The following is a 696725-nucleotide window of genomic DNA, read 5'->3' on the forward strand; positions in this document are numbered from 1 at the left end:
TCATTCTGCCAAATTTTTCCATATAAAAGAGGAAAGGGGAGGATCATTGATCTTCCCCTTTCCTTTTATGATGTAAGTGGTTTAGCTGTTTAATCCGCCGTCGATAGTAAGGGCAGAACCATTGATATAGCCGCTTTCCGGACCAGCCAGGAAACTCACCAGGTCGGCCACATCTGTTGCCTGGCCATAATGTCCCAGGGCGATATGCTGCCGCTGGAAGTCGGAATGGGGGCCGTCGGCCGGATTCATGTCCGTATCTACCGGTCCTGGCTGTACCAGGTTGGTAGTAATACCTCTTGCACCAAGATCGCGGGCCAGGCCTTTGTTAAAGGCGGTAAGAGCCGATTTACTCATGCTGTACAGGGTGCCATAAGGGCCTACAACCCGATCCGCCATGCAACTGCCGATAGTAATGATCCTTCCTCCTTTCTCCATGTGTTTGGTGGCGGCCTGGGTGGCTACGAAAACAGCGCGGGTATTAACAGCCATGGTTTGTTCGTAATCTTCCAGGGTATAATCCGAAAACGGTTTCATAACAGCGACACCGGCATTGTTAACGAGTATGTCTATGCGGCCGTGCGTAGTGATAGTATGATCCACTGCGGCGACAACTGCATTTACATCGGCACTGTCGGCCGCTATAGCGGAGGCTTTCTCTCCTTTGGCACTTAATTCTTCCACCAGCGTATTGGCTGCGGTGGCTCCTTTTACATAGGTAAACACAACGGTGGCACCCTCTCCCGCCAGGCGCTTTACAATGGCGGCGCCCATACCCCTGCTTCCTCCTGTTACCAGGGCTATTTTGTTTTCCAGACGTTTCATAATGAATGATTTTATGCTGGCAAAACTAGTGGCGGCAAGGGAGCTAAAGAAGAGGAGTAGAAATTGTTAACTACTAACTTCCATGTTAGAATTGTGCTGGAAGTACCTTTCCCGGAGTATATTAAAATGATGTACCTGGTGGCCGATAATGGTAAACCCAAGTGCGAGTACAGACATTTCTGTTTTCCAGCTCATACCCGTTCTTAGCAGCGCAGCCGCAGAGAAGTTATGAAACTGCGTGATAGTGGCGCTGCGTACGGCCTTCAGTTCGGCCAGTATTTCGGCAACACTGCGGTGATCTATCTCCGCGTTGGCGGCATAGTCGTCCTGTTCCATAGTAGGTGGAAACTGGCCATCTTTCCGGGCAAACAGCAACGCACGGTAAGAGAAAATCCGTTCGGTATCCGTAATATGTTCCAGTACATTTTTTAATGTCCATTTCCCCTCAGCATAGGCATAGTTACCCAATGGTTCCAGCGCTCGTGCATCCAGTTCGTTCAGGGCGTTTAATGACCATTCCAAAGCAGCGTGAATAGCCAGATCCGGCACCAGGCTGATATATCGGGTATAATATCCGGGATCGGGCTGGATAGCATTTTTCTTCATCGGTGGGTATTTTTAGGGAGATGAATATACGAACATTTTTTCCGGGGCTACAGGCGGTTACCTGCGTCAACTTATCTTATTAATAATTTTAATATATTTGTAGGGAATATCCTGACTACCTACAATCCTTATGCTATGAAATATCTGCTGCAATGCCTGTTGCTGCCGGCACTCCTGGGTTTTACCCTTATGGGGGCCGCGCAGGACGCTCCGGCGCATAATCCCGCCCAATGGGATGCCCGCTGGATTGCGGACCAGAATGCTGTTCCGGCCGCCTATGGCGTATATCTTTTCCGTAAAGAATTTCAGTTGCTCAATTATTCGGGACCATTTATCATTCATCTCTCAGCCGACAACCATTACCGTTTATATGTAAACGGGCAATTTGCCGGAACGGGACCGGCCCGCTCAGACCCGGCCAACTGGTATTACGAAACCATCGATATTGGTCCGCAACTGAAATATGGCGCCAATGTGATCGCTGTAGAAGTAACCAACGCGGGCCCCTATAAACCCCGTGGACAATTCAGTCAGGGTACAGCCTTGCTGATACAAGGCCATAGTTCCCGCGAAGCCGCTATTATCAACACCGGATCTACCTCCTGGCGTGTACTGGAAGATGAGTCGGTACATCCGCTGCCGGTGAAAAGTACCTCCTTTTACGGTGCCGCTCCCGGCGATAGCGTGATGGCACAATACCATCCCTGGGGATGGGAACAGCCGGCGTATAAAGACAGTGCCTGGGCAACGGCTGTGGTGGTATCGCAGCCGTTATTGCAGGGTCGCAGCGCCAATGGCTGGCGTTTACTGACACCTTCTCCCCTGGGTGGATTGCAACAGGAGCGGCAGTCTTTCCATAGCCTCGTAACAACGCAGGGCATCACCCCGGAAGCGACCTGGCTGAAAGGAACAGCGCCGCTAACCATTCCGGCTAAACGAAAAGTACATCTTGTGCTGGATGCCGGACAACAAACCACCGGGTTCCCGGAAATGTTGATCAGCGGAGGACTCGACGCAGGAATTAAAATAAGTTATCAGCCGGCCTATACCAGCAGTACGATAGTGCAGGATGTGATCCGTCCCGATGGTGGCTTGCGCCGCAAATTCCGCTCCGGTGGCTATCGCAGCTTCCGGTATGTACAACTGGATATTGAAACAGGAAAAGCGCCATTGGTATTGCACGATTACTATAACGTATATACGCAGTACGGGTTGCAGGATAAATCTTCCTTTACCGCCACCCCGGCTACCGACTCGCTGTGGGCTGCCGGTAAGAGAGCTGCCCTCACGGGCGCACAGGACAACTTATACAATGATCCTTTCCAGGAGCAGCTGCAATATATACAGGACGCGCGTATCCAGGGGCTTGCCCTTACTTATTTTTCCGGAGATGATCACCTGCTGAGAAATGCATTGGTGCAAACAGATCAGTCGCGCATCCCGGAAGGACTGATGCGCTCCCGTTATCCGTCGGACGACCGGATGGTATCGGTGACAGATGCACTGAGCTGGATCGGGGCGGTACAGGATTACTTGTTGTATAAAGCCGATAAATCACTGGCGAAGCAGTTTTACCCCGGTATCCGGAGTATCCTCGACTGGGTAGACCGCTACCAGGACCCGGCAACGGGCCTGCCGGGCAGTATGCCTTACAGTGATAGTACTGCTTTGTCACCCATCACCGGGGAATATCTCTACGCATTGCGACAGGCAGCGTTGATAGCCGGTTATTGTGATAAATCCGCAGATTCGCTGATATACGCCCGTACAGCCGATAAATTAAGAGAAGTATGGTATCAGCAGTGCTATGACGCCGCAAAGGGATTATATGCGGAAACACCTGCCCGGAAATCGTTTTCCCGCTATACAAATGCGATGGCTGTATTGGCACAGGCAGTTCCGCCCAGGCAGGTGAAAAATGTAATGCAGAGATTAGTCAGTGAAAAAGCGCCGCCGTACGAATCGCTGCGGGCAAAGTATTATATTTTCAAAGCCATGCAGGAAACCGGGGTCACTGAAACGTTCCCGGCGGAATTAAAGGTGCTTACCTCTTTGCTGGAACAAAACCAGACGGCTGCCTACCAATCTTCCGCCGCTGTGGCTAATCTGTTCCTGTTGGGTATCACAGCCGGCATCCAATCCACTTCCTATGGTTTCAAAACAGTATTGATTGCACCCGATCCCGGTGCCGCACCAACAGTGAATGCGGTGATGGTACATCCCGATGGTGAGTTGATAGTGGTCCGGCTTGTCTTTAAAAATAATCGTGTAAGTGGTACTGTGAGGCTTCCGTTTGGGGTTACCGGAAAATTCCGCTGGCGGGGCAGGGAAATCACCCTGCATGGTGGTCCGCAGGAGGTGAGTTTATAAGTAAAACGGAAGTATCAAAAGTCCGTACTCCACGGAGAAGGGATTTTTGATACTTCCTCTTTTTTATTATGCACGTTTTCTTTTCGAGTAAAAATAATTTATCCCTAATGCGGCTATACAAATGAACAATCCAAAGAACTCCCGTGTTTCTTCAATCCAGGGCTTGGTTGCTTTCATGGTTTCCGCAAGGTTCTCTGCGTTATGTTTGGTGAACCAGTCTTCCACCCCGTTCTGATCAAAGAATTTATAGGTAGCATACACCAGGTAAACCAGTATACCGGCAAGATACGACTTCGGATAAAAACGGTTACCGGCAGCCATACCGCAAAGTAATGCGGAATACAGGTAAATGGGCATCCATACATAAGGATCAGGATCATTGTACTGCAATCCCGCAAACAGGATGAACATCAGGCAAAACACAACATTCAATACTTTCATGACGCTAAAAAATTAAGGCTTAAACATACACAAAAGAATTTCAAAAGTATATTCCTTGTATTATTTTATCCGGTGAGTGTGGAATAGTGGAATGACAACCTGTAATTTTGTCACTTTTAAAGAAAATGTTAAAAGAGCACTTGTCTGTGCTAAAATAATGTCATATATTCGAATTATTACGTCATTCCACGTGAGAACCAAAATCTGAGATTAGAGCAATGTTTGTTACAAGCGTTAAAATGATTCTCACTTATTTTTTTTTGTAACAGTTTTTATTTTATTAACCAGCAAATCCATCGTTAAACACAAATTTTTAAACATCAACCTTATGATCTAAAATCGTTTGATCAATAGTGTTTGTTTTATAGTCTTATTCATTATTCAGTAGTTTTTACTCAACTGTTGAACAGGCACTCTTATTCCTTTTTCTCACCCGTGTAGCGCATCATGCACGAGTGCTGGAGAACTAATGCTTTGTATTTTATGAAAATTGACCTGCCGCAAAAAATCAGCGTAGCGGGAACGGATTCTGTATGCAAGGTAGTGACTGTTCAATAAGAAGATTAGAATAGATAGGAATCCTTATTTTCTAACAATTTTTCTTAAACGTTTCCCTTAAATCACGTTATGAAAAAGCAATTTTACCAGGCACTCGCTGCGCTATGCAGCATCTTGCTGCTATTGGCCAGCAGTAATGTCTCCGCTCAAACAAAAGTTACGGGTAAAGTAACTGACAAAGCATCAGGCAATGCGCTGCCGGGCGTTACCGTGTTTGTAAAAGGTACCAACAGGGGTACCGCCACAGATCCCGCCGGCACATTTAATGTATTGTCTAAACCAGGGGAAACACTGGTGTTCTCGTTTGTAGGCTACGACCCACTGGAAGTAGTGGTGGGCAATGGTCCTATGACGGTATTACTCAGTGAAAAAGTAGGCTCGCTGGAAGAAGTAGTCGTAACCGGCTATGCCAGCCAGAAAAAGAAAGATCTCACCGGTGCGGTATCCATTGTAAAGGTGGATAACCTCGTAAAACAACCTACTTCCCAGATTGCCAACCAGCTGCAGGGACAGGTTTCCGGTGTTACCATTCTCGGTTCCGGCCAGCCAGGTCAGGAACCCCAGGTAAAGATCCGTGGGGTGAATACCTTCGGTAACAACACGCCGCTCTATGTAGTGGATGGAGTACCGATTTCTAACCTCACAGACGTAAACCCCAACGATGTGCAGACCATGCAGGTGTTGAAAGACGCCGGCGCCGCCTCTATCTATGGTGCACGTGCCGCCAATGGCGTAATCGTTATCACCACTAAAAGAGGTACCAACAAAGTAAAGGTGTCCTATGATGGTTATTATGGTACACAACGTCCTAAAGGCGGAAATGTATGGAATATCCTCAGTCCGCAGGAACAGGCCAACCTGAAATGGATGGCCATCGCCAATACTACGCCTAACCCTACTTATAATGACGAACAATATGGCTCCGGTGCTACTCCCCGCCTGCCGGATTATATCGCCCCGCAGGGCGCCATGGAAGGTGATCCGGGCACAGACCCATCTACCTACTATGTAAATCCTAATTACAAGGTAGCCAGTGATGTGGACGGTTTTCACCGCATCGTAAAAGCTAATAAATCAGGTACCGACTGGTTCCATGAAATATTCAAACCTGCACCTATCACCAGTCACAACGTATCCGTTGCAGGTGGTGGCGATATCGGCAGCTACTTTTTCTCTTTCTACTATTTCAACCAGGAAGGTACTTTGAAAAATACCTACAATAAACGTTATGCCGTTCGTGCCAACAGCACCTACAACGTAACGGATCATATCCGTGTGGGAGAAAACATGGAGTATTCCCTGATCAATAACCCGCAGATCGCTTCCCTCACAGAAGGTAGCGGTATTGGTATGGCATTCCGCGAAATGCCGATCATCCCGGTATATGATATCAAAGGAAATTATGCCGGTAGCTTTGGTAAAGGTTTAGGTAATGCCCGTAACCCGGTTGCTATCCAGGATCGCTTTGGTACTACTAAAACACTGGCCAACCGCTTATTGGGTAACGTATTTGCAGAAGCAGACATCCTCCGGCATTTCACGCTCCGTACCAGCTTCGGTGGTGAAATCTACTCTTTCAATAATCACTCCTTTACGTTACCTGAATACGAAAACGCCGAAAATAACAAGGTGAACTCGTATACAGAAAACGCCGGAAGCGGCTACGACTGGACCTGGACAAATACCCTGACCTATCATCAGAATTTCAACCAGGTGCACGATGTAAAAGTATTGATCGGTACAGAAGCCTTCGATAACCAGGGCCGTACCGTTGGTGGTTCTACTCCTGATTACTTCTCTTTTAATCCTGACTTCACCAATCTTAGTACTGGTGGCGGTACCCCTACCAACTACAGTGGAAGGTTTACCGATGGATTATTTTCACTGTTTGCGAGGGTAGATTATTCCTTTAAAGATCGCTACCTGCTGGGTGCTCTGATCCGCCGTGATGGATCTTCCCGCTTCGGTTCCTCCAACAGATATGGTAACTTCCCTGCGGTAAGCGCCGCCTGGCGTATTTCCCAGGAAAGTTTCATGAAGAACGTCAGCTGGATTTCCGATTTGAAAATCCGTGGTGGCTGGGGTATCATGGGTAACCAGATTAACGTGGATCCCCAGAACTCCTTCACCGTTTATGGATTTGATAAAGGAAACTCTTTCTATGATCTGAAAGGTACCGGCAACAGCATTTTACAAGGCTTCTACCGCACCCGTATCGGTAACGCCGATGCGAAATGGGAAAGTAACGTAAACAGTAACATCGGTATCGATGCAACCCTGTTTAAAGGCGTACTGGAAATCACCGCAGACTACTACCGCAAAACAGTAAAGGATCTGCTGTATAACCCTGAATTACCAGGTGTTTACGGTATTGCCGCTGCTCCTTATGTGAACGTGGCACAAATGAAGAACAAAGGGTTCGACTTCTCCGCTACCGGAAACATTAATATCACCAAAGATCTGAAACTGGACCTGAACGGTAACTTCACGACTTATAACAACGAGATCGTTAAAATATCAGACGCTGCTCCTTACTTCGATCAGGAACAACGCAGGTTCAATGGTACGTTTATCATCCGTAACGCTATCGGGCAATCTATCAGTGAATTCTTCGGGTACAAAGTAGATGGCTTCTGGAACAGCCAGGCAGAAATAGATGCTGCCAACAAATCTACCCGGGATAAATTCAAAGACAATTCACTGGTGTATCAGACAGATACCAAACCAGGCCGTTTTAAATATGCAGACGTAAACGGTGATGGCAGAATTACAGAAGCAGACCGTACTTATCTCGGTAATCCGAATCCTAAATTCAGCTACGGTTTGAACATTGGTCTTACTTACAAAGCATGGGATTTCAGCATGTTCCTGTATGGTGTACAGGGAAACAAAATCTGGAACCAGGTGAAATGGTGGACAGACTTCTATCCTTCCTTTGAAGGTGCGAAGAGCAAAACAGCCTTGTATGATTCCTGGTTGCCTACCCGCCAGAATGCAACAGCTCCTATCCAGGAAACTTCTCCGTCTTTCAGTACTTCCAACGTGCCTAACTCTTATTTCGTTGAAAATGGTTCTTACCTGCGTGCAAAAAATATCATGCTCGGTTATACTATCCCCAGCCAGGTGTTAAAAAGAGCCGGTATCAGCAAGATCAGGGTATATGGACAGGCAGCAAACCTGTTTACCATTACCAAATACTCAGGTATTGATCCTGAAATTACCGGTGGTACCAGCAATTTCGGTGTGGATGAAGGAGCATATCCTAATCAGCGCCAGTATCTGCTCGGTTTGAATGTAACCTTCTGATAATTTTTTCCTGAAAAGCAAAATTGAGAAAAATGAAAACATTACGATATTTAAGTGTCATTCTTGCGTTGGCAGCAGGAATCAGTGCTTGCAGCAAAAGCTTCCTGGAACGTGGACCGCTCGGCTCTCTCAGTGAAGAAATCGTAGCCAATAAGGCAGGTGTCAATTATTTACTGATAGGCGCATATGCCTCCCTCGACGGACAACAGACCGCGCAGGCCGCACTCGGCGGTGGTGGCCCATGGGAAGCCTCTCCCACCAACTGGATTTATGGCAGCGTTGCCGGTGGCGATGCACATAAGGGCAGTTTCAGTGGTGACCAACCCGCTATCGATCCTATCGCAAAGTTCACCGTGGATCCTTCCAATGGATTCTTTAATACCAAATGGAGAGCAGTATACGAAGGGGTGATCCGTTGTAATACCGTGCTGTCGAAAATGGCACAGGCAACTGATATGAGCGCAGCGGAAAAAAAGGAAGTGGAAGCAGAAGCCCGTTTCCTCCGTGGTCACTACTATTTTGAACTGAAAAAGATGTTCAATAAAGTACCTTATATCACAGATACCACCCTGAATCCACGTATTAAAAACGATAAGGACATCTGGCCGTTTATTGAAGATGATTTCAAATTTGCAGCAGCGAATCTTCCGCCTACACAGCCGGATGTGGCACGTGCCAATAAATGGGCCGCGCAGATTTATCTCGCCAAGACTTACCTCTACCAGCACAAATTCACAGAAGCGATGCCGCTGTTCGACGACGCCATTGCCTCAGGTGTAACCACCAATGGTTTGAAGTATGACCTGGTGCCTAATTATTCTGATAACTTTAACGCCGCTACCAAGAATAATGCAGAATCTGTGTTTGCCATCCAGATGACAGCAAACGATGGTACCAATACCATTGCCAATGCCAACCAGGGTGAAATGCTGAACTTCCCGTATAACAGCCCGTTTGGTTGCTGCGGATTTTACCAGCCTACACAGGATCTTGTGAATTCTTACCGCACAGATGCTACTACCGGTTTACCTAACCTGGATACCTACAACTCAGATCCGGTAAAGAACGACCAGGGTATCGTGTCTACTACGCCGTTTACACCAGAAACAGGTACACTGGATCCACGTCTCGACTGGACCGTTGGCCGCCGTGGTATTCCTTACCACGACTGGGGCAATCACCCGGGTGCAAACTGGATCAGGGACCAGAAATATGCCGGCCCTTATGCGCCAAAGAAAACAGTTTACTGGCAGGCTAACCAGGACAAGTACAAAGATGCGCACTCCTGGGCGCCGGGATCTGCTATCAATGTATTGCTGATCCGTTTTGCAGATGTACTCCTGATGGCAGCAGAATGCCATGCACAGAACGGCGACGTTCCCGGTGCATTGAAACTGGTAAACCGTGTTCGCCACAGAATGATCGATAATCCTCAGTTCTGGCTGCATAAATACAAAGTAGATACGCTGCCTTTACAGGGCTTTGATCCTACTAAAATGGCGGCCAACTATAAAATCAGTGAATACGCTTCTTTCAGTGGTAAAGATGAGGCGCTGAAGGCTATTTATTTCGAACGTAAGCTGGAACTGGCTACAGAAGGTCACCGCTTCTTCGACCTGGTACGCTGGGGCATTGCAGACGTATCACTGAATGCGTTTATCAAATATGAATCCGCTATTACCGATGACCTGAAAGGAGGTAGCTTTACCAAAGGTAAAAATGAATACTTCCCGATTCCTCAACGTCAGATAGATATCACGATGGTAGGAGGGACCAGGGTCCTTGATCAGAATCCGAATTATTAGCATCCCTGATCTGTCGCTTTTATAACTTAACGAATGCAGCGGAATCTTTTTCGCTGCATTCGTTTTTTTATGCAACAATTCAGTACTTTACAATGCCCGTTAAAATCATTCACTGATGCGCATTCAACCAATTCCGAACCGGTATTATCTTGCCGCACTTTTTTTACTCACTGCCTGCTTTGTTGTTACCATCAGTTGTCATACACCCACTAAAGAAGAACAGGGAGCGGCACTGGCCGAGAAATATTGCTCCAGCTGTCATTTGCCGGTATCTCCTGCACTTCTGGATAAGGAAACCTGGGTAAAGCACGTATTGCCTGCTATGGCCCCCAAATTGGGCATCAGGGTATGGGGGGAGCATGAGTATTACCCACCGATGCCGGGCGAGAAACCTGGCCTTATTTCTATCCAGGACTGGGAATTACTGGTAGCCTACTATCAGCATGCAGCGCCGGATAAACTGGCACCTGCAAAAGTGCCGCAGCCATTGCAGCGCGACTGGTCTTTTTTTACTGCAAAATATCCGCAGGTGACAGATAGTTCACCTGTGGGGACAACACTGGTGGCTTTTAATCCGGACAACGGAAGCCTGGTGACCAGTGATGCACTGTCCAGTACACTAACGCAATGGGACAGCAGTTTCCGCAAAATAAACACCCGGAAATTGCCATCTCCCGCTGTTGATATCATTTTTTCGAAAGACAGCGCCGGGCAGCAACAGGGAATTGTTACAGAGATAGGTAATATGCGTGCATTGGATGTGTCTGCTGGTATTATTACCAGCATTGCGCTGGATCAACCCGACAGCCGGCAGAAAGACCTCATGGCTTTTCTGAAACGTCCGGTACAAACTGTTCCTGCAGATTTTAACAATGATGGATTGACCGATCTGCTGGTGTGTGCCTTCGGACATAACCAGGGCGGATTGTACTGGTTAAAACAATTGCCCGGTCATACGTATCAGCAGATTCCTATCCGCGAAGTACCAGGGGCGATTCATGCAGTTACCGGCGATTTTAACCATGACGGCTATACGGACTTTATGGTATTGTTTGCCGCAGGTGATGAAGGCATCTGGTTATATGAGAATGATAAAAAGGGCGGCTTTACTTCTGTGAACCTGCTGAGATTCCCGCCCCTGTACGGTTCTACGAGTTTTCAGGTGGCCGATTTTAATGGCGATGGTCAACCCGATATACTTTATACCAGCGGAGATAATGCAGATTTTTCTATGATCCTTAAACCTTACCACGGTTTGTACGTCTATGTAAACAAGGGAAACAATAAATACACACTGGATTGGCACTATCCGGTGAATGGCTGTACAAAAGCAATAGCCGCAGATTTCAACGGTGATGGCCGGATAGATATCGCATCTATCGCCTTCTTCGCTGATTTCCGTGGCCGGCCGGGCGAGCAGTTTATCTTCTTCGAAGGAGGAAATAAACCGCTTTCTTTTGTTCCACATTCACCACCTCTGGAGAAAGAAGGGCGGTGGATTTGTATGGATGCAAAAGATTATGATCACGATGGAGACCTGGATATCGTACTAGGAAACTATGCGCAGGGATTTATGATACTCGATGACTATAAGCCTGACTGGAAAGAATATCAGCCGTTTATAATATTACAGAACAATTCTGTACGTTAAATGCAACGTAAAAAACGTTTGTTTATTTGGAATGAAAGCAGAAATATGTATCTTACGGCCGTATTTATTGCTACGTGCACAATTACTTTATTTCGGGTCTTAATTTTGAAGAGTACATTACTCATATATTACAGATCTCTAAAGTACCATCGTTCTTGATCAGCGTTTTCCCAACATATACCTTATTGCACTATGTCCGTCGTCAGGGGCATGGTGATGTAAAGATATCCTGATGTATAATCAGGTTTTAGAATGGCGGAAGGAGAGGCAGTAATGCCTCTCTTTTATTTTGGGTATACCGCTCGTTCAACAGCTGATGTGAGCGCTTTCATCGCTATTTTTTGCCATCTATCATAAAAAAGTGTCAGAATTAAGAGAATCCCATTATTACGGGTTAATTTTATTGGGAAATCAGCATTATTAGTTTAAACAGGATATGTCAGTGGCTGAATATGTATACGATCAGGATAAAGTGAGCAAGCTGCTTAGTACGATCATCAGGAACAACGGTAACGAAAAAGCAAATACCTGGCTGCAACAGCGATTGCAATTACAGCAGCAAACCGGTGCCATCCCGCAGTTCAATCAGACTTTCACAGCTATTCCACGCTTCACAGGTAAGGAGATTATAAAAGTTTCCGCAGAGGAAAATGAATTGCTTCAACAACTACTTCCTTCATTTTTCGTACATGGGTGGACGTTAGACCGGCTCGTAAGGGTCTGGTGGTTATTGCAATTACCCGTTACAGATAAATCCGCATACCTCGGGGTATTGGAGAACCTGTTTAATGCTGCCGAAATGAATGAGCTGGCGGCTTTGTACAGTGCGCTTCCATTGCTGCCATGGCCGGAAGAATGGACAGGCCGTACTTCAGAAGGCATCAGGTCCAATATCGGGATTGTACAGGAAGCCATCATGCTCCATAACCCATATCCGGCAAAATACCTCAGTGAACCTGCCTGGAACCAGCTGGTGATGAAGGCCATTTTCACGGATAAACCGCTGCATCTCATCACCGGACTGGATGAAAGAGCCAATGCAGCCCTGGTAGCTATCCTGGTGGATTTTGCCCATGAACGCTGGGCCGCCGGAAGAACCCTGGATCCCATGCAATGGCGCATCCTTGTGAATTTTGTAAACGACGATAACTTTGCAGATATCACCCGCATCTGGCACTCTTTAAACAGTGTGGAAAAAGAAGCGGCAGCACTGGTATGCGCACAATGCAATTATGCGCCTGCCAAAGCTTTGCTGGCCACTTCACCGGAACTGCAGGCAGAAACAGAGAATGGCCGGCTGACCTGGGAAGTACTGGCACAGAAAATAATTAAATAATTTTCATTAATAAATTGATCAGATATGTGCGGAATCCACGATTTAACGGAAAAAGACCTCCAACCACTCACCTATAGCCCCGCTTATCTTAATAAAATTAAGGGCATGCGCTTCTTCGATCCGCATGTGCATATGACCGCCCGTACCACGGACGATTACCAGGCGATGGCCGATGCCGGCGTTGTAGCCATTATCGAACCCGCATTCTGGTTAGGACAGCCAAGAACCGGCGTAGATACCTTCCGGGATTACTTCAGCAGCCTGTTGGGCTGGGAACGCTTCCGTGCCTCCCAGTTCGGTATTAAGCACTACTGCACCATTGGCCTCAATTCAAAAGAAGCCAATAACGAAAAGCTCGCAGAAGCTGTGATGGAAATACTGCCACAGTTCATCTATAAAGAAGGCGTAGTAGGCGTCGGCGAAATCGGTTTCGATGACCAGACCCCGCTGGAAGAAAAATATTACCGCGCACAACTGGAACTGGCAAAGGAAGCCGGTTTACCTGTACAGATACACACTCCCCACCGCGATAAGAAAAAAGGTACCCAACGTAGCATGGATATCGCACTCGAGCATGGGTTGGAACCTCACATGATCATTGTAGACCATAATAACGAAGAAACAGTGAAAGAAGTGCTGGATCGTGGCTTCTGGGCTGCATTTACCATCTATCCGTTTACCAAAATGGGCAATGAACGCATGGTAGCCGTGGTAAAACAGTACGGAAGTGAGCGTATTATGGTGAATTCCGCTGCAGACTGGGGTATCAGCGATCCCCTGGCTGTTCCTAAGACCGCCGCTTTAATGCACGAAAGTGGTATTGACTTGAATGACATTCATTTGGTAACTTACACCAATGCTGTAAAAGCCTTTGCTCAGAGCGGCCAGATTAATGAAGCGGATTTTGATGTAGCAGCAAATATTGATCAAAGTGAGAAATTTAACGGAAGCTCTATTTTACGCGGAGGCCAACAGCCCCGAATTGATAAAAACACGACCATCATCCGGTAATGGCCTGACAGATTCGTCTCTGCTGGCAATGAACCATGAAAACCTAATTACACGGTGAGTTATATTGTTAGCAAATTGATCGGATATCTGCGCCTGATGCGACCAGCCAATATCGTTACTGCCATTGCAGATATATTGGCAGGCGTTGCTGTTTCAGGGTATTTTATAAATGTTTCGCTTAGTACTGTCACACTGGATTTTTCCCTTCCGGTGGTATGTCTCTGCCTCGCTACTATCGGCTTATATGGCGGCGGCGTTGTATTCAATGATGTATTTGATGCCACACTGGATAGCACCGAGCGCCCCGAAAGGCCCATTCCCAGTGGCGTTATTTCAAAAACACAGGCTATTATACTGGGCAGTTACCTGCTGCTGGTAGGCATTCTCGCCGCATTTTCAGTAGGACGCCTCACCGGCTATGCCGGCTGGCTGGCCATCGGTGTAGCCGCCAGTGCATTGATCTACGATAAATGGGGAAAACACCAGGAGTTCCTGGGGCCTTTTAACATGGGACTTTGCCGGGGCCTTAATCTGCTTCTCGGCATCAGTATTGTGCCGGAAGTATTACAAACACACTGGTGGATGGGTTTCATCCCTATCCTCTACATTGCTGCAGTAACCAACATCAGCAGAGGTGAAGTACATGGAGGTAGTGTGAAAAGTCTGCGCCTTACTGCCCTTTGCTACGCGGCCGTATACATTACCATGGGCGTAATGGCTTACCTGCATCACCGGATCTGGCTGGCATTGCCATTTATCGCGTTGTTTATCATCATGATCAATGTGCCCCTGTTCCGGGCCATGAAAAATCCTTCCGGACCCAATATCGGGAAAGCCGTGAAAGGAGGCATCATTGCGCTGATTGCCATGAATGCCGCATGGGTGGCTGCTTTTGCCACACTGCCCTTTGCGATTGCCGTTATCTTACTTTTACCTATCTCGATGGTACTTGGGAAACTCTTCCCGGTAACATAGTATACTTTTATCATTGGCTTCCTGGCTGAATCTGCGAGGGAAGCCAATGATGTCTTTCAGACAATACCTCTTTTCATTGCTTCCTTTACTAGTCCTGCGGTATTTTTTACCGCCAGTTTTTGCGTGAGATTCAACCGGTGTGTTTCCACGGTGCGTAAACTGATGAACAGTTGCTCCGCAATTTCCTGGTTGGAATGCTCTTCTGCAATCAGTTTCAGGATTTCTTTTTCTCTGCGGGTGAGTGGAATTTCAAATACGGTGCGCTTTTGCCCGGTGATTACTTCGTTCAGCAGCTGTTGCTGGATCACATCATCGAGAAACTGTTCCCCGGCATGTACCCGCTCTATAGCACGGATCAGCTTTTCCGGATCGGTGTTTTTGAGCAGGTAGCCGGTAGCGCCGTTACGCAGCATCTGTTTGATGTAATGAGATTCCATAAAGCTGCTCAGCGCAATGATCCGGATACCCGGGTGCGCTTTGCTGACCTGTTTGCAGAGTGAGATGCCGTCGATTTCCGGCATCTGTATATCCAGCAGTAATACATCCGGTTGCACCAGCGGCAGCGCTGCCATCAGTTCGGCCGCCACATTATTTTCATACACCACGGAGATGTGCGGATAAGGCGCCAGCATGGCTTTGAGTCCGCTGATCACAAGCAGGTGATCGTCCGTTATAGCCAGTTTGATATGCATATGAGGTAAAATTAAAAGACGGCTTCCATTTCCGTTAGCTGCATAATGGCAATATTGAATTCAATGTATGCCGTGGTGCCGCATCCGGGAGTGGCCGTCAGTGTTAAATGTCCGTTTAATGATTTGATCCGGGCGCGCAGGTTTTTTAATCCCATCCCGGCGGTATTATGGGCGCTGTTTTCAAACCCCACCCCATTATCTTCTACGGTAATGGTAAGTAGTTGCTCATGCCCGGTGAGTTGTACCAGGGCTGTTGTGGCATGTGCATGTTTGATAATGTTGTTGATCAGTTCCTGTACGATCCTGTATACGGTCAGTTCAAAATTACCCCTGAACCGTTGGATATCACCGGAAGTATAAAAGCTGATATTTAGTTTCCGGGAATGACTCACATTCCGGCAGAATAATTCCAGTGCGCCTGCTAAGCCCATCCGGGAAAGGATGTCGGGCATCAGGTTATGCGCGGTTTTGCGTACTTCGCCGATGGCGTCGTCCAGCATACCCAGGGCATGATGAAAGCCTTTATCCTGCTGCAGAAATGTAAGTTCATATTTCAGCGCGCAGAAATGCATTTTCACAGCCGATAATAATCCACCTACGCCATCGTGCAGGTCTTTCGACAAACGGGTTCGCTCTTTTTCTTCTCCCTGCATCATGGCTTCCAGCACCTGCAATGTTTTTTCTATTTCCATGGTTTGCAGCTGCTGTTCCTGCAAATGATGGCGATGTATGAGTTTCTGCCATACCAGGAAGGACGCGATGAGCAGCATTACCACACCCGTGAGGAAGAAACCGATCCATTTATTTTTCCGTTGCAGCAGCAGGTCTTTCTGGATCAGCTCCAGTTTTTTTTCGGCCAGATCCCTGTCTTTTTTCTCCGACTGGTATTGCATTTCCAGTTGTTGTACGTTGCTGCGGGTGGCATCGCCTACCAGGGAATCGTTTAGCTGTTCATAAGCTTTACGCAGCTGGAAGGCCTGCCGGTACTGGTGTTGGGCCGCCTGGTTGTCTGATGCGGCCAGGTAGGCGCGTCGGAGGAAATCTCCCGAAAAATACAGGCGGGCGAGGGCAATAGTTTTACGCAGGTAGATATCGGCCGCTGCATATTTTCCGTCCTGGTAAAGTGCTTTTGCATAGCCCATGTAAAGCTGCATCCGGTTCTCCGGCCCGGGGTCATCCACGGAAATCAGGAGTGCTTTTTCATAGGTGCGCAATGATTGTTCGGACTGGGACAGATCGGCATAGGCGCGGCCGGTGGCGGTGAGCGCATTCAGTACCAGCAGGCTGTCGCCCTTTTCCCTGCCCAGTTCCAGGGCGCGTTTAAAATACCTGCTGGCGGCAGATGGGTTCCCCTGCTGGCTTTTGCATTCTCCCAGGTTCAGCAGTGCGGTGGCCATCAGGGAAGTATGTTGCAGCTGGCGGCCATATTCATAAGCCTGTGCCGCATAGGTGGTTCCTTTTTTTACATCTCCCAGGGAGATAAAAACAGCAGAAAGGTAATGAAGGATCATACCGGCGCCGATGCTGTCTTTCACGGCTTCGGCCAGCTTCAGTGCTTCAAGGTAGGCGCTGGCGGCCGCAGGGAAATTGGCCATCTGCTGGTATTCCATCCCGCAGTAACTAAGTGCCCTCGACTGGTTGAGCGTATCTTTCAGGGAGGTATAAATGAGCACGGCCTGCTGCAGCATGAACAAGGACTGGCGGTACTCGCCCCGCATATCCTGGATATACATATAATAGCAGGCAAAATCGGCCACGCCTTTATGATAGTTCAGCTGCCGGCTGATACGTAAAGCGCGCATGAAAACAGCTGCCGACTTATCCAGTTGATACGGAAACAACTGACAGCCATAGCTGATCAAAGCCTTTACCTGGTTACTGTCTGGCGGCTGCCGGTTAATCGTCTGTAAGACACTATCGGCTGCCAAAGAACGTTCTGCCTTTAAAGCGCCGGTACCGGAAATCGAAATACAACAAACAAAAAGTAATATTCTCAACATTTCTGATACACTTTTACAACCCTGCGGTTGTCTTGTTAATAATCCCGTGTTTATTGGTCTGCACAACAATGAATAGCCCGGCCGGCAATAGCCTATATAGCTATAACCCGCCATCGCAGCGCGTGACAAATGCTCAGCATGCAACAAAAGATGTGGAAAACCACCGATGTTACAGGGGTAACAGCAGGGGAAGGCGCCCCGCTTTTTTGGTCAAACAATTTATTTTCTGGCTGAAAAAGGAACGCTCCTTTTTTCAGTGATATAAAGTTCTGCATTTCTGTTTTAATACGCAACCCGGTATGGGATGAACGGAAAGGAAAAGGAGTTCCCGGTAGAGGAAGATGCGTTGAAATATTGATTGGTAAAGCATTTGTAGACGAACGGTATCTGTCAGTAGAACTACGCAAAATGTAAAATAGCGGTTTATACCGTAGTATAAATCCCGGAAAACAGGTTCCTTTGCATACCGATAAATTGATTCTACAGTCTAACCCCAAAAAAACAGGCTCCGTTCACGGAGCCTTTTTAATGTGAAAAATCACGTTTTTCTATGTACTTTTAAAGGCTATAGTTTTTTTAAGTTTAGATGATGCGGATTTAGCCATGGAATATATTCAACAAAATTTCAATGTCAACTTTTCTTACGGTGTTTTCTTCAGCAGTAATTTATTCGATCCTGCCAACACCTGTTTAGCTACCTTCCTGGAATCAAAAGCAGAGGATGCATACGTTAAGAAATTATTAGTTATTCTGGATGGTGGTGTGGCGGCACATCACCCGCAACTGACCCAACAGATCAGCCGTTATTTTGAGCAGGTGCGCGGTTTTCAGCTGGCGCCTGAAATTATTACCATTCCCGGAGGCGAGGGTGTGAAAAACGATCTGCCCCTGCTTTTTAGCCTGGTGGATGCCATTGATAAATATGGTATCGACCGCCATTCCTATGTGATTGGTGTAGGCGGAGGATCTCTCCTGGACCTGGTAGGATTTGCAGCCGCTATTTCCCACCGGGGGGTAAAACACATCCGGATTCCTACTACCGTGCTTTCACAGAATGATTCCGGTGTAGGGGTAAAAAACGGCGTAAACTATAAGGGGAAGAAAAATTTCCTGGGTTCCTTTGCGCCGCCGGCCGCCGTGTTCAACGACCCGGTATTTCTGACCACCCTTGATTCGCGCGACTGGCGCTCCGGGATGGTGGAAGCAGTGAAAGTAGCCCTCATTAAAGACGCTGCTTTCTTTAACCGGATCGAAGCTGATTCGGTGGCACTCACCGCAGGTGATATGGCCGCTATGCACTACCTGATTTACCGTTGTGCAGAATTACATGTGCAACACATCGGAGGCGCCGGAGATCCGTTTGAAAGCGGCTCTTCCCGTCCGCTCGATTTTGGTCACTGGAGCGCGCATAAACTGGAACAACTCACCAACTTCGAACTACGTCATGGAGAGGCGGTGTCTATCGGCATCGCAGTAGACAGCGTATATTCCTACCTGTTAGGATGGCTATCTGAATCCGATATGCAGCGGATCCTCACCGTATTGAAAAATATGCAGTTGCCGGTATGGCATCCATTGCTGGAAAAGCAGAACGGACAACCTTCTCCCGTGGTAGCAGGACTGGAAGAATTCCGCGAACATCTCGGCGGAAGATTAACTATTTCGCTGTTACGCGAAGTAGGTAAAGGAGAAGAAGTACACGAAATGGACCTGGATCTTTTATACAAAGCGGTAGAGATCTGCAAAAATAATCAGTAATGAAAACAGCTGTAGGACATCTTACGTACTGTACAAATATTCATTCCGGCGAAAACTGGAACGATCATTTTGCACAGCTCAAAAAGTTTATACCTGCCATTAAGCAACAGGTATCACCGGATCAGCCTTTTGGCATCGGGCTCCGGCTCGCGAATACTGCCAGCCTGGAACTGAGTAAGGAAGAAAACCTGAAAGCATTTCAGCAATGGCTGAAAGCAGAAGATTGCTATGTATTTACCATGAATGGTTTCCCTTATGGTGGATTCCATAACGTAGTGGTAAAAGACCAGGTACATGCACCCGACTGGACCAGCGCCGACCGTGTAGCATATTCTATCCGTTTATTCAGGATACTGGCGGCCTTACTGCCGGAAGGTATGGAAGGCGGTATTTCCACCAATCCGCTCGGATACAAACATTGGTGCAACCGTTGTGAAGCAGATAAAAACGCCTATACGGAAACCGCTACGCTGAATATGTTGCAGGTACTGGAACAACTGGTACGCACCCATCGCAGCGGCGGTCCGTTGATGCACCTCGATATAGAACCGGAACCGGATGGAATGATGGAAAATACCAGTGAATATATCAGCTGGTATTTCGATAACTTATTACCCGCAGGTATTCCGTTTATAAAAGATAAATTTAACATTGCCGACGACCAGGAAGCTGCTGATATCATCAAATCGCATATTCAGTTGTGCTACGATGTTTGTCACTTTGCACTGGTATACGAAGCGCCGCAGCGTGTTATTGAACGTATGCAGCATCACGGGCTGAAGATCGGCAAACTGCAGATCAGCGCCGCGTTGAAAGCCGATATGCCGGCAGATCTTTCCACACGCCGCGAGGTAACAGACGCCTTCCGTAAGTTCAATGAACCGGTATACCTGCACCAGGTGATCGCCAAAAAGAACGACGGTACTTTTATCCATTATCCGGATTTGCCGGAAGCATTGGCAGATGAGGAAAATGCAGCTGTCAACGAATGGCGCTCACATTTCCATGTGCCCGTTTTTTTGGATAAATTTGGGGTATTACAATCTACACAGGAAGATATTAAACAAGTGCTTGCCTTACAGCGGCAAGCGCCTTTTACAGCACATATGGAAGCGGAAACATACACCTGGGACGTATTACCACCTGCCCTGAAGCAGGAAATGTCCTTATCCGTTTCCCGTGAACTGAATTGGATAAAGGAACAGTTGTAAGCTTTTGAGGAGTTGGTCTTTAGCGGATGGGGATATACACCATAAACACAAATAGCGAAAGACCAGCTACCAAAAGCCGTCTTGGAATTGTCCACCCGGTATTATAGCTTTATGCCGGAAATAGTAACGGCGATAGAATCTATGAGAAAGACAGTAGTAATTGATGTAGTAGGGCTCTCCTCTTCTTTGCTGGAGCACCTGCCTTTTATAAAGGCTTACACCGCACAGCGGCACCTGGCTACGGTAACGCCTATGTTACCGGCGTTGACCACTTCGGTACAGAGTACCTATCTTACCGGCGAATGGCCCAGTGAGCATGGTGTTGTAGGCAATGGCTGGTACGACAGAACAGATGCGGAAATCAAATTCTGGAAGCAATCCAACCGTTTGGTGGATGCCCCCAAAATATGGGACCGTGCCCGGAAACTGGATCCTTCTTTTACCTGCTCGCAGATGTGTTGGTGGTATAATATGTACGCCAACGTAGATTACTCCCTGACTCCCCGTCCGAACTATCTTTCCGACGGCCGTAAAGTGCCGGACTGCTATACTTCTCCGTCTTCCCTCCGGGACTACCTGACGGAGCAACTGGGTAAGTTTCCGCTCTTTAATTATTGGGGGCCTACTGCCAGCATCAAATCATCTCAATGGATAGCCGACGCGTCTATCCTTACCGATAAATTATACGACCCTACCCTTACGTTTATTTACCTGCCTCACCTGGATTACTGCCTGCAGAAATTCGGACAGGACCCGGTAAAGAATGCCAAAGAGCTGAGCGAAATTGATGGTGTGGTGAAACAACTGGTGACTTACTACCAGCAAAAGAACTGTGATCCGATCATATTGTCTGAGTATGGGATCACGAATGTGAATAACCCGATTCATCTCAACCGCCTGTTAAGAGAAGCAGGGTTACTGACCCTCCGTGTGGAAAACGGGCTGGAACTGCTGGATGCGGGGGCTTCCAAAGCCTTTGCCGTTGCAGATCACCAGATAGCGCACATCTATATCAACGATCCTTCCTGTTACAAAAAAGTACGCGCCCTCCTGGAAAGTGTGCCCGGTGTAGATCAGGTACTCGACCGGGAAGGTAAGCGGGAAAATAACCTGCATCACGGCCGTAGCGGTGATCTGATAGCCGTAGCGGATGCTGATAGCTGGTTTACCTACTACTACTGGCTCGACGACGCCAAAGCGCCTGATTTTGCCCGGATTGTGGACATCTTCCGTAAACCGGGATATGATCCGGTAGAGATGTTTATGAATCCTGCCGATCCTTTCATCAAACTGAAAGCCGCTGGCAAACTCCTGAAAAAGAAACTTGGTTTCCGGTACCTGATGAATGTGATCCCCCTGGATGCAACACTAATCAAAGGTTCTCACGGCCGGCTGGAAGAAAACCCGGCATTTCACCCGGTAGTGATCAGTCCGGAGCCTATCACCAAAACCCAGTTGCAGGCAACTGACGTATATGGGGTGATATGGAACCAGTTAACAGGAAAATAAATCTCCTTATGTATAAATTTTGTGGCGCACTGATCATCACACTGCTGGTGGCGGTGCGGTTGCCTGCGCAGGATAACGCCGGTTTCGGGCAGCTGTTGCCGGCAACGGGGGCGTACCCTGGCGCTTTAACTTCCGTGGAACAGCTGCCGGTAACTACGCAGGTTGGCAGCCAGCAACAGCTGCCTACGGCCGCCGCATCGCTAAAAACAATTCCCACCCCGGCATCTTCCGGTATCAGGATGCTTCCGCCAACGCCGGGCAGCGACACATTCAATCTTCAAACCTTCAACCAGCAACGGATGCACACCACCCAAACCGCCATGATCGTGCTGGGAGGCTGGGCAGTAGCTAATATAGCGACAGGCCTGGTGGCGATGGGGCAAACCAGTGGTGAAGCAAAATACTTCCACCAGATGAATGCCATCTGGAATGTGGTAAACCTGGGGATCGCTACTGCCGGTTATTTCGGTAGCCGCAAACTCAATGGCACCTCCTGGAATATGTCCGGCAGCATCAAAGAGCAAAACAAAATTGAAAAGATATATCTCGTGAACGGCGCGCTCGACGTAGCTTATATCCTCGGCGGTTTATATGCCCGCGAATATGGTAAAAACCAATCGGGTAAGGAACAGGACCGCTGGAAAGGATACGGTTCTTCCATTATCCTGCAGGGTGGTTTCCTGCTGCTATACGACGCTGTGAATCTTACGATACATCACCGTCATGGAAAAGGATTGTATCAGCGGTTTGAAAATGTACAGGTATCTTTTTCACCAGGGCGTGTAGTGGCCGGGGTTACTTTTTAGAATTTTTGGTGCTTCGGGGTCTATTCTGATTGCGCTTCATGGATAGTGTTGTTGCTTCATAGTTGCTTATCCGCGTCGCAGCCCGCGCCATCTCTCCTCATACACGTCACCTTTATTGTTCGCCCGCAGTGTTCTTCACGGTTGCTTATTTGCGTCGCACCCGGCGCTATCTCTCCTCATTCGCATCCCCTATCGTCGCTCCGTGCATCCTTCCTCATCCGCATCGCTTCATAGCAGTCCCTGGTGCATTTGTAAATCGCTTCCCCACCTCTCATCAAAAAAACTAAACATCCCAGATTTATTTTTCTACATTCATGCAACCGATTGTTTTTTGCCATCACTCATATAAAACGCGTAATAATAAAAACCGTTATGAAAAGAAGAGATTTTCTTAAAACCGGTAGCATGGCCGGTTTAGGAGCAGGGTTAACGATCCTTAATTTCCCTGTATTCGGGAAAAATGCCCCGAGCAACAAGTTGGTGCTGGGTGTGATGGGGGTTAATTCCCGGGGCAACTGGCTGGCCCAGTGCGCCGCTAAACTGCCAGGAGCAGAAATAGGCTACGTATGTGATGTGGAAGACGGCGCCATCGCCAAAGGCCTTAAAGCCATTGCAGGCGCCCAGGATCGCAAGCCGGAAGTAATAAAAGATATCCGCAAACTGCTGGAACGGAAAGATTTTGATGCGTTGCTGGTTGCTGCACCTGACCATTGGCATGCGCCTGCAGCCATTATGGCGACTGCCGCCGGTAAGCATGTATATGTGGAAAAGCCTTGCGCACATAATCCACGGGAGGGAGAAATCCTGGTAGCAGCTGCCAAAAAATACAACCGCCTTGTTCAGATGGGTAATCAGCGCCGTTCCTGGCCCAACCTGCAACAAGCCGTAAAAGAAGTAAAAGAGCAGCAGGTATTGGGCAAAGTGTATTATGGCCGGGGATGGTATGTGAATAACCGGGCGCCGATTGGTACCGGCAAAAAAATTCCGGTACCTTCCACGCTGGATTGGGATCTCTGGCAGGGCCCAGCTCCGCGCCGCGATTACCTGGATAATATTGTGCACTACAACTGGCATTGGCGCTGGAACTGGGGTACCTCTGAAACCTGTAACAATGCCACCCATGAACTGGATTGCTTACGCTGGTTCATGGATGTGGAATTCCCTACCAAAGTAACTTCGGCGGGTGGCCGTTATGCCTATCCGAAAGATGACTGGGAAACTCCTGATACACAAACACTCAACTTTGAATTTGAAGGCAATAAAGCCATTGCCTGGGAAGGTCGCAGCTGTAGTCCGTTTGAACTGGAAAACAGTGGTCGTGGTTTTGCCCTGTTTGGCGAAAACGGCAGTCTGTATAACTCCGGCGGCGACAGCTACAAGCTGATCGATACGAAAGGCAAGGTGATTAAGGAAGTGAAACAGGCATCCAATCCTAATCAGAGTGTAACCAACACCGTTAGTCCTGCCGGCGAATTTTATGACGCAGTACATATCAACAACTTCCTGGAAAGCATCCGTGGCAAGGCTACCCTCAATTCAGAAATCAACATCGGTTACCGCAGTACACTCCTGTGCCTGTTGGGTAATATTGCCCAGCGCACCGGCCGTATTTTACATACCGATCCATCCAATGGCCACATCCTGAACGACAAGGAAGCCATGAAGATGTGGGAGCGGGAATATGAAAAAGGCTGGGCGCCCAAAGCTTAAAATAATGTCCGGATTCCGGGTAAAAAGCACAAGAAAAATGTTTGCAATTTTACCCGGAATTCTTATCTTTACATCGCTATAAACCCTTTCTCCTATTGGGTTTATAGGCTAACAATAAATATAATAAGTTGTTATCCCCCATAACTTTTTGTTATCACCATTATTAATAATGATCCCCTACTTTTGGCCTTCCTGTAATTTTTTATAACCAACCACACCAACCACGAAGTTGCGCGTTCCCCGGAGGGATGAATTGAATGGAATTTTTACAACAATCTGAATACCTGTCAGTATTGCTGATAGGCTTAGTAGTAGGCTATTTGTCCGGTTTATTAGGAAAAGGAGGCAGTGCTATCAGCACCCCCGCCCTGCAGATCTTTGCTGGCGTAAATCCGTTTTTTGCACTGGCATCACCTTTACCGGCGTCTATTACCAGCACTTTATCTGCCACGGCAGTATACAGCAAGGAAAAACTGTTTAATAAACGGGTGATCCTGCTGGGAGCAGCCTTTGGTGTGCCTGCTACCATCCTGGGATCCTGGCTCAGCAGCTATCTGCCCGGAAAATCACTGATGATCATGACGGCATTGTTCATCATGGCTACCGGTGTAAACCTGATGATTTCTTTCCTGAAGGCCAAACCGGCAGGGGAAGTGAAAGTAAACGGGGAAGACGTGCCTGCAGGCAAACTGATGGCAGCCGCTTTGTTTATTGGCTTTTTATCCGGGTTACTGGCCAACGCGGGAGGAATATTGTTCAGCTCCTTTTTTATCAAGAAATTAAAAATGCCCATTAAACAGGCACTGGCCTGTGCGGTAGTGTTATCGGCTATCTTATCGATACCCGGTGCGTTAACACATTGGTGGCTGGGACATATAGACTGGAATATTGCACTTCTGCTCTCACTCACGGCGTTTCCGGCTTCTTACCTCGGGGCTAAAACGGCGGTAAAAATGAAAACACCCACCCTGGAAAAATTATTTGCACTGACCCTTATCGTATTCGGTGTATACGATATCTTCTTTACGATCTGGAAATAATCAGGCGTGTGCTTTCATCTTATGGATGGCTTCCTGCTCAAATGGGGGCAGGGAGCTGACAATGATTTCATAGGCATTCTGCAGAAAGTTGTCCAACTCCGTTGAAGGCAGCATATCTTCCTGTTTCAACTGTACCCAGTGATACCGCGCCAGGTGAGGTGCCGGCACAATTCCCGGCCTCGAAATCAATTGATGAAACTGATGCTGACTGCATTTAAATGACACCCGGTGAGGCGGCTCCAGGGAAATCATGCAGAATAATTTTTCGCCTACATAAAAGCGTAATTCATTGTCCCACTTTTTTTCAGTGATGACAGCCGGAAGTGACCGGCACAGATCAAGGGTGTGATCAAACATAGCAGCAGGTTTTAAAGAATATTATATAGGGTCGTTTTTTCAGGACGACTCGTGTCAATAATTTACATGCACAGACTAACATATTAAAATATGAAGTATGTGTGGTTAACGTAAATCTAAGCTGTAAATAGTGAATGAAACTGCTCTATAAAAATAGGAAATAAAATGCAATCATGAATGTTAAAAAGATTTTTAAGAAAGTGCTGCACCGGTGAATACCACCGCCAGTAAGTATTTGAAGGCACTATGCTTTTTTTTCTTAATCGAAATTTAATCCACCGGGTGCAGTGCTTAAAAAGAGATACCAGCCTCACTTAAGGTATCTGATGCAAAAGAAAGGCCGACCCGAAGCCGGGTCAGCCAGTGAATAAATTGCCCAATATGCGGTAGATACTTACAAGTCGTTTTGTATTGTACTTTTCCGGCTGTTGCATTCCGCAGCAGGAAAGTTACCACCATTGGTTAATGTTGTGTCGCCGCCCAGCGCGCCATCTTCTGTTCCAGCACTGATAATGGTACGCAACCATCTTTCAGCAACTCATCATGGAAAGAAGGCAAGCTGAACTTGCTTCCTAACGACTGGGTATACTGGTTCCGCAAGCCACGGATCCTGAGTTCGCCAATTTTATAAGATAGCGCCTGACCGGGGATCGCCATGTAGCGCTCAATTTCGGCCGTAGCTTCCTGGGTGGATACGGGTTCATTGTCCATCATGTATTTGATGGCCTGTTCGCGGGTCCAGCCTTTTGTATGCAGGCCTACATCCACTACCAGACGGATGGCCCGGTGTATTTCATCCGTTAAGCGGCCGAAGTACATATACGGATTGGTATACAGTCCCAGTTCCTTACCCAGGCTCTCGCAATAGAGGGCGTATCCTTCGCCATAGGCGCCGATCCAGGAGAAACGACGGAATTTGGGAAGGGAGTCATTTTCCTGTTGCAGGGAAATCTGGAAATGGTGACCGGGAATGGCTTCATGTAAAAACAGGCACTCCATACCGGTGTAAGAAAAGCTGGTGGCATCCAGGATGGGTACATAAAATACCCCGGGTCTGGTGCCATCGGCGCTACCCTGCATGTATTCTGCAGAAGCGGAGGCCGCACGATAGGCTTCCGTCTGGCGGATCTCAAATTTTGTTTTTGGAAGATGCCCGTACATTTTTTTAACGCCGGGCATGATCTTGTCCTCGATAGCTTTGAAAGAATCGAGGATCGCTGCCGGCGTTTTAAAGATGCGCAGTTTTTTATCGCTGCGAACGGAGGCGAAGAAAGCCGGCAGATCGCCTTTGAAGCCGGTACTGTTTTTTACCGCTTCCATTTCTCCCCGGATGCGGGCTACCTCTTTTTCTCCCAGGGCATAAATTTCTTCCGGGGAGAGATTGGTGGTGGTCCAGCTTTTTATGAGAAACGCATAATAGGCCTTGCCATCGGGAATATCGCCAATGCCGCTGGTGTTGCGGGCTTTGGGCAGGTATTCCTGTTGCATGAAGTCACGCAGCTTTGCAAAGGAAGGCAATATGTATGTTTCGATAGCGCTTGTATAATCCTTGATCAGCGTGGCTTTGGTGGCCGCATCCAGTGAATCGGGAATCATTTTCAGTGGCCCGTAGAATATATTGTTGGCGGTATCCTTCTTTGCAAGATCGGTTACCTGCGGAATTACCTTTACCACCAGGCTTTTGGGCAGCACATAGCCGGTGGCCATGCCCCGGCGCATATTGGCGATGGCGGTGTCGGTCCATATGGCAAAACGTTCCATACGGCGCATGAAGTTATGATAGTCGCTGACGGTTTTAAAAGGTTGTGCAGAAGAGCCGGAGCCCAGCTGGGTAAGGGTGAGCGGCAGGCAGGTAAATTGCTGCACCGGCATCAGGTGGTCATGAAAAGTAAGTCCTTCCCGGTTAATGCTGAATTCCCTTTCCAGCATATCGTAGGTGATGCGGTCGTTGCCCGAGAGTACAGCAGTATCAATGCCTTTGATGGCCTGCTGGTAGCTGGCATAGAAGGAGTCTGCTTTTACGCGGTATGCTTCACTGATGTCTATGGGCAGCTGGTCGTTGTACTGGTTTTCCCCGTTCTGCGTGGCCTGTAGCGGGTTCAGGGCCATGCTCTCGTCGTAGTAACGGGCTGCCAGGTGATGCAGGGAATCGGCCGTGGCCTGGGGGCTGCTATGATGGCTTTGCTGTTGACAAGCGCCTGCCAGCAGGGTGCCCAGCAGGAGCAGGTAGCCTTTTTGTTGTAACATTTTCATATTGAAGGGTTGTGAACGAACCCTAATTTACCGTTTTCTCCAAGAAAAAAAGCATTCCGAAGAATCGGAATGCTTATTTAGAACAGTGAACAATGAAAAAAAAGATAAAAAATATTATTTAAGTGTCTTTATTCGGATGCTTTTGAACGAAACTTCGTTGCCATGATCTTGTAAAAGAATGTGTCCTTCTGGCCAGAGACCAAAATTTTTCCAGTCTTTATACTTGCTGATCGCCACTAAATCCTTGAAAGCCTGGGATCCACGCTCATATTCCAGCACTTTGAAACCATTTAACCAGTGTTCTACGTGATTATTTGGATACACAATAATACGACCTTTGTTCCATTCTCCAATAGGGTTGATGGCACGTTTTTCCTGTTTTCTTGTCATGAGGTCGTAAAGACTTGCCAGAGTGCGGTTTCCGTCGCGTCCTAATTTGGCATCCGGATGCTTTTCGTCGTCCAGTACCTGGTACTCCAGTCCGATGGCCGACTTACCCCCTGTTTCATAGGTTTCGCTGACAAAGTATTTTACCCCGCTATTCGCTCCTGGCGTGAGTTTGAAGGTGAACTCCAGTTCAAAAGCGGAGTATTGTTTTTCGGTAACAATGTCGCCGCCGCTGCCTTCTTCATCCCCGTTGGAATGACCGATAGTCAGCAAACCGTCCTTCATGGTCCAGCCAGTAGTAGGGAATGTCTTTTTGTATACGCCCCTCCAGCCTTTGCTGGTTTTTCCGTCCCATAACAGGGTGAAGCCGTTTTTCTTTTCCTGGCCGGAAATGGTGTTATCCACATTATTCACCACGTAGATATTATCGTAGGCAGAATATTGGGAGGCTGCCGGATTCTCTATGATCCGGACGTTTTTCCAGTAGATGTTTTTATTATCGTCGGCAGCATTTTTACCGATGCCATGTACCTGTAATGCGATGAAACCCTTTGGCAGTGCGGTATCTACCAGGTGAGCGGTAGGAACACCATTTACCCAGGTACGCATTTCATTACCCCGGCACTCGATGCGGTATTTGTTCCAGCCGTCTTTTTTAAAGGCATTTTGTCCGGCAGGATTCAGTTCCATCGGATATTGCCAGCCCCTGCGGCCTTCTTCATAAATCCCTCCGCTCCATTTACGGTCCGACGGGTCAATTTCCATCTGGTAGCCGAATACACGGCCATTCTGGTAATCCGCCCTGCTCTGGCTGCGGAACTGGATACCAGAGTTAAACTCTTTACCCAGCTTGAATTCCAGCTCCAGGATAAAGTCGCCATACTCCTTGTCCGTTGCCAGGAAAGAGTTCGGCGTATTCAATACGGTGGTGCCCACTATCTCACCATTCTGGACATTATATTTTGCTTCACCCCCCAGTTGCTTCCAGCCTTTCAGATCTTTACCGTTGAAAAGTTGCTGCCATTGGGCTTTCTGGGCGAAAAGGCTACCATACATGCACAGCAGGGAGCCACATAAAAGGATCGTCTTTTTCATAACTTAAACGGAATAAGGTGTCCAAAATAAACAATGAAAATGATTTTTACAACCGATTGCAAAAGATTGACACTATTTTTTATTTTTTAAAGAGATGATAATCTGATCAATAGCGGGTTTGCCCGAAATTGGAATAAAAATATTTCTGCAAACGATTGCAGGAATGTAAAAATATCTTATTTTGTTCCCCAAGTAAGCAACTTGTAGCAACAGCCAAAATCAGAGGAAATACTCTTTATCTACAATCACTATAAACTACGTTATGAAAAAGGTTTTTTCACGTCTTATCTGTATGATAGCATGTCTGCTATTCTACCAACTCACCCAGGCACAAAATACTCCCATTACCGTGGAAGGTAATATACGGGACGCCCAGAAGCTACCATTGGTGGGCGTAACTATTTCTGTCAAAGGAAAAAATACAGGCACCCAGTCGGATGCCAACGGACATTTTAAACTGCAGGTGAAAGATGCCGCCAACGCAGTACTTGTTTTTACCTATGTTGGATTTACCAGTCATGAAGAACCTGTGAAAGGTCGTGCAATCGTTTCCGTAATTTTGGAAGAAGACCGGAAAAAGCTGGAAGAAATTGTGGTAGTCGGTTATGGCGCCCAGAAGAAAAAAGATGTAACCGGCGCTATTTCGTCCGTAGGCACCAAAGCCATCCAGGATGTACCGGTAACTAACCCGCAGCAGGCTTTACAGGGCCGCGCTCCCGGTGTGGAAGTTATCAACAACAGCAGCAAACCCGGCGATGAACCACAGGTTCGTATCCGTGGCAGCCGCTCCCTCTCCGCCGGCAACGACCCCCTCTATGTGGTAGATGGGATCCCTTACGGAGGTAACCTCAGCGATATCGGCACTGGAGTAATACAATCGATGGATATTTTGAAAGATGCCTCAGCCACAGCGATTTATGGATCCAGGGGCGCCAACGGCGTTGTACTGATTACTACCCAGCGCGGCAAGGTCGGAAAACCTGTGGTTTCCTATAGCGGCTCCTACGGATATGTAAAGCAGCTGGGCCAGACAGACATGATGAATGCGGCCAAATACATTGAAATGCGCCGCGAAGCCAACCGCACCGGTGGCAAATACGACGATGCCAACCAGGACGCATCCGACAAGAAAATATTCAACGCGGTTGAATATGCCAATATCAAGAAAGGAACAGACGTAAACTGGCAGGATCTCATGCTCTCCCCCGGATACCAGACCAATCATGGTATTACCGTAGCCGGTGGTTCCGAAAAAACAAAGTATACCGTGGGCTTTGGCTACTTCAAAGACCAGGGCGTCCTGAAATTACAGAGCTACGAACGTTATAACGTTAACATCGGCCTGGATCAGCAGATCGGGGAAAGAGTGCGCGTAGGGGCGTCCCTGTTAGGCGCCTATAGCCTCCGGAATGGCGAAACCTATAACGGTATCGACAATGCGCTGAAAATGCTGCCCATCGCCGCTCCATATGATGATAAAGGCAACCTGATTACCTTCCCTACGGGAGATAGCCAACAGCCCAACCCATTACTCGACTACGTAAACAATAACAGGGTAGAGTTAATGAAACGTTTCCGCATTTTCGCCAGCTTATTTGCTGAAGTGGAAATTACAGATGGTCTGAAATATCGCCTCAACGTAGGACCAGATATTCAGAACTACAACTATGGCCTCTTCCAGGGTAAAAACAATACCAACCTCCTGATCGGTGGCGGTGATGCAACGGCTTCTAAAGGTAACGCCCAAACGCTGGCCTACACCGTGGAAAACGTAGTGACTTACAATAAAACATTTAAGAAACACACCATCGGCGCTACCGGCTTGTACAGCGTACAACGCCAGAATGTAGACCTTTCTACTACCAACGTAAGAGGTATCCCGGTGGAAACACAACAATACTATAACCTCGGCCAGGCGCTGAATGTAACCGGTGTAACCAGCAGCCTCAGCTCCTGGACAATCCTTTCTTACATGGGCCGCCTCAACTATGGCTTCGACGACCGCTACCTCCTCACCCTCACCCTGCGTGCAGATGGTTCCTCCCGTTTTGCACCCGGTAAGAAATGGGGCTATTTCCCGTCTGTTGCCGCTGCATGGAACATCACCAGCGAATCCTGGGCGAAAAACAACCGCATCCTGGATAACCTGAAACTCCGCGCCAGCTACGGACGTATCGGTAATACAGGTATCAACCCATATGCTACGCAAGGCCTGCTCACCAGGATCCCTTACTCCTTCTCCAATAAAGGCGCCCTGGGTTTTGTACCAGGCGATCTGCGTAATCCAAACCTGACCTGGGAAACTACTACCTCCTCCGATATCGGTGTTGATTTCGGTTTGTTCAATGGCCGTATCACCGGTGTGATCGAATGGTATAACCAGAAAACCACCGACCTGCTCATGCCTCACCTGCTCCCATACAGCAACGGCTTTAACCAGGTACTGGAAAACCTCGGTAGCTCCCGCAACAGGGGCTGGGAAGTTGGTTTGAGCGGTACCGTAATCGACAATCCCAAAGGATTCAGCTGGAAAATGGATGTTAACTTCTTCCGTAACCGCTCCGAAATCCTGTCTATCGGTAATGGCAGAACAGCAGACGTTGGTAACGGCTGGTTTGTAGGTCAGCCTACCTATGTATACTATGACTACAAAAAAACAGGCATCTGGCAGGTAGAAGACGCGAAAATTGCCGCTAAATACAACGCCAAGCCGGGAGAGATCCGCCTCGAAGATATCAACGGTGACAGCACCATTGATGCGAAAGACCGCCAGATCTTAGGTTCGCCGCAACCTAAATGGTCGGCCGGTACCACCCAGCGCTTCTCTTACAAAGGATGGGAACTGTCCATCGTAGCCTTCGCCCGCATGGGTAGCACGATCAAAAGTGATTTCTATCAGAACTATAACACCCTCTTCGGCCGTTATAACAACCTGAATATTGATTACAACACACCTTCCAATCCTACCAACGATTTTCCACGTCCGAACGTGAACCAGGAAAGACCGAACAACTACCAGTCGCTCAGCTATTTCGACGGCTCCTTCTTTAAAATCAGGAATATTTCCCTGGCGTATGCCTTCCCGGATGCATGGGTGAAAAACATGCACATGGCCGACTTCCGCGTAAACGTAGGGGTGAAACAACCATTGATCCTCGCGCCTTACCGCCAGACCTGGAAAGGTGTAGACCCTGAAGATGTAAACGTGATCGGTATTGATGCACCCGCCACCTGGATGCTGCAGTTCGGTATAAATGCGAAGTTTTAATTATGGAAAGACCTGAAAAATCTTTAAAAGAAAACGTTATGAAATATACTATTCCCATCATACTGCTGCTGGCTGTTGCAGCAACATCCTGTAATAAAATGCTGGATGAGAAAGTTGTAACCAACGTAACAGATGAGTTCTATAATACCAAGGCGGGCTTTCAAACCGCTGTTACCGGTTCTTACGTATCCATGCGTGTTTTTTATAGTACGGAACGCGGCATGACTTTAACCGAAACAGGAACAGACATTTATACCAACGGTTCTGACGGCGACTTCAAATTTACCAGTCAGTATACCTCCCAGCTGGATTCCCGCTATGCACATACCCGGGAAATATGGAACAGTTTTTATCAAACCATCAATACCTGTAACGTAGTGGTAGACCGTGCCACCAAAATTACAGACCTCGATGAGCCCACCAGGATCAAAGGGGTGGCAGAAGCGAAGTTCTGCCGGGCACATTACCATTTTATCCTGATGGAAATGTTTGGCGCCATACCTTTACGCCTGAACGAAAACACCGCAATCGTCACTGAAGCACACCGGGATTCCGTATCCGCTATTTATGATGCGGTGATTGCGGATCTGCAGGCGGCTGAAAAAGACCTGCCTAATACACAGTCTGAGTGGGGCCGTGCTACCAAACCAGCTGCAGAACACCTGCTGGCAAGGGTATTCCTAACCCGTGCCTCTTCTCCGCAGGCCAAGCCTACGGATTATGCAGATGCTGCCAAATATGCGGATATGGTGATCAAAAATTACAGTTTCCAGTTGCTCGACGATCCTGGAAAAATATGGGCACAAGGCAACGAGAACAACGCAGAAACTATTTTCGCCGCCCAGTATACCACTGATCCTTTGTATGGTTATGCAGATAATAACGCCTGCCGTTTCTTCCTGATGCAGTATGATGTACTCAAAGGCATGAAACGCGATTTGCCCAACGGTACGCCCTGGAAACGCTTCCGCCCTACAAAATTCCTGATCGATACCCTGTATAAAGACCGCATCCATGACGTGCGTTACGATAAATTCTATACTACCACCTGGTTTACCAATGCGCCGATCGACAACCTGAAAAGTGGAGATACGGCTGTATATCTGCCTGGTTACGACGTAACAGATGCGCAGATTGCAGCTAAACCGTACCTGCTGGTGCCGCCAAGACTGTATACCGAAAAGCTGTATCCGTCGCTGAACAAGTTTGCGGATGCACTGCGTCCGGATAACCAGGCTTCCGGTGTAAGACCTTTCATCGCTTTCCGCCTGGCAGAAACTTATCTTATCAAGGCAGAGGCATTGATGATGACCGGCGACAAGCAAGGCGCAGCAGATGCCATCAATGTGGTACGTATGAGAGCAGCCCGTACTGGCGCTACTCCTGCGGAAACACTGGCTAACCGCGAAGCCATGAAAGCCACAGCAGCGGATATGACCATCGACTATGTGCTGGATGAAAGAGGCCGCGAACTGGTAGGTGAACAATTACGCTGGTTTGACCTGAGCCGTACCAAAAAACTGGTAGAAAGGGTACAGTTGCATAATGAGCAGGCAAGGGCTAATATCAAGGCTACACATATGCTGCGCCCTATTCCACAAGATCAGATAGACCGTTCTTCAAATCCATTCCCGCAGAACCCGGGTTACTAACAGGATATGTTAAAAAAGCAACGGAGACCATACTATATGGTCTCCGTTGCTTTTTTTAGCAGTCATGATTGCTTATATTTAGCAACATAAAAATTTCAATCCTATGGCACAGAAGAAGATATTGTTACTGACAGGAGATTATGCAGAAGATTATGAAACCATGGTTCCTTTTCAGATGCTGCAAATGATCGGACATGAAGTACATGCGGTTTGTCCGGATAAGGCAGCAGGTGAAAAGATCAAGACCGCCATCCATGATTTTGAAGGCGACCAGACTTACAGCGAAAAGCCCGGTCATGGTTTTGTGCTCAATGCAACATTCAATGATATCGCCGGTGCAGACTATGATGCACTGGTAATAGCCGGCGGCCGGGCTCCGGAATATCTGCGGCTGAATAAAAACGTACTGGAACTGGTAAAGCACTTCTTCCTGGAAGATAAACCGGTGGCAGCTGTTTGTCATGGTATCCAGATCCTCACGGCTGCGGATGTGGTACGTGGAAAGAAACTAACCGCTTACCCGGCAGTAGCGCCGGAGGTAACGGCTTCAGGCGGCACCTATATGGCGGTAGCAGTACATGAGGCGGTAGTAGATGGCAAACTGGTAACAGCACCCGCATGGCCGGCCCATCCGCAATGGATCGCCGCCTTCCTGCAGGTACTGGGAACCAGCATTACCCTGTAGTTGTTGTATATGTATAAATGATTGATTATGAGTTAAGGAAAGAAAGTTTAAATTATCTTTCCCCGGATTTTCAAATTAAACTGCCATTGCTTACCTTTGCAGCCAAATTCAGGAGGCTATCCCTGCGTTGGCAAATTGATAATTCGTAATTCGTAATTGATTTTTATATATGTCCGGACAGCTTAAAGAAGTTCGTAACCGAATCAAGTCTATTCAATCTGGTCAGCAGATCACGAAAGCCATGAAAATGGTGAGTGCTGCTAAATTAAGGCGTGCCCAGGATGCTATCATGCTGATGCGTCCATATGCCGTAAAGCTCCAGGAAATGTTACAGAATATTGTTTCCAACAGCGAAGGCAATATCGATACACCACTGGCGGCACAGCGTGAGGTTGAAAAAGTACTGGTTGTGGTGATCACTTCAGACAGAGGTTTGTGCGGCGCCTTCAACTCCAACCTGATCAAAACTGCTAAACGCGTTATCCGCGAGAAGTATAATGAGCAGTTTGAGCAGGGCAAGGTAGACATCTTACCAATTGGTAAAAAAGGATATGATCACTTTGTACAGAACGGTTATAAAGTAAATGACAAGTTCTGGCAGCTGTTTGCCAACCTCAATTTCGATCACGTGAAAGAGGCGGCCGCAGTAGCTATGCAAGGATTTATCGATGGAACCTATGATGCAGTTGAAATCGTTTACAGCGAATTTAAAAACGCAGCCACCCAGGTATTTGTAGCAGAACAATTCCTGCCGATTGCCAAGGTAGAAAATTCCGACAAAGGTGGTCTGAAAGCAGACTTCATCTTCGAACCGGAAAAAGATACCCTGATCGCAGAACTGATGCCTAAAATCCTGAACACACAGTTCTTCAAAGCAGTACTGGATTCTCATGCTTCTGAGCATGGCGCCCGTATGACCGCAATGGATAAGGCAACAGAAAACGCCAGCGAAATACTCCGTTCCCTGAAGATCTCTTACAACCGTGCCCGTCAGGCAGCCATCACCACCGAGCTGACAGAAATCGTGAGCGGTGCAGCAGCATTGGCTGGCTAAGCTTTGTAAGGCATTATTAAGACTAAGTCAACAACTGAATTAATATTTTCAGATTAGGGTCAAAGACTGTATTTTCGGTCTTTGACCTTTTTTGTAAATCCACATCTCCTGTTAACGTATGGAAATATCACAGATCATCCCGCACGTGGAAGCATTAATATTTGCCGCCGACAGGCCGTTGCCTTTGCTGGAAATAGTGGATCTGCTTAATAACGCATTGGCCTTCCTGGAAGACCGTACCAACCTGGACCAGGTGGAAGCCGCCATGGAAGCTATCAGGGAGAAATACAGCTCTGAGTTTTATGCTTTTGAAGTCCGCAGCAGCGGCGGGGGCTATCAGTTCCTCACCAAAAAAGAATATTACCAGACCGTTGCCCAGCTCAATGGCGATAAATTCCTGAAAAGATTATCTACCGCCGCCCTGGAAACACTGGCTATCATTGCCTACCGGCAGCCTATTTCCAAAGGGGAAATTGAATACATCCGTGGGGTGAGTACCGATTACTCTATTCAGAAATTACTGGAAAAAGAACTGATCGTGATCACCGGCCGTAGCGAAGATCAACCCGGTAAGCCATTGCTGTATGCCGTTTCCCGCTCCTTTATGGACTATTTCGGGCTGGCCTCTATGGCCGATCTGCCAAAGCTGAAGGAATTGTTTGATGAAGAAATCATACAACCTACCCTCATCAACGACGATACTGCTACCCTGGGTCGCGGCGAACATAGCACCCATACCGCTGAAACCGCCCACTCTCTGATGGTATCGGAAGATGGCGAACTGCTGGACCCCGACCATAAACTGGATGATCTCACCACTGCCCAGCCATCCGAAGAGGAGCCACCAGCTTCCGAAGATGAAGAAGTAGAACCGGATGACGAAATCGTTCGCTTTGATGATATCATCGAAGAAGTAAACGAAGAATTCAATAACCGGGAAGACGACGAAGACGAAGTAGGAGAAGATACCGCTTACGGAACTACTCCCACAGCAGCGCAGGAAGACGAAAAAGACGAAGATCCGGATGATATTATCGAGGACAGCATCTCCGGAAAAGAAAACAACGAAGTCGCTATAGAAGAAGCCGCAGATGAAGAAGACGAGGAAGAAGATGATGATGAGGAGGAGGACGACGAGGATGAAGATGACGAAGATGCTGACGGCATCGTAGAAGACGACATCATGGGTGAAAAGCTGTTATCAGTGGGAGGCAATGATGACCAAGAAGAAGAGGAAGAAGAAACAGAAGAAGAAGAGGAAAATGAAGATGAAGACAAGAAAGATGACAAAGAAGCCGAAGACGATGATGACGACGAAGGATTCTGGAAATAGTATACTTTATATAAAGAGCGGCTGTACCTGACTGGTGCAGCCGCTCTTGTTTTATAACTACTTATAAAGCCGCCACCACGGTAGCAAAAAGGCTGCTCAGGCGTTTATCCGCCTTACCCGCTACGGCAATAATTTCTTCAATAGATACCGGATGCAGATTATCGGGATCGCATTCATCGGTTACCACAGACACCGCTGCGCAAGGGAGTTGCAGCTGATTAGCCACAATTACTTCCGGTACAGTGCTCATTCCTACCAGGTCGGCACCTATCATGCGCAGAAAACGGTATTCCGCCCGGGTTTCCAGGTTAGGCCCCATTACAGATACATAAATACCTTTTTTCAGCGGATGGCCCATAGCGGTGGCTGTTTGCTGTAATTTTTCTCCCAGCACCGTATCATACGGGCAGCTCATATCCGGGAAACGGGGACCATAAGCCGGTGAATTGAGCCCGCGTAACGGGTTTTCCGGCTGCATATTGATATGATCATCCAGTAAAATCAGGTCGCCCTTTTTAAAATCGGGGTTCATACCGCCGGCGGCATTGCTCAGCAGCAGCTGTTGAATGCCCAGCGCTTTCATGACGCGCACCGGGAAAGTGATCTGCTGCATCGTATAGCCTTCATAGTAATGAAAGCGGCCCTGCATAGCTACTACCGGTGTATCGTTGATATGTCCGAGGATCAGGTGTCCTTTATGTGATTCTACGGTAGATTCCGGGAAATGAGGAATCTGCTGGTAAGGAATGGAATGGGCTATTTTAATATGATTGACCAGTTCTCCGAGACCGGTACCCAGTACTACACCCACGCGTGGGGTTTCAAAGGAAAAAGATTGCAGATAAGTGGTAGCCGCAGCTATTTGTTGCAGTAACAGGTCCATATGCGCTTAAAATTTGCTGCAAATTAATTCCCTTTGCGCGCAATCACATAAAACAGGGGTGGAAAATATCTTTTGAACCACAGCAGGATCTTTTCTTCCCTTGCGATGAGCACTACTTTTTTTCGTTTACGCATGGCAGTGAGGATGCGGCGGGCGCAGAATGCTACTGACAGTCCTTTTTCCTGGTGCGGGTCCATTTTACCATAAGGAGAGCCGTCGGCAGTGATGGCCGAGTAAGTGATGGGCGTATGGATACGGCCCGGGCAAATGAGGGTGGTATATAAGCGGGGAATGGGTTGCTCCGTTTGCAGTGTTTCAAAATATCCCTGCAACGCGTGTTTGGAAGCATTGTAACCGGAGCGCCAGGGGTAACCCATTAATCCGGCCATGCTGCTGATCACGATGATCTGTCCGCCGCCCTGTTGTTTGAAATGAGGTAGCAGGGCCTGGGTAAGCATAACAGCGCCAAAGAAATTCACTTCCATCAGCTGGCGTACAGCTGCAACGGAGGTGTCTATCAGTTTGGACCGCTGGGTAACGCCGGCGTTATTTACCAGTATATCTATTTTTCCGAAGAAGCTGATGGCGTGTTGCGCACCTTGCTGCACCTGGTTTTCGTCGGTAACGTCCATCAGGAGTATTTCACAGTGCGGTGTATACAGCCGGCATTCGTTGCGCACGGCTTCCAGGGCGGCCTGGTTCCTGGCAGCGAGTATGAGCCTGGCTTTTTCTTTTGCCAGCAAAAGCGCCAGCTCATGGCCTATACCCGAGCTGGCGCCTGTAATAAGGATCACTTTATCCGTAAAGTGCATTCGATGCGGTTATTTACGATTTTAAAGGTACCAGCTTGATGTTTTTCCATCTTACCTTGATACCACCACCGGAGTGGATCTGCAGGGCTATCTGGCCATTGGCAGCACCGATTTTATCGTCTTTCAGGGTAATCATTTCATGACCATTCAGCCAGGTGGTAACATTGTCGCCCTGTACCCGTACTTTCATGGTGTTCCATTCTCCCATCTTCAGGTATTTTTCTTTTTCTTTATCCGGTTGGATCAGCCATCCACGGCCGTAAGACTCATAGATACCGCCGGTGTGCATATTGGGCGGCGCTACTTCTGCCTGCCAGCCACTGATTTTGGTACCATCCAGGGAAGAGTGGAAGAATACGCCACTGTTACCATCGGCTTCCTGTTTGAATTGTACGGTAAGTTCAAAATCTTTGTACTGACCATCGGTAGCCAGGTAGCCGTATTCTTTATCCGGACCGCTTTCACAGATCAGCTCTCCTTTATCTACATACCACTTTTCGGTACCATGTATTTTCCAGCCGTCGAGGTTTTTGCCGTTGAATAAAGACTGTGCTTTCTGCGCATATGCGCCGGTTCCCATTAACAGGGCGGTGCCCAGCAAGCAATTGAATAAGGTTTTTTTCATAACACTGCTAATATTTAGTGATTTTTCAAATGAATGAATGACAATTCTGATGGATAAAAAAAGTCCCCCGTTATCAACGGAGGACCCTAATATAATGTGTAATTCGTAAATTTTTACATCAGAAAACTATCTTGCAATGTTCACTGCTCTTTTTTCACGGATTACGGTTACTTTAATCTGGCCAGGATACTGCATTTCTGTCTGTATCTTATTGGCAATTTCGAAAGATAAACGGTCTGCATCTCCATCAGATACTTTATCACTTTCTACAATAATACGTAATTCTCTACCGGCCTGGATAGCGTAGGCTTTTTCCACACCATCATGTGCCAGGGCCAGGTTTTCCAGGTCCTTGATACGTTGCAGGTAGCTTTGCATGATTTCACGGCGGGCGCCAGGACGGGCGCCGCTGATGGCATCACAGGCCTGTACGATCGGGGAAATCACATATTGCATTTCCATTTCATCGTGGTGGGCGCCGATCGCATTTACTACTGCGGCGTGTTCACCATATTTCTCCGCGAGCTTGGCGCCGAGTAAGGCGTGGCTCAGTTCAGTTTCTTCATCAGGTACTTTACCGATATCGTGCAGTAAGCCGGCACGTTTGGCAAGTTTAGGGTTCAGTCCCAGTTCAGCCGCCATTACCGCGCAAAGGTTAGCGGTTTCTTTAGAGTGCATGAGCAGGTTCTGACCGTAGGAAGAGCGGAAACGCATTTTACCTACGAGACGGACAAGTTCTTTATGCAGGCCATGGATACCCAGTTCTATCACGGTTCTCTCACCGATGTCCATTACCTGTTCTTCCAGTTGTTTCTTTGTCTTTTCTACCACTTCTTCAATACGGGCAGGGTGGATACGTCCGTCCTGTACCAGTCGTTGCAGCGATAAACGCGCAATTTCACGACGCAACGGATCGAAGGAAGACAGTACAATTGCTTCCGGGGTATCGTCTACAATCAGATCCACACCGGTAGCGGCTTCAATAGCACGGATGTTACGGCCTTCACGTCCAATGATCTGACCTTTGATTTCATCGCTTTCCAGGGTAAACACCGTGATGGTATTTTCAATGGTTTGCTCTGCAGCAGTACGCTGGATGGATTGTATAATGATTTTCTTGGCTTCCTTGTTCGCTTTTAATTTAGCGTCTTCAATGATTTCCTGGATATGAGAGAGGGCCTGTGAGCGGGCTTCTTCTTTCAGACTTTCTACCAGTTGGTGTTTCGCTTCTTCTGCGGTTAAGCCGGCTACTTTTTCAAGGCGGCGGATATGCTCTTCCTGGTGTTTTTCCAGTTCAGTACGTTTGATGGTGACGAGTTCCATCTGACGGTTCAGGCCATCTTTAATGGCTTCGTTTTCGTTTAACTGTTTCTGGAGTTGCTCGTTCTTCTGATTTACACCCTGCTCTTTCTGTTTGATCCGGTTTTCTGATTCTCCCAGTTTCTGGTTACGTTGCAATACCTCTTTCTCATATTCGCTCTTCAGCTGCAGGTATTTTTCTTTGGCTTCCAGGAGCCTGTCTTTTTTCAGGGTTTCTGCACTGATTTGTGCATCTGCAATGATCTTCTTAGCCTGTAGTTCAGCTTCGTCTATTTTATGCTGCGTATTTTTGGCAAAAATCACCTTTCCCAGCACAATTCCTATGATTAATGCTAATACGGCAGCTATTGTTAGTGTAACATCCATATGAATTATTTATACTTGATTTATGTAGTATTCTCATACCCAGATCGCTGCTAAAACACGACAGGGGCGAGAACTGACCCGCGAAAATACAAAAAAATAGCAGTTAAAGCGTCTTTGATACGTGATAATTAGCCAATTAGCTAATTCATTGTTAAGCAACGGGTAACGTGGTTAACCCAGTGCCTGGTTGATAATTTCTTCCAGCTTTTCCAGCTTTTCCTGCAAGAAAGGCGCAGTGCTCGCCTGTGCTTTGCCGCCGCTGGTTACAGGGTGTGTGGCGTACATGATAAGGGCCATAGCAATATAGTCCTGCAGGTCTTTTCCTGCATAGGAGGTCTTAAAATCGACGATCTTCTCATTCACTTCCTTCATAATACGGCGTACCTCCGCTTCTTCTTCCGGTTTGATCTTGATCCGGTAAGAGCGGTCGGCTACGATGATATTAACGGGAATGAGTTGTTCCATGATGTATGATTTTAGATCAGCTGTTCAGTAATGCGATGCAGCGGTCAATTTCTTTGATGTAATCATTGATTTTGCCACGGATCTCCTTTCTGAACGCGTCGTCTTCTGCTGCTATGGTGGTACCTCCCTGGGCGGTGGATGCAATTTTCATGAGTTGCAGCCTTTCCTCCAGTCCCTGTACCGCCTGCTGCTGCTGTTGCAGCGCCTGTTGCTGTATGGTTACTTCTTCTTTCAGCAATACATTCTCCGCCTGTACCTGCTGGAGCTTTTTTACCAGCAGGTGCAGTTTCTCTTCTACGCGTTGAATGTATTGCTCCAGAACCATTTAATATACTATTTTCTTATCTCCGCCTGTAACTGCGTTTCAAACGTTTTGATAAGTTTGTCCATTACACTGTCAATTTCCTTGTCTGTCAATGTTTTCTGAGGATCCAGGAAGGTGAAGCTTACGGCGTAAGACTTCTTATTCGCTCCCAATTTTTCGCTCTCGAACACATCAAACAGGTTTACCTGTTGTAACAGGCTGGATTTTACGCTGCGGGTAGCCGCTTCCACGGCAGCAAACTTCACTGACTTGTCCAGTACGAGTGCCAGATCCCTGCGAACTGCCTGGAATTTCGGAATTTCCTTGTAAAAGTTATCACTTTTTTGCAAGAGTCCCAGTATTTTATCCCAGTTGAAGGTAGCGAACCATACGGCCTGTTTGATATCGAACTGCTTCAGCTTGGCTGCAGGCACGCCTCCCAGCGTTACTACCACCTGGTTCTTCACCTTGATATCCCAGGCAGGCTGTAAGCCCGCTTCTGTGTTTTCTGCCCAGACAAACTGTTTGTAACCCAGTTGTTTAAGGATATTGATCACAAAACCTTTCAGGAAGTAAAAGTCGACCGGGCTGGATTTATGCAGCCAGGTTTCCGCTGTTTGCTTACCGGTCAGGTATAATACCAGGTGATTATTTTCGCCATAGCCTTTTTCCAGTACCTGGTAAGTTTTACCGAATTCAAAGAACAGGAGGTCTTCGTTTTTGCGGTTCAGGTTGTGGGCTACGCTTTCAAGGCCGGTTTCCAGCATGGATGGGCGCATGATATCCAGTTCTACGGTGAGGCTGTTCATCATTTTTACCGCCGTTTCCAGCACTTCCGGTGTGTAGTACTTGCTGTTGGTGATGGAATTGGTAAATATTTCATTGAAGCCATTGGCAGCCAGGTAGTCGGCCACTTTTTCCTTTACGCTTTCTGCATCCGGTTGGGCAGACAGCGCCGGGGAGATGGTTATTTTGGAAGGTATTTCAATGTTATCGAGCCCGTCGATGCGCATTACTTCTTCCACCAGGTCGGCCGGCAGGCTGATATCCGGTTTGCTGAACGGCACGGATACGCGGAATCCTTCGGCAGTTTCAGCCAAAAGCTCGAAGCCCAGGCTGCGCAGGATGTTTTTGATTTTATCATCCGGGTAGTTACCGCCGCTGAGCTTACGGATGTAGTTATAAGTGGTTTCTACCTGTGTTTTTACTTTTACGGAAGGGTATACATCGATGATATCAGATGCTGCTTTACCGCCGCTCAGTTCACAGATGAGACTGGCAGCGCGTTGCAGGGCGAATACCACGTTGGAGATATCCACACCTTTTTCAAAGCGGGTGGCAGCATCAGTGCGTAAACCATGGCGGAAAGAAGTGGTACGGATACCACCGGCGCTGAAAAAGGCGCTTTCCAGGAAAATGTTGTGGGTATTGTCGGATACGCCGGAATGGGCGCCACCGAATACACCTGCTATACACATGCCTTCGCCTGCGCCGTTGCAGATCATGAGATCAGCGGCATCAAGTTTACGTTCTTTATCATCCAGGGTCACGAAAGGCGTACCGGCAGGGAGGTTTTTCACTACCACTGCATTGTCTTTCACCGCTGCTGCGTCGAAAGCGTGCAGGGGCTGCCCGGTTTCATGCAGGATGAAGTTGGTGATATCCACGATATTGTTGATAGGGCGTACGCCGATGGCGGTGAGCCTGGCTTTCAGCCACTCTGGGGACGGCGCTACCTGGACGCCGGTAATGGAAATACCGCTGTACCGGGGGCAGGCATCTGTATTTTCGATGGTAACGCTGATGGATAAAGGAGCGTCTGCTTTGGGCAGGGCCTTGATTTCCGGCAGTTGTACCTGGTATTTATGGGTTTGTTCTATGTTGTTGAGAAATGCGCAAACGTCTTTCGCCACGCCGATATGGCTCATGGCATCCATGCGGTTAGGGGTAAGTCCTATTTCGAAGATGTAGTCCTGTGCGGGTTTAAATACTTCGCTGGCAGGGGTACCGGGTTGCAGGGAGGCGTCGAGTACCATGATGCCGTCGTGACTGTTGCCCAGCCCGATTTCATCTTCTGCGCAGATCATGCCCTGGCTTTCTTCGCCACGGATCTTTGCTTTCTTCATGGTCAGCGGTTCGCCGTCCAGCGGGTAGATGGTGGTACCGATGGGAGCTACCACTACTTTTTGTCCTACGGCTACGTTTGGAGCGCCGCAAACGATGTGCAGGGGCTCACCGTTGCCGGTGTTCACGGTGGTGAGTCTCAGTTTATCCGCATTGGGGTGCTTTTCAGCCGTCAGTACTTCTCCGATCACTAATCCAGCCAGACTTCCCTTTACTGCTTCAAATTTCTCCAGGCTTTCTACCTCCAGGCCTATTCTGGTTAAAATGGTAGATAGTTCCTCCGGTGTAGGCTTCACCGGTAAATAATCACATAGCCAGTTGTATGAAATCGTCATTTATCTGCTCGGTTTATATAAGTGGCGTAAAGTTAACAACAATAGCGGAAAAAGCGGACGTCAGAAAGCAAAAAGCGGCGAGGGTGCAGGGAGCAGGGGAAATAGCAGAATGGTAAAGGGCCAGCGGATTGGGTTCCGGCTGTTTCTGGCCGGGGTTTTTAACTCCAATCCGGCCATGGCAAAGCATCTGCGTTGCATGTGGAAAATCTTTTTACACAATGTGTGTGAATAATCGGACCTTTGCATGGGAATTTCTGGTGTTTTAGTGGATAACCATATACCTGTCAGTGGATAACTGACATTTTGTATGTGTATAACCTGTGTATGGAGCTTAATAAATATAATAACTAAAGAGAGGGTATTAATCGGAAAAATGCCTTTACCTTAGTTTGTACGGCTTGAAAAAGTTTACAATTTCTTAAAGTAGCTATACCCCTGATGAATGCGGGAAAAATGCATAAATCGATTGTAAAAACAACTGGAAAGGCCCATTGACAGTAACCTTTTATTAACTTTTTTTAATACACTAACCATAAATGGATCTCAATCTTAAGAAGGACCGCAATGTGCGCAGAAAACCGTCCATTGATGTGTCATCCTTGGTGTATGGCAAGATACCACCACAGGCTAAAGAATTGGAAGAAGCTGTTTTGGGAGCCGTAATGCTGGAAAAAGGTGCATTCGACACCGTTATTGAGATATTGAAAGGGGAGTGTTTTTATGTAGAAGCTCACCAGATTATTTTTAGTGCGATGACCCGCCTGGCAGGCAAATCTATGCCGGTGGATATCCTTACCGTAACAGAAGAGCTGAAATCCATGGGCTCACTGGAACAGATCGGCGGACCATTTACCGTTATGAAGCTCACCAACATGGTGGTGTCTTCCGCAAATATCGAAGCACATGCCCGTATTATCCTTCAAAAATTTATTCAGCGTGAACTGATCCGTATTTCGGGTGAAATTCTCACCGAGTCTTATGAAGACACGGCCGATGTATTCGACCTGCTGGACAGCGCCGAGTCTAAATTGTTTGAAGTAACCAATAATCACCTCCGTAAAAACTACGATTCCATCGACCGCGTACTGGTAAACACCATGAAGCGTATCGAGGACCTGCGTAACAAGGGAGATGATATCACCGGGGTGCCTTCGGGCTTCCCTTCACTGGATAAGGTAACCTATGGCTGGCAGTCTACGGATCTGATCATCATAGCGGCCCGTCCTTCTGTGGGTAAAACCGCCTTCGCGCTGAACCTGGCGCGTAATGCGGCCCTTCACCCCCGCTTCCCGAAAGGTGCAGCGGTATTCTCTTTGGAAATGTCCTCCGGCCAGATTGTACAACGTATCCTCTCGGCCGAGTCGGAAATAAAGCTGGAAAAGATCTCCCGTGGTAAACTGGAGGAATATGAAATGAAGAAGCTGATGACCCACGGTATCGAACGCCTGGCAAAAGCACCCATCTTCATCGATGATACCCCGGCCCTCAACATCTTTGAATTACGCGCCAAATGCCGTCGACTGGTTCACAATCACGGTGTAGGCGTTATCATCATCGACTACCTCCAGCTCATGAGCGGCAGCAGCGATGGTAAAGGGTCCAACCGTGAACAGGAGATCAGTAAGATTTCCCGCGACCTGAAAGGACTGGCAAAGGAGTTACAGGTACCGGTGATCGCCCTCTCACAGTTGAGCCGTGATGTGGAAAAACGTAAGGACGGTAACAAGATGCCGCAGCTGAGTGACCTCCGTGAATCGGGCGCCATCGAGCAGGATGCGGACATGGTAATGTTCCTGTATCGTCCTGAGTATTATGAAATCAACACCAATGAAATGGGCGAATCCAATAAAGGTGAAACCCACGTTCGTATAGCCAAGCACCGTAATGGTCAGCTGGATACCATCCGATTAAGAGCCGTACTGGAATTCCAGCGTTTTGAAGATGATGGCAGTATCGATAACCCTGGTGGCGGCAACAGTTATTCCGCAGGGATCACCCGGCCACAGCAAGGCGGCGGCGGCAATGACGAAGCGAAACTGTACATACAGAAGGGATCCAAGATGAACGACATGAACTTCGACGAAGGATTTGAAGATGCTCCATTTTAGCACATAAAAGATATTAGCTAAAGCCGGCATCGCAAAGATCGCCGGCTTTTTTTATGGGTTTTTGTAAGATGAAAACCCCGCAAACACCAAATAATAGCGCAATCAATGAAACAACTGTATTTAAAATACAAAGGTCATTACAAAGACAATTTCAGCTTAGCCTATCCTGTAGTTATTTCCCAGCTGGGACATACCTTAGTAGCATTATCGGATAGTATTATTATCGGCCATACCGGGAAAGTACCCCTCGCCGCCGTGTCACTGGGGAACGGGTTGTTCTCCGTATTCATGGTGGCCGGTATCGGGATGTCGTATGGGCTAACCCCGCTTATTGCACAGGAAAACGGACGCGGTAACAAGGGGGCTATCGGGCACCTGCTCAGTCACAGCCTGATCATTAATATGGTGGTAGGTATATTGTTATCTGCCGTTATTTATGTGGGCAGCAGTCATTTGTCGTTCCTGCACCAGGAGGGCGATGTAGGAGATCAGGCCCGCCCCTTCCTGCGTTACCTTGGTTTTTCCTTTATCCCCTTGATGTTGTTCCTCTCCTTCAAGCAGTTTGCAGAAGGACTCGGCTTCACCCGTCAGGCCATGAACATCAGTATTGTTGGTAATCTCCTGAATATTGCGATCGGTATCACGCTGGTATATGGTTTATTCGGTATGCCCAAAATGGGGGTGATCGGGGTGGGTATTGCCACCTTTACCGACCGGTTGATCATGGGGATCACCATGGCATTTTATGTGCTCCGGGCTCCCCGCTTCAAGCCTTACCTGCAGTCGTTCGGCTTCAGGAACCTGAAAGCAGCGGCCATTAAAAAAATACTGGGTATCGGTACGCCGGTGGCCATGCAATACCTGTTTGAAGTGAGCGCTTTCAGTGGCGCCGCCGTAATGGTAGGCTGGATGGGCGCCGCAGAACTGGCCGCACACCAGATTGCACTCAGCCTGGCGGCTATGACCTATATGATGGCCAGTGGTATTTCCGCCGCAGCCGGCATCAAAAGCGGTAATAACTTTGGTAAAAAGAACTTCGGGGAATTGCGTTTGTCGGCCATCGCCAGCTACCACATGGTGCTGTTGCTGATGGGGGGCGCGGCCTTGTTGTTCACCCTGGGCAATCACCTGCTGCCCTCCTTCTATATCCAGGATCCACAGGTGATCCTGATCGCTTCCCGCCTGCTGATCATTGCTGCCTTCTTCCAGTTGTTTGACGGAATGCAGGTAGTAGGATTAGGCATCCTGCGCGGATTGGGCGATGTGCGCGTACCTACCGTGATCACCCTGCTGGCATATTGGGTACTGGGTATTCCTTTGGGCTATTTCCTGGGTATTACCCTCGGCTATGGCGTAGAAGGCGTATGGTGGGCGCTGTTGCTCGGTTTGCTGACCGCTTCCGTACTGCTGTTTGTGCGTTTTCATATCAAAACAAAAAAGTTATCCGCACAGCAATACATTAACGAAGATGAGGACACCGCTTCTTATCTTCGCAAATCAATATCATCAAAAGAATAGTATGGATTTGCCAGTTTTTTTTGCGCCGGATCTGCTCACCGACGCTCCTGCATATACGATGAATGAGGATACATCCAAATACTGTATCCAGGTACTTCGTCATGAAAAGGGCGATAAAGTACTGCTGGCAGATGGGCGTGGGCATAAGTTCACCACAGAGATTACAGACGATAACCGCAAGAAATGTGTGGTGAAAATATTATCCGTGGAAACAATGCCCGCGCCGGAGCGCTCGCTCCGCATTGCCATTGCCTTTACCAAAAATGCTTCCCGTATAGAATGGTTCCTGGAAAAGGCCACTGAAATCGGGATTCAGACTATCATTCCACTGGTGAGCCAGCGTACGGAAAAGGAGAAGATCAAGGCAGAAAGATTGCAGAATATCCTGGTATCGGCCATGCTGCAATCGCAGCAGTTTTATTTACCGGAATTGCAGGAGCCACAGGCATTTGATAAGCTGGTGAAAAATAACAGAGATGCACAACGGCTTATTGCGCACTGCTTACCGGAGCAGAAAAGTCCGTTGCAGGAAACCATGCAACCTGGAAAGGATACCCTGATACTGATTGGGCCGGAAGGCGATTTTACACCTGATGAAATAAAACTGGCGCTGGAACAGGGTTTTATACCCGTTTCACTGGGTAATACCCGTCTGCGTACAGAAACAGCCGGAATGGTGGCTGTTACCCTGATGAATACCATCTGATCATTATCTCCCGATATAAAAAAAAACAGGTAAACGCACAATGCGTTTACCTGTTTTTTTATGTCCCCTGGCCGGCCGGGAGGTAGAGCCCCGCCCTATATAAGCCATATCTAAAATATAGTTCAGCGCCATATACCCCATACCTATAAGATAGCTGTTATCTATATCTTGGATACTGGAATAGGTTGTCTTGTCCTGGGATAGATTTACTGGTTGGTTAAATGCTCTTGTGTGAACCATTGGTTACCCTGATAGGGGTTTATAATCAGGCTTTTCTCGTCTTTTTCATGGTGATGGCAGTATTCGATTTTTTGTGATCAGGTAATTATTGGCGGTAACGCATAAAAAAAGGCCGGAACATCTTCCGGCCTTTTCCTTTTATATTTTTTACAGGAGTTATTGACGTAATCCTGCGCAGATCTGCTTTACGATAGTGGGGCCTTCGTAGATGAAACCGGTATATACCTGTACCAGTGAAGCACCGGCATCCAGTTTCTCCTGGGCATCTTCTGCCGTGAAAATACCGCCCACTGCAATAATGGGAATACTGCCCTGGCTGTGGGTATGGATATAGCGGATCACTTCTGTGGCTTTCCTTTTTACGGGCAAGCCGCTGAGGCCACCGGCGCCGATATCGGTGATGGTGGCGGCAGGGGTTTTTAGTCCCGCGCGGCTGATGGTGGTATTGGTAGCTACAATACCGGCCAGCTTCGTTTCCCGTACAATTTCGATGATATCATCGAGTTGTTCGGTAGTGAGGTCTGGCGCTATTTTGAGTAAGATGGGTTTTGGTTTTACTTTCTGCGAGTTCAGTACCTGCAGGTGGTGCAGCAGTTGCTTTAACGGCTCTTTTTCCTGGAGGGCGCGCAGGTTGGGGGTATTGGGAGAACTTACGTTCACTACGAAATAGTCTACCACGTCGTACAGGGCGTGAAAGCATTTTTCGTAGTCGCTCACAGCATCTTCGTTCGGGGTCAGTTTATTTTTCCCGATGTTACCACCTACGATGATATTGGATTTTTTGCGTTGTAATCTTTTGGCAGCGGCGGCAGCACCTTCATTGTTAAAACCCATCCGGTTGATGAGGGCTTTGTCTTCCGGCAGACGAAAGAGGCGTGGCAGCTCATTACCGGCTTGTGCCAGGGGAGTAACCGTCCCGATTTCCACAAATCCGAAACCCAGGCAGGCCAGTTCATCAATGTATTTGGCGTCTTTATCGAAACCGGCGGCCAATCCTACCGGATTGGAGAATTTCAGTCCGAATATTTCGCGTTCCAGTCCTTTTGTTTTTACGCCGCAGAAGGCGTTCAGAACATTCTTGCCCAGTGGCAGGGAATAAATTGTCTTCATTCCACGCATAACGCTGTGGTGAATACTTTCCGGCGGATAGCGGAAAAGGAAGTTTTTGATCAGGTTGTACATTGCGGGGCAAAGATAAGCATTACCCGATTGGGAGCAAAGCTGGTGGCCTTTTTAAAAATCAAAAAAGTTAAAATCGCTGTTATCGGCATAATCCGCCGTATTCGGGGCAAGACAAAGGCTGCCGGAATAAAAAACCTTATTATATTTGCGGCTCATCATGCTGGAGCTCCAAACATTTGAAGCATTATTTAAGGAAAACCATGCGCATTGCCTGGCCTTTGCTACCCACTACACGGGCGATTCCCATGTAGCGGAGGAGATCGTACAACAGGTGTTCCTGCGGTTGTGGGAAAAACGGGAAACGATTACCATCACAGGGCCGGTGAAAGCATACCTGTTTTCTGCCATCCGTAATACCGCCATTAGCCAATGGCGCAAGGATGTTGTGCGCTCAGAAAAGGAGACCGGTTACAGCAAGGTAAAGGATACGACGATCAGCGCAGGGGAAGAAGTAAAGGAACTGGAGCAGCTGTACCGTCAGGCACTTGAAAGGTTGCCGGAGCGCTGCCGCGAAGTATTTGTGCTCAGCCGCCAGCAGCATATGAAGTACGCGGAAATCGCGGAAGCGATGAATATTTCCGTTAAAACGGTGGAAAACCAGATGGGCAAGGCCCTGAAGATCCTCCACCAGGAATTGAAAGAATACCTGCCACTGCTGACAGGCTTCTTATTTTAAAAATATTTACGGTCGCATAGGGGCTTCATTATTTCCCATGCGTCTTATTACTATATTGCCGCCCACGAGGGCGATGACTGTAAAAACTTACAACAACTGATGACACCATCTTTTCCCAACGAGGCAATGCCCGATGAGGCACTGTATACCTTGCTCTGCAAGTATCTGCTGGATGAAGCAGATACGGAAGAGCGTGCGTGGGTGGAAACATGGAAAGAAGCAGATCCCGGTAATATGGCCCTGCTGGTTTCACTGGGGAAAGTACTGGATACTGCTGCCGCCAATGAAAAAACGGTAGCCGCAGATACTCCGTATGCCTGGTCGCAGTTGCAGGAAAAAATGGACGACAAACCGGCATTGATTGCTATCCGGTCCAAACCACGCTTTACCTGGCTGAAAATTGCCGCCGTACTGCTGATCGCTTTGGGCGCCGGATGGTGGTTCCTGTTGGGCAACAAGCCCCAGGAAGTTTATGCAGGTCCGGTACATACCACCTTAACCGATGGTAGTAACGTGCAGTTGTCTGATGGTGCGAAACTTGAAGTGGCCAGGGGCTTTAATGAAAAGAACCGGAAAGTGACGCTGACAGGTACCGCTTCTTTTGATGTAAAAGGCAGTGCTGCCAATCCATTTGTGATCACCCTGGGGCACAACGAAGTAAAAGTACTCGGTACCCGCTTTATGATCGACTACCAACCCGGCGCCGCTACACTCAAAGTGCATGTGAGCAATGGTAAAGTAATGGTGATAGATCATGATAAGCAGGATAGCGTGCTGCTCACAGACGGAATGCTGCTGCAGAAAGATAATGACAGACCCGCCTTCCGCATTGCGTCTCACGTAACGGATATGGGAAAAAGATCTTTGTCTTTCCAGGATACCCCGCTGGAAGAAGTATTACATACCATCACAGAAGTATACGATATCAAAGTGGAAGTAATGGATACGGATCTGCTGAAATTGCCTGTCCGTGCCGACTTTACCGGTGAATCAACAGAAGATGTGATGAAGTCGCTCGCGCTCATGTTGAATGCACACTACGAGAAAGTAAACGACCGTCAATACAAATTAAAATAGCTTTTAAGCGTTGCACGCTTAAAGGGATGCTCACACTTTCAATTTAAGAATACTATGTCGTTAGCCTTAAAACTGCTGACGGGAATATTTATATTATGTTTCCCCCTGCAGGCTTTCGGGTGGGACTGGCAAACAAAGGTAACGGTAGTAGTGAAGGACCAGCCTTTAGAGGTGGTATGTGGAATACTGGAAAAAGAATATGGCATTCATTTTTCCTATAGCCGGGAACTGGTCAATCTGTCCCGCAAGGTTACGTTAACAGCCCATCAGCAACGCCTGAAAAAATTACTGGACGAACTGTTTTCCCCCGACGATATCCGGTTTACCCGCGTGGGTGAACAGATCGTGCTGTTGCCTGCCGAACGCAGCACCCGTACCATCAGCGGGTATATCAAAGATGCCAGCAGCGGCGAAAATCTTATTGGTGCTACCGTATATGCGCCTGCACTCAAACAGGGTACTACCACCAATCAATATGGTTTCTTTAGTTTAACCACAGTGAAAGATACCAACAGCCTGGTAGTGTCTTACGTCGGCTATCAGCCACATTTGCAGCGGGTGCCCGACAAAGGGGATCATCTGCTGAATGTTACGCTTCAGCCACTTGGCAGCCTGAAAGAGGTGGTGATCAGTGCGAAAGAAAACAGTAAGCTCCAGGAACAGACGCAGATGAGCAAGGTAAAGCTGAATGCATCGGAAGTGCAGTCTATGCCCCGCTTACTCGGGGAAGTGGATGTGATGCGTACGTTGCAATCGCTGCCTGGTGTAAGCGGAGGCTCCGATGGCGCCGGTGGCTTGTATGTACGGGGTGGCGGGCCGGATCAGAACCTGGTGCTGATAGATGGTACGCCGGTATTTAATTTCTCTCACTTTTTTGGTGTGTACTCCTTACTGAATGCCAATGTGGTAAAAACTACGGACCTGTATAAAGGCGCTTTCCCGGCGCGTTTCGGCGGAAGAATATCTTCCGTGGTAGATATTGCCATGAAGGAAGGCGATATGAAGGAATACCATGGCGATGCCTCTATCGGGCTTATCGCCGCCAAGTTTAATATAGAAGGGCCTATTGTCAAAGATAAAACATCGTTCATGCTATCTGCCCGCCGCTCTTACCCGGATCTGTTGTTGAATGCAGCGTTGCAGTCGGATAATTCACTGGGCGTGGGCGGCGATTTTCAGGCTTATTTTTATGATGTCAATGCAAAAGTAAACCACATTTTTTCGCCGAAGGACCGCGTGTTCCTGAGTTTTTACAGAGGGGAAGATAACCTGTCGATTAAACAGACGGTAGATGACAGTACCTATGTGCATAATCCCGGGCAGTATCTTGGTGAAAGCAGCAAGTTTCAGCTGGGCTGGGGCAACACTATTGCGGCTATACGATGGAATCATATTTATGGTCCGCGTTTGTTTTCCAATATCTCCCTGAATTTTTCACAATATGAATTTTTCACAGAGTATGAGCATAAGTATGTGCTGCCAACTTCCGGGGAGAAATCGGATATGTATGGCACATATAATTCTGTGATGACGAACAGCGGAGGCAGGATAGATTTTGATTTCCGGCCCAATCCACGGCATTCTGTGCGTTTTGGGGCAATTACCACCATGCATAATTTTAAACCCGGTAATGCCTCTTTTGAAGATAAAGACAGCCCGGTAACGCCGCTGGATACGTTGGATGCGTCGTTGCGGGTAAGAGGACTGGAGTTGTCGTTGTATGCAGAGGATGACTGGCAGATAAAGCCGGATCTTTTTGCGAGCATTGGTGTGCATGCTTCCGGCTTCCTGGTGGAGGGCCGTTTTTATTATTCGCTGCAACCCAGGCTGGGACTACGTTATGTATTGCCCCGCAATTGGGCGGTGAAGGCGGCTTACACGCATATGAACCAGTATATCCACTTGTTGTCGAGCAATGGAAATACGTTGCCTACGGATATCTGGGTGCCTTCTACGCAGCGGGTAGCGCCTTTGTTTTCCAAACAGATTGCATTGGGCGTGGGTAAGACTTCTTCCAACCTGAAATATGAATTTACATTGGAGGGCTATTACAAGTCGATGTCCAATATGATTGAAAATAAAGAAACGAATGGTATTATCAGTCCGCTGGGCTCCCGCTGGGATGAGAATGTAACTGTTGGGAAAGGTTGGAGTTATGGTGCAGAAGTGATGTTGCAAAAGAAAAAGGGAAGCACTACCGGGTGGATCGGGTATACGTTGTCGTGGTCTGAGCGCCGTTTCCCCGGCATCAACAATGGTGAAATCTATCCTTACAAGTATGATCACCGGCATGATATAGAATTTGTACTGGTACAACAGTTAGGGCGGCATTGGGAATTTTCCGCTTCCTGGCATTTTAACAGCGGAACGCCGATTACTTTGCCGGTGGCGAGTTATGCGGGTGGCGGGAATGCTTCTCCCTGGGATCCTTCGCCTGGTACGCCTGGTGTAGATCGTTTTGATAACTGGAACAACTACCGGGGACAGGCGGTACACCGGATGGATGTGGGTATTACCTGGAATAAGCAGAAGAAGCGTTGGTCCAGGAGCTGGAACCTGAGTGTGTTTAATGTGTATAACAGGAAGAATCCGTTTTTATATTTAATCAGTGAAGATGCGGAAGCGCAGAAAAGGTACCTGTCGAAATTGACGATTCTGCCAATTCTGCCAAGTATCACTTATTCTATTAAATTTTAGCGAGATGAGGAAGAGCTATTTTATCGTAGGTGCGTTCGGGTTATCCATGCTTTTGAATGCATGTGAGAAAAAGGTAGAAATCCAGTTGCCTTATGAAGGCGATAAGATTGTAGTGAACAGCCTGATTCAGCCGGATAGTGTGGTGTACATCCGGGTAACGCGCAGTGTGCCCTCGAAGGTATTTGATGATGCGGGGTATAAGGATATTCCGGATGCAGCAGTGAGTCTTACTGCCAATGGTGTATCACTTCCTTTGCAGTTACAGACGATTAAAGGACTCTCTTACTATGTTTCCGGTGAGAAGGCAGTGCTGGGGCAACAATACCGGGTAGCCGTTACCGCACCGGGATTAAAGCCGGTAACGGGTACGGATACACTGGTAGCTGCTCCGCTGGCGAATGCTGCTACTGCGCAACGTAATAGTAACCGGGTGCAGTTTACGTTGAAAGACCGCGCAGCTTCCGCCGATTATTACCGGATCAGGATCTACAGAACGGATGCTGGCAGCGGACAGGTAACCTTCCTGCTTTTCAGGCTGGATCCTGCTTTTAATAACAACCTGGTAGACTTCTTTTCCAAGGGTAACTACAACAGCCTGATCATGAGCGATGAGCGCTTTAATGGTAAACCTGTCAACTTCGTACTGCAAACTGCTGATCCCCTTACGGGGGATGGTGACATTACCGTAGAAGTAAGTGCCCTCACCCGCAGTAGCTACTTATATTTCAATACACTGGCGGCCCAGAAGGAATCCGGGAATGCGCTCGTGGGTAACCCTGCCCGTGTATTTACCAATATTACAGATGGCTACGGTATTGTAGGCGGCATTAATACGAAGAGAATGACGTTTAAAATAGAATAATAGGCTGCTTAAAGGAAAAAATCATCTTTTTCCTGTCCGCCAACGGCATTATTGATATCTACCGACATTTTAATGGAATGCCCGATAATGGCGCTGTCCAGCGCCTTGTGTATAGCTGGTGTGGCTTTACGGAGTTCCGGATAGTTTTCTTCTGCCAGTTTCCGGGCGGCTGCAATCAGCCCGTCCTGTAAGTTTACAATTCTAGTTTGTTCCTGCATAGTGTCTTTAAATATTGGCGATAGTGGGTCCAGTAGCTCATCCCAATCCATGAAAAATAAATTTAACTGCACTTACAAACACGCAAACGGACATTTAGTTGAACAACGAACTAATTTATTTTTAGAATTTCCCGATTTGTCATAAAATTTCCCGATTTGATTATTTGGTTACAATTTTATGACGTAAGTTTGTTTCAGCAAATAATTACTCCGCTAAAAGTTATTGCATAGACGCTTCATGACCCATGATGTAGTCTGTGTTTTCATCACCTTATTAATCATTCTCGTTAAAGATATTGGCAGGCGCCTTAAGCAACGCACCTGTCAGAAGGGATCATTGTGTCCTTTCAAAATTAACCTTCGGGAACATGGCGGAGTAAAGATTGTTCCTGCGGGCCGTGGTTGCCCTATCCCGGGTAGGGCAACCATTTTTTTACGTATCAGTTTACCACACAAGAAGCCCATTCGCTACTCTTAAAAAATACACTTATTTATGCAACTCAAGTTACGGTGGAGCACCGTATTGCTCCTGCTATGCTTTCATATAAGCGTAAGCGTTAGTGCGCAATCAACAGCCGCTAAAAGGATTGTATCACTGAATGGTACCGTTACAGAAATCCTGTGCGACCTTGGTTTTCAGCAGCAGATTGTAGGCGTGGATGTAACCAGTACCTGGCCTGCTGCTATGGATAAAGTGCCTAAAGTAGGACACAACCGCAACATCACTGCTGAGCCTGTGCTGGCGCTGCAACCCGATATGATTATTTCCACCACCAACTTTCTCAGCCCGGCAGTATTGTCACAGTTTGAAAACGTAGGGATCAAACACCTGATCGTGGAACAGGAATATTCGGTGGCCGGTACCAAAAAACTGATCACCCAGATTGCTGCTGCTTTAAAGGTGGCGGACAAGGGCGCACAGCTGTGCAAACAACTGGATCAGCAACAGGCGGCCCTGAAAATAGTACCACAAAATAAAAAGGTATTATTCATTTATGCCCGTGGTGCAGGTACCATGATGGTAGCCGGGGAAGCTACTCCGATGGATAAAATGATTGCCCTGGCCGGTGCAAAAAATGCCGCCAACGGGTTCAATGATTTCAAGCCACTTACCGCAGAAGCCCTCGTAGCCGCCAATCCGGATGTGATCCTGTTGTTTGATACCGGACTGCAAAGCCTGGGTGGGGTAGACGGCCTGCTGAAAGTGCCGGGCGTAGCACAAACCAGCGCCGGAAAAAATAAGAAAGTGATTGTAATGGACGGGCAGTTGCTGACCGGATTCAGTCCGCGTGTAATAACGGCGGTAAAGGAACTTTCACAAAAGATCAGCGGATAAATACAACACTTTGAAGAAAATAATGAAGCACGCCGGTGCTGTCGGACTGCTGGCACTACTCTTAATCATGGTAGTGCTGGTGGCTACCGGTACCGGCGCTATGCATATTCCGCCGCTGCAGGTATTGGCCATCCTGTTGCAGAAAGCCGGTATTACGTTGCCGGTAAGCTACGACAGCAGCACAGCCGCTGTGTTACTGGTGATCCGGCTGCCAAGAGTAGTGCTGGCCGTACTGATCGGTGCTGGCCTGTCGATGGCCGGCGCCGCCTTACAGGGATTATTCCGCAACCCGATGGCAGATCCGGGGCTGATCGGTATCAGCTCCGGCGCTTCTGTAGGCGCGGTACTAATCATTGTATTCCAGGCATCGTTGCCGCTCTGGCTGAACACGGGATGGGTACATTATTACGCGATGAATATAGCGGCCTTTTGCGGCGCGTTTATCGCTGCCTGGCTCATCATCCGGATTGCACATACCAGCAACGGTGCTATCGTGTCTATGATGCTGCTGGGCGGGATTGCGCTCAATGCCCTGTGTATGTCTTTTACGTGGCTGATGGCGTATGTGTCGACCAATGAACAGATGCGCAGTATTATTTTCTGGACCATGGGAAGTTTGGGTGGCGCTACGTGGCAAACGGTATTGGCGGTAACGCCTTTTATTGTATTGCCCTTGTTGTTGTTGCCGCGCCTGGCGGGTGCACTCGATGTGTTTGCACTGGGGGAAAATGAAGCGAAGCACACCGGTGTAAATGTATCGGCACTTAAAATGAAATTATTGCTGCTCTCTACTATGGTGGTGGCGGCAAGTGTGGCCGTAGCCGGTGTGATTGGTTTTGTGGGATTGGTGATCCCGCATATCGTCCGGCAGTTTACAGGGCCGTCTTACCGGCTGTTGTTTCCATGTGCGGCTTTGTCCGGCGCAATTTTATTAACGGTGGCAGATCTTTTCAGCAGAACGATTGCAGCGCCGGCGGAATTGCCGGTAGGTATTATTACCGCTATGCTGGGGGCGCCCTTTTTTATATGGCTCATCTTAAAAGAAAAAAGATCCTTACTGCTATGATGCTGGATGTACAAGAACTGTCGCTGTCGCTGGGCGGTCACCGGATTCTTCACCAGGTGAGTTTCCAGGCGAAAGCCGGGGAATGCTGCGTGATCATGGGTGCCAACGGCGCAGGAAAATCTACGTTGCTGAAAGTACTGGCCGGGGAATACCCGCATTATACCGGTAGCGTATTGCTAGGCGGGAATCCTTTGCGGGAGCTGACTACCGCAGAACAGGCCCGGCAACGGGCGGTATTATCGCAGCGTATTCAGCTGCATTTACCTTTTACGGTAAGTGAACTGGTGAAAATGGGGCGGTATGTATATGGAGAAAAGGAGACGGTGGATAAGGCGATAGTGGACTATGCCATGCATACCCTCCAGGTGTATGAACTGCGTGACCGTGCCTGGACTACCCTTTCCGGTGGTCAGCAACAGCGTGTGCATATGGCCCGTGTATTGGCGCAACTACTGGAAGCGCCGCAGCTGGACGGTGGCGTTGATGGCAAAATATTACTACTCGATGAACCGGTAACGGGAATGGACATACGTCATCAGCAGCTGGCGTTGCAACTGGCTGCGGAACTGGCGGAGCATGGTGTACTGGTAGTAGCGGTGCTCCATGATTTTCACCTGGCCGCTGCCTGGGCAGATCGCATTTTTATGCTGCATAAAGGCAGTATTTACGCGGCAGGAACAACGGAGGTGGTACTCACTGCTGCCAATATCCGCCACTGCTTTGATATAGATGTACAGGTATTGGAACATCCTGCCTGTGATCATCCCATCATTATGACACTCAATCACACTCATCTCTCAAAAAAAATAACAGAAAATGGAAGCAATTATTTCTCCGCTTAAAACACAATGGCTGGCCTACCAGCAGGAACATCCAAAAGTGCGCATACGTGATGCCGCCAAAGCACTGAAAGTGAGCGAAGCCCAGCTGGTGGCTTCCTGTACGGGGCCGCAGGTGAAACATCTGCAAAATGATTACCGTTCCCTGTTGCTGAAAATGCCTGCACTTGGAAGGGTGATGGTGTTAACACGCAACGAAAGCTGTGTGATAGAACGGAAGGGCATTTTTGAAAATGTAAGTACAGATAATAAACATGTAGGTATTGTATTAGGAAAAGATATTGATCTGCGGATGTTTATCAATAAATGGACATATGGCTTTGCACTGGATGAGGATGCCGCTACCGGTTTTAAGAAGTCGCTGCAGGTGTTTGACAGCGCCGGGGATGCGATCATTAAGATCTATGCACAGCCGGAAACAGATGTGGAGGCATGGGATGCGCTGGTAGCGGAGTTTATAGCTACCGAACAACCGGATGAGATAACGGTAACGCCTGCGCCGGCACCGCCTCCCACAGCAACGCACATCGATAAAGAGAAATTTCTGGCCGACTGGGCAGCCCTGAAAGATACCCACGATTTTTTCCCCATGCTGATGAAGCACCGCGCAGGGCGATTACAGGCCGTAGAGGCAGCGGAAGGCACCTATACGCGCAAGGTAGATAACAATAGTGTGAAAGTAATCCTGGAAGATGCGGCTGCTACCGGTTTAGAGATCATGGTGTTTGTAGGGAATCATGGTAATATCGAAATACATACCGGTGCGGTACAAAAGATACTGGAAATTCCGGGTTGGATCAATGTGATGGATCCTGATTTTAACCTGCATCTCAAAACAACAGATATCGCACATTGCTGGGTGGTAGACAAGCCAGCAGAGGGCGGAGTAACTTCCCTGGAGGTATTTGATGCTGCCGGAGAAATGATTGTACAATTTTTCGGAAAGCGTAAACCAGGCATTCCTGAACTTCCTGAATGGCGTAAACTATTGACAAAGTTGTCGTTACAAAAAGGATAATATTTTTTCCCGATCCGATCTGCTTATTTCGTTTCCGACATTTATTTTTGCATTGCTTATTCATACTCCGCCCGTAAACAAACCCGAAATAAGTATTTAATTTTTTAATCAATTACTGATAGCTGCTCCGCAAAGACGGGCGGAGCCCCCTTATTCCAGAATTTAACAATAACGACTATACGAAAATGAAAATCGGTATATCAACTATTAAATCGCTGATGTTATGTGCAGCGGGTAGTGCTTTGTTGCATGCCTGTAAGAAAACGGAAGATGCTCCGCCGTTGCCGGAAAACCGGATACTGCAATTTGCTGTGACCAATGCGGCAGATGGTCCTGTGCAAGGTGTGATCAATCATAAGGATGCCACAATCGTCCTGTATATCCCTTACTATACCGCACTGTTGTCGCTGCAGCCGGAAATCAAAATTCCTGCCGGCGCTACCGTTACACCTGCCAGTAATACATTTATCCAGAACTGGGCGGTTAAGCAAGCCATGGATAGCGCGATGACATATACTGTGAAAGCAAAAGACGGTAGTACTGCTAACTATAAGTTACGGATAGATGGCCAACAACCGGAAATTACTGTAAATGAAATTACCACCGATCCTGCGAAACCGTTTACCCTCACGCATAAGCATAAGTCGGAAAGCGAAATCATCGGGGTAGCAGGTGATAACCTGATCCCGAATTTCAAAACTAATTTTATTACACTCGTGAATGAGCAGGGGAAAGGATTTACGCTGGAAACAAAATCGTATAATCCTATTGGCTATAAAAACTTTACCGGTTCTATTCCTCCGGATTCCAACGCCTTGCCATCCGGTAAGTATGCTGTCAGGGTAACCTGTTTCAGCAAAACGGTGAAGCTGAAAAACCCTGTCTTCATCAAACAGATACCCTAAGATCCATAGTGCCTGCATCGGCCTGTCCGTATCAGCATTTTATCATAAATAAATTCCTTGAAAACATGACTAGTTTATTGAAAAAAGTAGCAGCTGTTGCATTGGTTGCCCTCATAGCCACTGCCTGCCGGAAAGAAAACGCAGATCAATCCCTGCAGCAACTTTCCAATAGCAATCTGTCCAAACAAGAAATCGGCGGCGGTGTAACCCTGGCCCGCGCTGTAGGCGCCGGCGATACTGCACAGGTGCGTAACCTTAAAAGCGATAGTATTATTCCTCCGTCTACTCCGGCGCCATTTTATTACAGCCTCAGTACGGAGTCCATTGTTGGCGCTACGAGTTCTTCACGTGCGTTACAGTTCAATGGCTATTTTAACGCGGATATCAATGGTATAAACGGATTCACACTGAAGTATGTAGATGCTGCAACTGCCACCTATGCCAGTATCACTGCTCTCAATGCCGTGTCTGTTTCCAGTGCCGTAACAGCTAACAAAGTAGGTTACAACAATGGTACTACCATCGGTTGGTACAACTACTTCTTCAACGATAATCATAAAGTATTACCAGTAGCAGGCAGAACGATCATTGCCTACAAAACAGTGGGTACTACCGTTACAGAAATCTACAAGATAAAGATGCTCAGTATCTATAAAGATATGCCTGCCAGTCCTACCGGTACAGAGCCTATTCCTTATCTGTCATTCGATTACGAACGGTTACAATAAAAAAAGTACCGGCCCTTCTCACTTCATCGCACCCTCGGAAAGTGTAATGTAATGCAGGCCGGTACAGGTATTATGGATAAAATTATTATAAAATGAATACTTTGAACAAATATTTTTTTGCGGGTTGTCTGTTGCTGCTAAGTGCCTGTACAAAAGAGAATGCAAAACTCCCCTATAGCGAAATCACTTCCTTTAATATTCCTTATGGCAATGGTCAGTCATTGAGCGCTGCCATCGACGGACAGGATATCATCGTATACTGGCCCTTTGAACAGCAAATGCCCACCGAAATAACGCCCCAGATCACCGTATCTGACCAGGCGGCCGTAAAGCCTGCCAGTGGCGCGAAAGTGGCCTTAAGCAGCGCTACCTCCTACACGGTTACCGCACAGGATGGATCAACTGTTATCTATAAAATCCGCATTGTTTCCGTACAACCCACCCCTGTTGTAACGGCCCTGCAAAATGACTGGTACAGCTTTATTGGCCCCGGTTATAAAGATAAACTGGATGCCCTGTACGTGATCAGGGACAGCAGCCGTACCCACTTATCTGTTATTTCAGGCGCCGGGAAAAAAGTACCCCTCATTATTGATTCCATTACCCGCGAAAGGATTTATTATACGATGCCGGCAGTACTTGATACCGGTAAATACAGGATGTTCCTGGAAACAGGCAGCTTCAGTTTCACCGGTAAAACGGATCTGTACTACCGCGAGCATGAACCGGAGCTGGAAGATTATGGTAACCTCACGCTGAAACGTGGCCAGACCTTTACCCTGAAAGGAAAATATTTAAACAAGGTAACAGCTGCCCTGATCATGCCGGATTTTGTGAACCAGTTCGATCTGGAGGTGATCAGCAATACCGCTACATCCGTGACGCTGCGCTTACCCGCCAGTGTGCCCGCAGGTACGTACGCAGGAGGTATCGCGATAGAAGATCTGTACTACCGTTATTCGAATTACTACAGTATAGAATCGCCGATCATTGTCACTGAATAAAATTAATGCACTCCGGGAATGTTTTATCGTCCACTCATTTTTATCTGTATAGGTTGTTGTGCCTGCCTGCTGGCAAAAGCACAGACCGACAGCAGCAAAGCACCGCATAATCTGCGCAGTGTGGAAGTAACTGCCACTAAAGCAGCCGCAGAAAGCCTGGTGAGTAAAGCCGCCATGCCGGTGACTATCATCGACCGCAAAGCCATCGATATGATGGGCAGCCGCCGCCTCGATGAAGTATTGCGGGAGCAAACGGGACTTGCTGTTGTAAACGATATTAAAGGTGGATCCAGGGCCGTAGGATTACAGATGCAGGGATTCAGTTCTGCCTATACCATGATCCTGATCGATGGGCAACCCATGATAGGACGTAATGCCGGCGACTTTGACCTGTCGCGCATCACTGTTTCCGATATAGAAAGAATTGAAATCGTTAAAGGCGCTTCCTCCAGTTTATTTGGAAGTGAAGCGCTGGCCGGCGTTATTAATATTGTTACCCGTCAAAGTATTCAGAAGGCGCAGGCACTGGCTGCCTTCCGCTATGGCTCCATGAATAATGCAGATGCTACACTGGAAGGCGAAACACCTATCAACAAAGGGAAGGGCGCCGCTTACCTGTCTGCCAACTATTATCATACGGATGGCTTCAGCGTAAATCCTTATCTCACCCGGGGCGCTACCGCGCCGCCCTACAACAGTTTTTCCCTGCAGGGACGCGCGCGTTACGCCCTCAGTCCTGCTTCAACGCTCAGCTTTTCCGGTCGTTATGCTCACCGCCGTTCCGTTTCTGTAAACAGCTTTGGTAAAGACGATCTGCATACCAGCCGTGATGTACTCGATGAAGGCGATATGAATGCTTCCCTGTTGCTGAACACCCATTTCAAGGGCGGCACGAGAATGAAAACGCAGTATTACCTGACCCGTTACAGTTCCGATCAGCAAACCACACTCACAGAAGCAGGTGTACTGAACGCACAGAATGTATTTACCCAATACCTGCACCGTGCGGAAGTGCAGGTGGCGAAAGAACTGTTACATGCCTGGTCGCTGACTGCGGGCGCCGGGGGCACCCTGGAAACGATGAACAATGTGAATTACCGTGACGTTGGCAATATGACCGGCGCATTTGGTTATACACAGCTCGACTGGAAACCACGGGACAACTTTAGTGCATTGGCAGGTGTGAGATATGATCATCATAATAATTTTGGCGGGCGCCTGAATCCAAGTATTGGTTTAAGGTATACACCTGTAGCACGTATTACGCTGAAAGCCTCCCTGGGTACAGGTTTTAAAACACCTGATTTTAAAGAGCGGTACCAGATATTTACCAATCCGCAGCAGGGATATACCGTACTGGGAGCCACGGTGCTGGCATCCGCGCTGAAGGATATGCAGAAAGCAGGTCAGATCAGCGAGATCAGGCCGGTGGCAGATCTGATTGCCCAACAATTAAAGGCAGAAACATCCGTGTCTTATAACGTAGGCGTTACCGTTAGTTTACCTGCGGCTATCCGGCTGGATGTGAATGGCTTTTACCACGATGTACACAACCTGATCAATACTATACAGGTAGCTACCAAAACCAATTACCAGCAGGTATTTTCCTATATGAACCTGGACCGGGCGTATATGACGGGCCTGGAAGCCAGCATCGGCTGGAAGCCGCTGGAAGGGCTGGATGTAAGCGCCGGTTACCAGTTGCTCTATGCAAAGGACCGGAGCGTAACAGCTGCTATCAAAGCAGGTACCTGGCCTTATAATACCATCCGGAATAACAATACCGGAGAGTCGCGCCCCTCTGTGGTATCCGATTATTTCGGCCTGGAGAACCGTTCCCGGCATATGATGAACCTGCGGGTATTCTATGAATATGCGCCCTGGGGCATTACGGCATCCTGCAGGATGAATTACCGTGGCAAATACGGATTTGATGATGCCAATGGTAACCGGTTTATTGATCGCTACGATACGTTTGTGGAAGGCTACTATCTATTGTTTGCTTCCCTGGAAAAGAAACTTTTTAACCGGCATCTATCGGTACAGATTACCGCTGATAACGTGCTGGGCTATACGGATATGCTGATGCCTGCCCAGCCGGGACGGATCATCATGGCAGGCATTTCCTGGCGTTTTTTTAAGTAATTAAAACATCATCACCATGAAATTAAGAGTAGTAGCCATTGTGGCCCTGATCGCAGGAATGGCGGCGTGTAAAAAAGACGATAATAACACTCCGAAGAAGAATTATGAAGATGGAAAAAGCACCGTGATCTATGATATGGCGGGCGATACCCGGGCTTCCGTAGGCGATGGGATAGATGGCAAAGAGAAAAAGCCGTTTGCCACTTTTCTTTTCAGTTTTAAAACGGGGAGACAATCATGGGATACTTCACTGGCTAACCGCCAGAGTAATAGCTGGGACCTGGCATTTACAGACCTGTATAATTCGCTGGTGATTGTAAATAATGGTACCAAAAACAGGAGTCCCGGTAAAGGTGGCAGTGGAGTGGGCGCCATCGTATTATACGACAAGCCCTACGCAGATGTTTCCACAGCGCCGGACGACGAATATTTTAAATCAAACGACCTGGTGAGCATTGGTTGGGATGGCTATCCGTTACCATCCGATAAGGGCTGGTATTTTTACAGTCTTACTACGCATCTCGCCCGGGCTATGCCTAACCGCACCTTCGTAGTGCGTACTGCTGATGGTAAGTTTGCCAAGCTGGAATTAATCAGCATGTACAAGGGTAACCCGCCTGCTGTTACAGATCTGCTCTGGCCGGCGCCTTATTTTACCATCCGTTATTTTTTACAGGAAGATGGCAGCCGGAACCTGGCTACTCCTGCCAATTAAACTCATGCTCAAAACTGAATTCATATGAAATTTACTTTTCCGATAGCCGTTGCCGTAGTATGCCTGTTGGCAGCCTGCTCTAAAAGCAATGATGATAAAACACCTCCGGAGGTGAATCCTCCTGCCGGAGAAGTAGTGAAAACCGGTGTGTACACTATCAATAACATGGTGGCAGATACTTCCGCCACTTCTGCTATTAATGCTGCTACTATTTATTATAGCCTGGAGTATAATAAGATCATCCCGGCGTCGCAGGCGCAAACGGCGAACTGGGACATTGCTTTCACGGGCATCTATAACAGCAGCATTGCACCCAATAACGGGAAAGCGCCTAACAGTCCCGGTTTCGGTGGTCCTGGTCAGGGAGCCGTGTACCTGGTGCTGGATAAAGATGCGGAAGCCGCTTTTGATCCCGTGAAGCTGCAGCCGGTGAAGATCCCTATTGCTGCGAACCTGTTTGACGTATCTTTTAACGCGGTGAAAACGGTGACCATTCCGGAAACGGATTTTGTAAGTAATGATTATATAGGACTGGATCATTTCATGGGGACGGGTAACGGCTATGCTTACTACGATTTTTATGGCGCCCTGTTTCCCGGCAACACCAAAAAAACGCATATTGTATACACGCTACCCCGTACCGTGCTGGTGAAAACAGCCAAAGGCAAATACGCCAAACTGCAAATCACCAGTGTTTATAAAGACAGTCCGGCCGACCCTAACCGGGACAATAAGACAGGCTATATGTCTTTCCGTTATGCCATCCAGATGGACGGTTCAAAGCAACTTGATATCAGTAAATAAGATAATATAACAATTAGGATACTTACGGCTTAAAGAAACGTGCTTTCTTTAAGCCTTATATTAATACTTCGCTATATTTTTGTTACCCCGTTTTTTCTTTTAAAAACCTGCTCTATTTTTAGGCCATATACTTTTATATGCCTGAACAATTCCCCGTTGATCTTATTCATCGGCTACGTACTGGTGATTTTAAATTATTTGAGCTGATTTTCAACACTTACTGGGAGGAACTGTACACCTATGCGGCAAAAGTAACCGGGAGTGAAGAGGATGCACAGGATATTATTCAAGATTTGTTTGCCAGCATCTGGGAGCGCAGGGCCCGGCTGGAATTGCATACCCATATCCGTTATTACCTGTTTAGCGCTGTAAGGAAACAGATCCTGTGTAAATTCCGTGATGACGGATTAAAAGAGAAGCACCTGGAGAAATTCATTACCCATAGTGAACTCCGTTCGGAACTGACCCTCAATTCCCTGATTCATAAAGACCTGCTGAACCAATTGCAGCAAGACCTGCAGCATTTACCTGAAAAAGAGCGCCAGGTATTTGAATGGTATCATTTTGATGAACTGAGCATCCGCGAAATAGCGATGATGCATGGTACGGCCGAGCAAACGGTGCGTAACCAACTGGGCAATGCCTATAAAAAAGCCCGTCCTATGCTGAACCGGCTGCTGATGTTCCTCTGATTTTTCCCCCTCCAGTGTTACCTTAATGTTAAGCCGGGTATCCGGATAGTTAAAATGGAAGAGGTGTGCAACTTAGTCATAAACACCACACCTTGATCCGGTCAAAAATAAAAGCACTCATCAATAAGTACCTGGATAGCAAAGCTACCCCGGAAGAAGAGCAATTGCTCCATAACTGGCTGGATGTATTGGCCGAAGATGCCCGTCCTGGTGCAGAAAGGGATGCCCAAAGCAGGGAGCAGCTGCGCCTGGAAATCCTGGCCGCTATTAAACAGCGGACCGGACAAACCACAAAGGTGTTCCCTATCTGGAAAAAATGGTCGGCTGCCGCTGCTGTTTTAGTAATGCTGGGAGCTGGCAGCTGGTGGATGCTGAATAGCTGGTCTTCCCGGAAAATCGCCTGGCTGGAAATGCGCACCGCCATCGGGGAGAAAAAAATGCTGTTGCTGCCGGATAGTAGCCGGATCTGGCTGGGAGCCAATGCTGTGTTGAAATATCCGGATCATTTTACATCCACACGGCAGGTAGAACTGGTATCGGGAGAAGCATTTTTTGATATTGCTCCCGCCACCAACCAACCTTTCAGCGTAAGCACCGATAGTTTGGAGGTGCAGGTACTGGGTACTTCCTTCCATATCAGGGCATATCCGCATCAGTTAATGGAAATAGGGGTAAGCACGGGGAAAATAAGTGTGAGTAAAAATAAAGAAGTGTTAGGATTATTAACGGCTAATCAATTATTGCAGATTAACAGAAACGGCTATACTTTTTCACAATCTACCGTGTCGTTCGCAGATAGCAATGGCTGGAAACAGGACAAAATCGTATTTGATAACATGCCTGTAGCCGATGCCCTGTTGTTGCTGGAGAATTACTATCCGGTGAAGTTCCACGTTAAGAAGCCACTGTACAGGCAAATCACCGGGTCGCTCTCCATGCATTTAACGATTACGCAGATCATCAATGTCCTGGACGATCTAACGGATCATCAGCTGAAAATTAAACCTGCGGGTGCAGGAAATTACACCATAGACCAATAAATATTTATTCCCTGAACTGAAATTAAAAAACATCTGGTTATGAATGTACGTAGTACTCATCTGCGTACAAGGATTTCTGTGAAACAGATATTCCTTGTAGCGCTCATGCTATCCCTATGTGGTAGCGTTAAAGCCCAGCAAAAAGCAAGGATCGTGCAGGAACTGCATGTTACCGCAGGTCCGCTGGCAGACGCCCTGAAAATGCTGCAAAAACAAAGCAGCGCCGATATTGTTTTTGATGCGGCATTAATCAAAAACCTGACAGTAAAAGCACAGGACTTCCGTTCACAGTCGGTGGAAGAAGTACTGCGTACTTTACTGAAAGGAAGCGGGTTCCAGTTTTCCGCTACAGAAGGGGTTTACATCATTAAAAAGGAAAAAGTAAAAACCACTGTCAACGGTACCGTTACCGATGAAGAAACCGGCGCCGCCTTACCTGGCGTAAGTGTGGTGGTAAAAGGAAATACACAGGGCAGCATCACCAATGCACAGGGTGGATTCTCCCTGCAGGCCGATGTTTCAGGAGATACCCTCGTGCTTTCTTCTCTCGGATATAAAGCTGTTCGCCTGGTACTGAATGGCCAGCAACAACTGCGTATAAAACTAAAATCAGATGCGAGCCTGTTGAACAGCGTGGTGGTGGTAGGTTACGGCCAAACTACCAAAGGCGATCTCACTGGCGCGGTATCCCATGTAGGTGCAGAAAACTTTAACTCTGGTGTATTCAACTCTCCCGAACAGCTGTTACAGGGTAAAGTACCCGGTCTGAATATTACCCGCAGCGGTGATCCCAATGCCACACCAGCGGTGATACTCAGGGGACCATCCACTTTCCGCGACGGGGAAGCACAGCAACCTTTCTATGTTATCGACGGAGTACCCGGCGCCAACATTCAGCTGGTATCGCCTTCAGACATCGTATCGATGGATGTACTCAAAGATGCGGCTTCCACGGCTATCTACGGTGCCCGTGCTGCCAACGGGGTGATCATGATCACTACCAAACGCGCCAAAGCCGGACAAAGCTGGGTAAGCTATAACGCTTACGCCGCTACGGAGCATATCTCCAACGCCATTCAAATGATGTCCGGTGATGAGCTCACGGCCTATCTGAAAGATAATGGAAAAGCCATCACACCTGCTTACGATGATAAAGCGAATAACGACTGGCAAAAGCTGGTGACCCGCAACGGTTTATCGCATAGCCATAACATTTCCTTCGGTGGTGGTAACGAAAAAACAGTATTCGATGGTAGTGTGAATTACCTGCAGAATAATGGTATCATGCAGAAATCATCTCTCGAAAGACTCAACGTAAGAGCCAACCTTGAGCAACGTGCCTTCAACGACCTGTTAAAGCTGAACCTGTCTATCAGCAACAGTTTAAGCACACAGAACCAGATCCCGGAACTGGTATTTATGAATATGCTGAATTACATGCCTACCGTGAATATCTTTAACCCGGATGGCACCTATAAAGAAGATTTCTCCCGTACACGTAATTACCTGAATCCGTTATCTCTCATCAATAATAACAGCGACCGCACCAAAAACAAAATCATGTTGGGAAATGCCCGCGCTGAATTGAAACTGCTGCCAGGACTGCGTTATACGCTGAACCTTTCCATGCAGGATGAGCAGATCAACCGCGATATTTACAACAACCGCGCTTCCGGTCTGGCACAGGGCGTAAAAGGACGTGCTACCCGCAGCGCCTATACGAATACCCGGAAAGTACTGGAAAATTACTTCAACTACGACGTATTGTTCGGCAGACATGACCTGCGTTTACTGGCAGGTTATTCCTGGCAGGAAGACCGTCGTGGCGACGGATTCCAGACCTCCAACCAGGGATTTGTGTCTGATGCTACCCAGGGTGACAACCTCGGACTTGGCAGCCCGGATGGTACCTTCCAGCCAAATTTTGGTAGTACCCGTATCCAGACCCTGCGCTTCATCTCCTTCTATGCAAGGGCGAATTACCAGTTCAACGATAAGTATCTCTTTATGGCCTCTGTAAGAAGAGACGGTTCTTCTGCCTTTGGTGCCAACAACCGCTGGGGTATCTTCCCCGCTGCTTCCGCTGCGTGGAAAATCAGTAAGGAAAACTTCCTCTCCGGTGTTTCCTGGATAGAAGACCTGAAACTGCGTGCAGGCTACGGCGTTACCGGTAACTCACTGGGCTTCGATCCGCTCATCGCTACACTGCGCTACGACATCACCGGTAAATTCTACAACGACGGCAGATTGATCAACGCTATCGGACCTGTGCAGAATGACAACCCGAACCTGAAATGGGAACGTACCGGCATGGCTAACATCGGTGTGGATTTCACCACCATGAAAGGACGTTTGAGCATGGCATTGGATTACTACGACAAACGCACCACCGATCTGATTTACTCTTATAACGTACCGGCTACACAATACTTTGTGGGTACCATGCTGGCAAACGTAGGTTCTATGAGCAATAAAGGTATTGAGTTCCAGGTGAACGCAGTGCCTGTAAAAACCGCTCATTTTACCTGGAATACCTCTGCCAACATCGCACATAATAAAAATAGGGTGCTGTCACTTTCCAACGATATTTTCTCCCTGAATTTTATTGAAACAGCAGAACTGGGCGGAAGAGGACAAACCAATAATAAATCACAACGTGTAGAAGCCGGTTATGCACTGGGTTCCTTCTACCTGTGGCAGTATGCCGACAAGAATGCGACCGGCATTTCCCAGTTCAAAAATGCGAAGGGCGAACTGGTAACCGGCCCTGTGGCGGCAGACCGTATATACAGTGGAGATGCTCAACCGGCCTTTACCTACGGCTGGAGCAACAGCTTCACCTGGCATAATTTCGACGCCAACATTTTTGTACGTGGCGTATCCGGTAATAAAATCCTGAATGCCACCCTGGCTAACCTGAATGCACCGAATGAAGCAGAGGGGATCAATCTTCCTAAGTCTTCCAAAACGGAGTCCATGAAAGATTTGAATGCACCTTATATTTCCAGCCGTTACCTCGAAAATGGTTCTTACTTACGATTGGATAATGCCACCATCGGTTACACAGTACCAATGGAAAATAAGTATATCAAAAAATTACGTGTATACGTATCCGGTAATAACCTGTTCGTGATTACGAAGTATAAGGGGATAGATCCGGAAATCAATATGGGCGGACTTACACCAGGTATAGATAACAACAATTTCTATCCTAAAACCCGTTCTTTCCTTTTTGGTTTAAATGCAACATTCTAAAAACTGACGTTAAAAAATCGCGACATGAAAAATATTTATCTCACTGGAATAGCGATCGGTTTTACTTTACTTTCCGCATGTACCAAGCTGGATGTAAAGGTGGAATCTGAGTACGTAAAGGAAAATTTTCCTACTACCGCAGATGGGTTTAACGCTGCATCCGGTCCTATCTATACACAACTGAGCGGAGGCTATGCAGTAGATTACTGGCGTATGCAGGAGCTTTCTACAGACGAAGCCATTATCCCTGCCCGTGGTGGTAACTACGTGGATGGTGGTCAGTATGCGCAGTTACACCGGCACAACTGGACACCGGATCATCCTACCGTAAAAAGTGTATGGCGTTGGGCATTTGGAGGCGTTAGTACCTGTAACCGTATCCTGTTACTTTTTGAAAAAGCGCCTGAAAGCAGTTCTAAAAAACTGGCAGTAGCAGAAGGGCGGGCCATGCGTGCGTTGTATTATTTCTACCTGATGGACCTGTATGGTAAAGTTCCTATTGTCACTACTTTTGGTGATCCAACACCACCGGAGCAATCCAGCCGTGAGCAGGTATTCAACTTTATAGAAAAGGAACTGAAAGAAGTAATACCATCACTCAGAACAGAAGTGGCGCAGGTAACTTACTCCAAGCCTACCAAATGGTTTGCATTTACCTTGCTGACAAAAATGTATCTCAACTCCGTGGTATATACCGGTAAGCCCAGATTTGCAGAAACCGTAGCCATGGCCGATAGCGTGCTGGTATCAAAGAAATATAGCCTGGATGATAGTTTTACCAGCATCTTTATGCCGGACAATGGTCCTCAGATTAAAGAAACCATTTTTGCCATTCCGTATGACGGTAACGTGATCAAAGGCAACCAGTTTTCCCGCTTTGGCTTACACACCAGCCTTGTGGTGAAATTCTCCCTGCCTTTCCGCCCAAGTATTGCGATGAGCACCATCGGTTCTTTCTATGATAAGTTCAATTTAGCAGGAGATGTGCGTAATACTACCTGGCTGGAAGGACCACAGGTGAATCCTGATGGCTCGCCTATTATGATCTCTACCACGAATAAAGGGCTGAACGACAGGTATACTGGTAGTGAGCCGGAGAAGAAGATCAACTGGCAACTCTCCTTCTCAAAGGAAATGGTATTACGTGATGTGCCCAGTATGGACATTGGTAATGATGAGCTGGCGAAGGCTGCCGGTGTACGTTCTATCAAATATTATCCTGATAAGAATACAGAGCCGTCTGAGCGTAATTCCAATAATGATGTGCCCGTTTTCAGGCTGGCAGATGTGATGCTGATGAAGGCAGAAGCCATTCTCCGGGGAGCAGCGGCTACAGCGGTAAACGGCGAGTTGCAAACACCGGATGTACTGGTGAATAAAATCCGTACCCGTGCACATGCACCACAGATCAGCAATACCACTGAGAATGATTTGCTGGAGGAACGTGCGCGTGAACTCGCCTGGGAAACCTGGCGCAGAAATGACCTGATCCGCTTTAAACAATTCGAAAATAGCTGGGGCTTTAAATCGGATGCAAACGTACTGCACCAGATCTATCCCATTCCTTTCGAAGAGATTACCCTCAATCCTAAGCTGCAGCAGAATCCAGGATATTAGTAAATAATAGTATCTGAATAAAAAGCGGTGATTTTCTTATCCATGGATAAGAAAATCACCGCTTTTTCCTTATTGCGTAAGTCGTTTTCCTGATCCGAGCATTCCCCCCGGATTTACTCCTTTACTTTTGTGTCATGTAATTAATACCCCGGCGTTATTAGCTATACATAGTAAATGCATCCGTTGTTTGCACCACCATATTTGAGTAGTAAAGAGTGATGAATTAAGTCCTGACAGCGGCCCTGATACGGCCGCTGGAGGCACAAACCATAGATAGCCCATGTGTAATTACCAGACATTATATCACGGCGCTGCAGGATACGTCATCCGCTGCCCGCATTGCAAAGGTCTTCAGCTCGCATTCGGTACTACCGTTGTTAACCTGGATATCACCGAATTTGAATGTTTTAAAAAAATGGTCACTCGGTTATCGGATGACCACTATCATTCAGCGGAGAATGAAAAAATGATTTGTTTGCCTTTACCGGCAGATCATGTGATGATGCTGGTAACACCTGCGGAAATAGTAGATCTGGCAGAAATGACGGCCGAAGTGCAGGCTTTGCTCGATACCTACCAGATCCTGGAAACTTCTTCCGGCGTGGGTAGCGCCGACTAGTGATGGAAACCGCCGCTTTCCTGCTGTGTCAGCGGCTTTCTCACCGGGTTCTCTTCAAAGTATTTTACGCAACGGGTGTAATCCTGGATCAGCATGTCTGCCATATCCCGGCTGAAGCCGTGACGGATCAGCACACGTTGTACTACAATATCATTCGCAGCGCCGGTAAGCGGATAAGAAGCTATCTGCCAGCCACGGGAGCGGATCTTGTCGGAAATATCATATAACGTAAAGCCGTGATCACCAGGCTTTAAAGTCCAGCAAGCCCCTGGCAGCCCTCCCTGACCATTGTAAAGAATATCAAAATGCCCCAGTTTTCCTATCGCCTCTGCTATATAATGCGCATGATCCAGGCAGGACTGTTGTAACTTCGTATAGCCTTCCCTGCCATGACGCAATAAGTTGTAATACTGTGCTACAATTTGTCCGCCAGGCCTGGAGAAATTCAACGCAAACGTAGGCATATCACCCCCCAGGTAATCTACCCGGAAAATCAGTTCTTCCGGCAGGTCCTCTTTCTCCCGCCAGATTACCCAACCCACACCTAACGGACTTAAACCATATTTATGTCCGGAAGCATTGATGGATTTTACACGGGGAATGCGGAAATCCCATACGAGATCAGGGGTAACAAAAGGTGAAATGAATGCACCACTGGCGCCATCCACATGAATAGGAATATCCCAGCCTTTTTCTTTCTGTAGTTTATCCAAAGCTTTCGCAATTTCTGCTACCGGCTCGTACATCAGGGTGAAGGTAACGCCAAAGGTAGGTACTACGCCAATCGTGTTTTCATCGGCCAGTTCCAGTACTTTTTCCGGCGTAAGATTATAACGGCCATGTTCCATGCCTACTTCCCGTAATTCCACGTCAAAGTAACGGGCAAATTTATGCCAGCATACCTGTACCGCCCCGCAAATCAGGTTGGGTTTGTCGGTGGATTTTCCTTCTTTCTGCCTTTTTTTCCGCCATTGCCATTTCAGGGCAAGACCGCCCAGCATGGCTGCCTCACTGGAACCGGTGGTGCTGCAACCCATGGTGCTGGCACTGTCTGGCGCATTAAACAGATCGGCGAGAATATGTACACACCTGTTTTCAATTTCAGCAGTTTGTGGATATTCATCTTTGTCGATCATGTTTTTATCCAGGCACTCATCCATTAATTTATGTACATATTCATCCAGCCATGTCTGGCAAAAAGTGGCGAGGTTCATCCTCGAATTGCCATCCAGCATTAATTCATCATGTACCAGGTGATATACAGTACGCATATCCTGCGCCTCCTCAGGTATCTTGTATTTCGGAATACTTTCCCTGCTGTCTGCGGATGCGTATAACCCTAAGCGGGAATTCTCATTCTCCTTTTTCTTGATAAATAATGGCATAACAATGTGGGCTTAATTGTTAGGAAATTCGTTTTGTTGTCTAACAACCGGATGAACCACTTGTTCAGCCCTTATCAAAATTCATATCTGGTGAACAAATAGGGAATGACCTGTGTTACCTATTACGACTGAAATTATGACCATTTTCTTCTTCTTATAATCCAGATATAAATGAATTGGTTACATCATACCTTCCAGGAATATCCTGAATTGGCCATTTTTCTCACACTGGCTGCAGGTTTTTTTATTGGCAGTATCCGTGTCGGTAAATTTTCGTTAGGATCCGTAACTGGTGTGCTGTTGATGGGCGTGATCGTTGGGCAGATGGATATACAGGTGTCTGCAAATGTGAAGTCAGTTTTTTTCCTGATGTTTCTTTTTGCAGTAGGCTACAGCGTAGGGCCGCAGTTTTTTCGTGGCCTGAAAAAGGATGGTTTGCCACAGGTGTTATTCGCCGCACTCATGTGCGTGGTATGCCTCATAGCCCCCTGGCTGTTATCAGTAGCGGTAGGCTATAACGTGGGGCAGGCGGCTGGTTTGATTGCCGGCTCACAAACCATATCGGCCGTGATGGGAGTAGCGGCAGATACAATTAACCAGGTTAATCTCAGTGCAGAGCAAAAGCAGGTAATGATCAATGCCATGCCGGTTTGTTATGCAGTGACCTATATCTTTGGTACCGCAGGTTCTGCATGGCTGTTGTCCAGCATCGCCCCGATGATGATGGGCGGTATTGATAAAGTAAGAGCTGCCTGCAAAGAACTGGAGAAAACCATGGGAGCCGGTGATCCTACGCAGGATCCGGGCATGCGTTCCGCTTTTATTCCGGTTACTTTCCGTGCCTATGCAATTGATGCCTCTTCCATTGCAGCCGGCAAATCGGTACAGCAACTGGAGCTGGAATTAGGGCAACGCGATCATCGTTTATTTGTAGAGCGTATCCGTCAGCAGGATAAGAAAATAGTTGATCCCACACCGGAGTATATTATTAATCCGGGAGATGAGATTGTGCTGAGTGGCCGCCGGGAGTTCATACTGGGCGAAGAACACAGTATTGGTACGGAGATCGTAGATGTGGAACTGCTGAATTTTCCGGTGGAGAATGTGCAGGTATTTGTGATGAACAAAGGCGTGGTGGGTAAAACGGTGAAAGAATTACGCGCCATGGATTATATGCATGGTATACCGGTACAGAGTATAAGACGTGCGGGTATTGCCATGCCGGTGTACCCCGAAGCGGTGCTGGAAAGCGGCGATCATGTGGAGCTGGTGGGGTATAAAAAAGATATGGACAAAGCGGCGAAAGCCATTGGGTATGCCGATATTCCAACAGAAAAAACAGACATGATATACGTAGGGCTGGGCATCGTGCTGGGTGGTTTGGTGGGGGCTATGAGCATCCGCATAGGTGGGGTGCCGCTGAGCTTAAGTACCAGTGGTGGTGCGCTCATTGCCGGATTGATCTTCGGTTGGTTACGCGGACAGCATCCTGCTTTTGGCAAAATTCCGGAACCGGCTTTGTGGGTGATGAACAATGTAGGATTAAACACCTTCATCGCGGTGGTGGGTATCACTGCAGGTCCGAGTTTCGTGGCAGGCTTTAAGGAAGTAGGCTGGGGACTTTTCCTGGTGGGCATTGCCGCTACCTCTATTCCGCTGCTGGTGGGCGTGTTGATGGCCAAATACATTTTTAAATTTCATCCGGCGCTGGTGCTGGGTTGTACCGCCGGTGCAAGAACTACCACTGCGGCATTATCTGCTATACAGGAAGAAGTACAAAGTAACCTGCCCGCATTGGGATATACGATTACCTACGCGGTGGGCAATACCTTGCTCATCATCTGGGGAGTGGTCATCGTACTGCTGATGACCTGATTGGTTGTGATTAACTATTCATCATAAATGAGATATATCGTGATAGCAAGATCTACCCGTTGCTCCCGTGTGTACTTAAGTGTAGCCTTTACCGTAGTATTACTGTATATAATGACGACTCGTGTATCAGCACAAACAGATACCGCAGAAAATGGCAGGGGGCTGACCCGTAATATGATTGAAGGAGGAAAAACGCAGGGTTTTCTCTTTACCGATGTAAAGGGCATCCGCCTGCAATTCAGCGGATATGTACAGGCCGATTTTATTCACGATTTCAAGGAAATTGGCAATATACACGCCATGCAGCCGTCTACCATCCCGGTGCCTTCACTGAGTGATGGTAATACAGCCTTCACCGTCCGGCAGTCCCGTTTTGCTTTTACCGCCTTTGGCGCTCCCGATGCAAAAGGACGCGCCCTGAAAGCGGTCCTGGAATTTGATCTCTGGGGAAGTTTATCCGGCGCACCAAGATTGCGTCACGCGTACATTCAACATGGAAAATGGACCTTCGGCCAGTACTGGAGCAACTTTATGGATGATGACAACTGGCCGAACATCATGGATTACTGGGGGCCCAATTCCTACGTATGGACCCGACAGGTGCAGTTACGGTTTACACAACAGTTATCGCCCTCCATGAAGTTTTCCGTATCAGCAGAACAGCCAGGCGGCGATGTGTCTATTCCTGCCAGCTGGAGCAACCGCACGGTATATCCGGATGTTACTGCCGCCTTTCAGAAAAATTTCGGGAAGAACAATATCAGCCATATCCGCCTGGCGGGATTATTACATCCCATCGATTACAGGAATGCGGATAGTACGAAGAAGACAAGTATTGGGGCGGCCTTTAATCTCTCCGGTAACATTACCCTTTCCAAAAATGATGATATCAAGTTCCAGTTTGCCTATGGCACCGGTTACGGAAAGTACAGTGAAGACATCAGCGGGGAAGGGCTGGATGGATACGCTGGTGTGAATGATAAGAGCATTACCAATATCAATATGCTGGCTACCTGGCTGTACTACGATCACTTCTGGACAAAGAGCCTGGGCTCTACTATCGGTTACGGCTATCTGAAATTAAATACCGCAGATCTTAATATGCCTGCAGGCACATTGAAAGCCACACATTACGCATCTTTCAATACAACGTATTACTTTACATCCTTCTTTAAAATTGCAGGTGAAGTATTGTATGGAAAGCGGGAAAATACCGATGATAAATCCGGAGATGATATCCGGGCGCAGTTCAGTGCTTTCTTCAAATTCTGATCATCTGCATAAAATTAAAAAGCTATGAAAATTGTAATAACGCTGCTTGTGCTGCTAACGATGGGTATCACGGAAGTGAACGCCCAGAAAAAAGCAAAGCCCATTGATTTTAACGCAGTCATCAACGAAGCCTACAGCCTGTTCAAAAATGAAAAAGGCGGAAAGAATGCAGATTATATCCCGTTCCTCGACAAAGTGAACTCAGATATGTACGGCATTGTGATCGTTACAAAAGAAGGACAGGTGTACCAGGTTGGAGAAAATAAGTTTGAATTCGGTATAGAATCTATCGAAAAAGTATTTACGCTTTGTATGGCTATGGAAATATACGGCGACAGTGTAATCCTGGATAAGATAGGCGCCAATCAAACCGGGCTGCCTTTCAATTCTGTGCCGGCGATAGAGCTGGATGGCAAAAGGCCGTCCAATCCCCTGGTGAATGCCGGCGCTATGGCCACTACGAGCCTGCTCACCAGTCACTTTGGCCACGCCGAAGCATGGGACAAGGTAAATGCCTATTTCGCAAAATTTGCGGGGCGTAACCTGACGGTGCTGGATGAACTGTATAAATCGGAGGCCGCTACCAATGCACATAACCAGGCGATTGCCATGTTGTTGAAATCTTACGGCTATATGTACGATGATCCGTTATATGCCTGCGATTTCTACACCAAACAATGTTCTTATGGGGTCAATACCCGCGACCTCGGTATTATGGCGGGTACACTGGCGAACGGCGGCGTAAACCCGGTAACGAAGGAACGCCTGATCAAAGAAAAGTATGTGCCTAAGGTACTGGCTATTATGGGTACTACCGGCCTGTACGAAACCACGGGCGAGTGGATGTTTAAGGTAGGATTGCCCAGCAAAAGCGGTGTAGGCGGCGGCATTATATCCGTAGTGCCCGGCAGATATGCCATTGCGGTGTTCTCTCCCCCGCTGGATAAAGCCGGCAACAGCGTACGCGCCCAGATGGCGATCCAGTATATTTCTGATAAACTGGATGCTAATATTTATTCAGATAAATAGTCCATTTGTATGCCAGCCTGAATTGGTGAACGGTACCGGTGCGCCGGACACTGTTCACCAATTAGTTTTCATGGTTAATTCGTAAATTCATAAAACAAGTTATCACCTTAACATGTTTTAGAGCTATGGACGTAAAGGATTATTATAAGATACTGGGAGTAGAGAAAACGGCAACAGCTGAGCAGATTAAGAAAGCCTACCGTAAACTCGCGGTGAAGTATCATCCGGATAAGAATCCCGATAATAAAGCCGCTGAAGATAAATTTAAAGAGATCAATGAAGCCTACGAGGTACTGAGCGACGCAGACAAGCGTAAGAAATATGACCAGTTCGGGGAAAACTACAAATACTACGAACAGCATGGCGGCCGGCCGGAAGATTATGACTGGGGCCAGTATGGCGGTGGTGGTGCAGGCGGACAGCGGCATACCTATTCCTATGGCGGTGGCAATATGGATGATATGTTTGGCGGCGCCGGTGGGGATGGTAATTTCTCAGATTTCTTTGAACAGCTTTTTGGCAGCCGCTTTTCCGGTGGCAGTCGCCGGCAGCAAGGGCCCGGCAAAGGGCGCGATGTGCAGGCCACCATGGAAGTATCCCTGGAAGATGCCTATACCGGCGCCACCAGGCAGGTGGAAGTGGGCGGCAGCAGGCTTAATATCAAGCTGAAACCAGGCTTGTATGAAGGGCAGGTAATCCGGTTGAAGGGAAAAGGCAATCCCGGCCGCAGCGGCGGCGAAAGCGGCGATCTCCTCATTACCATACACCTGGCGCCACATCCGCAGTATGAATTGAAAGGACAGGATATCCACACAGAACTGGCTTTGCCTTTGTATACAGCGGTGTTGGGCGGCAAAATAACGGTGAACACACCGGGCGCCTCCCTGAACATGAATATTCCGGCCGGTACCGACAGCGGCAAGGTATTCCGTTTAAAAGGAAAAGGAATGCCGGCCTATAACAACACTGGATCGGCAGGCGATTTGTACATCAAGGCAATGGTACATATACCAACAAATCTTTCCGACAAGGAAAAAGAATTGTTTCAGCAACTTTCACAATTAAATGAGAATGGGCATGCTTAAACTTTTTGATTATCTGGAAGAGGTGATTTCCACGGAGCGAATTTCACAGCTGAATAACCCAAGGCTGTTGTATACCGCCAGCGAGATTATGCAGGAACTGGGTTATGGTCAGTCCGGTATGGAGCAGGAACCGCTGGACAGGGCCATGCATGCCTGCGCTGCCCTGAACATCCCGGTGGATTTCAACTTTAAGAAAGTATACTGCTTCAGGGATGGTGAACTCACCACTGACTGGCAATTGTCTGAACTGGCTACCTACCTGTTCATGATCAACTGCAATCCGCTGAATCCCTTCGTGGCAAAGGCGCAACTGATATTTATGATGAAAGACCGGGTATGAGAGATATCAACCGGACAGGCATCCTGATAGTGGTCATTATGGGCACTACGATGGCCGGCATAGACTCAAGCATCGTCAATATATCCCTTCCCGTTATGAGCAAGCAGTTTAACTGTACGCTCGACGAAATAGAATGGGTAATTACGGTATATATGCTCAGTTTTTCCGTGCTGATGCCGCTCACCAACTGGCTCAAAAACAGGATCGGCTTTTTCAATCTTTATATCGGTGCCATTTCCCTTTTTACCTTAGGCTCCCTGATGTGTGCATTGTCTACCAGCCTGGATTCCCTGCTGGTGGCCCGTGTGATACAGGCATTGGGCGGCGGTGCCATGGCGCCTACGTCTATGGCCATTATCTCCTATGTGTTTCCTGCCAGGGTACGTGGTACCGTGCTCGGATGGTGGGGACTGGGCAACCTGGTGGGGCCGGCAATGGGACCAACTTTAGGTGGTATTCTCACGGAAAAATTCGGCTGGCCTTCTATTTTCTATATCAACCTGCCCATTGGGATTATCACGGTTATACTGGCTTACCGTTACCTGGATGTGCTGCGTAAACAGCCTAAATTGAAGCTGCCATTCGATCTTACCGGTTTTGTGGCCCTGACCATATTCCTGGTTTGCCTGCAATACGGCATTGCCAGGGCAGAAGTAATAGGCATCACTTCCCCTGAAATACTGGTGACCCTGAGTGTGGCGCTGATAGCGTTTGCGGGTTTTATCTGGATAGATAAACATAAACAGGAACCTATTATGAACCTGGATCTGTTCACCAATTATTCCTTTGTGAGTTGTATCCTCGTCACTATTTCCAGGGCAGCCGCCCTGTTTGGCGGCCTCTTTCTCATGCCATTCCTGTTGCAGGAGCAGATGGGTTTTTCAGAAGGCATGTCCGGCTTGCTCATATTACCCAATTCAGTATTTATGGCGGTGCTGATGCCTTTTGCCGGCAAATGGTCCGATAAACATGGCTCCCGGGAGATCTCCATGATGGGAATTACTCTGCTGGCCGTATCGATGTATCTTTTTGCGCTGCTGGATAAAGGCAGCACTATCCCGGAGGTGATCATTGCCATGACCGTAAGGGGGCTGGGAATGGGATTGCTGCTGGCGCCGCTGAATGCCGCTACACTCAGTTCTGTGCGCCCCAGTGAGGTGACGATGGCTTCTTCTATCAGCACCCTGATGCAACAGGTAGGAGGCGCTATCGGTATTGCCGTGCTGGCTATTGTAACGCAGGCCGCCTACAATAAACATGTATTGTCCGGCAAAGAAGGACATTATGCACATCACCTTGCCCTGAAACAGGGTTTTCATATCTCGCTGTTTATCCTGCTGGTGACGCTTATTCCTGCCTGGTTCCTGCCTCGCAGGAACGTGGTGCTGAAAGATACCGAAGCCCATATCGACACCTGATTATTTTAGTGCATGATTATTGGTAAGGATAGGGTAACTTTTCCGGCACTTATGGCAACAAATGGCAAGAAGCATATCCTGATGATCGATGATGATGAAGATGATTTTTTCCTCGTTAATTCACTGCTACAGGATATTTCACCCGATCAATATGTATTACAATGGGTATCCTCCTATAAAGAAGGATTACTGGCAATAGAAACACGTGCACACGATCTTTACCTGGTGGATTATCGCCTCGGTGCTTACACCGGTATAGATGTGTTGCATCATTTCCGCAACCTGGGATATAAAGCCCCCGTTATCCTGTTTACCGGGAAAGGCGATTATGTGATAGACCGGGAAGCCATGCAGGCAGGAGCATCTGATTATCTTGTTAAAAGTGAAATCAATGCAGCGTTGCTGGAAAGGGCCATCCGTTATACCCTCGATAAATTCAGCCATCTCCAGGCGATAGAAAAAAGTGAAAAACGTTATTTCAGCATCTTTGAGAAATCCAATGACCTGATCCTGCTGGCGGATTGCGAGCATAAGATCGTGGCTGCTAACCCGGCTGCTCTCAGTGTACTGAAGTATGACGAAGAGGAGCTGTATAACAGCCACCTGCAGGGATTATTTGCGGAAGAAGCTGTGATCAAGGATTTCCTGGATCAGCTCTGTACAGAAGAAGGGGTGGTGCAGAAGGAATATGTATTCTGCAGCAAATCAGGGCAGCAGCTGGATGTAATGATCAACGCTTCCCTGCTCGATGAGAAGAAGCAATTATACCTCTGCATTATCCAGGATATTACTGCCCGCAAGCGTAAGGAAAGGGAAAAGCAGCAACAGGAGAAATTCGCTATTACTGGCCGTATTGCCCGCCTGATTGCACATGAGGTCCGCAATCCGCTGACAAATATCCTGCTGGCCGTTTCCCAGATCAAAGCGGAGCCGGTGGCCGAAACAGAAGATGCGCAGCTCTATCTCGATATTATGGAGCGTAACTGTCACCGGATTAATCACCTGGTTACCGAATTGCTGCAATCCACCCGTATGTCGGAGCTGAATATGCTGCCGATGGGGTTGAATGCACTGGTGGAAAAAGCGCTGAGCCTTGCCGCCGATCGCTCCCAGCTGAACAATATTGCGGTTATTAAAGAATTGTGCGCGCCGGATTGTAATATCCTGGCGGATGAGGATAAGATTATCATTGCCTTCCTCAATATCATTATCAATGGTATTGAAGCAATGAAGCCGGGAGAGGGCCGTTTAACCATTAAATCCTGGCAGGAAGCCGGTAAAGTGTTTATTCGTATATCCGATAACGGTAGTGGAATTTCTCCACAGAACCTGGCTAAATTGTTTGAGCCTTTCTTTACCAATAAAACAAAGGGAACGGGTCTTGGGTTAACTGCCACACAGAACATCATATTGCAGCATAAAGGTACTATTGCCGTGGAAAGCACACTGGGAGAAGGTACCAGTTTCCTGATTACTTTCCCGATTGCAGGAGCAGAGGAGCCCGACAAGGAATAAAACAGCTGGTGAGTAAATGCGGATAATGCATTTACTCACCGTTCCGGTTATACGTTTTCTTCTGCTTTGATACCTGTTTGGGTAAATACAATTTTCCGTTGTTTGTAAAGGCTGCCAATGGTCATTTTGAACGTTTTCTTGCTCATACCAAAGAACTCCTGTATTTCTTCCGGGGAGGATTTATCGTGATAAGGCAGGTAGCCATCATTTTCCTGCAGGAGACGCAGGATTTTTTCAGACTCATCTTCTACCCTGTTAAAGCCCGGTTTACCGAGGATTACATCAATTTTATCACCTTTGATCTGACGGATAAATCCGGTCAGTTTGTCTCCGATTTCTATAGAGCGGAATAGTTCGTTGTGGTGTAAAATACCGGTGTGCAGGTTGTTGATGATCACTACATAGCCAATATCGGTACGGCGGTACACTACCAGGTTTACCTGGTCCTTTTCCTGTACGGTGAGATTTTCGTTGCTCAGGTACCTGTCCAGCTTTTCGGTGGCAGCCAGGCGCCCCGTCATTTCATCGATATATATTTTCACCAGGTATTCCTGTCCGGGCGCCATGCGGGTGAGCTGTTGGGAAGAAGCCACAAACAGATCTTTCATCAGGCCCCAATCCAGGAATGCGCCCTGGTTGGTAACGCTTACGGTTTTCAGCAGCACAATATCCCCTGCAATGCCGAACGGCCGCTGGGTAGTGGCAATCAGGCGGTTTTCAGAATCATGGTAAAGAAATACTTCCAGTTCATCGCCTACACGGGTACCATCGGGCACAAATCGGGTGGGTAACAGGATTTCCTGATCTACGCCTTCGAGGTACACACCAAAATCAGCTTCTTTTTTTACCCTTAACAGGTTGTATTCACCCACCTTTATCATAAAAAACGATTAATTGTCAGGGTGCAAGTTACTTATAGATTGCCGGATTGCGAGAATCATATTCTGCTTACTTTTGTAAATAGCGGATATCAGGCGCTTTGTAATTCCCCGGTATCCGCTCTAAAAAACCAACCAAACCATCTTATGACGATTTTATCATTTACCCTGATCCTCCTCTGCGGGGCCTTTTTGGCTGGCCTGCTGGGGTCGCTGACCGGCTTAGGCGGCGGCGTTGTGATCATTCCTTTGCTCACCCTTGTATTTCATGCCGATATCCGGTATGCTATCGGCACTGCATTGGTGGCGTCTATTGCCACTTCTTCCGGATCAGCTTCAGCGTATGTAAAGGAGGGCATCACCAATATCCGGCTGGGTATGTTCCTGGAAATAGCTACTACCACAGGGGCTGTTGTGGGGGCGCTCATTGCGGTGTACATGCCTACCAATGTGGTGGCCATTATTTTCGGACTGGTGCTTATTTTCTCTTCTTTGATGTCTTTCCGGAAGAAAATGGAATTTCCGGCCGACAAAGGAGATAGTAAACTGGCGGAACAGTTGCGGCTCAACGGGAGTTATCCGACTACCGAATCGGGCGTGGTGAGTTATAAAGTGCACCATGTACCAGGTGGTTATTTCATGATGACCTTTGCCGGTGTGATGTCGGGCTTGCTGGGTATTGGGTCCGGTGCGCTGAAGGTGCTGGCCATGGATAATATCATGCGCATTCCTTTTAAGGTGTCTACCACCACCAGCAATTTCATGATCGGAGTTACGGCAGCTGCCAGTGCTGTGGTATACCTGCAACGCGGGTATATTTCTCCCGGCCTGTGTATGCCGGTGGTACTGGGTGTGCTGGCGGGTGCATTTGCCGGTTCCCGGTTACTGACCCGTGCCAACGTGAAAGGATTACGTATAGTCTTTAGCGTTGTTATCGGGTTTCTCGCGTTGCAAATGATCTATAATGGTTTCACCGGAAAACTATAAACAATGAAACAGGTATTTTCTAAGTATTTCCGGGACAAGGATATTCAACAGCTGATTGGTAAGCAACTACGTATAGGCGTTATTGTTTCCAGTGTTATGGTTTTTATTGGTGGTGTGATCTACCTGATCCGTCACGGGCATGAACAGCCTTCCTATGGCGACTTTACCGGTGTACGGGAAGGGCTCGCCGATCTGCCGGGAATCTGGCAGGGGGTGTTGGAAAACAAGGGCATGAATATTATTCAATTGGGTATTGTGTTGCTGATTGCCACACCTATTATTCGTATTGCCTTTTCAGTGATTGCTTTCTTGTTGGAGAAAGATTATTTGTATGTAGGTATTACGCTCCTGGTATTAGGCATCATTGTATTTAGTATGATGGGAGGCCTGGCGGGGTAGGTGATTATCTGGTATAATTTTCAGGGATATTAAAAAAATCGGGGAGATAGAAGTGGATATAACCGCTTTTGTCTCCCCGAAATATTAAACAACAGTATCGCCATTGATTTAATGCTATTCCGTTTACAGAGCACAAGTTAAAGACGAACCGCAATGACTGCATCAATCAGATCCGGCGCTGCAGCGGGAACATTGATCACCAGTTCATCCCCATTGCTGGTGGCTTTCAGCTGTTTGCCATTCGCCAGCAGGCGTACATTTTTCACTTTACCGGTTATGCCGGGAACATGTAGTTGTCCGTCTGTTGGCCAGTTGAATACGTGCAGGTACAGGGTGGTGTCTGTGCCAGTTGTTTTCCTGGTGCACCGGCCCCAGGAGAGGGGTGGCAGCGGACTGCCCTGTGTAGCGTAGATGGATTCACCGTTTACTTTCATCCACTGGCCGATGCCTTTCAGGGCGGTAAGACTTCCATCCGGGAATTGTCCCAGGGCGTCAGGTCCTACATTCAGCAGGTAGTTACCGTTCTTGGAGGCGATATCTGCCAGGTTTCGTATAAGCGTTTCCGTACTTTTCCATTTATGGTCATAATCTTTGTAGCCCCAGGTGCCGTTCATGGTCATGCAGGTTTCCCAATCGGCGCCATCCAGTTCTGCTGCGCCGGGAATTTTCTGTTCCGGTGTTTTATAATCGCCTGCAAAATTGGGTCTTTTTAAGCGGTCGTTGGTAATAATGTTGGGTTGCAATTGCAATGCGTCCTGCAGCTTCTGGGCATATTCGTCTGTCATGTTGGTAGGCGTGTCCCACCAGAGCACGGCCACTTCGCCGTAATTGGTGAGTAGTTCTTTTACCTGCGGCACGGCTACTTTATCTATGTATTCAGACATGGAGGCACTGGTTTGCAACGGATCCCAGTGGCCGGTATGTGCCTGTGTATAGGCGTCGATTTGTGTGGAATCCGGATTGGGCCAGCCTTCTGTGGCTATTTTACGTGCAGCGGCGCCGCCGGGATTATTCCAGTCCTGCGCCTGTGAATAATAAAAGCCGAGTTTGATACCATATTTCTTACAGGCAGCGGACAGTGGGGCGAGTACATCTTTACCGTAAGGAGTGGCGTCTACGATGTTCCATTTGCTGGCGGCGGATTTAAACATGGCGAATCCGTCGTGGTGCTTGGCGGTGATGACAATATATTTCATACCGGCATCCCGGGCGGTTTTTACCCAGGCATCTGCATTGTATTTAACCGGGTTGAATTGTTTGGCAAATTGCTGATATTCAAGAACGGGGATTTTGCCCCGGTTCATGATCCATTCGCCGCCCCGGCCCACCTGGTGACCTTTGTAATTGCCGGCCAGCTGGGCATAGTCGCCCCAGTGGATAAACATGCCAAAACGGGCGTCCCGCCACCATTGCATACGCTGGTCGCGTGTAGGGGTTTGCTGGGCGTGAAGAAGGGCTGCGGGTAATAGCAGCAGGAAGAGGAATAGCTTTTTCATAACCTTATTGTGGATAAAGCATATAATGCAATCGTTTGCATAATGCGGGTAAAAAATAAGCGCTGTTGCGCTGATCTTTCTCAATTCACAATAAATATCTGCAAAAACAATGAATCAGAATGGGCTGATTTTATCGTAGTCTGGTGTTTTTTTATTGGGCTGCCATGTTTCGGCAGCCCAATAAAAAATATAGTTATGCCATTTCCATTTCGCGCAGTTCCAGCACCTGTGTGGTCCATGTACGCAGCTCATCGCAGAGTGCAGGATTATTCAGGAGTGATTGCCCGTAGGAAGGGATCATTTTTTTCAGTTTGATCTGCCATGCTTCTGTTTCCACTTCGTCTTTAAAGCAGCGTTTCAGCAGGTTCAGCATAATGGATACAGCGGTAGATGCACCCGGAGAAGCTCCCAGCAGTGCGGCGATGGAGCCATCGGCAGCGCTTACTACTTCTGTACCGAATTCCAGGATACCGCCATGTTCAGGATCTTTCTTGATTACCTGTACACGCTGACCGGCAATTTCCAGTTCCCAGTCTTCCATTTTGGCTTCCGGGAAATATTCACGCAAGGCTTCGAGGCGGTCTTCCGGTTTCTGTCTTACCTGTGCAATCAGGTATTTGGTCAGCGGGATGTTATCCAGTCCGGCAGATACCATTGGCCGGATGTTATTGGCTTTGATGGAGAGCGGCAGGTCCATAAAGGAGCCGTTCTTCAGGAATTTAGTGGAGAATCCGGCATAAGGTCCGAACAGCAGGGCTTTCTGGCCATCTATCATGCGGGTATCCAGGTGGGGAACCGACATAGGAGGCGCACCCACAGAGGCTTTACCATATACCTTTGCACGGTGTTGTGCAATGATTTCCGGGTTATTGCAACGCAGCCACTGACCGCTTACCGGGAAGCCACCAAAACCTTTTCCTTCCGGAATGTCTGATTTTTCCAGTAATGGCAGGGATCCGCCACCAGCGCCAATGAATACGAATTTTGTTTTGATGGTTTGTTTTTCGCGCGTTTCGCGGTTCTTTACCTTGATCAGCCAGCTGCCATCTTCGTCCTTTTTAAAGTCACGCACATCATGGTTGAAATGCATGCTTACTCCGTCCATTTTCTCCAGATGGTTAAAAAGTGCACGGCTTAATGCGCCAAAGTTCACGTCTGTACCCATTTCCATGTGGGTAGCAGCTACTTTCTGGGCGGCATCGCGACCTTGCATCACCAGGGGCATCCAGGCTTTCAACTTTTCCTGATCCTCAGAATACTCCATGGTTTTGAACAGATGACACTGTTGAAGGGCTTTGTAGCGCTTTTTGAGATAATCCACGTTCTCTTCTCCCCAAACAAAACTCATGTGGGGAACAGATTGTATAAACTCGTGCGGATTAGAAATGATGTTATTTTCTACCAGGTAGGACCAGAACTGACGGGACACTTCAAATTGCTCTGCAATGTTCACCGCTTTTTTAATGTCTACTGATCCGTCCTGCTTCTGTGGTGTGTAGTTCAACTCACAAAAAGCGGAGTGTCCTGTGCCCGCATTATTCCATGCATCGGAACTTTCTGCTGCTGCCACATCCAGTCTTTCGAAAATTGCTATGGTTAACCCGGGTTCCAGCTCTTTCAGGAGCATTCCAAGTGTGGCGCTCATGATTCCGGCGCCGATTAAAACCACATCCGGACCTGTTCCAGCTGTACTCTTGCTTCTAAACATAACCCCATTTTTATTCGAGGTGCAAAGTTACAATCAAAACACTTATGCAGGGAGAATAAATTGGTCATTTTACACACTTTAACAATACTATTACAATTCTTTCTGAATGGATTGAAAGTTTTGAATTTATCAGAGCGGATATATAATTTTATCTTTTGGTTAAGCATTTGGGAATGAAATAATTGACTATCCGGAAAGTTTATTTTTATTTTTATGATGAACAGACGTACTTTTTTTAAGGGAGTTTCCGCTGCGGTAGTCATCTCCGCCTGCGGTAAATTAGTGAACGCTGTTGCTCCCCGGCATTTCGATAGTAAAACCATTTATCGCTTTGCGGTAGGGTCCGACTGGCACTATGGAGAGCCTAAAACACCGTACGATCAATACTTTCAGGACCTGCAATCTGCTTTTAACCAATATCAGCAACAGTATCCCTGCGAATTTTTTGTGCTCAACGGAGATGTGATCCACAATGATCCTGCCCTGTTGCTACCCGCTGCTGCCAAATTGAAACAATTACATCCCAAATTGCTGGTTACACGCGGAAATCATGATATGGTGACCCCGGCTGCCTGGGAAAACGCCTGGGGCATGCCCTTGAATCATGATGTGGTAATCGGCAACCAGGTTATCCTGCTCGGCGACACTGCCGATGAAAAAGGCAAATACCTGTGCCCCGATATCAGCTGGTTTACCCGTAAACTGGACCAATACAAGAACGCCTCCAATATATTTATCTTCTTACATATTACTCCCGTAAAATGGACCGATAATGGGCTGGATTGTACCGAGTTCCATGCACTTATTAAAAAGTATCCGAATATCCGGGCGGTATTCAACGGACATGACCACGACCAGGACGGCGTGAAAATGCTGGAGAATACTAACATCCCCTTCCTGTTCGACGGACATATCGGCGGCAGCTGGGGTGTAGGCTATCATGGTTTCCGCGTAGTGGAACTAAAGGAAGACGGCAGCCTTCTTTCCTTTATTATGAATCCGCTGAAAAGACAGAACGAAAGGGTTTTTCCGAAAGTTTAGCTATTTTGCCGGTACATTCGGGATGCTAAATGATTATCTATGCTGGAGGAACTTGAAAAAGACTACGGATTCACCTATCCAACGCTTTACAAACAATTATATAAAGATGGTATGCTGAACTGGGGTGAGTTTGGAGAAGATTGGCTGGATAAGGTGTATCCCGCCATCAAAACTGCTCCACCATTACTCCTGTATGCCAGCGACCTGGAAATAATGGACCTGCCCACCGTGGACGAAGAAATGGACGAAGGATTGCTGTTTGCAGATCCCGTACACCAGTTCGTGCCCTTTGCCATGAGCGGCGCCGGCGACTGGTTTGCCTTCTATTACAACCTGCAAAATGGAGATGATGTACCGGTAGTGCAGGTATTTCATGACTCCAATGAGGCTTGTATACTGGCCAAAAATCTGCAGGACTTTATCTTCCTGCAAATGCTGGAAGCCGTGACAGACCTCGATCCGAAGTATTCCCCACTGATCATGCACGGAAATATGAAGGAGAATTGCCGTAATTTTTTACGCACACATGCACCCTATCTGACACCACATCAGGCGCAGATCGTAGAAGCTGTATATGATTTCGGGAGACTGACGAATGTGGCGCTGCATGAAATTGTGGAGAAGGAAATGAGTTTTGAATGGCTGGATAGCAGCTTTCCTTATCAGACGAGAGGGTAATATAGCTGACTAAAAATGGATCTCATTTTTAGTCAGCCTTTTATATTAATCCTTATAAAAATCAATCAACGAACCAAAATACTGTTCATTCCATCCCGCAATAATATCCTCATAGGCTTCATCGGGAATATTCACATGCTTCAGTTCCACATCTGTACCTTTGGGCGACGGATGCAGTTTGATAGTGACTACAGATGGCGTTTCTTCTTCCTCTTCTTCATCATCCATGAAATACCATTGCTGCACAATTTTTTTGTCCTGCTCAAATTCCAGGTTCCTGCCTACAATGCTTCCTTCCCATAATGCGAATTCTGAGCCCGGTTCGGTAGACATTTCTGCCACTTCACCTGTCCACAGCTGAATGGTAGCGGGATTGGTAAGCGCAGCATACACTTCTTCCGGAGGTGCAGCCAGTATAAAATGTTTTTTGTAATCTTTCATGGTTTCAAAGCTACTGAATTGATGAATTATTATTTACTTTTCTATAAAATTTGAGCATATGCAATTAACCAAACTGATCCCGAATATATTTTATTCTGATATGAAAGTGGGTTTACAGCTATTTGTGGATACACTGGGTTTTGCCGAAGCTTACAGGGATGACAGCGGGGAACAACCCTTCTGTATCATCAAACGGGATACCCTCGTTATTCACCTCATAGAAAGCCATGAATGGGCCATCAAAGACCGCCCGGAAATACGCCTGGAAACAGATGATATCAACGCCGCCTTTGAACTGGTGAAAGGAAGTCACCCGGAATTATTGCACCCCAACCTGCCGGAAATAAAGCTGCAACCCTGGGGGACGCTGGAATTCGCCCTGAGAGACGCAGAAGATGTATGTGTGATCATCCAGCAACCTGCGTGATTGTTCGTTTCCGGTCAACGGCTGTTCATTTATGAACATAATGCTGGTTTTGTTTCCGCTGTAATCCTTTGTGGTAAAGGCCATGCAACTATGGCTGTTTTCTTGTGTCCTTACACCATTCAGCTGTCTAAATCCCGTTGCCATGATCAAAAATTACCTGAAAATAGCCTTCAGGAACCTCTTGAAGAATAAAGGAACTTCTTTTATTAACATCTTTGGTCTGTCTGCCGGTATGGCGGTGACCATGTTGATCGGTCTCTGGATCTGGAATGAATTGTCGTACGACAAATATTACCAGCATTACGACCGCATTGCAGAAGTATGGCAACGGCACACTTTCGGAACGGAAGCAGGCGCTTTTAACTCTATGCCTATTCCCCTGGCGGCCACACTGAAAAGTGCTTACCCGGAAGATTTTAAACATGTTATCCTCGCATCTGACGGTACTCATACTTTGTCTGCCGGCGACCAGAAATTTACCCGCACCGGTACTTTTGCAGAACCGGAAAGTACCGATATGTTTTCCCTGAAAATGCTGAAAGGCACCCGTGGCGGCCTGAAAGAACCAGCTTCCATCCTGTTGTCTGCCAGTCTTGCTACCGCTTTATTCGGTGATAAAGATCCCATGGACCAACTGGTAAAACTGGATAATAGCCGCGAGCTGACGCTTAAAGTTACCGGTATCTACGAAGATTTTCCTGATAATACTTCCTTTGCAGGAACCGATTATATAGCGCCATGGCAGCTGTTTGTAAATCACTGGGACTGGATCCGTAATATGAAAGATAAGTGGGACTTCAATTGTACCCACATATTTGTGCAGATCGCCGATAATGCCGAGATGGATAAAGTGTCCCGCAAAATCAGTAAAGTCATTGCGCAATACACCAAAGCAGATCCCGGCATTACTAAAGAACTGTTCCTGCACCCGATGAGCAGATGGCACCTGTATTCTTCATTTGAAAATGGGGTGAGCAGCGGCGGTCAGATACGTTATGTGCAACTCTTCGGTCTTATCGGCCTGTTTGTACTTATATTGGCCTGTATCAACTTTATGAACCTCAGCACCGCCCGGTCTGAGAAGCGGGCAAAAGAAGTAGGTATCCGTAAAGCCATTGGTTCGATGCGTCGTCAGCTGATCTGGCAGTTCCTCAGCGAATCGATATTGATTGCACTTTTCTCGTTTGTATTGTCTGTTCTTTTTGTGCTTTTCATCCTGCCCTGGTTTAACCAGGTAGCGGATAAACATCTGCATGTGTTGTGGGCCAATCCCGTGTTCTGGCTGATAGGGCTGGGCTTCAGCCTGTTGACCGGTTTGCTGGCCGGCAGCTATCCCGCGTTATATCTTTCTTCCTTCCAACCGCTCAGGGTGTTAAAAGGAACGTTTCATGCGGGCCGTTTTGCGGCAGTACCCCGCAAAGCTTTGATCATCGTACAGTTTACCGTGTCCGTTTTTCTGATCATTGGTACGGTGGTGATTTACCGGCAGATACAATTTGCCAAAGACCGCCCCGTTGGCTATACACGTAACGGTTTACTATCTATACAAATGACTACTCCGGAAATTTACCGTAACTACAACGCTATCCGTGAAACACTGACGGGAAGCGGTATGGTGACGGCAGTGGCAGAGTCGCAGGGCCCCATCACGGATATATGGACCAGTGAAGGAGGATACGACTGGAAAGGCCGGCTTCCGGATCAGCAGGATGGTTTTAATGTGATCGGTGGAAGAATGGACTATGGTAAAACTATCGGCTGGCATTTTAAAGAAGGACGTGACTTCTCTCCGCAGTTTGCCTCGGATTCCATGGGACTGGTACTGAATGAAGCCGCCGCAAAGTATATGGGTTTCGAACATCCGGTAGGAGAAATTATCCGTAAGAACAACGAAGAATATCATGTACTCGGTGTGGTACAGAATATGATTATGCTGTCGCCCTATGAAGAAGTAAGACCTGCTATTTACTATCTTTTAAAGGAAGGTGGCAACTTTGTCAACATCCGTATCAATCCTGATGTGAGCACCGCCAAAGCCATGGCTACTATCCAGTCGGTGATGCAGCAGTATAACCCGGCAGCTCCCTTTGAATACAAATTTGCGGACCAGGAGTACGCGAAGAAATTTGGGGTAGAAGAACGCATCGGTCAGTTATCAACCTTCTTTGCTATCCTGGCTATTTTGATCAGCTGCCTCGGTTTATTCGGATTGGCCTCTTATCTGGCAGAGCAACGTACCAAAGAAATTGGTATCCGTAAAGTAATGGGTGCTTCTGTTTTCCAGCTATGGAAAATGTTGTCGAAAGATTTTGTAGTGCTGGTTTCTATCTCCTGCTGCATTGCGATCCCGGTGGCCTGGTATTGCCTGAACAAATGGTTGCTCCAATATACTTACCACACTACTATCGTATGGCAGATTTTTGCGTGTACCATGCTGGGCGCTTTGCTGATAGCATTGATCACAGTGAGCTATCAGGCAGCAAAAGCAGCCCTGGCTAATCCTGTAAAGAGCCTGCGCGCCGAGTAAGATTTCTTTTTCAGAGCTGCGGTAAAATGGGTATTTTTATAGATACCCATTGAATAATGAAAATTACCCTGCTGGTCATTACATTACTCGGACTGTATATATTCGGTCAGGCAGAGCCACCGGCCGCCTGCATCCGTATTAATCAGCTGGGATATCTTCCCGCTGGTGTTAAAGCGGCAGTATGGGGCGGCAAAAATACAACGCCTCCGCAGCGCTTTCAACTGATTGCGGCAGCTACCGGTAAAGTAGTTTTTACCGGTAGCACCGGTAAGCTGTTTGGTGCATACGGCCCGTTCAGTCAAACCTGCCGGCTGGATTTTTCCGCTTTCACCTCTCCCGGAAATTACTACCTGAAAACAGACAGTATTGTTTCTCCTGCTTTTCGTATAGACGATGACGTTTATGCCGGTACCCCTGATTTTCTGCTCCGTTATATGCGGCAGCAAAGAAGCGGTTTTAACCCGGTACTGAAAGATTCCTGCCACACCCACGATGGATACACCATGTACGGCCCTATGCCCGACAGCACACATATCGACGTAGTGGGCGGATGGCATGATGCGACCGATTATCTCCAGTATGTCACCACTTCCGCCAATGCTACCTTTCATCTGCTGGCGGCTTACCGCGATTTTCAGGGAGTTTTTGGAGATGAATATGCAGCTAATGGCCTTTCCGGCAGCAATCATATCAAAGATGTGCTGGATGAAGCAAAATGGGGCCTTGACTGGCTGCTGAAAATGCATCCTGCTGCGACGATCATGTTTAACCAGATTGCAGATGACCGGGATCATCATGGACTGCGCTTACCCGGTGAAGATAATTTCTATGGAAAAGGTTTTGAACGGCCGGTATACTTTTGCACAGGACTCCCGCAGGGACTAGGGAAATACAAAAATAAGACTACCGGTGTCGCCTCTACGGCAGGGAAATTTTCCAGCGCCTTTGCACTTGGATATACGTTGCTGCAGCATAGCGATAGCAATTATGCACAACTGCTGAAAACAAGGGCATTGTCGGCCTGGCAAATGGGAATACAGCAACCCGGTGTTTGTCAGACTGCCTCTGTATTATCGCCTTACATTTATGCAGAAGACAACTGGACAGATGATATGGAGCTGGCGGCCGCTGCTTTATTACAGGTTACGGAGAATGAAGAGTATCGCCGGGCTGCCGGCAAGTATGCTGCCTCTGAAAAAGTAACACCCTGGCTGGGCGCAGATACGGCTCATCACTACCAGTGGTATCCCTTCATTAACCTGGGCCATTATGAACTGGCGCGCCAAAGCAAGGGCGCTGAAAGAGCCGAGCTGACAGGATATTACGAAACCGGTATTGAGCGCGTGTGGAATAAGGCCCGTCAGAATGCTTTTTACAGAGGCATTCCGTTTATCTGGTGCAGTAATAATCTCACTACTTCCTTTGCTATTCAGTGCTACTGGTACCGGCAACTCAGCGGAAAAAATACCTTTGCCGCATTGGAGCAGGCAAACATTGACTGGCTCTTTGGCTGCAATCCGTGGGGTACCAGTATGGTGTATGGTTTGCCTGCATCCGGTGATGCGCCTACGGATCCGCACGCGGCCTTTTCTGCCGTTGGGCATTATCGGGTGGATGGCGGACTGGTGGATGGTCCCGTGTATACCAATATCTATAAAAATCTGATCGGTATCCGTTTGTCGAAACCCGATGTGTATGCAGATTTTCAGAGTGACCTGGCCGTTTACCACGATGATGTGGGCGATTACAGCACCAATGAACCTACTATGGATGGCACAGCTTCCCTCGTATACCTGCTGGCGGCTAAAGCCCAGGAAGGCGCCGGAAAACGGCAATATGATCATGGCGGTATTGTCCGGGGAGATAGTAGTAAAAAGCAACTCACGCTTGTTTTTACGGGAGATGAATTTGCGGACGGGGGACCTTTGATCCGTAAAACATTGCAACAATTGCAGGTAAAAGCAGCGTTCTTTTTTACCGGGAAATTTTATCAGCAGCCCGCTAACCGGGTGCTCCTTCGCCAATTGAAAGCAGACGGGCATTACCTTGGCGCACATGGTGATCAGCATCTGTTGTATTGCGACTGGCAAAACAGGGATAGTTTGCTGGTGAGCAAACAACAGTTTCTTGATGACCTGCGGGCGAATTATGAAAAGATGGCTGCGGCTGGTATCAGTGCAACAGCGGCGCCGTTCTTTTTACCTGCCTACGAATGGTATAATGATAGCATCGCTGCATGGACTGCCGGCGTGGGTTTACAACTCGTCAATTTTACGCCCGGTACCCGCTCCAATGCCGATTACACCTATCCATCTATGGGAAAACAATATCGTAGCTCCAATACGATTTATGAATCGATACTGGCGTATGAAGAGAATCGTCCGGCAGGACTTAATGGTTTCCTGCTCCTGATGCACATCGGTACCGATCCCCGTCGTACCGACAAGTTTTATCAACAACTACCGGCATTGATCGGGGCATTGAAAAAGCGGGGTTATCATTTCACTTCATTAAACACTTTACTCCGGTAACCTTATTTGGCTACCTATCTTTTTTTAGCGAAATTAAAGCAATGAAAATCATATAACGGAGAACCAAAAATCATTTAAACGACCAAGATCATGAGCTGGCAATAATCACCATCTGGCAATAATCAACCCTGTCTTAAACCCGCTAAACTTGCTATATGAACATTTTTCTATTCTTGAAAATGGCTAAGGGCCGTTCCTTTTTGTTATTCCTGTGCATAAATTTCCTGGCGGTTGCGGCCTATGCACAGGTGAAAATATCCGGTCAGGTAACCGACAACCAGCAATCGCCTATTCCAGGTATTACGGTCGTCGTCAAGAACACGAAGCTGGGCGCCAAAACCGATCCGGACGGGCGTTACACGATCACCGGTACTTTGTCGCCCGGCAACTATACGCTGGCTTATTCAGGAATTGGTTTTGCGGTCAGTGAAAGGGTGCTGGTCATCAGCACCGGCTCCAACGCCTATACGCAGAATATCCAGCTGAACGCGGAGGTTTCCAAACTGGATGAGATTGTAGTGACCGGTACTTCCGAAGGTACTACCCGGCGACAACTCGGTAACTACATCAGTACAGTAAAAGCGGATGAACTCAGCAAAAGCGGCTCGGGCAATGTGCTGGCGGCATTGCAGGGAAAAACAGCCGGCGCACAGATTTCCCAGAACTCGGGTGATCCTGCGGGTGGCATCTCCGTAAAACTCAGGGGGATCAGTACTATCTCCGGTTCTACAGAACCATTGTATATTGTAGATGGCGTTATCATCGATAACTCCACTACGCGTGTTACCAACGCAGATCCCAGCTATGGCACCGGATCTACGGGCGATAACTTTGTGGGTAGCGTTGGACAAAGCCGTATTTCTGATATTAACCCGGCAGATATTGAACGCATAGAAGTACTGAATGGTGCAGCTGCTGCGGCGATCTATGGCTCCCGCGCCAATGCCGGCGTGGTACAGATCTTTACCAAAAGAGGCAGCACCGGCGCACCGGTGGTGAGTTTCTCCACTAATTTTTCGGTGAACCAGCTCCGTAAAAAACTGGATGTGAATCAGGCGCCGCTTAAGTTTGGTGGCTCCCCTGACGACTCTACCCAGAATATCCTTACCCCTGCGATTGTAAGTACCACGCCAGTCAAGCGATACGATTACCAGGATTATATTTTCCGCACGGGTGTTGGAACAGATAACAATATATCCGTAGCCGGTGGAAAAGACAAAACAAAATATTATGCTTCCGGCAGCTATTTTTATAACCAGGGGATCATCAATCATACGGATTACAGCCGGTTTAGTTTCCGCCTCAACCTCGACCAGGAGCTGACCAGCTGGGCCAGTTTTAATGCCAGCCTGAACTACGTATACAGTAAATCAGATGAAAAACCGGATGGTAACACTTTCTATTCCCCCATGAATGCGGTGACGATTATTGGTAACTACTACGATATCCAGCAACGCAATGCCTTAGGTCAACTCATGAAAGTAGGGGAACGTGGACGTGTAAACCCCGTTTCCGTAATGGAAGATTTCAAACAACAACAACATGTTGGAAGGGTGATTGCCGGCGCCGGTATTAAATTGCGGCCCATCAAAAACCTCACGGTTGACTATCGCCTTGGTATCGATAATTACAACCAGGAAGGCACTACTTTTATGCCCGCTTTTGCTTACTTCGTAAGTCCGGGTTTCTACGGCGGCGGCCCCACACTGGACCCTACACAGAATGGCTATGCCAGTGCGGGTAACAACAATTCCTTCATGATCAACCACGATCTGAATGCTACTTATAACTGGGATATCAATGATAAACTCAGTTCCGTTACACAGGTAGGCTATTCAGTACAATACCAGCGAATGCACTATACCCTGGAACAGGGACGCGGTCTGCCTCCGTTTGTACAAACCGCAGACAAAGCCACTACCATCATTCCTGGCGCAGATCAGCGTACAGAGTTATCTATCTCCGGAGAATATATCCAGCAGAATTTCAAATACCGCAACCAACTGTTTATTACTGGTGCATTGCGCATGGATGGATCTTCCGTGTTTGGTGTTGATGAACGCAATCAGTTGTATGCAAAGTTGAGCGGTAGTTATGTGATCTCCGGTACTGATTTCTGGGAAAAATCATCCGTATCCAAATGGTGGAACCTGTTGAAGATCCGCGCTGCATACGGTGAATCCGGTAACCTCACTGGTATCCCGGCGTATGGTAGATACAACACTTATACAGCCACTGCTTTTATTGGTGCTTCTGCTTTTCAATCGCCTGGCACTTACACCAATCCGAATGTAAAGCCGGAAAAACAGAAAGAACTGGAAATAGGTACCGATCTGTCGTTTCTTGATAATCGTATAGGGGTTTCCGTTAACTACTACCGTAAGCGTGTGGAGGATCTGCTGATCAGTCGCGCAATAGCACCTACCAAAGGCTATTCTTTCTACCAGGATAATATCGGTACCCTGCAGAACACCGGTGTGGAAGTGGTATTGAACGTTGTGCCCGTGAAAACGACCAACTTCAACTGGAGCCTCACCGCAATCTATAACCGTAACCGCAACAAAGCAGTAGACATCGGACAGGCTCTGATCCTGTATAATACGGTAGGTGGCGCACCGGTGGGTATTGCCAATGGAGAGCCGATCGGGTTTTTCTATGGAACATTCTTCGCCAGGGATAATAACGGCAACATGCTGAAAACGCCTGCCGGTATCCCGGTTACAGAAGCTGGTACCCAAACCGGGCCACTAACGTATACGGTTGCACGTGATCCTGCTACCGGGTTACCTCCGGCCAACGCTACTGCATTGAATACAAAGATCGGAGATCCCAATCCGGATTACACAGGAACACTCACCAACGATTTTCAGTACAAAAAGCTTGGTCTGCATATACAGCTGGATGCAGTACAGGGTGTAGATATCTTCAATGCTGATTTCAGAACCCGGCAGGGAGTTGACAACGGAAAAGTAGCAGAGATGGAAGACCGGGGCCAGCTACCACGTGGCTTTATAGCCGGCAACTATAACATCCAGGAATGGCGTATTGATGACGGCTCATTTGTAAAATTGCGCGAAGTAGCATTCAGTTATACTTTCGGTAAACTGAAGGGATTTAGTGATCTCACTGTTGGTATAGGTGGCCGAAATCTTATTTCGTGGGATAACTATAAAGGATATGATCCGGAGTTAAATGCAGCAGGACAAAGCACTGTTCTTCGCGGAATTGATTTTGGTTCCGTGCCTATTCCGCGTAGTTATAACATCTCTGTCCGTGCAAAATTTTAACCACTAAACAAAGCTATTATGAAACGATATATGCAATATAGTATCCTCGCTATCGCCTTTCTTTGCACGTTTGCCGCATGTAAGAAGGATTACCAGGATCCATCGGGTCCTTCGTCTGAACAGGCTTACAGTTCACCTACCACACTGGCCAACGTAGCCGTTGGGTTGCAGGCCTGGTATAGCCGTGACCGTGTTGGATTGTTATATACCACCGTCACTTCCGGGAGCTTACTCACGGGGGAAACATTTGTAACTAACCCGGGTAATACCGATGAGGCACAGATTGGCGCCGGCGGCAATAAAATTCTCAATACCAATGCAGTAGTAACTGGGATGTGGAATGTATCGAATAAGATCCGCTATGAAGCCGACAGCGTGTTGCGCCGCACCGGCACTATTGTTCCGGATAAAGGCTTTGCCAGTGGTCTCATCGCCTATGCCACTATCTTTAAAGCCCTCGCGATCGGCATCCAGGCGAACTTCTGGGAGCAGATACCGGAAAATACCAGTACCCCGGCGTTGGCTAACGGCGGCGTAACATTTATTCCCGGCAAACAAGGATATGCACTGGCGGTGACAGCACTCGATAATGCTATTAATACAGTAACGGCTACACCGGTCAGCACCAGTTTCCTGAGTAATATACCTGCCAGTATAGATATCCTCAATACACTGTACGCCTTAAAAGCCAGGTATGCCTTGTACGCGGGCGATTACACGGCAGCCATGGCGGCAGCTGATAAGGTAAATCTCAGTGTACAATCTAATTTGTCTTTTAACGCCCAGATCACCAATCCGATCTTTTTCCTGGTGACCGCTACCAATAACATCTATAACGTGGTCGACTCTACGATGGGATTGCCCGTTCCTATTCAGCCGGATCTGGCAGATCAGCGGATTCCGTTCTACATCGCCCGTCCGGTTAAACCAAGGTTTAACATCAGCGGCTTCTTCAAAAGCAATTTAACGGCAGTTCCGATCTATTTGCCGGGAGAAATACTGCTGATAAAGGCAGAGTGCTATGCCCGTCAGCATGATGTAACCAATGGGTTAATTTACCTGAATAAAGTAGTTACCAAAACACCTTCCGGAGATGCCTATGGCCTCGGTGCCTCTCTGTCACCCGTATCAGCAGGAAGTGAACCCGAATTACTGGGACTCATCTATAAGCACCGCCGCATTGAGCTGTTTATGGGCGCCCAGGAACTGGAGGATAGCCGCCGTTTCGGAAGACCGGTAGCTGAACGGAAAAGGAATTATTTCCCGTATCCGTTTGTAGAGCGGAATGATAATCCGAATACGCCGCAGGATCCGGCGTTTTAGAGGAAATTTACACAAGAGAAGTAGCTATATAATGGCTACTTCTCTTGTATAATTATAGGCTTGATGCTATGCAGAAATTGTTGTTACTTTGAATCCCCTGCATATGAATATATACACAACGCTAGGAATAGGTGCCTACCATCTCAATTATTGCGAAGATTATCTCTTCTTCGATCACATCGATAACAACAGGATTATTTGTGCCGTAATGGACGGATGTACCATGGGAAAGGATAGCTATTTTATCGCTACACTGGTAGGAAAGCTATTGAGAAAAATCTGTAAAGCCTTCAGCTATAAAGCATTTTATTCAAAAGAGTTGCTTTCCATATCATTGGATGAATATTTGAAATTGATACTAAAAGAGTTGTTTTCAGAGTTGAAAATGCTGAAGAATCAGCTTCAGCTGGAAAAAGAAGAGTTGTTGACAACCCTGACCATTCTATTGGCTGATATCAGCGCAGATAAGGGCCTGTTATTGGTGATAGGCGATGGGGTAGTCAGCATCAACGGCGCAATCGTTTCTTTTGACCAGGACAATAAGCCGGATTATCTCGGGTATCATCTGTCTGCAGATTTTGATGCCTGGTATGAAGATCAGGGACAGAAAATATTTATCTCTCATCTCGAAGATATCAGCATTGCCACGGATGGTATCGAAACATTTACCCGGGTAGCGGCGCCGGAAAATTCCGATGCTGTAGATCCCATCAGTTTTCTTTTAAATGATATGACAGGCGCCGGAAATGAGGAGATGTTGAACATGAAATTGAAGCTGCTGGAGCATAAGTATGGACTGAACCATACAGATGATCTGGCGATTGTAAGAATAATGAAATAGAAACTATGCCGTTAAAACTGATACTATTCACCATTTGCTTACTGGCGGCCATTTCTGCAAATGCCCAGCGTGCTAAAGTATACTCATTTGTAACGCAACCTCCATCCTTCCCCGGAGGGGAAGTTGCATTGGCAGCTTATCTTACAAAAAATATAAAATATAAAGTTTCGGAAAGTGAAATAGTAGGCACTGCCACTGTGCAGTTTATTATTGATACACTCGGTTGTGTGTATAATATCAAACCAAGAGATACCACGAAAACAGATTGGTTACATCAGGAGTTAATAAGAGTAGTGAGCATGATGCCTGCCTGGAATCCCGGGATGCACAACGGGAGAAAAGTAGCGGTACAGTACTATTTGCCTCTTTACATTTGTCTTCCTATGGAATAATAAAATACTACGAATACAGGTCTTTTTAAAATCCAACAATATGTTTATCCCTATCCGCCTGGCAATTGTTCTGGTGATATTGCAAACTGCGATTGCCTGTAACACTGCTGCTGTTCATTCCACTGTTTTTACCGGTGAAACTGGTTTGATCAGGCAGAAAGACGGCCTGAAACTATTGCTGGCAAATGGTCTTACAGATACGACAGGAGGCCGCATGGATTTGACGAATGAGCAGGATACCATTGGCCGGTACTTTAAGATGGACGATTCTCCTGATTACATCTGCTGTATCATGGATCGCTTCCGGAAAGATGCTTTCGAAGCAAACTGGTTATTGGAAATTTCACCGGCAGGGCGTATTGTAAAGAAAGCCCGCTTCCTGCATTTTAATTACCCATGTTGCTGGAAGAACGCCTATGAAGGATTCAAAAGATTTGGTAATTATTACGGCTTCATTCAATGTAATACCGGATCAGGATATTGTGCGAGTTACGTGTATCTTTTTAAGGAAATTACATCGCAGGAAGAACAGGCCAGGATCTTATTGGCGTATAATTTTGAAGGCTTTGAAAGTACCGAGCACCTGACTTCATCTATCGATATAAAAAACGATACTGTTACCGTTTCCTATCAATTACGGAATGAAATCCCTGAGGCGCTTACAGATGAAATAGTGGAAGAAAAAACAAGATTTGAAGTGCAATACCGGCTGGCCGGAAAAAAATGGTACGCCATAGACAGCTCCCAGATGAACTGGAATCCCATTGCCGACTTATAGACGTGTTAAGCAGACACAGCATCTCTTTATGGTGTAGTTTTTGGTTGCTCAGTTATTTGTTAACGGACAGCACATTATCACTTAAAAACTACTCTTATGAACAAGAACAGGCTTTCCTCCACGCTACAAAACGGACTCAACAAACAGATGACCCAGGAAGCACTGGCTGCACAGATTTACTTGTCTTTTGGCGCATGGGCATCTGGTGAAGGATATGGTGGAATTGCTAATTTCCTTTTCAGGCATGCCAATGAGGAGCGTAATCACATGACTAAATTCCTGGAGTATATCCTGGAAAGAGGTGGTAAAGCAGACATAGAAGCAATCCCAAAACCACCGGCAGATCCTACCAGTGTGCAGAATTGCTTTGAGCAGGTTTTTCAACAGGAAATAAACAATACAACCGGCATCTATAAACTGGTAAAGATGAGTTTTGATGAGGAAGACTGGGCTACCTGGAACTTCCTGCAGTGGTTCGTCAGAGAACAGACAGAAGAAGAAACACTGGCGCTGAATTTATTGGATAAAATTAAAGTGGCTGGTGGAGAAAAGGCGACGGGAGAAGCGTTGTATGCACTGGATCGCGACCTGGAAAAAGAGCCGGATGAAGCTACGTTGGCCGAAACCAAAACAGCGGAGAATCCGTGAGCTAAGTCGCACTTTGTTTAGAAATTTCCCCATTTGTGGATCATATAAGCAGGGGCCGATATTTTTTCAGCCCCTGCTTTATTTATTACTGCACTTTGCAGGAAGACATTTTATCATTCGCATTTGGACTCAGCACTGTGAAATCTGGTGTATCACTGGTACGGGTCCAGGAAGTGCCGGCGAAATTATCATCGGCATACATGATCAACGTACGTCCGGCAGGGACTTTCACGGAAGAGGCCCAATCGTTGGGAACGCCGAGTGCGGCCAGTTGTGCTATAGTGTAAGTACCCACCGGTAATACCTGACTGGCAGTACCAGCGTAGTTGATACTCTGATAAAAGGTGACGCCGCTGCTGCTGATCGTATGCGGTGTTGGATGTGTCCAGGCCAATGGAGTTTGTCCTTTAATCATTTTAGCACCGTCCTGGGTGAGGCGCAGATAGAAATCAGCTGAAACATGAACGCCATCTGCATCCAATGTCAGAAAATACTGATTGGTAGGCGCCATGGAAGCATCTTCTGCGGCTTTGGCAATAGCAGTGGCTTCATCGTATTCATCAAACATGCCTACATATACACTGGGTATTCCCTGGTTCCTGATATTGGCAAACTGTTGCCAGAGGAAATCTCCGTGTAATCTTGGGATCTGGTTGGGAGCGCCTCCTTTCCAGTTCGACCAGGAAAAGCCAGGGAAGGCTTCGGCCTGATAGTCGATACCATTGTTGTTACAGTAGGCAAAATCGGCAGCGATCGTAGATACGTAATTGTTAGCCCCAGCTATATCTCCGAAGGTACCGGTAGCCCAGGGCATGATCATGTTACTGGCATTGAAGGCAGGAAGATTAGCGGTTTGGGTACGCCAGTTCCGTGGACCACCCACAATAACATAGCAACCCTGCGCTTTAAACCAATTGATTACATCCGTCCAGGAGGTTACATCACCCGGGCGATTGCTGACACCAACTCCCCAGATACATACCACCGGTTTGTTGTTCTGAATGGCATAAGCGGAAGAAGAAGTGAGGTGCAGCGTGTTAACGATCACATTTGTCCAGTCGGTTTTTATTTCAGTCTGGAAATTTGTCCATCCTGAAATATCATACATCACATAAAACTTACGGCCATAGGTTTGTGCGGCCGCCATTACCTTATTGGCAATACCATCTTTCTGCGGACTGCTTTTTCCAAACCGCTGCATGGCAGCACAATCAATTCCATACTGCTGCATCCAGGAAAAATGGGTATTTACCGTTTGATCTGTCCAGGAAGAAAATAGTTTAGCGGATTGACCATTGCCCAGATTTGCATAGCCGGTTTGGAAAGTAGTGGTATACTCCCGTGTATCGGGCCACAGTTCAAATGTTTGGTTACCCGGAGAAGGTGGCAGGCCACCGGGTGTGCTACCCCAGTGTATCCAGTTGTTGGAAGGAGAACCATCATTCTTACAGGAAAACCATCCCTGGTAGCCTACTACGAGTTTTCCTACCACGTCACCTGGCGGTGAGACGGCCAACGCAGTAACACCTTCTTTAAGGCCGGTATTTAAACCGGTATCAGATTTTTTCAATAGCTCCTTATTGGAGCAACTGGCCATACCAGCCAATATCAGACAATGGTACCCTGCCTTTTTTACGCCGCCGGACAAACGGAAGGAAAGGGTTTTAAAGAAATTCATGTGTTGCATGAGGGCGATTTTGATGATGGTTATAAGTGGAATTTTTTCACGTGAAGTTTTGATAGAACAGGCCTGTTTTTCGGGAGCGAAAATTAAGTGTAGATAAGCGGGAGGCCTAAAAATATAAAGGAAAAATTTTCTTGTGAGAAGGTATTTGCGCGATGGGAAACGAAATAATGAAGAAATATAAATTTCTGATATATAAACGTTTTTCAGCCGGAAAAAGGCATTATCAGGTTTGTTAATAACACTGTTAGTTTGTTTATTAATCTGCAGGCATCGCCGGTGATCCGCAATACAGCTTTACAATAGGGAAGTAATGTGAAATCCGCACCACTATCTTCTGTAGTGTGAAGTCGTACCTGATTGTATAAAAGTGGTCAATATTGTTTCATCGTTTCCCGTATACCCGCCAGATGATGATCATCATGCTCCGCTACGAAATACGCCAGGTCTATGATCCGCATCGGCGTTTTCAGTCTCGGATGTAAGGAAGATGACAATAACTGCGAAGGGGTCACTTGAGATAACCGGTCTACAAACACTTTCCGTTGTTCGCTGAACTTTTGCAATAATACATCGATGTTGTTATCATTATGATTGGCGCGATGAGTAGCCTGATTTGTTAAATCAGCTATTCTTAATTCCGCTGATCCATTAATGAGATCTTCCAGTCTGCCCAGCCACAATGGTTCCATATCAGAAAGGTGGCCTGCTTCTTCCTGTATACTCCATTTTTCCGTTGGTTTCGAAGTTAACAGGGATGTAGGTACGTTGTGCAGCATGGATTTTATTCTTACCGGTGTGCCGTTTAAACGTTCAATGATGGCGGGTAGTATACCATTGTCTTCAATGATGGGAAATGTTCTGTTAAACCATTCCGTTCTTTTCATCATCAGTTTTTTATTCAATATTAATGAAAAACAAAAGGAGCCAATGGCTCCCTTTTTTGTATAAAGCTGAGTTGACCGGTATTATCAGTTAATATTCTCAATGATACCTGCAATGCCTTGTCCGCCGCCAACACAGGCGGTAACAATGCCATACTTTTTATTTAATCTCTTCAGATCGCCCAATAACTGAACGGTCAGTTTAGCGCCGGTGCATCCTAATGGATGTCCCAATGCAATAGCACCGCCATTGATATTCACAATATCGGGGTTAATACCCAGTTCACGGATCACGGCAATAGATTGTGATGCAAAGGCTTCATTCAGTTCTACGAGATCGATATCCTGCAATGATTTGCCAGCGCGCTGCAATACTTTGGGGATAGCCGCTACCGGGCCTATTCCCATAATGCGGGGATGTACACCGGCAGATACACAACCTACAAGTCGGCCGATAGGTTTCAGTCCGAGTTCATTGACCATGCGCTCGCTCATTACTACCACAAATGCGGCGCCATCGGAGGTTTGAGACGAGTTGCCTGCTGTAACAGAGCCACCGGCAGCAAAAACTGGTTTCAGTTTTCCAAGTGCTTCCAATGAAGTATCTGCACGAGGTCCCTCATCTGTATCCACCACATAAGAGCGTTTTTGCTTTTTTCCTCTTTCATCTACATACACTTCTTCCACAGAAACGGGCAGAATACCAGGTTTAAAATAACCATTCTGAATAGCATTCAATGCTTTCTGATGTGATTTATAAGAGAACTCATCCTGGTCCTGGCGGCTTACTTTGAATTCATTAGCCACTGCTTCAGCGGTGAGTCCCATACCGATATAATAATCAGGGTTGGTGCTGGCTACAGTATAGTTGGGTACTGTTTTCCAACCGGCCACCGGCACCAGGCTCATACTTTCTGTGCCTCCGGCGATGATACAATCCGCCATACCAGTCTGAATTTTGGCAGTGGCAATGGCGATTGTTTCCAATCCGGATGCGCAATAACGGTTTACCGTCATGCCTGGTACATCAATGCCCAGGGCTCTTACAGAAATCATGCGGCCGATCTGTAAACCTTGTTCTGCTTCCGGTACCGCATTTCCTACAATCAGGTCATCTACCCGCTTAGGATCCAGTTGGGGCAAGGATTTCAGTAATCCGGTGATGACGTCTACGGCCAGGTCATCTGGTCTGTAAAAGCGAAATCCCCCTCTTTTGGATTTTCCCACTGCGGTGCGGTATCCGGCTACGATATAAGCTTCTTGCATGAAAAAAAATTTTATAATGAGCTAACGGTTAGATTATCAACATAATGGATATTTATCCACATTTGGTCCTTCTTCTCAAATTTAATTAAATAAAGTACACGAATATTCAGAAGAACCGTTAAATTTGCGCTCACGTTTTTTAACAAAGAATGCGAAATGACTCCCTAGCTCAGTTGGTTAGAGCTACTGACTCTTAATCAGTAGGTCCTGGGTTCGAGCCCCAGGGGGGTCACTTTAAACTTAATTCACCCAATCTTAGTTTTACTAGGGTTGGGTGTTTTCTTTTACTGGTGGCCCGTTTCAGCAGAAAGAGAAAGAAAGGGAGAAAAAGAAAGATTAACTTTTCGTATACCCCAACGTGTACCCCAAGAAAGTTGGGGTATAGACCCGACTCAAAATTTGTTAACCTTATAACCCGGTACTCATTACTCATGGACATTCAATTCTATTTAAAAAGGCCGGATGCCAAAGCGCATACCAGCATCTTTGCCCGCATTACCTATGAGGCAGGCACCTGTAAATTTTATACGACAGAAAGCATCAACCCGGTATATTGGAACCCGGACACACATCAGGCAGCCCAAACAAGGAAATTTCCAGAATACCCGGAATTTAACGCCCGGCTGGAAAATATCAGGCAGATTATCAAAACAACATATAGAAAATATCTGAACGATAATGAGAGCCAAATACCTACCCCTGGTATCTTGAAAGATCTTTTGGATATAATTTTCGGAAAAAAGGCGGATGCTACAATTAGAGAATTTTTTGAATATTATAAGGATTTTAATAAAAGATCAAAGCAAGGAGAGCGATTAAGCCCTAAAACCAAGAAAGCTACAAAAGTCAGTACCAATAAAGGTTTTATAACTACCTTAAACCACCTGGAAGCTTTTCAAAAAACATACAAGCGTAGGATAAACTTTGATTCGATTGATATACAATTCCATAGTGACTACATTAACTATCTCACCAATACGGCTAAGCTAGGACTTAATGCTATAGGAGATCATATAAAGCGCATTAAAACGGTACTGGGCGAGGCCAAAATACGCGGTGTAAAGGTAAACCCTGCTTATGAAAGCCCTTACTTTTTTAAACCTCAGGAACAATCAGATAGTATCTATCTGAATAGTAGCGAATTGCAGAAAATGGAAGCCCTGGATCTAAGCGAAAACCCTAAACTTGATCGGGTACGCGATCTGTTCTTAATTGGCTGTTATACAGGTTTGCGTTACTCAGATTACTCAATATTAAATGCGGCCAATATACAGGACGGCTTTTTTGAAGTAGAACAATCAAAGACGGAAAAAACAATTACAATACCTATACACCTTGTAGTAAAAAGGATATTTGATAAGTATAACAGCCAGTTACCTCAATTTATCAGTAATCAGAAATCAAATGAATATCTAAAGGAAATAGGAGAGAAACTGCCGGAATTAAAGGTACCGGTTACCATTACTTATACCAAAGGGGGAGAAAAAATAACAGAGACGCACGCTAAATGGGTGCTGCTAACAACTCATACGGCGCGTAGAAGCTTTGCAACTAATGAATACCTTGCCGGTACGCCGAGTATTACTATTATGGCGGTTACAGGGCATACAACAGAAAGTTCTTTCTTGAAGTATATTAAATTAACTCCGAACGAACACGCTAAAATATTAAAGGGGTTGTGGGAGAAAAGGAATATGCTAAAAGCTGTGTGAGTACGCAAATTCACCACGTAGCGCTCTTTTAACTTAAGTGAACTACTTATATAGCTATTAACTAAGTTAAGATGGAGCAGATTTTAGTTGACAAATTCTTAAAAGAGGGCCTTATTATCACTAGTGAGCAATTTGGGTCAAATCCCTATCACTGCTTTAGTAATGAGTTCGGAGAGTACTTTATTATACACTGTAATGATAACTGCTTTTATATCTCCGAAACCTACAACAATGAAATCTGTAAAGTGTTGGAGTTTTACATAAAAAGTCGGGTCGGATTCAGTGTATATAGCTATGAGATTGAATTAAATAACAAATTATCTCTGGAGCCGACTCTTACCGATGATCGATTGTCACTTTTGTATGGGGAATTACAATATTTAAAAGAAAATATCCTCATAGAAGAGAACCTAAAGTATTACTATGATCTAACGGAGTTAGCAAAAATACATATACATGGTTTCGTGGCTAAGTATATTGAAGATTGGTTAATACATTGGGAGGAAAAGAAGCACATTGAATTTGAAAACATTACATCAATTGACACGCAAAGATTCCATAAAGAAGTGGATACGCTATGTTTTATTGAAAGAAGCAAAATCGTAAGTTATAGGATTGATTCCATCATTAGTAAGAAACCGACTCAGCCCGTAAAGCAAGAAGATAATAGTCAGATTGCAAAACTTACCTGGAAAGGTACGCCAGCCCATTTAGCATTGATCATTGATTTGTTGATAGAAAAAGGGTATCTGCACAAGCCAACGCCTTTCGCCGAAAGAACGGCTGAAATACTATTGAATATTTTTGACTTCTCCGAACATAGGCCAACAAAAGAAAGCCTGGGAAAGCTTCTCCATAAAGATAGATTTCCGATAAATGACAAAACCGTTATAGATCGCTTTGAGAGAATCCCACACAGAAGTGAGTTAAAGAGATAAAGTACCGACAATAACAGAGAGTTTGCCGACAGTAAAAAGAGGCAAGAGAACCCAACTTTGTGTCAAATAAAAACTGATACAATGGATAATGTGTTATTGACGGTACTACCAATAGAACAACTCAGAACGTTTATTTCCGAAGCTGTAGGATGTGAATTTTCCAAACGTTTTGCCGATGTACAACCAGAAAACCAGTCACCAGAACTATTAACAAGAAAAGAAGCTGCCAAATTATTAAGTATTTCCCTCCCGACCCTACTCGATTTCACTAAATCGGGTAAGATTACCGGTTATCGTCTCGGTACAAGGGTAAGATACAAGCGCTCTGAGTTGGAACAATCTTTAACGCAAATACAATCAGTTAAAAGTAAAGGAGGGAATCATGGAACAAGATAACCTTGCTTTGAATACCGGCTGTTTGTCAAATATTGATTTCTCTGAACAGGATCAGCTATTTGTTAGTAATAAGCTAACACCTGTCGGAATACTTGACCATAGTAAAGAATTACTAAAATCGGGAGAAGCCCTTCCCCATGCCCAAGTATTGAATAACTTACTACAGAAGATTGAGCCGGTAGATTTTCAGCTACAAGCATTCCCCGGAGTTGCCAATCTGCGTATTGATTTGATGACGATAGAACAGCAGCTGGTCAATAAAGACGGTACTTTCAAAGATGATCCAGCAATTAGGGAAAAAATAAAACTGATACAAACCCAAATTGATAAAAGCAGACCCAAGCAACCCCAATACCTGATTATCTGCATTGAGGAAATATTGCGGCTTGCGAAAGCGAACAATTGGGGTATTTGCCGGAATCATGATTTTATCTACCTGTATAACGGGGCCTACTGGAGCGCGTTGGATATGGAAGAACTAAAAAGCTTTTTAGGCACTGGGGCTGAAGTTATGGGCCTTGATAAATACAAAGGCCGGTTTTACATTTTCCGTGACCATCTTTATAAACAGTTTCTGGCACTGGCCAACCTTCCTAAACCGGCCCCACCGGCAAATACTGTATTGGTGAACCTGCTCAATGGAACATTTGAGATTGTACCAGATGGCACCAGGCTAAGGCACTTTAAACGGGAAGATTTTATTACCTACCAGTTACCATTTGCTTACGATAGCACAGCTGACGCGCCGTTATTCATCAGATACCTAAACACTGTGCTACCGGATATACAGCGCCAAAATGTATTAGCTGAGTTTATGGGCTACGTGTTTATCCACCCCGATACCCTAAAACTAGAAAAAGCGTTGTTGCTATATGGTACTGGGGCTAATGGTAAATCAGTATTCTTTGAAGTCATTAACGCGCTTTTAGGCAGCGAAAACGTGTGTAGTTATTCATTGCAAAGCCTTACTGATAATACCGGCTACTATAGGGCCAAACTTGCAAATAAGCTGGTCAATTACGCCAGTGAGATAAACGGTAACCTGGAGGCATCTATCTTTAAGCAGCTGGCCAGCGGAGAACCGGTAGAGGCCCGTCAGCCATACGGACAGGCTTTTAACCTGGTACATTACGCAAAGCTGATATTTAACTGCAACGAGTTACCGCGCGATGTAGAGCATACCAACGCCTATTTCCGGCGCTTTCTTATCATTCCCTTTGATGTTACCATACCAGAAGCGGAACAGGATAAAGAGTTGTCAAAAAAGATCATTGCTAACGAACTATCGGGCGTTTTTAACTGGATACTGGAAGGATTACACCGGCTGCTGGTACAAAAAAGATTTTCTGATTGTGACGCAGCCCGCCAACAGGTAGAACAATATAAAAAGCAATCTGACAGCGTCCTTATATTTCTGGAGGATGAGGAATACCAAATATCCATCATTGGTAGCAAACCGCTGAAAGACCTCTTTAGTGAATACCGGATGTATTGTTCCGACAGCGGTTACCGGCCCTGTTCTACGAAGACATTCAGTGAAAGGCTGAAACAATATGGTTTTACATTAGAACGCAAAGCACGGGGAATGATCATCTACATTGAAAAATAACTATTGTTTGAAGCTACATATCCTACACATCCTACATGAGGTAATTTTTTCGGGAAGTGATTCTACGTAGGATGTGTAGGGCATTTAGGCCCAAAGAAAAAGTTTTATGAGTGAGTATAGATACATATTAGAGAAAGGGAATAAGAAACAGGTTTGCCCTCAGTGTGGAAAGAAACGATTTGTCCGCTTCATTGATACCTGCACCGGGGAATATTTACCAGGAGATTACGGGCGTTGCGACAGGGAGGTAAACTGCGGCTATTTTCATAAACCGGATACTGCAGCAATACACTCACCATCGGATATAAAACGGATATACACGGCTACAAAGCCGGCTTTTAGACGCCTTCCGGTAAAACAGGCCGCTTATATCCCGTTTAATATTCTAAAGCAAAGCAGGAAAGGGTATGAAGACAATACCTTTGTACAGTATCTTCTGCGTCTTTTCGGATCGGCGATAACAGAAAACCTTATTAAATCCTATCAGATAGGCAGCTCTAACAGCCGATGGCCGGGAGCCTGCATCTTTTGGTTTATTGATGTTTCAGCTAATGTCAGGGCTGGACAGGTTAAATTATTTGATGATAACGGGCATACGGCTAGATATTCAACTAGCGAAGGCGAGAAACGATCCTGTACCACCTGGTTACATAGCATCTTGAAATATAACCATGAATTGAGGGGGGAACTATTCCCGGAATGGCTGACTACTTACCTGAACCAGGGCGGCAACTACGCCGATTGCCTTTACGGTGAACATCTGTTGCAGAAAGATAGCATTAAGCCGGTGGCTATTGTGGAGGCTCCAGCAACGGCAATAGTAGCCAGCGTTTATTTACCGGCTTTTACGTGGCTGGCAGCCGGTAGCCTGTCATATTTAACAGCGGACAGATGTAAGGTTTTATCAGGGAGACAAGTGTATCTTTTCCCCGATCTTTCAAAGAATAGCACAGCCTATAGCCTATGGAGCAGGAAGGCAAAAGAACTGGCTGGTATCACCACGTTTACTGTATCCAATCTTTTAGAAAAGAATGCAACAGCAATAGATAGATTGAACGGGCTGGATTTACGGGATTATTTAACCCGGTTTGATCACAAGCTATTCGGCATAAATCAGAAAGAGACAAACACGCTCCCCCCGTCAGATAACGGGCCTGTCTATATGCTTTCTGTGAATGGTGAGCAGCTGGCCATTGTTCGGTTCATTTCTCAGTCATTGTTAGGCCCCCGGTTTAATGATTACATCATCGGAACGTTTATGCTAAGTAATGCTAAGGTTTGCGATCTGCTATTTGATGAATCAGGGAGTACAATACCGATGAATGATGATTTTTTAGAGACCATACGCGGGCGTATAGGAAAAGACTTTATACCGGCTAAATTGGATGGCAATAACTGCCTGGTGCATGTTAATAAATGTTAAGGTTGGGGAAGAGTTTTCTGACATATAAAAAGAGAGACGGACTTTCGGATTCTAAACATAACGTTTGTCACTGGGAGATCCTGTGAGGCCAAACATACCGGGGACCTTTGGGTCCTCCCGGCCTTAACACAATGTGGCTACCCGGAGCCGCGAAAACTCAACAGTTACATACATGTTTTAAGTACGCACCGGGTACGCACTTTTGGTACGCACTATACAAAAGACGTGTCATTATATGACACTAAATAGGATGATTATTTAGCGCTATGTCAAGTAAGAATCAATACCAGCATGATAATAAATAAATCTTATGTCCCATTCTGAACCGGAATAGTGACATAAAATGCGGAAAATGAAGATTAAATACACACATTCCCTAATAATTTCGGTTTGTATAATAAAAAGATATGGCAAGACCAGGCAATTACCCCACCACATACGAGGAAAGAAAACCTATATCCATTACCGATTTACGTAAAGGAAGCTACCTATTGCCGGACACCTGGCGAAGTGGTACTATCTCATGGAGCCGCAACGGTATAGTTAATAGCTCCGTCAGCATAGTGGTAGATATGACGGTTGCTTCTCCATATCTGGAATTAAACTATAAATGGCAGGAGCAAACCCGGAAATACAGAGTTCCATTAATACAAGTCCTTAGTAATCTGGGAACGGGTAATATATGGTACTTCCTTTGCCAACTGACTAATAAGCGGTGCCGGAAACTATATCTCATTGACGGCTACTTCCAGCATAGGGAAGCAATAAAGGGGTATTATGAAAAGCAAATACAGTCGAAGCACTACCGGTATTTGGAAAAGGTTTACGGGCCAGTATTCAAGGTGGATGAATTATATAGACAACTGAGTTCCCTGCATTTCAGGAAGTTCTATAATGGCAAACCAACAAAGCGGTATTTGAAGATTATAGAACAGATAAAAGCGGCAAAGTCTTTGAATGAACGCGATCTTGTTAGTATGCTCGTTAAGGGAAAATAACATTTGAAACGAGGCGCAATAATTAACAGGTATATTATTAAAACATCAGTATGGGGAATAATAAAAAGACTGGGTTGTTATTATAGTTGTCTTCTCCCCAACCTTAAACTTAAAACTTATGTTTTCATCACTTACATCCGGATTGGCCGATTCTCCGTTAGCGAAATATGTGGCAGTAAGTCGAAGAACCATAGCTGAACCAGGATTAACAGAAACCACATCCAACGGCTTTCGAGAATCATCTCCAGTATACCTTACAGTAAACACAGCAGTGTTATTTGAACAAGTTTCTGTACAAAGCAGAAGAAATGTTTTTAGAATTGTTGAATTATTATAAAGATAAATTGTGAAATCACAGTGTAAATCATCATAAGCAGACATTGGGTAGCTGAATCCCATTTTACTAATTTCTACATATAGTGGCTTGCGTCTATTATAAATTTCCTTCAAATTCGGCAGAGCAAAACCGGCAATAACTCCGATTAGGGTACCGATAATGCCAAAATACGCTTGATTCATCAGGGTTATTTTACTTAACAATCAAAAAAAACGCAGGGCTTTACTTTTAATGCCTCCGCTAAATTCTCCAAAGTAATAGCGGTAGGACTTATTTGTCCAATCTCAATTCTATGTATCTGGCTATAATCAGTATCCGCAAGGGCGGCAAGTTCACGAAGGCTAAGATCCCTCTCGTCCCTTAATTTACGCAGCTTTTCACCTAAACTCTTTTTTCTTACTTCTGTATCCATTCATGAAAATTCCGGTATTGCAGAAATTTTTTGTCGGCATATTTGCCGACATTGATAATTATTTATTATCTTGGATTAATATTGCAGCATTAAAATATTAGAAGCTGCTTCTTGATTCTCTTCCGGTGGACCTCGGAAATTCAAATGGAATGGGGATGATAGGAGAAAGGCTCACGTTTAAAAGCGTGGGCTCTTCTTTGTCGTTTCCAGCCCTCCGAGGGGCCACCGGCGGCATCGCAAGAGTTCCGCGCTTTTTTTATTACCCAAAAGCCCAGATACTCCACTTTAAATATATCTCAAACATTTATGCCTTTTTTCGGGGGGTGTTACTCTCATGTCTATATGAAAGCGATCCCCTATCGGCTAATGGTTTTAAAAAGATCAATCAAAATAAAACACTATAAAACCTTTATTATGGCAGAAGAAAACAATAAAACTAAAAATCCCAGCGATGAAAAAGCTACTTCATCAAAATTAATAAAGCTATCAGATGCCCAACTTGAATATAGGGAAATGCTGAAGAAAGAGGCAAAGGCCCGACACGGCTCCGGTATAAGAATAATAAATAATCAAGATAATATGCTTTGGGTAGCCCATAACCATCTAACGAATTTACCCATACGTCTTAGAGATGCTATAATTAATGATTGTGGTCTATCCTTGCCAACATATTACAGATATATGCGTCCTTCAACTAAGCTAGAAAAGGGCGTCGAAACACGAGTTCCGCATACGCTCACGATAGCCGAAAAGTATATGATCAAAAAGAATTTTGACGTCCTTTTTAAAGAAATGGTCAAGTTTCATAGTGACTTTATGAAATTAACGTAGAGGCATGTACCTAATCAAGGGTTCCAAGGACAAAAATAGAATCCCCCCGGCTATTTCTGGCTGGGGTTTTCTTTATCCGACTGTTGCAAATACCCAAAAATGTAGGATGTGTAGGATATGTAGCTTGAAACAATAAGTTTTTTAAATTGTATTCTAATCACTAAAACAATTCTGGCGTACCCCTAGGTGTACCCCAATATTCATAACTAAATAATAATTAACATATTATGATACAAAAAACTAGCCCCAGGGGGGTCACTTGAAAGGACATTTCGGTAGAATTACTGGAATGTCCTTTTTTTATTTCTTCAAAAGCCTCGTCCAGACTACATATCAGCCGAACAGCTTCGTTGATTCTAGGAGTTCGATAATTCAAACCGTCAAAAGTCAATTTTTCGGGATAGATCGAACTCACGATCAAACGCTTTTCTGCTATAGTTCCATTTTCATAAAGGCAATCGAGCTTGGAAACGTTATCCACGGGCTTGTTAATCAAGTCATCAATCTTATTGGAGGGGGTTGCATAGTTCGATACTTGTGCCTCTAAGGAATTAATTTCAGGTTGATATTCTGCTTTTATTTCGCGGTACTCGGAAGGTGTAATTTCTTCATTCAACATCAGCCGTCTTGCTTTTGCCAGTTGTTTGTTCAATTCTTCCGGTCGCTCTAACAATAACCTGCGGCCATTCATGTGGTCTTTATTCTGGCTGTTATACTCGCTAATCATGGCTAATTTATAAATCTCTATCATACCCGGATGCGGCACCAGCTTTCTCAACTCAACTGTGAATAGTTTGTTGACCGCATCTGTTCTAAACCGGCTGCCACAAGATGAAGAACAATGGTAGTAATGATAATACCTGTATTTTCCCTTAGATGCGCTGCCAGTTAACACCCTTCCGCAAGGAGGACAGACAAGGAAACCACAAAGCGGCAGATTTTCATCTACTTCAATTTGCAATCGTTGTTTTTTCTTTCTGCCGTCTAATACATCCTGTACTTCATAAAAGAGCGCTTCCGATATCATCGGCTCGTGCTGCCCTTTCACAAAATGAGCTTCTTCCTCTTTGTACTTAGGAATAAAAATCTTTCCACAATAGACCGGGTTACGCACCAGTACCCAAAAGCCGTTCTTACAAATACGCAGCCCTTTTGCTTTCGCTTGTTTCCAAACCTGTTCCGTAGTAAATATGCCTTTAGCGATTGTTTCAAATACCCATTGGATAATTTCAGTGTGCGGATGTTTAGGGGTAATATATTTCTTTCCGACCTCTGTCACCTTGTTGGCATAACCGAAGGGCGCTGATCCCATCCAGCGTCCTTCCTTCTTTGCGCGGCGCATAACTGAAAAGGTATTCAAAGCCCTCCGATCATTCTCTACCTCTGGCGCTGCGAGATAAAACGCCAGCATCATTTTGTTTTCCGGAACAGATAAATCTAAAGGCTGCTCAATGGCCTGCGGTTCAACTCCGACTTTCCTTAACTGGCTAATCATCTGGTAGGCATCGCCGGCGTTCCGGCTAAATCTATCCCACTTTGTAAACAGGACTAAATCCGTTTTCCCACTATGTTTACGCAAATCAGCCAGTAGCTTCTGCCATTCAGGACGATTAAATGTTTTGGCAGAATGGTCCTCGTAGATAATCCTGCGTACCTGCATAGCATTCAATTCGCAGTACTTGCGAAGCATCTCTTCCTGACTACGTTGGCTATACCCCTTCTCCGCCTGTTCGTCTGTACTCACCCGAATGTATAAGTCTGCTGTTTTCATCCCGTAAACATTGAGCTACAGCGATTTCCGCCATAGTGTAAACAAATTCTAAAATCAATACGGCCTGTTCCCTGCTTACCTGTAAACCATGCCTTTGCAGTATCTCTACTGCCGTGTCCGGCTTCATTCTTTCCATAACCCACCTTCATTTTCACGTTACCAATCAGCACAATTCCCTTACGGGCATGGCTAGGAATACTAATTTAATAAAAGTTTTGATAAAAAACAAATTTTGGTAAAACTTTTTTCTTAAATTCGTGTAACAATGTAAAATGAGGTAAGTATTGGCAAAGACATATAAAGTCACTTATAAACCGTACTTCAACGAACGGATTAAGCCGGTCCGGTTTCATGGCAAGGATGTTCATCCCTTGTACATGCAGGTTACCTTTGACCGGAAATCTATATTCTTTAAAAGCTACTACTTTGATCTATTCTCCCGTCCCAAATACGCTGAACTGGAAACAAGTATAGAACAGATTAAGGAACAGGAAAGCCGCCTGATTGAGTATATTGTTGATAAAAATACTGATGCCTTCTCTCTTGAAGAGTTTGCCAAAGAATACAAGTATTTGGCTACAGATCTATTGGAGCCAATGGATGAGCGTTTTAAAGACTACCTTGTAGACTTCTTTATGGACGAAGGTATTCCAAGATATGCCGGGATAGTACGAGCCATATATGATAGCTTAACAGCAATGCAGATCGTTGATACTTTCAAAACAAGTTTCAAACCCGAACTGTATGATAAAATGATCGAACATGCTATCTACTACGCTCCTCCATATATTCCCTTAGTGGACTTTATCCGACAACAGCGTCCCAATGGTTTAATCAGCTTTCCTGTTTTTGAATGGAAGCAGCCAGGAACTGCAGCAACGCTGGAGAAATTCCTAGCCACTTCCTTTCCTGAATATAAAATCAGCGAGGTAAAAAAGAGTATCGAACGATATATAGAACGTATATAGTCCTTCCCACGGAGAGTCCCTCCGCAAGTATCCTATTTTCAATATGTCAAAGAACTCTCGCTACTCCCCTTTATGGGAATAGTATTATTAACAAAATCTTGCTTTGGAAATCACCAATTGGCGCGACGGTACTTATCCTGGCTCTCTGCAATGCCCGTAATCACATCGGCGAATATTTCCGCTATCTTTTCCTTTTCAGCATTGCTCAGGCCTGTAATTAGCCGCTGTTTGCGGTAAAAAGTAGGTGTACTCCACCCGCATTCCTCCTCTACCTTCTCACGAAAGTTGCAGGACAATGCAAGCAGTTTGGAATAAATTTCACCTAGTATATTATCCGGTTGTGGTCCTATCATCCGTTTCATAAAGAGAAAGTTGGTGTTTAGACAATAGTTGACCACTGCGCAAAAAAATAGCGCAGAACTCAACTTGTGGTACCTGTACGCCTTCGGAAGCCCAAGTAACCAACAAGCGAGCCTGCGCCAATATGGTGCAGGCACCGCCCTACTCGATTCCCTGGCTTCCGAAGGCGTAAGAGAATGAGAACGATGGCAATGCGGATATTCATTTAAGAAGCCCCGCAAAGCTAATAATTTTATCAGTTATGCCTAAAATGGTGTTTCAGGCCTGCCTTATAACACCACAAAGATAGGGAACATTTCAAATGAAATGCTACTAATGATAATCAATTTGATAATTAAAATTAAACAAATTGATTACCATTAATAATCATTTCATTATGCTTTAGAACATTTTTTGCTACTTTAAATGTATGGCGAAAGATAAACGGTATAATGCGATCAAAGAATTGATAGAACGCGGTGGCATTACGGATTTCAACAAAATCTTTGATATTATGCCACCGTCAACGATGGCCAGGCACCTGGGCATTAATTATAATAATTTTACGAAAAGGCAGGCGGATTGTAGCAGGTTTACGGTGAAGGAGATAATGAAGATGGCTGAATTGATTGGGGTGGAGGACACTCTTATAGCGTCCCTATTAATCAAAGCTACTAAAGCTCAATACAATAAAAAAGCCCGATCAATTAAAGGCTAAATAATAATCACGCTGTTAGTTTTACTTAGAATAGCAAAATAATCATGGAAACAATAGTAAGTGTAGGTTTCAGTTTCCCCTCAGATGAAGACGATTATATCCACTTTAATAGTAAAAGTTCGTTGTCCGATGGTGATATTATCATCTTCAACCCCTATCTCAGTAATTGTGGCTATGAATTGGATTATCGAAACAACTTTAAAGGAAAACCTTTTTATAACTCCCATTCGTCCTTCCTTATACTGGATCATCTAGCCCATTGGCAAAATGAGATAATAACGGGCCTAAATTCAGGAAAAACGATCTTCATAATATTAACTGAGAAAAATGAATTCTATATTCATACAGGCAAAAACAATACAGTAGATTTATGTCATAATTATCAATTTCTGCCATCAAGCAATTTTAGCCTCATTTCCGCGACGGGAAAAGCCATCTACCCGTACTCTGAAATAGTTACTAACCTATTTAAACACTGCAAAGACCTATTCAAATACGAAATTTACATTAAATCCCAAGAACATATAAAGGCTCCTCTATTCGCTACAAAAAGTAAAGACAAAATCCTAGGTCATACAATAAAAATTGGGAAAGGGAACCTTGTTTTAATTCCATCGATTTTTTTTCCTGATGATTTCTATGACAACGATGAGGACTGGACCAAAGAAGCCTTAATTTGGGGAAAGAGATTTAAGCAGATATTAGCTGAAATAAGTAAATCTCTAAAATCCGAAAAAAAGAAAACACCTACTCCTGATTGGACATTCAATGAAACATATTATCTAACAAACGTTACATCAACAAAAAATGCGATACTTAAAAACGAAGAAAAGATATTTAAAATACAAAAAGACATCGCTATTTTAGAAAAGAGTCTGACGGAACAAGAAGTAATAAAAGATTTACTTTTTGAATCAGGTGAGGCTTTGGAATATGCTGTAAGAAAGTCGTTAAAGATATTGGGATACTCTGCAGAGGGGTATGATGATGGAAAGCTAGAGCTGGATCAAATAATTCTTTCTCCAGAAGGTGATCGTTTTATTGGAGAATGCGAAGGAAAAGATTTAAGTCACGTTGATATTTCGAAATTCAGACAACTACAAGATTCTTTGCATGAAGACTTTGCCCGAGAGGAGGTTGATGAAAAAGCATTTGGAATCTTATTTGGTAACCCACAAAGGCTTATTGATCCTGCCAAAAGAACTTTGGATTTTACTGACAAATGCAGACGTGGCGCAGAGAGAGAAAAAATCGCGTTAATAAAAACAGCAGACTTATTTAATATTACGCGGTATGTTCAGGAGTCTGGCGATGAGAATTTTAAAGTTGAATGCAGAAAGGCTATTAAAGAACAACTTGGTCGTGTAGTGCAATTCCCTCCGTTACCAATGTGACCTCTATTGAACTTTTCTATCCCCAAATGTAATGCACTGTAATGAAAAAAACTGTCTTTAATCTCGAAACAATTTTCTCAGAAATATGTACCAGTTCTACTCCTTACGAATGGGATGAGAACCATGTTTCCTTTCTACTGATGAAAGAGTTAAGAAAACTATTTAGTAGACGTGTAATATCCTTTAACAGTTGGTCCAAAATTGTGGATTGGCATTCCTTTAAAAACAAAGGAAAACAGGAAACAAACTATGGCGACATTGCATTGATTGTATCTGTTCAATTTACAAGTGGGGAAATACTCAAGGGAATTGCCTGTATAGAGGCAAAGAGAAGCTATCAGTCTGGGAACTTTGAGTCAACAAGTATTGCACAATTAGATCGTATTTTTACGAAATTGCCATACTCACACTTATTACTTTACAATCAGAACAAGCAATCTCTACAGCAAAAATTCCCTGATGAATCAACATGGTCAAGCCATTTCTGGATTTCACCAATTAACACGGCCAGACAGCTATTAACTCAGATATCTCCTGGCGATAACTGGAAAATATTGAGAACGTCCTTCCCATTCTCCATGTTTCTGACTGCAAGAATTTTTTGGGGAATTGATTTAGACTTTAGGGAAGAAATACTAAATGATATTCTGAGTGGGGAAAACAAAATCATCGATCCATCTTTTCTAGGTATAGTAAACGTTTACTATGACCATCAGAAACCTATAAACTCTATTTTAACTGATAAATGGGAAGAAATCTAAACCTTCATTATTATATAAAATAATAAGCTTGGTACATCCACAGTCCAACCCAGTGGAGTCCCTTTAAAAATAGCCCAATCCAATCAAATGAAGAAAGCCCGACAACCACAATGAAAAGTATGAAAATGAAAGATAGCCACATCAAAGAATAATATTTCTTCTTCTCTTTAATAAATCTTACATCTTCTTTATGTTCTTTATCCTTGTTAAGGATTCGCTCAATATCTTCTTTTGTTAATAAATCTTCGTTTCTAACTTTCATGTTTCTATATGCCTCAATAAAGCGTTTCTCCTGCTCTTTAATTTCCCACCAAGAGACAAGAAAATAGATAAACGAAAAACCTAAAAACGTAAATGATAGTACTCCAGCTTCAAAACTAAAAACATTCTTTGGCTCGCGACTTGTCAATACTTTTGAAACAATAATTGTAGAAAATAATGAAATTAAAACTAACGCCGACTTCTGAAAACTACTTGCAAATGAGTCCACAATTTTACTTGCTTTCTCATTAAATGAAATAATTTGGTCCGACATCTTATTCCTTAGCTCTATGTATTGTTTTACATTTTGCTTTTCATAGGCTTTATATCCAGAAATAATAGGAATAAATGTTTCACTTACTAATGAGTAGCTGTCAGAAGGATCAATATTTAGTGAGATTAGATTTCTAGCTAACCCAATTTTATCAAAAATTCCTCCATCTGAAACAACCCATTGATATATTTTATAATATTGATCTAAGCTGCGAGTATTTACTTTATCTAATTCAATCTCTGTACTAAATGACCTATACCCATTGAGTCTTAAAGTAATCTTCTTTTCGTCAATAACTGAAAAATCAAATAATGTCGCCAAGCAAAGCAAGATAGATACTTTGGCAAATTTATCTCTTAGCGCAGTTGGACAAGATCGACTTGGATTATCTATCAACAAAAAATCACTAGGTAAGCTGACACATTGATTAAGTCCCGTAAAATGGCTCACGCTTTTCAGTTTGTCCCAAACCTTGTTTCGTACTACAGCTTCTACTTTTACTTCTTCCTTTGGAATTGACTTAATAAACTTAATTGTGTTTGATTCCAATGTATAATTTAACTCAGGAGAAACCAAGTGTATTACATCCCCCTTTTTGAACAATTCGTTAAACAGCGCTAAAAAATCATTTAAGGAAAGTAACTCTAGATATTTGCTAAAAGTATTAAGATCATAAATATTAATTATGCCTAAATCATGTGGCTTTTTTGTTACTCGAAATGTAAATTTTATATTTTCATCTTCTTTAGATGTGTCTGGAGGTAATGCTTTCCAAGCAGCCCAAAATTCAGATGCTTTTAAATTATCAGAATTACAGGACACAACGTCGTCTTCCCCATTCTCAATAATTATTTTAACACTATCATTATTGGAAGTAGTGACAATTAAATTTATTAAACTATCAGGATCAACAGTTTTCGGTACAAAACCCTCTACTTCAAGGCTAAAAGAGTCGATAGTTTCCTTAATGGCTACACTCTTCTTTTCTTGAAAAAATAGGGATAATATATCAGCTGTAGTGAACAATTTATTGTGTTATTTTTTTAAAATGATCGTATCCATTATCTGTCTTAATTTTAATGTATTTTTCTCCCATTTCTGTAAACGCTACAACTTCATTATCCCAATTGATATTATCTCTTATTTCAAGGCTTAATTCGGCAGTTAACCGAACTTTAGTAACTATTCTCTTTTTTAACTCCTCAGGCCTCAACTTAAAACGGGAATCAAAATCTTCTTTTTCAGGTAGCTCAAGAACGATTTGACTAAATTTCTCCATATTAAGCGCAGGGTTCTCAGGTTGATAGTTTACCCAAATTGCTCTAACATAGTCTTCTAAAACAAACTCCTTATTTGCTCTAAAATATTGTATTGTCGCATTTCGCAGACATAGTGCATCTGACGGAGATGTCTTTTTTATTTTATTAAATACCTTCTTTTCGAGGGCGTCAAAAGAAACTTGAGTATTGTATGTATCACTATGCTCTTCTGCCAATTCTAAAAAATCGCTCCACCAATAAGTAGAAATTTGGGTCTTAGAATCTCCTACCATTGCATAATCTGGCTCATCATCTGTATTTAAATAACCACAGAATGATTTGAACACCTTCTTTTTTATCGGTAACCCTTTAGCTTTCTTATTATCTTCTTCATTTAAAAAGTCGAGGTGTTCAGCTTTTGCTATTATATAAATTTTTGTATCGTTATGTTCAACTAGGGCCTGTAATAATATACCTTTTTGAATTTCGCGCTCTAAACGCTCAATCTTATCTTGTGTTTTTTTCTCTATCTTAAGTAATCGTTTGGCTGCCGCCATTGTTGCCCCATCTATGTCACCCCCCAAGGCATCTGAAATTTCCTTTTTAACTGCAGTATCTTCAGCGGGAAACATATACTTCTTGCTTCTTTTGTCCATTACAATGTCATGAACTAACTCATCTAAATACGAATTAAAATCATCTTTTTCATTCGAAATAGGAACAATTTCTACTTTTGAAGTATCAAAATTGAAACGAAAGCATCGCTTAAAATGAATAATCATGCTTGAAAGGTTAAATTTAAGGAAAATACTAATAATTTTAGCATGTAAATAAAACTATAGTACAATTAGTTGATTGTCAATGGGGACATTCTACAAAAAATACACTTCACATATTATACACGTTATTTGCCAGGGATATACTAGCCCTGAATATAAATAAAAAAAACACATATGCCAACAAACGACTCATTACCAGTACATTAAAGTATGTCTTTCATTAACGATGCTGTGCCTTTCTTTTTTCTTTCTTTTTCCTTCTTTGATATCCTTCCGCGGTTAATTCATAAGGCAATAAATTAAAAGAAACCTCCGGTCTCAAAAGCTCATTTAAAACACTAGCGATTTGTATTATAATAGGAACTAAAGGCGAACATACCATCAAGGCATGAACCCTGTTATCTAATAACAACTTTTGTGTAGCTATAACTGGCTTCCTCCTTATGTCGCGTTCTATGTCCTGTTTATAAATTTCCAGTTCTTTTACATTGGTTTCCAACTTCTGTTTCAGATTGAGTATATGCTCAATCCTTGATAAAGAAAATCCTACTTCGCTACCTTTAATCTTCACTTTCTTACTGTCTATAAAGGCAATACCACGGCTTTTTAGGACAGTATAACCCAATTCTTTCATCCTCTCTGTAAACTGATCAAAGCTATTAACGTCAATCAAAGTTTGGCGTATATCCTTCTGTAATTGGATTCTTCGTGAATCATTCCGAGGTAATAACCGCTCATTCGGAGCTAAAAAGGCCCTTGGACTTAGCACTTCCCGTAACTGGTATTGCTTCTCCAACCTCCGGCAAAGAGCCGCCATCCGCTTATAACTATTACTATCACTAGCTGCCTTTCCATCAAGACCAACACGATTAGCCACTATATGTATATGCTGTTCGCTCGTATCTTTATGCAAAACACAGATATATTGGTTATCTGCTACTCTAAACTCCTTTGCACATTCATACCCAATTTCCTCTAATTGATTGCGGCTAAGCGATTCACCAGGGGCCAGCCGAAGCGAAAAATGGAATACGGGTTTCTCTACTCTCTTACTCAATTTAGCCACATCTCTGAATTGCTGAGCCAACTCTTGGGGGGTACCAAAACACTGATTGTAGGATAGAATTTCTGCCCGGCCATGGTGTTGCAATCCGTCTTTCTGTGAAAGATCCGCTTTCTGTTTATTGGAAAGTTCCTTTTTATCATTGAGGCAATATTGAATACAACCCAGGAAGGAACTTCCCGTTCCTATGTAACCGATCATTGGAAATATGCTTTAATCTGTTCCGCCAAGTTCTTCAAATCACCTGACCGTGTTTTCAATTCCGATAGTTCTTTTAGGGACAATTGCTCCATCCCATTCCTTATTCTGGCAATTTGATTGAGGTTAGCTGCAAGGTGATTTAGCATACCAGTTAGCTCTAATACCTCTTTGGGAAACACCTTTTCCCGCCTGTCAATTTTTCCGGCAACACCTATTTTTCGCAGATATTCTGATATGGTAAGGTTGGAAGCCTTGGCCTTAGCTTCGATAATAGACCGTTCCCACTGATTACATTTGATAGCCAGGAATTGATCTTTTTTGATTTCTTTACGGGGGCGGCCGCTCCTATTTTTTGTTTGTTTATTCTCCTGCGTCATAGTCAACTTCACTTTAGATTTTTGAATGCGATAGCATGAAAAAAGCTACTCACTGAATGCGGTAGCATGAGGTGAGCAAGTAGTTTTGGTTTTACCAAAACATAGCTGGCTACCTAAGCGATTTAAAGCCGTTTGCTTCTTCGCTGGGTTTCCTTCGGGTTTTGATGGTGGCTAATTAGCCAGTCGTTTAAATCCTTATGGCCTTGGAAAAAATCACTGTGATCTACATATCGGCTACTATCCCATTTCAGGGCCCATTGGGTATGATTGATCCCGGCGGTATCCCGATCTAAAAACAATTGAACAGTCTGGTGTTGCTCCATAAGAGGGCGGCTCCTTTCGAAAAAAGAAAGGGAGTTAAGAACAAGACAATTTGACGGTAATATTGCGCGATCACTGGCCGCGAAAAAGGAAAGGAAGCTGAAGAAGCCTTCAAATACGGATACATGCTCCGTGTGGCTATTAATAAAGGTCACATCTTTTGAAGAGCTGCTACCTTTAAAATGTTCATTTCTCAGCTCATAGCCACCGGCATTATTGCGGAATCCAATTACGGTATACTTCTTACCATATAAAAGAAAATCTACTTCCTCACAAAAATGGCGGGCAACCTCCAAGGGTATATGCCGTTTCTGAATATAGGCCAATAAGGCGGAGCTATTTAGCTGGCGGGTGGTCAGCAGTACAATTTTGTCCTCTTTCTTTTCATCGGCAGAAACAGTAGGCTGGTGAAAAGAAAAATCCGGGGTTGCCCGTAAGGCCAAACGGTGTAAAAGATCGGAAACGGAGCAACTAAAATATAGCACCCCAAAATCGATGAGATTCCCTCCTTTGCCAATGCCATGGTCATACCAGCTATTCAGCCGGCGATTAATCTTAAAAGAAGGTGTTCGCTCCGTCCTCAGTGGGGATAAATACCAATAATCCTGATTACTGATCCCTTGGGGATGATGGCCGAGGGAGGCCAGATAATCAACCAGGTCTAACTGCCTGGCTTCTTTACATGATAACTTTAACATACTGCACAATTTTCAGGTTCACAAATGATCATATACAGAAAAGGCCCGCAGGCAGGGCGGTTTATTAAACCACCATGCTTGCGAGCCTCTTTAAATCTTCCATAAAAAAGTTCGAAAAATGTACCTTAGGGGTCACTTGAAAGGGGCAAGCATAGCTTGTCCCTTTTTTATGCCCGCTATTTTCCTTTGGAAACGTCCTGCTGACCTGTAACAAACATCTTCTTTGCAGAAAAGGACTTCATACACTGATAGATGTTCCGCTGTACTCAGAATCATCCATGATAATGTCAGAATCATCCATTTTTCACGAACGATTGCCACGCCATCTTTGCGGTCGATAATAATTTATTAAATACAGAGATAAAGATGTCCGTTAATAATCTATTCGAGCCGCTCATGCTACTGCATGGCCCGGCAATGAGAAATCGTTTTATGATGGCGCCACTGACCAGCCAGCAAAGTGAACATGACGGTACTGCTTCCGAATTTGACCATTTATGGATCGAACAATTGGCGGAAAGCGGTTACGCATTCATCCAGACCGGCGCTGCTACTGTGGAAGCCGGCGGCATCGCTTTTGAACGCCAGATGGGAATTCACAGTGATGATCATTTGCCTGGTCTGACCAGGATGGCTGCTGCCATCCGAAGGCAAGGCGGACTGTCTGCTGTACAGCTACATCATGCCGGGCACCGCGCGAAGCCTTTACTGGGGGGCATACCTGCTCCCGCTTCGGGCAATACGGTACCAGGCATTAAGGCAATTACAACGGAGGAGGTGGAGCGGATCCGCGACAGCTTTATTGCAGCTGCTAAAAGAGCGCAACGGGCAGGGTTCGATGGCGTTTCGGTACATGGTGCCTTCGGATGGATTCTTTCAGAGTTCATGTCTCCGCATTTAAACGACCGTAAGGATAAGTATGGTGGCAGCCTTGAAAATCGCGCACGATTCACTGTTGAGGTTATCGAAGGTATTCGTAGGGTTTGTGGTCCTGATTTCCAGATCGGCTGGCGGCTGTCTGTTGAGCGCCACGGGCTGCGCCTGGAGGAGATGCGTGACATCACGGCTGATTTCTTTGATCGCGAATTGATCGATTATCTTGACCTGGCGTTATGGGATGCTGCTCAGGTTGTCCGCGAGGGGACGTACCAGGGAAAGACTTTGCTCAGCATCTTCACCGGGCTTCCCCGCAAAGGGGTACGCTTAGGCGCAGCCGGAAAAATAATGAGTGCCCGGCGTGCCGCAGAATTGCTGGAGGAAGGCTGCGATTTTGTACTGATTGCACGGGCGGGTATTCTTCAGCGCGACTTCCCACTTCAGGTAAAGGCAAACCCACTGTTCGATAGCGCTCAGCTGCCCGTTACGGCCGAATACCTGCGCCAGGGGGGCCTAAGCGAGCGCTTTATCAATACCATGCGTGGATGGCAAACCTTCGTGAAACCAGGCTCCTTGTAAGATTATTCGGCTATTCATATGACGAAATAATCCAACCACTTTAATGAACGAAGCGGGCCTGCTTATGCAGGCCCGCTTCGCGTGTTGTTGTATTTCTCCGGATTGCTGAAAAAATCCTCCATGAGATTGCAAGAATCCTCCATTCTTCCCCAGCTGTTACCAGCGCACCTTTGCAGTACAAAACAAGTTATTGATATGAGCAAAACAGCCATCATTATTCTTTCTGATCCCAAAGCAGGTTCAGAAGAAGCATTAGGACGCGTATTCAACGCTTTAGCATCGGCCTATGAATTCAAACATGCGGGAGAGGAGGTGAAGATTATTTTCCAGGGTACAGGCATCAGGTGGCCTGAACAACTGGAGAAACCCGAACATCCGGTAAATGGACTTTATCTGGAAGTAAAGGATCATGTTCATGGTCTTTCTCAAGGCTGCGTTGCAGTCTTTGGTACGGAAGTATCCGGTTATGATCTGTTAAATGATAATGCCGTGCCGGGAACGCCGGGGCTGCCAAGTTTACTTAACCTCAGAAATGATGGTTATGCTATTTTGATTTTTTGATCTGGCTTCCTTAACTATCCTCTGGTTTTACCGGAGGATAGTGTTTATGCTGAAATCATAAAATGTAAATATGTCCGGCCTTTTGATACCAGTTGCCATTCATTAGCAACTGCTATTATTTGAGTATCTTGGTATACACCTAAATAAGAAGCGATCGTTATTTAATGGGCTGCTCGCTTCCAGCCGATAACATGGAAATTGAAAGAAGCTGTGGAAGATAAATATAGAAATTATATGCTCCAATGCCTGAGCCTCGCCAGGATCGCTCTGGAGGCCGGTAATCCTCCGGTAGGAGCACTGATCGTGCATGAAGGAAAAGTAATTGGCAAAGGAATTGAATCCGGACGATCAACAGGAGATATCACCAACCATGCAGAAATACTGGCGGTCCGGGATGCTATTGCGAACGGTTACAGGGATGTGTTGCCCCAGGCATGTATGTACACTACGCATGAACCCTGTATCACGTGCGCTTATCTGATCAGGCACCACAGGATACCTGATATCGTTTATGGCATTGCAGTTCCAACTCTTGGTGGGGCAACTTCACAGTTCCCGGTCCTTTCCACAACGGAGGTGCCTCAATGGGGCAATCCACCCAGGGTGACAGGGGATGTTTGCCCGGAGGAGTGCCATGTTTTAAATGAAGCATTCCAGCGATTGCTTAAAAAATCTTAGTTATGTTAGCGCAATCAGTATACACGCTGGTGAATCAACAGAACGGAAACCTTTCTTTCAAGGTATTCGAGTTCGATAACAACAGTTATTTTGATCACATACAACGGAATAATTATTTCACCCTGATTATCATTACCTCGGGTGAAGGAATAGCTACCGTTGATCTGGCAGAATACCCATTTAAAGAAAATACCCTGTTTGCTTTTTATCCTTATCAGCCGTATATGCTACAATCGAAAGGCCCGCTGATGGGCGTTGCCATCCAGTTCCATCACGACTTTTTCTGTATATACAGACATCATAAGGAAATTGCGAGCAACGGTATCCTGTTCAATAATATCTATCAGCAACCTTTTATCCACCTGGACGAAAATGCAAGGAAGACGCTGTTGAACTTTGTAAGCGAAATTACCGGTGAGCTTAAAACGGAAGGTTTGAGAAGGGATGAGGTGATTGTTTCTTACCTGAAGATCTTTCTGGTATTGGCCACCAGGATGAAGCTGGAACAGCAGACCGTTTTACTGGCCAGTGACCCGGGAGGAAAACAATTGATGATCATCCAGCACTTACGTAATGCTATCGAGGAAAATTTCAGGACGAAACATTCTGCAAGTGATTATGCCGGTATGCTCCATCTTACACCAAATTCACTGGCCCGTATAGCCAGGATGCACTTCAATAAAACTTTGTCTGACCTGATCGCAGACAGAATCATTATCGAAGCAAAAAGAGAGCTTTACCTGACAGAGAAAACTATCAAGGAAATTGCCTACGAACTCGGCTACGAAGATGAATATTATTTTAGCAGATTTTTTAAAAGCAAAACTGATGTATCACCACAGGCTTATCGTGATACCGTCGGTTTTAACAGAGGCGCTGTCTGTTGATTCCACATATGCTCGGGTTGGGCTGTTAACACGTCTGATAAGGCTCATTCGCCATGCATTCCTGGTGCCGGATAAAAAAGTTCAACCCTGACGATTTTCCTCATCCCACACCTAAATAATAATTCCTTAACAGTGGTTATGTAGCTTCACAGCCGTAAAAGAGTCATTCCATGAAGTACATTATTCTGTTAGGGGCTTTCCAGGCATTGGTAGTATTCAGTATTTTCATTATTAATAATAAAAGAACATCAGCTGATAAAACATTAAGTTGGTTTTTGATATGGGTTTTTATTCACCTGGGCAGCGCTTTCCTGCTACATGTTATTTTCCCGGATGCACAAATCCACAAACAGTTCTACACTTTTATCAGCCTTATTTATACGCCGCTGTTCTGGAGCTACACGGTGCAGCTCTCCGGACGCTATCAACAGATAAAAAATAAAGTATATCTGCTTTTTCTGCCGGCATTGATGGCGGCGATTGTATATTTTGCCATCGCTGGTTATGTGATTACACATGGCGGCGACACGCCTCCGGTCATTATTTCCTATAATAAGATAACCGGCTACGCATTGATCGTTTCCAGCCTGGTATATGGAACGCTGTTCCTGGTCGAATCCCGCCATATACCAACCTTCTGGCAATCCGAGCGGCAGCTGGTGCAGTTCACGGGTGTCGCATCGCTGATCACAGGCTTTTTTATGCTGTGGCTCACCGTTAATAAAATGTTGCCTGATGCTTCCCAGGTAATGCTGGATAGCCATCTATGGGGAAGAATTGTTACCTATATCTCTCTGTTGAGTATTTGTCTGGCTATCGGACGGGTGAAAGTCTTATCGCTGATTTACACAGATACGCAGGTGCCCCTGCTGGAATCCGCCAGGGATGTGCTGGAAACAGTGATCGATACGCCAACGGCATTTATTGAAAACGAAGTCTCAGAAATGGCAACACCTGATCCTGCTGGTTCAAACAGGAAGTCGCTGTTGTCTGCCGATCAGCAATCCGGTATTGCCCGGGACATCAAACGCTGGATGGAAGAGAAAGGGGTATATAAAGAGCCGGGACTGACACTGGATAACCTGGCCGCTATGATGGAAATATCCCGCCATCATCTTTCAGAAACGCTGAATCAATACCTGGGAAAGTCTTTTTACCAGTTTGTCAATGAATACAGAATCAGGGAAGTGGTAAGATTGATTGATGAAAACAGGGCTAATAAAATTACACCCAATCTCCTGTCTCTTGCTTTTGACGCCGGCTTTCATTCCAAGTCATCTTTCAACCAATACTTCAAAAAAGTAACAGGTAATACGCCGTCTGCTTACCTGAAAAGTACGCATCCTGCTGGTTCCCGGTACACAAAAATCTCAGTCAACAACGATAATTCAACCGCTTTTTATCAGCCTTAACAATATGGTAATGTGTGGTAATGTGTTGATTGTCAGATGTTAGTGGCCTGTTCTGTCTTCTCTGATCTATACGGTCGTCCGGGTTTATCCAGAAGGACGACTTCCTGGAGCGGCCCATTCAACTTTGCGGAAAAATGATTTCGCTCATGATTCGCCGACTTTTATTATTGTTCTTACTCTTTCCCTTTTTCTGCTCGGCACAGCAGATCAGGGGAAGTATTTTATCTAAAGAAGGACCACTGCCGGCTGCCACTATCGTTATTGATGGAACTGGCACGCAGACGGATCTTTCCGGAGTTTTTGATATTGCCGTCAGGAAAACCGGGAAAATAACGCTTAGAATTAATTACGTAGGCTTTGCCACTAAAACAGTGGAAGTTGATGTCAAACCAGGAATAAATCAGCTGGGTGCGATACTGATGGAGCCTGCCAATGATGTTTTGGGAGAAGTGGTAGTAAAAGGTGCCTCTGCCGGATCACAGGTACGCGCCATCAGCATAAAAAAGAATGCTTCCGGAATTATGGAAGTACTGGCCGCCGATGCTATCGGCAAGCTTCCTGATCGTAACGCCGCTGAAGCAGTACAACGTATCCAGGGGGTATCTATCGAAAGAGACCAGGGCGAAGGCCGCTATGTATCGGTACGTGGCACACCTATCCAGTGGAGTGCTACCCTGCTCAATGGCAACCGTCTGCCAACTGCAAGCCTGGATTATACAGACCGTCGTATTCAGATGGATATTTTCCCTTCGGAGCTGATAGAATATGTACAGCTGTCAAAAGCAATTACACCAGACATAGAGGGAGATGCCATCGGTGGCTCTATCAATTTTATCACCAAAGCCGCCCCGCTGGCCCGCACGCTGAGGATAAATGCAGCAGGTGGTTACGGTGACCAGGCGCATAAAGGCTCCTATAACGCCTCTGTGGTGTATGGCGACCGGCTGCTGAAAGATAAGCTTGGTTTTGTACTCTCTGCAGTAGTGTGGGACCGGACTTCTGCCCAGGACCGCTATAATATGAACTATGATTTTACCAACACCAATCCCAAACAATCTTATTCTATTACTGATCTCCAGTTGAGGGATTACATCGCACACCGCAGAACAACAGGCTTAAACGCCGGTCTGGAATATAAATTCAATGACAGGCATAAGATCCAGTTCAAAGGTATTTATAGCGAATTTATGGATGGACAGATGGTAAGGGAGACGTATTTTTATTTCAATGCTAAAAATGCCACCATCACTTCCAGGGCTTCCAACTACCATACTAACCTGTATTCCGGTGCATTGAGCGGACAGTCCTTACTATCGGGTAAACTGAGCCTCGACTGGGAAGCAAGTATAGATAAATCGAAGTTCCAGTTTAAAGATCCGGGAGGCTATCCGGTGGCTACTTTCCAACAGGTCGCCACCTACGAGGGACTCGCGGCAGATGGCAAAAAATATCTTGCTATGGATGCACCCGATGGGAAAGGAGATGTTATTGATGCTGTGTTGCCACATTTATCGGCAGCTACCCCCATCAGCAGCACCGCTATGAAACTCTCTCAGGTAGTAATGTTACGTAGTACCAACTGGGAAGAAAACAAACGTTTCAGTTTTAATTTCAAATACTCGCCCAATAATAAATTCCATCTGAAAACAGGTGGTAAGTTCATTCATAAGGATAAAGTAGTGCAAACACCTTATAGTGTTTACCTGGGCGGTATTCTGGGTGCTGCGCCTACCATGGCCAGTTTTGGTAGTGAGCCATTCCCTTATAATGGTGGTTTCCTTACTGAGATCGGTTCTCCTTACAACAACGTCATCATCGATCAGATGCCGCTCAGCCAGGTGAAAACATTGGTAACACCGGAAAGTATCGCTAACAACAAACTGCTTCCTTTCCAGATAGATTCTGCTACCAATGCATCCGGAGCTACCAAATATTTTACCGGTGTGGAAAACGTATATGCGCTATATGTGATGGGAGAATACAAAGTATCAGAACAACTCACACTGACAGGTGGTATCCGCAATGAATACAATAAAGTCATCTTCAATGGCAGTAAAGTTACCACTGGTGCAGGTGGTAAACAGGTAACCGCACTTACGCAGGACAACAGCTATAATGCTTTTCTGCCCATGCTGCACATGAAGTATACGATTACCGATAAAGATATTCTTCGCCTGGCTTATACGCGCAGTTTTGCCCGTGCCGACTTCAATAACCTGAATCCCGGTACTACACAGGACGATATCAACAAAGTGATCACCAGGGGGAATGCCAGTCTTAAACCGACTTTCGCCAGTAACTTCGACCTGATGGCCGAACATTATTTCGGTGGAATTGGTATGGTCAATTTTGGTGCGTTCTATAAAAAGCTGACCGATCTTATCTATACGAATCAATCATCCGCATCAGTCAACGGGGTACAATACCTGGTGAGTGAACCGGATAACCTGCAACATGCATGGCTGGCCGGTTTTGAAGCCGGTTTCGTAAAAAGATTTACCGGTCTCCCGGGTATCTGGAAAGGTTTCGGTATCGATGCCAATTATACTTTTACCGATTCCCGCGTGAAAATCCCCCGCTTTGTGGGCGACCAGAAAATGGAAGATGCCAGCGTAATTCCCAAACAAGCCAAACATATCTTCAACGCATCGTTGATGTATGAATATGGTAAATTCATGGCGAGAGTTGCCGGTAATTATAAAGGCAAATATCTCGATGTCATCCGACAGGCTGCTGGCCCTGACCACTATCGCTGGTATGCACAGAACTTCACGGTCGACTTTTCCGCTTCTTATGCCATTACTCCAAAGATCAGGACGTTCCTGGAGCTGAATAATCTCACCAATGCGCCGGTACGCTACTACCATGGCACCTTTGACCGTGTGGAACAGGCCGAATGGTATTCCATCAGGGGACAAATCGGTGTGAGCGCTAAAATCTTCTAACTACAAAAAAACAATCATGCAGAAAATTATTACCAGCGCTTTTGGAGCGATGCTGATGGCATGTGCAACGATCATTTGCAGTGCGCAATCTTCAAAAATAAACAACCTGAAAATAAACCAGGTACAGGTACTCGGTACACACAACAGCTACGCGAAGCCGGTGGATACCGCCGTACTGGCTTATATTGATCCCATCATTGAAAAAATGTCGAAAGGCTATTTTATGGGTATGTCGAAAGAACAAGCCGCCGCTTTTCATGAATTTCATCCCAATGGGATGAAGATGAGCGAAGGACTTAAATATGATCATCCGCCCTTTGATGTACAACTGGATGCAGGTATACGCAGTCTGGAGATTGATGTGCATTACGATCCAACGGGTAATCGCTTTAATGATCCTGCGGCTTACCGGGAATTGAAAAAGAAAGGATACGATCATCTTGCTCCCTTTGAAACAACAGATCTGGATAAACCGGGTTTTAAAGTATTGCATATGGCCGATCTCGATTTTCGTACGCACTATACAACTTTCAAATCTGCGCTGACGGCGCTCCGGTCATGGTCTGACGCACATCCGGATCACTTCCCGATCTTCATCATGATAGAAGCTAAAGATAAAGGCCTGCCGCTTTTCCCGGATCCGGCAAAAGTATTGCCCTTTGATGGAAAAGCTTTCGACGAGCTGGATGAAGAAGTGGTAGCTGTACTCGGAAAAAATAAACTGATTACACCGGATGAAGTAAGAGGGAAATTCCCGACGCTGCGGGAGGCTGTTCTGGCGAAGAACTGGCCTACTGTTAAAGCTGCACGGGGTAAGTTTGTATTCCTGTTACTACCTTCCACAGCGGGTATGAACCTGGTATCAGATTATGCTAAAGACAAACCTAACCTGGAAGGCCGTGTAATGTTTATGCAATCACTTCCACAGGATACGTATGCTGCTTTTTTCCTGCTGGATAATGCCCTTGTGCGTCAGAAGGAAATACAGCAGTATGTGAAGCAGGGCTTCCTGGTAAGAACCCGCGCGGATATTGAAACGTATGAAGCAAAAGTAAATGATCATACACGGGCCAATGCGGCTTTTGAAAGCGGGGCCCAGATCATTTCCACCGATTTTTTCCGCAAAGGAAACGGATATGATACGCCTTATTTTGTAACACTGCCGGGAGGAGGAGAAGCAAGGCCTGATCCGGTTAATAAATAATGTTGATAAATCAGGATACCGAAACATATGTAATCTGCATAGCAAAATACAGGTCGCTGATATCAGCGACCTGTATTTATTTAAGCCTTATTCCTCTTTTCCCTCCCGGATCTCCAGGCCACTCAGATAAGCATATACGGCCGGTGGTACCTTATCCGTTTCCTTAAATACAATTTTGTGAAAATCCGGAGGTTGCCGGAGATCAATGCCATATAATTCCAGTATCCGGTCACAGAAAAAATTACTTGCGCTGCGTTCTCCTCTTTCATAAGTGCCAAAACATTCCCGCGTGATTCCGATAATTGCACCGAGTTCTTCTTGTGTCAGTTTTAGCGAGTGGCGTATTATTCTGATAAATCTCCTGTTATATTGAAGCATTGGAAATCAATTTGATAAGTGATAAAAATGTGCTACTGTAACAATTATTAGCTATATTTGTATTGTAATGTGTAAGCGCTTGTTGTTAAGGGTTTTAAATTGACATTAACGGCAAATTTTTGATAAATAGATTGTCATATTGAGCAATAGATACCCGTTACCGGTCTTACCGGTAAAAAAACAGGACAAACAATTACACATACCTGTTTAGCTGCTAACAAGTATTACAATAGCCGGGTAGAAGAGGAGGAAGAGAATGGAAGAAGAAACCTGAGCGTAAGTGGCGCGCCACCAAATTTTTAAAAATCATGTAAGATTTTTTTGTTTACTGAAACAAAAAACCAAAGGGGCTGTCTTTCTTTGCACGACGGGCAGCTCCCTTTTGGCTATCTGCACTTTTTACAGACGATCCAAAATTAAGGTTTTTTTCCTGCGCAGGCAAATAAAAAATGATGTAAATGATTGATTTAAAATGATATAAGGATATGTAAAATGATAATTTAATTATCACTTTGATATAGATTGAATCATTTTGATCACGCTGTCTTAGAATCATTTCTTCGATTCTTATAATTATTTTATTCTTCTCATTAATATAATATCACTTTCTCTTTAATTAGATTAAAGTTTTTGTTAATTTGGCGGTATAATCGGCCCCCTAAGCCATCAACCATATCGCCTTATGGATCGCAGACAATTCCTAACCTTATCGCCAGACCGCCATCAAACGCGGACGACGAACACTATTGCCCGTACCGCCACTGGTATTACTCCCTACACCGGTACATGGGACACCCTGCAACGCATTCATCTGCTGAAACGTACACTGTTCGGCGTAACACCCGCCAATATCAATACTTTCAACAGTCTCAGCATGCAACAGGCCGTGGATACCCTGCTCACCACGCAGCCCGATCCCACGCCTCCCGTGAATAACTATGGTATCGATGATACCGGCGTTACGCCCGGCGCTACCTGGGTGAAAGCTCCACTTGGTGATGAAATGCTGGAAAGAAAAAGAATCGCCTCCTACAAGGCCTGGTGGACCGGCCAGATGATTAACCAACAGTCAAGCATACACGAAAAAATGGTGCTCTTCTGGCATAATCATTTTGTCACAGAAACCAGTATGGTAAACGATAGCCGGTTTATCTACCAGTATAATGTAACATTGCGTAAACATGCGCTCGGCAATTTCAGGGACCTCACAAAGGCCATCACGCTGGATCCCGGCATGCTCGTGTATCTCAACGGATACCTCAATTCTAAAGGCGCCGCCGATGAAAACTATGCCCGCGAATTGCATGAACTCTTTACCGTAGGTAAAGGGCCTGATTCCCATTATACGGAAGATGATGTTCGCGCTACTGCCCGCGTACTCACCGGTTTTCGCGTCGACAGAACCAATATCGTCAGCCTGTTTGACACCACACAGCACGATCTTACCAACAAACAATTCTCTGATTTTTATTCGAATAAAGTCATCTCCGGAAAAACAGGCACAGAAGGCGCTACAGAACTCGACGACCTCCTGAAAATCATCTTCCTGCAACCCGAAGTGGCCAAGTTTATCTGCCGCAAACTATACCGCTTTTTTGTATACTATGATATAGATGCCGCCACAGAGCAAAATGTAATTACGCCCCTGGCAGATATTTTCCGCAGCAGTGGCTATGATATAAAAACTACGCTCAACGCACTCTTTACCAGCGAACATTTTTTTGATCCGCTGAACATGGCTTGCCTGATTAAAAGTCCGGCCGATTTCTGTGTTGGCGTATGCCGCGAATACGGTGTTCCGTTTGCCTCCGACTATACCAACCAGTACAAAGGCTGGGCAGTGGTACACGACAGAGCAGCTTCCATGCTGCAGAACTTCGGCGATCCTCCACTGGTGGCCGGTTGGGATGCTTACTATCAGGCGCCCTCCTTTCACGAACTGTGGATCAATACCGATACACTGCCCAAACGCAACCGCTTCACCGACGGCCTGGTCAGCGCCGGCGGATTCAACGGATTAAAGATAGATACACTCGCCTTTGCCAATCAGCTACCACATCCCGAAGATCCTGTGGCACTGATCGCCGACTCCCTCGATATATTATATCGTGTAGGCGTTTCCGATAAAGTGAAAGATTTTCTGAAAAATACCATCCTCCTCAGCGGACAAGCAGCCGATAGCAACTACTACTGGACGCAAGCCTGGCAAGCCTGGAAAGCATCACCCGGTGACGCTACCCTGAAAGATAACGTGGAAAGCCGCCTCCAGGCACTGTATAAATACATTATGGACCTGTCTGAATATCAATTATCCTGATAGCAGAAAAACCTTTTTATGAAAAGAAGAGACTTCCTGAAATATACAGCGCCAGCTGCTATCCTCCCTACCATGATCAATGGCTTTTCTATTAAAGCCTTTGCCTCATCACCTATGCTGGATGCACTCACCGCTGCAGCCGACAATGACCATGTACTCGTCATGATCCAGATGACCGGTGGTAACGATGGCCTCAACATGGTCATCCCGCTGGATGTTTATGGTAAATACCAGGCCGCCCGTTCCAACATCGCCATCCAGGAGGGAAAAGTACTCCGCCTCGATAACTACCTGAAATCAGGTCTGCACCCGTCTATGACAGGGATACAGAAACTCTATAACGATGGTAAAGTGAGCATCGTGCAAAGTGTGGGATATCCTTCGCCCAACTTCTCCCACTTCCGCGCCACTGATATCTGGCTCACCGGCTCCAATTCCAACGAAGTACTTACCACTGGTTGGGCAGGCCGATACCTCGGTACCCAATACCCATCCTTCCCGGATGGTTTCCCAAATGCAGATGCGCCCGATCCGCTCGCCGTACAGATAGGATCTATTGTATCACCCGCATTCCAGGGACCCAACGCCAGCATGGGTATTGCCATCACCAGCGCCACCGATTTTTATAACCTGATTGATGGGATAACAGATCCCGTTCCGAATACCAAATGGGGGAAAGAACTGGAATATATCCGCCTCATCGCCAAACAAACCAACAGCTATGAACAGGCCATCACAGCTGCCGCTAAAAAGGTGACTTCTCAGGGCCCTTATCCCGCCAATAACAGCCTCGCAGAGCAGTTGAAGATCGTTGCCCGCCTCGTGGCCGGCGGCCTCAAAACAAAGCTCTATATGGTGAGCACTGGCGGTTTCGATACACATGCCAATCAGACGGAAGGCGGCGACACCAGCAAAGGCGGCCACGCCAACCTGCTCGGCGGCGTATCCGATGCCATCAAAGCTTTTATGGACGACCTGAAAGGCCTGCATGCTTCCCGCCGGGTAGTGGGCATGACTTTCTCCGAATTCGGCCGCCGTATCAAATCCAATTACAGCATGGGTACGGATCACGGTGCTGCCGCGCCTATCATCATTTTCGGCGACTATGTAAACCAGGGCGTGCTGGGTAATTCTCCTGCATTACCGGATAGCTCGTCTGTGATCGATAATATCCCGATGCAATACGATTTCAGGTCTATCTATGCCTCTATCCTGGAGCAATGGTTCTGCGTGGACCAGACCGTACTGAAATCCATCCTCCGGGACGATTACCAGCGCCTGCCCCTCGTTAGCGGCGTAGCCTGCGGCACGATCACCAATTTGCCTGACCTGAACACGGATGACAAAAAGCTCATCACCAATTCACCGAATCCATTTACCAACTATACGACTATTAAATATGTGACCGGCAGCGGCAACACGCTCATACAAATCTTTGATACTACCGGCCGCCTCATTGGGGTGCCTGTTAACAAAGTACATTCGCCGGGTACCTATTCCTTTACTTTCGATGCGCATAACCTGCCAAATGGTATCTACTATGCCCGCTTCCAGAACGGACCCATACAACAGGTAAGGCCTATGCTTAAAGTAAACTAAACTTATAATTTGATTAAATTCGTGCAACGCCGTTGCAAATAGCTGAATTTTGCTACCTTTGCCTCCGTGTATAAACGCTATCTCCATAAAATATTAGCGATAATTCTCCTGGGTGTATTTGCCATAAATACCATCCCACGGGAGTTTATACACGAATTTGCCGGTCACCACGATACGGACGATGTGATCCATCACCACGATGGACTCACCTTCTCCGAGCATCACCAGCACTGCGATTTCCTGCAGATAGGCATTGAGCCTTACGACCTGGTTGTTACTACTTACATAGCACCGGTGCAACCCGTGATCTGGGTATTTCTCCCGCTTACGTTACCGGAAACCTCTCACGTCGCATACTTTAATCTCACTCCCAGAGCGCCACCCGCCATACTGGCCTGATTCCTTTATTTGTACTGCCACGTGACCAACCAATTCACGCTGGCTATCATTGATTATTGATTATTTATTTTTTAGATATGCATTATTTGCGTGTATTTATACTCGGTCTCTGGAGTGTAATGTTATTGGCGTTACCTGCTGCCTATGCCGGTACCAACCCGGAAGAAGGGGTGTATTCAAACTCATTATCAGGTAAAGTGGTGGACAAATTAACGCATACGCCTTTGCCCGGCGCCACCGTATACCTGCCGGATCTCAGGGTCGGTGCAGCGGCTGATGCACAGGGTAACTACGTCATTAAAAATCTCCCGAAAGGAAAATATGTGGTAGATGTACACTACATCGGTTATGCCGCTTTTAGCGCACCTGTAGCCATTTCCGGCGCTACTACCCAGGATTTTGAACTCGGTGAAACACTGATTGAAAAAAATGAAATCGTGATCACCGGCGCTAACCTCGCCACTTCCGTAAAGAAAACACCCACGCCTATCAGCGTGATCCGCCGCGATTACCTCGATGATAATATTTCTACCAATATCATAGATGCCATTGCGAAAGTTCCAGGTGTAACACAACTCTCCACCGGCCCCGCTATCTCCAAACCATTTATCCGTGGTCTCGGCTACAACCGTGTTGTGGTAGTAGGCGACGGTATCCGCCAGGAAGGCCAGCAATGGGGCGATGAACATGGTATCGAAATAGACGATTACAATGTAAGCAGGATCGAAGTCCTCAAAGGACCCGCATCCCTCATTTATGGCTCGGATGCATTGGCTGGTGTAGTCAATATCGTACCACCGGCGCCGTTACCACTCGGCCAGATCAAAGGCAACGTGGAAGCCAATTACCAGACCAACAACGGTCTGATGGCCTATCACGCCGATATCGCCGGAAATAACAACGGCTTCAGCTGGGGCGCTTATGTAACCCAGAAACAGGCCCACGACTACAAAAACAAGTACGACGACTACGTATTTAATTCCCGCTTTAATAACACCAACTACGGCGCTACTATCGGGATCAATAAACAATGGGGCTACTCCCACCTGAGCTTCTCTTCCTTTAACCAGCACCTCGGACTGGTAGAAGGTGACCGCGACAGCACCGGTGGATTTGTGAAACAAATCAATAATAACGGCACCGCAGAAGAAGTACCTGTTACGGGTAGCGATAATAAGTCCTACAGCATGACTGTTCCCAAACAACAGATCAACCATCAGAAAATTGTATGGGACAATAGTCTGTACCTGCACAATGGTGGCCGTCTGGGACTTACACTCGGTTATCAGCTGAACCAGCGCCGGGAATTCGGTGATCCGGTAAATCCTAATACACCCGGATTATACTTGCACCTGCAAACATTCAACTACGCACTGAAATATTACCTGCCCGAAATGAACGGCTGGCAAACAACGGTAGGCGTGAATGGTATGCAACAGAAAAATGAAAACAAAGGAGAAGAATTCCTGATCCCTGCATATGATCTGTTTGATTTCGGCGCCTTCGCCGTAACCAGCAAAACGTTTAATAAGCTCACCCTGAGCGGTGGATTACGCTTCGATAACCGTTCCATGAACTCCAAATCATTGTTCCTGGATGCAAATGGTAAACCTGCCAATACCGGTGATAGTAAATTTGATGCCTTTAAACGCAATTTCAATAACGTATCCGGTAGCGTAGGCCTCAGCTATGAAGCCAGCGATCGCGTAGTACTGAAAGTGAATGCTGCCAGAGGGTTCCGCGCTCCGAATATCGCAGAACTGTCTGCCAACGGTGTACACGAAGGAACCATCAAGTATGAATATGGTAACCAGGATCTGAAACCCGAAGTAAGTACGCAGGTAGATGCAGGCATCGATTTCAATACCGAGCATGTGTCTTTATCGGCCAGCCTGTTTTACAATCATATCAATAACTTTATCTTCTCTCGCAAGCTGTTTAATGCAGCAGGCTCAGATTCTATTCCTGCCACAGATAACGACGAAGGATTCTCTGCTTTCAAATACCAGCAGACAGATGCCAACCTGTATGGTGGGGAAGTGATGCTGGATATACATCCGCATCCGATCGACTGGCTGCATTTTGAGAATACTTTCTCTTATGTACGGGCTACTACCAGTAACAGCAGCGACTCTACGAAATATCTTCCCAATATTCCGCCTGCCCGCTGGCTGTCTGAGTTGAAAGGAAGATTTAAAAAGGTAGGTAACAGTCCTTTGCGCAATGCCTATATCGGTGTGCAGATGGACCTGAATTTCGCACAGAATGACGTGTTTGCTGCTTACCAAACAGAAACTACTACTTCCGGTTATACTTTGTTTAATGCCGGTTTAGGTTCTGATTTTGTAAATAAGAAGAACAGAACATTGTTCTCCCTGCATTTCGCTGTCAATAACTTCACCGATGTTGCTTACCAGAATCACCTGAGCAGGTTGAAGTATGCGGCTATCAATGACGTGACGGGCAGATCAGGCGTTTATAACGTCGGCCGGAATTTCAGTGTCAAACTGGCTATTCCGATCGATTTCAAATAGTGTTAGTTAGTGTTACTTTAAAAGGCTCCTGCGTCTGCAGGGGCTTTTTTTATGGAATCAGCTACCACGGGGCCGTCCACTTTCGTGTAGGTAGCCCTGTTATCTTTTATTTTAAAAAGGATTTTATTGGTATTGAAACCAACTGCTGTATCCGTGCCCGTTATGATCAGCTGAGGTACCGGAATGGCGGTTGCATTGGAGTCGATAGCCCGCATATAGTTAATCAGCCGCTTACCTTCCCGGGTAATATGAATCGTCTGAATGCCGTTTGCTGCATTGGCGATGGAAGCGGTGATCCCTGCTGCTTCAAATACAGCACTGTCGCTGTCAGTTTTACCGCTTATCAGGCGGAAAGGTTCGGGTTTCGCGTTCGCAATGGAGGTCGCTGCCGTGGTTTTGTCGGCTGCAGATCTGGATGCCGGCTGTGTACAGCCAATGAATAAAACAGCAAGCAGTAATAAGGTTCTTTGCACGATGAGTAACTATTTGAAATGATAAAGCTATTGAATTTTACGGAACTGATCATGATCCCGTACTATTATATAAAGGTTACTTATATATTATTATTTGTATTAACATTAAAGTATTTACTAATTTATATAAATTTGTTGCAACATCGTTAAATCCAGTCCTGACGGGGCTTGATAAGTAAAAACGATTTTACAGTATAAATCCGACATGTTTTGCCATTGATGTAAATATTTACTTGAATTATAGAGAGATTTTGTAGTTTAGGGGTTCATTATGTATGTGAAGATCGGATGTCCTGCCAGGAGGAGTAAACAGTTTCCCTCAGTTTTTCAAAAAAATTGGTTTTTGTAATTAAGATTTTTCTGACCACCATTGGTTCAGATTTTGGTTGAAAAAGAAAGGGGCTGTTTTTACAGCCCCATATTTTTTTCAACTATTTTTTAGTGTTGATGTGTTGGTTTTTCCAGCTTCGCAGTGTCTTCATCATAATACACAAAGAAGTAAAGATAGATGGCTCTTGACAATCGCATCAGCCAGGGCTGGATAAGTACAAGTAATACACCGTTTACACCCAGCCAGACAAAAATGCTGTTATCTCTCCAGGTTAATCCGAAAAATAACCAGAACCAGATCAGGTTAAATACACTGAAAGCCACTGATAAAGCGTAACTCACATAGCCTGTCCCAAACCAGAAGCCGGTTTCCAGCTCATATTTCTGTCCACATACCGGGCAATTATCATACATGTTAAAGATCTTCGAGAATTTCAAATGAAACGGGTTCTGATCTTTGAACATATCTCCTTTCCGGCATCTTGGACATTTCATTGTCAGCATGCTGACAAAATAGTTCGGGCGCTTAGGCTGTTGTGTACTCATGTTACAAAAATAATCAATTACTTCTTAGTATCCCCTTGCTAAACCGCTTCCACCTTGCGCTCGCCGATCTGTTGTCTCCACATCGCATAGTAAAGACCCTTCTCTTCCACGAGATCTGCATGCTTACCCACTTCCACGATCTGTCCTTTTTCCAGTACATAGATCCGGTCTGCGTGCATAATCGTACTTAAACGATGCGCAATCATCACGGTAATATGTTGTTTGCTGGACGTCACTTCGCGGACGGTCTTCGTAATTTCTTCTTCTGTAATGGAGTCCAGTGCAGAAGTAGCTTCATCGAATACCAGCAAACGCGGCTTACGTAGCAATGCCCTGGCAATGGATAAACGTTGTTTTTCTCCGCCGGAAATTTTAATACCTCCTTCACCGATCACCGTCTCCAGGCCTTTATCTGCCCTTGCCAGCAGCGAATAACAGGAGGCTTTGTCCAGCGCTTCCATTACATCGGCATCACTGGCCCCCGGGTTTACAAACAACAGGTTCTCCCGGATTGTTCCCGCAAAAAGTTGGGTATCTTGTGTTACAAACCCTACCTGGTGCCGCAAATCTTCCATATCTACCGCATTGGCATCTACGCCGTTGTAGAAAATATGTCCTTCGTTGGGTTTGTATAATCCTACCAATAGCTTTACCAGCGTGGTTTTCCCGGAACCTGAAGGTCCTACAAAAGCAATCGTTTCTCCTACATTCACGGAGAAGTTTACCTTATCCAGCGCTTTGGTGGCGGCTGTGAGGTGCTTAAACCCAACCTGTTTGAATTGCAGTTCATCAATATGCGATACCCGTACCGGGTTAGCCGGCATTTCTTCTACCGGCGTATTCAGGATGCTCTGGAAATTCAACAGCGATACCTGCGCCTCCCGATAGTTCAGGATAATGTTACCCAATTCCTGCAAGGGCCCGAAAATGAAGAAGGAGTACAGCTGTAAAGTCATCAGTTGCCCGATACTCACCACATCGCGGTAAATGTAGAACAGCAGCAGGAACAGGATGGCAGAACGCATCAGGTTCACAAAAGTACCCTGTACAAAACTGATACTGCGGATGCTCCGCACTTTCTTCAGTTCCAGCATCAGGATCTTCATAGTGGTAGAGTTCAACCGCCTGATTTCCTGGTTGGAAAGGCCCAAACTCTTTACCAGCTCAATGTTACGGAGCGATTCGGTAGTAGATCCCGCCAGTGCGGTGGTTTCTTTTACAATTGTTTTCTGGATTACCTTAATCTTTCTGCTCAGTAAACTCATGAGAATCGTGAGCAGCACACAGCCGGTCAGATACACAAAAGGAAGACTCCAGTGCACGGTAGTCGCATAAATCATCACAAATACCACCCCGATCAACGATACAAAAAGCACGTTTACAAAGGCTGTAATGAATTTTTCGCAGTCTACCCGTACTTTCTGCAGTATGGCCAGTGTTTCGCCGCTGCGCTGATCTTCAAATTGCTGATAAGGTAGCCTGAGCGAGTGTTTAAGCCCATCAGTGTACACCTGCGCCCCGAATTTCTGAACAATCACGTTCACAAAATAGTCCTGGAAAGCCTTCGCAATCCTCGATACCATGGCCACGCCAATGGCAGCGCCAACCAGCAGCAGTACCCCTGTCAGGTACTCATTCTCCGGCCGAAATATAGTGCCACCCTTAAATGTTTTTGGATGAGATGCAAACCTGTCAATGATCCAGCCAAAGATCATCGGGTCCATCAGTGAGAAAAGCTGGTTAATACTGGCCAGAGCCATTGCTAATACGACCAACCATTTATATCTCTTCAAATAATGCAGTAATAGTTTCATATGTCCGTTTTCCTGAGGTGCAAAGTTACTGCATGTTGTCACATATTGTGGGGAAAAGTACTGGCTATTTTAGTCAAAAAACGTTAACTTAATAGTAAGTTCTTTGTAAAGGCACAGGTGATTAACTATTATCTAAATAAATCTCCACATATGAAGACGTATGATGACAAACATATCAAAAACATCGTACTGTTAGGTGCACCCAAAAGCGGCAAAACTACCCTCTCTGAAACCATGTTATTCGAAGCCGGCATCATCAGTAAAAGAGGTACCATTGAAGAGAAAAATACCGTGTCCGACTACCACGATATTGAGCATGAACGCGGTAATTCCGTATATGCGACCCTGATGCACACGGAATGGAAAGATTACAAAATCAACATTATTGATACACCCGGACTGGAAGATTTTATCGGGGAAGTGATTGCAGCAATCCGCGTGTCCGATACGGCGGTACTCCTGCTCAACGCCCAGTATGGCGTGGAAGTAGGCACTGAACTCGTATGGGATTATGTCGATAAATATCAGAAACCTACCATATTAGCCGTTAACCAGCTGGATGCAGAACTGGCCAACTTCAATAAAGCCGTGGAAGACGCCGCACGTGTATTCGGACAGCCCGTTACCGTAATGCAATATCCCGTGAACCAAGGCCCCGGATTCAATGCCATCATAGATCTCCTGAAAATGACCATGTACCGTTTCCCGGAAAATGGCGGCAAACCCGAAAAACTGCCCATTCCCGACAACGAAAAGGAAAGAGCCGATCAACTTCACAACGAACTGGTGGAAAAAGCAGCAGAAAATGACGATACCCTCATGGAGTTGTATTTTGAGAAAGGAAGTCTGGATGAAGATGAACTGCGGCAGGGTATCAAAATCGGCATGCTCAATCACCATGTCTTCCCCCTGTTCTGTTTATCCGCCAGAAAAAATATGGGCAGCGGCCGCCTCATGGGATTCATCGATAATGTAGCCCCCAGCGCAGTGGAAATGCCCGCCGAAACCACTACCGGCGGCAAATCAGTTCCCTGCAATCCTGCCGGCCCGGCGGGATTATTTGTTTTTAAAACATTACAGGAACCACATATCGGCAGACTCACCTATTTTAAAGTGATGTCGGGAGAAGTGAAAAGCGGTATGGAACTGATCAACGAACAAGGCAATACCACCGAACGTATCAGCCAGCTGTTTATAGCAGACGGCAAAAACCGCAATAACGTAGAGCGGCTGCAGGCCGGCGACATCGGCTGTACCCTCAAAATGAAAAATACCCTTACCAATCACACCCTGGCAGAAAAAAACTTCCCCGGACAAATTACTCCCATCGACTTCCCCACACCCAAAGTAAGGGTAGCCATCGAAGCCAAAAACAAAGGTGACGATGAAAAACTCAGCGAAGTACTCGCAGAAATTCACATGGAAGATCCCACCCTCCTGGTGGAATTTAACCGCGAACTCAAACAGGTGATCCTGCACGGACAAGGGGAACTACACTTACTCGTCACCAAATGGCGGCTGGAAAATGTGTATAAGATGCAGGTGGCTTTTCACGCCGCAAAAATTCCTTACCGAGAAACCATCCAGAAGCCCGCACAGGCTTCCTATCGCCATAAGAAGCAATCCGGCGGCGCCGGACAATTCGGAGAGGTATTCATGAAAATAGAACCCTGGTATGAGGGAATGCCGCCTTACAAGGAACATAGCGTGCGCGACTCAGAAGAAATAGCACTGAACTGGGGCGGCAAACTGGTATTCAATAACTGTATAGTCGGCGGCGCCATCGACAACCGTTTCCTGCCTTCCATTCTCAAAGGTGTCATGGAAAAAATGCAGGAAGGACCCCTAACCGGATCATATGTGCGCGATATCCGGGTAAGTGTATACGATGGCAAAATGCATCCGGTAGACAGTAACGACATCTCTTTCAAAATTGCCGGTATGATGGCTTTCCGTGAGGCGTTCCACCAGGCAGCCCCACAGTTGCTCGAGCCCGTATTCGATCTCGAAGCCATCGCACCGGATGTAATGATGGGAGATATTATGAGCGAACTGCAAAGTCATCGCAGCATCATAACCGGGATGGATACACTGAATGGCTACCAGGTGATCAAAGCACGTACCCCACAGGCGGAAATAGATAAACTCTTCGCGGCCCTGCGCAACGTCACCCAGGGTAAAGCTAAACTGAAATCACAGTTTGCGGAATACGCCCCTGTTCCTGCAGAGATGCAGAAGAAACTCAGTGAAAGCTATAAAGAAGACCTGGGGATTTGAAGATGCTTCACTACCAGCCGCTATCTGTCTGAAACTGGCTCTGCACCGCATTCCATGAGTATTTCCCATGAGCATGATTTCCGTTTGAAAGCACCGTTAAGCATCAGATGACTACCAGGGAATTTCACCACCGTCTTTGAAGAATTTCCCAGTGATAGCGCGGTCTGTTAACAGGGCCAGTGCTACAATAGGTTTTACTCCTTCTTCAACAGACTTAAAACCCTTAAACTGATTGAGGTCTGTGGCAGTATAACCTGGTGTAACGCTATTTACCACTATGTTTTCCTCCCGCAGTTCATTGGCCAGCATCACTGTAAATGCATTTAATGCTGTTTTGGTAGATCCGTATGCAGAAAACTCACTCCAGTTCGGACGTCTGTCGGCAGACATATTCATCGATAAAGATCCCACTTCACTGGAGATATTAATGATGGCCGCTGCAGCAGATTTTCTTAACAGCGCTAACATCACCTGTGTGGTTTGAACAGCACCAAAATAGTTCGTCTCAAATAAGCTGCGGATCGTTTCCATATTGCATGTAGAAAGCTGTTGCGGCTGCCCGCCTGAAATACCGGCATTATTGATCAGCAGATCAAGGGAATCAATCTGGCTGTCAAGTTCCGCTTTCGCTTTCCTGATTGAATCAATATCGGTAACATCGATTTGAATGGCTGCTACATTAGCAATGCCGGCAGCTTTCAGCTGATCTGCGGCCTGTTGCCCGTTAACAATATCCCTGCTGCCCAGGTAAACAAAATTTCCCAGCTGTGCCAGTTGCCTGGCGGTTTCCAGGCCTACACCCTTGTTCGCACCGGTGATCAGAACTGTTCTCATAAAATGTATCTAATAAAATTTAAAAATTTTCGGACGGAGAAATGGTGATCAGTGCATGCGTGCCAGCAACAGGCTTTTTAGTCTGATTACATTTACCGGCAGGTTGGAATTGCATGCCGTTACATTCCTGCATGTGCCATTTCCATCCGCTTTAAACCAAAGCAAAGTCATTGCAAATGTCCTGCTGTTTAGGCAGATACCTGTAGCCATATTTCCCTGCTTTGTAGCCAAATGTCCGGTTAATCCTATAGTCCGGCTGCACTCAATTCCCCCAGTTCTCGCGATCCAGGCTGCGGTACTGTATGGCTTCTGCCATATGCGCGGGTTCTACACTACGGCTCCCTTCCAGGTCTGCAATGGTTCTGCTGACTTTCAGTATCCGGTCGTACGCCCTGGCAGACAGCTTTAATTTCTGCATGGCCTGCCCCAGTTGTTCCCGGCAGCGATCACTGATCACACATACCGATGTCAGCAAACGGCTGTGCATCTGTGCATTGCAATAAATGTTTTCATAGGCAGCAAATCGTTCCGCCTGGATGGCGCGTGCAGCCATCACACGCTCACGGATACACGAACTTTTTTCCGCTGCCTGTGTGGAAGATAAATCTGCAAACTCCACCGGCGTAACTTGTACATGCAGATCGATGCGATCGAGCAACGGGCCGGATACTTTATTGAGATACTCCTGCACCTGTCCTGGGGGACACGAACATTGCCTCGATGGATGATTGAAAAAGCCGCACTTGCATGGATTCATGGCGGCGAGCAAAACGAAGCTGGCCGGGAAGTCTACGGAATTTTTTGTTCTGGAAATCGTTACTTTTCTTTCTTCTATCGGTTGTCGCATTACCTCCAATACTTTCCGTTTAAACTCCGGTAATTCATCCAGGAATAATACACCATGATGTGCGAGGGAAATTTCTCCGGGTTGCGGAATGCTGCCACCACCCACCAATGCAGCATCGCTGATGGTATGATGCGGAGAACGGAACGGCCGCTGAAGAATCAATGAAGTATGTTCCGGGAGCTTGCCGGCAACGGAATGAATCTTTGTAGTCTCAAGTGCCTCCTGCAGGGTGAGCGGTGGAAGTATAGTCGGCAAACGCTTCGCCAGCATGGTTTTTCCGGCTCCCGGCGGACCGATCAGGATCGCATTGTGCCCACCTGCCGCCGCAATTTCCAATGCACGTTTGATGTGTTGTTGTCCTTTTACTTCGCTGAAATCAAGTCCGGAATGATCGATGGCGGTATAGCATTCACTGGTGGCTGGCGTTACCGGTGTCAGGCTGCCCGGATCATTGAAAAATTGGATGGCTTCGGCAATATGGGAAATGCCATATATGCTCAAATCGCTCACCATAGCAGCTTCCAGCGCATTCTGTTTAGGAAGGATAAATCCTTTGAAACCATCCTGCCAGGCCTGCATGGCTATAGGCAAAGCGCCTTTAATTGGTTGAATGGTACCATCCAGTGATAGTTCTCCCATCATCAGGTAATGTTCCAGGTGAAGGGGAGATAGCTGACCGGAAGCTGCCATAATACCCGTAGCAATAGGAAGATCGTAGGCTGCACCCGCCTTGCGGATAGCTGCGGGCGCCATGTTCACCACGGTCCTGGTTCTGGGCATACGAAGTCCCATACACTGAATCGTAGATTCAATACGCCGCTCACTTTCTTTGACCGCATTGTCCGGCAGTCCTACGATAAATAATTTATTGCCTTTGGAAGATACATTTACCTCTATGGTAATCGTAATGGCATTCACGCCCTGGATGGCGCTGCCGAAGGTTTTAACAATCATATGGATATCCGGGTTAACGGATACGAATATAACAAATTAGCGGCTAGCCTGCAAAAGCTAACCGCTGATTTATTACTTTATTTGTGTGAGTAATTCCAGTACTTTCTCCCGTTTTAATATCAGGTAACCTATTTTTTCTTTGGCGATACCATCTTTGAGCAGGTAAGTGAAATGAAGATCATCATCTATCACGGTGGATTCAAAATATTTAAACTGAATTCTTGGTTCTGTCCGTAATTCTTCTGCCACTTCATACAGGTGTGTAGAGAGGATGAACAGGCAGTTGGTGCTTTGCAGGAACCCACGGATGACCGCCAGTGAACAGTTCCGGGCATCTTCCACATTGGTGCCTTTAAACATTTCATCGATCAGTACCAGCCAGTTTTTACCATTGCTGATTTGCAGAATAGTGTTTTTGATACGCTGCACTTCACTATAGAAATAACTCTCTCCCTTGAAAATATTGTCCTGTACCTGTATGTTACTGAAGATACCATGGAAGAAACTCATTTCCATTTTTTCAGCTGGTACCCCCATGCCTATATGTGCCAGGAATACTGCTACGCCAACGGCTTTGATAAAGGTAGTTTTACCCGCCATGTTGGCGCCGGTGAGAAACATAAAATGCGAAGTTTCATCCAGCTTCACATCATACGCTACCGGTTCGTTCAGGATGATATGGTACAGTTGTGTCGCTTTGATCACAGGCCTGTCGCTGCCTGCAAACACAGGGAAATGCAGGTTGTAATGCCGGATGGCTTTCGCCATAGCGTAATACGCATCCAGTTGCTGGTAGAGTGTCACCAGTTCCTGTATTACTTTCCGGTGTCTTTTCCGGATGTAATTATCATACCGGAGAATTTCAATGAAATTCAGTTTCCCTTCTTCATCCAGTCGCAGTATCTCGTAAAATTCCTTTTTGGTGAGTAGTTGTTGTGCTCTGTCCAGCAACACTTTCAGCACCATAGGTGTTTCGTCCGAATTGAAAGCATTGATAAATGAACGGAATCCTTTCAGCAGTATCACCAGCTGCGTGAAGGAGAATTTGATATAACCAAAATCCGGTGCGTACAATGTTTTATTCAGTGCGGCATGAAGATACAGGGGCAGTCCTTCGGTGCTGGAAATAGGCTCAATCTGCGCATCCATATAGTTCTCTACTACTACGATCGTACCATTGGAGATAATGGACGGCCAGTTGTTTTCCTGGTCCAGGATATACTGCAATGCACGCTGTCTGTTCTGGATCGTTGGAATATCTTGTAAGGGATTGCTGAAAAGTTGCCGTAGGTATTCGCGTCCACCGGCAGTGGTGGTGAAATCGAGCCGGTGAAACAGGGAGAATTCTTCATCCCGGTTAAAAATAGACAGGTCGTAATAGGATGTTTTGTCCAGTTGCATGCAGCATCTTTTTTGGTGAATCTACGGTGTAGATGCAAGGATAGAGAAATTCCATAAGATTTGAAAGGCTGCGCTGGCATTTTGGTAAATGCAGCAGGAGTGCTGCATTTACCAAAATAAGCAACTATCGGCTGAATGCCAGTCGATGGCCCAGTACATTTTCATTGAAAACACCATCGGCATACGCCAGGTGCCCACTTACAAAAGTATGTGTAACGGCCGCCGGGAAGGTATGTCCTTCAAACGGACTCCAGGCGCATTTATAATAGATATTCTCTTTCTTTACATTGGTCTGGCCATTCAGATCTACAATCACACAATCCGCATAATATCCTTCTCTCAGAAATCCTCTTTCCTTTACCTGGAAACAGATGGCAGGCGCATGGCTCATTTTTTCGACTACCTTTTCAATGGTGATATCACCCTGACGGGCATGTTCCAGCATCAGCAGCAGGCTGTGTTGTACCAATGGAACACCGGATGGCGCCTGTATATAGGGAAGTTGTTTTTCTTCCCAGGTATGCGGAGCGTGGTCGGTGGCAATGATGTCCAGGCGGTCGTCCAAGAGGCCTTGCCAGAGCGCGGCTTTATTGTCGGGCGACTTGATCGCCGGGTTGCATTTAATCAGGTTGCCATATTGTGCATAGTCATCTGCTGTGAAATGAAGATGATGTACGCATACTTCTGCAGTGATCCTTTTTTCTGCCAGCGGCAGCATGTTGCTGAACAGCTGTAATTCCCTGGCGGTGGAAATATGCAGGATATGCAGGCGGGCGTTGTGTTTCTGTGCAAACTGGATGGCTACCAGCGACGACTCGAAACAGGCTTCCACATTGCGTATCAGCGGATGATCCGCCGCAGTGAGCTGATCTCCTTTTTCCCGCTGAAATGCTTCCATATTGGCGCGGATGATCTTCTCATCTTCACAGTGGGTGGCGATCAGCAGTTCGCTGTTGGAAAATACCGTGTCGAGGGTCAGGTAATTATCTACCAGCATATTACCGGTAGAAGAGCCCATGAATATTTTTACGCCGCAAACACTTTCTTTCTTGGCGTTCGTTTTTAATATTTCTTCCACGTTATCATTGGCAGCTCCCATAAAAAAGGAGTAGTTCGCCAGGGAGTGGTGTTGTCCGATGGTATATTTATCTTCCAGCAGCTCCTGGGTCAGGGCAGCAGGTTTAGTGTTGGGCATTTCCATGAAGCTGGTGGTGCCGCCGGCTACTGCCGCACGTGCTTCGGTGTAAATAGTGGCCTTCTGGGTCAGTCCCGGTTCGCGGAAATGTACCTGGTCATCTATAACGCCCGGCAGTAAGTGCTTGCCTTCTCCGTTAATTTCTGTGTAGTTACCGCTGATGGTGATATGAGGCGCTATTTTTTCAATGCGGTGGCCTTTGATCCATACATCCTGTACCGTGGTGCGACCTTCGTTGACCACGGCTATATTCCTGATGAGGTAGTTTTGCATGGCGCAAAGGTAGAAAATTTACAGGAGGCAGGGAAGGGTAAACCATACAGATTCCCGGTAGATTTATCCTTCCAGGTGTATCGAAAATACGATCATTCTCGATTGCAGCTTCTCCACCACATTAGAGTACCGCAGGTTGGGATCTTTAACGTGTACATTGCCGAAACCATTACTGATCTTGAATTCCGGGGCAAAAATGAAGCTTTCAAAATAGAATTCAAAACCAGCGCCTACTTCATAACCATAGTCGCTTTTCTTGATCTTCACCAGGTCTTCCGCCCGGCGTAAGCGGGCGCTGGAGGCCAGGTCATAATCGTATTTCAAACCGGCAATGGTGTATACACGCATGTTGCCGATACGGTCCGACTTAAATTTTATCTGCAGCGGGAAGCTTAATAGAATGGATTCGATCTTTTTTTCCGTATCCTGGGGTTTGGGATAAGTATCCCGGTAGTACAGATTTTTGGAGGCAAAAATGAGCTGCGGATTAAAACGCAGGTCAAAATGCTCGGTCAGCCTCGCATTGGCCAGCAACCCCAGGTTGAACCCCATGGTCTTCAGCGGTTCGGCTACCATAATAGAATCGGTAGCCAGGAAAGCGGGTGAATGCTCCAGTTTGAAATACGACTGGTTTGCAGCCAGCGTAATACCAAAGTAATAGGGTTTTGCATCGTGTTCCAACATATTCATCTGGGTTTGCGCCCTGGCAGGAAGCACCCCGAATACAATGAATATCAGCGCGTAGCGCAGTAAATGGAACATATGCCGAATGTTAGCGTTTTGCATGTAACGGCCTGGAAACGGGTATTGGTTAAAATAGTTCGCATTGCTTCACCCTGTGGAAACGCTTTCACAGATTCCGGCAAATAGCTGTAGGCCGCCTGGCTTTTGGCTATCCATTTCCCGATCAGAGGTGTGATATAACGAAAATACGAATTATATAATTGTTTAATAGGAAAAACTGTGGGATTCGAAAATTCTAGGATCACTAATTTGCCCCCCGGCTTCAATACCCGGTACATTTCAGACAACCCTTTTTCCAGGTGCTCAAAATTGCGTACACCGAAAGCCACCGTTATCGCATCAAACGTCTGGTCCGGAAAACTTATTGTCTCGCTATCGCCGCTTTGCAGGGTAATTTTATCGCCCAAACCAAGTTTCTCGATCTTTTCCCGTCCATGAGCCAGCATTCCTTCAGAAATATCAATACCCACTATTTTATCCGGATGAAGGCGCTTTTCTGCCATAATCGCAAAATCACCGGTGCCTGTGGCCACGTCCAGCATGAGTTTCGGCTGTATTGATTTCAGGTATCCCAGCGCTTTCTTACGCCAGATAATGTCGATTCCAAGCGACATAAAGTGATTAAGAAAGTCATAGCGATAAGCAATATCATCAAACATGGTCGCTATCTGCTCCTTCTTGCTTAATTTTGACCCTTCAAAGGGAACGATCTTCTGAACATTTGCATTTTCTGACATAGTGCGCAAAGTTAAAGAAATGTAGTCATGTGGCAGTATGCAAATATGGAGATACGGGATTTTTAATGGAACAAAGCAATATCATTATGGTTATTAAATCAGCAGAATATCTTATCAGTAGCCCCGATTGGGAAAAATGCCCGGTGCCGAACCTGCCGGAATACGCATTTATTGGCCGGTCTAACGTAGGTAAGTCTTCTTTGATCAATATTCTGGCTAATAATGAAAAATTAGCCAAAACGTCCGGTACCCCCGGTAAAACACAGCTGATTAATCATTTTGTCATCAATAAAGCCTGGTACCTGGTAGATTTACCCGGCTACGGATTCGCAAAGAGAAGCATGTCTCAACGCCGCCAGTGGCAACAGATGATCGAAAATTACCTGCGTAAGCGCCCCAACCTGGTCAGTGTATTTGTGCTGATCGACAGCCGCCATTCACCACAACAGATAGATATTGATTTTATTACCGACCTGGGCACATGGAATATCCCTTTCAGCCTTGTATTCACCAAAGCCGATAAAAGCACGCAGGCGGAAGTAAGTAAGAATGTAAAAGCTTTCCTTAATAAAATGAGAGAAACCTGGCAATTCCTCCCTCCCAACTTTGTGACTTCTACCGTGAAGAAGTCCGGCAGGGATGCGATTCTGAATTATATCGATGAACTGAACGCACAGTTCCGGGCCATCGCCTGATCCATCGTTCAAATAGAAAAAGAACCCCGGCTAATAGCCGGGGTTCTTTTTTTATTTGACTTTTCTAAAGGTCTGTGTATACATTTCCGGATTGGGGTTGTAGAGTACAAGCAGGTTACCGGTGAAGCTGGCGATATTTACCGAGTTCCAGCCATCATGGATCGTCAGCTTCCACGTTTTGTCATCTATCGGCACAAATTCGTAAGTCGAGGTTACCATCAACGTATCGTTGAAATAATAACGGTATTCGTTGTTTTGAAAATTGGCGATCACCTTATCCTTTATCTCTACCCTGGCCCCTGCAAAGCCTCCAACGGACTCGATCAGTTGCCACTTACCTTCAATAGAGGTAATATGGGGTGTTTCTTTTTTATTACAACCGGTGCCAACAAATAATAACAGTGACAGTATAACAAATTGAAAATGAATTTTCATGACGGGAGTTTTATCATGTGAACGATTTTGGTATCCCTTTATCCAGGGTATTGATTGCCTGTATAGCGTAAAAGCAATACTAAAAGTTACACATTTTCCCATGAAAATACCAGCCGTATCGCCCACTGACAACAGATAGCAGTGCAAGTTATTTATGGCTGCACTCTTACATAAATGAGTGCATTCTCTTCGTCGTCATCCGTCCTGTTGATATACAAACTATCATTCACAATTTGTACGTAAGACATCTGCGAATTTGCCGTAATGATTTTCCATTTCTTCCCCGTTATCGTTTCCGTCAGTTCCATACGATAGGTAGTCGCATTCAGTTGCAGATCGTTCACCAGGATCCGGTAGTCCTGTTGCTGAAAGATCGCAATCTGTGTATCCCTGATTTCGCTGTTCACGCCAGGGGTAGTGCTTTTAGCAGCTACCAGCCGCCATTGCCCTTCCAGTAAGGGTTGCTGTGGTTGCACATCTCTTTTTTTACAGGAATACAGGGAGAGCAGTAAAAAAACTATAAACTTCAGGTTCGTGTTAATGATCAATTGAATATTTTATTGTTGCTGATTGTTTGATTGATTTGTTGTTGAAAAGCCTTGATATAGGAAGGATTTTCGCTCGGCAGATCCAGGTAGATGACAGTGGAATCGCCGGTATTTTCCTGGATATAGGTGAAGCCTACAAAAGGAGCGTCTGCGGCGCCTCTGTAGGAATAATTAAGCACGTTGGAATCTGCTTTTACCGCTTCACGTGGAAAGCTGCTCAGATACGGCTTCAGACTGTCGTGCAGGGCATCAGAAAGTTTTTTGGTAGTCACCCCGCTGCTGTTTTGGGTAACCAGGTAGCTGCTATCCGGCGTAATCTGAAGTTTGGAGGAAGAACCAGTTGCTTCATGGTACCCGTTATCGTAAGACACTACAAGACAAGGTGCAGGGTGTGCTCCTCCGGACTTTTCCGTACAGGCAATTGCACTGCAGATAGCCATTAAACATAGTGCTACAAAGGATTTTGGTACAGTCATGGTAAATGATATTTTAATGACTGTATAGCGGGGATTGACAAAAAAAGTTACAGGAAAATAGGAAGATAATATAGCTTGATAAGGGGAGAAACAGCCACCTGACGTGGTATCACGTCAAAAAAATTGAGAGAGGTACAAAAAAACGGGGCGCCTTAGTTCACGATCTTATTGGCGCAACTGCTGCTGGCAAAGGCTTCCGGTTTGGCTTTAAAAGCAAAGCCCATTCCCAGTATATAGCCCATTGCTTCCCGCAAAGCCAGGTTGCTCTTGAACTGAGGGTTAGTATTGATATCGGCATGCACTTCCATATCTACATCATATTCTGTAAACAGGTCGCACAATTCATACGCAATTTCAATACTCTTCGCTACTTCTACCAGCATACGTTCTTTGATAGAATAGCGGTCTTTGGTTTTTTCATTGTGGATAAACATAAATCCGCCATGACCTTCCCGCAGGAATACAATCACTGTAGCGAATTCCGTATCTACTCCTTTTACCTGTGAGTCAGTACCGATGCACACTTTCAGCCGAAACCCGTTTGCGGTTTCGCGAACGATGGCTTGCCGTACCTCTTCCTTCACCGGAAGGTGGATAACCTCTCCATTAAATCTTCTCCATTGCATAAATGTATATTAAAGGGTGAACATGCTTATGGGTTATGCTATAATGCCTGCCTGCTGAAGTAATGCCATGCGCTTATGGGTCAACAATATGGGATGCGTTCATTGGGGGTCAACAGCAATATATACGAATATACGAAAAAGCTGTTAGCAATAGCTAACAGCTTTACATTAAAAAAATAAGAAGTTTACAGGGTTTGCAAGCGGCTAAAACTGTCCCGTACTAAGCATTACAAGGGTACAGGCTTCCACGGGTTGAATATTATGTTCGCGGGCTATCTGCTCCAGTTCTTCGTTTTCCGCACCAGGATTAAAGATGATGCGCCGTGGCTGCAATTGCAGGATATAATCATAATATTCTTTCTGTGCCAGCGGATTCAGGTACATGGTAACCGTATCCACTTTTTCCAGGGAAGGATGATCTGTAATCACCGGTGTATCGCCGATGGTGGCGGCGCGCTTGCCAATGGCTACTACCGGGTGGCCTTTTGCCTTCAACCGGTTCACGGCCATATTGCTATATCTTTCCGGGTTGGGTGATGCACCCAGCACCACTGTCAGTTTTTTATCGTTGCTGGTTTCCATACAGCTAATTTACGAAAATCAAAACAAGTGATAAGCTGTCCGGGGCAGATGCGTCAGTATATCGGTAAAAGCATCCGGAAGCAATGGAAACCTGAAAGAAAATCCTTCCTGCAAAGCCCGGGAAGGCAGCACCCACCTGCTTTTCAGGAGTAGTTCTGTTTCCGTACCAATCAATGCTGCACCCAGCGTTAATAAGGCCGCCGGAGCCGGCAGACCGAAATGATGACCAGTTTTGAGCCGCAGCGTTTTCATAAACACTTTATTCGTAACCGGGTTGGGCGCCGTGCAATTAAACACCCCGCTTAAAGCAGGCGTTTCGGATAACCAGTCTATCATACGGCAAACATCAGTAATGTGGATCCAGGTAAACATTTGGCGGCCGTTGCCCTGGTGGCCGCCTAAGCCGGTTTTTACGAGGTTCAGGTAGGGGTGCATCACCCCGCCGGTTTGCCAGCCTAAAGTAACGCCTATACGAAGTATTATTTTACGTGTATGCGGCAGCGTAATATCATTGAAAGATTGTTCCCATGCCTTACACACCTGTACGGAAAAATCATCGCCCATCTCCCCGTTAATTTCATCCATGGGCCGGTCTTCCGCATGCCGGTAAATAGTAGCACTCCCTGCATTGATCCATAATTTCGGCGGATGCTGCAAAGTGAGTATCGCAGCTCCCAATGCTTGGGTGGCGTTTACCCGGCTATCCATGATCAGCTTTTTATTGGCGGCAGTATACCTGCAGTTGACACTTTTTCCTGTGAGATTGATGAGCAGGTCGGCCCCCTCCAATGCGGCACACCACGCGCCGGGATGTTTGCCATCCCATTGTACATAAGTGACGCGATCATGCGGAGCTTTCGGTTGCCGGGTAAGGATCACCAGGTCGTTATCTTCTCCAAAAAATGCTACGAGACTTTTACCTATAAAGCCGGTACCTGCTGCTATAACGATACGTTTGTTTTGCATGATTTATATGTTTCAGAAGTATCAGTAAGTATTGAAACTTAATGGTAAAAAAAAGCCGCTGATAAGGGCAGCTGTGATAAACAGTCTGCGGAAAGAAAAGATGCTGACAAGGAGCATCATCAAGGGTAAAGCAATCAGGAGGTCCACATAAACTACGGTGCCATACAGGTCGCTCCATACGCCGTTCATGCGAATATTGCATACGTTGGCTAATAGCAGCATGGCGGCTATTGACGCAGATACGCCGAGAAATCCCAGGTGAAGGATATGCAACCAGCTGTTGTACCGGATCTTTTTATACTGCCCCACCTGTAGAAAGGCGCTGAACAGCTGCCAGCCGGCCAGGGCATAAAAAGAATAAATAACAGGAAAGAATACCGGGAGATGAAGTGGGTAACTAAGGGTGCCTGCAATACAACTGAGGCCCAGAATGCCCTGTATAACGCCATCCGCGATGTAAAAGGATCTCATTTTTTATTTTTTTAAATTCGGAATTTTCAGAAAAGATTGAAAGTATGCTCCAAAAAAAATTATTTGATGAGTTTTATCAGGCTGCTATAGAACCAGTTTTCTTCTGATTTAATAAATGCACTGATGGTTTTATCCGTCTGTTGGGCAAACTTGGTAATGTTGGAGATAGAATCCTTAAAAGCTTTCATTTCCTTGTCTTTAGGATCGCCTTCGGCCTGCTGGAGTTGCAGCAACACTTTCATAATAGGATCAAGTTCGCGTTTCTTTCTTTCACGGGCTATATATGTGGCTACTTTCCAGATATCTTTTTCTGCTACGAAAAATTCTTTTCTTTCACCGGGAATGAGGATACGTTCTACCAGGCCCCAGTTAATCAGTTCGCGCACATTCATATTGGTATTTCCGCGCGAAATATTCAGTTCCTCCATGATATCATCGGCACTTAAGGGATCCGGCATTACCAGCAATAAGGCGTGAATCTGGGCCATCGTACGGTTAATACCCCATTGGGCGCCTAAGGAGCCCCATGTCTGGATAAACTGTGCTTTTGCTTCCACTAAGTTCATGTAGGTCGTTATTTTTTTATAGCGTTTGACAATTTACAAGGTCAAATGTATATCAAGTTTTTGAACTTTCAAAAGCTAATGAAACATTTTACGGGACAATGACGTGTACTAAACCTACCCGGATACATGGATTTCTTCTGTTTTTTCATAAAAAAAGGCGGAGTGTATACACTCCGCCTTTCGTATAGCTATTTTATTAAATTATACCAGCATGGTTACCGGATTTTCCAGGAACCCTTTCAGGGTAGCCAGGAACCGGGCGCCTACCGCTCCATCCACACTTCTGTGGTCGCAGCTCAGGGTCAGTTTCATGATATTAGCCGTTTTGATCTGGCCTTTTTCCACTACCGCAGTTTCCCTGATATTACCTACAGCCAGGATAGCTGAATCCGGCGGGTTGATGATAGCAGTGAATTCGTCGATACCCAGCATACCGAGGTTGGAGATACTGAAGGTATTACCGCTGAATTCCTGTGGTTGCAGTTTTTTGTTTTTGGCTTTGTCGTACAGGCCTTTTGCATCCGCAGCAATCTGGCTCAGTGTTTTCTGATCAGCAAAGCGGATTACCGGTACAATCAGACCATCTTCAATAGCTACCGCAGAACCGATGTGTACATGCTGGTTCTGACGGATAAAGTCGCCCATCCAGCTGCTGTTTACATCCGGGTGCAGACGCAGTGCCATCGCCGAAGCTTTGATCACCATGTCATTGAAGGAAATCTTAACAGGAGAAATTTCGTTGATGGATTTACGTGCTTCCATGGCTTTATCCATGTTCACATCTATTTTCAGGTAGAAGTGAGGAGCAGTAAATTTGCTTTCGCTGAGGCGTCTGGCAATAACCTGGCGCATTTTGGTCAGCGGAATATCGGTGAAGCCTTCCTGGCCGGCTGGTACAAAGGCCGGAGCAGCAGGTGCTGCTGCGCTGCTTTGTGCAGCTGGAGCCGCCGCTTTGGCAGCAGGAACATAGCTATCTACGTCTTTTTTGATGATACGGCCACCATCACCGGAACCAGGAACCTGGCTGATGTCGATGCCTTTTTCTTCTGCCAGTTTCTTCGCCAGCGGAGATGCTTTCACACGACCGTCGGTGCCGGAAGTAGCAGCAGGAGCCGCTGCAGGGGCAGCAGTGCCATTCTGTGCAGGAGCAGCAGTTTCAGCTGGTGCAGATGCTGCCGGCGCCGCAGGAGCAGCTCCTTCAGCAGCCAGTATCGCGTCTACACTGGTACCCGCCTTACCTACAATCGCAATGATGCCGTTTACTTTGGCAGCATCGCCTTCTTTCACACCTATATATAATAAAGTACCGTCGGCATAACCCATTACTTCCATGGTCGCTTTATCCGTTTCCACTTCAGCCAGTACATCGTCATTCTTCACAACGTCGCCTACTTTTTTATTCCAGGCTACTATTTTGCCTTCTGTCATGGTATCGCTCAGGAGCGGCATACGGATAACAGTCGCATTTTTCAGTGCTTCTTTTAATGCAGCATCATCAGCCGGTGCAGCAGCAGGAGCTGGTGCAGCCTGTGGTGCAGGTGCAGCGGCGGCAGCCTGTGCAGGAGCAGCAGCAGGAGCCTCATTATTACCTTCCAGCAGAGATTTGTAGTCTTCTCCCGGTTTACCTACAATGGCAATAATTCCGTTTACTTTAGCTGCTTTCCCTTTTTCAACACCTATATAAAGGAGGGTTCCTTCTGCGTAACCCATCACTTCCATAGTGGCCTTGTCTGTTTCCACTTCAGCTATAACATCGTCTGCCTTTACTGTATCGCCCACCTTTTTATGCCATTCCGCAATCACCCCTTCCGTCATCGTATCACTCAAAAGGGGCATTCTGATAACTTCTGCCATAGTGCTTTATTCAAAATTTTGTTCAAACCTACATGTTTTTGCGCAAAAACGCAAAGAAGGAAGTGTAAACTGTTTAAAAATGTCTATCTATCGTTAAAATTTGATCAGCGCAATTCCGCTAGAAATCCAGCTCCATATTCAGTCTGTCTTTCAGCTCTTTTACTATCGGGTATTTTTCTGCCATGTGCTGAAACTGTTCCCTGCTGGAAAGTGGCGCCGGACCTATATCCTGCGTCTGCTGGCTCTCATCCAGCTGCAGGGTCAGTACAATGGTCGGATTGTTAAATTTCTTCTTTAAAAACTCCGCAATCACCAGTTTTTCCTCTTCCATGAAACGGAACTGTACAATGTTCCGGCTCACAATTCCTACCTCTGTTGTACCGAGCAATTTCAGTTGCGCCAGCTGGAGATTGCTCACCACAGTCATTTTGTTGGCCTGCCGGTACAGATCTATAAATTCTTCCCAGTACACATGGATAGCACCCATGGTCAGTGGAATTGATTGCACAGGCGCAGCATTCTGCTGTTTAGCCGCCATGGCTTCTTTCATTGCCGCCAGGCCGGTCAGCTTACTTGCCGCCGAAGCATTGGTGGCCGTATTCCCGCCATTGGCGCCAGTTGCCGCTGGTGTTGTTACCTGTGCTGCCACTGGTGCAGTAACTGTCTGTGTTGGCGTTGGTGCTGCTGGAGTAGCTACCGCGGCAGGTGCGGTAACCGGTTGTGCAGGTGTGGCCGGTCCTGTAACTGCCGCAGGCGGTACTGGTGTACTCGCCGGCTGTGAAGGTATCGCCGTAGCCGCAGCTGTTGCCGGTTGAGAAGGTATCGCCGGCGCCACAGTGTTTGCAGGAGCCGCAGCAGGCGCGGTGCCCGCCATTCCACCGTTGGCCGGAGCCGGAGGCGCAGTCACTGGCGGTGTATCTACCGTTAAACGGGGACCAGCGCCTATACTTTCTGTAGTAGCCGGATTGGCGGTAACCGTTTTAGCCGTTACCGGTTGCGCACCCGGCGCCCGCAGTTTCTGCGGAACTGAGCCGTCAGCTACCAGTTTTTTTTTGGATACTTCCCCGGTGCTGTCATCGCTGACCAGCGTAACTGCCTGTTGCAGGAAGCACAATTTAATAAGGGCCATCTCCACATGTAAACGCTTGTTACGTGCCATGCGGTAGTTGATCTCTGTTTCATTGAGCAGGTGCAGGGCCGTAATCAGGTAAGCAGGACTTATCTGACCGGACAACTGCCTGTAACGTTCCTTCAGGTTACCGGATACTTCTACCAGGTGAAGGGCCTTATCTTCTTTACATAATAAAAGGTTACGCAGAAATTCTGCCCATCCGTTCAGGAAGTTGTCGCCCTCAAAACCTTTCTGTAAAATTTCATCAAATATGAGCAGGGCATTGGCAACGTCCTGTTGCAGGACAGAGGTCATCACCCTGAAAAAATAATCGTAATCAAGTATGTTCAGGTGTTCCAGGGTATTCTGGTAAGTAAGATGGCCGCTGGTAAAGCTCACAATCTTATCCAGTGTACTCAGGGAATCCCGCATACAGCCGTCTGTTTTCTGCGCTACCAGGTGCAGGGCATCTGTTTCAGCCTGGATATGCTCTTTGGTGCATATCTCCTGCAGGTGATCTACGGTATCCTGGATGGTAATACGCTTGAAATCGAAGATCTGGCAACGGCTCAGGATAGTAGGCAGGATCTTATGCTTTTCGGTAGTGGCCAGGATGAAGATCGCATAGGAAGGCGGCTCCTCCAGGGTTTTCAGAAAAGCATTGAATGCCGAGGAACTGAGCATGTGTACCTCATCTATGATATAGATCTTGTACTTGCCGGCCTGTGGTGCAAAACGCACCTGTTCCACCAGGGTACGGATATCATCTACCGAGTTGTTCGATGCCGCATCCAGTTCATGGATGTTGAAGGAACTACCCTCGTTGAACGATTTACAGGAATGACACTCGTTACAGGCTTCCCCATCCGGCTGCAGATTTTCGCAGTTAATGGTTTTAGCCAGGATACGCGCACAGGTGGTTTTTCCTACTCCACGTGGTCCGCAAAACAGGAAGGCATGCGCCAGCTGGTTATTGCGGATGGCATTTTTGAGAGTGGTGGTAATATGTGCCTGTCCTACTACAGTTGAAAAGTTCTGTGGACGGTATTTACGGGCTGAAACGATAAAATTCTCCATATGACTGCTACGCTTTCGCGAGCGCCGAAAATACGCACAAATTCAGTAAGAGAAAAATGCACAGCAGGAACGGCGCTTTCATCCGGTATTATTCTCCCGGTTCTAAAGTTAAAAGAAACTCCAAATATGCCTTTTTTAATAATATAACGCCATTATTAAAATGTTCCATCATTACCGAACTGATCTCGTGCAGCTCCTGGATGGCCACATAATCCGGGATCATATCCTGCATAAAGGTGCAGTCGTGCTCGCGGAACCGTTGCAATTTTTCGGTCATGCCCGGTGGCAGGTTGTTAAACAGAGCGGCCTGGTTAATATTTTCCATCATCATCCGGAAACCCCAGCATTCAGCCGACAATTCATCAAAAAGTGCCGGCATGGATTCCATTTCTTCTTCCCCGGAATTAAACAACAGGCTGATACAATGAATGATCCGGATCACCTGTTCATTCAGCTGATGCCCGGTTTGCTGGTACTGAAGAATCTGGGTGTATTTTTCTTTGAGCAGGGCCGCCACCGCAGGGCTGTGCTGCATGGCAACGGTATAGTGATAGCGGAATGCCTGCTGGTCATGCGTTTTCAGCCATTCCTGCTCATTGGCTACTTCCGCGGATAACATGCGGGCCAGCTGTTTGGCGCGTGCCGCACTATATTTATGGCCGTCAAATTCAAAATAATTCGTCTGGAACTGGCCGCAACTAATCGCCTGTAAAGTTTCTGCATCCTGACGGTCACGGTAAAAAGCCCGCATCCGCACGATATTATCCGGGTGATAAATCTCCCGTAAACTGCCCTCCATTTCTTCCGGAGATAACAAACGGGTAAACTCCCCATTCATATCCGCGAATGGCCGGTTGTCATAATAATCGTTGAATGCCTTGGGATATTCGTACAACCGGTGCCGTTGAGACAATTCATCAATATAGGCAGCCGGGGTGATTTCTGTGAAGGTTTCTGCGCCTGCATGTACGGTGAAATTATATACCAGGGAAGTCATGTACTCCTGGAGATGCTCCGGCTCATTAAACAGGGTCCAGGCACTATCTGTAAACTGCTTACATGAAATGCCTGCCTGTAAATAATGTGTTTCCCGCGCTTCCCTCGACAAATGAGCAGTCCATTGTTCCCGTAATTGTACCCTGCTTTTCAGGAAGGTGTGGAAATAATGATCGGTAATTACCGGGAGGCCGCTTTCATCCAGCGCAAGATGATTCTGCGAAGCATAGTAACGGATCATCGCCCGCTGTGCAGTGAAGATATTGGGAAACCGCAGTGTTCTTTCTGCAAGATCCGGTAATTTATGAAAACAATGATCCAGGCAATAGCCCCCCATTTCCACGCGGCGTAAACTGCTGATGGCAGTGTCGGTACTGGTGAGCCCTACCGCCACCGTATCTGCGTAATATTCCATTTCCCGGCTCAGTTCAAGGTATTGCCGGTTGATAATCGCATAGATCTTTCTCAGCACAAACTGCATGGCATTCAGTATCCGGGTAGTGATATGCGCAAAGAAACTTAGCAAGCTGCTGCCGCGGCTCCAGCGCACTTCAATCTCGTTCCACCGGTCATTTTCATATAGCATATTATACAGCATCTTGTTTAATGCGTATATATAACTGCCCAGTTTCATACTGCGTTGAGAGAAGTGTGCAAACTCATGCGTCAACAGCATTTTGAATTCGCTGATATTCACGCTATTGATCAGTCCCAACCCGATCTCCAGGTTTTTCCCCGCCGGCCAGAAAAGACTTAAAAAGCTGGAATGATAGAATACGGTTGCATTCATATCCGGCACTATAAATATCTTTTTGGGAAAACTGATTCGGGTGTCTTTTACCAATTGGGTGATGAAGTCGAATAAGAGAGGATGATGATCCGCAAAGATCTGCGTACGATAAGGATTAACAGCCGGGCGTTTATTGAAAAGGAATTTGATGAGAAAAAATATTACCATCACTCCCAGTAAAATAAGACTGAGACTGATAATGCTGGTGGTCCAGGCCGGATAAGCACGAAACAGTGCCACCCCTCCTGATACAAAAGCAATAGCCAGGGCAACGGCTGTAAATAAGAGTACCACGTATAAAATAAAGAACAACACAACACAGCTGACGGCTTTCATTATCTGTTGCCTAAATAGTAACGTGGGTTCAATGAATGCCAGATCCGCGTTCTCCGGACACTCAGGGTATAAGTTGGTCATAACAAAACATCAGGTTAGATACGATCGTAACAGCAAAAGGGATTTAAATGTATATAATATTCAGAAACTTATATACTCCCGGTTGGTTATCGTATATTGATATGATAGGTGTATATGTAATACAGCAGCGGCTTGACAGGGATTATCTTTTTGTATTTTTTTTTGTATTATATATTATAGCTGATATATTTAGGGGTATTTTGTATAAAAAGATACCTGATTTCTGCACAACCAGGTGTCTTTTTATTGTTATCCATACATTTATTTTATTATCATCCAACCATCGGATGTCTCTTATATGGAGCAGTCCTATCAAATAAATAGCGATAAGTAGTTAACTGCCGGGTAGGAATAGCTCCAAGCGCTTCCGCTACATTCTGCATCCTTGGATTGAAGTCGCCGATCCATTGCATTTCATAATCGACGTAATGCGACATACCACTCTGGATTAACTTAGCGCCTTCTACGATCATATACGCATCAATTCCTTTGCCCTGGAATTCAGGAATAATTCCGAAGATGATCCCCACCATTTTTTTGCAGGCGCCGGTTTGCTTCAGCCACAGGAATTTCAGTTTTTGCAGCAGACCAAATTTTCCGTTCATGTGTTTGATGTACTGATTCAGATCCGGTAAATTTAACCAGATAGCAATCGGCTCATCGTTGTGATAAACAAACCAGGCGATCTTTTCATCCAGCAGTGGTTTCATCTGTTTGAAAAGTGCCAGTGCCTGTGCTTTCCCCATTTCCTTACCGCCGGCATGCTGTGCCCAGGCTTTGTTGTATACGATGCTGAAAGCTTCTGCAAACCGTGGCAGATCATTTTTGCGGATATGTATTGCCTTAAAAGCCGGATCCGCTTCAATGGCCGCGTGACGGGCAAAGAATTTAGGTTGCAGCTGATCGCTCACCTTCATGCCATAGCAAATCTGGTTGAAGAAAAGCTGGAAACCATATTGTTCAAATAAGCGGATGTAATAGGGCGGATTAAAATTCATGCAATACAGCGGTTCGTGAAATCCCTGTGTAAGTAACCCCCACCAGTTGTTCCGTTCCCCAAAGTTAATAGGGCCATCCATTGCTCCCATGCCTTTTTCCTGCAGCCATTTTTTAGCAGTGTCCAGCAATAAATTGGCTGCTTCCTGCTGATCAATACAGTCAAAGAAACCAACGCCGCCAACGAGGCATTCGTCTCCTTTGGTTTTATATTTTTTGTTCACAAAAGCCGCTATCCTGCCGGATAATCTGCCCTTGTCATCTTTTAAAATCCATCTGATACACTCCCCATGACGGAATGCCTTATTTTTTTCCGGATCAAAAACCGCTTCTATATCCTTATCCAGCGGCCTTATCCAGCCGGGTACATCTTTGTTGAGTGTTACATGTACATCGATAAATTGCCTGGCTGTTTGTTCATCATTTACAATAATCAGTTGCATGGAGACCATTTGTACAAATGTAATAAAAACTGCATTGGCATTATTTTTTCTCTTCTCCGGGTATGAAAAGACACTACGTTTATCCCGCTATCCTGTTATTATTGATCGTGGTATTCAGCCTGGGCTACTGCCAGCAACAGCGGTATGTCCGTAAAGTACTCTCTGAAAACCAGCGCCTGTGGAACGAAAACCGCGATTTACGCAAAAGCCTGGACCAGTCCGGGGCAGTATCACAGCAAATTACCAATCACCAGGAATTACAGCAAAGAGTAGCCGGGCAGTTTATCGAGCGCCGTGCCTACTACCGCCGCAACTGGCAGCAATTTATTGCAGTGAGTGCCGGAGATTACCGTACCGGCCTGCTGGGAGGCATCAAAAACCTGAATATCATTGTGAAAAATCAAACGGAATATGCCCTGGATAACGTGGTAGTGAAAGTGTCGTACATGCGTAACAATGATGAAGTTTTTAAAACAGAACAATATACCATCAGCAATATTCCGGAGAAAGGCATCCGCAGTATTCCGGCCTCCAACAGCCGCAAAGGAAGCAAGGTGGCCGTTAAACTGATCAGCATTACCAGTCAGCCGATGAACTTCTGCTGGGCAGCAGATAAACCCGTTCCCACCGGTAACCCCGACCCATTTGAATGTGTGCCGTCTGCGAAACAGAATCCCTAACTTTGCAGGATGATTGAGTTAATACCCGTCAACATCGTGGAAGATGCAGTAAAAACACTTTACGAAGATGCTTTTCCCCTGGAAGAAAGAAGACCCTGGGACCAGCAACTGGCGCTCGTTGCCACCGGAAAACTACAACTATTACGCATTAACCGCGATCATGATTATGCCGGATTTATCTTTTACTGGTCGCTGCCGGCATTCAGTTTTATTGAACATTTTGCCATTCATCCGGATAAAAGAGGTGGAGGCGCCGGTACACAGGTGATGCAGGTAATGGAAGCACGGTTGAAACAGATTGTACTGGAAGTAGAACCGCCAATAACGGAGCAGGCTATACGTAGAATAAAATTTTATGAGCGGCTGGGGTACCAGACTTTCCCCGAACCTTATCAGCAACCAGCCTATTATCCGCAGTTTGCACCCCTGGATCTCCACCTGATGCAGAAAGGATTATCGCCGGCTGCGGCAGATTTTATCAGCATCCGGGATCAGTTATACAAATACGTATATAACAAATAAAAAAAGTACGAATGAAACAACAGACGTAAATGATGTTATCTCACAAAACATCGTCGTCGCTGTTCCCATTCGTACTTTCTTTTCTTATCACTGGCCGGTTATCCTACTCGTGAAGGACGATCCGGTTGTGGCTGTTGTTGTCTTTGTTGTTGTTCCTGTTGTCTTTGCTGCTGCTCCTGTTGTCTCTGCTGTTGCTGCTGCTGTTGTTGTTCTCTCTGTACGCGTTGCTGTTGTTCCTGTTGTTGTCTCTGTTGCTGTTGCTGTTGTTGTTGCTGCTCTCTCTGTACGCGTTGCTGTTGTTCCTGTTGTTGTCTCTGCTGCTGTTGTTGCTGTTGCTGCATACGCTGTTGTTGTTGCTGCTGTTGCTGTTGTTCTCTCTGTACGCGTTGCTGTTGTTCCTGTTGTTGTCTTTGCTGCTGTTGTTGCTGTGCCTGAACGCGTTGTGCCTGTTGCTGCTGCTGCTGTTGTTGTTGCTGTTGAATCCTCTGTTGTTGCTGCTGTAACTGTTGCTGTTGTTCTGCACTCCTGTCTGGTGTTACTCTCGATGGTCTGTTAAAATTACCGGGATTATTATTCACCGGATTTGCCGGATTCACCGGTTGTGTGGTACCCTGTCTTACTCTTCCGTTATTATTATTCGAAGGAATATTACCAGGATTATTATTTACCGGCTGATTGGGATTGATGTTACCAGGTCTTACCCTGCCGTTGTCATTCCCGCTGTTTCCCGGAAAATTGCCGTTGTTATTGGGCTGAGTCACCTCGCCGGGTCTTACTATCCTGCCACCGCCATTGTTAACCGGGTTGGTACCTGGTTGCGGATTGGTGTTGTTGTTACCAGGGGTAATACGACCGGGGCGGTTATTGTTGTTATTATCAACAGACTGCACGGGTCTGGTACGATCCGCATCACGGCCACGCTGGATAGCGGTAGCATCCGGACGGTAAATACGCAACTGGTTGTTCTCTACCCGTCCACCACCTGGTCTGTTGGTATTTTCTATCCTTACAGGTCTTACCACTTCACCGGAATAACGCTGTACATCTCTGGCACTAGGTCCGGCATACACCCGGTTACCGCCGTAATTGCTGGTGTTGTTGATAATGGTGGTATTGTTGATGATCGTTACGTTCCGGCTGTTATTTATATAGTAATTGTTGATGCGTGGATTACCGATATACTGTCTTGGTACAAACGCCCAGTAATTGGCAGGTGCGTTGTAAGAGTACTGTGGTCCCATTGGCGCCCAACCGTAGTAATCGCCACCGGTTCTCCAGCTTACCCATGCCGGACCCCAGTCGTAACCCGGTACCCACATCCAGCCCTGGAAATCGTCATACAACCAGCGACCGTAGTGGAAAGCTGCCCAACCCCATGAATAATCAGACATCCAGGTCCAGCCGTAATCGGTATATACCCAGTGTCCGTTTGTATAATATGGTCTGAAGTCCCTGCCTGCATTAGGTATCCATACCCGGTCGTATCCGGGATAACTTACCCAGCGGCCGTAAGGACTTAATTCGTCATAAAATGAAATAGAACCGCTCACCTGTACCTGCGGACCACCGCCATAGGAAGAGCCGTACTGATCATCATAACCTGCAGGAGCATACGTAGATGCACAACTGCTGACGAAGAAGGCTATAAATAAAAGTGATATTCCGGTATGTTTGATTAATCTGTTCATAACTCCTGTTTTTTAGTCCTGATAGGTTGTTAAGTAGACTCTGAAGAGATAATGAATGCTGTGTAAAATTGTCTTTCTGTCAACAAGCATTTTTAATGGTCTGGGAATAAAGTATAGATGGCGGAATCATGTTGAATTGTTAAAGGATTATGTTAAAAATTTTATAACGTTTATGCTATTGCTACTGCATTACATAGGCTATAAGACAAAAATGATTCCAAATTCGTAATCGCTGTAAGCGCTTGCATTACAGCGGATAACAGAACAGTATCGGGAATAATAAAACATTCCTGTAATATTGTAGCAGCAGATTTAAATTTAATGATGGACTTTTTCAGCATTCAGCACATTTTCTTTACCGCGTTAGGGTATCCCGTTAGCTATGTGGAATTTATCGGAACATTAACCGGGCTTTTGTGCGTGGTGCTGGCCGCCAGGGATCATATCCTGACCTGGCCGGTAGGGTTGGTGAATGTAAGTTGCTTTTTTGTGTTGTTCTGGCAATTGCAGTTATATGCAGATATGTTTCTGCAGGTTTATTTCTTTGCTACAGGCGTTTACGGCTGGCTTTTCTGGTACCGGAAAAAGCCGGAGCAGGAGCCGGTGTACGCATTGCGCCGTATACAACGTTGGTGGTTAGGCGTAGCCGCCATATTGCTGTCTGCCGCAACCGGCTTTGTTATCAGCCGCCTGCACATCTGGTGGCCCCGCGTATTTCAACATCCGGCGGCGTGGCCCTACACCGATTCCATCGTTGCCGTGCTGAGTGTAATCGCGAATATCCTGCTGGCAAAAAGAATCTGGGAAAACTGGTTATTGTGGGTTACGGTAGATGTAATCGCCACCTATATTTATTTCCAGAAAGATGTAAAATTTCTGGGAATACAGTACTTTATTTTACTCATTATCGCCGCCATGGGACTCATAAAATGGTGGAAAACCTATCGTCAGCAAACCCTTACTGTTAAATAAACCCTATGCGTACTACAAAGCAACAGATTCGTCGTATAGCCATTGCTTTTATGGCTGTATTTGTATTGATGTTTATCTTCCGGATCATTTATGGCTATACCTACAAAGGGCGCCGTTATGATGAACTGGGGAGCAGCAGCTTTTTATCCGGTATCAGAACACATCAGAAAAACTATGCTTCCGAAAAAGTGAAGGGATATAACCTCCCGGATGCCGGCTCCCCGCGCCTTTACGGTGGACAGAAGTATGAGAAAATAGCCGATGTGTCCAGTAAGTCCACTCATTTTTCAGAAGATGAAAAGTTATTGCAGGGGACTATAAAAAAGTTCGATGCCATTGTACAGTACCAGCAGGAATCAGGTAATAGAGGCAACCGTCAGTTACAGCTGCTGATCGGGGTGTCGCCGGAAAAGTTTGATTCATTTTACGTAGCGGTACAGGGCATTGGTACGATCCGGTCTATGGAAGTCACGAAGAAAGACAAAACCAACGAATACCGTAAACTCAATGCACAAAGAATTTCACTGGAAAAATCGCTGGCCTCTTTCAACGATCTGAAAGCAAAGGATGGCCGGATTGAAGATTTTATACAGCTGCATAACAAGATCTACGAAGTGGAAACTGAATTGCAGGGATTGGGCGTTGAACTTGGCAACTTTGATTCGGAGAATGAGTTTTGTACAGTACAGTTTTCTATGTACGAAGGAGCAGCGGAGAAAGCCATCAGCATGGTAACCCGGCTGAAAGTAGCGTTGGAATGGACGATCAAGTACTACGCTGTATTGGTTGCCAGCGCTTTCTTTGTACTGGCGGCGGCATGGATACTGGTGAAGTTATTGTTGCTGGTAAATGCTTTCATCGCAGCCAATAAAAAGGAGTAAGAAATATAATTATATATAAAAGCCGGACATCGCCATCGACTGATAGGCGCTATGTCCGGCTTTTTTTTGCTACTGCGGCGTCCGGCAGGTAGGAATTAGCCGTAGTTCAGCCCTATCTCCCCCCTATTAAAGGCCCTTGTAAGCTGCACCTATAAGAGAGGGCTTATAGGGAGGTCACGGATGTTTCAAACATCGGTATATATTATGAAATACTTTTCTGGATATGGGAGGCAGGAAAATAAAATGCCGGAGTCCCCACTCCGGCATTTTGTACTTACACGGTGTATTCACCCACTTTTGTTCCGTCGTCTCTCAGCATGGTGAGTACCAGTTTATGCTGATCCGCTTTTATCTGAATGATGGTTCGGTTGCCGTCTTTCGGGCCGCCGCCGATGATCAGCGGATATTCGTGCTCCCCTTTCACGGGAGCATATACGCCATACTTATGTGTATGCCCGCAAATTAAGATGTCGATTTTATGCTTGTTGAACAGGCCGCCGAACAGTTCGCGGCAGTGCATAACGCCATGCCAGTCGCCGGAGTGGTAATGCGGAATGTGCATCATGACAACTTTATGTTTTGCTTTTCTGAAAGCCGGGCTTTGCAGCTGTTTTTCCAGCCACCGGGCCTGTTCCTCGCGGTAGTGGTCGAAATCTGCAATGCCTGCATACACAGGATGTTCATCTGCTTTATCTTCTCCCGTATCCAGTACAATAGCGGATACCGGACCGATGTTAAACGTAAAATAGTTGTTGTAGCCGGGGTTATCGAAGTATTGATGCCATTCCCGGGCGTACTTGCCACGGGTTTCATGGTTGCCCCGTACATACATGAAGGGGGTTTGGGTAGAGAAGGTATCGCCGCAGGCGGTGAGCATATGGTCAATGATCTGTTGCTCGTCGGACTGGTAATCAAACACATCTCCGTTAAAGAATACAAAATCGTAGGGATTATCGCCGTTCATTTTCATCAGGTGCGGAATGGATTCCGGGCGATCGTGGATATCGTTGATGATGAGCCAGGACACGGTGTCCGACTTGGGATCGGGAGCGGTAAAAGTGTACACATCGCTTTCTATGGTGTTGCCATAGGTAAGCTTATACGGTTCAAACGAAACGATGTCTTTGGAGCACACTTTATAGCTATATTTTTTGCCGGGTTCGAGGGCATCCAGTTCTATGCGGTGGAGGCGGTTGTTGGCTTCCACGAGTCCGTGGGAAACGCGGTGCGCTTTCTTATCCAGTTGTCCGTTCAGGCCGTATTCTACCCAGCTGTAGCAGGGGCGGGCGGTGAGCCATCTTACAGAAAGGGTATTTGGGCCGGGATACTGGAGGTAGGGTTTGCAAAGGAACTGGTGTTCGGGGGCGGCGGGGGCTGACAGGATGCCAGTTCTGGCAGCGGCCGGTACGATGCCGGTGATGCCAAGTAATCCTGCTTTGGAAAGGTTGCCGAGGAAAGACCTGCGGGATTGTTCACTGTTTGAATTTATCATATGTATATATTATATATATCAGGATAGCGCTTAAAAATAGCAAAGGAATCAGGAAAAGGAAGCTATTTTTATATGAATGGCTGTGGGCTGGCAATGGTAATTTATAGATAATAAAAAACCGTAATTTGACAGACTACGCTTTACATTGCCGGGTTATAAAACTTTATTAATGATAAAATCGGCGAAAAATGCGGCGGGAAAAGGATTTTTTTCGTCGTTAGCGTTTTGATTTTCATCCATTAACTCTTACCTTTGCGGCAAATTTTGGAAACTGTATGCAATGCAATTTGATACGGTTTTTGGAACAGTAACATTTTAGTATTTTTATAAACCTCTTTAAAAATATGCCTAACACAGGTAAGATCAAACAAATTATCGGTCCCGTGGTGGACGTGCACTTTGATGACAAACTGCCCGAAATCTACAGCGCATTGGAAATTACCCGCGAAAATGGTCAGAAGGTAGTACTGGAAGTACAGCAGCACCTGGGTGAAGACAGTGTTCGTACAGTGGCGATGGACTCCACAGACGGTATGGTTCGTGGCATGGCTGTAGTTGATAAAGGCGCGCCTATTAAGATGCCAGTTGGCGACCAGGTTAAAGGACGTTTGTTCAATGTGGTAGGTGAGGCGATTGACGGTTTAGGTGATATTGATGCTTCAAACGGTTATCCTATTCACCGTGAGCCGCCTAAATTTGAGGATCTGGCTACTGAAACCGAAGTACTGTTTACCGGTATTAAGGTAATTGACCTGATCGAACCATATGCAAAAGGTGGTAAGATCGGTTTGTTTGGTGGTGCCGGTGTGGGTAAAACGGTATTGATCCAGGAGCTGATCAACAACATTGCAAAAGGTTACGAAGGTTTATCCGTATTCGCCGGTGTAGGTGAGCGTACCCGTGAAGGGAACGATCTGATGCGTGAAATGATCGAAGCGAACATCGTGAAATACGGTGATAAATTTAAAGAATCAATGGAACACGGTGACTGGGATGTTACCGCTGTAGATAAAGAATTACTGAAACAATCACAGGCTACGTTTGTGTTTGGTCAGATGAACGAACCACCGGGAGCACGTGCGCGTGTAGCCTTGTCTGGTTTGACCCTGGCAGAATATTTCCGTGATGGAGATGGTACTGCAGGTGGTGGTAAGGATATCCTGTTCTTCGTAGATAACATCTTCCGTTTCACCCAGGCAGGTTCTGAAGTATCCGCGCTGTTAGGCCGTATGCCTTCTGCGGTGGGTTACCAGCCAACACTGGCTACTGAAATGGGTCTGATGCAGGAACGTATCACTTCCACTAAAAATGGTTCCATCACTTCCGTACAGGCGGTTTACGTACCTGCGGATGACTTGACGGATCCGGCTCCGGCAACAACTTTCTCCCACCTGGATGCTACCACCGTACTGGATCGTAAGATCTCCGATCTTGGTATCTACCCGGCTGTGAGCCCGCTGGAATCAACTTCCCGTATCCTGTCTCCGGCTATCGTGGGTGAAGCTCACTATAACTGTGCACAGCGCGTGAAAATGATCCTGCAACGCTACAAGGAACTGCAGGATATCATTGCGATCCTCGGTCTGGATGAATTGAGCGACGAAGATAAGCTGACAGTATCCCGTGCACGTCGTGTACAACGTTTCCTGTCTCAGCCTTTCCACGTAGCAGAACAGTTCACCGGTCTGAAAGGTGTACTGGTACCTATCGAAGAAACTATCCGTGGCTTTAACATGATCATGGACGGTGAAGTAGATGAGTATCCTGAAGCCGCTTTCAACCTCGTAGGTAACATCGAAGCAGCTATTGAAAAAGGTAAGAAATTACTGGAAGCAGCGAATAACTAATTAAGTCGATGATCCCGGTTCTGCCGGGATCATTACCCTTCACCATTTACGATCATAACATGCTATTAGAAGTATTAACACCAGAAAGAAAATTATATGCCGGAGAAGTGTACGGAGTACAACTGCCGGGCATTGACGGTTCTTTTGAAATACTGGATAAACATGCGCCATTAATTGCAGCTCTCGGAAATGGTAAAATGAAAGTGCTGAAAGATAAAGCAACTGTTGAGTTCTTTACTATCAGCGGCGGATTCGTGGAAGTGTTGCGCAATAAGGCTACCGTACTCGTAGAAGGCGCTGTAGCAGTGGAAAAATAAGCATACCAGCAAATTATAATAACCAGGCCGGGTAAGATTACCCGGCCTTCGTTTTGTCCTAACTATTCCAATCTTAGATGACCCGGAGAATAACAGGAATGCTGACCGGGATTTCCTCTCTATTCATTATGTACAATACATTACCTGTACGGCTATACGAGATATCCGCAGTAACTACCTGTACATCAATAGACAGCCTTATCAAGGGCTGTGTATATTACCTAATGAATATGCCTTTGACGATAATTTGTTAGTGTTCAGGTAAAATCTGGTATCGGTCTATGGAAGGATCAAAAATTTTTCATAGGTTTTGCCTTCATAGGTGTATTCTTATCGGTTATTTTACTTACCTGAAAACGGGTTATGTAATTGGTATGATGTATCAATTACTTTAGCAAGATATTTAATTTGTTTTAAATAAACAGCATTCCCGCTGTTCATTTTTAGCTTAAAATGACAGGCTCGGCCGATCTCCTTCTCTTTCAGAATATTAGCGTTAATTTAAGGAGGGATCTATGGGATAATTTGCCATCATGGCAAAGGTACTGCCAAGGTTTTTGAGAGATTGCTGCCATATTTGCTGCTCCTGGTGTTCAAATATAAGCCCGGCTTCCGTTTGTGAAAGGATCCAGGATTTCTCCTTTACCTCGGCCTCCAGCTGCCCGTCTGTCCACCCGGAATAACCGATAAAGAACTTCACCCGGTCTGGCGCTAATAAGCCCTTATTAATGGCGTTTACCACTTCATCGAACCTGCCACCCCAGAAAATACCAGGCATGATCTCCTGGCCCCCGCTGATCAGCGACGGCTCCCGGTGCACAAAATGGATCGTATCCATCTGAACCGGGCCTCCATAATATACCGGGATATTTCCCAATAATACTTCCGGTACCAGGTCGCTCAACGTCTGGTCAAATAACTTATTGATTACAAAGCCAAAACTGCCTTTTTCCTCGTGTTCACAAAGAAGTACAACCGTGCGGGAGAAGTTTGGATCTTTCAGGAATGGATCAGCTATCAGCAAAATGCCGGGCGACAAAGTTACCATAGACATACAATTTTATAGCTGATCAAATTTAACTAAATGATTGAATAATAAAGGAGAAAAGAAAAAAGAAGGGAGAAAGTAAAGAAAATAAAAAAAGGAGGCTAGAAAACCTCCTTACCATTTTATCAACCAAAATCTAAATCGCTTATGGAACGAATCCACATCGATGTATGTAGAAAGTTTAATTACTTTGTTATGATCCTGAACTAATCAAATTTAGTACCAAGATTCTGAAGCAAAGGTAAGGAAAGAAGCACTAATAAATTCAGCAGTGCCCAGTTAAAATTACGTTAAAGTGATATTGTATTGCAGACCTAACGCGGAGAGCCGTTCTACAGTCTTTAATTTCGTATCATAGTTGCTATAGCAATGATCTTTTTTAACATATTTTAGTATTTCCCAGAGCTTATCTTTGAGATAATTAAAGCCTGACAAATTTTACATGATACCACTGAAAAAAATTTTCCCCGTCATCGTTGTACTGATCTCTTTATCCTTGCTGGGAATCATCTACATTCAGATAAGCTGGATCAAAAGTGCTTTGCTGATTAAACAGGAACAACTGTTTCAGCGGGCCATCAACATGACACAGGATGTGTACAATGATATGATGTCACGTCGCCAGGCGGCTATCATGTTTAAAATTGATGGTAAGGAACCCGCAACTTCCAAAGGATTCAATCTCGATATCAGCCGCGTACCCTACCAGGCGCCCGCAGCGAGCGATTTTTTCACAGTACAGGAAGTAAAACGTTGCATTCAGGCCAATATGAGGAAAAATCGCCTCGATTCCACCAATTTTGAATTCGCCATCCTCGGTATCGTACCCGGTTCAGACCTTGCTACCATTAAGATGCAGTCGGCCGGATTCGTGAAAATGTACCAGAAAAGCCAGGAAGACAGTCTCAAAAATATCAACGACTATAAAGTACAGGTAATTCCCCTCACTGAACAGAACGATTACAGTCCACGCGTAGAACGGCTGATGATTGTAATGCCCACCGACGACTCCATCGCCAAACAACTTGGCTTCATGATCTCCGGCGGGGTGCTGTTTACCATTATCATTATCACGGCGTTCGCCCTCACCATCCGTACCCTGCTGAACCAGAAGAAACTCTCGGAAATAAAATCGGACTTTATCAATAACATGACCCATGAACTGAAAACACCGCTGGCCACTATTTCACTGGCCATAGATGCGATCAGGAATGAGAAAGTGATGTCCAAACCGGAAAAAATCCAGTATTTCTCCGGGATCATCAAAGAAGAAAACAAACGGATGAACAAACAGGTGGAAAGCATCCTGCAATCTGCCCTCCTGGAGAAAGATGAAATAGCGCTCAAACTCCAGGTGATGGACGTGCATCATGTCATTGAAAGTACCACTAACAATCTGCAGTTACAGCTGGCCGCCAAAAACGGTGTGGTAGATCTGCAACTCGATGCCATTAACCCGGTGATCATGGCAGACGATGTGCATTTCTCCAACCTGATCTTCAACCTGATGGATAATGCTATCAAGTATTCCAACGATAACCTGGAGATAAAAATACAAACATACAATACCCGCAAAAGCCTGTTCATCGTGATTGCAGACAACGGTATTGGCATGAGCCGCGATACAATTTCACGTATCTTTGAAAAGTTCTATCGCGCCCATACTGGTAATGTGCATAATGTAAAAGGGTTTGGCCTTGGTCTTACCTATGTAAAGGCCATTGTAGATGCGCATAAAGGAAAGATTAAAGTGGAAAGCGCCATCGGCAAGGGAAGTAAATTTACCCTCGAATTTCCACAGGAACTAGCTAAAGGATAAGCATATGATACTGAGTGAAAAAGAAATACAGCATTTCAAAAATCCTATTGCCGTTCCTGGCTTAGGTATCACCATGCAGGAAAAGCTGAAAGAAGCCCGCGTTCTCGTAGTAGGCGCCGGCGGATTGGGCAGTCCTGTGATACAATACCTCAGCGCCAGCGGTGTAGGTGTGATCGGGATCGCCGACTATGGTGTGATCAACGATGAAGATATGCATCGTCAGCCGATCTACCAGATGCAGGATATCCGCAAACACAAAGCAAAAATGGCTGCCAGCAGATTGTGGGCAGTGAACCCATACACCAAGCATTACCCGATACTGATGCAGGTGAAGCCGGAAACCATCAACATGATGCTGGTGGGGTTCGACCTGGTAATTGATTGCTCGCAGCATTTACCTACCCACCTGGTGGTCAATGATGCCTGCCTGGTGCATAATAAGCCTTACATCACCGGAGAAGTACATAACTGGATGGCCTGGTTTGCAGGCTTCAATATGCCACTGGCAGATGGTACCAACTCTGCTACCTACCGTTGCGCCTTACCGCTCACGGAAGAGTACCGCAATTTCGATGCAGGGGCATTGGGCGCCACGCACGGAGCACTTGGTACCCAGATCGTTTGCGAAGTGATCAAATACCTCATCGGTGTGCCATTGGGTATTGCCGGTAAGTTTTATGGAATAGATTATCTGCATAACCAGACCCAGGTGCTCGATCTGCAACCGGATCATGCTTTGATAGAGAGTATCCGTACTGCCGGTGTGCTCACTGCGGAGGAATACGGACTGGAGATTGTGCCCGATGTGGAGGATTAATAACGGGTAAATGATTTTTTGGAAGATGCGGCAGAACAGGCCGTTCTATCGCATCTTCCAAAAACTATATTTCTGACAGCACTGTTTTAGCGCCTATCTTCAACTCATGTTTTATGCCCAGCTTCAGGGAGTAGTTGGCCGCCTGGTGGCCACTCGGAAACCCAAAGCAAACCGGGTATTCATAATCCTTCACCAGGTTGCTGATAATTTCATATTCTGTCTGACCAAAAGGCGTATCGGTTTCCTTGCCGTCTGTAAAGGCCCCTACTACCAGTCCCGCCAGCTTATCGAGCCAGCCCGCACGCTTCAGGTTATACATCATCCGGTCGATGTTGTACCGGTATTCACCGATGTCTTCCAGCAGCAGGATTTTTCCCTTGGTATTGATCTGGGAAGGAGTGCCGGAAAGATTGGCCAGCATGGATAAGTTGCCGCCTACGAGTATGCCGGAAGTTTTGCCTTCCTTGTTCAGCGGATGTGCCGGCGCCGTGTAGCGGTAGGTTTTCCCTTTCAGGGCTGCCGCCAGGCTTTCCGTATATTCGTTATCGAAAGTATCGGGTGTAATACCGCTGCACATCATGGAATGCAGGGTGGCAATACCGAAATGCCGCTGTACATGGGAGTGCAGGGTGGTAATATCACTGTAGCCACACAGCCACTTGGGTTGTTTGCGGAAACGGGTGAAATCCAGTTTATCGATGATACACACCATTCCATAGCCCCCACGGCCAAATACGATGGCTTTTATCTCGGGATCATCCAGCATGTCCTGCAATTCTTCCAGTCGCAGTTCATCCGGTGCGGAGAAATTATGAAAGCTGGTTCCTACGGTGATGCCGAGGTGTACACGGTAACCCCAGGAGGTGAGTACGCCACGCGCATACTCTGCAGCCTGCAGGTCCATTTTGCTGCTGGAGCAGGTAATTCCGATCAGATCACCTTTTTTCAAATATGGCGGAATTTTTACCATTGTTCCTTTTGTTTACCTTTGCAGATTAGTTAGCGTAAATTCATTCTTTATTCGCTGACTAAGGTGATAAATTGTTATGGTGATTCCAAAAACAATCACTGATTTAAAGTTTATTTAAGCATTCTTTAAGAGAATATGGCAAAATTTAATAGATATTTAATAACTGCGGCATTACCGTATGCCAACGGCCCGGTGCACATCGGACACCTTGCCGGCTGCTATCTGCCCGCAGATATTTATGTACGTTATTTACGTGCAAAAAAGGCAGATGTAAAATTTGTTTGCGGCACAGATGAACATGGTGTTCCCATCACCATCAAAGCAATGAAGGAAGGTGTGAGCCCGCAGGACGTGGTAGATAAGTACCACAAAATCATTGGCGACAGCTTCGCCGCTATGGGTATTTCCTTCGATATCTTTGCCCGTACCAGTGATCCGGTACATCATAAAACTTCCCAGGATTTTTTCCTGAAGATGTATAACGATGGCCTGTTTGAAGAAAAAGAAAGTGAGCAATATTTTGACCCGGAAAAAGAAATGTTCCTGGCCGACCGGTATATTGTTGGTACCTGCCCTAACTGCGGTAACGACAAAGCCTATGGCGACCAGTGCGAACGCTGTGGCAGAACCTTAAGCCCGGATGAACTGATCAATCCTCATTCTGCATTAAGCAATGCTCCCCTGGTGAAGAAGAAAACCAAGCATTGGTACATGCCTTTGCAGAACTACGAACCCTGGCTGAAAGAATATATCATCGACGGTCATAAAGAGTGGAAAAACAACGTATACGGTCAGTGTAAAAGCTGGCTGGATAGTGGTTTACAAAGCCGCGCCATGACCCGCGACAGCAACTGGGGTATCAAAGTACCGCTGCCGGATGCAGAAGGTAAAGTGCTGTACGTATGGTTCGATGCGCCGATCGGTTATATCTCTGCTACCAAGCAGCTCACCGAAAACTGGGCCGACTACTGGTGTAAAGACGATACCAAACTGGTACATTTTATTGGTAAGGACAACATCGTTTTCCACTGTATCATTTTCCCCGCGATGCTGAAAGCACACGGTGATTTTGTAGTTCCGGACAACGTACCTGCCAATGAGTTTCTGAATATAGAAGGTGAGAAGGTATCTACTTCCCGTAACTGGGCCGTGTGGGTAAATGATTATATCCAGGACTTCCCGGATCAGCAGGATGTGCTGCGTTATGTACTCTGCGCTACTGCCCCGGAAACCAAAGACAATGACTTCACCTGGAAAGACTTCCAGGACCGCAATAACAGTGAACTGGTAGCCGTTTTCGGCAACTTCGTGAATCGCGCTATGGTGCTGATGCATAAGTTGTGCGGCGGTAAGGTGCCCGCACTGCATCCTGAATTCATGAACGATGGCGATAAAGATATCCTGAAAGAATTCGGACTGGCAAAAGAGAAGATTGAAAACAGCATCGAAACTTACCGGTTCCGCGAAGCGTTATCAGAAGTGATTGAATTTGCCAGGAAGGGTAACCAGTATCTGCAGAAGAACGAACCCTGGATTTTAGCCAGTGTGCTGGAAAAACTGAAGGCAGGTGAACAACATCCGAAGTATCCGCAGTACGAAGAAAAGGACATCGCATTTTTACAGGCCCGCATCGATATCTGTCTGCATATTTCATTGCAGATGACAGCGAACCTGGCGATCTTCTCTCATCCGTTCCTGCCGTTTACCGCGAAGCGTATCTGTCATATGCTGAAAGTGGTGGACCGTATGCTGGAATGGGATAATGCCGGCAGCGATAAACTGCTGAGCGTGGGTTATACCCTGCGTCCGCCTGAACTGTTATTCAAACAGGTGGAAAACGAACAGGTAACTGCCCAGATCGAAAAACTGCACGCCGGTCTGAAACAGGCGATGGATGCTGCAGCAGCCAATGCACCGGCAGTGGAAGAAGCGCCCGTAGCTCCTCCTAAACCGGAAATTCAATACGATGATTTCGCGAAACTGGATCTGCGCGTAGGTACCATCCTGCAGGCGGAGAAAGTGGCGAAAGCAGATAAATTACTGAAACTGCTGGTAGATATTGGTACGGAGCAACGTACTGTTGTTTCCGGTATCGCCATGCATTTTAACCCGGAAGACATTGTAGGCAAACAGGTAACCCTGGTAGCCAACCTGGCTCCCCGTAAAATGCGCGGTATCGAAAGCCAGGGCATGATCCTGATGGCCGAAGATAATGGCAAACTGATCTTTGTAAATCCTGCTGAAGCAGTGAAGCCGGGTAGCGGCGTGAGCTGAGGTAAGGATAACAACTTTCTATAAGAATAAAGCCGATACAATTTTGTATCGGCTTTATTCTTATATGTAGATTCATATATGTTTATCTGGCTGCATCTGAAATATCCCCCAAATTGTTAAGCTCCAGCCAATTTATCCTGCCTTTACAAAAAAGTATTATAGAAATCGCTTTCCGCTGATGGTAGAACTCTAAAAAATGCTAAATTCAAGGATCGGTAAATTTAAGTTACAAATGCTGGCGGCTCCGCGTAAAGAATAAAAGCTGACAGCTAAAAGCCAAAGCTATGAGACACATCAACAAAGTAGCCGTATTAGGCTCGGGCGTAATGGGATCAAGAATAGCCTGTCATTTTGCAGGTATAGGCGTTCAGGTACTGCTGCTGGATATAGCGCCAAAGGAACTGAACGATGCGGAAAAGAAAAAGAACCTGACCCTTGACCATCCCGCTGTGAAGAACCGGATAGTGAATGATGCCCTGCAGGCCGCGATTAAATCAAATCCGTCGCCCGTTTTTACAAAGGATGTGATTAAACGCATCAAGACCGGCAACTTTACAGATGACATGAAACGGCTGGCAGATGTAGACTGGATAATAGAAGTGGTGGTAGAAAACCTGGATGTGAAGAAAACCGTGTTTACCCAGGTAGAGCAGTTCCGTAAACCAGGCACGCTCATCACTTCCAATACATCCGGTATTCCTATCCACCTGATGACAGAAGGCCGCAGCGAAGATTTCCAGAAACATTTCTGCGGTACCCACTTCTTTAACCCTCCCCGTTATCTCCGTTTACTCGAAATAATACCTACTCCACATACAGACCCTGCCATCGTTGATTTCCTGATGCATTACGGGGATCTGTTCCTGGGCAAAACCACGGTGCTGTGTAAAGACACGCCGGCGTTTATTGCCAACAGGGTTGGTGTATTTTCTATCATGGCCATTTTCCACATCATGCAGGAAATGGGACTGGGCATCGATGAGGTAGACGCCCTCACCGGGCCGGTGATCGGCCGTCCTAAATCGGCTACCTTCCGTACCGCCGATGTGGTAGGGATTGATACGCTGGTGAGAGTAGCCAAAGGCGTAATGGACAACTGTCCGCAGGATGAAGCCTTGCCTATTTTCAAGATTCCTCCTTTCCTCCAGAAAGTAGTGGAAAATAACTGGCTGGGAGATAAAACTGGTCAGGGCTTCTACAAGAAAACGAAAGGCGAAGGCGGTAGCAAGGAAATACTGACGCTGAACCTGCAAACTATGGAATATGGTCCCAAACAGCGGGCGAAGTTTGCCAGCATTGACGCCGCCAAACCGATAGAAGACCTGAAACAGCGCATCAAAGCGCTGGCAGGAGCTACCGATAAAGCAGGTGAGTTCTACAAACAATTCCATGCTTTCCTGTTCTCTTATATATCACACCGCATTCCTGAAATAGCAGATGATCTCTATAAAGTAGACGATGCCATGAAAGCCGGCTTCGGTTGGGAAATTGGTCCGTTCGAAACCTGGGACCTGCTGGGAGTGGAAGCCTCTGTGAAACTGGTAGAAGAGAAAGGTCTCACCGTAGCACAATGGGTAAAAGATATGCTGGCCAAAGGCATCAGCACTTTCTATAAAGTAGATAATGGTAAGAAATTCTATTACGATGTAACCAGTCAGGCATACAAAACATTACCGGGAGAAGGACAATTCATTATCCTGGAAAACTTCTCCAAAAATGTAGTGTGGAAAAACAGCGCCTGCAACCTGATTGATATTGGTGATGGCGTGGTTTGCTTCGACTGGAAAACAAAAATGAATACCATCGGCGGAGAAGTGCTGGAAGGATTGAATAAGGCGATAGACCGTGCAGAGAAGGATTTCCGGGGACTGGTAGTGGGCAATGAAGGTACTAATTTTTCAGCCGGCGCCAATGTGGGTATGATCTTCATGCTGGCGGCAGAGCAGGAGTTTGACGAGCTGGATATGGCGGTACGCCTGTTCCAGCGCAGCACGATGCGCCTGCGTTATTCATCCGTGCCGGTAGTGGTAGCGCCACATGCCCTGACATTGGGTGGTGGTTGCGAAATGTGTTTGCATGCCGACAAAGTGCAGGCAGCTGCTGAAACCTACATAGGACTGGTGGAATTGGGCGTAGGTCTGATCCCTGGCGGTGGCGGAACAAAAGAAATGACCCTTCGCGCCAGCCTGGAATACAAGGAAGGCCGCATTGAGGAAGAACCACTGAAAGATTTCTTCATGACCGTAGCTACCGCCAAAGTAGCAACTTCCGGTTTTGAAGGCTTTGATATGGGCGTGTTAAAGAAAGGTCATGATGAGATTACGATGAACCTGAGCCGGTTAATTGCAGACGCGAAACGCAGCGTTATTGCACTGGCAGATGAAGGATATACCCGCCCGGTAGAAAGAACGGATATCAAAGTAATGGGCCGTGGTGCACTGGGCGCATTGCTGGCCGGTGTGTATGCCATGAAGTTTGGTAATTATATTTCAGAACACGATCAGAAAGTAGCGAATAAACTGGCGTATGTAATGTGTGGAGGCGATCTGACAGAAGCCTCCTATGTGAGTGAACAATACCTGCTGGACCTCGAAAGGGAGGCCTTCCTGAGTTTATGCGGAGAGCGCAAAACGCTGGAACGCCTGCAGAGCGTCATCAAAACGGGAAAGCCCGTACGAAATTAAAAACTGTTATTTTAATGTATGGGAAATGTAGTGAAGATTAGCCATAAGATCATTCGCTGCATTTCCCTTTTTATTTTCATCATTTTAGATTAATTCCCGTGCCAATTCTATCCTTACAAAACATTTCCAAAAGATATGGGGCTGTACAGGCACTATCCGGTGTATCCTTTGAGGTGCCTGCCGGTAGTGTATTTGGTGTGCTGGGCCCTAACGGTAGCGGCAAAACGACGTTGCTCGGTATTGTTACCGACGTATTAAAAGCAGATACCGGCAGCTTTTCGCTGTTCGATAAAACGCCCACCGCGCGTGAACGGCGGCAGATAGGTACTTTGCTGGAAACGCCCAATTTCTATCATTATCTCAGCGGGTATAAAAACCTGGAAATCTCTGCGGCTATCAAACAGCGGGGGAAAGACGATATCGCACGGGTGCTGGAGATCTGCGGTCTTACGGCCAGGCAGCATTCTGCTTTTAAAACCTATTCGCTGGGGATGAAGCAACGGCTGGCCATTGCAGCGGTGCTGCTCGGAGATCCGGAGGTACTGATACTGGATGAACCTACCAATGGACTTGACCCTTCCGGTATTGCAGAAGTACGCGGCCTGGTGCGTAAACTGGCGGATAGCGGTAAAACCATTATCCTGGCCAGTCACCTGCTGGACGAAGTGGAAAAGGTATGTACCCATGTGGCCATTTTGCGCAGCGGCAAGTTATTGTTGTCTGGTGCAGTGAATGCGGTGATCAGCCGGAATGATTTCGTGGAGTTATCGGCTGCCGATAATGCGCAGTTACAGGCAGCAATGCTGCGGTACCCGGGCTGCACGGGGGCGGATATACAGGGCGGCCTTATCCGTGCATCGTTCGACGCGTCTCCCGATGCGGCTGCGATCAACAGCTACTGCGCGCAGCAGGGTATCTGGCTGAACCACCTGCAGCTCCGTCAGAAAAGTCTTGAAACCGCATTCCTGGAAATTACTAACATCCCCGCCAAATGAAACAGATCATCTATACCGAATGGCTTAAAGTAAAGAACTACCGCACCTTCTGGGTGATGCTGCTGCTTGCGCTGGTGATTATACCGGCAGGAAATTTTATGGTAGCCGATAAGCTCAGTGATCAGAACTTCCGGCAGGTAGGCAAGTTACTGGGGAATCCTTTTAGTTTCCCGGATGTATGGCTTACGCTGGCTTCACTGAACAGCTATATCTCCGCCCTGTTTGGCCTGTTGCTGATTATACTGGTCACCAATGAATATACGTACCGTACCAACCGCCAGAATGTAATTGACGGCTGGGAACGTAAAGAGTTTGTATATGCGAAATTATTCTGGCTGGTGGCCATCTCCCTGACTACCCTGATAGTGGCTACACTCAGCGCCACCTTGGTAGGAATGATTTATGGCGAGAAGCCTTTCAGCTTTGAAGGATACCACTACATGCTGTATTACTTCCTGCAATTCAATGTGATGCTCACTATTGCACTGCTCATCGGGGTGCTGGTAAAACGGGCGGGGCTGGGCATTGTACTCTTTGTGGCTTATAATATGATGCTGGATCAGCTGTTGTCGTTTATATTGAAAAGGTATGTGGGATTGCCGGGTGGCTTGCTGCCATTGCAAAGCGGCGATGAACTGTTGCCTTTTCCGCTGGTGGGAAAGATGGTTTCTGCCGGTGATCAATATGAGCCTTATGTATATGTGACTGCGATGATCGGGTATATCGCCGTAGGCATCTACCTGGTTTTCAGGAAAATATTAAAATCCGATCTGTAGAAATATCCATATATTTCACATTCTTTTAAAGCGAAATGTTTGGGAGAGAGCTTAAATTTGTTGTGCAAAGTTAAAAGGTGAATTATGGCAAAACAAGAGCGGGTTATTTTAGTGACAAATGATGACGGTATTACCGCACCGGGTATACGTGCCCTGATAGAAGCGGTGAAGCCATTGGGAAAAGTAGTGGTAGTAGCGCCGGATAGTCCTCAGTCGGGCAAAGGCCATGCTATTACAATTGGGGTTCCTTTGCGTTTGAACCAGGTAGACATCTTTGAAGGGATAGAGGCATGGCAGTGTTCCGGTACTCCGGTAGATTGTGTGAAGCTGGCCCGCGACAAAATCCTGCATGGTAAGCCGGATATCTGTGTGAGTGGCATTAACCACGGCGCCAATCATTCTATCAATGTAATTTATTCCGGTACCATGTCTGCCGCCATGGAAGCAGCGATAGAAGGTATTCCTTCTGTAGGGTTTTCTTTCCTGGAATACAGCTACGATGCGGATTTCTCGCTGCCCAAGAAGGTAGCGCATGAAGTGACGAAGAGAATGCTGGCATCCGATCTGCCTGCTGGTACGCTGTTTAACGTGAATATTCCTATCGTCAGCGAAAAGGATTACAAAGGACTGAAGATCAGCCGTCAGGCAGATGCCAAATGGGTAGAGGAGTTTGACGAACGCCGCGATCCGCATGGTAAAAAATACTACTGGCTCACGGGAGAATTTAAAAACCGCGATAACGGACAGGATACAGATGTGTGGGCTCTGGAAAATAATTATGCTTCGCTCGTTCCGGTGCAGTTCGACCTGACTAACTATTCGTTGAAGAAGAAGCTGGAAGAGGATTGGAAAGACCTGTAAGCATTCGTTATATCGCCATTATAATAGCAGTATGTTAAAAAAAGACAATCTTCCATTAGGGATTTTACTGGGGTTTTTAACACCCCTGATTGCGTTTTTCCTGTATTACTTTTTCGTCATCAGACCACATAATAATGTTGGACTGGGGCAGTTCCTGGGTATCCTGAAAGACAACAGACAGATGATTCCAAAACTGACCAGTATCTGCCTGTTACTGAACGGGCTGGTATTTTTCCTGTATACGAGAAAGCGACTGGATATTACCGCCAAAGGTATTTTCCTGATGACGATGCTGTACGCTATTGGCATATTGTTGCTCAAACTGATCAGATAATTTTTAATCTACACAATATTGAAATATTACATTATTGCAGGAGAAGCGTCAGGTGATTTGCATGGCAGCAATCTTGTAAAACAATTAAGGCAGCTGGACACGTCGGCGGATATACGTAGTTGGGGAGGTGATCTGATGGAAGCTGCCGGTGCACATGTAGTGAAGCATTACAAAGAACTGGCCTTTATGGGCTTTGTAGAAGTGGTGATGAACCTGCGTACTATTTTAAAAAATATTGATGTCTGTAAGAAAGACATTGCCGCCTGGAAACCGGATGTACTGGTGCTGGTAGATTATCCCGGGTTCAATATGCGCATTGCCGAATGGGGCAAGCAACAGGGATTTAAAATAGTGTATTACATTTCTCCGCAGGTATGGGCCTGGAAAGAGAACCGCGTGAAAAAGCTGAAACAGTATGTTGATAAAATGCTGTGTATCCTGCCTTTTGAACCGGAGTTCTATCATAAATGGAATTACGATACCGAATACGTAGGACATCCGCTGGTAGAAGTGATTAAAGCAGCGAAAGAACAGCCAGCCGACGCACCTTTATCAGATAAGCCGGTAATCGCCGTATTGCCAGGCAGCCGTAAGCAGGAAGTAAGCGTAAAGCTGCCCATCATGCTTACCATGGCCAAGCATTTCCCGCAGTACCAGTTTGTAGTGGCACAGGCGCCTAGCCTGGATGATCACTTCCTGGAAGAACTGACCGGTCAGCATGCCAACGTATCCATGGTAAAAGGCCAGACCTATAAATTATTGCGTCAGGCGAAAGCCGCGCTGGTAACGTCTGGTACGGCTACACTGGAAACAGCCCTCTTCGGGGTACCGGAAGTGGTATGTTATAAAGGGAATCCGATTTCCTATTTCTTCGCAAAGCACCTCATCAAAGTAAAATATATCTCCCTGGTAAATCTTGTGATGGACAAGCTGGTGGTAAAGGAATTGATTCAGCACGACCTCACAGAAGAAAACCTGTTGAAAGAACTGAATGCTTTACTGAATGACGAAGCCACCAGGAGCCGGGTAAAGAAAGATTACGCGGAACTGTGGCATAAACTGGGAGAGAAGGACGCTTCCCGTCGTGCAGCAGAAGTGATCTATGAATATGCGATCGCTTAGTGTTTTCTGATCAGCCTGATCACCATAATAATCACCGCTATTATAAAAAGTAACAGGGAAATCCTGTTCATCCCATGCATCATTGCCACGTAACGTGTCTTTGGTGCATTGGGGTCCTTTTTGCCTATATAGAGATACCTCAATATTTGTTGCCAGATACTTTTCATTTCTCAAAGATCGTAAATCAGTGCTATTTTTGGTCCTTCTGAAAATTTAGGACATGAAATATTTATTGTTGACAGTGAGCTGCCTGCTGGCACTATTTACCAACGTAATAGCGCAGGACCGTGTATTGTCGGATGGCTGGGAGTTTTCCCGCGTAGATGAGGGTATCTGGCGTCCGGCCACTGTTCCGGGCACCGTGCATACAGATCTGCTGGCTTTGCATTTGATTCCTGATCCTTTTGTGGGAACCAATGAAAAGGCCGTGCAATGGGTCGATAAAAAAGACTGGCAATACCGGAAGAAGTGGACGATGAAAAAGCAGGAACTGAATGTTGATGTAATAGAACTGGAGTTCAAAGGGTTGGATACTTATGCAGATGTGTACCTCAACAATCATTTAATCCTGCAATCCGTCAACATGTTTGTTTCCCATACGGTAAACGTAAAAGAATGGCTGGTAGCAGGTGACAACGAATTACGTATCCTGTTTAAAAGTCCCGTTAAAACAGATATGCCTAAATTTCTGCAGGATAGTATCATCTATCCGGCGGGTAATGATGCCAGTGATATTCCTTTGAGTATTTATGCCCGTAAAGCGCCCTATCACTATGGCTGGGATTGGGGCCCACGGCTGGTAACGTCGGGGATCTTTCGTCCGGTGTACCTGCATAGCTGGAATAAAGCTGTGATCCGTGATGTGTACTGGCAGCAGTTGCAGGTGGATAGCACAAAAGCTGATTTGCAGGCAGCGGTGACCATAGAAGCGGCTGCCGCCGGAGATTATACCTTGTTGCTACAGGAAAAACGCCCGCATGGCGTGGCGCCTGAACTGGCGAAACAACCCGTAAGTCTGCAGGCCGGAATCAATGTGATTAAAATACCGGTTTCAATTAAAAAGCCTTCGCTGTGGTGGCCTAACGGCATGGGAAATCCTTTCCGGTATGAATTGCAGGCAAGTTTACTGAGTAATAAAAAGGCGATAGCTGTTAATAACACACTGATTGGTTTACGCAGTATTGAAGTAGTGAATCAACCCGATAGCCTGGGCGAATCTTTTTACGTGAAAGTGAATGGCCGCCCGGTATTTATGAAAGGCGCCAATTATATTCCGCAGGATAATTTCTTACCGCGTGTGAGTAAAGAGAAACAGGCAAAGTTGTTTGATGATATGGTGACTTCTCATTTCAACATGGTGCGTGTGTGGGGCGGTGGTGTATATGAAGATGATAACTTCTACCAGCTGGCCGATGAGAAAGGTATCCTGGTGTGGCAGGATTTTATGTTTGCCTGTACGTTGTATCCTTCAGATCCGGCATTCCTGGAGAATGTAAAAGCGGAAGCAGCTGATAACATCAGCAGGTTGCGCAATCATCCTTCACTGGCGTTGTGGTGTGGAAATAATGAAGTAGCAGTAGCCATCAAAAACTGGGGCTGGCAAAGCGGGTATGCCTATACGGATACGCAGTGGCAAAGCCTGTTGCAGGGTTATGATAAATTGTTTAAAGAAGTGTTGCCGCAACAGGTGGCTACTTATCAGCCGGGAGCTTTTTATTTTCATTCTTCCCCCATCAGCAACTGGGGCAAGCCGGAAGATTTTACCAAAGGAGATAACCACTACTGGGGCGTATGGCATGGCATGGAGTGGTTTGAAGCATTCAATACGCATATCCCCCGTTTTATGAGTGAATATGGTTTCCAGTCCTTCCCATCTATGGAAACGATCCGCACATTTGCTACCAGGGCCGATTATGATATTTTTTCCAACGTGATGCAGGCGCATCAGAAAAGTCCGGCGAAAGGAAATACCGCCATTAAAACGTATATGCTGCATTACTATCGTGAGCCAAAAGATTTTCCCTCTTTTGTGTACCTGAGCCAGGTGTTACAGGCGGAAGGTATGAAAGTAGCGATAGAAGCGCATCGGAGGGGCATGCCGTATTGTATGGGAACGTTGTACTGGCAGCTGAATGATTGCTGGCCGGGTGCATCGTGGTCAGGCCGTGATTATGATGGCCGTTGGAAAGCGTTGCAGTATTATGTAAAAGATGCGTTTAGTCCGCGCCTGGTATCTAATGTGATGGAGCAGGGACAGTTATCTACCTATGTGGTAACGGATGAATATAAAGGAAAGGCCGACCTGGTGATGAAGGCGATGGATATCAGCGGGAAGCTGATCTGGGAGAAGGAAATAAAGGATATTTCCCTGGAAGGCAATACCAGCAAAAAACTACATAGTATCGATACCGCTGCCATTTTGCAGGGGAGTAGTGCATCAAGGGTAATATTCTATTCACAACTGCGAATAGACAATAAGGATATGGAGCGGAATATCTTTTACTTTGCTGCTGCGAAGGACATGAACCTGGAAGTGCCGCACCTGGACATCGTAACCAGCAAAGCACCGAAAGATAAAGGCGTGGTGTATATCCGGGTAAAAACGGATAAACTGGCCAGGAATGTTTACCTGTCACTGGACAATGCGAATGCCTCCGATCATTTTGAGGATAATTATTTCGACTTATTACCGGGAGAAACCAGGACCATCCGCTTGCAGACCGGTCAGTTGCCGGAGTTGATTCAACAGGCTTTGAAAGTAACCACATTAGTATCTTCTTATAAAAACTGACAATGAAAAAAAAGTACCTGATCTTATTGGGATTTGCACTGCTGGGCTTTAACGGCATCCAGGCACAGAGCGAAGAGCCGCCATATGTACCGGAAACAGATCCGGCGGTGGTAAAGAAACTCGACGAATGGCAGGATTGGAAATTCGGCATGATCATGCACTGGGGGCCTTATTCCCAATGGGGAGTGGTGGAATCCTGGAGCATCTGCCCGGAAGATGAAGGCTGGACACAACGCAAGCCTGCAGGAGTACCTTATTACGATTATCTGAAGAAATATGAGGCATTGGGGAAATCCTTTAATCCTGTACACTTTAACCCGGAGAAATGGGCCAAAGCAGCAAAGGATGCAGGGATGAAGTACCTGGTATTTACTACCAAGCACCATGATGGCTTCTGTATGTTTGATACCAAACAGACTGATTATAAAATTACGGCGGCAGACGGGGCTTTCAGTAAGAACCCGCGCGCCAATCTTGCGAAAGAAGTGTTCCAGGCTTTCCGCCAGGAAGGGATTCATGCCGGTGCCTACTTTTCAAAACCCGATTGGCATACTGAATACTATTGGTGGAATTATTTCCCGCCAAAGGATCGCAACCCGAATTACGATCTGAAGAAATACCCGGAAAGATGGAACCAGTTCAAGCAGTATACCTATAACCAGATTGAAGAGCTGATGACAGGTTACGGCAAGCTGGATATTCTGTGGCTCGATGGAGGCTGGGTGCGTCCATTGAAGCAGCAGACCAAGGAATCGCTTTCCTGGAGTCAGACGGCGCCGCAGGATCAGGACATTGACATGGGCAAAATTGCCACCATGGCCCGTAGTCACCAGCCCGGACTGATAGTGGTAGACCGTAGTGTACATGGACCGTATGAAAACTACCGTACGCCGGAACAGCAGATCCCTGACAAGCCGCTGAGCTATCCGTGGGAAACCTGTATGACCATGGGCAGTTCCTGGTCTTATGTGCCGGACGACAAGTACAAAACCGTGAATGTGCTGATTCATAACCTGGTGGACATTGTGGCCAAGGGTGGGAACTACCTGTTGAATGTGGCTCCTGGTCCGGATGGAGAGCTGCACAATGATGCCTATACCACCATGAAGCATATTGGCGAGTGGATCCATATTAATGGGGACGCTATTTACGGTACCCGTGCAGTGGCACCTTACAAGGATGGCAAAGTTTGCTTTACCCGCAAGCAGGATGGCAGTGTATATGCGATCTATTTACTGGATGAGCAGGAGCAGTTGCCGGCGGTGATTACCTTTAAGGGGTTAACACCTGCCAAAGGGGCCCGTTTAACCCTGTTGGGGGCGAATAATAAGCTGGTGTGGAAAACTACAGCCGCCGGTGTGGAAGTACAGATTCCTGCAGCGCTGCGTAGCAAAGGGTTTCAACATGCAGTAGCCATTAAAATACCCATTGTGGAAAAGCTGTGATTGTGATGTGAATTAATGTGAATTAGTGTTGATAAATAAAAAAAAGAGAGGGACGCTTACCCGCGTTCCTCTCTTTCTTGTTTTATAGTCGAACTGATCACAAATGGTAGCTATATGAACAGAAACCCAAAAGTCTTGCTTGTTGAAGATGATAAAGCATTCGGTGGTATCGTTAAGCAGCACCTGGAGCAGGCCGGCTACAATGTAGAGCATTGTTTTGACGGCGTGGATGCCTGGAACCTTTACTCGAGAACCAAATACGATATCTGCCTTATCGACATTGTTCTTCCGAAGATGAACGGATTTGAACTGGCAAAAGAAATCCGGAATGCTACCATGCTGACACCCATATTTTTCCTGTCTGCGGAAAAAACGAAAGATGAAGACCGTATCAGTGGTTTTCAGCTGGGAGGCGATGGTTACCTGGTAAAGCCGTTTAGTTTTGAAGAGCTGGTGAAGCGGATGAAGGTGATCCTGAAATGGACCCGGCCCAACCGCACGGAGTTGCTGGTGGGGCATACAGTGGGGCCTTACACCTTCCATTACCGGAAGCTGAAGATCTATGAAACGGGCACGAAGCAGGCCAAGGGGAAGATTTCTCCTATAGAGGCGAAGATGCTGCGTTATTTCCTCAGCCGGCCCAATATTATTGTGCAGAAAGATGAGGTGCTGCTGCGGGTCTGGGGGAAAGAGGATTTTTATGCAAGTCGTAGTATGGATGTGTTTATTGGCCGTATCCGCAGAATCCTGAAACTGTTGCCGACCATAGAGCTGGAAACGGTATACAATGTGGGGCTGCGGCTGAATGTGCCGGAAAACCTCACACCGATCAAGATTACAGTGCCTTTGTACTGATTTTACTGAATACCCCTGCTGAATAATCAACCTGTCCGCCCTTTCCCGGTATTATACCAGGAAAGGGTGGCTGTTTTGCGTCAAACACTGCTTTTTATACCTGCTTTTCTTTCAGATTATATTAAATCGTAACTTTATTGCAATGGAAACAGTGGTTGTACAAAAATATAATTTAGACGAAGAGCAGGAAAAGAAGGAAATCGTTCGGCATTACCGTGCTTTATTAAGGGCGTTGAAACCCCGTTTGAAAAAAGGCGACAGGGAGCTGGTACGTACTGCTTTTGAAATGGCAGCAGATGCACACAAGGAAATGCGGCGTAAATCCGGTGAGCCTTATATATTGCATCCGCTGGCTGTATCGCAGATCTGTGTGGAAGAAATAGGCCTGGGTGTGCGTTCCGCCATCTGTGCCTTATTGCACGATACCGTGGAAGATACCGAGGTGACGCTGGAAGATGTGTCCCGTGAATTCGGGAATGAGATCGCTCATATTGTGGACGGTCTCACAAAAATATCTACCGTAATAGACTCCAGTACCAGCACGGCACAGGCAGAAAACTTCAAGAAAATATTACTGACCCTGGCAGATGATCCCCGGGTAATCCTGATCAAGCTGGCAGACAGGTTGCACAATATGCGCACCCTGGATAGCATGAGCCGGGAAAAACAGTTGAAAATTGCTTCTGAAACCGTATTTATTTATGCGCCCCTGGCCCACCGTCTCGGCTTGTACAATATCAAGTCCGAAATGGAAGACCTGGCCATGAAATATACCGAGCAGCAAACCTACCGGGAAATTGCCAAACGGCTCAAGGAAACGAAACGTGAGCGGACCCGCTATATCAACGAATTTATCAAACCTATCAAGGAGGTTCTCCAGGAAGAAGGGTTTGAATTCGAGATCTATGGCCGCCCTAAATCGATCCATTCGATCCATAACAAGATCAAAACCAAAGGCGTAGCCTTTGAAGAAGTATACGATCTTTTCGCCATCCGTATTATCCTGGATTCTGCGATAGACAAGGAAAAAGCGGATTGCTGGAAGGTATATTCCATTATCACCGACTTTTACCATCCCAGCCCGGAAAGGACCCGCGACTGGCTCAGTAACCCCAAATCCAATGGATATGAGGCGTTACACGTTACCGTGATGGGGCCCAGCGGAAAATGGGTAGAGGTGCAGATCCGCTCCAAACGCATGAACGACTATGCGGAAAAAGGGGTAGCGGCGCACTGGCGGTATAAGGAAGGCAGTGGCGCTTCGGCGCAGCAGGAATCCAAATTTGATCAATGGTTTACCCAGATCCGGGAAATCCTTAGCAACCCGGATTCCAATACGCTCGACTTCCTGGCTGATTTTAAGAGCAACCTGTTTACGGAAGAAATCTATGTGTATACCCCCAAAGGGGATCTGAAGATATTACCGGTAAACTCCACGGCACTCGATTTCGCTTATTCCATCCATAGTGCGGTGGGAAATAAGTGTATCGGCGCCAAGGTGAATTATAAACTGGTGCCACTGAGCCATAAGCTGCGCAGCGGGGACCAGGTAGAGATTATTACTTCCAATAAGCAGAAGCCTTCGGAAGACTGGCTCAATTTTGTGCTGACAGCCAAAGCAAAATCCAAGATCAAGGATGCGCTGAAGGAAGAAAAGCGGAAAGTGGCCATGGACGGAAAGGCAGCGCTGGAACGGAAGTTATCTCACATGAATATTTCTTTCAGCCAGCATAATATCAATGAGCTGGTACAATTCTATAAACAGCCCTCCCCGCTGGACCTGTATTACCAGGTAGCGGTGAAAAATATAGACCTGAAAGAGCTGAAACAGTTTTCTGTACTGGGTGATAAGCTGGAACCGCCTAAACCGGTGAAAGTGCCGGAACACGTGTCGGAAGAGCATGTGAAGCATCAACTGCCTTCCAAAAAGGATGCGGAGCTGATTATTTTCGGAGAAAGTTCTGATAAGATTGCCTATAAGCTGGCAAACTGTTGCCGCCCGATCCCGGGAGACGACGTATTTGGCTTTATTACAGCCAGTGAAGGATTGAAGATACATCGAACCAACTGTCCAAACGCAGCGCAGTTACTGGCCAATTACGGGCACCGTGTGGTAAAGACCAAGTGGGTGAAAAACCGTGAAATTTCCTTCCTGACCGGTTTACGCATCATTGGAATGGATGATGTGGGTGTGATTCATAAGATCACCAATATTATTTCCGGTGAATTAAAGATTAATATCTCCGCCCTCAGCATTGAGTCGAAAGAGGGCTTATTTGAGGGGCTGATCAAAGTTTATGTACACGATAAGGAAGAACTGGACGAGCTGGTAGAAAGGCTTAAAAAGCTGGATGGAATTCAATCTATCCAGCGGCTGGAAGAATCCTGATACCGGTGATCTGTCATTGGTTTTTTCTATACTGATAAATGCGGCGGGGACGAGGTCATATTCATCTCCGCTGCATTTGTGAATGGCTGTTGGGTAAAAGCTAAAAGCCATCAAAATTTGTATTTGTTAATATTCGCCTTAATTTTGCGACTTCTTTTAAAGCAACAACCTCCGATATTTAATTAAATCATTATGGTAGACGTTTTGTTAGGCCTGCAATGGGGCGACGAAGGCAAGGGTAAGATTGTGGACTATTTCGCCGGCAGGTACGACGTGATTGCCCGTTTTCAGGGTGGACCGAACGCAGGTCACACGTTATATGTAAACGGACAGAAAGTAGTATTACGTACTATCCCCTCCGGTGTATTCCACGATAAAACCATCAACCTTATCGGTAATGGCGTAGTGCTGGATCCAGTGGCTTTCAAAAAAGAAAGCGAAGATATTTCAGCGCTGGGTGTGGATCTGACAAAAAATCTGTTTATTGCGGAAAAAACCCATATCATTGTTCCTACGCACAGAGCGCTGGATAAAGCCTCCGAAATAGCCAAAGGCAATGATAAGATCGGTTCTACGTTAAAGGGTATAGGTCCTGCCTACATGGACAAAACCGGCAGAAATGGTTTACGCGTAGGTGATGTGATCTCCAAAGATTTTAAAGCACTGTATGAGAAACTGAAGCAGAAACACCTGCAGTTGTTGTCTCAGTACGATATAAATGAATTTTCAGAAGATATTGCCAACTGGGAAGCTGAGTTCTTCGAAGCGATTCCTTTCCTGCAGAAAATGAATGTGGTAAGTGGCGAATATTTCCTGAACGAGAAACTGAAAGCCGGTAAGAAAGTATTGGCCGAAGGCGCCCAGGGAAGTATGCTGGATGTGGATTTCGGTACTTATCCTTTCGTTACTTCTTCCAACACGATTTCTGCTGGCGTATGTACCGGTTTGGGTATTGCTCCGCAGTGGATCAAGGAAGTAATCGGTGTTACCAAAGCTTATTGCACCCGTGTTGGTAGCGGACCTTTCCCTACTGAACTGCATGATGCTACCGGTGAGCTGCTGCGTAAAGCAGGTCACGAATTTGGTGCTGTAACCGGCCGTCCACGCCGTTGTGGCTGGATTGACCTGGTAGCACTGAACTATACCTGCATGCTGAGCGGCGTTACTCAACTGGTGATGACAAAAAGCGATGTACTGGATGAATTTGATGAGGTACTGGCCTGCACCGCTTACGAAATTGACGGAAAGCAAACAAAGCAATTGCCTTTCCAGTTAACCGGTCTGGACATTAAACCAGTGTGGGAAACATTTAAAGGATGGAGCGACAAAACTTCTACTTCTCAGCAGTTCAACGAGTTACCAGCAGAGATGAAAGCGTTTGTTGATGCAGTGGATAGTTATCTGGGCGTTCCTGTGAAATACGTTTCCAACGGACCTGGACGCGATCAGATCCTTGAAAAGTAGAAGCAAAAAAGTAAGGAAAAAAAACAGCAAAAAAAATTTGGCGAATAAAAAAAACTATTAAAACTTTACGGCAAAGAAATAAGGTAACCTATTATGAAATCAAAATCTGATAAAGAGAAAGAGACCAAAAAAACTACTTCTCCTAAGACTGCAAAAGAAGCTCCAAAAGCTGCGGCCAAGCCTAAGAAAGAGGTGGATGATGATGATGAGGAGGAAGATGATGAAGATGTGAAACCTTCCAAATCTGCCTCAAAGAAATCAGATAAGCCCGCTTCAAAATCCAAGCGTAAAGACGACGACGAGGATGATGAAGATGGTGAGGATGGAGATGACGATGTAGATGATGCGTGGGAAAAGGGAGAAGATGATGATTACGACCCTGATTTTGAAGAATTTGACATGCCTAAGTCAAAAGGTAAACGCGGCCGTCCCAGCACTGGCAGCAAGAAAGCCGATGACGATGACGACCTGGGCATCGATGATGAATTCAAAGATATGGATCTGTTCAACGATCGTTTTGATGATGATGATGATGATTTTTAAGCACTAAACACGATTGTTATCAGGATATTCCACACTTTTCCGGTTGATAATCAGAAAATATTTAAGCAACAAATGTTGGATTGGGGAAACCAGTTCAACATTTGTTGTTTTTTAGACAATAATAATTACGATTCTCCCTGGCACCAGTTTGAGGCTGTTCTCGCAGCAGACGCCTCGCATACCCTCGAAGTAAACGCCGGTAATGCCTTTTCCGCTTTACAGGAGTTCCATCACACACATGCCGATTGGCTCTTTGGTCACCTGGCTTATGATCTCAAAAACGAGACCGTACCGGGCCTGGAGTCCCAACATGCCGATGGCATCGGCTTTCCCGATCTGTGCTTCTTTGTACCACGTGTGCTGATGCAGCTGGAAAAGGAACAGGTACATATTGGTGGCGTGTCTTTCACCTTAGCCGAGGCTACTGCGATATACGAGGCTGTTTTACGTATGCCCGTATACGTGACTTCCGGCGGTGAGCAGCCCGCTGTTATCCCAACCGGGTACCGCTATGTAGTGAACTCTCCACTGCCACCCCTGCAAAGCCGTTTGGACCATCACCGCTATATAGCCGCAGTAAAAGCATTGCAGCAGCATATTTTGCAGGGCGATTGCTATGAAGTCAATTTCTGCCGGGATAACTTCCTGGAAAATGTGACGATTGATCCGCCAGCGTTGTTTGCACAGCTCAATGCGTTGTCGCCTTCTCCCTTTGCCGCCTATTACCGGTTGGGGCACCGTTACCTGGCCAGTTCCAGCCCGGAGCGCTTTATGCAGAAACAGGGCAATACCGTGATTTCCCAACCCATCAAAGGCACCAGCCGCAAAGATGCTGATCCGGCGAAAGACCGCCGGCTGCAGCAGGAACTGCTGGGTAGTGCCAAAGAAAGGGCGGAAAACGTGATGGTAGTAGACCTGGTGCGGAACGACCTCTCTCACACTGCCTTACAGGGTACAGTAGAAGTAACGGAACTGTTTGGGATCTATTCCTTTGCGCATGTGCATCACATGATTTCCACCATCTCCGCACAGTTATCTCCGCAAACACCTTTTACAGCAGTATTACGCACGGCTTTCCCGATGGGATCCATGACGGGGGCGCCGAAGATAAGGGTGATGCAGCTGATTGAACAGTATGAGCAAACCCGCCGGGGACTTTACTCCGGAGCCATAGGTTATATTACGCCGGCAGGTGATTTCGATTTTAATGTGGTGATCCGCAGCGTGTTGTACAATGCCAACAACAAATACCTTTCCTTCCAGACCGGTTCAGCGATCACTTTTTACAGTGATCCCGAAAAGGAATGGGAAGAATGTTTACTGAAAGCAGCTGCCATGGAAAAAACCATTACTGGCTGAACAACTGCTCCATTGCCTCGTTGATGGTAGGATAAGAAAACTGGAAACCGGTTTGCTGTATTTTAGCAGAGGAGGCCTTCACACTTTTTAATACTTCCACACTCATTTCTCCCAGTGCCAGTTTAAGGGCAAAAGAAGGCACATAGGTGGTCATAAAACTGCGTCCTTTTACAATACGCGCCATGCTGAGGATTAACTCCTTATTGGTAACCGGGTTGGGGCTTACGGCATTGTAGGTGCCTTCCAGTTTGTCGTTGACAATAGCGTTGAAGTATAAACGAACAATATCATGAATATGTATCCAGGGAACGAACTGCTCGCCGGAACCCAGTACGGTGGCGAATCCGAACCGCAATGGTTTGTAGAATTCCTTTAACGCGCCGCCTTCACGGCCCAGTACAATACCAGTACGGAAGATCACCAGCTTTTTGCCGAGTGTAGTTACTTTGGAGATGCTTTGTTCCCAGGCCAGGGTAGTAGTGGCGAGGTAGTCGGTAGCCGGCGGATCGGTTTCAGTAAAGACATGGTCGGTATAGTCGCCATAGTAGCCTGTTGCCGATGCACTGATCACTTTTTTCACCTTGTTGGGAAAGTCCCGGAGTGCGGTGAACAACAGTTCACTGCTTTTTGTACGGCTGTCGATGATTTCCTGTTTACGCGCTTCTGTCCAGCGTTTTTCGCCTACATTGGCGCCTGCCAGGTGTATAATATAATCTGCCTGTTGAATGGCTTCTTTATCTATGGTTTGGGCGTCCACATTCCAGTGGGCATAAGTTACTGCGTTGTTAGCGCCTTTATCGGGGCGTCTGCTGAGAATAATGACCTTATAGCCGCGCTCCAGCAGCAGCCGGGATAATGCCGTCCCTATGAGTCCTGTTCCACCGGTTATAATAACGGTTTCCATTCAGTAATAGCTGCTTTTTTAAAATAATTTAATAAAAATACACAATAAATCGGGCCTTTTGGAATTTATGTAAAAGCAGAACTTACCGGCGTTAAATTGACAACTTAATTTCTGAATTTTAATGTAAGTTTGAAAATGGCACCTATAATTGTGCCATCTGCATTATCATCATACAATATCTGAAATCTATATTACCGCATGCATACGCTATACCGCTTACCCTTATTATTGTTGCTGCTTTTCGCCAGCACAGCAGCAATGGCGCAGAAAATAACCTATTCCGAACCGGAGAAGGATGATTATAAAAGCACCGAGTTTGAAATTATTGGCAAAGTAGCAGGCAATATACTGGTATACAAGACAGATCGCGGTGATTATGTGGTATCGGTATATGACAATACCATGCAGCTGAAAGAAAGGGTAAAACTGGACTTTCTGCCACGTAAGGTGATCAGCATGGACTTTGTGGCTTATCCCGATAAAGTGCTGATGATCTACCAGTTTCAGCGTAAAGATGCGGTATTCAGCTTTTGCGCCACCATGTCGCCGGATGCGAAGTTTTCTGAGGCGCCTATCCTGATCGATTCTACCCGTATCGGTATTTATTCAAAGGAGAATAAGGTATATTCTGTAGAGGTATCGGAAGATAAGAACCGCATCATGGTGTATAAGATCAACCAGGACAACGAGAACAACAATGTGTTTTATACCTTCCTGTACGACAGCGCAATGGCCCTGGTAAACAACAGCCGTTTGTCTATGCCGATGCAGAAGAAGCAGTTCCTCAGCAATTTTAACCTCACCAATACAGGCGACTTTATCTTCAATAAACTGGAACGCACGTCTAACCGGGATTACGTGATCAGCGGCAGCCTGGTGGTAAAACGTTCGCTGGTAGACAGTTTTGAAACGTCGCAGATGGCGTTTAAAGCCCAGTTGCTGGATGAAGTAAAGATGAAGCTTGATAATAATAAGCAGACCGCGCTGGTAACCGCGTTTTACTATAAGCAGAAAAGAGGCAATGTAGAAGGCTTATATCTCTACAAGTACGATTATGGTAATTACAAGACGTTATATGAGAAGTCGCAGGTATTTCCGGACGATCTGAAAGCCAATGCACGTGGGGAATCAAGCACCAATGCGGCTTTCAATGATTACTTTATCCGCAAAATCATTAACACCGCCAACGGCGGGTTCCTGCTCACGGCAGAATCGTTTTCCACTTCTTCCCGCTACCAGCCCTGGAACCGCTGGAATTACATGTATGGCAGCCCGTATAGCGGTATGTACGCGCCTTACTACTATTCCCCTTACTCTTCCATGTATTACAACCCGTATTACTGGAACAATTCGCAGGGACTCCGTTATCACTACGATAACGTAGCGGTATTGTCTTTCGATGACGAAGGCAACATGCAATGGAACAACTTCGTACACAAGAGCCAGTTTGATGATAACGCCGATCTGTACCTGTCTTACCTGATGGTAAACGTAGGTAGCGAATTACGTTTTCTGTATAATGAACTGGACAGAAGAAACTATATGTTAACAGATGTAAGTCTGGCCCCGGGAGGTAAAGTAAACCGCATGCCTACGCTGCGCAACCTGGATAAGGGTTTCACCTGGATGCCTAGGTACGGCAAACAGATCAGTGGCCGTACGGTGGTGATACCATGTATCTACAGGAATTATATTTGCTTTGCTAAAATTGACTTTTAATCACACCTTTGTATTGTGATAAGATTTTTCCGATCAGGCAATCCTTTAACGGTATTGCTGCTACTGATATACACGCTGCTCGTTAAGTTTTACTATCTGCTCCATCCGTCTACCTTTATGGCAGATGGTTCAGAAGGGCTATTGTACCACCTGCTGGTCACCTGGATGCAGCGTTTTACCGGAAACAGCCCGCTGATATACTCGTCGCTGGCCGTTTTGCTGTTATTCCTGCAATCTTTGCTGTTTACACGCATTATTAATCATCACCGGTTGTTTCCCCGGCCTACTTATTTGCCGGCCATGTGTTACCTGCTGTTTACATCGATGCTGCAGAGCTGGAACGTGTTTTCGCCGGCATTGATTGTAAACCTGATTATGTTATGGGTATTCACCAGTATAACGGAGTTGTATACACGCACATCCGCCCGGGATGTGGTATTTAATATAGGTTTTGCTTTGGGGGTCAGTGGATTGTTCTACTTCCCTTCTGTGATCTTTTGTGTATTGCTGCTGGCGAGTATGCTCATTATGCGTGCTTTCCGCCTGGCGGAGTGGATCATTGCCCTGCTGGGACTGATCTGTCCCTTGTACCTGATGGGCACCTACCTGTTCCTGACGGGGCAGATGACCTTGCTGCGGAAGATTCCGAATATCGGCTTTTCGCTGCCAATGATCCATGATTATAAGGTGTGGGGAGCGATGGTAGCTACTTTACTGTTTTTTGTAATAGGATGGCTGTTGTTGCAGCGTCCGCTCAAGAAAATGCTCATACAGGGCCGCAAGATATGGGCGGCTTTAGTAATATATGTAGTGGTAGCCACGCTGGTACCTTTCTTCAATGTACACTTTACGGCCGCCTATTGGGTACTGGCCGTTTTGCCGGTATCTATGTTTGCCGGTAACGTATTCTGGTCGGTTACCAACGATACATTTGCCAATATTATCCACTTCATTACGCTGGCATATGTAATTGTTATGCAATATTTCAGCTGATTTCCTCATTTCAAGGGGCTGATTACCAGTAATTTGTTAAATCAGGACAAACGGCAATGGAAAATTGCGAACGGCGAAGTAATTTTGTCCTTTCCCAGTAGCTTTGTTACCAGTAAAAAATGGTGACAGAAGCGGGACTAAAAAAACGTTTTTAAAGCATTATTTACACATAAACACAAAACATTTTCAGATGAAATTTGGCGTTGTCACCTTTCCCGGTTCTAATTGTGATCATGATATGATTGATTCCCTGCGTAACGACCTGGGACAGGAAGTTATAGAACTGTGGCATAAGGATAAAGACCTGAGCGCATTCAGCACAGAAGACTGTATCGTATTACCGGGTGGTTTTTCTTTTGGTGATTACCTGCGCTGCGGTGCTATTGCGAAGTTTAGTCCAATGATGCAGAGTGTGATTGAATTTGCCAACAAAGGTGGCCGTGTAATTGGTGTTTGTAATGGTTTCCAGGTATTATGCGAAGCAGGACTGCTGCCAGGCGTATTATTACAGAACCAGCATCAGCAGTTCATCTGCAAAAACGTATACCTGAAAAGTGAAAATACCACTGCTTCCCTGACAAAAGATGTAGCCGGCAGACCGCTGATGATTCCTATTGCTCATGGAGAAGGCCGTTACTATGCAGACGATGCTACCCTGGATGAACTGTTTAAGAACAACCAGGTATTATTCCGCTACTGCGATGAATTTGGCAACATTATTGAAACTGCTAACCATAACGGCGCCATCCGTAACATAGCAGGCATCTGTAACAAAGCAAGAAATGTTTTTGGTATGATGCCTCACCCAGAAAGAGCTACCAGCCTCGCTTTGGGTAATACTGATGGTCAGCTGATTTTACAAAGTCTGATCAATAACAATTAATAGATTAAATCAACCAACCAATTAAAAAGAAAAGCATGAAAAAATTATTAACAGCACTGGCTTTATTCGCCTTGCCCATTCTGGCAAGTGCGCAGATAGAGAATCCGGTAAAATGGAGCTTTACCGCTAAGAAAGTGAATGCCACTACCTACGAAGTACACGCTACTGCTACTATTGATGCAGGCTGGCATGTATACGCACAGGAAGCTGGAGAAGGCCCGGTACCAACTGCCTTCAAATTCACCAAAAATCCACTCGCGGTAACTACCGGCAAAGTGGAAGAAGTAGGTAAACTGCATAAGTCATTCGACAAGAACTTCAACTCAGAACTGAAATACTACGAGAACACCGTAAATTTTGTGCAGAAAGTAACCGTAAAAGGTAAAGCTGCTACAAAAGTGAAAGGTAGCGTAGAATACATGGTGTGCGATGATCACCAGTGTTTGCCTCCTAAAGAAGTGGAATTTGCAGTAAGTGTTGGAGGAAAATAAATTGAATCCGGTAACTGATAACAATACTCGCAAAACGAGTTCCTCAAAAGGAACTCGTTTCTTGTTTTCTCAGATTTATATTATTTAAAGCCTATTGACTATATGAAGCATTTGCTTTCATTTTTAATACCCGTCTTTGCCCTGTTTGCATTGAAAGCAACCGCGCAGGACGCCGGCCCTAACCATGTGAAATGGGAGTTTTCAGCTGACAAAAAAAGTGAGCAGGAATATGTACTGCACCTGAAGGGTACGATAGCAAAAAACTGGTTGATCTTTTCCACTACCATGGGAAATGATGATCCTAATACAAGGGTAGCACTCGACAGTACCGTTAAAGCAACGATTACCGGTATCCAGGAAAATGGTAAACTGGAAAATCGTAAGGAGCCTTTATTCGATAACCTGGAGATTAAGTACTTTAAGAACGAAGTAGAATTACTGGCTGATGTAAAAGTAACCGGACCTGTTGAGAAACTGAAGGGTACCATTACTTACATGGTGCTGAAAGGTGAAGACGCGGTTCCTGAAGAAACTACTTTCAGTGTTACTATCGGAGACCCGGTGCCTGCCGAAACAGCGAAAACTGAAGCCGCAGCTCCTGCGCCAGGCGCTGATGTAAAGAATGATGTAGCAGATGATGACGCCTCTAACAAGTCGTTATGGTGGATCTTCATCGCCAGCTTTGGTGGTGGTTTCATTGCATTGATTACACCCTGCGTGTTCTCCATGATTCCTATTACCGTGAGCTTCTTTACCAAGCGTAGCCAGACCAGGGCACAAGGTATCAAGAATGCGTTTATGTATTCCTTGTCTATCATTGTGATCTATACCTTGCTGGGTTTCATCATTACTAAAGTATTTGGTGCGAGTGCATTGAATTCGCTGGCCAGCAATGGTATCGCCAATATGATCTTCTTTATCATCTTCCTGTTGTTCGGGTTCTCCTTCCTGGGAGCCTTTGAAATCAGCTTACCCAGCTCCTGGGCGAATGTATCTGATTCCAAAGCCGGCATGGGCAGCATGGTGGGGATCTTCTTTATGGCGCTTACACTGGCTATTGTGTCTTTCTCCTGCACTGGTCCTATTTTGGGTAACCTGCTGGTACTGGCGGCCAAAGGAGGTAACTCCGGACCGCTGGTAGGTATGTTTGGTTTCTCGCTGGCACTGGCTATACCATTCTCCTTATTTGCCTTGTTCCCAAGTTTGCTGAATAAGATCGGTAAATCCGGTGGCTGGCTCAACGCAGTGAAGGTAACCCTCGGTTTCCTGGAACTGGCGCTGGCGCTGAAATTCCTCTCCAATGTGGATATGGCTTATCACTGGAACCTGCTGGACAGAGAGATCTTCCTGGCACTCTGGATCGCCATCTTTGCTTTACTCACGCTGTACCTGATAGGTAAGCTGAAGTTGAGCCACGACAGTGATGTACCTTTCTTAACCGTAACAAGGCTCTGTTTTGCCATTGCTACATTCACTTTTGTGGTGTACATGGTGCCTGGTATGTGGGGCGCGCCGTTGAAAGGAATCAGCGGATTCCTGCCACACGAAGGTTCCCAGGACTTTAACCTGAATAAATCACTGATCAATATCCAGGCTTCACTGGAAAGTGGCGGCGGCGGTGGTAATGCTGGTAATGGTGCCGGCAATGCCAATACCATAAAGCCCAAGAAGCTGGTGGATATCCTGCATTCGGAAATCCCGGGTGTGGAGAACGTTTTCTTTGATTATGAAGAAGCACTGGCTGCAGCTAAAGAAGCAAAGAAACCACTCATGCTCGATTTCACAGGACATACCTGCGTTAACTGCCGTAAGTTTGAAAAATCAGTGTTATCTGCTCCGGAAGTAATGAAGATCCTGCGTAATGATTTTATCGTGGCGTCTCTTTATACCGATGAGAAAACACTGCTGGCAGACACCGCACAATATGTGTCTAAAACTACCGGTGAAAAAGTAAAGAATATCGGTAACCTGAACCAGGATATTGAGATCACTCATTTTAACCGTAATTCCCAGCCTTATTATATTCCGGTTGACCTGGAAGGCAAAGCACTGGTGAATAAAGGTTATGGCTATGATCCGAAGGAGAACGTAGATGCGTTCGTGAAATACCTGGAAGAAGCAAAAGCGGAGTTTGCTAAACGTCACGCGAAGTAAATAAACAGATATCATACGAAAGGGCTGATCAACATACAGTTGATCAGCCCTTTTTCGTTACTATATCTTGCTAATGAAGACTTTAGACAAGAGCAACTCCCTGGGGACCACTGTTATGGCCATACGACTATGCATACCTTATTTTCCCTTCGCTTCTTTATTACCCAAAAAAGTAAAAATGACAATTATTGCCGTTTGCGATAGAAAATTTGAAAATAATTGTAAATGGTACATTTATTTTTAGAAAATAATTAACTGTTTTGTAGATAACTTACATTCATTGAATACCCGTTAGACGTTATGTAAAAATTCCTGAAAACTGAAAAACTAAATCACAACTATTGCTGATAGCTTAATCGTATCTGTGGCCTTGTGTGTTAACAAAATAAGAACAAGAAAAAAGCTAATCAAATCTAACATCGAATCAATAAACACAAAGTATCAATGACCAGCTCACGCGTACTGGCATTGGTTGTAACCTGTTGCTTTAAATTCTAAACTAAGAACATGAAAATCTAGTCTAGCCGAAACTATATTAATAAACCAAAATCACTTGTAGCATGAACCCACGTTATGCAAAGGCATTGCTATTGCTATGTCTGTTTGCAACCAACACGAACTTTGCTTCTGCCAGCGCCCCCATGCCCGGCATTTGGCAACAAAATAATATTACTGTTAAGGGTAAAGTAAAAGATGCCAACGGCAATCCGTTACCCGGCGTAACTGTACGCGTTAAAGATACTCCGAAAGGCGCTGCCACAGATGCCAGCGGCAATTATGTTCTCACAGATGTAAAGAAAGATGCCGTACTGATATTCCAGTACATCGGCTTCGATAGCCAGGAAGTGAAGCTGGAGGGAAAAACCAGTCTTAATCTAACAATGGGCGAAAGCCAGAAAGTGCTGGATGAATATGTGGTAGTAGGTTATGGTACACAGAAGAAAGTCACAAAAACCGGCGCGGTTTCTTCCGTAAAAGGCGCCGAACTACAGCAATCTCCCAACGTAAACGTTTCAAATGCCCTGGTAGGGCGTGTCCCCGGGGTGATTGCCATCAACAACAGCGGTGAACCCGGAAATGATAACTCCCGAATTTTTGTTCGTGGCCGGAGTACATTGGGCAACAATAATCCACTGGTTGTTATCGATGGTTTCCCCCGCGTTGGCTTTGAACGTATCAATGGTAACGACATCGAAAGCGTTTCCGTATTGAAAGATGCCGCTGCGGCCATCTACGGTTCCCGCGCGGCCAACGGTGTTATTCTCATCAACACAAAAAGAGGTAAAATAGGTAAGCCCACTGTGACGTACGGCTTTAACCAGTCGTTTGTAACACCTACCCGTTTACCCAAAATGGCAGACGCGCAAACCTATGCCCAGGTAGTGAATGAGATCAATGCATACGGTGGACAACCGGCTAAATACACGCCGGAAGAAATCAAGAAATTCGGAGATGGCTCCGATCCATGGCTCTACCCCAATACCGACTGGTACGATGCCGCCATAAAGAAAATCTCCCTGCAAAACAGGCACGACTTATCACTCAGCGGTGGTAATGAAAAAATGCTCTATTATGTATCTATTGGTACCCTCTTCCAGGACGGGATCTATAAAAGCAGCGCCAATAAATACAAGCAACAAAGCGTGCGGGCTAACCTCGATGCAAATGTGAACGACAATATCAAACTGAAGTTTAACCTCGCAGGACGCCTTGAAAACCGTAACTATCCGCCACGTAGCGCAGGATCTATCTTCAGATCCCTGATGCGCGGCCGTCCTACAGAAAATGCGATCTGGCCCAATGGATTACCCGGTCCGGATATCGAATACGGAGATAACCCGGTGGTAACGGGTACTAACGCTATTGGATATACGAATGATAAAAACTATGTGATCAATACTGATGTAGCGGCTATTGTAAACATACCATGGGTAACTGGTTTGTCGGTAGATGGAAGCTTTGCCTATGACCAGAATTTTGATGTCTATAAATCATTTATCAAGCCCTGGACATTATACACACTGGCAGATGTGAATGATCCCAGCCATAAACTGAATCCGGGTTCCAGGGGCGTTAGCGCACCTGAGTTTACACAGAACTTTAACTCAGTACAACAGCTCACGTATAACGTGAAACTGAATTATGTACGTTCTTTTGGTAAACACAACCTCAGCACCTTTGTAGCCTTTGAACAGGCATCGATGAGAGCAGATACATTCGGCGCCTTCCGCAAGTATTATATCAGTGATAAACTGGACCTGCTTAATCTCGGTGGTGATAAAGAAAAAAATAACAACGGTACCGCCGCAGAATTTTATCGTCGTAATTACTTCGGGCGTATATCGTATAATTTTAAAGAAACGTACCTGTTCGACTTCAACCTGCGTTACGACGGCTCGCAGAATTTTCCTGCCGGACGTAGAATGGGCGCCTTCCCCGGAGCTTCTGCCGGTTGGGTATTGTCTAATGAGAACTTCTGGAAACAAAGCATCCGCGCTGTTAATTATTTCAAGATTCGTGCAGCATGGGGACAAATGGGTAATGACCAGATCGATCCCTTCCAGTACCTGAGTACCTATGGTTTCAGTGCACAGGGAGTGATGCTGGGCGGCGATCTGAACAAGGCGATTTATCAGTTACGTTCCCCGAATCCGCAAATTACCTGGGAAGTAGCGAATAACTATGATGTGGGTATTGAGGCCGGATTGCTGGGAGATAAGTTAACCTTCGAAGGTGACTACTTCCTGACCCGCCGTTCCAACATCCTTGTAAGTCGCAGTCTTTCTGTACCTGCTTATACCGGTATGACGCTTCCACAGGAAAACATCGGCCGCGTAGAAAATAAAGGATTCGAACTGGTACTGCGTCATAAAAATGATATCCGCAAGTTCCATTACGAAGTAACCGGTACCGTTACCCATGCGCAGAACAGGATCCTGTATTGGGATGAAACGCCTAATGTACCGGCCTGGCAGCAATCTACCGGCAAACAGATTGATGCACCTTTATACTACCAGGCAATTGGTATTTATAAAGATGCAGAACAGGTGAAGAATACACCGCACCTCAATGAAGCAAGACCAGGAGATATTATTTTCGCGGATGTTAACGGTGACGGAAAGATAGATGACCTGGATAAAATCCGCGTGAACCGTACAGAAAATCCAACCTGGATCTATGGTTTAACCCTCAATGCCAAATACAGCAACTTTGATATCACTATGCTGTGGCAGGGCGCCGGTGGCGCCAGTCAGTACCTGCGTACAGAATCCGGATTGATCGGCAACTTCCCGATGGCGTATGTAGAAGATCGCTGGACAGAAAAGAATACCAGTGCTTCCTGGCCCCGTGCATTTGACCGCGATAGAGAATATTGGGTAGGCCGTCAGAATACCTTTTGGTTCTGGAACACCAGTTATGTGCGTCTGAAAACACTGGATCTTGGTTACAATGTGCCGGAAACATTATGCAGACGTTATGGATTACAAAACCTGCGCGTGTATGTGAGCGGACAAAATCTGCTGACATTCGACAAAGTGAAAATCTTTGATCCGGAAGCGCCACAGGGCAGCGGTCAGTTCTATCCACAAACCAAGATTTACAATGTGGGCGTAAAAGTTACCTTCTAATTTAACAGCCATGAGAAAAAAAATCGTATTTAAATATATAGCCGGCGCTTTCCTGTTATGTGCAGCGTCCGCCTGCAATAAGGATTTCCTGGAAAGAAAACCACTGACTTCCTACGAAGAATCAGATGTATGGAAGGACAAAGGATTGATACAGGCATTTGTGAATGACCTGTATGTACAAACGCGTTCGGGGTTTGAAGAAACAATGTTGTCTTCCATGTCGGATGAAAGCCAGTTTATCCATGATAAAAACACTTCCAGGGTAGTAAACGGTAATATGACCCCGGAAGATCTGGGGGCATTGAATGATTTCTCCCGCTGGGACAATCACTATAAGGAAATCCGTAACTGTAACCTGTTCCTGGAAAAGATCAAGGATGTAGACATCGCCCAGGATCTGCGCGACCGTTTAACAGGAGAAGTGCATTTTATGCGTGCCTGGTATTATCATATGCTGGTGAGATATTATGGCGGGGTGCCGTTAATCACCAAAACGTTTGCCGTTAAAGGCGATGAGCAGGAAATCCTCAGCATAAAGCGGGCTACTTTCGAAGAATGTGTCAATTTCATCGCTAAAGAATGTGATGATGCTGCGCAACTGCTGCCTGTTACTTACTCAGATGCCGCCAGCAATGGCCGTGTTACCAAAGGTGCGGCGCTGGCGCTGAAGTCCAGGATCTTACTGTTTGCCGCCAGTGATTTATTTGATGGCGTGAGCAATGAGCTGATAGGATATAAGACCGCCGGTCAGCAGGCACGTATGACGCTCGCTAAAAATGCTGCGAAGGCGGTGATGGATATGAAACAGTATGAACTGCATCATCCTACAGACTCCGCGGCAGAAAACTATTCCCGCGTATTCCTCGACAAAGGTAACAAGGAGCTTATTTTCATCAAGCAGTACGACAAAGCATTGCAGGGTACGCAGCACGATAAGTACAACGGGCCTAACGGTTATCATAACTGGGGTGGAAATGTACCATTGGAAAACTTTGTGACCGGTTACCAGATGAAAGATGGTTCTGAATTTTCCTGGAGTAATGCGGCAGAAGCAAAGGCGCCTTATCTGAACCGTGATCCGCGTTTCTACGCCACCATTCTGTATGATGGTGCCAAATGGAAAGCCCGTCCTTCTGATGCGGCACAGGTGGATCCTATTGGCCTTATTCAGACCGGTAAATACGAAGTGCCCGGTAAAGACAGCATCGACGGATTGGATACGCGCAAGAGCACTATTGAAAACTGGAATGGTACTTTCTCCGGTTACTATCTGCGGAAGTTCATGGACATCAATCTGGATGCGCAGTTCTTCAATGGCGATCAGAGCTGGGTATTTATGCGTTATGCAGAAGTATTGCTCAACTATGCAGAAGCCAGTATCTGGTCGGGCGATGAAAGTGGCGGCAGGGATGTGTTGAATATGGTACGTACCCGTGCGGGGATGCCTGAAATAACGGTTTCCGGTGCTGCTTTAAAAGCTGCATTGAAGTATGAAAGGAGATATGAACTGGCTTATGAAGAGCATCGTTTCTTTGATGCCCGCCGTTGGAAAGATGCGCCCGTAGTATTCGGAAGCAATGCAATCGGGATTGAAGTACGTGGTTCTACTGTAGCGGGGCATCCTTTTAAATATAGCCCGATCAGTATCCAGGAGCGTTCTTTCCCGGTGAAACAATATTTTGCGCCGCTACCGGCAGCAGAAATACGGAAGAATCCAAATCTGTTGCAGCAACCGGGGTATTAAACTATTCTGTTGGTGTGCATAAAAAAAGCGTGATGCCTCAGGGCGTCACGCTTTTTTTATGAAGTAGTTTTTTTATCAGAAAGTATAATTCACCAGGGCATCAGCGGGGATCTTTTCCTGCTTTCCTGTCGTGAGATTTTTAACGCTTACCAGTCCTTCCTGCAGTTCAGACTCTCCCAGGATGATGACGAATGGAATGGCCCGTTTGTCGGCATATTTCATTTGCTTATCCATTTTGGCTGATTCATGAAATAACTCGGCAGGGATTCCCTGTGCGCGTAATTGCATCATATAGCCAAAAGCAGCGCGGGCGCTGGCTTCACCGAGGTTCAGGAATAATACGCGGGTAGACTGCTGGGCAGTTTGCGGGAATAATTTCAGTTCTTCGAGTACGTCGTAGATGCGGTCTACACCGAAGGAGATACCTACGCCGGAAATACCAGGCAGGCCAAAGAGGCCGGTGAGGTCATCGTATCGTCCGCCGCCGCCGATGCTGCCCATTTTCACGGAGGCAGGGGCTTTTACTTCGACGATCAGTCCCGTGTAATAATTGAGCCCACGTGCCAGCGTAAGATCGAGAATAGGAGTGGTGTTGAATGAGGTATACCCGGAATGCAGTACAAAATCCAGTTCTTCAATTCCTTTTTTGCCAGTTTCGGAGGCTGCAAACAGTTGGCGCAGCTGTTCCAATACGGATTTGTTATCGCCCTGGATTCCGAGAAAGTTTTCAATGATGGTAATATCAGCTTCGGACAAGCCCCGGTCCCGCAGCTCTCCCTTAACACCGTCCATTCCAATCTTATCCAGTTTGTCGATGGAAATAGTGATATCTGTGAGCAGTTCGGGTTTTCCTACCAATTCTGCCAATGCGGCCAGTATCTTCCGGTTATTGATGCGGAGTTCATAACCCTGCATCCCTAATTTGGTAAATACGGTATCGTAGATGAGTAACAGTTCTACTTCATTTAATAAAGAATTGCTGCCTACCACGTCTGCATCGCACTGGTAAAACTCGCGATAACGTCCTTTTGCAGGTCTGTCGCCTCTCCAAACCGGTTGCATCTGGTATCTTTTGAAGGGTAATGCCAGTTCATGCTGGTTCATTACTACGTATCTGGCAAAAGGAATGGTGAGGTCATAACGTAACGCTTTCTCACTGATAAGAGAAGCAAGTTCCCGGCTGTCTTTTGCCTGCTGGGCGCGTTCAAAGATTTCTCCGTTATCCAGGATCTTAAAGATCAGTTTATCCCCTTCTTCCCCGTATTTCCCGGTCAGTGTGGATAAATTCTCCATGGCGGGTGTTTCCAGTGGTTGGAAACCGAATACTTCAAAGGTTTCGCGGATGGTCTGGAAGATATAATTACGTTTTCTGACTACCACGGGGCCAAAATCGCGGGTACCTTTAGGAATGCCGGGCTTTATCATCTCAAAAAATTATTAAAAGTTTTACAGTGGCTGGTCTGCGATGTTTTCACAGGCCTCAAAAATCATTTTATAGACGGGTGTAAACAGGGCGTCATCAAACCAGGGGTCTGGTACTTCCTGTTGTTCCGGGAGCAGGTAATGCACTTTGGCTTTATCTGCTGCGTTGCGGGCCTGTCTGATTACGTCGGCGTAATTGTTCCGGTCCATGACGTAGATGCGGTCGAACGCATCAAAATCGGCGACCTGAAATTGCCGGCCGCGTAACCCAGAGATATCGACACCGTTTTTCCTGGCTTCTTTTACAGAGCGGTGGTCCGGTGCGTGGCCTACATGCCAGTTGCCGGTACCGGCGGAGTCAATTTCCCAGTTGAGTCCCCTTGTTGCTGCCAGGTGCCTCATAATCCCTTCTGCGAGGGGAGAGCGGCAAATATTGCCCAGGCAAACCATCAATATCTTCATGCGGATGAATATTTCAATATCAGGCCGCAAACCTACAAGATATTATGGAAATGTGCACCCATTTGCATCTTTTAATGCAAATGGGAGGGAAAAAGTGGGTATTTTTTACTTATAAAGGAGTATTTGCCGCAAATTATAAGATGCAGTAAATGACGAAATTTTAAATCAAAAAATAACAACATGTTGAAAAAATGCCTCAAATTGCGGCTGGACAAGCAAAAGAGTGCGGTTTTAGGTCAGTTTTTTAACAATCCTCTAAAATTCTCTTTACCCGATTAAAAAATTATTTTTTGTATAATTGTAATTCGCAACATGGAAACACACGAAGAACAAACCAGCAGACGACAGGAAAACAGGTATCGGCCAATGGGTGAGCTGATCAGGGGAGTATTCTTTATTCTTTTCGGCTTATTCGCAATTTTTGCGGAAAAGCTCGGATTCGGGGAATTCAGGATTTCACCACAGATGATGAGTATTGTTGGTGCGGTTTTAATAGCCTACGGCCTCTTTAGGGTTTACAATGGAATCAGGAAACTTTTTTTTAACAGGAACTAAAGAGGTGTGATATGTTTTTCAGTTTGAAAAAAATGAATGCTGTATATTTATCAGCAATTACTTTGATGATGGCCGCTTGCGGCGACAATCCAAATGCGAAAAAACTGGATACAGCCACAGAGGGCACCATCCACATCAGTGTGGATGAAACGTATAAGCCACTGATGGATTCGGAAATAAAGGTTTTTCAATCACTGTACCCGAAAACGCATATCATTCCTACCTACAAACCGGAGGCTGATTGCTTTAAAGATCTTTTAAATGATAGTGCCCGTTTGGTGATCGTTACCCGCGATTTCAACCAGCAGGAGCGTGAATACTTCAAGCAGATTAAAATTACGCCTAACAGCCTTTTACTTGCCTGGGATGCACTTGCTCTGGTGGTAAACAAGAGCAACCCGGATTCTGTACTGAATATGGAACAGGTACGCGGTATCATGGACGGCACGAACAAAGACAGGAAATGGCAACTGGTGTTTGACAATGCCAACTCAAGCACGGTGCGATATATCATGGACTCCATCAACAAGGGAAAGCCTCTGCCAACAAACACAATGGCTGCTAAAACCAACCCGGAAGTGGTGGATTACGTAACAAAAAACAAAGACGCGATTGGTGTGATAGGTGTTAGCTGGATCTCTGATCCTAATGATTCATTGTCTATGGCATTTACAAATCAGGTATCTGTGGTAAGACTAAGGGCAGACAATGGTTCAGAATTTGTTAAACCATACCAGGCATATATTGGTATTGGCACCTATCCGTTAAAACGTGGCTTCTTTTATTGCCTGAAAGAGCCATATCATGGTCTTGGCAGCGGATTTGCCACATTCCTCGGAAGTTATGAAGGGCAGCTTGTAATGAAGCAGTTCCGTTTATTCCCGGCGAGATTGAATGTAGTATTCAGAGAAGCCAACCTTAAGTAGTAAAAAAACACAACTAAAACTAAAAAACCAGATTGCATGAACAAACGGAAAAGTTTAATCGTAGCATTGCTTTGCGCCGCCTCCAGCGGTGTGATGGCCCAATCTGTGGAGGACGGACTGAAAGACCTGTATTATGGTAAGTATCTGTCTGCCAAGCAGAATTTAGAGAAAGTGATCGCAGCAAAGCCTACGGAAGACAAAGCGTATTATTACCTCGGTATAGCACAGCTCGGACTGGATGATGCTGCAGGCGCTGCTGCTACCTTCCAGAAAGGTTTACAGGCAGTACCTACCTCTGCTTTACTGCAGGTTGGTATGGGCCGTATTGATCTGATCAACGGCAACGCCGCCGCTGCCAAACAGAAATTTGAAGCCGCCAGCGCTGCCACTCAGGGCCGCGATGGTGATGTTGCCCGCGCTATCGCTGACGCAAGCAGCGAAATCAAAGGTGGCGACCGCGCTTACGCACTCACTGTGATGGAAAAACTCCTGAACAACGAAGGCCGTAAGAAAAAAGAACAATATACTCCTATTGCTGCCGATTATATCGAGTTGGGAGATGCCTACCGCTTCTTAGGTGGTGAAAATGGTGGTAAAGCCATTACTACCTATGAAAAGGCGCTGGAACTGGACGCCAACAATGCTGAAGCAGTAATGAAACAAGGTTTGGTGAACTACAACGCCAGACTGAAAGCAGAAGCAGTGGCCGACTATACCAAGGCTACCAACATGGATCCTAACTATGGTCCTGCTTACTACGAGCTGTTTAACTTCTATATTACGCCTAAAAAAGATCAGTTATCCTGGGATAACGCCGCTACTTACCTGGAAAAATACATGGCAGTAGCAGATCCGGCAGATAAAACCAAGACCCAGTACCTGTCCGCTTACATCTCTTTCTTTAAGAAAGACTATGACAACGCGATCAGCAAAGGTCAGGCTACCCTGCCAGGCGCCAACGAATTCTATCAGAATAAGCTGAGCCTCCTCATTGGTGATGCTTACCTGCAGAAAGGTGATTCCCTGAATGCACAGAAGGTAATGGATGAATATGCGGCTAAAGCGGGTGAGTCCAAACTGGATTCCAACGACTACAAGCTGTTGAGCACCATCTACATGCGTCTGAAATCCAGCGATTCTGCCACGCAAAACCAATACAGTACCAAAGCACTGGCTTACCTGGAAAAATATGCCGGTTCTATTACCGCTAAAGATCCGGAAACCTTTATCCAGATTGCTGATCAGTTGAAAGCAGCTAAAAATTACACTGCTGCTGCTGAATGGTATTCAAAAGCAAATGATGTAAGCCTCGCCAATAAAGAGCAACTGCAGGCAATTGACTACTTCAACGTAGGTATCAACTATTACTACGGTGCTGTAACGGTTAAACCTATCGATACTACCCTGTTGAACAGAGCGGACAGCGCGTTCCAGAAGGTAATCGAAGTGAAACCAGACCTTGGAACCGGTTACTACTGGAGAGGTCAGAGCAATTTTGCGAAAGACCAGCAGGCCCAGGCCGGTGTGGCTAAGCCATTCTATGACAAATACATAGAAATGTCAGAAGGTGATGTTGCCAAAAACAGAACTACATTGATCAACGCTTACACTTACGAGCTGTTATACTACTATTTCAAGGAAGATAAAGCAAATGTTAAGGTTTATGCAGATAAACTGACTGCTATCGATCCTAATAATATCTCTGTGAAGCAGATCACCGAAAATATGGCTGCCCGTGACAAACCAGCTAAACCAGCTGCCAAACCGGCTCAGAACAAGAAATAATCGCTGAAAAGCGTCTTCTTATCAAGAACCTCCTGTACCAACAGGAGGTTTTTTAGTTTCCGGTTGGTGAAAAAAGATAATATTTTACCTCCTAATAGATTTGATATTTGGCCAACTTACAGTATTTTTGCGCATTCGGACAACGTTTTTATCGGGAAGCTTATGTATACAGAAACGGTATTTTTGTCAGCAACGACTACTCCTTTTAGCTATTTCCCTATAGTACTGCAATTAATTGCTGCTCTAGGTTTCGTTGGGATCACGATGTTAGCTACTCACTTTTTAGGTCCTAAACGCAAAACCAGCGATAAGCTTATTAACTTTGAAAGTGGTATCGAGCAAAAGGGCAATGCCCGCCAGCCGGTAGCCATTAAGTACTTTCTGACCGCTATTCTTTTCGTGTTATTTGATGTGGAAGTAATCTTTTTCTACCCTTATGCTGTTAATTTCAGAGAATTGGGTTGGGAAGGATTTATGGCTGTGCTGATGTTTGTGGGCTTCTTTTTGTGTGGATTTATCTACATCACGAAGAAAGGTGCATTAAAGTGGGAAGATTAATATTAACTCTTTAAAACAGATCCAATGGCTCGTCCGGTTCAATATAATAATAAGGTGAAGATGGTGGAGATCCCTGAGGGATATTCCGGTGAAGGATTTTATGCCACCTCTTTTGATAAGGTAATAGGCCTGGCGCGTAAAAACTCCATCTGGCCTTTACCATTTGCTACCTCCTGCTGTGGTATTGAGTTCATGGCTACGATGGCGGCTACCTACGATATGGCCCGTTTCGGGGCAGAACGTATGGCTTTTACGCCCCGTCAGTGTGATTTGCTCATGGTAATGGGTACCATCTCCAAGAAAATGGGGCCTATTGTACGCCAGGTATATCTGCAGATGGCAGAACCACGCTGGGTAATGGCTGTAGGTGCCTGCGCTTCCAGCGGTGGTATTTTTGATACTTATTCTGTATTACAGGGTATTGACCAGGTAATTCCGGTAGATGTGTATGTGCCTGGATGTCCTCCAAGACCAGAAGGTATCATCGATGGCTTTATGAAAATACAGGCCCTGGTAGGCCAGGAAAGTCTCCGCCGCCGTAACTCCGACAGGTATCAAGAACTGATGGAGTCTTACGGTATCAAGTAAGGAGGGTGAATGGTTAATTGTAAATCGTAAATTTCAAATTGTTAATGTCTTTAACAAACGAACGCATACAGCAACGCCTGACGGAGAAGTTTGGAGATGTGCTAACCGGCTTTGAGGAGCCGTTTGGGCTGCTTACCCTCACCGCTCAGAAAGATTATAACCTGAAAGTAATGCAATTCCTGTTTGATGATGAGGAGTTGCGTTTTCGTTTTTTAACGGATATCACTGCGGTGCATTATCCTGAAAGAAAAAACGAAGAACTGGCAGTAGTATATCACCTGCATAACCTGCAGGACAATATCAGGCTCCGTCTGAAAGTTTTCGCACCAGTAGCCCAACCGGATGTTTTTACTGCTACCAAGCTGTATGAATCCGCCAACTGGATGGAACGCGAAACTTACGACTTCTTTGGGATCAACTTTGTAGGACATCCCAACCTGATACGCGTACTGAATGTGGATGAAATGACCTATTTCCCGATGAGAAAGGAATTCCCGCTGGAAGATTCTATGCGTATTGATAAAGATGACGAGATGTTTGGAAGGGGAGGAAACGTTTAATACAACCAGGTTATGTTAGATCAGAAACAACATATAAAACTGCCGGAAGGCTCTATAGAAAAAGATACGACCACGCTCAACCTGGGTCCTACTCACCCGGCCACACATGGCGTATTTCAGAACATTCTGGAAATCGATGGCGAACGTATTGTGAGCGCTGTTTCTACCGTAGGGTATATTCACCGTGCTTTTGAGAAGATCGCAGAGCGCCGTCCTTATTACCAGATTACACCACTGACAGATCGTCTGAACTACTGCTCCGCCCCTATCAATAATATGGGCTGGATACTGACCGTAGAGAAACTCCTGGGCCTGGAAATGCCTAAAAGAGTGGATTACCTGCGTGTTATTATCATGGAGCTGGCGCGTATTGCGGATCACCTGATCTGTAGCTCCGTAATGGGAGTAGATACCGGTGCATTAACCGGTTTCGTGTACGTGATGACCTACCGTGAACTTATCTACGAAATATACGAGGAAATCTGCGGCTCCCGTCTGACCACCAATATTGGTCGTATCGGTGGTTTTGAAAGAAATTTCACGCCTGCTGCTTTTGCGAAAATTGAGCGTTTCCTCAATGAGTATCCTGCTGTACTGAAAGAGTTTGAAACCCTGCTTACACGTAACCGTATCTTTATGGAACGTACCCAGGGCGTAGGTGCTATCTCTGCAGAAAGAGCGCTCAGCTACGGTTTCACTGGTCCTAACCTGCGCGCAGCTGGTGTGGATTACGATGTACGCGTAGCCAATCCTTATTCTTCTTACCAGGATTTCGACTTCTCCATTCCGGTAGGTACTACCGGCGATAGTTACGACCGTTTCCAGGTGCGTAACGCTGAAATGTGGGAAAGTCTCAGCATTATCCGTCAGGCGATGGATAAGCTGAAAAGCCTGCCTGCGGATGTTTATCACGCAGATGTACCTGCTTATTACCTGCCTGAAAAACAGGATGTTTATACAAAAATGGAAGCACTCATTTATCACTTTAAAATAGTGATGGGTGAAGCGGATATGCTGCCGGGTGAAGTGTACAACGCTGTAGAAGGCGCGAACGGAGAGCTTGGTTTTTACCTGATCAGCGATGGTGGCCGTAGTCCTTACAGACTGCATTTCCGTCGTCCCTGCTTCATTTACTACCAGGCATATGCAGAACTGGTACAGGGCGGCATGCTGAGTGATGCGATTGTGTGTATGAGTAGCCTGAACCTGATTGCTGGTGAGCTGGATGCTTAAGTCGCATCTATTGAATATTACGAAGATTAAAGCTGAATAAAATAATGGCTGTGGTTCAATTTTCTGAAGAGAAACTGAATAAAGTAAAAGAAATCATTGCACGCTACCCGGAAGGGAAGCAGAAGAGTGCTTTGATACCGGTGTTGCACCTGGCTCAGGAAGCATTTGGTGGATGGCTGAGTGCAGAAACAATGGACTACGTAGCGTCTTTGCTGCAACTGAAATCCATTGAAGTGTACGAAGTAGCTACTTTCTATAGCATGTTTAACCTGAAACCAGTGGGTACCTACTTATTCGAGGTATGCCAGACAGGCCCATGCATGGTGAGTGGTTCTGATCAGATCATTGATTACATAAAAAACAAACTGGGTATTGGCGTAGGTGAAACTACCGCTGATGGGCTGTTTACCCTTAAAACGGTAGAGTGCCTCGGTGCCTGTGGTTATGCTCCGATGATGCAATTGGGCAAGCATTACCGCGAACACCTGACACCAGCGAAAGTAGATGAAATCATCGCAGAATGCAGATCTAAAGCAAACGCAAACTGATGCATCCGAAAAACAATCTGATGATACGTTTAAGGGAAATGTATCAACGCCACAAACTACAGATCGTGGAAGGCATGTTGCTGATGGGGTTACTCACAGCTATATGGGGAGTTGATAACTGGTTTGTTTCCTTTATTTGTGGTGTTAGTGCCGGCATCCTGTTTTACAGACTGGCAGAACGCATTTCGCAACACGGCATACGTAAGGCATAAAAGATATACACAAAAATCTGATAATGGGACCGGGTATCCCGGTAACATTACACCATAAGGAAGACAATGGGACGCAAATTACTGTTAGATAAAGCACATATTGAAGGCATCCGGTATTATGATACCTACCGGAGCAACGGCGGTTATGCTGCAGCTGAAAAAGCGCTGAAAACCCTCGGACCGGAAGGCGTACTGGATGAAGTGAAGAAGAGCGGCCTGAGAGGTCGTGGCGGTGCGGGTTTCCCTACCGGTTTAAAATGGAGTTTCATTGCCAAACCGGAAGGCGTTCCGCGCTACCTGGTTTGTAATGCGGATGAATCCGAACCAGGTACGTTCAAAGACCGCTACCTGATGGAATTTATCCCCCACCTCCTCATAGAAGGATTACTCATCTCCAGTTTTACGCTCGGCGCTAACAGTTGCTACATCTACATCCGTGGTGAATACGCCTGGATTCCGGAAATCCTGGAACAGGCTATTGCAGAAGCAAAAAATAAAGGCTGGCTGGGAAAAAATATCCTGGGTACCGGCTTCGACCTCGAAATATATGTACAACGCGGTGCAGGCGCTTATATCTGTGGTGAAGAAACAGCCCTGATAGAATCGCTGGAAGGCAAACGCGGTAATCCACGTATCAAGCCACCATTCCCGGCGGTAAAAGGATTATGGCAGTCTCCTACCGTGGTAAACAACGTAGAAACACTCGCAGCTGTAGTACCTATCGTGAACATCGGCGGCGACGAATATATTAAATATGGTACCGGCAAATCTACCGGCACCAAACTGATCTCTGCCTGCGGTAACATCAACAAACCGGGTGTGTACGAGATCGAAATGAACATCTCCGTAGAAGAATTTATTTATTCCGACGAATATTGCGGAGGTATCAAAAATAACAAACGTCTTAAAGCCTGTATCCCCGGCGGTTCTTCCGTTCCGGTGTTACCGGCTAACCTGTTGCTGAAAACGGCAAAAGGGGAAACCCGTATGATGACCTATGAAAGCTTAGCTGATGGCGGCTTTGCAACAGGTTCTATGCTGGGTTCCGGTGGCTTTATCGTGATGGATGAAGACCAGTGTATTGTTCGTAATACCCTCACTTTCGCACGCTTCTACCACCACGAAAGCTGTGGTCAGTGCAGCCCTTGCCGTGAAGGTACTGGTTGGATGAAGAAAGTATTGCAGAACATCGAGAACGGTAAAGGTAAAATGAGCGACATCGATTTACTGTGGGATATTCAGCGTAAGATAGAAGGAAACACGATCTGCCCGCTCGGCGATGCCGCTGCATGGCCGGTTGCTGCTGCGATCCGTCACTTCCGCGATGAATTCGAATGGCACGTGGCTAATCCGCAGGAATCACAGACCCGTAACTTTGGTCTGGCTCACTACGCAGACCCATTACCAGCACCGGCTCCTGCCGCAGTGTAACGGGAACGCATATACTGAATTAACGAATCAATATATAAAATAAACGTTGCTCCCCGCGAGCACAAAAGATATTAAGATGGCGGAGGAAATAAAATTATTTAAGGTTAAAATCGATAACATCTCTGTAGAGGTGGAACCCGGTACAACCATACTGAATGCGGCCCGGAAGATAGGAGGAGAGGTAGTGCCGCCGGCCATGTGTTACTATTCCAAACTGCAGGGTAGCGGTGGTAAATGCCGTACCTGCCTGGTAAAAGTATCCAAAGGTTCCGATGCCGATCCGCGCCCGATGCCTAAACTGGTAGCCAGCTGCCGTACTACCGTGATGGATGGTATGGAAGTAGCCAACATCACTTCTCCGGAAGTGCTGGACGCACGTAAAGGCGTGGTGGAATTCCTGCTGCTCAATCACCCGCTGGATTGCCCGGTTTGTGATCAGGCCGGAGAATGCCACCTGCAGGATCTGAGCTATGAGCACGGCGCCGACAGTACCCGTTACGAATTCAAACGCAGAACTTTTGATAAAGTAGATCTCGGTGATCATATCAAGCTGCACATGACGCGCTGCATCCTTTGCTACCGCTGCGTGTACACAGCTGATCAGCTCACAGAGAAACGCGAACATGGTATGCTGGGCCGTGGTGATGCTTCTGAAATCAGCACTTACATTTCCCAGTCGCTCGACAACGACTTCATTGGTAACGTCATCGATGTTTGCCCGGTAGGCGCTTTAACCGATCAGACCTTCCGTTTCAAAAACCGTGTATGGTTCCTGAAACCGGTAGATGCGCACCGCGACTGTGAAAATCCCAAATGCTGCGGTAAAACCGTATTGTGGATGCGCGGTGATGAAGTATTCCGCGTAACTGCCCGCAAGGACAAATACGGTGAAGTGGAAAACTTTATCTGTGATACCTGCCGCTTTGAAAAGAAAGAAGCGAAAGACTGGATCATCGAAGGACCACGCAAAATTGAACGTAACAGCGTTATTTCCCAGGGTCATTACGTGAATACCGTAAAACCTAAAGATCCGCTGGTTGATGTATTAGACGGAAGACAGCCAAGACTGTTGTTTGATATTCACACGGAAAGCCAGGTAAACAGACCTGAAATAGATCTGTCGAAGATCGACGGCCCGGCTCACTCTGATGATTTTAAGAAGTAACATTCGTAATTACGTGTAAGTATGACCTTATTAAGCATAGATTGGTTTTTTATAATTGAAAAGGTACTCCTGATATCAGGTGTATTGGTACTTTCATTGGTAGTAGCCATGTATTCCACCTGGGGTGAAAGAAAGGTGGCCGCGTGGATCCAGGATCGTTTCGGTCCCAACCGCGCCGGTTTCATGGGCTTACTGCAACCGCTGGCAGATGGTGGTAAACTCTTCTTTAAAGAAGAGATCATTCCTTCTACTTCCAACCGTTTCCTTTTTATTCTCGGTCCTTCCATCGCGATGTTGGTAGCCTGTATGACCAGCGCCGTTATCCCATGGGGTGATACCCTGGTAATTGCCGGCCGTCCTGTGTCGCTCCAGATTGCAGATGTGAACATCGGGATCCTCTTCATTTTCGGTGTAGTGAGTATGGGTGTGTATGGAATTATGATCGGTGGCTGGGCTTCGAATAACAAATTCTCCCTGCTGGCTTCTGTGCGTGCAGCTTCCCAGATCATTTCCTACGAATTGCCAATGGGACTGGCCCTGATCGCATTACTGATGCTGACCGGTTCCCTGAGCCTGAAAGATATCGTGGAGCAGCAACGCCATGGTTTATGGAACGTAGTATATCAGCCATTAGGCTTTTTTATCTTCCTGATATGCGCTTTTGCAGAATGTAACCGTGCCCCGTTCGACTTACCGGAAGCGGAGAATGAGTTGAATGGTGGTTATCACCTGGAGTATTCTTCCATGAAACTGGGTTTCTTCCTGTTCGCGGAGTATATCAATATGTTTATCAGTTCTGCTCTGATCGCTACCATGTATTTCGGTGGTTATGCTTTCCCGTGGATGGATAGTCTCGGACTGGATCCGAACATCGTAACTATCCTCGGATTCCTGGCCTTGTTTATTAAAACGCTGTTCTTCATATTCTTCTTTATGTGGGTACGTTGGACAGTTCCGAGATTCCGTTATGATCAGCTGATGCGTCTGGGTTGGAAAATTATGATTCCATTGGCATTGTTCAATATGCTGATCACAGGAGCATTAATACTGGCTCGTCAACAATAATTATTATCTGATTACATACACACAGAACGTGTGCATTAATATAAAGCATTCATTATGCAAGCATTAACTAACAGGGCAAAAGCAGTAGACCGCCGGCCGATGACACTCGCTGAGAAGATGTACATCCCTGCTATTGCAAAAGGTATGGGTATCACTTTCAAGCACCTCTTTCAAAAGAAAGCCACCATTGCTTTTCCTGAAAAGAAGCGTGATTTCAGTCCGGTTTTCCGTGGATTACATGTACTGAACCGGGATGAAGAAGGACGTGAAAGATGTACTGCCTGCGGATTGTGCGCAGTTGCCTGTCCTGCTGAAGCCATTACCATGGAAGCGGCAGAAAGGAAAGAAGGAGAAGAAAACCTGTACAGGGAAGAAAAATACGCAGCGAAATACGAGATCAATATGCTCCGTTGCATTTTCTGTGGTTTTTGTGAAGAAGCTTGTCCTAAAGATGCGGTGTATATGTCTGAAACATTTGCTCCGGCAAACTATCAGCGTAAGGGCTTCATCTACGGAAAAGATGATCTGCTGATTCCTCATCCGAAAGAGGGTAAATAATATTATTCACAGCGCACATTTAGCTAAAAATATAATAGTCAAACATAGCAGAGATGGGAATGAGTATACAACAAATAATTTTCATGGTGTTGTCGGTCGTGGCGCTGGTATCAGCGTTGGGAGTGGTATTGAGTAAGAATCCTGTGACGAGCGTTCTGTGCCTGATCATCACCTTCTTTACCATAGCCGGGCATTATATCATGATGAACGCCCAGTTCCTGGCGGTAGTACATATCATTGTGTACGCAGGTGCTATCATGGTATTGTTCCTGTACGTGCTGATGCTGATGAACCTGAATGCGGAGCTGGAACCGCAGAAACGCAACTGGTTGAAGTATGCGGGAGCGATCAGCGGAGGTGCTTTACTGGTGGTATTGGTGGCTGCCCTCCGGGATGCCAGCATGCCTGCTTTGAGTGCAGAATCGACTGATATCGGGTTGATCAAAAACCTGGGTATGCTTTTATTCAAACAATATGTGGTGCCTTTTGAGGTGAGCAGCATCCTGTTCCTCAGTGCAATGGTGGGCGCCGTAGTAATTGGTAAAAAAGACTAGCAAATACGTATCGCGGGGTAAATCTCTGATCCGTAATTCGTAATTCCTAATTCGTAATTTATTTTATGCCTGTTCAATATTACATATTCCTGAGTATCGCCTTGTTTTGCATAGGTGTGATGGGTGTACTGATGCGCAGAAATGCGATCATTATTTTTATGTGCATAGAGCTGATGCTGAATGCGGTAAACCTGTTGATGGTATCATTTTCCAAAATGTGGGCTGATGCAGGAAGAGTAGATGCCGGATCGGCTCAACTCTTTGTATTCTTTATTATGGTGGTAGCGGCTGCGGAAGTAGCGGTAGGACTGGCTATAATTACTATGGTCTACAGAAACACACACTCAGTAGATATTAACATTCTTAACAGGCTGAAAAATTAATAATTCTGCTTTCTTAATTATTAACTTTTTCGACGTCGTAAATAGAATTGATAAATGATTAATCTAGTTTGGCTGGTACCATTTTTACCATTATTGGGTTTCCTGGTGAATGGATTGGGACGCAGATTTTTATCCAAGTCCCTGGTAGGATTTGTTGGAAGCGGCGCAGTACTGGCGTCCTTTGTGATTAGCTTATTAATATTCCTGGAAGTAAAAGCTCCGGGATTTTCCGCACAGACGGTACACCTGTTTGATTTTATATCTGTTGGTTCCCTGCAGATTCCTTTCGCCTTCCAGGTAGATCAGTTAAGTGCCTTATTCCTGCTGGTGATCACCGGCGTAGGTACCCTGATCCATATCTACTCTACTTCTTACATGCATGATGAAAGTGATGAGAGCTTCGCGAGATATTTCGCTTACCTCAACCTGTTCATCTTTTCCATGCTGATCCTGGTGCTGGGCGCTAACTACGTAATGATGTTTATCGGTTGGGAAGGTGTTGGACTCTGTTCTTATCTCCTCATCGGTTTCTGGTTTAAAAATACCAGCTATAACAACGCTGCCAAGAAAGCATTTGTGATGAACCGTATCGGTGACCTCGGTTTCCTGATTGCGATCTTCTTCATGATCATGCAGTTTGGCACGGTTACTTTCCCTGAAGTATTTGCGAAAGCAGCGCCACTGGGCATGAACAACGGCATCATCACTGCGATTGCGATGCTGATGTTTGTAGGTGCGATGGGTAAATCTGCACAGATTCCTTTATACACCTGGTTACCGGATGCGATGGCGGGTCCTACCCCGGTATCAGCCCTGATCCACGCGGCTACGATGGTAACTGCCGGTATTTACATGATTGCACGCAGTAACGTGATCTATACACTGGCGCCGCATATCCAAACCGTGATTGCGATCATTGGTCTGGCTACTGCGCTGTTTGCCGCCTCTATTGCTTTAAAACAGAATGATATTAAAAAGGTACTGGCTTATTCTACTGTGAGCCAGTTAGGTTATATGTTCCTCGCCCTGGGTGTAGGCGCTTACGGAGCGGCTGTGTTTCACGTAATGACGCACGCTTTCTTCAAAGCCCTGTTGTTCCTGGGTTCCGGTTCTGTAATCCACGCAATGGGTGGTGAGCAGGATATCCGGAAAATGGGTGGCCTGAAAAAATTCATGCCTACTACGGCGTGGACTTTCCTGGTAGGCTGTCTGGCGATTGCGGGTATTCCTGGTTTCTCTGGTTTCTTTTCTAAAGATGAGATCCTGGCAAATGCCTTTGCTAACAACCCTGTGTTGTATGTACTGGGGCTGGCAGGTGCACTCATGACGGCGTTCTACATGTTCCGCTTATACTACATCACTTTCTCCGGTAAGTTCCGTGGTACACACGAACAGGAACATCACCTGCATGAAAGTCCTTCTGCCATCACTATTCCATTGGTGATCCTGGCTGTATTGTCTGTATTTGGTGGTTATATCGGTTTACCGGAAGTATTTGGAACGAAGAACCTGCTGGCAGATTACCTGGCGCCGGTTTTTGCACCCTCTGCTCCTTTCGCGGTAGAACATCACCTGTCGCATGGTACTGAGTGGTTGCTGATGGGTGTGAGCAGTGTACTGGTTATCGTATTTATCCTGCTGGCACGTCAGAAATTTGCGAACTATGAAGATGCAGGTACTGAAAGCACCGGTTTTGGAAAAGTACTCGAAAACAAATGGTATATAGATGAACTGTATGATACTATTATCGTGAAACCATTGTACGAATTATCCCGTTTCTTCCGCGATACCGTGGAAAAGGCAGGTATCGACAAACTGGTGAACGGTGTAGGCCGTGGTGTACAACTGGGAGGACAACGTATCCGCCTGGTACAGAACGGACAGGTAGGTTTTTACATCTTTGCCATGGTCATCGGTATGATCGTATTATTTGTGATCGGATTCTTATTATAAACCAATAGCAGAAGTTACAAGCGCAGATAAATTATGTTGACAGTTTTATTAATATTGATTCCTTTCATAGCGGGCCTTATTGCATTTGGTCTGAAGGGGTCCGGGCCAAAGGTACTGGGCATGATTTCATCGCTGGCAACAGTGGTGATCGCAATAGGAACGTGGTGTACCTTTCGCACTACGCCTGACAGTCTGAACTTTGTTGCCAACTGGATTCCACAGCTGGGAAGTCAATTCCGTGTTGGATTAGATGGAATGGGGGTGATGCTTTGCTTATTAACAGCAATAGCTTCTCTGCTTGTTTTCATAACAATTTATAACCGCAACTACGAGAAAGCGAATGCTTTTTATGGTTTGATGTTGTTATCGCAGGCTGGCTTAACCGGTGTATTCACCGCTTTTGACGCCCTGCAGTTTTACATATTCTGGGAACTGGCCCTGATACCTGTTTACTTCCTCTGCTCTTTCTGGGGTGGTGAAAAACGTATCGCTGTTACCTTTAAATTCTTTGTGTACACATTCCTGGGTTCGCTGCTGATGCTGGTAGGTATCATTTATATCTACTTCCAGACGCCGGATCATTCCTTCAGTTTCGCTTCCTTTACAGGTGCAAACCTGAACCCGGAAGATCAGAAATGGTTGTTCTGGCTGTTCTTTGTAGCATTTGCTATCAAGATGCCGGTATTTCCGTTTCACACCTGGCAGCCTGACACTTATGAGCAGTCGCCTACGCCTGTTACCATGATCCTTTCCGGGGTGATGGTGAAAATGGGTTTATTCGGTGTGATCCGCTGGTTACTGCCGGTAATTCCACAGGGTGCGGCCATGTGGTCTGATGTAGCTATTGTATTGTGCATTATAGGTATTGTTTATGCTTCCTGCATCGCCATGGTGCAGAATGATCTGAAACGTTTGATAGCTTATTCTTCTATTGCCCACATCGGTTTGATGTGTGCAGCGATATTTGCCAACAACGAACAGAGTCTCCAGGGGGTATTGGTACAGATGTTTAACCACGGTATCAACATCATTGGTTTGTGGATCATCGTAGAAGTTATCCAGAACCGCCTGGGTGTAAAGAACCTGGATCAGATGGGTGGTATGGCACAGAAAGCGCCGCGTATGGCTATCTTCCTCGTTATTATCAGTCTGGCGAACATCGGTTTACCTCTGACCAATGGTTTCATTGGTGAGTTCCTGATGTTCAGCGGATTGTTCCAATATAATCACTGGTTTATGGCATTTGCCGGATTGGGTATTATCCTTTCTGCAGTATATACCCTGGGTATGATACAGAAGGTGATTTTCGGTCAGGGAAATGAATTAACCGAAACTACAACAGATCTGCAGCCGGGTGAAACACTGGCATTGAGCCTGGTAGTGATCATGGTACTGGTATTGGGCGTTTATCCCAAACCTATGCTGGATCTGGTGAGCGGCACATCTGAAGTGGTAAGTAAATTATTCTGATCTTCCTGAATATGGACAATCGGAATGGAAAATTTGTAACGGGGTTTTGTAACGCAAAAATATGAATGCACTAATTTCTACTGCTTTATCGGGCGTTGTACTGATGTTTGTTGGTTTATTTGTACGCAATAAGCAGCATATTAAATTTTATGCCATCGCGGCCATCCTCATAGCATTTATTGCTAACCTGGCGCAGTATCCTGCTGTGGAACACGGCGGATATATCATGTATGGCATGATTGAAGTGACCAAATTTGGGGTGTTGTTCAACGCAGTAGCATTGGGCGCCGCCTTGTTATATTTCCTGTTATCTGGCAGTGAGTTTGAAAAGGTAGGGGAACATGTGGCTGATTATTTCGCCCTGGTATTCTTTATCCTGTCGGGTATTATGCTGGCGGCTTCTTTCAGCAACCTGCTGATGTTGTTCCTGGCCATTGAAATCATGTCTATTCCCCAGTATATCCTGGCGGGAGCGGATAAGAAAAGCCTGAAGAGCAATGAAGCTTCCCTGAAGTATTTCCTGATGGGCTCTTTCTCTACCGGTATCCTGCTGATGGGTATTACCCTGATCTACGGTGCTGCCGGTACTTTCGAAATTTCCGGCCTGGGCCTGGGAGCAGAAAGCGTGCATCCATTGGCGTTGTGCGGTATCATCCTGATGGTATTCGCCCTGTCCTTTAAAGTATCTGCGGTACCATTTCATTTCTGGACACCCGATGTATACGATGGTTCCCCTACCGTGTTCACTTCGTTTATGTCGACCGTAGTAAAAGCAGGTGGATTCATCGCTTTCCTGCGGATGTTCCATACCAGCTTCGCCGGTGGCAATATCAGCGAACACTGGACACTGATCCTTTCTATTATTACAGCAGTAACGCTCATACTTGGTAACTTCAGCGCTGTATTCCAGCAGAGCGTAAAACGTATGCTGGCATACTCCAGTATTGCACAGGCGGGCTTTATGCTGTTTGCAGTAGTAGCCATGAACAACATGGGTGCGCAGGGTATTATCCTGTATTCAGCAGCTTATAGCATTGCTACGATCGGTGTGTTTGCCGTACTGATGAAGCTGAAAGATTACACCTTTGAAGGCTTCAACGGACTGGCAAAGAAAGAACCTTTGCTGGCTGCCGCAGTGGCCGTGTTCCTGTTTTCACTGGCAGGTATTCCGGTAACAGCCGGTTTCTTCGCAAAATACTTTGTACTGTCTGCAGCTATCCAGCACGGACATATCCTGTGGTTGGTAATTATAGCGGTGTTGTGTGCAGCGATCAGCGTATACTATTATTTCCGTGTGATCATCGCCATGTATTTCAAACAGGGCGAACCGGAAGTAGAACCTGTATCCGGTGGCTTTAAAGCTGCTTTGATCCTGGCCGTATTGCTGGTACTGGCTTTAGGATTATTCCCGAACCTGTTATTATGCTGGATGTAATTATCTCCAGTTCTTAAAATAAAGCAGAAGACCGAAGCGATTTCAATGATCCGCTTCGGTCTTCTCTTTTACGGGAATCGTTGTTAGCCGCCGTTCATCCCAAATTGAATGGTTAAAATAGCTATATTACGTTAACTTTATAGGTAACCCTTTATTATGCAATCAAGAGATATTTTTTCACTGGCATATCGTTCTGTAACCAGCAATAAATTGCGCACAGGCCTGACTGTGTCTATTATCGCGCTTGGTATTACGGTACTGGTAGGTATTCTTACAGCGATAGACAGCATGAAGAGCAGTATCTACAGCAGCTTTGCGAGTATGGGTGCTAACAGCTTTTCTATCCGCAACCGTGGTATGCAGGTGCATATCGGCGACGATAATGGTAATAAAGCTTCCAAAGGCAACAAGAATATTAAGAAGGTTAAGAAATCCAATAGTAATAAAATTATCCGCTACCAGGAGGCGGTTGCATTCCGCGACAGGTATCATTTTCCGGCGCAGGTGAGTGTATCTTTCCAGGCCACCGGTATTGCTACTGTGTATAAGGATGACAAGAAAACAAATCCCAATGTGCAGGTGATAGGAGGAGATGAAAACTACCTGGCGATTTCCAATTACGAAATTTCGCAGGGGAGGGACTTTAACCAGCTGGATGTGCAGTCGGGCCGTAATGTGGCCATTCTGGGCGTAGATGTGGCGGAGAAGCTATTTGGAAAGCAGTTAAAAAATGTGGTGAATAACACCATCCGTGTAGGCGACATCCGTTACCGCGTAGTAGGCGTGCTGGCTTCCAAAGGGAGCAGCAAAATGATGAGTGCCGATAACGTGGTCATTACCACCGTAAATAATACCAGGAGGGTATTTAACCGCCCAAATGCCAGTTACCAGATCGCTGTGGCCGTGAAAGATATCAAACAGATGGATGCTGCACAGGGAGAGGCCATCGGGCTATTCCGTATTATCCGGGGATTGAACATTAATGAAGAAGATAACTTTGAAATAAGTAAGAGTGATAGTATAGCAGAGATGCTTTTTGCCAGTCTTGGAAAAGTAAATCTCTTTGCTATTGCGATTGCCTTTATCACCCTTTTTGGTTCGGCGATCGGGCTGATGAACATCATGTTGGTGTCTGTAGCAGAACGTACCCGCGAAATAGGCGTTACCAAAGCATTGGGCGCTACCAGTCATGTGATCCGCACCCAGTTTTTATATGAATCCATCATTATCAGTGTAATGGGAGGGATCATTGGGGTAATCATGGGAATGCTGCTTGGAAATATTGTTTCCGTATTGCTGTCATCTGCCTTCCTGGTGCCCTGGCTCTGGATTATTATCGGGGTTACGATCTGTGCTGCCGTGGGATTGGTTTCCGGTATTTATCCGGCCTATAAGGCTTCTAAATTAGATCCCATCATTGCCTTGAGATACGAGTAATATTTTATTATCTTGTTGTTTTCCATGTTCATGTAAAACAATAAGCGATATGCCTTTATTAATCGTTATTGCGGCCATTCTTCTACTGGTGATCCTGGTCACCTGGTTACGTTTAAATACTTTTCTTTCCTTCCTGATAGTGTCCCTGCTGATGGGGCTGGCGTTGCATATGAATGTAACGGACATTACCCAGTCTATTCAAACGGGTATTGGCAAAACACTGGGTTCCCTGATTGTGGTGATTGTTTTTGGCAGTATGCTGGGAAAGCTGGTGGCCGAAAGTGGTGCCGGGCAGAAGATTGCCGGTGGTCTTATGAATCTTTTCGGACCTAAATATGTGCAATGGTCGTTGATGCTGACGGGCTTTATTGTTGGCATTCCATTGTTTTACAATATCGGATTTGTGCTGATGGTGCCTTTGATTTTTACCGTGGCGGCACGCACAAAACTGCCGGTGGTATACCTGGGTATCCCGATGTTGGCCTCTTTGTCGGTAACGCATGGTTACTTACCGCCGCATCCTTCTCCTACTGCACTGATACAGCAGTTTCACGCTAATATGGGACTTACTTTACTGTATGGCATTCTGGTGGCTATTCCGGCTATTATCCTCGCTGGACCGGTGTTTTCGCGTTTTCTGAAACATTATACCAATCCTCCCGGAAAGATGTTTGTGTCGGCGCCGATTCCGGACGAGCAGTTACCGGGTATGTTTGTAAGCTTGTTCGCTGCGTTGTTGCCAGTATTTTTACTGGCAGTGACGGCATTGGTGAAGATTGCAGTGAAAGAAGATACACCATTATATCATGTGGCAAACTGGCTGGGAGAGCCGTTAATAGTGATGTTGCTGGCAGTACTGAACGGGATGTATTTATTGGGATTGCGAAGGGGAATGCCGGCAAAGAAAGTAATGGGTGTAATGGATGATGCGGTACGCGATGTGGCAGTCATCATCCTGGTAATAGGCGGCTCGGGGGCACTCACGCAGCTACTGCACGATAGTAAGGTAAGCAGTTATATTGCTACTACTTTACAGGATATGCACCTGCATCCGTTGTTACTGGCCTGGGGCATTGCGGCGATTATCCGGGTATGTATAGGATCAGCTACCGTAGCGGGTTTAACTACCGCTGGTATTGTGGCGCCTATGATTGCTGCATCTGGTGTGGACGCCAACCTGATGGTGCTGGCAACCGGTGCGGGTAGCCTGATGTTTTCACATGTAAATGATGCCGGTTTCTGGATGTTCAAGGAATACTTTAACTTGTCTGTGAAAGACACGATTAAAACCTGGTCGGTGATGGAAACCATTGTATCGATAACCGGTTTGATCGGATGTTTGCTGCTAAGTTTGTTTATATAACGCAGAAGCATATACGTAAAGAAATTAAAATTATTTCCGCATGGAATGGTATGAGCTTACAAATGCCGGCCAGATAGATTCTCCGGCGATTGTTGTATATAAAGACCGGGTAAAGGAGAATATTTCTCTGTTGAAAACGATGATCGATGACGTGCAAAGGTTACGTCCGCATGTTAAGACGAGTAAGATTGCCGAAGTGGTGCAAATGATTCAGGAGGCGGGTATTCAGCAGTTTAAATTTGCTACTGTTGCGGAAGGGGAGATGCTGGGAATGGTAGGCGCCAAAGATGCGCTGATGGCTTATCAGCCGGTGGGACCAAAAGTAGTGAGACTGCTGGCACTGGTACAGAAATATCCACAGACCAGTTTTTCATGTGTAGTGGATCATCCGGAGGCGGCCTTTGCGATCAGCGAAATTTTTGCTGCGCAGGGAAGGCGTTTACCCGTGTATGTAGACCTGAATGTAGGCATGAACCGGACAGGTATAAAACCGGGTCCTGCGGCATTGGAGCTATACCGTTACCTGGATACGTTAGAAGGTGTTCAGCCGGTTGGGTTGCATGCTTACGACGGGCACCTGCATGATACGGAGATGGCTATACGTAAAGAGCGTTGTGATGCCGCTTATGCACCAGTAGAAGCTCTGGCTGCAGACATTGCCGCCATGGGGCTTCCGGCACCGGTCATTGTGGCTGGTGGTACACCAACCTTTCCGATACACGCAACAAGAAAAGATATTTCCTGTAGTCCGGGCACCTTTGTATTCTGGGATTTCGGCTATGCCGACAACCTGCCGGAACAGCCTTTTCAATGGGCGGCATTGGTGATCAGCCGTGTGATTTCTATCATTGATGCGCAACATATCTGCCTGGATCTGGGGCATAAATCAGTAGCGGCGGAGAATCCACAACCGCGCGTTCAATTTCTGAATGCGCCGGCAGCGGAACTGATATCACAAAGTGAAGAACACCTGGTGCTGAAAGTGAAGGATTCGTCGTTATATCCTGTGGGGACGGTGTTTTACGGAGTACCTAAACATATTTGCCCGACTATAGCTTTATATGAAAAAGTATATGTGGCTGCTGAGAATGCGGTATCTGCCAACTGGCGTGTTATAGCACGCGACCGGCAGATTATTGTGTAGGAGCGCTCAAAAGAGAAAAGCCATTGTAGCGATGCTGCAATGGCTTTTCTGTGTATACTCAGTAATATAAATGAGAGAGGACATTTGTTTCATCGAACGACTTCGGCTTGAGCCCAAGGTATTCGGTGTATTGTGTAAGGGTGAGCAATGGTTTCAATTTTGCCTGTAAACCGTTCTGCATACTGTTCATCTTCGTCGTATATGCTTTCAGGTTACTTTGCTGTAATGGCTGAATGGCAATTTTTTGTTTTAAATAACCCGTCACAATACCTAATAACTTCGGCTTCTGCGTATCTGTCAGTATCAATGATTTATCCAGTTTGCTGACAATAGAGCTGGCAGTACCATCTACATTCATGGTAGGCGCCTGGAACATACTATTGACGCGGGGATGCGCAATGATCATGGTATAGCAACAGGTAAGTGCTATCAATAATCCTGAAGTGAACAGTTTTTTCATGAGTAGCGTGGATTTGATGTGGGTGATTGCTCTCTTAAATATACTAAATACTGTTATTGCATCACCATTTTTACATAGCGTATTTGTGTGTTTCCTTCCTCATCAATGGTAATATATTCAGACAGCAGTGTTTTGTTATTGATCCATTGTACCAGGCCTGGTCCCCAGTCGTCGAGACTTGCTTCACCTACTGCTTTGATATCGTTGCCTTCTATGCTAAACAGTTGAAAACCATTAGGGTCGAAAGCGGCCACCAGGTCCATGGAGGCAGTGATCACATATTTTTTATCCGGAGAAACGGAGGGAGCAGACCAGGTCATCATTGAATCGCCATTAACGGTATTCACCAGTTCAAAAGCGCTGCCTTCATAATAGGTAACGAAAAAGCCTTTTCTTTTAATGGTGGGATAGTTACCGGCAAAGGTATATCCGATGTAGTCTTCGCCATCGCTGTTGTTATTGGCCATTACCCGTTGTTTCCCGTTGGAGAGCTGGATAGTCAGTTTGCTGCCATCTCTTTTTACGGATGTATCTTTTGCGAGTACACCTGTTTCATTGGAGTCGGCAACAGGGAGCGGGAATTTATCAAAGTCTGCTTTTTGAATAAAGTAAACTAAAAAGGTTTTATTGCCAAGCTGAACAGTGTCATCTGGTGTGTTATTAATGGCAGGTGGCGTGGAATCGTTGGCAGCCGTATGGGTTTTATCTGCTGTTTTATTTTTGCAGCTCAATACCATGATTGTGCATGCACACAGCAGGAACCATAACTTATTCATCATCTTTTTGTCGCATTTAAGTGTACAAATGTAAGTATTTAGAACTTTGGAAGTAGATCAGCAGGAGAGTCTTTCTCCATCTGCTTTAGTCAGCGTAAAATAGAACAGGTATCCGATGAGGACACCACTTAAAAAGCCGGCCAGGTGTGCCGCGTTGTCAACTCCCTGTGAAACAGCGGCAGCTATTACATTTAATGCGATGAATAAACCGATATAAGCAAGAAAAGCCTTTCGTATTTCCACCGGGAATAATTGGGTGGTGAGCAGTGCCAGGAATACACCGAAAATACCAAAGATAGCTCCTGAAGCCCCTACGCCTACTGCGCTTTTATGATACCAGATGCTTGCGTAATCGGATATTAATCCGGTGGTGATATAAGCAAAAGCGTACCGGAAGCTACGCAATACCGGTTCCAGGAACATACCACCAATCAGTAATCCCAGCATATTGGTGAAAAGGTGCCCGAGACCTGCATGGAGAAACATACTGGTCAACAGGCGCCAGTATTCCTGGTGTGTGATGGTAAGTGACCAATAGTTGGCGCCTGCATGTAGCAGATGATTACCATCTGCCCACCAGATATCCATACCTGTAGCTGCGGTATAACCGAATGCCAGCACGTTTATGCCTATCAGCACCAGTGTAACCGGAATAGCCTTTAGTCGGTCTGTGACTTTCATCTCCTAAAAGTTAATGAAAAAACACGAATTCCAGGCTATTCGTATTGATATTCAAGTTGAAATTGCGTGTCGTACCCGAGTTTAGTGAACCCTTCGCTGTGCAGATGAATGCTGGCGCCGGATGGGTAGAGTTGTCCGCTTTTAAAGGAATAGGCATATTGAAGGGTGGTAGACCGTTCAAAGTGCTGTACGCGTTGCTGACAAATTGCTTTCTCTTTTTCTGTCATCTTGATAAGAAAAGGATTGTTGGGACTCAGATGTAAGAAAGCTGTGGATAGATCGCCGCTGGGCGCCAGATAAATCACCGGGGCTATGGCATGGCTCAGCAGCAGTTGGTTAACCATGGGTAGTAATGGATTCAGAGAATCACCATATTCGTACCGGATGGTCCTCAGGGTGATCATTGAATCCTCTTTTTTCCCGGGGAAGCTGTCTTTGCAAATGTCTTTTCTGATGGGATAATCTCCGTCATAATTCCAGCTGATGGCCTGTGTGGAGTCAGAGAATTTCATCGCGGAGGGAAGGCCGTCCTTCCAACGTACGCTGGCGGTGCGTAGCAGGCGTTTTTTGTCATCAAAGTACTCGATGGTGGTGATGTTGCCTTCATCGTCCCAGGCGGTCACCCTGGCCTCTTCCTGCACGGAAGTGGCGTTGTATTGCTGATTGGCGTATACCATACCGGTAATACGGTGGGAGCTGTCGTAAGTGAAGGTGCTGATATTGGTATCGTTGGATTGTTTGTGATGCACCAGTTCGATGAGATTACCCTGAGGATCATACCGGAAGGTATACTGCGGGATCTTTTCACCGCTCAGCGCAATGGCGGAGAGGCGGGAAGCGGTGGGTTTATGCCTGGTGTTGCAGGCGGAAACAGCGATAACGATAATCAGACAGTAGATAACATTTTTCATACTCATGGCGGAATATGGTATGAAAATACTAATAAGATCTGAGTTTTTCGGTGGTGGATTTGCTAAGGCTCCGAAAGCAGGAAATGATGTGATCCTTTAGGGCGTTTTCAATATGGAGAATGAGAGAACAATGTATTTCAACATCTTCCGTGATAATGGATTCGTTATATTTTTCGAGGAAGCTGTTTTTATACTGCAGGCACCAGTGTTCAAAGATTTTCATTCTTGCTTTCCCTCTGCTATCTGCGCTATCACAAACGAAAAACAGCACCTTGTTCTGGTTTTCAGTGAAGAAATTGATAACGTGATGAGTAATAGTCAACCGGATCTTTAGATCAGTACCACACTTATGAGCGGGGGTAATAATTCTGTCGAATCCAAATGTCATTACATCACTTGAAAATTCCGGGAAATCCTGAAAATAAGATAAGCTATCTTCAAAGTATACATTATAAACAACCTGTTGGTCAGTTGTAAATTGATATAACCCGGTTTTTAGTTGGGAGAGTTTATATGGGCTGAACAAACTTAATACCTTTAGATTTTAATTCAGATAAATCACGACCATTCGTAATGTAATCATGAATCAATTTCTTATCCTCAATCATCTTTTTCAGGATGGTGATGACTTTCGGATTCGGTGTTGATATGTTTTTTTCTTGTTTCATTGCAGTTACATTACAAATATAACCAAATCTACCCACATCCCCGCTGCCATTCGTTAATGAAACACAAATACAATCATACTGATACAAAAAAAATCCCGGGCTGATTCAGCCCGGGACTTTCTTCTTTCCAACAAGTTGGAATATTACTCTGCTACTACTTCGAATTCCAGTTCGGTTTCGTTGCCTTTACCGAAATCGAGGCGAGCTTTGTATGTACCAAGTTCTTTTACATCATCCAGGATGTGGATGCGGCGACGGTCAATTTCATAACCTTTCTGTTCTTTAATTGCACGTGCAATCTGAACACCAGTTACGCTACCGAAGATCTTACCGGAAGTACCGGTTTTAGCGCCAATTTTAACAGGAGAAGCTTTCAACACTTCTACTACCTTCGCAATTTCAGCCAGCAGTTTCTCTTCTTTCACTTTCTGCACCTTCAGGCGTTCCTGCAGTTGCTTCATGTTAGAAGGGCTTGCTTCCACCGCAAATTTCTGAGGAATCAGAAAATTCCTGGCGTAACCATTTTTTACGCTAACCAGTTCATTCTTCTGACCCAGGTTATCTACGTCTTGTATTAAGATAATTTGCATAACTTCTTACTTTAAAAGGTCAGTAACATAAGGCAATAAAGCCATTTGACGAGCTTTCTTAATAGCCTGGGCTACTTTACGCTGAAATTTCAGGGAGTTACCCGTAATACGACGTGGCAACATTTTGCCCTGATCGTTCAAAAATTTCTTCAAAAACTCCGCGTCTTTGTAATCTACGTACTTGATGCCCAACTTCTTGAAACGGCAGTATTTCTTCTGACGTTTCTCGGTTTTTACGGCCGTTAAGTACTTGATTTCTTGTTTCGGTTTAACTGCCATAGTTTTAAGCTTCAGTGGTTTTAGATTCAGCATTTACGCCATGTCTTTTGCGACCGTTGTAAGTAACAGCGTGCTTATCCAGCGCAGTAATCATGTGACGTAATACATTTTCATCGCGATTCAGCTGGATTTTCAGCTTCTCATTGAGGTCGGATGGCGCATTGTACTCCAGAACAACATACATTCCTGTAGTTTTCTTCCGGATAGGATACGCCAGTGATCTTAATCCCCAGGGATTTTCGTGCGTGATTTCTCCGCCGTTATCTTTAATGATATCAGCGAATTTCTTTTGGGCGGCTTTGTAGTCGTCCTCAGAAAGCACAGGGGTAAAGATCACCATCAATTCGTAGTTCATAATTCCCTGTTTTAAATGGTTTAATAAAAAAAATTAGGACCGCAAAGATACAGAACTATTCCTGATTTCCACACTGTATGGGCGGATTTCCTGAAATATCTTGCGTTTTAAAGGAATTAATGTATAACCATCTGATTACCACATCTATAATTGTTGCCAACACTTCCTGGTAAGGCCTAAAAAAGCCGCCCCGGGTCAGGGGCGGCGTCTCGTTTGCATGGTTTTATCAAAAAAGATCAGTGGTTAACGAGAATCTTACTCACCTGCACCTGACTACCCGACTGTACCCTCAGGAAATATATACCCGACGGTAACTGATCAATATCTATTGTTCGGTAATTCCGGCCTTTCTGTAAAGTAGTTCTGCCCTGGTAGCGTATACGCCCCTGCACATCCATCAACTCCACATTCGCGTCCCCACTCCGTGGCCAGTCCAGCCAATACTGCAACTGACGGCCAAATATACACCATAAAAGCTTTAACCAAAGATCTTTATCCGTCACAAATACCATCTTAACCGGGCTGTACCTCACACTGCCATCTAGCCCCATTATTTTCAGCCGGTAGGCCGAAAATCCCAGCCACGGTTTTTCATCGTAAGAGAGGTAATCCGCCGGCAACACAGCACTGCCCCGGGCAGACAAGGTGTCTACCGGTTCGTAAGACTGGAAGTTCCTGGAACGCTCCACCACAAAGCTCCGGCTGTTAATCTCATAAGGCATATGCCAGCTTACCTGTACCTTGCTGCCATCCGGTCTTGCATCAAAGCTTTCCAGCGGCAGCGGATTCGCCAGAATGTGCAGGTTATACCGGCTTAATACCGGGTAGTGATCTGTGGTAGTGCTGCCATAACTGTTTACCAGCTTTTCCACCTGTGTCTGTATCCGCGCAGATGCCGGTAAATAGGCCACCCCGATCTCATCTGAACCAATCACATTATCGATCACAGATGGATAGCTGATCGTGGAACGCTGGCCTGATAGACTCAATGGCAGCGTTAACGGCCGGTAATGTACGCTGTCATTCATGAAGTCGATATAAGAAGTCGTGGTATCCGGCAACAGTTCCGTGGTAATGGTTTTGGACAGATCGTCATTAAAATCTCCCAACATAATAATATTACTGTACGGATACTGCTTGTCCAGCGTATCTTTCAGCTCTTTCAATCCATCTTTGCGCCGGTTCCAGGAAGCAATTTTTTCCGGCTTCGTACCGGTATTGGCTTTGGCGTGCAGCAACACAAACTGGATACGCGCGGAATCATTGCCCAGCTTCGCGGTTGCCTCCATTCCATAAGGGAAACGGCCGGATGACCAGTTATAATAAGCTGTGCTGCTACCTCCCTGTCTTAATATACCGTAAGACCGGATCTGCCTGATGACGGCTGTTTTATAGACAAATGCCAGTTTCTGTGCCGACACATAATCTACGTCGGTTACGCTATCTGCGTAGGAGCCAAAGTCTGAGAGCACATAGCTATAACCCGGTAGCTGGTTCACCACAGCCCGGAAACGGGCAGTATCCACTACTTCGGCCAATGCAAAAATGTCTGCATCCAGTTTTTTGAGTATGGTCGTTACATTCGCCTGCTGCAAACTGTCGTTCGCCGGGTTCTGCACCGGGCTGCCGAACCATTCTATATTCCAGTTCACCACTTTTAAGGACCGGAGAGAAGTGCCACTGAGTGCGATGCTACGGCCACTGAAGCCGCTGGCACTGAAGGTCAGGTTGCCGCTGTAAGACTGATCGGCTGCAGCCGGCACAAATTTTACATACACGTCCAATGGTCCGCTACTTAATGCAGTGGTTGAAAAAGTGATACTACTGCTATAGTTGCTGTTGTCTTGTGATACCTTGAAACCTGCGGGGGCACTGATTTTCAGATCTCCCGTAAAATCATTGGCCCAGAAATGCACACTTTGTGCGGTGGATGTTTGTCCTGCTTTAACATAGTCAAAATCCAATGCGGCAGGATCGCTGCTCAGGCTGGGGGCGGGTGCGGCTGTGGTATCCGTGAGCCTGAAATCATCAATGGTCCAGCGGGAAGCCTGTACATCAGGCCCCGAAGTATACACAAAGGCAATATATACGTTGGCCTGTTTCCATGCCGCCAGGTTGATATTGGAAGAGAGATTCCAGGCATCGCTGCCGGTTGCGGGAAAACGTCCATTCAGCGCTGTCCACGTGGCATTGCGGGGATCGCCGGTACCGCTGTAATTGGTAGAAACACGCAAACTGAGTGAAGGACCGGCAAAGGCAGTCCGGCTGCTGAATTGCAACACTGGAAATTGCAAACCTGTCAGGTCGAATACCGGCGAAATCAGCCAGTCTTCATTCTCCACCGGGCCACCGGAATAGCCGTTGATCTGCACGCCATTCGTGTTTTGCTGGCCGAAGTTGGTACAGCCCCAAAGTTGGGCGCCGCTCACGCTATATTGTGTAAAACCGCCGCTTAGCTGATTACTGCCTACCGGCGTGCAGTCGTTGAAGTTATAGTTCAATTCCTGGTTACCCGTAGCGAAATGCCATTGTGTACTATCGGCAATACCTGCAAATACATTATCTGACAGGTCCCTGACGGCGCCGCTGTCCAGCGTGATATAGTATTGACGGTGAGGTTGCAGGACCAGCTGTAGCGTCAGCGTATTATTACTGATACGGACTTGGTTTCCTGTCACGGAAAAGCTGTCTGTAACACCGGTACTGCTGTTGTGCAGCCTGATATACCCGTTGCCTGCCTGTATATTTTCTGAGAAAATAATTTCGGGAGATGTGACAGGCGATATGGCTGTTGATGCGTTGGCCGGTGTCAGGAGTTGCACTAAAGGTGGAGTGGTATCCCGGCCGCTGCCGGCTGCGGTGATATTGTCGATCGCAAACCCTGGCCGGGAGCCGCCTCCGCTGATCTGCCGGTTTACCCACCGTAATTGTACCACTGGCTGATTGTTACAGGCGGGAGGCAATATAATAGCAGTATTTACAGGATGTTGCGGAATCGTAACGCCTGTGCCGGTTTGCTGGATCGTATCATTCTGATAAGCTGTTTCAACGATACTGGTAAAACTACCGGTATTGCCTACACGATATTGTAGTACAACTTCATTGATTCTTGTATTGGAAGTTCCATCGTAAGGATTCCTGATGGTCATGGCATCATAGCTGAATTGTATATTCTGTTGACCGCTGGTGTTTACAGAAAGTACCAGTGCATTGTCTGCGCTGCCACTGTTCAGAAAGCCCGGTTTCCCATTGTAATTATACACGCCATTTGCAGTGGAAGAGGCACTGCCATTGGCTGTCAGTGGCTTGTCTGCAGAAGGCGCTGCTGTATTGAAGTTGCCGGAAGGCGCTCCGCTCAGCAGCCATCCCTGCCATCCTTCCGGATAGGTAACTGCTGTTGCAGGTAAAGCATCGAAGTGTTGTGAATAAGGCAAGGTTTGTGCCGCCGGATTCGTTTGTGCCCGTACGTTACTACAAACAAAAAGCCCAATAAATAATAAAGAGAATAGAGGTTTTTCCATAGTATGTTTTTAAAATTGGGGGTTTCAGATTTCGGTATAATAAATCTACTGAATAAACGGAGATACAGCGTCTTTTTAATATGACTATTTTGTTAATTTGAAAGTGTATTTCAAAAGGCCTTCTTCTTAGAATATCTGTTCTGCGGATAATTTTTAACGCTGACAATAAAAAAGGCGCGTATATTCACTTCCCACAGTGTTAATATTTTATATTTTCTTAATCTGTGCTTGTCATCTTGTCAGCTATAACCCTGCTGGCATACACTTTGAAAAAGTTTACTAAAAAAAATCAGATAACCAATGCAAAAAGGTGCCATACGTGTTCAAACGGAGAACATTTTCCCGATTATTAAAAAATTCCTGTATTCAGACCATGAAATTTTTATCCGCGAGCTGGTAAGTAATGCCGTGGATGCGACTCAGAAATTGAAAACGTTAGCCAGTGTAGGAGAGTTTAAAGGCGAGCTGGGCGACATTGCTATCGACGTTAGAGTAGACAAGGAAAAGAAAACCATCACGATTGCAGATCATGGTATAGGTATGACTGCAGAAGAGGTGGATAAATATATTAACCAGGTGGCGTTTTCAGGTGCGGAAGAATTCCTGAAAAAATATAAAGGCCAGGAAAACGGTACCAACATTATCGGACATTTTGGTCTTGGTTTTTATTCTTCCTTTATGGTCAGCAGCAAAGTGGAAATTTTTTCAAAATCATGGAAGGAAGAAGCACCGGCCGTTCGCTGGGAATGTGATGGCAGCCCTGAATATGAACTGGAAGAAGTAACCAAAGCAGACAGAGGTACTGAAATCGTAATGCACATCAACGAGGAAAGCGAAGAATTCCTGGAAGATGGCCGTATCCGCAGCATCCTGGAAAAATTCTGTAAGTTCCTCCCGGTTCCAGTAACTTTTGAAGGCACACAGATTAATAACACCAATCCTGCCTGGACAAAGAAGCCAAGTGAACTGACTACGGAAGATTATCAGAATTTTTATAAGGAATTATATCCTTACGCAGAAGCGCCGTTGTTCTGGATTCACCTGAATGTAGACTATCCTTTCAATCTCACCGGTATCCTGTATTTTCCAAAGATCAACAAGAGTTATGAGATGCAGAAAGATAAGATCAATCTGTACTCCAACCAGGTATACGTAACCGATGAGGTAAAAGATATCGTTCCGGAATTCCTGATGTTGCTGCATGGCGTGATCGATAGCCCGGATATCCCGCTGAACGTAAGTCGCAGCTACCTGCAGGGTGATCCGAATGTGAAGAAAATCAATGCGCATATCACTAAGAAAGTAGCGGATAAACTGGATGAAATATTCCGTAATGATCGTGCTTCTTTTGAAGATAAATGGGATTCTATCGGGCTGTTCGTGAAATACGGTATGATGACCGACGATAAGTTCCTGGAGAAAGCCAATAAATTCCTGTTACTGGAAGATGTGGAAGGTGGTAAATTCTACACCCAGGAAGAGTACCGCACAGAAGCTGCTGCCCTGCAAACCAATAAGGATGGCAAACTGGTGGTATTATATGCTACGAATCCGATACAGCAGGACAGCTACGTACAGGCTGCAAAGAACAAAGGATTCAAAGTGGTGAAGATGGAAACCATGGTGGATGCTGCGTTTATCAATAACATGGAAATGAAATGGGACAACGTTTCCTTCACCCGTGTGGATGCTGATATCGCAGATAACCTGATTGATGTGGAAGAGAATACTACTACCGTATTATCGCAGGAGCAGGAAGGCACATTGAAGGAACTGTTTGGCGCGCAGGTGACCCAGCCCAATATCAAAGTAGATATGAAAGGACTCAGTGCAGAAGCACAGCCGGTAATTGTAACGCGTCCGGAGTTAATGCGTCGTATGAAAGATATGGCAGCTATGGGCGGCGGTGGAATGAACTGGTACGCGAATATGCCTGATGAAATAAATATGACCATCAATGCCAATCATCCGGTGTATACACAAATTCTGAAAGAAGGAGATAACGCATTGCAACAGAAGCAGATAAAGAATCTGGCGGACTTAGCATTGTTGTCCCAGAATCTCTTGACTGGCGCGGATCTCACCGCATTTGTGAACAGAAGTGTTGAACTGATGGGAGAAAAGAAATAAGTGACACTGCACAATAAAAAAAAGTTGGTATTTCTCCTTTTTAGTTTTTATTTGCAGCCGTTCCCGATGACCTGAAATAAAAATCTTTAGAGGAAAAATATTGTAAAACCTGTCCCCCGGCTGAATGCCGGGGGACTTTTAGTTTGTAGTAGTTATATGAAAAAAAGAGCAATTAAAATTTTAAGCCATGTCTTCGTGTTGAGCGCGCTCGCACTTTTTTCCTGTTCAAAAACGGAAACCTCCTTACCGGTGGAAGTCAAGCCACCTGTAAAAGACACACCTGTAGTGGTGCCACCGCCGCCACCGAAAGATACCGTGAAGTCGCAGACACCGGGTATTACAGCTGTTAAGCTGGACAATCAGTCGGGCACCATCAAGAATTATCAGTTGTTTATTCCGGCGGATTATAACAACAAAAAGGACACTAAATGGCCGGTGGTGTTTTTTCTGCATGGAGTAGGGGAACGGGGTACAGACATCAACCAGGTAAAGAACGTAGGTATCATGAAAGTGGCCTCCGGCAAGCCTTTTTTGATTATCGCGCCGCAGTGTCCATCTGATGAATGGTGGAACCTGAAATCATTGGAGATACTGTATAAAGAAGTGATGGCCAAATACAACGTGGATGTAAACCGGGTATATCTTACCGGTCTGAGCATGGGTGGTTTTGGTGTATGGGACTGGAGCGCTGCCTATCCTGAAAAATTTGCCGCAACGATTCCCATCTGTGGTGGCGGTAATGCCAGCTATGCTACCAAGCTGAAAGACATGCCTATCTGGGATTTCCATTGTGCAGACGATCCAACTGTAAATGTGAGCAATTCCCGTGATATGGTAAAAGCGTTAAAAGCAGTAGGCAGCAAAATTCTGTATACAGAGTACCCAACAGGCGGACACGATGCCTGGACGCGGACTTATGCAAATGCGGAAGTATACACCTGGTTGTTACAGCAGCATAAATAAACTTATAAAAAGGCATATGTTTCCGTGGGAAGCATATGCCTTTTTAAAATCAGTTATTGCCGGATCGGATATCAATTACTTTGAGTTGCAGGGAAGTTTGTCCGTTCCATTCGTTTTCATCCAGGGTAAACACCATATCGAACGGTTTTTTGCCAGCCATTAACGGAAATTTTTCCGCCATGTAGAATCCGATTCCGGACATAGTGGGGCCATATCTTCCCTGTTTAACAGAGAATTTGATATGTTCATCTTTTACAATCTTTGAATAGCCGTTATCTACAAGATTTCTGGCCAGGAAAACCGGGCGCAGATTTTCAGGACCCAGTGGTTCAAATTGCCGGAGGATATTATAGAATGCGGGGTTGATATCAGAAAAATAAATTTCTGAATCGATTACTATTTCGGGTACCAGCTGATCCGGGTGGATTGTTCTGGCTACCACTTCCTCAAAGCGTTCCTGGAAGGCTTTGACATTCTCCGTTTTCAGGGTCATCCCTGCTGCGTAAAAATGACCTCCATAATTTTCCAGGAGATCCTTACACTGGTGAATGGCCTCGTATACGTTGAATCCCATTACAGAACGGGCAGATCCGGCTACCTTATCATTCGATTGGGTGAGAATAATAGTGGGACGGTAATAATATTTATCTATGAGCCGGGATGCCACAATACCCACCACACCTTTGTGCCAGTGTGCCTGGTAAAGTACGGTAGATTTTCTGCTGGCGATATCCACGTCATTTTGCAGGAGAAGAATAGCTTCCTGTGTGATGGTGCTGTCAATTTCTTTTCTGTCGAAGTTGTCGGCATGCAGTACTGCAGCGATGGCAGCGGCTTTTTCCACGTCGTTTTCGATAAAAAGGTTCACTGCTTTCCTGGCGTCATCCATTCTGCCGGCGGCATTGACTCTCGGAGCAATCACAAATACGAGGTTGGCGATGGTGAGTTTTTCCTTCAGGGCGCTGAGAGTGATCAGTGCTTTGATACCGGGAAGTGGTTCTTCATTTACTTTGATGAGACCGTGGAAGGCCAGTATCCTGTTTTCGCCGGTCATCGGAACAATATCTGCTGCAATGCTGGTGGCTACCAGGTCTAGGTATTTATTGGCCTCAGACTGTGGCAATCCTCTTTTTTGGGCGAAGGCACAGATCAGTTTATAGCCGATCCCGCATCCGCTGAGTTCTTTATAAGGATAGGGGCAGTCGTGTTGTTTAGGATTGAGTATGGCCACTGCCGGCGGTAATATGGCATCTGGTAAATGGTGATCACAGATGATAAAGTCGATGCCCCATTCTTTGGCGGTGGTAATGTGTTCGATTGATTTAATGCCGCAGTCCAGTGCAATGATCAGGCTGAAGTCGTTATCCCGTGCATATTCAATGCCTTGCATGGAAATACCGTATCCTTCCCGGTAGCGGTGTGGGATATAGAATTCAATATTGGTATAAAGTTTCTGTAGAAAAGCATACACGGTTGCCACAGCGGTGGTGCCATCTACGTCATAATCTCCGTAAATCAGTATTTTTTCATGCTGGAAGAATGCCAGTTCAATCCTGGATATGGCTTTATCCATATCCTTCATTTTCCAGGGATCGTGGAGATCTTCCAGCGTGGGGCGAAAAAATTGCCGGGCAGCCTCATAGTTGGTTACATTGCGTTGTACCAGTAACCGGCATAGCAAAGGGTGTATGCGTAATGATGACTGTAGTAACTGTTCCTGATTTGGTTGATATGCCTTTACTGTCCAGCGTTTTTGCATTATTATATTTTAAAGGCTTAAGCTTTTCGCTTCTTCCGCATATTACATTATTTTTTATTCTTACTAAAATGTTCTGTCAGTTGTAAATCTTACCAGGGATTCCAGGCCGTTTCTGACAGCGTTTTCAGGGAATTTATTTAAGATGGCAAGGGCTTCGTCGCGGTATTCGAACATTTTTTGCCGGGTATAATCAATGCCGCCGGATGCTTTTACCAGCCGGATGACTTCTTCCACGCGATCTTTTTCGGTATTGTGATTTTTTACGATATTAATAATCTTTCTTCTGGTTTCGGTATTGGCATGTTCCAGGGTATAGATGAGCGGGAGGGTCATTTTTTTCTCCCGGATATCGATACCGGTTGGTTTGCCGATCTTGGCGGAGCCATAATCGAACAGATCATCTTTTATCTGGAAGGCAATACCCACTTTTTCTCCGAAAAGACGCATCTGTTCTGTGGTGTGATCATCATTACTGCTGCTCCATGCGCCGGCAGCGCAGGCTGAGGCCAGCAGGGAAGCGGTTTTACGGCGTATAATTTCGAAGTAGATATCTTCCTTGATGTTCAGTTTACGGGTTTTTTCGATCTGCAGCAGTTCTCCTTCACTCATTTCCTTTACCGCTTCCGATAATATCTGCAAAGTTCGGAAGTCGTTGTTGTTGAGGGACAGCAGTAGTCCTTTCGACAGCAGATAATCGCCTACCAGTACGGCTATTTTGTTTTTCCAGAGTGCATTGATGGAAAATAATCCCCTGCGTTCATTGGCGTCATCCACCACATCGTCGTGCACCAGGGTGGCAGTGTGCAATAATTCCACCAGTGCAGCAGCCCGGTAGGTGCTTTCCTGAATATTGTCACTGAAAAGTTTTGCGGATAATAAAACAAACATGGGCCTGATCTGCTTCCCTTTACGCTTTACAATGTAATGCATGATCCGGTCCAGCAATGGCACATGACTTTTTACTGAATCTGCGAATTTACTTTCAAAATCCTGTAATTCTTTACCTATCAGGTGTTTAATATCGTCCATGTATTAAATAAAAAAGGATTGCTAAGCTAGCTTTTATAAATCACATTTTAACATTTTGGCCTTTTATTTGTATATGGAGTATAACATTCCTTTAACACGATTGAAGGAATCCTTTAACACGAGGTATGCATATCTTTAACTTAACTGGATTTAAGGTATATAAATACTTTCATTTAAGCTCTAATTTTGAAGGACTTATCAATGAAAATAATATTGCAAGAAAAATTTGTATATTCATTTATGATATTTACCTTTGCTAGGTAAAAAACGGGTTATTAGTAAATTTTTAACAGTTTTTAATAAAAAAAACAATTATGGCAAGCAAAAAGTACTTATTACTGGCAGGCGCTGTGGGTTTACTATCAGCATCTACTAGTTTTGCACAGGTTCAACCAACCGGCTACGATGCTCTGGATAGCTCCAAAGTGTCTAGCAAGCGTATGGTACAACAAAATAACTTCACGAACCACCAATCAAATTTCCCGGCGAAACCGAGAGATATGTGGGAACTGGGTTTTAGTGGTGGTTTACACCTGATCAGCGGAACCGTTCCTCCTCAACCAGGTTTTGGTGGTGGTATCTCCCTGAGAAAAGCACTGGGTCACACCTTCTCCCTGAGAGCTGAGTACATCGGTTCCATCGATAAAGGTCAGGATTACAGACTGCGTCCTAACAGTCCTGCAGGTGGTATCAATCCATGGGCAAAAACAGCTGCTTTAAACGGTGGTATGATTGTTCCTAACTACAAATCTCAGAACCATCAGCTGTCTTTGGACGTGATCGCTTCCCTGAGCAATATCCTGTTCTACAGAGCTGAACCTAAAGTTAACTGGTACTTACTGGCTGGTTACTCTATCGTAATGGCTGATGTTGACGTGGATGCATTGGATGCAAATGGCAATGGTTACAACTATTCCAGCATTAACTTTGGTGCAAAACGTAGCGATATCAGAAAACAACTGAACGATCTGAGAGATAAGAAGTATGAATCAAATGCTCCTTCTCAGGGTAACAGGGTTACTATCGGTCGTAACGATGACAACCAATTACTCCGTCACGCACTGGATCTCGGTACTGGTGTAGCGTTTAAAGTTTCTAAGCGTTTCAACATCGGTATTGAAGAAAAAATCACCATGCCTTTTGATGCTTACCTGGATGGTTATTCTAACCCAGGTGGTTCTACAAAAGATTTCTACTCTTACACCAGCCTTCGCCTGAACTTCAACCTGGGTAACCCAGCTAAACGCGTACAGCCATTATGGTGGATCAACCCACTGGAATATGCTTACAGCGAGCTGAGCAACCCACGTCACATGAAGATCCCAGCTCCGGTTCTGCCTGATGCTGACGGTGATGGTGTAACTGACCAATTCGATCGTGAACCTAACACCCCAGCAGGTGCACCAGTTGATTCTCACGGTGTAGCTAAAGATACTGATGGTGATGGCGTTCCTGATTACAAAGACAAACAACTGATCACTCCTACTTACTGCCAGCCAGTTGATGCTGATGGTGTTGGTAAATGCCCAGATCCAGAATGCTGCAAAAACGGTCCTGCCGTAACTTGCTCTAACCTGGTTCTGCCTAGCGTTTCTTTCAAAGGAAGCACTACCAAAGTTGGTAAAGATCAGGAAGCTATCCTGGCTTCTGTTGCAGCTACCCTGAAATCTAACCCATCTTGCAACGTCCTGGTAACAGGTCACGCAGGTGCTAAAGGTAAAAAAGGTGGTGTTGATCTGAGCAGCCGTCGTGTTGATGCAGTTATCGACTACCTGGCTGACAAACAAGGAATCGACCGTGGTCGTTTCATCAAACAAAACACTCCTGGTGAGTCCGGCACTGTTGATTTAGCTCCAGCTAACTAATCAGTATCACTCATTAAGATGATAACTAAAAAGTCCTCTCCCGTTCATTCGGGGGAGGATTTTTTTATGTAGCAAACACTCCCTTATGAATAATTGTTGGAGTGTCAATATTTACCCCTAATTTTGGAGGCTTTTTTAATAAACTTATTATTACGTGGGAATTAACATTAACAGGGTATCCCTGGCAGGCCTGGTAGTAGCACTCGGTATTATCTATGGCGACATCGGAACATCTCCACTCTATGTTTTCAAAGCCATCGTAGGAGGGAACCCCATCAGCGATCTGCTGGTGATCGGAGGTATTTCCTGTATCATCTGGACACTTACCCTCCAAACCACCGTTAAATATGTTATCCTGACCCTACGGGCAGATAATAAAGGAGAAGGAGGTATCTTTTCACTCTATGCCCTCGTCAGACGTCACGCCAGATGGACCGTTATATTCGGTATGATCGGCGGCGCCGCCCTCCTCGCAGATGGTATTATTACCCCTCCTATCACTGTTACCTCCGCGATCGAAGGTCTCCGGACACTGGAAGTCTTTAAAGACCTGGGCCAGATGACCATCGTAAAAATTGTACTCACCATTATCACAGGCCTCTTTGTTATGCAACAGTTCGGTACCGTTTCTATCGGCCGGATGTTCGGGCCTATCATGGTCCTGTGGTTCTCCATGCTCGGCATTCTCGGTATTTCACATATTGCGGATGATTTGAGCATTTTCAAAGCATTCAGCCCGCACTACGCCATTGAACTGTTAACAACTTATCCCAAAGGATTCCTGATACTCGGCGCCGTATTTCTCTGTACTACGGGAGCAGAAGCCCTATATTCTGACCTCGGTCACTGCGGTAAGGGTAACATCAGGGTATCCTGGGTATTCGTTAAAACCTGCCTTATTTTGAACTACCTGGGACAAGGCGCCTGGTTACTGACCCAGAAAGGTCAGATCCTGCCGAAAGACCAGAATCCGTTCTTTACCATTATGCCGGAATGGTTTATCATTTTCGGTGTATTGATAGCAACCCTGGCCTCTGTTATCGCCAGCCAGGCACTCATATCCGGATCTTTCACGTTGATCGCGGAAGCAATGCGCCTGAATCTCTGGCCTAAAATGCGGGTAAATTACCCTACAGAAATGAGAGGTCAGCTGTATATTCCCGGCATCAACACCATGCTGTTTGTAGGCTGCGTGTCTATTGTACTTATTTTCCAGGAATCGTCGAATATGGAAGCCGCCTATGGCCTGTCCATCACTATCTGTATGCTCATGACCTCCTGCCTCTTTGCCTTCTACCTATATACAAAACGGGTATGGGTCGGGTGGATCCTCTTATACCTGATTGTTTACTTTACGATAGAATTCTCCTTCCTCTTCGCCAATGTGGTGAAATTTATGCACGGTGGGTATGTAACAGTTATTGTTGCAGGTGCCCTCTTCCTGGTGATGATTGTATGGTTTAAATCACGTAAGATTAAGAACCGGTATGTGGAATTCGTACGACTGGAAGATTATCTTCCTATCATTCAGGAACTAAGCAACGATACTTCCATTCCGAAGTATGCTACGCACCTGGTATATATGAGCAGTGCAGATAATCCTAAGGAGATAGAACATAAAATTATCTACTCTATTCTTAATAAGAAGCCCAAACGCGCCGATATCTATTGGTTTGTGCACGTAGATGTAGTGGATGAGCCTTATCTGAGTGAATACTCCGTACAAACCATTATTCCCAATGAAGTGATCCGCGTGGAATTCCGGCTCGGTTTCAAAGTGGAGCAGCGTATTAACCTCATGTTCAGAATGGTGGTGGAAGATATGGTACGTAACAAGGAAGTAAATATTACCAGCCGTTATGAGTCATTGAGTAAGAACAATGTAGTGGGAGACTTCCAGTTTATAGTGATGGAGAAATTCCTGTCGCATGATAACGATCTGCCTTTGTATGAGAGAATGGTGATGAAGATGTATTTCTTCCTGAAAAAGATCAGTTTGTCGGAAGAAAGAGGCTTTGGTCTGGACTCCAGTTATGTGACCATCGAGAAATATCCGCTGGTGGTAGCACCGGTAACCAATCTGCAGCTCAAGCGGATTGTACATTAAATAAATACTTTCAGATAAGAGAGCCGGATCTTTATAGGATCCGGCTCTTTCGTTTTGTGTTCAACTGGTCATTGGTTTCCGTTCACCCTGTAAAAAGGAAAAATCCCACTTTTTTTATAGATATTGAGGTTTCCGGAAGACGGAGATGCCGTTATTCCGATATCTGAAAACGCTAAATTTTAGTATGGTGAACAAATTTTTTGGCGTGCTGGTAATGCTGGCACTGCAACAAAACGTATGGGCGCAAGTATCTCCTGCCGCAGCTTACAGGGACCTGCCCGATCCCAAACCCGTTAATAAAGCTTCCTGGGACGCTGTTAATGACACCCGGCTTCACGTAGCATTCGGTACTGCAGATACCCGTTATGAAAAAAGAAATGCACCTGATAAGAATGGATTAACGCCTACCTGGACTGCGAAAGCCTGGAAAGGGGAAAAAATCCATACCCAACTGGTGATCTGGTCCAACGCCCCACAGCCGGCATTGAGTATTCAGTCTTCTTCCTTAAAGGATAAGAAGGGAAATACTATCGCTGCTAATGCTGTGAGTACCGGTTTTGTGAGATATGTGCTGACCGATGGTCTCAATAAAGACGGTGGTGGCTGCGGATACCGTAACCCGAAAGATTTCGATTCTTCTCTGGTAGCTGATGGTATTGATATCATCAATCAGAGCAGCATGGCTGCCCGCTCTACACAGCCGGTATGGCTGAGCATCCAGGTACCGGCGGGTACACCTGCAGGTGCGTACAAAGGTGCTATCAACGTAAAATCCGGCGCTACAGTAGTAAATATGCCCTATGAAATTACAGTGCTGGATCATACATTGCCTGCCGCGAAAGACTGGCAGTTCCACCTGGATCTGTGGCAAAGCCCGGATGCCATTGCGCACATGTATGGTGTGAAAAAATGGAGTGATGCACACTTCAAAGCCATGAAGCCTTACATGAAAATGTTGGCGGATGCAGGGCAGAAAGTGATCACCGCCACCATTATTTATGATCCGTGGAACAGCCAGACAGAAGATGTTTACGGCACCATGGTAAAATGGACAAAAAAGAAAAATGGTAGCTGGAATTATGATTACAGCATCTTTGATAAATGGGTGCAATTCATGATGGATCAAGGAATCCGTAAAGAGATCAATTGCTACAGCATGATCCCCTGGAACCTGAAATTTTACTACTATGATGAAGCGGCGGCAAAAGATACCTTTATCGTGGCAAAGCCAGGCTCACCGGAATATTCCGCGCACTGGCAGCCTATGCTGAATGACTTTGTAAAGCATCTGAAAGCAAAGGGATGGTTTGGTATTACTGCCATCGCTATGGATGAACGCCCGATGGAAGATATGCTGCAGGCCATGAAAGTGATCCGTACTGCCGACAAGGATTTTAAATTATCACTGGCAGGTAGCTATCATGCACCACTGGCCAATGAAATACATGATTATTGTATTGCGCTGAGAGAATCGTTTCCTGCTGATGTAATGAAAGCCCGGTTGGCCAAAGGTTTACCGACTACTTTTTACACCTGCTGTACAGAAGGATTCCCTAATACATTTACTTTTTCTCCACCTGCAGAAGCTGCCTTTATGGGCTGGCATGCTGCGCTGAAAGGGTACAACGGTTACTTGCGCTGGGCATATAATTGCTGGGTAAGTGATCCGCTGCACGACTCCCGTTTCCGTACGTGGTCGGCAGGCGACACCTATTTCGTATATCCGGGGCCGAGATCTTCCATCCGTTATGAAAGACTGATAGAAGGTATCCAGGATTACGAGAAGATAAGAATACTGCGGGAATCATTCACAAAAAGTAATCAGACCGATAAGCTGAATAAGCTGGATAATCTGTTACAACCTTTTGAAGAAGCAACGCTGAAAACTACACCGGCAGCGGAAATACTGAAAGTGGCCAAAGTGGGATTAAATGAATTTTAACCTGTTGTAAAAAGCAAAAAAAAGTCCTCCGGAGAACCGGAGGACTTTTTTTTTAACACAACTAAAAAACAATCAAATGTGTTCATCAATCGGGCTTTTTCCCATCTAAAAAGGTATTGATTGTATTAATTTCTGTATGATTATTAGGTCCCTGATCACCACTCACCGTGTAATTGGAGTAGAAGTGTTCAGCAGATCCGGCACCATTGTCCAGGTTTACATTTCTACGCAGGTAAGCAGGTACGTTTTCCAGTTCCGCGTTATTGTCCATGTTTTTCACATTGAAACTGATGCTGCGTAATTTGGCTACTCTTTCTGCCTGTTTGCGTTTTTGTTCTTCCAGGTCTTCATAAGCCTGCTGCATAGGCACTTCCGGAGGAGCTGGTGGTACGTTTACCGCATCATCTTCCTCTTTATATACCATTTTCATTTCCGGAGCAGGCGTGCTGCCTGGTTCTACGTAAATGTGTGCAGGTCTGTTTAAGTAACTGCCGCCGGCATTACCGGTTTGTGGTTGTATAATATTTACACCCGGCTGCTGCGTGTGAGCAGGAGGCACCTGCTGAACAGGCTGCATCTGCTGTTGTTGCATTTGCTGCATCTGTTGTTGCTGGGCCTGTTGGGCTTGTTGCATCTGTTGTTGAATCTGCTGCGGGTCAGGCTGTTGTGGCTGTGCAGGTGGTACCTGCTGGATATTCAGCACATAGTTCTGACGTGCAGGAGCAATAGGCGCCTGTTGTTGCGGTTGTGGCGGTGTGTATGCCATTACCGGCTCAGGATGTGTAATTACCGGTTCCATCAGGCGTGGCGCCATCAGGTCTTGTGGTTCCTGGAACAACGTGCCCTGTGCCTGTTGTATGCTCATTTTTTTTTCATCACCATCTTTCCCTAACTGCATTACAATTTTGGGTTCTACACGCTCTGTGTTGGAGGGTGTGATTTTTTGCTGTGTGATGGGTTTTTGTTCAAAACCGGTGGCAATGATAGTAACGCCCAGTTGTCTGTCGAGTGTCTGGTCGTAGCCCACACCGAGGATCACATCGCAATCCTCGCCGGCCTGGCTTTGTACATATGCCTGGATGATATCCATTTCATCGAGGGTGTGTTCGAATTCACCTTCGGAAGAAGAGATATTGATAAGGATCCATTTAGCACCGCGAATATCGTTGTCGTTCAGCAATGGAGAAGTCAGTGCATCTTCAATGGCTCTCTGTGCACGGTTATCGCCTTCTGCCAGTGCAGCACCGAGGATAGCCACGCCACCGTTACGCATAACGGTGCAAACGTCGGCGAAATCCACGTTGATCTGACCGGTAGAGTTAATAACATCGGTAATACATTTGGCGGCGGTAGCCAGTACGTTATCTGCTTTTTCAAAGGCAGCTTTGAATTTCAGATCACCGAATTTCTGACGTAATTTATCGTTGGAGATGATCAGCAGGGTATCTACATACTCTTTCAGGCGGGAAACGCCTTCATCTGCCTGCAACATTCTCTTTTTTCCTTCATAAGAAAACGGGGTGGTAACAATACCTACGGTCAGAATACCCAGTTCCTTGCATATCTTGGCGATAATAGGGGCGCCACCGGTTCCGGTACCACCGCCCATACCGGCAGTTATGAAGGCCATTTTGGTATTTACCTCCAGTATTTTTTTGATTTCTTCAAAGGATTCTTCTGTCGCCTGTTTACCGATTTCAGGATTCGCACCGGCTCCGAGTCCCTGCGTGAGATGGGGACCCAGCTGTATTTTATTGGGAACGGGACTGTTAGCAATAGCTTGTGCATCGGTATTGCAAATAATGAAATTTACCCCGTCAATGCGCTGGCTATACATATGATTCACCGCATTACTCCCACCACCACCTATGCCGATGACCTTGATGATAGAAGATTTTTCCTTAGGAAGATCAAAATGTATCATGACTCTATACTTTTATGGGTTAGTACGAATAATTAATAATGAACTATTAAGAATTAAGTGCGTGTATGCTTGTATGTTATTACTATGGTTCATTTGTCCTGTCATTATTAATTATCGTTCTTAATTCTTATTATATTAAACGTTTGCTTTTTGCAACAATTGCGCCATTTAACTTTTAAAGTTTTGCATCTTCTTCTTCTGTAAACATGTCAATGATTTTTGTTTTCATTTTGTCTAAGAAGTTCTTCAATGAGGCGTTTCTTTCTTTTGCTTTCCGGTCTTGTATTTCCTGGCTACTTGGGGTTTCTTCTTCTATCCAGTCCTCGGGTGGAGCCACCGACTGAGCAGCCTGTTCTTTGGCCAGATAGCTGGTATTAATTTTTACATAATTTTCTTCCAGTGCTTTGCGATCGTTCTCAAAATCGTTGTAGCCTTTCAGGATCAGGCCCACGCAGGTAGCATACATAGGTTTGGTTAACTCGTCTATGTGGCCGCTGGCGAGGTGCTCGTTGGGGAATCCTATACGGGCGCTTGCACCGGTGGTGTATTCTGTCAGCTGTATGAGGTGCTTCAGTTGGGAACCGCCACCAGTAAGGATGATACCACCATTCAGCATCTTATTATCCATGCCGATCTGTTTGAGATGATATACTACGAAATCGAGTATTTCACTCATACGGGCCTGAATGATATGTGCCAGGTTCTTCACGGAGATCTCTTTGGGGCTCTGACCTCTTAATCCGGGGATCGTGATATAGGCATTGCTTTTGGCTTCATCCGCCAGGGCATAACCAAACTGTACTTTCATCTGTTCTGCCTGTGTTTTTAATACACCCAGGCCGTTCTTGATGTCGTTGGTAATGTTTTCACCTCCGTACGGAATAACGGCGGTGTGTTTCAATATACCCTCATAAAATACTGCCAGATCGGTGGTACCACCACCAATATCTACAATGGCAACACCTGCTTCGAAATCCATGTCGCACATTACTGCGGCAGCGGAAGCCAGTGGTTGAAGAACCAGGTCACGGATCTTCAGGCCGGATTTCTCCACGCTGCGGTTAATGTTGCGGATAGCGTTCTTGTCGCCGGTAATGATATGGAAGTTCGCACCCACCTTTACCCCGGACATACCAATGGGGTAAGTGATATTCTGCAGACTGTCCACTATATATTGCTGCGGGATCACATCAATGATCTGATCACTCGCGGGAATAACTGTTTTGTACTGATCGTTGATCAGCTGATCGATATCTTTCTGGGATATTTCCGCATCAGTGTCGTTGCGTACAATATCTCCACGGGTTTGCAAACTTTTTATATGATGACCAGCTATACCGACATATACTTCGTTAATCTCCAGGTTAGGGTTGGATGCATAACAATTTTCGAGTGCTTGCCTGATAGCCTTAATCGTTTGATCGATGTTCAGCACCATACCGTGCTGTACACCAAACGATGTAGCTTTTCCGAATCCCAGGATTTCCAGTTTCCCGTATTCATTCTTCCGTCCTGCAATGGCAGCAATCTTCGTAGTACCTATGTCGAGTCCTACAATGATGGGAGCTTCCTGATTCATGGCGTTTTTTGTTTTTTTGATGTGTTAACAGATTTATTCCCTGGCTTATACACTGCTTTAGGTTGTTGTTTGGCCGGCGCGGCTGCTTTTTCTTTTTTCACTTTTTCTTTCTGCGCTTTGGCCTTTTCTTTTACTGCGGGCGCCGGTTTTGCTGCCGGTTTTTCCCTTTCCGTATGTACCGGTTTTACTGCTGCCGGTACATGCGCGGTGGAATCTTCACTATCCGCAATAGGTGGTTCATCTGGCACAAACAGTTTTGCACTGTCGGTTTTGATGACTGGTTGCAAAGGTACAACACCATCTTTACGGGTGCACACCACTTCGTTTTCAAATGCGATGTTGATGCGCGTATAGTTATTCCAGCCTACTTTGTTCAATCCTTCTTTATAAAAAGCCAACAGTTTAGTGAACTTTTTATCTATATCCACTCCTTCTCCAAAGGCGATTACCTGGTCGCCCAGTTTAGGTATAAACTCAAATCTGCGGTCGGCCGTGATCATGAGTTGTTCTACCTGTGCCATCCAGAAAGGATCATTTCCGATGTAGGTGCCCAGATCCACGATCTGTACGGTTAACAGGCTATCCGCTTTCTGCAGCTTTTCTGCATCAGTGGGGAAACCCGTAAATACCGGCACCCTGGCTGCATAACGACTGGATACCGGTATATGCTCACCCGCTCCGTCGACATAAAAGCTGTTGCCGGAAAAAGTAAAGATCCTTGCTACGGGCTCGCGTTGCGTTACTTTAATATTCAGTTGCTGACTGTTATCAAAATAGATCTCTGCGTTTTTTACCCATGGATCCTGGTCTACAATTGCTTCCAGCTGTGCGATATTAATATCCCCGATACGCTTTCCGATCGGGTTCAGATTTTTATCTTTCGTGATCAAAGATTTGATATCCTTGGATTCAATAAAGAAATTATCATCTTTCCCTTCAAACTTCACCTGGATGCTCTTGCATTTACCAGCGTCTTTATCTTGTATAGCCGCTACCAGCAGTACTACAAAACCCGACAATACCATTCCCCAGAGAACGGCTATGCCCAGTCGTTTTAATATCGTGGTAGTTTTAGACAAGTGTGACGTTATTAATAATGTTATGTTGTTTTGTTTTTAAGAAGATGACCTACCGGTTCTTTTAACTGATCGATATCTCCTGCACCGGCCGTGATCAGCAGTGGTACATCCTGTTTCTCCAGGTATCCCACTACTTCCTCTTTCGGTAATATTTTTACGGGTACTGTTATTTTTGCAGCAATCATTTCACTGGTCACACCGGGTATAGGGAGTTCCCTTGCCGGGTAGATAGGGAGCAGTATTACTTCATCTGCCAGGGAAAGACTTTCAGCAAAACCATCTGCCAGGTCACGTGTCCGGGTAAATAAGTGCGGCTGGAAAATCACCGTACATTTTTTGCCTGGAAACAATGCTTTTGCACTGGTGATCAATGCACGCAATTCTTCCGGATGGTGTGCATAATCATCGATGTATACCTGGTTATCTGTTTTTACCACATATTCAAATCTGCGCCTGATTCCTTTGAAACTGGCGATGGCAGCCCGGATTTTACCTGCGTCTATTCCCAGGAGATGCGCTACCGTGATGGCGGCTACCGCATTTTCCACATTGTGCATACCGCCAATGTGCATGGAAATATTATCGATCATCCAGTCCTGCTGCATTACATCAAACTCATATCCGCCGTTGATCATGCGGATGTTGGCGGCGTAAGCGTTGGCAGCATCGTTCTGTAAACTGTACAACAATTTGTTGGTGGCATTCAGTTCATTGTTGCGATGCAGGCCGAACCTAGCAATCAGCGTGCCATTGGGCTTAATATTGTGCGTATATTGAATAAAAGCATCTTCCATTGCCTCCGGAGTGCCGTAAATATCGAGGTGATCTGCATCCATGGCAGTCAGTACCGCGATATCCGGACTTAATTTCAGGAAGGAACGGTCATATTCGTCTGCTTCAATGACGGCTACCTGTTTATCACTGCTCCAGAAATTTTTGTTATAGTTCACGCTGATACCACCCAGGAAGGCATTGCAGCCATAACCACTGTCGGTGAGCAGGTGCGCAATCATGGTAGACACGGTTGTTTTACCATGCGTACCGGCCACGGTGATTGCAAACAGCGAGCGGGTAATTTCCTGCAGCACGTCGCTGCGTTTTACTACTTCAAAGCTATTGTCGCGGTACCACTGCAGCTCGGTGTGTGCCGCCGGGATGGCCGGCGTATATACGACCAGGTTAGTGGTTTTGTCGAGTAAACTGATATCGTCTGTATAATGGATTTGCATACCTTCTGCTTCCAGCTGCTTTGTGAGCGCTGTGGAGGTACGGTCATAACCGCTTACCTGCACCCCTTTCTCATTGAAAAAGCGTGCAATGGCGCTCATGCCAATACCACCGATACCGATGAAATAAACCCTTTGTATGTTGTTCAAATCCATATATTCTTCTAAAAATCGCTGCTAAATAATTCCTAAAACCTGGTTGGCAATGGTCACATCTGCATGTGGATTGCCCAGTTGTCCGATATTGTTTTCCAGTTGCTGCATCAGTGCCTTGTTTTGTAAAAGACTGAACAGCACGTTGCTTAACTGGTTTTGTACTTCTTCATCTTTAATGATCAAACCCGCATGTTTGTTCACCAGGTTCATCGCATTTGATGTCTGATGATCTTCTGCTGCAAACGGGTAAGGCACAAATATCACCGGCTTTTTCACCACACATAATTCTGCGATGGCCAGCGCACCTGCTCTTGATAATACCACGTCGGCGGCTTTGTAGGCGAAGTCCATCACGTTGATGAAGTCGTATACCTTGATATGCGAAGCATACGGCGCAGCCGCTGCTTTGGCTGTTTCGTAAAACGGCTTTCCCGTTTGCCAGATCAGCTGAATATCTTTTGCCACTATCTCCTGCAACAAAGGCTGTAAACCTTCATTAATTGATTTAGCTCCCAAACTGCCGCCAACGGCGAAAATGGTTTGTTTGGCGGTGCTTAAACCGAAATGCTGCAGGGCATCTTCCCGGGTAACGGCCGACTGGGAAATACTATTTCTCACCGGGTTGCCCGTCATTATCAGTTTATCTGCCGGAAAGAATTTTTCCATACCATCGTATGCCACACAGATCTTTTTCGCTTTCTTTCCGAGTATTTTATTTGTTTTTCCTGCAAAGGAATTCTGTTCCTGGATCAGGGTGGGTGTTCCATTTTTCTGTGCCCTGTTGAGCATCGGAAAACTGGCATATCCACCTACACCTACTACCACATCTGGCTGAAAGCTTTGCAGGATGGCCTTCGCGCGGCGAAGACTTTTCCAGATTTTAAAAGGCAGCAGGATATTCTTGAAAATATTGCTGCGATTAAAACCGGCGATTTCCAGTCCTTCGATCGGATAACCTGCCTGTGGTACTTTCTCCATTTCCATTTTCCCGGTGGCACCTACAAAAAGGATGTTGATGTCCGGTTCGATTTTCTTCAACGCATTTGCGATCGCTATCGCCGGGAAGATATGTCCCCCGGTACCGCCTCCTGCTATGATCACTTTGCGTTGCATGTTATATTCTGATACAATTGATGTTATAGATACGTATTAAGCGACGGCAGCGTTTTCTGTTTGCGCCATTACTCTTTCCAACCGTTCTTTTTCTGCCTGTTTACCTTCCATTTCTTCTACATTTCTCGACACACTCAGGATGATACCGATGGCCATACTGGTGAATAAAACCGAAGATCCGCCCATACTCACTAACGGAAGCGGTAACCCTGTAACCGGGAACAGCTGCACGTTTACGGCCATATTGGTCAGTGCCTGTATCACCAATGTGACACTGAGTCCCACTGCCAGGAAGGCGCCGAATGCATACGGACATCTTTTATAGATCCTGATACTTCTCAGTAACAAAATCATATAGGCCGCCAATATCAGGAACGCGCCAAACAGGCCATATTCTTCTATGATGGTAGCATAGATGTAATCAGAATAGGCGTGTGGCAGAAAGTTCCGTTGGGTACTGTTGCCGGGTCCTTTACCTAAAATGCCTCCACCTGCAATCGCGATGTTGGCTTGTTGTACCTGGTACGGCATATCGGAATGATCTCCATGCAGGAAATTATCGATACGTTTTTCCCAGGTTTTCGTACGCATTTCCATGGGTGTCAGTTTGGCCACCATGAAAAGCAATACCACCAGTACAGTGCCTGCGGCTACCATGGAAGCCAGGAACCGGATGGGTACCCTGCCGATGAAGCAGAGCAGCATACAGCTGGCGCCCAGTAACAGGGCTGTACTCATATTGGCCGGCATGATCAGTGCGCAGATAATTCCTACCGGTATAATGATGGGCAGAAATCCTTTTTTGAAATCGTTGATCAGATTCTGCCTTCTTGATAATTGTCTGCTTACATACATGAAGATGGCGAGTTTCGCCACATCCGATGTCTGGAAGGTGAGGTTGATGATCGGAAGCCGGATCCATCTGCTGGCATCATTGATATGCGAACCAAAGGCCAGGGTGTACATCAGCAACGGTATGGATACCAGGAACCCGATCTGTGCCACACGGGAGTAAATCGTATAATTTACGCGGTGGGCAAAGTAAATGATCAGTAAGCCCATCACCAGTACCGTGAGCTGCTTCAGGAGATAATACTCCGTATGGCCGCCCCTTTCGCGGTAGGCGAGTGAGCCGGTGGCGCTGTATACAGCGAGCAGGCTAACCAGCGATAGAAAAAATACTACCGTCCAGATAACTTTATCGCCTTTGGTTCTATAGAGCAGTCCTCCTGACATTAACTTCTCACTTTTTGTTTTTATTATTCAGATAGATGTTACTATATATGTTGATCAATGCTGCGATTACAGCGCCTTTACCTCATCTTTAAACTTCCTGCCCCTGTCTTCGTAATTTTTGAAAAGGTCGAAGCTGGCGCAGGCGGGCGACAATAAAACGATGTCTCCTTTCGTGGCCTGTTTAAATGCTTCCTGCACGGCATCATGCATACTGGCAGTGTTGATCATCACCGGTGTATCTTTTGATAACGCGGTAATGATGGGGGTGTTGTCCACACCCATACAAATAATTGCTTTCACCTTCTCCTTCACCAGGTCGCGGATGGCATCGTAGTCGTTGCCTTTATCCACACCGCCCATGATGAGTACGATGGGTTTATCAAAGCTTTCCAGTGCAAACCATACGGAGTTTACATTGGTGGCTTTGCTGTCGTTGATAAAATCCACGCCGCGAACCGTTGTTACGTATTCCATGCGGTGTTCGAGGCTCTCGAATGAGGCGAGGCTTTCGCGGATTTTTTCATTTCTTATATCCATGGTCCTGCCTGCAATTGCTGCTGCCATTGAATTATACAGATTGTGTTTTCCCTTTAATGACAGGTCATACATGGACATGATAACCGGATCTCCGTTGACATCGATGTTCAACTGGTCGTTGGCAATAAAGCCGCCTTCTTTCAGTGGTTTCATGATGGTAAAAGGTATTGATGCTGAATAAATGGGTTGCTGCGCTAAATGTCGCATGATCTCAGGATCGTCCATGCAGTAGATGAAGTAGTCTTCCGCTGTCTGGTTCATGGCAATTCTGAATTTGGACGCTACATAATTTTCCATTTTGTAATCGTAGCGGTCCAGGTGATCAGGCGTAATGTTCAGCAGGATGGCCACATTGGGTTTGAAGTCCTTAATGTCATCCAGCTGGAAGCTGCTGATTTCAATCACATAATACTCCGCTGGTGCGGTTGCCACCTGCCTTGCGTAGCTCAGACCAATATTCCCTACCATGGCTACATCCAAACCTGCGTTTTTAAAGATGTGATAGGTGAGGGCGGTGGTGGTGCTTTTGCCGTTGCTGCCGGTGATGGCAATGATCTTTTTACCTGTCGAGAAACGGTAGGCCAGCTCTATCTCGGAGATCACGGGAACGCCTTTTTCGCGTACCTTTTTCATCAGTTCCGATTTTTCAGGGATACCGGGGCTTTTAACGATTTCGTCTGCCTCCAGTATGAGATCCCAGGAATGATGTCCTTCTTCAAAAGAGATCTGGTTTACCGCCAGTTCCTGTTTATAGTTGTCTTTTATTGTTCCTCCATCTGATACAAATACATCATACCCTTGCTGTTTTCCCAGCAATGCTGCGCCAATACCGCTTTCTCCTGCTCCTAATATGATGAGTTTATGTGCCATTTATTTTTTTGAATACTGAGTGAATTTATTTTTTATCTCATTTTCAGAGTGGCGATGGCGAATACTACACACATGATAGTAACGATCCAGAACCGCACTGATATTTTACTTTCGTGATAACCGATTTTCTGATAGTGGTGATGCAGGGGCGACATTTTCAGAATGCGTCTGCCTTCGCCGTATTTCTTCTTGGTGTACTTGAAGTAGGAAACCTGTAACATCACAGATAATAACTCTACCAGGAATACACCGCAGAAGATAGGTATCAGTAATTCTTTTCTTACAATGATGGCGAGGGAAGCAATGATGCCGCCCAGGGCCAGGCTGCCGGTGTCTCCCATGAATACCTGCGCCGGGTAAGCATTGTACCAGAGGAACCCGATACATCCGCCCACAAATGCCGCGATAAATATGGATAACTCTCCCAGGTTGGGGATATACATGATGTTCAGGTATTCCGCAAACTGGATGTTACCGGATACGTACGCAAAGATCCCCAGGCCGATGCCGATGATCCCTGAAACGCCTGTTGCCAGGCCATCCAGCCCATCTGTCAGGTTAGCGCCATTCGATACGGCGGTAATAATGAAGATGACAATCAGGATGTAGAGTACGAACGTATATTTTTCTGCTCCCGGAATCCAGGAAATCAGTTTGGAATAATTGAATTCGTGATTCTTTACAAACGGAATGGTGGTAATCGGTGTTTTTACATCAACAAAGCGGTGTCCGTCGCGGGTTACGCGCTCCGGGTGATTGGTAACTTGTCTTTCATAAGGTGCCAGTTTCTTTGCGCCCATTACTTCGCGTGATACAACAACATCATTGTTGAAGTATAAAGTACAACCAACAATCAAACCAAGTCCTACCTGCCCCATGATCTTGAAACGTCCGGCCAGTCCTTCTTTGTTCTTTTTGAATACTTTGATGTAATCATCCAGGAAGCCGATGAGTCCTAACCAGATGGTAGAAAGCAGGATTAACCAGATATATACATTCCCGATCTGTGCAAAAAGTAAAGTTGGAATCACGATGGCGGAGAGGATGATCAATCCACCCATAGTCGGGGTTCCCTTTTTGGAGTTTTCTCCCTGCAGGCCCAGTTCACGGATCGTTTCGCCAATTTGTTTTTTCTGTAAAAACTTAATAATCCTTTTACCGAACAGCAAAGAAATAATCAGCGATAGCAATAATGCCATCGTTACACGGAAAGTGATATACTGAAACATACCACCGCCGATGACGCTGATCTTAAATTCTGTTTTCAGGTAATTTAAAAAATAATATAACATATGTTTTAGTCGTAACCTGCCCACGCTGTTCGGGGTGGACAAGCTTTTAAGTCATTGGATTATTAAGTATTCTATCTTTCGTTTTAGTTTATTTCTCCAGGGTTTTCATCAGCTCCAGCAGCACTTCCTTATCATCGAAGTGGTGTTTTACGCCTTTGATTTCCTGGTATTTTTCATGTCCTTTACCGGCTACCAGGATAATGTCTTCCGGGTTAGCCAGTGAAAGCGCCGTTTTAATGGCTTCTTTCCTGTCGGTAATGGAAATGGTTTTCTTTTTCAGGTGAACAGGGATACCTGCTTCCATTTCCCGGATGATCTCCGCCGGGTCTTCCGAGCGGGGATTATCAGAGGTCAGGATTACACGGTCGCTGTTTTCTGCGGCTACATCTCCCATCACAGGGCGTTTGGTGGTATCTCTGTCGCCACCGCAGCCTACCACGGTGATCACCTGTTCATTGCCTTTACGCAGATTTTTAATGGTAGCCAGTACATTTTTCAATGCATCCGGCGTGTGTGCGTAATCCACAATGGCGATGATCTGTTCCTTATCTGAAATGATATAGTCAAATCTGCCCTCTGCACCGGTGGTGTCGCTCAAAGCCTGTAGCACTTTGGCTTTATCAATGCCCAGTAATACAGCGGCACCGTAAACGGCCAGCAGGTTGTAGGCATTGAATTCACCGATCAGGCGGAAGTGTACTTCTGTATCACCTACCAGCATCACTAATCCTGTGAGATTATTTTCCAGGATTTTGCCTTTGAAATCCGCCAGGGTGCGCAGACTGTACGTAGCTTTTTTTGCTTTTGTATTCTGCAGCATCACCATTCCTCTTTTATCATCGAGATTGGTGATGGCAAACGCACCTGTGGGCAGGTTGTCAAAGAATGATTTCTTTACCCGGATATATTCATCGAATGTTTTATGATAATCCAGGTGATCATGTGTGATGTTGCTGAAGATGCCTCCCGCGAATTTCAACCCGGCAATACGTTGCTGGTGGATGGCGTGGGAGCTTACCTCCATAAATACATACAGGCATCCGTCTGCCACCATCTGTGCAAGTAATGCATTCAGGTTGATGGGATCCGGTGTGGTATGTGTGGCCGGTATAACGGTGTCGCCTATCTGATTTTGTACCGTAGATAATAGTCCACAGTGATATCCCAGTTTGGTAAATAAGCGGAACAACAGCGTCGCGATGGTCGTTTTGCCATTGGTGCCGGTTACGCCAACCAGTTGTATTTTATGAGAGGGGTTATCATAGAAGTTACCTGCCATGATCCCGCTGCTGTTAGCGCTGTTGGCTACCTGTACATAGCATACATTTTCTGCCAGTTGTTCGGGTAGTGTTTCACAGATCACTGCAGCTGCGCCCAATGCAATTGCTTTTTCAATGTACACGTGTCCGTCTACGTGTACGCCTTTCACTGCAATGAAAGCATCTCCGGATCCTACGGACCTGGAGTCAGTCGTCAGGGCGTGAATGGCAATATCTGTGTTGCCATGCACCGCCTGGATGCTTACATTATACAATATGTCTCGCAGCGTCTTCATCTAGCTCAGTTCTATTACGATGGTTTGTTCGTTTCCAATTTTAGTTCCGCCGGGGAGTGATTGTATTTTCACTTTACCGGCACCTTTAACTACTACGCGTAGTCCGGCGTTTTCGAGCAGGTAGAGGGCATCTTTCAATCCCATTCCGGTTACATCAGGCACTGCGCCTTTTGTCTGGTTTACCTGCTGGAAGGCAATTTTACGGTCTGTCACTTTTGCGCTTACCCAGCTATTGTTGGCTGGAGTGCTGCTGACAGGCAGTTGTAATTTCCCCAGGATTTGTTTCCATTCACTGCCTTTGCCATTTTTCAGTGACAGCAGGGTATCCAGTTGCATGGTAGCCTGCATGGGTTTTTGTCTTTCTACCGCGATTGCGTACAGTTTATCTGCCACTTCTCTAAACACGGGACCCGCAACGTTTGCACCATAGAAGCGCAAAGCATGCGGTTTATTTTTTATCACTACTACACAGGTATACTGTGGGTCATTTGCAGGAAAGTAGCCCGCAAACGACGATTGATAGATTTTATCTGCGTATCCACGGTTGCCATTGGCCACAAGTGCGGTACCTGTTTTAGCTGCAATGGTGTAATAGGGGCTCCGCAGTTTTTTTGCAGTGCCGTCTATAGGTACTCCTTCCAGCATGGCTTGTACCTGTTTCAATGTGTTTTGAGAACAGATGCTGTCCAGCAATACAGTAGGTTCAAATTGTTTTTCTACCTGGCCATATTCCTGTATAGAATTGACGAGGTAGGGTTTCATCATTTTACCATTGTTGGCCACTGCATTATACAACATGCATGTTTGCAGTGGGCTGATCAGTACTTCGTATCCGAATGCCATCCATGGCAGGGAAGTAGCGCTCCAGGTTTTGGAGGCGGTGGTTTTAATCACCGGTCTTCCTTCACCGATCAGATCTATTCCTGTGAACTGATCCAGTCTTAACCTTTTCAGGTGGCCAACGAATTTATTCGGTTGGCGGTTATAGTACTGGTAGGCAATTTTCGCCATTCCCACATTGGAACTCAGTTCAAATGCGTGTTTGATGGTAACGTTTTGCGGGCCGGGATGCGGTTCGGAATCGAATACCGTTCTGCGACCTACCTGCCAGTGACCACCATCCATGTTCACCATGGAGTTCATGGTGGCATATTTATCTTCCAGCACAGCGATAACGGTAGCCAGTTTAAAAGTGGAACCGGGTTCCGCTACCTGCAGTGCATAATTCATATCTTCCCAGTAGCCGTTGCCATCGGGTTGTTTACCGAGATTGGCAATAGCTTTTATTTTGCCTGTTTTCACTTCCATGAGAATGCAGGTGCCGTGATCGGCTTCATTCTGCACCATCATGTTCATGAGGGCGGTTTCCACGATATCCTGCATATTCACATCGATGGTGGTAACAACATCGCGGCCATTTTCCGGTTCAATATCGTATCCATCTACGGGTACATAGGTACCTCCGGCGATGCGGCGCATCAGTCTTTTACCGGTAACGCCTTTCAGGTAATCGTTGTAGGTTCTTTCGAGACCTACGCTCTGTGAGTTTTCGCGGGCCAGCCCGATGGTTCTGTTGGCGAGCAGTTTAAAGGGATTGATGCGCTTACTTTTTGATTCAGCGATCATACCACCTTTGTTTTTGCCGAGGCGAAACATCGGGAAGGAGCGTAACTCCTGGTATTGGTTAAAGGGCACGTCTCTTTTCAGTAAAAAGTAACGGTCCTTTGTTTTGTATCCTTCCTGCAGCATGGTTTTGTAGGCTGCTTTGCTACGGTCGCCGAAAGTTTGGGAAAGCGCATAGGAAAGAGAGTCGAGGTTTTCCTTGAACACTTTTCCATTTTTATCCCGGAGTCCATCGGCGGCGAAATCTATCCGGATGTCAAAATAGGGAATAGAGGTAGACAGCATTCTGCCTTCCTCCGAGTAGATGGTACCTCTTTCAGCGTCGAGTGCAACATAACCGGTGTGCAGGCTGTCTGCCATGCTACGCCAGTAGTTGCCCTGTACATTCTGGATATAGAATACTTTCACCAGGATGGCCACGCTAAAGAGCGCCATGCCGATGAGGCACAGATACACTCTCCACAATATGTCCTTTTTTACATCCACGATGTTATTTTAGCTTTTGACTATCCGCTTTTAGCTGTTAACCTTCTGCGTTGTGCAAAAGGCTAACAGCTAGCAGCTAAGAGCTTATAAGAAGATACCTGACACTGGCTGCATTTGTAATTGAGATGCTTGCCATTGATTTGATTTACCAGCATCCCCGACCTGAGTTCTGGGTCAGGCGGGCAGCGTCAGGCATCAGTATTAAATTCATTTTTCTGTTTCCTTTTTCAGCACAATCTTCTGTGGAGGGGAGCTGAGTTGTTTAAGGCCCAGCGGCTCTACGGACTTGCTGACTTCACTCATTTTGCTTCGAAACATGAGCTCACTTTTCACATTGATGTACTCCCACTTCAGCTCTTTAATTTCTTTGCCCAGTTTGTTGATACGTCTGATCTTTTTCTCGGCGAGGTGGCTGTTGGCGATATAGACCAGTGCCAGCACTGCCAGGAAGCCGATAAAGGGCATGTTTTGCACCAACGCTCTGTAGTTGATGCGCAAACGCCATTCTTTACGTTCCGGTGGGGTATTAATTTCTTCCGCCGGACTTTCCTGGATGGTATCTATATCTTCTTCCTGCAACACGCTCTATGCCTTTTTAAAAATTGACAATATAAACCTGAACGCAAACCAAAACAGATGTGTATAGGATAGGGTAGGATGTGGTGCGCGGTTAAATCCACGTCACGCTTGTTTTTCGGCCACCCGCAGTTTTGCACTTCTGGATCTTCCATTAAGTTTCAATTCTGCATCGCTGGCGGTAACCGGTTTTTTTGTGATTAATCTGAACAATTTAGGGGGTGTTTCTTTTGCAAACGGATCTTCCGGTGCTTCTTCAAAACTTCCAGTCTTCATAAAATTTTTCACCATCCTGTCTTCCAGCGAGTGGAAAGTAATGACGGCGAGTCTTCCTCCCGGTTTCAGCACGTTGGTAGCTTGCTCCAGTAAATCTTTCAGTGCGCCCAGTTCATCGTTTACGGCGATACGCAAAGCCTGGAAAACCTGCGCCAGGTATTTTTGCGGGTTGCCTTTTACGATAGGCTGGATCACTGATTTAAATTCAGTGATGGTGCGCATGGGGTGTGTTTTGCGCTGCTTTACGATTGTCTGTGCGAGGGTTTTGGCGTTGGTTACTTCTCCGTATTCCTGGAAAATCAGTTGTAACCTGGCTTCGCCCCATGTTGCCAGCAATTGTGCGGCAGTAAATTCAGTTCTTGTATCCATCCGCATATCCAGATCGCCATCGAAGCGAATACTGAAGCCTCTTTCTGCTGTATCGAACTGGTGCGATGAAACGCCCAGATCCGCCAGTACACCGTCTACCTGTTCTGCTTTATGTAACTTCAGAAAGCGTTGCAGATGACGGAAATTTTGTTGTACAAAAGTGACACGTTCGTCTATGATCCTGTTCCGGTAAGCGTCTTCATCCTGATCAAATACTATCAGCCGTCCTTTTTCACCCAGTTTCTCCAATATGGCTCTTGAATGTCCTCCGCCTCCAAACGTGGCGTCTACATAAATCCCATCGGGATTGATCTGTAAAAGCTCCGTTGTTTCCTGCAGCAGAACGGGTAAATGATATTGTTGTTCGCCCATATGCTCCCCTCTTTAAATTGAAATGTTGTTATCTCCTCCTCCCATTACCTGTTGTGCCAGATCACTGAACGCTCCTGGTGAGAAATTTTCAAAGAACTCCTGGTATTTACCTTTATCCCAGATCTCGATTTTATTGGATGCTGCTGCCAGCACAATATCTTTTTCCAGATTGGCGTACGACAGCAGGTTTTTCGGTACCAGCAGTCTTCCTGCGCTGTCTAACTCCAGAATGGTCGCCCCGTTTAAGAAGTACCGCCTGAATTCCCTTACTTTTGGATCAAAGTCATTCAACTTGCTGATACGCTCGAAAATAGGCTGCCATTCATTCATGGGATACAGGGACAAGCATTTTTCAAACCCTCGGTTAATCACAAACTGTCCTCCGGCCCCGTCTGTTAACTGCTTTTTGAATCCGGCAGGTAACAGAAAGCGTCCTTTTGCGTCCAGCGTCGATTCATATTCACCGAGAAATCCTGTCATACCATGGGGCAAAGTCCTTGAAAATCCATTTTCTAACACAAAATAACACTTTTTCCCACTTTTTAACGAAAAAATACTTTATAAATTTTTTCCACAGATGCAAGCGCCTGCATCATAGGCCTTTCGCTATCATTTATGCACGGATATGGTGCATTAAATCATAATGCATGTGTAAAATGTGTGCATAACGCATGTTTGATTGTGAATATCGTGTTAGTAGCCCATGGGGTGCGTCCTTCCAAAAAATGATAGCGGGTGGGAAAATGATGCGTTTTAATATTTATGCGTAAGTAAATTTTATAATTTGAGGTCTTTTTTTGCGTTTTCAATGCCAGGAAATTCAATTTTCCACACCCTGGTGGGAAAAATGTCAGCAACTCCCGCGATAGTGGAAAACCCAGCATTCGGCGATTTAATTCCCCCTTTTGCAAAATTTTAACAGCAATGAAAATCTCTCTGCCTTACATTTACATTTAATTCTTAATTTTGCCACTCTTTTATGCGGAAATTTTTATTGTACATCAGTGTTCTTGCCGTAATCGTAACTACCTCCTGTAACAACCAGTTGCGGAGGATAGAGAAAAGCAACAACTTTGAAAAGAAGTTGGATTACGCCAACCAGCTGTTCCAAAAGAAAAAATACAATACGGCCATCACGCTCTATACAGACCTCGTACAGGTGTACAAGGGTACTGATAAGTTTGAGCCTATGTATTACAATTTCGCATATTGCTCTTACTATGTAAAGGATTATGTACAGGCAGCATTCCAGTTTAAGAATTACCTGGACCTCTTCCCGAACAGCCCCAGAGCCGTGGAGATAGATTATATGCAGGCTTACTGCTATTACAAACAGTCACCTAAGGTATCCCTGGATCAGACCAATACCATGAAGGCCATTGCTGCCATGCAAACCTTCATCAATAACTATCCAACCGCCGAAAAAGTGTCAGAAGCGAACCTCGTAATCGAGTTGTGCAGAAGAAAGCTGGAAAAGAAAGAGTTCTCCAGCGCCGAATTGTATTATAACCTGGGCTTCTTCAAAGCCGCCGGTATTGCCTTCAAAAACCTGATGCGCAATTACCCCGACTCTGATAAAAGCGATGGCTACAAAGTAATGGCCATCAGATCCTACTATAATTATGCTAAAAACAGTATTCCCGAGAGACAAAAAGAGCGCTACGCCACTGTTCTCGACGAATACCTGGACTTCGCGGATCACTACCCGAACAGCAAATTAAAGCCGGATGCCGAAAAATTTTATACCTTAGCACAAAACAACATAAAATCACTGGATAATGAGCAAATTAAAGCGAAGTCTAACCAGTAGCCTTAATCCCTGGGTAGAAACCAAAAATACTACCGATATTAAGAACAGAACTGGTAATTTATATGAGTCTATTGCCGTGATAGCCAAACGCGCCAATCAGATCAATATTTCCGTGAAAGAGGAGCTCCATTCCAAACTGGAAGAGTTTGCCAGTCATACTGACAATCTTGAAGAAGTGCATGAGAACAAGGAGCAGATCGAAATTTCCCGGTTTTATGAAAGACTGGCAAATCCTGCGATCCAGGCTACACAGGAGTTCCTGGACAGCAAAATTTATTTCCGCAAGAACGATGACGATTTGTTTAGCTAATCGCCCGCACTTTATTTTGTGTGGCGCGTGATTGCGAAAAATAAAAATATTAATTTCATGGCGGCAGAATGATTTCTGCCGCTTTTGTTTTTGTATATGTCCATGGACGCTATCAAAATGCTACAAGGAAAGAAAATCCTCCTGGGAGTGAGCGGCAGCATTGCCGCCTACAAGGCTGCTACCCTCATACGCCTGCTGGTAAAGGAAGGCGCCGAAGTGAAAGTCGTAATGACCAACGCTGCCACCGGTTTCATTACTCCCCTTACCCTGGCCACCCTCTCTAAAAACGAGGTTCCCCTGAACATCAGTGATCACGACAGCTGGAATAACCATGTGAGGCTGGGCCGCTGGGCCGATGTCATGCTCATTGCCCCCGCTTCTGCCAATACCATCGCCAAAATGGCGCTCGGGCTCTGTGATAACCTCCTGCTGGCGGTATATCTCTCCGCTACCTGCCCGGTGATGTTTGCCCCTGCCATGGATGAAGACATGTGGCATCATCCTGCCACCCGCAGCAATGTGGATAAACTCATCTCCTACGGTCATCAGCAAATTCCGATCGCTACCGGTGAACTGGCCAGTGGCCTCTTCGGAGAAGGACGGATGGCGGAACCGGAACAGATAGTTGCTTTCCTGAAAACGCATTTTCAGCAGAAAAACGGAAATAAACCACTAAACGGCACCACCGCCATTGTAACGGCTGGTCCAACTATCGAACATATAGACCCGGTTCGCTATATCAGCAACCATTCCAGCGGGAAAATGGGTATCGCCATCGCGGAAGCCCTGGCTGATGCCGGCGCCAACGTTCAACTGGTGCTGGGTCCCACTTCCCAGCAAACCTCCCATACTGGTATCACTACTATCAAGGTGCAAACCGCTCAGGAGATGTTTGAAGCCGTAACCACCAGGTTTCCGCATGCCGGAATTGTAGTAGCCGCCGCCGCAGTAGCAGATTACCGCCCCGCAAATGTGGCCGACCGGAAAATCAAGAAGGGAGAAGCGCAATTGCACATCGACCTGGAAAAAACACCCGACATCCTCCGTTCATTGGGCGATAGCAAAGGACCACAGCAATTGCTGGTAGGCTTCTCCCTGGAAACAAACAATGAAAAGGAATATGCACTGAAAAAGCTGCGTGAAAAACACCTGGACCTGATCGTCATGAATTCCCTGGCAGATGCCGGTGCCGGCTTTAACTATGATACCAACAAAGTAACCCTGTTTGATAAAAACGGCCAGGAACGTAGCTTCCCCCTCAAATCCAAACAGGAAGTGGCTCAGGATATTGTTTCCGCTATAATCGAATTGCAACATGCATAATCGTTTCCCGTTGATCCTGCTGCTGGCAGGTATTTTTTTATTTATCTGCGTTCATCCCGCCAGGGCCCAGGAAATCAGGGCCAATGTATCGGTAGTTGCCCAACAGGTACAGGGGGTCGACAAAAAAATATTTACCACCCTGCAGAATTCTATCCGGGAATTCCTGAATAACCGGCATTGGGCGAATGATGCCTTTACACCCGCAGAGCGGATAGAATGCAACTTCCTCCTGAATATCACAGGTACCTCCGGGCCTGATACCTATAAGGGAACACTTACCATTCAGGCCACCAGACCGGTGTTCAACAGCGGTTATGTGACCAGTCTCCTGAATATCCAGGACCCCAACATCGTGTTCCGGTATGTGGAATTCCAGCAACTGGAATTCAGCGATACCCGCATTGTGGGAAATGACCCGCTGGCGTCCAACCTGACGGCTGTTCTGGCCTATTATGTGAATATCATCCTGGGGCTCGACTATGACTCCTTTGCACCGCGCGGAGGAGATATGTATTATAAGAAAGCACTGAATATTGTGAATAATGCACCGGATGGAAAAGACATTTCCGGCTGGAAAGCTTTTGAAGGTAACCGCAACCGCTATTGGCTACAGGACAACCTGTTGAACGCGAAGTTTCTGCAGTTTCATGATGTGATGTACCAGTATCACCGGCTTGGACTGGATGTGATGTATGATGATGTGGCAAAAGGCCGTGCAGCAATCCTTAACTGCCTGAATATGCTGTATTCCATTCACCAGGACATCCCCAACTCCATGCTGATGCAAACTTTTTACAGTGCGAAAGGAGAAGAATTATTGAAAATATTCTCGAAGGCAACACCACAGGAAAAAAGTCGTGCTGCGGAATTGCTGTCCCAGATGGATATTCCCAATGCGCAGAAGTATCAACAAATGAAATAACAGCAGTCTGCTGCAAAAAGATATTATAACGAGTATGATGATGAAATACACCACCCTGGCTTTGCTGGTACTGTTTTTATTCGCCTGCGGTGATGGTGACAATGTGCCGCGTAAATACATTTCAAAAGATGAGATGACCGCTATCCTGGTAGATATGTCCCTGGCAGACGCCTATAGCAATGAACAGCAGGTGGATATCAATTTTACACCGATGACCGACTCCCTGCGGCAGCAGCGGGTGAAGATCTTCTATAAACAAATCCTGGACCTGCATAAAGTAAGTGTGAAGGAATTCATGGAGAGTTACAAATATTATGAAAGTCACCCGAACAGGCTGAAGGAAGTTTTTCAGCAGGTACAGGCAGATATCGCCAACAGAAAGCAACGCCTGGGCAATCCGATTGATGAAAACGCCCCGGTGAGATTCCGTCTGAAAAGCATTTTCCCGTATGCAGACAGTGTGCTGTTGCTGCCAAGAGTCGATACTATCCGGCCTTTTGTGAAGCGGCACCTCTAATCTATAAAACACCAAAACATGAACAAAGTAGTAGCAAATGCCGACGATGCCATACAAGATATCCGGGATGGAGCGGTTCTGATGCTGGGAGGATTTGGTTTGTGTGGAATTCCGGAAAACTGTATTACAGCCCTTGTAAAGAATGGGGTAAAGGACCTTACCTGTATTTCCAATAATGCAGGTGTAGATGATTTTGGCCTGGGTTTGTTATTGAAAACCAGGCAGATCAGGAAAATGATGTCTTCATATGTAGGCGAAAACGCAGAATTTGAAAGACAATTGCTGGCGGGAGAACTGGAGGTAGACCTGATCCCACAGGGTACCCTGGCCACCCGTATCCAGATGGCCGGTATGGGTATTCCTGCTTTTTTTACCCCGGCTGGTTACGGTACCGAGATTGCCGAAGGAAAAGAAGTAAGGGTATTTAATGGCAAGCCACACCTGATGGAACTGGCATTACACGCTGATTACGCGATTGTAAAAGCCTGGAAAGGGGATACACTGGGCAACCTGGTGTTCCGTAAAACCACGCGTAATTTCAGTACCTCCATGGCCAGAGCAGGGCAAATCACCATTGCGGAAGTGGAGGAGCTTGTACAACCGGGAGAACTGGATCCGGATCACATACACGTGCCGGGAATCTATGTCCACCGCATCTTCCAGGGCAGTGATTATGAAAAAAGAATTGAACGCAGAACCGTTAAGATCTAGTTCAACACATTCTCCACTCTTCAAATCTGATTTTTATGCCTCTCGATAAATATGGTATAGCCAAAAGAATTGCACAGGAACTACAGGATGGTATGTATGTGAACCTGGGCATCGGTATTCCTACACTGGTATCTAACTATATCCCCGCCGGTGTTTCCATTATGCTGCAATCTGAAAACGGAATATTAGGAATGGGACCTTATCCTGTTGCAGAAGATATTGACGCAGACCTGATCAATGCAGGTAAAGAAACAGTTACCCTGCTTCCGGGCGGCAGCTTTTTCGATTCTGCGGAAAGCTTCGGAATGATCCGCGCCGGTAAAGTGGATCTCACCGTACTCGGCGCCATGGAGGTGTCTGACAAAGGAGACATCGCCAACTGGAAAATTCCCGGAAAAATGGTGAAAGGCATGGGCGGTGCGATGGACCTCGTTGCCTCTGCCAGGAACATCATTGTTGCGATGATGCACACCAATCCCAAAGGAGAAAGCAAATTACTGCCGGCATGCACCTTGCCACTCACGGGTGTAAATTGTGTGAAGAAGATTGTTACTGAACTGGCCATGCTGGATGTAACCCCTGATGGGTTCAAACTCCTGGAGCGCGCCCCCGGCGTAACGGTGGACGAAATCCGTTCAAAAACTGCCGGTAAACTGATTGTAGAAGGAGAAATTCCTGAAATGCAGTTTTAACCGATAACCTCGTATATACTTTACCGTGCCCTGCGCTCCATCACCGGAAAGCAGGGCTTTTTTATTTAGAAAGTTGTCGTGTTTATACTATATGATTAATTTAAATAAATATATTTTTGCATATCTAAGTTGTTAATCTCTTTTATTCCTAACCTATAATAGTCACTATGAAAAGGATTTTTACATCCGCATTATTGTTGTGTTGCGCACTTTACTCCCAGGCCCAGGATCTGCCAGGCTTCAGGACCAGTAATTATGCAGGCGTTACCAGCGTATTTTCTAACCCGGCGAATATAGCCGACAGTCGTTTCCGCTGGGATGTAAACCTGGTAGGCGTAAACATCGGCGTTTCGAACAATCAGCTGAAGTATAAACTGAGTAATGCCGGTTCTTCTTTTGGTGAAGACACTATCAAGAGTCAGTTGTTTGGACAAAGTAAAGGCGCCACCAAAGCCCTGGTAAATCTCGGTGTACTCGCGCCTTCTGTGATGTTTAACGTAGGAAAGTTTTCTTTTGCAGTGAGCACCCGCGCCCGCATTGTAGCCAATGTAACGGACCTCGACGGCAAACTGGCGGATAAGATCATGAATGATCTTTCTTCTACGGCGAATCTCCCTTACAATATTGCCTCCAATAGCAACATGCGCATCAGCGTAAATGCCTGGACGGAATATGGTGTGTCTGTTGCACGGGAAGTGATTACCGCAGGTCCCCATTTCCTGAAAGCAGGTGTGAGCCTCAAATACCTGGCAGGTTCCATGAACGGGTCGGTCAACATCGATAAACTGCATGCCACTATGAACGTAGATGAAGGTCAGCAGGATGCTTATCTGACCAATGCAGCTGGTAAAATAGGCATGAACTTCTCCGGTATGAACCTCTCTGATTTTGAAGCGTCAGATGCTACTAAAACAACCGGTCACGGTATTGGCGCCGAGCTGGGAGTAGTGTATGAATATCGTCCTGCCAGTGAAAACAACAGCAGTAAAGGCAGTAACAAATACAAATTCCGTTTCGGCCTCTCTCTCATGGATATCGGTAAAATAAAGTATGAGCGTGATGTAACCCGTAGCGGAACCTTTACCATCGGTATACCGACAGGTCAGCAGTTTTCTATGAAAAACCTGCAGGATGTAAAACTGGACAACTACAAAACTGAGCTGGGTAAATACCCGCAATATTTTACGCCTGCTGCCGATAACAATAGTGCGAAGTATGCGGTTAGTCTGCCTACCACTTTACAACTGGACGGTGATTACCATATTCACAACAACTTTTACGTAAATGCAAATGTGCAGCTGGCTTTAACCGGTGGTGAAAAGAAACCTTACAATACACAATATTACAGTGGCTTCAGCATCACACCACGTTATGATGGCCGTATATTCGGATTCTTTCTGCCGGTGAGCTACAATGGCTTGTCGAAGCTGAATGCAGGAGCCAGTTTCCGTGTAGGTCCGTTATATGTAGGTTCCGGCAGTGTACTGAGCGCGCTGATGGGCTCTGCTCATCAGCTGGATGGCTTTGTGGGCATCCGTTTCGGGCATTTGCAGAAACGTAAATAATTTCCCGGCTTTATAAAGAGATTTAGATATTTTGTTTTTAGAATACATACTTACCTGAAACAAAATGTCTAAATCTCTAAACTTATAAATCCCTAAATAATTGGTACCTTTCAACTTGCTAAAATAGTTCGAGGTGCAAGTTGGATTTCTTTGTTATAACGGTAAATATATTCCTGCAGCCGACCCGATTTTTACGGCAGACAATCGATCTTTCAGATACGGGGATGGCTTTTTTGAAACCCTGAAAGTCTACCAGGGAAAAGTGCTGCTGGCCGACCTGCACTTTGAGCGGCTACTCGCCAGTTTGCACCTGCTTCATTTTGATATTCCTGCGCATTTCACCAGAGATTTTTTTGTAAAACAGATACTCGAACTTTGTAATAAAAACAACGTGGCACAGATGGCCCGTGTACGTGTAGCTGTGTTCCGCTCTGATGGCGGTTTGTACGATCCCATCAATAATTTACCCAATTACCTGATCCAATGCTGGGAACTGAGCAGAACCGTGCTGGAACTGAATCAGAACGGATTGGTAACGGATGTGTTTCCGGACGTGAAAAAGAGCTGTGATAAACTATCTTCCCTGAAATCCAACAACTGTTTACCTTATGTAATGGCTGCCATGTATGCCAAACAACACCGGCTCAATGAGGCCATCCTGCTCAATCCATACGGACGGGTGGCCGACAGTACCATTGCCAATGTATTCATCGTAAGAGATAAAATCCTGTATACACCCCCTCTCTCGGAAGGCGGTGTATGTGGCGTGATGCGCAAATACCTGCTCAGAACAGAACTGCCATTTAAGGTAGAAGAAAAACCACTGAGTATAGAAGACCTGGAAAATGCAGACGAAATATTTTTAACCAATGCGATCTACGGAATCCGCTGGGTAGGCCTCTTCCGCGACAGTAGCTATGGAAATGCCACTGCTGCGATCTTACACGAGGTATTGCATGAAGGAATGCTGTAAAAATTAATGGATGAAAATGGAACAGACAGTCAGTTTATGCTGGTTACGCCGTGATCTGCGGCTGGAAGACCAGGCAGCACTTTATTATGCGTTGCGCGCCGGAAACCCGGTAGTGCCTGTGTTTGTATTTGATACCAATATTCTCGATGACCTGGAAGACAAACAGGACCGGCGGCTTACATTTATTCATGCGGTACTGGAAGAAATGCAGGCACAATTGCAACAGAAAGGCGCTTCTCTGGATGTGTTTCATGGCACGCCGGAAGCAGCGTTTACACACTGGACGAGCAAATACAACGTAACCGCTGTATATACTAATCATGATTACGAACCTTATGCAAAACAACGCGATGCCCTGATAGCAAAGCAACTCAGTAAAAAAGATATTTCATTTCATAGTTATAAAGACCAGGTAATCCTGGAAAAGAATGAGGTGTTGAAAGATAACGGTGAACCATATACGATATTTACACCGTATAGCCGTAAGTGGTATGATACCCTCACCTTTTTTCATCTGAAACCCTATCCGGTTAAAAAGTATGAACAACATCTTTTTAAACAATCACCGGTGAAAATTCCCTCACTGAAAACGATGGGTTTTACTGCAGGTGAAAAACATTTTCCTGCAAAGGAATTACAGGAAGCACTGATCAAACATTACGATACTACCCGTGATTTTCCCGCTGTAGAAGGCACTTCCAGGCTCGGTTTACATCTTCGGTTTGGTACCATCAGTATTCGCGCATTAATGCAGCAGGCGATGCAGCTCAATGCTACCTTTGCGAAAGAATTAATCTGGCGGGAATTTTACCAGATGATCCTCTGGCATTTTCCACATGTGGTAGGACACGCTTTTAAGAAAGAATACGATAAAATTGAATGGCGGAATAATACAAAGGAATTTGATAAATGGTGTAAAGGCGAAACTGGTTATCCTATTGTGGATGCAGGTATGCGGGAGTTAAATACTACTGGCTTTATGCACAACCGCGTGCGAATGATTACCGCCAGTTTTCTCACTAAACATTTATTGATCGACTGGCGCTGGGGAGAGGCTTATTTTGCCGCCAAACTGCTCGATTATGACCTGGCCGCCAACAACGGGGGCTGGCAATGGGCGGCGGGGTCAGGGTGCGATGCGGCGCCTTATTTCCGTGTGTTTAATCCAACGCTTCAAACACAGAAGTTCGATAAGGACCTTCAATATATCCGCAAATGGGTGCCTGAATTTGAAGGATTCGATTACGCAAAGCCAGTAGTAGTGCATGAAGAAGCACGCAAACGTGCCCTGGAAGTATATGGTAAAGCGCTAAAAAAATAAAGGCGGTATCACTGCTGTGATACCGCCTTGTGGTTGGTTTTTTATTATTACGGCAAAACTGATTTCAGCTTCGCATCCAGCGCTTCATGTTCTTCACCACCGCCGCCATAACGGGCTATGATCACACCTTTCGGGTCTACCAATATCTGGGTGGGCAAAGAATGAATACCAAAATGATCACTTACATCTTCCGGGTTAGGTTCGTTCTTCATACGTTTGTTCATGTCGAGGCCACGCAGCACATGTTTCCACACACCAATACCATCTTTTTCCACTGCTTTTTTCCATGCATCATGATTGCGGTCGTCGTCTGATACGCTGATTACTTCAAAGCCTTTGTCTTTGTACTGTTTGTACAGTTCCAGCAGATGTGGATTACCCGCGCGGCAGGGTACACACCAGCTGGCCCAGAAATCCAGCAGTACATATTTTCCTTTAAAATCGGATAAGCTGAGTGGCTGCCCGTTGATATCCGGTTTGCTGAAATTAAATGCTACACTGCCGGGGGAGCCTGCTTCCAGGCTTTTTATTTCTTTCCCTATTTCCTGTCCGTCTTTACTTTTTTGTAAAGCAGCACTGAGACTGTTATAGTAATACTTTGCAGAATCCAGTGTCATGCTGCCTACTTCAAAGCGCATCAGGTAGAGGCTCAGGTAGGAGTTGTGATGTTCCCGGATGAATTTCCGGGATAACTGACTGTTAATATTGAAATACGGTGTCAGCTGTTCCCGGATGGCTGCTGATTTATCGTGATCTTTTTCATTGCGTAATGCTTCCAGCAATGGTTTGTATTGTACAGTGGCTGCTTCTTTTGCCTTCTCCAGTTGTACATTATCTTCATTACTCACAGATCCTTTTAATACAATGGTAGAAAGATCGCCATTTTTGATGTTGATGGTCATGGGAGCGGGCTCCAGGAACAAGTAGGCCTGTTCTTTTTTATTTCCTGTCATGTTGTTGCTCAGGGCAGCAGAGAACATTCCCGGAGTGGTTTGTGCCAATGTACCGGTAAAACGGAAGCTGCCGTTTTTTACGATGGCGCTGTCGGTGATACGCTTCGTACCATCGCTGTATTGCAGGTAGTATTTGGCGGGTGCATCTCCCGTAACAGTACCGGATATACTGAATTTTTGCTGTGCAGATACCAGTTGCGAAAAGGCTAACGGTAATGATAGTACGCAGATTATTTTCTTCATAATACTATTGTTCATTTTGTGTAAGATTAGGATTGAGTATAATTTCTTCCTGCGGGATGCGCAGTAATATTTTCGGATTGGTGGCCGTTATATTCATAGCACCACTACTGGCAGAGGTATAGTCTCTCACCATTGGTAAGCCATTTCTGAAATAGTCAAAGCCGTTATGTCCTTCAAAGGCCAGTTCCAGCCGGCGTTGCAGCATTATCTCATCGAAAAGCGCCTGCCCGGAAAGATCAACGGAAGTCAGTCCTGCCCGGTTACGGATGATGTTCAGATCAGCCAGCGCAGCATCTTTTTTACCCAGCTTGGCATTGGCTTCTGCGCGATTGAGATATACTTCTGCCAGGCGCACGAAGCGGAAAGGCGACTTACTGTAAATAGCGGTATACTGATACATATATTTTACCGTGGCGATGCTGTCGTTCGGAAAACCTGGCGTTATATTTATTTTATAATGAGAACTGCGCAGATCTGTTTTAGAAATGCGTGACAGCAGGTCTGGTGATGGGCGGTAATAGCCACCGGTATAGTTGATCTGTGGCGGATAAGCATATTGCTGGCTGATGGAGGAGCTACCAAAGTCAATATTGCCGGCAAATATATCTTCTTTGTTCGCCGCGTTGCTGCTATTATAGTAAGCACGGTAGTCATTATCTTTCAGCAATGTATACTTGTTACTGTTGATCACCTGGTCTGCATAGGTGATTACCTTCTGGTTAAACGTTGCATCCGGTTGCTGAAAGGTACCGCCCATATAGAGGTATACCCGCGATAACAATGCAGCAGCGGCCATTTTTCCGGAGAAGCTGTTGGACTTTTCCTGGTTGAATAACGGGATCGCTGTTTCGAGATCGGATATCACCTGTTCGTATACGGCTTTGGCGCTTGCCCGGGCCGGTTTATAATCGGTGCTGTTGGCGGCAGTGGTAATCAGCATCACACCGGGTGAACCGGCGGCATCCTGGTAATAAGGCTTTGCGTAAAAGCGTACCAGGTTAAAATATACAAAAGCTCTTACAAATAACGCCTCTGCTTTAGCCTGAAGTATAACGGGGTTCTGTTCTCCTTTGGCCACATTATCCAGTAGTTTATTGGCGTGCAGGATAATGAAGTAGCTGCCCCTCCACAGGGAATAAGTCCAGCTGTGATCTTTATCCGGTGAATTGATATAGTCAAACGCGTCGGCGTATTTGTTAGGACCGAGATCGTTGCTGCGGATATTATTACCATGTGTTTCTGAGAGGAACATGGTAATATCTCCATATCCAAAGGAACTGTTTTCCATAGCTACACCGGTGGTGAGCATCGGATACAGCCCCAGTGCTGCCTGGGCGAAGCCGTTAGGTGTACTGAATTGCGCATCTTCATTGATAACGTTGTGCGGACGTAATTCATCCAGTTGTTTATTGCAGGCGCTTAGTGTGATAAGGCTGATAAAGGCTATTGTGATGGAACGCTTCATGTTTGCAGTAGTTTAGAATGTGACATTAAGACCGGCTGTGATACGTCTTGGATTGGCATTTCCGATACCAACGCCGCCATAGGAGGTGGAGGTGCCAATAGAGGCGCCTTCAGGATCTGCCCCTACATAGTCTTTGTGCTTGATAACAAAAACATTGTCCATACTAACGAAAACGCCTGCACGCTGTGCGTGGATTTTTGTCAGTGTTTTTGGGGATAGATCATACCCTAACCGGATATTGCGCATGCGGATATGACTGGCATTGCCATATACCAGGGAAGAGCGGCTGTCGAATGCTCTCCAGGTATCCATTTTACTGCTGTATACATTCGGGTAATTGGCATTTTTATCACCGGGTTGCTGCCATATTTTTTGAGAAGACTGCCAGTTGACGTTGTTCCTGCCGAGGAAAGGTGCGGTAGGATCCTGGAAGTTATTGATGAGGCTCATTGCGGTATAGTTGCCTACCTGGAACCACATTTCAGCACTTACGGAAAATTGTTTATAAGTGAAGGTATTGGTAAACCCGCCAAAGAACTTCGGTGTAGCAGAACCAACGGACTGGTAGTTCCGGATATTGGCAAAATTGCCAATCCCTTCTACCACCTGCTTCTTGCCGGAGGCGTCAAAATTCTCAAACAACGGTGCGCCATTGTCGGGATTCACGCCTACGTAACGAACTGCTTTGATGGTATTCAGATCTTCTCCTTTGTAACGGTAATAAGCCCGGTTGTAATTGTCCAGCAGTGAATCGCCATAGAGTTTCTGAATGGTATTTTTATTAAAGCTTACATTCAGATTGGTGGTCCAGCTGAAATTGCGGGTCTCGATATTGCGGGTATTCAGCATCAGTTCCAGGCCTTTATTCAATACTTCTCCCACGTTCTGGTATTGCTGGAAGGAGCCTTGTGCGGAACCTACGAATACCTGTTGGAGCAGATTCTTACTCAGCTTGGAATATAGATCTGCAGAGAGTTCTACGCGCTTCCATAAACTAAGGTCAATTCCTGCGGTATTGTTGATGGTGGTTTCCCAGCTGATATCAGGATTTTCTAATTGTGTAATGGCGGAGCCGATATTGTTGATATTATCATAAGTATAGTTGGGATTGGCCGCATACAGTGTCTGGTTCAGATAGCCATCACCCACATCCCTGCCGGATGTACCGTGCACCACTCTCAGCTTTAAAACATCTATTGCTTTTACATCTGCCAGGAAAGCTTCTTTATTGATCAGCCATCCACCACTGATGGCGTAGAAGGTACCATATCTTTTGTTGCGGCCAAAGTTGGTGAAGGCATCTGTCCGAACGGAAGCAGCGGCATAATATTTAGCCAGGTAGTTATAGTTTAACTCGCTGAATGCAGAGAAGCTGGCGCGCTCTGTGTAAGAGCCGGAAGGACGATAAGGTGTGCCGTAAGCGACATTGATCACACTACCGAAATTTTTGGCAGCACCCATATTTCTTTCTCCCGCCAGTACGTTGTACATGTCTATACTGTTGGCGTCGTTGGTACGTTTGGCCCATTCTGTTCCCGCCAGGAAATTCAGGTTATGTTTTCCGAATTGTTTCGACGCACTCAGGGTGTTGGTAGAAATAAAATTCACAAAACGGGTGTCGGCAATGGTCAGCGTACCATTTGGTATCGCAGCCGAGGAGGAGGAGAACAGGTAAGGATAACCACCGTACTTTCCGGAGAAGCTGCGTGGATCGAGATAGGAATTTCTGTGCGTATTGATGTAATCTATGGTATTGGTAGTTTTAAGGCTTAACCAGGGGAGTACGCGATAGCTGATCCAGGCGGTGCCGGTGAAATGCTGGTTATCTGTTACCGAGGTATTATCGTATTTTTTTTCGCCCAGGAAGTTTTGCGTCCAGGTATTATAAGGCATGCCAAAATTATTGGATTGCTTTACGGGCATACTGTCGGCCATTGAGCCATCTGCATTGTAGGGCGTTACAAAGGGCTGTGTGGAATAGAGTGCTGGTAAGCCATTCCGGGAGATGGTTTTATCAATAATAGCACTGGTATTCAATCCGGCACTGACCTTTTTTGAAAAATTCTGTACCAGGTTGAAACGAAAATTGCGACGATCGAACGTATTTCCAACATTGATACCTTTTTCTTTGTACCAGTCTACGCCTGCATATATCATCGTTTTTTCGCTGCCGCTGTTGATACCGAGACTTATATCCGAGAAATTGCCGTCGTCGAACAAAGCTTTTTCCCAGTCGTAATTTTTGTTTTTATCATCGTCTGTATATATTCTTCTTTTCTGGATGAAATCTGCTGCAGTAGGGAACTGTTGCTGGAGCGACGGCGTTTCCTGCCATCTTTGCTGCATCACTTTATCCATCAGGGAGGTTACTTCGGTGGTGTTCATCATATGGATAGCGCGGTTCTGTTTAATAGCACCGTAGCGGGTATCCAGTGTTATATGCACACCACTGTTGCTGGCCGCTCTTTTGGTGGTCACTACAATGACACCCTGTGCGGCACGGGAACCATAGATGGCGGTGGAGGCAGCATCTTTCAGGATGGTAATGCTTTCCACATCAGCCGGACTTACCACATCCTGTAAATTCTGGGAGTTAGAGATCACACCATCTACTACGATCAACGGACCAAAATAAGCGCTGGTACCGGATGGCAGAGAAGACTCGCCGCGTAATAATACCTGTCCCTTTGCACCCGCATCAGCAGTGGGTTCCACGATATACATTCCTGTGGTTTTGGCTTTTAACATAGACAGGATATTGGCGGAGGAAACGGAGCTACGGAGTTGATCGCCGGAAATTTTCTGTACGGCGCCGGTTAGTTCTGCGGCCTGTTTGTTGGTGTATCCCATCACTACTACGCCACCAAGACTGGTAGCATCTTCTTCCATCGCAATATGTGGTTCTTTGCCGGATACTATCTGTGTTTGCTGACGGTAACCAATACTGCTGATCAGCAACGGATGGCCTTCTTCGGCTGCTACGATGAAAATACCGTTGGCATCTGTTACGCCGCCTTTGCCTGTAATAATATCGCGGATAGTAGTACCGGGCAATGGTTGTCCTTTGCGGTCGGTAACTCTTCCCCGGATAACTGGTATGGGTTGACTTACTCCCATTGGGTTATAAGGCTTAATCACACCAATCATATTGCCACTGATCCTGAATTGCAGCCCAGAGGCTGATTCCAGATCTGCCAGTACTTCCCGTATACTACGGGCGCGGGAGGAAAGGGTAATATGTTTCACCGGTAAAGTACCGGTAGCATAAAAGAATTTTACCTGGTAGGTGTTTTCTATTTTTTTGAAAGCGCCGGGGATGGTCATATCGGAAAGTGCAATTACTTTCTTTTGCTGCCCGTACGATTGTACAGCGGTCATCAGCATTAAGAACACCAAAAGTGGGAACTGCCATTTTACTGCAGTGCTTAACGGCGCACGCAAGCGCGCATAATTAAAAGTCATGCATCAGAATTTAAAATGTAATGGTTGATGTGGTCACTACAGGCGCCGGCAGCCTGCATATGATCCCGATTTCAGCGATTTTGGTGGAAACGCTTTTATTGTTAAAATTGAATCAGCACTTTGTCCGGTTGTATTTGAAAATTACATCCGGCTGTAAAACAAAAGATGTTCAAAACTTTCTCTAATTTATCGTTGTCGAAGGCTCCTGAGAACCGTTTGGCATGCATCATATTTCCTTTAAACTCAAACTGGATACCGTACCAGCTTTCCAGTTGCCGTATCACTTCGAAGGCAGTGGCATTATTGAATACCAGCTTGCCTGATTGCCAGGTGCGTAGGGCAACGGTATCAAACGGTAGCCTGCTCATACTCCGGGTGGTTTCATTCCAGAGAGCCTGCTCTCCGGGAGCTAGTGTAACACCTTCTTTTGTACTCATTTTTTCTGTCACCTTTACTTTTCCGCTGAGCAGCGAAACGGTAGCCTGTGGCTCAAAAGGAGAAGATTTTATGAGAAAGGAGGTACCCAGTACCGTTGTTTGAATTTTTTTGCTGGTCACCGTGAATGGATCATCCGGAAAACTTTTTACATCAAACAGGGCGGCGCCTTTTATCAGTTCCACGTGCCGGTGTTTGTTGCTATAATCGGAAGGAATCCTTACAGTTGTGTTGGCATTCAGGATCACAGAAGATCCATCCGGCAAGGTGAGCAGTTTACGTTGTCCCCATTCACTGGAATATACCAGGAAGGTATTGGGCTCACCGGCCGGGTTACCTGTTTTTTCTTTAGGCCATAGCAGGGAGATGCCGGCGGCCAGTACCAGTATGGCAGCGGCCGCGCGCCAGGTAATCTGCCGCCAGTTGATACGGCGTATGATGACAGGTTGCTGTCTTTTGATGGACTTTTGCAGCCTGGCTAATTGTGTCGCCTTATCTTTTTCAGCTTCACTGTTATTGATGTTATAATACAATGCCACTGCTGCTGCCACCGTATCCGTTATTTCCGGATGCTGATGCACATACGTTTCCCACTTTGCAATAGCCGCTTCATTGTTGCGTCGGATATATTGCAGAAAGGTATCGTCGAGTAACAAGTCTAATTCAGTCAGGTCCTTTGGCAGCATTCCCCATCCATTTTTAAAGTAGAGCGACAATCGGTTTCCTTTTACCAGGTATGGACCGGTAAAAATTCAGATTTTGATAATTTTTATTTTAAAGTGGCTTTATTGAAAATAATCTAACAGGGAGTTCTATAGGGGAAGTAACAGCAGTAGTGTTCTCAGATGCAGTTTGCCTGATTTAAGATCCTGTTCCAGTGATTGTTTGAGCGATTTCAGCGCTTCATACAAGTGATTATAGACCGTGCGGTGTGTGAGCCCGGTGAGGTCTGTTATTTCGTCGTAGCTCCGTCCTTCATAGAAGCGGAGGTTAATTAATTCCTTTTGTCTCGGACTGAGTAAAGATATGGCTTCCTGGATACGTCCGATGGCTTCCTTGCTTTGTTGTTGCTGTACCAGCAGTTGCTCCACAGAGGGGATGCTGTCGCCGTTTTCGGCGTCCATCCAGACCGACAGCAGGCCATTGTTCTTTTTTTCCTGCTGTAGATGTAGTAACAGTCTGCGTTTGAAAGAGGTGATGAGGTAACTGCGTACATTGCTTACCTCATCCAGGCCTTCTTTTTTCTCCCAGAGATAAAGAAACACCTGTTGGATACAGTCCTTCACCGTTTCGCTTCTCGCGCATATTTTAAGGCCCAGGAAAAGGAGCAGGTGATAATATTGCTCATACAAGGTATATAGCGCCTGTTCCTCTCCTTGCCGAAACCTGTTCCACAGGTCTGTATCCTTATTTTCGATCATACCGCAACAAAAGAACGAAAAAATCGGCTGCTTTAGGAGCGGATTTTTTCGGCCGCTTCCATGAGCGCAGCCACGGCGGCTTTCCCTTCATTGCCGAGATCAAGACTGAAATCGTTTACATACAGATCAATATGCTGGCGCATCACCGATTCATCCATTTCCTGTGCATGTGACTTCACATACTCAGATAGCTGTGGATAACTGGTGTAGCTGTTCTGCAAACTCTGATGAATGAGTGAATCCAGTTGGGCACGGCTGGCTTCCGGCACATCTTTACGTATAAAAATGCCGCCCAGCGGAATCGGGTTGCCAGTGGTTTGTTCCCAGTATTCGCCCATATCCATCAGTTTTACCAGGCCTTTCAGCTGATAGGTAAACCTGTTTTCATGAATGATCACACCCGCGTCTACATCACCATTCAGTACCGCATTTTCAATTTCTGAAAACAGCATTACTTTTTTGTTGGTGGCTTCGGGGAATGCGATGGAGAAAAGCAGGTTGGCAGTAGTATTTTCTCCGGGAATGGCGATGGTCAGATTTTTAATTTCTTCCCGGGGGATGTCTTTCTTCGCGATCAGTAAAGGGCCGCAACCTCTGCCCAGGGCGCTTCCGCTATTGAGCAGTTCGTATTGGTCTTTCACTTTCAGGTATACGGCAAAGCTGAGCTTTGTAACGGCCAGTTTGCCCTGCAATGCCCAGTTGTTGAGCGTTTCCACATCTTCCAGGTGTGTATCAAAGGTAAATTCCTTTGTGTCTATTTTGTTGTTTACCAGTGCATCAAAAATGAAGGTATCATTCGGGCAAGGTGAAAAACCTAAAGATAAATGCATATACTATCCTTATTTTATTGTCTGTTGTTAAATTCCTGCCAGTGTTTCCACGGTTTTTATCAGTGTTTCGTTGAGTGTTTTTACAGCCAATGGAATCTTCCATTTACTTTTATCCCTGATTTCCACATAGTTAGAAATGCTACGCAGCTGAATGAAAGGAATTTCTTCCAGCAGGCAGGCGTAATGGAAAGCGGCGCCCTCCATGCTTTCCACATCTGGGGCGTATTTGCTCACCAGTTTCTGTATGGTGGGTTCGCTGCCGCTAACCAGGTTCACCGTAATCCCGGTAGCGGTTGGCAGGGGCGGTACTTCCGGTAACCCGGCAAAGGTATTATCCAGGAAGGTGCCGGTAAATGGCGCCTGTGAGGGCTGCCAGAGACCTATATCAAATAAATCTTTAAACTGATCATTATCCTCAGCTCCCAGATCGGCCAGGGACTCACGTTTCACCAGTACTACCTGCCCCAGTTCCCAATCGTGCCGGAAGGCGCCACCAATACCGGCCTGTATGGCGATATCGGGTTTATTCACCACCAGGTGCCTGCCCAGGCTGAAAGCCGTGTGCATCATGCCGATACCGGCAATAAGTACATCTATCTGGCAATGGGCGGCTTTCAGGGCCGGAATATGCTGGTCGAGATACTGTAAGAATGGCTGTATTTCCAGTGTGGTAGCCGCAGTCACCAATATTTTCATAGGGTAAAAATACGGCAAAAATGATTGTTCCCCGTGTAAAACAATTGACAGGAATTAGGATAAATTGGCACTACTCACTTAATAGTGGTATTTTTGCAAAAATTTTTTGCAATAATGATTTATTTAACGCGAGTAGAAAACTTCAATGCAGCGCATAAGTTATCTAACCCGGGCTGGAGCAAAGAAAAGAACGAGGAAGTTTTTGGTAAATGCGCCAACGAAAACTGGCATGGTCATAATTACGAACTGCATGTCACTATAAAAGGTAATCCTGATCCGGAAACGGGTTTTGTATTTAATGCCAAGACTTTAGGTGTAATTATCCGGGATGCTGTCATAGAAAAAATTGATCACCGTAACCTGAATATGGATGTTGATTTCATGAAGGATAAATTCACTTCCGCTGAAAATCTGTCTATTGCTATCTGGGATCAGCTGGCTAAACACCTGCCGGCAGAAGTACAGTTGCATTGTATCAAGTTATATGAAACCCCACGCATATACGTAGAGTATTACGGAGGAAAATAGTGAAGAGAGAGACGTGTAGGTCTGCCTTTGAAATTGTTTAAATCATATAAGAATGGCGTATAATAAGATTGAAAGTTACGATGATAAGATCACGTCCGGTCTTGTAGAAAACTATAAAGAATGCCTTCATCTTCTCGGGGAAGATCCGGAAAGGGAAGGGTTGCAGAAAACCCCGGAGCGGGTAGCGAAAGCTATGCAGTTCCTTACGCAGGGTTATCAGCAGGACGCAAAAGAAATACTGGAAGGCGCAAAGTTTACAGAGGCATACAGCGAAATGGTGATCGTGAAAGATATAGAACTGTACTCCATGTGTGAGCATCATATGCTTCCCTTCTTCGGAAAGGCTCATGTTGCTTATATTCCAAACGGGTATATCACCGGTTTGAGCAAAATAGCCAGGGTAGTGGATGTATTTGCCCGCCGTTTACAGGTGCAGGAACGCTTAACGCATCAGATCCTGGACGCTATACAGGAAACCCTGCAACCACAGGGAGTAGCAGTAGTTATCGAAGCACAGCACCTGTGTATGATGATGCGCGGCGTACAGAAACAGAATTCGCTGACCACCACCTCCGCTTTCAGCGGACAGTTTGAACATGGTACCACCCGGGCCGAATTCATGAAACTGATTGCCAAATAAAAATACTTTCATTACAATTACGGATTTATAGGTAGATGCCGACGGTAGATTTTTACATGTACCCTCTACCTGTAAATCCGTAATTCTTTTTTATATTTGAAAAAATATTAATTTATATCCACATGAAGCATGCTTACGTATTTCCCGGACAAGGTTCCCAGTTTCCGGGTATGGGCAAAAATCTGTACGACACCAACGCAAAAGCAAAAGAACTTTTTGAGCAAGCCAATGAAATTTTAGGTTTCCGTATCTCTGATATCATGTTCAATGGTACAGAAGAAGACCTGAAGCAAACCAAGGTGACACAGCCGGCGGTATTCCTGCATGCAGTGATCGCTTTCCTGTGTACAGAACATTCACAACCGGAAATGGTGGCTGGCCACTCCCTCGGTGAATTTTCCGCCCTGGTAGCCAACGGTGTATTATCCTTCGAATCAGCCCTGAAACTGGTTGCTATCCGCGCAAATGCCATGCAGAAAGCCTGTGAGCTGCAACCATCTACCATGGCTGCCGTACTGGCCCTTGATGATGCAAAGGTGGAAGAAATATGCGCTGCTGTTACTGCCGAAACCGGCGAGGTAGTAGTACCTGCTAACTACAATTGCCCTGGCCAGCTCGTGATTTCCGGTACCCTCAAAGGTGTGGAAGTGGCCTGCGAAAGAATGAAAGCTGCAGGTGCCAAAAGAGCCCTGATCCTCCCGGTAGGTGGCGCGTTTCACTCTCCTTTAATGGCTCCTGCCAAAGAAGAATTACAGGCAGCTATCAACGACGCTGTTTTCAATACTCCTTCCTGCCCTGTATACCAGAACGTGGTAGCAGTAGCGGTAACAGATCCTGCACAGATCAAACAAAACCTGATCGATCAGTTAACCGGCGCGGTAAGATGGACACAGTCCGTACAGGCCATGGTTGCCGACGGTGGACATGAATTCACCGAAGTAGGCCCCGGTAAAGTTTTACAGGGACTCGTTCAGAAGATTAATAAAGAAACCGTGGTGAATGGTATCAACTAACTGATCCCATCAGCCTATAAACAACAAAGCAGCGGAGTAATTCGCTGCTTTATTGTTTATAGCTCTATTTCCATTTCATACTGCGACAGATAACGCATTAATCCTGCCTGCTGCAGGAACTGATCTATCTCCGGGAAATGCTCATCGATATTGATAATACTCAACGGGCCTTTTAATTGATCTGCCGCATACTGCAACAGTGCGCTTCCTATTCCTTTCCGGCGGAACTGCGGATGTATGGCCATGCTCCTGATCCTCCGGGTATCTTTATGCACACTGATATACCCGGCTGTCTGACCATCCACCACAGCCTCCCAGGTGACCGTATAAGGGCCTTCGCGCTGAATGCTGGTCATGGTGTTGGACCAGGTAGGTACCATGTCCATGAACGACGCCAACAGCGACCAATCCGGTGTTTTGTTTTCTTTCAGGGAGATGCCCACCGGGGTTTTATGTGTTTGCACCGTTCCTTTAAAGGAATGGATCGTCCGGGTTTTATGAAAACCTGTATTCGTATAGGCCTTGATGGCAGGTAGATTGGTGCTGATCACCTCCAGCACAATTTTTCGGATGCCTTTATCCTGGTAAACGGGAATGAACTGATCGTACATTTTTTGCACGAGGTGTTGCCCCCGGTACGCAGGAATAATACCTGTACCGCCGTTATACAGCACAGTCGGGTGCTCCTTGTTGTCTACCGCATGCAGGATGAAGCCGCCTAACTGCTGACCGGCAAAAGCGCCGATAGAATAATCCCGCAGGAGATTTTCTCCCTGCATTTTCTGTTCAAGTATAGAAGGGGTGAGGTGCAGTGGAACGATATAGTCGCTGAATGCTGCGTTAAAGGTGTTGCAGAGGTCGGGTGTAGTTACCTGCTGCAGGGTCCGGAAGTCCTGTATAAAAACCATAAGTGGAATGATATGTCTTCAATATTAATGAGGATTGATGACATACCATTCCGGAATTTTATGAGCGGAAAAATTATTGTAATTCTATGCTGACATTGATCCACTCCGGATCAAATTTGTCAGTATATTTCTTATAGAAATTAATCGCGGGCGTATTCCATTCAAGCACCTGGAACACAATACCACTGAACTTTTGCTCATTGGCTTCTATTACCAGTTGGTCAAAGAGTAACTTACCGATGCCTTTGCCGCGCCATCTTTCTGTAACGAGAATATCCTCCAGGTACATCCGGCAACCTTTCCAGGTAGAGTAGCGGGTGTAATACAAGGCAAATCCATGTATCACCTCCTGTCCGTTGATGATGGTGGAGGCTACAAATGCTTTCCATACCGGGTTTGCTCCGAATCCGGCTTCTTCAAAATGTTCCAGGGTAACGGTTACCTGCTCCGGTGCTTTTTCATATTCCGCCAGTTCACGGATCAGTTCCATCAACCGTGGACAATCTTCTTTTCGTGCAACCCTTAACGTTATATCTTCCATGTGTCTGTTGATTAATCAAGTGAATCGGCGATTTGTTTCAGCACACCGGGCCACCAGTCTATTTTGCCCCAATGCTTCCCGAAACGTACTATCACCGCCTGTTTGCGCGGACAAATGTAAATGAACTGTCCCTTTGCGCCCAATGCAAAATAATCAAAATTATGTGGATCTATCCTGTACCCCCACCACAGATATTTATAGTAGCCTGCGGCACTACCTGCCCATCTGCAGAGGGGCGGCGAAAGCCGGGATTTGTATTTTTCTGTATCCGCCGGTTGTTCCGGAGGAGATACCGACTCCTGTATCCAGGCTGCGGGCACCACCTGCCGGCCATTCACCCGGCCATTGTCCAGGCACAAAGCCCCAAACCGCAGGAAGTCCATGGCGGTGGCATTGAAACCGCTTTCCATTTTGGCAAAACCAGCATCCCGGCTATCCATGCTCCAGGATGCGTTTGCCGCAGCACCGGTATATTGCCATAGCTTCTCCCGGAAATAATCAGGCACCGGCTGCCCGGTAGCTTTTTCCAGTATCATTCCCAGCAACAAAAGATTGTAGTTATTGTAGTGGTAAGTACTGCCCGGTGTTTCGATCAGCTTTGCTTTCAGCGCCTGTTGCCGCAATGCGGTGCCATAGTAGATCCGGGCATCATCAGACCAGGGCGTTATGCCCTCCCTGTATTCAAGCCCGGAGCACATCTGCAGCAACTGTGCAATCGTGATATCCCTGAATCCCGCGCTGTCGAAGAAAGGAATATAGCTGGCCACGGTATCCTGTATACTCCCCACAGCGCCTTCTTCCAGCGCAACGCCCATCAATACTGATGTCATGGATTTAGCCACTGAAAAGGAAGTGTTGATAGCATCGGCAGTATAACCATTGAAATAGGATTCCAGCAGTATCCGGTCCCGTTGCATCACGATACAGGCCGTAGAACCAGTTTTTGCCAGCAAAGCAGACAGGGCTACTTCCTGCGACTGTCCCCGCCAGGAGGAGGTGAGCATCCGGTCTTTCCACCCGGAACGGGCATCTTCAAAGTGGCGTACAGCAGCTCCTTTAGAGATGACAGCATTGGGGAAATGACGGTAGTCGGTGATTTGCGGGACATTCCTGATCAGGCAGCGGCTCCAGTAGGCGAGTGAATTCATGATGGCAAGGTTAAGGGCAACGCAAATATCGTATGCTAAAATGAAAAACAATATTGTAATTTGTAGGATGTTTATCGTGGATCAGGATTAATCTCTTTCTTACATGAAAAATATGCTTGGGCATTATACTGCTTACAATTACTGGGCTAACCAGGAACTGTCAAAGGGGTTATTAAAATTAAAGGATGAACAACTTGACCAGGAACTGGGCGGGCATATTTCCACAGTACGTAACGCCGTGTATCACCTCTGGTACCAGGAAAGCCTCTGGTATCAGCGGTTGCAACTAGCGGAAAAAACAACGGATCCCACAGCCGGTTTCAGCGGCAGTTTCGCTGCAGCTTGTGCTGCCTGGCTCACACAGTCGCTGCAACTCCACGAATGGGTAGAGAAAGCGCAGCCTGTGAAGCTGAATCATACCATCGCCTACACGCTGAAAAAGAGCGAGCACTACAAAATAGGAGTGCAGGATGTGATTATAGAAGCGTGTAACAGTAGTACCTTTTACCGGGGACAACTGGTATATATGTTAGGGATACTCGGGATTACCCGGATACCTGTAACAGCTTACAGTCGTTTTAAGCCGAAAAAGTAGGCTGATTTTATTATTTTTACCGGATTATCTGCCTTTAAAATTCCTATATGAATGCTGCTTCTTTTTATGCAAAAGCCCCGAAACACCTGGTGGCAGTAGATTGTATCATCTTCGGTTTTGATGAAGGCCGTCTGAAATTATTGATTATGCAGCGCAAAGTGGCGCCAATGGCCGGCGAATGGTCGCTGGTAGGCGGCTTTGTACAGGAAGCGGAAAGCACCGACGAAGCGGCCGCCCGTGTACTCGAGCACACCACCGGGCTGGATGACATTTATATGAATCAGCTGCACTGCTATGGCAATGTGGGCCGTGATACAGGCGCCCGGGTAATTTCCGTGGCCTATTATGCGCTGATCCGCATCAAAAACCACGATAAGCCGCTGGCCCGCGAACATGGTGCACACTGGCTGGAACTCCACGAAATACCGGAACTGATCTTTGATCACGCTAAAATGATTGAAGATGCACTGGCTGCACTGCGTAACAATGCTCAGTTTCATCCTATCGGTTTTGAACTGCTGCCGGAGAAATTTACGCTCTCTCAACTGAGAAGCCTCTACGAAGAGATATATCAGAAAACACTGGATAAACGCAATTTCCGCAAGAAAATCCTCTCGCTCGATGTGATGGAAAAACTGGAAGAAAAAGATAAGACCTCTTCCAAGAAAGGAGCACATCTCTACCGGTTTGATCCCGAAAAGTACGAAGCCCTGAGACGCAAAGGCCTGGTATTCGAAATCTAGCGGAAAATGAACAAAATGGATGAAAGCAGACAGGGTAAATACAATTACTTTACGGCCTGTTGATTCCCATTTATGTCATGTTTGCGCGGCGCAGGCCTTTGGTTCCTGCTTCTCATTTCGCAGGCATTGTGCGCCCAGCACAATGAAATTGCAACGATTAAGAATGCGTTACCACAAATAACGGACAGTGCAACATACACCGACGCGCTGAACAGGCTGGCGTTGCTCTATCTGGCAAGACAGCTGGATAGCAGCGGTGATTACGCCCGGAAAGCCAACGATCTGGCTACCCGTATTCACTACGACAAAGGACAACGAAATGCCCTGCTCGGAATGGGTAGGTACTATGCGCTTCGCCCTCACCGTTATCTGTCCTATCTTTTTTATGATAACGCATTGACCGCTTCCCGCGCAGCCGGCGATTCTGCCGGAGCCGCCACCGCACTAATGAACATCGGCACCTACTTCCAGTATCAGCAAAATCATACCGCTGCACAAAGCTATCTCAACAAAGCCCTTAAGGCTGCCTGGGATGCAGGTCTCGACTCGCTCCGCGCCTGGGTGCTGGTGAGCTTTTATACCGTGAATGAATCAGATAGTGCGATGCTTCCCACCGCGCAGAAAGCCCTGCAACAGGCGGCGACAATCATTGAGCGGTATCACGATGTGTCTGGTAGTTTATACACGAAACTATTTCTTGCCCACGAAAAACTCCGGGAAGGGAACGTCAAAAAAGCAGAAGAGGAACTGAAAAGCGTGATCTCCGCCGCTGACAGCCTCGGGCTAAACTATCTTTCCATGTATGCCAGTATGCAATTAACCGGTTATCGCATCTGGCAAAAACAACCGGATTCCTTACTATATCAGCAGCAGGCCGTTCATTACGCTGTAGCTGGCGGATACGCCGGTCTGCTGTTGCCACTGATCAATGATTTGTATCACCAATATCAGCAAACAGGCGATTCCATGCAGGCGGCCTCTTATAGCCGGCTGGCATTAGGCGTGCTGCAACAGCAACAGGAGGATATGCAGGCCGGAGAAGCAGATTATTTGTCCTATGCCTTCGGCGACGAATGGCTCGATTCTCTCCGGAAGCAAAACTATACCCGGAAAGCACAACTGGCCTTTAACAGGTCTGCCAATAGTTTCTGGTATTATCAGCTTGGGATTATTACAGCTATCGTGGTTTTACTGATCATCCTGCTCATTTACTTTATCCGGGCATACCGGCTTTCGAAAAAGAATACCGCCAGCATGGCGCTCCTGCAGGAAGAAATCCGCATCGGAAACAGTGCATTGCAGGATAGCGACGATTTTAAGAATAAGTTGATCTCCATGATTGCTCATGATTTCAGAACACCGCTGTATAATATCGTGAACATCACCGGGTTCATTGATGATAAAGCCCTGACCGTTGCTGATGCCGCCAGCATGATCCTTGAAGTGGAACAGACGGCTGCCGCCACACTCAGCATCTTTGACGAAATTCTGCGATGGATCAGGACACAATTATCCGGCTTTATTTACCGTCCTAAAATATTGTTGCTGGAAGAGATGATAGATACAACTGTCAATAGCCTGCAACACCTGCTTACCGCAAAAGAAATCCAACTGAGGATAGATATTCCTGCCGGTACGAGCATCATTGCCGATTATGAAATGCTGCAATTTATTCACCGGAATTTTTTGCACAATGCGATCAAGTTTTCACCGGATTATGGAATAATAACAGTGAAGGCTACACGTAGTGATAGATGGATAACTGTTTCATTTACGGACGAGGGCGCGGGCATCGATGTAAGTGTATTACCTCACCTGTTTCAATGGAACAACGGTACCTATGAACAGGAGCGTGCCGGTAAAGGTGCAGGGCTGGCCCTGATTATCTGTAAAGATTTTATGGACAAAATGAGCGGCCGGATTAAGGCGGAAAACAATACAGAAGAAGGCAGTACTTTTTACTACCAGCTGCCGGAATCATTGAAAACAGTATGACAGGCTACCTACCTTGTTACCGTAGTAGAAAACGCATAGCTGCCATCTGGCTGGCTATCGGATTGTTGTGCTGCGGAAAACCGGCCCTGGCCCAACAGCTGCACACTGGAAAAACCGCCCTGGCCCGTGAACAGCATGGCGTTGCGCCAGAAATACCCCGGGAACCACAACTGCCTCAATTGTTACGCGAATTATCGGCCCCGCAGGATAGTATCGCTTATATTCAGACACTTGGTAAGATAGGCGCATTATACCTGTTGATCAATCTTGACAGCAGTTTCACCTACGCCGTGAGAGAACAGGAAATGTCGCAAAGATGGGAGTATAAAAATGGGTTGGCAGATGCTTATGATGTGATGAGTTACTGCTATGCGCTGAGAACAGATTTTAATATAGCTGCTATCTATGGCTACAAGGCATTACAGCTGCATAAAGCATTGTCTGATAGCGCGCGTATGGCCAAAACACTCAGCAATCTGTATCTCTATTACAGGAATATGGGACGGCCGGCAGATGCAGGGAACTACTTTTATGAAGCTTTCGGACTGGCCGGCAGACTTCCTGCCGGGGATGATTCGATTTATAGCATCCTGCTGGTAAACTATGCCATGCGTTTTTATAAAGACAGTACGCGGCAGGACTCTGTGCAATGGGCCTGGCGCCGGGCAGCACAGATCAGCGTAAAATATCCATATAGCAGGTTGCCGCTGTACATAACAGCTTATGCCGCAGACACCCTGGTAAAGCAGGGCCGAGGAAAAGAAGCTGAAGCTATCATTAATGAGCTGGCGGCTGCTGCACTGAAAAGTGGCTGGCCCTATGTAGCGATGGACATCTACAACCACCTGGAAGATTATGGCCGGATGGGCTACCAGGTGGATAGCACCCATTACCGGGAACTGTCTTATGAGTTGGCCAGAAAGGCCGGCTGTATTGAGTTAAATCTTGCTACACTGGCCGGTTTATTTGATGATTTCCGGAAGCGGAACGACATGGCTAAAATGAGCTATTACAGTAAGGAAATAATGCGGCTGGCAACACAACCCCGCTATCAGCCGGAACGGGATAAGATCAACTATATCGCTTTTTTTTTAAAAGAGCAAGCGCTGCAACTGCTTACCCGTAGCAACCAGCAGCAATTACTGGAACTGGAAAAAGTGCAAACCTGCAGAAAGCAGGCCCAGTTTGTGATAGCCGGCCTGTTTGTCATTGTTATCCTGCTGTTTATCCTGCTCTTTAGCCGCTACCGGCAATACATCCGGTGGAAGGAGCAGGAGCGCCGGCTTTCCGATAGCTACACCCGCATTTCGTTGAAGAATGTGTCGCTAAGGGCCAATGATGAGTTCAAAAATAAGTTGATCACCATTATCGCGAACGATTTCCGGGCTCCGCTGCACTATATTTCCACCGTTGCAACACAGCTCAGAAACCGGCAGACAGATACCGCAGAGATGGCGGTGTTAATAAAAAAGATTGCTGCCGTTTCGGGCAGTACCCTATGTGTTTTTGATAATATTTTAAAATGGATCCGCATGCAGTTGTCTGGTTTTGTTTACCGGGGGATGCCCTGTAAACTCCATGACATCACAGGGGGTGTATTAAAACATACGGCGGGCGCAATAGAAGAGAAGGGATTGGTTGTCATGAACCGGGTACCGGTGGGTTATTCCATAACGGCGGATCCGGAGATGCTCCGGGTGGCTTTACTGCAGCTGGTAAGGCTCTCCGCCCGTTATGCACAACAGGATAGTTTGCTGATCCTGTCTGCCTGGTATAGTGAGGGAAGGGCTAACATCCGTCTCATTGCAGATGCGGGGTATGAGGCAGATCGTATCGTAACACATCTGGAGAACTGGCATCATGATATGTATGCGCTCAGTTTTGCCATTACCGGTGATTTTTTTAGCAAGATGAAAGGCAGTGTAAAGGCGACGGTAAGTGATGGTAAATACCTGGTGTTTACGGGTATGCTGAATACAGGGAAGGAAGAGAAATGACAAGGGATAACAACTGCGGGTGAATACTGCGCAGCTGTTATCCCTTGAGATAAAGATATTTTTATTTACCGTATTGGTCGCCGTCGTATGCCCAACGGATGTAGTTAGCACCCCAGGTGAATCCGCCGCCAAAGGCTGCCATCATGATGTTGTCGCCTTTTTTCAGTTTTTTCTCGTAATCCCACAGGCACAAAGGAATAGTACCGGCAGTGGTATTACCATAGCGGTGAATATTCATCATCACTTTTTCTTCCGGTACTTCGATATACTGGGAGGTAGAGGCGATGATACGTTTGTTGGCCTGGTGAGGTACCAGCCATGCAATATCGTCGGCAGTGAGTTTATTACGTTGCATTACGTCCCTGGCTGCTTCTGCCATGTTGGAAACGGCATATTTAAATACCATCTTTCCTTCCTGGTATACATAATGTTCGCGGGCATTTACTGTTTCGAGGGTAGCTGGTTTTACGGAACCACCTGCTTTCATATGCAGGTATTCGCGGCCATGACCGTCGCTTTTCAGGATGCTGTCGATGATGCCGTATCCTTCGGTATTAGGTTCGAGCAGTACGCCACCAGCGCCATCACCAAAGATGATACAGGTAGTTCTGTCGGTATAGTCAATGATAGAGCTCATTTTATCCGCTCCGATGATCATTACTTTCTGATAACGGCCACTTTCGATGAACCGGGCGCCTGTATCCAGTGCGTATAAAAAGCCGGAGCAGGCGGCACTGATATCAAAGCCAAAGGCATTTTTAGCGCCGATTTTGTCGGTTACCACATTGGCAGTAGCCGGGAAAGTCATGTCCGGGGTTACAGTGGCCACAATTAACAGATCAATTTCTTCCGGAGAAATCCCTCTTTTTTTGCAGATTTCCAGGGCAACCGGTACACACAGATCAGAGGTTCCTTTCCCTTCTCCCTTCAAAATCCTTCTCTCTGAAATGCCCGTCCGGGTTAATATCCAGTCGTTCGTTGTATCTACTAATTTTTCTAATTCCTGGTTGGTTAGCACGTAATCCGGAACATACCCACCCACCGCTGTAATAGCGGCCGTTATTTTATTCATATAAACTAAATATGTGTTTAAAACGAGGCGTAAAAATACGATATAAACGTATATTTCCTAAAAAAGTCGAATATGACAAATATTAAGGGTTGACAATCGGTTAAAAGTTAGCATCTTTGCCCCGGTTTTCCCGAATACATTATTAATCAATTTCCAAAAGTTTAATTAAATTACTGAACCTTTACCTTGTATGATTGCTTATCTGAATGGAAAATTAGCATATAAGTCCCCTGCTCTTGTTCATATGGATGTGAATGGAATCGGTTATGAAGTACAGATTAGCCTCAACACATATTCCCGGATACAGAATATGGAAAGCTGTAAACTGTTAACCTTCCTCCAGATTAAAGAAGATGCACATACCTTATATGGTTTTTTTGAAGAGGCAGAAAGAAGCCTTTTTCTCCTGTTGATCAGCGTTTCAGGGGTCGGTGCCAGCACCGCGCGCATGATGTTGTCTTCTTTACAACCAGAAGATGTACAACGTGCCATTATGATGGAAAATGAGAAAATGCTGGAAAGTGTAAAGGGAATAGGTGCGAAAACAGCCAAAAGAATTATACTGGAGCTCAAGGACAAAATGATCAAGCACAAAGATACCGGTCTACATTTATCTTCAGCGGTAAACAATACAATTCATGAAGATGCGTTAAATGCTCTGATAACTCTGGGTATAGCCCGGAACATGGCAGATTCGGCGATACAAAAGGTTATGAAAAGTGAGCCACTATTGCAAAACTTGGAAGAGCTCATAAAGAAGGCCCTGAAAAGTTTATAATAAATAATAAAATCCTCTATAAAACCTATTTTTCTTGGCAAGAAAGACATACTATGGTGCATTTGCAGTCATAGCAATTGTATCCTTTATCATTGTTGATACTGCCGCTAGGGATCGTTCTGGGAATCTGAAATTATCGAGAAGGAGATGGATGCCGGATACCACCATTACAGGTCAAACCAAAATCGATACTACCGGGAAAAAAGATACCTTGAAATACCCCCTTCAGGACAGACGCGGCCCCAAAATAACGGATCAGGGGTCAGGGAATGCTATTGACCTGAAAGATCCTTCAAATATCAACAAATCAGTAGAGTACGATCCGGTTACCAAACAATACACCGTTACCGAAAAAATCGGTAACCAGTATTATCGTAACCCTACTTATATGAACTTCGACGAGTTCTATAAATTACAATCCAAACAAAGCGAACAAGACTACTGGCAGAAAAGGGCCAGCGCACTCGGTAACCTCAACCAGCGCGCCAACGGACCTACCCTGTACAATGGCAATAACCTCTTCGATCGCATCTTCGGTGGCAGTAAGGTAGATATCCGCCCACAAGGTAGCCTGGACCTCACTTTCGGCTACCAGGGACAAAATATCAAAAACCCCGTTCTGGTAGAACAAGCCAGGAAAAACGGCGGCTTCAACTTTGATATGGGTATTAACATGAACGTGGTAGGGAAGATCGGAGATAAACTGAAACTGATTACCAACTATAATACCCAGTCACAGTTCGACTTTGAGAACCAGGTGAAACTGGAATATACCGGCTACAGCGATGAAATTATCAAGAAAATAGAAGCCGGTAACGTAAGCTTCCCCCTGCGTAGCTCCCTCATCTCCGGGATCCAGTCGCTCTTCGGGGTGAAAACACAGTTGCAGTTCGGACGCTTAACCGTTACCAGCGTTCTCTCTAACCAGAAGTCACAGAAGCAGAACCTCATGCTCAAAGGCGGTACCCAGGTACAGGATTACAACCTGAGAGCCGATGAATATGAAGATAACCGCCACTTCCTGCTGGCGCAATACTTCCGTAATAACTTCAACACCGCCATGTCGAACCTGCCGGTGATCAAGTCGCTGGTAAATATCACCCGGCTGGAAGTGTGGGTCACCAATAAAACCGGCGCCACCACGCAAACCCGCGACATCGTGGGGTTAATGGATCTGGCCGAACAGGAACCCTACAATACGGCACACGTAAAACCGCTCACCAGCTCCAAACTACCGGACAGAGCAACGAACGATCTCTATACAAACCTGATCAGCGATCCTGCCAGCCGGAACACCGGAACTGTGGTAAGCCGCTTACTGAACCTGGGCCTGCAGCCGGTGTCAGAGTTTGAAAAAACATTTGCCCGTAAGCTCGATTCCACCGAGTATATCTATAACAAACAGCTGGGCTTCATCTCCCTGAACCAGCAACTGCAACCGGATGAAGTACTGGCCGTTGCCTATCAGTATACCTACAACGGAAGGGTATACCAGGTGGGTGAATTTTCCCAGGATGTTCCCCCGGATCAGAATAACAGCGCCAATCAGCCTGTATTGTTCCTGAAATTACTGAAAGCCACATCTGCCCGTCCTACCCTCCCGGTATGGGACCTGATGATGAAAAATATATACGCCACCGGCGCCTTCCAGGTAAATAAGGAAGATTTCCGCATGGATGTTTACTATAAAGATCCCGGCGCTGAAGGAAGACCACCCAGTGACAAAAGATATATCCCCGATGCAAAAGGTGACTACGCAGGTGCTCCGATTATTACCATCCTGAATCTCGACCGGCTTAACAACCAGCTGGATCCGCAACCGGATGGCGTGTTCGATTATGTGGAAGGATATACCATCAATTCCCTGAACGGTAAAATCATGTTTCCCGTGCTGGAACCTTTTGCCGATGGCTTGAAGAAAGCTTTTAATGGGGATGCCGCACTCGAAAAACAATACCTCTACAACGTATTATACGATTCCATTAAAGTAGTGGCCCAGCAGTTCCCGCAACTGAACCGCTATGTGATCCGGGGATCCTATAAATCTGCCAGCACCTCGGAAATTAATCTCGGCTCCGGTACCACCATCCCGCCAGGATCCGTTGTGGTAACAGCCGGCGGTCAGCAACTCCGGGAAAATGTGGATTATATCATCGACTATAACCTCGGCCGGTTGAAAATTATCAATGGTGGCGTACTCAACTCCGGTGTACCTATCAATGTGCAGTTTGAAAATAACTCCCTGTTCGGGCAACAGGTCCGTAACTATTTTGGTACCCGCCTGGATTACCTGGTCAATGATAAGTTAAGTCTCGGTGGTACGGTAGTCCGCATGAGCGAAAGACCTTACTACCAGAAAGTAAACTATGGGGAAGATCCTATCAAAAATACCATGGTAGGTTTCGATGCGAACTATGCCTCTGAATGGAAAGGACTGAACCGCTTCCTGGATAAATTGCCCAACTATAACAGTACTACTCCTTCCAATATCCTCTTCACCGGTGAGGTAGCCCGCTTATTCCCGGGGCACAGTAAACTGGTGAATGAGCCAGGCAGCAAAAGCGGTACAGCTTATATAGATGACTTTGAAGGAGTGAAAAGTGGATACGACCTGAAATTCCCGGCCACCAGCTGGGCCCTGGCCTCTACGCCGAAAGGCGCCACCGATGCCAGCGGAAGGGTGATGTTCCCGGAAGCAGATCTTAATAATATACTGGATTACGGAAAAAACAGGGCAAAACTGGCCTGGTACATTATCGAGCCTACCCTGCAATTGCCTAAATCACCAAATCTGCCAGCCGGTATTTCTGTGGATGATCAGTCAGATCCCCGTGTAAGGCTGGTGTATCAGAAAGAAGTATTTAAAAACAGATCTACCGACTTCGGTCAGAGCCAGTTAAGTACCCTCGATCTGGCTTACTACCCAACCGAAAAAGGGCCATACAACTTTACCAACACGCTCGGCGCCATGGATCGTGATGGTCACCTGGCAAGGCCCCAGGCCAAATGGGGGGGCATCATGAGAGCGATCGATAACAGTGACTTCGAAACTGCTAACATAGAATACATCGAATTCTGGATCCAGGATCCGTTTATCAAACAGCCTAACAGCACAGGCGGTTCCCTGTATTTCAACCTTGGTAACGTTTCGGAAGATATCCTCAAGGATTCCAAGAAATTCTTTGAGAATGGAATGCCGAATCCCACCCAGGACCCGAATAAAATCGACTCTTCCAAATGGGGCCGTGTTCCTAAATTCCAGCAACAGATCACCCAGGCCTTCGATAATGACCCCAATATCCGGGCTTACCAGGATGTGGGTTACGACGGTTTAAGATCTCAGGATGAAGCTGCCTTCTATAAAGGATACATGGATACATTGCGCCAGAATTTTGGTGGTAGTCCCGTATACAACCGTGCAGTACAGGATCCGGCAAATGATGATTATAAGCATTATCGCGATCCGGTATATAACGGACTTACCATTCTGCAACGCTATAAAAACATCAGCAACCCCGAAGGTAACTCCCCGGTGTCTGATCCGAAATCGCAGTTTTCTTCCGCTGCCACCAATATTCCCGAATCAGAAGACCTGAACCGGGATAATACCATGAATGAAACAGAAGAATACTTCCAGTACCGGGTTGATCTGAAACCCAATATGGCAGTAGGCTCCAACTTCATTGTGGATAAAATTGAGGCAGATGTTACTTTACCAAACAACCAGAAAACGACAGAAACCTGGTATCAGTTTAAAGTGCCTTTGAACCAGTTCAACGCAAAAGTGGGTAACATCCCGGATTTCAAATCCATCCGCTTCATGCGTATGTTCCTCACCAACTTCAATGACTCCATTGTAGTACGTTTCGCCAAACTGGAACTGGTACGTAACCAATGGCGCCGTTACATGTATGAACTGCGTCCCGGAGATCCGATTCCTTTGGATAACTCCACTACGTTCAATTCTTCTGCTGTAAATATTGAAGAAAACTCTTCCCGCACACCTATTCCATATGTGCTGCCTCCGGGAGTAGTAAGACAAAATACCATCAGCACCAATAATACCACCCTGCAGCTGAATGAACAATCACTTTCCGTGCAGCTGTGTAACCTGAAAGATGGTGAAATACGCGCCCTGTATAAAACCCTGAACATGGATCTGCGTCAGTACAAGAGAATGCAGATGTATATCCACGCAGAAGCAGTAGGCGCAGCCACTGCCCTGAAAGATGGACAGGTACAGGCAGTGATCCGTATTGGTAGCGATTTCGTGAGCAACTATTACGAATACCGTATTCCACTGAAAGTAACGGATTGGAACGGACCTAAAACAGCACTCGACATCTGGCCGGAACGTAATAATCTCGACCTGATGATGGCGCAACTCAGCTCCCTGAAACAGAAACGTAATATGTGCGATTCCTGTTCCCCGCTGCTGCCTTACCCGGCTAATCCGGTTGCCGATCAGTATGGAAACTTTATGACGGTCATCGGTAACCCGAGCCTGGGTGATGCGCGTACCATGATGATCGGTATCCTGAATCCTAAAGACGACGGACAGCCCCGCTGTGCTGAAGTATGGCTAGATGAACTCCGCCTCTCTGATTTTGATGAGAAAGGAGGATATGCCGCATTGGCCCGTGTAGATGTACAACTCTCAGATCTGGGATCGATCTCGGTTTCGGGTAACATGCACACCGCCGGCTTCGGTAACATCGACCAGCGTGTAAATGAACGTTTCAGGGATAACTTCCTGCAATATGATGCTGCGGCTAATCTCGACCTCGGTAAATTATTGCCGAAAAAAGCCGGTATCTCTATTCCTGTATACGCCGGCTACTCACAGTCTGCCAGCAACCCCGAATATGATCCTTATGACCTGGATATAAAACTGAAAGATAAAATAGCCCTCGCCCGAAACCGGCGGGAGAAAGATTCTATCCGGCGGGATGCGCAGGACTTCACCTCTATCAAGAGCCTGAATTTTACCAACGTCCGGAAACTGAACCTGGGCGCCGGTGGTAAACGACACCTTTGGGATATAGAAAACTTTGATCTCAGCTATTCCTTCTCCCAGATCACGCGGCATAACCCGCTGATTGAAAGTGACCTCCTCACCAAACACCGTGGAGGCCTGGGATACAATTATGCCGGTCAGCCACATTACCTTGAGCCATTCAAAAAACTGATCAAAAGTAAAACGCACTGGCTCGACCTGATCCGCGATTTCAATATCAACTATGTACCGTCTATCCTGAGTTTCAGGGCAGATATCTCCAGGCAGTTTGGGGCCACCCGCGTGCGCAACGTAGGCGGTGACGTGAAATACCAACTCCCGGAAACCTATAACAAGTACTTTACGTTTGATCGTTATTATACGGTGAAGTGGGATCTTTCCCGTAGTATCAACTTTGAGTTCAATGCGGTGAACAACGCCCGCATCGATGAACCCAACGGACGTATCGATAACGGCGCCAAAAAAGATACTGTAAGGAAGAACTTCTTTAAAGGTGGCCGTAATACCAACTACATGCACAACGCCAACTTCACGTATACTTTGCCTACGTCGAAGTTCCCGGCGCTCAGCTGGACGAATATCGCCTTCGGGTACAGCACGGAATACCGCTGGACCGGCGCTTCACAGCTAGCATTATACCTCGGAAACGCGATCGAAAACTCCCAGCAGAAAACGCTGACAGCGGAATTCAAATTCGTGGAACTCTATAATAAATCGAAGTTCCTGCGAGAGATCAATGCCCGAAAACCGCAAAGCAATAACAATCAGAATAGTAATAATAAAAACGCCAACGGCAGCCAGCAGCCGAATCAGAACCAGACAGCTTCCAACAGCGAAATATCGCCATGGGTCAAAGGCTTGCTGAAACCACTGATGATGCTGAAACGGATAGGGTTCAACTACAACGAAAACGCGGGTACCCGTTTGCCGGGTTACATCGACAGTACCAAGATTATTGGGATGAACTGGGCCACCATGGCGCCGGGACTGAACTTCGTATTCGGTTATCAGCCAGACAGAAAATGGCTCGACCGCTTTGCACAGAAAGGATTGATCACACCGGATACCCTGTTCAATATCCAGGCACAACAACAGTTTACACAAAGATGGGATTTACAGGCCCAGCTGGAACCCGTGAACGATCTGCGTATCGATCTGACCATGACCAAGTCGTTTACCAAAACGCATACGGAATTGTTCAAAAACCTGACGGATCCTTCCAACTTCCAGCACCTGAGCCCATACGATGCCGGTGGTTTTGAGATTACCTATATCGCTATCAAAACCATGTTCGGAAAGATCAATACGTCAGATGGTGTTTCACAGACCTTCCGCAATTTTGAATCTTACCGGAATACTATCTCGAAACGACTGGGCGCGGTCAACCCTTACAATAAAGACGCGGGCATCCCATCCACAGATCCCAAAGATCCTACATATGCGTACGGCTATACCCGTTATGCACAGGATGTGCTGATACCAGCCTTCCTGGCGGCATACACCGGTACCAGCCCGGATAAGGTGTCGCTGCTGAAACAGGGAAATGATAATGTGAAGAGCAACCCTTTCAGTAACTATATTCCGAAACCGAACTGGAGCCTGACTTACAACGGCCTTACCAAGCTGGAGCCATTCCGTTCGTTCCTGACCAATTTCACCATCAGGCACGCTTACACCGGAACGCTGAGCATGAACTCCTATAATACTTCCATGTATTTCGAAGATCCGCGCCTCACCGGCTTCCCGGCGTTCAGAGATACTGTATCCGGAAATTATTATCCTTATTTCCTGGTACCGAACCTCACGCTGACAGAATCATTCTCTCCATTACTCGGAGTAGACATGACCTTCGTGAACAGCCTTAACGCCAGGGTGGAATTCAGAAAGAGCCGCTCCCTCAGTTTGAGTCTGATCGATTATCAGCTCACCGAAGTGCGTTCCAGCGAGATTATCATCGGTGCCGGTTACCGCGTAAGAGGCGTACAGATGCCGTTCTCACTGAACAAAAATGGTGGCAAGAAACTCCAGAACGATATGAACTTCAGGCTGGACCTGAGCTTCCGGGACGATAAAACAGCCAATAACCGTTTAGATGCCGACCTGTCTATCCCAACCAGCGGGCAGAAGGTAATAGGCATTTCCCCTTCCATTGACTATGTGGTCAATAACAGGCTGAACTTACGTTTCTTCTACGACAGAAGACAAACCATACCAGTGATCTCTACCGCTTACCCGATTACCAGTACCAGCGGTGGTATTACCTTCCGGTTTGTATTGTCGCAGTAAGGAATAAATATATATAACGGATTTGTAGTTAGATGGAAAACGCCACTAAGTGTCACGTTTATCTAATTACAAATCCGTTTTTCTTAACCCGGGATTCGTAATTATTTGCTAGGTTTGCGGCGTGAAACTGTTCGGGGTCATATGCATCTTTCTCGGTTTGCTGTTACAAAATTTCAGCAGAAGCGTAATCGTTATGCAGTTTAAGGCCAACCAGTCTTATATCGCCAGTGTATTGTGTGAAAATAAGAACAAGCCCGAAATGCATTGTAATGGTCGTTGCCATCTTAAAAAAGAACTCGACCGCGACGCACAACAGGATAAAAATACCAGCAGCGGAAAGGATAAATATGAAGTGATGTTCATCGATGCCTTACAATCTTTTCAAACTGCTCCACCAGCTGATCAACTGATTTTCATTTCTTATTATAAGGCGCCCAGCCTGGATACCCTTATCCCATCCATCTTCCATCCGCCGCAGTGGTCAGTAGCTTAATGTGATTACTTATACTACCTGACTAACCCTGTTCGCCAATGGCGGACAGTCAATGATGTACATACATGAAACAATGTTGTTTACTCCTCATTGCCTGCATGGCTGTTGCCAACAGTTATGCACAGCAGATACGTGGGCGTGTGGCAGATGCACAAACGAAAGAAGCATTGCCGGGTGTTAATATAAGGCTGCTTCATGCTGCCACCGGATGCAATACCAACGCACAGGGGAAATATGAAATAGCCGCTACCACGGCAGACTCGATAGAAGTATCCTACATTGGATACGTATCAAAACAACTACCGGCAAATGCTGTAGAAAAGATGCCGGTGATTTACCTGCAGCAAAGTACTACCAGCCTGAATGAGATCATCGTATCTTCTTCCCGCGATAAACAGCAGCGCTCAGAAGCGCCCATCGCCATCAGCACCATTTCTGCGCAAACGCTGAATGAAACCAAAGCGACTACGCTCGATAAAGTGCTGAATAAAGTGAGCGGTGTATACATGGTAGACCTGGGCAATGAACAGCACACCATGGCTATCCGCCAGCCGATTGGTTATAAAAGCCTGTTCCTGTACCTGGAAGATGGTATTCCGATCAGAACCATCGGCGACTTTAACCACAATGCATTGATCGAAATAAATATGGCTGCGCTGAAATCAGTGGAAGTGATCCGTGGCCCGGCTTCTTCCTTATATGGCAGCGAAGCGGTAGGCGGTGCGGTGAACTTTATTACGGCTTCCCCCACTTTAGTCCCTACCGCCAAAGTACAACTGGAAGCCAGTAACTGGGGCTATAAAAGAACCGATTTCAGTATATCCAATACCGTGAAGAAAGTGGGTTTCGCCGTTAGCGGCTACTATGCTAACCAAACCAACGGTTACATGGATCACAGCGATTTTCATAAACTGGCACTCACAGCAAAAGTAGATTACCAGATCAATGAAAAAAATAAATGGACCAATGCAGCTACCCTGATCAATTATAAAACAGATCAAACCGGCGGCCTCGATAGCACACATTTCTTTGCAAAAGATTACCGCAATTTTCAGACGTTTACTTATCGCGAAGTAAAAGCGCTGCGGGTAAGAAGTACCCTGGAACACGAGTGGGATAACAGTAACCACACCACTTTTACCGCCTTCTTCCGTAATAATACTATCGGGCAGAATCCTTTTTATGCGATCCAGGATATCAGGGGTATATCAAAAGCAAATGGGCAGATTAACAGTGATGGCTTTAACAGCTATGGCATCATTGCACAGCATAAGAAACAGTTCAACTGGAAACAGGCAGCCTTAATAGCTGGTGTCAGCGCGGATTACAGCCCTGCTACCTATGTGGCCAACTACATTGATATTACGAAAGATGCAGGTGGATATTATGCCAGTTACAGGAATACAGATTCCCTGCTTACAGATTATCGCGTAGGTTTGCTGAACAGCGCCCTGTATACGCAGTTTGAATTTTCTCCTTTGCCGGAAATGAGGGTAGTAGCTGCTTTGCGCTACGACCGCATGGACTATAATTTTGAAAATCACCTTACGCCTTCTGCTTATACCGGCGCACCCAGCGAACGGAATAATTTCAATGCGCTCACGCCAAAGCTGGGACTGACTTACAACCTGGCCCGCAACCGTGGATTGTATGCGAACTACAGCGTAGGTTTTGCACCGCCTAATATTTCAGAATTATATACCGGTGTAAAAGTACCTGTGCTGAAATCTGCCACCTATCAGAATTACGAGGCCGGCGGCTGGTTTGCATTTGCGCATGAAAAAGGATACGCGGATCTGAGTATCTACCGCATGAATGGCAGTAACGAAATTATCAGCGTCCGTAATGCAGACGGTATCTATGAAAACCGCAATACGGGTGCCACTACACACAGTGGGGTAGAATGGAATATAAAATACACCCCGTTGAAGAGCGTGTTTATCCGCACCAGTGGTACTTATGCATCGCATATTTTCAAAGCTTATTCCGATGGCAGCAAAGTATATAACAACAACCAGATGAGTGGTGCACCCAAGTGGATCACCAATACAGAGATCACCTGGAAACCTTTGCTGCTGAATGGTTTCAGGATAGGAGCGGAGTGGCAGCATATCAGTAAGTACTACATGGATCCCGCCAATACCTCGCTGTACAATGGTTATGATCTGTTTAATGCAAGGGCAGGATATGCCTTTAAAGGATTTGAATGCTGGTTGAACTGTATGAATATAGGAGATAAATTGTATGCAACCACTGCGGAGAAATCTGCCTATGGCAAAACATACAGGGTGGGCCCGCGTCAGACATTTAACGTAGGCGTGGCGTATACATTTACCGGAAAAAAATAAAAAGATGAAACAAGCAGTTGTATGGATCGCGATGTTGCTATGGATGAGTGCCTGTCGCCCGGGTATGGTGTCACCGGATAAGCCGTTGGTGGTATCGCATATAGGTAAAGATGCTTCTTGTCCGTTTCTCACCAAAGATGCGAGTGGCCGCCCTGTTATCAGCTGGGTGGAAAAAGATAGCAGCGCGGATACCGGGTTGATGTACTATGCGGTATCTAACGATAACGGGCATACGTTTTCCGAACCTGTTGCTATACCTGCTTCCAGCGGTGTATATCCGCATGATGAGAATTTGCCAAAGTTACTGTTTAAACCAGATGGCTCTGTGATAGCGCTTTTCGGAGTAGAGGCCAATGACGCCCGGAATAAATATGCCGGTAAAGTACTGTATACCCAATCTTTCGATGGCGGTAAAACCTGGCAGAACGCGGTACCGCTGGTAACAGATACGGCCGGCTACGACCAGCGTTATTTTGATATGTCGTTGCTGCCGGGTGGAGAAGCAGCGGCCATCTGGCTGGACAATCGCAAGGATACCGATGCGGAAGGTTCTACGCTTTACTTTGCTGTAACATCGGGGCGTCAAGGTTTTCAGGCTGCTACGCCTGTGGCATCTACCATCTGCCAGTGTTGTCGCACTAAAATGTACATAGCGGATAATGGAGATATTCATCTCGCTTACCGCGACATAATCAATGATTCCATCCGTGATATGGTACACCAGGTATCTGTGGATGGAGGCCATACCTTTTCTAAACCGGTACGCATCAGCGCCGATAACTGGGTGGTAAGAGGCTGCCCGCATACAGGCCCTACTCTTACGGCCAACAGTACTGGTCTGCATTTCGCCTGGTTTACGATGGGTGGCGGACAAGGCGCTTTTTACTGCCGATCTGTAGATAACGGGAACACCTATACGCAGAAGGAATCATTGAGTAAGTCGCCCATGGCCAAGCATCCGCAGATGAGTACCATCAATGATCATATTTTGGTGTTGTGGGATGAGCCGGTAAAGTGGAAAGATGATTTTAACAGCAGGATTGGTTTTCAATATAAAGCGGCTGATGGAAAAACAATTCAGGCAGGCCTCCTGACGTCCGACAGCACCTACGCTAATTTTCCGGTAATCAGCGCGTTAAAGGAGAATAAAGCATTGATTGCTTATAAGAGAAGAACGGGTAATCAGAGTGAAATAGTGGTAAACGCATTACAACTGCCATAAAAAAATTGGGATGTAGCTATCTGTTCCGGAAGCAATAATGGAATCAGAGAACTACATCCCAATAATAACTTGTTTCAGCTGTAACCCAGAGAGAAGCCTTTTTGTCCGGCCCAATCTTTTCCTGTTGCCCAACGGCCATAATTACCTTTCCGGGAGTTACCGAAATAGAAGCGCCATCCTTCTTTCCACTTGGGATAGTACAGACGCAGCAAATACATAGTGATAAATGTAAGCATAGGGATATGGTTTCATGATTAGGATAGTCTTCTTAGTCTAGTCTGTTTAGTCTTAGTCTGTTCGCTCGGGCATAATTTTTTGCGGCTGACAGTATAGGCACAAAAAATATATAAATGTTTCCAAATATAAAGACTATCGGCTTCCCATGAAATCACATCTATGTGTTATTTTTTATCTATGTAATAAGCATTGGCCTGTTGCAATGGCGTCATTACCAGGTCATTGATACAAACATGCGGCGGCAGCGATGTGCAGTAATATACCACGTCTGCCACATCCTGCGCTGTTAAAGGAATAAATCCTTTGTACACATCTTTCGCTTTATCTTCATCTCCTTTAAATCTCACCAGCGAAAATTCTGTTTCTGCCGCACCCGGATGAATAGCCGTTACTTTGATCCGGTAAGGCAGCAGGTCGATCCGCATACCCTGGGAAATGGCATCTACTGCGGCTTTGGTAGCACAGTATACATTGCCTTTGGCATATACCAGCTTGGCTGCCGTGGAGCCGATATTGATGATATGTCCCATCGTCCGGGAACGCATCCAGGGTATAACGGTACGGGACACATACAGTAAGCCTTTTACATTGGTGTCTATCATGGCATCCCAGTCGTCCGTATTTCCTTCGTCTATAGTGCTTAAACCGGCGGCAAGACCAGCATTGTTCACCAGCACATCAATTTTCCGCCATTCTTCCGGAATAGTGCCTAAAACGGCTTTTACTTCGTCTTCTTTTCTTACATCAAAATTCAGTGCCAGTACATTAATGCCAAATTCCTGCGTTAAGCGGGTCTGCAGCGCATCCAGTCTCTCTTTCCGGCGTCCGGTGATGATCACATCGAATCCTTTGCCGGCATAGGTAGTCGCGCATGCCTCGCCAAAACCGGCTGTAGCACCGGTGATAAGAACAATTCCCATGAGACGTTATTTTTTATGCAATTTACAAAGGATCAGCGGACCAACGTCACCGTTCCTCTTTTAAGGATGTCTTTACCATTCAGATCTGTTCCTTCCAGGATCCAGATATAGGTATCCACCGGCGCGGGAGCGCCCTTGAAAGTACCATCCCATCCGCCCCGGAAGTCGGTAGACGAATATATTTCTGTTCCCCAGCGGTTAAAGATCCGGAAGAACTTATAGGTAACGATCCCCACGGGGATAAAGCGGAAATAATCGTTCAGCCCGTCGCCGTTAGGAGAAAATGCGTTGGGCACATATATTTCAGGACCTGTATAATATTTCACCTGCACAGAATCATATCCCACACATCCCTGTTGATTGGATACCCGCAGTGAATAGGAGATATCCTTATTGTAATTGAGGGTAGGCTGGGCAATGTTGGGATCACTCAGTCCATCCGTTGGAGACCAGGAGTAAAATTCTCCCCCGCTGCCCTGCATGACCATCTGCTGTCCTTTTGCCAGGATAGTATCATTACCTGCATAGGGATTTACTTCGTATACCCGGAGATTTTTAGTGACGGTTTTCTCACAGTGTTTATCCGTTTGCAAAGTAAGTGATACCGTATATACATCGCCTTTATGAAAGGTATACTGCAATGATCGTTGCGGCCCCGGCGTAATTACACTGTCCAGCGTGCCCATGTCCCAGGTATGACTGGTAATATTGCCATATTGGTAGGAAGAGGTATCATTAAAGGTAATGGGATCGCCCTTACAGAAACCGTTGGTTGTAAAGCCTGCCCTTAATCCCGGATAGTTGAATACTTCTCCCACGGTACTATCAGTACAGGCCAGTCCCGGGTTTACCACCATCTTCACCTTGTATACACCCGTATCCGGATATTGGTGATAGAACATGGTTCTGCTATTGGTAAGTGTATCGGTACCATCCCCGAAGTTCCAGTAATAGGTAGATGTAAATCCGGAAACGCTGGAATTGGTGATAGGAACGTGTAAGGCAGCATCCTCTGTACAGTTGTTCAGCACGGATGGAAAACCGGCCGTTATTTTTGTCTGACAATTGAAAACAGTCAGCAGGATATCTTTACTATGTGTGCCCAGGAGTTGCTTCGTCACCGGGTCATATTCATTTACACATACCGTGACCACATATTTCCCCGGTAGATTAGGCGTGCAGGTAAGCAATCCTTTGGCGGATATCGCAATCCCCGGGCTACCTCCCATCGGGTTGCTCCCCGAATAAGGAGCAATATAGCTGACCATTGAATTATAAGGTGGTGGGGTGGTTGAATTACTTTCGTTGGCACTGGAACCATCTGTCAACGCATTACAAAGATTATAGGTCAGGCTGTCGCCGTCTTCATCATAAGCGGCATAGTCCAGCGTAAAGGGCATGGAGTTGCAGATAATGATGGCCGTATCCTTGTCGAAATAAGCGCTGTTGTTATTGGGCCTGCTTTCCGTGCCCGGAATAGTAGTATAATAAGTGGAACCTTCGTGCTCGGAATCGTGGATGTTGGCGAGTTTTTCTCCCCGGCAACAGCGCTGCGACGCCACATAATAACCACCGGGAATAGGTGGTAACTCGATAGTAGCTGTATAAAATGCCACCTCCAGGTGTTGCGCCTGAGGCGCCAGGCAAGGATTTTTCAGTGTATCTATCAGTGGTCGTGTAGCCGTAATGTAGAGATATACAGAAGATAAAACACGGGAACCGTTGGAAGTAAATACGTTAGCGGTAACAGGGTTCTCAAATCGATCGATACAACCTTGACGGTCGCCACAGGTAAAATCTGCGTCGCGGTACAACTTGAGAGTGATGAGATAACGGTAGCGGGTATTATCTCCATTCATTCCTAATGTCTTATAAAAAATTTCGCCACCAATGATATGGTATCCAGCTGCAAAAACAGGGAACAAACAGCAGCTCAATACCAGTAAAACTGCGCTCTTCATGATGGGGATTACTGCTCTCTGAATTTAACACAAAAAGAGCAGATACGGTTCATTCCGGCCAACTTTATCTTACAAGTGTGACCGTCCCCTTACGTTGTACCGTTTCATTGTTAATATCTTTTCCCTGTACTACCCAAACATAGGTACCTACTGCGGCAATATTGCCGTTAACCGTACCATCCCATCCTTTCATATAAGTAGTGGTAGAATACATCAGTTTGCCCCAACGGTCAAATACCCGGAAGAATTCTATCTGCACAATACCCACCGGCAAAGGACGGAAAACATCATTTAAGCCATCTCCGTTGGGAGAGAAGGCGTTAGGTATATAAATGTCCGGACCTTTGATAAAGCGGACAAAAATGTCGTCTGTGCCGGTACATCCTTCCTGCGTATAGGCGGTAACGGTATATGTGATATCATGGTTATACGTAGTAACCGGATTGTAAATGTTGCGGCTGTTCAAACCGTCCGGGGGCGACCAGGTGTAACGCACCCCTCCGGTAGCATTCATCTGAAATGGTGTGTTCAGCATGATAATGGTATCGTTACCTGCAAAGGCATTTACCTTTGGCACCACTTTCACCAACGCAGTAGCTGTTACCGGTTTCGGGCATCCCAGTGTATCCGTTACGGTTACGGTAAATAAAGTGGTATCCACGGGGTGAGCCAGGGTAACAGGTGAGCTGGACTTATCCACATAATAGGCTGGCGTCCAGCGGTAATAGGCGCCGCCGGTAGCTCTTAGTGTAACAGGTACACCAAAACAAAGTGTGGTATCCGGTGCAGCGGTAGCTTTAGGAGGATCTACCACCTTAAGACTAACGGTATCGGCCGAACGACATTTTCCCAGGGATACCTCTATGGCATAGCTTTGCCGTGGCGGAGCCGGTGTAACATAAGCATCCGGCGTTTGCGATACCACCTGCCCCGTACTCAGTTCTATCCAGCGATAGGCATACAGGCCATCTGAATACGACGGCAAATGTACCTGGTCACTGGTACACACGGTGCTGTCGGCAATCGTTCTCACATGGATAGTATCCCTTACATCTACCTTTATATCCTTTGAATTGGTACAGCCCTGGGAATCCGTAAACACTACTTTATAGGTAGCAGATTTCGGCGGAAACACAATCGGATCAGGTGTATTGGGTCTGAGGATAAAGTAGTTGGCCGGCGTCCAGGCATAGGTACCGGTTAAGGTGCTGCCAGCCCGCATATGCAAACTATCTTTCGCACAGAGCAACGTATCATTGGTAGCAGTAAAAGGTGGATTGGCGTAAATAGTAATCGGATGGGTGACTGTTTGTTCACAGCCTTTAGCATTCCGTGCATACAGTTTTACGTCGTAAGTTCCGGGTGTGGTGTAGGTATGCGAAAGATTACCGGCAAGATTGGAAGTATCTCCATCCCCGAATTCCCACTTATGATATACAACTGCGCCGGCATCAGAACGGGTCGGCGTGATGGCATTGAATTTTGTCTCTTTATTAATACACGCGCCTGCACTGGTAAAATCGGGTTTGAATACCGGGTACGCATATACGATAGCCGTAGCGCTATCACCGCAATTACTGGTTTTATCTACATACAGCTTTACGGTGTAAGTGCCTTCCCTGGCATAAGTATACTGGAAAGGTTCCGCGCTGGTGGTTTCTTTGATATTGCCATCGCCAAAGTCCCAGTAGTAAGGCTTCCCGAGGGTACTGTTATTAGTGAAGGTGACGGTTAAACTGGAGCAATCCGCATATTTCTCCGGCATGGCGGCAGTTACCTGTTTCACACAGGAAGTGATGTTGATATGGAAGTCTTTCCGCAACGTACCAATACGTTTACCATTGCGGGATTCATGCACGCACACTGTTACTACGTACTTACCGGCAGCCGGCGCCGTACCCGAAATGATACCGGTTTTTGGATCTATCGTAACGGTGAGTCCTAATGGGCTGCCGCCGCTGAAAGGCGACTTATACTGCACATAATTATAGGGGGGGGCAAAGGCGGGAGGAGGTACCTGGCCGTCACTGGTTAATCCGCCTTTATAAGCGTCGCAAAATTCATACGTGAGTTCATCGTTATCCGGATCCGTAGCGGAGAAATCGTATGTGAATTTTTTATCTGAGCAAACGAGTGTGGCTTCTTCTTTATTAAATACCGGGCTGGAGTTATTGGGATACCCGATTGTACTACCGGGAATATCTGCAAAATAGGTAGCGCCGGTACCCAGGTCACCGGGACGGCCGCCTGGAATGGGTTCCGCTATGATGTTCTCCATATAGGGATCACGGCAGCAGCTCTGAAACGCAATCGTATACCCTTCAGCGTTAGCCGGAAGTTCAATGTTAGTCGTATAGGTACCCATCTGGTAGCAGATTACCGGTGGGTTCACAATACAGGGATCTATCTTAGCCTGATCTTTTACTTCAAAAGCGGTCTGGGTGATGAGATATTGTCCTGTTCGCCGGTAATCACTTTTATCAAAAGCAGAAAGGTAAACAGCGGTAGGCATTTTGGCAATCCGCTCACCATCGCCGCAGATACGGTATAACTTCAGGGTAATGGAATACTTGAGATTGGTTCCATTGGTGCCAAGATATTTATAGTATACCTGTCCACCTATAATATGACTGGCTTGCGCCATATGGGCACACACCATGCATAGCAGGATGACAAGAAATTTTTTCACAACAAGCGTATTTAAAGATTATAGTTGACAAAAGGCTATAAACTGTTCCAATATCACATTGCTTTTCGCGGGAATTTCCCACATGCCCATATGGCCTACGTTTTCAAAAATATGTATACTGCTGATGCGGGGTAAGGTTATCTGAGGAAGCACATTTTCAAGCGGCACGGCATTGTCATCTTTCCCGATCATAAATAATACCGGCACCTTTAACGCGGTTAGTACTGCGGTCCGGTCCGGTCTTGCTGCCATTGCTTCATAATACGCTACCAGCGCAGGAAGCTGACATTCTATGCCCATTTTTACATAGGCTTCCACGAGTTCATTCCGGTTTTCTTTTGTAGCGGGACTAAACATATTCGGCAATGTTTGCCGTAAAAATGTGTCGGCCCCGTATTGTTCCATCAGTTTGATGGACTTGCGTCTTCCTTCCTTTTTCTCTTCACTGTCAGCTTTCGCGGTAGAATGAAAGAGGCCCAGTCCTTTTATGAGTGACGGGTATTTTTCCGCCAGCGCCAGTGCTATATAACCCCCCATAGAGTGACCGATAACCACTGCTTCGCTGATATTTTCTGCTAACAGGATAGCATATACGTACTCCGCCATGGATTCAATGGTGAGCGGCGTATGAAGTGGCGATGATGCGGTTCCCGGTAAATCAGGAACAATGAGACGGTAATGCTCCTTCAATAGGGTAGTCTGTTTGTCCCAGATGGTGGCATTTTCTGAAAAACCGTGTATGAGCACTATCGTTGCACCTTTGCCTTCGTCGAGCCAGGTGATGTTTCCGTTATTGATTGATTTCCGCATGTTTTAAGCCGGGAATAAATCGTGAAAGTAAAGCATGTACCACCAACAAGATACAAAATATTAGTGCTGCTTTCGAAACGAGATCACCATTTTTTACATAGAACGTAATACCTGCCTCCGGTGTTACAGTTGTTTTTAAAACAGCCTGTTTCCAATAGGGTTGCGGGTCATGCACGTTTCCGGCGGGGTCAATTACTGCCGATATACCCGTATTGGCACAACGGGCGATCCATCTCCGCGTTTCAATGGCACGGATCCGGGCATACTGCAGATGCTGCCGGTGTCCTTCTGTATTTCCCCACCATCCGTCATTTGTGATAATGACTAATAAATTAGCACCAGGTTTAATATGGGTAGCCATATAATTACTGAATACCGATTCATAACAGATCACCGGGAATACATTGATGCTGTCTGCCGGGTTGGTAAACATTTCCACACCGGGCATCCTGCCATAACTGCCGGTGATGCCGCCAAAATCCAGCGCCACACTCTGCATAAATGATAAGTAGCCTACATAAGGTACCAGTTCTGCACCCGGTACCAGTTCATATTTATGGTAAATCTGGATATTTCTCGACGTATCTATCTGAACAGCACTGTTATACGCATCCCAGCGGCTGCCGTCATTCAGGGTGCGGGCGGTCATCGGTATTTCCTCTGTAGCGGTATAACGCTTAAAGGTAGCGGCGCCGCTGATCAGTTTTGCTTTGGGATATTTGCGCAGCATTTCCCTGATGGCGATCACCTCCGGCTGATAATTCAGTTCATGCTCCCAGGCTCCCTGCGGGAATAAAGCAGTTTCAGGCCAGATAATGTAGCGGGTATTGCTGTCTGTTTTTTCTTCCGTGAGATGTAAAAACTTTGCGAGTTGATCCATCGCCGCACCTGCGCTGAACTTCTCATCGTAGGGATCTATATTCGGCTGCACAATCACCACTTCGGTGCTGCGTGCAGGATCATCCGGGGGCGGGGAGATCAGGGAGGAAATTACCAGCGGAATACCAATAGCCAGCAATGGTTTCCAGCTTTCTCCCAGCAGGATCTGCTTAGCGGTAAAATCGTATAGGCGCGCGCGTTTCCATACATTGTAAATCACAATGTTCACCAATAGTACCCATAAGGTTCCTCCACTTGTGCCGGTATATTCGTACCACTGTATCCATCCCGGTCTTAACGCAAAGGCATGCCCGAGTACCAGCCAGGGCCAGCTGAACTCCCAGGTCTGATGTATGTATTCAAACGTTAACCAATAAACGATCAGCGAGAGATAAGCTACGCGTTCCGGCAATTTTCGCTTCGTGTTTTTGAACCCCAGCCACGGGATACTCATCAGCAATGCATTGAAACAGTTGGCAAAAACACCGCTCAGCGGAAGGGTGGTATTACCCACCCACCAGGTGGAGGCTACATTCCACACCAGGAAAGAAAGGAACAGCAATCCGAAATATTTCCAGCGGTGCTGCACTTTATCGCTGATATACAGCAAAGGAGTAAACGCTATAAAAATAAGCGGGGTAAGCGGCATGGTGGGCCACGCCAGCCAGCAGATCACTCCACTTAATATACTCAATAACAGGTAAGGCTTTTTCATGTAGCACTAATAGTTACAAATGACGATTCTGGACGAAGATAAGTGGGGAATAACGGAAAACAAAAACGCCCGGCACTTTCGTGCCAGGCGTTATATCTAAAGTGTTGCTTATCTGCTGTAGTTAGGTGCCTCTTTGGTGATCACCACATCATGCGGGTGATTTTCTTTTACGGTAGCCGCGGTGATTTTTACAAACTGTGCTGCCTGTAAGGTTTTCACATCTTTGGAACCGGTAAGCCCCATACCTGCCCGAAGTCCACCAACAAATTGCTGTACAATTTCAGACAGCATGCCTTTGTAAGGAACACGGCCTACGATACCTTCCGGTACCAGTTTTTTGATATCGTCTTCGTCCTGGAAGTAACGGTCTTTGCTGCCTTCCTGCATCGCTTCGATAGAACCCATACCACGATAGGATTTGAACTTACGTCCTTCGTAGATGATAGTTTCCCCGGGGCTTTCTTCCACACCTGCAAAGATAGATCCTGCCATGATGGTAGAAGCGCCTGCTGCCAGTGCTTTCACCATATCGCCGGTATAACGGATACCACCATCTGCAATTACCGGAATACCCAGTTTCTTTAACGCGTCTGCTGCTTCCATTACTGCGGAGAGTTGTGGGAAACCTGCACCGGTTACGATACGGGTAGTACAGATAGAACCAGGTCCTACACCGACTTTCACCGCATCTGCTCCAGCCTGTGCCAGTGCCAGTGCACCTTCTGCGGTAGCTACGTTACCGGCAATCACCTGCAGCTTAGGAAATGCTTTCTTTAATTTCTTCAGATTGTTTAATACCGCAATGGAATGACCATGGGAACTATCCAGGCAAACCACATCCACACCTACATTGATCAGTGCCTGTGCGCGGTCCAGCAGATCTGCCGTAATACCAAGTGCTGCACCTACCAGTAAACGACCAAATTCGTCTTTTACAGCGTTAGGATAGCTGGTCAGCTGCAGGATATCACGGTAAGTGATCAGTCCTGCCAGTTTACCCTGCTTGTTAACAACCGGTAATTTTTCAATCTTATATTGCTGGAGAATTTTTTCTGCCTTTTTCAGGTCAGTGCCTTCCGGAGCAGTGATCAGGTTTTCGCTGGTCATCACTTCTTTTACAAGGCGTTTTTTATTTTTTTCAAAGCGTAAGTCCCTGTTGGTCAGGATACCTACCAGCTTGTTGTTGTCGTCTACAATAGGAATACCACCGATACCGTTTTCTTTCATCAGCCTCAATGCTTCACCGATAGTGGCGTCTACTTTCAGTGTAACGGGATCTATGATCATTCCGCTTTCACTGCGTTTTACGCGTCTCACCATTTCAGCCTGGCGTTCGATGCTCATGTTTTTGTGGAGAATACCAATTCCACCTTCTCTCGCTAATGCAATAGCCAGCGTAGCTTCTGTAACAGTATCCATCGCTGCAGATACCATTGGTATATTCAGACGTATGTTTTTTGTTAATTGCGTAGAGAGATTTACTTCTTTAGGCAGAACTTCAGAGTAGGCCGGTACCAGGAGCACATCATCAAATGTAAGTCCGTCAGCTACAAATTTGGGTTTAGATTTTCCCGCAGGCATGATGCAACTATTAATCAGTTAAAAAATAATTGCACGCAAATGTACACCTATTTACCCAATAAATAAAATAATCACTCTCCGGCCCCCTGGTTTGGTTGTTAATTAATCATTAACAACTCCCCGGAGGGAATGCCCGCCCGGAGGGTGGGAGCGCAGATAACAGCTATAGCAGTACTGGAAGGCCCGGACCTATCCCCGTTTCCCCTTACCTCCCGGTTGATAAAGCGCTTCGGCAATCGCCCCTGGTTACTCCGCCTATACCAGCTCATACAGCTGCCCCGGCAGGCTCCTGAGCACACTTTGCATTTCCAGGTTGAATACCGCCGTAGCCACCTGGCTGCCTGTCAACTGGGTTTGCAGGTACAGCTCCTCCAGATGCCGCTGCGATTTTTCCCGGAAAAGCGACAGAATCAACTGTTCATCTCCACTCAGTTCAGGAAACAAGCCCGGTTGTACTACCGGAGGCGCTACCAGACCGGACTTTTCGTCCCAGCCCATCATATTCAGCAGGTCGGCTGCTCCCGCCAGCAACGCGGCTTTATTCTGTTTGATCAGGTAATTACAGCCGGCAGATTGCGGATCATGGAGCCTGCCCGGAATACAGAATACATCCCGGTGATACCCGCTGGCCAGATCCGCCGTGATCAGCGAACCACCGCGTAACCCGCTCTCTATCACAATAGTAGCATCGCAGATACCTGCCACAATCCGGTTCCGCTTTGGGAAATTCTGCCGGTCCGGTTGCGTGCCACTCGGAAAATCAGTCAGCAAACCTCCCTGCTCCAGCATCTCCACCGCAATTTGCTTATGCGCCGGCGGATAGATCCGGTCCAGCCCATGTGCCAGTACACCAATGGTTGGTATACCCGCTTTTAAAGCCGTTTTGTGCGCTATAATGTCAACGCCGTAGGCCAGCCCGCTCACCACCGTGATGCCGGCATCGCTGAGCTCCTGTACCAATGTTTCGCAAACTGCGCGCCCATAAGGTGTAGGGTGCCGTGTACCCACAATGCTAACCATCCTCGGCGTATTCAGCGATGCCGTACCCTTGTAATACAGCATTGCAGGACTATCATAACATTGAAGCAGCCGCTGCGGGTAGGCCGGATCGGTACAAAACAAAGGCTGAATCCTGTATTTCTCCAGGAACCGGATCTCCTGCTCCATTTGCTCAAAATCGCGGAAACTGTGCAGCGCAGCCGCCCGGATACTTCCCACCGTATCTATACGCTCCAGTTCGTGCTTGCGCGCGTGAAAAATATTACCGGCACTGCCGAAATGCTCCAGCAGTTTTTTTACAATCACATCGCCAATCAGGGGAATACGGGTTAACGCCAGTTGATATATTAACTCCTGGGACATAACAAACAATATTTCACCATAATTTACAATTTTCCTGCGGCACTTTTTGTGCATCACAAGATTTATTTTTGCACTTACCAACGGATATTTTTATGAAGATGAAATGGATATTGACAAGTGTAATGGTAGCAGGATTATTTGCCTGTAAAACTACGCGTCCGGCAGTGGAAAAAACAGCCGATACCCAGTTACTGCCGGGTGGTCCGGCCTGGGCAGCTCTCTGGCAGCAACGATCCGGAGAATATAAAGCACTCTGCCTCCAGGCATATCAACTGGCAGCGCTCCGCCTCGATCAGTACGTAGCCGCCAAAGGCAATAAAGCACTGGCCGTAGTAACGGATATCGACGAAACCGTGCTGGACAACAGCCCCTACTCCGTTCACCAGGCGCTCGCCGGCAAATCATACGATGATAAAAGCTGGATGGAATGGACCGCCAAAGCAGCCGCAGATACCGTTCCCGGCGCTCCTTCCTTTTTTAAATATGCCGCATCAAAAGGTGTCGCTGTATTTTATATCACTAACCGCGCAGAAAGCGAAAGAGCCGCTACCCTCAAAAACCTGCAACAATACCAGTTTCCCGATGCAGACGATCAGCATCTCCTGCTGAAATCCACTACCTCCGGGAAAGAACCACGCAGACAACAGGTAATGAAAGATTATGAAATAGTGATGCTGTTCGGGGATAACCTGGGCGACTTCGCCGCCACTTTCGATAAAAAACCTTTTGAGGAAAGAAATGCCGCCGCCCTGAAAGCCGCTCCCAACTTCGGCAGCAGGTATATCGTATTGCCTAATCCCATGTATGGCGACTGGGAAGGCGCATTGTATAATTCCAGTATAAGTTAACTACCCCACAGAAAGATTCCATTCTGAAAAGTACTTTACGTAATTACTGAGTTAACAGCTGTTTTCTGATAATTTAATATGTCCTTTGGGCAATATAATGTTATTGATTGTTCCAATTAATACTTAATATTGCCCATCTCCGTGTTATATAACCTATTGCCAAAATCGTCAACCAATTCTCTAAATTAGCTCATGGGGTTAAGGAGTATAGACAATGAAAAGGAAATTCTGATGGAAATCGCTGGCGGCTGTGAACAGGCGTTTGCGAAGCTTTTTCATGGTTATGTACACCAGGCTGGCCATATTATTCATCCTATCATAGGCTCCAGGGAACAAACAGAGGAAATCCTGCAGGACATCTTTGTAAAGTTGTGGAATGACCGGGAAAAACTGGTCCACATAAAACAATTTAACGCCTACTTTTTCATCCTGTTACGTAATTATACCCTGAATTACCTGTCAGTTCTGGTAGCAGAAAGAAAAAAACAACAGCAATACCGTTTATTCGCAGAAACGCAGGATGATAAGGAAACACCTGTCGCTTACAAACATGCTGATATATTGGATAAAGCCATTGAAGCACTCCCCATGCAGCAAAAAACGGTTTTCCTCCTACGTGCGCAAGGATATAAAAATCCGGAAATCGCCAGCCGGATGCATTTAAGCACTGATTCCGTAAAGAAATATAACCAGCTGGCGCTTAAATTTATTTACCGTTATATCAAGGTAAAAGAAACGATGTTGTTGTCTGTGGTGGTTTTGCGTTTATTTAAATAATTTTTTTCTTCCTCCATATCTCCTTTTTACCCCCTTTTACTGTCTTATATAGTAGACGAAGACTTTAAGCCGCTACTATGCAGGAAAACAAGTTAATATCCCTATATCATAAAGCTGTTAATGGTAATATCTCGGACGAGGAACGTGAGGAGTTATTTACCTTACTGTCAGATCCTGAAGCGAGGGAACTTTATGAGAGCTTGTTTAAATGGGGCGCTACCAAAACAAATACAGATGAACAACAGGACTTCTTTACCAGGTCACAGGCCAGCGCTTTACTGGAAAGAATCCGGCAGGAAAGCCATCAGCAACAAGACCCTCAGCCAGCTCCTGTTGTAAAACTGAAGGTATTACTGGCCTGGACCGCCGCAGCGGTTATTTTAGTGTTGCTATCCGCAGGCACTTACTTATTGTGGAACAAACCATTGCCTGCAGAAACGGAAAAAGTGTTTGCCCTACAGGCGCCCGCTTCATTACCCGCAGCAAAAACAAATAATGTAATGCTCACCTTGTCGGACGGCAGACAGGTAGCATTGGATAGCATATCTCCTGCACAAATAATTGAAGAGAAAGGTAGCAGGGCAGTGAACAGTGAAAAAGGGGCGCTCACCTATATGAGTGAACCGGTTAACGCAGCTCCGGAAGTTGCTTTTAATACCCTTTCCACTCCCCGGGGAAAGTACTATAAGTTGGTACTGCCGGATGGTACCAGGGTATATTTAAACGCAGCCTCTTCCCTGCGGTATCCTACCAGCTTTACCAAAGACCAACGTAAAGTGGAACTAACCGGTGAGGCCTATTTTGAAGTAATAAAAGATGCGGATAAGCCATTTCTCGTGATCACAGGTAAACAGTCTTTATCCGTATTAGGCACTTCCTTTAACGTGAAGGCATATACAGATGAGCCTTATACCAGAACAACGCTGGTAGAAGGGAGCATCAAAATAGATCCGAAAAATGGATCAGCAGCCAGGATACTGCAGCCTGGAGAACAAGCCACTGTGGAAGGCAGTAAAATAATAGTAAAGAGAACAGATGTAAAGGAAGATATTTCCTGGATGTCCGATATGTTTTATTTTTCAAACACCGACCTGCAGGATGTGGCACATCAACTTCAACGTTGGTATGATATTGAAGTGGATTACGCTTCTCTTCCGGACGCACATTTATACGGACAGTTACCACGCAGCACACCACTGCCATTACTATTGAAAGCGATCGGGAAAACAAGTAATATAAAACTTAACTTAAGCAAAAACCAGTTACTGTTAGAGCACTAAAATTCTGAGTATTATCAACCAACAATCCATTCTTTAAAAATTACATTTATGGAAACTAAATGTGGCCACCTCGCGGGCCATTGGAAGCGCTATGCCTGCATTTTATTACTTGCGGGCTTCTATTCCCTGGCAACAGCCGCTACCGTTTTTTCACAGCAGGTAAATCTGCATGTTACGGATGCACGGCTTGAACAGGTACTTGCTACCATCCGCGCGCAAACAAATTATGCCTTTATATTCGATGCCCGGTTTGCACGGAACGCAGTCCCCGTTACCGTTAATATTAAAGATGAGGCACTTCCAAAGGCATTGGAAGAAGTGTTTAAAGACCAGCCGTTCACCTTTGAAATTAACGATAAAATTGTGACCGTACTTGCTACCCGGCAACTGGCAACTGTATCATTATCCGGCAGAATAATAAGCCCCGATAATCAGCCTATTATTGGCGCTACCATTATGGTGCAGGGCTCAAGACAAGGAGCCAATGCAGATGAAAATGGCAAATTTACGCTCAACGGTGTGCCGGAGAATGCCAACATCATTATCTCCTCTATCGGCTTCAATACTTTACAACTGCACCTGAACGATGGTAAACTGACTACCACTGGCAAAGAATTTAAAAATCAGCTCGTCAGAAGTAATGCCGACAATCTGCTGATCACCTTACAGCCCTCTTCTTCCCAGTTACAGGAAGTAAATGTAACAGTGGGCTATGGTACGCAGAAAAGAAGGGAAACTACCTCCGCTATCTCCACGATCAAAGGATCACAGTTACAAAACAAACCAAGTGGCTCTATTGAAGGATTATTACAGGGCCTCGCACCAGGACTGGTGGTACAAAATAATTCCGGTATGCCCGGTGGCAGAAGCATGGTCCAGATAAGAGGGCTTGCTTCCTTTTCCAACTCCGCCAATTCAGGCGTGGTAAGTACACCGTTATTTATCATCGATGGAGTACCGCTGGAACAGGATGTTTTCAACCCTTCCGATCCCCGGCAGGCTATCACCAGCGTACTTGCTGGCTTTAGCCCTTTTGACCTCGAATCGGTAGATGTATTAAAAGACGCATCTGCCACCGCAATTTATGGTTCAAGAGGCGCTAATGGAGTGATCATCATTAATACCAAACGCGGAAAAATGGGTAAACCTATTGTGTCTTTAAACACACAATATGGACTCAGTTATTATCCTTCTCTTCGTAAAACATTAGGGGGAAGAGCAGAGCGCGATTTCAAAATTGCATTATACAATCAGTATAAATCATCCAAAGTAGGCGGTGGGTACACAGATATGCCCATTGAATTATCAGATAGTCTGAATACTTTCTATAATAACTCTACCGACTGGCAGAAATTATATTTCCGGGATGCTGATCTGAAGAATATCAACCTTGGCATCAGCGGTGCAACGGAAAATGCCAGCTACCGCCTTGGGGTTGATTATTACAAGGAAAAAGGTATTGTACTGGGCTCCGGTTTCTCCCGGTTTGCACTCACTTACAATGGTGTATTTAAACCTTCTTCCAAATTGACAATTACCGGTAGGGCAAATCTTAGCCAGACAGATGCGAGCCAGAAAAGAGGAGATACCTACAATGCTGCAGTAGTAGGTAACAATTTTTCCTCCTCTTTCCGTCCGGGGCCCAGCAGCGGTTTCTTCGATGCTTTTCTTGAATCCTATAATAAAGGTGTGAACATCGATCTTACCCGCAGAGCGCTGGCACAGCTGGAAGTAAGCTACGACGTGTTTAAATTTTTAAACATTACCTCCCGTGGATCAGGCAACTATGAATTTTACAGGACCCGGTCTTTTCAGCCTTCTGCTACCAGGAACGATAATAAAGCAGCAGCATCTTATTATTCACAGGAAAAAGTAAACCTGCTCAGTGAAACATTCCTGAGACTGTATCATACCATCAACAAACATTCGGTAGATCTGGTGGCGGGTAATACCATCAATACGAGTGAAAATAACAATATCTATGGCGCTGCCACAGGCGGCCCCAGTGATGCACAGCAGGTAATTCAGGGCTATCCTCAGGCTAACCTGAAACTGGAAACACACAATCTCCAATATGGCTTACTTTCCTATTACTCCAGGTTATCTTACAACTACGACAAGAAGTATATTATCCAGGGTGTAGTGCGTGCCGATGGATCTTCCAAGTTCGGAAAGGATAATCAATGGGGCTATTTCCCTTCTGCCTCTGCGGGATGGGTATTTACAGAAGAGAAATTTGTGCGTAAAAATATCGGTCGCTGGCTGAACTTCGGTAAAATCAGGGCCAGCATGGGTAAATCCGGTACACAGTACGAAGATTATTACCTGGCTGTAGGCGCTTATCTTACTAAAAGCGGTGACAATGCCACTTATAATGGCACCCCGTTGTTGTCGCCAAGTTATAAAGAGGGAAATGGTATTGCATTGCCTAACCTGACATGGCAGACTACAAAGGATAAAGGTGTTGGATTAGATCTCGAATTCTTCAATAGCAGGATCACTGCCACATTGGATTATTATGATAAGCATACCGATGGGTTCCTGTTCCCGGATGCAGTAAACGGTACCAGCGGATACGCAAAGAGATATATCAATAGCGGTGCGGTTCGTAACTATGGTTATGAAGCTGCCATCACTGCCTATATCACGAAGCCCGGCAGAAATTTCCAGTATTCACTTACTTTAATCGGTGCCCTCAATAGAAATGAACTAACCAAGCTGCCGGATTTCGGAAGAAGCGTATCCAGGTCTGATTATGCGGTGGGACAACCTTACCTGGAAATCGGACGTCCGCTCAACGGTTTTTACCTGATGAAATATTTAGGCGTATATCCGGATGATGCTTCGGTACCAGTGAATAAGTACACCGGTAAAAAGTTGTATCCGAATGTAAGCGGCTTCGCTTCCCAGGATCCTTACCGTGCAGGGGATATCCGGATTCTGGATGTGAATGGCGATGGAAGAATTGGCGTACTCGATAATTCCGACCGGGTATACAGTGGCGATCCTAATCCCAAATTCACCGGTAGCGTATCACATAGTTTCAGCTATAAGTTTAAAAACAACTCCACGCTGCAACTCGATATGTTCTTTAACTATTCTGTCGGCAATAAAGTTTTCAATAAGGTAAAGGCAGACCGTATCCGTGGTGTGAGCTGGACAGCCAGCGAAAACGTGAATTATCCTGGTGGTCAAAGAAACCTGCTCGACGTCTCCGACCTGGATTTCTGGACACCGGAACATACCAATGCCAAATACCCTGTACTGAATCCATGGAGGTATTATGGATTATCCAGCTATGATTTTATTGGTAACTATGAGATCAATACAGATATGTTCCTGGAAGATGGCAGCTTTATCCGTTTGAACAACGTAAACCTGAGCTACGACTTTTCCTCTGCTTTACTGAGTAAGGTACATATCAGGAGACTGCGGGTGTACGGCGGTATGAGCAATGTGTTCATCCTTACAAAGTATAGTGGCGTAGATCCCGAAAACGTGGATACATATGGGTATGACCTCGGTAATGGCTATCCCATTCCTTACAAATTTAACTGTGGCTTTAACTTCGAATTCTAAGCATATGAGAATAATAACTACCCGAAAAAACAGCATTGCAGGCGTGTTCCTGGTCGCCATCGCATTATTATTTTCCTGTAAAAAAATATTGGATCCAACTATCATTGAACTGCCTACCGCAGAAAATGCGATTACCACTTCATCCGATGTGGAGAAAGGTGTGGCAGCTGCTTATTCTTTCCTCCGCACAGTAGTGCCTGATAAAGTTTTCCTGATGGGAGATATGCGGGCGGATGTATTTTCCAGTTACTCGCAGAGTGTGAACGTACGGCAGGAAACAGGTATTGCTACTAATACAGCAGCAGCGCTGTTTAACAATGGGGGTGGTAACTGGAACCAGTTTTACACAGTGATCGCTCAATGTAACCTCCTGCTGGAAAAAATTCCGCAAATTAATCTGTATGATGACGCAGTAAGAAAAAGACATATTGGTGAAGCCAGTTTTCTGAGAGCGCTCACCTATTTTTACCTCGCCCGTTTTTGGGGAGATGTACCACTGACTTTAAAAGGGGTGAACATTGATAACCTCGCAAGAGCGCCTCAGGAAGAAGTATTTAAGCAGATTAAAGCAGACCTGGATGTAGCTATTAATAACCTGGAACTCGATTATGGTGATGGCGACAGGGCCGTAAGAGCTACCAAAGGCGCAGCCTGGGCCATTAAAGCGCATGTACTGGGATGGTTGCAGGATTTTTCCGGCTGTGAGAAATTATGTGATAGCGTCATCACAAAAGGGCCATACAGCCTGGTAACAGATACTACTAATCTACTCAGCATTTTTGTTGGTAAATCGCGGGAAGGTATTTTCGAATTGAACTTTGATGCCAACTTACGGGAGTTACAACAGAACAAAGTGTATAACAGAACGCTTGGCATGCCCTGGTATAAAGACCAATCAGATGGAGGTGGCGGCGACGACCGTTATTTACTCTGTCCTACCAGGGATCAGATTAACCGGATGTTTACACCTGGTGCAAGGGATGCCCGTTTATTTACCTGGTTTATCCGCGAAACCTATTTGCAGGGTGTACGGGAAGACCGCATTTTCCTTGGTAAATACAGAACACTGCAGTTGAAGGGAGATACCTCCACGCAGAATATTAATGAATCCAATATTATCATTACCCGCCTGCCGGATATTATGCTGTTAAGAGCAGAAGCGCTGGCCAGTACAGCTGTAGGCAGACCGGCCGAAGCAGCATTGCTGTTGAATAAAGTAAGAGCACGTGCCTATGCAACTCCATATACCGGCGGAGGAAATATCCAGGACACTATCCTGTTGGAGCGCAGGAAAGAATTACTTGGAGAAGGGCAATATTTCTTTGATCTCGTTAGAACAAGAAAGCTGGATAAAGATTCAAAAATAACAATGGCCGACTGGTACCAGAGAGGCGCCTGGTTACTACCCATAGATCAGGGAATTATCGCGAAAAGCAACTTCATGATCACACAAAATGAATACTGGAAATAAATCGTCCTGTTTATTTTATAAAAGATATTATATGAGCAAAATTATTTCATTAAAAAAGCTGCTCCTTGCAGCGGCAGGTATTATTGTGATGCTGGCGGCTTGCAGGAAGGATGATTATTACGTAGATGGTGGTTTATCTCATCAATCAAGAGAAGAACAGAATATGCCGGTATATGATTTTCTGGCAAGCAGATCAAATCATATGTTTGATTCACTGATCAAAATTATTGATCTGACAGGTACAAAATCACTGGTAAATCAGGCTGGTATTACCTTTTTTGCAGTGCCTAATCCTGGTGTGATGCGCTTGCAGATGAACTATAATCCGGACGACAGACAGGCGCTCAGACCATTGGCCAGTATTGGTAAAGATACGTTGGTGAAGCTGCTCAACAGGTTTATTATTACCGGCGCAAAAATTTCACTGGAAACGGCATTAAATGATAAAGTCAGATACTACAAAGACTTAAATGGGGATAGTTTGATGATCAGTGGAAAAGGTGGTGGCGTAAATGCTGGAAGTTCTGTCCAGACATCCGCATTCTACCTGGAATATGTGCATGTAAAAATTCCAGGAACCGATACTATCAGGTTTACCGGTAATATGCAGACACATAACCTCATCACTGCCAACGCAATTGTTCACGTACTTAATAACAGTTCCAGCTTTGCAGCCGGATTTAAATTAAAGTATTTCAGATAATCCTAATTTTCTTTATCATGAAAATATCGACTAAAATAAATGGCATACTATGGCTGGCCGTAATGGTGTTTGCCATTTCCTGCACAAAAGATAATGATAACGGTTTTTTAAGTCCGGCGCTCAAGTATACAAATCCCTCTATCAAAGTAGCAGTAGGTGCATCGCTCATCCAGTCTGGCGCCATGGTTACCGATGAGTCAACAAAACCGTTGGTATTCACCATTGAGGCCATTCGTACTGCCGATGGTAAACTGGCAGAAGGAGTTATGAATTATAAAGTGGATACTTATTTCTGGGATGCAGAATATACAGGCAAAGAAAAAACAGTGCAGGAGCTGGATACAAAGCGTAAAAAAGTGAACCGCCCGGCTATCGATATTAATCCCGAAAATGGCAACATTGTCATTTATCCGGAGGCATCTGATACACTTCAACTCCCTAAAGGCAAGTATACGATTGATGTAAGAGTGAAGAATAGCTCTGGTGAAATGCTCATCGCTACCGCACTTACCGTGGAGGTCAGCTATGCTTTGCCCTATTCTTATGCTTTCAGAGGCGTTGATGGAAAACTTACCGGTATTGATGTGAAGTTCGAAAGACAGGCGACCACCGAGAATAAGATCGTCGTGTATACGCTGAAGAAAGACGGTACACCGGTTGATCCTAAACTACTGATCGGGTACGACTATTCCACCACTCCTGGCGTCACTGATTTAAAAGACTGGCACAATCTCGGTTTGAATAATCCAACAAAATACACTGAATTCCCGGATCACCTGGAACTTGAAATAGCGGGCTTTCCATTGCCTTTTGTAGCAGGACAGGTATTGAGAGTAGATATGTACAACAACGGAGAAGTAAATGGAGATTATTTTAACTATTGGTTCGATATGGCCATCCTCAAAGAAGGTATCTGGAAAGTTACTATCCAATTAAAATACAACTAAGCGAATGTAAAAGCGGGTTGCTTCTATAAGGAAACAACCCGCTTTTTTAGTGTTTAATCTTTTTATAACTACAAACTGATAATCCGGAAAACCGTACGCCGGTTGGCCGCTCTTCCTTCCTCCGTATCGTTTGTGGCCACAGGACTACTTTCTCCGTAACCCTTTGCTGTAAGGCGATTCGCTGTAATACCTTTTTCTGTCAGGTAAGTCACCACCGCTTTCGCACGGTTCTGTGACAACAATAAATTGTCTTTGTCTGAACCCACATTATCCGTATAACCGGCAATCTCAATTTTTACGCCGGGGTTATCCTGCAACAGGTTTACCAGTTTACTGAGTTCTGTAACAGACTCGGGTTTCAGCTGATATTGTTTGCTGTCGAAAAAGATGTTATGGAGTACAATGCTGGCATTTGCAGCCAATGGTTGTAACGGGATATTCTTCTCAAAAGGAACGCCCGGATTATGATCTTTCAACGAAAAGTTATCAGAATAGAAAAGGTATCCTTTTCTGTTTACATGCAACGCATAATCTTTGCCTACCGGCAATGGCGCCAGGTAATCCCCGTTGTCGTTGGTTTTAACGGTGGCAATATTATAGCCGCCCTGCAGATCAATCACGTCAATATTAGTGGCTAAACGTGCCTGAGTGAGCGAGTCATACACATATCCTTTTACGTACAAGGTTTGCAGGGGTCTTGCTTCCGGGTACAGTTCAAAACGGTAAATATCGAGTGCGCCACGGGTATCCGACCGGTCGGACGCAAAGTAGGCGGTTTTGGCATCAGCTTCTACTACCAGCGATGCGTCTTCATCGATGGTGTTGATCGGGTAGCCAAGATTGGTCGCTGGTCCCCAGCTGCCATCGGCCTGCCGCCGCGAATAGAAGATATCCAGACCGCCATAGCCGGGATGCCCGTCGGAGGCGAAATACAGTGTTTGTCCATCGGCATGGATAAAGGGAGTGGTTTCCCTGCCACTGGTATTGATATTGGGCCCCATGGCCTCCGGAACGCTCCATTGTCCGTTTGGCAGCCGCCTGGTTACAAATATATCTGCACCATGATTTGGTGTTTCACGTGCAAAATAAAGTGTTTGTTTGTCGGCGCTGAGGCAGGGTTGTGATTCCCAGTCGCGGGTGTTGATGGGGGCTCCCATATTCTTTGGGGCGGTCCAGCCCGAAGCGGTTTTTTCCGAGTAGTAAAGATCGCAGCTGCCTTTACCTTCCGGAAATTCGCAGCCGGTGAATACCAGCATGGTACCATCTTGTGAAATGTTTTGTGCGCCTTCATTGAAAGAGGAGTTTACAGGTTCACCCATGTTTTGTGCCGTTGACCAGATATTGTTGTTCCGGTACGTAATATAAAAATCTTCATTGCGGCCGTTTACCCGTCTGGTGAAGATCAATGTTTTACTGTCAATAGTTAATGAGGGGAAGTATTCCGGATCTTTACTGTTTACCGGATCACCCAGGTTTTCCGGGTGGAATGGCACGGTCTGACGCTTGTTGTTTACTGCAAATTCATAATTCACTTTCAGCTTTTCCGCATTCGCACTTTTCGATTTGGAAGCCGCAATATATTGATTGATTAACTGTAATGCCCCTACGAAATTTCCGGTACCGGCCATCGCCCTGGAGTACGGCACCATCACAGGTCTTAATCCGCTGCTATCTAATTGCTTTAATTTTTCAAAAGCATTGTTCGCAGCGGCATAGTCTTTCAGTTCCACATAACATAAACCCATTTGTCCGTATGCATCAGTAAAATTGGGCGCTGCTTTCAGAGCATCCTGTAAAAATCCGATGGCGGCTTTGGTCTGGTAAGTTCTTACTGCATCGATGGCACGGTCAAAACTGGCTTTGGCTTTCTTTGGAGCGGTTTCATAGGTAACTGACTGGGCTTGCACATGCAGTCCTAAGCCCAACAGGCAACCAAGTATTAACAGGGAGGTCTTTTTCATAGTTTGTATTCGCAGTGTAATTAACGAAAATACTGCCAGAAATAGTGCGGCGGAGATATTTTATGTAACGGATCGTCTTCGGCGATTGTCTGTGGCAGGATTGGGGGAATTGAATTATGTTGTTAAATATTTTGGGGAGATGAAAGCGGATATATCCGCTTTCATCTCCCCAAATCTTTTTAAAATCCTGTAAAATCAAATCAGGAAAATCAATATCATCAGTCTGTTTCTTTGCTAAGGAACATTGATATACTTATGTATCTGCAAAGACATGGTCCATTCCGGATGGTCTTTGATATACTCCGTAATCAGCGGAGTCATTTCTGCACTGCGTTCCCATTCAGGTTGCAGGTACAGCTTACAGTGCTTGCCGGCTAACGCTGCATATTTCTCTGCCCAGGCAAAATCTGTTTTATTAAAAATAACCACTTTCAGTTCATGTGCTACCTTACAGATTTCCGGTAAGGGGGCTTTGAATTTTTTGGGCGATAAAGTAATCCAGTCCCATTTTCCGCTGAGCGGGGAGGAACCGGAAGTTTCGATATGCGTTTGAAAACCCTGTTTATGCAGGGTGCGCGTCAGGCTATCGAGGTTATGCAGCAGCGGTTCTCCTCCGGTGATGACGGCAATGCGGCCCGGATATGCAGCAGCTTCCGATACCATATCGGCTACTGCTACCTGCGGGTGCTTATCGGCATCCCAGCTATCTTTTACGTCGCACCATACACATCCCACATCACAGCCGCCCAGTCTGATGAAATAGGCAGCCCTGCCCTGATGATAGCCTTCACCCTGGATAGTGTAAAAGCGCTCCATCAATGGGAGGGTATCGGTGTTGATATTTTTTGTTAATACAGACATGACTTACTTCACAAAGGTCCGGTTTTTTTAGATCCGGTCACATTTAATTCATACTTCCTTTCAAACCGATAGTGGCATGATAGGTATTTTTTAATAATGCGGCAATGGTCATCGGACCTACGCCACCCGGTACCGGGCTGATATAGCTGCATTTAGGAGCCACTTCATCAAATTTTACATCCCCTTTCAGGCGGAAACCGCTTTTACGGGTAGCATCTTCTACCCGGTTAATACCTACGTCCACAATCACGGCGCCTTCTTTCACCATATCGGCAGTTACAAAATCAGGCCGGCCGATGGCTGCGATAATAATATCCGCCTGGCGGCAGATCTCTGCCAGGTTATGTGTATGGGAGTGGGTAAGTGTTACGGTGCAATTGCCGGGATTGGTATTGCGGCTCAGCAGGATGCTCATGGGAGTACCCACAATATGACTGCGGCCTATCACTACGGCATGCTTGCCTTTTGTCGGAATATTGTAGTGTTCCAGCAACAGCATAATGCCATAAGGTGTAGCCGGGATGAAGGCAGGCAGGCCACTCACCATTTTACCAACGTTCATAGGATGGAAGCCATCCACATCTTTGCTTGGATCAATGGTATTGATCACCAGCTCTTCATTAATATGTTTGGGTAAAGGTAATTGTACCAGGATACCATCTACATCCGGATTCTCATTCAGCAGAATGATCTGATCCAGCAGATGTTTTTCAGAGATCTGCGCATCAAACCGCAGCAGGGTAGAGTTATAACCGCATTCCGCACATGATTTTACCTTGGATGCGACGTAGGTTTCACTTGCCGGATTATTACCTACCAGGATGGCTGCCAGGTGAGGAACCTTTTTACCAGCGGCCTTCAATTCAGCCACCTGAGCGGCTAATTGGGCTTTTATAGCCTCAGAAACGAGTTTACCGTCTAAAATTTGCATGTGCAAAGGTAAGGAAAACTGGGATTTCCGTAACTAAATAGATAAAGTGAAATGGAAGCAGGGGCCGGTTTGTGGAGTAGCTACAGTTATTTTCATCTTCCGAAGGTCCAGCAAAACAAGCCCCTGTAAAGGAACTTGTTTTGCTCAGGCATTGCGCCTGTCAGGATCTTACGAGTGGTTCAGTGGAAATTATAAGGCAAAACTTAAATATAAATCTTCTTGTTGATATGCAACGGGAAGAATCAGATCACAGTAAGAGTATTAAATTTTAGGCGCTGCAGCCAGTATTTCTGGTGCTGCTGCGTCGGCATATTTTTCGAAATTACGGATAAACTGTCCTGCCAGGTCTTTTACCTGTGCATCGTACGCTGCTTTATCCGCCCATGTATTCTTCGGATCCAGTATCTCGGATGGTACACCGGCGCATTGGTCCGGGATTTCCACACCAAATACCGGGTGTGCACGAAAGGCGGCTTTATCCAGCGAGCCATTCAAGGCTGCGGTAATCATAGCACGCGTGTAAGACAGTTTGATACGGTTGCCGGTGCCATAGGCGCCGCCTGTCCAACCGGTATTGATCAGCCATACATTTACATCGTAGGTACGCATTCTTTCGCCCAGCATCTCCGCATACTGCGCCGGATGCAATGGCAGGAAAGGCGCGCCGAAACATGCACTGAAGGTAGATTTAGGCTCCGTGATGCCTGCTTCTGTACCCGCTACTTTTGCCGTGTACCCGGAAATAAACTGGTACATTGCCTGACCGGGCGTTAACCGCGACACAGGTGGCAATACACCATATGCATCACAGGTGAGGAAAAATATATTCTTTGGAATGCCTCCCACGGAAGGTTCCAGGGCATTGTCGATATAAGGCAGCGGATAAGATACCCGTGTATTTTCCGTAATGGAACCATCTGCATAATTCACCGTCTGCGTTCCCGGAAAAAAGGTGATATTCTCCAGCAGGGCGCCTTCGCGTACTGCATGAAATATCTGTGGTTCTTTTTCTTCAGAAAGATCAATGCATTTTGCATAACAACCGCCTTCAAAATTAAAGACGCCGGTGGTGGTCCAGCCATGCTCATCATCGCCGATCAGCTTACGGGAAGGATCAGCACTCAGCGTGGTTTTACCGGTACCGCTCAAACCAAAGAATACGGCAGTGTCACCCTCTTCGCCCATGTTGGCGGAGCAGTGCATGCTCAGTACGTTTTTGTTATGTGGTAATACATAATTCAGAATAGTGAAAATACCTTTCTTGATTTCACCAGTATATGCACTGCCGCCGATGATGATCATCTTCTTCGTAAAATTCACGACAGAGAAGTTCTCCTGACGGGTACCATCTGCAGCAGGATCTGCCAGGCAGCCGGGGGCCTGGATCACGGTCCATTCCGGATGCAGGTAATCCAGCTCTTCTTCCGAAGGACGCAGGAACATGTTGTAGGCAAACAGACTAGACCAGGGAAGTTCGGTGATTACTTTGATGTTGACCCGGTAATCCTGGTCAGCACAAGCATAGCAGTCACGTACCCACACGTCTTTCCCGCCGAAATAACGGGTAATTTTGCTGTATAGGCGATCAAAATGTTCTTCAGAAATAGGGAGGTTGAAGTCGTTCCAGTTAACAGTGTCGGCAGTGATGTTGTCTTTTACAATGAATTTGTCTTTAGGCGAGCGGCCGGTAAATGCACCGGTGTTCACCGCCAGTGCGCCGCTGTCGGCATATACTCCCTGTTTACGGGCGACCGTCTGCTCCGCCAGTTTTTCGGGTGAAAGTTGGTAATAGACGTTCGTTACGTTCTCTATGCCAAGTCCCCGTAAGTCAGCAATAGGATTCCTTACGCTACTCATTTGCATAAAAGCAAGATTGTTTTGGTGTAAAAGCAAAGCTAGGGATTTTTTGATATTATCAAATTTTACCGGTGTTGGACCATTGAAATTTAGAAATTAATCACCTGTTTTGGGGTAGTTGTTGCGATATATTCAAAATGTCTACTTTTCGCTACTAATTTATCTAACTGTTTTCCGGGGAATATAGCATTAAGTAAGCGCAAAGAAATATTAGTACGATTTTGTCATTTAATGTTGCAGATATTGACCGATTTGCTAATTCAACGCATTTTCACATTTCTACCTCCCGAATTTTACCTACGTTTGAAGCCTCATTTGAAATTAAGAAGATATGAAGAATCTGCCCTTGGATCCGCAGCTGTTTATAAAGAACCGCCAGCGTTTTGTGGCTAAAATGAAGCCGCAGTCTATCGCTATTATCAACTCCAATGATGAACTGCCCACCAATGGTGACGCCTTGTATAAGTTTAAACAGAACTCAGATCTGTATTGGCTCACAGGCATTGATCAGGAAGACACGATGGTGGTATTGTTTCCAGATAACCCGGATCCGAAATACCGCGAAGTATTAGTATTGGTGCGACCTAACGAGTTAAAAGAAAAGTGGGATGGTCACAGGTTGCGTAAAGATGAAGCATTTGCTGTTTCCGGTATGTCTACCGTAGTATGGCTGGATAGTCTCGATGCCCTGCTGCAGCAGTGGGTGAACGATGCAGCCAACATCTACCTGAATACCAACGAAAATAACCGTAAATCAAACCTGGTTCCCGTAAGAGACTACCGTTATGCACAGGAAATGAAAGAGCGTTACCCGCTCCACCACTACCTGCGCGCTGCTGTACTGTTTAAGGAACTCCGTGCAGTAAAAACACCGGAAGAAATAAAAGTGATGCAGGAAGCGATGGATATTACCGAAAAAGCTTTCCGCCGTATCCTGAAATTTATAAAACCTGGTGTATGGGAACACGAAATTCATGCAGAAATCCTGCACGAATTCCTGCGCAACCGTTCTGCCGGTGAAGCATATGGGTCTATCATCGCTTCCGGCGACCGCGCACGTACGCTCCACTACATTTCCAATAACCAGGAATGTAAAGACGGAGAAGTGATCCTCATGGATTTCGGCGCGGAATACGGTGGATATAACGCAGATCTTACCCGCTCCGTTCCGGTAAATGGTAAGTTTTCGCCACGTCAGCGCCAGGTGTATGATGCCTGTCTGCACCTGCATAACTACGCCAAATCTATCCTGCGTCCGGGTATAACCATCGCGAAGTATCATGAAATGGTAGGTCTGGAAGCAACTAAAGAATTTATCAAACTGGGATTGATCACTGAAGAACAGGTGAAAAACCAGGATCCGGAAACACCGGCATACCGCAAATACCTGTACCATGGCATTTCCCATCATCTTGGTGTGGATGTTCATGACCTCGGTCCTTCTTTCCATCAGCCTATTCCGGTAGGTGCGGTGATGACCATCGAACCAGGTATTTATATTGAAGAAGAACAACTGGGTATCCGCATCGAAAACAATATCTGGCTCACTGAGTCCGGTAATGTGGACCTGATGAAGAATATTCCTATCACGGCAGATGAAATCGAAGCCCTGATGGCAGCAAAGTAAGCATGTTTTTTTAAGATGGTCCTGGTGAACAAAGATTAAAATATAGATGATATAATATAATTATCAATATTCTATCTTCGCTCATCAGGATCATCTTAAAAATCATTATAATCGCTGTCAATGAAACAAATACCGAATATTCTTACCCTATGTAACCTCTTTTGCGGGGCATTGGCCATTATCTGCATCCTCCATGCACCTGAATACCGCGCCGAAATTAACGGTACCGACTATACGATTATCAGCCCTGAACCGGTATACTGGGCATCCGCACTGGTAGTGATTGCCGGCATTTTCGATTTTTTTGATGGCATGGTAGCCCGCCTCCTGAAGGTATCCGGCCCTATGGGTAAGGAACTGGATTCACTCGCCGATGTGGTAACTTTTGGTGTAGTACCCGGTATGATGCTCTACCGCCTGCTTCGCAGCGCTTATTTCCAGCAACCTGATGTATTCGATGTATCTATCATCAACCTGGCTCCGGCCTTACTGGTGCCATGTTTCGCCGCTTACCGCCTTGCGAAGTTTAATATAGATACCCGTCAGTCGGAAAATTTTATCGGCGTACCTACACCTGCTGTGGCACTGTTGGTGGCTTCTTTCCCGCTTATTCTGCTGTTCAATCCCTTTAACCTGGCCCATTGGTTCCAGAATATCTGGGTGCTTTATATCACCATTGCATTGCTCTGCTATCTGATGATCGCGGAAATTCCGATGATCAGCCTGAAGTTCAAAAGTAAGCGCCTGGCCGACAACTGGACCCGCTTCCTACTCATCTTCTTAACCATTGCCAGCATACCTTTCCTGAAGTTTGCCACCGTTCCTTTTATATTTATTTGTTACGTAATATTATCCATCGCCGTACCACCGAAAATAGAAGCGGTTTAACATTCTGGATTTTTTGATGTAGGTTTGCGGCAAAATTTCTAACACAATGACTTTTACTGCACATATCAATGTGATGCCACTGAAAGAATTATTAGATCCGCAAGGTAAAGCGGTGATGAGTGGTCTCAAAAATCTCGGCCTCGGCCAGGTACAGGATGTACGTATTGGTAAACACATTACGCTGCAAATTGAAGCTGCCAGCCAGGAAGAAGCAAGAACGATTGCTGAAAACGCTTGCCAGAAACTGTTGGCAAACCAGGTCATGGAATCTTTTGAAGTACAAATACAATAATTAATTGCGAATTACGGATAACGGAGTTGTGGGGAAGATGACCAATGAGGTCTCCGGACTGCATCTCCCCACAAATTCGTAGTTCGTAATTCGTAACTAATTATGAAATTATATCTCGTTCCATCTCCCATCGGCAACCTGGCCGATATTACCTACCGGGCTGTAAAAGTACTCGAAGAAGCAGACCTGATCCTGGCGGAAGATACCCGCACGTCCAGCGTACTGCTCCGGCATTATCAGATCAACAAGCCCGTTACCCCCTACCATCAGCATAATGAGCATAAAATAGTTCAACACCTCCTGCAGCAGCTGCAAGGCGGTAAAACTATGGCCATGCTCACCGATGCAGGTACGCCCGGCGTATCGGATCCGGGTTTCCTGCTTGTCAGGGAATGCACCCGCACCGGTGTACCCGTAGAATGCCTCCCTGGCGCCACCGCTTTTGTACCCGCACTGGTCAACAGCGGCATCCCCATGACTCGCTTCGCCTTTGAAGGATTCTTTCCTCATAAAAAAGGCAGACATACCCTCTTCACCAAACTCGCTACCGAAGAACGGACCATCGTTTTTTACGAATCTCCCATGCGCCTGCTCAGAACCCTGACTGATCTTATTCAGTACTTCGGACCAGACCGCCAATGCTGCGTAAGCCGCGAACTCACCAAAATGTTTGAAGAAAACAAACGCGGTACCCTCCAGGAAGTACATGACTACTTCGCGGAAAAAGGCGTGAAAGGCGAGATCGTAGTGGTTGTTCAGGGTGTTGAATAATTATTTTATCTTCCGGATCGGGTCCTGACATACCGTTGTCACACAACGGTGGTTATTTTGTAGCATAAATCATTCAGCCATGACCGTTACCGATATCGCTGCACTCCGGCTTCAGCATCAGCAGTTAATCAAAACTTCCATCAGGAAACCGGAAGACATCGTGTCGTTCTTCGGCGCCATGCAGGCCCAGGAATACGGCAATAGCAAATGGGGTATCGGTGTACGGCTTCCCGGCAGTAAAGACAGCGACATCGAAAAAGCACTGGCCAGCAAAGCCATTATCCGTACCACCGCCTTCAGAGGAACACTGCACCTCATCGCAGCCGCCGATGTACGCTGGGTCATCCAGATCATTGCACCCGCCGTAAAAACCCGTATGGGAAGCCTGCTGCGCAAACTGGAAATGAATGATGCCTTCCTGCAAAACACCAACCAGCTGATCACCAAAGCCCTGGCCGGTGGCAATTACCAGACCCGGAAAGACCTCACCACACTGCTGCAGAGCAAAGGCGTCAATACAGACGATCACCGCATGGACCATATCATTTACCACGCAGCTGTAGATGGCCTCATCTGCAATGGCCCCTGGCAAGGCAAACAACCCACCTTTGCCCTGCTCGATGAATGGCTGCCCGGAAAAGTCGCCTTCACCCGCGACCAGTCGCTCGTGATCCTGGCCCAACGTTTTTTTATCAGCCACGGCCCCGCCACAGTACCCGACTTTGCCCAATGGGCCGGTATTACCCTCACCGATGCCAAAGCCGGACTGGAAGGCACAAAAGCCACCCTGAAATCATTGGTGCTCAATGATGTGACTTACTGGATGGGCCCTCAAAAAAAACAGCCCACACCCGATACCGCCTTGCTACTCCCTGCATTCGATGAATACTTTATCGGCTACAAGGACCGCAGCACCCTGATCGACATGGCCTTCTCCAAAAAGGTAATTACTCCCAACGGCATTTTCAGCCCTATTCTTGTGCGCAACGGGCAAGTAATAGGCACCTGGAAACGGACCATTAAAAAGGACAGCGTTACCATTGCCGTGGATCTGTTTAAGCCACTCAAAAAGGCAGATCTTAAAGCCTTTGAACCGGCCGCATTACAATACGCGGAATTCATGGAACTGAGCTTCAATGGATTCTCCTGATTTACGCAAAAACAACTGCTCACTCATCAATTATCAACAGCAAATCGCCAAATGATCCTTATTTTAGCTGTTTAAACAAAAAGAAACGGAATGAAGTATCGGGTTACAACAGGTAGCTGTCTTGCCATCGCTTTGCTGGCGGGCAGTTGGTTACAGGGAAGCGCTCAGTCTGACCGCTGGCAGCAGAGAGTAAAGTACACCATGGATGTGAAGGTGGATGCACCTGCCAATCAGTTCAAGGGACAACAACATCTTGAATATTACAATAACTCTCCCGATACCTTAAAGAAAGTCTTTTACCACCTCTACTGGAACGCGTTTCAGCCCGGTAGCATGATGGATGTACGCAGCCGTGAACTGGGGAAAATTGTGATCGGAAAAGATAAGAAAGGCAACGAACGCCGCGACTGGGACGGCCGTGTACGCGACCGTATCTCTCAGCTGAAACCGGATGAAATAGGCTATCAGAAAATTATTTCCCTGAAAAGAGATGGGAAACCACAGGACTTCAAAGTAGTGGAAACCATCCTGGAAGTGCCTCTGGATAAGCCTATCCTACCACATTCAAAAGCCGTATTCGACATGGAATTTGCTTCACAGGTGCCGGTACAGATCCGTCGCAGTGGCCGCAATAACTCCGAAGGCGTTGACTTCTCCATGGCGCAATGGTATCCTAAAATGTGTGAATATGATTACGAAGGATGGCATGCCACCCCGTACATTGCACGTGAATTCTACGGCGTATGGGGCGACTATGACGTAAAAATCACCATCGATAAAAAGTATACCATCGGCGGTACCGGCTACCTGCAAAACCCTGACCAGATTGGTCATGGCTATGAGAAGCCCGGCACCAAAGTAATACCACCTGCCGGTAACACCCTTACCTGGCATTTCATTGCTCCCAATGTACACGATTTCATGTGGGCGGCTGATACCGAATATAAACACATCACCCAGAAAGTAGATGGTTTTACGGCGCACTTCTTTTATATCGAAAACGAGTATACCCGTGATACCTGGCCACAGCTGGCGAAGATGATCCCTGCTGCTTACGCATACATTAAAGCACACTATGGCGCTTATCCATATGAGCAGTACTCTTTCGTACAAGGCGGCGACGGTGGCATGGAATACCCGATGGCAACCCTCATCATGGGCAACGGTAAAATGGATGGCCTCTACAACGTAGCCATGCATGAATGGATGCACAGCTGGTACCAGGGAATGCTGGCCACCAATGAAAGTCTTTATCCATGGATGGATGAAGGCTTTACCACTTTCGCAGAAAACAATGTGATCTATAACACCATCGATTCCCTGAAAGGCCTGAATGCACAGGAAGATTCCTATGGCGGTTACTTTGCATTGGTAAGAAGTCCGTTCGAAGAACCAGCTACCACGCACTCCGATCATTACAATACCAACTATGGCTACAGCCTTACTGCTTACTCCAAAGGAGCCGTATTCCTGGAACAACTGGGGTATGTAATCGGTGCAAAGAACCGCGATGCAGGTTTGTTACGCTACTACAATGAATGGCGTTTCAAACACCCGAATGTGAATGATTTTGTAAGAGTGATGGAGAAAGAAAGTGGTATTGCACTCGACTGGTATAAACAATACTTTATCAATTCCGTAAAGCATATCGATTACGGTATCGACAGTGTGTTTGCAAAAGGTAATAAAACGGTGGTACGCTTACGCAGAGTGGGTTACATGCCAATGCCAATCGACTTCCTGGTAACAGATAAAAGCGGTAATAAAGTGATGCACTATATTCCGCTGTCGATCATGTACGGCGAAAAACCAAATGAGGATCCAAACGTAAAACGTATAGTCGAGAACGTTTGGTACTGGACCAACCCGGTATATGAAGTGGAACTGGATACGCCACTGAAAGATATTAAAGAACTGGAGATAGATCCGAGCCAGCGTATGGCCGATGTAGACAGAAGTAATAACAAGGCGGTATCTTAAGATCCGCTGCCGGATATGGAACGGGATGTTGTGCAAAACAGCATCCCGTTTTTTTATGAAGATGAATGAAGCACTTCCCTGGCCTGCTCTTCTCCTGCCGCCATCATCTCTTGCATCACCTGCGGTATAAATTCGAGGCCGCCCATATGCACGTCCAGTTCATGTTTGGGACGGATTACATGCAGGTTTACCATTCTCTTTCCCTGTAGGAAGGCTCCTGCCGGCACATCGAAATAGTCGTCAATGGTGGCAGCGGGAACACCAGCCTGTTTCATTTTTTCTTTTACAGCGTCCAGGTAGGTGAGCGTATGGTTGAGGAGGTGGGTGGACTGCAGTTCTGTGGCAGCTATCCCATTGTGGTGCTGATCCACTTCTTTTTCCAGTATATCCAGCAGGTTTTTAAATACAATATCATGCTGTCCTGCCACCTCCGGTGTTGTAAGGATAACATATACATCGGTGGCGCCTTTTTCTATCGCGAGTTGCACGGGGTGATAAGAAGCGCCACCACCATCACTGAATTGCTGCACCTGATCGGGCAGGGAGGCCACTTCCACCGGTGGCATAAATACCGGCATACTGCAGGAGGCCAGTACCGCTTCGCGGAAAGTATAATTATCGTGCAGGGAAATAACATCGTAGTCTTTCTTCACCATATCCGTACTGGCAGGGGAGAAGTAGGTAACCCGGCTGTTTTGCAGGCAACGGCCGGCTACAAACACTTCTTTGTTCAATTGTTGCAGGGCTCGAAAACGTTGATCCGTAAAGATATTCGTCACTTTATGAGAAAGGGCGGTGGCGTTGTAAAGGGAATTGCTTTGCGGGAAGCGTTGCAGCATGCTGCTGGTGCTGATGATGTCCGCTGTAGTGTTACTGGTGAAAAGTTTTTCCAGCAGGTTAATTTCCCCGAGTGCTGCCAGCGGGGCAATCAATGCACTGATACCGGTGCCGCAGAAGAAGTCGAAGTTAATGTCGGGATGTTGTGAATAGAGATATTTCAGGGCGCCAACAGCAAAAGCTGCCCGGGAGCCGCCACCGCTGATGACTAACGCAGTTGTAGCCATTTTGATTTTTTAGATAACATCAAGTTAACTAAAAAATTAAAATATTAACTGCTGGAGTTGGTTCTGCCAGGTATGACCCTGTAGCTCCTGGTCCTTTAATTTGCTAAGATGGTGTTCGTTATGGTGCGCAATGTAATATAACATCTCGCGGATGTTAATCTTTCCGAGAAGGGGATGCGGCAGCCGGTAGCGGTCAAGTTCATTTTCAGACCAGGCCTGGAGTTTATCTGTCAGTTTTTTCTTCTGGAGAAGAAAACCTTGTACCAGTGCTGTTCGCTGCGCCGGGTAAATCACACCTGGCTGATAGGCCCTGGTAGCTTTTGCGCCATTATTCAATACCCGCTGATAGTCGGTCACCAGTTGGTCGTAAGACCTGGATGGTATGGCGCTGGTACCAAAATAGCGCAGGGTGATTTTTGGAAATCCGAGGGCGCTGCTAACAGGCCTGATGGATTTGGTGAGATGATCCAGTTGTTGACCAGCCGACCATTTACCATAAGGAGATGCGGTAAAACGTATATCCGGCAACGTATTCACAAAGTCTACGAAGTTGTCGAAACTGGTGTCTAAGCGAGATCGGATCTCGTGCTGGTTCAGGTACATAGGAAATAAAATTTAGAGGGTTCAAAAACACATTACCTGGCATGCTAAACAATATACCCGGGCCACTGCATTCTCTTTGAAGTTACGCCAGATTTGCGAGCCGGCCAATAGCTTATTACATATAAAATAATTTTATGTATAATAAATCCGCCATCTGGCCCGGGAATATTGGTGTGCTGTTAAAGAAATCTTAAATTATTCCAGTACAGCGCATTCAAAACCTTGTTTCTGAACGAATTCTACAATAATATTCTCTTCTACCTGTAAGTCGGCAATACGTAATACCTTGTCACAATCGTCCAGGTCTACATGACAGGACCCAACGGGAAAGCTGGATGCAATGGCCTGGATCATCTGCCTACGCTCTTCCAGGCTACCTATATTGGTTTTGAATATGCCTATCATCGCATTATACTTTTTAAAGTGATTCTTTTTCTTCGTTCTTCGGCTGATCGGTATCCCGGTTGCCCTGCTCGCGTCTCCATCCACCAAAGCCGGTTCCGCATCTGTTACGGAAGTGTTCTCTCATCTTTTCCTGTTCTTCCGGTGTCATATTGGACAGCTTTTCTTTCATGCGGGCTTTCCATTCCCGGCCCCGGTTGAATTTATCGTGGTGGCTGTTCCAGCCAAAAAGCAGCTTACCCAGTAACAACAGTCCCAATGCCTGCCAGAAAGTAATCACCGGTCCGTGAAACAGTTCCGGGATGAGGCAGTTCCATAATGTCATGGTCACAAAACCCACTGCTACTACGAAGACAGCACCCAACAGGATAAATTTAAGTACGTGGGCGCCTTTTCTTCTGCCAAATTCGTTTCTCATATTTTTAATAAATTAAGTTAGTCGTTTAATAATTCGCTGTACAGTTCTGCCAGGCGTTCCCGCAGGAATAGCACCGCATAACGTTTGCGTGACAGGAGGGTATTCACACCCACACCTGTTTCTTCACTCATCTGTTTAAAGGATTTTCCTTCCAGTTCATGTTGCAGGAATACTTGCCGCTGATCATCCGGCAGCTCGCTGATAGCCTCCATGATGGCTTCCGACATAATCTTTTTTGCCATGGGGGTATCTGCTTCCTGGTTCTTGTCGGAAAGGAGTTCGGGGAGAAATAACACTTCTTCGCCTTCTATCTCGCGCGTGAAATCAGAAAAAGGAGTTTCTTTCTTCTTACGGAACCAATCGGTAATCTTATTCCGGGTTACGGCAAACAGCCAGCCGGTAATGGAATCTACCTGGCTGCCAAGGCGCAGGTATTCTGTAAACTGATAGAAAACATCCTGTAAAATATCCTCCGCATCGGACGCATTGTTTACCCGTTGCCGGATAAAGTGCAGCAATCGCTTGCGCTCCTGCTTCACAGTTGCCTGTATGCGTTCGTTTTGCTCTATGGCCATAATGCTATTTGTAAGGACCAGCTGTTTCATCTTAATAAGGATGACGAAGCAGCGAAGCGGATATTTTATAAAGACAAAAAAAAGTCGGAGATAGGTTATGTCAGGCAGTATCAGGGGTAGAATAGTACATCGGCGGAATAAAAAGGAACTTCGCCAAAAGGGTAACACAGATCAGGTTTGGCTTTGGGCAGCCAGGGCTGCAATACAGGGTGCTACGGACTTAGCATTCCGGCCTGCCGTTATATTTTGTATGACTGGCTGCCCAAAGCGGGGGAGCCGGCTAACTTTTTGCCAGCACCACAAATTTCTCCTGGAAGCTTTCTTCCGGAAAAATATCATACACCTTCACCAGGCGGGGCTTTAAGCCACTTTCAGAAATTTCCTGGGCCAGATCGCCCCCTTTCAGACAGATCAATCCCTTTTCAAACTGCTTGCCCGGAACAGTGGATTTTTTCATTACATGTTTGCTCCAGCGCCAGAGATCTCCCAGGGGGGCCACGGCACGGGATACCACTATATCAAACTTCCGGTTTTTAATATCTTCCACCCGGCTGTGCGCCGCAGTTACGTTTTTCAGTTGTAAGGCTTCGGCTACTCCTTCCACTACCTTGATCTTTTTACCGATAGAATCTACCAGGTGAAACTGTACTTCCGGGAAAAAGATCGCCAGGGGAATACCCGGAAACCCGCCGCCCGTACCCAGGTCGAGGATCTGGGTGCCAGGTTGGAAATCCGCTATGGCGGCTATGCTAAGTGAATGTAATACGTGCTTTTCATACAAGGCGTCTATATCTTTACGGGAGATCACATTGATCTTTTCGTTCCACTCCTGGTATAATCCCTGCAGCGCCTCAAACTGCGACAGCTGTTCTGGTGTAAAGTCGCTGAAATACTTTAAAATAATTTCCATGCGGCAAAAATAGCTATTCTTACCATTTATTGGTCTTTGCTTTGAACATCAAAGCAGGTGTAAGCAGAATGTAATAGAGCACCATGAAGATATCCATCAGCCAGCTGAACTTAAAGAGATCGCTTTCATCCAGTCTGCGCATGGCAGCATAAGTGATCACGGACTGTATCAGTACTTTACCGCCAAAAATACCCAGTACATACCAGAGCATCGGAGGCGGGAAAAACAACGCGAAAATAAAGGCAGGATAAAAAAGGAAATGCGTCAGTGAAAATAAGCCCAGCACAAACTTATGGCCAAAACGGTAATGCTTGCCTGTAGACATATGCCTGGTTTTCTGGCGAAACCAGCTTTTCCAGCTCTGCTTCGGTTCTGAATAGGTGAAGGCCTGTTTATCGATCACTACGCCCACATTCTTACGATTGGCGGCCGTGTTTACAAACAGGTCGTCGTCGCCGCTGGCAATATGCTGGTGGCTTGTAAAGCCTTTATGTTTAAAGAACAATTCCCTTTTGTAAGCCAGGTTGCGGCCCACACCCATGTAAGGCATACCGCTCATGGCAAAGGAAAGATGCTGTAATGCGCTGAAGAAAGTTTCATACCGGATGATCTTATTCAGAAAACCAGGTTTTTTATGGTACGCGCCATAGCCCAGTACAATTTCTTTCTGGTCCGTAAAGCCCTGGCTCATGAGCGACAACCAGTAAGTACTTCCAGGTTTGCAATCAGCATCCGTGAGCAGTACTTTTTCAAACTGGGCGCCTTTCAGGCCGATAGACAGCGGGTATTTCTTACCGGGAATGAACTTGGCAGCCTGCTTGATCTCAATATGACGGTAATGTGGATAACCCGGCTCGATAGAGCGCAGGTAGTATTTGGTGTCGTCTTCAGAGTTATCGTTTACCACAATCACCTCATACTCAGGCTTCATGTGCTGATGATAACGTTGTTGCAATACGCCCGGCAGATTTTTCTGCAGGTTCAATTCTTCATCCTTGGCACAGATGATGACTGAAAAAGGCCCGTCCGGTGTGTGGTCCAGGTCAAATTTACGTCTATAGAAAGCTACCCGGGAAAAGATAAAAAGAAAATATATGATCTGTATCCCTGCTACGGCAGCAAAAAAGTATAAGGCAATTTCACCTAGATGGTCCAGCATAATGCCCGCAAAAATATAATATTTTTATTATCTGTAAAAGAATTAATTATGAACAGGCAGCCGAACGCCTTCCGTTCCCCGCCGATCTTCACTTCATTTCAATATCTTTGCGGCCTGAAATATTAAAGCGTGAATTTTGAACTGATTACAACAGATAGTGGCAGCAATGCCAGGGCCGGAAAGATCACTACCGACCACGGAGAAATCGAAACCCCCATTTTTATGCCGGTGGGTACCGTGGGCAGCGTAAAGGCCGTTACGCAGGAACAACTGCGCGACGCCGTACAGGCGCAGATCATCCTGGGCAATACCTATCATTTATATTTAAGACCCGGACTGGAAGTATTATCCATGGCCGGTGGTTTACATAAATTCAACGGTTGGGACCGGCCTATTCTTACCGATAGCGGCGGGTACCAGGTGTTTTCCCTCGCAGCCAACCGCAAAATCAAGGAAGAAGGCGTGGTGTTCCAGTCGCATATCGACGGCTCCCGTCATCTTTTCACGCCCGAAAATGTAATGGACATCCAGCGCACCATCGGCGCCGATATTATCATGGCCTTTGATGAATGCCCGCCTTATCCATCTGAATACCGCTACGCCCGTAAGTCAATGGAGCTTACGCACCGCTGGCTCGACCGCTGCATCCAGCGACTTGGCGAAACGCAACCCGCCTACGGTCACGAACAAACCCTGTTCCCGATCGTACAGGGCAGCACCTATAAAGATCTCCGTAAAGCCTCTGCCGAATACATTGCCTCCCGCAACTGCGCCGGCAACGCCATCGGGGGCCTCAGTGTAGGAGAGCCGGAAAATGAAATGTATGAAATGTGCGGACACGTATGTGAAGTACTCCCGGCAGATAAACCCCGTTACCTCATGGGCGTAGGTACTCCCTGGAATATCCTGGAAAACATCGCCCTGGGTATCGATATGTTCGATTGCGTAATGCCTACCCGCAACGGCCGTAACGGTATGCTCTTTACCTGGAACGGTGTAATCAACATCCGTAACAAGAAATGGGCAACTGATTTTAGTCCGGTTGATGCCAATAGCCCCTGCTTCGCCACCAGTCAGTATTCAAGGGCTTATCTCCGCCACCTGTTTGTAGCCGGGGAAATTTTGGGCATGACATTAGCCAGTATTCACAACCTTGCTTTTTACCTCGAACTGGTGAAAGAAGCCCGTAAACAAATACTGGCCGGAACTTTCGCTACCTGGAAAACCAGCATGGTTAATCAGCTGAAAACACGCCTGTAAAAGTTCGGACTATAAAATAAACTAATATCTTTGGAGTCATGATGACTAAAATTGACTGGTACATTTTACGCAAGCTCATAGGTACTTTCATTTACTCCCTGATGATATTCCTATTGATTTCTGTGGTGATCGACACCACGGAAAAGGTGGACGACTTCATGAAGCACCACCTGTCCCTGCATGAAATCATAGTGGATTATTACTTTGGTTTTATTCCGCACATCCTGGCTTTATTATTTCCGCTGTTTATATTCCTGTCGGTGATTTTTTTTACCTCCAAGATGGCCTACCGCTCGGAGATCATCGCCATCCTCGCATCCGGCGTCAGTTTCCGCCGCTTTTTGCGTCCCTACTGGTATGGCGCCATCCTGTTCGGAGGTATTCTCTGGCTGGCCAACTACTGGGTGGTACCCAATGCGAACCGCATCCGTACCGGCTTTGAAAATAAATACCTGCATAGTCACGACGACGAAAAATCACAATACGACCGTACTACCCGTATCGATAGCTTTACCTACGTTACTTTCGGTACCTACGATCCCAACTATAAAAGTGGCAGCAGCTTCGTACTGAGCGTAGTGGATAAACAAAACATGACGTTCAAAATGAAGGCTGATCGTATCAGCTGGGACTCCACCGCCAAAAAGTGGAAGCTCGATTACGTGACCATGCGCACCATGAACGGTCTCAAAGAAGTCTGGAGCAGCAAACAGGATACCCTCCTGAAACTACCCCTGGTACCAAAAGACCTCGTGGAAGAAAAGAACCTGCAGGAAGCCATGACCACCCCCGACCTGAGAAGATACATTCAAAGAGAAAGTATCAGGGGCGCAGAAGGATTGAACACCTATTGGGTAGAATACTACCGGAGAACTTCCGCCGCATTTGCGGTAGTCATCCTCACCCTCATTGGCGGTATCATTGCCGCGAAAAAGGTAAGAGGAGGCAGTGGGTTGCACCTGGCAGTGGGGATCGTGATCAGTGCCAGCTACATTATATTCCTGCAATTTGCCACCGTGTTCTCTGTAAAAGCCGATCTGAATCCTTTGCTGGCAGTGTGGATCCCGAATATTTTATTCGGTTTACTGGCACTTTACCTGTATCGCAGGGCACCGAAATGAGTTGTGAATAAGATAACTTCGTATATAGTAACGCCTTTTTTTCTGCAAGGAAAGAAAGGCGTTACTGCTTTTGTTATCGATTGCTCCTTCACAAAAACGCCTGTTTCTCTTACGCACAAAGAAAAATCAGCAGATTTTTCTTTCAATATTTTCAATTCATTCTGAAAATTTTACATTTCTTTAACGTCTGTATAAATACGTATTATTTTAATAATGTAAGATGTTTGTTATTATATAGTTATAAGGCATCAATGCAACACTGTCGCATTGTATTTCCTTTGGAAAGTCGTTGTTAATTTGGCATTAAATACCACTAAAGGGTGGTAACTTCGTTAACAAATCATTACTTTTGACTATTGATCGATTTTGTTTTCATTCATAACAATAGCAGTAAAATGGGGTACATAAAAGAGAAATTCAAGGTTAAAGCAGATGAACTTAACATTGAAGTAAAAGACTTAATTAAGAATCACGGCAACAAAAAAATTGAGGACGTTACACTGGCACAGGTTTATCAGGGTATGCGCGGTATTACCGGCCTGGTAACCGAAACATCCCTGCTGGATGCCAATGAAGGTATCCGCTTCCGTGGATATTCCATTCCGGAATTAAGGGAACATTTACCAAAAGCACCCGGTGGTGCAGAACCATTACCGGAAGGTTTATTTTACCTGATGCTGATCGGAGAGTTACCTACAGAAGCAGATGTGCAGTATCTGTCCAGCATGTGGGGTCGTCGTTCTCATGTACCCAATCACGTATTTGATGCTATTGAAGCATTACCGATCACTGCTCACCCGATGACCATGTTCAACGTGGGTATCATGGCGCTGCAAACCGAATCATCTTTCGCACACGCTTACTCAGAAGGTATCAATAAAAAAGATTACTGGAGCTATACTTACGAGGACACCATGAACCTCATCGCCCGTCTGCCACGTATCGCAGCTTATGTTTACCGCCGCAAATATAAAGGTGGTCAGCATATCCAGCCTAACGGCATGCTCGACTGGGCAGGTAACTTCGCACACATGCTGGGTTACTCCGATGAAGGCTTCAAAGAACTGATGCGCCTCTATATGGTGATTCACGCTGACCACGAAGGTGGTAACGTGAGCGCACATACGACTCACCTGGTAGGTTCCGCCCTGAGCGATGCTTACCTGTCATTCGCCGCTGGTATGAACGGTCTGGCTGGTCCTTTACACGGCCTCGCTAACCAGGAAGTAATCAAGTGGATCCTCCAGATGCGCGAAGAACTGGGTGGTGGTGTTCCTACCAAAGAACAGATCGAAGCATACGTACGCAAAACCTTATCAGAAGGTAAAGTAGTACCGGGTTACGGTCACGCCGTTTTACGTAAAACAGATCCACGCTTCACCGCACAGATGGAGTTTGCAAAGAAACACCTGCCAAACGATGAACTGGTTAAGATTGTATGGATGGTATACGAAACCGTTCCGCCAATCCTGCAGGACCTCGGTAAGGTGAAAAACCCATGGCCTAACGTAGACGCACATTCCGGCGCATTGCTGGTTCATTACGGCCTGGTAGAATATGAATTCTACACCGTATTGTTTGGTGTGTCACGCGCATTAGGCGTACTGGCTTCCCTGTGCTGGGACAGAGCTTTGGGCCTTTCCCTGGAAAGACCAAAATCTGTTACTACCGAATGGATGAAGCAGTTCGTGGAAGGAAAAGTAGATGCTGTCGCCGAATAGTATATAATTGTTTTTTACTAAAACAGGCAAGTGGTGATTTTTTACCACTTGCCTGTTTTATTTTTGTCCTTCATAAAAACTGGAATAGCCATTTCTACTTTTACTGCCATATTATCCAACCCGATAGAATACCTGAAAGGCGTAGGCCCACAGAAAGGGGAACTGCTGCGCAAAGAGCTCAAAGTATATACCTTTGGCGATCTGCTGCAATATTTTCCTTTCCGCTATGTAGACCGTACCAAGATTGATAAAATCGCCTCTCTCAGCGGGTACGAAGACTTTGTACAGATTCGTGGGAAAATTGTGAATATGGTAGTAATGGGGGAGAACCGCTCCAAACGGCTGGTGGCTACCTTCAAAGACGAAACCGGTACCATCGACCTGGTATGGTTCCAGGGCTGGCAATGGATGCAGAAATCGCTGCGCGAAAATACCGGCTACCTGGTATTTGGCCGCATCTCCGTATTCAATGGTGTTACCCAGCTCGCTCATCCGGAACTGGATCTGCTTACAGAGGAAATTGCCACCGGCAAACAATTCCTCGAACCAGTGTATTACACCACTGAAAAACTAAAGGCACGCGGACTAACGGCAAAGGCTATAGGAAAACTTACAAAGAACTTACTGGAACAATTATCCCCCCTTGAAATCAGGGAAAATATTCCGCTGGATGTGTTGCAGCAGTATCGCCTCATGCCCAGGTCTATGGCTTATTTCAGGATCCATATGCCTGCCAGTGAAGATGATGCGCGACTGGCGCAACGGCGCCTGAAATTCGAAGAATTGTTTATCGCCCAGATCCGTATCTGCCGCCTGAAACTCAAAAGACATAAGCAATCGCATGGCTTTGTGTTCGGCGCCGTAGGCGAATCCTTTAATGAATTCTACAATCATCATCTCCCTTTTGCTTTAACAGGCGCACAAAAAAGGGTGTTGAAGGAAATAAGAACAGATACTGTTCATGGCCGGCAAATGAATCGCCTGCTACAAGGGGACGTAGGAAGTGGCAAAACCATGGTGGCGCTGCTCTCGATGCTGCTGGCAAAAGATAACGGTTTCCAGGCCTGCCTCATGGCGCCCACGGAAATCCTCTCCCAGCAACATTTTAAAGGCATTTCCGAATTACTGGAGAAAACGGAAGTAAAGGTGGCGCTGCTCACCGGCAGTATCAAAGGAAAAGCCCGCAAACAAATACTGGCCGGCGTGCTCGATGGCAGCATCGATATCCTCGTGGGTACACATGCCTTGCTGGAAAAGGAAGTGGAATTCAAAAACCTCGGTATGGCCATCGTAGATGAGCAACACCGTTTCGGCGTGGCACAACGGGCACGCCTATGGGAAAAAAATACCATACCACCTCATATCCTGGTGATGACGGCAACGCCTATACCGAGAACACTGGCTATGACCATCTACGGCGACCTCGATGTATCAGTCATAGATGAAATGCCGCCCGGCCGTAAACCAATTACCACCGTTCACCGCACGGAATACCAACGTCCGCAGGTAATGGATTTTATAAAGGAAGAAGTAAAGAAAGGCCGTCAGGCTTACATCGTATATCCACTGATTGAAGACTCCGAAAAACTGGACTACGAAAACCTGATGAAAGGATATGAAGAAGTAAAGGCCTTTTTCCCGGAACCCAGGTTTTATATCAGTATGGTTCATGGCCGGCAACCCGCAGAACAAAGGCAAACCAATATGCAGCGCTTCGTGTCTGGTGATACCCAGATCATGGTAGCCACCACTGTGATTGAAGTAGGCGTTAACGTTCCTAATGCCTCCGTGATGGTGATAGAAAGCACCGAGCGCTTCGGCCTTTCCCAGCTTCACCAGCTGAGAGGAAGGGTAGGTCGCGGTGCAGAACAATCCTTTTGCGTACTCATGACCGGCAATAAACTCAGCCAGGATTCCCGGGAACGCATCAACGTAATGGTGCAAACCAACGACGGCTTCCTTATTTCTGAAAAAGATATGGAACTGAGAGGCCCGGGTGATATTGAAGGTACCCGCCAGAGCGGGGTGCTGGACTTCAAACTGGCCGACATTATCGCTGATAAACCCATCCTTGATGCTGCCCGCGCCAGCGCTGAAAAGATCCTGGAAGAAGACACCGATTTGCTGTTGCCTGAAAATCAGGCACTAAAAGAATTTTTGGCCGCCCAGCGAAGTAAATCTATCTGGAGTAAAATTTCCTGATGATTTTTACGTTTATTAATTGATGAACGAATTAATAAAGTATAAAAGCTACTGAAGCTCAGATATACCTTGTTTCCCATTTAACCTGTTTACACTTAGTTCAGAAGTTTTTGTGCTTTTCCCGGCCGTAACAATTTGACAGGCTTCTGCGTTTATAGTATTATATTAGTTTTTACGAATAAAATAAATCTGATCCCGTTGAAATTTACCTTCCCGACTGGCCTTATTGGATGGATGATTTGCCTTTTGCTCCCCGGACTCCAGGTCCAGGCGCAGCAATCGCGCACCAACTTCACACCGTTGAATTTTATTGAGAACAAAGGTCAATGGGATAGGGACGTCATTTACAAAACAGAATTGGATGGCGCCGCTATCTTCCTCAAAAAAACAGGGTTTACTTTCCTGATGATGAGCCAGGAAGACCTGTGGAACCTCAATGAATATGTGCACGGCCATTCACACCGCAGTGATACCGCCGTGTTTATTCCTAAAACGGCTTTTAAGCCTGGTGCGCCAAAACCCGGAGATCCCGGTAATGGCCAGCCTCCTCCAAGACCCGGTAAAATTCCCGATGTACGCGGACATGCCTATAACGTTACGTTTGTCAACGCCAATCCAAATGTAGAGATAGTACCGGAAAAGGAACAGGAAGCCAAAAGCAATTACTTCATCGGGAATGACCGTACCAAATGGGCTTCCAACGTGAGCACTTTCCAGGGTATTAATTACAATTCCCTGTACAGCGGCATCGACGCTCATATCTACTCAGAAGGCTCACAGCTGAAATACGACCTGATCGTACATCCCGGCGCCAATCCGGATAATATCCAGATGGTATATGAAGGCGCCACCGGCATGGAATTAAAAAAAGGACAGTTATATGTTCATACCACCGTTGGAGATGTGATCGAACAATTACCCTTTGCTTACCAGTATATCAACAATCAGCGTATAACCGTAAAAGTAGCTTACCGGCTTAACGGGAATAAGCTCGGTTTTAAAATTTCGGGAGATTACAACGCTGCATACCCACTGGTCATAGATCCCATTTACGTGTTCTCGACCGTATCTGGATCCCGCTCCGACAACTGGGGATTCACCGCTACCTATGATGCTGCCGGTAATTTATACGGCGGTGGTATTGTGTTCGGTTCCGGCTATCCGGTAACAACGGGCGCTGTACAAAGCGTATATGGCGGCGGAACATTTGATATTGCCATTTCTAAATTCAATCCCAATGGTACCAGGCTCGTATATGCCACCTATATCGGCGGAAACGGCCAGGAACAACCCCATAGCTTATTTGTAGACCAGCAGGGCAACCTGGTTATATCCGGCAGAACCACTTCCAGCGATTATCCCAGCACTGCAGTGAAGGGAACCCGCGGCGGATGGGATATTGTTGTGACTAAATTAAATGCCCTTGGCAGTGGGATCATCGGCTCACTCATCATTGCCGGTACCGGCGACGATGGCGTAAATATGAGAACAGATCGTCAGGGCGGCGATTGGATACTGCTACGCAACTACGGCGACGACGCCCGCAGTGAAGTAGTGGTGGATGATGCCGGCTATATTTACGTGGCCAGCTGTACCCGCTCTACCGACTTCCCCGTAACCGCCGGCGTATTCCAGGCCGCCAACAAAGGCTCCCAGGATGGCGTGGTCATGAAAATAAATCCACTCTGCCAGGACATCGTATGGGCCAGTTACCTGGGCGGCTCTAAAGAAGATGCCGCATATGTGATTGCATTAAATGGTCTCAGTACCTTGTACGTAGCCGGTGGTACCGCCAGCGACGACTTCCCCGCAACTGCCGGTAGCCTCAATCCAAAGTATACCGGTGGCATATGCGATGGTTTCGTTGTACACATTACCAATGATGGTAAATCCATCCTGCAGGGAACCTATCTCGGCTCCGATAACGGTAAAGCCGACCAGGTATATGGTATTCAGCTGGATAAAAAAGGTTTTGTATATGTAATGGGCACCACCGAAGGTGCCTGGCCCATACAGCTCCTCAGCGCCGACGGCTACAATGAAAATGGCCTCCAGTTTATCTCCAAGTTACAACCAGACCTGACGAAGTTTGTGTATTCTACCACTTTTGGTAAAAACAGGAACAGTGTTACCTCTCCAAATATTTCTCCCACCGCTTTCCTGGTCGACCGTTGCGAAAACGTATACGTGTCCGGATGGGGCGGAGGTATCAATATCGGCCTGAAATACCCCAATTCCGGTACCTGGGGCATGACTACCTCCACAGATGCACTGCAACGCAGCACTGACGGATGGGATTTTTATTTTTATGTGCTCCAGCGGGATGCCGTACGCTTCAGTCCTACACAGGGTCCTTTGTACGGTAGCTACTTCGGTGGAAACGGATTGTATGAACACGTAGACGGCGGTACCAGCCGCTTCGACCGGAACGGAATTATTTACCAGGGCATCTGTGCCTGGTGTAATGTGAGCAGCAACGGCTCTAAACCCCGTTATCCCACTACGCCTGGTGCTTATTCCAGCACGCCACCTGCTTCCTGCAACTTTGGCGCGCTGAAAATTGCCTTCAACCTGGATGGGGTAAAAGCAGGTGTAAAAACCAAAGACCGCCGCACTAACTACTGCGCACCGGAAAGGATCTACTTTGAAGATACTACCCATCTGCCGGCACAACGGTATGAATGGTTTTTTGATGATAATACGCCCATCATTACTACCGGCCCCGGAGGAGACACTATTTCCCACTACTTCACGCAGGTAGGTACTTACCGGGTACGCATGGTGAAGTTTGATGATAAAAGTTGTAATGGTTCAGACACTGCCTATGTAACTGTGAAGCTGGGTAACAATGAAGCAAAACTTCAGTTTGAAGCAAAACGTGTAGGTGCCTGTGAAGACCTGCTGTATGAATTCACCAATGAATCAACACCTGCTGCGCAGTTCCGCGACAGCTCTTTTATTCTCGACTATGGAGATGGTACGCCGCCTTTCTATACAGGTATAGATACTTTCCCGCTAAGGCATGCGTACAAAGCAGCCGGCATTTATAACGCCACCCTTACATTGGTGGATACCAATTTCTGTAACGCCCCGCAAACCATCAGTTATACCCTGCGTGTGGCCAAAGACGTAGTGGCCAGTTTTACAGATCCGGGAACTATCTGTGTGGGCACAGAAATACAGATGGAAAATACCACACTGGGTGGTGAAACTTTCCTCTGGACTTTCAGTGATGATAACTCTACCTCTACTGATCCTTACCCGATCCATAAATTTAATGTGGCAGGTCCTGTAACAGTTAAACTGGTCGTGAATGACCCGAATACCTGCAACAAGAAAGATAGTTTTACAGTGGTGGTGAATGTAGCCCCCTTGCCGGTAGCTGCTTTTACTTTCTCACCAACTAAAGCGGTAGAAAATACCCCATTGCAGTTTGATAGCAGGGACTCAAAGAATGCCGTGCATTACCTGTGGAACTTTGGCGATGGGGATACCACTTCTCAGGTAAATCCAAGTCACCAATACCTGAGAACCGGCACCTATAACGTATGCCTGACTGTTACTAACAGTGACGGATGTACGGATACCAAGTGCCAGGAAGTAAGTGCCGTAGTAGTACCATTGTTTGATGTACCCAATGCCTTCGCACCAAACGGAAAAAACAACACGTTTTATGTGAAAGCTTTCGGAGCGACCAAATTCAATCTTAAAATATTTAACCGCTGGGGTCAGTTGATCTTTGAAAGTTCAGATCCCCAGATCGGATGGGATGGCCGGTTTAAAGGAGAAGTTCAACCTATGGACGTCTACGCATATATCGTAAATCTTGAATTTACGGATGGCACCAAAGGCAACAGATCAGGAAGTGTAACCTTGTTAAGATGATGAGCCATGAATCAGATTGTTAAGTTATCAACATGTCTGGCAGTTTTATTAATTGTTTCCATGAGTAGCGGGTTGGCCCAGGACCTCCACTTCTCACAGTTTTTTAATTCGCCATTGACAACTAACCCAGCCAATACCGGCTTTATTCCTGACGGGAACTACCGGCTTGGTATTAATTACCGCGATCAGTGGACCAGTGTTCCGGTGCCTTACCGGACTATGTCGGCATATGGCGACTTTCAACTCTTCCGCGACCAGCTGGAATATGGTTGGGTGGGCATTGGTGGCGTATTGCTACGTGATGTGGCCGGCGCCGGTAATCTTACATCTACCAAAGGATACGCTTCTATCGCGTATCACCAGTTGCTTGGGTTCAGCAGCTTATTATCCGCCGGATTTAACGTAGGTTCTGCCGGTAAACGTGTAGATATTACCAAGCTCACTTTCGCCGATCAGTGGAACGGGAAGTTCTTCGATTCACAGATCCCCACCGGGGAGCCAATCACATCCAGCAGCGTGAATTATTTTGACCTGCAGGCAGGTTTGAACTACGCATATTTCCCTAACGATAATATCTATGTAAACGCCGGCTTTTCGGTGCAGCACATCAATACGCCCCGCGAAACATTTTTCGATGGCAACAACACCGTACCCCGCAGGTATATCGGATTTTTAAATGCCAGCCTGAAAATGAGCGATAAGGTAATCCTCAATCCGGCGGCTTATTATGCTACACAGGCCGGTGCAAGGGAATTGATGCTGGGCGCGAATGCAGCCTATAATCTTTCCGGTGATGGTGTACAGCAGTTGTATGGCGGGTTGTATTACCGCGCCAATGATGCCGCTATTTTCCTGGTGGGATACCAGATAAACGCTATTAAACTCATGTTTAACTACGATATCACCACTTCCAGTTTATCGGCCGCCAATAACCGGCGGGGTGCTTATGAGCTGGGCGTTGTATTCACGGGGCTTTACAGCAACCGTAGTTTCAACAACGCCAGGAGATCTACGATCTGCCCATCTTTTTAACCCGCCGGATATTACCACCTAACCGGCTTTATGATTATTTTTGTTTCATGACAACGTTTAATAAAGTAACTGCCGCTCACATAGCGGCATTACGCGAAATAGCCGGCACACAATACGTATTGGCCGACGAAGAAAGCATGGCCCGTTATGCACAGGATGAAACTGAGGACCTGCATTATCTCCCGGAAGTAGTGGTAAAACCGGATACCACCGAACAGGTAAGTCGTATTATGCGCCTGTGTAGCCAGGAATTACTACCCGTAACTCCCCGTGGCGGCGGTACTGGCCTCAGCGGTGGTGCACTGGCCCAGTTTGGTGGCGTACTTATCTCCATGGAACGGTTTAACCGGATTACCCACATCGACGAAAGAAATCTCCAGGTAATAACAGAACCAGGCGTGATCACCGAGGAATTACAAAACGCTGTAAAAGAAAAAGGCCTGTTTTATCCACCGGATCCGAGCAGCCGTGGCACCTGTTTTATTGGCGGTAACATCGCAGAAAACTCAGGTGGCCCGAAAGCCGTGAAATATGGTGTGGTAAAGGATTATGTGCTGAACCTGGAAATGGTGTTGCCTGATGGAGAAATCATCTGGACCGGCGCCAATGTGCTGAAAAACGCCACTGGTTACAATCTCACCCAGTTGGTAGTAGGCAGCGAAGGTACTCTGGGCATTGTCACCAAAATAGTATTACGCCTGATCCCCCTGCCTAAAAATGACCTGCTGATGCTGGTGCCTTTCCGCTCCGCTGAAAGTGCCTGTGAGGCAGTCAGCGCTATTTTCAGGGCTGGCTATACTCCTTCCGCTATGGAATTTATGGAAAGGGATGCGATCGACTGGGTATCCCAGTACGTGCAAAGCAGCGCTGTTAAGATAGAAGACGACATACAGGCCCACCTGCTCATAGAAGTAGACGGTAATTACCCGGAAGTACTTATGCAGGAAATGGAAGGAATCGCTGGTGTCGTAGAGGGTTTTGATATCGGGGAGATCCTGTTTGCGGAAGATTCCCAACAGAAAGATGAACTATGGAAACTGCGCCGCCGGGTAGCAGAGGCGGTAAAAGCCAATTCCGTTTATAAAGAAGAAGATACCGTAGTGCCCCGTGCAGAATTGCCGTTATTATTGAAGGGCGTGAAAGAAATCGGTCAGAAATATGGCTTCCATTCGGTTTGTTATGGTCATGCCGGCGATGGGAATCTCCATGTAAACATTATTCGCGGCACCCTCACGGAAGAACAGTGGAATGGTACCCTCACGGAAGGTATACGTGAAATTTTTCAACTGGTGAAAAAACTGGGTGGCACCATCTCCGGTGAGCATGGTATTGGCCTTGTGCAGAAGAATTACATGGATATCATTTTTGATCAGACCTCCATGCAGCTCATGAAGCAAATAAAGCAGATCTTTGATCCGAAGAATATATTAAACCGGGGTAAAATTTTTGATTGTTAAACCTTTCTCCGGGTAAATAGTTAAACTTAATAAATCTGACCATGAAACGTTTATTGATATGTTTTCTCTTTCTGGCCACGGCACAACTGGTGCATGCCCAGTATTATAAAACAGACACGATGACCCATAAGGGCTTTGATCCTTCCCGCCTGGTGCTGGGAGGCTCTTTAGGGATGGTGTTTGGCGATTATACCAATGTGGATATCTCCCCGTTGGTGGGTTATCGCTTCTCCGACTATATCGCGGCGGGTGTCAATATAAACGCGCAGTACGGCCAGTTTAAATCACGTGACTATTATACCGGTAATACTATTCAGCGGGATAAATACACCATTTTCGGTGGTGGTATCTGGGGCCGGGTTTATCCGTTCTCAATGGTGTTTATACATATCCAGCCGGAGTATAATTTTGTGACACAGAATTCTACCTATTACCTGGACAATAACCAGAAACAAACCTTTAAAACCAACTATGGTGTGCCCAGCCTGCTGGTAGGCGCAGGTTATACCCAGAGCGTTGGCGGCAGGGTTGGTATAGGTATTTCTGTTCTTTATGATGTGATCCAGGATAACCGTTCTCCTTACAACAACAGCCTGATTTACCGGGTTGGAGCAGGACTTGGTTTCTAAATAATTTTTTCGGAAGATATCGACCGGATCATCTGCAAAGGTGATCCGGTTTTTTGTTCGTGTATTATCCGCATGTTAAATGTTTATAAATGCTAAACATTGTTTTACTAAGTACTTAACTTTGCGGCATATTAATACACAGGAATAATGGAAATAGCATTAGTTGTTTTTGACATTGCAGGTACTACACTGCACGATGAATCCAATGTAGCAAAGGTTTTGCAGCAAACCATCCAATGGGCGGGCGTATCTGTAACCCTGGAGCAGGTAAACGAAGTAATGGGATATGCCAAGCCATACGCCATCCGCTATCTTTTACAGCAACAGAAAGATAGCCGCTACTCCGATGAGACCTTTATCCAGGAGCTGCATGCCCGCTTTGTGACAGACATGAAAGCGCATTATGCCAACCATCCCGCTATACGGGAGAAAGAGGGCGTTTCTGCCGTTTTTGCTGCATTAAAGGCAAAAGGCATCAAAATAGCACTGGATACCGGCTTCGACAGGGCCATTACCAACGTGATCCTGGAAAGGGTAGGATGGAAGCAGCAGGGATTAATTGATGCCGTTGCTACCAGCGACCAGGTTGCCTTTGGCCGTCCGTATCCTTATATGATTTACAGGATCATGGAAGAGCTGGAAATCCGCAGTATCCAGTCTGTAGCGAAAGTAGGCGACACCATCTCCGACCTGGAAGAAGGTACCAACGCCGGATGCCGCTATGTAATTGGTGTAACCACCGGCGCATATACCCGCGAAGAACTGGAAAAAGGGCCGCATACCCACCTGGTAGCTTCCCTGGACGAATTACTATCTATCTTCTAATTTTTATATCATGCAACAGCAACAGGCAGATGTAGCAGTAATAGGTGCGGGCATAGTAGGATTGGCTATGGCTTATCAGCTCGCATCAAAAGGAAGGAAAGTTGTTTTATTTGAACGGAATAGTAAAGCCATCAGTGCTTCTATCCGTAATTTCGGACTGGTATGGCCAGTAGGGCAAACCGCCGGAAAAATGTATGACCGCGCCATGCGCAGCCGTAGAACCTGGAAAACACTGGCCGCAGCTACCGGGCTGCAGTGCCAGGAAACAGGTTCTCTGCATCTCGCCTACGCCCATGATGAACTGGCTGTGCTGGAAGAATTTGCACAGGGCGCACTTGGCAACGGTTACACCGCAGAACTGATCACACCCGCACAGATAGGAAAATATACACAGGCAGTGAAAACAAACGGACTGCTCGGCGCATTATGGAGTCCTACCGAAATGACGGTAAACCCACGCCAGGCCAGTGCTGCGATTGCCAAACACCTGGAAGAAAATATGCAGGTAACCATGCGTTTTGGTACCGCAGTAAATGGCATCAGCATGCCTTACATCGAAACAAAAGACGAACGCTGGAAAGTGGAAGAAGTGTTTGTATGCAGCGGCGCAGACTTTGAAACCCTGTACCCTGCTGAGTTTGCGGCTGCTCCACTGAAAAAGTGCAAACTGCAGATGATGCGCACTATTCCGCAACCAGGCAACTGGCAGCTGGGACCCGCGTTGTGCGCAGGTCTTACCCTCGCTCACTATGCCGCTTTCGATAGCTGCAAAACGCTGGAACCACTGAAACAGCGCTTCGCACAGGAAATGCCGGATTATGTGAAATGGGGTATTCACCTGCTGATCTCTCAGAATGGCGCCGGTGAATTGACGATCGGTGACTCACATGAATATGGTCCGGATTTCGAACCATTTGACAAAGCATTTATCAATGATCTCATTCTGCAGTATATGCACACATTTCTGCAGGCGCCGGAATACACTATTCAGGAACAATGGCATGGCATTTATCCTAAACTGACGAATGGCAAAACAGACCTGGTATTCTCTCCTGAAAAAAATGTAACGATCGTTAACGGTCTCGGCGGAGCCGGTATGACACTGTCTTTCGGGTTGGCAGAAGAAGTAGTGAACAACGTACAGGCCTTTGCGTAACCTCGATAAATATAAATTAGGTTATTGCTTAAATAATTTATAAATTAATGGAGGTTAAGCGTTATGAGAATTCCTGTTGATAAAAAACGATAGTACTATCTAAAGAATTTTCAACATCATTTATTTTTTTGATTGCCAGCATTAGCAATGTTTCTGCAGCGATGTTTATTAAACATCGCTGCACGTTCATAACGTGTTAAATGTAAAGCAGGTTTCTATATAGTTACCTGCTTTTTTTGTGCCGGATGCCGTCGCTTTAAGCCAATTATTATATAAATTACATTGTTCCACGTGCTTGCGTGGATAAGTGTTTTATAGCATAATAAAAAAGCAGTCGCATGAACAGTAGTATAAAGAATCTAAAAGAAAGAGACTGGACGGAAACAAGAGCGCATTCCAGCTGGCAGATATTCAAGATTATGGCGGAGTTTGTTGAAGGGTTTGAGAAGCTGGCTAAAATAGGACCCTGCATCTCTATATTTGGTTCTGCACGCACCAAGCCAGGCAATAAATATTACGACCTGGCCCTGGAAATATCTACCAAACTGGCTGAAGAAGGTTTTGGTATTATTACTGGTGGTGGCCCGGGCGTAATGGAAGCCGCCAACAAGGGGGCCCAGGCCGCACATGGTAAATCAGTGGGTGCTAATATTACCCTGCCACATGAGCAGCATCCCAATGTATATATCGATCCGGAAAATAACCTGAATTTCGACTACTTCTTTGTCCGCAAGGTCATGTTCACCAAATACTCCCAGGGTTTTGTGATGATGCCCGGTGGCTTTGGTACTATGGACGAATTCTTTGAAGTAGCCACCCTGATCCAGACCAAAAAAATGGAAGAAACACCGATGGTACTGGTAGGCCGTGAATACTGGAGTGGCCTCCTGGACTGGATCCGCAATGTGATGATGGAAAAAGAGAGCAATATCAATCCACAGGACCTCGACCTGCTGCAGTTATTTGACACAGCAGAAGAAGTGGTGGAGTATTTCCGCGTTTTCTATACCACCAATAAATTAAGACCGAATTTCTGATAATTCAGCCCCAGGGCCGGAAAAGCGGATATACGTGAACGTACCGCCGGAGAGAATAAAACCCGGTGAAATAACGTTTATGGATATATCCGCTTTTTCCGTTGAAAGCAGTAGGCTGACAGTTAGCCGCTTTTCCTTAGCTTTGCAGAAATTTTATATATGGAGCTTATACCGGCAGCAGTAGAGGCCTATTCAGAAAAATATACCACTCCGGAGAGTGAATTGATGTATCAGCTGAACCGGGAAACGCATCTGAAAGTGGAGCTGCCGCATATGCTGAGCGGACAGGTACAGGGACAGTTTCTGAGCATGATCAGTCATATGATCCGGCCACGGCGCATCCTGGAACTGGGCACCTACACCGGCTACTCCGCTATTTACCTGGCTGCAGGTCTCACGCCCGACGGCATCCTGCATACGGTAGATATCAACGAAGAACTGGAAACCCTTTGTCAGCGCTATTTCTCGGCAAGCGGGAATGCGGACAAAATAAAAATGCATATCGGTAAAGCCGCTGATGTTATCGCACAACTGGACGAAGTATTCGACCTGGTGTTCATTGACGCGGACAAATCCGGTTACGAACAATATTATGACCTGGTATGGGAGAAATTGCGTCCTGGCGGTTTTATCCTGGCAGATAATGTCCTGTATCACGGACAGGTGCTGGATCCGGAGAATGAACAGGGACGACAGGCAAAAGCCATGGTCCGGTTTTGTGAAAAAGTGCTGGCAGACGACCGCGCCGAACAGGTGTTAGTGACCATCCGTGATGGTGTATTGATGATCAGGAAGAAATAATCGCCCATTAAATCCGAACATACATGCAAGTAAGAAAATTCTTATTGACAGTCAGTTTTCTTATTGGCTTAGTTACCGTACTGCACGCACAGAACATTACGACCCAGCAGTACATTGCTACCTATAAAAACTTAGCCATCGAGGAAATGCGCCGCTCAGGCGTGCCTGCCGCCATCAAGCTGGCGCAGGGAATTGTAGAAACACAATCCGGCAACGGTACCCTGTGTTTGCAGTCAAATAACCACTTCGGTATTAAATGTAAAAATACCTGGACCGGTAAAACCATCAAATACGACGATGACGCTGCCCAGGAATGTTTCCGGGTATATGAAACCGCCCGCGATTCTTACCGCGACCACTCCGATTTCCTCCACGCCAATCCACGCTATTCCTTTCTTTTCCAGTTCGATGGAGATGACTATAAATCATGGGCATTTGGGCTCAAACAGGCAGGATATGCTACCAATAAAACATATCCCCAACAGCTCATCAAAGTAATTGAGGACTATAACCTCCAGCAATATACCCTCATTGCCATGGGGAAAGATCCTTCCGATGGCGGCGCTGCTACCGATAAAACACAGTATGCAGAAGTAACGGAGAAAGAAACAAGAACATCTCCCGGAAGAAAAAATCATAATACCACTACTACTACCAAACAAACGCCCGGCAGTTTCCCTAAAGGAATCTTTGAAATCAACGGCCGTAAAGCGGTATACGTAAAAGCAGGTACTTCCCTCATCCAGCTGGCCGACCAGCGCAATATGCGTTTGCGTAAACTGGTGCGTTTCAACGACCTGGAAAATGACAATCCTCCTAAAAAGGATATGATCGTTTTCCTGCAAAAGAAAAGCAAAAGAGGCAGCAAGGAATTCCACCCGGTTGTAAACGGGGAAACCATGCACGATGTAGCCCAGGCAGAAGGGGTGCAGTTAAGATGGTTACGCCGTCGTAATAAAATGAATGAAGGCGAGGAACCCGCTGCAGGTCAGCGTTTAACACTCGATGGTTTTGCTTCCTCCGCTCCCCGCCTGGCAAAAAATACCCGGGTGCTGAAAGAAGAAGACCAGGAACCACCGGAAGATTTCTCCCCGCGCAAAGCACTGGATGGCATCAAGGAAGAAGTAGCCAAAAATACCACTGGCGGCACTGCCGTACCGGAAATAAAGCCTGCTCCGCAAGGCGGCGTACCGGTAGCTATGATAGAAGACCTGAAAAAAGCAGGTACGGTGACTACCTCCGGTGGCACTGCAGGCACGCCAAAAGCGTCTATGCCGCAGCCACAATCACAACCAGCTACGCCTAAACCCGCGCCGGCACAACGGTCTAATACGCAATACCACGATGTACAGCCAAAGGAAACACTGTATGGCATTGCTAAAATGTATAACCAGTCTGTTACACAGTTACAGGAATGGAATAACCTCCAGGGCTTCGATATCAAAATCGGTCAGCGCCTGCTGGTAAGTAAATAAGCAGCGATCTTTTTTTGCTGATAATTGTTAAATAAGGAAATGTAGAAGTATTATGTCAGTGATCAAGGTGCATGACAAAGCGTTCCAGCCTTATATCGGTGAAGCAGAACTGCAGCAGCGGATTAAGGAAATGGCGGAACAGATTAACACAGATCTGAAGGGAGAGCGCCCTTTATTTATCGCCATTCTCAACGGCTCCTTTATGTTTGCCGCAGATATGTTTAAATACCTCACTATTGAGGCGGAGATCTCATTTATTAAACTGGCCTCTTATAAAGGCATGAAATCTACCGGCAATATCATTCAGGCCATCGGTCTGGACGAAGATCTCTTCGGCCGTACCGTGGTGATTCTGGAAGATATTGTAGATACAGGCAAAACTTTGAGCCAGTTCCTGCCTCAACTGGAGCATCAGCAACCTAAGAAATTAATCGTGGCTTCCCTGCTCACCAAGCCGGATGCCATGGTACACCCTATTAAAATAGACTACCTCGGCTTTTCCGTTCCCAATAAGTTCCTGTTAGGATACGGTCTGGATTACGACGGCCTGGGAAGAAACCTGCCAGCGATCTACCAGCTGGTGGAATCTGAGCAGTAATTATTTTTTCCGGGCGCTTGCCCGGAAAAAATCTTAACTTAATATATGCTCAAGTACCTTTTACTCTTACTTTTTTGGGGTGGAGGGCTGCAGGCGCAAACAATCTGGGTTTCGGGAGCGGTAGAAGACAGTTTATCCCACCGCCCCATTTCAGGAGTACTGGTGAAGGTGATAGATGACACCCCCCACGTGGTGACAAACGCTTTCGGTCTTTTTAAAATTGTAATCCCCAAGGCATCTGCCAGACTATTGCTTACACAGCATGGTTATCACCCCAAAGAGATAACCGCCAGCAAATACGAGCGTCTTTTAATAACGTTATCGCCCCTACGAAAAGATACGGACCCGGTGGCACTCGCCAAAGCCAGGTCGAAGATGCTGCATAGCAGTAATCCCAATTACGGCAACACCGGCATGGGCACCTCTTCTTTTTACAATGAAACTTATGGCGCTACTTATGAAAATAAGTTTGTACACACCGCCGCTCACCCGGTATCTACCTTCGCGATAGACGTGGACAGGGCCGCCTACAGCAACATCCGCCGCTTCCTGCGACTGAAAGAACATGTACCGGTAGATGCTGTCCGCATCGAGGAAATGATCAATTATTTCCATTACGATTATCCGTTACCGGTAGCTGGCAACACCATGGCGCTGTATCATCATTATACTACCTGCCCCTGGGAAACCAGTCACCGGTTATTACAGATCGCTATCCGCGCGCGCGCCCTGGAAACAGATAGTTTTCCGGCCAGCAACCTGGTGTTCCTGCTGGATGTTTCCGGATCTATGGGCAGTCCCAATAAATTACCATTGCTGCAGGCCGCCTTCCGTATCCTGGTAAATAACCTGCGTCCGGTAGATAAAGTGGCTATTGTAACCTATGCCGGCGAACCCGGCGTCATACTGCCCGCTACGCCCGGTGACCAGAAAGAAAAAATTCTCAATGCCATCGACAATCTCAGTGCAGGTGGCAGCACCGCCGGAGAAGCCGCTATTAAAATGGCTTACCGCATTGCGGCAGATCAATATATCCCCGACGGCAACAACCGTGTGATACTGGCTACCGATGGGGATTTCAATGTAGGCCTCAGCAGCGATGAAGAAATGGAACAGCTGATCATTCAGCAGAAAGAAAGTGGGGTATTACTGACCTGCCTGGGTTTCGGTATGAAAAATTATAAAGACTCCAAGCTGCAATCCCTTGCCAGTAAAGGAAATGGTAATTTTGCGTATATAGATGACCTGGAAGAAGCGAATAAAATATTTGCCCGTGAATTCGGGAGTACCCTGTTTACTATTGCCCGCGATGTGCAATCGGAAGTGTGGTTTAATCCTGCGTTGGTAAAGTCGTATAGGCTTATTGGTTATGAGAACAAAATACTCCCTGCAGATACCACCATGACCAGTGAGTTCAATGGCGGCATCATCGGCAGCGGGCATTGTTCGGTAGCGCTGTATGAAATTGTTCCTGTGCCGGAAGTGGCTACCTCTGATACAGTGCTGGCGCAGGTAAAAATATCGTATCGTCATCCGCAGGATACCACTGTGCAATGTTTGCGGGGGGGGATCCCTGCGGAACTGACCCTATTTAAAGATGCTTCGAATGATTGCCGCTTCGCTGCAGCAGTAGCGTTATTCGGCATGACTTTACGCAAATCCTCCTATTGCGGAAAAGGCGACCTCGATATGGTCAGCGACATCGCCCGCCAGGCGCTGGGCGCCGATAAGGGCAACTATCGCCGGGAGTTTCTGAAAATGATAAAGATGGTGCGTAAAGGAAAGTAATGGCGCATTTACTTGATCAGGCGGTAACACTTCCGGATCATCTTCTGCTGAAAATCAAAAGGTAACGTTTGATTGGTGATATCCTTGATACTGGAGGCTGTGATCTTTTCTGTGTCCATCACAAAGCGGCGATAGTTATTACTGAAATAAACGATCCCGTCTTTTTTAGTGGCCAGCAACACCTTATTCAACATATCGGCGTGATCTCTTTGTACATCCAGGAAATCCTTCATACGCTTGCTGTTGGAGAAGGTAGGAGGATCGATGATCACCAGGTCGTAGGTATTCAACTTCAGGGTATCGAGGTATTGCAACACATCGGCATGTACGAAAGTATGTTTCGGGCTGTCGAATCCGTTGAGCTTCATATTTTCTTCGGCCCAGGCCAGGTAGGTTTTGGAAAGGTCTACAGATGTCACTTCTGCGGCGCCACCAGCAGCGGCGTACACGGAAAAAGAGCCTGTATAGCAGAAGAGGTTCAGTACTTTTTTATCTTTCACTTCCTCCCGGACCATACTGCGGGTAATGCGGTGATCAAGAAATAATCCGGTATCGAGGTAATCGGAGAGATTTACTTTGAACTGCAGACCGGCTTCATAGGCGGTCATGATATGACTTTCCAGGCTTAGCTTTTCATACTGACTTTTCCTGTTTTCCTTGCGTTGCCGTTGCTTTACCCAGATTTTGTTGGGGGCTACATCCAGTACTTTGCTGATCATTTCCAGGCAGGTATCCAGCCATTCTTCGTGTGCATCCTCTTCCATACCGTGTTTACGGTGATATTCGGCGATGTACACATGGTCTTCATACATTTCAATGCTGAAGGGAAATTCGGGAATATCATCATCGTACACCCGGTAACAGGTGATGTTTTGTCGTCTGGCGAGTTTGGAAGTATGCCGGAAAACTTTCGTCAGCCGGTTTTCGAACATCTGCAGTTTTTGTTCCATGGTGCGGTATTAAAAGAGAGGGGAAGGCCTGCGTGCAGTAAGCCTTCCCCATCTTTTTATTCATTAAATCCTCAACTAAAAATGTCTCTTACCTTTTCGAAGAATCCTTTTTCGGATTTTTCGGGGTTGGGTTTAAAGTTATCGGATGATTGTAATTTATCGAGCATTTCTTTTTCTTCAGCAGATACGGTTTGCGGCGTCCATACATTCACATGAATCAGCTGATCGCCTTTTTCATAAGAATTAACGGAAGGGAAACCTTTGCCTTTCAGGCGGAAGATTTTACCGCTTTGTGTACCTGCCGGTATTTTAATTTTTGCTTTACCGTCGATAGTGGGTACTTCCAGGGAGGTACCGTATACCGCGTCAGGGAAGGAGATGTGCAGATCGTAAGCCACATTGAGTCCGTCGCGTTGCAATTCCGGATGTGGTTCTTCTTCAATCAGGATGAGCAGATCACCAGGAGCGCCGCCTCTTTCGCCGGCATTACCTTTTCCGCTCATGCTCAGCTGCATGCCTTCCTGTACGCCTGCCGGGATGTCGATACTCACCATTTCTTCACCATACATACGGCCTTCACCTTTACAGTGACCGCATTTGCTGGTAATGATCTGGCCTTCACCATGACAGGTAGGACAGGTAGTAACGGTTTGCATCTGTCCGAGGAAAGTCTGGGTGACTTTTCTTACCTGGCCGGAACCGCCGCAGGTATTACAGGACTGGAATGCGTTTTTATCTTTTGCGCCCAGGCCACCGCAGTGCTGGCAGGGTACATATTTCTTTACTTTGATTTTTTTGTTGGCGCCTTTGGCGATTTCCTCATAGGTGAGACGAATCTTTACCCGGAGGTTGGAACCACGGGTGCCGCGTCCACGGCGGTTTCCACCACCACGTGCACCGCCGCCTCCGAAGAAGCTGCCGAAAATGTCTTCGTTACCAAAAATGTCACCGAAGTTGGAGAAGATGTCATCCATGTTCATGCCACCACCGCCATATCCACCACCACCGCGGTTGCCATTCATACCGGCATGGCCAAAACGGTCGTATTGCGCCCTTTTATCAGGGTCGCTTAATACTTCATAAGCTTCAGCTGCTTCCTTGAATTTTTCTTCCGCCTCTTTGTTGTTCGGGTTGCGGTCAGGGTGAAACTGCATGGCCACCTTACGGTAGGCCTTTTTAATTTCATCCTGGGAGGAAGATTTGGCAACAACCAGTATTTCGTAATAATCTCTCTTGGTAGACATTATAAAAATCACTTAATGCCGGTGCAAAGCACCAGCTTTTGTTTCAGTAAAAAATATTGCTTTACGTCAGCTTCAGCATAGGTATTCATTGAAATTATGCCACATCGTCATTCTACTTACCTACAATTACCTTCGCATGACGGATTAATTTGTCATTCAGGTAATAGCCAGGTTGCAGCACATCTACTACTTTTCCTTCTAAATCCGGTGTAGGTGCAGGGATTTCAGTAATTGCCTCCTGCAGATCCGGATCAAATGAGGTATGAATACTCTCCATTGGCTTCAGTCCTCTCGCCTGGAGAGTGTTTCTTAACTTATTGAATACCAGCATTACTCCATCTTTCACGGCAGTAACATCTGTGGCACTCTCCAATTGCTTTACGGCTCTGTCTGTATCGTCCAGTACATCCAGCAAAGATATGATAACATCTTTACTAGCGGTTTGCATCAGTTCTATACGCTCTTTGGCAGTACGTTTACGGTAGTTGTCAAACTCCGCTTGTAACCGGAGATATTTATCGCGGATTTCACTTACTTCCTGTTCTTTCTTCTCCAGTTCAGTCGCTTCGGCTGCTCCGTCATTCGTATTTGAACTATTGCTTATATTTTCTTCTGGCATGCCTTTTTCGTTTTCGCTACCAGTGCTAGCCTGACCGTTTGTCTGCATGTCTTTTTCGTTTTCTGTCATAATAAGTAATAATTGTCTGCGGAGGTATGCAGTCAATTTCTTTGCCAACAGCGGTTTTGCCGACAAAAAGGCAGAATTGGCGCCCTTTAACCGCCAGCAGCCAACCTGTTAGTTAATACCAAGATGCTAACCGCTAAATAGCTACCTTTGCCCCTCGAAATACAATAAATGACTAAAGTTTTTCTAAAAAAGCAGATACAAAACAGGGTATTACAAGGGCATCCCTGGATTTTTGGCAATGAAGTGGCCGAAATAAAAGGAGATGTAAATGCCGGTGATATCGTAGATGTGTATACGCATAAGGGCTTTTTCCTGGGTCGTGGTTATATCAATCCGCAATCCCAGATCCTCGTACGACTTCTGACACGTGATAAGAATGAAGAAATAAATCCTGAATTCTTCTACCGCCGTATCCTGAAATGCTGGGAATACCGGCAAAAACTGGGCTATGTGGAAAACTGCCGCCTCGTATACGGAGAAGCAGATGATATGCCCGCACTGGTAATCGATAAATTCAATGATTACTTCGTATTACAGACATTGGCGCTGGGTATGGAAAAATGGAAAGATGCCATCGTGGATGCCATCAACCGTATTTTCTCTCCTAAAGGAATCTATGAAAGAAACGATGTGCCGGTAAGGGAACTGGAGGGTATGACACAACAGAAAGGCTTCCTGAGCGCACCTTTCGATACCAACCTGGTGATCAATGAAAACGGACTCCGGTTTCATGTGGATGTGGTAAATGGTCAGAAAACCGGCTATTTCCTCGATCAGCAGGACAACCGCCGTGAGATCAAACATATTGTAAAAGGCGCCGATGTAATGGAAGCTTTTTGCTATACCGGTACTTTTTCCTGCCATGCTGGTTTCTATGGCGCCAAAAGCGTACTGGGACTGGATATTTCGGAAACAGCCGTAGCTACTGCCCGGAAAAATGCGGAGTTGAATAACCTGCAGGATATCTGCCAGTTTCAGGCAGTGAACGCTTTTGATCAATTGAAACAGTGGACAAAGGAAGAGAAGAAGTTCGATGTGGTGATCCTCGATCCGCCGGCTTTCACCAAAAGCCGTGAGAATATCCAGAAAGCCGTTACCGGTTACAAGGAGATCAATCTGCGTGGGATGAAGCTGCTGAAACCGGGTGGATTCCTGGTAACTGCTTCCTGCACCAACCTGGTATCGCCGGACCTGTTCCTGCAAACCATTGATGCTGCTGCGAGGGACGCGAAAAAGAGACTGCGCCAGGTAACTTTTCAGACCCAGGCACAGGATCATCCGATTCTGAGAAATATTGAAAACACCACTTATCTGAAATTCCTGATTGTAGAAGTTTCCTGATAACAGATATCATAAAAAAGGAAAGTCACGATGTGAATCGTGACTTTCCTTTTTATTTTGATGCCAGATATATCTACTTGACTACATTGAATTTCCCCGACTCTACCAGGTTTCCCCGCTGATCTCTCAATTGAAAAATATACAGCCCGTTGTAATAGTTATCCAGACTTACAGTAGTCCGGGAACTGATACCTTTCAGCTGATCAATTTTCTTTCCCAGGAAATTATATACAATAAGATCGTACAAGCGGTCGTTATTATGTTGTTGAACTTCAAATGTTATGATAGTGGTAGCTGGATTGGGATATAGCTTCACGATTTTGCTACCCCCCTCCGGATTTGGTTGGGATTTATCGCTTTGAGCCTTACCTATGCTGGTAAAAAGGCTGAAAACCATTATGAGAATCAGGGTAGAGGTTTTCCACATAGTATTATAAAAATAAAGTTTTTATCAAATATTTCCTAATTTTTGTTTGATGAATTCAGCTCATTCGAGCGCCATTGTTTCTACATAAAATTAACAAACCACAGGCCATTTTGTTAGCAGTTTCTCCTTTTTTATGTAAATTTTAACGCTTGATAAATAATATTTCTAACAAGCTGATTTCTATCTACTTAGAATCTAGGACAGTTTACGCTTTCTAATGTTGAGTTCCGGCTGTTTAAAAATCCTTTAAAAACGAGAGAGATTTCGAAGCCTCCGAAGGTCTGACTTGCCGTTCTGAGCTTGGAGATATTCGTATCGTAACTCATTCCAATTTCATATTTATCCATATCAATTTTTATAGTGGGAATAATGGCATCGTTCCATCTGAGGAAGAGCCCGCCATAAATAGCCTTCGTTGATTCCAGTCCCTGGTCCATCAGTCCGTAACCGATTAATGCGCCGCCGATATACTCCGAATAAGTGCCCTGGTGCAACTGGTTATAGTGCGCGATCACTTTTACGCGTTCATCTACCGGAATGGTAATACCTGCATTAAACGTGATCTTCGGAAGCAATTCAATATTCTTATCGCCATAGAAGGATATTTTCGCCCGGTTGAAGTGATAGTAACCGGCACCGATAAAGTAATTCACATCTTCCCCGATTACACTGTTGTAACTCAGGCCCACACCTGCGTCCAGGTAACTATAGCCTTTCAGTGCCAGCTTTCCTTCTTCGCCAGTAGCACTCGCCGGATCAAAACGGCCGTTTGTATACTGGTTGTTAAAGGTCATGTTGGTAGGATCAAACTGCCGTTGTACAAGGCCTCCCATGAAACCTAAAGACAAAAAACTGCTCTTGTCTTCATTGAGCGATTTATGATAGTTGATCGCCGGGAAGATCTGTGTAGACTGCAATTTGGAAGTACCTGCGCGATCATAGGTAAGTTGCAGACCGGTAGTCACGTAGTCGTTGCTGCGGCCTACGGGAAATTTTATTTCCCCGCTGACCGTTCCTGTCTGGTAAGGAATGGTAACGCTGTTCCACTGGTTGCGATATACTGCCTGAACACGCACATCTCCGTTGAAAATGCCGATCAGTGCGGGATTACGCAGGATCGGTGTTTCATAGAACTGCGACAGATGTATATCCTGCGCATACAAGGGAGTGGCGCCTGTTATGCAAACTATCGCCAGTAATACGCGGTATATGGTTTTCATGTTAGCCAGGTTAAAATAATTATCTGAGTAATGTTACATTGCCTTTCAGCTGGAAAAATTCATTGGTATCACAGTAAGCTTCGAGGAAGTAAATGTATACGTCCGAAGGCTGCGGCTTTCCGTTGAATGAGCCATTCCATCCTGCGCTGATATCGTCTATGTTGATTTTTTCACGGTGATATACTTCCTGTCCCCAGCGGTTAAAAATCCGGAAGGATTTGATCATGCTCACACCTTTACCACGGGGATAGAAGACGTCGTTTTGCCCGTCGCCGTTGGGACTGAAAGTATTAGGAATAAATACCACGTCGGTATTACAGACGAGGTCTATATTTACGATGTCGCTTTTCGAGCAGCCGAACTGGTTAGTACCGGTGATGCTGTAGGTAATCGGTTTGCGTACAGCTGCTGTTACGTATACCGAATTAGGATTATCCAGGTAATCTTCCGGACTCCATTTCCATTTTATCACATCTGGACTTCCGCTCGCCATCAATTTTACAATATCGCCTACCATCACAGTCTGGTCTTTCCCGGCGTCTACCTGTGGTACCGGCTTTACGGCTACTTTAACAGAGAGTGGTGCGCTCATCGGACAAATGGGATCGTTCGTCCCTGTTACCTGGTAAGTGATATCTGCTATGGGCGTGGTAACGGGGTTGGCGATGGTGTTATTGGTTAAGCCGGTTACCGGAGTCCAGTTATAGGTAGTGGCGCCTGCTGCTCTCAGTTGCACGATGAGCCATAACAGGCGAATGTATCATTGCTTACGGAAAGATTTACCTTGGGTACTACTGCTACATCAACAGAATCCAATACCGTGCATCCGTGTACGTTAGATGCCTGTACGCGGTAGCGGGTGTTTACCAGTGGGGTAGCTACTGCATCGTTGCAGAATACACAACTGATAGTACTGCTGGTGAGCCATTGTACGGTGCCGTCTGACAAGGCATTCAGGTTTACGCTGTTGCCTTCGCAGATTTTCGGCTGACTGGCAGAAGCGGTAACTACCGGTGTAGGATGGATGATGATGATTTTGCTGACAGAGTCGCGGCAGTTGCGGGCATCTGTAATCACCAGTTTTATGGCTTGTCCGCCCGAAGTGGTGTACTTCATGCCGGGCGGCGTTTTTGCGGTGGAAGTTTGTCCGTTGCCCAGATCCCAGTACCAGTCGGCGATAGGGATGTTGGGAGAAGTAATGGTGGTATTTATAAAGCTCACAGGTTGTCCTGCGCAGGTAACCGGCCCCGTAGTGAAATCGGCTTGTGGCGCCATGATCGTGATATCCGCAGGTTTATACACAATATCGTCGCAGTAGGCGGGATCTTTATAGTGAATCGTCAGCTGGTTGTCGAAGGAGCCGGCGGTAGCCCATGTTTTTATATAGGTCTGATTGGTGGTGGTGAATACTTCTCCGTCACCGAACCGCCAGGAGTAGCTGGCCACCAGTCCCAGTGGTACATTCAGCACTTCATAGGTTGCCTTGCTGCTTCTGCAGATGGTATTAACACCGGCAGTAAAATCTGCCCGGAAATAATAAACGGTCTGAAAGCTGCTATGGCTGCAGTTATTGCCAATTTCACCGATGGTTAGACGAACCGTGTAGTTACCCGGAGTGGTATAATTATGCACGGCATCGCGGGTATTTACCAGGGGGGAATTGTCGCCAAAGTCCCACTGGTAGGTAGAATTCACACTTGTGCCAATAGAATTATTGGTAAAGATAAATTTACTTTTATCGGAGCAATCGCGTACCGCGCTGAATTTTGATACAGGCCCGGTAACGTTTACTGTGGCGGATGGCGCATTGGTGAAACATCCGTTGCTGCCTGCTTTCATTTTCACGGTAAGGGTGCCATTGGCATTGAAGGTATGCCGGATATCATTGTTGCTGCCGGTAGCGGTTTCTCCATCGCCGAAATCCCAGGTGTAGGTATCTGCGAAGCTGGCATTGGCCAGCAATCTTACCGGGTCGCCTACGCAGGTACTGTTGGGGGATACCGTGAAACTCACGTTGGACGGCGGGTTTCCGGCATGTACGAATTTATCAAAAGTAGTAGTCACCACACATTGATTTTGTGTAGTAACGGTAACGGCTACGTTGTAAGTTCCCGTTTGCGTGTAGACGTGGGTGGTGGACCCGCTATTCGTGCTGCTGGTGTTACCATCGCCAAAATTCCAGGCCCAGGAAATGACTGGATCACTGATGCCGTTGGTAGAAGTGGCGTTGAAGACAGCATTAAAAGGAACGCAACCGGCCTGAGGATCAGACATCACGATTTCCGGCAGGGAGATATCGATATAAGCGGCTTTCTTCAATGTACCCGTGCAGCCGTTGCTGTTAGTAACGGTAAGGGTTACATCATATTTACCCGCGCGGGTATATTGATGTGGCGTATATGCGTTGCTGGTAGTGATTACAGTACCATCTCCAAAATCCCACGTACGACTGGCCGCGCCTGGAGTGGCATCGGTGAAATTAGCGGTGAATACTTTGCAACTTTTAGTGACATCTGCCGAGAAATTCACAACAGGGGTAGTGCCAACAACCAAATCACGCCAGTAGGTACTGGTAGTAGTGCCGCCGGTTACTTTGTATACTGCTTCCAGTGTGATTTTTACGGGGCCGCCACTGGTAAAGGTAACCTGTGGATTGGCATCATGAGAGGTTCTGCCATCCCCGAAATCCCAGTTATAACTTAATGGAGTACCGGTACTTGTGTTTTTTAGTGTAAGCGTTACCGGTGTACACAGGTTTCCCGGTGAGGCGGTATAGGTGAAGTCCGCCTTCTGTGCCAGTAAGCTATTCGCCTGCAAAAGGGAGAGGAACAGGAAGATCCATAAACTCTTTGCGGGTAGGTATTTCATAGGTACACAGGGTTTTCCATTACTAAAAGACACCACAAATTAATAAAAATAACATATATAAATTTTTTGATTTTCGGAAATGATGATACCGGGAACGATGAAAACCAGCGTAATGGCTGCAAATCAATAAGATCCGGTATCAAAATTTCCATTTGAGTTCTTTTTCAGCGACTTAGTGTTATCGGATAAGTGTCACATTCCCTTTCAGGAGGTTGACAGCTCCTTTATCGCAAACCAGTTCTACATAATAAACAAATACATCCGGGTTGAGTATCACGCCTTTAAAACGGCCATCCCAGCCTTTTGAAGGATCGTTGGTACTGGACCCGGTGCGTTCAAATACCAGCTGTCCCCAACGGTTGAAGATCCTGAAAACACGGATGGTTTGCATGCCTTGTCCCCTGATGTAGAAAATATCGTTCTGCCCATCGCCGTTAGGTGAAAAAGTATTGGGAATGAATACATTGCCCTCATTGCACACCAGTTTGATGGTAATATCATCACTGCTCTCACAGCCAAACTGGTTGGTAACCTTTACGTGATAGGTAATATCATCTGTAGGGGTAGCCGTAGGGGTTAGACAGTCGTAACAACTGAGGCCTTTTACCGGCGTCCATTCTGTTTTGATGATGTCTGCACTGCCGGTTACCGGTAAAGGGATAACCGAACCAGTGGCAATGACCATATCCGGTCCGGCATTTACTACCGGTGCGGAACGTACGTATACCCTGGCCAGCGCAGTATCTGTAAAGCAGTTACTGTTGTCGTAACCAACTACCTGGTAAGTGATATTGCCATCCGGGGTGGATGTGGGGCGTTGTATGTCTGCCCGGTTCAAGCCCCTGGCAGGAATCCATTGGTAGCGCAATGCGCCGCCTGCGTTCATTTGTACACTTTCACCCGCACATATTTCTGCGTCCTGGGCATATACATGGAATGGTTGCGTGACAGATACCCTCACTTCCCCTTTATTCGTGCAACCGTATTCGTTAGTTGCCGTGACTTTATACACCGTATCGATATCAGGTTTTACCTGCGGCGATACGCTGGCCGGATCAGAAATATTATAGTTCGTCCAGTCTACCATTACATTAGTGGTAGTATTGGCCTGTAGCTGTAGTACAGTCCCCCGGCAGATTTTAGACTCCATCGGAGATGGGTTTAATATCGGGGAAGGATTGATTACCATGTTTGCCGTGGTCACGGAAGGGCAGGAACCATCGGCGTTGGTGATGGTTAATGTTACCGGCACAGTACCCGGGCTGTTCAATGCTATTTCCGGAGGTACCCGGTCAGTATAGGTTTTATCGGTTCCCACCTGCCATAACCATTTGGTGCCGGTGAGGTTCCTGGTGTCGCTGCCTGATAACTGAAACTTGCCCGATACACAAAGTGGGAGTATCGGTGCGATCACTGCCACAGGTTGTGGAGGAATAACTACAGGGAGTATTTTTTCATCAATACAGCCATAAGCGCTGGTCACGGTGAGCTTCACATTGGTAGTTCCCGGTTGCGGATAATTGAATGAGCCGTTGAATGTAGTGGCGTTATTATCAGGATTACCGGGTACCCCAAAATCCCAGGCATTGGTGAAGTCGAGCGCAAGGGAATCTTTAGTTAATGTTTTACTCTTGTTGGTAAAGGTAACCAGTCCGCCGCCACATACCTGGAAATCGTCGGTAGTGAAGTCTGCAGTGGTTTTGTCTACAATGATTTTGTCATTTCCATCTGCCTTTACCACACATCCCTGGTCATCCAATAAGGATACACGCGGATAATAGATACCGGATTTTACGTAGGTATGTGCGGGTGACACCGGTGTTTTGGAAGTCAGTACGGTACCATCGTCAAAGTCCCACATGTAGGTGTCTGTTTTGGTAGAAGTGGCGGTGACGCTAACGGTTAGTGGTACACAACCTTGTGTAGGCGTGGTTTTCATGGTGCCGTCGGGGCCTTTGATCGTAATAGGCAGGGTAGTAGTGCTGGAGCAGCCACCTTCTGCGTATACGGTCAATATTACATCGTATGTTTTTGCGCGGGCGTAGATGTGTACATCCGGATCATTCTTCGATGAAGTGCCGTTATCTCCAAAATCCCAGTGGGAGTTTACAAAATCTGTAGAAGTGTTGGTGAATAATACTTTTACCGGCGGACACAGATCCAGGTTAGCGGGAATGGTGAATGAGGCTTTAGGATCCGGTACGGTGATGAGATTTGTTTTCGTGATTTCATCGGTACATCCTGCTGCAGTTATTACTTTGAGCACTACATTATATTTGCCGGGAGCGCTGTACACTTTCACCGGTTGGTTGCCGGTACCGGTAGTTTTATCGCCAAAGTCCCAGGTGTAGCTGGTTACATTGCCTTCCGACTGGTCTACGAAAGTGAACGATTTATCGAGGCAGGCCACATTGGACGGCACTATAAAATCCGCTTTTACCCGGTCGAAACGGATTACCTGCGTGGCTTTCGCTACGCAACTAAATTTGTCTGTTACAGTAAGTACAACCGTATAGTCGTTTGCGTTAGTATAGGTATGTTTGATACCGACGGGTTGTGTCGTGTAATTTTCTTTTGCCGTTTGATCACCGAAATCCCATTCCCAGTTCAATATCTGGTTACCTGCGCTGGCGGTTGATTTGTCTGTAAAGCTGAAGATTTCATCTTTACATCTCTTCCCGGTAAAATCAAAATCAGGGTCCGTACCGTTTACGTCGATGCTGATAGGTGGTGCGTCGCGCGTACAGCTGTTTTTATCGGTGATAGACAGCTTGATAGTGAACGTACCTGTTTTATTGTAGGTATGGGAAATGCCTTTGGTGGGATCAAAGTTGTAGGCAGGAATATTTTGCACGGGGCTTCCATCTCCCCAGTCCCAGTTGTATTCATTGACATTGGCGTTGTTGATAGGACCTAATGAAATGTTGATGGCTTCTCCTTTACAGATCCTTGGTTTGTCGGAACTGATGACAGGTTTCTCGTCAATGATGTTAACAGATTGCGTGGTGGTAGAAGTGCAGATTCCATTATCGATGGTGAGTCTTACCTGTTTCAATCCGGTAGTCAGGTAAGTGAAGTCCGGATTTTGATCCGTGGAAGTGGCGCCATTTTCACCGAATTCCCAGAGCCAGGTTTTCACTGGTGTTGGAATTGGACCGAATGTAGAATTGTCGGTAAACTTGCGGTGATAAGGATTCACACAATCCGGAGCAGTTTCAAAACGTGCGATGGGTGGAATGATCTGTATATAATTCCGTTTAATCAATTGTTCCACGCAGCCGTTGTTGTTTACTTCGAGGATGATATCGTGGTTACCGATTTCATTAAAAGTGTGATTAGGATTTTCATCGGTACTGGTGCTGTTGTCCTGCACAAAAATCCAGGTCCAGGAAGTACCGCGTGGAACGGAGAGATTGGTAAATTGCACCGGATCTTTAGCACAGGATTTCAGTGGTGTAGCCACGAAATCTACTACAGGTTTGGTGCCCGCCATGATAATGGTAGTACCGGTAGCCGTACATCCACCTGCGGTAGTCACCGTAATAGAAACGGTGTAAGTACCCTGTGCCGTGAAAACATGATGAGGTCTGGCATCGGTAGAAGTGGCGCCATCTCCGAAATTCCATGCGTAACTCACAATAGGATCGGTGATGTCCAGTTCCACGTAGAAGTCTACCGGTAAAGGAATACAGCCTTCCTGTATACTGCGGTAGATACTCAGGTTAGGTTTGGCAATGCTGATGTAACGTGGTTTATTGACTGTTTTACTACATCCTGAAGCATTGGTAGCTACGAGACTGATATCATAAATACCTTCCCGTGTATAAGTATGCGAGGGGTTTTCCAGCATAGACGTTGTGCCGTCTCCGAAATTCCATAGCCAGCTGGTGGCGCCGGTTGATTGTGCATTGAACTGTGTGGTAAAAGGTGTGTTACAGGCACTGATTGGCGTAGCTACGGGGTCAATCTGCGGAGATGGATTTACATGAATGGTTTGTTGTATTTCTTCCATACAGGTGCCTAAAGTGGCCTGCATCTTCACAATATAGTCGCCCGGTGCAGAGAATTGTTTCACTGCATCTGTGCTTGTTTGTGTGGTACCATCCGGAAAAGCCCATGTAACCTGGTCTGGTGTAGGTTGAGTGGTATTGGTAAAAGTAACCGGTTGATCAACGCACAGCGAAGAATAAGTGAATGCCGGTTTTACTTTTTCGATAATGATATACTCTGTTTTAACCAGTGGGGTGGAGCAGCCGCCGGGAGTAGTAGCTGTGAGTTTTACGGTATAGCGTCCTTCCTTCGTGTAGGTGTGTTGGTTAGTTTGCCCGGTGCTGCCGTCTCCGTAATCCCAGGTGTAAGTAACCGGATCAGGAGAGTTGTTGACGGTGTTATTAAAAAAATTAACAGTAAACGGAGTAACGCAGCTTTGTGTTTTATCTGCAGAAAAAACAGGTGTGGGTGCTTTTTCTACCTTAATAGGTACCGGGCCTTTGAAGTTAGTACAGCCGTAGGAGTTAGTAACGGCGCTGATAACATTGTTGGTACCTGCATTTGTATATACATGTGTCACATTGGGACCGGTAGCGCCGCTACCATCGCCAAAGTCCCAGGTAATATCCCTGATGGTGCCATCGCCGGGGGTAGACTGATCCTGGAAAGTGCTGCTGAACGGTGCGCATCCGGTAAGGCCTCCCATGGTGAAATTAACAGTGGGCTTGTTGTACACCTGAATGTCAATTTGCCTGACGATTACATTGCCTGGTCCGTATGTAGCGGTGAGTTTTACGTGATAAATGCCGGGATCCTGGAAAGTTTTGGAGGGGGCCAGGTCATTGGTAATATTGGCGCCCAGTCCGAAGTCCCATTCCATTTTCTGGTATCCTGCATCCAGCGTAGCGGTGAAGTTTACCAGGAAAGGTGGGCATCCTGCCCGTTTATCGGCATTAATGGTAACTGATTGTGCATGCGCAGACATGGCCAGGGCCATCACCGGCAGCAAACCATAGAAAATATGTCTTATGACAATCCGTAAATAATACTGTAGGCTTTTCATGGCATAGGTTGGCGTTAAGGCCGGTCATAGGTGTATTCAAAGCATAAAAATAGTGATAATGTTTGGAAATGCGATGCATTTATCTATATGGCTGAATGGCCGTAACTTAGCAAAAAAAGAATGTCAGATATGGATAGTCAGTACTGGAACAACAGGTATGTGAATGGGGATACAGGCTGGGATATGGGCGCTGTTTCTCCTCCGTTAAAGGAATATATTGATCAACTGGTGGATAGGGATATTCGTATACTCATTCCCGGTGGCGGCAACAGCTATGAGGCGGCATATCTGGCAGGACTGGCTTTTAGCGATATCACCGTATTGGATATCGCGCCTGTGTTAGTAGAACAACTACAGGAGAAATTTGCACGCACCCGTGTAAAAGTATTAGAGGAAGATTTTTTTAATCATACCGGCACTTACGACCTGGTATTGGAGCAAACTTTTTTCTGCGCCATAGATCCCTCACGGAGAGCAGATTATGTAAAACATATGCATTCGCTGATTGCACCGGACGGGCATCTGGCAGGTGTGTTGTTTAATCGTCATTTCACACAGGAAGGGCCACCATTCGGCGGTACAGAGCAAGAGTACCGCGATTTATTCTCCCGGTGGTTTGATATAAAAACGTTACAGACCTGTTATAATTCTCACCCTGCCAGACAGGGATATGAATTGTTTGTTAATTTTATGCCGAAAATAAGGAAGATATGGGACGTTTTTTATTAGCTGTATTACTGTTGTGCTCCGGCATAGCGGCCATGGCGCAACAGAAGGTAGATGCTGGCGAATTTGATAAGGATATCAAACAGAAGGATGCACAGGTTTTTGATGTGCGTACCACCGGTGAATTTAATACCGGACATCTTCCGAATGCCCTACAGGCTGATTATACTAAGAAAGAAGAATTTAAGGACCGTGTTCAATATCTCGACAAACACAGAACCGTTTATATTTACTGCCTGAGTGGTGGCCGTAGTACTGCCGCTGCCAAATGGATGAGAGAAAATGGTTTCAATGACGTAGTAGAACTGGAAGGTGGTATCAACGCCTGGAAACAGGCCGGCAAACCACTGGATGGTGAAGCTTCAAAGCAACCGGAATTGAGCGTAGCTGATTATAACAAAGCCGTAAAGGTGAAGGGATATGTGCTCACTGATGTAGGCGCAACCTGGTGTCCACCGTGTAAGCAGATGGAACCTGTGCTCGTGCAATTCTTTCAAAAGCATTCGCAGGTGAAGAAGGTTATGGTAGATGGTGGAAAAGATGAGCAAGTGATGAAATCAGTCAATGCTACGAAGTTGCCTACGTTTATTGTTTATAAAGATGGTAAAGAGATTGCGAGGAAGGAAGGTGTGATGGAATTGAAAGAGTTGGAGAAACTGGTTGGATTGTAACTTGTAATTGTTAACCTCATGATCATAAATTATATCACAGGCGATGCTCTTAAGCCTGTTGGCGAAGGAAATAAAATCATTGTACATGTATGCAATGATATCGGCGCCTGGGGAAAAGGTTTTGTGTTGCCGCTTGCGAAAAAATGGCCCAGAACAAAAGCCGTTTATCTTGATGCATTTAAATCCGCTACCCCTCCTCAATTAGGAGATATTCAATTGATTAATGTTGAACAAAATATGTGGGTCGTCAATATGATTGGCCAGCATAAAATAACTACCCGTCAGACGAAAGGAGGTATTCCTCCTGTAAGGTATGAAGCGATTCTCGCAGCTTTGCGGCAGGTGGCTGTTATTGCAACAGAACTATCGGCGGCTGTACATATGCCCCGGATTGGCTGCGGATTGGCAGGTGGTACCTGGGATAAGATTGAACCGCTTATCCAGGATGCGTTTTCACCGGTGGAAGTGGGAGTGTATGTGTATGATCTGGCGGAGTAATATTATTTGCCAGGACTGGGGAAGCGGAGGGTTTTTTTATGAAGTCATTATGATAAAGTAGGAGGATATTCAGAGAAATCAAAAAACTCCGCAAAGAAATTAACCTGCAAAAGAAAAGGGCCTCCTGAAAAAAATTGGGAGATAAGTGCCTATCCATCCGGCCCTTATCTCCCAAAAGTAAAAATCAGTTTAATCAATTAAAACCCATAGATCCCGCCATACTTCCCATGCGCATATCCGAGGAAATCTCTGAATGCCAGCGGCTTTCCGGTTACCTTTTCACATAACTCATTCGAAGTGTAAAATCTTCCAAAAGGATGAATATTGGTGCGCAACCATTCCAGCAGTGGTTGATAGTTACCACTGGCGATGCTGGCATCCAGGCCGGGTACCTGTTTTTGTGCAGCGGTAAAGAATTGCGCTGCATAGAAGCTGCCGAGGGAATAAGTCGGGAAATAGCCAAAGCTACCGTGCGACCAGTGAATATCCTGCAATACGCCTTGTACATCATCCGGCACGGTTACGTGCAGGTATTGACGGTAGTATTCATTCCAGGTTTCTTTCAGGTCTTTAACGGCGATGCTGCCATCGATGAGTCCTTTTTCAATTTCATAACGGATCATGATATGAAAATGATAGGTCAGTTCATCCGCTTCGGTGCGGATCAGCGAAGGTTGTACTTTGTTGATTGCTTTATAAAACGCATCCAGGGATACCTGTCCGAGATTTTCGGGAAAAAGTTGCTGGAGGCGTGGATAGTGATGTTGCCAGAAGATCAGGCTGCGGCCTACGTTATTTTCCCAGAGGCGGGATTGTGATTCGTGTATACCCAGACTGGTGGCTTCTCCACAGGGCAGGCCATATTGCTCGGTGGGAAGTCCCTGTTCATAGAGCGCGTGACCGCCTTCATGGATGCAGCTCCAGGTCATGTTGCCGAAATCATTTTCATCGATGCGGGTGGTAACTCTTACGTCCTGCGGGTTGAAGCTGGTAGTGAAGGGGTGCTCTGAAATGTCCTGGCGACCTGCTTTCAGGTCGTATCCCATATTTTTCAGGATACCTATACCGAATTTCCATTGGGCATCGCGGTTGTAGTGGAGATGCAGAAAATCTTTATCTACGGGTGGTTGTTGTTCAATCTGGGCGAGGAGCGGCGACAGGGCAGTTTTCACTTCATTGAAAATAGTATCCAGCATGCCGGTGTTGGCTCCTTTTTCGTATTCGTTCAGCAGGGCGTTGTAGGGATGGCCTTCATAGCCGAGGATATCTGTTTCCTGCCTTTTCAGTTCAATCATCCGGCCAAGGGCAGGGGCAAAGATGCTGTAATCATTGGCTTTACGGGCTTTGATCCAGGCATGATAACTTTCGTTGGTAACTTTCGACATTTCCGCCACAAAGGCTGCGGGATATTTCTTATTCTTTTCAAAATCTTCTGTGGAGAGGAGGATGTTTTTCTGTTCTACCGGATCCAGGGTGGTATTGCCTTTGATGGCCTGGAGAATGTTATCCAGTTCAGGAGCGGTAAACAGTTCATGGGCGATGGTGCTGAGGGTGGTGATCTGCTGGCCACGGAAACCGGCGCCTTTTTCAGGAAGGTAGGTTTCCTGGTCCCAGCCCAGTACGGCCAGGGCATTTCTTACGTCTGCAATTTTTTGCATTTTTATTTTGTAATCCGCATATTGTTCTGCTGTAGATTTGCTTCCGGGCATAAAATATAATTTTTTGCAAATTTAGTAGATGCCGGTAAGAACCATTAATTTTTGCAGATATGAAAATAAAAGAGATCATTCAGGCAATTGAGCAGTTTGCGCCTTTGCAATACCAGGAGAGCTACGACAATGCAGGGCTCATTTTCGGTCGGGCCGATGTGGAGGTCACGAATGCTCTACTGACACTGGATGCAACGGAGGCGGTCGTTGATGAGGCCATTGAGAAGGGTTGTAACCTGGTGATTGCCCATCATCCGATTGTTTTTGGAGGATTGAAAAAGATCAATGGCAACAATTATGTGGAGCGGGTGGCGATTAAGGCCATCAAGCATGACATAGCGGTGTATGCGGCGCATACCAACCTGGATAACGTACGGAACGGGGTTTGTGCGCAGATGGCGGGCAAGCTGGGACTGGAACAGACCCGGGTATTACAGCCAAAGAAGGGGTTGCTGAAAAAGTTATTCACATTTGTGCCTTCGGCAGATGTGGAAACGGTAAGGGCTGCTTTGTTTGAAGCGGGCGCGGGCCATATCGGCAATTATAGCGAATGTAGTTTTAATGCCACCGGCGAGGGCAGCTTTAAGGGGGCGGAAGGCACTGATCCTTATGTAGGTACGCCGGGAAAAAGACATTTTGAGGCCGAAATAAAGTTAGAAGTAATTTTTCCGGTATATTTGGAAGGTAAAATTTTACAGGCGTTACTGAGCAGCCATCCATATGAAGAGGTGGCTTATGATGTGGTAAGCCTGGATAATGCTTATCAGCAGGTAGGTTCAGGTCTGGTAGGGATCTTACCGGAAGCGATGGAAGAGCTGGAGTTTCTGCAGTTTGTAAAGGAGCAGTTCCGGACCGGTTGTGTGAAATATACTCCTTTAAGGGGGCGTTCTGTAAAAAAAGTGGCGTTATGTGGAGGGGCAGGCAGTTTCCTGTTAAAACAGGCGATTTCGGCTGGTGCAGATGCCTACATATCATCAGATTTCAAATATCACGAATTTTTTGACGCTGATAATCAATTAATTATAGCAGATGTCGGACATTTTGAGAGTGAGCAGTTCACAGTGGAATTATTTTATCATATATTGACTGAAAAATTCCGTAATTTTGCGCCTCTTAAATCTACGATTAAAACAAACCCGGTAAATTATTTATAATACATGGCAACCGTAAAAGAATACTCCGTTGAAGAAAAATTAGCGTCTGTACTCAGATTGCAAAAGATTGATTCCAAGCTGGATGGGATCCAGGTGCTGAAAGGGGAGTTGCCGATGGAGGTAAAAGACCTGGAAGACGAGATCGAAGGCTTGAATACACGTCAGTCTCACATTGAGAATGAAATGAAAGGTATACAGGACTTTGTTGCCAGCAAGAAAAACGCTATCAAAGAAGCGGAAGCGCTGATCAAGAAGTACGAGAAGCAGCAGGATAATGTGAAGAACAACCGTGAGTTTGAAGCCATCACCAAAGAAATGGAGATGCAGGCGCTGGAAATCAAACTGGCAGAGAAGCATATCAAGGATGCTAACGAAGAGATCAAAGAGAAGAGCCGCGTCCTGGAAATGGCTAAGAAAGCTGTTGCAGATAAGGAAGCGAACCTGAAGCATAAGAAAGGTGAACTGGAAAAGATCATCGGTGAAACAGATAAAGAAGAGAAAGCTTTCTACAAGGAAAGTGAAGAAGCTAAATCAAAGGTAGATCCACGTTTACTGCAGGCTTACGAGAAAATCCGTAAGAACTACCGTAACGGTCTGGCTGTGGTAACAGTAGAGCGTGATTCCTGCGGTGGTTGCTTCAATGCGATCCCTCCTCAGCGTCAGGCAGAAATCCGTCAGCACAAAAAGATCATCGTATGTGAGCACTGTGGCCGTATCCTGGTAGACAACGACCTGGAAGCGACAGTTACCATCTAATATCGCACTGATCACTTATATTATTAAAAGGACATCCTGAGGATGTCCTTTTTTTATGTGCCTATGTGCATAAAAAAATATACTAATTTATTTAGTTTTGTTTTACTAATTATATTAGCTTTGTGATCATTGCGGTTGCGCAAGTACCTTGCGTAGTAGTTCTTTTATTTTGTGGCAGGGAATTCGCTGAAACAGGTCAACATTTAAAAAATGTGAAATGTTATTTGGGATTTGGAAGATGATATGAGAGATTTGGCCTTTAATTCTGGAATTTTTCCCCGTATGCGTATTATTTTTTCGTTGTTGTTATTGTTGAGTGTTGGATTTAACGTGAGCGCCAGGCAGAAGGAATTTGACTTTAATACCCGCTGTGAGCAGGCATATGATGCCATCATGCAGTTGAGGTTAAGTACTGGCAGGGCTTTGCTGGAGGCAGAGAAAAAAGAGCACCCGGATAACCTGGCGCCTTATTTCCTGGAGAATTACGCGGACTTTTTCCCGCTCTTCTTTAATGAAGATCCGGCTGAGTACTCCAAAAAAAGGAGTCTGAGGTCTTTCCGGCTCAATAAAATGGCCGAAGGTTCCCCTGACTCTCCCTACTATCTGTACACACAGGCAGCGATCAAATTTCAATGGGCACTCATCAAAATCAAGTTCGATGAAAAATGGGACGCAACCTGGGAAATCCGGAAAGCTTACATGATGCTGAAAGAAAACCAGCAACGGTTTCCCAACTTCGTTCCAAATAACCTGCTGCTGGGAGCCATGCAAACCGTATTCGGCACCATCCCGGAAGGGTATAAGTGGATTACAAATATCCTGGGCCTCAAGGGCAGCATGAAGGAAGGAATGGCGAATGTGAACAAGTTCATTGAGAGCAATGCACCGGAAGCGAAGATGTTCCGGGAAGAATCTTACTACTACTATTGCTACCTGATGTTGTTTATTGTGAATAAACCGGAAGAAACGTGGGATTTCCTCCAACGGAAACAGCTGGACACCAAAAACAATTACCTGTTTGCACTCATGGTAGCCAACCTGTCACTTAATAACCAGAAAGCAGCTACCGGCATAAAAGTATTACAGGAACGCAATGACACTGCGGAATACGCTGAGATGCAGTATTTCAATTATGTCATGGGCCTCCTGAAATTAACCCGGCTCGACCCGGATGCACATACCTACCTGGAAAAGTTTGTCAATAACTTCAAAGGCAAGTTCTATGTGAAAGAATGTTTGCAGCGACTGAGCTGGTATTATTACCTGGAAGGAAACCAGGCCATGGCCGATAAATACCGCGCCATGATCCTGACCAAAGGCGGACTGGAAACAGATGCAGACAAACAGGCGCTGAAAGAAGCCAAAACCGGCAAGTGGCCCAATCCCTTTTTGCTCAGGGTAAGGTTACTGAGCGATGGCGGCTACTTTAACAAAGCCCTGGCTCTGCTGCTGACAAAGAAAGCCGCTGAATTCCCCGCCATGGAAGATAAACTGGAGTATGCCTACCGGCTGGGCCGCATCTATGACGAAAGCGGACAAGACGATCAGGCCATCGCCATGTACGAAGTAACCGTGAAAGTGGGCGCCAACAGGCCGGAATATTATGCGGCCAGAGCTTCCCTCCAAATGGGTTACATTTACGAAAAGAGAAATGAAAAAGCCAAAGCCATAGAATGTTATCAGCATTGCCTGAACATGAAAGGCCACGATTATAAAAATTCCCTTGATCAGCGAGCCAAAGCAGGCATACAGCGGATCAACGGAACCTGAGCTTTCAACATCATAAAGGAATTTCCTTACTTATGTTACAGCGATTAACGATCAAGAATTACGCAATTATCGATCACCTGGAAGTTGACTTCTCAGGGAACCTGAATGTGATCACCGGTGAAACCGGCGCAGGTAAATCTATCTTACTGGGAGCCCTTTCCCTTATCCTGGGTGAAAGAGCAGATCCCGGTGTACTATTCGATAAAACCGGCAAATGTATCATAGAAGGACTCTTTAAAGTAAAGAAATCCCAGGTCGCCGCTTTCTTCCAGGAACATGAACTCGACCTGGAAGATCAGCTCATCATCAGAAGAGAAGTAAGCGCCACCGGCAAATCCAGGGCTTTTGTCAATGATACGCCTGTAAACATCTCCCAGCTGTCTGAACTCAGTGGCTACCTGGTAGACCTGCATCAGCAATTTGATACCCTGGCACTTGGTAATGCCGATTTCCAGCGGGAGGTCATCGATGCCCTGGTCAACAAGCCGAACGAACTGCAGCAATATCATCAGCTGTTTATTCAGTATCAACAGGTACAGAAAAAATATAAACAACTTCACGATAACCGCGACAACGCCAACAAAGAGCTGGATTACAACCGCTTTCTGCTGGATGAACTCTCGGAAGCCGGCTTCAACGCCAATGAAATAGAGGACCTGGAAACAGAACTCCAGACCTTGAGCCATGCCGAAGAAATCAAGAATACCCTCAACAGAGTGTATTTTCAGCTGAAAGAAGACGAACAACCGATCTTACAACAGTTGAAACAACTGCAATCTTCCCTGCAGGGGCTCGCCGCTTTTCATAAAGACATGCCCGCCCTGTCTGAACGTCTGTTATCCGTGTACCTGGAATTACAGGATATCGCCGGAGAAGTGGAAACCATCAATGATCACGTGCAGTACGATGCACAACGCATTGAACTGGTCAATGAAAGAATGGCACTCGGATACCGCCTGTTTAAAAAACATGCGGTACAAACCACCGGCGAACTGCTGGCCATTAAAGACGAACTGACACAGAAAGTGGACAACGTCCTGAACCTCGATGAACAACTGGCCTCGCTGGAACTGGAACAGGCCCGCCTGAAAGAAACCCTGGAGAAAGCCGCCGCCATCATTACAGAACAACGCCTGGAGCAGTCTGCTCCTTTTGAAAAACACGTCAACACCCTACTGGCACAGGTAGGTATGCCTAATGCCCGCCTGAAAGTAGCCATCATAGCTGGCGAACTGAATCCTTACGGACAGGACACCATCGACTTCCTCTTTGATGCCAACAAGAGTAACCAGTTTGCACCTGTAGGTAAAGTTGCCTCCGGTGGTGAATTGAGCCGTATCATGCTTTGCATCAAATCACTGGTAGCCCAGTCCGTAGCGCTGCCTACGCTCATTTTTGATGAAATCGATACCGGTATTTCGGGAGAAGCCGCCCGCCAGGTAGGCGTTATTCTGAAAGATCTGGCCAAATCACACCAGATCATTGTGATCACCCACCAGCCACAGATTGCCGGAAAAGCGGATGCACACTACTTCGTATACAAAGACGCGAAAGCAGATAAAGTAACGACCAGCGTACGTTTGCTGACCAATGAAGAAAGGGTCAACAAGATTGCCCAAATGCTGAGTGGCGAGCGCCCTACAGCAGCCGCACTCGAGAATGCCCGGGAAATGCTGACAGTGCATTAATAACAGCTTTTTTTTTCAACTATAACGACTATTTTTGCCGAAATTAATTTTTGACCAAATGGCTCATAACTTATTAAAAGGGAAGAAAGGTATCATCTTCGGCGCACTGGACGAAAAATCTATTGCCTGGAGAACTGCACTGCGTTGTGTGGAAGAAGGCGCTGAAATTGTGCTTACCAATGCCCCTATTGCCCTGCGTATGGGTGAGATCAACAAACTGGCGGAAACCTGCAAAGCACCTGTTATTCCGGCGGATGTAACCAATATGGACGATCTGGCCAACCTGTTCAACAAATCCATGGAGCACTTTGGTGGCAAGATCGATTTCGTGCTGCACTCTGTAGCAATGGGTATGAATATCCGTAAAGGCAGAAGCTATACTGATCTGGATTACGATTTTAATCACAAAACTTTTGATATCTCTGCGATGTCACTGCACCGCGTATTGCAAACAGCCTACAAACTGGATGCACTGAACGAATGGGCTTCCGTAATTGCATTGTCTTATATCGCGTCTCAGCGTGTATTCCCTGACTATGGTGAAATGGCTGATGCCAAAGCACTCCTGGAATCTATCGCCCGCAGCTTCGGCTACCACTATGGTACTGCTAAGAAAGTGCGCGTAAACACCATCTCCCAGTCTCCTGTTAAAACAACTGCAGGTGGTGGCGTAAAAGGCTTCGACGGCTTCATGACTTATGCAGATGCTATGAGCCCGCTGGGTAACGCTACTGCTGACGAATGCGCTAACTACGCCGTAGCCATGTTCTCCGACCTCACCAAAATGGTGACTATGCAGAACCTGTTCCACGATGGTGGTTTCTCCTTCACCGGTGTTTCCAAACCAGTGATCGACCAGATGGAAAAATAAATTACAGGCTGAATGAAAAGATTTCTTTTCATTCAGCCCTGGAAGATACCAAAATAAAAGCCGCTTCCCTTATCAGGAGCGGCTTAGTAATTATTTGTCATAGTTGATGGGAGGCGCTGTCAGCGATAATGGCTAATACTCATCCTCATTAAAGAAGAAGTCATCCTGCGACGGATAATCAGACCAGATATCTTCAATCCCCTCATAAATTTCTCCCTCATCCTCCAGCTCCTGAAGGTTCTCGATTACTTCGATCGGTGCACCGGAACGAATGGCGTAGTCGATAAGTTCGTCTTTAGTAGCTGGCCATGGAGCGTCCTCCAGGTATGAAGCTAATTCTAATGTCCAGTACATCTTATTAAAATTTTTACTTTTTAATTTTTCGCAAAAGTATTATTTAATTTGAAATAAACAACTTTTACTATTTTATCGGTTAATTACTTTTCTTTGGGTTATGCTAACCGCTCGCAATGTTACCAAAAATTATTCCAAATTACCCATATTAAAAGGGGTGGACATTACTGTCAGTAAGGGGGAGATTGTTACTATCGTTGGTTCCTCCGGAGCCGGCAAGAGTACCCTGCTCCATATCCTTGGAACGCTGGATACGCCCACTGATGGCGAAATCTGGCTGAATGATGTCAATCTGACGGGTTTAAAGGGGAACGCCCTGGCGGATTTCCGGAACCGTCATATTGGCTTTATTTTCCAGTTCCATCACCTGCTGCCGGAATTCACCGCCCTCGAAAATGTTTGTATTCCTGGCTACATCGCCGGCACCCGGAAAAGCCAGGTAAAGGAAAAAGCGGTCTTCCTCCTGGAAACACTTGGCCTGAAAGACCGACTGGAGCATAAACCCAATGCCCTTTCCGGTGGAGAACAGCAAAGAGTAGCCGTGGCCCGCGCGTTGATCAACAACCCGGATGTAGTGATGGCAGACGAACCCACCGGTAACCTCGACTCCCGTAATGCCCGCGAACTACACCACCTGTTCATGGAATTGCGCGATAAACTGCAGCAAACCTTTATCATCGTGACTCACAACGAAGAACTGGCCCCCATGAGCGATCGCCAGCTGGTAATGAAGGACGGGAAAATTATTTAAGGAACTTATCCATAGATCCTGATACCCGCCTTAAACGTCTGGCAATGTGCATTTACAATATCCCGGATATGTGTGGAGTAACCACCACCCATCGCCACCGCACATGGGATGTTATGCTTTCTCAGCCAGTGGAAAACCATTTCATCCCGCTCCAGGCAGCCCTGTGGCGTTACTTTTAGCTTTCCAAACTTATCGGTTTCCAGGATATCCACACCGGACAGGTAAAACACCAGGTCTGGCTTCACCCGGTTAATCAGCACAGGAAGCGCTTCTTCCAGTAACCCGAGATAGGTGCCGTTATCCATGCCGTCTGTTAATGGAATATCCCAGTCAGACACTTCTTTATGAAACGGGTAGTTATGCGCCCCATGCATACTGAACGTATATACATCGGGGTTATCCGCAAACAACGCGGCGGTGCCATTGCCCTGGTGTACATCCAGGTCGATGATCAGCGCCTTGCGGATGCGCCGCTTATGCAGCAGGTAATTGGCGGCCATTGCAAAATCATTCAACAGGCAGAAACCTTCCCCATGATCTGCAAAGGCATGATGGGTACCACCGGCCACATTGAAGCCAATACCATGTTCCAGGGCGTGTAAGGCAATGTCTGCAGTGCCTTGCGCAATCACAATTTCCCGCATGGTCAGTTCCGGCGATTGGGGAAACCCTATTTTCCGCTGTTCCCGGGGTGTCAGCGTCTGATCTCTCAGCTGATGCCAGTAGGCAGCCGTATGTGTTAACAGGATATTGTCTTCGCTGGCAGGCTGCGGCGCAAACAACTGCTCCGGTGTAATTACGCCTTCCCTAAGCAACTGAGCGGGGATCAGCTCATACTTCAGCATCGGAAAACGATGATCTGCCGGCAAAGGATGGGCATATATGTCGTGAAAGGCAATTTTCATTGTGCGCGTATAATCGATTTTCCGGCGATTACAAACACCGGATCGCGTTCGTCGGGGTCAAGGGTGGCGAAGCCGGTAAAGTCGCCGAATGCGGGTAAAATGCCGCAATGCCGGCCAAAATAGAAGCAGGGTAAACGCAGCCGTTGCCGGCCGGCCCCGTACATCACAAATGCCGGGTGCAGGTGCCCGGAAAAAGTATAGGCAAAGCCATTGCTGTCTTCACAAGGCTCATGGATAAAATGGATATCGCGCAAAGTAAGCGAAGGATGTACCCGGATAGCCAGTTGTTCATACACTTCTTCCGCCATAATATCGTGGTTACCTTTTACCAGGTCGAAGATGATCTGCGGAAACTGCTGCCGCCACAACCGGAAATATTGTACTTCATTATTTTCCCGGCTATGAAACATATCACCTACTATGATGATCCGCTCCGGCAGGTAATGTGTAATCAGTTGCTGTAAACGGAAAAGGTCTTCCTGTACAATTCCCGCCGGCACGGCAATACCGGCTTTACGGAAATGCGCCGCCTTGCCCAGGTGCAGATCTGAAAGGATCAGCGCTTTTTCTTCTTCCCAGAAAATAGCCCGCTGGGGCGATAAATGCCAATGCTGTTGCTGAAAGTGAAATATTTCCCCGACCACTGAATCAAACGTTTTTTTATGAGGTGCAAATTATAAATTTCTTAACCGTTCACCGTGATCAATTTTTTGATCCGGTCTTCCAGCTTCTCACTGGTCATGGTATCACGAAGACTGTCTACTTTAATCGGGAAACAGAAGGGTGTCAGCTTTTCCGGATTCGTTATTACAATGCGGCTCACGGCGATCCGCTCCAGCGTTTCGCGTAACCTCGCTTCTTCCATCTGGTAGAAAAAAGCTTCGTTGAAAGCCTGCTTCAACAGGAGATTCGACGGATCGTAGTCGCCGAATACATTGAACAGCAGCGAAGCAGACGACTGCAAATGCCGGTTGGCTTTATGTTTACCGGGGTATCCCTGGAAGATGAGGCCTGCAATCACCGCAATGTCGCGGAATTTGCGCCGGGCCATTTCGGTAGAATTGACGCTGGTCTGCAGTTCTGTGAGCAGGTTTTCGGTAGAAAATAACTGCTTCGCGTTGTCTGCTGTCAGCGGAATAGGCTGGTCAGACAGCAGTTCAAAGCCATAATCATTCATGGCAATGGAAAAGGTGATAGGCTGGATCCGGCTGATCCGGTAGGCCAGCAAAGCCGCCATCACTTCGTGTACCAGCCGGCCCTCGAAAGGATATACGAAGAGATGATAACCGTCTTTTGTTGTTATATGCTCAATCAGCAATTCGTTGTCTTTGGGAATGTGTGATAACTCTTCCTGCAGGTTGAACAGCGGTTGCAACGCAATCAGTTCCGGGTCTTTTGTATTCCGGGATAAGGCCTCATTAAATTTTTGCCGCAGCATCCGGCCCAGATTGGACGATAACGGGATACGGCCGCCCTGGTAACTGGGAACAATAGACCGTTTGGAATTTGATTTACGCACGAGTACTGTCATATCCTTGATCAGCACGAATTCCAGGTTGCGGCCAGCCAGTGTGAAAGCATCTCCGGGGGATAACCGGGAAATAAAACTTTCTTCAATGACGCCGATATAACCGCCACTCATGAACTTTACTTTCAGCATGGCGTCACTCACGATGGTGCCTATATGCAAGCGGTGGCGCATAGCCATCATCCGGCTGCGGCAGATATAGAAATCGCCTTCCCGCTCTACTTTTTTGAATTCATCATAGCTGCCAAGGGCATCGCCTCCGGTGGTGAGGAAGGAGAGGAGCCATTGCCAGTCATCTTCCGTAATATGCTGATAGCAGAAGGTATGACTTACTTCTTCCCAGATCTCTGCGCCATAGAATCCATCCGATACGGCCAGTGTCATGAGGTATTGCAGCAACACATCATAGGCGAGTAACACCGGCATGCGGCTCTCTATCAGATCCTGCTCCATCGCTGCTTTCAACGCGGCAGCTTCTACCAGTTCCAGCGCATGGGTGGGCAAAAAGAAGATCTTGCTGATAGCGCCTGGTTGGTGACCGCTACGTCCGGCCCTTTGGAGGAAACGCGCCACGCCTTTCGGGCTGCCCACCTGGATCACACTGTCTACCGGCCGGAAATCCACGCCCAGATCAAGACTTGCCGTGCATACCACCGCTTTCAGGATACCATTGTGCAGGGCCTCTTCCACCCATATACGAAGCTCCATGTCAATGGAGCCGTGGTGTAATGCCAGGGCGCCTGCCAGCATGGGGTCTTCCCGCAGCAGGGCCTGGTACCATAATTCTGACTGGGAACGGGTATTGGTAAAGATCAGTGTAGTCTGGCTGTCGTGGATAATGGGCAATGCCTGCGGCAGCATTTTAATACCCAGGTGCCCGGCCCAGGGATAGTTTTCTATCTCGTGAGGAATCACACTTTTAAGCGCGATATTTTTTTTCAGTTTGGCCCGGATAATCAGGCCATTGGAATGGTAAGGCCCTAGCAACACTTCCATGGCTTCATCAAGATTGCCGATGGTAGCGGAAATGCCCCATACTTTCAGTTTCTCTTTACGCAATCCTCTCAACCGGCTCAGACCGAGTTCCACCATCACGCCACGTTTGCTGCCTATCAGCTCATGCCACTCGTCTACTACTACTGTTTGCAGATGTTTGAACAAAACAGGATATTCCTTCTGCGCCAGCAGCAGGTGCAGGCTTTCCGGTGTGATGATCAATACTTCCGGCATCTGTTTTTTCTGGGCGGCCCGAGTAGCCACGGGCGTATCACCACTGCGGATACCTACCTGCCAGGGAACATTCAGTTCCTGCAAAGCGCTTTCCATGGCCCTGCCCAGGTCTTTGGCCAATGCCCGCAAAGGCGTGACCCATAATAGCTGTAAACCGTTTTTTGTTTTTTGGGTATAGTCTTTCGGATGCGCATCTATCCATGCGATAACGGCTCCGAGAAACAATGAGAAGGTTTTCCCGAAGCCGGTAGGTGCATTCACAATCCCTGATTTATCCTGCAGATAAGCCTTCCAGGCATCTTCCTGGAATTTAAAGGGCTTCAGCTCTTTTTCGCCCAACCATGTAGTAATCACTTTCCATCCACCCGAACGTTGTTGCATAGAATGAAATTAGGACAAAATGATAAATCGTGAAACGCTTATTTTTGCAGCATGCTCGCAAAATTTTTCCGGCTCTCCGAACATCAGACTACAGTAAAGAAAGAAGTACTGGCAGGGTTAACTACCTTTTCCACCATGGCGTATATCCTGGCGGTGAATCCCAGTATCCTGTCCCGCACCGGCATGGACTTTAACGCCCTGATCACCGCTACCGCCCTGGCAGCCGCCATTGGTACGCTGGTAATGGCATTATATGCAAGATTACCCATCGGCGTGGCGCCGGGTATGGGACTCAATGCTTTTTTTGCCTATACCATTGTGTCGTCCATGGGTTATAGCTGGCAGTTTGCGCTCACGGCTGTATTCCTGGAAGGGATCATCTTCATTATTCTATCGATGTTCAGGATCCGGGAGGCCATTATCAACAGTATTCCGGAGAATCTGAAACATGCGATTTCGGTGGGGATCGGGTTATTGATCGCGTTGATAGGTATGGCCAATGCGGGCATTATTGAAACAGGGATGCATCATGTAGGTGATGGAAAACTCGATGGGGTTATCCTGAAAATGGGAGATGTGACGAGTATCGGGCCTTTGATTGCGCTGATCGGGCTGATTATAAGTGCCGTGCTCATGTATAAAAATGTAAACGCGGCCTTGCTGATAGGTATCCTGGCGGCTACGGTAGTGGGGATTCCACTCGGCATTACTCATTTCCCGGAAAATGGGCACCTGGTGAGTTTACCGCCTTCGCTGGCGCCGATTGCGTTTAAACTGGAGTTCAATAAAATATTCACCATGGACATGGTGATGATCCTTTTCACGCTGCTGATGGTGAACCTGTTTGATACGGTAGGTACGCTGATTGGTCTGTGTAATAAAGCCGGTCTGCTGGATGAAAACGGCCGTATTCCCCGCGCAAAGCAGGCGCTGATGGCCGATGCTATTGGTACTACTGCTGCAGGTTTATTAGGTACCAGTGTGGTCACCGCTTATGTGGAAAGCGCCAGTGGTATTGCCGCCGGTGGTAAAACCGGTTTAACCTCCTTCACGGTAGCCATCATGTTTTTGTTGTCCCTCTTTTTTGCACCCGTATTTGCCATGATTCCCCAGGCCGCTACAGCGCCGGCTTTGATCATAGTAGGTATGCTCATGATGGGAGCTGTTACGAAAATTGATTTCAACGATGTTACAGAAGCCATCCCCGCTTTCCTGGCCATTGTGATGATGCCTTACAGCTACAGCATTGCAGAAGGAATTGTGTTTGGTATGTTGTCTTATGTGCTGCTGAAGGTACTCACTGGCCAGTATAAACGTATCAGTCCGGTGATGTATATACTGGCGGTGCTGTTTATCATCACCTTCTTTGTGAAGTAATTATTCTTTCAGGGTCACAGCGTCATCGCCTACATACAGGGAGTGCATCATGCCGCATTTCAGGGCATAATTATTTTTCTGATGTCCTACGGGAAAATTGAAACATACCGGGTAGCTGAATTCTTTCACTTTTTCCATTACCATATCGTATACGGTACGGCCAAATTCTTCGCCGGGATCATCCGGTTTGATGCGGTTAAAGCCACCAATGATGAGGCCTGCGAGGTTATCCAGTTTGTGCGAACGCTGCAGGGTGCCCAGCATACGGTCGAGGCTATACGGATATTCCCCTACCTCTTCGAGGAACAGGATCTTTCCGTTGGTGTCAATTTCGGAATCGGTACCGGACATACTCTGAATGATCGACAGATTGCCGCCGGTGAGTACACCCCTTGCTTTCCCTTTTCGGTTGCGCGTATCGGGTTGTGTGCTGTATTGCATTTTTTTGCCGGTGAGCGCCTGGTAGACGGACATGATGGTGTCCTGTACAATAGGCTCTGCTTTGCGGAAATCGTCGGGGAAGCTGTTGCACATTTTGGAGTGCAGGGAAGCAATGCCGAAGTGCCTGCTGATATGACAATGCAAGACCGTTGCATCGCTGAAACCAATCACCCATTTGGGTTTGCGTTGAAAGCGGGAGAAATCAAGTTTATCCACAATCCTGGCAGTGCCATATCCGCCGCGTCCGCACATAATGGCCTTAATGTCTTCATCATTCAGCATCGCTTGCAGGTCTGCCAATCTTTCTGCATCTGTGCCGCCAAAGCTATAGTCGCGGTCGCCAACGGTTTTGCCTATACGAATATTAAATCCCCAGCTTTCCATTATACGGATAGCGGGTTGTATTTCATCTCTGCTGATATATCCTGCGGGGCAGGTGATACCGATAATATCACCGGGCTTCAGATAAGGAGGAACGAGTGGCTCCTTCTTATCTGAAGGAATAGGTAATCCAATGCCAGCCAGCGTTTGCAGTGCAGGTAATCCTGCACCGGTGGCAACAAGAGCAGACAAAAAGTGCTTGCGGTTCATACGCTTAAAATAAGCATATTTCAGCAAATAACTATAAGGTGATCATTTCACGGATAGACCAGTGGGCTTTGTAAAGGCCGTCTTTCAGCTGTACAATATCAATGATCCGCAAGGTTGCTTTTTTACCGGTGGCGGCATGTCCCATGAAAGGTCCGCTGAGCGTGCCTGTAAAGGCCTTATGGGTTACTACTTTATCATCTTCCGCTATCATATCAAAAATTTCCAATTGAAGATCCGGCATAGCCGGATGTAATAACTGCAGAATAAAATCACGGGTAGCAATACGATCGCCATTGCCATTTGGTGCAGTGTGATTAATAAAATCGGGGGCTACAATTTCCTCAAAGGCGGTCAGATCTTTTTTTACCAAAAATTCTTCATTGAATCGTCTTACTACGGCTTTGTTTTTTTCTGATAGTGTTTGCATGTCATTCTTTTTTATGACTACAAAATTACCAGGGAATAGTTGCCGCCAGTAACGGGAAAAGCTCAGATAATTGCTTTTTTGGCTCTGATATGGCTGGGCGTGATGCCATAGGTCTGTTTAAAGATGCGGATAAAATGGGAACTGCTCTCAAACCCGCAGTTCATGGCTATTTCCGCTACTTGCTGCGAAGTGGTTTCCAGTAATGTGCGTGCGTAGGATAGCCGTTGTTCGTTGATCCAGCGGCGGGGTGACGACTGGTATTGCTGTTGAAAATCGCGCTTGAATGATGCCAGGCTGCGTCCGGATAATTTGGCCATTTCTGCCAGCGTCAGCGGCTGGAATAAATGTTGTTTTACAATGAAAGCAATGTCCTGTGGCTGCGCATATACTATCTGTTGCAGGAAAGCGAGTACGGTATTACGTTGCGGACTGGCCAGCAGTAAAAGAAATACTTCATACAATTTTACAGACAGTAAAGCCCCCAGGTTAACCGGTTCCTGCGAAAAGTAAGAAAGATATTGCTCCCGGAAAGCTTCCAGCAACGGGGTAATAGGCAGGGTGAGATAATCAGCTGTAGCGCCTTGTACAGGCGTGGTATAATTGAATTTATGAAGGAACCTGCGCAGTTGTTCATCTGAAAAATATAACAACAGACTTTTAAACTGCAGGCCATCTTCCACAAAGTCAGACATGATATAAAAGCCCCGCTTCATCAGTAGCAGGGAGCCTGCTTCTACTTTTACGGTACCACCATCGAAGTGCAACAGCTTGTACCCCGACAACACAAATATCATCACATTCTCTTTCAGAAACAGGGTACGTTTATCCGCCTTATTGCGCTGTTTCAGCATAGCGAAATGCGTATTGCCGGATTTCAATATATGCTGTCCGTCCTGATCTATGGGGAATTTGAGTAACATGAGTGTAAAGTTACAGCATTTGTAACATCCGTAAAAGGGTATTCCCCTTGCGGTGCCAACCGGAAGGGGAATAGAACAATGGGGAAAAGCCGGGCTATGCCAGTGCCCCTGCTGTAAAGGGAGGCGTAAATAATAGCGTTGTTTTCATGCGTAAAAAGTTAGTGTGAAATGTTACAGTTTTTATGTTGCTACAATAGGTCTTACGAAGTAAATTTATACGCCCAAATGTTAAGGAAATCCTTATAGATTCATTTTCGCATCTTTTTAACTTTTATATGTTTGAAATGTTAGTGTTAGTGGCAGTATTTTTGGAATACCGTCTTAAAACCTGATACGATGCGTTTACTTATAGTTTTCTTGATATTGATAACGGGTACTTCCCTGGCAAGTGCACAGCAAAATGCCTGGCTCATTGTACCTGGAAAATCCATCGGGCAGATCAAACTGGAATCGCCGGCGCAAAGCCTCGCGGTGTTAGGAAAACCGGATGGCGGAGATGCTGCTATGATGAAAGCCTGGCGGATCTGGTATAGCCGTAAAAAGGATAAGCGCATAGATTCTTCACACATGCTGGCGGTATTCACCGCGATGCGTACGCAGGATACCCAGTATGTGAAACAGATCAGGGTCAATTCTCCTAAATTCAGAACAGCCAAAGGGGTAGGACCCGGAAGTACGATCGCAACTATAAAAAAGGCTTATCCGGATATCCAACGGGTACAGGCATACGAATCTGCCAACAAAGCCAGGAAAATAGTAGTCTTCCAGGATACTAAACAGGGGATAGCTTTTGAAACCGTTAATTCACGGAGTAAAAAGCCGGTTTGTTCCATGGTTGTTGTTTTTGATCCGGGAGAATCAGCCGCCGGGGTACTCGATTTTCATGCAGGCTTTGACCTCATGACACCGGTAGCGCCGTAGGTGTGCTTTTCTTTTTATTCCGTCTTTCCTGGTATTGTTCCCATTTTCTTTTTCGCTCTTCCTGCTTCAGGTTGCGATAATATTCTTTGCTATGCTTAAAATGTTTTGGTGGATGCGGACCATAAATAGGTACGCCGATGTTGTAAAGTAAGGCCATGGTGAAAATACCTTTTACATCGGGGTTATTGTTGCTGAAATTAAACATATAGGAAGAATGAAGGCTCCAGGAAGAATTGCCAATGGGAAAATTAATGCGGCCATCGAGCACAAGGCCGTGGGCGTGCAACTCGGCGCTGTCTAAGCCGGGAGCATAATCTGTTACACGGGAGGCATTATGTGTGCCATACCCAACCCCGGCGGAATAGCCCATGTATCTCCGGCTGCCAGGGGTGGCAGCATTGCCAAAAGTATAATTTACCGTTACGGGAATGTTCATCATCCAGCTTATTTTCATTGGGCCGCGCCGGTCAACAAATTTGCTTTCGCGGTAATCCCATTGTCCACAGGGGCCCATAGCCATGCAGGCGCCGATAGAAAGACTTTCATGCGGGGAAAACGTATAGAAATTGAACCTGGGTTCAAAGGTAAAGGCGAATGCACTGTGACGGTAAGCACCTATGCCACCAAGACCAACAGCGCTCTGGAAAGATTGTTGCTGGGCGCTGGCAATCAGGGAAGTATGCAGGCAAACAACGAGCGTCAGATAGAGATACTTCATACGAATAAGATAGTTTGGGCAACGAGCCTTTTGAGGAATATAGTATTTAAAATATTTTACAGGGTGCTATCAGCTGGTATCCCCTTTCTTTTATTCCGTCTTTCCTGGTACTGTTCCCACTTTCTCTTCCGTGCTTCCTGGTTAAGATCCTTGTAGTATTGTTTGCTATGCCGGAAGGGTGGTGGTTCTTTCGGAACATTGACATGGACACCGATATTGTAGAGCAACGACATCCCGAAAATACCTTTCACATCTTTATTGAGCCGGCCGAAATTGAACATGTAGGATGGCTTGAGACTCCAGGAAGAATTTCCCACCGGAAAATTGAACAGCGCATGGAGGACCAGTCCGTGCGCCTGTAAGTAAAGACTATCCTGGCCGGGTAACGGATCTGTTTTCCGCACGGCCCGATGAGATCCGTAACCGATACCCAGTGTATATCCAAAATGTTGATAGCTTTTAGGGGTAGCAGCGTTGCCGTAGCTGTAGTTGATAGCAGCAACAGCATCCATCATCCAGGGAAAGGAAAGCAATTCACGGTACTTTGGCTGCTGGGTGCGGTAGTCGTCGTTAATGGAAGGGCCCATAGTCCAGCTACCGGTTAGCGACAAAGCAGACTTTTCAGAAAACTGATGAAAATTGAACCTGGGCTCATAAGTGAATCCCAGGGCACTGTGGTGATAGCCACTAAAATAGCCGGTACCAACAGCGGATTGAAAAGACATTTTCTGGGCGGTAACAGTAAGGGTAGTATGTAGGCATACTATCAGGGTGAGGTAGAGATATTTCATGTAAATGAAACGGACAAAACCGATAACAGGTTACATGAAACGAAAATAAACAAATGCCATATTTTAAACATTTTTATCTAGTGCGTCTGATCCTCACACCTATGTTGTAGTCGATACCAAAACTGGCGATGCCATGAATATCAGGATTAAAGTGGTTGTTGTTAAACAGATAACTGAACCGGAGACCGAAGGAACTGTTAGCCACAGGAAACCGGAGACCTGTGCTGATGGCCATGCCAGATACGTGGACCTGGTTCGTGGTTACTTCTTCGTCATCTATGTATTCCACGCCGCGACTGGCATTCTGAAAACCATAACCTGCGGCTGCAAAAAAGCCCCAATTCGTATAGGCGTTGTTGTTGGCAGCATTCCCGTAATTCCAGGCAAGTAGAACAGGTACATTGATCATGAAAATACTGGTTGAATTACCACCGGTATTGCTGTTGTAATTGTCCTTGATAGAAGTACCCAGACCAATCTGAGTGCCCAATGACAGGGTAGATTTGTCGGAAAAATGATAGTAATTCAAACGGGGCGAATACACCAATGCGCCACCAAAGTAATTATGACCTGAATATAATCCCCCTCCTATGGCATGCGAAAATAGCCGTGATTGAGCGCTGGCGTTGGTCATCAAAACAAAAAAGCAAGCTGCACACAATAATGTGTATAGTCTGGACATAGGTACTGGAAAACGTTTAAAGATAAATCAGCATCCCGCCTAAAATACTACCTGGTGCGTAGTTTTAATCACGGAGATCACAAATATACTTTGTGTATGGCTTAGATTGTCCATCTCCCCCAGTTTATTTACATAAAATTCACGGTATTCATCCATATCCTTTACTTGTACCTTAATCATAAAATCAAATTCACCGGAAATATTTAGGCATTCCGTTACTTCTGTAAAATGGAGGATCTCCTGGATGAACTTTTTACCACATTTTTTATTGTGTTCCTTCAGTGTGATGTAACACAAAACGGTGAGACTTTTATTGATTTTCCGGGGATCCACGATAGCGGCATATTGTTTAATCACACCTGCCTGTTCCATTTTCCGGATCCGCTCATACACGGGAGTGGTGCTTAGGTTCAGCTGCCCGGCAATATCGCGGATTGTCATTTTCGCATCCTGCTGTAATAATTTCAGGATCCCGAGGTCTTTTTCATCCAGGTTCACGGCAGCATCCGTATGATTTTCTTTTTTGGTGATCATGGGTTTTGGTGTTTGGAACAAATATCTATTTTTTGTGGTTATTCCGGGTATTTGTTCTGAATTTTTTGGAAATAAATTCTGCTTGGAATGATTTTATAAGTTTGTACCGTGAAAAAGGAACGAATAATTTTAACCGTAGCCTGTATGGCGATCTTCTTTGAAGCACTGGATGTATCGGTGCTTAACATGGCAATTCCGCAAATGGAATCATTTTTTCATTTTGGTACGGATGCTATTCAATGGGTGCAAACCGTGTATGTTTTATGTTATGCCGGGCTCGTATTACTGGGCGGCCGCCTCGCAGATTCCATCGGGAAGAAAAAGGTATTTGTGGCCGGCGCCTGCTGCTTTGTATTGGCATCCCTGGCTGCCGGTTTTTCCCTCACCTTTACCTGGCTGCTCTTATGCCGTGCTTTACAGGGCGTTGGCGTAGCGATGGCTATTCCCGCTGCCATGGCCATTATCACCAATACTTTTACAGTACCGGCAGAAAGGAACCGTGCCTTTGGCATCTTTGGAGCTACCGCAGGCATTGGCTTTGCTACAGGACTGGCCATAGGAGGATTGATCAGCAATTACCTCGGCTGGCAGTGGGTATTCTTTATCAATGTACCGGTAATAAGTGTGGCGGTTTTGTTAGCTGTTATTTATATTCCGGGAGATGAGAAAGCAGTAACCAAACCGGTGAATAATATTGTAAGCGCGTTGCTCATTACCGGCCTGATGATGCTGGCTGCCTGGCTGATCCACGATCTTGGTAATATAGCCCAACATTATACGGCATATGGATTATGGCTGATACTATTCCTGGTGGCCGGTGTGTTCTTTATCCGGCGCGAGCGCGTACATTCGTCTCCGTTAGTTGATTTCCGTTTGTTCCGCCTGCATGGTGTGATCACCGGAAACATAGGCGCCATCCTGCTTGGCGGTGTTTTCCTGAGCTATATTTTTATGTTGACCATCTATCTGCAGGAGGATCTCCATTTCAGTGCTTCCCGGGCCGGATTGCTGTTATTCCCTTTCAGCATCCTGTCGGGTATTATTTCAAAATTTGTATTACCTCATTTATTTCAAAAGCTTGGTGTTATCAGAACGGGGATGTTGGGCAATGCTTTTATGCTGGCGGGTATCCTGTTTTTTATCGCCAGTTATTTTTCTTCTTACACCTTCCTCTTTATACTTTGCGCGGTGTGTTGTATCAATTCATTTGGAATGGCGATCACTTTTCCATGTGTAACAATCCTGGCAGTACAATCGGTGCCGGAACAGCAACAGGGGCTCGCTTCCGGGATCAATGGCACCGCTAATTCCATGGGTGGCGGACTTGGATTGTCGTTGGTCGGACTGGTGATGCAACTGTCAGAAACTAAAGGCTGGAGCGGATATGGGGCGGGCCTTGGTATGCTGGCCGTGTTAGCCCTGGCGGCTATAATACAACTGGTAGTGTTCTACCGGAGAAGTCAGCCGGCAGATGTGGCGGTAGCTTAATGCGGTAGGAGGTATCAGCTATTGCCTTGTTGTCCATTCACCCGTAATAATTCTTTCAGGTCTTCGATGGTATTGATTTCTGCTACCGGTTTATCTTTCCGCCACCGGTTAATACGCGGGAAACGCAGCGCCACACCGGATTTATGACGGTTCGATGCGGCAATACCCTCGAAGGCTATTTCAAACACCAGTTGTGGTTCTACCGTTCGTACCGGCCCGAATTTTTCCAGCGAATGCCGTTTTATCCAGTTATCTACTTCGGCTATTTCTTTATCGGTTAGCCCGGAATAGGCTTTGGTAAAGGGTACCAGCTTTTCGCCGTCTTTCACAGCAAAAGTATAATCGGTGTATAAGTTGGAGCGCCGGCCATGCCCTTTTTGCGCATAAATCATCACAGCATCGATGGTGAGCGGATCTATTTTCCACTTCCACCAATCGCCCCGTTTACGGCCCACCTGGTAGGCGGCGTTTCTTTTTTTGAGCATCAGGCCTTCGCTGCCTTTATCGCGCGATTGCAAACGTAAGCCGGTCAACTGTTCCCAGCTGTCGAACATAATTTCAGGCGATAATTGCAATACCGGCAATCCGGTACTTTGTACCAGTGATTCCAGCAGCGCACGGCGTTCCGCCAACGGCTTCTCCCGGATATCTGCGCCTTCCCATTCCAGCAGATCATAAGCAAGAAAAATAACCGGTGCTTCCTGTAGCTGTTTGCGTGTTACATTTTTACGGCCTATCCGGGTTTGCAGGGTTTGAAAAGGAAGCGGAAGCCCATTGGTAAAAGTGAGGATCTCTCCATCCAGCACAGCGCCATCCGGCAATGCAGTATTTAATGAAGTAAACTCAGGGAATTTATCCGTGATCAGTTCTTCTCCCCGCGACCATACAAATAGCTGTCCTTCGCGTTTGATAATTTGTCCACGGATCCCGTCCCATTTCCATTCCGCCTGCCAGTCTTTCTCTGAGCCCAGTGTTTCCGGCAGGCCTTCCAGCGCGTAAGCCAGGTAAAACGGATATGGGCGTGATGCATCGGCGCCGGTAGTATGCTGGTGCAACAATTCTTCAATGGTAACATTATGCGGATCCCAGTTGCCGCTGATCATATGAGACAGCGTAGCAGGTACAATCTGGTAGGTTTTTGCCAGTGCGTTTACCATCATCTTCTGAGATACACCAATACGGAAGCCGCCGGTGATGAGCTTATTAAACACAAACCTTTCTCCGCCGTCGAGCGCATCCCAGGCCTGGAGGATAAAGGCCTGTTTCGTTTCTTCAGGCGCCTTTTCCAGCTGCTGTAGCTGTTCCAGCCAGTAATGCAATGGTGCAGCTACAGGTGTAGTGCGTGGAGGGAGCAGCAGCGCAATGGTTTCTGCAAGATCACCAACGGTATGATAACATTCTTCAAACAGCCAGTCAGACATCCCGGTAACCTGCATGCACCAGGTTTTCAGCTGTGTGCTGTTCACCGTACGTTTGGGACGCCGGCCGGAAAACAAAGCCAGTACCCATGTTTTATCCTTATCCGGTGCGGTGGCAAAGTACTGGCTCAGCGCCTCCAGCTTTTCGTTGGTTTTGGTGCTGTTGCTTAATAATTGTACCAGTTCAGCGAATTGTTGCACGGCTTAAGATTCAGGGTTAGTAATAATGTCCTCGTCTCCGTAAGAAGTAGTGACCTCTTTTGCTGCAATGCCCTTTTCTGTAAGATACCGGGCAAACACGCTGCTGAAGCCATGTGTGGCGTATACCTGCTCTGCACCGGTGGCGGCTACTGCTTCCAGCAGGCCTGCCCAGTCGGCATGATCCGATAATACAAACCCGGCATCTGCATTGCGCCGGCGCATGTTACCACGTACCTGCATCCAGCCACTGCACACGCCCAGCGAATACGGCTGGAACCTGCGCATCCACGCATTATCTTCTGCCGAAGGCGGCGCAATAATCACGGCATTTTTAAAAGCTGTTTTAGGCGTATCCGGCGTAATTCTTTCTATGGGCGGCAGCGGCCAGCCTTCCTGTAGCAATACTTCATGTGGAATGGCAATAGCGCCATGTGCCAGGAAATGATCCACTTTATCTTTTAAATGATAGAGTAACCGTTGTGCTTTACCAAGGCTGTAAGCCAGTAATACACTTGCTTTGCCGGCCTGCTGGTTTTCGTATATCCATTGGGTGATGCCGTCAAAGATCTGTTGCTGCGGCGCCCAGCGGTAAATGGGTAAACCAAAAGTAGATTCGGTAATAAAAGTATGACAGCGCACAGGTTCAAACGGCGCAGATAAGCCATCGTTCTCCAGTTTGTAATCACCGCTGGCTACCCATACTTCACCGTCCTGTTCCACCCTGACTTGCGCAGATCCTATAATATGACCGGCCGGATGCAACGATACTTTCACACTGTTAAAATAGATAGTTTCCCCATAAGGAATGCCCTGTACCTGGATGTCGTTGCCGAGCCGTAACCGCAGCAAGGGAACGCTGGCATTTTCACATAAGTAGTATTGATTTCCCCAACGGGCATGGTCAGAATGGGCATGTGTGATGACCGCTCGCTTCACGGGTTTCCAGGGATCGATGTAGAAATCGCCTGCAGGACAGTAAATGCCGTTGTCAGTAAATTGCAGCACATTCATATAAGGAATATACGCAAAAAAAATCGTGCCACGACAACCGTCGCGGCACGATGCAATATGAGTGGCGGTGCGCCTATTTATTCATTCTGATATCTACGCTATCGCCCTTCTGGATGATGTAGATATTCTTATTTTCAAAGTAGGAAGGTGTGTTTTCGCCGTCTTTCAGGTACACCGGCAGGAAGTTATAGTTGGTGATCACTTTGGGGGATTCCGCCACCATACCATTGAAGTATACACCATTGGTATAAAGCAGTTTTACAAAGTAGTAGGTCAGGTCAAAACCTTTATAGGCCATATCAGACGGACGAGCTTTGTATGTTTTACGGAAATAATCAGCAATATAACGGCTATAGCTGTCTGTTTTGTCGTTGTAGTAAGGAGAGGAGTAATACACCTGTAGTCCTTTAAACTCGGGTTCTTTCAGCTTGATCACATCCCAGGTTGGCATTCCAAAAATCTGCAGGGGATAGGTAGCGGCAGAAACGCTCAGCTTGCGCAGGAGGTTTTTGGCGCCCGCTTCGTCGAGGGCCGTTACCAGGATCACGTTGGTACGGTCTGCCAGCAGGTATTTGGAGATCTCTTCCGGGGTAGTGGCATCACTCCATACTACTTCCCGGATACGGGATTTCTTTGTGTTCTCCAGTTTGTCATAGGAGGCTTTGAAATCCGCTGCCAGTCTTGTTTCAAAGGCAGTGTTCCTACGGAACAGCACAATATTTTTGGTAGCGAAGGCATCTTGTACATAATTCTGCAGGGCTTCGCAATGCGTTTTCAGGGTGCTGTTGGAGATGTAAAGGAAGGGATTGTCGCTGATACCGCCATCGTTAGGGAAGGTACCGGACACGAAATTAATTTCTTTGTTTTTGGCGAAATCGCTGAGTTCCTTCAGTTCAGGGTTGCTCACAGAACCGAGGATCAGGTCTGTATTGTCGAGCGCCTTGCTGCGGATGAGTGATCCTACGCTTTGCCTGGCTTTGCTGTCGTACACGGTCACTTTCAGGTTATATCCCTGTTGTTGCAGTGTATCGAGCGCCAGTTGTGCACCTTCGTAGAATTCAAGTCCGGGGAGCACATACCGGGGCATGGTGCGGCCGGGAATATCGTTGCTGTTGGCAAAAACGGAGTCGAGATATAAAGGAGCAAAGAAAGCGATGTTATAGGAAGCTTTTTTTACTTCCTTGCCAAATGCAGGTACATTAAAAGGTGCTTTGGCGGCTTCTTTTTTATTTTCCTCCGGTTTTTTAGCCGGTGAGGGTTTGCTCAAAGAAGGCGGTGGACCGTCTACCTTACTGGTACTTCTTCGGGAAGATGAGCAGGCGCTGATCAACACCAATAAGGCCAATCCGGATAACAGGTGTTTAAAAGAAACTATATGGTTCATAATTGGCGCTAATTTACAAAAATCATTCCGGGGAATGTGAAATAAAGCATTACGGAGTTATGGATAGAAGAAATTATCTGTCTATCCACAACTCCGTAACTATAGCTCAGTATTTTTTGGCTCTTTTTATTCCCACTCAATCGTAGCAGGAGGCTTGGAGCTGATATCGTATACTACGCGGTTGATACCTTTTACCTTGTTAATGATGTCGTTAGACATTTTAGCGAGGAATTCATAAGGCAGATGCGCCCAATCGGCAGTCATACCATCTACGGAAGTTACTGCGCGTAAAGCCACTGTAAATTCGTAGGTACGTTCGTCGCCCATTACGCCTACGCTCTGTACCGGCAGCAGGATGGTGCCCGCCTGCCATACTTTGTCGTACAGGCCGGCTTCTTTCAGTCCTTCTACATATACATGATCCGCTTCCTGCAGCATGTTCACTTTTTCCGGGGTGATAGCGCCGAGGATACGGATCGCCAGACCAGGACCGGGGAAAGGATGACGGCCCAGGAAGATGTCGCTGATACCGATTTCACGGCCTACACGGCGTACTTCGTCTTTGAAGAGGAAGCGCAGTGGTTCTACCAGCTGCATATTCATCTTTTCCGGTAACCCGCCTACGTTGTGGTGCGATTTGATGGTAACAGAAGGGCCGTTCACAGAAACGGATTCAATTACATCGGGGTAAATGGTACCCTGACCCAGGAAAGAGATATCGGTGAGATGGGTGGCTTCCTGCTGGAATACATCGATGAACAGGCCGCCAATGATTTTGCGTTTTTGTTCCGGATCGGAAACATCTTTCAGCTTGCCGTAGAAGAGATCTTTTGCATTGATCCCTTTTACGTTCAGTCCCATGTGTTTATAGGATTCCAGTACGGTTTCAAATTCGTCTTTTCTCAGCAAGCCGTTGTCTACGAATATGCAGAACAGGTTTTTGCCGATGGCTTTGTGGATCAGTTCCGCTGCTACAGTAGAATCAACGCCACCGCTGAGGGCCATTACCACTCTTTTATCGCCCACCTGCGCTTTGATTTTTTCCACTGTTTCGTGAACAAAAGCAGCTGGTGTCCAGTCCTGGCTGCAATTACAGATGTGCAGGAGGAAGTTGCGCAGGATGAGTTTACCTTCCAGGGAGTGTGTTACTTCCGGGTGGAACTGTAAGCCGAACATCGGGTTGGCTGCCAGTGTCGTATTTTTAAATGCGGCTACAGGGATATTTTCTGTAGTGGCAATGATGTCGAAACCTTCAGGAATACGTTTAATGCTATCTGCGTGGCTCATCCATACCTGGCTTTTTGCAGAGATATCATATAGTAATTTTTCCTCTTTGTCATTGTGCTCCATAAAGGCGCGGCCATATTCGCGGAGGTTGCTCTTGGCTACTTCGCCGCCAAAAACTTTGGCCATCATCTGAGCGCCGTAGCAGATGCCGAGAACGGGCACTTTTGCAGCAATGGCTGCAATGTCAATGATAGGCGCATTTTCGTCATTCACCGAAAAAGGACTGCCTGATAATATAACACCTTTGATAGTTTCATCCCAGGCAATGGGCTGAAGACAAGGTTTGATTTCGCAATAAACATTCAGTTCACGGATGCTGCGTGCTATCAGCTGTGTATACTGTGAACCGAAATCGAGGATGAGTATCTTTTCTGTCATGGTGGTGCAAAGATAAAGTCCTTCTACGAATTTCGGATTTGGAAATTCAAAATTCGGAAATCTGGTGTACCTTTCTCCCTTAATCCAAACCCATGACATCAACAAAATCGCTCCTATGTCAGGCCATAGTGGCCTTTTCAGCTTCAACACTCCTCTTTTCCTGCGACGTCACCGGACAAAACCGTGTAGAAGGAAATGGTCACGTTATCAAGGAAGACAGACAGGTTCCCGCTTTTCATAAATTAAAGGTGCTGGGCAGTATGAATGTATACCTGTCTCAGGGGCCGGCTAAAGCGGCGGTGATTGAGGCGGAAGACAATATCGCCCCGCTGATTGAGCTGAGACAGGAAGACGACCGCCTGGTGGTGACTTTTAAAAAGGGTGTTTCTATCAGAAGTCATAAAGAGTTAAATGTATATCTCACAACACCGGAAATAGACGAAGCCAGTCTGGCTGGTTCCGGGGACCTGAAGCTGGATGGTAAGTTCAATACCCGTTCAGATGCAAAATTCAGCCTGTCCGGTTCCGGTAACCTGAAAGGAAATATCAATGCACCATCGGTAAAGGCCTCCATTGCAGGCTCTGGAAATATGAAGCTGGAAGGGGAAACCAAGGATGTAAAGCTGAGTATTGCCGGTAGTGGCAACTTTGATGGAGATGAATTACTGGCAGAGAATGCATCTGTTAATATTTCCGGCAGCGGCGATGCCGATGTTTATGCCAGCGTAAAATTAGATGCAAAAATTGCCGGTTCCGGTAATGTAAATTATAAGGGTAGTCCCCAAATATCCTCTTCTGTAGCGGGTTCAGGCACTATTCGTAAAAAATAAGCGCTAACATTTACAAATTTTTAACATTTTCAATATCATATTTGAGGGTGTTAAGGAGTTTATAGTGTTGTTTTGAAGAAAACATATTCAAGTCCTTGAGTCCAGGTACAGCATTCGCTACATTAACCCGCTGATGCTGTACCTGGCTGGGGCACAAGCCTTTACCCCTTTTGTAATACCCCGATCCATCAACATTTCGCGTCAAATTATCATTAAATCACATGAATCATTGCTGTTTTTTTGTATGTTTACGGCTTGAATTGTAGATTTTACCATTTGAATTGTTGATTTACGTTTTGAATTGTTGAACTCCTATTCCTTTTATGAACGAAAGACCGAAGATCCTGGTGGTATATTATACCCAGACAGGGCAATTGAAAAGGATTATTGATCATGTGCTGGCTCCGTTGGAAGGCAAGGCAGATATAACTTTTGAGCAACTGGTACCCGTAACGCCGTTTCCTTTTCCATGGGGAAAACAGGAATTTTACGATACCATGCCGGAAACTATCCAGGCAACGCCGCGCGGTATACAGCCATTGAAAGTGGACATGAATGCACATTTCGACCTGGTTATACTGGCTTATCAGCCCTGGTTCCTGTCTCCTTCACAGCCTGTTGCCGCTTTCCTGCAGAGTGAAAGCGGAAAACAACTGCTGAAAGGAAACAAGGTGCTTACCCTTGTTGGTAGCCGTAATATGTGGCTGAATGCACAGGAAAAAGTAAAGACTTACCTGCATAACGCAGGTGCTACGCTGGTAGGCAATATTGTACTGGTAGATAAATCACCTAACCTGATTTCCGTTATCACCATTCTGCGCTGGGCTTTCAAAGGAAAGAAAGAAGCTACCCGCTTTTTACCACAGGCCGGCGTACAGGAAAATGAGATCATTACTTCCAGTCGTTTCGCCGGACCTATCTCGGAAGCATTACAGAAAAAACAGTGGGATGACCTTCATCCGGAGCTGATGAAGCTGGATGCGGTGGAATTGATCCCCAACCTGGTGGTTTTGGAAGGAAAAGGACACCGTGCCTTTAAATTCTGGGCCAAATTTATTAGCGCCAAAGGTGGACCGGGCGCCGCTTCCCGTCAGGGACGGGTGTCCATGTACCGGGGTTTGCTGCTGGTGGGCATTTTTGTGTTAACACCGATCTCCCTGATCACTTCCATTATACAGCTGAACCTGAAAAAAGCCAAGCTGCGCCGTGAAGTGGATTATTATAAAGGTATTGCCCTGCGTTAATACAGATCAAGTCCACCTCAACTGTACCTCAAGAGAGGTCAGAGGCAGGTACAAAGCATGCGCGATGCAATCTTTGTCCAATGGCGTGATACTTGTAATTCCAATTAGAATTCTATATTTACGTCTGTATACAACGTATATAAAATTAAAATATGTTTTTCACTGTGAATCGGCTGGCAAGGCAAGGCGGTTCTGACCAGGTTTTACATGTAGCCTTAAAAGACGAATAATAATTCAGATGAAGGAAGTTTATATTACCAGGCTGTCTAAATTTTTACCAAACAAGCCTGTAGAAAATGAGGAAATGGAGAGCATTCTCGGCATGGTAGATGGAAAGGCTTCCCGTGCACGTTTGAAGATACTTGGTAACAATAAAATCAAAACGCGTTACTACTCTTTGGACAAGGAAGGGAAATCCACGCATTCCAATGCAGAGATGACAGCCACGGCTGTGAACCAGTTGTTCGATGAGCAGTTTCCAATCAGCAAATTACAGTTACTGGCCTGTGGTACTACATCTCCGGATCAACTGCTGCCTAATCATGCTGCCATGGTACATGGCATCCTGAAGTGTCAGCCGGTAGAACTGATCGCTGCTACAGGCGCCTGCGCGGCAGGTATGCAGGCGTTTAAATATGCCTGGATGTCTATCCGTTGCGGCAATACCTCCAACGCTGTAAGTACTGGCTCGGAGAAATTCTCCGCCTGGATGCTGGCACAGAAGTTTCAACCGGAAGCAGAAAACCTGAAAAGCCTGGATGAAAATCCCATCATCGCTTTTGAAAAGGATTTTCTCCGCTGGATGTTATCTGATGGCGCGAGTGCAGCCCTTTTCCAGGATAAACCCAATGAAGAAGGTTTATCGCTGCGGGTAGACTGGGTAGAAATACTCTCTTACGCCAATGAGCTGGAAACCTGTATGTATGCAGGTGCTATCAAACAGCCGGATGGAACCACCACCGGATGGATTGATATGACCCCGGAAGAATGGGCACAGCACAGCGTATTCTCCTTTAAACAAGATACCCGTTTACTCGGCAAAAATATTGTTCCTTCCGGAGCACAGATGTGGAAAGAGCTGGTAGAGCGTCACAACATCAACCTGGATGAAATTGATTTCTTCCTGCCTCACCTGTCTTCTGAATTCTTCAGATTAAAGATCGATGAGGAAATTACCCGCTTAGGCGTACCTATTCCTTTGGAAAAATGGTTTACGAACTTAGCCAATGTGGGTAACGTAGGTACGGCTTCTCCTTACCTGATGCTGGAAGAACTGATGAACTCCGGCCGCTTTAAGAAAGGACAGAAAGTGGTGATGATGGTGCCGGAAAGCGCACGTTTTTCATATGCTTATGCCCACATCACGGTGGTATAGGTAGTCACTTCTAAAACTGCTATCATGAAAAAAGAGGAAGTACCACAGGATAGTGATAACCTGCATGAAGGTACATTCAAGCAGATTATGTACGCGGTGGATAATTCCGGCAATTATGTGCAGGTGCAGAGTGCAGGCTGGGAGCCGGAAAATATAGCACTGGACCAGGCCTGGGAAGAAGTAAATGAAAGAGTAAAACAGGCACGCGCCCGGGTAGAAGCCGGTGAAATAAGTCCCGTGGCTTATTACATGGAGAAAAACCTGATGGACCTGCCGCTGCTGGCCAGTTATGTGGGTAAGTTCCAATGGCAGGTAAAGCGGCATATGAAGCCCGGTGTATTCAAAGGGCTCAGCCCTAAGCTGCTGCAACGCTATGCAGATGCCTTCAAAGTGAGTTTAACAGATCTTCTGCAGATCAAATAGCATTACGAATGACGAATCAGCAATAACGGATTTGTGGGTAGATGATATCCGATGATCTCCCCGCAAATCCGTTATTTGTAATGCTGCTACAAATAATATTATGACTAATTCTTTTTTCCAACACAAGCAAACGGCACATTGCGAAAGTGGTGTAATATCAAACCTGCTGGGACATTATGGTTTACAGATCAGTGAACCCATGGCTTTTGGTATTGGTGCAGGCATTTTCTTCGGTCACCTGCCCTTTGTAAAAGTGAATGGCGTGCCGGGCACCACCTACCGCATATGGCCCGGTGCTATTTTCCAGCGCGTTTGTAAACGCCTGGGTGTGAGAATGGAATCTGAAAAGTTTTCCACACCGGAAAAGGGAATGGCAGCACTGGATAAAGTCATTGAAGCGGGTATTCCTGTAGGACTCCAATCCAGTGTATACTACCTGCCCTATTTTCCGGCTTCCTACCGTTTTCATTTCAATGCACATAACCTCGTGGTTTACGGCAAACAGGACGGACAATACCTGGTGAGCGATCCCGTAATGGATACTGTTACCACTATTGACCCGGAAAGCCTCACCCAGGCCCGTTTTGCAAAAGGCTTCCCGGCGCCGAAAGGAAAAATGTACTATCCGGTACATGTACCTCCTACTGCGTCGTTTGAGAAGCCCATCAAAGCAGGGATTGAACAGGCCTGTCACTTTATGCTGAAAGTGCCTATTCCGATGTTCGGGGTAAAAGGCATCCGCTTTCTATCCAAAAGGGTACGCAACTATGCAGAGAATCCTGGCGATCGTAAAGCCACATTGTACCTGGGAAATATTATCCGGATGCAGGAAGAAATAGGTACCGGTGGCGCCGGTTTCCGTTTCCTGTATGCCGCATTTTTACAGGAAGCAGCGGTAATGCTGAATAAAGATGAACTGAGTAAACTGGCAGGAGAACTCACCAAAACGGGTGACCTGTGGCGTAACTTTGCTTTTGCGGCAGGGCGCGTGTGTAAGAGCAGATCTGCTGATAACGTCTCTTACAAAGAACTCAGTGATATGTTACTGGAATGTGCCGCTTCAGAAGAAGTTTTCTTTAAGAAGCTGGCGCAGGTGAAACTGTAATTAAAAGATCCAAATGAATTATGTCCGGCATATCTGTTAAGGAGCTATATAAAACCTACAAGGGAAGCGCAGAGCCCACACTGAAAGGACTTACATTTCAGTTTGGAGAGGGAAGGATTGCGGGTTTGCTGGGACCTAACGGAGCAGGTAAAACTACCACCATCTCCATTTTATGCGGCATTGTGAGGGGCGATAGCGGAGAAGTAAAGATCCATGGCTTAAAGCAACAGGCATCGCACCGGGAAACGATCAAACATATTATCGGGATTGTTCCCCAACAGATAGCGCTATATCCGCAGCTGTCGGCGGTAGAAAACCTTACTTATTTCGGTAACCTCTATGGGTTTAAGGGAAAGGCACTGCAGGAAAAGATTATGCATTACCTGGAGTTGTTCGGACTGGAAAAAAGCGCACATAAAGAGATTCATAAATATTCCGGCGGTATGAAGCGACGGGCCAACATTATCGCAGCCATCCTGCATGACCCCAAATTACTGGTGCTGGATGAACCTACCGCAGGTGTGGATGTACAGTCGCGCAGCATGATTTTACAGTTCCTGCGCGATTATAACCGCCAGGGCGCCAGCATCCTCTATACTTCCCACTTGCTGGAAGAGGCGCAGTCTTTATGCGAAGAGGTGGTGATCATGGACGAAGGCAGGATGATCGTACAGGGCAATCCCCTGACGCTGATCCATCAGCATCCCGACTGTAATAACCTGGAAGACGTATTCCTGCATTTTACCGGGAATGCGCTCAGGGATTAACTATAACGAATTCAAAAAGCTACTGATAAGGGGCGAAAAGCTATGTTAAGATTACTGGCAACCATCAGGAAAGAGTGGCAATTGCTATTGCGTGATAAAACAGGAATCATTCTCCTGTTTGTGATGCCAGTGGTGTTGATTACTGTTATGGCACTCATCCAGGATGCACCGTTCAAGGATTACCAGGATGTGAAGTTCGATATCTTAACGGTAGATAATGACCATGGCCGCCTGGGACGTTATGTAAAAGAAGGGCTGGCCAGCGGCGGTCAATTCAACATCATTGACTCCCTGGAAGGGAAGCCGGTGACTGCGGAACGTGCCAAAGAACTTGTTAATGACGGAAGATACAAGATCAGTATTATCATCCCGGAAGGGGCTACAGCCTCGATTGTCAGCAATGCCAACCGGATTGTAAACGATATCACCCATCGCATGGGCATGTCGGTGTCTTTGCCGGTGAAGAAGGTGCCGGATTCACTGAATGTGACCATTTATTTTGATCCTGCGGCAAAGAAGGCATTTAAAGGAGCTATTCATCAATCGGTGGATAACTTCCTGACACAGGTAGAAACAGATATGTTGCTGGATCGCATTAAGCACCAGTTGCGGAGTAAGGATAGTACGGTCAGCGATACAGATACCCTCGCCATCCGGCTGCAGGCAGTAGGTTTGAAGGAACAGAGCACAGGCTCCGGTAAACAGCTGGATGTTATTTCCAATTCGGTGCAGCATAATGTACCGGCCTGGAGCATTTTCGCCATGTTTTTCATCGTAATACCGATTGCCGGGAATATGATCAGGGAACGGGAAGATGGGAGCTTGCTGCGGATGAAGCTGATACCAGGATCTTATCTGGCGATTCTTGCCGGTAAGATGTTGTTTTTTGTGGGCGTTTGTGTGCTGCAATTTTACCTGATGATGCTCGTCGGTATTTATGTGCTTCCTTTGCTGGATCTGCCACAGCTGGTGATGGGACAACATCCGGGCGCCACGCTGCTGGTAGCTGGTGGAATAGGACTGGCGGCCACCGCTTATGGTATCCTGATTGGCACGGTATTTAAAACACCAAACCAGGCGCTCAACTTCGGTGCTATCTCTATTGTGATCCTGTCTGCCATAGGCGGTATCTGGATTCCACTGGAGGTAATGCCTGCAAAGATGCAGCTGTTAGGGCATTTATCGCCTTTAAGCTGGGGGCTGGACGCCATCAATGATATATATCTGCGTAACGGCGATATTGAATTCGTGTGGAAGAATGTGTTGAGATTAATACTCACCGGATTGGCTATGCTGGCCATAGCCGGCTGGGTCGAAAAAAGAAGAATGAACTGATAAATGTTTTCAAAACAATAGTAAAACTGTATTTTTACTCCCCACAAGGGCATTCGCCTGTTGTGAACAACAGGTGATAAACCTACAACATTATGGAAGAATTAAAAAAGAAACTGAAAGAACAAATCATCGAAGCACTCAATCTTCAGGATACGAAGCCGGAAGACATTGATGACAATGCTGCCTTATTTGGTGAAGGATTGGGACTTGATAGTATCGACTCACTCGAACTGATGGTATTACTGGAAAGACAATATCATATCAAAGTAGAAGATCCCCGTGAAGGCCGTAAGATCTTACAGTCTGTTCAGTCTATGGCAGAATTTATCCAATCAAAACAACCGGCATAAGTAAACTGGCTACATGGCGGAAAGAGTGTTTATAACAGGGATAGGAATGATCACCGCCATTGGTGATAATGTAGCCGGAAACTTGCATCACCTGCGATTGCAGCACAGTGGGCTGGGTTACAGTCAATATATCGATACAATTTACAAAGATGTATTGCCGGTAGCAGAAGTAAAACATGCGAGCGAATCGTTGTTCCCATTAGCCGGTATACCGGTAAAGGAAGGGTACACCCGTACCACTTTACTCGGATTGGCAGCTATGCGGGAAGCGTTGCAACATGCAGGCATCACAGATGTACAATCAGCTCCTACGGGCTTTATCAATGCCAGTACGGTAGGCGGAATGTGTGATACGGAAAAACTCTATTTTGATATTATCAATCCTGAAAAAAACGGGTCCTTTCTGCAATATATCGACACGCTGGATTGTGCGGATTGTACACAGCGTGTAGCCGACATCGTTGGGTTCAGTGAACATATTGCTACCATCAGCACCGCCTGTTCCTCGTCTGCCAACGCATTGATGTTTGGTGCGCGAATGATCAAACAGGGCCTTTTGCCACGGATGGTTTGTGGCGGTACAGAAGCCCTCACGCGTTTCACGCTGAACGGATTCAACTCGCTGAAAAATGTGGATAAGCAATTCTGCCGTCCTTTTGATCAGCAACGCACGGGACTGAATCTGGGCGAAGGAGCTGCTTACCTTGTGCTGGAAGGCGAGTCCTTTGCCAGGGCCAATAATAGCCGCATCCTCGCAGAGTTAAGCGGATATTGCAATACCAACGAAGCATTTCACCCTACTTCTCCCTCACCAGACGGAGATGGCGCCTATGAAGCCATGAAAATGGCCCTGGCGATGAGTGGACATTCACTGGAAGAAGTATCCTATATCAACGTACATGGTACTGCTACACTCAACAACGACGTATCTGAAGGAAAAGCACTGGAGCGCTTATTCGGGGAGAATGTTCCTTTATTCAGCTCTACCAAACCTTTCACCGGACATACACTAGCAGCGGCAGGCGCCATAGAAGCCATCTATTCTATACTGGCTATTCAACACGGGTTAATATTCCCTAATCTCAATTTTTCGGAAAGAATGGAAGAATTGAACATCAGCCCGGTAACGACACTGATGGAAGGATACCCCGTTAATCATGTTATTTCAAACTCATTCGGCTTTGGAGGAAACAATGCCTCCCTGGTGATCAGCAAATATGAAGGGTAAGTGTTACATACAAGGAATGGCGGCTATCTCTCCGCAATCAACATTTGAGGGGGATATTTTTTCTGCGCCGATGGTACATACAGATAGTAACCTGCTTTCCTGTATAGAACCGGATTATAAACCGTTTATTCCCGGCAACAGCCTGCGTCGTATGACACGAGTACTTAAAATAGGACTGACCACCGCACTCAAATGCATCCAGGACAGTGGCATTACCACACCTGGCCCTATTGTTACCGGCACTGGTAAAGGGAGTTTACAGGATACGGAAAAATTCATCAAGGAAATTGCTGAATACAAGGAAACAGCCTTGAATCCTACGCCTTTTATTCAATCTACTTACAACTCTGTCAATGGTTTAATTGCGCTGCAACAAAAATGTACGGCGTACAACAACACTTTTGTACATCGCGGTTTCTCTTTTGAAAATGCGTTGCTGGACAGTATGATGCTGTTGCAGGAAGGCGCCTCCCATACGCTGACCGGCGCTTTTGAAGAAATCACGAAAGAGCATTTCTATATTAAAAGCCGCATCGGCTTCTGGAAAGAACAACCTACCGACAGCCGTGCTTTGTATACCCATTTCTCTCCTGGTACGATAGCCGGCGAAGGCGCCACTTTCTTCACACTTACCGGAACGCCTTCATCAGACAGTTATGCCGCTATTACGGGATTTAAAATGCTGTATAAACCAACTGCGGAAAAATTGTCCGTTGCCCTGAAAGACTTTACCACAGCGCCGGATCTGATCATCAGTGGTCGCAATGGCGACAGTACTTATGAACATTACTATGAAACATTGGATCAATGTTTTCAAGGCATACCACAACTGCCTTTCAAACATCTCTGCGGAGAGTATGATACAGCAGGCGCTTTCGGTTTATGGCTGGCAGGGCAGATGCTGAAAGCACAGCAAATACCGCAACAATGGTTTCCTTTTTCAACAGAACATTTGCCGGCGAATTTTAATTCTATTCTTTTTTACAATCATTTTTATGGGGAGCAGCATGTGATGCTGAAGCTGGAGAGAGTTTAGTAGTCGCATCTTCTTAATTCATTTGCAAGGAACTGCTGTAGTTGTTCCCTGCGATGATGTTAGAGAGAGGCTATCCTCATGATCACAGCATTTTACCCAGTGCCTCTGCATCAGGTAAAAACTCTTTCATATTGTCTGGGATATTGTCGGTTTGATAATGAGTGTATGTTCCTACGCTCAGGGCTTTATCAATGGATTTAATGGCATAGTCCACTACCATATTATCTTTTTGCTTGCAGAGTACAATACCGATACTTGGGTTTTCGTGTGGTAATTTTACTTTATCATCCAGCACGTTTAAATAGAAATTGAGTTGTCCGGCATATTCCGGTTTGAATTTTTTTCTTTTGAGTTCAATCGCTACGAGGCATTGCAGGTGCCGGTTATAGAAAAGCAGATCTACAAAGAATTCATTATTGTTGACTTCCAGTTTATATTGATTACCAATGAATGAATATCCTTTTCCCATGCTCATAATGAACTTCCGGATATTGTTTACTATTTCATTTTCAAGTATTCCTTCATCATCTTCATCATTGATATTGAGAAAATCGATGAGGTATTCGTCTTTAAATACTTCCAGCGCTTTGGATTTGATATTTTCGGGTAATGTTTTATTGAAGTTATGAGGCATGTTACCCTGGTGTTTGAAGAGATTAGCTGAAAGATGATGTTCCAATTCTCTGACTGACCAGAATTGTTCTGCTGCCTGAGTTATATAAAATAGTCGTTCATTTTCAATTTGACATTTCTCCAGAATGCGATTGTGGTGCGTAAAGCTTATGCTATAGAAATGATTTTGTAATTGGCCCATCACTGATGGGCCAATTACAACTTTGCCATAAACATCATAAAATTGGCGCATTCTTTTTAAGCTACTAGCCGAGAATCCCTTCAGGCCGGGAAGTTGTTGCTGTAAATCAAATGCTATTTGTTCAACTACTTTAGCTCCCCAATTTTCAGTAACTATTTTTTCAGAAAACATCTGCCCTAACAGAAAACATAGTTTTAATTGTTCCTGATTCGCAAGTCTGGCTGCTGTGTATCGGCTGCGAACAATACTTCGCTTTAAATCCTGTACGAATTCCTTGTAAGACATATTTTGATATTTAATTGATAAATAAAATGCTGAATATGTTGTTTGGTTTTTTGACGTTACTAGGCCATATTTTTTGATTATTACATGTTTATAATTTTACCGTTATTGATGGCCAGATTAAAATATTAATAAAGCCTTTATCCCCCCGCATTAACAATACACCTTACGCTCAAAAAATAAAGGGAAGGACTCTGGTAAGCATTCATGTCGATATGGTTTTGTTACAGCAAGATTTCGGCAATTTCATCTCTCTAAAAAATGTTAACAAACAACTATACGGGCCATAAAATTAAAGCACGCCAACAACAGCATTCTGTTCATTTTATTCATTGACAAAATGATCTGTTCATTGTTAAAATGAAAAGCGCAGACATAAGCTGTGCCTATGTCTGCGCTTTAGTAAAAATATGAAATCAGTTTATTCTATACACCGGGTAACGCATGTATTCCGGCTCTGCATAGGGAGAGTTTTTAAACACAAAATTCAGTTGTGCATCTGCGCTGTTTGCAAACACGGTATCTGTCGCTTTTTTCTTTGCTAATGCTTCCTGTAACTCCGGATGTTGTTGTAAATATTCCGCGCCGGTATCTTCAAAAACATAAGGAGAATAGCCTTCTTTTTGTCCGAGGATAGCATCGAAAAAGTTCCATGCAAAAAAGGAATCTCCGGCGGTAGGTTCCAGTGTTTCCATGAGAAAACGATTGGCATTCTGATTCATCGGAATGTAATAGTCTCCTTTCCTGAAGCGGATAGAATCTTTGCTGCTGGTGACTTTTATGTTGGTATGCAGGTAATGTTTTTCGAATGGTTTGGTATAACTCTGGAAGTCCGCGATGTGGTATACTTCTACCTGGATGATAGTATCGCGTGATAATAGCTGCATTTTAACCTGGTTATTTTTCAGCAGGTTAATAACTGTCCACCAGCCCTGGGGAATGATGTAGGCGGTTGGTTTGTCTACAAAGTTTTCGGCGTTGGCGTAATTATAGAATTTTATTTCACGTGTGTAAGGTTTACTGCGGTCGTAGTAAAGCCTGGGTAAGCCTGAAATAGCGCTGGGTTTATGTCCGGAGGCAAAGCCACGGAAGGTGATTCTGCTGTATTTCGTCATATCAAAACGCCAGGAGAGCGGGAAACTTTTTTGGGTTAGGGCGGTTTGCCGGGCCTGCTCGCGCAGTTGTTTGATTGCATCACTATGCGTGGCGGTAAACTGGATAAAGCACTCCATCAAAGCGTAGGTAGCTTTTACACGTTGAGGGTAAGGTTTCAGCATATGCGTTTCGGGTACAAATCCGAAGGTGTGAAACAGGGTGGTGTAGCCGGTAGAGTAACGGGGTACGTCTGCAAATTCCACCCAGCCGCTATCCGGTGTTTCTCCGAAATGATTTACGTAAGGAACCAGGTCGTAGCCTTTTTCTTTCATGAGGGCATACAATCCGGGTTCGAACGTATTGTGCATAAACTCGCCCATGGGACCGCCCAGTTTATTGTGCTGGGTGGTGAGCAGGGTCATGATATGCTGATAGTCTGCGCCGTTGCTGACGTGGTTATCCACAAATACGTCGGGATCTGTGAGATGATAGATCTGTTGAAAAGCCAGGGCATTTTTAGAGTCGGCTTTGATGAAGTCGCGGTTAAGATCCAGGTTCTGGGCATTGCCCCTTGAGCCAAAGGCGTCAGGGCCATTTTGATCTACCCGGTACCAGGGGGAGCGGTTCAGCATACCCCCGATATTGTAAACGGGGATCACGGCCAGGATAATATTTTCCGGGAGATGGATTTTGCCCTGGGCAAGATCGCGTAACAGCATCATGCTGGCGTCGATGCCATCTGGTTCGCCGGGATGGATACCGTTATTGATAAGTATGATGCGTTTATTCTTTTTATGCAGGCTTTTAAAGTCGAAATCCCTTTGTGGCGAGTAAGTGATGAGGTGCAGGGGAAATCCGGCGTCTGTACTGCCGATTGTCTGCATATGAAGCGTGGAATACCGTTTGGTGAGTTGTTGGTAGTATTGGATGACTTCGGGGTAAGTCGCTGTTTCTTTGCCACTGGTTTTTTCATACCGGGTGGTAAAGTCCTGGGCCTGCGATAAAAAGGGAAGCAGGTAGGATAGGAGGAGAAGGATCTTTTTCATGTTCTGCTTGATGAATAGAAAAACAAAAAGCCCTTCCTTTGAGAGGAAGAGCTATAAATATTGTTACTGAAGCAATTAAGCCAGAGCTTGTACTCTCTTAGCCAGCTTGCTTTTCAGATTTGCAGCTTTGTTCTTGTGAATAACGTTACGTTTAGCCAGCTTATCGAGCATAGAAGCCACCTCAGTTAAATCTTTCTCCGCTACTGCTTTATCGGTAACTGCTTTCAGGTCACGGATGGCGTTACGGGTAGTTTTACCATAGTAACGGTTACGCTCATTACGCTTTCTGCTTTGACGTACGTCTTTTTTTGTTGCTTTATGGTTTGCCATTTTTCAAATTTCAAGTTTCGGACGGCAAAGGTAGCATTATTACCTTTACAAAACAAACTAAATGTAGTTTTTCCGGTGAACTGCAAATATAAGCAGCTTTTATCACAGATAATCACTTGATTTTTTCTCATTTTTTCCAACCGGCGTATCGAAAAACGAGCGATATTTGCAATCCCATATATTAATATATTGGGACCAACAGAAAAGTATTTGAACTGAAGATCAGCAAAACTCGTTGTAAATGAAGGACTTCTCATTCGTCACCAACTCACATCCTGCTTACATTGAATCGTTATACCAGGATTTCCGCAAAGATCCCAACTCTGTAGACCCGGATTGGGTTAAATTTTTCGAAGGATTTGATTTTGCAGTATCCAATGTTAACGGTAAGGCAGCAGTAGCAGCGCCAGTAGCAGGAGGCAGCACTTCGTTGCCTGTGAGCGACGACCAGTTGGCGAAAGAACTGGGCGTATACCGTCTGATACAGGCGTATCGCAAAAAAGGCCACCTGATTGCCAAAACCAACCCCATCCGTGAAAGAAAAGACCGCAAGGCCAACCTGGATCTTGCCAGTTTCGGATTAGGGGACGCTGATCTTAAAACTGAATTCTTTGCAGGCACCACCATCGGTGTCGGTAAAGCTACCCTCGAAAAGATCGTTGCCTATCTGCAACAGATCTATGCCGGTTCCGTAGGATTGCAATATACCTACATCAACGACCGGGTAAAGGCGAAGTGGATGGAGAAGGAATATGAAGCGATGATGGCACAGCCTTTATCACTGGAACAGCGCAAGCGCATTCTGCAGAAGCTGAACCAGGGCGTTATTTTTGAAAAATTTCTCCACACAAAATATATCGGACAGAAGCGTTTCGGACTGGAAGGTGGTGAATCCACCATTCCTGCACTGGATGCTATCATCAACGTAGCTGCGGAATATGGTGTTCAGGAATCTGTGATCGGCATGGCACACCGTGGCCGTTTAAATGTACTGGCAAACATCCTGGGTAAAACCTATGAGCAGATCTTCAACGAATTTGAAGGCCTCGCCGTACCGGATATGACTATGGGCAGCGGCGACGTGAAATATCACCTCGGCTTCCGTTCCCAGGTAACCACGCCTACCGGCAAACCGGTAAACCTGCAACTGATGCCAAACCCTTCCCACCTGGAAGTGGTAGATCCGATCGTGATCGGTTTCTCGCGCAGCAAAGCAGATGTAATCTACAACAGCGATTACGATAAAATACTGCCTATCCTCATTCACGGTGACGCGGCTGTTGCCGGTCAGGGTATCGTGTATGAAGTAGAGCAGATGAGCAAACTGAAAGGATACTACGTAGGTGGTTCCATTCACTTTGTGATCAATAACCAGATCGGTTTTACGACCGATTTCGATGATGCCCGCTCGTCAGACTACTGCACCAGCGTAGCATCTATCGTACAGGCGCCGGTATTCCATGTGAACGGCGACGATGCAGAAGCAGTGGTGAAAGTATCCCAGCTGGCTGCCCGTTACCGCCAGGAGTTCAACGAAGATGTGTTTATCGACATGGTTTGCTACCGCAAACATGGCCATAACGAAGGTGATGAGCCTAAGTTTACACAGCCAAGCCTCTATGCACTGATTGAAAAACACGCCAATCCGCGTGAAGTATATACCCAGTTCCTCCTGAAAAATGGTGAATCCGATGCGCAGGCATTGGCCAAGGAAATGGAAAAAGGCTTCTGGGATGAACTGCAGGCCCGCCTGGATGAAGTAAAACAACATCCGCTGCCTTATGCCAACCAGAAACCGGAACAGTGGTGGCAAGCCCTTCGCAAGGCTACCCCACAGGATTTTGAATCTTCCCCGGTTACAGCTATCAAGGAAGAAGATTTCAAACGCCTGTTTGAAGGTCTGATGAAATGGCCGGAAAACTTCGTTCCACTGCGTAAAGTGAGCAAGCTGCTGCAGGATAAAATAAAACTGTACCAGGAAGAAGGAAAGGTGGATTGGGCAACCGGTGAGCTGCTGGCCTATGCCAGTCTCCTGATCGAAGGAAAAGATGTAAGAATGAGCGGGGAAGACGTGAAACGCGGTACTTTCTCCCATCGTCACGCAGTATTGTTTGATGAAAATACCAATGAGACCTATAACCGTCTCAGTCATTTCCAGGACAACCAGGGTAAATTCAGAATTTATAACTCTTTATTGAGCGAATACGGTGTATTGGGCTTTGAATATGGTTACGCCATGGCCAATCCGAATAACCTGGTGTTGTGGGAAGCACAGTACGGCGACTTTGTAAACGGTGCACAAACAGTGATTGACCAGTACATCTCCAGCGCAGAACAGAAATGGACAACGCAGAATGGCCTGGTAATGTTGCTGCCGCATGGTTATGAAGGCGGTGGACCGGATCACTCCAATGCCCGTCCGGAGCGCTTCTTACAACAGTGTGCAGAAGAAAATATGGTGATCACCAATATTACTACTGCCGCGAACTTCTTCCATGCGTTACGCCGCCAGTTGACCTGGCAGTTCCGCAAACCACTCATCAACTTCTCTCCGAAAGCGAATCTGCGCCACGTGGGTGCTTATTCTGCCATGGAAGAATTTACACAGGGTGGCTTTAAGGAAGTACTGGATGATCCGTTTATCGACGACGCCTCCGTGGTGAAGAAGGTATTACTGTGTTCCGGTAAAATGTATTTTGATCTGAGTGATAAACAGGGTAAAGACGATCGCAAAGATGTGGCGATTGTCCGCCTGGAACAACTGTATCCGCTGCCGGTAAAACAACTCGAAGCGATTGCACAGAAGTATAAAGGAGCTACCTTCTTCTGGGTACAGGAAGAACCACTGAATATGGGCGCTGCAGCATTCCTGCAGATGAACCTCAAACAGATCAATTATGGTGTTATCAGCCGCAATCCGAGCGCTTCCACAGCTACCGGTTATGCGAAAGTGCATGCCCGCGAGCAGCAACAGATCATTGACACGGCTTTTAACATCTAAAAAAATTCAAAGTATAAACAGAATAACCAGGTTTTACGTTAAGCTAAAAGCGATACGCTGAAAGCTAAAATTAATCTGGTATCACCATCAACTGATTAAATATGGTTATCGAAATCAAAGTCCCTACGGTAGGAGAATCTATTAGCGAGGTAACAATTGCAAAGTGGTTGAAGAAAGACGGAGATTATGTTCAGCAGGACGAGGTATTGTGTGAAATGGAATCTGAGAAGGCGACTTTCGAACTGAATGCAGAAAAGGCGGGCGTTCTGAAGATTGCCCCCGCAGCTCAGGAAGGAGCTACTTTGAAGATTGGTGATGTAGCCTGTACAATCGATACAGATGCCGCTGCACCTGCCCAGGCCAGCGCACCAGCAGCTGCTCCCGCAGCGCCTGCAGCTGCCGCAACTGAAGCAGCACCGGCAACACCGGCAGCACCAGCGGTGAACAAAGGCACAATTGAAATGAAAGTGCCTACAGTAGGAGAATCTATCAGTGAAGTAACATTGGTAAAGTGGCTGAAGAATAATGGTGATTATGTAGAGCGTGATGAAGTGGTATGTGAACTGGAATCAGAGAAAGCTACCTTCGAACTCAATGCAGAAGAAGCCGGCGCCCTGATCACAGTAGCAAAAGAAGGAGATACCTTAAAAATTGGTGATGTTGCCTGTAAAATAGATACCAGTGTAGGCAGACCAGCAGGTAAAGCCGCACCGGCAGCAGCTCCGGCCGCCCAGGCAGCCAAAGCCGCTCCACAACCACAACAGGCGCCTGTAACCAGCATTCCGAACGATGTGAAAGCATCTCCGGTTGCGGCAGCAGTGATCGCCGACAAACACGTGGACCCATCCAGCATCAAAGGTTCCGGCGCCCATGGCAAGATCATGAAAGACGATGTACTGGCCGCCCTGCAAAATCCAGGTGTGGCAATCGGTCAGGAATTGTTCTCCCGCCAGGAACGCCGCGAAAAAATGAGCAACCTGCGTAAAACAGTTTCCCGCCGCCTGGTGGAAGCCAAAAATACAACGGCTATGCTCACTACCTTCAACGAGGTAGATATGACCGAAATAATGGCGCTGCGTGCCAAGTACAAAGAAGTATTCAAAAAACAGCATGAGGTGAACCTCGGCTTTATGAGCTTCTTTACCAAAGCATGCTGCTTCGCTTTACAGGAATTCCCTTCCGTAAATGCTTATATCGACGGAGAAGAACTGGTGTACCACGATTACTGCGATATCTCTATCGCGGTATCTGCTCCGAAAGGACTGGTAGTACCGGTGATCCGCAACGCAGAAAGCCTGGATATGGCTGGTATCGAGAAAGCAGTGGTGGAACTGGCTACCAAAGCCCGTGACAACAAATTAACAATGCCTGAAATGACTGGTGGTACTTTCACCATCACCAATGGTGGTGTATTTGGTTCACTGATGAGCACACCGATCATCAACATCCCGCAATCTGCTATCCTGGGTATGCACAAAATCCAGGATCGTCCGATGGCGATCAATGGTCAGGTAGTAATCCGTCCGATGATGTACCTGGCGCTGAGCTACGATCACCGTATCATCGATGGCCGTGAATCAGTAAGCTTCCTCGTAAGAGTGAAGGAAATGCTGGAAAATCCGGAACAACTCCTGTTCGGTAAAGATCCACTGAAAGCATTACTGAAACTCTAGTTTCAGTTGATAACATAAAATGAGAAAGCCGGTCTGCATGCAGACCGGCTTTCTCATTTTATGTTGCCGCAGCGTCAATATTAGCCCTTATCTTCGCGTATGACCCGTTGGGAAAATTATTTAGCATCAGCAGAAAAAATTATCGGCGCCTATCAGGGCAGCCTGCCATTACATCATTTTCTGAAATCCTTTTTCAAAGAGCATCCCTATATGGGAGGGCGCGACCGGCGCTGGATTTCACAACTGGTGTATCACTACTTCCGTTTGGGGAACTGGGGGAAAAACTTGTCCGTGAGCGACCGGATTATTGCCGGTACTTTCCTCTGTGAAAATACCCCCAACGATTTTCTCTCCGCTATACGCCCAGCCTGGAATCAGCAGGTGGCATTGCCGTTGGCAGATAAAGCCACGTTGTTGCCTGAAGCCGTAACACCGGAGGCATTATTCCCTTTCTTACCGGAGTTGTCGGAGGGTATTGATCCTAACGTATACGCCTATACTATTTTGAAGCAGCCAAGGTTGTTTATCCGGGTACGCAATAACAAACTGGATAAAGTATTACAGCTATTGGATAAAGCCGGCATTACCTATGAAGTATTCGCCAATCGGACTACGGTGGCATTGCCTAACGGTACCAAAATAGAAGTGATTGTACCCGAGAAAAGCTGGTACGAAGTACAGGATGCTTCCAGCCAGCAAACCGGCGAATTATTTCATCCGAAGCAGCAGCAGCGCTGGTGGGACTGCTGCGCAGCCAGTGGCGGGAAATCTATCCTGTTGAAAGATCAGCAGCCGGGTGTACAGTTATTGGTATCCGATGTAAGAAGGTCCATCCTGGAAAACCTGCAACAGCGCTTTGCCGCAGCCGGCGTGAAGAATTTTGAGGCCCGGGTGGCAGATCTTACCGCAGAAAATTTCCCGGCCTCCATGGGGCGGCAGGAATTTGACGGTATTATCCTGGATGCGCCGTGCAGTGGCTCCGGCACCTGGGGCCGCACACCGGAAAGCATCTCCTTCTTTAAACAACCAGAGATCTTAAAATACCAGGAATTACAAAAGAAAATTGCGCACAACGTGGTGCCCTTTGTGAAGAAAGGTGGTTCGTTGATATACATTACCTGTTCCGTGTTTAAACAGGAGAATGAAGAGGTGGTGAAGTATATTGAATCGATCAGTGAGTTGAGGCGGCAGGAAGGCGGCGTGATTGCGGGGTATGATAAAGGCGCGGATACCATGTATGCCGTGAGATTCTCCCGATAAAAAACAAAGGGTGAGAAGATCGCTCTTCCCACCCTTTGTTTTTTTATCTATCCTATGAAATTAATGCATATGTCGCTGGATAATACCACCGCCGATCACATCGTCGCCTTCATAAAAAACGGCGGACTGACCCGGAGCAATACCCTTTACACTTTCATAAAAGTTTACTTTCACCTGTCCGTTTTCATTGTACAGGTTACTGAGTGCGCCTTTGTCTTTATAGCGGATCTTGGTAACAGCTTCCATTCCTTCCGAGATGGTTTCGTATTTACCCATATTGATACCGCTTACAAACATTTCACTTTTCTGTAATTCGTCTTCGTTGCCTAAAACCACCGTATTTGTTTCCGGGATGATCTCTGTTACGAACACCGGGCGTCCAAGGGCAATATCGAGCCCTTTACGCTGTCCGACAGTATAAAAGGGGTAACCCTTGTGATGACCCACGATCGTGCCGTCTGCCAGCACAAAATTGCCTCCGTTTACCCTTTCTTCCAGTCCCTCTACCTTTCTCTTCAGGAATCCGCGGTAATCATTGTCCGGCACAAAGCATATTTCATAGCTTTCTGCCTTTTTCGCCAGTTCCGGGTAGCCGAAGTCAAAGGCCATCTGGCGGATCTGTGTTTTGCGGTATTGGCCAAGCGGGAGAATAGTACGGGCGAGTACATCCTGCTGGATGCCCCACAGTACATAACTCTGGTCTTTGGTTTCATCCAGGCCCTTGCTGATTACATAACGGCCGTTGTCGTGCTGCCGTATCTGTCCGTAGTGACCGGTAGCAATAAATTCACAATCCATCGCGTCGGCACGTTTCATCAGTGCACGCCATTTTATATGTGTATTGCACAGCACACACGGATTAGGCGTACGTCCTGCAATGTATTCCTCGACAAAGTTATTGACTACAAAATCCCCAAATTCATCGCGGATGTCCAGCACAAAGTGCGGAAATCCGTGGTGCACCGCCGCAGCGCGTGCATCGTTAAAAGAATCCAGGTTACAGCAGCCGGTTTCCTTTTTACTGGAACCAGCAGATGCATAATCCCAGGTTTTCATGGTGATACCCACCACTTCATACCCCTGTTCATGCAACATCAGCGCTGTAACAGTACTGTCTATACCACCGCTCATGGCTACCAGCACTTTACCATGCTTGCTCATTTATAAAAGTTTAGAACCACAAAATTACTTAAATTTAAGCCAACAGCCATCTGCGCTTTATTGATCCTGACAATAGGCGGATTGATTCTGACTATACTATTGTAGGATTTTATCCTGTTTTACCGTTTATTTCCCCAAACATTATAATTTGTTAATTGTGAATTATATATTTATTAGTTTTAGCCACCTTTTGGCATAAATTAGTCGTGATGCTACCTATATTAAACAAAGACTTTATATTAAAGCAGCTTGATTCCGGCGTTCATGAAAAAACTTTCACCTTCCCGGAAAAGATTCTTCAATTTGGTACCGGCGTGCTGTTGCGCGGTCTGGTCGACTACCTGGTCGATAAAGCCAACCGGCAGGGCATCTACGAAGGAAGGATTGTTGTCGTGAAATCCACAGATGGAGATACGGCTGATTTTTCCAACCAGGATAGCCTGTTTACCACGCACATCAAAGGTGTTTCCCAGGGAGAACTGGTAGATCAGGTGCTGATCAACGCAGCTATTAGCCGTGTTTTGCAATCGAATGCAGAGTGGGAGGAGATTTTAGCTGCTGTGCATCAGCCTGCTCTTCAAACTATCATTTCCAATACTACGGAAGTCGGTATACAGTATGTACCGGAAAAAATTGCCGATGGTGTGCCGGCTTCTTATCCAGGGAAACTACTCGCCATCCTCTGGGAGCGGTTTTCTTACTTCAAAGGAGGCGATCATACCGGTTTTGTAATTGTACCTACCGAGCTGGTAGTCAACAATGGCCATTTACTGAGAGATATTGTACTGCAACTGGCCACCTATAATGAACTTCCTGCGGCGTTTATCACCTGGATCAGGGAAGACAATCATTTCTGCAATTCCCTGGTAGACCGGATTGTTCCCGGCAAACCGCGCAATCTCGCTGAAATAGAACAACAGGTTGGATATACCGATAAATTATGGATAGAAGTAGAACCGTACCTGTTATGGGCCATAGAAGGTAATGAACATATCCGTTCTGTGTTATCTTTTTATCAGGCAGATGACAGAATGCTCATTGAACCCAGCATCACCCCGTTCCGTGAGCAGAAGCTGCGGTTACTGAATGGTAGTCATACTGCCGCAGTACCACTGGCTTTCCTGTCGGGACTGAACACCGTATATGAAAGTATGCAGGATGAATACATGAGTCATTTTTTCCGGGAAGTGGTATTACGCGAGATCCTGCCTACTATTGAAGAAAGTTGTCCTACCGCCACAGCATTTGCGCCGGCAGTACTGGATCGTTTCGCCAATCCGTTTATAGCGCATAAGCTCATCAGCATTACTTTCCAGGAAAGTTCCAAGATGAACGCCCGCAACGTGCGCACGCTGCAACGTTACTACGAAAAGTACCAGGCGTTGCCACCGCATCTGTGCCTGGGGTTTGCCGCTATGCTCCTGTTCCTGCAGCCTGCGCGGGAAGAAGGCGGTAAATATTATGGCAACAGGGGAGATGAAGAATATCTGATTACCGATGATAACGCTCCGGTTTTTGCAGCCTGGTGGCGCGATCACATCGACATAAAAGAAATGGTAACCGGTATCTGCAGTGATAAACGGTTATGGGAAACAGACCTGACGGCCATTCCGGGTTTTGCCGGAGAGGTAGCGGATCTGTTAAGTATCCTGAAAAATAAAGGGGTAAAAGCATTTATTCAATCGCAGCTGCTCAAAAATTAATCACGTTATGAAGGAATTCCTGTCTGAAGATTTTTTGTTACAAACAGAAACGGCTAAACGATTATACTTCGATTTTGCGGCTGCTATGCCTGTGATCGATTACCATAATCACCTGCCGCCGGATGAAATTGCCAGCAACAAAACATTTGAAAACCTGTATGCCATCTGGCTGAAGGGAGATCACTATAAATGGCGTGCCATGCGTGCCAATGGAGTGGCAGAAGAGTTTATCACCGGTGCAGCAGATGACTACACAAAGTTCCGTCATTGGGCGGCTACTGCGCCTTATACCATGCGTAATCCTTTATATCACTGGTCACACATGGAATTGAAGAATCCGTTTGGTGTAACAGACCTGTTGAGTGAAAAAACAGCGGAGAAAATATACCACGACTGTAATGCGCAATTACCCCGGTTATCCACACAGGCGCTGTTGCAGCATTACAAAGTAGATACCCTCTGCACAACGGATGATCCGGTGGATTCGCTGGAGCATCACCGCACTATTGCCAACAAACCCTTTGGTACAAAAGTATTGCCTACTTTCCGTCCGGACAGGGCCATGGCAGTTGATAATCCGGAAGTGTTCAATCAGTTTGTACAGCAGCTGGGCGTGGTCACCAACAAAGAAATCACCACCTACGAAAATTTGCTGGAAGCGCTGCATAGCCGTCATACCTATTTTCATGAAGCTGGTGGCCGGTTGAGTGACCATGGTCTCAATACGTTTTACTTTACTCCTGCTACCTCGCGGGAGCTGGATACTATTTTCAGCAATGCCCGTAACCACCGTGCAGCAACGCCGTATGAAAATGCGCAGTTTAAAACGGCTGTTCTGCTGGCGGTTTGCGAATGGAATCATGAGAGAGAATGGACACAGCAGTTCCACGTAGGTGCTATCAGGAATAACAATTCCCGCCTGCTGCAGCGCCTCGGAGCAGATGCCGGTGTAGACTCCATCGGTGACTGGCGCGTAGCGGAAGCCATGAGCGGATTTTTTGACACACTGGATAAGAAAGACAAGCTGGCCAAAACCATCGTTTATAATCTGAATCCTTCTTACAATGAAGTATTCGCCACCATGGCGGGAAACTTCCAGGATGGCAGCATTCCGGGTAAGATCCAGTATGGTTCCGGCTGGTGGTTCCTGGATCAGAAAGATGGCATGGAGAAGCAGATGAACGTGCTAAGTAACATGGGACTGCTGAGCCGCTTTGTGGGAATGTTAACAGATTCCAGAAGTTTTCTATCTTATTCCCGACATGAATATTTTCGCCGTATTTTGTGCAACCTGATCGGCAATGATGTAGAAAATGGCGAGTTACCGAATGATATTGCCTGGTTGGAGAAAATGGTACAGGACATCTGTTATTATAACGCAAAAGCATATTTTGGATTCTAATGAAGCCGGTAAAAGTCATCACATTCGGAGAGATATTATTACGCCTGTCGCCGCAACTGGCACAGCACACTGCCGCCATTTATGTAGGAGGGGCAGAAGCCAACGTAGCAGCGGCATTGGCCAACTGGGGAACGGAAGTAGCCTACATCAGCAAGGTACCTGAGAATGGATTATCAAAGGATGTGCTGGCGCAACTGAGCAACCGTGGTATTCATACCGACCGGGTATTATGGGGCGGTGCGCGTATCGGTATCTATTACCTGGCGCAGGGCAGTGACCTGAAACATGCTGAGGTTGTATATGACCGCGCCTGGTCTTCTTTCAGCCAGATACAGCCTGGAACGGTTGACTGGGATGCATTGCTCGGTGATGCAGAATGGTTTCACTGGAGCGCCATTACACCTGCGCTAAATCCGGATGCGGTGGAAATCTGCAAAGAAGTGTTGCAGGCGGCTACCCGTAAAGGTATGACCATCTCTACGGATCTGAACTACCGCAGTAAATTGTGGCAGTATGGTAAAAAGCCGGTGGAGGTGATGCCGGAGCTGGTACAATATTGCGATGTGATCATGGGTAATATCTGGGCGGCCAACAATATGCTGGATACCGCACTGGATACCGATGCATTGGAAGCTAATACCAAAGACGTTTACCTGCAGCAGGCAGAGAAAGTAGCGGAAGAAATAACAACAACCTATAAACGCTGTAAACGGGTGGCTTTTACATTCCGCTTCAGTAATTCGGCTACGCATAACCTGTATTACGCATTTTACTATAACGAAGGACAGATGAGTATTTCCCGGGAATACGATACCAACGAAGTAGTAGACCGGGTGGGTAGCGGAGATTGTTTTATGGCGGGACTGATACATGCACAGTTGCAGGGATTGGATGATCAGCAGATCATTTCTTTTGCTGCTGCGGCCGCGTATTCCAAATTTTTTGTGAAAGGAGATTTTAATACCACTTCTGAAAAAGACATAATAAAACTGATATAGCATATGGCACCGAGTTCTGAGATCATTATCGCTGCATTTGAGCAAAGTGGGATCATTCCTGTTTTCTATCATGACGATGCAGCTGTTTGCCTGGATGTACTGCAAGCCTGTTATGATGGCGGATTGCGCGTATTTGAATTTACCAGCAGGGGAGAAAATGCACGTAAGAACTTCGCTGCGATGCGCGATAGAAAAGTAGCGACGATGCCTGACCTGTTCCTGGGAATCGGTACGATTAAAAACGCTGCTGATGCCGCTGTGTATGCAGGTATGGGCGCCGACTTTATTGTATGCCCGGTTACAGATCCTGAAACGGCGGCCTATTGCCAGTCGGCTCAGATCACCTGGATTCCCGGCTGTATGACGCCAACTGAAATATCTGTAGCAGAGAAGAACGGGGCACAACTGGTGAAATTATTCCCTGGAAATGTACTGGGACCAGGTTATGTAAAATCAATAAAACCGTTGTTTCCGCAACTCAAATTTATGCCAACCGGTGGGGTAGAACCTACTCAGCTCAGCATGGATGCCTGGTTTGATGCAGGCGTGGTGTGCGTGGGTATGGGATCTAACCTGCTGTCTAAATCCCTGATTGAAAGTAAAGACTGGGGAGGACTGAAAGAGAAAATAATGCAAACGTTTGCAATTCTCAAGGCGATGAAGTAACTTATACACTTTATAAATTCCAAACAGACCGTAATGAATTCCACAACTTTAGGTAAGTATCGCTGGCGGGTATGCGCACTCTTATTTGTAGCCACCACTATCAATTATATAGACAGACAGATTTTAGGATTGCTCAAAACGGATCTTTCATCTGAATTCAACTGGTCAGAAACTGATTATAGTAACCTGGTGATGGCGTTTTCTGCGTCTTATGCTATAGGTCTGCTGTTTTTCGGTGCACTGGTGGATAAAATCGGATCAAAGCTGGGCTATGCCGTATCTATTGTGGTATGGAGCCTTTCAGCAATGGCGCACGGACTGGTGCGTTCTACACTGGGTTTCGGCGTGGTGAGGTCTATCCTGGGGGTGAGTGAAGCGGGCAACTTTCCGGCGGCTATTAAGGCTACGGCGGAATGGTTTCCCAAGAAAGAGCGGGCATTTGCTACCGGCATTTTTAATTCCGGTTCCAATATCGCGGCAGTGGTTGGTCCGGTGATGGTATACTGGCTGGCCAACAATCATGGCTGGAGAAATGCTTTTGTATGGACAGGCGCCATCGGCTTTATCTGGCTGATTTTCTGGTGGATTTATTACGAAGTACCCAGTCGTCATAAAAAATTATCTAAGGCAGAATTTGACCATATTCATTCTGACCAGGAAATAGAAGAAGAGAAGCCCAAACCGGTGAAATGGGGAAAACTGTTGGGAATCAGACAAACGTGGGCTTTCATTTTTGGTAAATTACTGACAGATCCGGTGTGGTGGTTTTTCCTGTTCTGGCTGCCCGGCTACCTGGAATCTATCTTCCATGTGAATATGAAAGAAAGTCTGGGTCTCCCTGTTATCATTATCTACTCTGTAACCAGCTTCGGAAGCATTGGTGGTGGCTGGTTATCTTCCCATCTGATCAAATCCGGCTGGCCGGTTTTCAAGGCGCGTAAAGTGTCTATGCTGATCTTTGCACTTTGTGTGGTACCTATTATGCTCATACAATATTCCAACAGTTTATGGCTGGCGATCGCGTTGATTAGTCTGGCTACTGCGGCCCACCAGGCCTGGTCTGCCACTATTTTCACAACAGCTTCCGATATGTTCCCTAAACGGGCAGTAAGTTCTGTGGTAGGACTTGGAGGAATGGCGGGTTCTATTGGTGGTACGCTATTCCCGATCGTGATCGGGGGGATGTTGGATCACTATAAACTGATCGGCAACATCGGTATCGGGTACAATGTGCTCTTTACTATTTGCGGTGTAGCTTACCTGGTGGCGTGGAGTGTGATGCACTTCTTTGCACCTAAAATGGAGCAGGTGAAACTGGATTAAATAAGCGAATATTTTTTGATACTCATAAGTTAAAAACAAACGTCCGGACTTCTGCCCGGACGTTTTCTATTTGTATGAGTTGTGTATTGCTGGCTTACAGGGAAACGCCTCTTTTCCAGGGAATAAAATCATCCTGGTTTAACTGTTCTGCTTTGGTATGTACTTCACCGCTGGCGGTTTTGATTACGTATTCCAGGATTTCTTCGCCCATGCCGGCAATGCTTTGTTCTCCACTGATAATAGTACCGGTATTGATATCGATAATATCTTTCATGCGGGTAGCCAGTTTGGTATTGGTAGCCAGTTTCACTACCGGGGCAATCGGATTGCCGGTAGGGGTGCCGAGGCCGGTGGTAAACAATACTACATTGGCGCCGGATCCTACTTCAGCGGAAGTGGATTCCACATCGTTGCCGGGAGTACATAAGAGATTCAGCCCGGGTTTGGTTACATATTCCGTGTAATCCAGGACATCTGTAACCGGGGAAGTACCGCCTTTTTTGGCTGCTCCGGCAGATTTGATCGCATCGGTAATGAGACCGTCTTTGATATTTCCGGGAGAAGGATTCATATAAAAACCTGATCCTACAGACTGGGCCTGGTTTTCATACGCACGCATGATACGGATGAATTTATCGGAAGTTTCTTCTGTCTGGCAACGGTTGATCAGTTCCTGTTCCACACCACAGAGTTCAGGGAACTCGGAGAGAATGGAGGTACCACCCAATGCCACCAGCAGATCGGAGGTATGTCCTACCGCCGGGTTGGCAGAGATACCGGAGAAGCCGTCGGAGCCACCGCATTCCAGTCCGATGACCAGTTTGGAAAGCGGGCTTGGCTGGCGATTGAGCTTATTTGCTTCTACCAGCGCCAGGAAAGTATCCTTGATGGCGGCGGAAAGCATGGCAAATTCAGACGCACTTTTTTGTTGTTCGTATACCAGTACCGGCTTATTGAAGGCCGGGTTCAGTTTTTTCAATGATTCCTGCAGGATAGACACCTGTGCATGCTGACAGCCAAGGCTCAGGATAGTAGCACCCGCCACGTTGGAGTGGTGGATATAGCCGGCCAGGAGAGCGCATAAAGCGTCGGAGTCCTGGCGGGTGCCGCCACAACCGCCTTCATGCGTGAGGAACTTAATACCATCAATATTCGGGAAAACAATATTGCGTTTATTCGTTTCCGTTAGCGCACCTGCTTCATAGTTTTGGATAGCTTCCAGGTCACCATTTTTATAGAGGGCAACCAGGTCTGCTACCTGTTCATTATATACTTCGGCCGGAGAAAAACCCAGTCCTTTTTCAAAGGCGGTTTTTATTACGCTGACATTCCTGTTTTCGCAGAAAACCAATGGAATAACCAGCCAGTAGTTGCGGGTACCTACCTGTCCATCTGCACGCTGGTAGCCCATAAAGGTGCGATCAGCCCATTTGCTCACATCAGGTGCCTGCCATTCCAATGAAGCATCTTTTTCATGAAAGGCATTCGCATCATGAATCACATTTTCAGTGGTAATGGTTTCCCCTTTACCGATGTTTTTGCTGGCTTTTCCTACCAGTACGCCATACATCGTGATAGGGTCGCCTTCCTGTATATCGTTGATCAGGAATTTATGTTTAGCAGAAATATTTTGCTGAAGTTGAATGTTATGTCCGTTGAATGATATATCAGTTCCTACTGGCAGATCCTGTAAGGCTACCAGCACATTATCGTCCTGATGAATTTGTAAGTAAGCGTTCATAGCCACTAAAGTAGTAAATAACTGCTCCGGCTGGTGATAGTAAAATGTTAATCCATGATAAGATTTTGACTATTTGATTATAGTGCTCAAATAGCAGGTGGTAGCATGTTAGGAATGAATTATAAATTGTTAATCTGCTATCAGACAGGGCCAGGGGAGGGAAACACTTTCCGCTGTAAATATTTATGCAAACGTTTGAAATTATAGAATAATTCAATATTTTTGGTTGGATCAGCAGGATTTCCCGGGCTGATACCGTAATTCCATGTTATGAGGGAGCAGCTCCCTCATAAAGTTTTCCTTGCCACCGGAAGCGTCACCATTTCGGACAGCAGGCTGTGATCATGAACTCATAAAGTATATGTAAAGCAGCTTTTTACATCCATAAACAAGTTAGTTTCTGACCGGATTTCCGGTTCTTTTTTAATGATTATCTCATCTCTGTTTTCTATCTTATTAAAATAAATGTCAAATGAACATTAAAAATCTGGTCTATGCCGTTTTGCTTATTGTCCTACCGAATAGCGTAACAGCACAGGCGGGCGATACCACCAGGAATTACCTGTATAAGGAATACCAGCGTGGTGGCGGGGATGCTGCTTTCAGCGAAGTCGCCCAATGGAAGAAAGAACGGTATAAATCGATTACGGATAAAGCAACGGCCTTGCCGGTCGCCAGCAAAAATCTGTTGCTCCGGGAAGCAGATAAAGCGATGAGTTTTAACTGGCCTTCCCTGCCGGCTACCTTGTACCTCGAATACCGTGATAATGGTAACCGGGTAAATTTTGAAAATGCCCAGTTTGAACGCCGGAAAGTATTGGCGGCGCTGGTGGCAGGGGAACTGGCGGGAGGTAACGGAAAGTACCTCCCGCAAATTGTCAATGGCCTGTGGCTGATCCTGGAAGAAAGCACCTGGGTCTTGCCGGCGCACATCGGGGCGCAGAAAGCGGGCAGTGACCTGCCCGATCCTACAGAACCGGTGGTAGACCTGTTTGCCGGGGAAACCGCCGCCACCGTCAGCTGGGCTCAATTTTTATTACATGATCAGCTGGATAAGTTTTCACCGATCGTGAACAAACGTATTACTTATGAACTGCAACAACGGATTATAACACCTTACCTGAAGCGGAAGGATTTCTGGTGGATGGGATGGACCGGCCGCAGCGTGAATAACTGGAATATCTGGATTAATACCAATGTTTTGCAAACTGCTTTATTGTGTGTAAATGAGACGGATATACGAAATAAGGTCATTGAAAAAACGATCCGCAGTGCCGATAATTTCGTGAATGGTTATCCCAACGATGGCGGCTGCGACGAAGGACCCACCTACTGGGGCCACGCCGGTGGTAAGCTGGCGGAGTTTATTGATCTGCTCAACAGCGCTTCTGCCCACCGGTTAAACTGGAGTAACAATGAATTGATTCACCGCATCGGCGCCTATATTTACAAAATGCATGTGGATAGCAGCCGGTTTGTGAATTTTGCAGATGCTTCTGCCAGTACCATTCCGCCGGCACATACGGTATACCTGTATGGCACTACTTTTAATGATCCGCTGCTGATCAACTTCGCGGCTTATCTGTCGCGCCTGGAAAACCCCGACACTAACCGGGTAAAAGCGCCCTCTCTCGCATTTTTTGTTTACAACGTGGAATACCGGGCTGCCCTGCTGGCAGCTAAAGCCGCTGCACCTTATACCCCGGAGAACTGGTTACCGGATTTGCAGGTTTTATCCCTGCGCTCCCAGTCGGGTGTATCAAAAGGCTTATTCTTCGCGGCGCAGGGAGGTCACAATGCCGAAAGCCATAATCACAATGACGTAGGAAATTTCGTACTGTACATGGATGGCAAGCCCGCACTAATCGATGTAGGAGTAGGCACGTATACCAAACAAACCTTTAGTCCCGATCGTTATAAGCTGTGGTTTATGCAGTCGCAATGGCATAACTGCCCTACTATAAACGGGGTGCAACAGCAGGATGGACGCAGGTTCCAGGCAAACGCAGTGCAGTACAGCCACAATAATTTAAGCATGGATATCGCTGCAGCTTATCCGGAAGCAGCCATGGTAAAGTCGTGGAAACGTACTTTCCGCTTTAATCCGGACAAGACAACGCTGCAATTGTCAGAAGCTTATCAGCTGACTGCCTGGAAGGCCCCGTTCCTGTTGCATTTTATGACTTGTTTGCCTGCAGATACAGCAGTTCCTGGCAAGGTAGTATTGAAAGGCGAAACTGCTAACCTTCTGCTGACTTATGATCCGGCGTTATTTCAAGTAGTGCTGGAACAGCAGCCGGTAGAAGACGCCCGCTTGTCGCCCGTATGGGGCCGGCAGGTTACCCGGATCAGCCTGAAATCAAGAGGGCAGGCACTTACGGGGAAACATACGGTTGGATTTGTGATGAGCCGGAAGTGAGGTTAGTTGAAAAATATTAATAAAGCAGGTTTATGCAAACCACTTATAAAGCATTAACAAGGCAATACATGATCATCTATCAACAAGATGATCGGTCAAAAGGCGGATGTTACTCCCTTTTTTAAGAAAATGCTTGATTATTGCAAACGTTTGCATTACTTTAGAGTTTTCAGGGTCTGGCAGGAGGCAGCATAGCGATATGCTCCTATACCCCGGTATGGCAATAAGTGAACAAGGGGAAAATTACAGGATTATCTTACCAGACAAAGAAAAAATAGCCATCATTTTAAACAATCTGATATCATATGAGCACCACGTTCGAATCAAGGTACGCCAGCAGTCCGGTGGAGGTAAAGCAAATGGATACTGCACAACTGAGACAGGCATTTTTAATGGAGAACATCTTCAATGCTGACCATATTGCCTGGACGCATACGCATTATGACCGCTACCTCACTGGTGGAGCAATGCCGGTGAAGGGCCCCGTAACACTGGACACCATAGATCTGCTGAAAGCGGAGTACTTTCTGGAAAGAAGGGAACTGGGAATGATCAATGTAGGTGGCGACGGCATCGTGGAAGTAGACGGCGAAAAGTTTGAACTGGCTTACAAAGAAGCGTTATACATCGGCAGGGGAAAACAACAGGTGATCTTTCATAGCAAAAACGCACAGACGCCTGCTAAATTTTATCTGAATTCCACGCCGGCACATCATAGCTACCCAACCCGCAAAGTGTCTAAAAACGAGGCAGAAGTGGTGAAGTTAGGCACGCTGGAAACTTCCAATCACCGTACCATCAACAAACTGCTGGTAAACAGTGTACTGGAAACCTGCCAGCTGCAGATGGGAATGACAGAACTGCAACCAGGCAGCGTATGGAATACCATGCCCGCGCATACACACGACAGGAGAATGGAAGTGTATTTTTATTTCGAAGTACCTGAAGGTCAGTCTGTTTGCCACTTTATGGGACAACCGCAGGAAACCCGCCACGTATGGATCCAGAATGAACAGGCGATAATTTCTCCGCCCTGGTCTGTACACTCAGGCGCCGGAACCAGCAACTATACCTTTATCTGGGGAATGGCCGGTGAGAACCTGGACTATGGTGATATGGATTTCTGTAAGATCACGGAACTACGTTAATGAACTGATAATTAGCTGCTATCATGATGATGAAAAAAATTATCGCAGGAAGCTTGCTGAGCTTGACTTTCCTGCATGCCGGCTTACCGGTGCAGGCCACCGGACCTGTAACCCGACAGCATGCCGCCGTTTTTACCGATGCCTATACCGCTGCTGCAGTACGTGCACAAATGGAGAAAGTGGGTTCCTGGCAATGGCGTCATATTACCGCCAATGGCTGGAATCACGCCCCTACCGACTGGACCAATGGCGCCATGTACGCCGGTATGATGTCGCTGGCCCAGGTAACATCCAATCCCTTTTTTGTGGACAGGCTGGTGCAGGTAGGAAAAGACAATAGCTGGAATACAGGACCAGACCGTTTCTTCGCAGATGAATACTGCGTAGGACAACTGTATTCACAGCTCTACAGCGTATATAAGCAACCCGTGATGATAGATAAATTCCGTCAGCTGGCAGATAGTATTGTAGCGGCGCCGCATACGGAATCACTCGAATGGAAGAATGGTATTCACCACCGCGAGTGGGCATGGTGCGATGCCTTGTTTATGGGACCTCCGGCCCTGGCTTACTTAAGCACCGCTACCGGAGATGCCCGCTACCTCGAAACGGCGGATAAGTTGTGGTGGAAAACCACCGACTTCCTCTATAACAAACAGGATAGTCTTTACTACCGCGATGGCAGTTATATCGGTAAGAAGGAAAAGAATGGCACCAATGTATACTGGAGTCGTGGCAACGGCTGGGTCATGGGCGGCCTGGTTCGTATGCTGGATAATATGCCCACCGGCTATGCCGGGAAAGCACGTTTCCAGGATCTGTATAAACAAATGGCCTATAAAATAGCCGCGTTACAAACCGCAGACGGCACCTGGCACGCAAGCTTACTGGACCCGGATAGCTACCCGGCAAAGGAAACAAGCGGCACCGGTTTCTACGTATATGCATTAATGTGGGGTGTGAATAATGGGCTGTTACCCGAGAAAACATTTTTGCCGGTCATACAGAAAGGATGGCAGGCATTGACAGGCTGCGTGCAACCCAATGGCAAACTGGGTTTTGTACAGGAAATAGGTGCTGCACCAGGAAAGGCTACAGCCAACGATACAGAAGTATATGGCGTAGGGGCGTTCCTGTTAGCGGGATCAGAACTGATCAAGTATGACCTGCGTAAAAACACGCCGGCCCCGGTAGTCATCTCCAATAACACTGGTATTAACAGGATAGATGAAATTGTAGAAATCCCTTACGGAACATTTGCTGCCAGGTTATCCAAACAAACCCAGAAGCAGTTTAAAATAGTAGACGTATTAAGCGGAGAAGAAATTGCTTACCAGCTGCTCTATGAAGGTGGTAAAACCGCGAAGAAAATATTGTTGCAGGTAACTGTGCCCGCAGCGGCCACCTTACGTGCCAATGTGGTAGAAGGCGCGCCTGCACCGGTAAAGGCAAAGGCGTACGGCCGTTATGTACCGGAGCGTAAAGATGATTATGCCTGGGAGAATGACCGCATGGCTTACCGCATGTATGGCAAAGCCCTGGAACAGGTGCCAAAGGAAATGGCCTTTGGTATTGATGTGTGGGCGAAACGTACTACCGATATGGTGATTGATACCTGGTATAAACTGGACAATTATCATCATGACAACGGACAAGGCCTGGATTATTATAGCGTTGGTTTAACCCTGGGAGCAGGCGATACCGCGCCATCCGGCAAAGACACCATCTACTTCCCGAAGAACTACCGGCAGTCGAAAACCCTGGACAATGGTCCGCTCCGTACTACTTTCAGCCTCACCTATGATAGCTGGCAGGCAGGAAATACAGCGGTCACGGTTACCAAAACCATTTCCCTGGATGCCGGATCACAGCTCAATAAAATGCAGTTGCAATACAGCTTTAAAGGGAAAGAGATCCCCGTAGTCACCGGTATTGTAAGACGCAAAGAACCAGGTACCGTACTACTGGATGAGAAAACCGGCGTGATGGGTTACTGGGAACCGGCACATGGAGAAGATGGCACCATCGGCACCGGCTGCGTTTTTGCCCGGGAAGTTCCCGGTATGAAAACAGACGCAGTACATTTGCTGAGTCCGGGTACAGCCGGCAATCAACAGCCTTATGAATACTATTTTGGAGCGGCCTGGAATAAAGGCGGCAGGATCACCTCCGCAGAAGAGTGGTTCAGCTACCTCGAAACATTTGCACAAAAGATCAGACAACCTTTACAGGTAACTATTCAGTAACTTTTTCCGCAGGCTATTTATGGTCTGCGGAAAGATCCAAATATATTGCTCATGGATTTATTTCAATTAAAGGGAAAAACGGCACTGGTAACAGGTTGCAAGCGTGGTATCGGAAAAGCGATGGCCTTGGCCCTGGCATCTGCAGGAGCGGATATAATCGGCGTGTCGGCTTCGCTGGAGTTGAGCGGGAGCGACGTAGAGAAAGCCGTGAAAGCCCTGGGCCGTGATTTTAAGGCATATCAATGTGATTTTTCCAGTCGCCCCGCTTTATATGCCTTTATACAACAACTGGAAAAAGAGGTGCCGGTGATTGATATCCTGGTGAACAATGCCGGTACCATTCTCCGGAAACCGGCGGCAGAACATCCGGATGAATACTGGGATGAGGTGATCAACATCAACCTGAACGCCCAATTTATCCTGACCCGGGAAATTGGAAAAGGAATGATTGCCCGTGGAAGCGGAAAAGTTATCTTTACAGCGTCTTTACTTACCTTCCAGGGCGGTATTAATGTACCGGGATATGCGGCGAGTAAGGGAGCCGTAGGTTCGCTGGTGAAGGCATTTGCCAACGAATGGGCTTCCAAAGGCGTCAATGTGAATGCAATAGCACCGGGATATATCGCCACGGACAATACAGCAGCACTCAGAGCGGATCAGCAGCGCAGCAGCGCTATACTGGACCGTATTCCGGCAGGCAGATGGGGAGAACCGGAAGATTTTGCCGGACCCGCCATATTCCTGGCCTCCAGAGCGGCTGACTATGTACACGGAACTATCCTTACAGTGGATGGTGGCTGGATGGGAAGGTAACAGCACACTTACAGCTAATTGTCACACTACATGAGCAAACGTACTGAAAAAACGATTGTGGACATTGCAGAGGAGCTGAAACTCTCTGTATCCACGGTATCACGGGCCCTGAATGATAATCCTAACATCAGTGCACGTACGAAAGATAAGGTGAAGAAGATGGCCCGCAAACTGGGCTATCGTCCAAATGCGTTAGCCGCCGGTTTGCGTAATAACAAAAGCAAAACCATCGGGCTCATTGTACCCCGTATCTCGATGTTCTTTCCTGCTGCTATCAGCACCATCGTGCAGAATAAACTGCAGGAGCACGGTTACAACCTGATCATCTGCCAGTCGAACGATTCCTATGAACAGGAAATAACCCTGGTAAATACTTTGTATTCCGCCAGGGTGGATGGTCTGGTAGTTTCTACCACGTTATATACCACCGACTTTTCTCATTTTGATGTATTTAAAGACAACAATATTCCGCTTATCTTTTTTGATCGTGTACCCAAAGATTACAACGTAAAAGTGATCAAGGGAGATGACTACGTAGGTGGCTATACGGCAACCACCCATCTGATTGAGAAAGGCTGTAAGGATATTGTACATATATCCGGTCCGCTGAGTTGTAATCTATATGTGGAAAGGGTTTCGGGATATAAGAATGCGTTGCAGGAGTTTAAACTGCCCTTCAAAAAATCGCGCGTCTTCTACCACGAACTGACACGCGATAATGCCTGGCAGACCTGCGAGAAAATATTTGCACAGACACCTTACCCGGATGGCATTTTTGCCTCCAACGATACTACGGCCATCACTATCATGGAGTATTGCCGCAAAATCAATGTGCGGGTGCCGGAAGACCTGAAAATAGTAGGGTATTCCAATGATCCGCGTACCGAAATTGTGACGCCGCCGGTGACCAGCGTAGACCAGTATCCCGTTATGATGGGCGAAAGAATTGTAGCCGCCCTGATGGAACTGATTCATACCGCTCCATCCAATGTACCACGTTATTCACAGGAAATAATACCTATTCAACTGATAGCCCGCGAGTCTTCTGCTGGTACAGCAAAGAGCAGCGGAAAAAAGAAATGAACCTTCTATAATCACGTTATTATGAAAAAGAACCTGTTCTTTACCCTCCTGTTATTGCCTGCTTTGTTGATGCAAACGTATGCACAATCCGGTAAAGCCGATAAAGCTTTGCTGACAAAGGCAGATGCCGCCCTGCAATTTGCCGCCCGTCAGTATAAAGGAATGATGGCGCATGTGCCGGACAGCGTATTGCCACGCTCTACCAATAAAGACGGCAGCCTGATGACGTCCAACTCTACCTGGTGGACATCCGGTTTTTATCCCGGTACCAACTGGTATCTTTTTGAGTATACAAAGGATCCGGCATTTAAAAATGAAGCCCTGAAACGGATGGCGCTCGTGAAAAAAGAGCAATACAATACTCACACCCATGACCTGGGTTTTATGATGTATTGTCCTTTTGGCAACGCCCTGCGCATTACAAAGGATACCGCTTATACATCCATTTTGCTGACCAGCGCCAAATCGCTGTCTACCCGTTTTAATCCCACTATCGGCTGTATTAAATCATGGGATCATGGTACCTGGAAATTTCCGGTGATCATCGACAATATGATGAACCTGGAATTGCTAAATTGGGCTACCCGTGAAAGCGGCGACAAGCGATTTGCAGAGATCGCAAGGATACACGCCAACACGACGATGAAGAACCATTTTCGCCCGGACTATAGTTCTTATCACGTCATAGATTATGATCCGGCTACCGGCAAAGTACTGGAGCGCAGAACACACCAGGGCCTGGCCGACAGCTCTGCCTGGTCGCGTGGCCAGGCCTGGGGACTCTATGGCTATACCCTCATGTACCGCGATACAAAAGATAAAACTTACCTGGAAGAAGCCCGTCATATTGCCGATTTTATCCTGAATAATCCGCATATGCCGGCTGATCTTGTGCCTTACTGGGATTACGATGCGCCAGATATTCCGAATGCATTGCGCGATGTATCTGCCGCAGCAGTTACCGCGTCCGCATTACTGGAACTAAGCCGTTATACCAGCAAAGCAGATGGCAAACGTTACTGGAACGCCGCAGAAAAAATGCTGACCAGTCTTTGCAGCCCCGCTTACCTGGCGAAAGAAGGAGAAAACAATCATTTTATACTCATGCACAGCGTAGGATCTTTACCACATAAATCTGAAGTGGATGTACCGCTCACCTATGCTGATTATTATTTTGTAGAAGCATTGCTGCGGTATAAGCAATGGGCGAAATAACGCCGCAAATATTTTTCCATGGACAGACGTTTTTTTATCAAAGCTATTCCCATGGCGGGAGTAGCCAGCACTATCGGTTCGGAGAAAGGACTGCTGCATGCGATGGCAACAGAGAAATCAGCACCGGACGACCGGCGCTATAACCTGGATCTGATGCTTCGTATATGCCGCCCCGTTATCCAGCAGTTGAGTGAAGGAAAACTGAAGGCCACTATGCCTACCGAAGTAGCCCCCAATTATGCCAAGCCCGTGGATAAAGTTACTTACCTGGAAGCCTTTGGGAGAACGCTGGCAGGGATAGCACCATGGCTCGAACTAGGCCCCGATAACACCATGGAAGGCAGCCGGCGCATCGACATGCTGGAAATGACACGGAAGGCCGTGGCCATGGCGGTAGACCCGGCATCGCCCGACTATATGAACTTCACAGGTAAATTTGATGCACAACCTTTGGTAGACGGTGCTTTCCTGGCGCATGGATTACTCCGCGCACCCAGGGAAGTATGGGGGAAATTACCTGCGCAAACACAGCAACAGGTAATAGCCGCATTGACCAGCCTGCGGAGTATCAAAGCATTTACGAATAACTGGGTGTTATTCTCTGCCATCATTGAAGCGATGCTGCTGAAATTCGGCGCCGACTGGGACCGCAAGCCCATTGATCTCGCTGTACAGAAAATCATGGAGTGGTATAAAGGCGATAGCATGTACGGTGATGGCGCTCACTTCCATTACGATTATTACAACTCTTTCGTGATCCAGCCAATGCTGGTGGATGTGCTGAAAGTAATGGCAGAAAAAGACGAGGCCAGCAAAGCTAACTATGAACTGGCATTGAAACGGATGCAACGGTATGCGGATATTCTCGAAAGACAAATATCACCGGAAGGAACCTTCCCGGTAGTGGGCCGGTCTATGCCCTACCGCAATGCGGCTTTTCAGGCATTGGCACAGATCGCACTGGAGGATAAACTGCCACCGGCAATATCTCCGGCACAAGTCAGAGGCGCACTAACGGCAGTGAATAAACGAATATTTGAAGCGGCCGGCACTTTTGATAAAAAAGGATGGCTGCAAATCGGTTTCTGTGGCCATCAGCCGGAAATAGCGGATGTGTATACTTCCACGGGCAGCCTGTACTTGTGCAGTACCGGTTTCCTGGCATTGGGACTGCCTGCGTCGCATCCTTTCTGGTCTGCCCCGGCACAACCATGGACTTCGAAGAAAGTATACAGCGGTGCGGCTGTACAGAAAGATCATGCAATTGATTATTGATATTGTCCCCTGGAAGTCTTGCTACTGCAGCATTTCTTTCAACGTTAAAATACCCGGTTCTGCAATAATTGTTTTTAAGACGGCGGGAGAAGATATATAACTGAATATATTTTCTGCCGCTGTTTTATATCCGGGATGTCCGTACCGGGAGAGTTGCACCAGCGTTTTCCCTGCATCTATATTCTCACTCAATACCACATCCGGTGGCAGGTATTTGTTGTTGTTGCTGAAGCTGAAAAGTGCTTTATTTTTTCCTGTGAAATGTGCCAGCATATAATCTGCTATTTCGTTAGCGGTTTTAAGGGATGCCGCGTCACGGGTAAGCTGGTAATGATGCGCCCATGCCTGGCAAAGATATAGCTGGTCTGCGAGAGCAATGCTGCCCGTAAAGGCGCGGTCATGCACATAACCGCCATCCGGCTGCCGGAATGCCTGGAGGCTTTGCAATATATTTTTTGCCTTTGCTAGGTATTTTTCTTCTTTCGTCGCTTCATAACGATACAGGAAAGCATCTGCCAACTGCGCATTTTCTTTGGCGTAACTGGTGCTGTCTATCCGTGGAATACCTTGCTGATAGCGTTCTTTGGAAGGAAGCGCAAAATAACCGCCTGCATGTTCTCCTGCTTTCAGATCGGCATCCTGTGAATTGTAATACAGTTGTTGTCCGCTGTAAAGAAAAGTGTTGAGATAAGCGATGATCTGATCTGCCTGCCGCAGCGCGCTGCTGTCCTTTGTAGCGATGAAATACTGTGTATATATTTTGATATAGCGGGATTGTATACTTAGTATTTTTTCAAAGTGCGGATGGTTCCAGTCGCCATTGGTAGAGTACTGGTATACACCACCCCACACTGGGTCATTGATGAGATAGGACCCATGTATAGTGAGCGGCAGCCAGCGTTTCAGCTGAGCGTCCGTTTTAGCATGACGCAGTGCATATTCAATCCCATCGTATTCCAGGAAGTGTTGTTGCATATCATAGCCTCCGTCTACCATATCGAGGTATTCGTAAAAATTATGCTTTACAAAGTTCGCGGTAGCGGCCGACCATTTACCGGGTACTATTTTATTTTCTACTGATTTTTTGAGTGGCTCTATATAACGGTAACCATTGTACGTTTTTTGCAGCAATGGCAAAAAGTCGGCGGGCGAGAAATAACCTGCTTCTTTTAACAATTCTCTGCCATCTTCATGAAAGATAATGGTGGCAGGCCAGCCATAGTCTTTGTATTTCGCATACAAGTCCGGTCTTTTATCCTGGTTGGCTTTTATGCAGATATAATTTTGGGAGAGATAGCTGATTACGGCGGGATTCTCATAGGTAGAATCATCCATCACATGGCACCAGTGGCACCAGCTGGCACCCAGATCGAGCAGTACCGGTTTGTGCTGCTCACTGGCCAGGTCAAATGCGGCCTTGCCAAATTCCTGCCAGGCAATACTTTGAGCGGAAGCGGACAGGTACCAGCTGCCAATGATCAGTAAAAATAAATGTTTTAGCACGATACCATTTTACCAGCATATACGGGGATGGGTAAATATTGGTTTCCCGGTTATCTGGTGGTATTTGCATCCGGCGGAGAAGGGAACAGAGGGAGTGGCTTCTTTCCGTCGGGTGTGAGCCATTTTTCATAAACCAGCCGTACGGGTTCATACGCTTTGGCGGCGAGGAATTGTTGCATACGATGGTTGTTCGCGAGGGTATATCGTACAATTCTGCGAATGCCTTTTTCTACGTATATCCGTTCCAGTTCTTCGTTCATCTCCCGGTAAATACCTTGCCGCCGGAATTCATTGGCCACATAGCCATCCGACACGTAAAGCGTGTCACCGGTATAATCTTCGATGCGGCTTTCATCCGCTTCTTCGATATAAGCAAAGATGAATCCTGCCGGCGTATGATCCACATACGCCAGCAGGCAGATCCCATCGCAGGTTTCCTGCATTTCCATTACATGTTGCATGTAGTTGGCGGCAATGCTCTCCCAGCTGGCTGTTTTCAGGAAAAATGTCTTTTCCGAGAGATGTAACTGCTCCATCATGCTGCTGATAAGATCGTAGTGATCGCGTATCTGTATGGACTGGATCGTCATCATTTTCGTATATGCTGCCAGGTTATTCCGGTTTCACCGGGCTACCGGTCCAGCTGGTACCTGATTGTAATTTTTCTCCTTTCATTAAAAGCGACAATGGCGCAATGTTTACATCGTCGCCTACCTCACTGTCGTACAGGATAATAGACCTTGCGCCGATGCTGCTTCTGCTGCCTATTTTAATCGGACCTACTTTCATGACCCTGTCTTCGAACAGGTGTGTCTGCGGACCGCTATCTTCGTTTAAAACGCTGTCCGTGCCGATTTCCACCATATCAAACTCAGTGATGTCTGCGGTATTCAGGATCACACGATGACCTGTTTTAACGCCCAGTAAGCGCAGTAGTACCGGCAACCAGGGCGTGCCTTTCAGGTATTCCAGCAGAAAAGGAATAGAGAGCGCTTCATAGGTGGAAGTAATCGCTTCACTGCGCCAAACTTTGGAGGTCCACATCGGGCTTTGCAGCGGTTTGTAGGTACCTGTCAGGATCCACTTAAGCAGCACGGTAAACAGGAAGGCCGGCAATCCCAGGAAAAAGAGATAATAGAAAGGGAATTGCAGGAGTACCACCCACCAGGGCTTTTCCGTCACCAGGTCGTGAGCGTAGGCGATGAAGAGGATACTGCAACAGATCACCACTGTTTCTGGAATCAGTATGCGGATAAACTCTACTGTAGCCCGGGCCAGCTTGCGTTGCGGTGATGGGTGAGTGGTGAGTTCCGGTGGAAAGAAATGACTTTCCTGGCGGCGTGGCAGCGCAATCGCCGGAGAACCAAACCAGTCGCGGGCATTACTGCCAGCCAGTTGTTCTTTCGACGGCGGTGTGGATAATACACCTATCAGCATATTTTCCGGTAACTCATATCCCTGTGGAATCAGGGCGCTGTTGCCTACGAAACTGGTATTGTGAATGATTGTTTTTTCGAGGATCAGTTGTTGCCCGCGTACATCCGATTCGCCGAGTGTTACGGCATCCGCAATGAAGGCGCCATCGCCTATTTCAAGCAGTGGATGCGTTACGCTGCTGGCGGTAGATACTTCGGTATTGCGGCCGATCTTTGCACCCAGCGCGCGGAACAGCGAAGAGATATACACCGTTGCAAAGATGGGATGGATCACGATCAGGGATAAAGACATCAGCTGGTCGGCAAACCATTTGCGTGCATAGAAGGCGCTGTAAATCGGATAGGTACCTGGTTTGATGCCCCATTGCAGCAAGCGTGTAAGCAATACCGTTTGCCCGGTAAATAAAATAATATAGCTCAATGCCAGTGCCGGGGTGATCACCATGTAGTTGAAGTTATAGTCCGGTGCCGCATTATCCATCTGGTTTAACGTGATGATAGTAGGCAGCAGTGGTAACAACACGGTGAACGGGAATACCAGCAGGAACAGGGAAAAGATCACACTGTATTTAAAGCGGGTCGCTTTTGACACTGGTAATGGCTGTGGCAGTTCGCTGATGCTTTTGGTGACTTTCAGGGTGGCAGGGCTACCTTGCCATACTTCACCGGTTTTCACGGTAGTATTGGCGGGGAGGAAGCTCAGATCCTGTAGTTCGCTCCAGGGTTCCATTACGGTATCGCCGCCAATGATGGCGCTACTGCCGATGTATGCGTGATCGCCGAGATGAACGGTGCGTAATTTCAGCCATCCGTCTTCGATAAAGGCGTTGTTGATCACTGCCTGCGAACTGATGCTCACATCGCTGCCGATGGTGACCAGGTCTTCAGCGCCAATGGTAACAGCGCCGAGTTGTGCATCCGGAGCTATTTTCACACCAAGGGTGCGGAGGTAGGCCGGGTACAGTGGGGTGCCATTCAGGAATTGTGAAGGCATGAGTCGTTGTACGGTTTTCACGAGCCACCAGCGGAAATAGTAGGTGCCCCATACCGGGTAATCGCCTGCTTTCATTTTTCCGATCACAAGCCATTTGGTGCTGATGATGAGGATAGAAAAGACGGGCGGGAGCAGGCAGAACATCGCGAGTGCGGTCAGTATGGCGTATCCGAGGTGACTGGTATCCTGTTCTACATAGTAGTAGCCGAGGTATGGTAGGAAGATCTGCATGGCGAACAATCCATAGATCACCAGTATGGCGATGGTTTGAGCGATCCAGCAACTGAGGTGACGCCACCAGGGAACTTTATTGAAAACGCGGGGTGGTTTTTGTGTTTGTTGTGGTTGGGCAGCCCAAACATCTACCAATGCCTGCAGTGGGCGGTGAATATAAATGTCTTTGAGAGATGCCTGCGGCACATTGGCTTCCCGGCGCAACCTGGATACAAAGGCCGCTGCCAGCAGGGAGTGGCCACCCAGGTCGGTAAAGAAATCCTGTTGGAGATCGATGGTGCGGTCGGGAAATACTTTTGACAGGATGGCGGTAATGCGTTCAGCAACCGGGGCGTCCGGATCAATAGCTTCGTGGGTGGTAACCTGTGTAAAAGCCAGGGGTAAGGGTAATGCTTTACGGTTTATTTTACCACTTGGCAGGCGGGGCATGTCTTCCAATGCTACAATAATCCCGGGCACCATGTAGGGAGGCAGTACTTTTGCCAGTTTGTTCCGGAGAATGGTTTCGTCAAATGGCGATTCATTTTCCGATACGATATAACCTACCAGCTGATCCTGGTCGTTGCTATCTTTTTTCACGGCTACGGCGGCGGCGGCAATACCGGGGATGGCATGCAGCTGGTTTTCAATTTCACCGAGTTCAATGCGATAGCCGCGTAACTTGATCTGGTCATCGAGGCGGCCCTGGAAATCGATGCTGCCATCGGGTAAGATGATAGCGGCGTCGCCGGTACGGTATAGGCGGGTACCGGGCATTTCTGTCATGGTAGCCGGTTTATCCACGAATTTTTCCCGGGTCAGTTCGGGCCGGTCTATATAACCTGCGCCGACGCCGGGACCGGAGATCACGAGTTCTCCACGTTCCCCGAGGGGTAAAATATCGAGTTTTTCATCTACCACGGCCATGTTGTAATTGGGCAGTGGTTGACCAATGGTGATATAATCGCCGGGTTTCAGTGCCGCAAAGGTGGCGCTCACGGTTGTTTCCGTGGGGCCGTAACTGTTATAGAAGCTGCGTGGCGGGATGGCCCACCTGGACAATACCTGTGGCGTACACGCTTCCCCGCCGGCATTAATCAGGCGGAGGGAGGGGATGTTGTCGTCCATAATAGCAAGGAGACTGGGAACAGCATGCAGCACCGTGATTTTCTCACGGCGTAGCACATCTCCCAGTTCATCGATAGCTTTAGCGGTAGTGGCATCTGCCACCCAGAGGGTAGCGCCGGCAAAGTAGCTGAGCCAGGTTTCTTCGCACCACATATCGAAGGATACGGAGAAGCCCTGGTATACTTTATCGGTGGCCCGGATATTCAGCACTGTTTGTTCTGCCCGGATCAGGTGGCAGATCTGCTGATGGCTGATCGGAATACCTTTAGGTTTACCGGTACTGCCGGAAGTATATAAAACGTAGGCAAAGTTTTCGGGTTGCGGACCGGCGTTAAGGGTAAAGGTGTCGGTACTGTCAGGAACAGCGGGTACTTTTAAAACAGGTGCGGCTATCTGCAAGGGAATTTCGCTGAAGCAGGCGGCGGCTTTTACTTCGTTGAGTACGCCTTCTACCCTTTCTGCGGGCATTTCCCGGTCGAGCGGCACATAGGCAGCCCCAGCTTTAATGATACCAAGGATGGCAGCATGGAGTTCCAGTCCGCGTGGCCACCAGATACCGACCACGCTTCCCGGGCCAATGCCATTGGCTTGCAGGAAAGCGGCAACAGCATCGCTCCAGTGATCCAGTTGCTGATAGGTAAGAGTTTGCTGCTGGAATATCAGTGCGGTATGATGGGCATGTTCCCGTACAGCCTGAGAAAAGATATCCGCCAGTGTTTCATGATGAAGCAGATCTGGCTGTTGGGGCCCTTTTACTATACTATAGACATTCATAAGTTCGCGTTCCCGTAGGTTCTTTGGTGTTTACTGGTTCAAAGTTAGGGTTAAGAATCGGTGTGCAGGCTTATAATACGCTTAAAAAATAATTGATTGTTTGGTAAAATTTACGTATAATCTTGATAGTGGAAATGTTCCCTATTGCGCTGCAGATAGTTGTTTTCACGTAACGGAGGTGGCTATACGGGAAGTGTATTGGCCGCCTGTGTGTTGTTTGTTTTGCGGGTTAAAACCACCGCGCTCAGCCGGAGTTTCATGTATGCCTTGCTACAGGAATAAGTACAGTTATAGTAGTGGGGCCATATGTTCTATCCGATGAATTCACCGATGGTATCCAGTACTTTTTTCCAGGCAGTATTTCTGTCTGTTCTCTCTCTGGCGTCTTTCAGCCATTCCTGGTGAAAGGCGATAGTGGTTTTTCCTTTATTGGGAATAACCCTTATCTGTAGGGTAGAGATATTTGTATCCGGGGCCTGTTGCCATTTCATTCGAATCACTTTACCGGTGGTGACAGACGTTACATGGATGGTGATACCGGATGCCGTGGTATAGGTATCTCCTTTTTCAAAGGCGATATCGGCTTTATTATCCAGCCAGGCACCAAGGATAGGTTGTGTAAACACCAGTTCCCACGCCTGGTCCGGAGCAACATTGAATGTGCGGCGAATGCCTGTTTCCCAGCCCTGGGAAGCGGTTGGTCCGATAGCTATTTTTCCGGAGGTCATGTTTTTAATGGAAAGATAAGAAAACCCCAGATATTGGCATATGTAAAAGCTTGATAATAAAGAGCGATATTTTAAATGGGCTTCCGCTGTTATGATCACGAAATTTATATATGAAAATGTCAAATAATTTTTTATTTTTAAGGTAACCTATAAAAATAGTGAGCATCTGCAAAGATGTTTTTTTAGCAACCAAAATCTGAATAAACGGAATTATCAACGATAATACTGATTGATTAACATCTAAACCGGCGCTGATCTTTCTTGGGAGAATAATACTCATGCCTATTGGTGTGTGGTTTACATTCATTACAATGGTGATACATAACTGTCTAGCAAAATTTTTTTTCCTCGTCTAACCGGCAGGCACTTTTGAGTGCTGGTCCTTTTTTTCATAAGCAAAAACGGGGCTGTCCTACACAAGCGGGCAGCCCTTTATTATTTGGTACAGCAGATGAGTTGGGTGGTTGCAGCGTATAACCTGGTGGATCTGATCAGGGAATGAGTAGCTGATAACATGCTTATAAGGTGCACCTGGTCAGGGAATGCCTCCCGATAGAATGAAGTATTTCTTCCTATATCTCCCAACTATCGTTATCTCCTTTTTTGGCGGCTTCCCAGCCTATCATGGCGCTTTTGCGGGTGCTTCCCCAATGATATTGCCCGGTGTCTCCGGAGGCTTTGATGACGCGGTGACAAGGAATCAAAAATGCGACCGGATTTTGTGCTACTGCGGAGCCCACGGCTCTGGAGGCATTCGGGTTTTCCAGGGAAGCGGCTAACTGGGAATAGGTGGTGAGTTTGCCGAGCGGAATTTTCAGCAGTGCTTCCCATACTTTCAGTTGAAATTCTGTGCCTTTCAGGTGTAGTTTTATTTCAGACAGCCGGTTCCAGTCCTGTGTAAACAGGTAGAGTGTGTTTTGCTGGATGAGGTCCACCATCTGGGTAAACTGTGCATGTGGAAACTGCGTGGTGAGTTCCTGGAGCGCCTGTTGCGGATCGTCTGCGAAAGCCATGTGGCAGATGCCTTTAGGTGTGGATGCCACGAGAATATTGCCAAACGGACTTTCCGCAAAGCTGTAATTGATGTGCAGGGCTTTTCCACCGTTTTTATATTCGCCGGGTGTCATGCTTTCGATATTGATAAAGAGGTCGTGTAAACGGCCGGTACCCGACAGTCCTGCTTCGAACGCCGCATCAAATACGGTCACTTTTTCCTGTCTCAGTATCCCCTTTGCATAGTCGAGTGTAAGGTATTGCAGGAATTTTTTGGGTGTAACGCCTGCCCATTCAGAGAATACCCGTTGAAAATGAAATGGGCTCATATGCACTGCGGCGGCCATTTCCTGCAGGTCGGGTTGTGTTTTGAAATGCTCCCTGATATAGTCTATTGCCGTGGCAATGGTGTTGTAATGATTCATGACTTTCCTGTTTTAAAGCAAAGGTAGCCTCGTGAATATCGGCAAAAAACCCGGTTATTGCGGAATCGAAAAAACGGCTGATTATACATTAGTTACTGAAAACGTATGCATTCTGCTTTTTAAACCAGATTTTTTCTGAAAAAGTAAAAATTTTATCTAATTTAGGCATCCGGAATCACTACAATCGATTGTATTGCAGAGTTCTGGATTCCAGTTAAATTATTCCAATTAAATTATTTACCACATATGCTGTAATCTGTTAGTCAGGCTGTTTTTAGAGTAATATATGCAAACGTTTGCAAGTTCTCTCTTAGTTGCCGTGAAATACGGCCAGCAGGGTTTTCCAGCTTCCATCAAACATTACGTGATGTTAAAATATTTGCCACGTTATTTGTCATCTTGTCCTGTGCGTATCTGGTGTGTCTGCATCTTTTACCAACAACAGGTTTGTACCAGTCCGTTGTGCTTTTTCCCCGGGATACCACCCGGAACAGGTTGATCAGCGGCGTAGTCACCGGTGAGCAACAGCGGGAATTTCCGTTGTCACTATCGTCCTGAAAGGTAACAACGATAAGCTATCCGGCCCCAACTGAAAATATGTGCCATTTATCAGTTCCTATTACTTTTATACACCTTTTTTAATTTCCACGTTATTATGAAAAAACTGTTATCCTTTCTTTATTGCTGTCTGCTAACATGGTGTTGCTTATCTGCCACCGCTCAATCAAAACCTTTTTCGCATCCGGGTATGAATCAGAGCCGCGCCGATCTTGATTATATGAAACAACAGGTGCGCAGCGGTGCAGAGCCATGGAAAAGTGCCTTTGAAAGACTAAAGGCAGCCACCGATCTGCAATATAACATACAAGCCTATACGCACGTGCTGAGAGGGCCATTTGGAAAGCCAAATATCGGTGGTGGGGAATTGTCGAAAGGGGCAGACCTGGCATATGATTGCGCCGTGTTGTGGTATATTACCGGCGAACAGGTATACGCTGATAAAGCAATAGCGATCATAAATACCTGGTCTGCACAGTTATGGGATTTCGATTACAATGATGCCAAGTTGCTCGCTGCCTGGACCGGTCACGTATTCTGCAACGCCGCAGAGATTATCCGTTGCACCCCTGCCGGATGGAAACAGCCGGATGTGGAACGTTTTACGCATATGCTGATGACGGTATACTATCCGCTGATGCGTTATTACTTCCCGCAGGCCAATGGTAACTGGGATGGTGCAATTATTCATTCTATTATTGCCATCGCGGTGTTTACTGATAACCGGGAGATGTTTAACAATGCAGTAGATCATTTTTTACATGCACCTGTCAATGGTAGCCTGTTTAAATATATTTATCCTAACGGACAGTGCCAGGAAAGCCGCCGGGATCAGGGACATGTGCAACTTGGCTTGGGTGAATTTGCAGGCGCCGCACAAATTGCCTATACGCAGGGAACTGATCTGTTTTCTATTGCCAATAACAGGATAGCGCTGGGTTACGAATATACTGCCGGCTACCTGTTGGGCGATACGCCTTATTGTTATGGCGGAGAAATTTCCACGCGGGTAATGGGGCTGAGAGACGACTATGAGTATGTGTACCGGCACTATGCCGCGCAGGGCATCTATCTTCCGAAAACAACAAGGGCAGCAGACTCCGTGCGTGGGAAAGCTACCCGTAGTATTTTAACTTCCATGCGTTTACCGGCGAAAGGTATAACGACAGCGGGTACACGAAATGGAAAACTGTTAAATAAGAAAGATGGCGGTAATATATCTGCTGCTGCTTCTACGCCAATGCCCGATACCACCGCTTATATCGCAGGTGCTGGTGCACCCGTGAAACAGGCCATCCCTGCGGATGCGATCTATGTATTACCCGGAGCTTCTTTACAGGACGCCCTGAATACGGCGGCCGGTAGTTCCCGTTGGGTAGTAGCAGCGAAGGGCATACATACTTTACCAGCTTCTCTGAAAATGCCTTCCGGTGTAACCCTGGCTGGAGAAGGACTGGGCACGGTGTTGTTCCTTGACCCGGCATCGGGCGCACGCGATGCTATTGTAAATGCTGCTGATGATCTGCATGATGTAACTATCCGTGACCTGGTACTGGAAGGCGCTTTGAAAACAGATCCGGGTACAGATCCCAACAGCAACCGTTCTTTTCGTGCAGCCGCCAACAGGGGCGGGATTATTTTTCTGGCGCAACAGGCCGGCGGGATTAAACGTTTGCAATTTATCCGGGTCACTGTACAGGGATGTACTTTCAATGGACTGCAACTTGCCGGTGCAAACGATGTGACGATTGAGCGTTGTGATTTTAATGAAAACGGATCCAGTGTAATACCCGGGCCTCGTTTGCAACACAACGTGCTGCTGACACATTGCAGCGATGTACGGATTCGTAACAGCCGCCTGGATACTTCGCCTTTTGGCAGTGGTATTGCACTGAGTGAATGCCGTAATGTGAAGATCGCAGGCAATGAAATAGCACGCAATGCCTGGTATGGCGTTACGATAGCAGGCAGTGAAAAGGTGAGCATCCACGATAATTTTGTAGAAGCCAATGATAGGGGAGGCTTGCTGCTGGAATATCTGCAGACAGGAAATAAGGACGTAGATATCCGGCGTAACCGGGTGCATTATAATGCCGGTTTGGGTGTTACAGCCTATGGCATGATCAATAGCGTGGTAACGCAGAATATATATGTCGGCAATGGAAACGCAACACAGCAGGAACTGATCAGTGCTGCCAGAAAAGTTATCATGGAATAATTAAAAATGACCACCAATGAAAATCTTCCGTACTGTTTTCGTTGTAATGACGGGGCTGTCCTTTTCTGCAATGGCGCAACAGGCACCTCCCACTTTTCTGCTTGATGGTGCTACGCTGGCTGCCAGCAAAGCCGCTATTGCGCAACATGATCCGGTAAAGGAGCAGGCGCTGAAAGCTTTGCTGGTGGCAGCCGACCGTGCATTGACCAACGGACCTTATGCAGTTACCTTTAAAAGTAAGTTGCCTCCCAGCGGTGATAAACATGATTACATGAGTGTGGGTCCTTACTGGTGGCCCGATTCCACTAAAGCAAATGGATTGCCTTATATCCGCAGGGATGGCGTAGTGAACCCGGAACGTTACTCGATCAAGGATGATGCATTTTATAATTCATTATGCCGCGATGTGCAAACGTTAGGACTGGCCTGGTATTTTACTGGTGATAAAAAGTATGCGGACAAGGCAGCTGCATTGCTGCGTACCTGGTTCCTGGACCCTGCAACCCGTATGAACCCTCATCTGAACTACGGGCAGGCCATACCAGGGATCACAGAAGGAAGGGGTATCGGGTTGATAGACACACATATCATCACTTCACTGATAGATGGAATTCAATTGCTGAAAGGATCGCCTGCGCTTACTGCGGACACTTATGAAGGCATCCAGCAGTGGTACCGTAGTTTCCTGAGCTGGATGCGTACCAGCCCGATTGGAAAAGATGAAGCAGATGAAAAGAATAATCATGGTACCTGGTACGACGTGCAGGCAGTGGCCATCGCGTTGTTTACACAGCAACCCGATCTTGCCCGTCAGATGCTGAAAGAGCAGACGCAGGAACGCATCCGTTCCCAGTTTGCCGCTGATGGCAGCCAGCCGCTTGAACTGGCGCGTACGCTGTCATGGAACTATTCCTATTTTAACCTCGAAGCATTTTTTGAATTGGCCATGATGGCGGAGAAGGTGCAGGTAGATCTATGGCATTATGAAAGTACAGACAAGAGAAGTATCCGTCAGGCTTTTGCGTGGATGCTTCCTTTTGCTACGGGTAGCCGTACCTGGGAGCATCAGCAGATCAAGCCGATACACATAGGTGAGTACGCCGCATTGGCCATTGTTGCAGAAAAGAAATATCCTGAACTGGATCTGGCGCCGCTCTGGAAGCTGTATCCTAAAACCCCCGGCTATGCTTGTATCCTCACCGGATGGGGTGAGTAAGCATGCCTTACTATGTACTGCTGCCGGCGACTGCAGCCCGGCAGCAGCAAAACATATTTATCTCTCCCGAAAAAAAATTACCGGAATAGTAAAATTTATTTATTTTTAAGTGATCCGTAAAAGGACACTATAGAGGTACTGTGCATTTTTTTACGATAGTAGCAACCAAGAACCTGAACTAAACCTATTTTTTTTAATCACTACAACTGTAAATCTAAACTGACTATCAGCCGTAAATCCAGCTGATACTTCAGCATCAATATTTTTTTGGCATTGCGATTCGGTCTCCGGAACCGGAAAGGGATGTCTATTTCCAAAATCTGAACCACCACCATTGTAATTATTTGATTCACCCACATTAAATCTAAACTGACATGAGGAAAATTCTACTCGTGCTGGCAGGTATGCTATTGGTTGCACACTCGCTGCTGGCACAGACTACCCACACTGTTAAAGGGAAGGTAACGGACGACAACAGTAATGGATTACCCGGTGTTTCCGTAAGTGTGCCCGGTGGTAAAAGCGGCACTGTTACCGATGGAAAAGGAGAATTCTCTTTTTCCGTACCGGATAATACAAAATCATTGAAGGTATCTTTTATCGGATACGAATCGAAGACCGTCGTTATCCAGGGCAATGATGCCGGCACTATTGTGCTGCTGGCCGATTCAAAAGCTATTTCGGAAGTAGTGGTGGTGGGTTATGGTACCCAACGGAAGAAAGATGTAACCGGTAGCATCGTATCTGTGAAAGGCGGTGCCATCGCAGAGTTGCCGGTACAGAGCTTTGAAGCTGGTCTTGGTGGACGTGCCGCCGGTGTACAGATCACTGTCCCGAATGGTATTGTGAATAACCCGCCGGTATTCCGTATCCGTGGTTCCAACTCCATTTCTATGAGCGCCTATCCATTGATTGTAATTGACGGTGTACCCGCGTTCTCCGGCGATGTGGGCGCCACTATTTCCAACTCCCCGCTGAACCCACTGGCAAGTATTAATCCCGCTGATATCGCGTCTATTGATATCGCTAAAGATGCTGCTGCTACTGCTATTTATGGTAGCCGCGCTGCCAACGGCGTTGTATTTGTAACCACAAAAAAAGGAAAGGCAGGCCGGCCCAGGGTTGCTTATGATGGATGGGTAGGTACAACTAAACCTACCCGTTTGCCGGAAGTGCTGAACAGCGCACAATTCCTGGAAATAAAAAATGAAGCCCTGAAAAATGCAGGTAGTACGGATCGTTATGTACTGAATGAAGATGCTAACGGGAAACCGATTGATACCAAATGGATGGATGTGGTGTACCGTGACCAAACAGTTTCCCAGAATCATAATGTAAACGTGTCCGGTGGTACCGAAAGTACCAGCTATTATTTCTCTGCCGGCTATACGAAACAACAGGGTATTTTGAAACGCAATGATTTTGCACGTAAAAGTTTATTGTTCAGCATTGACCAACAACTGGGAAAAGCTTTCTCTATTGGTTCCCGCATGTCGTATTCCAATGAACAAAGCCTGATCTCCGGTTCTTCCGGCTCACTGGAAGGAGAGGCTTTTAACTCCGGAGGACTTGCCCGTCTTGCGTTCCTGACTTCTCCACTGGTGTCTCCCTATAACAACGATGGTAGTTATAATCTGAGTGGTTCCGGCATGAGCGGTGGAAAGAATACGCTGCCAGTAGCTATTTATAATCCACAGGTATTGCTGGACAAAGATCATTCAAATACAGAGGCCAGTCATATCCAGGGGAATGTGTATCTCCAGTTGAAGCCTACAGACTGGATCACACTGAAAACACAGTATGGTGTAGACTATATTCTCATGAACAATGACATTTACCTCAACAACCTTTCCGGCGATGGCGTGTCATCCAACGGGGATGTGATGAGTATTTATACACAGAATAAGCGCTGGGTATGGTCCAATACTTTGCAGCTGGATCGTTCTTTTGGTAAGCATAACCTTAGCCTGCTGGGAGGTTTTGAACAGCAGCGGGATTCAAGGGAACGTTATGGCCTGCGCCGGCAGAAACAGATGGATAATTATTTCAACAACAGTGAAGGTGGTTGGTTAACGGATTTGTCGCGCTATTTGCTGCGCAGGGAAAATTATTTGCTGTCTGCCTTCTCCCGTTTAAATTATAATTATAACGAGAAATATTTTATCAGTGCCAACGTAAGACAGGATCAGTATTCTGCATTTGGTCCCAACTATAAAAAAGGTCTTTTCTACGGCTTCTCTGCGGGCTGGGAAATTACGAAAGAAAGCTTCTGGACCAATGCCGGTCTGGATCATGTATTCAGCAGTTTCAAGATCAGGGCCAGTCATGGTAAAGTGGGTAACTTCGCTGGTTTGGGCGATTATGATGCGTTGTCTTTGTACAAGCCTTCTCCTTATGGCGGCAATCCTTCCATTTATTTTAACCAGGCGGGAAATCCGGATCTGAACTGGGAAACCAGTAAGAAAACAGATATCGGTTTTACCTATGGATTATTGAACAACAGGATCAGTGGAGAGTTTTCTTACTACTATAATGATATAAACGGGTTAATCCTGTTTGTGCCGCAAATGCCATCTGCGGGTATTCCTATTACCAATATCAATGCTACGATTGCCACTATTCCTACGAATGTAGGCAGTATGTATAATAAGGGCGTGGAATTCAGTGTGAATGCAGTAGCGGTAGATAAGGCAAACTTTTCCTGGAATGTAGGTTTTAACATTGCGTACAATAAAAACCAGATCACATCGCTGGCCGGTGATATCACCACTATTCCTTTTGTCACCAGCAGCCTGGAGCAAACCAGTGTGAATAAAGTAGGGCATCCCGCGAGCATGTTATATGTAGTGCGCACCGATGGGGTAGATCCTGCAACCGGCAGAAGAATCTTTATCAATGCGAATGGAGACCGGGTTTTCTTTAATAATGCGGATGCCGTAAAGTATAAGTACGAAGATGGGAAAACTGCGCCTACAGTAGGTGTGAAAGATGCCGTGGCTTATAAAAATACCAATCCCAAATTCCTGGGCGGCCTCGAAAATACTTTCCGTTACAAGGCTTTTGAGCTGAATGTATTACTGACCTATCAAACCGGTTTCTATGTGTATTATGGCAGTAATGCCGGTTTGAGGGATCAGCGTTACTGGAACAACAGCACCGATGTGCTGAACCGCTGGCAGAAAGCTAGTGATCAGACAGATATGCCACGTGTGGTGTATGGTGATAATATTTCCAATGGATCTTCTTTTGCGATTGCCGCGAATGTATTCAAAGGTGATTTTGTGAAACTGAATACGGTAGGACTGAGTTACACGGTGCCGGAGAAAGCAGCGAAGGCTATCAGGCTGCAAGGTGCGCGGGTGTATGTAAGAGGACAGAACCTGGCACTGATCACGAAGTATCCCGGACCAGATCCGGAAGTATCTTCCAATGGTAACAATGCTTCCGGTCAGGGAGTGGATCGTAATACTATCGGGAACGGCAGAACGCTGACGGTAGGTCTTAATGTTAATTTCTAAACTGCAACGAAGATGAAAAAATACTGTGTATCTATATTAGCGTTTGGTATCATTGGTTTAGCGGCTTGTCAGAAAGGTTTGCTGGATCCTGTACCTTCTACGGATATTCCTGACTTCAAGGCTTTTGAAACAAAGGAGCGTATTGCCAGTCAGGCGAATGGTTTATATTCTGTGATGAAGCATGGCAAGTTTCTCGGTGGAAAATTTGCGATAGCCAATGAGGTAAGGGGAGAAGATTTTGTGAATGAGAAAGCGAACAACGTTACCCTGAACGCCACGTGGAGAATGGTACCTACGGGTGAAACGCAGGAAGTAAAAGAAGTGTGGTCGCAGGGATATGCCACGATCAACAACGTAAATGTTTTCCTGAGCGGTATGAATGCCGTAGGTAATAAAGTGGTGGGTGATTCTATTGCGAAAATATATGCAGCGGAGGCGAAGTTTGTGCGCGGGGTGAGTTACTTTTCGCTGCTGCAATTATATGCACGTCCGCATTGGGATGGGGCTGGTGCAAAGCCGGGGCTGATCCTTCACTGGGAGGCACATACGAAAATCGGCAACTATGCCCGTGCGCGCAGTACGGTGAATGACACTTATGCACAGATCATCCGTGACCTGGATTCTGCAGAAACCATACTGCCTAAACCTGCGGCAGGTTCCTTGTCGGCCGTTACACATGCCAATGCTTATAGTGCTATTGCCTATAAAACCCGTGTGTACCTGTACCTGGAACAATACGACAAAGTGATAGCAGAAGCCGCGAAGCTGGTATCTGCGGGAGCGCCATTTGTATCGCCGGGTGGTCATGCCCTGGAACCGGATGTGCAGAAGGTATTTACGGCGCCTTACATTACAAAGGAGTCGATCTTTTCGTTGCCGTTTACCGGTTCTACAGATGATTTCCCGCAAACACAGACCCAGCTGGGATATTATTTCACGCCGTCTGCCGCGCCTTATACCGGCAATGGGGAGTATTCGATGCATCCCAATGGGGTGATTGCAGATGCATCCTGGAAGGTAGATACGGATGCACGCCGGAAATTTATCCTGAAATCGGGTACTAAGAATTACTGGATCAAGTTCCCTACACCAAGTCCGTTTACGGATTATATCCCGGTGATCCGGTATGCGGAAGTGTTGCTTAACCTGGCGGAAGCAAGGGTGCGGCAAACGAACAGTGTGGATATAACAGCAGTGGCGTTGTTATCGGCAGTGAGGCATCGTTCCGATGCGACTATTACCTATACGCCGGCAGATTTCCCGACAGTAGCGGCGTTGTTGTCTGCTATTGCGCAGGAGAAGCATATAGAGTTGCTGGGAGAAGGTTTCCGGAGCATGGAAATCACCCGGCTGGGTCTTTCTTTCCCGTCTAAGAGCAGTACAGTGCCGGTGATTGCACCTACGGCTTCGCAGTATATCTGGCCTGTCTCTTCTGATGAGCTGATCTATAATAAGCTTTGTGTTGATAACTGATTCATTTCCTGAGTATGCAACACCCCGTGGCCGGAAGGCTGCGGGGTGTTTCTTTTTTTGGGATATGGCATGTAAATAGCTGTCATCCGGGCAGGGAATGATACTACAGGGGAAAATCTACAACGTATGATTCTTTTTTGTAGATTCCCTTTCTGAAGGAAGCTTTTATATACTTATTTAAACCCATGGACATGAAAATCAGGAAAAGTTTCATAGTGGTGGCGGCATTAATGGCGGCCGGTACCCTATGCTCACTCGCACTACCCCAGGAGCCGGAAAAGGCGACCAATCTGAAAGTATTACCAAAGAACATCAGCCATGAAGAGCTGATTACCGTGATGCGTGGCTTTAATGCGGCATTAGGTGTAAAATGTAACTACTGTCATGAGCCACGGAAAGATGATCCGAAGAAACTGGATTTTGCCAGCGATGCCAATGAGCACAAAGGAACCGCAAGGGAGATGCTGAAAATGACCAAGCGTATCAACAAGAAGTTCTTTAAAGGCAGTGAAGTGATGGCAGTTACCTGTTATACCTGTCACCACGGTAATGAAGAGCCAAAGACCAAGCCCGATGCAGCGCCGGCACCAGCAGGAGCACCCGCCAAGTAATTTCTCAAAGCCGCTGCAAAGCGGCTTTGCTGTTTCTACTTTCCCCAAACAGTCATTTTATTCCCTTTCATATGTTATTTTTTTAATTTATCAGCATTGGGACTGGAAATTCAGTATCTTTGCTTCCGTCTGTTGAGTTAAAAGCATAAAGCACAGAAATATCTATTCTCTCCAGTCCGGAAATCTTTTCTTTACTGCTCTCCTCAATTGTGATAACGCTAAAGATGAAGAAGCGTTATTTTATATTTATTACATCAGATATATCAACATGTTATTTGAGCAATTAGGGCTTATTGAGCCCATTTTAAAAGCAGTTAAAAGCGAAGGGTACACCACACCTACTCCTATACAATTGCAATCTATTCCTATTGTATTGGAAGGTAAAGACCTCCTTGGCTGCGCGCAAACAGGCACCGGTAAGACGGCTGCGTTTGCTATCCCCATTTTACAGTTATTACATAACAGTACACCGGCCAAACCTGGCTTTAAACATATCAGAACACTGATCCTCACACCAACCAGGGAACTGGCGGTACAGATCGATGAAAGCTTTGCTGCTTATGGCAAGCACACCGGTCTGAAACATGATGTGATCTTTGGTGGCGTTCCTCAGCACCGGCAAACTATTGCCCTGCGCAACGGAACAGATATTCTCATTGCTACACCGGGTCGTTTACTCGACCTGATGAACCAGGGGTACATCTACCTCAATCATCTCGAAATATTTGTGCTGGATGAGGCTGACCGTATGCTGGACATGGGTTTTATCAATGATATCAAAAAGGTGATCAGAGAACTGCCGCAACAGCGCCAGACTTTGTTCTTCTCGGCTACCATGCCGCCAAGCATTGCCCAGCTGGCTAATTCATTGCTGTATAAACCGGAGAAGGTGACCATTACACCGGTATCTTCTACGGCAGAAAGGATTGAGCAGTCGGTATACTTTGTAAAGAAGAAAGACAAACAATCCCTGCTGGAAACGATCCTGAGAGATCAGCGTATCGAGCGTACCATTGTATTTACACAAACCAAGCATGGTGCAGACAGGATCGCCAAGAACCTGAAAAAGCGCAACATCAATGCAGATGCGTTGCATGGTGATAAATCACAAGCTTCCCGTCAGAATACCCTGAACAACTTTAAAAATGGCCGCCTGCGTGTGCTGGTAGCTACCGATATTGCTGCGAGAGGTATTGATGTGGATTCACTGGAACATGTGATCAACTACGATCTGCCGAATGTTTCTGAAACTTACGTACATCGTATAGGCAGAACCGGTAGAGCGGGTGCAGCGGGTTATGCGCTTTCCTTCTGTGATACAGAAGAAAGACCATTCCTGCACAGTATCAATAAACTGATCCGTCAAACGATTCCATCTGTGTCGCATCCGTTTGAAGAAGCGGCCATCATGGAAGCCAACAGTGCCAATCCTGAAATGCCAAAGGCGCTGCCCAGAAGGCCGAAGCCACATAACAGGAGAGGAAAGGTAGACAAACGTGATAAAACGTTTTAGAAGATAGTCATTATGACGCCGGGGATGTTGTAGAACAACATCCCTTTTTATTTTCCTGCCGGCGCCGGTACCGGCAATTTTCCTGCTTTAATTGCTTTGAGGAATTCCCCGTAATCTTTCTCTGTCTGGTCGGCATAGGCCACCGCAAATTTGCCGATCGCTTCATCCATTATATCCGCTTTGCCCATATAGCTGCTGATCAGCATACCGGAGCCTGTTTTGGCGTGTGCACGGGCCAGCACTTTTCCACACAATCCTGCATACGCAGCCAGTATTTCCTTATCAAAATGTTCCACATCGGGCGCAATTTTGCGGTCTCTCAGTTGACGCAGGTAATAGTGTCGGTTATCCGCATCTGTGCTCCAGCCGAGGAAGATATCGCTGGCGGCTTGTACGAGGCGTTGTCCCTGTACAATACGTTCGCCGTTGTGGGCGTATTTAGATTTTTCAGTGTAAGCTTCCAGCACGCTGGTACGGGCTTCCTTAACCTGGAGAAAAAGCGGTTCTTCTTTTGCATTCATGAGCAGGGCCACCAGGCAACGGGTGCCTACACTGCCCACGCCTACTACTTTCAAGGCAATGTCGATGATGTTGTATTGACTGAACAGATACCGCCGGTCGTCCTGTAAAGTATTTTTATAAAAGGTGAGAAAAGAATGTACCTTCTTTTTTTCTTTTTCCAGGTCGATGGGATGATAAACCAGTGGGTGCTGATCTGCGATTTCAAAGTTACCCAATACACTTTGCGTGATCTTATAGAATACAGAGGAGTGGGAGGTTTTTTCCGCTTTATCCATCGCCTCTTTCAGCATTATTCTTACCCGTTCGCTCCGGGTCTTGTTCATGAGCTCATGCATTTCAAATTTCATATACCAGAGATCCAGTGTATTCATTTGTGCATATTCCGCCATGGCGGTGCGGTAAGACATGGCCATATCAATGGCCATTTGCCGGGCATCGGATTCCCGCATGTTGTTGTGCCGTGCGGCCAATACGAAGCTGGTAGCGAGCCTCTTTACATCCCATTCCCAGGGGGCGGGTAATGTTTCATCAAAGTCGTTGGCATCGAAGATCAGATTGCGTTCAGGGGTGGCAAACCCGCCGAAGTTCATGAGATGGCAATCGCCCATAGCCTGTACGTGTATATTGGTATGTGGCAAGGAGGCAAGATCGCGCGCCATGATATCTGCAGTGCCTCTGTAAAATGCAAAGGGCGAAACACTCATCCTGCTCATCCGGATAGGAATCAGGTCTTTTACCCGGTCGTAGTTGGAACTATTGATGGCCGCCAGTATGGTAGGGCGTTTGGGCGGAAGCTGAAATATTCCCTGGGAGGTGCGGGGAACTTTATCCCTGATCTTTTTGCCGGAGTTGTCGATGGAGTCTGTCATAATAAATTGCTTACTACTCAAAACGTCAGAAATACGTCTGTTGTTTTTATAACAGGAAGATAAATTCTTATTCACATGAACGCTTCTCATTGCCGGCAACTTTTTCTATTTTGATGGAAGTTTATATTTCCACGTATGGCAAGCAGCAGAAGACATTTTATCAAAGCCGGAACAGCCGGATTACTCGGCGCCTGTTATGCCGGCAACAGCCTCACGCTTTTTTCCCCCACTCCCGCTAATGAGCTGCAAACGCTCAGTGAATCCTTATCCGCTACCTGGGGAAAAACCCTGCTTGATTTACAGGTATGGGACAGCCGGGATAAAAACTATGGTACCATTATCTATCCAAAGGAAAATGTGGTGCATGGAAGGATGGGTGATACTTTTTATCCTTTTCTGCACCTGGCGGCGCGTACGGGCAACAGTGCTTACCTGGATGCAGCCATCTTGCTTTACCGCTGGATGGACAGCACCGTGAGCCAGGAAGATGGTTCCTGGTTAAATGAGCCGAAGGCGGGCTCCTGGAAAGGCACCACCGTTTTTTCGGCGATTGCACTGGCAGAGGCGGTAAAACAGCATGGACATTTGCTGGACAACAATTTCAAACAACAGCTGCTGGATCGTTTGCGTAAGAGCGGGAACTATATTTACGATCATTTCACTTTGCAATATGGCAATATCAATTACCCCATTACCGCTACTTACGGGTTATCGTTGTTGGGTGAATTGCTGGATGAACCAAAATTCATCAGGAAGGGCAGAGCGCTGGCACATGAGGTGCTGCCCTACTTCACGAAAAAGGACCGTTTGCTCAGTGGTGAAGGCGGCCCTTTGGATATCAGCAGTCCGAAAGGATGCTTCTCGGTAGACCTGGGATATAATGTGGAAGAGTCGTTGCCTTCCCTGGTGATGTATGGTTTGTTGACAAAAGATAGTACCGTACTGGAAACGGTGACGGCTTCCATGCAATCACATCTGGCGTTTATGCTACCGGATGGTGGCTGGGACAATAGCTGGGGAACCCGCAACTATAAATGGACCTACTGGGGCAGCCGTACTTCCGATGGTTGTCAGCCGGCCTATGCATTGATGGCGGCGAAACAACCTGTCTTTTACAAGGCGGCGCTGCGCAATACGCAGCTACTGGCGTCCTGTACCAGGGAGGGCCTGTTGTATGGCGGGCCGCATTATGTATCACATGGGGTAACTGCCAGTCTCCATCATACCTTTTGCCACTTAAAGGCATTGGTTACAATACTGGACCATGGTATCCCCGTTCCTCCCGTATCTCCCGAAAAAATAAGCCTGCCCCGGGAGAAATCCTATGGCAGCCGGTTTTTTCCGGATATTCAGACCGGGTTGATTGCACTGGGTAAATACAGGGCAACGGTTACGGGCTACGATCGCAACTACAAAGAATTCCGGGGAGGGCATACATCAGGTGGCGCGCTTTCTATGCTCTGGCATGAAGTGGCGGGGTTGATCATTACTGCCAGTATGAATGAATACCAGCTGTTTGAGGCGGGGAACATGCAGGTAGACGATGATCCGCATTCAATTCCACTTACTCCCCGTATTTTAATGGAAGATAACGGGCAGGCGTACACGAATATCCAGGATTTTGGCGCTAAGATCACCGTAACGAAGGAGAAAGGGGGCATTACCGTGCATACAGCTTCCCGGCTGGTAAACAGCCGGCAGGAGTCGCCTGCTGCGGGGCCGCAGTCCTGTGAGGTTATCTACCGCTTTACCCCTGATAAAGTAAGCCTGCATTTTAAAATGAATACGGCCGGGACGGGAGAAGTCCGTATAGTCGTCCCGGTGATATCGCCTTCCACAGAAACATGGACGGCTGTTACTCCGCGGCGAGTGCTGATCAGCAGGAATGGCGGCCATTTGCAGGTGCAGGCCGACCAGGATTTGCAGGTACTACCGGTAACGGGTACACGGGTATTCAATTTTGTTCCCGGCCTGGAGGCCATCCCTTTTTACTTCACCGCTTCGGAAGCCAGGGTCGAAATCAGTTTTACATCATGAGGCGCTGCTATTAAAATATTATCTATATTTGCCATACTAGGAAAAATCTACGCTCTGGTTTTATACGTAAATACCGGAGAGTCAATCCATTTATAAGAACCCTTTAACCACATTCCTATGGACGAGCAGCACTATATGGAGCAGTACTGGCAACAACTGCGCGATATGGGCCTCCCTGAAGAAGCGATAGCCATGTACAAGCAACAGTTTCAGCAAACTGCCGGCGCCTCACTTAACTGGCCGGAGCAGATGAATCTGTTGGAAGAGAATATCCATCAGTTTAATCAATTATTTTCCGGTGACGATGCCGATGTAAATGATACGGATGAAGATCCGCTGGTGATCTGTCTGAATCCGGACAGCGGGTTGAACATTGCGCAGCAATGGGGCGTTGCCTGTGGGGCTGATATTGCTTTTGTAAACCGTCAGTACCTGAATGATGTGACTACAGGGTTGGGAACGCAGGATTGCCGCGATCTGTTATCTGAGTGGTGGGATATAGAAAGTACTGCTGCTTTAAAGAGCACACTGGGCTGGCTCCGGGAAAGTGGCCACCGGATAGAATATGATATGATCTGGCAGGCGATTAACATGGTGTCTTTGAAAGAAAGTAAAGCTTTTTTAAGAGAATATATTGCTACCAATGAGCTGGAGGAAGCCATCGTGATGGAGCGGTTGCGCAATACCCGTGAGGCGTTGGAGCTGTTCCGGGAAAGAAGGCTGATAGATAAAGCACTCCAACCCGATATGCTGATCTGGGATTTTGGCCGCATTATTAACCTGAGCCGGTCCGGTTATGACGCTGGCTATATCAGTGAAGCGGAAGCCTTGGAATATATTCATGCCTGTGTACCCCTGATAAAAAGAACCTATACTTCCTGGAAGCATCTTTCTGTTTCCTACCAGTTTGCCCGTTGTGTATGGAATGGCGTGGAAATGGGAGGGTTTGAGGCACTGCAGCGTAATATGGAATATCTGCTGATGGCGCCGGAGAGCCCCTGGAAAAAACTAAGCTTTTAGATTTAATGTTGCATGATCCTGTTCTGCTCACTGTCTTTCAGGTGCAGGAGGATATGTTTGGGTAGTAACGGACTATCGAAGGCAAGGTCTACAGATGTTTTCTCAAAGTCCTTTAGTTTTGCCACCCGGTGAAATATTTCATATAACGCAATGGGTTCTTCATTGAAGCTGACACAGGTACTTACGAAGTTCAGTTCATTAATCACATATCCCGGCCTTTTCATATTGTCTTCCACGTCTTTCAGTCGGCCGATAAAATGACGTTGACGGATAAACGTAGTGCTGTTCATGATGATAAAAATGTAGTTGGCGTAAGAGGTTATTTTGCCATAGTACATGTGATTGTCTCTCCCGGTGCGTTCTACCAGGTATTCTTCTCCCGATTTATATATTTCCAGTGAAGACCGCCAGATCCGTTCGGCGGCTTTTTTGCCTGATTTAAAGGGCAGGTTGCGGTTATAACAATACCAGTATCCTACGAGGTGGTCCAGCAAGGGCTGGTTTACTGTGGCCAGTGGTACATTGATTTTGAGTTCATGAAAGGGGTATACTTCGGTAGAGTTATTGATGAAGTCGATATAGCTGCCAAAGCCCAATGCTACTGCTATGACGTTGAGTTTTGAGAAATTGGGGCTGCCGAGTGAGTGCAGCGCGCTGTTGTTTTTCGCGGCTTTCAGTTTGCGGATGATGAGGTGTTCATAGAAATAATTATCTCCAAAAAGGGAAGGTGCAGCGCTGATTTTCCTGGAGCGTTGTTGTTTTTCTATGATGGCATTGAATTCGTGGACAATGTAAGTCCATTCGGTTTTCGAAACGTCCTCCCAGCTTATCTTTTTCAGGTATTGATAGGCTACATAATTCATTAACCGTTCGAGGTTCAGTAATTCTTCCCTGCTCATAATAATACGATTATAATACGGAAATAGGTCTCTCTAAGATACGTACAAGACTTTAGTATTCTGTATTTATTTCATCTTGGTAGTAACAAAAAAAATTAAAACTATGATGATGAAAAACAATGAATTTGTCGCCTTATCACCAGGTAATTTGCTCTGGGAGCGTATTAGCAGTTTCAGGCTGGATGACCCGGATGCCCGGATACCGTTTTCGAAAAAACTTGCCCGGGAGCAGAAATGGGATGAAGCCTTTACCCGGCGCGCCATAGAGGAGTACAAGCGTTTCATTTATCTCTGCTGTATTTCGCCGACGGGTGCTTCTCCTTCGGAGGTAGTAGATGAAGTATGGCACCAGCACCTGCTTTACACGGAAAACTACTGGGATGCTTTTTGCGGAACCACGCTGGGCAAAAAGATCCACCACTATCCTTCTTCAGGTGGCGCCGCAGAGCGAAAGAAATATGCAGACTGGCAGGAGGATACCGGGGAGCTTTACCGGCGATGTTTTGGGGAGGATCCGCCGCCTGCTTTCTGGAAAAATGAAAAACCCCGTCTTTCCACGTTGTTCAAACGTTTTACCGCCTTCCCCCGGCGATGGTTAACGCCCCTTCTTTTCTTTTTCTTCTTTCTTTTTACTGGTTGCGCAGGCAACAATGGTTCCTTCTCCTTCATAATACTGGTGTTGTTGTCAATTGGATGGTTGCTGACGCCGGATCACCGCAACGGAAAAGATAAAAACAAAAAGTCTGACGATAGCTCCGGTGGTTGCGGTAGCAGTGATAGTAGCTGCGGCAGCAGTTGTGGCAGCAGTTGTGGAAGCGGATGCGGCGGAGGCTGTGGTGGATGCGGATCCTGAGATGTAAAAAACTGATCGTATGAAAAATGAAAATACCCCGGCCAGATGGCCTTATCTCCTGCTCTTTATTCCCTTCTTTTTTCTTCCTTTATGGTATGTTCATGAGGTGTCTGGTCAATGGAATCCCTTTGCTATCAACGGAAAGCAGTTTCTTTGGTTCTATGGTTACGCCATTATGCTGGGTTATGCGCCGGTATTGTTATGGAGGGATAGCCGTCTTTTTCCGTCGATGAAAAGAGTGGTCGCTTACCTGCTGATAATAGGTGTATGCCGGCTGTGTCAGGGATGGTATCATGGAAAACCTGTAGGCTTCCTGGTGCTTATGCTGATTGGTTTGCTGGTGCTGTGGCTATTTACGTGGAGCTGGTATATGAAAAAGAGATAGACGATGGTCTATCTCTTTAGAGCTGTAGGGGACATTCATAGTGTTTCCATAGAATAGAATGATATTAGCAGGTAGAGCTGTTCATACCTCAGCTATAGTCTTTTTTTGGAGTGAACAAGGACAAAATACGCTAGGTTTTCTGACCAGATTAGTGTAATATTATTAATAATTATATGTCAATCTTTTTCTTAAAGTGACAATGGTAACAACAATGGATGAAAGTATCTTAGGTGCATTTTAGTGCACATCTTCATCCTTGTTTTGTAGAATTTGTAACGGCAAAGAGCTTAGCCAGTATTATTTTCAGGCTTGTATTTCAAAAGTCAGCAATAAATGGCAGGCTATTAAACTTATTAGATGAAGTGACTAATAAACGCGATGAAAATGCGGTTGTGCCCAACATTGTATACATTTGAGGGTTTTAGAAGGCATTAGTAATGTGTAAGTTATAGGCGGAAAAGCCTCTTTGTATAACATGAAATAGTTATATGATAAAAGAAAAACAGATTGCTAAAGTATTTTTATCTTACTTGCTTCTGCTTAGTGTTAATATTTATATACAGGGATCGCAATGCTAGCTTTTTTTAGAAGTAGAACCAGTGGAGAACCGCCTGATATCAGCAGGAAGCTCATGGAATGGTTTTCATTCTTTTTATCTGATAAGTACTACAAAACCAGGATCCGGGTATGGTCGCATATACTCATGTGGGGATGCATGGCTGTATTATATTCTCTTTTGATGAGTTCAAGTTTTGAGGTATCTGTCAGTGCGAGCGTTGTCTTTGTGTTGCGCAATATGTTGGGGGCGACTTTCTTTTTCTACTTCGTTTTTTATTTTATTGTCCCTAAAGTGTTGCTGCGCGGCTATATTTTTCTAACGCTTGTATGTCTGATGATCCCGTTACTGTTCTGGTCCATCATCAATTATCTTTTTTCATTGTATGCCGTTGTTTTTCTGGAAATCCGGGACAATGGCCTGCGGGAGTTTCTGGAGCGCGTGGTAAATGCTGGCTGGGCGGATACTTTTTCCCCTAATCATCTGTTGAAGATTTTTCTCCCGGTGTTGATGACGATTGCGCCACCGGTATCCCTGAAGCTGCTCCTGGATATTATCCGGGCTTCTACCCGCACATTGCGGCTGGAGCGAGATAACCTGAACCTGGAGGTTGATTTTCTCCGTTCCCAGCTGAATCCGCATTTTCTTTTCAATACGCTGAATAATATTTACTCCTTGTCGATCAGAAACGACCCGATGGCTTCTGATCTGATCATGCACCTGTCTGAAATGATGCGTTATACGCTGTATGATTCGAATACGGAAAAGGTGCCTTTACATATGGAGGCAGAATTTTTGAAGAATTACGTGGAACTGGAAAGTGTACGCTACGGAAAGAACGCCAGTATTCAGTTTGAATGCGATACAGAAGCAATGGGAGAATACCAGATAGCGCCTTTGCTGATGTTTCCTTTTGTTGAAAATGCATTTAAGTATTCACATAGCACTACCTCCAATAAATGCTGGATCCATGCTTCTATGGAAGTAACGGGCGATCAGCTCAGATTTGAAATTTCAAACAGCAAAGGAGAGTTACCGGAAGGGAAAAATGTACCCGGTGGCATTGGGTTGAGCAATACTCATAAAAGATTAAATCTGTTATATCCGGATCAACACACTTTATTTATTGAAAATAATCCCGAATATTACAAAGTTGTCTTGACACTAACGTTGAACTAGAAAAATATGGATCAAGTAATTACCTGCCTCGTAGTTGATGATGAGCCGTTTGCGAGGGATCTGATGGAAAATTACATTGGACGGGTGCCTTATCTGCAACCTGTAGCTTTTTGTGAGAATGCCTTTGATGCAATGAATGAATTGCAGCGTCAGCCTGTAGACCTGCTGTTTTCTGATATCCAGATGCCTAATATCAACGGCATAGAAATGATCCGCTCCCTGAGCAATCCTCCTTTTGTCATCTTTACTACCGCTTCAAAAGACCATGCGATTGCCGGTTTTGAACTGGATGCGGTAGATTACCTGGTAAAGCCGATTTCCTTTGAGCGGTTCCTGAAAGCGGTGAACAAGGCCCGCGGTCATATCAGTCAACGCCTGGTGCCTGTAGTACCCGCCGAACCCGTCCGACCTAAAACCAGTCCAGCCAACCATCTTTTTGTCAAGGATAATAACAAGTTGACCAAGATCCTTTTCGAAGATATCTACTATGTGGAAGGCATGAAGGATTATATTAAAATTGTTTGCCGGGAGAAGAATATTATTACGTATATGCGTATGAAAGCGATCGAAGATATTTTGCCTCCCGATCAGTTTATGCGCATTCATAAATCCTATATTGTCCGCCTGCAATCCATTAAATCCATCATGGGAAATACAGTGGAAGTGGTGAACGGACAGTCGGTTATTATCTCCAAAGCATCCAGGCAGGAGCTAAAGCGTTTACTTGGCATTGCTAACTATAATGACGATGAAGAATAATTATGGATGGGCAGATTCGATCTTTCGTCGAAAAAATGGGTAATTATGTCTAATAAAATATGATAATTGAGAACATTGGGCGAGTTTCGATCCTGATATAAATATCCATTTACTTTTAAAATATGTAAATATGGAAAAAAACATGTCTGTGAATAACCGCCCGATGTTAACCTTAGAAAAGGAAATTATTTCAAAAGCTGATACGCGCACGATTGAGAATATGAAGGCATCCAACAGTAGTGATACTGCTATGATGTATTCCAGTATACCCACTATTCCCACAACAACAGGATCTGTTTTTACACTGGGAGCCTAACTGAATTTGTTTACTATTCCTCATTGATTAACCCCTTTGGTCAAATGCAATACAGATGTGCCATAGTAGATGACGAGCCTCTGGCATTAGATATTCTGGAAAGCTATATCCAACGAACTTCCTATTTAAAACTTGTAAAAAAAGCATCAGAGCTGCACACCGTGGAAGATCTGATAGCGGAAAGAAAAGTGGACGTTGTTTTTCTGGATGTGAATTTAAGAGGCAATACAAAAGACATTATAGCGCAGTTCCTGAAGAAGGACTGCGTTTTTATTCTTGTTACTGCATATTCCAGCCGCGAAGTACAGCACCTTTGCCTGAAAGGTGGACAAGGCTATCTGGGGAAGCCAGCCAGCTACAAGAAATTTGTAGATGAAATGGAAAGGGTTATTCCCGGCGTTAAAATAGCTGTGACCTGAGATCCCGAAAACACTTTATCTTTATCTAGGCATACGTAACCGGAAAGCATACGCTTTTCACTAAAGTTAGTATGCGGATTGTCATGTCCCTGCTTAGCACCTGCGATTTCTTTTTATTAAGAATGCCACTATTGTCATTTGAAGAAGTGCTGCGAATGCATCGTAGTGCCCATAATGACCAGGATTCTTTTGTCGCCGCTATCCGGAGATTATATAGCTCTCCATTGCTGCAGGAAGCCGTGTTCCTGGCCAGCCCGGCTTTACATGCCCAGATGATGAAATGGCTGTCCTCCTCAGATCTTTCCCTGAAATTGCCATTGGCACTTTACAGGTATTTCCTGAGGATGAGTACCCGGTGTACCCCGTATGGATTATTTGCAGGATGTGTCACTGGCAGGATTGTTCCCGGAGCCACACAACTGCCCGTTCCCGGTGAGCATCCCTATCAACCCGTGGCAAGGCTCGACATGGAATACCTGTCCGAGTTAATAAATGAATTGGTACAAAGGCCCGAAATAGGTAAACAGCTTACTTTTTATCCTAATAATAGTTTATATACCGCCGGTACCACCTGGCGGTATTTCGAATATCAGTTGCGCGAAAAAAAACGCCATTACTTCCTCAGCGCTTTTTCAAGGGATACCTATCTCGACGCCCTGCTGACTGCCGCCACTAACGGGGCTACCCTTTCATCACTGACCACATTGCTGACCCGTAAAGGGGTATCCGGGGAGGAAGCCGATACTTTCCTGGATACACTGATCCGTAATCAGATCCTCGTTGCCGGCTTATCCGCCGAAATCACCGGAATAGACCAGCTGGAGCAGCTGATCCGCAGTCTGACTGCACTCGATCCTGCACCTGCGTTTATCCCTGCGCTACAACAGATCCGGCAGCTGCTGATGTCAGACTCCCGCGGCGTTACACGTTACCAGGAGATACAGAAAATACTGATGACACATTTTCCGGAAATTGTGGTCAAAGATCCGGTACAGGTGGATCTTTTTTTTATGCCTGGTACGACGCATCTCTCAGCCGCAGTCACGGACCTGTTGCTACGCCGGTTGGAACGGTTGTCTGTATTGGGCGATGCCGGAGCCAGCGCAGACCTGCGGCAGTTTAAAACCCGTTTTATCCAGCAATACGATCAGCGGGAGGTGCCGCTGATGATGGCGCTCGACAGTGAGTCTGGTATCGGGTATGGTGTTGTCAGCGGAGATCATGCGAGTTATACGCCGCTGATCGACGACCTGGTGATGCCCACCCATCAAGAGAATGGCACTGTTAACTGGAACGTGCAAACGAAATTCATACTCAAACATTTCCTTGCATCCAGGAGTAGTGGCGCAACAGTGATTTCACTCACAGATGAGGATCTCGACGATCTGGCCGAAGATGGGCATACACCTGCTATGCCATCTTCCTTAGGCCTGATGGGTTCACTGTTGGCTGCTTCGGCTAGTTCGCTGGACAAAGGCGAATTTCAATTTCTTCTGAAGGCCTGTAATGGCCCCAATGCTTTGTCTTTGCTGGGTCGCTTTGCAACCGGTCAGGAAGAACTGGAAAAATTACTCCGTGATTTTGCGCGGGAGGAGCAGGTTGTTGAAAAGGACCGGATACTCGCAGAAATAGTACATCTGCCGGAAGGGCGTACCGGTAATGTGCTCTTACGTCCATCGCTATACGAATATGAAATTCCTTTCCTGGGGAAAAGCAGTTTGCCGCAAGAAAAGCAGCTTCCCGTCAGTGATCTGTGGATATCGGTGCGCAATGGCCGCGTGATATTGCGGTCGCGGCAACTAGGAAAGGAAGTCCTGCCCAGGTTAACCAGCGCACATAATTTCATACGTGGTCTGGCTGTCTACAAGTTCCTGTGCGACCTGCAACAGCAGGACGCGCTTTCCATACAATGGAACTGGGGAATTTTACTGGATCAGCCTTTTCTGCCAAGAGTGGTGTACCAGGAAATAATACTGGCAAGGGCAAGATGGCGGCTGTCACATAGCCGCTTTGAATCGTTACTGGCATCTCATACTCCCGATGCAGCGTTGCTGCGGTTGAAAGAAGAATGCCAGTTGCCCGATGATGTACTTTTATCGGAAGGAGATAATGACCTGTTGATAGACTTTACGAGTGTATTCGCGCGCATGTTGTTGACCGATAAACTAAAAAAGGGGAGTGTAATTTTATACGAGAACCTGTTTAGTTCTGCAACACGTTTACCTGGCACCGAACAGGGGGCTTTCTGTAATGAGATTATACTCCCTTTGCGTAATACGCGCTGGCAGCCACCGGCAGCTGTTGAAGAGCAGCCCGAAACGCTGCCGCTTCCCCGCAGCTTTGTACCGGGCAGCGAATGGTTGTATGCGAAGATTTATTGTGGTTTTAAATGGATGGATAAGCTGTTACTGAAAGAGTTGCTTCCGTTAACAGCGTCGTTGCAATCTTCCGGAATAACGGATAGCTGGTTTTTTATCCGCTACCAGGACCCGGAGCCGCATATCCGGATCCGTTTTCATCTGCCGCAATACCAGGCGCATAGCCAGGTTGTGATACAGCAACTGCAGGACATACTGGCGCCCTATCTGCGCAACGATATTGTTCAGAAGCTGCAGTTTGATACCTATATCCGGGAGTTGGAGCGATATGGTGCAGTGCTGATGGAATATAGTGAAGCATTTTTCTTTCATGACAGCGAAGCGGTATTGCGGCTGTTGCAGACCATTGGTGGAGGAGAAACGGAGGAGCGTTGGCTGATAGCGTTGAAAGGGGCCGATGAATTGTTGAACGGTTTCGGCTATACGCCGTTGATGAAGAGCCGGCTGCTCGAGGAGCTACAGCAGCAGTTTTTTAAAGAACACCATGGCAATGCCGCGCTGATGCTGCAATTGAACAATAAGTACCGTCTGTATAGCCGGAAGATTGCAGCAGTGCTGTCTGATAACGTATATAATTATACGTTGTCAGACAGCACTGAGATCAGGCGATCCGCTTACGGGAGTGCTGCATTTTATACCGGTACACCAGGTGCTTTGCCTGTAGAGGTGCGGGAGATATTCGGCGCCCGCGCCGGCGCCCTGGAAAAGGTTATCCGGGAACTGCGGCTCATACAACCCGATGCGGTAACAAGATTGCCGCCACATTACCTGCACATGTTCCTGAACCGTATGTTTACCGCAAATGCCCGTTTACAGGAACTGGTGATATATCATTACCTGATGAAGTATTACGCATCGGTGGTAGCGCGGGGATAATGTGGCTGTTATCGGTGCGACCAGGATTTTTTTTGTAGATGCCCGTAAAATTATCCCGAGGGCCAGGATAGCGGTCACTTCACTATTTCCGTGGTACTGCCCGCCATTCATCCATAAATTGCAGAATCCATAAAATCCTTGTTATTTTTACAGGGTAAGTTTAAAGTTCCCCTCATCAATTATTGAAAACTAAGTAACATGAAAACAAGAATCGCTCTCCTGGGATGTTTGTCCGTGATGACCTTGTTATCGGTGCAAAGCAGGGCCAATAATGGCGACAGTAGTGTTATTCGTCCTATGGTGGCAGATCCGGCCAATGCAGGATTGAAACTGCCTACCGGCTTTAAGGCACAGGCCATTGCAGAGAACCTGGGCGCCGCCCGTCACATCGCAGTAACGCCGCTGGGGGATGTCTATGTAAAAATTCAGACTTCCAAACCAGGCAAAGCTATTGCCGTTATACATGGCAATGAAGTAAAAACCTTTGGTACTTACCGGGGCACGGGTATGGTGATCAAAGGCAATTACCTGTATACATCTTCCGATGAAGAAGTATATCGTTATGCCCTCAATGATAAATTTGAGGTGATCAATCCGGATCAGCCCGAGAAGCTGGTGACAGGTTTGATTAACCGGCATCAGCATGAAGCAAAAGCGCTGACGCTGGATAATGAAGGGAACATTTATGTAAATATCGGTGCCTATTCTAATTCCTGCCAGGTGCAGGACCGTGCGAAAGGATCCAAAGGAATAGAAGGCTGCCCGATCCGTGATTCAGCGGCGGGTATCTGGCAGTTCCGGGCAGATAAGCAAAACCAGACCTATGGCGATGGTACGCGTTATGCCAGCGGGTTGCGTAATGTAGTGGGGCTCGACTGGAATACAGCAGACAATCAATTGTTCGTGATGCAACATGGCCGGGATGGTTTGTTTGATATGTTTCCGGAATACTACAACCTGCAACAGGGAAATGAGTTGCCTGCTGAATGTATGTATGCGTTGAAGAAAGGAGATGATGCAGGCTGGCCGTACATTTATTACGACGGAGAGCAACATAAGAAAATACTGGCGCCGGAATACGGTGGCGATGGTAAGAAAAAAGGAGGTGAAAATGCCATTGATCCGGCTATTGCTTTCCCTGCACATATGGCGCCTAATGGTTTGTTGTTTTATACCGGTAACCAGTTTCCTGCAAAGTACAAGAACGGTGCGTTCGTTGCTTTTCATGGTTCCTGGAACCGCCAGAAAGGACAGAAGGGTTATTTTGTAGCGTTTGTACCATTTAAAGATGGTAAACCAACCGGAAAATGGGAGATTTTTGCAGATGATTTTGCAGGCGTAGAAAACATTCAGTCACCGGGTCAGGCAAAACATCGTCCTTGCGGATTGGCTCAAGGACCCGATGGTTCCCTGTATGTAACGGATGATGTAAAAGGAACAGTTTATAAAATCACCTATGGTGGTAAATAATGATCTTGTATGAAGAAAATCATATTAACAGGTGTTGCACTCAGTGCAGCACTTTCTTTTTTAGCTGCGCAAACAAAAAAGCCGGTGGCAGGTTCATCGGTCGCCAGAGGTAAAAAGGTGTACGAGCAATACTGTCTTACCTGTCACCAGGTGGATGGCAGTGGTGTTCCGCATTTAAACCCGCCACTGATCAAAACAACTTTTGTGTTGGGAGAGAAACCGGCGCTGGTACAGGTGATATTAAAGGGAATGCAGTCGTCTGTGCCGATAGATGACGAATATTATTCGAACAATATGCCACCGCATAATTTTCTGAAAGACCAGGAGATTGCGGATGTGTTGACTTATGTAAGAAATAATTTTGGCAACAAGGCGGGTGCGGTAACAGCAGCGGAGGTGAAGGCCATCCGTGCGAAGAATTAACGGATTAAATGATCATTATACAAAAGGGGCTGACCATATGGTCAGCCCCTTTTGTATCTGACAACAGTATCATGAACATGATGTGTAGTCTTCTTTTTATTTCAAGGTAAAGGGACGGGTTTTTAGTCCTTTTCGGTTAAAAGGATGGCCATGATGGCGCTGTCATTTGCGCCGCCCCTGCCTTCCAGTTGCATCACGATTTCTCCTGCGACAGGACTTACATTCAACATTTCGATATGGAACAAAGTGTTATAGTTGTCGTCGTGCGTGAAGATGGTATTGCCGCCGATAGTGGCTTTGAAACCAAATTCCGCTGAAGTGTTGTCCGTTTTGTAGCAATACAGGAAACGGATATCGTATTTCTTACTGTTGTTGGCACCTTGAATGCGCCAGTCGTTGAATCCATACAATCTTCTTCCGTCGGCGTATACAAAGGTTGGCAGGCCTTTGTAGGAAGCTGCCAGTCCCGGCATCAGTGTATCCCACTGGGTACTCTGCGGTTTGAAGGAAAGACCGGTAACAGCACCGGTTGCATCGATCAGGCCAGTCGTGGCAGCGCCGTTGTTGGCGGTGTTGGTGATCTTATTGAAGTTGCCGGTTACGGGTTGGGCGGAACTGCCGAAGTCGAGCCATACTCTCCTGGTGCCTGCCGGTGTGATGTTGGTGTATACGGTGGCCAGCCTTGTCTGCAGTGCTGTTTTAGTGCTGCTTGCAGTCAGGTTACCTACTACACGTACTGCTTCCAGGTAATCATTGTAATCGCTGCTGGTTTCTGCACGTACCACAAAGAAGGTCGCTTCCTGTTCTTTGTTTTTACTATGCATTTGCAGGATGTCTTTCTCGAAGTCAAACCCGGCAGTGGCTTTATTATAGAGTTTACCATTCCAAAGTTCGGCGTTGTGACCACCTCCAAACACCAGGCGTGTTAATGGCGGGAAGAAGGGTTGTTGTGCGACCAGGGCATCAATTGGTGCAATGTTACTTCCCTGTACGCCGATCTGTGTATCGGCGAGGCCTACTACTATCATACCCGGGATATCTTTTATAGTGGCTGCATTGGCGACCATGTTATTGGCCGGGATGGAGCTGAGTATATAAGACGTGAGGAGGGAAGGATAAGCAATGATAAATGTGGCGATACCACCTGCTCCGCTGGATAAACCGGTGCCGCTGATCCTGTTGGGATCTACGTTGAAATTGGCCAGCAGGTAATCGTAGGCTTTCTTTACCGAGGCGGCTGTGTGTTCGAAAGCTGCCTGTGGACAGATCACTACGCTGTTCATTGCCTGTCCGGCGTTGATCAGTTGTGGTAAACCTGTTTCCAGGACATTGTTGATGTCTGTTCCCATGCCACCGTCGCCGTGCAGGAAGATGATAGCAGGTAATTTCTCTGCTGCTGCCGGGTCGTATCCGGCTGGCAGGTAGATCCAGCATTTGCTGTTGGTGGCCGTGTCGTACACGTTGTTGTTTGGGCCACCGGAGCTGAACCACTGAGATGCGGTGACGGCTTGTTTGGTGATTTGTACCGTATCGCTGGCAGTTTGTCCGATGCTGTCGGTAACGGTTAACCTGAACACATATACGCCGGTAGTTAAGCCCGTAACGGTGGTACTTACTGCAGTTGCGTTGGTAATAACACCTGCGGCAGGACCGGAAACTTTTTCCCAGAGGTAAGATTGTATGGTACCGTTGGGGGTGGTAGATCCGGCGCCGTTGAGCGTTACAGTAGTGCTGCCGGTGGTTTGATCCACGCCGGCGTTGGCGGTTGGGGGTACTATTACCACCGCGTCATTTACCACTACATTTACAGTGTCGCTGGCAGGGCTGCCGGTTGATGGAGTGCCAGTTACCTTGAAGGTATAGGTGCCTTTTATGAGGCCGGTTACTGCAGTGTTCTGGCTATTGGGAGAAACGATAACAGCGCCGGTATTGCTGCCGATGCCAATGATCTCCGTACCGATCCTGAATCCGTTTACTCCACTGGCAGGCAGGTAGTAGTTATTCACATCCAGCCCGGTGAGTGTAGCTTGTTCCGTGTTGGCGTTAGCGTTAGTACCTTCAGTTACGGCGCCACCGTTTTCCACGTATACAGCACGTACGTTCTGCCATTTCGCGAGGATATTCCGGTTCAGCAATACTGGTGCGGTACCGCCCCGGAAGCCATTTACACGTACGCAGCTGGAGTGTACATCAGCGATGGTGTTATCTTCAATGGTAACGGTTTGCGGGCCTTCCACACGCAGGCTGATGCCTTCATTCTGGCCGCGTACCAGCAGGTTATTTTTAATAACACCGGAGCTGCTGGCATAACATTGCAGTAAATCGCCCCAGCTGTCGTGGATATAGTTGTTGGTGATTTCCCAGTTGGTAACACCACCCCAGATGATACCGCCGTTATCGGACCATACATTACGGGATGCATGGTTGCGGATTTCGTTATTGTAGATTTTTACATCATCTGAACCGGCTACCTGGATACCATCGCCACCGATATTGTACAACAGGCAGTGATGAATGCGTACATTATTGATACGTATAGGCACTTTGTATCTTACCGGATCTGGCACTTCGCCCACGTTGGGATAATAGGGTGCGCCCGTGCCGGGAGCCTGTGTATCCCAGTAAGGAGCCGTATGGCCGATGTACATCCCTTCATTGTAGTTGTCGTGGATGATACAGTTGTCGATGCGGATATTTTCCAGTCTCTTACTGGTTCCCCAGCTGTTGGTATCTGCCAGTACTACTTCTTTTTTACACCAGATGGGTGTACCACCACCGGTGGAGGTGAGGTAGGCGATGCGGACATTATCTGTATACATTTCGCAGATAATGTTTTTATAGGCTTCGCGGGCGGGAACGGCCAGGGAACCTTTCAGCAGGAAGGAATTTACATCTGTGCCCCACACGATCATGTGTTTACAGTTGGACAGATTTAAGGCTGCCGCATAAGAGCCGCCGTTCCAGCTTTCTTCTCCGATAGTAACCACTTCACCTTCTACGTTCTGCACAAAAATGGGATTGGCAAGGGTACCCTGGAAGTTTTCAAATCCAACTGATTTGAAGGTTCCTTTTAACAGGATCAGGTCACCAGGTTGATAGCCGCCACTGGTAAAGTTTAACAGTGCCCTGCCCTGTGCATCCGGCAGGATGGTGAATGTTCTGGCAGGATTATGCGTGTAGCTGAGCCGGTCGTAGTTAACGCCATTGTTGATCGGGCCGGTTACCTGCTCCCAGAGCCAGGAATTGGCGATTCCCTGTACGGCAGTAGCCGTTAAATTGGTATTGCTTACCGGCAGGTTGATCGCCTGGTCTGCGCCGGCGCTCACAATCAGGGTGGCTGGTGCCGGGGCCAGGGCATCAATTTGTTGCTGTAAACCGGTGAGCACATTCTGAAGGCCGATGATATCCGCGATCACGTGGGTGTGATTAGCGGCTGCCTTGCCATTCAGCGCGGTCTGTGTAGCCGTGCTTACCGGTTTGGCGGCGTCGCTGGTGTTGTCTACCTGGCTTAGGCCGACTGCATTCTTGTCTAAAGTTTGCCAGGTCTCATCTCCTCTCCAGTACTGGTCTGGTGTGCCAGCTGCAAGGAGTGCTTTTGATTCATTTTCGGGCATAAGATTTCATTTGAGGAATTCATCATTCCTGATTAAGAATAAAAAAGGGTAACAAATAGTCCGGTAGGAAAGGACGCTCAAAACGTAGTGATAGCTACAGTACTAAAAGGTTAACATAATAGAGTGTTCAGGTGTTATTATAGTTACTAAACAAATATCCTGCATGACTGCGCTTTGGATTTGCGTGGGGAAAAATAGTCATCAATTAACGTTGTCCTAATCGTATTTTTAAAGTATGAAGATTCTCTGGAACTATTTAAAACCACATCAATGGCTGGTGATTTTATCCTTACTACTGGCGGGAGTAAGCCAGGTGCTGGTGATGACAGATCCTTTAATTTTCGGTAAGATTATCGATGATTACGCAGGGAAAGCATCTGATATGCCGGAACAGGCGCTGGTGAAAGGCGTATTGTTCTGGTTAGGCGTGGCAGTAGTGATTGCTTTGCTCGCCCGACTGGCAAAATCTTTCCAGGAATATTTCCTGCGGCTGGTAGTGCAGAAATTCGGGATGCAGGTATTCAATGATGGATTGAAACAAACGCTCCGCTTATCGTTTGAAGAATACGAAGAACAGCGTAGTGGTGAAACACTGGCCATATTACAAAAAGTAAGAACCGATACGGAAAGATTTATCACTGCCTTTATCAACATCCTGTTTACCTCGCTTGTAGGGATGGGATTTCTCATCTGGTATGCCATTACTAAGCATTGGGCATTGATTCCCGTATTTGTGATCGGTATTATTTTCCTGGGAGGCCTGACCGGTTTACTCAGTAAAAAAATGAAAACAGTACAACGGGCCATCAACCGGGAAACCCTGCAATTGTCTGGCGCTATTACAGAGTCGTTGCGAAATATAGAACTGGTGAAAAGCCTGGGCTTAACTTTCCCGGAAATCAGGCGGTTAAAAACATTTACCAGGGAAATTTTTGACCTGGAAATGGAGAAGACCCGGCAGGTAAGAACTTTATCTTTTTTACAGGGTACTACGCTGAATGTATTGAAGCAATCGATCCTTTTTATTCTGCTGTGGCTTATTTTCCGGAATATACTGACTACGGGAGAATTGATCACCATGCAGTTTATCACCACCGCGATTTTTGTGCCGTTGCAGGACCTGGGCAATATTATTATCCAGTACCGGGAAGCAGAAGCATCGCTGCAATTATTTCATAAACTCATGCAACGCCCGGTGGAAGAGCGTCCGGAGGAACCGGTGGAGATAGGCGAGTTACAACAGTTGCGATTTGATAACGTAGTATTCCGGCATAAAACCGCTACCTCCAATGCCATCGATCATATTTCATTTTCAGTGGAAACCGGCGATACAATTGCATTTGTGGGACCCTCCGGTTCCGGAAAATCTACCCTGGTAAAACTATTGGTAGGTTTATACAAACCAGTAGCAGGAGAAATATATTTCAATGATGTGCCTTCCGGCGATATCCGGTATAATGCTTTACGGAGACAGATCGGCTTTGTTACACAGGATACTCAGCTGTTTGCAGGGACCATTAAGGAAAACCTGTTGTTTGTGAAATCGGATGCCACAGACGCAGAAGTAATTGACGCCCTGGAAAAGGCCTCCTGTACTGCATTACTGGCACGTTCAGAAAAAGGGATCTATACTAAACTGGGAGAAGGTGGCGTAAAATTATCCGGTGGGGAAAAACAACGTATCTCCATCGCCCGGGCATTGATCCGGCACCCGCGCCTGCTGATTTTTGATGAAGCCACTTCTGCGCTGGATTCTATTACAGAAGAAGCCATTACCGATACCGTCAGAAGTATTTCTGCCCGCAGGGAACAGATCACCGTACTCATTGCGCACCGCTTGTCGACCATTATGCATGCCGACCGGATTATTGTACTGGAACGGGGTAAGATCGCAGAAACCGGCACACACGCCGAACTGGTGGAACACAAAGGATTATATTATGCCATGTGGCGGCAGCAGATCGGAGAAAGGAGAACACCGGGATTGCCGGTCAGTGCGAAGGGAACGGGAGATGAGGAGGGGGAAGAGGAAGAATGGGATGCTTTATAGGTAATTACAATGTGGGGATAGTGGCTGGTTTTACCCGGATTCCTGTTTATTTTACATGCTTTGTGTACCGTCAGCACCGCTATTCCCGCTAAAAGCAAATAGCCGGAATTTTAAGATTGTCTATTAAATCCTGTATAAACTTATATTTTTGTGCTCCAAACCGATACATGGCAGGCATTATAAATAACAATTCCGTGGGCAAAAAATATTATATCATTGATTTTGACAGCACCTTTACACAGGTGGAAGCATTGGATGAATTAGCACGTATTTCCTTGCAGGAGCATCCGGATAGGGAGCAGATCTACAGGAAAATTGAAGATCTCACCAACCTGGCCATGGAAGGAAAGCTATCTTTCCGGGAAAGCCTGGCGGCCAGGGTACAGCTGCTCGAAGCCAATAAAGACCATCTGAAGTTATTGGTAAAACACCTGAAAAAGCTAGTCTCTACCTCTTTTTCGCGGAATAAGAATTTTTTCAAGCATCATGCAGATGATGTATTGATTGTATCAGGTGGATTTAAAGAATTTATTACGCCGGTAGTACTGCCTTTTCATATCAAGAAAGAAAATATATACGCCAATACTTTTTTGTTTAACGACGAAGGGAAAATAGTGGGCTACGATGAAGCCAACCCGCTTTCGAACGAAGGGGGCAAAGTGAAGCTGCTAAAGGAATTGCAGTTGCAGGGCGAAATACATGGTATCGGCGACGGATATTCTGATTTCCAGTTGAAGGAATTCGGGATGATCAAGAAGTTCTATGCCTTCACGGAGAATATAGAACGTAAATCAGTCACCGAAAAAGCGGATCATATTACCCCGAGCCTGGATGAATTCCTGTATGTGAATAACCTGCCTTCGGCCATCTCCTACCCGAAGAACCGTATTCTTTGCCAGGTGGCGGGCGAGGTACCGGATGTAGCAGTGAAATATCTCAGGAAAGATGGCTTCGCCGTAAAGCACGCCGGTGTGGACGACAAGCTGTTGTCTGATGCCGGGATCCTGCTGCTGGGAGAAGGAGAGAAGATAACTGCGGATCAGCTCCGGAAGGCAACTAAGCTGAAAGTAATCGGGTACCTGGGTAACAGTAAGAAGCATATTCCTGCGGAACTCTGTACGGAGATGGGGATTGTTATTTTTGATAATATCCGTAAGCCGGAATCAGTTGCTAAGAGGATTGCCCGGTTTATCAATAACGGTGATTCGTTCAAAAGCAGTAATTTCCCGAATATCCAGTTACCAACGGTTAAGAATGCCCATCGCTTTATTCATATCCACCACAACGTTCCCGGTGTGATGGCCAAAGTAAACCAGGTGCTGGCGGATAATAAGATCAACATTGTATCACAGTTCCTGATGACGAATACCGCCATCGGTTATGTGATTACAGATATCAGCAGTGAGTATGATAAAAAAGTATTGAAAGAACTGAAGAAGATAAAACACAGCATCAGCTTCCGGGTGTTATACTAGGTCGCAGATGTATACAACATAAGAGCCGTATCGTTCCAAACGATGCGGCTCTTATGCTTTATCCCAACCTGGCGCCCAGTCGCTGTACCTGTTGCAGCCATTTCGTCCGCTTATCCGGACCGGCGGTTTTGATGATGCCGATATAGGTTACCCTGACAGGCTTTACCCCGCAGAATTCCAGCGTGCTTTTCTTTAACTGATGCACACTGGGGTTGCGATAGAATAACTTATAATACCAGGCCGGCTGGTCGATGGTGGTAATGATCCTGGCGGTTTTGCCGGTTAGTAGTTTATCCCACCAGAGGGAGTTGTCGCGGTATTGATAAGTAATACCCGGGAGAAACAGCCGGTCAATAAATCCTTTCATCAAAGCCGGGAGTCCACCCCACCACACCGGGTGGATCCACACAACATGATCGGCGCGTTTTATTTTTTCGAGGCTGCTGAGTAAATCCGGTTCCAGGTCCATTCGTTTGGTGTAGCCGTATTGCAGGTTCGGATTAAAGGATAGTGTTCCTATATTGATTTCTTCCACTATAGCACCTGATTGTAAGGCACCTTCGCGATATGCGCTGGCCAGTGCTGCGTTAAAACTATCGGGATTGGGATGGCCGTTGATCAGAAGAATATGCTGCATGAAGTCCTTTTTTAGTCCGGACAAAGGTATCTGCCCGGTCTTTCTTCTTACAGGACATTTGTCTATAAAAGTATTTCCTTCCTCAAACGGCTCAGGTGACGTGCGGTGATACCCAGATAGGAAGCCAGGTATTGTAAAGGAATCTGACGGATGTAATCCGGTTGATGGGTTAGCAGATCCTGGTAGCGTTTCCGGGCTTTTTCTTTCTGAAAAAGCAGTAATCGTTTTTCCAGTTCAATGTATTGTTGTTCCGCCATTATTTTAAGAAAGGTGATCCAGTTCACACTGGATTGTGTGAGGGCGGTAAGCGGCGCCTTGGGGATCACCAGCAATTCCACGGCAGTAATGGCCTGTATGTTTTCTACTGTGGGCTGTGCGGTGATGTAGGAGGAATAGGCGGTGAGCAGTGCGCCCGGGAAAGTGATACAATAGGTCACTTCTTCGCCTGATTCCTGTGTGAAAAAAGTTCTTACAATACCGCTGTTGACGAATGCCACTTCACGACAGATCTTTCCTTCCTGTATGAAAAAATCTCCTTTGTTCATTTCCCGTGGTGTACATAGTGCGAGAAAGTCATCGATCTCTGAAGAGGTCAGTATATTAAACGATTGCAGGTATTCTCTGATCATGACGGAAATGTACAGCTAAATATCTCTGCAAGAAAATTTGGTGCATTTAATATTACAGAGAATGCGTATTTCATGTTAATTTCATACCATGAAGAAACTGGCCTTATTCCTTTTGTTAGTTGTATTGGCGGGTCTTGTAAAAGGCCAGACAATACGTTCCAACAATTATGGTACGATCGCGAAAATCAGCAGCGATGGAACGATTAAGAACGGCAGTTATGTTACTATTGGTTACATCCGGGATGGGAAAGTGCAGAACAGCGCCCATGTTACAATTGGCTATGTAGGCAGTGACGGAAAGGTGCAGGATGCCGGGCATTCTACTGTGGGGTATGTAAAAGAGGATGGTAAAGTAGTCAGCAGCAGTTACACCACTCTGGGATATATCAGGAAAGACGGAAAGGTGGTGAATGCCAGCTACACTACCCTCGGTTATGCCGGTAGCGTGCCGAAAGAGTGGGCGGCATTGATATTTTTCTTTTTTCATTTTGAGTAAACGACTCAGACGATCGTCACTTTTACGCCCATATCTTCCATCTTTTTTACTACATGTTCACCGATACCGTGATCGGTAATTACTTCATCAATATCTTCCAGTCCACAGATACGACCGAATCCTCTTTTGCCAAATTTGCTGGAATCTGCCAGCACAATGGTTTTTTGGGCAGTGGCCATCATCTTTTGATTCAGATGTGCTTCCATAATGTTGGTGGTAGTAAGACCAAACTCCAGGTCGATTCCATCTACGCCGAGGAATAGTTTACTGCAGGAGAAATCTTCCAGTATTTTTTCTGCATAAGAACCGGTAACAGAAGTAGAACTGTTACGGAGATGCCCACCGAGTTGTATGACTTCAATCTCCGGGCGGCGCAGCAATTCCAGCGCTACATTGAGTGCGCCGGTAATAACGGTGAGGTGTCCTTTGGGTTGGATATTTTTTGCCAGTGCCTGAACGGAAGTGCCGGAGGCGATAATGATGGCGTCGTTTGGAACAATGAGCGCAGCTGCAGCCAGACCAATATTATGCTTTTCTTCGCGACGGATATTTTCCTTTTCATTGACCGGTTTATCGATCGTGTAAGGATTATGTACGGTGGCGCCGCCATGTGAGCGGAATAACAGTGATTTATCTTCCAGCAGTTTCAGGTCTTTTCGTATAGTCACTCCCGATACATCCAGCTCTTTACAGAGTTCCAATACATTGACATATCCTTTCTCCTGTAGTTTACCGAGAATAAACTTATGACGTTCTGCGATATTGATCATAGACATATCGGATAAAATTAACGTATTAAAATGTGTTATCACGGGATGCGGTGTAAAATTTTGCCTCCCCGGCAAATATCCGTCGATTTACTTTCAATTGCTTATTTATGGTTGCATATTAATGAAATTATAACGTTCTCATCATTTTAAAATAATAAAAATTGAAATAAAAAGTAAATTTTTTAAACTTTAGTAAGATGTGTTGTTATATGTAATTTACTAATATACAATATATTAATAAATTTCCTTTTGTTTCTTTTCCGTTTATCCCACTGATTGTTTCTTTTTTCATTTTATTTTCTAATTTGGTTTCAAATTATTTCTTTTTGTTTTTATTAGTATTGCAGGCGATATAAATGAAACTATTTAAAAGTCATTGAACCATAAAATGAAAAGAATTGAATCAATCAGGCAGTTAAGGGAAGCGGGTAAACAGCCATGGGATCTTATCATCATCGGCGGCGGCGCCACGGGTCTTGGTATAGCCATGGATGCAGCTACCAGGAATTACCGGACCTTGTTACTGGAGCAGGCGGATTTTGCCAAAGGAACATCCAGCCGCAGCACAAAGCTGGTGCATGGTGGTGTAAGATACCTGGCACAGGGAGATATTGCCCTGGTACGGGAAGCCCTGTACGAAAGAGGACTCTTACTGAACAATGCACCACACCTCGCCCACAATCAGCAGTTCATTATTCCGCAGTACAACTGGTGGCAGGGACCTTTTTATACCATCGGCCTGAAAATATATGATCTTCTTTCCGGTAAACTGAGCCTGGGCCGCTCCCGGCATATCAGCCGCACAGAAGTAATGAACCGGTTGCCCACCATCCGCAAGGAAGGATTGAAAGGCGGTATCGTTTATCACGACGGGCAGTTTGATGATGCCCGTCTTGCCGTGAACATTGCACAAACCGCCGTAGAAAACGGTGCGGTACTGCTGAACTACTTTAAAGTAAACGGGCTGCTGAAAAACAGCAACGGTAAAATCAATGGTGTTCGTACCACGGACCTGGAAACCAATGAAACATTTGAACTGACAGCCAGAACAGTGATCAATGCCACCGGGGTTTTTGTAGATGAAGTATTGCAACTCGATAATCCCGCTGCACCGAATATGGTAAAACCCAGTCAGGGGGTACATGTGGTGCTGGAATCTTCTTTCCTGAACAGCAACAGCGCTATCATGATTCCTAAAACGGACGATGGCCGTGTATTGTTTGCCGTGCCATGGCACAACAAAGTATTATTAGGCACTACAGATACACCGCTGGATGCGCATAGCCTGGAACCCATTGCCCTGGAAGAAGAGATCCGTTTCATCCTGCATACCGCCGGTAAGTACCTGTCGCGCCCACCCGCACGCACTGATGTACTCAGTGTATTCGCCGGGTTACGTCCGCTCGCGGCACCTCAAAAAGAAACCGGCAGCACCAAGGAAATTTCCCGTAGTCATAAAATACTGGTAGCGCCTTCCGGCCTGATCACCATCACGGGGGGGAAATGGACCACCTTCCGCAGGATGGCAGAAGACACCGTGGAGCAGGCCATCAAAACCGGTGGACTGGTACCGGCGGTATGCAAAACAAAATCACTGCGTATTTACGGCTATCAGCAACAACCATCTGCACCAGCTCCGCTGGATGTATATGGCAGCGATGCCGCCCGGATACAGGCATATGTATCGTTGCACCCGGAAATGAAAGGACAGTTGCATCCCCGTTTGCCTTACATCAAGGCGCAGGTGATCTGGGCGGTACAGCAGGAAATGGCGCAAACCGTAGAAGATGTACTGGCGAGACGCTTACGTGCCTTATTCCTCGATGCACAGGCCGCCATAGAAATGGCGCCGTTAACCGCCGGTATCATGGCCGTGGAAATGGGAAAGGACCTCGCATGGCAACAACAACAGGTAGCAGATTTTTTACAGGTAGCAAAACACTATGTACTGGCAAACGGTACTACCCATCAGCAATTGAAAGTAACGGCATAGTATAAACGAATATCAAACCACACTAACATCCACGTAGAAAAAAGAAAGACATGATCAAATACGTTATGGCGATGGATCAGGGCACGACCAGCTCAAGAGCCATTATTTTCGACCATGAGGGCGCCATTATTTCCACAGCGCAGAAAGAATTTACCCAGCTTTTTCCACAGCCCGGATGGGTAGAACATGATCCGGTAGAGATCTGGAGCAGCCAGATCGGCGTTGCCACGGAAGCCATGGCCAAGGTAGGCCTGGAAGGTGGCAACATTGCGGCTATTGGTATTACCAATCAACGCGAAACCACGATTGTATGGGACCGCGAAACCGGCAAGCCGGTGTACAACGCCATCGTATGGCAGGACAGGAGAACCGCCGATTATTGCGACACGCTCAAAGCCAGCGGTATGGAAAACAGCGTACGCGAAAAAACGGGTCTGGTGATCGATGCGTATTTCTCCGGTACAAAAGTAAAATGGATCCTGGATCATGTACCCGGGGCACGGGAACGGGCCAACGAAGGCAAACTGGCCTTTGGCACCGTGGATTCGTGGCTGGTATGGAACCTTACCCACGGCGCTGTGCATGCCACTGATATTACCAATGCTTCCCGCACCATGCTGTTTAATATCCATACCCAGGAGTGGGATGCAGAGTTGCTTACCCTGCTGGATATTCCTGCATCGTTGTTGCCCGAAGTAAAACAATCGAGCGAGGTATGCGGGGAAACGGCCCCCGGCGTTTTCGCTGTGCAGATTCCCATTGCCGGCATCGCGGGCGATCAGCATGCCGCGCTTTTCGGACAGATGTGTACTGCACCGGGCATGGTGAAAAATACCTATGGTACGGGTTGTTTTATGCTCATGAATATTGGCAGCACGCCCATTATCAGTAAAAATAACCTGCTTACTACCGTGGCCTGGAAGGTAAACGGACAGATACAATACGCACTGGAAGGCAGCATCTTTATTGCGGGCGCCATTGTACAATGGTTGCGTGACGGGCTTGGTATTATCCGTTCCTCTTCAGAAGTGGAAGCGCTGGCGGCGAGCGTGGCACAAAATGATGGTGTATACCTGGTGCCCGCATTTGCAGGGCTTGGAGCGCCTCATTGGGACCAGCACGCACGTGGTACGCTGGTAGGACTTACGCGTGGCTCTTCCGCAGCGCATATTGCCCGTGCTGCGTTGGAAAGCATCGCTTATCAGACCAGGGATGTATTGAAAGCGATGGAGGCAGACGCTAATATCAGCATCAAAGAATTAAGGGTAGATGGAGGCGCTACGGGTAACAATCTCCTGATGCAATTCCAGGCGGATATCCTGCAAACGAAAGTGGTACGTCCGGGTATTACGGAAACTACAGCGCTGGGCGCCGCTTACCTGGCGGGTTTGGCAACGGGTTACTGGAAGGATCTGGAAGAAATCAGCCGTCAGTGGAAACAGGAAAAATGTTTCTCTCCCGAGCTGCCGGCAGCGCAGCGGGAAGAATGGATCAACGGATGGAACAGGGCAGTGAATGCCGCTAAATCATGGGCTCAACAATAAAATCTATGCATATGTCTCCTTATTTAGCTGAATTAATGGGTACTGCATTGTTGCTGTTGCTGGGCAACGGCGTAGTGGCGAATGTGGTACTGCATCATACCAAAGGTAACAACAGCGGCTGGATCGTGATCACCACCGGCTGGGCGCTGGCGGTGTTTGTAGGCGTAGTGCTGGCCGGTCCTTACAGTGGTGCACACCTGAATCCTGCGGTAACGATTGCTCTGGCTACTGCCGGTAAATTTAACTGGGCAGAAGTACCGCTTTTTATTGCCATGCAGATGCTGGGCGCCATGCTCGGTACTTTCCTGGTATGGCTTAATTACAAAGATCATCTGAACAACACACCTGACACAGGTTTGCAGCGTGCGGTATTTTGTACGGAACCGGCTATACGAAATGTGGGCAGGAATTTTATCTGTGAAGCCACCGGCACTTTTGTCTTACTCTTTACCATCTTTTATTTCACCAATGCAGAAGTAGGTGCGGAGAAAACACCGATTGGTCTTGGTTCACTGGGTGCATTGCCGGTAGCTTTCCTGGTATGGTCTATCGGATTGTCGCTGGGTGGCACCACCGGTTATGCTATCAATCCTGCCAGGGATCTGGGGCCGCGCATCATGTATGCGCTGTTGCCAATCAAAGGAAAGGGGCATAGCGACTGGAGCTATGCGTGGGTACCTGTACTGGGCCCTATAGCAGGTGCTGCGCTGGCTGCTTTATTATTCCTGTCACTCAAATAGGTTTTACTATTCCTGTTATTCAGGGAGATAACGTGCACGGGTGTACGTTATTTATCACACGTTATAAAAAACACAATGAAAAAACAGATCAACCTCCGTCTAATCGGCTGTGCCGCAGCAATAGCGGCAGCCGGCCTCTTCAATGCCTGTAAAACATCTAAGTCTGCTACCGCTCATAATGGTTATCCCTCTTTTTACAAAGTAGGGCATCGCGGTACCCGTGGCCTGATGCCGGAGAATACCATTCCTGCGATGTATCACGGCCTGGAAACCGGTGCCAACACCATTGAATTTGATGTGCATATTACCAAAGACGGACAGGTGGTTGTATATCACGACGCGTCTTTTACACCCTCCTATACCACTACGCCGGAAGGAAAAGATATTCCGGCTGAGAAGCGTGCGGACTATACTTTTTACCAGATGAACTACGCAGATATCCGTCCGTTTATTATCGGTGAGAAGCCTTATCCGGCTTATCCCGAGCAGCAGCGGATGCGTTCTTACGCGCCGCTGTTGTCTGAAATGATCGACTCCGTAGAAGCCTATACGAAGGTCCATCATCTGCCGAAGGCGTACTACCTGCTGGAAATAAAATCATCTGCCAAAACGGATGGTAAAGAACAACCGGCGCCGGAAGAGTATATCGATAAACTGATGGCGGTGAAACAACTGCAGCCGCTGGGGAAACGCCTGCTGATACAGTCGTTCGATATGCGCCCCTTACAGGTAATACAGCGCAGGTATCCCGCTATCAAACTGGGATTTCTGACAGATGATAAAAAGAACGGTTTTGAACAACACCTCGATCAACTCGGCTTTACCCCGTTCTTCTATAATCCTTCCTATAAGCTGGTAACGCCGGAACTGATAAAGAAATGCCACGATAAGAATATTCAGATTGTTCCATGGACCGTAGACGATGTCAGTGAAATGAAAAAGCTGAAAGCGCTGGGAGTAGACGGTATTATCACCGATTACCCGAACAGGCTGCAGGAGGCAGGTATATGACCATTACTAATCAACCAGAAAACTAACAAAAACAAACACACGTATGAAAATCTTTTCACGATTCCACGGGTTGAAACCGGCCGCCGTCCTGTTGCTATGCATAGGGATCATCGGTCTTGCCAGCCTGTCCGTTCAGGCACAGGATATTCCCGTTACTGGAAGGGTAACCGCTGCTAACGGTACACCGCTGCCAGGCGTAAATGTGCAGCTCGCAGGTACCAGTAAAGGCGCTGCTACTGATTTGGAAGGCGCATTTAAACTCACCGTGCCTTCCGGCGCCACCCTTAAATTTACTTTCATTGGTTATCTGCCAAAAGAAGTGAAGGTAAAGGCGCCGCAGGTACTGGTGGTATTACAGGAAGATATCCAGAAACTCAATGATGTAGTGGTAGTAGGATATGGCACCCAAAAGAAAGCGACGCTTACCGGCGCTATCACCACGGTGCAAATGAGCGACAAAGCCGGACAACCACTCACCAACGTAAGTAATGCGCTGCATGGTGTACCGGGCGTATTTGCCAACTTGAGTAACAGTCAGCCGGGAGTAGACCGCAGCACGATCCGTATCAGGGGCGTAAACACTTTTGGCAGCAGTGATGCCAGGGCCAACGAACCCATGGTACTCGTGGATGGTATTGAATATTCTATGGATGAACTCAATCCGAATGATATTGAAACCATCACCGTACTGAAAGATGCGGCCGCTGCTATTTACGGTTCCCGTGGCTCCAATGGCGTTATCCTCGTTACCACCAAAAAAGGGCGCGGCGCTTCCCGTGTGAATTACAGCTATTATTACGGTCAGCAGAAAGCTACCTTCCTGCCGGATGTAATCACGGATCCTATTGCTTACATGAAATTGAAAAATCAGGCGCTTGCCAATGAAGGAAAAGCACAGGAATATGCAGATGCAGATATCGCAGAGTATCAGCAGGGAATGAAGTCTGATCCTTTCACTTATCCTGCAAACGATTGGTATAAAATTGCGTTGAAAAATGGTGTGATCCAGAAGCATGACCTGAGCATTTCAGGTAGTGCGGAAAAGTACCAGTATCGTTTATCACTGGGTTACCTCGACAGAAACGGTATTCTCTTTGGACCGGGCAACCATGAAAAGAAATATTCTGTTGGATTGAATGCCTCTATGGATGTGAGCAAACGGTTGCGTGCAGGTATTACCCTGGATGGTTATTACCGCAATTATACCACGCCGTTTTATACCGATACCTGGTCGTACCTGGCGCGTACTTTACCCATCCTGACCGATACCTTGCCGGATGGCCGCTATGGTAATTCCTGGCTTCGTACCGCTGGCCGTAACAACTGGGAAAACCCGCGTATGCTGGCTTACAATGGTCTGCAGACGAAAGTGGTACAACGTTTCCTGGCTACTGTTTTTGCAGAATACAAACTGCCTTTTGATATCAATTACAACATCAAATTCGGGGTGGATAAATATGATGGTATGCTGAGTGGCTTCACACCACGTATGCAAACGTTTAATCCGAAAACCGGCGCTGCGATCAACTGGAATAGTCCTGCCACGGCTCCCAGATCGGCGAAGGCGGATTACAATGATATGAACATCCACTTCTACAATACACTGGACTGGAAACGTTCTTTCAAAGAGAAACACAATCTCTCCGTAATGCTGGGTGCCAGCTATGATAATTTTGATTCCGATTCCTGGGGAACCAGTATGTATGGTTACCTCGATGGTACACTGGATGCACTGAACGCCGGTACCACCTGGAATGCTACCAACGGCAATTATACACGTGATGTACTGGAATCTTATTTTGGTCGTCTTAACTACGACTATGATGGCCGTTACCTGCTGGAAGCAACATTCCGTTATGATGGCTCCAGCCGCCTCGGTAAACAAAGCCGCTGGGCAGCTTTCCCATCCGTATCTGCCGGATGGCGTATCGATAAGGAAGCATTTTTCCACTCTGATTTTGTGAATGTACTGAAACTCCGTGCATCTGCTGGTGGACTGGGTAACCAGGCGGTGCCGCTTTACAGCACACAGGCATCTGTGATCCTGGGAGAAGACTACAGCTTTGGTGGTGCATTGAACTCCGGTGCGGCCAAAACAGCCGATGCGGATTCATCGCTCAGATGGGAAACTACCAACGCTTATAATATAGGCGCTGACGTTAACTTCTGGAAAAATCGTATAGGCCTTACTGTTGATGCGTATAAGAAACGGACCAATGGTATTCTTCGTACCGTAGGACTTCCTTCGCAGGTGGGCAACCTGGCCGGCGCCAAACAGAACGTAGGTGTGGTGGACAATACCGGTATAGAAGCTACCGTGCAGTATCGCGACCAGTTTGGAGGTGTGGAACTGAATGTATACGGAAGTATGGCGTACAATAAAAATGAAGTAGTGGATCTGCGTGGGGAAATTATTTACGGCACCGGTACGATCACAAAGGCGGGATCTCCCATAGACGCTTATTACCTCTTACAGGCAGAAGGCATTTTCCAGTCGAAGGAAGAAGTGGATAACAGTGCCAAACAATCTGCCAACACGAAACCGGGTTACATCAAGTATAAAGATGTGAATAAAGATGGTGTTATTAACGGAGATGACCGTGTGATCGTTAACAGTTCTTCGTCGGTACCTAAATACACGTATGCCTTTGGTTTTAACGTAGGTTACAAAGGATTTAGCCTGAATGCCGCTTTCCAGGGTATTGCCGGTATCAAGGCATTGCCTACGGCCAACCTGGCATATCCGTTCAACAACGGCGCCAATGCTACCAAAGAGTGGCTGACGGATGCCTGGACACCGGATAACAGGAACGCACGTTTGCCTATTGTTACGACAAGTACTGGTAGCATCGATAATTTCCAGCGCTCTACTTTCTGGTTAAGAGATAACTCTTATTTAAGATTAAAGAATATACAGCTGGGCTATGCGTTGCCTCAGCAATGGTTGTCGAAAGTGAAGATCCAGAAAGTGAATGTGTTTATTAATGCGGAGAACTTACTGACGTTCTCCCGTTATAAGGATTTTGATCCGGAATCTGTACTGGATGCCACTACACTGTACACTTATCCTATGTTGAAAACTTTCAACGGCGGTATTAACGTTACGTTCTAAACATCAAATGAAAAGCAATATGAAAAAGATATATCTCTTACTTTCCTGCGCAGGTCTCCTGGCTGCGGGTTGCAACAAAAGCTTGCTGGACACGTCGCCGCACGACCGTTATACAGAAGAAACTTTCTGGAAAACACCGGAAGCTGCCAATGCAGGACTGGTGGGTTGTTACTCTGTATTACGCAATGCCGGTGTATATGGTGGTAAAACATCCAACAATGCTACGGCACTCTGGGAAGAAACACTTTCCCCCAATGCCTATAACCAGACCGATGCGCTGAGTTTCAATTCAATTGCGCGTGGTACACAGATGTCGAATACCGGTGGCATTGTGACAGGGCGTTATTCAGATTGTTACAGTGGTATTGGCCGTTGTAATACCTTCCTGGCAAAAGTAGACGAAGTAACTGTGCTGGATGAGGCCAGCAGACGTAAAATGAAAGGGGAGGCTTATTTCCTGCGTGCCTTGTATTATTTTATGCTGCAGAATTATTATGGTGCGGTACCATTGATCCTGGATCCACCGGATAAGACCACACAGGCGCAATTGCCACGTACACCACGTGCAGAAGTGGTGGCCCGGGTGCTGATTGACCTGGACAGTGCTACGGCTATACTGCCGGTTAAGTTTACAGGTACTGATCTGGGACGTGCTACCAAAGGTGCGGCCATGGCGCTGAAAGCAAGGGTATTGCTATATGAGGCAAGTCCGTTACTGAATACCGCTAATGATCCGGCTAAATGGAAAGCCGCTGCAGATGCTGCCAAGGCGGTGATGAACCTGGGAGGTACCGGATATGATCTGTTTGCCAATTACCGGGGATTATTTTTACAGGCCAATGAAAATAACAAGGAAGTTATTTTTGATGTGCAGTATATTTTCCCGCAACAGGGTAGTTCGTTTGATCTGATTTGTACGCAGTATAACACCAATGCACCGTTGCTGGATCTGGCGAAAACCTATTACACCACCAAAGGATTGCCTATTACAGATCCGGCTTCCGGATACAAGGCAGATAGCCCGTATATCCGCCGTGATCCGCGTTTATATGGCACCTTTACTTACCCGGGAGATATGTATCGCGGCGCTGTGATCAATGCCACGCGCTTTGCCATCACCGGTTATGGTATGAAGAAATATAGTCTTTACGACAGTGCCGCGCCGCCGAAGGACAAGTCCGATCTGAAAGATGGTCAGTCGGATATTAATTTCATTGTGTTGCGGTATGCGGATGTGCTGATGATGTATGCAGAGGCGCAGAATGAAGTGAGTGGCCCGGACGCTACCATTTTTGCTGCGCTCAACCGGATCCGTGATCGGGTGGGCATGCCTCATTTTTCTGAAACGTTAACAAAGGAAGCGTTGCGCGAGGAAATCCGTCATGAAAGAAGGGTGGAGTTTGCCGGAGAGGGATTGTATTACAATGATATCCGTCGCTGGAAAACAGCCGAAACCGTCATGAATGCAAGTATTCAGGGGTATAATGCGAAGAATATTGAAACCCGTACATTCGATAAGAACAGGGATTACTGGTGGCCTATTCCGTTGGGGGAAAAGGATCTGAATCCGAACCTGGAACAGAACAAAGGGTATTAAAAAGAACGCCGCATTTTTAAAATGCGGCGTTCTTTTTTTATTTCGTTACAACGGTGATATTCCCGCCATTTTTAAACAGGTCGTGCGATACAAAGTAGCCTTTATTGGTTTTGCCATTTACTTTGATACCGGTGAGGTTTCTGCTTTTTCCTTGTTTGGTGATGGTGATGAGTTTACCGCTGGAAGTATGCCATTTTACTTCATCAAACTGTGGCACGGTGACCAGGTATTCCGGATCAGTAGCAGAGAAGGTGTAAAGGCCGGCTGCACTGAGTATATACCAGGCAGACATTTCACCGGCATCGTCCATGCCGCAGAGTGCGAGTCCATCGTCTCCTATGCCGTAGAGATGGTTTAAGATATAGTCCAGTATTTTCTGTGATTTTTCCGGCTTATCTATAAAATAATAAGCGAAAGGGGCTTCATGATCCGGCTGATTACCGTGGCAATACTGGCCAATCATGGTTTCCACATTCCTTGCAATGTAGCTTGGGTTCCAGGGAACGGTAAAGAGGGAATCCAGTTTTGATTCAAAATTCTTTTTGCCGCCATACAGGTTGATGAGGCCTTTCATGTCGTGTGGTGCAAAGAAAGACACCTGCCACGCGTTGGCTTCCCGGTACATGTATTCGTAATAAGGATACTGCGGATTAAAGTGTTGGATCCAGCTGCCATCAGCCAGCTTCCCTCTCATAAACCGGATGGATGGATCAAACATGTTTTTATAGTTCTTTGATCTGGCCATCAGGATCCGGTAGTTGGCGGTATCGCCTAGCTTTTTGGCCAGTTGTGCCAGGGAATAGTCGTCGTATGAATATTCCAGGGTTTTAGAAACGCCTGCTTTCGCTTTTGTTTCTACATGCGGATTGGCCACATCGGGATCAGAGATAAAACCTTTTTCTATGTATTCTTTGATGTAAGGACGGGCGCCGCCTTCTACGTTTGCATTTCTCAGCAGCAGTTCGTAGGTACGTTTTACATCAAAATTATCGATACCCCTGAGATAGGCGCCCACAATGGAAGATGCGCCATGATCGCCGTGGAAGAAAGTGGGGATAAAGCCTGTTTTCTCTCCCACATCTTTCATGGATTTGATCACATCGAGGGTGACACCCGGGGAAATCAATCCCAGCAGCACATCTTTATTGCGGTAGGTATCCCACAGGGATGGTTCTGTGTAATAGTTAAAATCAGCTTTTACCACATTCTTTTTAGCATCCGTATACTGGCCGTTTACATCGCTGCGGAGGGCGGGCCAGAGGAAGGAGCGGTAAAGACAGGAATAGAACATTTGCTTTTGTTTGTCGGTGCCTCCGGTTACCTGGATGGTAGATAACAATGTTTCCCATTTGCTGGTGGCCTCGTTGCGGATATCGGCAAATGATTTATTCCCGATTTCTGTTTCCAGGTTTTGTTTTGCATTTTCCACACTCACGAAAGACAAGCCTATCTTCAGTTCTACGGGAGTGTTGGCACCATCAGCGATGTGTACTATTGCAAAGCCATTACGCTGGCCTTCTGCTGTTTTTTCGAGTTTTGCAACGGGCGTATTGAGGGTGGCGTAAAAGAAGATCTTTTCGCCGGTTTGCTGGTAGCCTTGCAGCACATTATTGCCTACCTGCTCAATACTCCAGTTGGATACATGGTTATTGGCTTTTGCGAGATCAAACAGGATCTGCCGGTCGCTGTTGTTTTTGTATTCATATTGGTGATATCCGCAGCGGAGCGTAGAGGTGAGCCGTACATCCACGTTGTAATCGTCCAGGTATACCTGGTAAAATCCAGGTGCCGCACTTTCTTTTTTATGGGAGAAGCGGGAGCCAAATTTTTCACCGGGTTGGGAAAGTGGCAGCAATGGAATATTACAGAGGTTCCAGTGGCCTTTGTTGGTATGTGTAAATCCGTAGATGATCGAGTCTTCATATTCATATCCCGCGCCGGAGCCATATTCGGTTATGGGGCTAAGTTGTACCATGGCATTGGGGAGAGAGCTGCCGGGAAAGGTAAGTCCTGCCCATGATCTCCAGCCTTTAGGCAATTCATAGCCCAGTATTTTCGGATCCGTTAGCGGGGCAGTGCCGATAAATGTGTTGACATACTTTGTATAGGTGGCGCCTGTCTGCGCTTTAGCTGAACTGGCGCCTAGTGAAAGGATTAATAAAAAACCGGAAAGGCTTTTCAATGCATGATTCATCATCGTTAATTGTTTCATTGTTGGAATTTCGTGCCGGGTTTAATTGACAATATGCGAAACAAAATCGATTTTTCACAGGGAAGAGCAGACAATTGGGATAAGTGGTAAATGATATGAAATTTTTTTAAAAAGGAGGTTGGATAGGTGTTATCGAAAGGAAGAATTGGCTAGAGTTTATCTATCACATCTTTATATCCTCTTCCTATGGGTATCGAATTGCCTTTTATTTCCACTATTTCTGCGGTATAGGCATCGATCTGGGGAATGGATACAATGAACGACCGGTGTATACGTTTGAACTGGTGAGTGGGCAGTACTTCCTCGATCTCATTTGTACTCATCTTTGAGATGAACGCTCCCCGATTGGTAACAATTTTGATGTACTCACGCTGGCTTTCGATATATAGTATTTCAGAGAACAGGATCTTTACTTTCCGCTTTTGTACATTCACGAAAATGAAATCCCTTGTTTCTCCGATGGCTTTCTTTTGTTCGGTATTCACTTTATTGACGGCAGTTAAAAATCGCTCAAACTCAATAGGTTTCAGCAGATAATCGGTTACATTCAGGTTGAAGCCCTCCACTGCATATTGATGATAGGCAGTGGTAACGATTACGGAGGGAGGATTGACCAGCGTTTTCAGGAAAGCCATCCCCTTTAATCTGGGCAGATGGATATCCAGGAAAATCAGATCTATATCGTGATGTAATAGGAATTCGGAAGCGAGGATGGCGTCCCTGAATACTTTTTGCAATTCCAGGAATGGTACTTCTGCGATGTAATCGCTCAGCACTTTTGCCGCCAGCGGCTCGTCTTCTATGATAATACAGGTTATTTTAGGCATGGCTTGCAAGGTTTATCTGCAGGGTAGCAGTGAAGATATAATCGCCTGGCAGTACTTTCAGCTGATAGTCGGTATACAGCAGCTGGAGTTGTCGCCGCAGGTTGGACAGGCCTATATTTTCTTTCGTATTTGTTTCCCCGGCCCTGTCGCCGGTCGAATTTTTTACTATAAAAAGTAATTGCCTGTTTTTAATAGAAAGGTGAATATCTACAAAAGGTTGCTCTCTTGTTTCTGATACGCCATGTTTAAACGCATTCTCCACCAGTGGAATAAGGAGCAGCGGCGGCAAAGACTGTTTCATATCTTCCAGGTCGTAGTTGAAATTGATGCGCAGGGAATCATCATACCGCAGCTTTTCCAGTGCTACATAGTCTTCGATTATTTTAAGATCCTGTTCCACAGCGGTATACGGACTGCTGGTTTCATACAGCATGTACCGCAGGATCTTTGACAGGCGCAGGATCGATTCCGGCGCCAGGTCGGATTTGTCTCTTGCCAGTGAATAGATATTGTTCAGCGTATTAAACAGGAAATGCGGATTGGTTTGTGATTTGAGATAGTTCAGCTCTGCCTGCTGGCTGGCGATACGTAATTGCTGTGTATCCTGTTTCAGTTTTATATAATTATAGATATGCCGGATAATTCCGAAGAATGCCACCGATTTTAAACTATAGCCGATCAGTATACCTATTCTCTGTTCCATAGAGACAGGAGTGCCCAGGGCCGAAAAAATGTGCAGAGAAAGCCCGATATATCTCCAGATATAAAAACCCAGCGAAAAAATAAATACATACAGGAAGAGTCGCAGGAACGAAGAAACGAATCTTTTCCAGCTCAGTTTAGGCAACGTATATTCGAGCAGGTAGTAATTCACCACCGACAGGTAACTGACTAACCATATTTCATTGACCACTCTCCTGGGGAAATCGGTACGGTCATCTATTACATCTGCTACCAGGTTTAATAACAGAAAAGCGGGTACGAGCCATATGTATAGCTGGTATCGCTTTATGTCTGATAGTTTTTTCATGTGGGTGTTTAGTAAGATAAATGTCGATAAATATTTTTCTTTCTCCTAAAGAATTTCGACGGTTGACTTTACCTCGCTGTTTGTTTACCAGGATCTGCTGTTCGTTGACAACGGGGTATCGTAATAAGCCTGATTTATTATTCTTGCAGCACAACCAAATATTACAGATATGAAACTGATTCAATTTGGCGAAATAGTAGCCGGGTATGATGTTCCTGTACTTAATGAAAGAGAAATAAGAGCTGCAGCCGGCATCCTGTTTTTAGCCACCTATACCTCCCTGATGTTTATCCTCTTTAATGGCAATTTTGTGTTGATAAAATATGTCATCTCCATCTTTCTGCTTGATTTACTGATAAGGGTATTTATCAATCCCCGGTTTTCGCCGGTGATGATACTGGGGCGTTTGATGGTGCGTAACCAGGCGCCGGAATATGTGGGCGCAAAGCAAAAAAGATTTGCCTGGAGTATTGGTATTGTTTTGTCGTCGGTGATGGGCTATCTTTTTTTGATCGTGAATGCATACAGTCCCATCACGGGTTTGATTTGCCTGGTTTGCCTGGTATTCCTGTTTTTTGAGGCGGCTTTCGGGATCTGTCTGGGTTGCCTGTTTTATCCACTGTTTTTTAAGGATAAAGCGCAGCTTTGTGCCGGAGAAGTATGTGAAGCGCCGTCTAAACAACCTATTCAGAAAATTTCACGCGCACAAATTATTATCCTGGTTTTCTTCATCTCATCCGTTTTCGTTGCCACACGTGTACTCCGGGAGCAGTTTAGCAGGCAACCACATGATTTCTTTAAAACCGCTGCTTCCAGATGAATACGCACACCCTTGAAATCGGATTAGAGCATTACTTTGCTGTTTACCGTAACAAAATTATCGGTCAGCATCAATATTTTGATGGCCCTGTTGGCTCCCGGAAAATTATTTATGCCGACTGGACCGCCAGCGGACGCGCCTATGGCCCTATTGAGCAATGCATACAGCAGGAGGTGCTTCCCTTCACCGGGAATACGCATACGGGTACTACCATTACCGGGACATTGATGTCTGAAGCCTATGAAGCAGCTAAACAAATAGTGAAATCGCATGTACATGCCAGTGAAGAAGACCGGTTGCTTTTTTGCGGCAGCGGTATGACAAGTGCTGTCAACAAGTTGCAAAGAATATTGGGAATGCGGGTGCCGGAGCAATTTGCAGTATCCATCCCGGAGGAATTAAGACCAGTTGTTTTCGTGACACATATGGAGCACCACAGCAATTACCTGAGCTGGCTGGAAACTATCGCCACCGTAGAAATGATCGGCTGTGATGACAGCGGTAATGCAGACATGATGCATTTCAAATTATTACTGGAGCAATTCGCGCAGCGGCCTTGCAAGATAGCTGCCGTCACTGCCTGTTCCAATGTGACCGGCATACAAACGCCTTATCACGATATCGCGAAACTGATCCATGCATATGACGGATACTGTTTTGTAGACTTTGCCTGTTCTGCACCTTACTGCACTATTGATATGCATCCACCGGAAAGTGATACACACCTGGATGCCATTTATTTTTCTATGCATAAATTTCTCGGAGGCCCGGGTACACCGGGGGTATTGATTTTTAATAAAGCACTTTACAGGAATGGGGTACCTGACCAGCCAGGTGGTGGTACAGTGAGATACAGCAATCCCTGGAAAGTACGCGAATACGTTACTGATATTGAACAACGGGAAGATGGTGGTACCCCGCCTTTTTTGCAGGGAATAAAAGCGGCGATGTGTATCCGGTTGAAGGAAGAGATGGGTGTTGCCAATATTCAGCGCCGTGAAGAAGAGCTGTTGGCCATTGTTTTCCCCCGGTTGGCAAAGGTAAAGGGAGTGCAGGTCCTGGAAGCAGGTATTACCAGAAGATTAGGTGTGGTCTCTTTCATTGTGGAAGATGCACCTTATAACCTGATCGTTAAACTGCTGAATGACCGCTTTGGGGTGCAGATGCGGGGAGGCTGTTCCTGCGCAGGTACTTATGGACACTTATTGTTGCAGGTAGATCAGCTACAGTCATATGCTATCAGGGATGCCATTCTTTCCGGGGATTTGTCGGCGAAGCCCGGCTGGATCCGTTTATCGCTGCATCCTGTGATGACGGATGCAGAGATCGGGTTCATCCTCGATGCCATTGAAGCTACTGTTTTAAACTGGAGACACTGGGCGGGTGATTATGCTTATGATCCTCATTCAAATGAATATTTCTTCAACGGCGGGGTAGGGGATACGAGGCGGCAGGTAGAGGGCTGGTTTGATATTAGTGAATGGTAATACAAGCGAATTTATTCCCGTAAACCATTTTTTTATGGATGAACAAGTGTTTTCCTGATTTTTTTATAAAAAAGGCGATATACGGTTTCCCGTAAAATTCTACACTTTTCATCCTCTATTTTTGTTACGTAATCAGTAACTATCCATTCATTATGAGTTTGACTTACTACGTATCAAAAATTCAGCAATCCACCGGAGAGCATGAAGTGCATGATGAAACCTGCAGTGTGCTTCCCAGACCCGAAAACAGAATTGAGTTAGGCAAATTTTCCGGTTGTTGGCCGGCTGTCAGCGCAGCTAGAAAAATCTATTTAACGGCTGATGGTTGTAAGATATGTTCTGCGGGGTGCCATACAAGGTAGTCAAGATAATAAACAGATACATTTACTTTTCCTTCCGCTATTTTATCCGTTACATTTCATGCTGTAAACCTGTAATTTTTTTTAAGATAAAAATATTGCCGTCGTCATACTGTCTTTGAGATTTTATGAGATTGATAATGATACAGGTGTACATGTCCTCAGTAGCAGAAATATCTTAAGACCTATTGCAGAGAGCCGGCAAAACAACATTGAAGAACGCCATGAGGAGTCATCATACGCTTTGGGAATGGGAGCGGCGTTCTTCAAAATTTTTCTTGTTGTTAGCTTACCACTGAGGTTAATTTCTTTCTCAATTATTACCCGAATACACTACTTCATTTCATTTACCAAAATTTGAATCATTAATTATGGGTTGGTCATATCGTAAATCAGTCAGTGCCGGGCCGTTCAGGATAAATTTTTCAAAAAAGGGAATCAGTTATTCAATGGGAGTAAAAGGCGCACGTGTTAACTTTGGACCCAGTGGCACACATGTCAGCTTAAGTGCGCATGGTATCAGTTACCGGAAAAAAATATCAGGTCCTGTTTCTCCCTCACCTCTCCGTATCCCGGCAACAGCCGTCATCGAAACACAAAATAATATCGCGTCTGCCACTGTAGAAGAATTAACAGATAGTGATTCCCACGCGTTTATTACTGAATTGAACGAGAAGTGCAAAAAGGTTTCGTATACGAAAGTTGCAAGAACGCTATTCGTAACTATTCTCTTAATGATATTGTTCTTTTCTTATGGAAAAAGGGAAATAATAATAAGGCCGGCAACAGATAACACTATTGTGAGAATAGTTGCATTTAAGGGTGCTCATATCAGAAAGGAACCTGATGTGAAATCCCGGATTTTAAAAACTGTGGCTTATGATCAGCAATTCAAGTTACTGGACAGCGCTGATCAAAAATGGTTTAAAGTAGAGTTGCTGGATTCGTCCGGGTATGTTAACCGCGAATTGGCGGCAACAGAACATTTGTTTTCTGAAGCAATAAAGGAAAAAGAAACTTACCTGGTAAATGAGTATCTCATACCTGAAATATTGTTGTGTATCATCCTTTTTATTCCATTGATCTTTTGGCTGCGAAAGCAGGATAAGAAGCGATTTAGTATGAATCTGCAGTATGATATAGATGATAACTATCAGCAGGTTTACCAGCAGTTCAAAACGCATTTTGTTACTTTCTCAAGGTCGGCCAGAGTCTGGCAATATGTGCATGCAGAAGGTACTGCAGATTACAAGCGAAATGCAGGTGCAGGCAAATTGATAAAAAGGGTAAGGGTACGGGCGTTATCAGAAAATAAAGTGCCGATGCCTTATTTTATTACAAACGTGGCCATTCCGTTTATCGCACTCAATAATATGGAGTTATACTTTTTGCCTGAGCGATTGCTTATAAAGCGCGGGAATACCTTCGCGGCGGTATTTTACAGGAATTTACGCATAACGGGCAGCATCAGCGAATTTATTGAATCAGAGAGCTTGCCGCATGATGCAAGAGTAATCGACTATACCTGGCGTTATGTCAATAAATCCGGCGGCCCCGACAAGCGCTTTAATGATAATCGTCGGATTCCTGTATGTGCTTACTCCCAGTATACCTTTACATCAGGTACCGGTATTTTTGAAATCATTGCCACATCAAAGCCCTCGGCCATGGATAATTTTGCTGAATTTGTTATGAAGATAGGTGCATTGCAAAACAGGATGGGTACTTGTTATCAGTGAGGATGACATGATTACGGTTATATTATGCTGGCGTATAGTTATTCAACAATTTAAGGACTGCCGTATTAACTTATCCAAGGGAGAACATTTAAGAAACATATATGAAGTGATGCACTTTGTCATGTATAAAAAAGTGAATTATCTCTATCCGATATTCACCTCATGTATAATTTCTATGTATGAAACCTGATAAGCCATTTAATGATCTTATTCACTGCCTCTACAAAGAGCGATTATAACCCTGCCTATATTAAGGCAATTGGTTAATTTCTAAGTGGCTTTAAGTCTTTAAGCCAGTTTGATTTTATTTTATTACATCTGAATCAAGTTTTAAAACTTTAGCATCCCATTCCAGATTATTTTCCAGGCAAAAGTCATATAGCTGTTTGAGCCTTTGTTTATTATCATATCTGAAGTTCCAGAATAATTTCTTTTGACATTCGGAACAAAGGCGGTTACTTGATAGATCTGTTTCCTGTAAACTGTTACTGCCATTCATAACACACATTGCAAACGTGCAATGTTGAATAGACATCATGTGGCCTATTTCGTGAGAAGAAATATTTACCAGTCTTCTTAAGAATAACCCGAAATTGACGGTATCCAGCTGTTTGTTTTGTAGTCTGTAAATCGAGGATACGCCAACTCTCCTGGTATAAGATGCCAGTCCGAATACATAATTCCAATCATTTTTTGGATACAGGTCTTTCGCACTGATGGCCAGTAATGCAATGCCATCTCTGGGTGTTTTTTCCCAGAGTAAGCTATCCAGAACATAAGGAGCCAGCAATTGTATGTTGTTGTTTCCTTTCTGTCGGATGGCATATGGAGGAACTGTTTTGTCTGTTACCTTCTTCAGTAATATTGTTTTTAACTGAAAGAAAATTTCTACATAATCCCTTGTCAGCTTCAAACCTTTCTCCTGAAGTGGGGTGAAGTCGCCGATAGGCATTAAATAAATTACTGCTTTGTGAGATGTGGGTCTTATCGGTTTACTTCCTTTGTATGCTTCAAAAGTTTGTCCTTTTTCTTTATGTTCAAAAAGCCATTCACCTGCTTTGGGGGTTTTCAGTTTTACATCATTTTCGCCAATGGCCCTGAAGTATTCGGATTGTGCCAGCATGACGGGATCTTTCTCTTTCCTGTTATTACAGGATAAAAGAACAAGTGTTATCGCAATGATGATGGTTCTCATGAAATTGTTGTTGGTAGTTTGGGATGAATCAGGTCCGGGATTTTGGCTAAAGTAATTAATTATATTGGCCTTGCCGTGTTGGGAGGTTGGTAACAAGGGTATAGATCAACTATAAAAAAGAAGCCTGCTCACTGAGCAGGCTTCTCCGAGATTTTCCGCGGACCGGACGGGACTCGAACCCGCGACCTCCGCCGTGACAGGGCGGCATTCTAACCAACTGAACTACCGATCCATTCCATCTGCCAGCTTTTCAGCCGTTAGATATTCCCCGTTTGGGGTTGCAAATATATAAATTATAATTCCAATTCTCCAAATATTTTTATCATACATTCTTTTTATAGTCCAGCAGGGCCAGGCGACCGTAGTGATCTGCCAGACGCGTTGTTTCCGGTAAACGATATTGTGTACACAGTTGCAGCACCTGTGCAGTGGCGGTGGCCAGGGAAATTTTATGCCCGGTGGAAACAAATACCGGGTTGATACCTTTTTGTGTTCTCAGGGCGTTGCCGATATGCTCTCCATTTTCTATCAGGGGAGCGATGCTGCCCCTTTCTTCTTCCAGGTCATGGTATTCACCGCATAGCCGGGTTTTGCCGCAGCCGATTACCGGTTTATGGATAGTAACCCCGAAATGACAGGCCATTCCAAAACGACGTTGATGTGCCTGGCCCTGGCTGTCGCAGACAATCAGATCCGGTTGAAAGGGCAATTTTTCCCAGGCCTTTAATAAAGGAGGCATTTCCCGGAAGGAGAATAATCCAGGTATATAAGGAAAGGTAACTTCCATTACATGTGTGGCAACAGCTATCACCTGCAGCGTACCGGCGTCCAGCAACACAATGCTGCCGGCAATGAGATCACTGTCTTTATCGTATTCCACATCGGTGCCGGCAATAATCTGAATTTGCGCCGGCAATTCATCTGTTGTGATCACCTGTTGCCGTAATTCTTTCTGTATCGCTATCGCTTCTTCTTCCGTCAATATATCCATAGTGCTTTATGAAACAGGTAGAAAGATAAGATATAGGAACGTAAGATGTACGCTTTATAAATATTCTCAACAAAATCTTTACGGTTTGAAAAAGTAAATTTATATTTGGATGAGACCTATCAGTCCAACTTAATTTTCAATCAAAGCACAGTAACAACTTAATTTTCACGGATGAACAGAACAGGTGATATGCACCTTTCACTTGTATGGCTTTGCTAAATCGATTTTGAAGAGAACATAGCAAAAAATATCAACCTTAATATCTACGTAATATTAGACAATTACTTTTGTAGGGACTGTTATATTCCAATTATGTCTGCGCTTAAGAAAATATCTTACCAACATACCTCCTGTACTTCCGCACAGGCGGACTACGAAGCCGTGGTAGCTATCTACTGGGATAAGTTACTGGGTATCGCGTCTGCCAAAACAAATCCACATGATGCTTTTGACATTGTACAGGATGTACTCATGAGTTTATGGGTAAAATGGGAAGAAGTACCTAAAGATGAAACGCTGGAATTTTACCTCCTCCATGCACTGAAACTGCGCGTATTCAATTACTACCGTACCAACGGCCGCTATCAGGCACACCTGAAAAGACTGGAAGTGGTATTAAATGATACACTCGAATCATCCGACGCCCTCGTACCGGATGTACTCCATGAACTGAAAGATGCTATTGTCAGCGAAGCACTGGATATTCTTTCTCCAAGCCAGCGACAATTATTTATTCTCCGGGTTAACTACCATTATTCTTACCGTAAAATTGCAGAGCAACTGGGTATAGATGCCGCATCAGCAAGGGTTTTATATAGCCGCGCCCTCAAACAGGTGAAGGCTCATATTAAATCAAATCCAGCTTTATCCGCCAGCCTTATCTCCTCCCTGATGGTGTTTACAATTTCTTAACCTTGACCTGAGTTAACATTTTTTGTGTTGCGGTTATTCATTAACAGATGGCAACACAAAGATATCCAAGGGCTGAAGCCTTACTGAGAAAATTTCATGCTGGAAAATGCACGCAGGAAGAGTTGGCATTATTGGACAACTGGTATGACGGACTGAATAACGACGCTACTTTATCAGCGATCGAATCTCATCTCCTCAAACAGCAATTCCTGACCAACTTCCGCAGTACACTGCCAGCCGCTCCGGTGGCATGGTGGAAACGTCGTTCCCTGCAATGGTCGGTCGCTGCCAGCCTGTTATTACTGGCCGGCGCCGTATGGATGTGGAATAACCAGACTACTCCGCCCAATACCCGCATAGCAGAACTGAAATCATTTGTGGTGACCAACGAAACCAGTAACATCAAACTCGTGGTATTACCGGATAGTTCCCGCATCTGGCTGAATACGGCCGCCTCCCTGCGTTGGAAAGAAGACTTCAACCGCCAACGCCGCAACGTACAACTTACCGGAGAAGGATTTTTTGAAGTACAGGGCAATAAAGACAAACCATTTGTTATTCATACACGCGACCTCGCCATCCAGGTACTCGGTACAAAGTTTAACGTAGAAGCCTATGCCGGCGAAGGATTAACACGCGTATCACTGGTGCAGGGTAAAGTGAAAGTAAATGCCAAAAAAGACAGCACCATTTTAAAACCTGGTTTTGCTGCCTCCTTTAATAATGGAGATAAAGGCCTGAACATTGCCGCTACCGAAGCCGGTAAAGTGGCTGCCTGGAAAGAAGGCGCCTTCAGCGCTACAGACCTGCCTTTCAAAGATGCCGTGATGCGCCTGTGTACACACAACGGATACCAGGTGAAATGGGAAAATACACAAGGCATCGATAAAAATATTTCTGTGCTGTTCAAAAAAGACAGCTTCACCAAAATGCTGGCAAATCTATGCTACATCAGCCGTAAACAATTCCGAATTTCCGACAGACAGGTGACCATTTATTAAACAACACGTGAACGCTCCTGAAAACATTTAACTCATGAAAATGACATTTACTCCTGCAGCGCAGCAAACCCGCAGAAGCGGGCCGGCTGTGTCCCGCATCAAACAATTCCTCCTATTGGGATGCTCCCTGCTGCCGGCCACCATGGGGTACGCCAGGCAAGCCGGGTTGACAGAAAAAGTGAAACTGGATATCTCCAGCGCTTCTCTTTCCCAGGTACTGAACGCATTAGGACACCAGAGCAGTTTTACTTTTAATTATGTAAAACAGGACTTCGACAAAATCATTGTACGGGACTATAAACCCGACAATATTACCCTGAATGAAGCCCTGAACCTGCTCCGGAACAAATCAGGTATCGAATACAGTGTAAGTGATAAAGCAATTCTCCTCAGAAAAGCAGAGAAAGACCCTACCACACAAACTACCCAGGCAGTAGCCCGCAAAATCAGCGGCCGTGTTACCACCGAAACAAAAGAACCTATTCCCGGTGTATCCGTTTGGGTAAAAGGCACGAAGAACAGAACCGTAACAGATGCAGACGGTAAGTTCGACATCACCCTGGAAAATGAAAAAGCCATACTCAGCTTCAGCTATGTAGGCTATGAAACAGTAGACATGGCAGTGGGCAGTTCAGATATTATTAATCTGTCGCTCAAGCTGAGCAACAATGCCCTCAACGAGGTGGTAGTACTCGGTTATGGTACCGCGAAAAAAGGAGACCTCTCCGCAGCGGTATCCGTTGTTCCTGATATGAAACAGATCAAGGAACGCCCGGTACTGGATGTTGCGAATATGATCCAGGGTAAAGTACCCGGTATCACCGTAGTAAGCAATGGTGGTCATACCAGCAACGCCAATAAAGTAACTATCCGTGGAGTAGGCTCGGCAAACAGTGAAAACGTTTTGTATGTAGTGGATGGTGTACCCGGTGCCCCTTACAATCCTGCTGATGTAGAATCTATCACGGTACTGAAAGATGCGGCTTCTGCGGCTATTTACGGTGCGTTCTCCGGTTCGGCAGGTGTTATCCTTGTTACCACCCGCCAGGCAGCCAAAGGAGTACCCAGTGTACAATATACCGGCTTCGTGGGCGCTAAACAGGCATGGCGTACCTTGCAATCCCTTTCTGCTGAACAACAGGGCCAGGTATCTGACCTCGCGCAAAAAAATGCAGGTCTCGCACCACTGGATGGATGGAATCCTGCCAAAAATCCGGATGGCCTGGTTACCCGCACCAACTGGATGGATGAAATTTTCCGCACCGGCCTCGTACAAAGACATAACATCAGCGTAAATGCCGGTACTGATAAATTTTCTACCCTCTTCCAGGCACGTTATGAAAAGGAAGAAGGTACCCTGATCAATACCTATAATAAAAATATTTCCCTGAGATTTAATGCTAATTACGAGTTCACCAAAAAAGTGAAACTCCGCCAGGACATCTTCTGGAATAATAACGATAACCGTGATGCGGAAACGGCCAGCGGCTATAGTGGCGCTATCCTTTCCGCCCTGTATATGCCCCGCTCTGCTACCCCTTACTATGCGGATGGCTCCTTCGGCGGTGTAGGCCCGAGAGGCGGACAATACAACGGGATCTATGGCGACGTGATCAACCCGGTAGCCACCCTGTTGAGAAACAAACCTTATAACAAAAGCAATGACTTACAGTCGGTAACTGAACTGACCGTATCAGATATTATTCCCGGGTTATCTTACCTGTCCCGTTTCTCTTATCGTGCACAAAACTCCTTGTGGAAAAACTTTGAGCCAAGAAGAACAGAACCAGGAAAGCCTAACGACCAGAATAAGCTCACCTATGAAACCAATAAAGGTTACAACTGGATCTGGGAAAATACACTCAACTACAATAAGATCATCAACCGCCACAACATAGGCGCTATGGTGTCTATGACCGGACAGGAATCCGCTAACCGTAAATATAATGCGGCAGCCATGGGTTTTGAGAACGAAGCCGACTGGGCACAGTTTTTTACCAATGCCACTATCTTTGATCGCACCCAGCCGGAAGACGAAGAATGGAAAGACAGGGTGGTTTCTTATGTAGGAAGATTATCCTATAGCTGGGCTGACCGCTATTTTTTAACGGCAAGTTACCGTAACGATGTTGCCGGCCGGTTGGCAGAAGGCTATCGTTCCAAAGGTTTCCCTGGTGTAACAGGTGCCTGGAAAATCAGTTCAGAATCTTTCATGGATAATGCAAAGTGGCTGGACCTGCTGAAAGTGAGAGCCAGCTGGGGTAAAATTGGTAATATCGGAAGTATTGAGCACTACTATGGATATGCCAAACTTACACCGGATTATACCTATCAGATCGGAGATGGCGCACCCAGAAGTAATTCACTGGCGATGACCAAAGCCTTTAATCCTACCCTCTCCTGGGAAACATCCAAACAAACAGACATCGGTATTGATATCAGCATCCTGAAACAACGCCTGTCTATTACCGCTGATTATTTTGATAAACTGACCTACGACCTCATTCAGGTACAGGCATCCGGATTTCCAAATACCTTCGGTCTGGAAGCTCCTTTAATCAACAAAGGTGAAATCGGCAACAAAGGTTTTGAAGTAGCCGTATCCTGGAATGATCATGTGGGCCAGGTAGGTTACAACCTGAGCGCCAATATCGCTACCCTGAAAAACACAGTAGAATATGTGGATACAGATCCTAAAGCGGTAATGATTCATACAGACGCATTCAGGCAGGTGCTGACACCTTTCCGCTCTACCGCCGGACAACCATTTTATTCCTACTGGCTGATTAAAACCGCAGGTATCTTCCAATCGGATGATGAAGCAAAAAATTATCAGAAAGATGGCAAAATGATCCAGCCGAACGCAAAGGCAGGGGATCTGAAATTTGTGGATCAGAATGGCGATGGTAAAATTAATGATGCCGACCGTGTTTACATGGGCAACGCATTCCCAAAACTGACCTACGGATTTACCGCCAGCTTTACCTGGAAGAATTTCGACCTGAGCCTGTTTATGCAGGGTGTAGGCGGGGTAAAACTGTTCAATGCCTTCAAGATGACCACCCTCGGTGGTTCCGAACAGGGCTACAACCGTTGGGATAAAATACTCGATGCATGGTCTGTGGATAATAAAGGTTCCAATATTCCCCGCATCTCCGCCAATGATCCTAACAAAAACTTCCAGACCAACTCCGACTGGTACCTGGAAAACGGTAACTACCTGAGATTAAAAAACCTCCTGATCGGCTATACGTTTAAGAAAATGAGCTGGAACCAGGGATTGCGTGTATACTTCAGCGGCGACAACCTCCTCACCTTTACCAAATACACCGGTATGGATCCGGAAGTGGGTGGTTTCGGTCTTGATGGCGGCCAGTTCCCGGTATCACGTGTGTTCTCTGTTGGTGCAAACATTAAATTCTGATCAAACCAAACATTATCATGAAAACGAATTTCAAACATATACTGCTCCTGGGATCACTGCTGGTGGGTGCAAGCGCGTGTAATAAATGGGTGGATACCAAACCAAACGGCGCCCCTACCACCGCCTATTTCTGGCAGAGTGACGCCGACCTGAAGAAAGCTACCACCGACATGTACGTAGCTATGCGTAATGAATCTACCTGGGGCCGCGATCTGTTCTGGGTACAGGATGCCAGCGATGACCTCATTGTAGGCCGCGCAAAGGCAGATGGCGAAAACATCAAGAACTTTATTCCAAGCGGCCGTGAAGGCTACCTGACCAGCGGATGGGGTGATCTGTATAAAATGATCAACCGCGCCAACCAGGTGATCCAGAATGTGCCGACTTCAAAAAATACTACAGAAGCTGCGCGTAACCAGGCATTGGGTGAAGCTTACTTTATGCGCGGGTTTGCTCATTTCTGGGTAGCCTACCTCTGGGGACACAAAGACCAGGGCGTTCCATTCGACGGACCTGAAAACCCGGAATTTGGTAAACGTATTCCTCCACAACTGCCTTCTGTAACAGACAACTACGCGCAGATCATCAGCGATATGCAGAAAGCAGCCGACCTGCTGCCTATGTTTGAAACCTACGGCGCTTCCGATCGGGGTAAAGCACATAAGGTGGCCGCATGGGGATACATGGTAAAAGTATACGCTTACTGGGCACAATACGATGCTTCCAAATGGACACTGATTCCTGCGTTGTGCGATAAAATCCGTGATGAAGGACATCGCTCCCTCGTTAAAGGAAAAGAAAACAGCCAGGCGAATTACCGCGCCGTGTTCACCATCGCCAACAACTGGAGTTCTGAATATATCTGGTCTGTTACTTCCGGTGTACAGGGTGGTTCTGAGTTCCCGGGCGTGGTACTGGAAAATACCGGTTGGGCTATCTTCAACGGCTGGGGTTATTTCCAACCTACCGAAGAGCTGTATGATGAATACGAAAACGGTGATCCGAGACGCGAAGTAACCATCCTGAAATTTGGTGATAAATTCACTTTCTTCGGCCTGGAGCGTTCCTACTATTCTACCAACAGCTTGTCCGGTTTCCAGATGAATAAATATATGGAACCTTATTCCTATGGTAAAGACGGCGATAAATCCACCAATACCGTTATTAATCAGAGCCCCGATTATCCTACTACTTCACTCAATTTACCATTGATGCGGTATGCAGAGATCCTGCTCTTCAAAGCAGAAGCGCTGATTAAAACAGGTAAAAGCGGTGATGCCGCAGGTCCGCTGAATGAAGTACGCAACCGGGTTGGATTAACAGGCATTCCTAATCCTACTATGGACGATCTGAAACATGAACGCCGGGTGGAACTGGCCTGCGAATGGACCGACCGTCTGCAGGATCTGAAAAGATGGGGCGATTATGCAAAGATCAATGCACCTCTGCACGGACGTATTCACGCTGATAAGGTGAATCCTTTGTCGCCATATGAAATCAAACAGGTATGGCCAGCAAGAACGTTTGATCCGAATAAACATATGGCATGGCCAATGAATCCGGATGTAATTGCACAAAGTAACGGCGCCTACAAGCAGGTACCAGGCTGGAGATAATAACAGCATACAGCGAACATTGATAAGGCGATGGCAGGAGCGGAGATATTTATATATCTTCGTTCCTGCCATTCGCCGTTTTTGTTTCACGCCAAATGTTGGACTATGCCACGAAATTATTTCCTGCCCGCGCTGCTTTTCTTTGCTGTTTCCCTTAACAGTTGCATACATCACGCCAAACCTTCTACGCACATCGCGGTAGATACCATCCCAGCAGGCCCCCGCCCTTTATTTAAAGATTTTATGGGACTCAATGGTCATCTTTCCTTTAAGCCGGACCTGTATAAACAGGTATGCCGCCTGGTACGTAATTATCATAATATCAGCTGGGATGTGAAAGCGCCGGGTGATGCCATTACCATTCCACGTACGGTAAACGGGATCAACTGGAAACAGGACGCGTATGGCCCCTGGAAGAAAGCGGGTTTTGAAACAGATATTTGTATGCAGTTTCAGGGCGTAGGACTGGGTAATCCGAATTACCGGAAATTATGGGCAGGCCGTGAACAATGGGCATATGATTATGGAAAAGCGATGGCTACTTACTATGGTCCTTCCGGAGCAGAACAGCTTTGTACATCTGTGGAAATTGACAATGAGCCGGGCTCCCGCTTTGATCCCGATTTATATAAAACCCTTTTTACAAAGATGACGCAGGGCGTACGTGCCGGTGATCCCCGGTTGAAGATCGTAACACCTGCTGTGGTGGCTGGCAAAGCAGACCCTTACTCCCAGGCGTTGGATAATATGTATGGAGATGCTGCTATTTTACCCCTCTATGATGTGATCAATATCCATACTTATCCTACCATTGAAAAATCAGCGACCAGCGAAAATAACTGGAACCGCAGTTACCCGGAAGATAATTCCCTGAAATATCTCAAAGTCATTGAAGATGCCATCGACTGGCGCAATACCCATGCAAAGGATAAAGAAGTGTGGGTAACGGAATTCGGTTATGATGCGTGTACTCCGGCGGCTATGGCCAAACGGAAGGACTGGGCGCTGAAACTCAACTGGCAGGGCGCCAGCGATCTTCAACAGGCGCAGTACCTGGTAAGATCGTTCCTGCTGTTTTCCGCGCTGGATATACAACGGGCCTATCTCTACTATTACAATGATGAAGACGAAGCCTCTTTTCATGCCGCTTCGGGCATTACACGCAACTTCACACCGAAGCAGTCGTTCTGGGCGTTAAAGCAACTATACCAAACCCTGGGAGACTACCGCTTCCGCCGTGTTGTGAAAAAAGAAACAGATTCACTGTATGTATTTGAGTTTGTAAAGGGAGACGATCCAAAGTCGCTGGTATGGGTGGCCTGGTCGCCTACCGGCGCCAGAACGCATGAACAAACAGGGTATCAGCCACACGTGGCATCAGTGACACTTGATAAGCTGCCGGGAGTGCCGGTGAGTGCTACATCCATGATTACCACAGATGCACCTGCAGCACAGGTAACCTGGGATAAAGCCGGGGAAACCGGCATGCGCCTGCAGATCGGAGAGAGCCCTGTTTACATTTCCTTTCAGGCAGGTAAATAGCTGGTCTGAACAGTAAAGTACACCTTCCGGACAGGGGAAAAAATGCCGACCTGTTTTTTTATATTAGCCGGATGAACGATACGATAGCCCAAACATCCCTGAAGCGACCTTTTGTTTTATCTGGCGGCGGCGCCAGGGGCTATGCCCACCTGGGTGTTTTAAAAGCCTTTTCTGAGCATGGTGTTTATCCCGAAGCCATAGCGGCTACCAGCGCCGGTTCTATAGCAGCTGCCTTTATCTGCGACGGATACAGCACCGACGAAGTGAGAGAAATATTTCAGCGACATAAACTCGGTCTGTCAATGCAATGGCGGAACTGGCGTGCCGGTTTTCTATCTCTCAAAAAAGTAGCAAAAGTACTGAAACAAACCTTACGGCATCAGACCTTTGAATCACTGGATACACCTTTGTATGTAACGGCCACCAACTTCGTAACCGGCAACCAGCAGATTTTCAGTGAAGGCGCGTTAATTCCTGCTATCCTGGCGGCATCTTCAGTGCCATTGCTGTTTCCTCCGGTAGAAATCAACGGATCCCAGTATGTTGATGGCGGTCTTTCCGGTAACCTGCCGGTAGAACCCTTACTGGCCGAATACCGCGACATTATCGGCGTACACGTAAACCCGCTCACACCTTACAACCCTGCAGAAGGCTTCCTGGCCAATGTGGAAAGAACCCTTCATCTGGCCATCCGGGAACCGGTGTTAAAGAATAAATTATTGTGCAGTTATTTTATTGAGCCGGAAGATCTGGGCAAGTACGGTATGTTTGAATTCAACCGCCTGGAGGCTATTTATACATCCGGGCTGGAATACACACGCCGGCAGTTGCAACAGCAGCCGGTGATATAACCCCCGACATCTTTTAAATACGATCTATATGCGAACCCTTTTCCTCCTATTGATGAGTTTGTCCTGTTTCGGACAAACTGTTTCGTTACCCGTACTCCACCACTTAACCAGAGATACTGCTGCCAATGATTACTGGAATTGTTTTACCGCCGATGGCAAACAGGTGGTATTCAGCCGAAGTATAAACGGTAGTATCCGTAAATTATACCAGGTGCCGGTATCCGGCGGAATTGCCACCCGTTTCCTGCCTCACATGAATGATAGCACAATGGGAGAAACCCGGCCCAATACTGCCAGCGATGGAAGGATTGCATTTACCGGTATCTCCGGAAACAAACCGCCTACCATCTGGCTCACCGGTGCCACTGGCGACACTGCTACCCAGGTGAAAACAGTACGCATTCATGGCAATCCTTCTTATCCCTGCTGGTATCCTGATAATAAGCAACTGATGGTGGTAGCTTATCTCAAAAATGACGGTGGTATACTAACGTCTGTGGATATCCGTACAGGAGAAACTATCGGGTTAACACAGCCGGATAGTATCAACTGCGGTATGCCTAATCTCTCCCCGGATGGCAAACGGGTTGTTTTTGCCGGGCAGCTGCCGGTAAAGGGATTGACTTATGATCAGGAAAAGAATAACATCTGGATAGCTACAGTCGGGAAACAAAAATTATCGGATGTTCAGCCACTGGACACCTGCCAGGGACGCGCTCCTTCCTGGTCGCCCGACGGGCAATGGGTCGCTTTTGAATCCACTTTCGGCGGCGGTAACAGATATGCCGTGTTCGTCATGAATGTAAAAACAAAGCAGAAACTACGGCTCACTGATTATAACTCGAATGCCAATCACCCGGTATGGTCGCCCGATGGTAACAGTATGGTGATGTCGGTGGTGCAACCAGGGCATCCGGGAAAAACGTGTATGGCGGTGATCACCGATCTGAAGAAATGGCTGAAGCAGAAAGCACCCCGTAAATAGAGCGGTGTCGCAAATCCTCCGCTATTTTGTCGTATTTGACCATCCCACGTGTTGGATAGTCGTGCTATGTTTGCATTAACAAAAATGATAAACATTTAAATCTTATAAAGATGAGTAACGCAAATAACACAACTATCACTGTCGGCACCACCGTAAATGCACCTGTAGCAAAAGTATGGGAAGTCTGGAGTTCACCGGAGCATATTGTGAAATGGAGCACCCCATCTCCCGACTGGCACACCACAACAGCAGAAAATGACCTGCGCACCGGTGGTAAATTCTCTTCCCGTATGGAAGCAAAGGACGGCAGTTTTGGATTTGATTTCGCCGGAGAATATGACGAAGTAAAAGAACATGCACTGATGGCCTACACCCTGGGCGATGGCCGCAAAGTAAATATTGTTTTTTCCACGGATGGTGATACCACTACCGTTACAGAAACCTTTGATCCGGAAAATATCAATCCGCTTGAAATGCAACGTGGCGGCTGGCAGGCGATCATCGATAACTTCAAGACATATACAGAATCATTATAGGGGCTGATCCGCTTTTCCTGCAATAATTTTTCCGGTAAATATTTTAATAAAAAGGGCTTCTGTTGTGAAGCCCTTTTTTGTTGTGCAAACAAGTTATACTTTCAGGTCAAATACTGCACCTATGCATATCAGTTTCGTGGAGTTATTACTATTGATCACCCTGGTGGCTTCGGCGCTCATGGCAGGACTTTTTTTCGCCTACGCCTGTTCTGTGAATCCGGGATTGGGAAGATTAGCAGACAGAGGCTATCTTTCCGCCATGCAGTCTATTAACCGGGCTATCCTGAACCCGGTATTTTTTGCTCCTTTCATGGGTTCGCTGGTGTTACTACCGCTTGCTACCTGGGCCGCCTGGAGCAGTGGTGGCGGGTGGTTACTGGCAGCAACAGGAATGTATTTTGCCGGTGTTTTTGGCGTAACCATCGCGGGCAATGTACCCCTGAATAATGCGCTGGATAAACTGGAGTTGCAGGCAGCTTCCGAAGAACAGCTGGCGCAGTACCGCGCAAACTTTGAGAAAAGATGGAACCGGCTGAACCTGGTACGAACAGTGTGTGCTGTGCTTACCCTCGCACTGGTGGGAACTGCCTGTATCTGTCAGGATTGAAGTAATAAGGAGTTAAGAAGAAGAAGAAAGAACACCGGTATTTCTATTAAGCGCTTTTAGTATGATACATCGTTTAGACATTCGCGTTATTGCTACTGATGAGAAAAGTACAAAATTCGACTTCTTTGTTGATGAAGAGCAACTGGATAGCCGCTTTGGGATCAACCGGCTGACCAACATAGCATTCACTGATTTTGACCTTGATCTGTTTGAAGTGGATGCAGTGCGTTTCCCCGGCTACAACCGGCTCGAAATAGTAAAGCGGGCAATCAATATATTCCTTGGTAAGGAACCGGCCAGCAATCAGTTGGAAACAGGCAGAGTAGTGCTGTATCGCTGTCATTGCGGAAGCGATTACTGTGGCGTTATTTCATTTCAACTAAAGATAGAGGAAGACTATATTTACTGGATAGATATACGGCATGAGATCGATGGAACCTGGGGACCAGATGATCTTGACATAACGGTTATACCGGAATTAAAATTTGAACGGCCGGCGTATGAGCGGTTGTTGAACGCGTTTGCGGAGAAGTATTGTTTTTGAATGAATCAACATTACCGCTACAGAAAATAATATATTATGGAAAAAAGCAGCATAGATCAGATAAAAGCGGCATTATTCGGATTGGCGGTAGGAGATGCACTTGGCGTACCGGTGGAATTCAGGGAAAGAGAAGGACTCCAGCTACATCCGGTGACGGATATGATGGCCTATGGCACACATCATCAACCGGCAGGTACCTGGTCAGACGACAGCTCCCTGGCTTTTTGTCTTGCAGAAGCGCTTACAAATCGTTTCAGCCTGCCGTTGATAGCACAGTATTTTATAGACTGGCGATATAAAAACTTTTGGACCCCTCATGGAACAGTGTTCGATATAGGTATCACTACCCAGGAAGCAATAGAACGATTGGCGAAAGGAATAGAGCCTGTACTTGCCGGAGGATTTTATGAAGATGAAAATGGTAATGGTTCCCTGATGCGAATATTGCCCTTACTTTTTTATGTGAAAGATAAACCAGTAACAGAACGGTTTGAACTCACAAAAGCGGTGTCATCTCTTACCCATGGGCATATCCGGGCTATCATAGCCTGTTTTTATTATCTTGAATTTGCCCGTTTGCTATTGGAGCGGCCCGATAAAATGAAGGCTTTCTATTCTCTGCAGCAAACAGTGCCCCTTTTTCTAAAAGAATATGGCATTCCTTCAAAAGAGGTAGTGTTGTTCAACCGTTTGCTGCAGGAAGATTTGCAGTATGTATCTGCTGCCACTATTCAAAGTGGGGGCTATGTATTGCATACACTGGAAGCAAGTATCTGGTGTATTTTAACCACTGATAACTATGCGGATGCCGTATTGCAGGCGGTGAATCTCGGGCGTGATACAGATACTACTGCAGCCGTAACAGGTGGTCTGGCCGGATTGCTGTACGGCCAGGAAGCTATTCCTGGGAGATGGATATCTGTATTGGCACGTAAAGAGGATATCGAAGACCTGGCAGTGCGAATGAATACACTTAAAAGTTATCTATGAATCATTTTTCGAAAATTACCTGGATAGTCCCTGTCCTGATTACCCTTTTTGGATGTCAGCCACGCGATAAAAAGAACAACCATCAGACTCCTGATCTCTCCGCTGTTTGTCCGGAATCGGATAACATTCAATCCATTACCAGATACCTGTTCTTTGTTGATGTGAAAGACCTGAGTAATGACAGTTGTATGAATCACCACTATCGTTGTGTGAAAGGAACCGGCGAAGAAGAGGGCGTTGAGTGGTTATCATTTTCCTACTACAAAGATAAAGACCTGGCGTTTGTTGCGGAAACAGATTGGGTTGATACCACCAGGATTGCAAGGATCACCTTTTTATCAGCTAACTTTCAACTCAGGAACGGACTGCCAGCCGTAGCCACTTTTAAGGAAATTAAAAATGAATTGGATACATTGAAAAGAAAAAATTATCCTGATGGATCACTGGAATTTTATCTGAAGGGAGATACCAGTGTGATTTTTACTTTTGATGTAACGAACAATGAGACGTTATACTATGGATACCAGGCTATCAATGAAATTCCGGATACTTTACGAGCCACATCTGTTGTTGTGTTTAGATGAGGACGATAAACACAAATCCCATCCCCGGTTTAGCCTATGTAAACTTATTATTAACTTAACCCTCCCTCCGGCAGATGATTCCCGACTTAATCTATTTTTACATTCCTTAATAGGAAGTAATGAAAATTATCAGAAAACAAACCGATAGCAGTATTGGTAATTGGGATAAAGAGCATTTTCAGCTCCTGTTCAGTGAATATTACCCGGTCACCTGTAAATATATTTACAGCATTATCAATAATGCAGAACAGGCCAAAGACCTCAGCGCAGAGCTGTTCTGCAACCTATGGCAACAGGATCCCGCCTCCATTCATACCAGTTTTAAAAACTACCTGCTGGTATGCGCCAGAAGAAGTGCCAACCGTTATCTGCAACAGTTGTCCCGCGAAAGAAACCGGCAGGAAGAAGTACAGCAACTGATAGACCTGGCCGATGAACAAACGCCGGATCAGCACCAGCAACTGGTAAACCGGGAATTAAAACAACAACTGGAAAAGATCTTACAAACCATGTCTCCCATCCGGAGGGAAATCATTGAATTAAAACTCCTCGGACTCAACAATAAAGAAATAGCGGTAGTGATGCAGCTATCCTATAAGAAAGTGGAATACCAGCTGAAATCAGCCATCAGAGAGCTACAGGAAGAAATCAGACTTCACCCCGATCTGGTATTCCTGCTGCTGCCACTACTCACTGCACTCTCTTAACAGTTTGTTAATATAGTTTTTGCGGAACAACGACCAGCTATTTGCTCCTGTATTAAATCATCATCGTGAATTGGGAACTGCTGGTAAAAATAATCCGGGAAGAAGCTACTCCTGCTGAACAGGCCGCCTTTGGTAACTGGCTGGAATCTGCTGTGGAAAACAGGAATACCTACGAAGCCGTGAAGGCCCGCTACCACACTATCGAACAGATCATCGCAAAAGATACGGTCCAGGAAGAGTGGGAGAAGGTAATGCCCCGTTTAGCCTCGCCCGCACCTGTTGCTCCTGCCAACCGGTGGTATTGGTTACGCTACGCTGCTGCAGCGGCGGTAGTAGTACTGATAGGGGTTTCAGCGGCCTGGTTCCTGCGTGAATCACAGCCCCCAGCCAGTGTTGTGACGCCGCAACTGGTCACTATTCAGGCCACCCGGCAGGAAAAGAAAATGGTAGTGTTGCCCGACAGCAGTGTGATCTGGCTGCATTACAACGCCAGTGTTCAATACGATCTTCACACCTTTAATAAAACTTCCCGGCAACTGCAATTAACAGGAGAAGCATTCTTTGACGTGATGCCCGCCGTGAACAAGCCTTTTACCGTACAAACATCCCATCTGAAAATTACCGTACTGGGTACCTCTTTTCACATCATGACCGGCGCCGGTGATGTGGAAGAAGTGACCGTAGCTACCGGTAAAGTAAATGTGCATGGCACACATATCCATGCCGATGTATTACCACTGCAAAAGCTCACCTATCATCCGGAAATAGGCGTAGCTGTAATAGGTAGCAGCACACTGGCCAATGCTACTGCCCTGAAAGATAACCAGCTTATTTTTTATAAAGATAATGCCGGCAGCATGACAGCAAAAATAGAACAGTGGTACCATCGTAAAGTAGTGGTGCAGGGCGATTTTCATCATAAAGTAGCATTGACCGGCAGCATCACCGATAACGGCATCCGCGAAGTATTGAACGGACTGGGTTACCAGGCAGGGTTTACCTATAAGATGACAACCGACAGCATATTTATTTATCCTGAATAAACGCTTAAAAACATCATTCCAGTAACACCATAAAATTTCTTGAAGTGAAAAAAATACTTATACTTATGTACTGCTGCTTTGCCGGCCTGGGACTGTACGCCCAGGTAGCAGGTAAGGTGATTCAATTGGGCAAAAAAGACCTCACGTTCGGGGAAATCATGACCATCTTACAAAAGAAGGAAAAACTGTCTGTATTGTATGATGAAAATATTTCCGCCCGGCAGAAAATACATGTATCCGCCGCATCTGTAACACTGAACGATCTGCTGAAACAGATCAGCACACAAACAGGACTGGATACAAAGATCATGAATGACAATATCTACATTCATAGCCCTGCCAAAGAAAAATCAAATGCCACCCTCGACGTAAAAGGCAGTGTAATGGATGCCACCAGCAAAGAATTTTTGCCCGGTGTGAGCATTGTTACCACCGAAGGCAAAGCATTAGGCATCACCGACACCAAAGGCCAATGGCGCGTAAACGTAGCTCCCGGAACCATCCTCGTATTTTCATCTATCGGATATGAACCTGCCCGTCAGACGATTCGCACGGCAGAAGAACCACTGCTGGTTTCCCTTTCAACGGATCTGCGCAAGCTGGATCAGGTTGTAGTTACCGCGCTGGGTATTACCCAGGAAAAGAAATCACTGGGCTACGCTGTACAGCAGATAAAAGGCGAATCATTGAATGAAGCACGCGATAATAACTTTATCAATTCGCTGTCCGGTAAGGTAGCTGGTGTAAATATTATTTCCAGTGGTGCAGTAGGTAGCAGCGCGCGCATTACCATCCGGGGAGAACATTCCCTGAACTATGGCGCCAATCAGCCGCTCATTGTGATAGATGGTATGCCTGCTTCCAACACCGGCTCTTCTGCTACAGAAGGCGCCGACTATGGCAACGCAGCAGGAGAGTTAAACCCCGCAGATATATCTTCCGTAAACGTATTAAAAGGCCCCGCCGCCTCCGCTCTCTATGGCTCCAGGGCTGCCAATGGAGTGATCGTGATTACCACCAAAAATGGGAAAGACAGAAAAGGCATGGGCGTTAACTATACCACCGGCTACACCTGGGATACCCCCCTGCGTTTACCAAAGTTTCAGAATTCTTTTGGGCGCGGTGACAATGGTGAATATGTAGGCTCCAATTTCGGATACAGCAACAACGGGCTTTATCCGAATGGTGTAAATGATGGTAATGATGAAAGCTGGGGCCCGCGATTCGATGGCTCTTTGAAGAACCAGTTCAATTCCCCTACCACCAATGGTTTCAGAGGGGGAGATGTGTACCTGCCCAATCGCGGCGATATCATCCCAACACCCTGGGTCGCGCATCCCAATAGTATCCGCGACTTTTTTGAAACAGGACATACCCGGTTCAACAGTCTTTCTCTCAGCGGTAATAACGATGTAGCTAACTACCGCTTCGCCTATACGAATAATGAAGAGAAGGGGATTGTGCCCAACAACAATCTTACCCGTAATTTCTTTAGCCTCAATGCAGGATATAAGTTAAGCAAACAGCTGCAGGCAGAAACCTCTATCAGCTATACCACTACCAAAAGCAGCAACCGCCCGGCACTCGGATACGGCAGAAATACGCCTATGTATTTCCTGCTGTGGATGACCCGCGATGTGGATATTAACAGCCTGCGCAACTACTGGCAGCCCGGTCTTGAAGGGATCCAGCAGTTCCAGCATAACTACGGTGAAGACCACAACAATCCCTTCTTTTATCAATACGAGAATACTAACGGACAAGAAAAAAGCCAGATCCGTGGTATGGCCAAACTCACTTACAATATCCTCGATAACCTGAGCGTAATGGTAAGAGGCGGAACAGATCAGATCAACGATTTTAGACCGATCCGTTTGGCTGTAAGTACGGTAGATGCCCGTAAAGGCAGTTATAGCGAAAGCACAGGTACCGCCAGGGAAACCAACTTCGACTTCCTCGTCAATTATAAGAATCAACTCGGTAAAATAGCATGGAATATTTCCGGTGGTGGTAATACCATGGAAACTATGGCCCGTGGTGTATATGGCAACAGCGGTCAGCTGCTCATTCCCGGCATCTATAACCTGGGCAATAGCGGCAGCACGCAAAGTGTTTCCAACAGCTATAGTAAATCGAAGATCAATAGCTTCTATGGCTTCTTCCAGGCCAACTATGAAAACAAAGTATACCTGGACGTAACCGGAAGAAATGAGTGGTCCAGTACACTGCCTATGCAGCATAATTCCTATTTCTATCCGTCTGTGAGCACCAGTGTGCTGATCAATGAAATTGCGCATATGTCGCCGTCGATCGATCTGTTAAAACTGCGCCTCGCCTACGCGGAAGTAGGAAATGGTACAGCTGCTTACCAGATCAATGCGTATTACAACTCACAGCCTTTATACAACGGTACGCCCTCGCTGGTGGAGGAAGGCGGCCTGAAAGGCGGACAAACACTGAAACCGGAGAGAACCGGTTCTGTAGAAGTGGGCGCAGAACTGATGCTGTTTAAGAACCGCCTCGGCCTGGATGTTACCTATTATAAATCCACTTCCCGCGATCAGATCGTGGGCTTGCAGTTACCTATTTCTTCCGGTTACAACAGCAGGTTGATTAACGCCGGTCAAATTTCCAACAAAGGCGTGGAAGTAGTATTAAGCACTGTTCCGGTAAAACTGAAAAATTCCTTTCAATGGAACCTGAATGTCAACTTCGCCCGTAATGTAAGCCGCGTTGAAAAACTGGCGCCCGGTGTTGATAAATTAGTGCAGGCCGCTCCTGGTGAAGATGCCACTATTGAAGCACGGGTAGGAGAAAGAATGGGTACCCTGTATGGCCCCGGTTTCCAGCGTGTGGAAAGTGGTGACCTGAAAGGCGAAATTATTATCGGTTCCAATGGCCGCCCGGTGATCACCGATAATCCTATACACCTGGGAAATATTAACCCCGACTGGACCGCCGGTGTGATGAACCGTTTTGCCTTCAGGGGCGTATACCTCGAAACACTGCTGGATATCAGCTATGGCGGCGTGATCATTTCCCGCTTTTTGAATAAAGCCATGGGCGACGGGCAGCTGGCAGAAACGGCAGAAGCGCGCCTAAGCCGCGAAGCCGGTCACGAATACGATGCTGATAAACCTTACTTCCGCGATGGCGCCGCCCAGATGCCGGATGGTAAATACCAGCGCAACCTGCAGATTTTTGATGGCACCTACAGCAAAGGTATTTATGGCGCCGGTGTTCGTGATTTTTATAAACGCTACTATGACCACAATTCAGAAGCGCAACTGCTGGATCGTTCCTATATCAAGTTAAGGGAACTAAAAGCCGGTTATAATTTTCCGAAACGGATGTTCCGCCGGATACCTATCCAGGGATTGAATTTCTCGGTGGTAGCGCGTAATCTGTTCCTATGGACAAAGAATCCGCATTTCGATCCTGAAACAGGCGCTTCTACACCGGATGGACTGGTAGGTGGTTTTGAGAACCTCAGCGTTCCCACTACCCGCAGTTTTGGTTTTAACCTCAACGTTAATTTTTAATGTTATTAAAGTCTGACACCATGAAATCACATATGCTTATAAGTATCTTTGTAGCAGGCCTGTTACTGGTAACAGGTTGTACAAAGGATTTTGATGAGATCAATACCAATCCGAATTCATCCCAGCAGGTAGATCAGCCGCAACTGTTGCTGCCGGCTATCCTGAAAAATTCGGTGCGCAATTATTTTTACTCCTCCACCACCCGTGGAAATATCGTAGGTGATTATTACGCCAACCAGTATGTAAGTGGTTTTGACAATGCCTGGGCGCCCAGTGAAGTACAGGGTTATTTTCTGTGGGATAATTTCAGTCAGCTCAGAGATGTGGAAAACTTACTGGTATTAAGCCGTAAAAAACAGTTGCAGAATTTTGAAGGCGTGGGGCTGGTAATAAAAGCCTGGCTGTTCCAGGTAATGACGGATATTTATGGGGACATCCCTTTCAAAGAAGCTACCGGCGCTAAAGTAAACGGTGTTTTTTTACCGGTATTTGATACCCAGGAAGATGTATACTACGGCATGCTGGATATGCTGAAAACTGCCAACACGTTACTCACAAACGGCAAAGATGGTTTGTCCGGTGATATTATGCTGGAAAACAAACCCCTTCGCTGGCGCATGTTTGCCAATAGTTTGCGTTTACGTTTGCTGATGCGCATATCCGGTAAAAGCAACCTGAAAATAAATGTGGGTACGGAAATCAATGCAATTATCAGTGATCCCGTACAGTTTCCCATTTTTACTTCTCATGAAAACCAGGCGGCCTTTACCTTTCTGAATGATGTGGGTTTTGAAATTCCGGGGTTCAATGATGCACCGCTCAATGATATTCATTTATCCGTTACCATGGAAAAATACCTGAAAGCATTGAATGATCCGCGTATCGGTTATTATGCAAGTCCTACGCCTGCTGGTATCCGTGACGGGAAGAAAGTATTTGCCGGTGTGCCTAATGGCATCGCTGCCGGTGCAGAAGCAGTGTATAATGGCGGCCGCGATTTTCAATCTTCTGTATCTCCGGCATTATTACCCCTCGCATCTTTCCCACAGGCATCCAGAACAGCTGCACAGGGCTTACTGATGACCTATGCCGAAGTACAGTTTATTCTCGCAGAAGCACGGGAACGCGGATTAATCAGCAGCGGAGATGCAGCTACCTATTATGCCAACGGCATAAAAGATCAGTTTGCCTACCTGGCAGAACGTATCGCCGGTAAATTTGATTATCCGAAAGCAGCAGATATTACTCCGGCCGACAGCTATTACACACAAACAGGCGTAGCGTATACCGGTACGCCGGCGGAGAAGTTGAATAAGATCCGTATACAGAAATGGTTCGCATTGTTTAACAATGGTTTTGAAGGCTGGTCGGAGTGGAGAAGAACCGGTGTGCCTGCCGACATCAAAACAGGCCCTAACAGCGCCATTACGGTATGGCCGCGTCGTGCACGTTATCCGATCTCCGAACAACGCTTAAATCAGCAGCATTACCAGGAAGCGGTGAGCCGGCAGGGAGCCGATGATATGCTTACCCGTATCTGGTGGGATAAATAATAAAAACAGTAACGACTATGCGAAAAACAATTGTAACCGGCTGTCTGGCCCTGTTAACAGGTGTAGCAGTTACCGCACAGGTAAAGGAACGCTACCCGGAAGGTATTGCGCACGTAGTGGTGATAGGGATAGATGGATTAAGCCCTGATGGCATCCGGAAAGCCAATACGCCGGTAATGCACCGGATGATAGACAGCGGCGCCGTGAAATGGAATGTACGTACCGTACTTCCTTCCAGCAGCAGCCCCAACTGGGCCTCTATGATTATGGGCGCCGGCGTGGAGCAGCACGGTGTTCAGGATAATGACTGGGAGAAGGGAGAATCTTCTTTACCGGCGGTTACTACGGGAGAAGAAGGACTTTTTCCTACTATTTTCGGCGTGGTAAGGCAGGCCAGGCCAACTGCAGAAATTGGCGCGGTGTATCATTGGGATGGCTTTGGCCGCCTGTTTGAAAAGAAAGCAGTCAACTACGATCATCACTTCGAAACAGAAGGGGCGAGCACAGACAGCTTTGCCACTTACCTCGTGAACAGGAAGCCATTGTTTGCCTTTCTGCACATGGATCATGTAGATGCTGCCGGCCATGAATACGGCCACGGTACCGCCGCCTATTTCCAGGCGGTATCAAGAGCAGATTCTTTGATTGGCCAGGTACTCACCGCTATCAGACAAGCCGGCATGGAAAAAAATACGCTGGTGATTGTAACGGCAGACCATGGGGGAGTGGGTACCGGTCATGGCGGCGCTACCATAGAAGAAGCGGAAATAGCGATGATCCTGTATGGAAAAGGCATAAAGAAAGGCTATAAAATACAACAGCAGATGGCCACCTATGACCTGGCGGCCACCATTGCTTTTGCTTTGAAAATAGTGCCGCCGTATGTATGGACCGGGCGTCCGGCGAAACCCGCTTTCACGGGTTTCACTGAGCCGGCTAATTTGTGGTTGGGTAAATCCCTGCTGCCTGCACCGGTGATCTATCCGGAGCGGCAGTTGTACGAACAGGCCGGTGGCTTGTTTGTAGACCAGACGCCTACTGTGAAAATGCTGCCGGTAGCAGAGAAGAGCAGTATCCGCTATACACTCGATGGAAGCGAACCAGGGATCAGCGCCACTCTTTACCAGCAACCGTTTAACCTCGCCCAAACAACCGTAGTCAAAGCACGTTCCTTTGATGAGAAAGGAAATGAGAGTACTACCAGCAGTGCTTATTTCCGCGTGCTGCACGCCGCCCAGGGTCATGGATTACAGGTACAATATTATCCGGGGAGTAACTGGAAATACCTGCCTGTTTTCAGCAGGTTAAAGTCTACGCAACAATGGGAAAGCCTCGAATTCCATCTGGATAAAAATAAGATCCTTCCATTGCTGGATAAGGATCACAGCACCTTCGGTATCGTCTTCAAAGGATACATTGAAATAACTACGCCTGGGAAATATGTTTTTTATACCCGCTCGGATGATGGCAGCCAGTTATTTATTAACGACGAAGAAGTGGTGACGAACGACGGCGATCATGGCGTAATAGAACGCGGAGGTACCATAGAACTAACGAAAGGCCGGCATCCCGTACGGTTGGAGTATTTCAACAGCAATGGCGGATTCTGGCTGGAAACCTGGTACAAAGGGCCAGGTATTACAAAGCAGATCGTTCCGGCGGATATATTGTTTCTGAATAAAGATTAAAAGTAACAGTGATGACAACACAGCAAAAGATAGATACCCTGTTTGAATTATACACCACTTACGGTCACCTGGATTACGGAGAAGGGGTTACGCAGTTGATGCACATGGTACAGGCGGCAAAACTGGCACATAAAGAAGGATATGAAGAGGAAGTAATACTGGCGGCCTTTTTTCACGATATCGGTCATTTCCTGGAAGAAGGAGAAGAGATGGGCATCTATGGTAAACATGACCATGACCGCATGGGTGGCGAATACCTGGTATCCCTTGGGTTTACGGAGAAGATGGCAAAGCTGGTAGCAAGCCATGTGGCCGCAAAGCGTTACCTGACTTATAAAATTCCCGGTTACTACGAACAGTTATCAGATGCCAGCAAAAAAACGCTGGGCTTCCAGGGTGGACCTATGGAAGCTGCCGCAGCTAAAGCATTTGAAGAAGATCCACTTTTTGAATTGTACCTGAAAATGCGCTACTGGGACGATCTGGCAAAAGAAACAGACCAGGCGGTAGTGCCGGAGGATGTGCAATGGATGAAGGAAATGGGTACACGGTTTTTACAACAGCAGGCAGCTGAATAAACAAACGAACAGCTGTTGCCCTTAAAAGCAACAGCTGTTTTTATTTTATCCGAAGTATTGTTGCTTCCATGCATCAAAAGCCGCCTGGTGTTTTTCCTGTGCTTTAGTGATAATGTGGGTGGTATCCTCTACAGGCTCCAGTTTGAATTGTCTTAATAACCATTCTTTATAGGCATCAATGTATTCGCTGGGCTCATCGTCCTCATCTTTATAAAAAGTGATTTCCTCATAAATCATAGGTTCACTGTCGAATGTGATCAGTTGCAGTAACCCGGTAATATTTTCTGCAATAACAAATTCCCCGCCCTCATCTCCGAATACTACTACCGGCAGTTCACTGAAATCGGTGGTATCATCATACTGCCATAAAGCATAAAAAGAACCGGAACCATTTGCCTGTGCAAATGGATACAGCCGGGCCAGGAAATCGGGGTGGTCGGACCATCCATGCTGTAGCCCGGATTTATCATCGTGTAGCAGTCCGAATCCTTCGGAGTAGCTTTCAAAGCCGGTGGCCTCCTGGAATTTCAGCAACTGTTGCAAGGCTTCCGGAACCGGGTGTGCACCAAAGTTTTTTGCAAATTCGGGTGTAGTTGTCATATACTCGGCTTTTTTATACCGATCCTAAATATAAGACAAGCCAGTGTTCAGCGTATTTGAATATTCTGTTAATTTTTTCTGATGCACTTTTCGTTTTACATATAAACATTAGTAAAAAATATAATTAAAAATGTTAATCATGTAGTAATATTGACTTGATATATTTGTCCGGTCAACGGGAGGAGCGGTAATTACCTGCCCCTCCCGTTTTATTATCTATAATCCGATATGTAAATGGAAAGAAGATCGCTTTTTAAAAAGATGGGAGGGCTGTTACTCGTGCCCGCTGTTCCCTTTTCTAATCTCCTGCCCAAAGAGAAGCCTGTGCTGCGGGTAGCCCATCTGACAGATATTCACCTGAAGAATGATTTTGATGCGCCAAAGCATTTCCGTGATTGCTTACATCATGTACAGCAGCAAACGCCTAAAGTAGATTTTATTCTCAATGGCGGCGACGTGGTATTTGATATGAACAAGGAAAAAAAACAGACTATCGACGACCAATGGCAGCTGGTACAATCTATCATGTCGGCAGAATGCAGCATTCCTTCTCACTATGTATTGGGTAATCATGATATCTGGTGGGAAGAGCAGAATAAAACTTCTTCCCTGTATGGCAAGCAGTATGCACTGGACCAGTTGAAATTATCTTCTCCGTATTACAGCTTCGTGAAAAATGGCTGGAAATTTATCTGCCTCGACAGTGTACACCTGGATGTAGATGGCACCTGGTACATCGGTAAACTGGGCGCTGCACAGTTCCAGTGGCTGGAAAATGAATTAAAACAAACAGACGCCAAAATGCCGGTATGCGTACTTTCGCATATTCCTATTCTCACAGCTACCCTGATGATTGAAGATGATATCGTGAACAGATGGGAAATGCTGGGCGGCGATATGCACACAGATACCTCCGCGATTATTAAATTGTTTTATCAGCATCCTAATGTAAAATTGTGCCTGAGCGGGCATATTCATTTGAGGGATAAAGTGGTGTATAACAACGTCACTTACTTATGTAACGGCGCTGTAAGTGGTGCCTGGTGGAAAGGTAATAAGCGGGAAACTGCACCTGGATATGGATTGATTGATTTTTATAAAGATGGAAGCTTTGAAGAAAGATATGTAAATTATTAATGTTGATCACAGGACCTGCCTTCCAGGTCCTGTGATCACTTATATCAGTGGTGTTCCGCCTGTGTCTTCAGGGCAGCCAGCCACTTGTCAAGCGATGTATCAAGTCCTTCCTGGAATTTATGCGACAGCAATGTCACCAGCCATCCTTCCATACTTTCTTCCACATCTACCCGGGTACTACCATCCGGCAAACCCGTAAAGTGCCAGTTGTGAATGGCAAATGCGCCGAAGGCAGGGCCAGACCAGCCAATAGCAGAGAAAGGTATGGCCGTATGTATCGTGGAACGGATATTTAAACCACCACTTTCCCAGGTAAAGGAATTTCCCGCCTCAAAGTTTCCGGTCAGCTTTGGATGTTTAATATCCTGTTGCCAGGTGGCCCATTGATTAACCCCGCTCATGATAGTCCATACTTTTTCCGGAGACGCATGTATGATTATCGATTTTCTTGTTTGAACCGGTGCCTCCAGATGAATATGGGTGGAGGGCGTATAACGGCTGAACAGTTCTAAACCGGCAACAGTGAGGCCGGCAACCAGTATAAGAGCAATGAAGGAGTAAAGCAGCTTTTTCATGATAATGTATTTTTATATACCAAAATTATCACGGGAAGCCTCCTTAAAATTGTAAGAAAACGAAAAACAAAGTTACATCACCAGTAGCAGATATACCATTCCGTATACCTGCTCCTGGTTTTTATCACAGGGAGATTTATAACAGCGGGTTCAATTGCGCTGCGGAATAATTCACCGATTTCAGCGTCTTGTTGTCCGACTTCCGGTATACCAGGTAAAGATCATCTACCTGTGTATAGTAGCACTCCGTATTGGCGGTAGTATTATAATGTGCAATGGTTTGTTCTGCTTCCTCCACCGACTTACAGGCTTTACTCATATTGGATCTGTGTACCTCGTTAAAAAGCGCGTTGAATTTCCCGCCAAGGCCAAATTCCAGGATGGCACCGGATAACACATATTGAAGATCACAAAGCGCATCTGCCACTTCCACCATATTGTTGCCGGCAATGGCTTCTTTCAGTTCGTTTAATTCCTCCTGGATCAGGGATACGCGTAAATCGCATCTTTGCTGACTGGGAATGACAGGGCTGGGTTCAATAGGATGCCTGAATGTACTATGAAATTCGGCAACACTGCTCAGGGCTTTTACGTCTTCCATGATTGAATTTGATTTATAAGGTACGAAATACCTAAAGTAAGTATTATTTAGTATTTTAGTCCCGGTACCGCTATTCAAATCTCTGTGTTTATACAAACTGACGAAATAACGTTGATGGAAAGGATGTCTAAGGATGACCGGAAAGCATTCGAGACCGTCTATAACCGTTATTTTGTGCAGGTATATCATCTCTCCATGAAATTTGTGGCAGACAGGGAAGCGGCAGAAGATATCACTTTAGAGACTTTTGTAAAATTGTGGGACAGGCGTAGTGCCATGGAGAGCGATTCCAAAATAGGGCCGTATCTCTGCACCATTGCCAGGAATGCTTGTCTGAATTACCTGCGCGACCGCCAACGGATGACTGCCAGGCATCAGGAGCTGGCATTGCTGGAATCCAATAATCAACTCAGCTTTGAAGCTTTTGCAGATCCGGAATCCGAAATCTATCGCCGGCTGTACCTGGAAATAGAGCAACTGCCAGGGAAAAGCGCCGCCGTTATAAAGTTTAGTCTCCAGGGAATGAAAAATGAAGAAATCGCACGCCAGCTGAATATAAATGAAAAAACAGTCAGGAATCTGAAAACAGCAGCCATTAAGCAACTCCGACTCACCTTATTAAAGGTGGATTTTATGCTTTTGCTGGTCTTGCTTTCCAGGTAAAAAAATATTTCAAAAAATCTCGGGACATTTTTGCGGGTCCGGTGTTTATATAGTGAAGTGAACAAAAAATCCCATGTAGATGTCTCTGCCACTGGAAAGAATTGTCATATTAGTCCTTAAGCATCTTCACGGTGAATTGAATGCGGAAGAGCAACTGGAATTGGAACAATGGATGTCTGCATCGCCTGAAAACAGTGCGATGGTGGAAGCTTTTTTTGATGAAGAGAACGTACAGCGTCAGCTGCAACAGCTAACAGAAGTGGATACCAGGATCTGGAATAAGCTGGAAGTCCACACCGGCGCCAGGGTAAAACCAATTATTCCTTACCACCGTTATTTGCTCTATGCTGCCTGTATCAGTGCATTCCTGATGACATTGGCCGCACTGATAAAATTCAATACACATCCATCTTTGCCGGTAGCCACCACTACCCGGCCGGTCATGGATATAGCAGCACCCGACAGCACCAGGGCATTTATTACACTGGGCAATGGCAAAAAACTGTACCTCGATAGCGTAAGAAATGGTACTTCCCTATTACCCGGCAACCAGCTGGGACAGAAATTGAGCGGAAGTAGTATTTCCTATCACGGCAGTGTTACCAACGCAGCTCCGGAACTGAACACCATCACAGTTCCCAAAGGAAGCAAACCACTGCTCATATCCCTGCCCGACGGCTCCAGCCTGTTGCTCAATGTAGCTTCTACCGCTTCATTCTATGTTCCGTTTCCCCCTAATGAAAGAGTGGTGCAGGTATCGGGTGAAGCTTATTTCGATGTAGCCAGAAACGCACAGCAACCATTTATTGTAAAGAGTAAAGACCAGGTAATTAAAGTACTGGGCACCGCATTTAATATAAATTCCTACAACGATGAAGCAACAATTAAAACAACCCTCGTGGAAGGGAAATTACAGGTCAGCCAGGTAAAATCAAATGCCAGCAGACTGTTGTCAGCCGGCCAGCAGCTAACATTAAATACAGCCGGGGATTTTCAGCTGAATACCGATGCCGATACCGATGAAGCTACCGCCTGGAAACAAAATATTTTCCAGTTTAAGCAAACAGAGTTACACATCATCATGCGGCAACTATCAAGATGGTATAATGTAGATATAGTATACACAGGAACAATGAAAGAACGCTTTTTTACCGCCACCTTTTCCAGGGATAAAAGTCTGACTGCCGTTCTTAAAATTATGGAGCTGAACGGAATCAACTGTAGCCTCCATAACAGGACCATTACGATTATGCAATAGAACAGATTACAGCTTACGAAACTCAACCAAGATGAATCGGTCCAACCACCATGGGCCATTATTAACATGCCTAAATCTCAAATTTATGATTCATTTGTATTCCTATTACCAACGGGGATTCAAGCCTTATTTTCTATCAAAAAAGCTGTTGTGCATGAAGCTGACAGCACTTGTTTTTCTGACCATATGCCTGCAACTGTCGGCCAAAACACAAGGACAAAATGTAAGCGTCAACGTAAAAAATACACCGCTGGAAAAAGTACTGAATACTTTCCGGAAACAAAGCGGGTACGACTTCTGGTTCGATAGCCAGCTGTTATCCAAAGGAAATAATGTTAATCTCTCTTTACAGAATATGCCGGTGGAAAAGGCGTTGGACGCCTGTTTCGCAGGTCAGCCTTTTGAATACGAGGTAGTGGATAAAACAATTATCATCCGCGAGAAAAAAGTAGTGCGTGAGAAGGCCACGCCGCTGCCTGTTGATTTTACCATTACCGGGAAAATTACAGATGCCGGCGGTATTCCACTGGTAGGCGCTACGGTGGTATTGAAAGGCAGCAACAAAGGCACCGCTGCCGATGCTGCCGGTCATTTTTCCCTGCATATTCCTGATAATACCGGTGTGCTGGTAATCACCTTTATTGGTTATGAAACCATGGAAATACCTGTGCCCAGGTCCGGGAAACTGGAGGTGGTGCTGCAGTTAAAAGATAAAAAAATAGATGAGATAGTAGTAGTGGGCTACGGCAGCCAAAAGAAAGCCAATCTGACCAGCGCCGTGAACACCGTGAAAATGGATGACATTGCGGCCAACAGACCTACCAGCACCACTGGTACGCTGCTTCAGGGAATTGTACCTGGCTTGCAGATCACTTCCGGCACCGGGGAACCAGGCGGCGGATTTACGTTTAATATCCGTGGTACCACCAGTATCAATGGTGGTGGTCCATTGATTTTGGTAGACAATATCCCGTTCAACGGCCCTATGAACATGATCAATCCCAACGATATTGAAACGGTTACTGTTTTGAAAGATGCCGGCGCAGCAGCTATTTATGGCGCACGCGCAGCCTTTGGCGTCATTCTCATTACTTCAAAAAAAGGAGCAAAGAACGGTAAGATTAAATTCGACTACAGTAATAACTTCACTTTTTCCACTCCCAGTTCTATTCCAAAGAAAGCCAGTCCGCTGGCTACCGTACAGGCTTACAAAGACATGGGCTATGGCGCTTACTGGACCGGTCAGAACGTGGATAAATGGCTGCAGTTCCTGAACGACTACAACGCAGATCCTTCCAAATATCCGCAGGGTTATACCATGGACGCCGGACTAAGATACCAGCTCGCCGAATCAGATGTGATCGGGCAGTTGTTCGACCGCTCCGGTAAACAACAGATGCACGACCTGGCTATCAGTGGCGGGTCCGACAAAACCGCTTACCGCATCTCCCTGGGTACCGTTAATGAAGATGGTATCATGGTTACCAATGCTGATTCCTATAAACGGTACAACCTCAAATCCTACTTCAGCGCCGATGTGACGAAATGGCTTACCACACAACTGGATGTTGGTTATTACAGCTCTACCAAATCAGATCCTAACAGCAGCTGGTTGTGGAACACCGCCAGTAACAGCCCTTCCTATGTACCACTGGCCGATACCATGACGATCAACGGAATACTGTATCCTACCGGTACGCCTAAAAACCTGTTGCTGAATGCTGTGCCTACAAAAGATCGTCTAAATGACATCAGGCTGTTGGGTAAAGTCATTGCAAAACCCGTGAAAGACCTGACGATTACGGGAGAATACCTTTATGATAATCTCCGCGAAATCTACACCAGTTATAACAAATCATTCGACTACGCCGATATCTCCGAGTTCGTGAGGAAAACCACGGTACCGGTGAATAATGCAGCGTATTATAATTTTAACCAGATGGATGAGCGGCGTACCATGAATATCTACGCCAACTATCTCCGGTCCTTTGGTAAGCACAATTTCACCCTGATGGCGGGTTACAACCAGGATCAGTTTCACCGGGAAAGTATTAATGTGAATAAAACACAGATGATCTCGGCAGATCTGCCTTCTATCTCCACCGCCGTAGGCGATCTGACAGCCGGTGATGCCTTTTCTGAATGGAGCGTAATGGGCTTCTTCGGCCGCCTGAACTACGACTACAAAGGCAAATACCTCTTTGAAATAAATGGCCGCGCAGATGGTTCTTCCAAGTTCCCCGAGAACCACCGCTGGGGCTATTTCCCCTCAGCTTCTGTGGGATGGCGCGTATCAGAAGAAAACTTTATGCAACGGCTCAAACCCGTGTTGTCGGAATTAAAGCTGCGTGCTTCTTACGGAGAAGTAGGGAACCAGGATATTGATCCCTATAAATTTATGGACGCTATGAGTCCCTATCTCACCGGATGGCTGGCAAACAGTACCAGGCCTACCACGCTCACTGCACCCGGATTGGTAAGCCCTAATTTTACCTGGGAAACCGTGCGCACCCTGAACCTCGGAATGAATACCGAATTGTTTGCAAATCGCCTCAGCGTATCGGTCGACTGGTACAGAAGGCAGACCCTGAACATGCTCACCAGCGCCATTCAGCTGCCCGCTGTACTCGGCACCGGCGCACCATTGCAAAATGCTGCCAATCTGCAATCGCAGGGATATGAAATTGTGATCGGCTGGAAAGACAAAATCGGTGACCTCGAATACCAGATCTCCGGTAACCTGTACGACTTCCGCTCAAAGATCACCAAGTTCGATAACAACAAAGCAGGATCACTCAGCACCTATTACGTAGGAAGTGATTTCAATGAAATATGGGGCTACACTACAGACCGGTTGTACCAGTCGTCTGATTTCAACAATGGCGTGATCAAAGGTGGTATTCCGGGTCAGATCAGAAACGGTTCCAGCATTGTAACACCCAATCCCGGTGATGTATTGTATAAAGACAGAGATGGCAACGGCGTTATTTCCAACGGGCAGAATACGCTGGCTGATCACGGCGATCTGTCGATCATCGGCAACAACCGGCTGGCCCTGCAATATGGCATCAACGGCGCTGTAGGATATAAAAACTGGAGCTTCTCTTTTGTATTGGCAGGTGTGGGCAAACGCGACCTGTGGTTAAGCAATAACCTGACGTTCCCCTACAACTATGAGTTTGGTACCATCTACGCGAATCAACTGGATTACTGGACGCCCAATAATCCGGACGCACACTTTGCGAGAATTTATGCCAAAGCTGCGGGTAATTCAGCTGTGAATAAACTGGTGCAGTCCAGGTACCTGACCAACGCCGCTTACCTGCGGGTGAAAAGTATTGGCCTGAGCTATGGCCTGCCACGGGAATTATTGCAGAAAGCCGGTTTCAGCAGGCTCCAGGTGTTCTTTAGTGGAGAAAATCTTTTCACATTCAGTAAGTTCCCAAAAGGCCTTGATCCTACCTCTACTGCCGACAAGGGTTATGGCATCAGTTATCCGATGATGAGGATGTTCTCTTTTGGTCTTAACGCTTCCTTCTAATTTCTTCAACATGAATACGATGAAACTAAAAATATTCCCACTGTTCTTTATCCTGCTCGTTTCTGCCTGTAACAAGGATTACCTGACAAAGCTGCCGTTGGATAAAATGACAGAAGCCACCTCCTTTAAAACGGCCGATAACTTTAAAACTTATATGCAGGGTTGCTATGAGTATTTCCCTTACTATAATGTGGATGTGCCCTCCGGAGAATATAATTCTGATAACATGGTCAATGGCTACAATGTATCAAATAAATCTCCCTATGCTTTCCAGCAGAAAATTATACCTACTGCTACCAGTAATTCCGGATGGGATTTCAGCTTTGTAAGAAGAGTGAATATCATGCTGGACAACGTGGACCAGTCGGCCATGAGCCAGGCCGATAAAGATCACTGGCGTAGTGTGGGTTATTTCTTCCGGGCCTTACAGTACTATGATCTGATAGCGATGTTTGGAGATGTACCCTGGATAGAACACAAGGTGACTGATACCAGCACCAGTATCCTCTATGGGCCAAGAACGCCACGTGACCAGGTAGCAAAGAATATGCTGGATAACCTGGTATGGGCGGAACAACATATCAAACCGGAAGGCGATGGCGCCAACACCGTGAATGTACATGTGGTAAGGGCATTATTATCCCGCTTCGGATTGTTTGAAGGTACCTGGCGCAGGTATCATCAACTGGATGATGCCGCCACCTATCTCAACGCCTGTAAAACCTATTCTGAAAAATTGCTGGCGTCCTTTCCAGCGGTGATGAGCAGCTACGATGATGTGTATAACTCAGAGGAACTGGTAGGCAAGCCGGGTATTATCCTGGCGCGGCAGTATATAAAAGGGCAGACAGGGCAAAGCGCTACCCGCTATGTACGCACGTCTTCCTGGGGCTCCGATCTCTCCAAAGATGCAGTGGATGCTTACCTGTGCGCTGATGGAAAACCTGTTTCCACTACTGCTACCGGCTACGCTGATTCTACCATGAATGCTGAGTTCCGTCAGCGCGACCGCCGCCTGTATTACACTGTACTGCCTCCGTATAAAGTGATCGCTTCCGGGCAGGTATTGAATTTCACCCGTACCAATGTGCCTTCGGATAATGAGTTTATTGATTTTATGGCCACGTTACCCGGCAATGATGCTACCCGTAAGCGTTTACCGGTAGTCAACTGGGCAGGTTATATCCTTTACCGTGCGCCGCATTTTCTCAATGATAAAACCAGCGGCTCCCAGGGATTTATGAATACTTCTACCGGCTACTATTATTACAAACCTTATAATACCTTCTCCGATGTGAGTACGGTAGGTGTGTCTACTACAGATTACCCCGTGTACCGTACCGAAGAAGTGATGTTGAATTATGCAGAAGTGATGTGGGAGCTCGGTGCCTTTAACCAGGGTATTGCGGACCTTACCATTAACAAATTAAGACCCCGTGCCGGGCTGCCAAATATGGTGGTGGCCAATATCAACGGCGCCTTTGATACCCGCCGCGATCCGGCCGTAGATCCCGTATTGTGGGAAATAAGAAGGGAGCGCAGGGTAGAACTCATGGGCGATGGTTTCCGCTTCAATGACCTGAAACGCTGGGGCAAAGGAGAATACTTCAACAAACAGCTGCTGGGTACCAAAGTAAAGGTATCAGATTATGGCGCCGGCACACCTATTACCCTGAACAGCAATGGCCAGGTGGTGTTCTACCCGGTACCGGTGGGCTGGCTGAATTATTATTACCTGGAACCTGTGCCGGTGGAACAGATCCAGCTGAATCCAAACCTGGCGCAGACGCCGGGCTGGAAGTAAATTTATTGCTGCACCCATTCCGGAGTTGAACGCCGGAGTGGGTGTTTTTTTATGCCCCGGCCGTTCACCAGGTAGAGCCTAGCCGTAGTTAAGCCCTATCTAAAATATAGTTCGGCGCCTTATAACCCATACCTGTAAGATAGCTGTTATCTATGTGTACCCCCCATGTTGACTAAGATAAAAAGAGGATATTTTATTATCTTGTTATAGTGTTAAACACGATTATATACCCTCCAATTCCCATGTTATGAGTGATTATCAAAGCCCGAAAGACCGCGCCTATACGGAAGCGCTGCTGACCTCTGCCCGTAAGGAATCCGCCGCATTTATGAACTTAAAGCACACCGCAGAAAGGAACGACGGTGCTATTCCGGTGAAATACCGGGAACTGATGTCTGTTGCCGTGGCGCTTACCACGCAATGTGCCTACTGTATTGAATCACATATTGAAAATGCCGTGAAGGCCGGTGCCACTAAAGAAGAAATTGCAGAAACCGTATTTATTACGGCAGCACTCCGTGCAGGCGGCGCCGTAGGAAACGGGTTGATGGCGATGCGTCTTTTTGATGAAGCCAGTGAGCGGAAAGGAGTATAGTTGCCGGCATGCTAAAGGGAAGCATCCAGGTTATAGAAGTCTTCCAGTTGCCTGAAACGGATCTTCGATGTATCCAGTGGATTTGTATATCCATATTCTTCAAATGTGGCAGCCCTTACGTTGCGTGGATGCTTGATGATATCCTGCACAATCAGTGCAGATGCGGGATAGGGAATCATTTTAATGGCAGCGGAAACGGGGAACCATTTGCAGCTGGAATCGCGTAACGCATGCCCGTCTTTATACCCTTTAAATTTCACTACAAAATATGGTCGTATGAACGTGCGGTACCTGTTCGGGAAAATATAGGTGAAAAGTCCTCCCATCCGGAAAGAAGAATAAATAAAGCCCAGCTCTGCGGCTACCTGGTCGAGATGTGTTTTTATAGAAACCGGTCCGTCGAGCGTACCTATGCTGGGCACTTCAAAGGCTTTCCTGTTTGAGTCGAATGAGAGCAGTATTTCCTGTTTATCATTCAGGACGATAATTTTGGGAAATACCTGGCTGATACTGTCTGCCTTCGTCTGAGCGTAGGCGGGGAGGAGGAAGAGCAGCAGCCACAGGGTACCAAGGTAACGCATGAGGGATACATTTTCTCTAATATAGGAATTATTTTCATGGGTATGAATCGTATAGCGGAAGGAGTATAAGGCATGATGAATTTATTGATAGGTACTGGCAGAACGGAACAAAGGCAATGAACAGAGCGCAATAACAAGCCCGGTGAAAAAGGCTACCATCCCACCTGTTGCCACCAGTCCAAGTATCGCGATACCCACGCCCACCACCGCGATGGCAGAGGCGATTACCCGCATCCCAAAGATATTCTGGGCCCTGGCATCCTGGTCCTGTGCAATGGTATTGGTGTTGTTTGCCGGCAAAGGTTGTAACAGTTCTGGCGCAGCCTCTTTTTTGGCAACGAAGTAATACACTTCCCAGCACAGCAGCACCAATAACGGGATACCCACACCCACCGCAGTTTCCCAGGTACGATTCAGTTTATGCCCGAGCAGGTCGCTGGCGAAAAACTTTAGCGCAAGACTGATCACCAATCCGCATAAAGAAGCGCTGATCACAGAGGTGGCCGTCTGACGCCTCGAATACAAGGTCCAGATAATAGGGGCAAACAAAGCGCCACCGGCTATAGAGGCCGTGCTTAATACCATTTCCACAATGCCGCCGATCATAGGTACCATCATGGCAATTACGATGGTGATGGCGCCAAACAGCACAGTGAAGAAACGGGCGGCACGCACCAGCGTTTTCTCCGACGCCTTTGGATTAAATGCTTTTTTATACACATCATGCGCAAATACCACTGCCATAATATTGATGGTGGTATTGGCCTTGCTGGCACTGGCGGAGATCATACCCGATAAAACAAGCCCGATCAGTCCCGCCGGCAACACCTGCTGACACAGCATCATGTAAGCCCCTTCCGGTTGCAGTCCCGTAAGCGAAGGATTGATCACCCGGTACAGCATTGGCGGCAGCATCCAGATAAAAGGACTTACCAGGTAAAGTGCGGTGAACAACCAGGCTACTTTTTTTGAATTGCGTTCATTGGAAACACTGGTATACCGTTGTACATAGGCCCAGTTGCCGCCAATATACACCGTTTGATACGCCAGGAATGCCAGGAAAAACCCAAAGGAATATTCTGAATTGAAAAAGTTGAAAAAGTCATCAGGCGCTTTGTCTACAAATGTATGCACCCCACCGGCTTCTTTCAGTGCCATGGGAATAACAATCATGACTGCGGCGGTAAGGATGACAAATTGTACCACATCTGTCACCAATACTGCCCACAAACCACCAGCGGAAGTATACAGAACAATAATACCACCAATGATCAGGATACAGGTATTCAGCGAAAGTGGCGTTGCCACACTCACCATTTTTCCCACCGGGTACAGCACAGATGCCGTGGTGAAAAGGCCATGCAACATAATCAGGAAAGTGTAGAATTTCTGTGTGCCGGTTCCCAGTCTTTTGCTGATATACTCCGCAGCAGTAACGCTGCCCGTACGCTTCCATTTGGCGGCAATAAACAGGGCTACCAACATGCCACCGAATACCATGGTGAGTTGTATGCCATTGGCCACAAAACCGTTTTTATAAGCAATAGAGCCCCACACCACAAAGGTGCCGGCAGAAAAATAACTGATGAACAGGGAAATACTATTGATCCACCAGGGAGTAGCGCCACCGGCTTCAAAAAATGCAGATGAATTTTTGCTGCCTATGCGGGTAAACATCATGCCGATGCCAAGGACCAATATGGCAAAAACTCCCATTACGATAAAATCCAGGTGCGCCATTCGAACGATTTAGATTGTAGTTTAATAAATAAGCAGGTAAGATGCAAGCATCGTTAGTGTAGCATCAATACCTTTATGCCATAGCTATCCAGCGCTATGTCCAGGTTGCTGGCGGCATTCCGCTGTTTGTTGGTAACAAGGTCTGTGATGGTATGTGCGGTTGTAGCTTTATCAAGGTTCAGGTTGAGTTGACCCTGTATCGGTTCACCGGTATCATTGAGCAGTATCACGAACATTTTTTTATTGTCCGTACCCCGCGCCAGTATATATTCTATGTTGGGATTGTTGCAGGTAACCACGCCTTGCTGATTCACCAGGCTGGCTTCATGTCCGTAGATGTGACCGGGTGTAAAACCGTAGGATTCATGCGGGCCTACTTTGGGCGTAATAAATCCCCTGGCAAAAGTAACCTGGTTACCGGAACGCAATTGTGCTTCTGATAAGAGGTAATCGGTAATCCATCCGATCTGCCACCAGGCATGATGTGGATAAGGACCTGCGCCTTTGTTCATGGTACTCCAGTAGTAGGAGGCCACACTGGTTTTGGCATCTACAAATGCATCCCTTCCGATAGCGGCAGCTCTGGCCATTTCAATGAAGAGGCTGTCGCCTGTAAGCTGGAACATGCGTACAAACATACCGGCATGACTGCAAAGCATAATAGGTCCTGCTCCATTTGCGGAACCGATAATGCCACCATGCTCAAAGCTAAGCCCTGCCTGTGAAATCTGCCAGTCTTTGCGTGCAATGCCATTCACCTGTTTTATTTTCTCCGAAGGTACCGGCTGTGTATAAATGGAAGTCAGGTACATCCTGGCAGTGCGGATCGCTGCTTCCTGGTATTTTTTATCATGCGTGAGGTCATACAGGTCCAGTAAGGCCTGAGCTGATTGCGCGGTAGCGAAATCCGGCGCATAACGGGCATCTCCGCATACGCCGATGAAGTGTCCTTTATCCACCGCGTTTTGAATGAACCAGTCGGCGCCGCGTTTTGCAGCTGTTAAATACTTTTCATCTTTCAATATCCGGTAGGCTACCATCAGTCCGTAGAAGGTAGGCCGCAGGTCTTTGATATCGGTAAAAAGCGGCTGCTGTGTATGCCTGTCGTAGGCTACTTCCCAGCTGCCATCTGGCTTCTGCCAGTTCAGTAACAGCGATGCGCCGAGGGCCAGTCTTTTTTTCAGTGTGTCGTTGCCCGGTTCAAATAACAATATGTTGCCGATGTCGAGCATCACGTAGTAGGTAAGACTTACCGGTTCTACGAAGTCGCCCCATTCTTCCCTGAATGCTTTACTTTTCGAGAGATAATATTGTCCCATGGCTGCTCCCTGGAAAAAACCGGGCGCCGTTTGCTGTTGTGCCAGTTTAAAGTTTAACGCCAGCGGCAGCACGCTATCCTGCAGGTATTTATCACCACTGGTATTAGCCAGCATCCACATAGCGCCATAGTCTGCATTTTTAATGGCATCCCGGTTGGAACCAATCACACCGCCAAGGTAAGATTGTCCGCCTATGGTAAGGCCGTTGTATTGTTCACTGTTCCATAAAGAAGTCTTCGGGTCGCAGAGGTAATGATGCATTTGTTCTACCCTGCTGGTGAGCGACTGTGTATTTTTCCGTAAAGCGAGTGTTTTTTTAAAATCATACACATCATTTACCGCATGGGTGAGCAGGTGATACCATTCTCCTTTGTTAAAGCTGTAACGGAAGCCGTAGTCGATCTGATCGCCTTGTTTTTTCTGTGAGGAAGGTTCGCCCAGCACGGGATAATAAACAGTGGGTGAAAGGCGGGATTTTCTGTTCTGATGCGACAGGGCCAGTTGCCAGGTCTGATGGGTGATCCGGTCATCGGCCCAGGGATCCCGGCCGAGGCCCGGATCGGGTATTACGGCAAAAGAGATGTTCTCTTTTGTGGTGATGATGGGGCAGAAGGAGCTGGCGCAGCGTTCGCGGTACAGTACCGGTAATTCAGGTACACCCTGGCCATATGCATAGCTGAGTACCATATTTTTGGCGATCTCTTTGCCCTGGAAATAACCGGGCATCACTGCCCAGGCCATATCCTGTTTATCCACTGTGATCGCCGAAGGACTAGAGAGTGAGTAGTAGCCGTCTTTTTTACATTGCAGCTGCATATGTACCCGTACATCGCCTGCATATTCCCCGTCCAGTTTCCAGGTGGCAGTTATATCTGCGAGGGGAGAATGACAGGTAAAAACAACTTCCGTTGGCGATACCTGCCTGGCGGTGGTGGGATAGAAATAAAATGCCTGACCGGCCGTATTTAACGCTACCGGAGTAGAAGCCTGTTTCCACGCGTTGATCTGGTAATGATACACCGTGTCCGGCCATGTTGTTCCGGTGATGGTGCTAAAGCGCATCGCTGCACTGTCGGCCGGTTTCTCTGCGGCATACAGCAATGTATACTCACCGGAAGGCTTTGCCACCTGCTGCCATTGCCGGCCGCTGAAAAAGCGCAGGTCGTTTATTTTCCATCCTTCCTTTGTTTGCAGCCATTGTATGCGTAGTTGCCTGTTGGCAAGTGTGATGGTCTGTGCTTTTATCATTACGGAGAAAAGCAGCTGGAAACAAAGAATAATCAGGCAGATTTTTTTCATAACGCTTCGTTGATGTCGCTTTATGCAAAGCAACGTATTTCAAAAATTGCAGCCGGTGTATTAGTAGAAGGGTGCGCTGTTTTGATCGTAAGACAGGAAGTAATCACTGTCTCCGGAAAGTCAATTTCATTCCTCGTCTGGTAATTTCCTTTTTTCTCATATACCTTATTTCCTTTGTCGTCAAAGATGGCATAGTCCCTTACACAGAGTGGCATCACATTTTCCGGATGCTGCATCAGTACAGATTCCATCGGATGATCAAAATCTGTATCAAAAGAAAAGATCAGTTTTTTAAGCTGCTGTGGTGTTGTCCAGGCAAGCGTAAGCGATGGTTCCGGATCGTTCAGGTCCGCTACCCAGGCGTTAGGCTGCGTGGTAGGTCTCGCCAAACCATTGCGGATATTGGCGGGGCCGAATGATTGCAAAGGTTGTTCCAACCGCAGGGCGATATTTTGTCCGGCAGGTCTGCGTTGTGCGCACCAGAACTCAAAGCTGTCGATACCAATACCATCGGGCGCCACTTGTTTGCCATAGTTGGAAACAGCAGGATTAATCGTATTGAAAACAGAGAGGATACCCGTGATCCTTTTATCTGAACGGCTCACTTTTACCAACGGATTTTTGTGCAGCAGGATAAACACATATTGTGTGTCATCAATGGCGGCATCGGTTGTTAACGGTATACAGTTCTTACCGGGTTGAAGAGCGAATTCAAAAGTAGCGATCGTTGTATCGGGCGTATAACTACCGGTGCGTGAGCAGGTTCTTATTTCCGCCTGCAGTGTGGTGGGTACATCGCTGTAAGCATGCAAACTGAAGGACGGGAGTTTACCGGCATTCACCGGTATCATCTGCGCCACGGCAATATCGAGAGGTTGCGGTGCAGTATCTTCTTCCAGTGAAGCTAATACCAGTTCACTGCTGGCAGTAATAGCGGCTTGCTGCACCAGGTCCTGTTCATCTTTTGAAAGAACGCCGGGAATATGTTGCCCGCTGCGTGTCAGTAATTGTTGCAGCGTGGAGATTTGTCCGTTTTCATAAAGTGCCGCCGGCTTACATCCAAGTTGGGTGCAGAGTACGGCGGCCATTCCCGATGCCTGTGATACATAGGCACTGGTGGCCATTACACGGGAAGAGCCAAAGGCCACATGGGAAGCGCTGATGATACGCCCGGCTAAAAACAGGTTATCGATATTCCTGGAATAGAGGCAGCGGAAAGGGATCTGGTAAATACCCTTGCTATGCCATTGTGTGCAGCCAGGCTGTGCGGAATAAATACCATCGGAAGGATGCAGGTCGAGGCTCCAGCCACCAAAGGCCACGGCGTCGTCGTGTGTGCGTTGTTCAATGACATCCTGTTGTTTCAATATATAGCTTCCTTCAAACCGGCGGCTTTCTCTTTTGCCGGGAATCATGCCTACCCATTCCAGCGTGAGGGTATCAGCTTCCGGGAAATTACCGGAGTTCTTGATATGGTTCCATACGCCGTATACGATTTTCCAGAGTTCCCATTTTATTTTCTCGGTGTCGTGTACAGTATCCATGCGGCCACCGTATTCGATCCACCATAGTTTACAACCATATTCCTGCGAATTGAAGCTGCGGAATTTTGGTATCTGGGTAATATCCATGAGTGCAAAGGAAGGCGGTACAAAACGTACGGACTTGCCCGTGTCTTTGGTATAAAAGTAAAGCGAGTGGCCCAGCAGTTCACCATAAGCGACGGTGGGCGCAAACAGCTCATTAAATTCTTCCGTAGGTTCTGCGCCCATTCTGAAGGCAGCACCGGCCAGGAAACCCACTACACCGTCGCCGGACGCATCACAGAACAGGGGCGCCTTTAAATGGTATTCGGTCTGATTCTGGCTGCAATAGGCTTTTAAAGAAGTGATGCTGTTGTGTTGTTTCTCTGCCTCATATACCGTGGTGTTCAGCAGTAAGGTGATGTTGTGTTCTGCTATCACCTTGTCCAGCAATATGGAGTCCAGTATAACCGGGTTGCCTTCCGGGTTTCTATACATGTTCTCTACCAGGATTTCATCTATTACACCACCTTCCCGCGCCCACCGGTTGTTATTGCCCATATGGGAGGTGGCGCCAAGGATCCATAAACGTATTTCACTGCTGGCATTACCGCCCAGTACACTTCTGTCTTGTACCAGTACTACTTTCAGTCCCTGCCGGGCGGCGGTTATTGCGCAGCAGATGCCGGATAAACCGCCACCCGTGACAATCAGTCCGGCGGTTAGTTCAATATGTGGAAAGGAACGTTTTTCTATACTTTCTGATCTGATCATACTAATTAAGGGTTTTTTCCAGGATAACAAAACCGCCTGGCTTAACCAGTGCCACATCTGCAGCACCGCCGGCGAGGTCTATATCAAGCACCTGGCTGTCGCCGGGATGCAGGGTTTGTAATGGTATGTAATGGCCGTTGTATTTTATCCGGTAATCTTTCATGGTGTAAGCCGGGAAATCTTTCCGGGCAGTAACACGGATGCTGGCGCGGCCATCTTTTTTATTTAACAGTTCAATGGTAGCAGGTGCAAATTCTTCCTGCCATACGGTGTACATGCCTCTCGGCGTTCTGTCGGGTGCTATCAGGCCCCATGGGCGATAGCCATTGGGATTGGTGCCGGGAAAGCGGCTGAAATAATCGTTGAAGGTCCAGATGGAAGCGCCAATCAGGTAATCGCATTGCCTGAAATCCTGCATCGCTTTTTTGAGATAATTTATCCGGTCTTTTTCCGAAGCCACATCGTCTGTTCTGATACCAAATTCGCTCACATATACCGGTTTGTTGGGATAGAGCGTATGGATATGCTGCAGCACTTTTAAATGGTTCCAGTAAATATTTGCACTGACAAAATCAACATAATGAGAAGCTTCATCTTCCGGTTTCCGGAGATTTTCATTTCCCAGCAACATGCTGGCGAAGGTCACCAGGCGGGAATCATCGAGTGATTTTACATAGCTGCCCATATCGCGCACCCAGGATTTACCTGATTCCGTGTTCGACAGAAATTCATTACCTACGCTGTACGCAAACACGCTGGGATGGTTCCAGTCGCGTTCCATCATTTCCCGCATCTGTGAACGGAATTTGCTGCGCATCAGGGTATCATCCATTTGTTTGGTGGTCATTTGCCAGTTGCCTGCTTCAAGGATGAGGAGCATCCCGTTTTTATCAGCCCAGTCGAGCAGGGCTTCTGATACGGGATAATGACTGATGCGGGAAAGTTCCATGCCACCGCTTTTGATCATCACAAGATCTTTTTCCAATGCTTCCTGCGGGTCCATGGAGCCGTAGCCGGGATAGTCGAGTGGCCGGTTGCAGCCGCCCATTTTCAATGGTTCGCCGTTTAACAAAAGGCGGGTGCCGCTTACTTCAATTTTCCGGATGCCAAAGGTAGTTGCAATGGTGTCTTTGCCGGAAGTAATGTTAGCGCTGTACAATGCTGGTGCATCCGGGCTCCAGAGAGTAACCTCTGATGCCGGGAGCGTGCCGGTCAGTTCCACGGGAACAATGCTGCCCGGTTCCACCTTTACGGATTGTGGTTTGAAACGGATATTGGTTTTAGTACCATTACGATAAATAGTGGCATTCACGGCAGATGTAGCGGCCACGGCGCCATTGTTGCGGATAAATGCTTTTATCCGGATGCTGGCATCTCCCTTCACAAGATCAGGAGTAGCTATGATTTTAGTGTTGCTGATATAGGTGGCAGGCCTGGTGATCAGATGTACCGGCCTGGTAATACCGCCGTAGTTGATCCAGGGATATAACAGGCCCTGGTTGGAAGAAGAATTGGGCCCGGCAGTTTTGGCGCCGGGGATGGTGGTGGTATCCCAGGTGTTATCTACTTGCAATGCCAGGGTATTATTGCTTTTCAGCAAAGTGGTCACATCAAATTCAAATGGCGTATAGCCGCCCTCGTGAGTACCCAGTAATACACCGTTCAGCCATACTTTTGATTTGTAGAAAACGGCATCAAACTTCAGGAATACGTGGTTGTCGCCAGGATTGGCCGCAGCGAACTGTTTAACATACCAGGCGGTACCCGTGTAAAAGAAGTACCGGGGATCTGTGGAAAAACAATGCGGCACTTTTACTTTATCAAAATAGCGTGTAGAAAAAGCGGTGTCTTGCCAATGCTCTTTTTCTCCTACTTTCACCGGGTCTGTGGCAAACTTCCATTCACTGTTCAAGCTGTTATCAGTGCGGTGTTGTCCAAGGACTAAGCATGGAAGCGCCAGTAATAAACAGAATAGTGTTCCTTTCATTTTCATTTTTTTTCTTTAAGTGCAACCTGTTTTGCAACTGTAGCTCCTATATTATTTAATGCAGTTTGATTGTAGTGGATCTCATCTTTCATCCAGCCTTTTTCACTAAACTGGTTCGTTTCCCGGTACACGATGTACACCTTTTTCACTTTCCCGGCTACTCTTTCCTGTGCTTTGCGTACCGCATCAAAACCTGTTGTTGGATGATGAAGATAATAGCCGGTCTGGATGATGTAAAAGTTTAGCTGCTGACCGAGTGCTGCCCTGAATTGCCGGATCAGTAAAATGAGTTGTGCTTCGTATTCTTCCGGGGATAGCTGCTGCGCGTTGATCGCATTGGCATCCCGTTCTCCCTGGCTCCATATAATGCCGGTTACCGGTATCCCTGTTTTGAGAGTGGCAGCTTTGGTTTTCTTCACTGCGTTATCAAATAAAAGCAATCGTCCCCGGTTGTCCCAGCTACCATAATTACTTGATTCTGCTTTATAGTGGCAGGAGCTGCCGCCTCTTGCAGCCTGCACAACAATCACTTCACTTCCTGTGAGGTTGTGGTAGGTGTTTGCGAAAGATGGCCACGCGCTACCGGTGTATGCTTGTTCAAACTGTAATTCCTGTTGTCCTGCCGGGTCTTTGAGCGCTAACAGCGTATCTCCTGAGAAGCGGTATTCAAAGGCGGTACCGGTTGCGCAATGTATCGATGTGGTGCTGTCGCCCTGGCCAACAGCATTGCTCTGGCCGGCAACCAGGAACAACGTTTTATGTTGTGCCATCGCGGATGGTAAGATAAGAAAACAAATAAAAGTGAGGAGGCTTCTCATTTCCATTCAGGATTTTGTTCCAGTTTCTGATTTGCATTGATTTCATCCAGCGGAATCGGGAAATAGCGGTTCTTTGGCTGAGGCGTCCGGGTCGGAAATACGTCGTTCACCGCTTTGGGAATTACCTGTAAGAAGGTATTTGTGCGGGTGAGGTCGTACCAGCGGTCACCTTCTGCAAACAGTTCCCAGCTGCGTTCCTGCAATACGGAATCAACGAATGCTGCTTTGCCCAGTCCGGCGGTGAGATCGGGAATACCTGCCCTTTTTCTTATGGTGTTGATATAACCATAAGCTTCGTCAGTCGGACTATTCTGCTGGGCAGACGCTTCAGCCGCAATCAGGTAAATATCGGCGAGGCGAAGAATGGGAATATTAATAGCGCCGCTTGCACCTATTGCATTGGCGTCCATATATTTTTTTACCAGTACACCACGTTGGGTAATGGGCGTGATATCTTTCTGATGCACCACTTGTCCCAGCTTGTTAATATAAAAAGTATCCAGCAACAGGCGTCTGCGGTCGGCCGGGTTGAAGGAGTCGAAGAACGACTGGTACGCAAATGCGGAGCCATAAGTAGTAGGCGCATATTGCGGCGCATCACTGTTTTTGGGACCATATAAACTGATGATCTGTGTAGAGAATCCGGGCGAAGTAGCTTCACATTCAAAAGCCCACATGTTCTCTTGTCGTGCTGCATCTTCTTTGGCTACGTTGTAAACATCCAGCACGTCTGTCATCAGGCTGTATTTGCCTGAGCCGATTACCAGTTTTGCTTTACTCAGTGCAGTGGGCCAGTCTTGTGCATAGAGGGCTGTTTTTGCATAGAGTGCGATCGCCACTTCTTTTGAAGGGCGGCCTTTCTGGATGCTGGCCGAGTAGGACGGCAGTTTGGCAATGGCTTGTTCCAGGTCCAGGTAGATCTGTTTAAAAACATCCGCCTGCATGGTTTTGCCAATGATAGCGGTATCGATGCTGGTGCTGGGTGTCGTTTTTACAACGATATCCCGGAAGTTCTTGGTCAGCGTCCAGAAATAGAAGGCGCGCATGTAGTAGGCTTCCCCGAGAATAACACTTCTCCTGGTGGTATCCATACTGGTTTGCGGCACGCGCAACAATACCCAGTTTGCTTTTTCAATGCCTGAGTAGCAGGATTGCCATATCTGTTGCGGCGATTCATTCTGCCTGCTGAAACTTTTCTGCGTGGTGTAGTTGGGATCGTAGCTGAACAGCGTATAGGTATCCCTGCCTACCACGGGACGTGGATAGGTTTGATCCGCACTGAAATCTGATGCACCGGTAGCGGCAGTCAGGTATAGATTCACCATCGGGCCGTAAACTGCTGTCAGTGCAGCTTCTGCATCTGATGCTGTTTTATAGAAGTTCTCCGTGAAAATAGAGGAATAAGGGTTTTCTGTAAGCTTGTTGCAGGATGTATGCACAAGTAACAGTAATAAACCACTGAGCAGGTATTGTATGTTCTTCTTTGTTTGCATATACATCATTTTTTAGAGTCCAACCTGTAAGCCGATGAGGAAAGATCTTGCCATGGGATACACGAGGTTATCGACCCCGATCAGCGTATTGGAACCGCCGAAGGAATTTACTTCCGGATCGTAACCGCTGTATTTCGTGATGGTGAAAAGATTGTTGCCGCTGATATAAAGCCTGGCGTTGGTGATATATTTAATGGTGGGCAGTTTATAGCCAAGGGTGATATTTTTCATCCGGATATAGGAGCCGTCTTCTACAAAGCGGTCAGATATCGGAATTCTGCCACCCTGGAATCCGCTTGCATATTCATTATTGGGGTTGGTAGGCGACCATCTGTCTTTCACACCTTCTACTACGTTTCTTCCTCCCAGGCCATTTTCAAAAGTATAGCGGCTCAGGTTAAAGATCTTGTTTCCCTGTACACCGGAAAGAAAGAAGGACAGGTCGAAACGGCCGTAGTTGAAATTGGAAGAGAAGCCAAAGATAAACGAAGGATTCGCGTTGCCGGTGATCGTCTGATCTGCGCCGGTGATCTGTTTGTCGTTATCCAGGTCGGCTACTTTTACACCGCCGGTTCTGCTGCCACTTCCTGGCAACACGGTTTCGCCGGTTTGATAAATACCGTTGAATACATAGGTTTTGAAAATGCCTAACGGTTGTCCTACCCGGAGAACGCTGTATGGACTCAGCACATATTCATTGGTGCCGCCTTCCAGGCTTAAGAGTTCATTGCGGTTTACCGATACATTTGCATTCACGTTCCATTTCAATTTTCCGGTCAGCAGTTTGGCATCAGCGGCAATTTCTATCCCTTTGTTGCGGATACTGGCAAAGTTGCCGGTGATGGCGCTATAGCCGGACGATAACGGCAGATTTTTCACGAACAACAGGTCTTTTGTTTTCTTGTCGTAGTAATCTACTACGATGGTGAGCCTGTCGTGGAGTAACCCGATATCAAGACCGGCATTGGCCTGGATAGATTTTTCCCAGCGCAGGTCAGCATTGGGAATGCCTGTAGGACTGATACCAATGGTATAGATGTGATTGAACTGGTAGTTGCTGCCTGAGCCTTCCAGAGCGAGCGACTGGTACGGCGCGATGGCGCCGGCGTTTCCGGTGCGGCCGTAGCTGGCTCTTAATTTCAGGTCACTGAATACCTGGCTGTTTTTCAGGAAGGGTTCTTCAATAATTCTCCAGGCGCCGGCGATGGCAGGAAAGAAGCCCCATTTATGCTTTTCACCGAACTTGGAAGCACCGTCGTAACGGGCGGTGATATCCAGGAAATATTTATTGGCGTAACCGTAGTTGATACGGCCCATGTAAGAATTGAGGGCTTCCCTGGTGCGGTTGCTGCTCACTGTTCTGTTGACTGCCAGCTGAACGGCTTCGTTGCCGGTGGCATCATTCGGAAAGCCATTTGCATTAATGATGTTATCATTATACATATTGCTTTGAATGGCATACACACCTGTGAATTTGAGCGAATGATTGCCAAAAGTACGGTTGTAGGTCAGGATACTTTCGTGCAGCCAGGCCGTGGTATTGATGTTGCCTTTTGAAGCCGTACCGGAATTCGCATTTACTTCTGCCTTTCCAAGAATATAGATAGGAGAGTAATAGTCGTTCAGGGTATTACCTATATCCGCATTAAAGGAAGCACGATAACTTAATCCGTTCACGATTTTAGCGTCCGCATATACGTTGGCGAGTGTCCGTTTAATGGTATTACGGTTAAGGATATTGGCCAGTCCGAGTGGGTTGGTACTTTCCCTGTAACGGCCGTTGAACTGATCAGGGAACGGATAAATAGTACCATCCGGTCTGTAAGGCACCAGGGTAGGAGGTGCGCCGAGTGTGGCGCCTATGATGGTCTGGGTTACCAGCGGCCCGTCGATGGAGCTAACGCCCGTCGGGATATTGTTATTGATCGTATAGCTGCTGACAATACTGGTACCTACTTTAAAACGGTTGCTGATGTTATGATCGAGCGTAGCGCGGAGAGAATAGCGCTTGAAATCCGAAGAAATAATAATACCTTCCTGATTGAAGAAGTTGCCGGATAAAGAGAACTGTGTTTTCTCCGAACCACCGCTAACGGATGCCTGGTAGTTTTGTATGTTCGCTTTACGGTAAATAACATCCTGCCAGTTGGTACCTTTCCCGAGAGAAGCAGGATCGGTATATACGGGTGAATTGTAGATGTCATTTTCCAGCTTTGCAAACTGTGAGGCATCGAGCATGGATAATTCTTTGGTAATGTTTTGTATGCCACGGTAAACGTCCAGTTGTACGCGGGTAACGCCGCTTTTTCCGCGTTTGGTACTGATCAGTACCACGCCGTTGGCGCCTCTGGCACCATAAATGGCGGTGGAAGAAGCATCCTTTAGAATTTCCACGGATTCAATGTCATTCGGATTGATCGTAGATAAAGGGCTTACATCATTTACACCACCGCTGTTGGTGATCTGGATACCATCAATAATATAAAGCGGTTCAGAGGAACCGTTGATGGAGTTGGTACCACGTATACGCACGCTGATGTTACCTCCCGGCGCCGCGCTGTTTTGCGTGATTTGTACACCGGGTACCCTGGCTGCGAGGCCCTGGGCAATATTGGTCACCGGTGTTTGCGTAATGTCTGCCGCTTTAACAGAGGAAATAGAGCCTGTAGATGCGGCTTTGCGTTGTGTGCCATAGCCAACTACTACTACGTCGTTTAGTTTACTGATATCCGGTTTCAGGGATATAGCCAGGTAAGATTGTCCGCGAACTTCCATCGTGGTACTTTCATATCCCTGGAAGGAAACGGTGATGATGGCATTGTTGGGAACATCTTTCAATGTAAACATGCCATTGGTGCTGGTGACTGTCCCTTTTGAAGTACCTTTTACGGCCACAGTGGCGCCGGGTAATAGTTGCCCGTTTTCACCCACCACCTTTCCGAAGAGCGATGGGACAACGGTTTGTGCATTTACCGGCAGTGCAAAAAGGGAAAAAAGGACAAGCAGCACGAAACCCGGTAATTTAAACAAGGGGCTTGTTTTTTTCATAACGTAGCGTCTTTAGCTTTTGTAAAACATTAATCATAAGTGGTTCGCAATGTTATAGAAGAATATCAAAGAATGAAAGTATTGCGGGCGTTTTAGGGAACGGAATCTACCGGGAACGATACCGCAAACGATACCGATAGCAATAACCGGCGACAGGGAATTCAAAAAAGAGGGCTTTATTTTAGTAAGATCAATTTTAAAATAGTTTTGTTTTCATGATAAAATGTATCCGGTGCAGCCACGTGCACGCGATCACAAAATCCGGTATTGTAAGGGGAAAACAGCGCTACTATTGTAAGGATTGTAATATCTATTTCACCCTTCCCGGGGAAACGGAGGCGGAGATCCCACAGCTTAAAAAGCATATGACCACTATCGTGGATATTGCAAAGGCGTTGAATATCTCCAAGTCTACCGTATCCAGAGCCTTGCATGAACATGGGGATATCAACCCGCAGACAAGAGCCGCTGTACTGGAAATGGCCAGGCAGCTGGACTACCAGCCCAATTTGCTCGCTCAGAGCCTGGTGAAAAGCAAAAGCAACACGATTGGTATTATTGTCCCTGAGTTCCTGACCTATTTTTTTCCTACTATTATTATGGGGGCACAACAGGTGGCTGAACAGGCTGGTTATAATGTGATCATCTGTCAATCGCAGGAATCTTATAAAACAGAAGTGGCCAATGCCAACGTACTACTGGCAAACCGGGTGGATGGGGTATTGATTTCCATGACCAAGGAAACAAAGAAGTTTGATCACTTCAAGGCATTTGAACGGCATGGTATCCCGGTGGTTTTCTTTAACCGCATCTGTGATGAAATGGATACGTCGAGGGTACTGGTAAATGATTATGAGGGCGCGCTGAAGGCAGTGGAACATCTCATCAAAAACGGCTATCGCAATATTGCGCATATCGGAGGGCCGCCTGCGTTACTCATCACACATAACCGGTTAAACGGCTACCGGGATGCATTGGAAAAGCATAAGCTGCCTTTTAAAAAAGAGCTGGTGGTGCATTGTGATCTCTCAAAAAAAGACGCTATCCATTGTGCAGAAAAGCTATTGAATTTAAAACATAAACCGGATGCTGTTTTTTGTGTGAATGATCCGGTGGCTATTCAACTGATGCTGGTCGCTAAAAAGAGAAAAATAGACATCCCATCTGAACTTGGTATTGTGGGTTTCAGTAATGATCCTATTTCAGAAGTGATAGAACCGGCATTGACAACGGTGCAGCAACCGGTGGCAGATATCGGGCGTTCAGCGGCAGGTATATTACTGGAGGTAATAAAAAAGGGGGGTGATGGTGTGCCGGTGCATCAGTCGCTGAAAACAACGTTGATCGTACGGGAATCTTCCGGAAGATAAAAAAGGATTAAACGAAGAAAGCGCCTGTTAACAGGCGCTTTCTTCGTTTAATTTAATACATCAATTATTGCTTCACTACTTTCATCGTTTTGCTTTGCGTGCCCTGGCTGATTTTGATATAATACACGCCTGGTTTCATATGCCCGCCAACCTGGTAGTTAGTACCTGCATTTATTTTTGTACTATAAATAACGCTGCCTGCATTATTCACAATCATCAACAATGCCGGTGTTTTTGAGGGAGAAGTCATTTTAACATTAAACGTGCTGCTGGAAGGATTCGGATATACGTCCGTTGTGAAATCCAGTTTGCTGCTGCTGTTAAATTTATTCTCTGCTACAGCCATCCTGTTTTGATTTTCCGTGAGGCTTTGCAGCGAATCTGCAGGAGATATGGTTCGCACTTCGATAGCTGCTATAGAGCCGCTATAAGGATCATACAATCCTGTTTTAGGATAAAAGAATACGAGTATCTGTCCTGCGCTGTTGGCCTGGGCGCGGATAGTACGTATTACCGCAGTGTTCAGCCGGTTGCCGGCGGCCTGGTACACGTTGAAGTCCACCAGGCTGTCGAGGCCATTGGTTGCTTTTACGGTGAATATCCTTTTATTCTTCTCTGCATCCTGTGGCTCTACAAAGTGCAGGCGGATGTTGTACACGGTGTTAGGTGTAAGTCCGCGCAGGTAGTAGCGCATCTGTGTGATATTATCTTTGAATACGCGCATATACTCGTATACCTGTGGTGGCGCAGGATCTGTTACATACGACAGGTCTACCGGCGCATTTACTTTCTGTACCCAGGTATACCCTGCATGCCATAATTTATCGGTGCCGGTAGGGCCTTCCGGAACGTACTGTGCAAACGTGGTGTTGGCATACGGGCCCGGAGGCGTTTGTGTGGTACCGGCATTGATGGCCAGTACAACTGATTTATTGGTGGTGATGAGTTCTGTACAGTAATCATCCATCCAGACAGTGCCGGGGCCCAGCTTTGCTATCCAGTAGGTAAGGCCGGTAGCATTGTCAGGTACGGTAATGGTGTCCCTGATCTGCGCCCAGTTGTCCTGGTAGGCGGTTACATTGTTCACATCTCTTGCAGTGGTAGTACCGGTAGCAACGCCCTGGTTGTCTACAAATCCAACGCCGTATCCTGCCCACCATGGATAGCCCTCTGTGCTTCTTTCCACTTTGATCCATTGGGTGAATACGATGATGCTGCCACCTCTCACCGGGATGGAACCTTGTATGTTCAGACTTGTTTTTTCGGTGGTGAAGCCCAGTGTGGCTGCTTTATCGCCGGTATGGCCTTTTCCGCTGACAGTATATACAGCGCCTACAAAAGGTATATCTTTTTTATAAGGCACCCAGTTCACCAGGTCACTTTCAAAACCATAGTTCGGAATGCCGCCGCAGGAGTCGAAGGGAACGATTGTTACGGGTAGTGTAGCAGATACACCTGAGCTGTCGCGCGTATTGGCGGTGATGGTGGCTGTACCTTGCCTGATAGCGGTGATAATACCTGCACTGTCAACAGTAGCTACTGTTGCATCAGAAGTACTCCAGTTGAGTGATCTGACAGAAGTGTTGGCAGGTGAAAAAACGGTGTTCATCAGCAGGGTATCTCTTTCCCCGATGATGGCGGTAGCTGGCTGCAAGGTAAGCCCGGTGGCCAGTACATTGGCCACGTGAATATTTGCCTGTGCGGAGATAGCCGGGTTGTCTGCGGAAGTGGCTTTGATGATCACGTTCCCTTTTTTGATACCGGTGACGGTGCCATTGTTGCTGACAGTAGCCAGTGTAGTATCGGAAGAGGTCCATACTACCTGTTTATTGCTGGCTTTTGCAGGGGTGAGTGTTGGCTTCAATTGCAGGGTAGCACCTACAAAGATATTGGCCGATGTGCTGTCGAGTGTTAAAGTGGTTACGGGTATATAAATGACCGTGTAGGTTTTAGCCGCGGTGAAACCACTTTCCGCAGAGGTGGCGGTGATAGTCACCGTTCCTGCCGACTTTCCTGTTACTACGCCATTCAGGTCTACCACGGCTACTGCCTGGTTGGAAGAGGCGTATACGAGGTTCCGGTTAGTGGCATTTACGGGAGTGGTCGTCAGCTTCAGCGTATCGGTATAGCTCACATAGAGATTACTGCTGTCGGATGAGATACTGATTCCCTGCAGCGGAATAATACGTGCTTCAACTGCCGCTATGGAAGCGCTGTAAGGATCGTTGGTGCCCACTTTGGGATAGAAGAATACTTCTATTACACCGGCATTGTTTGCTTTTGCTTCTATGGTGCGTGTAACAACGGTATTCAGTTTATTACCGGCGGCCTGGTAAATGTTGAAGTTAGCCAGACTATCGATGCCATTGACTTTCACGCTGAAGATCCGGTTGGCTTTATCGGTATTGCTCGGCTCAATAAAGTGGAGGCGCACTGCATAATTTGCGTTGGGAATAAGGTCGCGCAGGTAATAACGCAGCTGGGTGACATTATTTTTAGACACGCGCATATATTCATATACTTTACGCGGTGCTGGCTCGGTTACCTGGCTGAGGTCTACCGTTGCTGTGATGGCTGAGTTCCAGGTATATCCCGCATGCCATAATTTATCCGTACCGCTGGGTCCTTCGGGAACATATTGTCCGAGGGTGGTATTCTGATACGGCGTGGCCGGGGTTTGTGTTGTTCCTGCATTGATAGCGGTTACAATGGTATTCACCGTTAGCTGCACCGTTTTGGTGGCGCCTCCATCTGCCGTTGAAATGGAGAGGGTGGTGGTACCAAGTTTTAGTCCCCTCACGATACCATTGGCATCTATTTTCGCAATGGTGCTATCTGCCAGCGACCAGTTGAGCGCTTTGTTGGTAGTATTGAGGGGCAGCACATTAAACGCCAGTTGTTTGGGCGTATTCATGGTGCCGTATACTACGCTGTCTATCGCGATGCTGGTAGATATGGTTGGTGGAACAACGATGATGGGATGGGTGTCCGTTTTCCCGCCGTCTACCGATGTAACGGTGATGGTAGTCGTACCCAGATTGATGCCTGTTACTTTTCCGAATGCATCTATTTTAGCGATGGTAGTGTCGGAGGAACTCCAGGTAACAGCGGGATTAGTGGGATAAGCAGGTGTAATTTTTACGTTGAGTTTGAGGCTATATCCTTTCACCAGTGTATCTGATGCGGTGTTCACGATCGATACAGATTGCACGGGGCCTGCTGTTGGTGTGCCGAAAAAGATACCATTGCCGGAGGCGGATATAAACATCCGTCCCTTGTTATCGGCGGTGATATTGGGTACAACAGCTGGTAATCTGTCGATGATGGTGGTCCAGGTGCGGCCGGTATCATCAGAACGGAAGGCGCCATAGGTGATACCATTGATAGGAATGGTCTGACTGGTAGCGTACAATGCGAGGTGTGCATTGGCCGTTGTGTCGGACATGGCCACGGCAATCCATTTGGGTTTGAAGCTTTCACCGCCTACCTTAGTGAAGGTTCTGCCGGTATCTGTAGTATGATAAAGACCGCTGACTTCCGGGTATGCTTCATTGTGAAATGCGAGCCAGATGTCGCCCGTTTTTCCCGGTGTAGCTTCCAGGTTGGAAGTGGTGGCATAAGCGGAACCATTGGAATTGCTGCCGGCATTTGCGGCTAATCCGGTGGCGGATGTTTTCGTAAATGATTTTCCACCATTGGAACTCACAAAGAAGGAGCCACGGTCCCAGACATAGAAATAATCACCATTTGCTTTATCTGATATCAGGTGGTTTTCGCCGGGATACAGGTTCCATTGTGGCCCTGCGGGTAGGATACCGGAGGAAAGTCCGGTGGATTTTGTCCAGCTGGTGCCCAGGTCTTCCGACCAGTACACGCTACCCGGACTGTTGCCATCCATCTGGGTGAGCCACAGAATATTCCTGCGATTAGCGGATACGGCTACACGTCCACGGATACCCGGTGATTTGGGAAACAGGGTATAAGTATCGCCGCCGTCTGTGGAATAACCTGAGCGGGAGTCAATAACGTCTACTGTAGCGGGGCCGTCGCAGCCAACGCGCACAATAAATTCAGGATCGTTATATTGAAAAGCTACGCCCTGCATATTGAATGCGGAGTAGATGTTGTTGTGCAGGGCCGTGTAGGAAACGGCGCCCTGGTTCAGAGGCTCTGTCAGGGAGCGGTGATGAGCGCCGCCAACATCTGCGGTAACAGTAAGTAACAGGTTCTTACCGCTGGGAGGGGCCATCATGGGGCCTGTTACCATGATTTCTTCCAGGCCAACCACGCGCACCTTCCAGTTGGAAACAGGTGCAAAGATATTGTCTGTGGAAAGTACATCCAGCATATCGCTGATCCATACCCTGTCCGGATAAAATGGATCCCAGGTAAAGGTATAAGGACTATGGCCAGGTGCATTGAAGGGCAAACCATCATTGGCGGAATGTGGTGCTTCAGAATTATCGCGCGTGATTTTCCCCTGCTTGTAGGAGCCCGGTGCGCCCCCATCTCTTGAAATAAAATAAGGATCTTTTTGCCAGCTGCTCCGGGTGCTTACTACAATGTCATTTGAATTGGCAGGGTTCACCGCTACTTTAGAAAAGACCCTGGGATCTTTTTTGGAATCGGGATCTAAGAAGATGGGAGAAATATCCTGCCAGCTGCCGTTTTTATATTTGAAGACACCTTTTTTTATGTTCTCACCGCCTGCAGATACATACAGGGTGCCATCTCCATGAATGGCGGCACGTATGGGATATATCGGGCTGTTGTTCATCGGTGTAAAGGAAACACCGCCGTCTTCCGATACGAGTACGCCTGTGGCGCGTCCGATAAAGATCCGTTTGGTTACGCTCAATCCATTTACGACAACCGTGCCGGCGCTTTTATCGAAAAGCAGAAAGGAGCAGGAGCCGGGTGTGGTAATGGCGCTTACCTGCGACCAGCTGGTTCCGGCATTCTCTGTTTTCCATGCACCGTTTTGATCGGTCACCACCCATACGATGTTACTATTGGAAGGATCTACCTGTATACGATCTCCATAAATCTGGGTGTTGTTGGGATGTACTACAATAGGTACGTTCAGATCGGTCCAGGTATCACCCCGGTCGGTACTTTTCAGGATAGTACCCACGTTGCTGGAGCCTTTGCCTGGTCCCGGACCAGCGCTGTTTTCCACCGTAGCATACAGGATGTTGCCGGTGCTGTCATTGGGATCTATCCCGAGGCTGCCGCAGCGCTGGCTGAATTCCCAGTTCCAGTAGTTGACCGGTATCTTTTTAAATAACATCATGTGCTCCCACTTCTGCAGGTTCTTGTTCCATCGGTAAGGAGTGCCTACATCAGTAGTAATAAAGTACAGATCGGGTACCTTGGGATGCGCTACAAAAGAAGGCAGTGCACCGGAGCCACCAATCCGCACCTGGTTCCAGGTATACGTTTGCGCACGTATTTCCCGGGAGGCTGCCAGATAAAAAATGGTCAGTAGTAGGGTGTAGAAAATCTTTTTCATGTTCATAGTGGAATTATTGAGGATTGTTTAAAATATCCTGTGTAGTTATTGGTCTGTTGATCCACAGCACTAACGCGGTATTGTAAAAGACGATACTAATTTCCTGACAGGCGTTTTCTTTCCCGGCTCGTTGAATTCAATAAATGGGCTACAGTGGCTGATGCTACAGGGAATTGTTTGTTTCCCGAAGGGATTTCCATAAGGCACGAACTTTCAAAAAGAGCTATCCCTTTTTTCTTTTATCCCCATTACTGCTCCCGCGTATACATTACAATTGAAGAATGAAAAATAGTAATTGGTTGATAAGTAGGTAATACGTTTGTGAGAAACAGACTACGTAGCCGGAATGAAAAAATATTTTTACAGGATAGTTGCGGATGGGGCCGTGTTGATTATTGCGGGATATTTTTTGTTTTATTTTATATGCAGATACCCGCGCAGGCAGATATCTGCATATAGGAGTTATGCGCCGTAGTAACAGATATAGGCAACATCTTCTGTGCAGCTTACATCGAATGCCACCCCGGCTGCTACGTCAAAGCTTTCCTGTTGTTGATAGGTTTTCCAGTCGCCCTCCGGTAATTTCACGGTAAGACTACCGGAGATAATAACCATATGTTCTGTTACAGAGGTAGAAAACCGGTAATCGCCTTTTTTCATTACGCCGACTGTAGCCGGTCCTTTTTCTGTAGACAAGACAAGGCTTTGTACTTTACCTTCAAAGTATGAATTGTGTGCTACAGTGCTGTTTAATGTACTCATAGTGTATTGATAAATCGTGAACAGATGTATGAAACCACGCCCTTTTTATTAAGGACTGCACAAAATATAAAATTTACGATAGGGATACAACCATATGTTTGTAATTTATTTACACATATAATCATAATATATTTATAATTTATGCTGGCATTAATGCGTTTGTTAAGCCTTTGTTAGTCCTCTTCCCGCATTTTGCATACACTTTTTCAAATCACATTTTTTATAAATCGACGTTATGAAGCTTCTGGTCATTTTTTGTGCCTGTTCCCTGACATTTTTTTCTACGGCAAATGCGCAAGCGGTACCTGATCCTATTCACCCCAACTTTAGTATTGCGCCGGTGCAGGAATGGGAAAAGCAGTTTGATGCTTTTACTTTTAAAAAACTAGAGAAAGACGGACATGTGTTGCCTTACCGTTTTTATCAGCCTGTAAAAATCCGTCCGGGTAAAAAGTATCCGCTGGTATTATTTTTTCATGGCGCTGGTGAAAGAGGAAATGATAACCGTAAGCAGTTGATGCGGTTTAAACCGGTAGCGTTCTGGGAAAAGGAACCTTGTTATGTTATTGCGCCCCAGTGCCCTGCCCCCGGAGCTGGTGAGCCGGATGGGGAGGCTACCTGGGTACAGACCGGTTTTGGCTGGCCCTCTCACCAGATGAAGGCTCAACCAACCTGGCCTATGCAACTGGCGATGTTGCTGCTGGACAGTATCATCAGGAATAACAATATCGACACCAACAGGATTTATGTAACCGGTTTATCTATGGGTGGTTTCGCTACCTGGGAAATATTGCAGCGGGAAGGTCATCTGTTTGCGGCAGCGGTTCCCGTTTGCGGAGGGGCAGATACTTCATTTGCAAAACAGCTGACCGGTATACCTATATGGGCATTTCACGGAGATGCGGATAGTACCGTGATCCCTCAACGCTCTATAGATATGATCACCCGCATCCGTGAAAATGGTGGCAGGGAGGCAAAGCTCACGATGTATCCGGGCGTAGGACACGGCGCATGGACACCTACGTATAGTAATGTGGAAGTATGGAATTGGTTATTCAGTCAGAAGAAGGGTGATGCCGGGCCGGCACCTGCTAAATGAGGATGTATGAAATTTGGCATATTTTTACAGCTATGCAGGAGGAAAAGATAAATGGACAATAATGAAACAAATCGGCTTTCACGGCTGACAGCTATCCTTATTCAGTTGCAGACAAAATCGCTTTTGACTGCAACTGAACTGGCTGATAAATTTTCTGTGAGTGTCCGGACTATCTACAGAGACATCAGGACATTAGAACAGGCAGGTGTTCCCATTATAACAGAAGAAGGGAGAGGATATACACTGATGGAGGGGTTTAAAGTGCCTCCGATTATGTTCACTGAAAACGAGGCGAACGCATTAATTCTTGCTGAACAGTTGGTCCTGAGCAACAGAGATTCGTCTTTCGTGAAAGACTATACAGATGCTATTGGAAAAATAAAGGCGGTTTTACGATATACGGAAAAACACAAAGCCAATCTGCTTACCGAGCGTACGCGGTACTCCCAGAATATTAACCGTGAAAGGACCAGCAACAATTTATCATCGCTTCAATTTGCGCTTACTAATTTTCTGCAGGTTCAAATCGACTACCTGAATGAGGATGGTAAGGCCAGTAGCAGGATCATTGAACCATTTGCGTTACTGAGCACACAGGAAAACTGGTTGCTGGTTGCCTGGTGCCAGCTCAGAAATGATTTCAGGTATTTCAGGCTGGACAGGATTCAACAATTGCAATTACGTTCTGAGAAGTTTACTCCTCATAAAATGACCTTGCAGGAGTTTTTCGATAAGTATTATTAATTTTTTTCACACCCCTGACATACCGCTGTCACACCTCCATTTTAATTTTGATGTATTGAATGACGGGAAGTCGTTTATAATATTAAAAATGTAAAAATGGAAAAGAACACGTTTGACCCCTGGGCATGGGGTGAAAGAACCAATTCAGCACAAGCCGTTGAAGCAAAAAATGTAACAGGTACCTTGTATTGTTCAGGACAGGTAGCGATTGATGCCAATGGCATACCCAGCAGTGCTGATATGCGTTCACAGCTTATTCAGACCATTCAGAACCTGGAGCAGCTTGTCAATGAATCAGGCTATGATCCTAAGAACATTGTAAGACTCAATGTTTACACCACCAGTGTGCAGGATTTCTTTTCCACCAGTATGGATATTTACTCGGGGTTTCTGACAAAGTATGGTATTAAGCAGGCCACTACTTTGCTGGAAGTAAAGGGTCTTTTTGCCACGCTTACCGTTGAACTGGAAGCGACTGTAGTGAAGTGATTATTTGCTGCATCACCATGATTATGCGGAGTTGGAAATGCTTTTGCCGGCTTACAGAATAAGCCGGCAAAAGTATTTTATCATCATAGATAGCAATCCGGAAATTGCTGTCCGCATGATTTTACAAAACCACGGTTACCTGAACGGTATCGCTTTTGTACTGTCCGAGTGCATTTCCAACGACTATGCTGAACACGTACACACCGCTTACCATGTTGGTAACTGCGGTAGCTGCGGCGTTGGGCGTAGCAATAACAGATGCTCCTGATACGGGCTGCGGACCTACAGGCTGAGTTTTCCTGAATCCTTGTATTACTGCGCTGTTATTGGGCAGATAGTAGTTGTTGGTATCTACGTTGGCAATAGCCTCCGTGAGATACTGTACGTTGGCATCTGCACCTGCCAGTGGTCTGGTTACAATAGTATTGTATCCATAATCTTGTGGGTTTTCTGTGTATACATAGAAGCTATCGTAATTGTCGCCTCCGGCATTGTTCCTTGGCGCCATCAGGATATTACGTTTCATGATCACCTGCAGATTGTTGGTGCCGGATACGCCACCTGATTTGTTGTAGTATCCATTTACCCTTATCAGCGCGCCGCCACCACATCTTGAGAAGGTATTTCCTTCTACCGTGATCTGGCCGGGATGATTTTCTGTGTTGTTGGTGCCGGATCTTGCTGCAATGGAGGCCATGTCACCGCTAACGTTCGCAGCATTCGTATTGTAGCAAAGATTGTTTTTGAAAATATGACCGGCGCCGGTGCCATAAAACTGAAGATGTTCACCCCAGGAGTCATGTGTGATATTATCGTGAACGTTGCTGGTTTCTGAGCGTCCGCCGATCAGGATACCACCGTTATGACTTGCTCTGGCGGGAATATTCACAGATGCCCAGTTATACACTTCGTTCTGATAAACTTCGATGTTTTTACTGGCTGAAATCTGGATACCGTCTTTACCGGTATTTAGTATCCGGCCATTCCACACCTTTACGTTATTGATCATAATAGGTTGCTTGTACCGGTTGCTGTCGGCCGGAGGCGCATCATAGGGACCGGAGTTATAAGGCGCATTGCCGGTCAGATCCCAGTACGTGGCTGTATGTCCGATATATAGTCCTTCATTGTATGAATTGTCGATGATAAAGTCGTGGATCAACATATCCTGCAACGTGGTATTAGGATACCAGGTAGCGCTTTGTCCGGATACAGGATCTGTTTTGGCTACGATGCAGGTGCCTCCCTGAGTAGCAGTAAAATAACAGATTTCGAATTTTTCGGAGAAAGCATCAAATGACAGGTTCCTGTATGCAGAGCGATAAGGTTCGCCACCACCATCGGTGTTAACTTCAGAGCCGGTAAATAACAGGTTATCCCAGTGTGTGCCGGCAAAAATGAAGTGTTTGGAATTGGAGGTTTGTAAAGCATAGGCTGGTCCGCCATTTGCAGCCCAGGTAGTATTACCGATGCGTGTGATCTGGCCGGCCGGATTTCTGAATACGATAGGATTGGCCGCTGTGCCTTGTACATTGGTCAGTGTCACCGACCTGAAATTTCCCTGCAGTATAATCAGATCACCAGGCAGCGTGTTTGTATTGTCAAAAACAATATCCCCTGCTCCGGAAGGCGTAAACGTTCTTGTTCTCAGCGGTGTAAATGATCCGCCGTTGAACCCGGTGCCGATGGGTTCTACCGGGCCGGATTGTTTGGTCCAGAGATACGATGTAATGGCGCTGTTGGCATCGCTGGCAGTTGCCAGTAAATTGGTATTCGCTACTGAAATACTTTGATCTGCTCCGGCATTCACAATGATCGTATTGGTGATGTCATTTGCCCAGGCGGGGAATCCGTTGGCTGCCACTTTAAGCAGCTGGCCTACTGTTCCAACAGGTATGCGTTGCATGCTTCCATCTGCTCCACGGGCGTACATATCGCCAAAGGCGTCTTCGTCGCTGCTTATCTCCGCAGTTGTAAAGGATTGTACAGTATCAGGTTGGGAAGCATCTTTCATGTCTTGCTGTGTCGCCTTCGATGGTTGTTCTTTCTTTTGTGTCATTTTTTGGGATTTTAGTGATTAATTATTGGCCAATAGGTTTGTTTTATATGATTTTTTCTGTCTGATAACTACCGCATGTATATCTCATCAGAGAATGCTATTGTCGGGCATGCGGGTTATGTCCGCTGCCGGTTACTGTAGTATTGCCGGCTTACAGCTTTAATAATTTCGTAAGGAGAATTGAACGATGGCATTATTTATATAGTCATCGTTGAGCGGATGCAATTGATTGCCTTTGAGCGTAAGATTTTTGAACGTGCAGAAGATACGGGATGAGATTTTTTTTCTACTATCATACTGGTCGTTTTGAGGTTAACACTACCAAATTACCAAAGGCTTACGCACTCTATTTACGTAGCGTCAACTTTCATGATCGTAGCATGATAAGAAGGCCAACCGGAAGACAGGATATGTGAAATGCTGGTATTATTCATCGGTGAAAGTCAGTGCCTTGCTGTTAATAGCATCTCCATATTTTTAATACTCCAATAGAGGTTATATATTGGACAATAAATCTGTACCAACCTATGAAATATTTTTTTAGTTTTATCTTCCTTCTCTGTGCTATAACTACTTCCGGGCAGGCGATCTTTCCTAAAGGGTTTAAATTAATAAAAGGCGACAATTTAACCGGCGAGTATGACACCTATTCCAATGGAAAAGATGTTTTTCAAATGCATTTCTTTTTTAGAACCTATGACGACGATTTCAACTGGAACGATGAAAAATATAAGCAACACATTGCAGACTGCATGGGTTATCCGATGTATAGAACCACAGATAGCCTCTTATGGGGAACAGGGAAAATGAATGGATATTACTCCTATGTAGTGGTAGACTGGAATGGTGAAGTATTTGAACTTATTTCCGAACAGAATGATGCAGACTTTTCTTACTATTCGAAATGGCTTATTTCTTCTATCAGAGAATACCGTAAAAGAGGAAAAATGTTTATGTTTCTGACGAGGTTTCGTTTGATTCATAACTAACGAGCAGTTATGATCTGAAACGGTGGATTGGATGGAACATACAAAGGTCAAAAGCAACCAATGGATGTTTATGTTTACACGCTCGACATCACTGAAAGTGATGATTCTAAAACCTTTATGAAGGAACATGTGACGCTTATCAGGTAAAAGACGCATCAAAAAGTAATCCTGATCCGAGAATCAAGATGATGAAAGACGATTATCTGTGGAGCGTTTTTTATTTGAAGTCATGTGCTGCAAAATAGCTCCAAAGTCGCTTTCCAATCAGAAGAAGCCCTCATGAAGCTCTTATTCCTTGTTCAGGAAAATATATATGCCAAATGGAGCAAGCCTGATTACAACTGGAATCAGATTCCTGGCCAATTATCGATTATATTTAGTGATCGATTAAAACTTACTCTTTAATCCACTTTATGTAATACCATTTAAACTGCACTCTTTTGTTCTGTATATAAACTAAAAATGGTTGTTAGCTATTCGCCAACAGCCATTTCTTTACTGAGTGTTAGAAGTTGCAGGAAGCTAACTTTTAACGCACTTGTAATATCCCCATAAATTAATCCTGTAATACCCAATTTATTGCTCTAACTTTATCGAGGTTACATTTGGCTTCTTCTGATTTAGTTTGGGTTTCTTTTTCTTATTTAGCCCCTGTTTTTCAGTAGTATGCATATTTAATTAAAATTATATTTGTGAATATTTTTGTAGGTAATATAGGTGACAGAACAACTGAAGATGAGATATGGTCTTTATTTGACCCATTTGGAGTTGTATATAGTATTAATGTGGCTTACGATAAGTACAGTGGCCGTTCTAAAGGCTTTGCATTCGTTGAAATGCCAGATGATTCCAATGCAGTACTGGCAATTAAGGAATTGAATAATTCAGTAGTTGCTGGCCATACAATAGTTGTGTATGAGGCTCGTCCAAAACCTGAAAGACCAGAAAATAATCGTTTCTCCAGATCCGGCCCAAGGCCTGGATTTAGACCCAGATACTAATAGTTGGATGTTTTAAAACGTCGATTACCTTTATCTGTCAGGAGAGCAGAGGAGCAAAGCCGCAAAATACGTTAAGTAGTTTGTAGCTTTGCTCTTACTTTTCTATGTATCGGATAGCAGCAACCCAGGCTGAATTTTCCAATTATACCCTTAATAAACTTCAGTAACAAGAACTGTTAGCAACTGGGTTCCGCCTATGAGGTGACGGTGAAGATGTGTATCATCATGTTAGTTGTGTGAGTTCGGAAACTTTAGCCTTTACGGGTTCTTCGGTCTGTATGAATAGTGCATTGTTTCAAAAAGAAATCCTAAGCTGGATTTTGAAATAATGTGATTTACCACACACTGAACTTGCGATTTAGTTCCTGGGAGAATCCCTAACGAGGAGAGAATTAATCGGAACTCGACTAAATACTTGACTTAAAATAGAAAACCCGCGACTAGCGCGGGTTTCTTCGAGATTTTGCGGACCGGACGGGACTCGAACCCGCGACCTCCGCCGTGACAGGGCGGCATTCTAACCAACTGAACTACCGATCCTTAGTACAGACGGGCCTTTCAGCCGATCTATATCCCCCGTTTGGGATTGCAAATGTAGCAACATTATTTACAATCAACCAAATTTTTTTGCGAATAATCTGAAATTTATTCCGGTAAGAGGGCCGAAACCCACGCCATACAGGGAAAGCAGCGATTGGTAACCGTGTATCCGTACACGTTACCACCATACATTGCCGCCGTTTTATTTTGTTATATTTAAACAATTTCACATATTGCAGGGGTGTTTGTAAACGCCCTGCAGCAACCATGAATTATACCCGCATCATCGCCCTGGCAATTGTTTTCATAAATATCCTCTTTTCCTGGAAAGGATTCAACAGCCGTACATTCTTCAATAAATATGCTTTTGAAGTGGAAAGGATCCGCTTATTCAGAGAGTACCGGCGCCTGCTGACTTCCGGCTTCCTGCATGTCAGCTGGAAACACCTGCTGTTTAATATGGCTTCGCTGCTGGCATTTAGTTTTCTGCTGGAAACTAACCTCACCGCCACAGCTTTTGCTATTATTTATTTTGGAAGCCTTATTGGTGGCAACCTGTTATCGCTGTATGTGCACCGCCGGGAAAATGACTACAGCGCAGTAGGTGCTTCCGGCGCCATCTGCGGCGTTATTTTCGCGGCAGTGGCCATGTATCCAGACAGGGGAGTGGATGTAGGTGGACTGTTTTCCGTTCCGGGATGGGTATACGGCCTTGGATACCTGTTGCTGGCTATTTATGGCATCCGGTCGCGCCGTGATAACATAGGACATGATGCACATCTGGGTGGTGCTATGGTGGGGATACTGATTGCATTGTTCATTGAACCTGGTACATTGCGGGAGAACTTTGCAGTAGTGATAGCATTGCTGGTACCTTGTATCTTTTTTATGTATGTGATTATCAATAAGCCGCAGGCGATCCTGGTGGATAATTACCATTATAACCAACACCACGTATTTGTGGATATCGATGACCAGTATAATATGGGAAAAGCAAGCCAGCAGAAAGAACTGGATGCCATCCTGGAGAAGATCCACCAGCGGGGTATGCAGAGTCTTACCAAAACAGAGAAAGATAAACTGGAGTTATATTCCCGTCAGATCAATTAAAAGGGGCCGGCCTTTGCCCTTACCTGCCCCGGCGCCCGCATCGGCGCGTGGGTTGTTCTGGTAAAGACAAAGGCCGGTAGCCCATGGTTACTGTATACGTCTATTCCTAATTTTTATATACCCTTACATAATCTACTTCCATAGTAGCGCTGGTAACTGCGGGGTCGATAGCACCGCCGAAATGACCGCCCATCGCCATGTTGAGGATGATAAAGAAGTCGTGGTCGAATGCGGAATTGCCTGCACTGTTGAATGTATAGAACAGTTGATCATCTACATAAAAACGGATCAGTGTGGGCGACCAGTCCATCGCATATTTATGGAAGGTGGTGGTTTCATTCAGCACATTTGTCGTTCCCCCGTCGGCGTTAGCACCGGCATGATTGGGATGATGTACGGTACCATAGATCTTGGTGGGTTCATTGCCTTTATGTTCCATAATATCTATTTCACCGCAGGCAGGCCAGCCTACCGTTGCCGCATTGGCGCCCAGCATCCAGAGTGCTGGCCAGGTACCGCCGCCAGTGGGCAGTTTGGCGCTGATTTCCACCCTTCCGTATTTGAAAGTAAATTTACCACGGGTCAGTATGCGGGCAGATGTATACGCACTGCCAGAGAAGCTTTCCTTAAGCAAATTAATTTTAAGGGTACCATTGGACACGCTCACATTTTTAGACCGGTCTGTATAGTATTCCGCTTCTGCATTGCCCCAGCCATTGTCGCCGGTGCCAATATCATAGCCCCATTTGGTGGGATCCGGTGCCCCATCGGTATTGAATTCTTCAGACCATATCAATCCTGCAGCAATAGTCACCGTAACGGTAGTTGATTTGCTGACGGTTAATCCGTCTGCACTTTTAGCAGTTACTTTCACCGTAAAAGTTTGCTGTCCGGTGCCACTGTAAGTATAGTTAGTGATACCATTGGCAACGGTTTTGGTGGTGCCGTTTCCAAAATCATAATCATAACTGACGGCATTGTCGGCCATGGCCGTAAACGCCACCGATCCACTATTGTCGGTATTCACGATGGCATTCAACACCAGGTTGGTGGGTGCAATTTTTGCCGGCGGCGCTTTATCATTTTTTCCGCAGCTGGCAGTACTGATCAGTAATGCCAGCATCATTCCTGTGATATATTTCATACGCTATTGAATTGCTATAATTTTTACATACCATGCACCGGGGTTCTGGAGGCAACGTAAGGTCATCTGTGTGGCGCTTCTTTCCAACACCTGGTATTTGTGTACACCCTGGTACATACCCAGATGTCCCTTGCTTGAAAATACAATATATTCTGTGCCTGCACCACCATCGTAGCCGAAGGTTTCCGTATAGGCGGCAGCTTTAGGGCCTGTTAAGGTGAAATCGCCCTCACCGGTCAGCGATGGATCAAAATCACGCAGGAATACCTTGTTGCCAAAGATGTCGTTGTTGGTTTCATGCGTGAAGGAATTACCGGTGGCAGTGAAAGTATATACGTCGTCATAGATACCAAGACCTGCTTTTTCATTCGGACCGGCAGCCCACCATGCAGGCGTAAATACAGCCGCATCAGATACGCCCAGGTGGCCGGGATTATCTTTATCTACGCGCCATTTTTTAGTACCGTTGTTGGTCAGCATGGTCACAAAAGCCGGATCAGGTTCATATGCCCTGAAGATGGTGATCTCCTGTGAATTGGTACTGAAGTTACCGGCTTTGCCATACACAGTCACTGTAACGGTCAGTGTTTTGGTACCTGTGTGATCATACTGGTATTGAAAATCAGAACTGGTAGATGTTTTAGGTGCTTTACCATCTCCAAAATCAACCCGGTAATTGATCGTGTTGTCGGAGGTAACGTGCAGCGTAATGCTGCCTTCTCCGCCGCCATTGGGATGCGTGGCATCTTTACCGGTGATCGCGATGTTGAGCACTGGTTTGGAGGGAGTGATAATGTCGCCAAACCGGAAATCGTCTTTATTACAACCGCTCATTACCAGTAGTATCCCGAGAAATAACGGTGTTAATAGTTTTATATATTTTGTCATAATCGTGGATTAGTGAGTTAAGGTAATATCATCAAACAACAGGGTGAAGTTGTTACTGCCATCACCGGTTACGCCGTTGTCGAGGAAGAACAGGATATTTTGTAATTTTTTACTGTTGTCTTTTATGATTCCGGAGAAGTCAAACGTCAGCTCTTCCCAGGTATTGGCTACGGTAGTCGTTGCCTCCAGGTGCTCCTGGAAAGTGTTGTCACCGGTTCTTTCCAATTGCAGTTGTACCCGCATCCCTGCTCTCCAGGAATACACTTTCACCTTGAACTTTTTGTTGTTGGTAAAATCTAACGGGTCTGTCATCACGATATAGTTACCGGCCCATACTTCTGCTTTTGTTTTTACAATCTTACCAACGGTGGCGCTGGTGTTGATGCCACCTGGTACCGGGTTGGCGATCACGGATGTCTGACTGCCACCAAAATCGCCCCAGGCATAGCTTACGGTCGGCAATTCAAAGGTCATGGGCAGGGTAAGCGGATCGTAAATAGTTACCGGCTTTGTTACTTTGGTCGTTGCTTTTCCGCCGCTCAGCGCTTCTACCGTTACGGTGTAGTTACCACCTTTGGCGTATACATGTTTAATACTGGCGCCGCCCGCAATTAATACCGGCTCCTCATTGGGTGTTTCTCCAAAGGATACTTTGAAGCCGCCGGTAGCATACAATGCGGTGGCAGATACCGTGAGTTCATGTGCATTGCCGGTAGTGGTCACATTCACTTCCTCGGGTGCACGAAAGATCACGGTCAGTTGTGCAGTGGTATCTGATTTCAGTCCACTGAGCCCGGTGGTCACCACTTTCACGGGGTAAGTTCCTTCTTTATACACATGCGTGGTGTTCTTTCCGGGAGCCACTGTTACCGGTGCGGTGGCGCCATCGCCGAAATAAATATCGTAGGCCGTGCCGCCTGCGCTACTTGGTGTAATGGTTACCAGACCGGAGTTATCGTTGGCTATTTTGAACAGCAGCGATTCTTCCGAAGGTGCTTTGATGGAGTTTAAGAATGACAGATCATCATCCGTCCACTTGGTACAGCTGTATAATGCCAGTGTCAGCAATAATATATATGGAACGCGTTTCATGCTATGTTGTTTTTACTGATTAATACCCGGGATTCTGCGTTAAACTGGAAATTTCTACTTCCCTTTGTGGCAGCGGGAATAATTCATTTTTGCCTGCTACAAAACCGGTGATGGTGGTGGCAGCTTTACCTGTTCTTACCAGGTCAAAGAAGCGATCACCTTCCATGGCCAGTTCCAGTCTGCGTTCCTGCCAGATGGCGGTGGTCAGTGCGGCGCCGGTGAGCGTAATATCGTGCGCATTGTCCTTGAAAGCCCGGCGTCTTACTTTGTTCAGGTAAGTTTGTGCTTTGGCATCGTTGGGGGTAGTAGCACGGTTATTGGCTTCTGCAGCCATCAGTAATACATCTGCAAAGCGGATGGTCCGGTAGTTATTGAGGTAGTTGATTTCCAGCTGACCGGAAGTTTCTCCTTTTCTTGGCAGGTATTTCTGGTTATACAGCCCGGTGTTTTTATAAGGTGCTACCTGGTAGGTGATTTTAAAGTCAGGATGTGCATTTTTATAAGCTTCAATATCCAGTACTGTCACATCTTTCCGCTGATCTCCGGCGGCATAGGCATTGGCCAGGTTCTGGGTAGGCAGGTTGGTGCTCCAGCCGGAAGCATACGGACTACCACCGTTTATTCCCCGTATTCCACACTGCTGAACAGCATAGTTTCCCTGTCCGCGTGTAGCGGCGCCCCAGTTGTAGTAGGGAGACAGGTTAGAGTATTGAATCTCAAAAACAGACTCAATACCATTTTCTCCGGACTGCAAAAAGATTTCGCCAAAATCAGCTACCAGTGTAAACGGACCGTTTACTACGTTTTCCAGCATAGCGGCTGCTTCGGTGAATTTATTTTCATACAGCAATACTTTTCCGAGCAATGCCTGTGCAGCGTATTTGGTAATCCTTCCGGGCTGCGACTGGGTGGTAGGCAATACGGCAATCGCATTGTTGAGATCCAGTTCTATCTGTTTGTATACATCTGCTTTGGGAGATCTTTTCAGCGTGCGGGAATCGGTAAGCGTTAAACGCTTGTCTGCAAACAGGGGCACATCTCCAAAAAATTTCACCAGCGTGAAATAGTAATAGGCGCGCAGGAAATAGGTTTCGCCATACAACGCATCTTTACCTGGAAAATCGACGGTGCCTCCGCTTGGATTTTTATCCTTGAACTGCGTCATGTAATTCACGCGGTTAATGCCTTCGTAGGAGGCAGACCAGATTTCTGTCAGATAATCATTCGTAGTGGTCATGGTATAATCATCCATCTGCTGTAAACCGAGTACATCGGAGGCACTTTCACCGCCGCTCACAGAGTTGTCGGAAGCAATATCACCGATAGGTACTGCCTGGTTCAGCCACTGGATAGGAGAGTAGGTACTTACCGCCATGGTGCGGTAGTCGCTTTCACTTTTCAGGTAATCGAGGTCAGTTACATTGTAGCTGTCGCTTGGCTTGTAGTCGATCCATTTTTTGCAGGAGCTGGTTAAAATGATGACCGAAAAGATGCCTGTTATTGTGAGTATGTTTTTCATTTGTCGTCTTTTTACTTTGAACATTACAGTTTTAAATCAATACCTAATGACCAGGTTCTCGCTTGTGGATAAGCACCCCTGTCTATACCGGAATCCATGATGCCACCGGCGATTTCAGGATCGAAACCGGAGTAACGGGTAAACGTATACGCATTTTTTACCTGTGCAAACAGGCGGATCTGTTTAAAGCCGGAGCGGTTCAGGATGGATGACGGGAAGGTATAACCCAGCTGTATGTTTTTCAGTTTTACAAAGGAGCCATCTTCTACGTAGCGGTCAGATACCCTTACATTGTTGTTGGCATCGGTGAAAGAGTAACGTGGATAACGGGCATCATTGGTGCTGCCCGGACCTGTCCAGCGGTTCAGGATATCCCGGAATTTATTGGTGTAGGTGGCGTTTCTTTCATAGGCGCGATAGATGTCGTTGCCTATGGAAGCGTAGGTGAATACATTCAGGTCAAAGTTTTTGTAGTTCAGCGACAGGTTCCAGCCCAGGGTGAATTTCGGGAATGGATTGCCGATATTGGTTTTGTCCTTATCATTGATAACGCCATCACCGTTTACATCCACAAAACGGATATCACCTGGTTGGGCGCCGCTTTGTTTGGGTGCTTTATTGATTTCATCGGCAGATTGGAATAAACCGGCTGTTTTGAAGCCATAAAAGTAGCCCGGCGCTTTTCCTGTTTCAAAGGCAGTAACGTTTTGAGACTGGCCGTTGAAATAATTACCACCATATAATACAAAGGAATTGTCGGAGTTGGTACCGGTTACTTCATTTTTTGAAGTGGTGAAAGTAACGTTGGTAGAAATAGATACATCTTTACCTATTCTGTCATTATAGCCCAGGTTCAGGTCTATACCACTGCTTTTGGTAGAACCAATATTGGCATCCGGTACTTTGGCAGTTCCCAGGAAGAGGGATACCACTGGTTTGAACAGCAGGCCCTTTACACTTTTCTGGAAGTAATCGGCGCTCAGGCTGAATTTATTATGGAAGAAGGTAACATCAAAACCAGCATTGTACTGGATCTGTTTTTCCCAGCTCAGAGACGTGTTGGCATAAGAACCTACGGTAGATCCGGAGAGGAAGGTATTCCCAAACGTATAACCGTTGTTGTTGCCGTCGTCATAATTGGGGCCACCGGTAACGATTCTGGGGAAAGCCGGGTTGGTATTCTCATTACCTACGGTACCATAGCTACCTCTTATCTTCAGGTAATTGATAAAGTTGGAATGAAAGAAATTTTCACTGGAGGCAATCCAGCCCAATGAACCGGAGAGGAAGTCGGCGAATTTATTGTCGGTACCAAAGGCAAAAGATCCATCCCTGCGCATGGTAACGGAGGCGAGGTATTTATCCTGGTAGTCGTAGTTGAGCCGCCCGAAGTAAGACAGATTTTTACGGAAGCCATAATATTTAGTGGCGCCTTGTCCGTTCAGGTTAGCCGGAATATCTCCTTTGGAGTTGTAGTATTTCAGCGGCTCGCCGTTGATAACGGTATCTCTTATATAAGGAATAGCAGGTGTATTGATGCCGGTTGCGGCATTGTAATCTGCAAATTCCCAGGAGTTGAAAGGAACGTCCTGGCGGCTAACGGTCATGCCGTTGTTGGTAGATTTGAAGAAGGAGATACCTGCCACCGCATCAAAATGGTGGTCCCTGGCTATATTGAAGTTGTAGTTCAGATATGTTTCTGACGTAAAACTGGCCGCGCTGTTTTTGAACTCGTTTACACCGTTGTGGGTATAGCCGGCGATCATGCCCAGTTCATTTTTCAGCGGAATGGCATTGCCATCAACGCCCATGGTGTTTTCCACATTCAGCGGACCGTAGAATACCAGTGGTGTAAAGTTTTTGCCGGTCTGGTCGTAATTGGTATAACCAAAGCGGGTAGTGGCTTTCAGGTTTTTCAGGATATCATACTGTAATTCTACCTTTCCAAACAGCTTGTTGCCGCTGGAAGTATTGTAGGTGTTTTCCAGTTTGGTGAGCGGGTTAAAGATCTCTGATTTCAACAGGTTGCTGAAACTGTATTTACCTGGTGTATTGGGTACATCATTATATACCGGTACGGTAGGATCGAAGTTGAGCGCACTACCGATGATGGAATTGAATGAATTTTCCTGAATACCTTTATTTTTAATATTGGTGAAGCTGGTATTCACAATTACTTTCAACCGGCTGGTAATATCTGCGGTGATATTTGCAGTACCATTGATACGGTTGAAATTGGATTTGCTGCCGCCAGCCACTATACCGTCCTGGCCAAGATAACCACCGGAAACAAAGTAGGTGATTTTATCACTGCCACCTCTTGCGCTCACATTGTAGTTCTGTATGGGCGCCTGGTGGAAGATCTGTTTCTGCCAGTTGGTACCTACGCCCATCTTACCAAGATCCGGGAAAATAACGTCTCCACCGGAAGCGGTACTGCCTTCATTAATGATACCGGCATATTCGGTGGCGTTTAATACACCAATGGTTTTAAATACTTCCTGGATGCCGTAGTTGGCGTTCACAAGAATTTCCGGTTTCTGGTTTCTTTTACCGCTACGGGTAGTGACCATGATAACACCGTTACCTCCTTTTACACCATAGATGGCGGTAGTAGCCGCATCTTTTAATACGTTGATGGATTCGATGTCGGCAGCATTCAGCGCATTGAGATCATCGAGGGTTTGTGGTACCCCATCTATTACTACCAGCGGATCGGAGCCACTATAGGAAGGAATACCCCTGATCAGTACCGTGGGTTTAGCGCCGGGTGAACCGCTCTGGATCACGCTTACACCGGAGGCCCGTCCCTGCAGGGCTTCTTCCGCCCTTACCGGCCGGAGGTTGGCGATGTCTGATCCTTTTACGGTGGCAATGGCGCCGGAGATCTGGGTCACTTTCTGGGTACCATATCCTACCACTACTACTTCGCCCAGTTCCTTGTTGGATGGCTGGAGCTGTACGGCCAGCGGAGCAGTGCCTATGGCCACTGTGGCGGTGGCATAGCCTACCGCGGAGATATTCAGTACTTTCTCATCCGGGCCTACTGCCAGGGAGAAAACGCCATTGTTGTCTGCTGCAATAGCTTTCTGGGAAACTTTAGCAGTAACAGATGCGCCAGGTATTGGTGACCCGGTTTCATCTGTTACCTTACCGGTAACTGTCCTGTTTTGCGCCCACGACACGGACGCAAACAATAACAATAGAGGGATAAATGTGCTTTGTAAGAATTTTTTCATACGTGAATTTTTTGTTGACGATGTTGCAAACGGTGTACTTTCACCGGCAGCGGGTGCCGGGTGTAAACGTGAAATCTGTAAATGATTAACCTTTTTGAATGGAATTTTTGTGTCTTTGGTTTTACTGCATTTTTAAAAAACGGTGGTTGATTTCAGTTGACTAAGTACTATTTTTATACTGTTTTGATTACGCTAAAATTACACCTTCCACGAAATGAGGCCAATTTTTTCACTACATCTATACTTCATCACAATTGGATAAATGATTGATTATTAATAAATTTAAACTACATCATTACTACATCACCAGACGTAATCCTATATTTTATGAAAAAATGGTGGCTGTTTTTTCTTTGCATCGGTTGTTTCCGGATAGCCGCAGCCCAAAATACGATCGGGTTACCCCAGATCATTAATTATAGTAAAAGCGATTTCCAGGCAGGCACCCAAACCTGGGATATTGAACAGGATAGCCGGGGCATGATGTACTTCGCCAACAACGAAGGCATGCTCACTTATGATGGTAGTCACTGGAAGGCATATCCATTACCTAACCGTACTATCGTGCGCGCACTTGCCATTGACCCTTCCGACCGGATCTATGCCGGCGGTCAGGGAGAAATGGGCTTTTTCGCCCCCGGTCCCAATGGTAACCTGACCTTTACTTCCCTGAAAGACCTGGTACCTGCCTCTCAGAATAAGTTTGCCGATATCTGGAGAATAGAAATTTATAAAGAAGCCGTTTTCTTCCAGGCTTCCGACCGCATCTTCGAATACCGCAACAACAGCATTAAGGTGTATCCCAGCGAATGGCTGTTCCTGAAGCAGGCAGGTAATAAATTGTATGCACAGGACAAGTATACAGGGCTGATGCAGTTTAAAAATAATGAATGGGTACCCCTGAATACCAATCCGACATTCAACAGCGGACAGATTACCGGCATTATCGGTATGGGGGAAGACAGCCTCCTGGTCAATACCCAGATCAACGGGTTGTTTATTTTACACAACGACTCCATTATTAAAAGACAGGCGTCGTTCAGTCCGGGCAACGTGAATATCTCCACCCGGCTTAATGCAACGGAATTCGTAACAGGCACTTCTGCAGAGGGGTGTGTGGTACTGAATTTTAACGGGGAAATAGTGCAGAAGATTTCCCGCACCGAGGGCCTTCAGAACAATGATGTGATCAGCGTGTTTCTCGATAAAAATAATAACCTCTGGGCAGGGTTGAACAATGGCATCAGCTTTATCGCCTATAACGCAGCTATTAAATATATCACCCCCAATAAAGTCAATGAGCTATCCGGCTACTCCACCCGCATCTTTAATAATGAACTGTATATCGCTACCTCGGATGGCGCCTGGTATGTACCGCTGACCGGTACCGGCGGCGATCTCAGTTTCGCGAAGGGCGATTTTAGCCGGGTACGCAACAGCCGGGCGGAAGTGTGGCGACTGGATGAAGTCAATAATCATATCCTGATGGGACAACATACCGGTAGTGCTGTGTTGAAAGATCATAGCAGTGTGCCGCTGTCAGACGATGCCGGCGCCTGGCTGTATAAACCCATATCGGCAGTATATCCGGCAAAAGATATCCTGGTAGGTACCTACACGGGTATCCGGATGCTGGACTATCGTGGCGATCAGTTTACTGATAAGGGCAAACTGGAAGGAGTAGGAGAATCGCTGCGCTTCCTGGAGATAGATAATAATAATACCATCTGGGCTTCCCATCCTTATCGCGGTGTGTATCAGCTGCAGCTGTCGCCCGATCATAAAAGTGTGACTTCCCGGTTATATACTGACAGCGCCGGCCTGCCTTCTGCGTTGAGTAATTATGTATTTAAAATTAAGAACAGGGTGGTATTTGGTACCGGTAAAGGCGTGTATGAATTTGATCCGGCTACCAGCCGCTTTATTCCTTCGGCATTTATGACACCTATACTGGGTAATATGGAGATCCGCTATATGAATGAAGATGCCGATGGCAACGTGTGGATCTGTAGTGGAAAAGCAATGGGCGTTGTTAATTTCAATCAGCCTTCCGGCGATAAAACCTATACGATTACCTGGATCCCGGAACTGAACGGGAAGATCTTGCTGGGATTTGAAAATATCTATCCATATAATAAAGAGAACATTTTTATAGGATCGGAGAAAGGCATTATTCACCTGAACTATGAGAAGTATGCCACCAGTAAACAGGTGGTAAAGGTATTACTGGGGCAGGTAAAGGCGTTTGGCCGGTCCGACAGCATCATTTTTGGCGGGTACTTTCATCAGCGTATGGCTGCAGGGTACCAACAGGGCGACCGGGAGATTGTTTCCCTGCCGAAAAGCTACAACTCTTTCCATTTTGAATACAGCTCGCCGGCTTATGGCCTGCAGAATAATATTGAGTATAGCTATCAGCTGGAAGGATATGAAAGCCATTGGTCTGCCTGGTCTTCAAAGTCGGAGAAAGACTACACCAACCTGCCGGACGGAAAATACATTTTCCGGGTAAAGGCGCACGACAACCTCGGTCATGAGTCGGAAACCGTTACATATAGTTTTGTGGTATTGCCGGCCTGGTATAAAACCATCTGGGCATATATCTTTTACATCTTGTTGTTTATGGGAGTGCTGTACCTGCTGAACCGCTGGCAGGAAAGGAAGATGCAACGGCAGCAGCGCCGGTTCGATGAAGAGCAGCAACGACTGAAATATATTCATCAGCTGGAGCTGGAGAAAAATGAGAAGGAGATCATCAAGCTGCAGAATGAGAAGCTGGCCAATGAAATCCATTTCAAAAACAATGCGTTGGCAGATGCTTCCATGCACCTGGTAGAAAGAGGGGATGCGCTGGTGAAAGTAAAAGATATCCTGGCGGCCGTGTACAAAAAGAATGGTAATAACCCGGAAATCAAAAATGCGTTGCTCCTGCTGAACGATGTGGAAAAGAACAATGACAACTGGGATCAGTTTGCCGCACACTTTGATGAAATCAACAATAATTTCCTGAAAAAGCTGAAAAGTAAGTTTCCGGCGCTTACCAATACCGACCTGAAAGTATGCGCCTATCTGCAACTGAAACTTTCTACCAAGGAAATTGCGCAGCTGATGGCCATTTCGGTAAGGGGAGTGGAAATTAAACGCTACCGGCTCCGGAAGAAACTGGAGTTGCCTACCGAACAGTCGATGACGGATTTTTTGAATGAAATATAGTTTCCTGTTTTAAGTTTTCATGTGATGAAAAATATAGTATTATAATTAATTAATATTTATATTTTTGGATTCGCTGCCGGGTAATCCGGCAAGTGCCTTATTCCTATCACCCAGAACTAAAGAGCATGTTTAAAAAAACCGTTTTCCTTTGATGGCCGTATCCGCAGAACAGAATACTGCCTTTCTATTTTTATTTATGGCGCCGCTGTTGGCGTAGCCACAGGCCTCAGCGAAGTGACCCATGGAATGGGTATGATCCTGGTAATTCCTGCACTCTGGTTTTTTATTGCACAGGCAGTAAAAAGATCCCACGATATCAGCAACAGCGGCTGGTACATCCTGATTCCATTTTATGGTTTGTGGCTGATGTTTTCTTCCGGTGTACAGGGAAGTAATGAGTATGGCGATGATCCCAAAGGTTTTGTAGATCCGAATGAAGTATATTCTATCGGGCAGAACGAGCAGCATTAATAACGTAACTGTATATACGAAGAGAGCCGTCTTAAAACAGACGGCTCTTTTTATTTGGGTGGAGCCATTTATATTACCCGGTCGGCAGTCCTGCTGAAAATTCGGGGACCTGTCCGGAGCATATCGGTATCCGCTTATTTTTTACTACTTTAGCGGAGATACCACCAACCTTATCATTCAACCATTAGCGCAGTCTGCAACGATAATGCACGATAATATCTATATTGACAAAGCACTGTTTCAGCGCATTTCAGAAGGCGATGAGGCGGCGTTTGGTATCCTGTTCAATACATCCCTGATGACGCTGGAGCCCTTTATCCGCAAGCTGGTAAAGTCGCCCGACAGCGCGAAAGAAGTCATACAGGCTACTTTCCTGCGGGTATGGCTCAGCCGGGATAAGCTGTCTGGTGTGGAGCATCCCAAGGCCTGGTTATATAAAGTAGCGGCCAACGAATGTTATACCTATATGAGGAAAGAGGCCACAGAGTACCGTTTAAGGGAAACAGCGGTGGTGGAGGAAGACGAAGCGGATACCGCTACCAGGCGGCTTACATTGAAAGAATTACATGCCATTATAGAAGAAGCGGTGATGTTGTTGTCACCACAACGCCGGCGCATCTACCAGATGAGCCGCAATAAAGGGATGAAGATCCCGGAAATAGCTACAGAGCTGGATTTGTCACCCAATTCTGTGAAGAATGCACTGGTGTTTTCCCTGAAAGCGATCCGGGAGCACTTACGTAAAAACGGTCATGCCATTCCACTTGTTTACCTCCTTTTCATCTGTAAATAAAAAATATTTTTAAACAGATAGGTCCTATTTGTTAGCAGCCCATTCTTAGTAACAGGGGAGCCGTTAAAATTCCGGCCGCCTCATTTATGCATGCAGGAGCAAAGGGTCACATATTTATTACAGCAGCGGCTTTCCGGTAATGAAACGCCTGCAGAGCAGAAAGAGTTGTACACATTGCTGGAGGATGACAGCAATATGGAACTCCTCATGGAGGCGTTGACAGACCTGATGTGGCAGGCGCCTGCTGACAGTGCGCCCGTAGATACCGATGCCCGCGACACTCTGCTGCAGAGCATTACATCGGCAGATATTACCCTGCCATTTGTGGAAAGCCTGCAGCCGGTGAAAATGATTCATCGCGTTTGGTGGGCGGCAGCTGTGGTTACCGGTTTGCTGGTAGCCGCCGGTCTGTATTTTTTCCTGCGTCCGGTAACCCCTGTAAAGCCCTCGTCAGTTCTGGCGGAACGCTATAAAAATGATATTGCACCTGGTGGCAACAAAGCCATGCTTACCCTGGCAGACGGCTCCAGCATAGCCCTGGATGAAGCAAAAAATGATACACTGGGCCATCAGGGGAATAGCAGTATCATCAAATTACAGAACGGACAGGTGGCATACCGTTCGTCCGGCGCCGATGCCCCTGTGAGCTGGAATACGCTCAGCACACCACGGGGTGGCCAATACCAGCTCACCCTGCCGGATGGTACCGGCGTATGGTTGAACGCCGCCAGCAGCCTGCATTTTCCCACCTCTTTTGCCGGTAATAACAGAACCGTGGAGCTAACGGGAGAAGGATATTTTGAAGTAGCGCCGCTTTCCGGAAAACCATTCCAGGTGAAAGTGAATAATACTACTGTCACCGTGCTGGGCACCCATTTTAATATCATGGCCTATACCAACGAAAAGGCGCTGGCCGTATCCCTGTTGGAAGGCGCGGTGAATGTAAGTCACCAGGGAACCGTCAGGAAATTACTACCCGGACAACAGGCCCTTATCGGCAGCAACAATAACATCACCGTTACGGGCGCCGATATGATGGAAGCCGTAGCCTGGAAAAATGGCTTCTTTATTTTTGACCGTGCAGATATTATTACCGTGATGCGACAACTGGAACGTTGGTACGATATAGAAGTAGTATATGAAGGCGCACCGCCGCAAATGTCTTTCGGTGGCGGTATGCAGCGCAGTCTGCCCCTGTCGGGCGTATTAAAGATCCTGGAAAAAAACGGCGTTTTATTTAAGATAGAAGGAAGGAAAATAACCGTATTACGATAGTAAGCATGCCATATTTTTTTAACATTCTAAATCCAACCAGCTATTGAATTAACAGCAATCATGTAGAAAACCAGCGCCATTAAAAAACCAGTGATGGGCAAACATCACTGGTTACAGGCAATAAATTATTCGTGTAAACTCATTTTTATCACCGAAATCAAATGTATGATTTTAACTGCTTTGTTCCAAAACAGAGAGGGGGAACTGTGTTCCTCTGTCAACAGGCCTGATCATCAGCTTATCAACACTTCCGGAAAGCACCACCAATGCAGATCTTACATACCGGTATATGCCGGTACAATGAAAAAAAATAATCAGCCAACCAAAATTTGGAGGATCATGAGGGTATCTGCTCTATTACTATTGGCAGGCGTGCTGCAGGTCAGCGCCAAAAGCATGGCACAAAGGGTGTCTATGTGCGTCAGAAATACACCGCTATCAGCGGTGTTTAACACTATCAACCGGCAAACGGGCTACATCGTTTTTTATAATTACGATGCGTTGCAAAATGCCCGTCCCGTCACCCTGGATATCAAAAACGCCACTATCCAGGAGCTACTGCATGTTTCCCTGATGGGACAAAACCTGGAGTATGCCATTGAAGACAAAACCATTACCGTGACACGCATCGTGCAACGGGACCTGCCTTCTGTACCGGTACCGGCGCAGATCGTGGTAACCGGCCGCATCACCGATGAAAACGGCGTACCTCTCGCTGGCGTATCAGTAGTGGTAAAAGGTACTGCAAAAGGCACACAAACCAACAGCAACGGAGAATACACCGTAGCCGTAAGGGATGAAAATGCAGTGTTGTCTTTTTCTTATGTAGGTTACGAAAAACAGGAACTCGTAGTCGGGAAAAACGGCGTGATCAGCATCCAGCTTAAACCTTCCAATAATAAACTGGTAGGAATTGATGTCGTAAACACCGGTTACCAGACCATTTCACGCGAACGCGCCACCGGTTCTTTCGCAGTGATAGATCCCTATCGTCTCCGCAGTAAACTGAAGCCGGATCTGAAATCAGCGCTCGAAGGACAAGCCACCGGTGTTGTACTCACTAAGGAAGGTAACCTGGAAATACGCGGGGTGTCCACACTGCTGGGCACCGCTGCCAGCGCGCCTTTGCTGGTAATCGACGGCTACCCTTCCAACGCCGGCCTGGAATCACTCAACATCGACAATATTGAATCCGTCACGGTTTTGAAAGATGCAGTAGCAGCATCCATTTACGGCGCCCGCTCTTCCAACGGGGTCATCGTGATTGCCACCCGCATGGCCCGGAGAGGCGCATTGCAGGTGGAATACAAAGGTTCTACCGGTATCACCCTGAAACCTAATCTGTCTAACCTGAACAGAGCTTCTTCGGCAGATTATGTAGATGCCGAAATTGAACTCTATAACCAGGATCCCAATAGTTACCTGACTACCTATAACAACTATGGTAACACGTCGCAGGTAAACTACCTGCTGATCGCCAAATCACAGGGATGGCTGAACGATAAAGACGTAGATGCCCGGTTGAACGCACTGAAAAATAACGACGGACTGGCACAGATGGAAAAGTATTATTTCCGTAACCAGTTTACCCAACAACATAATATCTCTTTAACCGGCGGTAGCGAAAAGAGCATGCTCAATGCCGCTGTACGCTATGTTTCCAATCAGAGCAATACGGTTGGTAGCTCAGACAACCGCCTCATCTTTGATGTGAAAAACGACTGGCAGCCACGCAAAGGCGTGAACATCCGTCTCTTTTCCAATGTGAATTATGCCACTTCCGCCTCACCGGCACGCACCTGGTCGGATATGCTGGCTTATACCAATACCTCGCTCATCCAGCCCTATACTTTACTGGTAGATCCAGCCACCGGTGAGCCGCAGAACGTACCTTCCAAAAATCAGAAAAAGGAAGACCGGTATGCTGCATTGAACGGACTGAAACCACTGAACTATAACCCGCTGCAGGACCTGATGCTGGAAACTTCTACCAACAAATTACTGCAGATAAGACTGGGCGGAAGCGTAAACGTAAAAATCTTCGACGGCTTAACCGCTGAAGCTGGAGGTACCTGGAGCCGTGGCGATGTTTTTGGTAAAACGCTGTACGATAAAACGGCTTACAGAGCGCGGCTCTGGTACGACGATAATACGTCCATCTCCAATCCCTCCAAACACTACATTCCGGATGGCGCCGTGGTGAATGAATCCCGTAACGCTAACCAGAGTTACATGTTCCGCACCCAGTTGAACTTCAACCGCATATTTGCACAGAAACACCGGGTGAGCGCCATTGCGGGTAACGAAATAAGCCGCAATACCAGCGATAATAATAGTTTGCCTACCCGCTTTGGCTACAACGACCAGGCAGGTTCGTTCTCTACTTTTAACTATGCTGATTATAACGCCGGTTCCTATAATGCAGATATGCTGGGTACCAACAGACCCTCCGCCAGTATAGGCTCCATTGGATTTGTGGATAACCGTTTTGTGTCCTGGTATGCCAACACTTCCTATGAATATAACAACCGCTTTATTCTCAGTGGTAGTATCCGTTTGGATCAGACCAATTTCTTTGGTACCGATCCCCGCTATCGTTACAAACCATTGTGGTCTGCCGGTGGTACCTATAAACTGGGCCAGGAGAAATTCTTCCATGTGCCATTGATCGACCGGCTCGATCTGCGCGCATCGTATGGTATCAACGGAAATATTTCCCTGAACTCGGGTCCCTTCCTGATCATTACTCCCGGCAGTTATTCCAATTATACCGGAGATGTGTCTTACGGTATTTCCTCACCGCCAAATAATTCGCTGCGTTGGGAGAAAACAAAAAGTACCAACTTTGGTTTCGATATATCCCTGATGAACAGAAGGATCAACGTTACGGCAGATTACTATGTGCGTAACAGCAGCGACCTGTTGGCATCTGATGCCATTGATCCGACCCGTGGTTTTAGTTCTCTCGTAAAAAATATTGGCGAGGTAAGCAACAAAGGATATGAAATATCCGTGAACGCAGATGTATTGCGCAAAAAGAACCTGGTGTGGAATGCCTTCATGAACTTCAGCTACAACAATAATACGGTAGTAACCTACAATGTAAATTATCAATATGCCTCCAGCATTACCAGCGGCGCCATCAAAAAAGCCGGTGACCCGCTCGATGCACTGTACAGTTACCGTTTTGCAGGCCTGGATAATAACGGCGTATCACAATTCTATACCGCCAAAGGCGAGAAAACAGGCGGCGGTAATGCAGCTGTGGGCGATCTGATCTACAGCGGTACGCTGCGTCCGAAATATGCCATCAGCTTAACCAACTCCTTCCGGGTAAAACAGTTCGATCTGTCTTTTATGTTTATCGCCAAGGCGGGAAATGTACTGAGAAGAGATGCTTTCAGCGGTTCCAATATCCTGAACAAACACGTATCAGAAAGATGGAAGAAACCCGGCGACGAAGCCACTACCATCTATCCTAAACTGAGCAGCTGGAATATGGATATGTTTTATTTCCCGTATTCAGATATTCTTATCGAAAGCGCCAACTACCTGAAATTAAGGGACGTGACGCTGACCTACGATATCAATCCCCGTTTGATAAAACGTATTGGCATCACCAGCACCCGGATCTATTTCCAGACCCGCAACTTGTTTATGCTCACTGCCAACAGCGATCACCGCGATCCGGAAACAGCTGAACTGAATCTCAGCGGTGGCACCGGCGCCTTTACAGAACAGGGATTTTCTTCGCTGGCCCTACGGCCGGAATTTTATGTAGGGTTATCATTCAGTCTTTAACAATTAATTACGGCGATCATGAAACAGCGTATACTCATACTGGTTATTATCATCGCAGGCGGTATCAGTGCCTGCAACAAATTCCTGGATGTAAAACCTAAAGGAAAGCTGATCCCTTCAGAAGTGGCAGATTTCGATCACCTGCTCGACAATGTGAATATTGCGCAGTGGGTATTTATCGATAATAATACCGGTTGTAACCTCGGGTATTTAACAGATAATATAGCCCTGTCAGATGGGATCGGTAATATCAACTACAAAGCCAACAATCATCCGAACATAGACCGCTACTGGGCATATGTTTTCCGGCAACCTTATAAAAATCCGGCTACCTCGGATTACTTCTGGGATTGGGGAACCTACCGTTCTATGGCCTATTTCAACAACGTGATTGACGGCGTACGCGCTATTCCCAGCCTCAGCCCGGAGAATCAGCAGTACGCGAAAACAGTGGTGGCGCAAGCCCTGGTAGACCGCGCCTGGTCTTATTTTATTACCACCCTGGTATATGGCCCCGTGTATAAACCCGGTTCGCCCAATACTACCAAAACGATTCCCTATGTAACGAGTGCCGACATAGGCGCACCGTTGCCGGACCTGTCTACACAGGAACAGGCATTTGCACAGGTGTCGAAAGATGTACTGACTGCTTTACCGGATGTACCGGAGGTAACCAACTGGCCTTCCCGTCCTAATAAGAATGCTGCCTGGGCGCTGCTGGCTTACTATCACCTGTTTACCCAGAAGTACGACAGCGTGGTGTATTATGCCGATCTCGCATGGACAGCCGCCAGCAAAGGAGGTACCGATAAATTGATTTATGATTACAACAGCTTTTCGTGGACGGATCCTACTAATCTCATCAACAGCACTATCAAAGCACCCGATAATTTCCTGTCGGCCGCCAACAGCCGGGAGAATTTATTTTACCGTAACCTCGATGCAGGTGCAGGCAGATCATCTTCCAGTTATCCTTCTGATGAAGTGATTGCGCTGTATGATCAGGCCAATGATCTGCGGTTTAAATATTTCTTCCTGACAGCGCCCGGTTATAAAACCACCTACAACAATGTAGTGTACGACGATGGCAACCGCATTCAATATTATCGAGGTTCCAAAAGTAATATGACAGCAGGTTTCAGTTACCCGGAATTACTGCTGATGCGCGCAGAAGGATATGCACGTACCAACAAACTATCTGCCGCGATTGCCGATCTGAATACGTTGCGCCGTTACCGTTATAAAACCGGTACACCCGCACTTGCCGTAGGGTCGCAGGATGAAGTAATCCAGCAGGTGTTGGATGAAAGAAGAAGAGAATTGCCTTTAGGTTCTTTCAAGCGCTTCCTTGATCTGAAACGCCTGTGCCTGGAAACCGGTAAGCCCTGGTGCAAACCAAAAATCCAGCATAAGATCGGCGCCACTACATATGAAGGCACCGTGGATTCGAAAGATTTTATTTTAACCATTTCCAACGTAGTATTGAAATTTAACCCGCAGTGGAATGTTCCGCTGGATGGAAGACCATTTTAAATCATAAACAACAACCAATGAAACACATTTTTGTATCAATGCTGGCTTTGTTGCCCGCCTCCCTTCTGGCGCAGGACGGCGCCTTTGTGCTGAAAGGGAAAATAGGAACACTGGATGCTCCCGCAAAACTGTTCCTCACCTATCGCGCCAATGGCGCAGTTGTAAGAGACTCAGCAGCCTTACAACAGGGAGTATTTGAATTCAAAGGTACCGTGAGCGATCCGGTAAAAGCATCGCTGGTACTGCGTCATACGGCGCCTACCAACCTGATGTCGTATAAATCGGATCAGCTGGCGGTATACCTGGAAAAGGGTACTATTACCATTACCAGTAAAGACTCGGTGTACAACGCAGTAGTAAAAGGTACTTCACTCAATACGGACCAGCAGCAACTGCAGGCAAAACTGAAAGCCACCAGCGCGCAACGTGATCAGCTGACGGAAGACTATATCGCTGCTTCAGAAGAAACACGCAAATCAGCGGAGTTCAGGAAAAATTATGACGAGAAGAGCAAAGCGATCCGCGAAGAAGAAAAGAAAATATACCAGGCTTTTGTGAGTAGTCATCCTAAATCGCTGGTGAGCCTGGATGCACTGCAGAGCGTAGCCGGCAGTATCCCGGAAAATCCCGTAGCGTTGGAAACAGTTTTTAATACCCTGTCTCCTGCCGTAAAAGATAGCAAAAGAGGAAAAGAACTGGCGGGGTTGATTGATGGCTGGAAGAAAACAGCTATTGGCGCTACTGCACCGGTGTTTACCCAGAATGATACGTTGGGTAAACCGGTAAACCTGACCGATTTCCGTGGTAAATATGTACTGGTGGATTTCTGGGCCAGCTGGTGTGGTCCCTGCCGTGCAGAGAATCCGCATGTAGTGGCAGCGTTTAATAAATACAAAGACCGCTCCTTTACGATCCTCGGTGTATCGCTGGATCAGGCCAACGGGCATGATGCCTGGCTGAAAGCCATTCATACCGATCAGCTCACCTGGACGCATGTATCCGATCTGAAGTTCTGGGAAAATGACGTCGCGAAGTTGTATAGCGTACGTGCCGTGCCACAGAATTTCCTGCTGGATCCTGCCGGGAAAATCATCGCAAAAAACCTGCGTGGAGAAGACCTGGATAAAAAACTGGCAGAACTGCTGCCGCATTGATGACAACCGGCCCTGTGCCGGCTGTCGTCAATTGTTTGTTAAAGGGTTACTACGATTTTTCCTTTCGTAGTACCCTTTTTCATTTCATCCATAGCCGCCCGCATCTCGTTAAACGCAAATGTTTTACCGATATAGGATTTTACTTTTCCGGATGCCAGTAATACTGCAATGGCGTCGATGGCCTTTTCATCAGAGGTGACACCAGTAAAGCGCACATCAAATCCTTTACTTTGGTAATAACTGGTAGTTGCCGCAGGTAGGCCATGAGGCAGGAAGAATAACGCGGCGCCGGGAGCGAAGTGCTTTTCATATAAAGCGGCCGGGTATCTCCCGCCAGCATCCAGTACCAGGTTGAGCTGCAGGTCAGCTGCTTTTTCGAAGTCGAATTGCTGATAATCGATCACTTCATCTGCACCCAGTGCCAATACCCATGATGCCTGTGCAGCGTTGGTAACGGCGATTACATGTGCGCCTGCAGCCTTTGCCATTTGCACGGCATAATGTCCTACGCCACCGGCCGGCGCGGTGATCAGCACCCGGTCGCCTTCTTTCACCTGGAAGTGGTGATGCAGGTTTTGCCAGGCCGTAATGGCTGCCAATGTAGCGGCAGCGGCCTCGGAGAAGGAAATGTTGGCCGGTTTTTTAGCGAGATGGATTGCCGGGGCGGCTACATACTCCGCGAATCCGCGACCATGTCCTGGCATCTTTATCATGCCGAATACTTCGTCGCCGATCTTGAATTTAGTAACAGCGCTTCCTACCTGGGTGACGATACCCGCTATATCCGATCCGAGTATTAACGGCGAAATACCATCCAGTGAAGGCGCCCAGCTGGCGCGTAATCCATCTGCGGTGGTATAATCTTCCAGGGTTTTATAATCGACCGGGTTGATCCCGATCGCTTTTGTTTCCACCAATACTTCATCGGCTGCAATTGCCGGAATGGTGGTGGCAGAAAGGGTAAGGGGCGCGTTTTTATCGAGTTTTTCTAAAATGATTGCTTTCATCGTGTTTGTGTTTATGAAAGCAAAACTACCCTGCTGTCTTTTTTTGCAACCGTACCGGAAAAGGAAACAACAGTAACCAGATGGGATGGCCCTTATACAGCGGTGCTTTATTACTTATCTTTACGGTATGGAACAGGTACACGATCCCTTTAGCATCAGTACAGTTACACTGGATCACTGGGAAAAACGCAATCGCAGGAATAACTTTTTTGAGCTGGTATATATCCTGGAAGGAAGCGGGGAGCAGCAGGTAGAGTATACCCGCTCTGCTTACCGGCAGGGAAGTATTTTCCTGTTGCCTTCTTCCGATTGTCATACCTACCGGATAGCGGAGAAAACTACTTTTCTGTTTATCCGCTTTAATGCCAGTTTCTTTTCCGGGGAGCAGGATTGTGTGATAGATTTTGGCAAATGGTTCTGCCGTCTCAATTTCATCCTCGGTAATTATAGCCGCAGGGCAGGAGAACTGATCACCGGTGAAAACGATAAGGCGCACCTGGTTCGTTTACTGGAATTGTTGATGTATGAGCAGCAATCGGCCGACAATCACTCCCGGCGTATTATGCAGGGGCTGATGGTGGCCGTGCTGGAGCTGATTGCCCGTAATGTAGCGGATGTTTTACCGGGAGAGCTGAACGGGGAAAACAAGCGCTTTGCGGAAGTATTGCTGCATATACAGTATCATTTGCTCGATGAGGATAAAATTTCCCCCACGTATCTCAGTCAGCGGTTTAATATCTCTGCGACCTATTTCAGCGAATATTTCAAACGCAATGCCGGCGAAACTTTCCAGGAGTTTGTACTCCGTTCAAAACTAAAGCTGGCAGAAGCAAAAGCGTTATTTACAGATACTTCCTTTAAGGAAATAGCCTGGGATCTGGGCTTCACCGATAGCAGTCATCTGAATAAAATGATGAGAAGATTTTACCACAAAGGCATGAGCGAAATCCGCAAGGGCGTAGTGCATGAGGATGCTAACTGATTTTTTCAAAGTCGTAATGCCCTTTGATATGTGTATTCAGGTAAGTGCCTTTTGATCCGGAAGATTTCATGGCCAGGTATTCTTCTTCCGGTACATCTTTATAATCGTACACCATCCCCGACACGAATATAATCCGGAGTGTACGCGTTTCCGCCTTATATATCATATGTGCTACTACGGAAGAGGGCATATGTGCCGGAACTCAATTATCATACCCTGTTAATCTTCATCTTATCTTGTTTTTGAGTTGTGTAAGCCAGCGCTTCCCGCATTTTGCTTTTTTCTGATGCAAAATTAACAATTACTTAACCTGTTCTTGTATTTTTTGGATAATTATGTCGAACTAATTAAAATTTTGATAAAAGTTCTTGTAAAATTTCAAGAAGTTGTCCTATCTTGAATTACCAATTCACTTGTAGCATATTTCACTTGTTAGCGTATTTAATTTCACTTGTAGCAAATTGACGTAGATTTAAACTGTAGCAAACTATTAATCTAAATGGTGTCCGATCGCCAAGAACTATTTAAAAAGACATTATTAAAACACCTGTACTTTAATAAGGAGTTGTCCTGTGCTGATTTAACACTGCTCACTGGCAAGAGTCTTCCACATACAACCAAGGCATTGAATGAACTGGTGAAGAGCGGTTTAGTACTGGAATCAGGCTATGCTATTTCTACGGGCGGTCGCCGGCCACAGATGTATTCTGTGAAACCGGACTACTTATATATTTTATCGGTAGCGATGGACCAGTTTGTGACCAGTATCAGTATACTGGATATGCAAAACAACCTGGTAGGAAAGGAATACCAGATAGCGCTCGATTTATCGGCACATCCGGAAGCGATGGCGGAACTCGGACAAGCATTGAAAGCATTTATAGAGTGCTCAGAAATTCCAAGAGAAAAATTTGCAGGTATTGGTATCGGGATGCCCGGTTTCGTTGATGTAACGAAAGGAGTGAATTATTCTTTTTTCGACCGGCATTATGGTAGTATCAACGAATACCTGGAAGCACTGACGGGAATTCCGGTGATCATTGACAACGATTCCAGTTTGATCGCATTGGCAGAATGGAAGCTGGGCGCAGCCCGCAACCGCCAGAATGCACTGGTGATCAACATTGGCTGGGGTATTGGTTTGGGCATGGTGTTGAATGGAAATCTTTTCAGAGGTGAAAACGGATTTGCAGGAGAGTTTTCCCACATTCCATTATTCACCAATAATAAGATCTGCAGTTGTGGAAAAATGGGTTGCCTGGAAACGGAAACTTCGCTGTCGGTGATTGCAGAAAAAGCGGTGGAAGGCATCCGCGAAGGAAGAACAACCGTTATGAAAGATTTGTCGATGGACAACCGCGACGACACGTTTAGAAAAATTATGGATGCGGCCATGAAAGGAGATAAGTATGCAGTAGAATTAATATCACAGGCAGCTTATCACATCGGACGCGGCATCGCAATACTGATTCACTTGTTAAATCCGAACCTGATCATCTTAAGCGGGCGAGGAACATTAGCCGGAAAACTATGGCTGGCACCTGTACAACATGCGTTAAATGAATATTGTATACCAAAAATCGCAGAAAACATTCAACTGATAATATCGCCTTTAGGGTACGCGGCAGAGAGACTTGGAGCAGCAGCACTTGTTATGGAACACCTGGATAAAGGCCAACTGAGCAAAACAGAGTAATACCACGAACATTTTATTTATCAATCAAACATAAGGCAGTAACGACCTACTGCATGTGGACTTCGCATGCCGTAAAGGAAGGATGCCTTCATTATTTATCCACATCTAAATTCACCAGTATGAAAAGGTGGCTAAGCTTTCTGCTGCTAACATGTTTGGTAGCAACGTGCTATCAAAGCGTTTCCGCACAGGAAAAGAAAGGGGTATCCGGTACCCTGAAAGACGCTACAGGCGCTCCCGTAATCTATGCAACAGTCATTGAAAAAGGCACAACCAATGGCGCAACAACCAACGAAAAAGGTGCGTTCAACCTGATGGTAGCACCAGGTGCAACACTGGTCATCTCCAGTGTTGGCTATACCTCACTCGAAGTTTCCGCAAGTGGAAATCTCAACCTCGTTATGGAAGATGCTTCCAAAGGATTGAATGAAGTGGTAGTCACTGCGTTGGGTATTTCCCGCCAGAAAAAATCACTGGGTTATTCCATGCAGGAAGTAAAAAGTTCTACCCTGGTAGACGCACATGAAACCAACGTGACCAACGCCTTAACCGGTGTGGTAGCAGGTTTGCAGGTAATGCGTTCCAGCACTGGTCCTGGTGGTTCTTCCAAGATTAACTTACGTGGTAACACCTCCCTGACCGGAAAAAACCAACCACTGATTGTAGTAGATGGTATTCCTATCGACAACTTCGCCGGTGCTACCAATAACGATGGATGGAATCCCGGTATGGACATGGGTAATGGTCTTTCGGATCTGAATGCCAATGACATTGCCAGCATGTCTGTCCTGAAAGGTCCGGCTGCAGCAGCTTTGTACGGTAGCCGTGCAGGTGATGGAGTTATTCTGATCACTACTAAAACCGGTAAAAAAACAAGCGGATTAGGTCTGAGTGTTTCTTCCAGTCTTGGCTTTGAAAGTATTTTCACCAAACCTGAAATGCAGAAGAATTTCTCCCAGGGATTGGATAATATTTTCAACAACGAAAGCGGAGACAGCTGGGGCGCAAAAATTACCGGCCAGAGCTTACCTAACTGGGATGACAAAACAGAACCCCTGCGTTCATACGATAATATCAGCCGGTTCTTCAATACAGGTATCAATCATAACCAGAACATATCTTTTCAGCAGCAGGTGGAGAAATCCGCTATTTATACCTCGCTGAATTATATGAATGATAAAAGCATGGTGCCTGGTACAAAATATACCCGCCTGAATCTCACTACAAGAGTGACTTCTAAATATGGTCAGTCAGAAAAATTATCTACCGACTTCAAAGTGCAGTATTCCAATACCAATGCACATAACAGGTTAGCTACAGGTGTTAACAGCCGTAACTATTCCAGCCTGTTATATACGATGCCTGTTTCCATGGACATCCAGCAGTTCAAAGATCCGTTGGATCAATATGGCAACATGCGCTGGTATGGCATCGGTAACCAGGTAAATCCTTACTGGGCAAGCAAGTACAACCTGAACGATGATGTGCGTAACCGCTTTATCATGAACGGAAGCATGAAGTATCAGTTCACCGACTGGTTAAATGCAGAGTTAAAAGCGGGTGCAGATATTTATAATACCAACACAGAAGCGAAAGTATACGCAGGTAGCCCAAGCCCTAAGAATGGTAGCTTCAGCACAGATAAATACTCTTTTTCTGAAGTGAACTATAGTGCATTGGTAACGGCGAAGAAAGAAAGGTTGATCGACAGACTGGGAGGAAACATCAGCGTGGGTGGTAACCTGATGCGCCAGCAGTGGTCCAGGTTAGGTAACAGCGCTGGTGAGCTGGTAGTACCAAACCTGTTCCTGATTAAAAACGCGAAAGGAAATCCAGGTATTACCGACGAGTTTAACCAGCAACGTATCAATTCCATCTATGCTACCGGTGGTATCAACTGGGATGGATACCTGTTCCTGGACGCGACTATGCGTAATGACTGGTCTTCTACCCTGAGCCCTGAAAACAGGTCTTTCTTTTACCCGTCAGTAAGTCTCTCTTACCTGTTTACAGAGCAGTTTAAATCTCTGCCAACGTGGCTGAGTTATGGTAAAATCCGTGGATCCTATGCAGTGGTTGGTAACAGTTTACCTGCTTACCAGTTGTACAATACTTACCTGATTGATCGTGATCCGAATCAGAATACGACTGCTTCCAGGAAGAAAACATTGTATGATAAAGATGTGCGCAGTGAACTCATCAAATCTTTTGAGGTGGGCGCTGAGTTGCGTTTTGTGGACAACCGCTTTGGCGTGGATGTTACTTATTATAAATCCAACGCCACCCGTCAGCTGATTGAATTACCAATGGATCCCGGTAGTGGATATGAGAACAGGAAGATGAATGCCGGTAATATCCAGAACAGCGGATTCGAGATCATGGCAGATGCCAGAATACTCGATGGTGACAAGGGACTGCGCTGGAATGTATCCGGTAACCTGTCTATGAACAGAAACAAGATCATTGATATCAACAAGAATGCTGGTGTGAACCGTTATCCTTTGGGAGGTTTCGATAACCTGTCGATCGTAGCAGTTACCGGTGAGTTGTATGGAGATATTTATGGCAGCAAGGTACAACGTGTAACAGATCCTAAAAGCCAATACTTTGGTCAGTGGTTGTTAGATGGTGAAGGTCGCCCGGTACGTGGTGAACAGAATGTTTACCTGGGTAACCAGCAGTCGAAAGCACTGGTAGGTCTTACCAATAACTTCGCTTACAAAAACTTCGGCCTGTCTTTCCTGATTGATGCACGTATTGGTGGTGATATGTTTTCTGCAACACAATTGCTGATGCAAAGAAACGGTACCGCAGCTATCACTGCACCGGGTGGTGAAAGAAATGATATGATTGTAAATGGCGTAGTGTCTGATGGTAATGGTGGTTATAAGCCAAATACAAAAGCCGTAACCCAGCAACAATACTGGAAAGCTATTTCCGCTGACAACCTGGGTATTACAGAGCTGAATATGTATGATGCTACCAATATCCGTCTGAGAAATGTGCAGTTGAGTTATGTGTTGTCTAAGAAACTCCTGGGCAGAACACCGATCCAATCTGCAAAAGTAGGTGTGGCCTGCAACAACGTATGGATGATCTCCAGCCATATGCGTGGCCTGGATCCTGAATCTGTATTTGCGATCAATACCAATGCCACAGGCTTTGAAAATGGAGCGCCTCCCACCACACGTACTTTCCTGGTGAATCTGAGCCTTAGTTTTTAACATTTAACTGTAATCGAAATGAAAAAGATACTCATAAAATCAGGTTGGGCGTTGGCCGCGATAGTGACGTTGTTGTCTGCCTGCAGCAAATTTGAGGAAATCAATAAAAGCCCGAAAGAAGCCGATGCCAGCCAGGTACAGGTGGAATACTTTATCAACAATTCCATCATCGGCGCACAAATGGACCCGAATATTGCCGAGCGTTCTTTTGTGTTGTACTGGAAAACGGCGAGCCGTCAACACCTGAGTGGTGGCTTGTCTTCCGGAAATCCTAACGATGACTGGTCTACGGAATACTACCGCTACAGCTCCACCTGGCTGAATCATATTAACACCGCAATCCAGATTGCGGATGAAAAAATAAAGACCGGCGATATCAAGCCCTATACGGAGAACCTGAGACAGGTAGCACGTATCTGGCGCGCTTACCTGATGAGTGAATTATCCGATAACTTCGGTCCTATTCCTATCAAAGCATTTGACGGTGGAAACCCTGATTTTGCGGGAGTGAAGGAAGTGTATTATTATATACTGGATGAACTGAAAGATGCCAGTGCAAAATTAAACACTACCATTCAACCTACAGACGATCTGAAATTACTGGACCCGGCATATGGCTACGACTTCGCAAAATGGAAAAAGTACGCTAATTCCATGCGCCTCCGTTTGGCTATGCGTTTGTCGGAAGTAGATGGCGGCAAAGCCCGGGCTGAATTTGAAGACGCTGTAAAAGGTGAACTGATTGATGATGCCAGCGCTACTTTCCAGGTACAGGAAAAAGGAGGATGGGATGCACTGAGCGGTGTAATGAGCCGTGAGTGGAATGCACAGATCCTTTCTACTACCCTGGAAAATATTTATACCGGTCTTGGTGGTGTAAAAACCGCAGACCAGCTGGGCGCTGCTTACCAGTCTTATATCAAACCGGCAGATTGGGCAGGTTTACAGCTGAAAGATCATTTCTCTACCATGACCAATGATCCGTTTGCCGGCTTCTGGTTCGACGGTTTACCGCAAACCATCGATCCCCGCGCATATAAAGCATTTATTCCCGCAGGAGATTTTACCAATGCCAACTTCAGCAGATTCCCTTCCTACGATCAGCCTACCTGGGAAACCACGGCGCGTGATCTCGTAAATGAAGCGGGTGGTGTGGTGAAAACACTGGAAGGTAAGTTTACCTGGAATGGGTCCAATGCGGGCGACTGGGGCGCCAAAGGCACCAAAAATAAATGGTACGGATTTCCAGGATCTTCTCCACGTTTGGGCCAGCAGTTCCGGAACAGCGCCAACAAACGCATCTTCTTCCACGCATGGGAAACCAACTTCCTGATTGCAGAAGCAGCGGTGAGAGGATGGACTGTGCCGGTTTCAGGAAAAGCAGCCTATGAGAAGGCCATTTCACAGAGCTTTGAATATTGGGGTGTGTCCGGATTCCTGAGCACTTACCTGGCATCTACCGACTTTAACAGAACCGGTACCTCTGTAAGCTGGGATCACACCGCAGAACCACCTGCTACCCACCTGATGAACTTCAAGGACGGATACTCCGGCGCCGCTGGTACTGTAGCTATCAACTACCCGGTGAACAACCTGTACAAGAATGGAACGGTTAAAAATGATCTCTTAACAAAGATCATTACCCAGAAATACATTGCACAAGTGCCCTGGTTACCACTGGAAGGCTGGAATGATAAGCGCAGACTTGGATTGCCATTCTTCGAAAATCCAATGATTGAGCAAACACTGGTCACATTACCGGCATTGAATAATACCAATTATATGACCAGTAATGTGAATTTCTTCCCGCAACGTCTCAAGTATCCTTCTTCACTGAAAAATACCAATGGGAAAGGCTATGATCAGGCAGTAGCAGCGCTGCCAGGCGGAGGAGATGCTGTACTGACACCATTATGGTGGGCAAAGAAACCTTAGTTTGTTGTTCACTTTTTATAAAAGGGGCTGGCCGGAGATATTCCGGTCAGCCCTTTATGATATAGCAGATTGTGCCGCCTGTTTTATAAACTCTTTAGGTGTTTCGGATTTATAAGCCTATCTTGCACACAAATACAATATAATGCAACAAGGTACAGTTAAGTTTTTCAATGAATCCAAAGGATTCGGTTTCATTACTCCATCTAATGGTGGACAAGATATTTTCGTTCATATCTCCGGTACTACTGGTGAACTTCGTGAAAATGACAAGGTTACATATGAAGTTGAAAATGGTAAAAAAGGTTTGAATGCAGTTAACGTAAAAGTTATCTAAGTTTATATATCTTATTTAGGGAGGGCTGATCATCTGATCAGCCCTTTTTTATTGCCCCAAAATCTCTTCAAGCACTGATTTTCAGTTGTTTACGTTTTTTGCAGCCATTTATCATCTGATTGCTTATTTTGTTGTAGCATCTGTACATGTTATGAAGAGAAAACGCTTTTTCCTATTCTTATTGGCAATCCTGTTCCCTGCATTGTTACCCGCGCAGGATTTACCCATACCTACGCCGCAATGGCGGCCGGTGTATCATTTCACAGCGCCGCAAAACTGGCTCAACGATCCAAATGGTCTGATTTACCTGGATGGGGTGTATCATCTCTATTATCAGCATAATCCATTGGAAAACAAATGGGGACACATGAGCTGGGGACATGCTACGAGTAAAGACCTGCTGCACTGGCACCACTTACCCGTAGCTATTCCGGAGATAGAAACAAAAGATACCACCACCTGGATTTTCTCCGGCTCTGCCGTATGGGATAAACATAACAGCAGCGGTTTTGGAAAAGATGGGAAAGGCCCCGTGGTAGCCATTTATACCGCAGACCAGCCCAAACAGCAGAAAGAATCACAGTTTATCGCCTGGAGCAATGATGGCGGTTTAACCTATACTAATTACGCCGCTAACCCGGTGGTCGACATTCAGAAGAAGGATTTCCGTGATCCCAGCGTGATCTGGCTGGAGGAACAGCAGAAATGGCTCATGACAGTAGCCGTGCCTGCCGAACATAAAATACAGTTCTATGGCTCCTCTGATCTGAAAAACTGGCACCTGCTCAGTGAGTTCGGTAACCAGGGAGATACCCGAAAAATATGGGAATGCCCATCTCTCACACCACTCTATGTAGACGGCAACCCCGCAAAAAAGAAATGGTTGCTCATGATCTCTTCCGGTAACCAGGATGCGGCTACCGGTATGCAGTATTTCACCGGTGATTTTGATGGCACTACTTTCACGAATGATAAGCGGAAGGATGAAATGATGATTGTGGATTATGGCCGGACATTTTATGCGGCCATTCCATATAATCATCTTCCGGATAACCGCCAAACCATGATTGGATGGCTCATGCCTTTTGATACGCCCACTTCACCCTGGAGGGGACAGATGTCTATTCCCCGTGATCTGCAACTTAAAACCACCGCTCAGGGTATCCGTTTGTATCAGCAGCCGGCCGCCCTGCTACAGGCATCTCTGGATAAATTACCTGCCGGTAAAAAGTTACAGCTAAAGCCACAAACCATACAAAGTACCCATCTGACGCTCAGTACCAGCCAGCGTTTTAATTCAAATGCCAATTGGGTGGATGTAGATTTTACTATCGGTACCGCCAGTGACTTCGGATTAAAAATAGCACAGGAGGTGATCGTTGGATATAATGTGCAAAAAGAAGAATTGTATATAAAAGACGGTCATGACATACAACATTTGTTAGTATCCCCGGTTGATAATAAGATCCGGCTACAGGTCCTGCTGGATAAATCTTCTGTGGAGGTATTTGTTAACGGTGGTGAAAAAGTGCTGACCACGCTGATTTTTCCGGACAAAGCAGCAACCGGTCTGTCGGTATTCGCGGAAAATGGCAGTGTAAAACTCAATGGGTTGAAAGGATGGAACCTGGAATAGAAAGCTATCAACGCGCATAAAAAAATGGGAACCATTACAGTTCCCATCTCTTATTCAGTTGACCATTATTATTTCGTTGGAATTACTTTCTGAATGGTGCCATCTTCGTTATAATAGAGTTTATCCACACAGATAGATCTTAGCCAGTCGTGGTGTGACAAGGCGCTGTTATGATAAAAGGAATACCACTGGCCTTTGTATTCTACAATAGAGCCATGATTGGTGAAGCTGTCGGTTGGATCCATGTAGATGCCCTGAGAGGTCCAGGGGCCTAATGGACTTTTACTGGTGGCATACCGCATCTGGTTGTGTTTACCGTCTTTATCGTGGTTGTCGGAATAAGACAGGTAGTAGATGCCCTTTCTTTTGTGTACCCAGCTGGCTTCATGGAAATCTTCCAGTCCTTCCATTTTCTGCATAGGGCCGTCAATTTCCGTCATATTATCTTTTAACTTACCGCCTTTACAGGTACCACCGCCGCCATAGTACAGGTAGGCCTGGCCATCGTCATCAACAAATACCGCCGGATCTATCATGGATTCCAGTCCCTCGATATAACCCTGTACTTTGAAATCGCTCGCCGGTTTTTTACTGGTGGCTACGCCGATTTTCCAGGTAGAGTTCCACTGATCCCCGGAGCCGGTAGGATGTGGGAAATAGAAATAATAGGTGCCATTTTTATAGGCGCAGTCGGGCGCCCACATAAAACCGCCTTCTTTTCTGCCCCATGGAACCTGGCTGGCGCGGAGAATTTCCCCATGATCTTTCCAGTGCACCATGTCGTTTGTGGAGAATACGTGGTATTGGTCCATCAGATCACAGCCACGAGGCGGGGCAATGTCGTGCGAAGCATATACATACAGGCGGCCATCCTTCCATACGTGTGCGGAAGGATCTGCAGTGTACATGTCGGTGATAAACGGATTTTTCTGGGCATGTGCCACCGTGGAAACTGCGCTGATTACTGCCAGAGCGAGAACAGACCTTTTGAGTGCCTTCTTCGTGGAATTGAAAAATTGATCACATTGCATTTTTCGTAGAATTGTATTGAATATGAACTGTTAACAGTTAAAATTACATGCAGGGCCTTAACAGCAGCGCTAATTTTGAGCAAACAAATAGAATTAGGGCGAAAAAATGGAAATTTCGCCCGGATTTATAACATGATTTTGGCATTTAGCAGGAGGTCGCCGGTTTTATATGTTTGATTGCGGTAGCGAACAGGGGGCCGTTGTTACCAAAGGCGGCCAATGGATAATAGATGTTCTCCCCATTGTTCAGGGCTAACACCAGGAAAGTATCCCGGCGCTTACCGTTGTAGCGGGTTACAATAAAAGTACCGGTCATTTCGGCCCAATTGAAGGAGGTTTCAGGCAAGGAGATACCTGTTTTGTCAATACTGATGGCTTCACGTTTTGAGGTGTGAAATTCAAACCAGAATGCTTTAGCGGTTATCAAAAGAAGTAAACTGACTGGTATTATCGCTGTCTTATAGGACCGCTCACTCAGCAAAGTCATGCTGGCAATTGACAGCACTGCAATAACCCAGATCAGCAACATCGGCTTGCCGAAGATATTGGGGGCGGAAGGCTTACACCGGAAAGTGCCTTCCCGTGTATACTTAATCATCAGGGTGTGCATCGATTTATCATCGGTAGCACAAATGGCAGTAGTGTCATGATCTGTTAACTTCAATTCCTGTTTGTATACCTGCATGTATCCAGGAAGATGCTTGTTTTCTTTATGACGGTAAAACTTCATTCGCCGATATTATTTCGGGTTTAAAACGGGTAATGGCTGTAGCAAATTTGGGCGCATTTTGAGAATATGCAGCCAGCGGAAAGTATAATGGCACCCCATCAGTAGGAGCGAGTACCAAAAATGCTTCATAGTATTTGTGACCTACATGCTTTACTATAAAGGTGCCGGCAAGCTGCGACCAGTTGTAATGATCCTGGTTAATAGTGATACCTGATGCGTCTATCAAAGCCTGGAACCGGAAGGATTTAAAAAAAAGTGGCCGTCCAAGTTTATGAAAAAGAAACCATAAATGCTTAAAGCTCCCAGCATTTGGTAATAGTTCTTAGTTTTTATACAGGCCACCAGCATTAAAATGATCAGGGCTGTAAAAAAAGCTAAAAACAAATGCGGACGGAGACCTGAACAATCCGGACGGTTTAAACCGGAAGGTGTTTTCAGGCGTATATCTGATCATAAATGTGCGTAAAGACACATCATTGGTAGGCGTAATGGTAGATATAATTCCGTTTTCCAATTTTCTGTTTAACTCCATTTGATATACCTGCATATATCCCGGCAGGTCTTTATTCTTTTCTTCATATGTAACAGGCATGGGCAGTACAGTACTTTCCGGCAAAATACGAAGTGCACACCAGATTTCCTGCGTATTTTACAACCGAAAATAGCAGGAAGCTTTCCGAAAGCTTATATTTGGGAAGACACATTTTTAGCCCTGATATATGGAACCCATCACTGCCATACAATTAAAAAATATTCCTGCCCTCAGGGAGGTGCCACTGGAACAGTTGCAATGGATGATCAGTGAATCAACGGAGCAACTGGTGCCGGAGGGAGAACTGCTGTTCAAAGCAGGAGATCCGGTAATTACCACGATCATAGTTATCAGCGGGAAAGTGCGTATTTCTGCCACTATTAACGGGCATTACCGCGAAATAGTGGAATTGAATGACGACAATATCACCGGCTGGTTGCCCTTTTCCCGCGTAAAAAACGCAATGGGAAATGGTATTTGTATTAAAGATACGCGCGTGTTGATCTGTCCTGCTGATAAACTCAAAGCCCATATTGAACAACACTACGAACTGACGGAAGCACTGGTACATATCATGACCAGCCGGGTAAGGGAAACCACTTCCTCCCAGCAACAGAACGAAAAAATGATGGCGCTGGGAAAATTATCAGCCGGACTGGCACATGAACTCAATAACCCGGTGGCCGCTATTACCCGCAGTTCAGAAGGATTGTTTGAAAATGTGATGCACATTCCTGCTATCTTTAAAGAGATGGCTGCACTTTGTTTGTCGCAGGAAGAAACCACCGCTATTGTAGACCATCTCCGGCTTTGGTGGGAAAATAAACCGGAAAAGCCACCAGGCGGACTGGAACTGTCCGATAAAACGGTTGTTATCGATGACTGGCTCGCCGGCAAAAATATCTTCCGGCAGGAAATAGCAGAAATACTGGCAGAATATAATATCGATAGCAGTGCCCTGGAAAAATTCAGTGCCCATTTTGCTCCGAACCACCTGGAGATTATCTTTAACTGGATTCACGGTGCACTGGAAGCAAATCGTATGGTATGCGACCTCCGCCTGGCAGCCAAAAGGATTGCGGATCTGGTAGGCGCCGTAAAAAGGTATACCTATATGGATCAGGAACCCGACAAACAATTTATCGATATTCACAGCGGCATCCGCAATACACTGACCATGCTGGATTACCGCTTCCGCAAAGGGAATGTAGAGATAGTGGAAAATTATGATGATACCTTGCCAAAAATAAAAGCACTGCCGGGCGAACTAAACCAGGTATGGACCAACCTCGTGGATAATGCCCTGGATGCCATGGAGGCCGGCAACAAAGGACGGCTGGAAATAGCCACCACAAAAGACCGACAATGTGTGCATGTAACCATTACAGACAATGGTCCCGGTATCCCGGAAGATATTCAGTCGAGGATATTTGAACCTTTCTTTACCACAAAAGACATGGGAAAAGGAACAGGACTGGGCCTGGATGTAGTGGCACAGATTGTGCAACGGCATCGCGGATCGGTGAAACAGACATCTGTTCCCGGTAAAACCATTTTTACCATTTCTTTCCCGATAGAAAACAACTGATATGAACTTACCGATTATATATGTGATAGATGATGACAGACAGGTACTCAATGCGATTACACAGGATCTCAAGAAGTATTACCGGACATCTTACCGCATTATCAGTACACTTTCTGCCAATGAAGCGCTGCAAAGCCTGGTAGAGTTGAAGAACAGGAATGACACCGTAGCCATCTTTATTTCTGATCAGCGGATGCCTGAAATGGAAGGAGTCGATTTCCTGCAGCAGGCCATGGAAATATTTCCAGCTGCCAAACGCGTGCTGTTAACCGCCTATTCAGATACCAATGCAGCTATCAAAGCTATCAATGAATTACGGCTCGATTACTATCTCATGAAACCATGGGATCCGCCGGAGGAAAAATTGTACCCGGTCATCAATGATCTGCTGGACGACTGGCAAACCAACTACCGTCCGGCTTTCCAGGGGATTAAAGTGATCGGCTATCCTTTTTCGTCAGATGCTTACCGCATTAAGGAATTCCTGGCCAGCAACCTGATCCCCTACCATTCCATTGATGCAGGTGGCGATGAGGGAAAGCTGCTGCTCGAACTGAATAAACTGGACACGACCGCATTGCCGGTGGTAATCCTGGAAAAGGGCGAAGTAATGGTATCACCGGAGATCATCGATCTCGCCGCAAAAATTGGTTTGAATCCCACATTGAAAAATGAGATTTATGATGTGGTGATTATTGGCGCCGGTCCTGCCGGACTGGCCGCTTCTGTATACGGTGCTTCCGAAGGACTGAAAACACTGCTGATAGAACGTCATGCACCCGGTGGCCAGGCAGGTACCAGTTCCCGCATTGAAAATTACCTGGGCTTCCCGTCCGGTTTAAGCGGCGCTGAACTCACCCGTCGCGCTATCACACAGGCTACGAGGTTCGGAACAGAATTTTTATCGCCCCAGTCTGTAAAAGAAATTAAACTGAAAGCAGACTATAAAATTGTTTGCCTGGAAAATGGTACCGAGATCAACGCCCGCGCAGTAGTCATTACCACCGGGGTAGATTATCGCAGGCTGGATACTGCCGGTATAGAACAATTTACCGGTGCAGGCATCTATTACGGTGCTGCTACTACGGAAGCGGCTTCGTGCCGCGACAGAAGGGTGTACATCCTGGGAGGTGGCAACTCCGCCGGCCAGGCCGCTGTGTACTTATCGAAATTTGCAAAAGAAGTATTCATCATCATCCGCCGCGATGATCTCACCGCAACGATGTCGTCCTACCTGATTGATCAGATCCGCGATATTCCTAACATCGTGATATTGAATAACAGCGAAATAGTGGCCGCTTCCGGCACGGACAGGCTGGAACAGTTGAAGATAGAGGATTTGCGCACACATGAAATAAAAGAAGTGCCGGCCGATGCGTTGTATATCTTTATCGGTGCACGACCTTACACCGACTGGCTCGGAGATCTGATCATCAAGGATGAAAAGGGATATGTGCAAACCGGAAGGGAAATGAAATCATTTGATTATTTTGGCAAGCTCTGGAAGCTGTCACGCGAACCCTATGTACTGGAAACCAGCTGTCCCGGCATCTTTGCGGCCGGTGATGTACGGTCCGGCGCTATGAGCCGTGTGGCCTCTGCTGTAGGAGAAGGCTCCATGAGTATTAGCCTGGTACATAAATACCTGGCAGAAGTTTAAAATCTTTTTTATGGCATTATGTTCTCATCTCGAAGCAATTACCGAAGTAAAAGTAGGTAGCGGTCATGTGTGCGAAGAATGCGTAAAGCACCACGGGAAGTGGCTGCACCTGCGTACCTGCCAGACCTGTGGCGTAACACTTTGCTGCGACGACTCTCCGGCAAAGCACATGACACAGCATTATCATGAAACAGAACATCCCGTGGTGGCTTCTGCAGAGCCGGGAGAAAACTGGCTGTGGTGTTATAAAGACAACGCATTTGCAGAATATTAATATCGTAAAAACCTATACCACAGGTGGAAAGTATCCATCACACAAGAAAATTATAATTTGCACGTTTATTTAAAAAATAATCAATGATTTAGAAGTACTTCGCTATGAATAAGGAAGTGGAAAAAGAGGAACAGGCCAACAGGTTGGCTACAGAAGAAATGGCGAAGCTGTACCAGGAAATAAAGAAAAACAATTCCATCCATACGCCCACGGCTGTACACCGGCTGAATATTTTTTTCGCAAGATTGCTGTTTTGCTTTTTTGCTGAAGCCAATGGTGTTTTCGGGAGAAAGCAATTTACCGGTGTCATAGCTCATCATACCCGGGCCGATGGCAGTGATCTGCAACATTGTCTCAACAGTTTATTTAAAGTGCTGAATACCGCTGTTGATCAGCGGGAGGATATACCGGCATACCTTGCCGCATTTCCCTTTTTGCAATTACCCCTTTTCGGATACGAAGGAGCAGTGCCGCGTTTTACTGTTCATGGCAGAGAGGCGCTACTGCGTTGTGGCAGCCTGGATTGGCGTATCATTACCCCGGATATTTTCGGAGCAATGATCCAGGCAGTGTTGACACCGGAATCGAAGGGTGATCAGGGTATCTACTATACCAGCACGGCCAACATAGAAAAAGTAATCGCGCCACTTTTTTTAGATGAATTGAACGCCCGGTTCCGGGAAGCCGGGAATGACGCCGGAAAGCTCCGGGCGCTGCTGCTGCGTATCAGGAAGATCTGCATATTTGACCCTGCATGCGGTAGTGGCAATTTCCTGATTGTGGCTTATAAAGCATTAAGGAAATTGGAAATAGCTATCAGCCGACAACTTGGCGAGACCGGCGATCCGGAAATAAGTCTGCATAATTTTTATGGTATTGAGTGGGATCATTTTGCCGCAGGCATAGCCGGCCTGTCGCTTTGGTTGGCGGCGCAACAGATGACCCGGACGCCCTTACCGTTAACCGCTCTCCGCAACATCGTGCAGGGAAACGCCACCAGGTTGAACTGGGAAGAAGTTTGTCGGGTAGATAAAGAAACGGAAGTATATATATTGGGGAATCCGCCCTACATCGGCGCAAGGATGCTGAATGAAGAACAGAAACAGGACAGGAAGGCTGTTTTTCACGGACGGGTGGAAGGATATAATGACCTGGATTATATTGCCTGCTGGTTTTATAAAGGTGCAAAGTATATCAAAGACCGCAGGGCCGGTTGTGCTTTTGTTTCCACCAATTCCATTTGCCAGGGAACACCCGTTGCGCAGCTGTGGCCACATATCCTGGAAGATGGGAGAGAAATTGATTTTGCGTACCCCTCTTTCAAATGGACCAACAACACCGGGGCAAATGCAGCGGTAATCGTGAGTATTATTGGTATCAGGAATAAAAGCGACCAACCGAAATACATCTTCCGGAAAAATGAAAAAGAAACAGTTAAAAATATATCCCCTTATTTAACAGACAGCGCCAACATTTTTGTGCACGGCAGAAGAGAACAGCTATGTCGCATGCCTGCTATGAATTTTGGAAGTATGCCCAATGATGGTGGTCACTTTTCATTGTCGCCGGAAGACTATGCGGTTATCTCTCAAAAATATCCCGGCGCACTTAAATTTATAAAAAAACTCACCGGTTCAAGGGAGTTTATCAACAATATTCACCGGTGGTGCCTCTGGATAGAGGACGAAGCATTGGAAGAAGCGCGGCAATATTCCTTTATAAAAGAAAGACTTGGCAAAGTGAGAACCCATCGGCTCCAAAGCAGCAGGAGCGCAACCAAAAATTTGTCGGACGCTTCGCACCGCTTCGCCGAAGTACGATTCAAAAATACAAATGCCATCATCGTTCCGGCTACCTCATCCCAACGCAGACATTATTTACCCATTGGTTTCCTGGACAGTAATACGGTGATCAATAATTCAGCAAATGCCATCTATGATGCCGCTCCCTGGATTTTTGCGGTGATCACTTCCCGTATGCACATGACCTGGTTAAGGGCCGTCAGCGGAAGATTGAAATCCGATTATCGATATTCCACCGCATTATGTTATAATACTTTTCCGTTCCCGGAAATCAGTATCGCACAACAGGAGCAATTAAAGGAACATACAGAAAGCGTGTTAACAATAAGGACGGCTTATACAGACAAAACATTGGCACAGCTCTATGACCCCGATAAAATGCCCGGTGCCCTTAAAAACGCCCATCAGCAACTGGATTTCGCCATAGAACAATGTTACCGCAGTAAGCCATTTGACAACGATGAAGCCCGTTTGGCTTACCTGTTTAATGCCTATGGGCAAAGGATGTTGCAGGAGAACATATGATTTTTATCCGGAAAAGTGATCTGGATCACATTCCCCATAACCGCTTTCAATGGTGATGTAGATCACACAGCTACCTGGAAATTACAGTCGACATTTGTGATAGATTCAAAAACAAATACAATGAGCTATCAAAAATTCGATATCGTAAGCACCCAGAGTAATATCGATTGGGTGGGTAAAAAAGTAACCGGTGCACATAATGGCACCATCGCCATCAAAGCAGGTGAAATTATTTTGAATGAAGGTAAACTGACCGGCGGTAAATTTATTATCGATACCACTTCCATCAAAATCCTGGATGTTACAGATCCAGCTACCAATGCACAGTTTGCCGGTCACCTCGCCTCTGATGATTTTTTCTCGATCGATAAATATCCTGAAGCAACGCTTCAAATTACTTCCGTTGCTGCCAATCGTGTGGAAGGCGATCTCACCATTAAAGGTATTACACATCCTGTAGGCTTTGATGCTGATGTACAGGCAAATGGAGATCTGCTCACGGCTACAGGCAAACTGATCATTGACCGCACGAGGTATGGCATAAAATTCCGCTCCGGTAACTTCTTCAAAGATCTGGGCGATACCCTGATCTACAATGACTTTGAATTGAATGTAAGTATCACCGCTAAAGTAGCATAAGCCATCTTTGGTACAAAAAAAGTGTCATGCCATACATTAAAATTGAAGTAACCCGTGAAGGCGTTACCAGGGAACAAAAGCAAGACCTGATAAAAGGAGTAACAGATCTGATCACCCGCGTATTAAACAAAGATCCTCAGCTGACACATGTAGTCATACAGGAAATAGAACTGGATGATTGGGGATATGCCGGAGAACAGGTGTCCGTATTGAGAGAAAAAGGTATTACTGCAGAAAAGAAATAACATCATGAAAAAGCAAACCATCATTGTAACCGGCGCCTCATCTGGCATCGGAAAAGAAATAGCCCGTCATTTTCTGGAGCAGGGGCACTCCGTGGTTATTAACTCTGCTACCGCAGAAAAACTGGAACAGGTATTCAATGAACTTGGAGGAGGCGACAACCTGGCCATGGTGGCAGGGAATGTAAGTGATAAAAGTACCGGTGAACAATTACTGGCCATTGCCCTGAAAAGATTTGGCTCCGCAGATGTATTGGTAAATAATGCCGGTATCTATGAAACCAAACCATTTCTGGAAGTAGACGAAGCCTATCTCGATCGCTTTTTAAATACTAACCTGAAAGGCACTTACTTTACCACGCAGGCCATCATTCCGCAGATGCTGAAACAACACCATGGGGTAGTAATCAATATCGGTACACCACTGGTATATCATGCACTGGGCGGGGCTCCTGCTACTGCACCGATTGCCTCAAAGGGTGCAATACACTCCCTCACACTACAGCTGGCGGCAGAATTTGGCAAACATAATATCAGGGTGAATACAGTGGCGCCGGGTGTGATACGCACGCCCATGCACGGTGATAATGCAGACCAAAGTGCAGGAATCCACCTGGTAAACAGGGTAGGTGAAGTGGAAGATGTAGCACAAATGGTGTATACCGTAGCTAACAGCCAGTTTATCAGCGGTGCTATCATCAACGTAGATGGCGGTATGGGTGCGGGACATCATCTGAATTAATATGAAAACAATTGTATTGACCTTTCTTTTTTCATCGGCGTTGCTGCTTGTAAACGCACAAAGCTTACAAAAAATGAAAACTCATCAGGAAGATTCGTTGGCTATTACGCAGGTATTGGAAAACGATTATTTCAAGGGTATCTATGAGGGAAATATCTCGCTACTGGGAAAGGTCCTGCATCCCGGCACTTTGTTGTTCGGAGATGTAAAAGGACAACCTTATGCCAAAACGCTGGAACAATACCTGGATGGTGTTGCTCACCGTCAAAGCCCAAAAGACAGTGGCCAACCTTTTAAAGGCACAATTATATCAGTAGATGTAATCAATTCGATTGCGGTGGCACGGGTGCAGGTGAAAATGTACGAATTCAACTATGATGAATTCCTGTCGTTCCATAAAATTGATAACCGCTGGATGATTGTTAATAAGATGATCACTGATATAAGCGAATAAAACAGCAAGCCATGAATACATCAAAAGTGTGGTATATAACCGGTGCATCGCAGGGCTTGGGATTAACGCTTGTAAAAGAATTGCTGCGCAAAGGAGATCGCGTTGCCGCCACTTCCCGGAATGCGCATGTGTTGAGGCAGGCAGTGGAATTGATAGACAGCGACCGCTTTCTGCCGCTATCGGTGGATCTGAGTAATCCGGATTGTGTGGAAGAATCTGTTCAGCAAACATTATCTGCATTTGGTCGCATAGACGTAGTAGTAAATAATGCCGGCTATGGTATGTTGGGAACACTGGAAGATGCTACAGAACAGGATATCAGGAACATCTTTGGTATTAATGTGCTGGCGGCTATGCGGGTAGTGAAACAGGTGTTGCCGGTTATGCGTCGGCAACGATCCGGGTATATTATCAATATCGGTTCTGTGGCAGGTTTTGCAGGTGCTCCGGGCTGGTCTGTTTATGCCGCGACAAAGGCAGCTATTGCAGCTTTCTCTGAAGTGCTGGCATCGGATGTTAAAGAGTTTGGTATCCATGTAACTGTAGTGGAACCTTCGGGCTTCCGGACCGGTTTCCTGGCGCAGGACTCACTGGCAATGATTCCTGTTACCGGTGAAGATTACAACGCGGTGAAGGATAGCCGTGACCGTTATCTTGCAGCTAATGGAAAGCAGCCGGGCGATCCTGACCGCGCTGCGGCGATATTGATAGACTTATCAGAAGCGGATGATCCGCCGTTACATCTTTTTCTTGGAGAAGATGCGTATAGAAGAGCAACGGAAAAGTTGACCGTCATGTCAGCAGCGCTGGAACGCTGGAAAACGGTAGCCATTAAAGCGGATTTTCCATTATAACGGGATTGGTGCGGGACTTTCTATCTGAAAAACTTTAACTTTAGTATATTCTGAAATACCGCTTATATGGCAATAGCAGCTAAAGATATTTTAAAGGCGCATATAGAAAAGACAGCCGTACTGAATGAAGCGGAATTTGATTATGTATGCTCGCATTTCAAACCGCAAAGTTTTAAAAAAGGGCAGGCTATTATTACAGAAGGAGATCTTGTAGATAACGAATACTTTGTGATCTCCGGGTGCCTGAAATCTTTTTTCATCAATGATGACCTGAAAATGTTCATCCTGCAGTTTGCCATGTCTACCTGGTGGGTATCCGATTATAACGCATTGTATAATCGTACCAAAGCCACTGTAAACCTGGATTGTATTACAGATGCAGAAATTCTTTGTCTGAGTAACAGTGACCGGGAAAAACTTTGTAAGGAATTGCACCCGATAGAACATTTCTTTCGTTGGAGAACCAACAAGGGATATGTTGCGGCACAGAAGCGGTTATTATCTTTTATGAATAATAATGTGAAGGAGAGATATGAGGAGTTGTTGAAACTATATCCCGAACTCTATAACATGGTTCCTAAAAAACTCATTGCCGCTTACCTGGGTGTTTCCAGGGAAACACTCAGCCGGTTATAACTAACAAACAACAAGATGTGGTATAAAACAAAAGCTTCAGCAATACTGGGCATTGAATATCCTATTCTGCAAGGCCCCTTTGGCGGAAATCTGTCTTCAGTGAAGCTGGTAGCTACGGTATCCAATGCGGGGGGGCTTGGCGGCTATGGCGCCTATACTTTAAGCCCGGAAGAAATTATAACACTGGATCAGCAAATCAGGTCGGCAACGAAGAAACCTTATAATATCAATCTGTGGGTATCGGATACGGATGCGCCTGATGGTACTGTTTCAGAGGAACAGTTTAAACGTGCAACTGATTTATTCAGACCCTATTTTGATGAACTGGGAATAGCGTTGCCCGCAAAGCCGGTACCATTTCAATCGCGCTTTGAAAACCAGGTAAACGCGATCCTGCATCAGCGGCCGCCAGTGTTCAGCTTTGTGTTTGGAATCCCGGAAGCCGGGATACTGGAACAATGCCGCCGGCTTGGTATTATCACCGCCGGGGCTGCCACTACATTGGACGAAGCCCTTGCACTGGAGTCGGCGGGAGTAGACCTGATTGTTGCTTCCGGGTTTGAAGCCGGCGGGCACCGGCCGTCTTTTCTTGCACCGGCTGCATCATCCCTCACTGGTACCTTTGTGTTGGTTCAACTGATCAGGGAAAAAGTAAAAACGCCGGTAGTAGCCGCAGGAGGTATTGCCAACGGGAAGGGTGTCGTAGCGGCATTGGCGCTTGGTGCGGATGGGGTACAGATAGGTACTGCGTTCCTGGCGACAGAAGAATCTAACGCGACCAGCATTCACCGGCAAATGCTGTTTTCGGATGCGGCAAAGTACACTACCTTGTCCCGCGCATTTACCGGAAGATCCGGCCGGGGAGTCAGCAGCCGGATCGCACGGGAATTGTTGCATGAAGAAAAAAGCCTGTTGCCGTTCCCTTTACAGAGCCAGTTTATGTCGCATTTGAGGAAAGCCGCTATCGAACAGGAGAAATGGGATATGATCCATTTCTGGAGCGGCCAGATAGCGCCGGTGCTAAAGCATACAAAGGCGGCTGATCTGATGGAGGCAGTAATAGCAGAAACAACCGCATATTTTGAACAATAGAGGAATGTTTAATCTTTTTCTCCCAGCGTAATACGGAGGCGGTTGAGTGCATTCATCAGGGAAATACTTGTGGTCAGGTCCACTACTTCTTTTGGTGTAAATACTTTCTCCAGCTCTTCACGTATCAGGTGCAGCTGATCATTCATGAATGTGATGGCTTCTGCCCAACGCAGTACTAATTGCTGCAGATGATCAAAGGCAGTAGCATGTTTCCAGCCTGGTAATTTGTCCAGTGTATCCTGGGGAATTCCCATTTCCCTCAGCTCTTTGCTGTGAAAGCTGCAGCAGTAGGCGCATCCGTTTAATTGCGATACACGCAGCTCCGCCAGTGCAATTAATTTATTGTCCAGACCAGATTTTCTGATACTTGCGTGAGATTGGTATAATAAACCGATTGTTTCTTTAGAGATGGTTTTGTAATCCATATAATTGGTTTTATAAGATCACAAAATTGAACATCTTTTATGCAGGTGAACGGTAACCGTATGTGAAAAAGCAGTAACGTAATTGGATAGCGTGATATATGGGCAGCAATGGTAGCATAGCGTAGGACCGCTATACGACCATTGCTGCTTTATTGTTAAGACCAGATACTGGATTGTACATCGGCGATATGCGCCTGTTGCAATAGAAACATGCATAATCTTGACTGCCCGATACCGCCGCCCATAGTAATAGGATAGGTTTCGTTCAGGATGTTGGCGTGAAATTCCAGCTCGGCACGTTCCGTGCATTTTTTCAGCCTCAACTGATGCTGCATGGCCGTAGCATCAACACGTATACCCATAGAAGATATCTCCAACGCGCTGTTTAATACCGGATTCCACAGCACAATATCGCCATTTAGCCCCGTGTATCCGTCATCGTTAGAAGTACTCCAGTCGTCATAATCAGGTGCACGATGATCATGTATCTGCTGGTTGCTTAATTCTCCACCTATACCCATAATAAATACGGCGCCATATTCTTTTGCAATAGCATTTTCACGTTCTTTAGGAGTAAGCGCCGGATATTTTCCCAGCAGTTCCTCGCTATGAATAAAGTGTATATCGGAAGGCAGTTGCAGTGGTTTTCCAATGCTGGCCCCTACAATGCTGTTGGTAGCCTGGATCGCCGCGTATATATGTTTCACAGTATATTTCAGATAGTGCAGGTTACGGTTTTCCGGACTGATAACTTTCTCCCAATCCCATTGGTCCACATAGAAACTATGTACGGGAGATACTTCCTCATCGGGGCGGATGGCACGCATATCGGTAATAATACCCTGGCCAGGGGCCATGCCCAGCTGATGCAGGCGCATACGCTTCCATTTCGCAAGGGAGTGCACTATTTCAACCGGCTCCGGGATGCCGTTCAATCGAAACCGTACGGGACGCTCTATACCATTCAGATCATCATTGAAGCCGGTACCTGATTTAACAAATAAAGGGGCGCTTACTTTTATGAGTGATAATTCGCTTCCGAGTTGCGCTGCAAATACATCTTTTACATGCGCAATATTTTTTTCTCTGGTTAGCAATTCGTTTTGGGTAGATAGAAGAACTGTTTTCATGTTGCTTTTCTTAACGTTTTAAACTAGGTTGGTGTTTTGGAATATTTCTAATGAAATGGATAAATAGGTAACGAAAATCAATAAAAAAAAGTAATTGGTGAAATAAATTTAATAAAATAGATTATTTTTTTGAAATTACCTCAATAAACCGAAAAATATTCAGAGAAATGATGAAAAAGCAGTTGAAATGTTGAATAAGGTACCTTCCACGGCACGTTTAAATACTTTCATTATATCGGGAATGAATACACATTTTCCAGAGAAGGGGACTTAAAAACCTGTGAAAGCTGACTTTATAGGTGAGAGGCTGGTATTATGTACCTGGATAGATTTGTCATGTAAAGAAAAGTTACTTATTATTACGTGATAAGTGCCCCATGTATATTTTTATAAGAAATTGGTTATCTGAAAATATACCCCTGCAAATGATCCAACCATATCATATGCTGTAAAAAGGCAGGAATAGTAATTAGTATTTTAATCCTTCAATACCGTTTATGCGTTTTTTTACCCTGATTCTGCTGTTTATTGCTGTTGATGTATCTGCCCAGTTTACTAATGGTTTTGAATATATTCATTCCAGAGAGGGACATAATGTATGGGATAAGAATACGATGATCTGGCGTTGTATAAAAGCTATGAAAACGGATGCTGCTAATAAAGAAGCCGTTCAGATCTGCACTTGCCAGGTAGAGGCGATCGATCGGTATTTTCCTATGGGGAAGATAAAGAAGTACGAGCGTTTGTATCCCACTTTATCATTGGCTAAACTGATTGAAGAGGATACCGTACTTCAGCGGCGTATTGATCAATGCTACGAGGCAGCTTCCAATGCCAATCTTTTTTTCTCACCTGTTCAGATCCTGGCTTATCGTGATTCCATGGCTGCTTATATCCGTCAAAATAAAAAAGAACCACTGGATGAAAGCAGGATAAATGCTTATTGCAATTGTGCGGTATCTATTATGGCGAAACGGAAAATAAACGCGCAAAACATCAAGGATATAAATGACCCCAATTCCATGTTGTTTAATGAAATTGCCTATAGCTGCGGTGGTTATCCATATAAGAAAATATCTCCTACCGCCGCCTGGAAAGTAACAGATAGTCTGGATGTAACCGGTAACAAAAAAATTGATTCTGTTGATGTAGTGACCATTAGTGGCATGACGAAGCTGAAAGTGAAAATAGGCCCGGTGGTAAACGTATGGATGCTGGATTGTGGCGCTACCGATATGCTGGTGTCAGAGACGCTGATCAATAAATTGATGGAATTGAAACTGGTCTCAAAAAATGATTTCCTGGGACAGCAAACATATAACCTTGCTAATGGCAAGGAACTGTTGTGTGATGTATACAAAATCAACAATGTCCAGGTGGGGAAGTTCACTGTGAATAACCTTGTTATTGGTGCTTCTAAAGAGACGGACAGCTTTTTATTGGGTAAAACTTTTCTCAATAAATTCCGGCGCTGGTCTATTGATAACCAGCATAACCAATTGATTTTAGAAAAATAATGTTACCAGGGAGATGTTAATGGGGATAGGCTAAAAACAGAAAACCCGCGACTAGCGCGGGTTTCTTCGAGATTTTGCGGACCGGACGGGACTCGAACCCGCGACCTCCGCCGTGACAGGGCGGCATTCTAACCAACTGAACTACCGATCCATTCCAAAAAGCTACTAAGAACTTGTCTCCCAATTCGTTGTATTGTTCCGTTTTGGGATTGCAAAGATAGCAACAAAGTTTTCAATTAAGCAAATCTTTTTTAAAAAATATTTTCAGCGTTATCTTTACAGCCGATCTTTAACCAATTTAATCAAATTATGCAATTCCTGGATTTCGAGAAACCTATCGCTGACTTATATGAGCAGCTGGATAAGCTGAAGGAAAATGGTGAAAAATCAGGCGTAGATGTATCCGCTACTGTAAGCGAGTATGAGCAGAAAATTGCTGATACCCGGCAGAATATCTACACCAAACTCACCGCCTGGCAGCGTGTACAGCTGAGCCGTCATCCGGATAGGCCCTATACTCTGGCGTATATCGAAAAAATGTGCACCAACTTTACGGAACTGCATGGCGACCGGAATGTAAAAGACGATAAGGCCATGGTAGGCGGTTTTGCCGACCTCGATGGCGAAACAGTCATGTTTATCGGTCAGCAAAAGGGGGTAAACACCAAAATGCGCCAGCTCAGGAACTTTGGTATGGCCAATCCGGAAGGTTACCGTAAGGCCCTGCGCCTGATGAAACTGGCCGAAAGGTTTAACAAGCCTATTGTTACACTGATCGATACGCCCGGAGCTTATCCCGGTCTGGAAGCAGAGGAAAGAGGCCAGGCAGAAGCGATTGCCCGCAATCTCTTTGAAATGGTAAAACTGCGTGTCCCCGTCATCTGTATCATCATAGGGGAGGGTGCCTCCGGCGGTGCGTTGGGCATTGGTATCGGTGATCGCGTATTTATGCTGGAAAATAGCTGGTATACCGTAATTTCTCCGGAAAACTGCTCTACTATTCTGTGGAGAAGCTGGAATTTCAAAGAGAAAGCTGCTGAAGAGCTGAAACTGACCTCGGATTATATGAGCCAGTTTGGTCTGGTAGACGGAATTGTTCGTGAACCACTCGGTGGCGCACACGTAAATCCTGATGAAATGGCCCATCTGTTAAAGGTCCGCATCAAGGAAACACTGGCAGAATTGAAGAAAATTGATCCGGAAACTCGCATAGAACAACGTATCGATAAGTTCTCCCGCATGGGCTTCTACGAAGAGAAATAAAAAAATATTTAGAGATAACAATAAAAATTTCGAATTTCGGCCTTCGGAATTCGAAATTTTTATTTTCCCGTAAACGCAATATGGAACAACTAAAAGGCACCGGGGTGGCATTGGTAACACCCTTTAAAGCAGATGAAAGCATAGATTGGAATGCTTTGGAAAAGTTGATCAACTACGTGATCGATGGCGGCGTGAACTATGTTGTGTCTTTAGGCACAACTGGTGAAACTCCTACTCTTTCTGCAGATGAAAAGCTGGATTTGATAAAATTCACTTTCGAAAAGGTGTCGAAGCGGGTGCCGGTAGTGATTGGTGTTGGCGATTATAACACACGGGATGTGGTGAAACGTCTGGAACAATGCCCGCTGGATGAAGCGGCAGCAGTGCTCAGCGTAGCGCCATATTATAGCAAGCCTACCCAGGAGGGAATTTATCAGCACTACAAAACCATTGCTGCTGCTTCCCCTAAACCAATTATTCTGTACAATGTTCCTGGTCGTACCGGCCGTAACATGACAGCTGAAACCACTTTGCGCCTGGCGCATGAAGTGGAAAACATCATTGCGATGAAGGAAGCTTCCGGCGATATGATGCAGTGTATGCAGATTATCCGCGATAAACCAAAGGATTTCCTGGTGATCAGCGGTGACGATGGTCTGGCACTGGCGCAACTGGCCTGTGGTATGGATGGTGTAATTTCCGTAGCTGCCAATTATTTTGCGGCTGATTTCTCCAGCATGGTACATGCCGCGCTGGTAAACGATTATCCGGCTGCACGTATCCTCAATAACAAAATGCTGGAAGGATTTGACCTGATGTTCTCTGAGAACAATCCGGCTGGTATTAAGGCATTCCTGCATCATGCAGGAATCGTGGAAAATAGTTTCCGCCTGCCTGTAATGCCTGTTACAGATGGACTGTATGGCAAAATAAACGCCTACCTGAATAACTACTAACAGTTAAACTTAACATAAAAATGCAGCAGTGTTCCCGGGAGCACTGCTGCATTTTGCGTTTTGGGGAAGCCCGGGAGATTAAACAATATAGGTGACACCCTCTGTTCCAATCTCCGTATTAGGAAAAACAGGCCTGGATTCATCCAGGAAAGGCTGTAATTCAGTGTATTTCGAAGAAAAATGTCCGATCAGCAATGTTTTTACTGCCGCCGCCGCTGCCAGTGAGGCTGCCTGTACCGACGTGCTGTGATAACGTTCTGCTGCGCGTTCCTGTAAATCATGCAGATAGGTAGTTTCATGATACATCATGTCTGCATCCTTGAGCCATGGCAACAACGCAGGATCATAAAGCGTGTCGGCACAATATACATACCGCTTTCCGGGCGCGGGTGCTACCGTTACCCAGTCGTTTTTTACCAGGGTGCCATCTTTCCGCAGATAATCCGCGCCATCCTGCAATTTGCTGAAGTATGCAGCAGGAATCTCGTAAGCCCGGGCCTGATCGGGGATCAGCTTGCGTTTGCGCTTTTGCATCTCAAAAGAAAAACCAAAACACGAAATACGGTGCTGCGTAGGAAAACAGCTGACCCTTAAGTCTTTATCTTCCAATATAATACCGCTATAACCCGGTTGAAGGGGAACAAAGGATAACTCAAATTTCAAAACCGTACCGGAACAATCCAGTTGTAATTGAATAATTTGTTCCAGCTCCGGTGGCGCATACACGCTGATCGGGTCTGTACGGCCCATGAGGCTGAGCGTGTTCAACAAGCCTATTAAACCGAAATAATGATCTCCGTGAAGGTGGCTGATGAAAATATACCTCAGTTTACTGCGTTTGATCCGGTACTTCGCTATTTGTAATTGTGTGCCTTCGCCGCAATCTACCAGCAGCAACTGCTCATTGCAGGTAACTACCTGGGCGGTGGGGTGCCTGTCCAGCGTGGGGATAGCGGAATTGTTACCTAATATTGTGACTGCGAACATGTAATTTGCTTTTATAGTGCTGTGGCCGGTTTTGTATACATCACCCTAACGTGGGAGTGCAAAAATACTGCAGCCACTCCTTGCTTACTCCAATCCATCCAGTAATTCCCTTTCCAGCTCTTCCATCATGACGAGGTCTATTGCCTCCGCCATTGTTGGTGCAAGATTGAGCATTTCATCTCCCGCCGCCTTCAGTTCGGCTGTTAAAGTGTTGTTAAGGCCGGTAACAGCGCAGGAGAAATTATTGTCATACATACGTTGATACACTGTTAAAATGGCTTCCACGCCCGTTGCATCGATTTTTTGTACCAATGTCATATCCAGTATGAGATTGCGTCCTTCCAGTTCCGGCAATGAGGTTGCAGTGGCGATGAAATCATCTGACAAATTAGCATCCAGGGCGACTTCTTCCGGACAAAAAACGACTATTTTTTCTTTGGTATCAATTTTGAATTTCATGCGTTGGACGTTGTTTTATACATTTAGTAAAAATAAATTTTGAACAGAGGGAACCCGCCTATAAAATATAACCGCAAGAGATCGAAACAGAAACCTCTTTTTCTTCGTAGATATTTTTAAACGAACGTACCCGCATCAACGCAAAAATAATTCTTATACTATTAAAGTGTAAGTTGTTTAAGTTTAAAAAAGGAATAACTTCATTTCGACGCAAAGCGTGATAATCGTAAGTCAGAATTATTCGTTATTATTGTATAAGCAAGCCCCCGTAAGGGTTTTTGATAATTTAATAATCTCACAATGGACCAGAATTTTTCACCGCAAGTTAAGGAGATCATTTCGTTCAGCAGAGAGGAAGCTTTACGCCTGGGAAATGACTTCATAGGTACTGAACACCTGCTGTTAGGTATTATTCGAGAAGGCGAAGGCACGGCCGTAAAGATTCTGCAGGCTTTGAACGTAGATCTGTATGAGTTACGCAAGGAAGTAGAGCTGGCTGTTAAAGATAAGACCGGAAAGAACATCGCTAACATCAATAGCCTCCCGCTTACCAGACAGGCAGAGAAAGTTATACGGGTTACCGTATTGGAAGCCAAAGCACTTAAAAGCGCTACGGTGGAAACGGAACACCTCATGCTTTCTATACTCAAGAATAAGGAAAACGTTTGTACACAAATCTTACAACAATTTGACGTGGACTACGATACTTTTAAAAACGAACTGGGCTTTGTAAAATCTGCGGACCCTAAATCAGAGTTTGATGATCCGGGCGAGGAAGAGTTTGAGGACGAAAGAAAGAGTTACGCATCCAAAGCCAAACAGACAAATACCAAATCCAAGACGCCCGTACTGGATAACTTTGGTAGAGATATTACCAAGCTGGCCGAGAGTGGCAGCTTAGACCCGATTGTTGGCCGCGAGCAGGAAATTGAGCGAGTTTCGCAGATCCTTTCGCGCCGTAAAAAGAACAATCCGATCCTTATTGGTGAACCCGGTGTGGGTAAAACCGCCATCGTGGAAGGTTTGGCGCTGCGTATCGTGCAGCGTAAAGTTTCCCGCGTGCTTTTCGACAAGCGCGTGGTAAGCCTCGACCTCGCCGCCCTGGTGGCCGGTACCAAATACCGTGGCCAGTTTGAAGAAAGGATGAAGGCCATCATGAACGAACTCGAAAAAAACAGGGATGTGATCCTGTTTATCGATGAAATTCATACAATCGTTGGCGCTGGAGGTGCTTCCGGTTCGCTGGACGCTTCCAACATCTTTAAACCGGCACTGGCCAGGGGAGAACTCCAATGCATTGGCGCTTCTACCCTCGACGAGTACCGTATGTACATCGAGAAAGATGGCGCACTCGACCGTCGTTTCCAGAAAGTAATGGTGGAACCACCTACCGTGGATGAAACCATTCAGATCCTCAACAACATCAAGCCGCGTTATGAAGAATACCATAACGTAAGCTATACTGATGCAGCGATTGATGCCTGTGTGAAACTCAGCGACCGCTACATGACCGACCGTCTTCTGCCAGACAAGGCGATTGACGTACTCGATGAAGTAGGCGCAAGGGTGCACCTGAAAAACATCAATGTGCCGCAGAATATCCTCGATCTGGAAAAACAGATAGAAGATATTAAACAGGAAAAAAATAAAGTAGTAAAAAGCCAACGCTTCGAAGAAGCCGCTGCTTTACGCGATACGGAAAAGAAACTGGGAGAAGACCTGGAACGCGCTAAAGCCATGTGGGAAGAAGAAGTGAAGCACAAACGCTACCCGATCGATGAAGAAGCCATCGCGGAAGTTGTAAGCATGATGACCGGTATCCCTGTAAAAAGGATGGTACAGGCCGAAACTGAAAAACTCCGTCGCATGGGTGAAGACCTCAAAGGTGCCGTGGTTGGACAGGACGAAGCCATCAGCAAAGTCACCAAAGCCATTCAGCGTAACCGCGTAGGTCTGAAAGATCCTAAAAAACCGATCGGTACCTTTATATTCCTCGGTCCTACCGGGGTTGGTAAAACAGAGCTCGCCAAATCACTGGCCCGCTATATGTTCGACTCTGACGAAGCTTTAATCCGCATCGATATGAGTGAATACATGGAGAAATTCTCTGTTAGCCGCCTCATCGGAGCGCCTCCGGGATATGTTGGATACGAAGAAGGTGGTCAGCTGACTGAAAAGGTTCGCCGCAAACCGTACTCCGTGATCCTCCTGGATGAAATTGAAAAAGCACATCCGGATATTTATAACCTCCTGTTGCAGGTATTGGATGATGGTATCCTCACTGATGGCCTTGGCCGTAAAGTGGATTTCAAAAATACCCTCATCATCATGACCTCCAATATCGGAGCCCGTCAGTTGAAAGATTTCGGTGCCGGTGTAGGTTTCACTACCACCACCAGAGCCGTAAACGAAGAAGAGAACACCAAATCAGTGATCGAAAAAGCACTGAAACGTACCTTCTCTCCTGAATTCCTGAACAGGATCGACGACGTGATCATCTTTAACTCCCTGGCGAAAGAGCACATCTACACCATTATCGATATCACGATGAAGAGTGTATTGAAACGTCTCAACAACCTCGGATTCAGCCTGGAACTGACAGACGAAGCGAAAGGCTTCCTGGCAGATAAAGGTTACGATCAGCAGTTCGGTGCAAGACCGCTGCACAGGGCCATCCAGAAATACCTGGAAGATCCTTTGGCAGAAGAAATCCTCAACATGAACATTCATGATGGCGATGTACTCGTAGCGGACCTGGATAAGGAAAACCAGAAACTGATCTTCACCCTGAAGAATAACTCTTCCAAGAGCAAATCAGAGAAATCAGAAGCGTAAGTAATTACGTTGTAATAACATAAACAAAGAGCCCGTCAGCATAAACGCTGACGGGCTCTTTGTTTCATCATATGTTATAACATCTTCATGTTAACCGCACAGCTTGTACCGCTTTATCCCCCAAAATCCATCCCCCACAGGCTTTCTCCTGTTTCTTTCCTACCTGGTAATTCTCCCGCATACCCATATATGGTTATTTTATACACTGCATAAGTATAGTTATCAAGTTAAAAATGGTATGATCATGTCATTTTTTAAAAAGATATAATATGTCATATTTGCACTATGTATTTAGTATGATGTTTATCATATTATCTGTACTAAATAATAATAATATTTTGCTATTAACCGAATAGGCAAACTTGATTAATTCCTGAAGCTCGATCGATTTACTATTTATCCTTATTCCTTTCACACCGGTAAACAGTAGTACCGGAGGTGTACTTGATATTAACTATTTATCCCTATTTCTATGAAATCATCTTTACGCAGTGTCGTACGCGTTATGTTGATTGGCGGTGCAGGCTTTATTGCCTCCCAGGCCAATGCACAGCTGAAAGTAGGTAAAAATCCTACCACAATCGAAAAGTCGGCCATCCTGGACCTGGACGCAGATAAACAAGGTTTACTCCTTCCCCGTTTGCTGGATACCCTGGACATAAACGGATTAACACCTCCCAATGGGATGGTTATTTTCCTGAAGAAAGCCGGCGCCGAAGGATTCTATGTAAGAAACCATGGTTACTGGGAAAAAATGGCCAATTCCTCAGACGTGGCCAGCACCTGGAGTATGAAAGGTAATGCTGCCACATCTGCCGACTTCATCGGAACGACCAATTCCATCCCCTTTTCTATCCGCGCTAACAATGTAGAAGGAATTGTGGTGAAAGACGGTTACACTTTCCTGAAAAAGTTGGACCTCACTACAGGAGTAGACGTGGTAATGGTTGATAAAACCGATGGAAAAATCAGCTACCGCACTATCTCTGAATCTGCTTTTTCCAATGCGATCAATGAACTGAACGGGTTGACAGCCACCAAGCAGAAACTAACCACTGGCGCCGCTGCAACAGCCGGAGGTAATGCTAATGACTATAAGTTTTCCACCAGCGGCACAGATACGCATGTATTGACTATCGCAACCCAGGACGGTACCGGTACTGTAGGATACGGTTTGCTCAGCTCAGCTGATTTCAACAAGTTTAAAAAAGCAGTTGACTTACAGATCAATACTTTCGCTACTGCCAGCAACGCAAAAGGCTTGTCGTACGATAACACCGGTACAAACGCATTACTTACCCTGCACCCCGCAGATGCGACTAATCCTGGTGCTGTTTCCACTGTGGCACAGGAATTCAATGGCCTGAAAACATTCCTGAATACTATCACCGGTAATGAAGACCTCAGCATCACCAAGAAAGGTACTTTCGGAACAGGGGTGATTGTAACTACTGGCGGCGCCACTATCACAGGTGATTCCCGTGTAACAGGCAAATTCGATGTAGCAGGAGCCGGCGGTAACCTCACTGTGGCAGGTACTACCGGCCTGGCAGGCACATTGGATGTAACTGGTGCAACCAAACTGGCCAACACACTGGATGTAGCGGAAAAAGCTACCCTCGCAAAAGATCTGCAGGTAAAAGGGAATACATTACTCGACAACAATTTAACGCTGACCAATATTGCTGATGGCGCTGCAACAGATAACGTGGTACTGTTACGTCAGGGAACAACGGGTACTGTAGTGAAGAGGGCTCTTTCCTCCTCTGCCTTTACAGATCTGACCTTTGCTACTGACCACGCAGGACTGGATCTCGCTGTTGCAAAAGACGCATCAAATAAAGTAACCATCAGCATACCTATTGCTGCACCTACTACTCCTGGTGGTTTGATGAGCAACGACAAACAGAGTTTTGCCGGCGCCAAGAAATTTGGTAATGAAGTATCTATCCAGAAAAATGTAAGTATTGGTGATACCACAAACGCAGCTACTTCTACTTTACAGGTAGCAGGTTCTCTGGCCATGACTATTACTACTTTAAGTACTGCCGGATCTTATACTGTAAAAGAAACCGACAACACTATCCTGGTAAGTGTTAATGGTGCATGCACCGTAGTATTGCCAGCTGCCACCACCTGCACCGGCCGTATCTATACCGTGAAGAAAATACCCGCTGCCGGCGCTACCGACGATACCAATATCGATAACGACGTGAAAATCACTTCTGCTGGTGGTACAGTGGAAGGTGGTACACAACTCGCCATCTACAACGACTGGACTTTCTACACTATTCAGTCAAATGGTACAAACTGGTACGTGATCAAGAAATAATCTCACATCATACTCAGAACGGCTATGTAGTCAACACATAGCCGTTCTATTTCCTCTCTGGGTACATTCCTAAAATGTTGTTGTATGAAGCTGCAAGGGCTTGTAAAAGTATGTGCTGCAGTGCTGTTTTGCTTAGGTAATCAGCAGCTGAAAGCACAGCAATTGAAGCTGGGAACTAATCCTTCTCTAACAAAACAATCTGCTATTCTCGAACTGGAAAGCAAAAAGCAGGCGCTCCTGATTACCCGCATCGCCGATAGTAACCAGATCGTTTCACCGGTAAACGGGATGATTATTTACCTGGAGTCTGACAACACATTCCGTGTCCGGGCCAATAATTACTGGAATAAACTCATTGCTGATGGCGCTGTCAAAACCATTAACGGAGATGCTGCTGCCGTACAGAATATAACTGCTGTAAATACAGCCGGTACTTTCGGCTTCAACACTACAGCAGGTACCCATAAACTGACCATCCCTGATGCCACTACTACCGCTGCGGGTTTCATGAACCTGGGCGCACAATCATTCAAAGGTCTTAAAACCTTCACCGAAGGATTGTATACAAAATCATTGCGTGTAACCGATGACGTTAGTACGCCTACAAAATTATTAGGGAAAGATGTAAATGGAGATATCGCTTCACTTACGCTGGACGGTAACATGTCCATCACTGCTGGCCAGTTGAACGTGGCAAATGGTACCGCCTCGTGGAATGCCAATAAATTAAAGAGTATAGATATTGATTTCACCGTGGCACCCACCACTAACCAGGTGCTTACGTATGATGGTACAAAATGGATCGCGAAGAACGGCGCTACCGGTACCGGAACGGTGACTTCGGTAGGATTGACAATGCCAGGTATTTTCACGGTATCAGGATCACCGGTTACTACAAGTGGCACATTGGCCGCAAGCCTGAATCCACAGGCGGCCAAGGCCGTTTTGGTTGGCCCAATCAGCGGAGGCCTGACCACACCTACTTTCCGTGCATTAGAGGTTACTGATCTGCCAGATCTTTCCGGTTCTTATATCAAGAACACAACAACAACGCAAGCAACTTCAAACTTTAATATATCCGGTGCCGGTGTGATAGGTACCACACTTACTGTGACAGGTCTGGGAGCAGCAGGCTCTATTCCCTTTACAGGTTCAGGTGGACTAATATCTGTTAATAACGCCGGCCTCAGCTGGAATAACGCTACACCAAAATTAACAGTAGGCGGTACCATGCGGTTGACCGGTAACATTGGTACAGCCACTACAAAAATATTAGGACGTGATAACAACGGTGATATCAGCAACGTAAATCTCGACGCCACCACGTTGGATTTTACCACTACCGCCGGTACCGTGGCGGTAAAAAAAGGAGATGCGATCTGGAATGCCAGCCAGTTGCAGGGGAAAGCGATTGCGAGCCCTTTGAATCCTGCAGACGGACAGGTGTTAAAGTGGAACCAGGCCTCGTCCACCTTTGTACCAGCAGAAGATATCACCGGTGGTACCTCCTATGGAGATATACCAGCCCCTACTGACGACATCAGTGGAGCTACTTCTACAGATCCTTTGTTCAGAATGAAAATCTGGAAAGGTTCCGGCAAAGTATCAAACGGTCCTAATACGGGACCCACAGGAGCTGCCGCATGGAGTGTTTTGGCTTTCCAGAATTCAAGCGGAGGTAACCAATATACCACACATCTTTATTTCGATAAAAATACACTCGCCATGAAGGAATGGGGTGGAGGAATACCACTCACAACGAATGCTGGAAATGGGTGGTATAAAGTAGTGACAACCGCTGGTGATAATATATTTGATAACGGCGGTATACTATATGCCAGTATGACTTCAGATGCTACTTCGGAAGTAACACAGGACTACGCTAATTTTTTCTGGGATAAGACTAATAAAAGACTGGGGATTAAAACAAATACGCCAACTGCTAATCTTGACGTTAATGGTACTGTGAAACTTGGTACTGATGGGGATGTGTTTAACAGCCTTATCAAAGATGTTGCTACCAATACATCAAAATCAGTTGCTAAGGGCATCGGATTTATTGTAATCCCTTACACAGGAGCCAAAGTAAATGGTGTAGTCACTGTTTCCCCACGCACTGATCCCACAACCAATGTATTTATGATCGGGGCTGCCAGTATCAGAGCTGCAAATACCATTACGGTACAGGTATATAACACGGGTACGGCTACAAATAGTACATTCAATGCTATCTCCTGGGATATTACCATCATTCAGTAATCATTAAATGAGAAAAATATACTGCATCATATGGCTACTGATTTCTTTTGCTGGCGGAGCCTCCGCCCAGCAAGGGGTCTACATCCCTGCCGGCGCTACCGTATGGCTCGCCGGTAATACCAACGTAGGCATCTTCGCTGATATGACCAACAACGGTATCCTCGGTTCCAATCCAAATACTACCTTTTATTTCCTCAGTAAACTATGGACTAACGGTAACGGTGCTACGCTTCCGGATGAAAGTGCGGATGGCATCTCCGGTACCGGCGGTACTTTTCTTTTCTCAGGTAATACGCAACAAAAAGTATTTGGTGCTTATAGCTTCATTTCACGCACAGGCGCCAGTTTTCCGAACTTACAACTGAATAATCCTGCCGGTTTATTGCTGGATGATCTCAGCGATCTGAAGATCCGCAACAACCTGCATTTTGCAAATGGCCGGATCTATCTCAATGGCTGGAACCTGCAGGTAGGTGAAAAAAATCCCGGTAGCATTACCGGCTACAACGATGGCCGTTATGTGGTGACCGGCAAAGGAATCGCTGGTGGATTATTATATCGTGCCGCCATCAGTAATGCCGATGGGAAAGTAGTATACCCGATAGGAACGGATGATGACAGTTATTCTCCTGCGGCGGTGCTGATTACCGGCGCAAAGGATATGATCGGCGCCCGCACCTACGACAGCGTTTTCACAGTAGCTGCAGGCGGTACTTCCTATCCTGACAGCTTTGTAAATAAATCCTGGAATATTCGCCGGGCAGATAATAGTGGGGGAGAAGTAGATGTGATTCTCCAGCATATGGATGTCAGTGAACTGCCGGCTTATGCTACTTCCCGCGATAGCAGTTTCATTACCCGCTTTGTAAGCGGTGTATGGGATTTTATGCAGACTATTCCAAACAAGCCGTTGGCGGGTACCTTGAGCACTACTGCCATGAATCAGCCGGCTACTATGCACCTGCGCCATTTCAACGATCTCGGTGGCAGCGAATATTTTGCAAAAACCGCATTGATTGGATCGGCTAAACCTGTCATGTTCCTCAGCTTTGAGGCATATCGCATTACTCCTACCGTGGTACAGCTGGACTGGACCACCAGCCGGGAAATTTATAATGCCCGGTTTGAAATTGAACGCCGCTACGAAAGAGAAGAAGGATTCGTAAAAATAGGTATCCTGCCTACTAAAGCCATCAATGGTAATAGCAGTACGCCATTCAGTTATACCTACCCGGATGTAAATGATTACGACGATTGGACCTATTATCGTATTAAGGCAGTGGGCAAAAACGGCAAAATTGTTTATTCTGAAGTCCGTGCAGTGCCGCCATTCGTTCAGATCAACGTATTCCCGAACCCGAATAATGGTCATTTTAAAGTCAAAATACGTGGTCTCCGTGGAGATATGCTCATACAACTCCGCGATACCTGGAGCCAGGTAATGCGTTCTTATGAAGTGAAAAAAGATGCAGACGTAAACATGTCAGATCTCCCTGCTGGTATGTACTTCCTGGTGATTTACCATAAAGAAACAATGAAAGTGGCCTACACCTGTAAGGTAGTAGTGGCACAATAAAAAGGTTGGAATTTCCCCCTATCGGAAATTCCAACCCTTTTGTTTTGATTTTCTCGGAGATTTGCCCCAATTTTGTAGCGTTCTTCCCTATAGACGATTCATTTAAACAGCTAGTTTTGAAAAAAATAATCATCACGATAGATGGCTACTCTTCATGTGGCAAAAGCACCTTAGCAAAGCAATTGGCTAAGAAGCTGAACTATACTTATATAGACAGCGGTGCGATGTATCGTGCGATTACCCTTTATTTTATTCAAAACCGCATCGACTGGCAGTCACATGAAGCGGTGGCGGCTGCATTAAGGGATGTACACCTGGATTTTGTGCCTAATTCCCTCACCGGGCTCAGTGAAATGTACCTCAATAACGAAAATGTGGAACACCTGATCCGCGAAATGGTGGTGGCTGAAAAGGTAAGCGAGGTGGCTGCAGTGAAAGAGGTACGCGACCTGGCCGTGGCGCAGCAAAAGAAAATGGGCGCCCGCAAAGGCATTGTGATGGATGGCCGCGATATCGGTACGGTGGTTTTCCCACATGCAGAACTGAAGATCTTTATGACCGCTGAAATCGCGATCCGTGTTCAGCGCAGGTTTAAAGAGATATATGAGAAAAACAGGAACATTACCCTGGAAGAAGTAAAACAGAACCTCGAACTGAGAGATTATATAGATGCCAACCGTGAAATCAGCCCATTACGGAAGGCAGATGATGCTATCATCCTGGATAACAGCCACTTGAATCTTGAAGACCAGCTTCAACTTGTCATGCAGTGGGTAGAAGATGCGATCATGGCGCATTCCTCATAAAATATTATTTTCTTTTATTAAAACTCTTTTATACATTTGTTATGTGACTGGTTAGTCACCAACCCGATAATTTTTCCACATCCTCAGAAATTTCCAACAGAATTTTAATTGAATGCCAAATGGCGCCATTTTTTATGGGCATTTTGTGCATCCCAACCTGATCCTCCCTGAAAAATACTGCTTAGGTAATTTTTGTATGGACTGAAGTCGCTGTGCCGTTGATTAGAGTGAATAAGACAAGAAGAATAGTTGCGTAAGACGCGTTATCATATATCGTGCTTTCGGAAAGAAAGGTCTTATCCTAGCTATATCCACAAGGACCCTTTGCTATTAACCGATTATAATATCAATATAATATAAAATTCAGTCTGTGTGGGTATAACCGCTACCAGCAGACATTTAAGGTAATGTGGGATGGCGTGGCACGCCATGGCCGTTCCATATTTTCAGTAGGTGTATTCGGTTAATAGGAAGAAGGGGCGAATTCTTTCGCCCTTTCGCTTTTTTTAACTTTTTGATTGTCAGGTGAAGCCGGTTTGCCAGCTGAGTGTCCATTTACTCCGTTATCTTCAAATCGCTACACGTTATTCGTAATTCTTTTTTTAAATTGTGTAGTCACACAGACCAGCCAATGTCTATAAAAGGTGTATGTTTTTTATGCTTGCTCCTGTTGGGAGCCTGTCTTGCGGCGATAGCCCAGGATTCACTGCGTGTATACCGGCTGCTCGATTCTATTCACCAACTACCGGCAGATACGGGAAAAGTGTCGTTGCTGCTAAATAAAGGCAGGGCAAACAGCCGCTTTTTTGAATCCCGTAAAGGCGAAAATCTCTTTTGGCAGGAAGCACTCACCATAGCACAGCAGATCAGATACCCTAAAGGAATTTCATTGATTTACAATGAAATCGGCACCAGCAAGCGAAATAAATCACTCTACATCATTGCAGAAGACTTTCATGAGAAAGCCCTCAAGGCCGCTGAAGAAGCGAAGGATACACTGCTCATCGCCTTCTCGCTGAATAACGCAGGCGTTGATTGCCGGCGGCAGGACAAATTGCAGAAAGCCTTCGACTATCACGTAAAAGCACTTACCCTCGCAGAAAGCATTAATGATGTCCGGAATATCTGCGTGGCCACCAACAGTATCGGGAACATCCAGCTGACAACAGAAAAATATGACGACGCCATCAATCATTTCAGCCGTGCACTGGAGCTGGAAGAAAAAAGCAATAATGAGCTGGGCGTGGCCATTAACCTGGGTAACCTGGGATATGCCTACCAGGGACAGAACAAACTCGACCTGGCCATTCAATATTACAAACGTTCACTGGTGATGAACCAGAAAATGGACCGGGCTATCGGTATGGCTATCTGCTACAATGCGCTCGGTGCTGCCTATAAAGAAAAGAAAGATTATCCTGCCGCTATGGAATACCTGCAGAAGGCCCTGGAGGTAAATGATAAGGTAGAAGATAAAGTACATGTGGCAGAAAGCTATCTCAGTATCGGGAAGCTTTTAGGTGCGGAAGGCAGACACGCCGAAGCCCGTGAATATATCCAGCAGTCGATTGATATCAGTACTTTCTGGGGTTTTAAATCCATGCTCATGGACGCTTATAAAGCCCTGGCAGCCGATTTTAAGACCAGCGGCGATTTTGAAAAATCACTGGAAGCCACCGATAAATCACTGCTGTATAAAGATAGTATCCTGGATGAGAAATCGGCCATGGCGCTGGCACAGATGCAAACCATCTACGAGGTTGACAGAAAGGATAACCACATCCGGAACCTGGAGCACGATAAAATGGTGGTAGCACTCCGTACCAAGCGCAATGTGGTCGTTACTTTTTTCCTGGCAGCCTTCCTGTTAATGGCTATTGTAGGGGGATTTTTCTATATCCGTCACCGTAATCTGCAGGCCAATAAACAAACACTCCAGCTGGAACTGCGTTCACTCCGCTCCCAGATGAACCCGCATTTCATTTTTAATTCCCTCAGTTCTATTCACCGGTATATCTGGAGTAATAACCAGGAAGAAGCATCTGATTATCTGACCAAGTTTTCCCGGCTCATGCGCCTCATCCTGGATAATACCCAGCATACTTTTGTAACACTGAATAAAGAACTGGAATCACTCAGGTTGTATCTTGACCTGGAATCATTGCGCTGTAACGGTATCTTTGAATACCGCTTTTTCATAGATGCAGATATCAATGATGATGAAGTGCTGATACCTCCTATGATATTACAACCCTATGTGGAAAATGCCATCTGGCATGGATTGGTGCATAAGCACCCGGATGAAAAAGGAATACTGGATATTGAAATCGTATTAAATAAGAGAAGCCTGGTATGTACTATCACGGATAATGGCATTGGCAGAAAGAAGGCCATGGAGATCAAAGAAAAGAAAGGGCGCCTGCATAATTCAGTAGGTATGAAAGTGACAGAAGGCCGGATAGACCTGATCCGGAAAATCAATAACAAAGAGGCCAGGGTGACCATCACCGACCTGGAAGATGAATCCGGCAAAGCAACAGGTACGAGAGTCTCCATTGTTTTGCCCGCTGAGTTTATATTTTAAAGGAACGATAAACCATAAAACAGCTGATAGCTGACAGCTAACAAAAGCTACATGTATGAGCGAAATAAAAGCTATCGTCGTCGATGATGAGCAACACTGCATTGATGCACTGCAAACAATGCTGGAAAAAAAATGCCCCGGTGTACAGGTGATTGGAACGGCAAAAAGCGTAAGGGAAGCAAAAGAACTGGTAGATGAGTTACAACCGGACCTGGTATTTCTTGATGTGGAAATGCCTTACCAGAACGGGTTTGAGTTATTGAAACTCTTTGATAAGGTATACTTCGACGTCATTTTTACCACTGCTTACGAGCAATACGCACTCAAGGCAATTAAGTTCAATGCGCTGGACTATCTGCTGAAACCCTTCAGCATAAAGGAACTGCAGGAGGCGCTGGAAAAATGCCGGGAGAAAAAATTAAACCGCCCCAAAGAATTGGGTATTTCTCCTATGGAAGTGTTTTTGCAGAATATGAAAACACTCCAGCAAACCCATAAGAAGATAGCGCTGCCAACGATCAATGGCCTGGTGTTTATGCCGGTGCAGAATATCGTGCGTTGTGAATCTACCGGTAACTATACCCGCATTTTCTTTACCGATAAAAAGAACCTGATGGTATCCCGTCCGCTGAAAGAGTTTGAAGAGTTGCTATCTGATGTGGATTTCTTCCGGGTACATAATTCCCACTTGATAAATATGCAGCAGATGCAGTCCTACATACAGGGTGAAGGCGGCTTTGCGCTGATGAGCGATGGTACCCAGGTGGAAGTGTCCAGGAGACGCAAAGCAGAGTTTCTGAAGAAGGCAATGCAGTTTTAAACGGTGATTTCCAGTGGGTTCACAGGAGGCCTGCTCCGATTTTATTCGTTTTTATGCCAGTTATAATTAATAACCTACCATATAATAATTGGCTATTGCGGGCATATTTCAGATAGGTTACTTTTGAATTACGATTTCAATATAAACGCAATATAAAGATTTTATACTCTGCATTACTAGCGTGATTAGCCCCAAAGAAAAAAGACACCTTATTGGTGTCTTTTTTGTGTATACGATATTATAATCTGTTATATACGAATAGCGAATTTTAATCAATTAAAGCCATTTCATCTGCCTTATGCTCCAGCTGGTAAAAGGAAAGTAAGCGACGGATGACACCTTCAACGAGGGCGTCCGGACAGGATGCGCCACTGGTCAGCAATATCGTAACAGTGGGTTGATCCGGTAAAAATTCCTGGCTCTTGATTTCCTGTGAATGATGAAAATCCCAATGATCTATCGCGTTGGCCGAAAGCATTTTTTCGGGAGATGAAATAAAATAGGTGGGCAATTTTTCTTCACACAATTCTACGAGGTGAGAAGTATTGGAACTATTGTAACCACCCACCACAATGGCCAGATCGGCGGGCTCCAGTAACATTCCGGTAACGGCCGTCTGATTGTCATTGGTGGCATAGCACAATGTATCGCGGGTATCGGCAAATCTTTCGCCGGCAGTAGCCTCTGTGAGTTGGAAATGAGTCACCATTACCTGCCGGATGTAATCTGCAATAGCCTGTGTTTCTGTTGCCAGCATGGTTGTCTGGTTCACTACTCCTACCCGTTGAAGATCTGTAGACGGATTAAAGCCCGGGGAGTATTGTCCTTTAAACAGGTCATTGAATTCTTCCGGTGCACGCTGCCCGGTGATAAACTCCGCCAGTAACGCGGCTTCTTTGATATCCTTCACTACTACTGTAGGTGTGCCCGCCTGGCTATGGGAAAAGGTAGCCCTGGTTTCCTCATGTTTGGGCTTGCCGTGTACAATGACAGTATAGTTTTTCTTGCCTATCTGATCAGCCTTGTTCCATACGCGTTCCACAAAAGGACAGGTAGTGTTGTATTTCAGTGGTTCAATACCCAGGGAGGCCAGTTTACGTTCTGTTTCCAGGGTGGTGCCGAAAGCAGGTATAATCACAATATCATCTGCCTGGAGGCTTTCCCAGGGAACGAGCTGATGGCCGGCAGTATCCATAATAAACTGTACGCCACGGTCCAGCAAATCGTTGTTTACATGCGGATTGTGGATCATTTCGCTCAGCAGGAAGATGCGTTTGTCCGGGTTTTCATCTACTGTTTTGAAGGCAATCTCTATCGCGTTTTCCACACCATAGCAAAATCCGAAATGCCTGGCCAGCTTGATTTTGATCGGGCCAAAATCGAGCTCAGTGGGTGTGAAATCCTTTTTCATGCGGTCCTGCTGTTTGCGCTGGTTTTTAATGGCGCTGATCAGCGGACTGCGATATATAACCGGAACGTTAAATGTTTTCATGAGTTAAAATGACAGAAAATTGAAGGACAAAGTTAATCAGTTTTCTTTGCTCACTTTGTCTAACCAGGCTTTTTCTTCTGCGCTCAGGCTTTGATAGCCTTTTTCGTTGATTTTATCGAGCAGTTGATCAAGGCGGGAAGGATCCCTGTCTTCTGCCTTCTTTACCACTTTGAGGGGTGATTTTTTAGGTTTGAATTTGCGGTTGGCGGGACGTTGCTGGCGGCGGCTATTGAAATCGAACAGCCATATCAGCGGTTGGCAAAGGTCGGTGCCTGCCTGCAGGATGCGAACATAAAGGAAGCCAAGTAAAGTACCACCCATATGTGATATCAGGCCGCCGATGTTCCCATCGGGAATGGAGATCAGTCCCAGTAATACCAGGGCCAGGGCCAGCCATTTCAATTTCACGCTGCCCAGGAACATCAGCCCGATCTCAAAATTAGGCATCAGGGTAGCCGCGGCTACGAGTATACACATGATGGCGGCGGAAGCGCCTACCATGGTGGTGCCCACATAACCCGGGAAAAGACTGGCACTCAGCAGGTACAGTAAACCGCCGGCAATACCTCCCATGAGGTAAAGGGGGAGTACCCGTTTGTTGCCGAGGAAATCCCGGAAGAGGTTCCCAAACCAGTAAAGGTTGATCATATTAAACAAAACATGGAAAATTCCTACATGCGTAAACATGTAGGTAATGAGGCCCCATGGTTTTAATATAAAGGCGCTCAGCGGCACGTTCATGGCCAGCTGTTCATATGTCCAGTCAAAGGGAGCGGGCTGCCTGGTCAGAAAAGCAATAAGACGCAGAATATTTAATCCCAGGAAAATAATGATGTTCCAGAAAAGTAAATGGTTGACTGTGTTTCCTTGCCTGAGCCAATAGCGAATATCCGTTTGAAATGAGGTCCCGTTCATATACACAAATTAAAATAAAATCCGGGATTTAATAATAGTAATTAACATTTTGAATGCAGGAAAATAAGGGTGTTTACTGCAAATGAATATCACCTTTCCTCCATCTGTTTACAACAATTAATCCGCGTTCTGGTTGTTCCCGGCGCAAAAAAAATGCCTGATTACACAGGTGAATTTTTTGTTGTAGTATATTTTTTAATAATACATTTAAAAAATATCTGAAAAGAGCGCCCAATACGACAGCGGGCAGCGGTTTTATTCAATAAAAATGTGGATAAACGCTGATTTTTTCGTATTTTTGCCGTCCCATAAAACAGGGTGTCCGGGTATTCCGGATAAAATTTTCAATTTTTTATGAGCGAAAACAACATTTCTAACGAACAAAACGCTGAACAACAGGCTCCGCAAGCAGCAGCTGCGGTTGAAACAGCGACACCAAAGGCACCTGTAGTAGCTACTGCGCACGACGATTTCGATTGGAGCGTTGACAAGCGTAACGTTTCTTCTTACAGCAAAGAAGAAAAAGAAAAGTACGATCAGACTTATGACAGCACATTCAAGGTGTTTGAAGAAAACAGCCTGCTGACTGGTACTGTTGTAGGTTTAACCAACACAGACGTAGTGATCAACATCGGTTTCAAATCTGATGGTTTGATTTCTCTGAACGAATTCCGTGATTTACCAGGTCTGAAGATCGGTGATGAAGTGGAAGTGCTGGTAGTAGAAAAAGAAGACCGCGATGGTAACCTGCACCTGAGCCGTAAACAGGCTCGCCAGAAACGTGCATGGGAAAAAATCGTGGAAGTTTACAAAACAGGCGAAGTGGTTACTGGTACTGTTACCAGCAAAACCAAAGGCGGCTTGATCGTAGACGTGTACGGTATGGAAACATTCTTACCAGGTTCACAGATCGATGTGAAACCAGTTACCGATTACGACCAGTTTGTAGGCAAAACTATGGAGTTCAAGGTGGTGAAAGTAAACGAAACCATCCGCAACGCCGTTGTTTCCCACAAAGCGCTCATCGAAAGCGACATCGAACAACAGAGAGTGGATATCATCAGCAAACTGGAGAAAGGCCAGGTCCTGGAAGGTACCATCAAAAATATCACCGACTTCGGTGCATTCATCGACCTGGGTGGTCTGGACGGCTTACTGTACATCACAGATATCAGCTGGGGCCGTATCTCCCATCCGAGCGAAGTACTGCAGATGGATCAGAAAATCAACGTTGTTGTGCTTGACTTCGATGACGAAAAACGTCGCATAAGCCTGGGCTACAAACAACTGACCCCGCATCCGTGGGATACTTTACCAGCTACTATCACCGAAGGTGCTAAAGTGAAAGGTAAAGTTGTAAACATTGAAGACTACGGTGCATTCCTGGAAATCATGCCAGGTGTGGAAGGTCTGGTTCACGTATCTGAAATCTCATGGGCTTCTACGCCAATCAACGCTAAAGAATTCTTCAAATTAGGAGAAGAATACGAAGCCGTTGTAGTTACCCTGAGCAAGGAAGAACGCAAAATGAGCCTGTCTATCAAGCAACTGACAGAAGATCCATGGTCTACTATCGAAACTAAATTCCCAGTTGAAAGCCGTCACAAAGGTATCGTGAAAAACATCACTCCTTATGGCGTATTCGTTGAACTGGAAACTGGTATCGGTGGCATGATCCACATCTCTGACCTGAGCTGGATCAAACGTTTCAATCACCCATCCGAATACACTAAAGTAGGTAGCGAAATAGATGTAGTAATCCTGGGTATTGACAAAGACAACCGCAAACTGAGCCTCGGTCACAAACAGATCGAAGAAGATCCATGGAATACCTTCGAAACTATCTTCCCGATCAACTCCGTACACGAAGGTACTGTTGTGAAGAAAGATGACAAGGGTGCTACTGTTCAACTGCAATACGGTCTGGAAGCTTACGCTCCTGCACGTCACCTGAGAACAGAAGACGAAAAACCAATCAACGTAGAAGACGTGAAAGAATTCATGATCATTGAATTCGATCGCAGCGAAAAACGTATCCTGGTTTCTCATACCCGCGTTTGGGAAAAAGCACAGGCTGAAGAAAAACAGGCTGTAGTGAAAGAGAAGAGAGAAGAAGCTGACAAAACCCGTAAGGCTGTGAAAAACATCCAGGGTAAAGTTGAAAAAGCTACTTTAGGTGATCTGGGTGCTTTAGCTGAACTGAGAGAAAAACTGAAACAATCTGAAGGTGGCGAAGAAAAAAGCGCACAATAAGATCCGTTTTCGTTAAATAATAAATCCCGCTTCGAGTAACATCGGAGCGGGATTTTTTTTAATATTCAATAGTAAATTTCAGCTTTCTATTTCATCAGCAGGGATAACTTCGCATCATTGAACTCAAGCAAGCTATCCAGCTTCATATTCGCCAGTGCGTAGCGCGGATCATGACGGTTATGCGCTTCCGGTACCACTACGGTGGTCATACGGGCTGCCTTCGCCGCCGTCATACCGGTAACGGAATCTTCAAAAGCGATACAGTCCAGCGGATCACTGCCCAATGCTTTCGCGCAGGCCAGGTACACAGCCGGATGCGGCTTGCCATATTCCTCAAACTCTGCAGAATATACTGCCTGGAAAGCGTCCTTTATCTTCAGATGTTCCAGTACCGCATTGATCAGTCGCAGCGGGGAAGAAGATGCCAGGCCCATTTTGAACCCTTTCTCCCGGAAATATTGGAGAATATAAGACAGGCCTTCCATCGGATGACCTTCGGCAATGATCTTATGAATAACACTGTCAATAATTTCATTGACAACCTGCTCCGCACTTTTGCCTTCCCATTTATAATAGTTGTGCCAGTAACTCACCACTTCCTTTGTCCGGAGCCCGGTGGTTAAATGGGTGAGTTCGGGCGACAGGTTCACGCCAACTGTAGCAAACACTTCCTGCATGGCTACGCCCCACAAAGGCTCTGAATCTACCAGGAGGCCGTCCATATCGAATATTACCGTATCTATCATATAAGTCCTTTTATGCGCGGCAAAGATAAGAAGTTATACCGGGAGATAGGGGGCTTGCGGTTGTTGTCATTTGTTTAAGCTTAGGGAACGGGGGCAGATCTGTTTCCGGTATCCTTGTTTCGGGAGTGAACGCGGGAGCCGGTCAATGTATGACCGGCAAAACACGCCTACCTGACCATCCGGAACCCCATTGCCCATAACAATAAGTTATACCTCATAAAATTTGGTTATCACGCCACTGCAGCCACAGACGCCGGATTGGAGCCGTAATGCCCTACTGGTAACCGTTTACCTCTCCTTTGCCACTGCAAACCGCCATCCCCGCCAATTTCCCCCTTTTTTGGGGCCTTATTGAATGTTGAAAAAAGTTTTGGAAATGCGGGCTGCATTTATATCTTTGTATTACTCTACTAAAATTATAGGGAATATGGGTAATGAGAACAGGAATTGTCGCAATAATAGTTGTTGTTCATCAACACCCATGAGGCGCGTGTAATATAGAAATCAGTGATCAGCTTACTGTAAATCAATCATTATACGAGGCCTCCGCAAATAACCCGGGGGCTTTTTAATGTAAAAAAACGACCAGCAACCCCCAACCAGAATTAATTAATTGCTTTTTACCACCACCTGAAAATACTTTTTATGCAAAGCTTCAGAACAGAACTAGAAAATCCCATCGTTGAACAAGATATCATAGACCTGGAGAAGAAGATCCGCCTGTTCCGCGAAGGCGCCATTACAGATGAAAAGTTCCGCAGTCTCCGCCTGGCCAGAGGTATCTACGGTCAGCGTCAGCCTGGTGTGCAGATGATCCGTATCAAACTGCCCTACGGTAAAATGACCCTTCAGCAATGGCACCGGATTACTGAAATTTCTGATGAATATGCAACAAGCAACCTGCACCTGACCACCCGTCAGGATGTGCAGATCCACTATGTAAGCCTGGAAAGAACACCTGAAATGTGGTCAAAGCTGGAAGAAGATGGCATCACCATCCGCGAAGCCTGCGGCAACACCGTACGCAACGTTACCGCTTCAGACCGCGCCGGCATCGATCCGGAAGAACCATTTGATGTATCACCATATGCAGATGCAGTATTCCGCTATTTCCTGCGTAACCCGGTGAGCCAGGAAATGGGGCGTAAAATCAAGATCTCTTTCTCCTCTTCCGATAAAGATACTGCCTGGTCGTTTATGCACGATTTCGGTATGATCCCTAAAGTGAAAATCATCGACGGTAAAGAAGTACGTGGCTTCAAAGTATTGGTAGGCGGCGGTTTGGGCGCACAACCCTTTCTCGCGAAAGTGGTATACGAGTTCCTGGAAACAGACCTGCTCATTCCCTACATCGAAAACGTATTACGCGTATTCGACCGCTACGGCGAAAGAACCAGCAGGAACAAAGCCCGTATGAAATTCCTGATCCAGAAAATCGGAATGGAAGAATTTGAGCGTTTGATCAAAGAAGAATATAAGGCAATCAAAGTGAAAAGTGTGCCGATCGATGCTGACGCATGGGATGCTACCCAGCCTCCTGCAACCGCTCCGGTACCCGCTTACAGCATAAAAGATCCAAAGAAATACGAAGCATGGAAAGCCACTAATACTTTCGAGCAAAAACAGAAAGGATACTTTTCGGCTTATGTAAAAATCACATTGGGTAACATCAGTTCTTCTATCAGCCGCCAGCTCATCGAAGCATTACGGCCGGTAATTGCAGACGATGTAAGGGTGACTGCTAACCAGGGACTGCTGCTGAAATACATCTCACCGGCAAACTTACCCTATGTATTCAGCGTACTGGAAGAAGCGGGATTTGCAAACCCAGGATTCGACAGTATTGCAGACATCACCGCCTGCCCCGGCACGGATACCTGCAACCTCGGTATCTCCAGCAGCACCGGTATTGCTAAAGTACTGGAAGAAGTGATTACTGATGAGTTCCCGGACCTTATCTATAATAAAGACATCAAAATAAAGATCAGCGGATGTATGAACTCCTGCGGTCAGCACGGTATTGCCAGCATCGGTTTTCATGGCAGTTCCATGAAGAGCGCCGGTAAAGTACTCCCTGCCCTGCAGGTACTGCTGGGTGGCGGTATCGTAGGTGATGGCGTAGGACGTGTAGCCGATAAGGTGATTAAAGTACCAAGCCGCCGTGGTCCGGATGTGTTGCGCAGCCTGCTGCACGACTTCGAAATCAATGGTCAGGAAAATGAACTGTTCAACGAATACTACGACCGTAAAGGAGAAAAGTATTTCTACGAACTGCTGAAACCTTTAACAGATCTGACTTCTCTCACTGCGGGCGATTTTGTTGACTGGGGACAGGCACAGGATTACGCCACTGCGATCGGTGTGGGAGAATGTGCCGGTGTGATCATCGACCTGGTAGCTACCTTGCTGCTGGAAGCGGAAGAAAAACTGGAACTGAGTAGCGTAGCTATCGTTAAAGGCGCTTACTCAGACGGTATCTATCACGCTTACTCTTCTTTTGTACAGGGCGCCAAAGCACTGTTGCTCGGAGAGGCTATCAGCGGAAATACCCAGATCGGTATCCTCAACGATTTCGATAAATACTTTGTAGCCACCGGTAAATTCAGTTTTGAGCCTGATTTTAAATCAGTGGTGCTGCAGATTAACGCGAACGAGCCTACGGAGAGTTTTGCAAAAACCTACTTCCAGCAGGCGCAGTCATTTTATAACGCCGCACAGGCATACCGTCAGAAATCCAGTGAACTGGTGCAGGCTTAATCATTCATTTACCTAAACACGACCAACCATGCAAAATATACAACCCAAACTCACATTGATAGGTGCAGGCCCAGGTGATCCGGAATTGATCACTGTTAAAGGGTTAAAGGCCATACAGAATGCCAGGGTAATCCTTTATGACGCATTGTCCAGCAACGAATTGCTGGACCATGCGCCGGCTAACTGCCTTCGCCGTTTTGTGGGCAAACGTGCAGGCATGCACGTTTATTCACAGGATGAAATAAACAGGATGATTGTAAAATATGCACTAACTTATGGTAGCGTTGTCCGTTTAAAAGGAGGAGACTCCTTCGTTTTCGGCCGTGGTCAGGAAGAAATTGCCTTTGCTCAACAGTTCGGTATTACCGCTGAAGTAATCCCCGGCATATCCAGCGCGATCTCTGTACCTGGTGTGAATAAAATCCCGGTAACGGCGCGTAACGTCAGCGAAGGATTTTGGGTGATCACCGGCAATACACAGAATGGAAATTTATCCCGCGACCTGGATCATGCCATCAGTGCCAACACTACCGTAATCATACTGATGGGAATGAGCAAACTGGCTGAAATTGCAGGGATCTACAGCGCTGCAGGAAAAGGGAATACCCCTGCTGCTATTATCCAGAATGGTACTTTACCTACCCAGAAAATGGGAGTAGGCAATGTGGCCGATCTGCTGGAAATAGCTGCTACACACGATCTGCACAACCCTGCGGTACTGGTGATAGGTGAAGTGGTAAGTTTCCATGAAGCCTTCCAGGCCTTGAAAAACAAGGTATCAGAAGAACTTAAAATTGCCGTATAATGGAAGAAAATCAGTTATTCCCGGTATTTTTCAAACTGCACCGTCTGCACGTACTCGTTGTAGGCGGTGGTAATATTGGTTTGGAAAAAGCCAATGCCATGCTGGAAAATTGCCCACAAGCCACTATTACAGTTGTGTCATTGGACTTTTTGCCTGCGCTGGAAGAGTTGACGCACCAGTATCCCAATATTACCCTTATTCAAAAATCGTTCTCCTGTGGCGATCTGCTGGGGAAAGACCTGGTAGTTGCTGCTACCAACGACAAAGCATTTAATTATCATGTCTGGGAGAAAGCCAAAGGCAGCAGGGTGCTGATCAATGTGGCGGATACCCCGGAACTGTGTGATTTTTACCTGGGCTCCATTGTTCAGAAAGGAAATCTCAAGATCGCTATTTCCACCAATGGCAAATCACCTACCATTGCGAAGCGACTGAAACAGGTATTACAGGAAGCCATTCCGGATACCCTCGATGAAGTATTGAATAAATTATCGCAGATCCGCGAAAAATTAACCGGCGATTTTGCCAGCAAGGTGAGAAAACTGAACAGCATCACGGAAGTTTTGGTGAAGCCGGAAAGTGAAAACGCCTGATTATTTTTTCAACAATTCCGCCAGCACCTGCGCCTGGTTGTGAGTTTCGTCTTTAGCCCCGTAGAGTAATGTTACCCGTTGATGTTGCGCCTTCTTTTTAATATCGGCCAACAATTCTTTTTTCTCCTGTAATTCATGTTTGTATTTTGTTTTGAATTCGGCAAACCGCGCTGGATCATGGTTAAACCATTCCCGCAGTTCGTTGCTGGGCGCTATTTCCTTGATCCATTCATCGATATGGGCCCGGTCTCTTGAAATACCCCGTGGCCAGAGCCGGTCTACCAGGATCCGGTAACCATCGCTTTCTGCGTAATCTTCATATATACGTTTTACCTGTAGCATACTTATGTAACAAGCCGTCAACCGGATTGTTTTTCTACTTTCGTTGCTTCGAAAAAATAAATATCATTGCAGGTATGATAAACCATGATCAGCTGATTACAGCTACTGTAGATTTTGTAAAGACGGAATTAGCTGGTGCCGAAGGAGGCCACGACTGGTGGCATATTTACCGCGTATGGCAACAGGCAAGGCATATCGCCGGGAGGGAATCCGTGAACGGGCTGGTAGTGGAACTGGGCGCACTTTTACATGATATTGCTGATTCTAAGTTTCATAACGGTGATGAAAATATTGGTCCTGCCAAAGCAGTGGCATTCCTGCAAACACAGGCCGTTCCGGCAGATGTGATCACTGCGGTGGAAAATATTATCCGGCATATTTCTTTTAAAGGAGGCAACCAGGAGCAAACATTTCATTCCCCCGAACTGGCGGTGGTACAGGATGCCGACCGGCTCGATGCCATTGGCGCCATCGGTATTGCCAGGGCTTTTAATTACGGCGGTTTCAAAAACAGGTCGCTTTATGATCCGGCAGTAAAGCCCAATATGAATATGTCGAAGGAGGAATATAAAAGCAGTACAGCGCCCACCATTACGCATTTCTATGAAAAATTACTGTTGCTGAAGGACCGGATGAATACCAATACCGGCAAAGAACTGGCGGAAGAGCGACACGCTTTTATGGAAGAATTCCTGGAGCGGTTTTATAAAGAGTGGGAGGGAGAGATATAAATTTTTAAGGGAGATGTAATGGCCGTTTGCCTTCACATCTCCCTTAACACTAGATTTTTTCAAAGAACAATGCTTTCAGTTCATCCGCATCTTCCGGCTTCATTTTTCCTCCAAGGATCAAACGCAACTGGCGGCGGCGCAAAGCACCTTCATATAATTTTTTTTCTTCTTCTGTGTCGGTGATAATACCTGGTACCGGGCGGGAATTGCCATTCGGGTCCAGGGCTACAAATGTCATGAAAGCTTCATTCGATTTATAGCGGTATTGCTGTACAGGGTCTTCTCCCCACACTCTCATGTGTACTTCCATGGAAGTATTGAAGGCTCGGCTTACTTTAGATTCAATATGTACCACATTACCCAGCTTAATCGGGTTTTCGAAGGAAATATTATCTACGGAAGCAGTTACTACCGGTGCGCTGCAGTGTTTCATGCAGGCCAGTGCCGCTGCAATGTCCATCCAGTACATCAAACGACCTCCCATCAGGTTGCCGAATGTGTTGGTATCATTCGGTAAAACCAGTTCGGTCATCTGTATCAGGGAGTCTTGGGCTCTCTTTGGCGTTAAAGTCATCTTTTATGTATTTCGGACGCAAATTTACTGTTTATATATTTATAGTAGCGTAAGCATTTGCAGGCGCGTTACACCCGGATAAAGGTTTTTAACAAATAATTTCCAGTACTTGGAAAATCTTTAAAACGCGCCACAGATAAGTGATGAGAGCTAAAGATATTCTTCAAAAAATTAACAAACAAATAAAGGCTGCTGGTAAAAAACTTGGGAGCGAAGCAAATTTGTGTAACTTTGCATGACCTCCGGAAGTAATTTACTTGATCGGTTTTACACCAAACGCAGTCGGCACTTCCCCGTTTATAGGTCAGGTATTCTTAGCAGAATTTTAGTTTTATGGCAAAATATATCTTCGTTACAGGAGGTGTTACATCTTCTTTGGGTAAAGGAATTATAGCTGCTTCACTTGCAAAATTATTGCAGGCACGCGGCTTTAGAGTGACTATTCAGAAATTTGATCCATATATCAATGTGGATCCGGGTACGTTAAACCCTTATGAACATGGTGAATGTTATGTAACGGAGGATGGCGCAGAGACCGATCTGGATCTTGGACACTACGAGCGTTTTCTGAATACGCCTACGTCCCAGGCCAATAATGTGACTACCGGTCGTATCTATCAGACAGTGATCAACAAGGAAAGAGAAGGTGCTTACCTGGGTAAAACCGTTCAGGTAATCCCGCACATTACAGACGAAATCAAACGTCGTATCCTCCTGCTGGGTAAAGACGGTAAGTTTGATATCGTCATCACAGAACTCGGTGGTACTGTGGGTGATATCGAATCACTCCCGTACATTGAGGCAGTTCGTCAGTTGCAATGGGAACTTGGCGAAGAAGATTGCCTCGTGGTACATCTTACCCTCATTCCGTACCTGCGTGCGGCTAAAGAGCTGAAAACCAAGCCTACTCAACACTCCGTACGTCTCCTGAGCGAATACGGTGTGCATCCGGATATCATCGTTTGCCGTACAGAAGAACCGCTGTACCGCGATCTGAAAAAGAAAATCGCCCTGTTCTGTAACGTACAGGTAGATGCTGTGATTGAAGCCAATGACGTACCTACCATCTACGAAGTACCATTGGAAATGATGCGCGAAAAACTCGACGTATCTGTACTGAAAAGACTGGGTTTACCCGTTGAAAAAGAGCCTGAACTGGTTAAATGGCGCGAATTCCTGGATAAACTGAAATATCCCAAATCCAAAGTAACCATCGGTTTGATCGGTAAATACGTGGAATTGCAGGATGCGTACAAATCTATCCTGGAATCGTTTATACATGCCGGTTCCCTGAACGAATGCAAAGTCGTGGTACAAAATATCCACTCAGAACATCTTACACCTGAAAATGTATGCGAAAAACTGAAGAACCTCGATGGGCTCCTGGTAGCGCCGGGCTTCGGTCATCGTGGCATTGAAGGTAAAATTACCGCCATCCAGTATGCCCGTGAAAATCAGCTGCCGTTCTTTGGTATCTGCCTGGGTATGCAGATGAGCGTGGTAGAATACGCCCGTAACGTACTCGGCTGGAAAGATGCACACTCTGTAGAAATGAACCCTGATACCGCTCACCCGGTAATCAACCTCATGGAAGAGCAGAAGAAAGTGACCGCGAAAGGTGGTACCATGCGTCTGGGCGCTTATGCCTGCGAACTCACTCCTGGCTCCAAAGCGGAGGAAATTTATGGCAGCACCAGCATCAGTGAAAGACACCGTCACCGTTATGAGTTCAATAACGACTTTGTTCAGCAGTTCGAAGACGCCGGCCTGGTACTCTCCGGTAAAAACCCGGAAAGCGGCCTCGTGGAAATCGTTGAACTGCCTACCCATCCTTTCTTTGTAGGCGTACAATTCCACCCGGAATTGAAAAGTACCGTGGAAAGCCCTGCACCGGTTTTCGTTTCCTTTATCAAGGCCGCGAAGCAGTACGCAGAAAGCAAGAACGGTAAAGCCAAACTGGAAGAAACAGTTGCTAAATAAATAATGAGGAGCGCCTTTGGCGCTTGTTTTTCCCGGGATGTTGGTAATTAACCATGATGTTATGATTCGATTTTCCGGGATTATAAAGAATTTGGGGAGATGTAAACGGATAAAACCGTTTATTTCTCCCCGATTTTTTTGCGGTTTGTGGATCTGGGTATTGTCGCCTAAAGTGGCAAAATCATCTAAATCTTCCTAATAAGTATAATCCGGCTGCGGGACAGGCGCCGAAAGGTACCCTCTCCGCCAAACTCGCTATGATCCTCAATAAAATACACATTCGGGTTACTTATTTATTATTTTAACCGCATTTAACAGGGGTTTCACCTAAAAAGCATGGTCAATTCATAAAATCATGCTTACCTTTGCTGCCTAAATTTTAATTGCATTTCATGGATAGAAATTCGGTCATTGGGTTTTTACTGTTGGGCGTTTTGTTGGTAGGATATATATTCTTCAACCAGAAACAACAGGCAGGAGCCGCAAGGGAAAAAGCCAGGCAAGATTCCATCGCAGAGCTTAACAAGCCAAAAACACCTTTAGCAGATACTGTCAGCCTCGCTGCAGCAGCTGCCGGCGGTCAGCTGGATTCAGCCCATCAGGCACTGTTAAGCGGAGAGTTTGGCGTATTTGCTGCTGCTGCTACCGGCAATGTGCAAAATACCGTGCTGGAAAACGACGTGGTGAAAATCACCTTTTCCAATAAAGGTGGTCAGCCTGCAAACGTACAGCTGAAGGACTACAAAGCTTACGACGGTGGTCCGTTGATGCTGACACAGGGTTCTTTTAACCGCCTGTCGGTAGAAGTACCTGCCAGTATTACCAAAATGCTGAATAGTGCGGATCTGTTCTTTACCGCTGGCCAGACACAGGAATTGGCAGGCGGCGTAAAATCGATCGCTTACCGTCTGAATACCAATAACCCGGCTTCTTACCTGGAATTCATCTATTCCCTGAAACCAGGCAGCTATGTGGTAGATTATACCATCCACGCCGTAGGTATGCAGAATTTACTGCCAGGCAACCAGAACTATCTGAGCCTGCAGTGGAACAGCCAGGAAGACAAACAGGAACACGATATAGAGAACGAACGCCTGAACAACCAGGTGCACTATATGCTGGAACATGATAAACATGATTACTTCACCCTGAACCGTACCAGCCACGAAAAACTGGAAAACAAACTGAAATGGGTGAGCGTAAAACAGCAGTTCTTTAACACCACGCTGATCGCTAAAAACGAGCTTTTCAACAACGTGGATGTAAATACCAAAGTACCGGTAAGCCCTAACATCGTAGGACAAACATTCAGCACTATACAGATCCCGTATAGCCGCGCCAATGATTTCTCCTTCCCGATTGAAATCTACTACGGTCCTAACCACTATAAAACACTGAAATCTTTCGATATCGGTCTGCAGAAGATCATCCCACTGGGTACAGGTATCTTCGCTTTCGTGAAGTATGTGAACATCTTTATCATTATCCCGGTGTTCAACTTCCTCAGCGGATTTATCCACAACTATGGTGTGATCATCATCCTGCTCACCCTCTTCATCCGCCTGCTGATTGCTCCGTTTACTTACCAGAGCTATGTATCCCAGGCTAAAATGAAGGTACTGAAACCTGAAATCGACGAACTGAAAGCTAAATTCGGCGATGATCAGCAAGGCTTTGGTGTAGAACAGATGAAACTGTTCAAAAGCGCTGGTGTGAACCCACTGGGAGGTTGTTTACCTGCTTTACTGCAGCTGCCTATCCTGGTGGCGATGTACAGCTTCTTCCCGTCTTCCATTGAGCTGCGCCAGGAAAGCTTCCTGTGGGCAAAGGATTTGTCTACTTACGACTCTATCCTGAACCTGCCGTTCAATGTACCTTTCTATGGTAACCACATCAGCTTGTTCACCATTCTCATGACCATTACCAGCTTGATCCTGGCCTTCTACAACCGTGGTATGACAGATCAGAGCAACCCGGTAATGAAGTACATGCCATATGTAATGCCGGTGATGCTGTTGGGTATCTTCAACCGCCTGGCTGCGGCATTGACTTTCTACTACTTCCTGTCTAACGTGATCAGTATCCTGTTACAGTTCGTGATCCAGAAATTTATCATCAACCACGACAAGATCCACGCACAGATCCAGGAAAATAAAAAGAAACCAAAGAGCAAATCCAAATGGCAGGAAAAACTGGAAGAAGTCCAGAAACGTCAGCAGGATATGCAACAGAAGAAAAAGTAGCATTGATAGCATCTGCGCATTTTACTAATATTTTTTATCAGAAGGCTTCCCGTTAAGGAAGCCTTCTCTATTTTTGACGGGATATGATAAAGAGACTATTTTTATTGATGTGCGCTGCTGGTACCATCACCGCCGCACACGCCCAGGATACTATTCCTGATGCCGCACGTATTCAGGGAATCGTGAATTACCTGGCCTCCGATAAACTGAAAGGGAGAGGCACCGCAGAAAAGGGTGGCAAAACAGCGAGCCGCTATGTGGCCAAACAGTTCAAAAAGCTGGGGCTGAAACCTGTAAACGGCAACAGCTATTTCCAGGATTTTACCTTCGACCGGAAAGAACATAAAAATATTCCCAGCCGTAATGTGCTCGGATTTCTGGATAACGGCGCCGCCCGTACGATTATCATCGGCGCCCATTACGATCACCTGGGAACGGCCGCTTTATTTGACGGTAAATATCCGATCGGGGAAATACATAACGGGGCAGACGATAATGCTTCCGGTGTGGCCGGGTTGCTGGAACTGGCGCGTTATTATGTAAAAAACCAGGGCAAGGAACCCTTTAACTTTCTCTTTATTGCTTTTGGAGGAGAAGAACTGGGGCTGCAGGGATCGAAATACTACACCGCACATCCGTTGATGCCGCTGGATAAGGTGCATTTCATGCTCAATATGGATATGATTGGCCGTTACAATCCGGAAAGAGGCATTGGCATTGGTGGTTACGGCAGTGCAGAAGAGTGGCCGGCTGTCTTCAAAGATGTACAGCAACCAGGTATTAAATTCTTTACAGATGCTGCCGGCAAAGGCGCTTCTGATCATCATAACTTTTACGTGAATGGCGTGCCGGTCATGTTTTTCCACACCGGAGGGCATGATGACTATCACAAACCCACAGATGATGCCCCGAAGTTGCAGGCAAAGTCGGAAGCCAGTATCGTCCAGCTGGAAATTCAGCTGATCAACCGTGCGATGACTTTCCCGGTATTACATTATGTAGGAGAAAAAAATTAGGAAACCAGCTCCACTTCATAGACAGGGCTGAACAAAAACCATTTATGAGACGCTACCTCTTCACAGCGGTAGCGTTTTCTTATTTTTTCACCCCGGCGGAATACGCGTCCATCTTTGGTTTTGAATAAACCATGTAAAGGCACCTGCTCTACAAAAAAGTGATTTTCTTTCTGTTTATCGTAGTTTTTGAGTACCCGCATCAGGTTTTCATCTGCGCAGGAACTGGCGGCGGGATTGGCCATACTCTGACGCACGGCGGTTTCCACATCGGGTGGCAGGAGGCTTTTCCCTACAAAACCATGGAGGATAAAGGAAAATTCCTGTTTCCATTCTTTGCCATGGGAAGCTACCCTGTTGGCATATTTATTAAAAGTAGTGAGGTGGGCTATTTCATGCAGCAGCGTCAGTAGAAAAGCATATTTATTCAGGTTGCCGTTTACGCTGATGCGGTGCCCTTTTCCCTGCCCATCGGGATGACGGTAGTCGCCGAGTATACTGGACCGTTCGCGCGTAACGGTCAGGTGTACCTTATAGGTAGTCAGAAAATCCATGACCTGTCCGAAGGTGCCTTCGGGTAAGTAGGACGCTAGTGCATTCAGGGGCGCCTCTTTTTTCAAATAGATTATTTTTTTAGCCTGGTCAGCCGGAAAAGGCTGATTGTTTCAAATACAGTATACACCAGGTATAGGAACAACAGCATGAAAATAGTCAGTTTGCTGACATCGGGCTTATAGATAAGCACGTACGCAGCAATGCCTATAACGCAAAGAAAAAGTTTGCTGAGGGTAGAGCCATAAACGGCCCTGATAAATGCATTGTGATTGGAGGAAGCGAGTCCCTGGCGGCTCAGCAGGTAAGACACCAGGGAAATAATAGCCATGATCAGGTTACCAGCCATCAGCACATTTACATGTGTGCCGAGGTCCAGCAACCTGGGTTTGAATATGATAATAAGTCCGTTTAAAATTCCAAAAACTGCGAATAACCGTATGAAAAATCTATCACTCATTGCCGTCGGGTGTCTTTTATAATTTGCCACAAAAGTATGGCTAATGCCACTAAAGAAAAAATGATGAGGAATACAGGGAAGCGCCAACCGATCCATTGATCGAGTTTATACCCCACAAATACTCCCAAACCCAGGGTAGCCATCATCTGGAAGGCCAACCCGGCATAGCGTAACAGCGGATTCTGGTTATTCGGCTTCCTGGAGGACGGATTTTCCATGTTTCTGATTGTCAGCCGGTTGCTGATCGTCCATATAGCAGCGGCCATTGAACTTCGCACTAGGCTCCATTTCAAAATGAGCGGTGTAAACATCGCCTTTTACCAAAGCATTGCCTTTCAGGAACAACAGCTCTTCTACCTTTATAATACCGGTTACTTTACCCAGGATATCAGCGCTCTGGCATACCAGGTCGCCGGTGATTTCGCCTTCCGGACCTACCACAATCTTAGCTTTGGTAGATACCAGTCCGTTTACCTGGCCATCAATTCTGATATCGCCTTCACATACAATATCACCCTGGATAGAGGTGCCATTTCCAATAATGTTAATAGTCGATGTAGGCAGCATGGTCTTGCTGTCGCCTTTTGATTTCTGATTGTTATTAAACATAGGGAGTCAGGTTTTTCAAGTTTAGTGTGTAATAAATGTAATATAATTTTTTGTAATTATATATTAATAGGTGCTGTTGTCTACAGCCGGTACTTTTAGCATAGTGGTATCCAGTTTTCCGGTAAACTCACCATTAATTACCTGTTTGATATTATTTAGATACTGGTCGCGGGCATTGATGGCTGTTTCCAGCGAATCTGCCCTCATCTTGAGATGGATAAACTCTTTCCGCTGCTTCAGATCACCGTAGCCGGGGATATAATAACGCAAAGGTGTGAATACCACGGTGGCGACCGTAATAGCAACGAGCAATACAAAAAGGGTACTGAATGCAATATATACGCTCATCCGGGAGAGTTTGAACGAGGTCACTTCTTCATAGGTATCATCATTCATAATTACCAGACGGTATTTATGACTGAGTTTCTCCAGGTTTCTTCTATTGTTGTTATTACCCTTCTTGGCCATGTTTGTGGTACTTCTTAAAGAATCAGATTTCTTTTAAGGCGGGCTAAAGTTAATCAATATTGTAAAATAGGAAATAGTGTTTTGTGGATTCTGGCTTTTTTATCTGAAAACCAGGCCATTAAAAACTATCTTTCATCGGAAAAAGTCGGTATCTATCCGCTGCGGCTCACCCGCAATCAACTATTTTATACTATCTTTAAAATATTTTTTCAAACTGTAAGTTATATATATTTAGCCTATACACCCTGGCATCCATGAATTGCATCAAACTGCTACTTAAATATCTGGGAATACTATTATTATCAATTTGCCTGGGTTTGCCGGCTGTCCAGGCACAAAATAGGCCTCAAAATCAATCCCGGCAAACAGATTCCCTGCGCCAGGCCCCCAACAGACAGCAACAAAAACCTGTTGCCAAACCCCTTTTTAAGCCCAAGGAACAGCGGGTACAGGATCGCCGTCCCCCTTCGGAAGTAATGCTGGAGAAAAAGAAATGGAACTGGAAAAGACAATTTTTCCAGAACATGGCTACCAGGTTTAACTATTACTTTCACGCCAGGGTGAAACTCAACCGCGTGGTGAAAACTGCCAACCGCGACGGACAGGATAATTATAATATCCTCCTCCCGTTTTATCCTTTCAGCCTCCAAAGCCAGGGCTTCAGCAAAGGGGAACTGGATTCCGTGATCGACAAAACCAACATGGCCATCCAGCTCCACGACCCCCGTGGCAAATGGATCGATGACTGCTTCCTGCTTATGGGACGCGCCTACTTCTATGAAGGCGATCTCGAAAACGCCAATAAAACCTTCCAATACATCAATATTGCTTTTGCCCCCAAAATGAAATCCGAATACAAAACGGTGGTGGGCGCCCATGAAAGCGATCAGATCTCTATTGCTACCAAAGAAAAGAGAAAAGGCTTCTTTGGACGCATGAAACATACCAAAGCCCGTAACGACGCCTTTCTCTGGAGAGCCCGTACCCTCCTGGAACAAAAGGAATACGACGAAGTACAGGCCCTCCTCAATATCCTGAATAATGATCCGAACTTCCCTCACCGCCTTGATGGCGATCTGGCGGAAGTACGCGCCTATGGCAATTATATCCAGAAAAGATATCCAGAAACCATCGAACCGCTGAAAGTAGCCATCGATAAGGGCCACGACAAGGTATCCCGCGCCAGGATGTCGTATATCCTGGGACAGCTCTACCTGCAACAGCAACATCCCGATTCCGCACTGGAACAGTTCCGGAATGTGATCAGCATGAAACCCGATCCCATGATGGATTTTCAGGCCAGGTTGCAAATTGCCAGAACCAACGCACAAACTACCGGGGATGTGGCAGGCAGTATCTCCGGTCTTCGCCACATGCTCAAAAAGCAACGGTTTGAAAGGTTCCGCGATGGGATTCTTTACACGATGGGATCTCTCGAATACCCTAATCACCCGGAAGCCGCCATCAACTACATGAAGCAATCACTGAAAATACCCAGTGATAACCTGATGCAGCGCACCCTCACCTATAAAGGCATTGCTGATATCTACTACGATCAGCGTAACTATACCGACGCGAAGAAATATTACGACAGTACAGCCGGTGTGATGACCGCCGATTTTGTGGATGCCCCTGTAGTGGCCATCCGCAAAGAGGTGTTGACAGAAGTGGTCGTAAGGCTGGAAACCATTCACCGGGAAGATAGCCTCCAGAAACTGGCGGCCATGTCGCCCTCCGAACGGAACATCGTTTTAACAAAAATGGTGGCCGTTATGGAAAAAGAAGCCGCCGATAAGAAAAAGAAAGAGAAACTGGAAGCTGCCAATCCGCAGGAAGGTTCCTCCCTCAGCATGGGTGGCACCGCCTATTCTCCCAAAGAGGAAAAGGGCGACTGGTATTTCTATAACGCCGGTAGTAAATCATCCGGTTATTCAGAATTTAAGCGTAAGTGGGGAAACCGCCAGCCAACAGATAACTGGCGCCGCAGCCAGAATGGTGTGGTGAACGCTACCAACAGCAACGGTCCCATTATGATCACGGAAGAAAGTACTTCCATCACAGGGGCTTCCCTACCAACAGACAGCATCAGTACTGAACGTCTGGCCGCTGGTCTACCGTTGACCCCCGAGAAGCTGGCTGCTTCCGAAAAATCGGTAAAAGATGCCTGGTTTGATCTTGGTAAATTATACCACGATAAGCTGGAAAATTACGCGTTAGGCATAGAAACCTACGACTCGCTGCTGATCCTGTTCCCTGATCACCCGCGTAAACCGGAAGTGCTTTATTCCCTGTATGTGTGGTATAGTAAACTGAATCATACTGCCCAGGCGAATCAGTATAAAACGATGGTACTGAATCAGTATGGTAATACCAATTTTGCAGACATTATCCGTTCAGGCGGATTAAAAGATATCGACGGTGCGAAAAAGAAGGAAATCACCACTGCCTATAATGCGGCGTATGAGGCCTTCCACAACGGAGACTACACCACGGCAATGACCCTGAAAAAGCAGGCGGATAGCACTTATGGCGTCAACTTTATGCAGTCGAAGTTCGATTTGCTCGAAGCGATGCTGATCGTCAAAACAGATACTTCCTTCCTGGCAGATAGCGGTCGGTTGTCGCGTAATGCTGTACAGGCCGTGCTGAACAAGTATGCCTCAGATGAGCCGGTTCGGAACCAGGCACAGGCCCTGATGGATGCGCTGAATCACCGTGCGGAACTATCTGACTACCTGGCGAAACTGGAAGTCAGGAAGAAAGACGCCAACGGGGTGTTGCTGGATGAAAACGTGTCCATGCGCTATCCCTGGCAAAATCCGCAGCCGGTACTGGCAGACAGACTGAATGGTGCCAAAGCGCCGGTGGATTCAACGAAAATCGCTGCAGGCATCAATGCTCCGCTGCCGGGCCCCATCGCCGTTAAAGCGCCCGAAAAGCCTGTAACACCTTATAAGATCACTGCCGATAACCCGTTCTTTGTGGTACTCTCTTTCCAGCGCGTATCTAAAGAACTGATGGATGAAGGGCTGAACCAGTTTGCCCGTTATAATGCGGCCAAACATGCCAGCGACAAAATTGAAGTAGGCAGTTTCGTGCTCACACCCAATGATGTGATGCTGATCTTCCGGTTGTTTCCCAATGAAGACAAAGCACTGACCTATTACGATGAAGTCCGCGAACAGGCGGAAACGAGCATCATCCCACGGATAAGACCTACAGAATACAGCTTCTTTGTGATTTCCAGGGATAATTTCATCCTGTTAAACAGCACGAAAGACCTGGCAGGTTATCGCAAGTTTTTTACAGATAATTATGTGACGCAGTAAGTAATTTTGGAATTTTGAATAGCTTTGCCGGTCCAATTGTTATAAACAGGCTTGTTTATTGCAGATGAACTTTATTGAAAAAATTACATATATAGCCAACAGATAGTAATAAATTGCTATTCAAACAAAAGATCGGGCAATCTGGCCATAAAACAAACTAAATAAGCGCATGAAAAAATCGGTGAAAATATTGTGGCGGGTGGCTTTTGGTATCTTAGCAGTACTTGTTCTCTTCGTTTTACTCATTAATTTCCGGATCATTGGAAGCATGCCTTCCATGGAAGAACTGGAAAATCCCCGGGCGGCGCTGGCAGCAGAAGTAATTGCAGATGATGGTACCATTCTGGGTAAATACTACCAGGTAGACCGCTCCAGCAGCGATTATAATGAGATCTCCAAAAATGTGATCAATGCGCTGATTGCCACAGAAGAAACCCGTTTCTACGATAACTCCGGTATCGACCCGAAAGGTACCATGGCTATCCCTTTTTACCTGCTTATCGGAAAAAAACGTGGTTCCAGTACCATTACCCAACAGCTGGCATTGAACCTCCAGACAGATAACCTGGGAAAACAACGTTCCGGAAACCCTGTCGGCAGGGCCTTCCAGAAAATACAGGAATGGATCATTGCGGTGAAACTGGAAAGAAACTTTACCAAACAGGAAATACTGACCCTCTACCTCAACACGGTAGCATTCGGAGATAACGTATATGGTATTGAAAACGGCGCCAGAACTTTCTTCAGTAAAGACGCCGGTCACTTATCTATCGAAGAAGCGGCGATTTTGGTAGGGATGCTGAAAGGTAATACCCTTTACAATCCGCGTCGTAATCCGCAGAATGCGCTGCTGCGCCGTAATACGGTGATCAGCAACATGGAAGAAGCCGGCTTTATCACCAAAACAGAAGCTGCTGCTGCGAAAAGTAAGCCTATTGTACTGCACTATAATAAAATTGACCATAACAAAGGACTGGCGCCTTATTTCCGGGAAGTATTGCGCGATGAGCTTAAAAGCTGGTGCAAGGTGCATAAGAAAGCCGACGGATCAGAGTATAACCTTTACCGTGATGGTCTGAAAATTTATACCACTATTAATCCGAGAATGCAGTTATATGCAGAGGAAGCTGTGGCCAAACACCTGGCCGTTCTGCAAAAATCACTCTCTGCACAAAACGACGTTAAAACAGGCAGCGTCTGGAAGAAATGGCCCAAATACCTGGATCAGTACATGAAAGAATCTGAGCGGTACCGGTCTATGAAAGACGATGAAGCAGATGATTCCACCATTGCCCGCGTGTTCAATACACCTGTGCGGATGAAGGTTTTTGGCTGGAAAAGCTCAACTGAGCCGGATCTGAACGAGATTGACACCACCATGACCCCGCTGGATTCCATTAAGTATATGCGTTCCATTTTACAGGCTGGCTTTATGGCCATGGATCCTGAAAGCGGTGAAGTAAAAGCCTGGGTAGGCGGCCCTGATTTCCGGTATTTCAAAAATGACCACGTGGCTAAAACCCGTCGTCAGGTAGGTTCTACCTTCAAGCCTTTCCTGTATTGTTTTGCCATCATGAATGGTATGTCGCCCAATACCATGCTGCCTAACGAACCTATTTCCATCAACGGATGGACGCCTCATAACTCAGAAGGCAGCACCGGTGGTACTATTACCATGGCGGGCGCCCTGGCTAAATCACTGAACCTGGTGGCCGCTTACCTGATCAAACAGATAGGCGCCAAGCCATTTGCCGATTTCGCCAAAAATAAAGTAGGCTTTACCAGCGATATTCCTGCTTATCCGGCGATTGCGCTGGGTGCCGTGGAATTGTCCTTATACGAACTGCTGCAGGGATATACCATGTTCCCTGCCCGTGGTATCAATACCAAACCTATCTACATTACCCGTATTGAAGATAGAAATGGTAATATCCTGGAAACTTTTGCCCCGGTGAAACGGGAGGTGATCAGCGAAAGGGAATCTTATACGATGGTGAAAATGATGGAAGGGGTAGTAGCACCTGGTGGTACCGGCGCACGTATCCGTTCCCGCTTTAATATCCAGGGTGAAATAGCCGGTAAAACAGGTACTACCAACGATAATACCGATGGCTGGTTTATGGGGTACACTCCTAAGATCCTGGCAGGCGCCTGGGTAGGTTGCGAAAACAACTTTATCCACTTCAGCACTACGGCTATTGGTCAGGGTGCTAATACCGGCTTACCGATCTGGGCGTATTTTATGCAGAAGGTATATGCAGATCCTACCCTGAAAATTAATACCAGCGACCATTTCCCCATACCTCCGAATATGAGCGAAGATGATATTTACATGAACTACGATTCCAATGTAAAACCTGGCGCTGAATCAGAGAATGTGGGCAACGGTTCTGCGGATGATTATGGTTCCGGAGATGCCAGCGATTTTGCGACGCCCGGTGCTGAAACCCAGGAACCTGCTGCGGCGCCTAAACCTAATAAGGATAAAGAAGAACACAAGGAAAATAAGCCGAAGGCCACCATGCCGCCGGCAACACCAAAGAAAGGAGAATAGGGATCGCCGCAGGCGATTTCTGGACGATAAATATTTCGGGGAGATAGAAGCGGATACACCCGCTTTTATCTCCCCGAAATATTTATACAGATACTCGATCAATTTATTAGTTTCGCGCCACCAAACCATTAAAAAGAAACAGTACAATGAAGTATGCCATTAAAGCATTGCTGCTGGCAGGCCTGTTGCCATTAACAGCCGCCGCGCAAGACAGTACCCAGTTTATCAAAGGATCCTGGAAAGAGCTGACCGCTAAAGCCCGCAAAGAACACAAACCCATTTTCGTTGACACTTATTTTGAAGGATGCCATGCCTGCAAAGACATGGAAGTAAAGGTGTTTCCACGGCCGGAAGTAAAAAAGTACATGGAAGACAATTTTGTGAGCACCGGTTATGATGTTTTCAAAGAAGCATTTGGTAAAGAATTATGCGCTAAATATTTCATGACAGGTTTCCCTACTTACCTGATTATTTCCGGAGAAGGAAAACTGATCAATACCGGTGCCGGCTACCAGGAACCCGCACAGTTTATGAAGTTCCTGGAGAACAACATCTCCCGGTATAAAGCAGGTCAGTACCTGACAGGTTTCGGCAATAGCCTGAAAACCGATGATCCTGAATTTTACCATACTTTCTTTTTTGCAAAAGACCGGAAGTTCCCGGACAGCACTGCTGTGAAAGAGTATCTTTTAAAACAAAAAGACCTGTTGAAAGAATCTGTATTCAAGGTAATGCTGGTATGCCGGAATCTGCCGGCCAACTACCGGGCATTTTATATTAAGAACAGAACTACATATATCGAGCGGTTCGGGGCGGATCTCAATAGCAACGTACTGAATGGCTTGCTGAAACAGGATCTGACGGTACTGCCCAAACAACTGGATAACGCCGCATTTGATGCTTTCCTGGCGAAGCAGCAGCAGGTATACAGTGCTGTCGACTGGCAGGAAATACAGATGTACTACGCAGAAAACTATCTTTATAAAACAGCAAAAGATGCGAAGGCATTCCTGGAATTCGCGATTGCCCACCATGATACCAATGAAAACAGGGTACGCTATATGCGTTTTTATATGAGCGCGGAGCTGGAAAAACAACCCGGACTGAAAGACCTGTACATCCGTTGGGCGGCGCCGGCACTCACTGCGGAATCCAGCCTGGAAGTACTGACTTCCCTGGCTTATATGTGCCGCGACGGACATAAGGACGCTGCGAAGAAATACTTTACCTGGGCGATGGCCAAGGCGACAGCGATGGGGCAACCAGCTGAATATTTCCAGAAAGAACTGGATAAGCTGGGAAGCTGATACAAAGGGAAAACATAAAAAAAGCGGCGCAGATAACCTGCGCCGCTTTTTTTTATATCGTGTGTTTATCAGCTAACTGCTTTGTTTACCAGTGCAGCTGCTTCGCTGAGGAGGATGGCAGACTGTACTTTCAGACCGCTTTCTTCGATCAGTACTTTTGCTTCAGCAGCGTTGGTACCCTGTAAACGTACAATGATAGGAACAGTGATGTTACCGATAGATTTGTAAGCATCAATAACACCCTGTGCAACCCTGTCGCAACGAACAATACCACCGAAGATATTGATCAGGATAGCTTTTACTTTAGGATCTTTCAGGATGATACGGAAACCTGCTTCAACAGTTTGTGCGTTGGCAGTACCACCTACGTCCAGGAAGTTAGCCGGTTCACCGCCGCTCAGTTTGATCATATCCATGGTAGCCATGGCCAGACCGGCGCCGTTTACCATACAACCTACGTTACCGTCGAGTTTTACGAAGTTCAGGTTGTATTTGCTGGCTTCTACTTCGGTAGGATCTTCTTCAGAAATATCACGCAGTGCTTCCAGGTCAGGATGACGCATCAGGGAGTTGTCGTCCAGGTTTACTTTAGCATCTACAGCAATGATTTTCTCATCACTGGTTTTGAACAGCGGGTTGATTTCCAGCATGCTGCAATCCAGTCCTACGTATGCGTTATAGAGGTTGGTGACAAATTTCACCATGTTTTTGAACGCTTCGCCGCTCAAACCGAAGTTGAAAGCAATGTTACGTGCCTGGAAAGGCTGCAGGGTCATATTTGGTTTTACCCACTCTTTAAATATTTTCTCAGGAGTGCTGTGTGCTACTTCTTCGATATCCATACCACCTTCAGTGGAATACATGATAACGTTCTGGCTTTTAGCACGATCCAGCAGGATAGACAGGTAGAATTCTTTTACCGGATTAGCGCCTGGATAGTAAACATCCTGTGCTACCAGTACCTTATTTACCAGTTTACCAGCGTCGCCGGTCTGGATAGTTACCAGGGTGCCTCCCAGTATATTGCCTGCTATGGTTTTAATATCTTCTGCATTTTTTCCTACTGCCACACCTCTCTGCTCTGTACCCCGGATCTTACCTTTTCCGCGTCCACCCGCGTGAATCTGGGCTTTTACAACGGCAAATTCATTACCAAATTGCACTTTCAGCTGCTTGTATGCTTCCGCAGCCGCTTCAGGGGTATCCACCGGAATACCTTCCTGTACCGGTACATTATATTTTTTCAACAGTTCTTTAGCCTGGTACTCGTGTAAGTTCATCGGAATAAAATTTGCCGCTAAAATAGGTCATTATGATTTAAATATAAAACTGGTGTCATTTGTGAATTAAAAAATAACTTTGCGCGGGTTTGTTTTTTAAATCCGACTTTTAATTAATGTATAAACAGATGAGTGAACTAACGACAAAGATCACAGCAGCGGGGGAATATATCAGCAAATTCTGGCAAGATAAGCCAGTAGCGGGCATTATACTAGGTAGCGGACTGGGTAACCTGACGCAGGAAATAGAGCGCAGTGTGGAAATTCCATACAGCGATATCCCACATTTCCCGGAATCTACTGTAGAGGGGCATTCCGGCAAGCTAATCCTGGGATACATGCAGGGTAAGCCGGTAGTGGCCATGGCAGGGCGTTTTCACTTTTACGAAGGATTTTCCATGCAGCAGGTAACTTTTCCTGTGCGCGTGATGAAAGCCCTGGGAATTCATACATTATTTATTTCCAACGCCGCCGGAGGCATGAATCCAGCTTTTCAGGTAGGCGATCTGATGATCATCCGGGATCATATCAACCTGCAGCCGGAACATCCGCTGCGTGGTAAAAATGAGGACACACTGGGTCCCCGTTTCCCGGATATGAGCGAACCGTATAGCAAAGCGTTGATCGATGCCGCCAATAAAATTGCAGCCGCCAACAATATATCTTTGCATAGTGGCGTATATGTAGGCGTTCAGGGGCCTACCTTTGAAACACGGGCAGAGTATAAATACATGCATATCATTGGTGGCGACGCCGTAGGAATGAGTACGGTGCCCGAAGTAATTGTAGCGGCACATGCCGGTTTGAAAGTATTTGCCATGAGTGTGATTACCGACATCGGTATCCGGGAAGAAGAAAATGTGATTACCCATGAAGAAGTACTGGCAGCTGCTAAAGCAGCTGAACCTAAGCTGACGCTGATCTTTAGTGAATTAATCCGGCAACTATAAACGCTTTTGTTACTTTCGGATGAGGCAACTTTTCATTTTCATAGCCCTGCTGTTTTTTTGCGGGAACCAATTGATGGCCCAGTTTAACTCGGGTCGCTTAAGTAATATGGGTGGCGGTGGAGGCGGTAGCAGCAAAATGCAGCGCGATACCGGAAAGCATGTACACGAACTGGATACGCTTACCCTGACCTACCGCATCCTCGGAGAACCCACCGATTACAAGCTGGATTCTTCCGTAAATGATTTTCAGAGCAACTATCTGCGGGTGCCGGCTTCATATGCCACTACCGGTAATACTGGTGGTGCAGCCTATAATATGATCTATACACCCAGGATGAAACCCGGATTTGATGCCGGTTTTCATGCCTACGATATTTATTCCAATTCCCATAAGGACGCCCGCTTCTACTATACCACCAGGCCCTATACGGAACTGCAATACCTGGTAGGCAGCAAGCAGGAACAGGTGATCGGCCTTACCCATACCCAGAACCGGACGGAACGCTTTAACTTTGCGTTCGACTACCGCAAGATCAATGCACCCGGCTATTATCGTTCACAAAACACCAATCACGATATTTATCGCTTCACCGCCCGGTACCAGAGCAAGAATAAACGCGCAAATACCTACCTGAGTTTCTATTACAATAAGATCAACGGCGGTGAAAACGGCGGCTTAAGGTATGATTCGCTGATGAAAAATCCCAACTATAGCCAGCGGAAAACACTGCCGGTAAACCTGGGAAACGGCGCATCCACCACCTACAGCTTCTTCGGAGGTGCAATTCCGGTGAAAACGAACTACCGCGAAACGGGTTTCCTGATCCAGCAGCAGTACGACTGGGGCCATGGAGATAGTATTCATATCAACGATACACTGGATATCTATAAGTACGACCCCGTATTCCGTGTGCAGTATTCGTTTAACTACGAGAGCAATAACTACCAGTTCCTCGATACAGATGCAGATTCTGCATTTTATCCGAAACATTATAATTTCCTGCCACAGGGAGATACGGTGACCGCCAAACACCAGTGGAAACTGATCTCCAACGATCTGTCGCTGATTCAGTTCCCGGTGAGAGGTAACCTGGGACACTTTATTAACCTGGGCGCCCGCTTTGAAAGCCTGACGGGTACTTTCCTGGATGCGAATATCAACTTTACCAACCTGGCTTTGCATGGGGAGTATCGTAATAAAACCCGCAACCAGAAATGGGATTTCTCCCTCAGGGGCGAGTTTTATGCGGTAGGGCAAAATGCCGGCGACTACAGCGCATATGGTATGCTGAAAAGGCGTATCAATGATTTCCTGGGAGATGTGCGACTCAGTGTCAGCAACGTGAATAAAGAACCATCTTACGTTTACAAGTACTTTGGCAGTAACAGGGATGCCTGGTATAACACCAGCCTCGCCAAAGAAAACATTACCCAGCTGCAGTTTGCCACAGAAAACAAAAAGCTGGATTATACCCTGGCTGCTAATTATTTCCTGTTTACCAACTATACTTATTTCAAGGATTACTACCACAGCGCCCAGTATACTTCGCTGTTTAACCTCCTGCAGGTTACTTTCAGCAAGAAGTTTACGATCAAACCGTTCGCCTGGTACGTGGATGTGGCTTTCCAGCAATTGCATGGCAACGGTCCGCTGAATGTACCCACCTTCTGGACCCGTAACCGTTTTGCCTTCGAAAAAAGACTTTATACCAATCTGAACCTGGTAACAGGCCTGGAGTTCCGTTATAACACCGGCTACTACGCCGACGACTACTCGCCGCTGACCGGTCAGTTTATTTACCAGGAGAAAACGAAGATCAGTAATCCGTTGCCGGATATTTCGGCATTTGCTAACTTCAGGATCAAGTCGTTCTCCGCATATGTACGCGCAGAGAACCTGAACACCTTCCTGGGCGATAATAACTATGCGGCGCCATTATACCCTTACAACAATTTCGCCTTCCGGGTGGGGCTGAGATGGTGGTTTATTAATTAACAGTATTTTATCATAATATGATGACCGGTATCCCCGCAACGGGATACCGGTCATTTTTTTTACCTATCTTTGTAATTCGTCATGAAACAATTTTTTGCCATATTATTTGCCGTATTGTATACCACGCTGACCAGCGGGGTTGCAGTAAATGTGCATTATTGCATGGGCAAACTGGCGTCCGTAGAACTGCAGGAAGCTCCGGCTGATCACTGTGCGAAATGCGGAAAGCCAGTAAAGGGCATGGATTGCTGTAAAGACGAGTTTAAGTTCTGTAAGGTCACTGAATCACACCAGGCCGCGAAAGCGCTGCAACCCGATTTCAGTACCACCACAGACATGCAGTTGCCCGTAAGGATTTTATCCGCACCTGTATTGCCGGCTGCCGAAACTATCGTGAGCAGCCGTCCGCATGATCCACCGGACATTCCTTCTGCCCCCATCTTTCTCCGGAACTGTACTTTCCTGATCTGAGGTTAGCTTTAAAGTTGTGTTTACTGCTGTTGTAGCAGTAACGCTATCGCTTTGCTGTTAATCATTCTTTATTCATTTTATATTTCTCAGATCATGAAAATAGTATCCATTATATTGCTCGCACTGGGCTTATCTTTCGGTGCAAACGCACAGTTTAAAAAAGCAAGTGTACACGCCACCGGGTTAACCTGTGCCATGTGCTCCAAAGCTACTTATGAAGCCCTCGAATCACTGCCTTTTGTAGATAAAATAGATACGGATCTCGATAATACCACCTTTATACTCACCTTTAAAACAGGTGTTCCCGTAAGCATCGATGCTATCAAAAATAAAGTGGAAGATGCTGGTTTTTCTGTAGGTAAACTGGTTATGACTGCTAACTTCGATGCCGTAAATGTGCAGAATGATGCACATATATCTTTTGCCGGCAGCACCCTCCATTTTATGGATGTAAAAAACCAGGTATTATCCGGTGATAAAAACATCACTGTTATCGACAAAGACTTTGTTTCCTCCAAACAATTTAAAAAATTCAGTACAGAAACTTCCATGCCCTGCTATAAAACAGGTATGATGGGTGATTGCTGCAAATCTGACGGAGCAGCTGCTTCCAAAAGAATTTATCATGTCACCATTTAATACCGGCTGGTTTTATGAAAAGGATTTTAATGATAGCATTGGCTATTATAGTCACGAATGGCATTGTATCCGCACAGGAATTGTACGTGAACACAGAACCGGCCAGTAATATGCCAGCCAATTCACTGGGCATCAGGTTGACCAATAAGTTTTTCAACATGAAGCATTCCGGTGATAATGGCATGCGCTTCGAGCCGGAAGTGATGTGGGGTATCAATAAAAAGCTCATGGTACACGTACTCGGTTATGCTTCCAATATGATGCAACCTTCCGTGAAGATGGAAGGCGGTAGCGTGTACGCAAAATACCGTTTCCTGTCGCTCGATCAGCAACATGCACATTTCCGGATGGCCGCCTATGTAAGAGGCTCCCTGATCAATAATCCCTATTATCCCGAAATGCCTGATGGCTCACATGCCATGCGGCCTTATGATAATAAGGAACTGGATCTGGAAGGCGCTACTTCCGGTGTAAATGGTGGTATCATTGCGACTCAGCTGTTACACAAACTGGCATTGTCTACTACGTTGGGTTATTCACGTTATATGAACAACGTGAAGGATAATATCCCGGACGACTTCTCCCGGAATTCCGTAAATTATAGTCTGTCTGCCGGATACCTGGTGTTGCCGGTGAAGTATAAAAACTTTCAGCAAACCAATCTGAACCTGTATGTGGAATTACTGGGTAAAACCAATACAGATGCAGCAGGCCGGGGTTCCTATCTGGATATTGCGCCTGCTGTGCAATTCATTTTCAACAGCACTACCCGGCTGGATCTGTCATATCGCACCCAGTTAACAGGCGATATGCCGAGGAATACCACCAATGCGTTTTTGGTGAGAATAGAACATAATATTTTTAACATCAAAAAGTAACCGATGGCTACCACAGATCTGTTTATAAAGAATATGGTTTGTCCCCGCTGTATCAAAGTGGTTACTGCTACTATCCATGCGCAGGAGCTCACCATCCAGGATATACAATTAGGGAAGGTAACAGTGGCTGGAACTGTTTCAGACAAGCAGTTGCACGAATTAGCCGACGCGCTTCAGCAGGAAGGATTTTTACTGATAGATGATAAGAAGCAACAACTGATCGCAGGCATAAAAAGTATTATTGTGCAAGCCGTGCATCATTCCGAACTGGATGAAATGAAAGAGAACTTTTCCACCTTACTGGCAGGGAAGTTGCAGAAGGATTATCATTATCTCAGTAATCTCTTCTCAGAAACAGAAGGCACTACCATTGAACAGTATATTATCCAACAGAAAATTGAAAGGGTGAAGGAATTACTGGTATACAATGAATTAAGCTTAAGTGAAATTAGTTACAAGCTGGGATACAGTAGTGTAGCGCATTTATCGGCACAGTTCAAAAAAGTTACCGGTCTTACGCCAAGTAAATTTAAACAATTGAAAGCCCCTGAGCGTATACCATTAGATAAGATCTAGTATGCGCCGGTTAAAAAGATAGAAGTTAGTTGTTTTAGTTTTAGTTTAAAGAGAGGCTGCTGCACACCGTAGCCTCTTTTTTAAAAATCCGGACATGAAAAAGGTAGTAATAGGTATCTTGAAATTTATACAGTCTCTTTTTGTAAAGAAAGATTGTTGCAGGTAGGGACATTGTTTCTACATATTGAAAATATTTATAAGTCCGCTCTTTGCAGCGGACTTATTGTTTTTAAATTAAAACGGTGTTGCATTTCTGTTTGCATCTTCAAAAATTTTCAGCACAGTATTTGTAAATCCCTATCTTTACTATAGCGATTTACTGCAGATGAAGTACAAAATTTTTATTATCAGTTTGTTATGCGGATCTGGAATGTGCTTGTTGTTAGCCTGTGTCAATAAAAAAAAGCATACCGCCCCCAAACAAAAACAGATTGTAGCAAACATCAGACAATTGGATGAAGTCATTACGGAAAGTATCACAGAGCGATTGTCTGCGCTGAGTGATAATGAAGGTGAGCTGGAAGACAGCATTGCCGCTTTTCGCCCCACTGCGATCCAGCAATTTTATGGCACCGATAAACCGGTGAGTCAATGGTCAAAAAACGGGGTAACTAATCCCGCAGCTGATTCTATGTTGTATATGATACAACATGCAGAAGAAGTAGGACTGTTGCCTGCACAGTATCACGAACCGGCTCTGACAGCTGCCTGGCAGCAAATGAGCACGGATGCCAGCGCCAAAAAAGATGCCGCCTTATGGGCGAAAGTGGATGTGCTGATGACAGACGCCTTCATGAAAATGGCGTCCGATCTGCATTACGGCATTGCGCCGCGCGACAGTATCACCCTGAAAAAGGACTCACTTTATACCGATGATCAGCTGATTACGCAGCTGCGGCAGGCACTGGAAGAAAAGAATGTGACCGTGCTGTTGCACTCACTCGAACCTTCACATGCCGGCTATGTCGCGCTGAAAGAAGGTATCAGGTCTTTCAAGGTGAAGTACGAAAATTATCATTGGGATACTTTACCGCTGAACTATACAGATACAGTGGCTTTCCGGCAGCTGGTGATCAATCGCCTGGTGCAGAGTGGCCACCTGGATACTACCGGACAGGTGCAGGACTCCGCGTTATTAAAAACGGGCGTGAAAGCATTTCAGAAAGAATTTAATATCTATCCGGATGGCGTTGCCGGTAAAAGAACTGTGATGGCACTGAACCGCTCTATGCACGACTGGGTGATGCAGGCTGCTGTAAACCTGGACCGCTGGCGCAAATTGCCGGATACGTTACCGGTGCAATATATTATGGTGAATGTACCAGGTTACACGTTACAGGTAATAGATAGTGGAGAAGTAATGCTGGAATCGCGCGTTATTGTGGGCGCCCCGCGTACCCGCACACCGTTGCTGAATTCCTATATGACGAACTTCATGATGTTTCCGTACTGGCGCGTACCTTATAGCATTGTGTTCAAGGAAATGTTGCCGGCCATTCAGAAGAATGTGGGTTATCTTGCTTCCAAGAACCTGGAAGTAATTGATAAAGATGGTAACACCGTAGATCCGTCTACGATAGAGTGGTCTAAACTCCGTAAGGGTTATTTCCCTTATGTGCTGCGGCAGATGGATGGTATCGACAATTCACTGGGTGTGATGAAATTTAATTTCAGAAATAAATACAGCGTATACCTGCATGATACCAACAACCGTGGATTATTCAAAAATTCCATGCGCGCAATGAGTCATGGCTGCGTGCGTGTTCAACAGTGGGATAGCCTGGCGCAATACCTGGTGCGTGCAGATAGCCTGCGTCACAGCGGCGATAGTATCCGGGTATGGCTGGCACGGGAAGAGAAGAAGCAGGTAGACCTGCCGAAACATATTCCTATCTATCTGCGTTATTTTACCGCAGAAGGCCAACATGGTAATCTTGTATTTTTCGATGATATTTATGGAGAAGATAAAGTATTAAGAAAGAAGATGAAGTTATAATACGATATTCTTCTTAAAAGAAAAGGAGCGGAGATGATCATCATCTCCGCTCCTTTTTTATATGCAGTTGTGAATATAAACTTAAGCAAGTTTCGCTTTCAGTGCGGTATCCAGTGCTTCCAGGAATTCTTCTGTGTACAGGTAGTGTTTACCATGTTCCACTTTGTTACCATGGATACAAACGGCCAGATCTTTGGTCATTTTACCACTTTCAACTGTTTCGATACAAACTTCTTCCAGTGCCTGGCAGAATCTGATCAGTTCCTGGTTGTTATCCAGTTTACCACGGAATTCCAGACCGCGTGTCCATGCGAAGATGGAAGCGATAGGGTTGGTGGAAGTTGGCTTACCAGCCTGGTGATCGCGGTAGTGGCGGGTTACAGTACCGTGTGCGGCTTCTGCTTCCATTGTTTTACCATCAGGTGTGATAAGGGTGGAAGTCATCAGACCGAGGGAACCAAAGCCCTGGGCTACGGTATCAGATTGTACGTCGCCATCATAGTTTTTACAAGCCCATACGAAGTTACCATGCCATTTCAGTGCGCTGGCCACCATGTCATCGATCAGGCGATGCTCGTAAGTTAAGCCATGAGCCTGGAATTCAGCTTTGAATTCCTGTTGGTAGATTTCTTCGAAGATATCTTTGAAACGACCATCATATTTTTTCAGGATGGTGTTCTTGGTGCTCAGGTATAAAGGCCATTTCTTCATCAGTGCCTGGTTGAAACATGCACGGGCAAAGCCTTTGATAGATTCGTCGGTGTTGTACATTGCCAGTGCAACGCCATCGCCTTTGAAGTTGTATACTTCATGTTCGATCACTTCACCGTTTTCACCTTCAAATTTGATAGTGAGTTTACCTTTTCCTTTTGTTACGAAATCGGTTGCACGGTACTGATCACCAAAAGCGTGACGGCCGATACAGATAGGTGCAGTCCAGTTTGGCACCAGGCGTGGTACGTTTTTCATTACGATAGGCTCCCGGAATACGGTGCCATCCAGGATATTACGGATAGTACCATTAGGGGATTTCCACATCTGTTTCAGGCTGAATTCCTTTACGCGGTCTTCATCCGGGGTGATGGTAGCACATTTGATACCTACGCCTACTTCTCTGATAGCATTGGCTGCATCGATGGTCACCTGGTCGTTGGTAGCATCACGATGCTCCATGCCCAGATCATAATATTTAATTTCAACATCCAGGTATGGAAGTATCAGTTTATCCTTGATGAATTTCCAGATGATTCGTGTCATTTCATCACCATCCAGTTCAACTACCGGATTAGCAACTTTAATTTTTTCTGCCATTTCGGGTTTTTTAAAAAATTAGATTAAAAAGCATTTCACAACAATTATTCAAGCGAGTCCCAATCGGGATAATCACGAAAAATACGAATAGCTGGGAAAAAAACAAAATTAACCGGATTTTATCTTGGTTAAAAAAAGGGAGATGGAAGCAGGTTTATCCGCTTTCATCTCCCTTATATCATAAAATGCTTTAAAACGCTTAGTGCAGCATCTGTTTGATCACTTCATCTGCAAACTCGCTGGTCTTCACCAGGGTGGCATCATCCATCAGGTTGTAGAAGTCGACGGTAACGCGTTTACGGGCAATAGCAGTGCTGAGGCCGTGAACGATGATATCCGCTGCTTCTTTCCAGCCCATGTATTCCAGCATCATTACACCGCTCAGGATTACTGAGGAAGGGTTCATGGTGTTGGTGTTGGCAAAGCGGGGTGCAGTACCGTGTGTGGCTTCAAACACGGCATAACCGGTCAGATAGTTGATATTGGCGCCCGGAGCGATACCAATACCACCCACCGCAGCAGCCAGTGCATCGGAAATATAGTCGCCGTTCAGGTTCAGCGTAGCTACCACGGAGTAATCCTGTGGCGCCAGCAGAATCTGTTGCAGGAAGTTATCTGCGATCACATCTTTGATCAGCAGTTTTCCTTTGGCCAGTGCTACTTTCAGTTCTTTGTTAGCTTCTTCTTCACCGAGGTCTTTCTTGGTTTTTTCCCAATGTTCCCAGGTGTATACCTGATCGCCGAATTCTCTTTCTGCCAGTGCATAGCCCCAGTTCTTGAAACCACCTTCGGTAAATTTCATGATGTTGCCTTTGTGTACCAGGGTCAGGGAAGGACGTTTGTGTTCCAGTGCGTAGCTGATGGCAGCGCGTACCAGTCTTTCTGTACCTTCAATAGACACGGGTTTGATGCCGAGGGAAGAGGTTTCCGGGAAGCGGATCTTTTTAACGCCCATTTCATTCTGAAGGAAATCGAGCAGTTTTTTGGCTTCAGGCGTGCCTGTCATGTATTCAATGCCGGCATAGATGTCTTCCGTATTTTCACGGAAAATCACCATGTCCACTTTCTCCGGATGTTTCACGGGAGAAGGTACTTTATTGAACCAGCGTACAGGTCTTACACAGGCGTAGAGGTCCAGTTCCTGACGCATTGCCACGTTCAGGGAGCGGATACCGCCACCAACGGGAGTAGACAGGGGGCCTTTAATAGACACCAGGTATTCCTTCAGCGCATCCAGTGTTGCCTTTGGCAGCCATTCACCAGTCTGCTGGAAGGCTTTCTCACCTGCCAGTACTTCTTTCCATTCAATTTTCCTATCACCACCATAAGCTTTTTCTATAGCTGCGTCGAATACGCGTACACTGGCTTTCCAGATGTCCGGACCTATTCCGTCGCCTTCTATAAATGGGATGATTGGTTGTGCAGGGACCTGTAACAGGCCGTTGTTCATCGATATTTTTTCTGCCGGCATAAAACGGTTTCTTTATGCGTTACGTAATTGTTGTAATCGGGTGCAAAGGTAACGCTTTTCACCTTACGCATGGGCGTATTTTGCGCTTTATTCTGCAAATTTAACAGCAACATATAACTTTTTGCTTATGTTAGGATTAATGTTATTTTGCTGCTCATTTTTTTGCAGCAACAAAATCTCAGATACCAGCATGATACCAGCCACATATCTCGCCCTGGGCGATAGCTATACCATAGGTGAACAGGTAGCCGAATCCGGCCGTTTTCCCGTACAAACCACCGCCCTGCTCCGGGAGAAAGGCTTTTCTGTAGCCGATCCGCAGATTATTGCCACCACCGGCTGGACCACCGACGAACTGGAAGCAGGTATCGCCGCCGCTCATATCCAAAAAAGCTATGATATCGTAACCCTGCTCATCGGCGTTAATAATCAATACCGTGGCCGTTCCGTAGAGGAATATAGCAAGGAGTTCACCGCCCTGCTGCAAAAAGCCATTGCCTTTGCCGGCGGGCGCCCTTCGCATGTAGTGGTGCTGTCGATTCCCGACTGGGGCGTAACACCCTATGCCGCTGGCCGCGACCGGGAACAGATTGCCAGGGAAATCGACCAGTACAATGCCGCCAATAAGGCCATTGCTGCTGCATACCAGGTTCCCTACCTGGATATTACCCCTTTTACCAGGGAAGCTGCGCAGGATCCCGAACTGGTTGCACCGGATGGCCTGCACCCGTCTGCAAAGGATTACCACCGCTGGGCCGTCGCTTTGCTGCCTTTATTGCAGCAGGCATTGCAATGAGAAAAAAAATATCCTACTTTCATATTAAAGAAAACCTGAACCAATGGAAAGCCATATCGTAAAAATTCTGGCCGTTACCCCCGTTACACACAACGTACGCCAATTTACAGTGGAAAAGCCCGCCGGTTATACCTTTGTGCCCGGCCAGGCTACCGAAGTATCTGTGAACAAACCCGGATGGGAAGACGAACGCCGCCCCTTTACCTTTACCAGCCTCACCGAATGGGATCAACTGGAATTTACCATCAAAATCTATGATGACCACAACAGCGTGACTCACGAACTGGGCCTGCTGAAAGCCGGAGATGAACTGATCCTGCACGATGTATGGGGAACTATTCATTATAAAGGAGAAGGCGTATTTATTGCCGGTGGCGCCGGGGTAACCCCTTTTATAGCCATCCTGCGGGACCTGCAGCATAAAGGACAATTAGGCAGCAACCAACTGATCTGCTCCAATAAAACGCTGGGCGACATCATCCTCAAAGATGAGTTGGAGGAAATGCTGGGGGCCCGTTTTATCAACACCCTCACCGCACAGGAAGTACCGGGCTACGACCACCACACCATCGATGAAAGCTACCTGAAAGAGAAGATCCGGGATTTTAACCAGCATTTTTATATCTGTGGCCCCGATCCTATGGTGCAACAGCTGAAAGCGATCCTGGTAAAGCTGGCCGGAAATGATGCGCTGGTAACGGTAGAAATATAACCCGGCATTTTCACCGGCGATTTCCTGCTTTTTACCGGTAAGGGCACTTTATTAGCCTAAACCCTGTTTTCAATCAGGGGAGGCCGTTCTACATTTGTATCATAAATAGTAAGACAAATGAAAAACGAAGATATCGAAGCATCAAGGAGAAAGGGACGCAACATAGGTGGCGCTATTCTCATCATCGTTGGTGCCTGCCTGTTATTACAACGACTGGATCTCGATCTGCCTCACTGGTTGTTTTCCTGGCAGGTGATCCTGATCGGTGTGGGTGTCGCCGTAGGCGCCAAACACAACTTCAGATTTGGTGGCTGGATCGTGATGATACTGGTAGGTGGTATTTTCCTGACAGCAGAAATAATGAACCTGCCTTATTCGAATGCCCGCTTTATATGGCCGGTAGCACTGATCCTGGTAGGTATTATGCTGATATTAAAGAAAACCAGTCCGGCTTCGGAATGGAAATCCAAAAAACAACTCTACGACGGCGACCGGGTGTATGGCGCTAATATGGAATCTCATTCACAGGATGATATGCTGGATGCCACCGCCATTTTTGGTAGCGTTAACAAAGTAGTCATGTCCAAACAATTCAAAGGGGGAGATGTAACCGCTATCTTTGGCGGGGCCGTACTCAACTTTATGAAAGCAGGGATAGAGGGTACTGCGGTGATGGACCTGACAGCTATTTTCGGTGGATGCGAAATTATCGTACCGGCCGATTGGAAAGTAAGGGTGGATATTACCACTATACTCGGCGGCGTGGAAGATAAACGTCACGTAGACATGGTGTCCGGCGGAACAGAGAAACTGCTGATCCTGAAAGGAACCTGTATCATGGGCGGCGTGGAAATTAAAAGTTACTGATCATAAACAACCATATCAACCTTCTATTCTTACTCCAACTTTTTAAAACTTATTTTATGCATTGGTTTGTTGCGAAAGTAGTATATCAGATCATCTGCGGTGAAGGCAATCATACCCCGCAATTCGATGAACAATTAAGATTAATCAGCGCTGTTACCAAAAAAGATGCCTGTGACAAGGCCCGCGAAATTGGTATGCAGGAACAATATGCCTTTAAGAATCAACAACAGGAACTGGTACAATGGAAATTCATCAATGTACCGGAAGTATATACCCTGGATCAGCTGACAGACGGAATGGAACTGTATTCCCGCATAGAAGAACCGGGTGATCCCAATTCCTATATCGCCTGGTTACAGATGAAATCAGCACAGTTACAGGGACAACAATACTTTGAGCTGAACGTATCACCAATATAAATCCGCTGCCTTGGCAAAACAGATAATTACCGGCAACTCATGGTGGACCTTCCTTTGCTCTTTCGCTATCTGGTTATTCCTTTATGGCGGATTGCTCTGGTACTGGTTTGATATTCCGCTCGTACAATCCATTATCGATAGTGCAGTACACGTGATCCTGCTGGGCGCCGCCGGTATTGTTATCAGTAATAATGTAGCCTACTACCGGCCGGCAGATGGTACTATGAAGTTTGGGTATGTAGCGGTAGTGAGTTTTGCGTTGTCCGTACTCTGGGTTTGCCTGAGCCGTTGGATCCTCGTATCTGCTTTTCCTGGGGAAGCGCAGTATTTACACTGGCTCAATTATGCCATTCCCATTCACGCTTTTGTAGGATGGATGTTAATTGCAAGTATCGGTTTCAGAAGCCAGATGTGGTACGATGCAGCAGAACAACAGGAGTCCCTGCAGCGGAAAGAAGCAACAGAGAAAATTGTGAGAGAGGCAGAGCTTTTCAAACTACGGCAGCAATTGCAGCCGCATTTTCTGTTTAACAGCCTCAACTCTATCAATGCGCTGATCATGCTGCGTCCGAAAGAAGCCCGGGAAATGGTGCTGAAACTCTCGGATTTCCTGCGGGGATCTTTGAAAAGGGAAGATGAACAATGGATTACCCTGGCAGAGGAGTTGAAATACCTGCAGCTGTACCTAGATATAGAAAAGGTACGTTTCGGGCACCGGCTATCTACCATCGTTACACGGGAAGAAGACGCAGAAGGACTGATGATGCCGCCCATGTTGCTACAGCCGGTTGTGGAAAATGCGATAAAATTCGGTTTATATGATACCACCGGTGATATTACCATCAGCATAAAATCATGGTGGCAGGATAATATGTTATACATCGCTATCCAGAATCCATTCGACAGCGAATTACAACAACCCAATAAAGGCACTGGTTTCGGTCTGAGTTCCATCCACCGCAGGTTGTACCTGTTGTTTGCGCGGCAGGACCTGCTGGAAACCACCGCCCATGAAAATATATTTACCACAATCATTAAAGTACCACAAACGCATGATAAAAGCAGTCATAATTGATGATGAACCGTTGGCCCGTGAAGTGGTGAAAGAATACCTGTTAAACTTTCCGCAGATCCAGGTGATGCAGGAATGCAATGATGGTTTTGAAGGACTGAAGGCAATCCAACAGCATCAACCGGATATCGTTTTCCTGGATATACAGATGCCTAAAATTACGGGCTTCGAAATGCTGGAACTGGTGGAAAATATGCCCGCCGTTATTTTTACCACTGCCTTTGAAGAACATGCTATCCGGGCGTTTGAAGTACATGCGGTGGATTATTTACTGAAACCTTTTTCCAACGACCGTTTTGATAAAGCGGTACAGAAGTGGCTGGATCATTTTCAGACACCCTCTGCCAATACAGAAGCACTGCTGGAAACAGCGGCATCTACCCCCTTGCAGAGCAACCGTGTAGTGATAAAGATCAATGGCAAGATCAAGATCATTCCCGTGCAGGATATCCATTACCTGGAGGCAGCAGATGACTACGTGAAAATTGTGACGCAGGAGGGGAGCTTCCTGAAAAACAAAACAATGGCTTTCTTTGAAAAAATGCTGGACCCGCAGCAGTTTACACGGGTGCATCGCTCTTATATACTCAATGTAAACCAGGTAACACGGATAGACCCCTACGAAAAAGAAAATCATTTGGCTATCCTGCGCAGCGGTGCGCGGGTACTGGTGAGCAAAACCGGCTATCCCCGGTTGAAAGCCGCACTGGGACTATAGAAAGGAAAGAAGTGTTAAAAATAAAGAAGTGAAAAAAAGGCTGTCTCTGTGACAGCCTTTTTTTCTAGAATCGCGCAAATAATCTGTTTAGCTTTTCTTTCGCAAGTATCTTCTGCACCTGTATCCCGGTGGCAATTACCCGCCCATTGCAAACTGCTTCATAGCTACATGTAATTTCGTGATGATGAATTTCCGTAATGGTAGCGGTGAAATCTACCTGGCTGCCGGTAAGTGCGGGCGACAGGTGTTCAATCGTGAGCCTTGTGCCGATTCCTTCTTCTTCCTCTTCTTTCATCTCCAGTACAAACAGCCGGCAGCACCATTCCGCGTCGCGTCCGAGTGCAAAGGTGGCATATACGGGATGCACGTTTCCACTATCAAAAGATGCACAGTCCTCTGGTCGTACTATACGGCTGAAATGCTTTGTATCACCGGGTTTGAAGATGGATAACATCAGTATATAATTTTAGTTGCTTACTGCACTACCAGCACGGGGATTTTTACTTCGTGTCTTACCTGGTTGGCGGTTTCTCCGTAGAGCCAGTCTTTAAAACCTTTATGACCGTGACCTCCCAATACCAGGAAGTCTGCTTTTTCTTCGTGTACAATACGTGCAATTTCACGGGCGCGTCTGCGGAAGCCAAGCACGCCTTTGGCGTTGATGTTGCGGCTTTTCAGCAGGGCGATGTAGGTGTCGAGTTGCTCCTGGTCGCGCCGTGTTTCCAGGTCGTCGGAGTCCTTTCCAAAATATTTGGCGGAGGCACTTTCTACGATATGGATCAGGATATATTGCGTGTGTTCGTTACCGTGAGCAATGGCATTGGTCACAATGTCTTTGTCGCGTGGCGAGAAATCCAGCGCCATGGCGATGCGGTGATAAGCCGGTGTTTCCATTTCGCCCAGTGATACCTGGGTGGTGTGGATACCGGCGGCTGCATCTTCGCGGTAGCGGCTGCGCAGCGGATAGATGATGGTGATCAGCAGCAGGACGACAAAGCCCGCGCACGCGATCAGGATTAATCCATCTACAAAAACATTATTGGTACCGGACATATAATCGACTACTTCAGATAATACCATCCGCATATTAAGGTACACCAATAAAATGGTGACCAGCCAGCTGAATATTTTGGTAACAGGTTTGATGGCGAAGATGCCCATGGTTTTTTTATCGCTCACAAAATGGATCAGCGGAATGATGGCAAAACCGAGTTGTAAACTCAGCAATACCTGGCTGAATACCAGCAGGGCGCCTACTTCTTCATCGCCCGCAATGATAATCACCAGCAGGGCCGGAATGATGGCCAGCAGGCGGGTGATCAGGCGGCGCAACCAGGGATTGATGCGCAGTCGCAGGTAGCCCTCCATCACAATCTGTCCGGCGAGTGTACCGGTTACAGTAGAACTTTGTCCGGCAGCAATGAGTGCCACGGCAAAGAGGATGGGCGCCAGTTTGCTGCCCAGCAGCTGGTCCAGCAGTTTATGTGCATCCTGTATTTCGGCCACATCGGTGCGGCCGCTTTTGAAGAACACGGCGGCGGCGAGGATCAGGATGGCTGCATTGACCAGGAAGGCGAGGTTCAGCGCAATGGTACTGTCAATGAAATTCATTTTGATGGCCTGCTTTATGCCGGCGTCATCACGTTTTATTTTCCGCGTTTGTACCAGGGCGGAGTGCAGGTATAAGTTGTGCGGCATCACGGTGGCGCCGATAATACCGATGGCAATATACAGTGCCGTATTGTCGGGGATAGTAGGAATAAAGCCTTTCACCACTTCGTTCATTTGTGGTTTCACGAGAATTAGCTCTACCAGGAAGGAGGCGCCCACGATAGCCACCAGGGTGATGATAAAGCCTTCCATTTTCCGGATACCGTAGCGTTGTAATACGAGGAGGAGGAAAGTGTCGAGTACGGTAAGACTCACCCCCCATATCAGGGGTAAGCCGGTCAGCAGTTGGATACCGATGGCCATGCCCAGTACTTCCGCCAGATCGGTGGCGGCGATCGCAATTTCTGCCAGCACATACAGGATGAAGTTGACAACCGGAGGGTAGGTTTCCCGGTTGGCCTGCGCCAGATCGCGGCCGCGTACAATGCCCAGCCGGGCGCTCAGGCTTTGCAGCAAGAGGGCCATGAGGTTACTCATGAGCAGTACCCAGAGTAATTTATAACCGTACTGACTACCACCGGCCAGGTCTGTGGCCCAGTTGCCCGGGTCCATATACCCGACACTCACGAGGTAGGCCGGACCAAAAAAGGCGAAGATCTTTTTCCACTTGGATTTTCCACTCGTTTCTACACTCTGATGTACCTCACTTAACGATGCTGATGAATGGGTATGCTCGATGCTCATAGTATATAAGAAGAATTAAACGGGTCTGACCATGATATTTTTTGCTACCTGTTCACTGATGGTGATGGCAGGCTGCTGTTTCACTTTTATCTCAATAGAATTATCGTATTCATAATGGGCCATGATTTCCAGCTGTGTACCCAGTTTGATGCCTTTTGCATTCAGGAAGGCCAGCAGGGCCGTAGACTGATCGGTTACCGCTGTAACTACCAGGCGTCTGGCGTTGGCCTGGTCCAGGGAGGTTTGCGGACGGGGTTTGGCCATTTTTCCGTGGGCATCGGGGATGGGGTCGCCATGCGGGTCGATTACCGGGTTGCCCAGGAATTCACTCAGCCGGTTGGTGAGCTTTTCGCTGCGTACGTGCTCCAGTTCTTCGGCCAGTTCGTGTACTTCTTCCCAGCTGAAAGCGAGTTTGTCTACCAGGAAACATTCCCACAGGCGGTGACGCCGTACAATCTGCAGGGCGGCTTTCCGGCCTTCGGGTGATAACGTGATGCCTTTGTATTTCTCATATTCAATCAGTTTCTTTTCTTTCAGCTTTTTAGCCATGTCTGTTACCGATGCCGGCTTGGTATCCAGTTCGTATGCCAGTGCATTGGTAGTAACCACCGAATCGCCTTCCTGCAGCTTATAGATCGATTTAATATGATTCTCTTCCGCGATCGATAAATTCATGTTATCTAAAATATTATTTAGACAAATCTAAATAAATAAATCGAACTTTTATATATCCGGTATGTTTTTTGATTTTTAGCGCGCACATATAAAAATTATATCTAACTTTTCGCCCAGAATTAACTTTTCTAATGAAGCGTTTCCTTTTATTATTACTGGCCATCGGTGTTTTAGCAGCCTGCAAATCGAAGAAGAAAGCAGGAAGTGGCAATGAGCCCATGACATTTGAAGACTTCCAGGCATTGTTTACGCCTGGCAACCTCCCGTACAGGCTCACTCCGGATACCCTGCAGCTGAAACTGGCGGATTCACTGCGGCTGGATACGGCGGCCCTGCGCTTTTTAACGGATACGCTCCCTAAAGGTGATTTTACAAAAAATGAAGGCGTAAAGTTTTATCCCCTCCAGCGTATTTCCGGTAGCGTAGTGGATTATGTGGTGGTAAAAGCCGCCGGCAGATCGCAATCTGTAGGTTATCTCTGTTTCCTCGATAAAAAAGGGAAATACCTCAACCGTATCCGTGGAGCCAGCACCGGTAGCGCAGATGGTACGGTTACCTCCCTGCAGATCGACAGCAAAAATGTAGTGAAGATCAGCAGCGAAACAAAGTTGTCCGGCAGCCGCAGCGCTTTGAAGGAAGATTTTTACATGGTGAATCCTGATGGAACGGTAACGCTCATCATGACTAACTCCAACGGACCAACGAACGCAGGACAGATCTTTAACCCGATTGATACATTACCCCGTAAACATAAGTTTTCCGGCGATTATACCTCCGGTGAAATGAATATCGTTTCTATCCGTGATGGGGATGATGCGAAGACTTTCCAGTTCTTCATCACTTTCTCAAAAGACAATGGTAACTGTAAAGGAGAACTGAGCGGTAAAGGGCATTATATTGCGGGCAACCGTGGTGAATACAAAGACAAGGAATCTTCCTGCGGCATTTCCTTCCAGTTCTCTGCTGGTCGTGTCAGCATCCGGGAAATTGGTGGCTGTGGCGCTTACAGGGGCATCAAATGCTTCTTTGAGGGGGGCTTTGTGAAGAAGGCAGAGAAGAAGAAAAAGAAATAAAGGCCTTCGGCCTTTGGTGATAGACTGATTTTAATATCGGGGAGATGAAAGTAATTACATGACTTTCATCTCCCCGATGTTTTTAACAACAATCACGGAAACAAAATCATTCACTTTCACATCAGAGAAACCTGCACATTATTGATGCGAAATATATATAAGTGCAAAAAAATACAGCGGCATTTGAAAAATTGAATCCAAATTTTATTTTTCCTGTAATACCTTTCTGTAAAGGATTTGAGCCTTATTGTGCTACATGTGTTTCATGCATTTTTTCTGCTTTTTTCAAAAAATATTTGGTAGAATAAAAATAGTTTATACCTTTGCGATCCAATCGAACGAAAGGGACGATAGGTAAGAAACAAAAGAGGGAGCTTAGCTCAGCTGGTTCAGAGCATCTGCCTTACAAGCAGAGGGTCACTGGTTCGAATCCAGTAGCTCCCACA

General features: G+C 46.3%; 552 protein-coding genes, 5 tRNA genes and 2 pseudogenes. 349 read left to right on the top strand and 210 right to left on the bottom strand.

Annotated elements, in window-relative coordinates:
• Positions 1 to 81: 81 nt before the first annotated feature.
• Positions 82 to 822 (bottom strand): SDR family oxidoreductase, encoded by a 741-nt coding sequence (locus BMW79_RS06985; RefSeq protein ID WP_089892361.1) that lies wholly within the window; start codon positions 820 to 822, stop codon positions 82 to 84.
• 66 nt (positions 823 to 888) lie between these two features.
• The gene (locus BMW79_RS06990) at positions 889 to 1428 is read right to left on the bottom strand and encodes a DinB family protein (RefSeq protein WP_089892364.1); all 540 of its coding nucleotides are present in this window, start codon (positions 1426 to 1428) and stop codon (positions 889 to 891) included.
• A gap of 135 nt (positions 1429 to 1563) precedes the next feature.
• Between BMW79_RS06990 and BMW79_RS06995 the strand changes: the two genes are divergently transcribed.
• On the top strand, positions 1564 to 3798 hold the full coding sequence (locus tag BMW79_RS06995; RefSeq protein WP_089892367.1) for an alpha-L-rhamnosidase N-terminal domain-containing protein: 2235 nt from the start codon (positions 1564 to 1566) through the stop codon (positions 3796 to 3798).
• Positions 3799 to 3864: 66 nt separating this feature from the next.
• On the opposite strand, the gene BMW79_RS07000 is transcribed toward BMW79_RS06995, so the two are convergent.
• Positions 3865 to 4239, bottom strand: a complete 375-nt coding sequence (locus BMW79_RS07000) for a transmembrane 220 family protein (protein WP_089892370.1) — start codon at positions 4237 to 4239, stop codon at positions 3865 to 3867.
• Positions 4240 to 4866: 627 nt separating this feature from the next.
• Here BMW79_RS07000 and BMW79_RS07005 point away from each other — a divergent pair.
• From BMW79_RS07005 to eboC, 6 genes are all read left to right on the top strand, one after another.
• Positions 4867 to 8103 (top strand): SusC/RagA family TonB-linked outer membrane protein, encoded by a 3237-nt coding sequence (locus BMW79_RS07005; RefSeq protein ID WP_089892372.1) that lies wholly within the window; start codon positions 4867 to 4869, stop codon positions 8101 to 8103.
• A gap of 32 nt (positions 8104 to 8135) precedes the next feature.
• Complete coding sequence (locus tag BMW79_RS07010) at positions 8136 to 9908, top strand: RagB/SusD family nutrient uptake outer membrane protein (protein WP_089892375.1); 1773 nt, start codon at positions 8136 to 8138, stop codon at positions 9906 to 9908.
• Between the two features lie 115 nt (positions 9909 to 10023).
• Entirely contained in the window at positions 10024 to 11559 is a 1536-nt protein-coding gene (locus tag BMW79_RS07015) for an FG-GAP-like repeat-containing protein (RefSeq protein ID WP_089892377.1), read from the top strand.
• Between the two features lie 436 nt (positions 11560 to 11995).
• A complete protein-coding gene (locus BMW79_RS07020) occupies positions 11996 to 12895 on the top strand; it encodes an EboA domain-containing protein (RefSeq protein WP_089892380.1) in 900 nt (299 codons plus the stop codon).
• A 24-nt stretch (positions 12896 to 12919) separates the two neighbouring features.
• Positions 12920 to 13906 carry a TatD family hydrolase gene (locus BMW79_RS07025; protein WP_089892383.1) on the top strand — a complete coding sequence of 329 codons (987 nt, stop codon included), beginning with the start codon at positions 12920 to 12922 and terminating at the stop codon, positions 13904 to 13906.
• 54 nt (positions 13907 to 13960) lie between these two features.
• Positions 13961 to 14881 carry a UbiA-like protein EboC gene (eboC, locus tag BMW79_RS07030; protein ID WP_218150287.1) on the top strand — a complete coding sequence of 307 codons (921 nt, stop codon included), beginning with the start codon at positions 13961 to 13963 and terminating at the stop codon, positions 14879 to 14881.
• 56 nt (positions 14882 to 14937) lie between these two features.
• Here the strand turns inward: eboC and BMW79_RS07035 are convergent, their stop codons facing one another.
• Both BMW79_RS07035 and BMW79_RS07040 read right to left on the bottom strand, forming a co-directional pair.
• The gene (locus tag BMW79_RS07035; protein ID WP_089892385.1) at positions 14938 to 15573 is read right to left on the bottom strand and encodes a response regulator; all 636 of its coding nucleotides are present in this window, start codon (positions 15571 to 15573) and stop codon (positions 14938 to 14940) included.
• Between the two features lie 11 nt (positions 15574 to 15584).
• Complete coding sequence (locus tag BMW79_RS07040) at positions 15585 to 17573, bottom strand: tetratricopeptide repeat-containing sensor histidine kinase (protein ID WP_177192068.1); 1989 nt, start codon at positions 17571 to 17573, stop codon at positions 15585 to 15587.
• 603 nt (positions 17574 to 18176) lie between these two features.
• Here BMW79_RS07040 and BMW79_RS07045 point away from each other — a divergent pair.
• From BMW79_RS07045 to BMW79_RS07070, 6 genes are all read left to right on the top strand, one after another.
• Positions 18177 to 19331, top strand: coding sequence for a 3-dehydroquinate synthase (locus BMW79_RS07045; RefSeq protein ID WP_089892391.1), 1155 nt, complete (start codon positions 18177 to 18179; stop codon positions 19329 to 19331).
• Positions 19331 to 20542: a metabolite traffic protein EboE gene (gene eboE, locus BMW79_RS07050; protein ID WP_089892394.1), complete on the top strand. Its 1212-nt coding sequence runs from the start codon at positions 19331 to 19333 to the stop codon at positions 20540 to 20542. Before BMW79_RS07045 ends, eboE begins: the two co-directional genes overlap by 1 nt.
• Positions 20543 to 20683: 141 nt before the next feature.
• Positions 20684 to 22051, top strand: coding sequence for an alkaline phosphatase family protein (locus BMW79_RS07055; RefSeq protein ID WP_089896812.1), 1368 nt, complete (start codon positions 20684 to 20686; stop codon positions 22049 to 22051).
• 8 nt (positions 22052 to 22059) lie between these two features.
• The gene (locus tag BMW79_RS07060; protein WP_089892397.1) at positions 22060 to 22857 is read left to right on the top strand and encodes a DUF6992 family protein; all 798 of its coding nucleotides are present in this window, start codon (positions 22060 to 22062) and stop codon (positions 22855 to 22857) included.
• Positions 22858 to 23229: 372 nt separating this feature from the next.
• Complete coding sequence (locus BMW79_RS07065) at positions 23230 to 24567, top strand: Gfo/Idh/MocA family protein (protein WP_089892400.1); 1338 nt, start codon at positions 23230 to 23232, stop codon at positions 24565 to 24567.
• Between the two features lie 257 nt (positions 24568 to 24824).
• A complete protein-coding gene (locus tag BMW79_RS07070) occupies positions 24825 to 25607 on the top strand; it encodes a sulfite exporter TauE/SafE family protein (RefSeq protein WP_089892403.1) in 783 nt (260 codons plus the stop codon).
• Here the strand turns inward: BMW79_RS07070 and BMW79_RS07075 are convergent, their stop codons facing one another.
• The 3 genes from BMW79_RS07075 to BMW79_RS07085 form a co-directional block, all read right to left on the bottom strand.
• Positions 25608 to 25964 carry an MmcQ/YjbR family DNA-binding protein gene (locus tag BMW79_RS07075; protein WP_089892406.1) on the bottom strand — a complete coding sequence of 119 codons (357 nt, stop codon included), beginning with the start codon at positions 25962 to 25964 and terminating at the stop codon, positions 25608 to 25610. It abuts the gene before it with no gap.
• Between the two features lie 462 nt (positions 25965 to 26426).
• The gene (locus BMW79_RS07080) at positions 26427 to 28217 is read right to left on the bottom strand and encodes a DUF885 domain-containing protein (protein WP_089892409.1); all 1791 of its coding nucleotides are present in this window, start codon (positions 28215 to 28217) and stop codon (positions 26427 to 26429) included.
• 114 nt (positions 28218 to 28331) lie between these two features.
• Complete coding sequence (locus tag BMW79_RS07085; protein ID WP_089892412.1) at positions 28332 to 29699, bottom strand: 3-keto-disaccharide hydrolase; 1368 nt, start codon at positions 29697 to 29699, stop codon at positions 28332 to 28334.
• A 262-nt stretch (positions 29700 to 29961) separates the two neighbouring features.
• On the opposite strand from BMW79_RS07085, the gene BMW79_RS07090 reads away from it, so the two are divergent.
• The 5 genes from BMW79_RS07090 to scpB all read left to right on the top strand — a co-directional run bounded on the left by BMW79_RS07090 (position 29962) and on the right by scpB (position 37691).
• Complete coding sequence (locus BMW79_RS07090; protein WP_089892415.1) at positions 29962 to 32967, top strand: SusC/RagA family TonB-linked outer membrane protein; 3006 nt, start codon at positions 29962 to 29964, stop codon at positions 32965 to 32967.
• 38 nt (positions 32968 to 33005) lie between these two features.
• Positions 33006 to 34619, top strand: a complete 1614-nt coding sequence (locus tag BMW79_RS07095; RefSeq protein WP_218150288.1) for a RagB/SusD family nutrient uptake outer membrane protein — start codon at positions 33006 to 33008, stop codon at positions 34617 to 34619.
• A gap of 103 nt (positions 34620 to 34722) precedes the next feature.
• Complete coding sequence (locus BMW79_RS07100) at positions 34723 to 35304, top strand: DJ-1/PfpI family protein (protein WP_089892422.1); 582 nt, start codon at positions 34723 to 34725, stop codon at positions 35302 to 35304.
• A gap of 169 nt (positions 35305 to 35473) precedes the next feature.
• Positions 35474 to 36358 (top strand): ATP synthase F1 subunit gamma, encoded by an 885-nt coding sequence (gene atpG / locus BMW79_RS07105; protein ID WP_089892425.1) that lies wholly within the window; start codon positions 35474 to 35476, stop codon positions 36356 to 36358.
• A 118-nt stretch (positions 36359 to 36476) separates the two neighbouring features.
• Positions 36477 to 37691 (top strand): SMC-Scp complex subunit ScpB, encoded by a 1215-nt coding sequence (gene scpB / locus BMW79_RS07110; RefSeq protein WP_089892429.1) that lies wholly within the window; start codon positions 36477 to 36479, stop codon positions 37689 to 37691.
• A gap of 61 nt (positions 37692 to 37752) precedes the next feature.
• Here the strand turns inward: scpB and BMW79_RS07115 are convergent, their stop codons facing one another.
• From BMW79_RS07115 to pheT, 7 genes are all read right to left on the bottom strand, one after another.
• Positions 37753 to 38574: a purine-nucleoside phosphorylase gene (locus BMW79_RS07115; RefSeq protein WP_089892432.1), complete on the bottom strand. Its 822-nt coding sequence runs from the start codon at positions 38572 to 38574 to the stop codon at positions 37753 to 37755.
• A gap of 23 nt (positions 38575 to 38597) precedes the next feature.
• Positions 38598 to 39386: an SDR family oxidoreductase gene (locus BMW79_RS07120; RefSeq protein ID WP_089892435.1), complete on the bottom strand. Its 789-nt coding sequence runs from the start codon at positions 39384 to 39386 to the stop codon at positions 38598 to 38600.
• Between the two features lie 13 nt (positions 39387 to 39399).
• Positions 39400 to 40011 carry a 3-keto-disaccharide hydrolase gene (locus BMW79_RS07125; protein WP_089892438.1) on the bottom strand — a complete coding sequence of 204 codons (612 nt, stop codon included), beginning with the start codon at positions 40009 to 40011 and terminating at the stop codon, positions 39400 to 39402.
• Positions 40012 to 40137: 126 nt separating this feature from the next.
• Complete coding sequence (gene rny / locus BMW79_RS07130) at positions 40138 to 41697, bottom strand: ribonuclease Y (RefSeq protein WP_089892440.1); 1560 nt, start codon at positions 41695 to 41697, stop codon at positions 40138 to 40140.
• 171 nt (positions 41698 to 41868) lie between these two features.
• Positions 41869 to 42162, bottom strand: coding sequence for a cell division protein ZapA (locus tag BMW79_RS07135; RefSeq protein WP_079469557.1), 294 nt, complete (start codon positions 42160 to 42162; stop codon positions 41869 to 41871).
• Positions 42163 to 42178: 16 nt separating this feature from the next.
• Positions 42179 to 42487 (bottom strand): hypothetical protein, encoded by a 309-nt coding sequence (locus tag BMW79_RS07140; protein WP_089892444.1) that lies wholly within the window; start codon positions 42485 to 42487, stop codon positions 42179 to 42181.
• Between the two features lie 8 nt (positions 42488 to 42495).
• Entirely contained in the window at positions 42496 to 44925 is a 2430-nt protein-coding gene (pheT, locus tag BMW79_RS07145) for a phenylalanine--tRNA ligase subunit beta (RefSeq protein ID WP_089892448.1), read from the bottom strand.
• 536 nt (positions 44926 to 45461) lie between these two features.
• On the opposite strand from pheT, the gene dnaB reads away from it, so the two are divergent.
• The 3 genes from dnaB (at position 45462) to BMW79_RS07160 (ending at position 49257) form a co-directional block, all read left to right on the top strand.
• Entirely contained in the window at positions 45462 to 47033 is a 1572-nt protein-coding gene (dnaB, locus tag BMW79_RS07150) for a replicative DNA helicase (protein ID WP_089892451.1), read from the top strand.
• A gap of 105 nt (positions 47034 to 47138) precedes the next feature.
• A complete protein-coding gene (locus BMW79_RS07155; RefSeq protein WP_089892455.1) occupies positions 47139 to 48551 on the top strand; it encodes an MATE family efflux transporter in 1413 nt (470 codons plus the stop codon).
• A gap of 1 nt (position 48552) precedes the next feature.
• The gene (locus BMW79_RS07160) at positions 48553 to 49257 is read left to right on the top strand and encodes a 16S rRNA (uracil(1498)-N(3))-methyltransferase (RefSeq protein WP_089892457.1); all 705 of its coding nucleotides are present in this window, start codon (positions 48553 to 48555) and stop codon (positions 49255 to 49257) included.
• Between the two features lie 396 nt (positions 49258 to 49653).
• Here the strand turns inward: BMW79_RS07160 and BMW79_RS07170 are convergent, their stop codons facing one another.
• Positions 49654 to 50679, bottom strand: a complete 1026-nt coding sequence (locus BMW79_RS07170; protein WP_089892462.1) for a quinone-dependent dihydroorotate dehydrogenase — start codon at positions 50677 to 50679, stop codon at positions 49654 to 49656.
• 157 nt (positions 50680 to 50836) lie between these two features.
• Between BMW79_RS07170 and BMW79_RS07175 the strand changes: the two genes are divergently transcribed.
• The 4 genes from BMW79_RS07175 (at position 50837) to BMW79_RS07190 (ending at position 55991) form a co-directional block, all read left to right on the top strand.
• Positions 50837 to 51355, top strand: a complete 519-nt coding sequence (locus tag BMW79_RS07175; protein ID WP_089892465.1) for an RNA polymerase sigma-70 factor — start codon at positions 50837 to 50839, stop codon at positions 51353 to 51355.
• A gap of 99 nt (positions 51356 to 51454) precedes the next feature.
• Positions 51455 to 52432: a FecR family protein gene (locus BMW79_RS07180; protein WP_089892468.1), complete on the top strand. Its 978-nt coding sequence runs from the start codon at positions 51455 to 51457 to the stop codon at positions 52430 to 52432.
• A 54-nt stretch (positions 52433 to 52486) separates the two neighbouring features.
• Positions 52487 to 55129, top strand: a complete 2643-nt coding sequence (locus BMW79_RS07185) for a TonB-dependent receptor (RefSeq protein ID WP_089892471.1) — start codon at positions 52487 to 52489, stop codon at positions 55127 to 55129.
• A gap of 4 nt (positions 55130 to 55133) precedes the next feature.
• On the top strand, positions 55134 to 55991 hold the full coding sequence (locus BMW79_RS07190) for a DUF4249 domain-containing protein (protein ID WP_089892474.1): 858 nt from the start codon (positions 55134 to 55136) through the stop codon (positions 55989 to 55991).
• A gap of 8 nt (positions 55992 to 55999) precedes the next feature.
• Here BMW79_RS07190 and BMW79_RS07195 read toward each other — a convergent pair whose 3' ends face one another.
• The gene (locus tag BMW79_RS07195; RefSeq protein WP_143059098.1) at positions 56000 to 56260 is read right to left on the bottom strand and encodes a hypothetical protein; all 261 of its coding nucleotides are present in this window, start codon (positions 56258 to 56260) and stop codon (positions 56000 to 56002) included.
• Between the two features lie 442 nt (positions 56261 to 56702).
• Between BMW79_RS07195 and BMW79_RS07200 the strand changes: the two genes are divergently transcribed.
• From BMW79_RS07200 to BMW79_RS07270, 15 genes are all read left to right on the top strand, one after another.
• Positions 56703 to 57545 carry a heme/hemin ABC transporter substrate-binding protein gene (locus BMW79_RS07200; RefSeq protein ID WP_089892480.1) on the top strand — a complete coding sequence of 281 codons (843 nt, stop codon included), beginning with the start codon at positions 56703 to 56705 and terminating at the stop codon, positions 57543 to 57545.
• Positions 57546 to 57555: 10 nt separating this feature from the next.
• Positions 57556 to 58611, top strand: a complete 1056-nt coding sequence (locus BMW79_RS07205; RefSeq protein WP_143059099.1) for a FecCD family ABC transporter permease — start codon at positions 57556 to 57558, stop codon at positions 58609 to 58611.
• Positions 58608 to 59453 (top strand): heme ABC transporter ATP-binding protein, encoded by an 846-nt coding sequence (locus tag BMW79_RS07210; RefSeq protein ID WP_177192069.1) that lies wholly within the window; start codon positions 58608 to 58610, stop codon positions 59451 to 59453. Before BMW79_RS07205 ends, BMW79_RS07210 begins: the two co-directional genes overlap by 4 nt.
• Positions 59428 to 60468 carry a hemin-degrading factor gene (locus BMW79_RS07215; RefSeq protein WP_089892489.1) on the top strand — a complete coding sequence of 347 codons (1041 nt, stop codon included), beginning with the start codon at positions 59428 to 59430 and terminating at the stop codon, positions 60466 to 60468. The genes BMW79_RS07210 and BMW79_RS07215 overlap by 26 nt, the downstream gene beginning before the upstream one ends.
• Before the next feature lie 185 nt (positions 60469 to 60653).
• Positions 60654 to 61373: a hypothetical protein gene (locus tag BMW79_RS07220; RefSeq protein WP_089892492.1), complete on the top strand. Its 720-nt coding sequence runs from the start codon at positions 60654 to 60656 to the stop codon at positions 61371 to 61373.
• 65 nt (positions 61374 to 61438) lie between these two features.
• Complete coding sequence (locus BMW79_RS07225; protein ID WP_089892496.1) at positions 61439 to 62101, top strand: hypothetical protein; 663 nt, start codon at positions 61439 to 61441, stop codon at positions 62099 to 62101.
• A gap of 92 nt (positions 62102 to 62193) precedes the next feature.
• Positions 62194 to 63105 (top strand): hypothetical protein, encoded by a 912-nt coding sequence (locus BMW79_RS07230; RefSeq protein WP_089892499.1) that lies wholly within the window; start codon positions 62194 to 62196, stop codon positions 63103 to 63105.
• An 18-nt stretch (positions 63106 to 63123) separates the two neighbouring features.
• Complete coding sequence (locus BMW79_RS07235) at positions 63124 to 65250, top strand: TonB-dependent receptor plug domain-containing protein (RefSeq protein ID WP_089892502.1); 2127 nt, start codon at positions 63124 to 63126, stop codon at positions 65248 to 65250.
• Between the two features lie 16 nt (positions 65251 to 65266).
• Positions 65267 to 65965, top strand: a complete 699-nt coding sequence (locus BMW79_RS07240; RefSeq protein ID WP_089892505.1) for an HmuY family protein — start codon at positions 65267 to 65269, stop codon at positions 65963 to 65965.
• A 24-nt stretch (positions 65966 to 65989) separates the two neighbouring features.
• Positions 65990 to 66769, top strand: a complete 780-nt coding sequence (locus BMW79_RS07245; RefSeq protein ID WP_089892507.1) for an HmuY family protein — start codon at positions 65990 to 65992, stop codon at positions 66767 to 66769.
• Positions 66770 to 66906: 137 nt separating this feature from the next.
• Complete coding sequence (locus tag BMW79_RS07250) at positions 66907 to 67461, top strand: RNA polymerase sigma factor (RefSeq protein ID WP_089892510.1); 555 nt, start codon at positions 66907 to 66909, stop codon at positions 67459 to 67461.
• A 65-nt stretch (positions 67462 to 67526) separates the two neighbouring features.
• Complete coding sequence (locus tag BMW79_RS07255; protein ID WP_143059100.1) at positions 67527 to 68501, top strand: FecR family protein; 975 nt, start codon at positions 67527 to 67529, stop codon at positions 68499 to 68501.
• Between the two features lie 39 nt (positions 68502 to 68540).
• Positions 68541 to 71756: a SusC/RagA family TonB-linked outer membrane protein gene (locus tag BMW79_RS07260; protein WP_089892516.1), complete on the top strand. Its 3216-nt coding sequence runs from the start codon at positions 68541 to 68543 to the stop codon at positions 71754 to 71756.
• A 24-nt stretch (positions 71757 to 71780) separates the two neighbouring features.
• Complete coding sequence (locus BMW79_RS07265) at positions 71781 to 73373, top strand: RagB/SusD family nutrient uptake outer membrane protein (protein WP_089892519.1); 1593 nt, start codon at positions 71781 to 71783, stop codon at positions 73371 to 73373.
• Positions 73374 to 73653: 280 nt separating this feature from the next.
• Positions 73654 to 73992, top strand: coding sequence for a DUF6686 family protein (locus BMW79_RS07270; protein ID WP_089892522.1), 339 nt, complete (start codon positions 73654 to 73656; stop codon positions 73990 to 73992).
• Here BMW79_RS07270 and BMW79_RS07275 read toward each other — a convergent pair.
• Entirely contained in the window at positions 73989 to 75377 is a 1389-nt protein-coding gene (locus BMW79_RS07275; protein WP_089892525.1) for a glutamate decarboxylase, read from the bottom strand. The two genes, BMW79_RS07270 and BMW79_RS07275, sit on opposite strands and share 4 nt — an antisense overlap.
• 171 nt (positions 75378 to 75548) lie before the next feature.
• On the opposite strand from BMW79_RS07275, the gene aspT reads away from it, so the two are divergent.
• From aspT to BMW79_RS07310, 7 genes are all read left to right on the top strand, one after another.
• Positions 75549 to 77252 carry an aspartate-alanine antiporter gene (gene aspT, locus BMW79_RS07280; RefSeq protein WP_089892528.1) on the top strand — a complete coding sequence of 568 codons (1704 nt, stop codon included), beginning with the start codon at positions 75549 to 75551 and terminating at the stop codon, positions 77250 to 77252.
• A gap of 39 nt (positions 77253 to 77291) precedes the next feature.
• A complete protein-coding gene (locus tag BMW79_RS07285) occupies positions 77292 to 78524 on the top strand; it encodes a DcaP family trimeric outer membrane transporter (protein ID WP_143059101.1) in 1233 nt (410 codons plus the stop codon).
• Positions 78525 to 78548: 24 nt separating this feature from the next.
• A complete protein-coding gene (gene glsA, locus BMW79_RS07290) occupies positions 78549 to 79553 on the top strand; it encodes a glutaminase A (protein ID WP_218150289.1) in 1005 nt (334 codons plus the stop codon).
• A 125-nt stretch (positions 79554 to 79678) separates the two neighbouring features.
• The gene (locus tag BMW79_RS07295; RefSeq protein WP_089892534.1) at positions 79679 to 80638 is read left to right on the top strand and encodes a DnaJ C-terminal domain-containing protein; all 960 of its coding nucleotides are present in this window, start codon (positions 79679 to 79681) and stop codon (positions 80636 to 80638) included.
• Positions 80631 to 80978 (top strand): damage-inducible protein D, encoded by a 348-nt coding sequence (locus BMW79_RS07300; protein WP_143059102.1) that lies wholly within the window; start codon positions 80631 to 80633, stop codon positions 80976 to 80978. The genes BMW79_RS07295 and BMW79_RS07300 overlap by 8 nt, the downstream gene beginning before the upstream one ends.
• Positions 80975 to 82396, top strand: a complete 1422-nt coding sequence (locus BMW79_RS07305) for an MDR family MFS transporter (RefSeq protein ID WP_089892539.1) — start codon at positions 80975 to 80977, stop codon at positions 82394 to 82396. The genes BMW79_RS07300 and BMW79_RS07305 overlap by 4 nt, the downstream gene beginning before the upstream one ends.
• Before the next feature lie 51 nt (positions 82397 to 82447).
• Entirely contained in the window at positions 82448 to 83911 is a 1464-nt protein-coding gene (locus tag BMW79_RS07310) for a hybrid sensor histidine kinase/response regulator (RefSeq protein ID WP_177192070.1), read from the top strand.
• A 47-nt stretch (positions 83912 to 83958) separates the two neighbouring features.
• Here BMW79_RS07310 and BMW79_RS07315 read toward each other — a convergent pair whose 3' ends face one another.
• Positions 83959 to 84792: a CvfB family protein gene (locus BMW79_RS07315; RefSeq protein ID WP_089892545.1), complete on the bottom strand. Its 834-nt coding sequence runs from the start codon at positions 84790 to 84792 to the stop codon at positions 83959 to 83961.
• Positions 84793 to 84936: 144 nt separating this feature from the next.
• Here BMW79_RS07315 and BMW79_RS07320 point away from each other — a divergent pair, with 144 nt between their 5' ends.
• Together BMW79_RS07320 and BMW79_RS07325 are read left to right on the top strand one after the other, a co-directional pair.
• A complete protein-coding gene (locus tag BMW79_RS07320) occupies positions 84937 to 85776 on the top strand; it encodes a sulfite exporter TauE/SafE family protein (RefSeq protein WP_089892548.1) in 840 nt (279 codons plus the stop codon).
• A 3-nt stretch (positions 85777 to 85779) separates the two neighbouring features.
• Entirely contained in the window at positions 85780 to 86175 is a 396-nt protein-coding gene (locus BMW79_RS07325; RefSeq protein WP_089892551.1) for a DUF1634 domain-containing protein, read from the top strand.
• Between the two features lie 137 nt (positions 86176 to 86312).
• On the opposite strand, the gene BMW79_RS07330 is transcribed toward BMW79_RS07325, so the two are convergent.
• Positions 86313 to 87671 carry an alpha-L-fucosidase gene (locus tag BMW79_RS07330; protein ID WP_089892554.1) on the bottom strand — a complete coding sequence of 453 codons (1359 nt, stop codon included), beginning with the start codon at positions 87669 to 87671 and terminating at the stop codon, positions 86313 to 86315.
• 193 nt (positions 87672 to 87864) lie between these two features.
• Positions 87865 to 89379 (bottom strand): malate:quinone oxidoreductase, encoded by a 1515-nt coding sequence (locus BMW79_RS07335; RefSeq protein WP_089892557.1) that lies wholly within the window; start codon positions 89377 to 89379, stop codon positions 87865 to 87867.
• 213 nt (positions 89380 to 89592) lie between these two features.
• Here BMW79_RS07335 and BMW79_RS07340 point away from each other — a divergent pair, with 213 nt between their 5' ends.
• Both BMW79_RS07340 and BMW79_RS07345 read left to right on the top strand, forming a co-directional pair.
• The gene (locus BMW79_RS07340; RefSeq protein ID WP_218150290.1) at positions 89593 to 90420 is read left to right on the top strand and encodes a metallophosphoesterase family protein; all 828 of its coding nucleotides are present in this window, start codon (positions 89593 to 89595) and stop codon (positions 90418 to 90420) included.
• Positions 90421 to 90459: 39 nt separating this feature from the next.
• Positions 90460 to 91098: an SMI1/KNR4 family protein gene (locus tag BMW79_RS07345; RefSeq protein WP_089892560.1), complete on the top strand. Its 639-nt coding sequence runs from the start codon at positions 90460 to 90462 to the stop codon at positions 91096 to 91098.
• Between the two features lie 45 nt (positions 91099 to 91143).
• On the opposite strand, the gene BMW79_RS07350 is transcribed toward BMW79_RS07345, so the two are convergent.
• A complete protein-coding gene (locus tag BMW79_RS07350) occupies positions 91144 to 91539 on the bottom strand; it encodes an SRPBCC domain-containing protein (protein WP_089892563.1) in 396 nt (131 codons plus the stop codon).
• A 58-nt stretch (positions 91540 to 91597) separates the two neighbouring features.
• Here BMW79_RS07350 and BMW79_RS07355 point away from each other — a divergent pair, with 58 nt between their 5' ends.
• The 9 genes from BMW79_RS07355 (at position 91598) to BMW79_RS07395 (ending at position 104293) form a co-directional block, all read left to right on the top strand.
• The gene (locus BMW79_RS07355; protein ID WP_089892566.1) at positions 91598 to 91966 is read left to right on the top strand and encodes a VOC family protein; all 369 of its coding nucleotides are present in this window, start codon (positions 91598 to 91600) and stop codon (positions 91964 to 91966) included.
• 142 nt (positions 91967 to 92108) lie between these two features.
• Positions 92109 to 94493 carry an ABC transporter permease gene (locus tag BMW79_RS07360; protein ID WP_089892569.1) on the top strand — a complete coding sequence of 795 codons (2385 nt, stop codon included), beginning with the start codon at positions 92109 to 92111 and terminating at the stop codon, positions 94491 to 94493.
• A gap of 56 nt (positions 94494 to 94549) precedes the next feature.
• A complete protein-coding gene (locus BMW79_RS07365) occupies positions 94550 to 97024 on the top strand; it encodes a glycoside hydrolase family 9 protein (protein ID WP_089892572.1) in 2475 nt (824 codons plus the stop codon).
• 155 nt (positions 97025 to 97179) lie between these two features.
• Entirely contained in the window at positions 97180 to 100311 is a 3132-nt protein-coding gene (locus tag BMW79_RS07370) for a SusC/RagA family TonB-linked outer membrane protein (RefSeq protein WP_089892575.1), read from the top strand.
• A gap of 18 nt (positions 100312 to 100329) precedes the next feature.
• Positions 100330 to 101634 (top strand): RagB/SusD family nutrient uptake outer membrane protein, encoded by a 1305-nt coding sequence (locus tag BMW79_RS07375; protein WP_089892578.1) that lies wholly within the window; start codon positions 100330 to 100332, stop codon positions 101632 to 101634.
• A 103-nt stretch (positions 101635 to 101737) separates the two neighbouring features.
• Positions 101738 to 102475, top strand: a complete 738-nt coding sequence (locus BMW79_RS07380) for a protein phosphatase 2C domain-containing protein (protein ID WP_143059103.1) — start codon at positions 101738 to 101740, stop codon at positions 102473 to 102475.
• A gap of 5 nt (positions 102476 to 102480) precedes the next feature.
• On the top strand, positions 102481 to 102867 hold the full coding sequence (locus tag BMW79_RS07385; protein WP_089892584.1) for an energy transducer TonB: 387 nt from the start codon (positions 102481 to 102483) through the stop codon (positions 102865 to 102867).
• Between the two features lie 40 nt (positions 102868 to 102907).
• On the top strand, positions 102908 to 103645 hold the full coding sequence (locus tag BMW79_RS07390) for a hypothetical protein (RefSeq protein WP_089892587.1): 738 nt from the start codon (positions 102908 to 102910) through the stop codon (positions 103643 to 103645).
• Positions 103646 to 103741: 96 nt separating this feature from the next.
• Complete coding sequence (locus BMW79_RS07395) at positions 103742 to 104293, top strand: ferritin (protein ID WP_089892589.1); 552 nt, start codon at positions 103742 to 103744, stop codon at positions 104291 to 104293.
• A gap of 85 nt (positions 104294 to 104378) precedes the next feature.
• On the opposite strand, the gene BMW79_RS07400 is transcribed toward BMW79_RS07395, so the two are convergent.
• The 3 genes from BMW79_RS07400 to BMW79_RS07410 all read right to left on the bottom strand — a co-directional run bounded on the left by BMW79_RS07400 (position 104379) and on the right by BMW79_RS07410 (position 108127).
• Positions 104379 to 105980 carry a glycoside hydrolase family 71/99-like protein gene (locus tag BMW79_RS07400; RefSeq protein ID WP_089892592.1) on the bottom strand — a complete coding sequence of 534 codons (1602 nt, stop codon included), beginning with the start codon at positions 105978 to 105980 and terminating at the stop codon, positions 104379 to 104381.
• 371 nt (positions 105981 to 106351) lie between these two features.
• Positions 106352 to 106864, bottom strand: coding sequence for a DinB family protein (locus BMW79_RS07405; RefSeq protein ID WP_089896815.1), 513 nt, complete (start codon positions 106862 to 106864; stop codon positions 106352 to 106354).
• An 84-nt stretch (positions 106865 to 106948) separates the two neighbouring features.
• A complete protein-coding gene (locus tag BMW79_RS07410) occupies positions 106949 to 108127 on the bottom strand; it encodes a thiolase family protein (RefSeq protein WP_089892595.1) in 1179 nt (392 codons plus the stop codon).
• Positions 108128 to 108285: 158 nt separating this feature from the next.
• Here BMW79_RS07410 and BMW79_RS07415 point away from each other — a divergent pair.
• The 7 genes from BMW79_RS07415 to BMW79_RS07450 all read left to right on the top strand — a co-directional run bounded on the left by BMW79_RS07415 (position 108286) and on the right by BMW79_RS07450 (position 115203).
• Positions 108286 to 108359: transfer RNA gene (locus tag BMW79_RS07415), tRNA-Lys, on the top strand.
• A gap of 199 nt (positions 108360 to 108558) precedes the next feature.
• Positions 108559 to 109839, top strand: a complete 1281-nt coding sequence (locus tag BMW79_RS07425; protein ID WP_089892601.1) for a site-specific integrase — start codon at positions 108559 to 108561, stop codon at positions 109837 to 109839.
• A 71-nt stretch (positions 109840 to 109910) separates the two neighbouring features.
• On the top strand, positions 109911 to 110777 hold the full coding sequence (locus BMW79_RS07430) for a hypothetical protein (RefSeq protein ID WP_089892604.1): 867 nt from the start codon (positions 109911 to 109913) through the stop codon (positions 110775 to 110777).
• An 81-nt stretch (positions 110778 to 110858) separates the two neighbouring features.
• On the top strand, positions 110859 to 111173 hold the full coding sequence (locus BMW79_RS07435; RefSeq protein WP_089892607.1) for a helix-turn-helix domain-containing protein: 315 nt from the start codon (positions 110859 to 110861) through the stop codon (positions 111171 to 111173).
• On the top strand, positions 111160 to 112782 hold the full coding sequence (locus BMW79_RS07440; protein ID WP_089892611.1) for a DNA primase family protein: 1623 nt from the start codon (positions 111160 to 111162) through the stop codon (positions 112780 to 112782). The genes BMW79_RS07435 and BMW79_RS07440 overlap by 14 nt, the downstream gene beginning before the upstream one ends.
• Positions 112783 to 112888: 106 nt before the next feature.
• Positions 112889 to 114205, top strand: coding sequence for a DUF6371 domain-containing protein (locus tag BMW79_RS07445; protein WP_089892614.1), 1317 nt, complete (start codon positions 112889 to 112891; stop codon positions 114203 to 114205).
• 407 nt (positions 114206 to 114612) lie between these two features.
• Positions 114613 to 115203 carry a hypothetical protein gene (locus tag BMW79_RS07450; protein ID WP_089892617.1) on the top strand — a complete coding sequence of 197 codons (591 nt, stop codon included), beginning with the start codon at positions 114613 to 114615 and terminating at the stop codon, positions 115201 to 115203.
• Between the two features lie 45 nt (positions 115204 to 115248).
• On the opposite strand, the gene BMW79_RS07455 is transcribed toward BMW79_RS07450, so the two are convergent.
• A complete protein-coding gene (locus BMW79_RS07455; RefSeq protein WP_089892620.1) occupies positions 115249 to 115722 on the bottom strand; it encodes a hypothetical protein in 474 nt (157 codons plus the stop codon).
• A 14-nt stretch (positions 115723 to 115736) separates the two neighbouring features.
• Positions 115737 to 115952: a helix-turn-helix domain-containing protein gene (locus BMW79_RS07460; protein ID WP_089892623.1), complete on the bottom strand. Its 216-nt coding sequence runs from the start codon at positions 115950 to 115952 to the stop codon at positions 115737 to 115739.
• Positions 115953 to 116366: 414 nt separating this feature from the next.
• On the opposite strand from BMW79_RS07460, the gene BMW79_RS07465 reads away from it, so the two are divergent.
• Entirely contained in the window at positions 116367 to 116783 is a 417-nt protein-coding gene (locus BMW79_RS07465; RefSeq protein ID WP_177192071.1) for a hypothetical protein, read from the top strand.
• A 217-nt stretch (positions 116784 to 117000) separates the two neighbouring features.
• Here BMW79_RS07465 and BMW79_RS07470 read toward each other — a convergent pair whose 3' ends face one another.
• Positions 117001 to 118554 carry a recombinase family protein gene (locus BMW79_RS07470; protein ID WP_089892629.1) on the bottom strand — a complete coding sequence of 518 codons (1554 nt, stop codon included), beginning with the start codon at positions 118552 to 118554 and terminating at the stop codon, positions 117001 to 117003.
• A 284-nt stretch (positions 118555 to 118838) separates the two neighbouring features.
• On the opposite strand from BMW79_RS07470, the gene BMW79_RS07475 reads away from it, so the two are divergent.
• Complete coding sequence (locus BMW79_RS07475) at positions 118839 to 119522, top strand: hypothetical protein (protein ID WP_089892632.1); 684 nt, start codon at positions 118839 to 118841, stop codon at positions 119520 to 119522.
• Between the two features lie 110 nt (positions 119523 to 119632).
• Here the strand turns inward: BMW79_RS07475 and BMW79_RS07480 are convergent, their stop codons facing one another.
• On the bottom strand, positions 119633 to 119884 hold the full coding sequence (locus BMW79_RS07480) for a hypothetical protein (RefSeq protein ID WP_089892635.1): 252 nt from the start codon (positions 119882 to 119884) through the stop codon (positions 119633 to 119635).
• Between the two features lie 407 nt (positions 119885 to 120291).
• On the opposite strand from BMW79_RS07480, the gene BMW79_RS07485 reads away from it, so the two are divergent.
• The 3 genes from BMW79_RS07485 to BMW79_RS07495 are packed head-to-tail and all read left to right on the top strand — an operon-like array spanning position 120292 to position 122734.
• On the top strand, positions 120292 to 120579 hold the full coding sequence (locus BMW79_RS07485; RefSeq protein WP_089892637.1) for a hypothetical protein: 288 nt from the start codon (positions 120292 to 120294) through the stop codon (positions 120577 to 120579).
• A gap of 44 nt (positions 120580 to 120623) precedes the next feature.
• Complete coding sequence (locus tag BMW79_RS07490; protein WP_089892639.1) at positions 120624 to 121973, top strand: hypothetical protein; 1350 nt, start codon at positions 120624 to 120626, stop codon at positions 121971 to 121973.
• A 41-nt stretch (positions 121974 to 122014) separates the two neighbouring features.
• Complete coding sequence (locus BMW79_RS07495; RefSeq protein ID WP_089892641.1) at positions 122015 to 122734, top strand: hypothetical protein; 720 nt, start codon at positions 122015 to 122017, stop codon at positions 122732 to 122734.
• A gap of 10 nt (positions 122735 to 122744) precedes the next feature.
• On the opposite strand, the gene BMW79_RS07500 is transcribed toward BMW79_RS07495, so the two are convergent.
• The 5 genes from BMW79_RS07500 to BMW79_RS07520 form a co-directional block, all read right to left on the bottom strand.
• Positions 122745 to 124295, bottom strand: a complete 1551-nt coding sequence (locus BMW79_RS07500; protein ID WP_089892643.1) for a hypothetical protein — start codon at positions 124293 to 124295, stop codon at positions 122745 to 122747.
• A gap of 1 nt (position 124296) precedes the next feature.
• Positions 124297 to 125310, bottom strand: a complete 1014-nt coding sequence (locus BMW79_RS07505) for a nucleoid-associated protein (protein WP_089892646.1) — start codon at positions 125308 to 125310, stop codon at positions 124297 to 124299.
• A 217-nt stretch (positions 125311 to 125527) separates the two neighbouring features.
• Positions 125528 to 126571 carry a relaxase/mobilization nuclease domain-containing protein gene (locus BMW79_RS07510; RefSeq protein ID WP_089892648.1) on the bottom strand — a complete coding sequence of 348 codons (1044 nt, stop codon included), beginning with the start codon at positions 126569 to 126571 and terminating at the stop codon, positions 125528 to 125530.
• Positions 126568 to 126948 (bottom strand): plasmid mobilization protein, encoded by a 381-nt coding sequence (locus BMW79_RS07515; protein ID WP_089892650.1) that lies wholly within the window; start codon positions 126946 to 126948, stop codon positions 126568 to 126570. The genes BMW79_RS07510 and BMW79_RS07515 overlap by 4 nt, the downstream gene beginning before the upstream one ends.
• A gap of 122 nt (positions 126949 to 127070) precedes the next feature.
• The gene (locus BMW79_RS07520; RefSeq protein WP_089892653.1) at positions 127071 to 127967 is read right to left on the bottom strand and encodes a toprim domain-containing protein; all 897 of its coding nucleotides are present in this window, start codon (positions 127965 to 127967) and stop codon (positions 127071 to 127073) included.
• A gap of 366 nt (positions 127968 to 128333) precedes the next feature.
• Here BMW79_RS07520 and BMW79_RS07525 point away from each other — a divergent pair, with 366 nt between their 5' ends.
• The 7 genes from BMW79_RS07525 (at position 128334) to BMW79_RS07555 (ending at position 137109) form a co-directional block, all read left to right on the top strand.
• The gene (locus tag BMW79_RS07525) at positions 128334 to 129422 is read left to right on the top strand and encodes an NADH:flavin oxidoreductase (protein WP_089892657.1); all 1089 of its coding nucleotides are present in this window, start codon (positions 128334 to 128336) and stop codon (positions 129420 to 129422) included.
• 120 nt (positions 129423 to 129542) lie between these two features.
• Positions 129543 to 129983, top strand: a complete 441-nt coding sequence (locus BMW79_RS07530) for a DsrE family protein (protein WP_245752403.1) — start codon at positions 129543 to 129545, stop codon at positions 129981 to 129983.
• A gap of 234 nt (positions 129984 to 130217) precedes the next feature.
• A complete protein-coding gene (locus BMW79_RS07535) occupies positions 130218 to 130661 on the top strand; it encodes a nucleoside deaminase (protein WP_089892664.1) in 444 nt (147 codons plus the stop codon).
• Between the two features lie 2 nt (positions 130662 to 130663).
• On the top strand, positions 130664 to 131548 hold the full coding sequence (locus tag BMW79_RS07540; RefSeq protein WP_089892667.1) for an AraC family transcriptional regulator: 885 nt from the start codon (positions 130664 to 130666) through the stop codon (positions 131546 to 131548).
• A gap of 170 nt (positions 131549 to 131718) precedes the next feature.
• Positions 131719 to 132960: a helix-turn-helix domain-containing protein gene (locus tag BMW79_RS07545; RefSeq protein WP_089892670.1), complete on the top strand. Its 1242-nt coding sequence runs from the start codon at positions 131719 to 131721 to the stop codon at positions 132958 to 132960.
• A 146-nt stretch (positions 132961 to 133106) separates the two neighbouring features.
• Complete coding sequence (locus tag BMW79_RS07550; protein WP_177192072.1) at positions 133107 to 135905, top strand: TonB-dependent receptor; 2799 nt, start codon at positions 133107 to 133109, stop codon at positions 135903 to 135905.
• A gap of 16 nt (positions 135906 to 135921) precedes the next feature.
• A complete protein-coding gene (locus tag BMW79_RS07555) occupies positions 135922 to 137109 on the top strand; it encodes a Ca2+-dependent phosphoinositide-specific phospholipase C (RefSeq protein WP_089892676.1) in 1188 nt (395 codons plus the stop codon).
• 87 nt (positions 137110 to 137196) lie between these two features.
• On the opposite strand, the gene BMW79_RS07560 is transcribed toward BMW79_RS07555, so the two are convergent.
• Positions 137197 to 137487 (bottom strand): helix-turn-helix domain-containing protein, encoded by a 291-nt coding sequence (locus tag BMW79_RS07560; protein WP_089892680.1) that lies wholly within the window; start codon positions 137485 to 137487, stop codon positions 137197 to 137199.
• A 682-nt stretch (positions 137488 to 138169) separates the two neighbouring features.
• On the opposite strand from BMW79_RS07560, the gene BMW79_RS07570 reads away from it, so the two are divergent.
• From BMW79_RS07570 to BMW79_RS07585, 4 genes are all read left to right on the top strand, one after another.
• Positions 138170 to 139804 carry a DUF1800 domain-containing protein gene (locus BMW79_RS07570; RefSeq protein WP_089892686.1) on the top strand — a complete coding sequence of 545 codons (1635 nt, stop codon included), beginning with the start codon at positions 138170 to 138172 and terminating at the stop codon, positions 139802 to 139804.
• 18 nt (positions 139805 to 139822) lie between these two features.
• Entirely contained in the window at positions 139823 to 141403 is a 1581-nt protein-coding gene (locus BMW79_RS07575) for a DUF1501 domain-containing protein (protein WP_089892689.1), read from the top strand.
• A gap of 66 nt (positions 141404 to 141469) precedes the next feature.
• Positions 141470 to 141802 carry a hypothetical protein gene (locus tag BMW79_RS33710; RefSeq protein WP_143059105.1) on the top strand — a complete coding sequence of 111 codons (333 nt, stop codon included), beginning with the start codon at positions 141470 to 141472 and terminating at the stop codon, positions 141800 to 141802.
• Between the two features lie 77 nt (positions 141803 to 141879).
• Positions 141880 to 144336, top strand: a complete 2457-nt coding sequence (locus tag BMW79_RS07585; RefSeq protein ID WP_089896816.1) for a TonB-dependent receptor — start codon at positions 141880 to 141882, stop codon at positions 144334 to 144336.
• 17 nt (positions 144337 to 144353) lie between these two features.
• Here the strand turns inward: BMW79_RS07585 and BMW79_RS07590 are convergent, their stop codons facing one another.
• The 3 genes from BMW79_RS07590 to BMW79_RS07600 all read right to left on the bottom strand — a co-directional run bounded on the left by BMW79_RS07590 (position 144354) and on the right by BMW79_RS07600 (position 147499).
• Positions 144354 to 144809, bottom strand: a complete 456-nt coding sequence (locus tag BMW79_RS07590; protein ID WP_089892695.1) for a hypothetical protein — start codon at positions 144807 to 144809, stop codon at positions 144354 to 144356.
• A 438-nt stretch (positions 144810 to 145247) separates the two neighbouring features.
• A complete protein-coding gene (locus BMW79_RS07595) occupies positions 145248 to 145685 on the bottom strand; it encodes a DUF983 domain-containing protein (protein WP_089892698.1) in 438 nt (145 codons plus the stop codon).
• 38 nt (positions 145686 to 145723) lie between these two features.
• Entirely contained in the window at positions 145724 to 147499 is a 1776-nt protein-coding gene (locus BMW79_RS07600) for an ABC transporter ATP-binding protein (protein WP_089892701.1), read from the bottom strand.
• Between the two features lie 150 nt (positions 147500 to 147649).
• Here BMW79_RS07600 and BMW79_RS07605 point away from each other — a divergent pair, with 150 nt between their 5' ends.
• Positions 147650 to 149776 (top strand): elongation factor G, encoded by a 2127-nt coding sequence (locus BMW79_RS07605; RefSeq protein ID WP_089892704.1) that lies wholly within the window; start codon positions 147650 to 147652, stop codon positions 149774 to 149776.
• 111 nt (positions 149777 to 149887) lie between these two features.
• Here BMW79_RS07605 and BMW79_RS07610 read toward each other — a convergent pair whose 3' ends face one another.
• The 6 genes from BMW79_RS07610 to ubiE form a co-directional block, all read right to left on the bottom strand.
• Positions 149888 to 150610, bottom strand: coding sequence for an SDR family NAD(P)-dependent oxidoreductase (locus BMW79_RS07610; RefSeq protein ID WP_089892707.1), 723 nt, complete (start codon positions 150608 to 150610; stop codon positions 149888 to 149890).
• Between the two features lie 262 nt (positions 150611 to 150872).
• Positions 150873 to 152411, bottom strand: a complete 1539-nt coding sequence (locus BMW79_RS07615) for a YifB family Mg chelatase-like AAA ATPase (protein WP_089892709.1) — start codon at positions 152409 to 152411, stop codon at positions 150873 to 150875.
• A 72-nt stretch (positions 152412 to 152483) separates the two neighbouring features.
• Complete coding sequence (locus BMW79_RS07620; protein WP_089892711.1) at positions 152484 to 153812, bottom strand: MutS-related protein; 1329 nt, start codon at positions 153810 to 153812, stop codon at positions 152484 to 152486.
• Between the two features lie 124 nt (positions 153813 to 153936).
• Positions 153937 to 155280 carry a dihydroorotase gene (locus BMW79_RS07625; protein WP_089892714.1) on the bottom strand — a complete coding sequence of 448 codons (1344 nt, stop codon included), beginning with the start codon at positions 155278 to 155280 and terminating at the stop codon, positions 153937 to 153939.
• Positions 155281 to 155343: 63 nt separating this feature from the next.
• A complete protein-coding gene (gene porT, locus BMW79_RS07630) occupies positions 155344 to 156042 on the bottom strand; it encodes a type IX secretion/gliding motility protein PorT/SprT (RefSeq protein ID WP_245752404.1) in 699 nt (232 codons plus the stop codon).
• Complete coding sequence (ubiE, locus tag BMW79_RS07635) at positions 156015 to 156761, bottom strand: bifunctional demethylmenaquinone methyltransferase/2-methoxy-6-polyprenyl-1,4-benzoquinol methylase UbiE (protein ID WP_089892717.1); 747 nt, start codon at positions 156759 to 156761, stop codon at positions 156015 to 156017. Before ubiE ends, porT begins: the two co-directional genes overlap by 28 nt.
• Positions 156762 to 156847: 86 nt before the next feature.
• Here ubiE and yihA point away from each other — a divergent pair, with 86 nt between their 5' ends.
• Complete coding sequence (gene yihA, locus BMW79_RS07640; protein ID WP_089896818.1) at positions 156848 to 157456, top strand: ribosome biogenesis GTP-binding protein YihA/YsxC; 609 nt, start codon at positions 156848 to 156850, stop codon at positions 157454 to 157456.
• Positions 157457 to 157507: 51 nt separating this feature from the next.
• Here the strand turns inward: yihA and BMW79_RS07645 are convergent, their stop codons facing one another.
• From BMW79_RS07645 to BMW79_RS07700, 12 genes are all read right to left on the bottom strand, one after another.
• On the bottom strand, positions 157508 to 157891 hold the full coding sequence (locus BMW79_RS07645) for a lipocalin-like domain-containing protein (protein ID WP_089892719.1): 384 nt from the start codon (positions 157889 to 157891) through the stop codon (positions 157508 to 157510).
• A 152-nt stretch (positions 157892 to 158043) separates the two neighbouring features.
• On the bottom strand, positions 158044 to 158439 hold the full coding sequence (locus BMW79_RS07650) for a hypothetical protein (RefSeq protein ID WP_089892722.1): 396 nt from the start codon (positions 158437 to 158439) through the stop codon (positions 158044 to 158046).
• Positions 158436 to 158915: a hypothetical protein gene (locus BMW79_RS07655; RefSeq protein WP_143059106.1), complete on the bottom strand. Its 480-nt coding sequence runs from the start codon at positions 158913 to 158915 to the stop codon at positions 158436 to 158438. The genes BMW79_RS07650 and BMW79_RS07655 overlap by 4 nt, the downstream gene beginning before the upstream one ends.
• A 152-nt stretch (positions 158916 to 159067) precedes the next feature.
• Positions 159068 to 159541 (bottom strand): ribonuclease H-like YkuK family protein, encoded by a 474-nt coding sequence (locus tag BMW79_RS07660; protein ID WP_089892726.1) that lies wholly within the window; start codon positions 159539 to 159541, stop codon positions 159068 to 159070.
• 204 nt (positions 159542 to 159745) lie between these two features.
• Positions 159746 to 160123, bottom strand: coding sequence for a CoA-binding protein (locus BMW79_RS07665; RefSeq protein WP_089892729.1), 378 nt, complete (start codon positions 160121 to 160123; stop codon positions 159746 to 159748).
• A gap of 18 nt (positions 160124 to 160141) precedes the next feature.
• Complete coding sequence (locus BMW79_RS07670; protein ID WP_089892732.1) at positions 160142 to 161089, bottom strand: TIGR01777 family oxidoreductase; 948 nt, start codon at positions 161087 to 161089, stop codon at positions 160142 to 160144.
• Positions 161090 to 161110: 21 nt separating this feature from the next.
• Positions 161111 to 161560, bottom strand: coding sequence for a hypothetical protein (locus tag BMW79_RS07675; protein WP_089892734.1), 450 nt, complete (start codon positions 161558 to 161560; stop codon positions 161111 to 161113).
• Between the two features lie 59 nt (positions 161561 to 161619).
• A complete protein-coding gene (locus BMW79_RS07680; RefSeq protein ID WP_079469472.1) occupies positions 161620 to 162126 on the bottom strand; it encodes a GbsR/MarR family transcriptional regulator in 507 nt (168 codons plus the stop codon).
• 201 nt (positions 162127 to 162327) lie between these two features.
• Positions 162328 to 163980, bottom strand: a complete 1653-nt coding sequence (locus BMW79_RS07685; protein ID WP_089892737.1) for a pyruvate dehydrogenase complex dihydrolipoamide acetyltransferase — start codon at positions 163978 to 163980, stop codon at positions 162328 to 162330.
• Positions 163981 to 164098: 118 nt separating this feature from the next.
• Complete coding sequence (locus tag BMW79_RS07690; protein WP_089892742.1) at positions 164099 to 166168, bottom strand: DNA polymerase III subunit gamma/tau; 2070 nt, start codon at positions 166166 to 166168, stop codon at positions 164099 to 164101.
• A gap of 88 nt (positions 166169 to 166256) precedes the next feature.
• The gene (locus tag BMW79_RS07695; protein ID WP_089892745.1) at positions 166257 to 168371 is read right to left on the bottom strand and encodes a M48 family metallopeptidase; all 2115 of its coding nucleotides are present in this window, start codon (positions 168369 to 168371) and stop codon (positions 166257 to 166259) included.
• Positions 168372 to 168643: 272 nt separating this feature from the next.
• Positions 168644 to 169810, bottom strand: coding sequence for a hypothetical protein (locus BMW79_RS07700; RefSeq protein WP_089896819.1), 1167 nt, complete (start codon positions 169808 to 169810; stop codon positions 168644 to 168646).
• A 62-nt stretch (positions 169811 to 169872) separates the two neighbouring features.
• On the opposite strand from BMW79_RS07700, the gene BMW79_RS07705 reads away from it, so the two are divergent.
• Both BMW79_RS07705 and BMW79_RS07710 read left to right on the top strand, forming a co-directional pair.
• Positions 169873 to 170490, top strand: a complete 618-nt coding sequence (locus tag BMW79_RS07705; protein ID WP_089892749.1) for a hypothetical protein — start codon at positions 169873 to 169875, stop codon at positions 170488 to 170490.
• Positions 170491 to 170499: 9 nt separating this feature from the next.
• Complete coding sequence (locus tag BMW79_RS07710; protein WP_089892753.1) at positions 170500 to 171012, top strand: GNAT family N-acetyltransferase; 513 nt, start codon at positions 170500 to 170502, stop codon at positions 171010 to 171012.
• Between the two features lie 98 nt (positions 171013 to 171110).
• Here the strand turns inward: BMW79_RS07710 and BMW79_RS33840 are convergent, their stop codons facing one another.
• Positions 171111 to 172700 carry a DUF6600 domain-containing protein gene (locus BMW79_RS33840; RefSeq protein ID WP_177192073.1) on the bottom strand — a complete coding sequence of 530 codons (1590 nt, stop codon included), beginning with the start codon at positions 172698 to 172700 and terminating at the stop codon, positions 171111 to 171113.
• 324 nt (positions 172701 to 173024) lie between these two features.
• Between BMW79_RS33840 and pnuC the strand changes: the two genes are divergently transcribed.
• Together pnuC and BMW79_RS07730 are read left to right on the top strand one after the other, a co-directional pair.
• Positions 173025 to 173672, top strand: coding sequence for a nicotinamide riboside transporter PnuC (gene pnuC / locus BMW79_RS07725; RefSeq protein ID WP_177192074.1), 648 nt, complete (start codon positions 173025 to 173027; stop codon positions 173670 to 173672).
• 5 nt (positions 173673 to 173677) lie between these two features.
• Positions 173678 to 174553, top strand: a complete 876-nt coding sequence (locus tag BMW79_RS07730) for a DUF4349 domain-containing protein (protein ID WP_089892765.1) — start codon at positions 173678 to 173680, stop codon at positions 174551 to 174553.
• 274 nt (positions 174554 to 174827) lie between these two features.
• Here the strand turns inward: BMW79_RS07730 and BMW79_RS07735 are convergent, their stop codons facing one another.
• The gene (locus tag BMW79_RS07735) at positions 174828 to 176045 is read right to left on the bottom strand and encodes a purple acid phosphatase family protein (RefSeq protein ID WP_089892767.1); all 1218 of its coding nucleotides are present in this window, start codon (positions 176043 to 176045) and stop codon (positions 174828 to 174830) included.
• Positions 176046 to 176389: 344 nt separating this feature from the next.
• On the opposite strand from BMW79_RS07735, the gene atpD reads away from it, so the two are divergent.
• Both atpD and atpC read left to right on the top strand, forming a co-directional pair.
• The gene (gene atpD, locus BMW79_RS07740) at positions 176390 to 177892 is read left to right on the top strand and encodes a F0F1 ATP synthase subunit beta (RefSeq protein WP_089892770.1); all 1503 of its coding nucleotides are present in this window, start codon (positions 176390 to 176392) and stop codon (positions 177890 to 177892) included.
• 59 nt (positions 177893 to 177951) lie between these two features.
• A complete protein-coding gene (gene atpC, locus BMW79_RS07745) occupies positions 177952 to 178209 on the top strand; it encodes an ATP synthase F1 subunit epsilon (protein WP_089896820.1) in 258 nt (85 codons plus the stop codon).
• 496 nt (positions 178210 to 178705) lie between these two features.
• On the opposite strand, the gene BMW79_RS07750 is transcribed toward atpC, so the two are convergent.
• Positions 178706 to 179263 (bottom strand): YqgE/AlgH family protein, encoded by a 558-nt coding sequence (locus tag BMW79_RS07750; protein WP_245752405.1) that lies wholly within the window; start codon positions 179261 to 179263, stop codon positions 178706 to 178708.
• 436 nt (positions 179264 to 179699) lie between these two features.
• Between BMW79_RS07750 and BMW79_RS07755 the strand changes: the two genes are divergently transcribed.
• Together BMW79_RS07755 and BMW79_RS07760 are read left to right on the top strand one after the other, a co-directional pair.
• Complete coding sequence (locus tag BMW79_RS07755) at positions 179700 to 181076, top strand: sensor histidine kinase (protein WP_245752406.1); 1377 nt, start codon at positions 179700 to 179702, stop codon at positions 181074 to 181076.
• A gap of 4 nt (positions 181077 to 181080) precedes the next feature.
• Entirely contained in the window at positions 181081 to 181893 is an 813-nt protein-coding gene (locus tag BMW79_RS07760) for a HesA/MoeB/ThiF family protein (RefSeq protein WP_089892776.1), read from the top strand.
• A 64-nt stretch (positions 181894 to 181957) separates the two neighbouring features.
• On the opposite strand, the gene BMW79_RS07765 is transcribed toward BMW79_RS07760, so the two are convergent.
• Positions 181958 to 182842 (bottom strand): S66 peptidase family protein, encoded by an 885-nt coding sequence (locus BMW79_RS07765; RefSeq protein WP_245752407.1) that lies wholly within the window; start codon positions 182840 to 182842, stop codon positions 181958 to 181960.
• Between the two features lie 156 nt (positions 182843 to 182998).
• On the opposite strand from BMW79_RS07765, the gene metG reads away from it, so the two are divergent.
• The 7 genes from metG to lpxB all read left to right on the top strand — a co-directional run bounded on the left by metG (position 182999) and on the right by lpxB (position 191909).
• The gene (gene metG, locus BMW79_RS07770) at positions 182999 to 185137 is read left to right on the top strand and encodes a methionine--tRNA ligase (protein ID WP_089892781.1); all 2139 of its coding nucleotides are present in this window, start codon (positions 182999 to 183001) and stop codon (positions 185135 to 185137) included.
• A 284-nt stretch (positions 185138 to 185421) separates the two neighbouring features.
• Positions 185422 to 187821, top strand: a complete 2400-nt coding sequence (locus BMW79_RS07775; protein WP_089892784.1) for a 3-hydroxyacyl-CoA dehydrogenase/enoyl-CoA hydratase family protein — start codon at positions 185422 to 185424, stop codon at positions 187819 to 187821.
• A gap of 98 nt (positions 187822 to 187919) precedes the next feature.
• Positions 187920 to 188816, top strand: a complete 897-nt coding sequence (locus BMW79_RS07780; RefSeq protein WP_089892787.1) for an ABC transporter ATP-binding protein — start codon at positions 187920 to 187922, stop codon at positions 188814 to 188816.
• Positions 188813 to 189592 (top strand): ABC transporter permease, encoded by a 780-nt coding sequence (locus BMW79_RS07785; protein ID WP_089892790.1) that lies wholly within the window; start codon positions 188813 to 188815, stop codon positions 189590 to 189592. The genes BMW79_RS07780 and BMW79_RS07785 overlap by 4 nt, the downstream gene beginning before the upstream one ends.
• An 84-nt stretch (positions 189593 to 189676) precedes the next feature.
• Complete coding sequence (gene surE / locus BMW79_RS07790) at positions 189677 to 190453, top strand: 5'/3'-nucleotidase SurE (protein WP_089892793.1); 777 nt, start codon at positions 189677 to 189679, stop codon at positions 190451 to 190453.
• Between the two features lie 31 nt (positions 190454 to 190484).
• Positions 190485 to 190787: a hypothetical protein gene (locus tag BMW79_RS07795; protein ID WP_089892796.1), complete on the top strand. Its 303-nt coding sequence runs from the start codon at positions 190485 to 190487 to the stop codon at positions 190785 to 190787.
• A gap of 18 nt (positions 190788 to 190805) precedes the next feature.
• Entirely contained in the window at positions 190806 to 191909 is a 1104-nt protein-coding gene (lpxB, locus tag BMW79_RS07800) for a lipid-A-disaccharide synthase (protein ID WP_089892800.1), read from the top strand.
• Here lpxB and BMW79_RS34360 read toward each other — a convergent pair.
• Positions 191906 to 192076: a DUF6728 family protein gene (locus tag BMW79_RS34360; protein ID WP_317042874.1), complete on the bottom strand. Its 171-nt coding sequence runs from the start codon at positions 192074 to 192076 to the stop codon at positions 191906 to 191908. The two genes, lpxB and BMW79_RS34360, sit on opposite strands and share 4 nt — an antisense overlap.
• A 53-nt stretch (positions 192077 to 192129) precedes the next feature.
• Between BMW79_RS34360 and BMW79_RS07805 the strand changes: the two genes are divergently transcribed.
• The 7 genes from BMW79_RS07805 to BMW79_RS07835 all read left to right on the top strand — a co-directional run bounded on the left by BMW79_RS07805 (position 192130) and on the right by BMW79_RS07835 (position 202755).
• Entirely contained in the window at positions 192130 to 194700 is a 2571-nt protein-coding gene (locus BMW79_RS07805; protein WP_089892804.1) for a beta-mannosidase, read from the top strand.
• Positions 194701 to 194702: 2 nt separating this feature from the next.
• Positions 194703 to 196145 (top strand): alpha-L-fucosidase, encoded by a 1443-nt coding sequence (locus BMW79_RS07810; protein ID WP_089892807.1) that lies wholly within the window; start codon positions 194703 to 194705, stop codon positions 196143 to 196145.
• A gap of 114 nt (positions 196146 to 196259) precedes the next feature.
• The gene (locus tag BMW79_RS07815) at positions 196260 to 197000 is read left to right on the top strand and encodes a response regulator transcription factor (protein ID WP_089892811.1); all 741 of its coding nucleotides are present in this window, start codon (positions 196260 to 196262) and stop codon (positions 196998 to 197000) included.
• A 142-nt stretch (positions 197001 to 197142) separates the two neighbouring features.
• Positions 197143 to 199389, top strand: coding sequence for a RelA/SpoT family protein (locus BMW79_RS07820; protein WP_089892814.1), 2247 nt, complete (start codon positions 197143 to 197145; stop codon positions 199387 to 199389).
• 192 nt (positions 199390 to 199581) lie between these two features.
• The gene (locus tag BMW79_RS07825) at positions 199582 to 200853 is read left to right on the top strand and encodes an adenylosuccinate synthase (RefSeq protein WP_089892817.1); all 1272 of its coding nucleotides are present in this window, start codon (positions 199582 to 199584) and stop codon (positions 200851 to 200853) included.
• A gap of 93 nt (positions 200854 to 200946) precedes the next feature.
• A complete protein-coding gene (locus BMW79_RS33845; protein WP_177192075.1) occupies positions 200947 to 201396 on the top strand; it encodes a hypothetical protein in 450 nt (149 codons plus the stop codon).
• Positions 201397 to 201468: 72 nt separating this feature from the next.
• Positions 201469 to 202755 carry an anthranilate synthase component I family protein gene (locus tag BMW79_RS07835; protein WP_089892820.1) on the top strand — a complete coding sequence of 429 codons (1287 nt, stop codon included), beginning with the start codon at positions 201469 to 201471 and terminating at the stop codon, positions 202753 to 202755.
• Here the strand turns inward: BMW79_RS07835 and BMW79_RS07840 are convergent.
• Positions 202745 to 203659 (bottom strand): TIGR01777 family oxidoreductase, encoded by a 915-nt coding sequence (locus BMW79_RS07840; RefSeq protein WP_089892823.1) that lies wholly within the window; start codon positions 203657 to 203659, stop codon positions 202745 to 202747. The two genes, BMW79_RS07835 and BMW79_RS07840, sit on opposite strands and share 11 nt — an antisense overlap.
• A gap of 198 nt (positions 203660 to 203857) precedes the next feature.
• Here BMW79_RS07840 and BMW79_RS07845 point away from each other — a divergent pair, with 198 nt between their 5' ends.
• From BMW79_RS07845 to BMW79_RS07875, 7 genes are all read left to right on the top strand, one after another.
• Positions 203858 to 205378, top strand: coding sequence for a hypothetical protein (locus BMW79_RS07845; protein ID WP_089892826.1), 1521 nt, complete (start codon positions 203858 to 203860; stop codon positions 205376 to 205378).
• A gap of 15 nt (positions 205379 to 205393) precedes the next feature.
• Entirely contained in the window at positions 205394 to 206371 is a 978-nt protein-coding gene (locus BMW79_RS07850) for a hypothetical protein (protein ID WP_143059107.1), read from the top strand.
• 190 nt (positions 206372 to 206561) lie between these two features.
• Entirely contained in the window at positions 206562 to 207254 is a 693-nt protein-coding gene (gene purQ, locus BMW79_RS07855) for a phosphoribosylformylglycinamidine synthase subunit PurQ (protein ID WP_089892832.1), read from the top strand.
• Positions 207255 to 207289: 35 nt separating this feature from the next.
• Entirely contained in the window at positions 207290 to 207745 is a 456-nt protein-coding gene (locus BMW79_RS07860) for a protein-disulfide reductase DsbD domain-containing protein (RefSeq protein ID WP_089892835.1), read from the top strand.
• Positions 207746 to 207847: 102 nt separating this feature from the next.
• Positions 207848 to 209899, top strand: a complete 2052-nt coding sequence (locus BMW79_RS07865; RefSeq protein WP_089892838.1) for a protein-disulfide reductase DsbD family protein — start codon at positions 207848 to 207850, stop codon at positions 209897 to 209899.
• A 560-nt stretch (positions 209900 to 210459) separates the two neighbouring features.
• The gene (locus BMW79_RS07870) at positions 210460 to 213528 is read left to right on the top strand and encodes a SusC/RagA family TonB-linked outer membrane protein (RefSeq protein WP_089892842.1); all 3069 of its coding nucleotides are present in this window, start codon (positions 210460 to 210462) and stop codon (positions 213526 to 213528) included.
• 10 nt (positions 213529 to 213538) lie between these two features.
• Entirely contained in the window at positions 213539 to 215272 is a 1734-nt protein-coding gene (locus BMW79_RS07875; protein ID WP_089892846.1) for a RagB/SusD family nutrient uptake outer membrane protein, read from the top strand.
• 75 nt (positions 215273 to 215347) lie between these two features.
• On the opposite strand, the gene hisS is transcribed toward BMW79_RS07875, so the two are convergent.
• Together hisS and BMW79_RS07885 are read right to left on the bottom strand one after the other, a co-directional pair.
• Positions 215348 to 216697 (bottom strand): histidine--tRNA ligase, encoded by a 1350-nt coding sequence (gene hisS, locus BMW79_RS07880; protein WP_089892849.1) that lies wholly within the window; start codon positions 216695 to 216697, stop codon positions 215348 to 215350.
• Between the two features lie 21 nt (positions 216698 to 216718).
• Positions 216719 to 217156, bottom strand: a complete 438-nt coding sequence (locus BMW79_RS07885; protein WP_089892853.1) for a low molecular weight protein-tyrosine-phosphatase — start codon at positions 217154 to 217156, stop codon at positions 216719 to 216721.
• A gap of 312 nt (positions 217157 to 217468) precedes the next feature.
• On the opposite strand from BMW79_RS07885, the gene BMW79_RS07890 reads away from it, so the two are divergent.
• From BMW79_RS07890 to BMW79_RS07990, 21 genes are all read left to right on the top strand, one after another.
• Positions 217469 to 217711 carry a DUF1206 domain-containing protein gene (locus BMW79_RS07890; protein WP_089892856.1) on the top strand — a complete coding sequence of 81 codons (243 nt, stop codon included), beginning with the start codon at positions 217469 to 217471 and terminating at the stop codon, positions 217709 to 217711.
• 32 nt (positions 217712 to 217743) lie between these two features.
• Positions 217744 to 218637, top strand: coding sequence for a substrate-binding domain-containing protein (locus BMW79_RS07895; protein WP_177192076.1), 894 nt, complete (start codon positions 217744 to 217746; stop codon positions 218635 to 218637).
• A 36-nt stretch (positions 218638 to 218673) separates the two neighbouring features.
• Positions 218674 to 220422 (top strand): tetratricopeptide repeat protein, encoded by a 1749-nt coding sequence (locus BMW79_RS07900; protein ID WP_089892862.1) that lies wholly within the window; start codon positions 218674 to 218676, stop codon positions 220420 to 220422.
• Between the two features lie 66 nt (positions 220423 to 220488).
• Positions 220489 to 220980: an NADH-quinone oxidoreductase subunit A gene (locus tag BMW79_RS07905; protein WP_245752409.1), complete on the top strand. Its 492-nt coding sequence runs from the start codon at positions 220489 to 220491 to the stop codon at positions 220978 to 220980.
• 24 nt (positions 220981 to 221004) lie between these two features.
• Positions 221005 to 221568 (top strand): NADH-quinone oxidoreductase subunit B, encoded by a 564-nt coding sequence (locus BMW79_RS07910; protein WP_089892865.1) that lies wholly within the window; start codon positions 221005 to 221007, stop codon positions 221566 to 221568.
• Positions 221569 to 221612: 44 nt separating this feature from the next.
• Positions 221613 to 222128 (top strand): NADH-quinone oxidoreductase subunit C, encoded by a 516-nt coding sequence (locus BMW79_RS07915; RefSeq protein ID WP_089892868.1) that lies wholly within the window; start codon positions 221613 to 221615, stop codon positions 222126 to 222128.
• Between the two features lie 12 nt (positions 222129 to 222140).
• A complete protein-coding gene (locus BMW79_RS07920; RefSeq protein WP_089892871.1) occupies positions 222141 to 223361 on the top strand; it encodes an NADH-quinone oxidoreductase subunit D in 1221 nt (406 codons plus the stop codon).
• A gap of 44 nt (positions 223362 to 223405) precedes the next feature.
• On the top strand, positions 223406 to 223909 hold the full coding sequence (locus BMW79_RS07925) for an NADH-quinone oxidoreductase subunit NuoE family protein (protein WP_089892874.1): 504 nt from the start codon (positions 223406 to 223408) through the stop codon (positions 223907 to 223909).
• Positions 223910 to 223929: 20 nt separating this feature from the next.
• On the top strand, positions 223930 to 224121 hold the full coding sequence (locus BMW79_RS07930; RefSeq protein WP_143059108.1) for a hypothetical protein: 192 nt from the start codon (positions 223930 to 223932) through the stop codon (positions 224119 to 224121).
• A gap of 66 nt (positions 224122 to 224187) precedes the next feature.
• On the top strand, positions 224188 to 225552 hold the full coding sequence (nuoF, locus tag BMW79_RS07935) for an NADH-quinone oxidoreductase subunit NuoF (protein WP_089892881.1): 1365 nt from the start codon (positions 224188 to 224190) through the stop codon (positions 225550 to 225552).
• A gap of 76 nt (positions 225553 to 225628) precedes the next feature.
• Complete coding sequence (locus BMW79_RS07940) at positions 225629 to 226717, top strand: 2Fe-2S iron-sulfur cluster-binding protein (RefSeq protein WP_089892884.1); 1089 nt, start codon at positions 225629 to 225631, stop codon at positions 226715 to 226717.
• 21 nt (positions 226718 to 226738) lie between these two features.
• A complete protein-coding gene (nuoH, locus tag BMW79_RS07945) occupies positions 226739 to 227782 on the top strand; it encodes an NADH-quinone oxidoreductase subunit NuoH (RefSeq protein ID WP_177192077.1) in 1044 nt (347 codons plus the stop codon).
• 54 nt (positions 227783 to 227836) lie between these two features.
• A complete protein-coding gene (nuoI, locus tag BMW79_RS07950; RefSeq protein WP_089892887.1) occupies positions 227837 to 228340 on the top strand; it encodes an NADH-quinone oxidoreductase subunit NuoI in 504 nt (167 codons plus the stop codon).
• Positions 228341 to 228399: 59 nt separating this feature from the next.
• The gene (locus BMW79_RS07955) at positions 228400 to 228894 is read left to right on the top strand and encodes an NADH-quinone oxidoreductase subunit J family protein (protein WP_089896824.1); all 495 of its coding nucleotides are present in this window, start codon (positions 228400 to 228402) and stop codon (positions 228892 to 228894) included.
• Positions 228895 to 228959: 65 nt separating this feature from the next.
• Complete coding sequence (nuoK, locus tag BMW79_RS07960; protein WP_079469422.1) at positions 228960 to 229277, top strand: NADH-quinone oxidoreductase subunit NuoK; 318 nt, start codon at positions 228960 to 228962, stop codon at positions 229275 to 229277.
• A gap of 54 nt (positions 229278 to 229331) precedes the next feature.
• Complete coding sequence (nuoL, locus tag BMW79_RS07965; RefSeq protein WP_089892890.1) at positions 229332 to 231230, top strand: NADH-quinone oxidoreductase subunit L; 1899 nt, start codon at positions 229332 to 229334, stop codon at positions 231228 to 231230.
• A gap of 33 nt (positions 231231 to 231263) precedes the next feature.
• On the top strand, positions 231264 to 232700 hold the full coding sequence (locus BMW79_RS07970; protein WP_089892893.1) for a complex I subunit 4 family protein: 1437 nt from the start codon (positions 231264 to 231266) through the stop codon (positions 232698 to 232700).
• Positions 232701 to 232761: 61 nt separating this feature from the next.
• Positions 232762 to 234135, top strand: coding sequence for an NADH-quinone oxidoreductase subunit N (locus BMW79_RS07975; protein WP_089892896.1), 1374 nt, complete (start codon positions 232762 to 232764; stop codon positions 234133 to 234135).
• 156 nt (positions 234136 to 234291) lie between these two features.
• Entirely contained in the window at positions 234292 to 235572 is a 1281-nt protein-coding gene (locus BMW79_RS07980) for an ABC transporter permease (RefSeq protein ID WP_089892898.1), read from the top strand.
• Positions 235573 to 235621: 49 nt separating this feature from the next.
• The gene (locus tag BMW79_RS07985; protein ID WP_089892900.1) at positions 235622 to 236935 is read left to right on the top strand and encodes a gluconate:H+ symporter; all 1314 of its coding nucleotides are present in this window, start codon (positions 235622 to 235624) and stop codon (positions 236933 to 236935) included.
• Positions 236936 to 236975: 40 nt separating this feature from the next.
• Positions 236976 to 238079, top strand: coding sequence for a D-TA family PLP-dependent enzyme (locus tag BMW79_RS07990; protein WP_089892903.1), 1104 nt, complete (start codon positions 236976 to 236978; stop codon positions 238077 to 238079).
• 58 nt (positions 238080 to 238137) lie between these two features.
• Here BMW79_RS07990 and BMW79_RS07995 read toward each other — a convergent pair whose 3' ends face one another.
• The 10 genes from BMW79_RS07995 to BMW79_RS08035 all read right to left on the bottom strand — a co-directional run bounded on the left by BMW79_RS07995 (position 238138) and on the right by BMW79_RS08035 (position 246320).
• A complete protein-coding gene (locus BMW79_RS07995; RefSeq protein ID WP_089892905.1) occupies positions 238138 to 238539 on the bottom strand; it encodes a hypothetical protein in 402 nt (133 codons plus the stop codon).
• Between the two features lie 53 nt (positions 238540 to 238592).
• The gene (locus BMW79_RS08000) at positions 238593 to 239318 is read right to left on the bottom strand and encodes a hypothetical protein (protein WP_089892908.1); all 726 of its coding nucleotides are present in this window, start codon (positions 239316 to 239318) and stop codon (positions 238593 to 238595) included.
• Positions 239319 to 239372: 54 nt separating this feature from the next.
• The gene (locus BMW79_RS08005; protein WP_089892911.1) at positions 239373 to 239996 is read right to left on the bottom strand and encodes a rhomboid family intramembrane serine protease; all 624 of its coding nucleotides are present in this window, start codon (positions 239994 to 239996) and stop codon (positions 239373 to 239375) included.
• Between the two features lie 35 nt (positions 239997 to 240031).
• The gene (locus tag BMW79_RS08010; RefSeq protein ID WP_089892914.1) at positions 240032 to 240913 is read right to left on the bottom strand and encodes an RHS repeat domain-containing protein; all 882 of its coding nucleotides are present in this window, start codon (positions 240911 to 240913) and stop codon (positions 240032 to 240034) included.
• Positions 240914 to 240935: 22 nt separating this feature from the next.
• Positions 240936 to 241295, bottom strand: a complete 360-nt coding sequence (locus tag BMW79_RS34380) for a DUF6169 family protein (protein WP_407641626.1) — start codon at positions 241293 to 241295, stop codon at positions 240936 to 240938.
• Positions 241296 to 241416: 121 nt separating this feature from the next.
• Positions 241417 to 241575 (bottom strand): hypothetical protein, encoded by a 159-nt coding sequence (locus tag BMW79_RS33850; protein WP_177192078.1) that lies wholly within the window; start codon positions 241573 to 241575, stop codon positions 241417 to 241419.
• Positions 241576 to 241718: 143 nt separating this feature from the next.
• Positions 241719 to 242165, bottom strand: a complete 447-nt coding sequence (gene rplI, locus BMW79_RS08020) for a 50S ribosomal protein L9 (RefSeq protein WP_079469410.1) — start codon at positions 242163 to 242165, stop codon at positions 241719 to 241721.
• A 6-nt stretch (positions 242166 to 242171) separates the two neighbouring features.
• Positions 242172 to 242444 carry a 30S ribosomal protein S18 gene (gene rpsR, locus BMW79_RS08025; protein ID WP_079470050.1) on the bottom strand — a complete coding sequence of 91 codons (273 nt, stop codon included), beginning with the start codon at positions 242442 to 242444 and terminating at the stop codon, positions 242172 to 242174.
• Positions 242445 to 242448: 4 nt separating this feature from the next.
• Positions 242449 to 242799 (bottom strand): 30S ribosomal protein S6, encoded by a 351-nt coding sequence (gene rpsF / locus BMW79_RS08030; protein WP_227024404.1) that lies wholly within the window; start codon positions 242797 to 242799, stop codon positions 242449 to 242451.
• Positions 242800 to 243035: 236 nt separating this feature from the next.
• Positions 243036 to 246320: a T9SS-dependent choice-of-anchor J family protein gene (locus tag BMW79_RS08035; RefSeq protein ID WP_089892920.1), complete on the bottom strand. Its 3285-nt coding sequence runs from the start codon at positions 246318 to 246320 to the stop codon at positions 243036 to 243038.
• Positions 246321 to 246620: 300 nt separating this feature from the next.
• Between BMW79_RS08035 and htpG the strand changes: the two genes are divergently transcribed.
• Positions 246621 to 248450 (top strand): molecular chaperone HtpG, encoded by a 1830-nt coding sequence (gene htpG, locus BMW79_RS08040; RefSeq protein ID WP_089892922.1) that lies wholly within the window; start codon positions 246621 to 246623, stop codon positions 248448 to 248450.
• Between the two features lie 156 nt (positions 248451 to 248606).
• The gene (locus tag BMW79_RS08045; protein ID WP_089892925.1) at positions 248607 to 249413 is read left to right on the top strand and encodes a carboxylesterase family protein; all 807 of its coding nucleotides are present in this window, start codon (positions 248607 to 248609) and stop codon (positions 249411 to 249413) included.
• A 49-nt stretch (positions 249414 to 249462) separates the two neighbouring features.
• Here BMW79_RS08045 and recJ read toward each other — a convergent pair whose 3' ends face one another.
• Entirely contained in the window at positions 249463 to 251172 is a 1710-nt protein-coding gene (recJ, locus tag BMW79_RS08050) for a single-stranded-DNA-specific exonuclease RecJ (protein ID WP_089892927.1), read from the bottom strand.
• A gap of 63 nt (positions 251173 to 251235) precedes the next feature.
• A complete protein-coding gene (locus tag BMW79_RS08055; RefSeq protein WP_089892930.1) occupies positions 251236 to 252201 on the bottom strand; it encodes a polyprenyl synthetase family protein in 966 nt (321 codons plus the stop codon).
• Positions 252202 to 252515: 314 nt separating this feature from the next.
• Between BMW79_RS08055 and BMW79_RS08060 the strand changes: the two genes are divergently transcribed.
• The 3 genes from BMW79_RS08060 (at position 252516) to BMW79_RS08070 (ending at position 258115) form a co-directional block, all read left to right on the top strand.
• Entirely contained in the window at positions 252516 to 254066 is a 1551-nt protein-coding gene (locus BMW79_RS08060) for an OmpA family protein (RefSeq protein WP_089892932.1), read from the top strand.
• A gap of 154 nt (positions 254067 to 254220) precedes the next feature.
• Entirely contained in the window at positions 254221 to 256173 is a 1953-nt protein-coding gene (locus BMW79_RS08065; protein ID WP_089892934.1) for a KUP/HAK/KT family potassium transporter, read from the top strand.
• 184 nt (positions 256174 to 256357) lie between these two features.
• Entirely contained in the window at positions 256358 to 258115 is a 1758-nt protein-coding gene (locus BMW79_RS08070) for a DUF4091 domain-containing protein (RefSeq protein WP_177192079.1), read from the top strand.
• Between the two features lie 85 nt (positions 258116 to 258200).
• Here the strand turns inward: BMW79_RS08070 and ftsZ are convergent, their stop codons facing one another.
• The 13 genes from ftsZ to mraZ form a co-directional block, all read right to left on the bottom strand.
• Positions 258201 to 260039: a cell division protein FtsZ gene (ftsZ, locus tag BMW79_RS08075; RefSeq protein WP_089892941.1), complete on the bottom strand. Its 1839-nt coding sequence runs from the start codon at positions 260037 to 260039 to the stop codon at positions 258201 to 258203.
• 175 nt (positions 260040 to 260214) lie between these two features.
• A complete protein-coding gene (ftsA, locus tag BMW79_RS08080) occupies positions 260215 to 261618 on the bottom strand; it encodes a cell division protein FtsA (RefSeq protein ID WP_089892944.1) in 1404 nt (467 codons plus the stop codon).
• Complete coding sequence (locus BMW79_RS08085; protein ID WP_143059109.1) at positions 261615 to 262697, bottom strand: cell division protein FtsQ/DivIB; 1083 nt, start codon at positions 262695 to 262697, stop codon at positions 261615 to 261617. Before BMW79_RS08085 ends, ftsA begins: the two co-directional genes overlap by 4 nt.
• A 20-nt stretch (positions 262698 to 262717) precedes the next feature.
• Positions 262718 to 264079 (bottom strand): UDP-N-acetylmuramate--L-alanine ligase, encoded by a 1362-nt coding sequence (gene murC, locus BMW79_RS08090; RefSeq protein ID WP_089892950.1) that lies wholly within the window; start codon positions 264077 to 264079, stop codon positions 262718 to 262720.
• Between the two features lie 21 nt (positions 264080 to 264100).
• Positions 264101 to 265192 carry an undecaprenyldiphospho-muramoylpentapeptide beta-N-acetylglucosaminyltransferase gene (gene murG / locus BMW79_RS08095; RefSeq protein WP_089892953.1) on the bottom strand — a complete coding sequence of 364 codons (1092 nt, stop codon included), beginning with the start codon at positions 265190 to 265192 and terminating at the stop codon, positions 264101 to 264103.
• A gap of 36 nt (positions 265193 to 265228) precedes the next feature.
• On the bottom strand, positions 265229 to 266428 hold the full coding sequence (locus BMW79_RS08100) for an FtsW/RodA/SpoVE family cell cycle protein (RefSeq protein ID WP_089892956.1): 1200 nt from the start codon (positions 266426 to 266428) through the stop codon (positions 265229 to 265231).
• A 66-nt stretch (positions 266429 to 266494) separates the two neighbouring features.
• Positions 266495 to 267835: a UDP-N-acetylmuramoyl-L-alanine--D-glutamate ligase gene (murD, locus tag BMW79_RS08105; RefSeq protein WP_089892959.1), complete on the bottom strand. Its 1341-nt coding sequence runs from the start codon at positions 267833 to 267835 to the stop codon at positions 266495 to 266497.
• A 32-nt stretch (positions 267836 to 267867) separates the two neighbouring features.
• Complete coding sequence (mraY, locus tag BMW79_RS08110; protein WP_089892961.1) at positions 267868 to 269127, bottom strand: phospho-N-acetylmuramoyl-pentapeptide-transferase; 1260 nt, start codon at positions 269125 to 269127, stop codon at positions 267868 to 267870.
• 88 nt (positions 269128 to 269215) lie between these two features.
• On the bottom strand, positions 269216 to 270682 hold the full coding sequence (locus BMW79_RS08115) for a UDP-N-acetylmuramoyl-L-alanyl-D-glutamate--2,6-diaminopimelate ligase (RefSeq protein ID WP_089892963.1): 1467 nt from the start codon (positions 270680 to 270682) through the stop codon (positions 269216 to 269218).
• Positions 270683 to 272791: a penicillin-binding protein gene (locus BMW79_RS08120; RefSeq protein ID WP_089892965.1), complete on the bottom strand. Its 2109-nt coding sequence runs from the start codon at positions 272789 to 272791 to the stop codon at positions 270683 to 270685.
• Between the two features lie 207 nt (positions 272792 to 272998).
• Positions 272999 to 273373 (bottom strand): FtsL-like putative cell division protein, encoded by a 375-nt coding sequence (locus BMW79_RS08125; protein ID WP_245752411.1) that lies wholly within the window; start codon positions 273371 to 273373, stop codon positions 272999 to 273001.
• A gap of 99 nt (positions 273374 to 273472) precedes the next feature.
• Positions 273473 to 274384, bottom strand: coding sequence for a 16S rRNA (cytosine(1402)-N(4))-methyltransferase RsmH (gene rsmH / locus BMW79_RS08130; protein WP_089892967.1), 912 nt, complete (start codon positions 274382 to 274384; stop codon positions 273473 to 273475).
• A 12-nt stretch (positions 274385 to 274396) separates the two neighbouring features.
• A complete protein-coding gene (gene mraZ / locus BMW79_RS08135) occupies positions 274397 to 274864 on the bottom strand; it encodes a division/cell wall cluster transcriptional repressor MraZ (RefSeq protein ID WP_079469390.1) in 468 nt (155 codons plus the stop codon).
• 499 nt (positions 274865 to 275363) lie between these two features.
• Here mraZ and BMW79_RS08140 point away from each other — a divergent pair, with 499 nt between their 5' ends.
• The 10 genes from BMW79_RS08140 (at position 275364) to BMW79_RS08185 (ending at position 284528) form a co-directional block, all read left to right on the top strand.
• Positions 275364 to 276194 (top strand): outer membrane protein assembly factor BamD, encoded by an 831-nt coding sequence (locus BMW79_RS08140; RefSeq protein WP_089892970.1) that lies wholly within the window; start codon positions 275364 to 275366, stop codon positions 276192 to 276194.
• Complete coding sequence (locus BMW79_RS08145) at positions 276163 to 276504, top strand: DNA-directed RNA polymerase subunit omega (protein WP_079469388.1); 342 nt, start codon at positions 276163 to 276165, stop codon at positions 276502 to 276504. Before BMW79_RS08140 ends, BMW79_RS08145 begins: the two co-directional genes overlap by 32 nt.
• Before the next feature lie 102 nt (positions 276505 to 276606).
• Positions 276607 to 277827: a bifunctional phosphopantothenoylcysteine decarboxylase/phosphopantothenate--cysteine ligase CoaBC gene (gene coaBC / locus BMW79_RS08150; RefSeq protein WP_245752413.1), complete on the top strand. Its 1221-nt coding sequence runs from the start codon at positions 276607 to 276609 to the stop codon at positions 277825 to 277827.
• Entirely contained in the window at positions 277820 to 278749 is a 930-nt protein-coding gene (gene porD, locus BMW79_RS08155) for a type IX secretion system protein PorD (protein WP_089892973.1), read from the top strand. The genes coaBC and porD overlap by 8 nt, the downstream gene beginning before the upstream one ends.
• Before the next feature lie 34 nt (positions 278750 to 278783).
• Positions 278784 to 279266: a DUF4296 domain-containing protein gene (locus BMW79_RS08160; protein WP_089892975.1), complete on the top strand. Its 483-nt coding sequence runs from the start codon at positions 278784 to 278786 to the stop codon at positions 279264 to 279266.
• Positions 279267 to 279284: 18 nt separating this feature from the next.
• The gene (locus BMW79_RS08165) at positions 279285 to 279977 is read left to right on the top strand and encodes a CoA transferase subunit A (protein WP_089892978.1); all 693 of its coding nucleotides are present in this window, start codon (positions 279285 to 279287) and stop codon (positions 279975 to 279977) included.
• A gap of 35 nt (positions 279978 to 280012) precedes the next feature.
• A complete protein-coding gene (locus tag BMW79_RS08170) occupies positions 280013 to 280669 on the top strand; it encodes a 3-oxoacid CoA-transferase subunit B (RefSeq protein WP_089892981.1) in 657 nt (218 codons plus the stop codon).
• Positions 280670 to 280836: 167 nt separating this feature from the next.
• Entirely contained in the window at positions 280837 to 282234 is a 1398-nt protein-coding gene (locus tag BMW79_RS08175; RefSeq protein ID WP_089892984.1) for a DUF5723 family protein, read from the top strand.
• 133 nt (positions 282235 to 282367) lie between these two features.
• Positions 282368 to 283207 carry an aminotransferase class IV gene (locus BMW79_RS08180; protein ID WP_089892987.1) on the top strand — a complete coding sequence of 280 codons (840 nt, stop codon included), beginning with the start codon at positions 282368 to 282370 and terminating at the stop codon, positions 283205 to 283207.
• A gap of 16 nt (positions 283208 to 283223) precedes the next feature.
• A complete protein-coding gene (locus tag BMW79_RS08185; RefSeq protein WP_089896827.1) occupies positions 283224 to 284528 on the top strand; it encodes a cryptochrome/photolyase family protein in 1305 nt (434 codons plus the stop codon).
• Between the two features lie 47 nt (positions 284529 to 284575).
• On the opposite strand, the gene BMW79_RS08190 is transcribed toward BMW79_RS08185, so the two are convergent.
• The 7 genes from BMW79_RS08190 to mqnB all read right to left on the bottom strand — a co-directional run bounded on the left by BMW79_RS08190 (position 284576) and on the right by mqnB (position 294033).
• Positions 284576 to 285724 carry a TlpA disulfide reductase family protein gene (locus BMW79_RS08190; protein WP_089896828.1) on the bottom strand — a complete coding sequence of 383 codons (1149 nt, stop codon included), beginning with the start codon at positions 285722 to 285724 and terminating at the stop codon, positions 284576 to 284578.
• Between the two features lie 4 nt (positions 285725 to 285728).
• Positions 285729 to 287189: a RagB/SusD family nutrient uptake outer membrane protein gene (locus tag BMW79_RS08195; protein WP_089892989.1), complete on the bottom strand. Its 1461-nt coding sequence runs from the start codon at positions 287187 to 287189 to the stop codon at positions 285729 to 285731.
• Between the two features lie 12 nt (positions 287190 to 287201).
• Positions 287202 to 290651, bottom strand: a complete 3450-nt coding sequence (locus BMW79_RS08200; RefSeq protein ID WP_089892992.1) for a SusC/RagA family TonB-linked outer membrane protein — start codon at positions 290649 to 290651, stop codon at positions 287202 to 287204.
• A gap of 101 nt (positions 290652 to 290752) precedes the next feature.
• Entirely contained in the window at positions 290753 to 291772 is a 1020-nt protein-coding gene (locus tag BMW79_RS08205) for a FecR family protein (protein WP_089892993.1), read from the bottom strand.
• A 126-nt stretch (positions 291773 to 291898) separates the two neighbouring features.
• Positions 291899 to 292507, bottom strand: a complete 609-nt coding sequence (locus BMW79_RS08210) for an RNA polymerase sigma factor (protein ID WP_089892996.1) — start codon at positions 292505 to 292507, stop codon at positions 291899 to 291901.
• Between the two features lie 32 nt (positions 292508 to 292539).
• On the bottom strand, positions 292540 to 293337 hold the full coding sequence (locus BMW79_RS08215) for a 1,4-dihydroxy-6-naphthoate synthase (protein WP_089892998.1): 798 nt from the start codon (positions 293335 to 293337) through the stop codon (positions 292540 to 292542).
• A 27-nt stretch (positions 293338 to 293364) separates the two neighbouring features.
• Positions 293365 to 294033, bottom strand: coding sequence for a futalosine hydrolase (gene mqnB, locus BMW79_RS08220; RefSeq protein WP_089893001.1), 669 nt, complete (start codon positions 294031 to 294033; stop codon positions 293365 to 293367).
• A 114-nt stretch (positions 294034 to 294147) separates the two neighbouring features.
• Between mqnB and BMW79_RS08225 the strand changes: the two genes are divergently transcribed.
• The 3 genes from BMW79_RS08225 (at position 294148) to fabD (ending at position 296214) form a co-directional block, all read left to right on the top strand.
• Positions 294148 to 294561: a 6-pyruvoyl trahydropterin synthase family protein gene (locus tag BMW79_RS08225; RefSeq protein WP_079469374.1), complete on the top strand. Its 414-nt coding sequence runs from the start codon at positions 294148 to 294150 to the stop codon at positions 294559 to 294561.
• A gap of 52 nt (positions 294562 to 294613) precedes the next feature.
• On the top strand, positions 294614 to 295201 hold the full coding sequence (gene folE / locus BMW79_RS08230; protein WP_089893004.1) for a GTP cyclohydrolase I FolE: 588 nt from the start codon (positions 294614 to 294616) through the stop codon (positions 295199 to 295201).
• A 122-nt stretch (positions 295202 to 295323) separates the two neighbouring features.
• Positions 295324 to 296214 (top strand): ACP S-malonyltransferase, encoded by an 891-nt coding sequence (fabD, locus tag BMW79_RS08235; protein WP_089893007.1) that lies wholly within the window; start codon positions 295324 to 295326, stop codon positions 296212 to 296214.
• A 56-nt stretch (positions 296215 to 296270) separates the two neighbouring features.
• Here fabD and BMW79_RS08240 read toward each other — a convergent pair whose 3' ends face one another.
• The 3 genes from BMW79_RS08240 to BMW79_RS08250 form a co-directional block, all read right to left on the bottom strand.
• Positions 296271 to 297122 carry a GNAT family N-acetyltransferase gene (locus BMW79_RS08240; RefSeq protein ID WP_089893010.1) on the bottom strand — a complete coding sequence of 284 codons (852 nt, stop codon included), beginning with the start codon at positions 297120 to 297122 and terminating at the stop codon, positions 296271 to 296273.
• Between the two features lie 73 nt (positions 297123 to 297195).
• On the bottom strand, positions 297196 to 297663 hold the full coding sequence (locus BMW79_RS08245; protein ID WP_089893013.1) for a GNAT family N-acetyltransferase: 468 nt from the start codon (positions 297661 to 297663) through the stop codon (positions 297196 to 297198).
• An 11-nt stretch (positions 297664 to 297674) separates the two neighbouring features.
• On the bottom strand, positions 297675 to 298811 hold the full coding sequence (locus BMW79_RS08250) for a serine hydrolase domain-containing protein (protein WP_143059110.1): 1137 nt from the start codon (positions 298809 to 298811) through the stop codon (positions 297675 to 297677).
• Between the two features lie 103 nt (positions 298812 to 298914).
• Here BMW79_RS08250 and BMW79_RS08255 point away from each other — a divergent pair, with 103 nt between their 5' ends.
• The 4 genes from BMW79_RS08255 (at position 298915) to BMW79_RS08270 (ending at position 304141) form a co-directional block, all read left to right on the top strand.
• Positions 298915 to 299406 carry a DinB family protein gene (locus BMW79_RS08255; protein ID WP_089893020.1) on the top strand — a complete coding sequence of 164 codons (492 nt, stop codon included), beginning with the start codon at positions 298915 to 298917 and terminating at the stop codon, positions 299404 to 299406.
• A gap of 47 nt (positions 299407 to 299453) precedes the next feature.
• Entirely contained in the window at positions 299454 to 300149 is a 696-nt protein-coding gene (locus BMW79_RS08260) for an NUDIX hydrolase (protein ID WP_089893023.1), read from the top strand.
• Positions 300150 to 300221: 72 nt separating this feature from the next.
• Positions 300222 to 302144 carry an ATP-binding protein gene (locus tag BMW79_RS08265; RefSeq protein ID WP_089893026.1) on the top strand — a complete coding sequence of 641 codons (1923 nt, stop codon included), beginning with the start codon at positions 300222 to 300224 and terminating at the stop codon, positions 302142 to 302144.
• A complete protein-coding gene (locus BMW79_RS08270; protein WP_089893029.1) occupies positions 302141 to 304141 on the top strand; it encodes a histidine kinase in 2001 nt (666 codons plus the stop codon). The genes BMW79_RS08265 and BMW79_RS08270 overlap by 4 nt, the downstream gene beginning before the upstream one ends.
• Positions 304142 to 304202: 61 nt before the next feature.
• On the opposite strand, the gene BMW79_RS08275 is transcribed toward BMW79_RS08270, so the two are convergent.
• Positions 304203 to 305213, bottom strand: a complete 1011-nt coding sequence (locus tag BMW79_RS08275) for a beta-ketoacyl-ACP synthase III (RefSeq protein WP_089893033.1) — start codon at positions 305211 to 305213, stop codon at positions 304203 to 304205.
• A gap of 190 nt (positions 305214 to 305403) precedes the next feature.
• Between BMW79_RS08275 and ruvA the strand changes: the two genes are divergently transcribed.
• The 5 genes from ruvA to BMW79_RS08300 all read left to right on the top strand — a co-directional run bounded on the left by ruvA (position 305404) and on the right by BMW79_RS08300 (position 317357).
• A complete protein-coding gene (gene ruvA / locus BMW79_RS08280; RefSeq protein ID WP_089893037.1) occupies positions 305404 to 305991 on the top strand; it encodes a Holliday junction branch migration protein RuvA in 588 nt (195 codons plus the stop codon).
• A gap of 34 nt (positions 305992 to 306025) precedes the next feature.
• Positions 306026 to 313294, top strand: coding sequence for a T9SS outer membrane translocon Sov/SprA (gene sov, locus BMW79_RS08285; RefSeq protein ID WP_089893040.1), 7269 nt, complete (start codon positions 306026 to 306028; stop codon positions 313292 to 313294).
• A gap of 193 nt (positions 313295 to 313487) precedes the next feature.
• Positions 313488 to 313787, top strand: a complete 300-nt coding sequence (locus BMW79_RS33715) for a hypothetical protein (protein ID WP_143059111.1) — start codon at positions 313488 to 313490, stop codon at positions 313785 to 313787.
• 65 nt (positions 313788 to 313852) lie between these two features.
• Positions 313853 to 316135 (top strand): TonB-dependent receptor, encoded by a 2283-nt coding sequence (locus BMW79_RS08295; RefSeq protein ID WP_089893043.1) that lies wholly within the window; start codon positions 313853 to 313855, stop codon positions 316133 to 316135.
• Between the two features lie 4 nt (positions 316136 to 316139).
• Complete coding sequence (locus BMW79_RS08300; RefSeq protein ID WP_089893046.1) at positions 316140 to 317357, top strand: sialidase family protein; 1218 nt, start codon at positions 316140 to 316142, stop codon at positions 317355 to 317357.
• Between the two features lie 74 nt (positions 317358 to 317431).
• On the opposite strand, the gene BMW79_RS33855 is transcribed toward BMW79_RS08300, so the two are convergent.
• From BMW79_RS33855 to dprA, 8 genes are all read right to left on the bottom strand, one after another.
• Positions 317432 to 317593, bottom strand: coding sequence for a hypothetical protein (locus BMW79_RS33855; protein ID WP_177192080.1), 162 nt, complete (start codon positions 317591 to 317593; stop codon positions 317432 to 317434).
• Positions 317594 to 317758: 165 nt separating this feature from the next.
• Complete coding sequence (locus tag BMW79_RS08305) at positions 317759 to 318514, bottom strand: SDR family NAD(P)-dependent oxidoreductase (RefSeq protein WP_089893049.1); 756 nt, start codon at positions 318512 to 318514, stop codon at positions 317759 to 317761.
• A gap of 32 nt (positions 318515 to 318546) precedes the next feature.
• On the bottom strand, positions 318547 to 320475 hold the full coding sequence (locus BMW79_RS08310; RefSeq protein ID WP_089893051.1) for a gliding motility-associated C-terminal domain-containing protein: 1929 nt from the start codon (positions 320473 to 320475) through the stop codon (positions 318547 to 318549).
• A gap of 64 nt (positions 320476 to 320539) precedes the next feature.
• A complete protein-coding gene (locus BMW79_RS08315; RefSeq protein WP_143059112.1) occupies positions 320540 to 323164 on the bottom strand; it encodes a PKD domain-containing protein in 2625 nt (874 codons plus the stop codon).
• A gap of 18 nt (positions 323165 to 323182) precedes the next feature.
• Positions 323183 to 323974: an alpha/beta fold hydrolase gene (locus BMW79_RS08320; RefSeq protein WP_089893057.1), complete on the bottom strand. Its 792-nt coding sequence runs from the start codon at positions 323972 to 323974 to the stop codon at positions 323183 to 323185.
• Positions 323955 to 325568, bottom strand: a complete 1614-nt coding sequence (lnt, locus tag BMW79_RS08325; protein WP_089893060.1) for an apolipoprotein N-acyltransferase — start codon at positions 325566 to 325568, stop codon at positions 323955 to 323957. The genes BMW79_RS08320 and lnt overlap by 20 nt, the downstream gene beginning before the upstream one ends.
• A 108-nt stretch (positions 325569 to 325676) precedes the next feature.
• Entirely contained in the window at positions 325677 to 327149 is a 1473-nt protein-coding gene (gene guaB, locus BMW79_RS08330; RefSeq protein WP_089893063.1) for an IMP dehydrogenase, read from the bottom strand.
• Between the two features lie 255 nt (positions 327150 to 327404).
• Positions 327405 to 328511, bottom strand: a complete 1107-nt coding sequence (dprA, locus tag BMW79_RS08335) for a DNA-processing protein DprA (protein ID WP_089896829.1) — start codon at positions 328509 to 328511, stop codon at positions 327405 to 327407.
• Between the two features lie 98 nt (positions 328512 to 328609).
• On the opposite strand from dprA, the gene BMW79_RS08340 reads away from it, so the two are divergent.
• From BMW79_RS08340 to BMW79_RS08370, 7 genes are all read left to right on the top strand, one after another.
• A complete protein-coding gene (locus BMW79_RS08340) occupies positions 328610 to 329359 on the top strand; it encodes a 5'-nucleotidase, lipoprotein e(P4) family (protein ID WP_218150292.1) in 750 nt (249 codons plus the stop codon).
• A 192-nt stretch (positions 329360 to 329551) separates the two neighbouring features.
• Complete coding sequence (locus tag BMW79_RS08345) at positions 329552 to 330136, top strand: sigma-70 family RNA polymerase sigma factor (protein WP_089893066.1); 585 nt, start codon at positions 329552 to 329554, stop codon at positions 330134 to 330136.
• Positions 330137 to 330213: 77 nt separating this feature from the next.
• Positions 330214 to 331416: a FecR family protein gene (locus BMW79_RS08350; RefSeq protein WP_089893069.1), complete on the top strand. Its 1203-nt coding sequence runs from the start codon at positions 330214 to 330216 to the stop codon at positions 331414 to 331416.
• Between the two features lie 48 nt (positions 331417 to 331464).
• The gene (locus BMW79_RS08355) at positions 331465 to 334995 is read left to right on the top strand and encodes a SusC/RagA family TonB-linked outer membrane protein (protein ID WP_089893072.1); all 3531 of its coding nucleotides are present in this window, start codon (positions 331465 to 331467) and stop codon (positions 334993 to 334995) included.
• A gap of 4 nt (positions 334996 to 334999) precedes the next feature.
• On the top strand, positions 335000 to 336466 hold the full coding sequence (locus BMW79_RS08360) for a RagB/SusD family nutrient uptake outer membrane protein (protein ID WP_177192081.1): 1467 nt from the start codon (positions 335000 to 335002) through the stop codon (positions 336464 to 336466).
• A 31-nt stretch (positions 336467 to 336497) separates the two neighbouring features.
• Positions 336498 to 337169, top strand: a complete 672-nt coding sequence (locus tag BMW79_RS08365; RefSeq protein ID WP_089893078.1) for a hypothetical protein — start codon at positions 336498 to 336500, stop codon at positions 337167 to 337169.
• A gap of 17 nt (positions 337170 to 337186) precedes the next feature.
• On the top strand, positions 337187 to 338116 hold the full coding sequence (locus BMW79_RS08370) for a DUF5007 domain-containing protein (RefSeq protein ID WP_089893081.1): 930 nt from the start codon (positions 337187 to 337189) through the stop codon (positions 338114 to 338116).
• Positions 338117 to 338184: 68 nt separating this feature from the next.
• Here the strand turns inward: BMW79_RS08370 and BMW79_RS08375 are convergent, their stop codons facing one another.
• The 4 genes from BMW79_RS08375 to pckA all read right to left on the bottom strand — a co-directional run bounded on the left by BMW79_RS08375 (position 338185) and on the right by pckA (position 343732).
• Positions 338185 to 340077: an OmpA family protein gene (locus BMW79_RS08375; RefSeq protein WP_089893084.1), complete on the bottom strand. Its 1893-nt coding sequence runs from the start codon at positions 340075 to 340077 to the stop codon at positions 338185 to 338187.
• 234 nt (positions 340078 to 340311) lie between these two features.
• Positions 340312 to 340938, bottom strand: a complete 627-nt coding sequence (locus BMW79_RS08380) for a 7-carboxy-7-deazaguanine synthase QueE (RefSeq protein ID WP_245752415.1) — start codon at positions 340936 to 340938, stop codon at positions 340312 to 340314.
• A 43-nt stretch (positions 340939 to 340981) separates the two neighbouring features.
• Positions 340982 to 341869 carry a bifunctional methylenetetrahydrofolate dehydrogenase/methenyltetrahydrofolate cyclohydrolase FolD gene (gene folD / locus BMW79_RS08385; protein WP_089893087.1) on the bottom strand — a complete coding sequence of 296 codons (888 nt, stop codon included), beginning with the start codon at positions 341867 to 341869 and terminating at the stop codon, positions 340982 to 340984.
• A gap of 261 nt (positions 341870 to 342130) precedes the next feature.
• On the bottom strand, positions 342131 to 343732 hold the full coding sequence (gene pckA / locus BMW79_RS08390) for a phosphoenolpyruvate carboxykinase (ATP) (protein ID WP_089893091.1): 1602 nt from the start codon (positions 343730 to 343732) through the stop codon (positions 342131 to 342133).
• 325 nt (positions 343733 to 344057) lie between these two features.
• On the opposite strand from pckA, the gene BMW79_RS08395 reads away from it, so the two are divergent.
• From BMW79_RS08395 to BMW79_RS08420, 6 genes are all read left to right on the top strand, one after another.
• A complete protein-coding gene (locus tag BMW79_RS08395) occupies positions 344058 to 345353 on the top strand; it encodes an aminopeptidase P N-terminal domain-containing protein (protein ID WP_089893094.1) in 1296 nt (431 codons plus the stop codon).
• 120 nt (positions 345354 to 345473) lie between these two features.
• Positions 345474 to 346241 (top strand): CDP-alcohol phosphatidyltransferase family protein, encoded by a 768-nt coding sequence (locus BMW79_RS08400; protein ID WP_089893096.1) that lies wholly within the window; start codon positions 345474 to 345476, stop codon positions 346239 to 346241.
• Positions 346242 to 346287: 46 nt separating this feature from the next.
• A complete protein-coding gene (gene purS / locus BMW79_RS08405; protein WP_089893099.1) occupies positions 346288 to 346533 on the top strand; it encodes a phosphoribosylformylglycinamidine synthase subunit PurS in 246 nt (81 codons plus the stop codon).
• A gap of 102 nt (positions 346534 to 346635) precedes the next feature.
• Positions 346636 to 347304 (top strand): 16S rRNA (cytidine(1402)-2'-O)-methyltransferase, encoded by a 669-nt coding sequence (gene rsmI / locus BMW79_RS08410; protein ID WP_089893103.1) that lies wholly within the window; start codon positions 346636 to 346638, stop codon positions 347302 to 347304.
• A gap of 79 nt (positions 347305 to 347383) precedes the next feature.
• A complete protein-coding gene (locus BMW79_RS08415) occupies positions 347384 to 348454 on the top strand; it encodes a winged helix DNA-binding domain-containing protein (RefSeq protein WP_089893106.1) in 1071 nt (356 codons plus the stop codon).
• A gap of 90 nt (positions 348455 to 348544) precedes the next feature.
• Positions 348545 to 350434, top strand: coding sequence for a M1 family metallopeptidase (locus BMW79_RS08420; protein ID WP_089893108.1), 1890 nt, complete (start codon positions 348545 to 348547; stop codon positions 350432 to 350434).
• Positions 350435 to 350487: 53 nt separating this feature from the next.
• Here the strand turns inward: BMW79_RS08420 and BMW79_RS08425 are convergent, their stop codons facing one another.
• The 7 genes from BMW79_RS08425 to BMW79_RS08455 all read right to left on the bottom strand — a co-directional run bounded on the left by BMW79_RS08425 (position 350488) and on the right by BMW79_RS08455 (position 355565).
• Positions 350488 to 351498, bottom strand: coding sequence for a patatin-like phospholipase family protein (locus tag BMW79_RS08425; RefSeq protein ID WP_089893111.1), 1011 nt, complete (start codon positions 351496 to 351498; stop codon positions 350488 to 350490).
• Between the two features lie 36 nt (positions 351499 to 351534).
• Positions 351535 to 352101, bottom strand: coding sequence for a DinB family protein (locus tag BMW79_RS08430; RefSeq protein WP_089893114.1), 567 nt, complete (start codon positions 352099 to 352101; stop codon positions 351535 to 351537).
• A gap of 195 nt (positions 352102 to 352296) precedes the next feature.
• A complete protein-coding gene (locus tag BMW79_RS08435; protein WP_089893117.1) occupies positions 352297 to 352506 on the bottom strand; it encodes a hypothetical protein in 210 nt (69 codons plus the stop codon).
• 13 nt (positions 352507 to 352519) lie between these two features.
• Positions 352520 to 352921, bottom strand: a complete 402-nt coding sequence (locus BMW79_RS08440) for a hypothetical protein (RefSeq protein WP_177192082.1) — start codon at positions 352919 to 352921, stop codon at positions 352520 to 352522.
• 17 nt (positions 352922 to 352938) lie between these two features.
• Positions 352939 to 353526 (bottom strand): RNA polymerase sigma factor, encoded by a 588-nt coding sequence (locus BMW79_RS08445; RefSeq protein WP_245752417.1) that lies wholly within the window; start codon positions 353524 to 353526, stop codon positions 352939 to 352941.
• 250 nt (positions 353527 to 353776) lie between these two features.
• The gene (rsmG, locus tag BMW79_RS08450) at positions 353777 to 354406 is read right to left on the bottom strand and encodes a 16S rRNA (guanine(527)-N(7))-methyltransferase RsmG (RefSeq protein ID WP_089893120.1); all 630 of its coding nucleotides are present in this window, start codon (positions 354404 to 354406) and stop codon (positions 353777 to 353779) included.
• 19 nt (positions 354407 to 354425) lie between these two features.
• A complete protein-coding gene (locus tag BMW79_RS08455; RefSeq protein ID WP_089893122.1) occupies positions 354426 to 355565 on the bottom strand; it encodes a glycosyltransferase in 1140 nt (379 codons plus the stop codon).
• Between the two features lie 129 nt (positions 355566 to 355694).
• Between BMW79_RS08455 and tgt the strand changes: the two genes are divergently transcribed.
• From tgt to BMW79_RS08530, 15 genes are all read left to right on the top strand, one after another.
• Positions 355695 to 356825, top strand: a complete 1131-nt coding sequence (tgt, locus tag BMW79_RS08460; RefSeq protein WP_089893125.1) for a tRNA guanosine(34) transglycosylase Tgt — start codon at positions 355695 to 355697, stop codon at positions 356823 to 356825.
• 38 nt (positions 356826 to 356863) lie between these two features.
• On the top strand, positions 356864 to 357946 hold the full coding sequence (locus tag BMW79_RS08465) for an LptF/LptG family permease (RefSeq protein ID WP_089893128.1): 1083 nt from the start codon (positions 356864 to 356866) through the stop codon (positions 357944 to 357946).
• Positions 357947 to 358341: 395 nt separating this feature from the next.
• Positions 358342 to 359667, top strand: coding sequence for a citrate (Si)-synthase, eukaryotic (locus tag BMW79_RS08470; protein WP_089893131.1), 1326 nt, complete (start codon positions 358342 to 358344; stop codon positions 359665 to 359667).
• A 63-nt stretch (positions 359668 to 359730) separates the two neighbouring features.
• Positions 359731 to 361869, top strand: coding sequence for an ATP-dependent DNA helicase RecG (recG, locus tag BMW79_RS08475; RefSeq protein ID WP_245752419.1), 2139 nt, complete (start codon positions 359731 to 359733; stop codon positions 361867 to 361869).
• A gap of 198 nt (positions 361870 to 362067) precedes the next feature.
• Positions 362068 to 365754: a DUF7948 domain-containing protein gene (locus BMW79_RS08480; RefSeq protein ID WP_089893133.1), complete on the top strand. Its 3687-nt coding sequence runs from the start codon at positions 362068 to 362070 to the stop codon at positions 365752 to 365754.
• A 6-nt stretch (positions 365755 to 365760) separates the two neighbouring features.
• The gene (locus tag BMW79_RS08485) at positions 365761 to 366786 is read left to right on the top strand and encodes a PorP/SprF family type IX secretion system membrane protein (protein ID WP_089893136.1); all 1026 of its coding nucleotides are present in this window, start codon (positions 365761 to 365763) and stop codon (positions 366784 to 366786) included.
• A gap of 47 nt (positions 366787 to 366833) precedes the next feature.
• A complete protein-coding gene (locus tag BMW79_RS08490) occupies positions 366834 to 368243 on the top strand; it encodes an FAD-binding oxidoreductase (RefSeq protein WP_089893138.1) in 1410 nt (469 codons plus the stop codon).
• A 41-nt stretch (positions 368244 to 368284) separates the two neighbouring features.
• Positions 368285 to 368872 (top strand): hypothetical protein, encoded by a 588-nt coding sequence (locus BMW79_RS08495; RefSeq protein ID WP_089893142.1) that lies wholly within the window; start codon positions 368285 to 368287, stop codon positions 368870 to 368872.
• 147 nt (positions 368873 to 369019) lie between these two features.
• Complete coding sequence (locus BMW79_RS08500) at positions 369020 to 369697, top strand: phosphonatase-like hydrolase (protein ID WP_089893145.1); 678 nt, start codon at positions 369020 to 369022, stop codon at positions 369695 to 369697.
• Between the two features lie 10 nt (positions 369698 to 369707).
• Positions 369708 to 370853, top strand: a complete 1146-nt coding sequence (locus BMW79_RS08505) for a TIGR03364 family FAD-dependent oxidoreductase (protein ID WP_089893148.1) — start codon at positions 369708 to 369710, stop codon at positions 370851 to 370853.
• A gap of 338 nt (positions 370854 to 371191) precedes the next feature.
• Positions 371192 to 371890: an LOG family protein gene (locus BMW79_RS08510; protein ID WP_089893151.1), complete on the top strand. Its 699-nt coding sequence runs from the start codon at positions 371192 to 371194 to the stop codon at positions 371888 to 371890.
• Positions 371891 to 372049: 159 nt separating this feature from the next.
• Entirely contained in the window at positions 372050 to 372691 is a 642-nt protein-coding gene (locus tag BMW79_RS08515) for an O-methyltransferase (RefSeq protein ID WP_089893154.1), read from the top strand.
• A gap of 23 nt (positions 372692 to 372714) precedes the next feature.
• Complete coding sequence (locus BMW79_RS08520) at positions 372715 to 374166, top strand: glucosaminidase domain-containing protein (RefSeq protein ID WP_089893157.1); 1452 nt, start codon at positions 372715 to 372717, stop codon at positions 374164 to 374166.
• A gap of 52 nt (positions 374167 to 374218) precedes the next feature.
• Positions 374219 to 374764, top strand: a complete 546-nt coding sequence (gene hpt / locus BMW79_RS08525; protein ID WP_089893160.1) for a hypoxanthine phosphoribosyltransferase — start codon at positions 374219 to 374221, stop codon at positions 374762 to 374764.
• 45 nt (positions 374765 to 374809) lie between these two features.
• Positions 374810 to 376552, top strand: coding sequence for a YfbK domain-containing protein (locus BMW79_RS08530; protein ID WP_089893163.1), 1743 nt, complete (start codon positions 374810 to 374812; stop codon positions 376550 to 376552).
• 8 nt (positions 376553 to 376560) lie between these two features.
• On the opposite strand, the gene BMW79_RS08535 is transcribed toward BMW79_RS08530, so the two are convergent.
• The 3 genes from BMW79_RS08535 to BMW79_RS08545 form a co-directional block, all read right to left on the bottom strand.
• Complete coding sequence (locus tag BMW79_RS08535; protein ID WP_245752422.1) at positions 376561 to 377502, bottom strand: class I SAM-dependent methyltransferase; 942 nt, start codon at positions 377500 to 377502, stop codon at positions 376561 to 376563.
• A gap of 71 nt (positions 377503 to 377573) precedes the next feature.
• On the bottom strand, positions 377574 to 378746 hold the full coding sequence (gene dnaJ / locus BMW79_RS08540; protein ID WP_089893166.1) for a molecular chaperone DnaJ: 1173 nt from the start codon (positions 378744 to 378746) through the stop codon (positions 377574 to 377576).
• Between the two features lie 112 nt (positions 378747 to 378858).
• Entirely contained in the window at positions 378859 to 379434 is a 576-nt protein-coding gene (locus tag BMW79_RS08545; RefSeq protein ID WP_245752424.1) for a nucleotide exchange factor GrpE, read from the bottom strand.
• A 168-nt stretch (positions 379435 to 379602) separates the two neighbouring features.
• Here BMW79_RS08545 and BMW79_RS08550 point away from each other — a divergent pair, with 168 nt between their 5' ends.
• Positions 379603 to 380775, top strand: coding sequence for a class I SAM-dependent rRNA methyltransferase (locus BMW79_RS08550; protein WP_089893169.1), 1173 nt, complete (start codon positions 379603 to 379605; stop codon positions 380773 to 380775).
• 73 nt (positions 380776 to 380848) lie between these two features.
• Here BMW79_RS08550 and BMW79_RS08555 read toward each other — a convergent pair whose 3' ends face one another.
• The 5 genes from BMW79_RS08555 to BMW79_RS08575 form a co-directional block, all read right to left on the bottom strand.
• On the bottom strand, positions 380849 to 381091 hold the full coding sequence (locus tag BMW79_RS08555) for a T9SS type A sorting domain-containing protein (protein WP_177192083.1): 243 nt from the start codon (positions 381089 to 381091) through the stop codon (positions 380849 to 380851).
• A gap of 299 nt (positions 381092 to 381390) precedes the next feature.
• Entirely contained in the window at positions 381391 to 382422 is a 1032-nt protein-coding gene (locus BMW79_RS08560) for a PorP/SprF family type IX secretion system membrane protein (RefSeq protein ID WP_089893174.1), read from the bottom strand.
• 19 nt (positions 382423 to 382441) lie between these two features.
• Positions 382442 to 383158, bottom strand: coding sequence for a gliding motility-associated C-terminal domain-containing protein (locus BMW79_RS08565; protein WP_089893177.1), 717 nt, complete (start codon positions 383156 to 383158; stop codon positions 382442 to 382444).
• Entirely contained in the window at positions 383149 to 385290 is a 2142-nt protein-coding gene (locus BMW79_RS08570; protein WP_089893180.1) for a PKD domain-containing protein, read from the bottom strand. The genes BMW79_RS08565 and BMW79_RS08570 overlap by 10 nt, the downstream gene beginning before the upstream one ends.
• Positions 385291 to 385468: 178 nt before the next feature.
• Positions 385469 to 390343, bottom strand: coding sequence for a PKD domain-containing protein (locus BMW79_RS08575; RefSeq protein WP_089893183.1), 4875 nt, complete (start codon positions 390341 to 390343; stop codon positions 385469 to 385471).
• A gap of 129 nt (positions 390344 to 390472) precedes the next feature.
• Here BMW79_RS08575 and BMW79_RS08580 point away from each other — a divergent pair, with 129 nt between their 5' ends.
• The 3 genes from BMW79_RS08580 to BMW79_RS08590 are packed head-to-tail and all read left to right on the top strand — an operon-like array spanning position 390473 to position 392238.
• A complete protein-coding gene (locus BMW79_RS08580; protein WP_245752425.1) occupies positions 390473 to 391072 on the top strand; it encodes a methyltransferase domain-containing protein in 600 nt (199 codons plus the stop codon).
• Positions 391054 to 391740, top strand: a complete 687-nt coding sequence (locus tag BMW79_RS08585) for a rhodanese-like domain-containing protein (protein ID WP_089893189.1) — start codon at positions 391054 to 391056, stop codon at positions 391738 to 391740. The genes BMW79_RS08580 and BMW79_RS08585 overlap by 19 nt, the downstream gene beginning before the upstream one ends.
• Before the next feature lie 18 nt (positions 391741 to 391758).
• The gene (locus BMW79_RS08590) at positions 391759 to 392238 is read left to right on the top strand and encodes a macro domain-containing protein (protein WP_089893192.1); all 480 of its coding nucleotides are present in this window, start codon (positions 391759 to 391761) and stop codon (positions 392236 to 392238) included.
• A gap of 197 nt (positions 392239 to 392435) precedes the next feature.
• Here the strand turns inward: BMW79_RS08590 and BMW79_RS08595 are convergent, their stop codons facing one another.
• Positions 392436 to 393947 carry a carboxypeptidase M32 gene (locus BMW79_RS08595; RefSeq protein WP_089893195.1) on the bottom strand — a complete coding sequence of 504 codons (1512 nt, stop codon included), beginning with the start codon at positions 393945 to 393947 and terminating at the stop codon, positions 392436 to 392438.
• Between the two features lie 59 nt (positions 393948 to 394006).
• Between BMW79_RS08595 and BMW79_RS08600 the strand changes: the two genes are divergently transcribed.
• The 5 genes from BMW79_RS08600 to BMW79_RS08620 all read left to right on the top strand — a co-directional run bounded on the left by BMW79_RS08600 (position 394007) and on the right by BMW79_RS08620 (position 400186).
• On the top strand, positions 394007 to 395101 hold the full coding sequence (locus BMW79_RS08600; RefSeq protein WP_089893198.1) for a Nif3-like dinuclear metal center hexameric protein: 1095 nt from the start codon (positions 394007 to 394009) through the stop codon (positions 395099 to 395101).
• Positions 395102 to 395104: 3 nt separating this feature from the next.
• Positions 395105 to 395857, top strand: a complete 753-nt coding sequence (locus BMW79_RS08605) for a zinc ribbon domain-containing protein (protein ID WP_089893201.1) — start codon at positions 395105 to 395107, stop codon at positions 395855 to 395857.
• Positions 395858 to 396139: 282 nt separating this feature from the next.
• A complete protein-coding gene (locus BMW79_RS08610; RefSeq protein ID WP_177192084.1) occupies positions 396140 to 397627 on the top strand; it encodes a tetratricopeptide repeat protein in 1488 nt (495 codons plus the stop codon).
• 32 nt (positions 397628 to 397659) lie between these two features.
• Positions 397660 to 399315 carry a DNA repair protein RecN gene (gene recN / locus BMW79_RS08615; protein WP_089893206.1) on the top strand — a complete coding sequence of 552 codons (1656 nt, stop codon included), beginning with the start codon at positions 397660 to 397662 and terminating at the stop codon, positions 399313 to 399315.
• Positions 399316 to 399373: 58 nt separating this feature from the next.
• Positions 399374 to 400186 carry an enoyl-ACP reductase FabI gene (locus BMW79_RS08620; RefSeq protein ID WP_089893210.1) on the top strand — a complete coding sequence of 271 codons (813 nt, stop codon included), beginning with the start codon at positions 399374 to 399376 and terminating at the stop codon, positions 400184 to 400186.
• 132 nt (positions 400187 to 400318) lie between these two features.
• Here BMW79_RS08620 and BMW79_RS08625 read toward each other — a convergent pair whose 3' ends face one another.
• A complete protein-coding gene (locus BMW79_RS08625; protein WP_012794455.1) occupies positions 400319 to 400540 on the bottom strand; it encodes a DUF2795 domain-containing protein in 222 nt (73 codons plus the stop codon).
• Between the two features lie 100 nt (positions 400541 to 400640).
• Here BMW79_RS08625 and BMW79_RS08630 point away from each other — a divergent pair, with 100 nt between their 5' ends.
• Positions 400641 to 401291: an ABC transporter ATP-binding protein gene (locus tag BMW79_RS08630; RefSeq protein ID WP_089893212.1), complete on the top strand. Its 651-nt coding sequence runs from the start codon at positions 400641 to 400643 to the stop codon at positions 401289 to 401291.
• Positions 401292 to 401296: 5 nt separating this feature from the next.
• Here BMW79_RS08630 and BMW79_RS08635 read toward each other — a convergent pair whose 3' ends face one another.
• Genes BMW79_RS08635 through BMW79_RS08645 form a run of 3 tightly spaced genes read right to left on the bottom strand, consistent with a single transcriptional unit; the run spans position 401297 to position 405335 of the window.
• Positions 401297 to 402196, bottom strand: a complete 900-nt coding sequence (locus BMW79_RS08635; RefSeq protein ID WP_089893215.1) for a histone deacetylase family protein — start codon at positions 402194 to 402196, stop codon at positions 401297 to 401299.
• A complete protein-coding gene (pdeM, locus tag BMW79_RS08640) occupies positions 402193 to 402840 on the bottom strand; it encodes a ligase-associated DNA damage response endonuclease PdeM (protein ID WP_089893218.1) in 648 nt (215 codons plus the stop codon). The genes BMW79_RS08635 and pdeM overlap by 4 nt, the downstream gene beginning before the upstream one ends.
• A 41-nt stretch (positions 402841 to 402881) precedes the next feature.
• A complete protein-coding gene (locus tag BMW79_RS08645) occupies positions 402882 to 405335 on the bottom strand; it encodes a ligase-associated DNA damage response DEXH box helicase (protein ID WP_089893220.1) in 2454 nt (817 codons plus the stop codon).
• A 51-nt stretch (positions 405336 to 405386) separates the two neighbouring features.
• Here BMW79_RS08645 and BMW79_RS08650 point away from each other — a divergent pair, with 51 nt between their 5' ends.
• Positions 405387 to 406712, top strand: coding sequence for an NCS2 family permease (locus tag BMW79_RS08650; protein WP_089893221.1), 1326 nt, complete (start codon positions 405387 to 405389; stop codon positions 406710 to 406712).
• Here BMW79_RS08650 and BMW79_RS08655 read toward each other — a convergent pair whose 3' ends face one another.
• From BMW79_RS08655 to BMW79_RS08665, 3 genes are all read right to left on the bottom strand, one after another.
• Positions 406713 to 407744: a S66 peptidase family protein gene (locus BMW79_RS08655; protein WP_089896835.1), complete on the bottom strand. Its 1032-nt coding sequence runs from the start codon at positions 407742 to 407744 to the stop codon at positions 406713 to 406715.
• 31 nt (positions 407745 to 407775) lie between these two features.
• Positions 407776 to 408171 carry an ester cyclase gene (locus tag BMW79_RS08660; RefSeq protein ID WP_089893224.1) on the bottom strand — a complete coding sequence of 132 codons (396 nt, stop codon included), beginning with the start codon at positions 408169 to 408171 and terminating at the stop codon, positions 407776 to 407778.
• Positions 408172 to 408233: 62 nt separating this feature from the next.
• Positions 408234 to 409091, bottom strand: a complete 858-nt coding sequence (locus tag BMW79_RS08665) for an AraC family transcriptional regulator (protein WP_089893227.1) — start codon at positions 409089 to 409091, stop codon at positions 408234 to 408236.
• A 336-nt stretch (positions 409092 to 409427) separates the two neighbouring features.
• On the opposite strand from BMW79_RS08665, the gene BMW79_RS08670 reads away from it, so the two are divergent.
• Positions 409428 to 410012: a hypothetical protein gene (locus tag BMW79_RS08670; protein WP_089893229.1), complete on the top strand. Its 585-nt coding sequence runs from the start codon at positions 409428 to 409430 to the stop codon at positions 410010 to 410012.
• On the opposite strand, the gene BMW79_RS08675 is transcribed toward BMW79_RS08670, so the two are convergent.
• From BMW79_RS08675 to BMW79_RS08690, 4 genes are all read right to left on the bottom strand, one after another.
• Entirely contained in the window at positions 409990 to 410730 is a 741-nt protein-coding gene (locus BMW79_RS08675; RefSeq protein WP_089893232.1) for a hypothetical protein, read from the bottom strand. The genes BMW79_RS08670 and BMW79_RS08675 overlap by 23 nt on opposite strands.
• Positions 410731 to 410786: 56 nt before the next feature.
• Complete coding sequence (locus tag BMW79_RS08680; RefSeq protein WP_089893235.1) at positions 410787 to 411521, bottom strand: hypothetical protein; 735 nt, start codon at positions 411519 to 411521, stop codon at positions 410787 to 410789.
• 73 nt (positions 411522 to 411594) lie between these two features.
• Positions 411595 to 412203 carry a hypothetical protein gene (locus BMW79_RS08685; protein ID WP_143059113.1) on the bottom strand — a complete coding sequence of 203 codons (609 nt, stop codon included), beginning with the start codon at positions 412201 to 412203 and terminating at the stop codon, positions 411595 to 411597.
• Positions 412204 to 412242: 39 nt separating this feature from the next.
• Complete coding sequence (locus tag BMW79_RS08690; RefSeq protein ID WP_089893242.1) at positions 412243 to 412737, bottom strand: Lrp/AsnC family transcriptional regulator; 495 nt, start codon at positions 412735 to 412737, stop codon at positions 412243 to 412245.
• 144 nt (positions 412738 to 412881) lie between these two features.
• On the opposite strand from BMW79_RS08690, the gene BMW79_RS08695 reads away from it, so the two are divergent.
• The gene (locus BMW79_RS08695; RefSeq protein ID WP_089893246.1) at positions 412882 to 414225 is read left to right on the top strand and encodes an MFS transporter; all 1344 of its coding nucleotides are present in this window, start codon (positions 412882 to 412884) and stop codon (positions 414223 to 414225) included.
• Positions 414226 to 414239: 14 nt separating this feature from the next.
• Here the strand turns inward: BMW79_RS08695 and BMW79_RS08700 are convergent, their stop codons facing one another.
• From BMW79_RS08700 to guaA, 4 genes are all read right to left on the bottom strand, one after another.
• Positions 414240 to 415844, bottom strand: coding sequence for an ATP-dependent DNA ligase (locus BMW79_RS08700; RefSeq protein WP_089893250.1), 1605 nt, complete (start codon positions 415842 to 415844; stop codon positions 414240 to 414242).
• Positions 415845 to 415847: 3 nt separating this feature from the next.
• A complete protein-coding gene (locus tag BMW79_RS08705) occupies positions 415848 to 416855 on the bottom strand; it encodes a ligase-associated DNA damage response exonuclease (RefSeq protein ID WP_089893253.1) in 1008 nt (335 codons plus the stop codon).
• 73 nt (positions 416856 to 416928) lie between these two features.
• Positions 416929 to 418239: an ABC transporter substrate-binding protein gene (locus BMW79_RS08710; protein ID WP_089893255.1), complete on the bottom strand. Its 1311-nt coding sequence runs from the start codon at positions 418237 to 418239 to the stop codon at positions 416929 to 416931.
• A 126-nt stretch (positions 418240 to 418365) separates the two neighbouring features.
• Positions 418366 to 419904 (bottom strand): glutamine-hydrolyzing GMP synthase, encoded by a 1539-nt coding sequence (guaA, locus tag BMW79_RS08715; protein WP_089896836.1) that lies wholly within the window; start codon positions 419902 to 419904, stop codon positions 418366 to 418368.
• A gap of 92 nt (positions 419905 to 419996) precedes the next feature.
• Between guaA and BMW79_RS08720 the strand changes: the two genes are divergently transcribed.
• From BMW79_RS08720 to BMW79_RS08765, 10 genes are all read left to right on the top strand, one after another.
• Positions 419997 to 420734: a head GIN domain-containing protein gene (locus BMW79_RS08720; RefSeq protein WP_089893258.1), complete on the top strand. Its 738-nt coding sequence runs from the start codon at positions 419997 to 419999 to the stop codon at positions 420732 to 420734.
• A 323-nt stretch (positions 420735 to 421057) separates the two neighbouring features.
• Positions 421058 to 421978: a hypothetical protein gene (locus tag BMW79_RS08725; protein ID WP_089893261.1), complete on the top strand. Its 921-nt coding sequence runs from the start codon at positions 421058 to 421060 to the stop codon at positions 421976 to 421978.
• A gap of 238 nt (positions 421979 to 422216) precedes the next feature.
• Positions 422217 to 423353, top strand: coding sequence for a beta-ketoacyl-ACP synthase III (locus BMW79_RS08730; RefSeq protein WP_089893265.1), 1137 nt, complete (start codon positions 422217 to 422219; stop codon positions 423351 to 423353).
• Between the two features lie 24 nt (positions 423354 to 423377).
• Positions 423378 to 423776, top strand: a complete 399-nt coding sequence (locus BMW79_RS08735; protein WP_089893268.1) for a hypothetical protein — start codon at positions 423378 to 423380, stop codon at positions 423774 to 423776.
• Between the two features lie 100 nt (positions 423777 to 423876).
• Positions 423877 to 424881 carry a BtrH N-terminal domain-containing protein gene (locus BMW79_RS08740; RefSeq protein ID WP_089893271.1) on the top strand — a complete coding sequence of 335 codons (1005 nt, stop codon included), beginning with the start codon at positions 423877 to 423879 and terminating at the stop codon, positions 424879 to 424881.
• Positions 424882 to 424901: 20 nt separating this feature from the next.
• Positions 424902 to 425648, top strand: a complete 747-nt coding sequence (locus BMW79_RS08745; RefSeq protein ID WP_177192085.1) for an ABC transporter ATP-binding protein — start codon at positions 424902 to 424904, stop codon at positions 425646 to 425648.
• A gap of 42 nt (positions 425649 to 425690) precedes the next feature.
• On the top strand, positions 425691 to 426983 hold the full coding sequence (locus BMW79_RS08750) for an ABC transporter permease (RefSeq protein WP_089893274.1): 1293 nt from the start codon (positions 425691 to 425693) through the stop codon (positions 426981 to 426983).
• A gap of 92 nt (positions 426984 to 427075) precedes the next feature.
• The gene (locus BMW79_RS08755) at positions 427076 to 427333 is read left to right on the top strand and encodes a phosphopantetheine-binding protein (RefSeq protein WP_089893276.1); all 258 of its coding nucleotides are present in this window, start codon (positions 427076 to 427078) and stop codon (positions 427331 to 427333) included.
• Between the two features lie 13 nt (positions 427334 to 427346).
• A complete protein-coding gene (locus tag BMW79_RS08760; RefSeq protein WP_089893279.1) occupies positions 427347 to 428561 on the top strand; it encodes a beta-ketoacyl-[acyl-carrier-protein] synthase family protein in 1215 nt (404 codons plus the stop codon).
• A gap of 70 nt (positions 428562 to 428631) precedes the next feature.
• Entirely contained in the window at positions 428632 to 429597 is a 966-nt protein-coding gene (locus BMW79_RS08765) for a beta-ketoacyl synthase chain length factor (protein WP_177192086.1), read from the top strand.
• Between the two features lie 82 nt (positions 429598 to 429679).
• Here BMW79_RS08765 and BMW79_RS08770 read toward each other — a convergent pair whose 3' ends face one another.
• From BMW79_RS08770 to rpsT, 3 genes are all read right to left on the bottom strand, one after another.
• Positions 429680 to 430696, bottom strand: a complete 1017-nt coding sequence (locus BMW79_RS08770; RefSeq protein WP_089893287.1) for a PDDEXK nuclease domain-containing protein — start codon at positions 430694 to 430696, stop codon at positions 429680 to 429682.
• Between the two features lie 413 nt (positions 430697 to 431109).
• Positions 431110 to 432834, bottom strand: a complete 1725-nt coding sequence (locus tag BMW79_RS08775; RefSeq protein WP_177192087.1) for a M14 family metallopeptidase — start codon at positions 432832 to 432834, stop codon at positions 431110 to 431112.
• 75 nt (positions 432835 to 432909) lie between these two features.
• On the bottom strand, positions 432910 to 433164 hold the full coding sequence (gene rpsT, locus BMW79_RS08780; RefSeq protein WP_089893291.1) for a 30S ribosomal protein S20: 255 nt from the start codon (positions 433162 to 433164) through the stop codon (positions 432910 to 432912).
• Between the two features lie 241 nt (positions 433165 to 433405).
• Here rpsT and BMW79_RS08785 point away from each other — a divergent pair, with 241 nt between their 5' ends.
• The 3 genes from BMW79_RS08785 (at position 433406) to BMW79_RS08795 (ending at position 439098) form a co-directional block, all read left to right on the top strand.
• Entirely contained in the window at positions 433406 to 436165 is a 2760-nt protein-coding gene (locus BMW79_RS08785) for a 2-oxoglutarate dehydrogenase E1 component (RefSeq protein ID WP_089893294.1), read from the top strand.
• Between the two features lie 101 nt (positions 436166 to 436266).
• A complete protein-coding gene (gene odhB, locus BMW79_RS08790) occupies positions 436267 to 437838 on the top strand; it encodes a 2-oxoglutarate dehydrogenase complex dihydrolipoyllysine-residue succinyltransferase (protein ID WP_089893297.1) in 1572 nt (523 codons plus the stop codon).
• Between the two features lie 99 nt (positions 437839 to 437937).
• Positions 437938 to 439098 carry an RsmB/NOP family class I SAM-dependent RNA methyltransferase gene (locus BMW79_RS08795; RefSeq protein ID WP_089893300.1) on the top strand — a complete coding sequence of 387 codons (1161 nt, stop codon included), beginning with the start codon at positions 437938 to 437940 and terminating at the stop codon, positions 439096 to 439098.
• A 60-nt stretch (positions 439099 to 439158) separates the two neighbouring features.
• Here the strand turns inward: BMW79_RS08795 and mnmA are convergent, their stop codons facing one another.
• Positions 439159 to 440259, bottom strand: a complete 1101-nt coding sequence (mnmA, locus tag BMW79_RS08800) for a tRNA 2-thiouridine(34) synthase MnmA (RefSeq protein WP_089893303.1) — start codon at positions 440257 to 440259, stop codon at positions 439159 to 439161.
• A gap of 209 nt (positions 440260 to 440468) precedes the next feature.
• Here mnmA and BMW79_RS08805 point away from each other — a divergent pair, with 209 nt between their 5' ends.
• The 5 genes from BMW79_RS08805 to BMW79_RS08825 are packed head-to-tail and all read left to right on the top strand — an operon-like array spanning position 440469 to position 446351.
• The gene (locus tag BMW79_RS08805; RefSeq protein ID WP_089893306.1) at positions 440469 to 441962 is read left to right on the top strand and encodes a tagaturonate reductase; all 1494 of its coding nucleotides are present in this window, start codon (positions 440469 to 440471) and stop codon (positions 441960 to 441962) included.
• Positions 441963 to 441969: 7 nt separating this feature from the next.
• Positions 441970 to 443364, top strand: a complete 1395-nt coding sequence (gene uxaC / locus BMW79_RS08810) for a glucuronate isomerase (protein WP_089893309.1) — start codon at positions 441970 to 441972, stop codon at positions 443362 to 443364.
• Complete coding sequence (locus BMW79_RS08815; protein WP_089893312.1) at positions 443364 to 444362, top strand: sugar kinase; 999 nt, start codon at positions 443364 to 443366, stop codon at positions 444360 to 444362. The genes uxaC and BMW79_RS08815 overlap by 1 nt, the downstream gene beginning before the upstream one ends.
• A 3-nt stretch (positions 444363 to 444365) precedes the next feature.
• Positions 444366 to 445028 carry a beta/alpha barrel domain-containing protein gene (locus tag BMW79_RS08820; protein WP_089893315.1) on the top strand — a complete coding sequence of 221 codons (663 nt, stop codon included), beginning with the start codon at positions 444366 to 444368 and terminating at the stop codon, positions 445026 to 445028.
• 33 nt (positions 445029 to 445061) lie between these two features.
• Positions 445062 to 446351 (top strand): MFS transporter, encoded by a 1290-nt coding sequence (locus tag BMW79_RS08825; protein WP_089893318.1) that lies wholly within the window; start codon positions 445062 to 445064, stop codon positions 446349 to 446351.
• Positions 446352 to 446445: 94 nt separating this feature from the next.
• Here the strand turns inward: BMW79_RS08825 and BMW79_RS08830 are convergent, their stop codons facing one another.
• Positions 446446 to 448092 (bottom strand): UxaA family hydrolase, encoded by a 1647-nt coding sequence (locus BMW79_RS08830; protein WP_089893321.1) that lies wholly within the window; start codon positions 448090 to 448092, stop codon positions 446446 to 446448.
• Positions 448093 to 448564: 472 nt separating this feature from the next.
• Between BMW79_RS08830 and BMW79_RS08835 the strand changes: the two genes are divergently transcribed.
• From BMW79_RS08835 to BMW79_RS08865, 7 genes are all read left to right on the top strand, one after another.
• Positions 448565 to 450511 carry a heparinase II/III domain-containing protein gene (locus BMW79_RS08835; protein WP_089893324.1) on the top strand — a complete coding sequence of 649 codons (1947 nt, stop codon included), beginning with the start codon at positions 448565 to 448567 and terminating at the stop codon, positions 450509 to 450511.
• A gap of 305 nt (positions 450512 to 450816) precedes the next feature.
• On the top strand, positions 450817 to 451659 hold the full coding sequence (kduI, locus tag BMW79_RS08840) for a 5-dehydro-4-deoxy-D-glucuronate isomerase (protein ID WP_089893327.1): 843 nt from the start codon (positions 450817 to 450819) through the stop codon (positions 451657 to 451659).
• Positions 451660 to 451682: 23 nt separating this feature from the next.
• Positions 451683 to 453905, top strand: coding sequence for a DUF4861 family protein (locus BMW79_RS08845; RefSeq protein WP_089893330.1), 2223 nt, complete (start codon positions 451683 to 451685; stop codon positions 453903 to 453905).
• A 51-nt stretch (positions 453906 to 453956) separates the two neighbouring features.
• Positions 453957 to 454718, top strand: a complete 762-nt coding sequence (locus BMW79_RS08850) for an SDR family oxidoreductase (RefSeq protein WP_177192088.1) — start codon at positions 453957 to 453959, stop codon at positions 454716 to 454718.
• A gap of 30 nt (positions 454719 to 454748) precedes the next feature.
• The gene (locus tag BMW79_RS08855) at positions 454749 to 455801 is read left to right on the top strand and encodes a LacI family DNA-binding transcriptional regulator (protein WP_089893336.1); all 1053 of its coding nucleotides are present in this window, start codon (positions 454749 to 454751) and stop codon (positions 455799 to 455801) included.
• 21 nt (positions 455802 to 455822) lie between these two features.
• Positions 455823 to 457016, top strand: a complete 1194-nt coding sequence (locus BMW79_RS08860) for a glycoside hydrolase family 88 protein (RefSeq protein WP_089893340.1) — start codon at positions 455823 to 455825, stop codon at positions 457014 to 457016.
• A gap of 18 nt (positions 457017 to 457034) precedes the next feature.
• Entirely contained in the window at positions 457035 to 458291 is a 1257-nt protein-coding gene (locus tag BMW79_RS08865; RefSeq protein ID WP_089893341.1) for a DUF2264 domain-containing protein, read from the top strand.
• Between the two features lie 21 nt (positions 458292 to 458312).
• Here BMW79_RS08865 and BMW79_RS08870 read toward each other — a convergent pair whose 3' ends face one another.
• The 5 genes from BMW79_RS08870 to BMW79_RS08895 form a co-directional block, all read right to left on the bottom strand.
• Positions 458313 to 459794 (bottom strand): DUF255 domain-containing protein, encoded by a 1482-nt coding sequence (locus tag BMW79_RS08870; RefSeq protein WP_177192089.1) that lies wholly within the window; start codon positions 459792 to 459794, stop codon positions 458313 to 458315.
• 50 nt (positions 459795 to 459844) lie between these two features.
• Positions 459845 to 460384 carry a GNAT family N-acetyltransferase gene (locus tag BMW79_RS08875; RefSeq protein ID WP_177192090.1) on the bottom strand — a complete coding sequence of 180 codons (540 nt, stop codon included), beginning with the start codon at positions 460382 to 460384 and terminating at the stop codon, positions 459845 to 459847.
• 22 nt (positions 460385 to 460406) lie between these two features.
• A complete protein-coding gene (locus tag BMW79_RS08880; RefSeq protein ID WP_089893351.1) occupies positions 460407 to 464339 on the bottom strand; it encodes a Pls/PosA family non-ribosomal peptide synthetase in 3933 nt (1310 codons plus the stop codon).
• 311 nt (positions 464340 to 464650) lie between these two features.
• Positions 464651 to 465067: an SRPBCC domain-containing protein gene (locus BMW79_RS08885; protein WP_089893354.1), complete on the bottom strand. Its 417-nt coding sequence runs from the start codon at positions 465065 to 465067 to the stop codon at positions 464651 to 464653.
• A gap of 572 nt (positions 465068 to 465639) precedes the next feature.
• Positions 465640 to 466485, bottom strand: coding sequence for a bifunctional helix-turn-helix domain-containing protein/methylated-DNA--[protein]-cysteine S-methyltransferase (locus BMW79_RS08895; protein WP_089893360.1), 846 nt, complete (start codon positions 466483 to 466485; stop codon positions 465640 to 465642).
• A gap of 655 nt (positions 466486 to 467140) precedes the next feature.
• Here BMW79_RS08895 and BMW79_RS08900 point away from each other — a divergent pair.
• From BMW79_RS08900 to BMW79_RS08925, 6 genes are all read left to right on the top strand, one after another.
• Positions 467141 to 469261 (top strand): right-handed parallel beta-helix repeat-containing protein, encoded by a 2121-nt coding sequence (locus BMW79_RS08900; RefSeq protein ID WP_089893363.1) that lies wholly within the window; start codon positions 467141 to 467143, stop codon positions 469259 to 469261.
• Positions 469262 to 469277: 16 nt separating this feature from the next.
• Positions 469278 to 470477: an alginate lyase family protein gene (locus BMW79_RS08905; protein WP_089893366.1), complete on the top strand. Its 1200-nt coding sequence runs from the start codon at positions 469278 to 469280 to the stop codon at positions 470475 to 470477.
• Between the two features lie 374 nt (positions 470478 to 470851).
• Entirely contained in the window at positions 470852 to 473995 is a 3144-nt protein-coding gene (locus BMW79_RS08910) for a SusC/RagA family TonB-linked outer membrane protein (RefSeq protein WP_089893369.1), read from the top strand.
• 12 nt (positions 473996 to 474007) lie between these two features.
• The gene (locus tag BMW79_RS08915) at positions 474008 to 475468 is read left to right on the top strand and encodes a RagB/SusD family nutrient uptake outer membrane protein (protein ID WP_089893372.1); all 1461 of its coding nucleotides are present in this window, start codon (positions 474008 to 474010) and stop codon (positions 475466 to 475468) included.
• Positions 475469 to 475659: 191 nt separating this feature from the next.
• The gene (locus BMW79_RS08920; RefSeq protein WP_089893374.1) at positions 475660 to 476079 is read left to right on the top strand and encodes a c-type cytochrome; all 420 of its coding nucleotides are present in this window, start codon (positions 475660 to 475662) and stop codon (positions 476077 to 476079) included.
• Between the two features lie 268 nt (positions 476080 to 476347).
• Positions 476348 to 477592, top strand: a complete 1245-nt coding sequence (locus BMW79_RS08925; protein ID WP_089893376.1) for a DEAD/DEAH box helicase — start codon at positions 476348 to 476350, stop codon at positions 477590 to 477592.
• 47 nt (positions 477593 to 477639) lie between these two features.
• On the opposite strand, the gene BMW79_RS08930 is transcribed toward BMW79_RS08925, so the two are convergent.
• Entirely contained in the window at positions 477640 to 478983 is a 1344-nt protein-coding gene (locus tag BMW79_RS08930; protein WP_177192091.1) for a DUF2252 domain-containing protein, read from the bottom strand.
• Positions 478984 to 479118: 135 nt separating this feature from the next.
• On the opposite strand from BMW79_RS08930, the gene BMW79_RS08935 reads away from it, so the two are divergent.
• Both BMW79_RS08935 and BMW79_RS08940 read left to right on the top strand, forming a co-directional pair.
• Complete coding sequence (locus BMW79_RS08935; RefSeq protein ID WP_089893382.1) at positions 479119 to 481020, top strand: glycoside hydrolase family protein; 1902 nt, start codon at positions 479119 to 479121, stop codon at positions 481018 to 481020.
• 117 nt (positions 481021 to 481137) lie between these two features.
• Positions 481138 to 482040, top strand: coding sequence for a DUF1266 domain-containing protein (locus BMW79_RS08940; protein WP_089893384.1), 903 nt, complete (start codon positions 481138 to 481140; stop codon positions 482038 to 482040).
• A gap of 2 nt (positions 482041 to 482042) precedes the next feature.
• Here the strand turns inward: BMW79_RS08940 and BMW79_RS08945 are convergent, their stop codons facing one another.
• Complete coding sequence (locus BMW79_RS08945) at positions 482043 to 482939, bottom strand: hypothetical protein (protein ID WP_089893386.1); 897 nt, start codon at positions 482937 to 482939, stop codon at positions 482043 to 482045.
• Between the two features lie 103 nt (positions 482940 to 483042).
• Between BMW79_RS08945 and BMW79_RS08950 the strand changes: the two genes are divergently transcribed.
• The 9 genes from BMW79_RS08950 (at position 483043) to BMW79_RS08990 (ending at position 492553) form a co-directional block, all read left to right on the top strand.
• On the top strand, positions 483043 to 483792 hold the full coding sequence (locus tag BMW79_RS08950) for a glycine-rich domain-containing protein (RefSeq protein WP_218150293.1): 750 nt from the start codon (positions 483043 to 483045) through the stop codon (positions 483790 to 483792).
• A gap of 19 nt (positions 483793 to 483811) precedes the next feature.
• Entirely contained in the window at positions 483812 to 484177 is a 366-nt protein-coding gene (locus tag BMW79_RS08955) for a DUF2207 domain-containing protein (protein WP_089893389.1), read from the top strand.
• A gap of 739 nt (positions 484178 to 484916) precedes the next feature.
• Positions 484917 to 485912 carry a sensor histidine kinase gene (locus BMW79_RS08960; protein WP_177192092.1) on the top strand — a complete coding sequence of 332 codons (996 nt, stop codon included), beginning with the start codon at positions 484917 to 484919 and terminating at the stop codon, positions 485910 to 485912.
• Positions 485913 to 485918: 6 nt separating this feature from the next.
• Positions 485919 to 486671 (top strand): LytR/AlgR family response regulator transcription factor, encoded by a 753-nt coding sequence (locus BMW79_RS08965; RefSeq protein WP_089893395.1) that lies wholly within the window; start codon positions 485919 to 485921, stop codon positions 486669 to 486671.
• Positions 486672 to 486801: 130 nt separating this feature from the next.
• Complete coding sequence (locus BMW79_RS08970; RefSeq protein ID WP_089893397.1) at positions 486802 to 486987, top strand: hypothetical protein; 186 nt, start codon at positions 486802 to 486804, stop codon at positions 486985 to 486987.
• Between the two features lie 44 nt (positions 486988 to 487031).
• The gene (locus BMW79_RS08975; RefSeq protein WP_089893400.1) at positions 487032 to 487406 is read left to right on the top strand and encodes a response regulator; all 375 of its coding nucleotides are present in this window, start codon (positions 487032 to 487034) and stop codon (positions 487404 to 487406) included.
• A gap of 71 nt (positions 487407 to 487477) precedes the next feature.
• Positions 487478 to 490660: a lantibiotic dehydratase gene (locus BMW79_RS08980; RefSeq protein WP_089893403.1), complete on the top strand. Its 3183-nt coding sequence runs from the start codon at positions 487478 to 487480 to the stop codon at positions 490658 to 490660.
• Positions 490661 to 490858: 198 nt separating this feature from the next.
• The gene (locus BMW79_RS08985; RefSeq protein ID WP_089893406.1) at positions 490859 to 492130 is read left to right on the top strand and encodes a PQQ-dependent sugar dehydrogenase; all 1272 of its coding nucleotides are present in this window, start codon (positions 490859 to 490861) and stop codon (positions 492128 to 492130) included.
• Positions 492131 to 492139: 9 nt separating this feature from the next.
• The gene (locus BMW79_RS08990) at positions 492140 to 492553 is read left to right on the top strand and encodes a c-type cytochrome (protein ID WP_089893408.1); all 414 of its coding nucleotides are present in this window, start codon (positions 492140 to 492142) and stop codon (positions 492551 to 492553) included.
• A 122-nt stretch (positions 492554 to 492675) separates the two neighbouring features.
• Here the strand turns inward: BMW79_RS08990 and BMW79_RS08995 are convergent, their stop codons facing one another.
• Positions 492676 to 496167: a PKD domain-containing protein gene (locus BMW79_RS08995; protein ID WP_089893410.1), complete on the bottom strand. Its 3492-nt coding sequence runs from the start codon at positions 496165 to 496167 to the stop codon at positions 492676 to 492678.
• 235 nt (positions 496168 to 496402) lie between these two features.
• Here BMW79_RS08995 and BMW79_RS09000 point away from each other — a divergent pair, with 235 nt between their 5' ends.
• Together BMW79_RS09000 and BMW79_RS09005 are read left to right on the top strand one after the other, a co-directional pair.
• Complete coding sequence (locus tag BMW79_RS09000) at positions 496403 to 498217, top strand: ABC transporter ATP-binding protein (protein WP_089893413.1); 1815 nt, start codon at positions 496403 to 496405, stop codon at positions 498215 to 498217.
• A 167-nt stretch (positions 498218 to 498384) separates the two neighbouring features.
• On the top strand, positions 498385 to 499692 hold the full coding sequence (locus BMW79_RS09005; protein ID WP_089893415.1) for an HAD-IB family phosphatase: 1308 nt from the start codon (positions 498385 to 498387) through the stop codon (positions 499690 to 499692).
• Positions 499693 to 499750: 58 nt separating this feature from the next.
• On the opposite strand, the gene BMW79_RS09010 is transcribed toward BMW79_RS09005, so the two are convergent.
• Positions 499751 to 500329: an NAD(P)H-dependent oxidoreductase gene (locus BMW79_RS09010; RefSeq protein WP_089893418.1), complete on the bottom strand. Its 579-nt coding sequence runs from the start codon at positions 500327 to 500329 to the stop codon at positions 499751 to 499753.
• Positions 500330 to 500391: 62 nt separating this feature from the next.
• Positions 500392 to 500958 (bottom strand): Crp/Fnr family transcriptional regulator, encoded by a 567-nt coding sequence (locus BMW79_RS09015; protein ID WP_089893421.1) that lies wholly within the window; start codon positions 500956 to 500958, stop codon positions 500392 to 500394.
• Positions 500959 to 501046: 88 nt separating this feature from the next.
• On the opposite strand from BMW79_RS09015, the gene BMW79_RS09020 reads away from it, so the two are divergent.
• On the top strand, positions 501047 to 501454 hold the full coding sequence (locus BMW79_RS09020; RefSeq protein ID WP_089893424.1) for a 5-fold beta-flower protein: 408 nt from the start codon (positions 501047 to 501049) through the stop codon (positions 501452 to 501454).
• 5 nt (positions 501455 to 501459) lie between these two features.
• On the opposite strand, the gene BMW79_RS09025 is transcribed toward BMW79_RS09020, so the two are convergent.
• A complete protein-coding gene (locus tag BMW79_RS09025) occupies positions 501460 to 502230 on the bottom strand; it encodes a DeoR/GlpR family DNA-binding transcription regulator (RefSeq protein WP_317042877.1) in 771 nt (256 codons plus the stop codon).
• 382 nt (positions 502231 to 502612) lie between these two features.
• On the opposite strand from BMW79_RS09025, the gene BMW79_RS09030 reads away from it, so the two are divergent.
• The 6 genes from BMW79_RS09030 to BMW79_RS09055 all read left to right on the top strand — a co-directional run bounded on the left by BMW79_RS09030 (position 502613) and on the right by BMW79_RS09055 (position 512221).
• On the top strand, positions 502613 to 504217 hold the full coding sequence (locus BMW79_RS09030; RefSeq protein WP_089893426.1) for a glycerol-3-phosphate dehydrogenase/oxidase: 1605 nt from the start codon (positions 502613 to 502615) through the stop codon (positions 504215 to 504217).
• A gap of 50 nt (positions 504218 to 504267) precedes the next feature.
• The gene (gene glpK, locus BMW79_RS09035; RefSeq protein ID WP_089893429.1) at positions 504268 to 505761 is read left to right on the top strand and encodes a glycerol kinase GlpK; all 1494 of its coding nucleotides are present in this window, start codon (positions 504268 to 504270) and stop codon (positions 505759 to 505761) included.
• Positions 505762 to 505772: 11 nt separating this feature from the next.
• Positions 505773 to 506501, top strand: coding sequence for an MIP/aquaporin family protein (locus BMW79_RS09040; RefSeq protein ID WP_089893433.1), 729 nt, complete (start codon positions 505773 to 505775; stop codon positions 506499 to 506501).
• 75 nt (positions 506502 to 506576) lie between these two features.
• Positions 506577 to 507512 (top strand): glycerophosphodiester phosphodiesterase family protein, encoded by a 936-nt coding sequence (locus tag BMW79_RS09045; RefSeq protein ID WP_089893435.1) that lies wholly within the window; start codon positions 506577 to 506579, stop codon positions 507510 to 507512.
• 43 nt (positions 507513 to 507555) lie between these two features.
• Positions 507556 to 510624: a SusC/RagA family TonB-linked outer membrane protein gene (locus tag BMW79_RS09050; RefSeq protein ID WP_089893437.1), complete on the top strand. Its 3069-nt coding sequence runs from the start codon at positions 507556 to 507558 to the stop codon at positions 510622 to 510624.
• A gap of 19 nt (positions 510625 to 510643) precedes the next feature.
• Positions 510644 to 512221, top strand: coding sequence for a RagB/SusD family nutrient uptake outer membrane protein (locus BMW79_RS09055; RefSeq protein WP_089896840.1), 1578 nt, complete (start codon positions 510644 to 510646; stop codon positions 512219 to 512221).
• Positions 512222 to 512258: 37 nt separating this feature from the next.
• Here BMW79_RS09055 and BMW79_RS09060 read toward each other — a convergent pair whose 3' ends face one another.
• From BMW79_RS09060 to BMW79_RS09070, 3 genes are all read right to left on the bottom strand, one after another.
• Complete coding sequence (locus BMW79_RS09060) at positions 512259 to 514433, bottom strand: GH92 family glycosyl hydrolase (protein ID WP_245752428.1); 2175 nt, start codon at positions 514431 to 514433, stop codon at positions 512259 to 512261.
• A gap of 149 nt (positions 514434 to 514582) precedes the next feature.
• Positions 514583 to 515260: a LytR/AlgR family response regulator transcription factor gene (locus BMW79_RS09065; RefSeq protein ID WP_089893439.1), complete on the bottom strand. Its 678-nt coding sequence runs from the start codon at positions 515258 to 515260 to the stop codon at positions 514583 to 514585.
• The gene (locus tag BMW79_RS09070) at positions 515253 to 516290 is read right to left on the bottom strand and encodes a sensor histidine kinase (RefSeq protein ID WP_089893442.1); all 1038 of its coding nucleotides are present in this window, start codon (positions 516288 to 516290) and stop codon (positions 515253 to 515255) included. The genes BMW79_RS09065 and BMW79_RS09070 overlap by 8 nt, the downstream gene beginning before the upstream one ends.
• A gap of 169 nt (positions 516291 to 516459) precedes the next feature.
• Here BMW79_RS09070 and BMW79_RS09075 point away from each other — a divergent pair, with 169 nt between their 5' ends.
• The 3 genes from BMW79_RS09075 (at position 516460) to BMW79_RS09090 (ending at position 520695) form a co-directional block, all read left to right on the top strand.
• Positions 516460 to 517110 carry a DUF4395 domain-containing protein gene (locus tag BMW79_RS09075; protein ID WP_089893445.1) on the top strand — a complete coding sequence of 217 codons (651 nt, stop codon included), beginning with the start codon at positions 516460 to 516462 and terminating at the stop codon, positions 517108 to 517110.
• Positions 517107 to 518597 carry an aminotransferase class V-fold PLP-dependent enzyme gene (locus BMW79_RS09080; protein WP_089893448.1) on the top strand — a complete coding sequence of 497 codons (1491 nt, stop codon included), beginning with the start codon at positions 517107 to 517109 and terminating at the stop codon, positions 518595 to 518597. Before BMW79_RS09075 ends, BMW79_RS09080 begins: the two co-directional genes overlap by 4 nt.
• Before the next feature lie 730 nt (positions 518598 to 519327).
• Positions 519328 to 520695, top strand: coding sequence for a DUF4236 domain-containing protein (locus BMW79_RS09090; protein ID WP_089893454.1), 1368 nt, complete (start codon positions 519328 to 519330; stop codon positions 520693 to 520695).
• A gap of 304 nt (positions 520696 to 520999) precedes the next feature.
• Here BMW79_RS09090 and BMW79_RS09095 read toward each other — a convergent pair whose 3' ends face one another.
• The 3 genes from BMW79_RS09095 to nfi form a co-directional block, all read right to left on the bottom strand.
• The gene (locus tag BMW79_RS09095) at positions 521000 to 521890 is read right to left on the bottom strand and encodes an archaemetzincin (protein ID WP_089893457.1); all 891 of its coding nucleotides are present in this window, start codon (positions 521888 to 521890) and stop codon (positions 521000 to 521002) included.
• 158 nt (positions 521891 to 522048) lie between these two features.
• Positions 522049 to 522122, bottom strand: a tRNA-Asp gene (locus BMW79_RS09100).
• Positions 522123 to 522212: 90 nt separating this feature from the next.
• On the bottom strand, positions 522213 to 522881 hold the full coding sequence (gene nfi, locus BMW79_RS09105; protein WP_089893459.1) for a deoxyribonuclease V: 669 nt from the start codon (positions 522879 to 522881) through the stop codon (positions 522213 to 522215).
• A gap of 312 nt (positions 522882 to 523193) precedes the next feature.
• On the opposite strand from nfi, the gene BMW79_RS09110 reads away from it, so the two are divergent.
• The 18 genes from BMW79_RS09110 (at position 523194) to BMW79_RS09195 (ending at position 545584) form a co-directional block, all read left to right on the top strand.
• Positions 523194 to 523793, top strand: a complete 600-nt coding sequence (locus tag BMW79_RS09110) for an RNA polymerase sigma factor (RefSeq protein WP_089893463.1) — start codon at positions 523194 to 523196, stop codon at positions 523791 to 523793.
• A gap of 47 nt (positions 523794 to 523840) precedes the next feature.
• Positions 523841 to 524794 (top strand): FecR family protein, encoded by a 954-nt coding sequence (locus BMW79_RS09115; RefSeq protein WP_089893466.1) that lies wholly within the window; start codon positions 523841 to 523843, stop codon positions 524792 to 524794.
• A gap of 34 nt (positions 524795 to 524828) precedes the next feature.
• Positions 524829 to 528218, top strand: coding sequence for a SusC/RagA family TonB-linked outer membrane protein (locus tag BMW79_RS09120; RefSeq protein WP_245752430.1), 3390 nt, complete (start codon positions 524829 to 524831; stop codon positions 528216 to 528218).
• Between the two features lie 17 nt (positions 528219 to 528235).
• The gene (locus BMW79_RS09125; protein ID WP_089893469.1) at positions 528236 to 529834 is read left to right on the top strand and encodes a RagB/SusD family nutrient uptake outer membrane protein; all 1599 of its coding nucleotides are present in this window, start codon (positions 528236 to 528238) and stop codon (positions 529832 to 529834) included.
• Positions 529835 to 529939: 105 nt separating this feature from the next.
• Entirely contained in the window at positions 529940 to 531376 is a 1437-nt protein-coding gene (locus BMW79_RS09130; protein ID WP_089893472.1) for a hypothetical protein, read from the top strand.
• Between the two features lie 71 nt (positions 531377 to 531447).
• Complete coding sequence (locus BMW79_RS09135) at positions 531448 to 532227, top strand: patatin-like phospholipase family protein (protein ID WP_089893475.1); 780 nt, start codon at positions 531448 to 531450, stop codon at positions 532225 to 532227.
• Between the two features lie 28 nt (positions 532228 to 532255).
• Complete coding sequence (locus BMW79_RS09140; protein WP_089893478.1) at positions 532256 to 533212, top strand: TolB-like translocation protein; 957 nt, start codon at positions 532256 to 532258, stop codon at positions 533210 to 533212.
• 110 nt (positions 533213 to 533322) lie between these two features.
• Positions 533323 to 533748 (top strand): SRPBCC family protein, encoded by a 426-nt coding sequence (locus BMW79_RS09145; protein WP_089893480.1) that lies wholly within the window; start codon positions 533323 to 533325, stop codon positions 533746 to 533748.
• 121 nt (positions 533749 to 533869) lie between these two features.
• The gene (locus tag BMW79_RS09150; RefSeq protein WP_089893483.1) at positions 533870 to 534355 is read left to right on the top strand and encodes an anthrone oxygenase family protein; all 486 of its coding nucleotides are present in this window, start codon (positions 533870 to 533872) and stop codon (positions 534353 to 534355) included.
• 61 nt (positions 534356 to 534416) lie between these two features.
• Entirely contained in the window at positions 534417 to 534899 is a 483-nt protein-coding gene (locus tag BMW79_RS33860) for a hypothetical protein (RefSeq protein ID WP_177192093.1), read from the top strand.
• Between the two features lie 36 nt (positions 534900 to 534935).
• Positions 534936 to 535889, top strand: a complete 954-nt coding sequence (locus BMW79_RS09160) for an ADP-ribosylglycohydrolase family protein (RefSeq protein ID WP_089893486.1) — start codon at positions 534936 to 534938, stop codon at positions 535887 to 535889.
• Positions 535886 to 536473 (top strand): hypothetical protein, encoded by a 588-nt coding sequence (locus BMW79_RS09165; protein ID WP_089893489.1) that lies wholly within the window; start codon positions 535886 to 535888, stop codon positions 536471 to 536473. The genes BMW79_RS09160 and BMW79_RS09165 overlap by 4 nt, the downstream gene beginning before the upstream one ends.
• Before the next feature lie 119 nt (positions 536474 to 536592).
• Positions 536593 to 537180 carry a sigma-70 family RNA polymerase sigma factor gene (locus BMW79_RS09170; RefSeq protein WP_089893492.1) on the top strand — a complete coding sequence of 196 codons (588 nt, stop codon included), beginning with the start codon at positions 536593 to 536595 and terminating at the stop codon, positions 537178 to 537180.
• Positions 537181 to 537245: 65 nt separating this feature from the next.
• Complete coding sequence (locus tag BMW79_RS09175) at positions 537246 to 538223, top strand: FecR family protein (RefSeq protein ID WP_089893494.1); 978 nt, start codon at positions 537246 to 537248, stop codon at positions 538221 to 538223.
• Positions 538224 to 538288: 65 nt separating this feature from the next.
• A complete protein-coding gene (locus BMW79_RS09180; RefSeq protein ID WP_089893497.1) occupies positions 538289 to 541765 on the top strand; it encodes a SusC/RagA family TonB-linked outer membrane protein in 3477 nt (1158 codons plus the stop codon).
• 20 nt (positions 541766 to 541785) lie between these two features.
• A complete protein-coding gene (locus BMW79_RS09185) occupies positions 541786 to 543318 on the top strand; it encodes a SusD/RagB family nutrient-binding outer membrane lipoprotein (RefSeq protein ID WP_177192094.1) in 1533 nt (510 codons plus the stop codon).
• 17 nt (positions 543319 to 543335) lie between these two features.
• Complete coding sequence (locus tag BMW79_RS09190; RefSeq protein WP_089893503.1) at positions 543336 to 545006, top strand: alkaline phosphatase family protein; 1671 nt, start codon at positions 543336 to 543338, stop codon at positions 545004 to 545006.
• A gap of 11 nt (positions 545007 to 545017) precedes the next feature.
• Positions 545018 to 545584 (top strand): HD domain-containing protein, encoded by a 567-nt coding sequence (locus BMW79_RS09195; protein WP_089893507.1) that lies wholly within the window; start codon positions 545018 to 545020, stop codon positions 545582 to 545584.
• A gap of 45 nt (positions 545585 to 545629) precedes the next feature.
• Here BMW79_RS09195 and BMW79_RS09200 read toward each other — a convergent pair whose 3' ends face one another.
• Complete coding sequence (locus tag BMW79_RS09200) at positions 545630 to 546184, bottom strand: hypothetical protein (RefSeq protein ID WP_089893510.1); 555 nt, start codon at positions 546182 to 546184, stop codon at positions 545630 to 545632.
• A gap of 234 nt (positions 546185 to 546418) precedes the next feature.
• Between BMW79_RS09200 and BMW79_RS09205 the strand changes: the two genes are divergently transcribed.
• Positions 546419 to 547321 carry a metallophosphoesterase family protein gene (locus BMW79_RS09205; RefSeq protein WP_089893513.1) on the top strand — a complete coding sequence of 301 codons (903 nt, stop codon included), beginning with the start codon at positions 546419 to 546421 and terminating at the stop codon, positions 547319 to 547321.
• Positions 547322 to 547365: 44 nt separating this feature from the next.
• On the opposite strand, the gene BMW79_RS09210 is transcribed toward BMW79_RS09205, so the two are convergent.
• Together BMW79_RS09210 and BMW79_RS09215 are read right to left on the bottom strand one after the other, a co-directional pair.
• Entirely contained in the window at positions 547366 to 547896 is a 531-nt protein-coding gene (locus tag BMW79_RS09210) for an SRPBCC family protein (protein WP_218150294.1), read from the bottom strand.
• A gap of 136 nt (positions 547897 to 548032) precedes the next feature.
• Positions 548033 to 548497 carry a pyrophosphohydrolase domain-containing protein gene (locus tag BMW79_RS09215; RefSeq protein ID WP_089893519.1) on the bottom strand — a complete coding sequence of 155 codons (465 nt, stop codon included), beginning with the start codon at positions 548495 to 548497 and terminating at the stop codon, positions 548033 to 548035.
• Positions 548498 to 548611: 114 nt separating this feature from the next.
• Here BMW79_RS09215 and BMW79_RS09220 point away from each other — a divergent pair, with 114 nt between their 5' ends.
• The 5 genes from BMW79_RS09220 (at position 548612) to BMW79_RS09240 (ending at position 556358) form a co-directional block, all read left to right on the top strand.
• Positions 548612 to 549160, top strand: coding sequence for an RNA polymerase sigma-70 factor (locus BMW79_RS09220; RefSeq protein WP_089893522.1), 549 nt, complete (start codon positions 548612 to 548614; stop codon positions 549158 to 549160).
• 79 nt (positions 549161 to 549239) lie between these two features.
• The gene (locus BMW79_RS09225) at positions 549240 to 550418 is read left to right on the top strand and encodes a FecR family protein (RefSeq protein ID WP_089893525.1); all 1179 of its coding nucleotides are present in this window, start codon (positions 549240 to 549242) and stop codon (positions 550416 to 550418) included.
• A 154-nt stretch (positions 550419 to 550572) separates the two neighbouring features.
• Positions 550573 to 553959, top strand: a complete 3387-nt coding sequence (locus BMW79_RS09230; RefSeq protein WP_177192095.1) for a TonB-dependent receptor — start codon at positions 550573 to 550575, stop codon at positions 553957 to 553959.
• Positions 553960 to 553969: 10 nt separating this feature from the next.
• Entirely contained in the window at positions 553970 to 555763 is a 1794-nt protein-coding gene (locus BMW79_RS09235) for a RagB/SusD family nutrient uptake outer membrane protein (protein ID WP_245752432.1), read from the top strand.
• A 247-nt stretch (positions 555764 to 556010) separates the two neighbouring features.
• A complete protein-coding gene (locus BMW79_RS09240; RefSeq protein ID WP_089893533.1) occupies positions 556011 to 556358 on the top strand; it encodes a carboxymuconolactone decarboxylase family protein in 348 nt (115 codons plus the stop codon).
• 11 nt (positions 556359 to 556369) lie between these two features.
• Here BMW79_RS09240 and BMW79_RS09245 read toward each other — a convergent pair whose 3' ends face one another.
• From BMW79_RS09245 to BMW79_RS09280, 8 genes are all read right to left on the bottom strand, one after another.
• Entirely contained in the window at positions 556370 to 556939 is a 570-nt protein-coding gene (locus BMW79_RS09245) for a hypothetical protein (protein ID WP_089893536.1), read from the bottom strand.
• A gap of 81 nt (positions 556940 to 557020) precedes the next feature.
• The gene (locus tag BMW79_RS09250) at positions 557021 to 558679 is read right to left on the bottom strand and encodes a sodium:solute symporter family protein (RefSeq protein WP_089893539.1); all 1659 of its coding nucleotides are present in this window, start codon (positions 558677 to 558679) and stop codon (positions 557021 to 557023) included.
• A gap of 53 nt (positions 558680 to 558732) precedes the next feature.
• Positions 558733 to 561297 carry a glycerophosphoryl diester phosphodiesterase gene (locus BMW79_RS09255; protein ID WP_089893542.1) on the bottom strand — a complete coding sequence of 855 codons (2565 nt, stop codon included), beginning with the start codon at positions 561295 to 561297 and terminating at the stop codon, positions 558733 to 558735.
• Positions 561298 to 561317: 20 nt separating this feature from the next.
• Entirely contained in the window at positions 561318 to 563594 is a 2277-nt protein-coding gene (locus BMW79_RS09260) for an FAD-dependent oxidoreductase (protein ID WP_089893545.1), read from the bottom strand.
• A gap of 1 nt (position 563595) precedes the next feature.
• Positions 563596 to 565581, bottom strand: a complete 1986-nt coding sequence (locus tag BMW79_RS09265; RefSeq protein ID WP_177192096.1) for a glycoside hydrolase family 2 protein — start codon at positions 565579 to 565581, stop codon at positions 563596 to 563598.
• A 2-nt stretch (positions 565582 to 565583) separates the two neighbouring features.
• The gene (locus BMW79_RS09270; RefSeq protein ID WP_177192097.1) at positions 565584 to 566351 is read right to left on the bottom strand and encodes a sialate O-acetylesterase; all 768 of its coding nucleotides are present in this window, start codon (positions 566349 to 566351) and stop codon (positions 565584 to 565586) included.
• A 44-nt stretch (positions 566352 to 566395) separates the two neighbouring features.
• Positions 566396 to 567892, bottom strand: a complete 1497-nt coding sequence (locus BMW79_RS09275; RefSeq protein ID WP_089893554.1) for a RagB/SusD family nutrient uptake outer membrane protein — start codon at positions 567890 to 567892, stop codon at positions 566396 to 566398.
• Positions 567893 to 567904: 12 nt separating this feature from the next.
• The gene (locus BMW79_RS09280; protein ID WP_089893557.1) at positions 567905 to 570940 is read right to left on the bottom strand and encodes a SusC/RagA family TonB-linked outer membrane protein; all 3036 of its coding nucleotides are present in this window, start codon (positions 570938 to 570940) and stop codon (positions 567905 to 567907) included.
• 215 nt (positions 570941 to 571155) lie between these two features.
• Here BMW79_RS09280 and BMW79_RS09285 point away from each other — a divergent pair, with 215 nt between their 5' ends.
• A complete protein-coding gene (locus tag BMW79_RS09285; RefSeq protein ID WP_089893560.1) occupies positions 571156 to 572310 on the top strand; it encodes a LacI family DNA-binding transcriptional regulator in 1155 nt (384 codons plus the stop codon).
• Positions 572311 to 572374: 64 nt separating this feature from the next.
• On the opposite strand, the gene BMW79_RS09290 is transcribed toward BMW79_RS09285, so the two are convergent.
• Together BMW79_RS09290 and ppnP are read right to left on the bottom strand one after the other, a co-directional pair.
• Positions 572375 to 577822 carry an Ig-like domain-containing protein gene (locus BMW79_RS09290; protein ID WP_177192098.1) on the bottom strand — a complete coding sequence of 1816 codons (5448 nt, stop codon included), beginning with the start codon at positions 577820 to 577822 and terminating at the stop codon, positions 572375 to 572377.
• Positions 577823 to 578284: 462 nt separating this feature from the next.
• Positions 578285 to 578584, bottom strand: a complete 300-nt coding sequence (ppnP, locus tag BMW79_RS09295; RefSeq protein WP_089893565.1) for a pyrimidine/purine nucleoside phosphorylase — start codon at positions 578582 to 578584, stop codon at positions 578285 to 578287.
• A 235-nt stretch (positions 578585 to 578819) separates the two neighbouring features.
• Here ppnP and BMW79_RS09300 point away from each other — a divergent pair, with 235 nt between their 5' ends.
• The 3 genes from BMW79_RS09300 (at position 578820) to BMW79_RS09310 (ending at position 580916) form a co-directional block, all read left to right on the top strand.
• Entirely contained in the window at positions 578820 to 579683 is an 864-nt protein-coding gene (locus BMW79_RS09300) for a carboxylesterase family protein (RefSeq protein ID WP_089893568.1), read from the top strand.
• 51 nt (positions 579684 to 579734) lie between these two features.
• The gene (locus tag BMW79_RS09305) at positions 579735 to 580427 is read left to right on the top strand and encodes a helix-turn-helix transcriptional regulator (protein WP_089893571.1); all 693 of its coding nucleotides are present in this window, start codon (positions 579735 to 579737) and stop codon (positions 580425 to 580427) included.
• Positions 580428 to 580523: 96 nt separating this feature from the next.
• The gene (locus BMW79_RS09310) at positions 580524 to 580916 is read left to right on the top strand and encodes a RidA family protein (protein ID WP_089893574.1); all 393 of its coding nucleotides are present in this window, start codon (positions 580524 to 580526) and stop codon (positions 580914 to 580916) included.
• A gap of 121 nt (positions 580917 to 581037) precedes the next feature.
• Here the strand turns inward: BMW79_RS09310 and BMW79_RS09315 are convergent, their stop codons facing one another.
• Complete coding sequence (locus BMW79_RS09315; RefSeq protein WP_089893577.1) at positions 581038 to 582975, bottom strand: hypothetical protein; 1938 nt, start codon at positions 582973 to 582975, stop codon at positions 581038 to 581040.
• A 674-nt stretch (positions 582976 to 583649) separates the two neighbouring features.
• On the opposite strand from BMW79_RS09315, the gene BMW79_RS09320 reads away from it, so the two are divergent.
• The 3 genes and pseudogenes from BMW79_RS09320 (at position 583650) to BMW79_RS09325 (ending at position 584965) form a co-directional block, all read left to right on the top strand.
• Positions 583650 to 583964 carry a hypothetical protein gene (locus tag BMW79_RS09320; RefSeq protein WP_143059114.1) on the top strand — a complete coding sequence of 105 codons (315 nt, stop codon included), beginning with the start codon at positions 583650 to 583652 and terminating at the stop codon, positions 583962 to 583964.
• Between the two features lie 246 nt (positions 583965 to 584210).
• Positions 584211 to 584369: pseudogene (locus BMW79_RS34455) on the top strand (IS256 family transposase); the annotation flags it as partial.
• A 287-nt stretch (positions 584370 to 584656) separates the two neighbouring features.
• A complete protein-coding gene (locus BMW79_RS09325) occupies positions 584657 to 584965 on the top strand; it encodes an RNA recognition motif domain-containing protein (protein WP_089893581.1) in 309 nt (102 codons plus the stop codon).
• A gap of 466 nt (positions 584966 to 585431) precedes the next feature.
• Here the strand turns inward: BMW79_RS09325 and BMW79_RS09330 are convergent.
• Positions 585432 to 585505, bottom strand: a tRNA-Asp gene (locus BMW79_RS09330).
• A 267-nt stretch (positions 585506 to 585772) separates the two neighbouring features.
• Here BMW79_RS09330 and BMW79_RS09335 point away from each other — a divergent pair.
• Complete coding sequence (locus BMW79_RS09335) at positions 585773 to 586615, top strand: rhomboid family protein (protein ID WP_089893584.1); 843 nt, start codon at positions 585773 to 585775, stop codon at positions 586613 to 586615.
• Positions 586616 to 586721: 106 nt separating this feature from the next.
• Here BMW79_RS09335 and BMW79_RS09340 read toward each other — a convergent pair whose 3' ends face one another.
• From BMW79_RS09340 to BMW79_RS09360, 5 genes are read right to left on the bottom strand one after another with little or no spacing between them, the layout of a single operon-like run.
• Positions 586722 to 587759 (bottom strand): family 16 glycosylhydrolase, encoded by a 1038-nt coding sequence (locus BMW79_RS09340; RefSeq protein ID WP_089893587.1) that lies wholly within the window; start codon positions 587757 to 587759, stop codon positions 586722 to 586724.
• A 3-nt stretch (positions 587760 to 587762) separates the two neighbouring features.
• Positions 587763 to 588647 (bottom strand): PKD domain-containing protein, encoded by an 885-nt coding sequence (locus BMW79_RS09345; RefSeq protein WP_143059115.1) that lies wholly within the window; start codon positions 588645 to 588647, stop codon positions 587763 to 587765.
• Positions 588648 to 588656: 9 nt separating this feature from the next.
• A complete protein-coding gene (locus BMW79_RS09350) occupies positions 588657 to 589739 on the bottom strand; it encodes a hypothetical protein (RefSeq protein WP_089893592.1) in 1083 nt (360 codons plus the stop codon).
• Between the two features lie 19 nt (positions 589740 to 589758).
• Positions 589759 to 591258 carry a RagB/SusD family nutrient uptake outer membrane protein gene (locus BMW79_RS09355; protein ID WP_089893595.1) on the bottom strand — a complete coding sequence of 500 codons (1500 nt, stop codon included), beginning with the start codon at positions 591256 to 591258 and terminating at the stop codon, positions 589759 to 589761.
• Between the two features lie 23 nt (positions 591259 to 591281).
• Complete coding sequence (locus BMW79_RS09360; protein WP_089893598.1) at positions 591282 to 594497, bottom strand: SusC/RagA family TonB-linked outer membrane protein; 3216 nt, start codon at positions 594495 to 594497, stop codon at positions 591282 to 591284.
• A gap of 327 nt (positions 594498 to 594824) precedes the next feature.
• On the opposite strand from BMW79_RS09360, the gene BMW79_RS09365 reads away from it, so the two are divergent.
• The 7 genes and pseudogenes from BMW79_RS09365 to BMW79_RS09395 all read left to right on the top strand — a co-directional run bounded on the left by BMW79_RS09365 (position 594825) and on the right by BMW79_RS09395 (position 606737).
• The gene (locus BMW79_RS09365) at positions 594825 to 597710 is read left to right on the top strand and encodes a ligand-binding sensor domain-containing protein (RefSeq protein WP_089893602.1); all 2886 of its coding nucleotides are present in this window, start codon (positions 594825 to 594827) and stop codon (positions 597708 to 597710) included.
• A gap of 153 nt (positions 597711 to 597863) precedes the next feature.
• Positions 597864 to 598181, top strand: a pseudogene (locus BMW79_RS09370) (DUF805 domain-containing protein); the annotation flags it as partial.
• A 205-nt stretch (positions 598182 to 598386) separates the two neighbouring features.
• Entirely contained in the window at positions 598387 to 598974 is a 588-nt protein-coding gene (locus tag BMW79_RS09375) for an RNA polymerase sigma factor (RefSeq protein WP_089893608.1), read from the top strand.
• Between the two features lie 90 nt (positions 598975 to 599064).
• Positions 599065 to 600249 (top strand): FecR family protein, encoded by a 1185-nt coding sequence (locus BMW79_RS09380; protein WP_089893611.1) that lies wholly within the window; start codon positions 599065 to 599067, stop codon positions 600247 to 600249.
• 339 nt (positions 600250 to 600588) lie between these two features.
• A complete protein-coding gene (locus BMW79_RS09385) occupies positions 600589 to 604050 on the top strand; it encodes a SusC/RagA family TonB-linked outer membrane protein (protein WP_177192099.1) in 3462 nt (1153 codons plus the stop codon).
• Between the two features lie 18 nt (positions 604051 to 604068).
• The gene (locus BMW79_RS09390) at positions 604069 to 605583 is read left to right on the top strand and encodes a RagB/SusD family nutrient uptake outer membrane protein (RefSeq protein WP_089893617.1); all 1515 of its coding nucleotides are present in this window, start codon (positions 604069 to 604071) and stop codon (positions 605581 to 605583) included.
• A 17-nt stretch (positions 605584 to 605600) separates the two neighbouring features.
• Positions 605601 to 606737, top strand: a complete 1137-nt coding sequence (locus tag BMW79_RS09395; RefSeq protein WP_089893619.1) for a TlpA disulfide reductase family protein — start codon at positions 605601 to 605603, stop codon at positions 606735 to 606737.
• A gap of 38 nt (positions 606738 to 606775) precedes the next feature.
• Here the strand turns inward: BMW79_RS09395 and BMW79_RS09400 are convergent, their stop codons facing one another.
• On the bottom strand, positions 606776 to 607744 hold the full coding sequence (locus tag BMW79_RS09400) for an NADP-dependent oxidoreductase (RefSeq protein ID WP_089893623.1): 969 nt from the start codon (positions 607742 to 607744) through the stop codon (positions 606776 to 606778).
• 127 nt (positions 607745 to 607871) lie between these two features.
• Here BMW79_RS09400 and BMW79_RS09405 point away from each other — a divergent pair, with 127 nt between their 5' ends.
• Entirely contained in the window at positions 607872 to 608726 is an 855-nt protein-coding gene (locus tag BMW79_RS09405; RefSeq protein WP_177192100.1) for an AraC family transcriptional regulator, read from the top strand.
• Here the strand turns inward: BMW79_RS09405 and BMW79_RS09410 are convergent.
• Positions 608719 to 608916: a KTSC domain-containing protein gene (locus BMW79_RS09410; protein ID WP_089893628.1), complete on the bottom strand. Its 198-nt coding sequence runs from the start codon at positions 608914 to 608916 to the stop codon at positions 608719 to 608721. The two genes, BMW79_RS09405 and BMW79_RS09410, sit on opposite strands and share 8 nt — an antisense overlap.
• A gap of 309 nt (positions 608917 to 609225) precedes the next feature.
• Between BMW79_RS09410 and BMW79_RS09415 the strand changes: the two genes are divergently transcribed.
• The 5 genes from BMW79_RS09415 (at position 609226) to BMW79_RS09435 (ending at position 617551) form a co-directional block, all read left to right on the top strand.
• The gene (locus BMW79_RS09415) at positions 609226 to 610422 is read left to right on the top strand and encodes an ROK family protein (RefSeq protein WP_089893631.1); all 1197 of its coding nucleotides are present in this window, start codon (positions 609226 to 609228) and stop codon (positions 610420 to 610422) included.
• A 119-nt stretch (positions 610423 to 610541) separates the two neighbouring features.
• A complete protein-coding gene (locus BMW79_RS09420; protein WP_089896843.1) occupies positions 610542 to 613646 on the top strand; it encodes a SusC/RagA family TonB-linked outer membrane protein in 3105 nt (1034 codons plus the stop codon).
• An 18-nt stretch (positions 613647 to 613664) separates the two neighbouring features.
• Positions 613665 to 615581 (top strand): SusD/RagB family nutrient-binding outer membrane lipoprotein, encoded by a 1917-nt coding sequence (locus BMW79_RS09425; protein ID WP_089893633.1) that lies wholly within the window; start codon positions 613665 to 613667, stop codon positions 615579 to 615581.
• Positions 615582 to 615723: 142 nt separating this feature from the next.
• Positions 615724 to 615915, top strand: coding sequence for a cold-shock protein (locus tag BMW79_RS09430; RefSeq protein ID WP_089893636.1), 192 nt, complete (start codon positions 615724 to 615726; stop codon positions 615913 to 615915).
• Between the two features lie 181 nt (positions 615916 to 616096).
• Positions 616097 to 617551, top strand: coding sequence for a glycoside hydrolase family 32 protein (locus tag BMW79_RS09435; protein ID WP_245752436.1), 1455 nt, complete (start codon positions 616097 to 616099; stop codon positions 617549 to 617551).
• Positions 617552 to 617619: 68 nt separating this feature from the next.
• On the opposite strand, the gene BMW79_RS09440 is transcribed toward BMW79_RS09435, so the two are convergent.
• Together BMW79_RS09440 and BMW79_RS09445 are read right to left on the bottom strand one after the other, a co-directional pair.
• Positions 617620 to 618582 carry a family 43 glycosylhydrolase gene (locus BMW79_RS09440; protein ID WP_089893639.1) on the bottom strand — a complete coding sequence of 321 codons (963 nt, stop codon included), beginning with the start codon at positions 618580 to 618582 and terminating at the stop codon, positions 617620 to 617622.
• A gap of 145 nt (positions 618583 to 618727) precedes the next feature.
• Positions 618728 to 619312 (bottom strand): hypothetical protein, encoded by a 585-nt coding sequence (locus BMW79_RS09445; RefSeq protein ID WP_089893642.1) that lies wholly within the window; start codon positions 619310 to 619312, stop codon positions 618728 to 618730.
• A gap of 719 nt (positions 619313 to 620031) precedes the next feature.
• Here BMW79_RS09445 and BMW79_RS09460 point away from each other — a divergent pair.
• From BMW79_RS09460 to BMW79_RS09510, 11 genes are all read left to right on the top strand, one after another.
• Positions 620032 to 621432 carry an ATP-binding protein gene (locus BMW79_RS09460; RefSeq protein WP_089893652.1) on the top strand — a complete coding sequence of 467 codons (1401 nt, stop codon included), beginning with the start codon at positions 620032 to 620034 and terminating at the stop codon, positions 621430 to 621432.
• 1 nt (position 621433) lies between these two features.
• Positions 621434 to 623092: an FAD-dependent oxidoreductase gene (locus BMW79_RS09465; protein WP_089893656.1), complete on the top strand. Its 1659-nt coding sequence runs from the start codon at positions 621434 to 621436 to the stop codon at positions 623090 to 623092.
• A 10-nt stretch (positions 623093 to 623102) separates the two neighbouring features.
• Positions 623103 to 623366, top strand: a complete 264-nt coding sequence (locus tag BMW79_RS09470; protein ID WP_089893658.1) for a UBP-type zinc finger domain-containing protein — start codon at positions 623103 to 623105, stop codon at positions 623364 to 623366.
• A 104-nt stretch (positions 623367 to 623470) separates the two neighbouring features.
• Positions 623471 to 625693 (top strand): DNA methyltransferase, encoded by a 2223-nt coding sequence (locus tag BMW79_RS09475; RefSeq protein WP_089893661.1) that lies wholly within the window; start codon positions 623471 to 623473, stop codon positions 625691 to 625693.
• Between the two features lie 120 nt (positions 625694 to 625813).
• Positions 625814 to 626332 (top strand): YceI family protein, encoded by a 519-nt coding sequence (locus BMW79_RS09480; protein ID WP_089893665.1) that lies wholly within the window; start codon positions 625814 to 625816, stop codon positions 626330 to 626332.
• Positions 626333 to 626358: 26 nt separating this feature from the next.
• Complete coding sequence (locus tag BMW79_RS09485; protein WP_089893668.1) at positions 626359 to 626577, top strand: tautomerase family protein; 219 nt, start codon at positions 626359 to 626361, stop codon at positions 626575 to 626577.
• Positions 626578 to 626581: 4 nt separating this feature from the next.
• Positions 626582 to 627316: an SDR family NAD(P)-dependent oxidoreductase gene (locus BMW79_RS09490; protein ID WP_089893671.1), complete on the top strand. Its 735-nt coding sequence runs from the start codon at positions 626582 to 626584 to the stop codon at positions 627314 to 627316.
• A gap of 73 nt (positions 627317 to 627389) precedes the next feature.
• Positions 627390 to 627770 carry a nuclear transport factor 2 family protein gene (locus BMW79_RS09495; RefSeq protein ID WP_245752439.1) on the top strand — a complete coding sequence of 127 codons (381 nt, stop codon included), beginning with the start codon at positions 627390 to 627392 and terminating at the stop codon, positions 627768 to 627770.
• Between the two features lie 11 nt (positions 627771 to 627781).
• The gene (locus BMW79_RS09500) at positions 627782 to 628624 is read left to right on the top strand and encodes an SDR family NAD(P)-dependent oxidoreductase (RefSeq protein ID WP_089893678.1); all 843 of its coding nucleotides are present in this window, start codon (positions 627782 to 627784) and stop codon (positions 628622 to 628624) included.
• Between the two features lie 66 nt (positions 628625 to 628690).
• Positions 628691 to 629260 (top strand): Crp/Fnr family transcriptional regulator, encoded by a 570-nt coding sequence (locus tag BMW79_RS09505; protein ID WP_089893681.1) that lies wholly within the window; start codon positions 628691 to 628693, stop codon positions 629258 to 629260.
• Positions 629261 to 629275: 15 nt separating this feature from the next.
• The gene (locus BMW79_RS09510; RefSeq protein ID WP_089893684.1) at positions 629276 to 630352 is read left to right on the top strand and encodes an NAD(P)H-dependent flavin oxidoreductase; all 1077 of its coding nucleotides are present in this window, start codon (positions 629276 to 629278) and stop codon (positions 630350 to 630352) included.
• Positions 630353 to 630360: 8 nt separating this feature from the next.
• Here the strand turns inward: BMW79_RS09510 and BMW79_RS09515 are convergent, their stop codons facing one another.
• Both BMW79_RS09515 and asnA read right to left on the bottom strand, forming a co-directional pair.
• A complete protein-coding gene (locus tag BMW79_RS09515; RefSeq protein WP_089893687.1) occupies positions 630361 to 630777 on the bottom strand; it encodes a carboxymuconolactone decarboxylase family protein in 417 nt (138 codons plus the stop codon).
• Between the two features lie 155 nt (positions 630778 to 630932).
• Positions 630933 to 631907 carry an aspartate--ammonia ligase gene (gene asnA, locus BMW79_RS09520; protein ID WP_089893690.1) on the bottom strand — a complete coding sequence of 325 codons (975 nt, stop codon included), beginning with the start codon at positions 631905 to 631907 and terminating at the stop codon, positions 630933 to 630935.
• 497 nt (positions 631908 to 632404) lie between these two features.
• Here asnA and BMW79_RS09525 point away from each other — a divergent pair, with 497 nt between their 5' ends.
• Positions 632405 to 633424 carry a retropepsin-like aspartic protease gene (locus BMW79_RS09525; RefSeq protein WP_089893693.1) on the top strand — a complete coding sequence of 340 codons (1020 nt, stop codon included), beginning with the start codon at positions 632405 to 632407 and terminating at the stop codon, positions 633422 to 633424.
• Between the two features lie 77 nt (positions 633425 to 633501).
• On the opposite strand, the gene BMW79_RS09530 is transcribed toward BMW79_RS09525, so the two are convergent.
• A tRNA-Asp gene (locus BMW79_RS09530) sits at positions 633502 to 633575 on the bottom strand.
• Between the two features lie 158 nt (positions 633576 to 633733).
• On the opposite strand from BMW79_RS09530, the gene BMW79_RS09535 reads away from it, so the two are divergent.
• Together BMW79_RS09535 and dapA are read left to right on the top strand one after the other, a co-directional pair.
• Positions 633734 to 634687, top strand: a complete 954-nt coding sequence (locus tag BMW79_RS09535; protein ID WP_177192101.1) for an acetyl-CoA carboxylase carboxyltransferase subunit alpha — start codon at positions 633734 to 633736, stop codon at positions 634685 to 634687.
• 80 nt (positions 634688 to 634767) lie between these two features.
• On the top strand, positions 634768 to 635643 hold the full coding sequence (gene dapA / locus BMW79_RS09540; protein WP_089893699.1) for a 4-hydroxy-tetrahydrodipicolinate synthase: 876 nt from the start codon (positions 634768 to 634770) through the stop codon (positions 635641 to 635643).
• A gap of 78 nt (positions 635644 to 635721) precedes the next feature.
• On the opposite strand, the gene BMW79_RS09545 is transcribed toward dapA, so the two are convergent.
• Together BMW79_RS09545 and BMW79_RS09550 are read right to left on the bottom strand one after the other, a co-directional pair.
• Positions 635722 to 636630, bottom strand: coding sequence for a ribonuclease Z (locus BMW79_RS09545; protein WP_089893703.1), 909 nt, complete (start codon positions 636628 to 636630; stop codon positions 635722 to 635724).
• An 84-nt stretch (positions 636631 to 636714) separates the two neighbouring features.
• A complete protein-coding gene (locus BMW79_RS09550; protein ID WP_089893706.1) occupies positions 636715 to 637089 on the bottom strand; it encodes an STAS domain-containing protein in 375 nt (124 codons plus the stop codon).
• Between the two features lie 300 nt (positions 637090 to 637389).
• On the opposite strand from BMW79_RS09550, the gene BMW79_RS09555 reads away from it, so the two are divergent.
• The 7 genes from BMW79_RS09555 (at position 637390) to BMW79_RS09585 (ending at position 650301) form a co-directional block, all read left to right on the top strand.
• A complete protein-coding gene (locus BMW79_RS09555) occupies positions 637390 to 639924 on the top strand; it encodes an ATP-dependent Clp protease ATP-binding subunit (protein WP_089893709.1) in 2535 nt (844 codons plus the stop codon).
• A 472-nt stretch (positions 639925 to 640396) separates the two neighbouring features.
• Positions 640397 to 642256 carry a hypothetical protein gene (locus BMW79_RS09560; RefSeq protein ID WP_143059116.1) on the top strand — a complete coding sequence of 620 codons (1860 nt, stop codon included), beginning with the start codon at positions 640397 to 640399 and terminating at the stop codon, positions 642254 to 642256.
• 84 nt (positions 642257 to 642340) lie between these two features.
• Positions 642341 to 644515: a beta strand repeat-containing protein gene (locus BMW79_RS09565; RefSeq protein WP_089893715.1), complete on the top strand. Its 2175-nt coding sequence runs from the start codon at positions 642341 to 642343 to the stop codon at positions 644513 to 644515.
• A gap of 7 nt (positions 644516 to 644522) precedes the next feature.
• Positions 644523 to 646091 carry a T9SS type A sorting domain-containing protein gene (locus tag BMW79_RS09570; RefSeq protein WP_089893718.1) on the top strand — a complete coding sequence of 523 codons (1569 nt, stop codon included), beginning with the start codon at positions 644523 to 644525 and terminating at the stop codon, positions 646089 to 646091.
• 116 nt (positions 646092 to 646207) lie between these two features.
• Positions 646208 to 646897, top strand: coding sequence for a (d)CMP kinase (gene cmk / locus BMW79_RS09575; RefSeq protein ID WP_089893721.1), 690 nt, complete (start codon positions 646208 to 646210; stop codon positions 646895 to 646897).
• A 631-nt stretch (positions 646898 to 647528) separates the two neighbouring features.
• The gene (locus BMW79_RS09580; protein WP_089893725.1) at positions 647529 to 649481 is read left to right on the top strand and encodes a tetratricopeptide repeat protein; all 1953 of its coding nucleotides are present in this window, start codon (positions 647529 to 647531) and stop codon (positions 649479 to 649481) included.
• A gap of 55 nt (positions 649482 to 649536) precedes the next feature.
• The gene (locus tag BMW79_RS09585; protein ID WP_089893728.1) at positions 649537 to 650301 is read left to right on the top strand and encodes a LytR/AlgR family response regulator transcription factor; all 765 of its coding nucleotides are present in this window, start codon (positions 649537 to 649539) and stop codon (positions 650299 to 650301) included.
• A gap of 268 nt (positions 650302 to 650569) precedes the next feature.
• Here BMW79_RS09585 and BMW79_RS09590 read toward each other — a convergent pair whose 3' ends face one another.
• Entirely contained in the window at positions 650570 to 651793 is a 1224-nt protein-coding gene (locus tag BMW79_RS09590; RefSeq protein WP_089893731.1) for a 4-hydroxy-3-methylbut-2-enyl diphosphate reductase, read from the bottom strand.
• A 36-nt stretch (positions 651794 to 651829) separates the two neighbouring features.
• A complete protein-coding gene (locus BMW79_RS09595) occupies positions 651830 to 652708 on the bottom strand; it encodes a rhomboid family intramembrane serine protease (RefSeq protein WP_089893734.1) in 879 nt (292 codons plus the stop codon).
• Between the two features lie 354 nt (positions 652709 to 653062).
• On the opposite strand from BMW79_RS09595, the gene rpsA reads away from it, so the two are divergent.
• Positions 653063 to 654961 (top strand): 30S ribosomal protein S1, encoded by a 1899-nt coding sequence (gene rpsA, locus BMW79_RS09600; protein WP_089893737.1) that lies wholly within the window; start codon positions 653063 to 653065, stop codon positions 654959 to 654961.
• Between the two features lie 86 nt (positions 654962 to 655047).
• On the opposite strand, the gene hxpB is transcribed toward rpsA, so the two are convergent.
• Positions 655048 to 655707 (bottom strand): hexitol phosphatase HxpB, encoded by a 660-nt coding sequence (gene hxpB, locus BMW79_RS09605; protein WP_089893739.1) that lies wholly within the window; start codon positions 655705 to 655707, stop codon positions 655048 to 655050.
• Positions 655708 to 656352: 645 nt separating this feature from the next.
• Here hxpB and BMW79_RS09610 point away from each other — a divergent pair.
• The 3 genes from BMW79_RS09610 to BMW79_RS09620 are packed head-to-tail and all read left to right on the top strand — an operon-like array spanning position 656353 to position 659862.
• Positions 656353 to 658464, top strand: a complete 2112-nt coding sequence (locus tag BMW79_RS09610; protein ID WP_089893742.1) for a nitrite reductase — start codon at positions 656353 to 656355, stop codon at positions 658462 to 658464.
• Between the two features lie 28 nt (positions 658465 to 658492).
• Positions 658493 to 659269, top strand: coding sequence for a uroporphyrinogen-III C-methyltransferase (cobA, locus tag BMW79_RS09615; RefSeq protein WP_089893744.1), 777 nt, complete (start codon positions 658493 to 658495; stop codon positions 659267 to 659269).
• Positions 659269 to 659862, top strand: a complete 594-nt coding sequence (locus tag BMW79_RS09620) for a precorrin-2 dehydrogenase/sirohydrochlorin ferrochelatase family protein (protein ID WP_089893746.1) — start codon at positions 659269 to 659271, stop codon at positions 659860 to 659862. The genes cobA and BMW79_RS09620 overlap by 1 nt, the downstream gene beginning before the upstream one ends.
• Here the strand turns inward: BMW79_RS09620 and BMW79_RS09625 are convergent, their stop codons facing one another.
• Positions 659863 to 660204, bottom strand: coding sequence for a DUF488 domain-containing protein (locus BMW79_RS09625; protein WP_089893750.1), 342 nt, complete (start codon positions 660202 to 660204; stop codon positions 659863 to 659865).
• 74 nt (positions 660205 to 660278) lie between these two features.
• Between BMW79_RS09625 and BMW79_RS09630 the strand changes: the two genes are divergently transcribed.
• The gene (locus BMW79_RS09630) at positions 660279 to 660935 is read left to right on the top strand and encodes an HD domain-containing protein (protein ID WP_089893753.1); all 657 of its coding nucleotides are present in this window, start codon (positions 660279 to 660281) and stop codon (positions 660933 to 660935) included.
• Between the two features lie 49 nt (positions 660936 to 660984).
• Here the strand turns inward: BMW79_RS09630 and BMW79_RS09635 are convergent, their stop codons facing one another.
• On the bottom strand, positions 660985 to 661509 hold the full coding sequence (locus BMW79_RS09635; protein ID WP_089893755.1) for an acyl-CoA thioesterase: 525 nt from the start codon (positions 661507 to 661509) through the stop codon (positions 660985 to 660987).
• A gap of 333 nt (positions 661510 to 661842) precedes the next feature.
• On the opposite strand from BMW79_RS09635, the gene BMW79_RS09640 reads away from it, so the two are divergent.
• The 3 genes from BMW79_RS09640 to BMW79_RS09650 all read left to right on the top strand — a co-directional run bounded on the left by BMW79_RS09640 (position 661843) and on the right by BMW79_RS09650 (position 666748).
• On the top strand, positions 661843 to 663489 hold the full coding sequence (locus BMW79_RS09640; RefSeq protein ID WP_089893757.1) for a CTP synthase: 1647 nt from the start codon (positions 661843 to 661845) through the stop codon (positions 663487 to 663489).
• A 392-nt stretch (positions 663490 to 663881) separates the two neighbouring features.
• Entirely contained in the window at positions 663882 to 665732 is a 1851-nt protein-coding gene (gene yidC / locus BMW79_RS09645; RefSeq protein ID WP_089893760.1) for a membrane protein insertase YidC, read from the top strand.
• An 83-nt stretch (positions 665733 to 665815) separates the two neighbouring features.
• Positions 665816 to 666748 (top strand): M20/M25/M40 family metallo-hydrolase, encoded by a 933-nt coding sequence (locus tag BMW79_RS09650; RefSeq protein WP_245752441.1) that lies wholly within the window; start codon positions 665816 to 665818, stop codon positions 666746 to 666748.
• On the opposite strand, the gene BMW79_RS09655 is transcribed toward BMW79_RS09650, so the two are convergent.
• The 5 genes from BMW79_RS09655 to BMW79_RS09675 form a co-directional block, all read right to left on the bottom strand.
• On the bottom strand, positions 666745 to 667365 hold the full coding sequence (locus tag BMW79_RS09655) for a SprT-like domain-containing protein (RefSeq protein ID WP_089893767.1): 621 nt from the start codon (positions 667363 to 667365) through the stop codon (positions 666745 to 666747). The genes BMW79_RS09650 and BMW79_RS09655 overlap by 4 nt on opposite strands.
• A 5-nt stretch (positions 667366 to 667370) precedes the next feature.
• On the bottom strand, positions 667371 to 667757 hold the full coding sequence (locus BMW79_RS09660; RefSeq protein ID WP_089893770.1) for a hypothetical protein: 387 nt from the start codon (positions 667755 to 667757) through the stop codon (positions 667371 to 667373).
• The gene (locus BMW79_RS09665) at positions 667754 to 667975 is read right to left on the bottom strand and encodes an AtpZ/AtpI family protein (RefSeq protein ID WP_089893773.1); all 222 of its coding nucleotides are present in this window, start codon (positions 667973 to 667975) and stop codon (positions 667754 to 667756) included. Before BMW79_RS09665 ends, BMW79_RS09660 begins: the two co-directional genes overlap by 4 nt.
• Positions 667944 to 668366, bottom strand: coding sequence for a bactofilin family protein (locus tag BMW79_RS09670; RefSeq protein WP_089893776.1), 423 nt, complete (start codon positions 668364 to 668366; stop codon positions 667944 to 667946). The genes BMW79_RS09665 and BMW79_RS09670 overlap by 32 nt, the downstream gene beginning before the upstream one ends.
• 63 nt (positions 668367 to 668429) lie before the next feature.
• The gene (locus BMW79_RS09675) at positions 668430 to 668834 is read right to left on the bottom strand and encodes a hypothetical protein (protein ID WP_089893779.1); all 405 of its coding nucleotides are present in this window, start codon (positions 668832 to 668834) and stop codon (positions 668430 to 668432) included.
• 254 nt (positions 668835 to 669088) lie between these two features.
• Here BMW79_RS09675 and porW point away from each other — a divergent pair, with 254 nt between their 5' ends.
• The 3 genes from porW (at position 669089) to BMW79_RS09690 (ending at position 676024) form a co-directional block, all read left to right on the top strand.
• The gene (gene porW, locus BMW79_RS09680; RefSeq protein ID WP_143059117.1) at positions 669089 to 672163 is read left to right on the top strand and encodes a type IX secretion system periplasmic lipoprotein PorW/SprE; all 3075 of its coding nucleotides are present in this window, start codon (positions 669089 to 669091) and stop codon (positions 672161 to 672163) included.
• A 169-nt stretch (positions 672164 to 672332) separates the two neighbouring features.
• Positions 672333 to 674717, top strand: a complete 2385-nt coding sequence (locus BMW79_RS09685; protein WP_089893785.1) for a penicillin-binding protein 1A — start codon at positions 672333 to 672335, stop codon at positions 674715 to 674717.
• Between the two features lie 146 nt (positions 674718 to 674863).
• Positions 674864 to 676024 carry a thioredoxin family protein gene (locus BMW79_RS09690; protein WP_089893788.1) on the top strand — a complete coding sequence of 387 codons (1161 nt, stop codon included), beginning with the start codon at positions 674864 to 674866 and terminating at the stop codon, positions 676022 to 676024.
• Between the two features lie 68 nt (positions 676025 to 676092).
• Here the strand turns inward: BMW79_RS09690 and sucC are convergent, their stop codons facing one another.
• Positions 676093 to 677304 carry an ADP-forming succinate--CoA ligase subunit beta gene (gene sucC / locus BMW79_RS09695; protein WP_089893790.1) on the bottom strand — a complete coding sequence of 404 codons (1212 nt, stop codon included), beginning with the start codon at positions 677302 to 677304 and terminating at the stop codon, positions 676093 to 676095.
• 128 nt (positions 677305 to 677432) lie between these two features.
• Here sucC and BMW79_RS09700 point away from each other — a divergent pair, with 128 nt between their 5' ends.
• The 7 genes from BMW79_RS09700 (at position 677433) to BMW79_RS09730 (ending at position 684810) form a co-directional block, all read left to right on the top strand.
• The gene (locus BMW79_RS09700) at positions 677433 to 678254 is read left to right on the top strand and encodes a purine-nucleoside phosphorylase (protein WP_089896845.1); all 822 of its coding nucleotides are present in this window, start codon (positions 677433 to 677435) and stop codon (positions 678252 to 678254) included.
• A gap of 73 nt (positions 678255 to 678327) precedes the next feature.
• Positions 678328 to 680250, top strand: a complete 1923-nt coding sequence (locus BMW79_RS09705; protein WP_177192102.1) for a putative porin — start codon at positions 678328 to 678330, stop codon at positions 680248 to 680250.
• A gap of 81 nt (positions 680251 to 680331) precedes the next feature.
• Positions 680332 to 680721, top strand: a complete 390-nt coding sequence (locus BMW79_RS09710) for an HYC_CC_PP family protein (RefSeq protein WP_089893796.1) — start codon at positions 680332 to 680334, stop codon at positions 680719 to 680721.
• A 93-nt stretch (positions 680722 to 680814) separates the two neighbouring features.
• Positions 680815 to 681360, top strand: a complete 546-nt coding sequence (locus BMW79_RS09715) for a heavy-metal-associated domain-containing protein (protein WP_089893799.1) — start codon at positions 680815 to 680817, stop codon at positions 681358 to 681360.
• A 14-nt stretch (positions 681361 to 681374) separates the two neighbouring features.
• Positions 681375 to 682238, top strand: a complete 864-nt coding sequence (locus tag BMW79_RS09720) for a transporter family protein (protein WP_143059118.1) — start codon at positions 681375 to 681377, stop codon at positions 682236 to 682238.
• Positions 682239 to 682241: 3 nt separating this feature from the next.
• Positions 682242 to 682814 (top strand): helix-turn-helix domain-containing protein, encoded by a 573-nt coding sequence (locus tag BMW79_RS09725; RefSeq protein WP_245752443.1) that lies wholly within the window; start codon positions 682242 to 682244, stop codon positions 682812 to 682814.
• A gap of 451 nt (positions 682815 to 683265) precedes the next feature.
• Positions 683266 to 684810, top strand: a complete 1545-nt coding sequence (locus tag BMW79_RS09730) for a L,D-transpeptidase family protein (RefSeq protein WP_177192103.1) — start codon at positions 683266 to 683268, stop codon at positions 684808 to 684810.
• An 81-nt stretch (positions 684811 to 684891) separates the two neighbouring features.
• Here the strand turns inward: BMW79_RS09730 and BMW79_RS09735 are convergent, their stop codons facing one another.
• Positions 684892 to 686121, bottom strand: a complete 1230-nt coding sequence (locus BMW79_RS09735) for an NADP-dependent isocitrate dehydrogenase (RefSeq protein WP_089893808.1) — start codon at positions 686119 to 686121, stop codon at positions 684892 to 684894.
• Between the two features lie 199 nt (positions 686122 to 686320).
• A complete protein-coding gene (icd, locus tag BMW79_RS09740) occupies positions 686321 to 687592 on the bottom strand; it encodes an NADP-dependent isocitrate dehydrogenase (RefSeq protein WP_089893811.1) in 1272 nt (423 codons plus the stop codon).
• A gap of 190 nt (positions 687593 to 687782) precedes the next feature.
• On the opposite strand from icd, the gene BMW79_RS09745 reads away from it, so the two are divergent.
• The 6 genes from BMW79_RS09745 to BMW79_RS09770 all read left to right on the top strand — a co-directional run bounded on the left by BMW79_RS09745 (position 687783) and on the right by BMW79_RS09770 (position 692176).
• Positions 687783 to 688388: an SGNH/GDSL hydrolase family protein gene (locus BMW79_RS09745; protein ID WP_245752445.1), complete on the top strand. Its 606-nt coding sequence runs from the start codon at positions 687783 to 687785 to the stop codon at positions 688386 to 688388.
• A 43-nt stretch (positions 688389 to 688431) separates the two neighbouring features.
• Positions 688432 to 689100 (top strand): FAD-binding oxidoreductase, encoded by a 669-nt coding sequence (locus tag BMW79_RS09750; RefSeq protein WP_089893814.1) that lies wholly within the window; start codon positions 688432 to 688434, stop codon positions 689098 to 689100.
• A 117-nt stretch (positions 689101 to 689217) separates the two neighbouring features.
• Positions 689218 to 689967, top strand: a complete 750-nt coding sequence (locus tag BMW79_RS09755) for a LiaF transmembrane domain-containing protein (RefSeq protein ID WP_089893818.1) — start codon at positions 689218 to 689220, stop codon at positions 689965 to 689967.
• A 56-nt stretch (positions 689968 to 690023) separates the two neighbouring features.
• Positions 690024 to 690386 (top strand): DUF4288 domain-containing protein, encoded by a 363-nt coding sequence (locus BMW79_RS09760; RefSeq protein WP_089893822.1) that lies wholly within the window; start codon positions 690024 to 690026, stop codon positions 690384 to 690386.
• 10 nt (positions 690387 to 690396) lie between these two features.
• Complete coding sequence (locus BMW79_RS09765; RefSeq protein ID WP_218150297.1) at positions 690397 to 691461, top strand: sensor histidine kinase; 1065 nt, start codon at positions 690397 to 690399, stop codon at positions 691459 to 691461.
• A complete protein-coding gene (locus BMW79_RS09770) occupies positions 691439 to 692176 on the top strand; it encodes a LytR/AlgR family response regulator transcription factor (protein ID WP_089893825.1) in 738 nt (245 codons plus the stop codon). Before BMW79_RS09765 ends, BMW79_RS09770 begins: the two co-directional genes overlap by 23 nt.
• Positions 692177 to 692240: 64 nt before the next feature.
• Here the strand turns inward: BMW79_RS09770 and BMW79_RS09775 are convergent, their stop codons facing one another.
• The 3 genes from BMW79_RS09775 to BMW79_RS09785 are packed head-to-tail and all read right to left on the bottom strand — an operon-like array spanning position 692241 to position 695206.
• The gene (locus tag BMW79_RS09775; RefSeq protein WP_089893828.1) at positions 692241 to 692630 is read right to left on the bottom strand and encodes a thioesterase family protein; all 390 of its coding nucleotides are present in this window, start codon (positions 692628 to 692630) and stop codon (positions 692241 to 692243) included.
• 20 nt (positions 692631 to 692650) lie between these two features.
• Complete coding sequence (locus BMW79_RS09780; RefSeq protein WP_089893831.1) at positions 692651 to 694531, bottom strand: Nramp family divalent metal transporter; 1881 nt, start codon at positions 694529 to 694531, stop codon at positions 692651 to 692653.
• 15 nt (positions 694532 to 694546) lie between these two features.
• Positions 694547 to 695206 (bottom strand): metal-dependent transcriptional regulator, encoded by a 660-nt coding sequence (locus tag BMW79_RS09785; RefSeq protein ID WP_089893834.1) that lies wholly within the window; start codon positions 695204 to 695206, stop codon positions 694547 to 694549.
• Positions 695207 to 695337: 131 nt separating this feature from the next.
• Between BMW79_RS09785 and BMW79_RS09790 the strand changes: the two genes are divergently transcribed.
• Positions 695338 to 696279, top strand: a complete 942-nt coding sequence (locus BMW79_RS09790) for a hypothetical protein (RefSeq protein WP_089893836.1) — start codon at positions 695338 to 695340, stop codon at positions 696277 to 696279.
• 369 nt (positions 696280 to 696648) lie between these two features.
• Positions 696649 to 696723, top strand: a tRNA-Val gene (locus tag BMW79_RS09795).
• The last annotated feature ends 2 nt before the right edge of the window (positions 696724 to 696725 follow it).

The sequence above is a fragment of the Chitinophaga arvensicola genome (assembly GCF_900110835.1).
Lineage (GTDB): Bacteria > Bacteroidota > Bacteroidia > Chitinophagales > Chitinophagaceae > Chitinophaga > Chitinophaga arvensicola.

What these genes read in the sequence shown, in the direction of transcription:
- BMW79_RS09480 (WP_089893665.1), top strand. Translation starts at nt 625,814, where the DNA reads ATGAGCTATCAAAAATTCGATATCGTAAGCACCCAGAGTAATATCGAT.
- surE (WP_089892793.1), top strand. Translation starts at nt 189,677, where the DNA reads ATGGCAAAACAAGAGCGGGTTATTTTAGTGACAAATGATGACGGTATT.
- BMW79_RS07685 (WP_089892737.1), bottom strand. Translation starts at nt 163,980, where the DNA reads ATGGCAGAAGTTATCAGAATGCCCCTTTTGAGTGATACGATGACGGAA.
- BMW79_RS09760 (WP_089893822.1), top strand. Translation starts at nt 690,024, where the DNA reads ATGCATTGGTTTGTTGCGAAAGTAGTATATCAGATCATCTGCGGTGAA.
- BMW79_RS09580 (WP_089893725.1), top strand. Translation starts at nt 647,529, where the DNA reads ATGTCTATAAAAGGTGTATGTTTTTTATGCTTGCTCCTGTTGGGAGCC.
- sucC (WP_089893790.1), bottom strand. Translation starts at nt 677,304, where the DNA reads ATGAACTTACACGAGTACCAGGCTAAAGAACTGTTGAAAAAATATAAT.
- BMW79_RS08160 (WP_089892975.1), top strand. Translation starts at nt 278,784, where the DNA reads ATGATGATGAAATACACCACCCTGGCTTTGCTGGTACTGTTTTTATTC.
- BMW79_RS09780 (WP_089893831.1), bottom strand. Translation starts at nt 694,531, where the DNA reads ATGAGCATCGAGCATACCCATTCATCAGCATCGTTAAGTGAGGTACAT.
- BMW79_RS08735 (WP_089893268.1), top strand. Translation starts at nt 423,378, where the DNA reads ATGAAAAAAGAGGAAGTACCACAGGATAGTGATAACCTGCATGAAGGT.
- BMW79_RS07570 (WP_089892686.1), top strand. Translation starts at nt 138,170, where the DNA reads ATGGATCGCAGACAATTCCTAACCTTATCGCCAGACCGCCATCAAACG.
- BMW79_RS09585 (WP_089893728.1), top strand. Translation starts at nt 649,537, where the DNA reads ATGAGCGAAATAAAAGCTATCGTCGTCGATGATGAGCAACACTGCATT.
- BMW79_RS08375 (WP_089893084.1), bottom strand. Translation starts at nt 340,077, where the DNA reads ATGAAAAAGACCTCCCTGTTAATACTTGGTTGCCTGTTGGGCTTAGGA.
- BMW79_RS07890 (WP_089892856.1), top strand. Translation starts at nt 217,469, where the DNA reads ATGGAAACACACGAAGAACAAACCAGCAGACGACAGGAAAACAGGTAT.
- eboE (WP_089892394.1), top strand. Translation starts at nt 19,331, where the DNA reads ATGAAAACAGCTGTAGGACATCTTACGTACTGTACAAATATTCATTCC.
- BMW79_RS07340 (WP_218150290.1), top strand. Translation starts at nt 89,593, where the DNA reads ATGATGAACAGACGTACTTTTTTTAAGGGAGTTTCCGCTGCGGTAGTC.
- kduI (WP_089893327.1), top strand. Translation starts at nt 450,817, where the DNA reads ATGAGCACCACGTTCGAATCAAGGTACGCCAGCAGTCCGGTGGAGGTA.
- mqnB (WP_089893001.1), bottom strand. Translation starts at nt 294,033, where the DNA reads ATGAAAATATTGGTGACTGCGGCTACCACACTGGAAATACAGCCATTC.
- BMW79_RS07730 (WP_089892765.1), top strand. Translation starts at nt 173,678, where the DNA reads ATGCGTACTACAAAGCAACAGATTCGTCGTATAGCCATTGCTTTTATG.
- BMW79_RS08695 (WP_089893246.1), top strand. Translation starts at nt 412,882, where the DNA reads ATGGCGATCTTCTTTGAAGCACTGGATGTATCGGTGCTTAACATGGCA.
- BMW79_RS09220 (WP_089893522.1), top strand. Translation starts at nt 548,612, where the DNA reads ATGGAAAGGATGTCTAAGGATGACCGGAAAGCATTCGAGACCGTCTAT.
- odhB (WP_089893297.1), top strand. Translation starts at nt 436,267, where the DNA reads ATGGTTATCGAAATCAAAGTCCCTACGGTAGGAGAATCTATTAGCGAG.
- BMW79_RS07330 (WP_089892554.1), bottom strand. Translation starts at nt 87,671, where the DNA reads ATGAAAAAGCTATTCCTCTTCCTGCTGCTATTACCCGCAGCCCTTCTT.
- BMW79_RS08395 (WP_089893094.1), top strand. Translation starts at nt 344,058, where the DNA reads ATGAAGAATCTGCCCTTGGATCCGCAGCTGTTTATAAAGAACCGCCAG.
- BMW79_RS08935 (WP_089893382.1), top strand. Translation starts at nt 479,119, where the DNA reads ATGGCAAGCAGCAGAAGACATTTTATCAAAGCCGGAACAGCCGGATTA.
- nuoF (WP_089892881.1), top strand. Translation starts at nt 224,188, where the DNA reads ATGGGACGCAAATTACTGTTAGATAAAGCACATATTGAAGGCATCCGG.
- porT (WP_245752404.1), bottom strand. Translation starts at nt 156,042, where the DNA reads ATGTTCCATTTACTGCGCTACGCGCTGATATTCATTGTATTCGGGGTG.
- BMW79_RS09705 (WP_177192102.1), top strand. Translation starts at nt 678,328, where the DNA reads ATGGCCCAGTTTAACTCGGGTCGCTTAAGTAATATGGGTGGCGGTGGA.
- dprA (WP_089896829.1), bottom strand. Translation starts at nt 328,511, where the DNA reads ATGTCCCAGGAGTTAATATATCAACTGGCGTTAACCCGTATTCCCCTG.
- BMW79_RS09320 (WP_143059114.1), top strand. Translation starts at nt 583,650, where the DNA reads ATGCATTTCTTTTTTAGAACCTATGACGACGATTTCAACTGGAACGAT.
- BMW79_RS07825 (WP_089892817.1), top strand. Translation starts at nt 199,582, where the DNA reads ATGGTAGACGTTTTGTTAGGCCTGCAATGGGGCGACGAAGGCAAGGGT.
- BMW79_RS08175 (WP_089892984.1), top strand. Translation starts at nt 280,837, where the DNA reads ATGAAAAGGATTTTTACATCCGCATTATTGTTGTGTTGCGCACTTTAC.
- BMW79_RS07690 (WP_089892742.1), bottom strand. Translation starts at nt 166,168, where the DNA reads ATGGAGAATTTTATCGTTTCAGCCCGTAAATACCGTCCACAGAACTTT.
- BMW79_RS08425 (WP_089893111.1), bottom strand. Translation starts at nt 351,498, where the DNA reads ATGGCTACAACTGCGTTAGTCATCAGCGGTGGCGGCTCCCGGGCAGCT.
- BMW79_RS08515 (WP_089893154.1), top strand. Translation starts at nt 372,050, where the DNA reads ATGGAGCTTATACCGGCAGCAGTAGAGGCCTATTCAGAAAAATATACC.
- BMW79_RS07885 (WP_089892853.1), bottom strand. Translation starts at nt 217,156, where the DNA reads ATGAAGATATTGATGGTTTGCCTGGGCAATATTTGCCGCTCTCCCCTC.
- BMW79_RS07750 (WP_245752405.1), bottom strand. Translation starts at nt 179,263, where the DNA reads ATGTCTATGGTAACTTTGTCGCCCGGCATTTTGCTGATAGCTGATCCA.
- BMW79_RS09235 (WP_245752432.1), top strand. Translation starts at nt 553,970, where the DNA reads ATGAATACGATGAAACTAAAAATATTCCCACTGTTCTTTATCCTGCTC.
- BMW79_RS07680 (WP_079469472.1), bottom strand. Translation starts at nt 162,126, where the DNA reads ATGAACTTAGTGGAAGCAAAAGCACAGTTTATCCAGACATGGGGCTCC.
- BMW79_RS09340 (WP_089893587.1), bottom strand. Translation starts at nt 587,759, where the DNA reads ATGAAATATATCACAGGAATGATGCTGGCATTACTGATCAGTACTGCC.
- BMW79_RS08370 (WP_089893081.1), top strand. Translation starts at nt 337,187, where the DNA reads ATGAAAATATCGACTAAAATAAATGGCATACTATGGCTGGCCGTAATG.
- BMW79_RS08560 (WP_089893174.1), bottom strand. Translation starts at nt 382,422, where the DNA reads ATGAAAACCATATACCGCGTATTACTGGCGATAGTTTGCATAACAGGC.
- atpC (WP_089896820.1), top strand. Translation starts at nt 177,952, where the DNA reads ATGCTATTAGAAGTATTAACACCAGAAAGAAAATTATATGCCGGAGAA.
- BMW79_RS09020 (WP_089893424.1), top strand. Translation starts at nt 501,047, where the DNA reads ATGAAGAAACTGGCCTTATTCCTTTTGTTAGTTGTATTGGCGGGTCTT.
- BMW79_RS08660 (WP_089893224.1), bottom strand. Translation starts at nt 408,171, where the DNA reads ATGCAAACACTATCAGAAAAAAACAAAGCCGTAGTAAGACGATTCAAT.
- BMW79_RS08990 (WP_089893408.1), top strand. Translation starts at nt 492,140, where the DNA reads ATGAAGAAAATCATATTAACAGGTGTTGCACTCAGTGCAGCACTTTCT.
- BMW79_RS09420 (WP_089896843.1), top strand. Translation starts at nt 610,542, where the DNA reads ATGAAAAGGTGGCTAAGCTTTCTGCTGCTAACATGTTTGGTAGCAACG.
- BMW79_RS08635 (WP_089893215.1), bottom strand. Translation starts at nt 402,196, where the DNA reads ATGAAAATTGCCTTTCACGACATATATGCCCATCCTTTGCCGGCAGAT.
- BMW79_RS08215 (WP_089892998.1), bottom strand. Translation starts at nt 293,337, where the DNA reads ATGCATTTATCTTTAGGTTTTTCACCTTGCCCGAATGATACCTTCATT.
- BMW79_RS07980 (WP_089892898.1), top strand. Translation starts at nt 234,292, where the DNA reads ATGCAATCAAGAGATATTTTTTCACTGGCATATCGTTCTGTAACCAGC.
- BMW79_RS08775 (WP_177192087.1), bottom strand. Translation starts at nt 432,834, where the DNA reads ATGAAAAAGATCCTTCTCCTCCTATCCTACCTGCTTCCCTTTTTATCG.
- BMW79_RS09715 (WP_089893799.1), top strand. Translation starts at nt 680,815, where the DNA reads ATGAAAATAGTATCCATTATATTGCTCGCACTGGGCTTATCTTTCGGT.
- BMW79_RS07210 (WP_177192069.1), top strand. Translation starts at nt 58,608, where the DNA reads ATGATGCTGGATGTACAAGAACTGTCGCTGTCGCTGGGCGGTCACCGG.
- pheT (WP_089892448.1), bottom strand. Translation starts at nt 44,925, where the DNA reads ATGACGATTTCATACAACTGGCTATGTGATTATTTACCGGTGAAGCCT.
- BMW79_RS08630 (WP_089893212.1), top strand. Translation starts at nt 400,641, where the DNA reads ATGCTAACCGCTCGCAATGTTACCAAAAATTATTCCAAATTACCCATA.
- BMW79_RS07610 (WP_089892707.1), bottom strand. Translation starts at nt 150,610, where the DNA reads ATGAGAACAGTTCTGATCACCGGTGCGAACAAGGGTGTAGGCCTGGAA.
- BMW79_RS09040 (WP_089893433.1), top strand. Translation starts at nt 505,773, where the DNA reads ATGTCTCCTTATTTAGCTGAATTAATGGGTACTGCATTGTTGCTGTTG.
- BMW79_RS08885 (WP_089893354.1), bottom strand. Translation starts at nt 465,067, where the DNA reads ATGACCTCCGGAAAAATAGCTATCGGACCAACCGCTTCCCAGGGCTGG.
- BMW79_RS08650 (WP_089893221.1), top strand. Translation starts at nt 405,387, where the DNA reads ATGCTCGCAAAATTTTTCCGGCTCTCCGAACATCAGACTACAGTAAAG.
- BMW79_RS08915 (WP_089893372.1), top strand. Translation starts at nt 474,008, where the DNA reads ATGAAAAAATACTGTGTATCTATATTAGCGTTTGGTATCATTGGTTTA.
- BMW79_RS07225 (WP_089892496.1), top strand. Translation starts at nt 61,439, where the DNA reads ATGACTAGTTTATTGAAAAAAGTAGCAGCTGTTGCATTGGTTGCCCTC.
- BMW79_RS07560 (WP_089892680.1), bottom strand. Translation starts at nt 137,487, where the DNA reads ATGCTTCAATATAACAGGAGATTTATCAGAATAATACGCCACTCGCTA.
- BMW79_RS09565 (WP_089893715.1), top strand. Translation starts at nt 642,341, where the DNA reads ATGAAGCTGCAAGGGCTTGTAAAAGTATGTGCTGCAGTGCTGTTTTGC.
- BMW79_RS07595 (WP_089892698.1), bottom strand. Translation starts at nt 145,685, where the DNA reads ATGAGTACACAACAGCCTAAGCGCCCGAACTATTTTGTCAGCATGCTG.
- BMW79_RS08585 (WP_089893189.1), top strand. Translation starts at nt 391,054, where the DNA reads ATGGGACGTTTTTTATTAGCTGTATTACTGTTGTGCTCCGGCATAGCG.
- rsmI (WP_089893103.1), top strand. Translation starts at nt 346,636, where the DNA reads ATGAAATTATATCTCGTTCCATCTCCCATCGGCAACCTGGCCGATATT.
- BMW79_RS07355 (WP_089892566.1), top strand. Translation starts at nt 91,598, where the DNA reads ATGCAATTAACCAAACTGATCCCGAATATATTTTATTCTGATATGAAA.
- BMW79_RS06985 (WP_089892361.1), bottom strand. Translation starts at nt 822, where the DNA reads ATGAAACGTCTGGAAAACAAAATAGCCCTGGTAACAGGAGGAAGCAGG.
- atpG (WP_089892425.1), top strand. Translation starts at nt 35,474, where the DNA reads ATGTCCGGACAGCTTAAAGAAGTTCGTAACCGAATCAAGTCTATTCAA.
- dnaB (WP_089892451.1), top strand. Translation starts at nt 45,462, where the DNA reads ATGGATCTCAATCTTAAGAAGGACCGCAATGTGCGCAGAAAACCGTCC.
- BMW79_RS08985 (WP_089893406.1), top strand. Translation starts at nt 490,859, where the DNA reads ATGAAAACAAGAATCGCTCTCCTGGGATGTTTGTCCGTGATGACCTTG.
- BMW79_RS09700 (WP_089896845.1), top strand. Translation starts at nt 677,433, where the DNA reads ATGAGTGAACTAACGACAAAGATCACAGCAGCGGGGGAATATATCAGC.
- BMW79_RS08100 (WP_089892956.1), bottom strand. Translation starts at nt 266,428, where the DNA reads ATGTCAGGAGGACTGCTCTATAGAACCAAAGGCGATAAAGTTATCTGG.
- BMW79_RS07535 (WP_089892664.1), top strand. Translation starts at nt 130,218, where the DNA reads ATGCTCCAATGCCTGAGCCTCGCCAGGATCGCTCTGGAGGCCGGTAAT.
- BMW79_RS09185 (WP_177192094.1), top strand. Translation starts at nt 541,786, where the DNA reads ATGAAATCACATATGCTTATAAGTATCTTTGTAGCAGGCCTGTTACTG.
- BMW79_RS08910 (WP_089893369.1), top strand. Translation starts at nt 470,852, where the DNA reads ATGAGGAAAATTCTACTCGTGCTGGCAGGTATGCTATTGGTTGCACAC.
- BMW79_RS07515 (WP_089892650.1), bottom strand. Translation starts at nt 126,948, where the DNA reads ATGACGCAGGAGAATAAACAAACAAAAAATAGGAGCGGCCGCCCCCGT.
- BMW79_RS09170 (WP_089893492.1), top strand. Translation starts at nt 536,593, where the DNA reads ATGAAAATTATCAGAAAACAAACCGATAGCAGTATTGGTAATTGGGAT.
- BMW79_RS07370 (WP_089892575.1), top strand. Translation starts at nt 97,180, where the DNA reads ATGAACATTTTTCTATTCTTGAAAATGGCTAAGGGCCGTTCCTTTTTG.
- BMW79_RS07095 (WP_218150288.1), top strand. Translation starts at nt 33,006, where the DNA reads ATGAAATATACTATTCCCATCATACTGCTGCTGGCTGTTGCAGCAACA.
- BMW79_RS08690 (WP_089893242.1), bottom strand. Translation starts at nt 412,737, where the DNA reads ATGATCACCAAAAAAGAAAATCATACGGATGCTGCCGTGAACCTGGAT.
- BMW79_RS08740 (WP_089893271.1), top strand. Translation starts at nt 423,877, where the DNA reads ATGACTAATTCTTTTTTCCAACACAAGCAAACGGCACATTGCGAAAGT.
- BMW79_RS09355 (WP_089893595.1), bottom strand. Translation starts at nt 591,258, where the DNA reads ATGAAAAACATACTCACAATAACAGGCATCTTTTCGGTCATCATTTTA.
- BMW79_RS09650 (WP_245752441.1), top strand. Translation starts at nt 665,816, where the DNA reads ATGATAAAGAGACTATTTTTATTGATGTGCGCTGCTGGTACCATCACC.
- rplI (WP_079469410.1), bottom strand. Translation starts at nt 242,165, where the DNA reads ATGCAAATTATCTTAATACAAGACGTAGATAACCTGGGTCAGAAGAAT.
- BMW79_RS08205 (WP_089892993.1), bottom strand. Translation starts at nt 291,772, where the DNA reads ATGCTGCCAAAGGACCTGACTGAATTAGACTTGTTACTCGACGATACC.
- BMW79_RS09055 (WP_089896840.1), top strand. Translation starts at nt 510,644, where the DNA reads ATGAAAAAGATATATCTCTTACTTTCCTGCGCAGGTCTCCTGGCTGCG.
- scpB (WP_089892429.1), top strand. Translation starts at nt 36,477, where the DNA reads ATGGAAATATCACAGATCATCCCGCACGTGGAAGCATTAATATTTGCC.
- BMW79_RS07665 (WP_089892729.1), bottom strand. Translation starts at nt 160,123, where the DNA reads ATGGAAACCAGCAACGATAAAAAACTGACAGTGGTGCTGGGTGCATCA.
- BMW79_RS08980 (WP_089893403.1), top strand. Translation starts at nt 487,478, where the DNA reads ATGCGGATTGTCATGTCCCTGCTTAGCACCTGCGATTTCTTTTTATTA.
- BMW79_RS08140 (WP_089892970.1), top strand. Translation starts at nt 275,364, where the DNA reads ATGCGGAAATTTTTATTGTACATCAGTGTTCTTGCCGTAATCGTAACT.
- recJ (WP_089892927.1), bottom strand. Translation starts at nt 251,172, where the DNA reads ATGCAAAAACGCTGGACAGTAAAGGCATATCAACCAAATCAGGAACAG.
- BMW79_RS07120 (WP_089892435.1), bottom strand. Translation starts at nt 39,386, where the DNA reads ATGCACTTTACGGATAAAGTGATCCTTATTACAGGCGCCAGCTCGGGT.
- BMW79_RS07495 (WP_089892641.1), top strand. Translation starts at nt 122,015, where the DNA reads ATGAAAAAAACTGTCTTTAATCTCGAAACAATTTTCTCAGAAATATGT.
- ppnP (WP_089893565.1), bottom strand. Translation starts at nt 578,584, where the DNA reads ATGAGTACATTAAACAGCACTGTAGCACACAATTCATACTTTGAAGGT.
- BMW79_RS07125 (WP_089892438.1), bottom strand. Translation starts at nt 40,011, where the DNA reads ATGAAAAAAACCTTATTCAATTGCTTGCTGGGCACCGCCCTGTTAATG.
- BMW79_RS07865 (WP_089892838.1), top strand. Translation starts at nt 207,848, where the DNA reads ATGAAGCATTTGCTTTCATTTTTAATACCCGTCTTTGCCCTGTTTGCA.
- BMW79_RS09525 (WP_089893693.1), top strand. Translation starts at nt 632,405, where the DNA reads ATGCGTTTTTTTACCCTGATTCTGCTGTTTATTGCTGTTGATGTATCT.
- BMW79_RS09665 (WP_089893773.1), bottom strand. Translation starts at nt 667,975, where the DNA reads ATGGAAAATCCGTCCTCCAGGAAGCCGAATAACCAGAATCCGCTGTTA.
- BMW79_RS08265 (WP_089893026.1), top strand. Translation starts at nt 300,222, where the DNA reads ATGTCATGTTTGCGCGGCGCAGGCCTTTGGTTCCTGCTTCTCATTTCG.
- BMW79_RS09400 (WP_089893623.1), bottom strand. Translation starts at nt 607,744, where the DNA reads ATGAAAGCAATCATTTTAGAAAAACTCGATAAAAACGCGCCCCTTACC.
- BMW79_RS08145 (WP_079469388.1), top strand. Translation starts at nt 276,163, where the DNA reads ATGAGCAAATTAAAGCGAAGTCTAACCAGTAGCCTTAATCCCTGGGTA.
- BMW79_RS07810 (WP_089892807.1), top strand. Translation starts at nt 194,703, where the DNA reads ATGAAAAAAAAGTACCTGATCTTATTGGGATTTGCACTGCTGGGCTTT.
- nuoH (WP_177192077.1), top strand. Translation starts at nt 226,739, where the DNA reads ATGACCTTATTAAGCATAGATTGGTTTTTTATAATTGAAAAGGTACTC.
- BMW79_RS07180 (WP_089892468.1), top strand. Translation starts at nt 51,455, where the DNA reads ATGACACCATCTTTTCCCAACGAGGCAATGCCCGATGAGGCACTGTAT.
- BMW79_RS07700 (WP_089896819.1), bottom strand. Translation starts at nt 169,810, where the DNA reads ATGCAACTGATTATTGTAAATGATGAACAAACAGCCAGGCAATTTATC.
- glsA (WP_218150289.1), top strand. Translation starts at nt 78,549, where the DNA reads ATGAAAATTGTAATAACGCTGCTTGTGCTGCTAACGATGGGTATCACG.
- rny (WP_089892440.1), bottom strand. Translation starts at nt 41,697, where the DNA reads ATGGATGTTACACTAACAATAGCTGCCGTATTAGCATTAATCATAGGA.
- BMW79_RS07710 (WP_089892753.1), top strand. Translation starts at nt 170,500, where the DNA reads ATGATTGAGTTAATACCCGTCAACATCGTGGAAGATGCAGTAAAAACA.
- BMW79_RS08905 (WP_089893366.1), top strand. Translation starts at nt 469,278, where the DNA reads ATGAAAATCTTCCGTACTGTTTTCGTTGTAATGACGGGGCTGTCCTTT.
- BMW79_RS07460 (WP_089892623.1), bottom strand. Translation starts at nt 115,952, where the DNA reads ATGGATACAGAAGTAAGAAAAAAGAGTTTAGGTGAAAAGCTGCGTAAA.
- BMW79_RS08115 (WP_089892963.1), bottom strand. Translation starts at nt 270,682, where the DNA reads ATGAAGACGCTGCGAGACATATTGTATAATGTAAGCATCCAGGCGGTG.
- BMW79_RS09625 (WP_089893750.1), bottom strand. Translation starts at nt 660,204, where the DNA reads ATGCTACAGGTAAAACGTATATATGAAGATTACGCAGAAAGCGATGGT.
- BMW79_RS08795 (WP_089893300.1), top strand. Translation starts at nt 437,938, where the DNA reads ATGACCCGTTGGGAAAATTATTTAGCATCAGCAGAAAAAATTATCGGC.
- BMW79_RS09190 (WP_089893503.1), top strand. Translation starts at nt 543,336, where the DNA reads ATGCGAAAAACAATTGTAACCGGCTGTCTGGCCCTGTTAACAGGTGTA.
- BMW79_RS09495 (WP_245752439.1), top strand. Translation starts at nt 627,390, where the DNA reads ATGAAAACTCATCAGGAAGATTCGTTGGCTATTACGCAGGTATTGGAA.
- BMW79_RS07435 (WP_089892607.1), top strand. Translation starts at nt 110,859, where the DNA reads ATGGATAATGTGTTATTGACGGTACTACCAATAGAACAACTCAGAACG.
- BMW79_RS08550 (WP_089893169.1), top strand. Translation starts at nt 379,603, where the DNA reads ATGACTAAAGTTTTTCTAAAAAAGCAGATACAAAACAGGGTATTACAA.
- BMW79_RS09110 (WP_089893463.1), top strand. Translation starts at nt 523,194, where the DNA reads ATGTCTGCGCTTAAGAAAATATCTTACCAACATACCTCCTGTACTTCC.
- BMW79_RS07135 (WP_079469557.1), bottom strand. Translation starts at nt 42,162, where the DNA reads ATGGAACAACTCATTCCCGTTAATATCATCGTAGCCGACCGCTCTTAC.
- BMW79_RS08995 (WP_089893410.1), bottom strand. Translation starts at nt 496,167, where the DNA reads ATGCCCGAAAATGAATCAAAAGCACTCCTTGCAGCTGGCACACCAGAC.
- BMW79_RS07555 (WP_089892676.1), top strand. Translation starts at nt 135,922, where the DNA reads ATGCAGAAAATTATTACCAGCGCTTTTGGAGCGATGCTGATGGCATGT.
- BMW79_RS08725 (WP_089893261.1), top strand. Translation starts at nt 421,058, where the DNA reads ATGAACGAAAGACCGAAGATCCTGGTGGTATATTATACCCAGACAGGG.
- yihA (WP_089896818.1), top strand. Translation starts at nt 156,848, where the DNA reads ATGGTTATTAAATCAGCAGAATATCTTATCAGTAGCCCCGATTGGGAA.
- recN (WP_089893206.1), top strand. Translation starts at nt 397,660, where the DNA reads ATGTTACAGCGATTAACGATCAAGAATTACGCAATTATCGATCACCTG.
- BMW79_RS07200 (WP_089892480.1), top strand. Translation starts at nt 56,703, where the DNA reads ATGCAACTCAAGTTACGGTGGAGCACCGTATTGCTCCTGCTATGCTTT.
- BMW79_RS08620 (WP_089893210.1), top strand. Translation starts at nt 399,374, where the DNA reads ATGGCTCATAACTTATTAAAAGGGAAGAAAGGTATCATCTTCGGCGCA.
- BMW79_RS09090 (WP_089893454.1), top strand. Translation starts at nt 519,328, where the DNA reads ATGGGTTGGTCATATCGTAAATCAGTCAGTGCCGGGCCGTTCAGGATA.
- BMW79_RS09005 (WP_089893415.1), top strand. Translation starts at nt 498,385, where the DNA reads ATGGCAGGCATTATAAATAACAATTCCGTGGGCAAAAAATATTATATC.
- BMW79_RS09445 (WP_089893642.1), bottom strand. Translation starts at nt 619,312, where the DNA reads ATGAAGTTTTACCGTCATAAAGAAAACAAGCATCTTCCTGGATACATG.
- BMW79_RS07270 (WP_089892522.1), top strand. Translation starts at nt 73,654, where the DNA reads ATGTGTAATTACCAGACATTATATCACGGCGCTGCAGGATACGTCATC.
- BMW79_RS08665 (WP_089893227.1), bottom strand. Translation starts at nt 409,091, where the DNA reads ATGTTACTCAAATTCCCCATAGATCAGGACGGACAGCATATATTGAAA.
- BMW79_RS07175 (WP_089892465.1), top strand. Translation starts at nt 50,837, where the DNA reads ATGCTGGAGCTCCAAACATTTGAAGCATTATTTAAGGAAAACCATGCG.
- BMW79_RS08240 (WP_089893010.1), bottom strand. Translation starts at nt 297,122, where the DNA reads ATGGTTTTTATACAGGACTTCCGGACCCTGCAGCAGGTAACTACACCC.
- BMW79_RS34360 (WP_317042874.1), bottom strand. Translation starts at nt 192,076, where the DNA reads ATGAAAAGTATCTGGCAACAAATATTGAGGTATCTCTATATAGGCAAA.
- BMW79_RS08420 (WP_089893108.1), top strand. Translation starts at nt 348,545, where the DNA reads ATGAAGTATCGGGTTACAACAGGTAGCTGTCTTGCCATCGCTTTGCTG.
- BMW79_RS07010 (WP_089892375.1), top strand. Translation starts at nt 8,136, where the DNA reads ATGAAAACATTACGATATTTAAGTGTCATTCTTGCGTTGGCAGCAGGA.
- BMW79_RS08745 (WP_177192085.1), top strand. Translation starts at nt 424,902, where the DNA reads ATGTCCGGCATATCTGTTAAGGAGCTATATAAAACCTACAAGGGAAGC.
- BMW79_RS07645 (WP_089892719.1), bottom strand. Translation starts at nt 157,891, where the DNA reads ATGAAAATTCATTTTCAATTTGTTATACTGTCACTGTTATTATTTGTT.
- BMW79_RS09270 (WP_177192097.1), bottom strand. Translation starts at nt 566,351, where the DNA reads ATGGCACAACATAAAACGTTGTTCCTGGTTGCCGGCCAGAGCAATGCT.
- BMW79_RS07035 (WP_089892385.1), bottom strand. Translation starts at nt 15,573, where the DNA reads ATGCATATCAAACTGGCTATAACGGACGATCACCTGCTTGTGATCAGC.
- BMW79_RS09195 (WP_089893507.1), top strand. Translation starts at nt 545,018, where the DNA reads ATGACAACACAGCAAAAGATAGATACCCTGTTTGAATTATACACCACT.
- BMW79_RS08850 (WP_177192088.1), top strand. Translation starts at nt 453,957, where the DNA reads ATGGATTTATTTCAATTAAAGGGAAAAACGGCACTGGTAACAGGTTGC.
- BMW79_RS08310 (WP_089893051.1), bottom strand. Translation starts at nt 320,475, where the DNA reads ATGAAGAGCGCAGTTTTACTGGTATTGAGCTGCTGTTTGTTCCCTGTT.
- BMW79_RS09240 (WP_089893533.1), top strand. Translation starts at nt 556,011, where the DNA reads ATGAGTGATTATCAAAGCCCGAAAGACCGCGCCTATACGGAAGCGCTG.
- BMW79_RS08510 (WP_089893151.1), top strand. Translation starts at nt 371,192, where the DNA reads ATGAACAGTAGTATAAAGAATCTAAAAGAAAGAGACTGGACGGAAACA.
- BMW79_RS09130 (WP_089893472.1), top strand. Translation starts at nt 529,940, where the DNA reads ATGCCACGAAATTATTTCCTGCCCGCGCTGCTTTTCTTTGCTGTTTCC.
- BMW79_RS08955 (WP_089893389.1), top strand. Translation starts at nt 483,812, where the DNA reads ATGAAAAATGAAAATACCCCGGCCAGATGGCCTTATCTCCTGCTCTTT.
- BMW79_RS08440 (WP_177192082.1), bottom strand. Translation starts at nt 352,921, where the DNA reads ATGAGAAACGAATTTGGCAGAAGAAAAGGCGCCCACGTACTTAAATTT.
- BMW79_RS07005 (WP_089892372.1), top strand. Translation starts at nt 4,867, where the DNA reads ATGAAAAAGCAATTTTACCAGGCACTCGCTGCGCTATGCAGCATCTTG.
- htpG (WP_089892922.1), top strand. Translation starts at nt 246,621, where the DNA reads ATGCAAAAAGGTGCCATACGTGTTCAAACGGAGAACATTTTCCCGATT.
- BMW79_RS07670 (WP_089892732.1), bottom strand. Translation starts at nt 161,089, where the DNA reads ATGCAAAACAAACGTATCGTTATAGCAGCAGGTACCGGCTTTATAGGT.
- BMW79_RS08000 (WP_089892908.1), bottom strand. Translation starts at nt 239,318, where the DNA reads ATGATGAATAAGTTATGGTTCCTGCTGTGTGCATGCACAATCATGGTA.
- BMW79_RS09345 (WP_143059115.1), bottom strand. Translation starts at nt 588,647, where the DNA reads ATGACAAAATATATAAAACTATTAACACCGTTATTTCTCGGGATACTA.
- BMW79_RS09150 (WP_089893483.1), top strand. Translation starts at nt 533,870, where the DNA reads ATGCATATCAGTTTCGTGGAGTTATTACTATTGATCACCCTGGTGGCT.
- rpsT (WP_089893291.1), bottom strand. Translation starts at nt 433,164, where the DNA reads ATGGCAAACCATAAAGCAACAAAAAAAGACGTACGTCAAAGCAGAAAG.
- BMW79_RS08535 (WP_245752422.1), bottom strand. Translation starts at nt 377,502, where the DNA reads ATGGAACAAAAACTGCAGATGTTCGAAAACCGGCTGACGAAAGTTTTC.
- BMW79_RS08005 (WP_089892911.1), bottom strand. Translation starts at nt 239,996, where the DNA reads ATGAAAGTCACAGACCGACTAAAGGCTATTCCGGTTACACTGGTGCTG.
- BMW79_RS07705 (WP_089892749.1), top strand. Translation starts at nt 169,873, where the DNA reads ATGAAAAGACACTACGTTTATCCCGCTATCCTGTTATTATTGATCGTG.
- BMW79_RS09075 (WP_089893445.1), top strand. Translation starts at nt 516,460, where the DNA reads ATGAAACTGATTCAATTTGGCGAAATAGTAGCCGGGTATGATGTTCCT.
- BMW79_RS09350 (WP_089893592.1), bottom strand. Translation starts at nt 589,739, where the DNA reads ATGAAACGCGTTCCATATATATTATTGCTGACACTGGCATTATACAGC.
- BMW79_RS08170 (WP_089892981.1), top strand. Translation starts at nt 280,013, where the DNA reads ATGCCTCTCGATAAATATGGTATAGCCAAAAGAATTGCACAGGAACTA.
- BMW79_RS07845 (WP_089892826.1), top strand. Translation starts at nt 203,858, where the DNA reads ATGCATACGCTATACCGCTTACCCTTATTATTGTTGCTGCTTTTCGCC.
- BMW79_RS09230 (WP_177192095.1), top strand. Translation starts at nt 550,573, where the DNA reads ATGAAGCTGACAGCACTTGTTTTTCTGACCATATGCCTGCAACTGTCG.
- BMW79_RS09635 (WP_089893755.1), bottom strand. Translation starts at nt 661,509, where the DNA reads ATGACTTTAACGCCAAAGAGAGCCCAAGACTCCCTGATACAGATGACC.
- murG (WP_089892953.1), bottom strand. Translation starts at nt 265,192, where the DNA reads ATGCAACGCAAAGTGATCATAGCAGGAGGCGGTACCGGGGGACATATC.
- icd (WP_089893811.1), bottom strand. Translation starts at nt 687,592, where the DNA reads ATGCCGGCAGAAAAAATATCGATGAACAACGGCCTGTTACAGGTCCCT.
- BMW79_RS09720 (WP_143059118.1), top strand. Translation starts at nt 681,375, where the DNA reads ATGAAAAGGATTTTAATGATAGCATTGGCTATTATAGTCACGAATGGC.
- BMW79_RS09255 (WP_089893542.1), bottom strand. Translation starts at nt 561,297, where the DNA reads ATGAAAAAAATCTGCCTGATTATTCTTTGTTTCCAGCTGCTTTTCTCC.
- BMW79_RS09550 (WP_089893706.1), bottom strand. Translation starts at nt 637,089, where the DNA reads ATGAAATTCAAAATTGATACCAAAGAAAAAATAGTCGTTTTTTGTCCG.
- BMW79_RS08765 (WP_177192086.1), top strand. Translation starts at nt 428,632, where the DNA reads ATGGTACATACAGATAGTAACCTGCTTTCCTGTATAGAACCGGATTAT.
- BMW79_RS07090 (WP_089892415.1), top strand. Translation starts at nt 29,962, where the DNA reads ATGAAAAAGGTTTTTTCACGTCTTATCTGTATGATAGCATGTCTGCTA.
- BMW79_RS09300 (WP_089893568.1), top strand. Translation starts at nt 578,820, where the DNA reads ATGAAGCTTCTGGTCATTTTTTGTGCCTGTTCCCTGACATTTTTTTCT.
- BMW79_RS07100 (WP_089892422.1), top strand. Translation starts at nt 34,723, where the DNA reads ATGGCACAGAAGAAGATATTGTTACTGACAGGAGATTATGCAGAAGAT.
- BMW79_RS07490 (WP_089892639.1), top strand. Translation starts at nt 120,624, where the DNA reads ATGGAAACAATAGTAAGTGTAGGTTTCAGTTTCCCCTCAGATGAAGAC.
- mraY (WP_089892961.1), bottom strand. Translation starts at nt 269,127, where the DNA reads ATGTTATATTATTTTTTAAATTACCTGAAAACAGAATTTAAGATCAGC.
- BMW79_RS09305 (WP_089893571.1), top strand. Translation starts at nt 579,735, where the DNA reads ATGGACAATAATGAAACAAATCGGCTTTCACGGCTGACAGCTATCCTT.
- BMW79_RS09620 (WP_089893746.1), top strand. Translation starts at nt 659,269, where the DNA reads ATGGAAGAAAATCAGTTATTCCCGGTATTTTTCAAACTGCACCGTCTG.
- BMW79_RS09430 (WP_089893636.1), top strand. Translation starts at nt 615,724, where the DNA reads ATGCAACAAGGTACAGTTAAGTTTTTCAATGAATCCAAAGGATTCGGT.
- BMW79_RS09685 (WP_089893785.1), top strand. Translation starts at nt 672,333, where the DNA reads ATGAAAAAATCGGTGAAAATATTGTGGCGGGTGGCTTTTGGTATCTTA.
- BMW79_RS09405 (WP_177192100.1), top strand. Translation starts at nt 607,872, where the DNA reads ATGGAACAGGTACACGATCCCTTTAGCATCAGTACAGTTACACTGGAT.
- BMW79_RS09775 (WP_089893828.1), bottom strand. Translation starts at nt 692,630, where the DNA reads ATGTTATCCATCTTCAAACCCGGTGATACAAAGCATTTCAGCCGTATA.
- BMW79_RS09395 (WP_089893619.1), top strand. Translation starts at nt 605,601, where the DNA reads ATGAAACACATTTTTGTATCAATGCTGGCTTTGTTGCCCGCCTCCCTT.
- BMW79_RS09690 (WP_089893788.1), top strand. Translation starts at nt 674,864, where the DNA reads ATGAAGTATGCCATTAAAGCATTGCTGCTGGCAGGCCTGTTGCCATTA.
- BMW79_RS07345 (WP_089892560.1), top strand. Translation starts at nt 90,460, where the DNA reads ATGCTGGAGGAACTTGAAAAAGACTACGGATTCACCTATCCAACGCTT.
- BMW79_RS09000 (WP_089893413.1), top strand. Translation starts at nt 496,403, where the DNA reads ATGAAGATTCTCTGGAACTATTTAAAACCACATCAATGGCTGGTGATT.
- BMW79_RS07940 (WP_089892884.1), top strand. Translation starts at nt 225,629, where the DNA reads ATGGCGGAGGAAATAAAATTATTTAAGGTTAAAATCGATAACATCTCT.
- BMW79_RS08305 (WP_089893049.1), bottom strand. Translation starts at nt 318,514, where the DNA reads ATGGGAATTGTTCTTATCACCGGTGCTACAGCCGGTTTTGGCGAGGCA.
- BMW79_RS07520 (WP_089892653.1), bottom strand. Translation starts at nt 127,967, where the DNA reads ATGTTAAAGTTATCATGTAAAGAAGCCAGGCAGTTAGACCTGGTTGAT.
- BMW79_RS07025 (WP_089892383.1), top strand. Translation starts at nt 12,920, where the DNA reads ATGTGCGGAATCCACGATTTAACGGAAAAAGACCTCCAACCACTCACC.
- BMW79_RS07990 (WP_089892903.1), top strand. Translation starts at nt 236,976, where the DNA reads ATGGAATGGTATGAGCTTACAAATGCCGGCCAGATAGATTCTCCGGCG.
- BMW79_RS06990 (WP_089892364.1), bottom strand. Translation starts at nt 1,428, where the DNA reads ATGAAGAAAAATGCTATCCAGCCCGATCCCGGATATTATACCCGATAT.
- BMW79_RS07395 (WP_089892589.1), top strand. Translation starts at nt 103,742, where the DNA reads ATGAACAAGAACAGGCTTTCCTCCACGCTACAAAACGGACTCAACAAA.
- BMW79_RS09045 (WP_089893435.1), top strand. Translation starts at nt 506,577, where the DNA reads ATGAAAAAACAGATCAACCTCCGTCTAATCGGCTGTGCCGCAGCAATA.
- BMW79_RS07545 (WP_089892670.1), top strand. Translation starts at nt 131,719, where the DNA reads ATGAAGTACATTATTCTGTTAGGGGCTTTCCAGGCATTGGTAGTATTC.
- BMW79_RS08470 (WP_089893131.1), top strand. Translation starts at nt 358,342, where the DNA reads ATGGGGTACATAAAAGAGAAATTCAAGGTTAAAGCAGATGAACTTAAC.
- purQ (WP_089892832.1), top strand. Translation starts at nt 206,562, where the DNA reads ATGAAATTTGGCGTTGTCACCTTTCCCGGTTCTAATTGTGATCATGAT.
- BMW79_RS07510 (WP_089892648.1), bottom strand. Translation starts at nt 126,571, where the DNA reads ATGATCGGTTACATAGGAACGGGAAGTTCCTTCCTGGGTTGTATTCAA.
- BMW79_RS08865 (WP_089893341.1), top strand. Translation starts at nt 457,035, where the DNA reads ATGGACAGACGTTTTTTTATCAAAGCTATTCCCATGGCGGGAGTAGCC.
- BMW79_RS08380 (WP_245752415.1), bottom strand. Translation starts at nt 340,938, where the DNA reads ATGTCTGTATTAACAAAAAATATCAACACCGATACCCTCCCATTGATG.
- BMW79_RS08845 (WP_089893330.1), top strand. Translation starts at nt 451,683, where the DNA reads ATGATGATGAAAAAAATTATCGCAGGAAGCTTGCTGAGCTTGACTTTC.
- BMW79_RS07320 (WP_089892548.1), top strand. Translation starts at nt 84,937, where the DNA reads ATGACGATTTTATCATTTACCCTGATCCTCCTCTGCGGGGCCTTTTTG.
- BMW79_RS08365 (WP_089893078.1), top strand. Translation starts at nt 336,498, where the DNA reads ATGAGCAAAATTATTTCATTAAAAAAGCTGCTCCTTGCAGCGGCAGGT.
- BMW79_RS08970 (WP_089893397.1), top strand. Translation starts at nt 486,802, where the DNA reads ATGGAAAAAAACATGTCTGTGAATAACCGCCCGATGTTAACCTTAGAA.
- BMW79_RS08520 (WP_089893157.1), top strand. Translation starts at nt 372,715, where the DNA reads ATGCAAGTAAGAAAATTCTTATTGACAGTCAGTTTTCTTATTGGCTTA.
- BMW79_RS07235 (WP_089892502.1), top strand. Translation starts at nt 63,124, where the DNA reads ATGTTTTATCGTCCACTCATTTTTATCTGTATAGGTTGTTGTGCCTGC.
- BMW79_RS07400 (WP_089892592.1), bottom strand. Translation starts at nt 105,980, where the DNA reads ATGCAACACATGAATTTCTTTAAAACCCTTTCCTTCCGTTTGTCCGGC.
- BMW79_RS08355 (WP_089893072.1), top strand. Translation starts at nt 331,465, where the DNA reads ATGGAAACTAAATGTGGCCACCTCGCGGGCCATTGGAAGCGCTATGCC.
- BMW79_RS08400 (WP_089893096.1), top strand. Translation starts at nt 345,474, where the DNA reads ATGAAACAAATACCGAATATTCTTACCCTATGTAACCTCTTTTGCGGG.
- BMW79_RS07260 (WP_089892516.1), top strand. Translation starts at nt 68,541, where the DNA reads ATGAATGTACGTAGTACTCATCTGCGTACAAGGATTTCTGTGAAACAG.
- mraZ (WP_079469390.1), bottom strand. Translation starts at nt 274,864, where the DNA reads ATGACAGGATTTCTCGGTGAATATGAATCGACGCTGGACGCAAAAGGA.
- BMW79_RS07840 (WP_089892823.1), bottom strand. Translation starts at nt 203,659, where the DNA reads ATGGAAACCGTTATTATAACCGGTGGAACAGGACTCATAGGGACGGCA.
- BMW79_RS08950 (WP_218150293.1), top strand. Translation starts at nt 483,043, where the DNA reads ATGATGATGAAAAACAATGAATTTGTCGCCTTATCACCAGGTAATTTG.
- hpt (WP_089893160.1), top strand. Translation starts at nt 374,219, where the DNA reads ATGTCAGTGATCAAGGTGCATGACAAAGCGTTCCAGCCTTATATCGGT.
- fabD (WP_089893007.1), top strand. Translation starts at nt 295,324, where the DNA reads ATGAAGCATGCTTACGTATTTCCCGGACAAGGTTCCCAGTTTCCGGGT.
- BMW79_RS08245 (WP_089893013.1), bottom strand. Translation starts at nt 297,663, where the DNA reads ATGGAAGATATAACGTTAAGGGTTGCACGAAAAGAAGATTGTCCACGG.
- BMW79_RS07995 (WP_089892905.1), bottom strand. Translation starts at nt 238,539, where the DNA reads ATGAAAAAACTGTTCACTTCAGGATTATTGATAGCACTTACCTGTTGC.
- BMW79_RS08190 (WP_089896828.1), bottom strand. Translation starts at nt 285,724, where the DNA reads ATGAAGAAAATAATCTGCGTACTATCATTACCGTTAGCCTTTTCGCAA.
- BMW79_RS33840 (WP_177192073.1), bottom strand. Translation starts at nt 172,700, where the DNA reads ATGAACAGATTAATCAAACATACCGGAATATCACTTTTATTTATAGCC.
- BMW79_RS07900 (WP_089892862.1), top strand. Translation starts at nt 218,674, where the DNA reads ATGAACAAACGGAAAAGTTTAATCGTAGCATTGCTTTGCGCCGCCTCC.
- BMW79_RS07820 (WP_089892814.1), top strand. Translation starts at nt 197,143, where the DNA reads ATGGAAACAGTGGTTGTACAAAAATATAATTTAGACGAAGAGCAGGAA.
- BMW79_RS08590 (WP_089893192.1), top strand. Translation starts at nt 391,759, where the DNA reads ATGATCATAAATTATATCACAGGCGATGCTCTTAAGCCTGTTGGCGAA.
- BMW79_RS07575 (WP_089892689.1), top strand. Translation starts at nt 139,823, where the DNA reads ATGAAAAGAAGAGACTTCCTGAAATATACAGCGCCAGCTGCTATCCTC.
- BMW79_RS08605 (WP_089893201.1), top strand. Translation starts at nt 395,105, where the DNA reads ATGGCAACCGTAAAAGAATACTCCGTTGAAGAAAAATTAGCGTCTGTA.
- BMW79_RS09310 (WP_089893574.1), top strand. Translation starts at nt 580,524, where the DNA reads ATGGAAAAGAACACGTTTGACCCCTGGGCATGGGGTGAAAGAACCAAT.
- BMW79_RS09510 (WP_089893684.1), top strand. Translation starts at nt 629,276, where the DNA reads ATGTGGTATAAAACAAAAGCTTCAGCAATACTGGGCATTGAATATCCT.
- BMW79_RS08295 (WP_089893043.1), top strand. Translation starts at nt 313,853, where the DNA reads ATGAAACAATGTTGTTTACTCCTCATTGCCTGCATGGCTGTTGCCAAC.
- BMW79_RS07080 (WP_089892409.1), bottom strand. Translation starts at nt 28,217, where the DNA reads ATGAAAATGTTACAACAAAAAGGCTACCTGCTCCTGCTGGGCACCCTG.
- BMW79_RS07250 (WP_089892510.1), top strand. Translation starts at nt 66,907, where the DNA reads ATGCCTGAACAATTCCCCGTTGATCTTATTCATCGGCTACGTACTGGT.
- BMW79_RS07000 (WP_089892370.1), bottom strand. Translation starts at nt 4,239, where the DNA reads ATGAAAGTATTGAATGTTGTGTTTTGCCTGATGTTCATCCTGTTTGCG.
- BMW79_RS07295 (WP_089892534.1), top strand. Translation starts at nt 79,679, where the DNA reads ATGGACGTAAAGGATTATTATAAGATACTGGGAGTAGAGAAAACGGCA.
- BMW79_RS08625 (WP_012794455.1), bottom strand. Translation starts at nt 400,540, where the DNA reads ATGTACTGGACATTAGAATTAGCTTCATACCTGGAGGACGCTCCATGG.
- BMW79_RS08680 (WP_089893235.1), bottom strand. Translation starts at nt 411,521, where the DNA reads ATGAAATATCTCTACCTCACCCTGATAGTATGCCTACATACTACCCTT.
- porD (WP_089892973.1), top strand. Translation starts at nt 277,820, where the DNA reads ATGCATAATCGTTTCCCGTTGATCCTGCTGCTGGCAGGTATTTTTTTA.
- BMW79_RS09140 (WP_089893478.1), top strand. Translation starts at nt 532,256, where the DNA reads ATGCGAACCCTTTTCCTCCTATTGATGAGTTTGTCCTGTTTCGGACAA.
- BMW79_RS08495 (WP_089893142.1), top strand. Translation starts at nt 368,285, where the DNA reads ATGAAACGTTTATTGATATGTTTTCTCTTTCTGGCCACGGCACAACTG.
- BMW79_RS09505 (WP_089893681.1), top strand. Translation starts at nt 628,691, where the DNA reads ATGGCAATAGCAGCTAAAGATATTTTAAAGGCGCATATAGAAAAGACA.
- BMW79_RS09710 (WP_089893796.1), top strand. Translation starts at nt 680,332, where the DNA reads ATGAAACAATTTTTTGCCATATTATTTGCCGTATTGTATACCACGCTG.
- BMW79_RS07155 (WP_089892455.1), top strand. Translation starts at nt 47,139, where the DNA reads ATGAAACAACTGTATTTAAAATACAAAGGTCATTACAAAGACAATTTC.
- BMW79_RS07505 (WP_089892646.1), bottom strand. Translation starts at nt 125,310, where the DNA reads ATGATTATTCATTTTAAGCGATGCTTTCGTTTCAATTTTGATACTTCA.
- BMW79_RS07245 (WP_089892507.1), top strand. Translation starts at nt 65,990, where the DNA reads ATGAAATTTACTTTTCCGATAGCCGTTGCCGTAGTATGCCTGTTGGCA.
- BMW79_RS07390 (WP_089892587.1), top strand. Translation starts at nt 102,908, where the DNA reads ATGTTTATCCCTATCCGCCTGGCAATTGTTCTGGTGATATTGCAAACT.
- BMW79_RS09515 (WP_089893687.1), bottom strand. Translation starts at nt 630,777, where the DNA reads ATGGATTACAAAACCATCTCTAAAGAAACAATCGGTTTATTATACCAA.
- BMW79_RS07385 (WP_089892584.1), top strand. Translation starts at nt 102,481, where the DNA reads ATGCCGTTAAAACTGATACTATTCACCATTTGCTTACTGGCGGCCATT.
- BMW79_RS09470 (WP_089893658.1), top strand. Translation starts at nt 623,103, where the DNA reads ATGGCATTATGTTCTCATCTCGAAGCAATTACCGAAGTAAAAGTAGGT.
- BMW79_RS08485 (WP_089893136.1), top strand. Translation starts at nt 365,761, where the DNA reads ATGAATCAGATTGTTAAGTTATCAACATGTCTGGCAGTTTTATTAATT.
- BMW79_RS09205 (WP_089893513.1), top strand. Translation starts at nt 546,419, where the DNA reads ATGGAAAGAAGATCGCTTTTTAAAAAGATGGGAGGGCTGTTACTCGTG.
- BMW79_RS07185 (WP_089892471.1), top strand. Translation starts at nt 52,487, where the DNA reads ATGTCGTTAGCCTTAAAACTGCTGACGGGAATATTTATATTATGTTTC.
- BMW79_RS07220 (WP_089892492.1), top strand. Translation starts at nt 60,654, where the DNA reads ATGAAAATCGGTATATCAACTATTAAATCGCTGATGTTATGTGCAGCG.
- BMW79_RS08595 (WP_089893195.1), bottom strand. Translation starts at nt 393,947, where the DNA reads ATGCCCGGAAGCAAATCTACAGCAGAACAATATGCGGATTACAAAATA.
- BMW79_RS33850 (WP_177192078.1), bottom strand. Translation starts at nt 241,575, where the DNA reads ATGAAACAAGAAAAAAACATATCAACACCGAATCCGAAAGTCATCACC.
- BMW79_RS07115 (WP_089892432.1), bottom strand. Translation starts at nt 38,574, where the DNA reads ATGGACCTGTTACTGCAACAAATAGCTGCGGCTACCACTTATCTGCAA.
- BMW79_RS07660 (WP_089892726.1), bottom strand. Translation starts at nt 159,541, where the DNA reads ATGCAATGGAGAAGATTTAATGGAGAGGTTATCCACCTTCCGGTGAAG.
- ruvA (WP_089893037.1), top strand. Translation starts at nt 305,404, where the DNA reads ATGATTGCTTATCTGAATGGAAAATTAGCATATAAGTCCCCTGCTCTT.
- BMW79_RS08925 (WP_089893376.1), top strand. Translation starts at nt 476,348, where the DNA reads ATGTTATTTGAGCAATTAGGGCTTATTGAGCCCATTTTAAAAGCAGTT.
- BMW79_RS08965 (WP_089893395.1), top strand. Translation starts at nt 485,919, where the DNA reads ATGGATCAAGTAATTACCTGCCTCGTAGTTGATGATGAGCCGTTTGCG.
- BMW79_RS09415 (WP_089893631.1), top strand. Translation starts at nt 609,226, where the DNA reads ATGGTGTCCGATCGCCAAGAACTATTTAAAAAGACATTATTAAAACAC.
- BMW79_RS09785 (WP_089893834.1), bottom strand. Translation starts at nt 695,206, where the DNA reads ATGAATTTATCGATCGCGGAAGAGAATCATATTAAATCGATCTATAAG.
- BMW79_RS08820 (WP_089893315.1), top strand. Translation starts at nt 444,366, where the DNA reads ATGGCACCGAGTTCTGAGATCATTATCGCTGCATTTGAGCAAAGTGGG.
- BMW79_RS07075 (WP_089892406.1), bottom strand. Translation starts at nt 25,964, where the DNA reads ATGTTTGATCACACCCTTGATCTGTGCCGGTCACTTCCGGCTGTCATC.
- BMW79_RS08805 (WP_089893306.1), top strand. Translation starts at nt 440,469, where the DNA reads ATGCTACCTATATTAAACAAAGACTTTATATTAAAGCAGCTTGATTCC.
- BMW79_RS08670 (WP_089893229.1), top strand. Translation starts at nt 409,428, where the DNA reads ATGCGTTTACTTATAGTTTTCTTGATATTGATAACGGGTACTTCCCTG.
- BMW79_RS08730 (WP_089893265.1), top strand. Translation starts at nt 422,217, where the DNA reads ATGAAGGAAGTTTATATTACCAGGCTGTCTAAATTTTTACCAAACAAG.
- BMW79_RS07835 (WP_089892820.1), top strand. Translation starts at nt 201,469, where the DNA reads ATGTTGGATTGGGGAAACCAGTTCAACATTTGTTGTTTTTTAGACAAT.
- BMW79_RS07160 (WP_089892457.1), top strand. Translation starts at nt 48,553, where the DNA reads ATGGATTTGCCAGTTTTTTTTGCGCCGGATCTGCTCACCGACGCTCCT.
- BMW79_RS08785 (WP_089893294.1), top strand. Translation starts at nt 433,406, where the DNA reads ATGAAGGACTTCTCATTCGTCACCAACTCACATCCTGCTTACATTGAA.
- BMW79_RS07305 (WP_089892539.1), top strand. Translation starts at nt 80,975, where the DNA reads ATGAGAGATATCAACCGGACAGGCATCCTGATAGTGGTCATTATGGGC.
- BMW79_RS08430 (WP_089893114.1), bottom strand. Translation starts at nt 352,101, where the DNA reads ATGTACCTGAACCAGCACGAGATCCGATCTCGCTTAGACACCAGTTTC.
- BMW79_RS07795 (WP_089892796.1), top strand. Translation starts at nt 190,485, where the DNA reads ATGTTAAAAAAAGACAATCTTCCATTAGGGATTTTACTGGGGTTTTTA.
- BMW79_RS07525 (WP_089892657.1), top strand. Translation starts at nt 128,334, where the DNA reads ATGTCCGTTAATAATCTATTCGAGCCGCTCATGCTACTGCATGGCCCG.
- BMW79_RS08165 (WP_089892978.1), top strand. Translation starts at nt 279,285, where the DNA reads ATGAACAAAGTAGTAGCAAATGCCGACGATGCCATACAAGATATCCGG.
- folD (WP_089893087.1), bottom strand. Translation starts at nt 341,869, where the DNA reads ATGCAAATTTTAGACGGTAAACTCGTTTCTGAGGCTATAAAAGCCCAA.
- BMW79_RS08320 (WP_089893057.1), bottom strand. Translation starts at nt 323,974, where the DNA reads ATGCGGAAATCAATCAATAACGGAAACATCACCTGGCTCGACGAAGGC.
- BMW79_RS07215 (WP_089892489.1), top strand. Translation starts at nt 59,428, where the DNA reads ATGGAAGCAATTATTTCTCCGCTTAAAACACAATGGCTGGCCTACCAG.
- BMW79_RS09095 (WP_089893457.1), bottom strand. Translation starts at nt 521,890, where the DNA reads ATGAGAACCATCATCATTGCGATAACACTTGTTCTTTTATCCTGTAAT.
- BMW79_RS07675 (WP_089892734.1), bottom strand. Translation starts at nt 161,560, where the DNA reads ATGAGATCCTTTTACATCGCGGATGGCGTTATACAGGGCATTCTGGGC.
- BMW79_RS09570 (WP_089893718.1), top strand. Translation starts at nt 644,523, where the DNA reads ATGAGAAAAATATACTGCATCATATGGCTACTGATTTCTTTTGCTGGC.
- BMW79_RS08945 (WP_089893386.1), bottom strand. Translation starts at nt 482,939, where the DNA reads ATGAGCAGGGAAGAATTACTGAACCTCGAACGGTTAATGAATTATGTA.
- BMW79_RS08010 (WP_089892914.1), bottom strand. Translation starts at nt 240,913, where the DNA reads ATGAGTATGAAAAATGTTATCTACTGTCTGATTATCGTTATCGCTGTT.
- BMW79_RS08860 (WP_089893340.1), top strand. Translation starts at nt 455,823, where the DNA reads ATGAAAAAGAACCTGTTCTTTACCCTCCTGTTATTGCCTGCTTTGTTG.
- asnA (WP_089893690.1), bottom strand. Translation starts at nt 631,907, where the DNA reads ATGAAAACAGTTCTTCTATCTACCCAAAACGAATTGCTAACCAGAGAA.
- BMW79_RS07325 (WP_089892551.1), top strand. Translation starts at nt 85,780, where the DNA reads ATGAAACAGGTATTTTCTAAGTATTTCCGGGACAAGGATATTCAACAG.
- BMW79_RS07230 (WP_089892499.1), top strand. Translation starts at nt 62,194, where the DNA reads ATGAATACTTTGAACAAATATTTTTTTGCGGGTTGTCTGTTGCTGCTA.
- BMW79_RS07470 (WP_089892629.1), bottom strand. Translation starts at nt 118,554, where the DNA reads ATGAAAACAGCAGACTTATACATTCGGGTGAGTACAGACGAACAGGCG.
- BMW79_RS07785 (WP_089892790.1), top strand. Translation starts at nt 188,813, where the DNA reads ATGAAACAGATCATCTATACCGAATGGCTTAAAGTAAAGAACTACCGC.
- BMW79_RS09425 (WP_089893633.1), top strand. Translation starts at nt 613,665, where the DNA reads ATGAAAAAGATACTCATAAAATCAGGTTGGGCGTTGGCCGCGATAGTG.
- mnmA (WP_089893303.1), bottom strand. Translation starts at nt 440,259, where the DNA reads ATGAGCAAGCATGGTAAAGTGCTGGTAGCCATGAGCGGTGGTATAGAC.
- BMW79_RS07425 (WP_089892601.1), top strand. Translation starts at nt 108,559, where the DNA reads ATGGACATTCAATTCTATTTAAAAAGGCCGGATGCCAAAGCGCATACC.
- BMW79_RS09745 (WP_245752445.1), top strand. Translation starts at nt 687,783, where the DNA reads ATGATACCAGCCACATATCTCGCCCTGGGCGATAGCTATACCATAGGT.
- BMW79_RS09490 (WP_089893671.1), top strand. Translation starts at nt 626,582, where the DNA reads ATGAAAAAGCAAACCATCATTGTAACCGGCGCCTCATCTGGCATCGGA.
- porW (WP_143059117.1), top strand. Translation starts at nt 669,089, where the DNA reads ATGAATTGCATCAAACTGCTACTTAAATATCTGGGAATACTATTATTA.
- BMW79_RS07070 (WP_089892403.1), top strand. Translation starts at nt 24,825, where the DNA reads ATGGAATTTTTACAACAATCTGAATACCTGTCAGTATTGCTGATAGGC.
- BMW79_RS08045 (WP_089892925.1), top strand. Translation starts at nt 248,607, where the DNA reads ATGAAAAAAAGAGCAATTAAAATTTTAAGCCATGTCTTCGTGTTGAGC.
- BMW79_RS08855 (WP_089893336.1), top strand. Translation starts at nt 454,749, where the DNA reads ATGAGCAAACGTACTGAAAAAACGATTGTGGACATTGCAGAGGAGCTG.
- BMW79_RS09015 (WP_089893421.1), bottom strand. Translation starts at nt 500,958, where the DNA reads ATGATCAGAGAATACCTGCAATCGTTTAATATACTGACCTCTTCAGAG.
- BMW79_RS08580 (WP_245752425.1), top strand. Translation starts at nt 390,473, where the DNA reads ATGGATAGTCAGTACTGGAACAACAGGTATGTGAATGGGGATACAGGC.
- BMW79_RS09135 (WP_089893475.1), top strand. Translation starts at nt 531,448, where the DNA reads ATGAACGATACGATAGCCCAAACATCCCTGAAGCGACCTTTTGTTTTA.
- BMW79_RS08545 (WP_245752424.1), bottom strand. Translation starts at nt 379,434, where the DNA reads ATGACAGAAAACGAAAAAGACATGCAGACAAACGGTCAGGCTAGCACT.
- BMW79_RS08645 (WP_089893220.1), bottom strand. Translation starts at nt 405,335, where the DNA reads ATGCAACAACGTTCGGGTGGATGGAAAGTGATTACTACATGGTTGGGC.
- BMW79_RS08825 (WP_089893318.1), top strand. Translation starts at nt 445,062, where the DNA reads ATGAATTCCACAACTTTAGGTAAGTATCGCTGGCGGGTATGCGCACTC.
- BMW79_RS09465 (WP_089893656.1), top strand. Translation starts at nt 621,434, where the DNA reads ATGAACTTACCGATTATATATGTGATAGATGATGACAGACAGGTACTC.
- BMW79_RS07020 (WP_089892380.1), top strand. Translation starts at nt 11,996, where the DNA reads ATGTCAGTGGCTGAATATGTATACGATCAGGATAAAGTGAGCAAGCTG.
- ftsZ (WP_089892941.1), bottom strand. Translation starts at nt 260,039, where the DNA reads ATGATACATTTTGATCTTCCTAAGGAAAAATCTTCTATCATCAAGGTC.
- coaBC (WP_245752413.1), top strand. Translation starts at nt 276,607, where the DNA reads ATGGACGCTATCAAAATGCTACAAGGAAAGAAAATCCTCCTGGGAGTG.
- metG (WP_089892781.1), top strand. Translation starts at nt 182,999, where the DNA reads ATGGCAAAATTTAATAGATATTTAATAACTGCGGCATTACCGTATGCC.
- BMW79_RS08975 (WP_089893400.1), top strand. Translation starts at nt 487,032, where the DNA reads ATGCAATACAGATGTGCCATAGTAGATGACGAGCCTCTGGCATTAGAT.
- BMW79_RS07190 (WP_089892474.1), top strand. Translation starts at nt 55,134, where the DNA reads ATGAGGAAGAGCTATTTTATCGTAGGTGCGTTCGGGTTATCCATGCTT.
- BMW79_RS09030 (WP_089893426.1), top strand. Translation starts at nt 502,613, where the DNA reads ATGAAAAGAATTGAATCAATCAGGCAGTTAAGGGAAGCGGGTAAACAG.
- BMW79_RS09065 (WP_089893439.1), bottom strand. Translation starts at nt 515,260, where the DNA reads ATGCCTAAAATAACCTGTATTATCATAGAAGACGAGCCGCTGGCGGCA.
- BMW79_RS08720 (WP_089893258.1), top strand. Translation starts at nt 419,997, where the DNA reads ATGACATCAACAAAATCGCTCCTATGTCAGGCCATAGTGGCCTTTTCA.
- BMW79_RS07060 (WP_089892397.1), top strand. Translation starts at nt 22,060, where the DNA reads ATGTATAAATTTTGTGGCGCACTGATCATCACACTGCTGGTGGCGGTG.
- BMW79_RS08445 (WP_245752417.1), bottom strand. Translation starts at nt 353,526, where the DNA reads ATGAAACAGCTGGTCCTTACAAATAGCATTATGGCCATAGAGCAAAAC.
- BMW79_RS08465 (WP_089893128.1), top strand. Translation starts at nt 356,864, where the DNA reads ATGATGACTAAAATTGACTGGTACATTTTACGCAAGCTCATAGGTACT.
- BMW79_RS07910 (WP_089892865.1), top strand. Translation starts at nt 221,005, where the DNA reads ATGGCTCGTCCGGTTCAATATAATAATAAGGTGAAGATGGTGGAGATC.
- BMW79_RS07275 (WP_089892525.1), bottom strand. Translation starts at nt 75,377, where the DNA reads ATGCCATTATTTATCAAGAAAAAGGAGAATGAGAATTCCCGCTTAGGG.
- BMW79_RS09265 (WP_177192096.1), bottom strand. Translation starts at nt 565,581, where the DNA reads ATGAAAGGAACACTATTCTGTTTATTACTGGCGCTTCCATGCTTAGTC.
- BMW79_RS07585 (WP_089896816.1), top strand. Translation starts at nt 141,880, where the DNA reads ATGCATTATTTGCGTGTATTTATACTCGGTCTCTGGAGTGTAATGTTA.
- BMW79_RS08500 (WP_089893145.1), top strand. Translation starts at nt 369,020, where the DNA reads ATGGAAATAGCATTAGTTGTTTTTGACATTGCAGGTACTACACTGCAC.
- BMW79_RS07405 (WP_089896815.1), bottom strand. Translation starts at nt 106,864, where the DNA reads ATGAAAAGAACGGAATGGTTTAACAGAACATTTCCCATCATTGAAGAC.
- BMW79_RS09200 (WP_089893510.1), bottom strand. Translation starts at nt 546,184, where the DNA reads ATGACAACTACACCCGAATTTGCAAAAAACTTTGGTGCACACCCGGTT.
- BMW79_RS07920 (WP_089892871.1), top strand. Translation starts at nt 222,141, where the DNA reads ATGTTAGATCAGAAACAACATATAAAACTGCCGGAAGGCTCTATAGAA.
- hisS (WP_089892849.1), bottom strand. Translation starts at nt 216,697, where the DNA reads ATGATAAAGCCCGGCATTCCTAAAGGTACCCGCGATTTTGGCCCCGTG.
- BMW79_RS09535 (WP_177192101.1), top strand. Translation starts at nt 633,734, where the DNA reads ATGCAATTCCTGGATTTCGAGAAACCTATCGCTGACTTATATGAGCAG.
- BMW79_RS33860 (WP_177192093.1), top strand. Translation starts at nt 534,417, where the DNA reads ATGATACATCGTTTAGACATTCGCGTTATTGCTACTGATGAGAAAAGT.
- lnt (WP_089893060.1), bottom strand. Translation starts at nt 325,568, where the DNA reads ATGAAAAAGCCTTACCTGTTATTGAGTATATTAAGTGGAGTGATCTGC.
- BMW79_RS09125 (WP_089893469.1), top strand. Translation starts at nt 528,236, where the DNA reads ATGAAAACGAATTTCAAACATATACTGCTCCTGGGATCACTGCTGGTG.
- BMW79_RS07805 (WP_089892804.1), top strand. Translation starts at nt 192,130, where the DNA reads ATGAAATATTTATTGTTGACAGTGAGCTGCCTGCTGGCACTATTTACC.
- BMW79_RS09790 (WP_089893836.1), top strand. Translation starts at nt 695,338, where the DNA reads ATGAAGCGTTTCCTTTTATTATTACTGGCCATCGGTGTTTTAGCAGCC.
- BMW79_RS09630 (WP_089893753.1), top strand. Translation starts at nt 660,279, where the DNA reads ATGATAAACCATGATCAGCTGATTACAGCTACTGTAGATTTTGTAAAG.
- BMW79_RS07480 (WP_089892635.1), bottom strand. Translation starts at nt 119,884, where the DNA reads ATGAAACGGATGATAGGACCACAACCGGATAATATACTAGGTGAAATT.
- BMW79_RS08880 (WP_089893351.1), bottom strand. Translation starts at nt 464,339, where the DNA reads ATGAATGTCTATAGTATAGTAAAAGGGCCCCAACAGCCAGATCTGCTT.
- BMW79_RS08675 (WP_089893232.1), bottom strand. Translation starts at nt 410,730, where the DNA reads ATGAAGTATCTCTATCTGACGCTCGTTGTTTGCCTGCATACTTCCCTG.
- yidC (WP_089893760.1), top strand. Translation starts at nt 663,882, where the DNA reads ATGGATAGAAATTCGGTCATTGGGTTTTTACTGTTGGGCGTTTTGTTG.
- BMW79_RS33845 (WP_177192075.1), top strand. Translation starts at nt 200,947, where the DNA reads ATGAAATCAAAATCTGATAAAGAGAAAGAGACCAAAAAAACTACTTCT.
- BMW79_RS09365 (WP_089893602.1), top strand. Translation starts at nt 594,825, where the DNA reads ATGAAAAAATGGTGGCTGTTTTTTCTTTGCATCGGTTGTTTCCGGATA.
- BMW79_RS08435 (WP_089893117.1), bottom strand. Translation starts at nt 352,506, where the DNA reads ATGATAGGCATATTCAAAACCAATATAGGTAGCCTGGAAGAGCGTAGG.
- BMW79_RS09145 (WP_089893480.1), top strand. Translation starts at nt 533,323, where the DNA reads ATGAGTAACGCAAATAACACAACTATCACTGTCGGCACCACCGTAAAT.
- BMW79_RS09595 (WP_089893734.1), bottom strand. Translation starts at nt 652,708, where the DNA reads ATGAACGGGACCTCATTTCAAACGGATATTCGCTATTGGCTCAGGCAA.
- cobA (WP_089893744.1), top strand. Translation starts at nt 658,493, where the DNA reads ATGCAAAATATACAACCCAAACTCACATTGATAGGTGCAGGCCCAGGT.
- BMW79_RS07445 (WP_089892614.1), top strand. Translation starts at nt 112,889, where the DNA reads ATGAGTGAGTATAGATACATATTAGAGAAAGGGAATAAGAAACAGGTT.
- BMW79_RS07620 (WP_089892711.1), bottom strand. Translation starts at nt 153,812, where the DNA reads ATGCAACTGGACAAAACATCCTATTACGACCTGTCTATTTTTAACCGG.
- BMW79_RS08705 (WP_089893253.1), bottom strand. Translation starts at nt 416,855, where the DNA reads ATGAATGTGCTGCAATTTACTGACAACGGCATTTACTGTCCTGCAGGC.
- BMW79_RS08455 (WP_089893122.1), bottom strand. Translation starts at nt 355,565, where the DNA reads ATGCTGGACCATCTAGGTGAAATTGCCTTATACTTTTTTGCTGCCGTA.
- ubiE (WP_089892717.1), bottom strand. Translation starts at nt 156,761, where the DNA reads ATGTCAGAAAATGCAAATGTTCAGAAGATCGTTCCCTTTGAAGGGTCA.
- BMW79_RS09360 (WP_089893598.1), bottom strand. Translation starts at nt 594,497, where the DNA reads ATGAAAAAATTCTTACAAAGCACATTTATCCCTCTATTGTTATTGTTT.
- BMW79_RS09280 (WP_089893557.1), bottom strand. Translation starts at nt 570,940, where the DNA reads ATGAAAAAAACAAGCCCCTTGTTTAAATTACCGGGTTTCGTGCTGCTT.
- BMW79_RS07655 (WP_143059106.1), bottom strand. Translation starts at nt 158,915, where the DNA reads ATGACTGTACCAAAATCCTTTGTAGCACTATGTTTAATGGCTATCTGC.
- BMW79_RS08255 (WP_089893020.1), top strand. Translation starts at nt 298,915, where the DNA reads ATGAAAAATATGCTTGGGCATTATACTGCTTACAATTACTGGGCTAAC.
- BMW79_RS07985 (WP_089892900.1), top strand. Translation starts at nt 235,622, where the DNA reads ATGCCTTTATTAATCGTTATTGCGGCCATTCTTCTACTGGTGATCCTG.
- BMW79_RS07315 (WP_089892545.1), bottom strand. Translation starts at nt 84,792, where the DNA reads ATGATAAAGGTGGGTGAATACAACCTGTTAAGGGTAAAAAAAGAAGCT.
- BMW79_RS08200 (WP_089892992.1), bottom strand. Translation starts at nt 290,651, where the DNA reads ATGACTTTTAATTATGCGCGCTTGCGTGCGCCGTTAAGCACTGCAGTA.
- BMW79_RS08760 (WP_089893279.1), top strand. Translation starts at nt 427,347, where the DNA reads ATGGCGGAAAGAGTGTTTATAACAGGGATAGGAATGATCACCGCCATT.
- BMW79_RS08815 (WP_089893312.1), top strand. Translation starts at nt 443,364, where the DNA reads ATGAAGCCGGTAAAAGTCATCACATTCGGAGAGATATTATTACGCCTG.
- BMW79_RS08275 (WP_089893033.1), bottom strand. Translation starts at nt 305,213, where the DNA reads ATGAATAAAATAACGGCCGCTATTACAGCGGTGGGTGGGTATGTTCCG.
- BMW79_RS08710 (WP_089893255.1), bottom strand. Translation starts at nt 418,239, where the DNA reads ATGAACCATATAGTTTCTTTTAAACACCTGTTATCCGGATTGGCCTTA.
- BMW79_RS08920 (WP_089893374.1), top strand. Translation starts at nt 475,660, where the DNA reads ATGAAAATCAGGAAAAGTTTCATAGTGGTGGCGGCATTAATGGCGGCC.
- BMW79_RS07760 (WP_089892776.1), top strand. Translation starts at nt 181,081, where the DNA reads ATGATACTGAGTGAAAAAGAAATACAGCATTTCAAAAATCCTATTGCC.
- BMW79_RS07055 (WP_089896812.1), top strand. Translation starts at nt 20,684, where the DNA reads ATGAGAAAGACAGTAGTAATTGATGTAGTAGGGCTCTCCTCTTCTTTG.
- BMW79_RS09250 (WP_089893539.1), bottom strand. Translation starts at nt 558,679, where the DNA reads ATGGCGCACCTGGATTTTATCGTAATGGGAGTTTTTGCCATATTGGTC.
- BMW79_RS09260 (WP_089893545.1), bottom strand. Translation starts at nt 563,594, where the DNA reads ATGATCAGATCAGAAAGTATAGAAAAACGTTCCTTTCCACATATTGAA.
- BMW79_RS07455 (WP_089892620.1), bottom strand. Translation starts at nt 115,722, where the DNA reads ATGAATCAAGCGTATTTTGGCATTATCGGTACCCTAATCGGAGTTATT.
- BMW79_RS08655 (WP_089896835.1), bottom strand. Translation starts at nt 407,744, where the DNA reads ATGAACCGCAAGCACTTTTTGTCTGCTCTTGTTGCCACCGGTGCAGGA.
- BMW79_RS08755 (WP_089893276.1), top strand. Translation starts at nt 427,076, where the DNA reads ATGGAAGAATTAAAAAAGAAACTGAAAGAACAAATCATCGAAGCACTC.
- BMW79_RS09560 (WP_143059116.1), top strand. Translation starts at nt 640,397, where the DNA reads ATGAAATCATCTTTACGCAGTGTCGTACGCGTTATGTTGATTGGCGGT.
- BMW79_RS33715 (WP_143059111.1), top strand. Translation starts at nt 313,488, where the DNA reads ATGCAGTTTAAGGCCAACCAGTCTTATATCGCCAGTGTATTGTGTGAA.
- BMW79_RS07430 (WP_089892604.1), top strand. Translation starts at nt 109,911, where the DNA reads ATGGAGCAGATTTTAGTTGACAAATTCTTAAAAGAGGGCCTTATTATC.
- BMW79_RS09555 (WP_089893709.1), top strand. Translation starts at nt 637,390, where the DNA reads ATGGACCAGAATTTTTCACCGCAAGTTAAGGAGATCATTTCGTTCAGC.
- BMW79_RS09375 (WP_089893608.1), top strand. Translation starts at nt 598,387, where the DNA reads ATGCACGATAATATCTATATTGACAAAGCACTGTTTCAGCGCATTTCA.
- BMW79_RS07975 (WP_089892896.1), top strand. Translation starts at nt 232,762, where the DNA reads ATGAATGCACTAATTTCTACTGCTTTATCGGGCGTTGTACTGATGTTT.
- BMW79_RS07875 (WP_089892846.1), top strand. Translation starts at nt 213,539, where the DNA reads ATGAGAAAAAAAATCGTATTTAAATATATAGCCGGCGCTTTCCTGTTA.
- BMW79_RS07170 (WP_089892462.1), bottom strand. Translation starts at nt 50,679, where the DNA reads ATGTACAACCTGATCAAAAACTTCCTTTTCCGCTATCCGCCGGAAAGT.
- rpsA (WP_089893737.1), top strand. Translation starts at nt 653,063, where the DNA reads ATGAGCGAAAACAACATTTCTAACGAACAAAACGCTGAACAACAGGCT.
- BMW79_RS07440 (WP_089892611.1), top strand. Translation starts at nt 111,160, where the DNA reads ATGGAACAAGATAACCTTGCTTTGAATACCGGCTGTTTGTCAAATATT.
- rsmG (WP_089893120.1), bottom strand. Translation starts at nt 354,406, where the DNA reads ATGGAAATTATTTTAAAGTATTTCAGCGACTTTACACCAGAACAGCTG.
- murC (WP_089892950.1), bottom strand. Translation starts at nt 264,079, where the DNA reads ATGGATTTGAACAACATACAAAGGGTTTATTTCATCGGTATCGGTGGT.
- BMW79_RS08060 (WP_089892932.1), top strand. Translation starts at nt 252,516, where the DNA reads ATGGCAAGCAAAAAGTACTTATTACTGGCAGGCGCTGTGGGTTTACTA.
- BMW79_RS08035 (WP_089892920.1), bottom strand. Translation starts at nt 246,320, where the DNA reads ATGGAAAAACCTCTATTCTCTTTATTATTTATTGGGCTTTTTGTTTGT.
- BMW79_RS08340 (WP_218150292.1), top strand. Translation starts at nt 328,610, where the DNA reads ATGAAATGGATATTGACAAGTGTAATGGTAGCAGGATTATTTGCCTGT.
- BMW79_RS08960 (WP_177192092.1), top strand. Translation starts at nt 484,917, where the DNA reads ATGAGTTCAAGTTTTGAGGTATCTGTCAGTGCGAGCGTTGTCTTTGTG.
- BMW79_RS07065 (WP_089892400.1), top strand. Translation starts at nt 23,230, where the DNA reads ATGAAAAGAAGAGATTTTCTTAAAACCGGTAGCATGGCCGGTTTAGGA.
- BMW79_RS08685 (WP_143059113.1), bottom strand. Translation starts at nt 412,203, where the DNA reads ATGTCCAGACTATACACATTATTGTGTGCAGCTTGCTTTTTTGTTTTG.
- BMW79_RS07530 (WP_245752403.1), top strand. Translation starts at nt 129,543, where the DNA reads ATGAGATTGCAAGAATCCTCCATTCTTCCCCAGCTGTTACCAGCGCAC.
- BMW79_RS07775 (WP_089892784.1), top strand. Translation starts at nt 185,422, where the DNA reads ATGAGACACATCAACAAAGTAGCCGTATTAGGCTCGGGCGTAATGGGA.
- BMW79_RS07240 (WP_089892505.1), top strand. Translation starts at nt 65,267, where the DNA reads ATGAAATTAAGAGTAGTAGCCATTGTGGCCCTGATCGCAGGAATGGCG.
- guaA (WP_089896836.1), bottom strand. Translation starts at nt 419,904, where the DNA reads ATGACAGAAAAGATACTCATCCTCGATTTCGGTTCACAGTATACACAG.
- BMW79_RS07140 (WP_089892444.1), bottom strand. Translation starts at nt 42,487, where the DNA reads ATGGTTCTGGAGCAATACATTCAACGCGTAGAAGAGAAACTGCACCTG.
- BMW79_RS09285 (WP_089893560.1), top strand. Translation starts at nt 571,156, where the DNA reads ATGATAAAATGTATCCGGTGCAGCCACGTGCACGCGATCACAAAATCC.
- rpsF (WP_227024404.1), bottom strand. Translation starts at nt 242,799, where the DNA reads ATGAACTACGAATTGATGGTGATCTTTACCCCTGTGCTTTCTGAGGAC.
- BMW79_RS07815 (WP_089892811.1), top strand. Translation starts at nt 196,260, where the DNA reads ATGAACAGAAACCCAAAAGTCTTGCTTGTTGAAGATGATAAAGCATTC.
- BMW79_RS07450 (WP_089892617.1), top strand. Translation starts at nt 114,613, where the DNA reads ATGGCAAGACCAGGCAATTACCCCACCACATACGAGGAAAGAAAACCT.
- BMW79_RS09460 (WP_089893652.1), top strand. Translation starts at nt 620,032, where the DNA reads ATGGAACCCATCACTGCCATACAATTAAAAAATATTCCTGCCCTCAGG.
- BMW79_RS09545 (WP_089893703.1), bottom strand. Translation starts at nt 636,630, where the DNA reads ATGTTCGCAGTCACAATATTAGGTAACAATTCCGCTATCCCCACGCTG.
- BMW79_RS09180 (WP_089893497.1), top strand. Translation starts at nt 538,289, where the DNA reads ATGTACTGCTGCTTTGCCGGCCTGGGACTGTACGCCCAGGTAGCAGGT.
- BMW79_RS08505 (WP_089893148.1), top strand. Translation starts at nt 369,708, where the DNA reads ATGCAACAGCAACAGGCAGATGTAGCAGTAATAGGTGCGGGCATAGTA.
- BMW79_RS09610 (WP_089893742.1), top strand. Translation starts at nt 656,353, where the DNA reads ATGCAAAGCTTCAGAACAGAACTAGAAAATCCCATCGTTGAACAAGAT.
- BMW79_RS09670 (WP_089893776.1), bottom strand. Translation starts at nt 668,366, where the DNA reads ATGTTTAATAACAATCAGAAATCAAAAGGCGACAGCAAGACCATGCTG.
- BMW79_RS09315 (WP_089893577.1), bottom strand. Translation starts at nt 582,975, where the DNA reads ATGACACAAAAGAAAGAACAACCATCGAAGGCGACACAGCAAGACATG.
- BMW79_RS07085 (WP_089892412.1), bottom strand. Translation starts at nt 29,699, where the DNA reads ATGAAAAAGACGATCCTTTTATGTGGCTCCCTGCTGTGCATGTATGGT.
- BMW79_RS07380 (WP_143059103.1), top strand. Translation starts at nt 101,738, where the DNA reads ATGAATATATACACAACGCTAGGAATAGGTGCCTACCATCTCAATTAT.
- BMW79_RS07735 (WP_089892767.1), bottom strand. Translation starts at nt 176,045, where the DNA reads ATGATAAATTCAAACAGTGAACAATCCCGCAGGTCTTTCCTCGGCAAC.
- BMW79_RS08875 (WP_177192090.1), bottom strand. Translation starts at nt 460,384, where the DNA reads ATGACGATCCAGTCCATACAGATACGCGATCACTACGATCTTATCAGC.
- BMW79_RS09215 (WP_089893519.1), bottom strand. Translation starts at nt 548,497, where the DNA reads ATGGAAGACGTAAAAGCCCTGAGCAGTGTTGCCGAATTTCATAGTACA.
- BMW79_RS08835 (WP_089893324.1), top strand. Translation starts at nt 448,565, where the DNA reads ATGAACATTAAAAATCTGGTCTATGCCGTTTTGCTTATTGTCCTACCG.
- BMW79_RS08195 (WP_089892989.1), bottom strand. Translation starts at nt 287,189, where the DNA reads ATGAAGCGTTCCATCACAATAGCCTTTATCAGCCTTATCACACTAAGC.
- BMW79_RS08070 (WP_177192079.1), top strand. Translation starts at nt 256,358, where the DNA reads ATGGTGAACAAATTTTTTGGCGTGCTGGTAATGCTGGCACTGCAACAA.
- BMW79_RS09275 (WP_089893554.1), bottom strand. Translation starts at nt 567,892, where the DNA reads ATGCAAACAAAGAAGAACATACAATACCTGCTCAGTGGTTTATTACTG.
- BMW79_RS08270 (WP_089893029.1), top strand. Translation starts at nt 302,141, where the DNA reads ATGACAGGCTACCTACCTTGTTACCGTAGTAGAAAACGCATAGCTGCC.
- BMW79_RS07970 (WP_089892893.1), top strand. Translation starts at nt 231,264, where the DNA reads ATGTTGACAGTTTTATTAATATTGATTCCTTTCATAGCGGGCCTTATT.
- ftsA (WP_089892944.1), bottom strand. Translation starts at nt 261,618, where the DNA reads ATGAATCAGGAAGCTCCCATCATTGTAGGACTCGACATAGGTACTACG.
- BMW79_RS08770 (WP_089893287.1), bottom strand. Translation starts at nt 430,696, where the DNA reads ATGTCTTACAAGGAATTCGTACAGGATTTAAAGCGAAGTATTGTTCGC.
- nuoL (WP_089892890.1), top strand. Translation starts at nt 229,332, where the DNA reads ATGATTAATCTAGTTTGGCTGGTACCATTTTTACCATTATTGGGTTTC.
- folE (WP_089893004.1), top strand. Translation starts at nt 294,614, where the DNA reads ATGGCGTATAATAAGATTGAAAGTTACGATGATAAGATCACGTCCGGT.
- BMW79_RS09440 (WP_089893639.1), bottom strand. Translation starts at nt 618,582, where the DNA reads ATGCAATGTGATCAATTTTTCAATTCCACGAAGAAGGCACTCAAAAGG.
- BMW79_RS07540 (WP_089892667.1), top strand. Translation starts at nt 130,664, where the DNA reads ATGTTAGCGCAATCAGTATACACGCTGGTGAATCAACAGAACGGAAAC.
- BMW79_RS09770 (WP_089893825.1), top strand. Translation starts at nt 691,439, where the DNA reads ATGATAAAAGCAGTCATAATTGATGATGAACCGTTGGCCCGTGAAGTG.
- BMW79_RS07485 (WP_089892637.1), top strand. Translation starts at nt 120,292, where the DNA reads ATGGCGAAAGATAAACGGTATAATGCGATCAAAGAATTGATAGAACGC.
- BMW79_RS09725 (WP_245752443.1), top strand. Translation starts at nt 682,242, where the DNA reads ATGGCTACCACAGATCTGTTTATAAAGAATATGGTTTGTCCCCGCTGT.
- BMW79_RS09115 (WP_089893466.1), top strand. Translation starts at nt 523,841, where the DNA reads ATGGCAACACAAAGATATCCAAGGGCTGAAGCCTTACTGAGAAAATTT.
- BMW79_RS08210 (WP_089892996.1), bottom strand. Translation starts at nt 292,507, where the DNA reads ATGATCGAAAATAAGGATACAGACCTGTGGAACAGGTTTCGGCAAGGA.
- BMW79_RS09385 (WP_177192099.1), top strand. Translation starts at nt 600,589, where the DNA reads ATGAGGGTATCTGCTCTATTACTATTGGCAGGCGTGCTGCAGGTCAGC.
- BMW79_RS08530 (WP_089893163.1), top strand. Translation starts at nt 374,810, where the DNA reads ATGCTCAAGTACCTTTTACTCTTACTTTTTTGGGGTGGAGGGCTGCAG.
- BMW79_RS09010 (WP_089893418.1), bottom strand. Translation starts at nt 500,329, where the DNA reads ATGCAGCATATTCTTCTGATCAACGGCCATCCCAATCCCGATAGTTTT.
- BMW79_RS08490 (WP_089893138.1), top strand. Translation starts at nt 366,834, where the DNA reads ATGACAACGTTTAATAAAGTAACTGCCGCTCACATAGCGGCATTACGC.
- BMW79_RS07925 (WP_089892874.1), top strand. Translation starts at nt 223,406, where the DNA reads ATGGCTGTGGTTCAATTTTCTGAAGAGAAACTGAATAAAGTAAAAGAA.
- BMW79_RS09060 (WP_245752428.1), bottom strand. Translation starts at nt 514,433, where the DNA reads ATGAAACAATTAACGATGATGAATCATGCATTGAAAAGCCTTTCCGGT.
- BMW79_RS08895 (WP_089893360.1), bottom strand. Translation starts at nt 466,485, where the DNA reads ATGAATCATTACAACACCATTGCCACGGCAATAGACTATATCAGGGAG.
- BMW79_RS09590 (WP_089893731.1), bottom strand. Translation starts at nt 651,793, where the DNA reads ATGAAAACATTTAACGTTCCGGTTATATATCGCAGTCCGCTGATCAGC.
- BMW79_RS07860 (WP_089892835.1), top strand. Translation starts at nt 207,290, where the DNA reads ATGAAAAAATTATTAACAGCACTGGCTTTATTCGCCTTGCCCATTCTG.
- BMW79_RS07360 (WP_089892569.1), top strand. Translation starts at nt 92,109, where the DNA reads ATGATCAAAAATTACCTGAAAATAGCCTTCAGGAACCTCTTGAAGAAT.
- BMW79_RS08930 (WP_177192091.1), bottom strand. Translation starts at nt 478,983, where the DNA reads ATGACAGACTCCATCGACAACTCCGGCAAAAAGATCAGGGATAAAGTT.
- BMW79_RS09755 (WP_089893818.1), top strand. Translation starts at nt 689,218, where the DNA reads ATGAAAAACGAAGATATCGAAGCATCAAGGAGAAAGGGACGCAACATA.
- BMW79_RS06995 (WP_089892367.1), top strand. Translation starts at nt 1,564, where the DNA reads ATGAAATATCTGCTGCAATGCCTGTTGCTGCCGGCACTCCTGGGTTTT.
- BMW79_RS09165 (WP_089893489.1), top strand. Translation starts at nt 535,886, where the DNA reads ATGAATCATTTTTCGAAAATTACCTGGATAGTCCCTGTCCTGATTACC.
- BMW79_RS07615 (WP_089892709.1), bottom strand. Translation starts at nt 152,411, where the DNA reads ATGATTGTTAAAACCTTCGGCAGCGCCATCCAGGGCGTGAATGCCATT.
- BMW79_RS08300 (WP_089893046.1), top strand. Translation starts at nt 316,140, where the DNA reads ATGAAACAAGCAGTTGTATGGATCGCGATGTTGCTATGGATGAGTGCC.
- BMW79_RS09735 (WP_089893808.1), bottom strand. Translation starts at nt 686,121, where the DNA reads ATGGCAGAAAAAATTAAAGTTGCTAATCCGGTAGTTGAACTGGATGGT.
- BMW79_RS08225 (WP_079469374.1), top strand. Translation starts at nt 294,148, where the DNA reads ATGATTTATTTAACGCGAGTAGAAAACTTCAATGCAGCGCATAAGTTA.
- murD (WP_089892959.1), bottom strand. Translation starts at nt 267,835, where the DNA reads ATGGCACATAAACTCATCATATTAGGAGCAGGAGAAAGCGGTATTGGC.
- BMW79_RS07350 (WP_089892563.1), bottom strand. Translation starts at nt 91,539, where the DNA reads ATGAAAGATTACAAAAAACATTTTATACTGGCTGCACCTCCGGAAGAA.
- BMW79_RS09485 (WP_089893668.1), top strand. Translation starts at nt 626,359, where the DNA reads ATGCCATACATTAAAATTGAAGTAACCCGTGAAGGCGTTACCAGGGAA.
- BMW79_RS08900 (WP_089893363.1), top strand. Translation starts at nt 467,141, where the DNA reads ATGAAAAAACTGTTATCCTTTCTTTATTGCTGTCTGCTAACATGGTGT.
- BMW79_RS07335 (WP_089892557.1), bottom strand. Translation starts at nt 89,379, where the DNA reads ATGTTTAGAAGCAAGAGTACAGCTGGAACAGGTCCGGATGTGGTTTTA.
- dapA (WP_089893699.1), top strand. Translation starts at nt 634,768, where the DNA reads ATGGAACAACTAAAAGGCACCGGGGTGGCATTGGTAACACCCTTTAAA.
- purS (WP_089893099.1), top strand. Translation starts at nt 346,288, where the DNA reads ATGACTTTTACTGCACATATCAATGTGATGCCACTGAAAGAATTATTA.
- BMW79_RS09025 (WP_317042877.1), bottom strand. Translation starts at nt 502,230, where the DNA reads ATGTCTATGATCAATATCGCAGAACGTCATAAGTTTATTCTCGGTAAA.
- BMW79_RS07895 (WP_177192076.1), top strand. Translation starts at nt 217,744, where the DNA reads ATGAATGCTGTATATTTATCAGCAATTACTTTGATGATGGCCGCTTGC.
- rpsR (WP_079470050.1), bottom strand. Translation starts at nt 242,444, where the DNA reads ATGGCAGTTAAACCGAAACAAGAAATCAAGTACTTAACGGCCGTAAAA.
- BMW79_RS08750 (WP_089893274.1), top strand. Translation starts at nt 425,691, where the DNA reads ATGTTAAGATTACTGGCAACCATCAGGAAAGAGTGGCAATTGCTATTG.
- pnuC (WP_177192074.1), top strand. Translation starts at nt 173,025, where the DNA reads ATGGACTTTTTCAGCATTCAGCACATTTTCTTTACCGCGTTAGGGTAT.
- BMW79_RS07310 (WP_177192070.1), top strand. Translation starts at nt 82,448, where the DNA reads ATGGCAACAAATGGCAAGAAGCATATCCTGATGATCGATGATGATGAA.
- nfi (WP_089893459.1), bottom strand. Translation starts at nt 522,881, where the DNA reads ATGGATATATTGACGGAAGAAGAAGCGATAGCGATACAGAAAGAATTA.
- BMW79_RS07465 (WP_177192071.1), top strand. Translation starts at nt 116,367, where the DNA reads ATGGCAGAAGAAAACAATAAAACTAAAAATCCCAGCGATGAAAAAGCT.
- BMW79_RS08610 (WP_177192084.1), top strand. Translation starts at nt 396,140, where the DNA reads ATGCGTATTATTTTTTCGTTGTTGTTATTGTTGAGTGTTGGATTTAAC.
- dnaJ (WP_089893166.1), bottom strand. Translation starts at nt 378,746, where the DNA reads ATGTCTACCAAGAGAGATTATTACGAAATACTGGTTGTTGCCAAATCT.
- BMW79_RS09290 (WP_177192098.1), bottom strand. Translation starts at nt 577,822, where the DNA reads ATGAAAAAGATTTTCTACACCCTACTACTGACCATTTTTTATCTGGCA.
- BMW79_RS07300 (WP_143059102.1), top strand. Translation starts at nt 80,631, where the DNA reads ATGCTTAAACTTTTTGATTATCTGGAAGAGGTGATTTCCACGGAGCGA.
- BMW79_RS08360 (WP_177192081.1), top strand. Translation starts at nt 335,000, where the DNA reads ATGAGAATAATAACTACCCGAAAAAACAGCATTGCAGGCGTGTTCCTG.
- BMW79_RS09070 (WP_089893442.1), bottom strand. Translation starts at nt 516,290, where the DNA reads ATGAAAAAACTATCAGACATAAAGCGATACCAGCTATACATATGGCTC.
- BMW79_RS33855 (WP_177192080.1), bottom strand. Translation starts at nt 317,593, where the DNA reads ATGCTTACATTTATCACTATGTATTTGCTGCGTCTGTACTATCCCAAG.
- BMW79_RS09390 (WP_089893617.1), top strand. Translation starts at nt 604,069, where the DNA reads ATGAAACAGCGTATACTCATACTGGTTATTATCATCGCAGGCGGTATC.
- BMW79_RS07015 (WP_089892377.1), top strand. Translation starts at nt 10,024, where the DNA reads ATGCGCATTCAACCAATTCCGAACCGGTATTATCTTGCCGCACTTTTT.
- pckA (WP_089893091.1), bottom strand. Translation starts at nt 343,732, where the DNA reads ATGCAAATGAGTAGCGTAAGGAATCCTATTGCTGACTTACGGGGACTT.
- BMW79_RS09210 (WP_218150294.1), bottom strand. Translation starts at nt 547,896, where the DNA reads ATGAAAAAGCTGCTTTACTCCTTCATTGCTCTTATACTGGTTGCCGGC.
- BMW79_RS09640 (WP_089893757.1), top strand. Translation starts at nt 661,843, where the DNA reads ATGGCAAAATATATCTTCGTTACAGGAGGTGTTACATCTTCTTTGGGT.
- BMW79_RS07365 (WP_089892572.1), top strand. Translation starts at nt 94,550, where the DNA reads ATGAAAATTACCCTGCTGGTCATTACATTACTCGGACTGTATATATTC.
- glpK (WP_089893429.1), top strand. Translation starts at nt 504,268, where the DNA reads ATGATCAAATACGTTATGGCGATGGATCAGGGCACGACCAGCTCAAGA.
- atpD (WP_089892770.1), top strand. Translation starts at nt 176,390, where the DNA reads ATGCCTAACACAGGTAAGATCAAACAAATTATCGGTCCCGTGGTGGAC.
- BMW79_RS07605 (WP_089892704.1), top strand. Translation starts at nt 147,650, where the DNA reads ATGAAGACGTATGATGACAAACATATCAAAAACATCGTACTGTTAGGT.
- BMW79_RS07625 (WP_089892714.1), bottom strand. Translation starts at nt 155,280, where the DNA reads ATGCAAAACTACCTCATCAGGAATATAGCCGTGGTCAACGAAGGTCGC.
- BMW79_RS09675 (WP_089893779.1), bottom strand. Translation starts at nt 668,834, where the DNA reads ATGGCCAAGAAGGGTAATAACAACAATAGAAGAAACCTGGAGAAACTC.
- BMW79_RS09380 (WP_089893611.1), top strand. Translation starts at nt 599,065, where the DNA reads ATGCAGGAGCAAAGGGTCACATATTTATTACAGCAGCGGCTTTCCGGT.
- BMW79_RS08600 (WP_089893198.1), top strand. Translation starts at nt 394,007, where the DNA reads ATGAAAATAAAAGAGATCATTCAGGCAATTGAGCAGTTTGCGCCTTTG.
- BMW79_RS09500 (WP_089893678.1), top strand. Translation starts at nt 627,782, where the DNA reads ATGAATACATCAAAAGTGTGGTATATAACCGGTGCATCGCAGGGCTTG.
- BMW79_RS09660 (WP_089893770.1), bottom strand. Translation starts at nt 667,757, where the DNA reads ATGAGTGATAGATTTTTCATACGGTTATTCGCAGTTTTTGGAATTTTA.
- nuoI (WP_089892887.1), top strand. Translation starts at nt 227,837, where the DNA reads ATGCAAGCATTAACTAACAGGGCAAAAGCAGTAGACCGCCGGCCGATG.
- BMW79_RS08570 (WP_089893180.1), bottom strand. Translation starts at nt 385,290, where the DNA reads ATGAAATACCTACCCGCAAAGAGTTTATGGATCTTCCTGTTCCTCTCC.
- BMW79_RS34380 (WP_407641626.1), bottom strand. Translation starts at nt 241,295, where the DNA reads ATGACATTTGGATTCGACAGAATTATTACCCCCGCTCATAAGTGTGGT.
- BMW79_RS08830 (WP_089893321.1), bottom strand. Translation starts at nt 448,092, where the DNA reads ATGAACGCTTACTTACAAATTCATCAGGACGATAATGTGCTGGTAGCC.
- BMW79_RS07955 (WP_089896824.1), top strand. Translation starts at nt 228,400, where the DNA reads ATGAGTATACAACAAATAATTTTCATGGTGTTGTCGGTCGTGGCGCTG.
- BMW79_RS08940 (WP_089893384.1), top strand. Translation starts at nt 481,138, where the DNA reads ATGGACGAGCAGCACTATATGGAGCAGTACTGGCAACAACTGCGCGAT.
- BMW79_RS07695 (WP_089892745.1), bottom strand. Translation starts at nt 168,371, where the DNA reads ATGACCAACTTATACCCTGAGTGTCCGGAGAACGCGGATCTGGCATTC.
- BMW79_RS09475 (WP_089893661.1), top strand. Translation starts at nt 623,471, where the DNA reads ATGAATAAGGAAGTGGAAAAAGAGGAACAGGCCAACAGGTTGGCTACA.
- BMW79_RS07410 (WP_089892595.1), bottom strand. Translation starts at nt 108,127, where the DNA reads ATGCAAGAAGCTTATATCGTAGCCGGATACCGCACCGCAGTGGGAAAA.
- BMW79_RS09160 (WP_089893486.1), top strand. Translation starts at nt 534,936, where the DNA reads ATGGAAAAAAGCAGCATAGATCAGATAAAAGCGGCATTATTCGGATTG.
- BMW79_RS07550 (WP_177192072.1), top strand. Translation starts at nt 133,107, where the DNA reads ATGATTCGCCGACTTTTATTATTGTTCTTACTCTTTCCCTTTTTCTGC.
- BMW79_RS07755 (WP_245752406.1), top strand. Translation starts at nt 179,700, where the DNA reads ATGATACCACTGAAAAAAATTTTCCCCGTCATCGTTGTACTGATCTCT.
- guaB (WP_089893063.1), bottom strand. Translation starts at nt 327,149, where the DNA reads ATGCCTGCGGGAAAATCTAAACCCAAATTTGTAGCTGACGGACTTACA.
- BMW79_RS09335 (WP_089893584.1), top strand. Translation starts at nt 585,773, where the DNA reads ATGAATTATACCCGCATCATCGCCCTGGCAATTGTTTTCATAAATATC.
- BMW79_RS08260 (WP_089893023.1), top strand. Translation starts at nt 299,454, where the DNA reads ATGAATGCTGCTTCTTTTTATGCAAAAGCCCCGAAACACCTGGTGGCA.
- BMW79_RS09750 (WP_089893814.1), top strand. Translation starts at nt 688,432, where the DNA reads ATGGAAAGCCATATCGTAAAAATTCTGGCCGTTACCCCCGTTACACAC.
- BMW79_RS07045 (WP_089892391.1), top strand. Translation starts at nt 18,177, where the DNA reads ATGGAATATATTCAACAAAATTTCAATGTCAACTTTTCTTACGGTGTT.
- BMW79_RS08055 (WP_089892930.1), bottom strand. Translation starts at nt 252,201, where the DNA reads ATGGACGATATTAAACACCTGATAGGTAAAGAATTACAGGATTTTGAA.
- BMW79_RS08345 (WP_089893066.1), top strand. Translation starts at nt 329,552, where the DNA reads ATGGGGTTAAGGAGTATAGACAATGAAAAGGAAATTCTGATGGAAATC.
- BMW79_RS09410 (WP_089893628.1), bottom strand. Translation starts at nt 608,916, where the DNA reads ATGCCCTCTTCCGTAGTAGCACATATGATATATAAGGCGGAAACGCGT.
- BMW79_RS07930 (WP_143059108.1), top strand. Translation starts at nt 223,930, where the DNA reads ATGATACGTTTAAGGGAAATGTATCAACGCCACAAACTACAGATCGTG.
- BMW79_RS09245 (WP_089893536.1), bottom strand. Translation starts at nt 556,939, where the DNA reads ATGCGTTACCTTGGTACCCTGTGGCTGCTGCTCTTCCTCCTCCCCGCC.
- BMW79_RS08250 (WP_143059110.1), bottom strand. Translation starts at nt 298,811, where the DNA reads ATGAATTCACTCGCCTACTGGAGCCGCTGCCTGATCAGGAATGTCCCG.
- BMW79_RS08415 (WP_089893106.1), top strand. Translation starts at nt 347,384, where the DNA reads ATGACCGTTACCGATATCGCTGCACTCCGGCTTCAGCATCAGCAGTTA.
- BMW79_RS07600 (WP_089892701.1), bottom strand. Translation starts at nt 147,499, where the DNA reads ATGAAACTATTACTGCATTATTTGAAGAGATATAAATGGTTGGTCGTA.
- BMW79_RS08575 (WP_089893183.1), bottom strand. Translation starts at nt 390,343, where the DNA reads ATGAAAAGCCTACAGTATTATTTACGGATTGTCATAAGACATATTTTC.
- BMW79_RS09120 (WP_245752430.1), top strand. Translation starts at nt 524,829, where the DNA reads ATGAAAATGACATTTACTCCTGCAGCGCAGCAAACCCGCAGAAGCGGG.
- uxaC (WP_089893309.1), top strand. Translation starts at nt 441,970, where the DNA reads ATGAAGGAATTCCTGTCTGAAGATTTTTTGTTACAAACAGAAACGGCT.
- BMW79_RS07870 (WP_089892842.1), top strand. Translation starts at nt 210,460, where the DNA reads ATGAACCCACGTTATGCAAAGGCATTGCTATTGCTATGTCTGTTTGCA.
- rsmH (WP_089892967.1), bottom strand. Translation starts at nt 274,384, where the DNA reads ATGGGCGAACAACAATATCATTTACCCGTTCTGCTGCAGGAAACAACG.
- BMW79_RS09225 (WP_089893525.1), top strand. Translation starts at nt 549,240, where the DNA reads ATGTCTCTGCCACTGGAAAGAATTGTCATATTAGTCCTTAAGCATCTT.
- BMW79_RS07915 (WP_089892868.1), top strand. Translation starts at nt 221,613, where the DNA reads ATGTCTTTAACAAACGAACGCATACAGCAACGCCTGACGGAGAAGTTT.
- BMW79_RS08350 (WP_089893069.1), top strand. Translation starts at nt 330,214, where the DNA reads ATGCAGGAAAACAAGTTAATATCCCTATATCATAAAGCTGTTAATGGT.
- BMW79_RS07195 (WP_143059098.1), bottom strand. Translation starts at nt 56,260, where the DNA reads ATGGATTGGGATGAGCTACTGGACCCACTATCGCCAATATTTAAAGAC.
- BMW79_RS07040 (WP_177192068.1), bottom strand. Translation starts at nt 17,573, where the DNA reads ATGTTGAGAATATTACTTTTTGTTTGTTGTATTTCGATTTCCGGTACC.
- nuoK (WP_079469422.1), top strand. Translation starts at nt 228,960, where the DNA reads ATGCCTGTTCAATATTACATATTCCTGAGTATCGCCTTGTTTTGCATA.
- BMW79_RS09080 (WP_089893448.1), top strand. Translation starts at nt 517,107, where the DNA reads ATGAATACGCACACCCTTGAAATCGGATTAGAGCATTACTTTGCTGTT.
- BMW79_RS09050 (WP_089893437.1), top strand. Translation starts at nt 507,556, where the DNA reads ATGAAAATCTTTTCACGATTCCACGGGTTGAAACCGGCCGCCGTCCTG.
- aspT (WP_089892528.1), top strand. Translation starts at nt 75,549, where the DNA reads ATGAATTGGTTACATCATACCTTCCAGGAATATCCTGAATTGGCCATT.
- BMW79_RS08185 (WP_089896827.1), top strand. Translation starts at nt 283,224, where the DNA reads ATGGAACAGACAGTCAGTTTATGCTGGTTACGCCGTGATCTGCGGCTG.
- BMW79_RS07265 (WP_089892519.1), top strand. Translation starts at nt 71,781, where the DNA reads ATGAAAAATATTTATCTCACTGGAATAGCGATCGGTTTTACTTTACTT.
- hxpB (WP_089893739.1), bottom strand. Translation starts at nt 655,707, where the DNA reads ATGATAGATACGGTAATATTCGATATGGACGGCCTCCTGGTAGATTCA.
- BMW79_RS07375 (WP_089892578.1), top strand. Translation starts at nt 100,330, where the DNA reads ATGAAACGATATATGCAATATAGTATCCTCGCTATCGCCTTTCTTTGC.